Here is a 922,746-nt window from a genome sequence, read left to right as displayed (position 1 = left end):
CAGCACGATCTCGAGCCGGCTGAACACGCGGATGCCGATGATGTTGGTGCACGCGAACAGGACGACGAGGCCGACGCCGACGAGCCAGGAACTGTTGTGCCGTTCGAGCGCGGCGTTCAGCGATTCGAAGTTGACGAGCGCCATGATGCCGCTCAGGATCGTCTCGGCCGTGCCGGCGAACACGTGGACGAGGAAATACGCGGAGATCGTGCCGGTGATCGCGAAGAAGCGGCCGAGGCCGCACGACAGGTAGTCGTAAACCGAGCCCGCCGTCGGCAGCATCGCCGCCGCCTCGGAGAAGGTCGTCGCCTGCGCCTGCATCATCACGAACGCGATCAGCATCGCGACCGCGAAGGCCCAGCCGCCCATGCCGAAGCCCGAGGTGGCGGTGAGGATCACCGGGCTTGCCATGATGAGGCCGACGGCGCTCGCGAGCGCCGTCGGGAAACCGACCGCGCCGGCGGCGAGCGCCGCCTGAGCGCCGCCCGCCTGCGCCGGGGCTGCGGCCGGCGCGCTGGAATACCCTGGTGAACCCGACATGGTCGTCTCCCTGATTGTGTCGTCCGATGTCGAGACCATACGGAGGCCAATATTCCCGCGCATAGCGCAAATTGGCAAACCGGCCGGCCGGCGCCGTCAGGACGGGCGGAACGGCGTTTCCGCGAAGCCCGCCGCGAGCCCGTCGACAAGCCGGTCCAGCTCCGGTCGGCCGATCACGAGCGGCGGCGACAGGATGATCTTGGTGCCCACCGGCCGCACCAGCACCCCGTTCGCACGCGCGATCTCGGCCACCGCGTTCGCATAGCCCGACATCGGATCGATCGGCTCGCGGGTCGCCTTGTCGGCCACCAGGTCGAGCGCGAGCATCAGTCCCTTGCCGCGCACCTCGCCGACCGCCTCGAACCGCTCGACGAACGGTTGCAGCGCCTCGAGCAGGTAGGCGCCCTGCTTCGCCGCGTTGCCGGGCAGGTCTTCGCGCAGCACGATGTCGAGGCTCGCGAGCGCGGCCGCGCAGGCGACCGGGTGGCCGGCGTAGGTATAGCCGTGCATGATCGCGCCGCCGAAATCCGCGTTGGCGGCGAACGCCTCCTCGATCCGCGCATTGACCACCGTCGCGCCGAGCGGCACGTAGCCCGACGAAATGCCCTTCGCGAGACACATGATGTCGGGCCGCACGCCCCAGCCCCGGCTGCCGAACAGGCTGCCGCTGCGCCCGAAGCCCGTCACCACCTCGTCGGCGATCAGCAGCACGCCGTAACGGTCGCAGACCTCGCGCACGAGCGGCCAGTAGCTCGCGGGCGGCACGATCACGCCGCCCGCGCCCTGGATCGGCTCGGCGATGAAGGCGGCCACCGTGTCCGGGCTCTGGAACAGGATCTCGCGTTCGAGCAGCGTCGCGCAGATGCGCGCCAGCTCCTCCGGATCCCGCGTGAACGGATTGCGGTACGGCCACGGCGTTTCCACGTGGAAGCAGCCCGGCAGGTTGGGCTCGTAGTTGCGGCGGAACACCGTGTTGCCGTTGACCGACGCGCCGCCGAAATGGGTGCCGTGATAACCCTGCTTCAACGAGATGAACTTGGTGCGGTCCGCCTGGCCGCGTACTTTCCAGTACTGACGGGCGATCTTCAGCGCGGTCTCGACCGAATCCGAGCCGCCCGAGCTGTATACAGCACGCGGCGCATCCCTTCCGGCTCCATCAGGTCGATCAGGCGCGCCGACAGTTCCTCCGCGCGCGGATGCGACACGCCGTCGAACAGCTGGAAATATTCGAGTTCGTCGAGCTGCGCGACGATCGCCTGCTTGACCTCGGCCCGGTTGTGGCCGACGTTGACGTTCCACAGGCCGGCGACGCCGTCGACGAGGCGATTGCCGCGATCGTCGTAGACATGACAGCCGTCGCCGCGCACGATCCGGATCGGATCGCGGCGCTTCATGTCGTTCGGATGCAGCATCGGGTGCCAGAAACGCGAATCGGTATAGCTCATTGCATGGACTCCAGAATAAAAGGCGCGCGGCTCAGTGCGCGATGCAGACGGATTTGGTCTCGGTGAAGCCCTCGACCGCGTACTGGCCGAATTCGCGGCCGATGCCCGACTGCTTGTAGCCGCCGAACGGCATCGCCGGATCGAGCGGGATGTGGCAGTTGACCCACACGGTGCCGGCCTCCAGCTCCGGCACGAGATCCATGACCGCCTTGAGATCGTTGCTCCACAGGCTCGCCGTGAGCCCGTACGGCGACGCGTTGGCGGCCTGGACCGCCTGCGCCGCATCGTCGAACGGCTGCACGACCACCACCGGGCCGAACACCTCGTCGCGCACGATCGCGCTGTCGGGCGGCGCATCGGCCAGCACCACCGGCTTCACGAAATAGCCGGGCAGCGCCGGCGCGCGCGCATCGCCCGCGAGGAAGGTCACGCCGTCGCGGCGCGCGCGATCGAGATGCTGGAGCACCTTGTCGCGATGCGAGGCGGACACGAGCGGGTTGATCTGCGCCGCCGCGTCGAGCCCGGGGCCGAGCCGCATCGCGCCCGCCAGCGCCGCGAGGCCGTCGGCGAGCTCGCGATACTTGCTGCGATGCACATAGATCCGCGACGCGGCTGCGCACACCTGGCCCTGGTTGAAGAACGCGCCCGCCGCCACCCCTTCGAGCGCCTGCGAGACATCGACATCGGCGAGCATCACGATCGGGTTCTTGCCGCCCAGTTCGAGCGAGAAGCGCGTCATGTTCTGCACGGCGGCCGTGCCGACCAGCTTGCCGGTCGCGGTCGAGCCGGTGAACGAGATCTTGCCGAGCGCCGGATGCGCGGTGAGCGCCGCGCCGCATTCGCGGCCGCCCGTCACGACGTTGAACACGCCGGGCGGCACGCCCGCGTCGAGCGCGATCTCGGCGATCCGCAACGCGGTGAGCGGCGTTTCCGGCGAAGGTTTCAGCACCACCGTGCAGCCGGCCGCCAGCGCCGGCACGAGCTTCCACACCGCGATCATCAGCGGGAAATTCCACGGCACGATCGCGGCGACCACGCCGACCGGCTCCTTGCGCGTATAGGCCGTGTAGCGCGCGCCGGGCACCATCGGGATCGACACGTCGAAGGTCTGCCCGGTGATCTTGGTCGCCCAGCCCGCCATGTAGCGCACGTATTCGACCGTCGCGCCGACCTCGACGCCGCGCGCGACGTTGATCGACTTGCCCTGGTTCAGGGTTTCGTGCTGCGCCAGTTCCTCGGCGTGCGCCTCCAGCAGGTCGGCGAAGCGCAGCAGCACGCGCTCGCGATCGGCGGGCCGCAGGCCGCGCCACACCCGGGTGTCGAACGCGCGCCGCGCGCTCTCGACCGCACGGTCGACGTCGGTCGCATCGGCGTCCGGCACGCGCGCGAGGCGCTCGCCCGTGGCCGGATCGAACACGTCGAGCGTGCGCGCCGAATGCGCGCTCTGGTGGCGGCCGTCGATGAACAGGCCGAAGTCGCGCGCGGCGAAGGCCCTCACCGCGCCGCTCACTGTGACAGTAGTCGTCTGAGTCATATGCGTCTCGTTATCGTGATTGACGGTACGCGCCGGCTTGGACGGGCGCGTCATCCGCGTACCACTCTAGCGAGGGCCGTGCGCGCGCCGTTAGCGCAAATTGGCAGACCCGCGCGCCAGGAACAGCGCGCCCACCAGCTCCGTGCGGTTCGAGACGCCGAGCTTGCGGAACATGCGCAGCAGATGGGTCTTGACGGTCGGCTGGCCGAGCGCGAGATCGCGCGCGATCTCCTTGTTCGAGCGCCCGTCGCGCACGAGGCGCGCGATCTGCTCCTCGCGATAGGTCAGGCGCGCATCGCAGTCGATCCGCTGGATGCCGCGGATCGCGCGCAGATGCGGCAGCAGCGCGGTCTCGACGAGCGGTTGCAGCGCGCCGAGCGCCGCCAGCTCGGCCGCCGTGAAGCGCGCGGCCGCACCGGCGCGCAGCAGCGAGAACGCCGCGACGGTCGCGCCGCCGTCGCGCAGCCACAGCTCGACCACGTCGGATACGCCGTGCTGCCGCAGGAAGCCGGTCCAATAAGGGCAAGTCGCGCGCTGCGCGTCGGGCAGCTGCGACGCGAGCGTGACCACGGATTCCGGCTGCGCGGCGCAGCGCGACGGATGCATGGGATCGAGCGGCCGGTAGCGCCCGACGTAGGCGCGATGCATGGCCTCGGGCATGCCGAACAACTCGAAGTCGGCCGGCTGGCCGTCGGCGTCCAGCCGGTAGAACACCATCGACGACGCCCGCGCGAACGCCTGCAGCGTCGACGCGCTCACGTGCAGCGCGGCGCGCCACGCGGCGGGATTCGGGTCCGCATCCATCGACGCCATCCGTGGGAAAGGTGCGGCACGCGCCGCGAACGAATGCGCGTCAGCTTAGCCACGCGTGCGACGGAGGCGATAGCACGAATTGGCAAATGAAGCGGCGTACCGCGCCCGGGCCCCTTCGTCGCGCCGGGCGCACCGCCCGTCCGCCTGCGTCACGCGCCCGCCGTGTGGCTCTCCGGCAGCGTCGCGCCGCCGTCCACGACGATCGTCTGCCCCGTGATGTACGCGGCGGCGTCGGAGGCGAGGAACAGCATCGCACCCGCGATGTCGGCCGGCTCGCCGAGCCGGCCGAGCGGAATCCCGCGCGCGATCCGCGCGCTCAGCGCCGGATCGCCGAGATTGTCGGCCGCCGGCGTGCGGATCATGCCCGGCTCGACGCCGTTGACCGTCACCCGGTGCGGCGCGAGTTCGAGCGCCGCCGCCCGGATGAAACCGTTCACCCCGGCCTTCGAGGCCGCATAGTGCGCCAGCCCCGGATAGGCGACGCGCGGCCCGGTCACCGACGAGGTCGCGAGCAGGCGGCCCCCGCCCCGCCGCCTGAACGCCGGCAGCGCCGCCTGCGCGAGCCAGAACAACGCGCTCAGGTTGACGTCGAGCGTGCGGCCGAGCACCTCGGGCGTGATCGCTTCGAACGGCGTCAGCGGGAAATAGGCGGCGTTGTGCACGACCACGTCGAGCCCGCCCAGCTCGGCCTCGACCCGCGCCGCCAGGTCGAACAGCGCGTCACGGCTCGCGACATCGACGGGATACGCGTGCACCGTCCGGCCCACCTCGCCCACGGCGGCCGCGAGACGCGCGGCGCGTTCGGTCGCGGCCGTATGTTGCAGGTCGGCGATCGCCACCGACGCCCCCGCCGCGACGAACGCCTCGACGATCGCCGCGCCGATGCCCTGCGCGCCGCCCGTGACGAGCACCGCGCGACCGCGAAATGCGCCGGCGAAGGCCGCGCCCGGCTCGATCGGCTGGCCCGCGCTCATCGTTCGAGCGGATACACGGTTTCGTTCAGCACCGTCGCATGCGCGCCGACCGGGAAATTCGACAGCGCGCCAAAATCACCCCCGCGGTAGCCGAAGATCTTGCCGTCGGTCTTGCGCTGCGCGAGGTCGATCAACACGACGCCGAGCGTCGGCACGATCTTTTCCCGCCACACGAACAGGTACAGCTGGTCCGCGAGCTTGAAGTAATGGCAGCGATCGACGTCGGCCAGCTCCGCCTCGACGCCCGACAGGCACTGCCACGCGTAGAAATGCGCGTTCAGATAGATGTGCTCGTAGCATTCGGTCGCGCTGTAGCGATACATCGTGCGCTTGCCGATCAACTCATCCGTCGGCGCGTGCAGCGGCCCGCGCGTGGGCACGCCCTCGATCGTGCCGTGACGGAAGCTCGCCTCGACCGCCGTGAGCGGCAGGCCGCGCTCGACGCGCGTCAGCGCATCGAGATGCGCGTCGGCCTCGGTCGGCAATACGCCGTCGATCGAGGTCCAGAGGCCGTCGGCGAGATCGAGCACCACGCTCGTCGCCGCCGCGCGGCGGGTCGGATCGAGGTAGTCGACGAAGTACAGGCCGTCGCGCAGCCGCGTCGCTCGATAGGCCGCCTCGCCCGAGGCGGCGCCCTCGCCCTCGCGCCAGTGCAGCGTCGTCGCGCTGACGAAGTGGTACGCGCGCGGCGTCGCGCCGGGCGCGTCGAGCGTCAGCGTACGGCCGGCGAGATCGCCGACCGGCGCGAGCACGTGATTGTCGGGGGCGAAGCCGTCGGCCAGCGCGCCGACCTGGATGAATACCGGGTTTGCTTCCATGCGTATGCTCCGGGCAGGTTGTATGGCGACCATGGTGCCCGCGCGTCGCCGCGCCCGCCATCAACCGGAAGGATGAACGGGCGGCCCGCCCGGCGTACAGTAACGCCCATGCGCGCGCCGCCGCGCCGTCCCCGGAGCCGCCCGAATGCACCGCGTCACCCTGCACCGCTGCGCCAGCCTGCCCATCGAGGCGATGAGCCTCGCCACCGACCGCGCGTTCCCCCGCCATGCGCACGACCAGTTCGGCGTGGGCGTGCTCGCGGCGGGCGCGCATCGGTCGTGGAGCGGACGCGGGCAGGTCGACGCGTGCGCGGGCGACGCGATCATGGTCAATCCCGGCGAAGTCCACGACGGCGCGCCGCTCGGCGGCCCGCGCGCGTGGCGCATGATCTATGTCGAGACGGCGGCGTTCCTGGCGCTGGCCGGCGAGGCCGGCCTCGACACGGTGGAATTGACCCGCCCGGCCGTGCGCGATCCCGTACTCGCGACGCACTTCGCACGGTTGTTCCGGTGCGCGACCGCGCCGGATGCGTCGCCGCTCGCCGCCGACGAAGCGCTCGCACGGGTAGTCGCGCATCTGCTCGCGCGGCATGCGCGCCGCCCGCCGCGCGACGCCGGGCCCGCGCCGTCGGTGCGACGCGCGCTCGCGCGCATCGACGCCGCGCCCGCCGCGCCGGTCACGCTCGCCGAACTGGCGGCGCTCTCCGACGTGAGCCGTTTCCAGTTGCTGCGCGGCTTCGCCAGCGATGTGGGCATCACGCCGCATGCGTATCTGCTGCAGCAACGGGTGCGGCTCGCCCGCGCGATGCTCGCACGCGGCACGAGCATCGCGGCGGCGGCCTGCGATGCCGGTTTCGCCGACCAGAGCCACCTGACCCGGGCGTTCGCGCGGCAGTTCGGCGTCACGCCGGGGCAGTACGTGGCGGCGAGGGGGCGGGGGTAGATTCGGGTCCATGGGCGGCGTCGCGAAGGCGGCCATGAATCAATCGATCCTCCCTGCCCCGGAAAACCGCGGGCGGACGTCTCGCCTCGCCATCCCAATAGCCGGCCTGCATGCAGCAGAATCGTCTTTCCGATCAATCAAAGTCCGATCTGAACGGAACCGATGTGCTTCGCCGTCGTAGCCGGAGCCCCGCTGACGGGTGCGACGGGTAGACTGCCGCCCCCGACCTTCTGCAACACGATTGCCTGAGTTCCAACCGGCTGTAAGGTCAAGACGCTCCCGCTCAGCTGGACCGGCTTCGCGAAGCCCGCCGAAGAGGCCGTCACCTTGGCGCCGGGCCAGGGATTGCGCACCGTCAGCGCAACGTTGGAGCCCGGCTCGATCACCACGCCCGCGGGCACGCCACCGCGGACCTGAACATCGACCCGGGTGTTTCCGCGAACGTACACGGTGCCGTCGTAGTCCCAGCCCGCCGGTATCGCGGGGGCAATCCGGATCAATCCATCGTAGTCCTGGACCAGCGACTCCGCGAGCGTCGTCGCGACCACGCCGATCTGTTCGACATAGGGTTCGTCGCCGACGAATTTCGCGAAGCCGCTGGGGAATTTCTGGTAATTGCCCGTCAGCGTCGCCAGCGTGCTTTTCACCTCGGCCGGCAGGCTCAGTCGCGCCGCATGGATCGGATCGAAGCTCCAATCGTTCTGCGTCTTGTTCGGACGATTGATATAGGTACGCTTCGCCAGCGTATAAAGCGGCGACGCATCGCCGATCTGGTCGTATGGCCAAACCGGTTCGAGACCGATGTTCTCGGAATTACGCGCGGCGGCCGCCGGCTGATAGGACATCGCGATAACGTCGGCGCCCGCCGCATCCGCGGCGGCGGACAACAGCGTCAGTGATCCCGATGCCTGGGTGCGCGGGTAATCGGGGGTCTGCGGCAGCGCCGCGTTCATTTTCGCCGCGAGCACCGCATCGACGGCTTGCCCGGGAACCTGGTTCAGCACCCGCCCCGCGCTCAGCGTGTCGGCATAGAGCGTGCGGATGGCGGCGAGATCGGTCGTCGAATCCTTCACGTCCCATTGCGTTTCATGCGCGTTGGTCGGCGATGTGTGGAGCAGCTTGTCGGTGCCGGCACTTTGGTAAGCAAGCATGAAGCGGGCAGCCGCCTCCATCAGCGGATAGTGCTTGGCGAGGAAACTCCGGTCATTGGTGGCGAGATATTGTGTCCAGATGAAGTGCGACACCTCGGCCCCCGTCGACAGCGTACGGGCATTGTAGAAAGGAGCGGAACCTGCGCTGCAATCCAGTCCGACCACGGCGCCATTCGCCTCTTCGATTCCCTGGCCGTTGAAGCGCATCGTTTCGGGCACGCATATGCCCGACCGCCCCCCCATGTTGGCTGTGGTCCATTGCTCGATGTCGGCGAGATTGCTCTGATAGAGATTGAAGTACGGCGCATTGAGGTCGGGCAGTCCAGCGGACAGGTTCGCCGCGACCTGCATCCGCAGATTCCAGTGCCAATACGCGGCGGGGTCCCACTGATGCGCGTCCTGAGCCGACGAGAACAGACTCGCCACGCCTGCCTGGGAGCCCGGATAAACATCCTTGTTTTCGGCGGCGGACGAATACAGGTAGATGTTCCTCAGATTTTCCATGTACTCGCCGCTACCGTCGGACGACGTCAGCTTGATCAGCCCGGCCCGCGACCAGAAGTCGTTCCAGGCGCTGACGTGCGCGCTCGGCAAGGTATCCGCCACGCTGGCGGCCGCCAGCGCCGCGATCGGCTGGCTGCCGTCATAGTGGGGCGCGCCCGCGACAATGCGGAAGGTTCCGTCGGCGTTCGGCGTGAAAGTCACCGTCACCGTCAGCGGGTCCGTGACCGACGCCGTGACATGACGGCCCTGCGCCGTGATCGCCGAGAGCGCACCGAAGGTCCGCCCCGAACTCCCTTTGACGTCGCCCTTGACACCGTCGGTCCACGACTGCGAGAGCACGCCGACGGCATTCCCGCTGAGCGTCGCGGACGGCGTGCGCGGCGACCACAGCTTCAGGATCGCGGTCTGTGGCTGGGCGGGATTGGCGCCCGTGACATCGATCACCAGCGCATCGGTGTCGGGCTGGACGTAGGCGGTCGCGGTCATGCCGCCGCCGCTCTCGCGAAACTCGCCGTTGTACAGATCGAGGCGGCCGGTGTAGTCGGCGGCGCCGGTCAGCGCGGACAACCCCGGAATGACGACCTGCCCCGGCGAGTAGCGTTTCGGCAAGGTATCGGCACGATTGAGCTGGGCCGTCAGGCCGTTCGCCGACCACAGCGCGACACCGAGGCGCCCGTTGCCGAGCGGCATCGCCTGGCTGGCGGCCAGGTTCGGCTGGCTCAGCACGATGTTCGATCGGGCAACGACGTTGGGCCGATCGATCTGGAAGGTCTTGCCGTCCCAGGCGCCAACGGCGCCCGATGCGACCGCGCCCGATGCGACGGCGCCCGGCGCGACGGCGCCCGGCGAACCGGTCGCTGTCGTGCTGTCGGCCGGCGAGGCGAGCGTGTTGCCGGCGACGGATCCGCCCTCGCCGGACCCGTCGCCGTTGCAGCCGCCCGCGAGCAGCGCCGCGGACAGCGTGGACAGCACGGCCAGTCGCCGCCACTGAAGGATCCGCTGCTGTTTCGCGCGGTATTCCAGTTGATTCATGCGTTGCATTGCCCCTCCTCGTGAGCGTGATGCGAAGCGCTCCAGCGCCTGAAGTGCCTGCCATTCATCCAATGGTTGAATGTCGTGTCCGGCGCGCTGTTTCAACACGCGTCGATCCGCCAAATACTTCGCAGTACTGAGCCGCTGTCGACCCCTGCCGGCTCGTTCGCGAAATGCCGACCAGGGAGCAGGCTGTGACCAACCGGATTTCCCGGCAATCTGCGCGAATCGCGGCGTCGCGCCGCGATTCGCGATCGGCCGATACCTGAACGTTCAATGCCTGCCGGTCAATGGTCCATCTATCAGTCACCCGAGATCCGCAGGATCGACCACAACCCAGCAAGCGAATACCTATCGCACGATGCGGCTCCAGCCGGTTCAATCGCAATCAGGTCGATGAGCGGCTGGAGCGGATGTGTCGATCCGGCGTCTTCAGAAGACGGTCACCACGACGTGCCGCCCCTTCAACGGGATAAGCGGATATCTCTCGATGAGGCCCCGACCAGCACGGAACCATTTGGCATATAAACCCATTTGTGGGCACCGGTATCCCAATAGCTTTGCCTGTCCGGCGGGACGACAACGGCGACGTTCCTGGTTTCGCCCGCCTTGAGCGCCACCTTGGCCCAGTTCACCAGACGCTTGGGCGGCTCACCGAAGCCGCTCGGAAATGCCATGTAGACCTGAGCGACTTCCTGTCCGTCCATGGATCCGGTGTTCGTCACCGAGAACCTCACGGTCTTGGTGCCGTCGGCGGCCGCACTGACCGCGAGCCCCGAATAGGCAAAGGTCGTATAAGACAGGCCGAATCCGAATTCAAAGAGCGGCGACTCGCCACGACTGTCATACCAGGCGTAGCCGACGTTCAGACCTTCCTTATAGATCGGATTGTTCGAGAATGTACCGCCGCCCGTCGGCGTCTGATTTTCGCGGGCAGGGAAGGTCAGCGGAAGTTTGCCGGAAGGATTGACCTTGCCGAACAGGATATTGGCCAGAGCCATGCCGCCGCCTTCGCCTGGATACCAGGCCTCGACGATGGCGGGCACCTGATCTTTCCAAGGCATGAGCACAGGATTGCCGCTTTCGACAACGACGATCGTCCTCGGATTGACTGCCGCGATCTGTTGTACAAGGCCATCCTGATTGGCCGGATTCGCCAGCGTCAAACTGGGCAGATCAATCTGCTCACCGGCGATCTGCGTCACGACGACAATGGCGACATCCGCGTTCCTGGCCGTGGCGACAGCATTGTTGACCTCGGCCTGGGTGTAGTTCCTGAAGGGATTCGTGGTCGGATCGGAGCTATAGCCCGCGTAAGTCACAGTCGCGCCGGGCGCGACCTGTTTGATGGCCGCCACGATCGGCGTCCGGATTTTCTTCCAGGCCTTACTGTAGGTTTCCAATCCCGTCGACGCGTTCCCGGAATTGCTGTTGACGAGTGTCGTCACGCCGCCGAATGAGCCAAGCTGGCCCGCGCCCGTCCCTCCCGATCCGCCGCCACCCAGTATGGCCAGGTCGGCCTCGCCGCCAATCACCGCGATTTTGAGCGACTTGGTCGGATCAAGCGGGAGCAACTTGCTTGAAGACGTCGACGCCGTCGAATTCTTGAGCAGAACCATCGATTGCTCGGCAACCGTCTGGGCGACGTTGAGTCCTGCCGCGAAATCGATGGGGCCCGCACTCGGAATTGCCGCCGGCGGAAAATCAGCGTTGCTCGGTGTCACCGCGAAGCTGTCGATGTTGACCGTCCCACTCGCGCTGGAATCGTGTGCAAGCACCACGCTGTGGTTCCCGGGAGCGAGTTGAAGCGGCATGGCCACGACTTTCCAGGTATTCCAGCTTCCTGTTACCGGCAAGCTGAGGTGGCCGGCACTGACTCCATCGACCAGCACGTCCATCGTCCGCGTCGTGGTCCGGCCGTCGTTGCCCGTCGTGTTCGCGTAACGCACCTGCAAACTATATTGTCCTTGTGCCGGGACCCCCGCCAAGGTAGCGGCGACCTGGGATCCGACCGGGTCAAGGCCGGCAACGAACCCGGCGCCCGTGTAGCCCGCATGGTTGGACGCGCTCGTTGCGCCGCCAGAGAGCACGCCATACTCCGCCTCGAATAATTTCCCGAATGTCATCTCCCCCGGGGCTCCAGGCGCGGTAACGAGCCCCGCCTGGATCATGGCGAAAAGTTTGCGCTTTGCCATATTGAAGAGGCGAGCGGGCAAAAGCGTTCCGCTGGTCAACGCAGTGCCGACGAGCGACAAGTTCACGCTGCTTTCCTTCTCGTCCGTCCCGGCATTCATGGCCGCGATCACATTCTGAGCGGCGGTTGAGTCCCAGTCCGACTCGACCTGACCGTTGAAACCCCATTCGGTTTTCAGCACGTCGGTCAACAGTGCCTTATTTTCGCAAGCTTGGAAATTATTGATGGAGTTGTAAGCGCACATGACGCTTCCGGGCGGATTGGGCCCCTTGATCGCGATCTCGAACGGCTTGAGATAGTGTTCCCGCAGCGTCCGCTCATCGATTTGGGAATTGCCTCCGGGCAATGCTTGTCCGGTTGACGACATCCCTACGCCAACGCGATTGGTTTCCTGATCGTTGCCGACGAAATGCTTGGCCGTGGCAATGACATGATTGTCCTGCGATGCTTCCGTGCGCCGCCGGAGCATGACGCCGCTCAGGAGAGGGTCTTCGCCGAAGAACTCGAATATTCGCCCATACCTGGGATCACGCACCATGTTGACGCCCGCTCCCAGGCCCAGGCCGATGCCGTAACTACGCAGCTGCCTGGCGATTTCACCGCCGTTAAGGTAGCTGATATTCGGATCCCAGCTGGCGGCCACCGCTATCGACGATGGGAAATTCGTCCCGATCGCGCCTGCCCAGTCGCCAACGCCGGTGGTCGAATCATTGATGATGAGATCGGGTATCCCGAGACTGGGTACGCCGGTGATATAACCCGCCCACCCGTGCGGATTCTGCGTACCCAACATCTGCATCATCTGGCTTTGCGACATTTGCTTGGCCAGTGCCGTTGCCGTCTTGTTGATCGATGCGAGATCGACCGCGGCTCCCAATATCTCGGCGGCGCCGCCTTGGGCAGCCCCGTTGCTCGATGGCGCGCTATTGTCAGCGCCTTGATCAGGGGTTGCGGCAATCGCGCTTCTGCCGTCATTGACCGCCGCCGACTGCCCAGTCAACGTGGATGGCGCACCACTACCGTCATCGCCGCCGCAACCGGCGAGGCTCATTCCCAACGCGGATGACAAGATAACGCACGCCAATCTTCGATTATTCGATATATTAATCATTACCCCTCCAAAAAACTGACCATTCCCGCAGCCCACACTTCGCACTCATATTCAGAAAGCCCCCCCTCAAGCTTTCCGGCCGAAACAGTACCCCACCCGCTCCGGCAAACCATCGTCATCACTGACAGTTATCGGATAAATTTACAATTCATTAGATATAAAAATCGAAAATTCAGAAATCCGATACCCTCTCACGCAGCAATCAATGTCAAAATAATTGACTTGCTCGTTCAGAATACCCCCCAGCGCCTGATGTGCCCCCTTGCCCGGACAGCCCACCCAAGCGAGGCACTGCGTTCACCTCCTGCCCACCATCCACCAGCCAACAACTCAACCCATAAAAATATCAATCAATCACTTCAAAAAATATATTCAAAACTCAAAAATCTTTAAATATCGAAAAACCTGACCAAGGATGGAATCCCCCACCTTGAATTAAAATACCTTAATCCACGCAAAATGAAAGCGCGCCAAGCCACCAAACAAGGCGCTATTGAATATAGTTTGCGCGGTGGATGCGGCCCATGGCGCCCCACTCGGCGCAGATGGAATTCAGAAACGTCGCCCGGAAACGGCGCGCCTGGCGATGGAGCGCGGTCCCAAACGGTCGCGCCTTCGCGAAGCCTTCCCGCGCCTTTGGCTGGCTGGTGGCGAATGCGAACCGCCATGTCCTGCGTCTACTCGTCATGGCTGACGATGCCGGGCCGCGGGCGACGCACGCCCGCCCCTCCGCAATTCCGTTCAAGACGCCCGCGCATCCACGGCGCACGATCGCGGCCATGAACTCAAGATATGTCGGATACCTCTACCTGTCGCTCGCGATGCTCGGCGTGGGCAGCACCGTCGTCGCGAGCCGCCTCGCGGGCGACAGCCTCCCTCCCTTCACCGCCACCGCGCTGCGATTCGCGATCGCCCTGCCGCTGTTCTGTATGCTGATGCGCTTGCGCCGCACAGCATGGCCGCGCCCCGCGCGACGCGACCGCCTGCTGCTGCTCGCGCAGGCCGCCGCCGGCGCGGTCGGCTACACGGTGCTGCTGATCGCCGGCACGCATCTGTCGTCCGCCATCGATGCCGGCATCATGCTCGGCACCCTGCCCGCGATGTCGACCCTGTGCGCCGCGCTGCTGCTCGGCGAACGCCAGACTCCGCGCGACTGGTGCGCGGCCGCGCTCGCCACCGCGGGCGCGCTGGCCGTGACGCTCGACAGCAGCGCGTCATGGTCGTGGCGCGCGCTCGCGGGTGATCTCCTGGTGCTGGCGGCGGTCGCGTGCGAAGCCGTGTTCATCCTGCTGAACCGCCGCCTCACGCAAGCGCTCGCGCCACTCGCGCTGTCGACGACGATGGCGGGCCTCGGTCTCGCGCTGTCGCTCGTGCCGGCCGCCTTCGAATGGCGCGCGATGCACATCGCGCCGAGCCTCGGCGCACTGGCCGCGATCACGTACTACGCGCTGGTGCCGACCGTACTCGGCTATCTGCTGTGGTACGCGGGCTCCGCGCGCACGAGCGGCACCGAAGCCGCCCTGTTCACCGCCCTCGCGCCGGCGTCGGCCGTGGTGCTGGCCGCGCTCGCATTCGCCGAGCCGCTGGGCGCCGCGCGCATGGCCGGCCTGTCGCTCGTGCTGGCGGGCGTCATGATGGGCGCGCTGCCGCGCCGGACCGGAAAGGCCCACCGCGGCAATGCCCGCCCGCCCGATGCGGCCGCCCACCCGGAGCACGGCTGCCGCCCGGCGACGCCCGATGCCCAATGAGGCCCGGCCGGCACGCACCCGACAGGCGTGCCGGCTACGTGCGACGACCCGGCAGCGCGAACACCGGGCCCCACGTCCCGCCACCCGACATCGTCACGCACTGGCCGGCCGTCCGTCCCGCCGCCGCCCCGGACACCCCGCGCCGCCGCCCGCGTGCTCAGCCGCGCACCTCGCCCAGCGTCCGCGCGCGCCGCGCCAGCGCCGCGTACTGCAGCAGCATGATGGTCTTGCCATCGACGATCTCGCCGCGCCCGACCATCGCGAGCGCCTCGTCGAGCGTCAGTTCGACCACTTCGATATCCTCGCCCTCCGCCTCGACGCCGCCGCCGCCGCCGACCTTGGCGCCCGCGTCGTAGTCGGCGACGAAGAAGAACAGCTTCTCGGTCACCGATCCGGGGCTCATGAACGCCTCGAACACCTTCTCCACCCGTTCGACGCGATACCCCGTCTCCTCTTCGACCTCCTCGCGGATGCGTGCATCCGGCGTCGCGCGGTCGAGCAGCCCGGCCGGCGCCTCCAGCAGCATCCCGTCGTGCCCGTTGACGAACGCCGGCAAGCGGAACTGCCGCACCAGCAGCACGGTGTCGCGCGCGCGGTCGCGCAGCAGGATCGTCGCGCCGTTGCCGCGATCGTAGGTTTCCCGGCTCTGTCGCTGCCACACCTGGTCGCGACGCAGGAAATCGAAGGTGGTCTTCTTGAGCACGTACCAATCGTCGGACAGCACCTCGGTCTTCAGGATGCGCACGCGCTCGGCGGTCGGGGTCATCGTTCGTCTCCGTTGTCGAAATCGAGACCCGATGGTATCGTGCAGATTCATGCAAAAACAAGAATTTTCGTGCAAGCCCAACCGATGCTCACCGACCAGAGAAAAACCGCGATCCTCACCGCGCTGCGGCGTGACGGCCAGGTGCTGGCCAAGCAGTTGAGCGAAACCTTCGGCGTATCCGAGGATACGATCCGGCGCGACCTGCGCGAGCTGGCCGCCGAAGGCAAGCTGCAGCGCGTGCACGGCGGCGCGCTGCCCGCGTCGGCCGCCGACGCCGACTACGCGCGGCGCGTGCCGCTCGAATCCGACGGCAAGCGCGCGCTCGCGCAAGCCGCCGCGCGCCTGATCGGGGACGGTCAGGTGGTGATCCTCGACGGCGGCACCACCGCCGTCGAACTCGCGCGCCAGTTGCCGCCCGCGCTGAAAGCCACGGTCGTCACGCACAGCCCGAGCGTCGCGGTCGAGCTGGTCGCGCATCCGGGCGTCGAGGTGATCGTGATCGGCGGGCGGCTCTTCAAGCATTCGATCGTCACGGTCGGCGCGGCCGCGCTCGAGGCGCTCTCGGCCATCCGCGCCGATCTCTACTTCATGGGCGTGACGGGCGTGCACCCGCGCGCGGGGCTCAGCACCGGCGACCTGGAGGAGGCCTACATGAAGCGCGCGCTGGCGTCGCACGCGGCGGAAACCATCGTGCTCGCGTCCGCCGACAAGCTCAACGCGGCCTCGCAATACCAGATCGGCGCCCTGTCGCTCGCGACCTCGATCGTGGTCGAGCGCGACGCGGATGCGGCGCACGTCGAGTCGCTCGTCGCGGCGGGCGCGACGATCGTGCGCGCCTGAGCGGCAAGACCCGCCTCCCCAAATGAAAACGGGCCCGCGCAAGCGGGCCCGTGATGCGGCGCTTCGAACAGCCGGACTTACTTCGCCTTTTCGGCCGTATCCGAAATCGCCTGGCCCCCCTTCGAGATGTCCTGGCCGGCGCCGGCGATCGTATTGCAGCCGGCGAGCGCGGCGGTGAGGATCAGCAGTACTGCAGCAATCGAGCGAGTCATTCGCAATCTCCTTGGAAAGAAGGGCTCGCGCCCGCGAGCCGTCGACGCATGCCGCCGCGCAATCGGGCGGGGACCGGTCCCGATTATACGGACCCGTCGCGCCGCTGCATCCGATTGCACAGCGAACGTGGTGAAGCGCGCACATGCCCCCTGGGGGACACGTTTCTCTTGACTTTGGCCGGCGCCGACCTAATATACGCACCGCGTATATTTCATCACCGAAGGCCATCCGATGACCGTCCCTCAACAAGCGTTCCTCCGCGACGCGATGCGCCGCCTCAACATGACCCGCGAAGCGTTCGCGAACCGTATCGGCGTCAGCCGACGCGCCCTCGACACGTGGCTCTTGCCCGACGATTCGCAGGAATCGCGCAGCATGCCGGAGATCGTCGAGCGCTTCGTGTCGGAAATCGTCACCCACGCCGCCCCGGCCGACGGATATACGCAAAGCGTAGATTCCCAGAGCGCATCGCACCAATTCCTGTTCGAGGGCAAGCCGCAGCTGCTGTCGGTCGACCAGTTCTCGCGCGACTCGGTCGAGGCGCTGTTCCGCGTCGCCGACGTGATGCAGCCGATCGCCCGCCGCCACAAGATCTCGCGGGTGCTGGAAGGCGCGGTGCTCGGCAACCTGTTCTTCGAGGCCAGCACGCGCACGCGCGTGTCGTTCGGCGCGGCATTCTGCCGGCTCGGCGGCTCGGTGTGCGACACCACCGGCTTCACGTTCTCGTCGATGGCGAAGGGTGAATCGATCTACGACACGAGCCGCGTGATGGCGGGCTACGTCGACGCGCTCGTGATCCGCCATCCCGAGCAAGGCTCCGTGGCCGAGTTCGCGCGCGCGATCAACCTGCCCGTGATCAACGGCGGCGACGGCCCCGGCGAGCATCCGAGCCAGGCGCTGCTCGACCTGTACACGATCCAGCGCGAGTTCTCGCGGCTCGGCAAGATCGTCGACGGCGCGCACATCGCGCTCGTCGGCGACCTGAAATACGGCCGCACCGTCCACTCGCTCGTCAAGCTGCTCGCGCTGTATCGCGGCCTGAAGTTCACGCTGGTGTCGCCGCCGATGCTGGAGATGCCGGCCTACATCCTCGACCAGATCTCGCGCCACGGCCACGTGGTCGAACAGACCCAGGACCTCGCGAAGGGCCTCGCGGGCGCGGACGTCGTCTACGCGACGCGGATCCAGAAGGAGCGCTTCACCGACGAATCGTTCGAGGGCTACACCCCGGATTTCCAGATCAACCAGGCGCTCGTCGACGCGGTGTGCGGCCCCGACACGCTGATCATGCACCCGCTGCCGCGCGACAGCCGACCCGGCGCGAACGACCTGTCGACCGACCTGAACCGCGACCCGCGCCTCGCGATCTTCCGCCAGACCGACAACGGCATTCCGGTGCGGATGGCGATCTTCGCGGTGCTGCTGGGCGTCGAGCACCAGGTGCCGCATTCGATGCGCGACGCCGCGTGGCGCCCGCCCGCGTACCTCGGCCCCGAGGACGCGGTGTTCCACGGCGTCGACTAAGCCTCCCATCTGTTACACATCGGCGCCGGGCCCCCTGCCCGGCGCCGTTCCACGCCGGCCGTCGCGGCCGCGCGCCGCCTTGCCCGTCTGAATCGAGCCCCGCATTTTTCGCCGACGTTGCGTCAATTTGGCTGCGAATTTGAGATTTGTTCAAGAATACGTAACAAGAACGCTTCTCATTCATGAAGTTATTCACTAGAATGCCCATCGAAAACAATCTGTAATAAATGTGACGAGGTCGCCAAGCGCAACACGGCGGCCTTTCCATCACGCTCCGGCACAAGGAATAACCGTTCATGAAGTCGCGTATCGACGAGCGCAAGCTCGGCCAGTTCACCACGCTTTGCGGCGTGCTCGCCGCCACGCCGGCATTCGCCCAGGATGCCGCGCCGCCCGCCACCGCAGAAAACCATCTCGCGCCGATCCAGGTGAAAGGCCAGGCCGACCACGGCTTCAAGGCGGATACCGCGTCGTCGATCAAGTTCACCGCGCCGCTCGTCGATACGCCGAAATCGGTCACCGTGATTCCACAGGAACTGATCCGCAGCACCGGCGCGACGACCCTGGCCGAGGCGCTGCGCACCGTGCCCGGCATCACGTTCGGCGCGGGTGAAGGCGGTAATCCGCTTGGCGATCGCCCGTTCCTGCGCGGCTACGACACGCAGGGCAGCATGTTCGTCGACGGCATGCGCGATGCCGGCGCGACCACGCGCGAGATCTTCAACACCGAGACCATCGAGGTCACGCGCGGCTCCGACGGCGCGTTCGGCGGCCGCGGCGGCGCGGGCGGCAGCATCAACACCGTCACCAAGATGCCGCACCTCGGCACCACCGCGGCGGGCAGCGCGGGCCTCGGCACCGACCGCTACCGGCGCTTCACGGCGGACGGCAACTGGCAGTTCTCCGAACACGCGGCGTTCCGCCTGAACCTGATGAGCCACAACAACGACGTGGCCGGCCGCGATGCGGTGAACAACGAGCGCTGGGGCGTTGCCCCGTCGGTCGCGTTCGGCCTCGGCACGGCGACCCGCGTCACCGCGAGCTACTACCACCTGTCGACCGACGATCTGCCCGACGGCGGCATCCCGTACTTCTACACGACCGGCAACAAGCCCGCGAACGTCGACACGATCTACCCCGCCCCGGTCGACCGCCACAACTTCTACGGCCTGGTCAACCGCGACTTCCGCAAGACCACCTCGGACATCACGACGGTGCGGATCGAGCACGACATCACGCCGTCGCTGACGCTGCGCAACACCACGCGCTACACCGAATCGACCCAGGACTACATCTGGACCCAACCCGACGACAGCCAGGGCAACGTGATCAACGGCAAGGTCTGGCGCCGCAACAACAACCGCAACAGCGCGATCAACAGCATCGCGAACCAGACCGAACTGTTCGGCGAATTCCGCACCGGCCCGTTCAAGCACAGCTTCACGACCGGGATCGAGCTGTCGCGCGAATGGGGCAAGCGCGATTCGTACACGGTCGCCACCGACACCGGCAAGATCTGCCAGCAGGGCATCGGTGCGATTTCCGGCTACAACTGCACGAGCCTGTGGTCGCCCAACCCGAATGATCCGTGGGCCGGCTCGGTCAAGGCGAACAACGACCCGGCGCATGCGCGCACGGTTACGAAGTCGATCTACGGCTTCGACACGGTCGAGCTGACGCCGCGCTGGCTCGTGAACGGCGGCGTGCGGATCGACGATTACTCGACCCGCTTCACCGACACCCGCGCGAACGGCTCCAAGACCTACACCCGCGACGACACGCTCGTGAACTGGCAGCTCGGCCTCGTCTTCAAGCCGACCCAGTCGAGCAGCATCTACGCGTCGTACGCGACCTCGTCGACGCCGGCCGGCATGATGCTCGGCGAAGGCTCGGAAACCCAATCGCTGACGCCCGGCCGCGGCGGCGTCGGCTCGAACGCCGACCAGATGTCGCCGGAGAAGAACCGCAGCATCGAGCTGGGCACCAAGTGGAACGTGCTGAACGACAAGCTCGCACTGACGGCCGCCCTGTTCCAGATCGATACCACCAACGCCCGCGTCACGCTGCCGAACAACCAGTACGCGATGGTCGGCAACAAGCGCGTGCAGGGCCTCGAACTCGGCATCGCGGGCCAGCTGACCCGCGCATGGCAGGTTTATGGCGGCTACACCTACCTGAAGAGCGAACTGCGCGACAACGGCAAGAACACGGCCGACGACGGCAACCAGTTCCCGAACACGCCCAAGCACAGCTTCACGCTGTGGACCAACTACGACGTGACGCCGAAGTTCACGGTCGGCGGCGGCGCGTTCTATATGTCGAAGGTGTTCGGCGACACGGCGAACCTGCGGGCGGTGCCGTCGTACTGGCGCTTCGATGCGATGGCGCAGTACCAGATCAACAAGAAGTTCGACGTGCAGCTCAACGTGCAGAACCTGTTCAACCGCAGCTACTTCGACCAGGCGTATCCGGCGCACTACGCGTCGATCGCGCCGGGCCGCTCGGCGTACGTCACGCTGAACGCGCGCTACTGATGGCGCAGCCGGTTTCGCTGCGCGAGCTGGCGGCGGTCTCGCCCGACCGCTTCGCCGCACTGCTCGCCGGGCCGCCCGAGATCGCCGCCGCGTGGGTTGCGGCGGCGGCCGAGAACGGCGTCGTCGAGGCGCAGGCCGTGTACGGGCAATATCTGCTCGACGGACAGGGCGTCGCGCGCGATCCGGCGGCCGCGCTCCGCTGGTTCCGGCATGCGGCGCAGGCCGCTCACCCGATGGGCATGAACATGCTCGGCCGCTGCTACGAATTCGGCTGGGGCACCGCCGCGTGCGCGAGCGTCGCCGTGTACTGGTATCGCGAAGCCGCGCGCGCGGGGCTCGACTGGGGTATGTACAACTACGCGACTGCGCTCGCGCTCGGCAACGGCATCGAGGAAGATCGAGCGGAAGCGCTCGCGTGGTTCGAGAAGGCGGCGGCGCTTGGTCATGCGAAATCGCAGAACCTGATCGGCGGCTTCTACGAGGACGGCTGGGTGGTCGAGGCGAACCGCGACGCCGCGCTCGATTACTACCGGCGCGCCGCCGAGGGCGGCGATTTCCGAGGCCAGTTCAACCTGGCCCGCCTGCTCGGCGAGCAGGGCCGCGTGGCCGAGGCGCTCGAATGGCTGGCGCGCGTGCCGCGCACCGCGACGCCCGCGTTCCTCGAAAAAATGCGCGCCCATCTGGCGGATTCGCCGCTCGCCGCGTTCCGCGCGGTCGCGCATGCGCAGGCCGCCGCCTCCACGGAATCCGCATCATGATGCTGCACATCCCCGGCGTGCTGACCCAGGAACAGGTCGGGCAATGCCGCGCGCTGCTCGACAGCGCGGAATGGACCGACGGCAACGCGACCTCGGGCGCGCAATCGGCGCTCGCGAAACGCAATCGGCAGTTGCCGGAAGGGTCGCCCGCCGCGCGTGCGGTGGGCCAGGCGATCGAGGACGCGCTCGCGCGCCATCCGCTGTTCTTCTCGGCCGCGCTGCCGCTCAAGGTGTTTCCACCGCTGTTCAACCGTTATGAAGGCGGCGAGGCCTTCGGCACGCATGTCGACAATGCGATCCGGTTGCTGCGCGGCACCGATTTCAGGGTGCGCAGCGATCTGTCGGCGACGCTGTTTCTCGAAGAACCGGATGCGTATGACGGCGGCGAGCTGTGCGTCGAGGACACCTTCGGCGTGCATCGCGCGAAGCTGCCGGCGGGCGATCTCGTGTTGTATCCGGCGTCGAGCCTGCATCACGTGGCGCCTGTCACGCGCGGCGCGCGGGTGGCGTCGTTCTTCTGGATTCAGAGCATGGTGCGCGATGATGGTGACCGGACGCTGCTGTTTCAGCTCGATACGCAGATTCAGGCGCTGTCCGCCGAGAAAGGGGCGAAGGATTCGGTGGTCATTGCGTTGACGGGGGTTTATCACAACCTGTTGAGGAAGTGGGCGGATGCGTAGGGAGGAGTGAGAACGAGGCTTGATGCAAACAGCCTCCGTCGTGTGGCTCGGGGGCCAGCCGGGCCGTCATTATCGCCTCACACATCGACCGACAAGAACTGCTGCGACAGAACCTCCAAAGTTCCGGGCGAGTCCTTCACGAACCCGCCCGCCAACGATCAGTAGGTACCTGGAATCAGTGCTGATTGGACGTCGAGATGAAGCCTGGCGTGCTGTTGATGAAGTTGTTGATAGCGGAGATGTCGAAGCTGCCCCAGCCGGATGCGTGGTCCCAGCCGGCAGCGGCCGAATAGGCGCCGTTGCTGCCGCTGGTGACGTCATGCACCGGCAGCGTCTTGCCATACGCGTAGAGGGCCGGCGCGGCAAAGCCGATCGAGTTCGTGTGCGCGCTCTCCAGGCGGGCCCACGAGCCGACGAAGAGCGGCGACGCCAAACTCGTTCCGCCGTTGTTGTAGTACCCGGATCCGTTGGGCAGGGGGTTCTGCGAGTTGGCGGTCAGGTAGTAGATGATCGGCGAATTGGTCCAGTCCGCATCGAACGCCACGTCAGGAACTGCCCGATAATTTCCGGAGACATTGCTTTGCCAGGCTGGTTTTGCCTCAATCTTGCTGACGCCGCCACCGCTATACGGCCATACTTTTTCGGAGATGTAGCTGTCCGTGACCGTCGTGCTCAGCGTCGTGCCGCCAACCGCGACGACGTACTGCGAACTGGCGGGATAGCTCACGGCTGCTTGAGTCTTGTCACCGTATTCGCCGTTGAAGTTGGTACCGGCTTGAGCCGCGGTCGGGCAAGGATAAGCGCCATTGTCGCCCGATGAAACCGAGAAGGTTTGCCCTTGGGCCACGCCAAGCTTGAAATACGAATCCGCCCAGGCGGTGTCGGTGTTGGCCTGACCATTCAAGGTGCACACTTCGCCGCCGTCACCCCAGGACATGTTGATGACCTTGGCGGTATTGTCGCTGACAGCGCCATTGATCGCCGCGACGAGGCCAGCGGTCGTGACGGTGCTGCCGTTGCGCCCGTAGTTACTGTAGGCGGTATAGAAAGTCAGGCTTTTCACGCCGCCGCTGGTGCCGGCGATCGCCTGCGCATCCATTGCCCATTCGCCCTGCCCGGAGTCGTCGTTGCCGGTGGCGCCCTTCGATCCGCCATAGGCCTTGATCGTCGTAGGCGTTTGCGGAATGCCCTGGTCTTTCTCCATCTTGACCAGGTCCGCCGCGGACGTCGTCATGGAACCCCAACCCACGATAGCCACCGCGGTTGACGTCGCGGCGGCAAGACTGCCGGCGTCGTACACCGTCGCGAATTCCTGCGGTTTGTAGCCATGCGCATTCGGATTGCCGTCGACGCTGGTGACGACCGAGTAAGCGGGTTTCAGCTTCTGGACGGGCATCGAATAAACCCGCGGCTGATTCAACGTTTGCAGCCCGAGCACCCGATCCACCGTATCGCCGAGCGCCGCCGGCACCTCCACGTTCGCCGTATTGGCGATCGCGTCGCGACCGTGAACGTTGAAGTGGCCGATCGTCGTGCGGAACGCCGAGCGCGCCATGCCTACCGTCCCTTGCGCCGTCACGAGCATCCGGTTGGGCGCGACCTGCACGTTGGTGAAGCCCGCCCGGGTCAGGTGGTCCACCACGGCTTGCACCTGCTGCTCGGTAGGCGTATACGTGGCCACGCTCTCATCCGTGCTCAGGAATTTCTGATACGACGCGCTGCCAGGGCGATGCGCCTCCTTGATGAACTGATCCAATGCCCCCTCGTTGCGAAGCTTCATCGTAACGGCAATCGCCAGCGGCTCCGCATCCTTCGCATCACTGGTGAACTGCCCCCCAGCCACTTCCGCGTGCACGTGATTTCGCGTGTGCACCCAGCTTCCTGCTTCGGTGGTTTGGGTTTGCGCCGCCACCGTCGTGCCGTATGCCGCGAGCGCAACGGTCAATGCAATCGCCAGACGTCCACGCGTCAATGCGCGTGATATTTCGTTTTCAGAAACCGACATATTTCAGCACTCCTGATGATTGATCTTGAAAATTGGACGATCTGCGTGGCCGTGACGTCATACGTTGACGCCGGATACCTCCTTCTCCAAAGGAAACCATTGATCTAGGCGCATCGGCCGTGGCGCGTCGACCCCACTGGAACCCGTCTCATCGAGACCTTCATTCATCAATCGATATATTTTGCACTCCTACTTATATCCCACAAGCCATGTCCGGCATGCGGCGGCGCCTGAATTCTCGGCTTCGGCGGTCATTACGGACTCGTCCGGAGTCTGCCGGATGAAATGCTTGAGGAATACAACGCCCGGAGCCCGGACGTATTCAGCGGCCTCTCCGCACGTCTTCCCGCCGCCGCTTCGGTGGCCACGGGATCATCCACGGCCACCGGAATGCACGAATCAGGAATATCCGTACTCCGTACATTCGATCTATAGCGGCCGGGATTCCTACCGGATTTGAAAATCGTGACTGAGTGCCCTTGCGCCCTCTTGATCTGGCACCCACTCCTGAAATGTATGTATAACTAAATATTTCTGTTAGCATTTTGTTTGGTTTAGACCAAACTGCGATAGCTCTCGGGGCACAAGATAACAATCAAAAATTGCACCAGTCAAACTTTATTTGACTTGTGATAAAAATTTTAAGTGGATTTGAGAATCGCGCTTAGGTTTGGTGCGCGGAGTCGTGTGCGCAACACTGAATTGTCAACCACTGGGGGATGATGTCTGATTGAAATCACATTTTCACTCAGAACGCGATTGAATGCGGTCACACAAACGGTTTGCATGGACGTAGGGAAGCACTGTGACCTGAGGCTGAATTTTGTGACCAATCAGGCAGTGAGTCTCGCGTCGATATTATCGGAATCCAACCAGGCTCGACGGACCGTGGCCGGAGGTTGATAGCGATGCGCGCTATGGGGCCCGCGCTCGTTGTAGAACTGCCGCCAGCGTTCGATGAGTACCTTGGCCTCGGCACGGCTGCGGAACGATTCCGGACCTGTCCGCATTTTTGTGGGCGAGGCGGTTGAACAACCAGTGATCAGCGGGCTTGCGTAAATCGCTCCCCGAACAGAATAGCAAACTGGTTCATCGCGGATTTCCAGTCGAAGGTCGTTCGTACCGACTTGGCCAGCACGTTGCGCAGCGCGAGCCAGAGCAGTTTGACGGCGGCTTCGTCGTGTGGGAAGTGACCGCGGGTCTTGATGATCTTGCGCAGTTGCATGTTCAAACTCTCAATGGCGTTTGTGGTGTAAACCACTCGCCGAATGTCCGGCGGAAACACGAAGAACGGTGTGACGTGCTCCCAGGCGCGCTGCCAGCACTGGACGATCATCGGATACTTGTTTCCCCATGGACCCTCGGCGAAATCCTGTAGCGCTTGCTGGGCCGCTTGCGCACTGGCCGCGGCATAGATCGGGCGCAACGCTCTGGCGAGTACGCTGCGATCCTTGTAGCTGGCAAACTCCAAACTATTACGGATCAGATGCACGATGCAGGTCTGCACGGTAGTCTGGGGATAAACCGTGCCGATTGCCTCGGGAAGTCCTTTCAGACCGTCAACCACGGCAATCAGAATATCCTGGCAGCCGCGTACCTTCAGTTCATTGAATACCTTGAGCCAGAACTTGGCGCCCTCGGTCTGCTCGATCCACAGCCCCAGCACGTCGCGCTGGCCGTCAGCCTGGATGCCCAGTGCCAGATACACGGCCTTGTTGCTGACGATTCCGTCATCGCGGATCTTGACCCGCAGCGCGTCGAAGAACACCACCGGATACATTGTTTCGAGCGGCCGGCTTTGCCAGGCGAAAGCCTCGGCCATGACCTCGTCGGTTACCGAACTGATGAAATCGGGAGACACCTCGGTACCGTAGCTCTCTGCCAGAAACGCTTGAATCTCGCGTACGCTCATGCCGCGCGCGTACATCGCGATGATGCGCTCATCGAAACCGGTAAAGCGGCGCTCGTGCTTGGGAATCAGGATTGGCTCGAAGCTACCGTCGCGATCACGAGGCACTTCGACCCGGACCGGGCCGCGCTCCGTCATGACCGTCTTGCCGCTGGCACCGTTGCGCTCGTTGGCCTGTCCAGGTGGCTTGGGCTGTCCGGACGGGTAACCCAGGTGCAAATTCATCTCAGCACCCATGGCGCGCTCGATGAGTGCCTTGTTGAAGGCCAGCATCAGGTTCTGCACCTCGGCTGGCGTCATTGGACCAGTAACCAACTGGTCAAGCAGTTCTTTGGGCAGGTCCGGCAGCGGGCCCCGCTCCGCCGCCTGCGCAGCGGCTGTTCGTTTTTTCGGCATCGGCATATCCATGACTTTTACCTCTCATGATATGCCCCGCCCACAAAATCCCGGACAGGTCCACGATTCCCGGTTCAGCAATTCGTCACGCAACTTGCCGTTGAAGCTCTCGACGAACCCGTTTTGCCACGGACTGCCTGGCGCGATGAAGGCCGGACCGATTGCAGCGTCTCGCAGCCAGCTGCATGACCTTGGCAGCGGTAAATTCAGCGCCGTTGTCAGGCCGAACGAACGCTGGCTTGCCGTACAGCCGCATCAGTCGCGACAGCGTCAAGATCACATCCTGCGACCGCAAGCTGGCGCCGACTTCGATCGCAAGGCACTCGCGGGTGTATTCATCGATCACGCAGAGCATCTTCAACGCCCGCCCGTCCACCAACTGGTCGTGCACAAAGTCATAGCTCCATACCGAATTGGGTTGTGTCGCACCGGGCAAGCGAATGTCGTTGCCACAACGACGACGGCGCGGACGCCGCCGAGGAATGTTGAGCTGCAAGGCTCGCCACATTCGCCGCACGCGCGATTCGCCCATCGCCAGCCAGGCCGACATCCGCCGGTAGCCGAAGCGCGGCACTTCCTGCGCGGCCGCCATCAGTTGCTCGCCCAGGCTCCGATCCTTCTCCGGTTGCTTGAGCGTATAGGTAGCCACCCGGCGAATCAGCCCCAGATAGCAACATGCCTTGCGTTGCGAGAGACCCCGCCGAGTCAGGACTTCCAGCGCTTCGCGCCGGCCCGTTGGGGTACTCATTTTTTTCGGCTGAATTCCTTCAGACCGTCGATCACCAGCATCTGCTCAGCGATCAGGCGCTTGAGCCGATCATTCTCCGATTCCAGATCCTTGAGCCGGCGGGCGTCGGCCACATCCATGCCACCGAACTTGTTGCGCCAACGATAGAACGTCTGTTCCGAGATGTTGTGGCGCTTGCACTGCTCCTTCACCGGTTCGTCCCGGCTTTCGGCCTCGCGCAAGATCCGGATGATTTGCTCGTCGGTAAATCGCTTCTTCATCGAGTTCTCCTTGCCTCTAGGATAAAAGAGAACTCACTTGCCAAATGGCTACAAGAAACGTCCCAGGTCAACAGGATCAAATAATTTGACAGATAGCGAACGCCAACTATCGAATTGGGCACTTTTTCTCGTCGCGGCTGCCATATTTGATTTTTGCAAAGGATTTAATGCACCAAGTACATATAACGGAATATCTTGGTATTTGATTTATTTTCTTTCTAGCGATGGATTCGCAACTTCTTTTCTTAGACTGGTAAGCTTCGTTTCTTTTATTGGGTGCTCAATCCTCGCACTTAGATACGAAAACTAATGCATAGAATCAATAGCTGAATCGGGGCGATGGTGGCTTTTTACCCTTTCGCTCCTCCGCCGACCAGTCACCGAAGCCACGTAAGACGTCCGACGCTCAACCGATCTCGCCCAGCAGCGGCAGAAGATCCATCGAAATAAGCCGCGCTTCGATGTTGTGAGCAACGACCAAGTGCTCCTCGTTGTCGATCGAGAACACCTCGTCCTTGATGCTGACGAGGATCGTGCCAAGCCGCTTCTTGCCGTCAACTGAATGCACGGGTATGAGTTCCTGCGCTTCCGGAATTTGCTGGGCGGTAAATTCGATGGGCAGGTACAGCATCCAACCGACGCCGGGACGATCATCAAATGCCTGCTTTTGCTCATACCCGCCAGGCGCTGCAGTAACAACCGCAGGTGAAAACTCCAGCGCCAGCCGCTTCACCACACTGGCAACAAGCTCCTTGCTATCGAGAAACGCACCTCGCACGTCAATGGTGACGACATCCGGAAAATCCCCCCCGCAGGCCATCGTCTCAATCGAACCGCCTACGTCATCGCCGGCCACGTTTAGCCAAATTCCGATGACAGCGCTACCCTGACCTTGGTATTTGCCATCCAGCTCCGTGAGCACCGCCGGGTCCGGCGAACCATCAGCCGCATACACGGAAGTCTTTTGTGCTTCTTCGAGGGTATCGCCCCTCATGCGCCAATTCGAGCGAGCGACGGACGCATCGCCGGCCGCCATCGCATCGATTACTGCGCCAATTTTGGCAAAGGTCAGGGCGAAATTCGTCGGGGCAATCCCATCCGCCTTGATGATGCTCTCAATTTTCATGATGCTTTCTTACGGAAAGTGTTCTGACTCAATACCGAGGAAGCGAAAGCGACTCGACATCTTCTGATACGTCAGCGGTCCTTGAAAATAATACCTGAGTCGCGTGGGTGGATTTGCCTTCACCTTCTTGGCCCGCTCCAGCGCCTGCTCCATCATCCCATCCCACCCCGTGAAGAAATCTGTCGCTCTGGGGATAGACCCATCGAGGAACTGATCGTAGTTCCCCTTGGCTTCCTGTAGCAGGCATTCATTCGCCCTGAACCCATCAAAATCGATCCCTAGCCACTCCCACTCATCACTCCAACGGCAATTCTCCGTGTCGAACGCAAAGCCTGTCACACGGGCTTGATACCGATAAGCAGGCCAGTTTGGGCCGTGCCTGCTTCGCATGAGTGCACCCGTCTGCTCCGGCGGACATTTCTTGCAAGGTTCGGTTGAATCCGAGATTGTTCGCGATTCCGTTCTCGACTTCGCCCGATCATCCCCCTTGCTGACGTCACCTCGGAGACTACCGATCCCCGCTACCGCCGCCCCGCCCAATAAAGCGCTTCCAATAGCTGACAATGCCGGACCCGCCTCCGCCGCTAACGCTGTCACCAGGGGGATAAACGGTACTGCCATGTGGGACTCCCTTCAAGCTGTCAGGATGTTGTGATCGCCAGGTGACTTCCTGAACGTAGACGTGAAAACGCTCATCTGCACTGCGACCGGGTTTGGTCAGCCAGGCATGCGTTGCGGGTTTCGCATAGAAGCTCGGCGAATATGCTTCGACCTTCAGAAATTGAACGAGGTGCTCGCTGTCCTGAATGCCAAGCGCATGGGCGGCTTGATACGCCTCCCATAGTCGATTCCGAAGGTCAGTGCCCTGCGTCAACGCAGGATCGGCTTTTATCATGTCGCGTCGCACACCATCCACGAAGTTGCGAGCCTCGCCCTCCGCAAGCGCCGACAGATGAGCAGGCGTGAGATTAAGCGGCATGAGGATGCGCCCTGAATAACTGTCCGTCGATCTCGATCAGCCAATCGAAAGTGGGCGAGAAGAACACTGTCCGTTCGGTCACACTCAGCGCCGGAGCGAAATGGCGCATCACACGAGCGTCGTAGTAGCGAAGCATCACGGATCGACCATCCGGCAACGCGCCCTCCAGTCGTTCGCGAAGCTCTCCCGCAAGTTGACCCGGACGATAGGCACTGATGATCCAGTTCACCCCATACTCACCCCGCGCCATTTGCTCAATCACGCACTGGACCGGACCTTCAACCGTTGCATAGTCGAACAGCCAGGGGCCAGCATTCGCGAGTGACGCATCCGGCGTTCCATCGAGCAGGGCTATCGCCGACTCGCCTGCCCTCTGTGGTGCGGAGCCTCCGAGTTCAGAAAACAACAGGCCGTCCGCGAGCGCGAACAGACGAACCGGAAGGCCCGCCCGCTGCTGCCATGCTGCAAAGAAGGTATGAATGCGCATCGTCCGTCACCCGCGAACGATCATAGAGGCTGCACGCTTGGCGGCCGCAATCATGCACGACAGGCAGAAACCTTCTGACGGCCTGGGTGTCCCGAGATCCAGCACTACCGGACCACCTGTAGCTGAGAAGCCCATTTTGACGAGTGCGTCGGATTCGAAGAACTGATACATCCCGGATTGCAACGCGATCATCGCCGGACGCGGCCTGCACCCACAAGCCACCGTGTCGCCCTCCAACGCCGCTTGACGGCCCATCAGCTCACCCGGCCAGCGCGGTCCTGCCGCAACGATGACCCCAACCTGACCACAGGTCGGACAAGTCACTCTCGCGCCGACGAAGGTCAGCCCAACTCCGTCGCAGCTCATCGTCGGGATGCTGTCCACGACCGTGCCACCGGAAGACGAATGATCACCCACTCTGAGAAAATTCCGTTTCAAGTGGCAGTCCTCTCAATTAATCACCACCATCCCGACGCAATCCGTGCGCCCGCAACGGCATCGGCGCGCTCTTGCCGAGCTACGTCACCGACATAAATAGCGGGGCGTGCTATGAAAAACCGAGATGAACGGCCGCGAACAGCTCGCGAATCTTCAAAACCACACGAGGACAGTCAACCACGACGGCGGCCAGTCACCTACAGAACTTGCAGCGAGGCGAGTCTACGGCCAGACGCATAAGCCGCCCATCCCCAATCACCTCCACACCTGCCTTCACTTTCCCCCGCCCCTTGCCGGAGCAACGGCGCAAGTGGAAAAGCATGCCGACACAAATCGTAGAAAATGCTTTCCAAGCAAGCGGCGCGCATGCCGCGCACCACCATCGACTCTTCTCGCCGCACTTATTTTTTATTGATTTTTAGATACGTCGAGCGTCGACACGGAAAGGAGGTGTCTCGCTTTCCGTGCACCGTCGAAAATTCGGGATATTCACTCGCGGGGAAATCGTCAATCGACCGACACCGGTACGCGCTCGCGCGTACCCTGCGGCGTCCCGTTGCGGTTTCCGCTCAATGCGCAGATCCGGCCGCTAGACATCGGGCGAATCAGGAAAAGTCCAGTCGTCGTTGCAACGACCGGAGCATCACGTGACGGCACAAGTACGCGCCATCACCCACCACCAAACCTACCGCCTCTCGCCTATCCCAGCAACGGACACGCCGTCACCGACGTCCCCCGCTCGACGCACGCACGCTCGTAGCCGCGCAGATAATCACGCTCCACCTCATCGAGCAGATCCAGGTCGATCAGGTCCCAGTCATACCCCACCCACACGATATTCTCGAATTCGACCTTGCCCGCCTCGCATGTCGACGGGTGGATGATCACGACGTTCTCGATCCGCACCCCGCCCTGGCCCGCGAGATAGATGCCCGGCTCCACCGAGATCACCGCCCCCGGCACCAGCCCATAGGTCGAACCCGGGCTGAAGCGCACGCCGCCCTCGTGCACGTGGATGCCGATGCCGTGTCCCGTGCCGTGCGCATAGTCGTAGCCCTGCGCGCGGCAGACCTCGCGCACCGCGTCGTCCACGTCGCCGCCCAGCGCATCCGCCGGGAAATGCGTGACGAGCCCCCTGATCGCGGCTTTCAGCGCAATCGTATAGATCGACTTCTGCCACGGCTGCGCGCGCGTGCCGGGCGTCGCGCTGCGCAGCACGACGCGCGTGCAGTCGGTCGCGAAGCCCGCGTCGTAATACGCGCCACTGTCCATCAACACCAGTTCGCCTTCGGTCAACCGGGTATCCGGATCCGCCGCCGTGTAATGCGTGATCGCGCTATGCGGCCCATTCGCGGCGATCGTCGTGAACGTCAGCGCGACCGCGCCGCGCGCGCCGTACTCGTCGTTGATCCGGCGCGCCAGATCGACCTCCGACGGCGACTCGCCCGGCACGCCGCGCTTCGCCCAGCGCAGCGTCTCGGCAATCGCGGCCGAACTGCGCGAGAACGCATCGCGGAACTGGTCGAGCACTTCGGGCGTCTTGCTCGCGCGCATGGCCTCGACCGGGCTGAAATCGACATGACGCGCCGCCGGCCAGAGATCCGTCACGAAATCCGGCACCGCGCAATTCACGACCGACGTGTCATAGCAAAGCGTGTCGACGCTGAAGCCGCGCAGCACGCGCGCCAGCGCGGCGAGATCGCCCCGCACCACCTGCAACGCGGAACCGGCCTCAAGCTCGACCGGGCACGTGTCGCAACCGTCCGGCAGGAACAACACGATCGCATCGCGCAGCACGAACAGATAACCGAGATGCGACGACGCCTGCGGCAGGTGATAACCGCGGCTGTTCAGCAGATAGCTGAGATCGTCGGCCGTGCAGGTCAGGAAGCAGATGGCCGCGTCGTCGCGGCCGAGATGCGCGCGCAGGCGCGCATCGAGCGCCGCGACCTGATCCGCGACGCGCGCCCCCGTGACCGAAGCCGGCACGCTGAAGATCGGCCTTGCGATCCGCCAGCCGGGCAACCCGATCGCGCGATCGGCCTCGCGCGCGCTGAGCGCGCGCCACGTGAAGTCAGCCGCGGCCGTGCCCGCGACCAGACGCTCGCGCTCGGCGACGCTGAGACGCAACGCGTCGTAGCCGATCACGCGCAGCGATCCGGCGCGCGCGGCCAGCCATTCGACCATCGCCTGCCAGATGCCGAGTTCGAGCGGCAGTTTCTCGACCTGCACGCGCGCGGGATCGCACTGCGTGTCGGCCTGCAAGTGATAGCGGCCGTCGACGAACAGCACGAACCGCTGCGCAATCCCGAGCCGCGCCGCGGCGCCCTCGCTCAGGAAGATGCCGTTGCCGGTCGAGCCGTCGAACGCCGACAGCGCATAGCGCGGGTTGTTCTGACGCGGCAGGTATTCGGTCAGGTACTCGTCCTGCGCGGTCACGATGAATGCATCGAGCCCACCGGCATCCAGCAGCGCGGACAAGCCCGCATGAGTGCCGGCCAGCGACGCCTCATAGTCCGGCACATCGGAAAAGTGGTATTTCAGTCGATCGATCATCGTGGGTCCTTGTTGTCGTTGTCAGGCCGCCCGGGAATGACGAAAAAGTTACAGTCGCCCCGAATTTACGTCAAGCTAAAATTTTAGTGAGACTAAAATCTCACGCGATGTGACAATTCACAACCGGGCGGTTCCCTGTCCATCGGACTGACGATCAAAAAAACAGGCGCGGTACAATGCACGGGCATTGCCGTCGGGACGACTTCGCTGGATAGAGTCAGACGGATGCGCGAGCGCGCGGGGGACGCGCCCGCATCGGCACGTCAGCCAACTGTCGCCTCGTGGGAGATTCATGGATTCGGACATCATGCATATCGGCGGACGCATTCGCCGCCTGCGCCGCGAGCTGAAAAAGACGCTGCTGCAAGTCGCCACCGAGGCCAACCTGTCGGTCGGCTTCCTGTCCCAGGTCGAGCGGAACCTGACGGGCATTTCCATCTCGTCGCTCGTCAACGTCGCGAAGGCGTTGAACACGCCGCTCGGCACGCTGCTCGACCAGCCGCGCCAGGATCAGCCGGACTCTCATCAGGGCAGCCGGGAATCGTACGCGATCCGCGCGACGCAGCAGTGCTACGAACGCCTGTCGACGAGCTTCACGGGCAGCCAGCTCAATGCCGTCAAGGTGCAGATGAAGGAAGGCTATTGCTCGGAATGGGTCGCGCACAGCGGCGACGAGTTCGTGTTCATCCTGTCCGGTGAAGTGCGCTATACGATCGGACGCAAGGAGTATCGGCTCGGTCCCGGCGATTCCCTGCATTTCGACGCGCACCAGCGCCACCGTCTCGCCAATCTCGGCGACGGGCCGGCCGAGCTGATCGCGGTGGGCACGTTGCCGCTGTTCGACGACGACCGTCCGGAGTTTCCCTCGCTGCCGCAGGAGCCGCCCCCAACCGAGGCCGCGCGCCCTGCCCGCACGAAGCAGACGCGCGCCGCCGCGGCCGGCATGACGACGGCGACGTTGCGCGCGGGCAAAGGGAAAAAAGCGCGTTCGTGAAGCGCGTAGCGCTGTCGCGTCCGGCCTGATTGGATCAGGCTGGAATGCGGCCGACAACGCGTCGGCCCACGCATCGGCAACGCAGCGCGTCGTTTTCGGCGCACGCGCCCGGGCATGAGCCGGTCACGCAACATCATTCGGTCAATCTTCGGAAAGCCTTCATGTCCATCGAGACGCTCGCCGTCACCATCCGCCCGGCCACGGAAGAAGACTGGGCCGCCCTGAAGTCGATCCGCCTCGACGCGCTGCGCGACAGCCCCGCCGCGTTCGGCCTCAGCTATGCGATCGCGTCCGCGTACAGCGAGCAGCAATGGCGCGACCGCGCATCGAGCAAGACCCCGCCCGAATTCCTGCTGGCGATCCGCCAAGAGCAGGCCGTGGGCCTGATCGGCGACAGCGTCGGCGCGTCGAACGAATACCACCTGATCGCGATGTGGGTGCGCCCCGAATGCCGCGGCGCAGGCATCGCGGACCGACTCGTCGGCGCGATCAAGGCGCGCGCGGTGGCGCGCGGATATCGGCGGGTCGTGCTGAGCGTCGCGCCGGACAACGCGTCGGCCGTCGCGCTCTATCAGCGGCAAGGCTTCAGGTTCCTGCCGGAATGGGAGCCGCTCGCGAGCCAACCCGGCGTCAGCGTTCAGAAGATGGAATGGCGGGACGATCATTGACGGCCCCGGCGCGGCACCCATCGCGCACGACGCATGCGTTTTCCCGCCGCCTTGATCGAGGCGGCCGCCTGGCCTCGACAAGACGATTCGGCACTGCCTCCGAACCGCCTTGACGCCCTCGATCCGTCAGGACAAGGCGAAACTTCGCGCCCATCGCCCGACATCCGCGATGGCGGCGTCCTGCTGTTTCGATTCGACTTTGGCCTCGGCAAGGTACGCGACGACGACGATCGGTTGGCCCGTCGGCGACCAATACACACCGACGTCACCCGCGGCGCCCGTGCCGGCATTTCCGCTTCCCGTCTTATCGGCAAGGCGCCATCCGTCGGGCATTCCGGAACGGAACCGCGCGCCGCTGTATTTCGTCGCGGCCATCCATCGCGTCAACTGTTCCCGGGATGCCGGACTGAGCCCGTCTCCCAGCAGCAATCGACTCAGATTGGCCGCCATCGCAGACGGCGTGGTCGTGTCTCGGATATCGCCGGGCAATGCCTCATTCAGGAAAGGCTCCCCTCGATCGAGGCGCGTATCGGGATCGCCGATCGAGCGCACGTACCCGTTCCACCCAGCGATCCCGCCCAGTTTGTCGAGCAGCAACTGCGTGGCGGTATTGTCACTTTCGGTGATGGCCGCCTCGCACAGATCGCCGATCGTCATGCCCTGCCCGTCGGCGTGCCGCCGCGTGACCGGAGACCAATCCATCAGGCTCGCCTTGGAAAACGACACGCGACGATTCAGGCTGAGTCGCTCACCGTCCACATGGTGGAGTACGTGCGCGGCGACGAGCCACTTGAAGGTGCTGCAAAGCGGGAATCGCTCGTGCGCCCTGTGGCCGAATGCCTGGCCGGCACCCGTCTTCAGGATAGACACGCCGAGCCGCCCACCCGAGTCTTTCTCGAGCGCGGCCATGGCCGCCTCGAGATCGACTGACTCGAATGCGGCGGCGAGTCGCGGCAACCCACCGAGCATGCCGCTACCCATGATGAGGAATGTTCTTCTGTTCATGTGAAAGTATCAAATCGAAATGCCTCGTGATCGAATGAAAGCACTCGATCCGCCGGCGCAATCAGGTATTCGCGTCCGTTCGAGAGGGCTTGACGCGCGCGGCGACAACGTCGATTTCCACCCGCCAGCCTGGATTCGGCAGGCCGGCGATCTGGACCAGGGTGCGCGCGGGAAGATTGGGCTGCGCCTCGGTACCGAAAAACCGCACGTATGCTTCCATGAAACCCCGCGTGTCCATCCTGCCGTCGCTTGCCGGGTCCCCAACCAAGTAGACCTGCATTTTGACGACGTCGCCAAGCCCCAGCCCGAGCTCGCCCAGCGATCGCTCAATCGCCTTGAAGATCCCCTCCGCCTGCTGCCGGGTGCTTTCGCCGTAGGCCCGTATGTCGTCCGTCCGATATTCGGCATGCTGCACCGGCGGCGTCTTGCCGGAGAGGTAGACAAGCGAGGCAGTTGCCGGAATCTCGACGGCAGCCGCAACGGGAACGGTCGAATTGGCGACGCGATAGCGGATCACGTCATCGGCGGCCTGGGTCGCGCACGACGCCATCGCGAGCATCGCAAAGAGCATCGGAATTTTCATCATCGTTCTCCTGCCGGACATTTCACTTGATCAAATCAAGCATCAGCAATCCGGCCCGTTGCGATTGCGTGACCAGGGAATCGACATCGAGCGTTTCCTGTGGCGAATGCTCACCGCTGCCATTCGCGCCGATCCCGACGAGCGCCGTCGAGATATATGGCGCGACATAGGAAATATCGCCGCCACCGCGCAGTTCCGCCGGCAGCAAACTGATTTTTTCGTATCCCAATCGCTGGCTGACCAGATTGTATTTCTCGAACAACTCGCGACTCTCCTCGGTTGAGTTCATTGAAGGCAGGGCCTCCTCGAATGGAAAAACAAAACCAGCTTCAATGAACCAACGCCAATGCACCTTCTTCGCACGCCCATCCTCCATTCACACACTTGAACGCCCTTCCAACCCCCGGCCACCCGCCTCATCATCCATTCGGACAGCTATATTTTCACCAAGGCCAAAGCGCCGGAGCCATGGACAGGCAAATAGGAACTCGTCATGGGTCGGTCTAAAGCAAGGCAGCACCTTCGCCCTGCTGCTGCCGGGGTGGCAGCCTACGCCGTCGAACCTGATCCGATCCGATCGCCCGTTGAGCGCGAAATCGGCGCTTCGTACAGGTGGAAGGCAACTCGAGAGATTTTCCAAACCTTCGGACCAGGCATCGCAGGCAGCGCCAGAAATTTCTTTTTTTAAGTATCCGGAAATTTCATTTTTCTTACAATCAACGATATCTTGGCGCAGCCTATAGAAAAACTATGGACGAGGCGTTTCGTGGGTTGCAGCCTGTCGCCACGCGCCCTTGCGCGCCGATGCGCCGATGCGCCGATGCATCCACGCCACCAAGCCTCCCTTATCCGAACGACAGGCGACCGGAACCCGGACATTTTTTCAATCCGGACAGACGCATCCTTGAGTGCGTCACATGCATCGGAACCGGCATCGTTCAAATTCGCGCGCCCCGCTCCAGTCGCGATCGGATTCAGCCCGGCTCGCCGCGGATCACCGCCCCGCGCTCGGCCAGCAGTTGCCGCAATACGCCGCGATGGCAGCGCGCCTCATCCTCGCAATAACATCCGATCGCGAAATGCGTGCTCGCCGACAGCGCCGCGAGCGTGTCCAACACCTTCTCCGCATCGCCGTGGCCCATCTCCGCGCGAAACTTGCGGACGAACACGCGCCACTGCACATCAGTGGTCGCGGCCTGCGCCTCGGCCACCAGCTCCGCACTCGGAGACAGTGTCGGTAGCCACACGTCGTAATAGTCCCGCGACGCGAACTCCGCCCTCGGCACCCCGCGCGGCGGCCGGCGCACCGTGCCGATGCGCACGCCCTCATCCGCGCCGCGCGGCGCGCCAAGCCTGACGATGCTGATGCTCATCACCCCTCCCGGTCTTCATCCTGCACGACGCGCCATGTGACGCCCCAAAGCAAAACGGCGAGGCTGCGCCTCGCCGTTTTCCGCTTTCAGCGCATGCTGCGCGCCTCAGACACCGCTTGCCAGCACCGCGCCGATCGCCTCCGACACAATCCCGACATTCGACTCGTTCAAGCCCGCGACGCACATCCGCCCCGAGCGCAGCACATATACGCCGTGGTCGTTGCGCAGGCTCTCGACCTGCGTCTCGGTCAGCCCGGTATAGGTGAACATCCCGCGCTGCTTCACGTAGCGCGCGAGCGCCTCGCCCTGCACGTGCGTCCGCAGGCCGTCGTGAATCGCGCTGCGCATCTTCGCGATGCGCCGGCACATCGCGGCCAGCTCCTCTTCCCACTGCGCGCGCAGCGCGGGCGTCGTCAGCACCTTCGCGACGACCTTCGCGCCATGCGTTGGCGGATTGCTGTAGTTCGCGCGCACCGCGCTCGCCAGTTGGCCCAGCACGCGCTCGGCCGCCGTGGCGTCCTCGCAGATCACGCTCAGGCCGCCGCAGCGCTCGCCATACAGCGAGAAGTTCTTCGAGAACGAATTCGCGATGAACGCCGGCATGCCGCGACGCGCGATCTCGCGCACCGCGAACGCGTCGTCGTCGAGGCCCGCGCCGAACCCCTGGTACGCCATGTCAACGAACGGCAGCAGTTCGCGCGCCTGCAGCACGTCGATCAGCTTCAGCCATTGCGCCTCGTCGAGATCGACGCCCGTCGGGTTATGGCAGCACGCGTGCAGCAGCACGACGCTGCGCTTGGGCAGCGTGTCGATCGCCGCCAGCATCGCGTCGAAGCGCAGGCCGCCCGTGGCCTCGTCGTAGTACGGATAGGTGTTCACCGTGAAGCCCGCGCGCTCGAAGATGAAGCGGTGGTTCTCCCTGCTCGGATCGCTGATCCACACCTGCGCATCCGGGAAGTAACGCCGGATGAAGTCCGCGCCGACCTTCAGCGCGCCCGAGCCGCCAAGCGTCTGCAGCGTCGCGATGCGGCCTTCGCGGCGCGCGTCGCTGGTTTCGCCGAACACCAGCGACTGGATGGCCGCGCGATACGCGGCCATCCCCGTCATCGGCAGGTACGGCGTCGGGCCCGGCTCCGCGCCGAGCGCGGCCTCGGCTTCGCGCACGGCGCCCATCACGGGGATCCGGCCGGCGTCGTCGAAGTAGATGCCGATGCTCAGATTCACCTTGCGGGTGCGCGGATCCTTCTGGAAATTCTCATTCAGCGTAAGGATCGGATCGCCCGGATACGCATCGATATGTTCAAACATGGCGGTTTCTGACTGATGGAAAATTCGAGGAAGCCTGCTCAACGCGCCGAGGCGCCGCTCCGTTGCGCATCATAACCCACGTTTTTTTGGCGAAACCGGTAGCCCACGCCGAGCACCGCGAGCCACACCGGGATCAGGTACACGGACAGCCGCAGATCCGGCGTCAGGTACATCACGACCAGGATGCCGGCCATGAACACGAGGCACAGGTAATTCGTCAGCGGATAGCCGAGGCTCTTGAACACGGTGTCCTCGCCGAGCGCGCGCTTGGCCTGGCGGAACTTCAGGTGGATCAGGCTGATCATCGCCCAGTTGATGATGATCGCCGACACGACGAGCCCCATCAGCAGCTCGAATGCCTTGCCCGGCATGAAGTAGTTGATCACCACGCACAGCGCGGTGGCGAGCGCCGACGCGCCGAGCGCGACGAGCGGAATCCCGCGGCGGTTCACCTTGAGCAGCGCGCGCGGCGCGTTGCCCTGCTGCGCGAGGCCGTACAGCATCCGGCTGTTGCAATACACGCCGCTGTTGTACACCGACAGCGCTGCCGTCAGCACGACGAGGTTCAGCACGTTCGCGACGAGGTTGCTGCTGAGCGCGTGGAAGATCAGCACGAACGGGCTGCCGCCCGACACCACCTTCTCCCACGGATACAGCGACAGCAGCACGCCCAATGCGCCGATGTAAAAAATCAGGATGCGGTAGATCACCTGGTTGGTCGCGCGCGGGATACTGTGGCGCGGATCGTCGGCCTCGGCCGCGGTGATGCCGACCAGCTCCAGGCCGCCGAACGAGAACATGATCACCGCCATCGACATCACGAGGCCGCTCACGCCGTTCGGGAAGAATCCGCCGTGCCGCCACAGGTTCGCGACGCCGGCCTCGGGCCCGGCCTGGCCGGTGAACAGCAGGAAAGCGCCGAACACGATCATGCCGATGATCGCGACCACCTTGATGATCGAAAACCAGAACTCGGTCTCGCCGTACGACTTCACGCTCGCGAGGTTGATCGCGTTGATGACGACGAAGAACACCAGCGCCGACATCCAGGTCGGCACGCCCGGCCACCAGTACTGCACGTAGATGCCGACGGCCGACAGTTCGGCCATGCTGACGAGGATGTACAGCACCCAGTAGTTCCAGCCCGACAGGAAGCCGGTGAAGTGCCCGCAATACTTGTTCGCGAAGTAGCTGAACGAGCCGGCCACCGGCTCGTCGACCACCATCTCGCCCAGCTGCCGCATGATGAAGAACGCGACGATGCCGGCCACGCCGTAACCGAGCAGCACCGACGGGCCGGCCATCTTGATGGTCTGGGCGATGCCGAGGAAGAGCCCCGTGCCGATCGCGCCGCCCAGCGCGATCAGCTGGATGTGGCGATTCTTCAGCCCGCGCTTGAGGCCGTCCTTGTTGTGATCCGAACCCATGTCTTCTCCACACGCTCCGCCTTGCTCGAAAGCGGCGCGCCTTCGGGCGGGCTCGCGAGGAGCCGCTCCGGGCGCTGTTTTACTGTTACCGGCAGCCATGCGTGGTCCCTACGCGCGGCGCCGAATCGGGGATTGCAATCTTCATGCAGCGAGCCTCATCGTCCGTCCAGCGGGCTGACCGCCCCCGCGTCCGTCGCGCCTCGGCGCACCGATTTCTTGATCCAGCACAAAAATCGGCGCTCAGTTTAGCGCTGACACGATGAAATGGGGTTTCGTACGCCCTTCATGCAAACCCTACATTATGAGATAAGATTGCATCCAGGAGACGTCTGAGGAAATAAAAATGCAGGAACCTGTTCTCGACCGCATCGATCGACACTTGCTGGGCATCCTGCAGGAGCACGGCCGCACCAGCAATCTCGAACTGGCGAAGGCGGTCGGCCTGTCGCCCGCGCAAACCCTGCGGCGCCATCGCCGGCTGGAGGAAATCGGCGCGATCCGCCGCTACGAAACGCGCCTCGACCCCGACACGCTCGGCTTCGGCGTGACCGCGTTCGTGCAGGTGACGATGGAGCGCGGCCATATCCGCGACCTCTCGAAGTTCCAGACGCTCGTGGCCGAACTCGCGCAGATCCAGGAGTGTTTCTCGGTGACGGGCGACATCGACTACGTGCTGAAGGTGGTCGCGGAGGACCTGAAGGGATTGTCGACGTTCCTGCTCGACACGCTGATGCGTATTCCCGGCGTGAGCGGAGTGCAGTCGAGCGTGTGCCTCGACGAGATCAAGTGCACGAGCGCGATGCCGATCCGGGCCTGAGAACGGCGCGGCCGCGCAGGGTCGCGCGCGCGGATCGGGCCCACCTTCGGGCCGCCCCGCGCAAGCGACGCCCGAGCGCAATGCTCACGCGACGTGCACCTCGATCTCATGCGACGCCCGCGGCGCGGCGTGCGGTTCGAACGCGCGCCCCTGGACGCAGCGGACGATCGTCCTGCCGGCCGCGAGGCCGGTGATCTCGAACCGTTCGTCGACGCTGCGGCTGCCCGGCGCGCCGGGCGCGGCCGCCGGCTCCGCCGCCGCGCGCTCGACGCGCACGACGCCGGGGTCATCGACGGACACCGTCCATCGATAACCCGCGGCGCCGAGCCCTTGAAGCACGACGACACGGCGCTCCTGCACGTTCAGTTCAAGCTGCTCCATGCGACTCCGCCGTCAATGCACGGACCCGAACACCGGGCCCGCGTGCCACCCGCCTCCGTCGCGCCAGAAATGCTGCAATGAGCCGTTGGACAGTTCCGCGACCAGCTCCAGGTTGAACGGGAAGCTCGACTCGATCAGCCCCAGCACCGCCGTCACCGTCTGACCGGCGACGTTCGTCCCGAACGTCGCGCTCTGGCTCCACTCGGCGCTCGTGCCGGGCTGCGGATTGCCGGGCGTCCACCAGTGCTGGATCTGCCCTTTCACGGCCACGCACAGTTCATAGTTGCCGGGGACGGTTTCCTCGCTCGCGCCATACTGCGAGCGGATCATCACAGGCGGGCTCGCGACGTCGGCGCCGAAGGTCTCGCACGCGACCCAGCCCTTGTTGTTCGGGTCGTCGCGCCACCAGCGCTGCATCTTGTTGCCCGCCGCCACGCAGACGAGGTCAAGCCCCGCCGGCGTGCCGATGGTCATGCCGCCGCCCGCGGCCCAGCGCTGCGTGAGCGTCGCGCCGCTCAACAGGATACCGCTGCCGAAGGTCGCCTTCGATGCCCACTGGCCGTTGTTGTCCGCATTGTCGCGCCACCAGTTCTCCAACTCGCCCGTCGCGCGCCGCACCACGACCTCGAAATTGCCGGGGCCGCTGCTGTTGACCTGGATGAAGCCCGGCACGCCCGCGGCGTCTTTCGGGCCGAAGATGCCGCCGTCGACCCACGCGCCGGACAACTGATTGAAGAAACAATGGCGCAACTGCTTCGAGGTGCTCAGATAGACGCCCTCGAAATTGCGGAAGTAGGTCGATCCGAGGAAGCTCGGCACACCCGCGCAATCGTAGCCGCTCGTGTTGAAGTTCGGCGCGAGCGACACCTTGGGCAGCGTCTCCGCCAGCGTCCAGGCCTGCGTCTGGCCGTTGCGGTAGTAATGGCGAATCGCGTTCTCCGGGCCCGGCCCCCACACTTCGAAATTGCGATGCAGGTTGCCGTCGCCGCTCTCGTACATGTTGCCGTTGTGCAGCCGGCGCTTCGACCACGGATCGGGATTCGTCGCGGAACCGAGAATGCCGCAGCACGAGTAATACTCGAGCCCATGCTCACCCTGGCCGTAGCCGAACCAGCCGTAGCCGCCGGTTCCCCATGAGGTCCCCCAACTGTTGCGGATCAGCCAGGCCTGCTTCGCATCGTCATAGCCGACGATGACGATGCAATGCCCGTCGCTCGGCAGATTCTGCGGGTTCTTGTAGATATAGACTTCGTTGTTCTGGCACGCGCCGTCGAACTCCGGATAGCACGCGAAGCAGGCCGTGATCGGGCCGTTGGTGTCGATCCAGGTCTTCATGTCGGCCGCGCCGCCCAGCGTCACGTAGCCGTCGAGCTTGCAGGTGCGGCCGAGCCGGTCGGCGCTCGGCTCCGCCACGCTGCTCGTTTGTTCATAGGGCCAGCAGCCGGGGTCCGCGACGCCGTTGGTCTTGATCCAGTCGAGCACGCCGTTGGGCGAGCCGCCGGCGCATTTCGAATGCGCGCCGAAGAAGAGCGAGACCGCATCGCCCACGTCGCCTTCCGAACGCGGGCACCAGACGCCGTGCTCGATCCTCAGCATCGCCTCGAAAGCGCCCACCGCCGAGAAGATGTAGCAGGACCCGCAGCCGCCCTGGTCCTTGATGTTCGTGAGCCAGGGCCAGCCCCAGCGATTGCGCCAGTCCACCGAGCTTGAGCTCATTTGATGTCTCCTTTCTCGGCAAGCGGCGGGAGAACCACTTCGCGCAATTCGGCCGGCAGCGTCTCGGCCTTGAGAAAGCCTTGCTGGATTCTCAGCTGGCGCAGCATGGGATTGGAGCTATCCACGCCGAGAATCGCGGACAGATCGACTTTCGCGATGTCCGCTGCCTTGGGCACTTGCGAAAGATCGCAACCTCTGGGATATCGGGTAGCCATAACGTCTCCTTGTTCATGGGTTCCTCGTTCGAACGAAAACGCCGTGGCGGCTCGTTGCGCATCGTGTCGGCGGCACGCGGACCATGCGTTTTTCGACATGCCCCCAGCATCGCGGGCATATCCCCACGGAGTCGAATTGTTTCGCAATCCCAATATAGAGGGTGTAATTGAACTCGGCGGAATATTTATCGATCGTTTTTCGGGGGCGGGCGATGCATTGAAAACGGCCCGGCGCGCACCGTCGTGACGCGCGACTGTCATGCGGCAGTCATGCGGACGTCGCGTCACTTCCAGTCCCGAACCGCGTCCCGCACCTGTATCAAGGCCTTCGTGCGGCCCGCTGCGTTCGGTCCCGCTTCTTCCAGATCGCGCTTGACGATGCGATCGAATACCTCGGGAAACGCGCTGCGCAAATAGGCAAGCTGGTTCAGCACACCCGTCACCTGATCGCGCACCAGCGATTCGTAAGTCGTTCGATCGATGTCGTGCGGCAGCAGCAACACCGGCGTCGGCTCGACGAGCGAGCCGTTGACGACGTTCTTGCGCATCAGGTCGGCGCGCGGGAAGTAGGCGTCGCCCGCGCAATAGGTGATCGTGTAGGTCGGATTCGATCGCGCGATACGCAAGCGGAACATGCCGCTTTCAGCCTGCGATTTCGCGGCGTCGAGCGGCGTGTCGCCATAGGTCGGGCATCCCTTGCCGAGCGGATCGCCCGATTTCAGCCCGGGCCACGCCGTGACGTCCGCCGCGACCGGCCGCCCGGTGCGAAACTCGACAACCCGCCCAGGGTGATCCAGGACGCCGTCCGCGTGAGCGAACCCGACCATGCCGCTCCATGCCAATGCGGCCGCGGCCAATGTCACACCCGCTTCAAGAACACGCCTGCGCATATGCATAATGCGACTCCCGCGAAACCGATCAAGCCGAGGTATAAGGACATCGCCGCGACGGACAGCCTATTCACGGCATCCGGTTCATTGCGCACGACGACGCTCACGCGCTGCATGTCGAGCGGCCGGTCGCAGATCACGCTGAGCCCCTGCGGCGCCGCGAAGCGCTGAATCTCGATCATGGGCGTCGCCCTGTCCCAATCAATCTGCACGGCCTGAGTCGGGGCCGCGGGATCCTCATCGAGCATCCGGCACGACGGATCGAGCGGAGACGGCAGCAGCACGCGCAGATCATGCGCGCGGCTCGCGGCGCGCAATTGGAAGCCCCGGGCGTCCGTGGCGGCGTCGAAGCGGATCGTGTCCGAGGCGAACCAGCAGCAGGCCGCGATGCCCGCCGCGATCCAGATCAGGATGACCGCCGCCCATCGTCTACCGCCCCGCGCGATCATGAGTGCGCATATCGACGACACCAGCATCGCGATGCAGTACAAACCGATCGGCTTCACCACCGGATAATCCGGTTTGATCGGCAAGGTTGCGGTCGCAACGGCAATCACCGCCGACAGCAGGGCAACCACCATACTGATCCGTTCGGATTTCGTCATGTCTCGCCAATCCACCGGAAAGATTGAATCCGCGCCAGCCGCATGTGGAACGCGCCGTCGCACGTGACGTCGCCAATCCTGGTCGCTCTTCAATATAGGTCAACCAAGAGGCGAGAAAATCGCGATGGAAACGACGTGCGATGCGGTGACCACGTCGCGCAAGTCGAGAAGGCGGATCAGGGCATCGCGTTGCTTCGTTCGCCGCAGCGATTCGAAGCGGCCCATCACGGCAGCGGCGCGCGCTCGCGGTTCATCGACGAGGCATCGCGATCGGGTTGGCAGGCACATCGGCACGTCGTCGCATGCCGCGATCACGTGCGCCCCGCGCAAGACACGCACTCGCGGCCCCCTACGGCCCGCGCTTTCAGCTTGCCCCGCGTCGCGTCGCCTCGATAAGGAAATGAAAGCGTCGAGTTTTGCATATCCGACAATTCCCCAACACTACCAATTCTAGGTAGCTGCCTCCGCCATCCCATCCAGGCTAAGCTTGGCGCGTGCAATCAAGCTGCACGGGCGCTTGCCGCGCGCCGCCCCGGCGCCGTCGCCCGCTTTACGATTGCATGACCCGATCCGGATTCCGACAGGCGAGCCGTCAGGCGCATCGTCGCGCGCCGGCGCGGCTGCGCGCCGGAACCGGGCAAACCGATCCCGCCACCCGGGATACCTGCGACGCGCCGCGACGACCCGTGCCGGGCTCGCCGCGCGCAGCGCCGCCTCACGTCACTTCACTTGATCCGAGGGGGTTACATGAAGCAGTTGATCCGACGTCCGCTCACTTCCGCCGCCGTGCGCACGCTGGCCGGCGCGCTGCTGGTCGGCTTCGCCGCCGCCGCCGGCGCGCACGGCCGCATCACCGATCCGCCGTCGCGCATCGTGCTGTGCACGCTGGGCCAGAACCCGAACTGCGATATCGACGCATGGCAGGCCAACGCGATGGAGAACGGCAAGTTCTTCCCCGCGACCCAGGGCGGCCTGACCGACCCGTTCGCGCCGGCCGATGCGAAGAACGCACCGCCGCCGCCCGACGGCGACATCGCGGGGGCAAGCACGGGCGGCAGCGTCACGGTGCTCGACGAACAGTCGCCCGATCGCTGGACCAAGGTGCCGCTGCGCTCCGGCGCGGTGCAGAGCTTCAAGTGGGAATTCAGCGCCGTGCACAAGACCCGCCGCTGGAACTACTTCATCACCCGCGCGAACTGGGATCCGACGCAAAAGCTCACGCGCGCGCAGTTCGAAGCCACGCCGTTCTGCACGATCCAGAATCCGGGCCAGCCGTACTGGGATCCGAACGCCAACCTGGTCCCGCAGCAACCGACCATTCACCAATGCCAGTTGCCGGTGCGCACGGGTTATCAGGTGATCCTCGCGGTCTGGGAAGTCGCCGACACCGCGATGGGCTTCTATCAGGTGATCGACGCGTACTTCACCAACGACAGCACGACGCGCCGTCCGTTCTGACGCCGCCGCGCCGCGACCTTCATGCCGCACTGGTCGCGGCGCGCGCCCCCGCCCGCCCGCGTTGTAATTACATCGACAATTCGCAGTAACGCCCGCGAAAGCCTTCCGACTCCATAACTTCATACCTAACTGTTTCAATGCTGCTGCTTCGAAGCCGGACCCGGGCGAACCACGCGCGACCGGCCTCGATGCGACATCCGAAACGTATTCGGTTCATGCCGTCCCACAAGAGCTGTCCCATACGGGGAAGTCAATAAACGGACGGCTTTCCAATGGAGTCCCACAAGATGCTTCGTCGAGCTTTGATCGCCACGGCGTGTGCCGGTTCGGCCATCGCCCTCTACGCCTGTGGCGGTACCGACAGTTCGTCGCCCGCCGCGTCGTCGACCACTCCGGTCGTGTCGTCGCAGGATGCGCTCAAGACCACCACGCCCATCAAGCACCTGGTCGTGATCTATGGCGAGAACGTATCGTTCGACCACTACTTCGGCACCTATCCGAACGCGACCAACCCGTCGGGCGAGCCGACCTTCAACGCCGCATCGGGCACGCCGACCGTCAACGGCCTCACGGCCGCGCTGCTGAACACGAATCCGAACGCGGCCAACAGCGCGAACGGCGCGGGCGCCGCCAATCCGTTCCGCCTCGACCGCACGCAGGCCGCGACGGCCGACCAGAACCACGCGTACACGGCCGAACAGCAGGCCTACGACAACGGCCTCGCCGACCTGTTCCCGAAATACACGGGCTCGGGTTCGAGCGGCGGCGCAGGCGCGTTCGGCACCACCGGCCAGGTGATGGGCTACTTCGACGGCAACACGGTCACCGCGCTGTGGAACTACGCGCAGCGCTTCGCGATGAGCGACAACGCCTATACCTCGACCTACGGTCCGTCGACGCCGGGCGCGCTCAACGTGATTTCCGGCCAGACCAACGGCATGCAGATCGTCAAGACCTCGAAGGCCGTGTCGACGCTCGCGAAAAGCTCGTACTACATCAACGACGGCCAGTCCGGCTACACGATGATCAACGACGTCGACCCGGGCTACGACGTGTGCTCGAGCACGACCGATCAGGCGATGATGTCCGGCAAGAACATCGGCGACCTGCTGAACGCGCAGGGCGTCACGTGGGGCGGCTTCATGGGCGGCTTCAACCTGTCGACGACGAACGGCAACGGCACGACGGGCTGCAAGCGCAGCACGATCGCCACCGCCGTCAACGCCTCGACCGCCGACTACATCCCGCACCACAACTGGTTCCAGTACTACGCATCGACGTCCAATCCGCAGCACACGCGCTCCAGCTCGCTCGCGGCGGTCGGGTCGAGCGTGCAGAGCGACGGCAAGACGGCCGAGCCGGCGAACCACCAGTACGACACGGATGACTTCTTCGCCGCGGTGAAGGCCGGCAACTTCCCGTCGGTGAGCTTCCTGAAGGCCCCGGCCGCCCAGGACGCGCACGCCGGCTACTCGGACCCGCTCGACGAGCAGGCCTTCGTCACCAAGGTGATCAACTTCCTGCAGCAGCAGCCGGACTGGCAGAACACCGCCGTGATCGTCACCTACGACGACTCGGACGGCTGGTACGACCACGCCTACGCTTCGCCGACGCGCGCCTCGTTCGACGCGATCGACCAGCTGAACGGCAACGCCCAGTGCGGCTCCGGCACCGCGACGACGGGCGTCGGCGGCGCGACGGTCAACGGCCGCTGCGGCCCGGGCACGCGCATTCCGTTCGTCGTCATCTCGCCGTGGGCGAAGCAGAACTACGTGAGCCACACGCTGATCGACCAGGCCTCGGTGGTCCGCTTCATCGAGGACAACTGGCTGAACAGCACGCGCATCGGCGGCGGTTCGTTCGATGCGACGGCGGGCGATCTGCGCGATCTGCTCAACCTGAGCGGCAGCGCGAACAGCAACACGCTGTATCTGGATCCGACGCTCGGCACGGCCGTGGCCACGCCGCCGTCGATCTGACCTGAGCGAAACGGGCGGCCTTTCGCCCGTTCGAACGGCCGGCGCCTGGCGCCGGCCTTTAGCCTATCTGGCGCCACGGCGCCAGCCCGACATTTCGCCACGAGACCGCTTCAGCATGACCGAGTTTTCCGCTTCCCGTCCGGCCGCCGGCCCGTCGTCCGACTCCCCTCCCAAGCGTGCGCGCCGCCCGCTGCGCATCGTCGCGTGGCTCGTCGCGGCCGTCGCGCTCGGCGGCGCGGCCCTCGCCGCCGCGTTCCCGGCCGCGCTGCCCGCGCCGGCCGCCGAATTCGTCGCCGACCTGACGGGCGCGAACCCGCACCCGGTGGTGCTGCAACGCCCCGCCGCCGCGCCGCTCAGCGCGGTCGCGCAACTCGGCAAGACGCTGTTCTTCGATCCGACGCTGTCCGCATCGGGCCGCCAGTCGTGCGCGTCGTGCCACAGCCCCGCGCATGCGTACGGCCCGCCGAACGATCTCGAAGTGCAACTCGGCGGCAGCGCGCTGTCGCAGCCCGGCTATCGCCCGCCGCCCTCGCTGACCTACCTGTATCGCCAGCCGAACTTCAGCATCGGCCCCGATACGTCGGAGAACGACGACGCGGCCAGCGTCGCGCAACTCGCCGCCTCGTCGGCCGACGTCGTGAAGGCGCAGAAGACGGCGGGCGTCGCCGCCGCGCCGCAGATGGTGCCGCAAGGCGGGATGTTCTGGGACGGCCGCGCGGACACGCTCCAGCAGCAGGCATTCGGGCCGCTGCTGAATCCGGTCGAGATGGCCAACCCCGACATCGACACCGTCGCGCGCAAGCTCGCGCGGGCGCCCTACGCGCACCAGTTCACGCAGTTGTTCGGCGCGCGCATCTTCAACGATGCGCGGCTCACCGTATCGGAGGCGATGTTCGCGATCGCGCGCTATCAGGTCGAGGACCCGTCGTTCCATCCCTACAGCAGCAAGTACGACCACTGGCTCGAAGGCCGCGCGCGGCTCACGCGGGCGGAACTGCGCGGCCTGCGGCTGTTCAACGACCCGAGCAAGGCCAACTGCGCGGGCTGCCACCTGTCGAAGCCGAGCGCCGACGGCCTGCCGCCGATGTTCACCGACTACCAGTACGAGGCGCTCGGCGTGCCGCGCAATCGCGCGCTCGCGCAGAACCACAACCCGGCGTTCTACGATCTCGGCATCTGCGGCCCGTTCCGCCAGGACCTCAAGGACCAGACCCAGTACTGCGCGATGTTCCTCACGCCGACGCTGCGCAACGCGGCCACGCGCCACGTGTTCTTCCACAATGGCGTGTACCACACGCTCGATCAGGTGATGGACTTCTACAATGCGCGCAACACCGATCCCGGCAAGTTCTATCCACGTGGACCGGATGGCAAGATCCTCAAGTACGACGACATTCCCGCGCAGTATCAGGCGAACGTCGACGTGACCGACGCGCCGTTCGATCGCAGGTTCGGCGATCAGCCGGCGATGTCGAAGCAGGACATCCAGGACATCATCGCGTTCCTGAAAACGCTCACCGACGAACCGGCACGCTGAACGCGGACGCGGCGTTCAGCACGACGCGACGAAGCGCGCGAGCGCGGCGTCGCGGATCTCGAACACGTCGAACAGGCCGAGCGCGCGCAGCGCCGGCAGGAGTTCGGCGAGGTCGCGCGCCGCCTCCTCGCGCGCGGCCGCCGTGCCGGCGGGATCGCCCCAGACGCGCGCGCTCGCCAGGAACGCGCCGACACTGCCCTTGCGGACCGTGACGCCGTCGAGCGTCACGTGGTTCACCGCGTCGGGCAACAGGACTTCAGCTTTCATGGATGACTCCGGAGAAGAAGGAGTCGTCACGATAGAGGGCGCGCGCGGGCGCGGCTCCGCTTTCACGGCCAATCGATACGTCATCCGCGCCATATCCCATTCAGCCATTCAGCCCGTCAACTCACGTATGCGACGCCCGTTCGGTTCCGGATGACGGCGCGCTTTCATTTTCGGTCAGCCACTTTGGAAGATCCGTCCGGGAATCGCGAAGATTGGTCTTTATCTGTCGTGAATCGTACGGCGCTGTACAAGGATGCGCGGCCGGCAACCACCGGCCGCGCACCGCCCCGCTCAGAACAGGTACATGCCGGCAACGAACACGATGCCGGAGAACAGCAGCGTCGTCACGCAATACCCCATGATGTCGCGCACCCCGAGGCCCGCGATCGCGAGCGCCGGCAGCGCCCAGAACGGCTGCGCCATGTTGGTCCAGGCCTCGCCGTAGGCGATCGCCATCGCCGCCTTGCCGAGGTCCGCGCCGAGCGCCTGCGCGGCCGGCATGATGAACGGCCCCTGCACGACCCAGTGGCCGCCGCCCGACGGCACCGCGAAATTGATCACGGCCGAGCTGATAAACGCGAGCAGCGGGAAGGTGTGGACGTTGGCGACGTCGACGAACCAGTTGGTGATCACGCCGGCCAGCCCGGAATGATCCATCAGCGCCTGGATGCCCGCATAGAACGGGAACTGGATCATGATGCCGGACGCGCCGCGCGCCGCGCCGGCCACCGCGCGCGCATAGGCCATCGGCGTCTTGTGCAGCAGGATGCCGGCCGCGAGGAACGCGAGGTTGACGGTATCGATGTCGAGCGCGAAGCCCTTCTGCGCGAAACGCACGCCGAGAAAGCCGAAGCACAGCAGCGCGACGAACGCGGACAGCAGCCGGCTTTCCTCCATCCGTTCCGCGAGCGTCGCGTCCGGGCCGAGCTTGCGCTCGACGCTCGGCGGATCCTCGAGCAGCTTCGGATCGACCGTCACGACGGCGTCCGGTTTCGGCATCATCAGGCGCGCGAGGAACGGCAGCATGACGATCAGGCCGATCGTGATGAACGCGTTATAGCCGGTGAAGATCGTATCGGACACCGGGATCAGGCCGATCGTCTTTTCCATCGGATTGCCCTTGGTCGCCGCCACGAGCGGAATCGATCCGGACAAGCCGCCGTGCCAGCTCAGGAAGCCCATGTAGGCGGACGCGACCAGCAGGCGGTAGTCCGTGCCCGGCACGCGGCGCGCCACCTCGCGCGCGAGCATCGCGCCGAGCACGAGGCCGAAGCCCCAGTTGATCGCGCACGCGAGCGCCGCGACGAACGCGACCAGCATCACGCCCTGGCCCGGCGAGCGCGCGGCGCTCGCGAGCGCGACCAGCACGCGCTTGACGGGCCCCGAGCTGGCCAGCGCGTGGCCCGTGACGAGGATCATCACCATCTGCATCGAGAAGGCGAGCAGGTTCCAGAATCCGGAACCCCACAGCAGCACCAGTTGCGCGGGCGTCTTCGGCGTGAGGCCGAACGCGAGCGCGAAAGTCGCGATCGTGAGCAGCACCGCGAAAATCAAGGGGTCGGGCAGCACACGGTGCACGACCTGGGTGAAAAAGCTCGAAATGCGTTGAATCAACTGTCGTCTCCTCTTCTCTCGTCTGTCTATGGGTTCGCGGTCGCGGCAGTGCGCGGGAACCCGGCGGATTCTTGCATAAAACCGCCTGAATTGCTGCTGAGAGAGGCCGCGCCGAAGGCGGTCGGGCACCTTGCAAACGATGCGGCGGCCTGCCTGCAATCGCATCGAATCGCATCGAATCGGTTGCGATCACAACGTATCGTGGACCGGCCGTGGTTGCGCGAACGCGGCGCGACCTCACGGGCGCGCGGGATGAAAGGAGAATGAAGCACGGGATCCGATGCTTTGCCGGCCGTCATCGCGGCAGCGCCAGCCGAGGATCCGCGGGATCGCCTGCGGCGACGACCGGCTCGACCTGGACGCTACGCCGGCATCGTGTTCCGCCACGCGGGCGATCGCCTGCGGCGCGGGCCATGGACATGCGCGTCATCGGCGTCGGGACGCCTCGCACCGCCGTCGCGCGTCATCGACGATCCGCGCGCGCTGCCCGCCCCGCTGCTGCGCGCATGGCACGCAGCGCCTGCCGTCAGCGGTCGACGCGCCGCGCGAGCCGATCGGCCGTCACGATCGCGCCCGCCACGGCGAGCAGGATCGGAAACAGGAAATCGTGGTCCACGCGCGTGAATTCGAGCATCAGCACCACGGCCGTCAGCGGCATCCGCATCGAGGCGGCCAGGAACGCCCCCGCGCCGACCACCGCATACGCACCGAGCGCCGTGCCCGGCCACGCGAGGCTCCACGCTCCGCCCAGCACGATCGCGAGCAGCGCGCCGTTGGCGATGCCCGGCGTGAGCAGGCCGCCTTCCGCGCCCGCGCGCAGGCTGCCGAGCGTGATCGCCACCCGCAACGCGAGCAGGGTCGCCGCGAGCCCGATCCCGAGGCCGCTGTCGAAACTCAGCCCGGCCGGCCCCTTGCCGTTGCCCAGCAATTGCGGAAACCCCATCGCCAGCACGCCGATACAGGCGAAATTGAGCAGCGCGAACACCGGCAGACGCCAGTCCTTCGGCGCCGCGCCGCGCGCACGCTCGGCGAGCCGCGCGAAACCCCAGGCGGCCGCGCCGAACAGCGGCCCGCACACGGCCGCCCAGACCACCAGCGACGGCGTCAGCGCGAGCGCCGGCACCCGGTACTGGTGTTCGTTGCCGAGCCCGATCCAGGCGACCAGCGCCGCGATCGCCGAGGTGGCGAACGCGGGCGCGAGCGCACGCCAGCCGAACGAACCGATCAGCACTTCGAGCACGAACACCGCGCCGCCGAGCGGCACGTTATACACCGCCGCGAGCCCCGCGCCCGCGCCGCAGGCGACGAGGATCCGGCGCTCGTCGAGCGACAGTCCCGCGCGCCACGCGAGCCACCCGGCCCACAGCGCGCCGATCTCGCGCGGCGCGACCTCGCGCCCGAGCGGCGATCCGAGCGCGACCGTGACGATCTGCAGCAGCGCATGGATCGTCGTGCTCGCGGGCGGCAGACGCGGATCGTCCGACGCCACGGCCCGCCGGATGCTGACGAGCGGCCGCCCGAAGCGGTACAGCGCCCACCAGCCGCCGCCCGCGACCACGCCGCAGCCGATCAGCACCAGCACGCGACGCAGCGGCGTGGTGCCGGTCACGCCTTGCAGGAAACTTTCGTCGCTGATCAGGTGCGCGGCGCTGTAGCCGTAGGCGAGATGCTGGATCCCGTGCAGCAGCAGCGCGAGCGCCATCCCGCCCAGCCCCGCGCCCACGCCCGTCAGCACCGCGGCGAGCGCGAATGCGACGCGCGCGCGCGCCGGCGGGCGCGGCGCGCGAAAGGATTCAGCGGGAACGGAAGACTGGGAGGAAACCGACATGGCAGCGCTCGACGAGAATCACCGAGGCGCCGCCCGGCGCCTCATGGCTGGCGCTCATCGTAGGCGCGGCCCACTCATGAGGCAAATTGATTTTTTGACTGAATCAATGCGCCCGATACATGAGATGCACGCGCCGCCGTCGCTCACACGCCCTGCGCGGCGCTCGCCGGATAGCTGAGCCGCTCGGGCTCGCGCCGCAGGATCACCTCGCCGCCCCGGATCGACACGCGCGCCTTCGCCTGACGGCGCACCGCTTCGTAGTCGCTGTCGGCGTCGAACACCAGCAGGTTGGCGGGCCGCCCCGCCTCGATCCCGTAGCGCTCGCCGAGGTTCAGCGCCTTCGCGCTGTGGTCGGTCACGAAATCGAGGCTGCGCTGCAGGTCGTCGTAACCCATCATGTGACAGATATGCAGGCCCGCATCGAGCACGCGCAGGATGTTGCCGTTGCCGAGCGGATACCACGGATCCTGGATCGAATCCTGCCCGAAGCAGACGTTGAGCCCCGCCCGGTCCAGCTCGCCGACGCGGGTCACGCCGCGACGCTTCGGGAACGTGTCGAAGCGGCCCTGAAGGTGGATGCTCTCGGTCGGGCACGACACGAAGTTGATCGCCGAGCGCTTCAGCAGCCGGAACAGCTTCGAGCAGTAAGCGTTGTCATACGAGCCCATCGCGGTCGTGTGGCTCGCCGTGACGCGCGCGCCCATCCCGCGCACGCGCGCCTCCTCGGCCAGCACTTCGAGGAAGCGCGAATGCGGATCGTCCGTCTCGTCGCAATGCACGTCGACGAGGCAGCCCGTGCGCTCGGCCAGGTCCATCAGGAAACGGATCGAGCTGACGCCCTGCTCGCGCGTGTTCTCGAAGTGCGGAATGCCGCCGACCACATCCGCGCCCATCTCGACCGCACGCTCCATCAGCGCACGCCCATTGTCGAACGACTCGATGCCCTCCTGCGGAAACGCGACGATCTGCAGGTCGATCAGGCCGCGCGCCTCTTCCCGCACCTCCACCATCGCGGCAAGCGCGGCCAGCGTCGGATCGGTGACGTCGACATGGGTGCGCACGTGCTGGATCCCGTGATCGCGCAGCATGCGGATCGCCGTGTGGGCGCGCGTCTTGGTGTCCTCGTGCGTGATCGTGGCCTTGCGCTGCCCCCAGCGCTCGATGCCCTCGAACAGCGTGCCGCTCATGTTCCACTCGGGATCGCCCGCGGTCAGCACGGCGTCGAGATGGATGTGCGGCTCCACGAGCGGCGCGATCGCGAGCTGACCGTCGGCGTCGATGTCGTGCGCCGCCGCGGCGATGCGCGCCGGCTGCGGCTCGACGCGCGCGATCAGCGCGCCGTCGAGCTCGATGCTGAACAGGCCGTTGCGCTTGCGCAGCTTGGCATTGACGATTTTCATGACAGCTCCTGGCGTTGGGCGTCCGCCATCCGCCACGCGAGCAGCGCGACGGAAGCGTTCAGACGGAAATGCGGGTCGGCAAGCGATTGCCCGGACTGCGTCTCGATGCGGCGCAGCCGATGGTTCAAGGTATTGCGGTGGATCGACAACTGCTCGGCCGCCCGGATCGTGTTGCCATTCTCCTGCAACAGCGCCTCCAGCGTTTCGATCAGCATGGTCGGATGCTTGCGGTGGCTGTCGACGAGGCTGCCGAGCGTTTCCTTCACGAAGCCGTCGAGCAGCGAGGGATCGGGAATCGCGGCGAGCAGCTTCAGCACGCCCAGCTCGCTGTAGTCGCACAGGCCCTTGCCCGCGCGCATGCTCTCGGCCACGCCCAGCGCCTGGCGCGCCTCGCTGAGCGCGCGCCCGTAGTGATGCGCGGCGGACACGGTCGCCGACACGCCGATGAACAGCGTCAGCGCGCCGAGCTGGCCGCGCAGCGCGTGGTGCAGCGCGGCCAGCTGCTGCTTGCCCTTGCGGAACTGCGCATCGTCGCAGGGCATCAGCAGCACGAACAGCTCGCCCTGGATCACGGGCGGCAACGCATCCTCCTGCTCGCGGCTCCAGGCATCGAGGTGCCGCTGCACCGCCTGCCGCGCATCCTGCAACATCGCCTCCGCGGCCTCCGGCTGGTGCCCGTCGAACAGCGCGGGCACGCCGGACAGCCGCAGCGCGACCGCGCGGCGCGGCGCATCGAGCCGCAGTTGGAGATTGCGCGCGCGATGGCTCGCGATCTCCAGGCTCGGGTAGTCGCCCGTCAGCAGCTGGTTCAGGATGTCGCGCTGCGAGCGCAGCGTGTTCTCGTGCCGGACGAGCGCCGTGCCGATCAGCTGCGTGACGATCACCATCTTCAGCAGATACGGCTGCTCGATGAGCGGCATGTCGAGCGACTGCGCGAGCTCGATCACCGAATCGGGAATGCGGCGGATGAACGCCTCGCCCGTCAGGATCACGATGCCCGCGATGCGGCTTTGCGCGCCTTCGCGAATCAGCTGCAGCAGGTTCTGCTCGTCGCGCGGATGATTGATGCCCGTGACGAACACCAGTTCGCCGCCCATCACCCAATCGGCGATGCCTTCGTTCTCCGCCACGTAGTACCAGCGCGCCGCGCGCTGCACGCCGCGTTCGCCCGCGCGCAGCCGCAGTTCGCCGAGCCCCGGCAATTGGAGGATTTCACTGACTGTCAGGCTCATCGGCTTACTCTCCCCGCGCCGGCGCCGCGCCCGCCGGCCGGCGGGCGAACTGCACGAGCACGACATAGCTGAGCGCCGAGGCGGCGATCCCGACGATCGGCGCGATCCACGGCGACGCATAGGCGAGCGCCGCGCCGATCGCGTACGCGCCGAGCCCCGCGACATTGAAGCGCGGCAGCTGCGCCGACGCGAGCGTCGGATAGCGGCCGCGATGGCGATACCAGTAGTCGGCCATGATCACGCCGCCCACTGGCGGGATGATCGAGCCGAGCAGGATCAGGAACGGGATCAGCAGCTCGTACATGCCGCCGATCGCGAGCACGATGCCGATCGCCGCGCCGACGAGCGTGAGCGTGCGGCGGCGCTCGGTGCGCAGCAGATGGCACGCGGCCGCCGACACGTTGTAGATCGTCGGGCCCTGGATCGTCCACAGATTCAGGCACAGCATCACGACCGCCGCGATCGACAGCCCTTGCAGCAGCATCACCTCGACGATGTCGGGCTGCTGATAGACGATCGCGCAGTACGCGCCCGCGATGATCATGAGGCCATTGCCGACGAAAAAGCCGATCAGGCTCGCGAGCACCGCGGTGCGCCCGTTCGGGGCGAGACGCGTCCAGTTGGTCGCCTGCGTCGCACCGCTCGCGAACGTGCCGAACACCATCGTGATCGCGGCGGAGAAACCCATCGGGTGGGTCGGCACGATCTTCACGAGGCCCGCCCAGCCGCCGATGTCGCGCGTCGCGATGCCCATCGAGATCACCAGCAGCGCGAACATCAGCGGCACCGACACGCGCGACAGCGCGTCCATGCCGCGATAGCCGATGATCGCGGTGATCGCGAAACCGAATCCGAACAGCACCATGAGCGGCGTGGTGACGCTCGCGGGCCAGCCGAGCAGCTTCACGAGCACGATCGCGACGGTGGCCGTGCCCCACGCGTACCAGCCGAGCTCGGCGAAGCCGAGCAGGAAGTCGGACAGCTTGCTGCCGATCTCGCCGAAACAGAAGCGCCCCATCAGCACCGAGTTCAGCCCGCTGCGCGACGCGATCAGCGCGAGCGCCGCCGCGTAGACGGCCAGCAACAGATTGCCGATCACCGCGATCCACAGCATGTCGACGATATTGAACGCGACGCCGATCTTGCCGCCCGCGAACATCGTGCCCGTGAAAAAGGTGAAGCTGAGCAGCACCATCGTGATCGACAGCAGTCCCTTGCGCTCCTCTCTCGGAACCTCGCTCAATGAAAACTCGCCCTGCGTACTCATGGTTCTTGATCTCCGGCGTTTCAGCGTAAATGGCCGCCACACTGTGATCTCAGTGTGCGGACCCGTTCGCAAAATCGGCTGACTTGTGCTGGTTGATATCGGAAACAGGGCGTCATGCTGCGGATCGAACAATCAGCATTGTTCATGCTGCACATTGAATCGCGCCTGTTGGCAGCCGCCGCGCTATTTTAATGTGCAAACCGCTGAAGAAAACAGGACGATCATCAATTGAACGGATTTTTATCGAATCAGGAACGGCGGGATACCTGGACAATGAGGCGATGCGCGGAGGGCTATTGGATAATCGGGATGAATTAGATGGGGGAGCGATTCGTTCCGACCGGGATTATTGGCGCGGTAGCGCTGTCGCATTGCTCTTGGCATTCAGGAGCCACGGGCAGACCACGCTCGGGTGGGCGACGGTTACCGGTACGCGTCCTTTCTCCCGTCAGCGTCGACACCTCCAACACAATGCGGACGCTATTGATCTACGACGAATGTCCCGCTCTTGCAGCGATATTTGTGCGCGAGCAGCGCCGGGCTGGTGTGGTTCAACCAGTGGACCTGGAAACCATCGCCGTCATCCGTCCACGTGATCGCGAGATAGAGCTACTTGCTCAAGGCGACATCGATGCACGACTCGTAGCTCCGGCGGAACGGTAAGCGTCAACTGCTTGACATGCCGTGCATTCGCGATGATCACGAACGCCTTCGGTCTCGCACTCAGTTGAACATACTGTGGTGCCGGCGTATGTGCGACAGAGACGGCGCTGACAGATCCGGCAATCGTCACACGAACCGCCGCCTTGATTGTTCCCCATGTGGCCTGCATGGCGGATAGATACTCTTTGACGGATCGTTCATTGCGGCATCAAACGATCTTGCGACATTGCTCCATCGTCGCCCGACTACATCTCATTGCGATTATTTTCCGTACCGGCAAAGAAAAAGGCGAGGTGCGCGACATCGGAACAGTTTTGCGTGGCAGTTGGTGGTGATTTCGGTACATCGCATGTCGCAGCCGATATGATTTGCATCAGCGACGAAGGCTGGGGAAGCGAACTCATTATTTTTTCCCCTCTGGCTCCGGCCGCTCGTCAACGAATTCTTTCGATGCTTCGGCGAAAGCGGTTTCGTCGGGATACACATGAAAAGTGAGAACCTTGGAGTCGCTGGGCAACTCCTGCAAGATCGCAATCGCATGAACTCTCTCACCTAGCCTCGGCATACCTTCCGAGCCGCCGAGGGAGTATTCGATCGTTATTGGACCCGGCTTGACCTTGATGCAGCAGACTGTGGAGCCACCCGCACCGCCAGGGTGATAGGCCATATAGGCACCACCGGCGTATTGGCCATTCACGGCGACGTCATAGATCGCACGAGGCCAGTAGTTATAGATCGAGACGTCAAGATTCATGGTTTTCTCCGAGCAAGCCGTAAGCGGTAGAAGACACATCAGGCCGATGAGCAAGCGGCAAGTCATTCGATGTACTACGATTCCAGGTCTCGTTTTCATTTCATCAATTCAGTAAATCGACCATCAATGACCAGCATCGACCGTCGGAATATCGTGCGGAAAGTGCTTCATGAGATCGTCGAAGGTCAAGGTCTTGCTCGTGACCTGCTCCAGCAGAACGGCAACTCGCGGTAGTAGATCAAATCCATCTCCGTACGCAAGCACAACGCTGCAATAGTTGACGAGGTCGCCCGTTCCTTCAAGTCCATACTTTCGCGCATTGAGTATCTGCGAGCGCACAAATGCGTACTGTGCCAGTTCAGGTATGCGAAGCAGCAGCCCCATAAAATTGAGCCTGATGTAGTGCAAGATGCTGTCTGGCGCGCCGGTTTCAACCAGTTCATCAACCTGATGTTGGTCGAGAATCAGCGGCGGCAAGATGTCCGATCGGGCGTCCGATGCGGAGCCCCCTTCTACGATATCGGTGAACCAAGCGCAGGCGGATATTTTACGAGTGCGGCTCTGCTGATCGATCAAATCAGATCAGGTCAGGTCACGACGATCTTTGCTCGAAGACGCCACGTGGGCGGAAGTAGCTGAATGGTTCGACGTTCGCGATGAAATCAACCTTGGAATTGTGAACGTAGTGCGCAAAAAAGTTGACGACACTATCAGGCGCATTCGTCACCCAGGCATCGAGGCGCCACTGCTCGGGTTTAAACGTATAGAAAAAAACGCGCTCTGCGGCACTTCCGCGATTCGTCACGACAACATCACGCCGCGTCTTTAGCGCTTCGGCATAGGCAGGCGCCTCCAGATCGATCGTCCCCCACATGACATGCTTGACGGAGCTGCTTTTGAACGAGACTTGGCCCGCGAGCGGTTGCCCTTTGCGCGAGAGCGTTCCGTTGGCTTCATAGTATGACTTCATGTGGCACCTCATGTCGGCTTCGACGGAGGTTCCCGGTGGGCGCGCGGCGCTCATGTAGGCTTGATAGTTCTTCTGCGTCTCGGGCTTGACAGTGAATCGATCTGTGATAGGTGCGAGGGTACGTTTGATATCCGCCTGCGACAATAAGCGAACACCTGCCTTGAGTGCTTCCTCATGCATATCAGTCATGGGGATCCGTGCATAATTTCCATCGAGGTTCTGTTCGTTGGGCCCGTATCCACCACCGATATCGGAATGCACACCGGGATAAACCTTCTCTGTCCAACCCGCTTTGTATTTTCCATCCTCGCGAATCAAGTCCACTGGGAACGAGTAACGAAGCTCATTGGCGGCGACAAAATGAACGCAACGTTCGACACAAGCAGGGATCCGGAGATCACGTTGCTGCAAAGGCAGCGTGATGTTATGCGCAGGCATCCCGAAAGAAGCAACCGTGTCGAACACGCCTAGGAACGTGAAACGAACGGGGAAACCACTTAACGTCAGTACACCATCTCCCCGCTTCTTGCACTGTCCGAAGAGCATGTTCACGAATGCTCGAGAGAGGGCCGCTCCGCGAGAAAAACCTATCACGGATATGTTGATGACCTTGATAAGGCGATGTGCTCCGATCGCCTTATTCAAGTCGTTCAGGCTCGCATCCGTGTTCTTCTCCACATATTGCCTGACCTCACCACCCATTTTTTTGGCGTTGTTGACCACGGCTTGACGCAGCGCTTGATTCATGCGCTCTTCGCCATCAAGCAACCGACGATCACCTCCAGCCCCAAATGCACCACCGAGTGCATGGTCTTCAAGCCACACATCGGGTTTATCAACCCACGATACCTCGCCACTGAAGGGCGTGCCGACGCCGCTGATGTAGAAGCTGTAAATTCCTTTGCCGGGAGCATTTATTGCGGCATCAAACAATCGAGCAACATTGCTCCATCGTTGTTCCATCGAATCTATGTTCCGATTGTTTCCCGTACCATCAAAAAAGAAGGTCAAGTGGATGACATCGGAACAGCCTTGCTTCTCTGTCGGTGGTGCTTTCGGAACATCTCGCGTCGCAGCCGAAATAATTTGCATCAGCGACGGAGGCTGGGGAAGCGAACTCATTATTTTCTAGCCCCTGGCTCCGGTCGCTCGTCAACATATTCCTTCGACGCTTCAGCAAAAGCTGTTTCGTTGGGGTATACATGCACAGTGAGGACCTTTGAGTTTCCTGGCAACTCGCGCAACTCTGCAGTTGCGTGAATCCTTTCACCCAATCTCGGAGCACCTTCCGGGCCGCCTAGTGAATATTCAATGGAAATTGGGCCTTGCTTGACCTTCACGCAGCAGACAATTTTTCCTCCGGCATTACCGGGCTCATATGCCATGAATGCACCACCTGCGTATTGACTATTGACTGCAACGTCATAGATCGCACGAGGCCAATAGTTATAGATCGAGACGTCAAGATTCATGGTTTTCTCCGAGCAAGCCGTAAGCGGCAGCAGATACATCAGGCCGACAAGCAAGCGGCAAGCCATTCTATGTACTGCGATTCCAGGTCTCGTTTTCATTTCATCAATTCAGTAAATCGACCATCAATGACCAGCATCGACTGTCGGAATATCGTGCGGAAAGTGCTTCATGAGATCGTCGAAGGTCAAGGTCTTGCTCGTGACCTGCTCCAGCAGAACGGCAACTCGCGGTAGCAGATCAAATGCCTCTCCGTATGCAAGCGCAACGCAGCAATAGTTGACGAGGTCGCCCGTTCCTTCAAGTCCATACTTTCGCGCATTGAGTATCTGCGAGCGCACAAATGCGTACTGCGCCGGTTCAGGTATGCGAAGCAGCAGCCCCGGCATATTGAGCCAGATGTAGTGCAAGATACTGTCTGGCACGCCGGCTTCAACCAGTTCATCAACCTGATGTTGGTCGAGGATCAGCGGCGGCAAGATGTCCGATCGGGTGTCCGATGCGGAGCACTCCTTCCAGTCGATGCTCCGAAGGCAACCGGCTCGATCCCAGTACCACCATTCGAGAACGGGAGCCAGGAAGGCTTGCTTCTGCTCGATCTTCAACACTGGACCGCGAATGTGCTGCGTATCGTCTTCCCTCGCACCATTCAGCACTGCGAGTATAGCGGGGTCCCAGAATGCGAGCGCCATAGTCGTCCCGTCGGGCAGCACAACGTCGACAAATGAACTCAAATGCCTGGCAATCGTCTCCAGGGACATGAAGGTAATGAGAAAGGTTGCACACGGAACACTCGGCGCGTGCTGCTCCAGCCATTCGCCCATACGACGATCATTCTCTTCATCAACCGATATCACGTGCGGTGCAACTGCCGTCACATCGACTGGACCATCAAGCAGACATATCGCTCTCGCTGAATCGAATTGCAGTGCTGCCGGTAAGGTTCTATCTTGAGCCGGGTCAGCAAGCACATATATATATGCGTGTCTCGACCGGGCCGCCTCGAATACGGTCACTGCGCCCATCTCGTCAAGACCTTTTCTTATCGACGAACACCGCTCGCGTATCCGCATGTTTCCGCAAACCTTCCTCACATGCAGGCTGTAGCGCTTGCCGACGTACCTTCTCCGGCGCCGGGATGACGACCGCGTAGGTATGAAAATTTGGTGCAACATCACGCTCAAGTGCTGCTGGGACGAAATACACGTCACACTCCCTTTGTAATAAGCGCAGCGCGAGACGCTGCACGCTTCAACAGACACTCGACACAAATGGATTGAGGGAGGCCGGGAAGCGGATACGGCAGGCTTGCCGGCCCCTCGAATGCGTGTGTCGCGCCCTTGATGTCGATCTTGCCCGGCGCGTGGATCTCGATGTTGCCGCCCGCGATGCGCACGTACGCGCCGCCCGAGGTCAGCAGCACCTCCTTCGGCGAGGCCACCTCGATCGTCTCCGTCGCCGACAGGATCTTCACCGTCTTCTGCGCCGTCAGCTCGATGTTGTCCGAGTGCGCCTGGATCTCCACCTTGCCCTTGCCCGCGAACAGCTTCATCCCCGCGTTCTGCGCGAACAGGCTCAGCTTCTCCGTCACGCTCGCGATCAGCGACTTCCCCGCCGCCACGTGCGTGCTCTTCCCGCTCACCACGTTGATGTGCTGGTCCGCGCTGATCTGCGTGCTCTGCTGCGTCGACAGCCCGATCCCCGCCGGGCTCCCGAACAGCATCGCCGGCTCCTTGAACGCCGCCGCCGAGCCCGTCCCCGCCGCCCGCCGTGCGCCCGCCCGTCGCGCCGCCCGGCTTCGTGTCGCGCGTCACGTCGGTCAGCGCGCCCAGCGCCGCGCGCCCTTCGCTCAAACTCTCCGCGTGATGAGTCGCGCTCGCGTTAGACAGCGCGTCGAGCAGCTGCTGCGCGTTGCCCAGCTGGCGATGCGTGTCGCTCGCGTCGAACGGCTGGCTCGCCGCCGATTTCGGATAGGTCGTCACATACAGGCCGCCGCCCGCGCGCACCGCGCCGTAGGCGTCCGTGCGCAGGTCGAAGCCCTGCCCGAGGAACGGCCCGCGCGCATTCCCGTCCTGCTGGATCAGGTAGCCCAGATGCAGGTGCGTATTACCCTGGCTGCTGAACAACTGCGCGCGGTTCTGGCCCGTCGCATCGTCGAACACCATCTGGTTGTAGCCGCTGCCCGCGTATTCCTTCGTGCGGTAGCCCGACAGGATCCCGTTCGAATGCCACTGCGGCTTCACCGCCCCGTTGTAAACCCGCGCGGTAATCAGCGGCCGATCGCAGTCGCCGCCCACGTAGTCGACGATCACCTCCTCGCCCACCCGCAGCGGATGCACCGCGCCGTAGCCCGCGCCGCTGTCCGAGAACGCCGCGCGCAGCCAGCACGACGCGCGCTCGTCGCCCGCGTTCAGGCGGTCCCACACGAACTGCACCTTGTGACGGTTCAGGTCGTCGGTATACACCTCCTCGCCCTTCGGCCCCACCACGATCGCCGTCTCCAGGTGCATCTCGGGCTTCGCATGCTCGAACGCGCTGCGGTACGGCACCGACGCGCGCTGCGCCTCGATCTCGACGTGGTAGAACCCTTGCGCGCCATCGCCCGCGTGCGGCACGCTCGCCGCGGCGGATGCGCCCGTCGCGCGCGCCTCGGCGATCACACCCGCGAGGCTGTGCGGGAAGTTCGTCTCCCCGCCGCCGAGCGGCAGGTTGTTCTCGATCACGCGCGTGATCCCGATGATCACGAACTCGCGCTGCTCGGCCGCGTCGCGGTCGTGCTCCGGATGCCCGGCGAGATGGAAACGGCGGCCCGCGTCCGCGCCGCGCACGCCGCCCGCGCCGTGGAAACGCTTCGCGCGCGATTCCCATTCTTCGAGCCGGATCGCCGACAGCCGGTCGCCGTTCGTCTGCGGGCCGTAGGTGTACGCACCCGTGTATTCGTAGACCTCGGTCTGCCCCGGCAGCTCGCCCTGGTTCGCCTTGGTCGGCAGCGACGTGCCCTTCGGGTTGTGCGGCGTCGACGGCTGCTTGTAGTCGAACGTGCGCGACGCGAACGACGTGCTTTGCAGCGTGCGCGAGCCGGCCCACTGCGTGAGCGCGTCGCGCTCGCTGCCGAGATCGGCGCGGTGGAAGCGGATCGTGTCCGGCGTCATCGCATCGAGCGACTGCGGCGTGTCGGTGATGACGAACGTATGCGACTTGCCGTCGTCGGCGTGGCGCCAGAAGCCGTACAGGCCCTCCGCTTCGAGCAGGCGGTGCACGAAGTTCCAGTCGGTTTCGCTTTGGCGGCAGTAGGAGCGCGACGGCAGCGGCTTCGACAGCGCGAACTGGAAGTGCCCCCGGGCCTGGGGGTGTTCGTTGAAGACGTCGGCAATGATCGCGTCGGCGGGACGGTCCTGCCAGATGCGCTCGTCGCGCCGGAAACGCAGGAAGTGCAGCCACGACGCGAACACCAGCTGATAGCTCGTCAGGCCGCCGTCCGCGCCCAGGCGTCGGGCGGTGTGCACGTAGCCGTTGAACGGGCGATACGATTTGTCGGCCTGCTGCAGCCATGCGGTGACGGGCTGCGCGATCAGCTTCTTCAGTTCGACGTCGGCCGCCCCGGACACGACATCGAGGGTCCAGCTGAAATCACGACCGAGTGCCGAGACCGCCAACGCGCGCCTGGGAACGAACGTGTTCGCTGGCAGCGGTGTGTCCAGCCGCAACAACCGGTCTTGTTGAAGCAGTCCGGTTCTTATGCTTTCTCTAAGCCGATACTCGTCCATGAAGTCGTGCCCGCTCTTTTTGCATGCCTCTAGTCGACCATGCGCCCAAGACTCTCAAAATATATATTTTTCAAACCGAATATTGCCGACGGATTATATGCCAAGCCTCCCGGAATCTGTAAATCAGAACAAGAAAGAATAATTAACAATTATCTGTCGACTGCAGGGAAGATCATCGGAGCGATGTACGCTCGGCCTCAGAGGTGATGGGCTGCGTATGTGTAGGCGAGACATGCACCACGTCGCTCGGTGTCGCAGTCAATATTTCCTTGCTTCATCTGCATAACCGTCGCGGACAGCCTATCTCATAAAAGGATGCACGCGATTCAGTATCGATTTGCCGCAGAAGCATCAAACACCCCAGCGCCTGAATCCCTCACATCCTGCTTCGCTGGAGCCTATTCACACTATCTGAGGGCGGGGCGAATTCATCGATCGGCTCCTGCGACGCGAACGGAAGTTCATTCGCCGCAGCGCCCGCCCGAGCGTCAATCGACACATATCGAACCCGTCCCCGCCGGATCGCCCGCCGGATGCTCAGAAGCGCGTGCGCAGCCCCGCCGCGACGACCACCTGATTCGCGCTCGACGACGCGCCGCCCGCCGTGTTCATGAACGCGACGTAGTTGCGCCCCACCGCGTGCTGGTACATCCCTTCGAGATAGACGTCGGTGCGCACCGACAGCTTGTACACGGCCTGCAGGTCGACCTGATGCCATTTCGGGTCCGCGCCGTAGCGGGTCGTGTCGTCGACATGGCCGTCGGTGTAGGTATAGGCCGCGCCGAGGCTCAGCGCGGGCGTCACGTTGTACTTACCGTTCAGCTCGTAGTTGTCGAAGCTGAGCGTGCCGCCCGAGGAGCCGAACGAGGTCGAGTTCTCGAATTCGCTGCGCGTGAACACGAAGCCGACCGTGGCCGGCCCGAACGCGTAATTGACGCCGCCGCCGAACGCGCGCTGGCGATCCGCGCCAACCGTGAAGCCACCCTTGCCGTTCGCGCCCGATTCCGCGATGTCGACTGCGCCCGGGCTGCTCGAATTCGTGCCTTTCGAGCCGTTGATCTGCAGGTAGCCCGCCGCCGCGTTCAGCGGCCCGCGCGTGTAGCTCGCGCCGACGCTGTAGACACGGTTGGCCGCGAAGTCGATGTTGTTCGAGAACGCATACAGCGCGCCGAACTTGAATCCGCCGTAGGTATGGCTCGTGTACTTCACCGCATTGCTGATGCGCAGCGAATGATTCAGGTTGTCGTTGTCGAACGGATGCGCGAAGCTCGCGTCGCCGAAGGTGCCCGCCGTCGCGGACAGCGGCGCGACGAAATCGACGAGCGAATCGTATTGACGGCCGAGCGTGACGGTCCCGAGCGTGCGATCCGCGAGCCCGACATAGGCGAACCGGCCGAACAGCTTGCCGTCCTGGCCGAGCTTGCCGTTCTGGCTGTTGAAGCCGTTCTCGAGCACGAACAGCGCGCTCAGGCCGCCGCCGAGGTCCTCGGTGCCGCGCACGCCGAAGCGGTTGCCGTTCACCGCGCCGCTCGTCGCCTGCAACAGGCCGCCGCCCGCGACGTTGTTCGTATACATGACGCCCGCATCGATCAGGCCGTACAGCGTGACCGAGCTTTGCGCCTGCGCGGCCGTCGCCGCCACCACCCCCGCGGTTGCCATCGCAAACCGGATTTTCTTCACAACCAGACTCCTTATTGATTTGAAACCACTCACGAAACGGCATGAGTGTAGAAACTCGCGCGCGTCCGATCATCCGCCCTCGTTGGAGAACAGCTTTGACGCGCGCGGAACGAACCGTCATCGGACTGTCATGAATTCACGTCGTCCGTCTGATCGATTCGCAATCCTTCTGACTTGAATGTTGTGCGATCTGGAAGGCTGCTTGCCCCGATTCACGGTTTTTTCACGCATCGCCGCGCCGTAAACTGCCTGCATCGGTTCGGCCTCCCGGCCATGAACCACCCGGAATCCACCTGGAGATCATCGTGAAATCGCTCGTTACCGCCGCCGCCGTCGTCATGCTCGCCGCACCGGCCCTCTCGTTCGCGCAGGCGCCGCATGGACAGCTCACCCGCGCGCAGGTCGTGCAGGAACTGGTCGATCTGGAATCGGTGGGCTACCAGCCGTCGCGCGGCAACGAGTCGACCTACCCGGACGACATCCAGGCCGCTCAACTCCGCCTCGCGGAAAAGCGCCTCGCGGCGCGCAAGGCCAGCGATACCGCCTACGGCCCGGCTGCCGCAGGTGCGACGCAGGCCGGCGTGCGCGCGCAGTAAGCGCGCGAGAAGCGGCGGGCGCAACGGCCCGCCGCCACGGCGGCGGCGTGAGCGACGCCGCCGTGGCAGATCCGCTTCGCGGGTTTCGCTTCGCGCGGTTCAACGACGAACACCAGAACCGTCTCATCGACCTTCGGCGTCACGCTGTCGGCGCGCCCCGTCGGCGACGCATTTTCTTGTTTCGAACCGGTCGAGGCGTTTTCTATCGCGCCGCCCCGCGAATACGCCGCGACGCGGCGCGCATCCGCCCGGACCTCAATGATTCAGCGCCGGCCCCGCGCGCACCGCCGCACCGGCCGGCCTATCCCCCGTGAACAGATACGACGCATCGCGCCCGAGCGCAGCCAGCACCGCCTCGTCGCGCGCGATCATCTCGGGAATCCGCTCGCGCAGGCATTCGACCCAGGTGCGCACCTTCGCATCGATATAGCGGCGCGACGGATACAGCGCGTAGACGTTCATCTTCTGCAATGTATGTTCGGGCAGCACCCGCACCAGCGCGCCGCTGCGCAGGTCGTCGATCGCGGCATAGAGCGGCAGCATGCCGATTCCGATCCCGCCGCGAATGGCGACCGCGAGCGATTCCGCCGTGTTGGTCTGCACCGGGCCGCTGACGCGGATGCTCTCGACGCCGTCCGGGCCGTCCAGCTGCCATTCGTGCGTCGGGAACGCGGGAGTCTGCAAGGTCAGGCAGTCGAAGGCCGCGAGTTCCGCCGGGCAATGCGGCGCGCCGTGCGCCCGCACGTAGTCGGGCGACGCGCACAGGATGCTGAAGGTCGAGCCTAGCTGATGCGACACGAGTTCGGAATCGGGCAGCGACGACGCGGTCACCACGGCCACGTCGCTGCTGCCGTCGAACATGTCCGGCGTACGCTGCGACAGCGTCACCTCGATCGATACGTCCGGATGCCGGGTCCGGTAGGTGGTCAGCGCCGGCAGGACATAGTGCTGCCCGACGCTCGCGAAGCTGTACATCCGCAGGAGGCCCGCCGGCCGTTCGTGCGCGCAGCTCGCCTCTTCCTCGGCGCGATCGACGTCCGCGAGGATCTGCCGACAGCGCCGCAGGTAGTTTTCACCGGCCGGCGTCAACGCGAGGCGTCGGGTCGAGCGGTTCATCAGGCGCGTGCGCAGACGGGCCTCGAGTTCCGACACGGCGCGCGACATCGCGCCCGTGGTCGCGTTCAACGACTGCGCGGCGGCGGTGAAACTGCCCGCCTCCACCACACGGGCGAATACCCGCATGTTCTGTAGCGTATCCATTCTCGTTCGAGCGGTTCTGAAGAAGCGATATTGTCCTCCAGCCATCCCCCCGCATTGTTACCGCCACAGAAACTGAGGTTTCCCCGCCATTGCGTTAATGCGGGCGCGCGAGGCTCCTACAATCGGCGCCTTTCCGGTCCCACTGGCGTCGTCGCGCAGGCCGGAGCCGTCGATCCGCGCTTGCCAGCAGCCCTATCCCCATCATGAAGCACCTGCCTGCGTCAGCACGAACCTTCGTCGATCCGCGCCGATGGAGGCCTTGGCGGCATCGCGTCGGCCAGCTCGGCCGGCAATGGGCGACCCGCGACGGTCTCGTCTGGCTGCATCTCGGCAAGACAGTCGGCGCGGCGCTGTTGGCGATGGGCATCGCGATGCGGTGCGACCTGTCGCAGCCGCGCATCGCGATGACCACCGTGTTCGTCCTGATGCAGCCGATGAGCGGCATGGTGTTCGCGAAGAGCTTCTACCGCGTGATCGGCACGGGCGTCGGGCTGGTCGCCGCGCTGGTGCTGGGCGGCCTGTTCGCGCAACAGCCGGAGCTGTACATGGCGGGCATCACGCTGTGGGTCGGCGGCTGCATCGCGGCCGCGGTGCGCAACCGCCATTTCCGCTGGTACGGCTATGTGCTCGCCGGCTATACCGCCGCGCTGATCGGGATCCCGGCCGTGATGACGCCGAATGCCCTGTTCCTGTCCGCGCTGACCCGCGCGGCCGAGGTGGCGGTCGGGATCTTCTGCTCGGGCGCCGTCAGCGCGCTGGTGTTTCCGCTCAGTTCCAGCAAGGCGCTGATGCGCTCGCTCGATGCACGGCACGCCGGCTTCGTCGACTTCGCGGCGCTCACGCTCTCGGGCCGCCTCGAGCGCGGCGTATTCGAGCGGCGCTTCGCCGATTTCGTCGACGGCATCGTCGGCTTCGAGGCCACGCGCGCCTTCGCCTCGTTCGAAGACCCGCGGGTCCGCGCGCGCAGCCGCCGGCTCGCGCGGCTCAACAGCGAATTCATGCACGCGAGCACCCGCCTGCATGCGTTCCACCAGCTGCTCAAGCGGCTCCGTGGCGGCCAGTCGGACAACGTGATGCGCGCGATCGCGCCGCACGTCGACACGCTCGCGTCCCTGCTCGCGGCGCTGCGCGCCGAACTCGAGCGCGGCCCGGCCAAGCCGACCGGCGCATGGCTCGATCTCAGCGCGTTCCTCGCGATGCTGCCGCGCCGCGCGCGCGAATCGCGCCGAGCGATCGAGGCGACGGGCGAGGCGGCCGGCGTGCTCGACTTCGACACCGCGATCGAGCTGCTGTACCGCTTCGTCGACGAATTCCTCGGCTATACCGAGACCTATGCGTCGCTCGCGCAGGACAGCCACGTGCTCGAACAGTCGGTGACGCGCTACACGGTCAAGACCAACGCCTACTTCGTCGGCTTCACGTTCCTGCGCACCGTCGTCGCGCTCGGCGCGATGAGCGCGTTCTGGATCGCCTCCGAGTGGCCGAGCGGCGGGCTCGCGGTGGTCGGCGCGGCGATCGCGTGCGCGCTCAGCTCGACCGCGCCGCGCGCGCCGCGCTTCGTCGCGCAGATGGCGGCCGGCGCGGCGCTCGCGACGCTCACGGGCTACCTGTTCGTGTGCCACGTGTACCCGAACATCGACGGCTTTCCGCTGCTGTGCGCCACCCTCGCGCCGGTGCTCGCGTTCGGCGCGTGGCTCGCGACGCGGCCGGGCCGATCCGGCTACGGCATCGGCTTCGCGGTGTTTTTCTGCCTGCTCGCGGGGCCGGACAACGTGATCGTCTACGCGCCGGACGTGCTCGTGAACAACGGACTCGCGCTCGTGGCGTCGATGCTCGCGGCGGCGCTGGTGTTCGCGGTCGTGTTCCCGATCGAGATGCCCTGGCTGATCGGCAAGATCCAGCACGACCTGCGCCGCCAGGTGTCGCTGGCCTGCGACGGCCCGCTGCCGTCGCTGAACCCGCGCTTCCAGTCGAGCGCGCACGAGCTGATGTCGCATCTGCGCAGCCTGCTGCTGAAGCGCTCGAAGCAGCATCGCGACGCGCTGCGCTGGCTGCTCGCCACGCTGGAGATCGGCCACGCCGTGATCGACCTGCGTCACGAGCTGGACGCGTTCGGCGCGACCAAGCCGCGCCAGGCGCAGCGCTGGATCGCCTCGATCGATCGGGTTCGACGCCGCCTGCCGCAGCTGTTCGAGCGGCCCGACGCGGCCCATCTCGCGCGCGCCTGCGGCGCCGTCGACGCGGCGCTGCGCTCGGTCCAGCGCGCGCAGCCCGAGTGGTGCGGCATTCCCGAGGAGCGCCGCCGGATGCAGCGCATCGTGAGCCAGCTGCACTTCATTCGCAGCGCGCTGCTCGACCGCGACGCGCCGTTCCGGCGTCGCGCCCGATCGCGCGCCGATCGTTGAGCGGATTGGAAAGATGCTCCCCGGGCGCGGTGATTAATCCGGACACCTTGGCGTCATATAGTGCGTGTGCCGCCAAGCCCGACGGCGCCACCCAGGAGAAGCAATGAAATCGCCGTACCTCGCCCTCGTCGCCCTGTCGCTGTCCGCCGCCGCCACCGCCGCGTGCGCGCAGGCGACCGCCACGGGGACGACCGTCCAGCCGACGCCGCACGCGCAGTCCGCCCAGACGACCGAGCGCGCGCCCGTCGAGCGCACCCGCCGCAGCGATGCGAACGAATGCGTCGGCCCCGCCAGCTTCTGCAACATCTACTTCGGCAGTTGAGTCGCGCCCGGTCGAGACGCATGAGCGCCGGCCCGGCGAATCGTGTTCCGGATCCCTGCGCTCCGCCGTCAAATCACGGCTGCCGCTGAACGCGCGGCGGCCGACCTCGGGCCGGCCGCCGCCTCGCGCAAGCGCCCCGCTCAACCGGCCCGCATCACCGCCTTCACGCGCGCCTTCGGCACGACCGGCATGTCGAGCACGCTTTGCGTCAGATCGAGCGTGACCCGCGACGTGCCCTGGTAACCCTCAAGCGTCAGCTTCAGCTTGCTGCCCGGCAGAACCGTGAAGTCGCGCGGCATCATCTCCAGCGCGAAATCGTACGGCGTGCCCGCCACGATCGGCTGCGCGGCGTCGAGCCCCTTGTAGAAGCGCGGATTGGCCCAGCCGTACGTGACGTCGCGCCCGTCGACCGACAACGTCGCCTTCACGTTCGTCACCGCCGGTGCGAAGCGGCCGCGCAGCGCGACCCGGATCGCCCCTGCATAGCGCGTCGCATTGGCCAGTGCGCGCGTCTCGTAGCGCACCGCCGAGCCCTTGCTGAAATCGACCGCCGGCGGTTGCGCGCCGTCCGTCGCATCCGGCGTCAGCAGCCCGCCCGCCACGCCGTCGCCGTGCAGGTAGTACGACGTGCGCGTGGTCTTCGGCCACGCATCCTCCTTGATGAACAGCTCGCCCGTCGGAATGCAGTCGCGCGGGCTGTGGCCGGAATGGCAGTGACCGACCAGCGTGTCGCTGCTGTCGTTCTGCCCCGGGTTCGGCCCCGAGCCGGCCGGGAGATCGCCCGCGGGCGTCTCGCGCACATAGGTCGGCTGCTGCTCGACGCCGTTGTTCACGCCGTACAGATAACGCGCGTACCACATCAGGATCTGCTTCTGCCATTCCTTCTGCCACGCGGGATCGTCATGGTCGCGGCTGTGCAGCCACAGCTGCACCGGCTTGCCGGCGCGGTACAGCGCGTCGTACAGCCGCGTCGCGTTGCGCGTCTTCACGTTGTTGTCCGCCTGCCCCTGCGCGATCAGCGTCGCGGCCTTGATCCGGTCGACCAGCGAAACCGTGTTGCGCGCCTTCCAGAACGCGTTGTAGGCGTAGGTGGCGTCGTCGGAATCGGTCACGGCCTTCACGCGCGCCGGCTCGCAGATCGCCGCGCGCGCCTGCGACTGCTCCATCTGCATGTAGTCGCCGAGCGTGACGGTGTCGTCGATGTCGGCGATCACGCCGTCGTAGCGGAAGTAGTCGTAGCCGCTGCTGATGCCCTCCACCGGCACGATCGCCTCCAGCCCCGGCACGCCGGTCGCGGCCACCATCGTCGGCAGCGTGCCGCCGTACGAGACGCCCTCCATCGCGACGTGCCCGGTCGACCACGCGGCGCTGACCTTCCGCCCCTGCTCGTCGAAGCCGGGCGCGGACGGATCCTGGGTCAGCCAGCGCACCGCGCTCGCCATCGCGTCGCGCTCGACCTGGTCCATCACCGACCAGCAGCCGTCCGACTCGTTGGTGCCGATCGAATCCGCATAGACGATCGTGAAGCCCATGCGCAGGTACTCGGCCTCGCCGAGGAACGGCGCGCGCGCCTTCGTCACGTAGGTCGGATCCGCGTAGTAGACCGACGGGCGCACGATCACCGGGGTCTTCAGCCCTTCGGCCACCTCCGCCGGCTGCACGATGCGCAGCGCGATGCGATCCGGCTTGCCGTCGCGATCGGTGTCGAACGGGGTTTGTACCATCACCTTGAAGCGCGTCGGCGCGCGCATCGACAGCCACGGCAGGATCATGCCGTTGTCGACCGTGGGGCCGTCGTGGCCCGGATACAGCGTATCGAGCTTCGGGTACGGCAGGCCGGTCGGCGAGGCCGCGAACTGCGCGCCGACCTCCGCGACCGGCGTCGGCGGCTGGAACGGCGCAGGCGCGGGCGTGACGGTGACGGTCGACGGCTGGGCCGCCGCGCTCACGACAGGCGGCGCGCCGCCGTCATCGCCGCCGCAGGCGGCGAGCAGCGCGGCCGCCGCGAGCGCGGCCGCGCATCCGAGGTATTTCATTTGCATCGGGAAGTCTCCTGGAAAGTATCGAGCGAATCCGGCTCAGCGATTCTGTGTCGCGCGCTGGGCGTCCATGTAGCGCGTGACGTCGTTGAACGACACGCGACCCGAACCGCTCGCGTCGATCTGGCGGAAATGATTCGCGACATAGCCGAGCCCGGCCGCGCGCGCCTGCGCCTGGGTCAGCGTGCCGTTGCGCTGCGCGGCGTCGTTGAATTGCGCCTGCAGCTTGCGCGCGACCTGGGCGTGCAGCGCGTCGCCGCGCGTCTCGGTGCCGACGGCCGGCTGGCGCGCGGCGGGCGGCACGTACGGGTCGCCGAGCTGCGCCTGTTGCGCGCGGCTCGCCGCGTCGTCGTCCTGCTGCGCATGCGCGGGCTGCCACGCGATCACGCATGCCGCGAGCGCGGCGCTCCCTGCAAGCATCGATGCCATCTTCATGGTGCGGCTCCTGGTTGGAAGACACGCGCCGCCCGCCCGGGGCGGCGCGAACGCGGCGCGCTCAGTACGCGGCCGGCGTGCGGTTGTAGAAGGACACGAGATCGGTCTTTTCCTCGGGGCGCGACGTATCGTCGAGATACACCATGTGGCCGCCCTGGTAGGTGCGGATCGTCAGGTTCGGCTGCGCGCCGAGCCGCCCCAGATCGCGTTCGGTCTGGTGGAACGGCGTCGCGAAATCGTGATAGCCGTTCAGCGACAGAACCTTCAGCGCGGGATTCAGCGTCAGCGCGGCGGCCAGGTCCGGCACCGTGTCGGGGAGGCTCAGGCCGTCATGCCGCCAGTTCCAGGTGCCGATCGTCTCGCTGTTGCTCATGCCGTACGCGTTCGTCGCCGTGTACTTGAGCACGTTCGGCAGGTAGGTCGCGATCGTGTCGGTGAACGGCTTCGTGATGTACGTGCTCGACGGATCGCCGCCGTTCAACGGGCTGTTGACGGGCACGTTCACGCGCGCGTCGTAGCGGCCGATCGCCGTGCCCGACAACAGGTTCGCGCGATACGTGCCCGGCGCGAGGTTCACGTAGCGCTGCCACAGCGCGGTGGTCGCGCCGGTTGCGCTCGACAGCGCGGCGATCAGGTCCGGCGCGGGCTTCGCGCCCGTGCGCAGATAAGCCTGCACGGCGGGCTCGAACTGGTCGTCGGCCAGCGTGCGCATCTGGGCCGCGTACTGCACGGTGTCGGCCGGATTCGGCTTGTCGAGCTTGTAGTAGGCGCCGACCAGCCCGTAGCTCGGCACGAAGCCGCCGCAGCTCTCGCTGCGCGCCATGTCGCAATTGCTGTTGTAGTTGAGGATCGATGACTGCAGCACGACGCCCGCGAGCTTCACGCCCGCGACTTCGAGCAGGTTCGCGAGCACATCCGTGCGCGGCGTGCCGTACGATTCGCCGAACAGGTATTTCGGCGAATCGCCGCGTTGATTCACTGCGACATAACGGATCACGAAATCGCGGAAGGCTTGCCCGTCCTTGTCGACGCCCCAGAACGTCTTGTTCGTGTTCGGTGCGATCGCCTGCGAATAGCCGGTGCCGATCGCATCGACGAACACCAGGTCGGTGGTGTCGAGCAGCGTGTCCTGGTTGTCGACGAGCGGGAACGGCGCGGGCGTGTTCGCGTTCGGCATGCCGGTTTGCAGCCGCTTCGGGCCGAACGAACCGAGATGCAGCCAGACCGTCGGCGAGCCCGGACCGCCGTTGTAGAAGAACGTGACCGGGCGCGTGCCCGGCTTCTGGCCGTCGAGGGTGTAGGCGACGTAGAAGAACGAGGCCTCCGCCTTGCCGGTGCCCGGTTCGCTCGCGGTCAGGTGGCCCGCCGTCGCCGTATAGGCGAGCGTCTTGCCGTTCAGCGCGATCTGGTGATGCGTGACCGCCGCCCTCTCCACCGCCGCGGCCGCCGACAGCGACCCGCTGCCGCTCAGGGTGTAGGTGTTGGGGTCGCGATAAGGTGCGTCCGCCACCTGTGCGCTCGCGCCGGTGCCGGCCGAGGCATCCACGGCCACCACGCCGGACGTGCTCGGCCCCATGCCGATACTCGAATCGTCTCCCCCGCATGCGGTCAGCCACAGCGCCGCGCATACGGCCACCCATCCTGTCCGGATCCGTATCAATGCCATATCGCCCACCCGATTATTAATGGTTGATAAATAATTATTACCAAAAATTACCGGGTCACTTTAAGCGATGATCGCCACACAATCCAGCGTAAAAAAATATTATTCATTCCGCACCGCACCTTGTTTAGCTTGTTTAAATGAACAAGCGGAACATTATCGACAAGCAGCGCCGATTCGGCTGATGGAGCGGAGATACGACATTTCACGATGACGAGAGGGAAGCAGGCCGGCATCGTTCCGACAGGCTTGGCCGGGCGCGCAAAGGTCCGAAGACCTCATCGACGCCGACATTTAATTGCCTGAAATTAAAATAATGAATCGGACCATTTCTATTATAGAATCACGCCGATCCGGAAATTATCCCTCGCGGCTTTCTCAAGCCCGGGCCATTAGATAGATTTTCGATGCTTTTTTTCGATATGGAGGGCGCCCCGATTCGAATAAACCATTGGATGACGGCGCGCCCGCAGAGGTTGACCAGGTTATGCCGCGTGCGGGATTTTCCTGCGACCGCATGGTGCGGGACGCTCATCTGGTTCATCGCCCATGTCGACGCGGCTCGCATCATGCGAAAAGCATTGCACGACACCGCACCTCGAAATCGAATCGTCCCGACCTCGCCGATCGGCCAGTCCTTAGCATTCCAAGGCAAATAAATCACACTCCTGGAGTGAATCGTTTAATCGATTAAATCAATACCTGCTTCATCGCGCGGTCACATCCCATGCCTATAAATGCAGGACTTTTCACGGCCTCCGCGGCAGCGCCTCGGCGCTGCGAAGCACGAAAAATAGCCCGGCATCCATTCACCAATCCACCCACCGGCCGATTCATTGCCCGCATGAATTTTTCAATGTCGCTCAACGACCAATTGGCGTCGCCATTGGAAAATTTTCCGATCGCGCCGGCTCCTAGGATCAGTTTCGCCGGCTCCGGCTCGCGCCGCCGGCCGCACCCGCCTGGTTCCAGCCCCGCCCTCGCGCGACGCGGCGAACGTCGCCGAGGCAAGCGACCCACGTCCTACCCCGACTCTCAGGAGCGAACCCGATGCCCCGTCTCGACCGACGTACCTTCCTGACCCGCGCGGCCCAGGCGAGCGGCGCCGCCGCGCTCGCGGCCGCGCTGCCGGACAGCATCCGTCGCGCGCTCGCGATCGAACCCGCGCGCGTCACCGGTACGCTGCAGGACGTGCAGCACATCGTCGTGCTGATGCAGGAAAACCGCTCGTTCGACCATTACTTCGGCAGCTTCCCCGGCGTGCGCGGCTTCAACGACCCGCGCGCCGTGAAGCGTTCCGACGGCAAAGCGATCTGGTATCAGAACTACAAGGGCTGGGACTACGTGCCCTGGCACCTCGATACGTCGAAGACCTGGGCGCAGTGGATGACCTCCGAGTACCACGACTGGGAGCCGTTCCATTCGGTGTGGAACGAAGGCCGCAACGATCGGTGGATGGCGGTGCAATGGCCGGAGGCGATGGGTCATTTCAAACGCACGGACCTGCCGTACTACTACCCGCTCGCACAAGCCTTCACGATCTGCGACGCCTATCACCAGTCGATGATGGGGCCGACCAACCCGAACCGGCTTTACCTGATGACCGGCACCGCCTCGCCGAAGGCCGACGGCAGTCAGGTCGCGACCAGCAACGTCATGGGCGACCGCAAGGCATCGGTGTCCTGGACCACGTTCCCCGAGCGCCTGCAGCAGGCAGGCATCAAATGGCGGATCTACCAGGAGGGCGGCGTCGGCTCCTACCACGACGCCTGGAACTTCGTGTCGAACCGCTATTGGATCGACAACACCAACAATTTCGATTGCAACGCGCTCGCGTGGTTCTCGCAATTCAAGGCGGCCGACAAGAACTCGCCGCTGTACCAGCGCGGCATGACGGCGCGCGGCATCGCCGCGCTGCGCGACGACGTGCTCGCCGACCAGTTGCCGCAAGTCTCGTGGATCGTGCCGTCATTCTCGTCGTCGGAGCATCCGTGGTGGGGGCCGTCGTTCGGCGAGGATTTCGTGTCGCGCATCCTCGATGCGCTGACGTCCAATCCCGACGTCTGGGCCAAGACCGTCTTCCTGCTGTGCTACGACGAAGGCGACGGTTTCTACGATCACGTGACCGCGCCCGTGCCGCCGTGGAAGCCGGGCAAGGGCCTGTCGACCGTCAGCGTGGCGGGCGAGATCGAGCAGCAGTCCGGGCTGCCGATCGGGCTCGGTACGCGCGTGCCGCTGCTCGCGATCTCGCCCTGGTCGAAGGGCGGCTGGACCTGCTCCGAGGTGTTTGACCATACCTCGGTGATCCGCTTCATCGAGCAGCGCTTCATCGATGCGCAGCCGCTCGTCTACGAATCCAACATCACGCCGTGGCGGCGCGCGGTGTGCGGCGACCTGACCTCCGCATTCGATTTCGCCGGCACCGCCGACCGCGACGTGCCCGCGGCGCTGCTGAATCTCACCGCGACCAAGGCGCAACTCGAAAACGCCTACTGGGTGCAGTACTACCTGTCGAAGCCCCGCTATCCGTCCGACTATCCGGCACAGGATGCGCCGCTGCCGTTCCAGGAGCCCGGCCAGCGCAAGCTGCGGCCGGTGCCCTACGAACTGTTCGCGGAAGCGGCGCTCGATACGCGCGCGGGCACCTTCAATCTCACCCTGTCGAACAACGGCCGCGCGATCCCCGGCAACACACGCGGGGTTTCGGCGGCGGTGTTCCAGGTCGACAACGCGCTCGGCGTCGACGGCCCGCGCTTCTACACCGTCCAGAGCGGCCGCGTGCTCAGCGACGCCTGGGCGTCCGCGCGCGACGCCCAGGGGCGCTACGACTTCGCGGTGTACGGGCCGAACGGCTTCCATCGCGGCTTTCGCGGCACGCTCCAAGGCGGTGGCGCAACCCTGACGGTCAGCGCGGACTACCTGGCCGACGGCAACCTCGTGGTGCGCGTGCGCAATGCGGGCGCGACGGCCCGCACCGTGACGCTCGCCGATAACGGCTACGGCGCGGCCCCCCGTTCGGGCGTCGTCGCGGCCGGCGCGAGCGTCGAATTGACCTGCGACCTGTCCGGCAGCGGCGGCTGGTACGACTTCAGCGTGACGACCGACGCCGAGGCGGGCTATCTGCGCGCGCTCGCGGGCCATGTCGAAACCGGGCTCGCCAGCGTCACCGATCCCCAGTTCATCCGGACCCGCTGAAGGAGCACGCGATGAACAAGCCTCAATTGATATGGAGCGCGGCCGCCGTGGTGCTGGCCTGCACCGTGATCTCGGGTGTGCTGTTCAGCACCGACGCGCCGCCGCACGGCGCCGCGACGGCCGCCGACGCGCTGCCGCCCGCCGCCCGCCTTCCCGACAGGAAACCCCATGTCCGACACCCCGCCCACCCCACCCGCAGACTTCCGCGCGCGGAGGCCTACGCGAACCAGCGCGATACGCTCGACGCCGCCGCCCGGCAGACCCGTGCGCGGCATCTGATCGACGCACTGCAACGCAACGCGGAGGCGGGCCGGATCGATCCGCATGGGGCGTCCGGGATGGCCGATCTGCTGCTGGACGATGCCGAGCCGGACCCGGCGCAGCGCGCGGTGCGCCGGGACGCGCTGCGCGCGCACCTGCGCGACCTCGCGATGCCGGCGCGCTCGGCCTCGCCGGCCCGCGAGCGGCAGGACCAGATCTACGCGGTGGAGAGCCGCAAGATCATCGACGAGGTCACCGCATCGATCCCCGACCGCGACCAGCAGCGGCCGGTGCTCGAACAACGGCTCGGCGAACTGCGCACGCGCATCTACGGCCGCGACGCGGCGGATACGCCACGCTGACGCGCCTAACCGCGCCAACCCAGCGCGCGCAGCGTCGCGACGAGGCGCGCGCCGCCGAGCGCCTCGACACGCGCGCCGCGTGCGTCGAGGTCGGTCGCCGCGACCAGCACGTTGACGATCGCCTCCTCGACCGCCTCCGCGGCCGCGACGAACAGCGCGGACATATGGTCGTTGTTGACCATCCGGATCGCCGTCGTCGGCTCGCCGACGTGATCGTAGTTCGCGGCGGGCAGCCCGCGATTACCGGTTGCGAACGCAACGAAGAGATCACCGCTCGAATTCTCGGTCCCGCCGCCGACCCGCGACAGCCCGACGCTCGCGCGCTGAGCGAGCCGCGTGCACTGGTGCGGCAGCAGGGGCGCGTCGGTGGCGAGCGTCACCACGATCGAACCCATGCCGGGTTCGCCGACCGGCTCCGGCGCGCGGAACGGAGAATGCACATCGGCGAGCGCCGCGCCCACCGCATAGCCGTCCACCCGCAAGGCATCGCGCCGCCCGTAGTTCGCCTGCACCAGCGCGCCGACGGTCCAGCCGCCCTCGCCCGCGTCGAGCACGCGCGACGCCGTGCCGATGCCGCCCTTGAATTCATGGCAGATCATTCCCGCACCGCCGCCGACGCAACCTTCCTCGACCGGCCCCGAGCACGCGGCGGCCAGCGCGCGCTGCGCATGCGCGGCGCTCACGTGTTGCCCCCAGATGTCGTTGAGCAGGCCGTCGAAGGTCTCCAGCACAACGGGCATGCACCAGTACAGGCGGCCGTTGCGATGTTCGCGCTCGGCCGCGATCAGCGCATCGCGCACGACCCCGACGCTGTGCGTGTTCGTATAGGCGATCGGCGTCGTCAGCAGGCCGGCCTCGCGGATCCATTCGAGGCCGGTCGCGTCGCCGTTGCCGTTCAGCACGTGCACGCCGGCAAAACATGGATCGTCGTGTGCGCGGCCCGCGCGCGGCTCGATCACGGTCACGCCGGTATGGACCGACGCGTCGCCGGCCTCGACGTCGAGCGTGTGATGGCCGACCCGCACGCCGGCGACGTCGGTGATGGCGTTGAAGCGGCCCGGCGTGCCGCGACCGATGCGGATTCCCAGATCCCGTGTGCGCATACTCGATTCCTCGTGGTTCAAAGTTCGCGAAACGTCTTGCTATGGCGCGCCCAGCCCGCATACATCACGAGTGCGAAGACCAGCAGGCCCGCGATGATGTACAGGTCGGTCGGCTTCGCCGCGGCGGCAATGGTGGTGTACAGCGTATAGCCCGCGCCGCCGATCGCGACGAGCGGCGGCAGCGGCCAGCCCGGCATCCGGTACGGATGCTCGACGTCGCGCCGCACCAGGCGGCTCGCGAGCGCGGCGAGGCCGACCGCGAGATAGATCAGCAGCAAGAGGTCGACGGTGAACGCGGTCAGGTCGTCGAGGCTCGACACGAAGATCAGGAACATCGATGGGATCGCGAGCGTCAGCGTCGCGAGCCACGGCGACGCGAAGCGCGGATGGATCCGCGTGAACGCATGGTTGGCCGGCCGGGCCCACAGCGCATGGCGGCCGCTGCTGTAGAGCAGCCGGCCGACCATGATGACGATCGCGATGATCGCGTTGAACACCGACAGGAAGATACCGCCGCTCACGACGCGCGACAACGCCGGATTGCCCAGCTCGCGCACCACGTAGCCGATCGGATCCGCGCTTTTCGCCAGTTCGGTGAACGACGGCGCGCCGAGCACGATCGCGGTCAGCGGCACCAGTTCGACGAGCAGGATCACCGCGAGCGAATAGATCACGGCCTTCGCGACATTGCGGTTGCCGCCCTGGAGATCCTCCGCGAGGAACACCGCCGAGCCGAAGCCGTTGTAGCAGAAGATCGCCGTGCCGACGGCCGGCATGATCGCGGCGGCGGTCGCCGGCACGAGCAAGGCGCCCTGCGCGACCACGGGATGCGCGAGCGCGTCGAAGCCGCGATGCGGCGACGAGAAGCCCAGCGTCGCGATCAGCGCGAGCACGACGATCTCGATCACGAGGAACAGCCCGGTGATCCATGCATTAGTCTTGATGTTGAGGATGCCGAGCGCATAGCTGAGCAGCACGATCACGAGCGCGACGGACTGGTTGCCGAACTGCGTGCCAAGCGCGTTGTTCAGGTACGGCGCGGCCCCGGACGCGAGCACGGCGGGAATGAACACGCTGACCGACAGGACCGCGATGAAAGTCAGGTAGCCGGGCAGCCGCCCGAACACGCGCTTGGCCATCACGTACTCGCCGCCCGCGCTGCGGTGCGCGGCGCTCAGTTCAGCGTAACAAAGCGCGAACGCGAACGCGAGCAGGCCGCCGAGCACGAACGACAGCACCGCGCCGCTGCCCGCCTGCTGGATCGCGAACGGCGCGATCACGAAGATCGAGCTGGCGGGCGTCACGCCCGACACGGTGATCATCACCGCGTCGCGCACGCTGAGCGACCCGACCAGCGCGCCGGGCGCCTCCGACCCGGCGGGCGCGGCCTGGACCGCGCTGGAAGACTCCGACATCATCGCCATCCTGTTCTCCTTTTGCTGCGTGATTTTTGAACGCCCATACTCGGACCATCAGGCTGCGGGCAGTCTAGGAAGCCAAATTGCACGCCGCCATTCCCCCTTGGGGTTACGCCGACGGAACATTCATGGAACTGCTGTTCAGGGAAATGGCGCTGCATCAGGCGCTCGGACGGACGATCGATCAGCTTGGTCAGCCGCGCTTCTGGCGGCACTTGATCCTGTTGCTCAACGAAATGATGCCGTTCGACAACGCGCTCGCGACCGTGATCGGCCGCGACGGCGCGCCCACGGTGCTCGACGAATACGACACGGGCGGCGCCGATGCGCCGTCGCCGGTGCCGCTCTACCTGAATGGGTTATATCTGCTCGATCCGTTCCTGCAGGCCGCGCACGACGGGCTCGCGGACGGCTGCTACCGGCTGGAGGAAGTCGCGCCCGACCTGTTCCGGCAGAGCGAGTATTTCCTCAGCTACTTTCGCGATGCGGTCGGCGAGGACGAGGTGCAGGTCATCGCGCGGGTCGGCGCCGACACCTTGCTGTCGCTGTCGCTGGGTGCGCGCGAGCGGTTCGGCGTCGAGGCGCTCGGCAGGCTCGCCGCGTGCTCGCCGTGGCTGCTCGCGATGTTGCGGCAGCATTGGAAACAACTCGGGCATGCGACGCGCGCCGAAGGGGAAAGCGATCTCGCCGCGCGCGTCGAGCATACGCTCGCGAGTTTCGGCGAGGAACTGCTGACGGAGCGGGAGATGGCGATCGCGCGGCTCGTGCTGCGCGGCAATTCGTCGAAGGCGATCGCGGAACGGCTCGCGATCTCGCCGGAGACGGTCAAGGTGCATCGGCGGCATCTGTACGCGAAGCTCGGGATCTCGTCGCAGCCCGAGTTGTTTTCGCTGTTCCTGCAGGCCCTGGGGCATGCGCCGGGTTGAGGCCCGGGCGCGGCTTGTCGTTGCCGGGTACCGGAATGCCGCACCTCGATTGCTTGCCCGCGCTGGCATTCGGTCTACCTCCGGATGCTCGACCCGGTAAGTCGCCACACGACGGCCCGGCACCGGATCACAACGTGGCTGGTGTCGTGATAGCCCGGCATTTTCAACGTTTTGCGCTGGCCCGAGGCCAGACGCTGATTTTCCTGGTTGCATTTCTTCAGGACTCTTCCGGACATCGATGACCTGCCATTGCTCGGGAATCAGGTGCCTGAAATGCTCATTTTCCGACTCCAGATCCGGGATCCGGTGACCGCCGGTCTTTTCATTCTTCCAAACTTGCTGCACCGACGATGGGCATCTGCTCCGGGATCGTGTGGCAATTGCAAAGTTCTCTCACCCGTTCGCCAAGCGTTCGGCCTCGTGCAGGGTTCAGGCCAATTTCACCTGGAGAAAGCGCAACTTCATGGAACGCTCCTAGCGCCCTGGCTGAAAAAGATTCACTTGGTTGATGGCCACAAGATTTGAATCGGGCAGACTGTAAAGCATTGTTAAAAATAAACAAAACAATCAGTGAATTTTTCTTTTAGTGCTTTAATTTTCGAAAATTAAAAATGATCTGCGTCTATTTAAACAACGTATACGAATAGGCTGGAAGGAAAAATCTGCGTCCCCGGGGCATGCGGGGGAATCGTGATCTGTTCATGGGGGTGGCTGTGAACCGCACATACCGGAGCATCTGGAACGAGGCGATCAGCGCATGGGTTGCCGCTGCCGAGACGGTCAAGGCACGCGGGAAAAAGTCGCGCCGAGGAACAGCGCTCTCGGATGATGGAGCAACCGAACCAAAGTTCACATGCAAAGTAAATGAACGCAGAATAATCATTATTTCATTTATATTTTCTGCATGTTTTAGCATGCCGGCATATGGTCAACAATTCACTGTTAACGATAATGGCGATAGCGGCTGCTATCAGATTACCGATGGTGGAGTGGTAGGACAAACAGGTCTTAATTCCGCATGTAATACCGCCAGCACCACCCGGGTGATGGTGAATAGCGGCAGCCTGATCGTCGGCGGAACGAATGGCACCGGAACAATCGGCGGATTACCGACGTCGACAGGTGGGACGACGACGGCCGGCGGATCGACCGCCAATGCGTATGGTTTCTATGTCCTGTCGAATGGCGCGTATATCAACGGCGGTACGAACGGCACCAACATCGTCGGAGCCCTCCAGGTGTCGGGTTTGGCTTCATTGAATGGAGGCGCCAGCCTCAACAACCAGAAAATCACCAACCTTGCACCCGGAACGGTGTCGGCAGCAAGTACCGATGCCATCAACGGCAGCCAACTGGCGAGTCTGTCGACGAGTACGTCGACGGGGCTCTCGACGGCCAACAGTTCGATCGCTTCGCTGTCCACGTCGGCCTCGACCGGCATCGGTTCGCTCTCGACTGGTCTCAGCACCACTAACAGCACCGTCTCGTCGCTCTCGACCTCCACGTCGACCGGCCTCTCGACGGCCAACAGCTCGATCGCTTCGCTGTCCACCTCGACCTCCACCGGCATCGGTTCGCTTTCGACTGGTCTCAGCACCACCAACAGCACCGTTACGTCGCTCTCGACTTCCACCTCGACCGGTCTCTCGACCGCTAACAGCAGCATCGCTTCGCTGTCCACCTCGACTTCGACCGGCATCGGTTCGCTCTCGACTGGCCTCAGCACCGCCAACAGCACAGTCTCGTCGCTCTCGACCTCCACGTCGACCGGCCTGTCGACGGCCAACAGCAGCATCGCTTCGCTGTCCACCTCGACTTCGACCGGCATCGGTTCGCTCTCGACCGGTCTCAGCACCACCAACAGCACCGTCTCGTCGCTCTCGACCTCCACGTCGACCGGCCTCTCGACGGCCAACAGCTCGATCGCTTCGCTGTCCACGTCGACTTCGACCGGCATCGGTTCGCTTTCGACCGGTCTGAGCACCACCAACAGCACCGTCTCGTCACTCTCGACCTCCACCTCGACCGGCCTCTCGACCGCCAACAGCTCGATCGCTTCGCTGTCCACGTCGACTTCGACCGGCATCGGTTCGCTTTCGACCGGTCTCAGCACCACCAACAGCACCGTTACGTCGCTCTCGACTTCAACCTCGACCGGCCTCTCGACGGCCAACAGCAACATCGCTTCGCTGTCCACCTCGACTTCGACCGGCATCGGTTCGCTCTCGACCGGTCTCAGCACCACCAACAGCACCGTCTCGTCGCTCTCGACCTCCACGTCGACCGGCCTCTCGACCGCTAACAGCTCGATCGCTTCGCTGTCCACTTCGACTTCGACCGGCATCGGCTCGCTCTCGACCGGCCTGAGCACCACCAACAGCACCGTCACGTCGCTCTCGACTTCAACCTCGACCGGCCTCTCGACCGCTAACAGCTCGATCGCTTCGCTGTCCACTTCGACTTCGACCGGCATCGGTTCACTTTCGACAGGTCTCAGCACCACCAACAGCACCGTCTCGTCCCTCTCGACTTCCACCTCGACTGGCCTGTCGACGGCCAACAGCAGCATCGCTTCGCTGTCCACCTCGACTTCGACCGGCATCGGTTCGCTTTCGACTGGTCTCAGCACCACCAACAGCAATGTCGCTTCACTGTCGACTTCCACGTCGACCGGCCTTTCGACCGCCAACAGCTCGATCGCCTCGCTGTCCACGTCGACCTCGACCGGCATCGGCTCACTTTCGACTGGTCTGAGCACCACTAACAGCACCGTCTCATCGCTCTCGACTTCCACGTCGACCGGTCTCTCGACGACTAACAACTCGATCGCTTCGCTGTCCACCTCGACTTCGACCGGCATCGGCTCGCTGTCCACCGGACTGAGCACCACCAACAGCACCGTCTCGTCCCTCTCGACTTCCACCTCGACTGGCCTGTCGTCGGCTAACAGCAGCATCGCTTCGCTGTCCACGTCGACCTCGACCGGCATCGGTTCGCTTTCGACCGGCCTGAGCACCACCAACAGCACCGTCTCGTCGCTCTCGACTTCCACGTCGACCGGCCTCTCGACCGCCAACAGCTCGATCGCTTCGCTGTCCACCTCGACTTCGACCGGCATCGGTTCGCTTTCGACTGGCCTCAGCACCACCGACAGCACTGTCTCGTCGCTCTCGACCTCTACGTCGACCGGCCTCTCGACCGCTAACAGCAGCATCGCTTCGCTGTCCACGTCGACTTCGACCGGCCTCAGCACCACCGACAGCACTGTCGCGTCGCTGTCGACTTCCACGTCGACCGGTCTCTCGACCGCCAACAGCAACATCGCTTCACTGTCCACCTCGACCTCGACCGGCATCGGCTCGCTGTCCACCGGACTGAGCACCACCAACAGTACCGTCTCGTCGCTCTCGACTTCCACCTCGACTGGCCTGTCGTCGGCTAACAGCAGCATCGCTTCGCTGTCCACCTCGACTTCGACCGGCATCGGCTCGCTCTCGACCGGCCTCAGCACCACCAACAGCACCGTCTCGTCGCTCTCGACCTCCACGTCGACCGGCCTCTCGACCGCTAACAGCTCGATCGCTTCGCTGTCCACTTCGACTTCGACCGGCATCGGTTCGCTTTCGACAGGTCTCAGCACCACCAACAGCACCGTCACGTCGCTCTCGACTTCAACCTCGACCGGCCTCTCGACCGCCAACAGCAGCATCGCTTCGCTGTCCACTTCGACTTCGACCGGCATCGGTTCGCTTTCGACCGGTCTCAGCACCACCAACAGCACCGTCACGTCGCTCTCGACTTCAACCTCGACCGGCCTCTCGACCGCCAACAGCAGCATCGCTTCGCTGTCCACTTCGACTTCGACCGGCATCGGTTCGCTTTCGACAGGTCTCAGCACCACCAACAGCACCGTCACGTCGCTCTCGACTTCAACCTCGACCGGCCTCTCGACCGCTAACAGCTCGATCGCCTCGCTGTCCACATCGACCTCGACCGGCATCGGCTCGCTTTCGACTGGTCTCAGCACCACCAACAGCAATGTCGCTTCGCTCTCGACCTCCACGTCGACCGGCCTCTCGACGGCTAACAGCAGCATCGCTTCGCTGTCCACCTCGACTTCGACCGGCATCGGCTCGCTCTCGACCGGCCTCAGCACCACCGACAGCACCGTCTCGTCACTCTCGACTTCCACGTCGACTGGCCTCTCGACCGCTAACAGCAGCATCACTTCGCTGTCCACCTCGACTTCCAGCGGCATCGGCTCGCTCTCGACCGGCCTGAGCACCACCAACAGCACCGTCTCGTCGCTCTCGACCTCCACCTCGACCGGTCTCTCGACCGCTAACAGCAGCATCGCTTCGCTGTCCACCTCGACTTCGACCGGCATCGGTTCGCTCTCGACCAGCCTCAGCACCACCAACAGCACCGTCTCGTCCCTCTCGACTTCCACCTCGACCGGCCTCTCGACGGCTAACAGCAGCATCGCTTCGCTGTCCACCTCGACTTCCACCGGCATCGGCTCGCTTTCGACGGGTCTGAGCACAGCTAACAGTACCGTCTCGTCCCTCTCGACCTCCGCGTCGACCGGCCTCTCGACGGCCAACAGCAGCATCGCTTCGCTGTCCACCTCGACTTCGACCGGCATCGGTTCGCTTTCGACTGGTCTCAGCACCACCAACAGCACCGTTACGTCGCTCTCGACCTCCGCGTCGACCGGTCTCTCGACCGCTAACAGCTCGATCGCTTCGCTGTCCATCTCGACTTCGACTGGCATCGGCTCGCTCTCAACCGGCCTCAGCACCACCAATAGCAATGTCGCTTCGCTGTCGACCGTGACAGGCAATCTGGGCAGCAGTACGGCGGCAGCTCTGGGCGGAGGCGCAACCTTTAACCCGGCTACAGGGACGATCAGCGCGCCTGCCTATACGACGTACAACGCGAACGGTACGACGAGCACGGTCAACAATATCGGCGCGGCAATCGATAACATCAACAGCCAGGGGATCAAGTACTTCCATACAAACTCCACGGCACCTGACAGCCAAGCACTGGGGACGAATAGCGTGGCAATCGGTCCGAACGCGGTAGCCAACAACGCAGGAGATGTGGCGCTAGGCAGCGGATCAGTGACGACGGCAGCAAATCCGACCGCGACAGGCGCGATTGGCGGCGTGACTTACAACTACGCAGGCACAACACCGTCGAGCGTGGTGAGCGTGGGCGCGCCAAGCGCTGAACGTCAGGTCACCAACGTGGCGGCAGGTCAGGTGACGGCAACGAGTACAGACTCGGTCAACGGATCGCAACTGTTCGCAACAAACACAGCGATCAACAGTCTGTCAACGTCCGCCTCGACTAGCCTCAGCACGACCAACAGCACAGTTTCATCGCTCTCGACCGGTCTGAGCACCACCAACAGCACGGTCACGTCGCTCTCGACCTCCACGTCCACCGGCCTCTCGACCGCTAACAGTTCGATCGCTTCGCTGTCCACCTCGACCTCGACCGGCATCGGTTCGCTCTCGACCGGCCTGAGCACCGCCAACAGCGCCGTCTCTTCGCTCTCGACTTCCACGTCGACTGGCCTCTCGACGGCCAACAGCAGCATCGCTTCGCTGTCCACGTCGACTTCGACCGGCATCGGTTCGCTTTCGACTGGTCTCAGCACCACCAACAGCACCGTCTCGTCCCTCTCGACCTCCGCGTCGACCGGCCTCTCGACGGCCAACAGCAGCATCGCTTCGCTGTCCACCTCGACCTCGACCGGCATCGGTTCGCTCTCGACCGGTCTCAGCACCACCAACAGCACGGTCTCGTCGCTCTCGACCTCTACGTCGACCGGCCTCTCGACCGCCAACAGCAGCATCGCTTCGTTGTCCACCTCGACCTCCACCGGCATCGGCTCGCTCTCGACTGGCCTCAGCACCACCAACAGCAATGTTGCTTCACTCTCGACCTCCACGTCGACCGGTCTCTCGACGGCTAACAGCAGCATTGCTTCGCTGTCCACCTCGACTTCGACCGGCATCGGTTCGCTCTCGACCGGTCTCAGCACCACCAACAGCACCGTTACGTCGCTCTCGACTTCAACCTCGACTGGCCTGTCGTCGGCCAACAGCAGCATCACTTCGCTGTCCACGTCGACATCGACCGGCATCGTTTCGCTCTCGACTGGTCTGAGCACCACCAACAGCACCGTCTCGTCGCTCTCGACTTCCACGTCGACCGGTCTCTCGACCGCTAACAGCTCGATCGCTTCGCTGTCCACGTCGACTTCGACCGGCATCGGCTCGCTCTCGACTGGCCTCAGCACCACCAACAGCACCGTTACGTCGCTGTCGACCTCCACGTCGACCGGTCTCTCGACCGCTAACAGCAGCATCGCTTCGCTGTCCACCTCGACCTCGACCGGCCTCAGCACCACCGACAGCACTGTCGCGTCGCTGTCGACTTCCACGTCGACCGGTCTCTCGACCGCCAACAGCAACATCGCTTCGCTGTCCACGTCGACCTCGACCGGCATCGGCTCGCTCTCGACTGGCCTCAGCACCACCAACAGCACCGTTACGTCGCTCTCGACCTCCACGTCGACCGGCCTCTCGACCGCCAACAGCAACATCGCTTCGCTGTCCACCTCGACCTCGACCGGCATCGGCTCGCTCTCGACTGGCCTCAGCACCACCGACAGCACCGTCTCGTCACTCTCGACCTCCACCTCGACCGGCCTCTCGACCGCCAACAACTCGATCGCTTCACTGTCCACCTCGACCTCGACCGGCATCGGCTCGCTCTCGACTGGCCTCAGCACCACCAACAGCACCGTTACGTCGCTGTCGACTTCAACCTCGACCGGTCTCTCGACCGCTAACAGCAGCATCGCTTCGCTGTCCACCTCGACTTCGACCGGCCTCAGCACCACCGACAGCACTGTCGCATCGCTGTCGACTTCCACGTCGACCGGTCTCTCGACCGCCAACAGCAACATCGCTTCGCTGTCCACGTCGACTTCGACCGGCATCGGCTCGCTCTCGACTGGCATCAGCACCACCAACAGCACCGTCTCGTCACTCTCGACCTCCACCTCGACCGGCCTCTCGACCGCCAACAGCTCGATCGCTTCGCTGTCCACGTCGACCTCGACCGGCATCGGTTCGCTCTCGACCGGTCTCAGCACCACCAACAGCACCGTTACGTCGCTCTCGACTTCAACCTCGACTGGCCTGTCGTCGGCCAACAGCAGCATCGCTTCGCTGTCCACCTCGACCTCGACCGGCATCGGTTCGCTCTCGACCGGTCTCAGCACCACCAACAGCACCGTTACGTCGCTCTCGACTTCCACGTCGACCGGCCTCTCGACGGCTAACAGCAGCATCGCTTCGCTGTCTACCTCGACTTCGACCGGCATCGGCTCGCTTTCGACTGGTCTCAGTACCACCAACAGCACCGTTACGTCGCTCTCGACCTCCACCTCGACCGGCCTCTCGACGGCCAACAGCAGCATCGCCTCGCTGTCCACCTCGACTTCGACCGGCATCGGCTCGCTCTCGACCGGTCTCAGCACCACCAGCAGCAATGTCGCTTCGCTCTCGACCTCCACGTCGACCGGTCTCTCGACCGCTAACAGCAGCATCGCTTCGCTGTCCACCTCGACTTCGACCGGCATCGGTTCGCTCTCGACTGGTCTGAGCACCACCAACAGCACCGTCTCGTCGCTCTCGACTTCAACCTCGACCGGCCTCTCGACCGCTAACAGCAACATCGCTTCGCTGTCCACCTCGACTTCGACCGGCATCGGCTCGCTTTCGACTGGTCTCAGTACCACCAACAGCACCGTTACGTCGCTCTCGACTTCAACCTCGACCGGCCTCTCGACGGCCAACAGCAGCATCGCCTCGCTGTCCACCTCGACCTCGACCGGCATCGGTTCGCTCTCGACCGGTCTCAGCACCACCAACAGCAATGTCGCTTCGCTGTCGACTTCAACCTCGACCGGCCTCTCGACCGCTAACAGCTCGATCGCGTCGCTGTCCACGTCGACCTCGACCGGCATCGGTTCGCTCTCGACCGGTCTCAGCACCACCAACAGCACCGTTACGTCGCTCTCGACTTCAACCTCGACCGGCCTCTCGACTGCTAACAGCTCGATCGCTTCGCTGTCCACGTCGACCTCGACCGGCATCGGTTCGCTTTCGACTGGTCTCAGTACCACCAACAGCACCGTTACGTCGCTCTCGACTTCAACCTCGACCGGCCTCTCGACGGCCAACAGCAGCATCGCCTCGCTGTCCACCTCGACCTCGACCGGCATCGGTTCGCTCTCGACCGGTCTCAGCACCACCAACAGCACCGTCTCGTCGCTCTCGACCTCTACGTCGACCGGTCTCTCGACCGCTAACAGCAGCATCGCTTCGCTGTCCACGTCGACCTCGACCGGCATCGGTTCGCTCTCGACTGGTCTCAGCACCACCAACAGCACTGTTTCGTCGCTCTCGACCTCTACGTCGACCGGCCTCTCGACCGCTAACAGCAGCATCGCTTCGCTGTCCACCTCGACTTCGACCGGCCTCGGCTCGCTCTCGACCGGTCTCAGCACCACCAACAGCACCGTCACGTCGCTCTCGACTTCAACCTCGACCGGCCTCTCGACCGCCAACAGCTCGATCGCTTCGTTGTCCACCTCGACTTCGACCGGCATCGGCTCGCTCTCGACTGGCCTCAGCACCACCAACAGCGCCGTTACGTCGCTCTCGACTTCAACCTCGACCGGCCTCTCGACCGCTAACAACTCGATCGCTTCGCTATCCACCTCGACCTCCACCGGCATCGGTTCGCTCTCGACTGGCCTCAGCACCACCAACAGCACCGTTACGTCGCTCTCGACTTCAACCTCGACCGGCCTCTCGACTGCTAACAGCTCGATCGCTTCGCTGTCCACCTCAACTTCGACCGGCCTCGGCTCGCTCTCGACCGGTCTCAGCACCACCAACAGCACCGTCTCGTCGCTCTCGACCTCCACCTCAACCGGCCTCTCGACCGCTAACAGCTCGATCGCTTCGCTGTCCACTTCGACTTCGACCGGCATCGGTTCGCTTTCGACAGGTCTCAGCACCACCAACAGCACCGTTACGTCGCTCTCGACTTCCACCTCGACCGGCCTCTCGACCGCTAACAGCTCGATCGCTTCGCTATCCACCTCGACCTCCACCGGCATCGGTTCGCTCTCGACCGGTCTCAGCACCACCAACAGCACCGTTACGTCGCTCTCGACCTCCACGTCGACCGGCCTCTCGACCGCCAACAGCTCGATCGCTTCGCTGTCCACCTCGACCTCCACCGGCATCGGTTCGCTCTCGACTGGCCTCAGCACCACCAACAGCAATGTCGCCTCGCTCTCGACTTCCACCTCGACCGGACTCTCGACCGCCAACAGCAACATCGCATCGCTGTCCACCTCGACCTCGACCAGCATCGGTTCGCTTTCGACCGGCATCAGCAACACCAACAGCAACATCGCTTCGCTCTCGACTTCGACCTCGACCGGCATCGGCTCGCTCTCGACCAGCATCAGCTCGATCACCACCAACACCAACAACCTCGGCACCAGCACCGCCGCGGCGCTTGGCGGCGGCGCGACATATGACCCGGCCACCGGCACCATCTCCGCCCCGGCCTACATCACCTACAACACCGACGGCACGACCACGACCAACAACAACGTCGGCTCGGCGATCGACAACATCAACGCGAAGGGCACCAAGTACTTCCACACCAATTCGACCGAGGCCGACAGCCAGGCCACCGGCCAGAACAGCGTCGCGATCGGACCGAACGCAGTCGCCAACGTCGACAACTCAGTCGCGATCGGCAACGGCGCGACCACGTCCGCCGCCGTCCCGGTCTCGTCAGCGACCGTCGGCGGCCTGACCTTCGGCAACTTCGCGGGCAGCAACCCGGTCGGCGTGGTCAGCGTCGGTGCGCCTGGCGCGGAACGCCAGGTCACCAACGTCGCCGCCGGCCAGATCAGCCAGACCAGCACCGACGCAGTCAACGGCAGCCAGCTGTTCGCGACCAACAGCAACGTCGCCTCGCTGTCCACCGGCATGAACACGACCAACAGCAACCTGACCTCGCTGTCGACCTCGACCTCGACCGCCGTCAACTCGCTGTCCACCGGTCTGAGCACCACCAACAGCACCGTCTCGTCGCTCTCGAGCTCGACTTCGACCGCCGTCAACTCGCTGTCCACCGGCCTGAGCAGCACCAACAGCACCGTCTCGTCGCTCTCGACCTCGACCTCGACCGCCGTCAACTCGCTGTCGACGGGCCTGAGCACCACCAACAGCAACGTCGCATCACTATCGAGCGGCGTGACCAACATCAACACCCAGCTGAACTCGTTGTCGACGACGATCAACAACACGACCCGTTCGACCAGCACGACCGGCATCGCGGCCGACATGAACGGCACCGGCAACGACAAGCCGACCGTCACCGCCGGCTCGAACTCGGTCGCGATCGGCGCGAACTCCACCGACGGCGGACGCTCGAACGTGGTCTCGGTCGGCAGCAGCACCGATCAGCGTCAGGTCATCAACGTCGCGCCCGGCACGCAAGGCACCGACGCCGTCAACCTGAATCAATTGAATGCCTCGCAGGCCTCTGCGAATTCGTACACGGATCAACGCGTCGGGGCACTACAGCAGGGCATAACGGATCTCGCTCGCAATGCCTATTCCGGCGTGGCCATCGCAGGCGCTTTGGCCGGCTTGCCGCAAGTCGAGAGCGGGAAAACTGTTTCGCTAGGTGCCGGATTCAGCAACTACAGTGGCTACACTGCCGTCGCGATAGGAGGAAGCGCACGCTTGACCCAGAGCACGGTCGTCAAGCTCGGCGTCGGCACTGTCAACGGATCGCGCATGATGATCAACGGCGGAATTGGGTACTCTTGGTGAAAATTGCATAAACAAAAACCTAACCGAAAAAAGCACCCGGATCCGGGACAAGAGGCTCGATGGTGAGGGACGATCCATCGTCCACACGCCAATGCCGTATCGAGGCGGTGCCCTTCGGCACCGCCCTATTGCTTGCCATCGCTCAGAACAGCGGCCGGCTCATGGACGTCCGCCAACCACCATCCTCTTCCAGCCATTGCCTGAAGCCGCCTCTCTACGCGGAACTTCAGTTTGCCTTGACCTCCTGTTGGCGATCCTGTGTCGGCGGCCGACCGGTCACGGCGACGAGATGAACGGCGCGCCGACTCCCGACCGATGAGCGCATTGGGCTCGGCCAAACGCCGAATGCGGTTTTTTTGCACCCCGGCAGCCGTTCATCGACGGTGGACAGGCCCAGTGGAGACGGGAAAAGAAAAGGAGTAGATTGCTGCATCGTGGCATCCAGACGAACGTCGTGCCGGCAATCGGCAATCGGCAGTTCGACGTGTCGTCGTTGCGCGAAAGCCGACCATACGGCAACACACCGAGAAAATGACTGCACGGCGCGCAACAATCGGCGTTCCCGGTTTTACCCATGTCGTGTCACATCAACAGGAGATAACAACATGAAGATTGCCTTGGTTGCCGGTGCTGTATTGTTCAGCCTCGCCTCGTTCGCCGCTCAGGCCGACGATATGCCGGCGATGGCGTCGGGCGGCATGCTGGTCGCCGCGAACGGGATGACGCTCTACACCTTCGACAAGGATCCGGCGAACGCCGGCAAGAGCGCCTGCAATGGCCCCTGCGAGACCTACTGGCCGCCGTACAAGGCCAGCGCGACCGATCACGCGATGGGCGACTATACGATCATCAAGCGCGACGACGGTGCGCAGCAATGGGCGTACAAGGGCAAGCCGCTGTATTTCTTCCAGAAGGACATGGCCAAGGGCGATATGAAAGGCGATGGCTTCAAGGACGTCTGGCACGCGGTCAAGCCGTAAACACCAGAGCAACGCGGCCGGCGTCGCCCGCAACGCCGCCGGCTTCGCGCCGGAAAACCCGGAGCACGCGCGCCACCAAGCGCGCGTTTCGTCCGGCGCACGCCGACGATCGCCGGCAATCGATTCCTTCGCCTCATGCGTCGCCAAACAGGCAGAAGGTCCAATAGCACAACGGGAGAGTCAGCGGCCGGGGCTGATCGAGGTCGATCCACGCGGAACCCTCGTGTTCATCGCTGAACAAGATATCGCGCGCGTCGAATTCGCGGTCGAAACAGACGACCAGCGCGAATTTCCCGGGAATCGCCGCGAACGGCCTGCTGCCGACATAGCGCGCGCTCGACACCACCGCGCGCATTCCTCGCGCACGTCCCGTATCAGCACCGCTTCGAGCGACTCGCCGAATCCGGGTCGCCCGCAGGGCAATTCCCATTCGCCACGAGGATTGCGCAAGAACAGAACATGCCGCCGCCGACGAAGGATCGCCTTGACGCGGACCGGAACCATGACTGACCGGCTCCCGAGACAGCGAACCGTCACCGGCGGCATCCTGTCGCACACACGCCGGCTCTGCCACCCGACGCCTTTGCCGTTCCACCGGTTCATCCCGATCGATGCACGGCATCAGCGACCTCAAGTGATGCGGCGTCGGCGGCAGCAGCGATATTTCGCTGCGCGCCACCGGCTGCCGCTCGCTTATTTTTTTATTCGATCGCCCGTTCCATGACGACAAGCTCGGCCGGGAATCGCGGATTGCTCGCCCGGGAACGTTCCTGGAAACCTTCGCGCCGCCAGAACGCATGCCCACGCAGATTCGTGGCGAGCGTCGCGATTTGCATGCTGACGCATCCCCACTCGCGCGCGATGGCTTCGATCAGCGCCAGTGCGCTCGCGCCATGGCCTCGTCCCCGGTGCCGCTCGGAAAAAAGCAACAAGCCGATCCAGGCGCAGCCGTCGTGCGGAAACGCACGGATCACGTCGGCGCAGCCGATCATGTCGCCGTCGACATAGAGGCCATAGACCGCCTTGTCCGATGCATCCTTGCTGTCGGGCTTGCCGTCGAAGAAATCCTCGACGTCGGCTGAAGAAGGCGAGCGGCCCTCGTGAAGTTCGACGTAAGACGGAGATTCGAGAAAGATCCGCAGCACGCTCGAGTAATCGTCGGGCGACGCTTTTATAAGAGGGAGGAGAGTCAGCATGCCGGGCAAGGCGACGTGAACGATGCCGGCCATTGCATGGCTAATCGGCTTCTCACCCGAACCTGACCGACGGAACGGTTCTCCGGGAAATCCGCGCCTTTCGTCGGGAATTGAATTCGAGCATGATTCGAGCCCGGCCCACCCATTTCTGGACAGGAAATCCCATGTTTGATCATGTGGTATTCGGCGTCAGCGACTATGCGACGAGCAAGGCGTTCTACCTCAAGGCACTCGAACCACTCGGCATCGCGGTCGTGCACGAAGGCGAACTCGGCATCGAACTCAGCTCGGACGGCAAGACGTCGCTGTGCCTGTTTCCGGCCCAGGAGAAGCCCGCGCATCTGCACCTGGCCTTCGTGGCGGAGAACCGCGAGCAGGTCGACGCGTTCCATCGCGCGGCGCTGGCGGCGGGCGGCAAGGACAACGGCGCGCCGGGCCTGCGCCCGCGCTATCACGCGCATTACTACGCGGCATTCGTCATAGATCCGGACGGGCACAACATCGAACTGGTTTGCCACAAGCCCGAGGCCTGAGCGCGGCATCGAACCGGCCAGCGGATCGATCAGGTCGCGCCGCATGCGTCGACCCGATCGCCTCATCCAGCCGGCGCGCGCAGGACGAATGCGCGGCGGCGCCGGCCTAGGCGAGCCACGCCAACACTGCCTCGATCGACAACACCGTGGTGCGCGAATCGAAGGCCGTGGAGAACAGATGCTCATGGACGACCTGATCCGGGTCGTAGCAGCAATCCTTGACCGTATACAGGCGAAAGTCCGCATCGCTCGCATAGGCGACGGACGAGAGTACGACGCCGGTCGAGGCGATGCCGACCATGATCAGCGAATCGATCCCTTGCGCGGACAGGCGCACCTGCAGATCGGTGCCGTAGAACACGCTGGCGCGATGCGCGAGGACGATCGGTTCATGCGCTTGCCGGCCCAGGTCCGGCGAGAGCCGATCCTCGACGAACAGGCCGAGCTGCTTGATACCCTGCCCGTTCTTGTTCGAGGGGCTGACTTCCGGATAGCCGGGGCTGAAACGGAGATTGGCGAAATAGACGCTGACGCCCCGCGCGCGCGCCGCATCGCATAACGCCCGCGTGCGGGCGAGCAACCCCGGCGCGACCTCGGGGAAGAGCGCGAGGATGTCGGTCTGGTAATGCATGACGAGAAGCGCGGTCCGCGCCGGCGTGACGGCCGGAAGCGGCGCGCGCGCCTGCCGTTCGGCTGCGCCGCCGGCGACGTTCACGCGGCTTGCCGGTGCGCCACCCGCCAGGTTGTCCGGGTTCATGACGGATGCCGCCCAATTGCCCACCTCAGGCTGATTGATTTCATTGACACCGCTCCTTCAAGGCAACACGCGGTTCGTCGTCGCAACCGGAAAACATCGAACGCGCGCGGTATAGAGGATCAAAAGAATCTATCGATGCGGTCGAAATAATACGTCACGCCGCCGATGCGGCAATCATCCACGCACAATAAATCGCAAAAAGACCGGTGCTCGCAGACCTGCGCCAAATACGACCCCGCGGCATTTCCGAACCGCCTGCCCGCTCATCCGCCACACCATAAAAAAACCCGCCTGACGGCGGGCTTCCTGCCTACACGGATTCCTTCACCGGTTCGACGGAAAACTGAACACCGTCCCTTCCCGCACACCCGCCGACGGCCAGCGCTGCGTGATCGTCTTGCGTTTCGTATAGAAGCGCACCGCATCCGGACCATACGCATGCAGGTCGCCGAACAGCGAACGCTTCCAGCCGCCGAACGAGTGATACGCGACCGGCACCGGCAGCGGGACGTTGATCCCGACCATCCCGACCTGGATGTTGTCGCTGAACCAGCGCGCCGCCTCGCCGTCGCGCGTGAACAGGCACGTGCCGTTACCGTATTCATGCGCGTCGATCAGGGCCATCGCCTCGTCGAGCGACCTGACCCGCACCACGCCGAGCACCGGCCCGAAGATCTCGTGCTGATAGATCGGCATGCCGGGCTTCACGTGATCGAACAGGCAGGGCCCGAGGTAGTACCCGCCGTCGTGCCCGTCGACCTTCACCGAACGCCCGTCCACCACCAGCGTCGCGCCGGCCGCGACGCCCGCATCGACGAAGCCCTTCACCTTGTCGAAATGCTGCTGCGTCACGAGCGGGCCCATGTCGCTGCCCTGCTCGACGCCCGGCCCGACCTTCATCTTCGCAATCTCGGCCGTGAGGCCCGCGACCACCGCATCCGCGGTCTCGTCGCCCACCGCGACCACCAGCGGGATCGCCATGCAGCGCTCGCCGCACGAACCGTACGCCGCGCCCATCAGCGCGTTGACCGCATTGCCGATATCGGCGTCCGGCATCACGACCGCGAAGTTCTTCGCGCCGCCCAGCGCCTGTACGCGCTTGCCGTGCGCGCAACCCGTCGTGTAGATGTATTCGGCGATCGGCGTGGAGCCGACGAAGCTCACGGCCTTCACGCGCGGATCGGTCAGGATCGTGTCGACGGCCTCCTTGTCGCCGTTCACGACATTCAGCACCCCGGGCGGCAAGCCGGCCTCGAGCGCCAGTTCGGCCATCCGCAGCGTCGACGACGGCGTGCGCTCCGACGGCTTCAGCACGAAGGTATTCCCGCACGCCACGGCCATCGGCCACATCCACAGCGGCACCATCACCGGGAAATTGAACGGCGTGATCCCCGCGACCACGCCGAGCGCCTGGAACTCGCTCCACGAATCGATCGCCGGCCCGACGTTCTTGCTGTGCTCGCCCTTCAGCAGCTCCGGCGCGTAGCTCGCGTACTCGACGTTCTCGATGCCGCGCTGCAGTTCGCCGAGCGCATCGGGCAGCACCTTGCCGTGCTCGGCCGTGATCAGCGCGCACAGTTCGTCGGCATGCTCCTCGAGCAGCGTCTTGAGCCGGCTCATCACGCGCGCGCGCTTGAGCGGCGGCGTGTTGCGCCAGGCGGGATAGGCGGCCTGCGCGGATGCGATCGCCGCCTCGACGGTCACCCGGTCGGCCAGCGCGACGCTGCGCCCGGACACGCCCGTCGCCGGGTTGAACACCGGCTGGACGCGGCTACCGCCGTCGACGCGCTGGCCGTCGATCAGGTGCCCCACAGTGGACGTGACGTTGCTGTCGTGTTTCATGACTTTCTTTCCATGCAAATGCAATCGGGCGAATGCGGTTGAATACGACGCCGGCCGCGACGCGCGGCCGGCGCGATGGGATGCGGAGGCGTCAGTCGACCTCGTGCAGCGCGTCGTGGAGCGCCTGGATCAGGTTGTCGATCTCGCGCGCCTCCGAGATGAACGGCGGCGCGAGCTGGATCGTGTCGCCGCCGTAGCGCACGTAGAAGCCCTTCTGCCAGCAGCGCATCGCGATCTCGTACGGGCGGCGCGCCGGCTCGCCGGGCGCGTGCTCGATCGACAGGCCGGCCGCGAGGCCGCAATTGCGGATATCGACGACATGGCGCGCGCCCTTCAGGCCGTGCACCGCGGCCTCGAAATGCGGCGCGAGCGCGCGCACGCGGCCGATCGCGTCTTCCTTGACGAGCAGGTCGAGCGCCGCGAGGCCCGCCGCGCAGGCGACCGGGTGCGCGGAGTAGGTATAGCCATGCGGGAATTCGACCAGATACTCGGGGCCGCCCGCGGCCATGAAGGTCTCGTAGATGTCGCGCTTCGCGATCACCGCGCCGAGCGGTTGCGCGCCGTTCGTCACCTGCTTCGCGACGTTCATGATGTCGGGCGTCACGCCGAACGCTTCCGCGCCGGTCAACGCGCCCGTCCGGCCGAAGCCCGTGATCACCTCGTCGAAGATCAGCAGGATGTCGTGCGCGGTGCAGATCTCGCGCAGCCGCTTCAGATATCCCTTCGGCGGCACGATCACGCCGGCCGAACCGGCGAACGGCTCGACGATCACCGCCGCGATGTTCGACGCGTCATGCAGCGTGATCAGGTCGAGCAGGCGGTCGGCCAGCTCCGCGCCCTGCTCCGGCTGCCCGCGCGAGAACGCGTTCGCGGCCAGCTGGGTATGCGGCAGGAAGTCGGCCTCGATCCCCTGGCCGAACAGCTTGCGGTTGGCCCCGATGCCGCCCACCGAGATCCCGCCGAAATTCACGCCGTGGTAACCCTTCTCGCGGCCGATCAGGCGCGTCTTCGTGCCCTTGCCCTTCGCGCGCCAGTACGCGCGCGCCATCTTCAGCGAGGTGTCGGTGGCTTCCGAGCCGGAACCGGTGAAGAACACGTAGTCGAGGCCGTCCGGGGTCAGGTCGCGCAGCTTGTTCGCGAGCGCGAACGAGGTCGGGTGGCCGAACTGGAACGCGGGCGCGTAATCGAGCTGCCCGATCTGGCGGCTCACCGCCTCGGTGATCTCGGCGCGGCCGTGGCCGAGGCCGCAGCACCACAGACCCGACAGCCCGTCGAAAATCTTGCGGCCCTCGGCGTCGGTGTAGTACGCGCCCTTGCCCTCGACGATGATGCGCGGGTCGGTCTTGAACTGCCGGTTGCCGGTAAACGGCATCCAGTGCGCATCGAGCCACGCGGCGTCGGTGCGGGGGGTCTCTTCCTGATTGGGTGCGGTAAGAACGGTCATGTCGGTCAGCGCCGCGCGCTCCTCGTTGATGGGTATGTTGCGCATTGTTGGCTCGCCGATTAGTCTTTTGAATATCTCGATATCAATGTTTACTTGAGCTTTTATGCAAGTAAGAAAACCGAAGAGTCGCGCGCTGCTCGGGCAGCTCAGCGACATGGATCTGCGGCTGCTGCGCGTGTTCAAGGGCGTGGTGCAGTGCGGCGGGATGGCCGCGGCCGAGCTAGAGCTGAACATCGGCATCTCGACCATCAGCCGCCACGTGAAGGACCTCGAAACCCGGCTCGGCCTCGTGCTGTGCCGGCGCGGCCGCGCGGGCTTCACGCTGACGCCCGAGGGGCAGGCGATCTACGAGGAGACGCTGCGGCTGCTGGCGTCGCTGGAGGCGTTCCGCAGCCGCGTCGACGGCATCCACGACCGGATGGGCGGCGAACTGCACATCGCCGTGTTCGACAAGACCGCGACCAATCCGAACGCGCGTCTCGGCGACGCGATCGGCCGCTTCCACGACGAGGCGCCCGAGGTGCAGCTCAACCTGCATGTGGCGTCGATCAACGAGGTGGAGCGCGGCGTGATCGACGGCAGCTATCAGATCGGGATCATCCCCGCGCACCGCAACTCCGGCAGCCTGGTCTACAGCGAGCTGTTCGACGAGCGCATGCTGCTGTATTGCGGCATGCGTCACCCGTTGTTCGACGCGCCGCACGGGCGGCTGACCTGGAGCCAGATCCGCGCCCATCCGTTCGCCGGGCTCGGCTTTCATTCGCCGAACATGGAACTGAGCCACCGCGCGAAGCTCACGCGCAGCGCGAACGCGTCGGACCAGGAGTCGATCGCGACGCTGATCCTGTCCGGGAAGTATCTCGGCTTCCTGCCCGACCACTATGCGCACAGCTTCGAGACCCAGGGCCTGATGCAGGCGATCGCGCCGCAGCGCTTCCATTACGCGTGCCGGTTCGTGAGCCTGCTGCGCCGCTCGCCGCAACCGTCGCGCGCGGCGCTGCTGTTCCAGACCCACCTCGCGGAAGCCCACGCGCCGCGCGGCGGGGGGCAAGCAAGCCGAAACGGCAAGGAAGGCGGGCGGTAGCGGCGGGCGATGCGGGTTGCGGGTTGCGGGTTGCCGGTCGCCGGTCGCCGGTCGCCGGTCGCCGGTCGCCGGTCGCCGGTCGCCGGTCGCCGGTCGCCGGTCGCCGGTCGCCGGTCGCCGGTCGCCGGTCGCCGGTCGCCGGTCGCCGGTCGCCGGTCGCCGGTCGCCGGTCGCCGGTCGCCGGTCGCCGGTCGCCGGTCGCCGGTCGCCGGTTGCCGGTTGCCGGTTGCCGGTTGCCGGTTGCCGGTTGCCGGTTGCCGGTTGCCGGTTGCCGGTTGCCGGTTGCCGGTTGCCGGTTGCCGGTCGCCGGTCGCCGGTCGCCGGTCGCCGGTCGCCGGTCGCTCACGGCTCACGGCTCATGGCCCGTCGCCCACGGCTTACCGCGCGCCATCGGCCACTGCTCGCCGAACACCAGGCGCCGCCGGCCGCGCGCGTTGTATCATCCGACCCTGCCACGCTCGTTCCGGCCCCCTTCTCCACACGGAAACCCGCCATGTCCCGCTCCCTGCTCGTCGTCCTGGGCGCACTCGCGCTGCCCGCCCTCGCCCACGCCGCGCCGCCGGCCCTGGACGGGCGCTATCCGCCGTGCGCGAAGCTGAACAACGTGCGCGACACGTCGACCGGCTCGGAGGCCGCGATCCGCAGTGCGGGCGCGGGCGCCTGCGCGGCGCAGTACCGGCTCGAACACGGCCTGTTCGCGCTGCCGGCGGGCAGCGTGTTCAAGATCACCTGGCCTGACGGCTCGTCCGAACGGATGGTCGTCACCGATCCGCTGATGTCCGCCGGGGCCGAACCGCTGCCCGGCACGCAGCGCGCGCCCGCGCGGCCGCAGGGCCGCACGGCGCGAGAGTAGGCGGCAGCGGGCAGGCGCGCCGCTCCGGTCTGCGATAATCGCCGCTCCGAGCCCTTCCCGACGCCGCCCGCCATGTCCGACGCAACCCCGCCCATCGCCCTGCCGCCCATCTCGTGCCTGCAGGACGACGACCTGCCCTGGCTGCCGATGGCCGAGCACCTGCCGGGGCTCGCGATCAAGTACCTGCACATCGACGCGGCCGGCGACGAGCTGACCGTGCTGCTCCGCATGCCGGTCGGCATGACGCTGCCCCGCCACCGCCACGACGGCCGGGTGTTCGTCCACACCCTCGTGGGCGAATGGCGCTACCGCGAATACGACTGGATCGCGGGGCCCGGCAGCACGGTGCTCGAACCCGCCGGCTCGCATCACACGCCGGAGACCCTGTCGTCGCCGACCGGCCACGTGATCACCTTCAACGTGATGCGCGGCGACCTCGTGCTGTTCGACGACGACGGCCGCGAAGCCGCCCGCGAGAACTGCCGGGTCGCGCTGCTGCGCCAGCGCAGGCACGCGCGCGGCGCGCCCGGCGCGTCGGCGCCGTTCATCACGCGCTGACGCGGCCCCGAGCGCGGCCTCGCCCGGGGGCCGCCTGTTTCGAGCCTTCTCGCCCCCGCTTGGCGGTGGCCGTGGCCATCACCATCGCCGGGCCACTGCCCTGGCCCTGGCCGTCGCCGTCGCCGTCGCCGTCGCGCAACTATGCCGACATTCGCACCACCGACCGTGACCGTTACGAAAACGTCACCTAAAAGTCACACCTCCCCGAACCCAGCGTCCCTTTACCTTACAAAAACTAAAGAATCCTTTCCAATTGCCGTAGACCTCCGATGAGCGAGCGGTGACGCGTGCGTTCCGCCACCCCCTCTCTGCAATACCGCAACACCGGAGTTTTCTTTACATGAACGTGTCTTTCCTCAAGCGCGCGAGCGTGGGCGCACGCCTCGCCGTTTTTTCGTGCGCGCTGGTTGCCCTCTTGTTTGCCGTCTTCACCTGGGCCCTGACCCACATCGCGGGCACCCAGCTCAGTGATCAGGCCCATGCCCGCATCGACGAGAAGGATCGCTCGATCGCCGCGATGATCAGCTTGTTCGACAAGGCGCTGTCCGCCGAGGCGGGCCGCTCGATGAATCTGCTCGCGAGCTTCCTGCCGCCCGACTACGCGCTCGATCCCGCCCAGAAAGTCGAGATCGGCGGTGTCGCGACCCCGGTGCTGAACGCGGGCGGCCGCGCGCTGAACCTCGATTTCTCGATTCCCGACCAGTTCCTGCAGAAGAGCGGCGCGATCGCGACCGTCTTCGCGCGCACCGACGACGATTTCGTGCGGATCACGACCTCGCTGAAAAAGCAGGACGGCAGCCGCGCGATCGGCACGCTGCTCGACCGCAAGGGCCCCGCCTATGGCCCGTTGATGGCCGGTCAGGCTTATACGGGCTTGGCCGCGCTGTTCGGCAAACGTTACATCACGCAGTACCGGCCGATCACCGACGCCGGCGGCCGCATCATCGGCGCGCTGTTCGTGGGCATCGACGTCGGCGCCGAGGTCCGTCTGGTCGAGGCCGGCATCCGCGAACTGAAGATCGGCGACAGCGGCTATTACTTCGTGCTCGACGCCTCGAACGGCCCGACCCGCGGCACGCTGCTCGTCCACCCGGACCGCGCGGGCCAGCGCGCCGACGACGCGATCGCACCCTACGCGCAGATGCTCGCCGCGAAGCAAGGCCAGATCGCCTACCGCTCGGCCGATTCCGCCGCCCACGACGACGGGCCGCGCGCGAAGTTCGTCTCGTTCGTCACGGTGCCCGAGTGGCAGTGGCTGGTCGGCGGCATCGCGATCGACGATGAAATGACGGCCGACACGCGCCGCACCCGCAACCTGTTCCTCGCGATCGGCGGCGCGTTCGTGCTGGCGTTCGCGGCGCTGTTCCTGATGCTGGTCAAACGTCTCGTGAGCCGGCCGCTCGACGAAGCCGCGCGCGCCTCGGAGCGTTTCGCGGCGGGCGACCTCAGCGTCCGGATCGGCGGACGCGGAACCCGGGACGGACGCGCCGACGAGATCGGCCGTCTGGTGCAGGCGGTGGACGGCATCGGCGACGGGCTCGCGCGGATCGTCGCGCAGGTGCGGCGCGGCTCGCACGACATCGCGCACGGCACCGTGACGATCGCGGCCGGCAGCACCGACATGGCCGCGCGCATCGCCACCCAGGCGAGCAGCGTCGAGGAAACCGCGGCGAGCATGGAGCAGATCACGGCCGTCGTGCAGCAGAACGCCGAGCACGCGGCGCAGGCGAACGACCTCGTGTCGGGCGCCTCCGAAGCGGCGCAGCATGGCGGACAGGCGGTGCAGCGCGTGGTCGCGACGATGGGCGACATCCAGCGTTCGTCGCGGCAGATCGCCGACATCACCGGCGTGATCGAGGGCATCGCGTTCCAGACCAACATCCTCGCGCTGAACGCCGCCGTCGAGGCGGCGCGCGCGGGCGAGCACGGACGCGGGTTCGCGGTGGTCGCCGCCGAGGTGCGCGCGCTCGCGCAGCGCAGCGCGGCGGCCGTGAAGGAGATCGAGACGCTGATCGCAGGCTCCTCGTCGACGGTCGAGCACGGTTACCGGATCGCCGAGGAAGCGAGCGCGACGATGCAGGGCATCGTCGAGCGGGTCGAGCAGGTGCGGACCATCATCGGCGAAATCAGCGCCGCGTCGCGCGAGCAGTCGACCGGCATCGAGCAGGTGAACCTCGCCGTCACGCAGATCGGCGCGGCGACCCAGCAGAACGCCGCGCTGATCGAGGACGCCGAGCATGCGGCGACCGAGCTGCGCGACCAGGCGGCGCAACTCACGCAGGCCGTGAGCGTGTTCAAGCTCGGCCACGGGGACGACGCGCACGCGGCTTGATGCGCGATCGCGGGCTCGGCGCGCGCCGGCCCGCCGCCATGAGACGGCGGGCGCGCCGCCCCCTCACTTCACTTCACGGTGAACGTGTAGTGCCCCTGCGTGCGGTGCCCGTCCACCGCGACCGCCACCCACGCGACCGCGTACACGCCCGGAGCGAGACCGCCGACCGCCAGCGACAGGTGCTTGCGATCCGCCGGATCGACCACGGCCTTGGCGGCGGTCACCGGCTTGCCGGCCGCGTCGGTCACCGCGATCGAGCTGAATGCGGGTTCAAGCGCGTCGTCGAACTCGATCGCCACCTGCGCGGGCGCGGCCACGCTCGCGCCCGCGCCCGGCGTCTGGTGAACCGGATACGCATGCGCGCAGGCCCACTGCGCGCCCGTCGCGAGCAGCAGCGCGGCGGCGCCGCGCGCGATGCGCGCGCCGATGTCGAGATGTCTCCCTGACCTCATGATCGCGTCTCCTCAGTGAATCAACGGTTGACCCAGCGAATGCGGCAGCACGTCGTCGAAATAGACGTGGGCCTGCAACAGGATGCCCGGATGCGAGCCCGATGCCCGGTTCAGCGGGATCTGCGCCTCGATGCCGAACTGGCCGTAGCGGTTCATCCACATCAGCCCGGGGTTGATCGTGCCCGTCGTCGCCGTGCCCGAGCAGCCGCTGCCGGTGCAGGTGTTCATCGGGAACTCGATCACCGGGATCAGGTTCGCGAACGGCTGCGGCAGGCCCAGGTCCTTCACCTGCGACTGCAGGTACGGGATGCTGTACTGGAGCGTGAGGCCCCAGTCGAGCGAGTTCGGCGCGCTGCGCGCGGTGGTCAGGTTCGGGCCGATCTCGCCCGTGAGCGCGAGCGGCCGCAGATAGGCCAGCGACGCGGGCAGATCACCGAAACCCTTGCCGAAATAGACGGTCGGCGTGATCGTCGAGTAGGCGTTCGCGATCGACTTCGCGCCGCTGCCGCCGAGCGCCGCGAGCACGCCCGCCGACAACATGAATTCGTGCGGCGCGTTGCGGTACACGAGGTACTTGAGGCCGACCGTCAGATTGTCCCAGCCGCGCGCCGAACCGCCGTCCGGCGCGTTCTGTCCGACATAGGAACCCGCGACGCTGAAACCGAGGTCCGAGGTGATCAGCTTGTCCCACTCATAGGACACGGTGTTCACGTTCATGTCGCCGCCGCCGTCGGCAGGGCTCTTGATGTGGCCGTATTGCAGGTCGAATTCGTCGCCGACGCCCGGGTCGTCGACGGCCATCGTGGCGGGAAACACGCGGTCGCCCACCACCGCGTGGGCGGCGGCCGTCATCGGGGCCGCGAAGCCCGCGGCCGCGCCGGCCGCCAGCAGGCAGGCGCGCGCGGGCGCCGCATAACGCTTGAAAAGTTCTTGCATGAGGGTACTGCTCCTGTGTCGTGCGCTGGGATCGCGCCGCCGCGTGCGGGCGACGGCGCGCCGCGTCGCCGTGCGCGAACGCGGATGCCGGAAGGCGATCTCAGGCCGGTTCGGGCGGCGCGCGCGCGTGGGCGCGGCTGAACAGCGGCGCGAGCCGGACGGCGCTCGCCGCCGGCAGCACCAGGAACCCGCTCGCCGCAACCGCGCCGATGGGTGCGCGCGCCACGCCGGGCAGCACCGGCGCGTGGGCGAACAGGCCGCAATACGGACACGCTTCCCAATGCGACGCCGCCGCGTGGCCGGCGTGCGCATGGCTTTCGACGGCGCGCTCGATCGGCGAGGCGGAACAGTAGGTATCGAGGATCCGGTGGAGGCGGCCATGCTGCGCGAGCAGCTGCGACACCGTCGGCGCCAGCGCGATCAGCAGGATCGCGAGCAGGCCGAGCCAGCTGCCTGGCTTTCGAAACGGTAAACGCGCGTGCGTCACGATGGCCCGGGACCGGATGGGAGGGGGTGCTGATTATGACACGCGGCCGGGAAGCGCCGGCCCCGCCGGACAAGGCGCGGCGAGACCCCATGTCACCGCCCGTTACAATCGCCCGATGTCCACGTTCCTCACCCTCGGCGGCCTGTTCGCCGCGTCGCTGCTCGCCGCGACCCTGTTCCCGCTGCAATCCGAAGCGCTGCTGGCCGGCCTGCTGATCGCCGGCAAGCAAGCTCCGTGGCTGCTGATCGCCGTCGCGAGCGCCGGCAACATCGCCGGCTCGGCGCTCAACTGGGTGCTCGGCCGCTTCATCGAACACTTCCGCACGCGCCGCTGGTTTCCGGTCAAGCCCGCCGCGCTCGAACGCGCCGAACGCTGGTATCGCCGCTACGGGCGCTGGTCGCTGCTGCTCAGCTGCTGGGCGCCCGTGATCGGCGATCCGCTGACCGTGATCGCCGGCGTGCTGCGCGAGCCGTTGCCGACGTTCCTGGCGATCGTCGCGTGCGCGAAGATCGCGCGGTATCTCGTGGTGGCGTGGCTGATCCTGCCTTGACGACGCGCGCGCCGCACCCGGCCCGCTTCGTACGCGACAAGCCGCGCGGCCGCCGCGCCCGGCGCATCGCGCGGGCAACGCCGCCCGCGTCGCGATCGACCCGCACGCCATGCCGATGCCGCCCCGCGCCGCCGCAGGCCGGCACGATGCCTCACCCCTGCTTTCCGTCGCCCGCCAGATCGATCGCCTGCCCCGAGCCCACCTGCGTGCGCAGCTGGAACTTCTGGATCTTCCCGGTCGCGGTCTTCGGCAGCTCGCCGAAGCGCACCGCCTTCGGCAGCTTGTAGCTCGCGAGCAGCGTGCGGCAATGCGCGATGATCTCCGCCTCGGTCGCCTCCATCCCCTCGCGCAGTTCGACGAACGCGCACGGCACCTCGCCCCACTTCGGATCCGGCAGCGCAACCACCGCCGCGATTGCAACGGCCGGGTGCCGGTACAGCGCATCCTCGACCTCGATGCTCGAAATGTTCTCGCCGCCCGAGATGATGATGTCCTTGCGGCGATCCTTTGATGCGGATATAGCCGTCCGGCGCGAGCACGCCGAGATCGCCGGTATGGAACCAGCCGCCGTGGAACGCCTCCTCGGTCGCGCGCGGATTCTTCAGGTAGCCCTTCATGCACATGTTGCCGCGAAACATGATCTCGCCGAGCGTCTCGCCGTCGGCCGGCACCGGCGCGAGCGTATCCGGGTCGAGCACGGTCGCGCCCGCCTGCAGGTGGTAACGCACGCCCTGCCGCGCGTTCAGGCGCGCGACCTCGTCGTCGCCGAGCGCGTCCCACTCCGCCTGCTTCGCGCAGACCGAGGCGGGCCCGTAGGTCTCGGTGAGCCCGTAAACGTGGGTCAGCACGAAACCGATCTCCTTCATCTTCGCGATCACGGCGGGCGCGGGCGCCGCGCCCGCGACCTGCGCATGCACCGCGTGCGTGATGCCCGCCCGCCACGCGGCCGGCGCGTTGGCGATCGCGCTCTGCACGATCGGCGCGCCGCTGTAGTGGGTCACGCCCTCCGCGCGGATCAGTTCGAACACGCGTTGCGCCTCGAAGCGGCGCAGGCACACGTTGACGCCCGCGCGCGCGGCCACCGCCCACGGAAAGCACCAGCCGTTGCAGTGGAACATCGGCAAGGTCCACAGATACACCGGGTGCTTCGGCATGTCCCATTCGAGGATGTTGCTGAGCGCGGCCAGATACGCGCCGCGATGGTGGTAGACCACGCCCTTCGGGTCGCCCGTCGTGCCGGACGTGTAGTTGAGCGCGATCGCGTCCCACTCGTCGGCGGGCGGCGTCCACGCGTAGTCCGGGTCGCCCGTCGCGACGAACGCCTCGTAGTCGAGCGCCGCGTCGAAGCGGTCCGGGTCGGCGGGCTGCGCGTCGGCGACGCTGACGATCACGAGCCCGGGCAGTTCCTGTGCGGCGCGCTGCGCGAGTTCGCCGTACTCGGTGTCGACGATCAGCAGCTTCGCCTCGCCGTGCCGGAGCATGAACAGCATCGATGCGACGTCGAGCCGCGTGTTCAGCGCGTTGAGCACCGCGCCCGCCATCGGCACGCCGAAATGCGCCTCGACCATCGCGGGGATGTTGGGCAGCAGCGCGGCGACCGTGTCGCCCGGGCCGACGCCCGCGCTGCGCAGCGCGCTCGCCAGGCGGCGGGTGCGCGCGTAGGTGTCGCGCCAGTTGCGCCGCACGTCGCCGTGGACGACCGCGAGTCGGTCGCCGTAGATCTCGGCGGCGCGCGCGATGAAATCGATCGGCGTGAGCGGAACGTAGTTCGCGTCGCGCCGGCCCAGCCCTTCCTCGAATCGCTGCGTCATGTGTGTCTCCTGCGAGGCAGGCGGCCTCGATTTTTCAATGATTGGTATGGGTGTGAGCGGGCCCGGGCCCGATAGCCCGCGAGTGTAGCGACCCGATCGGCCGGCCGTCTGTCATCGGAACGACAAACCCGGCCACGGTGGACGTCATCCCGCTTGCCGCCCGCCCGACCCGGAACCGACGAACTGAGACACCTCGGTCCGTTTCCTCCGACAAGATCGCGCTCCGCCTGCACGCTCGTGGAAAACCCGGAAATCCCGGTGCGCGGATAACCGTGGATTCATCTTATTTTCGAACCAATACCAAAGACAAGTGAAGTTTTCCTGGCTACGATCGCACCAGCCAAAATCGCGGTCTTCTTTCTATATATCGGTCCACGCAAGCGAATATCTTTCAGCCACGCACTAACCTCACGCTCCTTCGTTTCGCGCATTCTCAAATACCTTATCCACGACGGAGCGCTCATATTGGGAGCGGAAATTGGACCTGGGAAAAATGCCTCGATGGAATGAAATAAGTCGACTCATTTCGTGTCTGCGGGAGCGGATCATTATTGATTGCGGGCACCTCCCTATCCGCGGGTGCGACCAGGGGTTCTCATTTGGCGAAGTCGCCGGGCCCAGCGCCTCAACGCTGGAGACGCTGGAACTCGGCATCGCGATCAGCCGCCGGCTGACCGCCGAGGGTCGAAAAGCGATTCTGAGCATTTGCCTCTCCGACACATCGCGCCTGCTCGGGGACGGAAGCAAAAGGGAAGCATTGGCCGCAGCCGTTTCGCAGCGGAGTTGGTCCGCTGTTTTACCGCCGGAATATCTACATCGGCTCACGCCCATCGAACTCGATCAGGTTTCCGTCACGCTCCAGACAAGGAATAGCAATCGGTTTTCAGCGGCCTTGAAGAAACTGAAGGCCAGGGCGCTCCGTGCATCGACGCCTGAAGCGTTCTAATGCGGATTCCTCCCTCACGGCTCAACAGCACGATCCGGATCTCGTTTTCTTCGGCCACAACGCTCCACGAGGTCGACAACCTGGCCGCGCACATCATCCAGATAGGCCATGCATCCGGCTGCGCCTAAGTACCGAACGTCCCGAATACCTGCCCATGACAAGCACCACCCCGTCGAACCGAGAACACTGATGGAAATCCTCGTCATCGAACCGTGCTACTTCGGCATCGGTTACCTCGAAGCAGCGCGGCACATGCACTTGGCGTGCTGGGTCGTGACCAGCGACGCATCGCTCCCGGACCAGCATCGGTATCGCCGGCACGTGGACGGCGTGCTGGTGTGCCCAGTGAACGACGAGCATGCCATCTGGCGCACGCTCGGCGATGCCGGCCGATTGTCGTCAATCTCGGCCGTGGTCGCGGGAAACCAATTCGTCACGACCACGGCCGCGAAACTGGCGTCCTTGCTTGGCCTACGCGGAGTCGCTCCGCTCGCGGCTGAGAGAGGCGTGCACAAAGACCTCGCCAGATTCGCCTATAGAGCGGCGGGCGCACCTTCGCTCGATTACGCGCTCGTCGAGACGATCGGCGAGGCGCAGGCCGCCGCGCGCCGCATCGGCTATCCGTTGGTGATCAAGCCTACAAGCTCCGCTTCCAGCAGAGGCGTCGCGCTGTTGAGCGACGATGACGCCCTGCAACAAGCCTGGCTCCACCTCGAGCAAACGGACTTCGGCATGTTCGGCCTCGTCCGTCGCAAGACATATCTGCTGGAGGCGTTCGCGGACGGCCCTGAATTCAGCGTCGAACTGGCGATGGTCGACGGCGCGGTCCGGTTTGCCGGCGTGACGGAGAAATGGGTGACGCCGCCCCCCTTCTTCGTCGAACTGGGGCATGTTTTCCCGGCGCGGGTGTCCGAGCCGCAACGGCAAGCGCTCATCGCCGCGGCCCGATCCGCGGCGCAGGCACTCGACCTGCACGACGGGGTATTCCACATCGAACTGAAGTGGACCTCGACCGGGCCTCGCATCATCGAGACGAATCCGCGACCCGGCGGGGATCACATCACGACGGACCTGATACCGCTCGCAACCGGCGTCAACCTCTTCCAGCTTCACCTCAACGCCCTGCTCGGCAACGGCGATGCGGCGCCGGCCCATCACGGCCACGCCGCAGCGATAGGTTTCGTCGTCGCCCCGGGCGACGGCATTCTGAAAAGCGTGGATGGCTGGGAAGACATGACGCGACGAGACTATGTCGTCCGGTCCGGGCTCGAAAAGCGGCCCGGAGATCGAATCCGCCCCCCTGAAAACTCCGGCGATCGAATTGGTTTCGTCATCGTGAAGGGCGATACCGCCGAGCAAGCTGCGGCACGCATACAATCCATCCTCCGTGAACTCGTGGTCAGGACCGTGCAATGAACCGGCCGCTCTGGACGCTGCTCGTCTTTCACGGACTGGACAAGCTCCTGTTCTTCGCGATCACGCCGAACAAACCTCTGTCCGCGTGGCAAGCAGGCTGGCTAAGCGATGCCGGCCTTGCCCTCTTCTTCGTCATCCAGATCTTTCTTTACCGTCTGTTCCCCTTACTGGGCGGCTTTCTCGCCGACCGCTACCCAGGCCGCCTCGTGATCGCCTTCGGTTCGGCCGTGCAGGCGCTCGGATTGACGGCGCTCTGTCAGGCCGATACGCCGCTCACGCTGTTTGCGGCGGGCGGCATCGCCGGAATCGGCGGCGGAATACTGAATCCCGCCGTGTATTCGATCCTGAGTCAGGTCTCGGGCAAGCAGGGCGGCCGGGCTTTTTCCACGCACTATCTCCTGATCAACGTGGGCGCCATGGCCGGCCCGCTCCTGCTGTGGCCGAGTCTCGGCAGCACCAGCCTGTGGCTGTTGCTTCCGCTGAGCATCGCGGTGGCAGGCGTCCTCGCCATACCCGTCGCGCAGCAACGGACTCCGGGCCAACCCGGATCGACATCCTGGTTCGCGCCGTTGCGGGATCCTTTTTTCATCAAGGTATTTGCGCTCTTTTCCGCGATCTGGGCGTGCTACACCATGATCTTTTCCAGCGCGCCGCTGATCGCCGCGGAATTGGGATTGCGCCCGCGGGGCAACATCTGGCTCGGGTTGAATTCAGCGACGGTCCTGTTCGCCTATCTATGGACGATGCGCCGGCCGGCAAGCGCAGGAATCGCCTGGCGCAGCGTGTCGATCGGGCTCGGCTTGACAACGGCGGGCGTCCTTGCGGTAGGGGTTTCACCCAATGACCTGGCGGTCGGGGCGGGCGTCGTCGTCCTCAGCATCGGCGAATTCATGTCGATCCCCGTGCTCTACCACCTGGTTTCCGAGCACGCCCCGGCACAGGCGCGGAGCCGCTACTTCGGCTTCATCTGGGTAGCCGGGGCAATCGGAGAAGCCGGCGCTCAGGCCTTGCTGTGGATATGCCCTCAGCCGCGCCTCGTTTGCATACTGGCCGCGGCGACGCTCGGGGCAGCGATGCTCCTGATGCGTGCGGTGCGGGCCCGCACCATCGAGATCAATACGCGCCTCACGGCATCGCAGGCGGCGTCCTGACGCCCGGTTCGCGGATTTCAGCCGCCAACGCCGCCAGAAACCCCGCCATCCGCGCCTCGTGCTCCGGCAGGCGCAATATCGCCGCAGCCTCCTGCGGCGACTTCCCGATCAGCGGTATCCGCACGAACACGTGCTCCAGGAACCGATCGCTGACCGTCGACAGCACGAGCCTCAGCGAAGTCAGCATAGCGTCGCCCCGATGGGATGCATGCGCGAGCGCAATGGGCTTCCCGACGACCTCGAACCGGGCAACCATCCAGTCGATCGCATTCTTGAGGCCGCCTGGGATGGCCCGGACATACTCCGGGCTCGCGATGACGATGCCGTCGGCCGCCGATACCCGTTCAAGGAACGCGGTCACGGCGGCGGGCGTCCGCTCGCCCTGCGCATCGGGCGAAAAAACCGGCAAGGTGTCGAGTCGATGAAAAACCGACACCGTCATGCCCGCCAGCGCGCACGCGCGCATCGCCGCCAGCAGGGTGGTATTGGTCGATGCCTCGCGCGTGCTGCCTGAGATAGCCAGGATCTTCATGCAGGTCTGGGGTATATCCCGGTCGAGAAGGTGTCAGGTGGCGGCATTCCATTCGTCGGAGCATTGCCGTCCGCATTATACGAACCACCGGGTCTGCCACGCCCGCAGGCGGCATTCGTCACGGCCCCGCTTCCGATCTTCGATATGATGCCCCTACCCGCCGCTCCGCGCGGCTCCCCCGTGCCCGCCTACGCCACGCCATGTCCGATCTCCGCGCGGATGCGCCCCCCACCGACGCCCTGCCCGCGCTGTTCGCCCGCTGCGGCTGGTTCACTCCCCTCGCCCCCGAGCACCAGGCCCTCGTCCTCGCCGACGCGCACGCCGAGCACCACGACGCCGGCGACTGTATCGCGCGCCGCCAGGCCCCCTCCGACTACTGGATCGGCGTGCACGAGGGGCTCGTCAAGCTCGCGATCCACAACGTCGCGGGGCGCGGCTGCACCTTCTCCGGCGTGCCGTCGGGCGGCTGGTTCGGCGAAGGCAGCGTGATCAAGCGCGAACTGCGCAAGTACGACGTGATCGCGATGCAGCGCTCGCTGGTGCTTTACGTACCGACCGCCACCTTCCACGCGCTGCTCGACACGAGCCTGCCGTTCACCGGCTTCGTGATTCGTCAGTTGAACAACCGCATGGGCGAGTTCATCGCCTCGATCCAGAACAGCCGCCTGCTCGACGTCGAGGCGCGCGTCGCGCAATCGCTCTCCCAGCTGTTCAACCCGGCGCTGTATCCGGACACCGGCCCGTCGCTCGCGATCTCGCAGGAGGAACTGGGCATGCTGGCCGGCGTGTCCCGCCAGCGGGTCAACCAGGCGCTGCGCCATCTCGAGCAGTGCGGCATCCTGCGGATCGCCTATAACCAGATTACGGTGGTCGATCTGGCGCGGCTCGCCGCGTTCGGCATGGAGCAGATCTGACGCGCAGGGGCGCGCCGTCCGAACCTGACAATTCCGCCATTTTGGCGTCAGCCTTCGGTCCGGACCTGTTCTTTATCATGCGTATCCATTCACCGTAACGCGCCGCCCGCTCCCTCCCACCGCTCCTGCCGTTTCCCATGTGGATTGTCGACCTCGCGCTCCGGCGCCCGTACACGTTCATCGTGATGGCCATCATGATTCTGCTGGCCACCCCGCTCGCGCTGATGCGCACGCCGACCGACGTGCTGCCGTCGGTCGACATCCCGGTCATCAGCGTGATCTGGAATTACAACGGCTTGTCCGCGCAGGAGATGGCGAACCGCATCACGTCGGTGCATGAACGCACGCTGACCACCACGGTCAGCAACATCCAGCATCTGGAATCGCAGACGCTGCCCGGCATCGCCATCGTCAAGGTGTTCCTGCAGCCCGGCGCGAACACCCAGACCGCGATCGCGCAGACGGTGTCGTCCGCGCAGGCGATCGTGCGGCAGATGCCGCAAGGCGCGACCCCGCCGCTCATCATCAGCTACTCGGCGTCGAGCATTCCGGTGATCCAGCTCGGCCTGTCGAGCCATTCGATGTCGGAGCAGGCCCTCGCCGACGTCGCGATGAACTTCCTGCGGCCGCAGCTGATCACGATCCCCGGCGCGCAGGTGCCCTATCCGTACGGCGGCCGGACCCGCGTGATCGCGGTCGACCTCGACACCCAGGCGCTCACCGCGAAGGGGCTCACGCCCGCCGACATCGTCAGCGCGGTCAACGTGCAGAACCTGGTGCTGCCGACCGGCACCGCGAAGATCGGCCAGACCGAATACCAGGTCGGCACCAACGCCTCCCCCGACACCGTCGCCGAACTGAACCGGATCCCGGTGCAGACCGCGAACGGCGCGACCATCTATCTCGGGGATGTCGCGCACGTGCGCGACGGCTTCTCGCCGCAGACCAACATCGTGCGCAAGGACGGCCAGCGCGGCGTGCTCGTGTCGGTGCTGAAGAATGGCGACGCCTCGACGCTGCAGGTCGTCAACACGCTGAAATCGCTGCTGCCGGCGATCGAGCCGACCCTGCCCGAGGATCTCAAGATCACGCCGCTGTTCGATCAGTCGGTGTTCGTCGACGCGGCGATCCAGGGCGTGATCCACGAGGCGCTGATCGCCGCGCTGCTGACCGCGATGATGATCCTGCTGTTCCTGGGCAACTGGCGCAGCACGCTGATCATCGCGATCTCGATCCCGCTGTCGATCTTCACCTCGCTGCTGGCGCTGTCGGCGCTCGGCCAGACCATCAACATCATGACGCTCGGCGGGCTCGCGCTCGCGGTCGGGATCCTGGTCGACGACGCCACCGTGACGATCGAGAACATCGAGCGCCACCTGCATCTCGGCACCGGCCTGCGCGAGGCGATCCTCGAAGGCGCGGGCGAGATCGCGGTGCCGGCCTTCGTGTCGACGCTCTGCATCTGCATCGTGTTCGTGCCGATGTTCTTCCTCACGGGCGTCGCCCGCTACCTGTTCGTGCCGCTCGCCGAGGCGGTGGTGTTCGCGATGCTCGCGTCCTACGTGCTGTCGCGCACGCTGGTGCCGACCCTCGCGCTGCTGCTGTTCCGCGGGCACGCCGCGCCCGATCCGCACGCGAAGCCATCGCGCCTCGCGCGCCTGTACCACGGCTTCGACCACGCGTTCGAGCGGCTGCGCGCGTCGTACATCGTGCTGCTGAGCGTGCTGCTGGTGCGCCGGCGCGTCTACGCGACGGCCTTCCTCGGCTTCTGCGTGCTGTCGACGGGCCTCGTGTTCGCGCTCGGCCGGGATTTCTTCCCGAGCGTCGACGCCGGCAACATCCGCCTGCACATGCGCGCGCCGACCGGCTACCGGATCGAGGAAACCGCGCGGCTCGCCGATCAGGTCGAGCAGGTGGTGCGCGAGGTGGTGCCCGCGGGCGAGCTGGGCACGATCGTCGACAACCTCGGCCTGCCCGTCAGCGGCATCAACCTGTCGTACAGCAACTCGGGCACCATCGGCTCGCTCGACGGCGAGATCATGATCGCGCTGAAGCCCGGCCACCGGCCCGCGCAACGCTATGTCGAGCAGCTGCGCGCGCTCCTGCCCGCACGCTTCCCCGGCATCGAGTTCTTCTTCCAGCCGTCCGACATCGTCACGCAGATCCTGAACTTCGGGCAGCCAGCGGCGATCGACGTGCAGGTCCAGGGCGACGACCTCGCGGCCAACACCGCGATCGCCAGCCGGCTGATGAAGCAGATCCGCGCGATTCCCGGCGCGGTCGACGCGCACGTCCTGCAACGCAACGACACGCCACTCCTGACCGCCGACATGGATCGCACGCGCATGCAGCAGCTCAACCTGTCCGCGCAGAACGTCGCGCAGAACATGCTGATCTCGCTGTCGGGCAGCACGCAGACCACGCCCGCGTTCTGGGTCAGCCCGAAGACCGGCGTACAGTACCCGCTGACGATCCAGACGCCGCAATACCAGGTCGCGTCGGTCGGCGACCTGCTCGCGACGCCGGTGTCGGCCAGCACCCGCGCGGGCGCGCCGTACCAGTTGCTCGCGAACCTGGTGTCGATCCGCCAGGGCGTCACGCCGGCGATCCTGAGCCACTACAACATCCGGCCCGTGATCGATCTGTACGTGAGCGTCGAGGGCCGCGACCTCGGCTCGGTCGCGGGCGACATCGGCAAGCTGGTCGACCGCGCGCGCGACACGCTGCCGCGCGGCGCGAGCATCGTGATGCGCGGCCAGGTCGAGACCATGCGCACCTCGTACCTCGGCCTCGGCGCGGGGGTCGCGATGGCGATCGTGCTCGTCTACCTGCTGATCGTCGTGAACTTCCAGTCGTGGCTCGATCCGCTCATCATCATCAGCGCGATGCCCGCCGCGCTCGCCGGGATTGCCTGGATGCTGTTCATCACGGGCACCCACCTGAGCGTGCCCGCGCTGACCGGCGCGATCATGACGGTCGGGGTCGCGACCGCCAACAGCATCCTGGTGGTGGCGTTCGCGCGGCAGCGGCTCGACGCCGGCGCGCCGCCGCTGACGGCCGCGCTGGAGGCCGGCGCGACGCGCATCCGGCCCGTGCTGATGACCGCGCTCGCCATGATCATCGGCATGGTGCCGATGGCGCTCGGGCTCGGCGAAGGCGCCGAGCAGAACGCGCCGCTCGGCCGCGCGGTGATCGGCGGCCTGTTGTTCGCGACCGTCTCGACGCTGCTGTTCGTGCCGCTCGTGTTTGCCGGGGTCCATCAGCGTCTGGCGAAGCGCCGGGCGCGGCTGACCGCTTCATCCTGACCGACTGAATTCGCATTGACTGGTTGATTCCATGGAAGAGAAACATCACAGCACCGTCGGCCTCCACGTCGACGAATCCGGCCTCGATCTCCCCGCCCGCGCGCAGGTGTGGACCCGCGCGCGCTTCGCGCTGCTCGTGATCGGGCTGCTGCTCGCCGCGCTCGCGCTGCGCACCGTGATCGCCGACCTGATGAACGGCAACCGGCTCGACGCGCTGACCGCGCAGAACGCCCGCCAGTACGTGAACGTCGTGCAGCCGAGCACCGCGACGGGCGACGCCCACGTGGCGCTGCCCGGCACGCTGCGCGGCTACGTCGAGGCGCCGATCTACGCGCGCGCGAGCGGCTACGTGCAGCGCTGGGAGACCGACATCGGCGCGCGGGTCCGCCAGGGCCAGCTGCTCGCCGTGCTCGATACGCCCGAACTCGACCAGGAGCTGGCGCAGGCAAGCGCGCAGCGCCAGCAGGTCGCGTCGACGCTCGCGCTCGCGAAGACCTCGTTCGACCGCGCGCAGCAGCTGCGCCAGCGCGATGCGGTGTCGCAGCAGGAACTCGACGATCGCCAGGGCGCGTACAACCAGGGCGTCGCGAACCTCGCGGCCGCCGATGCGAACGTGCGACGCCTGACCGAGCTGAAGGGGTTCCAGCGCATCGTCGCGCCGATCGACGGCGTGGTCACGCAGCGCAACATCGATGTCGGCGACCTCGTCAACGCGGGCAACGGCGGTACCGGCCGTGCGCTGTTCACGGTGGTGCAGGCGGACCGGCTGCGGCTCTACGTGCAGGTGCCGCAGACCTACGCGCAGCAGATCAAGCCCGGCCAGCACGTGTCGGTCACGCAGTCCGAGCTTCCCGGCCAGCAGTTCGACGGCACCATCACGCACACCGCGCAGGCGATCGACGTCGCAAGCCGCACGCTGCAGGTCGAGATCACGCTGCCGAATCCGGACGGCCGCCTGCTGCCCGGCGCATATGTGAAGGCGACGCTGCCGATGGCGCCCGTCGGCACGCTGACGATTCCCGCCAACACGCTGCTGTTCCGCGCCGAAGGCCCGAACGTCGCGGTGGTCGGGGCGAACGGCCAGATCCGGCTGCATCCGGTCACGATCGCCCGCACGCTCGGCCAGACGCTCGAAATCGACAGCGGCATCGGCGCGAGCGACCGGCTCGTGCTGAATCCGAGCGATTCGCTCGCCAACGGCGACGAGGTGACCGTCGCGCAAACCGCCAGGCCGGCGCGCGCCGCCAGCGCGGGAGCGCGTTCGTGAGCGCGTACCGCGACATGGCCGGCAAGGCCGCGCCCGGCCGCGCCACGGCCCGCCTGATCCGGCCCGGCCCGCTGCGGCTCGCGGCGGCCGCGGCGCTGCTCGCGCTCGCCGGCTGCACGGTCGGCCCCGACTACCATCGGCCCGACGTCGCCGCGCCGGCTGCATGGCGGCTCGATCCCGCCGACGCCTACTGGCGCCCGGCCGCGCCCGCGCGCGCTTCGCTCGCGCCGGACTGGTGGCAGACATTCGGCGACCCGCGCCTCGATGCGCTCGAAACCGAGGCGCTCGCGCACAACCAGAGCGTGCAGGTGATCGCGGCGCGCTACGACCAGGCGCGGGCGACGCTGGCCTCGGCCGCCGCCGCGCAATGGCCGAGCGTCGGCCTGACGGCGGGCGCGAGCCGCGCGCGGATCTCGTCGGATCGGCCGCTCACCAATTACGCGACGCAAAACACCTCGACGGTGCAGAACGACGTGCAGGCCGGCGCGCGGGTCAGCTACGAGCCCGACCTGTTCGGGCGGATCCGGCGCACCGTCGAGGCCGCGCGGGCCGGCGCCGAGCAGGCCGGCGACGATCTCGCGAACGCCCGCCTCGTGATGACCGCGAGCGTCGCGACCACCTACCTCGCGCTGCGCTCCAGCGACGCCGAGATCGACGTGCTGAACCGCTCGGTCGCGCTGCAACAGAAAGCGCTCGATTTCGTGACGGCGCAGCACGACCTCGGCGCGGTGTCCGGCCTGAACCTGCTGCAACAGCAGGCGCAACTCGACGCGACCCGCACCGAGGCCCAGTTGCTGCTGAATCAGCGCGCCCAGTACGAACATGCGCTGGCGACGCTGGTCGGCACGCCCGCGCCGTCGTTCTCGATCGCGCCGGCCGTGCAGGTGCTGCCCGCCCCGCCGCTGCCGGCCGGCCTGCCGAGCGACCTGTTGCAGCGGCGGCCCGACGTCGCGTCGGCCGAGCGCGCGATGGCGGCCGCCAACGCGCAGATCGGCGTCGCGCGCGCGGCCTATTTCCCGCGCATCACGCTCGCGCCGGACCTCGGCTGGGACGCGACCCGCTTCGCGAGCCTGTTCACGGTGCCGAGCCTGCTATGGTCGGTGGGCGCCTCGATCAGCCAGCCGCTGTTCGAGGGCGGCCGGCTGGCGGCCGGCGTCGACTTCGCCAAGGCCGGCTACACCGCTGCGCAGGCCAACTACCGGCAAACCGTGCTGACTGCGTTCGAGGAGGTGCAAAATGCGGTCACGGGCCTGTCGGTGCTCGACGAGGCCAACCGCCGCGCGCAGGCCGCCGCCGACGATGCGCGCCGGCTCGTCGGCCTCGCGCAGGATCGCTACGCGGGCGGGCTCGCCGCGTACATCGACGTGATCAGCGCGCAACAGCAGCTGTTGACGAGCGAGCGCCAGCAGGTGCAGATTCGCGGCCAGCGCGCCGCGCTCGTGGTGTATCTGGCGAAGGCGCTCGGCGGCGGCTGGAGCGCGGCGGAGGTGGATGCGGCAGGCGGCCCTGCGGCAGGCGGCCCCGCCGCCAGCAGCACCGTCACGACGCCCGCGCCGGCCTCGTGACGGTCAACCGGGAACGGATATGAAAGTATTGATAGTCGAAGACGAAGCCAAGGTGGTCGATTACCTGAGAAGCGGCCTGTCCGAGGAAGGCTGGGTGGTCGACGCCGCGACGGACGGCGAGGAAGGCGCGTGGAAAGCGGTCGAATACGACTACGACGTGGTCGTGCTCGACGTGATGCTGCCGAAGCTCGACGGCTTCGGCGTGCTGCGCGCGCTGCGCGCCCAAAAGGATACGCCGGTCATCATGCTGACCGCGCGCGACCGCGTCGACGACCGCGTGCGCGGCCTGCGCGGCGGCGCCGACGACTATCTGACAAAGCCGTTCTCGTTCCTCGAGCTGATCGAGCGGCTGCGCGCGCTGACGCGCCGCGCGCGCGTGCAGGAGGCGACGCTGATCTCGATCGGCGACCTGCGGGTCGACCTGATCAGCCGCCGCGCGATGCGCAACGGCATCCGCCTCGACCTGACCGCGCAGGAATTCCAGCTGCTCAGCGTGCTTGCGCGGCGGCGCGGCGAGGTGCTGTCGAAGACCACCATCACCGAGCTGGTGTGGGACGTCAATTTCGACAGTAACGCCAACGTGGTCGAGACCGCGATCAAGCGGCTGCGCGCGAAACTCGACGGCCCGTTCAGCGACAAGCTGCTGCATACGATCCGCGGCATGGGCTACGTGCTCGAAGTGCGCGACGAACCCGAACCGGAGCCGAGGCGCCTATGAAACGCTCGATCTCGCTGCGCCTGTCGGTGATGTTCGGCATCACCTCGTTCCTGGTCTTCACGCTGATCGGCGTCGGCATGTTCGCGGTGATGGAGCGGCAGCTGTTCGCCGAGCTGCGCGCGACCTTGTCCACGCGCGCGAAGGTCGCCGAGATGATCGTGCTGCACGCGAACACCCCGGAACGCTGGCGCATCATGCACGAGAAGCTCGCCGACCTGGAGCCGCCGAGCGGGTCCACGCGCTACCAGGTCGACAGCGACAACCCCGCGTTCCGCTTCGGCCAGCCGGTGCGCGGCGCGCCGGCGGGGCCGGCGTCCGGCGCGTTCCAGCTGCTGCGGCTCGACGACAGCGGCTACGACGTGATGGTCCACACCACGCTGCTGCCCGCGGCGGCCGGGCGGCCGCCCGGTCGGCTGATCGTGTCGACCACCTGCGAGCGCACCCAGAAGATGCTCCGGCACATCGGCCTCACGCTCGCCGCGCTGATCGCGGGCGCGACGCTGATCTCGCTGCTGCTGAGCCGCGCGGTCACGCGCTTCGGGCTCGAACCGCTCGTGCAGCTGTCGCGCGAGGCCGCCGAGCTGAGCCCGGCGAACCGCCGCCAGCGGCTGTGCGCCGACGCGCTGCCGCGCGAGCTGCACGACCTCGCCAGTTCATTCAACGGCGCGCTGGAGCGCATCGAGCATGCGTACGACCGGCTCGAATCGTTCAACGCGGACGTCGCGCACGAGCTGCGCACGCCGGTCAGCATCCTGATCGGCCAGACCCAGGTCGCGCTGACCACGCGTGACCGCTCGGCCGAGCGGATGCGCCAGACGCTGCAGTCGAATCTGGAGGAGTTCGAGCGGCTGCGGGTGATCGTCAACGACATGCTGTTCCTGTCGCGCAGCGATCGCGGCGAACGCGCGACCGACCTCGCCGACGTCTCGCTCGCGGCCGAGGTCGCGCGCATGCTCGACTTCCTCGAGATCCCGCTCGACGAGGCGCAGCTGCGCGCCGAGCTGACGGGCGACGCGCGCGCGCCCGTCGATCCGTCGCTGTTCGGCCGCGCGATGACCAACCTGCTGATCAACGCGATCCAGCATTCGCGCGCGGGCGCCACGCTCCAGGTGCGGATCACGCCGCGCGGCGAGCAGGTGGAGATCGCCGTGTCGAATCCGGGCGAGCCGATCGACCCGGTCGCGCGCGCCCATATCTTCGAACGTTTCTATCGATTGGAGGAAGCGCGCGCGAACAGCGAGGAAAACCACGGCCTCGGCCTGTCGATCGTGAAGGCCGTGGCCGAGATGCACGGCGGCGCGGTGTTCGTCACCTGCGGCGACGGCAGGAATACGTTCGGCTTTTCGGTCGCCGCGCACGCCCGCCCGCCGCTCCCCGACCTGCCCGCCGAGCGCGACCCGGGCGAGCGCCGGCCGGCATTGCGCGCGGGATAGCGCGCGCCGTCGCGCACGCGGGTATCATCGACGGGTTTCGCCAACCCGCGCCGGCCCCGGCGCCCGTCCCGGACCCGCATCGCGTGAGCCCCGCCCCACACACCACAGCGCGCTTCTGGCGCGACGCCGCGCTCCCGTTCATCGAAGCCCGCGCGATCGACGACGGTCGCTCGCTGTGCTATGCCGCGCATACGCACGACACGTTCTCGATCGGCACGGTGCTGGGCGGGCGCAGCACCTATCTGAACGGCCGCGCGCGCGAGACGATCGGGCCGGGCGCGGTGGTCGTCGTCAATCCCGAGCAGGTCCATGCCTGCAACCCGCGCGGCGACGACGCGTGGCGCTACCGGATGCTCTATGTCGACGCCGGCTGGCTGGCCGGCTTGCAACGGCAGTTGGGCTTCAGCGCAAACCAGGATTTCCAGGCGTTCCCGGCCGCGCTGTCGTGGCAGGCCGATCTGCATGACGGGTTGAACCGCTTCCATCAATTGCTGGTCGGCCCCGACGAGGGACCGCTGCACAAGCAGGAGGCCGCGGTCGCGTTTTTCGCGGCCGTGCAGCGCAGCCTGAATCCGGCGCCCGCGCCGCGCGCGCCGGCCGCGTCGCCCCGGCTCGAACGCGCGGCCGACTACATCGACGCGCACCTCGCCGACGCGCTGACGCTCGACGACATCTGCGCGGCCGCCGGGCTCTCGCCGTCGTACCTGATCCGCGCGTTCAAGGCGTGCTACGGGATGACGCCGCATGCCTACCTGGTCGATCGGCGGATCCACTACGGCCGCGCGCAGCTGAAGCGCGGCCGGCCGATCGCCGAGGTCGCGCTCGAAGCGGGCTTCGCGGACCAGGCGCATTTCCAGCGCGCGTTTCGCAAGCGGGTCGCGGCCACGCCGGGCCAGTACCGGGGCTGAAGCCGCCGCCCGCCCGCTACGCGCCGAGCAGGCCGATCGCGCTGCCCGCGAGCAGCACCGCCATGGCGCGATTGAGCAGCCGCACGCGTCGCGCGTCGCGCAGGTGCCGCGTGAGGAAGGCACCCGCGAACGCCCAGCACGCCACCGACACGTAGCACACCACCAGATAGATCGCCGCGAAGCGCCAGACCAGCGCGCTGTCGCCGTTCGCCGCATAGGCGCTCATGCCCGCCGCCGACGCCAGCCACGCCTTCGGATTCAGCCACTGCATCGCCGCGCCGCCGAGCGCGGACGGTGCCGCCGCGCACGCGTCGACGCCGAGCCGGCCGTCGTCGATCGCGAGCCGCCGGGCGAGATGCAGCAGGAACACCACGCCCGCCCACTGGATCGCGGCCGTCAGGAACGGCCAGCGCGCGAGCGCCTCGTGCAGGCCGAGCCCGACCAGCAGGAACAGCGCGACGAAGCCGATGGTCGCCCCCGTCACGTGCCGCAGGCTGGCCGCGAAACCGTGGCGGGCGGCCGCGCCGAGCGCGACGAGATTGACGGGGCCGGGCGAGATCGAGGCCGCCAGGGCAAAGGCGGCCATTGAAAGCAGCAGATTCATGCACGTATCCTCGTGACGCTCGGGTTGATCGAGCGCCGAGGATAGAAGGCGGCGGCGCGCCGGTATTGAACAAAACTACCCTGCCGGCGCGCCCTGCCCGTTCGCTACGCGCCGCGCTCGCCGCCCCAGTTCGCGACGTAGTCCGGCGTGCCCGCCGGCGCGCCGTCGACCACCGGCGCGAGCCGCGCGACGCCCATCGGCAGCACGCCGGCCCAGACCGGCAGCACGAGATCCTCTTCGTCGTCCTTCGGCCCGCCGGCGCGGATCTTCGTGACCGCCTCGTCGAGCGCGATCCGCATCACGGTGGTCGCCGCCAGTTCCTTCGCGCTACCCGGGCGTGCCTCCTGCCCACGGCCCGGCGCGAGCTGCTCGAGGAAGGTGTCGAGCGCGGCGGCCTTGTGCGCGTCCGGCACGACTTCGAACTCGCCGTAGATCACCGCCGAACGGTAGTTCATCGAGTGATTGAACGCCGAGCGCGCGAGCACCAGGCCGTCGAGGTGGGACACGGCCACGCAGACCTGCGCGCCCGTCGCGGCGAGCTTCAGCATGCGGCTGCCGTTCGAGCCGTGGATGTACAGGTGGTCGCCTTCGCGCCAGCATGCGGTCGGAATGCAGTGCACGCCGTGCTCGTCGGCGAACGCGATGTGGCACAGATAAGCGTCGTCGAGGATCGCGTACAGCGTGCCGCGATCGTAGTGCGCGCGATTCGCGACGCGACGCACGCGGGTCCGCTCGCTCGACGGCGCCGCGGTGTCGGTGGGGGCGGTGGACATGTTCGGGCTCCAGGTTAATAGTTGAAAAATTGACCATGTCGAAACAATAAGAAAACTATGGCACCATGCGTAGACCCATCCCGTATCGATTTCTTGGAGCCATGATGGATTACGGCGTGCTGCTGGCCAACTTCGAACGCGCGAACGCCCACGAGGCGATGTCGCGCGCCTCGCAACAGCACCGCCTGTATGCGTGCCTGCGCACGGCGATCCTCGACGGCACGCTGGAGCCCGGCACCTTCCTGCTGCCGTCGCGCGCGCTCGCCGAGGCGCTGCGCATCGCGCGCAACACCGTGCTGTACGCCTATGAACGTCTGGCCTCCGAAGGTTTCGTGGTCGGCCGGCGGCAAGGCACGATGGTGATGCACGTCGGGCTGCCGGACGCGGCGCCCGCGCCCGAGCCCGCCGCGCCGCCCGTGCTCGCGCGGCGCGTCGCGGAGCTGCGGCGGTTCGGCAACGAGCAGGACCTGCCGCTGCCGTTCGTGCCCGGCATGCCCGCGCTCGATCAGTTCCCGCTCACCGCCTGGCGGCGCTGCGTCGAGCGCGCGTGGCGGCAGCTCGGCCCGGCGCAGCTCGGCTACCTGCCCGTCGAGGGCAACCTGCGGCTGCGCCGCGTGATCGCCGAATATCTGCGCGTGTCGCGCGGCATGAAGTGCGAGGCCGAGCAGGTTTTCATCACCGACGGCACCCAGCACGGCCTCGACCTGTGCGCGCATGCGCTCGCCGACGCCGGCGACACCGCCTGGCTCGAAGAGCCCGGCTACAGCGGCGCGCGCGCCGCCTTCCAGGCCGCCGGCCTCGGCATCGAGCCCGTGCCCGTCGACGCCGACGGCCTTGCGCCGCCGCCCGCGCTGTGGCGCACGCGGCCGCCACGGCTCATCTACATCACGCCGTCGCACCAGTACCCGCTCGGCGCGGTGATGAGCCTCGAACGGCGGCTCGCGCTGGTGCGGCAGGCGCGCGCGGCCGGCGCGTGGATCCTCGAGGACGACTACGACAGCGAATTCCGCTATCACGGCGCGCCGCTGTCGGCGCTGCAGGGGCTCAGCGACGATGCGCCCGTGATCTATCTCGGCACCTTCAGCAAGGTCATGTTTCCCGCGCTGCGGGTCGGCTTCGTCGTGACGCCCGTCGCACTTGCGCCGGCGCTGCGCGACATCTTCCATGCGCTGTCGCCGCGCGGCCGGCTCGCCGAGCAGCTCGCGCTCGCGGATTTCATCGAGGCCGGCCATTTCACGCGCCACCTGCGGCGCATGCGCATGCTCTACGCGGAACGGCGCGACGCGCTGCAAGCCGCGCTCGAACAGCACCTTGGCGACTACCTGACGGTCTCGGGCGGCGCGGGCGGCATGCACCTGTCCGCGCGGCTCGACGTCGCGGTCGCGGACCACGCGGTCTGCGCCGCCGCGCAGCCGCGCGGACTCGTGGTGCGTCCGCTGTCGCAGTACTGTGCGAGCGCGGCGGGCGCGGCGCGCTACAACGGCCTGCTGCTCGGCTACGGCAGCGTGCCGGTCGAGCGCATGACGGCCGCCGTGCAGCAGCTGCGCGCGGCCATCGACGATGCGCGCAGCGGACGGCCGGAGAACGCCGGGCGCCCGGCGGCGTGACGGCGTGAGGTATGCGCGAGGTTTCGATCAAATGCCCGGCACGGTATCCGCCCGCGCCGGAATCGGCCGCTTTATTTTAATTTCATCCGGTCGATCCACGAATTCCCATGAGCATGCCTTCGGTCATTTTGGAATAATCTCGCAGGCCATTTTCATGATGACATCGCGGCACGCCGGATAATCCTCCAGCAGTTCCGACCGAGTCAGGAGCTGGTAATCCGCATCATCGTAGCCGGGCACAACCAGGCAACTTGCCAGGCCATAATCCCCTTCATCGACCGAGGCGCCGAAAATCCATCCGGCCCGCATCACGGCCGACAAGGATTCGCCCCGATCCGGATCAGGGCCGATTCGCATCGTGCGATATTCGCCCTGCTCATCGATGATATGCATCGTCAGCACCGATCCCGCGTGGTAGCACCAAATCTCATCGGACTTCATCCGATGAAAATGAGAGGGACTGTCGTGCGTGACCATGAAATGGATGCCGGAGTAGTTTCTACGATCCTCGCCGTCGGCGGTCTTTCGCCACACCTCGGACCCGAATAAATATTTGAAATATCCGCCCTCGACATGAGGGATCATGCCGAACTTGCCGATCCAGAAGGATCTCGGTTTTTCCAGATGATCGATTTTTCTTTCTCCATCGCATCGCTTACGCAAACCATCGGAAGCATTGAAAATTGCCATGCGGCAATTATTCGCCCAATTGACTCGAAGCTTCTATTTTCAGGCAAAACGATATCATTCAAGCAAACCGCTCGCCAACCCGCCGCGCCTCGCGCCGGTCAAAAAAGCCAAATCGACGGCTGCCTGCGATGCAAACGAACATTCGCCTCAACGGGGACAACCACGGGCCTCCATTCGCTTCATCCGCCACGCTCTAGGCAACCACGGGCCGCACCGGATCCGCCCTCCGTCTCAAATCGACGGGCAAGGGCAAGCCGGGCATTCTCAGGTACGCTCATCCTTGCCGCACGCCTGAAAAGTTCGCCGTACGGCGACGTGCGCGAACCCGGGCGCGGTCACGGTCAAGCATCGGTCCGGCCGCTCGCCGTTCGCCCCCTCCCACCCCTTTCAGCAGCAAGACCACGCCATGCACATCGACCTGACTGGCAAGACCGCCCTCGTGACCGCCTCGACCGCCGGCATCGGCCTCGCGATCGCCGAAGGGCTCGCGCGCGCGGGCGCGCAACTCGTCGTCAACGGCCGCAGCGACGAATCGGTGAAGCGCGCACTCGCGCACCTCCGGGTGGCCGCGTCCGGCGCGGCCGTCACCGGCGTCGTGGCCGACCTGTCCGACGCGGCGGGCGCGCAACGGCTGATCGACGCGGCGCCGTCCGCCGACATCCTCGTCAACAACGCGGGCATCTACGGGCCGAAGCCGTTCTTCGACATCGACGATGCCGAATGGGAGCAGTACTTCCAGGTCAACGTGATGTCGGGCGTGCGGCTCGCGCGACACTACATGAAGGGGATGCTCGCGCGCGACTGGGGCCGCGTCGTGTTCATCTCGTCGGAATCGGCGCTCAACATCCCGGCCGACATGATCCAATACGGCTTCTCCAAGACCGCGCAGCTGTCGATCTCGCGCGGCCTCGCGAAGCTCGCGGCCGGCACGCGCGTGACGGTCAACGCGGTGCTGCCCGGTCCGACGCTGTCGGACGGCGTGAAGGCCATGCTGAAGGAGCAGGCCGCGCGCGACGGCAAGAACGTGGAGGCCGCCGCGGTCGATTTCGTGCGCGCGCACCGCGCCAGCTCGATCATCCAGCGCCCTGCCAGCGTCGAGGAAGTCGCGAATCTGGTGGTCTATACCTGCTCGCCGCAGGCATCGGCGACGACGGGCGCCGCGCTGCGCGTCGACGGCGGCGTGGTCGACACGCTCGCCTGATCCGGTGCGGCGCCGCAGCCGCGGCCGGACGCGAGGCCGTACCGCCGCCCCGCGCATGAGCGGGCGGCGCGCTTCACGCGTTCAGCCCGCGTCCGTCACGGCCCGCAACAGGCCCTTGCGGTCCGCATCCATGCAGGTCGCGAAGCCGTAGCGGGTGACGACACCTCGCTTATCGAACACGACATAGTAGGGGCGCCGCTCGTCACCCTTGTGCAGCATGTAGTTGTAGCAGACGCCGCTGCCGTTGCGGACCATCCACACGCTGTTCGGATTGCCCCCCGCCTTGACGACCTGTTCCTGCGTCGCGCCCGCATGCGACGCCGCCTTCGGCACCGGCAGGCGCGAGTACGAGAAGGTCCCGAAAAAGCCGAACCACGAACAGCCGGACATCATCAGGATGCCGGCGGCAAACGGAAGGACAAGCGCAGCTCGAGTCGTCGGAAATGGCATGCCGGGGGACAATGCGGCCGGAGCCGTCGCAAGGTAAAAGCTGCATGCTAATCGACGATCCGGGGTCGTTTGTTTAAATTTGTGAAAACAACAACGAAAAAAACGCCTCCGGTGCGTATGGAACGCGGCTAAAGCATGGCAATGCGAAGCACTATTCAATCGGCACGCCGCCGCGCGCCGCGCTTCTGTCACGAACACGAGCGCTAAGTCGCGCTACTGCGTCGATTGCCCCGCTTGCTTCTTGAGCTTCTTGAGCTTCTTGGGCTCCGAGGACTACTCGGGCTTCTCGTCGCACCACCGCGCCGCTCGCAGTCAGCAGACCCACTCCGCCCACAGCACCGTGAGCACGGTCATCAGCGCGGGGCCGATGAACAGGCCGAGCAGGCCGAAGGTTTCCGCGCCGCCGAGAATGCCGAACAGCACGAGCAGGAATGGCAGCCGCGCGGAACTGCCGATCAACACCGGCCGCACGAAGTGCTCGGCGACGAACACGACCACGAAACCGAACGCCGCGAGGCCGATCGCCCACCCGGCCATGCCCTGCGCGAACAGCCACAGCGCGGCCCCGCAGAACACGAGCGGTGCGCAGAACGGCAGCATCGCGGCCACCGCCGTCACGAGCCCGAGCAGCGCCGCATGCGGCACGCCCGCGAGCGCGTAGGCAACGCCGAGCAGCGCGCCCTCGCCGAGCCCGACCACGACAAGCCCCGTCACGGTGCCGTGCACGGCCGCCACCATCCGCTGGATCAACGCCGCGCCGTCCGCGCCGAATGCGCGCTGCACGCCCTTCAACAGTGCGTCGGACAGGCGCGGCCCGGCCTGGAAGATCACGAACAGCGTGATCAGCATGAAACCGAACAGCACGCCCGCATGCGCGATCCGCGAACCGAAATGACGGCTGAACGCGAGGAAGTTCTCGCCGTTGACGCCCTTGACGGCGCTCGCCGCATGCAGCGGCTTGGCGAGATTCTCCTGCCACCAGGTCGTGGCCTGCTGCGCGCCGAACGGCAGGTGCTGGAGCGCATCCGGCACGGGAATGCCGTTCTGCTGCGCGCTGCGCCCCCATTCGAACAACGCGTGCGCCTGCCCGGCCGCCTGCGCGAGCCCGATCACGACGGGCACCACCAGCAGCAGCGCCACGGCCGCCGTCAGCCCGACGGCGACGAGCGTGGTGCGGCCGCGCAGCGGCGGCCACGCGTCGATCCGGTGCAGCGCGGGCCACAGCGCGATCGCGATCACGCAGGCCCAGACGATCGCGGGCAGGAAATCGCTGATCACCCACAGCGCGAGCGCGACGAGCAGCATGTACAGCACGCCGAGCGCGATCGCCTGGGCTTTCGGGCGGGAAGACGGATTGGGGGAAGAGGATGGAGTCGAAGCCATGGGCAGTCCGGTGTCGGGGTCGATCGGGCGCGGCGCGCCGCCCGTCATCTTAGCTTCGCCGCGTGACGGCGCGCGTGCGGCGCATGACGGATGAGCGTTCAGCCAAGCTGCTTGGTCATGAATACGCGGCTCGTTCCGGGCGGATCGCACGGCACTTCGCCGAACCGGGTCCAGCCGAATTTCTCGTAGAAGCCCGGTGCCTGAAAGCTGATCGTATACAGCACGGCGCGCCGGCAGCCGCGCCGCAGCGCCTCGTCCTCGGCGCGCCGCAACAGCTCGCCGCCAAGCCCCGTGCCGCGCAACGCATCCGGCAGGTGGAACAGATCGATGAACAAGAGCCCGAGCGAGGTGCGGCCCGTGAGGCCGCCCAGCGCCTCCCCCGTTTCCGGATCCCGTGCGAGCACCGCGAGCGGCCGGTTGTCGTCGATCCCGGTGTGTTCGAGGTTGAAGACCCTGAGGCCGTCTCCGATCTGCGCCTCCACGCATGCATCGGGCTGATCGGTGATGACGATGTGAACGGCGGACATGCAGGCTCCCGGAGGCACGATGCGCGATCTTAGCGTGCATCGTGTCCTGCTGTGAAGCCGCGATGGCGGCGGCCGGACGGTTCGTCCGAATCGGCCCCGGGGAGCGAGGTCCAGCGGATATCCACGCATCCCGGCGTCCTGCAGGCCTGCCCCGGGAGCCGCTCGACCGGCGCAAGGCAAGCAGCAGCAGCCCCGCGTCGACAGGCGGCCCGCGCGCCGGACGCGTGTCAGGTGAGGCGGGACAGGTGCGGCCGGGAGATGTGGTCGGCTGGGTGTGGTCCGCTGGGTGTGGTCGGCTGAATGCGGTCGGCTGAATGCGGTCGGCTGGATGCGGTCGGCTGGATGTGGTCGGCTGAATGTGGTCGGCTGGATGTGGTCGGCTGGATGCGGTCGGCTGAATGTGGTCGGCTGAATGTGGTCGGCTGGATGCGGTCGGCTGGATGCGGTCGGCTGAATGCGGTCGGCTGGATGCGGTCGGCTGAATGCGGTCGGCTGAATGCGGTCGGCTGGATGCGGTCGGCTGGATGCGGTCGGCTGGATGCGGTCGGCTGAATGCGGTCGGCTGAATGCGGTCGGCTGGATGCGGTCGGCTGGATGCGGTCGGCTGAATGCGGTCGGCTGAATGCGGTCGGCTGGATGTGGTCGGCTGGATGCGGTCGGCTGGATGCGGTCGGCTGGATGCGGTCGGCTGGATGCGGTCGACCAGGTGCAGCCATACTGAGTGTGGCCGACTGGGTGCCAGCCGACTGGGTACGACAGGCCAGGCGCAGCCGGGCGACACCGGTTACCCGTGCAAGGTTGGCTAAACGCGGCCGACTACCGTACGGCCGACCACTGCGCTATCCGCCAAATGCGGCCGGCCATACCTGGGCCGGCCGCAACGAACGCAGGCGATTCGCCTCAGTCCGTGCCGTACTTCGTCGAATGCGGCCCGTACAACAGGCCGTTGGGCGGCCCGGCGGACAGCATGCGCAGGCTCGCCAGACCGGCCACGTCGACGCTGTCGTCGGCCAGCGTGTGCGCGATCTGCTTGACCGCGGCCTGCGCCAGCATGCCGATCAACCCGTACGAGTTGAGATTGAGCTGCGCGCCCACCTCCTTGCCGTTCGCCTGCCCGGCGCCCTGCCACAACACATCGCCCGTCCTCAGGTCGACGAGCTTGGCCGAAGCGGACACGATCGTCGTGCTGTCGACGACCATGTATTTCGACCCGTACTGCGTGACCCGCGTGTACAGCGCCGCGTCCGCGCCGAAGATCTCGCGCAGCTTGGCGGGCGCCACCTGCTCGATGTCCACCGGCGTGGTCAGGCCGTTGTGCTTGAAGGTTTCTTCCATCGGCACGACGGGAATCACGTAATAACCCGATTCCGCGAGCGGCATCGTCATCTGCGACAGCACGCCGTAGGTCGCCTTGATGTCGGTGGTGTCGTTCACGGGCGGCAGCACGAGAATCGAGCGCGGCTGGCTCTTCTTGAACGCGGTGTAGTCCGGACGCTGCGCCGGGCCTGCGCAGGCCGCGAGCAGGCCCAGCACGGCGAGCACGCCGATGAGCTTCACTGAAATGAATGTGCGCATGGTCATCTCTTATTTTTGTTGGGATCGCTTCAGCAGGAAATCCATATAGGCCGTGGATTCAGGAAACGACTGCTTCTCGGCCTCGAATGCCTGCTCGGCCTGCGTGTCGTTGCCGACGCTCGCGTACAGCACGCCAAGATGCGCCTGGAAGCCCGGCGGCGGACGGTTGCCCTTCGCGCGGATCCGTTGCAGCGCCTGCTCCAGCGCATCGATCTGCTGCTGCGGACCGGTCTGCCCCTTGAAGTACTCGTAGACCTGCGGTTGATAGCCATCCCACTGATACAGCGGCGGGGTCTTGGGAGTCGCGCAGCCGGCCAGCAGCAGGCCGCTTGCGACGAGCGGCAGCCAGGCCGCTCGCGTCGGAAGCTTGATCGTCATGGTAGGGATATCGGTAAGCGGATCGATGGAAACGATGCGGTTCACTTCGCGCGGGCGCCCAGCGCCCCCGCGTCGACCTGATCGACCAGATGATTGACCGCCTCCTGGATCGCCAGATCGAGCACCTTGCCGTTCAGCGTCGAGTCATAGCTCGCGGTTCCGCCGAAGCCGATGACTTCGCGATTCGACACGCTGTATTCGCCTGCGCCCTGGGCCGACAACACGACTTCCGAGCTGGTCGTGTCGACGATGTTCAGATTGACCTTCGCATAGGCCACCTGCTCCTTCCCGCTCCCAAGGATGCCGAACAGCTGATGGTCGCCCACTTCCTTCCGGCCGAATTCGGTGACGTCGCCCGTCACGACGAAGCGTGCGCCCTTCACGGCCTGCAACTGCTTCAGGAAGCCCGCTTCCTGCTTGATCTCTTCGAGATTGTCGCGATCGAGCACGTTGAAGCGGCGGCTCTGCTGCAGATGGGTGATCAGAATCGTCTTCGCCTGCCCGCCGAGACGATCGACGCCGTCCGAAAAGATGCCGCGCATATAGCTCGAACGGTTGTCGAACTTGCCGAGCGCGATTTCGACCGGTTTCCCCACGGGTGCGGTACGCGCGCGGTCCGCGACCGGCACCGGCAGCGCGCGCGACGATTCGGTCGCGCAGCCGGCCAGCGTGGTGGCCAGCACGGCAGCCGAAATCAGGAGGGTAGGACTGGAAATTATTTTCAAAATGGACTCCCCGTTGCATTGCATGAAGCGGCTTACACCCGTTCTTGCGTGGGTGCCGGCAATCGGTGCGCGCGATGCCGCCGCCATGCATTCCCGGCATGGTCCGGTCAACCGGACAAGCCGTCAGCGCGCCTGGACTGCGGACATGCCGACAGCCGACGCCGGACACCGGCGCTGCGCGCAAAGGTGGCCCGGGCGGACGCGTGTGTGCTGGAAGGAGGTGACGTTACCGCTATCCCCGATCGTCCGGATGGTCTCCGGTCACTGCGACGCCAGTCTTGATTTTTTCGGATGGCGTTGCCCGTGCGTTCAAGCCGGGCGACACACATCCCGAACTTGTCGCTCGCGACGGCAGATCTGCTCCACGACGGCTCGTGGCGACTTCACACCTTGCGTGCACCGTTATGAACGGGCGGCGCGCGATGCAAAAACGTGAAGCAGAATGCGCACTTCGCGCTGACACGGAAGCGCGAGTTTAAATGAGGAACAATCCCGGTGCAATATGTGTAGCACGGCGAGTCCGGCCACCTCAAGAATCAATGCGATTCGAATTTCAAAAATTCATCCATTGAAGTGTATTAAATTGTCAATTTTCGATTTTAACGGCCTCAAAACCGACAACTCTCCGAGAGGATGAGGTTGGAACGACGCACGGTGCATATCGCGTATTTGCCACTTCGATCCCTGTCGATCAGCCCCGTCTCCATGCGACATCGACGCAAGCGATCCCGAATGCCGGCATGCAACTCCCCTCTCAAACGAATCGCACATCAAAATATATAAATTGAAGATAAATTCAATACATCAAGATTTTATCTATTTAATCAATCAATCTTGAAATTAACCCTGCGATGGAAGAATCGGGCAAGACCGATACAACACGCATGCCACACGCGCTTCCTTCCGAAATCAATCGATCCGCACGCGCCGTCTCGCAATAGCGACGCAAGCGATCCCGAATGCGGGCCCGCGCCCCGACCACGGGCGAGGCCGGGCTTCAAGGCGGCGGCGTCGCGAACCGCTGCGCGACGCCGCCTTGAACCTTACCGCTCTCCGCGCGTCGCCTTGCGCAGCTTCGCGACCTCGGCCGCCTCGATCGTCGGGCCGCGATTGTTCCAGCCGGCGCGGATGAAGGTCAGCACGTCCGCGATCTGCTGGTCGGTCAACACGTCGGCGAACTTCGGCATCGGATACGCGGCCGGCAAGCCCTGGATCACGAGGTCCTCGGTGCCGTTCAGCGTCACGTTGATGAGCGACGCGGGATGCGGCTCCAGCACGGTCGGATTGCCCGCGAGCGGCGCGAGCAACGGCGCGAACGCGCGCCCGTCGACGCCGTGGCAGTGCATGCAATACGCCGCGTACACCTTCGCGCCCGGGTTGCCGGCCGGCCGCGCGAGCGCCGCCTGCGTGTCCTTCGGATCGTACTGATACGGCGGCGCGCCGTTGCCGCCCGCCGCGGGCAGCGACTTGAGATAGCGCGCGATGGCCGTGAGGTCGTCGTCGCTCAACGCCTGCGTGCTGAGGTTGATCACGCTCGTCATCGAGCCGAACGCGCTTGCGTGCGTATTCGCGCCGGTCTTGAGGAATTGCGTGAGATCGGCCTCGCTCCAGCGGCCAAGCCCGACGTTGTGCTCGCCGGTCAGATTCGACGCGAACCAGTTGTCGATCAGCGCGCCGGACAAAAACGCCGACCCGCGCTCGTCGAGCGCCTGCTCCTGGAAGCCGACGCCGCGCGGCGTATGGCTCGAGCCGCAGTGCCCGAGCCCCTGCACCAGGTACGCGCCGCGATTCCACAGCACGTCCTTGTCCGGTTTCTCCGCGTAGACCGTCGTGTCGAGGAACACAGCATTCCACAGCTTGAGCGGCCAGCGCAGGTTGAGCGGCCACGGGATCTCCGCCGCGCGGTTCGGCGCGAGCACCGGCTCGACGCCGTTCATGAAGTACGCGTAGAGCGCCTTCACGTCGTCGTCCCGCACCTTCGCATACGACGGATACGGCATCGCCGGGTACAGGTTGTGCCCGTCCCTCGCGACGCCCGCGCGCAACGCGCGCGCGAACTCGGCCTCGGTGTAGCGGCCAATGCCCGTGTCGGGGTCGGGCGTGATGTTGGTCGAATAAATCGCGCCGAGCGGCGTGACCATCTTGAGTCCGCCCGCGAACGGCCGGCCATGCGGCGCGGTGTGGCAGGCGACGCAGTCGCCCGCCTTGGCGAGATAGGCGCCGCGCGCGACCAGCGCCGGATCGGCCTGGGCGGCGCCCGCCGCGCCGGCGAACGTGAATGCGAGCGCCGCGCCGAGCGTGCGCGCGACGCCTGTCAGGGTCTTCAATGCCATGATCGGGATCCTCGCTCAGGCAGGGTTCGAGGCGCGCAGCTGGTCGCCCACGGGCAACTGCCGCAGGCGCTTGCCGGTGGCCGCGTAGATCGCGTTCGCGACCGCCGCCGCGACCGCCGCCGTGCCCGGCTCGCCGATCCCGCCCGGCGCTTCCGCGCTCTTCACGATATGCACGTCGATGCTCGGCGTCTGGTCGATCCGCAACATCCGGTAGTCGGTGAAGTTGCGCTGCTCGACGCGGCCGTCCCGGATCGTGATCTCGCCGTACAGCGCCGCCGTGATCCCGAAGATGATCCCACCCTGCACCTGCGCCTCGATCGTGTCGGGATTCACCACCATCCCGCAATCGACCGCGCACACCACACGCCGCACGCTCACCTCGCCGTTGTCGACCGCGACGTCCGCGACCATCGAGAAATAGCTGCCGAACGCGTACATGACCGACACGCCGCGCCCCTGCCCCCTTCGGCATCGACGCGCCCCACCCCGCCGCCCGCGTCGCGGTGTCGAGCACGTTGCGCGCGCGCGGCGACTTGCCGAGCAGCGCGCGCCGGTACGCCACCGAGTCGGCCTTCGCCTGCGCCGCCAGCTCGTCGATGAAACTCTCGACCACGAAGGTGCCGCGCGTCGGCCCGACGCCGCGCCAGAACGCGGTCGGCACGTGGCGCGGCTCCTCGCGCACATACTCGATGCGCTGGTTCGGCAGGTCGTACGGCAGATCGGCCGCGACCTCGACCGCGTCCGGATCGACGCCGTCCTTGAACGCGGGCGGCGCGAAGCGCGCCATGATCGACGAGCCGACGATCCGGTGCCGCCACGCGACCGGCCGGCCGTTCGCATCGAGCCCGGCCGAGATCCGGTCGTAGTAGTACGGCCGGTACATGTCGTGCTGAATGTCCTCCTCGCGCGTCCACACCACCTTCACCGGCGCATTCACCTGCTTGCCGATCTTGAGCGCCTGCTCGATCATGTCGGTCTCGAGCCGGCGCCCGAAGCCGCCGCCCAGCAGATGATTGTGGATCGCGATCTTCTCGGCGGGCAGCCCGGTCACCCGGCGCGCGGCGTCCACCGCGCGCGTCGGCACCTGGGTGCCGACCCAGACGTCGCAGCCGTCGGGGCGCACGTGCACCGTGCAGTTGACGGGCTCCATCGTCGCGTGCGCGAGGAACGGCTGCTGATAAACCGCGTCGACGCGGGTCTTCGCGTCCGCGAAACCGCGCTCGACGTCGCCGTCGCGGCGCGCGACGGCGCCCGGACGCTCGGCCGCGCGCGCGAGATCCGCGACGATCTCGCGCATCGACACGCGCGCGCCCGCGCCCTCGTTCCACTGCACGACGAGCGCCGACGCGCCGCGCTTGGCCGCCCACGTGTGGTCGCCCACCACGGCGACCGCGTTGTCGGCGCGCACCACCTGGCGCACGCCCGGCACCCGGCGCGCCGCGCCGTCGTCGACGCTCGCGACCGTGCCGCCGAACACCGGGCTGTTGACGATCACCGCGTACAGCATGCCCGGCACGCGCACGTCGAGGCCGAACTGCGCGCTGCCGTCGACCTTCTCGGGCGAATCGAGCCGCTTGACCGGCTGACCGATCAGCTTGAAGTCCTCGGGTTTTTTCAGCGCCACGTCCTTCGGCGCCGGCAGCTTCGCGGCTGCATCCGCCAGTTGCCCGTAGGAAGCGCGCCGCCCGCTCGGCGCATGCAGCACCTCGCCGTTCTGCGCATGGCAACTCGCCGGGTCGACCTTCCACTGCGCGGCGGCCGCCGAGACGAGCAGCGTGCGCGCGGTCGCGCCCGCGCGCCGCATCGGCTCCCATGCATAGCGGATCGACGTCGAGCCGCCCGTCAGCTGGCCGCCCAGCAGCGGGTCGAGGAACAGCTTCTCGTTCGGCGGCGCATGGTCGAGCGTCACGCTCGACAGCGGCACCTCCAGCTCTTCCGCGATCAGCATCGGGATCGACGTATAGACGCCCTGTCCCATCTCGACCTTCGGCATCACCAGCGTGACCTGCCCGGCGCGATCGATCCGGACGAACGCATTCGGTGCGAACACGCCCGGCTGCGCGCCCTCGACGGCGTCGCCGCCGAGCACCGAGCGGCGCGCATCGCCGCCCGCCGCCGGCACGCTGAAGCCGAGCAACAGGCCGCCGCCCGCCGCCGCGCCGAGCGTGATGCCGTACTTGACGAATGTGCGCCGCGACAACCCGGCGCGCGCGGCCGCCCGGCCGGCCTCGATCAGTCCTCGCGACATGTCAGGCCTCCTGAGCAGCGTGCTTGATCGCCGCGCGCACGCGGTTGTAGGTGCCGCAGCGGCAGATGTTGCCGGTCATCGCGGCGTCGATGTCGGCGTCGGTCGGGCGCGGATTCGATGCGATCAGCGCCGCCGCCGCCATCACCTGTCCGGACTGGCAGTAGCCGCACTGCACGACGTCGAGCGCGCGCCACGCCTCCTGCACCTTGCGGCCGGCGGGCGTCGCGCCCACCGCCTCGATCGTGGTGATCTTCTTGTCGCCGACCGCCGCGACGGGCAGCACGCACGAACGCACCGCGATGCCGTCGAGGTGCACGGTGCAGGCGCCGCACTGCGCGATCCCGCAGCCGAACTTGGTGCCGGTCAGCCCGACCAGATCGCGCAACGCCCAGAGAAGCGGCATATCGCCGGGGGCGTCGACCTCGTGGGGCGTGCCGTTGATGGTAAGCGTCGTCATGGTGGGAACTCCGGGACTTGGTTGTAATGGTGGGGTGATTCGCACACCGGACAATCCGCGCCGACCGGCGGCCCGCCGCCAGGACGGACCGCTGTCGTTCAGGCCGCCTTCGAGGCGGTCTTGTAGCGTTCCAGCCAGTGCGCGTACGGCGCGGGCAAGGTCCACGACGGACGTTCGACGCCCAGCGTCTTCGCAGCGTAATACGGCCAGTGCGGATCCGCCAAGTGCGCGCGCCCGACCATCACGAGATCGAGCTGGCCGTCGGCGATCACGCGCTCGGCCAGTTGCGGCGTGTCGATGCCCCACGCCGATGCGACCGGCAGCCGCGCGTCGCGGCGCACCCGTTCGGCGATCGGCGCGAGGAAGGCCGGCCCCCAGGGGATCTGCGCGGTCGGCGTCGAGAAGCCGATCGTGACGCTGAGCAGGTCCAGCCCCACCTCCTTGAGACGCCGGGTCAGCGCAATCGACTCCGCGAGCGTTTCCTCGTCGCGGCCATCGTACTCGATCACGCCGAAGCGCGCAGTCAGCGGCAGGTGCTCGGGCCAGACCCGGCGCACCGCCGCCAGCGTCTCGACCAGGAAGCGGCCGCGATTCTCCGCCGAGCCGCCATACGCGTCGTCGCGCTGATTCGAATGAACGGAAAAGAAACTCTGGCCCAGATAGCCGTGCGCGAAATGCAATTCCAGCCACTCGAAGCCCGCGTCGCGCGCGCGTTGCGCGGCCGCGACGAAGTCCGCCTGCACCCGCGCGATGTCGTCGAGCGTCATCGCGCGCGGCACTTTCGGCAGGTGCGCGCCGAACGGCACGGCCGACGGCGCGATGAGCGGCCAGCCGCGCGGATCGTGATCGGCGATGTGATCGTCGCCGTCCCACGGGCGGTTCGCGCTCGCCTTGCGGCCGGCATGCGCGAGCTGGATCCCGGGCACCGCGCCCGCCGCCTTGATGGCGGCCGCCGAGCGCGCGAAGGCCTCGGCCTGGGCGTCGTTCCACAGGCCCGCGCAGCCCGGCGTGATGCGCCCTTCGGGCGCCACCGCGGTCGCCTCCGCGATCACGAGCCCCGCGCCACCGCGCGCGATGCCGGCCAGATGCACCTGATGCCAGTCGTTGATCAGGCCGTCCTCGGCCACGTATTGGCACATCGGCGGCACCGCGATACGGTTGCGCAGCGTGACGTCTTTGAGCTTGAAAGGTTCGAACAAAGCGGACATCGATGACTCCAGGTCAAGGTGGGGCGATTCGGAATACGGAACAACGAGGGGCGGCGGCCGGCGCGACGCGCCGGCCTCGCGGGTTCAGGCGCGGCCGAGCAGCTTCAGCAGCGCCGCTGCGGCGGGTTCGGACGAGGCAGGGTTCTGGCCGGTGACCAGCAGGCCGTCGGTCTCGACGTGCGGCGCCCAGTCGGCGCCGCGGAAGAACTGCGCGCCGTTCGCCTTCAGCATGTCCTCGACAAGGAACGGCACGACCTCGGTCAAGCCCACCGCCGCTTCCTCGGTGTTGGTGAAGCCGGTCACGCGCAACCCCTTGACGAGCGGCTCGCCCGACGCGCGCTTCACGTGGCGCAGCACACCCGGCGCATGACAGACCGCGCCGACCGGCTTGCCGGCCTCGAACGCACGCTCGATCAGGGCGATCGAGCGCGGATCCTCGGAGAGATCCCACAGCGGACCGTGGCCGCCCGGGTAGAACACGGCGTCGTGATCGTCGATCGACACCTCCGTCAGTGAACGCGTCGCGGCCAGCGCCGCCTTGGCTTGCGGATCGGCGTCGAAGCGACGGGTGGCGTCGGTCTGCGACGCGGGATCGCTGCTCTTCGGATCGAGCGGCGGCTGGCCGCCGAGCGGCGACGCGAGCGTCAGATCGACGCCCGCGTCCTGGAAGGCGTAGTACGGTGCGGCCAGTTCCTCGAGCCAGAAGCCGGTCGGTTGGCCGGTATCGCCGAGGCGATCGTGGGAAGTCAGGACGACAAGAACTTTCATGGTGCGCTCCTTGCGAACGAAACAGGACAATCCGGCATGCGACACGTCGGGCCTGCTGCCCTGCGCACCCCATGCCACTTGAAAACCCGCTGCCGGCACGCGACCGTCCGGATCGGACGTCGCGGCGCGGTGTTTGACACCCGGTGGTACGGCGGGTGCGACGCGTGATGCCGTGCCAACACGCACGACCTCAAACCCGTGACGGCTTTCTTTTTCTCGACATATTAGACCAGTCGTCTAATTCAAAATCGCCATGCGGTTAATCCAGCGTCGACCTCACCGAGGCAGGCATGACGCTATCCCGTGCCGGCGCCCCGCGCGGACCCGCCAAGCATCGCATGCGCGCATGGCGGTTGCACGACGCGACGCCCACGCGCCTTGGGGTCATACCGCGACACGACGACGCTACGACGTGCGCAGCGACCGATGACACGCCCCCCAATATCCACGATGCACACCCACACTCCGGCGGGCAACGCATCCCCCCATGTCGCGCCGCCACGAAAACCCTCGCATCGGCATCGATGGCCGCTTGGATTGCGGCCCCATCCTCATATGCCATGTCCGATTCAATCGGCCACGTCACGACGCCTTGCCAGCCCCCTATCGTCATGGAGCCAGATCATAAATCAAAATTAGACCGGTCGTCTAAAATCAATGACTCCCATCTCGACGCGTCGAAGCGATCCGCCTCGATTCACTGACCACCCCGAGCCCGGCCAGCGCCCGGCCATGATGCGCCGACACCCGGAAAGAGCAACAGCCTCACCGTCTGCGCCCGCCGCGCCGCTGCGGGAAAAAGCGCGTGAAAGTTTGCCTCATGCAAATCCGTCTCCCGACTTCCGCCACCCTCGCCGCCTCCGGCCGGCAGGCCCGAGATGAACCTGAACCGCCTGTTCGCCGCGCTGTCGTTGACGGGCCTCGTGCGCGCCGCCCGACGCGGCCGCGCGGCTGCCGTGGATCTGGCTGCTGCACGGCGGCTGCATCGCGCTGCTGTTCGCCTTCGGCGTAGCCAGCCGGCGACGCTTCGCGCCCCGCCGGCAGGCCCGCCAATTCGCGGCGGCGCTCCCGTCGGCGGCTCGCTGCCCGCTGCCCGCACGGTTCCCGTACCTGCCGATCAACACGCTGATCTTCGTGCCTCGAACCGACGGCGGCTCGCCCGCGATCGAACGTGCCGAAGGACCACGGCAAGCCGCTGCGCGAGCTGACCGCGAGTGAATAGGCGGCCTACCGCACCAACGAGATCCGGAGCTTCTCCACCCCGTGGCTGCCGCGCTACGCCATGCCCTTCGCCCATTTCGCATGGATTGCCCCGCCCCCGCCCGCCGCCGGGCGGCGCGCTTAGGCAGGCCCGTTGTCGCGGCGCAACCCGCCACGCAGACAAGCGCCACGGAAAACTGTATATTCATACAGGTTTGCGGATTGGCAACGCTCGACGGGACATCGCCTCCCGGCCCGGGTATCATTCGGCCCGCCGCGCATCCGGCGCATCGCGCCGAACGTCATCGGCGCCATACGGAGAACACAGAGTGAAACGAGCGGGATTCGGGTTGTGCTTACTGACATGCGCGGCGCTTGCGCATGCCGGCGACCACTACGTAGAGATCTGGAATCCGCCCGAGGCGCGCGGCGCGGCGCCGCGCGCGCCGGCAGCCGCGCCCGCGCCGGCGAAACCCCGGCGCGCCGCGCCGCACGTGGTGCCGGCAAACGTCCGTCGGGCGCCGGCCATCGCTGCCACACCCAAATTCACCGCCCGGCCGCGCAGCGGCGCTCCGTCGGTCAGCAGTGCGCCGCGCGGCGATATCGAACGCACGACGCCGGATATGTCGGCCACGCCGCAGATCCCGCGAATGATCACGCCAGACGGCAACGTGCTGCAGGTCGGCACCGGCCGTCGTCACGCCGAGGTGGTGCGCTGATGGAAGCAGAAACTTACCTGGGCTACCAGATCTGGGGCCACGCGATCCTGCAGCAGGAGGAAATCCTGCAACCCGAGCGCTACGCGGCGAGCGGCACCATCACCCGCGCCAACAAGCTGATCGAGGCCTCGAGCGTGCTGGGCGTGTTCGACACCGAGGACGAAGCGCGTCACGCCGGGCTCGATTGGGCGCGCGCGTGGGTCGACAGCCACGGTTGAACGACAGGGCGGTCGCGCGGCGCCCGCCTTCGGGAAGCAGTCGGCGCCCCGCGCGCAGCGTTCGTCCACGTGATCAAACCGCAATTCATCCGCCCCATCTTCTCCGCGCAGGGAATCCGGGCGCGCCCGTCGGCTTACGCTGAACGCGCAAGCGCATCATCCAGCCACGCACCCACGTCACGTTGAACGATGTCCTTGTTGAACCCGTTCAATATCTCGTGACGGTCCCCGGGATAGAAGCGATACGCCAGTGCAAGATGGCCCTGGCGCATGTAGCGGGTAATCAAGGACTGTATCGAGACGGTGTTCCCGCCGACAAGATCCTGAGTGCCGGCCACCACCAGGATAGGCAGGCTTACCGGAATTCTGGTTTCGTTTTCCGGAACCCACAGGCTACGGAATCCATCCAGCACCGAGTAAAGCATGCTGTTGGAGAACGGCTTCCCGCAAAGATCGTCGCTCAGGAAGCGCTGGATTTCGGCTGGGTCTGTCGCCATCCATTCGCAGCCGGTCACCGGCTGACCATCCTGGGCAAATGGTGCGTTGAGCGTATGCAGGACTTTCCCGAAAAGCGCCGAGGGCTGATCGCCCTCGGCGGAATGCGCCACACCCTCGAGCGCCGTCACCTCCGCATCGTCCACCCCCGGCAACGCGCCCAAGGTGCCGCACAGCACGGCAGCCGCCAGCAGGTCGCCGTGATTCTGGATGTGCGACTGCGTGAGCGCGGAACCCATGCTATGGCCGAACGCGACCAAAGGCAGGTCGGCATATTCGGATTTCGCCAGCCTCGAGAGCTGGGCAATGTCGCTCGTCATGTCCGCCCAGCAAGTCAGCCCCGCTTGTCCCAGGCCGGCCGCGCCGGCCGTCCGACCATGACCACGCAAGTCGAGTGCGTAGACGACGTAGCCCCGCTCGCCGAGGTACCGGCCGAACCGGTCATATCGCCCGCCGTGCTCGCAGATTCCGTGCGTGATCTGGACCACGGCCCGAGGCTCGACCCCGACCGGCGGGGTCCATTTTCGGAGGAATATTTCGGCGCCGTCCACCACTGACGAGAACGACCGTTCCTCGTACCCACTACCGGCATGCGCAATCATAAGTATTCCTTACAAGAAAGTAGAAACCTTCCGGCTCGGATTCAGCATATCAGGAACAATATCGGCACAATATCAACGCCGGCGGAGTAATCGAAGGCGATTCGTAATCGGCGACCTTCGGGGGCAACGCGCAGCCGCGATTTGCCGGCTCAAGCATCCCGCAGCGTTCGTGCTGCAATTCGCCGCGCACACCGCCGCGAAACCGGTTCGTGTCCCAAAGATGGCCGGCCTTGCGGGTGGATCCACCGTGCACCGATACCCTACACGATTTCGATCCCCTCGCGTTCTTCCTGACTCGACAGGCCGGCACGCCAGCATCGCCGGCCCGAACGGATCAGCGTCTCAATTCCTGATATTTTTTTGCCCCGACGCGCTGGCGGCCATATTGGCAAAGCCCCGTGCCAGCACCTCAAATACTTGCATGGTCATGGGAACCAGCGACGGCTCCGCGAACTGTGACTTGTCCGGCCGGCTTACGTCCGCGGCGCTCGTCCGGCTCGATGCCGACGGCGCGCCCATGACCGGCAAGGGCGGTTGCTGAATACCGGATGGCGCGCCGCCATCCAGATTCAGAACGTCAGCCTCGGTGCACATGGCTCGTGACAGGACCGCACGTTGAACAGCCTCATCCCAGCCACTTGCACTCGCCACACCCGCGACCATCAGCCCCGGTAGTATCAACAGTCGATTGCGCCACATCCCGTCTTCAAACCAGTAGAAATATTAAGTAGAGAACCTTAGCAGTTCGTCACGTCGCTCAATGTGGCGTTTCGTCACGATGCCGTTCGCCAGGGCTGAACCGGCATCCGGCAAGACCTCTGCCTCTTCGCCGACCCGAACCACGCCCCCGCTGTATCAGCATCGTTGCGCATCGCTTTGGAACAGTCGGAACCCCATACGGCCGCGAACCCAGCGCTCTGTCGCGTGAATCGATTCGGCCGACCGTCCGATGATGCTCAACCCGCGTCGAACGCGGAAATCACGCCCCCCCGGCGCATAATCCGGGGGCGTGCGCTGTCGAGCCCGCCGCGAACATCAGCGTGATGCGTCCCCCCGGGATATCCCGCCCAACCGAGCCTCCCCACCCGCCAAGCCGAGGCTGTTCACGGGATTCGGCGACGGGAAATGCATGCTCGATGCAAACGACGTTGATCGCCGCCCCCAAAAACGAACAGCCGGCCCCGGGCCGGCTGTTCGTCCATCCATCGGCATCACGCGGCAGATACGCCGCGCCGCATCAGAAGCGGTGGATCATGCCGACGCCAACCGCCACCTGGCTGCGCGACGACGACGGCGACGAATTGAAGCCGTCGCCGATCGATGCGGTCGCATCGATGATCTTGCCGCCCGCGAGCGTCTGGCCATTCGCGCGCTGGTAGGCCTCAACCGCGTACAGGCCGGTGCGCTTCGACAGGCTGTAGTACTGCGACAGCGAGAACTGGTGGTATTGCGCAGCGCTCGTCACGCCATTCGAGAGGGTTGCGCGCGTGTAGCTGTAGCCGCCCGCGAAATCCCACGTGGCCGTCGGCTTGAAGTGCAGCACGGCGCCCGCGGTATTGAAGATCGCGGTGTTGCGGAAATTCGAATTCGTACCCGGGATGTACTGTACGTTCGAGTACGACACCGACACGTCCCACGCCGACGAGAACTGGTAGCCCGCCGTCACCGCGACGCGCTGTTGCGCCTGCGCTTGGGAGTAGCCGCCGTTGATCGCCGTCACGGCCGTCTGCGCACCACCGTTGCTCGTCGTCGAATTCGCGCCCCACACGGCGCCGCCGCCCGGCGTCGAGTTGTTGACGCGCTGGAATGCCGCGGCGATGCCCACCGGACCGTTGATGTATTGAATCCCCGCGCTCCAGGTCGAGCCCGCGTTCACGCTGCCCGGCGTGCCGCCGAACGAGTACGAACCGCCGACCGTGAAGCCGTAGAACTTCGGCGACATGTAGACGAGCGAGTTGTTCGCGCGGTAGCTGGTGTCGAGCGAATCGATATCGCCCGGGTGCGCGCCGAATGCGCCCGTCAGCCACGTGGTCGGGCTGTACGGCGACAGAAGCGTGTAGTAGGCGGTGTACTGGCGGCCGGCCGTCAGCGTACCGTAGGCCGGGTTGGTCAGGCCGATCCACGCCTGGCGCGTGAAGATCCCGCCTGCGTACTGCGACGTGCCGTTGGTGGTCGAGACGCCTGCTTCCAACTGGAAGATCGCCTTCGTGCCGCCGCCCAGATCTTCACCGCCCTTCAGGCCGAACCGGCTGCCGGCCCACACGCCCGTCGACATCTTGACGGCGGAATGGCCGCCCGAGGTCGCGCCGACCGATGCGGCGCTGCTCTGGTAGGTCAGGCCATTATCAACGATCCCGTACAGGGTGACGCTGCTCTGGGCATGGGCCGTGGTTGCGGCGGCAAGACCGGCGGCCGTCATGACGACTGCTACGCGCTTCTTCATTGATTCTCCGTCCTCAAAATTCTTTTGTATGGTGTGGTTTGCTGCACATGGGCGAGTCCATGCGGGCGCCATTCTGACGGATTACCCAATATTTCAAAATGCTGAATAAACGACCGTGGGCTCGGCGCAACGCTCCGGATCGCCCGGAACCCATCGCGGCGAGCGCCGCCGTGGGCCTTGTCGCGCCGTCACCCCGATCGATGGAACCGGTCCCGGAAAAACCCTGATTTACTTCCCGGAAAAGCTTCCACGAAGACTTCGAATCCCTTACGGATCAGCCGCGCAACCGCCGCCTCCCAGTCGCGCCCCGCCGGCCGGACCGACAGCGCGTCGCGCGCGTGCGAAAACCGCCGTGCGGGGCTCTTGCCCGCCGCGCGCCTGCCCCGTCCCATTGCGCCGCCGACCGCCGAAACGCGCGACCGCCCCCGGGTTTGACGATGCCCCGAAAACGCGGCACGATGCCGCTTCGGCCGATGCAGCCTGCCGCTCGCCTCCTGCCCGGGGATGGTGAATGCATCACGACATCCTTTCCTTGCACCGCGTCCTTCGGGCCGGCGACGGATCGGCAATGCGAGCCCCGACGGACCGTCGCCGAGACCAGGAGTCCACCTTGCCCACCATCGACCAGGCCAAAGCCATGGCCAGGCGGCTGCGCGCCGCACTGGCCGCGCGCGACGTCGGGATCCCGCATGCCGCCGCGCTCGAACTGATCGCCGCCCAACTCGGCTACGCCGACTGGAACACCGCGTCCGCCCGGCTCGATCCGGACCCGGCCGACGGCATCCGGTTCCTGCGTGCGGTGCCGATCCTGCGGATCTTCGACGAAGCCAAGGCGCGCGAATTCTATTGCGGCTTCCTCGGCTTCGCGGTGCAGTTCGAGCATCGCTTCGAGGCCGACCTGCCGCTCTACCTGTCCGTCGCGCGCGCCGGCATGACGCTGCACCTGTCCGAACACCACGGCGACGCGAGCCCCGGCTCGACCGTGTACGTGCCGATGCAAGGCGTGCAGGCCTACCACCGCGAACTGATCGACAAGCACTACAGTTACGGCCGCCCCGGCCTCGAATCGCAGCCCTGGGGCGACGTGCTGGAAGTGCACGACCCGTTCGGCAACCGGCTGCGCTTCTGCGAGGAACGCGACTAGGCATTCCGCCCTGCCGGCATGCGTCCGCGCGCACCGGCATCGTCCCGGCCATCCGCCGGGACGCGCCACTATCTGGCACAATCAGGAGCGGTCCGTCGCGGGCCGCCCTCCTCCCTCCCGATTCATCCGAGCCAGCGTCATGCCTTCCATCAGCGCCCTTTTTACCTACCCGATCAAATCGTGCGGCGGCATCGCGCTGTCGCGCGCGCAACTGCTCTCCACCGGGCTCGAATACGACCGCAACTGGATGGTGGTCAACGCCGCCGGGAACATGTTCACGCAGCGCACGCATGCGCAGCTGGCGCGCGTGAAAACCGCGTTCGACACCGGGCACCTCGTGATCCGCGCGCCCGACATGCCCGAGCTGCGCACGCCGCTCTCGGCGGCGGCGCTCGCCGATGCCGAACCGCTCGCCGCGACCGTCTGGCGCGACACCGTGGGCGCGCTCGACTGCGGCGCACAGGCCGCGTCCTGGTTCAGCGAATTCCTGGGCGAACCCGCCCGTCTCGCGCGTTTCGCGCCCGCGGCGCGCCGCGCGGTCAGCAGCAAATGGACCGGATCGGTGGCCTCGCACACGCAGTTCGCCGACGGCTTCCCCCTGCTCGTGATCGGCCAGTCCTCGCTCGACGATCTCAATGCGCGGCTGCGCGCGAAGGGCGCGCCCGCGATTCCGATCGACCGCTTCCGGCCGAACCTCGTGCTGGATACGCTCGACGCCTACGAGGAAGACTACGTCGAGGAACTCACGTGCCGCGCCGACGCGCACGAGGTATTGATCCGCCTCGTCAAGCTGTGCACGCGCTGCCCGGTGCCGAACATCGACCAACAGACCGGCGCGCCCGACCCTGCATGGCCGCATGAACCGACCGACACGATGAGCGGCTATCGCGGCAGCCCGCAGTTCGACGGCGCGTTGACATTCGGCAAGAACGGCATCGTCGTGCGCGGCGAAGGCGCGCACCTCGAGGTCGGACAAACCGTCGGCGCGGAACTCGGTTTCGGCGACTAGCCGCGCACGCCGCCGCATGGGGGTGCGCGGTGTGCGGCACCGGGTACAGGACGCCAAACGCCGCGCACCCGGCCCCCATCCGCGCGATGGTTCACTCCCTCCACACCGGCAAGCTCACGCGCACGACCAGACCTCGCCCCGAGCAAACGCCGCCCGACGGACCGCCGCCCGACGCGTCCAGCAGCGCGATCTCGCCCTGATGCACGCGCACGATCTCGCGCACGATCGACAGCCCCAGCCCCGTCCCCTCCACCGCCTGCGTCGCCGCGCTGCGATAGAAGCGGTCGAACACCGCATCGCGTTCGTCCGCCGCGATGCCCGGCCCGTTGTCGATGACCTCCAGCACCGCCTGCGCGCCCGCGCGCGCGACCCTCACCGTGATCACCGCCTCATCGCCCGCATAGCGGATCGCGTTGTCGATCAGGTTGCCGACCAGCTCCGCCAGCAGGTCCGCGCGCCCCGTGACCGTGACGTCCGCGTCGTGCTCGAAGCCGAGATCGATCGAGCGCGCGCGCGCGACGGGCGACCAATCGAGCGTCACGCCGCGCGCGATCTCGTGCAGCGCGATCGGCTTGCGCTCGATCGCATAGCCGCTGTCCGACTCCAGCCGCGACAGCGACAGCAGCTGCTGCACGATCTTCGCGGCCTGCCGCACCGCGTCGTCCGCGCGGCCCAGGTGCGCCTGCGCGCGCGGCGCTTCATCCGGCCGCCGCGCCAGCTCGACGCCCGCCTGCACCGCGGCGAGCGGCGTCTTCAGCTGGTGCGCGGCGTCGGCGAAGAAGCGCCGGCGCGCGCCCTGCATGCGCTGGGTGCGCGCGATGTACTGGTTGAGCGCGTCGACGAGCGGCGCCAGTTCGCTCGGCATGCCGGCCGTGTCGAGCGGCGCGAGATCGCCGTCGGCGCGCGCGGCGACCGTCCCGGACAAACGCCTGAGCGGCCGCAGGCCGCGCGCCACGCCGAACCACACGATGCCGAGCGCGAGCACCACCAGCAGCCCTTCCTGCTGCAGCGAGCCGACCAGGATCTCGCGCGCGAGCGCCTGGCGCGCCTCGATCGTCTCGCCGACCATCACCCACACAACCCGCGTCTGCGCGCTCGGCACGTCGTGCACGGGCAGCCGCAGCGCGGCCATGCGCAGCTGCTCACCGCGATAGAGCGCGTCGTAGAAGCGCGTCTCGAACAGCGCCACGCTGGCCTCGCGCGGCCTCGGCAAGTCGGGATAGCCCGTCACCGCGCGCCCGCCGTCCTCGCGGATCAGGTAGTAGATCTTGCCGCCGTCGTTCGATTCGAACATCTCGAGCGCGAGATACGGCAGGTCGACCTCGATCTCTCCGTTGCTGAGGCGCACGCCTTCGCGGATCGATTTCAGCGACGACGCGAGCGTGCGGTCGAACGCCGTGTGCGCGGCGCTCATCGCGCGCTGGTAGGTGAGCCAGGAATCGAGCGCGAGCAGCCCGAGCAGCGGCAGCAACAGCCACAACCCGACCTGCATGCGCAGGTTGACGCGCGTCATGACGCCTTCGCCTCGAGCAGGTAGCCGAGGCCGCGCAGCGTGACGATCGCGACCCCGCTGTGTTCGAGCTTCTTGCGCAGCCGGTACACGTAGATCTCGATCGCGTCGGCGTTGACCAGTTCGTCAAGGCCGAAGATCTTCTCCGACAGCGTCTCCTTGTTGATCGCGCGGCCGTTGCGCAGGATCAGCACTTCGAGCACCGAACGCTCGCGCGGCGTCAGCGCCACCACTTCATTGTTCAGACGAAAACTACGATCGACGCTGTCGTATTCGAGCGGCCCGCACTCGACGCGCGTGTGCTCGTGGCCGAGGCTGCGGCGGATCAGCGCGCGGGCGCGCGCCTCCAGTTCGGTCAGGTCGAACGGCTTCGCGAGATAGTCGTCCGCGCCGAGGTCGAGTCCCTTCACGCGATCCTCGACCGAGCCGTGCGCGGTCAGGATCAGCACCGGCACCGGGTTGCGCCGCGCGCGCAGGCGCCGCAGCACCTCCAGCCCGTCGAGCTTCGGCAAGCCGAGATCGAGGATCACCAGTGCGTAGTCCTGCGTGTGCAGCACGTGGTCGGCCGCCTCGCCGTCCGCCATGTGGTCGACCGCGAAACGCGCGGCCGTGAGCGCGGCCGTCAGCGATTGTGCGAGCAGGGGATTGTCTTCGACCAGCAGGACGCGCATGCATCACCTCGGGAAATCCATGACCTAAAGACCGCTATTGTTACGCGAAATGAAAGCAGGCTGAAAGTGCCTCACACTTACCATCCGCCTCACTCATACCAAAGCAGTCCATCTTGGAGGAAGACATGCAGTTTGCATCGAAAGGTATCGCCGCGCTGCTGGCGCTCGCCGCAGGTACCGCATTCGCGCAGGCGCCGGCCGGCTATCCGGGTAACTACCAGGGCATCATCGATGCCGCCAAGAAGGAAGGCAAGCTGATCGTCTACTCGACCACCGACACGGGCCTCGTGCGCCCGCTGATCAAGGACTTCGAAGGCCTGTACGGCGTGAAGGTCGAGTACAACGACATGAACAGCACCGAGCTGTACAACCGCTTCGTCAGCGAGAGCGCCGCGAAGAGCACGAGCGCCGACGTCTTGTGGAGCGCGTCGATGGATCTCCAGGTGAAGCTCGTCAACGACGGCCTGATGCAGACCTACGAATCGCCGGAAGCGGGCAACCTGCCGCAATGGGCGCAGTACCAGAAGCAGGCCTACGGCACCACCTTCGAGCCCGTGTCGATCGTCTACAACAAGCGGCTGATCGCCGAGAACGAAGTGCCGAAGACGCGCGCCGACCTGATCAAGCTGCTGCAGTCGCAGCCCGAGCGCTTCAAGGGCAAGGTCACCACCTACGACATCGAGAAATCGGGCGTCGGCTTCAACTTCATCACGCAGGATGCGCACGTCAACGAGCAGGTCACCTGGGAACTCGTGCGCGCGATCGGCGCGACCGGGCCGAAGCTGCAGTCGAGCACCGGCGCGATGATGGAGCGGATCTCGTCCGGCGAGAACCTGATCGGCTACAACATCATCGGCTCGTATGCGTACGCGAAGGCCAAGAAGGACAAGTCGATCGGCTATGTGTTCCCGAAAGACTACACGCTCGTGTCGAGCCGGCTCGCGACGGTGTCCAAGCAGGCGAAGAACCCGAACGCGGCGAAGCTGTGGATCGACTACCTGCTGTCGAAGCGCGGCCAGACGCTGATCGCGAACCAGGCGAACCTGTATTCGATCCGCGCGGACGTCTCGGGCGAAACGTCGATGGCCGGGCTGACCAAGGAACTCGGCGACGCGCTGAAGCCGATCCCGATCGGCACCGGGCTGCTCGTCTACCTCGACCAATCGAAGCGCCTCGCCTTCCTCAAGCAGTGGCAGCAGGCCGTCAAGCGCTGATCCGGCGCGCCTGAGCGCGCCGTCTCGCGCGCGCTCCCTCCTCCCTATTTCCTGACAGGCGGCCCGCGGGCCGCAGGGGCGAACTCATGCTTACCACCAGCACCGGCGGGACACCTCCCGCTCTTCCGCGCGAGCGCGACGGCCGTGTGCCCGCGCTGCCCGCGCCCACCCTGGGGCCGCTCGCGGGCCTGTTCCGCTGGCTCGTGATCGCGACGCTGACGATCGCGGTCGCGCTGCCGCTCGGCTTCATCCTGTTTCAGAGCGTGTTGACCGCGCCGTTCTTCGACGCGAATCGCGCGCTCGGCCTCGACGGTTTCCGCTTCATCTTCAGCGATCCCGACTTCTGGTCCGCCACCCGCAATTCGTTCGTGATCGCCAGCGGCATGCTGTTCATCTCGATCCCGTTCGGCGGCATCCTCGCGTTCCTGATGGCGCGCACCGACCTCCCCGGCCGCCGCTGGCTCGAACCACTGCTGCTCACGCCGGTGTTCGTGTCGCCGATGGTGCTCGCGTTCGGCTACGTCGTCGCGACGGGGCCGGTCGGCTTCTACTCGGTGTGGTTCAAGTCGCTGCTCGGCCTCCACGAGGTGCCGTGGAACGTCTACTCGATCTTCGCGATCACGGTGATCGTCGGGCTCACCCACGTGCCGCACGTGTACCTGTACGCCTCCGCCGCGCTGCGCAACCTCGGCTCGGACGTCGAGGAAGCGGCGCGCGTGGCCGGCGCGCGGCCGTTCCGCGTCGCGCTCGACGTGAGCCTGCCGATGACCATGCCCGCGCTGCTGTTCGCCGGCGTGCTCGTGTTCTTCCTCGGCTTCGAGGTGTTCGGCCTGCCGCTCGTGCTCGGCGATCCGGAAGGCCACCTGGTGCTCGCGACCTACCTGTACAAGCTCACCAACAAGCTCGGCGTGCCCTCGTATCACCTGATGGCGGCCGTCGCGGTCTGCATCGTCGCGATCACGTTCCCGCTCGTGCTGCTGCAGCGCCGGCTGCTGCGCACCGCGAACCGCTTCGTCACGGTCAAGGGCAAGGCGGGCCGCGCCACCGTGCTGCCGCTCGGCGGCTGGCGCTGGGTCGCGCTCGCGATCGTCGCGCTGTGGCTCTTGCTGACGGTGTTCGTGCCGCTCTCCGGGATCGTGCTGCGCGCGTTCGTCACCAACTGGGGCGAAGGCGTGCCGCTCGCCGAGGTGCTGACGCTGTCCAACTTCGTCGAGCTGTTCGAGCAGGACAACCTCGTGCGCGCGATCGTCAACACGCTCGGCATCGGCGTGCTCGGCGGCGCGCTCGCGATCGGCTTCTACACGCTCGTCGCCTTCGCCGGCCACCGCCGCCACGACTGGGCCACCAAGCTGCTCGACTATCTCGTGCTGCTGCCGCGCGCGGTGCCGGGGCTGCTCGCCGGCCTCGCGTTCCTGTGGATCTTCCTGTTCGTGCCCGGGCTGCGCGAGATCAAGAACTCGATGTGGAGCATCTGGATCGCCTACACGGTCGTGTGGCTCGCCTACGGGATGCGCTTGATCCAGAGCGCGCTGCTGCAGGTCGGGCCGGAGCTCGAGGAAGCGGGCCGCAGCGTCGGCGCGACGCGCGCGCGGGTCTCGCTCGACGTGACGCTGCCGCTCGTGCGCTTCGGCCTGCTCGCCTCGTGGCTGCTGATCTTCATGATCTTCGAGCGCGAGTACTCGACGGCCGTCTACCTGCTGTCGCCGGGCACCGAGGTGATCGGCGCGCTGCTGGTGTCGCTGTGGGCGACGGGCGCCGTCGATCAGGTCGCCGCCCTTTCTGTCATCAACATCGCGATGGTCGGCGTCGGACTCGGCGTGGCCCTGCGTTTCGGAGTGAAACTTCATGGATAAGCTGACCGTCGACAACCTCTTTCTCAGCTACGGCGCGAACCCGATCCTCAAGGGCGTGTCGTTCGAACTGAAGGCGGGCGAAGTGGTCTGCCTGCTCGGCGCGTCGGGCAGCGGCAAGACCACGCTGCTGCGCGCGGTGGCCGGCCTCGAACAGCCGTCGGACGGCCGCATCCAGCTCGACGGCAACGTCTTCTTCGACGGCGCGAACCGCATCGACCTGCCGGTCGAGCGGCGCGCGCTCGGCCTCGTGTTCCAGTCCTACGCGCTGTGGCCGCACCGCACGGTCGCGGACAACGTCGGCTACGGGCTCAAGCTGCGCCGCGTCGCGTCCGACGAGCGGCAGCGCCGCGTACAAGGCGCGCTCGATCAACTCGGGCTCGGCCACCTCGCGCAACGCTATCCGCACCAGCTGTCCGGCGGCCAGCAACAGCGCGTCGCGATCGCGCGCGCACTGGTCTACAACCCGCCCGTGATCCTGCTCGACGAACCGCTGTCGAATCTCGATGCGAAGCTGCGCGAGGAGGCGCGCGCGTGGCTGCGCGAGCTGATCGTGTCGCTCGGGCTGTCCGCGCTGTGCGTGACGCACGATCAATCGGAAGCGATGGCGATGTCGGATCGCATCCTGCTGCTGCGCAACGGCCGCATCGAGCAGGAAGGCACGCCCGCCGAGTTGTACGGCGCGCCGCGCTCGCTCTACACGGCCGAATTCATGGGCAGCAACAACCGCATCGATGCGCGCGTCGCGTCGATCGACGGCGAGCGCGTGACGCTCGCGGGCGACGGCTGGCAACTGCAGGCGCTCGCGCGCGACACCTTGCAACCGGGCCAGGACGCGCAGGCCGTGATCCGGCTCGAACGCGTCCAGGTCGCGGACGGGCCCGGCGCGAACCGCCTGCAGGCGGAACTCGTGACCTCGATGTATCTCGGCGATCGCTGGGAATACCTGTTCCACTGCGGCGCGCTGCGCCTGCGCGCATTCGGGCAGGTGCCGCGCGCGGCGGGCCGCCACTGGATCGAGTTCCCGGCGAACGACTGCTGGGCGTTCGCGAAGGCGGGCTGAAGCATCGCGCCGCCGCCCCGCCGGGCGCGCGGCGCACCCCGTGCGCGGTCATGCGCCGTGCGCGACAACAAGCACGACCACAACAGGAGACAGCGTCAATGAACAAGCAGCACCTGCTGGCCGCCTCGGCGGCCGCCGGACTCTCGATCGCCGCGCCGGCCGCCCACGCACAATCGAGCGTCACGCTCTACGGGATCATGGATGCCGGCCTCGAGTTCACGAACCACGCCGCGCCGGAAGGCGGCAACGCGGTCCGCCTGAAATCGGGCAACAAGAACACCTCGCGCTGGGGCCTGCGCGGCGTCGAGGATCTCGGCGGTGGCCTGAAGGCCGTGTTCCGGCTCGAAAGCGGAATCGACCTCGCGAACGGCGGCCTCGACGACGGCCCCGACTCGATCTTCGGGCGGCGCGCGACGATCGGGCTCAAAGGCCGCTGGGGCGAACTGACGCTCGGGCGCAACTTCACGACCACCTACGACTACATGCTGCAGTTCGACCCGATGGGCTACGCGCAGAACTACTCGTGGGCCACGGCCTCGACCGCGACCGGCGGCCGCAAGGACGGCCTGTTCACGCGCTCGTCGAATGCGGTGCGCTATGACGGCGAATACGGCGGCTTCAAGTTCGGCGCGATGTACGGCTTCGGCAATATCGCCGGCAGCGTCAAGGCCAGTTCGAAATACGACGTCGCGCTGGGCTACGAAAGCGGCCGGTTCGCCGCCGTCGTCACGTTCGATCGCCAGAACGGCGCGGGCGACAACGTCACGCCGGCCGATCCGGTCGACTACATCCAGGGCATCCACGCGGGCCTCAGCTACGACTTCGGCAATCTGAAGACGATGGCGGGCTATCGCAACTATCGGCGCACGTACCACACCACGGCGGCGACGCAACTCAGCGACATGTACTGGGTCGGCGGCTCGTATCAGTTCACGCCGACCTTCTCGCTGATCGGCGCGGTCTATCACCAGGACCTCAAGGGCGGCACCGACGCCGACCCGACGCTCGTTTCGTTGCGCGCGCAATATGCGCTGTCGAAGCGCACCGTGCTGTACGCGGCGGGTGCATTCGCGCTGGCCAAGCATGGCCGGAACGTGAGCGTGTCGCGCGACGTGGCCGGGTATGCGAGCACGCAGGTCGGGGTCACGGCGGGTATCCAACAACGGTTCTGATGTAACGGGGCGCAAGCGGCGCCCCGCAGCGGTGAAACGGGAGCGCGGGCACATCCGCGTTCGCTGGGTTGGCGCGACAGTGGAAACGCTGTCGCGCTTTTTTTCTCGGCGCGGCGCCACGCGGCGCCGCCGGGGCGGACCGGATCGCAACAGTGGCCTGCTGCGTTGACGATTTCGTCCACCGTGCCTACCGCTCCTACGCAAATCACGCGACGCGGCCTATGATCAAACGGTCGGCCGATGAGGCATGCATACAGCGGAGCGGACATGGACAAGTCAGCGGGCCTGATCTCCCACGGCGGCGAGACCGATGCGTCGAGCCCACGCGCCATCGCCTCCATCAAGGCGCGGCTGCGCGCCGGCAGCGATCTTCCCGCTGCGACGCTGGAGAAGGTGCTGAGCCTGGTCGACCAACTGGCCGAATTCGAGCTGGGCAGATTCATGCTGGTCAATCGCGGGCTCGATGCGCAGTGGATACATCGCATCGTGACTTACCGGCCCGGCAGCCTGCGCGCGGGCGCCGTTCCCGATCTCGAATACCAGGTGTTCGAGAATCTGCCGCTGATGCGCGCGACGCGCGAACGCTTCGGGATCTTCCAGACCCTCCTGCAGGAGCGGATCACGCCGGGCAGTACGCTCGCATCGGTGCCGTGCGGATGGATGGGCGACTTGCTGCTGCTCGATTACGCACACTGCCCCGACGTCAGGCTGATGGGCATCGATCTCGACCCGCAGGCGCTCGACGGCGCGCGCGCACTCGCGGCGGAGCGCGGCCTCGGCGCGCAATTGAGCCTGCATCTCGCCGATGCATGGAAGCTGGACCTGTATGCGGTGGCCGATACGCTGACGAGCAACGGCCTCGACGTCTATGAATCGGACAACGCGCGCGTGGCCGCGCTGTACCGCAAGTTTCACGACGCCCTCAAGCCGGACGGTCTGTTGGTCGCGAGCTTCCTGACGCCGCCGCCCGGCTGCTCGGCCGCATCGCCGTGGGACGCCGCCGCCATCGACCCGGACGCGCTCGCGTTACAGCATCTGCTGTTCGCGCAGGTCATCGGCGTCAAGTGGCGCAACTACCATACCTATGCGCAGATGCGCGAGCAATTGCAGCATGCGGGCTTCGTCGACATCCGCTTCATCGACGACCGCGCGCGCATGTACCCGACCGTGACCGCGCGCAAGCGGTGCTGAGTCGCAGGTCTAGGCTACGACCGTGCCATCGCCGGCGGCTTTCTTTGCCCGCCAGAGCCAATGCATGTCCGCGTCCCGCGCGCTGTCGAGCAAACGCCCCTCCAGGTCATCGCCGGACAGTTCGCCAATCCGCCCGCGGATCCGCCCGCGGATCTGCTCGCGCAGCGTCTCCCAGTGCTGGATGGACGGATGGGATTTATTGATTTCGTGCCCGGCCTGATCGTGCCCGGCCCCCTCGACACCCGACGCATCCACGCCGTATTTATCCGCGAACGCGAGAACCTGACTTTTCAACTGCGCCCGCTCCATCTTCAAGGCTGCGACGCGCTCCCCCGGTATAGAGGAGTTCAACGGCAGTCTCATCGTACTGCCCGGCCCGGTGAGCTTGACGGGGCGCGTCCCGCCTTGCGCCAGCCCCGTCAGATTCTGTTTAATTGTATTTCTCGCATCGGGTACGGCATGAGCAATATTGCCGGTCCGGAAAACCACTGCGAGGCGAATCGGAAGCCGGGTCGCGAAGCACGAAGCACAGGCTGCGCGGATGCATCGCCCATGCGCCGCGCGCCCCATCCGTCGTATAGTGTGATCCGGCGACGCGCACCGCGCCGCCTCCCCTCCACGTTGTCACACGCTCGCGAATACGCCATGAACCCAAACGCCAGCCAGCACAACCAGACCATCATCTCCCAGTTCTCCCGCCAGGCCGTTCCGTTCGCCGCACTGCCGGGCCATTCCACGTCGATCCGGACGCTGATCGACCTGTGCGAATTGAACGGCACGGAAACCGTGCTCGACGTCGCTTGCGGCCCCGGCCTCGTGGCCAATGCATTCGCCGAGCACGCGGCGCACGTCACGGGCCTCGACCTCACGCCGGACATGATCGAGGAAGCCCGCCGACGCCAGCCCGCCACGCTCGACAATCTCGACTGGCGGGTCGGCGACATCCGCGCGCTGCCGTTCGCGGACGCAAGCTTCTCGGTCGTCCTGACCCGCTACACGTTCCACCATTTTCTCGATCCGCAGGCGGCGCTGCGCGAGATGATGCGCGTCTGCCGGCCGGGCGGCCGGATCCTGATCGCCGACATCGTCCAACAGCCGGACAAGGCAGCAGCCTACGACCACCTCGAACTCCTGCGCGATCCGTCGCATGTGCATGCACTGACGTTCGCCGAGATGGACGCGCTGATCGCCGGCTCGGGGCTCGCGGACATCCGCACCGCACGCTACAAGATCGACACGCCGCTCGACCCGCACCTGGCGGCCTCGTTCCCGAACCCGGGCGATGAAGCGAAAATCCGCGACCTGTTCGCGGCGGAACTCGAAGAGGATCACCTGGGCCTCGACGTGCGCCGCACCGGCGACGGCATCGTCTTTTCGTTTCCGATCCTGGTCGTGACCGGCATCAAGCCGGCCTGATCGCGCCTGCCTCGACCGGCGCGCGGATGCGCGCCGGCGCATCGAAGAATCGAAGAATCAGCGAATCAGGTCGCAGTGAATCTGCAGGCTCTCGGTCGGGTTGCGGTGGATGCGAAACCCCTGCGCCGCGAGCGCGGCCTTGACCGAGGCAAGCGCCGGCCCGCAACGGCGCGCGCGTCGGCGCTGCCAACCCAGCGGCGTGAACACGCCCAGCGGCAGCATCCGCACGCGGCGGCCGTCGAGCCGCAACGATACGTCGACGTGCGTGCCGTCGACGTCATGTCCGTTCGCGCCGAAGATATCGGCGATCTCGTCGCGCCGCGCCGGATACAGCAGGCGGAACATCGCCCTGCCCGCCGCGCGAAATCCGTTGCGCGCGAAACCCAGCGAAGACGACCTCGGCTCGAAACCGCGCGTGAGCACGAGTTCGATCGTCGCGGGCAATTGCGCCTGCGCGGCCTGCAGCATGCCGAGCACCTCGGCCTCCACCGCCACCTGGCGCGCGGGCCAGCGCGGCCGGATCAGCACGCCGGCCCGCGCGCCGCGCGTCAATACCAGCACATTCGTCTCCCCTTGCCGCGAACCCGCGCCGCATGCTGCCAGCGCGGCCCGCGACCGCCCGCCCGGCTCGATGAGAGCAGGGCGGGCAAGCTCATCACATCTTCACTTCGTCGAGGAAGGTCTTCTTGAGGTTCTTGTAGCTGTACAGCGAGATCACGCTCTGCTTCAGGTCGCCCTTCGCATCGAACATCGTCTGACCGATCACGCCCTTGTAGTCCGTCGCCGGCATCGCCGCGAGAATCTTGGCCGGATCGACCGAATTCGCGCGCTTCATCGCATCGACGACGATATACACCGCGTCATACGCGAACGGCGCATCGAACTTGATCGCCTGGCCGAAGCGCTTCTGATACTTCGCGAGGAACGCCGCGCCGCCCGGCATCTTCTCGAGCGCCGCGCCCGCCTGCGAGCAGACGATGTTCTCGACCGCTTCGCCCGCGAGATCGGACAGCTGCTCGGTGCACACGCCGTCGCCCGAGAAGATCTTCGCGCGCAGGCCCAGTTGCCTCGCCTGCTTCGCGAACGGGCCGCCCGTCGCATCCATGCCGCCGTACATGATCGCGTCCGGGTTCTCGCCCTTGATCTTGGTCAGGATCGCGCGGAAGTCGACCGCCTTGTCGTTGGTCGCGTCGTGCGACAGCACCTTGAGGCCGAGCACCTTCGCCTTCTTCTCGAACTGGTTCGCGAGACCCTGGCCGTAGGCGGTCGAATCGTCGACCACGGCCACGCTCTTGATGCCCTTCGATTGCGCGTAGCTCGCGAGCGCCGGGCCTTGCTGCGCATCGGTCGCGACCACGCGATAGGTGGTCTTGAAGCCTTGCTGCGTGTAGGCCGGGTTGGTCGCCGACGGCGAGATCTGCACGATGCCTGCATCGCTGTAGATCTTCGACGCCGGGATCGAGGTGCCCGAGTTCAGGTGGCCGATGACCGCCACGACCTTGTCGTCCACGAGCTTCTGCGCGACCTGCGTGGCCGTGCGCGGATCGGCCGCGTCGTCCTGGCCGTCGAGTTGCAGCGTGATCTTCTGGCCGCCGATCGTCAGGCCCTTCGCGTTGATTTCCTCGACTGCGAGACGCGCGCCGTTTTCGTTGTCCTTGCCCAGGTGAGCGATCCCGCCGGTCAGTGGCTCCACGCTGCCGATCTTGACGACCTGATCGGCCAGCGCATCGGCCGCCGCAATGGAACACAGGATCGCTGCCGTACCCACCACCATGGACTTGCGCGCATTCTTTTGTTTCATCTGTATCTCCTGAAAAGTGAGAGACCGCCGCATCCTGGCCCGGATGCCTGTCGATCCGCCCTACGCCCAGCATGCGCCGCCGTGCGCGCTTCCCCCCGCAGCACGGCCCGCATGCCGGGCATCGGCTATCGTATCCCGACAAAAAACCGGCTGACTCCCATGTCACCCTCTAATCACGAATGGCGGCGACTGCCATCCATTCCCGCATCGCCCGCATGGAATCTTCAATCGTTCAAAAACGCGCGATCGCGTGTTTTAACGCTTCATTCGACGCCGAAGCAAAACGATCGGGGAAACATCGCGCAGCGAATCCGCATACGGCCGGCCGATGCGCCCGGTGTCTCATACGATACGCGCAGGCCGATGCCAGATCCAGCGTGACCGTGCCGTCATCACGGTCCTTTGCTTCCCGACAAACGACGCAATGAACGGACAGGCACTTTTCGTATTGAAATCGAATGGCGGCCAATCGGCTTTTTCATGGAATTCGCTCAAAAAATCGCGTCATGCCGCGCATCGGTTTCTCATGAAATCGACTCGCCGCCTTCAACGCGCCGCCGACGCGCGCGACTTTGCCGCCCGCGCATCCCGCGAGTGATAATGGCGGGCATGCCGCGCCGCGCGGCAGCCTCCCTCACCGACAGCCCCGCCGACACATGCTGAAAGCCGTCCTGGGTCTCACCGCCGCCATGATGGCGACCTCGCCCGCGTGGAGCGGCGCGCCATCCGTCGATCTCCACCTCCCCGGCCCTCGGGGCGAGCTGGCCGGAACGCTCGTCGCGCCCGCCGGCAGCCGTGCGGCCGTGCTCATCATTCCGGGCTCGGGGCCCACCGACCGCGACGGCGACAATCCGCTCGGCGTGCGCGCGCGTCCCTATGCGCTGCTCGCCGATGCGCTTGCGCGCGAACGGGTGAGCACCCTGCGCACCGACAAGCGCGGCCTGTTCGCGAGCCGGCAGGCGATCGCGGATCCCAACGCGGTGACGATCGACGACTATGTCGACGACACGCTCGCCTGGGCGCGCCTGCTGCGCGAGCGCACCGGCGCGCGCTGCGTCTGGCTGCTCGGGCACAGCGAGGGCGGACTCATCGCACTCGCCGCCGCCGCGCGCCATCCCGACACGCTGTGCGGCGTGGTGCTGGTCGCGACGGCCGGCAGGCCGCTCGCCGAGACGATCAAGACGCAGTTGCGCGCCAATCCCGCGAACGCACCGCTGCTCGATACGGCGGATCGGGCGCTCGACGCGCTCGCGGCCGGCCGCCGGGTCGACACGGCCGGGCTGCCCGCTCCGTTGGCCGCGCTGTTTCATCCGTCGATCCAGGGCTTCCTGATCAGCGCGTTCGCGCGCGATCCCGCGCAACTGATCGCGCGGATCGACAAGCCGGTCCTGATCGTCCAGGGCGCACGCGACCTGCAAGTCGGCGTCGACGATGCACGGGCGCTGCAACGCGCGCAGCCGTCGGCGGCGCTCGCCGTCTTCGCGGACGTCAACCACGTGCTCAAGGCCGTTCACACCGACGACCGCGCGGCGAACCTCGCGACCTACGCCGCCCCGGATCTGCCGCTCGCGCCCGATCTCGCCGACACGATCGCGCGCTTCGTCACGTCGCCCCGGCGCTGAACCGACACCCCGGGCCGGACGAGACGGCACTCACCGCGCCGCCCGGCGAAAACGCCCGGCGCGGCGCGCACCGCCTCGCCACCCCGCGCCCGCGCTCATATCTTCCCCGACTCAATCGCGGCCCAATAATATATTGGACACCCGGCCCGGCGCCCCGCATCCTTGCATCGCAATCGCCCCGGCCGCACCGTCGGCCGCCCTCATCGAGCGACGCCCACGATGCCCACGATCCGCCCGGCCTGTCCGATCCGCTGCCGCACGCCCCCGCCCGCCCCGACGCGCGCCGCGCGCCTGACGCCGTTCATTGCCGCGACCTCGCTCGGCTATTTCGTCGTGCAGCTCGACGTCTCGATCGTGAACCTGAGCCTGCCCGCGCTGCAGCAGGCATTCCAGGCCGGCATCCCGATCTTGCAGTGGATCGTCAACACCTACACGCTGGCATTCTCGGTCGCGCTGCTGTCGGCCGGCGTGCTCGGCGACCGCTATGGCAACCGCGCCTTCCTGATGCTCGGCTACGCGCTGTTCGCGCTCGCCTCGCTCGCATGCGCGGTCGCGCCCGATGCGCCGCTGATGCTCGCCGCACGCGTCGCGCAGGGTCTTGGCGCGGCGCTCGTGGTGCCCAATTCGCTCGCCGTGATCAATCAGCGCTTCGTCGACGACGAACCGACACGCGTGTCGCTGGTATCCGGCTGGGTGACGTTCGGGGGCGTCGCGCTGACCTGCGGCCCGCTGATCGGCGGCCTGATCAATGCGTTCGCGAGCTGGCGCTGGATCTTCGTGATCAACCTGCCGATCTGCGCGCTGGGCCTGCTGCTCGCCGCGCGCCATGTCGACGCCGCGCCGCGCCGGACCACCGCGCCGCTGGACTGGCTCGGCCAGGGGCTGCTGCTCGCGTGCGCGACGGCGCTGCTGGTGCTGATCATCAACCACGCGGCGCTGAGCCGCGACGTGCAGCTCGCGCTGCTCGCCGCGACATTCGGCGCCTTCGGCGCATTTCTCGCCGTCGAGCATCGGCACGCGCATCCGGCGATCCCGCTCGGCATCTTCGGCAATCCGGGCCTGCAGCAGGGGCTCGTATACGGCGGCCTGATCAACTTCGCGTACTTCGGCATCGTGTTCTTCGCGAGCCTGTACTTCCGCGGACAGCTGGGCATGAGCGCGGCCCGCGCGGGGCTCGCCTTCATCCCGATCACGCTGCCGCTCGTGCTCGGCAATCAGGCCGGCGCGCACATCGCGCGGGCCCGCGGCCCCGAACGCGCGATCGTCACCGGCTTCATGCTGATGATCCCAGGCCTGCTGCTGCTCGCGCTGCCCGCGCTGCGCCACGGCTATCTCGCGATGCTGCCCGCGTTCGCGCTGACCACCTTCGGCATCGGCTTCATCCCGCCGCTCGTCACCGCGATCGCGATGCGCTCGGTCGGGCCGGAGCGCGGCGGGATGGTGTCGGGCCTCGTGAATTTCTTCCGGCAGATCGCCGGTGCGTTCGGGGTTGCCGTGTTCGGCGGCTTTGTCGCGCCGACGCATGGCGCGACGGGCTATGCCGCGTTCAGCCTCGCGCTCGTCGCGATCGCGCTGGTGCTGCTGGTTGCGATCGGCGCATTCGCCGCCGCGGCGCGGCGAGCCGCGCGGGCGTGAGCCGCGCGGCGGCCATATTCGCGCGACGAACACCTGCGCCGCGCCTCGACCTTGAAACATGCGCCGAGCGGTTCCACGCTACATGCAGGCGCGCCGTCCAGCCCCACGACGCGTCACGCCGCATGACCGTGAATCGCGGCACCACCACGCTCGGCGGGCGGCATCGTCGCGCGCGGCTCCCTTGAAACGCCCAACGAACGGCACCGCGTTATCGGAAGGCGCGCCGTCGCGCATGACCGTGAATCGCGAGGCCACAGCGCGGCGGCCGCACTCGCTCGGCGGGTGCCATTGTCGCGCGCCTCTCCCTTGAAACGCGCGACGCGCGGTGCCGCGTTACATGCAGGCGCGGCATCCCGCCCCGCGACGCGTCACACCGCGTAGACGCGAGCCGCGCCGCGGCCGCGCCCGCTCAGTCAGTAAATACCATCGCCGCGCGCCGACCCGCGCGTCTCGCCCTTGAAGCGCGCGGCAAGCTGCTCCGCGCTGCGCGCGAGCAGCGTCGTGTCGACGCCTACCGCGACAAACGTCGCGCCCGCCGCCAGATAGCGGCGCGCGGCCGTCTCGTCGGCGCTGAGGATGCCCGCCGCCTTGCCGGCCGCCACGATCGTCGCGAGCGCGCGGTCGATCGCCGCCTGGACCTCGGGATGCCCGGGTTGCCCCAGGTGGCCAAGATCGGCCGCGAGATCGGCCGGGCCGATGAACACCCCGTCGACACCCTCGACGCGCGCGATCGCCTCGATCCGCTCCAGCCCCGCGCGCGTCTCCACCTGCACCAGCACCGCCATTTCGTCGTTCGCGCGCGCCAGGTAGTCCTCGACGCGATTCCAGCGCGACGCGCGCGCGAGCGCGCTGCCGACCCCGCGCACGCCGTGCGGCGGATAGCGGGTCGCGGCCACCGCCGCGCGCGCCTCCTCGGCGCTCTGCACCATCGGCACGAGCAGCGACTGCGCGCCGATGTCGAGCACCTGCTTGATCACGACGGGGTCGTTCCAGGGCACCCGCACCACCGGGTGCGACGGATACGCGGCCAGCGCCTGCAATTGCGCGAGCATCCCGGGCACCTGGTTCGGCGCGTGCTCGCCGTCGATCAGCAACCAATCGAAACCCGCCCCCGCGACCACCTCCGCGCTGTACGGACTCGCGAGCCCGAGCCACAGCCCGATCTGCGCGTCGCCGCGCGCGAGCGCCGCCTTGAATGGATTGACCGGCATCCGCATCGTCGCCTCCTCAGTCGAAATGGCAGTGAATCGCGCCGAGCGGACCGTAGTCGACGCTGAAGGTGTCGCCCGGCCGCGCCGCGCACGGCCGCGTGAACGACCCGCCGAGAATGATCTCGCCCGCCGCGAGCGTGACGTCGAAGCGCGCGAGCCGGTTCGCGAGCCACGCGACGCCGTTCGCGGGGTGATTGAGCACGCCCGCCGCCACCCCGGTTTCCTCGACCACGCCGTTGCGCGACATGATCGCCGCGACCCAGCGCAGGTCGACGTCCATCGGCCGCACCGGGCGGCCGCCGAGCACGACGCCCGCGTTCGCCGCGTTGTCCGCGATCGTGTCGAACACCTTGCGCGGCCGCTGCGTGGCGGGGTCGATCGACTGGCTGCGCGCGTCGATGATCTCGAGCGCGGGCACCACGTAGTCGACCGCGTCGTAAACGTCGAACAGCGTGCAGCCCGGCCCCTTGAGCGGCTTGCCGAGCACGAACGCCAGCTCGACCTCGACGCGCGGCACGATGAAGCGCCCGGTCGGGATCGTCGCGCCGTCGTCGAAGAACATGTCGTCGAGCAGCGCGCCGTAGTCGGGCTCGTCGATCTGCGACGACGACTGCATCGCCTTCGAGGTCAGGCCGATCTTGTGGCCCTTGAGCGCCCGGCCCTCGGCCAGCTTGAGATCGACCCAGCTGCGCTGGATCGCATAGGCGTCGTCGATCGTGATGTCGGGATGGTCGAGCGAGATCTGGCGGATCTGCTTGCGCTCGCGCTCCGCGGCGTGCAGCCGGCGCGCGAGCTGGTCGATGGTGGCGGTATCCAGCATGGTGGGAAGTCCCGGGAGTCAGGGCGCGCGCCGGTAGCGCGCATGGATGTTGTTGTGCTTGTACGTGCCGGCCTCGCTGAATTCGATCAGCTCCATCGACAGCGCCAGATAGCGGCGCGCGTACAGCTCGGCGAAATGCGCCTTGATCGCGTCGAACAGCGCGTCGCATGCGGCCTGCTTCACCGCCTCGTCGCGCCCCGCGCCGATCTTCAGCGTGACGTGCACGAAGGCGTCGTCCTCGCTGCCGTCGGCCACGCGGTAGTCATGCAGTTCGAGCGCGCGCGAGCGGATCCCGCCGATGGGAAACGCGCCGCCCTGCGCGATCAGCGTGTCGTTGATCGTCTTCAGCAGCGCGGGAATCCGCGCGTCGTCGCGGATGTTGTCGGTGTACTCGACCACGATGTGCGGCATGGAAAACCTCCGTTGCGTCGCGCAGGCTCAAGGCAGCGGGAAGATCGCGTTGATCTGCCCCGTGCCCGAGCTGGCGAAATAGTCGGTGACGATCTCGACCGGCTTGTCGTAGCGATCCCAGCCGAGCAGCCCGAGCAGCATCGCGGTGTCGTGCATGCCGCCCTCGCCGAAGCAATGCTGGTTGTACTCGGGCAGCATCTTGCAGAAGGTCGCGAAATCGCCCTGCTTCCACAGCTCGACGACCCGCAGGTCGACCTGCCGGAAGAACTCGCGGCTGATCTCGTGGATCGATTCCTCGGGGCTGCCGTTGTCGTTGAAGCGGTGCGACAGCGAGCCGCTCGCGAGGAACGCGACGTTCGCGCCGCTGGCCTCGATCGCCTCCTTGAGCGCGACGCCGAAGCGGCGGCTTTCGTCGAGCGTGTGCCACATGCACCAGCCCGCGATCGACACGACCTTGAAGTGCTGGTCGGCGTTCATGTAGCGCATGGGCACGAGCGTGCCGTATTCGAGTTCGAGGCTGTCGATCTCGTGCGCGCGGGTGCCGATGCCGTGCTCGTTCGCGGTCGCCGCGATGAGCCGCCCGAGTTCCGGGTTGCCCGGGTACGCATACTGCATGTCGCGGATGAAATGCGGCAGTTCGTTGCTGGTGTAGATGCCCGAGAACTGCCGGTTGCAGTTGATGTGATAACCGGCGTTGACGAGCCAGTGCACGTCCGACACGACGATCGTGTCGACGCCGAGCGCGCGGCAGCGCTCGCCGATCAGCCGGTGGCCGCGGATCGCCGCTTCCCGGCAGCCGTGATGCCTGCCGGGAAGCTCGGACAGGTACATCGACGGCACGTGCGTGATCTTCGCGGCGAGGGACAGCTTGCCCATCGTGAGTCTCCTGCCGCCTGCCGGCGGATCGCGCGGCGGCGGCCTTGCGGTTCGTCTTCAGCCCCTCACGCGCCCCAGTGGGGGATGTGGTGGCTGCCCATCGAAATGCACACGTTCTTGATCTCGGCGAACACCTCGAAGCTGTACTCGCCGCCTTCGCGCCCGGTGCCCGATTCCTTCACGCCGCCGAACGGCTGGCGCAGGTCGCGCACATTCTGGCTGTTGACGAACACCATGCCCGCCTGGATCCCGCGCGCGAGCCGGTGCACCTTGCCGACGTCCTGGGTCCAGATGTACGACGCGAGCCCGTAGGCGGTGTCGTTCGCGAGCCGCAGGCCGTCGTCCTCGTCGTCGAACGGGATCAGGCACGCGACCGGCCCGAAGATTTCCTCCTGCGCGATCCGCATCCGGTTGTCGACGTCGGCGAACACCGTCGGCCGCACGAAGTTGCCGTCGCGCAGATGGCCGGGCAGGTTCGCGGGCTTGTCCGCGCCGCCCGCGACGAGGCGCGCGCCCTCCTGCTCGCCGATCCGGATGTAGCCCGTCACCTTGTCCCAGTGCGCGCGCGTGATCATCGCGCCCAGTTGGGTCGCCTCGTCCGACGGATCGCCGACGATCAGCTTGTTGGCGCGGCGCGCGAACTCGGCGACGAACGCATCGTAGATCGAGCGCTGCACGAAGATCCGCGAGCCGGCCGTGCAGCGCTCGCCGTTGATCGAGAAGATCGTGAACAGCGCGGCGTCGAGCGCGCGTTCGAGGTCGGCGTCCGCGAACACCAGCACCGGCGACTTGCCGCCCAGCTCCATCGAGTACTTCTTGAGGCCCGCGCGCTCCATGATCTTCTTGCCGGTCACCGTGCCGCCCGTAAACGACACGGCGCGCACATCGGGATGGCGCACCAGCGCATCGCCGGCCGTCGCGCCGTAGCCCTGCACGACGTTGAGCACGCCGGCCGGGATCCCGGCCTCGAGCGCGAGGCGGCCGAGCTGGTCGGCGGTCAGCGGCGACAGCTCGGACATCTTGAGCACCGCCGTATTGCCGAGCGCGAGGCACGGCGCGGTCTTCCAGGTCGCCGTCATGAACGGCACGTTCCACGGCGAGATCAGCGCGCACACGCCGACCGGCTGGTACAGCGTGTAGTTCAGCATCTGGTCGTCGACCGGATAGGTGCGCCCGTTCATCTGCGTGCACACCTCGGCGAAGAAATGGAAATTCTCCGAGGCGCGCGGAATCAGCTGCTTCCTGGTCTGCGCGATCGGCAGGCCGGTGTCCTGCGTCTCCAGTTCGGCGAGCATCGGCACGTTGCGCTCGATCAGCTCGCCCAGGCGGCGCATCAGCTTCGCCCGCTCCTTGGCCGGCGTGTTCGCCCATTTCGGAAACGCGTCCTTCGCCGCGCGCACCGCCGCGTCGATCTCGGCCTCGCCGCCCGCCGCCACCTCGGCGATCACCTCGCCCGTCGCGGGATTGGTCGTCGTGAAGGTCTCGCGGCTCGCCACCTCGCGGCCGTCGATCCAGTGCTTGATGCTCATCTGACTCTCCTTGTGCGACGGGTTCAGCCCGCGCGATGATAATCCGCCTCGGCGACGATCGTGTTGACGAGCCGGCCGACGCCCTCGATCTCGGTCACGACCTCGTCGCCCGGCTGCGTGTCGGCCAGCCCCTCGGGCGTGCCGGTCAGGATCAGGTCGCCCGGCGCGAGCGTCATGAAGCCGCTGATGTACTCGATCAGCGCGGCGACGTCGAAGATCATGTCGCGCGTGCTGCCGCGCTGCGTCTCGCGGCCGTTGACCGTGGTGCGCAGCGTGAGGTTCAGCGGATCGTCGATCTCGTCCCGGCTCACGAGCCACGGCCCGAGCGGCGTGCAGGTGTCGCGGTTCTTCACGCACAGGTTCGGACGGTAGTAGTTCTCGAGATAGTCGCGGATCGCGTAGTCGTTCGCGACCGTGTAGCCGAGCACGTGATCGAGCGCCTGCGCGCGCTTCACGTTGCGCGCCGCGCGGCCGATCACCACCGCCAGCTCGCACTCGTAATGCATGTGGGTCGCGTCGCCCGGGCGCACGGTCTGCGCGCGATGGCCGACGAAGGTGTTCGGCCCCTTCAGGAAGATCAGCGGCTCGCTCGGCGCCTTGAACGCCAGTTCCTTCGCGTGGTCCGCGTAGTTGAGGCCGAGCGCGAAGGTCGTGCGCGGCGCGACGGGCGGCAGCCAGACGACCTCGGTTTCGTCGAGCACGCGCCCGGTGTCGAGGCGGATCCGGCCGTCGGCCGCGGGTTCGGCCGCATGCAGCGCGCCGTTGTGGATCACTCGCGCCGTTCTCATCGCGCGTCCTCCGCCACCAGGGTATGCCGCAACACGCCGAGCCCCGGCGCGTCGATCTCGACCACGCTGCCCGCGCGGGCGCGCGGCGCGAGCGCCGCGACGCCGAGCAGCAGCACGTCGCCCGCGTCGAACGACATGAACGCCGACACCTCGGCGATCAGCTGCGCGATCGGCCGCACCAGGTTCGCGGTGTTCGCCTCGAACACGGGCGCGCCGTCGATGCGCACGCCCAGCGCGAGCCGGCCGGGATCGCCGAGACGCGCGAGCGGCACGATCGCCGGGCCGAGCGGACAGAAGCCGTCGCGACACTTGTGGCGCACGGCCGGCCGGTAATAGTCGGGATGCGGAACCGATACATCGCTCGCGAGCGTCAGCCCCTTCACGTGCGCGAGCGCCGCATCGGGCGACACCCGCGTCGCGCGCCGCCCGAACACGACGCCGAACGCCGCGCCGATCTCGAGCGCCTCGACGCCCGCCGGCACGATCACGGCCGCGCCGTCGGGCGCATGCGTGTTCGCGGGCTTGAGATACAGCACCGGCGCCTGCGGCGGCTTGCCGTAAGGCGGCTGGTGGACCGCGTCGCCGAGCGCGGCGAGCGCGCTCCGGTCGTTCAGCAACGCGCCGTAGACCGTGCCGATGCGCACCGCCTCGGGCGGCCCGGCTTCATGAACACAAGACAGCTCCATGCCAGCTTTCCTTGCCGCGACGCGGCTCGATGTCATTAGTTAATATATTAACTATACGCCGGAAAAAGTACAACCGCGATAACCCGTAGACGCCGGGACCATGCCGCCCCCTAATCCGCCCTGCTAAGATAAGGACATCATACGTCTTCCCCGGATCCCCATGAACCGTAAGTTGGACCACCGCAACCTGGCCATGCTGCTGCTCGAGGCGCGTGAATCCCTGATGGGCCGGTTCCGGCCGATCCTCAAGGAATTCGCGCTGACCGAGCAGCAATGGCGGATCATCCGGGTGCTCGACAGCGAGGCCTCGCACGAACTGGAGGCCGGGCAGATCGCCAAGCGATGCTGCATCCTGAGCCCGAGCCTCACGGGCGTGCTGGAGAGAATGGAGCGCGACGGCCTGATCCTGCGCACGCGCGCGCAGGAGGATCAGCGCCGGCTGATCGTCAGCCTGACCCCGCAGAGCCAGCAGCTCGTCGCGGAAATCGCGCCGCGCATCGACGAGCAGTACCGGCTGCTCGAACAGCGCTTCGGCGCCGAGGCGCTCGGCGAGGTCTACGCCGCGCTCGACAAGCTGATCGAAGTCGGCGGCGCGTCGTCGTAGACGCGCCGGCCGGCGCGCGTCACGGCAGATCGGCGCGCATCTGGTCGAGCACGCCGATGCCGCGCGAGGTGCGCATGCACTCGTTCACGTAATCGACGAACGGCAGCGGTTCGAAGTCGATCTCGTCGCGCGCGCGACCATTGTCGAAGATATGGTCGAGTTCCGCGTAGCCCGCGTACAGGTGCAGCGCCTGCTCGACCAGCCGCTCGCGCGCGCGGTCGCGCCGGCCGATCAGGCCGCGCGCGATCAGCGGAAATTCCGCGCTCCCGCACAGCGCATAGCGCGGCACGCCCTCCATCCCCTCCGCCTCGTCCATCGCGCGCACGATCTGCGTGACCGTCGGCGCCTCGTCGCCCACCGAGACGTGGTACAGGTCGTGCGCGAGCGCCGGCTTGACCGCGAGCAGCATCAGCGCACGCGCGCAGTCGTCGACCGAGATCACGTCGACGCGCGTCATCGGGCGCGCGGTGAAACGCCGCGCCGCGTGAATGATCCGGAACATCCAGAAGGTGCTCGACGAAGGCTGGGTGCCAAGCATCGTATGCCCGACCACGCTCGACGGCCGCGCCAGCACGAGCGGCAGGTCGAGCCCGCGCAGCCGTTCCTCGACCTTGCGCTTGCTGCCTGCGTAAGGCGTCAACTCGGCGCCGTCCGCGCCCGCGTCGTCGTGCTCGAACACCGTGCCGCTGCCGTCGCCGTCGCTGACGAACGCCGCGCTCACGTGCAGGAAACGCTGCAGGCGCGCGCTGCCGGCGAAGCGCTCGGCAAAGCGCAGGCTGTCGTCGACGTGCGCGGCCGCCTCGGCCGTCTTCGGCGACAGCGTCGTGAGGCCCGCGCAGTTGATCACGTGCGACGCCGCGCGCAGCTGCGCGTGATCGTTCGCGGAAAGCACGCCGCCCAGCTCGCCGACGATCACGTTCGCCTCGGTGAGCCGCTCGACCCAGTACGGCGCGAGCCCGCCGCGCAGCGCGGCGGCGCGCAGCCGCTCGAGCCCGTGGGCCCGGTCGCGCGCGCGCACCAGGCAGCGCACGCGGTCGACCAGCCCCGCGTTGACGAGCGCGACCAGCACCGCGCTGCCGATAAAACCCGTCGCTCCCGTCAACACCAGCCGCTCGACATTCGCCGCGGCCGCGGGCGCGCTGGACGGCGACACGAGACTCGTGCGCCAGTTCAGCGACAAAGCGGTTTTCCAGATCAACACGTTACCTCCTTCCAGCCCCTCAGAATCGGTACGACACCGCCGAGAAGCCGTAGTAATTGGTTTTCGACTGCACGATCGGGCTGTTGCCGTACTCGCCGAACAATCGGGTGACGCCGGTGGTGCTCGTCACCGACCAGCGTTTCGAGATGTCATACGTCCACATGAGCGCCATCGACGCGCTGTCGATGCCGCCCTTGGTCGAATACGGCCGGAACTGGCTCGTCATCGACTGCGCCTCGGTCACGCCGTAGAACGTCTGCATGTAGCGGCCCGAGCCCGCGTGCACGGTGCCCGTCGCGACGAGCAGGTGCTGCGCCGACTTGAAGAACGGCACCGCGAGATCGACGTGGCCGGACAGGCCGCGCGACGTATGCGTGACCGGCGTGTCGAGCGTCACGCTCAGCTGGTTCTCGCCGAGGAACTTGACGCCGCCCTGCAGCGACACGATCACCGAGCCCAGGACATTGCCCATCCCCTTCAGGTAGTCGGAGCCGTCCAGGCCGAAATGATTGCTGTCCTTGCGGCCCAACGCATAATTGACGGCGGCCGAGACGAAGAAGCCGTGCGGCAGATCGCGCCGGTAGCCCGCCCCGTCCGTCGTGCTGATGAACAAGCCGTTGCCGAACTCGGCGGAGAAGCCGGGCCCGATCACGCCGCGATAATCCTTGCTGCCCTGGTAGCGGGGCGAGAAGCCGCCGCCGAGCGAGAAGGTGTAGGTGTTTTCCGCTTGGGCGGGCAAGGCCGCCATCAAACCAATCGCGGGCAGGCAGTAACGCAGGGAGTTGAGGCTGGCGCGCACAATTTTGAGATATAAGTCAGGGAGTTCGCAGTCTAGAAGCACCTGCGTTTCCAAACTGTCCCTAAAGTTGCGGGAATATGTGCGAAATTGTGTTCGATTGTCGGCGATTGTCTCGCCCGCTCGCCCCGTGGCGGGTGCGCGGCTAAAATCCGGCTGCTCCGCCCCCCGCCCGGCGTGGGGGCGGCTCGCCGTCATCCGAGGAGACCATGAACGAAGTTCCGCTCAAATACCGTGTGTTGCTCATCGAAGACGACGATCGTCTCGCGCAGTTGATCCGCGAATATCTCGACAGCTATGAATTCGCCGTGACCGTCGTGCGGCGCGGCGACCTCGCGGTCGCGGCGGTGCGCGAGCACCAGCCCGCGCTCGTGATTCTCGACCTGATGCTGCCGAACCTCGACGGCATGGAGGTCTGCCGCCGGATCCGCGGCTTCTCGAATGTGCCGGTGCTGATCCTGACCGCGCGCGCGGACGTCTACGATCAGGTCGCGGGCCTGGAGACGGGTGCGGACGACTACGTGACGAAGCCGATCGAGCCGCGCGTGCTGGTTGCGCGCGCCCGCGCGCTGCTGCGCCGGATCCAGCCGCCCGCGCCCGCCGAGGCGCCGCCCGTCGGGGCCGAGGGCCTGGTGTTCGGCGAACTGGTGATTTCGCCGCCGAACCGCACCGTGACCTGGCGCGGCGAACCGGTCGACCTCAAGACCACCGAATTCAACCTGCTGCTGATCCTCGCCCGCTCGGCCGGCACCGTGCTGAGCCGCGACGATATCCTCAAGCAGCTGCGCGGCATCGAATTCGACGGCATCGACCGCTCGGTCGACTCGGGCATCTCCAAGCTGCGGCGGCGCTTCGAGGATGCATCGTCGGAGCCGCACAAGATCAAGACCATCTGGGGTCGCGGTTACCTGTTCAGCCCTTCCGCCTGGGACGAATGAATGTTCCGCTCGCTCATCAAGCTGTATCTCGTGCTGCTCGTCTTCGCCACCGCCGGCGTCTTCTTCGTCAACAACTCGTTCAAGCGCGTGTTCTATGAACGCTTCGCGGAGAGCGAGCGCGCGTCGCTGCACACCTACAAGTTCGTGCTGTCCGACTACCTGGAGCGCCATCCGGGCGAAGCGCGCACCGCCGCGCTCGATGCGCTGAACGAGCACGGCAGCGACGGCTTCAGCCTGACCAGCCTCGATGCCGTGAAGCCGCTGATGAGCGACGTGCAGTGGCGCGACCTGCTCCACGGCGAAATCGTCATCAGCTACGACGCCAAGGATTACTACATGCCGCTACCCGACGGCTACGTCGTGCACGCGCATCCGACCTCGCCCGGCGACCTCGACCTCCGTATCTACGCCTACTCGACGATCGCGTTCATGCTGCTGATCGCCGTCGTGTTCTGGGCCAGCTATCACTGGCGCGATCTCGACAAGCTGCAGGCGGCCGCGCGCTCGTTCGGCTCCGGCAAGCTGTCGACCCGCGTGAATCTGCCGAGGAAATCCAACATCTACGAGCTGTCGCAGCAGTTCAACGACATGGCGCAGCGGATCGAAGCCTCGATCCAGCAGCAGCGCGACATGATGCACGGGATCTCGCACGAGCTGAAGACACCGCTCGCGCGGCTGGAATTCGGGCTGGCGCTGCTGTCCTCGTCCGACGAGACGGTGCGCCTGCGCGAGCGTCAGGAAGCGCTGCGCCGCGACGTGCGCGAACTCGACGAGCTGGTCACCGAGCTGCTGACGATCGGCCGCCTGGAGCAGGGCGAGGCGCATCTCGTGCCGATGCAGGTGATGGTCAGCGAACTGATCGACAGCGTCGCCGCGAGCGTCGCGGACGACGTCGCCGACCTGAACCTCACGCTCGTGGTGTCGACGCTCGGCGCGCCCGCGCGCCACATCTGCGATCCGAAGCTGGTCGCCCGCGCGCTGCTGAACCTGATCCGCAACAGCTCGCGCTACGCCGCGACCACCATCACGGTGAAAGCCATGCTCGGCGACGCGGGCGCGCTCGTGCTGACGGTCGAGGACGACGGCCCGGGCATTCCGCCCGTCGACCGCGAACGCGTGTTCGAGCCGTTCCAGCGGCTCGATTCGAGCCGCGACCGGCAGACCGGCGGCTATGGCCTGGGGCTCACGATCGTGCGCCGCGTCGCGCTCGTGCACGGCGGCGAGGTGCGCCTGGAGGAAACCCCGCTCGGCGGCGCGCGCTTCGTCATGACGCTGCCGGCGAAGGAACTGTCGGCCGAGCCCGACGGACGCGTGGGCAGCTACGCGGGCTGAGGGCGCGCGGCCCGCGCGCCCTGCGCGAGCCGCCCTCCCTCGCCGCGCCGCGCGTCAATCCGCGTCGGGAATCCAGCGGGCCCGCGCGGCGGCGCTCGCGCGGAACGCGGGAAATCTCGCGCCCAGCTCGGCCACCGTGCGGATGTCGTGGCGAATCAGGTCGTCGCGCGTGATCAGGCTCGGCTTCACGACGATGCGCGCGCCGGGGTCCTGTCCGGCCAGGAGCAGCGCCGCCGCCCGCACCGACACCGCGCCCACCACGGCCGGATTGGTCGCCGCCGTCGCGACCCAGGCGCTGTCGGGCGCGCGGATCGCGGCGATGTCGGCGGTCGAGATGTCCGCGCTGTAGATCCGCAGCTTGCCGCCGAGCTTCGCCTCGTTCGCGGCCAGCAGCGCTCCGCGCGCGAATTCGTCGTACGGCGCGAACACGACCCGGATCTCCGGATGGGCGCGATACACGGCGGCGGCCTGATTCGCGACCGACTGCGCGATCGGATTGTCGACCGTGCCCCAGCGCGCCTGCTCGCGGATGCCCGGCCGCGCCGCCTTGAAGGCGCGCCACACCGCGTCGCGGCGATCGAGCGGCGCGAACCCCGCGACATACACATAACCCGCGTCGAACGCCGGCCCGTTGTCCTTCACCGCCTGATCGAGCACGAGCGTCGCGAGATCGCGGTCGCTCTGCTCGATCTGCGGCACGCGCGGATTGTCGAGGTCGACGTCGAACGCCACCACCTTGACGCCCTTGTCGAGCGCGCGCTGCACGACGTCCTTCAGCGCTTCCGGCAGGCCGTGGTTGACGATGATCGCCGCGACCCCGAGGCTGATCGCCTGCTGGATCTGCTCGCGCTGCTCGGCGGCGTCCTGGCGGCCCTCGTAGACGCGCAGGTCGACGCCGAGCGCCTTCGCCTGGCGCTGCGCGCCCGCCGCGTAGGCCTGGAAGAAATCGCCGGTCGACAGATAATTGACGAGCGCGATCTTCACGCCGCCCTTGTCGAACGGCGGCGGCGCTTCCTTCAGCGGTCCCGCGAGCGCGGCGGCGCACGCGAATCCGGCGACCGCGACCGCGATGCGACGCCCGACTCGTGCCGGCGAATTCATGGCAACTCCTTCCTGGTCGAAGAGAACGGTCCGCGGATGCGCGGCGCGGCGTCAGCCGCGCGCGTCGACGCGCGCCGCGGGCTCGCCGTGCACGCGGCGGCGCGCGCCCGGATGGGTCGCGGCGAGCCGCGCGCCCGCACCGTGCAGCTTCTCGCGCAGCGTGCCCGGCGCGTATTCGGTCTGGTAGACGCCGCGCCGCTGCAACTCCGGCACGACGAGCTCGACCACGTCGACGAAGGTCTCGGGCGTCACCGCATACGCGAGGTTGAACCCGTCGACGCCGGTTTCGTCGACCCACGACTGGAGATCGTCGGCGATCTCGCGCGGATCGCCGACCGACACCGGGCCCAGCCCGCCGATGCCGCCCCAGCGCGCGATCTCGCGCACCGTCCAGGTGCGGGTCGGATCGGCGCTCGACAGCGCCTCGACGGCCGACTGGATCGCATTGCTGTCGACATGCCGCAGCGGCTCGTCGAGCGCGTACTTCGACAGGTCGATCCCGGTCCAGCCCGACATCAGCGCGAGCGCGCCCTCGTCGCTCGCGTAGCGGCGATAGTCGGCGTGCTTCGCGTGCGCCTCGGTCGAGGTGGGCGCGGTGATCAGCGTGTGCAGGTTGAAGATCAGCACGTCGTGCGGATCGCGGCCGAAGCGCCGCACGCGCTCGCGGATGTCGGCCACGAACGCCTTCAGGATCGTGCGCGACGGCGCGGCGACGAAGATGCATTCCGCGTGCTGGGCGGCGAAATCCTTGCCGCGCCGGGATGCGCCCGCCTGATAAAGCACCGGCGTGCGCTGCGGCGACGGCTCGCACAGATGGATGCCGGGCACGTCGAAATGCACGCCGTGATGGCCGATCGGATGCACCTTCGACGGTTCGATGAACTGGCGGCGCACGGGATCGCGCACCACGGCGTCGTCCTCCCACGAGCCTTCCCACAGCTTGTAGCAGACGTCCAGATACTCCTCGGCGAGCGCGTAGCGCGCGTCATGGTCGACCTGGCTCGGCAGCCCGAGGTTGCGCGCCGCGCTGTCGAGATAGGACGTCACGACGTTCCAGCCCACCCGCCCGTCGGTCAGGTGGTCGAGCGTGGACATGCGCCGCGCGAACGGATACGGATGCTCGTACGACAGCGAGCAGGTGATGCCAAAGCCGAGATCCCGGGTGACCGCCGCCATCGCCGAGACGAGCAGGATCGGATCGTTGACGGGCACCTGCGCGCCCTGCCGGAGCGCCGCTTCGCCCCCTGCCCTGGTAGACGTCGTAGATACCGAGCACGTCGGCGATGAACAGGCCGTCGAACCTGCCGCGCTCGAGCAGCTGCGCGAGCTCGGTCCAATAGCCGAGCTGCCGGTAGCGCCATGACTGGTCGCGCGGATGCGCCCACAGGCCGGGCGACTGGTGCCCGACGCAGTTCATGTCGAAGGCGTTGAAACGGATCGGACGGGTCATCTTCTGGGTTCTCCCGGCGGCGGCGGCCGCGCTGCGCCTACAGCGCGCCGTGACGCGGCGGCAAGGCGTCGTTCAGGTAGTAGTTGGCGATCGCGACGTACTTCCAGCGCACCGGATCGTGCAGCGTGTGCGTGCGCGCGTTGCGCCAGTGGCGGTCGAGCGCGTGCTCCGCGAGCACGGCCTGCGTGCCCGCGAGTTCGAGCAGCCGCGACGACGCCTGCAGCGCGATCCCGGTGGTCGCCGCGCGCGCGCCTTGGCGACTGCGATCGACGCGGCCGCGACCGTGTCCGCGGTCGCGTCGGCGATCGCCGCGTCGACCCGCCGGCCCGCGCGCTCCGTGAGCGCATCCGCCGCGTCGAGATCCAGCGCGAGCTTGCCGAACAGCTCAAGCGTGAGCGGGTCGTCGCTCGCGCGCTCGACCCCGCTGTCGATCCACGGCCGCGAGCGCTCGCGCACGAAGCGCCGCGCATCGGCGAACGCCGCGCGCGCGATGCCGAGATCGACGGCCGCGTGCAGCAGCTGGCCGAGCGGACCGACGGGCGTCGGCTTCTGATCGAAGGCCGCGCTGTACGGCACGACCGCCGAGGCATCCACGTAGACGTTGTCGATCCGCGTGGTGCCGCTACCCGTGGTGCGCTGGCCGAAGCCGCTCCAGTCGTCCTCGACCGTGAGCCCGGGGGCGCGCGCCGAGGCGAACGCGACATGCAGCGCATCGTGCGCGTCCTTCGCGACCACCGGAATCCAGTGCGCGAACAGCGCGCCCGTCGAATAGAACTTCTGCCCATTCAGGCGGAAGCCCTCACCGTCCGGCGTGATCGTCGTGCGGTAGTCGCGCACGGTCTTCGTGCCGCGCTCGGACAGCGCGTTGCCGAAACGCTCGCCGGCCAGCGCGCGTTCGAAGTAGAAGCGCTGCTGCTCGGGCGTGCCGTTCACGCGCAGCACTTCGAGCATGTAGAAATGATTCTGCGGAATCTGGCCGATCGCGGGATCGGCGGCCGACACGCGCGCCGTCACTTCCGCGAGCGTGGCCGCCGACACGCCCGCGCCGCCGAATGCGCGCGGCACCGCGATACCCCACAGGCCGGTCGCGGAATAGGCGTCCAGCTCGTCGTGCGGCAGGCGGCGCGTCCGGTCGCGCTCCGCCGCGCCGTCCGCGATCGAATCGGCGAAGGCGCGCGCCGCGTCGAGGGCCTCCTGATCCGATGCGATGCGGTGCGCGCCCGCCGCGGCGGGCGCATGGACAAAAGCATTCATCGATTCAGTTCCAGGGGTGACGCGCGGGCTTCACGCCGTTCAGGTAGTAGTTGCCGACCAGGTGATACTTCCAGCGCACCGGGTCGTGCAGCGTATGCGTGCGCGCGTTGCGCCAGTGCCGGTCGAGGCCGTGCTCCGCGAGCGTCGCCTGGGTGCCGGCCAGTTCGAGCAGCTTCTCGCTCGCGAGCAGCGCGATCTCGGTCGTCAACACCTTCGCCTCGCCGACCGCCACCGACGCGCGCGCGACGTCGTCCTCGTCGATCGCCGGCTGCGCGGCGATCGCATCGAGCGTGCGCGCCGCGCGTTCGAGCAGGGCGTCGGCCGCGTGCAGCTGGATGAACAGGCGCCCGGTCTCGCGGATCGTGAGCGGATCGTCGCTCGCGCGCTCGACCCCGCTGTCGATCCACGGCCGCGACCGCTCGCGCACGAAGCGCAGCGTATCGTCCAGCGCGGCGTGCGCGATGCCCGCGTCGATGGCGGCCTGGATGATCTGCGAGATCGGCCCGTTCAAGGTCGGCAGGTCCGACACGCGATGCGCGGGAAACACGTGCGACGCCGGCACGCGCACCGCGTCGAGCCGCACCGTGCCGCTCGCCGTGGTGCGCTGGCCGAAGCCCGACCAGTCGTCGATCACGCTCAAGCCCGGCGTGCCGGCCGGAATATAGGCGAGCCAGCCCTTGCGATCCGCATCGAGCCCGAGCACCGGCACGTAGTGCGCGAACAGCGCGCCCGTCGAGTAGAACTTCGCGCCGTCGACCCGGTAATCGTCGCCGTCGCGCGTCACCGTCGTCTTCAGGTCGAGCACGTTGCGGGTGCCCTTCTCCGAGAAGCCGTTGCCGAAACGCTTGCCCTTCAGGATCTCGCCGAAGAAAAAGCGCTGCTGCGCCGCGCTGCCCGTCAGCGCGATCACGTCGACCAGGCCGAAGTGATTCTGCGGCAGCTGCCCGAGCGAGGGGTCGGCCGCCGAAATGATCTTCACGACCTCGACGAGGGTCGCGTACGATGCGCCCGCGCCGCCATGAGCCTTCGGCACCGTGATGCCCCACAGCCCCGCTTGCGAGAACCAGTCGATTTCCACGTATGGCAGGCGGCGCTCGCGGTCGCGCTCGATCGCGCCCGCCGCGAGGCGCGCGGCGAGGTCGCGCGCGACCGCGAGCGCCTCGGCGTCGCTGCCGATCACGCGCGCGTCCTCCGTCACTGCATGCGGCGCGCGCGCCGCTTCGAGCGTTGCAGGCATCCCTTTCTCCCGTGGCTGGCACAAAGGATCAATCTATCAACCGCGCGCGGCAGGCCAAACCGATGGATTGTGCGAACCTTATTCCCGCCTGGAAATTGCGCGTCGGCGCCCCGCCGTCAGCGCGTCGGGCGCGCGCCGATGCCGAACGTGAACGCGAGCGCGCACACGAGCAGCAGGCCCTTGATGAAATCCTGCATGTAGTACGGCGCATTCAGCATCGTCAGCCCGTTCAGCAGCACGCCGACGAAGACCGCGCCGAGCACCGTGCCCGCGACGTTCGGCCGCTTCGCGCCCCAGGCCGCATAGCCGATCAGCGACGCCGCGACGGCATCGAGCAGCAGCGCATGGCCCGCGCTCGCGTCGCCGCGCCCGACGCGTGCGGCGATCAGCACGCCGCCGAACGCCGCGAGCGCGCCCGAGGCCGCGTACGCGATCAGCCGGTAACGCGTGGTCGGCGCGCCCGCGAGACGCGCGGCCGTCTCGTTGCCGCCGATCGCATACAGCACGCGGCCGAAACGGGTCGCCTCCGTCGCGACGCAGGCGACCACCGTCACGGCGGCGAGCGCGAGCACCGGCAGCGGCACGAGGTCGAACAGCCGCAGGCGGCCAAGCGCGAGGAAGGCGTCCGGGAACACGCCGGTCGCCTCCGTGCCGTCGGGCAGCACCGCGCCGGTCGACAGCGAGCGCCCGCCCGTCGGAATCAATTGCAGGCCGGCCAGCAGGAACAGCGTGCCGAGCGTCGCGAGCGGGTCCGGCACCCGCAGCCGCGCGATCAGGACGCCGTTGAAGAGGCCCGCGGCCACGCCGAGCACGAGGCAGGCGGCCACCGCCAGCGCCGCGCTGCCGTGCCAGACCACCAGCACGTAGCTCGCCGCCATCTGCGCGCAGGCGGCCACGCTGCCGACCGACAGGTCGAAACCGCCGACGGCGAGCGTGATGGTCACGCCGATGCCGAGCAGCGCGACGATCGATACCGCCTGCAGGATGCTGAACAGGTTGTCCACCTGCAGGAACGCGGGCTCGCGCAGCGCGAAGCCGACGATCAGCGCGGCGAGCACGAGCACGATGCCGAGCCGCTCGGCCCGGGCGCGCAGGCCGGGCCGGACGTCGAGGGGCGGCGCGTCGGGCGCGGCGGCGGAAGAAGCGGAACGTTTCATGCGAGCGGCGGCCCGGGAATCAAGCGGTGGACAGGATGGTGCGGTACGAATCGCGTACGCGGCCGTCATGCGCGCGTGGCGCCGCGAGCGGACAAGAACCGGCGCACGCCCGTCAACCCAGCACGGGATAACCTTGCGCCGCCGCTTCGCGTTCGAAGCGTTCGATCGGCGCGTAGTCGTTCCATCCGAGCGCGTCGAAGCCGCGCAGCCTCAGCGCGCGGGCGCGCTCGGGATCGGCGGCCAGCGCGCCGTCGAGCGCCCGGCGCAGGGCGTCGGCCCACGCCGCGTCGAGCGCGCGCGAGGCGACGAACGGCAAGCCCGGCGCACGCGCCGTCGCGCCGATCACGCGCACGTCGCGCAACGCGTCGAGCCCGGCATCGCGCGCATAGGCCCAGGTCACGCAGTCGATCGACGCGCAATCGGCCTGCCCCGCGCTCAGCGCGCGCAGCACGTTCAGATGCGAGCCCAGCGCCGTCGCCGACGCGAAGAAGCGGCCCCCGCGCGCGTGCGGCGCGACCGCGTGCCGGAAGGCGTTCATCCCGCTGTGCGAGGTGTCTTCGTTATATGCGGCGCGAAGGCCGCGGCACGCGGCGAGCGTGGTCGCACCCGCCTCATGCGCGGCCGCCGAGACGACGAGCACGCTCGAATAGGTCGCGTCGACGCAGCCGTCGACGGCGAAGATGGGCGTCGCGATCGGCTGCACGTGGTCGGCCAACCCCAGCATTCGATAGGGATAGCCGCAGGTTTGCGACAGCAGCAGGTCGGGACGGCGCCAGAGCGAGCGCAGGTCGTCGAAGGGCTCGTCCGGGACGGTAACGTCGGCGGGACCGCCCGCGCGGGCGAACGCGTCGAGCGCATCGGCCAGCAACGCGCGCCACAGCGCGGCAAGCGGCGCGCTCACGTTGTACATCGGCAGCGCGGCGACCCAGCGGCTCATGCGCCTGTGCGCCGGCGCGCGGCGGAACCGGGTATGCGGTCGGCGCGCGGCGCGCGAGCCGTCGACCGCGCGCCGCCGCACCGCACCGCGCCGCCGGCGGCGTCTCGCGGATGAGCCGCGTCCGGCGCGGCGTTCGTCGGGGCGAACAGCGATCCTTTCATTGACGTATCGGAATAAGCAGACGAGACGATCCGCTACCGCGGATGAAGGCACGACTATAGGCGCGGCGCAGGCGTGCGCCAACCAATGATTTCAGCATTGGTTTCCCGCCCCCGGCGAAAAGCCGCGCGGGGCAGATAAGCAAATGCGAATCGATTGTTTGCCGGCCCGGGAAGGGTTCGATAGATTTTCCGTTCCAACAGACGCGTCGCGCGAGCCGTCGCGATCGTCTGCACTGCAATGTATCGGACTGGAACACCCGTCGCCCATGAACCCCCTCGGATCGCTTCGCCCGACCGATTGTGCGTCGCCCGCGGCCCTGGCCCTGGCGACGGCGCTCGCGCCCTGCTGGATCACCGTCTGGCCGCCGCGCTCGACCGGGTGCGATTCACGGGGCGCGCGCCTCGATCGCCGGCCCGATGCGCGTCGAGGCGCAGGCGATCCGACGGCCCATCCGCGCGGCGGCGCTTCGCTCTCCCGCCCGCGCACGACCATCGATACCGCACCGTGCCGGCCGGATCCCGCCTGCTCGGACGCGACACCCGACGCGCCCGGCTAGCGGCCCATCCGCACATCGCCTTCCTCGACATCCCCGCCCACCTCCAGCCGGCGCATGGCGACCGGCTGCCCCGCTTCGCACCATGGCCGAATACTTCGACGTCGATCACCTGCACGCGATCCGCGCGCTCGACACCCGTCTCGCCGCGCGCACCGAGTGGCCCACCTGGCTGCTGATCGCCGTCATCTACGGCGGCTGGATCGGCATCCTGCTGCTGGTGCGCGCCCACCGCCTGCCGCTCGCGGCCGCCACGCCGCCGCTGATCGTGCTGGGCGCCTGGCACATGTCGTTGCAGCACGAGCTGATGCATGGCCACCCGACCCGCTTCGCGTGGTTCAACCAGCTGCTCGGCTATCCGCCGCTCGCGATCTGGTATCCGTACGCGCTGTATCGCGACTCGCACCTCGAACACCATCGCGACGAGGATCTGACCCGGCCCGGCGTCGATCCGGAAAGCAATTACCTGTCGCACGAACGCTGGGCGACGTTGCCGGGCTGGCAGCGTCGGCTGTGGCTCGCGCGCAAGACCTTCGTCGGTCGGCTCGTCGTCGGGCCGCCGCTCGACGTCGTCACGATGCTCGCGGCGGCCGCCCGCCGTATCGCGCGCGGCGATCTGCGCGCCGTGCCGATGTGGCTCGCGCATGCCGCCTGCGTGAGCGCGCTGCTCGCGGGCGTGCATCGTCTGATCGGCATCCCCTGGTGGTACTACCTGCTGGCCGTGACGTGGCCCGCGCTGTCGCTCGCGGCGATCCGTTCGCTGTACGAGCACCGCGCCGCCCCGCATTCGAAAGCGCGCATCGCCATCAACGAAGCCGGCTTCGTGATGCGCCTGCTGTTCCTGAACAACAACTACCACCTCGTGCACCACGACCTGCCCCGCCTGCCGTGGTTCCACCTGCCGGCGGCGTACCGGATGCGGCGCGATGCGTATGCCGTGAAATGCGGGGGATTCGTGATCCGCGGCGGCTATGCGGAGCTGCTGCGCCGCCATGCGTGGCGACCGACCGACGCGCTGGTGCATCCGCTGCGGCATGGCAGCGTGCCGCTGTCGATGGGGAGGGGGAAAGTCGCCGCGGTCGACGAATGTCTGCAGATCAGCAGTTGATGATCCGCCGCGTCGATGCGCGGGATGCAACGACGGCGCATCCCGGTCACGTCCGGGACGCGAGCGGGCACGGCGGAGAGATTCGTGCGGCGAATCGCGCGACAGATCGCCAAACGAAAAATCAGCGGACCGCGCGCGAAGCTTCCGCGCGGTCCGCATGCCTCAACGACGAGGCGGCGCCCAAGCACGGGCGGCCCGGTTGCGGGGCAAGCCGTCGATCAGGTCGCGACCGCGAGCAGGCGCAGGCTGACTTCTTGCCGCGACATCGCGCCGATTCGATCGATACGCTGCCGTCCCCGCATGCGTGACGACCTTATTTCACCCAGTGGCAGCTGCGATGGTGATGATGGTCGACATGACACTCGCGGTGCGAATGGGCTTCGGCGAGCGCCGGCGTGAGCACGACAAGCGCGACGATCGTCGCGGCCAGCGTTCTTGCGATGCGAATCATGACAATTCTCCGTGAAGGTTGGGCAGCCTGCCATCCAGCTGCTGTCTCGTTAACGCACGGGCCGCGCGATGCGTGTACCTCGCAACGCCTGTTTTAACGATGCTTAATGGTCGCCACAGTCTCCGAGGCGCGGAAAATCTCAATGCTTGACGAAAGCCTGACGGTATCGGCGGTGACGTACAGCGAAACGTAAGCAGTCCGTTCATAAAGCCTCGGAGAAGCGGCTTGCTTTCCCGGGGACGCGTCGACCTTGGGCAGCGGGACTGTGGAATCCAGAATGCCGTCCACTCTCGAAACGCCGCGCCTTGCACCTCATCGACCGGCATGAACACATCGTTCCAATCGAAATTCTGAACAATTGTCATTGATCGATGATCTGAAAATAAAACGATCAACAACACGAAACGCACACAAATCAAAACAAACACATTGAAATTATTCAATAACATTCGTGCAACTCAAACTTATTGAATGTCAATGAAGCGAATTCTGTCGATACTTTTGGCGGCATCCCTGGCGGGATGCTTCGGCATATCCGATCGCATCTCGACGATGCGTGTATTCGGAGGTCAGCCTGTCGAGAAGGCGTCCGTCCAGGTACGTGGCGGCCCGGTGCCGACCACGAGGGATGTTTTGGCGGCGCAGAAGCCGCTTCGCGTCAGCAAAATAAGAAATAATTCGCTGATTTGCTACGATTATCTCCTGAGCCCAAGAGAAGCCGGCGGTCAATCAAACTCCTCGACCAAAACGCAAAATTTCTATGTCGCCTTCAACCTGAAAAACGAAGTTGTCGACCGTGGATACATGGATTGCCACACTTTTGAAAAGAATCCCAACGCTCACTGGTGGGTCGAGTAACTGAACCTGTGCCGCATGCCTGCCATACCGGCAGGCATGCGGCGAGGCGCCTGGAAGTTCCCCCGCTGACAGGGGCATCGTTCAGCGATAGCGACGGGCCGGAACTGCTCATGCCCTTGGCGTCCGGCACGCACCGACTACAGCCCCCCACATCCCGATCTTGCGCGGAAACGCGCGAACGCCACGATTCAGGCGCCCTCGCACGTGTCGAGCATGATCTCGATGTCGCGTCGGAGGCCACGGAATCCGTATCCGGCAGCAGGACCACCTGATGTCGCAGCAGCCGGCTCGCCATCGGTTTCGTGCAGCCGGTTGTGAATCACCACAACCGGTCAGCGCTGCGCCGGCCGTGCGCCTACCTCCGCCTCACACCGCAGGAAGCCGGCTTCCTGCGTATCGGCCCGCACGCACATGAGCGGAACACAGCCGACGTCGGGGGCCGCGAAGGCGAACGGATCGCGCATCATCGGCGTGCTCATGCGCGGCGGCCGGCGCGGACCGCGTCGCCGACGGTCGGCGCCCTTCCCGACCGTCCGATTGAATTCGCCCCCCCCGGCGAGCCATCGGCTGAAGCGCCCGCGAAACATGCCGATCGCCGGGTTACGACTCCACGCTTTCGCGCGTCCCGCGATCGAAGCGCACGACGCGATCGGCGAGCGCATGCGCCTCTTCCAGGTCGCTCATGAACACGAGCGTCGCGCGCGCGGCGGCTTCGCGGCGCAGCAAGGCGATCAGGTCGGCGCGCGCGCCCATGTCGATACCCTGGAACGGTTCGTCGAGCAGCAGCAACCGCGCGGGTTCCAGATGCCAGCGCGCGATCACCGCCTTTTGCTGGTTGCCGCCCGACAGCGTGCCGAGCCGATCGTCGGGGCCCGTGCAGCGAATCCCGAAACGCGCGATCGCCGCGCGGGCGGCGGCGCGTTCGCGGGACCGGCGCACGAGTCCGGCCGGAAACCAGCGCGCGAGGAACGGCAGGCTCAAGGTGCCCGCGAGCGTCGCGCACGGCGTGCCGTCCGGAAACAGCGACGCGCGCCAGCGATCCTCGCCGGCAAGGAACACGCCGCCGCGAATCGCGTCGGCGGGCGAGCGCGGACGCCACGGCGCGCCGTCGAGCCGCATGTCGCCCTCGACGAGCCGCCCCGCGCCGAAGATCGCGTGCGCGAGCCGCGACTTGCCCCCGCCCACCGGCCCCACGAGCGCGACGATCTCGCCGCGCCGCACCGCGAGATCGAACGGCGCGCTGTGCGGATACACGCGCAGCCCGCTCGCGTGGAAACCGTCGCCGGGCGCCGCGCGCTCATCGCGCGGATCGGATTCATCGTCGCGCCCGGGTTTCGCCGCGCGCGGCAGCGTACGACCGATCATCGTATCGATGGCTGCATCGAAATCGAACGGCGGCGACGGGGTCGAAACGATCCGGCCGTCGCGCAGGATCGCGACGCGATCCGCGATGCGCCGCACATCGTGTGTGCGATGCGACACGAGCAGGATCGCGACGCCATCGGCGCGCAGGCGGTCGACCAGGACGAACAGGCGCTCCGCCTCGGACGCGGACAGGCTCGCCGTGGGTTCGTCGAGGATCAGCAGCGCCGGCTGATGCGCCAGCGCGCGCGCAATCACCACGCGCTGCTGCGCCGCCAGCGGCAGCGACCCGAGCGGCGCGCGCAGATCCACCGCGAGCCCGACCCGCTGCGCGAGCGGCGCGGCGGCGCGCAGACGCGCCGCGGGCGTGACGAACCCGCCCGCCGGCGACGTGCACAGGCTGTCGAGCAGTAGATTGTCGGCGACCGACAGCGTCGGCACGACCGTGTCCGCGATCGATTGATGCACGGTGGCGACGCCCGCGCGCTGCGCGTGCCGCGGCGAAGCGGGCGCATAGTGTGCACCGCGCAAGACGAGCGCGCCCGCGTCGGCGGCCAGCACGCCGCTCGCGATCTTGACGAAGGTCGACTTGCCTGCGCCGTTCGCGCCCATCAGCGCGACGGCCTCGCCCGCGCACAGCGACAAATCGACGCGCGCGAGCGCGACCGTCGCCCCGAAACGCTTCGCGACCCCACGGACGGAAAACACGACGGACGACATCGGCGAGCCTCGCGACGGAAAGCAGAGCGCGATCCTAGCGAGCGCGGCGGGACCGGCGAACCAAGCGTTGCTCATATGCATATGCGACGAAATGCGCATGACGTTATTGCGCAGCGCATCTTGCGTTCCGCCCGAAGCTTTCTAGACTGAATGGATCGGCACCATGACGTCTTTCCTACAGGAGACTACGCAATGCGCCTCACCATCAAGATCGATCGACGCGATCAGGCGATGAAACAATCGTTCGCGGTGTTGTGGCTGGATACGGAAGAACAACTGTGGTCCAGGGAGGCCCACCAGGGCATCGATCTCCCGACCTGGGGCAAGGTCAAGGACGTCGAGGGCGCGATCGCGCTGTGCTCGGCGGACAGCGGCGAAGCGGTCTGCCGCCTGCAAGGCCTGTCATTCGACGACATCGCGGCGGTGGCGTGGCAGGGGCGCGGCAAGGCCGTCCTCGCTCGCCAGCAGGCCGATGGCGACTGGCGGCTGCAAGCCGTCGAAACCGGCACCGTGCAGCCGGAAACGCGCGGCTTCACCGTCGTGCGCTGAAACACCGCGCGCCGTCCACGCGGCGCGCATTCGATCCCGCGCCATACATCGCGCGAAACGCAAACGGCGCGATAGAACCGGTTCCGAGCGGCAGTCGCGGGATACTCGCCCATCCAAAGCCGACGCTCCCGCCCGCGCGGGTTCTTCCCCGATGAACCATCGCATGACGCCACCGCGGCTGGCCGCACGTGGCGACATTTCATGCGTGCGCGGTTTCCCGCGACTTCCTTCTCGTCCACGATCGCACCGCCTCGCGCGAAAGTCCCTGTGCGCCCGACGGTCCCCGGCACACGCCGACGTGGGGCCTCCATTCGAGTATCGTTCGCCGACGGGCACCGTGCATCGCGCGCGGCATCACAATTCGCCAGCATGATCGTCTGATTAAGCTGCTGTTAAGGCGACGTGCGTCTCTCTATGCTCGTGGGTGTCGCGATTGTTGCGGTACATCGGGGCCGGACCAGGACCGGCCGCGCGATCCGCCGATCCCGGCGCGGGATCCATTGTCACAGGGAGTGAACCGACCTGACGAGCACATTCAGGAAGATCATCGAAGGTGCGTGGCTGTTGAGCGCGGCCGCGGCGCTGTCCGCCCATGCCGTAACGGGCGCGGCCGTTGCCACCGGCAAGCGGGAAGTCCTGTTGCAGGCGCAGCAATCCTGGAACGGCCTGACCTGCCCGCACTATCCGACCGGCCGGCCCGAAATCACGATGATCCGTCTGACGATCGCCCCGCATGCCGCGTTGCCGTGGCATACGCATCCGGTGATCAATGCGGGTTACGTGCTGTCCGGGACACTGACCTTGCATGACCGGGCGAGCGGCGCGACGCGCGTGTTTCACCAGGGCGACGCGTTCGCGGAGTCGGTCGACGCCGAGCATCGCGGCGAATCGGGCGACGAGCCGACGGTCCTGCGGCTGACCTACGCGGGCACGCCCGGCACGCCCACCTCCGTGCCGGCGGCCGGCGAGAAGCCGGAGTACTGAGCGGGTCCGCGCGAGGGCGCGCGGCTGAACGGCGGGAGCCACCCGTTGAATCTCCGGCGAGGCGGGACAGGCCACGCAAGGCCCCTGCCCGCGCCGTTCGACAGAGGCGTCGGCTCTATCGAACTGCGTGCCCTTCTGGATGAGTTCGATCCGATAACCATCCGGGTCCTCGGGAAACGCGATCACCGTGCGGCCATGTTGCATCGGCCCCGCCTCGCGGACGACGCGGTGGCCAAGACGCTTCGCGTCGAGACACGTCGCGGCCGCATCGTCGACTTCAATCGCCACATCGCCGCGCGCGTAGGCGTGCTTGTCCCAGTTGTAGGTCAGTTCGATCGCGGCTTCCTCGCGTTCGTCGCGACCCAGGGCGCGGAGGCGACGCTGATCGGCGGGCCGCAGCAAAGCGCCGAGGGCCTGTTCAAGGCCAACGGCGCCTGTCTCGCCGCACGCAACGGCTTGGTCGGCGGCACCGCGGCCGGCCCGAATCCGGTCCGCGCCGAGGCCTGCCCGACGCTCGCCGCGACTGAATGCGCCGGCGGCGGCGCGTTCAGTCGCGCGCTGTGGGTGCGGGCGGGCGACGGTACGATCCAGACCAAGCACACCTATTGCCTGACCGCGCCGCAGGCCCGGATCGGCGGCCAGATCGTGCTCGAAACCTGCGTGAGCGGCGCACGCGCGCAGCAATGGCAGGTGGTGCGGCCGGCCGGCGCGAATGGCAACGCGCAGTTGGTGTCGAATCAGAACGGCCGCTGCCTGACGCACGCGGCGAACGGCGACCTGAGCCTGCAGCCATGCAACGCCGCCAACCAGATCTGGACGACCCCGGGCCGACGCTTCGCCTATTGAGGCGGTCCCGCCCGCCGCGTTCCCGTCAGGCCGCCTCGCCCGCCTGGCGCGAACGCCCGAACACATCGCAATCGCGCGGCGCGTCGCCGTAGGCGGGCAGGGTCACCCAGCCCCGGCGCACGCCCTCGTGCACGAAGCCGAGACGTTCGAGCACGCGCCTCGACCCGAGGTTGTCGACGTCGCAGAAGGTCCACAGGCGTTCGAGCGCGGCGCGGCGCCAAGCGCGCCCACCACCGCCCGCCCGCCTCGGTCGCGAGCCCCGCCCCCAGTACGCGCGGGCGAGGCCATAGTGGATCTCCGCCTGCGCCCCGTCCGGCATCGCGATGAACACGCCGATCGGGCCGTCGTCGTCGCGGCGCGCGACGACCCAGCCGAACGGCCCGTCCGGATTGCGCCACGCGGCGTCGAACCAGCCGGCCAGCATCGCGCCCGTCTGCCCGACCCGCGCGTGCGGCTTGCGCCGCAGGAAGCGCGCGCATTCGGGATCGCCCGTGTAATCGAGAAACAAGGGCAAGGCGTCGTCGTCCCGCGCCCGGCGCAGCACGAGCCGCTCGGTGCGCAGTTCGACCCGCTCCGGCGCGTTCGTCATGCGCTCACTCGCCCATCACCGCTTCGCGGCGCCGCAGTTGCACGACGTCGCGCAGCGGCGGCGCGCCGAACAGCCGGCTGTACTCGCGGCTGAACTGCGAGGGACTGTCGTAGCCGACCTGCAGCGCGATCGAGCCGACATCCCCGCTTTGCTGGAGCAGGCGCCGGCGCGCCTCGTGCAGACGCAGCTGCTTCTGGTACTGCAAGGGGCTCAGCGTCGTGAAGTTCTTGAAATGATGGTGCAGCGACGACACGCTCATGTTGACCGTGTGCGCGAGCGCCTCGACGCGCAGCGGCTCGGCGTAATGGTCGCGGATCCACTCGATCGCGCGCGCGATCCGGTACGACTGGCTGCCCGCCACCGCGAGGTGGCGCAGCCGCTCGCCCTGCTCGCTCGTCATCAGCCGGTAGAGCAGTTCCTTTTCGATCAGCGGTGCAAGAATGGGTATGTCGCGCGGAGTATCGAGCAAGCGCACGAGCCGCAGCGCGGCGTCGAACAGCGGCATCGACAGCGCCCCCGTCGAGATGCCTTCGCCCGCCGGCACCAGGTCCGGGTCCGGCTGCCTCAGCTCGGCGGCCAGCTCGACGATGCGGCGCGGATCGAGCGCCAGCTTCAGGCACAGATAGGGCGCGTCCGGCGAGGCCTCGACGACCCGCGACAGCATCGGCAGGTCGACCGAGGTGACGAGCGAGCGCAGATGGTCGTAGCGGTACGCCTGCCCCGCCACCGTCACCTCCTTCGCGCCCTGCGCGGCGAACACGAAGGCCGCGCGCGACACGCTGCAGCCGAGATCGACGGGCGCCGAGCACCGGTAGAACGACAGCGCCGGAATCGCGCTCTGGTAGCGGCCGTCGACCGGCAGGAAACGGCCGATCAGCGCGGCCAGTTCGCGGCGCGCCGCCTCGCGCCGCCCCATCATGTCAATAACCGACAGTGCTTGTTCCATCGCAGTCCCCCCGCATCAGCGGATCCGAGCATACCGAAGCGCGGCCGCCGCGCCGAAGCCGGCCGCCGTGATTTGCAGGATTGTTCAATATTTTTGCAGGATTGTGTACGCGCGCGCGACGCCGGCCGCGCACACTGCCGCGTAGCGGCCGGCGTCCGACCGGCCCTCGTCCCCCTGGAGAACCCATGGCCACCACGTTTGTCCTGAACGGCACGTCCGTCACGCTCGATGCCGATCCCACCATGCCGCTGCTCTGGGCGATCCGCGAGCAGGCCGGCCTGCACGGCACCAAGTTCGGTTGCGGCGCCGCGCAGTGCGGCGCCTGCACGGTACACCTGGAGGGCCAGGCGACCCGCTCGTGCGTGCTGCCGCTCGCCGCGATCGCCGGCAAGCGCATCACCACCATCGAAGGCTTGAAGAGCCGCCCCGCGCAAGCCGTCCAGGCCGCCTGGGTCAAGCTGCAGGTGCCGCAGTGCGGCTACTGCCAGTCCGGCCAGATCATGTCGGCCACCGCGCTGCTCGAACAGAATCCCGCGCCGTCCGACGCCGACATCGATGCCGCGATGAACGGCAATCTGTGCCGCTGCGCGACCTACGCGCGGATCCGCGCCGCGATCCACGACGCCGCCGCCACGCTGAGGGCCTGAGCCATGTCCAGTCAACTCACTCCTTCGCGCCGCACCTTCCTGAAAGCCGCGGGCGCCGGCGCCGCGGTCGGCCTCACGATCGGATTCAACTGGCCCGTCGGGATCCGCCGCGCGCTCGCGGCGGACGCGCCCGCCGCCGCGTTCGCGCCGAACGCCTTCCTGCGCGTGACGCCCGACAACCGCGTCACCGTCATCGCCAAGCACGTGGAAATGGGCCAGGGCGCCTATACCGGCCTCGCGACGATCGTCGCGGAGGAACTGGACGCGGACTGGCGCGACGTGGGCGTCGAAAGCGCGCCCGCCGATGCGAGCCGCTACGCCAACCTGCAGTTCGGCACGGTCCAGGGCACCGGCGGCAGTTCATCGATGGCCAACTCCTGGACCCAGCTGCGCGAGGCCGGCGCCAAGGCCCGCGCGATGCTGGTGGCCGCCGCGGCCGCGCAATGGGGCGTCGATCCGGCCACGCTGAGCACCCGCGACGGCCGCGTGATCGACGCCGTCCACCAGCGCGAGGCCACCTACGGTTCGCTCGCGACGGCGGCCGCGCGGCTGCCCGTGCCCGCGCACGTGACGCTGAAGTCGCCCGACGCGTTCCGGCTGATCGGCCGACGCCCGCCGCGCGTCGACGTCCCCGCGAAAACCGACGGCACCGCGCAGTTCACGCTCGACGTCACCTTCCCCGGCATGCGCGTCGCGCTGCTGCAGCGGCCGCCGCGCTTCGGCGCGACCGTGAAGTCGTTCGACCCGGCCGCCGCCCGCGCGGTGCCGGGCGTCGTCGCCGTGGTCCAGGTGCCGCGCGGCGTCGCGGTGGTGGCGACGGGCTTCTGGGCCGCCAAGCAGGGCCGCGACGCGCTCAAGGTCGAATGGGACGAGACGCAGGCGGAAACGCGCAACTCGGACGCGATCGCCGCCGAGTATCGCCGGCTCGCCGCGCAGCCCGGCGCGTCCGCGCGTCGCGAGGGCGACTCGGCGCAGGCGCTGGCGGGCGCCGCGCGGCGGATCTCCGCGACCTACACGTTCCCGTATCTCGCGCACGCGCCGATGGAGCCGCTCGACGCCGTCGTCAAGCTCAGCGCGGAACACTGCGAGATCTGGGCCGGCGACCAGTTCCAGACCATCGACCAGGCGAACGCCGCGCGCGTCGCCGGGCTCAAGCCGGAGCAGGTGCAGATCCACACGCTGTACGCGGGCGGCAGCTTCGGCCGGCGCGCGAACGCGTGGTCCGACTACATCGTCGAGGCGGTGTCGATCGCGAAGGCGCTCGGCGCGGACGGCACGCCCGTCAAGCTGCAATGGACCCGCGAGGACGACCTGCACGGCGGCCTGTACCGGCCGATGTACGTCCATCGGATCGAGGCGGGGCTGACGGCCGACGGCAAGCTGAGCGCATGGCGGCACCGCATCGTCGGCCAGTCGATCATGGCGGGCACGCCGTTCGCGGGGCGGATCAAGGACGGCGTCGATCCGACCTCGGTCGAGGGCGCGGCGAACCTGCGCTACGCGATTCCGAACCTGTCGGTCGAGCTGACGACGACCCGCAGCCCGGTGCCCGTGCTGTGGTGGCGCGTGGTCGGCAGCTCGCACACCGCGTTCGCGGTCGAGGCCTTCATCGACGAAGCCGCTCACGCCGCGGCCAAGGATCCCTACGCGTTCCGCCGCGACCTGCTCGCGCAGGAACCGCGCATGCGGGCGGTGCTCGATCTCGCCGCGCGCGAGGCCGGCTGGGACCCGGCCCACCCGCTCCCGGCCGGGCGGGGGCGCGGCATCGCGGTCGCCGAGGCATTCAACAGCTTCGTCGCGCAGGTCGCCGAGGTGTCGGTCGACGCCGAAGGCAATGTGAAAGTCGAACGCGTGGTGTGCGCGGTCGACTGCGGCACGGCGATCAATCCCGACATCATCGCCGCGCAGATGGAGGGTGGGATCGGTTTCGGCCTCGGCGCGGCGCTGCACGGCGCGATCACGCTGAAGGACGGCAAGGTCGAGCAGAACAACTTCGACGGCTACCAGGTGCTGCGCTTCAACGAGATGCCGCGCGTCGAGGTGCATATCGTGCCGTCCGGCGAAGCGCCCACGGGCGTCGGCGAACCCGGCGTCGCGCCGATCGGCCCGGCCGTCGCGAACGCGGTGTTCGCCGCCACCGGCCGGCGCATCCACGCGCTGCCGTTCTCCGCGGCCGACCTCAAGCGGGCCTGATCCGCCCGCGCCACGCACGCCGGGCAGCCCTGCCCGGCGTGCGTGGCGCCGCGTGCTGCGCGCACGTTACGTCCCCCCCCCGTTACGTCGACGTAACGCCGCCGTTCATGCTACGTAACACACCTTCAATTCGTTTCGAATTATTACGGCGCCGTCCCTTTACATCCCTCCCCACCTATTCCAAAGCCTTTCAATTCAAGGGCCCTGGCCTGCCGATTCGGACATTCCCTCTACTCCCCGCGAGCTGGCCCAACAATTGCACAGAGTTCCTCGTACCAATCGCAAATCAATCTACGTGTCGCGAGGACCATCATGGATTGCAAATACCTGTACATCGACAACATAAAAATCAACTTCGTGCGCCGCTGCATCGAGATCGACGGCCAGTTGATCTGCATGACGCCGCGCGAATTCGACGTCGTTGAATTCCTGCTCGACAACATGAACAAGATCGTGCCGCGCGCGGCGATCCAGGAAGCGGTCTGGGGGCGCGAGCTGGGCGTGTCGTCACGCACGCTCGACACGCACATCTCGCGGATCCGCGCCAAGCTCGAACTCGACAACGACAAGAACATGCGCATCATCCCGATCTACTCGGTCGGCTACCGCCTCGTGCTGTTCGGCGCGGCGATGACCCATACCGAGGATCACGACGAAACCAGCACGCCGCGCGCGACCGTCCATCACGAGATGGTCGCCGAATGGCACTGAGCGGCAAGGCCACCGCTCGGCCAACCTACGAGGAGGGACATCATGTGCCCATTGACGTTTCGCGCGCTTCTGGCGGGCATCGCCCGCCCGGACGGCCGACCCGCCGCCCGTCAGCCCGGCGCCGCGCGCCGCCCGGGTCGCCCGCACGCAGCGACCCGCCCCGCCGCCGGCCTGCGCCATGCACGGCCGACCCGCGCCCGCGCCGCGGCCTCGCCACGCACGCTGCGCATCAGCCCGCCGCGGCACCCGATCGCCACGCCGTCCGACGGGCAGCCGTCGCGTTGACGGGAATCGCGCGCGGCGGATCGACGCCGCCGCGCATGCGACATCGGTGCGGCGCATGGTCGGGGGGAGTCCGCCCGGTATATCGCATGCATGCCTGCCTGCGTCGTCGTCACCGGTTGCGCGCGGCGCGGCTCGCATTCGCATCCCCGGCGCAGCGTCGTTCATTGACCGGCAGCGGGCCTTCTGCGCATTGATCGAATTCCGTTTGAAGCAGTCGCGATGACCATACGCGTCACGGTCGCGCGTGCCCTTGCATCAAGTCCGCACGCTTCCGGCATGCGCGAACGCCGTGCGCGCACTGGAGCCGGCTTCGGATTCCGGAGATCGTCGGCACTCGCTGCGTCGGCACGACCAGCCCACATGACCAGCACGATGCACTCGCTCAACACGCGCGGACGACGCACGCCGATCAACGTTCACGGCGCGCCGAATGCGCGACCGGCAACGGCGTGCGATGCGATCTCCTTCGTCTGCGTCATACCTCTCGCGTGCGCAACGTGAGCCACGTATCGCGTCCTGCTCCATTCATCCGATCGCGCGCCTCGATAAGCGTGCAAATACGCGTGAAATGACGGCCGGCTCGCGCACGCGTGCTTGAGCGCTTTCCCTTCAAGCTCGATGCGCTCTCCCGACATGCGGGGCGACAGGCTTCGAGCCACGCTCAAGGCACGCAAAACGTGCGGATCGGCAACAGCGTGCGTTGCGATCTCCATCGTCTGCGTCGTTCCTTTTTCATGCGCAGCGCGATCCACGCATCCTGTCCTGCTCCATTCATCCGATCGCGCGCCTCGACGCGCGAGCAAATGCCCACGACATGATGACCGGTTCGCACCTCGTCGTCTTCGCGCGCTTTCCATTCAATTACGGCGCGTTCTCCCGACGCGCAAGGACAACGAACTTCAACGAACGCTCACGACACGTCGTGACATGCGACCGACAACAACGTGCGTTGCGATTTCCATCGTCTGCTTCGCGCCTCTTGCGTATGCAAGCGTGAACGCATCACGTCCCACTCCATTCATCCGATCGCACGCCTCGATGAGCGAGCAAATGCCCGCGACATGACGACCGGCTCGCACCATGTGGCCTTCATGCGCCTCCCATTCGATTACGATGCGTTCGCCCTACGCGTCAGGACGACGAACTTCGACGAACGCTCACGACATGCCGAACGTGCGACCGGCAACAGCGTGCGTTGCGATCTCCATCGTCTGCGCCATACCTCTCGCGCGCGCGGCGTGGTCCACGCATCACGTCCCGCGCCATTCATCCGACCGCACGCCTCGATGTGCGAACAAATGCTCGCGACATGAAGTCCGGCTCGCACACACGCGTCTTGACGCTTCCCATCCAATCACGATGCGCGCGACCGACAACAGCGTGCATCGCGATCTCCGTCGTCTGCATCGTGCCTCTCTCATACGCAGCGTGATCCACGCATCACGTCCCGCTCCATTCATCCGACCGCACGCCTCGATGTGCGAACAAATGCCCGCGACATGACGGCCGGCTCGCGCACACGCGCGCTTTGGTATTTTCCGTTCATCAACAATGCGCGCGATTTCGCCTCGTCGTTCAACCGATATGACGCACGCGCGGACGCATCGCCGCCACGCGTCACATTGCTCCGCGCCAGAGCATTGCTTCGCTCGGCGCAACCGACCTGACAACGCTTCCAGCTTTCGAATCGATCTGGAATCCTCGATATTGGATGGGTCGCTGCCGTTTCGCGCGGATCGTGCGCGAAGGAGGCACGCGACAATGGTCGAGACGTTCACACTCATAGAAACCCAACAACATGGAGCGCACCGTGCATATCAAGAAGAACTGGAAAAAAAAAGCTGCAACCATGCTGCAAGCCGTCTTGGGCGTCACCGCGATTTCGCTTGTACTCGGCATGACCAGTGAATCGGCGACAGCCGCCGTCGCCGCCTGGGCCCCCGATACCTACTACGCCGCGGGCACCGTCGTGACCTACAACGGCAACCAATACCAGGCCACCGTCAGCCAGACCGACTACTCCGCAACCGGCTGGAATCCGACCATGACCACACTGTGGACACTGATCGGTTCCGCGCCCGGCAATCCGCCGACCAACCCGCCCACGAATCCGCCCACCAACCCGCCGGGCAGCGGAACCGGAACAGCGTCCGGCTTTATTTACAGCCCGTACAAGGACACGTCGATCTCGATGAACTGGAACACCAACGCGATCTCGACGAACGTGACCGGTACGCTGAGCCCCGTGCTCTCCGTGCTGCCGTCGGGCGTGCGCACCCTCACGCTCGCGTTCGCGACCGGCGAGTGCGGCAGCGAGAACTGGGCCGGCGTCGGCGGCGCGGCGCTCGCCTCCGCCAACCTCGCGCAGTTCAGCGCGGCGAACGTCAACTATGTGATCTCGACGGGCGGCGCGGCGGGGATGTTCACGTGCGGCAGCGACGCGGGCTTCTCGACCTTCATCAATCGCTACGCGTCGAAGAACCTGGTCGGCATCGACTTCGACATCGAGGGCGGCCAGACCCAGCAGATCATCAACGACCTCGTGCAGCGCGTCGTGGCGGCCCAGAAGCAATACCCGAACCTGCGCTTCAGCTTCACGCTCGCGACGCTCGCGCCCGCACCGGGCTCGGCGACGCAGGCAACGTCGTGGGGGGCCAGCGCGCCGGACAGCTTCAACGTGTACGGCGACTGGGTCATGTCGGCGATCAAGACCTACGGGCTGACGAACTACACCATCAACCTGATGACGATGGATTACGGTTCGGCCACGCCGGGCAACTGCGTGGTCTCGGGCGGCACCTGCCAGATGGGCCAATCGGCGATCCAGGCCGCGATGAACCTGCATGATCACTGGGGCGTGCCGTACAACCAGATCGAGGTCACGCCGATGATCGGCGGCAACGACACGGCGGGCGAGTCGTTCACGCTCTCGGATGCGGATGCGCTGTCCGCGTTCGTGAACCAGAACAAGCTGGCCGGCGTGCACTTCTGGTCGTTCGATCGCGACGCCGATTGCGGACCCGGCGCGGCCTCGCCGACCTGCAATTCGATCGGCGGCGTGGGCGCGCTGGGCTACAGCCTCCGGTTCGCCACGGGTCTCAGCAGCAGCACCAACTGACGTCGCGCGCCGGATGCGGCCGGGCCGGGCCTGACGCATCCGGTACGTTCGTCCGCGGGCCGGGGGTGACGCCCCGGCCCGCCTCGACGGCGCGCCGATCGTCGCGCATGCGGGGCCGGCGCCGACGCAAATCCGGCGAAGACGACCGTGCTTCGCTCGCGGCCCGCCATCCCAGCGCCCGGGCCGCGTCTCGCGAGACCGCGTGCGGCGCCTTGCCGACCATCCGCTCCGCTTCCCGAGGCGCTCCCTGCTACGCGCGCTGCGCGTCGAGCCACGCCTGGAACATCAGCACCGTCCACAACGGATGCTGGCGATTCATCAAGCCCGCCTGATGCTGCCGCCACAGGCGCTCGACCCGCGCCGCGTCGAAGAAGCCCTCCTCGCGCAAACGCCCCGGCCGCAGCAGTTCCGCCGCCCAGTCGCGCAATTCGCCGCGCAGCCAATCGCCCACCGGCGCGCAGAAGCCCTGCTTCGGCCGCTCGATCAGCGGGCGCGGCACGTAGCGGTACAGCAGCTTCTTCAGCAAGCCCTTGCTCTCGCCGTCCGGCATGCGCAGCGCGGGCGGCAGGCGCCAGACGAATTCGATCACGTGGCGGTCGAGGAACGGCATGCGCGTCTCCAGGCTCACGGCCATCGCCGCGCGATCGACCTTCGCGAGGATGTCGCTCGGCAGATAGGTGCGCGTATCGACCGCCATCGCCTGCTCGGCGAACGTGAGCCCGCCGGGCCATGCGGACGGCGTGTCGAGCAGCGTCGGCGGCTCGCGGCCCGCGAGCGTGAGACGCTCGGGGTGATGCACCGACGACATCAGCATCCGGTACAGCGCGATCGGGCTGTCCGCGGTCATCACGTTCGCGAGCTTGTGCAGGCGGTCGCCGACGCGCGGCGCGAGTTCGCGGCGCGCCGCCCCGCTCCACGCGCCCTGCGCGAGCGCGGCGAGCTGGTCCGCGTGGTCGGGACGCAAGGCATGCAGCGCCGCCGCGATCCGCGCGCGCACGGCCACCGGCACGCGGCGCAGCCGCTGCCACAGGCGCGGCGTCAGGTAATAGCGCGGGTAGCCGCCGAACAGTTCGTCGCCGCCGTCGCCGGACAGGCTCACCGTCACGTGCCGCCGCGTCATCTCGGCGACCAGGAAAGTCGGGATCTGCGAGGCGTCCGCGAACGGCTCGTCGTAGATCGTGGGCAGGCGCGGCACGATCTCGAGCGCATGCGCGGGCGTCACGTACAGCTCGGTATGGCGCGTGCCGAGATGACGCGCGACCGCCTTCGCATAGCCCGCCTCGTCGTAGCCCGACTCGTGGAAGCCGATCGTGAAGGTCTGCACCGGCTGCGCGGCCTGGGTCTGCATCAGCGCGACGATCACCGACGAATCGACGCCGCCCGACAGGAACGCGCCCAACGGCACATCGGCGCGCATCTGCCCGGTCAGCGCGTCGCGCAATACGCGGTCGAGGCGCGTGACCGCCGCGTTGGCGTCACCGTCGAACGGCGCCGCGCGGCCTGCCGCGATCACCTGGTCGAGCGACCAGTATTCGCGCGGCGCGGGATCGTGCGCCGCGTGCTCGAATTGCAGATACGCGCCGGGCGGCAGCTTGCGCACGCCCTCGTAGATGGTGTGGGGCGCGGGCACGCTCGCGTGCCGCAGGTACAGGCACAGCGCGTCGCGATCGATCCCGACGCGCTCGAAGCCGGGCATGCCGCGCAGCGCCTTGAGCTCCGAGCCGAACGCGAGCGCGCCGCCGATCCTGCCGTAGTACAGCGGCTTCTCGCCGATGCGATCGCGCGCGAGCGTCAACACGCGCGCGCGCCGGTCCCACAGGGCGAGCGCGAACATCCCGAGCGCGCGCGTCAGGGTCGGCTCGACGCCCCACGCGGAAAAGGCCGCGAGCAGCACTTCGCTGTCCGAATGACCGCGCCAGTCCGGGGCCGCGCCCGCGCGCACCAGCTCCTCGCGCAGCGCATCGAAGTTGTAGATCTCGCCGTTGAAGATCATCACATAGCGCCCGCACGCCGACACCATCGGCTGGTGTCCGTGCGCGGACAGATCGACGATCGACAGGCGCCGATGGCCGAGCGCGATGCCCGCGTCCGCGTCGAGCCACGCGCCCGCATCGTCGGGCCCACGGTGCGCGAGGCTGTCCGTCATCCGCGCGAGGGTCGCGCGCGCTGTCTCCGGGTCGAATGCCACAGGGCTCAGAAAGCCGCTGATTCCGCACATGACGAATATCCCGTTCGGTTGGTATGCGTCGTTCTGGTCGGGGAAGCAGGCGTCGGCCACGCGGACGGGCCGAGGCCCGCAGGCTGACAGCATGGTAAGAAGAAAATAATCGTCAATTATTCGGGTCGGCCAGCCCCCCTTTTTTTACCTGAAAAATATTCGCATCCAGCCCGCCGAGAGACACAAAGCCCGCGACTATTACGCTGCGCGCGCACCGTTCACCCATGCATCCGCCGTGCGGCGAGATAGGCAAGCTGCGCGCGGTTGCGCGCGTTGAACAGCTTTTCGAGCATGCGGATCTGCGCGCCGACGCGATGCGTGGACATGCGCATCGCGTCGGCGATCTCCTGATCGGACAGGCCGCGCACCAGCCGTTCGAGCACGCCCGCCTGCTCCGCCTCGAGCGCGGCCGGCCGGCGCGCGCCGATCCGCGCGTCGAGCCAGGGCTGCGCCGCGCGATGCACGCCGAGGCTCAAGGCGAGCGCGCCGCCGACCACGCGATCGTCGATCCAGTCGGCGTCGGGCAGGGGCGAATCGAGGTTCACGACGATGCGCAGGCCGAGGCGCGGCTCGGCCAGGCTGAACATCACGCCGCTGTGCATCGCATGCGCGCGCAGCAGCGCGGCGAGCGAACGCGCGCGCGGGTCCGCCTCGCGCCGCGCCTCGGCCTCGAGCGCGTCGAGCCGCCAGGCAACCGGAAAACCGCTGCGCCGCAACTCGGCGAAGCGCGCATCCGCGTCGTGGAGCCCTTGCGCCAGGTAGGCGCGCGCAAACGACGCCGGCGCGAACGCGCTCAGCACGTAGGCGCCGAGCACGCGCCGGCCGATCATGTCGTAGGCGCTGTAGCCGAGCGTGGCGAAGCCTGCGCGGCGCAGCCGGTCGGGCGTGTCGGCGAGCGCATAGCCGAAGCAGTCGGATTGACCGAAGACGGAACGGGGCCCGGTAAGAACGGCCGGCGCCTCCGAGGCGGGCCCGGCGGCCGGCGCGCGGCACGCCGCGAGATCGGCCAGGGAAAACCATTCGACAACAGGCAGGCTGTCTGGAGCAGTCATGGACGAGTGCGTTCCCGATACCAATGTGTTCAAGAACCCCGTCATGCGCATGGTTTTTGGCGCACGCTTCGCGGCGGCGGCGTGCGCAGTTAGTATTACCGGATATTACGCGCAAGCCCGCGTGTTTGTACAACCCTGCCGCACCCAGAGGCTGCCTCCGATGTCCGATGTCGTCCTGCGTGAACCCGCCACGGCCGCGCCCGCCGCCGCCGCGCCGATCGAAGTCGTCTGGTGCCGCGACGCGCGCGAGCGCGAGCCGGCGCCCGAACCCGCGCCCTGCCACGCCCCCCGGCTCGGCGTCGCCGACATGCTCGCGCGCGCGCAGGGCGCGGCGGAGCGCGGCCGGATCGTCACCAGCCTGCTGCACCTGACCGGCTTCGCGACCTTCGCGTACTTCGCGCTCGAATACGCGCAGGAGCGCGTCGACGGGCTGTATCTGCATGAAGCGTTCACGCCGGCCACCTATCGCGGCGACTACGTGCGGCACCGGCATCATGACGTCGATCCACGCACCGCGCTCGCGCGCCTGTCGAACGTCCCGATCGTCTGGGATCTGCAACAGCTGCGCCATGCGGCGCAGGCCGACGCGGAATGCGTCGACGGCTTCCTGCGCACCCTGCGCGACGACGCGCTGTGCAGCGGCGTGATGTATGCGATGCCGGTGCCCGGCACGCGCCTGCATGCCTTCATGAGCTTCACCGCGCCGCGCCGCTCGCGCGACTGGATCTCGCCGGCGACGCTCGAACAGACGCTGTCGATCGGTCTCTCCGTGCATCGCTTCGCGTCCTCGCACCTGATCGCCGCCTCGCGCACGCGAGCCGCCGACCGCCTGAGCGCATTCGAGCGCGAACTGTTGCTCGGCATCGCCGAGGGCGCGTCCGACAAGGAGATCGGTCGGCGGCTCGACACCAGCGCGCACAACGTCGACTACCACCTGCGCAAGCTGCGCAAACGCTTCGGCGTCGCGAACCGGATCCAGCTGACCTACCTGACCTCGAAGCTCGGCCTGATCTGAGCGGCGCCTCTCGCGGCATCAAGTTGCAATTTGCAACCACACGATCTAAGCTGGCGGATCCGGCGAGCGCGCGCCGTCGCACGCGCCTGCTGCACGCGCCCACTCCTCCGTCACCTCCGGCTCCCGACATGCACCCGACACTCGCTTCCGATCTCGCCGACCTCGATACGCTGCTTGAGCAGGTGCGCGCGCACGCGCTCGCCACGCTCGCGGGGCTCGACCGCCGCCCCGCGGCGCTCGCGCCGCCGGCCGCGCAACCCGCGCCGCTCCCCGAACAGGGCGCGGGGCTCGCCGGCGCGCTCGCCGCGTTCACCGCGCGCTGGGCGCCCGGCTTCTCGGGCAGCGCGGGACCGCGCTACCTGGGCTTCGTCACCGGCGGCGCGACGCCGGCCTCGCTCGCGGGCGACTGGCTGACGGGCGTCTACGACCAGAACCCGACCGCCGGCATCGACAGCGCCGCGCCCGATCTCGAACGCGAGGCGGTCGCGCAGCTTCGCCAGCTGTTCGGGCTCGGCGACGCGCAGCACGGCGCATTCGTGACGGGCGCGACGATGTCGAACCTGGTCGGCCTCGCGATCGGCCGCGAATGGATCGGCGAGCGCCGGGGGCTCGATGTCGCCGAGACCGGGGTGGCCGCGCTCGGGCCGGTCGCCGTGCTGTCCGCGACCGCGCATTCGAGCGTGTTCAAGGCGCTGTCGGTGCTCGGCCTCGGGCGCGGCGCGCTGCGCGGGATCGCCGCGCTGCCCGGGCGCGAGGCGATCGACGTCGGCGCGCTCGAAGCCGAGCTGGCCGCGCGCGAGGGCGAGCCGGTCATCGTCGTGGCGAACGCGGGCACCGTCAATACCGTGGACTTCGACGATCTCGCCGCGATCGCCGCGCTGAAGGCGCGCTATCCGTTCTGGCTGCACGTCGACGCCGCCTTCGGCGCGTTCGCCGCGCTGGTGCCCGAGCATGCGCCGCTCGTCGCCGGGCTCGATGCGGCCGACTCGATCTGCATCGACCTGCACAAGTGGCTCAACGTGCCCTACGATGCGGCGCTGCAATTCACGCGACGGCGCGACCTGCAACTGCGCGTGTTCCAGAACAGCGCGGCCTATCTCGGGCTGCCCGGCGAGCGTCCCGATTTCGTGCACCTGACGCCCGAGAATTCGCGCCGGCTGCGCGCGCTCGCGTCGTGGTTCGCGCTGGCGGCGTACGGCCGCGACGGCCACGCGGAGATCGTCGCGCGCAACGTCCGGCTGGCCCGCGCGCTCGGCGCGCGCATCGACGCCCAGGCCGGCCTGCGGCTGCTCGCGCCGACGCGCTTGAACGTGGTCTGCTTCACGCTCGACGGCGCGCCCGACGAAGCGCGCGTGCAGGCCTACGTGCGCGCGGTGCGCGATCGCGGCGACGCGTTCATCACGAGCACCGTATACCAGGGCGTGTGGGCGTTGCGGGTCGCCTTCTCGAACTGGCGGACGAGCGACGCCGACGTCGCGCGGGTATTCGAGTCGCTGGTCGCCGCGCTGGACGATCCTTCGGTCGCGGCGCGCTGACGCACTTGCGGCGGTCGCTTGGGCGCGCGCCTCTCGACGCAGGATGCCGCTCCAGGCGTACGCCTCCCGATGCATGACGCCATTTCGCGCACTCGCCGATCAACGCGCGACACCACTTCGGGCGCGTGCCTATCGATGGGCGGTATCGCTTCGACCACGCGCCTTCCGGCACACAATGTCGCTTCGCGCGCGCCTCTCGATGCAGAATGCCGCTCCAGGCGTGCGCCTCCCGATGCATGACGCCGCATCGCGCAGCCCCCCCTCAACTGGCAACGCCGCCACACGTCGCGCTGACAACGCCTCGCCCCTGCAATCCCCAGCGGAGACCACCGGCACGCCACCCATCAAGTTGCATTTTGAAACTTGTTGATCTAGCATCCAAGCAAGTTTCGTTTTGCAACCACAAAAGGAATCGCCATGCCCCCGGACCACGACGGCGCCGTTTGCCTCGACGCCCCCGCGCCCGCCTTGCACCCCGCCGCCGCGCCCGCGCGCGCACGCCGCCCCGCCCGCGCCGTTCGGTCGCGCCATCACCCTGCTGTGCTCGGTGGCCTGCGGCCTGGCGGTCGCCAACGTCTACTTCGCGCAACCTTTGCTCGACGAGATCGCCGCCCGGTTCGGCATCGGGCATGCGCTGATCGGCGCGGTCGTCACCATCACGCAGATCGGCTACGGCGCCGGGCTGCTGCTGCTCGTCCCGCTCGGCGATCTGCTGCCGCGCCGCCGCCTGATCGTCACGCAGTCGCTGTGCTCGGCCGCCGCGCTCGCCCTGGTCGGCTTCGCGCCGAACGCGCCGCTGTTGTTCGCCGCGATGGCCGCGATCGGCCTGCTCGCCGTCGTCACGCAGATCCTCGTCGCCTACAGCGCGACGCTCGCCGCGCCGGAGCAGCGCGGCCACGTGGTCGGCATCGTCACGAGCGGCATCGTGCTCGGCATCCTGCTCGCGCGCACGGTCTCGGGCGCGCTGTCCGACCTCGCGGGCTGGCGCGCCGTGTACTTCGCGTCGGCCGGCGCGACCCTCGCGATCACGCTGCTGCTGCATCGCGCGCTGCCCGCCGCCGATCTCGCGCGCGCCGCCACGCCGTATCCGCGCCTGATCGCGTCGGTGTTCACGCTGTTCGTCGAAGCGCCCGTGCTGCGCATCCGCGCGCTGATCTCGCTCCTGATGTTCGCCGCCGCGATGGTGCTGTGGACACCGATGGTGTTGCCGCTCAGCTCGCCGCCTCATGCGCTGTCGCATACGGCGATCGGCCTGTTCGGCCTCGCCGGCGCGGCGGGCGCGCTCGGCGCGGCGCGCGCGGGCGCCTGGGCCGATCGCGGCCGCGAGCGCCTCGTCACGGGAGGCGGCCTGCTGCTGATGCTCGCGGCATGGCCCGCCGCGCATTGGATCGAGCACAGCCGGTGGCCGCTCGTGATCGGCGTCGTCGCGTTCGACCTCGGCCTCCAGGCCACCCACGTCGCGAGCCAGAGCATGCTCTATGGCGTGCTGCCGCCTGCCGTGCACAGTCGCGTCACGGCGGGCTACATGCTGTTCTATTCGATCGGCTGCGCACTCGGCTCGCTCGCGTCGACGCTCGCCTACGCGTGGCGCGGCTGGGATGGGGTCTGTCTGCTGGGCGCGTCGATCAGCGCGCTCGCGCTGCTGTGCTGGGCGCTCACCGTGCGGCACACGCCGGCCCGCTGGTCCGCGGCCCGCGTCGCGCCCCTCGCTTGACACCCGGGCGGCCCGGCGGGCGGACCGCGCGCCGCCGGGCGTCACCGCGCGTTCAATCGCCGTACAGATCCAGCAGTTTCAGCGTCACGCCGTTGGTCCAGCCGAAGCCGTCCTGCAACGGATACTCACCGCCGCCTCCGCCGCCCGTACCCGCGCCCTCGACCACGTATTTCTCGACCAGCTTGCCTTCGCTCGCATAGACGCCCTTCACGTCGTTCAGGAAACGCGTGCCGATGTCCCGCGCGAGCGCGGGCTCGCCGTAGCGTTGCAGGCCGACGAGCGCGATCCAGTGCAGCGGCGCCCAGCCGTTCGGCGCATCCCACTGCTGGCCGGTATTGGTGGTCGTCGTGACGAGGCCGCCCGGTTGCAGCAGCGTCGCGCGCACCTGCCGCGCGGTCTGCCGCGCGCGCTCCGGCCACGCGACGCCCGCGAACAGCGGATAGAGCGCGGCGGCCGACAGGATGTCGCGCGGCTTGCCGAGCTGCCAGTCGTAGTCGCCGTAATAGCCGTTGCGATTCCACAGATAGCGGTTGATCGCGGCCGCGCGCCGGATCGCGCGCCCGGAGAATTCCGCGACGCAGCGCAGGTCGCGCGTCACGCCGCAACCCTTCACGATCGTCGTCTCCAGATTGAACATCAGGCTGTTCAGGTCGACCGGCACGATCGCGGTCGTGCGGATCGTCGCGAGCGTGCGGCCGTCGCCGAACCAGCGCGAGCTGTAGTCCCAGCCGCTTTCCGCGCCCGCGCGCAAATCGCGCCACACGTCCGCCGCCGGCCGGTTCGGCACCTGTTGCGCGGTCTGCACGTCCTCCAGGTAGGACTCGTCGCGCGGCGTCGCGCGCGCATCCCAGTAGCGGTTCAGCACCGAGCCGTCCGGCATCGCGACGACGTTGCGCGTCGCCGCGCCGCGCCGCGTCGTGCGCTCGCCCTGCATCCAGTACGCATACTCCTTGCGCAGCGCGGGCAGGTATTTCTGGTACACCTTGTCGCCCTCCGCGCGCGCGGCGAGCGTCACCATGTACGCGAAGAACGGCGGCTGCGAGCGGCTCACGTAGTAGGTCCGGTTGCCGTTCGGCACGTGGCCGACGGTGTCGATCAGATACGCGAAGTTGTCGAGCATGTTGTCGACGAGATCCTCGCGGCCGGCCTCCTGCAGGCCGAGCATCGTGAAATAGGTATCCCAGTAGTAGCCCTCGCGGAACCGGCCGCCCGGCACCACGTAGGGCTTCGGCAGCGCGATCAGCGAGCTGTACGCGGGCACGCTCGTCGTCGTGCGCGTGAGCTTCGGCCACAGCCAGTCGATATGGGCGCGCAGCGTCTGGTTCGGGGGCGGCGTCACGGTCTCGTCGACGGGCGGCGTGAAGTACTGGTCGACGAACGCCTTCAGCGAGAAGCCGGGCGCGCCCTTCTGCTGCTGGTAGCGCTGGACGATCGTCGCGGGATCGGCGTTGGGCGTCGCGTCGACGAAGGTTTTCTGGTCGGGATAGATCTGCGCGGTCTGCACCGCGACGAACAGGTCGCCGTACAGCTCGCTCGGCGGCGGCGTGATGGCCGCGGCGGGCGCGGCAGAATCGGCGAGCGCGAGATTGCAGCCGGCCAGCCCGAGACAGGCGGCGAGACCGGCGGCGCGCCACGACGGCGCGACGCTCGAACGGATGCCGCGCGCGGCGCGCGACGGATGCTGCGTGGACGACGACTGCGACGAGACCATGCTTCCCCCTCCCTCGATAGGATCAACGGTTGTGGGGTCTCCCGCCGCGTGGCCCACGCAGGCACGGCATGCTTATAGGCATTCGGAATGCGGGGGCAGCTTCGCACGAAAGCCGGGCGACGCGCAAGCATCGGTTGCCGCTGCACGCGCAGAACAACTGTTGCACCGGCCTACACGGCGGCATCGATCGATGCAATAATGGCGTCTTTGCCGCGCATCGTCCCCATGCCGCTCGCCATCCAAGCCTTCATCGCACCGCTGATCGTCGCTTGCGCGCTGTTCATGGAGACTGTGGATGCCAACATCATCGTCACGGCCCTGCCGGCGATGGCGCGCGACTTCGGCCACAGCCCCGTCACCCTCAACATCGCGATCACGAGCTACGTGGTCGGCCTCGGCGTGTTCATCCCGATCTGCGGCTGGCTCGCCGACCGCTTCGGCGCGCGCACCGTGTTCCGCACCGCGATCGGCATCTTCGTCGCGGGCTCGCTGATGTGCGCGGCGTCGAACAACCTCGAGCTGTTCACGTTCGCGCGCTTCGTGCAGGGCGTGGGCGGCGCGATGATGGTGCCCGTCGGGCGCATCATCATCTTCCGCTCGGTGCCGCGCGCCGAGTTCGTGCGGGCCATGAACTACCTGAGCGTGCCGGCGCTGTTCGGCCCCGCCGCGGGGCCGCTGCTCGGCGGCTTCATCACCACCTATCTGCACTGGCGGCTGATCTTCTTCATCAACGTGCCGATCGGCATCTGGGGCATCTACCTCGCCAACAAGCACATCCAGAATACGCACGAGCCGCACCCGGGGCCGCTCGACTGGGTGGGCTTCGCCCTGTCCGCGACGGGCGCCGCGCTGCTGTTGATGGGCCTCACGCTGATCGACGGCGCGCTGACCTCGCGCTCCACCGCGTTCGGCATGCTCGCCACCGGCGCGCTGCTGCTCGGCCTGTACGTGCTGTACGCGCGCCGCGCCACGCTGCCCGTGCTCGACCTGCGCTTCCTGCGCATCCCCACCTACCACGCAAGCGTCGTAGGCGGCTCGCTGTTCCGCATCGGGCTCGGCGCGGTGCCGTTCCTGCTGCCGCTCGCGCTCCAGGAAGGGCTCGGCATGAGCGCATTCCACTCGGGCCTCATCACCTGCGCGACGGCGTTCGGCGGCGCGATCACGCGCATGCTCGCCACCCGCACGCTGCGCCGCTTCGGCTTCCGCACCGTGCTGATGTACAACGCCGCGTTCTCGGGCCTCGCGATCGCCGCGTACGGCACCTTCCACCCGGGCATGTCGACCTGGGCGATCTGGACGATCGTGCTGGTCGGCGGCATCTTCCCCGCGCTCCAGTTCACGAGCCTCAATTCGGTGATCTACGCGGATATCTCGGCGCGCGACGTCGGTCGCGCCACGAGCCTCGGCAGCGTGGTCCAGCAGATGTCGCTCGGCCTCGGCGTGACCGTCGCGGGGCTCGTGCTGCATATCTCGCACTGGGCGCAAGGGCATGCGGCGATCGTCTGGTCGGATTTCTGGCCGGCGTTCCTGGTGGTGGGCCTGTGCTCTTGCGCGTCGATCCCGATCACGCGGCGGCTCGCGCCGAATGCGGGCGACGAGATGGCGCGCGGCAAGCGCGGCTGAACATCACGACGAAGGAAAACAGGAAAGCGGGAAGCGGGACGGCGGAAGATGCGCGCGGCGCGCACAAAAAAACCAGCGGACATCCACCCGGGGCCGGTAATGAACCGGATGGATGTCCGCCTTGAACGCGCTCCGGGTGTCCCGACGGGGGTGAGACACCTGGATTCGCTCCCTGCGTGCCATAGAAATATCGTGCGTCGGGAGCAGAACCTGCCATGTGCGGGCTGGTACGGCGTTGGAAAAACTATAAGGAATCTTGAGCAAACCTTCTGTCAACGATTGTCAGAAACCCGTCAGCCGAGCAATTTTGCAACGCATCTCGCCCCGCGCCGATTCGCGCTACAGTGTCGAACCGCACCCTTATTTCCCGTTCCGCACGTGACCACGCTCTCCGTCAATGCAGCGCGCGCGCTGCATCTTTCCGCCCAGGGATTGCTGACCCCGCCCCGCCGCAAGGCCGTGAAGGCCGACGTGCTGACGGCCATCCAGCGCATGGCGCAATTGCAGATCGACACGATCCACGTGGTCGCGCGCAGCCCTTACCTGGTGCTGTTCAGCCGGCTCGGGCCGTATCGGCAGCAGTGGCTGGACGAGCACCTGGCCGAGGCGCGGCTGTTCGAGTACTGGTCGCACGAAGCCTGCTTCCTCCCCATGGACAGCTTCGGGCTGATGCGGCACAAGATGCTGAATCCGGCCGGAATGGGCTGGAAGTATCCGGCCGAATGGCACGCGAAGCATCGAAAGGAAATCGACAGCTTGCTCGCGCGAGTGCGCGACACCGGGCCGGTGCGCTCGGCCGACTTCGCGCGCGACGGCGCGAAGGGCAACGGCTGGTGGGACTGGAAGCCGGAAAAGCGGCATCTCGAAGTCCTCTTTTCGACAGGAGACCTGATGGTCGCGGAGCGGCGCAACTTCCAGCGCGTCTACGACGTGCGCGAGCGCGTGCTGCCCGATTGGGAGGATGCGCGCGACCTGCCGCCGCGCGAGCGGGTGTTGCCGCAGCTGCTGGACAACACCTGCCGCGCGCTGGGCATCGTGCGCGCGGACTGGGTGGCCGATTACTACCGCCTGCCCAAGCGCGGGTATCACGACGCGCTGCGCGCGCTCGCCGATGCGGGCACGCTGCTGCCGGTGAACGTGACGGGCTGGAAGGAGCAGGCGTACGTGCACCGGGATTGTGCGCCGCTCCTCGACGCGGCCGGCCAGGATGCGCTGCGCGCGACCGCCACCGCGCTGCTGTCGCCATTCGATCCCGTGGTCTGGGATCGCCGCCGCGCGTCGACGCTGTTCGGCTTCGACTACACGATCGAGTGCTATACGCCGGGGCACAAGCGTCGCTACGGTTATTTCTGTCTACCGATCCTGCATCGGGGCCGGTTGATCGGGCGCGTCGATGCGAAGGCGCACCGTGCCCAGCAGGTGTTCGAATTGAAGGCGGTGCACATCGAGCCCGGCGTGCGGCTCGGCGCGGGCCTCGCGGCCGATCTCGGCCGGGCGGTGCGGCGGCTCGCCGACTGGCACGAGACGCCGGTGATCCGGGTGGGGACGGCGCCCGCCGAATTGCGCGCGGCGCTCGAGGGCGATTGACGCGCGCGTCCGGATTCAGTCGCGCAGTTGGCGAAACCGCGGGGTGCCGTCGGCGAGCGTGCCGTCGAACATCTCGGTCGGCCGCACCCACAGGCCGCGCGCATGCGGCCACAGATGTTCGTAGACGACCACCGACTCCTCGGTTTCCGAGTGCCGCGCGACACCGATCTTCCGGTACAGCCCGCCCTTGTAGTGGCGATGGGTGGCGAGTTGTTCGGCTTCCTGCTCGGTCATGTTGCGCTCCGAAAAATAAAGAGCGCAATTGTATGCGAAGGTCCCCTCAGCTCGCCGCCGCCGCGTAAATTCCCGGGCGGTGCAGCTCCATCCAGTTCTCCGGGTGCGCAGGCGCCTTGAACCCGACCGGGCGGTACAACGCGTGCGCATCGGAGGTGACGAGCATCATGCGACGCAGCCCTTGCAGCGTCTCATGCGCGAACACGTGATCGATCAGCGCGCGGCCGTAGCCGCGCCCGCGAAACGCACTCACCACGAACACGTCGCACAGATACGCGAAGGTCGCGTAGTCGGTCACGAGCCGCGCGAAGCCGACGAGCCGATCGTCGAGATACGCCCCGAAGCACATCGAGCCGTCGATCGCGCGCTCGACCACCTCGCGCGGAATCCCCTTCGACCAGTACGCCTCGCCGGACAGGAACGCGTAGATCACATCGCGGTCGAGCGCTTGCTTGTCGGTCGAAAAGCGCAGGACGGGCGTCGGGACGGTGGACACGGACGATCTCCGGAAGGAAACGGCGGGCGGATGGACGGGAAAGCACCGACGATAGCGCGCACGGGGCCCGATCACAAGCGTCGGATTCGACGCGCCGCTCAACCGAACGGCCGCACCCCGATCAGCCAGCCGTGCAGCACGAACGCGAACAGCACCCATGCCAGCAGCCCGGCCGCGGCCGCGACGCCGTCGCGCGCGAGCGAGCCGGCCGGATAGCGCACGCCGTCACGCCGGTCGCGCGCGCGCGAAGCGAGGAAATCGACGAGCGACCACGCGAAGAACGCACCGAACAGCAGCGCCGCATGCAGCGTCGCATTGGCGAGCAGATGCGCGACCGCCCAGACCATCACGCCGGCCAGCAGCGGATGGCCGACGAGCGCCTTGATCCGCGTGCCCGGCACCCAGGCGGCCGCGAACAACACGAAGGCCGCCGCCGTGAGCAGCCCGGTGAGATGACGGATGCCGACAGGCGGGAGCCACAGCAGCGTCGCGCCGTCGCGCGCGAGCCCGTAGCCCCACACGATCAGCGCGAAGCCGCCTAGCGCGGCGAGCGAATACACCCCCTTCCAGCGTTTGTCGCCGTGGCGCGCGATCTGCTCGGCGCGCCAACCGTCGGCGACGATCCGGATCGAATGCAGGCCCAGGAACATCAACAAACCGAGGATCAGGACAAGCATGAGCATCTCCAGTGGGGAAGCGTGTTGTCGATATGGTCAGGGTTGCCGCCGGTGCAGCCGTGCATCCTATCGCGCGACGGTCGCCTGCGCGACCCTCGCCGGCCCCGCTGCGCGCATCAGCCGCGCCGCGCGCGCCGTGTCCTGCCGCCCGCGCCGGCAAGCGCCGCGCGATACGCGTCGCGACACCAGCGCTGCAGCTCGCCGACCTCCTCCAGCACGTCCGCCGGCGCGGTGTAATAACTGGCCATCACGACCGTCCTGCCGCGCGATGCGTAGGTGAAGGGCTGCATCCCCGCGCCGATGAACGCGGGCCGGCTCAGATCGTCGACCCGCAGGTACAGCGTGCCGTCGTAGAGCAGCGCGAACGGCACGCCGGCGAGCCGCAGCGACACGCAGCTGAACAGGCGCTGCAGTTCGACGGCCCCCATCCCGGCCAGGTGCGCGGCCAGTTCCTCCGCGCGCGGCAGTTCCGCCTTCCAGCTCATGCGCCGCCCTCGCCCGCCGCGAACGGTCGATACCCATGCACGGCGCCGCGCCGCAGGTGTTGATGAACGCGCCGGACGAGGCCGCCGGGCACGAAGCCGCGGCGCGCATGGAAGCGGCAGGCCGCCGCGTTGCTGTCCAGGGTGTCGAGTGTCGTCAGGCCGCCGAGCGTATGCGCATGCGCCCAGTCGGCGGCCCGGTCGAGCCGCGCGCGGCCACGCGAAGAAGCGCGCTCGACGGCGATCTCGTCGAACCGCGCATCGCCGTGCCATTGCGCGGATACCGCTGCGCGCGCAACCACCCGGCGGTCGCCGCACGCGAGCCGCGCCTCGCCTGCACCATCGTCGCGATCGAGCGGTTCGAGCAGTTCGTCACGGGTGCTCGCGCCACAGGCTTCGCGCAAGACGGGCGCGACCGCTTCCTCGCGATGCGCGAAGCGCCCGTCGGCGTCGACCGACACGCGCCGACGCGCCGCGACGTCGAGCGACGCGGCGGACCAGGACGTCAGCACCGGCTCGGCGTCGGCCAAGGGCATCGGATGCACGCCGGGCTCAGCGGGCGGCGGCCACCACGTCGGCGACCGCGGCCGTCAGCCGCTTCGCATACGGCACGTGCAGGAATTCGTTCGGGCCATGCGCGTTCGACTTCGGCCCCAGCACGCCGCACACCATGAACTGCGCCGACGGGGAAGCCCGCCTTCAGCACGTTCATCAGCGGAATCGTGCCGCCCAGCCCCATGTACGCGCAGTCCGCGCCGAAGTGGCGACGCGACGCATCGTCGAGCGACGCGGCGAGCCACGGCGCGAGGTCCGGCGCGTTCCAGCCGGTCGCGGCGCCCGCGTCGGGGCGGAAGGTCACCTTCGCGTTGTACGGCGGATCGAATTCGAGCAGCGTCTTCAGCTCTCCTGCACCGCGCGCGCCGCGTCGACGGTCGGCGGCAGCCGCAGCGACAGCTTGAACGCGGTGCGCGGGCGCAGCACGTTGCCGGCGTTGGCGAGCGCGGGCAGGCCTTCCGCGCCGGTGACGGACAGCGACGGCCGCCAGGTCGAATTGAGCAGCGCCTCGCGCGGATCGGTGGTGGTCGGCAGCACCTTGCGGCCGTCCTGCCCGCAGGCCCACGGCAGCCCTTTCCAGACGCTGTCGCCGAGGATCGCGACGGCGGCCTCGGTCTCGCGCAGCCGGCTCGCCGGCACCTCGCAGTGGAACGAACGCGGCAGCAGGTTGCCGCTCGCCGCATCCTCGAGCCGCTCGAACAGCTGGCGCATGATGCGGAAGCTCGACGGCGCGATCCCGCCCGCCGTGCCCGAATGCAGCCCTTCGTCGAGCACCTCGACCTGCAGGTCGCCCGACACCAGCCCGCGCAGCGACGTGGTCAGCCACAGCTGGTCGTAGTTGCCCGCGCCCGAGTCGAGGCAGATCACGAGGCTCACCTGGCCGAGCCGGTCGCGCAGCGCGTCGACATAAGGCAGCAGGTCGAAGCTGCCCGATTCCTCGCAGGTTTCGATCAGGCCGACGCAGCGCGGCCGTTCGATGCCTTGCGCGTCGAGCGCCGCGAGCGCGGTCAGGCTCGCGTAGATCGCGTAGCCGTCGTCGGCGCCGCCCCGGCCGTACAGCTTGCCGTCCTCGAGCTTCGGCGTCCACGGGCCGAGGTCCGCGCGCCAGCCGTCGAATTCCGGCTGCTTGTCGAGATGGCCGTACAGCAGGATCGTCTCCGTGCTGCCCGAACGCGTCGCGGGCGACTCGAAGAAGATCACCGGCGTGCGGCCCGGCAGGCGCACGACCTCCAGCGTCAGCCCCTTGACCGGCTGCCGCTCGGCCCATTGCGCGGCGTCCACCACCACGCGTTCGAGCAGGCCGCGCTTTTCCCAGTCGGGATCGAATGCGGGACTCTTCGCGGGCACCGCGATGTAGTCGGTCAGCGCATGCAGGATCTCGTCGTTCCATTTGCGCTCGATGAAGTCGTTGAGCTGCGCATGGTCGATGGCGGAAGTGGTGTCGGCGGTGGTCATGGTGGCGGTGGGAACGAGACTGGCGAAAGCCACGATGATAGCGCCGAAGCCCCGTTCGCCGCAGCCCTGGCGCGTTGTGCGCCGCAACCGGCCGCGCGCGCCGACGCCGCCGCGCGACAAGTCGCGCGCAAGGTGAAATAACCCTGCCGATTGGGCATGTCGCACCTCGACTTTCAATTCGCCGCGTCAATCCATTCATTTTCCGGACGGCATGGAATACGCCATTCAATTCCGCTCACATTCCCGTGCGGAAAGGGCTTGCGGCAAATCGACGCGTCCATTCATTCAATTGATCTCAATGATCGAAGTCAATGTTCAATAAATCGTCATTCAAATCCGATTTATTAACCGTAATCACGCGGGATAACATCGCCTCAAACAAATTCCGGACGATGCATCGCAACCCGCCACACGCCGCGCGCGAAGGTCGTCCGCTCCACCCAACTCACTGGAGGCTCGCATGTCAGATGCCCGTTCAACCGCCGTGTCCGCGTCGTCCACCGCGTCCGCCCCGAAGATCGGGGTCGTTCCCGCCACGTTGATGGTGGCGGGCAACATGATGGGCTCCGGCGTCTTCATGCTGCCCGCGAACCTCGCCGCGACAGGCGGCATCGCGCTGTTCGGGTGGCTCGTCACGGTGGTCGGCGCGGTCTCGCTCGCGCTGGTGTTCGCCAAGCTGGCCGCGATCGACCCGGTCGCGGGCGGCCCCTATGCGTATGCGCGCAAGGCCTTCGGCCCGTACATGGGCTACCAGACCAACCTCATCTACTGGCTCGCGAACGTGCTCGGCAACGTGGGCCTCGCGGTCGCCGGGCTCGGCTACCTCACGCATTTCTTCCCGATGCTCAAGGAGCCGCTCGTGTTCGCGCTCGCGCAGATCTTCGTGATCTGGCTGTTCACCTACGCGAACATCCTCGGGCCGAAGGTGGTCGGCCGCGTGCAGTCGGTCACCACGATCTTCGCGCTCGTCCCGATCCTCGGGATGGCCGTGTTCGGCTGGTTCTGGTTCAGCAAGGACGTCTATCTCGCGGGCTGGAACGTGTCCGGGCAGGACAGCATCGGCGCGATCGGCGCGACCCTGAACTTCACGCTGTGGGCGTTCATCGGCGTCGAAAGCGCGTCGGTGTCGGCCGGCGTGGTCGAGAACCCCTCGCGCAACGTGCCGATCGCGACCGTCGGCGGCGTGGTGCTCGCCGCGGTCTGCTACGTGCTCAGCTCGACCGTGATCATGGGCATGATCCCGAACCAGGCCCTGCTCGCGTCGAGCGCGCCGTTCGCGGACGCCGCGCGTCTCGCGCTCGGCAGCACCGCCGCGAACGCGGTCGCGATCTGCGCGGCGCTCGGCTGCCTCGGCTCGCTCGCGGGCTGGACCCTGCTGGTCGGCCAGACCGCCAAGGCCGCCGCCGACGACGGCCTGTTCGGCAGCGTGTTCGCGCGCGTCAACTCGAAGAACGTGCCGTCCGCCGGGCTCGCGATCGTCGCCGTCATCATGTCGGTGCAGGTGCTCGCGACGATGTCGCCGACCGCGAGCCAGCAGTTCGGCAAGATCGCGTCGATCGCCGTGATCATGACGCTGCTGCCCTACATCTATTCGTGCATCGCGATCAAGGTGCTCGGCTACGGCAAGATGCCGTCGCGCCAGTTCAGCTTCTACACGATCGTCGGCCTGATCGGCGCGGTCTACGCGCTGTGGGCGATGGTCGGCTCGGACGGCCAGCAGACGCGCTGGTCGCTGATCTTCGTGGTCGCGACGATCGTGTTCTACGAGCTGTCGATCAACCGCCAGCGCGAGATCGAGGAAACCCACGTGCATCCGGGCGGCCGTTCGCCGCACTGGGTCCGCTACCTCGCGCTCGGCGTCACGATCGTCGCGCTCGTCGCCACCTTCTGGATCTCCGTGGGCCGTCACGAGGCCTTCAATCTTCATGCCCGCTCGCCGGCCGCCGGCGCGGGCGTCACCGCAACCCAGCAACAGGGGAAATGACATGACTTCCTTGACTCAACAGGCGTTCCGTCGCCTCGGCATGAAGGCGCTGCTGGTGCAGCACGACGTCGACGCGCGCACCGCGACCGGCCGCGCCGCCAGCGCACTGGCCGAGGAGCTGCGCGAGCGGCTCGTCGACGTGGTGATCGCGACCTCCGCCGACGATGCGCGCGCGGTCGTGCAGGCCGATCCGGCGATCCAGTGCCTGCTGCTCAGTTGGGAGCTGGGCGGCGATCCGAGCCACGAACAGGCGCGCTCGGTGCTGGAGGCGCTGCGCGCGCGCAGCGCGACGGTGCCGGTGTTCCTGCTCGCGAGCCGCGCGAGCGCGGCCGCCGTGCCGGTCGACACGATGCGCCAGGCCGACGACTTCATCTGGATGCTCGAAGACACGACCGCGTTCATCGGCGGCCGGATCGTCGCCGCGATCGAACGCTATCGCGAGACCGTGCTGCCGCCGATGTTCGGCGCGCTCGCGCGCTTCTCGCGCGTCTACGAGTACTCGTGGCACACGCCCGGCCACACCGGCGGCACCGCGTTCCTCAAGTCGACGGTCGGCCGCGCGTTCTTCGAGTTCTTCGGCGAGCCGCTGTTCCGCTCGGACCTGTCGATCTCGGTCGGCGAGCTGGGCTCGCTGCTCGACCACTCCGGCCCGATCGGCGAGAGCGAGCGCTACGCGGCGCGCGTGTTCGGCGCGCACCGCTCGTACCACGTGACGAACGGCTCCTCGACCTCGAACCGCGTGATCCTGATGGCGAGCGTGACGCGCAACCAGGTCGCGCTGTGCGACCGCAACTGCCACAAGTCCGCCGAGCACGCGATGACGATGTCGGGCGCGATCCCGACCTACCTGGTGCCGTCGCGCAACCACTACGGGATCATCGGGCCGATCCGGCCCGAACGGCTCACGGCCGCCGCGGTGCGGCTCGCGATCGACGCCAACCCGCTCGTGCGCGGCCGCGACGGCGTCAACCCGACGCCCGTGCACGCGCTGGTCACGAACTCGACCTACGACGGCCTCTGCTACAACGTCGCGCGCCTTGAGGATCTGCTCGGCCAGAGCGTCGACCGCCTGCATTTCGACGAAGCCTGGTACGGCTACGCGCGCTTCAACCCGCTATACCGCGACCGCCACGCGATGCACGGCGACCCCGCGCGCCACGACGCGAGCAAGCCGACCGTGTTCGCGACGCAGTCGACCCACAAGCTGCTCGCCGCGCTGTCGCAGGCCTCGTTCATCCACGTGCGCGACGGCCGCAACCCGATCGAGCATGCGCGCTTCAACGAAGCGTTCATGATGCATGCGTCGACCTCGCCGCAGTACGCGATCATCGCCTCGAACGATGTCAGCGCGGCGATGATGGACGGCCCCGGCGGCGTCGCGCTGACCACCGACGCGATCCGCGAGGCGGTGACGTTCCGCCAGATGCTCGGGCGGCTGCATGCGGAATTCGAGGAGAAGAGCGACTGGTTCTTCGACGGCTGGCAGCCGGACACCGTGGTGGACCGCAAGACCGGCCGCCGCCTGCCGTTCCATGAGGCCGACGAAGCACTGCTGGTCACCGAGCCGTCGTGCTGGGTGCTGCATCCGAACGACGCATGGCACGGCTTCGGCGATCTCGAGGACGACTATTGCATGCTCGATCCGATCAAGGTGTCGATCGTCACGCCGGGCATCGCACCGGGCGGCGGCCTGATGCCGGTCGGGATCCCCGCGACGGTGGTGACGGCCTACCTCGACCGGCACGGCATCGTGGTCGAGAAGACCACCGACTTCACGATCCTGTTCCTGTTCTCGATCGGCGTGACCAAGGGCAAGTGGGGCACGCTCGTCAACACGCTGCTCGACTTCAAGCGCGACTATGATGCCAACACCTCGCTCGAACAGGCGCTGCCGGAACTCGTCGCGCGCTATCCGGCGCGTTACGCGAAGCTCGGGCTGCGCGACCTGTGCGACCTGATGTTCAACGCGATGAGCGACCTGAAGACGACCGAGATGATGTCGCGCGGCTTCTCGACGCTGCCGAAGCCCGACTTCAGCCCGGCCGAGGCGTACGAGCACCTGGTGCACAACGAGATCGAGATGCTGGAGCTGGCGGAGATGGCGGGGCGCACGGTGGCCACGGGCGTGGTGCCCTATCCGCCCGGCATTCCGCTCCTGATGCCCGGCGAGAACGCCGGCCCGGCCGACGGCCCGCTGCTCGGCTACCTGAAGGCGCTCGAACAGTACGACCTGCGCTTCCCGGGCTTCACGCACGACACGCACGGCGTCGAGGTCGAGGACGGCGTGTACCGGATCGCCTGCATCAAGTCGGGCGTGCCGCCGACCGCGCGCTGACGGGCGCGCCGCGTCAGCGCGGCTCGAAGCCCCGCCGGTAGGCGGCGGGGCTCGTCGCCGCGACGCGCCGGAAATGCCGGCGCAAGGATTCCTCCGAGCCGAAGCCCGCGCGCGCGGCCACCTGCGCGAGCGGCAGCGCGGCATCCGCCTCCAGCCATTCCTTCGCGAGCCCGACGCGCTCGCGGATCAGCCATTCGTAGGGCCCGACGCCCGTCGCCTCGCGGAACTGCCGCTGCAGCGTGCGCGGGCTCATCGCCGCCCGCGCGGCGAGCGACGCGAGCGTATGCGGCTCGGCCGCCCGCGCGCGCATCCAGTCGATCAGCTTCGCGAGCCGGTCCTGCCCTTCCGGCCGCACCGGACGCGGCACGAATTGCGCCTGCCCGCCGTCGCGATGCGGCGGCAGCACGAGCCGCTGCGCGACGCGGTTCGCGATCGCGCTGCCGTGATCGCGGCGCACCAGATGCAGCAGCATGTCGAGCCCCGCCGCCGAACCCGCCGCCGTGACGATCGTGCCGGCGTCGACGTAGAGCGCGTCGGGATCGACGCGCAGCGCCGGGTAGCGCGCCTGCAGGCGCGCCGCGTAGCGCCAGTGGGTCGTGACCGTGAGGCCGTCGAGCACGCCCGCCGCCGCGAGCACGAACACGCCGGAGCAGATCGAGCACAGGCGCGCGCCGCGCCGATGCGCGGCGCGCAGCTTGCGCAGCAGCGGCTCGGGCGGTATTTCGTCGGGATCGCGCCAGCCGGGGATCACGATCGTGTCCGCGCGGTCCAGCATCGCGAGCCGGTACGGCACGGCGACCGTGATGCCGCCCGCCGCGCGGATCGGCCCCGACTCGGCCGCGCAGACCGCGAAGCGGTACCAGTCGACCTCCAGCTCGGGGCGCGGCAGCGCGAACAGTTCGACCACGCAGCCGAATTCGAAGGTGCAGAGCCGGTCGTAGGCGAGCGCGGCGACGAGATGGGCAGTCATGGCGCGATGTTACCGGAACTTGTCGATCGCGCCAGTATCGGTCGCGGCGCGCCGAACCGATACTGAAGGCTCGTCATCGTTCACGGAGCCCTGCCCGATGTCCTACGTCACCGACCTTGCCGCCGCCGACAGCGCCGCCGCGCTCGCCCACTTCGAAGCGTCGCTGCGCTACGAGACCGATTGCTGGGACGTGCACGATGCGTTCGCGAACGGCGCCGCCGATTTCGTGCTGCTCGACGTGCGCAGCCCCGAGAGGTATGCGGCCGGCCACGTACCCGGCGCGCGCTCGATGCCGCAGCGCAAGATCGTCGCGGCGCGGCTCGCGGACGTCCCGCCCGACACGCTGTTCGTGGTCTATTGCGCGGGCCCGCATTGCAACGGCGCGGCGCGCGCCGCCGTGCGCCTCGCGCGTCTCGGCCGGCCGGTCAAACTCATGATCGGCGGCGTCACCGGCTGGCTGGACGAAGGTTTCACGCTCGCCACGGCCGAACTGCCCGACGCGGGCGCGGCCGGCTGAAGCGCGCCGGGCACATGTAACCGGCGACATTTTCCGCAACAATCCGTTGCCTGCACGACATCCGGAAAAGCGCGACAATCCGTCTCACCGCATGCGCCGTTTTTGTCGCATTGCAGCACGGATGGAGAAGCACCATGCAGATGGAAATCCTGATCCAGATTGCCGGCGCCGTCGTCGCGATCGCGCTCTATTTCCTGCCGGCGATCATCGCCGACCGGCGCGCGCGACACGACAAGCTCACGATCGCCCTGTTCAACGCGCTGTTCGGCTGGACCGTGGTGGGCTGGGCCATGACGCTCTACTGGTCGTTCCAGCCCAATCCGGCCGCGGACCTCGCGAACGAAGTGGTGCTCAAGCGCCGCAGCCTGAGCATGCGCACCTTCTCGACGGGCCTCGTCGAGCGCGTCCAGCGGCGCGCCACCGCCCAGGAACGCTGGGCGCACAAGCCCGGCAGCCACTGATCCCACCCCGTTCCGCTCAAGCCGGCGCCGCGAAGCGCGGCAGCCGCGCATTCGCGGACGCGCGGTAGCGCCACGCCGGCAGGCCGCGCGGCGGCCGCCCCCAGTCCTTCACCAGCTCGCCGAGCGCCGCGGCCGCGATCGCGTATGCGATCCGCTCCCCCGGACAACGATGCAGCCCCGCGCCGAAGCCGAAGGTGACGCGCGCGGGGCGCGCCAACAGGAAACGCTCGGGGGCCGGGTTGGCGCGCGGGTCGCGGTTCGCGGCGGCCAGCAGCACCAGCACCGTGCTGCCCGCCTCGAGCGTCACCCCGGCCACCTGCGTGCGCGCCGCGACGTAGCGGCGCGTGTTCTGCACCGGCGGATCGTGGCGCGCGGTCTCGGCGACCAGCGCCGCGACGTCCGCGCCGGGCCGCCCGTCCAGGGCCGCCGCGAGGCCCGGCCGGGTCAGCCACGCAATCAGCGCGTTGCCGAGCAGGCCCGCCGTCGCCTCGTAGGTCTGTGACAGCAAGCCGACCAGATTCGCGACCCGTGCCTCGGCATCACGCCAGCCGGTCGCGCGCGCGGCGCGCTGCACGGCGGCGACGAGCGTGGCGTCGCCGGCGTCGGTCGCCGCGACAAGCGCCGTCATCCGCGCCATCAGCGCCTGCGCCGCGTCGTTCGCGCACGCCAGTTGTTTCGGGTCCGACAACGGCGACAGGCACGCGACGAAGGCGTGCAACGCCGCGCGCACGGCCGGCCAGTCGTCCGGCGCAAAGCCCAGCCAGTCCGCCAGCACGGTCACGGGCGTCGCGAACAGCCACGCGTCGAGGGCCGCTCCGTCGCGCGGATCGGGCCGCTCGCGCCCGGCGAGCACGGCGGCGCGACGCGCCAGCCTGTCGGGGTCAAATCCGTCGAGCGCCTGCCGCAGCGCGTGTTTCGGGGTGGCGTGCCGCTCGGGGGTGTCGTTCATCCGTACGAGCCGGGCGAACAGGTCGCCCGCCGGCAAGCCGGCGCAGGCGCGCGGCACCGGTTCCGAGGCGGGCCGCACCCGGCAGGCCGGCTCGGCGAGTACGGCTGTGACGCTGGCCGCGCGGGTCGCCAGCCAGACGCCGAGGTCGCGGTGATGGACGAGCGGCGGGCCGGCCGTCAGCGCGGCATAGTACGGATAGGGGTCGGGATGAACGACGGCGGCGAGAGGATCGGTCGGATGCATGCGGCCAGTATCGGCCGCGACGCGCGCCGGATGTTTCAGCCCGTGGTGAAACGTGGTCGCGCCGGCCTCAGGCCTGCAACGGGCCGCGCGACAAGGCGCGCGAGCGCGGGCGCGCGAGGCCGGAGATCATGACGCGCGGCTCCAGCACCACGGTTTCGTTCTGAAACATCTCCTGCCGGCATTCTCCGCGCTCGTCGAACCATTGGCAGATCAGCCAGTGGTTATCGTCGAACACCACCGGGCCGGCATACGTGACCGTCATGCGCGGACCGCCTGTCTTGAGGGTGACTACGTCGCCGATGCGAAAGTGGGTGATATCGATATCACGATAAGTCGTCATGGCCTTCTCGGATGGGTTTTTATAGACTTTTTCCCGGATTCTCGACCCGGGTATTTCGCCACCCCGGGAGATTAGCAATCGATCTAATATCGAGCAAGCCACTCTTTTAAAGAATGTGGTTTTTTATCGGCTTCTTAGAAGTATTTCAGATGCATTTTTCACGAGCCTTGCCCTTGCCGAACATACCTGGCGAGGCTTTCCGCGAAGCTTAGAGCATCCGTTCGGACTGACTATCCGATCTAAAGAGATTCAGGAAAACGCCGTTATTAGGTTTACAGACTCCTGTTAACGGCGCTTTATTTTTTCGCGCCGGATTATGGAAACGTTTCCATTAAAAATTGCAATTTCCTTAATAGAAGCGATCCAAAATCGATACGATCTCGGCGCGCAAGCGTTTGCGCGCGAAATGCCGCCGGGGCTCAGGATACGTACGCGCCCTTCGCGTGCAATGCCGCCTCCGCCCGTTCAAGGGCGGCGACCGCGCTGTCGCCCTCGAGCGCGAGCAGTTGCGCGACGAGCGCCTCGGCCAGCGCGTGCGCGGCCACCAGCGACGGGAAGAACGACGGGCTGTCGTGCGTGAAGATCAGGTGCGCGTCCGCGTGCAGCGCGATCGGCGACACCGCGCTGTCCGTGATCGCGACGATTCGGCTGCCCTGTTCGCGGGCCGCCTGCGCAACGCGGCCGGCTTCCGCCGAGTAAGGCGCGAACGCGATGACCAGCGTGACGCTGCCCTTCGCGATGCCGCGCAGCTCCATGTCGAGCGAGCCCGCGAGGCCCGTGAGCAGCGACACCGTCGGCCGGAACAGGCGATAGCCATAGACGAAGCCGAACGCTACCGGGTGGCACGAGCGGAAACCCGCGACATGGACGTGCGGCGCCTTGCGGATCAGTTTCGCCGCATCGAGGATCGCCTGCGCGTTCTGCGCCGCGGTCACGGCGAGGTTGTGCTGCTGCGCGGCCGTGAGGTCGCGCGCGAGGGAGGCTTTCGCGTTGGGGCGCACGAGCGAGCGTGCGCGCTGCGTGAGCGGCGCGGGGCGGGTGCGCACGCGCGCGACGAACAGGTCGCGCAGCGCGCTCCAGCCGGGAAAGCCGAGCACCTGCGCGAGCCGCACGAGCGACGCGGGCTGCACGCCCGCGCGCTGCGCGACCTTGCGCATCGACGAGACGGCGACTTCGTCCGGATGATCGAGCAGAAACGCCGCGCCCACCTGGAATTGCGGGCTCAGCTCGGAAAATTGCGCCCGGATCAGGGACGCGAGTTCGTCGAAAGTGGCGGGCATCGTGATGAGCGGGAAAACTGGCGCGACATGGTATCACTCGCGCCCGCGCGGGCCGGGTCAAGACGCGCCGGCCTGTTTGAAAGCACGGGCGCGGCCCCCTTAGATTGGCAGACCTGGAGAGATCCCGCGCACGCCCGCATCAAGACGTTGATCCGTCGGGCTTGCGCGGTTTCCGCCGGAAAAACGGCACGCAGCCGCATGCTTGATCGGAAGTAGCACTAAGTATTCGGAAACTCGCTTGACTCGCTTGACTCGCTTGACTCGCTTGACTCGCTTGACTCGCTTGACTCGCTTGACTCGCTTGACTCGCTTGACTCGCTTGACTCGCTTGACTCGCTTGACTCGCTTGACTCGCTTGACTCGCTTGACTCGCTTGACTCGCTTGACTCGCTTGACTCGCTTGACTCGCTTGACTCGCTTGACTCGCTTGACTCGCTTGACTCGCGCTCATCGCTCGCGCGCCGGCTTTTCCACAGAATATGTTGGCAACATTGGGGATATCCTGCGCATCACCCATGCAAGCCTTTGACGTCATTCAGTTTTTCCCGCGGGATCACACATGCGGCAGGCGCGCCGCGCCATGCTGCGTCGTGACGCGCGAACGCACCACCGCGCGTTGTCCACAGTTTTTGCTGGCAAGCTTGTGCATATCCTGCGCACTCCCGCCTCAAGTCCTTGATGCGCAAGAGAGTTTCGATCCGGGTCAGATGCGCGGCACCGCGCCCTTCTCCCGCCCGCCGAGGGTCTTCAGTTCTCCACAGATTATGTTGGCAACACTGGGGATATCCTGCGCACGACGACGCCAACACATTGACGAGAAAAGGTTTTCCTCGCGGCGACACGCACGCGGCAACGCCGCCGCGCGCGGCGTGCGGCGGCGGCCCGCCCTTCGTTGTCCACAGTTTATGTTGGCAAGCCTGGGGATATCCTGCGCATCGTCCGGTTAACTCATTGATGCGATTCGTCTTTCATGCGCGGATCAAGCGGGCGGCACGCGCCGCGCCGCCGAAGGCGCGATGCGGGCCGCCCGCGTTGTCCACAATTTTTGTTGGCAAGCCTGGGGATATCCTGCGCATGCGCGGCCCAAACGCTTGATCCGGCGGGCTTTTCCCCGAACCGTCGCGAATGCGGCAACGGCTGCGCGCCACGCACTCAATCCGGGTAGTCGAGTTTCGGATACCAGGCGTCGCCGCGCCCTTCGGGCGTCATGTCGAGCACGGTCCACAGGGGCATCGGGTCGGGCGCGCCGCGCGGATCCTGGCCCGGATCGGCCGTCCAGAATCCCATCTCGCCCGACCAGAAATGACGGATCTCGCCGTCGCGCCGGGTGAAGACATTCAGCGCGGGCATCTCGTCGCCGTCCGCGTCGAGCCCGTGATAATCGCGCGTGTAGCTGCCGTCCAGGTCCGTGTACAGCATCAGGTCGCGCCAGCCGCGCGCCTCCTTGACCGCGACCAGCCGGTCGAGCGGCGAGCGCGCGACCACCGCGAGCGCCACGCGCTGCCCGATGTCGCGCGCCTCGCCGGCCCATGCGCCGAGCAGCGACGTGCACATCGGACAGGGCCGTTCGCGCTGCGGACCGAACATGTAGCTGTAGACGACGAGCGTCGTCCGCTCGCCGAACAGCCCCGCGAAATCGAGCGGCCCGCGTTCGCCCTCGAAACGATAGTCGCCCGTCACCGCGCCGCCCGGCGGCAGCGCGCGGCGTTGCGCCGCGACGGCCTCGATGTGCCGGCGCAAGGCGATCTCCTCGGCCAGCAGCGCATTGCGCGCGTGCCGGTAGGCCGCGCTTTCATTCGGAAACCTGATCGGATTGCGACTCGCCAGCTCGACGGCCGGCACGATCGCTGTGGGTTGCGTCATGTCTGTCTCCTGGTTCGAAAACCGCTCAATCGCGCTCGGGCGCGCCGAGCGGAAACAACGGCCGGTAAGGACGCGCCTCGTCCACCGCGCGCGCGAACGACGGCCGCGCGAGCAGGCGGCGCCGGTACGCGAGCAGATGCCCGAACGACGGATCGATCCGGTGCGTCCAATCAGCATAGAACAGGAACGGCGCGGCGCCGCAGTCCGCGAGACTGAACCGCGCGCCCGCCGCCCATTCGCGATCCGCCATCCGCGCATCGAGCCACGCGTACGCGGTATCGAGCATCGCGCGCGCGTCGGCGACGCCGCGCGGGTCGCGCGCCTCGGGCGGACGCAGGCAGTCGAACACGATCTTCTGCTGCGGCGTCGACACGTAGTTGTCGAGGAAACGATCGAGCGCGCGCACGTCGAGCGCGTCCGCCGGCGCGTCGGGCAAGAGCCGCACCGGCCCCGGATGGTGGAGCCCGAGATGTTCGATGATGATCGTCGCCTCGACGACGGTGCGGCCGCCGTCGACCAGCACCGGCATGCGCTTGAGCGGCCACAGCGCGGCCCAGGCCGCGAGCGTGTCCGGATCGTCCTGCGACAGCAGCCGAAGCGTGAACGGCGTGCCGTTCTCGTAAAGAGCGACCAGCACCTTCTGGCAGTACGACGAGAACGGATGCGCGTACAGCGTCAGGCCCGTCGCGCCGGCGTCGCGGCCGTTCACGAGCGCGCCGCCATCTGCGCCATCCCGGCCCGGATCTCGTCGGCGCTCAGGTCGCGCTGATGCGTCGCGACCGACCACGCGTGGCCGAACGGGTCCCGCAGCTGGCCGTAGCGGTCGCCCCAGAACATGTCGGTGACGGGCATCGTGACGGTCGCGCCCGCCTCCACGGCCTGCGCGAACACCCGGTCGACATCCTCGACGTACAGGTGCAGGAACACCGGCGAACCCTTGAGCGCATGCGGATCGCGCACGCCGCAGCCCTCCATGCTGTCGGCGAGCATCAGCACCGAATTGCCGATCCGCAACGAGGCATGCATCAAGCGGCCGCCTTGCGGCGCGTCGAGCCGGCTCAGCTCGACCGCGCCGAACGCGCGCACGTAAAACGCGATCGCGTCGGCGGCGCCGTCGCAGATCAGGTGGGGGGTCAGCGTATGCATCCCTTCCGGGATGGGTTTGACGGAACTGGACATGGCAGGGCTCCTGACGGGAGGAAGTAAGCGGTTCACGAATCGAACGCGCCGCGCGGCGGCGCGTTCTCTCCTACGACGCGCGGCGCGGGCGCGAATCGACATGCGCGCCGATATTTTTTTGCGCCGCCGTCCACTGCGCTTGTCAGTCTGGTCCCGGCACGCTACGTTATCCTCAGTTTTTGTTGGCAACCATGTGGATATCCTGCGCATGCGGCCGCCAAGTCATTGAACTGACACACTTTTCCCGAAACCCGCCCGGCCCGGGCACGCGCCCCGCCTCTCCGATGCCCGAAGCCACCGTCACGCTGCGTCCGGCGACCGAAGCCGATCTCCCGTTCCTGCTCGCGCTGCGCGAGGCAACCATGACCGAGCACCTGCTGCGCGCGGGCGAGCCGACCGACTCCGCGAGCCACGCCGCGCGGGTGCGCGCGCGGCTCGACGACGCGCAGATCGTATGCCTCGACGGCGCGCCGGCCGGCCTGCTGAAGGCGTACCGCGAGCCGGACAGTTGGGTGGTGATGCAGATTCAGATCCTGCCCGCGCATCAGCGGCAGGGCGTCGGCGCGCGCGTGCTGCGCCGCGTGCTCGACGAAGCGGACCGGCAGCGCGTGCCGGTCTCGCTGAAGGTGCTCAAGGGCAATCCCGCGCAGCGGCTCTACGAACGGCTCGGTTTCCGGATCGCCGCCGAGGTCGACGCCGAGTACCTGCTCACGCGCCCCGCCTGAACGGCGCGGGCCGCGCCCGCTCAGCCGGCGGCGTCGCGCTGCAAGTGCGCGGCGAGCGTCTCGATGTCGTGCTGCGCGTACACCGCGATGCCGTGCCGCGCGAGCAGCGCCGCCGTTACGCCCGCGCCGCCGTGGCGACGGCCGCTGAACGAACCGTCGTAGATCGCGCGGCTGCCGCACGATGGGCTCGCATCGGTCAGCAGCGCATGACGGCAACCGTGTTCACGCGCCAGCGCGAGCGCCGCCCGCGCACCGGCGACGAACGCCTCGGTCACGTCGTGACGCGCCAGGTCGACGACCCGCGCGACGCCGTCCAGCACCGCGTCGCCCGAGGCCGCGCGCTGGATCTCGGCGGGCGGGCGCGGCGTCGGCATGCCGCCCGCCCACTCCGGACAGATCGGCACGAGCCGGTTCTCGGCCTGCCATTGCGCGAGCAGCGGATGGCGCAGCGTCTTCGGGGAACCGTCGTAGCGGACCGGCGCGCCCAGCAGGCACGCGCTGACCAGAATGCGGGGAGGTGTCATCGGGGGAGGCTCCGGGGCGCGCGGCCCCGGTTATCAACAGTTTTTGTTAACAAGCATGTGGATATCCTGCGCACGCGCGCGGCAACGCATTGAATCCAAACGGGATTGCCGCCGCGCCCTCGGGCGGGGCAACGGCGGCGCCGGCTCAGTGCCGGTCGAGCGTGGCCTTCAGTTCGCTCGCCTTGTCGCGCAGCGCCTCGTAGCCGGAGCGCGCGTGCTCGGGCAGGTCGGGATCGCCGATCAGCGCGCCGAGCGTCTCGACCAGGCTGAACAGGATGCCCTTCGCCGCGCCGGCCGCGATGCGCTGCGACGCCAGCGATTCATGCAGATGATCGACCGCGGCCTCGAGCTGTTCGAGGCGCGCCGGATCGCGGTCGGGCTGCGGGTCGTTCGACATGGTGAAGTCTCCTGGTTCGGGTGGGCGCGAGGCTGCGCGATACCGCCATTCTAGGCCCGGGGTCGCAAACGCGGGCCGGCCTGGCGCAAGCTACAGCGCCGCGACCACGCGCGCGCGCCCTTCGGCGGACGCCACCACCTTGCCGTCGACCCGCCGGAAGGTCAGCGACACGCTCTCGTCGCCGACCCGCAGGCCGTCGAGCTGCAGCCAGTCGACCCCTTCGGGCAGCGCCGGCCGCTCGACCCGCACCTCGCCGCGCGCCGCGTCCACGCTGACGCCCAGGCACGCCTGCAGCATCATGAACGGCGCGCCGGCCGCCCACGCCTGCGGCAGGCATGCGACCGGATACGCGGTGGGCGGCTCGCCGCGCCGGCGCGGGAAGCCGCAGAACAGCTCCGGCAGGCGCATGTCGAAGCTCACCGCCGCCTCGAACAGCGCGCGCAGCAGATCGATCGCGGCGCGCTTGTCGCCGTAGCGCGCGAGGCCGCGCGCGGCGAGCGCATTGTCGTGCGGCCACACCGAGCCGTTGTGATACGCCATCGGATTGAAGCGCGGCTGGCCGGCGGCGAGCGTGCGCACGCCCCAGCCGGTCTGGAACAGCGCCGAGCCGAGCACGCGCGCGACCGCCTCGCCGCGCGCCGGCTCCGGCAGGCCGAACGCCAGCAGGTGCCCCACATTCGACGCCAGCACCCGGCACAGCTCGCCGTGCCCGTCGAGCGCGATCCCGTAGAAATCCGCCTCGGGCATCCAGAACAGCGTCTCGACCTGCTCGCGCAAGGTGCGCGCGCGCTGCGTGTAGCGCACCGCGTCGGCCGTGTGGCCGCGCCGCTGCGCGAACCCGGCCATCGCGTCGAACGCGGCGCAGGCGTAGGCCTGCACCTCGACCAGCGCGATCGGCCCGTCCGGGAAGCGCCCGTCGGCGTGGAACACGGAATCGTGGCTGTCCTTCCAGCCCTGGTTCGCGAGCCCGCGTTCGGAGGTGCGCTGGTAATCGAGCAGCCCGTGCGGATTGCGGTCGCACACGCGCATCACCCACTGCGCGGCCCGTTCGAGCGCGGGCCAGAGCTCGTCGATCAGCGCGTGGTCGCCGGTGTGCTCCAGATAGGCGCCCGCGAGCACGATGAACAGCGGCGTGGTGTCCACGCCGCCGTAGTACAGCGCGAACGGCACCTCGCCCGTGGCCGCCATCTCGCTGCGGCGGAACTCATGCATGATCTTGCCCGGCTCGGCGTCGTGGAACGCCGAGGTCTCGCGCGCCTGATGCGCGGCGAGAAAGCGCAGCACCCCGCGCGCGAGCGACGGCTGCAGCCACAGCATCTGCAACGAGGTGACCACCGCGTCGCGGCCGAACGGCGTCGAGAACCACGGAATGCCCGCGTACGGATACGGGCCGGTGTCGAGCTGCGTCGTCAGCAGCCCGAGGTCGGCGAGCGAGCGGTCGAGCCATGCGTTGAACAGCGGATTGCTGGTGCGCACCCGCGCCATCGCGCGCCGCCGCTCGCGCATCGCGCGGTGCACCCGCACCAGCGCCTTGCGCAGCGCCGGCCGTCCGCCCGTTTCGGCCGGCCGCGCGGCGGCCGTCGCGCCCGCCGCGCCGACCCGCGCCTCGACCGTCAGATAGATCGACACGCAAGCCTGCGCCGCGATGCGCAGCGTGTAGTCGGCGCGGTCGGGAGAGAGCGCGTCCGGCTCCGGCGAGAAACGGATCCGCACCGTGCGCTCGACCTCGTCGAGCCCGACATAGCCCAGCCGCACCGCGCCCGCGTCGACGCACGGCGGCGCGATCGCGCCATGCCGCTCGCGCGCGGTGCCGCGCACCTCGAACATGTCCTTGAAATCCGCGCCGAACGAGATCGACAGCGGCACCTCGGCGTCGCTCGTGCCGTAGTTGGTCAGCGTGAGCCCGTCGTACAGCACGTTGTCTTCCAGCACCCGCATCCGCTCGATGTGGATCACGCCCTCCGGCGTCTCGTGCCCGCCCAGCGGCGGCAACGGGCGATTGGTCAGATGCGCGGTGAAGGAGGCGTTGTCGGCGCTGGTCGCGCCCGACAGCAGCGACGGCGCACGGCCGCCGAACGTGAGCCGCCACTGCGACAGCACCCGCATGTCGTCGACGAACAGGCCGTCGTCGTGACCGCCGATGTCGCCGAGCGCGTCACAGACCACGAACGCGTCGCCGGACTTCAGCACGAACTGGCTGCCGCGCACCGGCTTCTGCGTATCGGGCTCGGGCGCGATGAACAAGGGCGCGGCCGGCTTGAGGTCGGCCTGCGCGGCGGGGGAGGAAGAATCGGCGGCGGGACTGCTGGGCATTGCGGCTCCTGTCCGGTGGCGGCGCGCGACCTGCGCGCCCGGTCCGCACAGCATAGGGCAGAACCCGGGCGGCGCGCAGCGACGCCCGGGTGACGCAGTGCGGCAAACCGCGTGGGTGGCGCTTCGCGCGTCGCCGCCGGGCCGTCGAGACGCCGTTGATCTTGATGGTCCGAGCCGCCCGCCCCGACGGGCATGCAGCCCGATCCCTCGATCCCGCCAACCCCAGGTCACCGACCTCCCATCCGCGCGGGCGGGCGCCGCGCGCTCAGGCCGGACGGCGCCAATCCGGAAACGGATCGTCGCCGCCGCGCCACGCGGATTCCGGCAGCGCCAGTTCCGCGTCGCTGAGCAGGCAGGCGTCGAACGCCGCGCGCAGCGCCGCCTCGTCCATCCCGGTGCCGATCAGCACCAGTTCCTGCTGCCGATCGCCGAACCGGTCGTCCCAGCGGCCGCGGATCTGCGCGAGCGCGTCCGGATCGCGCGGCCACGCCTCTTCCGGCACGGCCGCCCACCAGCTGCCGGCGCGCCCGTGCCGGGAAATCGCCCCGGCCTGCGACCATTCGCCGACCGCCTCCGGCCGGGACGCAATCCAGAAATAGCCCTTCGAGCGCACCACGCCCGGCCATTCGCGCTGGATCCAGTCGTGCAGCCGGCGCGGATGGAACGGCCGCCGGGCGCGGTACACGAAGCTCGTGATGCCGTATTGTTCGCTCTCCGGAATATGTTCGCCGCGCATTTCCTTCAACCAGCCCGGCGCCAGCGCCGCCGCCTGGAAATCGAAGCGGCCGGTGTCGAGCACCTCGTCGACCGGCACCGCGCCGAACCGGCTCTCGACGATCCGCGCCCGCGCGTTCAGCGCGCGCAGCACGCCCTTCAGGCGCGCCAGCTCGTCCGCCGTCACGAGGTCGGTCTTGTTGAGCACGATCACGTCGCAGAACTCGACCTGCTCGGTCAGCAGGTCGACCACCCTGCGCGTATCCGCGTCGCCCATCGATTCGCCGCGGTCGGCGATGAAGTCGTGCGAGCCGTAGTCGCGTGCGAAATGGAACGCGTCGACGACCGTGACCAGGGTGTCGAGCCGCGCGACGTCGGACAGGCTGCGCCCCGCCTCGTCGCGAAACGTGAAGGTCTCCGCCACCGGCAAGGGCTCGGAGATGCCGGTCGACTCGATCAGCAGGTAATCGAAGCGCTGCTCGCGCGCGAGCCGCCCGATCTCGACCAACAGGTCCTCGCGCAGCGTGCAGCAGATGCAGCCGTTGCTCATCTCGACCAGCCGCTCGTCGACCTGCGACAGCGCGCTGCCGCCGTCGCGGATCAGACGCGCATCGATGTTGACTTCCGACATGTCGTTGACGATCACGGCGACCCGCCGCCCTTCGCGATTGTTCAGCACGTGATTGAGCAGCGTGGTCTTGCCCGCGCCGAGAAAGCCGGACAGCACGGTGACGGGAAGCTGTTGCATGGGGACGGCCCTCGTGTGGCGAGGCGCGGCGGCAAACGGCTGGCCTCGAATCGAAATGATATAACATATCATTTCGATCGCGCTCGACGGGCCTCGGATATCAGCGCCGCGCGGCGCATCGCCCCGGCGGGCGGCCGGGGCCGGCCCGTCAGGCCTCCGCCTCGGTCTGCAGGCGCCCCATCGCCTGACCCGCGCCGCGCACCGCGCAGCTGAGCGGCTCGTCGGCCACGCGCACCAGGAGCCCGGTTTCGTCGTACAGCCGCTTGCCGAGGTTCGCGAGCAGCGCGCCGCCGCCCGTCAGCACCACGCCCCGGTGCGCGATATCGGTGATCAGCTCCGGCGGCGCATTCTCGAGCGCCCCCTTGACCGCGCCCACCACCTGCTTGAGCGGCGCCGCGAGCGCGTCGGCGATGTCGTGGTTGGTCAGCTCAATGGTGCGCGGCAGCCCGTCCTCGACGCTGCGCCCGACGGCATGCATCGATTCGCGCGGCACGCCGTAGCTCGCCGTGCCGATGATCTTCTTCACGTGCTCGGCCGTTTGCTCGCCGAGCAGCACGCCATAGAGGTTGCGCACATGATTGACGATCGCCGCGTCGAACTGATCGCCGCCCACCCGGATCGCTTCCTGGTAAACCACGCCGCCGAGCGCGATCACGGCGACCTCGGTCGTGCCGCCGCCGATATCGACCACCATCGACCCGACCGCGTCCGTCACCGGCAGCCCGGCGCCCAACGCCGCCGCCAGCGATTCGCCGATCAGCGTGACCTTGGAGGCGCCCGCCGCCGCGGCCGCCTCGCGGATCGCGCGCCGCTCGACCGCCGTGGCGTTCGACGGCACGCAGATCGTGAACTCCGCGCGCCGGCCGAACAGCGCGCGCGTGCGCGACATGTCGATGAACTGACGCATCATCTGCTCGGCCGCGTTGTAGTTTGCGATCACGCCGTGGCGCAGCGGCCGCACCGCCTGCAGATGCTCGGGCGAGCGGCCGAGCAGCGCCTTCGCCTGGTCGCCGACGGCCTCGACGCGCGCCTTGTCGACCGCGCCGCCGGGCTTGCGGAAACACACCACGGACGGCTGGTTCAGCACCACGCCGCGATTGTGGACATAGATGAGCGTACTCGCGGTGCCCAGGTCTACCGCGATGTTGTGCGCGAACAGCCTTCCGAGAAGGGGGGTCGACATGATGAAGCCTCTACGGACGAACGAACCGGTGGAAGGTCTATGCGGGGGACGCCGGGTCGTCGTAACACCGGTCTCTCGCGCCGGACGGCGACTGTTAAGCGCTTAGCGGCAGCATGCACCAATACTTTAGGTGATTTCGAATATTTTCCCCAAAATATTGGCGACGGTTCGCTCATCCCCGTCCACAGTCTGTCACGGAGATTTTGTTGGTTCTTTCCGGCTCAAAACACGGTAACCTTGCGGTTTTGCACGAATTCCCGACCGCCTCGCGGTTGTCCGACCACCCCCGAACCACAACGATGACGGTGCACGCCCCACGCGGTCGGCAGAATCCTCGCGCCGGCAAGCGCTTCGCCGCCGTCCTGTTCTGCTGCGCAACAGCATTCCCTGCCCTCGCCCAGCCGCTGCCGCCCGTCGCGGCGTCCGAGCCGGCGTCCGTGCCGATTCCGATGCCCGCCCCCGCGGCCGCGGCGGTCCCCGTGCCGACGACGAACGTCTCCTGCTCCCCGGACGGCGGCCCGGCGAACCGGCCGCCGATCGGCCTCGTGCTGTCGGGCGGCGGTGCGCGCGGCTATGCGCACCTGGGGGTGCTGAAGGTGCTCGAGGACAACCGCATCCCGGTCGACTGCATCGCCGCGACCAGCATGGGCGCCGTGGTCGGCGGCCTGTATGCGAGCGGCATGCATGCGGCGGAGATGGAAAAGCGCCTGTCGCAGATCAACCTCGCGGACATCGCATTCGACGTGACCAACCGCGCGGATCTCCCGCAGTCGCAGCGCGAGGACGAACAGGTCTATGCCGATGCGCTGACGATCGGCTTCGGCACGAAGGGTGTCAAGACGCCGGCCGGGCTCGTGCAGGGCAACCGCCTGCAGGCGCTGCTCGCGAACTGGACGGCGGCCGTGCCGGCCAACCAGCCGTTCGACCAGCTGCCGATCCCGTACCGCGCGATCGCGACCGACCTGCGCACCGGCCAGATGGTCGTGCTCGACCACGGCTCGCTGCCGCTCGCGATCCGCGCGAGCATGGCATTGCCCGGCCTGTTCGCGCCCGCCGATATCGACGGCCGCACGCTGGTCGACGGCGGGCTCGTCAGCAACCTGCCGGTGGACACGGCGCGCGCGATGGGCGCGAAGGTCGTGATCGCGGTCGACATCGGCTCGCAGCTGCGGCCGCTCGACGCGCTCGCGTCGCCCGCCGACGTGATGCAGCAGATGATCGGGATTCTGATCCGGCAGAACGTGTCGGCCCAGCGCGCGCAGCTCGGCGCCGACGACGTGCTGCTGCAGCCGGCGCTCGGCGCGCTGAGCTTCACCGATTTCCAGACCGCATCGCAGGCAATCTCGGCAGGCGCGGCGGCCGCCACGGCCGCGCTGCCCAAGCTGCTGCAATACCAGCTGACGCCCGAGCAGTACGCGGCCTATGAGGCCGCGCACACGCTGCCGCCACAGGAGCCGGTGCGCATCACCTCGATCGACGTCCGCATGAACGGTCCGGTGCCGAAACGGGTCGTCACCGACGCGCTGCACATCCACCCCGGCGACATCTACGACGCGAAGTCGGTCAGCCAGGACCTGCTCACGCTGACGACGAGCGGCAATTTCGAGAGCGTCTCGCAGCAGGTGGTCAACGACGGCGACAGCCACAAACTCGTGATCGACGCGCGCGAGAAGTACTGGGGGCCGAACTTCCTGCTGTTCGGGCTGGGCGTGTCGAGCAGCTCCAGCGACGTCGGCGGGTTCCGCCTGCACGTCGGCTACCGGCGGCCGTGGCTCACTCAGTCCGGGCTCGAATTCCGCGCCGACACAACGCTCGGCAGCGACCTGCAATCGGCCCACGTCGATCTGCGCCAGCCGCTGACCGAACGCGGCGGCTACTACGTCGCGCCGTATGCTGAAATAGAGCGCCGCTACGCGAACCTCTACGACGACAGCGGCGAGGTCAAGGTCAACCAGTACCGGCTGCGCACGCAACGGGTCGGCATCGACTTCGGCGTGCCGATCGGGCGTCTCGGCGACTTCCGCGTCGGGCTCGCCTACGCACACGGCACCGCCGCGCCGAATTTCGTCGCGCCGATCGGCGTGTACGACGCCGCCACCGACGACAGCGACCTGATCTTCTTTAACCCGTATCCGAACATTACGTCGCAGGCCCTGACTGCGCGCGCGCGGCTCGTGATCGACCAGCTCGACGATCATCTGTTCCCGCGTCGCGGCTACTTCACGGAGGTTCGCGTCGAGCGTTCGCTCGCCACCAGCACCACGACGACCTACGATCTCTTCGGCTCGGATACGGACAACACGCCCTATACCGAGGTGCGCGGCAAAGCGATGATCGCCCAGCAGTTCGGACGCCACAGCATCAGTGCGGGCATCGAGGCCGGCAAGACCTTCGGCGGCGGCACCCAGAATGCCTTCAACAGCTTCGACTTCACGCTGGGCGGCTTCCAGCACCTGGCCGCCTACGCGGCGGACCAGTTGAACGGCGACGCGCTCGTCTACGGGCAGGTCACCTATATGAATCAGCTGATGACGTTCAACGCGTCGCCGATCAAAGCGCTGTATCTGGGCGCGAGCGCGGAGATCGGCAATGTCTGGTCGAGCGGCGCGCGAGTGGGCGGCGGCGCGCTCAAGCAGAGCTACACGCTCTTCACCAGCCTCACGACGTCGTTCGGGCCGCTCTACATCGGGATCGCGCTCGCGCCGGCCGGCCGCCGCAACCTGTACTTCCAGCTGGGCCGGACGTATTGACGACTGGCGCGACAGGCCGCGTGCGGTGCGCGGCGTGCGGCGGGTGCTGCCCGCCGCCGCTCACACCGGCCAGCTGATCTCGAAGCGCGCGCCCGGCAGCACGCGCGGGTCGACCACCGCGATCCGCCCGTTGTGCGCATGCAGCACCTGACGCGTGATCGCGAGCCCGAGCCCGTAACCCGCGGTATGACGATCGAGCCGCACGAAGGCCTCGAAGATCCGGTCGCGTTGCGCTTCCGGCACGCCCTGGCCGTCGTCCTCGACATAGATCTCGATGTTGCCGTGGCGCATCTCGATGCCGACGACGATCCGCGACTGCGCGTACTTGCTCGCATTGCGCAGCAGGTTGCGCATCGCGTACGACATCAGCCGCTTGTCCATGCGCACGCGCAGCTCGCGCGCGATGCCGATCCGCGACTCGATGGCGATGTTCGCGTACAGCAGCGCCGCGTCGTTGACCTGGTTCTCGAACCACGCGGCGAGGACCGTCTGTTCCAGGTTCGACTGCAGCGAGCTGTATTCGAGCCGCGCGTAGGTCAGGCTCATGTCGATCAGCTCGTCCAGCTCGGTGACGTCCTGCGCGATGCTGTCGAGCGCGTTCTGGTAGTCCCGCGCCGAGCCCGGCTCGCGCAGGATCTCCAGCGCGAAGCGCACCCGCGCGAGCGGCGTGCGCAGCTCGTGCGAAATGCCGTTGGTCAGGTCGCGCTGCGCGGCGATCAGCCGCTCCATGCGCATCGCGAGCGCGTTCAGCGTGCGCGCGAGCGGCCCGATGATCACGCTGTGCGACTCGCGCGCGCGGGTGTTGAAGCGCCCGCCGCTGAAATCGATCGCGCGCTCGCGCACCATCACGAGATCCGACCACACGGGCCGCATCCACCGGTACGCGGCCAGCGCCGGCGTCACCGCGACGAACAGGAAGATCAGCAGCGCGCCGCCCGGCAGCGTCTCATAGGCACGCCACACCACGCGGGGCGTCAGCACGACGCACAGCGCGAGCACCGGCACCAGCGTCGTCAGCAGCACCACGCCGATCAGGTGCAGGTAGGTCCGCACGTACAGACGCGACCAGCTCGGGATCCGGTCGGCCCGCATGTCGGTCCACGAGCGGCGGAAGTTCAGCCAGCGCCACTTGCAGTAGCGCAGCGGGGAAAGACGAGGGGCGTGGCTGCTGTTCATGGTCTTGGGCGGGCGGGCATCCGGAACGGCGGGGAGGAGCGGGACGACGGCGCGATGCCGGGCGCGAACCCGGCACGGAAGGACGCAAAAAGCGGAATTATTGAATGATAGACATCAATTCGCGGCAATGATGTCAACTTACCTGCCAACTGTGTCGATTTATGTAACGACGCGGCGCGGGCCAGCCGCGCGGCCCGGCCGCCGGCCATCCCCGCTTTACTCCCAGGCGTGCTTGCTGAACTGGTAGCCCTTGCTGCGGATCGTCTTGATGCGCTGCGGGCTGCCCGCATCGTCGCGCAGCTTGCGGCGCAGCTTCGAGATTCGGCCGTCGATCGTGCGGTCCAGCCCGTCGAACTCCACGCCGCGCAGTTGCAGCATCAGGTCGTCGCGGCTCACCACCTCGCCCGCGTGGCACACCAGCGCCCACAGCAGGTCGAACTCGGCGGAGGTCAGGTCCGGCGTGCTGCCGTCGGGCAGCCGCACCGTCCGGTTCGCGCGGTTGATCGAAAACTTGCCGAACGTATAGCTCTCGGGCTGCGCCGCCGTCTCCGCCTGGCGCACCGGCGCGCGGCGCAGCTGGGCCTTGATCCGGGCGAGCAGGATGCGCGGCTCGACCGGCTTGTGCACATAGTCGTCCGCGCCGAATTCGAGGCCCAGCAGTTCGTCGAACTGCTCGTCGCGCGCGGTCACCATGATGATCACGCCATCGTAGTGCTCGCGCGCCTCCCGGCAAATCTCGAAACCATCCTTGCCGGGCAGGTTCACGTCGAGGATCACGAGGTCCGGCTGGCCGCTCAGGATCGCGGGCACGGCCTCGTCGCCGTGCAGCACGGTCTCGACTTCATAGTCATGTTTGCGCAGGTAGCCCGCGATCAGCGTCGACAGACGATTGTCGTCCTCGACGAGAAGAATCCGGAAAGGCATGGGCGGTCGGTCGATACAGGCAAGAGTTCAACAAAAACAACGGGACGCAACGCCCATTGGGCATTCTGATGATCGGCGTAATATCCCGAAATATTTCGCATGATACGCGTGGCCGGTGCCGCCGCGCATACATTCCGCGAAAAAGGGGGTGGGATAGAACACAAAAATCGACTGAGACTATCTCATTTTTGATCCTCGCCTGCCGGCGGATTTTGGGCGGAAACCGCGTCCGGAACGCGGCAAATGATGGGGACGGAACATCGACCGCCCGGGCGGGAGGCCCGCCGGGCGGGATTGGGCGCTATCCGCATGCGACGCACGATCGCGGCCCGACGTCTCGAAACAGATGCCGCGACGGACGGTCGCGGCTGGATCCCTCCGGCCGGAAACGCGACGTGTTGCACAATTTTCCTTGCCGGCGGGCGGGCGCCGGGACGACGAGGCGCGCCACCGCGCGCGACGCGGTCCGTCGGGATGACGTCGGGGCCCGCCCCGCTCGGCCGTCGCTCGCCTCCCCTCGCGCCGCGCCGGCCGGCCCTTGCCCAGCACGGCTGACGGGCCGGGCGGCTGTAGTATCATGCGGTCGTTTTCGAGATGCGGGTTGCCGCCCGCGCGGCGCGGCGGCCTCGACCGCCGCACCCCGTCTCGATCGCGGCCTCCGGCCCACGCTCCCGCCGCATCCGTTCGCGGACAAGGGCGTGCCGCCGGTCCGCCTCCGCTACGCCCCGTTGATTTCGCCTGCATGACCGCCGATCTGAATTACCAGTTGATCCTCGAACGCATCCACGCTGAACTCGCGCCCTGGATCGGCGCGGGCCGCGTCGCCGACTACATCCCCGAACTCGCGAAGGTGCCCGCCGATCGTTTCGGCATGGCGATCGTCACGCTCGACGGCGGGGTCCACACGGTCGGCGCGGCGCGCGAGCGCTTCTCGATCCAGAGCATCTCGAAGCTGTTCGCCTGCACGCTCGCCTTCCAGCTGCTCGGCGACGAGCTATGGGACCGGGTCGGCCGCGAGCCGTCGGGCAACGCGTTCAATTCGCTCGTGCAGCTCGAAAGCGAGCGCGGCAAGCCGCGCAATCCCTTCATCAACGCGGGCGCGCTGGTGGTCACCGACGTGCTCGCACGCCGCTTCGTGCGGGCCGAGACGGCGCTCGTGGAGTTCGTGCGGCGGCTGATCGGCGTCACCGACATCGACTACGACTCGCGCGTCGCGCAATCGGAATTGCAGCACGCGGAGCGCAATCGCGCGATGGCGCACTTCATGGCGAGCTTCGGCAACATGCAGATGCCGCCCGAGGTGGTGGTCGACGCGTACTGCCGGCAATGCGCGATCACGATGAACTGCGTCGAGCTGGCGCAGGCCGCGTTGTTCCTCGCGAATGGCGGCGTCGCGCCGGTCACCGGCGAGCGGATCATCGACGCGAGTTCCGCGAAGCGGCTGTCCGCGTTGATGCTGACCTGCGGCACGTATGACGCGGCGGGAGACTTCGTCTACCGCGTCGGGCTGCCGGCGAAGAGCGGCGTGGGCGGCGGGATCGTCGCGGTGCTGCCCGGGGAGATGGCGGTGTGCGTGTGGTCGCCGGGGCTCGATTCGAATGGGAATTCGCTGGCGGGGACGTTGGCGCTGGAGTGGTTGACGACATATTCGGGGCGGTCGATTTTTTGAGGCGGCGAAATTGAGCCCGCCTCATTTGGCGCAACGGCGGCAGATTGATATCAACGCGCATTGGCGCGCTCAATGTGGAACTCGTTCATCGGCAGCAATCGACCCAACGCAGCCCCGGCCTTGCCCGGTAGCGGCCATTTCGGAAGGGGCGACGAAGTTGCTCACGTCCGACGTGCGTCGCTTCTCACATCGTCCGGCACGCCACGCCCTCCCCACTCCATCCAGAGAACCGAAATACCAGACAAAGGGCGCCGATGATGGATCGCATACCTTCTACCACGCGCTGGCTCGGCGGAAACAGCGGCACAACCAAACCGCGCTGCAAATGATGTCCGGCGGAAACCGATAGCCCTTGAACGACACGAGTGCCTTGGCCGACGGCAGCACAGAGACCTCATGCCCCATGATATTTCCGACTTCGACGGCAACCTGACGATACCTATTCGCTATATGCGATGCATCGCATATAGCGAATCCCGACCGGACCTCGGCTTACCATTGGTACCCTCCACCTACCACCACACCGTATGCGCCTCGCGTATTCGTGGTGACAGCGCCCTTATACACCCAGTGCCCATTCTCTGAGACCCTGGAAAGTCCAAGCGCCTGGCCCGATTGACCGCGATAAACACTACCGGCCAACGCCACCATGTTCATCCCGGGACGCGTCGGTTGAGGCAGGCCGGCCACTGCCATTGCAGCCGCTGCCCCGCCATCCGCGTCTTTCTCTACCGAACTGATGTTGTTTTGAAGGCTCTGAACTTGACTGTTCGTGTAGTTGTTTGCCTGATTCAACGTATTGTTCGCACTGGCGTTGAGTTGCTGAAGGTTCACGGCATCGGTCGGCTGAGTACCCGGCGCAACGTTGATGATCTGGCGCTGCTGCGTATCGCTGCCGACCGATACCACGTTCTGACGGCCGCCGTCCGTCGAGTTCGCGCCGATCGCCACCGAGTTCGAGCCGGCGGTGACCTTCGGCACATCGCTGCCGGTTCCGTTCATGTCGGCAGCAATGCTGCCGTTGTTCGCCGAACGGGCGTTGTTGTTGTTGTTGTTGTTGTTGTTGTTGATCGTCGTCGACAGCGAGTTCAGCGTGTTGTTGATGTTCGTCACGCCGGACGACAGCGAAGCCACGTTGCTGTTCGTCGCGCTCAGGCCGGTGGACAGCGAGCCGATGCCGGTGGAGGTCGACGTCGACAGCGAGTTGACGTTGCTGTTGGTCGCACTCAGGCTTGTCGACAGCGAGCTGACCGCGGTCGAGGTCGAGGTGGACAGCGACGATACCGAGCTGTTCGTCGTGCTCAGGCCGGTGGACAGCGAGTTGATGCCCGTCGACAGCGACGCGACGTTCGACGCGGTGGACGTCGACAGCGCGTTGACCGCGTTGTTCGTCGCGTTGAGCTGGCTGCCGTTGATCGCATCCGTGCTCGTGGCCGAGATCTGACCGGCGGCGACGTTCGTGACCTGACGCTCCTGGCCCGGTGCCCCGACGCTGACCACGCCGGCCGGCGTGCTGCCCGCGAAGAAATACGTGACTCCGCCGATCGTGGCGCTCGACGTCGGGTTCGCGGCGCTCGTGACCGAGTTCGCGCCGAGTGCGATCGAATTGGCAACGTTCGCGGTGGCGTTCGAACCGAATGCAAGTGCGTTGGCGGCGCTTGCCGTGGCGCTCGAGCCGTAGGCCTGGGCGCCGACAGCGCTGGCCGTGGACTGATTGCCCAGTACGATCGTGTTGTCCGCGGTGGCCTGGTTCGAGCTGCCGAGGGCGAGCGCGCTGGCGCCGTTGGCCGTATTCGCGTTGCCGAGCGCGACTGCGCCGTTACCGGTCGCCGTGTCGTTCGCGCCCATCGCTAGCGCGCCGGTACCCGTCGCGACGCTCGGGTCGCCGATCGCCACCGCGCCGTCGCCACTTGCCGTATTGCCGGAGCCGATCGACACGGCCGTGCCGCCCGTTGCCGATGCGTTCTGGCCGATCGCGACCGCGCCTGCCGACTGCGCGTTCGAACCGTTGCCGACCGCGACGCTGCTGGCGCCCGCCGCGCTGGCGTTCACGCCGGTGGCGAGGGCGTTGATGCCCGTGGCGCCGTCGTTGTTGTAGTTGGCCTGCTGCGTGCCGCCATCGTTGACGCTGAAGTAATGCGTCTTCACGGCATTGATCGCGGTCGACGTCGAGGTGGACAGCGACGATACCGAGCTGTTCGTGGTGCTCAGGCCGGTGGACAGTGAGCCGATGCCGGTTGACGTCGATGTCGACAGCGACACGATCGTGCTGTTGGTCGACGACAGGCCGGTGGACAGCGAGCTGATGCCGGTCGACGTCGAGGTGGACAGCGACGTGACCGTGCTGTTCGTCGTCGACAAGCCGGTCGACAGCGACGAAATACCGGTCGACGTCGAAGTGGACAGCGATGTGATCGAGCTGTTCGCCGACGACAGGCCCGTCGAGGTTGAAGTCGACAATGACGTGACCGTGCTGTTCGTTGTCGACAAGCCCGTCGACAGCGACGAAATACCGGTCGACGTCGAAGTGGACAGCGACGTGATCGAACTGTTCGCCGACGACAGGCCCGTCGACGTCGACGTCGACAACGACGTGACCGTGCTGTTCGTCGTGGATATGCCCGTCGACAGCGACGAAATACCGGTTGACGTCGATGTGGACAGCGACGTGATCGAACTGTTCGCCGACGACAGGCCCGTCGACGTCGACGTCGACAACGACGTGACCGTGCTGTTCGTCGTCGACAAACCCGTCGACAGCGACGAAATACCAGTCGACGTCGAAGTGGACAGCGACGTGATCGAGCTGTTCGCCGACGACAAGCCCGTCGACGTCGACGTCGACAACGACGTGACCGTGCTATTCGTCGTGGACAAGCCCGTCGACAGCGACGAAATACCAGTCGACGTCGAAGTGGACAGCGATACGATCGAGCTGTTCGCCGACGACAAGCCCGTCGACGTCGACGTCGACAACGACGTGACCGTGCTGTTCGTCGTCGACAAGCCCGTCGACAGCGACGAAATACCGGTTGACGTCGAAGTGGACAGCGATGTGATCGAGCTGTTCGCCGACGACAAGCCCGTCGACGTCGACGTCGACAACGACGTGACCGTGCTGTTCGTCGTCGACAAGCCCGTCGACAGCGACGAGATGCCGGTCGACGTCGACGTCGACAACGATGTGACCGCGCTGTTCGTCGTCGACAAGCCCGTCGACAGCGACGAAATACCGGTCGACGTCGAAGTGGACAGCGACGTGACCGTGCTGTTCGCCGACGACAAGCCCGTCGACAGCGACGAGATACCGGTCGACGTCGAGGTCGACAAGCTGTTGATCGCCGTGTTCGTTGCGAACAATTGTGATCCATTGATCGCGTCCGTGCTCGTGGCCGTCACCTGCCCCGCAGCCACGTTCGTGATCTGACGTTCCGAACCCGCAGCACCCACGCTCACCACGCTCGTCGGATTCGTCCCCGCGTAGTTGTACGTCGCGCCTCCGATCGTACCCGTCGCCGTCGGGTTCGACGCAGCCGTCACCGAACCACTCCCCAGCGCCACATCGCCGGCATTGTTCGCCACTGCGTTCGGGCCGATCGCCACACTGTTCGCTCCCAGCGCTTGACTGTCAGACGCAGAAGAGTTGGCGTGGAAGTACTTGATTCCCTGGCTGTTGATATTGTCGATCGCTGAACCGACATTGTTGGCCGTACTTGTCGTTCCGTTCGCGTTGTACGTCGTATAGGCAGGGGCGCTGATCGTTCCCGTCGCCGGATTGTAGGCTGCGCCCCCACCCAGTGCCGAAGCCGTGCTGCTGCCCAGATTGTTCGTTACGGTGGACAAGGAAACAATCGAACTGGTCGCCGCGGACAAGCCGGTCGACAGCGACGAAATGCCGGTTGACGTCGAGGTGGACAGCGACGTGATCGAGCTGTTCGTCGTCGACAAGCCCGTCGACGTTGAAGTCGACAACGACGTGACCGTGCTGTTCGTCGTCGACAAGCCCGTCGACGTCGAGGTGGACAGCGATGTAATCGAACTATTCGCCGACGACAGGCCCGTCGACGTCGAAGTGGACAGCGACGTAATCGAACTATTCGCCGACGACAAGCCCGTCGACGTCGATGTCGACAACGACGTGACCGTGCTGTTCGTCGTCGACAAGCCCGTCGACAGCGACGAAATACCGGTTGACGTCGAAGTGGACAACGACGTGATCGAGCTGTTCGCCGACGACAGACCCGTCGACGTCGATGTCGACAACGACGTGACCGTGCTATTCGTTGTCGACAAACCCGTCGACAGCGACGAAATACCGGTTGACGTCGAAGTGGACAGCGACGTGATCGAACTGTTCGCCGACGACAGGCCCGTCGACGTCGACGTCGACAACGACGTGACCGTGCTGTTCGTCGTCGACAAGCCCGTCGACGTCGAGGTGGACAGCGATGTAATCGAACTATTCGCCGACGACAGGCCCGTCGACGTTGAAGTCGACAACGACGTGACCGTGCTGTCCGTCGTCGACAAGCCAGTCGACAGCGACGAAATACCAGTCGACGTCGAAGTGGACAGCGACGTGATCGAGCTGTTCGCCGACGACAGGCCCGTCGACGTCGACGTCGATAACGACGTGACCGTGCTGTTCGTCGTCGACAAGCCCGTCGACAACGACGAAATACCGGTTGACGTCGAAGTGGACAGCGATGTGACCGTGCTGTCCGTCGTCGACAAACCGGTCGACAGCGACGAAATACCGGTTGACGTCGAGGTAGACAGCGACGTGATCGAGCTATTCGCCGACGACAGGCCCGTCGACGTCGATGTCGACAACGACGTGACCGTGCTGTCCGTCGTCGACAAGCCGGTCGACAGCGACGAAATACCGGTTGACGTCGAAGTGGACAGCGATGTGATCGAGCTATTCGCCGACGACAGACCTGTCGATGTCGACGTCGACAACGACGTGACCGTGCTGTTCGTCGTCGACAAGCCGGTCGACAGCGACGAAATACCAGTCGACGTCGAAGTGGACAGCGACGTGATCGATCTGTTCGCCGACGACAGGCCCGTCGACGTCGATGTCGACAACGACGTGACCGTGCTATTCGTCGTCGACAAGCCCGTCGACAACGACGAAATACCGGTTGACGTCGAAGTGGACAGCGATGTGATCGAGCTATTCGCCGACGATAAGCCCGTCGACGTTGAAGTGGACAACGACGTGATCGATCTGTTCGCCGACGACAGGCCCGTCGACGTCGACGTCGACAACGACGTGACCGTGCTATTCGTCGTCGACAAGCCCGTCGACAACGACGAAATACCGGTTGACGTCGAGGTGGACAGCGACGTGATCGAGCTGTTCGCCGACGACAGGCCTGTCGACGTTGAAGTCGACAACGACGTGATCGAACTATTTGCCGACGATAAGCCCGTCGATGTCGAAGTGGACAACGACGTGACCGTGCTGTTCGTCGTCGACAAGCCCGTCGACAGCGACGAAATACCGGTTGACGTCGAAGTGGACAGCGACGTGATCGTGCTGTCCGTCGTCGACAAGCCGGTCGACAGCGACGAAATACCAGTCGACGTCGAAGTGGACAGCGACGTGATCGAGCTGTTCGCCGACGACAGGCCCGTCGACGTCGATGTCGACAACGACGTGACCGTGCTGTTCGTCGTCGACAAGCCCGTCGACAGCGACGAAATACCGGTTGACGTCGAAGTGGACAGCGACGTGACCGTGCTGTCCGTCGTCGACAAACCGGTCGACAGCGACGAAATACCGGTTGACGTCGAGGTAGACAGCGACGTGATCGAGCTATTCGCCGACGACAGGCCCGTCGAGACCGTGCTGTCCGTCGTCGACAAGCCGGTCGACAGCGACGAAATACCGGTTGACGTCGAAGTGGACAGCGATGTGATCGATCTGTTCGCCGACGACAGGCCCGTCGACGTCGATGTCGACAACGACGTGACCGTGCTGTTCGTCGTCGACAAGCCCGTCGACAACGACGAAATACCGGTCGACGTCGAAGTGGACAGCGACGTGACCGTGCTGTCCGTCGTCGACAAGCCGGTCGACAGCGACGAAATACCGGTTGACGTCGAAGTGGACAGCGATGTGATCGAGCTATTCGCCGACGACAGACCTGTCGATGTCGACGTCGACAACGACGTGACCGTGCTGTTCGTCGTCGACAAGCCGGTCGACAGCGACGAAATACCAGTCGACGTCGAAGTGGACAGCGACGTGATCGAGCTGTTCGCCGACGACAGGCCCGTCGACGTCGATGTCGACAACGACGTGACCGTGCTATTCGTCGTCGACAAGCCCGTCGACAACGACGAAATACCGGTTGACGTCGAAGTGGACAGCGACGTGACCGTGCTGTCCGTCGTCGACAAACCGGTCGACAGCGACGAAATACCAGTCGACGTCGAAGTGGACAGCGACGTGATCGAACTGTTCGCCGACGACAGGCCCGTCGACGTCGATGTCGACAACGACGTGACCGTGCTGTCCGTCGTCGACAAGCCGGTCGACAGCGACGAAATACCGGTTGACGTCGAGGTAGACAGCGACGTGATCGAGCTATTCGCCGACGACAAGCCCGTCGATGTCGAAGTGGACAACGACGTGACCGTGCTGTCCGTCGTCGACAAGCCCGTCGAGGTCGAAGTCGACAACGACGTGACGGCGCTGTTCGTCGTGGACAAGCCCGTCGACAGCGATGAAATGCCGGTTGACGTCGAAGTGGACAGCGATGTGATCGAACTGTTCGCCGACGACAGACCCGTCGACGTCGATGTCGACAACGACGTGACCGTGCTATTCGTTGTCGACAAGCCCGTCGACAGCGATGAAATGCCGGTTGACGTCGAAGTGGACAGCGATGTGATCGATCTGTTCGCCGACGACAAGCCCGTCGACGTCGACGTCGACAACGACGTGACCGTGCTATTCGTCGTCGACAAACCTGTCGATGTCGACGTCGACAGCGACGAAATGCCGGTTGACGTCGAGGTGGACAGCGACGTGATCGAGCTGTTCGCCGACGACAAGCCCGTCGACGTTGAAGTCGACAACGACGTGACCGTGCTGTTCGTCGTCGACAAGCCCGTCGACAACGACGAGATACCGGTTGACGTCGAAGTGGACAACGACGTAATCGAACTATTCGCTGACGACAAGCCCGTCGAGGTCGAAGTCGACAACGACGTAACCGTGCTATTCGTCGTGGACAAACCCGTCGACAGCGACGAAATGCCGGTTGACGTCGAAGTGGACAGCGACGTGATCGAACTGTTCGCCGACGACAGACCCGTCGACGTCGATGTCGACAACGACGTGATCGAACTATTCGCCGACGACAGGCCCGTCGATGTCGAAGTCGACAGCGACGTAACAGTGCTGTTCGTCGTGGACAAGCCCGTCGACAGCGATGAAATGCCGGTCGACGTCGAAGTGGACAGCGATGTGATCGAACTGTTCGCCGACGACAAGCCCGTCGACGTCGACGTCGACAACGACGTGACCGTGCTGTTCGTCGTGGACAAGCCCGTCGACAGCGATGAAATGCCGGTTGACGTCGAAGTGGACAACGACGTAATCGAACTATTCGCCGACGACAAGCCCGTCGAGGTCGAAGTCGACAACGACGTAACCGTGCTATTCGTCGTGGACAAACCCGTCGACAGCGACGAAATGCCGGTTGACGTCGAAGTGGACAGCGACGTGATCGAACTGTTCGCCGACGACAGACCCGTCGACGTCGATGTCGACAACGACGTGATCGAACTATTCGCCGACGACAGGCCCGTCGATGTCGAAGTCGACAGCGACGTAACAGTGCTGTTCGTCGTGGACAAGCCCGTCGACAGCGATGAAATGCCGGTCGACGTCGAAGTGGACAACGACGTAATCGAACTATTCGCCGACGACAAGCCCGTCGACGTCGACGTCGACAACGACGTGACCGTGCTGTTCGTCGTGGACAAGCCCGTCGACAGCGATGAAATGCCGGTTGACGTCGAAGTGGACAACGACGTAATCGAACTATTCGCCGACGACAAGCCCGTCGACGTTGAAGTCGACAACGACGTAACCGTGCTATTCGTCGTGGACAAACCCGTCGACAGCGACGAAATGCCGGTTGACGTCGATGTCGACAACGACGTGATCGAACTATTCGCCGACGACAGGCCCGTCGATGTCGACGTCGATAGCGACGTAACAGTGCTGTTCGTCGTGGACAAGCCCGTCGACAGCGATGAAATTCCGGTCGACGTCGAAGTGGACAGCGATGTGATCGAACTGTTCGCCGACGACAAGCCCGTCGACGTCGACGTCGACAACGACGTCACGGTGCTGTTCGTCGTGGATAAGCCCGTCGACAGCGATGAAATCCCGGTTGACGTCGAAGTGGACAGCGACGTGATCGAACTATTCGCCGACGACAAGCCCGTCGATGTCGACGTCGACAACGACGTAACAGTGCTGTTCGTCGTGGACAAGCCCGTCGACAGCGACGAAATACCGGTTGACGTCGAAGTGGACAACGACGTGATCGAACTATTCGCCGACGACAAACCCGTCGATGTCGACGTCGACAACGACGTAACAGTGCTGTTCGTCGTCGACAAGCCCGTCGACAGCGACGAAATACCGGTTGACGTCGAAGTGGATAACGACGTGATCGAACTATTCGCCGACGACAAACCCGTCGATGTCGACGTCGACAACGACGTAACCGTGCTGTTCGTCGTGGACAAACCCGTCGACAGCGATGAAATTCCGGTCGACGTCGAAGTGGACAGCGACGTGATCGAACTATTCGCCGACGACAAACCCGTCGACGTTGAAGTCGACAACGACGTAACCGTGCTGTTCGTCGTGGACAAGCCCGTCGACAGCGACGAAATACCGGTTGACGTCGAAGTGGACAGCGACGTGATCGAGCTGTTCGCCGACGACAGACCCGTCGAAGTCGATGTCGACAACGACTTCACGGTACTGTTGGTCGTGGACAAGCCAGTCGACGTCGAGGTGGACAGCGACGTGATCGATCTGTTCGCCGACGACAAACCCGTCGAGGTCGAAGTCGACAACGACGTCACGGTGCTGTTCGTCGTGGACAAGCCGGTCGACAGCGATGAAATCCCGGTCGACGTGGACGTCGACAGCGAAGTGATGGTGGAACCTATCGTACTGGCGACCGAATACAGTTCGCTGCCGTTTACCGCATCGGTACTGGTCGCGCTAATCAGGCCTGCTGCGACATTTTGTATGCGCCGCTCATTGCCCGCACTCCCTACGCTCACAACACCGGCGGTACCACTCGTACCGGCAAACGATCCATAAGTCACACTTCCTATCGTCGCGCTGCTGACCGTGTCCGTCCCGCCAGTGGCGGCGGATGCCGTGCCGGTCGTGACGGAGTTGTAGCCGAGGGCGACCGAGCCTGTGGTAGCTGCGGTGGAACCTGCGCCTATGGCTACAGAATTGGTCCCGGTGGCACTGGAATACCCCCCGTATGCACTGGTGCTGAGACCGGAAGCGAGAGCTCCAACACCAACAGCTACGGCGCTAGTATTGGACGCCGTGGCAGCCGAGCCAATTGCCACGGCCTGATAACCGCTGGCGTTGGCGATGTAGGTGGTGTTGGAACCGATCGCTATGGCATTGCCGCCACTCGCCGAAGCCCATGCAGCATTATTCACGTACTGCGCATGAGCATCATGCGTCAGTGCGCCCAAGGCCACTGCAGCCAGGGCAATGCAATGAACGACCTTTGATTTCTTCGACTTGCCTCTGGCAGAGTCAAGTTCCGATACGGCAACCCACGCCCCCAGCGACTCATTCCAGATCGCCCGATATGACTTATTCATTTGCATTACCCCATCTGCTCATGCGCCGTCTCGCAATTCAGGCGTGGATGACTCGTTTCGCACATAAAAAATCACGCGAGCGACAAGTCTCGAAGATTTTAATTTTCATTCCCAACACCCCACCCTCAAAGGCAGATTTTCGGATATAAAATTCAATGTGCGACTACAGCCTTCATCGGTCCCAGCAAAACACAACAACTAATATTATTTTATTTATCAAACTAAATTCTATATAAATTAGTTCACATTTCAAAACAACATTGAAAATTTTTGTCACAGAAATTATAAGAAATGTAAATTCCAGAAGGCGAACCGAAATTTCGTCTGCCCCCTCGCGTGGCAAGCGTATAAACTGAAAGAGAATTGACAGTTAGCAAAGATGTCACCGATTAAAAGGTCAGAAGAAATGTCAATGATCAGCACATTGGCAACCTCAAGGGTGGTGGAGTGATTCAATCCGACATCATGAAAATGTTCATCGTGCGCGACTTGCCGACTACGCATCGGATTCATTGCACTGCCGTCCATTTATGCATCATTTTTTAATCAAAAAATAACGACATCACGAACACGGGCCGCAATTCGACCGATAATCCACGCAATCAACCGCCTCGAGTTCATTTCATCGATGATCAAATGGCACTGTCAGGCTGTCATCCCCCGGGAGAATTGAAAGGCCAAGCGGCGGCACCGCCGAGTGCTGTATCGGACTCGAAACATCGTCGAACGCCTCTTCAATTGCACCAAACATTTTCGTCACGTCACCACTCGATACGACAAGCTCGCGCGCAACTATCTCGCCTTCGTTGCGCTTGCCGGTGCCTTTCGGCGCTTGTGAGGATGTGAACAGAACCTAACGACATATTCGGAGCGCTCGATCCTCGCCGCCGTAGTCGAGCCGGGCTCGCTGACGGCAGCCGCCGATCGGCTCAATCGCAGTCAATCCGCGATCAGCCACGCGTTGACCGAGCTGGAGGACATCATGCAGGTCAAGCTGCTCATACGCGACCGGCAACCGGTCGCCCTGACCGCCGCGGGCGAGCGTCTGTGGCCGTACGTTCGCAACGTCGTGCGGGAAGCGCAGACGCTGCGTCAGCAGTTCAGCCTGTCGCGAGGCAAGCTCGAAGGGCGGCTGATCGTCGCGTCGCTGCCAAGCGTATCCCTGACGTTCGTCGTGCCCGCGCTTGAAGCGTTGAAAGCGCTGCATCCGGGCGTGTCGGCCGTGCTGCTCGAAGGCACCGATGCGGAAGTCGAAGGATGGATCGAGGATGGCACCGCCGACGTGGGCGTCGTGGCCGGCGCGAAAACGTTCACTCACCATTTGCCGCTGCTCGAAGAGAATTTCGTCGCAGTCGCGGCAGCCGGTACGTTCGACGGCCGCAAGCGCGTGTCGACGAAGCAGTTGTCCGCGCTGCCGTTTATTTTCTCGAACGCGGGTTGCGGGCCGTTGATCGCGGATTATTTCGCGCAAAGCGGCATGCCGCTGCGCGCCGCCTTCAACGTGGTCGAAATGCACACCATTCTGTCCTGGCTACTGATACAGCGCTGGCTCATGGGAACCGTTCTTGCGGGGCTTGCCGTGAGAATGGCTTTCGAAGCGCGAAACTAAGCCGACGGGACGGCTCAGACGGCACGGATCGGCGAGCGCCTTCCTTGGGAGCGATCGCCGCAGGCCGCCTCCTCGCCCGGGTCGCCATCCATGCGCGCCTTGAGGATGCGAGAGGCCCGATGTCGTTTCAACCCGGCCCGTCTGCCGCTACGGGCCCACTTTCGCACTCATCCCGCCGTCCGCCATGACGACCGATCCAACCATGAAGCTGGCGCGCGCGGATGCGAGAAAGAGCACAATTTCCGCAATTTCCCTCGGATCGGCGCGCTTCATCCGTGAGCCGCCAGCGCGGCGATGCCGTCGCCGTCCGCGACGACCGTGATCCGCGCCGGATTGACGGCGGCCGCCGCGGCGGCGCGCGTCGGCTCTGAGAGCCCCTCGCGGTTCAGCCGCGAATCAAGCGTTTGTCGGCCGCGCACCGACGCAGGAAGCCGAGCAGATGAAGGCCGCGTCGCCTGGTCCGAACCGATGCACCGAACGGAATCGGCGTAACGTCGGGCTTTCCGGCGCAAGCGCGCCGTCCGGCGACCTGCGCCACGTTCCCGAATCAGACGGGATCAGACGGGAAGCGACCTCGCGAGCATCGATGCCTCGATGACGGCATTGCACCTTGCCGCCGCCCTCAAATCCGCCCGCCGGGCACGAACACCGCGCGACGAATGCTGTCGATCTCCCCCCAACGCGCCCCGACGTCCGCGAGCGGAATCGCCTCGGTCGCAATCCGCAACCCCGCCGTCGCCGTGGCCTCGAACACCTGCCGCATCGCATGCAGGACGCCCGACAGCGAAAGGCTGCCGATACCGCTGCCGAGCAGGGAAATCGGCGCGGCGCGCAACGCGGCGGCCGGCAGCAGGATCTCGCCGCCGCCGAGCGCGCCGATCTGCACGAATCGCAGCGGCGCATCCTCGGCCAGCGTGCGCGCCGCCGTCGTCAGCAAGGACAGCGCACTCGGCCCCCACACATAATCCAGCACCACGTCGACGCCTTCCCGATACTGCGCCTCGAACGCGCGGCTCAACGCGTCCGCGTCCTGCCGCAACGAAACGACGACGTCCGCCCCAACCTCCTTCAGCGATTCGAGCACGCCCGCGTCACGGCCGGTCGCGATGATCCGTCCGGCACCCAGATGCCTGGCGATCTGCACCGCCAACCGCCCCGACGTCCCCGTCGCGCCGTTGACCAGCACGGTCTCGCCCGCCGCGAACTTCGCGCGTTCGACGAGCGCCGCCCACGACGACATGCCGGGAATGGCGATCGCGGCGGCCGTGACGTCGTCGATGGTGTCCGGCAGCGGGACGCAATGGGCGTCGGGAACGAGACACTGCTCCGCCATCGCGCCGTACGGCGCGCGAGGCCAGAAGAAATACACGCGCCGACCGCTGTTCGCGTCCCGCCCCGCGCCGTCGAGCCCCGCCACGAACGGAAACGCGCCGGACGACGAATAGTGCGAGCCCGACGCCTTGGAGCGCGTCACGTGACTGAGCGCGGACGCGGCGACTTCGACGATGCGATGGCCGGGAAGCGGATCGGGGCGATCGAAATCGGTGTAAACGGGCGCTGCGCCCGCCGCTTTGACGACTGCTGCTTTCATGAGGAATCCTTGAGCTTGAATGGATACGATGGCGCGCGTCGGCGCAGGTCGCCGGGCCAAGCGCCGGCCCGGCCGCGCGAACGGAAGTCACGCATCCGTCGACTCGAGCCGACGCGGCGATCGAGAGAAGCGGCAACCGCCCCCTTGCGAAGCCTCGCGCCGTTCCAATCGGCCTGGTCAATGCAATCGTCGAGCGCCTGTCCGGCCGGCGACATGTTCGACGCCAAGACCGCGACGGGGAACCAGTCTACTGATGCGGAATCGGCCCGTCTCCGGTATAAAGGTCACTCGATCCTGTCTTCCGGCCATGCAAACCCGTATCATCCGACCCGATCTCGTGTTGTCGCCCGATGGCCCGTTCCTCGCCGCGGCGGAACTGACTCAGCGCGAAGCGCGCGCGACGTCGCCGCACAGTCATCCGCGCGGCCAGCTCATGGGCGCGCTGAGCGGGCTCGTCTCGGTCGGCCTCGACGCGCAGCAGTGGGTCGTGCCCGCCACCCACGCGATCTGGATTCCGCCGCACTGCGTCCACTCGATCCGTTCCTACGGCCCCTTCTCCGGCTGGAGCGTGTTCATCGCCGAGCCGCGCTGCGAACGCTTGCCGCGGGAATCCCGAGCGATCAGGACCACGCCCCTGCTGCGCGAGAGCGTCAGACGCGCCGCGACCTGGCCCGGCGTCGATCTCGATCCGGCGCAAACGCGCATCGCGGAGGTCATCGTCGACGAACTGGCCGCGTCGAAGCCGGAATCGCTCGGTCTGCCGAGCCCGCGCGATCCACGGCTCGTCCGCATCACGGACGCCCTGGCGAGCGACCTGTCGGACAACCGCCGGCTCGAGGAATGGGCAGGCTGGGCCGGGATCGCGCCGCGCACGCTCAGCCGTCGCTTCATGGCGGAGACCGGCATGACTTTCGCGCAGTGGCGTCAGCAGGCGCGCCTGCTGCGCGCGCTCGAACGGGTCGCGGACGGGGCGCCCGTCACCACCATCGCGCTCGATCTCGGTTACGACAACGTCAGCGCGTTCATCGACATGTTCCGCCGCGCCCTGGGCACGACGCCCGGGCGATATCTCGCCGCCGATGCGCGGGAGAGCCGCGCCGAGGAATGACGGCGGGCTTCGGGTAGCGGGATCGCGCCGCCCCACCGTTCCGCCCGCGATTACGCGGCGCTTCGCGACCGCGCCGATGCTCAGGCGTCAAACGCAAGGCCGCGCGCGCCGCGACGCCGAAGCGGCATCAACGCGCGATGAACACGCCCGAACTCGGGCAGGTCCCCTGCACGTTCCCATCGGTCACGAGCGACGCCGCGCTCGGGAACTGCGCGGCCGCGCTCGTCTTCACCGAAATCCACGCCTCGGTGAAATAGCTGACGCCGTTCGCCTTCGTGCACTTGAGCGACACCGCGTTGCGCGTGTTGCTGCCGAAGGCGGTCTCGAACGCGCTCAGCAGCTGGTTGCGCGTGACGGTCCGGCCCGCGTTCGCCTGCAGGAAGCTGTTGAACGAGGTGTTCGCGAGCCGGCTGATCATGCCCGTCGCCTGGTTCCAGTAGGCGTCCGGCGAAGCCGCGGCCGCGCAGGTGCCGTGCTTGAACCACTCGTGCTTGTCGAGGCACGACGCGACGCCCGGCATGTAGGTCGACAGCGTATTGCGGGTCGCGGCGCTGATCGGATAGGCGTCCATGCTGCACCACGCATGGGCGTTGTCGAGGTCGACGTCGTTCTGCGGCACGCCGCAGAAGAACGGCTGGTTGCCGTCGTAGTTGTTCGGCCAGAGGCCGTGCAGCGACAGGTTGTTCGCGGCGAACGAGCCTGCCAGGCTCGTGCATTCCGGCGTGTCGTGCGTCGCGCAGAAGCCCGGCTCCCAGGAGCTGGCGAGCAACAGGTAATCGTAGGACTGCGCGCTGGCGAAGCTGCAGGTCAACGCGAGGACGAGCCCGCCCAACACGCGCGAAAGCGTTCTGATCATACCGGCCCCTTGTATGTGCGCGGTCGCTGCGTCGCAGCCGCCGCAATACTGACGAATTGTCAGGTTCGGATTGTGTGCTCGCCAATATTGCAGCGGCGTGAACGCGCGCGAAATCGAACCCGGCCGATCGCGTCACGACGCGATCGGCCGGGCATCGGCTTGTTCAGGACACTTGATCAGTGCGGCGCGCGCCTCCCGCGCCGGCGGCCGTCAGGCCGGCTGCGCGTCGGCCTGCCGCTCCAGCTCGCGCACGAGCGGCAGCACGCGGCGGCCGAAGTACTCGACCTCCTCGTGGTAATGCAGGAAGCCCGTCAGCACCAGGTCGACGCCGATCGCGCGCAAGGCCACGATCCGCTCGGCGATCTGCTCAGGGGTGCCGATCAGGTTGGTGCGGAACCCGTCGTTGTACTGGACCAGATCCTCGAGCGTCGAGTTGGCCCACATGCCCTGCCCGTCCGGCGCGGCGCGCCCGGCCTGCTTGACGGCATGGCCGAACGCCTGCACGGCGTCCACGTCGGCGTGCCGGACGATGTCGTCGAGCACCTGGCGGGCCTCGTCCTCGGTGTCGCGCGCGATCACGAACGCATTCACGCCGAAGCGCACGCGCCGCCCCTGCGCCGCGGCCGCCGCGCGGATCTCGTCGATCTGCGCGCGATGGCCGTCGAGCGTGTTGCCGTTCATGAAATACCAGTCCGACACCGCCGCCGCCATGCGCCGCGCGGCGGTGGAATTGCCGCCCTGAAAGATCTCCGGATGCGGCTGCTGGAGCGGCTTCGGCTTCAGCGTGTAGTCGTTGAAGCGGTAGAAATCGCCCTTGAACGTGAAATGATCCTCGGTCCACACGCCCTTCACGGCGCGGATGAACTCCTCCGAGCGCCGGTAGCGCTCGTCATGTTCGAGCCAGGGCTCGCCGAGCGCGGTGAATTCGCCCTTGAACCAGCCGCTGACCACGTTGATCGCGACGCGCCCGCCCGTCAGCTGGTCGATGGTGGCGAGCTGCTTCGCGACCACGGCCGGATGCCAGGGCCCGGGCAGGATCGCGGCGATCACCTTCAGGCGTTCGGTGGCGGCGAGCAGCGCATGGCTGAACGCGACCGACTCGTGCTGGTACTCCGCGCCGTAGCCGGCGGTGAAGCGGATCTGCGACAGCGCATAGTCGAAGCCGTGCTGTTCGGCGAGCTGGGCGAGACGGCGGTTGTAGTCGATATCCCAGCTGGTGCGCTGCTCGATCTTGCTGACGACGAGACCGCCGCTGACATTGGGCACCCAGTAGGCGAACTTGAGAGATTCCGGCGCGTGACTCATCGGGGCGCTCCTTGCGTGGACAGGCATGACGATACCCGGCCCGCAGGGCCGCACGGCGGCGCCGGCGGGCCGGCCGGCGGCCCTCGCGCGCTGCTCCCGGCAGCGTCTGTCGGCGCATCGTACGGGCCCGGCCGCCACCACCCAACCAATCATTTCGACTATCGATGCCCGACCCGCCGATAAGTCGCCGCCCGCCCGAGCGGCGCGCGCCCGCTCAGGCGGCACAACAAAACGTCCCATTGAACACAAAAGCCGTGGAGAAGCGCGCAGAAACAACGATCGAAGTTGTGATTATCTGTATCAAAGTGAGGAAGTTTTGTTCCCGCATTGAACTGGGACAGCATTTTGTATTCCAATAGCCGCTTTGTAGTCTCATTACATTTCAACCGCTGTCCGGACCGCTCGCTCTCCATGAAAAAACGTCAACGCCGCTGGCTCGGCATTGCGGCAGGCCTCGTTGTGCTGGTCTCGCTCGTCGTGCTCCTCCTGCATTTTTTCTCCAAGGACAAAGGTCCGCAGTACCTGACCGCGAAGGTCGAACGCGCCACGCTCGAAAATACCGTGCTCGCGACCGGCACCCTGCAGGCGTACAAGCAGGTTGACGTCGGCGCGCAGGTGTCCGGTCAGCTGAAGTCGCTGAAGGTCAAGCTCGGCGACAAGGTGACCAAGGGCCAGCTGCTGGCCGAGATCGACCCGGTGCTCCCGCAGAACGCGCTGCGCCAGGCGCAGGCCGCCGAGGAACAGCTGGTCGCGCAGAAGCGCTCGACCGCCGCCCAGCTGGTGCAGGCGGAGCTGGCCTTCAAACGCCAGCAGCAGATGCTGCCCGACGACGCGACCTCGCGCTCGGACTTCGAATCCGCGCAGGCGAACCTCGGCGTCCAGCGCGCGACGCTCGCGTCGCTCGACGCGCAGATCCGCTCGGCGCGCATCCAGATCGAGACCTCGCAGGCCAACGTCGGCTACACGCGGATCGTCGCGCCGATGGACGGCCAGGTGGTCGGGATCGTCACGCAGGAAGGCCAGACCGTGATCGCGCAGCAGCAGGCGCCCGTGATCCTCAAGCTCGCCGATCTCGACACCATGACCGTCAAGGCGCAGGTCTCGGAAGCGGACGTGATCCGCGTGCATCCGGGCCAGACCACCTACTTCACGATCCTCGGCGACCCCGACCGGCGCTATTACGGCAAGCTGCGCGCGACCGAGCCCGCGCCGCAGAACTTCCTCGAACAGCAGAGCAGCCTGGGCGGCATGGTCGGCAGCACGCCGAAATCGAACTCGGCGGTGTTCTACAACGCACTGTTCGAAGTACCCAATCCCGACCACCGGCTGCGCATCTCGATGACCGCGCAGGTCAACGTGCTGCTCGGCACCGCGCGCAACGCGCTGAACATCCCTGTCGCCGCGCTGGGCGCGAAGGACAAGGACGGCGGCTACACGGTGCGCGTGCTCGGCGACAAGAATCGCGTCGACACGCGCAAGATCCGCACGGGCATCAACAACAACGTGAAGGTCGAGGTGCAGTCGGGCCTCAAGGAAGGCGACCAGGTGATCATCGGCGACGCGGCCGACGCCGAGGCCGCCGCGTCCGGCGCGGGGAACTGACGATGTCGGAACCCCTGCTGCAACTGACGAACGTCACCCGCAGCTTTCCCGCGGGCGACAAGGACGTCGTCGTGCTCAAGGACGTCAACCTGACGATCCACGCGGGCGAGATCGTCGCGATCATCGGCGCGTCGGGCTCCGGCAAGTCGACGCTGATGAACATTCTCGGCTGCCTCGACCACCCGACCTCCGGCAGCTACAAGGTGGGCGGCCGCGAGACGGGCGAGCTGGACAGCGACGAGCTGGCGCGCCTGCGCCGCGAGCATTTCGGCTTCATCTTCCAGCGCTATCACCTGCTGCCGCACCTGAGCGCCGCGGGCAATGTCGAGATGCCGGCCGTCTACGCGGGCACCGCCCACGCCGACCGGCGCGCGCGCGCGAACGACCTGCTCACGCGCCTCGGGCTCGCCGACCGCGCCGACCATCGCCCGAGCCAGCTGTCGGGCGGCCAGCAGCAGCGCGTCAGTATCGCGCGCGCGCTGGTGAACGGCGGCGAGGTGATCCTCGCCGACGAGCCGACCGGCGCGCTCGATTCGAAGAGCGGCCACGAGGTGATCCGCATCCTGCGCGAGCTGAACGCGCTCGGCCACACCGTGATCCTCGTCACCCACGACGAGAACGTGGCCGCGCACGCGCGCCGCATCATCGAGATCAGCGACGGCGAGATCGTCCGCGACCGGCCGAACCCGCGCGGCGACGAAGGCGACGCGCTCGAGGCCGCGCAGGCCGAGGGCCGCGCGCTGCGCCACGCGGCGCGCCTGTCGGCCGGCTTCGGACGCTTCACCGAGGCGTTCAAGATGGCCTGGGTCGCGCTCGTGTCGCACCGGCTGCGCACGCTGCTGACCATGCTCGGCATCATCATCGGCATCACCTCGGTGGTGTCGATCGTCGCGATCGGCGAAGGCGCGAAGCGCTACATGCTCAACGAGATCGGCAGCATCGGCACCAACACGATCAACATCTACCCCGGCACCGACTGGGGCGACAGCAAGAACGACACCATCCAGACCCTCGTGCCGGCCGACGTGACGGCGCTCGCCGACCAGCACTACGTCGACAGCGTGACGCCCGAGACCTCGCGCAGCCTGCTGCTGCGCTACCGCAACATCGACGTCAACGCGCTGATCAGCGGGGTCGGCGACACCTTCTTCCAGGTGCGCGGCATGAAGATGGCGCAGGGCATAGGCTTCGGCCCGGACGAGGTGCGGCGCCAGGCGCAGGTGGCCGTGATCGACCAGAACACGCGCCGCAAGCTGTTCGGCTCGAACCGGAACCCGCTCGGCGAGGTCGTGCTGGTCGACAACCTGCCGTGCGTCGTGATCGGCGTGACCGCCGACAAGAAAAGCGCGTTCGGCGACGTGAAGAGCCTCAACGTATGGGTGCCCTACACCACCGCGAGCGGCCGGCTGTTCGGCCAGCGCCATCTCGACAGCATCACGGTGCGGGTGCGCGACGGCCAGCCGAGCAAGGCCGCCGAGGAAAGCATCTCGAAGCTGATGCTGCAGCGTCACGGTCGCAAGGACTTCTTCACCTACAACATGGACAGCGTCGTGAAGACCGTCGAGAAAACCGGCCAGTCGCTGACGCTGCTGCTGTCGCTGATCGCGGTGATCTCGCTCGTCGTCGGCGGCATCGGCGTGATGAACATCATGCTCGTGTCGGTCACCGAGCGCACCCGCGAGATCGGCATCCGGATGGCGGTCGGCGCGCGGCAGGGCGACATCATGCAGCAGTTCCTCGTCGAAGCCGTGATGGTGTGCCTGATGGGCGGCGTGATCGGCATCGCGCTGTCGTTCGGGCTGAGCTTCCTGTTCTCTCTCTTCGTGAACCAATGGAAAATGGTGTTTTCGATCGGCTCGATCGTGTCGGCCTTCCTGTGCTCGACGTTGATCGGTATCGTGTTCGGCTTCATGCCGGCCCGCAATGCGTCGCGCCTCGATCCGATCGATGCGCTCGCGCGCGACTGATGGGGAGAGGATGATGATCCGTCTCGATGCCTTCATCGCTCCGCCCCGCCTGCTCACGCTTGCGCTCGCCGGCGTCGTGGCGCTCACGGCCGGCTGCGCGACCTCGGCCCGCCACGCGCCGCTGCCGCCCGTGCAGATGCCCGCGAACTGGACCTCGCCCGCCGCGCCGGCCGCGGCCGCGGCGGATCCGCAATGGTGGCGCACGTTCGACGATCCCGTGCTCGATCAGTTGATCGAGGATGCGCTGCGCACCAACAACAACCTCGCCGCCGCCGCGATCCGCGTGTACCGCGCCCAGTTGCAGGCCGGACTCGCCGGCGCCAATCTCACGCCGAGCGTCGCGATCGGCGCGAGCGCCGCCGTGACGCGCACGCTCGACACGCATCAGATGACCCAGCGCTCGAACGTGTTGACCGGGTCGGTCAGCTACGTGGTCGATCTGTGGGGCAACCTGGCCGCGCAGAGCGACGTTGCGCACTGGGAAGCGCAGGCGACCGACGCCGATCGCGAAGCGGCGCAGCTGTCGCTGATCGGCACCACCGCGCAGTTGTACTGGCAGCTCGGCTACCTGAACTAGCTGATCGCGATCGGCGACGCGAACATCAAGTATGCGGAACAGACGCTCGCGCTGGTGCGCTCGCGCTACACGGCGGGCGCGGCCACCGGGCTCGACGTCGCGCAGGCGGAACAGACCCTGTCGCAGCAGCGCGCGAGCCAGACGCAACTGATCCAGCAGCGCACCGAGGCGCGCAACGCGCTCGCGATCCTGTTCGACCGGCCGCCGCAGATCGCGGCGGCGGAGCCGTCGACGCTGCCGACGCAGCCGCTGCCCGAGGTGCGCGCGGGCCTGCCCGCCGATCTGCTGGCCCGGCGGCCCGACCTGCGCGCGACCGAGTTCCGGCTGCGCGAATCGCTGGCGAATGTCGACATCACGCGCACCAGCTTTTATCCGACCCTGACGCTGACGGGCGGCGTCGGCACGATGACCACGAGCCTGTCGCGCTTTCTGCAGAACCCGGTCGGCACGCTGGGCGCCGGCATTACGCTGCCGTTCATTCAGTGGAACACGATGCAACTGCAGATCAAGGTGTCGCGCACAAAGTACGAAGAAGCGGTCGTGAACTTCCGGCAGGCGCTGTACAACGCGCTGAGCGACGTGGAGAACGCGCTGTCGGCGCGGGTGCAGCTCGACAGCGAGGCCGTGCAGCGCAAGCTGTCGCTCGACCAGGCCCAGCGCGCGGAATCGCTCGCCCGCGCGCGCTACCAGGCCGGCGCGACCGACGTGCAACCGTGGCTCGACCAGCAGTCGCGGCTGCGCGACGCGCAAAGCGCGTTCGCGCAGAACCGGCTGAACCGGCTCAACAACCAGATGAAGCTGTATCAGGCGTTGGGAGGCGGTACCGGTTGAGCGTCAGGGAAAGGCGGCGATTCTCGATGACCAGGATCGCCCGCTGGTCGCAATTTTTAAGACGATTCCAATGTTTTGGGTCGCATCGGTGATGCAAATTTGTGCGTCGAGTCATCCGACGCCCAACACCTCATGTACCGATACCGTTTCACGCTCAACAACCTTGGCCAGACGTTTATTCCTGTGTGTCGCGCTGCTGGCTTGGCTCTGCCTTGCCACCCTTGGCTATGGTCTGCTCTGGAGCCGCTATCTGGAGTACTTCCCGACCTATCCTCGCTGGGTCGAGCACCTGATCGATCTCACGACCGACGGCACCATGGATGACTTCGTGTTCAAGTACATCCTGTTGCTCTCATTCGCGAACGTCGCGCTCATCACGCTGGCTGTCTGGCGTGGCGGTGGCGGCCCCACCGATTCCGGCGCGACCGCCACTGCGACCGCTAAGTCATGCCTCCCCCAACCCCGCCAGCGGATGCGCATCCGCCTTCCACGGCGAGCAGAGGAAATGCCGCACCCGCTCGGCCCGCACCTCGACGAGCGAGGCCGGCGCCCAGCGCGGCTTGCGGTCCTTGTCGACCAGATGCGCGCGCACGCCTTCGCGGAAATCGCCGTCCTCGATCGCGCGCGCCGCGATCCCCAGCTCCATCCGGAACGATTCGGCCAGACTCATCTGGCGACCGCGCAACAAGGCCTCGCGCGTCACGTTGAGCATGGTCGGCGAATACGCGAGCAGCGCATCGAGCGTCGCCTGCAGCCATTGCCGGTGCTCGCGGCCCAGTTCGTCGCGCGCCAGATCCTGCCGCAGCGTCGCGACGATGCGCTCGACCCCGGAGCGCTTGTCGAAATGGCGGACGATCCAGGGCATCTGCCCGTCGAGCGCCGCGTGGGGCACCACGTTGCAGGGCGGCTCGAACACCGCGCGCAGCGCCTTCAGCGGCTCGCCGGACAGATCCGCGCGTTCGAGCCGCGTCTCGAACGTATCGAGCCACGACGAGGGCACGCACAGGTCCGCGAGCCGCGCGCCGAGCGCATCCGCGCCCGACAAGGTCGCGCCCGTCAGGCCGAGGTACAGCGCCAGCTCGACCGGCAGCCGCGCGAGGAAATGCGTCGCGCCGACGTCGGGCACGAAGCCGATGCGCGTCTCCGGCATCGCGATCCTGCTGCGCTCGGTCGCGACGCGCAGCGCCGCGCCCTGCGCGAGCCCCATGCCGCCGCCCATCGTGATGCCGTCCATCAGCGCGATCACCGGCTTCGGGAACGCGTGCAGCGTGTGGTCGAGCCGGTATTCGTCGACGAAGAACTGCAGCCAGCCGTCGTCGCCGCGCGTCGCCTGCTGATACAGCGCGCGCACGTCGCCGCCGGCGCAGAAGCCCTTCTCGCCCGCGCCGCGCAGCACGACCGCGGCGATCGCGTCGTCGCGCCGGCACGCGTCGAGCAGCACGGCCAGCGCACGCACCATCGCGTGCGACAGCGCGTTCAGCGCACCGGGACGGTTCAGCGTGATCACCGCCACGCGGTTCACGACGCGCATCAGCACCGTCTGCTGCGCGGCCGCCTCGGAACCCGCCTGCCTCATCGGCGCGCTCATCGCGTCTCTCCTTGCGGAGCGGCCCAATCCGGCGCGCGCTTGCCGAGGAACGCCGCCACGCCCTCGCGCGGTTCGCCGCTGTCGAACAGGTCGACGAAGCGCTCGCGCTCGACCGCGAGCGCCGCCTCGCGCGGCACGCCGCGCCGCGCCAGCCCGATCAGTTCCTTGGCGTAGCCGAGCGCAAGCGGGCCCTGCCGCGCCACCCGCCGCGCGAGCGCGAGCGCCGCGTCGCGCGCGCCGCCCGTGTCGACCACCTGCTCGACGAGCCCGATGCGCAGCGCGGTATCCGTGTCGACGCGCTCGCCCGCGAGGATCATGCGCTTCGCCCAGCCTTCGCCGACCAGCCAGGGCAGCGTCTGGGTGCCGAGCCCGCACGGCGTGAGGCCCACCGACGGCTCGGGCAGCGCCATCTGCGCATGCCGCTCGGCGATCCGCAGGTCGCACGCGAGCGCGCATTCGAGCCCGCCGCCCATCGCGTAGCCGTTGATCGCCGCGATCGTCACGCAGCGCGCGTCCTGCAGCGCCTCGAACGCCGAGCCGAAGCACGCGGCCATGGTGCGCGCGACCGCGTGATCGCCGTCCGCGAAGGTGTTCAGGTCCGCGCCCGCGCTGAAGAACTTCGGGCCGTCGCCGGTGATCACGAGCGCGCGCACGCGCGGCGTCGCATCGAGCCGGCCGACGGTCTCGCGCAACTGCCGCAGGCCGTCCGCGGTGAAGGTGTTGGCGGACGGCCGCTTCAGCGTGACGAGCGCGATCGCGCCGTCGTCCGCGTAATCGAGTTCGATCATGAGGCGTCCTTGTCCGGCACCGGCTGGTACAGCCGGATCACCGCCGAGAAATCGAGCCGGCCCGCGCCGCGGCTGCTCATGGTCTGGTACAGCTGCTGCGCGAGCGCGCCCAGGTAGACCGGCTGCCGCGCATGGCGCGCGGCGTCGTTCGCGAGCCCGAGATCCTTGAGCATCAGGTCGGTGCCGAAGCCGCCCGTGTAGCCGCGCGAGGCCGGCGCGGTCTCGACCACGCCCGGATACGGGTTGTAGGTGTCGGAACTCCAGCAGCGGCCGGTCGAGGTGTTGATGATGCCGCCCAGCACCTTCGGATCGATGCCGAGCGCGACCCCGAGCGCCATCGCCTCCGACACGCCCGCCATCGTGATGCCGAGCACCAGGTTGTTGCAGACCTTCGCGACCTGCCCCATGCCGATCGCGCCGCAGTGGACCAGGTTCTTGCCCATGCCCGCGAGCACCGGCTTCGCGCGTTCGAAGTCGGCGGCGTCGCCGCCGACCATGAAGGTCAGCGTGCCCGCCGCCGCGCCGCCCGTGCCGCCCGACACCGGCGCGTCGATGAACGCGCCGCCGTGCGCGCGCACCCGCTCGCCGACCGCCTGCGCGCTGGCCGGATCGATGGTGCTCGAATCGATCAGCAGCGCGCCCGGCGCGAGCCCGGCCAGCACGCCGTCGGGCGCGGTCAGCGCCGCGCGCACGTGCGCGGCCGCCGGCAGCATCGTGATCACGCAGGCGGCGCCCGCCGCCGCCTCGCGCGCCGACGCCGCGACCTGCGCGCCGCCGTCCCTGACGAGCCGCAGCGCGTCCTCGCTGAGGTCGAACGCGTGCACGTCGTGGCCCGCCTTCACGAGGTTGAGCGCCATCGGCGCGCCCATGTGGCCGAGGCCGATGAATCCGATCTTCATGACGCCTCCCGTTCAGTGCAGCCGGATCGTGGTGTTGACCGCGCCCGCGCTCGCGTCGTCGTCGAACCAGCGCGCGGTGACGGTCTTGGTCTGCGTGTAGAACTGCACGACCTGCTTGCCGTAGGGGCCGAGGTCGCCGAGCTTCGAGCCGCGCGAGCCCGTGAAGCTGAAGAACGGCACCGGCACCGGGATCGGAATGTTGATGCCGACCTGGCCGACGTCGATGTCGCTCTGGAACTTGCGCGCCGCCGCGCCGCTCTGCGTGAACAGGCCCACGCCGTTGCCGAACGGGTTCGCGTTGACGAGCGCGATCGCGCCGTCGAGCGAATCGGCCGTCAGCACCACCAGCACCGGCCCGAAAATCTCCTGCGTGTAGATCGACATGTCGGGGCGCACGTCGGTGAACACCGTCGGCCCGATGAAATTGCCGTCCTCGTAGCCCGGCACCGTCACGCCGCGGCCGTCGAGCGCGAGCGTCGCGCCCGACTCGACGCCTTCCTCGATCAGCTTGAGCACGCGCGCCTTGGCCGCGCGCGACACCACCGGGCCGACGTCCGTGCCCGGCTGGTCGCCCGCGTTCACCTTGAGGGTCTTCGCCTTCGCGACGATGTCCGGCAGCCAGTCGCGCGCGGCGCCCACCAGCACCGCCACCGAGGTCGCCATGCAACGCTGCCCCGCCGCGCCGAACGCCGCGCCGACCAGCGCGTTGACGGTCTGCTCGCGATTCGCGTCGGGCAGGATCACCGCGTGGTTCTTCGCGCCCATCATCGACTGCACGCGCTTGCCGTGCTCGCTGCCGAGCCGGTACACGTGGGTGCCGACCGCCGTCGAGCCGACGAACGAGATCGCCTTCACGAGCGGATGCGTCGAGATCGCGTCGACCACCGTCTTGCCGCCGTGCACGACGTTCAGCACGCCCTTCGGCACGCCGGCCTCCAGAGCCAGCTCGACCAGCTGCATCGTCGACAGCGGGTCCTGCTCCGACGGCTTCAGCACGAAGGTGTTGCCGCACACGAGCGCCATCGGGAACATCCACAGCGGGATCATCGCCGGGAAGTTGAACGGCGTGATGCCGGCGCACACGCCGATCGGCTGGCGCAGCGTGTAGGTGTCGACGCCGCCCGCGACGTTCTCCGCGAATTCGCCGAGCTGCAGCGTGCCGACCGAGCACGCGTGCTCGACCACTTCGAGGCCGCGGAAGATGTCGCCTTCCGCGTCGGGCAGCGTCTTGCCCTGCTCGGCCGTCAGCGTGCGCGCGATGCGCGGCAGGTTCGCGCGCACCAGCTCCTGATACTTGAGCATGATCCGCATGCGCGCGGACAGCGGCGTGTTCTTCCAGGTCGCGAACGCGGCCTGCGCGGCGCGCGCCGCGGCGTCGACCTCGTCCACCGTCGCGAACGGCACGCGCGCGAGCACCTGCTGGGTCGCCGGATTGACGACATCGCGCCACTCGGCCGTTTGCGACTCGACGAATTCGCCGTCGATCAGCAGCTTGACCGTCGGTACGTCCTGCCCCGCGCGGGGCGTCGGGATTGCGTTCATCGTGCAACTCTCCTTGGGTTGGCCCCGGCGCGCGGTGCGCGCGGCGGCCCGGTTCATGTCAGGTGGTGCGCGCCGGCGCACGCGGGTCACTTCGCGTCGTCGGCGAAATCCTCTTCCCAGTACTCGCCCGGCATCCGCAGCGTCGCATCGCCGCCGCGCTCCAGCTCGCGGCGGCGCAGCTCGACGCGGCGGATCTTGCCCGAGATGGTCTTCGGCAGCTCCGCGAACTGCAGCCGGCGAATCCGCTTGTACGGCGCGAGCTTCTCGCGCGAGAAGCGGAAGATCTCGCGCGCCAGCGCCTCGCTCGGCTCGAAGCCCGTGCGCAGCGTGATGAAGGTCTTCGGCACCGACAGCCGCAGCGGATCGGGGCTCGGCACCACCGCGGCCTCCGCGATCGCCTCGTGCTCGATCATCACGCTCTCGAGTTCGAACGGGCTCAGCCGGTAGTCGGACGACTTGAAGACATCGTCCGCGCGGCCGACATAGACGTAGTAACCGTCGTCGCGCAGCAGGGCGATGTCGGACGTGCGGTAATGGCCGTCGCGCATCGCGTGCGCGGTGGCGTCCGGATTGTTCGCATAGCCGTTCATCACGTCGCGCGCGTGCAGGCCGCCCTCACCCAGCTTCAGCGCGATCTCGCCCTCGGCCGCGGGCGCGCCGTCCGGGTCGAGCAGCGCGATCCGGTAGCCGGGCAGCGGCCGGCCCATCGAGCCCGTCACCACCGGCTGGCCCGGCGAGTTGCCGATCACGCAGGTGGTCTCGGTCTGGCCGTAGCCGTCGCGGATCGTCACGCCCCACGCTTTCCTGACCCGCTCGATGATCTCGGGATTGAGCGGCTCGCCCGCGCCGACGATCTCGCGCACTTTCACGTCGAACGATGCGAGCGGCTGCTGGATCAGCATCCGCCACACCGTCGGCGGCGCGCACAACGTCGTGATCCCGCGGCGCACCAGCGTGTCGAGCACTGCCTGCGGCTCGAAGCGCGCGTAATTGAACGCGAACACGCAGGCCTGCGCGTTCCACGGCGCGTAGAAGCAGCTCCACGCATGCTTGGCCCAGCCCGGCGAGCTGATGTTCCAGTGGATGTCGCCCGCCTGCAGGCCGATCCAGTACATCGTGACCAGATGGCCGACCGGATAGGTGCGGTGCGTGTGCTCGACCAGCTTCGGCTTCGAGGTCGTGCCCGAGGTGAAATACAGCAGCATCGGGTCGTGCGCGTGCGTGACGCCGTCCGGCGTGAACGCCGCGCTCGCGTGGCGGGCGTCGTCGAGCGCGTGCCAGCCGTCGCGCGGCGCGCCCGCGACGAGCCTGATGAGCCCGAGGCCCGGCTGCTCGAACTTCTCCGTCTCGCGCTCGTCGACGATCGCGAAGCGCGCCTCGCCGAGCGTCACGCGGTCGCGCACGTCGTCGGCCGACAGCTGCGTGGTCGCGGGCAGCACCACCGCGCCGAGCTTCATCGCGGCCAGCATCGCATCCCACAGCTCGACGCGGTTCGGCAGCATCAGCAGGATCCGGTCGCCGCGCCGCACGCCGATGCCGCGCAGGTAGTTCGCCAGCCGCGCGGACCGCTCGGCCATCTGCGCGAACGAATAGCGCGCCTCGCTGCCGTCCTGCTCGACGATCCACAGCGCGGGCCGGTCGTTGCCGTTCGCCATCGGGTCGAAATAGTCGAGCGCCCAGTTGAAGGTGTCGAGTTCGGGCCAGCGGAAATCGCGGCAGGCCGTGTCGTAGTCGGTGCGGTGACGCTGCAGGAAATCGCGCGCGTCGAGAAAAGCCTGTGCCGTCATGGTGTCGTCTCCGTCCAGGTTGGGCGCGCCGGTCGCCGCCGGCTGCGCGGTCGCGCTCACAGCTGGCGTGCAATCACCATCCGCTGTACTTCGCTCGTGCCCTCGTAGATCTGCGTGATGCGCGCGTCGCGATAGTGACGCTCGACGTCGTAGTCGACGAGATAGCCGTAGCCGCCGTGAATCTGGATCGCGTCCGAGCACACGGCCTCGGCCATCTCCGACGCGAACAGCTTCGCCTGCGAGGCCTCGGACAGGCACGGCAGGCCCTCCGTGCGCAGCCGCGCCGCGTGATGCACGAGCAGGCGCGCGGCGTTGATGCGCGTGGCCATGTCGGCGAGCTTCTGCGCGATCGCCTGGTGCTCGGCGATCGGCTTGCCGAACTGCACGCGCTCGCCCGCATAGCGGCGCGCCTTGTCGAACGCCGCGCGCGCGACGCCGACCGCCTGCGCGGCGATGCCGATGCGGCCGCCCTCGAGGTTCGACAGCGCGATCTTCAAGCCCTCGCCGCGCGCGCCGAGCAGGTTCGCCTCGGAAATCGCGCAGTTCTCCAGCGTGATCGGGCAGGTGTCGGAGGCGCGGATCCCCATCTTCTTCTCGGGCTTGCCGACGATGAAGCCCGGCGTGTCGGTCGGCACCAGGAATGCGGACAGGCCGCGCTTGCCTTGATCCGGATCGGTCATGGCAAAAACGATCGCGAGCCCGGCGCGCGCGCCGTTGGTCACGAACTGCTTGCTGCCGTTCAGGATCCAATGGCCGTCGCGCAGCTCCGCGCGGGTGCGCAGGTTGTGCGCCTCGGAGCCGGCCTGCGGCTCGGTCAGGCAGAACGCGCCGATGGTGCGGCCCGCGGCCAGCTCGCGCAGCCAGCGCTCCTGCTGCGCGGGGCTGCCGAAGTGCAGCAGCGGCCCGCAGCCGACCGAGTTGTGCACGCTCATCAAGGTCGCGCACGACGCGCAGCCGGCCGCGATTTCCTCCAGGGCGAGCGCGTACGCGGTGTAGTCGGTGTAGGAGCCGCCCCATTCGGCCGGCACGATCATCCCGAGCAAGCCCAGTTCGCCCATCTGCGCGACCACCTCGCCGGGCAGGTGCGCGTCGCGGTCCCACTGCGCGGCGTTCGGCGCGAGCGCCTCGGCCGAGAAGGCGCGCGCGGCGTCGCGGATCATCCGTTGATCTTCGGTGTAAAGCTGGTCCATGGCGCTGCATGTCTCCCGGCGGCCGTGCCGCCCTGTCTGTCATCTTTCAAGTGTAGGCAACGCGCGATTTCTGTTCGATGCTCGCTCCGCTCATTTACACTGATCGTTTTTGCCACACTGCTGCACAGACGGTTCAACGATGACGCAAGAAGAAAAGGGGACGGTTTCAATCGCCCTGGTGGAGACCAGCCTCGCGCTCGCGCGCCGGCAAGGCGCCGACGAGACGGCGCTGCTGGCGGCCGCGGCGATTCCCGCGGCGCTGCTGGGTGCGCCGAAGGCGCGCGTGTCGGCGCAGCAATACGGCGCCCTGTGGAACGCGATCGCGCACGCGCTCGACGACGAATTCTTCGGGCAGGACCGCCATCCGATGCGCAACGGCAGCTTCATCGCGATGAGCCAGGCCGCGCTCGGCGCGCGCACCGGGTTGCGCGCGCTCAGCCGCGCGGTGAACTTCATGCGCTATGTGCTCGACGACCTGCACGCGGAGATCGACGTCGACCCGCACCGCGTGCGCCTGCGCTTCGTGCATCGCGACGGCGCGGGCGCGCCGGAGATGTTCACCTACGCGACCTACTTCATCCTCGTCTACGGCCTGACCTGCTGGCTGATCGGCCGGCGCATCCCGCTGCTGCACGCGCGCTTCCGCTGCGCGGAACCGCCCGCCGCGCACGAATACCAGCTGATGTTCTGCGATGATCTCCGCTACGGGCAGGATGCGTCGTACGTCGATTTCGAGCCCGACTTCGCCGCGCTGCCGGTGGTGCAGACCGCGAAGACGCTGAAGGCGTTCCTGCGCGGCGCGCCGGCCAATTTCATCGTCAAGTACCGCAACCCCGACGCGCTCGCCGGCCGGGTGCGCGCGGCGCTGCGCGGGCTGCCGCCCGTCGCGTGGCCGACCGCCGATGCGCTCGCGGCGCGGCTGCATGTCGGCGAGGCGACGCTGCGCCGCAAGCTGAAGCAGGAAGGCCAGTCGTACCAGGCGATCAAGGACGCGCTGCGCCGCGAGCTGGCCTGCGACGCGCTCGCCGAACCCGAGCGCACCGTCGCGGAGATCGCCACCTCGCTCGGATTCGCCGAGCCCAGCGCGTTCTACCGCGCGTTCCGCAAGTGGAGCGGCCTGAGCCCCGCCGACTACCGCCGGCGGCTGCCGGGCTTCGCGCTTTCCCCGGAAAAGACCTAAGCTACAAGCATCGGGCCACGCCCATCCACCGGCGCGGCCGCGCCGGTTGCGGCAACGCAGCACGGCGTCGCGGTCGCCTGCCGGAAGCCGCCATGCCTGTTGACCATCGATCGTCGCGGCACCCCAGCACCCTGCCCGCCCGCCTCGCGCGCGCGGCGCTGCTGTTGCTGGGCCTGTTCGCCGTCTGCGCGGCGCTCGCCGCGACGCCGCCCACGCCCGCCCCCGTCGTCATGATTCCGGTCGACGGCGCGATCGGCCCCGCGAGCGCCGATTTCATCGTGCGCGGGCTCGCGCATGCCGAGGCGACGCACGCGCAGCTCGCGGTGCTGCAACTCGACACGCCGGGCGGCCTCGACACATCCATGCGCCAGATCATCAAGGCGATCCTCGCCTCGCCGGTGCCGGTCGCGGCCTACGTCGCGCCGGCCGGCGCGCGCGCGGCGAGCGCCGGCACCTACCTCGTCTATGCGAGCCACATCGCCGCGATGGCGCCCGGCACCAATCTCGGCGCGGCCTCCCCCGTGCAGCTCGGCGCGGCGGGCGCGGCCGCGCCGGGCGGCCGCGCGGGCAGCGGCGCCGACACGGCCTCGACCGAGGCCCGCAAGGCCACCCACGACGCGGCCGCCTACCTGCGCAGCCTCGCGCAGCTGCGCGGCCGCAATGCCGAGTGGGCCGAGCGCGCGGTACGGGAGGCGGTGAGCCTGCCCGCGGCCGACGCGCGCGCGCTGCACGTGGTCGATCTGGTCGCCGCCGATCCCGCCGATCTGCTGCGCCAGCTCGACGGCCGCGAGGTGTCAACCGAGTCGGGCCTGCATCGCCTCGACACCGCGCACGCGCCGCTCGACTGGCGCATCGCGGACTGGCGCAGCCGGCTGCTCGCCGTGATCACCGAGCCGAACGTCGCGCTGATCCTGCTGACGGTCGGCATGTACGGCCTGTTCTTCGAGTTCGCGAACCCGGGCTTCGTGCTGCCCGGCGTCGCGGGCGCGATCAGCCTGCTGACCGGCCTGTTCGCGCTGCAGCTGCTGCCCGTGAACTACGCGGGCCTCGCGCTCGTCGTGCTCGGCCTCGGCTTCCTGATCGCCGAGGCATTCCTGCCGACGTTCGGCGTGCTCGGCATGGGCGGCATCGCGAGTTTCGCGATCGGCGCGCTGATGCTGATCGACACCGACCTGCCCGGCTACGGCGTGCCGTGGCCCGTGATCGCGGCGCTCGCGGCGACGGGCGCGCTGCTCGTGCTCGTCGTCTCGGGCGGCGCGCTGCGCGCGCGCCGCCGACCGGTGGTGACGGGCGCCGAGGCGCTCCTCGGCAGCATCGGCGAAGTGCTCGACGACGGCCTGCAGCCCGACCAGCCCGCGCGCGGCCCGACGGCGCCGTCGGCGGCCGGCTGGGCGCTCGTGCACGGCGAACGCTGGCGGGTCGCGAGCAGCGCGCCGCTGGCCGCCGGCCACCGGGTCCGCGTCACGGGCCGGCAGGGCCTCACGCTGACCGTCGCGCCGCTGTACGACCCGCCGTCCGCACCAGGAGAACCTTCATGATCAGTTTCACCTTCGGCTTCGGCAGCCTGCTGGCCCTGCTCGCACTGGTGCTCGTCGCGATGGCCGTGCGGATCTTCCGCGAATACGAACGCGGCGTGGTGTTCATGCTCGGCCGCTTCTGGAAGGTCAAGGGGCCGGGCCTCGTGCTGATCGTGCCGATCGTCCAGCAGGTGGTGCGCATCGACCTGCGCACCGTCGTGTTCGACGTCCCGCCGCAGGACGTGATCACGCGCGACAACGTCTCGGTCAAGGTCAACGCGGTCGTGTACTTCCGCGTCGTCGATCCGGAGAAGGCGGTGATCCAGGTCGCGCGCTACTTCGAGGCCACCAGCCAGCTCGCGCAGACCACGCTGCGCTCGGTGCTCGGCAAGCACGAGCTGGACGCGCTGCTCGCCGAGCGCGAGCAGCTCAACGCCGACATCCAGAAAGCGCTCGATGCGCAGACCGACGCGTGGGGGATCAAGGTGTCGATGGTCGAGATCAAGCACGTCGACCTCAACGAGACGATGATTCGCGCCATCGCGCGTCAGGCGGAGGCCGAGCGCGAGCGGCGCGCGAAGGTGATTCACGCGGAGGGGGAATTGCAGGCGTCCGAGAAACTGCTGCAGGCCGCGCAGCTGCTCGCGCTGCAGCCCCAGGCGATGCAGTTGCGCTATCTCCAGACGCTGACCACGATCGCCGCGGACAAGAATTCGACGATCGTGTTTCCGTTGCCGGTGGATCTGCTCAACGCCGTGCTGGAACGCCTCGGCACGCCGAAATCCCCGTCGTAGGCCCACCCCGGCGCGCGCCGCCTGATCCGTCCCCTGGGGAGCGGGCGCGCCGCCGCTCGACCGGATTAGGAGAAATACTCCTTTCTAAAGGCTCGCGTCCGTCGCTCACTGGTATAAGATATTTACATTGACCAATGACACAGTTCGAGCTGACTCATTAAAAGGCGGACGCGCTCGCCTCCTTCGGCCGGCTGTCACCAGGAGACGACGCATCATGGCCGACCACGCCCTGCCCACGGTCCATCCGGACGAACTCGCGCAGTTCCGCGCCGTCCAGCAGCTCGCCTACCAATGCGTCGAAACGGTCGGCGCGATGCTGCAGCCGGGCATGACCGAGAAGGACGCCGCGCGCCTCCTGATCGAATGGGCCCAGGACCACGGCGTGCGCGACTGGCTGCACAAGCCGTTCGCCTGGTTCGGCGACCGCACCGCGTTCGAGGGCTTCTCCGGTTTGAAACACCTGGGCGGCTTCAATCTCGCGTTCTTCCCGAGCAACCGCCGGCTCGAACCCGACATGCCGATCATCCTCGACGTCGCGCCCGTCGTCGACGGCGTGGTCGCCGACGTCGGCTACGCGCACTGCCTCGGCCGCAATCCGATCCTCGACCAATTGCAGGACGACCTGATCGCGCATCGCGAACTGATCGTGGGCCTGGTGCGCGAGCGCCGCACGCTCGCGGAAGTCGCGCAGGCCGTGGACGCGCTGTGCCGGCGCCAGGGCGTCGCGCCGCGCCACAAGGCCTACCCGTTCAAGGTGCTCGCGCACCGCGTCGCGAAACTGCACGCCCCCGCGAAGCCGCGCTTCGTCGCGCGCTTCGGCCTCAACTCGACCCGCAACCTGATGCTCGACCAACGGCTCGCGGGCAAGCAGCAGGGCTGGTCGCCGCTGTGGTCGATCGACCGGCGCTCCGCGCACGCGCCCACGCCGGGCCTGTGGGCAGTCGAACCGCATCTCGGCTTCGCGGGCGTCGGCGCGAAATTCGAGGAACTGCTGGTGATCACCGACGACGACGCCTACTGGCTCGACGACGACCTGCCGCACGTGCGGCGCTGGAACCGCCGCCAGGAGGCGGCCGCCGCGCACGAGCAGGCCGCCTGAGGCCCGCCGCGCCCTTCCCCTTTCCACACGGTCCCACGATGCAGCCTCTCTCCGACGAAGCGCCGCTCGCGCTGTTTGAAGCGGTGTACACCGAATCCGCCGTGCCCTCGGGCGACGTCACGCTCGCCGTCAAGACCTGGGGCGACCCCGCGCACCCGGCCGTCGTGCTCGTGCACGGCTATCCGGACGACAGCAGCGTCTGGCACGCGGTCGCGCCCTTGCTCGCGAAGCAGCATTTCGTGATCGCCTACGACGTGCGCGGCGCGGGCCTGTCGAGCGCGCCGCCGCGCACCGCCGACTACCGGCTCGCGCGGCTCGTCGACGACTTCGCCGCGGTGCTCGACGCGTTCAGCCCGACCCGGCCCGTGCATCTGATCGGGCACGACTGGGGCTCCATCCAGGGCTGGGAATTCGTCACCGAGCCGCGTCTCGCCGGCCGCATCGCCTCCTACACCTCGTGCTCGGGACCGTGCCTCGACCACGTCGGCTACTGGTTGCGCCGGCAACTATCGCGACCGTCGCCCGCCGCGCTCGGCCGGCTCGGCGGACAACTGCTGCGCTCGTGGTACGTGTACCTGTTCCACCTGCCGCTGCTGCCCGAATGGAGCTGGCGCCTGTGGCTCGGCCGCGCCTGGCCGCGGCTGCTGCGCCGGGTCGAGCGCACCGCGATCGCGCCGCGCCCGACCCAGGCCGGCGACGGCGCGCGCGGCGTGCGCCTGTACCGCGCGAACTTCATCCGCTGCCTGTTCGCGCCGCGCGAACGCTTTGCGCACGCACCGGTGCAGGTGATCGTGCCGCTCGGCGACAAGTACGTGAGCCCGGCGCTGTCGGAGGATCTGTCGCGCTGGGTGCCGCGCTACTACCGCCGTACCGTGGCCGCGCGGCACTGGCTGCCGGTCGCGGACCCGGCGCGCTTCGCCGGCTTCGCACAGGAACTGATCGACGCGGTCGAACACGGCGTCGAGCCGCCCGCGCTCGCGCGCGCGCGCCGCGCCAATCCGAGCGGCCCGTTCAGCGGCAAGCTCGCGGTGGTCACCGGCGCGGGCAGCGGGATCGGCCGCTGCGCCGCGCTCGAATTCGCGAAACGCGGCGCGACGGTGGTCGCGGTCGACATCGACCTCGCCGGCGCCGAGCGCACCGCGCTGCTGGTCGGCCTGCTCGGCGCGCGCGCGCACGCGCGGCGCGTGGACGTCGGCTCCGCCGAGGCGATGGAGGCGCTGGCCGAATGGGTCGACCGCGAACTCGGCGGCGCCGACATCGTGGTCAACAACGCCGGCATCGGCATGGCGGGCGGCATCCTCGACACCAGCGCCGCGCATTGGGAGCGGATCCTGCACGTGAACCTGTGGGGCGTGATCCACGGTTCGCGCCTGTTCGCGCGCCGGATGGTCGCGCGCGGCGCGGGCGGGCATATCGTCAACACCGCGTCGGCGGCCGCGTTCGGCCCGTCGCGCGACCTGCCCGCCTATGCGACCACCAAGTCGGCCGTCCTGATGCTCAGCGAATGCATGCGCGCGGAGCTGGCGGAGCACGGGATCGGCGTGACCGCCGTGTGCCCGGGCTTCGCGGAGACCGGGATCATGGCGTCGACGCACTACGCGGGCGCGAGCGCGCAGGACGAAGCGCGCCTGCGGCAGCGCGCGACGCGGCTCTACCAGATGCGCGGCCTGAAGCCGGAGACCGTCGCGCGCGCGATGGCGGACGCCGTGCAGCGCGACCGGCCGCTCGTCGCGGTGGGCGCGGAGGCGCATGCGATGCGTTTCATCGGCCGTTTCATGCCGTGGCTCGGCCGGCTGATCGCGCGACTCAACATGGCCGCGCACTGAGCAGCGGACCCGATATCAACGGAGACTCCCATGAGCGCACCCGACGGCCACCATCTGATCAAGGCACGCCACGTGCGCTTCGATTTCAGCGCGACGCCGATTCAATGGATTCCGGGCGACCCGGCCAGCACGCACATCATCAACACGCTGAACCTGCTGTTTCCCGAGGGCGAGCTGTGGTTCTGCCGCGTTATACAACAAGGCGCTGCCGCTGATCGACGACCCGGCGCTGCGCGCGGACGCGGAAGGCTTCCTGCGTCAGGAGGCCGTGCATTCGCGCTCGCACGGCGGCGTGCTCAAGCACTACTACGAACGGCATGGGATCGATACGCAGCCGTTCACGAAACGCCTCGCCTGGCTGTTCGGCAAGATGCTCGGCGAGAAGGCGTTCGGCTTCGCGGCCGAGCTGGGCAAGACGCGCTACTGGTTGCGCCAGCAACTGGCGGTGATCGCCTCGCTCGAACATTTCTTCGGCTATCTCGGCAACTGGGTGTTGAACGCGCGCGCGCTCGACGGGGGCGAACGCCGATCCGACCATGGTCGACCTGCTGCGCTGGCACGGCGCGGAAGAAGTCGAGCATCGCACCGTGGCGTTCGATATCTACCGGCACATGGGCGGCCATTACCTCGAACGCGCGCTGCACATGAGCTTCGTGATCGTGATGCTGCTGTATTTCGTCGCGACGGGCGCGAAGTTCATGTACCGGCGCGATCCGGCGGCGGGCCGCTATCCGGGCTTCGCGATCGCATGGTGGCGCGGCTCGCGGCGCGGCCACCTGCCGTCGTTCTGGAAGATGATCGCGGCGGCGCTGCGGTATTACCGGCCCGGGTATACGCCGCACGCCGAAGGTTCGACCGCGCAGGCGCTCGCCTATCTCGCGCGCTCGCCCGCCGCGCAAGCCGCCGCGCACGGCGGGAACTGGGGGGTGGCAAGGCGGGCGGCGGGGGAAGGTTGACGCGGCGGCCGCATCGTCGAAGGCGACGCAGGGCATGCATCGGCCAGCCCGGCGTCGACACCCGCGCCGTCGAATGGACTTCGTCCGTCGGCGCATGCGGCGCGGCCCGCGATGAGTCGATCAATCCCCGCGCCTGCGCAAAACCTCGCTGCGCGCCGGACAAGACAATGAATAAGAAAAATGCCACGAAATAGCCGCTGTCCATTTCACGACAAATCGATATTTTTTACCGACCATATCACGCGCATCAGGACTCGACATTTTCACTCATCCCGGCACCTCGATTTCCCGCATGAAAAGTCGAATCGAATAAAATCAGACCCCAAAACCACCCGATTCCGCGCGCCGGCCCACGCCTCGCCCTGCCGGCCAACCCTCTCCTCCCCCCGCCATTCCACCATCCTTCCCCTAACGACTTTATTCAAAAAAAATCCCGCCGTTTGGAATCATCCCTCTATCCCGATCTTCCTTGACTTCTCATTTTAAATATCCAAAGAATGCATCATGCTTCGCGCATGTTTGCAGAAAAATAACCACACCATAACAAACAGATATCACCTGTATTCACGACACGCTTCGAAATAATGACAATCGGAAAGCCGTCAGGCCGGACCGGTTGAAGAACACGCCAATCACCCGAGGGATACCTGATGAGCACAGGCCAACCGCCGTCGCCGGCCGGTGACGAGCACACGATCGACAATGCGCTGCGCGGCGCCGACACCGCGCCCGCCGCCCGTCTCGACCGCGCGCTCGCGCTGATCATCGTCGCCCTGCCCGCTGTCGGCACCGCGCTCGCGATCGCCCTGTGGATCGCGGGGCACGGCCCGGGCCCCGTCGAATGGGCCGTGTTCGGCGTGTTCTACTTCGCGACCGCGCTCGGCCTCGAAGTCGGCTTTCACCGGCACATCACGCACAAGGCGTTCAACGCACGGCCCTGGGTCCGCGCCACGCTGATCGCGATGGGTTCGATGGGCGTGCACGGCCCGGTCAACTGGTGGGCCGCGATCCATCGCCGCCACCACGCCACCAGCGACGGCCCCGGAGACCCGCATTCGCCGCACCTGTCCGGCGCCAGCGCGGGCGGCCTGCTGCAAGGGCTGTACCACAGCCACTTCGGCTGGCTGTTCGTCGGCCGCTCCACGCGCCCCGACGGCTGGGAACGCTACGTCCCGGACCTCTATCGCGACCCGCTCGTGTTCCGCCAGCACATGCTGTACTACCGCTGGGTGGTGATCGGCCTCGTCGTGCCGCCGCTCGTCTGCGGCCTCGCGGCGCGCTCGTGGAGCGGCGTGCTGCTCGGCTTCCTGTGGGGCGACCTGGTGCGGATCTTCGCGGTCAGCCACTGCATCTGGGCGCTCAATTCGTTCTGCCACGTGATCGGCCGGCGCGACTTCGCCACCACCGCGCACGACCGCAGCCGCAACAGCCTGCTGCTCGCGCTGCCCACCTTCGGCCAGGGCTGGCACAACAACCACCACGCGTTCCCGGGCTCGGCGTTCACCGGCCTGCACTGGTGGCAGCTCGACCCGGGCGGCCTGTTCGTGCGCGTGCTGCAAGCGCTGCGCCTCGTCTCCGAGGTCAATCGGCCGCCGGCCGAACTGATCGAGAAGAAGCGCCTTTCCTGACCCCTCTGCCACTCACGGAGATTCCCGATGACGCAAGCGACTATGACGGCCGTCCAGCCCGATGCGGAAACCGCGCAGGAGATCCAGAACTGGATGATCGCGTACCTGGTGAACCAGAACGGTATCGGCCGCGACGCGATCGACCTCGACAAGGAGTTCATCGACTACGGCCTCGATTCGGCCGCCGCGCTGCGGATGGTCGGCGATCTCGAGGACTACCTGAAGCGCAAGCTGTCGCCGAGCCTGCCCTACGAGCACCCGACGATCGCGCAGCTCTCGCGCGCCCTCGCCGGCCGTTGAACGCCCCGCGCGCCGCCCGCGCCGCACCGCGCACGGGCCCCGCGCGCGACTTCGCACGCAATCCGCCCGCCGACCCGTCGGCCCCCATCAGGAGCAAGCCCATGACACCGGAAGTCGATACGCCGCGGCCGGCCGCCGGCCCCGCGTTCGGTGCGTCCGCCGACGCCATCCAATACCACTACGACATCGGCAACGCGTTCCTCGCGCTCGCGCAGGAAGGCGGCCGCAACTACTCGTGCGCGATGTACCACGAGGGCGACACGCATGAGGAAGCGCAGATCCGCAAGCTCGACTATCACATCGACCAGATCCGCGCGCGCGGCGCGGCGCGCGTGCTCGACATCGGCTGCGGCTGGGGCGCGCTGCTCAACCGGCTCGTCACGGTCGCGGGCGTCGGGCAGGCGGTCGGGCTCACGCTGTCCAACGAACAGATCCGCCATATCCACGACAGCTATCGCCATCCCGGCATCGAGGTGCTGCTGAAGAACTGGCAGGACTACCGACCGGACGAGCCGTTCGACGGCATCATCTCGCTCGGCGCGTTCGAGCATTTCGCCAAGATCGACGAGGACAAGCTCGAGGTCTACCGCTACTACTTCGAGAAGTGCCACGCCTTCCTGAAGCCGGGCGCGCGCATGTCGCTGCAGACCATGGGCTACGGCGACGTGCCGCGCGACCGGCAGCACACCGACCTGTTCATCGCCCACGAAGTGTTCCCCGAATCCGACCTGCCGTATCTCGCGGACATCGTGCGCGCGTCGGAGATGCTGTTCGAGGTGGAGCTGGTGCGCAACGACCGGCACGACTACACGCGCACCATGCGCGCCTGGTTCGAGAATCTGCGCGCGAACCGCGACCGCGCGCTCGCGCTCGCGCCGCTGCATGTGATCGAACGCTACGAGCGCATGTACCGGACCATGAGCTACTCGTTCGACCTCGGCGCGTTCGCGCTGTACCGGATCACGTTCCGCCGGATCGAGCCGAACCGGCTCGGCGCGCGCGCGTCGTAACCGCCCGGGCGCCACGATGGACGATCCCTCGCTGCTCGACGCCCCCCGCCGCGCGCCCGCCCCGCCGCGCGCGTCGGCGGCCGACGACGCCCACCTGTCGGTCGCGTCGCGTCTCCGGCACCTGGGCGTCGCGCTGATCCCGACGCTCGGCACGCTGGCCGCGCTGCTGTCGTGGGCGCTCGGCGGCCCCGCGCCGCGTCCGCGCGAGTTCGCGCTGCTCGCCGGCTTCTACGTGCTGAACCTGCTCGGCATGGAACTGGCGCTGCACCGCTACTTCGCGCACCGCGCGTTCAAGGCCACGCCCGCCACCCAGGTCGCGCTCGCGGTGCTCGGTTCGCTCGCGTACATGGGGCCGCTGATGTGGTGGGTCGCGATCCACCGCAAGCATCATGCGCATACCGACCGGCCCGGCGATCCGCACACGCCGCAGCTCGGCGGGCCGGGCCTGCGCGGCCGCCTGACCGGCTTCTGGCAAGGTCACGTCGGCTGGCTGTTCACGCCCGAGCGGGCCCGGCCGCCGGCCTGGAACCGCTATGCGATGGATCTCTACCGCGACCCCGTGCTGCTGCGGATCCATCACGCCTACGACTACTGGCTCGTGCTCGGCCTGCTGCTGCCGATGCTCATCGACGGGCTCGTCGATCTGTCGTGGAAAAGCGCGCTGCTCGGCCTGCTGTGGGGCGGCACCGTGCGGGTGTTCCTCGCGACGAACGCGGTCTGGGCGGTCAACTCGGCCGGCCATCTGTTCGGCGCGCGCCCCTACCCGGGCCGCGACGCGAGCGGCAACCTGTTCTGGCTCGCGCTCGTCACGCTCGGCGCGGGCTGGCACAACAATCACCACGCGTTCCCGCAGTTTGCGAGCACGCGGCTGCGCTGGTGGCAAATCGACGTGACCGCCTGGGTGATCGCGCTGCTCGAACGTCTGGGCCTCGTCTGGGACGTCCAGCATCCCGATCCCGCGACGGTCCGCAAGAAAGCCGGCGCCGGCGCGAAACCCCAGGACTGAACGGACCCCGCCATGACCACCCCGCGCATCTTCGACGCCCGCGTCCACCTGCTCCCCGACTCCGTCGCGAAGCTCGTCTGGAAAAACTATGCGCGCGATGCGTGGGACATCCGCTACCAGCTGCTCGCGGACGCCGCGCTCGCGTTTCTCGCCGCGCACGGCGTCGAGCGCGTCGCGGGCATCTGCTATGCGTCGCAGCCCGGCATCGCGCCCTTCCTGAACACCTTCATGGCCGGCCTCCATGCGCGGCATCCGGCGCAGGTGGTGCCGTTCGGCACCGTGCACCCGGGCGACGAGGACTGCGTGCGCGAAGTCGAGCGCGCGCTCGACACGCTGGGCTTCGCCGGCATCAAGCTGCACTGCCACCTGCTGCGGATGGCGCCCGACGATCCCGCGCTCGCGTCGATCCTCGACGCCGTCGCCGAACGCGGCAAGGTCGTCAACCTGCATTCGGGCGCGGTCGCGAAGAACAACGCGGCGCTCGATGCGGTCAGGGCGTTCTGCAATGTCGATCGATTCCGGCGCGCGCTGCGCCGCCGCCCCGCGCTCAGGATCATCGTCCCGCACATCGGCTACGACGAAGTACAGGCCTATCTCGACCTGATGGACGAATTCCCGAACCTGCACTTCGATACCGCGATGGCGTTCGGCGGCCACCGCGTCGCGATCGGTGAAACGATTCCCGATGTGCGCCCGCTCGTGCCGGCGCGCTACCCGCGCGGCATGCATCCGCCGCTGCCCGATCCGTGGCGCCCCGCGCTCGAACAGCTGGTGCCGCAGATGCAGGCCCGGCCGACGCGCTTCCTGTACGGCAGCGACTTCCCTTATGTGCCCTACGACTGGGATCTGGAAATCCGCCAGCTGACGCGCTACCTGCCGCCCGAGGTTCTCGAGCGCGTGCTGTGGGACAACGCGGCCGCGCTGTTCGGCGCACCGCGCGAAGCGGAGCGGGAAAGCGCCGCCGCCGCGCAGGGAGCGAACGAATGAACGACGCGGACCGGAACATCGACGCATGCCGGGACTTCGTCGCGCTCGCGCGCCACCGCGCGCGAACCACGCCCGATCTGCCGGTCTACACCTTCGTCGGCTTCGGCGACGAACCGTCGCAGGTGCTGACCTGCGCCGAACTCGACCGGCGCGCGACCACGCTCGCCGCGCGTCTGCTGGCCCGCGCGCGGCCCGGCGACCGCGCCCTGCTGCTGTTCGCGCCCGGGCTCGACTACATCGTCGCCTTGTTCGGCTGCCTGTATGCGGGCGTGATCGCGGCCCCCGCGTACCCGATCGAACCCGCGCAAGCGGTGCGCACGCTGCCGCGCCTGATCGCGATGGTCGCCGATTGCGCGCCGGCCGTCATCCTCGGCACCGCGGCGGAGCGCGACGCCTGCGCGCAACCCGGCGCGCCGATGCAGCCACTCACGCGCCTGCCGTGGCTGGCCGTCGACGCGCCCGACCTCGACGAACCGACCGCCGCGCTCCTGGACCCGACCGCTTCGCCCGATCCCGCGCAACCCGCGTACCTGCAATACACGTCCGGCTCCACTGGCTCGCCGAAGGGCGTGATGATCGGCCATCGCAACCTCATGCACAACTCGGCGCTGATCGCGCGCCGCTTCGGGCACGATGCAAGCAGCCGGGGCGCGATCTGGCTGCCGCCGTATCACGACATGGGACTGATCGGCGGCATCCTGCAGCCGCTCTACGCCGGCTTTCCGGTCGCGCTGATGTCGCACCTCGATTTTCTCAAGCATCCGCTGCGCTGGCTGCGCACGGTCAGCACATTCCGCGCGACCACGAGCGGCGGCCCCAACTTCGCCTACGAAATGCTCGCGACGATGCGCATCGCCGACAGCGATCTCGACCGTCTCGATCTCGCCAGTTGGCGTCTCGCCTTCGTCGGCGCGGAGCCGATCCGAGCCCGCACGCTGCACGCGTTCGCCGCCCGCTTCGCACGCTGCGGCTTCGACGCCGCCGCGTTCTATCCCTGCTACGGGCTCGCCGAGCACACGCTGTTCACGACCGGCGCGCCGCTGCGCGGCGATGCGCCCGGGCCGGTCGGCGCACCGGACGCCGGCGTCGCGTGCGGCGCGCCGGCCGAGGACAGCATGGTGCTCGTGGTCGACCCGCGCACCGGCGAGCGCTGCGCGGACGGCGAAGTCGGCGAACTGTGGGCGAGCGGGCCGAGCGTCGCGCAAGGCTATTGGGGGCAGCCCGCGCTGACGCGGGAAACCTTCGCGGCGCGGGTCGCGGGCGTCGCGGGCGCCTTCATGCGGACGGGCGACTACGGCTACCTGCGCGACGGCGAGCTGGTCGTGACGGGTCGGCTCAAGGACATGCTGATCATCCGCGGCGCGAATCACTACCCGCACGATCTCGAAGCGACGATCGAGACGCTCGATCCGGAGGTGTTCCGCCCGGGCGGCTGCGCGGTATTCGCGGTCGACGCCGCGCGGCAGGCCACGCCGCGCGTGACGGTGGTGCGCGAACTGCGGGCGCGCCACCTGCCCGCATTCCGCGACAACGCCGAGGCGGCGCGCAGCGGCCACTTCGAACGCCTGCGCCGCGCGATCACGCAGCGGCACGGCATCGTCGTGCACGATATTCTCTTCACGCCGCCGTCCGCGGTGCCGAAGACGACGAGCGGCAAGGTCCAGCGCCACGCCTGCCGCGACCTGCTGCTGCGCGGCGCGCTGCCGATCGTCGCGCAATGGCATGCGGATCCAGCCTGAACGGCTCAACCACGGAGACAAGCAATGTCGGAACAACGGGATGCGGACTACTTCAATCGCCTCGGCAAGGACTATCTGCCCGGGTTGCTCGGGATGGTCATCACGGAACTGGACGGTCTGTACCTGAAGGCGGAACTGGACGTCCGCCAGTCGCTGCTCGCGCCGAACGGCTATCTGCACGCGGGCACCCTCGTGAGCATGGCGGACACCGCATGCGGCTACGGTTGCTTCGCGAACCTGCCGGAAGGCGCGACGAACTTCACCACGATCGAGCTGAAAAGCAATTTCATGGGCACCACGCGCGACGGCGTGATCCATTGCGAGGCGCGCGCGCTGCATGCGGGCCGCACGACCCAGGTGTGGGACGCGCTGGTCCGCCATGAAGGCAAGCTGCTCGCGACGTTCCGCTGCACGCAGATGATCCTCTGGCCGACCCGGTGACGCGATGAGCACTTCGTCCGATCTCCGTGTCGAAGCGCGCCCCGTCAGCCGCCTCGGCGCATCCATCGACACGACCTGGCTCGACACGCTGCGGCTCGGCGCGCGCGCCGCGCGGATCCGCCGCGGGCCGGCCGCGCATGCGCGCGACGGCGTGCGCATCGTCGACGTGTCGAACTGCGCGATGCGGGTGCGCGTGACGGGCGCGCGCATCGGCAGCCAGCCGACCATCGTGCTGGTCTGCGATCCGCCGAGCGTGATCGAGCATTTCGATGCGCTCGTCTCGCTGCTCGCGCCCGAGGCGCGGGTCGTCTGCCTGGAGCCGCCCGGCTTCGGCTATTCGGTGCCGCGCCGCGCCTTCCGCTTCACGTTCGACAACTACCGGACCGCGATCGACGAACTGCTGCTGGTGCTCGACGAAGGCCCTTATCTGCTTGCGTTCTCGTGCGTCTGGGCGCACATCGCGCTGCAGATCGCCGCGCAGCGGCCCGCATGGATCGCCAAGCTGCTGCTGTGGCAAGGCGTCGCGTGGGAGCAGCAGGTCAGCTGGGCGAACTATGTCGACGCGGACCATACCTTGTCGCGCCCGCTCGTGGGTCAACTCGCGGGTATGTTGGTTACGCGGCGCATCGGGGTCGGCTGGTATCGCGCGGCGATGGCCAAGGATCGGTATCGGGACTTCACGCCGACGCTGTTGTCGGCGCTCGACAGCGGCGCGTTCTGCTGTCTCGCCTCGCTGTGGCAGCAGTTCTATCGCGACGCGCCGCCCGAGGTTCAGATCGATCAGCCGACGCTGCTCACCTGGGGACATGCCGATCGCACGCATCGCCACAGCGACAAGACTTCGTTGTCGCGCACACTGCGCCGCGTGGTGCGGCACAGCGGCTTCGACCGAGCCGGGCACTCGCCGGAACTGGAGGACTGCCCGGCCTTCTCGCGCCTGCTGCTCGACTGGCTCGCCGCGCCGGATTATGTGCCGTCGGTCGTCGGTCCGTCGGAGGGAGAGGCCGGTTGAAGCAATGCGGTCGCGGCGGGAGGCGTGGCGGCGACGCCGCCGCTTTCCGCTCCGCCCCGGTGCGTCGCGCCCATCGATATACGATTCGCATTCCTGCATGATTAATCTTTCAAGCGTGTGATGGCCGAACCCGCTTCACCCCGCGCATCGAACCGCAAACGCCCCGGAAGTCATCGCCTCTCGCGCGCCTGTTCTCCACGCCTATCGCCGCCATACCCAATTTCAATTGGCATATCGTCCGACGATCTCTTGTAATGCAATCGGTTTCACCAACCTGATTGTCATCAAGGAGTTCCCACGACATGTCCACCGCCACGAACCGTTTGCGCCTGGGTCTCGTCGCCGCCGCCTGCGTCGCGCTCGCGACCACGGCCTCGGCCGCCGACCTCACGCGCGACAATGGCTCGCCTGTCGGCGATAACCAGAATTCGCAAACCGCCGGACCGAACGGCCCGGTGCTGCTGCAAGACTCCCACCTGATCGAAAAACTGCAGCGCTTCGATCGCGAGCGGATCCCCGAGCGCGTCGTGCACGCGCGCGGCACCGGCGCTTTCGGCGAATTCGTCCCGAGCGCCGATCTCGCCGACCTCACGATGGCGAAGGTGTTCACGTCCGGCACGCGCACGCCTGTGTTCGTGCGCTTCTCGACCGTGATGGGCTCGCGCGGCTCGCCCGAGCAGGCCCGCGATCCGCGCGGCTTCGCGGTCAAGTTCTACACCGAGCAGGGCAACTGGGATCTGGTCGGCATCAACTGGCCGATCTTCTTCATTCGCGACGCCATCAAGTTCCCGGACTTCGTGCACGCGAACAAGCCGAGCGCGGTCACCGGCGTGCAGGATCCGAACCTCGCCTTCGACTTCTTCGCGCACACGCCCGAAGCCACCAGCATGCTGACCCGGCTGTACACCCCCGAGGGGATGCCGGATTCCTATCGGCACATGGACGGCTTCGGCGTGCACGCCTTCAAGTTCGTCAATGCGCAAGGCCAGGTGCACTACGTGAAGTTCCATTGGAAGAGCGCGCAGGGCATCCACGGCATGCGGCCGAAGGACATCCCGGGCTCGGTCGGCGCGGACTGGAACCTGATGACGAACGACCTGTACGGCGCGCTGAAGGCCGGCGACTATCCGAAGTGGGATCTGTATATCCAGGTGCTCTCGCCCGCGGACCTCGGCAAGTACGACTACGATCCGCTCGACGACACCAAGGTCTGGAGCGATGTGCCGGAGCGCAAGGTCGGCACGCTCACGCTGAACCGCGTACCGGACAACTTCTTCGAAAGCACCGAGGAATCGGCGTTCGCGCCGTCGCGGCTCGTGCCCGGCATCGAGCCGTCGGAGGACCGGATGCTGCAAGGCCGTGTGTTCTCCTATGCGGACACCCAGATGTACCGGCTCGGCGCGAACTTCAGCCAGTTGCCGATCAACCGCCCGCGCGTGCCGGTCGTCAGCAACAACCAGGACGGCGCGATGAACGGCGGCGGCCGCCAGGGCGAGGTGAACTACGAACCGTCGACCCTCAACGAGATCGCGCAGAACCCGCGCTACAAGTACGTCCAGACGCCGCTCTCCGGCGTCACGCAGCAGGCGGCGATCCACAAGACGCTGAACTTCAGGCAGGCCGGCGAGTACTACCGCGCGCTGTCCGAGCGTGACCGCCAGGATCTCGTGACGGCGCTGTCGGCGGACCTGCGACGCGTGACCAACGACCGGAACAAGTACACGATGCTGTCGTACTTCTACAAGGCGGACGCCGACTACGGTGCACGCCTCGCGAAGGCGACGCAGGCCGATGTGTCGCGCGTGAAATCGCTCGCGGACCAGCTCGTCGAGCACTGATCCCACGCCCCGCCCGGGGACGCGGCATGCCGCGTCCCCGGCCCGATGCTCCTTCAAGCGCGCCCGCACGACGTGCGGGCCTTGCCACGATGAATCCTCGCTCGATTTTCACGTCGCGCGCCTGGCGCGCGGGCGCGCTCGCCGCGCTGCTGCTCGTCGCCGCTGGTTGCGCGCACATCGAACCGCCCTCCACGGCCGCGCTCCGGAGCGCCGCGCCCAAAACCGTGCGCGATTACGACGACACCTGGTTCGCGGCGGCGCGTCTCGGCCGCATCGACATCCTGCAGGCGCTCGCCGACGCCGGCTATCCGCTCGACGCCAGGACTCGCGAAGGGTACACGGCGCTGATCCTGAGCGCGTATCGCGGCCAGAGCGATGCGCTCACCTACCTGCTGCGCGCGGGCGCCGATCCGTGCGCCGCGGACCGGCACGGCAACACCGCGCTGATGGGCGCGATCTTCAAGGGCGATGCGGCGATCGCGCGCACGCTGATCGCGACGCGCTGCCCGATCGACCAGACCAACAACGCGGGCGCGACCGCGCTGTCGTTCGCGACACTGTTCGGTCGCCTGGACCTGCTGCCGACCCTCGTCGCGCGCGGCGCGGATCCGGACCACGTCGACGCGCTCGGCCGGACCGCGCTGCAAACCGCGCTGCTGCAAGGCAACCGCGACGCGGCTGCCGCGCTCGAACGCCTGGGCGCCACGCCGAATGCCGACCAGACGCTGCGGATGCGCCCGTAACGCCACGCGAGCGTTGACAAGCGCCTGCGCCGCCGACACACTGCAGGTCATGAACACGCGCACCGTTTTCACTCTCTCGTCAGGCCGCCGATCGGTAATTGCACGACGTGCATTACCCGGGGCCTCCGTGCGCTAGCCGTTCCACAGCAAGCACTGTCACCAGGCCCCGCCGATCCGGTTGGGGCCTTTTTCATGCATGGCATCGCGCTCCATCCGCCGGCTCTACAAGGAGAAGACGAAGATGGAAGACGCGAACCCGATGTGGCCGCCGCCCGATGCCGACGCGATACCGCTGCCGCGCGTCGCCCTGCACTTTCCGCTCACGCCGGGCGCGCCCCTGACCTGGCGCGCGCGCAGCGACGCGGAGCTGCGGATCGGGCGCGCCCAGGTGCGCCTGATCCGGTCGAGCAGCGTCGACGATCTGTGGCTTCAGCCCGGTGACACCGTGCACGTGCGGCAGGGCGAGCGCATCTGGCTCAGCACCAGAGGACCGCACCCGGCCGAGGCGACGCTCACGACGCCCTACGCGCAGCCGTCGCACACGCTCGTGCGCTGGCTCGCGCGGCTGCGCGACGCACTCGCCGATCTCGCGGCGCCACGCCCGCGCTGATGCGGCGTCGCGCGCAACCGGGCCGCACAGCCGGGCCGATCACGCGGCCGCGTCGTTGCCGACGCGCGGCGCCGTGCGCAACGGCACGCGCGTCGCACGCGCCACGCAGGCCAGCGCCTCGTCGAGCGGCAACACCTGCTGCTCGCCATTGCGCAGACGCAACGCGACCGTGCCGTCGCGCGCTTCCTGGCTGCCCGCGATCGCGAGGATCGGCGCGGCCAGCGCGCGCGCGTCGACGATCTTGCGTGGCAGGCGTTCCGCGCGGAAATCGCGCGCCACCCGGCATCCGATCGATTCGAACGCCTGCGCCACCTGGTCGGCGAACGACCGCTGCGCCTCGCCGATGCTGGCGACCACCACCTGATCCGGCGCGAGCCAGGCCGGCAACCAGCCCTCGTAATGTTCGAGCAGGATGCCGATGAAGCGTTCGAGACTGCCCAGCACCGCGTGATGAATCATCACGGGCACGCGCTTCTCGCCCTTCTCGTCGACATACGTCGCGCCGAGCCGCTCGGGCAGCACGAAGTCGAGCTGCACGGTGCCGCACTGCCACTTGCGGCCGCGCCGGTCGATCAGGTGGAATTCGAGCTTGGGCCCGTAGAATGCGCCCTCGCCGGGCTGCAGCGTGAAGCGCAGTCCGGCCGCGCGCGCGGCCGCCGCGAGCTGGGCTTCCGCGCGATCCCACGATGCATCGTCTCCCGCGCGCTGCGCCGGCCGCGTCGACAGCGCGACCTCGAACGCGTCGAAACCGAAATCCGCGTACACCGACGCGAGCAGCGCGCAAAAGCGCACCACCTCGGCCTCGACCTGCGCCGGCGCGCACAGCACATGCGCATCGTCCTGCGTGAAGGCCCGCGCGCGCATCAGCCCATGCAGCGCGCCGGACGGCTCCGCGCGATGCACGGCGCCGAACTCCGCGTAACGCACCGGCAGGTCGCGGTACGAACGCGATCCTTTCTTGAAGATCAGCACGTGCCCCGGGCAGCTCATCGGCTTCAGGCAGAACCGGCCGTCGTCGCCGTCGAGCGTGAACATCTGATCGCCGAACTTCTCCCAATGGCCGCTCTGCTCCCACAGCGCGCGCGCGAGCAACTGCGGCGTGCGCACTTCCGCGAACCCGGCCGCGCGCATCCGAACCCGTACGTACTCCTCGACGACGCGCAGCAGCGCCATGCCGCGCGGATGCCAGAACACCGTGCCGGGGCCTTCGTCCCGCTGGTGAAAAAGATCGAGCTTGCTGCCGAGAATCCGGTGATCGAATGCGTCCATCGTGTGCTCCGTTTCGTGATGAGCCGGCGGCACGGGACATGAAAAAAGCCCCGTCCGTTTCCGGCGGGGCTTCAGGGATGTCAGAGACGCACTGACTACGACACGCGACCTCCCCTCCGCCCGCCGATGGCGGTCGTGGTGGTGGTCGTGGTGGTGAGTGCGCGTGCGTTCATGTCGTCCAATTTACCGGATCCGATGCGCACGCGTCAACACCGCTGCGGGTTCGCGCAGGCGAATGGGCGCTATCGAAGGAAGGAAGGATGGAGCGGCACCGCGCGTATCGCGCGCGCACTCCGCACGCGAGGAACGGCAACGGTAAACCCCCGGGCCGATTCAATGCACGACGCGGCGCAAGCCGCCGTGCGTCCGCCACCGTGTTCCGTTGCTACCGGACGAAGTTGCGTGCCCAGCCTCGATGAGGACCGGTGCGCCACACTCCGGCGCCATCGCCCCGGCGGGGCGAGCGCGTGAACTCAGGTCGACGCGAACGATCGCACGCCCACGCGCGCGAACATGAAACGTGAATCAGGATGATGCGGGAAAACGCCCACGAAGCCGGGGGGCGGCGGGCTGCGGTCGACGACGGCCGGGCCGCGACAGTCCAATGCCGCGCGCAGACAGGCAACAGCGCGTTTCATCGAACCCGGCTCAGGTGCTGGCCGCGAGACGCGGACCCACGACCCCGCGCGCCGCCGCTGCGGTCTCGATCTCGGACTTCTGCGTTTGCGCGCTGACCCACGGCTCGATGCCTTGCTTCTGCACTTCCTCGAGGAACGAGACGCGCGTGCGCCAGTAATCCGCCTGCAACTTCGCGTCAATCACACGCTGCTCGGCCGTGAACAACTCCATGCGCGCGGTCACCAGCATCGACGCAGCGGTTTTCTCCGGCGTGGGGGCGTGCCGCAACGCCCAACGGCTGATCCAGTTCAACATGCTTACCTCCGTATTGACGGATGAAATCGTCCGGCAGCACCGCACGGGCCGCCCCGAACGCACCACAACGATCGCGGAACACGTCGGCCACCACTCTTGCGCCTCGCGGGCCTACCGCGACAGCGCCGCCGACATCTGACGCGACCACTCTCTACATCCTAGAAAGAGAACCACGTTAACGCGATGACGTCTTGCAATGTTTTACACAGATAACGCGATTCCCTCGCACTTCAGGCGAGATCGATGCGCGCCGGGCGGCCTCATGCGCGTATCGTGCGATACCCGCGCATGCGTGCGGGCCGCCGGCCCGCCTATGTCGCACCGCGCGCGACGACGGTCGCGCGCAGCCTGTTCGAACGCCGCGCGCACGCTGCGCGCGGCTGGAATCGGTTCGGCCTCCGCCGCGTCATGCGACGCCGCAGCGAAACCAGTCGCCGCGCAAGGCGCGCGACGTGATGTCGACCTGACAGGATCCGGCGCAAGTTGCGCCGGATCATGCCGGCGGCGCAACTTAGCCCTGCGAAGCGCCTGCGTCGCGACGCGCGCGCCGCAGGCCTCCCTCAATCCAATCCACACTCTACGACGGCTTCCCGCGCCGCGCATCGCTTTGTTGACGCGTGTCGCGTTCCGCGCAACACCGGGCGCCGAAGCGTCACACGCATGGCACAGATCCGTCGTGCACAGCCTGACACAAACCGTCATCGCGTGCAGCTTCGCGATGCCCCCCTGCAAAAGCCCCGTGACAAAACGATGTATTTCCTATGATGGGTCATGTCGATACAAGAACAACGAGGCGATCGATTGAGCCATCCACATTCTTTCGATGACATTACGAGGCGCTGGAACGGCCGGCATGCGCGCCGTTTCGGCGGCGTCGGCGCCTGGCCGGTGACGACCGCCGGGCTCGCACTGCTGACCGGATACTGGGCGCTGCAAGGCAACGGGCTGATGCTGGCCGTATCGGCCGCCTGCTGCGCGACCGCCGCCGCGCTGTGGACATGGCGCGTGCGACGCCGCGCCGACGCGCTGCCCACCGGCCTGTTTCCATCGCGCGCGCGCCTCGCCTTCGATCCGGTGCGCGCGCTGTTCGTCGTCGGTTGGGGAGCGGTGCTGCTGCTGGGCCTGCACGCCTACGGCGCCGGCTTCACGCCCGCGACGCCGCTGTATCCGCTGATCGGCGCGGCCGGCCTCGCGTGGACCGCCGCCGGCCTGCTCATGCTGCGCTTCAGCCCGCACGCGTTCGAATCCGCGCGCGGGCTGCGACGCGTGCTGCTCGTGCTCAGCCTCGTGTTCGCGAGTGCCGGCGTCGCGTCCGGTTATGCGCTCGGCTGGACCTACACGCAGCGCTATGGCGACGAAGCGCTGCGCCAGCGCAACGTGGTCGCGAAATGGCAGCCGCTGGGCGCCTATGGTTGCGCCGCCTATGTCGAAGTCGATGCGCGCGCGCCGTTCGCGCCGCCGCACTGCGTGAGCGCGCCGTATTGGGCGACGCTGCGCGTCGGCGCCGCCGTGCGCACGCGCGAACGCGAATCACCGTGGGGCAGCATCGTCAGCGTGACCGAGCCGCGTCAGCGCGCGGGGCTCGGCTCGGGCCAGCGGTAGGCGAGCAGTTGCGCGCGCGGATAAGCGAGTTCGCGCACCTCGCCCAGTTGGTTGCCGCCGAACAGGTACAGGGATTCGTTGTCCTGGCGCAGGTAGAAGCCGACGTGCCCCTTCCAGCTCGCGGGATCGTCGCGCGACAGCACCACGACGCATCCGTACACGGGCTCGACGAGCCCACGCCCCCACTCGAGCCACGAGCGCGCGAGCGCCGAGCCGGTGCCCGCGATGCCGGCGCGCGCGAGGCACCAGTTGACGAACGACGAGCACCATGAAATCTTGTCGTCGTAGCCGATCAGGTTGGTCGCATCGTTGTACTCAACAATGCGCGGATTGCTCTCGCCTTCGGCACACCGCCGCACGCCGACCTCGGCCAACGCGATCGGCATCCAGGCCACTTCGGCGGTGGCGTCCATCAGCACGTCGTTCATCGGCCCGCCCCCTCGTGCAGCGCCGGCGCGCGCGCCGCGGCCGCATCCTGTTCGAGCGCGGCCTCGTCGACCGGACCGTAGAACGCGCGCGGCGCGCCCGTGCACGCGGCCCAATAGCGATCGCCATACGACCAGTGCCACCATTCGGACGGATAGTTGACGAAACCCGCGCCGCGCATCGCGTCGACCAGCAGCCGGCGGTTGCGCGCGGCGGCCGGGCTGATGAACGCGCAATCCGTATAGCACGCGCCCGACGATTCGGCGTCGGTCGCATTCAGCACGCAGCCGAGATCGAGCGGCTCGCCGTCCGCACCGATCAGCGTCAGGTCGATCGCCGCGCCGGTCGGATGCGCGGCCACGTCGGGCGGCGCGATGTAGTGGCTCGCGAGCATGAACAAGGCGTCGTCGCTCAAGCCGGCGCGCGCGGCGCGCAGCTTCGCGAGATGGCGATTGAAGTAGTCGCGCTGCGCGCCGAGCGGCCGATAGCCTTCCGTCACGCACAAGCGCAGCGCCGCCGGCAGCGCCTTGCCGGCGGCGGCGAGCCGCGCGGCGAGCGACGCGCGCACTTTCAGGAAATGAGGACTTTTGCTTGAGATGTAGCGGCGACTCAAGTCGACCGCGATGGAGGCATCAGGGTCCGCCAGATCGACGAACCGCTCGCCGCACTCCACGAGCGCGACGTTTTTGACCTTGGGATCAGCGAGCGTAAGCATGTTCTCTCAGGGAAATTATTGTCGAGGCCCCGCTGCCCGGCAACGGGGATCCGTCTGCCAACAACTACCGCATCACCGCCAGTGACTTCCGATCTCATCGCGCGCCGCCCTGGCCCGGACGCCGCGCAGAACGCCATTGTAGCGCCGCCGCGCCGCGCCCAAATACGATGCGGCAGACGGAACCGGTCCCGCCCGTGGCGCGCGGCGAGCCCGCCTTTGCCGCCAACTATATCGTCCGATCTATGTCCGCTATTACAATCCGCCGATAGCCGCCCAATAGTGGCTGGTTACAGTACATCGGCACTGCCGCTACAACAAATCATCAGATTAAGCAACACGACAAACTGACCGGAGAATCCCCTTCATGGAATCGCTCAAACGGTATTTCGGCTTCGCAGAAGCCGGCACCGACTTTCGCACCGAAATACTCGCCGGGGTCACCACCTTCCTGACGATGGCGTACATCATCTTCGTGAACCCCGCGATCCTCGGCGACGCGGGCATGCCGAAGGAATCCGTGTTCGTCGCCACCTGCCTCGTGGCGGCGCTCGCATCGCTGATCATGGGCCTGTACGCGAACTATCCGATCGCGTGCGCGCCCGGCATGGGGCTCAACGCGTACTTCGCGTACACGGTCGTCAAGGGCATGGGCTTCACGTGGCAGGCGGCGCTCGGCGCGGTGTTCATCTCCGGCTGCCTGTTCCTGCTCGTCACGCTGTTCCGGGTGCGCGAGGTGATCGTCAACGGGATCCCCCGTTCGCTGCGCATCGCGATCACGGCGGGCATCGGCCTGTTCCTCGGCATCATCTCGCTCAAGACCGCCGGCGTGATCGTCGGCAGCCCGGCCACCCTCGTCACGCTCGGCGACCTGCACCAGCACAACACGATCCTCGCGATCGTCGGCTTCTTCGCGATCGTCACGCTCGACTATCTGCGGGTGCGCGGCGCGATCCTGATCGGCATCATCGGCGTGACCGTGCTGTCGTTCTTCTTCGGCGACAACCACTTCCACGGCATCTTCTCCGCTCCGCCGTCGATCGACGCGACGCTGTTCAAGCTCGACATCGGCGCGGCGCTGTCGACCGGCATCATCAACGTGATTCTCGTGTTCTTCCTCGTCGAACTGTTCGACGCGACGGGCACGCTGATGGGCGTCGCGAACCGCGCGGGCCTGCTGGTGGAAGGCAAGATGAACCGGCTCAACAAGGCGCTGCTCGCGGACAGCACCGCGATCGTCGCGGGCTCGGTGCTCGGCACCTCGTCGACCACCGCATACATCGAGAGCGCCTCGGGCGTGCAGGCGGGCGGCCGGACCGGGATGACCGCGGTCACGGTCGCGGTGCTGTTCCTCGCCTGCCTGTTCATCGCGCCGCTCGCGGGCGTCGTGCCCGCCTATGCGACCGCGCCCGCGCTGCTGTACGTGTCGTGTCTGATGCTGCGCGACATGGTCGACGTGCCGTGGGACGACGCGACGGAAGCGGTGCCCGCCGCGCTGACCGCGCTGCTGATGCCGTTCACGTATTCGATCGCGAACGGCGTGGCGTTCGGCTTCATCGCCTACGGCGGCCTGAAGCTGCTCACGGGCCAGGCGCGCCAGGTGAAGGCCGTGGTGTGGGTGATCGCCGCGGTGTTTCTGTTCCGGTATTTCTACCTCGCGGCGGAGTGAGCGGCGAGGCCGGCCCGGCCTCGCGCCGGGCCGCATACAGCACGACGCCGCCCTGGGGTGGCGCTTTTTTTACCTCATTCAGCCCGCCCGCGCCGCCCGGCCGCGCGGCGTCGCGGTGCGGCGCGGCTTGTCGTCGCGCCCCGAGGCTTCGTCCATGCGCCGCGTCACCGTCTCGATCTTCAGGCAGTCGCCCGCCTGCCAATGCGTCTGCAGCATGTCGCGCAGCAGGCGCAATTCCTCCTGCTGGCGTTCGAGCGCCGCGCGCAGTTGCTCGACTTCGCGCAACCGTCCGTCGAGCCCCGCGAGCAGCGCCTCCTTCTGCACGCCGCCCTCCCACGACAGCCCGGTGCGCAGCGCATCGAGCGAGAAGCCGAGACGTTGCGCGAGCTGCACCAGCTTCAGCCGTTCGACGGCATCGTCCGGATAGTCGCGATACCGGTTCAGCCCACGCGGCGGCGCGGCCAGCAGGCCGCTCTGCTCGTAGAAACGGATCGCCGATGTGCTGAGGCCGGTGGCCTTCGCCAGTTCCCCGATCTTCATTGCGCATGACCTTCAAGTGGATTCGGAAATCAGTATAGCTCGCGCGACGGCCCGCCCGATGCCGTCCCGACCGCCCGCCACGCCCGGAAAAATTCCGCGCCTTCGGGCTTGAACCTGACGTTACGTCATGTTTTATTGTGCGTTCAAGCGGAGGAATTGCGATGTCATTGAAGATCGGCGCGCTCGCGAAGCGCGCAGGCCTGACCGTTCGAGCGCTGCACCACTATGACGCCATCGGCTTGCTGTCTCCTTCCGCCCGCTCGGACGGCGGTTCCCGGCAGTACACCCACGACGACGTGATCCGCCTGCACCGGATTCAGGCGCTCAAGCATTTCGGCTGCTCGCTGTCGGACATCAAGACGTATTTGAACGACGCCGGCACGGCTCCCCTCGATCTCGTCCATCGACAGATCAGCGTGCTGGACGAGCAGGCGCGACGTGCGCAGACGCTGCGCAACAGTCTCCAGCACCTGGCGGACCAGCTTGCGGGCGGCAACGAAACCGGCACGGCGGACTGGCTGAACCTATTGGAAATGATGACCATGTATGAACGACATCTCGGCAGTGACGATCTCGATCATTTGCGCGCGCAGCGCCAGCACGCGGGCGCGCATCTGGATGCCAGCCGAGCCGGGCTGATCGCCGAGACGCAACGCTGCGTCGACGCAAGCCTGCCGCCCGACGATCAGGCGGCGCAGGCACTGGCCTGGCGCTGGATCCAGCACCTGAAGGAGGCGACGGGAGACAACGCCCAGCTGGCGTTCCGGCTGAAGAACCTGCAGGAACAGGAACCCCGGGCCCGGGAAATCGCCGGCATCACGCCGGACATGCATCAATGGATCGCGCACGCGATCGCGCATGCGCGGGCGGAGCCCTTCGCCAAGTACCTGTCGCCCGTCGAACGCGAGGAAGTGCAGCGCCGCATGATCGCCCACCTCGACGATTGGCCGCCCTTGTTCACGGCGGTGCGGATCCAGATGGAGGCCGGCGCGGCGCTCACGGATCCGCAGGTGCAGGCATTGGCCCGCCGATGGCAGGACCTGTTCCGCGACTCCTACTGCGGCGACGATCCCGTACTCGAAAGCAAGGTGCTTCTCGCGTTTCAGGCCGAACCCGATCTGTCGATCGGCATTGGCCTCGACATGCCTCTGATCCTGTTCATCCAGAAAGCCATCCTGGCCTTGAACGAAACGGGCCCGGGATCGCGCGACGCCGGCCCCAAGCCCAGCGCGCAACGCGTCGCCACGCTGCGCGCGGCGCATCAGTTGCTGGACGATCCGTTGATCCTCGACGACCCGCTCGCGCTGAAAATACTCGGCGACGACAACGAAGCCGCGATCCGCGCCCACCCGGATCGCTACGACGACCCCTTGTCGAAAGGGCTGCGGATCTCGCTCGCGGTGCGCAGCCGATTTACCGAGGACGCGTGGCGCGAGGCGGCGCGCCGCGACGTGCGCCAGTACGTCATCCTGGGCGCGGGATTGGACACCTATGCCTATCGCGAGCCCGCCGAGGCCGAGCGCCTTTTCGAGGTCGATCTCCCCGCCACGCAGCAATGGAAGCGGGCATGCCTGGACGCCGCCGGCATCGGCGCGCCCGCGTCGCTGACCTACGTGCCGCTCGATTTCGAGCGCGATACCCTGGCCCATGCGTTGTCGCGGGCCGGATTCCGCGACGATGCGCCCGCGTTCTTCTCCTGGCTCGGCGTCTCGATGTATCTCGACGAAGCCGCCATCCAGGAGACCCTGCGCTTCATCGCATCGTGCGCGGCGGGAAGCGCCGTCGTCTTCGACTATATCGTCACGCCGTCATTGCTCACGCCCTTGGAACAACTCGGCATGGAACTGGTGCGCGCGAAAGTCGCGGAAAGCGGCGAGCCGTGGAAATCCCACTTCGATCCCGCCTCGCTGCCCGACCGGATACGCGCGCTTGGTTTCGGCGCAGCGGTCGGCATCCGCCCGGAAGACCTCAATGACACCTACCTCGCGGGACGCAAGGATGGTTTCCGGATGGGGAACAGCCTGAGATTGATGCACGCCGTCGTCTGAGCCGCGGTTGCGGCGCGCAGATCGGTTGGGAAGCCGGAATGAAACAGATCGCGGTCGCCCGCGCCACGGCCGGCGGCGTCATCGTCGCGCGCGACACCGGGCCCTTCCCGACGGACGCGCCGTGCGACGCGTCCCGAAAGAATCCGCGGGCGCCACCCCCGGGCGGCACCCGCGCAGCGGTCCAGCTACCGCCCGTTCGCCTCGTAAAAACGCACGTAGCCGCTTCTCAATACCGAACACTGCGCGCGGGTCTCGGACAACAACCTGCGCGCGGCGGCCTCGATGCGGGGCCGGTGCGTGTCGAACGCGCCGACCATGTCTTCAAACCGGGGGGACGCAGCGCCGAAATGGTCTTCTAGCGCCTCCGCGGTGATGTGGCATTGGATCCGCTCGCCGTCGACCATCGCCGTGAACGCGAGCATAAGTTCGCGCCCCGAATACTCTGGAGCTTCGTTCGTGAACATGATCTGCATACGAGCCACCTTTGCCGAAAGGTGAAAACACGGAACCGCACGCGCCGGATACAGGCTTTAGCGGGCCAGGCGCGCGCGGGGCGGGCCGGTGGATGCGCAGCCAGCTGGATATTGAGCAGGCTGCGCGCACCGGTTGAATTCACTTTAGACGCTTTCCGCCCCGAGGCAAAATTCCGTGCGAAAAAACCTTGCGCGCGCGCATTCGTCGGTCGAATCACGCGCGGCCGACAGCGTGCGGCGCGTCGTCGGAGCGGCGCACGCTGGCTTGAGGGTCGATCACTCGATCTGGTCGTTCGGCCATACGTTGAGCGCGATGACGCAGGTGGTCGCCCCGACCACGATGGCCAGCGCGCCGTAGAACAGGGCCCGGCCCTGGTCGAACAGCATGCCGTGGATGGCGACGCCGATGCCGGCCAGCACGACGAAAGTCGCGATCACCGCCAGCACTATCCTGAGTTCCGTTCGAACCATGATGTTCTCCCGAACGGATGCATGTCGCGGCGCATGCGGATTGCGCAAAGCCGCTGCTGTCGCGCCGGCCTCGCGCAAGGCGCGACGCGCGCGCGCCTCATTTTCATGATTGCAGGTAAACACTTAAAAGCAAGGGCTTTGTATTTGCGTTCGCACATCACCGGCCGCGCTTGTATGATGAGGCGTGCCCGCGCCGCCTGCCCGGCCGCGCCAGCCGAGCGGAGAACGCACTCCGCCGGCAGGCCCCTTGGAGACACTTCATGCCCGAATCTTCCGTGCAGCCAGCCGCCGCGGGCCGCATCGACCTGCTCGCGCAAGCGCACGCGCGCTCCGCGGCGCTCGGCCTGCGCGCGTCCGAGCGTCCCGAGTTCGCACCGCTCTCGCGCGGCGCGCTGCGCGACCTGATCGACGGCAGCCAGTCGCTCTACACACATGCGCGCCCCGTCATGGACACGCTGCACGCGCAGATCGCCGACACCGACAGCCTCGTGCTGCTGACCGATCCGGACGGCGTGATCCTGCACAGCGTCGGCGACGCCGATTTCATCGAGAAGGCACGGCGCGTCGCGCTCTATCCCGGCGTCTCGTGGGCCGAGGGCGAGCGCGGCACCAATGCGATCGGCACCGCGCTCGCGGCGGGCCAAGCCATCGCCGTGCACGGCGCCGAGCACTTCCTGCATGCGAACCACACCCTGACCTGCTCGTGCGCGCCGATCGTCGATCCGTTCGGCCGCGCGCTCGGTGCGCTCGACGTGAGCGGCGATCCGCGCGGCTTCAGCCCCCATACGCTCGCGCTGGTGCGGATGTCCGCGCAGCTGATCGAGAACCACCTGTTCGCGAATCAATGCGCGGATACGCTGCGCGTTCGTTTCCACGCGCATGACGAATTCGTCGACTCGCTGTTCGCGGGCCTCGTCGCCTTCCTGCCGGACGGCACGCTCGTCGCGGCGAACCGCAGCGCCCAATTCCAGCTCGGCGCGCCGCTTGTGGCACTGCAGCAACGCGGCTGCGACGCATTGTTCGGGCTGTCGTTCGCGCAGCTCGCGCAACTGGCCGCGCGCCAGCCGGGCACGCCCGCCACGCTGACGCTCGCGAGCGGCGTACGGGTGATCGCGCGCTGCGAATTCAGCGACGCGCGGCGCGTCACGGTGCCCGCGCGCGCGCCGGCGCCGGCCGCGCGCGTCGAACCGCCCGCGGCCGGTGCTGATCCCGATGCCATCACCTTCGCGACGCTCGACACCGGCGATGCGCGCGTGGCCGCCGTGCTGCAGCGCGTCGGCAAGATCCGCGGACGCGACCTGCCGCTGCTCGTGCTCGGCCAGACCGGCACCGGCAAGGAGTGGCTCGCGCGCGCGCTGCACGATGCGTCGCCGCGTCGCGACGGCCCGTTCGTCGCGGTGAACTGCGCGGCGCTGCCCGATTCGCTGATCGAGGCCGTGCTGTTCGGTTACGAGGACGGCGCGTTCACCGGCGCGCGCAAGCGCGGCAGCCCGGGGCGGATCGTGCAGGCGGACGGCGGCACGCTGTTTCTCGACGAAATCGGCGACATGCCGCTCGCGCAGCAGGTGCGCCTGATGCGCGTGCTGCAGGAACGCGCGGTGGTGCCGCTCGGCGGCGCGCGCGCGCTGCCGGTCGACGTGCGGATCGTCTGCGCGACGCATCGCGACCTGCGCGCGATGATTGCCGCCGGCGACTTCCGCGAGGATCTGTTCTACCGGATCAACGGGCTCGCCGTGACCTTGCCGCCGCTCGCCTCGCGCACCGACCTCGACGTGCTCGTGCAGCGCGTACTGGCGCGGCTCGCGCGCAGCGAGCCGCTGCCGCAGCGGATCTCGGGCGCGGTGCGCGCGGCGTTCGCGCGCTGCCGCTGGCCCGGCAACCTGCGTCAACTGACCAACGTGTTGCGCACCGCCGGCATGCTCGCCGAAGGCGAGGCCGAGATCGGTCTCGAACACCTACCCGATGATTTCTGGCTCGATTGCCCGGCCGACATGCGCGCGGCGGACGGCACGGTGCCGCAGGTCGACGCGCGCGCGCCCGCCACGCTGCACGACCACCAGACGGCGCTGCTCGAACGCGCGCTCGCACGCCACGACGGCAATGTGTCGGCAGTCGCGCGCGAACTCGGGCTCGCGCGCAACACGGTCTACCGGCATCTGCGGCGGCGGCACTGAACGCGGCGGCCGCGCCGCTTCGGGTATCCTTGCGGCTCGTTCCGCCGTCGTCCCATCCGAGCGCATGTCCGAGTCAAATCCCTCCTTCCAGGTGCGCGTCGAGCCGCTCGGCGCGTGCTTCGACGCGCCCGCGTCGCTGTCGCTGCTCGACGCCGCGGGCTTCGCCGGCGTCCGGCTGCCGCGCTCGTGCCGCAACGGCACCTGCCGCACCTGCCTGTGCCGCCTGCGCGCCGGATCGATTCGCTATCGGATCGAATGGCCCGGCGTCAGCGCCGAGGAAAAGGCGGAAGGATGGATCCTGCCCTGCGTCGCGCAGGCAGAATCGGATCTCGTGATCGAAGTCGAGGGCGCGTCGCGGGTCTGAGCAGGCGTGTGCGGCTGTTCGCGCCGCCTCGAAACTCTCTCTGCCGTCACGCGAACGCCGCTCATGTGTCGGCGTGATCCCGGATTCGCCTGGCCCCCACCTCACGCAGCCGCGTGCAGCGGCAAGCCCGCGGCCCACGCCGCCGCGACACGCGCGGCTTCCGCGACCGGATCGAGCGCGCGCACCTGCGCGTCGCGCCGCGCGCACGCCTCCGGATCGAGCGTAAACAACGCCTGGGCCGCCTGCCGCGCGCTGGATGCCAGCGCCGAGGTCTTCTCCGCACGGCTGGCCGCGAACGCCGCCAGCGCGGCATGCAGATCGGCCGGCGCACCATCGAGGCAGCGCGCCAGATGCCATGCATCCTCCAGCGCCTGACACGCGCCCTGACCCGACGTGGGCAACGGCGCGTGCGCGGCGTCGCCGATCAGGACCACGTTGTCCCGATGCCGGATCGCGACCGGATCGAGATCATGGACGGCGATCTTGCGCAGCGAGCCCGGCGGCGTGGCGCGCATCACCGCGCCGATCGGGCCGGGCCAATCCCGGAACAGCCCGGCGACGATCTCGTCCTGCGGCGCGTGCAGCGGGGCCGTCGCATGCGCTTCCGCCTCGGCGCGCGCGCCCGCCCAGTAAACGGTATGGCGATCCACCGCGACGAGCCCGAAGCGCTCGCCGCATCCCCAGTAATCGAGGATCTCGACCTCGTCCACCAGCGGCGCGGTGCTGTGGGCAATGCCGATCCAGTTCACGAAGCCCTGATAGACCGGCGCGTTGTCGCCCACGACATAGCACCGCGCGACCGAACGCATCCGGCCGTCCGCGCCGATGATCAGGTCGGCGCGCACGATCGAACCGTCTTCGAAACGGACCTGCGCACCACGGTCCGGATCCGTATCGATCGCCACCGCGCAAGCGCCGTACACAGTCTCGATTTCCTCTGCGGCGAGTTGAGCCGCCAGCACGGCCTGCAGATCGCGCCGCAGGATCGAGCGGCTCGGGAAACCCATCGACCGGTCGAGCCGTTCGATGTCGAGGTACCCGAGCGCGCGTCCGTCCCGGTCGAACCGGCGCATCGCGCGAGGCCGCCCGGCATGCGCATCGAACGCCGCGTCGATGCCGAGTTCGGCCAGCACGAAGCCGGCATTCGGCCACAGCACGACGCCCGCGCCGAGTGTCGAGGCGACCGCGCGCCGTTCATAAAGCCGCACCCGATGCCCCTGCCGCCGCAGCATCAGCGCCGCACTCATGCCGGCTACGCCGGCGCCCAGAATCGCAATCTCCATCCGCGCTCCCTCTCCTTCATCGCTCGGTCGCCCACGCGCGCCGGCCGGGCCGACCGGGCCGCGCGCTGACCCTCGAGTTATCTTAAATTGCGACCGGAAATGGAATTAGATGGCATTATCGGCAAGCTTTCCTATCTCAAATGGAACAATGATGCGCAGCAGGCTGGATCTCAACACGGTGCGGGTCTTCGTCGCGGTGGTGGACGCGGGCAGCTTCGCGGGCGCGGCGCGCGCGCTGGCGCTGCCGGGCTCGAACGTGAGCCGTCATGTGTCGCAGCTGGAGACCCGGCTCGGCGTGCGGCTGCTCGAACGCAGCACGCGCCACCTGCGCCTGACGGAGCCCGGCCGGCTGCTCTACGACCGCGCGAAGCCGATGCTCGACGCGCTGGAGCTGACCGAAAGCGAACTCACCTCGCAACACAACGAACTGCGCGGGCCGCTGAGGCTGTGCCTGCCGGCCGAGATCGGGCCGCGCGTGTTCGGCGCCGCGCTCGCCGCGTTCGCGCATCGGCATCCGGGCATCGAGATCGATTGCGACACGCGCTTCGCGGGCCTCGACGCGCTGCGCGACGACCTCGACCTCGCGATCATCGTCAATCGCGGGCCGCTCGACGACAGCGCGCTGGTCGTGCGCCCGCTCGCGAGCCTGCCGAGCCTCGTGGTGGCCGCCCCCGCGCTGCTCGAACGCACCGGCATGCCGACCCATGCGCGGCAACTGCGGCAGTTGCCGTGCATCACCACGCTCAGTACGCTGAAAGGGCTACCTTGGCAGTTCGTCGACGCGCACGGCACCATTCATCGGATCCCCGTGCAGAGCCGCTACCGGGTCAACAGCGGCGAACTCGCAGGCGCGGCTGCGCTGCAGGGGATCGGCTTCGCGATCCTGGCCGAGGCCGGCTGCCGCGACGCGCTCGCGGACGGCCGGCTGCAGGCGGTGCCGCTCGACATGCGCGCCGCGCCGCTGGAGTTGCTCGCGGTGTATGGGCATCGACATTTCGTCACCGCGCGCGTGCGCGGCCTGCTCGATCATCTGCATGCGTATCTCCACGACAAGCGGGCGAGCGCGCTGCCCTAGCCCGCGCCGCGTGTTCGGGTTCAGTCGGCGTCCGCCGCGTGGAACCCGAGATAGTGCAGCCGCGCATCCGTCAGCGCACCCGCCGACTGCTGCAACGCGTCGATCGAGCACAGCGTGTCGAGCGTGTTCCTGCGATTCGAGACGAAGGTCCAGGACGACGCCTGCGCAGCCAGCGCCGCGACGTCTGCGTGCGTGAGCGCATCGAGCGCGGCGCTCAATGCCTCGCTGCCCGGAACGAAGATCGCATAGCCCTCGTTCGCGAGCGCGGCCGACTCGAATCCCAGCAAGGCGCACAGCGCGCCTCTCGCCTCGGCCTCGCGCGCGTCCGTCGCGCGAAAAGCCGCGATGGTCTCGACCAGTTCCGGGTCGAGATAGCCGCGCGAGTCGGCCAGCACCGGATGCACCGGGCTCCACGCCTCGGGCGGGCAGCCCTTGCCCGATGGTTCCAGCGCGACGAACGGATTGATCTCGGCCGGGTAGATGCGGCATACCCGCGGCCGCTGCGCGTAGTTCCCGCAGCGCAGGTCGTCGAGCAAATGCGGACAAGGGCCATCGAACGCGGCGACGAGCGACACGACCACGCGCACCGGCAACGCGCCGCTCTCGGCCGCGAACGAGCGGCGCTTCTTGTGCGCGGCCGGCAGGTCGTCGTCAGGCGGCTCGACCGGCCACGGGATCGCTTCGCTGAACAACTGGACCTCGCCGCCGCCGCGCAGCCAGGCGGCGGCTTCGTCGAGGCTCAGAGGCAGGCGCAGATCGCGGCAGCAACGGCCGCACTGCGTGCAGGAAAAGTGGGTAGACACGTTTGCAATAATCCATCAGGAATACAGATCGTTCCTTGCTTCGACGGCGCAAAGCGCATCGGCGTGCGCAACGCGGGCCATTCGGCTGCGCGAGCAGCCCACACATTCTGAAACCGTGCGCCGGCACCACCCTGACAGGCTGTCGAGGAACGACTGCGCGACGCCGGCCCACGGCCCGTTGCCGTGGGTGCCCGCATCGTATTCCATGGCGGGATTCTGCCCGTACCAGATTACGAATCCATTCGCGCTCGTGGCGCGCTGATCGTTCGGCAGGTATTGCCGCTTCGCCGGTGGGACAAGCTGTGCATTCTGATCGGGGGCTTGTCTCCACCGATACGGGAATACGTATGCGCGCCCACGCCGCGGGCGTGAGGTTCGGGTTTATCTGCGTCGTCCGGTTTGCGCGGGGAGATGGCGCGACTATCTCGCGGTGACGAGCGCGGGGTGAGTGCAACGGTCATCTTCCGGGAAGCGCCCGGCGCGGTAACCGCTAGAATTGCGGTTTTAGTCCGGAATACGTCCATGTCTTTTGCCTCGCTCGGCCTGATCGACCCCTTGCTGCGTAATGTGCAGGACCTCAATTACCAGACACCTACGCCGGTGCAGGTCAAGGCGATTCCCGCTGTGCTCAGCGGCAAGGACGTCATGGCCGCGGCGCAGACCGGCACGGGCAAGACGGCAGGTTTCGCGCTTCCGCTGCTGCAGCGGCTGGTGCAACGCGGCCCGGCGGTGTCCAGCAATCGCGCGCGTGTCCTGGTGCTGGTGCCCACGCGTGAGCTGGCTGAACAGGTGCTGCAAAGCTTTGTCGATTACGGTAAAGGCCTCGATCTGCGATTTCTGGCCGCGTACGGCGGTGTGAGCATCAATCCGCAAATGATGAAGCTGCGCAAAGGCGTGGATGTGCTCGTCGCCACGCCGGGCCGTTTGCTCGATCTCCATCGCCAGAACGCCGTGCAGTTCGATCAAGTGAAAACGCTGGTGCTGGATGAAGCCGACCGCATGCTGGATCTGGGCTTCGCGCGCGAACTCAACGCCGTCTTTGCCGCGTTGCCCGCTCAGCGTCAGACGCTGTTGTTCTCTGCCACGTTTACCGACGATATCCGCGCGATGGCGGCAGGTATTCTGCGCGGCCCGGTGAATATCAGCGTCAGCCCGCCCAATGTCACGGCCAGCAAGATCAAACAGTGGGTGATACCGGTCGATAAAAGGAACAAGCCCGATCTCTTCATGCACCTTGTTGCCGAGAACAACTGGGAACACGCGCTGGTGTTCGTCAAAACCCGTAAAGGCGTGGAATATCTGGCGGCCATGCTGGATGAAGTGGGCTATGCGGTCGACACCATCCACGGCGATAAACCGCAGCCCGCGCGCCTGCGTGCGCTGGAGCGCTTCAAGACGGGCGAAGTCAATATGCTGGTCGCCACCGATGTGGCTGCGCGCGGGCTGGATATCGACGACCTGCCGCTGGTGATCAACGTGGATCTGCCGATCGTGGCGCAAGATTATGTGCATCGTATTGGTCGCACCGGGCGCGCGGGCGCCAGCGGTGTGGCGGTGTCTCTTGTGTGTGCGGATGAAGCACCGCAACTGGCGGCGATCGAAGCGCTGATCCGGCAAACGCTGCCTCGTGAAGAAGAGCCGGGGTTTGAAGCCGAACATCGTGTGCCGGAGACCAGCGCGACGGGGGAGATTATCAAGAAGCCGAAGAAGCCTAAGAAGTCGAAGGTGCTGCAGGCTGTGCCGGGGGCTGGGCAGGTGATCGGGAAAAAACCGCATAAGCAAGGTGGCGAAAGCAAGCGCAAGGCTGGGGCGCTGGGCGCTGGGGCTGCGGGGAAAGGCGCGGGTTTTTCCAGCGGAAGCCCATTCAGCTCGCAAAAGCCGCGTAGCAAACCTGCTGGCAAGGCGGCTGCGGGTTCACGTAAACCGGTGGGCAAACCCGCTGGTGGGCGTGGCAAACGTCAACCCTGATCCGGCGGGACGAGTCACGCCACGCCAGCGCAGGAATAGCGCTGGTGGTTTTACGGCCCGCTGGTAGGCTAACGAGCGTCCGATCGAAGCCGCTTTCGGTGAATGGGGATGCTTCTCACATGAAAGTCGTCATTTGATCGGCTCATTGCGGACCACCGCTTTGAGTTAGAAGTCGCCGCCTACATATGACGGCAACCGGCCATGAAGCGACCTTCGTCGGATACGTCGCTCAGACAGTCACAAGACAAGTTCACTCAGTAAGTGGTCATTCGCCGAAACGGCCTCGTACCGCACTCTGCTTTGGTGCATGGATGTCCTCAGGCGCCATGCCGGGTAATCCAGGACTCTTATCGCGACTCCTTGAATCTTTGTTTTGGTGACTCGCAGTCAGATTTCGATATCTCAAATTTCAAATAGTCCGAAAATCGCCTCGCAGGTCAACGACGCATAATTGCAGGTCGTTTCTTTAACGAAATATGCCGGAAGGCTGCCATCGAGTCTCGTATCCTCGGTATGATCGGGATCGGACACTAAAAGCACTGCAGGAGATCGCATGGCACGCCGGGGATTTGTGAGTACCTTGAACCGTATTTCTCGTGAGATGGAGCGTTCTGCCCGTGCGTCGCAGCGCGCCTATGAGAGCGAACAACGCGCACAAATTCGCGCGGCCCGAGAAGCCGAGCGTGCCGAAAAAGCCTATCAGCGCGCTTTGATTGTCGGCGAGAAGGAAAGCAAGCGTCTTCACGTCGAATCTCAAATGGAAGACGCGCAAAGCCAGAACCAGGAGCTTGAGGAGCAGGTGCAAGCGCTTGGGAAAATCCTGACTGACGGCATTCGACGCAATCCAGTCCTCGATTTCGCGAAGCTGCGGACCAAGCCAACCTACAAGCCTCTGGATCTGGGAAATTTCCCGCTCATCGAAGATCCTCCTCGTTGGGATGACTACGCTCCAGTAAAGCCCAATGGCATGTCGAATCTCTTGCCGTGGGTGAAGAAAAAACATGCGAAAGAAGAGTTGTCGGCGCGGCAACGCTTTGAGGCCGAGGCCCAGGCCCGTGTGTCACGAAATGCAATGCGTCAAGCTGAAGTAAAGAAGCGCCGCGACGCCCATGAGCGTGTCGTCGAGCAAGCTAAACGTGAAGCGGACGAACACAATAAGCAAGTCGAACAGCTTGAGGCCGCGTTTCGTGCAGCAGACCCGGACGCAGTTGCCTCTTACTTTGCAACGGTTCTGGAAAGTAGCCCTTATCCCGATGGGTTTCCGCTGGCAACCAACGCCGAATATCAGGCCGAGTCGAAACAGCTGATCGTGGCCTACGATCTGCCGGAATACGACGCAATTGTTCCGGCAGTGAAATCCGTCAGGTACGTCAAAACCTCGGACTCTTTCACGGAATCAGCTCGACCCGAGAGTCAGCGGCGTACGATGTACGCCGACGCCGTTGCCCAAACGACGCTGCGCTCACTGCACGAAATATTTGCGTCTGACACGGCTGGGTACGTGGAAACGGTCGTGTTCAATGGATACGTGGACACTATCGATAGAGGCAATGGTAAGCCCATCCGGCCCTGCATCATCACGGTTCGGACAACGCGCGAAATATTTCACGACATGGACTTGGAAAATGTCGAACCGCTTGCCTGCCTGAAGTTGCTGAACGCGTCAGTCTCGAAGAGCGCCGCCGAACTGGCGCCGGTACGTCCAGTGCTCGAACTGAACATGACTGATCCGCGCTTTGTCCAGGAGGGCGATGTCCTCGCCACGCTCGATCAGAGGCCTAACCTGATGGACCTGACGCCGGGCGAATTCGAGTCACTGATTACCAACCTGTTCACGACCATGGGGCTTGAGTCTCGCCAGACGCAGGCATCTCGGGACGGTGGCGTGGATTGCGTAGCCTTCGATCCTCGTCCGATCTTCGGTGGCAAAGTGGTGATTCAAGCCAAGCGGTACAAGAACACCGTCGGGGTCAGCGCCGTACGCGATCTGTTCGGCACCATGCAGAATGAAGGTGCGTCAAAAGGCATCCTTGTTGCGACCAGTGGTTACGGCAAAGCTGCCTTTGAGTTCGCTAACGGCAAACCGATTGAATTGCTGGCAGGCAGTAACCTGCTGTATCTGTTGAAAGAACACGCCAACATCGACGCAAAGATCGTTATGCCGGAAGACTGGAGAGATATTGGCCCCGATGATTGACCGCGAGTTGACCGCTCAGCAGTCGGGAGCCGTCGTCCGGCTACTCGTGCTGCGAAGGACCGCTTCGGGTTGAAAACAGCCCCCTGAACAAGGTCGAGCGCAAATTTTACGCCTACCTTTCTGATTATCTCCTTGTCACACAAGGCACAAAAAATGCGCCGCCAGGACGCCTGACGCATATGCTTTTCACCGCTTCGTGACGACGACCATCTGGCTTGCGATGGTTTCGGCCGGCAACTGGCGATCGAAACCATCGCATTCAGCTGCACCGTAGCGCCCACATCGCGCCGTCCGCCCCCGAAATAGATCCTCGTCAACCAATCTTTCAAATCGAAAGGCAAATCCCCAAACATGTACGTACACGTATGCGTTGTAGTAAACTGCGCAGCATCAAGCACCCCGCTGCCCCGCCATGTTTCCCGAATGCCCGCCCCCGCTCACGATCCGACACGTCGCGCAACGGCCTGACCTCACGCCGCTTTGCCACGCGCACCGCCAGCGGTGCGAAGCAAAAAAGCCGCACCTCGCACGCGAACGACACGCAACACAAACCGCCAGACAAACCCCGCCGCCCCACCCCAAGGCCTCATCATGAGCGCCACACCCTACACCGCTCCCCACCTCCTCGCCCCTACGCAACCTGACCCTCCCCTGGGCGATCGCGCTCGCCACCGGCCTCGACTATTTCGACAACGCCTCGTTTTCCTTCTTCCTCAGCTACATCGCAGGCGGCGTCAACTCCGCACCGGACGAACTCGTCTGGGCATCGAGCGCCTACGCCGCGGCATCCGTAGTCGGCATCCTGCAACAGCAATGGTGGGTCGAGCGCGTCGGCTACCGGCGCTACATCAGCGGTTCGCTACTCCTATTCGCAGCCGGCTCGATCATGGCGATGCTCAGCGAATCCTCACTCGAACTGGCATTCGCACGCGGTTTCCAGGGCTATTTCATCGGCCCGATGATGAGCGCATGCCGAATCCTTCTACAAACCACCTTCCCCCCACAGCGCCGCGCGAGCGGCACGCGCGCGTTCCTGATGATGATCCTGCTCGGCAGCGCGCTCGCGCCGCTCGTGGGCGGTTATCTGATCGCGGATTTCGGCTGGCGCGCACTGTTCGCATGCAATGCCTTCCTGGGCATCGGTTTCGCCACACTCACGCTGTTCACGCTGCCGCCCGCCGGCAAGGTCGCACCGGACCAGCGCGGCGACGCGCATCTATGGCCGTACCTGGTATTCGCGTTCGCACAGGGCGCCCTGCAAGTCGCCATGCAGCAGGTGCGCTTCGAACTGTTCACCGCGTCGCCGGAGTCGATCCTGCTGACCGCGGCCGCCCTGCTCTGCCTCGGCTGGTTCGGCTGGCACCAGTGGCACCATCCGAAGCCGCTGATGCGGCTGCACATGCTGCGCGAACGCACCTACCAAACCGGCATCGCGCTTTACATCGGCTACTACTACATCAGCAACGCGCTCGGCTATCTCGTATCGCGCTTCCTTGAAGGCGGGCTCGCCTACCCGGTCGAGAACGCCGGCAGGCTGGTCGGCTGCGCATCGCTCGTGTCGCTGACGGCGGCCTTCGCGTATTTCCGCTACTCGGCGCGCATCCCGCACAAGAAATGGCTGATCGTCCCGGGCTTCATGCTAGCCGTGGCGGTCAGCACATGGATGGCCAGCATGCCGCCGGATGTCAGCATGGCCTGGCTCGTGGTGCCGCTCGTGCTGCGCGGCATGCTGCTTTTGTTCATCGCGCTGCCGAACGCCGGCATCACGTTCCGGATCTTCGCGATCGAGGAATATCACAACGGCTACCGGCTCAAGAACATCGTCAAGCAACTGACGTTCTCGTTCTCCACCGCGACGATGATCATTCTCGACCAGCATCGGCGCGCGGCGCACGAAACCCGGCTCACCGAATTCGTGAACCTGTACAACCCGCGCTTCCAGGAAACCTTCGGCGCACTCAGCCAGGCGTTCGAGCGCATGGGTCACGCAGCAGGCGACGCGCACGCCCTCGCGCTCGCGCAGATCAGCCGCATGGTCACGCAGCAGGCGAGCTTTCTCGGCACGCTCGACGGCTTCTGGTTCATCGCGGCCGTCGCGACCGCCTATTGCGTGTTCGCGATCGCGCAGACGCAGATCGACTGAGCGGCGCGTCTCACTCCTTGGCCGTGCGCGGCGGATGCATCGCCGCCGCGAAGAAGCGTCGCAATTCCTCCATCCACTCCGCCCGCGCCGCCGTCACGTCGAACGCGCGCCGGCCGTCCGCCGCATGCGACTTGCGCCACGCGGCCGCCGCGGCACGCGCGGCGCCTGCGCGCGCCGCGTCGAGTTCGAGGCTGCGCAGCGCATGATCGGCGATCAGCGTGACGCCCGCGCGCGCCACCTCCAGCACGCCGCCCGCGACCAGGAAACGGTGTGACGCGCCGTCGCCCGCATCGATCACGGTGACCACGCCCGCGCGCACCCGCGTCAGCAGCGGCGCATGCCGGGCATAGATGCCTAGCTCGCCGCGCTCGCCGGGCACGGTCACGAAATGCGCGTCGCCGGCGAACAGCGTCGCCTCCGCGCTGACGACATCAAGTCGGAAGGAAGTCTCGGCCATCGCGTTCATCCGATCGCCGCGGCGCCGGCCACGATCTCGCACAGCTCCGTCGTGATCTGCGCCTGGCGGGTTTTCTGGTAGACGTGCCGCAGTTCGCTCAGCATCTCGTCCGCGTTGCGCGTCGCATTCTGCATCGCGAACATCCGCGCGCACTGTTCGCATGCGAAATTCTCGACCACCGCGTGATAGAAGCACGCCTCGACATGGCGCAGCAGCACGGTTTCCACGACCGGCTTCGGCGCGGGCTCATACAGGTAATCGGCGGCGAGGCCGTCGCTCCCGTGCCCGTCCGCATCGGCCGCGTCCTCGGCCACGCCCGCGATCGGCAGCACCCGGTCGAAACGCGGCGCGTAGTCGAGCGCGTTCGTCAGGTGGTTGTAGGTCACCCAGACCTCGTCGAGCCGCCCTTCGACGAAACCGGTCAGCGGCACCAGCATCGCGCCGAGCACGTCGTCGAAACGCGGTTCGCCGCCGAAGCCCTGCGCGTGCGCAACCACGTTGCCCCCATGCCGGACCAGCGGCCCGAGCCCGCGCGCGCCGATCACGGTCAGCTCGACCTCCGCGCCCGCCTGCTCCCACGCGCCCAGCCGCTCCGCGCAACCGAGCATCAGGCGCGCGTTGAGCGGCCCGCACAGGCCGCGATCCGTGCTGATGACGATCACGCCGATATGCCGGGCGTCGCTACGCCGGGCGTCGCCACGCCGGGCGTCGCCTTCGTCGCGCATCAGCGCGGATACGCAGTCGGGCCGGTCGCGCAGCATCCGCGCCGCGATCGCCGCGACGCGCGCCGCATACGGCCGGAAATCGCGCGCGCGCCGTTGCGCGTTCGCCATCTTGGTGCGCGCGATCATTTCCATCGCGCGCGTGATCTTGCGCGTTGACTGCGTGCTGTCGATCTTCGCGCGGATTTCACGTATGTGCATGGTGCCTGGATCGTGTCGTGCGGCCAGCCACGCGGCGCCGGCCGAATTGCCGTGAACCTCCGGACAAGGCTATCGATCACGCCGCAGGGGCGCTTGACGCAGATCATGGGATGCCTGGACGAGGCGCGACACAATGCCTGTCGATGTCCGCGCCGGGCCTGTCTCCGGCCCCGTTCCGCGCGTCATCCGTATCAGGCTGTCCCCCGCCGCGCGGCGGCCCGCCCGCCGTTCCGTCCGCGCCGCCCCTGCCCGCCGCATTCGAGGAATCACTCCAATGTCCGAGACTCGCAAGCATGAGAAGTACGACGCGCTGATCGCCCGCTGCCGCGCGCTGGACCCGGTAACGGTCGCCGTCGCGCATCCGTGCGACGAGGCGTCGCTGAAAGCCGCGCTCGACGCGGCGCGCACCGGCCTCATCACGCCGATCCTGGTCGGCCCCCTCGCCCGCATCGAGGCGCTCGCGGACACGCTGCGGCTCGATATCGGCCGCTACCGCCGGGTCGACGCGCCGCACAGTCATGCGGCGGCGGCGCGCGCGGTCGAGCTGGTGCGCGCGGGTGAAGCCGAGGCGCTGATGAAAGGCAGCCTGCACACCGACGAGCTGCTGGCCGAGGTGGTCCGCCCGGACAGCGGAATCCGCACCGAGCGCCGCCTGAGCCATGTCTTCGTGATGGACGTGCCCACCCATCGCAAGCCGATCTTCATCACCGACGCGGCGGTCAACATCCGGCCCACGCTCGAACAGAAAGCCGAGATCATTCGCAATGCGATCGATCTCGCGCACACGCTCGGGATCGATACGCCGAAGGTCGCGATCCTGTCGGCGATCGAGACGGTCAGTTCGAAACTGCCGTCGACGCTCGACGCCGCCGCGCTGTGCAAGATGGCCGAGCGCGGCCAGATCACGGGCGGGCTGCTCGACGGGCCGCTCGCGCTCGACAACGCGATCGATCCCGAGGCTGCGCGGCTCAAGCATCTCGACTCGCCGGTCGCGGGCGACGCCGACATCCTGCTCGCGCCCGACCTCGAAGCCGGCAACATGCTCGCCAAGGAGCTGACCTTCCTCGCGAATGCCGACGCGGCGGGCATCGTGCTCGGCGCGCGCGTGCCGATCATCCTGACGAGCCGCGCCGACAGCGAGCGCACCCGGCTCGCGAGCTGCGCGGTGGCCGCGCTGCACGCGCATGCGACGCGCGCCGTCGCGCGCCCCGCCTGAGGAGGCCGCGATGCGCGCCCCGATCCTGGTGCTGAACGCGGGCTCGTCGAGCCTGAAGTTCTCGGTCTACGAAACGCTCCCCGACCGCGCGCTGCGCGCCGCGCTGCATGGCGAAATCGAGCCGCTGCAGCAGGCGCCCCGTCTCGTGGTGCGCGACGCGCACGGCGCGCTGCTCGCCGACCAGCCGCTCGCCTGCGCCGGTCATCACGGCGCGATCGAAGCGCTGCACGCGTGGTTCGTCGACCATGTCGGTGTCGAGGCCGGCTTCGACGGCGTCGGCCATCGCGTGGTGCACGGCGGCCGGCGGTTTTCCGCGCCGGTGCGGATCGACCACGCGGTGCTCGATGCGATCGCCGCGCTCGCCCCGCTCGCGCCGCTGCACCAGCCGCACCACGTCGATGCGATCCGCGCGGTCAGCGCGATCGCGCCCGACCTGCCGCAGGTCGCCTGCTTCGACACCGCGTTCCATCACACGCTGCCCGCGCTCGAGCGCGAGTTCGCGCTGCCGCGCGCGCTGACCGAGCAGGGCATCGTGCGCTACGGTTTCCACGGGCTGTCCTACGAGTACATCACGACCGCGCTCGATCGCCTCGACCCGGCATGGCGCACGCGCCGCACGGTGGTCGCGCATCTCGGCAACGGCGCGAGCCTGTGCGCACTCGAACACGGTGCGAGCGTCGCGACGACGATGGGCTTCACGGCCGTCGACGGCCTGCCGATGGGCACCCGCACCGGCGCGCTCGATCCGGGCGCGGTGCTGTACCTGCTGCGCGAGCCCGGCCGCACGCTCGACGACGTCGAGCACCTGCTCTACGCGGAATCGGGGCTGCTCGGCGTATCGGGCATGTCGAGCGACATGCGCACGCTGCTCGCGAGCGATGCACCCGCCGCGCATCACGCGATCGAGCTGTTCGCGTACCGGATCGCGCGCGAGCTGGCTGCGCTCGCGGGCGTGCTGGGCGGGCTCGACCTGCTGGTGTTCACGGCCGGCATCGGCGAACACGCGCCGCCGGTGCGCGAGCGCGTGTGCCGGCGCGCCGCCTGGCTCGGCATCGCGCTCGACGACGACGCGAACGCGCGCGGCAATGCGATCGTGAGCGCGCCCGCCTCGCGCACGACCGTGCGCGTGATCCCGACCGACGAAAACCTGATGATCGCGCGCCATACCCGGCAGTTGCTGGATCGTGCGCGCGTCCCTACGCCGTCTCTTTCGGACTGACCCGCCATGTCGACCACGGAAGCGCTCCCGACCGCTACGCCCTTCACCCCCGCCCTGCCGCTGTTCTGGCCGATGGCCGCCGCCGCCGCGATGTTCAAGGCGGGCGCCGATCTGTCGGCGCGCAACCTGCAGTTTCTCGCCGAGGAAGAGAAGCTCCATTTCGAGCTGCACCCGACGCTCGCCTCGGAGAACCGGCCGCTGCTCGAACTGCGCACGATGGTGTTCCGCGACTACTCCGTCGCGCCCGCGGACGGCATACCGACCATCGTCGATCCGCCCTATGCGGGCCACAGTTCGATGATCGCCGACTACCAGCCGGGCCAGAGCCTGATGGAAACGCTGCGCAGCCACGGCGTGACGCGCCTCTTCATGACCGACTGGCGCTCGGCGACGGAGGACATGAAGGATCTCGAAATCGACCAGTACCTCGCGGAGCTGAACGTGTGCGTCGACGAGGTCGGCGGCCGCGTGAACCTGGTCGGCCTGTGCCAGGGCGGCTGGCTGGTCGCGATGTACGCGGCGCGCTTTCCGCACAAGGTCGCGAGCCTCGTGCTGGCCGGTTCGCCGATCGACACCGACGCGGGCGACGGCCCGATCAAGCGGATGGCGCACAGCTACCCGACCTCGTTCTACGAGGAGCTGGTGAAGCTGGGCGGCGGGCTGATGCGCGGCCGCTTCATGCTGCGCGGCTGGAAGAACATGCATCCGGAGATGCACTACCTGCGCGAGCACATCGATCTCTACGAACACCTCGACGATCCGGCCTACCTGCGCAAGGAAGAGGCGTTCGCGAGCTGGTACGAGCAGCCGATCGACCTGCCCGGCCGCTGGTATCTGCAGGCGATCGTGCAGCTGTTCAAGGAAAACCGGCTCGCGAAGGGCGAATTCGTCGCACTGGGCCAGACGCTCGATCTGCGCCGCATCACCTGCCCCGTCTATCTGCTGGCCGGCGAATCGGACGACATCACCACGCCCGAGCAGGTGCTCGACGCGCGCAAGCACGTCGGCACGCCGGTCGGCCAGGTGACGAGCCGCACCGTGCCGGGCGGGCACATCGGACTGTTCATGGGATCACACACGCTGCGCGACGCGTGGCCGGAGATCGCGGCGTGGCTCGCCGCGCGCAAGTAAGCGGCGGGAAGCGGGAAGCGGGCGGCCGGAGCCGCCCGCCCGGCGTCAGCCGCCGAGATACGCGCTCTTGATGCGGTCGTTCGCGAGCAGGTTCGCGCCGGTATCGGCGAGCACCACCCGGCCGGTCTCCAGCACGTAGCCGCGATCGGCCACGTGCAGCGCCTTGTTGGCGTTCTGCTCGACGAGGAACACCGTCACGCCTTCGTCGCGGATCGTGCGGATGATGTCGAAGATCTGCGCGATCACGAGCGGCGCGAGGCCGAGCGTCGGTTCGTCGAGCAGCAGGAGGCGCGGCCGGCTCATCAGCGCGCGGCCGATCGCGAGCATCTGCTGCTCGCCGCCCGACATCGTGCCCGCGCGCTGCGCGGAGCGCTCCTTCAGGCGCGAAAACAGCCGGTACACGTGCTCGATCCCTGCCTCGATCTCGTCGCGGCTCGAAAAGAACGCGCCCATCTTGAGGTTCTCGAGCACGGTCAGGCTCGGGAACACGCGCCGCCCTTCCGGCGAGATCGCGAGCCCGCGGCGCATGATCTCGTGGGTCGGCATGCCGGTGATGTCCTGCCCCTCGAACAGCACGCGGCCGCGCGACGCGCGCGGCGTGCCGCACACGGTCATCATCAGCGTCGTCTTGCCCGCGCCGTTGCTGCCGATCAGCGTGACGATCTCGCCCTTGTTCACTTCGATCGACACGCCCGACAGCGCCTCGATCGCGCCGTAATGCGTGTGGACCTGTTCCAGCTTCAGCATCACTCCTCCCCCAGATAGGCCTTGATCACGCGCGGATCGTTGCGCACCGCCTCGGGTGCGCCGATCACGATCGGCCGGCCGTGCTCCATCACGAGGATGCGGTCCGACACCCCCATCACGAGGCTCATGTCATGCTCGATCAGCAGCACCGCCACGCCGAACTCGCGGCGCAGCCGGTCGATCAGGTGCTGCAGCTCGACCTTCTCCTGCGGGTTCAGGCCGGCCGCCGGCTCGTCGAGCAGCAGCAGGCGCGGCTCGGTGATCATGCAGCGGGCGATTTCGAGCCGCCGCTGATGGCCGTACGAGAGCGTGCCCGCCGGACGGTTCGCCACCGCCGTCAGGTTCATGCGTTCGAGCCACAGCGCCGCGCGTTCGAGCGCCTCGCGCTCCGCGCGCCGGTAGGCGGGCGTCGCGAACAGCCCGTGCAGCAGCCCCGACTTCACCTGGCGGTGCTGCGCGACGAGCAGGTTCTCGACCACCGTCAGCGAGCGGAACAAGCGGATGTTCTGGAACGTGCGCACGAGCCCCCTGCGCGCGATCTGGTGGCTCGACAGGCCCGCGATCGGCTGGCCGTCGAGCACGATGTCGCCCGCCGTCGGCCGGTAGAAGCCGCCGACGCAATTGAACACCGTGGTCTTGCCCGCACCGTTCGGGCCGATGATCGCGAACACCTCGTCGCGACGCACGTCGAAATCGATGCCGTCGACCGCGAGCAGCCCGCCGAAGCGCATCTGCAACCCGGTCACCTTCAACATGTCGGATTGCGCGGTCATTGCGGCAGCTCCACGTGGGGACGGCTCGCGGGCAGCAGGCCCTGCGGACGCCAGATCATCATCAACACCATCACGAGACCGAAGATCAGCATCCGGTACTCGGCGAAGCCGCGCGCGACTTCGGGCAGCACGGTCAGCAGGATCGCCGCGAGGATCACGCCGAGCTGCGAGCCCATGCCGCCCAGCACCACGATCGCGAGGATCAGCGCCGATTCGATGAAGGTGAACGACTCCGGATTGACGAGCCCCTGGCGCGCCGCGAAGAACGCGCCGCCGAGACCGGCGAACGACGCGCCGAGCGTGAACGCCGACAGCTTGATGCGGGTCGGGTTCAGGCCGAGCGAACGGCACGCGATCTCGTCGTCGCGCAGCGCTTCCCAGGCCCGGCCCATCGGCATGCGGATCAGCCGGCTCGTGACGAACAGCGTGAAGCACACCAGCACGAGCGCCAGCAGGTACAGGAAGATCACCATGTGCTCGCCGCTGTATTCGAGGCCGAGCAGCTCGTGGAAGGTCTTCGCGCCCTCGACGCTCGCGCTGCGCGCCATCTCGAAGCCGAACACGGTGGGCTTCGGGATCCCCGAGATGCCGTCCGGGCCGCCCGTCAGGCTGGTCAGGTTGTTCGCGAGCAGGCGGATGATCTCGCCGAAGCCGAGCGTGACGATCGCGAGATAGTCGCCGCGCAGCCGCAGCACCGGGAAGCCGAGCAGGAAGCCGAACAGCGCCGCCGCGAGCGCGGCGAGCGGCAGGCACTCCCAGAACGTGAGCCCGAAGTACTGGTTCAGCATCGCGTAGGTATAGCCGCCGACCGCGTAGAACCCGACATAGCCGAGATCGAGCAGGCCCGCGTAGCCGACCACGATGTTCAGGCCGAGCCCGAGGATCACGTAGATCAGCGCGAGCGTCGCGACGTCGACCGCACCGCGCGAGCCGAAGAACGGCCACACGAAGCCGACCGCGACCAGCGCCCAGATGATCGCGCGCTGATGCTGCGCGCCGAGCGGCGCGACCTTGGGCAGCGGCAGGCTCGCCTTCGCGCGCGCGAGGGCCGGCTTGAACAGCTGGAACAGGAAGACCGCGGCGACCGCGATCCAGACCGGCCGCCAGTGCGCTTCGAGCACCACCTGGTAGCCGTCGAGCTTCAGCTGCAGGCCCAGCACGGGAATCGTGAGGAGCGCCGTGAGCACAGCGGCCGTCACCGCGTTCTTGAGCGACTGGCCCGCGCCGAGCGCGGGCGACGCGCCGCGCGGCGTAGTGATGGATTGATTCATCTGCGTCCCTCAGACCTTTTCGATGTCCGACTTGCCGAGCAGGCCGGTCGGGCGGAACAGGAGAATCAGCACGAGGAGGCCGAAGGCCACCACGTCCTTGTATTCGGCGGGCATGTAGCCGGATGCGAAGGTTTCGGCCAGGCCGAGCAGCACGCCGCCCAGCATCGCGCCGGGGATGCTGCCGATGCCGCCCAGCACGGCCGCGGTGAACGCCTTGATCCCCGCGACGAAGCCGATGTATGGATTGAGCTTGCCGATCGTGAGGCCGATCAGCACGCCGCCGACCGCCGCGAGCATCGCGCCGAGCACGAAGGTGAACGAGATCACGCGGTTGGTGTCGATGCCGAGCAGGTTGGCCATCCGCATGTCCTCGGCACATGCGCGGCACGCGCGGCCCATGCGCGAATGCGCGATGAACAGCGTGAGCGCGATCATCAGCACGATCGTCACGCAGACGATCAGGAGGCGCGAATACGGCACGGTGACGTCGAAGTCGCCGCCGAGATGGATGTCGAACGCGCCCGAGATCAGCACCGGCACCGACACGTCGCGCGCGCCCTGGCCGATCTGCACGTAGTTCTGCAGGAAGATCGACATGCCGATCGCGGAGATCAGCGGCACGAGCCGCGGCCCGCCGCGCAGCGGCCGGTACGCGACGCGTTCGATCGCGAACCCGTACAGCCCGGTCACGAGCACCGACACGATGAGCGCCGCGCCGAGCACGAGCGGCAGCGGATAGCCGGCCGACACGCCGATCGCGGTCAGCGTGACGAGGCCCACGTACGCGCCGATCATGTAGATCTCGCCGTGGGCGAAATTGATCATGCCGATGATCCCATAGACCATCGAGTAGCCGATGGCGATCAGCGCATAGATCGCACCCAGCGTCAGGCCGTTGACCAGCTGCTGGGCGAATTGCGGAAAGAAGTCTGTCATGCGGGAAACCCCCGTTCGCGCCGCGCCGCAAGGGCGGACGGCGCGCGATCTCGATACCCCGCCCGGCCGGCGCGCCGATCATGCGGCGCGCCCATGCGCGCGCGCCCCGCGCGAATCCGGCGGGGCGCGCGATGGGCGGGGGGAACGCCGGTTTAGTTAGCGGCCGTCTTGGTGGCGTCCTTGTGCCACGTATAGACCACGAACTTGAACGCCTTCAGGTCGCCCTGGGGATCGTAGGCCACCTTGCCGATCGGCGTGTCGAAGCTGTGCTGGTGCATGTACGCGGCCACCTTGGTCGGATCGGTGCTCTTCGCGCCCGTGATCGAGTCGGCGATGATCTTGACGGCCGAGTACGCCGGCATCTGGAACGGGCCGTTCGGGTCGCGCTTCTTGTCCGCGAACGCCTTCACGAGCGCCGCGTTGGCCGGGTCGGCCGTGAAGTCGGCGGGCAGCGTGACGAGCATGCCTTCCGACGCCGGGCCGGCGATCGCCGTCACGTCCTTGTTGCCGACGCCTTCCGGTCCCATGAACACGGCCTTCACGCCCTGCTCGCGCGCCTGGCGCAGCAGCAGGCCCATTTCCGGGTGGTAGCCGCCGAAGTACACGAAGTCGACGCCTTGCGACTTGAGCTTGGTGATGGTCGCCGAGTAGTCGGAATCGCCCGCGTTGATGCCTTCGAACAGCACGACCGGGATCTTCGCCGCTTCGAGGTCCTTCTTCACCGACGTCGCGATGCCCTGGCCGTACGACTGCTTGTCGTGCAGCACCGCGACCTTCTTCGGCTTGACCCTGGTGATGATGTACTGCGCGGCGGCCGGCCCCTGCTGGTCGTCGCGGCCGATCGTGCGGAAGATGAACTTGCGCTTCTTGTTCTCGGTCAGCTGCGGCGCGGTGGCCGACGGCGTGACCATCACGATGCCTTCGTTCTCGTAGATGTCGGACGCGGGGATCGTCGAGCCCGAGCACACGTGGCCGATCACGTACTTGATCTTCTGGCTCACGATCTTGTTGGCGACGGCGACGGCCTGCTTCGGCTCGCAGGCGTCGTCCATCATCACCACTTCGAGCTTGTTGCCGCCCGCGCCGCCGGCGGCGTTGATCTGCTCGACCGCCGTCAGCACGCCGGCCTTGACCATGTCGCCGTACTGGGCGACCGAGCCGCTCATCGGGCCGGCAAAGGCGATCTTCACGGTGTCAGCGTGCGCGGCGCCGGCGACCAGCAGCGCGGCGGCGAGGGAGATGGACGAAAGACGGGACAGCATCATCAGGAGCTCCTCGATTATGTTTAGTCATACGGGCAACGACATCAGCATGACTTGCGCAATCGAACAACACCCGTGGAGGACGAAACTGGAGCACGCCCGAGACGGAAAGACGGACCTGCAGATGGAAACAGCGCTTGCGGGGCCCGGCAGTGTCAGCCCCCGGGACTGGGACCGGTGACCTTGGTTCGGAAAGACAACGTAATGCGTCTTGTATCGCGCAAGCGAATCGCCTGCCCCGCTTGCCGAACCGCACGCCGGAGGGATATTCCGACAGCCGTTGGCAAGGCAGCCGAAATTATAGGTTCGTTTCTCGCCCGCCTGCGCACAATTGACGTACCAATCAGGGAAAATACGCAGTTCCGTACACGTCTGAGCCACGGTTGCACCCGCCTTGATCCGGCCCGTTCATCGGCGTCAGGTCGGCCCGCGCGCGGCGCGTCGGTCGCAATGGGCCACGTACGAATCGCCGCCCCTCCGGCCCCGCTTTCACGCCATCGCGCGCGCCGCCTCCGCCACGCGCCGCCGCCCACGCACGCGCGCCGCAGGGTGCAACCACGCGCGCGAGCGCGCCGGTTTCGTCGGATCCGATGTTGCGCGAGCGCGCGACCTGTTTAGCGCACGTCTCGGTCGAGGTCGAAAATAGTTTGTAATATTTATGTAATAATACGAGCCAGTCTTCGAGCCTCAGCCACGCCCCCGCATCCCGCCGGTTCGCCTCCGCGCCGCCAGCCACGGGCTCGAAGCTCCCGCCCCCTCTGTTTACGCGCGAGCCTCCCGTCATGCATCCGATCACGCGCGCCGTTATCGCGGCCGCCCTGCTCCACGCCGCCGCGGCCCAGGCCATGCCGGCCTCCGCCCCCGTCGCCGTCAACCTGTTCAACGTCGAACACACCCAGGCGCACGGCGCGCTGGCCGCGCACGCGACGCCGCCGCCGCGTTTCGCCTCGCCGCTCGACGCCGCGTCCTACACCACGTCCAACCCGGCCGTCGATTTCACGACGCCGAGCCCGGCCGAACAGCGCCGCCGCGAAATCGCCAGCCATCTGACCGAGCCCACGCCGCAGGACGCCGTGCCGACCACGGCGTTCGAGATCCAGCAGCGGGAACTCGCCGCCTTCCACCAGAACCGGCTGCGCTACGCGCGCCCCGATCACCGCGACGGCCGCTACATGCCGCCGCCCGTCAACCCGCTCGTGCCGATCGGCGAGACCCGCACCTACTTCACGCATCCGATGGGCAGCCAGTGCACCGCGACCGCGATCGGCAGTTCCACGCGCTCGTCGTGCACGCTGCCGTGGTGAGCCGGCGCGCCCCGCGCTGAGCCGGCCGCCGGCCGCCCCCGCGCGGCGCAGGCGCGCATCAGCACGCCTGCGCCGCGTCGATCTGGTCGACCAGATGCACGGGGCTCACGGGCGTCGCGACGACCTGCACGCCGAACGCCGCGAGCGCATCGTCGATCGCCGACGCGATGCAGGCGGTCACCGGAATCGTCCCCGCCTCGCCGACGCCCTTCGCGCCGAGCGGATTGGTCGGGCTCGGCGACTCGATGAAGATCACCTCGAGCCAGGGCACGTCGGTCGAGGTCGGCAGCAGGTAGTCCGCGAAGGTCACGGACTGGGGCTGGGCCTCGTCGTCGTAGCGCATGAACTCGAACAGCGCGTTGCCGATGCCGTGCACGATGCCGCCATGCACCTGCCCCGTCGCGAGCAGCGGGTTGACGAGCGTGCCGCTGTCCTGCACGGCGACATAGCGCAGCAGCTTCACGTGGCCGGTGTCGATGTCCACCTCCACTTCGCAGGCGTGCGAAGCGTTGGCGTACGCCATCGCATCCGGCTCCCAGAAACGCGTGGACGCCAGCCCCGCCCCCACGCCCGGCGGCAGGTCGTAGCCCGGGATGCCGTTCAGCAGGCGCGCGATCTCGGCGTACGTCACCGCCTGCCCGGGCGCCGCCGCGACACACACCCGGCCGTCGGCGAGCAGGACGTCGGCCGGCTCGACCTTCAGCCGCCGCGCGCCGACCCGCCGCAGCTTGTCGGCGACATCGCGCGCGGCGAGCAGCACCGAGGTGCCGGCCGTGATGGTCTGGCGGCTCGCGAAGCCGCCGAGGCCCATCGAGATCGCGGCGCTGCTGCCCGAGATGACCTCGATCGCGTCGACCTCGACGCCCAGCTCGGTCGCGACGATCTGCGCGAGCGTGGTGTGCAGGCCCTGGCCCATCGCCATCGCGCCCGTGGCGATCACGATGCGGCCGGTGGCGGAAATCTTCACGCTGGCGGATTCGAACGGACCGCGCCCCGTGCCCTTCGTCGCATTGGCGAGACCGATGCCCAGATGGCGGCCTTGCGCGCGCGCCGCGCGCCGCCGCACGTCGAAGCCTGCGTAGTCGATCGCGTCGAGCGCCCGGCGCTGCGCCTCGGGGTAATCGCCGCTGTCGAGCACGATGGGCTTGCCCGAGCGCGCCTTGAGCGGCTTCACGTAGGGCATCTTCTCGGGCGGGATCAGGTTGCGGCGGCGCACCTCGGCGCGATCCACGCCCAGCGCGCGCGCCACGCGATCCAGCAGGCGCTCCATCGCGAACGTGCCCTCCGGATAGCCCGCGCCGCGCACCGGGATCGTGTACACCTTGTTGGTCTGCGCCACCGCGACGTCGAGCCGGAACGCCGGCACCACGTACGGCCCCGTGACCGCGGTCGCCGCGTTGTACGCGCAGTTGATGCCCTGCGGCGTGTACGCGCCCTGGTCATGGACCATCGTCCCGCGCACGCCGAGGATCCGCGCCTCGGCGTCGACGGCGATCTCGACGTCCCAGTACTGGTCGCGCTCGTGGATCGTCGCGACGAAGTGCTCGGCCCGATCCTCCAGCCATTTCACGGCGCGCCGGTAGTGCCAGGCGACCGCCGCCACCGCGAGTTCCTCGGGATAAACCAGGTATTTCGCGCCGAAGCCGCCGCCGACATCGGGCGCGATGACGCGCAGCTGCGTCTCGGCGACGCCGAGCACGTCCGCGAGCGCGCCCTGCAGCTGGTGCGTCATCTGCGTCGACGACCACACGGTCAGCATCCGGTGATGCGCCTCGTAAGCCGCGACCACGCCGCGCCCCTCCATCGGATGCGCGGCGCCGCGATGCTGGTGCAGCGAGACGCCCAGCACGTGATGCGCGCCGTCGAACGCCGCATCGCAATCGCCGTAGTCGACGCGAAAGCGCTTCAGCACGTTGTCGGCGGCTTCCAGGCGCACCTTCGGCGCATCCGGGTCGAGCGCCTGCCGGCAGTCCGCGACCACGCCGAGCGGCGCGTAGTCGACCTCGACGGCCGCGGCCCCGTCCTCCGCGACATAGCGCGAGCGGGCCAGCACCATCGCCACCGCCTCGCCGACGAAGCACACCTCGTGCGGCGTCAGGACATAGGGCGTGATGCCGTCCGGCAGCTCCGTCGTCGGAAACCCGAGCGGCATGCGCAGCGTGGCGACCATCCCCGCCATCTGCTCCGCGGTCACCACCGCGAACACGCCGTCGATCGCGCGCGCCGCCGACGCATCGATGCGCCGGATCAGCGCATGCGCGTACGGGCTTCTGACGAAGGCCACGTGCAGCATGTCGGGCACGCTGATATCGCCGACATAGCACGCCTCGCCGCGCAGCAGCGGCAGATCTTCGGTGCGCAACACGGAACGGCCGATCTGGCCGGGATTCAACGCGCCCATGCCGCGCCCCGCCGTTTGTCGAGCACCGCCAGCGCGGCTTCGACGATGTTCTGATATCCCGTGCAGCGGCACAGATGGCCGGACAGCGCGAGCCGCACCTCGTCCTCGGTCGCCTGCGGATGATCGGCCAGCAGCTCCGTGAGCGTCATCAACACCCCCGGCGTGCAGAACCCGCACTGGAGCCCGTGATGCTCGCGCAGCGCCTGCTGCAATTCGCCCAGCGCCGCGCCGTCGGCCAGCCCCTCGACGGTCGTGATCGCGTGGCCCTGCGCCTGCGCCGCGAGCATCAGGCAGCTGCGCGCCGTGTGCCCGTCGACCAGCACGGTGCACGCCCCGCACGCGCCATGCTCGCAGCCGAGATGGGTGCCGACGAGCCGGAACCCGTCGCGCAGGCAATCCGCGAGCGTGGTGCGATCCTCGACCTGCGCGTGGCGCAGCACGCCGTTCACCTCGATGGCGACCGTGCGGCGCACGTCGTCATGATTCATGGGTTCCTCCCTTTTCTCTCGGATCCGACAGCCGCGTCGAGGGCGCGCTGCAGCGCGGCGCGCAGCAGCCGGCCGGCCACGCGCCGCCGGTAGCGCGCCGGATAGGCCGGGTCGTCGAGCGCGTCGAGCACGTCGACCTCGGCCGCCACCGCATCGATCAACGCGGGGTCCGGCCGCGCGCCAACCAGCCAGCGCTCGGCCTCCGCGAGACGGATCGGCACCGGCCCCACGCCGCCGAGCGTCAGCGACGCGCGCGTCACGCGCCCCGCCTCGTCCGTCTCGATCAGCGCGGCCGCGGACGCGATCGCGAAGTCGCCATGCCGCCGGCCGAATTCCATGAACGCGCAGCCATGCGCGGGGCCCCACGGCGCGATGTGGATCTCCGCGAGCAGTTCGCCTTCGTCGAGGCTCACCGTCATCAGGTCGGTGGCGAACTCGGCCATCGCGATGCGCCGCCCGCCGCCGCGCGCGCTCTGCACGACCAGCGTCGCATCGAGCGCCGCACAGGCGGTCGGCAGTTCGGCCGCGGGATCGGCGTGACACAGGCTGCCGCCGAGCGTGCCGCGGTTGCGCGTCTGCCGATGCCCGACCCGCAGCACGGCCTCGCGCAGCAACGGCAGCCGCTCGCCGAGCAGCGCCGAGTATTCGAGCGCGCGCTGCGTCGTCATCGCGCCGATGCGGATCACGCCGTCGCGCTCGTGGATGCCGCGCAACGCGGCAATGCCGTTCAGATCGACGATGTGCGCAGGCGTCGCGAGCCGCATGTTGAGCATCGGCATCAGCGACTGACCTCCCGCGAGCGCCCGGCAATCGGGAAGCATGGCGATCAGCGTCAGCGCCTCGTCGAGCGACGACGGCTGGTGGAGCGTGAAGGGCGCGGGCTTCATCTCCGCTCCTCGGCGGTTCGCCGATGCGGCGCGGCCGCGCCCGGCCGGTCAAGCCGACGCGCCGCGCTCACGGGCGCGGCGTACAAAGACCGCCCGCGGCGCCGCAGACGCAATCGATGCGCGCCGTCGGCCGGCCGGTATCCGCTGCGATATCCGGTTTATCCATGCAGGAAGCCATTGCCCTCGACAACGCATTTCCCAATCGAAAATAATCCAGCCCATTAATCATGATTTAAGATAATTTTTAATTCGTCATTATTCTGCTTGAAAATCTGAATTATCGATCCTACCTGCCACCACGCTTGCTCGCAATAGCGCATACCGAGCGTATCGGGCCGACCCTGCGCCGCCCCCGCGCGCCGACATGCGAACATACTTTACGAAATCCATTCGCCATATTTTCGAATGAGCCCGATTCAAACCAAATGAATAGCCATTTCATTGAAACAGACAAGCGCCGATTGATCATTCGGGCAATACTCTTTACGCTTCGAGCGCGCATCGGCGGCATGCCCGCGCGTCATCCGGCCTGACGCCGGACCTCACTCATCGGACACCCCTCGACATGAATCTCAACGGAGAACGCAGCTTGCCCGCCGCCCGGCAGGCGGTATGGGATGCCTTGAACGATCCCGCGGTCCTGCGCGACTGCCTGCCCGGATGCGAACGGATGGAACGCGTTTCCGACACCGCGTACACGCTCACCTTGCTCGCGGTGGTCGGGCCGGTGAAGGCGAAGTTCGCGGGCAAGCTGGTCCTCGCCGACATCGATGCGCCGCGAAGCTACGCGCTGGACTTCGAGGGCGCCGGCGGCGCGACGGGATTCGGGAAAGGGCGCGCGCGGGTCGCGCTCGACGCGCCCGGCGGCGACCGGACCTAGCTCAGCTATCACGCGGACGTGCAGGTGGGCGGGAAGATCGCCCAGGTCGGCGCGCGGCTCATCGACGGCGTCGCACGCAAGATCATCGAGGCGTTCTTCTCGAAGTTCGAGGCGCAGCTGGCCGCGCGCGGGGAAGCGGATACGCAGCCGTCTGGCGCGGCGCGCCCGGAGTGATCGGCAGTCATGGGCTGACGCTCGGGCCGATCACCGGGAGGGTGTTGGCGGAGCGGATCTGCGGAGAACCCGCGTCCGTCGACCTGACGCCGTTTCGGGCGGAGCGGTTTTGAGGAACGGCGCGCGCTTGCGACAGCATGCCTCCCGCCGACCATCCCCGCTTCCGGGTTCGAGCCGCCCCCACCGCACGAGATTATCGCCGCGCCGATACTCGATACCGAAGCAGCCTGATGAGTTTCTTTCTCTTATCTTTCCATTTTCCTGATCAACAGGCAGCGGCTCATACCCGATCCCCGGCAATGTGCCCTGCGCGGCCATGACAATCATCGACAACGTGCACCTCAACGGAAAGCCGGTGCGGCATCGGCGGATGCGCACGCACCGGTCACACCGCGCACACGGCCAACGAATAGCCCGACAGCCCATGCGCCATTACCCGCACGACTGCCGCGCCCCATTAGACTCCTCCACCTGATCCGCCTCCGCGCCGCCCGACCATGCCCACCCGCCTGCAACACGCCATCGAAACCTACCTCCACGCGAAGGACTTCAACCGCCCGCACCGGATGACGGACGCGTTCATCGCCGACGCCGAATTGGCGATGACGGTCCATGCCGAGGAAATCGCGTTTCCGGCCGCCGCGCGCGGCGTGCACGCGATCGCCGCGACCTTGTCGAGCGGATTCGCGCAGCGCTACGAGAATGTGTACACATGCTGCATCGGCGCGCCGCCCGCGCATGACGGCCGCTTCGCGTGCGACTGGCTCGTGTGCATGACGGACAAAGAATCAGGCGCGGCGCGCATCGGCTTCGGCCGCTACGACTGGCAGGCCGACGAGGCCACGGGACGGGTCGCGCGGCTGCACATCACGATCGAACGGATGGCGACGCTGCCCGCCGAGGCGAACGGGGCGCTGCTCGGCTGGGCGCGCCGCCTGCCCTATCCCTGGTGCCCGCGCGACAGCCTCTCGCCGTCCGCGCCGGACATCGACGCCGTGCGAGACGTGCTGGCCGCATTGACCGCACCGGATCGCTGACATCGGGAATGTCGCAGGGTGTCGCCGCGCGACCCGGGGCCGCCGGCGAACACGCCCGGCGGCGGACCTTCGAATGTCCGACATATCGAGGAATTCCGCCACGCGGCAGCGTGCAATAATTTGACTTTTCGAGTGAGGATCGATTTGAGCCATGCCTGAACATCGCCCCAGCAAGTTCCAGATCAGAAGGCTGTCGCCGCCGGAATGGGTGCAGGCATACCCTGTCATCGCTCAACTTCGGTCGCTTGAAGAAGCCGAATTCCTGGTGCGGGTCCGCCGGCAAGCGTATTCGGGCTACGAACTGGTGGCGGCCTTTCTCGACGGGAAGATTGTCGGGGTGATGGGCATGAGGCCCGTTCACACCTTGGCGCGCGGGGCGCACCTTCATATCGACGACCTCGTGGTCGATGCGGCGGGCCGAGGGAGCGGCGTGGGCCGGTCCCTGATGGAATATGCCGACGTCGACGCCCGTGCCCGCGGCATGACCGCGATATTTCTCGACGCGCGGCCGGACGCCATCCCGTTCTATGAGCGGGAGCACTATGTGCCGCACCTCTCGCCCTCGATGAAGAAGGTTCTCGCGTCTTAAGGCAAGGCAGCCGCGGTCAGCGCGATCCGGCCGTGCCTTCAGCCGATGGATTGCCCGGAATCGGGCGGCCGCGGCGGAAGCTCAGCGTCCTCCCGGCCGGTTCGAGGCGTTCGACATCGCTTCCCGGATCGTCATCGACGCCGCGCGGCAATCGGCGCATCCGCGCCCTCGCGCGCGTAGCCGGCCTCCTTCGGCGGGCGGGAAGGCAGCCCGCCCCGACCCCGCCGCTCATCCCCTGCCGCGCGAGGTCTTCCGGCCCGGCCTCGCCCCTCGTCATTCCTGGAGAGATACATGGCGCAAAACATCTACGACCACCCCGACTTCTTCGCGAACTACAGCCAATTGCCCCGGCAGGTGCACGGGTTGGACGGCGCGCCCGAATGGCCCGTGCTCCGAGGCTTGCTGCCCGACCTGCGCGGCAGACGTGTCGTCGACCTGGGATGCGGCTTCGGCTGGGCCTCACGCTGGATGCGCGCGCAAGGCGCGGCCTCGGTCCTGGGCCTCGACCTTTCGCAAAACATGATCGAGCGCGCCATCGCCGAAACAGCGGATGCCGCCATCGAGTACCGTATCGCCGATCTCGACGCGCTGGACCTGCCCAAGGGCGCTTTCGATCTTGCGTACAGCGCGCTGACCTTTCACTATGTTCAGGATTTCGGCCGCCTCGTGCGCATGATCCACCAGGCGCTCGTCCCCAACGGGCATTTCGTTTTCTCGATCGAGCATCCGATCTTCATGGCCGCGACGAATGCGCAGTGGATCAGCGAGGAGGACGGACGCAAAACCTGGCCGGTCAATCGATATTCCGTCGAGGGTCAGCGCCGGACGGACTGGTTTATCAAGGACGTCCTGAAGTACCACCGAACGCTCGGCACGACGCTGAACACGCTGATCGACGCGGGCTTCGCCATTCGACGGGTGGAGGAGTTCGCCCCGACGCCGGAGCAGATCCGGCAGATGCCGCAATTGGCGGAGGAACTGGAGCGCCCCATGATGCTGATGGTGTCCGCGTCGGCATAGCGGGCCGGGCCGGGCCGACAGCCTGCCCCGCGCGCGACGCCCATCCCCCACACCGGAAAAACCGCGCCGCCCTTCCGGACGGCGCGGCGCCCCCTCCCTTCATCAGCTTGCCGTCGCGATCCCGAACACGTGCATCTTGCCCGCGTTGACGAGTCGCGGCAGCGTCACGCTCGCCACCCGCTTGCCGGCCGGCACCGCGATCTTCTGCGCGAAGATATAGGTCTTCACGTTGTCCTTCTGCCCGCCGGCCGTGTTGCGATAGCCCATGGTCAGCGCAATCGCGGACTTCGCCCCCGCGCCGCCGCCGTTCAGCGTCCAGTCGTCGAACGCGAGCGTCACCGACTGGCTCGTGCCGTCCGTGAAATTCACCTGCGCGGCGCCCGTGCTCGGCCCGTTGTTAGACGAGCCCAGCACGATCACGCTGCCGCCCGCCGACCCCGACGGCACCATCACGGTCTGACCGACCGTCACCGCATTGTCGAGCGGCGTCTGCCCGCCTGCGAGCGCGAAGCTCGCGCCGCCATACACGAACGGCGCCCCGGGCTTCACGCCCGCCGCCGCCAGCGCATTCGCCGAATAGCTGTACTGGCTGCCGTCGAAGTCCGCGCCGTTGCCGTCGGTATTGGTTGCGCCATCCGCGCTGAAACCGTGGTTGTTGAAGCTGTCGGCAGGCGTCGCCGCGACCGGTACGCCATACGACGGCGGCAAGTCCGTCGCCCCCCACTGCGACGCCGCGCCGCCCATCGAGAAGTTCAGCGTCGCGCCGTTCGCGAGCGTGTCGTACGGCACCCACGCGCTGGTCTGGTTGCGGCCGTCGATCGTCAGGCTCTGCACGTAGTTCGACGTCGGCGCGCCCGGCGCGTTGATCGTCAGGGTCTTGCCGCTGCCGAGCCTGATCGCGATCGACGGGAACTGCGGGCTGCCGATCGCGAAGCCGCCGACACCCGGGATCTGCGGATACAGCCCGAGCGCCGCCCACACGTACCAGCCGGACACCGCGCCGAGATCGTCGTTGCCGGGCAAGCCGTCGGGCTTCGTGCTGAAGGCCGTGTTCATGATCTGCTGCACCACCCGCTGCGTCCCCGCCGGCGATCCGGTCCAGTTGTACAGCCACGGCGCCTCGAAGGTCGGCTCGTTGCCCATGTAGAAGTTCGGCAGGCTCATCCCCGCATTCAGCACGGTAAAGAACTGATCGAGGCGCGCGACGACCGTCTGCGGCGTGCCGAGCAGCGCCATCAGGCCGCCCGGGTTGTACGGCACCATCCACGTGTACTGCTCGGCATTGCCTTCCACGTAGTTGTCGGTGCTGCTCTGCGTCTCGTTGATCCAGCTGCCGTTGCCGTTGCGCGCGGCGATCAGCGGCGGATTGAGCGAGGTGTTGAGCAGGTTCTGCCAATACGCGGAGCGGCTCAGCAGCATCTTATGGATCGTCGTGTTGCCGAGCGCGCCGGCGAACTGCGCGATCGCGAAATCGCTGCTCGTATATTCGAGCGTCGACGACGCCTGCCCCCACTCTCCGCCCGTGATGTAGCCCGTCTGCAGATAGCCCGCCCGGCCGCCGTTGGTCGTCACGTTGTTGCACGCGGTGCCGGGGATGTTCGCCATCTTGACCATGTGCGCGAGCGCGCCCTGCGCGTCGAAGCTGCGCGCGCCGAAGGCGTATGCGCTCGACACCATCAGCGAACCGGCGTCGCCCGGCATCACGCCGTCCTCGACGTTGTCGTTGACCCAGTGCGGGATCGCGCCGCACTGGTCGGCGTCGTTGACGAGCGACTGGATCATGTCGCTCGTTTCCTGCGGGAACAGCACGGCCTTCAGCTGGATCAGCGAGCGGTAGATGTCCCAGCCCGAGAAGCTCGAATACTGCGCGCCCTGGCCCTTCGAAACCGTATGCACCTTGTTGTCGAAGCCGACGTACTGGCCGTTGACGTCGCTGAACAGGCTCGGCGCCCACAGCGCGTGATAGAACGCGGTGTAGAACTTGGTCAGCGCGTCGGTATCCCCGCCCGTCACCTGGATCGCATTGAGCCGGGTGTTCCAGGCCGTGTCGGCCGCGCTCTTCACCGCGTCGAAATCCCAGTTCGGGTTTTCCGCGGCGAGGTTGGCCTTCGCGTTGTCGACGCTCACGTACGAGATGCCGATCTTCATCCGGACCGTTGCGCCCGCATCGAAGCCCAGCTTCGCGATGCCCTTCGACAAGGTCGACGACGTCGCGAACGGCCGGTCGAACTGCGCATAGAAGTACACCGGCACCGGCGTGCCGTTGCCGCAGAAGCCGCCGCCGACGGTGCTGCCGGAAATCGCATCGGCGGCCACCTTCGTGACGCTGCCCGTGGTCGAGGTCTTGGTGTTGGTGCGCGTCGTGTCGATCACGAGGTAGGCCGGCTTGCCGGCCGGATACGTGAAGCGGCCGAAGCCGCTGCGCAGCGTGGCGGTCAGCTCGACCTTGATCTGCGTATCGAGCAGCACCGAGTAATAGCCGGCCCGCGCCGTCTCGTTCGCGTGGCTGAAGGTCGGCACGAGCTTGCTCGTGTCGGTGGTCGGCATCACCGGGAATTCGCCGTTGTTGCCCGCGCACCCCGCTCCGCTCATGTGCGTGACGCTGAAGCCCTGGATCGAATTGAGATCGTAGTAGTAGCCGGCCGGGGAACCCGGCTCCGCGCTGCTGTTGGGCGCGGGCGTCGTGTTCGTGTCCGGCGCCCACTGCACCATCCCCGACGGCAGGCCCGCCGCCGGCACCACGCTGCCCGCCTGGCCGGCCGGCACCGGATTCGGCGAGTTGCTCGCCAGCGTGCCGATCAGCGGGTTCACGTATTGCGTCAGCGGCAGCAGCACGGGCGCGGCCGCGTCGTTCGCCGTTCCCGCGGTGCTCACCGTGGTCGCGGCCGCCGCGACCGCGCCGGTTCCGCTGCGGCTCGCCAGCGCCGACGCGGTCGGCCCGCCCTCGTCACCCCCACACCCTGCCAGCACGCTCACCGCCGCGACGACGGCCGCCAGCTTCGCGAATTGCTTCATGAACGTCTCCAGTTCTTATATTTTCCTGTTAAGCAGCGCTTCCAATTAAATAATCCGCCGCTCACCGACCAGAACCGCGCCCGCAGACTAGGGCAAGAGAAGTTCACCCGTCAATCGAATGAATGTTTTTGTAATGTTTTTATTTGATTTACTAAACGACGCGCAACAGAATATATAAAATAATCGCCAAAGCACCGCCGGCGCTGGCGCTCCGGGCTTTGCTCACCGCAGTTTCGCAATCGCGATCCGCGCCACGGATAAATCCGCCTTTTCCGCCGAACCATCGGCGATAAACCAGGCCGCCGATAAACCGGCATACGCCAGTATCCATTCCAATAAGCGCCGGCGCTCCAGTTGCGCGGCCGCGGCCACCACCTCCACCTGCCGCGCGAAGCGCACCGGATCGCGCGAGACCGGCAGGTCCGGGTTGCACAGGATGTTCGCGAAATCGAAGCCGCGCTCACCGTACAGCCCTTTCGGATCGATTGCGCGCCAGCCGCGCGCGCCGAAGTCGAGCACGTTGTCGTGATGCAGGTCGCCGTGCAGCACGACGACCTCGCGCGGCGCGGCCAGCAGCGCGCGGGCCGTGTCGGCGCTCGTGCGCAGGATGCCGCCGTGCGCGCGCGCGGCCGCATCCAGCTCCGCGAACCAGCGCGCGAGCGGCGTCAGCGGGGGCGGCACCGGAACGCGCGGCGCATGCAGGCGCGCGGCCACCGCGCAGATCGCGCGGCTGGCGACATCGTCGTCGCCCGTCATCGCCATCTCGTGCAGCGAGCGCGCGCCGCGCGCGCGTTCGAGCAGCAGCGCATCGCCTTCATGCCCGAGCACGCGCGCGGCGCCGCGGCCGTCCCACCAGGCCATCAGCGCGGCGCCCGCGCGTTCTTCCGGCACGCGCGCAATCTTCAGCATGGCCGCGCGACTCGCCATGCGCACCGGCAGCAGCGCGCTCGTCGCCGTGAAGCGCGGCGCGCCGTCGGGCGTCAGGCGCCAGCGCCGCAGCGCGGCATCGAATATCGTCGCAGTCATCGCGCGCCTCGCGCCTCTACGCGTCAAACACGGTGAGGGGACTCTAACAGAGGGGCTTCATTGGCGTCGCGGGAACAGGCAGGGCTGCGGCTTCACGTGAAAATTCTCGTAGCGGCACGGACGACCGAAGTAATCGACCGTCCCGCCGGCCGACGCCGCGGAAGCGACGCGCTCGCCGCTTCCGGTCGCGGGCGGCGCATCCGCGCCCGCCGGCCTGGCGGCCGGCGGCGCCACCCCGCAGGCGGTAAGCGATGCGGCGGAAATCAACACGGCGAGAACGGCAAGGCGACGGGACATGTGAGGCGGCTCCTGGAAACGCGACCGCGCCGACACGATGCGACGCGGCCGACAATGGCATGCGGCCAGTCTAGGCAGCCCTTCCACACCCGCCCGTGACGCGAACATGAGCGTTTTGTCATGCACGCTCCGCGATGGCGGATTTGTCATGCGCGGCTCATGATCCCGTTTCGTTCGCTCTCCACAATGATCCCGGCTGTCCGATTCCCGGCGGCATCCACCGGAGAGATCACATGAAAGTCCTGCCCCTGTTCGTCCTCGCATCCCTGCTGCCGATCGCCGGCGCCGCGCTGGCCGACGGCATGCCCGAGGGGAAGTACGGCAAGAGCCGCGAAGAAGTGCGCGCCGAGCTGATCCGCGCGCAGCACGAAGGCCAGGTGCCGGCCAGGAAGACCGAGTACCCGCCGAGCGCCGACACCGTGGCGCGCAACCGCGAGTTGCACGCGGTCGCGCGCCATGACGGCGCGCCGAATCCGCCGCTCGGCCCCAACGAACTGGCCGGCCGCTAGGCCCACCACCACCGCGCCCTCGCAGGAGGGCGTTTTTTTGCGCGCGCGACGGGACATGACGGATTTGTCATGTTGCGCTCATGTTTGCATCGCACCCGCTCCGTAGCATCGCCACCTGATTGCCTCCCCTTCGCTCGCTTCCGATTCGATGATGTCCAAGTCCTTCGTGCTCCTTCTCGCCGCCGCGCTGTGGCTGCCCGCCGCCCATGCGCAGACCGCCGCTCCCACCCCGGACGCCGGGCCCGACACGCCGTTCACGCTGAGCGACGCGCTACGGCTCGCCGCCGCGCGCAATCCGCAGCTGCGCGGTGCGCGCGCCGCCGCCGACGCGTCCCAGGGCGCGTTCGTGCAGGCCGGCATGCGCCCGAATCCGGACATCTCGTACCTCCAGGAAAGCTTCCAGCGCCAGGAGAACACGCGCACCGCGCTCGTCAACCAGCGCATCGAACTGGGCGGCAAGCGCGGCTACCGCATGGACGTCGCGGCCTACGGCCGCGAAGCGTCGCTCGCCGCCGTCGACGCCCAGTCGGCCGCGGTGCGCGCGAACGTCACGTCCGCGTTCTTCGGCCTGCTCGCCGCGCAGAAGACGCTCGACGTCAGCACGGAATCCACGGCGATCGCCCAGCGCTCGACCGATCTCGTCACGCGGCGCGTCAGCGCGGGCAAGGTCTCGCCGGTCGAGGAAACCAAGGCGCGCATCGCACTCGCCGCCGCGCAGATCGAGCTGACGCGCGCGGCCACCAGCGTCGCCGCGGCCCGCGAAAAGCTCGCGAACACGCTGGGCGGACCCTGGCCGGGCGGCAGCGCGAGCGACGCCGCGTTCGACGCGCTGCCCGCCATGCCGCCTCTCGCGCAACTGCAGGCGCAGCTGGACGGCGCGCCCTCGACGCGCCAGGCGCTCGCCAACCTGCGCCAGTCGAACGCGCGGATCGCGCTCGAACGCGCGCGACGCATTCCGGACGTGACGATCAGCGCCGGCTACAAGCGCGTGACGGCGGGGGGACGCCCGGACAACCAGGCGGTCGTCGGCGTGTCGATTCCGCTGCCGATCTTCGATACGAATCGCGGCGCGATCATGGAAGCCACGCACAACGCCGCGAAGGCCGAGGCCGACCTCGCCGGCGAACAGCTCGAACAGCGGCTCGCGCTCGCGCAGGCCTACGCCGGCTACGAGAACGCCACCCAGGAAGCGCGCCGGCTCAAGCGCGACGTGCTGCCCGCCGCCCGCGACGCGCTCGACGCGATGTCGCGCGGCTACGCGCTCGGCAAGTTCCAGTTTCTCGACGTGCTCGATGCGCAGCGCACGCTGTTCGACGCCCAGACCCGTTACATCCGCGCCCTGACCGACGCGCACCTGACCTACGCGGAACTCGACCGCCTGGTCGGCACGTCGCTCGACGTCGCCGCGGCTTCCCAACCCGCCCAACCTTGAGGATCACCATCATGCCGCGCAACCTGAAGCGTGTCGCCGTGGCGGTCGCGCTCGCCGGCGCGCTCGCCGCCGCCGGCACGATCGCCTTCACCGCCGTGCGCCCGTCCGCCGGCGGCGCCGCCGGCCCGTCCCCCGCCAGCGCCGCCGCGCCGGGCGCGCGCGGCGGCGTCGTGCTGAAGACGGGCGCCTACGCGCTCGAAATCGTGCCGAGCGAGCAGGACGGCGCCGTCACGCTGTCCATCTACCCGTCGGTCGACGGCAAGCCGCTCAAGCCGGGCCCCGACGCCGTGCTCGACGCGACGCTGGTGCGCTACGACGGCACCCGCGCGCCGCTCACGCTTGTCGCGAACGGCGAGCGCTACACGACCCGCGAGCCGCTCGCGAAGCCGCACGTGTTCGACGTGCAGTTCCAGCTGCGCGCCGGTGCGCTGCGGCAGGCCTTCAGCTACACGCTCGGCGACGGCCTGCTGCCACTCACGGCCGAGCAGATCCGCGCCTCGAAGATCGGTCTCGCGCAGGCCGCGCCCGCCGAGATCGTCGCGTCGTTCCAGCTGCCGGGCGAGATCAAGTTCAACGAGGACCGCACCGCGCACGTGGTGCCGCGCATCGCGGGCGTGGTCGAGCAGGTCAACGTCGCGATCGGCCAGCAGGTGCGCAAGGGCGACGTGCTCGCGGTGATCGCGAGCACCGACCTGTCGGACCGCCGCAGCGAACTGCTGACCGCGCAGAAGCGCCTGACCGGCGCGCGCCAGGTCTACGCGCGCGAAAAGACCCTGTGGGAAGAGCGGATCTCGGCCGAGCAGGACTATCAGGCCGCGCAGGTGCAACTGCGCGAAGCGGAGATCGCGGTGCAGAACGCGCAGCAGAAGCTGTCCGCGATCAATGCGTCCGCCACCGGCGCGCTCAACCGCTATGCGTTGCGCGCGCCCTTCTCCGGCACCATCGTCGAGAAGCACGTGACGCCGGGCGAAGCCGTCGCGGCCGACGCGAACGTATTCGTGCTCGCGGACCTGTCGACGGTGTGGGCCGAGATGGCCGTGCCCGCGCAACGGCTCGACGAGGTGCGGGTCGGCCGCCGCGCGACCGTCAGCGCAACCGCGTTCGACTCGCAGGCGAGCGGCGAGATCGCCTATGTCGGCGCGCTGCTCGGCGCGCAGACCCGCACCGCGCCCGCGCGCGTGGTGCTGCCGAACCCGTCGCTCGCGTGGCGGCCGGGCCTGTTCGTCAACGTGTCGGTCGACGCGCGCGCGCGCGCCGTGCCGGTCGCGATCGAGACCCGCGCGCTGCAAACCCTCGACGGCCGGCCCGCCGTGTTCGTCGAGACCGCGCGCGGCTTCGTCGCGCAGCCGGTGGAGCTGGGCGAGCGCGACGGCCGCTTCACCGAGGTGACGCGCGGCCTGCGCGCCGGCCAGCGCTATGCGACCGACAACAGTTTCATCCTGAAGTCGGAGCTGGAAAAAGGCTCCGCCGAGGGGCATTGAGCCACGCCCACGCGGTCCGGGCTGCCCGGACCTCACTAGATCCCTGGAATCCTTCGAATGTTTGAGCGCCTGATTCGCTTCGCCATCGCGCACCGCTGGCTCGTGCTGCTCGCCGTCCTCGCGGCGGCGGCGCTCGGCGTCTACAGCTACCAGAAGCTGCCGATCGACGCCGTGCCCGACATCACCAACGTGCAGGTGCAGATCAACACGCCCGCGCCCGGCTATTCGCCGCTCGAAGTCGAGCAGCGCGTGACCTATCCGCTGGAAACGGTGATGGCGGGCCTGCCCCACCTGGAGCAGACCCGCTCGATCTCCCGCTACGGGATCTCGCAGATCACCGTGATCTTCAAGGACGGCACCGACATCTACTTCGCGCGGCAGCTCGTCAACGAGCGCCTGCAGCAGGCCAAGGACCGGCTGCCGGAAGGTGTCGCGCCGATCATGGGGCCGACCTCGACCGGGCTCGGCGAGATCTACATGTGGACCATCGAGACCGATGACAACGCGCGCAAGCCCGACGGCAGCCGCTACACGCCGATGGACCTGCGCGAGCTGCAGGACTGGGTGGTGCGGATGCAGCTGCGCAACGTGCCCGGCGTGACCGAGGTCAACTCGATCGGCGGCTTCGTCAAGGAGTATCAGGTCGCGCCCGATCCGGCCAAGCTGATGTCCTACGGGCTGTCGCTCGCGGACGTGGTGCGCGCGCTGAAGATCAACAACGACAACGTCGGCGCGGGCTACATCGAGAAGCGCGGCGAGCAGTATCTCGTGCGCGTGCCGGGCCAGGCGCGCTCGGTCGACGATCTCGCGAACATCGTGCTGACCAACGTCGGCGGCGTGCCGGTGCGGATGAAGGACATCGGCGAGGTCGGCGTCGGTCGCGAGCTGCGCACCGGCGCGGCCACCGAGAACGGCCGCGAGGTCGTGCTCGGCACCGTGTTCATGCTGATCGGCGAGAACAGCCGCACGGTCGCCGACGCGGTCGCGCGCAAGATGGTCGAGGTCAACCGCTCGCTGCCGGCCGGCGTGAAGGCGGTGCCCGTCTACGACCGCACGGTGCTGGTCGAGAAGGCGGTCGCGACCGTCAAGAAGAACCTGCTCGAAGGCGCGCTGTTCGTGATTGCCGTGCTGTTCCTGTTCCTCGGCAACCTGCGCGCGGCGCTGATCACCGCGCTCGTGATCCCGCTGTCGATGCTGATGACCTTCACCGGCATGGTGAACGCGAAAGTCAGCGCGAACCTGATGAGCCTCGGCGCGCTCGACTTCGGCATCATCATCGACGGCGCGGTCGTGATCGTCGAGAACTGCGTGCGGCGGCTCGCGCACGCGCAGACCGCGCTCGGCCGCCCGCTGACCCGCGAGGAGCGCTTCGCGGAGGTGTTCTCGGCGTCGCAGGAAGCGCGCCGCGCGCTGATCTTCGGCCAGGTGATCATCATGGTGGTGTACCTGCCGATCTTCGCGCTGACGGGCGTCGAGGGGAAGATGTTCCATCCGATGGCGATGACCGTCGTGATGGCGCTCGCCGCCGCGATGGTGCTCACGGTCACCTTCATTCCCGCCGCGGTCGCGCTGTTCATCGGCGACAAGGTGCAGGAGAAGGAAAACCGCCTGATGACCTGGGCGCGGCGCGCCTATGCGCCGCTGCTGGACATCTGCCTGCGGCGCGCGCGGCCGGTGCTGATCGGCACCGTCGCGATCGTCGCGCTGACCACCCTGCTCGCGACGCGGCTCGGCAGCGAGTTCATCCCGAGCCTCAACGAAGGCGATTTCTCGGTCTCGACGCTGCGCGTGCCGGGCACGAGCCTCACGCAATCACTCGAGATGCAGCGCACGATCGAGCAGACCCTGACCACGCGGTTCCCGGAGATCGAGCGCGTGTTCGCGCGCACCGGCACGGCCGAGGTCGCGACCGATCTGATGGCGCCCAACCAGTCGGACGCCTACATCATGCTGAAGCCGGTCAAGGCGTGGCCCGATCCGTCCAAGTCGCGCGACACGCTGCGCGCCGAGATGGAGGAAGCGCTGCAGCAGATCCCCGGCAACGTCTACGAGTTCTCGCAGCCGATCCAGCTGCGCTTCAACGAACTGATCTCCGGCGTGCGCAGCGACGTGGCCGTCAAGCTGTTCGGCGACGACATGGACGTGCTGAACGGCACCGCGCAGCGGATCCTCGACGCCCTGCAGAAGGTGCCCGGCGCATCCGAGGCGAAGGTCGAGCAGACCACCGGCCTGCCGGTGCTGACCGTCAACCTCGCGCGCGAGCGGCTCGCGCGCTACGGCGTGAACATCGGCGAGGTGCAGGACGCGATCGCGGCGGCGATCGGCGGCAAGACCGCGAGCACGCTGTTCCAGGGCGACCGCCGCTTCGACATCGTGGTGCGTCTGCCGGACGCGCTGCGCTCCGACATCGACGCGATCCGACGCCTGCCGATCGCGCTGCCCGCCGGCGACGCCGCGCCCGCCGCGTTCAGCGTGACGCCCGCGAGCGGCTCGACGGTCGCGAACGGCGCGCCGGCCGGCGTGCGCTTCGTGCCGCTGTCGGAACTCGCGAGCGTCGACGTGACGCCGGGCCCGAACCAGATCAGCCGCGAGGACGGCAAGCGCCGCATCGTGATCAGCGCGAACGTGCGCGGCCGCGACGTGGGCTCGTTCGTCGCCGACGCGCAGGCGCGCATCCGCGCCGACGTGAAAATCCCGTCCGGCTACTGGATCGCCTGGGGCGGCCAGTTCGAACAGCTGCAAAGCGCGGCCGAACGCCTGCAGGTGGTGGTGCCGGTCGCGCTGCTGATGGTGTTCCTGCTGCTGTTCATGATGTTCAACAACGTCAAGGACGGCCTCCTCGTGTTCACCGGGATTCCGTTCGCGCTGTCGGGCGGCATCGTGTTCCTGTGGATGCGCGGCATCCCGCTCTCGATCTCGGCGGCGGTCGGCTTCATCGCGCTGTCGGGGGTCGCCGTGCTGAACGGGCTCGTGATGATCTCCTTCATCCGCAACCTGCGCGACGAGGGCCGCCCGCTCGACGACGCGGTGCGCGAGGGCGCGCTGACCCGGCTGCGGCCCGTGCTGATGACGGCGCTCGTCGCGTCGCTGGGCTTCGTGCCGATGGCGCTCGCGACCGGCACGGGCGCCGAAGTGCAGCGCCCGCTCGCAACCGTCGTGATCGGCGGTATCCTGTCGTCCACCCTGCTCACGCTGCTGGTGCTGCCGGTGCTGTACCGGCTCGCCTACACGCATTCGCTGCGGCGCACGCTGGCGGCGTGGCTCGCGGGCCGCCTGCCCGCGCGCTGGCTCGCGCGGCTGGGCCTTTCAACGAGGTAAACGAAGATGCGCATCCTGATCGTCGAAGACGAACCGAAAACCGGCATGTACCTGCGCAAGGGGCTCAACGAAGCCGGCTTCGTGACCGACTGGGTCGATGACGGCGTCACCGGGCTGCATCAGGCCGAAACCGAGGACTACGACCTGATCATCCTCGACATCATGCTGCCGGGCCGCGACGGGCTCAGCGTGGTCGAGAGCCTGCGGCGCTCGCGCTCGACCCCGGTGCTGTTCCTCAGCGCGCGCGACAACGTCGAGGACCGCGTGCGCGGCCTCGAACTCGGCGGCGACGACTACCTCGTGAAGCCGTTCGATTTCGTCGAGCTGCTCGCCCGGGTGCGCTCACTCCTGCGGCGCGGCAAGCCGCGCGAGGCCACCTAGCTGAGCGTCGCCGACCTCGAACTGGACCTGACGCGCCGCAAGGCCACCCGCCAGGGCCGCACGATCCTGCTCACCGCGAAGGAATTCACGCTGCTGTGGCTGCTGATGCGCCGCGAGGGCGAGGTGCTGCCGCGCGCGACCATCGCCTCGCAGGTGTGGGACATGAACTTCAACAGCGACACCAACGTGGTCGACGCGGCGATCCGCCGGCTGCGCGCGAAGATCGACGACGACTACGAGCCGAAGCTGATCCACACGGTGCGCGGCATGGGCTACGTGCTGGAGGCGCGCGACGCATGAGCCGCTTCCTGCCCGCCACGCTGCGGCTGCGGCTCACGGTGTCGTTCGCGATCTGCACCGCGCTCGTGCTCGCGTTGAGCGGCCTGCTGCTGTATGAATCGCTGCGCGTGCGCGTCGAGCGCCAGGCCGACGCGCAGATGGACGGCCTGCTGGGCGCGCTGCGGTCGCATCTCGGCGACGCCGCGACGCCCGACGCGGTCGCCGCGCAGCCGCGCTTCTGGCTCGACCAGCTGCACGGCCACGGCGACCTCGAGATCGCGCTGTTCGACGCGCGCGGCCGCACGCTGATGCGCAGCCCGGGCCTGCTCGATCCGCCCGTCGCCGACGACGCGCGCCGGCTGGTGCCCGACAGCCCGCTGCGCTACCTGACCGCGGGCGCGCGGCTCGCGCGCGGCGCGGGCGAGCCGGTGCGGATCGTGATCCAGTACAACGCGTCGAGCGACCGGCTGCTGCTGCATACGCTGTTCATCACGATCGTCGTGATCGGCGTCGCGGGCATCGTGCTGATGACGGCGCTCGCCTACGGCATCTCGGCGCTCGGGCTGAGCCCGCTGCGCCAGCTGGTGCAGAAGGCCCAGCGGATCTCGACGAGCCGCCTGGACGAACGCCTGCCCGAGACCGGCATGACGGGCGAACTCAAGGAGGTGAGCGAAGCCTTCAACGACATGCTGCTGCGCCTCCAGCGCTCGTTCGCGCAGCTGTCGCAGTTCTCGTCCGACCTCGCGCACGACATCCGCACGCCGCTCACGAACCTGCTCGCGGAATCGCAGGTCGCGCTGTCGAAGCCGCGCAGCGCGGACGAATACCGCGCGGTGATCGAGTCCGGCGTCGACGAATACCGGCGCCTGTCGCGGATGGTCGAGGACATGCTGTTCCTCGCGCGCTCGGACAACGCGCGGCAGCGCATCGCCCCGCATGCGCTCGACGCGCGCACCGAGGCCGAGCGCGTCGCCGGCTACTACGAGTTCATCGCCGACGAGGCCGGCGTGCAGCTCGACGTCGTCGGTCACGCGCGCGTGACGGCCGATACGCTGCTGTTGCAGCGCGCGCTGTCGAACCTGGTGTCGAATGCGCTCGCGCACGCGCCGCGCGACAGCACGGTCACGCTCGCGATCGAGTGGCACGCGGACGAAACCGTGCTGTCGGTGACCGACCACGGGCCCGGCATCGCGGCCGAGCATCTCCCGCACATCTTCGACCGTTTCTACCGGGTCGATCCGTCGCGCCACCACTCGGCCTCGGGTACGGGGCTCGGCCTCGCGATCGTGCAGTCGATCATGCGCGCGCACCGCGGGCGTTGCACGGTGACCAGCACGCCGCGCGTCGCCACCACGTTCTCGCTGCACTTTCCCGCCGCGTCCGCCTGACAAAAACTTCATCTGTGCGTCATGCCGCGATCGGGTACGCCGGCGCATGATGGGAACCGACCCGCCCGCCGCAGGCTTCGCGCCTGCAGCCGGGCGACCCCGCAGGCAATCAGGAAGGAGCCCTCATGAAATCGTTCGCCGCCCTGCCCGCCGCCGCCGCGCTGCTGCTCGCGCTGGCCGCCGCGCCCGCCATGGCGTCCGCGCGCTACGACAGCGCGCGGACGCCCGACACCACCGCCCCCTCCGCCGCCGCGCGGCAGGACGCGACCGACGCCGCGACGCGCGCGGGTTACGGCGCGAACGCCGCGCCCCGCGCCGAGGCCGGGAGCCGCGCGACACTGCACGTTGCCCGCGATCCGTTTACGATCAACGGCCGCTCGTTGTACGACCAGCCCTGACGGACACCACGTCCACGCGGGTGGGCCTTCCCACGCGGTCCTCACCCCGGCGCTGATGCGAGTCAGGCGCTCACCGTGCGGCCCACCTTTTCACGCCCCGGACCTCCGTGTCCGGGGTTTTTTTGTCCCGTTTCCCAGTGGAATAACGATTCGATTGTTTCTGAATCGGCAAAAAGTAATTTGATCCAGGCAGGATGTTTTTTCCATGCGAGGCCGCTTACATTTAACGCATCCACTCATGGTAAACCGCTACGGAATCGACGGAACGCAGCTGCAATAACTGCCTAGGCCGATACCGCACGAGCTTTAGGAAACGGCAAAATGAAGTCCACCCACTCCCTGCCTGTGCTCGATCCCGACGACGTTCATGTTGAAATCCTCGAACGTTCCGATACGCTGCTCGTCGTACGCTGGGTCGAACCCGGCCGCTGTCACTACGGCGAGCAACGCTGGCGCCGGCGCTTCGCGCAGCGCACCGGCACCTGCGCGTTGTCGCGGCAGGTGATCCACCGCGGCGACGAGGTGTTCCGCCCCGCCGAGCGCCCCGCCCCCGCGAACGCGGCCGCGATGATCTCGGCCGCCGAAGTGCTGGGGCTCCTCAGCGCCAAGTAAGCGCGCCTCGCGCATCCCCCCGGTTAGAACCCATTCTCTAGTTCATGCCTTGTCCCTGCGGCTCGGCCGCATTACCGTTACATCAATCAATGTGATGGTCGGAGCGGTCCCGTTTACGCACGACACACCGATGCGCGCCGGCCGCGACGGCCGACCAACGGAGGCCACGATGCATGCCTGGAGCACCCGACACATCCTGCCGCAAGGCGGCAAGGTAGCGGTCGTCACCGGGGCCAACAGCGGCCTGGGCTGGCAAATCGCCGATACGCTGGCCGCCAAGGGCGCGCTCGTCATACTCGGCTGCCGCGATCTCGAGCGGGGCCGCGCGGCCGCGCACGCGATCCGCAGCCGCTCGCCGCACGCCCGCATCGAGGTCGAACCGCTCGATCTCGCGCATCTCGCCTCGATCTGCCGCTTCGCCGACGGCGTGCACGAACGGCACGGACGCGTCGACATCCTGTGCAACAACGCCGGCGTGATGTTCCTGCCGCTGTGCCGCACCCGCGACGGCTTCGAGATGCAGATGGGCACCAACCATCTCGGTCATTTCGCGCTGACGGGGCTGCTGCTGCCCGCGCTGCGCGCGGCGCGCCGTGCGCGGGTCGTGACGATGTCGAGCGGCTTCAACCGGCTCGGCCGGATCCGGCTCGACAACATGCACGCGGAACGCAGCTACAACAAGTACCGCGCCTATTGCGACAGCAAGCTTGCGAACCTGATGTTCGCGCTCGAACTGCAACGCCGCTTCGAGCGCGCGGGGCTCAACGCGCGCAGCGTCGCCGCGCATCCCGGCTATGCGGCCACCAATCTCCAGTTCGCGGGCCCGGCGATGACGCAGTCGGCGCTCGGCACGCTCGCGATGCGCTGGTCGAACCGTCTCGTCGCGCAGCCCGCCGACGTGGGCGCGCTGCCCGCGCTGTATGCGGCGACCTCGCCCGATCTGCCCGGCGGGGCCTATATCGGCCCTGCGCGGCTGTTCGAAACGCGCGGCTATCCGGCTTCCGCGCGCATCCCGCATCCGGCACGCGATCTCGCCATGCAGGCCCGGCTGTGGGACAAGTCGACGAACCTGACGGGCGTGCGCTTCCTCGACCTGCCGCCGGCGGACGGCGCGCGCGATGCGGCGCATCCGGCCGACTCCCGCCGGCCCGATTGACGCTGCGGCGCGCGCCCCGCGCCGCATCGCGCTCACGCCCGCCCATTTTTACGCCCCAGGTAAGAATCTATCGTCGAAATCAGTATTTACCCCTAGATCTCCGATGACTACGATGTAACCAATCGCTTAAGACAAGGTGTCGAGAGCGACGCCAATACAACATTCGGAGGTCATCATGAAATCGATCGTTTATGCAGTCGTCGCCGCATCCGCGCTGTCCGCCTCGTTCGGCGCATTCGCGCAAACCAGCCCCGTGACCCGCGCGGAAGTGCGCGCCGAGCTGGTGCAACTGGAGAAGGCCGGCTATCAGCCGGGCGTGTCGAGCCCGTACTACCCGGCTGACATCCAGGCCGCGCAAGCCCGCGTCGCCGGCGCAACCGACACCAGCGGCTATGGCGCCCAAGCCGCGCCGACGGTGCGCGCCGGCAGCCCGGCCGCCACGTCGCAACGCGCGCGCGACTCGATCTTCTTCGGTCAGTAAGCACGCCGCGCCGCCCGCTTGCACCGGGCGGCTCCCCTGCTTTCCCCCGCGACGAGCCCGCCAGCCGGGCTCGTCGTCGCATCCGGACCCGTAACCTCCGCCGCTTCGCGAGAAGCGGCTTCCGCCCGGACGCGATGCGTCCGAGCGCTTTTTCCGAGTGCGTCCAAGTGTCCGCGTATCGAGGAAGGCCGGTGTCTTGCCTGCGCCGATCCTTACATCATCTGTAAGGATCGGCGCGGTCTCATGAATGTGGCGCAAGCAGGGTTCAGCGCGAGGGGCGGATCAAGGTGTGGCCATACTCGTCGCTGACCGCCCCCTTGAACGTATCGGCCGCGCGGGTCAGCCCGCTGCGCGCGAAGCCGAGCGCCTCGACCAGCGCGATGGACGCGCGGTTGCGCGCATCGATCTCGGCGTCGATCCGCCCGATCGGGTAGCGCGCGAACAGATGCGTGACGACGGCGCCGACCGCTTCCGTCGCCACGCCGCGCCGCCACTGATCGGGAAACACCAGGCAGGCGATCGACGCCGCAGCCCGCGCCGGCCGCACCGTCGCCTGCACGTAGCCGGCAAAGGACGCGCCGTGCGCTGCGCCGATCGCCCAGTTCAGCCAGATCTCGGCGCCGTCCGGCGATGCCTGGCGCGCGAGCGCCTCGACGCTCGCGGGCGGGCAGGTCGGGAATGAAGCCGTAGGCGCGCGGATCGCGCAGGCCGTCGTGCATCGGCCCGGCATGCGACGCATCGAGCGGATGCAGCGCGAAACGCGCGGCGGTATGCAGGACAGCGTCGTCAAGCGGATGCATCGCGCCCTCCGACCGCGCCGCGCTCAACGCACGATCGAATAGATCCGCGCGTCGACGAGCGCGCCGTCGCGCTCGCCCCCCGCGCCTTCGAGCCGCATGCCGACGCGCTCGCACAGGCGCCGGCAGCGCACGTTGCCCGGATCGACGCGCGCTTCGATCCGGCGCGCGCCCAACGCGTCGAACGCGAACGCCAGCAGCGCCGCCACGCCCTCGCCGATCAACCCCGCGCCCAATTCCCCGTACGCCCCACCAGCCCGCTTCGAACGAGCGCACCCGCCAGTCGGGTCGATGGATGCCCGCGCAACCCACGAGCGCACCGGACGCCTTCGGGAACAGCAGGAACGGAAAATCACGGCGCGCCGCGAATCGTCGCGATGCTGCCCGAACGGCTCGCGCGCGGCTGCCCCGGACTGCAAGCGGTCGACGCGCCGCTCGCGGTGCCCGGCTACGAGATCGCGATGCTGTGGCACGAACGCCAGCACCGCGATCCCAACCATCAGTGGCTGCGCGATCACATCGCCGACACGGCGCGCACGCTCGCTCCCGCCGACCAAAACGCACGCAGCCGTCCCCCGCCCCGGTGCTAAGATCCTTGCATCGCACCCCGCGCCTCTCGTTGGTTCGCCATGCGCCGCCTACTTGCCTTGCTCGCGCCCCTGCTGCTCGCCACCCCGTTCGCCGCGCACGCGTTCGGCGACGACGGCCAATACGACCAGTGCATCCTGCAGTCGCTGCGCAACAGCCAGAGCAGCACGGTGGCCAACGTGCTGCGCAGCTCGTGCCAGTCGCTCTACCGGGACGGCGCGATGCTGCTGCCGCGCGAGCGCGCCTATCACGCCTGCATCCTGCAAAACGTGCCCGGCGTGCGCGACAGCTTCGCGCTGCAGCAAATCATGCAATCGTGTTCGCGCCAGAACCCGATGTAAGCGGGCTGGCCCGCGGTTTCCCTCCATGCTGACTTCGCCGCCTCCGACCACCGACCACTGGATCGCGACCGCCCAAGGGCGCGCGTTCGCGCGCCGCTGGCGGCCCTCGGCGGCATCGGCCGAGCGCGCGCCGATCGTGCTGTTTCATGACTCGCTCGGCTGCGTCGCGCTATGGCGCGCGTTTCCCGCCGCCCTCGCGCAAGCGACCGGGCGCGCGGTGATCGCCTACGACCGGCCGGGCTTCGGCGCATCCGATGCCCGGCGCGACACGCTTGCGCTCGATTTCGTCGAGGCGGAAGCGGCCGGGCCGTTCCGCGCGCTGCGCGCGCAACTGGGCTTCGATCAGTTCATCGCGTTCGGCCATAGCGTCGGCGGCGGCATGGCGGTCGGATGCGCCGCCGCGTTTCCCGAGGCGTGCCGCGCGCTCGTGACCGAATCCGCCCAGGCGTTCGTCGAGGCGCGCACGCTGGCCGGCATCCGCGCGGCCGAGCGCACCTTCGCCGAGCCCGGCCAGCTCGACCGGCTCGCGCGCCATCACGGCGACAAGGCTGCGTGGGTGCTGCGCGCGTGGGTCGATACCTGGTGCGCGCCCGGGTTCCAGGCATGGTCGCTCGACGCGCTGCTGCCGCGCGTGCGCTGCCCCGTGCTCGCGATCCACGGCGAGCACGACGAATACGGCTCGCCGCGCCACCCCGAGCGGATCGCGTCGCGGGTCAGCGGGCCCGCACGCGTCGACTGCCTGCGCGCGTGCGGGCACGTTCCGCATCGAGATCGCGGCGGCGAAGTATTGACCACCGTCGCCGCCTTCCTGCGCGACATCGACGCGTAGCGCGCCGACCGGGCCGCCGTGCAGCGGCGGCCGGCGTTCGCTGTCGCGCGGGCGCCGAGTCAGGCCGATGCGGCCTCGCGCGCCGAGCGCGCTTCGTAGGTCTTCAGGTGGTTGTAGGCGATCCGCAGCGGCGACAGCCCCGCGCCCGCTTCCCCCGCTCGCGCGAGCAGGTCGCCGATCACATGGTCGGCCTCGACGCGCGCGTGACTCTCCAGGTCGCGCAGCATCGATGCGGTGAGCGGCGACGGCGTGAACAGCATGCGCTGCACGCTCGCATCGAATGCGTCACTCGGCGCATGGCCATGACGCCCGGAGATCGCGCGGCACTCGCCGTACAACGTCTCGATCAGCAGACGGCCGTCGGGCGCGGCGAGGATGTCGGCCACAGCGCCGCGCATCAGCGTCGTGCTCGCCGCGAGCGTCGCCAGGAATACCCACTTCTCCCACATGCGCGCGATGATGTCGTCGCGCAGCGAGGCGTCGAAGCCCGCGCCGGCCAGCACGTCCGCGATGGCGCGCGCGGCGTCGGCCGCGCCTTCCGAGCGCGCGCCGAACGACACGCCATGCGCGTCGTTCAGGTGCACGATGCGCTGCTCGCGATCGAGCGTCGCCGCGATCACGCACAGCCCGCCCAGCACGCGATCAACCCCGAAGCGCGCATCCAGCACGTCGAGATGGCGCATGCCGTTCAGCAGCGGGAGGACCCGCGTCGCCGGGCCGACGAACGGTTCGAACGACGCGATCGCGTCGTCGAGGCTGTACGCCTTGCAACTCAGCAGCACCAGATCGAACGGCTCGGCCGACTCGCCCGCGCGCACCACGCGCGGGGCGGGCAGCGTCAGGTCGCCGCGCGGACTGCGGATCACGAGGCCGTCGCGCGCCAGCGCCTGCGCGCGCGCGTCGCGCACCAGGAAGGTCACGTCACGGCCCGCCGCCGCGAGCCGCCCGCCAAAATATCCGCCAACCGCGCCGGCGCCCACCACCAGAATTCGCATCCTCGTCTCCACATCTGTCCGGGGTTCCGCGACGCCAGGGGAGCGACGCGTCCGAGCGGCGACTGTAGCGCAAATCGCCGGTTGGCACCGGCGGCGGTTTGCGGTTTGCGGTTTGCGGTTTGCGGTTTGCGGTTTGCGGTTTGCGGTTTGCGGTTTGCGGTGCGCAACGGCACCACGCTCAGAATCGGCGCGCAAGTGCGAATGACGGCGAGCGGTCGCGTGCGCATGCATACCGACCGTCCCGCAAGAAACGCGACGCGCTCAAGCGAGCAAACGCGAGCCCCCGGAAATACCCTCGCGCACCGGATGTCCCCTGCCGCGCACGGAACGCGCCTACCTGGCGCGTCCGCCTCGACCGCCGCGCTTCGCCGCCGGCTCGTCGGCGGCCGGCGCACGCTCGCCCGTGGCTTGTTCGAGCCACGACAGCGCATCCACATACGACAGGAATTGCCGCAAATAGGCCGGCGACAACGCGTGCATCTGCGTCAGCGCGCGATGCACGAGGCTGCTCGAATTGAGCGGGCCGGCATTCTTCGGCACCTGGTCGAGCGCCGTCCGCAACTGCCGCTCGGTGCTGACGCGCGACCAGGTCTCGCGGAAATAATCGAGCAGCGCCGGCTCCGGAAACGCGCGCGCGCCGCCCGCGGGCGCGCGCGCGGGCAAGCCGATGCCCTCCGCGCGCGGCTGCGCCGCGACGTAATCGACCAGCGCCGCGAGCGGCCCCGGCATGACCGCCCCGGCGGCGGCCGGCCGCGCCTCGGCGCGCGACGCCCCCGCGCGCGCGACCCGCGCCGCATAGGCGTCGAGCCAGCCGGACAAGGTCGCGTCCAGCACGCTGCGCGCTTCACCCTGAAGCACCTGCGCGCGCCGCAGCAATGCCTCGAGCGCACGGAACCGCGCCGGGTCCAGCCGATCCGCGCCGCTCGCGCGCCAGTCGTCGAGCAGCGCGTGGGCGCGCGCGCACGCGTCACTCATGCCGCGCTCCGCTCACGGCCGGCGCGGGCCGCGGCACCGGCGCGATCTCGACGCGCCGGTTCAGCGCCCGCCCCGAGTCGTCCGCGTTCGAGCTGACCGGCTGCTCCGAACCGAATGCCGCCGCGAACACCGACGCAGCCGGCACGCCTTCGTCGATGAACGCGCGGGTCACCGTCAGCGCACGCTTCGCGGACAGCTCCCAGTTATCCGCGAACAGGCGGTTGCCCGCGCGCACCTGCTGGTCGTCGGCGAAGCCGCTCACCATCAGGATCTCGTCGCGATTCTTCAGATAGGCGGCGAGCGGACCCGCGAGGCTCTTCAGCAAGTCACGGCCGGCGGGTTGCAGCTGATCCGAGTTCAGCGCGAACAACACGCTGCCGCTGATGCCGATCCGCCCGTTGACGAAGGTCACGCGCCCCGCCGCGAGCGGGCCCGCGAGCGCCTGTTCGAGGCTCTGGCGACGCTGCGCCTCCTGCTGCCGCTGCCGGACTTCCGCGTCGAGCTGAGACGACAGCGCCTGCTGCACACCGATCACCCCGACCAGGATCAGCACGAACACGCCCAGCAGCACCGACATCAGGTCGCCGAACGCGGCCCAGATCGGCGCGGTGGCGTCCACGCCGCCGTCGATTTCGTCGCTCATGCCGCGTCAGCCCCCGAAAGCGCCGCCCGGCCGGCCGCGGCGCGCTGCAGTTCCTCGACGATCTGCTTCTGCGACAGCATGCTCAGGTCGATCACCTCGCGCGCCTGCGCCACGTAGTAGGCGAGTTGTTCGTCGCTGCGCGTCAGCGAACGGTCGAGCGCGCTTTCGACGCGTTCGAGATGCGTCACCAGTTGGCCGTTGGCCTCGCCGAACACCTGCACGGCCGCGCCGAACGCCTCGCCCAGGCTCGCCACCTCGGCGGCGCTGCCCGTGACCTGCGCGGCGACCGCGTCGAGGCGGCCCGCGCCGTTGTCGACCTGCTCCGAGAAGCGCGACCCGACGCGCGCGAGCAGATCCGACGAGGTCGAGACGAGCGCGTCGATGGCCGCGCGCTGTTCGGTGGATGCATGATTCACCGCGCCCAGCAGCGTTTCGAGCGTCGCGAGCAGGCGGCTGCGCTCCTCCAGCATCGCGGTGTCGCGCACCATGCTGTCGGACAGCTTCTGGCGCATTTCCGCGACCACCTCGGCCGCCACGCGCGGCGCTTCCGATGCGGCCTGCACCAGCTGGCCCAGTTCCGCGATCGTGTCGCGCGCATGCGCGTGCGTCTGCGCGGAGATCGCCTCGGCGGCGCGCGCGAGCGCGTCGCAGATCGCCTGCTGGCGATGCGCCGCGGCCTCGCCCGTCCGCGTCCACTGTTCGTCGAGCGTCGCCGCCACCGCGCCGAGCGACTCGCGCCAGACCGCGAGCCGCGCGTCGTCGCGCGCGACCAGCTCGGCGCGCACCGCCGCGTGCGCGTTGCCCAGGCCGTCCAGCAATGCCGCCGCCTGTCGTTCGAAGCCGCTCGACGCCGTTTCCAGCGCCTGCTGGTTGTGCGTCGCCAGTTGTTCGTTGACCTGCGCCTGACGATCGAGCGCCTCGCCCAACCCGCCCAGGAGCGCTGATGCCTGCTGCTCGAAGCCGCTCGACACCGCCTCCAGCGCCTCCTTGTGGTGCGCGGCCGACTGCTCGTTGGCCTGCGTCTGCCGGCTCAGCGTATCGCCCAGGCCGTCCAGCAATGCCGCCGCCTGTCGTTCGAAGCCGCTCGACGCCGTTTCCAGCGCCTGCTGGTTGTGCGTCGCCAGCTGTTCGTTGACCTGCGCCTGACGATCGAGCGCCTCGCCCAACCCGCCCAGCAGCGCTGATGCCTGCTGCTCGAAACCGCTCGACACCGCCTCCAGTGCCTGCTTGTGGTGCGCGGCCGACTGCTCGTTGGCCTGCGTCTGCCGGCTCAGCGTATCGCCCAGGCCGCTCAGCAATGCCGCCGCCTGTCGTTCGAAGCCGCTCGACGCCGTTTCCAGTGCCTGCTGGTTGTGCGTCGCCAATTGTTCGTTGACCTGCGCCTGACGATCGAGCGCCTCGCCCAACCCGCCCAGCAGCGCCGATGCCTGCTGCTCGAAACCGTTCGACGCCGCCTCCAGCGCCTGCGTGTTATGCGTCGCCAACTGCGCGTTGACCTCGGCCTGGCGATCGAGCGCCTCGCGCCACGCGCCCGCGACATTCGCCGCAGCCGTATCGAGGTGCGTCGCGACGCCGTCGAGCAACGCAGTCGAGCGCTGCTCGACCGTCTCGGCCGTGCGCGCCAGCTGCGCGACCATATCGGCCGCCGCGCGCGGCGCCGCCGACGTCTCGCGCGCGAGACCGGCCAACTCCGCCAGCGTGTCGCGCGCCTGCGCCCGGGCCTGCTCGGACAGCTCGCCCGCCGTCCGCGCCAAGGTTTCGCAAATGACGTGCTGGCGGGACTCCGCCTGCTCGCCCGCACGCGTCCAGTTCGCCTCGAGCGTCGCCGCCACCGCGCCGAGCGCGTCGCGCCACGCCGCGAGCCGCGCCTCGTCGCGCGCCGCCAGCTCGGCCTGCAATCCCGCGTGCGCCCCGCTCAGCCCGCTCAGCAAGGTCGCCGCCTGTCGTTCGAAGCCGCTCGACGCCGTATCGAGCGCCTGACGGTTATGCGTCGCCAACTGTTCGTTGACCTGCGCCTGACGGTCCAGCGCCTCGCCCAGCCCCGCCAGCAATACCGCCGCGCGCGTCTCGAAGCCTGTCGCCGCGCGTTCGAGCGCCTGCTGATTGCGCTCCGCCAATTGCGCATTCGCCTCCGCCTGCCCCGTGAGCGCGTCGCGCCACGCGGCCGCGGTGCGTTCGCCCGCTTCGTCCGCACGCGCGCTCATGCCGTCGAGCAAGGCCGCCGAGCGCTGCGCGACGCCGGCGTTCGCCTTCGCGAGTTCATCGCGCAGCTCGCGCACCAGCGCTTCCTGCTCGCGCTGCTGCCGCGCGAGCGCGTCGGTCCAGATCCCGGACACCTGCGCGGCCGTCGCCGTGAAGCCGTTCGATACCTGCTCCAGCTGCCGCTCCACCGCGCGCGACACGCTGTCGTGCAACGCCCCCGTCTCGCGCGCCAGGCCCGCCAGCGTCGCTTCCATCAGCGGTTGCAGCGCGCCGCCCACGGCGTGGGCGCTGTCGGTCGCGCTGTCGCGCAGCGACTGGCCGACCGACGCGGCCAGCTGCGCATACGCCGTCTCCGTGCGGCCGAGGAATGCCTGCTGATTCGCGAGCTGACGCTCGGCGTCGGCGCGGCCGTGCTGTTCGAGCGCCGTCACCATCGCCTGCATCCGCTCGGCCAGCAACGGCAGCGCCTCCGCCTGACGTTGCAGCAGGCGCGCGGTTTCGTCGCGCTGATGCGCGTGCGAATGAATTCTCAACGTCGTTGCGAGCGCCGCATCGAGCCGCTGCCCCACCTGCGCACGCTCGCGGCGGCACAGCGCGGACAGCAGGCCGAGCATCGCCGAAGTTGCGACACCCGCGATCGACGTGCCGAACGCGAACCCCAGGCCCTTGACCGGGCTCGCCAGCGACGCACGGATCGCCTGCAGATCGGCCGCGCTTTCCAGCGCGGCGCCCGTGCCCTTGAGCGTCGCGACCATCCCGAGCAGCGTGCCCAGCATGCCGAGCAGCACCAGCAGGCCGACCAGGTACGGCGTGAGCGCCGGCCCGGGCAGCGCGGCGCGCTCGCCGTCGATGCGCAGGCGCACCACGCCGCGCAGCCCCGCCGGCAGCTGGTCGAGCCACGGCGCGAGGCTCGGCGGCGGCTCGGTGAGACCATCGACGGCGGCCGCGAGCGCGACCGTCGTCTGTTGATAGCGCCGCAGTTCGAGCGCCCCCGCGACATAGCACGCGCCGACCAGCAGCGTGAATGCGAGCGCGAGCGGATTGGCGGCGAGATACCCCGCGCCGACCCAGCAGACAGCGGCCAGCCCGGCCAGGAAAACAACGGGATTAAGGTGAGATCTGGACATGGCGTCCCGGTGGTTGGCTGGTGCGAAGCGCCGCGAGCAGCCCCTCGACCGGTTGAAAACGAATATCGAGTTCGGCGAGCAGCAGGCCGCGCATGTCCTGACGGAACAGACCGAGCCAGGCGCCCGAGGTCGAGGCGTCCGGCGCGGGCTCGCCCGCCCGCGCATCCGCACGGCGCAACTGCTCGAAACGCGCGCCGAGCAGCGTCGGCACCGCGCCCAGCAGGCTGCGCTCGCGCGCGTCGAGCGCCTGCTCGAAGGTGGCGTCCAGCACCGCGAGGCGGGCGAGTTCGGGCGTCGAGGCCGTCATCGCGCGGCGCAGCCGCGCGCGCAGCAGGCCGATTTCGGTCTGCATCGATTGCTGGATGAACTGGTAGTCCTGGCGCAGCACCGCGAAATCGAGCGCAGCGTCCTTCGGCGCGACGGGCGGCGCGGGCGGCGCGCCGCCGCCGCGCCCGGCGCCGAACGCGGCGACGCCGTCGATCGACTTCGCGAGCGCGGCGCGCACGCGCGCGCACTCCCGGCCCGCCTCGTCGTGGGCGGGGGCCGGGCCGGATCCCGTGGGCGTACCCAGGTTCAGGGCGGAGGACAGCGTGATGGCGTCGGTCCAGCTCAGCCAGCGGCTCAACTGGTCGGACAGCGACTGTCCGGGTGCGGACACTTCCAGATCCGCCAGACGAGCCAGCAGACGAATCAGTGCCGGACCGCCCGGCGCGCCGCGCCGTGGTGGTTGCAACATGCTGCGTGCGTCGATAAAAAAGGCAGCAGTTTACACTCCGGCGGGCGCTCGGCCGAGATTCCGGGTAACGGCGCGTCGGGCGGGGGGGTTTCGGCGTGCGAGCGACGAGGATCCGGCGGGTTGCGCGGCGCGTCGCGACGACGGCTCCCGCCACCGCCGGATGCGGTGGCGCGCGCGGGAACCCGCGCCGTCAAGCGGGCGGCAAGCGCCGCGCAATCCGCGTCGCACAAGGCCGGCGCGAAGCGGGCGCAGGCCGGGCCGCCGCGTTCCCGGCACCGCGCCGAACCGGGTCCGACGATACGCGAACACGGCGCAATCACGGCGAGCCATCCGCGCCGGGCGACCGCCCTTGCCCGGCATCGCGCCGGACCAGGTTCGCCAATACGCGACGACGCAACGCCCGGCGAGCCCTCCCCACCTCGCGCGGCCGGCACGAAGCGGACACCAACAGAGCAGCCCCATGCCCAGCATCGCGCCGCCCCCGGCCCACCGCTACGCGAGCCCGACGTATCGCATCCACGCCGCACCGCCTGCCGGACGCGCGGCGCGACGCCGGCGCCAAGCCCGCCCGCCTTCCGCTCAATACCCGACCAGCGACCCCGCGTGATAGACATAGGAATGTCCATACACGTGCACACGGAATTCCAGCGCCCCCTGCCCGTCGTAATCGAACGGCACGATGAACGCCTGCACCGTGTTCGCATCGTTGAAATCCGCGCGCATCAGCTTGCGTTTCGCGAACACCGTATTCGTCGACCAGCGATACACGTCGAGATCCGCGATGTCGTCGTTGTGCGCGGCGGTCACGTCGACCTTGAGCAGGAACGTCGCATTCAACCGCCCCGCCGGCAGTTGCTGGACATAAGGCCCATAGCTGAGATTCGAGTACTGCCCGGTAGCCGGAATCTCCCAGCCGGTCCCGTTCGCGCGCCCGGTCACGTGGCCGTACGCCGGCGAATTCGCATGCCACGCGCCGAGCGGCGGGTTCGTCGAACCGCGCGCGTCGAGGTCGACCACCTGACGCCGCGCGATCTGGTCGTCGAGCAGGTACTGCGGCGTATCGAGCGCCACGTAGCGGCTCGCGTCGCGACAATCGACCCGAACCCAGTCCTGGTCGCCCCATCGATCGAGGCCGGCATGCCCCGTGCCCGACACGTTGAGCACCTTGCAGCGCGCGCGCAGCGGTTCGTTGTCGGTTTCCGGGTGGCAGGACGGATCCTGCGCGCCGCGCTCCGCGTAGCAGCGGCTGCGTGGAATCCACGCTTCCCAGCGCGTCATCCCGTATTCCTTCGTGAAGAAATAGCGCTCCAGCGCATTGTTCCGCTGCGACAGGGTGGTCGCCGCGAAATGGTCCGACCGGATCGCCGTCATCACCTTGCCCGACTCGAACTGGTAGGCGCCCGGACCGTTCCAGTAGGTGACGCCCGTGCTGTTGCCGTCGCCGCATCCGGCGGGCGCGGGCTGCGTGACCTGGATGTGGTACGTCGGATGGTAGATCGACGAGGACGGCGGCCAGCCCGACGGCGGCCCCTGGAACGGGAACAGGATCCAGCCGCCCGCCCGTTCGGCGATGCTGCCCGCGCCGCCCGTGCGCGACCAGATCTGGTCGCGACAGCCCGGGTCCGACGTGCGGATGAACGACGCATAGCTCGAATTGTCGAGATCGATCAGGTCGTAGCCGTCGCGCACCTCGGAAAACGAGAACCGGAAGCGCGAATCGAAGCCGCCCTGCAGGTTCTTCATCACCAGCACCTTGGTCGTGCCGTCCGCGCCCAGCACCGGGATGCTGTTGGTCGACTGGTAGGCCGCGCCACTGTTGTGATCGAAATCGGTCAGCAGGTAGGGCGAGCGCTCGCCCACGCGCATGTCGCGATGGCTGGGACAACTGGCGGGATCGCCTGCGATCGGGTTGTCGTCGGCGTCAACGCAGACGTCCTGGATCAGGTAGTCGCGGAGTTCGCGGGTCGCGCCGGCGTGCGCTGCGGACATGCACAGCAGCAAGGCCAGCGAACAAGCCAGGGATCGCATGGAATGGTCTCTCAGGTCGTGGATTTATGGTGAAGCGTGGACGCGCGGCGGATGAATCCCCCCGGACCGCGCCAGCGAAAGGTAGAAGCAAGGCCGATCGATGTCAATGGCAAGGCGGAGGGCGTGGAATCGGCGCGGACAGGATCATCCGCGACGACGGGCGCATGCGCCGCATCGGCATCCGTTTGCGGCGCATACGCCGCCTGCAGCGGCGGGCTGTTCGCGGCCCGCGGCGCGAATCCAGGCTCCAGCGCCCCTTCGCGCGCCCGGTTGACATGACGCGCGCGCCGTCACGACGTCGAACGCCGCGCGCTGACCCGGGCGGCGCGCTCGACACGCCGCGCGCCCGGCGCGCGCCCTCAGCGCCGCACGCGCGGCGCCCGCCAGTTCGACGCCTTCGCGAACTCGACGAACGACCGCAGGTAATCCACCGCCTCGTCCGCATCGCGCGTGCCGAGGAAAATCTGCTTCGCGATGCCCGCCTTGCCGAGCTTCACCGGCACCACCGCCATCCGGTCCGCATATTCCTCGGCGAGCCAGCGCGGCAGCGCGGCCACGCCCCGGCCGCTCTCGACCATCTGCAACATGATGTCGGTGGTCTCGATGGTCTTGTGCCGGCGCGGCACGACGCCCGCCGGACGCAGGAAATAGTTGTAGATGTCGAGCCGGTCCGTGTCGACCGGATAGGTGATCAGAATCTCGTCGACCAGCTGCTCGGGCTTCACGTAGCGCACCTCCGCGAGCGGATGCCGCTCCGCCACGACCAGCACCTGCTCGTAGTCGAACACCGGCTCGAAACGCAGCCCCGGCCGAGCGAGCGGATCGGGCGTGACGAGCACGTCGATGTCGTAGCCGAACAGCGCGCCGATCCCGCCGAACTGGAAGCGCTGCTTCACATCGACGTCGACATCCGGCCAGCGCGCCAGGTACGGCGACACGACCTTGAGCAGCCACTGGTAGCACGGATGGCACTCCATGCCGATCCTCAGCGTGCCGCGCTCGCCGTCCGCGTACTGCTTCATGCGCGCCTCCGCGTGCTCGAACTGCGGCAGCAGCCGCTCGGCGAGCGACAGCAGGTACTGCCCCGCCTGGGTCGGCCGCAGGCTGCGGCCGTCGCGATCCCAGACCAGCACGCCCAGCTGCTGCTCGAGCTTCTTCACCGTATGACTGAGCGCCGACTGGGTCAGGTGCAGCGCGTTCGCGGCCGCGGTCAGCGAACCCTGGCGCGCGACTTCGCGAATGATGACGAGATGGATGCGTTCAAGCATGGTGGAACCCCGGGCAAGCAACCCATGAATAAAAATAATCGAACAATGAAATAATGCCATTTTTCTTCATGAGCGCGAAACCCTATCATCGCCTCAGGCTTTCACTCACTCCACGCTTTCTCATCGGACGACAGCGCTCATGGTCACGACTCACAATCTCGGTTTCCCGCGCATCGGCGCAAAACGCGAACTCAAGTTCGGTCTCGAACGCTACTGGAAAGACGAAGCGTCGCGCGACGAGCTGAAGGCGCTCGGCGCACAGCTGCGCCAGCTGCACTGGCACAACCAGCGCGACCTGGATCTCGCGCCGGTCGGCGACTTCGCGTTCTACGATCAGGTGCTCGACATGAGCTTCACGCTCGGCAACCTGCCGGAACGCGTGCAGGGCTTCCACGGCGATGCGCTCGACAACTATTTCCGGGTCGCGCGCGGTCGCTCGGCGCAATCGGCCGAGGAACACGCCGCATGCTGCGGCGGCGTCGCGGCGGGCGAGATGACGAAGTGGTTCGACACCAACTATCACTACATCGTCCCCGAGTTCGCGGCCGGCACGACCTTCACGCTCGACGCGTCGCGCCTCGTCGAGCAGCTCGCCGAGGCCCGCGCGCAGGGCGTGAAGGCCAAGCCCGTGATCATCGGGCCGGTCAGCTACCTGTGGCTCGGCAAGGCCAAGGACGACTCCGACAAGCTCGCGCTGCTGCCGCGCCTGTTGCCCGCCTATCAGGCGCTGCTCGACACGCTGGCCCGCGAAGGCGTCGAATGGGTGCAGATCGACGAGCCGACGCTCGTGACGGAACTCGACGCCGCCTGGCAGCAGGCCTTCGTCACCGCCTATGAGGCGCTCAAGACGCGCAAGGTGAAGCTGCTGCTCGCCACCTACTTCGGCCAGCTGCTCGACAATCTGGCGCTGGCCTGCGCGCTGCCCGTCGACGGCCTGCACATCGACGCGATCAACGCCCGCGCCGAAGCCGGGAAGGCGGCCGGCCTGCTGCCCGCGCCGCGCGTCCTGTCGGTCGGCGCGATCAACGGCCGCAACATCTGGAAGAGCGACCTGAACGCGACGCTCGAATGGCTCGCACCGCTCGCGAAGCAGCTCGGCGAGCGCCTGTGGATCGCACCGTCATGCTCGCTGCTGCACGTGCCGGTCGATCTCGGCAGTGAAGAGAAGCTCGACGCCGAGGTGCGCTCGTGGCTCGCGTTCGCGCTGCAGAAGCTCGACGAACTGAAGGTGCTGGCCGCCGCGCTGAACGGCGACCGCGCATCCGTCGCGGCCGCGCTCGACGCCAACGCGGCCGCGATCCGCGCCCGCCGCGCCTCGCCGCGCGTGAACAATCCGACCGTGAAGGCGGCGGTCGCCCGCCTCGACGCCCAGCTCGGCAAGCGCGCCAGCGCCTATGCGCTGCGCGCGCCGAAGCAGGCCGCGCTGCTGAAGCTGCCCGCGTTCCCGACCACCACGATCGGCTCGTTCCCGCAGACGGGCGAGATCCGCCAGGCGCGCAGCCAGTTCAAGGGCGGCGCGCTCGGCATCGACGGCTACCAGGCCGCGATGCGCGCCGAGATCGCGCGCAGCGTGCGCGAACAGGAACAGCTGGGCCTCGACGTGCTGGTGCACGGCGAAGCGGAGCGCAACGACATGGTCGAGTACTTCGGCGAGCAGCTGGACGGCTACGCGTTCAGCCAGTTCGGCTGGGTGCAGTCCTACGGTTCGCGCTGCGTGAAGCCGCCGATCCTGTTCGGCGACATCAGCCGCCCGAAGGCGATGACGGTCGAGTGGATCACCTACGCGCAGTCGCTGACCAGCAAACCGATGAAGGGCATGCTGACCGGCCCCGTGACGATCCTGAACTGGTCGTTCGTGCGCGACGACCAGCCGCGCTCGGCGTCGTGCCTGCAGCTCGCGCTCGCGATCCGCGAGGAAGTGCTCGACCTGGAAAAGGCCGGCGTGCGCGTGATCCAGATCGACGAGGCCGCGCTGCGCGAAGGGCTGCCGCTGCGCCGCGCGCAGTGGGCCGAGTATCTGGGCTGGGCGGTCGAATCGTTCCGCATCACCGCGAACGGCGTGCGTGACGAGACGCAGATCCACACCCACATGTGCTATTCGGAGTTCAACGACATCATCGCGTCGATCGCCGACATGGATGCCGACGTGATCACGATCGAGACGTCGCGTTCCGACATGGAGCTGCTCGACGCGTTCGACCACTTCAAGTATCCGAACGAGATCGGGCCGGGCGTGTACGACATCCACTCGCCGAACATCCCGACCCAGGAGCACATCGTCGGCCTGATGCGCAAGGCGGCCGAGCGGATTCCCGCCGAGCGCCTGTGGGTGAATCCGGACTGCGGCCTGAAGACCCGCCAGTGGGCCGAGGTGATCCCGGCGCTGACCAACATGGTGGCCGCGGCGAAGACGCTGCGCGATCGCACGCACTGACGCCGCGCCGGCCGGGCGACGGCCGGCGCTTCCCTGCGCGCGTCCCGGGCCCGCCCCGGGACGCGTCGTTTGTCCTTTGAACCCTTCATCGCCCATTCGCCATGTTCGAACGCCACCGCGACTCGCTCGACCGGCCAGGGTAATCGGTCCGATCGGATCGGGGAAATGGCCGCCGAAGCACACGCTCCGATTTGCGTCCGGGACGCCTATCGCGGCTCAGAGGCGCCCGCCTTCCCCTCCCCGCCACAGCCTCACCTCGCCAACAACCCCCGCTTGCGCAGCATCGGCGCGGCCTGCGGATCGCGGCCCCGGAACGCGCGGAAAGCCGCGCGCTGCTCGCGGCTGTTGCCCGCGCTGTAGACGTAGCGATGCAGCTTGTCCGCGAGCGTCGGATCGAATGCGTCGCCCGCCTCCTCGAACGCAGCGAACGCTTCCGCCTCCAGCACCTCCGCCCACATGTAAACGTAGTAGCCCGCCGCGTAATGCGCGCCGCCGAACATGTGGCCGAAATGCGGCAGCCGGTGCCGCATGCCGATCTCGCGCGGCACGCCGAGCCGCGCATACTCCGCCGCCTCGAACGCGGCGAGATCGAGGTTCGCCGGATCCGGATGCTGGTGCAGCGCGAGATCGATCAGCGTCGAGGACGTATAGGCGACCGTCGAGAAACCCTGGTTGAACAACTGCGATGCGCGGATCCGTTCGATCAGCGCCGCCGGGATCGGCTCGCCCGTCGTCACGTGCCGCGCGTGACGCGCCAGCACCTCGGGCACGGTCGCCCAGTTCTCCATCAGCTGCGACGGCAGTTCGACGTAATCCTGCGGCACGGCCGTGCCGGCCAGCAGCCGGTACGTCACGTTCGACAGCAGCCCGTGCAGGCCGTGACCGAACTCGTGGAACAGCGTACGCACGTCGTCGAAGCTCAGCAGCGTCGGCCCGTCGCCGCCGCGCGCGAAGTTGTTGTTGTTGACGATGATCGGCACCGTGACGCCGCCGTTGCGACGCTGCTCGCGGTAGTCGCTCATCCACGCGCCGCCCTGCTTGTTCGGCCGCGCGTAGTTGTCGCCGAGGAACAGGCCGACCAGTGCGTCGCCGCGCCGCACTTCCCACAGCCGCACGTCCGGATGGTAGAGCGGCACGCCCTTCTGCTCGACGAAACGCACGCCGAACAGGCGGTGCGCGCAATCGAACATCGCGTTCAACATCGCCTCGAGGCTGAAATACGGCTTCACCTCCGCATCGTCGAGCGCATAGCGCGCGACCCGGACCTTCTCGGCCAGGTGATGCCAGTCCCACGGCGCGATGTCGGTCGGCTCGCCCAGCGCCGCGGCCTGTTCGACCAGCGCCTGACGTTCGCGCGCGGCGCTCGCCTTCGCCGGCTCCCACACCTGATCGAGCAGCGCATGCACGGCGGCCGGCGTGCCGGCCATGCGGTCGGCCAGCGCGTAATCGGCAAACGTCGCATAACCGAGCAGGCGCGCCTGCTCCTGCCGCAGCACGAGGATCTGGCGGGCGATCGGCCGGTTGTCGCGCGCGGCGCTCTCGCCGCGGCCGCTCCAGGCGCGCCACACCTGCTCGCGCAGGTCGCGCCGGGTCGACCAGGTCAGGAACGGCTCGACCAGCGAACGCGACAGCGTGATCACGCAGCCGTCCACGCCGCGTTCGCGCGCCGCGCTCTGCGCCGCCTGCCGCAGGAACGACGGCAGGCCCGCCAGATCGGCCTCGCCTTCGAGCTTCAATTGATACTCGGTCTCGTCGGCCAGCACGTTCTGCGCGAACTGCGTCTGCAGTTCCGCCAGCCGCGCGACGATCTCCGCGAAGCGCACGCGTTCGGCGCCCTCCAGGCGCGCGCCGGCCCGCACGAAGTCGGTATGCACGCGCCGCAGCAATTGCTGCTGCTCCTCGTTGAGCTCCAGTTCGGCCGCGCGCTCGTGCAGCGCATCGAGCCGCGCGAAGAACCCCGCGTGCATCTGCACCCGGCTCGTATGCGCGGCGACCACCGGCGCCATCTCGCGCTCGACCGCCTGCAATGCGGGCGGCGATTGCGACGCGCACTGGTTGTAGAACAGGTAGAGCGCGCGATTGAGCCGCAGGCCCGTCGCGTCGAACGCGGCCACCGTGTTCTCGAAGCTCGGCGCTTCGGATTGCGCGGCCAGCGCGTCGATCTCGGCCAGATGCTCGGCGCTCAGCACGGCGATGGCCGGTGCGTAGTGCGCGGGCTCGACCTGCTGGAACGGAGGGAGTTGATAAGGCGTGTGCCAGTCTTGCAACAGCGGGTTGCTGTGGGGGGTCATCTCGTTCCGCCTCGTGAGCGTGAAAGTGTGAGACCGCAATCATAAGACAACACAAAATTCAGCGCTGCACACAATTCGAGGCTCGCCTCGACCGCGCCGCCCGCGCGCTCAGCCCCGCTGTTCCAGCAGAAATTCGCAGACCGCGTGGTGCATCGCGGCCACCCGCGCGCTCGTATCGAGCGCGCGCCAACAGCCGTGCACCAGCCCCGCGCCGAGCATGAAGCGGGCACGGCCGCCCGCCGCCTCGATCCGCTCGACGTAGGCGCGCGCGTCGTCGCGCAGCGGATCGTGCTGTGCGCCGATCGCGAGGGTCGGCGGCAAGCCATCGAAGCGGGCCGCGTCGAGCGGCACGGTATTCGGCGGCGGCGGCGCGCCGCCCCAATACGCCCGCCGGCAGGCGTGCACGTCGGCGAGCGTCAGCAGCGGCGCCTGCGCCTCGGTCCGCGCGGCGGGCAGGCGCGGCGCATAGCCCAGCAGCGGGTAGACGAGCGCGAGCGCGGCAACGCCGCCCTGCCCCGCGTCGCGCAGCGCCGCCGCCACGCACGCGGCCAGCGTGCCGCCCGCGCTGTCGCCCGCGAGCATCAGCGGCGCGGCGCCGACGCCGAACGGCAGCCGGCCGTGCAACGCGGCCACGGTCACCTCAAGACAGTCGTCGCGCGCGGCCGGCGCACGGTGTTCGGGCGCGAGCCGGTAGTCGACCGCGATCACGTCGAGGCCGGTATCCGCCGCGAGCCGCGCGGCGATCGCGTGGTGGCTGTCGAGCGAGCCGACCACGAAACCGCCGCCGTGGAAAAACAGCACGGTGCCGCGCGCCGCGCGCCCGCGCGGGCGATAGCGCCGCATCGCGAGCGCATGCCCGGCGCGCGCCGCGTACACCGCGTCGTCGATCTGCACGCCCGCGGGCAGGCTCGGCGCGAGCCGCGCGGCGAATCGTTCGTACAGGCGGCGCTGCTCGGCCGGCGAGCGCTCGGCGGCGTCGGCCGGATAGCAGGCCGCGACGCGCGCGACGAAGGCGTCGAGCGCGGCGTCGAGCAGCGGCGCGCCGCACGCGCTCGACGTCATCCGCGCCGCGCCGGCAAGCCGATCACGCGGCCCGCGCAAGCGGGCGCATCGTGCCGCTGCGCCGCGAGTGCGGCCACCCGCTCGGCGATGTCCGGATCGAACGGCGTGGAGGCCGGCCCAAGCGTGTCGACGTGCAGCAGCATCTGCTCGCTCGCCGCCACCGCGCCGTCAACGCCCGCCGCGAACATCTCCAGGTACAGGTGGACCCGCTTCGCGTCGTGCGCGAGCACCCGCGCGTCGACCCGCACGCGCGCCCCGGCCTTGACCTCGCGCAGGTAGTTAAGGTGCACCTCCAGCGTGTACACGGAGCGGCCGCGCGCGCGGCGCGCCGCGTCGTCGAGACCGATCCGGTCGAGCAGCGCGTCGGTCGCGAAGCTGAAGATCAGCAGGTAATAGGCGTCGCGCAGGTGGCCGTTGTAGTCGACCCATTCATCGCGCACCACGTCCTCGTGCAAGGTCAGCATCGTCGTCCCCGTCGGTCAGGTCTCGTCATGGATGCCGTGACGCGCCTTCACGGCGGCGATCGTCGCGAGCACCTCGGTGATGCACTCGTCGCGATAGCGTTCGAGCGCCTTGATGCTGTGGCCGCCCTGCTGCGCGGCGGTGCCCTCCACCACCCGATCGATCAGCGCGTCGCTCAGCGGCGGCGCGGCGAGCCGGGTCCACGGCAGTTCGAGCGCCGGCCCGAACTGCCGCATGAAGTGTCGCATGCCGGCCTCGCCGCCCGCGAGCGTGTAGGTCAGGAAGGTGCCCATGAACGACCAGCGGATGCCCGCGCCGAAGCGGATCGCATCGTCGATCTCGCCGGTGGTGGCGACGCCGTCGTTGACGAGGTGCAGCGCCTCGCGCCACAGCGCTTCGAGCAGGCGGTCCGCGATGAAGCCCGGCACTTCCTTGCGCACGCGCAGCGGCCGCATGCCGAGCCGCCGATAGATCGCCATCGCGGCCTCGACCGCTTCCAGCGCGGTGTGTTCGCCGCCGAGCACCTCGACCAGCGGCAGCAGGTACACCGGATTGAACGGGTGCCCGACGAGGCAGCGCTCCGGATGCGTCGCGCGCGCGTAGAAGTCGGTCGGCAGCAGCCCCGACGTCGACGACGCGATGATCGCGTCGGGCTTCGCCGCGCGGCTGATCTGCTCGTGCAGTTCGCGCTTCAGCGTCTCGCGCTCGGGCGCGCTCTCCTGGATGAAATCGGCATCGGCGACGCACGCCTCGATCGTCGACACGAAACGCAGCCGCGCGGGATCGGCGCCCGGCGCGAGGCCGACACGCGCCAGCGCGGGCCACGCGTTCGCGACGTTCGCGCGCAGCTGCTGCTCCGCGCCCGGCGCGGGATCCCAGACCACCACGTCGAGACCGTGCGCGAGCGCGCGGGCAACCCACCCGCTGCCGATCACGCCGGCGCCGATGGCGGCGAACGTCTTGATGTCGGTCTTCACTGCCATGTCAGTGCATCCTTCAAATCGGGGGAATCGAACGGCGGACGCCCATGCGCGCCGCCGACGTATTGCAGCGGGTGAGGCAGCGGGGCGCGTTCACGCGAATTCGGTGAGCGCGCGGCGTTCGAGCGGGCGCGCGCCGCGCGCCGGCAAGCCGAGCGTGCGCCGGCCTTCGGCCGGCGTCAGCACGCGGCCGCCGAGCCGCTCGACGATTTCGCGCGCGCGCTCGACGAGCGTGCCGTTGCTCGCGGGCACGCCGCGATCGAGCCACAGGTTGTCTTCGAGGCCGACGCGCACGTGGCCGCCGAGCAGCATCGCCTGCGCGACCATCGGCATCTGCATGCGGCCGATGCCGAAGCCCGCCCAGTGCGCGCCGGCCGGCAGGTTGTCGACCATCGCCTTCATCGTGCCCGTATCGGCCGGCGCGCCCCACGGGATGCCGAGGCAGAGCTGGAACAGCGGCGGATCGTCGAGCAGCCCTTCCTTCAGCAGCTGCTTCGCGAACCACAGATGGCCCGTGTCGAAGATTTCCAGCTCCGGCTTCACGCCGAGTTCCTGGATGCGCTTCGCGCCGGCGCGCAGCTGCGCGGGCGTCGATACGTAGATGGAGTCGCCGTCGCCGAAATTCAGCGTGCCGCAGTCGAGCGTACAGATCTCGGGCAGCAGTTCCTCGACATGCGCGAGGCGCGTGAGCCCGCCGACGAGGTCGGTGCCCCGGCCGAAACGCATCGGCTCCTCGCCCGCGCCGATTTCGAGGTCGCCGCCCATGCCGGCCGTCAGGTTGATGATCACGTCGATGTCGGCCGAGCGGATCCGGTCGACCACCTCGCGGTACAGCCGCGGATCGCGGCTGCCGCGCCCGGTCTGCGGGTCGCGCACGTGGCAGTGCGCGACCGTCGCGCCCGCCTTCGCCGCCTCGATCGCGGCCGCCGCGATCTGCTGCGGCGTCACCGGAACCGCCGGATGCCTGCCGACCGTATCGCCCGCGCCGGTCACCGCGCAGGTCACTATCACTTCGTGATTCATCGTCGCCTCGTTTCAGTGGGGTGCGCGGGCCCGCTCCCGCGCGGATTCGCTTCGTGGAAACGTTCAAAGGCCCAGGTGGGCGCGCACCGCCGGCAAGCCTTCCTTGCCGTCATAGGTCGTCACGCCCGCGAGCCACGCATCGAGCACCTGCGGGTTCTGCCTCAGATAGGCGCGCGCGGCCTCCGCGGGGCGCGTCTTGTTCATCACCGCCTGCATCAGCCGGTTTTCGAGGTCGGTCGTGAAACGCAGGTTCGCGACCAGCCGGCCCGCGTTCGGGCAGCGCTTCAGGTAGTCGGGCGCGGTCAGCGTGTAGACGCGCGCCTCGCCGTAGTTCGGGCCGAACGCGGCGTCGCCGCCCGCCAGATAGTTCATGCCGATCTGCAGGTTCATCGGATGCGGCTCCCAGCCCAGGAACACCACCCACTTGTGCTCGCGCACCGCGCGCTCGACCGTCACGAGCATCCCCGCCTCGCTCGATTCCACCAGCCTGAAGCCGCCCAGTCCGTATTGATTGGTGTCGATCATCTTGCGGATCGTCGCGTTCGCGCTGCTGCCCGCCTCGATCCCGTAGATCTTGCCGTCCAGCTCCGCGCGATGCTTCGCGATGTCCTCGAAACGCTTCAGGCCCGCCTCGTAGGCGTAGTTCGGCACCGCGAGCGTCGCCTTCGCGCCGGACAGGTTCGGCGGTTCGATCAGGTCGATCGACTTCGCGTCGAGAAACGGTTGCAGCTGCGCCTGCTGCACCGGCCACCAGTAGCCGAGCGACACGTCGATCTGCTTGTTCTTCAGTCCCGCGAACGAGATCGGCACCGAGGCGATCGTGGTGGTCGGCTTGTAGCCGAGCCCGTCGAGCAGCAGCGACGCGAGCGCGGTCGTCGACGTGATGTCGGTCCAGCCGATGTCGGCGAAGCGCACCGTGCGGCAGGTGTCCGGGTCCTGCGCCCGGGCCGCGCCGGGCATGACGCAGGTGGCGAGCAATGCGCCGAGCAGCGCGGTGGGGATCGGCTTCATGGTGACTCCCGTTCGTCGGATTGAGCGGGCGCGGCCGGGATGGCCCGCGCGACGGACTCCAAAGTAACGGGCCAGATTAGTCCGGAAGCGACCAGCGGCGACTTTTTCTTGACTGGAGGCGACGCCCGGGGGAAACCACTAGGCGGAGGGCGCGGGCGCGGGGCGGCAAGCGAGACGGCACGAAGGCGCGAGATGGCGCGGGATCGAACGCGGGGCATCGGCGGCGGGGCGAGGGGCGTCGCGACACAGCGCCGACGCGCGCAACGACAATGCGGAACGCCGGTATGCGGTCAATGAACGACGCGCTTCCCGTGAGCGAGATGCGCCGACAGTCACGACACGCCGCTTCGTTGGCGTCGGGCCGCCTGCCTGATATCGCAATCGCTTCTCAGCTTTTTTCGGATCGGGATGTTGCGCGTCGACCACCGAAAGCAGCTTGAGGCGGTCGGCATCCGGCGAACCCGGCGCTGCGGTGAAGATCGTGAGCCGTTCCGTCAGGTCGGCGGACGTCAGCATCACGCAGTCGAGCGTCAAGATGCCGACGAGCGGATGGACATAGCGCTTGCGGCGCCGATCCGCGACCTCGTGCAGCTTCCACAGCGCAGCGAATTCGTCGGCCTCGGAATCGTCGGCGCTGCGACCGTGGACAGCCCGCAGCGATGCGACGTAGCGCCGGGAGTGGGCCTCGTGGTCATCGGGGTGGTAAATCCGGCGCTGGTCGGGATCGGTGAACCATCGGTAGATGATCGAGCGATTCAGGCCGGTGTAGCGGGTCTGCTCGCCGACAAGCGCGATGGCCATGCGTTCTGATGCAGCGTCGCCCCCAGATCGGTCACGATCCGGGCTGGGGTGTCGAGGTGGCTCGGCACCCGCAGGAGCGCCGCACTGGGATAGTCGGTTCGGTGGATGCGAGGCGGCGCGGCGTAACCGTTTCATCAAACCACTCGCGGATGCGAAGCTCAGGAGACTGCAAGCACTTGTGCTGCGTCGTCGGCAACTCGTCTCTGCCCTGGTTGCTGAGCGACAACATTTGCGCCAAGCCCATGTCAGCGTTAGCTCAAGCGTCGAGCACTCCATCGAGTTCATCAAGATCCAAATTGGTCGGATCTAGTGCGAACTCAAAGATCACGTCCAGCGGCATCACATAGGCTTTTCAGCTCTCCTTGGAAGCGTCAACGGCATTGGAACAGCCACAATTGCTACCCTTGCTGCGGAACCGCCTGAACTGGGATCGCTCTGCAGGCGGCGGATCGCGGCCCCGGTGGGGGTTGCCCCATTCAATCGCGACTCCGGACAGATCCGTGGGCGTCGAACTATTTCCGGAGGGCGATCCGATGTTCGATGCACGCTTTACATGGCAACGCCTGCCGCGGTACGCCATAACCCTGTTCTTGTTTCGTTTTACTCCCGCTTGGTGATGACGGGAACGCCAAAGAAGGTGGCGCTCGTTGCCGCAATGCGAAAATTACTCACCATTCTCATTGCAATCGTGAAGTCCGGCCGCCCTTGGAACGCAGCGTCGCACTCGCCTGCTTGACATCGAAGACGGTTGCTCTTAACGCTTCACAGCCAGCGCTTCTGTGAACGCGGTTAGCATCAATTCTGGACGCCTACACCCGCTCGCGACGACGACGACGACGGCGCGCGTCGTCGTCGTCGTCGGATCGATCCGCGATCGTGGTGCGATGAACGCGGAAATCCGGCAAGGCGTCAAGGCACGATGTAAACCCCGTTCATGGTCGCGTACGTCCCCGACAACTTCGTCACCGTGAGCGTGTGCGATCCGCGCGACAACACCGGAGACGTGTAGACCGCGACGTTCGAATGCCGTTGCTTGTCCGCCGGCGTCGTATCGACGGTTTGCTGTGGCCCGCCGTCGATCCTGATGCCCAGCTTGCCCTGATCGGTGTTCTGTTCGCCGAAGACCTGGATCGCCGTGCCGGTGAAATCGACCGTCATCGTATCGTTGTCGTTCGTCGTGTAATGAAGGTCGTGCAGGTAGTCGAAGTAGACGGACCGGTTGTGGGCATGTTGCCACGAGCCGGTGTATTTCAGTTGCGACGCGTTATCGCCGATCCGGCCCGTCACGCTGCTTTCGGAGAGATTCGCCGGATCGTTGCCGCGCCCCGCGCTGCTCATCACCGTTGCCGGCACGGCCGACAACGACGTGATGGTGATGTTTCCGCTGCTATGCGTGTCGATCGGAAGAGGCGGGCACGTGGCATAGTCGCCGCCTGGCGCGTCGGCGTAATTGCCGGTGTACCAGATGTGTCCGGTTGGTTCGCATCCGCCCTGGACCGAGCCGTACGGCCCGGTGGAATTGAACGACACATTGCCGGACCAGTTGATCCATTCCGAGCCGGCGTCATCGTAGTAGGTCCGCATGACATTGTTGCTGTTGTAGGACACATTGCCGGTTACCTGGATGCCGTGGGCCAGCGTCGCGACGGGATCGAGGGTCGTGCCGTCCGCCTTGTACTGATACTGCGCCTGATGGCCTTCGATATAGACTGCGCCACCGTCGGTCAGCCCCGTCATGTAATCGTGCAGCAGGTTGTTGCTGAGCGTGTTGCTGTCGTTGATGTTCGTCGATTGGGACGGATGGTTGGAATTGTCGACATGCCCTTGGATGACGCCGGCCGTGATCGCCGTGTAGGGTACGTCGTGAATTTCGTTGCGGGTGACGGACGTCTTCTGGCCGAACAACAGGGTGATCGCGCTGGCCGATGGGTAATCCGTGCCGATGTTGTGAATCAGGTTGCCCGAGATCGTGTTGTTTTTCATGATCTCGTTGGCGCCGATCGCATCGTTCTTCACGAGCGTGGGGTCCGGGTTGCAGTTCTGCTTGATCGCGGCGGCGGTGGCTGCCTTGCCGTCGGTCGGCGTGGGATCGGACGTGCAGCCCAACAGGATGGCGGTCGAGGCGATCGACGCAAACTCGTTGTTCTGGATCAGATTGCCGGACGATCCGTACATGAATGCCAGGCCAGCGCCGCCCAGCGCGGTGAAACGATTTCCCTTGAGCGTAACGTTGTTCGCCGCGCTGAAGCTGACGTTGGCGAGCGGTTGAGACAACGCGCCCCACGGACATGAACCGGTGGGCGACGAGAAATTACACATGCCTTGATTGCCGGTTGCCGTCGTCATGCGCAGATTGCTCTGCACGTCGGCGAAACCGGGCGCGGCGGACGGGGCGTTCCAGGTCGCATAGGAAAACTGCAGCCCGGAGAACGTCACGTCGTGCAGCGGTTGAGCGAGGGAACCCGCGCCTTGGAGCAGCGTTTCCAGCCGGGGCAGCTCGATATCGAGCGCCGTCACCGATTGACCGGGAATTGGTTGATAGTAAAGTGCGCCGGCCGCCGTATCGAGGAACCACTGTCCCGGCTGGATCAGGACACGCGCATTCTGGATCGACGAGGGTATCGTGCTCGTCGACATCGACGGCAGTCCGCCGCTGGCGTTCGAATAGGTGGCGCGCTGCGTCACGTTGGTCCAGCAGGGTTGCGCCATCGTGATCGCGCCGTTCGAATAGCTGGCTACCCGGCATCGCGATTCGGTCCAATTGCCGTTGCCCTGCGTGTAGACGAACTCGACATTGGCGACTTGCGTCGCGGTGAGCTGAGCGAACCAGGTCTTCGCGGTCTTGTCGCTCGTGATGTCATAGCCGGTTTTCGAACCCACCCATCCTCCGCTGAAGCCGAGTTGGTTGGGGGTTTGCTGCGCCACCAGCGCGGCTGCGCCATTGACGTACAACTGGCGCGAGTTGCCGCCCGACGGCACCGCGGCGACCCAGACGCTGCTCGCGCCGGATGGCTGCCATCCAGTGATCTGCGTCGCGCCGGAAATGATCGGATGCCCGCCGGGCGCGGCCGCCCAAACCACCGGATGGCCGGGCACACCGGAGTCCGCCGCGCCGAATCGCCAGGTCTGCGACAAGCGGTACGTGCCGTCGGCGAGTAGAACCGTCACGTTGGTGTTGCCGGCCGCTCGTTGCGACTGGACGGCCGATTGGGCGGCGGTCAGACTGCACGGCGCGCCTTGCGAGCAATCGCCCGATCCGGTCGGGCTGGCGTACAAGGTGATGCTCGAACCAGCCGCTGGATTCGCCGCGGCCGCGTTCGGCGAAATGGCTGACGCCGTGGCGCCAGGGCTACCGCTGCCGTCATCGCCGCCGCAACCGCTCAATGCCGCTATCGCGCACACGGCGGTGACGACGAGCCAGTGATGGATTGTGCTCGAATCGCTCACATTTCTCATATCTTTAGGAATATTGAATAGTTTCATGGTGTTTCACCATTGTCGCTTTATTTTCTAGAACCGGTAGGCAGGGCGGAGAGACGGCGAGGACGAACCCAATGTGGCAAACGGCAGGTCAGGCGGAAGGAAATGCTCGTTTTCCCAAATCCTGGCGACCTGGGTTCGCTGCAAACGCCCGGTGGATTCGGTGGCGCGGTCCTGCCAGATGCGCTCGTCGCGCCGGAAGCGCAGGAAATGCAGCCACGACGCGAACACCCGCTGATAACTCGTCAGACCGCCGTCCGCGCACAAGCGGCGGGCCGTGTGCACGTAACCGTTGAACGGGCGATAGGACTTGTCGCCTGCTGCAGCCACGCGGTGACTGGCTGCGCGATCAGTTTCTTCAGCTCGACGTCGCCCGCGCCCGACACCCCATCGAGGGTCCAGCTGAAATCACGACCGAGTTTCGGGACCGACAACAACGAACGTGCTCGCCGGCAGCGGCGTGTCCAGCCGTAACAGCCGGTCTTGCTGGAGCAGCCCGGTTCGGATTCTTTCGCTAAGTTGATACCCGCCCATATGAAGGTACCCATTGGTTTTCTTACGTAAACCTAACGGGCCACGAATTCAAGTCGCTCACAATATACGTAATTTCTTGATCAGTAGTTTGTGCATTTATAAATTGTTCACATCTTGGCGCGGGTGTTTCGAACGTCTATCGCGTCGCGAGAGGTTCGATATGACCTATGGAGTTGACCTGAGGCGGAATTTTGTGACCAATCAGGCAGTGAGTCTCGCATAGATAGTATCGGAATCCAGCCAGGCTCGACGGACCGCGGCGGGAGGTTGATAGCGATGTGCGCCATGGGGCCGGCGCTCGTTATAGAACTGCCGCCAGCGTTCGATGAGCACCTTGGCCTCGGCGCGGCTGCGGAACCATTCCCGGTTCAGCAATTCGTCGCGAAGCTTGCCGTTGAAGCTCTCGACGAGCCCGTTTTGCCACGGACTGCCGGGCGCGATGAAAGCCGGGCCGATTGCAACATCTCGCAGCCAGCGCATGACCTTGGCAGCAGTCGTCGTCCGACCGTATGAACGTGGGCTTGCCGTACAGCCGCATGAGTCGCGACAGCGTCAGGATCACATCCTGCGACCGGAGGCGCGCGCCGACCTCGATCGCCAGACACTCGCGGGTGTATTCATCGATCACGCCAAGCATCTTCAACGCCCGCCCGTCTACCAGTTGGTCATGCACGAAGTCGCAGCTCCAGACCGAATTGGGCTGCGTGGCGCCTGGCAGGCGTATGTCGTTGCCACGACGACGTCGGCGAGGACGGCCTCGCGCAAGATCCGGATGACCTGCTCGTCGGTAAATCGCTTCTTCATTGAGTTCTCCTTGCCTCTAGGATAAAAGAGAACTCGCTTGCCAAGCGGCTACAAGAAACGTCCCAGGTCGGCAATGCGAAAATTGCTCGCCATTCTCATTGCAACCGTGAAGTCCGGCCGCCCTTGGAACGCAGAATCGCACTCGCCTGCTTGACATCGAAGACGGTTGCTCTTGACGCTTCAGAGCTGACACATGGCGCCGGTTCGGCGCAGCGAACGCGCAGCACCGCGCCCGCCACGCCGACGACGCGCCGCTTATCGAACGACCGTGAAGCGACCGCGCTCATCCTTGACGCAGCCGCCGGGAATCGGCGCGCAACCGATCGCGGTCACCGGATAGGTGCCGAGCCATGAGCCCTTGACGGTGAACACCGGCTGGAAATTGTAGACCCCGCCATTCGTGGTGCCCCTGAAATTGACGAAGCCGAAGTTCGGCGCCTGCAACGACAGCGAAATCTCCCCCGCGCGCACCGACGACACCCAGAAGTGAACCGGGAGCTGGGTCGGCTGTAACAATTTGCCCTGCACCGCGGGCACGATGATGGTGATGCCCTCGTCATTCGCCTTGGGTGCCGCGGCGAGCGCCGTCGCGCGCATTCCCGCCGCCGCGAACATGCGCTGCGCCGGCTGCGGATTCGCGCTCTTGCAGAGCGCGAAATCCAGAATCCGCTCGTCGAACGTGACGTCCGCCTCCTCGGTCGCATCGACCGCGCCAAGCGCCGCGCATTGCTGCTGCCGGTGCCGCGCCGCCTCCGCCGACTGCTCGCCGCGCACCAGCGTCACGCTGCCGGGCGCGACCTGCTTCAGCACCTGTTCGACGACGACCGTCTTGCGCGCATCGGCGGGATCCGCCGCGCGGATCGACCGGTAGATCTTGGTCACGCCGGCGGCATTGCCGACCGCCTGATAGCTGACCACGCCCTCTTGAGCCGGGTCGCCGGCGGGCGGGCTGTCCGCTTGCTGCGCGTGAGCGGAGAACGTGGTGAAGGCCGCGGTCAGCGCGACAACCCAAGCATTGCGTTGCATATTTCAATCCCGATGTAAGGAAAGTAAAACGCGCACGCCCAGGGTGCGTGCGCGGACGACATCGCCAGGCAACACCCGGCTGGCGCGCCGGGGCGATGCCCCGGCGAGATACGGAAACAGGCTCACCGAACCACGTTGATCCGGCCGCGCGAATCGTCGACGCAACCGATGCCGGGTGCGCACGCGCGCGCGTTGATCGGGAACATGCCGAGCTTGGAGGCGCGCACGGTCAGAGCCGTCTGGAAATTGTTGACGCCGCCGTAGGTGTAGAACTGGAGGTTGCCGACGCCGAAGGGCTCGGAGGAAACCGACAGCGTCACGGTCCCGATCTGCACCGTCGACACCCACAAGTGCATCGGCAGTTGCGTCGGCTGCTGGAGCCGGGCCAGGATCCCCGGCACGATGATGGTGATGCCCTGGTCCGCCAGCGCGGTTGCCGCACGTGCTGCGCCGGCCTGCTGCTGGGGATTCGCGCTCTTGCAGAGCGTGGCGTCCAGGATCCGTTCGTCGAACGTGACGTCCGACTCCTCGGTGGCATCGACCGCGCCGAGCGCCGCGCATTGCTGCTGGCGGTGCCGCACCGCGTCGACCGGCTGCTCGCCGCGCACGAACGCCAGGCTGCCCGGCCCGGCCTGCTTCAGCACCTGCTCGACGAGCACCGACCGGCGCGCATCGGCGGGATCCGCCGCGCGGATCGAGCGATAGATCCTGGTCGTGCCGGCGGCGTCGCTGATCGTCTGGGAGCTGACGATCTCGCCCTGCGCGACGGCGGAAGGCGATACCGCCCCGGACTGCTGCGCGTGGGCGGACAGCGCGGTGAACGCCGCGCCCAATGCGATAAGCCAAGTCTTACGTTGCATGTTTCATTCCTTTGACATGGGAAATAAACGCACACGCCGAAATGCGTGCGCGACCAACAGCACTGCTTGAAGCGCCGATGCCCGGCAAGCCCCGTCCCTCCGCCGGCAATGCGGTCATGCCCAATGCCCATCTTCACGAATTCGCCTCATCGAAAACCAATGGGCGAGCAATATCCGCGCGGCGATTTGCCGTGCCTTAATGAATGAGGGGATTTATAGAATTTCAGAAAAACAGCAATCACGCCAATTGGGCAGGATGCACTCAATTGGATTTTCCCGGCGCGTTCTTTTTACGGAAGCCAGTCTAATCAGATTAAAAAGCGCTGACAAGATCTTGAATCGACGTTTTCGAAAAAATAGTTTCTTTACAGAAATAGCCTGATCCGATCTCCATTTGATAATCGACGAAAATCACCGGGTCGATTCGAACTCATCGATCCGCGCGGCAGTCGCGCCGCCGGAAAGGAAAATGCGCGACGCGCGTTCGGCAACGCCGCGCCAGCCTTACCCCGCCGACGTCTCAAGCCCCGCGACGCCCGCTGGAGCCGGTCGCATAGAGCACATGAATCAGCAGTCCCGCGCATAAACCCCAAAACGCGCCGCCGATGCCGTAGAGGCTGAAACCGGAAGCCGTGACGAGAAAAGTGGCGAGCGCCGGCAAACGGTGCGTCTCGTCCCGCATCGCGCCGAACATCGACGAACTGAACGCGCCCGTGAGCGCAAGACCGGCCGCCGCCTCGATCAGGATCGGCGAGGACGAGGAACTGACCAGCGTGATCACGATCGACGCGACGGGCGGCAGGATCACCGCGTACACGAGCCCCGCCACCACCGCCGCCGGATAGCGCCGTTCCGGCCGGGCGTGGGCGTCCGGCCCGGCGCACAGCGCGGCCGTGACCGCGGCCAGGTTGATCGCGGGCGCGCCGAGCAGCGCCGAGAGCGCCGACGCCGCCCCGGTCGCGAGGAACGAGAGGCGCGCCGGCGCTTGATAGCCATAGGTCGAGAGCACCGCGAAGCCCGGGATGTTCTGCGAGGCCATCGTGACGATGAAGAGCGGCAGCGCGATCGACACGAGCGCGTGCCAGTCGAAGCTCGGCGACACCCATTCCAGCGCCGGCAGCGCGAAGGCCTGCGCCGGCCCCCGGCCGGCGAAGCTCATGGCGGCGACCGCCACGCCCAGCGCGGCAGGCGCGGCCCACAGGCGATGGAAGCGCCCCACCACCAGCCAGGTCAGGATCACGAGCGCCGCGAACGTCGGCGTTTCCCGCAGCGCCTCGAACGGCGCGAGGCACAGCTTGAACAGGATGCCCGCCAGCATCGCATTGGCGATCGGCGGGGGAATCCGCGTGATCAGCCTGCCGAACGGCGCCCATACGCCGGCCAGCATGATCAGCAGGCCGGTGACGATGAAGGCGCCCACCGCCGCGGAGTAGCCGCCGGCGGGCACCGGCAGCGTCGACAGCAGGGCCATGCCAGGCAGGGTCCAGGCGATCGAGATCGGGATGCGGCTGACGAGACTCAGCCCGATCGCCGTCAACCCCATCGTGACGCCCAGGATCGCGAGGCCGGAGGCGGCCTGCGCGTGCGAGGCGCCGACCGCGAGCATCCCGTTGATCACCACGGCCACCGAGCTGGTATAGCCCACGACCGCCGCGAAGATCCCCATCGCGATCGATTGGCCGCTGAGGTCGGCGAAAAACGCGCGCATGCCGCTCATTCCGTGCGCGAAGCGGTTTGCGAAGTGGTTTGCGAGGCCGTCGGCGAGGCGTTCTCCCAAGGCGCGGCGAACGGAATGCGAACCGACGCCGGCACCGCGAGACGCGCCGTATTCAGCTCGCGGCCGATCACGGCGAGGTAGCCGTCGAGCGCCACCAGCTCGACGATGCCGTCCTCCCCGAAACGGGCCCGCGCACGCGCGTAGACCTTATCGCTCACCTCGTTGCGGCGATGCAGTTCGTCCAGCACGTCGTACACCACGGCCTCGTCGTCGTCCAACTGCGCGGGACGCTCCTGTTTCGCGAGCGCCGCGACCTGCGCGGGCGTGACCCCGTGCTGAAGCGCGATCGGCTGGTGGATGTACCAGATGTAGGGCGCGGCGACGTAGCGGCCGGTCATCAGCATCGCGAATTCGCGCAGGTGCTGCGGCAGGATGGATTTGAAGCGCAGGTATTCGCCGAGCAGCTGCAGCCGCGTCAGCACCTCCGGGCTGCGCTGCAACACCGCGAACGGCCCGAAGATGCAGCCGCGCGGGCCCGATGCGATCTTGAGCGCCGCCTCGTGCTGGGCCGGCGTCATTTCGGCCTCCGTGAGCTTGCCCATCCGCTGGAACGCCAGGTCCGCCGCGGTGGGCTCGACGTTGGGCGCGCACTGCGTCGGCCAGTCGACGGGATTGTCGATGACCGCGGTTTCGGACCACGCCGGCGGGGCAATCAGGAACAGGGAAAACGCGGTTGCGACGGAGGCTGACAGCAGCTTGGACATGGAGAGGTTCCTATAAGTCTCGACATGGGATGACGTCAACTGGATTCGGGGTGAGATTCGGCCGGGGCCCCGCTCCCCCGCCCCGACGCGGCGCGCCGCTCCGGAGGCATGCCGGATGCGCGCCCGGCGGTCAGCGTGAAGCGGATGCGCCCTCACTGCCGGTCCGGATGCGCGTGCGCAAACGCCGGCTCGGCCAGGCAGGCCTCGTTGATGCGGATGATAGTCGGCCACGCGTCCAATTCAAGTCCCACGCGACGCGCGAAATAAACCTGCGGCACGAGCGCGATGTCCGCGAGCGTGGGCTGGTCGCCGTGGCTGAAGCGGCCGGTTCCGCGCTCGGCGCTCAACAGCGCGTCGAGCGCATCGAAGCTGCGGCGCAGCCAGTGGTGCTGCCATGCGCGCACCCCGGCGTCCTGGAAGCCGTGCGCCTTCAGATAGGCGCTCACGCGCATCGACGTGATGGGATGGGTGTCCGCCGCGACGATCTGGAACAGCGCCCGCACCCGCGCGCGCTCCGCCGCCGAGGCGGGCAGCAGCGGCGGCAGCGGATGCCGCTCGTCGAGATACGCGATGATGGCGAGCGACTGGTTCAGCACGACGCCGTCGACTTCCAGCGCGGGCACCAACCCCTGCGGGTTCAGGGCCAGGTAGGCCGGCTCGCGCTGCGCGCCGCGCTCGAGGTCCCGCGCGACGCTCTCGTAGGCGACGCCCTTCAGGTTCAGCGCGATCCGCACCCGGAACGTGGCGGACGAACGGTAAAAGCCGTGCAGCTTGATCAAGAGAGGTCTCCTTCGGGGTTGCGTCAGGCGTTCGGCGGCGGCGAGCGTTACCGGCCGGACAGCGCCTCGTCCGGCGCCGCCGCCGCGTCGGAATGCTCGTGCGCCCCGCCGGCGTGACGCGCCTCGATCGAGCCGATCAGATCGAGCACGCAGCGCTCGGCATCCTGCGTCTGGCGGGAGCGAATCAGCGGGCGCGGCAACGCATGCGTGTAGAAATGCGCCCCCTCGACCGGGAAGCCGATCGCCCACATGTTCGCGCGCGCGCGCCCGGCGGCGTCGATCGGATGCAGGCCGGCGTCGATGTCGATGCCGCCCGGGTGATAGTCGCCGTTGCGATACGGGCGGACCAGGCCCCGCGCCAGCAGGCTGGCCGACAGCGGCGATGCGTCGGTCAGCGGCGAGTACGCGTCGAGCCGCGCCACCACCAGCACGTCGGCATGGCAGCGCGCCGTGCCGCCCGGGTAGTCCGCCTCGATCCGGAAGCGCGCCTGGGCGTCGTCCGCGATCACGCGCGCGCCCGGCCCGCCAGCGATGTCGATGAGCCCCGCGCGGCGCAGCGCGAGATATTCGAGGTTGCGACGCCGCGGCGGGCCGAACGACACGCGATTGGTGGTCGCGTTGAAGTCCTCCATGAAGCGGCGATGCGACGCCGGCGTCAGGCCGCCGTATTCGACCGCCGTGCGGAGCGCCTCCCGGGTGTCGCGCAGGACATCCGTGGCGGCCTTCACCGGGCTCGACACATTGCCCTTGAACGCCTCGCGCAGATCGTCGCGGAACAGTCCGTCGAAAAACGGCCGGAACGCCTCGAACGATTCGAAGCGCCGCCCCTTGAGCGGCCACAGGATCGCCTCGATCGCGGTCAGCTCCTCCGCCGTGGGCGCGAAGCCTTCGGGGTCGATCTCCCGGCCCTCCAGCGCGGTGCGATACGCGTAGGCCATTTCGCACACCGCGAGCGGCAGCACGTCGCGCTCGAAATCGATCCGCGGATCGCCCGTGGCCGCGAGCACCGCGCGCCGTTTCGCCGTGACCGCCTGCGGCGTGAAGAAGCGCGCGCGATGACGCCCGGCCAGTCCCTTCTGGTTGATGCCGCGCGCCGCGAACGGCAGGCAGTTGCGCGAGAAGAGACGGATGGCCGGCTCGTCGCCCGAAGCTTCGTAATGCAATTCGCCGTCGCGCTCGACATAGCGGCCGCCGCGCCCCAGGGTCAGCGCCGAGATGACGTCGTGCGCGGTCAGCCCGAGCCCCTGGACGGCGACGGTGGACGACGCGGAGATGCGCCCCAGCCCCTCCACCGGATAGGGCGAGGCGAAATACGCGAGCGCCTCGTTGCGGCCCGCGTGACGCGCGACGAAGGCCGCGAAGGCGCGGTCCTCGTCGGTCGGCTTGCGGCTGCCGTGGCCCGTCGTCAGGAACACATAGTCCACGCGCTGCGCGCCGAGGCCGTCGGCGATCACCTGGTAGCCGCCTGCGTCCTCGATCAGATCCGTCACGCGCGCGCGGCGATGGATCACCTCGATCCCGGCCGGCAGCCGCGCGACGACATGGCGGTACGCCCAGGCGAGATATTCGCCGAGCAGGCTGCGCGGCAGGTAGTCCGCCTCGGTGATCGGCAGCGCGTCGCCGTCCCCGGCCGCGAGCACGAAACGCTCGCCGGCGCGCCGGTAGCCGGCCTCGTGCGCCCACTCGACGAGCGAGCGGTCGCCCTCGCCCGCCGCGCTCTCGGGCGCGAACATCGTGACCTGGGACGCCACCGTATTGATCATGAGGTGGTCGGGCTGCAGGGCGCGGTGCGCCCCCTGCCCGGCTTCGCCGCAATCGAACGCGACGATCCTCAGGCGCGCGCCCGCCGGCAGCCGGCGCGCATGTTCCCGGAGCCGCTCCAGCACGGTGAGGCCGCGCGGTCCGAGGCCGACGATTGCGATATGGATGACCTGCATGTGCATGCTCCTTGGTCGGTGGCCCGATGCCACGTTCCGTCGATCCTGCTGTCTGGGGCGCCGCCGCGCGGCTCGTTCTAGCGCAGGGGCTCCGCGTGGAGCCGGACGATGTCCTCGTGTCCGTTCCAGGCCGGAAATCGCAGGCGCACGCCGGGATCGTGCCCGGGGATGATGTGGTCGGGACCGTCCGCGAGCGCCTCGATGCGCTGGTGGGCGTCGAGCATGCGGGCCACGTCCAGCACGATGGGAAAGGGCCGGCGCGCGCGGAGATTGTCCCAGTAGTGCGCGGCGTCGCTGGCCAGCACGAGGTGGCCGCGCGCCGTGAGCACCCGCACGACCTGCAGGCCGGCCGTATGGCCGCCCAGCAGATGCACGCCGACGCCCGGCGCGATCGGCCGGTCGCCGTCGACGAAGCGCACCTGCCCCGCGTACAGCTTCTCGATCGCGGCCGCGACGTCGCGCGCCTCGAACGGCTTTCTCAGCACGTCGTGGCACATGCAGCGGCCGGTGCAGTACGCCATCTCCGCCTCCTGCAGATGGAAGCGGGCCCGCGGAAACCCGCCGATATTGCCGGCGTGGTCGTAATGCATGTGCGTGATGATGACGTCCGACACCGACGCGGGATCGATGTCCAGCTCGCGCAGCAAGGCCAGCGGCGAATGCAGGTAGGTGCGGCGGCGCCGCGCCGCCATGTCCGGCGTGAACCCCGTATCGACCACGATGGTCCGCTGCGCGTTGCGGAGCACCCAGATGTAGAAGTCGAAGCCCACCGATGCATCGCCGTGCGGGTCCTCGCCCAGGTAGTTCTCGCCGCTGCGGCGGCCGTCGTGGCGCGCGTAGCGCAGCGCGTAGACCTCGTAGGGCTCGGGGGAAGAATCGGGGCGGTTCGTCAATTCGTCGTCTCCAGTGTCTCGTGCCGGTTCCGGCCGTCGTCGCGCGCGATGCGGACGATCGATTCAGGCTCGCGCGCGCCGTCGGCCGCCTTCTGGAAGAAGAACTGGCGCTCGCCGAACGCGGGCGTCAGCTGATCGAGCCACGATGCCTGCGCATCGAACTTCGCATAGAACGGACGCCGCACCCAGTCGGGGTTGCGCGCCTGCAGGAACTGCAGCGCGAAGACCTGCTCGCCGCCCAGCTCGACGATCCCGTCGATCATGACCTTGCCCGGAAACGCGCTCATGGACGGACCGCGCACGGTGCGGGCGAGACCGGAGACGGACTGGTACGCCGCCTGGAAGATCTCGTAGGCGCGCGCGAGCGGCAGCTTGAAGTAATCGCTCGGGCCGGTGTCGCGCTCGACGAACATGTAGTACGGAATCGCGCCGAGGCGCACGCCCGTGGTCCACAGATCCGCCCACGCGGCGGGATCCTCGTTGATGTGCCGGATCACCGGCGCCTGGATCCGCAACGTCGCGCCCGTCGCGATGATGCGGCGGATCGCCTGCTGGGCGATCGGATGCTGTATTTCGCGCGGGTGGTTGTAGTGGCCCATCAGGGCGAGATTGCGGCCGGACCGCACCACGTTCTCGAATACCCTGAGCAGATCGTCGGCGTCGCGATCGCTGACGAAGCGCTGCGGCCAGTAGGCGACCGACTTGGTGCCGATGCGGATGTTCTGGACGTGCGCCAGCTCGGGCGCCAGCAGCGGTTCGAGATATTCGCCGAGCGAGCGCGCGTTCATCACGAGCGGATCGCCGCCCGTGATCAGGATGTCGGTGACCTCGGGCCGCGTCTTCAGGTAGGCCACCAGATCGTCCGAGGCGCGCGCGTCGAACTTCAGCTCGTCCATGCCGACGAACTGCGGCCAGCGGAAACAGAACGTGCAATAGGCATGGCACGACTGGCCCGCGCTCGGAAAGAACAGCACCGTCTCCTTGTACTTGTGCTGCAGGCCCGGCAGCGGCCGCCCGTCGAGGTAGGGCACGTTGTGGGTCATCTGCCCGGCCGGATGCGGATTCATGCTCATGCGGATCGCGTGCACGACGGGCTCGAGCTCGCGGTCCGACGCGCCGCGGGCGATCAGATCGCGCAACGGGACATACTGGGCGTCGGGCAGCATGTCACGGTGCGGAAACACGAGGCGGTAGATCGGATCGTCCGGCACCTTGTCCCAGTCGATCAGCTCGCTCAGCACGTAGGGATTCACGCGAAACGGCAGGACGTGCGAGACCGTATCGACCGCCTCCTGCAAATCCGCCGACAGCTTCGCCCATTGTGGAGCCTGTCGGATCGTCTGCCTCGTATACGGCTTGAATTTCCACACCGGACTGTCTTGCATGGCGCATGCCTCTCAGGTATCTGTGAGAACGGATTTCGACTTCGATCGTCCGCGCCGCGTCCATGCGGCGCTCTCGCGGCCATGCCTCGCCCGCGATGCAATGCGGCGTTGCGGTGGAACCGGTCGAGTCGACGGGTCGTTGTTGTTCATCCCGCTTGAATGGGTGATGCCCTGTAGCGTCGCGGCCGCGTCTGGCCGACCGCGTCTAGCCGACCGCGTCTGGCCGGCCGCGTCAGACAAACCATGCCGAACTCGCGCCCGTTGCCTTCCTTTCGTCCGGCGAGGCAGACGCGCACGACACGCCCCCGTACCCTGCGCGATCGATCCGCGACATCGACGCGGCCCGGTTCATCGGCGTCGCGCGATCTCCCGCCGTCCGCCCCCCGGACGGCGAGGAACGGCGGGAGACCGTCGCGCCCGCCGCTTCAGCGCGCCCCGGCCTTGGTGCCCACGGCGATCAAGGTCGCGCGCGGAATCTCCGCCACGTAGTGATCGCGCTCGCGCGAGACCGAGATCGGTCCCAGCGTCTTTTCGATGAGCGGCTCGAGCGCCGCCTCGACGCCCGCGTCCGAGCTGGCCACCTTGATGAGGTCGTACATGCCGTACACGTGCCGGATCGCGTTGCGTCTCGCCTCCTCGGGCGTCGCGCCGCGCAGGACGAACGGGTCGGCCATCTCGAACAGCCGGATGTCGCGGAAGCCCGCGCGCGTCAGCAGCTCCAGCAGGCCCGGGCGCGTGAAGTGCGCGTTCGGATGCCCGGTGCGCGAATACGGATGCACGACTTCGTCGAAGAAGTTCGCGACGCGATCGCCGATCTCGAAGGTGTGCAGCACGAGCCGGTGGCCGGGCTTGACGGTGCGATGCGCTTCCGACACCGCGAGCTGCCGCGTCTCCAGGTCGAGGAGCTGGCTGCCGTAGGCGATCAGCACGCCGTCGAGCGCGTCGTCGCGGAACAGGCTCCGGCCCGCCGACTGACGGATATACGGCAGATGCTTCGCGCGGCAGGCGCTGATCATCAGATTGGAGAGATCGGCCGTCACGATGGTCGGCGCATGCACGCCCAGCGTCGTGAAGAAGCGCGCGACCGTGCCGCCGCCGCCGAGCACGTCGAGAATCCGGAAATCGGCACCGGGAATGGCGTTGTAGTCCGGCGAGAAGCACTTGATCAGGCTGATCATGCCGACGCTGCGATTGTCGTAGTTCTGCTGCGCGAGATTCGTCTTGTTGTAGGCGGCCCCGCGACCGCCGATCTCGTTGCCTTCGAACTCCCAGGACAGGCGATTCATTTCATCGAGGTAACGGGCGATCGCGTCGTCGTCGATGCGCGCCGGATCGAGCAGCGTATAGAGATCGGGCCAGCGCTCGCGAAGGTCTTGCAGATAGTCTTTGAACGTCAGCGTGTCGATGTAGATGTTGTTCTCCGACCCGTTTTCAAGCTGCGCGGACATGCTCTCTCCTTCTCGTGTGGGGAAACGCAGGCCCGTTCGATCGAACCCGCCCTCGTTGAACGCCATTCATGCCGGTCGACTGCGCCGCTCCGCGCGCGACTTCCGTCGCGGGGACGATGCATCGCCCGCCGTCCGGCATGTCCGCGCATCGATGTCGCGCCGCCCTCGCGGCGCATCGAGTCGTCGAGCCGGATCCTTCGAGCATTCATCGTAGCGGACGGCACCGCGCGCGTGACGGCGCCGGAACAGTCCGCCTATAAAAAGCGCTAGGGGTAACGCACGCGCCCCGCGCCCGCGCGCTTCGCGGCGCGAGATACTTCACATGGCCCCGGATCGCGGCGGCATGCGGACCCGCGCGCGATGCGCGTCGACGCGCGGGATGCGTCGCATGCCGCGCCCCGGATGAGCCGGTCGACCGATCTTCGAAAGGATGCGATGGAATGACGACGAGTCTTGCGGCGGACGCGAACATCATGACGCTTCGCGCGTATCTGAACCGGGTGAGCCGTCCGGCCGACCAGCCCGCCTTCTGGTCGGCCGGCGCGCTTGCCGCCGCGCTCGCGGGCCTGCCGCCGGGCGAGCCGCAGGCGATCGTGTTGACGGCGAACACGCGCGGCAGCCAGGGCGAGATCGCGCCGGATCTCTCGCTCGTGCTGCAGGAAATCAGGCCGGGGCAGCAGTCGGCGCCGCATCGTCATTCGTTCTGGCATCTCTATATCGTCCAGGCCGGACGCGGCGCGGCCTGCATCGAAGGCGCGGGCGAGGCGCGCGCCATCGCGGCGGGCGACATCGTCTTCGTGCCGCCGTTTCACTCGCACGGCTTCGACAATCGCGAGGGCGCTGAATCGCTGATCCTGATCACCCTGCAAAACATGCCGCAGCTCGCCCAGCTGGGCTGCTTCATGCGCGAGGGCGAAGCCGGCTCGTGGTATCTCGTGCACACACCCGGCGAGCCGGCGACGACGCGCTTCGAAGGACGCTTGAGTCCGGCCGCGACCGGCCCCGACGCGGCATGAAACCGTGACGGCGATGGCCGGCGGAACGCGCGTCGCATGCAGGCGGATGCAAGGTCCGGAGCCGCGCGCCGACGTCGGTGCGCCGCGCGTGCGCATGCCGGGCCGGCCGTGAGGTCTCGCCCCGGCGCACGCGGCGCGTCGCGCGGCCGCGCTCGTTCGATGCAGGCCGGCGGCGACAGCCACGGCGTCGTTTCGCTCCATCGCGTCGACGGTCGCCGAAGCCTTGCCGCGCGCCGCCGACGCGGGCCGCGAGCGACGCGGCGCGCCGATTGCGTCCGGACCGCGACCGCGCGTCTGCGCGCCCACATCCTCTGAGCACCCGCCATGCCGGACACGCCATCGTCGACCGAACCCGCTTTCCATCGGCTGCTGCTCGCCGTCTTCCTGCCGTTCGCGCTCGGCCATTTCCTCTCGCTGTTCTTCCGCAACGTCAATGCCGTCCTGACGCCGTATCTCGTCGCCGAGATGCCGCTCGGCGCGGATCGCATCGGCCTGCTGTCGAGCGTCTACTTCCTCGCGCTCGGTCTCGCGCAACTGCCGGTGGGCCTGAGCCTCGATCGCTGGGGCCCGCGGCGCACGCAGATCGCTTTCCTGAGCGTTGCCGTGGCCGGCGCGCTTCTGTTCGCGGCGGCCCGCGATTTCGCCACGCTCTTCGCCGCGCGCGCGCTGTGCGGCATCGGCATGGCCGGCGCCTTCATGGCGGCCGTCAAGGCCATTTCCACGGCATTCGACGCGCGTCGGGTGCCGGTGCTCAACGGCGGCATGATCGCCGTGGGCGGCCTCGGCTCCATGGCGGCGACCGCCCCCGTCGAATGGGCCCTGCATGTCATGAGCTGGCACGTGCTCTTCGTGTGGATCGCCGGCGGCCTGGCGCTCGCCATCGCGACGACCCTGCTCCTCGCGCCGCCCGCCCTGGACGCCCCGACGCCCACCGCGCCTGCGGGCCCCGGCGCCCTGGCATCGTTCCTGGACGTATGGCGCGTGCCGGGCTTCCGTCGCACCCTCTCGCTCGTGCTGCTGCCGCACGCGGTCGCATTCGGCGTGCAGGGCGTATGGCTCGGACGCTGGGTCAGCGATGTCGCCCGCCTCGACCGCGCGACGACCGCCAACGTTCTGTTCGCAAGCATGGGCGGCATCGTGGCCGGCGCGCTGCTGGTCGGCGCGCTGGGCGGCTGGGCGGCGCGGCGCGGCTATCGGCTCATCGACGTCGCGGGCGTGGGCGTGGCGCTGTTCGTCGCGGTGCAGGCGGCGGCCGCGTACGGGTGCGTGCCGCTCGTGCCGATGCTGACGGTGGCCTTCACGCTCGTCGGCGCGATCGGCGGGCTCGAATTCTCGCTGGTCTCGCAAGCCGTGCCCCGGCATCTGACCGGACGGGCCTCGACGCTGCTCAACCTGCTGATCTTTCTCGGCTCGTTCCTGGTTCAAACCGTATTCGGCCTGATTCTCGACTGCTGGACCCCGTCGTCCGACCTGCACTATCCCCCCGAAGCCTATTCGGCGGCGTTCGGCTTGCTGGCGCTGCTCCAGACACCCGGGCTCGCGCACTGGTACTGGCGGCGCGACGCGTCGCGCTGGCTCGGCCGTCCGGCGGAATGACCGCCGCGCGTCGCGTACCTGAAACACGGATGGTCTATGATCTGGACGCGGTCGACATGCCTCGACCTGAAGCGGGAATCGTTACGCCGAGCCAGCCAGTTCACCCCCACATGAATGAGGTGCACCGTGGTCACTGAAATCGTTTTCTTCAAACTCAGGCCGGATATCGATCTGCCGACGCTGCTGGGACACTATGAAAAAGCGGCGATCAAGTGGTCGACCAACCCGGACCTGCTGCACAAGTGGTACTACTACGACGACGCCACGCACGAAGGCGGCGGCGTCTACGTCTGGCGCACGCGCGAAGCGGCGGCCCGCTGGCATGACGACGAATACAAGGCGATGGTCGAGAAGGTCTATGGCCATCCGCCCGTCATCCGCGTGCTCGACACGGTGCTCCATGTCGACGCGACGAAGCAGCAATACGAAATCATCGGCGCTCAGGCCTGACGCTCGAGCGGGCATTGCGCGACCGCGTATTCACCACGCGACCGGAACCTCGGCTGCCTGCGGTCCCACGATGAAGTCGGTTTGAAGGCGGCCGCCGCGCGCGGCCTTCGCCTTTCCGCGTCCCCTGATATCGCGCTCCGCGCGTCCTCGGTTCCAGGGCGCGCCCCTCTCCGCCACGATCCGTTCCCTGTGTTCGGCAATGCTTCCGGCGCAACGCGCTTTATGCCGCATTGCGAACCCGACTCAATATTCAATTTGACTCGAATAATAGACGCTATCGATCCGGAAAGATAAACAATATCCGCAGCGCCACGCCATTCCGAATATCGTCGGCCTAATTCCGGGTATTTCGATCAGGACGAAACAATGACTCGAATCCACCTGCCCACCGCCAAACCTTACAATTTCAAAATGGCAATTCCAATCGACGCCTGAAGCCGCCTCTCCCGAAATCACCTGCCAGGCCTGGCGCGACGTGGAAAACAGCAGCCTCACATCAAATGCAATCCAGCCCCAACGGAATAAATCGATTCTGATTTTGAAAGCATATTGTCAATATCGAATCACACATACAAAAACATCGGAAATCATTGTTGCGTATCCCGAATGATCAAGGTATCTTTTTATCATGCGACACATTCGATGCGTTTGTCGAATTTGTTGCAACTGTTGAGTATTCGCTTAATTTCCAGAAAATCATTACGTCATGGCAGCGTCATCATAATTTCGGATGCTGCAATGATTCCAGCTGGAAGATCCAGGGTGTCGGGCGGAGCGTGAGCCTCCGCGCATGACCTTGCGCGAACGCGGGGATCGAAGCCGAGTCCACGCACCCGCGGCAAGGCGATTGCGGGGCATGACGGCGCGGAAGACCACGGTCAGGCGGCGGCGCGCGATTCCGGCATGCGGCGCGGTGCGCGGCCCATCGCGGAACGCCGCGCGCGAAGGCCCAGCGCCTCGGATCCCGGCCGTGGGTCATGACGTCGATGGCATCAGCTTCAAGACAGTACGCAGCAAAACGAGGCACATCGTGTTGCGCGACGCGGATGACGATCCGCGTCGAACGTTCCGGAAGCCACGGTTTCCCTGATTCTTCATCCGCCGGTTTCAAGCCACGGCCGCACGACCACGGGCCGGGCGCGGCAACGCGCGCGGCCGCCGAAGTCATGGAAAACCAATCAACCGACGACATTCGCTGACTCGCCTTGACCATGAAGATTCATTAAGGATGTCAAATGAATATTAATCTTTCGACATGGTGGAACGAAGTATTCACCGGCTTCAGCCATGCCCTGACCGATGCCGAGATTTTGCAGAATATGGAGCACTGCGCGCGGCGGCTCGGATTCGAGCGCGTGGCATTCGGCACCAAGGGCACCGCGTCTCCCAAGGACGACGGGGTAAGCATCATTTCGAACTACCCGGACGCCTGGCTCGCGCGCTACCTGGAACGCGACTACGTGGCGATCGACCCGACCGTCCGCCTCGGCATGCGCACGCGCAGCCCGGTCGTGTGGCATGACGCGCTGTTCGTGAAATCGCAGCAGCTGTGGTCGGAGGCGCAGGATTTCGGCCTGCGCGCCGGCCTGGGCCAGTCGTCCTGGGCGCGCGGCGGCATCTTCACGCTGCTGTCGCTGGCCCGGGACCGGGAGCCGGTCAGCGTCGACGAGGTCCACGCGCTGCAGCCTTATCTGTTCATTCTGGCCGAGTGCGTGACATCGAAGATCCAGAATTCGATCGACGGTGAAAACGCGCGGCGATACCTGCAGCGGCTCTCGCCCCGCGAGATCGAAATGCTCAAATGGAGCGCGGACGGCAAGACGGCCACGGAGATTTCAACGCAGTTGGGCATCGCGAGCGCGACCGTCTATTTTCATTTGCAGAATGCGAAGCGCAAGCTGGGCGTCACGACGAAGATTCAGGCCGCGGACCATGCGAGGCGCCTGGGTGTGCTCGATTGAAGCCGCGCTCGCGATCGCGAGCTCCGGCATCGCGCCGTACACCGATGCCGTGTCCGCCGACGCCGCGCGCGTCGACACCGCATCCGTGACGGCGGGCTTCGATTCACGCGCGTGCGACGCACGCCGCATGACAGAATGTCGGATCGAGCAGGCGCGGCGGGTCCAAAGTCATGGGCCGGATGGGTCAGCAGGCAACCGATGCCGGCTTTTTCACGGCTGGGGGCGACGCGCCCCGCACACGTTCGGCGGCGCTCCGTCCGCTTGAAAGCGAGCGACAAATCCTCGCCGGCAGCCCCGGCGGCACTCGGATGACGATGCGACGCATGAAGGCGGCGGCATGAAGCGGCCACGCGTTCTCGGCAACGAATACAAGACGCCTGGTTGAACGGATTTCCACTCATCCCCCCGGATTCGCGTGCGCCATACCGCTCGCCATGTCGATCCGAAGAAGCAAGCCCGCGAGGCTCTCGCGAGCCCCGCCCGACGGCATCTCGATCCATCGCGCGTGCGTCGCATGAAATCATGGACAATCGAAGCTCCCCGACCGCACGGCGCGCGCGCTCCCGATGCCCGAAGACCTTCATTTCCTGCTGCTGCCCGGCTTTTCCGCGCTCGGCTTCATGTCGGCGCTCGAGCCCTTGCGCGTGGCGAACCGCTTCCGTCCCGATCTGTATCGCTGGCGCCTGCTCAGCAGCGACGGCGCGCCCGTGGTCGCGAGCAACGGCATCGCGCTGAATGCCGACGCCGCGTACGCCGACGTCGCGCGCGTCGACACCGTATTCGTGATGGCGGGCTTCGATCCGCTCGCGTGCTACACGCGCACGCTCGCCGCGTGGCTGAAGCGCTGCGATCGCGAGGGCGCGACGCTCGGCGGCATCGACACCGGTGCGTTCATCCTCGCGCAGGCCGGCCTGTTCGCGCCCGCGCAGCCGCTGACCCTGCACTGGGAAGCGCTGGCCGCGTTCCGCGAGCGCTTCCCGCAATTGCACGCGACACAGGAGCTGTTCGAGATCGACGCGCGCCGCATCACCTGCGCGGGCGGCACCGCGTCGATCGACCTGATGCTGAACCTGATCGGCCGCCGCCACGGCGCGGCGCTGGCCGCGACGATCTCCGAGCAGTTCGTGGTCGCCCGGATCCGCCCGCCGAGCGACCATCAGCGGCTGGAAATCGCCGCCCGCCACAACGTGCGCAACCGCAAGCTGATCCATGCGATCAGCCTGATGGAGCAGCACCTGGAAACCCCGCTGTCGTCCGACGCGCTCGCGCACGAGACCGGCATCACCCGCCGCCAGCTCGAACGGCTGTTCAGCGCGACCTTCGACGACACGCCGACCCACTTCTACCAGCAGTTGCGGCTCGACCGCGCGCGCGAGCTGCTGCAGCAAACCGGCATGTCGATCGCGGCGATCTGCGCCGCGTGCGGCTTCGAATCGCCTTCGCACTTCTCGCGCACCTATCGCGCGCGCTTCGGCGCGAGCCCGCGCGACGACCGACATGCGCTGCGCTGAATGCAGCGATCCTTGCACTGCAGCACAAAATTGCAGCGCAATCGGCGTCGCGGCAACGTTTACGTCAGTTTCATCAACAACCCCGCCAATTACTCGACAGATCGAATCAGCGGTCGAAAATAAATCGAAAAAATTGTGAAAATGTTCTGTAACATATCCTAAAAATACGTAGGCAGCCTAAGAGATGTCCGCTCCAAGCGGCGCGCGCGGGCTGCCTGTCGACTCGCTGATCCGAGGGGGTATGTCATGACGATGCGCGTCAGGTTCTCGCCGTTTCCGTCCTTCGTTTCCCACCCATACGCCGGCGCCGCCCGGCGGTCGCCCGCCGGCCCCTTCGCCGCCTGTTTGCTTCGACTTGATACTTAGTCGTCCTAGGCAGTAGCAACACCCCGCAGCAGCGCGCCTTGTCGCGACGGCTCCGCGCCGCCGCGCGGGCCGTGTCGTCCTTGCGTTTCGAGAGGTTCGTGGTGGCTCCCCCAACTTTACGACCATGAGGAACTCCATGCAGACATCCTGCAAAGCATTGCCGTTGGCGCTCTGCGTCGCGCTCGGCTTCGGCGTCGTGACGAACGCCGGCGCGGATTCGAAGGCCGGCGACCCGCAGGCCCAGACCCTGCGCGACAGCCTGACCCGGGGCGTCGCGCCGCCCGCCGCCGCGCTCGATCAGGCGGACGGACAGGTTCGCCCGAACGGCGTCGCGGTGACGCTGTATCAACCGGCGTTCCGCGCCGCCAAGGCCGGGGCCGGCGCGACCGCGACCGCGCGCGCGTTCGTCGGCGAACAGGCCGCGCGGCTCGGCCTCGACGCGAATGCGCTCGCGAGCCTCGTCGTCACGTCCGAGCGCAAGGACCCCGATTTCACCGTGGTGCGCCTGCAGCAGCAGGCGGGCGGCCTGCCCGTCTACGGCAGCGAGATCGCGGTGACGGTCGCGCGCGACGGCCGCGTGCTGTATGTCGCGAGCAATGCGATCGGCGGCGTCGCGGCCGTGTCGGCGAAGGCACAGGCGGTCGACCAGCAGCAGGCGCTCGACCGCGCCCGCGCCTATCTCGGCGCGACCGGCTTCACCCACCTCGACGCCGCGCTCGTCGCGTTCGTCGACGCAGCCGGCACGCATACCGCGTGGAAGGTGCGGGTGCGGCCGCAGGACGGCCCGCGCGGCGACTGGGAGCTGCTGGTCGACGCGCAGAGCGGCGAGGTGCTGCGCGCCGAGGACAAGGCGTTCTACGCGACCGACGGCAGCGGCCTCGTGTTCCGGCCGGATCCGTTGTCGTCGACCAAAAGCAGCTACGGCAGCACCGGCTACAAGGACAACAACGACGCCGACTCCGCGCAACTGAACGCGGCCCGCGTGCGCGTGACGCTGAAGGACCTGACCCAGACGGGCGGCAGCTACAAGCTGGCCGGCCCGTACGCGGCCTGCGCCGACTTCGATGCGCCGCGCGACAACGCCTGCCCGGTGCAGACCTCGTCGACCTTCGACTTCACGCGCTCGAACCTCTACTTCGAGGCGGTCAACGCGTACTACCACATCGACACGTTCCTGCGCTACGTGAACCTGACGCTGGGCGTCAAGGCGCTGCCCTACCAGTACACGGGCGGGGTGCAGTACGACCCGCACGGCGAATCGGGCGCGGACAACTCGTCGTACTCGTCGAGCAGCGGCAGGCTGTCGTTCGGCCAGGGCGGCGTCGACGATGCGGAAGACGCGGACGTCGTGATCCACGAACTGGGCCACGGCATCCACGACTGGGTGACCAACGGCGGCCTGTCGCAGCAGGAAGGCTTGTCCGAAGGCACGGGCGACTACCTCGCGGCCGCGTACAGCCGCGACTTCAACCAGTGGAGCCCGACGGACGCGCAGTACAACTGGGTCTACAACTGGGACGGCCACAACGAATTCTGGGCCGGCCGCGTGACCAACTGGAACGTCGGGCGCACCTATGCGCAGGCGCGCGGCGCGGAGATCCACACGGCCGGCCAGTACTGGGCGTCGTGCAATCTCGTCGCGCGCGATGCGATCGGCGGCGTGGCGATGGACAAGGCGTTCCTGAAGGGGCTGTCGATGACCAATAGCTCGACCAACCAGAAGGCCGCCGCGCAGGCGGTGCTGACCGCCGCGTCCGCGCTCGGCTACAGCAGCGCGCAGCTGACCGCGATCGGCAATGCGTACAACAAGAGCTGCACGTACGGCGTCACGGTGCCGAAGCAGTCATGACCCGGCAACCGCGACAGGCGGGGCGAACCGCACGACCTGCGGCCGCCCTGTTTCTCGACATCCCATCCCGATGAGATCGAACATGCCTATGCTTACCCGTCTTTGCGCCGCCGTGGGCGGCGCGCTGTTCACCCTCGCCGCGCACGCGGCGCCGGTCTGGATCACGCTCGACGCCTCCGCGCTGCGCGAGCTGCAACGCCTCGACCCGGGCGCGAACGTCGCGTCGTCGGCCGCCGCGGGCGTCGCCGCCGCGGCCGCGCTGCACGTGGTGCAGGTCGACGAGGCGCTGCTGCCCGAGCTGGCGCGCGCGGTCTACGACGCGCGCGGCCACGGCCCCGGCTTCATCGTGCACGACTCGCGCGCCGAGGCGCTGCGCGCGCTGCAGGCGCCCGTCGCCGCGAAGCCGGCCGCCGCGCCCGACTACCGGATCGCCGCGTCGCCGCAGATCAAGACCTGGATCGCGCAGCTGCAGGCCAGCAACATCGTCGGCACGATCACGTCGCTGTCGAGCTTCACGAACCGCTACTACACGACCTCGCACGGCGTGGCCGCGTCCGACTGGCTCGCCCAGCAATGGAAGCAGCTCGCGGGCGCGCGCGCCGACGTGACGGTCGAGCAGTTCGCGCACTCGGGCTGGCCGCAGAAATCGGTGATCCTGACCATCAAGGGCAGCGATCCGAGCGCGGGCACGGTCGTGCTCGGCGGTCACCTCGACTCGACGGTCGGCCGCACCACGGAAAACTCGCGCGCGCCGGGCGCGGACGACGATGCGTCCGGGATCGCGAGCCTCACCGAAGCGCTGCGCGTGCTGCTCGCGAACCAGTACAAGCCGAAGCGCACGATCAAGTTCATCGGCTACGCGGCCGAGGAGGCGGGCCTGCTCGGCTCGAACGCGATCGCCAGGCAGTTCCGCGCGCAAAACGTGAACGTGGTCGGCGTGCTGCAACTCGACATGACCAACTACAAGGGCGATCCGAAAGACATCTACCTGATCACCGACAACACGAGTTCCGCGCAGAACACCTACGTGGCCAACCTGGCGAAGACCTACCTGCCGGAGCTGAGCGTCGGCACGTCGAGCTGCGGCTATGCGTGCTCGGATCATGCGTCGTGGAATGCGCAGGGTTACGCGGCGTCGTTCCCGTTCGAGGCCGACAAGAACGACAGCCCGTACATCCACACGGTCAACGACACGCTGCAGAACTCGGACAGCCAGGGCAACCACGCGCTGAAGTTCGGCAAGCTCGCGCTGGCCTATGCGGTGGACCTGGGGGACGGCGCGGCGAAGCCTTGAGCGGCGCGGCGCTGGCTTGACGACAGGCGGGCGCGCGGTGGCGCGCCCGCCGTACGCCCGCCGATCGGATCACGCGCGGGCGCGACGCCCGCCGGAGCATGCCCGGCACCAATACCGACGATCGGCGCCAGGGTTTCGCCGCTTCCCGGACAGCATGCAACGCCATCCTTCCGCGACGCGCATGACTCACGACGCGCGCGCCGCCGCGCCCGCTCAGAACGAATGGCGCATGCCGATCCGCACGTCCGCCTGGGTCTGCGTGGTCGACGGCGTGAAGCTGTAGCCGATCACGGCGTCCACGCCGTTCGACGCGCGCAGGTAATCGCCGGACAAATAGACGTCGGTGCGCTTCGACAGCAGATAATGCACGCCCGCCGAGCCCTGGTTCCAGTGATTGCCCTCGAAGCGCGTGTGCTGGTAGCCGGCGATGAAGCTCAGCGCCGGGGTGAACTGGTAACTGCCGCCGCCTTCGTACACCTGCATGTGCGACGACTGGCCGAAGCCCTTGATCGTCGTATAGGTGAAGTTGCCCATCAGCGTGAGCTTGCCGAGCGCATAGCTCGACCCGACGCCGAAGGTGCCCTGGCTGTCGACGTTCATCGGCGTGTTCGCGTACAGGTCGGTGACCTGGCCCGTGGCCGGATTGACGCTCACGGTCGGCTGGCCGAGGAAGGTGTGGGTGCCGATCATCGCGTACGGGTCGAACGCGTAGATCCCGTTCGGGTTGTTGAGGCGCGTATAGGCCGCGCCGATCATGAAATCGCCCTGCGTGAAGTTCGCGCCGAGGCTGTAGGCGCTGTTGCGATGGAAATCGCCCGCCACGTTGCCGAACGAATACATGCCGCCGAACTTGAAGCCGCCGAACGTGTTCGACAGGAATTTCACCGAATTGGGCAGGCGGTCGCCGTTGAAGCGGTCGAAGTCGCCCTGGTGGATCGCGTAGCCGCTTCCCCACGCCGAGATATTGGTCGTGTAGACCATTTCGTTGGTCATGTCGAGCTGGTTGCCGAGCGACAGCGTGCCCCAGTCGTTCTGCAAGCCGACATAGGCCTGCCGGCCGAATTCCGCGCCGCCGAAGCCCAGGTTGCCATTGCCGAGCCGGAACCCGCTTTCGAGCACGAAGACCGCCTTCAGCCCGCCGCCCAGTTCCTCGACGCCCTTGAAGCCGATCCGGTTGCCGTAGGACACGCCGTCGTCGAACTTCACGACGCGCCCGCCTCCCGAGTTGCTCACATAGGTCACCCCGGCGTCGAGAATGCCGTACAGCGTGACGCTGCTCTGCGCGTAACCGGCGACCGGCACGCCCGCGAGTACGAGCGCCACTGCGCGCCACGCGACGCGCTTCGTCTTGTTCATGTCCACACCCTCCCTGCCCGCTGATTGGAAAGCGGACTCCACGCGCCACGCGGATCCGCGCCGCCTGCCTGTCTGTCTGTTCCACGCGCGGCGATCGTTGCGCGCCTTGTGCACAATCAACCGCCGCTCGCCAAAAAGTACAAACCCATATTTCGCGCTACCCGTCTCCAGGCGACATCGAATGGTCAGCAGACGACCCGGGCAGGCTGCGTCACGGCCCGGCCAGCGCCGCGCGCACCGCGGGCAGGCCCGGCGCGCCGTTCGCCGTGGTCACGCCGTCGAGCCATGCGGCGACGCGCGCCGGCTCGTCGCGCAGCGCCTGCCGCGCGGCGGCCTCGGCGGGCTGATGCGGGTCCAGGAGGCGCGCGATCAGGCGGTTTTCCAGATCGACGCCGAAGCGCATCTGGCGGAACAGGCGGGCGAGATTCGGACAGTCGGCGGCAAAGCCCGCGCGGGTCACCGTGTTGACGGTCGCGCTGCCGTAGTCGGGACCGAAGTACGCATCGCCGCCCGCGAGATACACGAGGTGGAAACGTGTATTCATCAGATGAGGCTCCCAGGCGAGGAACACGATCCACTCATGCGCGCGCACCGCGCGCTCGACCTGCGTCAGCATGCCGGTTTCGCTCGATTCGACGAGCGACCAGCGCGCGGGGCCGAGCGCGTGATCGTCGAGCATGCGCCGGATGCTCTGGTTCGCGGGCGCGCCGGGCTCGATGCCGTAGATCCGCGCGCCGAACCGGTCCGCCTGCCGCGCGAGATCCGCGAATTGCCGCACGCCGGCCGCCGCCACATAGTCCGGCACGGCCAGCGTGAATTTCGCGCCGCTCAGGTTCGCGCCGAGCACGTCGATCGCGCGCGCGTCGACGAACGGTTTCACGAGCGGCGCCTGCGCCGGCATCCAGTTGCCGAGGAACACGTCGATCTGCCCTTTCTTCAGACCTTGATAGGTGATCGGCACCGACAGGTTCGAGACGCTCTGGCGATAGCCGAGCGCCTTCAGCACGACGCCCGCGAGCGCGTTGGTCGCCTCGATGTCGGTCCAGCCCGGCGCGGCCATCCGCACCGCGCCGCACACGGCCGGCTCGCCGGCCCACGCGCCGCCGAGCGCGCCGGCCGCGAGCGCCGCGCCCGCCAGGAACCGCGCGAGGCGCGGGCCCCGCTTCATCCGCTCGATGCGTTTCATGATTCGCCTCCCCCATCGGCCCGCGTCGTCACGCGTGGAAAGCGCGCCATCGCCTCGACGTCGTCGAGCGCGAGATGGTTGCGCATGTAGCGGCGGCTCGCGTCCTGGAACGGCTGCCAGTCCCACGCGCGCACCTGGCCCTGGCTGCTCGCCTGGAAATGGAAACGCCGCCGCCGCTGGCTCGCGCGCACCGCTTCGCCCAGCGCGGCCAGATCCCAGCGCAGCGCCGCCTCGGTGCGAAACGCAGCGAGCGTCGCCGCCGCGCCCGGATCACCGGCCAGATTGACGCGCTCGCGCGGATCGTCGCGCAGGTCGTACAGTTGATCGGGATCGACGGGCGAATGCACGTACTTGTAGCGGCCGCGCCGGATCATCACGAGCGGCGCGACGGCCCCCTCGGCCAGATACTCGCCGAACGCCTCGTCATGGCCCGCGCCGCCCGTCAGGTGCGGCAGCAGGCTGCGGCCGTCGACCGGATCCGGCCACGCGGCCGGCGGCGCGCCCGTCGCCAGTTCGACGAGCGTCGGCAGCAGGTCGACGTGCGACACCGACGCCGCGACCCGCGCGGGCGCGAAGCAGCCGGGCGCGTGCACGATCAGCGGCACGCGGCAGCCGCCCTCGAAGAACGTCATCTTGTACCAGAGGCCGCGCTCACCCAGCATGTCGCCGTGGTCGGACGTGACGACGATCGTCGTATCGCTCGCGAAGCCGCTTTCCTCCAGCGCCGCGAGCACGGCGCCGAACTGCGCGTCGACATAGGAGGTCGCGCCGTAATAGGCGTGCCGCGCGCGCCGGACCTCGGCCTCGGACGGCGGCGCGGCGTCGTTCGCGCACACCGCGCGCAGGCGGCGCGAGTGCGGATCGTCGGCGACCTCGCCGCGGCCCACCGCGGGCAGATCGATGTCCTCGTGCTGATAGAGATCCCAATAGTCGCGACCGATCGCATACGGATCGTGCGGATGGGTCAGCGACACGACGAGGCAGAACGGCCGCGCGTCGCGGCCGGCCGCCCGCTCGCGCGCGATGTCGTAGAGCTTCTGGCGCGCGGCGAAGGTGACCTCGTCGTCGAAATCGAGCTGGTTCGTGCGCACGCACGGCCCGGCCTCGCGCACCGACGACATGTTGTGATACCAACTCGGCCGCTCGTCCGGCCGGCTCCAGTCGGGCACCCAGCCGAAATCGGCCGGGTAGATGTCGGTGGTGAGCCGCTCCTCGAAGCCGTGCAGCTGGTCCGGCCCGCAGAAATGCATCTTGCCCGCGAGCACCGTGCGGTAGCCGGCCGCGCGCAGGTAGTGCGCGAAGGTCAGCGTCTGCGCGGGCAGTTCGGCCGCGTTGTCGTAGGCGCCGATCGCGGCGGGCAGCTTGCCCGTCATCAGCGAGAAGCGCGACGGCGCGCACAGCGGGCTCGCGCAGTAGGCCGAATCGAACACCACGCCCTCGGCGGCCAGCCGGTCGAGATGCGGCGTGCGCACCAGCGGGTGACCGTACGCGCGCAGCGCGAACGGCGTCAGCTGATCCGCCATGAGGATAAGGATATTCCGCTTTGTATGAAGCATCGCGCGCACCGTGGATTAGAATCGTCGGAGCCTTGCGGCGTCGGCCGCGCGGCCTGTCGGGGTGAATCCACTATGAGCGCCCGGCGGCGCGCCGTGAAGACGCCCGATTCTTATGAGCCCATTAGAGGTGCTTATGACGAGACCAGACCCGCTGCCGCCGCTGCAGGCGCTGTCGGCATTCGAATCGGCCGCGCGCCTCGCGAGCTTCACGGCCGCCGCACGCGAGCTGGGCGCGACGCAACCGGCCGTCAGCCAGCGCGTCGTGCAGCTGGAAACCGATCTGGGCGCGCCGCTGTTCGCGCGCGGCCATCGCGGCGTGACGCTGACCGAGGACGGCGCGCGGCTGTTCGAGGCGGTGCGCCACAGCCTCGACGCGCTGCGCGTCGCGAGCGCCGACATTCGCGCGCGCCGCGCGCGCGGCGCGCTGACCCTCGTCACCGATTTCGGCTTCGCCACCTACTGGCTGATGCCGCGCCTGGCCGAATTGAAGCGCGCGATGCCCGACGTGGACGTGCGCGTGGTCACCTCGCAGGCGCTCGATCCGCGGCGCGAGCAGGCCGACGTCGCGATCCTGTTCGGCGACGGCGCATGGCCGTCCTGCACGTCGACGCGGCTGTTCCCGGAAGCGGTCACGCCCGTCTGCTCGCCCGCGTTCCGCGCCGCGCACGCCGCGGCCGTCGCGCGCCCGGCCGACCTGCTGCCCCTGCCCCTGCTGCACGTGCAGCCGACCGACCCGGAGCGCTGGCTCGCATGGCGCGACTGGTTCGGCGCGCATGACCTCGATGCGCCGCACGGCACGCACGGGCTCACCTTCAACAGCTACGCGCTCGTGATCCACGCGGCGCTGATGCACCAGGGCGTCGCGCTCGGCTGGGCGCCGCTCGTCGACGCGCTGATCGAGAGCGGCCAGTTGGTGCGGCTGATCGACACGCCGGTCGTCACGCCGCGCGGCTACTTCCTCGTGCGGCCGCCCGCGCGCCCGGAAGCGCCGGCGGTGCCGCTGTTCCGCCGCTGGCTGCTCGACGCGTGCGCGGCGGCGCTGCCGGCCTGACGCGCCGATACCAGCGGCACGGCGTTCCGGTTCTATCCGCGCGGGGCGCGGCCCTGCTCTACTTGAGCCACGCATCCGGCCCGCGCCGGGCGCGTCCCGCTCAACGAGAACCGAGGAACGCATGACCGCCCCATCCCGCCCCCCTTCGTTCGTGCTGACCCTGTCCTGCCCGAGCGCCGCCGGCCAGGTGGCGGCGGTGGTCGGCTTCCTCGACCGGCGCCGCTGCTATATCGACGAGCTGAGCGTATTCGACGACGATCTGAGCCAGCGCTTCTTCGTGCGCTGCGGGTTTCATCCGACGGATGACGCAACCGCGCCGCCGGATCTCGACGCGCTGCGCCGCGAGTTCGCGCCGATCGCGGCCGGCTTCGACATGCAATGGGCGATCCACGACGCGAGCGCGCGCCCGAAGGTGCTGATCCTGGTGTCGAAGCTCGAGCATTGCCTCGCGGACCTGCTGTTCCGCTGGAAGATGGGCGAACTGAAGATGGACATCATCGGGATCGCGTCGAATCATCCCGACCTCGCGCCGCTGGCCGCGCAGCACGGCCTGCCGTTCCGGCATTTCCCCATCACGGCGGACACCAAGGCGCAGCAGGAAGCACAGTGGCTCGACCTGTTCGAGACGAGCGGCGCGGAGCTGGTGATCCTCGCGCGCTACATGCAGGTGCTGTCGCCGGAAACCAGCGCGCGGCTCGGAAACCGAGCGATCAACATCCATCATTCGTTCCTGCCCGGCTTCAAGGGGGCGAAGCCCTACCATCAGGCGCATACGCGCGGCGTGAAGCTGATCGGCGCGACCGCGCATTTCGTCACCGACGATCTCGACGAAGGGCCGATCATCGAGCAGGTGGTCGAGCGGGTCGACCATGCCTATCGGCCGGAACAGCTGCTCGCGGCCGGGCGCGACGTGGAGTGCATCACGCTCGCGCGCGCGGTCAAGGCGTTCATCGAGCGGCGCGTGTTTCTCAACGGGGATCGGACGGTGGTGTTTTCGTAGGGGGCGGGCGGGCCGGTGCGGGTGCCCGGTCTGCGCCTACGATGCTTATCGTCAGGGGAATCCGACTCCGGAGGCAGGCAACGTGACGCCGGTCACTCCGTCTGCGCCGCGCCGTTTTCCACCACGAAGTCCGCCGCCACGCTGTGCGCCTGCACGAGATCGACATTCGGAAGATCGTTGTCGTCGAGCTTCGCGCGGATCGCCGCGTCATCCATCCCATACCCGCGCCAGCGCGCGGCGAGCCGCTCGACCAGCACCGGGCGCGGCACGGCCAGCATCACCGTCGCGTCGAACAGCGGCCGCAGCACCGCCCAGTCGGGATCGTCGAGCAGCAGATAATTGCCCTCGACGAACACGAGCCGCGCCGATGCAGGCACGATCTCCGCGCCCGCGCGCGCGATTTCCAGCGTGCGGTCGAATACCGGCACCGCGATCGCCTTGCCGTCGTCCGCACGCAGCCGCGCGAGCAGCGCGGCGAGCCCGTCGACGTCGAAGGTGAACGGCGCACCCTTGCGCGCGCGCTGGCCGCGCGCGTTCAGCACGCGGTCGTCGAAATGAAAGCCGTCCATCGCGAGTACCGCCGCGACGCCCGGGGGTGGTCGCGTTGAGGGCATCGCACAGGTGGGCGGCGAAGGTGCTCTTGCCCGAGCCGGGCGGCCCGGCAATCGCGATCACGCGGCGCGGCGCGTGTTGCGTGTCGCGCAGCGCGGCGAGCAGGGTGTCGGCGTCCACGGCGCTTGCCTTCGTTGCCATCCCGCTCATGACAATTGACTCCGCTCGGCCTGCTTCAGGACTTCCCGCGCCGCCTTCAGCTGCACGCGCATATACGCGAGCGCGTGGGCGGCCAGATCGCCGCTGTCTTCCCACAGGTTGCGCCAGATCGCGAGGATCCCTTCGAGCGGCTGCCCGACCACGCGCGACGAGAAACTCTCGAACGCGATCGGCCCCGCGTACCCGGTTGCCGCGAGCGCGCGAAAAAATTGCCGTGAAATCGATGCTGCCCGAGCCCAGGTAGCCGCGATGCGAATCGCCGACGTGGACATAGCCGAGATACGCGCCGGTCTCGCGGACCGCGGCCGCCGCGTCGGATTCCTCGATATTCATGTGATAGGTATCCAGATGCACTTTCACCATGCGCCGGTCAATCCGCCGGCACAGCTCGACGCCCTGCGACGCCGTATTCAGCACGTTCGATTCATAACGGTTGACCACCTCCAGGCCGAGCGTGATGCCGCTCGCCTCGGCCTGCTCCGCGACCCGGGCGAGCACATCGACCGACATCGCGATACCTTCCGGCGTCGCCGGGACCGCATATTTTTGAAATGCCGAGTAGAGGATGCCACAGAGATGCGTCGCGCCGCAGTCGCGCGCGACGCGCAACGCATCTTCCAGCTTGCGCAGGCCGCGCGCGGCCTTCGCCGGGTCGCCGCTCGCGATGTCGGACTCCGCGTCGAGCCCGAGCGAAAACGTCACGCCCAGGCCGTTGCGTTCGAGTTCGCGCCGGGTGAACGCGACATCGATCGATGCCGGGTCGAGCGCCGGCACCTCGATGAAATCGAAGCCGGTCTCGGCCGTCCGCGCGATCGCCCGCGCGCAGGCCTCACGCGACCAGTCGGCCTCCCACACCAACGCATGTACGCCCAGCTTGTTCATTCGCTCCCCCTTCGTTGACGAGATCCGGGGCCGCCCGTCGCGCGCCCCGCGATATGAATCCGCGCGAACAGCCGCGGCGCGATCCGGGTCCAGCCCCAGCGGGCCGCCATCACCGCGAGCAGGAACGCGCCCCACAGCGCGGTCGCGAGATGCTGGCTCGCGCCGAGCAGGTTGAGCCCCGAGGCCATCACCTGCAGGATCACGAGCGCCACCACCACCGGCGCAACCCGGCCGAAACCGCCGAACGGATCGACGCGACCGAGAAAGCAGGCAAGCACGGCGATCAGCAGCAGCGCCTCGCCATGCCCGACCCGCACCGAATTGAAACGGGCCAGCATGACGATGCCGGCCACGCCGCACATGAGCCCCGACAGCATGTAGACGCGCGCGAGCGAGCGCGCCGTCGCGATGCCGGAATAGCGGGTCGCTTCGAGATTCGAACCGATCATGCGTGTGACGAAACCCAGCCGCGTGTATGCAAGCACGACATGCATCAGCAGCGCGCAGCCCGCGAAGACCCACAACGGCGCGGGAATGCCGAGCCAGATCCCGTTGCCGAGCGCGCGTACGGCGGGTGGAAAGCCGGAAATGTCGCCGCCCCGGGTCAGATATTCGCCGAGGCCGCGCACGAAGATCATGGCGGACAGCGACACCAGGATGGCGCTCGCGCCCGTGCAGGCAATGATCGCGCCGATCAGCCAGCCGATCGCCGCGCCCGTCGCCAGCGCGGCGGCGGCGCCCGCGACGATCACGCCGAGGCTCGCGTCCGCGCCGCCGTGCGCCTGGATCACCGCCGCCATCGCGAGCCCGGCGAGGTTCGCGGTGAACGTCACCGCGAGATTGATGCCGCCCGACATCAACGGCAGCAGCATCGCCAGCGCGAACAAACCCAGCTCCGGCAGCTGGAAGGCGATCGACACGAAGGTGCCGCCCGTCAGGAAGCGGGGCGAGGCCATGCCCAGCGCGAGGGTGACGAGCGCCAGGAAGCCGAGCAGGCCGGCCACGTCGGCCGGCACGACGCGCCGGGGAGAACGGGAATTCATGGCCGACCTCCGGCACGGGGCGACACGACGCGACGCGCGCCGAACAGACGGGTGACGCGCTCGCCGGACAACGTGATCGCGGCGAGAATGATCGCGCCGACAATCATCTTGAAGGCGTACGGCGAAATGCCGAGCAGGTTGAGCCCGTTCGCGGTCAACGACACCAGCAGGATCCCGAGCACCGCGCCGGGCACGCTGCCGCGCCCGCCGCCCAACCGCGCGCCGCCGAGCACCACGGCCGCGAGCACGTCGAGTTCGCGCCCGTAGAGCGCGTTGGGCACCACTTCCTGCACGTCGTGCGCCTGCATCAATCCGGCGATGCCCGCCGTCATCCCGAGCCAGCCGTACGCGATGTAGTGCATCGCGCCGATCGGAATGCCGATGCGGCGCGCAGCCTCCGGGTTATCGCCCGCCGCGTACAACTGCCGGCCGGTCGTCGTGCGCGCGAGCAGGAACCAGGTCGCGGCCACCACCACGGCCATCACGCCGGCCGGCAGCGCGAGGTCGGCGACGCCGCCCGCCGTCTCGACCCGCACGAGCGACACGCGGCGGGTCCACCAGTCCGGCAGATCGTAGATCGACACACCGCCCGTCGCGAACATCAGGCCGCCGAAGAACAGGTTGAAGGTGGCGATCGTCGCAACGATCGACACGATGCGAAAGCGCTGCACGAGCGTGGCGTTGAACGCCCCGAGCAGCGCCCCGTAGCCGGCCGCGGCGGCAAAACCGAGCGCCCAGTTGCCGCCGCCGAGCCGCATCATGGTCAGCGCGGTCAGATACTGGACGACCGATGCGCCGACCGCGAACGAGATGTCGATGCCGCCCGCGATCAGCACGACCAGCAGGCCGGCCGCGAAGATCAGGTTGACCGCGCTCTGGTTCAGGAGGTCGAACAGGTTCGACACCGTGAGGAACGCCGGCGAGGCGAGCGCGAGGCCGAGCGCCATCAGCACGATGACCGCGCACAGCAGCCGCTCGACCGCGCCGAATGCCGAGGGTCGGATGGATTCACGCATGGACGTCCCGCTCGATCTGATCGATGTCGACCGCGCCCGGCACGTATTGCGCGACGATGCGGCCGTCGCGCATGTGCAGGATCCGGTCGGCGTTGAAGTACACCTCGGGAATTTCGTCGGAGATCAGCAGGATCGCCATGCCGCCGGCGGCCAGCTCGCGCACGATCGCGAAAATGCCCGCGCGCGCGCCGACGTCGACGCCGACCGTCGGCGCATCGAGGATCAGCACCTTCGGCCCGGCGGCCAGCCATTTCGCCAGCACGATGCGCTGCTGGTTGCCGCCCGACAGCGTCGACACCGGATCGTCCACGCGACCGACCCTGACCGCGAGCCGGCCGATCCAGTCGTCGACGAGCACGGCGCGACGGCGCGGCGAGATCAGCCCCGCCGCGCCGAGCAGGCGCTTGAGTACGGCCAGCACCGTGTTGTCGCCGATCGACTGCGCCTGCACGAGCCCGAGCTGCAAGCGGTCTTCCGACACGTACGCGATGCCGGCGCGGATCGCGTCGCGATTGGACGCGAGCGCGAGCGGCCGGCCTTCGAGCCGGATCGCGCCGGCCGTCGGCCGGGTCATGCCGAACAACGACAGCGCAAGCTCGGTGCGGCCCGCGCCGAGCCGGCCCGTCACGCCGAGGATCTCCCCCCGGCGCAGCGCGAACGACACGTCGTCGTACTCGCCATGTCGGGACAGACCGTCGACCTCGAGCACGACGGGCGCATCGGCGCGATCGGCTGCACGCACCGCATCGTCGAGGCGGCGGCCCGTCATCAGCTCCGCGAGGCGCGCCTGGGTCATGCCCGCGGTCGGGAAGCTGCCGACCAGCGCGCCGTCGCGCATCACCGTGACCCGGGTACACACGTCGAGCACTTCGGCGAGCCGATGGCTCACGAACACCACGGCGATGCCGTCGTCCGACAGCCGCCGCACGATCGCGAGCAATGCGCGCGTCTCGGCATGGCTGAGCGACGCGGTCGGTTCGTCCATGAACACGAGCCGCGCATCGGCGACGAGCGCACGGGCAATCGCGACGGTCTGCCGCTGCGCGATCGACAGCGCGCGCACGGGCGCATCGAGCGCGAGCGGCACGCCGAGCCGTTCGAGAATGCGCGCCGCGGCAGCCGCCGTCCGGCGGTCATCGACCAGGCGCGGCCGCGCCCCGAGGTTGTATTCGAACGCGATGTTCTCGGCCACCGTGAGATCCGCGAACAGCGCGAGATCCTGCCAGATCACCTGGATCCCGAGCGCGCGCGCGACGGCCGGATCGAGCCGGTCGAGCCGACGGCCGTCGAAGCAGATGCGCGCGCCCGGTTCCGGCGCGTGGACGCCGCTCACGATCTTGATCAGCGTGCTCTTGCCGCAACCGTTTTCTCCCGCGAGACACAGCACCTCGCCGGGCATCACGTCGAACCGCACCTGCCGCAGCGCATGCACGCCACCGAAGCACTTCGACACGTTATCGAGTGCGAGCAGCGGCGCGCACCCGGCCACGACGGGCGGGCTCGATTCGTTCGGCATCACGGAGCGCATCGTCGTCCTCCTGTCGGGTCGCTGCACGGCGACGCTCACAGCCCTTGCTTCGCGAGTGCGTCGACCGTCGCGGCGTTCAACTCGACCAGTTGATCGACGATCAGCGTATGCCCGACGGGGTGGACGACGCCAAGGCCCGGAATCGTCATGCCGTCCTTGATCGGCTGCCCCTTCGCGACCATCGTGCCGAGCGTGACGAACACCTCGCCCGCCTGCTCGGGATTCCACATGTAACCGCCGCTCAACACGCCGTCGTGGACGAGACGCCGGCCCTGCCCCGGCGAGAACGGGCCCAGCACGAACACCTTGCCCTTCGCATTGCGTTCGGCCACCGCGCGCGCGGCGCCGATCGGCCCCTGGCTGCCGAATGCCAGAATCGCCCTCAGGTTCGGATGCGCGCGCATCAGGTCGAGCGCGGTCCGGCGTGAAGCATCGACGTCCTCGGCCACGCCATAGCGGTCGCCCACGAGCTTCATGCCCGGCTGATTCGCCTTCAGATACGCGATGGCGGCATCCGCCCACGCGTTGTGCAGCGGCACCGTGAGCGACCCGACGAAGACCGCGTATTCGCCCGTGCCGCCCAGCGCCTGCGCAAGCTTCTTCGCGTAGGCCTCGCCGAATCCCTTCGCGGAGGCCAGTTCGAAATCCCAGTCCGCGTTCTGTTGGCGCGGCGATTCGTGCGTGATCACCTTGATGCCGGCGGCGCGGGCGCGCTGCAGCACCGGCTCCAGCACCTGGGCATCGTTCGGCACGACGCCGATCACGTCGACGCGCTGCGCGATCAAGTCCTCGATCGCCCGCACCTGGAGCGCCGGATCCGCGCTCGTCGGCCCGATCATGAAAGCCTTCACGCCGAGTTGCGCCGCACGCTTGCGGATGCCGGCCTCCATCGCGTTGAACCACGGAATGCCGCCCACCTTCACCACCACGCCGATCACCGGTTGGTCCGGCGAGCCGACGGCCGGACCGGCCGTCAGCGCCAAGGCGATGATTCCCGCGCACAGCGCGCGCACGATGCTCGTCGACATGTCTCCTCCAGCGGGCGCGACCGCCCAATTTTAAAATTCCACCTTCGGGTTTGCTGAATGGATTCAGCTCTTTGGTTTCGTGTATGCTGAATCCATTCAGCTTCCGTTGTAAGCATGGGAAAACCCTGACATCCCGTGAGTTGGGGCACGCAACGAGAACAAACAGACCGAGGGTGGCAGATGAAGAGCGGCAATGGCGGACGCAAGTCCACGATCTACGACATCGCGAAGGCGACGGGCGCGTCCACGTCGACGGTCAGCATGGTGCTGAACGGCACCTGGGCGCGCTATCGCATCAAGGAGGAGACCGCGCAGCGCATTCTCGCGAGCGCGCGCGCACTCGGCTATCACGTGAACCTCAGCGCGCGCGGCCTGCGCCTGTCGCGCTCGGGGCTCGCGGGCATGATCATTCCACACTATCGCAACCGCTTCTTCGCGGGGCTCGCGCAGCACTTCGAGGACCACGCGCGTCAGCGCGGCTTATGCCCGATCGTGGTCGGCACGCAGCGCGACGCGACGGTCGAGCATGACGTCGTGCGGACCTTGCTCGCGCAACGCGTCGAACTGCTATTCATCGCGGGCGTGCGCGACCCGGAGCCGCTCAACCTGCTCTGTGCGGACGCGGGCGTGCCGTGCGTGAATCTCGACCTGCCCGGCGCGGGCGCGCCGTCGGTGGTGACGGACAACCGCGCCGGCGCCGCGCGGCTTGCCGGGGTCCTGCTCGACAAGCTGCTGGCGCGTGGCGCGCCCCCGGCGGCGCTGGTCATGCTGGGCGGCATCGCCGGCGAATACGCGACCGCTGAACGGATCGCCGGCTTCCGCGACGCCTTCGACCAACGTGGACTCGCCGCGCCCGCGCCGGACGCGATCGACTGCTGCGGCTATAGTCCCGCGGCCGCGCGTCACGCGCTCGCTCAGCGTCGCGGCGCGCTGGGTCACTTTCCGGCCGGCGTGCTGATGAACTCGATCACGGCGTTCGAGGGGCTCGTGCAGTTCACGTCGGATCTGCCCGCCGCCGCGTGGCGCGATGCGGTGGTCGGCTGCTTCGACTGGGATCCTTTCGCCGCGCATCTACCGTTCGACGTGACGATGCTGCGCCAGGATGTTCAGAAGATGATGGCGGAGGCATACGCGCTGCTCGACGCCGGTGACGCGGATCCATCGCGCCGGGTGATGGTGCCGGCGAGCTTCACGCACACGCTCGACGAGGATGACGCGGTGTATCACGAAGCAGGTGCGCCCTGAGCGGCCGCGCGCGAAGCCCGCTGATCGTCGCGCACCACCGCGCCTCAAAACCAGAAGGCCCGGGTTGAACCGCACCCGGGCCTTCGTTCACCGCATTTCTTCGCAGACCTACCTGACCCAGGCAAAGTAATAGGCGACGCCGATAGTCAGCGCCGCGCCCGCGAGCGTCGCGTATGGCGCAGCATCGAACCAGCGGCTGCGCGCCGGCACCGCCAACACCACGTCGCGCCGCATCTGCTCCGGGAAACGCCCGCGATCCTGCCAGTAATGGCGATACAGGAACACCGGCACGATCAGCAACATCGCGATCAGCCCGTTGCGCAGCGTGCCCTCGCCTTGCAGGTTCGCGCCCGCGCCCACGTAGACGAGATTGGCGAACCCGCACAGCGCGCCCAGCGCCAGCAGCCAGGTCGGGCAGCGGAACGGCCGCTCCCAGCCGCCGCGGTCCATGCGATGAATCCAGCCCGACTGAAGATTCAGGAACACGAACAGCATGTAGCAGACGTTCGAGATCGACAGCACGGTCATGTAGTCCGACATCATCAGCAGGACGAGGTTGAACCCGAGGTCGGTCCACATCGCGCGCGTCGGCGAGCCGTGCTCGTTCACCTGCGACAGGTACTTGGGCAGCCAGCCGTCGACCGACGCCTGATACAGCGTGCGCGACGAACCCATCATCGAGGTCATCACGATCAGCAGGATCGACAGCATCAGCATCACGACGACCGCGTTCGCGATCCACGCGCCGCCGCCGACGATCTTCGCCATCGCGGCCGCGACGCCCGTGCCGTCGCCGATCTTCGGATCGAGCATCGCCGCCGTGCCGAGCGCGCCCTGGAACGCCAGCGGCACCAGCGTCATCACGACCAGGCACAGCGCGCCCGACCAGAAAATCGCCTTCGCGGTGTCGCGGCGCGGATCGCGGAATTCGCGCGTGTAGCAGACCGCCGTCTCGAATCCGTAGGAGGCCCAACCGGCCATGAACATCGCGCCGAGCGCCATCACGACGCCCTGGCCGTTCCAGCTGCCGAACGACGCGGCGGTGAGCTGGCCGTTCGCGTCGTGACCGAGCGGCAACAGCGGCAGGAGATTCGACATGGGCACGTCGCCCGTGACGAACGGCACGATGCCGACGATGAGCAGCGGCGTGAGCGAGGCGATGCCGAGGATGCGCTGCGTGCGCGCGGCCTTGGCGGCCCCGCTGTGCTGCAGCTTGAACGTGACGAGAAGCAGGAGCGCCGCGATCACGAAGGTCGCGTTGATCCGCAGGGTGAGGCCGGGCTTGATGAAACCGAGGTCGGCAAGGGTCCATTGCCAGTGCTGGATCGCGGCGTCGGCCGGGAACAGGCTCGTGAGCGCGTAGCTCGCGGCCAGCCCGCAGCCCAGCGCCAGCATTGGCGACCACGCGAGCCAGTTGCACCACACCGAAACCGGGGCGATCAGCTTGCTGTATCGCACCCATCCAATCGCGCCGTACACCGACGCGCCGCCCGATTTATGGGGAAACAGCCCGGAGATTTCCGCATAAGTCGCGCTTTGAACCAGGCCCATCGTGATCGCGGCGATCCAGATCGCCCACGCGGGTTGGCCTACCGTGGCGCACACGCCGCCGATCGTGAACAGCACGCCCGCAGGCACACCGCTCGTGACCCAGAATGCATCCTTCCAGGTCAGGCCACGATGCAGCGTGTGGCCCTTCACATCATGTGAGATCGTGTCTCCGACCGTGTCTGCGCGGCATGTTCGCAGCCCTGCGTGACTCATCCAAATCCCCCTGTGAAGACGTCGCACAATCACATAGTTTAACAACGTATGTGTTCGGAAGTCCAGAAAACGTCTGTTTTTATCGAGAAATTACGCGATTCGTGAAATTTAATTCGCCATCCTCACCATGAATTCCACTCTTTCGCGCGATGACGATCGAGACGGCTTCATGGCGCGGCAGCGACCCATTCGTTCACGCGATCCGCGTGCGCGGCGATCCACGCATCGGCGGCCGCATCGGGCTTCGCGCCGCTCCGGATCGCGAGCATCACGCCGTCGATCTCGCCCGGTTTCCACTGGAATTTCCGCAGGAACGCCGCGACCGGTTTCGCCTTGGTTTCGAGGCCCGGATTCGCGACGCTGTCGACGTGTTCGGCCTCGCCGTAGACTTTCTTCGGATCGTCGAGGAAGCGCAGCTTCCATTTCGCGAACATCCAGTGCGGCGCCCAGCCCGTGACCACCACCGGGCGGTTCGCGTGGATCGAGCGCGCCAGCTCCGCCGTCATCGCACCGCCCGAGCTGGCCATCAGCGTGTAGCCGAGGCCGTAGTTCCTGATCGCGTCGTCGGTCTTGCGCATCACGCCCGCGCCGGCGTCGATGCCGACGATGCGGCCGCCGAAGTCGGCCTTCTCCGCGCCCAGCTCGTCGATGCGCTTCGCCTTCACGTAGTCGGGCACGATCAGCCCGATCCGCGCATCGGGAAAGTTCGTGCCGAGGTTCACCACCTTGGTCTTGAACTGATCCCAGTACGCGCCCTGCGTGACCGGCAGCCAGGCGGACAGAGTCGCATCGAGGTCGCCGCGCGCCACGCCCTGCCACATCACGCCCGCCGCCACCGGCACGAGCTGCACCGGATAGCCGAGCCGCTTCTCGATGATCCGCGCGGCGACGTTGGTGGTCGCGACGCTGTCGTCCCAGCCCTCGACGTAGCCGATCCTGAGCGTCGGCTTCGCATCCGCGAGCACCGGCGCGGCCGCGACCAGCAGGGCGGACAGCGCGCCGCCACACAGCAGTCTGGCGAGAAGTTTCATGGTCGATCTCCTTGGGGTGGGGGAACAATGCAACGCCTCTCAGGTTCCAGCATCCTCAACCACAAATTCGCGCGACCGTTCTTTTGCGACACGTCCTTGCCCGGCGGCGACGCGCGCCGCCACGCCCGGCGTCACTTGTCGATCACGAGATCCGACAGCGGCTTGCTGCAGCAGAGCAGCACCATGCCCTGATCGATCTCGCGCTGGCGGATCCCGCCGTTGTGCTTCATCTCGACCTGCCCCTCGACGAGCTTGACCTTGCAGGTGCCGCACATGCCCTGCGTGCAGGAGGCCGGCAGACGCACGCCGGCCTGCCGCGCGGCGTCGAGCACGTGCTGGCCCGCGCCGCAATGGATCTCGCGCCGGCTCTTCGCGAAGCTCACCGTGTACTGCGCCGCGTCGGTGGCTTCCGCGGCGGCGGGCGACGCGTCGACCGCCGCCTCCGCGGCCAGCGTCTCGAACGAGAAGCTTTCCTCGTGATAGCGGCTGCGCGCGAAGCCCGCTTCGTCGAGCAGGTCGCGCACCGCCTTCATGTACGGCGCGGGGCCGCACGTGAAGATCTCGCGCTCCATGAAATCCGGCGCCATCAGCTTCAGCAGGGACAGCGACAGGAAGCCCGTCACGCCGTGCCAGTGCGTGCGCGCGCCGACGCGCTCGCACACGAACGCGGTGCGGAAGTTCGCCTGGCTCGCCGCGATCAATTCCAGCTCGCGCGCGAAGATGATGTCGTCCGGCGTGCGCGCGCTGTGCACGAACACGATGTCGCGGTCCTCCGCGAGATCGTGGTGCGCGCGGCTCATCGACATCAGCGGCGTGATGCCGGACCCGGCCGACAGGAACAGGTACTTGCGCGCCGGATGCCGCGCGCAGGTGAATTCGCCCGCCGGGCCGAGCACGCGGATCGACGCGCCCGGTTGCAGGTTGTCGTGCAGCCAGTTCGACACCGTGCCGCCCGGCACGCGCTTCACCGTGATCGACAGCGTGTGCGGGCGCGCGGGCGACGACGAGATCGTGTAGCAGCGATTCACGCGCTCGCCGTCGATCTCGATTTCGAGCGTGATGAACTGCCCCGGCTCGAACGCGAAGGCGCGCCCGGCCGGCGAACGGAAGAAGAAGCTCTTCACGTCGTGCGTCTCCTGGCGCACCTGGCAGCACACGAGCGCATCCTCTTCGTCGCTGTTCCAGCAGCCGGGCAGCGCGCGCCAGAACGCGGGACGGCTTACGCGGCTGTCGGCCGGCTCGAAATTCTCGACATCTCGCATCATCTGTCGCCCCCTCCCGCTATGCGGCGATCCGCGCGGCCAGACGGCCGATGTACCAGGCCGAGAACTTCTCGACCAGCCCCTCGGTATACGGCGAGTACGGCCCCGGTTCGTAGGCGCTGCTCGCCGCGCCGCGCTGTGAGTATTCGACGAGCGCGCGGTCCTGGTCGTTGGTCGCGTTCCACACGGCCGTCAGGTTCTTCACGTCGTAGTCGATGCCTTCCTTCGCCTCCTTGTGCACGAGCCACTTGGTGCGCACGAGCGTCTCGCCCGCCGACAGCGGGATCACCGAGAACGTGACGATGTGATCGCTCATGAAGTGGTGCCACGAATTCGGCTGGGTCCAGAACGACAGGCCGCCCAGGTCGGACTGCCGGAACTCGCCGAGCAGCACGCGCGACGCGACCCGCGCGTCGAGCGTCTGCGATTCGCCGCTGCGGTCGAGCGGCAGCCGCTGCGTGCGGAAGCCGGTGGTGTCGCCGAGCCGGTCGACCTCCACCGACGGCAGACCGAGCGCGGCCCATTGCTCGGCGCGCTCCGCGCAGGTGCGCTCGAACGCGGCCATGCCGTCCGCGTTCGCGGGCGACGGCTGGTAGCCGAAGCCGTATTCGTACAGCGAGATCGTCAGCTCCGGATGGTTCGCGACGCAGTGGTAGCACTCGCGATTGTTCTCCATCGTCAGCTTCCAGTTGCCCTGCTCGATGATGTCGACCTGCGCCGCGATCTTCGTGTTCGGCAGGTCGTGCGGCAGCAGGTACGGCTCCATCGCCGCGCGCATCACCGCGAAATCGACGGGCGGCGTCTCCGCGAGGCAGACGAACAGCAGGCCCGCGAGGTTCTCCAGATGCACGGGCTTCAGGCTGTGCTTGCAGCGGTCGAACTGCTCGCCCATGTGCTCCGCGAACATCAGCTGGCCCGTCAGGTTGTAGGTCCAGCTATGATACGGGCACACGATGTTGCCGACCGACCCCTTGCCCTCGTTGCACAGACGCGCGCCGCGATGACGGCAGACATTGTGGAAGGCGCGCACCTCCATGTCGTCGTCGCGCACGATCAGGATCGAATCGTCGCCGAGCTGCACCGTCACATAGTCACCGGGTTCGGGCACATCGGGCTCGACCCCGACCTGGATCCAGTGCTGGCGGAAAATCGCGTCCATGTCGAGCGCGAAGATCTCGTCGCTGCGATAGAACGGCGCCTCCAGACTGTAGCCCGCTTTTCGCCGTTCGATCAGTGCGCGAATGTCTGCCGATACTTTCATCGTGTGCTCCGGATTCCTTGCTTTTCCTGGGGGTTGACGACAGGCATGGAGGGGCGGCGCCTCAATAGTCGATGAGCTGATGCTCGCGCAAATAGGCCAGCATCACTTGTGCTTTTTCGACCGAACTCCCTTCAATTACGACGTTTCCGCCGCGGCTTTCGGTGGTGGTCGCGGACAGCATCCGCGCATGTCCCGAGCGCTTCTCGGCCGCCGCGAGGCGCACCGGCTTGCGTTCGACGGGGCCGTTCGACCAGGCCCCGGCATCGGGCACGGCGCGCGGCGTCACGCGCAACGGGCTCACGCTGCCCGCGCGCAGGCGCGCATAGGCATAGCGCGGCTGCGCGTTCGCGAGCGGATGCACGGCGACGAGCGCCGGCAGCGGCGCGTCGACGCGCCGCCGCAACCCTTTCGGCAGGAACTGGCGCACCGCGACCCGGCCCGCGTCGACCTGGAGATCGACCGCCGCGCCGATGCAGGGGCAACCGAGCGCCGCCGCCACCTGGTAGGGCAGCATCCCGCTGTCACCCGCGCCTTCCGCGCGGGTGCCGGTCAGCACCAGGTCATAGCCCTGCACCCGGGCCGCCAGCGCGGCGGCCGCGTCATCGGCCGCGCCGCACGGCAGCACTTCGACCTCGCGCGCGCCGAGCGCCAGATAGTCGGCCAGCGCCGGATTCGCGGCGTCGCCCGCGTGGAACACGTCGAGCCGCGCCGCATGGCGTTCCGCGAGCGCCAGGCCGAGCACGAGCGCGGATGCGTCGTTGCGGCCGTAGCGCGGCGCGCCGTTCACGGGATGCACGCCGACCGACACCAGGACGGCGATCCGTTCGAGAGTACGGTTGTCGTTCATGCGGCCAGCTCCTCCGGTTGCGCCGCGCGCGGCGCGGCGTGGCCCTGCCGGCGCGCCGCGCCCACCTGCTCGATCAGCGCGGCGATGATCGCCCGCGCGTCGCCGACGATCGTCAGGTTCGCGCGCTTCGCGATCGGCGCGCTCGCGTCGAGATTCACCGCGATCACGTGCCGGCAATCCTTGATTCCCTGCAGATGCTGGACCGCGCCCGAGATGCCGAACGCGATGTAGAGGCTTGCGTCGACGGTCTTGCCGGTCGCGCCCACCTGCTTGTCGCGGCTGAAATGGCCGTTGTCGACAGCCACGCGGCTCGCGCCGATCGCCGCGCCGAATACCGTCGCGAGCTGCCCGAACGCGGCGACGTCGGTCACGCCGTTGCCGGCCGAGACGATGAAGTCGGCTTCTTCGAGCGCCACCTGCGCCGCGTCGGCTTCCTCGATGCCGAGGTCGCGATAGGTCGACGCCGCCTGCGCCGGCGGAACCAGCGCCGCCAGCTCGACGCGCTCGCCCGCGCCGACGAACGGCAGGCGCGGATCGACCGCATTCGGCGCGAGCAGCACGACCTCGGGCAGCGCACGGGTCGCAAAGCCGCGCTTCGCATCGATGTACACGCCGACATGGCGCGCGTCGATCTCGACCACCTGGGTCGCGACGCTGGCCCGCGCGGCGGCCGCGTAGCGGCGGCCCAGGTCGCCGTCGCCCGTCGCGTTGTCCGGCATCAGCAGGTGGCGCGGCGCGAGCGCCGCGACGCACGCCGCCAGCGCGGCCAGCGCCTGTTCCGGCGCGAACGCGCGGCGCTCGAAGTCGCGCAGCTCGATCAGCCGGTCGACGCCGAGCGCGGCCGGATCCTCCTTCAGTTCGCCGAACACGAGCAGCGCCACGTCGGTATCCGGCTCCGCGAGCAGCGCGGCGGCGGCCACGGTCTGCTTGGCATGTTCGTCGAGCGCGCCGCGCTCGCTGTGCGCGGCGACCAGCAGCACGCAGCGGCGCTCGCCCGCCGCGCGCAGCGGCTTCACGGCCGGCGCATCGTGCGCCGACGCGCGCCATGCGCCGGGATCGGCGCTGCCCGTCTCGCCGAGCGTGATGCGCTTCAGCCCGGCCGCCGTGACGACGAACGGCCGGCGGGGATCGATTCGTTTGATCGGATTCATCGTGTCACTCCAGCGCAGCGGCAACGAGTTCGGCGACGTCGAGCACGTCCGGGCGCGGCCCGACCACGCCCTCGAGCATCGCGGTGCAGTTCGGGCAGCCGACCGCCACCACATCCGCGCGCACCGCGCGCGCGTCGGCGATGCGGATGTCAGGAATCCGCTGCTTGCCGGGGATGTCGGTCAGCGGCGCGCCGCCGCCGCCCCCGCAGCAGCGGCCGCGCATGCCGTGGCGCTCCATTTCCACGACCTCGATCCCGATCGACTTCAGCAGGCGGCGCGGCGCGTCGGTCTCGCCGTTGTAGCGGCCGAGATAGCAGGGATCGTGATAGGTGACGCGCGCGTCGCGCAGCGCTTCGGCCGCCTTCGGCGCGATCCGGCCGGCGTCCGCCAGCTCCGCGATGAAGCCGGTATGGTGCTTGACCGTGTAGCGCGCGCCGAGCGCGCGGTATTCATTGCGCAGGCTGTGCATCACGTGCGGATCGGCCGTGACGATCTGCCGGAACGACAGCGCGTCGAGCGTCGCGATGAGCTGCCGCGCCGCATGCTCGAAGGCGGCCTCGTCGCCGAGCCGGCGCGCGACGTCGCCGGTGTCGGTCTCCGCGCGGCCGAGCACCGCGTAGTCGATGCCTGCCTGGTTCAGGATCCGCACGAGCGCGCGCAGCGTGCGCTGGTAGCGCATGTCGAAGCCGCCCTCGCCCACCACGAGCAGCACGTCGACCGGCCGGCCCGGCTGCGCGACGGGGGCGCCCAGGTCCACCGACCAATCGTAGCGCGCGGCCGTGTCGTGGCCGCCCATCGTGCCGGTTTCCCGCAGGTTCGCGAGCACCTCCGCGCCCTTGCCCGGCACCGCGCCGAACGCGAGCGTCTGGTTGCGGCGCATGTCGACGATCGCGTCGACGTGTTCGATCAGCATCGGGCATTCCTGCACGCACGCGCGGCAGGTGGTGCACGACCACAGCGTGTCGGCCTCGATCAGGCCCGAGACGATCGGGCCGCCCGGCTCGCCGCCATGCCGGCCGACCGGGATCCCCGGCGTGGGGCTGCCCGCGTAGCCCGCGTCGGTGCCGCCCGCCATGCCCGTGACGAGATCCTGGATCAGCTTCTTCGGATTCAGCGGCTGGCCGGACGCGAAGGCCGGGCACGCCGCCTCGCACTTGCCGCACTGCACGCAGGCGTCGAAGCTCAGCAGCTGGTTCCAGCGAAACTCGACCGGGCGGCCGACGCCGTACTCGCCGCGTTCGAGCGCGGGCGGCTTCAGCGCGGTCGGCGGCGTCGCCGCGCCGTGGCCCGTGTAGGCGTCGCGGCTCGCCGCGAAACGCTCCTGGCGCGGATGGAACGCGAGATGCAGCAGCCCCGCGATCGCATGCTTCATCGGTCCGCCGCGCGCCGCGCCCAGCGTCATCGCGAACGCGCCCGCGCCGATCAGCGCCGCGCACAGCAGCGCGAACGCGCCCGACATCGCGGCGGCCGGCACCAGCATGTACAGCACGAGGCCGAGCGCGAACGCGCCGAGCAGCCAGGGCAGCGTATTCCACGGCCCGCGCGACAGGCGCGCGGGCGCCTCCTTCGCGCGCCGGCGACGCCACACGAAGCCCGCGCCCACCAGCATCGCGACGGCCGCGACCAGGATCAGCCGGTCGAGCCAAGGCGAGTACAGCGCGAAACCGTAGTTCACGAACACCAGCGCGAGCGCCGCGAGCGCGCCGCCGGCGGTCGCGACGTGCGTCTTCGCGATGTACGGATCGCGCGCGACGACATGATGGAGATCGACGAAGTAGCGCTTCGGGATCGCGAACAGGTTCGCGACGCCATACGCGCCCGGCGCGCTCGCGCGGCCGAGCCGCCAGTACGACGCGCGCTTCACGACCGCGAACGCGAGCCCCGCCACCGACAGCCACAGCAGCGCGGTAATCAGGAAGGCCGGCTTCATCGTCAGAAATCCTTGGTGAGCCGCAGCGCGTCGTAGATCGCGCCGTGGATGTTGTGCATGGAGATGCAGTCGCCGACGCGGAACAGCAGGAAGCGGCCGTCGCCGAGCGTCTCGGCCAGGCAGGGCTGCGGTTCCGCCGCGAACAGCTTGTGCACGTCCACCTGGCCGCGATTCGCCGATTCCGGCTTCAGCTTCCAGTACAGCGCGTCGTTCGGCGTCACGCCGTTCTCGATCACGACCTGGTCGACCGCGCGCTCCTCCTGCTCCTCGGTGTATTCGTTGCGCAGCACCGCGATCGTCCTGCCGTCCTCCTCGTAGACGCGATCGAGCCAGTAGTTCGGCGTGTGGATCACACCCTGCGCGTACAGGCGGCGATAGAAGATCGGGAACGTGGTGCCGCCGCAATCGTCGGCGACCTTGACGTCGGGCGTGACGATCTCGACGCGCGCGCCGCGGCTCGCGATGAAATCCGCGACACCCGCGCCCGCCTGCGTGCTGACGCCGTCGTACACGAGCACGTTCTGCTTCGGCTCGACGCGGCCGGACAGGATGTCCCACGAACTGACCGCGCGCCCCTCGGCCACGCCCCAGTCCGGCACCTGCCCGGTGAAGCTCGCGCCGCCCGTGGCCAGCACGATGATGTCGGGCTTCTCGGCGAGGATCATGCGGTCGTCGGCCGCGACGCCGAGCCGGCGATCGACGCCGAGCCGCTTCGTCTCCATGTCGAACCAGCGCACGATGCCGGCCATCTGCTCGCGCTGCGGCGCCTTCGCGGCGAGCAGGATCTGGCCGCCCACCTCCTGCTGCTTCTCGAACAGCACGACCTCGTGGCCGCGCAGCCGCGCGACGCGCGCGGCCTCCAGCCCGGCCGGTCCCGCGCCGACCACCACCACCTTGCGGCGCGGCCCGCGCGATTTCTCGATCACGTGCGGCATGGTGGCCTCGCGCGAGGTCGCCGCGTTCTGCACGCACAGCACGTCGAGGCCGTTGTACTGGCGGTCGATGCAGTAGTTCGCGCCGACGCACTGCTTGATCTCGTCCTCGCGGCCGTCGCGGATCTTGATCACCATGTGCGGATCGGCGATCTGCGCGCGCGTCATCCCGACCAGGTCGACCATGCCGTTCGCGAGCAGGCGTTCGGCCTGACCCGCGTCGCGGATGCTCTGCGCGTGCATCACCGGCAGCTTGACGACCGACTTGATGCCGGCCGCGAGATGCACGAACGGCTCGGGCGGCAGCGCCATCGGCGGCATGCAGTTCGCGAGCGTGTTGTGGGTGTCCGCGCCCGAGCCGATCACGCCGAGATAATCGATCAGCCCGGTTTCCGCCATCGCCTGCGCGATTTCCTTGAGTTGCTCGTGGTCGAGGCCGTCCTCGTGGAATTCGTCGCCGCACATGCGCAGCCCGACGCAGAAGTCGCGGCCGACCGCCTCGCGCACCGCGCGCAGCACCTCGACGCCGAAGCGCAGGCGGTTTTCCAGACTGCCGCCCCATTCGTCGGTGCGGAAGTTGGTGCGCGGGCTCCAGAACTGGTCGATCAGGTGCTGGTGCGCGGCCGAGATCTCGATGCCGTCCATGCCCGCGTCGCGCACTCGCTTCGCGGCCGCCGCGAAATCGCCGATGATGCGGCGGATCTCCTCCGGCTCGATGATCTTCGCGTTGCCGCGATGCACGGGCTCGCGCACGCCCGAGGGCGTCATCAGGTGCGGCCAGTGCTCGCCGTGGAACGCCGAGCGCCGCCCCATGTGGGTCGCCTGGATCATGATCTTCGCGCCGTGCCGATGCATCGCCTCGGCCAGCCGCGCGAGCGGCTCGACGACCCGGTCGGTCGACAGGTTCACCGACTTCCACCAGCCCTGCGGGCTGTCGACAGACACCGGGCTCGATCCGCCGCACACGGCGAGGCCGACGCCGCCCTTGGCCTTCTCCTCGTAATAGCGGATGTAGCGGTCGCCCGGCAGGCCGCCCGGCTCCGCGTAGACCTCCGCGTGCGCGGTGCTGACGATCCGGTTGCGCAGCGTCAGCTGGTTGAGCGTCAAGGGTTTGAACAGGTGGGGATAGCGCATCGCGGGCGACCTCTGGCGTTCTCGGGTTCTCGTGGCGGATTCGTGGCGGTGGAGCGGGCCTCAGTGCGCGAGCGGCGACACCTCGAACACGCAGTGCGCGTGCCCTTCCGCCGCGCACTGCGTTTCCGCCGAGCGTGCGCGGGGCGCGCCGCGCCCGTCCGGCGCGGTGTCGTTGACCCAGTCCATCGCGCCCGCGAACCAGCCCGCGAACATGTAGCAGAGCTTGCCTTCCTTGCCCGGCTGCTGGAGCACGAACGACGAATGGCGCAGTTCGATCTTCGCGCGCGCGCGCGCCGGATCGGCCTCGATGATCGAGAACAGGCCCCAGCCGCGCTGCGACAGGCGCTTCAGGTAGTGCTCGAACACGGCCATGCCGGCCAGGCCGTGCAGCTTTGCTTCCTTGTCGCACCAGTGGTGGGCGGACTTGTAGCCGGCCTGGTAGAGAATGTCCGCATACGCCTCGACGCCAAGCGCTTCCTCGACGGCGACGTGGTTGTTCGTGAAGAAGTGGCGCGGCACGTACAGCATCGGCAGCGCGTCGGTGGTCCAGACGCCGGTATCGGGATCGACGTTGATCGGCAGTTGCGGTTGCATCGTGTGACTCCGTGAGGAAGGTTGGCCGCGCGGCTCGGGCGCAGGCGCGTCATCGTTCGCGCGCCTGCGCGGCCGGCGCGGGCGCGTTCCGATTGTGTTGTGTCGAATCGACGGGCGGGCGGTCCGGCGCGGCGCTTACGCGCCCCACACGTCCTTGAACACGCGCACCCAGTTCTCGCCCATGATCTTGCGGATGCGCGACGCCTGCCAGCCGTGGCGTTCCATCGCCGCGGTCAGGTTCGGGAATTCGCCGATCGTGCGGATGCCGTCCGGGTTGATCACCTTGCCGAAGTTCGTCAGCTGGCGGTAGCGGCCCTTGTCGTGCGTCAGCATGTCGAAGAATTCCTTCGCGAAATCCTGCGTGAAATCCGTGCCGATGCCGACCGCATCCTCGCCGATCAGGTTCACGACGTAGTCGATCGCCTCGATGTAGTCGTCGATCGTCGCCTCGATCCCGCGCTTGAGGAACGGCGCGAACATCGTCACGCCGACAAAGCCGCCCGCGTCGGCGATCTCCTTCAGCTGCGCGTCGCTCTTGTTGCGCGGGTGCTCCTTCAGGCCCGACGGCAGGCAGTGCGAATAGCACACCGGCTTCTTCGAGAACGCGATCGCTTCCGACGAAGTATGGCCGCCGACGTGCGACAGGTCGACCATGATCCCGACGCGGTTCATCTCGGTGATCACTTCCCGGCCGAAATCCGACAGCCCGCCGTCGCGTTCGTAGCAGCCCGTGCCGACGAGGTTCTGCGTGTTGTAGCAAAGCTGCACGACGCGCACGCCCATGTCGGCGAACGCCTCGATATAGCCGAGGTTGTCCTCGAACGCATGCGCGTTCTGGAACCCGAGGATCACGCCGGTCTTGTTCTCCCGCTTCGCGCGGAAGATGTCTTCCGTCGTGCGCACCAGCGTCAGCAGCTCGCCGTTGTCGCGGATCTTCTTCTTCATCACGCCGATGTTGTCGACGGTCTTCGTGAAGTTCTCCCAGACCGACACCGTGCAGTTCGCGGCGGTGATGCCGCCACGGCGCATGTCCTCGAACACCGGCCTCTCGAACTTCGAGATGTTCAGCCCGTCGATGATGATGCTGTCCTGATGCAGCGTGCTCATGGTTGCTCCAGTCCTGTCGGGGCCGTCGGTTCAATAGATCGGGAAGCGTTCGCACAACGCGAAGATCTCGCGGCGCACGCGCTGTTCGGTGGCGCGGTCGCCCTCCGGGTTCGCGCGCAGCGCGTCGAACACCTCGAGGATCAGGCGGCCGACCTCGCGGAACTCGGCCGCGCCGAAGCCGCGCGTCGTGCCCGCCGGCGTGCCGAGCCGGATGCCCGACGTCACCGTGGGCTTCTCGGTATCGAACGGGATGCCGTTCTTGTTGCAGGTGATGCCCGCGCGTTCGAGCGCCTGTTCGACCGGCGCGCCCTTCAGGCCCTTCGGGCGCAGATCGACCAGCAGCAGGTGGTTGTCGGTGCCGCCCGTGACGAGATCGACGCCGCCCGCCTTCAGCACCTCGCCGAGCGCCTGCGCGTTCGCGAGCACCTGGTCGATGTAGGTCTTGAAGTCCGCGTTCAGCACTTCACCGAACGCAACCGCCTTGCCGGCGATCACGTGCATCAGCGGGCCGCCCTGCAGGCCCGGGAACACGGCCGAGTTGATCTTCTTCGCGATCTCCTCGTCGTTGGTCAGCACGAAGCCGCCGCGCGGGCCGCGCAGCGTCTTGTGCGTGGTCGAGGTGATGACGTGCGCATGCTCGACCGGGTTCGCGTGGCGGCCCGCGGCGATCACGCCCGCGATGTGCGCCATGTCGACCATCAGCTTCGCGCCGACGCCGTCGGCGATCGCGCGGAAGCGCGCGAAGTCGAGCTCGCGCGGGTAGGCCGAGAAGCCGGCGATGATCAGGTTCGGCTTGTGCTCCCGCGCGAGCGCCTCGACCTGGTCGTAGTCGATCCGCAGCGTGTCGCGGTTCACGCCGTACTGCACCGCGTTGAACCACTTGCCCGACAGCGCCGGCTTCGCGCCGTGCGTCAGGTGGCCGCCCGCGTCGAGCGACATGCCGAGCACCGTGTCGCCCGGCTTCGCGAGCGCGAGCATCACCGCGCCGTTCGCCTGCGCGCCGGAGTGCGGCTGCACGTTCGCGTAGCCGGCGTTGAAGATCTGCTTCACGCGCTCGATCGCGAGCGTCTCGATCTCGTCGGCGAACGCGCAGCCGCCGTAGTAGCGCTTGCCCGGATACCCTTCCGCATACTTGTTGGTCAGCACCGAACCCTGCGCCTCGAGCACCGCGCGCGACACGATGTTCTCCGACGCGATCAAGCTCGACCTGCGACTGCTGGCGTTCCAGCTCCTTGAGCAGCGCGCCGCGCACCGGCGCATCGCGCTCGGCGAGCGTTTGCGAAAAGAAGGAATGGACGTTCGACATGGGGTATCCGTCACGGAATGGAATGAATCCTGCACGTGCCTGGAAGGCTGTCGCGGCGGGGGTTCCCGCGTGATCCGCCAGCGCTTCCGACGGCTCTATTCTTGTCGTTCGGATTTTTCGTCGATTGATGAATTCAGACGCTTTCTTTTCCTTTTACGACATTCGCGTCCGTTTTGAACAAGTGACCGGTCGTGCGCTTTCCCGCGCCCGGCACAGCGGCGGTGCCGGGGCCGCCCGCGACCGGTGCAGCCGCTCCCGTATACGGTGCGGCGCAGCATCGCGCGCCGCGCGCCGGCCCCCGCCGGATCTAGGGTTTAGCCGTATGGCACGCTTGTTGCGCTCGCTCCGACAATAGCCGAGCCCAGTTCCCAGGCCGCATCCGAACAGACTCAAGGAACACCCCCCCCCATGTCGCCCGACCGCACCGCGTCGTTGTCCCACTTCGCGTTCATGCCGCTGCCGAACTTCACGATGATCGCGTTCACGAATGCGATCGAGGTGCTCAGGATGGCCAACTACCTGAGCGGGCAGCCGCTGTACCGCTGGTCGATCATCAGCCCGCAGGGCGGCCCGGTCGCGGCGAGCAACGGCCTCACCGTCGACACCGGCCCGTCCGAATGCGCGGGCCAGCCCGACATCGTGTTCGTGTGCGGCGGCGTCGACGTGCAGCGCGCGACGGACGCCGCCCACCTGTCCACCCTGCGCCGCTTCGCCCGGGCCGGCGTCGCGCTCGGCAGCCTGTGCACCGGCACCTATGCGCTCGCGAAGTCGGGCCTGCTGTCCGGCTATGCCTGCGCGATCCATTGGGAAAACATGTCGGCGCTGAAGGAGGAGTTTCCCGATACGCGCTTCCTGAAGGAACTGTTCGTCATCGACCGCGACCGCATCACCTGCACGGGCGGCGTCGCCCCGCTCGACATGATGCTGAACCTGATCGCCGCGCGCATCGGCACCGCGCGCGTCACGCAGATCGCCGAGCAGTTCATCGTCGAGCACGTGCGCGACATGAGCGCGCAACAGCGCATGCCGCTCGTCGCGCGGCTCGGCTCCGCGAACAAGTCGCTGTTCGAGGTGATCTCGCTGATGGAGAACAACATCGAGGAGCCGTTGTCGCGCGAGGAACTGGCGCGGCTCGCGGACATGTCGCAGCGGCAGTTGCAGCGCCTGTTCCGCGAACATCTCGGCATGACGCCGACCCACTACTACCTGACGCTGCGGCTGCGCCGCGCGCGCGAGCTGCTGTTGCAGACCGACATGTCGATCATGCACATTACAATGGCGTGCGGTTTCCAGTCGGCCTGCCATTTCAGCAAGAGCTACCGCGACGCGTTCGGCACGGCGCCGACGCGTGAACGCCGCAAGCAGGTCGCCCCGCTTGCGCAACCGGCGCTGCCGCCGCTCGGCGCGCCCCTGACAGCCCTGGCGCTGCACGCCTGACCCACCGAGGCTCGGCCTCGCGCGGGCGGCAGCCCGCAACCGAGTCCATATCCGTGTCTACTTCGTCCGACCCGCTCAGCCGCGCCTACACCGCCTACCTTAAGCATCCCGGCTGCCTGAGCGCCGTGGGGCTCGCGCGCGAGCTGCGCACGCGCGGCCATGCGCAGGAGGCGATCCGCGTCGTGCTGCACTGGGCCGACGCGGACGACGCGCCGCTGAGTCTCGCGCAGTTGGGCGTCGAGATGAACTTCCTCGGCCAGTTCGCGCAGGCGGAGCAGCTGCTGTCCCGCGCGCTGCCCGGGCTCGCGCACGACCCGAACCTGTATGTCGTCAAGTTCGAGCTGACGATCGCGCGGTACGGGCAGGGCAAGTACCACGAGGCGCACACGTTGTACCGCGAGATCCGCGACCTCGCGTGGCGCGACCAGATCGTCGATACGCTCTACCCGGTGCGCGACCCCGGCGAATACGCGTGGGCGAAGGCCAAGTTCCTCGGCCACGACGAGCCGGTCGTGGGCAAGCGCGTGCTGGTGCTGATGGAGGGCGGGGTCGGCGACCTGTTCATGTACGCGCGCTACTTCCAGCAGCTGAAGGCGGAAGGCGCGCGCGCGGTGCACGTGCAGATCGTCGACGCGGTGCGCGGCGTGCTGCCGGAGGACGACTGCATCCGCATGGCGAGCGACCTCGGCACGCTGCCCGACGAATGCGACTGCGTGACCTGGGTGTTCAACCTGTTCGCGCGCTACCAGTCGAACCCCTACTTTCCCGCGCAGGCCGCGCCGTATATCCCGACGCCGCCCGCCGAGGCGCTGCCCGAGCCGCTGCGCGCGGCGCTCGCGCCGGTTCCGGGTGTGGTGAACGTCGGGCTCGTGTGGCGCAGCGGCACCGGCGTGCGCCACGAGCCGTTCCGCTCGCTGCCGCTGCGCGCGCTGGAGCCGCTGCTGCGCACGCCCGGCTATCGCTTCCATGCCTTGCAGGTCGGCGCGCTCGACGACGACGAACGCGCGCTCTACGCGCAATACGGCATCGTCGATCTCGCGCCGTCGCTGCGCTCGTTCGCGGAGACGGCCGCCGCGCTCGGCGCGCTCGACCTGCTGGTGTCGATCGACACCGGCACCGCCCACCTCGCGGGCGCGATGGGCCGGCCCGTGTGGCTGATGCTGTCGCAGGCGGGCGACAGCCGCTGGCTCGACTGCCAGCGCCATACGCCGTGGTATCCGACGATGCGGCTGTTCCGGCAGACCACCCTCGGCGACTGGCAGGGCCCGCTCGACGCGATGGCGGCCGCGCTGGCCGCGGGCGGCGAGCCGGGCCTGCGGCTGCGCGGCTGAAGGCCGCCGCGCGCAGGCGCGGACGGCGGCCGCCGCGTCACGCGGCGTTCAGCATCCCGTGCGGATCGATCACGAACTTGCGCGGCGCGCCGCCGTCGAACTTCCGGTAGCCGTCCGGCGCCTGATCGAGCGAGATCACCGTCACGTTGACGATCTCCGCGATCGGCAGCCGGTCGTACAGGATCGCCTGCATCAGGTTGCGGTTGTACTTGAGCACCGGTGTCTGGCCCGTGAAGAACGAATGCGACTTCGCCCAGCCGAGGCCCAGGCGGATGCTCAGGCTGCCGTGCTGCGCGGCCTTGTCCTTCGCGCCCGGATCGTCCGTCACGTAGAGGCCCGGAATGCCGATCGCGCCGGCGGGCCGGGTGATCTCCATCAGCGAATTCAGCACCGTGGCCGGCGCTTCCTCCGCATGCCCGGCCGAGCCGTGGCCGTGCGCCTCGAAGCCGACGCAGTCGACCGCGCAGTCGATCTCGGGCGTGCCGAGGATCTGCGCGATCTGCTCGCCGAGCGTCGCATCCTTCGACAGGTCGACCACCTCGAAGCCCATCGCCTTCGCATGCGCGAGCCGCTCCGCGTTCATGTCGCCGACGATCGTCACGGCCGCGCCGAGCAGGCGCGCCGACGCGGCCGCCGCCATCCCGACCGGGCCCGCGCCCGCGATGTACACGGTCGACCCGGGCTTCACGCCGGCCGACACCGCGCCGTGATAGCCGGTGGGCAGGATGTCGGACAGGCAGGTGAGGTCGCGGATCTTTTCCAGCGCGCGATCGCGGTCCGGGAATTTCAGCAGGTTGAAGTCCGCGTAGGGCACGAGCACGTATTCCGCCTGCCCGCCGATCCAGCCGCCCATGTCGACGTAGCCGTACGCGCCGCCCGCGCGCGCCGGATTCACGTTCAGGCACACCCCGGTATGCTGCTCGCGGCACATCGCGCAGCGTCCGCACGCGACGTTGAACGGCACCGACACGATGTCGCCGATCTTCAGCGTCTCGACGTCGCGGCCCACCTCGATCACCTCGCCGGTGATCTCGTGCCCGAGCACGAGGCCGACGGGCGCGGTCGTGCGGCCGCGCACCATGTGCTGGTCCGAACCGCAGATGTTGGTGCTGACGACCTTCAGGACCACGCCGTGGCCGATCGCCCGGCCGCTCGGATCGACCATCCTCGGATAGTCGATCGCCTGCACCTCGACCTTGCCCGGCCCCTGATACACGACACCTCGGTTGCTGCTCATCGCATTGTCTCCATGTCTCGTTGGCTTCGCATCCCGCCGCGGCGCGCCGCGGCTCGCCCACTGAGGGTAGTCCGCGCCCCGCTCCGCCACCGTGCAAAAACCGACGCGCGCTTGGCCGGCGCCGACATCCGCGCCCGCCGGGCCGGGGTCCCGTTCGTTTTTTATTGATTGAACGATCAATAAAAAACCGCTATCCTGCCGGTTCTCGTCAACCTGCCCCGCGCAAAGGAGCTCGCCATGCCGAAACTCGGAATGCGCGAAGTGCGCCGCGCGCAGCTGATCGAAGCCACCCTGCGCACGATCGACGAAGCCGGCCTGCCCGGCACCACGCTCGCCTCCGTCGCGCAGCGCGCGAACATCTCGACCGGCATCGTCAGCCACTATTTCGGCGACAAGGACGGCCTGCTCGAAGCCACCATGCGGCACGTGCTGCGCGATCTGTCGACCGCCACGGCGCGCCGCCGCCGCGCCGCGCGCAACGACCCGCGCGCCCGGCTGCGCGCGATCGTCGCCGCGAATTTCGATGCGACCCAGGTCAGCGCGCCCGTGATGAAAACCTGGCTCGCGTTCTGGTCGCAGAGCATGCACGAGCCGGCGCTCAAGCGGCTGCAGCGCGTCAACACGCGGCGGCTCCATTCGAACCTGAGCGCCGAGTTCGGCCGCGCGCTGTCGCGCCCCCGGGCGCGCCAGGCCGCGAGCGGGCTCGCCGCGCTGATCGACGGGCTGTGGCTGCGCGGCGCGCTCGCCGGCGAACCGATCGACACCCGGGCCGCGCTGCGGCTCGCCAACGACTACATCGACCTGCTGCTCGCGCCGCACGCGTGACGCTCAGCTCGCCACTCAAGAAGGAGCTCTCCATGTCTGTCTACGGTCTGCAACGTCTCTACATCGGCGGCGAATACGTCGACGCCACGGGTGGCGCCACCTTCGACACGTTCGACCCCGCCACCGGCGAGCGGCTCGCCACGGTCCAGCAGGCGAGCGCCGCCGACGTCGACCGCGCCGTCGCGTCCGCGCGGGAAGGCCAGCGCGCCTGGGCCGCGCTGACCGCGATGCAGCGCTCGCGCATCCTGCGCCGCGCGGTCGAGCTGCTGCGCGCGCACAACGACGCGCTCGCCGAGCTTGAAATGCGCGACACCGGCAAGCCGCTCGCCGAGACACGCGCGGTCGACATCGTCACCGGCGCCGACGTGATCGAGTACTACGCGGGCCTCGCGACCGCGCTCGAAGGCCTGCAGGTGCCGCTGCGCCCCGAATCGTTCGTCTACACGCGGCGCGAGCCGCTCGGCGTGTGCGCGGGCATCGGCGCATGGAACTACCCGATCCAGATCGCATGCTGGAAAAGCGCGCCCGCGCTCGCGGCCGGCAACGCGATGATCTTCAAGCCGAGCGAGGTCACGCCGCTGTCGGCGCTCAAGCTCGCGGAGATCTACACCGAGGCCGGCGTGCCGCCCGGCGTGTTCAACGTCGTGCAGGGCGACGGCTCGGCCGGCGCGCTGTTGACCGCGCATCCGGGCATCGCCAAGGTGTCGTTCACGGGCGGCGTCGAGACCGGCAAGAAGGTGATGTCGCTCGCGGGCGCGTCCTCGCTGAAGGAAGTGACGATGGAGCTCGGCGGCAAGTCGCCGCTCATCGTGTTCGACGACGCCGACCTCGATCGCGCGGCCGACATCGCGGTCACCGCGAACTTCTTCAGCGCGGGCCAGGTGTGCACGAACGGCACGCGCGTGTTCGTGCAGCGCGCGGTGAAGGATGCCTTCGTCGCGCGCGTGCTCGAACGGGTCGAGCGCATCCGCGTGGGCAGGCCGTCCGATCCGGACACCAACTTCGGCCCGCTCGCGAGCGCCGCGCAGCTCGACAAGGTGCTCGCCTACATCGCGAGCGGCAAGACCGAGGGCGCCAGGCTGCTCGCGGGCGGCGAACGCCTCGTCGACGGCCACTTCGCGCAGGGCCAGTACGTCGCGCCGACCGTGTTCGGCGACTGCCGCGACGACATGAAGATCGTCCGCGAGGAAATCTTCGGGCCGGTGATGAGCGTGCTCGAATTCGAGACCGAGGACGAGGCGATCGCGCGCGCGAACGACACCGAGTACGGGCTCGCGGCGGGCGTCGTCACCGAGAATCTCGCGCGCGCGCACCGCGCGATCCATCGCCTCGAAGCGGGCATCTGCTGGATCAACACCTGGGGCGAATCGCCGGCGGAAATGCCGGTCGGCGGCTACAAGCAGTCGGGCGTCGGCCGCGAGAACGGCATCACGACGCTCGAGCACTACACCCGGATCAAGTCGGTGCAGGTCGAGCTGGGCCGCTACCAGCCGGTATTCTGAGGAGGAGCGCGACGTGACGATACGCGAATACGACTACATCATCTGCGGCGCGGGCTCGGCGGGCAATGTGCTCGCCACGCGCCTGACCGAGGATCCGGACGTCACGGTGCTGCTGCTGGAGGCGGGCGGCCCCGACCACCGGTTCGATTTCCGCACCCAGATGCCGGCCGCGCTGGCCTTCCCGCTGCAGGGCCGCCGCTACAACTGGGCCTACGAGACCGACCCCGAGCCGCACATGAACAACCGCCGCATGGAGTGCGGGCGCGGCAAGGGGCTCGGCGGCTCCTCGCTGATCAACGGCATGTGCTACATCCGCGGCAACGCGCTCGACTACGACGGCTGGGCGCAGCACAAGGGCCTGGAGGACTGGACCTACCTCGACTGCCTGCCCTACTTCCGCAAGGCGGAAACCCGCGACGCCGGCCCCAACGACTATCACGGCGGCGACGGCCCGGTCTCGGTCGCCACGAGCCGGCCCGGCGTCAATCCGCTGTTCGAGGCGATGGTCGAGGCCGGCGTGCAGGCCGGCTACCCGCGCACCGACGACCTGAACGGCTACCGGCAGGAAGGCTTCGGCCCGATGGACCGCACCGTCACGCCGCGCGGCCGCCGCGCGTCGACCGCGCGCGGCTACCTCGACCAGGCGCGCCCGCGCCCGAACCTGAGCATCGTCACGCACGCGCTGGCCGATCGCATCCTGTTCTCCGGCAAGCGCGCGACGGGCGTCGAATTCCTGCGCGGCGACACGCGCCTCACCGCGCACGCGCGCCGCGAAGTGCTGGTGTGCAGCGGCGCGATCGCCTCGCCGCAGTTGCTGCAACGCTCGGGCGTCGGCCCCGGCGCGTGGCTCGCCGAACTCGACATCCCGGTGGTGCTCGACCTGCCCGGCGTCGGCCGGAACCTGCAGGACCACCTGGAGATGTACATCCAGTACGCGTGCAAGGAACCGGTCTCGCTGTACCCGGCGCTCAAGCTGCACAACCAGCCCCGGATCGGGCTCGAATGGATGCTCAACGGCACCGGCATCGGCGCGAGCAACCACTTCGAGGCGGGCGGCTTCATCCGCACCCGCGACGACGACCCCTGGCCGAACATCCAGTATCACTTCCTTCCCGTCGCGATCAACTACAACGGCTCGAACGCGATCGACATGCACGGCTTCCAGGCCCACGTCGGCTCGATGCGCTCGCCGAGCCGCGGCCGCGTGAAGCTGCGCTCGCGCGATCCGCACGCGCACCCGAGCATCCTGTTCAACTACATGGCCGAGCCGCTCGACTGGCGCGAGTTCCGCGACGCGATCCGCGCGACCCGCGAGATCATGCGCCAGCCCGCGCTCGACCGTTATCGCGGCGAGGAGCTGAATCCCGGCGCGCAGCTGACGAGCGACGCCGAACTCGATGCGTTCGTGCGCGATCGCGCCGAGACCGCGTTCCACCCGTCCTGCTCGTGCAAGATGGGTTACGACGACCTTTCAGTCGTCGATCACGAAGGGCGCGTGCACGGTCTCGAAGGGCTGCGCGTCGTCGACGCGTCGATCATGCCGATCATCACGACCGGCAACCTGAACGCGCCGACCATCATGATCGCGGAGAAGATCGCCGACCGGATCCGCGGGCGCGCCCCGCTCGCGCGTTCGAACGCGGCCTACTACGTCGCGAACGGCGCGCCCGCGCGCAGCAAGGCGCCCATGCGGGCGCCGCAGGTCGTGTAAGCCGGAACCCCGCGCGGGCGCGTCATGCGCCCGCGCGCCGGCCGCGGCGCGGGTGGCACACCGCCTGCTGCACGTCGCCTGATGCACGACGCCCCCGCCCACCTTGCCGGCCATTGCGCGCCGGCATTCAACAAATCCCACCCAACCTCCTCCATCGTTCGCCTTTCCCGAACAACCGGACGGTGTTTTCACCAGATCGGCAAATCCCCGAACCCGTTGTTAAGATAGCGATCCCGCTCCCGCTGGAAAGCTTATGACCGCTGCGCCTAACGTTGCAGACGCCCGTCCGTGCGCGGACGCCCCGAGCCCCACCGCGCCGTCGCCGACGCCCAAGTCCATGCAGACGATCCTCTCCGTTTCGAATCTCTCGAAGACCTACGCGACCGGCCAGCGCTCGCTGAACCAGGTCAACCTCGCGATCCGCGCGGGCGAGATCTTCGCGCTGCTCGGGCCGAACGGCGCGGGCAAGACCACGCTGATCAGCGCGATCTGCGGCATCGTCACGCCGACCGAGGGCAGCGTGACGGTCGCCGGCCACGACATCGTGCACAATTACCGCGCGGCGCGCGCGCAGATCGGCCTCGTGCCGCAGGAACTCACGACCGACACCTTCGAGACGGTGCGCGCGACCGTCAGCTACAGCCGCGGCCTGTTCGGCAAGCCGGCCAACCCCGCCCTCATCGAGAAGATCCTCAAAGATCTGTCGCTGTGGGACAAGCGCGACGCGAAGATGCTCACGCTGTCGGGCGGCATGAAGCGCCGCGTGATGATCGCCAAGGCCTTGTCGCACGAGCCGCGCATCCTGTTCCTCGACGAGCCGACGGCCGGCGTCGACGTCGAGCTGCGGCGCGACATGTGGCGGCTCGTCAGCGAGCTGCGCGCGAGCGGCGTGACGATCGTGCTGACGACGCACTACATCGACGAAGCCGAGGAGATGGCCGACCGGATCGGCATCATCAACGCGGGCGAGATCATGCTGGTCGAGGAAAAGGCCGACCTGATGCGCACGCTCGGCAAGAAGCAGCTGACGCTGCAGCTCGACGCGCCGCTCGCGCGCGTGCCCGACGCGCTCGACGCCTACCGCCTCGAACTCACGCACGACGGCGCGGAGCTGGTGTACACCTACGACACGCAGCAGGAATCGACCCGCATCGTCGCGCTGCTGAACGCGCTCGGCGCGGCCGGCATCGGCTTTCGCGACCTGCGCACCACGCAGAGCTCGCTGGAGGACATCTTCGTCAACCTGGTCGGCGCGCGCCGCGACCGCGCATCCGGGGAGCAAGCCCGATGAATTTCCATGCGCTCCGCGCGATCTATCGCGCCGAAATGGGCCGCACCCGCCGCACGCTGATGCAGAGCGTGATCGCCCCCGTGATCTCCACGGCGCTGTACTTCGTCGTGTTCGGCTCCGCGATCGGCTCGCGCATCAGCGACGTCAACGGCATCGGCTACGGCTCGTTCATCGTGCCCGGCCTGATCATGCTGTCGCTGCTGTCGCAGAGCATCGCGAACGCCTCGTTCGCGATCTACTTCCCGCGCTTCATCGGCACGATCTACGAGCTGCTGTCCGCGCCGGTGTCGTACTGGGAGATCGTCATCGCCTATGTCGGCGCGTCCGCGATCAAATCGCTCGTGCTCGGCCTGATCATCCTCGCGACCGCGACGCTGTTCGTGCCGCTGCAGATCCTGCATCCGTTCTGGATGGTGCTGTTCCTCGTGCTCACCTCGGTCACGTTCAGCCTGTTCGGCTTCGTGATCGGGATCTGGGCCGACAGCTTCGAGAAGCTCCAGGTGGTGCCGCTCCTGATCATCACGCCGCTCACCTTTCTCGGCGGCAGCTTCTACTCGGTCGACATGCTGCCGCCCGCGTGGCGCGTGGTCGCGCTGTTCAACCCGATCGTCTATCTGATCTCCGGGTTCCGCTGGTCGTTCTACGGGCTCGCCGACGTGCATGTCGGGCTGAGCCTCGCCGCGACCCTGCTGTTCCTCGCGATCCTGCTCGGGGTGACCGCGTGGATCTTCCGCACCGGGTATCGCCTCAAGCACTGACGCCGGACGGGCGGGCGCGCCGCCGGCGCGCCCGTTCGAGCCCGACATCGGGTTCGCTCCCTATCGACACACGCAGTCTGCCGCGTATCATGATTTGACCGGCCCAGCCGCATCACACCGCCCCAGGCCGCCCTCGCACCAGAGGTCGCCATGCCCACCGCTACCGCCGCTTCTCCCCCCAACGCCGCCGCCCGGCTCGAACGCCTGCCGTTCTCCGGCTATCACCGGCTGATTTTCTTCATCATCGCCGTCGCGTTCTTCTTCGATTCGGTCGATCTCGGCATGATGACCTTCCTGCTCGGCTCGATCCGCCATGAATTCGGACTGTCGACCGCGATGGCGGGCCTCGTCGCGAGCGCGAGCTTCTTCGGCATGGGGCTCGGCGCGGCGGTGGCCGGCCTGCTCGCCGACCGCTTCGGCCGCCGTCCGGTGTTCCAGTGGAGCATGGTGCTGTGGGGCCTCGCGTCCTGGCTGTGCTCGACCGCGCAGAGCGTCGACGCGCTCCTCGTCTACCGCGTGCTGCTCGGCATCGGCATGGGCATGGAATTCCCGATCGCGCAGACGCTGCTGTCCGAGTTCGTGTCCGTCGCGTGGCGCGGCCGGGCGACCGCGCTGCTGAACGGCTGCTGGCCGCTCGGCTTCATCACGGCCGGCCTCATCGCCTACTTCGTGCTGCCGAGCTTCGGCTGGCGCGCCGTGTTCGCGCTGCTCGCGGTGCCCGCCGTGTTCGTGCTCGTGGTGCGCCGGCTCGTGCCCGAGTCGCCGCGCTGGCTCGAACACCACGGCCGGCTCGCGGATGCCGCGCGCGTGCTCGCGCAGATCGAGGCGAGGGTGATGCGCTCGACCGGCGCGACCCATCTGCCGGAACCGGCGCAGTACGTCAGCGCACCCGCCGCGCCGCATCCACGCGGCGCGTTCCGCGAGATCTGGAGCAGCGGCTACCGGCGTCACACGACGATGGTCTGGCTGCTGTGGTTCTTCTCGCTGCTCGGCTTCTACGGTCTCACCTCATGGCTCGGCGCGCTGCTCCAGCACGCGGGCTTCGCGCTCACGCAATCGGTGTACTACACGATGCTGATCTCGCTCGGCGGCGTGCCGGGATTTCTGTGCGCGGCCTGGCTCGTCGAGCACTGGGGGCGCAAGCCGACCTGCATCGCCTCGCTCGCGGGCAGCGCGGTGATGGCCTTCGCCTATGGCCAGACCGCGCTGCATGGCGCAAGCGTCGCGCTGCTGATCGGCACCGGCCTCGCGATGCAATTCTTCCTGTTCGGGATGTGCGCGGTGTTGTACGCCTACACGCCGGAGCTGTACGGCACCGGCGCGCGCGCCACCGGCTCGGGCTTCGCGTCGGCGGTCGGCCGGATCGGGTCGCTGATCGGGCCGGCCGTCGTCGGGATCGTGCTGCCGGTGTTCGGCCAGGGCGGCGTGTTCACGCTCGGGGCGCTGTCGTTCGCGGTGGCGGCGGGCGCGGTGTGGCTGCTCGGCATCGAGACCAAGGGGCTCGCGTTCTAGGCGCGGACGTCGCAACACCCGGGCGCGCCGCACCGCTCGCCCTGCCCGCCGCGAACCGGGCGCGCAGCATGCGCAACGCGTCACGCCCGCTCCGGCGTTCAGATGAATGCCTTGCGAGTGATCGCCCCAGCACCGACGCCGGGCGGGCCCGCCGCCGATGGCGCGCCCGTTCCACCCCGACGCCGGTTTCCTTCTATGGCGGCGATTAATGGTCGCATCTACTGACCGGACCGGCCCCGCGGCGTCCCGCCGCCCGGGCCGCTTCCGCGCCAGAGGTCGACATGCCCGCCGCTCCCGTTTCCGCCCCCGCCAGCGCCGCCGCCCGGCTCGAACGCCTGCCGTTCTCCGGCTATCACCGGCTGATCTTCATCATCATCGCCGTCGCGTTCTTCTTCGACTCGGTCGATCTCGGCATGATGACCTTCCTGCTCGGCTCGATCCGCCATGAATTCGGGCTGTCGACCGCGATGGCGGGCCTCGTCGCGAGTGCGAGCTTCTTCGGCATGGTGCTCGGCGCGGCGGTGGCCGGCCTGCTCGCCGACCGCTTCGGCCGCCGCCCGGTGTTCCAGTGGAGCATGGTGCTGTGGGGCCTCGCGTCCTGGCTGTGCTCGACCGCGCAAAGCGTCGACGCGCTGATCCTCTATCGCGTGCTGCTCGGCGTCGGCATGGGCATGGAATTCCCGATCGCGCAGACGCTGCTGTCCGAGTTCGTGCCCGCCGCGCGGCGCGGCCGGCTGATCGCGCTGATGGACGGCTTCTGGCCGCTCGGTTTCATCACGGCCGGCCTCATCGCCTACTTCGTGCTGCCGAGCTTCGGCTGGCGCACCGTGTTCGCGCTGCTCGCGGTGCCCGCCGTGTTCGTGCTCGTGGTGCGCCGGCTCGTGCCCGAGTCGCCGCGCTGGCTCGAACACCGCGGCCGGCTCGCGGACGCCGCGCGCGTACTCGCGCAGATCGAGGCGAAGGTGATGCGCTCGACCGGCGCCGCGCAGTTGCCGGAACCCGCACGGCATGCCGTCGCGCCGGCGGCGCCCCATGCGCGCGGCGCGTTCCGCGAGATCTGGAGCGCCGGCTACCGGCGTCGCACGACGATGGTCTGGCTGCTGTGGTTCTTCGCGCTGCTCGGCTTCTACGGTCTCACTTCATGGCTCGGCGCGCTGCTCCAGCAGGCCGGCTTCGCGGTCACGCAATCGGTGTACTACACGATGCTGATCTCGCTCGGCGGCGTGCCGGGCTTTCTGTGCGCGGCGTGGCTCGTCGAGCGCTGGGGGCGCAAGCCGACCTGCATCGCCTCGCTCGCGGGCGGCGCGGTGATGGCCTTCGCCTATGGCCAGACCGCGCTGCATGGCGCGAGCGTCGCGCTGCTGATCGGCACCGGCCTCGCCATGCAGTTCTTCCTGTTCGGCATGTGGGCGGTGCTGTACACCTACACGCCGGTGCTCTACGGCACCGGCGCGCGCGCCACCGGCTCGGGCTTCGCGTCGGCGATCGGCCGGGTCGGGTCGCTGATCGGGCCATCCGTCGTCGGGGTCGTGCTGCCGGTGTTCGGCCAGGGCGGCGTGTTCACGCTCGGGGCGCTGTCGTTCGCGGCGGCGGCGGGCGCGGTGTGGCTGCTCGGCATCGAGACCAGGGGGCTCGCGCTGGAGGAACTCGCGTCGCACGACGACGAGGCGCGCCGCGCGCCCGTCGCCCTGCCCGTCGCGGACTGAGCGCGCCACGGGGGCAGCCGCGCAGCGCGTCTCACGCGGCCTCGCCCTGGAATTCCTCGATGAGTTCAAACTCTTTGACAAGTCCCCCCCCTTCGGGGATGTACTATCAGTGCGCGGATACGTGGGACGAGCGTCCAACCCGTTGAGCGGCGGAGCACCTGAATTGTCCCCTGCGTCGATCCGCGTCTCGGCGAATGGTCGTCCCGATGCATCGGGACGCGACCCGGGCAGCCGCCCATCTGCCATCGCGCGAGGCCATATTGGGGTCTCGAAGAATGGCTGAATCGTGCAAAACCATCCAGACTCGCCGCACACGACGGATTGCCCTTTCAGCATGGGAACAGCAATGACCAATCGTCAGGAATTCTTCGAATCAGTCTATAGGAACAACCTCTGGGGAAGCGACGAGAGCCGCTCCGGTCAAGGCTCGGCCTTGTGGTACACGAAGCGCTTGATCGAAGCGCTGCCGTCCGCCCTGCGCCAGTTGGGCGTGTCGCGCCTGCTCGACGTGCCGTGCGGCGACTTCAACTGGATGAAGGAGGTCGACCTGACAGGCGTCGACTACATCGGCGGCGACATCGTCCCCGCGTTGGTCGCATCCAATACGGCTGCGTACGGATCGCCTTCGCGGCGCTTCATGTCGCTGGACCTCGTGAGCGACGCCCTGCCCGCGGCGGACCTGATCTTCATCCGCGATTGTTTCATCCATTTCTCGAACGATCTTGTTTTCCAGTCATTGGAAAACATCGCCAAGAGCGACATCAAATACATGTGCGTCAGTTCGATATCGCCGACATTTCACCCCGATGTGACCAATTTCGATCTGGATCGCACTCAGGCCGGCGTCAATTTCGAATTTCGTCCGATCCAGTTCCGATCGGCCCCGTTCTCATTTCCGCCCCCGGTGCTGGAACTGGCGGACGGGATAGAAGGGACGACGGATTGGCACGCTTCGATGACGATATGGGAAGTGGAAACGTTGAGGCAGGTGCTGAAATCGCGTGCCTGAGCCGCGGGCCCCGTATTGCGGGGCCTGACCACTGACGAACCCCATGTTTTCCAGAGCGTGGGGGTTCGTTTTTCTGGCAAGCGGTCGAACGGTGGAGCGATGCAGGCAGGTGTCGCGGGTGACGTGTCGGGTATGGCGTGCCCGACTCGATGCGACGCGATGCACCCGTTCGCGCCCTCAGATGTGCTGACTGCCTGCCGCCTTCGTTCTCGCCAGGACCTCGGCGCGCCTGAGCGCAGCGTAGACGGCCATCGCGCGTCCGCAACATGCAGACGCGCCTCACCTCGATCAGCGAGCCCGTGTCACGCGCAAGCCCGGGGCGGGCCTTGCGCATCCCGGGCTCCCTTCTCCGGCTAGGAACGCCCCGCGTTCACGCGAGCGCCCCGTACCGCATCATGCGCATCGCGCATCGCATCGGCTCCCGCCTCCCCCGGCAGTTCATCCAGCGCCCGATGATTGGTGCGCGGGCCGAACACCCCGATCGACAGCACCACGACCAGCATGCTGCCGCCGATCAGCACGAACACCGCCGGCACGCCCGCGCGCTCCAGCAAGAGCGCGACGAGGAAACTGCTCGCGATGCCCGTGAGCCGCCCGATCGAATGAACGAAGCCGAGCGCGCGCGAGCGGATCTCGGTCGGGAACACCTCGGCCTGATACGCGGTGCCGTTGCTCGCGAGCACGGTATTGCACAGCGTGACCAGCACGCCGAACGCGATCACGAAGGCCGCCTGCGCGGACAACGCGAACGCGGTGCCGAACAGCGCGACGCCCGCCGCCGACGCCACGATCAGCCACTTGCGCTCGATCCGGTCGGCCAGCAGACCCGCGATGAACGGCGACACCGGATACGCGAACGCGATCACGAACGCATACCAGAGGCTCTTCGTGATCGTCGCGCCCTGCGCGGCGAGCAGCGTCGGCAGCCACTGGCTGAAGCCGAAGAAGCCGATGCTGAGGAACGCGTTGAACGCGATCAGCATCAGTGTGCGGCCGCGATGATGGCGATCCCACATCGACACACGTCGCACGCCCGCCGCCGCGCTCGATTCCGTCGCGACGAGCGCGGGCAGCGGCCGGCCGGTTTCCCGCTCGACCGCGCGTTCGAGCGCGCCCAGCACATCCTCGGCCTCGGCTCCGCGGCCGACCCGTGCGAGCCAGCGCGGCGATTCGGGCAGGCGCGACTGCAGCCACCACACCACCACCGCGCCGCTGCCGCCGAGCAGCACGACCCAGCGCCAGCCGGACACCCCGAGCGGCGCGCGCGGCACCCACAGCCACGACACGAACGCGAGCACCGGCATCGCCAGATAGCCGATCGCGAAACACAGCGCGAACGCGCGGCCGCGCACGGCCTTCGGCACCAGCTCGGTCAGGAACGCGCCGATCGTGATCAGTTCCGCGCCAATTCCGCAGCCGGCGACGAAGCGGCACAGCAGGATGCCGAGCGCGCTCGACTGCACGCACATCGCGAGGCTCGCGGCCGTGTACAGCAGCAGCGCGCCCGTGAACAGCGCGCGCCGCCCGAAGCGATCGGCGAGGCGGGACACGAACATCTCGCCGACGAACAATCCGGCAAAGGTGGCCGCGCCGAGCGCGCCCTGGTCCGACATGCCGAGCACGCCGTGCGCGCCCGCGTGGAAGATGCCGTCGCGGATCAGGCCGGGCGGCAGATAGGTCATCTGGAACAGGTCGTAGACCTCGAAGAAGCCGCCGACGCTCAGGAACAGGACGAGCTTCCAGATGCTGGCGGTCGCCGGCAGGCGGTCGATCCGCGCGGCGATGGATGACGGATGGAACGATGACATGTGCTTTCCTCGGATGGCTGCCGGGCCGCGCGGCCCGGCGGGATGCGCCGCTCAGACGGTCGCGACCGGGTTGACGGGCGACCCCACCAGCCCGCGGATATGCAGCGGCGGCGCGGTCAGCAGGAACCGGTTGCGCCCCTTCCCCCGCAACCACGTCGCCAGCGGCGTCAGGTGCCACAGCTCCCCAAGGTGGATCCCAAGCTTGAACAGGCACAGCTCGTGCAACGGCATCGCCGCCCCGCGCTCCGCCTTCGCTCCCGCCCCCTTCGGACGCTCCTCCACCGCGTGATTGTCCGCCGCCAGCACCGACAGCCCGCTCTCGTCCACCCACCTCAACAGCCTCTCGTCCGCGCTGTCCAGCACGCAGCACTGCGACAGCGTGTCTCCTTCTCCCGTCTCGTCCTTCAACAACAACTCCGCGAAGCCCGTGTGGATGCACACCATGTCACCGCGCTCCACCCGCACTCCATCCACGTCCATCACCCGCATCAGCTGCTCGTAGCCCACCTTCGTCCGGCCCAGCCCGAAGTGATGCCGCAGGTCGATCAACACCCCGCGACCCTGCACGCCCGTCGCCGCCATCACCTCGATCCCCAGCGCCTCCGCGCCGCCGCGCACCGCGCCCTGTTCCGGCACCCGCACGTGTTCGCCCAACCGGTAGCCGTTGTAGAACACCGCTTCCGCCTCTCCGTCTCCATCCGCGTCGAACAGCCCGCCCACGTGCGACAGCGCATCCCACTGCGTCGAGAATTGCGAGTGCATGCAGAACGCGTCGTCGCACACCACGTCCGTCGCGTTCGCGATCTGCTCTTCCGCCCTATAACCGAAGTACGGCCGCTCGTTCAGCAGCGCCGGCATGATCGCCGGCGGCTTCCTGCGCGCGTTCAACCCGCCCCCGCGCGGCACGTCCAGCGGCAGGCTCAACGAAAACGTCAAACCCTCCCGCACTTCCGCCGCACCCTCGCGCACCTTCTCCGGCGTCAGCCAGTTCAAGCGCCCCTTCTGATCGTCCGGACCGAATTCCCCCCAGTTCGAACCCGGCGGCCGGTGTGTCCAGCGTGCTCCCATCGTGTCCCCTCCAATTGGTTTCGTTCGCATGACCGCGCGCGCGGCCGTCCATCGCGGCCGCGTCGCGCGGGTACGTCGACGCGCCGCCCGCTACGCCGCGCGAATCACCTTCTGCTCGACGAGCCGCGCATATTCGTCCTCGCCGAGCAGCGGCAGCAGGATCTCGCGGTTGTGCTCGCCCAGGCCCGGCGCGGGACGCCGGAAGGTGCCGGGCGTCTCCGACAGGCGCGGCGCGATGTTGTGCATCGGCAGGCTGCCCACCTCGTCGTCGGGCAACTCGACCAGCGCCTCGCGCTCGATCACATAGTGATCCTGAACGATCTGGGCAATATCCTGGATCGGGCCGACCGTCACGCCCGACTCCTCGAAGAACGCGAGGTTCTCGGCAAGGTCGCGCGCGGCGATGAATTCGCCGACGATCGCATCGAGCGCGTCCGCATGCTGCACGCGCTGCACGTTGGTCGCGTAGCGCGGATCGTCGATCAGATCGGCGCGGCCGATCGCGCGGAACAGGCGTTCCGCCATCGCCTGCGTCGAACTCGACAGGCACAGCCACTTGTCGTCGCGGGTGCGGTAGGCATTGCGCGGCGCGGTGTTCGACGAACGGCTGCCGGTGCGCGCCTTGATCTTGCCCGTCATCACATAGTTCGCCGCCGCCGGCCCGAGGATCGACAGCAGCGGCTCGAACAGCGACACGTCGATCACCTGCCCGGCCGCGTGCTGCGCGTCGCGCGCGTGCAGCGCGACCAGCACCGCGATCGCGCCGGACAGCCCCGCCGTCATGTCGCCGAGGAACATCGGCGGCAGCACCGGCTCGCGATCCGCGAAGCCGTTGATCGCCGCAAACCCCGCATAGCCTTCCGCCAGCGTGCCGAACCCCGGCTTGTGACGGTAGGGCCCTGTCTGCCCCCAGCCGGAGATCCGCGCGATCACGAGCGACGGCTGCACCGCGAACAGATCGTCCGGACCGAGGCCCATCTGCTCCGCGACGCCGGGCTTGAAGCTCTCGATGAACACGTCGGCGTCGCGCGCCAGGCGACGCACGATCTCGCGCCCCTCGGGCGTGCGCAGGTCGACGCACACGCTGCGCTTGTTGCGCCCGTAAACCTTCCAGTTGGTGCTGATGCCGCCCGCGCCGACCGCGCGCAGCGTATCGCCGCGCTCGCTCTCGACCTTCACCACGTCCGCGCCGAAGTCCGCGAGCTGCACACTCAGCATGTTGCCCGCCATCAACCGCGACAAGTCCACCACGCGCACGCCGGCGAGCGGCCCCTGCGCGTCCGGGTCGAAGCGCTTCGGGTGAATCGGACCGGCAGGCGCGCGACGGCGCCCGCCTGCCGCCTGCGCGGCTTGCGTCTCTGGAACGAACATCGATGTCTCCTGGTTGTGAGTGTGGGTAAGGTCCGCCGCCCGGCGCCGCTACTCGTGCAGCGCGCCGAGCGCGTCGGCGGCGGCGCTGCCCGCGCCCGCGGGCAGGTCGCCGCCGAGCACGTGCGTCAGTTCCTGCGCGGCCGCCTGCACGAGCGGCAGGTATTCCGCCAGCACCTTCTTGTTGAAGCGAAACAGCGGCACGCCCAGAGAGATCGCACCGCTCAACAGCCGGCCGACGCCGAACGCCGGGCACGCGACCGCCGCGCTCTCCGGGTCGCGCTCGCCCTGCGACACGGCGTAACCTAGCTCGACCGTCTTGTCATGATCGCCGCCGCGCGCGCCGGAGAACGCGAGCAGCACGCGCCCCGCCGCGCCGGCCTCCAGCGGAAAGCGGTCGCCCTCGCGCAGATGCGTGCGCACCGCGCGCTGCGCCTGGAAGCGGAACAGGCAGACCCGCTGGTCGCCCTCGCGCACGTAGTACGCGGCCGTCTCGCCCGTCTGCGCCGACAGGCGCGAGAGGATCGGCGCGACATGCTCGCGCAGCTGGAACGACTCGCGGTACATCATGCCCAGCTGGAACACGGCGGGCCCGAGCACGTAGCGCCCGTCCGGCAGGCGCTTGATGAAACGGAACTGTTCGAGCGACTCGAACATCCGCAGCAGCGTGCTCATGTTCAGGCCGGTCGCCTCGCTGACCTGCGCGAGCATCAGCCCGTTGGGCGCGTCGCCGAACGCGAGCAGCGCGGTCAGCGCACGGTTGACGGCGGCCACGCCGCCTTCTGGCTCTTTACTCATGTCCACCTCTTCCGGGGCCGGACGACGCCGCCGAGACCTCGCCCAGAGCCCCTTAAAAATAAAAGTCACTTTCATTATACGCAGAAGCTTTGAATCGGCAACCTTGACCGCATCCGGACAAGCCCGGCCAAATTCGCGCATCTCCCCGCTAATTCTAGGCGTTAACCATAGCCTTGACGAATTGCCCCATCACCCACAAAAATAAAAGTGACTTTCATTTTTTGGAAACATGATGACTGTACCGACCCAACCCGTTTGGCGTTCGATGCTCTACGTGCCCGCCCACGTACCCCGTTTCGTCGACAAGGCCGCGGGCAGCGCGGCCGATGCGCTGATCCTCGACCTCGAGGACAGCGTCCCGCCCGCGCAGAAGGAAGCGGCGCGCGCGACCCTCGCGGCGAGCGTGCCGCTGTTCGCCGCCGCCGGCCACGACGTGCTGGTGCGCGTGAACGATCCGCTCGACCTGCTGGTGCCGGACCTGCGCGCGGCGGTCGCGGCCGGCGCGCACGGGGTGGTGCTGCCCAAGGTGCGCGGCGCGTCGCATCTCGAAGCGATCGACGCGTTGCTCGATTCGCTCGAAGACGCGGCCGGTGCGTCGCCGGGCGCGACCCGGGTCATCGCGATCATCGAGACCCCGCGCGCCTTTCAGGCGATGGAGCGCATCGCGCGCGCGTCGCCGCGCGTCGCCGCGATGATGCTGGGCGGCGGCGACTTCGCGCTGAACTGCGAGAGCGCCGCCAGCGCCGACGTGCTGCGCGTGCCGAAGCAGCTGCTGGTGATCGCCGCGCGCGCGGCCGGGGTCCAGCCGCTCGGCCTGCTCGGCGGGCTCGACGAGCTGCGCGACCTCGATGCGTTCGAGCGCATCGCGCGCGCCTCCGCCGAACTCGGCTACGCGGGCGCGACCTGCATCCACCCGCTCCAGGTCGACGCGCTCAACCGCGCGTTCCGGCCGGACGAGGCCGCCGTGCGCGACGCGCGCGCGCTGCTCGCCGCCTACGAGGACGCGCGCGCCGACGGCCGCGGCGCCTTGCGCATCGACGGCAAGATGGTCGATGCGCCCGGCGTCGCCCGCGCGCGCCGCATCCTCGCGCGCGACGCGGCGGTGCGCGCGCGCCTCGACACGCGCGACGCCCGATGAATCCTTGCCGCCCCGCTCCGCGCGCGCGTCGCCGCCTGTTTGCCCTGCGCCCCGGATGACGCGGCGGGCGGCGCGCCTCCCCAAGCGCCGCCCGCCCCGCGCGACACACAACAAAACCAAACCGGAGACAAACAATGGGCAAGCGGATGTCCGCGCTCTGCGGGCTGGGCTTCGTCTCGGCCGGCGCGTGCGCGCAGGCCAACCTGACGCTGTACGGCGTCGCCGACGTCTACACCGAATTCCTGACCGGCCAGGCCGGCCCGGGCGGCAGCGCCGCCACGCTCGTGCGCATGGCGTCGGGCGGCAAGAGCGGCTCGCGCTGGGGGCTGAAGGGCGTCGAGGATCTCGGCGGCGGCTGGCAGGCTGCGTTCCGCCTCGAAAGCAGCATCAACATGAACAACGGCACGGGCGTCGGCGCGGGCGGCTTCGACCGCGGCGCGTGGGTCGCGCTGCAACACCCGCAGTGGGGCGCGCTGCGGCTCGGCCGCCAGTACACGACGCTGTTCGACATCATGGAGCGCTACTCGCCGACGGGCGCGTATTCGACGATCTACGAACCGGACGGCGCGATCGTGGGCTTGAACTACCGCGAGAACAATGTCGCCAAGTACCTGGCCAAGCTCGGCGCGCTGACGGTCGAGGCGCACTATGCGTTCAGCAACACGGCGGGCGCGTTCCAGTCCGGCGCGGCCTACGGCGCGGGCTTCGATTACTCGGGTGGCCCGTTCTCGGCCGCCGCCGCGTTCGACGACGTCCACACCCCGCAGCCGGGCGGCTTCGCGCATTTCCGGCGCTACGCGGCGTCGGCGATCGTCTATCTCGATCGCGCGCAGCTGATCGGCGGCGTGGCGCACGGGCAGAGCAACATCAACACCGCGTCGGTCGTGACGAACTTCACGCTCTGGTGGGCCGGCGTGCGCTACAGCGTGTCCGACGTGCTGCAGGTGATCGGCGCGGCCTACTACGAACACATCGACAAGCAGAATCCAGGCAGCACCGGCGCGAGCGCGCAGCCGAGCAACCCGCAGCAGGTCACGCTGCAGCTCAACTACTTCCTGTCGAAGACCGTCACGCTGTATCTCGCGGGCGGCTATGCGCATCGTGCGGCGCTCGACTTCGACAACTACAACTACAACTTCCTGCATTACACGCTCGCCGCCGACCGCACCGGCAGCGCGGGCGTCGCGCTCGGCCTGCGCAAGCTGTTCTGACCATCCCCGGACAACCTGGAGCCCTCCCCATGAACCGCCGACACTTCCTCGCCGCGCTCTCCGGCAGCGCCGCCCTGCTGCCGCTCGCGCACGCCCTCGCCGCCGACGCCCCGCCCGACGCCGCGGCCGGCCCGGATCTCGCGCAGCAGCTCGCCGACTACGCGGCCGGCCTGCAGTACGCGGATCTCGACGCCGCGACCGTCGAAACCATCAAGGCGCACCTGATCGACGCGCTCGGCTGCGCGATCGCCGCCTACGACGAAGGCCCGGTGCGGATCGCGCGCGACGCCGCGCTCGCCTCGGCGGGCGGCACCGCGACCGTGCTCGGCACGAACCGCCGCACGAGCCCCGACCTCGCCGCCTTCGCGACCGGCACGGCGCTGCGCTACTTCGACTTCAACGACGCCTACGCCGGCAAGGAAACCGGCCACCCGAGCGACAACGTGGCCGCCTGCCTCGCGGTCGCGGAAGCGCAGCGCGCGAGCGGCCGCGACCTGATCCTGTCGATCGCGATCGCCTACGAGATCGCCTGCCGGCTGATGGACGCGGCCGCGATCAGCCCGCGCGGCTGGGACCACACCTGCTACAGCCTGCCCGCGGTCGCGCTCGCGGCCGGCAAGCTGATGCGCCTGCCGACGCCGCAGCTGGTGCAGGCGGTCAACCTGTCGATCAACAGCCATCTCGCGCTGAACCAGACCCGCGTGCAGCAGTTGTCGAACTGGAAGGCGCTCGCCGATGCCGACGCGGCGCGCAACGCGGTGTTCTCGACCCAGCTCGCGCGCGCGGGCCTCACCGGCCCCGCCCCGATCTTCGAGGGGCTCGCGGGCTTCTTTCCGCAGGTGTCCGGGCCGTTCGCCGTCGATACGCGCGCATTCGGCGGGCGCGGCGGCGATTTCCGGATCGCGCGCTGTTTCGTCAAGTACTACCCGGCGCAGGGCCTCACCCAGACCGCGATCCCGGCCGCGCTCGACGTCGCCGCGCAGATCGGCGACCTGCGGCGGATCCGCGCGATCGAGGTGCACACGACCGAGGTCGGCTACGTGACGGCCGGACGCGATCCCGAGAAATGGGCGCCCACCACGCACGAGACGGCCGACCACAGCCTGCCGTACATCGTCGCGCGCGCGATGCTCGACGGCGACATCACGACCGAAAGCTATTCGTCGGCCGCGCGCCGCGATCCGACGCTGCTCGCGCTGATCCGCACGATCACGGTGCACGCCGATCCGGCGCTGAGCGCGCGCTATCCCGCGCACGCGGGCAACCGGGTGACCGCGATCTGCGACGACGGCGCGCGCTGCACGAAGGAAGTGGAGGATTTGCCCGGCTCGCCGAGCCGGCCGATGCAGCGCGCCGACTACGAGGCGAAGTTCACGAAGAACTGCCGGCGTCACTGGCGCCCCGCGCAGATCCGCGCGGCGCTCGATTATCTGTGGCGGCTCGACGCGCAGCCCGACGTCTCGACGCTGCCGCCGCGGCTGGTGATCGCCTGAGCCACGCCGCTCAGGCGAGACACGCGACGTCGGGGACGCGCGCTTCGAGCGCTTCCGCGACCTCGGCGATGCAGTTGCGCAGCCACGCGTGGGCGTTGCTCGCGTCGTGCCGGCGGTGCCAGTACAGCGACCAGGTGACGGGCTCCATCGGCAGCGGCAGTTCGCGGATCACGAGGCGCGCGTCGCCGAGGCTCTGCGCGTGCCGCTCGGACATGATGACCGCGTAGGGCAGCGCGTCGAGCATGTTCGGCACGACGAGCCAGTGCGGCACGTTGAGCGCGATCCGCCGCGTGCAGCGCAGGTTCGCGAGCATCGTGTCGACCAGCCCGTGATCGACGGGATTGATCGACACGTTGAGGAAGTCGAGCGCGACGAAGCGCTCCAGCGTGAGCGGCCGGTCCGCCTCGGGATGGGCGCGGCTCACGACGCACACGAGCCGGTCCTGGAATACCGTCTGCGAGGCGAGCCCGCCCGAGTGCTCGAGGCCCGCGCTGATCGCGAGGTCGAGCCGGCCGGATTCGAGCGCCTCGGCGGTCTTCGCGGCGCTCAGGTGCATGATGTCCATGCCGATGCGCGGCGCGGTGTCGCGAATGCGCCGCAGCAGATTCGGCAATATCAACAATTCAATCAGATCCGACATTCGGACCGTGAAATGCCGCTCCGACGTAAAAGGGTTGAATTGATAATCCAATTCAAATAATTCCTCGATTTGTTTCATGACTTGCCGAATAGGCGTGACCAGGGCTTTGGCGCGCGGCGTGAGTTCCATGCCGACCGCGGTGCGCACCAGGATTTCGTCCTTGAAGACATAGCGCAGCCGCGCCAGCGCATTGCTCACGGCAGGCTGGGTCAGCCCCACCTTCTGGCCGGCCCGCGTGACCTGGCGCTCCGTCAGCAGCGCGTCGAGGATCACCAGCAAATTCAAGTCGATCGAACGTAGATTCATGATTGCGATCATCCACCAAACAGATTAGGTACCGATCCCATGTTCCGAATTTCGGAACAAGAAATACCTGATATTTAGTGCAACGCACAAGAATAGTCCAATCTTGACGAAAATAAATTATTGATATAGCTGTTTCGAATAAGACTTTTTATATGAATATTGTGTCCGCCGCACGTGAAGCCCGGCGAAATTCCTGTCCATTGGTCGACTAAAAACTTGCGGGCGGCCGACGCCGCCCGCGCGCCTGCTCGCTCAGACGGTCGCGACCGGGTTGACGGGCGACCCCACCAGCCCGCGGATATGCAGCGGCGGCGCGGTCAGCAGGAACCGGTTGCGCCCCTTCCCCCGCAACCACGTCGCCAGCGGCGTCAGGTGCCACAGCTCCCCAAGGTGGATCCCAAGCTTGAACAGGCACAGCTCGTGCAACGGCATCGCCGCCCCGCGCTCCGCCTTCGCTCCCGCCCCCTTCGGACGCTCCTCCACCGCGTGATTGTCCGCCGCCAGCACCGACAGCCCGCTCTCGTCCACCCACCTCAACAGCCTCTCGTCCGCGCTGTCCAGCACGCAGCACTGCGACAGCGTGTCTCCTTCTCCCGTCTCGTCCTTCAACAACAACTCCGCGAAGCCCGTGTGGATGCACACCATGTCACCGCGCTCCACCCGCACTCCATCCACGTCCATCACCCGCATCAGCTGCTCGTAGCCCACCTTCGTCCGGCCCAGCCCGAAGTGATGCCGCAGGTCGATCAACACCCCGCGACCCTGCACGCCCGTCGCCGCCATCACCTCGATCCCCAGCGCCTGCGCGCCGCCGCGCACCGCGCCCTGTTCCGGCACCCGCACGTGTTCGCCCAACCGGTAGCCGTTGTAGAACACCGCTTCCGCCTCTCCGTCTCCATCCGCGTCGAACAGCCCGCCCACGTGCGACAGCGCATCCCACTGCGTCGAGAATTGCGAGTGCATGCAGAACGCGTCGTCGCACACCACGTCCGTCGCGTTCGCGATCTGCTCTTCCGCCCTATAACCGAAGTACGGCCGCTCGTTCAGCAGCGCCGGCATGATCGCCGGCGGCTTCCTGCGCGCGTTCAACCCGCCTCCGCGCGGCACGTCCAGCGGCAGGCTCAACGAGAACGTCAAACCCTCCCGCACTTCCGCCGCACCCTCGCGCACCTTCTCCGGCGTCAGCCAGTTCAAGCGCCCCTTCTGATCGTCCGGACCGAATTCCCCCCAGTTCGAACCCGGCGGTCGATTTACCCAACGTCGTGCCGTCAAGATGCGTCTCCTCCCTGTGTCGTGTCCTGCCCGTCGTCCACGCCGCTCGCCGCCAGTTCGGCGAGCGCGTCGAGCGGCGCATCGTCCACCAGTGCCCGCACCGCATCGCGCAACGCAAGCGCGCGCGTCATGCCGAGTACGGAACTCGCGGCCAACGCGAATTTCGCGGTCAGCTCCTGTTCGGTGAGCGGGCGCGAATTCGTGCCCTTGCTCGATTCGATGCGCGCCTCGCGCACCTGCCCGTCGCGCAGCGTGACGCGCAGCACCGCCGGCAGGAAATCCGGAAAGCGCGTGTCGCACCACGGATCGGCGACGCAGCGCACCTTCGCGGCGAGCGCGCGGCGCGCCGGATCGCGCGCCAGCGCATCGTCGAAATCGTCGAACCACACCCCGAGCCCGCCGCCGCCCAGCAGCGCCGCCGCGACCGTATACGGTCCCGAGAACGCCGCGGCATAGCCGTTCGGCGGGTTCGCCTTCAACTCGGCCGGCTCGCCGATCGTGCGCAGCGTCGAGGCGGCCACCCGCAGCTCGGCCTCCACCACGTCGTCCGCCTGCACGCCCTCGGCCTTCAGCTGCAAGGCCGCGTCGATGGCCGGATGCGTGAAATGGTTGCATGGGTAAGGCTTGAAGATGATCCGGCGGGTTTCCCACGTCGTGCCGATATCGCGCAACACCGCGCTGACGTCCGCGAGGTCACCGCACCAGGCATGGAAAAACCCGAAGCGCCCTTCGAGCGCGGTCGGCGGCGCGGTGACGCCCGCGGCCGCCAGTTCGGCCGCGCTGACGCCCGCGTGCGCCGCCCAGCCGCAATGGATCCGCTTCACCGAGCCGCCGGTGCGGTTCGCTTCGAGCAGCCCCGCCCCCATGCTCGCGGCGATGCCGATTGCCGCCGCGATCTGCCCTGCGTCGAGGTCGAACAGCATCGCGGCCGCGGCGGCCGCGCCGATCGTGCCGCAGATCGAGGTGGCGTGCTGGCCGCGCTCGAAGAACACCGAGTTGCCCAGCCGCTCGTTGTACGCGGCCACGCCGAGCCGGATGCAGATCTCGGTGCCGACCGTGAGCGCATCGAGAAACGCCGCGCCCGACGCGCCGCTCGCCTGCGCGGCGGCCAGCGCGGCCGGGATCACCGATGCGCTCGGATGCAGCACCGAGCGCATGTGCGAATCGTCGAAGTCCATCGCATGCGCGAGCGTGCCGTTGACGAGCGCGGCGCTCGCGGCCGGCAGCCGGTCGAACGCGCCGATCACGCTCGCGCGCCCCTGGCCCGCCCAGCGGCGCGCGACCTCCAGCACCGAGCGCGCGACCGGCTCGCGATGCGCGATCAGGCTGTTGCCGACCACGTCGAGCACGCGCGCGGCGGCCTCCTCGCGCAACTTGCGGTCGAGCCCCTCCGCGCGGACCGACGCGGCGAAGCGCCCGAGCGCGCCGACGATGCCGTCGGGCGGCAGCGCCGGGCCCGCCACCACGGCGCCCGAACCCGGCGCGAACGTTGCCGGCGCGCTCATGCGAGGGCCCCGCTCGCGCGCAGATTGTTCGCGAGCGCCAGCGTCACGCGCGCATTCGCGATCAGCGGCGGCGCGACCACCCGGCCGTCGGGCAGCACGAACACCGACGACGCGCTCTCCGCGCCGGCCGCCGCATCGACCGCTTCGAGCACGCGCTCGGCCGCGCGGATCTCGTCCCCGGACGGCGTCCAGACTTCATTGATGATCGGCAGCTGCGACGGATGGATCGCGAAGCGGCCGACGAAGCCCATCGACTTCGCGCGCTGCGTCGATTCGCGCAGGCTGTCGAGATCGGTCAACGTGTGATGGACCGTCTGGATCGGCCCGTTGAGCCCCGCGGCGCGCGACGCGATCACGCACCGCGCGCGGCAGACCTCCAGCGTGAAATTGTCGACGCCGACCTGCAAGTCCGCGCGCAGGTCGCTCTCGCCGAGCCCGATCCGTTCGAGGCGCGGCGACGCCGTCGCCAGCGAATAGGCCGTCTCGACGCCATAGGCCGACTCGATCAGGATCTGGATCCCCGCCTCGCAGTCGAGCTGGTCGAGCCAGCCGGCCACGGCGCGGATCTGCTCCGGCCGATCGCATTTCGGCAGCCGCAAGGCGCGCAGCGCGGGCAGCGCGATCGCCTCGACGTCGTCGCGGCACCACGGGCTCGAGGCCGGGTTGATGCGCACGTAGGTCGGCTTCGACGGCCCGGCCGCGAGCACCTCGGCCGCGGCCTTGCGCGCCTCGGCCTTGTGGCTCGCGGGCACGGCGTCCTCCAGGTCGAGCACGATCGCGTCGGCCTCGCTCGCATACGCCTTGTCCACCACCTGCGCCTTGTGCGCGGGCACATACAGGTAACTGCGGTACGTCGCACTGCTCTTCATAGCACTCCCCGTTCAGTCAACGCGGCAATCTCGGGCCGCTCCAGTCCCAATGCGCCGAACACCTCGTCGTTGTGCGCGCCGCGCCGCGGCCCGCCCCAGCGGATCGCGCCGGGCGTGTCCGACAGGCGGAACGGCACGTTGTGGGTGCGAAAGGCGCCCAGCTCCGCGTCCGGCACCGACACCACCGAGCCGAGCGCCGCATATTGCGGATCGCGCAGCACGTCGGTGACGTCATAGATCGGCGCGACCGCCGCTTCCGCGCGCTCGAATTCGTCCAGCACCTCGTCGCGGGTGCGCCGCGCGATCCAGCCGCCGACCGCTTCGTCGAGCTCGTCCGCGTGCCGGGCGCGTTCCGCGCCGTTCACGAACCACGGTTCGTCGATCAGATCCGCGCGCCCCACGAGCCGCATCACGCGCTCGGCGATGCTCTGCGCGGACGTCGACAGCGCCACCCACTTGCCGTCCGCGGTGCGATAGACGCCGCGCGGCGAATTGTTCGCCGAGCGATTGCCGGTGCGCACCGGCACCTGGCCCGTCTGGTCGTAGCTCGTGACCTGCGCGCCCATCGCCGCGAGCATGGTCTCGATGATCGCGAGATCGACCACCTGGCCGCGCCCGGTGCGTTCGCGCGCCTTCAGCGCCGTCATGATCGCGAACGCGGCCGTCAGCCCCGCCACCGTGTCGGCGAGCGGAAACGACGGCAGCAGGGGCGGGCCGTCCTGTTCGCCCGTCAGCGCGGCCAGACCGCTCATGGCTTCCGCGAGCGTGCCGAAGCCGGGCCGGCTCGAATATGGGCCGAACTGGCCGAAGCCCGTCACGCGCACCAGCACGAGGCGCGGATTGACCGCCGACAGCGCGTCGTAGCCGAGCCCCCAGCGCTCGAGCGTGCCGGGCCGAAAATTCTCGACGACGACGTCCGCCTGCGCCGCCAGCTCGCGGAACAGGCGCTGGCCCTCGGCGTCGCTCAGGTTCAGCGTGACCGCGCGCTTGTTGCGCGCGAGCACTTTCCACCACAGCGGCACGTCGTCGCGCCGCGCGCCGTACTTGCGCGCCGGATCACCCGTCGGATGCTCGACCTTGATCACGTCCGCGCCATAGTCGGCCAGCATCGTCGCGGCGAGCGGCCCCGCGAACAGCGTCGCGGCGTCGATCACGCGGATGCCGTCGAGCGGCCCGGAGCGCGCACGCTCCGCGGCCGGCGCGGCGGCGATATCTTCGGTTTCCACCGTGGCCATCGCATTTCTCCCTTCAATTGAATCGATTCGCGCGTCGCGTCACTATTTCGCATCACTGAATGATCGGATGTGGATTCGACGCGGCGCGCGAGCCGGTGATCAGACCTCGTTGATCCGATAGATCGGGAAGTACGTCTGGATCTTCCCGTTCAGGTAGTCGGACGCCAGCTTCGGCACCTCGTCGAAATCGAAGATCTCGGTCGGCTCCTGCCCGATCCAGCCGGTCGATTCCTGGAAATCGCGGATCGTGATGCTGTCGTCATAGCGCCAGGCGTGCGTGTGGATGTGCAGACGGCGGTTGATGCACTCGGTCGCGCGCAGGTTCCACAGCCGCATCCCGGTCTTCCAGCCGACCGTCGCGACGATCCCGGTGCGGCCGATCACGCGCATCGTCGCGCGGTACAGCGCGCCGCCCAGGTTGTCGAGGAAGATCGCGACGCCGCGTCCGCCGCTCAGTTCGTTGATCGTGTCCGCGAACACCTTTTCCGACTCGCGATAGTTCGCCTGGTATTCCGGATCCGTGCGATAGCGCTCGTCGTCAAAGCTCAGATGCGGGAATTTGCGGCGATCGACCGCCGTGATGCCGAGCTTCGTCAGCTCATCGAGACGCTTGTCGTTGCTCGCCGTCATCGCGACGCGGAAGCCTTCGCGCTTGGCGAGTTGCAGCTCCGCGAGCGTGGTGCCGCCGCCCCAGCCGAACACCAGGTAGTCGGCCGGATCGACGTCGGGCAGCTGCGAGCGCCAGCATGCCGACGCGACCTTCCAGTTGTCCCAGGCGGTGAAGTAGCGGCCGTAGGTCGCCCATTGCAGCAGCGAGTGGCGGCTGTCGGACGGCACCGGCACGAGATTGTCGGCGCGCATCTTGGTGCGACGCGCCATCACGCCGATCGTGCCCGGCGCATCGTAGGCGTAGACCAGTTCCGCGAAGCCGTTCTCATCGCGCTTGCCGAACGGCATCACCATGCAGATCTCGCCTTCCTGGAGCGAATGCACCGCGCCGCCGCGTTCGAGCACGCGCACCAGCGCGCCGTTGCCGAGCACGATCTTGTCCTCGCGGCGCTGCCGGCAAATATCGACCGGATTGCGCGACAGCGCGTGATCGAGGTTCGCCTCCCACGAGCCGTACAGCGGCTCGACCAGCACCTCGTCGGCGGCCAAGCTCGTCGAAGCGGAACGTCTCGCGTTGCAGTTCGCCTGCCACGGGCGCGGCCTTGCGGCCCGTCTCCGGTCCCGCGTACAGGACCCATGCATCTGTCGAAATCATTGTCATCCCTCGGGTTATAAGCGTGTCTTCCGGGTGCGCCGGCGGCGCGCGCCGGTCAGCGTGAGAACGCCTGTTCCAGTGCCGCCTCCACGTCGCTCGCCGCGGCGACCTGCCCGAGCTTCGGGAAGATCTGCGTCAGCGCGAAGTTCTGCGCGTCGCTCGACGACGTGCTCACCGCGTCGCTGACGACGACGACGTTGTAGTTGTTTTCATAAGCCTGGCGCGCCGTCGATTCGACGCCGATGTTGGTCGCGATGCCGGTCAGCACGATGTCGGTGATGCCACGGCGGCGCAGCTGCACGTCGAGATCGGTGCCGGTGAACGCGCCCCCACTGATGCTTGGTGACCACGAGATCGTTCGGGCCGACGCCGAGGGCCGGCGCGAACGCGCTCCATTCGGGATCGAGATTCGGCGGCGACGACGGCGCGTCGGTGCGGACCTTCAGCGCCACGCCGCCGTCAGGCCGGTAGCTCGTGTGCACGTAGATCACCGGCAGTTGCTGCGCGCGGAACGCCTGCGCCAGCTCGACGGTCTTCGCGACCACCTGGGCGCCGGTGTACGGCGTGACGGGCAGCGACACGATGCCGTTCTGCAGATCGATGGCCACCAGGGCGACCGTGCGGTTGAGCGTCGGAATGGACATGCAAACACCTCACTTCTGTTGTTGGATGGAAGGAACCACGGCGCCGATATGACGGCTCGACGCCGCATTGAGCAACAGCACCACGCTGATCGCGGCCAGGACGATCGCGAGTTCGCGCAGGCCCCGGTCGCTCGCCGGGTGGCCGAGCGCGACGCCGACCAGCGCGAACGACAGGCTGCCGCCGACGTATTGCGCGGTGCGATACAACCCCGACGCGGCGCCGATCCGGTCGTGCGGCGCGCTCTGGTACAGCGTCGCCTGATTGCCGAGGTTGTTGAAACCGTTCGGCACGCCGAACACGATCGAGAGCAGCACGACGGCCGCGATCGGCAGGCTGCTCGTGAAGCAACTCATCACGACGCTGCCGATGCACAGCAGCGCGGAACCGACGATCAGCACCGGGCGCGGACCGTGGCGATGCGCGATGCGGGTCGCGACGAAGGTGGTCACGGTGCCGAGCGCGGCGATCGGCAGCATGGCGAGGCCCGCGTTCGCGGCGGACAACCCGCGCGCCTCCTGCAACCACATCGGCAGTGCGTAGAAGATCGCGTAGAACACGGCATAGGTGCCGACGCAACGCAGGTAGGTGCCGAGCAGCGGGCGGTTTTCCGCGAGCATCCGCACGTCGATGAACGGCGTCGCCGCCTGCCGCTCCCACTGCACGAGCAGCGGCGCGAGCAGCGCCGTCGCGCCGAGCAGCAGCCAGTTCGGCCGGTGCGCCACGGTCTGCAGGAACAGCAGCAGGCCCGTGAGCGTCAGCACGAACAGCACGAGGCCCGGCACGTCCAGCTCCTTGAGCGTGCCGCCCAACGTGCGGCGCGCCTGCGCGCCCTGGTACGGCGGATCGGCGGGCAGCCAGCGCGCGGCCGTCACGAACGAGGCGAGCACGATCGGCACGTTGATCCAGAAGATCGCGCGCCATCCGGCGCATTGCACGAGCGCGCCGCCGAGCGGCGGACCGAAGGCGACCGCCACCTGCGCGGCGATCGAGATCGCGCCGAGCCCGCCCGTGGGCGTCGCGCCGTTCGCATGCCGCTGCGACCACGCGCGGATCAGCGCCATGCCGGCCGGATACGCGGCGGACGTGCCGATCCCGAGCGCGATGCGCGCGGCGACGAGCGCGCCCAGCGACGGCGCGAACGGCGCGAGCACCGAGGCGGCGAGCACGATCGCGAGACCGATGCAGAACATCCGCTTCGCGCCGAAGCGATCCGCGAGACGACCCATCGTCGGCTGGCCGACCGCGGTCGCGAGATAGAGGCCGGAGACGAGCCACATGGTGTCGAAGCGCGCGCCCGGCGCGAAGGTCTGCTGGATGCTGACCAGCGCGACCGCGATCATCGACGAGTTCAGCGCGTTCAACAGCGTGCCCAGCACGATCGGCCCGACCAGCCGCCCGGGCAGACGCAAGCCCGCGTCGGCTGCGCGCGCGGCCGCACCCTGGGCGGGTTGGTCGCTTGCGGATGCGGTATGAACAGGTTTCATGGAGAACGGTTTCCCTCGGTTTGTTCGCATCGCTCAATGAATATCGAACGTGTGTTCACCATACCGTTCGGGACGGACGGATTGAAATGGATTGTTGCGATGCACACATTCCCCGCTTGAATGCGCGAGTGGCGCGTGCTGGGCGATATCGGGCAGAGCGGATCGCGCGCGGAGCCTTGTGCGGCGCTATGTTCCTTGTTCGACAAGGGATTTCCGCGGATATCGGCGGGACGGGACAGGCATCGAAAAAGCGCGCTCGAACCTGTGCCGTGACACTTTTTTTGCGGCAGTGCAATCTATGCGTGGAGAGAATGCTCTACCCAAAAAAGTATTGTCTTTTTCAGAATTTCCGAAAAACGAGGATGGAATCTTTTTATTATTTCCGTTTGGTGAACGGCGGTTTTTTATCCGGACTGCGTAATGTGTTGGTAAAGAATAGCTGCCGTTGGCCGATCCCTTCCCTGCTCGTATCGCGGCGGCTGCACGCTGCGCCGCCATGCCGCTCCTTGCTGCGAAACGATGCGCGGGTCGGGCGTCATGCACGATCGCCGTGCAACCCGCTTCGGAACGCTCGATCGATATCGATGCCGGGATCGTGTGCGCGGATGCGTTCGACCGGGGCACCTCATCGAGTGACGCGCCGATATCCCGTCTCGCCTCCGATTCCGAGGGCGTGGCATCCGAACGATCGCATCGCCCCACCGCTTATCTTCACTGCCGGATCACACACTGTCCGCATCCGACTCCGTGCCGCCGCAGGCGCGCAGGCAGGCCGGGCAATCGCCGTCGCCTCCTTCCAAGGATGGGCGACGACGCGACACGCACGTCAACTACGACGGGGAAAATTTCGCGGCGATCGCTGCGCGTTTCCGTTAGCGCCGAGCGTGCCGCGTCTTCTCCAACTGTCCGTCGCCGACGCACACCACAGTCGCGAGATACGCCTCGACGAACGCGAGACCGATCTCGTGCATGCGGTCCGGATCGCGCGTTCCGTGGTCGACATGTCTGCGAAGCGCGCACCCAGCGAATGACTCGACAGCGAGAACGCGCAGCAGCAGCCAATGGTCGCCATCCGGAACATCCGTTACGGGAAAATCGTCGGCAAAACCAATCCGGATATTGATTCAGTACTCCGTTTGATGTGTCCGGGCGCCGTGAAATACGGGAATATCGCGGGTTTTCCAACGATATGACATCGCGCATTCGCTCTTGCCCGCGACCGACCGGATGGAAGCCATCGCGTCGACCGAGCAAGGTCATGGTATCGATCGGGTCATTCACGCCGTTCCCGAAACGGATCGGGCAGATCAGCCCCATGCGAGATACATCGAGGCAATGTCCGATGCAACACGATCGCTCGCCGAACACGTGCTTCGAGTACAGCACAGTCGATCACGGTCAGCACATCGCGCGCGATAACGCTCCGCCTTCCTTCCCGTTCGCCGCATCGCGCTTGTTCGATCGATGCCTCCTCCATACCGCAATCGACAAAACACGTCACATGCATCGCCGGCGACGGCTGCGGAACGCAAGCGGCTCGATGCCCGCGCAACCATCTCGACCAATTCGCCGCGAAAGCGCCTCCTCGCCTCGCCCCCTTTCGTCCCGACCGACGGCATGCATCCGCACCGGTCTCGCATCGCCAGGGATGAACACGACATGCGCTTCCAACCCGAATCCCTCGGCGAGACATCCAGCTTTTTGCTCCGGATTCCTACCGACCCTCCATGAGAATCCGGTCGTGCTTTCCGTCCCTCAAAAGCCCCCCGCCCTCTCCCCGACATGTCGCCTCCTCCATATCTCCCCGGGCATTTTCGAAATTAGAGAACAAACATTCAGTTTGTCTTACGCTTACATATCCATTAAAATCGCGCCACCCAGAGAATGGTTTGAGTCAGAACAGCGCCGCGAACTGAACCCTGCCGTAATGCTTCACATCTTCACGAAACGGCAGCTACTTAAAAAATACACTTGACTTTAATTTTTCTCTGAATAAATATCCGTGCATATACATGAAAAGAGTCACCGAGGGCCGCAATGAGTGCAGGGTACGTTCCAATTCCCGTCTGGCACGTGGAAGAGGCTGACGTGATACCTGGCATCGTTACTTGCCAGGACGCGTCCAGTGTTAGGCGCGACCTTGCCGGACGCTCGTCCGTGTCTCCCCATAGCCACCAGCCCTTGTGCCTGGGCCGGTGGTACTCGCTTCTCCAGTAGTCGTCGCTCGCTGCAACACATCGGCATCATCCTTGGACGCCGGCTCGCCGCCGGATGCCCACGGCTCGTCTTGCCTTGTCGCCCCGCGTCTCGTGCGCCGGGCGCGGGGAGTGCCGTTATCTGCTTGACGCCGAGTTTCAACAGGCCGGCGTATTGACGGTCTGCATTCGTTGTAATAATCGGAAAACAAATATTTTCCTGGCATTTACGTAATTCTACGTAAATCGGGAATGGCATGTTATCGCGCTTTTTTATGTTCGCTTAAAGAAATCGAACAGAACGGTCGTTTTCTTTAATGCCAGTGCTCCGGGCCGCGTGTGTTTCAAACACCGGCAGACAACGCGTTACTGAAGAAAGGATGGCGACATGACAATATCCGAAACCGATTCCGGAACCGCGCGGATCTCCGCGTCGGCCCCGACGCAGCGGCGTCACGGCGCGCCCGCCACGCTCGAGCGCTACCCGGTTGCGACGATGGTCGACGTGTTGCGCCTGCAGGCCGCCGAGCGGCCCGGGCAGATCGCCTTCATTCACCTCGTGGATGGCGAGAACGAGGTGCGCGAGATCAGCTACGGCGATCTGTATCGCCAGGCGCTCGCGGTGGCGCATCACCTGAGCGCGCGGGAATCGGTCGGCAAACGTGTGCTGATGCTGTTCGAGGCCGGCATCGACTACGTCGCCGCACTATTCGGCGTACTGATGGCAGGCGCCGTCGCGGTCCCTTCGTTCCCGCCCGTCGGCACGCGTGCGCTCGGCCGCCTCGCGTCGATCGCGCAGGACGCGCAAGCCGACATCATCCTGACCAATGGCCGTTTCTCGAAGCTGCGCGAGCGCGTGCTGGCCCTGCTGCCGGACACGCTCCCGGAAGACGCCTGGACGGATGTCGACCCGTTTCTTCTCGGTCATAACAATGCATATACATACAAATCGCCCAGTGGCGCGGACGACCTGCCCCGGCTCGATCCGGAGAGCCTCGCGCTGCTGCAGTACACCTCGGGATCGACGTCCGCCCCGAAGGGCGTGATGCTCACGCACGACAACCTGCTCAGCAACTGCCACTGCGCGAGCCGCTGGATGGGCGGGCCGCGCGCGCGGGTCGGCTGCACCTGGCTGCCGCCGTATCACGACATGGGCCTGATGGGCGGCATCCTGCAGCCGATCTACGAAGGCTTCCCCACCGTGATCCTGTCGCCGGGGCATTTCGTGCAGCGCCCCTACCGCTGGCTCGCCGCCGTGTCGCGCTACCGGGTGACGACCACCATCGCGCCGAACTTCGCCTTCGATCTCTGCTGCGACACGATAGACGACGCTGAATTGGCGACCCTCGATCTGTCGACCGTCGAGGCGATCTACTGCGGCGCGGAGCCGGTGCGGCTGCGCACCTTCGAGCGCTTCGCGGCGCGCTTCGGGTCGCGCGGCTTTCGCGCCGCCGCGTTCGGCCCCTGCTACGGGCTCGCGGAAGCAACCGTGTTCGTGTCCGGCAAGCCCGACGGCGCCGCGCCGATCTTCACGAGCGTCGACCAGGAACGCCTCGCGCACGGCGCCGCGCTCGACGTCCCGGACGATCATCCGCGCGCGCAGACGCTGGCCGGCTGCGGCATCGCCGCGCCCGGACACGACCTGCGCATCGTCGACCCGGCGGACGGCCGCGCGCTGCCCGACGGCGCGATCGGCGAGATCTGGTTCAGCGGCCCGAACATCGGCGTCGGCTACTGGAACCAGACCGAACGCAGCCGCGAAACTTTCCACGCGACGCTGCCCGGCTCGCCGGACCGCTACCTGCGCACGGGCGACCTCGGCTTCCTGCGCGACGGCGAGCTGTTCGTCACCGGCCGGATCAAGGATCTGATCATCCACGCGGGTCGCAACCTGTACCCGCAGGACATCGAACAACTCGTGCAGGAAACCGATGCGAGGATCCGGCCCAACGGCGTCGCGGCGTTCTCGATCGACACCGGCGCGAGCGAACAGATCGCCGTGGTCGCCGAGCTGCGCCGTGGCGAGCGCGTGACGTCCGACGAGCTGCATTCGCTGCGCGACGCGATCGTCGAGCGCGTGACGCTGCACCTCGGCGCGGCGCCGCACGTGATCCATTTCGCGCCGACGGGCGCGATCCCGTTGACGACGAGCGGCAAGATCCAGCGCTATGCGACCCGCCAGGCGCTGCTTGCCGAAGCGCTGGCCAGCTACCCCCACGCCCGCACCTGACGCGGACAAGGACATCATGGATACCCAGACCCAACACGCGTCATCCCAACCGTCCGCGATCGCGGACCGCACCGGCGCCTCGGAACGCCGCCTCGCCTACCTGACCGTCGGCATCCCGGCCGCCGGCGCGGTCGCGGCGGTGGTGCTCGCCTGCTTCCACGGCATCGGCCGGCTCGAACTCGGGCTGCTCGCCGCGATGTACGTGTGCACCGCGCTCGGCGTCGAGGCGGGCCTGCACCGCTTCTTCTCGCACCAGGCGTTCAAGGCCGGCCCGATCGTCACGTCGCTGTTCGCGATCTTCGGCTCGATGGCCGCGCAGGGCCCGGTGCTGTTCTGGGCCGCGACCCACCGGATGCACCACGCCTTCACCGACAAGGAAGGCGACCCGCATTCGCCGCGCCTGCACGGCGACGACTTCAAGGGCCGCCTGCGCGGGATCTGGCATGCGCACGTGGGCTGGCTGTTCACGCTGCGCCGGCAGAACTGGAGCACGTTCACGCCCGACCTGCTGCGCAACCGCCTGGTCGTCAAGCTCAACCAGTTCTACTTCGTGTGGATCGCGGTCGGCCTCGCGATCCCGACCGCGGCCGGCTGGCTGATCGGCGGCACCGCCTACTCGGCGCTGATGGGCTTCCTGTGGGGCGGCCTGATGCGGATCTTCCTGGTCGACCAGTCGACCTGGGCCATCAATTCGTTCGCCCACAGCTTCGGGCCGCATCCGAACACCACGCGCGACCAGAGCCGCAACGTGTTCTGGCTCGCCCTGCCGGCGGTCGGCGGCGGCTGGCACAACAACCACCACGCATTTCCCGCGCTCGCCCGCACCAGCCAGCATTTCTGGCAGATCGATCCGTCGGGCGCGCTGATCGACCTGCTCGCGCTGTTCGGCCTCGTCTGGGACGTGCGTCGTCCCGAACGCCCCGCGAACCGGGCCACGCAGTCATGACATTCCGCCCCCGCCGCTCCATCGTCCGCCATCCGGAGAGCCCTCGATGAACCCGCTCGACTTCAGCAGTCCGCCAGCCACCGCCGGCGACCAGCCCACGCCCGTGCGCGGCGTCAACCAGCTCGACGCGCGCGGCGCCCGCATCAAGGCGCGCACCGCGTTCGGCGTGATGGCGATTCCGTTCGCCGGCTCGCTGGGCGCCGCGTGGATGTGGCACCTGGGGCTCGCGACCTGGCTCGACGCCGGGCTGTTCGGCGTCATGTACGTGCTGCACATGGCCGGCGTATCGATCGGCTATCACCGCTTCCTCGCGCATCGCGCGTTCAAGACCTCGTCGGTGTTCCGCGCGCTGATCCTGGTCTGCGGCTCGATGGCCGCGCAGGGCCCGATCCTGTTCTGGGTCACCACGCATCGCCGCCATCACACCTACAGCGACAAGCCGGGCGATCCGCATTCGCCGAACCTGCTCGGCGACAGCCGCGCCGAACGCCTGCGCGGCCTCTGGCACGCGCACATGCCGTGGATGATGGCGCCCGACATGTCGAGCTGGAGCTATTTCGCGCAGGACATCCTCAAGGACCGCACCCTGCTGTTCTTCAACCGCACCTACTTCTACTGGGTCGTGCTCGGCCTGCTGACGCCCGCCGCGATCGGCGGCCTCGTGACGTCGAGCTGGACCGGCGCGCTGTCGGGCCTGCTGTTCGGCGGCTTCGCGCGCATGTTCCTCGCCAACCAGTTCGCCTGGTGCGTCGGCTCGATCTGCCATCGCTACGGCAGCCGGCCATTCGACAACCGCGATCACAGCACCAACAACTGGATCGTCGCGTTCCTGACCTTCGGCGAAGGTCTGCAGAACAACCACCACGCATTCCCGGCCTGGTACCGGCATGGCGTGCGGTGGTGGGAGCCCGACCTGTCGGGCTGGGTTCTGACGCTGCTGGGCAAGCTCGGCATCGTCTGGGAGTTGCGCTCGCCGAGCCGGGAAGTCATCGACCGCCTGCGCGCGCGCAACGCGACCTGAACCTCGGTCGTCATTTCGATTCGTTTTCTCAACCCTGACGTTGGAGTACACATCATGGCGTTCATTTCGAGCCTGTTCAACAAGATCGGCTTCACCGAGGAAAAGCGTTCGGCCGCCCCGCTGACGGAAGCCGGCATCCGCCAGTGGCTCGTCGAGCGGCTGGCGAAACAGATCAACGTACCGGCCGCGCAGATCGAGACCGCGCGCACCTTCGAGTCCTACGGCCTCGATTCGCTCGTCGCGCTGCAGGTCGCGGGCGACCTGGAGAAGCTGCTCGAACAGCGCCTGTCCCCGGCGCTGCTGTTCGAACACCAGAACATCGACGATCTCGCGCATTACCTGGCCACCGATCTCGCGTCGAGCGAAGTGAAGGCGTAGCCCGCACGGCAAAGGAGCCTATACGATGGCAACCATCAAACTACCGCAGCAGCAGACGCAGGGCTTCCGCGAGTTCGTCGACTCGCTCAAGACGCTCGACCACGAGCGCCTGGCCGACGCGATCCCGCGCGAGCTGTACGAACCGCGCCTCGCGCGCGGACTGCTCGGCTTCTTCGCGAGCGCCGCGCTTTACGTCGGCGCGGTCGTCGGCGTCCACTACGCGCCGCACTGGTCGCTCTACATCCCACTCTGGCTCGCGGCGGGGCTGGGCGGCTGGGGGCTGTTCTGCATCGCGCACGATTGCGGGCACAACTCGTTCTCGAAGAGCCGCCGCTTCAACTTCATGCTCGGCCAGATCGCGCTGTTCCCGCTGCTGTATCCGTTCCACGGCTGGCGTCACATGCACAACCTGCATCACGCGAACACCAACAGCCTGGAGATGGATACCGACTGGCGCCCGGTGTTGCCCGAGCAGTACCGGCGCATGGGGCTGTGGGAAAAGTTCGTGTATCGCAGCACGCGCAGCTGGCTGTTCTGGCTCGGCACCGTCAACTACCAGCGCCATTCGGGCTTCCGTCCCGGCATGTTCCCGAAGCTGGAGGCGCGCAACGACGTGCGACGCTCGATCGTGGTGACCGTGCTGTTCGCCGCGATCTACCTGCCCGCGCTGATCTACTTCACCGGCTGGCAAGGCTTCCTGCTGTACTTCCTCGGCCCGTGGCTCGGCATTCACGCGTGGTTCAGCACGACGACGATGATGCATCACATCGCCGACGACATGCCGTTCCTCACCCGCGAGCACTGGACCCTGAACGGCAGCCGGCTGATGATGACGACCGACTACGAGTACCCGAAGTGGCTGCACTTCTTCACGCACAACATCTCGGTGCACGCCGCCCACCATGTCGTGCCGGTCATCCCGTTCTACAACCTGCCGAAGGCGCGCGAGGCGCTCAAGCGCAAGTACCCGGGCGCGATCCGGCAGAAGACGTTCACCTGGGGCGAGGTATGGAAGGTGATTCGTTCCTGCCACCTGTACGACCCGGTGCACGGCTACTACCAGTCGTTCGAGGCGGTCGCGACCCCCGCCGCGCCGACGCCGCCGCGCGCCGACACCGCGATCTGACGTCCTTCACGCAGGAGAAGCAGCGATGTCCAATACTTCCGAGCAATCTCTTCCCGGCGCCCTGGCGCAGCCCGCCGCGCCGCCGATGCCGTTCCGCAAGCGGCTCGTCAAGGGCTACGTCGACGCGCTGAGCGTGGTGTCGTCCGCCGCCGCCGCGCGGCGGGCGACCGACCTGTTCGGCTACACGCGCACGTTCCGCAAGACGCCGCCGAAGGACATGACGCCGCTCGGCGCGCGCCGCTTCGAGATCGAGGGCGTCGCGGGCGTCAAGCACGGCCACGTATGGGGCAAGGGCGAGCGCACCGTGCTGCTGGTGCACGGCTGGGGCGCCGACAGCGCGACGATGTTCTCGTTCGTGCCGTGGCTGCAGAAGGCCGGCTTCCGGGTCGCCGCGTTCGATGCGCCCGCGCACGGCGTGTCGCCCGGCACCGTGACCACGATGACGGCCTTCAAGGACGCGGTGAAGGGTGCGATCCGCTCGCTCGGCGGCGTGCACGCCATCGTCGCGCACTCGCTCGGGTCGATCGCCTCGACCGGCGCGCTCGCGGAACTCGGCCCGGCGAGCGCGGCCGGTCTCGTGATGCTCGCGCCGCCGTGCACGCTGCCCGCCGTGATCGATCGCTGGTCGAACGATTTCCTGCAGCTGACGCCGCCCGTGATGCGCGCGCTGTACGCGGAGCTGCACAGCCGCAACGGCGTGCCGCCGCAGCACTGGGACATCGGCGTGCTGGGCCGCGGGCTCGCCGCGCGGATGCTGGTGATGCACGGCCCGAACGACGACGTCGTGCCGATCTGCGAATCGGAAAACATCGTCGCGGCGCTGCCGGGCGTCGTGTTCGAGCGGGTCGAGAAGGTCGGACACGTGCGCATCCTGTCGGACGCGGGCGTGATCCGGCGCGTGACGCAGTTCCTGACGGCCGACGCGGATCAGGCCGTGCACGCCGCGACTGGCGCCTAGCGCCGCAGGGAGATTTCGATGATGCTCTATCCCGAGTTGTACCAAAGCCTCGAACGCGCGCGCTGGAACATGCAGCACGACGTCGCCTGGGACCGCTTCGATCGCAAGCGTCTCTCCGACGAGCAGGCGCTGTCGATCAAGATGAACGCGATCACGGAGTGGGCCGCGCTGCCGGCGACCGAGATGTTCCTGCGCGACAACCAGCACGACAGCGACTTCTCCGCGTTCATGTCGATCTGGTTCTACGAGGAGCAGAAGCACTCGCTCGTGCTGATCGAGTACCTGCGGCGCTTCCGCCCCGACCTCGCGCCGAGCGAGGACGAGCTGCACGCGGTGCGCTTCCCGTTCGATCCGGCGCCCGCGCTGGAGACGCTGACGCTGCATTTCGGCGGCGAGATCCGGCTCAATCACTGGTATCGGTGCGCCGCGCACTGGCACACGGAACCGGTGATCCGCCAGATCTACGAACTGATCTCGCGGGACGAGGCGCGCCATGCGGCCGCCTACCTGAAGTACATGCGGCGCGCGCTGGAGCGCTACGGCGACGAGGCGCGCCGCGCGTTCGCGAAGATCGGCACGCTGATGGCGAGCGGCAACCGCTCGGCGAAGGCGATTCATCCGACCAACCTGCACGTGAACCGCGCGCTGTTCCCGAACGACACGGTGCAGAGCCGGCTGCCCGACCCCGAGTGGCTGGGCCACTGGCTCGACAAGCAGATCCACTTCGACCGCGACTGGGAAGGCAAGGTGGCCGACCGCATCCTGCACAACCTGTCGCTCCTGCTCGACCGCCCGCTGCTGTCGATCAAGGACCTGAACAAGCTGCGCAAGCAACTGAACCAGAGCATCGAATGCCCGAGCGCGGAAGCCGCGCTCGAAAGTTAATCCGGAGAACTGCACGATGTCCGACATTGCAATCGAGTACCGCACCTGGATGTGTCTGATCTGCGGCTACATCTACGACGAGGAAACCGGCGATCCGAAAGCCGGCATCCAGCCGGGCACGCGTTGGGAAGACATTCCGGGCGAATGGCGCTGCCCGGAATGCGACGTGCCGAAGAGCGACTTCGAGATGGTCTCGATCTGAGCGCGCCCGCGCGCCCCTTCCCACCCTACAGGATTCAACACCATGCAATACAGCGACCTTTCGACCCCGGCCTACCTCGACAATCCCTACCCCGTCCTCGACGCGATGCGCGACGAGGCGCTGCTCGTGCAGCTCGCGCCGCGGCTGTACGCGACCTCCCACTACGCGTTCGGCGAGAAGCTGCTGCTCGACCGCCGCTTCGGCAAGGGCATCGTCGAGGCGGTCAAGGCCCGCTACGGTGAAGGCGTGATCGACCAGCCGCCGTTCCGCACCTTCCGCGCGATGCTGCCGGGCCTCAACCCGCCGAAGCACACGCACCTGCGCGCCCTGATCATGAAGTCGTTCAACGCGCGCCAGATCGAGAAGTTCCGCGAGGCGTCGTACGCGATCTCGAACCAGCTCGTCGACAAGCTCGCCCGCGAGCCGCAGGGCGACCTCGTCAGCGGCTTCGCGTTCGTGCTGCCGATGCAGACGATCTGCACCATCCTCGACGTGCCGCTGTCGGACGGCGCGATGTTCAAGAAAGCCGCCGACAAGGCGGCGGGCGCGCTCAACGTCACTCCGCTGAATGCGGAGCAGCTCGAGGAATCGAAGCAGTCGGCGCTGCAGCTCGAGGCCTATTTCGCGCGCGTGCTCGCGGAGCGCCGCAAGCATCCGGGCGACGACCTGATCTCGCAGATGATCCTCGCCGAGGAGAACGGCGAGCGCCTGACGGACGACGAAATCGTCGCGAACCTGTGCTTCCTGTTCGTGGCGGGCCACGAGACCACCGAGAACATGATCGGCAACTCGCTGATCGCGCTGCAGCGCCATCCCGAGCAGCGCGAGCGCGTGAAGGCCGACCCGTCGCTGATGCCGAACGTCGTCAACGAATGCCTGCGCTTCGACAGCTCGGTGCAGATCGCGCAGCGCGTCGCGCTCGAGGACATCGAGATCGACGGCTACGCGCTCAAGCGCGGCGACCTGATCTGCGTCTGTCTCGGCGGCGCGAACCGCGACCCGCAGCAATTCGAGGATCCCAATACGCTCAACATCGATCGCGAGGGCGTGCGCCCGCTGTCGTTCGGCAACGGTCTGCATTACTGTCTCGGCGCACGGCTTGCGACCCTCGAAATCGCCGCCGCGCTCGAAACCATCTACGCGCGCCTGCCGAACCTGCACATCACCAACCTCGACGCGCTGCCGTATCGCCGCAACAACGCGCTGCGCGGCGTCGACTCCCTGCTGGCCACCTGGTAGGTAGGCGGCCCAGCCTCCGGGCCGGCGCCGCGTGAGCGCCGGCCCGGACGGCGTCGCCCGCGCGGCGACGCTTGACAAGCCTTTATTACATGATCACCATAATATTAAAACCGAGGTAGGTCCGCGTACCGGAACGACCGCCGCGCCGCTTGCGCGGACGGGGTGCGCGCGTCCGCATCGCGGCACGTCCCCCTTCCCCGCCGGCGCGCCCAGCCGGGCGCGCCGGCCGAAGGCGCGTCGACGGCGGCGTCCGCCGGAACCCAGATTGCCAAGCATAGGAGAGGTAAGTGGTGAGCGAAACCCGTTCGGACACGCAGGTCATCCAGGGCGTCGACGGCGACAAGCCGGCGCGCAAACGCAAGCTGGTCTTGCCGGTCATCATCGTGCTGGGGGGGCTGCTGATCGCCTACGGCGTCTACTGGTGGCTGCACGCCCGTTTCATCGAGACGACCGACGACGCCTATGTCGGCGGCAACATCACGGTCATCTCCCCGCACGTCGCCGGCTACGTGTCGGAGCTGCTGGTCGAGGACAACCAGCGGGTGCGCGCCGGCCAGCCGCTGCTGCGGCTCCAGCAGAGCGACTACTCGGCGCAGCTCGACGCGGCGAAGGCCAATGAGGAAGCCATGCGCGCCGCGCGCGTGCAGCTCGTCGCGCAGCGTGCGCTCCAGCAGGCCGTGATCGACCAGGCCGGCGCCGACGTGACCGAGAAGGCTGCATCGCTCGCGTTCGCGGAAACCGACGCGGCGCGCTATCGCAAGCTGGTCGTCACCGAAGCCGGCACCCGCCAGGCCGAGGAACGCTCGAACGCGGCGCTCAAGCAGGCCAGGGCGCAGCTCGACGCGGCCAACGCCCGCCAGCGCGAGGCGCGCCAGCAGGTCGCCGTGCTCGACGGCAAGATCGCCGGCGCCGACGCCGCGCTGCTGCAATCGAGCGCGGCGCTGCGCACCGCGCAGCTCAACGTCGGCTACACCGAGTTGCGCGCGCCGATGGACGGCTATGTCGGCAATCGCTCGGCGCATCTCGGCAGCTATGTGACGCCCGGCACGCAGCTGATGTCGGTGGTCGCCGCGAACGGCCTGTGGGTCGACGCGAACTTCAAGGAAGACCAGCTCACGCACATGAAGCCGGGCCAGTCGGCGAAGGTCTGCGCCGACGTGCAGTCGTCGAAATGCTTCAGCGGCCGCGTGCACCTGCTCGCGCCCGCGACGGGCGCGGTGTTCAGCGTGATCCCGCCGCAGAACGCGACCGGCAACTTCACGCGGATCGTGCAGCGCGTGCCGGTGCGGATCGCGCTCGACGCGCAGGACGGCGTGCTCGGCATCCTGCGGCCGGGGCTGTCCACCGTCGTCTCGGTCGACACGCGCGGAGGCGACCGGTGAGCGACACCACGCAGGCCGTCATCGCGCCGCCCGAGCAGACGGCGCCGCCGCAGCCGGCCGCCTGGCCGTTCGCCGTGATGTGCGTCGGCATGTTCATCGCGCTGCTCGACATCCAGATCGTCGCCTCCTCGCTGCAGGAAATCGGCGGCGGCCTCGACGCCGCGCAGGATCAGATCGGCTGGGTGCAAACGGCCTACCTGATCGCCGAGATCACGGTGATCCCGATGTCCGGCTGGCTGACCCGCGTGTTCTCGACGCGCAAGCTGTTCGCCGCGTCCGCGCTCGGCTTCACCGGCGCGAGCATGCTGTGCGGCTTCGCCTGGAACATCGAGAGCATGATCGTGTTCCGCGCGATCCAGGGCGTGCTGGGCGCATCGATGATCCCGACCGTGTTCACCTCGTCGTTCCACTACTTCGAAGGCAAGCGCCGCGTGATCGCCGCCGCCGTGATCGGCACCATCGCGTCGCTCGCCCCCGCGCTCGGCCCGATCGTGGGCGGCTGGATCACCGATACCGCGAACTGGCGCTGGCTGTTCTACGTGAACCTGGTGCCCGGCCTGCTGGTCGCGTTCGGCGTATCGATGAGCGCCGACATCGACCATCCCGATCATTCCCTGCTCAAGGGCGCCGACTATCCGGGCATCGCGCTGATGGCGGTGTTCCTCGGCACGCTCGAGTTCGTGCTCGAGGAAGGCGCGCGCTGGAACTGGCTCGAAGACGACACGATCCGCCGCTGCGTCGTGATCTCGGTGTCCGCGGGCGCGATCTTCATCGCGCGCTGCCTGAGCATCGACAATCCGATCGTCGACCTGCGCGCGTTCCGCAACCGCAACTTCACGATCGGCTGCACGCTGTCGTTCCTGACCGGCGTCGGCGCGTTCTCGTCGATCTACCTGACGCCGCTGTTCCTCGGCTACGTGCGCGGCTACGACGCCTGGCAGACCGGCATCGCGATGGTGCCCACCGGCATCGCGGCGCTGGTCGGCGTGCCGGTCTACGTGCTGTTCGCGCGCAAGACCGACCTGCGCTGGCTGATGATGTTCGGCATGGCGATGTTCGGGCTGTCGATGTGGGACTTCCGCTTCATCACGCACGACTGGGGCGACGCGCAGCTGTTGTGGCCGCAACTGATCCGCGGCTTCCCGCAGGTGTTCGCGATCGCGCCCGCCGTCACGCTGGGGCTCGGCAGCCTGCCGCCCGATCGCCTCAAGTACGCGAGCGGCCTGTTCAACATGATGCGCAACCTCGGCGGCGCGGTCGGGATCGCGGTGGTCGGCGCGATTCTCAACGACCGCACCAACGAACACTTCTCCGACATCGCCTCGCGCCTCACGGCGGCGAACCAGCCGATGCAATCGATGCTGAACGGCCTCGGCTCGCACCTCGGCGACGTGCTCGGCTCGCCGCAGGCCGGCCAGGCCGCCGCGCTGCGCCAGCTGCACGACCTCGCGTTCCGCGAGGCGCAGACGATGGCCTACGGCGACGCCCTGACCACGATCATGATCGGCTTCATGTTCGCCACGCTGATCGTGCCGCTGATGCGCAAGGTCGTGCCGCCGCCGCCGCCCACGACCGGGGCCTCGAACAATGCTCACTAAGAATCCGGACATGCCGACGATCCCTTCCCCCCGCCGCCTCGCCGCCCTGCCGTTCGTCTGCGCGCTCGCGGCCGCGCTCGGCGGCTGCATGGTCGGCCCCGACTATCGGGGCGTCCAGAGCCCGCTGCCGGCCAGCTACGCAAGCCAGGACACGCTGCGCACCCTGCAAGGCGCGGCCGCGCCGGCGGCCGCGCTCGACACCTGGTGGCGCGCATTCAACGATCCGGCGCTGACCCGCATCATCGATCGCGCGCTGTCCCAGAACCTCGACCTCGCCGCCGCCGAGGCGCGCGTCGCGCAGGCGCGCGCGGCCGCGTCGGAAGCGGGCGCGCAATACCTGCCCGAATTCAACCTGCAAGGCCAGGCGGCGCGCCAGCGGCAATCGCTCGAATCGCCGCTCGGCCGGATCGGCTCCGCGCTGCCTGGCTACGAGCGCGGTCAGAGCCTCACCTAGCTCGGCCTCGGCGCCAGCTGGGAACTCGATCTCGCGGGCGGCCTGCGGCGACGCGCGCAGGCGGCGGGCGCCGAGGCCGAGGCGGCCGAGGCGCTGCATGCCGGTTCGCGCGTGTCGGTCGCGGCCGACGCCGCCGACGCCTACTTCCAACTGCGCGGCCTGCAGGCGCGCATCGCGATCGTGAACGCGCAGATCGACGCGAATACGCGCCTCGTGTCGCTCGTGCGCGACCGCGTGGCGAACGGCGTCGCGACCCAGCGCGAGACCGCCGAAGCCCGCGCGCGGCTCGCGCAGACCCGCGCGCAGCTGCCGCCCCTGCAAGCCGGGCGCGCGCGCCAGTCGAACCGGCTCGACATCCTGATGGGCGCGGCGCCCGGCACCTACGCGGCCGAACTCGCGGGGACGGAGGCCGCCCATGCGGGGGCCGCCCATGCGGAGGCCGCCTATGCGGTGCCGGGCCTGCCGGCCGACATCCGCCCGGATGCGCTGCTGCGCCGGCGGCCCGACGTGGTGGCCGCCGAGCGGCGGCTCGCGGCCGCCAATTCGGGCATCGGCGCGGCGCTCGCGGAATACTATCCGCAGGTGTCGCTGTCCGGGATCCTGGGCTTCGAGGCGCTGAACGGCCCGCTGTTCAAGTCCGCCGCGTTCCAGCCGGGCGTGCTCGCGGGCCTGCGCTGGCGCCTGTTCGACTTCGGCCGCGTCGACGCGGAGGTCGGCCAGGCCAAGGGCCGCTACGCGGAAACGCTCGCGCAATACCGCCAGACGGTGCTGCGCGCGGCGGAGGACGTCGAGAACGCGGTGACGACCTGGGCGCAGATCGCCGCCGAGCGCGACGAGGTCGCCCATCAGGTCGACGCCGAGGCGGTCGCCCAGCGCGCCGCGCGCGACGCCTATGCGCAGGGCGACGCGAGCCTCGTCGAGGTGCTGATCGAGGATCAGCAGTGGCTGTCGGCGCGCGGCGAGCAGGCGCGCCTGAATGCCGATGCCGCGCGCGCGGCGGTCGCGACCTTCCGCGCGCTCGGCGGCGGCTGGCAGGCGCCGGACGCGGCCGCGACGCCGGCCGTCGCGTCGGCGCACTGAAACAATCGACGGCCCATCGAATCGCGCCGCGCAACAATGGCGCGCGATGGCATAAAATGACGGGCAACCTGTCTTGCAACTTCATTTCCGACAAGGAGCATGTCATGAGCCCTGGCCCGCTGAGATTGCAGTGCCATTGCGGCACGCTGAGGCAAGCCGCGCGGGCCGTCACGGCGCTGTATGATGCCCATCTGGCCAAGCACGACATCCGCATCACGCAGTTCACGCTGCTGATGGCGCTGCGCGGCACCGCGGCCATGCCGATGCGCCTGCTGTCCTCGCTGCTGCTGCTCGACCAGACGACGCTGAGCCGCACGCTCGCCACGCTGCGCACGCGCAAGCTGGTGCGCGCGCAAGCGGACGAGGCGGACAAGCGGATGCGGCTCTGGTGTCTCACGCGCAAGGGCGAGACGCTGCTCGAAGCCTGCCTGCCCGACTGGGAGGCGGCCCAGAAGGAAGTCGCGCGGCGCAACGGCAAGCGCGACATGCAGGCGTTCGACGACCGCATCTTCGAGCTGACGGAAGCGCTCGCCGCCTGACGCTCCCCACCCGCCCCTTCCCCGACGAGAGGCCATCATGCGATACGACCCGGAACACAAGGCGAGAACCCGCGAACGCATCGAGGCCGTCGCCTCGGCGCGCTTTCGCGAGGAAGGCATCGATGCGGTCGGGGTGGCGAGCCTGATGGAGACCGCCGGGCTCACGCACGGCGGGTTCTACGCGCATTTCCCGTCGAAGGAGGCGCTGGTCGCCTCGGCGGTCGCGGTCGGCTTCGAGCAGACGGCCAACCGCCTGCGCGAAGGCATGACCCACCGGCCCGCCCGGCCGCGCCCGGTCGCATTCATGCAGACCTACCTGAACGAGCAGCATCGCGACCATCCCGATTCCGGCTGCGTCGCCGCCACGCTCGGCGCCGAGATCAGCCGCAGCGGCGACGCCGTGCGCCAGGTGTTCACCGAACAGCTCGAATCGCTCGTCGCCTGCGCGACGCCCGACGACGGCGCGCCGCGCGAGCGCCGCGAAACCGGGCTCGCGGCCGTCGCGCTCGCCGTCGGCGCGCTGATCCTGTCACGCGCGGTGGACGATCCCGCGCTCTCGAAGGAACTGATCGCGGCCGGCGTCAACGCCTCGAAGAAGCTCGCCGACTGAGCCGCGCGGCGTCGCTTCATGACGCCGGTCAGCGGAAGTCTCGCCGATCCCATCCCGTTTCGCGCCGCATTGTATGATGTCCACGCGGCACATATATGTATATGCATTCAATTCGATGCACTGTTTTCCTCAATCATCCTGGAGCCTGCCATGTCTACCGATCCGATCGTGATTCTGTCCGCGGCGCGTACGCCGGTTGGACGCTATCTCGGCAACCTGTCCCCGAAGAGCGCGCCCGAACTGGGTTCGACGGCGATCCGCGCCGCCATCGAGCGGGCCGCGATCGATCCGGCCAGCGTGGAGGAAGCCTACATCGGCTGCGTGCTGTCCGCGGGCCTCGGTCAGGCGCCCGCGCGCCAGGCGGCGCTCGGCGCCGGCCTGCCCCGCTCGGTGGCGGCCGTGACGGTCAACAAGGTGTGCGGTTCCGGGATGCAGTCGATCCGCTACGCGTTCGACGCGCTGTCGAACGGCAGCCTGGACGTGGCCGTCGCGGGCGGCATGGAAAGCATGACCAATGCGCCGTATCTGGCGCTGAAGGCGCGCACCGGCTATCGCGCGGGCCATGCGATGTTCTATGACCACGTCGCGCTCGACGGCCTCGAAGACGCCTACGAGCGCGGCCGCGCGATGGGCGAATTCGGCGAGCAGTGCGCGGCGCACTACGATTTCACGCGCGCGGCGCAGGACGCCTATGCGACCGAATCGCTGCAACGCGCGCAGCGCGCGCAACAGGAAGGCCGCTTCGACTGGGAAATCGCCCCGGTCGAGATCGCCACCAAGCAAGGCACCCAATCGATCGAGGCCGACGAGCAGCCGCAAACCGTCGACGCCGCGAAGATTCCGAAGCTCAAGCCCTCGTTCAGCCCGACCGGCACGATCACGCCGGCGAGTTCGAGCCCGCTGTCGGACGGCGCCGCCGCGCTCGTGCTCACCCGCGAATCGGTCGCGAAGCGGCTCGGCAAGCAGCCGATCGCGCGGATCCACGCGCACAGCGTGCACGCGCAGGACCCCGAGTGGTTCACCACCGCGCCGATCGGCGCGCTCAAGAAGCTGTTCGCGCGCACCGGCTGGCAGCCGGGCGACGATCTCTACTACGAAGTGAACGAGGCGTTCGCCGTCGTGCCGATGGCGGTGATGCGCGAATTCGGCATCGCGCGCGAGCGCATGAACGCGCACGGCGGCGCCTGCGCGATCGGGCATCCGATCGGCGCGTCGGGCGCGCGGATCGTGGTCACGCTGCTCGGCGTGCTGCGCGCCCATCACGCGAAGCGCGGCATCGCGAGCCTGTGCATCGGCGGCGGCGAAGCGACGGCGCTCGCGGTCGAACTGCTGTAACGGCTACGCCCCAAGGCGCGCGCGGCGGCCCGGGCGCCGCGCGCGCCGCGTCCCGCCCAAGCGCCTCGGCGCACATCCCGTCCCCTTCCTCCCGACCGCGCGAGCCATCCCGTCCCGCGCCTTTGACGCGCGCCGTTCGTGAATCCGCGAGACCCTGCGCCGGAAGATGCCGCGCATCGTCGCTTCTCTCATTTCCCGCAAAAAAGTGCTTCACCACACATCTTTTCATCTCAGGAAAAAATTGCGCCGTGAAAATCAAAAGGCGCACTTTTTACGCGATCATTCAGCGAAATATACCGCGCGATCGTTTATTCATTAAATCCATTTAATTCGGCATGCCCCGGGGTCGTGCAATCACGCTCCCCGATAGGCGGCCTTCAACGCACCCTCACAGTAAGCATTACGTGCTGCTTTCACGAATAACCTTACAGCCCCGGGAGCCGTCCGCCGGGCGACCCCGCCTCGGTTTCCCGACAGTGCGCCTTCACCCCTCGCCTTCGTTCGCGAGACAGCGCGCGATCTCCTGCTGGAGCCAGGCCACGAACACCCGCGCCGCGGCCGGCAACGGCGCGCCCTTCGGATAGACGAGGTAGTAGTCGCGATTGGCGCGGATCGTCGGGCCCGGCAAGCGGATCAGGCGGCCGTCGCGGCGCGCGCCGGCGACGAGCCATTTGCGCCCCAGCGCGATCCCCTTGCGCTCCTCGACCGCGCGCAACAGCAGCGACGAGTCCTCGTAGGTCATGCCGCCCGCCATCGGCGGCGCGATCACGCCGCAGCGCTTGAACCAGCGCTCCCACTCGTCGTAGGGATTCAGCAGCGGATAGCGCAGCATGTCCTGCGCGGACTCGGGCAGGTTCTCGAAGCCCTCCACGCCGCTCGCCGCGACGACCGGGAACAGGTATTCGATCGCGAGCCGCTCGGCCTCCAGGCCGTCCCAGTTGCCGTAGCCCATGCGGATGCCGAGCGGAATCTGCTTGGCGGACAGATCGAGCGGGACGATCGTCGGGATCAGCTCCACCGTGATTTCCGGATGCTGCTCATGGAAATCCGGCAGACGCTCCGCGAGCCAGCGCGTCGCGAACGACGGCACGACCGTCACCGGCAGGCGGCTGGCCGATTGCTTCGCCTCCCGGCGCAGCTCGTTCGACGTATCGGTGATCAGCTTCAACGCGCTCGACATCGCAAGCTGCAAGCGATGGCCGTGCGGCGTCAGCACCACGCGCCGCCCGACCCGCGCGAACAGCTCGACGCCCAGCTCCGCCTCGAGCGCCTTGACCTGCCGTCCGACCGCGCCATGCGTGAGAAACAGCGAATTGGCCGCTTCGCGAAAACTCTGATGCCGCGCGGCGGCTTCGAATACCTGCAGATTCCGTAGGGAAGGGAGTCTCATGGCCGATTGGCGCATTCAAAACCATCAAGCGTCGAATGCGCGACCCAATTGAAAATCGATGACAAATCACCGCCCTTCCAATCGCACCGTTGGAAAGGAATTGTAATTTATCGACAATGGTGCATTCCAGCCTTGATATAGCGCCTCGAACGCACCGCCTCGGAGCCTCGCTTCGCGTCAGCTTCTTTTAATCTTTTGTAAGGCCGACGGAATAGATATGTCGGGAACCTGGCGAATTCAAGGCACCACCACATTAGCGTATTTTTCGCTTTTTCGGAAGCGGCATTGCCGATAGCATTATTTCGCGGTCGACAACAAGTCTTAAAAACACTTTGCCCGCGTTTTGTTTATTCTGAGATTTCACATTAAGCGGCATTAAGCCCGCCGGACCGGTCACGCGCCAATCCGGGCGGCCGACATTCTCCATCCCGAGTCCACTGGGAGAAGCAAGTGCATCGAGTTGAGTCTCTCGTCGACCGCGCCCGCTCCGGGTCGAGCGCCGCGCCCGTTCCCTGCGGATAAGGCCTGCCGTTCCACGCAAGCGCGAGGCGGCCCCCGCCGCCCGCCGTTTCCCCCAACCGTTCGCCATACACGAGTCATTCATGAATTCGAACGTTCAAACAGCGACCGCCTCGTCGAGGCAGGGTCTGGTTCTGATCGCCGTGATTCTCGCGTGCTTCAGCGTGCCGCTGAACTTCACCGCGGGACCGACCGCGCAGCCCTATATCGCCCACGATCTCGCGGGCGGCGCGGTGGCGCTGTCGTGGATCACCAATGCGTTCTTCCTGGCCTGCGGCAGCACGCTGATGGTCGCGGGCGCGATGGCCGACCAGTTTGGCCGCAAGAAGATCTTCGCGATCGGCATGGTGATCTCGACCGTGATGTCGTTCCTGATGCCGTTCGCGCCGAGCGTGTTCGTGCTCGACCTGCTGCGCGTGCCGCAGGGGCTCGCCGCCGCCTGCGCGTATTCGGGCGGCATCTCGATCCTCGCGCAGGAATTCGAGGGGCATACGCGCGCCAAGATCTTCAGCGCGATCGGCATCACCTTCGGCGCGGGCCTCGCGTTCGGGCCGACGATCGCCGGCATCCTGATCACCGGCTTCGGCTGGCGCGCGGTGTTCTTCGGCAGCACGACGATCAGCCTGGTCGCCCTCCTGCTGTGCGTGACCGCGATGACCGACAGCAAGGATCCGAACGCGCGCGGCCTCGACTGGTGGGGCGCCGCGGTCTTCACGCTGATGCTGACCTGCTTCACCTACGCGGTGATCCAGGCGCCGACGAGCGGCTGGACCAGCCCGCTGATCCTCGGCCTGTTCGCCGCCTCGGCGCTCTCGCTCGTCGTGTTCGTCATGATCGAGCGCAGCGTCGCCAATCCGATGCTGGACCTGTCGCTGTTCGCCTATCCGCAGTTCGTCGGCGTGCAGCTGCTGCCGCTCGCCGCCGCCTACTGCTACGCGGTCCTGCTCGTGGTGCTGCCGCTGCGCTTCATCGGCATCGAGAAGCTCACGGCGCTCGACTCCGGCCTGCTGATGATCTACTTCTCGGGTTCGCTGCTGTTCATCCCGTTCGTCGCGGCCAGCCTGACCCGCTTCGTGCCGATCGGCGTGCTCGCCGGCTTCGGCATGCTGATCTCGGTGGTCGGCATGTTCTTCCTGATGCGCGTGCCGGTCGGCGACCACGGCCTCGCGATGCGCATCAATCTCGCCGTGATCGGCTTCGGCGTCGCGATCCCGTGGGGGCTGATGGACAACCTCGCGGTCTCGGTCGTGCCGAAGGAAAAGGCCGGCATGGCGATCGGCATCTTCGGCGCGCTGCGCGTGTCGTTCGACACGACGGCCATCGCGATCGTCGGCTCGCTGCTCGCGTTCTTCATCGCGCAGCACATGAGCGCGACGCCGGGCCTGGACCCGGCGGCGGTCGCGGTGGCGTCCGCGCAGCTGTCCGCCGGCGCGCTGCCGAAGGCGCAAAGCCTCGTGCCGTCGCTGAGCCACGCCCAGCTGCTGGCCGCCTACGACGGCGCGTTCCACCGTCTGTTGATCGTGCTGATCGCGCTGACCAGCGCCGCGACGCTGCTGGTGTTCGCGCTGCTCTGGCGCATCAACCTGGAACACGACGAAGACAGCGCCGAGCCGGCGCTCGGCATGTCCGTCGCTGAATGAACGCTGGCTTCGCGACGCGCGCGAATTTCCTCAACTTCATCGAAACGGGTGGACCGGAATCATGATGCTGCATGAAATCCCGCCGCAACTGCTGCACAAGGGGTCGGCCGACGACGTCCTGATTCACCGCTATCGGCCGGCGCCGCCCCTCTATCTGGACGAAACGGCAGCGGCCCGGATCGCCGCCCACCCGGACGCGGGCGCGCTGGCCGACCTGTACCGGCCCTGCGACGGGCGGCGCGCCCGTCTCGACGTGCCGCTCGACGCGCACGGCCAGTTCCGCGGGGACGACGCCGCGCTGTCGAGCCGCGTGCCGGCCGATCCGCGCTGGCATGCGCTGCGCGGCGTGCCCTACCAGGTGCTCGACGCGCGCCTCGCGGGCGCGCCGCTCGACGACGCGGCGGCGCGGCTCGCCGCGGCCGGCGGCGACGCGCTGCGCTGGTCCAGCGCCTACGAGATGATCAACCATGCGGATCACTACTACTTCTACCGCAAGGAGCACGAGCACGTGCCGGGCGTGATGCTGATCGAGGCCCAGCGCCAGGCGGTGTACTGCCATCTGTACAAGCACACGGCGCACCAGCGCGGCCGGGTGACCGTCAGCCTCAACGCGCTGAACTCCACCTTCCACGCGTATGCGGAGCTGATGTATCCGATCGAGCTGGTGGTCGACGACCTCGCGCCCGGCCCCGTCGCGCGGCCGCGCAAAATCGACTATCGCGTGTCGTTCTACCAGCGCCGGAACCTGATCGCGGTGATCGACACGAAAGCGACCGTGATCGACATGGCAGGCTTCGAGCGGATCCGCGACATCTTCCTGGTTTCCGACGACTGGTATGCGCCGATCGACGCGGCGCGCGTGCAGTGCCGGGTCGACACCGACGGCGTGCGCCGCGACGCGCAGCTGCTCGGTGTATCGAAGGCCGGCTGCGTGACGCGAGCGCTGGATCTCGAACGCGGACGCGTGCATGCGCTCGTCGTGTCGGACCCGGAAGGCGTCGCGTTCGAGCAGGAGGTCGCCTTCGACCGCGATCTCGACGACGGCCGGACCCTGTGGCGCTTCGTGAATTCGACGCCGGACAAGGTCATCGACATCGGGCGGGTCGTCAAGCGCGGCTTCGTCGCCAGCGAGGGCGCGCCGATGTTTTGACGGGCGGCGCGCCGCGACGACCGCGCCAGGCATGGGTTTTATTTAGTCATACATAGCAGATTGATAAACGCACGATCACTTGAAGTATTTCGAGGGAACACGTCATGACGGAAATCATTCGGGACATCATCAATCGCGCGATCGACGCGCAGGAAGCCCTGCTGCCCGCACCGGTCGACCGCTCGCGGGGCGACGCCACGCCGATCTTCGGCGAAGGCGCGCCGTTCGATTCACTGGGGCTCGTCGCGCTGATCGTCCAGATCGAGGAAATGGTCGAGGGCGAACTGGGCGCCGGCATCACGCTCGTCAGCGAAAAGGCCATGTCGGCGCACCGCAGCCCGTTCGCCACCATCGGCGCGCTCGCCGAATTCATCGAATCGCTGCTACCGGAGGCTGCCCGTGTCTGACGCGCCGATCACGCTCATCACCGGCACCCGCAAGGGTATCGGCAAGTATCTGGCCGAGTACTACGTATCCCTCGGCCACGAAGTCGTCGGCTGCAGCCGCGAGGACGCCGACTGGACGCTGTCCGGCTACGACCATCTGTGCGCCGACGTGGCCGACGAATCGGCGGTGCGCCGCATCATGAGCTTCATCCGCGACAAGCACGGCCGGCTCGACAACCTGATCAACAACGCCGGCATCGCAAGCATGAATCACGTGATGCTGACGCCGCTCGCGACCGTCAACCGGATCCTCAACACCAACGTCACCGGCACTTTCCTGTTCTGCCGCGAGGCGTCGAAGCTGATGGCGAAGCGCCGCAAGGGGCGCATCGTCAACTTCACGACCGTCGCGACGCCGCTCAAGCTCGAAGGCGAGGCGATCTACGCGGCGTCGAAGGCGGCGATCGGCTCGCTGACCGAGGTGATCTCGCGGGAGCTGGCGCCGCTCGGCATCACGGTCAACGCGGTCGGCCCGACGCCGATCGAGACCGACCTGATCCGCTCGGTGCCGAAGGACAAGATGGACCGCCTGCTCGCGCGTCAGGCGATCCCGCGCTTCGGCACCTTCGCCGACGTGTCCAATGCGATCGACTTCTTCCTGCGTCCGGCGAGCGACTTCGTGACGGGACAGAACCTCTACCTGGGTGGCGTATGAACGCGCTCGACACGCTCGACGCGCGCTTTGCGGCCGCCGGCGATGCGACGGCGCTCGTCGTCGGCGACGACGCGCTGCGCTACGGCGCGCTGCGCGCGGCGATCGCGGACGAAGAGCGCAGGCTGCGCGACACGGGCTGCGTCGCGGGCGTGGTCGCGCTCGTGGCCGACTATTCGCTGCGCTCGATCGCGTGCCTGATCGCGCTGTGGCGGCTCGGCAACGTGGTGGCGCTGCTGACCGACCGGCAGGCGCCGCAGGAACGCGAGCTGATCGCGATCGCCGAGGCCGGCTGGGTGATCCGCAGCGGCGCGGACGGCGACGTCCGGCTCGCGGCGACCGGCGCGACGGTATCGCACCCGCTGCTCGCCGGCCTGAACGAGGCGCGCGAGCCGGGCTTCGTGATCTTCTCGTCGGGTTCGACCGGACGGCCGAAGGCGAGCGTCCATCGCGCGCTGCCGTTCCTCGACCGGCATGTCGGTCAGAAGCGCTGCCTGCGTTCGATCTCGTTCCTGCTGTTCGATCATGTCGGCGGCCTCAACACGCTGCTCTACGTGCTGTTCAACCAGGGCATGCTGGTCGTGCCCGCGTCGCGGCGGCCGGAAATCGTCGCCCAGGCGATCGAGACGCACCGGGTGCAGGCGCTGACCACCTCGCCGACCTTCCTGAACCTGCTGATCTTCAGCGGCGCGCTCGACCGATACGACCTGAGCGCGCTGGAAGTCGTCAACTACGGCACCGAGCCGATCACCGAGCGCGTGCTGGAGCGCCTGTCCGCCGCGCTGCCGCGCACGCGCTTCTCGCAGGCCTACGGCCTGACCGAGACGGGCATCGTGCCGACCCGCTCCGCATCGTCGACCTCGAACTGGGTGCGCATCGGCGGCCCCGGATGCGATGTGCGCGTGGTCGACGGGCTGCTCGAAGTGCGCAGCGCGACCACGATGCTCGGTTACCTGAACGCGCCGAGCCCGTTCACGGACGACGGCTACTTCAGGACCGGCGATGCAGTCGTGCGCGACGGCGAGCTGTTCCGGATCATCGGCCGCCAGTCCGAGCTGATCAACGTCGGCGGCGAGAAGGTCTATCCCGCCGAGATCGAGCGCGTGCTGAAGGACCTCGACGGCGTGATCGACGTCACGGTGAGCCGCGGCGAGCATCCGCTCGTCGGGCACATCGTGACCGCGACGTTCCGCGTCGCCGCGCCCGAGCCGCTCGACGCATTCCGCCAGCGCCTGTACGCGTTCTGCAGCGGCCGGCTGCCGGCCGCGCGCATTCCCCGCAAGATCCGCATCACCACCGAACCGCTGCACGGCGAGCGCTTCAAGAAGATGCGCACGACGGTCGACCGCGATTCGTTCGCCAACGAGGAGGCTTGACATCATGGACATGGAAACGATCCGCGCGGAGCTTGCCACCCTGCTCGAAGTGCCGGTCGGGGAATTGACCGACGACGCGCCGCTGCATCAGTTCGGCAACTGGGATTCGCTGGCGATGGTGGCGCTGATCGCCTACCTCGTCAGCGGCGGCCAGCCCTCGGTGAACGTCGACCGGCTGGAGAAGCTCGCGACGGTCGGCGAGATCCGCGCGCTGCTCGCGCCCGCCTGCGCGGAAGCCGCGCGATGATCCTCTCGCTCGATCAGGTGCGCGTGTCGGCGGTCGCCGCCGCGCTGCCCGCGCGCACGCTCGACATGAGCAGCCTCGCCGCCGAATACGGCGAGCTGGAGACGCGGCGCATCGTCGAGAGCACCGGCATCCGCGCGGTGCGCGTCGCGGAGGGGCTCTCGACGGGCGACCTGTGCGAAGCCGCGGCCCGCCGCCTGTTCGCGCAGGCGCGGGTGCGGACCGAGGCGATCGACGCGGTGGTGGTGGTCACGCAGACGCCCGACGACTTCATGCCGGGCGCGGCGGTCAGCCTGCAGGCGCGCCTCGGGCTCGCGCAGGGCTGCCTCGCGTTCGACATCGACCACGGCTGCTCCGGCTACGTATACGGCCTGCTGCAGGCCGCGATGCTGGTGCGCGCCGGCTGCCGCTCGGTGCTGCTGTGCACGGGCGACGTGACCACCAAACTGCTCAAGCCCGGCGAGCGCCACGTGCGGATGGTGTTCGGCGACGCGGCGAGCGCCACCCTCGTCGAACCCGGCGGCGGATGCATCGACTTCGCGTGCTGGACCGACGGCGGCGGCGTCGGCCACCTGAGGACGCCGATCGACTACACGAACAGCGCGCACGCGGCCGCGCGGGTCGGCCATCTGCACATGAACGGCAACGAGGTGATGAACTTCGCGCTGTCGCGCGTGCCGCCGCTCGTCGACGCGCTGCTCGCGCACTGCCGCCTCGATCGCGCCGCGCTCGGCCTCGTCGCGCTCCACCAGGCCAACCAGTTCATGCTGCGCTACCTGCGCAAGATCCTGAAGCTGACGGCCGAACAGACGCCGATCGGCCTGGCCGACGTCGGCAACACGGGGCCCTCGTCGATTCCGCTGCTGCTCTCGACCGGGCTCGGCTTCCCGGAGCGGGCGCGCGAGCAATCGCTGCTGTGCGGCTTCGGCATCGGCCTGTCGATCGCGGCGGCGCGGCTCGACCTCTCGGCCACCCGCTGCTTCGCGCCGGTCGACGTCGCGCCGGCCGATGCGACCCGCGACATCGCCGAACAGGTTCCGGCGTGAACGGCCCGACGCTGTTCCACCGCCTCGACGGCGCGGGCCCGGAAGCCGTCGTGATGCTGCCCGGCCTGCAGGCGGACCATCGGATCTGGCGCGCTGTGCAAGCGAGCCTGTCGCCCGCATGGCGCACCGTGGCGGCGGACAACCGCGGCTTCGGGCGCAGCGGCTTCGACGGCGCGCCGCTGTCGATCGAGACGATGGCGGACGACGTGCTGCGCCTGATGGACAGCCTGTCGATCGAGCGCTTCTGCGTGGCCGGGCATTCGATGGGCGGCGCGATCGCGCAATGGCTCGCGCATCGGCATCCCGGGCGCGTGCGCGCGCTCGCGCTGTGCAACACGTTCCGCGCGATGCGCAGCGACACGCTCACCGCGATCCAGGCGCGCCTGCGGTCGCCGTGCGATGCGCGGGACTGGGCCGACATTCAGCATCGCTTGTCCGCGCATCTTCTCGCGAGCGGGCCGCTGCGCGGCGCGGCCGGGGCGGCGATCGTCGAGCGGCGCGCGCGGTCGATGGAGGCGGGCCACGTCCTGGGCCTGCGCCGGCAGCTCGATGCGCTGCTCGCGTTCGACTCGCGCGCGTGGGTCGGCGGGCTGCGCGTGCCGACGCTGATCGTCGATTCGGCCGCCGATCGCCGCTTCCTCGTCGCGGAAGCGGACGCGCTCGCGGGCGAGATCCCCGCCGCGCAGCGCGTCACGCTGCCGGGCGGGCACGCGAGCACGATCGAGCAATGGCGCGCGCTCGCTCACCTGCTGGAGACCTTCTTCGGCATCCACGCGCCGGGCCGGCCGCCGCGGCCCGCGCACCCGACACCCATTTGCAGCACACGCGCCGGACGAACGCCGTTCGTCCCGGCGCACCCTTAACCTACCGACAGGAGCAAGCATGTATCTGATCATCTCGAACTACATCGTCGATCCGGCCAAGGTGGATCCCCACCGCAAGTCGCACGCGGACTGGGTCGCGAAGCACGTCGCCGACGGCACCTTCATCATCGCCGGCCCGAAGGACACCAAGGCGGGCGGCGTGATCCTCGCCAGGAGCATCGACAAGGCCGCGCTCGCGGCCATCATCGCCGAGGATTCGTTCGTCACCGAGAAGCTCGTCGAGAACCAGATCGTCGCGTTCGATCCGGTGTTCGCGACCGAGCAGTTCTCGGCGCTCAAGGCGCTGTGATCCCCCGCCGCCGCGCCCGGGTGCGGGACGCCCGGGCGCGGCGGCGGTTCAGTTGACGAACGGAACGCCACCATGACGGATACACGGACGCACTACGATGTCATCGTCGCGGGCGCCGGCCCGATCGGGCTGCTGCTCGCCGCCAATCTGACGCGGCTCGGCCTGCGCGTCGCGGTCGTCGAGAAACGCGCGACCCGCTCGACGCAGTCGAAAGCGTCGTCGATGAACGCCTATTCCCTCGCGATCCTGCATGCGCTCGGCGTCGCGCCGCGCTTTCTCGACGCCGGCAAGCCGATCCGGGATCTGGTGCTGTACTGGAACGAGCGACGCCTGATGCGCGTCGACTATCGCCGCCTGCCGTCGCGCTACGACTACATCCTCGGCCTGTCTCAGCCGGAAACCGAGGCGCTGCTCGAAGCGTGCTGCGTCGAGCTGGGCGGCGACCTGTTCCGCTCGACCGAGCTGCTCGATTTCACCGAGCACGAAGACACCGTGGCGGTATCGCTCGCGCCCGAACGGCGCCTGACCTGCCGCTACCTGGTCGGCTGCGACGGCGGCCGCAGCACGGTCCGGACGCTGCTCGGCCTCGATTTCGACGGCATCGACCACGGCGTCGGCTTCATCATGTTCGACAGCAGGATCGCCTGGGACGGCGACCTCGGCGTGGTGCACTACTACGTGAAGGAAGGCAGCTTCCTGATCATCATCCCGCAGGCGAGCGGCACCCACCGGATCATCATCAAGACGCGCGACGACGAAACGGTCGACGAGCGCGCAGCCGACAAGCCCGCCGCCTACCAGGCGCTGGTCGACAAATACGGCCCGCCCGGCGTGCGCGTCGAGGCCGTGATCTGGGAATCGCGGACCCAGTACTACAACCGGCTCGCGAGCCACTATCGACGCGGCCGCGTGTTCCTCGCCGGCGACGCGTGCCACCTGTTCAGTTCGATCGGCGGCCTCGGCATGAACACCGGCTTCCAGGACGCCTTCGCGCTCGCGTGGCGTCTCGCCGGCGTCGTCAAGGGGCGCTTCAGCGAGCGCGTGTTCGATTCGTACGTCGAGGAGCGGCGCGGCATCACGCGCCAGCTGATCGCGAGCACCGACATCAACACGCGCCTCATCACGCGCCTCGACAAGGACGAACACGGCCCGCTGCGCGACTGGCTGCCGTCGATGCGCAACCGGCCGCGCATCGCGCACGGCTTCCCCTACAACTTCTCGGGGCTCGGCCAGCGCTATGCGAGCGGCCTGTTCGTCTCCGGCGGCGGCGAGCTGGTCGGCAAGCTCGTGCCGTATGCGGCGTTCACCGTCGCGGGCGCGCCGTGCTGCACCTACGACCTGATCGACAGCGCGCATTTCGTGCTGCTGACGGCTGGCGTCGCGCCGCCCGCGTTCGCCGCGCGCTGGCCGGACGGCGACCTCGTGCGCACGGTCGCGATCGACCCCACGGAAGCGAACCGCCCCGCGCTCGACGCGCTGCACCTGTCGCGCGCGCGCGCGCTGCTGCTGCGCCCGGACGGGATCGTCTGCATCGAGGACGCGCTCGAACACGAGGACGGCTTCACGTCGTTCCTCGACGCCATCGCGCTCGAAAGCGAGCACGAAGCATCGCGATGCGCCTGAACGCACGCACGCCTCTTTCCCCAACCTCACACGAAGGTCGTCATGAAACCCCTTCTCGTCTTTGATCTGGATGGCACCCTGGTCGATACCGCCCGGGACCTGGTGGGTACGCTCAATGCGCTGCTGCGCGAGCACGATCTGCCGATCGTCGCGCTGCACGATGCGCGCAACCTGATCGGGCGCGGCGCGCCGGCGCTGCTCGAACGCGGCTTCGGCGAGCGCCTGCAGGCCTGCACGGCCAACGAACGGCAGACGCTGCTCAAACGCTTCGTCGCCCACTACGAAGCGCATCTGCTCGACCACGCCACGCTGTACGACGGCGTCGCCGACGTGCTCGGCGCGCTGCGCGCGGACGGCTACGAGATGGCCGTCTGCACGAGCAAGGGCACCGGCCCCGCGACGACGATCCTCGAAGGGCTCGGGATCGCGCGCCTCTTCTCGGCCGTCTGCGGCGGCGACTTCTTTCCCGGCGCGAAAAAGCCCGACCCCGCGCACGTGCTCGGCACGATCGCGCGCGCGGGCCGCACGCCCGACCAGGGCGCGATCTTCATCGGCGATTCGAGCGTCGACGTGAAATCGGCCAGGAACGCCCGCCTGCCGATCGTCTACGCGACGTACGGCTACAGCGACATCGACCCGGCCACGGTCGAACCCGACGCCGAGATCGCGACGTTCGCCGCGCTGCCCGACGCCGTCGCGACGATCGCGGCCCAGGTCTGACGCCGCGCGCTTCCTCTCCCCGACCACGAACCCGACATGAATCGCTTCCGTAAAATCAAGCTGATCGCGGTCGACACGAACGGCGTCCTGCTGAAGGATACGTTCGGCGTCACCATCAAGCATTTCGTCGAACGCCACGGCGGCGTGCATACGCCGGAACTCGAACGCCTCGTGCTGGGCGCGCCGCATATCGCGGGCGGCCACATCATGTCGCTCGCCTGCAAGCTGCCGTGGACCGCGCAGGAGACCATCGACGCGTTCCTCGCGGAACACCGCGCCTACACGCGCGACGATCCGGTCACGCTCAATCCCGGCGTGGGCGAGGCGCTCGCGCTGCTGCACGGCACGGGCGCGCGCATCACCACCTATGGCGGCCGCCCGGAAGACGCGATGTTCGCGCAGTATCTCGGGCCGTTTCGCGCGCTGCTCGACGCCGAGATTCCGTACGTCGACATCGACCTGATCCGCCCGGGCATGAAGGAGATCGTGCGGGACCGCTTCGGCCTGGCGTTCGACGAGGTGCTGTTCATCGACGATCTCGCCAAGGTCGGCGAAGCCTGCCGGACGCTGGGCGCGGGCTTCATCGGCGCGCCCGTGACGGCATTCCAGCGTCAGCTGATGCGCGATGCGGGCGTCGCGCACCTGGTCGACTCGGTCGCCGAAATCAGCGTCGCGCTGCTCGACCGCATCGACGCGGCCCTGCTCGCCGGCCGCTTCTGGTAAGCGCGCGCGGCGGCATGCCTCGGCGGTGCATCAACCGGCCTCGATCAGCACCTTGAGCGCGTGCGTCTCGGCCGCGTGGCTGAAGGTTTCGTACGCGCGCCCGATCTCGTCGAGCCGGAAACGGTGGGTGATCAACTGCGTCGGGTCGAGCCGGCCCGCGCGCACCGTCTTCATCAGCATCGGCGTGCTGATGGTGTCGACGAGCCGCGTCGTGATCGAGACGTTGCGATCCCAGAGCTGCTCGAGATGCAGGTCCGCCTTGGTCCCGTGCACGCCGACATTCGCGACGATCCCGCCCGGCCCGACGATCGACGTGCACAGCTCGAAGGTGGCCGGAATGCCGACCGCCTCGATCGCGCAATCGACGCCCACGCCTTCGGTCAGGCGCAGCACCGCGCCCGCCGGATCGCCGTCGCGGCCGTCGACGCAATCGGTCGCGCCGAAGCGCCGCGCAATCTCGAGGCGATTCGCATCGGGATCGATCATCACGATCCGCGCCGGCGAATAAAACTGCGCCGTCAGCAACGCGGCCAGCCCGATCGGCCCCGCGCCGACGATCGCGACCGAATCGCCGGGCTGCACCTTGCCGTTGAGCACGCCGCATTCGAAGCCGGTCGGCAGGATGTCGGACAGCATCACGAGCGCATCCTCGTCCATCCCGGACGGGATGCGGTACAGGCTCGCCTGCGCGTGCGGAATGCGCACGTATTCCGCCTGCGTGCCGTCGATCCGGTTGCCGAGGATCCAGCCGCCCGTCTCGCAATGCGAGTACATGCCGCGCCGGCAATAGCCGCAGCGGCCGCACGAGGTGATGCACGAGATCAGGACGTGATCGCCCGGCGCGAGCGACTCGACGGCCGCGCCCACCTGTTCGATCACGCCGACACCCTCGTGCCCGAGCACGCGCCCGGGCTCGCAGCTCGGCACGTCGCCCTTCAGGATGTGCAGGTCCGTGCCGCAGATGGTCGTGCGCGTGACGCGCACGATCGCGTCGGTGGCGGCCAGCAGGGTTGGCTTCGGCCGCTCGTCGAGCGACTTGCGACCGGGGCCGTGGTAGACGAGTGCTTTCATCTTGCGTTCTCCGAATGAAACCCTGGGAATGCCGCGCCGGAATCGACGGAATCGACGGGGCGATCGCGGGGCGGCGTTCCGCTTAGTTTGAATGCGCGTCCGCGGCAGTGCCGTTCGGCCGCGCAGGCGCATCGGCGAAGCCGCCCGCCGGCTGTGCGCCGAACGCGGCGGCCCAGTCGCGCCACGGCATCGAGGCGTCCCGGGCGTCGAACGTGTGCTGCCAGTGTTTCGTCCAATCGCCCTGCCAGGCATGCAGCCCGTCGCGCAGCACGGCGACCGACGCCTGTTGCGCGCGCAGGTTCAAGGCGCCCGCGTCCTGCCACAGGCCCGCGCTGACCTGCAGATAATCGCGCCAGGCGAGCCGGCAGGCGTCCGTCAAGTCGCGGGCGTCGGCGGACGACCCGAGCGCATCGCCGACGCGACGCAGCGCATCGCGATCGCGCTCGATGCCGCGCCCGATCAGCGCATGCCAGTCGCGCCGCCAGTCCTGCGCGCACGCCAGCGCGCGCAGCGTCGCTTCCCAACCGTCCCGGCAGCCGTCGAGCGGTGTCGTGTTCCCCGTCATCATCGGTTCTCCCCTTTGATCGAATCGGCGGATCTCTGCGTCGCGCCGCCAAGCCGGCCCGCGACCCATTCACTGTGCGACCTCCGCGCCGGGCGGCCGTTGACGCACGTCAAGCGGGCGAGCGCGCCGGGCGCGCGACATCGGCGCGCAGGGAGCGCGTTCGCGGCGACGAAGAAAAGGTGCGCCGGGCGCGGCGCGGAGAAAAGCCCGGGGCGGCCGTCGGGCCGGCCCGGGCGAACGGCGGCGGGCGGCCACGCCACCCGCCTGCATCATGCGGGATGCCCGTCGTGCGGACGTCCTGCGCGGCCGATGCGCGTCAGCGCGCGCCGGTGACCGTGGTCGTCGCGAGCATGGGCATGCCCGCGATCGGCGCGGGCGATTGCTTGCGCAGCGCCACGAAGAAGTTGTAGGAGCCCTCGGCGATCCACGGGATATAGACCTTGTACTGGTTGCCCGGATGCTCGCAGTCCACCACATAGGCATTCGGATCGCCGGGCGTCGTCACCCACAGGCAGGCGTATTCGGCAACCGGCTTGGCGCGATCCTCGTTCCAGGTCCAGTGAATGGTCGTGCTGGCCGTGCCGTTCACCGGCACCGTCACGCGCTGCGGGTCCGCCGACAGGCTGCCGTAAGGCGGCGGGCAGTTGTACAGGCAGATCGTGCCGGGATTCCACATCAACCCCGGCGACTTGGCCAGCCACTGCACCAGTTGCGCCTGCTGTTCCTGATTCAGGCTCGATCGGTCGAGGCCGTCGCTCGCGCGCGTCATCGTGCCCGCCACCGCCGCGCGCAGCTGGTTCACGTCCACCTCGCCGGCCGCGTGCGCCACGCCTGCGCCGAGCACCGCCGCTTGCACGGCGAACAGCACGGACAACACGCGTCGTTTCATCTGTCTCATCTCCTGCTCCTTGTAGGTTTATCCCCGGGTAGGGTTGTCGCGGGCAAGCCGTTGCGCGATGGCCGAATCAATTGACCGGCGCATTTCAATCGCCATAAACCGCCCAGGGTAATGAAAGGATAAAAATCAGGAAATGAAAGAAGCGCGACTGGAAAATCAACTCGAAACAATCGCGCATTCCGCACACACTTTCGCACCTCGCATCGTCCACTCAGGCTGAACTCCGGCCTGTCGCGACGGCAAGCGACGGCGCACCGCCGCGCGAATCGCTCGACGACACGCGCGAAACCGGAATGGGAGCGCCCCCCGCACGCGGCCGGCCCGGTTCGATCGGAAGCCGTTCCCACGGTCGCGGAACGCCGCCGCACCAGTGCAACGCTCAGGCGCGGCATACCCCAGCCTCATCCCGATGCCTGCGCCCGCATCGATCCCGCGACATCCCGCGTCCGGGCGCCCCTCCGCACCGCGCCCCTAGCGTAGCCGCGCCGCGTTCAACCGATCGCGCACGCGCCGCAACGCGAACACGCGCACGTAATCGTGAATCCGCGCGCCCGCTTCGAGTTGCGCGCGCGCCTCGTCGTACCAGCGTGTCAATGCGTCGTCCGGGATCGCCAGTTCCCGGGCCGCGTCGCGCAGCGCGTCGGTCAGCCATTCGTGCCGCATCGGGTCCTCCTTCGTGCAGGGTCCGCCTTCACCCTAAGCCCGCCGTGCGCGCGGCGCGCGTCGTCCCGCGCGTCGCGCTTGACGTGCATCAACGCGCGCGGGCGCGACACCGGCACGATGCAAACGTGACGGCTCCGCCACCCGACAGGAGAAAGCCGATGCCTCCCGACGCCCTGCCTCTGTCCGACGAGGACGATCCGCGCGGCGCTTCGCTGCACGCGCTGCTGCGCTACGCGATCCTCGCGCCGTCGAGCCACAACTCGCAGCCCTGGCGCTTCGTCGTCGACGATCGCACGATCGCCGTGTGCGCGGACCGCGTGCGCGCGCTGCCGGTGGTCGACCCCTACGACCGCGAACTGCTGATCAGCTGCGGCGCGGCGCTGCTGAACCTGCGCGTCGCGCTGCATCACGCCGGCTTCGCGCACACGATCCAGTCCTTTCCGTCCGACGTCGATCCCGACGTGCTCGCGCTCGTGCGCATCGACGCGCACGGCCACCTCGATCCGGCGCTCGCCGCCCTGCTGCCCGCCATCCCGCTGCGCGTCACCACGCGTCTGCCGTTCTCCAGCGCCGCGGTGCCGGAACGCGTCGTGCAGGCGCTGGTCGAAGCGGGCGCCGCCGAGGGGGCGGAAGTGGCCTGCGTGAGCGATGCGGACGAGCGCGCGCGGGTCGCGGGGCTGGTCGCGCAGGCGGACCGCGAGCAGTTCGCGGACCCGCGCTTCCGCCGCGAGCTGGCCAGCTGGATCGATGCGCGCCGCCACGGCGACGGCATGCCCGCCTATGCGGCCGGCGCGCCGGCGCTGCTCGATTTCGCGACGCCGCTCGCCGCCTCCGCGATCCGCACCTTCGATCTCGGCGACGGCCTCGCGGCGCGCCATCTCGCGCTCGCGCACGGCGCGCCGCTGCTCGCCTGCATCGCGACCACGCGCGACGACCGCGACGCCTGGCTCTCGGCCGGGCAGGCGCTCGAACGCATGCTGCTGGTCGCCGCGCAGGCCGGCTTCACGGCGTCGTACCTGAACCAGCCGATCGAGGTCGAGACCTTGCGCGCGCGCCTCGGCCAGCTGCTCGGGCTCAACGGCGCGCCGCAGTTGCTGCTGCGCATCGGCCAGGGGCCGCGCATGCCGCACGCGCCACGCCGGCCGCTGGACGCGGTGGTGTCGTGACGCCGGCGGTGGCGCGCGAAGCCGGTCCCGCCTTCGATCGGCTCGCGCCCCGCGCCGGCAGACATCCCCGCGCGGATCGCTTCACGGCGCGCGCTGCGCGCACCGCTTCACGCACGGACGCCGTTTCGCCTCGCGTCCACCCTGTCCCACTATCCTGACTGACTGGAGATCACCGTGCGCATCACCGTTCATCTCGATGCATTCGACCGGCACCCGAACACCTACGCGATCCTGTGGTTCGACAAATCGCATCATCGCTGGTCGCGCGAAGGCCATGCGGGGCTCAGCCTGCCCGCCGGCGGGCTGCTCGCCTGCGTCCACGGCGCGACGCGCCTCGCCGCGCAACCGGGCGGCGAATTCGACTGCGTGCTCGAAGGGCTCGACCTGACGCATGTCGACGGGCCGTTCGAAGGCGAGACCGGCATCGCGCGCTGGCGCGCGACGCCCGAAGCGCGCGCGGCGCTCGGCGTCTGGCATGTGCAGTGCATCGACGCGGATCGCGCGCCGTCCGCCTGACGCGGGCCGCCGCCGCGATTCAGATCGGCGTCAGCAGGGCTTCGCCGGCGAAATGCCGCGCGGCGTTGTCGACGAACAGGCGCACCGCCGCGTCGACCGCCTCGGGCGAGGTGCCGCCGACGTGCGGCGTCAGCACGACGTTGTCGAGGTCGAGCAGCGCGGCGGGCGGCTGCGGTTCGCCCTCGTAGACATCGAGCCCCGCGCCCGCGATGCGCCGCGCGCGCAACGCGTCGGCGAGCGCGGCCGTGTCGACGACGCTGCCGCGCGACACATTGACGAGATAGCCTTGCGGGCCAAGCGCGTCGAGCACGCGCGCATCGACGAGGTGCCGGGTGGCCGCCCCGCCCGGCGTCGACACCACGACGAAATCGGCCCAGCGCGCGAGCGCTTCGGGCGAATCGAAATAGCGATGCGCGACGCCGTCACGCCGCCGGCGGCTGTGATAGCCGAGCGCCAGGTCGAAGCCGAGCGCGCGCCGCGCGACATGCGCGCCGATATGACCGAGCCCGAGAATCCCGAGCCGCCTGCCGGACAGGTTCGGCTGCATCGGCAGCGCATCGCGCCACACGCCCGCGCGACACGCGGCATCGAGGCGCACGATGCCGCGCACCACGGCGAGCAGCAGCGCGAACGCGTGATCGGCGACGCACGCGTCGTTGGTGCCCGCGCCGTTGACCACCGCGATGCCGCGCGCATGCGCGTGGTCGCGCGCGATGTTTTCATGGCCCGCGCCGAGCGCGCCGATCAGCTCGACGCCCGGCAGCCGGTCGATCTCGTCCGCGCGCAAGCCGGTGCTGCCGTTGGTCAGCACCGCGCGCACGGCGGGATCGGGGGTGGCGAACGCAGCCGCGCGCGACGCCGGATCGGCCGCGTGGCGCAATTCGAATGCATGGGAGAGCGCCGCATGCGCGGGCGGGCGCAGCGGAATCAGCACGAGCAGCGTCGGCTTCATGATGGCGGGGCGGCGGCGAGGAAGGGAATGGGCAGTGTAGCAGCGCGCCGCCGGCCCGGCCCGGGCTTACTCGGGCGGATGCGCGTCGAGCCACGCGACGATCTGCTGCGCGGCCTGCAGCGGCGTCACGGTCTCGCCCGTCGCCAGGGTCTCGTACTTGAAAGGGTCCGAACCATCGAGATTATCGAGTTCGGGCTGCGCGATCGTCCAGAGCCAGTCGATCCGGTCCGCGATCGGCGACGGCGCGCCTTCGATGCTGCAACGGCAACCTTCGATCTCGGTCACGAAGCCCGTGGCGGTAGGTGCAAAGCTTGAAAACACGGCGACTCCCGTCGAGATGCGCCGCTGCGCGGCCGGGTAGCGAGTATCGCACGACGGGCCGGCCGCGGCGCGCCCTCACGCGAGCCCGCTGCCGGACGCGTACAGCACCAGTTCGGCATCGCTCTTCAAGCCGAGCTTGTTCATCGCGTTGTGCTTGTGCGTGCTGACAGTCTTGATGCTGCGGCCGTGCATCTGCGCGATGTCGGTGAGCGTCAGGCCGCTCGCGCACAAACGCACGACCTCGACTTCGCGCGGGCTCAGTTGCGGCGCGGGGATCGCGCCGAGGCCGGCCGGGCGCGGCCCGCCCGACGACGGATCGTCGGCCATCTGCCCGATCGCGCGCGGCAGCTCCTCCAGCCCGCCGCGCTTGCTCAGCACCGCGAACGCGCCCGCGTCGCGAATGATTTGCAGCAACGCATGATTGGTCAGCATCGTGAGGACGATGATCCGCGTCGCGGGATAGCCCGCGCGGATCGCGGCCAGCATCGCGAGACCGTCGGAAGCCGAGCCGCCCGGCATCGCGAAATCGGTGATCACGGCATCGCACGGCTGCGCCGCGAGCGCCGCCAGCAGCGCGGCCGGGTCCTTGGCCTCGCCGACGATCGACACGTCGGGACGCTGCGACAGCACCTGGCGAATCCCCATCAACACGATCGGATGATCATCCGCAATCAGTACACGCATCTTCATTCTCCTTTCTGTTGACGCGATACCACGATGGCGTCGCGTTCGCCCGCCGCCGATGCGACGCGATGCTGCAGATGCCGGATCATCGCGAACACGTCCCCGACAGCGGTGCGCAGCGCATCGGGTTCGCCATCGAGCCGGCGTTCCAGTTCGTCGAGCAGCTCGTCGACATGCCGCTGCCCGAACAGACCAAAGGTACCGCGCGCGGTATGGCACCACGTGCGCAGCGCGTTGCCCGGCAGCACGCCGCGCAGGTGTTGTTCGAGCGTCGCGCGGTCGTGTTCGAGCGCGCAGGCGAAGGCCTCCAGGAACTCGCGCCGGCATGCGCCGCGCACCGGCACGCAGCCGATCCCGTCGAGCAGCGCCGCACTGTCGAGCCGCCCGGGATCGAAGCCGCCGCCGCCCGCGCATACGTCGGCCAGCGCGCGCCGCAGCGTGTCGAGCGGGGTCGGTTTGTCGAGACACACGACCATCCCGGCCGCGATGCAGCGCGCCACCTCGTCGCGCGCCGCCAGCGCCGTGACGCCGATCACGGGCGTCGCGCGCACGCGCGGATCGGGATGCGCGCCGATCGCGGTCGCGAGCGCCACGCCGTCCATGCCCGGCATCACGCAGTCGGTCAGCACGGCGTCGAACGGCGCGGCCTCCAGGGCGGCCAGCGCCAGCGCGCCGTCGCTGCACAGACGGCTGTCGTAGCCGAGCGCGCTCAGTTGCCGAGCGAGCGCCAGCCGGTTCAACGGATGGTCGTCGACCGCCAGGATCCGGAGCGACGACGACGGGCCGCTCCCGCGACGCATCATCGCGCCCTCGGTGCTGGATGTTGTCGCGCTGGATGTCGTCGTGCCGCACGTCGTCGCGCCGGATGCCGCCGTGCCGGACACCAGCGCGCTGGATGTCGTCGCGTCGCACGTCATCGCGCCGGATGCCGTCGTGCCGGGCACCATCGCGCTGGATGTCGCCGCGTCGCACGCCGTCGCACCAGACGCCGCCGCACCGGGCACCATCGCGCTGGATATCGTCGCGTCGCACGCCGTCGCTCCGGACGCCGCCGCACCGGACGCCGCCGCACCGGACACCGCCGCACCGGACACCATCGCGCTGGACGTCGTCGCGTCGCACGCCGTCGCACCAGACGCCGCCGTACCGAGCACCATCGCGCTGGATGTCGTCGCGTCACACGCCGTCGCACCAGACGCCGCCGCACCGGGCACCATCGCGCTGGATGTCGTCGCGTCGCACGCCGTCGCACCGGACACCATCGCGCTGGATGTCGTCGCATCGCACGCCATCGCACCAGACGCCGCCGCACCGGGCACCATCGCGCTGGATGTCGTCGCGTCGCACGCCGTCGCACCAGACGCCACTGCACCAGGCACCATCGCGCTGGATGTCGTCGCGTCGCACGCCGTCGCACCAGACGCCGCCGCACCGGGCACCAGCGCGCTGGATGTCGTCGCGTCGCACGCCGTCGCACCAGACGCCGCCGCACCGGGCACCAGCGCGCTGGATGTCGTCGCGTCGCACGCCGTCGCACCAGACGCCGCCGCACCGGGCACCATCGCGCTGGATGTCGTCGCGTCGCACGCCGTCGCACCAGACGCCGCCGCACCGGACACCATCGCGCTGGATGTCGTCGCATCGCACGCCGTCGCACCGGACGCCATCGAACCAAACGCCATCCCTCCAGACGCGTCCGACGGATCAGCCTCCGCCCGGGCAGACGCGACGACGCGCAGCCGGGCGCCGCCGGCCGCCCCGGGCGACGCCTCGCCCCACGATGCCGGCGCGGACCGAGGGTGTGGCCGTGCGGCGGCCGCGGCCGCGCCCTCGTCCGCGCCACCGGTATCCACCCGCGCCACCCGGGCGGCGCGCGCCCCGACGACCCCACAGCGAATCCAGGCCTCGGCCCGCGTGCCCTGCCGCGCGTCACTCGTCACCGCGACGTCGCCGCCGAGCGCGCGGGCCAGCTGGCGCGCGATCGGCAAGCCGAGCCCCGCGCCCTGCGTGTGCCGCGCGGCCTCGCCGCCGAGCCGAGCGAACGGATCGAACAGCCGCGCGAGATCGCCGCCCGCGATGCCCGCGCCCGTGTCGTCCACGGTCAGCACGAGCGTCACCGCGCCCTGCGCGACCTCGCGCACGTCGACGACGAGCGACACGCTGCCGCGCGCGGTGTACTTGATCGCGTTGTCGAGCAGATTGACGAGGATCTGCCGCAATCGGTCGCTGTCGGTGACGATGCGCGCCGGCACCTCATCCGCGACCCGCCAGCGAAAACCGAGGGCCTTGCGCCGCGCCCGTGCGCCGAACGGCGCAAGCGCCCCTTCGAGCCAGCCGCGCACGTCGACGCGCGTGATCCGCAGCGTCACCTGGCCGGCCTCGATGCTCGCGTAGTCGAGCATGTCGTCGAGCACCCGCGCGAGCGTGCTGCCGGACGCCTGGGCATGCGTGAGCAGACGCCGCTCGTCCGCCGAGAATGCGCCGCGCGGCAACAGTTCGATCAACGCGAGCATGCCGTTGGCGGACGCGCGCAGCTCGTGGCTCGCCATCGCCAGGTACTCGCGGCTCGCCCGCAACGCGGCACGGGTGCGCCGCGCCTCCCGGGTCAACCACGCGCCGCCCAGACCCGCGATCACGAGCCCCGTCACGCCCAGCGCGCTCAGCCCCGGCGCGGGCGGCAGCCAGTGGCCGGCCGCGCCGCAGGCTGCCGGCCATAAAGCGCCCCAGCCGCGCGCGCAGTCCGCGAACGCGGCCAGCGCCCAGACCGCCAGCCCAGCCAGCCATGCATGCGTGAGTACGCGGCGCCAATGTTTTCCGGCGACGAAGCCGTTGCGTTTCATGTTGTCGTTCCAATCGAAATGCCGCCGGGCGACCTCCGCGCCCCCTGCGCCGGCGGCTAGGCTAGTAGCGAACGTCGATGATCACGCTGTCGGTATACGCGCCGACGGGCGGCGTGGCCTGATCCGGATAGATCTTCGCGGTATAGGGAAACAGTTCGCTCGACTGGCCGTCGGCCGCGCCGTCGCTGGATGCCCGGTTGTCCGCCTGCCGCCATACCGCGCCGTCGGGACCGAACACGTCGTATTGCAGGCGATGCGCGCCATCCGCCATCTGACGCCGCCCGTTCGCGTGCGGCTGCCCGCCCGCGCCGATGCCGACCGTATAGGCCATGCCTTTCGTGCAGCGCAGTGCGAGACTGCCCGTGACCGTGGCGAAGTTCGATACGATCGGCGCCGCGCCGAAACTGAGATCGGGCGCATGGATCACGCAGTCGTTGGCGACCGTGGCCGACAGTTGCACGCTCGCCGAACCACTGCCGCGGTCGCGCCGCGAACACAGCCCCCCCGCACCGATCCCCGCGCAATAGTCCCAACGCCAGGAGAACGTCAGCGTGTCCAGATAGACGCCTGCCGCCACGTTTCGGCCCGACGGGATCTGGAAATAGAGCGGCAGCAGGTTCGATTGCCCGCCGAAAACGCCGAGCAGGTTCAGCAGGCGGCCGCTCGCCCAGTTGTAGGCCGTGTCGGGATTGAGCGGGATCGCGCGGTTCGCATCCGCGTGGATCTGGTATGGCACCCGATCGCCCGTCGGTCCCGCGAGACGCCCCCCGCGCCGTGAAACGACCGTCATCTCGATAAAATCGCCCGCCGCCGGCAAGCCGGCCGGCGCGCCGCTGCACGACAGGCCGCTGCTCGTCGTCGAGGTCGACTGCCGCTGGCTCGCGAGCACGAACGACGTGACGGTGCCGAACGAGGCCGGCGCCGCGGCGACGACCGCGCAGTCGGCATGCGCATCCGGCATGGCCGCGCCCGCGCACGACAGCGCGAGCGACGGAAGAAGCGGGCGAAGGCGGCTCATGCGCGGACCTCAGCGCGTCGCGTCGCAACGCAGCGGGCCGACCCGCCGCGCACCCGACGCGGCCGCGTCGAACGCGAACGCGACTTCGCAGGCGCGTCCGTCCGGCCACGCGACGCGCATGCGATTCGTCGCCGCGAGGTTCTCGAAGTAGGTCTCGCCACCCCAGCCGACGAGCGAGGTTCCGCCGCTCTCGATGTGGGTGACGCGCAAGCCGGCCCGCAACGGCAGCCCGTCCGCATCGACCAGCGCGACGCGCGCGGCCGCGACCCGCCGCAGCGGGAACCGCACCAGCGCGCCGGCGCGCTCGCGCACCGCGACCCGTCGCTCGGTGGCCGGCGCGCGCACGTCGGACGGCAGGTCGAGCGGATCGATCTCGTACTTGGCCGCGTAATACGACGGCGCCCAGGGCACCAGCAGATGGCCGGAACGGTCCGTCACGCCGACCGGCTGGTTCTCGTAGCGCACCGGCACGCCGCGCGCGCCGTCGGTGCTGACGACCACGAACGCGTCGTCGACCCGATTCGCGGCGAGCCACGCGCCGTCCATCCACACGAGCGCGCCCTGCGCCTCGCCCCAGCGGGTGTAGCGATTCTCCGCGCCGTGGCTGTAGACGCCGCCCTGCACGTGCAGCGCGCGATGGCGCCAGGCCAGGTCGGCCTGCCGATAGCGCGCGCCGCCGCCGGCATAGCCGAGGGTCCAGCCGAACCCGCCGTCGCTCGGCACGCCGCGGCTGTACTGGAGCCGCTCGCTGATGCGCCCGTCCGTGTCGCGTACCACGCCGCCCGTCGCCACGCCGTAAGCGCCGAGCGGCACGATCAGCTCCAGTTGCGCGCTCGCGCCGCGTTCGCCGAGGGTGCGGTTCAGCGCGGCGTAGAGCGTCGCGCCCCGCATCAGCGGCCGTGAATACGACAGGTTCAAGACCCGGTGACGTCCACCGTCCGCGCCGCGCATCTCGAAGTAGCCGGCGCCGAGCGTCCCGCCCGCGCGGCCGAAACTCAGCGCGCCCGTCGCCTGCGTGCTCGCGCGCGCGAGCCGGGCCCGGCTGCCCGGCCCCGCCTGCCGCTGCACGGACAGATCGCCATAGCCGGGCGTGCGCAGCACCCGCTGCACCGCCACACTGCCGCGCTGCGCGGTATAGCTGTAGCCGAACGCCTGTTGCCAGCCGCCCGCACCGTCGACACGGCCGTACGCGCGCGCCGCGTTGACGACGCCGAGCTGGCCGAGACCGAGCGTCAGGCCCGCGCCGCCGAGCGCGAGCCGCGCGCCGCCTTCGGCGTGCGCCTCGGCCGTCAGCCTGTCGGTCACGCCGTGGCGGACTACCCCGGATACGGCGAACCGCCCGTAGGCGAACGACCGCAGGCCGTAGTCGCGCCGCACGAAGCCCGCATCGAGCGCATACGAGGACCAGCCGCGCCGCAGCAAGGTGTTCGCGACATAGAACGGCACGAGGGTCTCGACCCGCCGGCCGAGCGCATCGGTGGTAACGAGCGTCGCCTCGCCCGCGCCGTTGATGAACGGCCCGTTGTCCATCGTGAACGGCCCCGGCTGCGCCTGGCCGCTCGCGGCGCGACTGCCGTTGATGAACAGATCGACGCTGGTCGGCACCGCGGCCTGCCCGGAAAAGCGCGGCAGCGGGTACGTGACGAGATCGGGCCGCACCGAGAAGTCGCGTGCGATCGACACGCCGCCCACGCGCACCGCGCTGCTCCACGGCAGCGCGCCCGTGATCAGGTCGCCCGCGGCATAGGTGCGCATGCGGTCCTCGTCGGCGTAGCGCCAGGACGTGTCGTAGCGCATATAGCGCGCGCCCGGGACGCTGCCGTCCGCGTGGTACACCCCATTATTGACGAGCGCGCCCCAGCGGTCGAACACGCGTTGCTCGAGCCACGCGGACGCGCGGTTGCGGCCTTGCGCCGACGCCGCCGCGTAGACGTCGTAGTTGAACAACGCGCCGAAACTCACCTCGGCCGGCGCCCGCTCGCGCGAATTGGCCGCGCCCAGTTGCTGATGCGGCAGCCAGCCGGGCGGCACCGTCAGTTTCAATCGCTGCAGCGTACTTTCGTATTCCATCGTCACCCCGTCGAGCCGGCCGAGATCGAGCCACTGATCAGCCGGCGCCTCTATCCGCACCGATGCCCGCGCGAGATCGCCCGCGCGGATCGCATATGCGCCGCCGCGCAGCCGCACCGCGACGATCTGCCCCGAGTCGCGCTCGTTGACGACCAAGTCCAGATACAGCATCGCGTCGCGCGCGGGCTCACCGGCGGGCGAGCCCGTCTGCGCCTGCACGGCCAAGGCCAGCCAGCAGCCGGCCGCGCCCGCGAGTCGGCCGAGCCGCGCCCGGCGCGCGGACGCACTTGGCCCTTGGGCGCGCGCCGCCCTCGCACCGTCGAGCGCGGCGCGGTCGTCATTCTGTTCGTCAAGCAATCTCAGCGCCCGGGCGGCTCCGCCTGTTCCACCTCGAGCGCGAGGCCGGCCGCGCCGTTGACGGTCGCGACCAGGGTCGGCCGGGTGCCGGACGCGAACGTCCCCGGCACCGGCCAGCGCATCCGCGCCCCCGGCAGCACATAGCCGAGCAGCCCGCGCGCCAGATCCACGCGCGCGCCGTTCGATTCCAGCACCGCCTGCGTGATGCGCGCGTGCACCGGCCCCTGGTTCGACACCTCCAGCCAGCGCCGGCCGCCTTCGCGCGCGAGCGACCAGCGCAGCGCCGGCCGTCCCGCGCTCGCGGGATCGCGACGTCGGCTCGGATCGTCGCGGGTCCACTGTCCCTCGCCGTACACGAACAACGGCACCGAGTAGTGCATCTGGAATTTCACGCCGAGCGAGGCATGGCCCGCCGACACTGGCGCCTCGTCGTCGGGTTGCGGAATCTCGTCGATCAGCACGCGGTACGCGTCCTCGCCGCCCGGCGCGACCGGCGCGATGCGCGTCAGCCGCACCAACTGGCGCGCGCCGGGCGGAACGGTCGCCATCGGCGGACTGCCCGCGACGCGCGCCTGGGTCTCGTCGTAGACGTCCGCGCCATCCACCTGCCGCCAGCCGAGCACCCGCACCTGCAGCGTCACCGGCTGGTCGTCGCGGTTCTCGAGCCACAGCGCCGCTGCGCGCTGGTCGCTCTCCATGACCGGATCGATCGGCCAGATCATCATCGACGCCGCCGCCCACGTGCCCCGCGCCGCCAGCAGCAGCATGCCCAGCACGACGAGCCGGGCTCGACGACCGCTGCCGACACTGCCCTCTCTTGCCCCAATCATCACGCACCCCTGAATGATTCAATATCCGAACGTGACCTGCGCCGTATCCGTATAGACGCCCGCCGGCACCCCACCGCCCGGCAGACTCAATTCGCCGTATATCGGCAACGCGACGATGCCGGACACCGGCATCGACACTGCTTGCCCGATCCCGATCGGCCGCGTGCGCGCGGCATCCGCGTACAGGCGATAGGGAATCCGCACGCCGCCGCCCGCCGTGAGCTGGCGGGCCCCGTGGCCCGCACCGGGTTGGCGTCCGCCATCGATCGTCAGCGCCAGGGTCGTGCCGGGCGAACATTCGAGTTGCAAGGCATGGCCCGCGGTCGCGACCGTCACCGTCCCTGCCGCCACCGCGGGATGCACGCCGAAATCGAGCGGCCCGAGGTCGAGCGCGCCTGCCCCCGCACCGCGCAGCCCGCATCCGGCGACGATCTGCGCGCTGACGCCGAAGGCCTGAGTGCGCGGCAACGGCGTATCGGCGCGCGGCGCGCCCGGCCATGCCAGCGCGCCGAACCACAGCGCGGCCCGCAGGCCGCGCGCGATGCCATCACCAGCCAAGCGTGATGCTCAACGTGTCGTTGTAGGCGCCGGCGTCCAGCGCCGACGGACTGACCTTGTTCGCGACGCCATACACCGGCAGGTCGAACGCGGCGCCTGGCGTCGGCACCGAGATGGTCTGCGCGGTGTCGGACACATACTGGGTGCTGCCCGCCTTGTCCGCGTAGATTTCATAGGGTACGTAGCTGGCGCCGTTGCTGACCGCGCGGGTGCCCGCGCCGATGCCCGCCCCCTTGCCCCCATGCCGGCCGGCGTCAACGGTGACCTGGACCGCCGCCACGTCGGGCGAACAGGTGATCTGCGCAGCGCCGGACGACCCGCTGCCGCTCACCGCGCTGCGCAGCGAACCGGTGAAGCCGCTCGGCTGCATGCCGAAGTCGAGGGTGCCGAAGCTGGTCGCGCCGACCGACCCGCCGCCCGCGTTGATCACGCAGCCCGAGGTCAGCATCAGCTTCGTATCGATCCTGCCGGTGAGCGGACTCGATTCGGCATAGGCGGCCCCGCAAGCCGACGCGGCCACGAGCGTGATCCAGGTTTTCATGCTCAATTTCATTTGTATTCCTATATGTTATTGAAAGAAGTGCTGCCATCAGCACCCGGATCACCCGTTCAGCATGATGCCGGGGACATCCTCATGGAATCTGAACGGATAGGCGCCGCCCGGGCCGCTGATCGCCCCATCCGGCGGCGGCGCAACGTCGCGGCCACCGAGGTCGACGAAGCAGGTCGCGGGATACCCGGCGCGCCAGCGGCGCGCGGCATGGAATCCGTGCCGCGCGTCCGCCCACGACAACGTCCCGCACAAGACGGTGGGGTGGCGGATCGCCGTTGCGGCCGCAGCCGATCGGGACAGCGCATCCGTCGCTCCCGGCGCGGCGGACGAGGCCGATGGCCCGGCGCGCGCCGTTCGCGCGGCGGCCGACTGCCGAGCGAGCGAACCGGCACGGCGCGGGTGCACCAAGGCCGACCCACCCGGCCCCCGCGACCCCAGCAGATCTCGATCTTGGCCTGGCCCCGGGCCTCGAAGCCGCCCACCGCCGCACCACCCGAAATCGACAGACCGGGCAGGCCCTCGCGACACCACGCAAAATCCGCACCGCATCCATCGCCACCGTGCACGACCGGCCCGCGTCCACGCGGCAATCCGGCGCGACGCTCGTCATCAAATTGATTCAAGTGGTTTTGGTTTTGCTTCATGCGGATTTTCAATATTCAAATCAAATTGCCCATCGCCACATAAACATGCACGAAAGCATCATGAATTAATTATTAATTCGGCACCATCGGAATAATCCTAGCAACATCACATTTTACAATTTTTATTATTCATTTCGAATCATCTTAAAATCATGACATCGCATGCCGCAACGTCGTTTTTCGAGCACGGCGGGATGCCCCTCCCTTTGGCCACCAGGGCATATCAATGCGCTCGATGCGGATAGGCAACGCTGCGCGCACTTGCTTGCGCGAAGTCAATTGATCTTATCAACACGTTCACATCCATAAATTAGAACAAGTCTCAAAATAACCTTCATTCGATCCTCGATCTTAAAAAATACCAATGAAATGACAAATTCAAGGGATCTCACCAAGACATCCACTTCATGGCATTTTCCGCATCACGGTTTAACAAGCATTCCTGATTCACGTATTCCAGGCACGCGAACCCGATCGGATCGCCATGTGTTCCTCGCATCCCGGCATGACGCAATCGACACGCGACGGTCGAACCGGACAACCCGTGTCGCGAACGCAGTCAAAAGGCATTCGTAAGACTGAGGCGCCCGCCATCCCCGCGCCGCGTCGTGGGCCACACGAATCGGCGGGGTTCGCTCCGGCACGCGCGAGACTGTCCACCACGCGCGGCGCCGCCCACCGCCGCACTTACATGCACTTACATCTGTGCGCGACACTGTGCACGCATGCGACAGAATCCCGCGCAGCGTTGCGCGGCAAGGCGCGCGGCTTGCCGGCGCCCTCGGATGCGAGCCCGCGGCAGCGCATCCGGCGCGCCGCTGTCAACCAATTGCCGTCGCCGGGAGTTATTGACGGTACTGGGGCCGTTCATGCGCCAGCGGGCCGGTCCGATCCCGTCGGGCTGCACTTGGGCACACCGTGCCGCCCTCTCCCATTCAGTCAGGAGTAGAAATGAAAAAGACAGCATTCCTCGCAGCGATCGCAGCCGGCCTGTGCTTCTCGATGACGAGCTTCGCGCAAGTTCCCGCCAGCGCACCCACCGGGACGACCGGCCTGTGCAAGGACGGTACGTTCTACTCCGGTGCCTCCAAGAAAGGCGCGTGCGCGGGCCACAAGGGCGTGAAGACCTGGTACGGCGCGGCAAGCGCCACCGCGGCGAGCGGCGCGATGGCAAGCGGCGCGATGGCGGCGCCGGTCGCCGCCTCGGCCGCGAAGCCCGCCGCCGCGAGCGGCGCGATGACGAAGAGCGCCGCGCCGGGCGGCGGCCCCGGCCAGGTCTGGGCGAACACCAGCACGAAGGTCTACCACTGCTCGACCGACAAGTACTACGGCAAGACCAAGCAGGGCAGCTACATGTCGGAAGCGGACGCGAAGGCGAAGGGCTTCCATCCGGCGCACGGCAAGGCCTGCTCCTAAGCCGCACCGGCACCGCATGAAAACGGCCGCTGCATGTACGTGCAGCGGCCGTTTTCCGTAAGGCGGACCGACGCGGCGCAAACCACCCGCCGCGCCCGCCGCCGAATCCCACCGCCGAATCCCGCCGCCTCGTCCCCACGCGCCGCCGCGCAAACCGGTCCCACGGCCGAAGCTTGCCCCGCCCGCCGGCCCAATCCCCGTCGGCGCACGTCCATCCCCGATTCGAGATTAGAGTCTCCCCACTACACGCCGGGGCGGATTAATTACGTGATTTCCATCCAGGCATCAACAAACTCCGCCATCGTTGCCGACATCAGGCATATTGCAGCGCGTCATCGTTTCACTATCGGGCTGCCGGGCCCGCCCGGCGGGCGCTTCATTTACTTTCACTCAATTTATTCATTAATCGTCATCATTCGCCCAATATTCCCCAATCGACCCCTCTAAAAATAAATTCGGATTAATTCGAACATTGCATGTAAATCAAATGTAATATTCGAGCGGGGTTGCAGCATGCCCCTCCGGCCTGCGCCGGGCGCCCCCGCCCAGCGCTCGGCAACGCGCGGCCCAGGACGGGCATTCCCCCTCAGCCGTCCCTCCGGTGCCATCTCATCCTCGCGAAGCGTGGTGTTCCGATCCTGATTGTTTAGTACACCTCTTCAATCCACACGGGAAGATCATGACCAAGACCTTCTACATCACCGCAGCGCCTGTCGGCGCAGTCCCCAAGTTCCTCGACCCCCAGGAACCGAAGTTCATCCCGCTCCCGCTTCTCGATCTGCTCGACGATGCGGCGCGCGGCACGCTGCAGCACGCACTCGAGGCCGATGGCTGGGAAGCCGTGCCGGAAGGCGGCATCGCCCTTGAGCGCGGTTTCGACGCGCCCGTCGACCTGGCCGCGCAATCCGCGCGCACGCAGTTCGACGCCCTCGCCGCACTCGGCTGGTCGCGCGACGGCGCGGTGCTGCGCCGAGATATCGCGCACACGGCGGTCGGGCTGCCGCTCATCGTTCCACGCGCGCTGCTGGACCGCATCGCACCGCGCGATCTGGTCCGCCAGCTGGTGCTCCAATTGACCACGTTCGGCTGGCTCGCCACCGACGACGGCGGTCTCGAATGGCCGCACGAGCGCGTCCACAGCTACCTGCCCCCCGCCCTGGTCGAACGCCTGCGCGAAGACGCGCCGGCCGCGCTCGACGCCTTGCTCGCGAACGGCTGGCAGCCGCGCGGGCCGGGCCTATGGCAACCCGGCAAGGCGCGCTCGCCGCATCTGCCGATCACCGCGAGCGGCATCGTCGACGCGGCGCGCGACGCGCTGCGCGAAGGCGCGGCGGCGGTCCACCTGCACACACGCGCGACCGACGACCAGCGACGCCTGCCCGTGCCGGGCCTGAACACCGGCATCACGATCGGCGCGCAGCGCAATCACATCGTGGTCGACGACTACGACCACATCGTGCCCAGCCTCATCGCCCTCGAACCGGCCGCGATCCTCAATCTCTCGACCAGCGCGCGCGGCGATCGCCGCGCCTCCGAAAGCCCGCTGCGGCGCGCGCACCTGAAGCACTACGGACACGCGCGGATCGCCCCCGACGTCGCCTCGTTCAGCCCGGGTCCGGTGGTGTTCCAAGGCGGCGGCGGCTATGACAACCCGCACGGTTTCCTCGCGCAGCAGCTCGCGCATTTCGCCGAATACGGCGTGCGGCCCGAGATCGAGGTGTTCAATCACACGATCGTCGAGAACGCGACGACGCTGTACCGCGCCCCGCTGATCGCGGCCGGCGTGCCGGTGCTGTTCATGCTGGTCGCGGCCGTCGACCAATACCACCGCGATCCCGTCAGCGGCGAGACCGAGGACGACTCGCTGATCGACGTCGCCTCGCGCAAGGCGATCGCCAAGCTGCTGATGCGGGACGAACCCGAAGCAACCGCCGAGGCCGCGCGCATCGCGGTCGACCGCCTGCGGCCGAGCGTCGAGCAGCTGCGCGCAGGCTTCCCCGACTGCCGGATCTCGCTGCTGCTGCCCGGGCCGTTCCAGGCGCTGCTCGTCGACGTCGCGCTCGGGCTCGATCTCGACGGCATCCGCGTGGGTCTCGAGGATGCGCTGAACGTGTTCGACGAACGCGTGCCCGGCGGCGTGCGCAAGGCGGCCGGCACCGGCGACCAGGTCCGCGCGCTGCGGCTCGATCTCGAACGCCGCGGCATCGCAATCGTCGATGCCGAGACGCTGCGCGACGACCTCGGCATGCAGCGCCCCGACGTCGCGCTGTTCAGGCAGGCCGAAGCCGCGCTCGCCCGCTATCCGGCGGACGCGCGGCCGCCCGCCCGCCTGCCCGGCGCATCGACGATCGTCGACGCGCTGCGGCCGATCATCGATCGTTATCGGCGCGTCGAGGACGAACTGGCCAGCTGCCTCGCGACCGCGACCGACCTGCCCGCCACGCCGGCCCAGCTCGCGGCCTTCGTGCGCGCGACCGCGCATGGCTTCGGCCTCTCGATCCGCTCGTTCGTCGAGGAGCTGGACCGCTACGCCGACCAGGAACACCTGATCGCCAACGACCTCGACGTACCGCTCGCGCTGAACTATGCGCGCGAGATCCTCGCCCCGCGCGGCTACGGCATCGCGAGCTACGACGACGCGCTCGAACGCTATGCGCGACCCGGCCAGACCATCTCGCGCGAAGGCGCCAGCTACCGGGTGCCGAGCGAACAGTTCAAGCCGCTCGCGCTGCGCGGCCTCGAATACCTGGCCGCGATCCCGTGCCGCTACAACAGCGACCACAGCAATGTCGTCAACGTCGGCTTGCGCCAGGACACCCGCTACAGCGCGACGATGGCGCTGCTTTACCATGCCGCGCGCGAACTCACGCTCGCGCTGCGCGAGCGCTCGAGCGCGCCGCGCAAGGCGCCGGGACCGGTCTGGACCGCGGTCGAGACCGCCGCGAACCCGGCCGAGCCGCCGCATCGCGAGGCGCTCGACACGCCGGGGCCGCTCGCCGCGGACGGCTTCGACTGGATCGTGCTGCCCAGCACGCCGACCACGAACTATCCGCTCGGCCTCAAGCTGTCGCACGGCATGACGCGGCGCTTCCACGGCTTCGTCGCGCAAATCGCCGCCGACCCGATGCTGCGGCCGCCCGGCACCGCACCGCTCGCGAAGCCGCTGCGCCTGCTCGGCATCACGCACGCGGGCCAGCGCCACGACGGCGAGACCGTGATCGAGGCCAGCATGCTGCACAACCGCTTCGCGTTGAATGCGGATCTGGCGGGCCGTCTGTTCAGCCCGGAATCGCAGATGATCTACGAACGGCTGATCCTGCCGCGCCTCGTCGATGCGCCGGACCGGCTCGACTACACCGATGCGCTGCTGGTGCGCCGCGACGCGGCGGGTTTCCCGCTCTACCGCGACGGCTCGATCGCACGCCGCATCAACCCGCGCCGCATCGAGGCATTGCCGCTGCTGCGCCTCCTCGCGCACAGCTCGGGGATCGCGACCGCGCAGCAGCTCGACGTGCTCGCATGCCTCGACGGCGAGCGGATGGGGATGAGCGAGGAGGAGTTGCGGGCGTTCTTCGACCGGGCGCTGATCGTGTCGTTCGGGTCGGCGGCCGACGTCCATCTCGACTGGCTCGGCACCTCGGTGCTCGACATCACCGCGTTCAACGACGTGCGCAGCCTCGCCGGCACGACGCACCGCCACTACGTGCTGACGCCGGGCGCGCATTCGGACGTGCTGCAGCAATGCCTGTCCCGCGCGCGGCCGGGCGAGTATCGCTACGAGCACGCGGTGCCGGTCTGGCAGCAGGGCGCGCGCGGCAAGGTGGTGGCGCGGTTGACAGGCGTGTTCCTGCTCGACGACGCGTCGCGCCTCGATGACGGCCATTCGATCCGCCGCTATCTCGCGTCGAGTCCGCTATGGCTGCGCCGCTGGATCTCGCTGATTCATCATGCGCGGCCGGATGCCGGCGCGCAGGCGATTCTCACGCAGTTGCAGGCCGCGACCGAACAGCGCGACGCCAGCGCGAATCAGGCGATCCGCCAGGCGATTGCCTGAACGGGCGGGGTTGGCGTCGGGCCTTCGCCCGGCGCGGCCTGTACGCGGGCCGCGCCGGGTGTCGGGTGTCGGGTGTCGGGTGTCGGGTGTCGGGTGTCGGGTGTCGGGTGTCGGGTGTCGGGTGTCGGGTGTCGGGTGTCGGGTGTCGGGTGTCGGGTGTCGGGTGTCGGGTGTCGGGTGTCGGGTGTCGGGTGTCGGGTGTCGGGTGTCGGGTGTCGGGTGTCGGGTGTCGGGTGTCGGGTGTCGGGTGTCGGGTGTCGGGTGTCGGGTGTCGGGTGTCGGGTGTCGGGTGCCGGGTGCCGGGTGCCGGGTGCCGGGTGCCGGGTGCCGGGTGCCGGGTGCCGGGTGCCGGGTGCCGGGTGCCGGGTGCCGGGTGCCGGGTGCCGGGTGCCGGGTGCCGGGTGCCGGGTGCCGGGTGCCGGGTGCCGGGTGCCGGGTGCCGGGTGCCGGGTGCCGGGTGCCGGGTGCCGGGTGCCGGGTGCCGGGTGCCGGGTGCTAAACGCCGGACACCAAGTGCCCGACGCCGAACACCGCCCGGCCCGTCGACCAGCGCGTGCGACACGGCCGCCCGTTGGGCGGCCGTCTTCATTCACGCACCGGCGCAGCGCGCGGCGCGCCAGCGCGCATGATCGGCGCGGGTCCAGTCGAACGTGACACCGACCCGGCGCGTGCCCGGCCGGATCTTCGGCTTGTACAGCGCGAGCGTCAGCGCATCGAGCGCCGGCCATTCGTCGAACGACAGCACCGCGATGTCGAACACGAGCGTTTCGAGCAGGCGCGTATGCGGCTTGTGCGCGACGAACGCCGCGATCCGCGCGCAGTACGCGTCGTAGTCGATCCAGCCCGCCTCGCCCTGCTCGGCCGGCACGCAGCGATACCCGAGCCGCGCATCGAGCACCACCGGCTGCGGCCCGGCATGCTCGTGCGCATGGATGCCGACCCGCGCCGGCATCTGCAATGCATCGATGAACACGCTCCAGCCGCCGCCCGTCATGCGGCTGTCCGCGATGAACGGCGCCTCGGCCGGTTTCATGACGCGAGCGGCGCGGCCGCGTCGAGCATGATGCGGCAGAAGTAGTCGGCGAAGCTGCGCCGCACGACGATCTCGAACGATTGCTCGCCCGTCGGCACCAGCACGATCGACGCCTTGAAGAAATGGCTCTGCGCGCACTGTCCCACGCCGAACCCGCGCGGATGCAGATCGAGCGGGCAGCCGCGCGCGAGCACGTCGCGCACGCGCTCGCCGCTGATCTCGACCACCGTGTAGCCGCTGCCGACATCGACCGCCGCCGCATACAGCCCGTCCAGCGCGCGGGCGAGCGTCGCCTCCAGGCGGCCGGCCTCGACCGCGCCGTTCGAGCGCACCAGCCATTCGTCCGGGCCGAGCCACAGCACGTCGCACTCCGCGCCGCGCGCGACCGTGTTCGGCCGCGCAGGCGGCCGGCACCCGAGCGCCGCCTCGAACGCCGCGACGAACGCCGGGTCGCCCGCCTCGCCCCGCACGTTCACGAGATCGAGGAAGGGCCGCTCGCGAAACGCGAACTTGCGCGCCGCGCGCGCATCCTGCTCCGCGAGCAGGCCGGCCGCGCCGACGAGCGGCGATTCGAGGCGCACGCCCTGCGCCTCGCGCGGCGACGCCGCCTCGCTTCTGGTTTCATTCCACATGCTGGCGCACCCCTTCGCTGTCGTAGAAAACCGGGCTGGAGATCTTCGCGGTCACGCGGCGGCCGTCCGCCAGCGCAACGGCGACCGTCCCGCCCATCCGTTCCAGTCCGCCCTTCACCACCGCGAGCGCGATCGAGCGCTTCAGGATCGGGCTGTAGTAGCTCGACGTCACATGCCCGAGCATCGGCGTCGTGCCGTCGGCGGCCGGCGCCGCGCCCGCCTCGACGATCTGGCCGCCTTCCGGCAGCACGTATTGCGCGTCGTCGGTCAACAGGCCGACGAACTGCTTGCGGCCCGCCTTCGCGGTGTCGCTGCGCGTCAGCGAGCGGCGGCCGAGGAAGTCCTTCGATTTCGCGACGAGCCCGCCCATCCCGAGATCGTGCGGCGTGATCGAACCGTCGGTGTCCTGGCCCACGATGATGTAGCCCTTCTCGGCGCGCAGCACGTGCATCGTCTCGGTGCCGTAGGGCGTGATGTCGAACTCGGCGCCCGCCGCCATCAGCGCTTCCCACACCGCGCGGCCGGCGTTCGCGGGCACGTTCACCTCGTAGGCGAGTTCGCCCGAGAAGCTGATCCGCATCACGCGCGCCTTCACGCCGGCCACCATGCCGTCGCGATAGCTCATGAACGGGAACGCGCCGTTGCCGAAGTCGATGTCGGGGCACACCCGGCGCACCACCTCGCGGCTCTTCGGACCCACCACCGCGAAGGTCGCCCAGTGGTCGGTCACCGACGCGAGCCGCACCTTGAGATCCGGCCACTCGGTCTGCAACCAGCGTTCGAGCCAGGTCAGCACGCGCGCCGCGCCGCCCGTGGTCGTGGTCATCATGAAATGCTGCTCGCCGAGCCGCACCGTCACGCCGTCGTCGAACACCATGCCGTTCTCGTCGAGCATCACGCCGTAGCGGCACTTGCCGACTTCGAGCTTGTTCCAGGGGTTCGTATACATCCAGTTCAGCAGCTTCACCGCATCGGGACCCTGGATGTCGATCTTGCCGAGCGTCGACGCATCGAGAATGCCCACGCTCGTGCGCACGGCGAGACACTCGCGCGCCACCGCCGCATGCAGGTCCTCGCCCGATTTCGGGAAGTACCACGGCCGCTTCCAGTTGCCGACGTCCTCGAACAATGCGCCGTGCGCGACGTGCCATTCATGCACGCAGGTCTTGCGGATCGGGTCGAGGAAATCGCCCAGCTCGCGCCCCGCGAACGCGCCGAACGTCACCGGCGTGTAGTTCGGCCGGAAGGTCGTCGTGCCGGTCTCGGGAATCGTCTTGCCGAGCGCCTGCGCGAGGATCGCCATGCCATTGATGTTGCCGAGCTTGCCCTGGTCGGTGCCGAAGCCCATCGCCGTGTAGCGCTTCACGTGCTCGACCGACTCGAAGCCCTCGCGCGCGGCCAGCAGGATGTCGGCGGCCGCCACGTCGTTCTGGAAATCGACGAACTGCTTGGGGCCGCGCGCCGCCATCGCGGCGTCGCCGACCAGCCACAGCGGCTGCAGCGGGGTTTCGGCCAGCTCGGCCACCTGCGGCTCGGCCGGCCGCTCCGCGCCCGTGCAGCCGGCCGCTTGCGCCGCCTCCACCCCCGCGTCGAGCGCGAACCGCAACGCGCGCGCGAGCCCGAATTCGCCTGCCGCCGCGCCGACGCTCGCCTCCGCCTGCATCGCCTTGCCCGGCACGAAGCACGCCTTCCCGTCGTGCCAGTGCGCCTTGCCGCCCGACTGCGCGAACAGGTGCAGCACCGGGCTGAAGCCGCCCGACATCGCGACGAGGTCGCACGGCAGCGTCGCGAGCCGGTCGCCCACGCGGCCGTCCGCATACGCGGCGACCTCGACCGACGCGACCCGCAGGCGACCCGAGGCCGCCGTCACCACCGCGCCGTTCATCACGGTCACGCCGTGACGGCGCGCGGCCGCGGGCAGCGCGCCGTCGGCCGCCGCGCGCACGTCGACCACCGTCACCTTCGCGCCGCAGGCCTTCAGGTCGAGCGCGCACTGATAGGCGCGGTCGTTGTTCGCGAACACCACCGCGTCGCGGCCCGGCAGCACGCCGTAGCGATGCACGTAAGTCGACACCGCCGAGGCCATCATCACGCCGGGCAGATCGTTGTTGCCGAATACGAGCGGCCGCTCGTGCGCGCCCGTCGCGAGGATCACGCGCTTGGCGCGGACCTTCCACAGCAGCTCGCGCGTGCCCTTGCGCATCGAGACCGGCAGGTGCTCGGTCAGGCGCTGCACGACCGTCACGAGGTTGTGGTCCTGATAGCCGAACGCGGTGCTGCGCGTGAGGATGCGCACGTCGGGCCGCGCGGCCAGCTCCGCCTCGACCTTCTCGACCCACTGCAGCGCGGGCTTGCCGTCGATTTCCGCGCGGCCCGCGAGCAGGCTGCCGCCCAGCTCGCGCTGATCGTCGACGAGGATCACCCGCGCGCCCGCGCGCGCCGCTGCCTGCGCGGCCGCGAGGCCCGCCGGGCCGCCGCCGACCACGAGCACGTCGCAGTGCGCATAGCATTTGTCGTAGCGGTCGGCGTCGAGCGTATCGGGCGCCTTGCCGAGCCCCGCCGCCTCGCGGATCCTCTCCTCGTACTTCGGCCACCACTTGCGCGGCCACATGAAGGTCTTGTAGTAGAAGCCCGCCGGCAGGAAGCGCGCGAACTTCTGGTTGATCGCCATGCGGTCCTGCTCGAGCGACGGCTCGGCATTCACGCTGCTCGCGACGAGCCCCTGGTACAGCTCGATCTCGGTCGCGCGCGCATTGGGCACCGTATGCGCGCCCGTCTCCAGCTGCACCACCGCGTTCGGCTCCTCGACGCCCGCCGTCACGATGCCGCGCGGCCGGTGGTACTTGAAGCTGCGCGCGACGAAATGCACGCCGTTCGCGAGCAGCGCCGACGCGAGCGTATCGCCCTGGAAACCCTGGTAGATGCGCCCGTTGAAGGTGAAGGTGAGCGGGATCGCGCGGTTGATGCGGCCGCCCGCGCCGAGTCGGTCTTTCTGGCTCATCGCTGGGTATCCTCTTGGTCGTGCGCGGGTGCGCCGAAGGTCTCGTAGCCCTGGAACGCATAGCTGACAGTGTCGCGCGTCGCCATGAACCAGCGGCGGCAGCCCTGCGCGTGCAGCCATTGCTCGCGATGCACGCCGCGCGGGTTCTTGCGCATGAACAGGTAATCACCCCATTCGCGGTCGGACAGCGCGTCGGTGTCGAGCGGGCGGGCGATGTCCGCCTCGCCGCCGCAGCTGAATTCGGATTCGGCGCGCGGGCCGCACCACGGACATTCGATCAACAACATGGCGTTCTCCTCATGTGTCGACCAGAGTTGGCGCTTCAGCGCCTTACTCTGGTCCCATATACTCAATGCGCAGTTGGCGCTTCAGCGCCTTACTCTGGTCCCATATACCCAATGCGCAGTTGGCGCTTCAGCGCCTTACCCCGGTCCCATCTATTTCAATACGGTCAGGCTCAGTGCGCGACCGCGGCCGCGCCGTGTTCGTCGATCAGGTGGCCGGTGTAAAAACGGTCGAGCGCGAACGGCGCGTTGAGCGCGTGCGGCTCGTCGCGCGCGATGGTGTGCGCGTAGGCCCAGCCCGAGCCCGGCGTCGCCTTGAAGCCGCCCGTGCCCCAGCCGCAGTTGAAATACAGGCCCTTCACGTCGGTCTTGCTGATGATCGGGCACGCATCGGGCGACACGTCGACGATGCCGCCCCACTGCCGGTTCATCCGCACCCGCGAGAACACCGGGAACATCTCGACGATCGCCTGCAGCGTGCCTTCGATGATCTGGAAGCTGCCGCGCTGGCCGAAGCCCGTGTACTGGTCGATGCCCGCGCCGATCACGAGATCGCCCTTGTCGGACTGGCTGATGTACGCATGCACCGCGTTCGACATCACGACCGTGTTGACGACCGGCTTGATCGGCTCCGACACCAGCGCCTGCAGCGGATGGCTTTCGAGCGGCAGCCGCACGCCCGCCATGTCGGCCAGCGCCGTGGTGTTGCCCGCCGCGACCACCGCGACCTTCTTCGCCTTGATGAAACCCTTCACGGTGTCGACGCCGACCACCGCGCCGCCTTCGCGGCGAATGCCGGTGACCTGGCAGTTCTGGATGATGTCGACACCCGCGCGGTCCGCGCCGCGCGCGAAGCCCCACGCGACCGCGTCGTGCCGCGCCACGCCGCCGCGCCGCTGGATCGACGCGCCCAGCACCGGATAGCGGCTGTCGAGGTTGATGGTCGGCTCGATCTCCTTGATCTGCGCGGGCGTGAGGAATTCGGCGTCGACGCCGTTCAGCCGGTTCGCGTTCACGCGGCGCTCGGTGTCGCGCACGTCCTGCAGCGTGTGCGCGAGATTCATCACGCCGCGCTGGCTGAACATCACGTTGTAGTTGAGATCCTGCGCGAGCCCTTCCCACAGCTTCATCGCCTTCTCGTACAGCGCGGCCGACTCGTCCCACAGGTAGTTCGAGCGCACGATCGTGGTGTTGCGCGCGGTGTTGCCGCCGCCGATCCAGCCCTTCTCGAGCACCGCGACGTTGGTGATGCCGTGCTCCTTCGCGAGGTAGTACGCGGTGGCGAGCCCATGCCCGCCGCCGCCGACGATCACGACGTCGTACTCACGCCTCGGCTCGGGGCTCTTCCATTGCTTCTCCCAGTTCTCGTGATAGGACAGGCCGTTGCGGAACAGGCTGAATATCGAATAGCGGCTCATGTGCGGATCCTTCGTTAGCATTCGATGACGTTCACGGCCAGGCCGCCGCGCGACGTCTCCTTGTATTTCGTCTTCATGTCGGCGCCCGTCTCGCGCATGGTCTTGATCACGGAGTCGAGCGACACGTAGTGCTGGCCGTCGCCCTTGAGCGCCATGCGCGATGCGTTGAGCGCCTTGATCGCGCCCATCGCGTTGCGCTCGATGCAGGGAATCTGCACGAGCCCGCCGACCGGGTCGCAGGTCATGCCGAGGTTGTGCTCCATGCCGATCTCGGCCGCGTTCTCCACCTGGTCGGGCGTGCCGCCCATCACGGCGGCGAGCGCGGCGGCGGCCATCGAGCACGCGACGCCGACCTCGCCCTGGCAGCCGACCTCCGCGCCCGAGATCGAGGCGGTCTCCTTGTAGATCGCGCCGATCGCGGCGGCGGTCAGCAGGAAATCGACGATCCCCTGCTCGGTCGAGACCGGCACGAATTTCACGTAGTAGTGCAGCACCGCCGGGATCACGCCCGCCGCGCCGTTGGTCGGAGCGGTGACGACCCGGCCGCCGGCCGCGTTCTCCTCGTTGACCGCCATCGCGTACAGGTTCACCCAGTCGAGCATCGACAGCGGATCGCGCAGCGCTTCCTCCGAGCGGCTGCGCAGCCGCGCATGCAGCTCGGCCGCGCGGCGCTTCACGCGCATCGGGCCGGGCAGTTCGCCCTCGACCTTGCAGCCGCGCTCGACGCACGCGGCCATCGCGCCCCAGATCGCGAGCAGGCCGGCGCGCACCTCGGCCTCGGGCCGCAGCGCGCACTCGTTGCGCCACATCAGCGCGGCGATCGACAGCCCGCTCGCGCGGCATGCGCGCATCAGGTCGTCGCCGGTGCGGAACGGGTGCGGCACCTCGACCGCCGCGCGCACGCCGTTGACGCGCTCGCCGTCGCGATTGACGACGAACCCGCCGCCGATCGAGTAATACTCCTTCTCGACCAGCAACTGGCCGTGCTCGTCGAACGCCTGGAAGCGCATGCCGTTCGGATGCACGACGCTCGTGCCGCCCATCAGCTTGCGGTAGAGCGCGAGATCGTCCTTCTCGTCGAAGCGGATCGGCTGGCGGCCGAGCAGCGTCAGCGCGCGCGCCTCGCGGATCGCGCGCAGGCGCGGCTCGATCAGGTCCGGATCGATGCTGTCCGGCAGGTGGCCTTCGAGCCCGAGCAGCACCGCCTTGTCGCTGCCGTGCCCCTTGCCGGTCGCGCCGAGCGAACCGTACAGCTCGACCCGCACGCGGCGCACGAAGCCGAGCAGGTTCGCATCGTCGAGATGGGACGCGAAGCGGGCCGCGGCGATCATCGGGCCGACCGTGTGCGAACTCGACGGACCGATGCCGATCTTGAACAGATCGAAGACGCTGACGTTCATCTGGCTGCCCTTGCGCATTGACGCGTGAAGTGACGTTGGGTGCCAGTACACCAAAGCGTAAAATCCGCCGATAGAACAAAACCGGCATCGGCGTGGGACAACGCCGCCACCCGGGCCGCATCGATGCGCTTTGGCGATGGTTCGCGACGGAAAAACGCAAGTTCCGGCCGCGCCGATCGGCGACGCTGGCGACGTGGCCCGCGCCGGACGAGACCCGCCGGACGCCGCCCGGCCAACCCTGAGCCTCACCGCAATGACGCCTGACGCACCCGCCTCCCCCGCCGCCGCGCCGCGGCGCATCCGCTTCGGCATCGTGCTGCTGCCGAATTTCACGCTGACCGCGTTCTCGGGCTTCGTCGACATGCTGCGGCTGTCGGCCGACGACGGCGACTACAGCAAGCCGGTGCGCTGCGCGTGGAGCGTGATCGGCGACACGCTCGCGCCGGTGCGCGCGAGCTGCGGGATCCAGGTGACGCCGTGGGAGACCTTCGCCGACACCGCCCCGTTCGACTACGTGGTGGTGGTGGGCGGCCTGCTGCACTCGGGGCCCCAGGCGGGGCCGGAAACCCTGCAGTTCATCCGCCGCGCGGCGGGCGACGGCGCGAACGTGGTGGGGATCTGCACCGGCGTGTTCGCGCTGATGCGCGCGGGCGTGCTCGATGCGCACCGGATCTGCGTCAGCTGGTTCCACTACTGGGATTTCATCGAGCGCTTTCCGGCCGTCGATCCCGACCTGCTGATCGCGGACCGGCTGTTCGTGATCGACCGGCGGCGCATCACCTGCTCGGGCGGACGCGCGTCGATCGACGTGGCGGCCGCGATCCTGCTGCGCCATTTCGACCACGCCACGGTGCAGAAGGCCTTGCGCATCCTGCTGGTGGGCGAGATGCAGAAGGGCAATGCGCCGCAGCCGCACCCGCCCGGGTTGGAGCCGGCCACGCATCCGAAGGTGAAGCGCGCCATCCTGCTGATGGAGCAGCATGTCGGGCGCACGCTGCCGCTCGACGAGCTGGCCGCCAAGCTCGACCTGTCGACGCGCCAGCTGGAGCGCCTGTTCAAGGCGGAAACCGGCACGAGCCCGCAGGCGTTCGCCAAGCAGGTGCGGCTGCGCACCGCCGCGTGGCTGCTGACCAGCTCGGACCGCACCGTCGCCGACATCGCGACGAGCTGCGGCTTCGCGGACGCCTCGCATCTCGGACGGGAATTCCGCAAGCAGTTCGGCGCGCCGCCGGCGACCTACCGCGAACGCGGCGGCGCGGTGGCGGCGCAGGTCGAGCCGGAAATCGGGACAGATACCGAAGCCTGACGCGCGGCCGGCGCATTCGCTGCGGCCGGCCGCAGCGAATGCGTGCGAGGCAATGGGTTTCGATGCGCGCCGCGCCGATCGGCCCGGGCGCGACACGCACAGGAGAACGCGCCGCCCCGGGGACCGGGGCAGACAGGCGCGTGACGAGGCCGGCGTCGCCGGCCCCGTCACGCTGCTTACTTGCTCTGGCCGAGATAGGTTTCGGAGCAGATATGGACGAAGGCCGTGGAGGACGCCGCGGTCGTCTGGGTGCTGTCCGTCTTCGCCGTGGCGTACGCGCCGGTGTACGAGATGAGCCATTTCTGCGCCGGCACCGAGGTGGTGGCGAACTGCCCCGACGTGACGGCCGAACCCTTGCAGACGCCGATATTGAGCGGCACCAGCACCTTGCCGTCCGGCCCCGTGTACCCCACCGCCGTGGTCAGCAGCGTCCCGGGCTGGCCGACTCCGTTGTAGTCATACACCTGGATCGTGATGCGCTCGCCCGGCGGCAACAGCACGTTGCCCGTGTGATCCCAGCCCGCCACGCCCGCATTGATGGTGCGCGCGACGTTCTCGAGGTTCGGCACGAGGTGGGTGATGCTCTCGGTGTCGAGGAACTGATAGAACCCGGCGGTGCCCAGGCCGTCCGAGACGCGCAGCGAGTACGTCTGCCCGGCCGGCGCGGTCGTCGCGGTGTTGTAGACGCGCAGCAGCAGCGTCGCGCCCGCGGGCCCGGTCACCGTGGCCGCGGTCCCCAGCGGCAGCGTCCCCCAGGTGGTCGGCGAGGTCAGCAGCTGCGCCGTCTGCGAGCCGTTCCCGTTGAAGGTGAGCAGGCTCGCGGTCTGGCTCGCCGGAACCGTGACCGTGTAGTAGTCGAAATCGCTGACCGTATCGAGGTTTGCGTTGATCTGCAGGTTGCCGCTCAGCTTCGTCGCGAGCCGGACCGCATCGTTGGGCTCGTAGCTGTCGTAGCCGGTGCTGTTGTTCACCTGGAACTGGAACGTCGCGCCGCCCGCGCCCTGCTGCGAATCGACGAGCAGCAGCAGACGCACCGGGCCCGGCGGGATGCCCTCGACGAGCTTGCTCGGCTGGGTGCCCGTGTCGTTGTCGAGGTAGGTCAGCGTACCGTCCGCGTTGACCTGGACCAGATGCGCGTCGTGTTCCTCGTTTGCCGGCAGATTGGCCACGTAGGCGATGGTCTTGGTCGCGTCGGCCGCGACGAACTGCGCGCAGATGAGCTGGCCCGACGGCGCGGTCGGCGCGTTGTAGACCGCGCCGACCTGGATGTCCGCGCATCCGTCGACGGGCGGCGCGACCGGGCCGGCCGCCTGCGCCGCGGCGACGCGCAGCGTGCGCTTCGCCTCGAAGCGATTGGCGGGCAGGCCCGGCGGCCGGATCGAGGCGCCTTTCGCGGCCAATGCCGCGAGGCGGTTGCCGATGGCGGGCACGTTATCGTTCGCGACCGTGCCCGGTACGTAGGATTGGGCGGTCAATGCGACCGACGCATGGGACGAAAGCGGCGACAGCGCCGCGCCGACCAGCAGCCCCCACAACGAGAGAGTTTTTTTCATGATCTTTTGATTGGGAATGGAAAATGACCACACTCGGAATGCGCGATCGATATTACGGGATATTTTTCGATAATGGCATATCCCGATTCATCGGATATCGGATGCCCGGAATCCGTTATCGCAATGGAATGCCGCCGTCAACGCCTTACGGCACCGACATCACGCCGGAAACATGCACCGGCCGCCGCTGCCGCGGGAAATTTGATTCTTCGCAAAATCGTCACGATTGCATCTCCCCGAAAATCGATTCGACAATCGAAGAACATCGATCCGGAACCAAAATTAATCCGAAAGGGAAATCGGGCATGAAATCCGCCGGAATGCGCGATCGCGCGGGCGGGGGCGGGGCCGGGGCCATGCGATGCGTGAGCAGCGCGTCACGCGCGCCCGGCGATCGGGCGTGTCGCGCGCGCAGGGGTGCCGTCGGCGGGGGCCGGCACGCGGCCCGCCGACGCGGCGCCGCATGCGGGCCCGGCGCGGCCGGCCCCGCCGCTGCGCCGATTTACCTGCCGCGGCCGAGGTAGTGCTCGCGGCAGATGTGCATGAAGTTCACGGTGGACGAATTGGTCTTGTTCCCGCTCTCCGTCGTGACTTCCACCTTGGCGCTCGGGTTGTAGTCGATGCGCCAGCGATCGGACGGCACCGGGCGGGTGGAAAACGCCTTCGTCGTCGCCCCCGACGCCACGCAATCGCCGACCTTCAACGGAACCAGCACCTGTCCGTTGGCGACCGTATAAGCGGTCGTCGTGGCCAGCACGCGCCAGTTGCCGGTGATCCCGTCCTGCTCGGACGCCTGCACCGTGACGCGCTCGCCGGGCGGCTGGCGGACATTGCCGGTGTGGTCCCAGGTGCCCACGCCCACGTCGATGGTGCGCGCGACGTTGACCCGGTTGGGCACGAGATGCGTGATGCTTTCGGTGTCGAGGAACTGGTACACGCCCGCGGTGCTGAGCGCGTCGCCGACGCGCAGCGCATACGCCTGCGCGGCCGGCGCGGTCGCGCCGGTGTCATAGACGCGCATCAGCAGCGTCGCGCCGGCGGGCGCGGTCACCGGGGTCGCCGTCCCCGGCGGCAGCGTCCCCCAGGTGGTCGGCGTGCTCAGCCACTGCGCCGTCTGCGTGCCCGTGCCGTTGAACGTGATCGAGGTCGCCGTCTGATTGGCGGGCACCGTGACCGTGTAGTAGTCGAAATCGCTGACCGTATCGAGGTTCGCGTTGATCTGCAGGTTGCCGTTCAGCGGCGTCGCATGCCGGAGCGCGTCGTTCGGCTCGTAGGCGTCATAGCCCGTGCTGTTGTTCACCTGGAACTGGAACGTCGCGCCGCCCGCGCCCTGCAGCGGCTCGGCGGCATGCAATTGAAACGGCAACAGGGCCGCGCCGGCCAGCACGCTCAATAACCAGGATTTTCTCTTCATTATTTTCGATTGAATATCGAAACGACTACACTCTGAATTTCCAAATGATATTTCAATATTTTTCGAAACAATTACAGCACACCGGACAAAGGACGTCATGGCCGTCAAACGGATAACGCATCGCTCACCCGGCCGACAAGCCGGGTTCCGCATCCAGGTTCAGCCGGTATAAGCACGCGCCGTCGCGCTTGCGTAACGTGGCCCATTCGTGCTCGATATCGACGTGTCTTGAAAAAAGGCGTGATCGCAATGGCAATCTTATGAAAATGGCAATAGGCTATTCAGTGTGCCAGATGAGAATTAATCGATGAATAAAGAATGTGAATTTTTCATGTCATTTCCGATTTTCCGGTTGTCGATCACGCGGTCGGCACCCGTCTCCGGCGCGCCATGCAACATAGTGCGCGCGCTTCACAGCGTTACCCCCGATGCAGCCGCCACATTTAATTTGTACGATGACCCCACCACTTCCCGACGAGCCTCGCCATGTTCGAGAAAATCCCGTCCCGCGCGATGAGCGACACGGTCGCCCAGCAACTGCTCCAGCAAATCGAGATCGGCAGCTTCGCCGGCACCGGCAAGCTGCCGACGGAAGCCATGCTCGCGCAGGAGTTCGGCGTGAGCCGCACGGTGATCCGCGAGGCGATCTCGCGGCTGAAGAACGAAGGCGTCGTCGCGCCGCGCCAGGGCAGCGGCGTCTACCTCGTCGAGCACGCATCGATCCGCCCGCTGCGGATCGACTATGCGGAGGCGGTCGAGGCCGGCGCGCTGACCCAGCTGTTCGCGGTGCGCCGCGCGATCGAGGCCGAAGTCGCCGCCGAGGCGGCGCTGCAGCGCAATGACGCGGACCTCGCGGCCATCGACGCGGCGCTGCGCGGAATCGACGCGGCGGTCGCCGAAGGCCGCGACGGCGTGGCCGAGGACATCGCCTTCCACAGCGCGATCGCCGCCGTCACCGGCAACCCCTACTTCCTGAAAACGCTCACCTTCCTGAATCAGTACCTGGCGGCCGGCATCGCCATCACGCGACGCCACGACGCGACCCGCGCGCATTTCTCCCGCCAGGTGCGCGACGAGCATGCGGCGATCGCCGCCGCGATCCGCGCCGGCGATCCGCTGGCCGCGCGCGACGCCGCGCTCGCGCATCTGCGCCACGCGGCCCAGCGGCTCGCGCAGGCCGGCCTGCGCTGAACGCCGGCCCCGCATGCCGCCGCTGCGCCCGCCCGCCTTCGCCGGCCAACCCCACCCCACGCGCACGGGCGCATCACGCCCGCCGCGCACTCGACCGGAACCCCGATCATGCCGCGCTTCGCCGCCAATCTCTCGATGCTGTATCCGGAACACGCGTTCCTCGACCGCTTCGCCGCCGCCGCCCGCGACGGCTTCCGTGCGGTCGAGTACCTGTTCCCCTACGACTTCCCCGCCGCCGAGCTGAAAGCGCGCCTCGACGCCCATGGGCTCGCGCAGGCGCTGTTCAACGCGCCGCCCGGCGACTGGGCCGGCGGCGAGCGCGGCCTCGCGTCGCTGCCGGGCCGCGAGGACGACTTCCGGCGCGGCCTCGACACCGCGCTCGACTACGCGCGCGTGCTCGGCAACGACAAGCTGCACGTGATGGCCGGCCTCGTCGCGGCGCCGCTCGAGCGCGCGCGGCAGCGCGACCTGTATCTGCGCAATCTCGCCTACGCGGCCGACACGGCGCGCGCGCACGGCGTCACGATCCTGATCGAGCCGATCAACCCGCGCGACATGCCCGGCTTCTTGCTGAACCGCCAGGATGAGGCGCAGGCGATCTGCCGCGAAGTCGGCGCGCCGAACCTGAAGGTGCAGTTCGACTGCTATCACTGCCAGATCGTCGAGGGCGATCTCGCGACGAAGCTCGAGCGCGGCATCGCCGGCATCGGCCACGTGCAGATCGCCGGCGTGCCCGACCGCCGCGAACCCGACCTCGGCGAGCTGAACTATCCGTATCTGTTCGCGCTGCTCGACACGCTCGGCTACGACGGCTGGATCGGCTGCGAGTACCGGCCGCGCGCCGGCACGTCCGACGGGCTCGGCTGGCTCGCGCCTTACCTGTGAACCGTTCGATCACAGAACGACATCCATGAAAATCCTCATCACCGGCGGCGCGGGCTTTCTCGGCCAGCGCCTCGCGAAACGGCTGCTCGCACGCGGCGTACTGGCCGGCCCGGACGGCGCGCCGCAACGCATCCGCGAACTCGTGCTGCTCGATGTCGTGAAAGGCGACGATTTCGGCGATCCGCGCGTCACGACGCACGTCGGCGACATCGCGACGCGCGCGACGCTCGAACGCGCAATCGACGCCGGCACGCTCCCGATCTTCCATCTGGCCGCGATCGTGAGCGGCCAGGCCGAAGCCGACTTCGAGCTGGGCGTGCGGATCAATCTCGATGCGTCGCGGCAGCTGCTCGACGTCTGCCGCGCGCTCGGCCACCGTCCGCGCGTGGTGTTCACCAGTTCGGTCGCCGTCTATGGCGGCGCGCTGCCGGATGTCGTGCGGGACGACACCGCGCTCAACCCGCAATCGTCGTACGGCGTCCAGAAGGCGATCGCCGAATTGCTGCTGTCGGACTACACGCGCCGCGGCTTCGTCGACGGCCGCGTGCTGCGCCTGCCGACCATCAGCGTACGGCCCGGCCGGCCGAACGCGGCGGCCTCGTCGTTCGCGAGCGGGATCATCCGCGAGCCGCTCAACGGCGAGCGCGCGGCCTGCCCGGTGCCGGGCGGCACGCGGCTGTGGCTGTTGTCGCCGCGCCGCGCGATCGACGCGCTGGTCGTCGGCTGCGAGCTGGACGATGCGCAGCTCGGCGCGGCGCGCGCGATCAACCTGCCGGGGCTGTCGGTCAGCGTCGACGAGATGATCGACGCCTTGCGCGAGGTCGCGGGCGAGCCTGTCGCCGCGCGCATCGACCACGCGCCCGATGCGCGGATCATGCGCATCGTCGGCGGCTGGCCCGCGCGCTGGGACACCTCGCGCGCGGAACACCTCGGTTTCACGGGCGACGCCGGCTTCGCGGACGTGATCCGCGACCACCTCGCCGACGCGCGCCGCTGACGCGGCCCGCGCCCATTACCGATCATTTCAGTTTGCGAAAGACTCGCGAACCGGGCGCAAACCCCGCCAGGCAAGCCCGGCGGGCGACCGCGCAGCCATTGCGCGAAGTCGGTCCGAGGCTGGATGTGGCGTGTGCGAGACGCATCGCAGGGCTACAGTAAGCCATGTTTGGGATGATCGCCTGACGAGGCGACGCGCGCCCCGCCGCCGGCGTGCCACCGGCGGCCCGCGCGTGCGCCGCCTCGACCGATGCATATCCACAAAAAATTCGATATGGCTGCCTTTTATGATGTCGGCGCGCGCGCCTTGCGCACGCTCTACGATCGCCGGATCGACGCCGGCGCCGTGCTCGACAGCGTCACGTTGTTTCCCGACGCGCCCCGTTTCGTCGCGGCGTGGCCCGCGATTCGCGACGAAGCCCTCGCGGTCTCGCGCGACCTCTCGCGCATCCCGCGCTTCCACGAGATCATGCGCGAGCAGGCGTCGATCTCCGCGAACGACGCGCGCGACTGGCGGATGTTCATCGTGCAGGCCTACGGCGTGCGTTTCCCGCGCAACCTCGACCGCTGCCCGGCGCTCGCCGCGCTGCTCGCGTCAACGCCGGACGTGCTGTCCGCATCGTTCTCGTTTCTCGCGCCGGGCAAGCACGTCCCCGCCCATCGCGGACCGTTCCGGGGCATCCTGCGAGGCTATCTGGTGCTGTCGATGCCGAAGCGCGCGGATGGCTCGGCGGCGGCGGCGCTGAAGATCGACGGGCAGGAGCACCGGCTCGACGACGGGCAATTCCTGTTGTGGGACGATACCTTCGAGCACGAAGTCTGGAACGACAGCGAGGAAGTGCGGATCGTGCTGCTGCTCGACATCCGGCGTCGCGGGATGTCGCGCGGGCTCACGTGGCTGTCGGCGGGCCTGATCCGGCTCGTGCGGATCGCGATCCGGCTGCGCGGCGGCGCGATTCCGGTGTAGCGCGGCGACGCCGCGCGCGCGTCGCGACGATCGCGCGACGCGCTCGACGCCGGAAAACCACGCCTCTCCCTGCGTTATGATTCGAGGCCCTGGCGGCTGAAAGCAACCGTCGAGGCTGCACGCACGCTTCGTCTCGGGTCAATCACATGGATAAACGGATGGCGGAAATACGCTGGGGCATGATCGGCTGCGGCGCGGTGGCCGAAGTGAAGAGCGGCCCCGCGTTCGGGAAGATCGAACATTCGCGCCTCGTCGCCGTGATGCGGCGCGACGCCGCGCTCGCGGCCGACTACGCGCGGCGGCACGGCGTGCCGCGCTGGTATGCGGACGCCGCCGCGCTGATCGAGGATCCCGAGGTCAACGCGGTCTATATCGCAACTCCGCCGCATCGGCACAAGGCCTACGCGATTCAATGCGCGGAGGCCGGCAAGGCCGCGTACGTGGAAAAACCCATGGCGCTGAACGCGGCGGAATGCGCGGAGATGCTCGCGGCGGCCCGGGCCAACGGCACGCCCTTGTTCGTCGCCTACTACCGCCGACGGCTGCCGCGCTTCCTGAAGCTGCGCGAACTGCTCGGCTCGGGCGCCGCGATCGGCGTGCCGAGGTTCGTCACCTGCATGCTTCACCGCCCGCTCGAAGCGCGCTACCGGGACCCGTCCCATCTGCCCTGGAGCGTGATCCCGGAGATCTCGGGCGGCGGCCTGTTCGTCGACCTGGCCAGCCATACGCTCGACATCCTCGACTTCCTGTTCGGCGAAATCGTGTCGGTGCGGGGTCACGCCAGTTCGCAGGCCGGCGCCTATCCCGCCGAGGACTGCGTATCGATGTCGTTCCTGTTCCGCAACGGCCTGCACGGCTGCGGCATCTGGAATTTCGCGAGCCATGAGCGCTGCGACGAGATCCGCATCGTCGGCAGCGAAGGACAGATCGCGCTGTCGACCTTCGGCGACGGCGACCTCGTCGTCACGCGGCCCGGCGAGCCCGAGCAGCGCTTCCCGATCGGCAACCCCGTCCACATCCAGCAGCCGCTGATCGAATGCGTGGTGCGCAGCCTGACCGGCGAGCAGGACCCGCATCCCGACCTCGACCCCGCCCGCGCGGCGAGGACGAGCTGGGTCATGGACCAGGTGCTGGACGAATACCGGGCGAACCGGCGCGCGCGTCCGGACTGATCGCGCCGCCGCGACCGGCGCGCGCCGACATCGCTACTCCGCGCGCGGCGTGCGCGCGCGTGCGGCGGCGGGGCGGGCGCCCGCCGGCTTGCCGTCGGCGTCGACCACCTCGACCTCGCCCAGCTTGAGCGCGCGCACCGGCCGCTCGATCCGGCGGAGATCCCCGACGACCACCCACGTCATCGCATCGGGCACGATGAAGGCATGCAGCGCGGCTTCCGCCGCCTTCGCATCGACCGCCTCGACGGTGTCCTTGAGGGTGTTCGCGTAGGTGTCCGGATACCCATACCGCACCATCCGGCTCACCATGTCGAGCACGTCCGCGCTGGTTTCGTAGCGCCCCGGCAGCCCTCTCACGACGAACTGGCGGGCCAGTTCCACCTCGGCGGGCGTCAGCGGCCGCGCGCCCACCACGTCGCGCGCCTCCGTCACGATCTCGCGCAACGACGCCGCCGTCTTGTCGGTCTGCACCGGCGCCGAGATCAGGAACAGGCGCTGGCCGACCGCATCCTGCAGGCGGCTGGACGCCCCATAGGACCAATGCTTGTTCTCGCGCAGATTCAGGTTGAGACGCGACGAGAAGTTGCCGCCGAACGCGCCGTTCGCCACGTCGGCGGCGATGGCGTCGCGCGCCGCGCTCGACGGCGCGAGCAGGCCGGCAAAGATCGACGACTGCGGCGCGCCGGGCTTGTCGACCAGCAGCACGCGGGCGCCGGCCGGCGCGGCGGCCACGCCGAGGGCCTTGCGCGGCAGCGGCGCGGCCGGCGCGGACCAGTCGCCGAACACGGCGTCGAGGCGCGGGACGATCTCCTGCAGCGAGGTGTCGCCGACCACCAGGATCGTCGCATTGTCGGGCCGCAGCCAGTTGTCGCGATAGGCAGCCAGGTCCGCCGCGCGGATCGCGCGGATCGACGCCTCGGTGCCGGAACCCGTGAAGGATGCGCCATACGCATGGTTCGGACCGTACAACAGCGACGGCAGGATACGCGCGGCGATCGCACGCGGCAGGGTCTTTTCCAGCGCGATGCCCGCCAGCAACTGATTGCGGATGCGCTCCAGGTCGTCCGATTCGAACACCGGATCGCGCACGAGATCGGCAAACAGCGCGAGCGCGGGCTGCAACTGCTCGTTCAGCGCATCGAGCGACGCCGTGCACGAATCCAGGTCGCACGCGACCTGCGTCGATGCGCCGAGCCCCTGCATGCGCCGCGCCACCGCGATCGCATCGAGCTGCCGAGTGCTGCGCATCATCGCGGCGGTGAAGCTGGCCGTCCCGGGCTTGCCGGCCGGATCGCCCGCATAGCCGGCGTCGAACATCACTTGCACCAGCGTCGTCGGGATCGCGCGATGCTGCGCGACGATGACCTCGATGCCGTTCCTGAGCCGGCCGCGCGCCAGCGCCGGAAAGGTCAGCGACGGAAACGTCGCGACCCGCGGCACGCCCGCGCGGCGATCGACCTCGCTCGCGCGGGTCGCATAGGCCTGTTCGGCCGGCAGTTGCGCCGCCGGACGCCCCGGCAGCGGGCCCCGCGCCGTCGCACGCTCGCCCTTCGCGGCCGCTCCGCCGCCAGCGCGCACCGGCAGCACGGTCAGCAGGTAGTCGCCGCGCGCGAGCCAGGTGTCCGCCGCCGCCTTGACGCCGGCGGGCGTCGCGGCGTCCGCCCGTTCGAGGTCATGCCGGTAGGCCGCCGGATCACCCCGATAGAGCTGCCCTTCGGCCAGGATTTCCGCCTTGCCGCCGACTTTCTCCATGCTGCGCACGAAATCCGCGCGGCGGCTGATCCGGGCGCGCGCCAGTTCCTCGTCGGTGGGGCCGTCGGCGAGAAAACGCGCCAGCTCCTCGCGCACCACGGCCTCGGCCCGGGCGGGCTCCACGCCCTCGCGCACGTCGACCGAAATCTGGAACAGACCGGCCAGCGCCAGCGGCGACACCGACACCGACACGGCGTCGGCCAGCTTGTCCTGGAACACCAGCCGCTGGTACAGGCGCGAGGTGTCGCCGCCGCCCAGGACCGCCGCGGCCAGATCGAGCCGCACCGCATCATCCGTGCCGAGCTGCGGGATCACCCAGGTCCGATAGAAGCTCGTCTGCGACACGTGATCGCGCTGCACGCCACGCTGCGCAGCCAACAGCGGCGTGACCCACGGCTGCTGGCGCGGCACGGGCGGGCCGGCCGGAATCTCGCCGAAATACCGCTCCGCCTTCGCGCGGGCCTCCGCCGGGGTGACGTCGCCCGCCAGGACCAGCGTCGCGTTGGCCGCGCCGTAGTACGCGCGGAACCAGCGCTGCACGTCCGCCAGCGACGCCGCGTCGAGGTCCGCCATCGAGCCGATCGGATCATGGTGATAGGGATGGTTGCGCGGGAAGCTCGCCGCCAGGATCTGCTCGTATACGCGACCGTGCGGCTGGTTCTCGCCCTGCCGCTTCTCGTTCTGCACGACGCCGCGCTGGGTGTCGAGCGCCTTCGGGCCGATCGCGCCGAGCAGATAGCCCATGCGATCCGATTCCATCCACAACGCCATGTCGAGCGCCGTGGTCGGCACCGTCTCGTAGTAGTTGGTTCGATCGAACGACGTCGTGCCGTTCAGGTCCGACGCGCCGGCCTGCTCGAACGGCGGCAGATACGAATGCCGGTAGTGCGCCGAGCCGGAGAACATCAGGTGTTCGAACAGATGGGCGAAACCGGCCTTGCCGTCGGGCTCGTCCGCCGAGCCGACGTGATACCAGACGCCCACCGCCACCACCGGCGCCTTGTGATCCTCGTGCACCACCACGGTCAGGCCGTTCGGCAGCGTGAAGCGCGTAAACGGCAGGTCCGGAAGCGGCGCGGCCGCGGCGGCCCGCAGGCCGACCGACAGGAAAAGCATGCCGGCGACACGCCGGCTCAGGCTGGTTTTTCTCATGACGCGATGACTCCCGCACAGGTAACGACCATCCCTGGTCGAGTTCAATTCAGGTAGGCCGGACGACTTTCGCGCCGCCCCCGCTCAGCCACGACGGCCCAGCCCGAAACAGATATTCCGCACGCCGCGTGGCGCCGTGACAAAGCCCAACTATATCGGTCCCACAACGTCGTCGCGCCCGCGAACACGCTGACGCTGCTCAATCACGGGCCGCGCGCGCATCGCGACGACCGTTCCAGGACGTGACCGCCTTCGAGATTCACGCCGGTGGACACGCCATACGGCGGCCCCGGGTCGTGCCTCGACAACCGCGCGAGTCCGGTCAGCTATTCATATTCATACAGGATATACGGACCGCCGGACCGATCTTCCGCGTACGCGGACCATCGCCGTCCGGGCCGACGCGCCTGACGCGCGCCGGCCCGGTCCTGGTCATCGAATCGACAATGCATGCGCATCAAAGATGCGTACGATGCCGGCCCGCACCGGCGAAAGCCGGTACGGTCGATCATCGGAACGCGAAATACCGGCGACTCATCTTATATTTCTATTGGTCGAACGCCGGACATTCGCGCGCCACGGCCTCGCCCGGCCGCGCACGCGTCATCCGCCCGCGCGGCCACGCCCCCATGGAGGCCGCGCGGGCTCAGTGCAGGCCGAGATACGCCTTCACTGCCGGCAGGCCCGGCTTGCCGTCGACCGTCGTCACGCCGGCAAGCCACTTGTCGAGCGCCTGCGGATTCTCCTTGAGCCACTCGGCCGCGGCCTTGTTCGGCTCTTCCTTGTTCATGATCGGCACCATCACGTGATTCTCGATCGACGTCGTGAACTGCAGGTTCGACACGAACTTCGCGACGTTCGGGCAGCGCGCCGCGTAGTCGGGCGGCGTGGCGGTCAGCACGCGCGCCTCGCCGTAGTTCGGCCCGAACACGTCGTCGCCGCCGCTCAGGTAGTCGATCTTCATCTGCACGTTCATCGGATGCGGCTCCCAGCCGAGGAACACGATCCACTGCTTGTCGCGGATCGCGCGATTGACCTCGACCAGCATCCCCGCCTCGCTCGACTCGACCATCTTGAACTTGCCGAGCCCGAACTGGTTCCCGTCGATCATCTTCTTGATCAGCAGGTTGCCGTCGTTGCCCGGCTCGATCCCGTAGATGCGGCCGTTCAGCTTGTCCGCGTACTTCTGGATATCCGCGAACGACTTCAGGCCGCCCTGGTACGCATAGTCCGGCACCGCGAGCGTGTATTTCGCGCCCGTCAGGTTCGGCGTCGGCAGCACCTTGATCGTGCCCGCCTTGGTGAACGGCGCGATGATCGGGTCCATGGTCGGCGACCAGTAACCGAGGAACACGTCGATCTGCTTGCTCTTGATGCCCGCGAACGTGATCGGCACCGATGCGATCGTCTTGGTCGGCGCGTAGCCGAGCCCCGCGAGCATCGTCGACGCGAGCCCGGTGGTCGCGGCGATATCCGTCCAGCCCACGTCGGCGAACCGCACCGTCTTGCACGCGGCGGGGTCCGCCGCATGCACCGGCGCGGCGCCCACGCTCAGCCCGCAGGCCATCGCCAGCAGCATTCGCTTCATTTTGCTTCTCCTCAGGGGTGATGTCGTCAATGGGGAAACGGGATCCTTGCCGTCACGCGCGCCGCGATCCCGGCGGCGCACGCCCTCATCGCCCCGGCATGCGCCGCTCGTGGCTCGGCGCGTGGCCGAACTGCGCGCGGTAGGCCTTGCTGAAATGGCATGGCGAATGAAAACCGCAAACCGTCGTCACGCGCGCGATCGACGCATCGGTCGTGCGCAGCAGGTCGCGCGCGCGCTTCAGCCGCAGCGACAGGTAATAGTGGGTGGGCGAGACGTTCAGGTAGACCTTGAACATCCGTTGCAGATGGCGCTGCGACAGCCGCACGAGGCGCGCCAGCTCTTCGAGCGACAGCGGCTCCTCGATGTTCGCCTCCATCAGGCGCACGACCTCGACCAGCTCCGCGCGCGAGAAGCCGACCCGCGCATCGACCGGGATCGGCTGCGGATCGGTCGCGCCGCGGATCCGTTCGAGGATGAACTGCTCCGACACCTGCGCGGCCAGCGGCTGGCCGAGCCGCGCGCCGACCAGGTTCAGCATCAGGTCGAGCGGCGCGGTGCCGCCCGTGCAGGTCAGGCGGTCGCGATCGACGACGAACAGCTCGTCCGCGAAGCGCACGCGCGGAAACTCCGCATGCAGCGCCGACAGGTTCTCCCAGTGCACGGTGCAGCGATAGTCGTCGAGCAGGCCGCTCGCCATCAGCGCATAGGCGCCCGTGCAGATCCCGCCGAGCGGCACGCCGCGCTCGGCCAGCGCGACGAGCGCGTCGCGCGTCGCCTCGTCCACCGCGTCGCGGATCCGCACCCCGCCGCATACGATCATCACGTCCGGCAGCTGCGTCGCGTCGAGCGGCCGGGTCGGCCGCACCACGATGCCGTTGCTCGCCGGCACGGGCGCGCCGTCGAGCGAGAAGATCGACCAGCGGTAGTGCTCGGCCCGCCCGACGTAGTTGGCCATGCGCAGCACCTCGATCGCGCTCGTGAACGCGATCATCGAGAACTGCGGCAAGGTCAGGAAGCCGAAATGCGCGAGGCTGGATACGGGCGTGGCGGATACGGCGGGGGCGGCGGCAGGCGTCACATCGCTCTCCAGCATCAGCAGTGGGCACGGGATGCGCGCCGGCGGCGCATGGCGGCCGGCGCCCGAAGCGAAACGAAACGAGGCAGGCGGGCGCGCGCGACGCGCGCCCGCTTCAGGCGCTCAGGCCCGCGCGGCGGCGCGCTGGCCGAGCAGTTGGCGCAGCCCCGCGAACAACGGCGCGCGCGCGGTGCCAGGCGCGCGGCCGAAGCTCTCCGTGATGCGATCGAGAATGATCGCGAGCAGCACGACGGACAGGCCGCTCTCGAACCCGAGGCCGATGTCGAGCCGCTGGATGCTCGCGAGCACGTCGTTGCCGAGGCCGCCCGCGCCGACCATCGACGCGATGATCACCATCGACAGCGCCATCATGATGGTCTGGTTCACGCCCTGCATGATCGACGGCAGCGCGTTCGGGAACTGCACCTTGTACAGCAGCTGCCACGGCGTGCAGCCGAAGGCCTGGCCGGCCTCGACGATCTCGCGGTTCACGTGGCGGATGCCGAGGCTCGTGAGCCGCACCGCGGGCGGCATCGCGAAGATCACCGTCGACAGGATGCCGGGCACGCGGCCGAGGCCGAACAGCATCGCCGCCGGGATCAGGTAGACGAACGCGGGCATGGTCTGCATCAGGTCGAGGATCGGCCGCACGATGGCCGCGACCCACTTGCTCTTCGCGGCCCAGACGCCGAGCGGGATGCCGAGCACGAGGCTGATGATGGTCGACGACAGCGTGAGGCCGAGCGTCACGATGGTCTGATCCCAGAAGCCGGTCGCGAAGATCAGCAGCAGCGACAGCGTCGTGAACAGCGCGAAGCGCCAGCCGACCCGCCACAGCCCGACGCCGATGAAGATGGCCATCATCGCCCACATCGGCACCGCCTGCAGGCTGTGCTCGACGAACGCGGCGAGCCCTTCGATCGCGCGCCCGATGGTGTCGAACGTTTTCGCGTCGTGGTCGAGCAGGTAGCGGACCGACTGGTCGACCCAGGTGCCGAGCGGAATGAGTTCAGACATGGGAGCCTCGCGAACGCGTAATGGCCTTCAGGAGCACGGCGCGATCGACCGAACCGCAGTAGCAGCCGTCGTCGTCGACGACGGGCAGCGCGTTCGGGCTCGCGACCACGCGCTCGACCACCTGATCGAGCGACGCATCGAGCCGGATGCTTTCGACGGGGCGCACGCGCGGCGCGGGATTGCCGATCGCGTCGCGCGTGACGCAGCCGCGCAGCTTGCGCGCCTCGTCGAGCACGAACGCGTATTCGGCGCTGCCGTTCAGCGTCGCCGCGACCTGCGCGGCGTCGAACCGCGACATGAGCGGCACCGCGCCGGTCTGCATCAGGTCGCCCGCCGTCAGGTAGCGGCTCGTGTCGATGCCTTCGAAGAACGCGCGCACGTAGTCGTCGGCCGGGTTCGCGATGATGTCCTGCGGCGTGCCCACCTGCACGAGCCGGCCGCCCTCCATGATCGCGATCCGGTTGCCGATGCGCAGCGCCTCCTCGAGATCGTGCGACACGAACATGATCGTGCGGCGCTGCTCCTTCTGCAGTTGCAGCAGCACGTTCTGCATTTCCTTGCGCTTGAGCGGATCGAGCGCGGAGAACGCCTCGTCCATGATCATCAGCGACGGATTCACCGCGAGCGCGCGCGCCAGCCCGACGCGCTGCTGCATCCCGCCCGACAGCTCGGACGGCAGCTTCTGCGAGAACGCCGCGAGCCCCACCTGTTCGAGCACCGTCATCGCGCGCCGCTCGCGCTCCTTGCGGCCGACGCCCGCGACCTCGAGGCCGAACGACGCGTTCGACAGCACGGTGCGCTGCGGCATCAGCGCGAACGACTGGAACACCATGCTCATGTCCTTGCGGCGCAGCGCGGTCAGCTCCGAGCGCCGCACCGCGGCGACGTCGCGGCCGTCGATCAGCACCTTGCCGGCGGTCGGCTCGACGAGGCGGTTGACGAGCCGGATCAGCGTCGACTTGCCGGAACCGGACAAGCCCATCAACACGAAAATCTCGCCTTCCTGCACCTCGAACGACACGTCGTGCACGCCAACCACCTGGCCCGTGCGCGCAAACACCTCGTCCTTCGTCGAACCGGCGGCGAGCATGTCGAGTGCCTGTTGCGGCTGAGTGCCGAAAACCTTGCACAGACCTTCGACCACGACCTTGGGGGCATCCATCGGAACCTTCTCCTCGTGTTGCGGGGACTGATGTCGTCACAGCGTGCCTACATGGTTGCCAGAAAAAACCCCGTGCAGCCGACGAATTGCGACAGACGCTTGCGCAAATACGACACGTCCGCGCACGGGTCGCGGCCGCCGCGCGGGCCGCGCGGCGCGGCGCGGGCGCGCCGATGATGCGTTGCACCGCCCGCCCGGGCCCGAGCCGCGCGGATGCGCGCGCATCGTTGTGCGGCACGGCGAGCGCCGGTGCGCGACGCACCGGCGCTCGCCCCCGCGCCGGCCGCATGTCGCGTCAGGACAAGATCGCGTCCGATTCGCCCGCTCGGATTCGTCTGTTCATTGCCGGGCGGCGACGGACGGGGCCGCTTGCGCCTCCCCAGCCCCGATTTCTCCGCCGATTCCGTCACGTGAATCGGCAAAACGCGCCCGGCACGTCCATTACGTATTCGAATTGCAGTCGATATTTTCTTTTTACCTTTATTAACATTCATCATCATTGCACATTTTAAACATCGGTTTTACGATGAAGACAATGGAGCGGTTTATCGTCCGATTATCGAAATAGAGCAATAAGCCAGACCGACCAATCATCCTGCAACACCCAGGCGACGGGGCCGTCGCGCGGACCGCGCCGCGCGGTGCGGCGACGTGTCGCGGTCACTTCGGCGAGGCCGCCATTCCCGCCTGCCGATCAATAATCATCGCAATTAATTTAATCACCTTAACTCCCGGAAGTATTCGCCTTCGGAAAATCAGGTGGTATTGCGGATTCTCGGAGAGCGACAAAATGCATCGAATCGAATCAGCCGCGGCGTCCGTGCTGGACGAGCACGGCTGCACGATCCCTGGCCTGACGCCCCGCCCCGGCGCGCAGCTGCCGGCGCCCGGTTCGCTGCCGCTCGTCCCGCTCCAGCCTCTACCGCCGGCCGTCGATACCTCGGCCCCCGTGCTGCCGCAGAAGGATTCCGTGCCGGGCCAGCTCGCGCGTGCCGGCTGGCTGACCTCGCAGCGGCTCACCCATGCGTGGACCCGCAGCCTGCCGAACGCACCGGGCATCCCGTTCGCGGCCGGCGTCGCCGCGCGCGAGCAGCCCTCGATCGACTGGCTGCTCGAAACCGCCCACACCGCCGCCGCGGTGCTGGCCAACCTGCTCGCGGCGCTGCCGCGCGGCCGCGCCGCGGCCTGGCAGGCGCCGCTGCAGGCCATCCGCACGAACCTGGGCGCCGCGCTCGCCGCCTACGCCGGGCCGCTCGCGAACCCGCACGGCGCCGATACCGCCCAGCGGATCGACCAGGTGCGCCACGCGCTGCTCGGCGTGCTGGCGAGCCTGCACGCGCTGGTCGCCGATCTCGCGCCGCGGCTCGGCAGCCTGGACAACGACGGCGCGCTGGCCGCCCCCGCCGCGCAGGTCTGCCCGGACGAGGTGTTCGCGGAACAACGCGTCGCCGGACCGAATCCGCTGCTGATACGCGGCATCGACACGCTGCCCGCCAAGTTCCCGCTCACCCACGCGCAGTTCCGGCAGGTGATGGGCGAGCACGACGACCTCGTCGCGGCCGGCGCGGAACACCGCCTGTACCTGCTCGACTACGTCGACAACAGCCTGCTCGCGACCGCCGGGCCGGTCGCCAAGCCGCTCGCGGGCATCGGCTACGCCTACGCGCCGATCGCGCTGTTCGCCGTGCCGCGCAGCGGCACGACGCTCGTGCCGGTCGCGATCCAGTGCGACCAGGATCCGACCGCGCACCCGATCTTCCTGCGCGCGGATCCCGCCAGCACGTCGGCCTCCGCGTATTGGGCGTGGCAGATGGCGAAGACCGTGGTGCAGAGCGCGGACGCCTGCCATCACGAGATGTTCGCGCATCTCGCGCGCACGCATTTCGTCAGCGAGGCGTTCTGCATGGCGACGCATCGCAACCTCGCCGCGACCCACCCGCTGCATCTGCTGCTCACGCCGCACTTCGAGGGCACGGCGTTCATCAACGAGCGCATCGCGCGCTTCCTGCTGTGCCCGGGCGGTGTCGACGACCTGCTGTTCGCCGCGCCCGTGCGCACGGCGGCGCAGATGGTGCTCAAGGATCGCCTCGCGTTCGATTTCCGCGCGAGCATGCTGCCCGCCGATCTCGCGCGCCGTCGGGTGGACGATCGCACGACGCTGCCCGACTATCCGTACCGCGACGACGCGCTGCTGCTGTGGCACGCGCTCGCGCAATGGGTCGACGACTACGTCGAGACGTATTACCTGTCGGATCACGACGTGATCGCCGATCACGAGTTGAGCGCGTGGCGCGACGATCTCGTCAGCAACGGCAAGATCCGGGGCATGCCCGCGCTCACGACGCGCGCGGCGCTGGCCGACGCGCTGACGATGGTGATCTTCACGGCCAGCGCGCAACATGCCGCCGTGAGCGCGCCGCAGCCGGCCTTCGCCACCTGCGCGCCGACCCAGGCCGGTTGGCTCGCCGCGCCCGCGCCGGGCGCCGACACGGAAGCCACGCAGGCGCGCTGGCGCGCCATGCTGCCGTCGCCGCTGACCACGCTCGTGCGCACCGCGTTCGCCCAGCTGACGGGCGGCGTGCGCTACCGGCGGCTCGGCCAGTACCTGAGCGCCGGCTTTCCGCACCGTCCGCTCCTGACGGATCCGCGCATCATCGGCGCGGACGGGCCGCTCGACCGCTTCCGGGCCGCGCTCGCGCGCATCGAGACGACCATCGCCGCGCGCAATCTCGCGCGCCGTCGGCCCTATCAGTTCCTGTTGCCGAGCCGCATCGCGCCCAGCACCCACATCTGAACGGCGCACGAAAAAAAGCCCCGCCGGCGTCCAGAGCGGCGGGGCCAACCCATGTCAGAGAATCTCTATGGAGGAGACGGAATCGATCATAACGAGCCCGCCGCGGCCGCCCAACCAAGCTTTTCTGCTTTCCAATTGCGCTCCGAAGGCCGGCGTCCCACGGACGCGCGCCCATATCGATAGAACGAAAAGTCGTTTCCCGTCCCCCGCCGAGGTCGTTACCATGCGGTATCAAGCCCGCGCTCAGCCGGGCGCTGCACCCTCAAGGAGCGAATTTTGACGGCATTCGATCACCACCACCGGCCCTTCGTCGTCGGGATCGGCGGCACCACGCGCGCCGCCTCGTCGACCGAACGCGCGCTGAGCTTCGCGCTGCGCGGCGCGCAGGCGGCAGGCGCGCGCACCCGGCTGTTCGACGGCCCCTTCCTGCACACGCTGCCGCACTATGCGCTCGAACAAGCGCTGCGCACCGATGCGCAGCGCGAGCTGATCGACGCGGTGCGCCAGGCCGACGCGATCATCATCGCGACGCCCGGCTATCACGGCGGCGTCTCGGGCCTCGTGAAGAACGCACTCGACACGCTGGAAGAACTGCGCGAAGACGAGCGCCCCTACCTCGACGGACGCGCGGTCGGCTGTATCGTCACCGCATATGGCTGGCAGGCGGCCGGCACCGTGCTGACCTCGCTGCGCTCGATCGTCCATGCGCTGCGCGGCTGGCCGACGCCGTTCGGCGCCACCGTCAACACGCTGGAAACGCGTTTCGACAGCGCGGACGGCTGCTCCGACGCCAAGGTCGCGGCGCAGCTCGAAACCGTCGGCACGCAGGCCGCGGAATTCGCGCTGGCCCTCGCCTCGCACCGCGCGGCCAGCCGGGTCGCCGCCGACAGCGCGCTCGCACCGGTGCTGAAGCTCGGCGGCGCGAGCTGAGCGCCCCCCCGCCTTGCGCCGCCCCGCGTCCGCGCGGGCGCGGCGCGCCTCGCTCCCATCCGCCTCGCTCCCATCCGCCTCGCGCCGCGCACGCACGCGCCGGCCGCCTCCCGCACGGATAACCCTGTCGCGCATTCCGTCATTTGCTATCGCAGATTGATTGGTTCACGCGCGGCCGCGTCGTGCGTACGCTGCAAGTTCCTCATTCATCCGCGCACGCCATGAATCGTTCGATCCGCTACAAGGGCTATGAGGTCGCGCCCGCGGCAGCGCGTCTGCCGAACGGCCTGTTCGCCGCCAATCTGACGATCGAGCGGGCCACGGGGCCCGCCCGCGCCTACTCGTTCGACGCCATCGATTTCTTCTTCGACGAAGAGCACGCGCTCGCCTACGCGTCCCGCTGGGGTCGCATGTGGGTGGACGATCACTGTTGAACGGCCCGGCTTCGAGGCGCCGCAGGCTGGGCGGCGTCCTCGGCAGCGCGTGATTTCGCGCGCTATGTAAGAATCGGATGCTCCTGAGATCACGATACCAAGCAACCAGCCATGTCTGACACGCTGCAACGCGAGCAGGCGGCGGATCATGCAATGCGTCATTGGACCCATGAGGATCAGGGCCCGGTGCGCATCGGTTCCGACACGCACCGACGCATGTTCTGCACGATGCTGCTCGACACTCACAACCCGTACAAGCCCGCCGTCATCGACTGGCCGCCGCTCGCGCCGGCCGAGTTGAAGCGGCTCACGTCATTGCCAATCTGGGACATCGCCGTGCAGACCGAAGGGCGCGCGTCGATCCGCGTCGCGACCTACGCGGCCACCGTGACCGACCCGCTGCTGCGCCGGGCGCTCGAGATGGACGGCGCCGAGGAGGCGCGCCACAAGGTGGTGCTGTCGAAACTGGTCGAGGCCTACGGCATCGCGCTCGCACCCGAGCCGCCCTATCCCGCGCCGAAAGACCCCGAATGGGCATGGCTCACGACCGGCTTCAGCGAATGCATCGACAGCTTCTTCGCATTCGGGCTGTTCCGTTCCGCCCAGCGCTCCGGCTTCTTCCCCGATGCGCTCGTCGAAACCTTCGAACCGGTCATCCAGGAAGAAGGCCGCCATATCCTGTTCTTCGTCAACTGGTACGCGTGGTACTGGCGCGCCCTGCCGTGGTGGCGCCGGCCGTGGTTCTTCGCGCGGGTCGCCGCGGTGTGGGCGTGCCTGATCAAGGACCGCGTCAACATCGCGCGCGGCATCGACTCGGATGGCGCCGCGCGCGACATGAACTTCCCCGCGAATGCCGCCTCGACCGTCGGCGACGGACTGGACCCGCGCGAGCTGATCGCGCTGTGCCTCAGCGAGAACGAGCGGCGCATGGCCGGCTACGACCGGCGCCTGGTGCGCCCGCTGTTCGTGCCGCGCATGGCGCGGCTCGCGCTGCGCTTCCTGAAGAAGAAAAAGTAGGCCCCGCCCGGCATGGCGCGGCGACGCGCGGCATCAAGCCGCGTCGCCGTCCTCCTGCGCGACCCGCACGAGCCAGAGCCGGATCACCTGTTCGTCCGCCTCGCTGAGCCCGTCGCGCAACCGCGCCTCGAGCCGCCGCACGCGCTCGCGGCAGGTCGCGAGCAACGCGCGCCCCGTCTCGCTGACCTCGATCAGCCGGATCCGCCCATGCACCGCGTGCGGCCGCCGCGCAATCGCGTCGCGCTTCTCCAGGTTCGCGACGATCACGCTCACGGTCTGCGGCGTGAGGAACGCCAGCCGCGCGAGATCCGCACTCGAGATGCCCGGATAGGCGACCAGCAAGGTCAGCACCATGAACTGCGGCGAAGTGACGCCCAGGTCGGCGAGCGTACGCTCCATCGCGAGCCGCGATGCCGCGTGCGCCTGCCTCAGCAGATAACCGAGATAACCCCGCTCGCCGCGCTTGCCCTCGCCGACCGCGGGCAACTCTGGAAACACGGCGGCAACGTCCACCGTGGAAGAAGAAGAAGAAGAACGGACTGGCTTGCGCATGATGTAAGAGTTCGAATATATTGTTCGTGCTCTGTTATGTTAACCGATCCCCACCCTATCTGCTGGAGAACTGGCATGACCGCCTCTACCCGCGTGACCTACGAAACGTTCGGCGAATCCGCGAAAGGCGTCGTCGACGCGCTGACGGCGCTCGGCGCCGCCGTCGACGCTTCCGGGCTCGACAAAGACCTGACGGAACTCCTGAAGCTGCGTGTATCGCAGATCAACGGCTGCACATTCTGCGTGCAGTACCACCTGAATCTGCTGCGTCGCCAGAAGGTCACGCAAGAGAAATTGGATCTCGTCGCCGTATGGCGCGAGGCCGGCATTTTTTCGAAACGCGAAACAATTGCACTCGCTTATGCGGAAGCGATTACCCGTGCATTACATGACGGCGTGTCCGACACGCTTTACGCCGACGTGCTCGAACAGTTCCCGGGCGAGCAAGTGATGTTTCTCACGGCCGCCATCGCCAACATCAACGCCTGGAACCGGATTGCGATCCCGTTCCAATATCCGCCGATGATTCCGACGCGCACCTGACCCTCGGCATTCCATCCTGCCGCGACGGCCTGGAACCCCCTCGGTTTCAGGCCGTTTTTCATAGTGCCCGTCAATTGCACCGATAGCCCAGGTCATTCTGCATACGAAATCAATTCTCAAATAAGGCAAATTGGCCCGTATCTCACAACCCAATCCAAATGAATCATCCTTTCTGCATAATTTCACATCATTACACATAGAAAGAATTCCTCCATTTATCCTGTCGCGCTAAATCATTAAACGTTTGCGCTCCCTCGAAATTTCATCAAACCCAATACCAGCAAGCCATCGCATCATATTTAAACCACAATCAACAAGTTAAATAACACGCCGCAAACGATTGCGAGGCAATCTTCAAATCACGCCGATAATGATCAGATAAGGTGAATTGACAATCCTTGACATTTCAAAAGTCTGATTTTGCAGTTTCTAGCAATCTCAAAAACAAATTGACAATAGAATCCGCGCACTTAAATCCATTACCGCGCGATCCCGTGTTAGGCATTGAGCCGAACGACAGGTGTGTTGCGTGGGCGCAGAGAGACCTCTCGAATGAACCGCACCTACCGATCGATTTGGAATGAATCCCTTGGCGCCTGGGTCGCCGCGTCGGAACTCGACGCCGCCCGGGGCAAACCCAACAAGAACGCCGCCGTCGCGCTCGCCGTGGCCGCGCTGCTGCTGGGCGCACCGGCCATCGCAAGCGCCAATACGCTTACCTCGAGTACCACCTGCACGTCCGGCGGCACGACCAGCCAAGTCGGCCAAAACGCGCCGAGCAACACGAATGCGGGCCCGACCGACGGTTCAGGCACCTTTTCGCTCGTCGCGGGCTGTAACGCGAGCGGCAACAATCAATACGCCGCAACGGTCTACGGCACCTACTCCCAGGTCACCGGCACAGGCGGCTCGGCCTTCGGCTTCCAAAGCTCGGCGGCCATGTGGGGGCTCGCGGCCGGCCTCAATTCGACCGCGAGCGGCACCTCGGCGACCGCCGTCGGCTTCGGCAGCACCGCGAGCGCGCTGAACTCGGTCGCGATCGGCGGCGCGGGCGGCAACGGTACGACCCCGCTTTCGCCGGCCAACGCGATCATCGCATCGGGCACGGGCTCGGTGGCGATCGGCAGCAATGCCACCCAGGGCGCGCAATCGGCCGCCTCGAACTCGATCGCGATCGGCGGTCAATCGTCGGTGACGTCGGCCGCGACCTCGGGCATCGCCATCGGCCTCGCCTCGACGGCATCGGGCACGAACGCCGCCGCGGTGGGTTCGGGCGCGACGGCGTCGGGCGCGTCGAGCGCCGTGTTCGGCTACAACGCATCCGCGACGGGCAGCGGCGACATCGCCGTCGGCAACGGCGCGAGCAGCTCGAGCGGTTCGACCGGCGCAGGCAACATCGCGGTCGGCCAGAACGCGACGGCGTCGAGCCCGGGCGGCGGTTATGGCGTGACGGCGATCGGCGCATCGGCCACCGCCGGGTCGAGCGGCTACACGGGCGCGACCGCGATCGGCTTCGGCGCGAAGGCGCTGCAGAACAGCACGGCGATCGGCCAGAACACGTCGGCGACGTCGACCGGCACCGCGCTCGGCGGCAGCGCACAGGCAACCGCATCCGGCGCGCTCGGCGCGGGCCTGTCGGCCGCCGCGACCGCCTCGAACGCAGTGGCGCTCGGCCAGGGCGCATCGGCGGGCAACACCGGCGCAGTCGCGCTCGGCTCCGGCTCGACGACCGCCGCTGCGGTCGCGACCGCCAATACGACGATCAACGGCACGACCTATGCGTTCGCGGGCACGACGCCCGCCTCGACGGTCAGCGTCGGTGCGCCGGGATCGGAACGCACGATCACCAACGTGGCGGCGGGCCGGATCTCGTCGACCAGCACCGATGCGATCAACGGTTCGCAGCTCAACGCGACGAACCTGGCCGTGACGGCAGTGAATTCGGGGCTCGCGAGCCTGTCGACGTCGGCGTCGACGGGGTTGTCGTCGGCTAATAGCTCGATCGGTTCCCTATCGACGGGGTTGAGCACGACTAATAGTAGTGTGGCGTCGCTGTCGACTTCGGCTTCGACGGGGCTGTCGTCGGCTAATAGCGCGATCGGGTCACTGTCGACCGGCCTCAGCACCACCAACAGCAACGTCGCTTCGCTCTCGACCTCGGCGTCGACGGGGCTGTCGTCGGCTAATAGCTCGATCGGTTCTCTATCGACTGGCCTCAGCACCACCAACAGCAACGTCGCTTCGCTCTCGACCTCCGCTTCGACGGGGTTGTCGTCGGCTAATAGCTCGATCGGTTCCCTGTCGACTGGCCTCAGCACCACCAACAGCAACGTCACTTCGCTCTCGACCTCCGCTTCGACCGGCCTGTCGTCGGCTAATAGCTCGATCGGCTCCCTGTCGACTGGCCTCAGCACCACCAACAGCAACGTCGCTTCGCTCTCGACCTCCGCTTCGACGGGGCTGTCGTCGGCCAACAGCTCGATCGGCTCTCTGTCGACCGGCCTCAGCACTACCAACAGCAACGTCGCCTCGCTCTCGACCTCCGCTTCGACCGGCCTGTCGTCGGCTAATAGCTCGATCGGCTCCCTGTCGACTGGCCTCAGCACCACCAACAGCAACGTCGCTTCGCTCTCGACCTCCGCTTCGACGGGGCTGTCGTCGGCCAACAGCTCGATCGGCTCTCTGTCGACCGGCCTCAGCACTACCAACAGCAACGTCGCTTCGCTCTCGACTTCCGCTTCGACCGGTCTCTCGTCGGCCAACAGCAGCATCACTTCGCTGTCCTCGTCCACGTCCACCGGTCTGTCGTCCGCCAACAGCTCGATCGGTTCCCTGTCAACCGGCCTCAGCACCACCAACAGCAACGTCGCTTCGCTCTCGACCTCCGCTTCGACCGGTCTCTCGTCGGCCAACAGCAGCATCACTTCGCTGTCCTCGTCCACGTCCACCGGTCTGTCGTCCGCCAACAGTTCGATCGGCTCCCTGTCGACCGGCCTCAGCACCACCAACAGCAACGTCGCTTCGCTCTCGACCTCCGCTTCGACCGGTCTCTCGTCGACCAACAGCAGCATCACTTCGCTGTCCTCGTCCACGTCCACCGGTCTGTCGTCCGCCAACAGCTCGATCGGTTCGCTCTCGACCGGCCTCAGCACCACCAACAGCACCGTCGCTTCGCTCTCGACCTCGGCCTCGACCGGCATCAGCTCGCTGTCCACCGGCCTCAGCACCGTCACCGCCACCACCAACAACCTCGGCAACAGCACCGCCGCGGCCCTCGGCGGCGGCGCAGCCTACAACCCCGCAACCGGCACCATCTCGGCGCCCGCCTACGTCACCTACAACGCCAACGGCACGACCACGACCAACAACAACGTCGGATCGGCCATCAACAACATCAACAACCAGGGCATCAAGTACTTCCACGCCAATTCCACCGGCCCTGACAGCATCGCCACCGGCACCGACGCCGTCGCCATCGGCTCCGGCGCTTCCGCCGGCAACAATGGCTCCGTCGCACTCGGCGCCAACTCCGTCACCGCTGCCCCCAACCCCACCAGCAGCGCGACCATCGCCGGCACCACCTTCGGCGGCTTCGCCGGCACCAACCCGACCAGCGTCGTCAGTGTCGGCGCGCCCGGCTCGGAACGACAGGTCACCAACGTCGCCGCCGGACAAGTCACCGCAACCAGCACCGACGCGATCAACGGCAGCCAGCTTTATTCCGTCGCACAACAGGTCGGCACGGCAACCAGCGCGATTTCCTCTCTGTCCACCGGCCTCAGCACCACCAACAGCAATGTCGCCTCGCTCTCGACTTCCACGTCGACCGGCCTCTCGACGGCTAACAGCTCGATCGCTTCGCTGTCCACGTCGACTTCGACCGGCATTGGTTCGCTTTCGACCGGTCTGAGCACCACCAATAGCACCGTCTCGTCGCTCTCGACCTCCACGTCGACTGGCCTCTCGACGGCCAACAGCTCGATCGCTTCGCTGTCCACGTCGACTTCGACTAGCATCGGCTCGCTTTCGACCGGCATCAGCACCACCAACAGCAATGTTGCTTCGCTGTCGACCTCCGCGTCGACCGGCCTCTCGACCGCTAACAGCAGCATCGCTTCGCTGTCCACCTCGACTTCGACCGGCATCGGTTCGCTTTCGACCGGCCTCAGCACCACCAACAGCACGGTCACGTCGCTGTCGACCTCCGCGTCGACCGGTCTCTCGACGGCTAACAGCAGCATCGCTTCGCTGTCCACGTCGACCTCGACCGGCATCGGTTCGCTTTCGACCGGTCTGAGCACCACCAACAGCACCGTCACGTCGCTCTCGACTTCCACGTCGACCGGCCTCTCGACGGCCGACAGCAGCATCGCCTCGCTGTCCACGTCGACTTCGACCGGCATCGGTTCGCTTTCGACCGGCCTCAGCACCACCAACAGCACGGTCACGTCGCTGTCGACCTCCGCGTCGACCGGTCTCTCGACGGCTAACAGCAGCATCGCTTCGCTGTCCACGTCGACCTCGACCGGCATCGGTTCGCTTTCGACCGGCCTGAGCACCACCAACAGCACCGTCACGTCGCTCTCGACTTCCACCTCGACCGGCCTCTCGACGGCCAACAGCTCGATCGCTTCGCTGTCCACGTCGACTTCGACCGGCATCGGTTCGCTTTCGACCGGTCTGAGCACCACCAACAGCACCGTTACGTCGCTCTCGACTTCAACGTCGACCGGCCTCTCGACGGCCAACAGCAGCATCGCCTCGCTGTCCACCTCGACCTCGACCGGCATCGGCTCGCTCTCGACTGGCCTCAGCACCACCAACAGCACGGTCACGTCGCTCTCGACCTCCGCGTCGACCGGTCTCTCGACGGCTAACAGCTCGATCGCTTCGCTGTCCACCTCGACCTCGACCGGCATCGGTTCGCTTTCGACCGGTCTGAGCACCACCAACAGCACCGTCTCGTCGCTCTCGACCTCCACGTCGACCGGCCTCTCGACGGCCAACAGCTCGATCGCTTCGCTGTCCACCTCGACTTCGACCGGCATCGGTTCGCTTTCGACTGGTCTCAGCACCACCAACAGCACCGTCTCGTCCCTCTCGACCTCCACGTCGACCGGCCTCTCGACGGCCAACTGCTCGATCGCTTCGCTGTCCACGTCGACTTCGACCGGCATCGGTTCGCTTTCGACCGGTCTGAGCACCACCAACAGCACCGTCACGTCGCTCTCGACTTCCACCTCGACCGGCCTCTCGACCGCCAACAGCTCGATCGCTTCGTTGTCCACGTCGACTTCGACCGGCATCGGCTCGCTTTCGACCGGTCTCAGCACCACCAACAGCACCGTCTCGTCCCTCTCGACCTCCACGTCGACCGGCCTCTCGACGGCCAACAGCTCGATCGCTTCGCTGTCCACCTCGACTTCGACCGGCATCGGTTCGCTTTCGACCGGTCTGAGCACCACCAACAGCACCGTCACGTCGCTCTCGACTTCCACCTCGACCGGCCTCTCGACCGCCAACAGCTCGATCGCTTCGCTGTCCACCTCGACTTCGACCGGCATCGGTTCGCTTTCGACCGGTCTGAGCACCACCAACAGCACCGTTACGTCGCTCTCGACTTCAACCTCGACCGGCCTCTCGACGGCCAACAGCAACATCGCCTCGCTGTCCACCTCGACCTCGACCGGCATCGGTTCGCTCTCGACCGGTCTCAGCACCACCAACAGCACGGTCTCGTCGCTGTCGACCTCCACGTCGACCGGTCTCTCGACCGCTAACAGCAGCATCGCTTCGCTGTCCACCTCGACTTCGACCGGCATCGGTTCGCTTTCGACCGGTCTGAGCACCACCAACAGCACCGTCTCGTCGCTCTCGACCTCCACGTCGACCGGCCTCTCGACGGCCAACAGCAACATCGCCTCGCTGTCCACCTCGACCTCGACCGGCATCGGTTCGCTTTCGACTGGTCTCAGCACCACCAACAGCACCGTTACGTCGCTCTCGACTTCCACCTCGACCGGTCTCTCGACCGCTAACAGCTCGATCGCTTCGTTGTCCACGTCGACTTCGACCGGCATCGGTTCGCTCTCGACCGGTCTCAGCACCACCAACAGCACGGTCTCGTCGCTGTCGACCTCCACGTCGACCGGCCTCTCGACCGCTAACAGCAGCATCGCTTCGCTGTCCACCTCGACTTCGACCGGCATCGGTTCGCTTTCGACCGGTCTCAGCACCACCAACAGCACCGTTACGTCGCTCTCGACTTCAACCTCGACCGGCCTCTCGACGGCCAACAGCAACATCGCCTCGCTGTCCACCTCGACCTCGACCGGCATCGGTTCGCTCTCGACCGGTCTCAGCACCACCAACAGCACGGTCTCGTCGCTGTCGACCTCCACGTCGACCGGTCTCGACCGCTAACAGCAGCATCGCTTCGCTGTCCACCTCGACTTCGACCGGCATCGGTTCGCTTTCGACCGGTCTGAGCACCACCAATAGCACCGTCTCGTCGCTCTCGACCTCCACGTCGACTGGCCTCTCGACGGCCAACAGCTCGATCGCTTCGCTGTCCACGTCGACTTCGACCGGCATCGGTTCGCTTTCGACCGGTCTCAGCACCACCAACAGCACCGTTACGTCGCTCTCGACTTCAACCTCGACCGGCCTCTCGACGGCTAACAGCTCGATCGCCTCGCTGTCCACGTCGACCTCGACCGGCATCGGTTCGCTCTCGACCGGCCTGAGCACCACCAACAGCACCGTCTCGTCGCTCTCGACTTCCACGTCGACCGGCCTCTCAACGACTAACAGCAGCATCGCTTCGCTGTCCACGTCGACTTCGACCGGCATCGGCTCGCTTTCGACCGGTCTCAGCACCACCAACAGCACCGTTACGTCGCTCTCGACCTCCACGTCGACCGGCCTCTCGACGGCTAACAGCTCGATCGCTTCGCTGTCCACGTCGACCTCGACCGGCATCGGTTCGCTTTCGACCGGTCTGAGCACCACCAACAGCACCGTTACGTCGCTCTCGACTTCCACGTCGACCGGTCTCTCGACGGCCAACAGCAGCATCGCCTCGCTGTCCACGTCGACCTCGACCGGCATCGGTTCGCTTTCGACCGGTCTGAGCACCACCAACAGCACCGTTACGTCGCTCTCGACTTCCACGTCGACTGGCCTCTCGACGGCCAACAGCAACATCGCTTCGCTGTCCACCTCGACTTCGACCGGCATCGGCTCGCTTTCGACCGGCCTCAGCACCACCAACAGCACCGTCTCGTCCCTCTCGACTTCCACGTCGACTGGCCTCTCGACGGCCAACAGCAGCATCGCTTCGCTGTCCACCTCGACCTCGACCGGCATCGGCTCGCTCTCGACCGGCCTCAGCACCACCAACAGCACCATCGCCTCGCTGTCCACGTCGACCTCGACCGGTATCAGTTCGCTCTCGACCGGCTTGAGCACGACCAACAGCACGGTCACGTCGCTGTCGACCTCCACGTCGACCGGCCTCTCGACGGCCACCAGCTCGATCGCCTCGCTGTCCACCTCGACTTCGACCGGCATCAACTCGCTGTCCACCGGCCTGAGCACCACCAACAGCAACATCGCCTCGCTGTCGACCTCCACGTCGACCGGCCTGTCGTCGGTCACGAGCGGCCTGACCTCGCTGTCGACTTCGACCTCGACCAGCATCGGCTCGCTCTCGACCAGCATCAGCTCGATCACCACCAACACCAACAACCTCGGCACCAGCACCGCCGCGGCGCTGGGCGGCGGCGCGACGTATGACCCGGCCACCGGCACCATCTCCGCCCCGGCCTACATCACCTACAACACCGACGGCACGACCACGACCAACAACAACGTCGGCTCGGCGATCGACAATATCAACGCGAAGGGCATCAAGTACTTCCACGCCAATTCGACCGCCCCCGACAGCCAGGCCACCGGCCAGAACAGCGTCGCGATCGGGCCGAACGCAGTCGCCAACGTCGACAACTCAGTCGCGATCGGCAACGGCGCCACCACCTCCGCCGCCGTCCCGGTCTCATCGGCCACCGTCGGCGGCCTGACCTTCGGCAACTTCGCGGGCAGCAACCCGGTCGGCGTGTTCAGCGTCGGTGCCCCGGGCGCGGAACGCCAGGTCACCAACGTCGCCGCCGGACAAGTCACCGCGACCAGCACCGACGCGGTCAACGGCAGCCAGCTGTTCGCGACCAACAGCAACGTCGCCTCGCTGTCCACCGGCCTCAGCACCACCAACAGCAACGTCGCCTCGCTCTCGACCTCGACCTCGACCGCCGTCAACTCGCTGTCCACCGGTCTCAGCACCACCAACAGCACCGTCTCGTCGCTCTCGACCTCGACTTCGACCGCCGTCAACTCGCTGTCCACCGGCCTGAGCACCACCAACAGCAACGTCTCGTCGCTCTCGACCTCGGCCTCGACCGGCATCAGCTCGCTGTCGACGGGCCTGAGCACCACCAACAGCACCGTCGCCTCGCTCTCGACCGGCGTGAGCAACATCAACAACCAGCTGACCGCGCTGTCGACGACGTTCAACAACAACACGATCCGTTCGAACAACACGACCGGCATCGCGGCCGACATGAACGGCACCGGCAACGACAAGCCGACCGTCACCGCCGGCTCGAACTCGGTCGCGATCGGCGCGAACTCCACCGACGGCGGCCGCTCGAACGTGGTCTCGGTCGGCAGCAGCACTGATCAGCGTCAGGTCATCAACGTCGCGCCCGGCACGCAAGGCACCGACGCCGTCAACGTCAACCAGCTGACCGCGCTGTCGACGTCGATGACGCAGACGCTGTCGAGCCAGCAGACGCAGATCAGCAGCCTCGGTTCGCAACTGCAACAGACGCAGCAGCAACTGCAGCAGACCGACCAGATGGCCAAGCAAGGTATCGCGGCGGTCGGCGCGATGGCTTCGATCCCGCAGCTGGATCGCGACGCGAACTTCGGCATGGGTGTCGGTACGTCGACCTTCATGGGCCAGAAGGCGATGGCCGTCAGCATGCAGGCCCGCATCACCGAAAACCTGAAGGCTTCGGTCAACGGCGGCTTCAGCGGCTCCCAGAAGGTGATCGGCGCCGGCATGCTGTATCAATGGAAGTAAGCCGGGAGTATCCGGCCGCGTGGGAACATGCGGTCGGACGCTCACGCCGCCCGTGCGCATCGGCCCGGCGCGCGCGGCGCCCTGATCGACCAGCCGGCCCGCCTCCCGCGGGCCGGCACATCAAACCGATACGGTACGAAGCCGCCGATTCGTGCCGCCCGCGCTTCGGAGAAGAACGATGAAGAAACTTGCCACGCTTGCCCTGCTGCTCGCCGCGCTGTCCGGATGTTCCGGCGCGAGCGGACTCAATTATTCCGTCTCGTCGGTATCGATGCCGGGTCACGACCACGCCTACCGCGTAAGCTGCGGCGGCCTGCTCGGCGGTCCGAAGGCCTGCGAGAAAGCCGCCGCGCGCATCTGCGGCGATCGCCAGGTCACGTCGCTCGAAACGACCGGCCCCTATCGATCGAAGGGCGGCGCCCCCGCGCCGGACAGCCTGACCTTCGAATGCGCGGACCCGGCTGCGTCCGTTTCGCCTGATACCAATCCGTAACCCGAATCCCGGGGAAGCGGACTACCCCGCTTCCCCCTCCTCACTTCCTCGCCCATCCGGCATCGAAAGCCGAACCCGCCCGCACTCCCCCGCCTTGCCTACCGAACAACCCGACATACCGGGTCAGCCGCCCGTCCGCGCATCACACGCGCCACCTCGGATAAATCCTACAAATGATTCTCTCGGAATATTCTTTAATTTAAACTTCAAAAATACGATACAAATCTCACAATTGATGAGAGGAAAAATGCATTGATGAAAACCCTTAATTCCTCTCTGTAAACTTTCGATCTTAAGTATTGAACACGTCTGCCAATTAAATTCCGCATTCCTCAGACATCCAAACCCAGCCTGCCGCTACGCCCCGCCTGCACTGGCTCGTCCCAGTCGAACACCCACCTCCAGCCGCACCATACCTTTCCTGGCCGGGCGCAAGCCAAAACCAAGATATTCAAGGAATGTTAACGCGCCATCATTAACAATATTTAAAGATTAATGATTTTAATTTTTCATTTCTTATCAATCTCAAAATCACCTATCCAATAGAATTTGCGCATCTAACTGAATAATCCGCGCGATCACATGGACATCAACAGGCCGCTATCAGTCTGGTGTGTTGCGTAAGCGCTTGGAGAGCACCCCGTCATGAATCGCACATACCGCTCCATCTGGAACGACGCGCTCGGCGCCTGGGTCGCGGCGTCGGAACTGGCATCGGCACGGGGGAAATCCAACCAGTCGTCGATCGCCAAGGCCGTTGCGGCCGTGATCCTGGCAGCCGCCGCGCAAGGCGGCCAAGCCTCGACGATCGCCGTGGGAACCGGCGCCACGCCGAGCGGTACGACGTGCGGCAACCCGGCCAGCGCCATGGGCCCGGATGGCACCACCACCTACACCTATGTCGCCAGCGTCGACGGCAGCAACTATTACTCGACGGTCGGCGGTTGTGCCGCGAACGGTAATGGAGTGTCCGGCGCCACGTTGTATGGCGCGTTCACGACCGTGAGCGGCAACGGCGGTTCAGCGTTCGGCTTCGGCGCAAAAGCGGCCCAGTGGGCCACGAGCGCCGGCCTGCAAGCCAATGCATCCGGGCAAAGCTCGAACGCATACGGCTTCAACGCATCCGCCGCCGGCACCGGCTCGGTCGCGATCGGCAACGCCGCGTCGGCCGTCTATACGAACAGCGTCGCGATCGGCACCGGCAGCGTGACGGGCGCCGCCGCCCCGACCGGCACCGGCTTCCTGACCGGCACCGCCGCGCCCTTGTCCGAAGTCTCGGTCGGCAGCTCGGGCGCACTGCGCCGGATCACCAACGTCGCCGACGGCTCCGCGCCGCAGGACGCCGTCACGGTCGCGCAGCTGAGCACCGGCATGAGCACCACGACGAGCAGGATCTCGAGCCTGTCGACCTCCGCATCGACCGGCCTCAGCTCGCTGTCCACCGGCTTGTCGACCACCAACAGCAATGTCACGTCCCTGTCCACTTCGACCTCGACGGGCATCACGTCGCTGTCCACGGGCCTGTCGACCGCCAACAGCAATATCACGTCGCTGTCGACCTCCACGTCGACCGGGATCACGTCGCTGTCCACAGGTCTGAGCACGACCAACAGCAGCATCACGTCGTTGTCGACCTCGGCGTCGACCGGCCTCTCGTCGACCACGAGTTCGATCACCTCGCTGTCCACCTCGACCTCGACGGGCATCGGCTCGCTTTCGACCGGTCTCAGCACCACCAACAGCACCGTCTCGTCCCTCTCGACCTCCACGTCGACCGGCCTCTCGACGGCCAACAGCTCGATCGCTTCGCTGTCCACCTCATCCTCGACCGGCATCAGCTCGCTGTCCACCGGCATCAGCACCACCAACAGCACCGTCTCGTCGCTGTCGACCTCGACATCGACCGGCCTCTCGACGGCTAACAGCAGCATTGCTTCGCTGTCCACCTCGACTTCGACCGGCATCGGCTCGCTTTCGACCGGTCTCAGCACCACCAACAGCACCGTCTCGTCGCTGTCGACCTCCACGTCGACCGGCCTCTCGACCGCCAGCAGCTCGATCGCTTCGCTGTCCACGTCGTCTTCGACCGGCATCAGCTCCCTGTCCACCGGCCTCAGCACGACCAACAGCACCGTCACCTCGCTCTCGACCTCCACGTCGACCGGCCTCTCGACGACCAACAGCTCGATCGCTTCGCTGTCCACCTCGTCATCGACCGGCATCAGCTCCCTGTCCACCGGCCTCAGCACGACCAACAGCACCGTCACCTCGCTCTCGACCTCCACGTCGACCGGCCTCTCGACGGCCAACAGTTCGATCGCTTCGCTGTCCACGTCGACTTCGACCGGCATCGGTTCGCTCTCGACTGGTCTCAGCACCACCAACAGCACCGTCTCGTCGCTCTCGACCTCGACGTCGACGGGTCTCTCGACCGCTAACAGCAGCATCGCTTCGCTGTCCACCTCGACCTCGACCGGCATCGGTTCGCTTTCGACCGGCTCGAGCACGACCAACAGCACCGTCACCTCGCTCTCGACCTCCACGTCGACCGGCCTGTCGTCGGCCAATAGCTCGATCGCCTCGCTGTCCACCTCGACCTCGACCGGCATCGGTTCGCTCTCGACCGGTTTGAGCACGACCAACAGCACCGTCGCCTCGCTCTCGACCTCCACGTCGACCGGCCTGTCGTCGGCCAATAGCTCGATCACCTCGCTCTCGACCTCGACCTCGACCGGCATCGGTTCGCTCTCGACCGGCTTGAGCACGACCAACAGCACCGTCGCCTCGCTCTCGACCTCCACGTCGACCGGCCTCTCGACGACCAACAGCTCGATCGCTTCGCTGTCCACCTCATCCTCGACCGGCATCAGCTCGCTCTCGACCGGCCTCAGCACCACCAACAGCACCGTCGCTTCGCTCTCGACCTCGGCCTCGACCGGCATCAGCTCGCTGTCCACCGGCCTCAGCACCGTCACCGCCACCACCAACAACCTCGGCAACAGCACCGCCGCGGCCCTCGGCGGCGGCGCAGCCTACAACCCCGCAACCGGCACCATCTCGGCGCCCGCCTACGTCACCTACAACGCCAACGGCACGACCACGACCAACAACAACGTCGGATCGGCCATCAACAACATCAACAGCCAGGGCATCAAGTACTTCCACGCCAATTCCACCGGCCCTGACAGCATCGCCACCGGCACCGACGCCGTCGCCATCGGCTCCGGCGCTTCCGCCGGCAACAACGGCTCCGTCGCACTCGGCGCCAACTCCGTCACCGCTGCCCCCAACCCCACCAGCAGCGCGACCATCGCCGGCACCACCTTCGGCGGCTTCGCCGGCACCAACCCGACCAGCGTCGTCAGTGTCGGCGCGCCCGGCTCGGAACGACAGGTCACCAACGTCGCCGCCGGACAAGTCACCTCAACCAGCACCGACGCGATCAACGGCAGCCAGCTTTATTCCGTCGCACAACAGGTCGGCACGGCAACCAGCGCGATTTCCTCTCTGTCCACCGGCCTCAGCACCACCAACAGCACCGTCGCTTCTCTGTCGACCTCCACATCGACCGGCATCGGTTCGCTTTCGACCGGTCTGAGCACCACCAACAGCACCGTCACGTCGCTCTCGACCTCGACCTCGACCGGCTTGTCGACCACTGACAGCAGCATCGCTTCGCTGTCCACCTCGACCTCGACCGGCATCAGCTCGCTGTCGACCGGCTTGAGCACCACCAACAGCACCGTCGCCTCGCTCTCGACCTCGACCTCGACAGGTCTGTCGACGTCCAACAGTTCGATCGCTTCGTTGTCCACCTCGACATCAACCGGGATCAACTCCCTGTCGACTGGCCTGAGCACCACCAACAGCACGGTCACGTCGCTGTCGACCTCCACGTCGACCGGCCTCTCGACGGCCAACAGCAGCATCGCCTCGCTGTCCACCTCGACCTCGACCGGCATCGGTTCGCTCTCGACCGGCCTCAGCACGACCAACAGCAATGTCGCCTCGCTGTCGACCTCCACGTCGACCGGCTTGTCGTCGGCTAACAGCAGCATCGCTTCGCTGTCCACGTCGACCTCGACCGGTATCGGTTCGCTCTCGACCGGATTGAGCACGACCAACAGCGCCGTCACGTCGCTCTCGACCTCGACCTCGACCGGCCTGTCGACCACTGACAGCAGCATCGCCTCGTTGTCCACCTCGACCTCGACCGGCATCAGCTCGCTGTCCACCGGCCTCAGCACCACCAACAGCACCGTCTCGTCGCTCTCGACTTCCACGTCGACCGGCCTCTCGACGGCCAACAGCTCGATCGCTTCGCTGTCCACGTCGACTTCGACCGGCATCGGTTCGCTGTCCACCGGCCTCAGCACCACCAACAGCACGGTCACGTCGCTGTCGACCTCCACGTCGACCGGCCTCTCGACGGCCAACAGCAGCATCGCTTCGCTGTCCACGTCGACCTCGACGGGCATCAGTTCGCTGTCCACCGGCCTGAGCACCACCAACAGCAATGTTGCTTCGCTCTCGACCTCCACGTCGACCGGTCTCTCGACGGCTAACAGCAGCATCGCCTCGCTGTCCACGTCGACCTCGACCGGCATCGGCTCGCTTTCGACCGGCATCAGCACCACCAACAGCACCGTCTCGTCGCTCTCGACCTCCACGTCGACTGGCCTCTCGACGGCCAACAGCTCGATCGCTTCGCTGTCCACGTCGACCTCGACCGGCATCGGCTCGCTTTCGACCGGCATCAGCACCACCAACAGCACCGTCTCGTCGCTCTCGACCTCGACCTCGACCGGCCTCTCATCGGCTGACAGCTCGATCGCTTCGCTGTCGACCTCGACCTCGACCGGCATCAGCTCGCTGTCCACCGGCCTCAGCACCACCAACAGCAATGTCGCCTCGCTCTCGACTTCCACGTCGACCGGCATCAGTTCGCTGTCTACCGGCCTCAGCACTGCCGACAGCACCGTCGCATCGTTGTCCACGTCGACCTCGACCGGCATCAGTTCGCTCTCGACCGGCCTCAGCACCGCCGACAGCAGCGTCGCATCGTTGTCCACGTCGACCTCGACCGGCATCAGTTCGCTCTCGACCGGCCTCAGCACCGCCGACAGCAGCGTCGCATCGCTCTCGACCTCCGCGTCGACCGGCCTCTCGTCGGCCAACAGCTCGATCGCCTCGCTGTCCACCTCGACGTCGACCGGCATCGGCTCGCTCTCCACCGGCATCAGCACCACCAATAGCACCGTCACGTCGCTCTCGACCTCGACCTCGACCGGCATCAGCTCGCTGTCCACTGGCCTGAGCACCACCAACAGCACCGTCGCATCGCTGTCGACCTCGACGTCGACCGGTATCAGCTCGCTGTCCACCGGCCTGTCGACCACCGACAGCAGCGTCGCATCGCTGTCGACTTCCACGTCAACCGGCATCAGCTCGCTGTCCACCGGCCTGTCGACCGCCGACAGCAGCGTCGCCTCGCTGTCGACCTCCACGTCGACCGGCATCGGCTCGCTGTCCACCGGCCTGAGCACGACCAACAGCACCGTCGTATCGTTGTCGACCTCGACCTCGACCAGCATCAGCTCGCTGTCGACCAGCGTCGGCTCGATCACCACCAACACCAACAACCTCGGCACCAGCACCGCCGCGGCGCTGGGCGGCGGTGCAACCTACAACCCGGCCACCGGCACCATTTCCGCCCCGGCCTACATCACCTACAACACCAACGGCACGACCACGACCAACAACAACGTCGGTTCGGCGATCGACAACATCAACGCGAACGGCATCAAGTACTTCCATGCCAACTCGACCGACCCCGACAGCCAGGCCACCGGCCAGAACAGCGTCGCGATCGGGCCGAACGCAGTCGCCAACATCGACAACTCGGTCGCGATCGGCAACGGCGCCACCACGTCCGCCGCCGTCCCGGTCTCGTCGGCCACCGTCGGCGGCCTGACCTTCGGCACCTTCGCGGGCAGCAACCCGGTCGGCGTGTTCAGCGTCGGCGCGCCGGGCGCGGAACGCCAGGTCACCAACGTCGCCGCCGGACAAGTCACCGCGACCAGCACCGACGCGATCAACGGCAGCCAGCTGTTCGCGACCAACAGCAACGTCGCCTCGCTGTCCACCGGTCTCAGCACGACCAACGGCAACGTCGCCTCGCTGTCGACCTCGACCTCGACCGCCGTCAACTCGCTGTCCACCGGCCTGTCGACCGTCGGTAGCCAGATCGGCTCGCTGTCCACGGGCTTGAGCAGCACCAACAGCACGGTGTCGTCGCTGTCGACCTCGACCTCGACCGCCGTCAACTCGCTGTCCACCGGCCTCAGCACCACCAACAGCACAGTGTCGTCGCTGTCGACCTCGACCTCGACCTCCATCAACTCGCTGTCCACCGGCCTCGGCACCACCAACAGCAACGTCGCCTCGCTGTCGAGCGGCGTGACCAACATCAACAACCAGATCTCGTCGCTGTCGACCTCGATCAACAACACGACCCGCACCGCCAACACCGGCGGCATCGCGGCCGACATGAACGGCACCGGCGCAGACAACCCGACCGTCAGCGCCGGTTCGAACTCGGTCGCGATCGGCGCGAATTCCAACAACGGCGGCCGCTCGAACGTGGTCTCGGTCGGCAGCAGCACCGAGCAGCGCCAGATCGCCAACGTCGCAGCCGGCACGGAAGGCACCGATGCGGTCAACCTCAACCAGTTGAACACGCTGTCGACATCCGTCTCCCAGTCGATGGCCGGGACGCAGGCCTCGATCAACAACCTGAGTTCGCAGATCGCGCAGACCCAGGAAGCGCTGCAGCAGACCGACAAGATGGCCCGTCAGGGCATCGCGGCCGCCGCCGCGCTCGCCATGCTGCCGCAGGTCGAAGCCGGCAAGACCTTCAACACGGCGGTCGGCGGGGCGCGTTTCGCGGGCCAATCGGGCGTCGCGTTCGGCGCGAGCGCGCATATCACGAAGCACGGCGTGCTCAAGATGGGCATCGGTATCGCCGGCAGTAATCGCACCTATGGAGCCGGCTATGGATACACATGGTGAGCGGCGCGATTTCTCGCCTGATTTATCGATACGAAACCAATTTCGATATCCGAATAAAGGATGTCTGGAAAACCTGGGACGTAATCATGAAAGTGAATGGCGCATCTGCCCCGTCGACACCGCGTCAGTCCGCCTGGACCGCGGTCCCGCACGCGCCGTCGGCCGTGCCCGCCTGGCCGCGCAGGAACCGCATCACGCCTGGCTGGCAGCGCTTTACCGGGCAGCGGCGCGCGCACCGCGTGCGACGCCCCGTCCGAGCGTGCTGGAGACGCGCGGATTAACCATGCATGACATTCATTGGCGTCGCCAATTTGCAGTTCTTTGCAGTTTTAACAACGCTATCGCAATAAAATTTAGCGATCTGAATATCGATACGCCCGCGCATAACCACCGTATTGGCGCTGTCCCCGGTGCGCGACGTATTTCAGTGGAGAGTTTTCCATCATGAACCGCACATACCGCACCATCTGGAACGAGGCGCTCGGCGCATGGGTCGCTGCTTCCGAACTGGCGTCGGCGCGAGGCAAGGCCAACAAGTCGGTGCTCGCGAAGGCGATCGCGGTCGCCGTGCTCGCGGCCGCCGCGCAGGGCGGCTTCGCCAGCACCATCGGGGTGGGTACCGGCTCATCGCCGGGCGGCAGCGCCTGCGGCGGGGTCGGCGGGACTGGAACAGGGCCGGACGGCACGACCAGCTACACGAACCGCGCCATCACGGACGGCAATGGCTACTACTCCACGGTGGCCGGCTGCTCGGCCAACGCCAACAACGTCCTCGGCGCGACCGCGTACGGCTTCTACACGACCGTCACCGGCGACGGCGGCACGGCTATGGGGTTCGGCGCGACCGCGGCCAAATGGGCGACAGCCATCGGCCTGCAGGCGAGTGCGTCGGGACAAAGCTCGAATGCGTTCGGCTTCAACGCATCCGCCGCCGGCACCGGCTCGGTCGCGATCGGCAACGCCGCGTCGGCCGTCTATACGAACAGCGTCGCGATCGGCACCGGCAGCGTGACGGGCGCCGCCGCCCCGACCGGCACCGGCTTCCTGACCGGCACCGCCGCGCCCTTGTCCGAAGTCTCGGTCGGCAGCTCGACCGCGCTGCGCCGGATCACCAACGTCGCCGACGGCTCCGCGCCGCAGGACGCCGTCACGGTCGCGCAGTTGAGCACCGGCATGAGCACCGCGACAAGCAGCATCGCGAGCCTGTCGACCTCGACCTCGACCGGCATCACGTCGCTGTCGACCGGACTGAGCACGACCAACAGCACCATCACGTCGTTGTCGACCTCGTCGTCGACGGGGATCAACTCGTTGTCCACGGGCTTGTCGACCACGACGAGCCGCGTCACGTCGCTGTCGACTTCGGCATCGACCGGCATCAGCTCGCTGTCCACCGGCTTGAGCACGACCAACAGCACGGTCGCTTCGCTGTCCACCTCCACGTCGACCGGCCTCTCGACGGCCAACAGCTCGATCGCTTCGCTGTCCACGTCGTCTTCGACCGGCATCAGCTCGCTGTCCACCGGCCTCAGCACGACCAACAGCACCGTCACCTCGCTCTCGACCTCCACGTCGACCGGCCTCTCGACGACCAACAGCTCGATCGCTTCGCTGTCCACGTCGTCTTCGACCGGCATCGGCTCGCTTTCGACTGGCCTCAGCACCACCAACAGCACCGTCACGTCGCTGTCGACCTCGACCTCGAGCGGCCTCTCGACAGCTAACAGCAGCATCGCTTCGCTGTCCACCTCGTCTTCGACGGGTATCAGCTCGCTGTCCACCGGCCTCAGCACCACCAACAGCACGGTCACGTCGCTGTCGACCTCCGCGTCGACCGGTCTCTCGACGGCTAACAGCAGCATCGCTTCGCTGTCCACCTCGACCTCGACCGGTATCAGCTCGCTCTCGACCGGCCTCAGCACGACCAACAGCACCGTCACCTCGCTCTCGACCTCCACGTCGACCGGCCTCTCGACCGCCAACAGTTCGATCGCCTCGCTGTCCACCTCGTCATCGACCGGCATCAGCTCGCTCTCGACCGGCTTGAGCACGACCAACAGCACCGTCACCTCGCTGTCGACCTCCACGTCGACCGGCCTGTCGTCGGCCAACAGCTCGATCGCCTCGCTGTCCACGTCGACTTCGACCGGCATCGGTTCGCTCTCGACCGGCCTCAGCACCACCAACAGCACGGTCACGTCGCTGTCGACCTCCACGTCGACCGGCCTCTCGACGGCCAACAGCAGCATCGCTTCGCTGTCCACGTCGACTTCGACCGGTATCGGTTCGCTCTCGACTGGTCTCAGCACCACCAACAGCACCGTCACATCGCTCTCGACCTCCACGTCGACCGGCCTGTCGTCGGCCAATAGCTCGATCGCCTCGCTGTCCACCTCGACCTCGACCGGCATCGGTTCGCTCTCGACCGGTTTGAGCACGACCAACAGCACCGTCGCCTCGCTCTCGACCTCCACGTCGACCGGCCTGTCGTCGGCCAATAGCTCGATCACCTCGCTCTCGACCTCGACCTCGACCGGCATCGGTTCGCTCTCGACCGGCTTGAGCACGACCAACAGCACCGTCGCCTCGCTCTCGACCTCCACGTCGACCGGCTTGTCGTCGGCCAACAGCTCGGTCGCTTCGCTGTCCACCTCATCCTCGACCGGCATCAGCTCGCTCTCGACCGGCCTCAGCACCACCAACAGCACCGTCGCCTCGCTCTCGACCTCCACGTCGACCGGCATCAGCTCGCTGTCCACCGGCCTGAGCACCGTCACCGCCACCACCAACAACCTCGGCAACAGCACCGCCGCGGCCCTCGGCGGCGGCGCAGCCTACAACCCCGCAACCGGCACCATCTCGGCGCCCGCCTACGTCACCTACAACGCCAACGGCACGACCACGACCAACAACAACGTCGGATCGGCCATCGACAACATTAACAGCCAGGGCATCAAGTACTTCCACGCCAATTCCACCGGCCCTGACAGCATCGCCACCGGCACCGACGCCGTCGCCATCGGCTCCGGCGCTTCCGCCGGCAACAACGGCTCCGTCGCACTCGGCGCCAACTCCGTCACCGCTGCCCCCAACCCCACCAGCAGCGCGACCATCGCCGGCACCACCTTCGGCGGCTTCGCCGGCACCAACCCGACCAGCGTCGTCAGTGTCGGCGCGCCCGGCTCGGAACGACAGGTCACCAACGTCGCCGCCGGACAAGTCACCTCAACCAGCACCGACGCGATCAACGGCAGCCAGCTTTATTCCGTCGCACAACAGGTCGGCACGGCAACCAGCGCGATTTCCTCTCTGTCCACCGGCCTCAGCACCACCAACAGCACCGTCGCTTCTCTGTCGACCTCCACATCGACCGGCATCGGTTCGCTTTCGACCGGTCTGAGCACCACCAACAGCACCGTCACGTCGCTCTCGACCTCGACCTCGACCGGCCTGTCGTCGGCCAACAGCTCGATTGCGTCGCTGTCCACCTCGTCCTCGACGGGTATCAGCTCGCTGTCCACCGGCCTCAGCACCGCCAACAGCACCGTTGCTTCGCTGTCGACCTCCACATCGACCGGCCTCTCGACCGCCAACAGCAGCATCGCCTCGCTGTCCACCTCGTCTTCGACGGGCATCAGTTCGCTGTCCACCGGCCTGAGCACCACCAACAGCACCGTCACGTCGCTCTCGACTTCCACGTCGACCGGCCTGTCGTCGGCTGACAGCAGCATCGCCTCGCTGTCCACCTCGACCTCGACCGGCATCGGTTCGCTCTCGACCGGCCTCAGCACCACCGACAGCAATGTCGCCTCGCTGTCGACCTCCACGTCGACCGGCTTGTCGTCGGCCAACAGCAGCATCGCTTCGCTGTCCACCTCGTCATCGACGGGTATCAGCTCGCTGTCCACCGGCTTGAGCACCACCAACAGCAATGTCACGTCGCTCTCGACCTCCACGTCGACCGGCCTCTCGTCGGCCAACAGCTCGATCGCCTCGCTGTCCACCTCGTCATCGACGGGTATCAGCTCGCTGTCCACCGGCATGAGCACCACCAACAGCACCGTCACGTCGCTGTCGACCTCCACGTCGACCGGCTTGTCGTCGGCCAACAGCTCGATCGCCTCGCTGTCCACCTCGACCTCGACCGGCATCAGCTCGCTGTCCACCGGCCTCAGCACCACCAACAGCACGGTCACCTCGCTGTCGACCTCCACGTCGACCGGCTTGTCGTCGGCCAACAGCTCGATCGCTTCGCTGTCCACCTCGACTTCGACCGGCATCGGCTCGCTCTCGACCGGCCTCAGCACCACCAACAGCACGGTCACCTCGCTGTCGACCTCCACGTCGACCGGCTTGTCATCGGCCAACAGCTCGATCGCCTCGCTGTCCACCTCGTCTTCGACGGGTATCAGCTCGCTGTCCACCGGCTTGAGCACCACCAACAGCACCGTCACGTCGCTGTCGACCTCCACGTCGACCGGTCTCTCAACGGCCAACAGCTCGATCGCTTCGCTGTCCACATCGACTTCGACCGGCATCGGTTCGCTCTCGACCGGCCTCAGCACCACCAACAGCACGGTCACCTCGCTCTCGACCTCCACGTCGACCGGCTTGTCGTCGGCCAACAGCTCGATCGCTTCGCTGTCCACCTCGACCTCGACCGGCATCAGCTCGCTGTCCACCGGCCTCAGCACCACCGACAGCAACGTCGCGTCGCTCTCGACCTCGACCTCGACCGGCATCAGTTCGCTGTCCACCGGCCTCAGCACGACCAACAGCAACATCGCGTCGCTCTCGACCTCGACCTCGACCGGCATCAGTTCCCTGTCCACTGGCTTGAGCACGACCAACAGCAACATCGTGTCGTTGTCGACCTCGTCCTCGACCGGCATCAGCTCGCTCTCGACCGGCCTCAGCACGACCAACAGCAACATCGCGTCGCTGTCGACCTCCACGTCGACCGGCCTCTCGTCGGCCAACAGCTCGATCGCCTCGCTGTCCACCTCGACATCGACCGGCATCAGTTCCCTGTCCACCGGCCTCAGCACGACCAACAGCACCGTCGCCTCGCTGTCGACCTCCACATCGACCGGCATCAGCTCGCTGTCCACTGGCCTGAGCACCACCAACAGCACCGTCGCCTCGCTGTCGACCTCCACGTCGACCGGCATCAGCTCGCTGTCCACCGGCCTCAGCACCACCAACAGCAACATCGCGTCGCTGTCGACCTCGACCTCGACCGGCATCGGCTCGCTGTCCACCGGCCTGAGCACGACCAACAGCAACATCGCGTCACTGTCGACCTCGACCTCGACCGGCATCGGCTCGCTGTCCACCGGCCTGAGCACGACCAACAGCAACGTCGCCTCGCTGTCGACCTCGACCTCGACCGGCATCAGCTCACTGTCGACCAGCATCAGCTCGATCACCACCAACACCAACAACCTCGGCACCAGCACCGCCGCGGCGCTGGGCGGCGGTGCAACCTACAACCCGGCCACCGGCACCATTTCCGCCCCGGCCTACATCACCTACAACACCAACGGCACGACCACGACCAACAACAACGTCGGCTCGGCGATCGACAACATCAACGCGAACGGCATCAAGTACTTCCATGCCAACTCGACCGCCCCCGACAGCCAGGCCACCGGCCAGAACAGCGTCGCGATCGGGCCGAACGCAGTCGCCAACATCGACAACTCGGTCGCGATCGGCAACGGCGCCACCACGTCCGCCGCCGTCCCGGTCTCGTCAGCCACCGTCGGTGGACTGACCTTCGGCACCTTCGCGGGCAGCAACCCGGTCGGCGTGTTCAGCGTCGGCGCGCCGGGCGCGGAACGCCAGGTCACCAACGTCGCCGCCGGACAAGTCACCGCGACCAGCACCGACGCGATCAACGGCAGCCAGCTGTTCGCGACCAACAGCAACGTCGCCTCGCTGTCCACCGGCCTCAGCACGACCAACAGCAACGTCGCCTCGCTCTCGACCTCGACCTCGACCGCCGTCAACTCGCTGTCCACCGGCCTGTCGAGCGCCAGCAGCCAGATCGGCTCGCTGTCGAGCGGACTGAGCAGCACCAACAGCACGGTGTCGTCGCTGTCGACCTCGACTTCGACCGCCGTCAATTCGCTGTCCACCGGCCTCAGCACCACCAACAGCAACGTCGCCTCGCTGTCGACCTCGACCTCGACCGCCGTCAACTCGCTGTCCACCGGCCTCAGCACCACCAACAGCAACGTCGCCTCGCTGTCGAGCGGCGTGACCAACATCAACAACCAGATCTCGTCGCTGTCGACCTCGATCAACAACAACACGACCCGCACCGCCAACACCGGCGGCATCGCGGCCGACATGAACGGCGCCAGCAACGACAAGCCGACGGTCACCGCCGGTTCGAACTCGGTCGCGATCGGCGCGAACTCCACCGACGGCGGCCGCTCGAACGTGGTCTCGGTCGGCAGCAGCACCCAGCAGCGCCAGATCACCAACGTCGCGGCCGGCACGCAGGGCACCGATGCGGTCAACCTCAACCAGTTGAATGCCCTGTCGACATCTGTGTCACAATCCTTGACCGGGCAGCAAACCTCGATCAACAATCTGGGCACGCAGTTGCAGCAAACCCAGCAACAGCTGCAGCAGACGGATACGATGGCGCGTCAAGGCGTCGCCGCCGTCACCGCGCTGACGATGATGCCGCAGGTCGAACCCGGCAAGACGATCAACGTAGCGGTCGGCGTGGCGCGCTTCGCGGGCCAGACTGGCACGGCATTCGGTGCCAGCGCCCACGTGACGACCAATGGCATTCTCAAGATGGGCGTCGGGGTTGCGGGTAGCAATACCGCCTACGGTGCCGGTTATGGATACAGTTGGTGACATACGAAACGCAAACCGCCTCCCGCCCCACGGGCGACAAGCGCCTGGCCGTCGGCATCTCGCTGTTCGCCCGTGACGGTCAGGCGATCTGGGAAAACGGCATCCATCAGAACATCGCGTACCTCGCGATGCTGCTCAAAAAATCGGACCGGATCGGCCCGATCTACTTCCTGAACGGCGGCGACGCCAGCCGGCTGCCGGCCGGGCTCGATCTCGCCGGCCTCGACATCCCGCTCGTCAATCCGCGCGACGTATCCCACGATCTGGACGTCGTGATCGAGATGGGCGCGCAGTTGCAGGTCGACTGGCTCAAGTACATGAAGGCGCTCGGCAAGAAGCTCGTGGTGTGCTTCGTCGGCCACACTTACACCGGGCTGTGCGAGACGCCGATGTTCGAGCTGCCGTCCGGCCACATCTTCAACGGCGGCCCGTTCGACGAAGTGTGGATCCTGCCGAAATCCGAGAAGATCGACGCGCCGCTCCTGCGCACGCTGACGCGCGCCCCGGTACACGTGATCCCGCACATCTGGTCGCCCTACTTCATCGACCGCCGCGCCCGCGAGCTGGAAGCCGCCGGCCTCACGTTCGGCTACCGTCCCGGCCGCGCGAAATGGCGGCTGTCGATCCTCGAACCGAACATCTCGGTCGTGAAGACCTGCCACTATCCGATGCTCGCCGCCGAGGAGTTCTACCGCGCGCAGCCGGACGCGGTCGAGCACCTGTACGTGGTCAACGCGATGCACCTGAAGGAGCACCCGACCTTCGTGCACTTCGCGAACAGCCTCGACCTGGTGCGCCAGCAGAAGGCCACCTTCGAGCCGCGCATCGACCTGCCCTCGTTCATGGCGCAGCACGCGGATGCCGTGATCTCGCACCACTGGGAAAATCCGCAGAACTACCTGTACTACGACGTGCTGTACGGCGGCTACCCGCTCGTGCACAACTCGAAGCTGCTGGGTGACGCGGGGTACTATTACACCGGGTTCGACTCCGTCTCCGGCGGCCGCGCGCTGCTCGACGCGTGGCGCAACCATGACGCCCATTTCGACGACTATCGCACCAAAGCCAATGCCCTTCTGCACGACGTCTCGATCGACAACCCCAGGAACATCGATGCTTTCGTCGAGCGTCTCTACGCCCGCGCCTGACCATCCGGAGACTTCGCATGACTGACGATATCACCGGCCGCGACGTGCAGAACGGCGGCAAGCGCCTCGTCGTCGGCGTCTCGCTGTTCGTGCGCGGCGCCGGCCAGTCCCTGTGGGAAAACGGCATCTTCCAGAACTGCCTGCTGCTGGTGCTGATGCTGCGCCAGTCGCCGCTCGTCGCCGAGGCCGTGATGGTCAACGGCGGCAGCAGCGCGGCCGATCCGCAGCTGATGCTCGGCGAGTGGAACGTGCCGCTGCTGTCGATGGACGAGGCCATGGAGCGCTGCGACGTCCTGATCGAGATGAGCGCGCAGTTCAACGCCGACTGGATCGCCGCGTATCGCGCGAAGGGCGGCAAGGTCGTGACGATGCGGGTCGGCAACGACTACGTGATCGACATCGAGCGCGCGATCTTCAAGAAGCCGTCCGGCTTCCTGTTCTCGGGCGCGACCTACGACGGCGTGTGGACCATCCCGGAGTTCGAGCACTCGTGCCAGCACTACCTGGAAACCGGCCTGCGCTGCCCGGTCACCATCGTCCCGCACATCTGGCACCCGCTGCTGTTCGACAAGGCGCGCGCGACGCTCGGCGCAGGGCTCACTTACGGCTATCAGCCGGGCAAGCCGCGCTGGCGCGTGACGATGTACGAGCCGAACATCTGCATGGTGAAGACCAGCATCATCCCGATGCTGGTGACGGAAGAGGCCTATCGGGCCGAGCCGTCGTTCATCGAGTTCGTGCGCGTGTGCAACACGCTGCACATGAAGGAACACACGACCTTCGTCAACTTCGCGCGCAGCCTCGACATCGTCGCGCACAGCCTGACCACCTTCGAAGGCCGCTTCGCGATCTACGAGTTCATGGCCGCGCACGGCGACGCCGTGGTGTCCCACACCTGGGAGAACGCGCAGAACTACCTGTACTACGAGCTGCTGTACGGCGACTATCCGCTGATCCACAACTCGCCTTACCTGGGCAAATGCGGCTATTACTATCCGGATTTCGATTGCCAGGAAGGCGGGCGCCAGCTGCTCAAGGCGTTCCACGAACACGACCGCAATCTCGACGCGTATCGCGAGCATTCGAAGCAGTTGCTCGATTCCGTCAGCATCTACAACCCCGACAACGTGGCGGCCTACACCGACGCGCTCGCCGCGATGTATCTCTGACGCCCGACCATCCGCCAGGAGAAGCCCCGTGAAACCTACCTTCGCTCACTGGATCATCGGCGGCCTGCTGGCCGCGACCGCCGCGCTCGGCCATGCGCAGCAGCCGGGCACGTCGGCGGACGAACTCCTCGCCGACGCCGACCGCATCGTGGGCCAGCTCGACGCGGGCCGCGTCGACGACGTCTGGGCCGACGTCGCGCCGTTCGTGAAGAGCAAGGTCACGCAGCAGCAGTTCGTCAGCGAGACGCTGCTGGCGCGCAAGTCGCTCGGCACGGTCACGCAGCGCGGCTGGGCAGCGATCACGCGGATCCAGTTCACGAACTCGAAGGCGGTGCCGGACGGCCTGTATGCGAACGTCGACTACGCGAGCACGCTGGCCTCGGGCAAGATTGCCTTCGAGAAGCTCAGCTTCCGGCTCGACGACGGCAAATGGCGCCTGACCGGCTACGTGCCGCGCCAGAATCAGGGGCAGATACCGGGCGCCCCCGGCGAGTGACGGCGGGCGGGCGCGCCCGCCACGCCCCACGGCAAACGGCAAACGGGCCTGGATGCGCGCTGCGCGTCCAGGCCCGTTTTGCATCGCGGCGCGCGACGAAGCGTCAGGGATGCACGCCCACCAGGTTCGCGAGCAGCACGTCGTATTCGGCGACCAGCGACGGATTCTTCGACGTATACCGGCGCAGCAGCCCACGCTGGCGCGCGGTGTAGCCTTCCCAGTCGCCGTCGTGCTCGTGCAGCACGCGGGTCAGCACTTCCGCGCCGGCCTCCACGTCGTTCTCCGGGTAGTAGTAGCCGAGATCGGGCACGAGGTGCGCGTTGTGAACGAGCGGATAGCCCTGCCAGCACACGTCGAAGTAGAAGTAGTTGAGCGGGTTTTCCCACTGATGGGACACCACGACGTCGGTGAACTCCGCGAGGAACGCGGGCGTTTCGAAGCGGCCGACGAAGCTCGCCTTGCTCGCGCGCACGATCTCGAGGTAATTCATCAGCATCACGAATTCCGGGCTTTCGTGCGCGAGACGCTCCGCATTGGTGACGTGCGTGAACGCGATCGCCTCCGGCTCGCGGCGATAGACCTCGTCGATGATCAGCATTGGGTACAGGCAGAACTTCACGACGTCGTGATTCGGCTCCATGATCGTCAGCCGCTTCGCGCGCTGGCCGCTCGGCCGGTACTCGCCGCGCTCGGGCAGCAGGCGGGCGCGTTCGGTCAGGAACATCGGATCCCAGACGAACGGCACCACGCGCCCGGGCGCGCGCCGCAGCGACTGCAGGAACGGCAGCGACGACGGCGCGATTTGCGGAATCGCCCAGATCTCGTCGTAGCCGCGATTGATGAACAGCGTGTCCCACATGCGGCGGCCGAACAGGATCGATTGCGTCGCGTGGATGTATTCGAACCCGCAGCAATAGCTGACGATCTTGACGCCGCGCGCCTTCAGGTAGGCGGTCTGCTCGCCGTCGATCTGGCCGCCCAGCTCGATCAGCACGTCGAGCGAATCCTTCATCGTCGTGAACGACTGGGTGTCGAAGATCCGGCGGTCCCACGGCAGCGCGTCGGTCAGCGCGACGTCGGTGGTGTTGACCATCGTCACGCGATAGGCGCGCGACGATTTCATCAGGAGCTTGGCGAGGAACAACGCATTTTGCTTGATGCCGTTGATCCAGAGGCTTTCATTCGGCTCGCGAAGGCCGATCGTGATGCCGATCCGCAAGCCGTTCAATTCGACAGGGGGCGTCATTATATGCAGGAGGGAGGTTGGAAGTCGCAGTGTAGCGCGCTACCGGCCCGTTGAGTGCCCTGTCCTACGCCGCGCGGCGCGCCCCGAATAGTGTTCGTCGAGTCTAGCCGACATCCCCGGCCGCGACTGTCAGATTTCGTTAAGGTCGACCGCGCGATCGCACCCTCGTTCAGGCCTGCGCCATCACGAGCAACTGCGCGCCGTCGGCGACCTGGTCGCCAACCGCGTAGAGCACCTCGCTCACGACGCCCGCCGCCGGCGCACCGATCGTATGCTCCATCTTCATCGCTTCCATCACGATGAGCGGCGCGCCCTGCTCGACCCGCTGGCCGGGCTCGACCAGCACCGCGATGACCTTGCCCGGCATCGGCGCGGTCAGCCGGCCCCCGCCGTGATCGGTGTCCGCCGCGTGCGCGAGCAGGTCGTTCCATTCGAACGCGTAGGCGTGGCCCTGCGTGAACACCTGGAACGCATCGCCGTCGACATGCACGCGGCCGCCCGAGCGCACCCCGCCCAGCGTGACCTCGTAGTCGAGCGGGCCCGGGCCGCGCGTCCACGCGAACGTCTCGGCCGGCGCGCCGTCGACCGCGAGCGTGGCCGCGCCGCCGTCCGCCGTGTAGTCGGCCGTGAGCGTCGCGCTATCGTCGTCAGCGCGCCATTCGAGCAAGCGCCGGTAGCCGGCGTTCAGCCGCCAGTCGGACAGGCCACCCCACGGCGACACGGGCGATCCTGCCGCAGGACCGCCTGCCGCAGGGTCGCCTGCCGCAGGACCGCCTGCCGCAGCGTCCCGGTCGCGCGCGAGCCGCGCCGCGCAAGCCAGCGCGAGCGCCGCACGCGGCCGCTGCCGAGGCGCGAACAGCGCGTCGTGGTTGCGTTCGATCAAGCCGGTATCGAGATCGGCCTCGGCGAACGGCCGGCTCGCGACGATGCGCTGCAGGAACGCCGCATTGGTATGCAGCCCGACCACCTCACAGGCGCGCAGCGCGCGCAGCATCAGCGCCAGCGCCGCCGCGCGGTCCGCGCCGTGCACGATCAGCTTCGCGATCATCGGATCGTAGAACGGCGTGATCGAATCGCCCTCGCGCACCCCGCTGTCGACGCGCACCGGCGCGCCCAGCGCGAACTCGACGCCCTCGGGCAGCCGCAGATGCTTGAGCCGGCCGGTCGACGGCAGGAAGCCGCGCGCCGGGTTCTCCGCATACAGCCGCGCCTCGATCGCATGTCCGCTCACGCGCAGCGCGTCCTGGCGCAGCGGCAGCGGCTCGTCCGCCGCCACCCGCAATTGCCACTCGACCAGATCGAGCCCCGTCACCATCTCGGTGACCGGATGCTCGACCTGGAGGCGCGTGTTCATTTCCATGAAATAGAACGCGTCGCCCGTCATGATGAATTCGACCGTGCCCGCGCCGACATAGCCGACCGCGCGCGCGGCCGCGACCGCCGCCTCGCCCATCGCCTGGCGCAGCGCGGCGTCGAGCCCCGGCGCGGGCGCTTCCTCGAGCACCTTCTGATGGCGACGCTGCACCGAGCAGTCTCGATCGAACAGATAGACGGTATTGCCGTGCCGGTCGCCGAACACCTGCACCTCGACGTGACGCGGGCGCTGCAGGTACTTCTCGATCAGCACGCGATCGTTGCCGAAGCTGCTCGCCGCCTCGCGCTGGCACGACGCGAGCGCCGCCGCGAAATCCTCGGCGCGCTCGACGACCCGCATGCCCTTGCCGCCGCCGCCCGCGCTCGCCTTCAGCAGCACCGGGTAGCCGATCGCATCGGCTTCGCGCTGCAGCAGCGCCGGCGTCTGGTCGTCGCCGTGATAGCCGGGCACGAGCGGCACGGCGGCCGCGTGCATCAGGGCCTTCGCGGCGGCCTTCGAGCCCATCGCCGCGATCGCCTCGACGGGCGGCCCGATGAACACGATGCCGGCCGCCACGCACGCCTGCGCGAAATCCTCGTTCTCCGACAGGAAGCCGTAGCCCGGATGGATGGCCTGCGCGCCCGTGGCGCGCGCCGCGTCGATGATGCGCTCGATGCGCAGGTAGCTGTCGCTCGCGGCCGCGCCGCCGATGTGCACGGCTTCGTCACAGGCGGCGACGTGTTTCGCGTTCGCGTCGGCGTCCGAATAGACCGCGACGCTCGCGATCCCGAGACGTTTGCAGGTGGCGGCGACCCGGCAGGCGATTTCACCGCGGTTGGCGATCAGGATCTTGTCGAACATGGTTGTCAGGAAACAGGAAGAACCCACTCGAATCGGGATGCCGGCCCGCGCCATCGCGCGCGCCGGCAGGCGTCGTCACGCGCGCCAGGCAGGCGTGCGTTTCTCCAGGAATGCAGCGATGCCCTCGCGCGCTTCCGCGCCCGCGCGGGTCTGCGCGATCAGCGCGGCCGTCCGCTCGATCAGCGCGTCGTCGATCTCGCGGCCGGAGACCTCGTCCACCAGCCGCTTGCAGGCGCGCACCGCCCGCGGACCGTTCGCGACCAGCGCATCCGCGAGCTTCGCGACCGTCGCGTCGAGCGCCTCGGCCGCCACGACCTCGTGCACGAAGCCGAGCTGCGCCGCGCACGCGCTGTCGAACACCTCGGCAGTCGCGAAGTAGCGGCGCGCCGCGCGCTCGCCCAGCGCACGCACCACGTAGGGCGCGATGGTCGCGGGAATCAGGCCGAGCCGCGCCTCGGACAGGCAGAAACGCGCGCCGTCGGCCGCGATCGCCACGTCGGCGGCCGCGACGAGGCCGACCCCGCCCGCGTAGGCGTCGCCGTGCACGCGCGCGATCACCGGCTTGCCGCAGCGGTAGATCGCTTCGAGCATCCGCGCGAGCAGACGCGCGTCGGCTCGGTTCTCGTCGTCGGAGAAGCCCGCCATCTTCTTCATCCAGTTCAGGTCGGCGCCCGCGCAGAACGCCGGGCCTTGCGCGGCAAGCACCACGACGCGCACCGCGTCGTTCGCGTCGAGTTCGCCGAACGCCGCGGTCAGCTCCGCGATCATCGTCTCGTTGAACGCGTTGCGCACGTCGGGGCGCGCGAGCGTAACGGACGCGACGCGGCCGCTGACGCCCACCTCGATCGTTTCGTATCGCATGATCGGCTCCTTACATCCGGAACACGCCGAAGCGCGTGTCCTCGATCGGTGCATTCATCGCGGCCGCGAGACCGAGACCGAGCACGTCGCGGGTCTGCGCCGGATCGATCACGCCGTCGTCCCACAGGCGCGCGCTCGCGTAATACGGGTGGCCCTGCCGCTCGTACTGGTCGCGGATCGGCTGCTTGAACGCCTCCTCCTCTTCCGCCGACCACGCGCCGCCCTTCGCCTCGATGCCGTCGCGACGCACCGTCGCGAGCACCGACGCGGCCTGCTCGCCGCCCATCACCGAAATGCGCGCGTTCGGCCACATCCACAGGAAGCGCGGCGAATACGCGCGGCCGCACATGCCGTAGTTGCCCGCGCCGAACGAGCCGCCGATGATCACGGTGAACTTCGGCACCTTCGCGGTCGCCACGGCGGTGACCATCTTCGCGCCGTGGCGCGCGATGCCCTCGTTCTCGTACTTGCGGCCGACCATGAAGCCCGTGATGTTCTGCAGGAACACGAGCGGGATCTTGCGCTGGCAGCACAGCTCGATGAAATGCGCGCCCTTCACGGCGGATTCGGAGAACAGGATGCCGTTGTTCGCGACGATCCCGACCGGGTGCCCCCAGATATGCGCGAAGCCCGTGACGAGCGTCGTGCCGAAGCGCGCCTTGAATTCGTCGAAGGCCGAATCGTCGACGATCCGCGCGATCACCTCGCGCACGTCGAACGGCTTGCGCGTATCGACCGGAATCACGCCATACAGGCTCCCGGCATCGTAGCGCGGCGGCAGCGGCGCGCGCAGCGCGAGCGGCGCCGGCGCCTTGCCGCCGAGATTGCCGACGATGCCGCGCGCCAGCGCGAGCGCGTGCGGATCGTTCTGCGCGAGATGATCGGCCACGCCGGACAGCCGCGTGTGCACGTCGCCGCCGCCGAGATCCTCGGCGCTGACTTCCTCGCCGGTGGCCGCCTTCACGAGCGGCGGACCGCCGAGGAAAATGGTGCCCTGGTTCTTGACGATCACCGATTCGTCGCTCATCGCCGGCACATAGGCGCCGCCGGCGGTGCACGAGCCCATCACGACGGCGATCTGCGCGATGCCGGCCGCCGACATCGTCGCCTGGTTGAAGAAGATGCGCCCGAAATGATCGCGATCGGGAAACACGTCGTCCTGGTTCGGCAGGTTCGCACCGCCCGAATCGACGAGGTACACGCAGGGCAGGCGGTTTTCCGCCGCGATCTCCTGTGCGCGCACGTGCTTCTTCACGCTCATCGGATAGTAGGTGCCGCCCTTCACGGTCGCGTCGTTGCAGACGATCACGCACTCGCGCCCGGCGATACGGCCGATCCCGGTGATGACGCCCGCGCCCGGCGCGTCGTCGTTGTACATGCCGTAGGCGGCAAGCTGCGACAGTTCGAGGAAGGGCGTGCCCGGATCGAGCAGCTGCGCGATCCGGTCGCGCGGCAGCAGCTTGCCGCGCGACAGGTGCTTGTCGCGGGCCGCCTGCCCGCCACCTTGCGCGAGCTGATCGATTTTCGCGCGCAGGTCGGCGACGAGCGCCTCGAGCGCCGCCGCGTTCGCGCGGAACTCGTCGGAACGCGGATTCAGCCTGGATTCGATGATCGACATCGCGTGCGTGCTCCCGGTGGACTCAGGCGGTTTCCGCGAACAGCTCGCGGCCGATCAGCATGCGGCGGATCTCGCTCGTGCCCGCGCCGATCTCGTAGAGCTTCGCGTCGCGCCACAGGCGGCCGACCGGGTATTCGTTGATGTAGCCGTTGCCGCCGAGGACCTGGATCGCCTCGCCCGCCATCCAGGTGGCCTTCTCCGCCGTGTACAGGATCACGCCCGCGCAATCCTTGCGCACCTGGCGAACGTGGCCGCCCGACGAGATCGAGTCGAGATGGCGGCCCACCGCGTACAGGTACGCGCGGCACGCCTGGAAGGTGGTGTACATGTCGGCGACCTTGCCCTGGATCAGCTGGAACTCGCCGATCGACTGGCCGAACTGCTTGCGGTCGTGGATATACGGCACGACCGCGTCGAGGCACGCGGCCATGATGCCGGTCGGGCCACCCGCGAGCACGGCGCGCTCGTAGTCGAGGCCGCTCATCAGCACCTTCACGCCGCCGTTCAGTTCGCCGAGGATATTCTCCTCCGGCACCTCGACGTCCTGGAACACCAGCTCGCCGGTGTGCGAGCCGCGCATGCCGAGCTTGTCGAGCTTCTGCGCGACCGAGAAACCCTTCATGCCCTTCTCGACCAGGAACGCCGTGATGCCGCGCGGGCCGGCCTCGGGCGCGGTCTTCGCGTAGACGACCAGCGTGTCGCAGTCGGGGCCGTTGGTGATCCACATCTTGGTGCCGTTGAGCACGTAGCGGTCGCCGCGCCGCTCGGCGCGCAGCTTCATGCTGACGACGTCGGAGCCCGCGTTCGGCTCGCTCATCGCGAGCGCGCCGACATGCTCGCCGGACACCAGCTTCGGCAGGTATTTGCGCTTTTGCGCATCGGTGCCGTTACGGTGGATCTGGTTCACGCACAGGTTCGAGTGCGCGCCGTAGGACAGGCCGACCGACGCGGAAGCCCGCGAGATCTCCTCCATCGCGACCATGTGCGCGGTATAGCCGAGGCTCGCGCCGCCGTACTCCTCGGCGACCGTCATGCCGAGCACGCCCAGCTCGCCGAGCTTGCGCCACAGGTCCATCGGGAACTGATCGGTGCGGTCGATCTCGGCCGCGCGCGGCGCGATCTCCTTGGCCGCGAACGTCGCGATCGCGTCGCGCAGCATGTCGATGTCTTCACCGAGCATGAATTGCACGCCGGGCAGGTTGCTCATGTCTCCTCCGTCTCCAGAAAGTCTGCGGGCGTGATTTTGAGCAACACTCAAAACCACGTATTTCACCAATACAGCACGATATCTTGCGGAAATTTTGGCTAGTTTCGCGCTGGATGCGGGATAGAGTCAATAGTTTTTTGAGTGACACTCAGATATCATCGAGCGCATCGGATCCCTCGCAGGCAGCCACTCATGACCTCCTCCCTCAAGACCGAGCGCCCCGATCTCGCGCGCGCGCCGGCGAGCCGGAAATCCCAGCAGCGCGTGCAGGACATCCTGCGGGCGGGCCGCGACGTGTTCGCGGAAAAGGGTTACGAACACGCGACGACCGCCGAGATCGCGCAGCGCATCGGCGTGTCGGAGGCGACGGTGTTCAATTACTTCCGCGGCAAGCGCGAGCTGTGCGCGCGCGTGATCGCGGATTGGTATGACGAGATCATCGCGGCGTTCGAGGACGGCATGCCGCGCGACGCGCCGGTGCGCCAGCAGTTCGCGTTCATCGTGCGCACCCACCTGCGGCTGATGCTCGTGAACGGCACCGGGCTGTGCGCGCTGGTGCTGTCCGAGGGGCGCGCCAAGCAGCATGCGCTCAGCGACGAGCTGACCGAATTGCAGCGGCGCTACACCGCGCCCTTGATGGACGTGCTCGCGCGCGGCCAGGCGACGGGGCAGGTGCGCGCCGACCTGCCGCTCAGCCTGCTGCGCTCGCTGGTGTTCGGACCGATGGAACATGTGCTGTGGGACGCGATCCTCGGCCGCCGCAAGCTCGACACCGAGCAGACCGCGGAACAGTTGATCGAGATGCTGTGGGTCGCGATGCAGCCGCCCGCGCCCGACCTCGCCGCGCTCACGCGCTTTCGCGATGCGGTGAAGGACGCGGTGGAGCAGTTGGAATCGGGGCGCGCGTAGCATGGCGCGGCGTTGCCGCGTAATATAGCCCCGGATATCACGCTCGGGCAGTCGCCCGGGATCGACCTGGAGGCGGAGGATGGACAATGCGGAATCGACCCCATCCGTCATGGCCGAAGTCGGCCGCCTCGATGTGAGCGGCGACGTGGTCCAGCCGCTGTCGCTGTCCCTCGATGCGCTGCGCCGCCTCGACAGCGTCACGGCCGAGCCGTTCGACCTGCGCCGCTTCAAGACGCGGCGCTTCATCCGCCGGATCGAGCCGTACCGCGGCGTGCGGCTGACCGATCTCCTGTCGCGCGCCGGGCTCCGCTCCGACACCCCCGGCGACTTCAAGCGGATGATCCTCCTGGCCGTCGGGCACGACGGTTACGCGGTCACGTTTTCCTGGCACGAGCTGTTCAACACCGAGATCGGCGACCACGCGATCGTCGCCCACGAATGCGGCGGCCGGCCGCTCGACGAAGCGGAGGGCGCGCCCGTGCTCCACTCCGGTGCGGATCGCTTCCCCGCGCCCCGGCACGTCAACCGGCTGACCCGGATCGTCGCGCGCCTAGTAACGCCATGAGCCCCGCGCACGCCTGTTGCAGCCTCGCCGCCCGGCGCGCGCTGCACGCCCGGCTCATCGACGCGGCGAATCCCGGCTCGACCGACGCCCGCCTGTTCGCCACGCTCCTCGCGGCGCGCGCCGGCGAAGATGCGCCGACCACGCTCGACCCGTCGCTCGGGCTGTCGCCCGCGCGCCTGCGCGCGCTGCTCGCACGGCATTTTCCGCGCCTGCGGCCCGGCGTCGTCGAGACATCGCCGCCCACGGCGATCCCCACACCGCACGCCGCCTTCGTCGCGACGCTGCGCAGCCTGCTGATGCGCGAGGCCGGCGCCGCGGCGCACCGCGGCGACGCCGCCTGTCTCGCCGCCATCATCGCGCATGCGTGCCTGCGCCCGGATCATCTGTGGCGCGATCTCGGGCTCGACGGGCGCGATGACGTGTCCGCGCTGCTGGAACGTTATTTCCCCGCGCTCGCCGCACGCAACACGGCCGCCTTGCGCTGGAAGAAATTCCTCGCGCGCGAGGTCGCCCTCGACCAGGGCGCGCCGCCCGCGCCCGCACCGGGCTGCTTCGGCTGCGAGGATCACGCGCGCTGCTTCCCGCCAGGCGTCTAGCCGCCTGCGGGGCGGGCGGCAGCATCGTTCGTGTATGCTTGCCCGCATGAGCCGATCCCCCACTTCCGCCACGCCCGGCACCCCACCCGTCGTCAGCTTCCGCATGCGCATCCGCCGCGGCGATACGGTCGCGCTCGGGCCTGGCAAGGTGGCCCTTCTCGAAGCGGTGCGCGAGCACGGCTCGATCTCGGCGGCCGCGCGCAGCCTCGGCATGTCGTATCGCCGCGCCTGGATGTTGATCGATGAACTGAACCGTTCGCTGAAGTCGCCCGCCACCGTCTCCGAGCAAGGCGGGCACAGCGGCGGCGGCTGCGCGCTGACGACGGTCGGCGAAGAGATGGTCCGGCTCTACCGCGACATCGAGCGGCAGGCCGAAGCGAGCTGCGCCCGGCAGATCGCGGCCCTCACGAAATTCATGCAGCCGTGACGCGTCGCCAGCCCTAGCCGTGGCGCAGGCAGAACGCCGGCGTGCGGCCGCAGCCGGGCGCGCCCACGGCCGCCTCCGGCGCGCGCGTCACGAGGTCGACGAAGCTGGCCACGCTCGCGGTGCGGAGCGGGTGATAGGCCACCCCATGACGCTCGCATAGGCGCTTGAGCGTGCTCATCGAATCGTGATCGACACAGTCGACCGGGAACACCACCAGGTCCGCGCCCGGCACCAGCGCCGCGAGCCGGCCCTTGCGATCCTCGATGCCGCCGTCGTGGAGGTTCAGCCAGCCGCCCGCGGCTTCCACGAGCCGGCGGATCGCCGCCGTCGAACCCGGACGGCCCCCCACGTAGACAATCCGCTTGCCGCGCACCGAATCGAGCGTCGCCGCTTCGCCGTCGGCCTCGTCGTCGGCCTCGACGGCCGTGCGCACCACCGCCTGCTCCATCGCGAGCGCTTCGCCGCGCAGTGCGTCGAGCTGGTCGTAGGTCTGCTGCAGTTGCGCGCGCAGCGTCTGCACACGCGCCTGTTCTTCCTTCAGGCGTCGTTCGAGTGTGGCGCAACGCCCAGCCTGCTGCGCGAGCGCATCGTCGCGCTCGCCCAACGTCGCCCGCAACCGCTCCGCTTCCGCCTCGGGCGCTTCCGCGTCCGGGCCGCGCGGCGATGCGCGCCGGGCATCGAGCGTCGCGCGCCGAGCGCGCGCTTCGGCGTCGCGTTCGAGCGCGAACGCCTGGAAGCGCGCTTGCTGCCGCTCGATCTTGTTCCTGAGTTGGGCGTTGTCTTCCTCGAGCGCGACCAGCCGGCGAATGTCCGCGCGGTTCGCCGCGCCCACCAGATGCGACAGCATGTGGACGTCGCCGAACGCGAGCTGGCGCATTTCCAGCGTGGCGGCCGGATGCGTCATCACGGCCCAGTAGGCGGGCGGCACGTCGCCCGTCTTCAGCGCCTCGCGCCAAAGTTCGCGCAGGCCGGCAACATCCTTGACCGGTGTGAAGCGCTTGATGGCCGCCGCATAGCGCTGGTCGAGCGCCTTGTGCAGCGCCTTCGCGCCCTCCCCGCCCTGCACGGCGAGTTCGACTGCCGCGTGATGGATCTGCAGATCGGTGGCGTGCTCGCGATCGATGTCCGCGTGACGCGGCACGAGCTTGCGCAATTCGCCGGTTGTCAGGCAGGTGCCGATCACTGAGCAATGGATGTGCATGTCGAGTTCGGCGAGCCGCGCGCGGCGCGGCGCGAGCGGCCGGGCGGACGATGCGGGTTCGCAGCAACGGTCCTGGAACGGACGGAGCGGCGGCGCATCGGCCTGGCCGGACACCAGCCGGGAAAGTTGGAACGGAGGCTTGTCCATCGAACGGTTCCTTCAGTTGGCGTGCCGGGATTCCGTCATCGATCGGCGCCCGGCGCCTCGCTCCGCGCCGTGGGCACCGTCGGATCGTTGCGCGGCTCCGCGTCGCACCATTGAGCGGCCGGTGCATGCGGCCGCCGCATACACGTTCGACGCAGGCCACGCCATCGGCATCGATGGCGCGCGCCACGACAAAAGTCAAACGCGGCAGGGAGCGCGATGGAGCCCCTCGGAGCCGATGTGCCGCAGATATGCTATGGACGCGCAGCGCAAGGCGATCGCACACAGCAGCCATCTTGCCGATGGAATGCGCGCGCCGCTCGACGCGCGACCCCGCGCTCCGGATGAACGACAACCTTGCCAGATCATCCGCCTCGCCCTCATCGCGACGGAATCGTGGTCAACCACGGCAACCACCACGACATCGACGGTCCCTCGCGACTTCGGTGAACCGTAATATACCGCAAAACATAACGAGGATTGTCGTTCCTGCGCATCCTCGTCTCGGCCGGCCTCTCAACGAAACGTGTTCACTTCAGCGAGGCCATCGGTACGCTGGCCTGATCCATCCGAGCGGGAAGACGCGTGCGCGTCAACAGGATGCGTCATTGGTCAATTTCACGACGTTCTTCGCGGCCCGCAGGAACGTCCACGGCCATTTCTTGAGAAGTATCCGAGCCAGCCTCGACGACACCCTGGAGGCCCTGTATCCGCGGCGTCGCGGCGCCGCCTCCGTCAAGTCCGATGTGCTGGCGCTGCCGGAATCGATGGAGCGGATTGCCGCGAATGAAATGGGCCGCGTCCCATCTGCAAGGCGATTCTCTCGATATTTAAGATCGGTCTCATAGGCATCGAAACGGTGAGCAGCAAGAATATGGCATCGCTTGAAATGTCCCAATCCCTCAAGCAAATCCCAGCTCTACGAACTTAGCCCGTCGCTTTCGTGCCCGCCTGCTGATCCGGGGAGTTTCGCGTAGAGATGCGTTCGACGGAACCTCCTCAATGACGCTCAGACCAACCCGGCTCTCCCTCGCCGTCTTGACGGCCCTGCTCCCCTCTCTACCCACAACGGCGGCCGCGCATGCCCATCCCGGCATCAACCTGTCGACCCCTCAGGGCGAAAGCATGGTGCTCAACCCCGGCGACACGGTCATCACACAAGATGCCACGGCAATCACGATCAGCGGATCCGAAAACAGCCTGTCGGGCGATGGCGTCGTCATCCAGTCAGGTATCGCCGGCGGGCAAGCCGCACCGGCCAGTATCGCGGTCGACTCTGCGGGCACGCTGACGCTGTCCAACAGCGCGATTCAGGCGCTGGGGGCAAGGGATGCGACAGGCGTCGCGGTGCGGCATACGGGAAGCCAAGCCATTTTGAGCGGCAACACGATCACCACTGATGGGCTGCATTCCTATGCGGTTCATGTCAGGGATGGCGCCCGCGCAGACATCACCGGTGGTTCGATTCATACCCAAGGCAGCGATAGCCACGGCCTGATCGCCCAGGGCAATGGCGCGACCATCTTCGGCCGGGACGTGAAAATCACCGCCCTGGGCGTTAACGCCGCCGCGGTGAGTGCCCAGGACGGCGGCCACGTCGTCCTGGACCAGGCGAGGCTCAACGCCAACAGCACCGAAGAACAGAGGGGAAACACCGGCATCGGCATCTATCGCGGTAGCGTGACGGCAACCAATACGGCAATCTCCTCGCTCCGGGGCATGGGCGTCGACGCTTATGGCGGTACGCTCTCGCTTGCGCAAAGCAGCATCAATGCCTATAGCTTCGGCATTCTCCTGAGCAGTGCATCAGGTCCCACCTTGATGCCATCCCAAGCAATCCTGACGGACGTGATAATCCGCTCGGAGACAGGCAACGGCATCATCGCCCAAGGCAGCGGCGTCCAGGTCTCTTTGAAGCGTGTGCAGATCACCAGCAACGGCACTTATGTGTCGGGCTTTTGGCTTCCAAGCAGGGGCGCCGCGACCCTCAAGGATTCGACCATCGAGATGACCGGCCCCAATGGCGTAGGAATCGATACCCGCGATGGCACAGTCATCATGGACGGCGGCAAGATTACGACTTATGGTCGCAGCGGGCATGGCCTCTACGCCTCGGAGTTATATTCCGGCAGCGGCGGCCGGGCGAACATCAGCGCGCGTGGCGTCGCCATCGAAACCTTCGGCGACTCGGCGATAGGAGTGGTCTCGCGCACCGCAGTCTCGAACGTAGCGCTCGACGGCGGTTCGGTCGTCACCCATGGCAATACGGCCTATGGCATGCTCGCCAACGGCGCTCGCCTGACGGCAACCGGAACGAAAGTCCGCACTCACGGTGACTTCTCCACGGCCCTGATGATGGGCAACCCGGGGGTGTCCGTCGCCCTGGATGGCGTCGCTCTGCGTACTTTTGGCCAAGGCGCCGATGGCGTGAACGCCTATGCGAGAAAATCCGGCGTGGACAATGAAATCACGCTCCTCGATAGCCATATCGAAACCGAGGATGGCAGCGGCATCGCCGTCTCGGGCAGCGGCCTCAAGGCGGACCTGATCGGCACCACGATCATTGGAAAATCGCGCGCGGCAGGCATCGATGGCGCCGCGCTGCACGTGTATGAATGGATCGACGACAGCGATCCGAATGCCCCGGCCATCGCAGCCCGCCACGTGGAACTCAACGCGCAGCGAAGCCGGCTCGTCGGCGATGTAGTGATCGACAGCGGATCTGCCAGCGTGAGTCTGCGGGACAGTTCCACGCTGACCGGCGCATTGCTCGATCGCGGCGGCCGCACCGTCGACAAGCTGAACATCGACGACGGAAGTCTCTGGCAAATGCGCGCCAATTCTGCGGTGAAGGATCTGGAAACGACGGGCACGATCTCGTTCTCCACGCCGAATACCGGCTTCAAGGTGCTCGACGTCTCCGGTACGCTCAGCGGCAGCGGCCTGTTCGAAATGCGCACCGACCTCGTGGCCGGCCATTCCGACCAACTGCGCGTCGGCACCGTCGAAGGAAGCCACCGTGTATTGATCGCCCATAGCGGAGCCGAGCCCTTGGCGGAGCACGGCGTCGTCACGCTGATCCAGACCGAAGGCGGCTCCGGCTTGTTCTCGCTGGCCAATCACGGTCAGGTCGTGGATGTCGGGACTTACCGCTATGAATTGAAAACCAATGACACGGTAGGCGGGCGGGCTTCGGATTGGAGCCTGGTGAATACCGCGCGTCTGCTGCCCCCCGATCCACCACCCGTGGCGCCCCCACCCGTATCACCGCCGCCGGTGGACCCCGAAGCTGAAATACCACCGGCAACGCTCCCGCCTGCGCCCCCACCGGTGATACTGCCTGGTCCAATCAGGCCGCGCCCGGAGCATTTGTCGACCACGGCCAATGCCGCGATCAATACCTCCGCCGTCGGCACGGCGCAGGCGATCTGGTACGCCGAGTCAGCCGCGCTGACCAGGCGCATGGGCGAGCTGCGCCAAGGCAATGGCCGCGATGGTCTGTGGGTCCGGGGGTTCGGCGAACGCCAGAAGCTGGACAACAAGGGAGGCCGGGACTTCGCGCAGAACCTCGGGGGCTTGCAGCTGGGCGCGGACAAAATGCTGACCGTCAATGGCGGGCGCTGGTATGTCGGTGCCCTGGCCGGCTACAGCTATTCGGATCGCACATTCCCCGGCGAGGGCCGGGGCAGCGCCGATAGCTATCATCTGGGCGGCTATGCCACGTGGCTGGCCGATACCGGTTGGTACGTCGACGGCGTACTCAAAGCGAACCATCTCCGGCAAGACTTCAAGGTCGAGACAACCGACGGCCGTTCGGTAAAGGGCAAGACATCGCAGAACGCGATCGGCGCCACCCTGGAAATTGGCCGGCAACTGCAACTGGGCGCGGGTTGGTTCATCGAACCACAAGCCCGCATGGCGCTTAACCACGTCAGCGGTGACAGTTACCGGACAAGCAATGGCCTCGACGTATCCGCCGGCTCCGGCGCTTCACTGCAGTTCCGCGCAGGGTCGCTGCTGGGCCGGCGCTTCGTACTGGGCAACGGGAATGTCGTGCAGCCCTACGTCAAGCTGGCGCGGTCGCATGAGTTCGATGGCAAGAGCACCGTGCGCACGAACGGCATCGCCACGCGCACGGATCTGTCAGGCGGCCGCACGGAGCTTGGGCTCGGTGTTTCTGCTTCGATGGGAGATAGCCACCGGCTGTACGTCGACTACGAGTACGTCGATGGCGCGAAGCTGGGCAAGCCCTGGTCCGTCAGCGCGGGGTACCGCTACATCTTTTGATTCAGGTGATATCCGATGGCCCGCATTGATGGAATACCGAGCAATTTGGGTGCCGGTAACGCTAGCGCATTGGGATTGCGGCCATGATCTTCGGCCTGCTCGCCGACAATCCACCCGACCTAGTCGACGGCCTCTTCAACGCCGCGGTCGCGCGCCAACGGCAATGCGACGCTTGAACCCGCGTCAGGATCGCGGCGGTGCGTAGCGCCGATCGACGTGGCCCCACGCGCGCCGCCCGGACCGACGAGAAAAGCAAGGGCACACCATACTCCTTCAGTTGCGCGACGCGACCACACCGGACCCGCCGGCCGATGCCGCGCCGTTCGTCCATCCATGCCGCCCACCCGGGCGGCCACCGCGTCAGACCAGCAGGTCTTCGTAGAAAGCGCCGAACGGCCGGGTCGGATGCGCGAGCTGGATTTCCAGGATCCACAGGCCGGCGTCGGGACACGCGTCGAAATCCCCGAGATTCCCCGCCTTGTAGATCGCGTGCGGAAAATCCGAGACGCGATGCCCCTTGATATCCAGGTTCAGACGCCAGCCCATCTCGGCCGCGCGCTGCTCCGCGAATGCATAAAGCGCGGTACCGGCGACGCCGCCGTCGCGCCAGCGCTGCTCGACCTCGTCGAACAGCATGCGGGCGGCCGACGCGCACGCGCGCTTCTCCTCATCCGCGCCCACCACGAAGGTCGCGCCGGCGTCACCCTCGTGGCCGTTCCAGACGACGCCGAGATCGATGAAGAAGATATCGTCGGCATGCAGGCGCGGATCGTCGTCCGAACGCTGCTTGAAGGTTTTCAGTGTGTTTTCGCCGAAACGGATGATGACCGGATGCCAGATGCGATCGGCACCCAACGTCGCGATCACGTCCTTGCAATGCGCGACGGCTTCCGATTCCCGCATGCCCGGCTCGATCGCTTGCGCGACGCGCTCGACGACTTCCCAGGTCCTGTCGCGGGCGAATCGCATCTGCTCCAGCACAAACGCGCTTCCGACCGCCTGCTTGCCCGCGCCACTTTGCTGCATCTCGATGTTCATGAATGTCCCCGTTATATTTTTATAAATATAACGAAGGCGACTGTTGCTGTCCATGAAACGCGTTGGGTTGCGCCCTCTCCCGTCCTGGGTGAGGACGCCCGCGGCGCACCGGAGCGGGCCGGACCGGGCCGACTGCCGATATGCGCGGCCGCCTATATGTCGACGTAGGATGTCGTTTGCGACGGAACGAGACGAGGATGCGGGGAACAAAGGCAAACGCACAGATCATCGCTCAGGGCCGCCTGCCGCCCATCGGGACCGGTCATGGAAATGCGCGCGCCTTCGCACTTGATCACACCGACGGCCTCGCAGACCGGACACAGGATCGGATCGTTTTCATAAGCCTGCTCGCGCGCACCGAGCCGGTCGCAACTATCACCGCCTTGCACGATGCCGCCTACCGTCGTCTTGTCGCCTTTCACGATGTCATAGCGCCGCATTTGCGCCTCCTACACTGTGTCAGGTCGCGGGCGGAGGCTATTCAGCAGCGTGTCCCATAGCTGCAGCGCTCCCGCCTCGTCGACCGGGGACGTCGCCTCATCGGACGGCAGATCGCTTCGAGAAGCGTTGCCCATCAGCAACTCGACCGAGGTATGCGGTTGTGCAAGCGTGGCAGGATTGCCCGGCGCCAGCAGATAGAAGCGGTAGACCGTAACCGGGCCGTCCTGAAGCGCAAAAAGCACTTCCTCGGCGCTCATCCCGGCGACCACCCGCTTGCCCTTGCGCAGAATGCGATAGCTCCCCGGCATGCGATCGAGTTGCGCGCGCAGCGCGGCCAGATTTTTGGTGAGCGGTTGAGCCTGGTCGTCGTCCATCGAATCGCGCAGCTTAATCAGTAGCAACGCAGGCCGCCCCGGCATCAGCGCGAATGACTGGCTGACTTCCTCGGTGTAAGTCGAGGATCCGGTAACGATCCCACCGTCTATGCAGAAGCCCGATTCCGTGGGCACTGCCCAGTTATCGCGTGCCTTGATGCGTCGATAGATGTCGTTGTATATGTTCTCGGCGTCGTAAAGACCATCTTCTCCAATTCCACCAGTCGTATGAAAGAGTGTGCGACCAGCGAAGAAATAGCCTTCCGACTTGAACGGCAACTTAACTTTCGCCACCCCTTCCTGATAGATGAATACCCTTGAATCTCTAACAGGAGAAAATGCTTTTTCCAACCACGCCTTTCCTGTCTTCTCATCCAAATTGACGGGATTCACGCGCTGCTTGGTCCGTAGTTGGTTCTCTCGCGCGCCGACTATTTTGCGATAGACATCAGATGAAACATCGTGAGTCGTGACAAACCTGTCGCCGCGATACGAAAACTTCTCGTCGGAAATCTCGCTGGACACCGGTCGATCGAACACGAGGCGACCAATACACCACGGCCGCATTTTGGACAGCATCGGATTGTTCATCGTTGATTCCCCGGAAAGGGCGAGCGAACAAGCGCAAGGACCTATCAACAAGAAGAGAAAGTGGAAGAGACGAACCATCAGCATGATTCCGGCACGTCGATATCCTTCACGATCTGAACCAGGCTATAGAGCATCGCCCACTGGGTCCATGGATGCACATAGCTGTTCATGTGTTGGTATCCGCCCTGCACAAATGCCATCCGGACCCCCTTAGCCCTATCACCCGGTACTCCGGGCCTCAGCCCTCTCGCCTGAGCATCGGCCGACCACACTGGCACGGTTCCGTCACCACGGATGATCCCCGTTTTGGCTGTTACCTGAGACCAGTCAGTCTTCTCACTCACTTCCGGCAATATATTTGTCTTTTGGACTGCGAAAGTCACGCTGAGGCCATGCTTCTCTGCCAGTACGCGAATCTCCCCTAGCAGGCTGTTGAAAAGCGCCTCGCTTTGGCGATCGGGGCACGGTTTAAAAGGGTTTCGTATGCGATTGGCCGCTGAGTTGCAGACGGATCGTGCCGGATGCGCCGCTGGAGAGCGGACCGGCCGGCGCGTTGCCACGCAACTGCTGCGCTCGGGCGGCTCATCGCGTGGCTCCTTGCGGCACCGCTGCCAGTATTCGGGCCATTCGAGTCAGGTTGCTCGCCAGCATCGTCAGCTTGAAGTGCTGGTCGACCCGCTTGATGCCGCGATACGCGGTCTGCCGAATCCTGCCGACGGTCTTGCCCCAGCCGAAGTGCTCTTCGATGCGCTTGCGAATCACTTGGCTGATGCCATAACCGGCGTGCCGCGACGTCCGTCCGTCGATCGCGCTGCCGCCTTGATGCGTGTCGTTGCGCGCGACGTGCGGCGTCACTTTGCGCGTTCGGCAATCCCGCACAAAGTCGCGCATGTCGTAACCCTTGTCGGCACCGAGCGTCTTGGCGTGACGACCCGGTACGCAATCGAGCAGGCGCAATGCACTCGCGCGTTCGCCGAAACCGTCCGCGTGACTGACCACTGCGCCCACCACCAAGCCCGAGCGGTTCTCCATCAGGATGTGCCCCTGATAACAAAGGATGGCTCCGCTTTGCCGCCCCTTTCGGAACAGGCGCGCATCCGGATCAGTGCTCGATTCATGCGTGTCGTTGCTGCGCCGCTTGCCCTTCCAGTCGGTGTCGACATTGCGGCCACCGCCGGCCGGTGGATCGTCCGAACCGTCCTTGGGCCGGAAGCTCTTGTGGCTGGCCCACGCCTGGATCAGCGTGCCATCAACCGAGAAGTGTTCTCTGGAGAGCAGCCCTTGCTTGTCGGCCAAGCTCATGACTTCGGTAAAGAACGCTTCGACCACTTCGTGCTCGAGCAGACGATCCCGGTTCTTGGAGAACACCGAGTGGTCCCAGACGGCGTCTTCGATCGCCAGTCCGACGAACCAGCGGAACAGCAGGTTGTAGCGCATCTGCTCCATCAGCATGCGCTCGCTGCGCACCGAGTACAGCACCTGCAGCAGCAACGCACGCAGCAGCTTCTCGGGGGGAATCGACGCACGGCCGCTGTCCGCATAAATCGTGCCGAACAATCCGTTAAGTCGCTTCAGCGCTTGATTGACCAGCAACCGAAGCGGTCGCAACGGATGATCGGCCGGCACGAAGTCTTCCAGCTTCACCGTCGTGAACAGCGGTTCTTGCATCTCGTCCATTCCGCGCATCGCTCTCGCCTGCTCAAGATCATGAACACGATATCTCTAACGCACCGCCCTCAGGGCCCGTTTACACCGTATCCAAATTCAACAGCCTGCTAGGCCCGAGTCGTGCAGCAACCTCGCCGTCTTAAGGTCATCCGCCGTGACGTCCGATGGCACGTCACCGATCCAAACTGCGTTACCCCAAGTCAGCAGCGCCTTGGTCGGATCCCCTCTTTCAATGACTGGCGTGCTCTTGTCGTTGACCACATCGGTCGGGTTTGCCAACGGCAGCCCAAAGTCAAGCCCCCCTTGGCCATAGGCCACATACGTCTTGCCGTGGTACTGGTTCTTCAATTGGCTCTGCCGAGTTACGACAGCCAGCATGTTCTCTTTGTAGTTGCCTGATACTGTTTTGTGATTACGATCTCTATCGAGCCGTTTTTTCACGATTCCAGCGGGATCGAGCTGTTTATCTGCCGGCAGCAAACCATACCACCGCGAATTTACATACAGCTCGTTATATACATCGCCGTCTTCCGGGAACTGCATTAACACCTGCCCGTCCGGTCGAGCAAAAATCCACCACGGGGCACCATTGTGATAATCGGGCATCGGCGTCAGTTCCAGCGGTCCCGATGCGTTCGCCACCACCGCTATGAATTCGTCAGCATCGCGTCCCAGCAGACTGCCATTGACGAAACCATTGAACCCGCCCTCTGGACCGCCGCCTGTCTTGAATCTCTTGGCTGCGAGCGGGGCGCCGGTGGCAGGTTGACACCCATGAAATATCCCATGCGCGAGGCCGTCAAGCCCATGATTCATCACGGCGAAGCGAGCCACTAAGCCGCCCATCGAGTGTGTCAGGATGATGGCCTTGCCAGTATCGTTCTCCTGACAGATCTCGCTGACACCCATCAGCCGCGTCGTTTTCTTTGTCTGTGGATCGAGAATATCCAGACCATCTACAACATCACGCCCCGAGAAGTCGTTCGACTGCAGCCAGTTGTATCCGATTGCGTAGACCCGGTAACGAAATTTCGAGAATCGATTGAATTCCGCGGAGTCCATCGTGATCGCCTGACCTGCCCCAATGGCACCGTAGGTCGTCGGATCTGTGCCCAGTACGGGGTGGAGCGTCCATTTTTTGCCGTCAGGATCGGAGTCCACCCACACGCCCTGCGGCTCACCAAGCAGCATAGGGTTATTCAATTGCTGTTCGAGCCACAGCAGAACAGGCTGATAACCCGTCCGGTAGACAGAGCCCCACCCACGCCGCCGCGCCTCCTCCCCGGTAATCGGATCCTGCTTCCCGAGATCGATGAGCGGACCGAACGGCGTCACCGTCACGCTATCGGGATCGAAAAGCGCTTCGCGAGACGACGCGCTGCGAAACCATCCGGCGACGAGCGAACACAACGCGCCAAGTATTGCGCCCATCGTGTCGGTATTCGGTGGGGACCATGCCGCGTCTCCACTGTCCTTGGTGGCCAATGGCGAACCCATCACACCGGGTATGAAAATCACGGGAATGATCGGACGCAGGTCGTGCAAGCTCTCCTTCGCGCGGGTGTCGTCGGCTGGCGTCAAGGGCGCACGGGCCGATGAGTGGCCGTCCACATCGGTCCGCGACGCAAGGCGGACAACTCCGGCATCGTCGCCGCCGAACGTTTGGTCCGTCGCCCCCGGGCCGTCGGAATGGTTGTCGCTCATGGATGCTCGCTCATCCCTTGCTCACACCACGACGCAGCGCCCGAATCATCACGGTTTCGATATCGTTGCTTTTCTGCTCGGCCGTATGGCCGAATTCATCCGTGACTCCCGTCAGACGCGTGCCGTCCCCACGCACTATCTCGTAGGGATGATTCTTGAGCGGATCGCCCGTGATCCGGTCGCGCAAAAGGTATTTGTCGTTGAACGCCGGCGTCTCGAGGCTGTTCATGTGCTCGGCCACCGAACCCGGCCCCTGCCTACTGAATGCAGCCGACTTGATCGTGCGTGTCCCGCGCGTGCCGTCCTCGATACCTTCGGAGGTGATGCGAATATATGAGCCGCCGCATTTGAGCATCAGCTCGGTTTTCGCGTCGATCTCGATACAGCCGTTACGGCTCTTGAGCCTCAGGCCGAGTTCGGAGAACAATCGCATCTGATCGGTCAGCGCCAAGATATCGACCGTGCCTTTTCCGGCGATCAGTTTCATGCCGGCGCGCTGGACGAACACGCTGATTTTCTCTGCGACACTCGCAACCAGCGATCTTCCAACGGCCCAGTAAGTATCCTTGCCGCTCACGAAATTCAGATGCTCGTCTGCAACCATCTGCGACGAAGCACCCGTGGTAAATCCCATGCACTCCTGACTCGATCCAAGCAAGATGGGCTTGGAGAACGCATTCGCATTACCTGTCCCGCCGCCTGCCGTGTTGCCGCCGCCGACTACCCCCGCCTTACTGTGCTGAGTGGCCTTCGCGAACTGCGAGAGCACCTCACGGCCAGGCTTCATATGCTCAGCCCCGGCGGTCAAACTTGCCGAAGAAAGCGATTCGATCAGCAGATCTGCGCGTGCCAGAATCTCACGCGGCTCGGTGGTATCGAGCGGCTGGCCATCGACGTCGATCTGATGGGTACTGAGAAACAATCCCTCGCCCGCGTGGACCGCGCCGGCGTAGTCCGTACGCAAGGTAAAGCCGCTACCGGTATACGCGCCACGTGAATTACCGTCCTGGACGATTTGATAGCCGAGATGCAGGCCGCTCATGCCGTGGCTGCTCATGACCCGCATCCGCGGCTGGCCCGTCGAATCATCCATCACCTGCTGGTTGTAGCCGCCGCCTCCACCGTGCTCTTGGGACTGATAGCCGGACAGCAGGCCGTTCGAGTGCCACATCGGTTTCCTCACGCCGTTGTAGACGCGATGAAGCGCGATCGGGCGGTCTATATCATTTCCGATGTGACCGATGAGCAGTTCCTCACCCACGCGCGGCATGTGGACACCGCCATAACCCTCCCCGGTATCGGACTGCGCCACGCGCACCCAGCATGATGCCCGCTCGTCGGCTTCGTCGAGCCGGTCCCAGATGAACCGCACCTTCACCCGGTTCAGCTCATCGGTGTAGCACTCCCTGCCTTTTGGTCCCACCACGATTGCTGATTCCAGCTTCGCTTCGGGCTTGCGATGTTCGAATGGGCTTCGGTACGGCACCGTCGTGCGCTGCGCCTCAACGCAAATCCGATAGACGCCGGTGGATCCGTCCACGTGATTCACGCCGAATGCCTCACCGGGATCGTCGGCGAGGGCGCGGGCGAACGGGTTACTCAGGCTGTGCGGATAGTTCGCTTCGTGCCCTGCGAGAGGAAGATTGTTCTCAATGGCCCACTCAACCTCGATGCTCGCAAATTCGTTCTGGTCCACTGCGTCCCGATCGTGCTCGGGATGACCGGTCAACGTAAAGCGCCGGCCCGCATCCATTGCGCGCAGACTGCCCACACCGTGAAAGCGCTTGGCCCGAGACTCCCACTCCTCCACGCGGATCGTCGACAGCTGATCACCACGCCTCTGTTCCCGAAACGTGTACCCGCCGGTGTATTCATAGACCTCGATTGAAGCGGGCAACGCGCCCTGATTCACTATCGTCGGGATCGATGTCCCCTTCGGATTGGCGGGCGTCGAAGGATGCTTGTAGTCGAAGGTGCGAGTCGACAGCAGCACGGATTGCAGTGTCCGCGTGCCCGACCATTGCGTCAGTGCATCGGCCTCGCTGTTCACGCCCGCACGATGGAATCCGACGGCTGCCGGCGCAAGCGGTTCGAGCGTCTGCAGACGGTTGGTGATGACCAGCGTATGCGATTTGCCGTCGACAGCCTGCCGCCAGACGCCATACAGTCCTTCGGACTCGAGAATCCGGTGGACGAAGTTCCAGTCAGTCTCGTCCTGCCGGCAATATGTGCGTGCCGGCAGGACGTTCGAAAGCGCAAACCGGAACATTCCTCGTGCCTGAGGGTGCTGGTTGAAGACGTCCGCGATGATTTCGTCCGCAGCCTTGCTTTGCCAATGACGCTGGTCGCGACGGAATCTCAGGAAGTGCATCCACGAGGAAAAACCGAGCTGGTAACTTGTCAGATGCCCATCCGCCCCAAGCCGGCGCGCTGTATGCACATAGCCGTGATGCGGCAGGTAAGATCCATCGGTCTGCTGAATCCAGAGAGTGACGCCCTGGGAGATCAGCGTTTTGAGCCGGACATCTCCCGAGGTGGATACGCAGTCGAGCAGGAAGAAGAAATCCCGGCCAATCCGTGACCGTCCGACAACGCGGTGGGGTAGCAAAACGTCATTCCCCGCCGGCGTATCCAGTTTCAGGAGACGGTCCTGCTGCGTCAGCCGGCCGCGTATGGCCGCGATTCTCTCTCTCGTCCCCATTCCGCCCTCCATCGGATCATTTACCTCTTCCGCGCAACTTCAGCCGGAAAAGCGATGTGGAGGCTAGCAGGAATCGCGAGACGCAACGTGATTGGGATGAGGCGGGTTGTCCCGCGCATGTCGGGCCTTGATCGCGGCCAACCCAATCGAGATCAGGCGCCGGCCACCGCGATCGCGCCGCGCGAGTGATTCCTGAAGGCGTGCAGGAACCTGATCAAACGTTAAAGCAGCGCGCACGGCGCTCAAGACGAGCGATCGCAAGCCGGCGGTGCAATTGAAAGAACGCGCACGTGCGCGAACAGTAGTGAAGCGCGGCCGAGCGGCCGCGCCTTGGCCAATCGACGAACGCAAGAAGGCGTTGTCGAACCTGCCGATCAACGATGCGCGCGACCACCTCGACGACATCCCCCTCGGGCCCCGCGCACGAGGAGCGTGCGAGTCATGAAACAAGCACGCGACACGTCACGCCGCCCCGCGCCTCCCGTCACCAGCGCGGCGGCAGCGATCGCACCCACGCCGCCCCTTGCTCAATAACGTCGGCCACACACCCGCACCGCCGAATCGAACAATGCCTGGGCGCGCGCAAGCTCGTCGAGCGCTTCATCCAGCCGGGACATCGCGCTGGCGTAGGCCTCGCCCGACGCATCCTCGTCGTGTTCGCCGCGTACCGCCCGGAATGCCTGATCGACATTGCGTGTTGCCTCGAAGAAGCGCTGGGCGGCCAGCGCCTCGCGTGAGTGATTCATGATCGTCATTCACCGTCCTCCGTCAGGTTGCAAGTGCAACAGGCGGGCCGCCGCGATGCGCGGCGCCCACCGACCGATGCGGCCCGCCGGCCGCCGCGCATCGCGCGTGATCCTGAACGGCGCACCATCCGCGCGACTCGCGCGGATGGTGCCCGGTGCCTGCGACTCAGCCGGTCACAGGAACAGGCTCACCTGCGTATGCGCTTTCCCGCTGAACCCGCGCGCCGGCTCCACAGCCGGCGGCGGCTCATCGAACAGATCGCGCGTGAAACCGCGCACATCCTCCGCGCACGGCCGGTTGCGCAAACGCTTCACGTGCTCCGCGTAGGTTTCGAAATCACCGTCGCGCGCCGCCTTGTTCAGCTCGGCCAGATCGCGCGCCTTCAGCACGCTCGGCTGCGCGAGCCTCACCACGTACGGCGCTTCCAGCTCGACCGACAACGCGAGCGGATAACGCTTGCCGCTCGCCGGCTCGTCGCGGCCCACGCAATCGACCACGGCCGCGCCCTGCGCGATGCCCAGCGCGCGCCCGGTGCCGACGCTGCGCAAATGCTCCGGATGAACGCTCAGGCGCGTACCGATGCTGAGCGGCGTGGGCGACGCGCAGACGAGCGCGTGGTGATGCAGGCGGGGCCGCCCGGACGGCAGCGTCGCGCGGCTCGCGATGATGGTGTGCAATGGCAGCTGACGCACCTGGCCGGCCGCGTCGATCCACGCATGCCACAGCAGCCCGGCCTCCGGCTTGCGCTCGTTCGCGCGCGGCCGGCTCGCGACCGGCGAGAACAGCGCCATCAGCGACCCCATGCGATGCGCGGCCACCTGCGCGCTCGCGCCGAGCGACTGGCCGATCCCCCACAGAAACCGCCCGCCACCCATCCGCCGCTCCCATTCCTTGCGCAGCACGGTGGTCGGAAGCGCTTCGCCGGACTCGGTGCCGATCTTGGTCCAGCAAAACGTGGGGGGCAGGTGTTTCAAGGTCATCAAGCTTTCTCGGGGTGCTGCTGCTCGCCAACTTCAACGAGCAATTCAATATTCGTTAATGTATAAGTATAATGCATACCATGGGAACCCGAGACACGAAATTTTCGGTGCAGGATCTACTGAGTCGATTGGCGGCGGATACACGCTCATCCAGTGAAATAGCGCGACTTTCCGGAGTAAGCCAGCCGACCGTGTCGCGGCTGAGACTATCGAACGGACGCCGGCTGCGCAAGAGCGCGCCATTCAATAAGCTATGCAGTTTCTATGGCGTCAACGTGCCCATGTCGGGCCGGCGGGCGTCCGGCTATAACGAATTGCTGCGGGATGCGATCGTCGAGGCCTGGGATGGCTCGGAGGAGCACGGACGCGCGCTGCTGACCGTGATAGCGGGGCTGAAGGAGTTGTCGGCGAAGCCCGACGGGTAACGCATGGTGCGCGCCGCCGTCCCGGCGCGCACCGGAAACCACGCGCATCACGGGCGCGGGCGCGCCCGCGTCACATCTGCCTGAACAGGTGTGCGTACTGCCGGCTCACGGCCACGGTCGCGGCATGCGCGCGCAGGGTCAGCGTCATCTTGCCGAAGCCGTTCACGCGCGCGCTTTCCACATGATCGACATTCACCACGGTGCCGCGATGCACCTGCCAGAAACGCGCGGGATCGAGCTGCGCGAGCAGTTCACGCAGGCTCGCGCGAATCCATAGCGCCTCGTCGCGCGTCGTCACGGCGACATACTTGTCCGCCGCCTCCAGATACAACACGTCGTCCACCGGCACGAGCCGCACCGTCTCGCCCTGCGCCGCGCGCAGGAACCGCAGCGGCGGCGCGCTGACGCGCGGTTCGAGCCGCGCAAGCAGGCGTTCCAGCGCGGGCTGCGCCAGCGGATCGGCGGCACGCCCCGCGAGACGCTCGCCGAGCCGCGCGACGGTGCGTGCAAGCCGTGCCGTCTCGAGCGGCTTCAGCAGGTAATCGACGGCCGCGGCGTCGAACGCGGCCAGCGCATGCTCGTCGTAGGCGGTCACGAACACGATCGCCGGCGGCCGCGCGAGCGGCGCGCAGGCGCGCGCCACCTCCAGCCCGGTCGCCCCCGGCATCGAGATGTCGAGGAACGCGACGTCCGGTTGCAGCGCGCGAATCCGCTCGATCGCGCCGCGTCCGTCGCCGACGGTCGCCACGATGCGCAGCGCGGGCCACACGAGCGCCAGCTCGCGGCGCAGCGCATCGATCAGCAACGGCTCGTCGTCCGCGATCAGCGCGGTCGGCGCACCGGCCTCCATCTGCGGAACGCCGCTCATGCCGCCCCCTCCGCCATGCAGGCGTGCAAGGGCAATTCAATGCGCGCGACGACGCCGCGCGGCCGGTTCTCGTCGATCGCGAGCATCGCCTCACGGCCGTACAGCGCGTCGAGCCGCGCGCGCACGTTCGCCAGCCCGATGCCGGTGCCCGCGCGCGCGGGATGGGCGCCGAAGCCGGCCCCGGTGTCGACGACCGACAGTTGCAGGTGCGTCGCGTCGCGAGTCGCATTCACGTCGATGCGGCCGCCGTCGAGCTGGCCCTCGATGCCATGCCGGATCGCGTTCTCGACGAGCGGCTGCAACAGCATCGGCGGCACGACGAGCGACGCGCACGCGGCGGGCAACGCGACGCGGTAGGCGAGCCGCGCGCCGAACCGCACCGCGTGCACCTCCAACAAGGCCTCGATCAGCGCGAACTGCTCGGCGAGCGTCTCTCGCTCCACGCGCGAGGTCTGCAATGCCCCGCGCAACAGCCGGTTCAGTTGCACGAGCAGATGTCGGGCGCGCGGCGGATCCGTCGCGATCAGGCTGTCGAGGGTGGCGAGCGTGTTGAACAGGAAATGCGGTTCGATCTGCGCCTGCAGCGCCTGCAGACGCGCGCGCGTCGCCGCGCCTTCCGCGACTTCGCGTTGCAGCGCGAGTTGCGTCGACTGCTCGCGCAACACCTCGATCCGGGCGCGCGAAAGGCCGAACCAGACCGCGAGCGCGGTCCACAGGAACGCGATCCAGCCGACGATCGCCAGTTCCTGCGCAGTGATGAGACGCGCAAGCGGCATCCCGAGCAGGACGCTCGCGATGGCGATGCCCGCACAGGAACCGAGCGCGATACTGAGGATCGCCCAGGCCAGATAGCGCGGCAGCGTGAAGAGTCCGGCACGCTGCAATGCGAGCCGCCCGACCTGGACGAGGACCATGATCGCGAAGCCGATCGCCTCGCCGAACACGAGATTGGCGTGCCAGCCGCTGCCCTCGATCAGCGCGAAGCTCGTGGCGATCAGCAGATTGCCGATCGTGATCACCACGATGCCGCGCGCGAACGAGACGAGGAACCCGCGCCGCGATCCGGCGGCATGCGCATAGGCGGCGGCCGCGGCGGAAAGATTTACGACGGCCATCCGATCCACCCCATGAACAGAAGGTTCAACATGCGGCCCGGCACCGCGACGGCGGCGATGCCGGCGAACCCGAGCCCGAACATCGCACGGGTCATGGCCGCGCGATGGCCGGCCACGTCGCCGTGGTAAATCGCCCAGGCGGCGCGCGCGAGCGTCGCGAGCATCAGGATCGACAGCAGGTGGATCCATGAGAAGCGGCCGTCGTTCTGGATCCGGATGCCGAACGAGCTGAGCGCCACGATCACCATCACCGCCCACCAGATCCGGCCGAGCAGCCGGTGCCGCGCACCGCCCATGGGGGACAGCGCCAAAGCCGCGCCGAGTATGACACAGACGCCCGCGGCGACGAGATGGGTCAACAGATAAGGCGACATCGCGTTTTCCTCCTATCAATCGATCACGATGCGGCCAGTGTGCGCGGCGCGCGGCGGCGGCCGAAGCGGCATGCGACGAAGCGTCCGCCACCGGCGCGAAACGCACCGCGCGGCGACGAACGGCGCTCGACGCGCGAGGGTCGGCCATGAGAAGATCGCGCGCCGCGCCGTGATTCGCGCGCTTCCATCGTCACCCATGAAACTTCCGATCCTCTGCATCGCGGGCCTCGCTGTCACGTTCGCCGGCGGTGCGGCCGCTGCCGCCCAGTTCGGCTTGCAGCCGGCGCAGATGCAGGCGGTGCCGCAACAGCCGTTCGGCCTGCGGCCGACCCAGCCGTTGCCGCCGCCCCCGCTGTCATTCGCCGCGCCGGCCGAGCCCGCGACGGCCGCCGCCCCCGCGCGCGCGCCGGCGCGCCAGGCCGCCTGCCGGAAACTGGCCGCGCAGCGCGACGCGCTCGCGCGCACCGCGATGTCCGCCGGCCTGACACCGTCCACCACCGCACGCCCGGCCGCCGCCCCCGCGACCGGCCATGCGCTCGTCGCACCGGCCGGTTCCCGCCCGCAGGCCGCGCAACCCGCACCCGATGCGCGACGGGCCGCGCTCGACGCGCGCTACCGGCAACTGGGCTGCGGCCGCTGAGTACATCACGGGCAAACGCCCGCCGCGCGCGCCGGGTAACATGAGCGCCAGCCGTCACGCCGCGTCGCGTGGCGCCCGTCCACCCGACGCCCTGCTCATCGTGACCTCACACCTGCTCACTCCCGCCCTTGCCTCGCGCTTCGCGACCCTCGCGCTCAAGCACCTGACGCGCGAATATCCGAACAAGCTCACGCACAGCCTCGACGGTCCCCAGGACGTGCAGGGCCCGCGCGCGCTGCATCCGGTGTTCTACGGCAGCTACGACTGGCATTCCTGCGTGCACGGCTACTGGCTCGTCACGCGGCTGCTCGCCCGCTATCCCGGCCTGCCCGAGGCCGCGCAGATCCGCTCGGTCGTCGATGCGCACTTCACCGCCGACAAGATGGCCGGCGAGGCGGCCTACCTGGATCTGCCGCACAACCGCGGCTTCGAACGTCCGTATGGATGGGGCTGGCTGCTCGCGCTGGCCGCGCAGCTCGCGGCGATGCCCGACGACGACGGCCGCCGCTGGTCGCGCACGCTCGCGCCGCTCACCGAGCGCTTTGTCGAGCGCTTCACCGCGTTCCTGCCGAAGGCGATCTATCCGCTGCGGGTCGGCACGCATTTCAACACCGCGTTCGCCCTGTCGCTGGCGCTCGACTTCGCGCGGCAGACCGGCCACGACGCGCTGGCGGCGCTGATCGTCGACACCGCGCGCCGCTGGCACCTCGGCGACGCGCACTGCCAGGCGTGGGAGCCCAGCGGAGACGAATTCCTGTCGCCCGCGCTGATGGAGGCGGAATTGATGCGGCGGGTCCTGCCGCCGGCCGAGTTCGACGGCTGGTTCGCGCGCTTCCTGCCGGAGCTGGCCGAACGCCGCCCGGCCACGCTGTTTACGCCCGCGACGGTCACCGATCGCAGCGACGGCAAGATCGCCCATCTCGACGGGCTGAACCTGAGCCGCGCATGGTGCCAGCGCGCGCTGGCGCGCGCGCTGGCGGACGGCGACCCCCGCCGCGCGGTGCTGCTGGACGCGGCCGACACTCACCTGTCGACCGCGCTCGCGCACGTTGCCGGCGACTACATGGGCGAGCACTGGCTCGCCTCGTTCGCGCTGCTCGCGCTCGAAGCCTGAGCGCGGCGCCGGCGCGCCCGTTGCCGGCGCGCCGGCCCGGTGTCAGCCGGAGATCCGTTCGAGCGCGATCCCCTTGGTGCGCGGCCCCATCAGCCCGATCGTCGCCATCACGATCGCCATCGCGCCCGCGATGAACACGAATACGCCCGTGGTGCCGAAACCCTTGAGCACGGCCGCGATCGCGAACGACGTGAAGATGGCCGAGAACCGGCTCCACGAATAGACGAAGCCGACCGCGCGCGCACGGATCGCGGTCGGAAACAGTTCCGCCTGATACGCGTGGAAGCTGTAGGACATGATGTTGTTCGCGAGCGTGAGGCAGATGCCGAGGCCGACCAGCAGCCCCGCCGCGGAGGCCTGGCTGAACATCAGCCCGCAGACGAGCGCGGCGCCCGCCATCGCGACGATCACGGTCTTGCGCTCGAAGCGGTCGGCGATCACGAGGCCGAGCAGCGGGCCGAGCGGCGCGGCGAGCGCGATCACGCTCGAATACATGAGGCTCGTCGTGATCGTGATGCCCTGCTTGATCAGCAACGTCGGCACCCAGTTCGCGAAACCATAGAAGCCGACGGTCTGGAACACGTTGAAGAGCGTCATCATCAGCGTGCGCTTGCGGTAAGGCGGCACCCACATGTCCGCGAAACGGCCGCGCGCGGGCGCGGCGTCGGCCGGCGCGGGCGGCGGCAGCGGACGGCCGTACTCGGCCGCGACCCGCGCCTCCAGCGCCGTCATGATCTGGTCGGCCTCCGCGAGCCGCCCCTGCTGCGCGAGCCAGCGGGGGCTCTCCGGCAATGCGCGGCGGATCCACCAGACGAAGATCGCGCCGTGCGCGCCGATCAGCACGACCCAGCGCCAGCCGTCGAAGCCGAGCGGCGCATGCGGCACCAGCAGATAGGCCAGGAACGCGACCACCGGCACCGCCGTGAAGCCCACCGCCTGCTCGCACGCGAATGCGCGGCCGCGGATCTGCTTCGGCACCAGCTCGGAGATGTACGTGCCGATCGTCACCATCTCGACGCCGAGCCCGAGGCCGACCACGAAGCGCCAGAAGTTGAGCCCGGCGGCCGTGTCCTGGAACGCCATCACCACGTTCGCGCCCGTGTACCACAGCAGCGACCAGGTGAATACCGCGCGGCGGCCGAAGCGATCGGCGAGAAAACCGCAGGCGATGGTGCCGATGAAGAGCCCGGCGAACAGCGCCGCGATGAAGCTCGCGACGCCCGTGGTGCCGAACAGGCCGTGGGTCGTGGCGCTCAGGATGCCGCTCTTGACGAGGCCCGGCGCGACATAGCCGCTGTACAGCAGGTCGTACACTCGAAGAAAAAGCCGAGGCTCAGCAGCACCACCAGCTTCCAGATGCTGCGGGTGGCGGGCAGGCGGTCGAGCCGCGCCGCGATCGTCGCGGCGTCGAGCGGGAAAGCGGGCGTGGCGGACGCGCGCGGGGAAGTTTCCGGTAAGGCCATCGGGCGCTGTCTCCTGGCGGATGCATGTCGTGATCGTAGGCGCCCCGCCGCGCGGCGGGACACCGGCGCATTCTACCGGCCCATGACGCGGCCGGCGCGCGCCTCGGCGCAATGCGCCGGATGCGCCGGATCGATATGCGCGACCCGCCGAACCGCGTCGATCGGCCGAACCGTGGCAAGCTACGAGCCATTCACTGATGCCACGATCGTCAGCAGTTCGTAAGGTTACCCATGCATATATCCAAACTGTCCCGTTGCGCGCGCTATCTCGCGCTCCTCGTCCTGTTGCACTGGCTGCCCGCCGGGATGGCGGCGCAGCGGCCCGCCTTCGCGACATCCACGGCATCCGCTGCGTCCGCCGTCTTTACTGCTTCCGCGCCCACCGCGCTCGTGCCCGATATCGCCACCGCGCCCGCGATGACCCGCGAGGCCATCGCGGCCGAACTGAAGCGGCTGCAAACGGCGCAGGACCAGATCAAGCAACAGACGTCGAGCGCGACCAGCAGCAAGCAACTGGACGCGCTCGACGACGCGACCCAGCAGCTGAGCGCCGACGTCGACAAGCTGACCACCGTGCTGACGCCGCAGCGCGCCCAGTTGCAGGCGAAGCTCGACGTGCTCGGGCCGCCGCCCGTGGCGGGCGCCGCGCCGGAAACACCGGCCGTCGCCGAACAGCGCGAGAATCTGAGCAGCAGCAAGTCCCAGCTCGACGCGGCGCTCAAGCAGGCGGCCGATGAACGGAGCAAGCTGCTCAACCTGACGCTGCAGTTCGCGAAACTGCGGCGCAGCCTGCTCAAGAACCAGTTGGCGCTGCGCTCGAGCAGCATCCTGGGCGCGCAGTTCTGGGCGCCGCTGTACCGGCCGCTGCCGGAAGACCAGCAACGCCTCGACGCATTCGACGCGGAACTCGCCGACCTGTGGCACACGGCCTGGCAGCCGGGCCAGCGCATCACGACCGCGCTGCTGCTGATCCTCGCGCTGGCGGTGTGGCTCGGCGGGCGCCGCCTGCTCGAACGCGGGCTCGCGTGGTTCAGCGTGAACCAACTGCCGGAAAGCCGCCTGCGGCGCAGTGCGCTCGCGCTGTCGACCGCGCTGGCGACCCTGCTGGCGACGGGCGTCGCGGTGCAGGTGATGTTCGTCGCGCTGTTCTTCAACCACGAGCTGACCCCGGCCCTGCTCGATCTCGCGACGGAGTTCACCAAGCTCACGCTGACCTGCGCGCTGATCACGGGCCTCGGCCGCGCGCTGCTGTGCACCGAGCATCCGACCTGGCGGCTGCCTGAGATGGCCGATCCGGTGGCGCGCGCGATGCGGCCGTTTCCCGCGATCCTCGGCGCGCTGCTGCTGGTGTCCGGCACGCTCGAGCAGATCAACCGGATCGCCGACACGAGCCTGCAGGTCACGCTGTTCGGGCGCGGCATCGTCTCGCTGGTCGTCGTGCTGACGATCGGCGCATCGCTGCTGCGCGCGAATCGCGTGCGCACCGCGCTCGCGGCCGCGGGCGAGCCGCCCGAGGCGCGCTCGACGCTGGCGGGGCTGATCCATGCCGCCGTCACGCTGGCCGTGGTGGCGTCGCTGCTCGCGCTGCTGATCGGCTACATCACGGTCGCGCGTTTCATCACCTACGAGCTGGTGTGGTTCGAGATCGTGCTGTGCAGCACCTACCTGCTGACGCAGCTCACGCGCGACATCTGCGAAAGCGTGTTTTCCGCGAATCATTCGAGCGGCAAGCTGATCAAGCACCTGTTCGGCCTGACCGACAGCCACCTGGAACAGGCCTCGACCGTGCTGTCGGGGATCGGCACCAGCGTGCTGCTGCTGCTCGCGGTGCTGGCGCTGTCGACGGGCGGCTTCGGCACCACGCCGGGCGACCTGTTCGACAGCCTGCTCGCAATGCTCGGCGGCGACAAGCTGCGCGCGCTCAACATCGTGCCGGACCAGATCCTGAACGCGCTGATCGGCTTCGCGATCGGCATGTACGTGATGCGCTCAGTGCGCCGCTGGCTCGACACGAAGTTCCTGCCCACGCTCGGCATGGACCCCGGGATGCGCGCGTCGCTCGTGACGCTGTTCAGCAACCTCGGCTACGTGCTGGTCGTGTTGATGACGCTGTCGATGCTGGGCGTCAAGTGGAACAACCTCGCCTGGATCGTGAGCGCGCTGTCGGTCGGGATCGGTTTCGGCCTGCAGGAGATCGTGAAGAACTTCGTATCGGGGCTGATCCTGCTGACCGAGCGGCCGGTGAAGGTCGGCGACATGGTGAGCATCAGCGGCGTGGAGGGCGACATCCGCCGCATCAACGTGCGCGCGACCGAAATCCAGCTCAGCGACCGCTCGACCGTGATCGTGCCGAATTCGCAGCTGATCTCGCAGAACCTGCGCAACGTGACGATGGGCAACAGCACGCAGGGCGTGGCGACGCTGGTGCTGACCTTCCCGCTCAACACCGATCCGGAGCAGGTGCGCGACCTGTTGCTGGAGGCGTACCGCGAACACCCGGCGATCCTCGACAAGCCCGCGCCGTCGGTGTCCTTCAGCCAGCTCACGCCGGACGGGATCACGTTGAGCGTGACGGGCTACGTGGCGAGCCCGCGCATCGCATCGTCGACCAAGAGCGACCTGTTGTTCGAGATCCTGAAACGGCTGCGCGCGGCGGGCATCCAGCTGTCGAATCCGCAAATGCTGGTGGTGCAGAACGTGCCGCCGCCCGCGGCCTGAGCCGCCCGCGCGGCTGACACTGCTTGACGATCGGCGGTCGCCGCGCCCCGGCGCGGCGCGGGCACCGCCAGCGCGGCGCGCCGTCATCAATCGTTGCAATCCCTTACTTCGCGTGACGCGCGTCGTGCTTATGCTCCATGACAGGGTGCGCGAAACAGCCGCCCGACTCGAAAAGGGGATTGGACAATGAACAAACTGATTGCGCCGGCGCTGCTGGCCTCCTTCGTCACGATCGCGCTGGCCGGATGCGCGGTCTATCCGGCCGCGCCCGGGCCGGGCGTGGATGTGAACGTGGGCATCGGCTGGCACGGCGATCGCTATTGGGATGGGCACCGTTACTGGGAACGCGCCGAGTGGGAGCGTGCGCATCCGCCCAGGGACGACCGGGGCGACGATCGCCGCGGGGACGAAAACCGGCAGTACTGAACATCGGATGTGCGGCAAATGACACGGCGCGGGCGGAATTGTCAAAGATGCTTCGCTGTCACCGAAACGACATGATCCCGCCCGTCTGACAGGGTATGCTCTCGCCCGGTTCAGATAAGGAGGATTCCCGATGAAAGTCACGAAGCTGCTCGCCGGCGCATGCGCCGTGCTCGCCACGACGGCCGCCGCCTATGCGCAAACGAACTATCAGTTCGGCGAAGGCCAGGCAACGATGTCCGGAAACGGCGGCGCCGCGGCGCCGGCGCCCGCTCCGGCGCAACCGGCCATGAATGGCGCGCCGCAGCAACCGACCGCCGCGCCTCACCACAAGGCGACCAAGAAGAAGCACCACAAGAAGCATCACGCACGGCATACGCCTGCGCAGGACACCTACTCGCATCACTGACGCACCGCGCGGCGCGGGCAACCGCGCCGTGGCGGTCGCGCCACCGTGTGCCGGCGCGCGTCGCGCCGGCCGCCTCGCCGCTCCCTCGCCTCATTGCAAGATCTTCGCGCACGCTGAACGCACGACGGCAGGCCGACCGCCGCGCCCCGTCGAGCGCGGCCGCTCAGCGCCGCCTCAGCATCGTCGCGTTGGACAGCAGCACGATCACGACGCCGACGCCGAGATACGGATTCCAGTGGTAATGCTCGAGTGCGGCGGAAAAACCGAGCGCGACGAGCGGAAACAGCAGCGTCGTGAACGCCGCGCGCCCCGGCCCGACCCGGCCGAGCAAGGTCAGGTAGGCGACGAACCCGACCGCCGAGCCGATGATCGACAGATACAGCAGGCTGCCGACATAGACCGTGCTCCAGTCGAATTGCAGCACCGCGCCGCGCGACAGCGCGAACAGGGTCGACCACGCGCCGCCGTACAGCATGCTCCACGCCGCGCCCGACATGACCGGCACGTCCGCCGCCTGCACCTTCGCGGACAGCGTGTTGCCGAGCGAGAACGACAAGGTCCCGACGAGGCTCAGCGCGAGCCCGAGCAGCATGCCGTCGTTGGCCGTGTTGCGGCGGATGTCCGGCCAGAACGCGATGCACAGGCCGAGCGCGCCGACCCCGGCGGCGGCGGCGATGCCGGGCCGGATCGGCCGCTTGAGGAACACGCGCGCGTTGATCAGGTTGAAGCTCGCGGACAGCGCGAACACCACCGACATCAGCCCCGACACCATGTATTCGGACGCGTGATAGAACAGGATGTAGTTGACCCCGTACTGCAGCACGCCGATCGCCGCGAAGCGCGCGTGCGTGCGCGGCGGAAACCGCAGGCGCCGGCCGGTTGCCGCGCTGATGACGAACAGGCACGCGGCCGCGAGCAGGAAGCGATAGCCGGCCGACAGCTCGATCGGCACGACGCCGCCCTGCAGCTTGATGCCGAACCAGGTACTGCCCCAAACCGCGACGACGAGCGAGAAGAGCGAAAGATTCTTCAGCATGTGGCGCACACCTTCGTCACGCGCCTACTCCGATTTCGGCGCGGCGCCGGCGCGCAACTGCCCGCCCACCGCCCAGTTCGACTTCGGCACCTCGTCGAGGATCACCCACACGCCGCCGCGGTCGCCGCCGCAGGTGCTCAGGAACGCGTCGGTCAGCGCTTCGGCGAGCGCGGCCTTCTGCGCATCGCTGCGGCCAGGAAACATCGAAACGGTAATCAGCGGCATGGCATCCCCCTCGGAACGGGATCGTGTCGTCCACTCGTCAACGCGCGGCGGGATCTTGCGCCGGCCGCGCAAGATCCGCGCAGCCGAAACGAAAAACGCCACGCGTTCATCCCGTGGCGTTTTGCCCATCAGTGGTTTCGAATGGAAAAATAGGAATGTTCCAATTAAATCATGTCGGAAAATTCCTTGCTCGATTTTATTGATATTTATCGACTATTCAACGTTACCTCTCATCGCGCCGATTTATTTCATTAATCCAATCACCTGCAAACTCATCGCAAGCTTTTCTTCAAACTGCCGACACACCGGCATCGGGCGCCGCTCCCAAGCGCGGGGATGCGCCATCGACATGAATTGGCAATCGGAAGACGGCGGGGGAAGCGCGCGCGACGAGACCGGCCACGCGCGCCTTGTCGCGCACTCATATAAGGAAGCCGGATTGCCGCCGTCGTTCGCCTCGTCGGCAAGCACTCGCCGCCGCATCGAGCGGAGCGTCCCGAAACGCATGTCGAACCGGGAGTCATGTTCGGGCGCAAGCGATCGATACGACGCGGGTGCCCTCCACGCGCGCCGGCATGTCGACGTCGTCGTTCGCCGCCGCATGGTCGCCCTGCGCGGACACGGAGAAACCGCTGCCGCCGGCGGGGACATGCACGGCGAAATCCGACGCGCTCGGCCAACACGCCGCCCCGATGACGATGCGAGCGTGCGTGTCGAGTGCAAGAAGGGAGAACGTCCGTCAGGCGATCGGTTCCGGCATCGACCCGACTCGGCCGGACGACCGGCGCGCCCACGCCGCGGCATGCAAAGACGCACGAGATCGTCGGGAAAACCGCGACGCCCGGCGGAGCGCCGGGCGCATGGGCGAACCGCCTACTTGCGTTTGAACGCCCCCACCGCCACGGCGGTCACGAGCGTGCCGGCGAGGATCGCGACCGCATACAGGCCGAGATGCGAGACCGCATTGGGAATCGGCAGCACGAAGATCCCGCCGTGCGGCACCTTCAGTTCCGCGCCGGCCACCATCGAGATCGCGCCGGCCACCGCCGAACCCGCGACGCAGGCGGGAATGACGCGCATCGGATCGCGCGCGGCGAACGGAATCGCGCCTTCGGTGATGAACGCGATGCCGAGCACCGCGGCCGCATTGCCGGCCTCGCGCTCCTCCGGCGAGAAGCGCGCGCGGAACAGCCAGGTCGCGAGCGCGATGCCGAGCGGCGGCGTCATCCCGGCCGCCATCGTCGCGGCCATCGGCGTGTAGACGTGGCTCGCGATCAGGCCCACGCTGAACGCATACGCGGCCTTGTTGATCGGCCCGCCCATGTCGAACGCCATCATCGCGCCGAGGATCAGCCCGAGCGTGAGCGCGCTGCCCGCCTGCATCGAGCGCAGCCACCCCTCCAGCGCATGCAGCGCCGCGGCCACCGGCGTGCCGACCACGTAGATCATCAGCAAGCCGACGATCAGCGTCGACAGCAGCGGAATGATCAGCACCGGCTTCAAGCCTTCGAGGTTGCGGTGCAGCTTCAGGCGCCGGTTGATCAGCAACGCCGCGTAGCCGGCCAGGAAACCCGATGCGATCCCGCCCAGGAAGCCGGCCCCGAGGCTCGCGGCCAGCATCCCGCCGACCATGCCCGGCGCGATCCCCGGGCGATCCGCGATCGAGTACGCGATATATCCCGACAGCGCCGGCACGATCAGCGCGAACGCCGATTTCGCGCCGATCTGGAACAGCGCCCAGGCGAGCGTGCCCCGGTGCGCGTCGTCGAACGCGTAGATGCCGCCCAGCGCGAACGACAGCGCGATCAGCAAGCCGCCCGCCACCACGAACGGCAGCATGAACGACACGCCCGTCATCAGATGGCGATAGGGTCCGCCCGCCTGCGCCGCGCGCGTCTGCTTGGCCGCCGCCACCTGGTCCGCGAGCGGCCGCGCCGGCGCGTCGCCCTCGACGCGCGCCTCCGCCCAGGCGCGCTCCAGCAGCGCCGCGCCCTTGCCGATCGCGCTCTTGGTGCCGGTTTCGTAAAGCCGCTTGCCGCGAAAGCGGCTCTTGTCGACCTGCGTGTCGGCGGCGATCACCACCAGGTCCGCCGCCGCGATCTGCGCGTCGGTCAGCGGGTTCTGCGCGCCCACCGAGCCCTGCGTCTCCACGTGGATCTCGTGACCGAGCGCCTGGGCGCCCTGCGCAAGCCCCTCCGCCGCCATGAAGGTGTGCGCGATGCCGGTCGGACAGGACGTGACCGCCACGATTTTCAGAACCTTCGGCGGCCTCGCCGAGGTTGCCGGCGTCTCGCGCCGCGCGCTGTCCGCCGCGCGCGCGAGCACCGCGTCCGCCTCGCGGATCGCATCGTCGAGCGTCACCCGCACGATCGTCTTGCCCGCGAACGGCGCGGCGTCGATCGACACGCCCACGTCCGCCGCGATCAGCACCGTGCGCGCCGCCTCGATCTGGGCGGCCGACAACGGCGCCTCCACGCCCAGCGCGCTGCGCGTCTCCAGCGCCAGCGCCGCGCCGCGCGCACGCGCCGCGCGGCTCAACGCCTGCGCCGCCACCACGGGCGCGGCAGCCTGTTCCGGCGCCGCGACGAGTCCTATCATTTTTTCCATTGCCGTTGTCTCCGCCTATCCGGCCCGCTGTATCGCCGCGCCCATCGGCGCGGCCACCGTGTATGTCTCGACTGCCACGCGTTCGGCCAGCGCATCGAGCGCCGTCCGCCCCGGCAGATGCGGCCCCACCCGCGCCAGCTTCGCCGCCGCGATCGCGGTCGCGCGTCGCCCGACCTCGTCCCACGGCCGTCCCTCGACGAGCCCGGCAACGAGCCCCGCGACCAGCGCATCGCCCGCGCCCACCGTGCTCGCCACGGGCACCGCCGGCGGCGTCGCCCGGAACACGCGGCAACGCGCCGCGCCCGCGCCCGGGTCCGCCGTCACGCCCAGCGCGCCGCGCGCGCCCAGCGACACGACCACCCGCGCGATGCCGCGCCCGACCAGCGCGCACGCGGCCTCCAGCACCGCGTCGTCGCTCTCCAGCGCGTGCCCGAGCGCCGCCGCGAGTTCTTCGCGGTTCGGCTTGATCAGATCGGGGAGCGCGTCGGGGCCGGCCGACAGCACCTCGGCCAGCGGCGCGCCGCTCGTATCGAGCGCGACCTGCGCGCCCGCGCCGCGCAGCGCCGCGATCGCGCGCCGATAGAAACCCGCGTCCACCCCGGGCGGCAGGCTGCCCGCCAGCACGAACCATCGCCCCGGCGCCGCCAGCTCGCGCAGCCGCGCCGCGAGCGCGTCGACCTCGGCCGGCGTCACGCGCGCGGCCGGCAGATTGATGTCCGTGGTTTCGCCGCGCGCCGGATCGACGAGCTTCACGTTGATCCGCGCGCGGCCCGCCACCTGCACGAAGCGATCGGTGATGTGCTTGGCCGCGAACAGCGCCTCGAACGCGCCGCGGTCCTCCTCGCCGAGCAGGCCGGTGGCGATGGTCGCAAGACCGTAGTCGGCGAGGCACGCCGCCACGTTGACGCCCTTGCCGCCCGCGTTCACTTCGAGCGACTCGGCGCGGTTCACCTCGCCCGGCGCCAGGTTCGCCACCCGCACGGTCTGGTCGAGCGCCGGATGCGGCGTCACGGTCACGACAGTCTTCATGCGGCCGCCCGGATGTCCGCGCCGTCCAGCGCCCGCACCGCATCGGCGTCCGCGCATGCGAGCGCGCGCTCGGCGAGCGCCTGCAACGCATCGAGGCGTGCGCCGCGCAGCCGCGTCTTCACGGCCGGGATGTCGCGCGCGCTCATCGACAGCTCGTCGACCCCGAGCCCCGCGAGAATCGACGCGCCGAGCGGCTCGCCCGCCAGCCCGCCGCACACGCCGACCCACTTGCGATGACGGCGCGCGCCGTCCACCGTCTGCCGGATCATGCGCAGGACAGCGGGATGCAGGCTTTCGGCCATGCGCGCCAGCTCCGGATGCTCGCGGTCGATCGCGAGCACGTACTGCGTGAGATCGTTGGTGCCGATCGAGAAGAAATCCACGAGCGCCGCGAAGTGATCGGCGAGCGCGGCCGCCGAGGGCGTCTCCACCATGATGCCGAGCGGCACCTTCGGCGCGTCGAGTTCGGCGCGCACATGCTCGGCCAGTTCGAGCGCCTGGCGCGCTTCGTCCAGCGTCGACACCATCGGGAACATGATCCACAGCGGCCCCGTCCCGGCCGCACGGTAGAGCGCGCGCAGCTGCGGCACGAACAGATCCGGCCGGCGCAGGCACAGCCGCACGCCGCGCACGCCGAGGAACGGGTTCGCCTCCTCGGGCAGGTTCAGATAAGGCACCTGCTTGTCGCCGCCGATGTCGAGCGTGCGGATGATCAGCCGCCGGCCGCCGCTCGCGGCAACCATGCGCCGGTAGCAGTCGAACTGCTCGTCCTCGTCCGGCGCATGGTCGCGCTCCAGGAACAGGAACTCGGTGCGCATCAGGCCGACGCCGTCCGCGCCGCTGTCCAGCGCGTCGCGCACCTGGTCGGGACGGGTCAGGTTCGCGCCGATCTCCAGCACATGACCGTCGAGCGTCGTCGCCGGCAGCGCGCGGCTCGCGGCCGCGCGGCGCGCGTCCTCCAGCAACTGGGCCTGCACCTGCCGCGCCCGCGCGAGATCCTGCGCGGACACGCCCACGTACAGCCGTCCGGCCGCGCCGTCCAGCACCGCGTCCGCGCCGTCGGCCACCGTCATCAGCGCGGCGCCGCACGCGACCGCCGCCGGCACGCCGAGCGTGCGCGCGAGGATCGCCGTATGCGAGGTCGGGCCGCCCGACACCGTGCAGAAACCCAGCGTGACGGCACGATCGAGGCGTGCGGTGTCGGACGGCGTCAGATCCTCCGCGATCAGGATCGACGGCCGCGCCGTATCGGGCAGCGACGAGGCCGCGCCCGCCACGCCGAGCTGCGCGAGCACGCGGCGCGCGACGTCGCGCAGGTCGATCGCGCGCGCCGCGAGCAGCGGATCGGGCAGCGCCGCGAGCCGCGCAGCCTGCTGCTCCGCGGCCTGGTGCCACGCCCACGCGAGCCCGTGCCCGTCGAGCAGCCGGCGCGCGGTCTCCGCGAGCAGCTCGGGATCGTCGAGCAGCGCGCGCTGCGCGCCGAAGATCTCGCCTTCCGCCGCGCCCAGACGCGCGGCCGTGTCGCGCGCGAGCGCATCGAGCTCCTGGCCGGTCGCGCGCAGCGCACGGTCGAGCGCACGCGTCGCTTCGAGCGTATCGCCCGGCACGTCGTCGACCTGGAGCCGCGCGCCGCGCAGCACGCGCACCGGCCCGACCACGAAGCCCGGGCCCGCGCCGACGCCGTCGATCACGGTCGCCGCGCCCTGCGGGGTCCACACCGGCGGCGCCGGTTCACGACGCGCCTTCGCGGCGGCCGCGCGCGCGTGCTCCTCGGCCGCCAGCGCGGCAATCGTGCGCGTCAGCGCGGCGAGTGCATCGGCCGCGTCCACGCCCTGCGCGGACACGACCAGCTGCGCGCCCGCCGTCGCGCCGAGTTGCAGCAGGCTCACGAGGTTCTTCGGATCGGCGGCCGTCGCGCCATGCCGCACGCGCAGCGCGGCCTGGAAACGCTTCGCGGTGCCCACCCACGCGCTCGCGGGCCGCGCATGCAGCCCGTGCGGATAGTCGAGCGTCAGTTCGGCGCGCTCCGCATAATCGGCCGGCGTCGCCGCGACGATCGCAGGCGCGGGCGCGGCGGCATCGGTCGCGGCCGTCGCGCCGTTCAGCGCGTCGACCACCTGTCGCGGATCGTGCGCATCCAGCAGCGCATCGAGCCGGCCCGGTTCGCCGATCAGGCGCGTGAGGCGTTGCAGCAGCGCGATATGCTCGCCGGACTGGGCGGCGATCGCAACGATGAGACGGGCGCGTTCGCCGTCGTGCCATTCGACGCCCTCCGGCACCTGCAGCACCGCGATCGCGGTGCGGCGGATCAGGTGGCGATCGGCCTGCAGGCCGTGCGGGATCGCGACGCCCTGGCCCAGGTAGGTGTTCGACACCTGTTCGCGCCCGAGCAGGCTGTCGACATAGCCGGGCTCGATCGCGCCCGCCGCCACGAGCAACGCCCCGGCCTCGGCGATCGCCTCGTGTTTCGAGCGAGGCTCGGCGCCGAGCCGGACTTGCTCCGCAGTCAGCAACATCGACATCGCGTCTCCTGGATTCGAATCGTTGGAATGTGCGCATTGAAATCGATACCACTTTTTCAGTCAAGCGCGCCCTAAATCGCAAATTCCCGTGTCGGCGGGCCACCTGCTCTGTAAAATGGCGGCTTGCGCCCGATGGCGCGTGGTCGTGGGTCTGGCTGACCGGCGCATGATCTCGCACCAGACTCAGGGTAAGTACCGATCAGAAAAGAAATCGATTCCACTGCCATGACCCTACGCATCAAGGATGTCGCGGAAGCGGCGGGCGTGTCCGTCACGACGGTCTCGCGCGTGCTGTCGAACAACGGTCCCGTGAAAGACGCGGTGCGTCGGCGCGTGCTGGAGGTGATCGAGCGGCTGGACTACCGCCCGAACGCGGCCGCGCGGCGGCTGCGTTCGGGCGACACCGCGACCATCGGCCTGCTCGTGTCGGACGTGCGCAATCCGTTCTTCACGGAGGTGAGCCGCGCGGTGGAGGACGCCGCGTACCGGCAGGGGATGCGCGTGATCCTCTGCAACACCGACGAGAACCCGGAAAAAGAGGCGATGTACCTGCGCCTGATGGAAAGCGAACGCGTGACGGGCGTCATCTACTCGCCGACCCACGATGCCGCGCAGCGCTTCGACGCGCGCGCGCATGCGTTCCCGGTCGTGATGATCGACCGGGCCGGCCCCGCGGGCGCGGCGGATGCGGTCACGCTCGACAACCGCGACGCCGCGACGCGCCTCGTCGAACATCTGGTCGCGCGCGGCTACCGGCGCATCGCCGGCCTGTTCGGCAATGCGAGCACGACGGGCCGCGAGCGGCACGCGGGCTGCATGGACGCGCTGCGCCGCCACGGCCTCGACGCCGCCGTGGAATTCGTCGAGCCGCATCCGGAAGCCGCGCATGCGCGGGTGGCCGCATGGCTCGCGGCTGCGCCCGGGGCGCGGCCCGACGCGCTCGTCGCGAGCAACGGCCTGCTGCTGCTCGGCGCCTACCGCGCGCTGCGCGAGCACGGCGTGCGCGTGCCCGACGACATCGCGCTCGCCGGCTTCGACAATGATGCGTGGACGGAACTGGTCACCCCGGGGGTGACGGTGATCGCGCAGCCGGTCTACGAGATCGGCAAGAACGCGATGCAGTTGCTGATGCAACGGCTCGCGGATCGGACGATGTCGGCGCGCACGCTGGTGCTGCCGGGTGAACTCGTGGTGCGCGGCTCGACGGCGGCGCGCACCGCCGCGTAGGCGGCCGGGCGCACGACCCGGCCCGATGCGGCCCGCCGGCCCACGAGGTCGGCAGGCAGGCGATGCGGCTGCGGATGCAACGACGCGCGGATCCGGCGATGAAGGCGGCCGGGCGCGCGGCCCGGCCCGATGCGATGCGGACGAACGCGGCGCCAGGCCGCGCCGTTCGGCGCTTACACGTCGAACTTCACGCCTTGCGCGAGCGGCAGCTCGCGGCTGTAGTTGATCGTGTTGGTCGCGCGGCGCATGTAGCTCTTCCACGCATCGGAGCCCGATTCGCGGCCGCCGCCCGTTTCCTTCTCGCCGCCGAACGCGCCGCCGATCTCCGCGCCGCTCGTGCCGATGTTCACGTTGACGATCCCGCAATCGCTGCCCGCGCCCGACATGAATTGCTCGGCCTCGCGCACGTCGTTCGTGAAGATCGACGACGACAACCCCTGCGGCACCGCATTGTGCACCGCGAGCGCGTCGGCGAACTCATCGTAGACCAGCACGTACAGGATCGGCGCGAAAGTCTCGCGCTCCACGACGGCGCTCTGCGCGGGCATCCGCACAAGGGCAGGCCGCACGTAGTACGCATCCGCATGGCCGAGATCGACGCGCTCGCCGCCCAGCACCGTGCCGCCCTGCTCGCGCGCGTCGGCCAGCGCCTTTTGCATCGCATCGAACGACGCGCGATCGACGAGCGGCCCGACCAGCGTGCCCGCCTCGAGCGGATTGCCGACCGTCACGCTCGCGAACGCCTTTTCGAGGCGCGGCAGCAGCTGGTCCGCCACGCTGCGATGGACGATCAGCCGGCGCAGCGTGGTGCAGCGCTGGCCCGCCGTGCCGACCGCCGAGAACGTCACGGCGCGCACCACGAGATCGAGATCCGCGCTCGGCGCGACGATCATGCCGTTGTTGCCGCCGAGCTCGAGGATGCTGCGCGCGAGCCGCGCGCTCAACACCTTCGCGACCTCGATCCCCATCCGCACGCTGCCCGTCGCGCTGACGAGCGGCACCTTCGGCGACGTGCTCAGCACCTCGCCGACCTCGCGCGCGCCGAGCACGAGCTGGCTCAGCCCCGCGGGCGCGACGCCCGGGTGGGTCTTCTCGAATTCGTGCAGCGCCTTGGCGAACAGCGTGTGGCATGCGATCGCGGTCAACGGGGTCTTTTCCGACGGCTTCCACACGACCGAGTCGCCGCACACGAACGCGAGCGCCGCGTTCCACGACCACACCGCGACCGGGAAATTGAACGCCGAGATCACGCCGCACACGCCGAGCGGATGCCAGGTCTCCATCATGCGGTGGCCGGGCCGCTCGGAGGCGATCGTCAGGCCGTACAGCTGGCGCGACAGACCGACCGCGAAATCGCAGATGTCGATCATTTCCTGCACCTCGCCCAGCCCCTCGGACGCGATCTTGCCCGCCTCCAGCGTGACGAGGCGGCCGAGCGCCGCCTTGTGCTCGCGCAGCACGTTGCCGAACACGCGCACCAGTTCGCCGCGCACCGGCGCGGGCACCGAGCGCCACTTGAGGAACGCCGCGTGCGCGGCGTCGATCTTGCGCTCGGCGTCGGCCGCGCTGTCGACGGCGAGCGTCGCGAGCGTCGCGCCGTCGAGCGGCGAACGCGCGGTCAGCGCGCTGCCCCGCCACTGGCCAAGATCGATGTCGAGCGCCGCGAGAATGTCGTTGAATTGCATCACTTCCTCTTGAGGGACAGGTTGATCGGTGCGGCTGCGCCGCTTGGGTTGATCGATTGAAACGCGTTCGCGCGCGGCATGCAAGCCGCGCGGGCGGCTCGGCCGCCCACGCTAACGCACCGCCAATGCCGCGCGCAGGCGCCGCACGCCTTCGAAAATCTCCGCCTCGCCCGCCGCGGCGAACGACAGCCGCAGCGTGGCCGGATCCGCGTCGCATGCGTAGAACGCGCTGCCGGGCACGTACATCACGTTGTGCTCGAGCGCGCGCTTGAGCACCTCGGCCGCGTCGCGGCCGCCCGTCAGCCGCGCCCAGACGAACATGCCGCCCGACGGCGCGCTCCACGTGATGTCGTCCGCGAGGAACGCCTGCAGCGCACGCATCATCGCATCGCAACGGCCGCCGTAGGCGCGCGCGATCGTGCGCAGGTGGCCGGCGAGCCGGCCGCTGTCCAGATAGCGGCGCACCGCCTCCTGCGCGACGGGCGCGGTGCACAGGTCGCTCGTCTGCTTGGCCACCGTCATCCGGCGCGCGATCGCGGCCGGCGCGACGGCCCAGCCGATCCGCAAGCCCGGCGCGACGATCTTCGACAGGCTGCCCAGATAGACCGTCCAGTCCGCCGCGCCCGCGCAGGCGAGGATCGGCGCCAGCGGCTCGCCCGCGAAGCGCAGGTCCGCGTAGGGATCGTCCTCGACCAGCACGAAGCGATGTTCCTGCGCGAGCCGCGCGAGCGCCGCGCGGCGCTCGGCGGGCAAGGTCGCGCCGGTCGGGTTCGCGAAGGTCGGCACCGTGTACAGCAGCTTCGGACGCGGCCGCGCAGCCGGCCACGCGGCCAGTTGCGCGTGCAGCGCATCGGCGTCGATGCCGTGCGCGTCGGTCGCGACCGGCACGATCGTCGCGCCCGCGAGGCGCAGCGCCTGCAGCGCGGCCGGATAGGCGGGCGCCTCGACCAGCGCGGCGTCGCCCGGCTCGATCAGCGTGCGCAGCAGCAGGTCGAAGCCTTGCTGCGAACCGGTCGTGACCAGCACCTGATCCGGCTCGCAGGACACGCCGCGCATCTGCGTCATCCACTCGGCCAGCGCACGGCGCAGGCCCGGCGCGCCGGCGGTGTCGCCGTACTGCAGGCACGCGAGCGGATCGTCGCGACAGGCGTCGGCCAGCGCGGCCGCGATGCCGTCACGGTCGAACAGGTCGGGCGACGGATAGCCGCCCGCGAACGAAATCATGCCGGGCTTGCCCAGATGCCGGAACAGCTCGCGGATCGGCGAGCCCTGCGGATCGGCGAACGGCGCGGCGAACGGATATTCGATGGCGGCCTGCATGTGGCTCCCCGTGCTCAGGCGGCGGCCGTCATCTTGAAGATGCCGGTCGCATTGCCCGCGTCGAAACCGAGATCGAGCGTCGTGCGGCCGGTTGCGCCGTCCTCGACCTGATCGCGGGTGATGAATTCATAGAAGGAGCCCGGCACCTCGCGCTCGACCCGCGCGCCGGCCGCATCCACGAAGGCGCGCAGCACGGGGTCCGCGCGGAATGCGGTCTGCCGCACGCGACCCGACTTCGACACCTCGACCACCGCCTTGATCGGCCGCCCGAGCGCGCGCTGCGCGTCGGCCACCGCGTCCACGTCGGCGACCCGGTCGGTCGCGTGGTTGAACGCGTTGCCCTCGGTCGCGATCCAGGCCATTTCCGCCGACTCGGCGCGCAGCGTCTCGTAGTCCGAAAGCCTCGGCGTCGCATGCTGGCGAGCGAAGCAGCGCACCAGCACCGGCAGCAGCGCGCATGCGTCGGCGAGCGGCAGCCACGCGTCGCGCTCCAGCTCGGCGAGCGTCGCGACGGCGTGCGGCGTCAGCGGATCGGCCGATCTGTCGAGCACCCGCGTGGCCGCCTGCTGGAACGCGCCGCTGAAGCGCTCGGGATGCAGCTCGCTGACGAAGTACTGGGCAATCTGATCGGGCGCGTCGAGGTGCGCGTAGGAGCGGCCCGTCATCTTCAGGCGATCGAGCGGATAGGTGCCGTTCAGCCGATAGCCGAGCGGACGCAGGATGCGCGTGAACGCGGCCTCGCCGGGCGGCAGCGCGCCGCACGACGGCCAGCGCACGGTGCGCAGCGCGCCGTGGTCGAACGTGACGCGGCCGCCGGTGCGCGCCACGTCGTCGGTGTAGGCGCGGCCCGTCGGCACCCGTTCGAGCAGGTCCGCGAACAAGGCCATGTTGAGCGCCTGCGCGAGTTCCGCGCGCGTCACCACCCCGGGCTCGCCGCGCGAAAACAGTGCGGGAACATGCATGAGCCGCATCAATGCGTCGATGGCGCGTGCGTCGCGAACCGAGGCGAGCAGGACGGCGAGATTGTCGTTCATCGGGATTTCCGGGGCGTTTCGGCTGTTTCCGGCATCGGGTCGACCGAAAAACAGGCAATGAAAAAAATAATCGGGGCCATTTTCGATGCGCCAGAACTCGCCGGCAACTGATATAAACTCACCAGTTCATTCCTAAAACTCACCAACCCAGGCCGAACGCGGCCGTTCTTCCCGATGCGAAAAGGCATTCCGAATCTTGCGGCGCTGCAGATCTTCGAGGCCGCGGCGCACCACGAAAGCTTCACCCGCGCGGCGGATGCGCTTGCGCTCACGCAGAGCGCGGTGAGCCGGCAGATGACGGCGCTGGAGGAACGGCTCGGCGTCGCATTGTTCCTGAGAATCAAGAAGCGGGTGGTGCTGACGCCGCACGGCCGCCATTACGCGGCGCTCGTGCGCAAGAACCTCGAACGGATCGAGCGCGACACGCTGGATCTGATGGCGCAGCGCGGCATCGGCGCGACGCTCGAACTGGCGGTCGTGCCGACCTTCGCGAGCCAATGGCTGATTCCGCGCCTGCCGCAGTTCCGCGCGCGGCGGCCCGACATCACGGTCAACCTGTCCGCGCGCACCGAGGCCTTCCTGTTCAGCGACTCGCCGTTCGACGCGGCGATCTACTTCGGCCATGCGGTCTGGCCCGGCACGCGCGGCCGGCTGCTGTTCCAGGAAGGCGAGATGGTGCCGGTCTGTCATCCGGCGCTGCTGTCGGCCGGCGCGCCGCTCGCGCGCGACGCGCTGCTGGAGCTGCCGCTGCTGCACCTGTCGACGCGCGCGGACGCCTGGCGCGACTGGTTCCGCGCGCACGGCCTCGAACACGACGTGCGCGCGGTGCGCGGCCCGCGCTACGAGCTGTTCACGATGCTGTCGGCGGCCGCGCATGCGGGGCTGGGGGTGGCGCTGATGCCCGCGCTGCTGGTCGCGGACGAACTGGCGTCGGGACGGCTCGCGGCGGCGTCGACGCTGCGGCTCGCGAGCGACGCCGGGTACTACCTCGTCGCGCCGGACGCGACGGCGGACAGCGAGCCGTTCGCCGCCCTGGCCGAGTGGCTGGACAGCGTGGCGCCGGCGGAGACGGCGTGACGCGGCGGGAACGGCAAGCGTCTCGGCGGGGCGCAGGGGCAACGCCTCGTTCATGAATGCCACAGGGGCGACCATTGCCGCCCCCGAGCGGACATTCAGCCGGCGCTCGGCGAATCACGTCCGCCGGCCCGAACAGCAGGCGCGCTTTCCATCGACGACCGATTCCTGAACAGGTCGCAGCGCAAGCGCGCGTTCACGACAACGCGCCCCTGGCTCGCCGCGACGGATGCTTCGTCATCCTTGAAGCTTCCACGCTGCTCGACTATCTTTCGAGAGAAAAAACGGTGCATCCAACCCAGCGGGATCGCATCGGAAATCCCTCGCCCGTCATCGAGCCAAGCAGGAATCGAACCATGATCTCGGTCTTCGTCGGCACCAGCCTCGACGGATTCCTCGCCCGGCCGGACGGCGCGTACGACTTCCTGCCGGCGGACGGCGGCGAGCCCCACGGGTATGAGGAATTCATGGCGGGCACCGATACGGTCGTCATCGGACGCAAGACGTTCGAGACCGTTCTGGCGCTTCCGTCATGGCCCTACGAGAAAAAACGCTCCGTCATTTTGAGTAGCCATCCTATCGATCTGTCCGCCGTGCAGGGACAGGCGATCGAGACGATGAGCGGGCCGCCCGCCGGGATCATCGAAACACTCACGGCCACCGGGTCGCGCGATTTCTACATCGACGGCGGCCTGACCATCCAGGCATTCATTCGCGCGGGCCTCATCGAGCGGCTCGTGGTCACGCGGGTGCCGGTGCTGATCGGCCCGGGCAGGCCCTTGTTCGGCGCGATACCCGGCGACATCCGGCTCCGGCATGTGGCCACCCGCCAGTATCCCAGCGGACTGGTGAGCAGCGAGTATCGATTCGACTGAAGACGCCCGATGATCGCGCGGATTCGGCGCGCCCCGCCTCCAGCACGGCGCGGCGCGCCCGTCCAATCAGGGTTTCCTAGAGGATCCGGCCCACCCGGACGGCACTTTTCCACATGCTAGAATGCGCCGTCCATGCTGCCGCCCGAACCCACACAATGAAACCAGGAAGCAAGGCTGCCGCGTCGGAAAACCGCGAGCCGCCCACCGCCGGCGCACGCCGCGACGACACACGTCGCAAGTACGATCCCGAAGAGACCAAGCGCAACATCCTCGACGTCGCCACGCAGGAATTCTCCGCGATGGGGCTCGCGGGCGCGCGCGTCGACGCGATCGCCGAGCGCACGAACACGACCAAGCGCATGCTGTACTACTACTTCGACAGCAAGGAAGGCTTGTACGAGGCCGTGCTCGAAAAAGTCTACGGAGACATCCGCGCGCTCGAACTGGAGCTGAACATCGGCGAGCTGGAGCCGGTCGCGGGGCTGCGTCGGCTCGTGGAATTCACGTTCGACTACCACGACAAGCATCGCGATTTCGTGCGCCTCGTCTCGATCGAGAACACCCACGGCGCGAAGTATCTCGAACAGCTGAAATCGTTCAAGAACCGCAACGTCAGCATCATCAAGACGATCGAGGAACTGCTCGCGCGCGGCGTCGCGAGCGGCGCGTTCCGCGACGACATCGATCCCTACGACCTGCACCTGCTGATCAGCTCGTTCTGTTTCCACCGCGTGTCGAACCGCTACACGTTCGGCGCCGCGTTCGGCCGCGATCCGTCGGCCCCGCGCCTGCGGGTCCGCCATCGCGCGACGATCTGCGACGCGGTGCTGCGCTTCGTATCCTGCTGAACGACCCGGAACACGCGCGCGCCCCGCTCCGCGCGGCCGCGCTCAGCCGCAGACGATCAATTCGAGGCCGCGCGCCGCGAGCGCGCGCCGCATCGCCTTGTCGGGCGCGCGGTCGGTGACCAGATAGCGGGCGGCTTCGACGCCGTTGATCCGCACCGGCGTCACGCGGCCGAACTTCGAATGGTCGGCGACCACCACCACGGTGCCGGCCGCGGCCAGCATCCGGCTGCGCACTTCCGCCGCGAGCCGCGAGTAATCGGTGAGATCGCCGTCGGGCGTGACGCCGCCCGCGCCGACGAACGCGAAATCGACGTTGTACTGCGCCAGCTGCTGGATCGTATCGAGCCCGAAGGTCGCATCCTCGTCGTCGGACAATTCTCCGCCCAGCAGCGTCACGCGGTTTTCATTGCGGCGCGCGAGCACGAAGGCGATCCGCCAGTCGTTCGTATAGACGGTCAGGCGGTGACGGTCGGCCAGCGCGAGCGCCACCGCGTGCGTCGTGCTGCCCGAATCGAGCAGCACCGACGCGCCGTCCGGCACGAAGGTCGCCGCGCGTCGGCCGATCACCTGCTTCGCGCCCGCGTGCGCGGCCTCGCGCTCGGACAGGCTCGGCTCGCGCCGGTCGGCGGCCAGCGCGCCGCCATGCGTCATCACCAGCAGGCCGCGCGCGGCGAGCGCGTTGAGATCGCGGCGGATCGTCTCGCGCGACACATCGAGCGTGCGGACGAGTTCCGCGACCGACAGCGCGCCGGTCTTGCCGAGTTCGGACAGGATGTATTGATGTCGTTGTTCTGCGAGCATTGCGGCGAAGCGCCGGCCCGGATGGCCGGCGAAATGAGGGCGGCCTATTGTAGTACGGGTGTTTGAAGCGCATGTGTCAGGCGCGCCCGATCGCAGCGGCATCGTCAATGGTGTATTTCCTCCCATGCGCGAATCGCCGGTGCGTCGGGTTGCTACACTCGCCGTCTGACCGAACGCCACCGACGAGGAAAAGATGTATCGCAAAGGCACCGTGCTCGAAATCCAGTTCCCGCCGGAGCGGCTCAACGACGCCGCCGGCGATCCGTACTGGATCGACCTCACCCTGGACGAGGCGCGCCGCCTGCACCAGCTGCTGAGCGCCCGGCTCGCGACCGACGCCAGCGCGAACCAGCCGCTCGACACCTTCTCGATCGAGTAAGCGGCCCCGCGCCGCCCGCGCGGCGCGTGCAGTTTTCGACAAGACGACGGATGCGGCGCGCACCATACTGCGCTTCCGCTTCCTTTCGCCGGCCCGCGTCCGGCCGTGTCCGCATGCTCGCTTCCGTGTTCGCCGCGACCTTCGTCGCGCTCTGGTCGACCGGCTTCATCGTCGCTCGCGCCATCAAGCCCCACGCCGATCCGAATCTCTACCTGCTCGCCCGTTTCGCCGGCACCGCGCTGCTGTACGCCGGCGTCGCGCTCGCCGCGCGCGCACGCTGGCCGGCCGGCCGCGAGTGGGGCCGCCACCTGCTCGCGGGCGCGCTGCTGCAAGGGGTGTATCTCGGCGCGAGCTACTGGGCCGTCGCGCAAGGCCTCAACGCGGGCGTGATGGCGCTGCTGGGCGCGCTGCAGCCGCTCGCGACCGCGGTGCTGGCGGTGCCCTGCTTCGGCGAGAAGCTGCCCGCGCGCGGCTGGTTCGGCATGGCGCTCGGCCTCGCCGGCGTGGCGCTGGTGCTCGCCCCGCGACTCGCCGCGCCGGGCGCCGCCGCGCCGGGCGCCGTCTCCGCGGCGCTGGTGGTCGCGGTGGCCGTGCTCGCGGTCGCGTCGATCACGGCCGGCTCTCTCTACCAGAAAAGCTCGCTCGCGCAGACCGATCTGCGCAGCGCGGTCGCCGTGCAGAATGCCGGCGCGGCGCTCGTCGCGGCCGCGTTCGCGCTGCTGCTCGGCGAGACCCGCTGGGACAACGCGCCCGGGCTGTGGCTCTCGCTCGGTTGGGGCATCGTGATGCTGTCGGGGCTCGCCGTCACGCTGCTGATGTGGATGCTGCGGCGCGGCAACGCGGCGCGCGCGACCTCGCTGCTGTTCCTCGCGCCGCCGCTGGCCGCCCTGCAGGGTTACCTGCTGTTCGGCGAAACGCTCGCGCCGGTGCAGCTCGGCGGCTTCGCGCTCGCGCTGGCGGGGGTTTTGCTCGCGCGCAAGGCGTGACCCCCGCGGCTCGCGACGGCCGCGCGCGATTGCGCTTATGATGACGCGCTGCAACCCGACCATCCCGGAGCCCGCTCATGTCCCATCCCGACCCCGCCGCCCGCCAGCGCGCGATCGCCGCCGAGCTGCGCGTCGCCGCGCAGTTCGACGCCCGCGGCGAAGCCGCGCGCCGGGTGACCTTCCTCGCCGACTACCTGCGCTCGACCGGCCTGCGCACCTATGTGCTGGGCATCAGCGGCGGCGTCGATTCGTCGACGGCCGGCCGCCTCGCGCAGCTGGCCGTCGAGCAGTTGCGCGCGCAGGGCTGCGACGCGCGCTTCGTCGCCATGCGCCTGCCCTATGGCGTGCAGCGCGACGAAGCCGACGCGCAGCGCGCACTGGCGTTCGTGCGCGCCGACGAGACGCTGACGATCGACATCCGGCCGGCCGCCGACGCGATGCTCGCGGCGCTCTCGGCCGGCGACCTGGGCTTTCGCGACGACGCGCAGCAGGACTTCGTGCACGGCAACATCAAGGCGCGGCAGCGGATGATCGCGCAGTACGCGGCGGCTGGCGCGCGGCAAGGCATCGTGATCGGCACCGATCACGCGGCGGAATCGCTGATGGGCTTCTTCACCAAGTTCGGCGACGGCGGCGCCGACGTGCTGCCGCTCGCCGGCCTCAACAAGCGCCGGGTGCGCGAGATCGCGCGGGCGCTCGGCGCCGACGAGGCGCTCGTGATGAAAGTGCCGACCGCCGACCTGGAGGCGTTGCGCCCGCAATTGCCGGACGAGCATGCCTACGGCATCGGCTACGACCAGATCGACGACTACCTCGAAGGCAAGACAGTCGAGCCGCACGTCCACGAGACGGTGCGGCGCTTCTACGACGCGACGCATCACAAGCGCGCGCTGCCTTACACGCCGTTCGACTGGCCGGGCGCCCAGGACTGAGGAACGCACCCGCATCGCCCGACCGCGCCCCGCACGAACCGTCCCTCGACGGCGCGGGAACTTGCTACCATCGCCGCTCCGCCTCACCCCATTCCCATCCGAATTCACGGAGCCGCAGCATGAGTTACCTCCTGTACTACTCGCCGGGTGCGGCGAGCATGGCTGTCCACTGGATGTTGATCGAACTGGGCGTGCCGTTCGAGACGCAGCTCGTCGACATCGAGACCGGCGCGCAGCGCTCCCCCGACTACCTGCGCCTGAATCCGTCGGGCCGCGTGCCGACGCTCGTGGTCGACGGCGTGCCCCATGCCGAATCGGCCGCGTTGCTGATGCTGCTGGCCGAGCGCCATCCGGAAGGCGGTCTCGCGCCTGCGCCGGGCACGCCGGAACGCGCGGCATGGTACGAGCAGATGATCTACTTCGCGAACGCGCTGCTGCCGGCGATGCGCAACTGGTTCTTCGCGGAAGCCGACGGCGATCCGGCCCACGCCGATGCGGTGCGGGCCTTCTCGGAGCAGCAGATCGAAGACATCATGACGCGGCTCGACGCGCGGCTCGGCGACGGCCGCCTCTATCTGATCGGCGAGCGCCTGAGCACGGCCGATCTCCTCGCGGTGATGCTGCTGCGCTGGACCCGCAACATGCCGCGCCCCGCGACCACGTGGCCGCATCTCACGCGCTACATCGAGCAGATGCGCGCGCGGCCGTCCTTCATCGAGCTGAATGCGCGCGAAGGCCTGACGGAGTGGCTGAACCCGGCGTAAACGAACGCGCCGCGCGTGCGCCCGCCGACGGGCCGCGCGCGGCCCGTCGGCATATTCCCGCCAAGAAGCACGCCGCATCGGGACCGCATGGTTGCCCGGGCAACGACATCGCCGCCGGTATCGCTCCCCTGCCGCGTCGCGCCACGCGCGCCGCCCGACCGCACCCGCACCAGGGAATTAGCGATGCGCGCGCTCAACGCGCGCTACCATGCCGCGTTCCCTTCACGAGCCTCGCATCATGAATCCCCTGTTCCGTTATGTCGGCGCCATTCACGGCCGGGCTCGCGACGTCGCGATCACGCGGCACGACACGACTCAGGCGCGCTGGCACGACGACGGCTACGACATGCACCGCGTCGAGACGCTCTACACGTTCGACGACGGCGCGGTGATCCGGCGCGCGGTGGAGCAGGAACAGGAGCAGGAGCAGGCGCCGCGCGACCTGGCGGCGCCGGCGTGCGCCGAATGCTGGATCGACTACGAGGTGCTCGTCCATCCGGACGGCCGGCCGATCGCGCCGCCGCGCCAGCGTTTCGACAACGCCTGCCGCGAAATCTTCTGGCTGCGCTATCACGACGCATGACGCGCGCCCTTCCCGATCCGATCGTGAGCCCCCGTCCATGAACGTCGACACCCACGCGATCCTGGCCGTCCTGTCCGTCTATGTCGCCGGCGTCGTGATTCCCGGCCCCAACTTCGTCGCGGTCGCGCACAAGGCCGCCTCGGCGACGCGTCGCGAAGCGCTCGCGATGGTCGGCGGCATCGTGCTGGTCAACCTGTTCTGGGCCAGTTGCGCGATTCTCGGCATCGGCATCGTGTTCGCCGCGTTTCCGTGGCTCGCGTTCGCCATCAAGCTCGCCGGCGCCGCCTACCTGATTGGGTTCGGTGGCCGGCTGATTGCGCAGGCCCGCGCGGGTCGCGCCCCCGTCATGCCCGCGAGCGGGCCGGGCGACGCCCGCCGCGCGTTCGCGCAGGGCTTCGCGACCAACCTGGGCAATCCGAAGTCGATGGCGTTCTACGCGGCGGTGTTCGCGTCCGCCGCGCCCGCGCACGTCAGCGTGCCGACCTTCGCCGCCATGCTCGGCGTGGTCGGCATGGTCGCGACCGGCTGGTACGGATTCGTCGCGCTTGCGCTGTCGCACGCGGGCATCGCCTCGGCCTATCGGCGCGGCAAGGCCTGGGCCGATAGGCTGTGCGGCGCGCTGATCGTCGCGCTGGGCGTGCGCCAGCTGCTGCGCTGACGCACGACGACGCCCCGCGCCGCGGCATCGCGCCGCCGGCGCGGCGCAGCCCATCCGCGCCCGCGCATCAAGGCGTCGGCTGCGCCTCGTCGAGCGTCGCCTTGATCAACGCCCGGCTCATCCAGTCGACGACTTCGCGAAACGCCGCGTTGTCGAGCCCCCAGATATCCTTGAGCACGACCATCGCCTCGGTGCCGTAGACGAGCGAAAGCGCCTGCGCGAGCCGCGCGGCCGCTTCCGGCGCGACGGCCTCGTCCTTCAGCGGCTCGACGGCGAGCGTCAGCAGGCGCCGGCGGTTGCCGCGCTGATACTTGGGTTCGTCGGACGCGCGCTGCGCGCGTTCGTTGGCCCATTGCGCGAGCGCCACCTGCAGCGCCGCGCGCAGTGCGCCCTCGTGCTGCTGCATGCGCGGATACGCAAAATCGAGCAGTTCGTCGACGCGCGCCTGCACCGACTGCCCGGTGGGCCGCCATTGCAGCACCGGCCCGAGGACCGTATCGACGACCGTGCTGACGAGCGCCGCCTGCGACGGGAAATAACGGTACGCGGTGGCGCGCGACACGCCCGCCGCGGCGGCCAATTCGGTGATGGAAGGGAACCACCCTTGCTCCAGCAGCGTCAGTGCGGTATTGAGCAATAACTCACGCGTCTGCAGCCGAACGCCGGACAAAGTTTCGGAAGAATCTGCGGAAATTGACATGGATGCGGTCGATTCGATGAGACGATAGTCTCATTTGTGCTAGAGTGTGGCGCATCAAAGAAGCGCATCGTTCGACAGGGTTACTGGCGAAGGAGACCAAATGTTACCTCACCGTACACGAATCTACGTTGCGGCCACGGTTGATACAAAAAGCGCGGAAGCCCACTACCTGAAGGACCGGTTCGCCCGTCTGGGCCTCGAGGCCGTCGTCGTCGACCTGTCGACGCGCGGCGAACCGTCCGGGCTAGCGGACATCCACGCGGAGACAGTCGCGGATTGCCATCCGGACGGCAGGGGTGCCGTCCTGTGCGGCGACCGCGGCCGCGCGATCGCCGCGATGGCGGTAGCGTTCGAACGCTACATCGCGAGCCGCGACGACGTGGCCGCGCTGCTCGGCATCGGCGGCTCGGGTGGAACCGCGCTGGTCACGCCGGCCATGCAGGCGCTGCCGATCGGCGTGCCGAAGCTGATGATCTCGACGATGGCGTCGGGCGACGTGTCCCGCTACATCGGCGCGAGCGACATCGCCATCATGTACTCGGTCACCGATCTGGCCGGTCTCAATCGAATTTCATTGCGGGTGCTCGCCAACGGCGCCCACATGATCGCGGGCGCGGTGCGCGACGCGCAGCCGCTGCCGGCCGACCTGAAGCCCGCGATCGGCCTGACGATGTTCGGCGTGACCACGCCGTGCATCACGGCGGTCACGGCGCAGCTCGACACGCGCTTCGACTGCCTCGTGTTCCACGCGACGGGCCACGGCGGCCACGCGATGGAAAAGCTCGCGGACAGCGCCCTGCTCGACGGCGTGCTCGACCTCACCACCACCGAAGTCTGCGACCTGCTGTGCGGCGGCGTGCTCGCCTGCGGCGAGGACCGCTTCGACGCGATCGCGCGCAGCAAGGTACCCTACGTCGGCGCTTGCGGCGCGCTGGACATGGTCAATTTCGGCCATCTGTCGACGCTGCCACCGCGCTACGCAGACCGCCTGCTGTACCCGCACAACCCGCAGGTCACGCTGATGCGCACCACGGCCGACGAAAATCGCCGGATCGGCGCATGGATCGGCCACAAGCTGAACGCCTGCGGCGGCCCGGTCCGCTTCCTGATTCCCGAAGGCGGCGTATCGGCGCTCGACGCGCCCGGCCAGCCGTTCTGGGACCCCGAAGCCGATCGCGCACTGTTCGACGCGCTCGAGGCCACGGTCAGGCAAACCGCCGACCGCCGCCTGATCCGCGTGCCCGCGCATATCAACGACGCGCTGTTCGCGCGCACCGCAGTCGAAACGTTCTTGTCGCTCCTGTCACGGAATTGATGATGTCCAAGCCGAACCGCTCCGCCATTCTTCACCAGCTGCGCGCCATGATCGCGCGCGGCGAGCCCATCATCGGGGGCGGCGCGGGCACGGGTTTATCCGCCAAGTGCGAGGAAGCGGGCGGGATCGACCTGATCGTCATCTACAACTCGGGCCGCTACCGGATGGCCGGCCGTGGCTCGCTCGCCGGCCTGCTCGCCTACGGCAACGCGAACGAGATCGTGATGGAGATGGCGCGCGAGGTCCTGCCCGTCGTCAAGTCGACGCCGGTGATCGCCGGCGTCAACGGCACCGATCCGTTCTGCAACTTCGACGCATTCCTCGACGACGTGAGCCGGGTCGGTTTTGCCGGCGTGCAGAACTTCCCGACGGTCGGCCTGATCGACGGCAACTTCCGCGCGAATCTCGAGGAAACCGGCATGGGCTACGCGCTCGAGGTGGACATGATCCGCCTCGCGCACCGCAAGGGCATGCTGACGACGCCGTACGTATTCAGCGAGGCCGACGCGATCGCGATGACCGAGGCGGGCGCCGACATCATCGTCGCGCACCTCGGCCTGACGACGGGCGGCCGGATCGGCGCGACCACCGCGCTGCAGCTCGCCGACTGCGTGCCGCTCGTCAAGCGCTGGGCGGCCGCCGCGCGCTCCGTGCGCGACGACGTGATCGTGTTGTGCCACGGCGGCCCGATCGCCTCGCCGGAGGACGCGGCCTATATGCTGGCCGAGTGCCCCGAATGCCACGGTTTCTACGGCGCCAGCTCAATGGAGCGGCTGCCCGCCGAAACCGCGCTGACCGACACCACGCAACGCTTCAAGGCTATCAGGACGGGTTACCGCCCGCCATCCGCGGCGGCACACGAACGCCTCCGCTCAACCGAGGAGAAAGCATGACGAAGAAGCACACCGCATTCGCCAGTCAGGTTTTCGACGCGCCGCTCGGGCGCGTCTGGTCGTTCTTCGATGATTTCAACGGCATGGCCACGTTTCACCCGGGCGTGCTGGAAAGCCGTCTCGAATCGGGCGGCGACGGGCGCACGACAGGCGCCGAGCGCTATCTCGTGCTGCCGGATCATCAATTCGTGCGCGAGCGGCTGACGAAGTTCGAGCCGTCGGCATTCGAGTTCGAGTACACGATCTTCGATACCTCGCTGCCGGTGCGCAACTACGTCGCCGGCGTGCGGCTCATTCCCGTCACGGCGACCGGGCAGACCTTCGGCTTGTGGTGGGCGGATTTCACGACGGAAGGCGCGGACCTGCGCGAAGTGGCCTCGGGCGTCAGCGAAAACGTCTTTGCGGCCGGCTTTCGCGCGATCGCGGAACGACTGCGCGGCTGACCGGCCGCCCCCCTGCCCCCGCGCAGCCGAGTTCAACATCGAGCGCGACCGGGTTGGCAGCGAAGAGACCATCGAGCGACGCGCCCGGCCTGTGCCGGGCGCCATCGCCACCGCTTCTCGGGTTCTGGCGTTGGCCCTCGGATTAGGCCAGGACCTTTTTGGCCGACCTCACCCGGTCGGCCTTTTTGTATCCCGCGCGCGGTGGGCCCTTCGGCTCGCCGCGCACGCTCACGCGGCGTCGCGCCGCTTCGCCTGCAGCGCGCGGATCCGCAGCACCGCCCCGCTGTCGTGCACCGCCGAGTCGTACATCTGCGCGAGATCGTGCTTGAGCGCGGTGCGCGAGCCGCCGTCCAGGTACACCATGTGGCCCGACGGATAGAAGCGCGCCGACAGGTTCGCCCGCACCGACGGATCCTCGAGCGGCATCTGCTGCAGATCGAGCACCGTCTGGTAGAACGGCGTCACGAAATCGTAGAAGCCGTTCGCGGACAGCACCTTCAGGTCGACGTTGAGCGCCATCACGGCCGCGAGATCGCCCGCCGTGTAGAGAATCACGTTGCCCTTGTCGTCGATGCCCTGCTGCGCGCCCGTCGGATCGGTGTGATGGAAATCCCAGTTGGCGAACGCCTGGTCGTTGAGATCGGTGAACGCGGAATTCGTCGTGTACTTGAGCTGTTCGTTCAGGTAACTGTTCCACATCACCGTGTAGTCGCCCGTCACCGCCGTCATCGTCGGGTCGTTGCCGCCGGAGTTCGGGTCGATCCTGCCCGCGATGCCCGACTCGATGCCCGTCACGCGGCCGTCGTACGAGCCGAGCATCAGGCCCTGCGCGCGCAGCAGCGTGGTGAGGAACACCGAGTTGCCGCGCGCGTCGTAGCCGGCCACGTCGAGACTCCATGACAGCAGCGTGGTCGTATCGATGCCCGTGTATTCGGACAGCTTGGCGACCACGGCCGGGTCGGTCTGCGGGAACTTGCGCAGCGCGTCGAGGTAATCGCCGCGCGCGAACTGCGCGACCTCCTCGGCGAACGCGCCGAGGTCGGTGGGCGTCGGCGTCACGCCGAGCCGCTTGTGATACCACGCGTCGGCCGCCGCGGTCGGCAGCGCGCCGGCCGGATTGCCCGCCTGCTTGTAATCGAGGATCGACGATTGCAGCGTCACGCCGTTCAGGTCGACGCCGTCCTCGTGCAGCCGGTACGCGAGCACGCAGCTGCGCGCCGTGCCGTACGACTCGCCGAACAGGAATTTCGGCGAATTCCAGCGGTTGTTCTTCGTCAGGTAGCGCTTGATGAACTGCTTGATCGAATCCGCGTCCTGGTCCACGCCCCAGAAGTCGCGGTTCTTGCGCGGCGCGATCGCGGCCGAATAGCCGGTGCCGACCGGATTGATGAAGACCAGGTCGCTCTTGTCGAGCAGGCTGTCCGGGTTGTCCTCCATCTGATAAGGCGCGGGCGGCGTGAAGCCCGGCATCGAGGTGCGGATCCGGCGCGGCGCGAACGAGCCGAGCAGGACGAACACCGACGAGGAGCCGGGGCCGCCGTTGTAGAAGAACGTGACCGGGCGCGACTCCTCCGTCTGGCCGTCCTCCGTGAAGGCGACGTAGAACAGCTTCGCCTCGGGCTGCGAACTGCTCGGGTCGACCGCGACCAGATGGCCGGCGGTCGCCGTATACGCGATCCGGCGGCCGCCGACCACGAGCGTGTGATGCGTGATCGCCTCGCCCTCGGTGGTGTCGGTCACGGAATCGTCGGGCCCGTTGCCGTAGGCGACCGGATCGAAGAACGGCTGGTCGCGGCCGTGGCTCAACGCCACCGGGTCGATGGTGGGCGGCACGCCGTGAGAATTGTGCGCGCCGTGCTGCAGCGGATACGAACCGCCGCCGGAAGATACCGAATCGATACTCATCGAGCTGCTCCTTCTGGTTCTATTGGTGGTGCATGAACGAATTCGTCAATTCCGCCCGTCCGCCGCTAGGCGGCGGACTTGCCCTTCAGCGCGGCGGCCAGCTTCGCCCCGTCGGGGCTGCCCAGCCCCGTGCACGCGTCCCAGCCCGGCGACGCCGCATATGCGCCGTTGTTGCCCTGCGTGACGTCGCGCAACGCGCCCGGGTTCGCGTACAGCGTCGGATTCAGCCAGCCGGCCGCGCTGCCCGCCGCCGCGTTGATCCGTGCGATCAGCGCCGCCCACAGCGGCGCGACCGCGCTCGTGCCGCCCATCACCGCGGCCGTGCCCGCCACCGAGACCTCGTAGCCCGTCTGCGGCGACGCATCGCCCGCCACGTCCGGCACCCCGCGCTTGGCCAGCGGGCTCGTCTGCCCGCCGTCGCTCGCCGTCACGCTCAGGCCTTGCTGCCACGCCGGCAGGTCGAACACCGTGCTCACGCCGCCGCCGCTCGCGCCGCCGCCCGACGCCGTGTCGTTCCACACGGTCTCCGCGCGGATGCCCTGGCCGGGCAGCGCCTGGAGCGTGGTGCCGCCGCAGGCCAGCGCATAGGGGCTCGACGCCGGGAAGTCGACGTGGTTCACGCCGTCCTGCAGGCCTTCGTCGGAGCCGCTGTCGCCGGACGCCGCGCACACCGTCACGCCGACCGCGGCGGCCGATTGCAGCACCCGGTTGAACGCCTGCAGGGACTGCGACGACCAGGCGGCCTCCGGGCCGCCCTAGCTGATCGAGATCACGGAGGGCCGGTTCGCGGTGTCGTGCACCGCCTGGTTGACCGCCTGGATGAAGCCCGCGTCGCTGTTCTGCGCGAAATAGACGGCGATCGTCGCGCCGGGCGCGATCGCACCCGCGACCTCGATGTCGAGCGCGACCTCGCCGTCCGGCCCGTTCGGATCGCCGGTCGGCGCATTGCGTCCGGCGCCGACGTTCACGTCGACGAGCGTCGGCGTCTTCGCCAGGCCGAGGCCGTTGAAATACCGGTTGATGTCGTCGGGCGCATAACCGCCGCCGAGTTCGATCAGCGCGATGCACTGGCCCGCGCCGTCGCCGGCCGGGAAGTCGTACAGCGCGGCGAGCTGGGGCGGCGTGAAGGTGACCGCCGCGCCCCCGAGCGCGGGCTGGAACGGCGGCCGGAACCGGAAATGCGGCCGCGCGGCCGGCCGGGTGTCGAGCCCCAGCACGGCGGTGACCGTATCGCTCAGGTCGTCGGGCAGCGTGATCGCGCCGGTGCGGGCGCGGTACTGGCCGATGGTGCGGTGTTCGAAACGTTGCAGCGTCACGCCGAAGGCCGCCTCGACCTGCGCGACGGTGCCGGCCAGCACGACGACGCTCTGCGCCGGGTCGACCCGCGCCACGGTCAACTGATGCCCGCGCGCGAACGCCTCGAGTTTCGCGACGTCGGCGGGCGCGGCGCCGAAACGCTGCGCGAACGCCTCGCGCGTGACCGGCTTCGCGTTCGGATCGCCGCGCGCGAGGCCTTTCAGCAAGGTGTCGAGATGCTGCTCTTCCTGCCGTCGCAACATCACCGTGACATGTATCGTCTCGGTGGGATCGCATGCGCCGAGACAGGTGGATTCGGCCGCGACCTGCGCTTCATTGCCGGCGTGAAGATGTCTTGCCATGTTCGGACCCTCCTTGGTTACCGCGTTGCACGGACTGCCAGGAAATCGGACATGGCCGACCGGAAGCGGTTCCGGCCGGAATGTCGAATGCGGTACGCAACGCCGACGGCACGGCGCGCGAAGCATGGAGGGAGAAGTGTAAAGCACGCGCTGTGATCGCGTGCAGCCTGCGCGGGGATTTTATTTGCGCGCGCGCCGGGTGTCGCAGCCGTTCGTTGCGTCGATACGGCCGGCCTCGCGCGCGCCGACCGTCAGTCGAGCGACAGACGCAGCGCGAACCCGAGCAGCGCGACCGAGAAGGTCCAGCGCTGCACGGTCTGCGCGAGCGGATGGCGGCGCATCCACGCGGCGATCCGCGACGCGCCGAACACGCAGGCAACGTCGAAACACGCGCCGATCAGCACGAGCAGCGCGCCCAGTTCGAGCATCTGCGCGAACACCGGCCCGGCGCCCGGCGCAACGAACTGCGGCAGCAGCACCGAGCAGAACAGCAGCGCCTTCGGATTCAGCAGATTGGTCAGCAGGCCCTTCGTGAAGCTCTGGCGCAACTGGCCGGCCGGCTGCTCACCGGCCTCGCCGGCCAGCGCGAACATCGGCGAGCGGAAGATCTGCAGCGCGACATAGGCCAGGTAGGCCGCGCCGCCGTAGCGGACGATCTCGTAGAGCCACGGCGCGCTGCGCAGCAGCGCGGCGACCCCGCATGCGGACAGCATCACGTGCACGCCGCGCGCGAGCCCGAGCCCCGCCGCCGCCGCGAGCCCCGGGCGGGCGCCGCGGCCGATGCTGGTCTGCAACACCAGCGCCATGTCCGGTCCCGGCAGCGCATAGATGGCCGCGACAGCGGCAATGTAGACGAGCAGCAGGTGGGCGGAAATCATGATCGGGCCTCGGTTCTGAAGGCCTCCATGTTGCATCCGCGGCAGGAGGGTTTATTGGCTAAATTGGCGATTCGGCTGCTTCTGCAAAGTGGAATACACTAAGAATCAACCAACCTTTAGCACCTTCCACCCACATGCCCGAACTCGACAAAATCGACCGCGCGATCCTCGCCGCGGTGCAGCTGGACGGTCGCATCCCGATCGCGCGGCTCGCCGAGGCGGTCGGCCTCAGCGAGACGCCGTGCACGCGCCGGCTCAAGCGGCTCGAAGCCGACGGCTATATCGAACGCTACCGCGGCCAGCTGTCGCGCAAGGCGCTCGGCTTCGGCGTGGTGGCGTTCGTCCTGCTGCGCTTCGCGGTGCACGACCGCGCCGTCGCGAACCGCTTCGAGCGCGAGGTGCTCGGCATCCCGCGGATCCTGTCCTGCCACAACGTGTCCGGCTCGGCGGATTACCTGTTGCAGGTCGTCGCGCACGACCTCGACGACTACGGCATGTTCCTGCGCGACACGCTGCGCGTCCTGCCCGGCGTGACGTCGATCGAATCGGCGCTGTCGCTGCGCGAGGTCAAGCGCGACGCCGAGCTGCCGATTCCCTGAGCCCGCGCCCCGCGCCGCTCAGTCGACGTCGGGCACGTCGTGCGCGCGCGCCAGGTCCTCGAGGAACGCCTGCACCACCGGGTTCTGGCGCGCCTGCCGGGCCACGACCATGTGGAACGTCACGTCGTAGCGCAGGCTGTCCGGATTGAGCGCCGCGAGCAGGCCCTGGGCGACGTACGGCGCCGCGAAGTGCTGCGGCAGATAGCCGAGATGATGGCCGGACAGGATCAGCAGCGCGACCGCCTCCATGTTGTCGGCGGTGCCCGTGACGCGATCGGGCGAGGTCGACAGCTGCGCCTCGGGCAGCGGGTAGGTCCGCCACGCCCACTCGTGGCCCGCCGCGTCGGCGGGCGTCAGCGCGCCCGCGCGCGCGAACAGCGGATGGCCGCGCCCGCAGTACGCGACCTGCCGCTCGACGAACAAGGGCGTGTAGTCGAGCGCCGGCACGCGGTGCCAGAAATAGCCGACCGCGATCTGGATCTCGCCGCCCAGCAGCCGCTCCTCGAGATCGCCGGGCGGACGCACCGAGATCGAGAAGCGCACCGCCTCGTCGCGCGTGCGGAACGCGGCGATCGCCTCGGCGATCCGCGCGTTCTGGCTGACCGGCGTATGGCCGATCAGGCCGATGCTGAGCGTGCCGACCAGCTGCTTGTCCATGTGCCGCGCGGCGCTGCCGAACTCATCGAGCGCCGCGAGCAGCTTGCGGCTCATCGCATGGAAGCGCTCCCCCTTCGGCGTGAGCCGGAAGCCGCTGCGGCCGCGCTCGCACAGCCGGTAGCCGAGCCGGGTCTCGAGTGTCGACAGCTGCGCGCTGATGGTCGACTGGCCGACATTGAGCATGGTCTGCGCGGCCGTCACGCCACCAGCCTCGACCACCGCCAGGAAAACCCTGATCAGCCGCAGGTCGAGCGTCGATAGATTCCCCAGCACGTCTGCCTCCTGTTGCTTACATCGATTTTCATCGATGTTTACGTCGAAACCTTCGCATTCTTCTTTCAGGCGTCAACGCGTACAACTACGCGTCACGCCGCGTCGAATGATACGGCAACCCCTGAACGAACCCATACGAATCGCCCCATGACAGCCGATCACTTCAACCAGCCGCTCGGCGGCAACGAGATGCCGCGCAGCGGCGGCATCGCGACCATGATGCGCCTGCCGCACGTGCAGAGCGCCGAGGGTCTCGACGCCTGCTTCGTCGGCGTGCCGTTCGACCTCGGCACCTCGAACCGCACCGGCGCGCGCTTCGGGCCGCGCCAGATCCGCGCGGAATCGGTGCTGCTGCGCCCGTACAACATGGCGACCCGCGCGGCGCCGTTCGATTCGCTGCAGATCGCCGACGTCGGCGACGTCGCGATCAACCCGTACAACCTGCACGATTCGATCGCCCGCATCGAGGCCGCCTACGATGCGATCCTGCGCCACGACTGCAAGCCGATCACGCTCGGCGGCGACCACACGATCGCGCTGCCGATCCTGCGCGCGATCCATCGCAAGCACGGCAAGGTTGCATTGATCCACGTCGATGCGCACGCCGACGTGAACGACACGATGATGGGCGAGAAGATCGCGCACGGCACGCCGTTCCGCCGCGCGGTCGAGGAAGGCCTGCTCGAATGCTCGCGGGTCGTGCAGATCGGCCTGCGCGGCACCGGCTACGCGGCCGAGGACTTCGACTGGTGCCGCGAGCAGGGCTTCCGCGTGGTGCAGGCCGAAGCCTGCTGGAACCAGTCGCTCGCGCCGCTGATGCGCGAGGTGCGCGAGCAGATCGGCGACACGCCCGTCTACATCAGCTTCGACATCGACGGCATCGATCCGGCCTACGCGCCGGGCACCGGCACGCCGGAAATCGCCGGCCTCACGGTGCCGCAGGCGCTCGAGATCGTGCGCGGCGCGCATGGCCTGAACATCGTCGGCTGCGATCTCGTCGAAGTCGCGCCGCCTTACGATCCGTTCGGCACGACCGCACTGCTCGGCGCGAACCTCGCCTACGAATTGCTGTGCGTGCTGCCCGGCGTCGCCTACCGCGACTGACCGGACCACGACAAGAAAAGCCTGGAGGAGACACCCGGATGAAACCGCCCGTCAAGCAGCCGCGCCGCGCGGCGCTCGCTTCGTTCGTCGGCACCACGATCGAGTGGTACGACTTCTACAGCTACGCGACCGCCGCGGCGATCGTGTTCGGCCCGCTGTTCTTTCCCGGCGAGAACCGCTTCGTCAGCCTGCTCGCGTCGTTCGGCTCGTTCGCGGTCGGCTTCTTCGCGCGGCCGCTCGGCGGCATGCTGTTCGGCTATCTCGGCGACCGCTACGGCCGCAAGCGCTCGCTGCTCGCGACCTTGATCCTGATGGCGCTCGCCACCGTCGCGATCGGCCTCCTGCCGACCTACGCGCAGGCCGGCGTGATCGCCCCCGTGCTGCTCGTGCTGATGCGCGTGCTGCAAGGCATCGCGGTCGGCGGCGAATGGGGCGGCGCGGTGCTGCTCGCCGGCGAGCACGCGCCGCCCGGCAAGCGCACCTTCTTCGCCTCGTTCGCTCAGCTCGGCAGCGCGAGCGGCCTGATCCTGTCGATGCTCGCGTTCGGCGCGATCAGCACGCTCTCAAAGGACGACCTGATGAGCTGGGGCTGGCGCCTGCCGTTCCTCGCGAGCGCGGTGCTGCTGGTGGTCGGCTTCGTGATCCGCGCGAGCGTCTCGGAATCGCCGGAGTTCGAGGCCGTGCGGCAAAGCGGCGAGACGGCCGCCAATCCGGTGCGCGAAGCCTTCCGCCACTGGAAGCTGCTGCTGCTCGCGATCGGCGCGAACGTCTATGGCATCGCCGGTGTGTACTTCAGCAACATTTTCATGATCAGCTACGCGACCCAGTTCCTGTCGCTCGAACGCTCGATGGTGCTGCAATGCATGACCGTGGTCGCAGTCCTGCAGTTCATCGTGCAGCTGGGCGCGGCGTTCCTCGCACAGCGCTTCGGCACGACGCGGGTGCTGCTGATCACCGGCGCGTGGGCGATGGTGGTGCCGTTCATCATGCTGCCGCTCGTGCAGGTCGGCACGCCGCTGTCGATCACGCTCGGCGTCGGCCTCGCGACGATCGCCGAATCGGGCTATTACTCGGTGATCGCGGGCTTCGTCAGCGGCATCTTCGCCGCGCGCATCCGCTACACGGCCATCTCGATCGCCTACCAGGTATGCGGCGCGCTCGCGGGCGGGCTGACGCCGCTCGTCGCGACCGTGATCGCGCAGAACAGCACGCCGGCCTGGTGGCCGCTCGCGTTGCAGTACACCGCCGCCGCGATCCTGTCGTCCGTGTGCGTGTGGCTGATCGCGCGCCGCACGGGCGACGTCGAGCAGGCCGACGCGGCAGGCGTCGCGCAGGCCCGGATGCCGCAAACCACCGCGGGACTGTAGGCAGGCGGTCGTCTTGCGCGCCCGCGCGCCGCGCGGGTCCTGGTTCCATGCCGTCGCGCGGACTGCCGCGCGACGGCGTCTCACGCCGCGGAGCGGATCCGATGCCCCAGTTGCCCACCTCCGACCACGCCGCGCATGCCGATGCGCCACCGAGCCTCTCGCCAGCGGGCCTCTCGCCACCGAGCCTCTCGATCGAACAGCGTTCGATCGACTACATCCCCGAACACGAACGGCACGCGCGGCTCGCGAGCCAGGGGCCGTTCTGGTTCCTCGGCAATTTCCATTTCTTCACGATCTCGATCGGCTTCGTCGGTCCGTCGATGGGCCTGTCGGCCGGTTGGACGACGCTCGCCGGCGCGCTCGGAATCATGTTCGGCACGCTGTTCATGGCCTTCCACGGATCGCAGGGGCCGGAAATGGGCCTGCCTCAGATGATCCAGTCGCGGGCGCAGTTCGGCTATCGCGGCGTGATCGTCGCGCTGCTGGCAACCCTGTTCGTGTTCGTCGGCTTCAATGTCGTCAACGTGTCGCTGATGGTCGACGGCGTGCGCAACGTGTTCGGCCTCGACGGCGCGGCGGTGGCGGCCAGCGCGATCGCGGCGGGCGCGCTGCTCGCGATCTACGGCCACGACCTTATGCATCGCGCGTTCAGGTGGGCGCTGTATGCGACGCTGCCGCTCTATCTGCTCGTCACGCTCGCGCTGCTGATCGGTCACGCCCCGCTGCCGGACGGCCCGCGCGCGATCCCGCCGGGCTTCGGCGGCATCGCATTCGCGGCCCAGTTCGCGATCGCGGCCAGCTACAACATCTCGTATGCGCCCTATGTCTCCGATTACTCGCGTTACCTGCCGAAGCACACGAGCCGCGCGAAACTGATCGCCGTGGTGTTCGCCGGCGCGTCGCTGTCGGGCGCATGGATGATCGGGCTCGGCGCATGGCTCGCGCAGGAACTGCACGCGGCCGATGCGCTGCTCGCGCTGTATCGGATCGGCGCCGGGCTCGCGCCGGGGCTGGGGCCGCTGATCGTGATCGTGTCGCTCGCGGGCTTTCTGCCGATCATCGCGCTCAACCTGTACAGCGCGATGCTGACGGTGCTGACCGGCATCGATTCGCTGACGCCGATCCGGCCGACCCGGCGCGCGCGGGTCGGTGCGATCGCCGCGATCAGCGTCGGCGTGCTGCTGTGCGTACTGACGATCCGCGGCAACGGCATCGCGCTGCTGCACACGTTCCTCGTGCTGATGCTGTACTTCCTCGTGCCGTGGACTGCGGTCAATCTGGTCGACTACTTCTGCGTGCGGCGCGGCCGCTATGCGATCCCGCATTTCTTCACGCCGCACGGGATCTACGGCGCGTGGCAGGCGCGCGGCATCGCGGCGTACCTGCTCGGCTTCGCCGCGATGGTTCCATTCTTTTCGATCAGCGATGCCGATACGGGACGCGACGTATTCGTCGGGCCGCTCGCGAAACAGCTCGGCGGCGTCGACGTCGCGTGGCTGGTCGGCCTCGTCGCCGCGGGCGGGATCTATGCGCTGCTGTCGCGCTCGCTGGATCTGTCGCGCGAAGCGCGCATCATCGCCGGGCTCGACGAGCCGGCCCGGCCCTCCTCCTCGACGCCCCGCCGATGAAGCCCCTTCGCCTCCGCCTGATCCAGTCCTCGCTGCGCGACGGCGCGCTTCGCGACAATCTCGCCAAAGCGCTGGCGCACATCGCGGCCGCGCGCGGGCAGACCGACCTCGTGGTGTTCTCCGAGACCTACCTGCAAGGCTTTCCCACTCCGGACAACGTCGGCCTGCTGGCGGAACCCGTCGACGGCGCGTCGATCCGCGCGGTGCGCGACGCCGCGCACGCGGCCCGGGTCGCCGTCGCGATCGGCTGCGCGGAACGCGACGGCGCGCGTTGCTTCAACACCGCACTGCTGATCGACGAGCAAGGCGAGATCCGTCTGCACTACCGCAAGACCCATCTCTATGAATCGGATCTCGGCGTGTTCGACGCGGGCGACGCGTTTCCCGTCTGCACCTGGCGCGGCATCCCGCTCGGCCTGCTGATCTGCTTCGATCTGGAATTTCCTGAAACCGCGCGCGCGCTCGCGCGTCAGGGCGCGCATCTGATCCTCATCCTCGACGGCATGATGCATCCGCACGGCTCGATTCATCGGCAGATGATCCCCGTCCGCGCGCTGGAGAACCAGCTGTTCGTCGCGATGGCGAACCGGGTCGGCGCAGGCGAACGCTATGCGTTCAGCGGCGCGAGCCTGGTCGCGGCGCCCGACGGCTCGTGCATCGCGGCTGCGCCCGAGGACCGCGAGGCCGTCGTCGACGTGCTCGTCGACCTCGACGACGTCGCGCGCGCCCGCTCGGCGTTCAGCTACCTCGATCTCGCGGCGGTCCCGCCCGGGTCCATCCGCCGCTGACTCATGCGTCCGCCTGCGCCGCCTCCTTCACGCACCGGTCGATCCCGCGCCGCAACGCGTCGTACACCTTGGGCCGGTCGCATTGCGACACGTTGAAACGCAAGCAGTCCGCCGCCGACTGCGTGACGCTGAACACGTTGCCCGGCGCGAACACAACGCCGTCGTCGAGCGCATGACGCGCCACCCGCGCCGCGTCGAGACCGTCGGGCAGCCGCATCCACAGGAACATGCCGCCGCGCGGCCGCACCACGATCTCGAGCCCGGCCGAGGTCAGGCGGCGTCCCACGCGGCTCATCGCATCGGCGAGGCGGGTGCGCAGGCCGTCGAGATGCCGGCGATAGGTGCCGTCGACCAGCATCCGCTGCACGACCGCCGAGGCGAGTTCGCTGTTGCCGAACGCGGTCGCGAGCTTCAGGTCGATCAGCGGCTCGATCCATTCCGCGCGCGCGGCGATGTAGCCGCAACGCACCGAGGCCGACAGCGTCTTCGAGAAGCTGCCGATCGACACCACCCGCGCCAGGCCGTCGAACGCCGCGAGCCGCGGCGCGGGCTCGGCCTCGAAATCCGCGAAGATGTCGTCCTCGACGATCAGCAGATCGTGTTCGGCCGCGAGCGTCAGCACGCGGTGCGCGACCGCGGGCGCGAGCGTCGCGCCGGTCGGATTGTGGAGCGCGGCATTGGTCACGTAGACGCGCGGCCGATATTCGGCGAGCACCTGCTCGAAGCGCGCGAGATCGGGGCCGGTCGCCGTGTAGGGCACGCTGACGATCTTCAACCGATGCGTGCGCAACAATGCCGGGAAATTGAAGTAGCACGGGTCGTCGACCAGCACCGTGTCGCCCGGTTCGAGCAGGAAGCGGCACAGCAGGTCGAGCGCGTGCGTGCCGCCGTCCGTCAGCACGATCTGTTCGGGCGGCGCTTCGACGCCGTATTGCGCGAGCCGCCATGACAATTGCTGGCGCAGCGCCGGCAGGCCGCGCGGCACCGCATAGTCGGTCAGCTGGGCCACTGGATCCCGCGCGACGGCGCGCAGCGCGCGGCGCACGCCGTCGGCGGGCAGCCAGTCCGGCGGCAGCCAGCCGCAGCCGGGCCGCAGGCCGCCCGCGCCGACCTCGAGCGACTGCCGCGTAAGCCACAGCGGATCCACCTCGCGATCAAGGCTCGGACCGAGATCCGCGAGCACGAACGGCGGCGCGTGGCCGGACACGAAGAATCCCGAGCCGCGCCGCGCGGCGAGCGTCCCTTCCGCGACGAGGCGATCGTATGCCTCGACCACCGTCGACTTCGATACGCCCACGCCCTCCGCCATCGCGCGAATCGACGGCACGCGCGCGCCCGGCGCCAGCGCGCGGCTCGCGATACGCTCGCGCAACGTGCTCATCACGCGCTCGACCCGGCTGCCCGGCGCACGCGCGTCCTTGTCCGTCTCCGTCATCTGTACTGCTCCTGAATAAGTACAGTTTGCTCGAATTGTACTGATCCGTAGCTTACTCCGATCGCCCCGACATGGGATGCTGCTGCTTCGATACAGGAGCCTGGGCATGGACAAGACGACGAGCGGCTGGCTGAACGGCCTGCTGGGGGTGGTGATTTTCAGTGGTTCGCTGCCCGCGACCCGCATCGCGGTGCAAGGACTCGACCCGGTGTTCCTGACCGTTGCGCGCGCGACGATCGCCGGCGCGCTGGGGCTCGCGCTGTTGCTCGCGTTTCGCGAAGCGCGTCCCGCGCGTCGCGACCTCGTGCCGCTCGCGATCGTCGCGCTCGGCGTCGTCGTCGGGTTTCCGCTGCTGACGGCGCTCGCGCTGCGGCACGTGACGTCCGCGCACGCGATCGTCTTCATCGGCCTGCTGCCGCTCGCGACCGCCGTCTTCGGCGTGCTGCGCGGCGGCGAACATCCGCAGCGTGCATTCTGGCTGTTCTCGCTCGCGGGCAGCGCCGTGGTCGCGGCCTACGCGTTGCGCAACGGCCTCGATGCATCGCCCGTGGGCGACCTGCTGATGCTGGCCGCGATCGTCGTCTGCGGCCTCGGCTACGCGGAAGGCGCGCATCTGTCGCGCCGGCTCGGCGGCTGGCAGGTGATTTCGTGGGCGCTCGTGCTGTCGCTGCCGGTGATGGTTCCGCTGATGCTGTGGTATTGGCCCACGTCGTTCGAGCATGTCGGCCCCGCCGCGCTGTGGGGGCTGGCCTACGTGTCGCTGTTCAGCATGCTGATCGGTTTCGTGTTCTGGTATCGCGGGCTCGCGCAGGGCGGCATCGCGGGAGTCGGGCAGCTGCAGCTGCTGCAGCCGTTCTTCGGCCTGCTGCTCGCGGCCTGGCTGCTGCATGAGCCCGTGCCGCCCGCGATGATCGGCGTGACCGTGGCCGTGGTGGCCTGCGTGGCGGGCGCGCGGCGCTTCGCCCGGGCGGCGCCCGCCGGCGCCCGCTGATGCCGGCGCATTGTGCAGACAAGCCCTTTCGATATGAAAGAAAGTCACGGGAATCGGCACAAAATCAGCATGAATAGCGCTCGGCGCGCGCGGGTTCCCGCCTGTGCGTCGCCAATCGCGGCCATCTTGTCGCGTGTCATAAAACTGCCAGACGGCGGACGCTAGGATCGGTTCATCCCACTCGTCCCAAGGCCGTCATGAATCAGCCTCTGTCCCCGGCATCCGGGGTCGACCTCGATCGCACGCGTCACGCCGGCCTCGCCCTTTTCGTCGTCGTGCTCGCGGCCGGTGCGGTCTATGTATTGATGCACCTGGTGTCGGACCTGTCGCCGATCCGCGAGCACTCGATCTTCCCGTACCTGCTGCTCGGCATCGCGCTGCTGATCGCGCTCGGCTTCGAGTTCGTCAACGGCTTTCACGATACGGCCAATGCCGTCGCGACCGTGATCTACACCCACTCGCTGACGCCCAACGTCGCGGTCGTGTGGTCCGGCCTCTGGAATTTCCTCGGCGTGATGGTGTCGAGCGGCGCAGTCGCGTTCGGCATCCTCCAATTGCTGCCGGTCGAGCTGATCCTCCAGGTCGGCAACAGCGCAGGCTTTGCGATGGTGTTCGCGCTGCTGATCGCCGCGATCCTGTGGAACCTCGCGACCTGGTACTTCGGCTTGCCGTCGTCCAGCTCGCATACGCTGATCGGTTCGATCATCGGCGTCGGGCTGATGAACCAGTTGCTGCGCGGGCCCTCGGGCACGAGCGGCGTCGACTGGGGCCAGGCGCTCGGCGTCGGCAAGTCGCTGCTGCTCTCGCCGATCGTCGGCTTCCTGTTCGCCGGCCTGCTGCTGCTGGTGCTGAAAACGCTCGTGCGGGTCCCCGCCCTGTACCAGGAACCACCCAAGGACCAGCCGCCGCCGTTCTGGATCCGCTGCCTGCTGATCCTGACCTGCACCGGCGTGTCGTTCGCGCACGGCTCGAACGACGGCCAGAAAGGCATGGGCCTCATCATGCTGATCCTGATCGGCACCGTGCCGACCGCGTATGCGCTCAACAAGGCGGTCACGCCCGCCGAGACGCAGACCTTCATCGCCGTCACGCGCCAGGCGTCCGCCACGTTCGCGAAGTATGAGAACGGCGCCGCGCCGTCGGCTCACCCGCGCGCGGAGACCGAAGCCTATGTGCAATCGCGCCGGCTGACGCCCACGACGGTGACCGCCGTGCGGCAGCTGTCCGATTCGCTCGCGACGTCGGTCGGCGCGACGGGCTCGATCGCTGCCGTGCCGCAAGGCGAGGCGGACAACGTGCGCAATACGATGTACCTGGTGTCGGAGGCGATCCGCCTGATGGAGAAAGCGGGCCAGCCGGCGTTCGCACCCGAGGACCGCAAGGCGATCGACAATTACCGCGGGCAGCTCGATCACGCGACGAAATTCATCCCGACCTGGGTCAAGGTGGCCGTGGCGATCGCGCTCGGCCTCGGCACGATGGTCGGCTGGAAGCGGATCGTGGTGACGGTCGGCGAGAAGATCGGCAAGCAGCACCTGACCTACGGACAGGGTGCGTCGGCCGAGTTGGTCGCCATGCTGACGATCGGCGCGGCCGACGTGTACGGGCTGCCGGTGTCGACCACGCACGTGCTGTCGTCGGGCGTCGCCGGCACGATGGCGGCGAACGGCTCGGGGTTGCAGTGGGGCACCGTGCGCAGCCTCGTGCTCGCCTGGGTGCTGACGCTGCCGGCATCGATCGCGCTCGCGGGCGGCTTGTACTGGGTGTTCCACGCGTTGTCGTGAATCGCTTGGGCAGTGGGTGCGGTGTTCGCCCGGGTGTTCTCGCTGCCCTCGTCGAGTGCGCTCGCGGGCGGCGGGCGCCGGGCGCGCCAAGCGCTGTCGTGAATGGCTTGGGGCAGTGGGATATCGTGCCCGCCTGGGTATTCGCGCTGCCTGCATCGATCTCAATCGCCGGCTGCGTGCGCCGAGCGCCTCGCACGTTGTCGTGAATGGCTCAGGACAGTGGGGCACCTTGCCCGCCTGGATGGTCTCGCTGCCTGCATCGATCTCAATCGTCGGCTGCGTCCACCGAGCGCCTCGCACGTTGTCGTGAATGGCTCAGGACAGTGGGGCACCTTGCCCGCCTGGATGGTTTCGCTGCCTGCATCGATCTCAATCGCCCGCTGCGTGCGCCGAGCGCCTCGCACGTTGTCGTGAATGGCTCGGGACAGTGGGACACCTTGCCCGCCTGGATGGTCTCGCCGACTGTATCGATCTCAACGCCAGCTGCGTGCACCGAGCGCCTCGCACGTTGTCGTGAATGGCTCGGGACAGTGGAACACCCTGCTCGCCTGGATATTCTCGCCACCCGCATCGATCTCGCTCGCAAGCGAGCATGCACCGAACGCCGCAACGTTGTCGCGACCGGGGCCACGAAGCAGTTCCACGCGTCCCGCTCGGCAACGTCGCATCCTCCGGGATCGCACGCCGTCGGGTCGGCGCTTCCGCCGCATGACCTGCGCGCCCACTGGCGGAAGCGCGTCACGCCACCGATTTCCGCGCACGACCGCACTGCGATCCTGCACAGCGCAGCAGCACGTGTCGGCGCCGCTGCCGCCGCGCATCACCCCTTCGCCATGCTCGCCCGCAGCCGGTCGCCGGCATCCGCGGCGAGTCGCGCGTAGCCCGGCAGCGTCAGCAACGCGAGCAGGCCCGCCAGAAAAAACGCCCAGCGGAAATCCGCGAGCACGTAGTGCGTGCCGCTGGCGTCGCCGCGCCACATCGACGCGACACGCAGCGCGAGTGCGCCGAACGCGATCCCCATCCCCATGCTCATCTGCTGCGCCGCGCTCCACAGCGTGCTGGCGGCGCTGGTTTGGCGCGCCGGGATATCCGCGTAGGCGAGCGTCGCGAGCGTCGTGAACTGAAGCGAGCGCGTGAGCCCATAGACGAACACGACGAACAGCGTGACGGCGATCGGCGTGGAGGCGGTCAACCAGCCGCACAGGATCGTGAACAACGCGACGATCGTCATGTCGACCAGCGCAACCCGGCGAAAACCGTAGCGTTCGAGGATCCAGGTGGTGCCGGCCTTCATGCCGAGATTGCCGACCGCGCTGCCGAGCAGCAACAGGCCGGACTGGAACGGCGACAGGCCGAGCCCGACCTGAAACAGCAGGGGCAGCAGGTACGGAACCGAGTTGATCGCGATACGCGACACCGAGCCGGTCAGCACCGTGACGGAGAAGGTCGGCACCTTCATCGTCGTGAAATCGAGCAGCGGGTGCGCGCAGCGCGCCGCATACGACCAGGCCGCGACGCCGAATACCGCGCTCGCGGCGAACAGCCCGGCCACCATCCACACCTGCGTATCCTGCTGGCCCGCGATTTCGGTCGCGACCAGCATGCAGGTCAGCGTGGCGCCCGAGAGCGCGAAACCGATCCAGTCGAGCGGCCTGGGCTCGGCATCGCGGCTGTTGTTGACGAGCAGCCACGTACAGATGCATACGATGATACCGATCGGCACGTTGAGCAGGAAGATCCAGCGCCACGAGGCATAGGTCGTGATGAAGCCGCCGACGGGCGGCCCGACGACAGGCGCGACGATGCCGGGCCAGGTGATGGTCGAGATTGCGCGCATCAGCTTGGACTTGTCGGTGCTGCGCACGACGATCAGCCGGCCGACGGGCACCATCATCGCCCCGCCGATCCCTTGCAGCAGACGCGCCGCGATGAACTGCTCGACGCTGGTCGACAGCCCGCACAGGATCGACGCCACCGAGAAGATCACGATCGCGCCGCCGAACACCGTGCGGGCGCCGAAGCGGTCCGCGATCCAGCCGCTGATCGGAATGCAGACCGCGAGCGTCAGCATGTAGGCGGTCATCCCGAAGCTCAGCGCATTCGGTCCGACGCCGAAGCTGTGGGCCATCTGCGGCAACGCGGTCGCAATGACCGTGGTGTCGAGATATTCCATGAAGAACGTGGCGGCAACGAGATAAGGCAGGAGTGCAGTGGCGCGCTCGCTGCTTGAGAGGGCTGTCATACGGGTATCTGAATTATCGTGATTCGAAGAACAGGGATCTCGGCACGCCGACGGCGCGACTCCGCGTGCCGGAGCAGTACGGATACTACTCCGGCGCATTCGGAGACGCTCTGGTTCTCCCTGATCGCTGCATGGAGAGAAGCCGAAGCGGGCGACCACGATTTGGAATTTTTTCGCGACGCGCTTGCGCATTCCAGAAAGTATGTCTACAATTCGCGCCTCAATACAGGCTCGTAGCTCAGTTGGTTAGAGCACCACCTTGACATGGTGGGGGTCGTTGGTTCGAATCCAATCGAGCCTACCAACGAACAGTGACAAGGACGGATAGCGCCGCACTCGCGGGTCTTGCTTCCGTCCTTTGTCTTTTCCGGTCCGTGCATATCGGACCTCCCTTCCCTTTAGCTCGCCGCGGCTGCGACGTCCGGATTGTCGACGACGTTCCGGAGCGATTGCGCACGCTGCTGGCCGCGGGCCGCTGTCGTTCGCATCGCGTCGCCGCGCCGGTGATGGCCGCATGCCCGGCTCCGTCGCCAATGACTTGCGGGTTCGCGTCATTCGTCGTTGATCGTCGGGCCGCCGGGATGCTTGGCATCAATCCGTCGTTGGCATCCTTGGCGGGTTGTCGCGGCTCGGGGCATAGGTGGCCCGGCGTTGAAATTACCGCTCGGCTGGGCCCGATTGATCGAGGAGCGCGCTTTCGCTCGGTTGAAGCCGAGGGACTTGCGTCATCGGATCGTTGCGGATCAGCAGCGCCCTGCCGACGTCGGGCGTGGACAGGATCGTGCTTTTTGCCTGCTCGTGCAGGCCGTGTTGGAATTGCTGGAAGGTTGCGCCACGACACCGGATCGGACGAGCCTTCCATCATCAACGATCGGCATCCCGCACGTTCGACCGCGGTTTCTATCTTCAGCACCGGTTGATTCGACGGTGCGCCGGCTTCGTCATGAAACTGGCAGGCGCCATTCGGCGATGTCGCGCCGATCTGAATGTACCTTCAGTCCTTCTTCCGGTTCTTCGACTCCGGTAATTGCAATTGTTGACTCGCGGGTCGCTCGAAAACGCCTTGATCTGAGCGGGATCGTCGAATTCCGGATCCGCGTCGGCCCGGGCGTTCGCGCAAGCGATCAACATCAAGACAAGCATGGCGAGCGTCATGTTTTCCCGAGATCTTCTGTGCCGCGCGCTGCGTCGCCGGTGAACGAGGGATGCCTCCTCTTCGAGGCCAGCGCCGCGTTCTCTGCCCATTCGCGACGAACCCTCCATGTGCCCTCGCGCGTCGTAGAGCATCGCGTCTAAATGAACAGTCAGTGGCCCAAACTGATCCTCGACACCGGGCCCTGCCGCCATCTGGTCCGATTGTTCGCGACGCTACCGCTCGCCGCAGGCGCTGACGATCCATGCGTCCGCAACGATCTTCAGTAAAGTTAAACGCCGCCTTGCCGTAAAGGAGGCATCATGACTCAGTCCGGAGATTCGATGCCTAGCCCAATATCGACGCAAGCGCGTTTTACCGTGATCGCCTGCGCCTTCTTCGTGACGATGGTGATAGGCACGTTTGCCGTCGTCCGGCTGTTCGTCACACCGGAACTGGCGAGCCTGGAAGGCAAGGTGATCGGCGGCGATGTCGATCAGATCTCCATCCAGATCAGCGAGCAGCTGCGTCAGGTGGAAGCCCAGCAACGCAGCATTACCCAGGTCATGGCGGCGCTCGACAGCGACCAGATTGACAAGCTGCAGCCGGCGCTGGTCGATCAGTACGGCGATCAGAACGTGTTCGGCGGCGGCATCTGGCCGCTGCCGAACAAACGCGAGCAAGGCCGCGACAAGTTCAGCACCTTCTATGCGCGCGACGCGGCCACCGGCAAGCTCGTGGTCAACACGCACTGGAACACGCCGGAGTCCCTCAAGTACTGGGAGCAGCCCTGGTACGAGAACGGCAAGACCGCGCCCAAGGGTCATTGCAAGTGGGCGAAGGCCTATCAGGACGATGCCAGCCCGCAGCCGCGGACGAATTGCGCGATGGCCATCTACAAGGGCGATGAGCTTTACGGCGTCGCCACGATCGATGTGACGCTGGGATTTTTCAATCACCTCGTCGCGAACATGGAAGACCGGATCCACGGTCAGATCCTGATCGTGGAAGCGGACGGCAAGATCGTCAGCAACAGTTCGAGGATCAACAGCAATATCGTCCTGAAGAACGTGTCCGATATCGCATCCGGCGCGCCGATGGCGGCGGCGATTCAGCGCTTGCTGCCCAGCGTGCAGAACGGTCGGGCCACCGAGGGCACATTCGACATGCCCGACGGCGCGCAGACGATTTTCCTGAAGCCGATCCCGGGCAGCCCGTGGATTATCGCGACGGCGGTACCGTCGTCGTCGCTGGAGATCAACAGCAACCGGATTCTTACGAAGCTGGCGTCGATCCAGGTGCCGATGGCCCTGCTCCTCCTGGCATTGATACTCGGCGGCATCCATGTGTTCATGAAGCGCCTTGCGGTGCTGAAGAGCAATATCGATGATCTCTCGGCAGGCGAGGCGGATCTGACGCGACGTCTGCCTGAAACCGGTGGCAAGGAATTCGGCGAGGTCGCGGCCAGTTTCAACCGGTTCATCCAGCGACTGCAGGACGTGCTCACCCAGGTGGTGGCGGGCGCCTCCTCGCTCACCGAAGCCTCGCACGAGATCTCCAGCGGCAACAAGGACCTGTCGGCCCGCACCGAGAGCCAGGCAGCCTCGCTGCAGCAGACTGCCGCCTCGATGGAAGAAATCACCGGGACCGTCAAGCAAAATGCCGGCAATGCCAACGAAGCCAACAAGTTGGCGACGAATGCGTCGACGGTCGCTTCGCGCGGCGGCATGGTGATTGGCGAGGTGGTGGAGACGATGGCGTCGATCAGCGAGTCGTCGAGGAAGATCGTCGACATCATCGGCGTCATCGACGGAATCGCGTTCCAGACCAATATCCTGGCGCTCAATGCGTCGGTCGAGGCGGCCCGCGCGGGCGAGCAGGGCCGGGGGTTCGCGGTGGTGGCAAACGAGGTGCGCAATCTCGCGCAACGTGCCGCAGCCGCGGCGAAAGACATCAAGTCGCTGATCTCGGATTCCGCCGTCAAAGTCGATTCGGGGAGCAGCCTGGTCGCCAATGCAGGCTCGACCATGGCCGAAATCATCTCGACGACGGCGCAGGTCGCCACGATCATGGATGAAATCATGAGCGCGAGCGAGGAGCAGAGCCGCGGGATCGAGGAAGTGGGCCGCGCCATCACGCAACTGGACGGCACGACCCAGCAGAATGCCGCGTTGGTTGAGCAACTGGCTGCATCGGCGATGTCGATGCAGGACCAGACAACGAGGCTGCGTCAGGCCATCAGCGAATTCAAGCTGTGAACCCCTGCGTCGCGAAGCGTGCTGTTCGGGCACGCGAAACGGGAAAGTGCCGTTTGTCATTCCGGTGCGGAGACGGGCGACCCGCAGAGCGGACTGAAGCATGAAGGTGACCTGGCCGGCGAGCGGTATCGCGCCGGCCAGGGCGGCTTTGTCGTGCGCCCCCCCTGAGCACCGGCGAAAGCGCAAAGAGCGGGATGCCCCGATCCCAGGCTCGCTTCGGGGCGACGCCCACCCGTCGGAGAACCTGCCCCACCTGTCGACGACACGGCCTCTGCGGCCTCCGGCATCGATTGCCGAGCAGGTCACGACCAACACCTGCCTGAGGCTTCTTAATGAGGATTGCGAGACGCAACCGAACGCGCTGCGGGAAAATCAATTCATGATCCGGCGCGACGCCCCGTCGATCGCCGCCTCCAATGCTTCACGGCGCTCGGCAACTGCCCTCCGCAGGCATCTGGAGTGTCGTCCCGGCGTTGTTTCATGAGCCGCGGTCCGCGGCAAAAACACCGATGCGGAGTCAAAACGTGCGCAGCTAATCCGACATGGCATCGGAGCGTCTCCCCTCGGGAGAGGCATCACCGTCTTTCCTGGCCGAATGATCCGGATCGAGCGCCAAGCGACTGATATGCCGTCGTTGACCAGACAGGCCATCAAGCGCACGAACCGCCTCCCCGAGCACCACCAAAGCCAGCGACAGCTATAACGGGCTCACTGCAATGCATGCGCCTTGGCGGATCTGCCGGGCCCTCAGAGCATGGCTTCGAAGCACGGCGTCGAGCCGCGCGTGCATAGCGTCGAGCGTATGGAACGACGCTGCCCTGCTCGGCTCCCAGCGCTTGAGGTGGGTCCGGTTTTCGACGGAGTAGCGCAGGAGGTCGGGCGCATCGCCTGCACGAATCAGGCGCAGCCTGATGTCGTCGCGAACGAGCAAGCCGTCTTCGGGAAACAGGAAGCGGTGCGACATGGCCATTCGCCCGAGGAGTGGAAGGCCGGCATCTTGCCAGAATCGACGATGGGTATGCTTTTTTCGTGCATGTGCGCGAGACGGGAAGCCGCTCGATGCTTCAGGCGTGCGAGGTGCCTGGAGACGTCCGTTACTGCGGGCGGAGGAAGCGTTGCTTCATGGCTGCGCGCGCAACGAACCGGACGTCGCCCGCGATTCATCGCCCGGTCCTGATCCGGGTCGGGCGGTGTTATGGGGAACTGAGAGAATTCTGGCGCGCAAAAAGCAAAACCCCCGCCGGATGGGCGGGGGTTTTGGCAGAGGGAGCCTGACGATTACCTACTTTCACACGGGCAATCCGCACTATCATCGGCGTAGAGTCGTTTCACGGTCCTGTTCGGGATGGGAAGGGGTGGGACCGACTCGCTATGGTCATCAGGCAAAGAGGGTTGTCGCGCTGCTTCGCAACGCGACCAATCCGGGAAGAAGCAGTAATTTTGGGGTTGTGAGGTTGTATCTCACACGTACGCGGTACTTCAACCGTCGTACGTCGAGTGCCTTGCACTCGACGCTCGATGTCCGTCTGCGCTGAAGCGCTGACGTGCATCGAGACAGACTTGTTATAGGATCAAGCCTTACGGGCAATTAGTATCAGTTAGCTGAACGCATTACTGCGCTTACACACCTGACCTATCAACGTCCTGGTCTCGAACGACCCTTCAAGGAGGTCAAGCCTCCAGGGATATCTCATCTCAAGGCGAGTTTCCCGCTTAGATGCTTTCAGCGGTTATCTCTTCCGAACATAGCTACCCGGCGATGCCACTGGCGTGACAACCGGTACACCAGAGGTTCGTCCACTCCGGTCCTCTCGTACTAGGAGCAGCCCCCTTCAAATATCCAACGCCCACGGCAGATAGGGACCAAACTGTCTCACGACGTTTTAAACCCAGCTCACGTACCTCTTTAAATGGCGAACAGCCATACCCTTGGGACCGGCTACAGCCCCAGGATGAGATGAGCCGACATCGAGGTGCCAAACACCGCCGTCGATATGAACTCTTGGGCGGTATCAGCCTGTTATCCCCAGAGTACCTTTTATCCGTTGAGCGATGGCCCTTCCATACAGAACCACCGGATCACTATGACCTGCTTTCGCACCTGCTCGACTTGTCGGTCTCGCAGTTAAGCACGCTTATGCCATTGCACTATCAGCACGATTTCCGACCGTACCTAGCGTACCTTCGTACTCCTCCGTTACGCTTTGGGAGGAGACCGCCCCAGTCAAACTGCCTACCATGCACTGTCCCCGATCCGGATCACGGACCAAGGTTAGAACCTCAAACAAACCAGGGTGGTATTTCAAGGACGGCTCCACCGAAACTAGCGTTCCGGTTTCATAGCCTCCCACCTATCCTACACAGATCGGTTCAAAGTCCAATGCAAAGCTACAGTAAAGGTTCATGGGGTCTTTCCGTCTAGCCGCGGGTAGATTGCATCATCACAAACACTTCAACTTCGCTGAGTCTCGGGAGGAGACAGTGTGGCCATCGTTACGCCATTCGTGCAGGTCGGAACTTACCCGACAAGGAATTTCGCTACCTTAGGACCGTTATAGTTACGGCCGCCGTTTACCGGGACTTCAATCAAGAGCTTGCACCCCATCATTTAATCTTCCGGCACCGGGCAGGCGTCACACCCTATACGTCCACTTTCGTGTTTGCAGAGTGCTGTGTTTTTATTAAACAGTCGCAGCCACCAGTTTATTGCAACCCTTCACCCTTTTCGCAGGGCATCAAGCTACAAGGGCGTACCTTATCCCGAAGTTACGGTACCAATTTGCCGAGTTCCTTCTCCCGAGTTCTCTCAAGCGCCTTAGAATACTCATCTCGCCCACCTGTGTCGGTTTGCGGTACGGTCATTGTTAAACTGAAGCTTAGAGGCTTTTCTTGGAACCACTTCCAATTGCTTCGCTTCCTAAGAAGCTCGCGCCACACCCTTGAATTCTGCACCCGGATTTGCCTAAGTGCCTTCTCCAATGCAGCGACCGGGACTTCCAACACCCGGACAACCTTCCGCGATCCGTCCCCCCATCGCATTTAACAATGGTGCAGGAATATTGACCTGCTTCCCATCAGCTACGCATTTCTGCCTCGCCTTAGGGGCCGACTCACCCTACGCCGATGAACGTTGCGTAGGAAACCTTGGGCTTACGGCGAGGGGGCCTTTCACCCCCTTTATCGCTACTCATGTCAGCATTCGCACTTCCGATACCTCCAGCACGCTTTTCAACGCACCTTCGCAGGCTTACGGAACGCTCTCCTACCATGCACAACTAGTGTGCATCCGCAGCTTCGGTATATAGCTTAGCCCCGTTACATCTTCCGCGCAGGACGACTCGATCAGTGAGCTATTACGCTTTCTTTAAAGGGTGGCTGCTTCTAAGCCAACCTCCTGACTGTTTTAGCCTTCCCACTTCGTTTCCCACTTAGCTATATTTGGGGACCTTAGCTGGCGGTCTGGGTTGTTTCCCTCTTGACACCGGACGTTAGCACCCGATGTCTGTCTCCCGTGATTGCACTCTTCGGTATTCGGAGTTTGCTATGGCGGGGTAATCTGCAATAGACCCCCCAACCATGACAGTGCTCTACCCCCGAAGGTGAGACACGAGGCACTACCTAAATAGTTTTCGGAGAGAACCAGCTATTTCCAAGTTTGTTTAGCCTTTCACCCTATCCTTCATCCCCTAACTTTTCAACGTTAGTGGGTTCGGACCTCCAGTACGTGTTACCGCACCTTCATCCTGGCCATGGATAGATCACTTGGTTTCGGGTCTACGCCCAGCAACTGAACGCCCTATTCGGACTCGCTTTCGCTACGCCTGCCCTATACGGTTAAGCTTGCTACTGAACGTAAGTCGCTGACCCATTATACAAAAGGTACGCCGTCACCCGTTTCCAGGCTCCGACTGTTTGTATGCATGCGGTTTCAGGATCTATTTCACTCCCCTCCCGGGGTTCTTTTCGCCTTTCCCTCACGGTACTGGTTCACTATCGGTCGATCACGAGTATTTAGCCTTGGAGGATGGTCCCCCCATCTTCAGACAGGATTTCACGTGTCCCGCCCTACTTTTCGTACACTTAGTTCTTTCTCGCTGTTTTCGTCTACAGGGCTATCACCTGCTATGGCCGCACTTTCCAGAGCGTTCGACTAACAACAAAAATAAAGAGTACAGGCTGATCCCATTTCGCTCGCCACTACTTTGGGAATCTCGGTTGATTTCTTTTCCTGCGGTTACTTAGATGTTTCAGTTCACCGCGTTCGCTTCACATAGCCTATGTATTCAGCTATGGATACTCCAGAAGGAGTGGGTTTCCCCATTCGGACATCTACGGATCAATGCTTGTTTGCCAGCCCCGTAGCTTTTCGCAGGCTACCGCGTCCTTCATCGCCTGTGATCGCCAAGGCATCCACCACATGCACTTATTCGCTTGACCCTATAACGAGTCTGTCTCGTCTTTCGACTTACAGCCGTTACAGGTTGAGTTCTCGCGTTGTGCCGTATTCCAATTGAGCCGAACATGAAGTTCGAATCATCTTGAGATACATCGATACAATCACAACCCGGATAGTTTTCACGTCCATCTCAAGACGCTTCCGCTATCCAAATTACTTACTTCTTCCAGATTGTTAAAGAACGACAGCCGATATGGTATTACTCATATCACTCTGACTGGCTCAATCGCCATGACAAAAGTTCGATCACGTCGAACGCTTGTCATTGAAGATTGTGGAGGCAGACGGGATCGAACCGACGACCCCCTGCTTGCAAAGCAGGTGCTCTCCCAGCTGAGCTATGCCCCCATACAGAGACTTCCTCAGGTTTCTGCCCGCGGTTAGCGGCACAGTACCGAAGCACTGAACCATCACACGTCAGACAACTTGGTGGGTCTGGTTGATTCGAACCAACGACCCCGCCTTATCAAGACGGTGCTCTAACCGACTGAGCTACAGACCCCTGAGTCTGTCTTGATAAACAGCCGATAAGCGTGAGCGCTCAACTTTGTGCGAAGCTCGAGAAAGGAGGTGATCCAGCCGCACCTTCCGATACGGCTACCTTGTTACGACTTCACCCCAGTCATGAATCCTACCGTGGTGACCGTCCTCCTTGCGGTTAGACTAGCCACTTCTGGTAAAACCCACTCCCATGGTGTGACGGGCGGTGTGTACAAGACCGGGAACGTATTCACCGCGGCATGCTGATCCGCGATTACTAGCGATTCCAGCTTCATGCACTCGAGTTGCAGAGTGCAATCCGGACTACGATCGGTTTTCTGGGATTAGCTCCCCTCGCGGGTTGGCAACCTCTGTTCCGACCATTGTATGACGTGTGAAGCCCTACCCATAAGGGCCATGAGGACTTGACGTCATCCCCACCTTCCTCCGGTTTGTCACCGGCAGTCTCCTTAGAGTGCTCTTGCGTAGCAACTAAGGACAAGGGTTGCGCTCGTTGCGGGACTTAACCCAACATCTCACGACACGTTTCGACGACAGCCATGCAGCACCTGTGTATCGGTTCTCTTTCGAGCACTCCCGAATCTCTTCAGGATTCCGACCATGTCAAGGGTAGGTAAGGTTTTTTCGCGTTGCATCGAATTAATCCACATCATCCACCGCTTGTGCGGGTCCCCGTCAATTCCTTTGAGTTTTAATCTTGCGACCGTACTCCCCAGGCGGTCAACTTCACGCGTTAGCTACGTTACTAAGGAAATGAATCCCCAACAACTAGTTGACATCGTTTAGGGCGTGGACTACCAGGGTATCTAATCCTGTTTGCTCCCCACGCTTTCGTGCATGAGCGTCAGTATTGGCCCAGGGGGCTGCCTTCGCCATCGGTATTCCTCCACATCTCTACGCATTTCACTGCTACACGTGGAATTCTACCCCCCTCTGCCATACTCTAGCTTGCCAGTCACAAATGCAGTTCCCAGGTTAAGCCCGGGGATTTCACATCTGTCTTAACAAACCGCCTGCGCACGCTTTACGCCCAGTAATTCCGATTAACGCTCGCACCCTACGTATTACCGCGGCTGCTGGCACGTAGTTAGCCGGTGCTTATTCTTCCGGTACCGTCATCCCCCCGGGGTATTAGCCCAAAGGATTTCTTTCCGGACAAAAGTGCTTTACAACCCGAAGGCCTTCTTCACACACGCGGCATTGCTGGATCAGGGTTTCCCCCATTGTCCAAAATTCCCCACTGCTGCCTCCCGTAGGAGTCTGGGCCGTGTCTCAGTCCCAGTGTGGCTGATCGTCCTCTCAGACCAGCTACTGATCGTCGCCTTGGTAGGCCTTTACCCCACCAACTAGCTAATCAGCCATCGGCCAACCCTATAGCGCGAGGTCCGAAGATCCCCCGCTTTCATCCGTAGATCGTATGCGGTATTAATCCGGCTTTCGCCGGGCTATCCCCCCACTACAGGACATGTTCCGATGTATTACTCACCCGTTCGCCACTCGCCACCAGGTGCAAGCACCCGTGCTGCCGTTCGACTTGCATGTGTAAGGCATGCCGCCAGCGTTCAATCTGAGCCAGGATCAAACTCTTCAGTTCAATACCTGTTACTGTTTTTCGGTTTCGTTAGAAACCGGTCGCTCACTCAAAGCTGACAGATATATGAATTGCTTCATAAACCTGACTTACTTTAGTGTGAGACTCTTGATACTTTTGCTTGATCCGATCCGAAGATCAGACTCGCATCCCATCAAGCGCCCACACTTATCGGCTGTTAATTTTTTAAAGAGCACATCTGCGAGGCGGGCCGGACTTCTTATCGACTTTCTCAGCAGCGCTGCGTTTTCAGCAGCAGAGAAGCGAGATTATGATCAATTCAGAGCAGCGCGTCAACAACTTTTTTCATCGCACTGATCGTCCTGCTATCGATCAACCATCTTTGCCCAACACGCTTGAAACCCGCGCCAGGCTTTGCTTCTCTTCCTTCGCGCTGCGTTTCCGTTAGCGCGAAAGAGGCGTGATTGTAGGCACGCTTTTCCCGCCACGCAAGCCCTTTCGTGAAAGATTTTTAAACGTCGCAAAACTGAAGCGCGCCCGCGCATCGCTCTATATAGAGGCCGCCCTGGCGACGCGCTCGACCGCCTTCATATAGTGGTCAAGATCCGGCGTCGGCAACCCCGCGGTCTTCGCCAGATCGTCCCAGCGCCGCAGGCGAATCGCGTCCCGCGCATACGGGCGGCGCAGGAATTCCTCCGCCGCCTCCCGATCGAAGATCCCGCCTTGCAGCTTCAGGCTGCGCACCGAGTCCGCCGACAGGCTGTCGTGGTACCCCCGCGTCGAGCGCGCACAGGCAGCGCTTCGCATCCACGTGCAGCCGGATCGGCTCCAGCACCGCGTCCGTGAACAGCGGACGCAGGAACGGCAGCACGTAATACTGGTGCAGATCGTCGATCCCGCGCTCGCTCGGCGTCTCGCCCTGCCGGCTCAGCAAATGCCCGAGATCGTGCAGCAGCGCCGCCGCGACCAGCGCGTCGTCCGCGCCGTCGCGCTCCGCCAGCAGCGCGCTCTGCAATGCATGTTCGCGCTGCGTCACCGGCTCGCCGCTATAGGCCGTCCCGCCATGGCGATCGAACAGCGCGCGGATATCATCGAGAGTCAGGGCCATCGCTCACACCCACGGCAACGAAAAGGTCTTGAGATTCGTGAAGCTCTTCATCGCCTCCTGAACCCCTTCCTTGTAGCCGAGCCCGGAATCCTTGATACCGCCGAACGGCGTCAGCTCGATCCGGTATCCCGGCACCTCCCACACATTCACGGTCCCGACGTTCAGCTCGTTGACGAAACGCACGACCGCATCGGTGCGATCGGTGCACACGCCCGACGACAACCCGAACGCCGTGCCGTTGCTGATCCGGATCGCATCGTCGATCGTGTCGAAGCCGATGATCGGCGACACCGGCCCGAAAGTCTCCTCGCGCACCAGCGTCATCGACGGATCCACCCGGTCGAGCACGGTCGGCGCATACAGCGCGCCATGCCGCGCATGGCCCGTCAGCAGCCGCGCACCGCACGCGATCGCCTCGTCGACGCGCGCCTCGAACAGGCGCGCCGCCGCTTCGTCGATCACCGTGCCCATCTGGTTCGCTTCATCGAACGGGTCGCCATACGACCAGCTTCGCGTCTTCTCGACCAGCAGCTCAGTGAAATCCGCCGCCACCTTGTTCTGCACCAGGATCCGCTTGACCGCCGTGCAGCGCTGCCCCGAGTTCCGATACGAGCCCTGCGCGGCCAGCGTCGCCGCGCGTTCGAGATCCGCGTCGTCGAGCACGATCAGCGGATCGTTACCGCCCAACTCCAGCACGATGCGGCGGTAGCCCGCCTTCGCCGCGATCGCCTTGCCGATCGACACGCCGCCCGTGAACGTGATCAGCGACGCGAGCGGATGCGTCAGCAGTTCGTCCGCGATCTCGCGCGGATCGCCGGTCAGCACCTGCAGCATCGGTTCAGGCAGCCCCGCCTCATACAGCAGGTCCGCCAGGTACAACGCCGACAACGGCACCTTCTCCGACGGCTTCACGATCACCCGGTTGTTCGTCGCGATCGCCGGCGCGATCTTGTGCGCGACCTGGTTCATCGGATGATTGAACGGCGTGATCGCCACGATCACGCCATCGAGCGGCTGGCGCTGCGAAAACACCCGGCGCGACTTGCCGTGCGGCGTCAGATCGCACGAGTAGCTCTGCGCGTCGTCGCGCAGCGCCTCGATCGAGGCGAACTTGAACACGTCCGCCACGCGGCCGATCTCGTAGCGCGAATCCTGCTTCGACAAGCCCGATTCGAGCGAAATCAGCGTCGATGCTTCCTCGGTGCGCTCGCGCAGCAGCATCGCCGCGTTCTCCAGGATCCGCGATCGGTCATAGCGCGACAGGCGCGGCTGGTATGCGGCGGCGTACTCGAACGCGCGCCGCACGTCGTCGACCGAGGCGAGCGGCACCGTGCCCACCCGCATGCCCGAATACGGATCGTGCACGTCGAGCGAGCGCGGCCGCGCGGCCGCCTCGCCGCACCAGCGCAGCGACTCGACGCGGAACGCCGGGTGATCGTTCAGCAGGATCGAATTCATTGCATCACCCGGTTGAGCGCGAAATCGAACACGTCGAAGTTGCGCAGCCGGCGACCGTCTTCCCGCGGCGCAACCCGTCGATTGAACAGCAGCGGCACTTCCTGTTCCGACACCCCGCCGTGCGAACGCAGCGGCACCGTCAAGCCCGACAGGTCATGTTCGCGCGCGCGCGTGCCGAGCGCGACATCGCGCCGGCTCACCACCACCACATCGCCGATCCGATCGGCCGGCAGTTCGAAGCGCGCCGCCGCCGCCGCGTTGTCGAGCACGGTCTCCACGCCGTCGACCTGCGCAAGCCGCGCGGTCACGTCGGAGGCCGCGACGCCTTCCGCCAGATAGATCGTCGCGAACGAGCCGAGCGCGCCGTGATGCACCACGTACGGATCGGTGATCGGCAGGATCACGCGGGCCCGGCCGCCGCCCAGCCAGGCATCGAGCGCATCCTGCAGATAGACGACGTTCGGCGCGCCGGTCAACGGATCGTGCTTCGCGTTCATCCCATGGTCGGCGGTCAGCCCGATCACCCAGCCCAGCGCGTCGAGCTGCGCGAGGTAGCGGTCCATCATCGCGTAGAACGCGTTCGCGCCGTCGCTGCCCGGCGCGCACTTGTGCTGCACGTAATCGGTCGTCGACAGGTACATCAGGTCCACCTGCCGCCGCTTCGCGAGCCGCACGCCGGCGGCGAACACGAATTCGGACAGCGCGGCGCTGTACACGTCGGGCACCGGCAGTCCAACGAGGTCGAGCACGTCGCTGATGCCGTTCTCGACGAGGTTCGCCTGCCCCGCCTTCTCGGCCGAGAAGCAGATGCCGCGCATCCGCCAGCCGAGCAGGCGGCGCAGCTTGTCCTTCGCGGTCACCACGGCCACCCGCGCGCCCGCCTGCGACGCCGCCGCGAGCAGCGTGTCCGCGCGCAGGTAGGCGGGATCGTTCATCATGACCTCGGCGCCCTCGCCCTGCTTCGCGTCCGGATCCCAGAAATAATTGCCGCAGATCCCGTGCACCGCCGGCGGCACGCCGCAGACGATCGACAGGTTGTTGGGGTTGGTGAACGACGGGATCACGCAGTCCGCCCGGAACGCCGCGCCGTTTTCGATCATCTTGCCGATGAACGGCGCGACGCCTGCCTCGACCGCATGCTCGAGGTACGCGTATTCGCAACCGTCGACGCACACGGCGACGGTCGGCACGGTCGGCATCCGGTAGCGGCGGCCATTGACTTCGATATGAGTTTCCATGATGTTCCGTATGGACGTGACAAGACATTGCGTGCGCAGCACGCGGAATGGGGTTTCGGACCGGCGCGCCGCCCAGGCGGCGCGCATGCTTCAGCGTCTGAGTCGGGGGGCGCGCGCGGCGATCAGCAGCAACGCGGCAAGCGAGGCGATCAGCATCAGCAGCGCGAGCGCCGATGCGGGCAGATAGTAGCCGCGCTCCACCTGGCCGATCACGACGATCGGCACCGTGGCGAAGCCGGGCGGATAGACGGTCAGGGTCGCGCCCAGCTCGCCGAGCGACAGCGCGAAGCCCAGCGCGAGGCTCGCGCGGATGGCCGGCACGACCTGCGGCAGCAGCACCCGGCGCAGCACCATCGACGGCGGCGCACCCAGGCTCGCCGCGGCTTCGCGCAGCACGGTCAGTTCGGGGCGCAGCGCGGCGGCCGCGCAGCGGTAGCAGAACGGCAGGATCAGCGCGAGCTGCACCAGCACGACGATCGCGGGCGAGCTGGACAGATCGAGCGGCTTCTGGTGATACGCGATCAGCACGGCCAGCCCGAGCACCACGCTCGGCACGCCGTTCGGCAGCATCGCCAGCGCATCGACCAGCGCGCCGAGTCCGCTGCGGCCGCGCCCTTCGAGCGCGAGCGCCAACCACAGGCCGAGCGCGGTGCCGAGCAGCGCGACGCCGAAACCGATTTCGAGGCTCATGGCGAGCGCATCGAATTCCGGCGCGCCGAGCCGCTCGAACCAGCGCAGGCTGTAGCTCGCCGGCAGGATCGTGCCCGACCACTGGGTCGCGACGCTCGACAGCGCCACCACGATCACGGGCATCACGAACAACCAGAAGCACGCGAACGCGGCCACCGCGAGCGCCGCCCGCGACGCATGCTTGAGCGCGGCGTCGCGCCAGGTCACGTCGCGGCGCGGCACGGCGCCGACGCGCAGCGGAAAATCAGCGGGCATCGCGGCCTCCTCCCAGCGCGCGGCGGTTCATCCGCCGGTACAACGCATACAGCGACAACGACATCGCGAGCATCACCACCGCCCCCGCCGACGCGGTCGGCAGGTCGAGGTCAACCGTCGCGCTGCTGTAGATCGCCACCGGCAGCGTCACGAGGCGCGCGCTGCCCAGCACCAGCAGGATGCCGAATTCGTTCAGCGTCAGCAGGAAGCACAGGATCGTGCCCGCCGCGATGCCCGGCCAGGCGATCGGCAGAATCACCCGCGTCGCAAGCATCCAGCCGTTCGCGCCGAGGCTGCGCGCCGCCTCGACGAGCCGCAGGTCGAGCGTCGCGAACGACGCGAGCGTCGGTCGCACCACGAACGGCGTATAGAACATCGTCTGCGCGAGAATCACGCCGCCGATCCCGAACAGGAAGTCGAGCGGCGGCGCCTCCAGCCCGAACAGCCGTTGCAGGCCGATGCTGACCGAGCCCTGCGAGCCGTACAGGAAGATCAGCGTGAACGCGACCAGGAACGACGGGAACGCCACGTACAGCTCCAGGAAGCGCGTCACGAGCGCCGCCCCCGGAAACGGCCGGAAGAACAGCAGCGACGCGAGCAGCACGCCGCACACCGATGCCGTGCCGGCGCTCACGAACAACACCCACAGCGTCGTGCCGAGCACGTTGCGCGTATCGGGATTGGCGAAGAACGTGCGGTACGCGTCGAGCGTGAAGCCGTGCTCGCCCGTCACGCTCAGCAGCACGAGGCGCGCGAGCGGATACAGCACGAGCGGGCCGAGCACGACGAGCGCGAGTCCGATCAGATGCAACTGGCCGAGCCGGCGCGCGCGCCGCGCGGCCGCCGCGTGCGCGTCGGCCGATGCGCTGCGCCGGGCGTCGGCGCCCAGTGGGGTGTCAGGGCTGGATAAGGACGACATCATCCGCCTCGCAATGCAGGGAAATTCGCGCGCCGCGCTCGGGCGTCGCGCCCCGTCCGCGTTGCATCGTGACCCGCACGGGCTCGTCGGGCGCCGCGTCGAGCGCGACCGACACCGACAGCTCCGAGCCGTGCCACTCGACCGATGCGATCGTGCCGTGCAGCTGCCCCTCGCCGAGCGGCCGGATCACGAAACGCTCGGGCCGCACGCACGCGACCCGTTCACGCTCGCCGTGGCGCGGATCCCCGAGCGGGAACACCACGGCGGGCGGCAGCAGGTTCGCCGCGCCGAGATAGCGCGCGACGAAACCGTCGCGCGGCGCATCGTACAACTGCTGCGGCGTGCCGATCTGCGCGATCCGGCCGTCCCGCATCAGCAGCGCGCGGTCGGACAGCACCAGCGCATCGTCGCGGTCGTGCGTCACGCACACGATGGTCAGGTTCGGCAGCCGCTCGTGCAGCGCTTTCAATTCGGTCCGGACGGAAGACCTCAAGTTCGCGTCGAGCGCCGACAGCGGCTCGTCGAGCAGCAGCACGTCGGGCTCGATCACGAGCGCCCGGGCGAGCGCGACCCGCTGCTGCATGCCGCCCGACAGCTGCGCGGGCATCACGTGCCCCGCGTCGCCGAGCTGCACGAGCTTCAGCGCGTCGGCCACGCGGCGCGTGATCTCCGCCGACGACATGCGGCGCGCCCGCAGCCCGAACGCGACGTTCTCGAACACCGACAGGTGCGGGAACAGCGCGTAGTTCTGGAACAGCAGGCCGAGATTGCGCTTGTGCGGCGGCGCGTGCGTGAGGTCGCGGCCCGCCACCGTCAGCGTGCCGGTCAGGCCGTCGGCCTTCACGAAGCCGGCGATGAAGCGCAGCATCGTGGTCTTGCCGCAGCCGCTCTTGCCGAGCACGGTCAACAACTCGCCCGCGCCGATCGACAGCGACAGGTCATCGAGCACCGTGCGCGCGCCGTAGCGCACGCTCAGATGCTCGATCAGCACGCCGCCCGGCGCGCCGGCGCGCGGCGTCGCGCGCGGCTCGGCGGCGCCGAACGCGCCGGGATGGGTCAAACTTGCGGTATCCACCGGATTCATCCTTCTGGAACGCCCGTCGGCTTACTTCGGCTTGACGACGTCGGTCTGCTTGCCCGAGCTGCCGACCACCTGCGACTTCCAGCGCTCGGTCCAACCCTGCTTCTTCGCCAGCACCGCGGTCCAGTCGACCGGAATCAGCTTCACGCCCGCGATCGCGCGCTTCACCGCCTCGCCGTTCTTGCCCGCGAGCGGCACGTCGCTGCGGCCCGGGATCCCGTACATGTCGGGCACCTTGGCCTGCACGTCGGTCGACATCAGGTAGTCGATCAGCTTCTTGCCCGCGTCCTGGTTCGGGCCGCTCTTGATCAGGCCGATCCCGTACGGCAGCTGGAACGTCGTCGGCTGGTCGCCGTCCTTCGCCGCGAGGAAGATCGGCTTGATCGACAGGCCGCCGTGCTCGGCGTCGTCGAGATCCATCTGCAGGTCGCCGTTCGCGACGCTGATCTCATTGCGCGACAACAGCACGTTCAGGTAGCCCGTGCCCTTGGTGTGGAACTTCACGCTGCGCTCCAGCTTCGCCAGGTAGTCGAACGCCTTGTCCTCGCCCATCAGCGTCGTCGTCAGGATGATCACCGCCATCCCGTCGCCCGCCGTCGCCGGGTTCGAGTACGCCACCTTGCCGCTGTAATCCGGGCTCAGCAGGTCGGCGAAGGTCTTCGGCTGGTTCTTCACGACGTCCGGGTTGATCGCGAACGAGAAGTAGTTGTTGACGAAGGTCGCCCAGGTGCCGTCCTCCGCCTTCGCGATCGCCGGCACGTTCTTGTAGTTCACGCTCTGGTAAGCCTGCAGCAAGCCGAGCTGGCCCGCCTGCTGGATGAACGGCGGCAGCGTGACGATCACGTCGGCCTTCGGCGAGTTCTTCTCGACGTTCGCGCGATTCACCACTTCACCGCTGCCCGCCGTCACGATGTTGACCTTCACGCCCTCTTTCTTCTCGAACGCGGGCAGCACGTCGCGATAGAGATTCTCCAGGCCGTCTGCCGTGTACAGCACGACCGCGCCGGCTGCGTGGGCCGGCGACGCAATACCTTGCAGCAAGCCTGCAGCGCATGCCGCGATCGCAAGCTTGCGGAACGCGCCGGCGTGGGCGCTCAAGGATTTCGGAAATGTCATCTCGCTTCTCCGTAGGGCGGATCAACCAACGGCCGGGCACCTGCCGGCTCCTGTTATGAGGGCGGGCCGCGACGCGGCCCGTCGGCGCCGCGCGTCCTCTTGGCTTCGCGGCATCCGAAGCATCACAGCGTTCGATGACATCTCCGTGACGACTGCCACAAAGTCCGCAAAATGACACATTTTGCCAATATCATCCTGATCAGCGATGCGTCGTCCGGCGCGTCGATCGACCTGTCTGGAGGCAATGTGATACTTGGAAGCGACCCGATCCTGCTGACCCCCGGCCCGCTCACGACGTCCCCCGCGACGCGGCAGGCGATGCTGCGCGACTGGGGCTCGTGGGATGCCGCGTTCAACCAGCTCACGCATAGCGTGTGCGCGGATCTCGTCACGATCGCGGGCGGCGGCGACGATTACGTGTGCGTGCCGCTGCAAGGCAGCGGCACGTTCGCGGTCGAGGCCGCGCTCGGCACGCTCGTGCCGCGCGACGGCGTCGTGCTGGTGCCGGACAACGGCGCGTACTGCGCGCGCATCCTGCGCATCCTGGAGCGGCTCGGCATCGAAGCCCTCGCGCTGCCGTGCGGCGAGGATCGCGCGCTCGACCCTCACGCGTTCGACGCGATGTTGCGCGACACGCCGCGCATCACCCACGTCGCGCTCGTGCACCTCGAAACCAGCGCCGGCATCCTGAACCCGCTCGACGCGATCGCGGCGCTCTGCAAGCGGCACGACAAGCGCCTGATCGTCGATGCGATGAGCTCGTTCGGCGCGCTGCCGATCACGCTCGCGGGCAGCGGCATCGACGCGCTGGTGTCGGCCAGCGGCAAGTGCCTGGAGGGGGTGCCGGGCATGGGCTTCGTGATCGTGCGGCGCGCGCTCCTCGACGCCTGCGCGGGCCGCTCGCCCTCGCTCGCGTTGGATCTGCACGACCAGTACGCGTACCTGAAGCGTACGACGCAATGGCGCTTCACGCCGCCGACCCACGTGCTCGCCGCGTTGCGCGCGGCGCTCGACCAGTTCCTCGCGGAAGGCGGCCAGCCGGCGCGCGGCGCGCGCTATGCGGCGAATTGCGCGGCGCTCGTCGACGGCATGCGCGCGCTCGGCTTCACGCCGTTCCTGGACCCGCGCGTGCAGGCGCCCGTGATCGTCACGTTCCATGCGCCGCGCGATCCGGCCTATGCGTTCGGCGCGTTCTACGAGGCGGTGCGCGCCAACGGCTACGTGCTGTATCCGGGCAAGCTGACCACCATCGAGACATTCCGGGTCGGCTGCATCGGCGCGATCGATTCGAACGAGATGCGCCAGGCCGTCGCCGCGATCGGCCACGCACTCGCGACGCTCGGCATCGCGACGCGCTGAGCGCGGCGGGACCCGCCCGGCTTCGCGATGCGCAAGCCGGGCGCGCCGCGCGCGTCACAGCACGATCCGCTCGATGTCGCCGACCACGAAGATGTAGGACAGCGCGCCGACCAGCGCGATCGCGCCGATGAACACGAGCGCGCCGACGAACGAGCCGGTCGCCGCGACGATGAAGCCGACCACGAGCGGCGTGACGATGCCGGCCAGGTTCGCCGCGAGGTTGAAGATCCCTCCCGTGACGCCGAGCAGCCCTTCCGGCGCGATGTCGGAGACCAGCGTCCAGCCCAGCGCCGCCATCCCCTGCGCGAAGAACGCGACCGACAGGATCGCGATCACCGCTTCGTTGCTGTCGACGTAGTTCGCGAGCACGATGGTCGACGCCAGCAGCAGGCCCGCGATGATCGGCAGCTTGCGCGCGACGTTGGCCGAGCGGCCGCGCCGCAGCAGCCAGTCGGAGAGGATCCCGCCGAACATCACGCCGACCGAGGCGGCGATGAACGGCAGCACAGCGAAGAAGCCGATCTTGAGCCAGGCCATGTGGCGTTCCGTGGCGAGATAGGTTGGGAACCACGTGAGGAAGAACACCAGGGTCGAGTTGCCCGCGAACTGGCCGATGCAGATGCCGGCGAGCTGGCGCTTGCGCAGCAAACGGCCGGCCGTGGCCCAGCTGAACCCGGCGCGCGGGCCCGTGCGCCGCGCGAGGCCGCCGCCCGCCTCGATGTAGGCCAGTTCGGCCGCGTTCGCGCGCGGATGGGCGTGCGGCTCGTGATAGAAGCGCCACCACACGAAGCCGAACAGGATGCCCGCGCCGCCGACCGCGAAGAACAGCGCGCGCCAGCCGAACGCGCCCATCAGCGCGAACAGCACCGGGCTCAGGAACGCCAGGCCCACGTACTCGCCCACCGTGTAGGTGCCCGTCGCCCGCGCGCGCTCCTGTTGCGGAAACCAGGTGGCGACCACCCGGCTGTTGGTCGGAAAGCACGGCGCCTCGGTCAGCCCCAGCCCGAGGCGCGCCGCGAACAGCGGCGCGACGCCGTGGACGAAGCCCTGCAGCAGCGTGCACAGCGACCAGAGCGTCATCGACCAGTAATAGGTGATCTTGCTGCCGTAGCGGTCGAGAAGCAGGCCGCCCGGCACCTGCGCGAGCACATAGGTCCACGAGAACGCCGAGAACATCACGCCCATCACCGCCGCGCTGATGCCCAGCTCGCGCGTCAGCCCGGGCGCGGCGACGCCGAGCACGGTGCGGTCGAGGTAATTGATCATCGTGCCGACCGCGAGCAACGCGAGGATCCGGTAGCGCGCCTTCGAGGCGCGCGCGGCAGCGGCGGACGGCGCGGCGGCCGCGGCGGCGGCGGGGGTGGGCGATGGCATCGTGTCTGTCTCCTGTTTGTGTTTGAGAGCAAGGCCGGACCAGCCGGCTTCAGCCTGCGACGAGCGCCTGGAAGTGCGCGAACATCCGCTCGGCGTCCGGCGCGCGGCCGGTGAAGATTTCGAACGCGTCGACGGCCTGATAGACCGCCATCCCTCCACCCGTCAGCGTCCGGCAGCCAAGCGCGCGCGCGGCGGCGATCAATTCGGTGACGAGCGGGAAATAGACGATGTCCGCGACCCACAGGCGCGGATGCAGCAGTCGCGCCGGCAGCGGCAGGCCCGGATGGCCGAGCATGCCGGTCGGGCTCGCGTGGATCAGGCCGCTCGCCTGGGCGAGCGCGGCGTCCAGCTCGCCGCCCGCGACGAGCCGCGCGGCGGGAAATCGCGCCTGCAGGTCGGCGGCCAGCGTCTGCGCGCGCGCCGGATCGACGTCGAACAGCGTGAGCGCGCGCGCGCCGAGCGTCAGCGCCGCATGCGCGACAGCCGCGCCCGCGCCGCCCGCGCCGAGCTGCACCACGCTGTCGAGCGATGCGCCCGGCAGCCCGCGCCGGAACGATTTCGCGAAGCCCGACCAGTCGGTGTTGTGACCGATCCGCCGGCCGCCGTCGAAGCGCACCGTGTTGACCGCGCCCAGCGCGCGCGCCTCGTCGGACAGGGTGTCGACGCAGGCGATCACGCGCTGCTTGCACGGGTGCGTGATGTTGAGTCCGTCGAATCCCATCCGCTCCGCCGCGACGAGCAATTCCGGCAGCGCGTCGGGCGCGAGCCCGAGCCCATCGAGATCGATGCGGCGATAGACGTAGTTGAAGCCCTGCCGGCGGCCTTCCTCCTCGTGCATCGCCGGCGACAGCGAGCCGCCGATGCCCGCGCCGACCAGCCCGATCAGGTACGAACCCGCGCTCATCGCGCACCGCCTTGCGACACCAGCGTCGCCATCCGGCGCAGCGCCAGCAGATAGCCGTCGGTGCCGCACCCGCAGATCACGCCGTCGGCCACCGCCGAGACGAACGAATGGTGACGGAACGCCTCGCGACGATGGATGTTCGAGATATGCACTTCGATCACCGGCAGGCCGAGCGCCGCGAGCGCATCGGCCAGCGCAACCGAGGTGTGGGTATAGGCGGCGGGATTGATCACGACGCCATGCACGCGCGTGCGCGCATCGTGCAGCCAGTCGATCAGCACGTGCTCGGCGTTCGACTGCCGCCATTCGAGCGCGAGGCCGAGCGCGTCCGCCTCGGCCGCGCAGCGGCGCTCGACGTCCGGCAGCGTCTCCACGCCGTAGATGTGAGGCTCGCGCGTCCCCAGCAGGTTCAGGTTCGGGCCGTTCAACACCAGCACCGTCGGCTTGTTCATGTCGGACACTCCGGAAATCGGGCGCGGATCGCCAGCCGATCGCACGCCTCGCAATGGGATTCGGCGCCAGTGTGCACCCGCCTCCCACGCGTTGTCTTTCCGGGTTTGCGATAATTTGTACGATCTAGTTAGTTTGTACAATGCATGTGTAATACCCCGATAAATATGGGATAACGCACCGACCCGATGTGTCCGAATGGTTCACTGCGGCTCGGCTCCGGCGCGCCATCCCCTTTCGACAGGCCTCCCCATGAAGCGCTCGATCGCCACCGTCTCGCTGTCCGGCACGCTCGTCGAGAAACTCAAGGCCATCCGCGCGGCCGGCTTCGACGGCGTCGAGATCTTCGAGAACGATCTCCTCTACTTCGACGGATCGCCCGCCGAGGTCCGGCGCATCGCCGCCGATCTCGGCCTCGAGATCGTGCTGTTCCAGCCGTTCCGCGATTTCGAGGGCGTGCCGCCCGCGCAGCTCGCACGCAATCTCGAACGCCTGAAGCGCAAGTTCGCGCTGATGCACGCGTTGGGGGCCGACCGGCTCCTCGTCTGCAGCAACGCGTCGCCCGACGCCCTCGCCGGCGACGCGTTGCTGGCCGACCAACTGGGCGCGCTCGCGGACGCCGCCGCGCAAGCAGGCGTCGTCGCCGCCTACGAGGCGCTCGCCTGGGGACGCGTGGTCAACACCTACGCGCACGCGTGGCGGCTCGTCGACGCCGTGAACCATCCGCATCTCGGGCTCGCGCTGGACAGCTTCCACACGCTCGCGATCGGCGACGCGCCCGACGGCATCGCGTCGATCCCCGGTTCGCGCATCGCCTTCGTGCAGCTTGCCGACGCCCCCCCGGCTCGCCATGGACGTGATCGAATGGAGCCGTCACTACCGCTCTTTCCCGGGCCAGGGCGATTTCGACCTCGCCGGCTTCGCCGCGCGCGTGATCGAGGCCGGCTATACCGGGCCGCTGTCGCTGGAAATCTTCAACGACGGCCTGCGCGCCGCGCCGACCGCATCGAGCGCGGCCGACGGCTATCGGTCCCTGCTGTACCTGGAGGAGCAGGCCCGCCTGCGCCTCGCCGCCGACGGCCACGCCCCCGCCGCCGCCCAGCCGCTGTTCGGGCCGCCCGCCGCGCCCGCCCACGTCGGCCTCCAGTTCATCGAATTCGCGGTGGACGCCGCGGCCGCCGCGAAAATCGGCGGCTGGCTCGAACGGCTGCGCTTCCGGCCCGCGGGCCGGCATCGCTCGAAGGACGTGCTGCTCTACCAGCACGGCGCCGCGTCGATCGTGCTGAACGCCGAGCGCGACACGTTCGCCGAGGCGTTCTTCCAGAAACACGGCCTGTCGCTCTGCGCATCCGCGTTTCGCGTCGACGATGCCGCCGTCGCGTTCGAACGCGCGGCCGGCTACGGCCACGCCCCCGTTCGACGGGCGGATCGGCCCCGACGAGCGGGTGCTGCCCGGCGTGCGGGCGCCCGACGGCAGCCTTCACTATTTCGTCGACGAAGCGCCCGGCGCGCCAACCCTGTATGAATCCGATTTCGTGCTGACCGACATCGACGGCCCGGCCGAGGTCGGCCCCCTCGCCGCGATCGACCATGTGTGCCTCTCGTTGCCCGCCGACGCGCTCGACACCTGGGTGCTCTACTTCCGGGCCGCGTTCGGCTTCGACGCGGAGCGCGACTGGCTGGTACCTGACCCTTATGGACTGATGCGCAGCCGAGCGGTGCGCAGCGCCGACGGCTCGGTGCGGATGGTGTTCAACGCCTCGGTCGATCGCCACACAGCGGTCGCGCATGCGCTGGACCGCTACCACGGGCCGGGCCTCAACCACGTCGCGTTCCGCACCGACGACATCGTGCGCGCGGTCGCGGCCTTCATGGCGGACGGCGTGCCGTTCCTGCGCATCCCGTCGAACTACTACGACGACCTCGCCGCGCGCTACGCGCTGTGCGACGCGCGTCTCGACACGCTGCGCCGCCATCACCTGCTGTACGACCGCGACGACGCCGGCGGCGAGTTCCTGCATGCGTATACGGAGCGGATCGACGAGCGCTTTTCGTTCGAACTGGTCGAGCGGCGCGGCGGCTACGACGGCTACGGCGCGGCCAACGCGGCGGTGCGGCTCGCCGCGCAGGCGCAGCGGCGCGCGCCCGCGGATTGAGCGCTGGCGGCGTGGATCCGGTTCCGGCCGGGCCGGCCGCCGTTACATTCTGTCATCGATCAAGCGGGCGCCGGACGGTCGCGAGCGGCGGTTTTAAGAATCGTTTAAGCTTTGGCCGGCACCATCCGCAACCATATCCAGACAGGAGGTAAGCCATGAGCGCCGTTGAAACACCCGCGGACCGCCAGGCCGTCCCCCAGGCCAGGAAGACGATGCTGCGCCGCCTGCTCAGCCATCACGAAATCGCAACGCTGCTGGTCCTGCTGCACGCCCCGATCAGCGCCAGCGCGAAACCCGAGCTGCCCGCACTGCAGGAAGCCGGCCTCATCGAGATGGTGAATGCCGGCGCCGACGCCGACGCCGTACCCAGCTTCCGCCTGACCGCCGACGGCAGCGCCGTCCTGAAGGGGCTCGGCTACCGCTGAGCGGCGACGCCCGCATCCCACCCGATCCGGCCGGCCTTGCGCCGGCCGTTTGCATGGCGCCGCGCGGCTACGCGCCACGCTCCCCCTGCAACATCAGCCGATACTCGGTCGGCGTCACCCCCACCGTCGCCTTGAACTGCCGCGTAAACGCGCTATGGTCCGTGTAGCCGCACAGCGCCGCCACGTCCGTCACCTTGTCGTGGCTGACGAGCAGCGCGGTCGCCGCGTCGAGGCGCGTCTTGAGCAGCACCTGGCGCGGCGTCAGGTGGAACACCTTGTGGAAATAGCGCTCGAGCTGCGCGACCGACATCCCCGCCATGCCCGCCAGATACTTGAGGTTGAGCGGCTGCACGTAATGCTCCTGGATGTACTGCACCACGTCGGCGAGCCGGCTGTACGCCGGATGCGACCCTTCATGCGCCTTCAGGTCGCGCGAAATGCCCACGAGCCCCACCACCCGCCCCCGCGCGTCGCGCAGCGGCTCCTTGCAGGTCAGGCACCAGCCGGGCTGGCGGCCCGGGTAAAGATGCAGTTCGAGCTGGTCGGTCAACTGCTGGCCCGCGCCGATGATCGCGATGTCCTGCTCGACGTAGCTGCGGCCGAAACGCCGCGGAAACACCTCGTCGGCGGCCTTGCCATACAGCGCGCGCTTGTCCTTGTAGCCGCAGCGCAGCGCCAGCGTGCGGTTGACGAGCGCGTAGCGCGCGTTCACGTCCTTCACGAAGAACGCGACGTCGGGCAGCGCGTCGAACACCGGTTCGAGCAGCGAGAAATGCGCGAGCATCGCCGCGAAGCCCCCGTCGTCCGGCATGGGGCGCGCTGAGTCAGGCAAGGTCGCAGGCGGTACGGCAAGCAAGGTCATCATCCCGGGTCTCGCGCATCGGTAGGCATCGTGTCGATTATAGAAGCGCCTCGTCGGCCGCCGCGCACAGCGTGGCGATCGGCATCGGCGCGAACGGCGGACGCGGCGTCGCCTCGTCCCAATCGAAATAGGTGCGCAGCGCCGCGCCGCATATCCGCCCCTGGCACGCCCCCATCCCGCAGCGGGTCTGCAGCTTCGCCTCGCGCGCGCTCGCATGGACGCGCACCGCGCCCACCGTGACATCCTCGCAGCGGCACAGCACGGTATCGTCGGCCGGCAGCGCGCGCGCCGCGTCGCTCAGTTCGAACGCGCGCGCGACGCGCGCCGCGAAGCCGCGCCAGGCGTCGCGGCTGCGCCGCAGCCGCGCGAGGGGCGGCGCGGCCCAGTCGCTCGCGGTCGCGCCGGCGGCCGCCCAGCCGGCCAGTTCGCCCTCGACGCGCGCCAACTCCATGCCGCCCACGCCCGTGCACTCGCCCGCCGCGTAGATGGCGTCGACCGAGGTGCGCTGCTCCGCGTCGACGGCGATCGCATCGTCGTCGAGCGCGCAGCCCAGTGCGCGTGCGAGCCCGGTGTTGGGCGCGAGGCCATAGCCGCAGGCAACCCGGTCGCACGGAATCACGCGCGTGCCGCGCGGCGTCTCGACCACCACCGCCTGCACGCGCCCGTCGCCGCGTATCTCGCGCACGACGCTGCCCGTCAGGTAGGTCGTGCCGGCGAAGCCGCGCGTCAGGCGCGCCGCCTGCGCGAGCTTCGACGGCGTCGCCGCGAGCGACAGCCCGAAACGGACCAGCGCGCCGAGCGACGCCTGCTCGACCACCGCGACCACCTGCGCGCCGGCCGCCTGCGCGGTCGCGAGCGACGCCACCAGCAACGGCCCGCTGCCCGCGATCACGATGCGCTCGCCGCGCACCGGCATGCCGCCCTTGATCAGGGCCTGCAGCCCGCCCGCGCCCGTCGCGCCGGGCAGCGTCCAGCCCGGGCACGGCAGCAGGCGCTCGCGCGCGCCGGTCGCGAGTATCAGGCGCGCGTAGCCAAGCCTGACCCCGCCCGCGTCGTCGGCGTCGACGAGCAGCGCACGGCCCGGCAGCACCGCCGCGACGCGCGCGCGCCGCCACCACGTGACCGACGGCTGCGCCGCGAGCGCGCGCAGCGCCGCGCTCAGCGGCGCGGCCGCGCCGAACACCGGGCCCTGCCGCCAGATCTGGCCGCCCGGCAGCGGATTGTCGTCGAGCACCGCCACGCGCGCGCCCCGCTGCGCGGCCGCATGCGCGGCGGCCAGCCCGGCCGGCCCCGCGCCCACGATCGCGACGTCGTAATGTGGATTCATCCCGCTTGCCCATTGAAAGTCGTGTCGACCGCCATGCCGTCGCGGCAGAGCGTCTGGCAGGCCAGCACATGCGCGCGGCCGTCGATCGTCACGCGGCATTCCTGGCACACGCCCATCCCGCACACCATCGTGCGCGGCGCGCCGCTCACCGACGCGCGCGTGCCGCGCACGCCGCCCGCCAGCACCAGCGCCGCCGCCACCGTGCTGCCCGCCGCGACCGTCAAGGGCCGGCCGTCGATCGTCAAGATCAGGTTCGCGTCACGCATGGCAGGCTCCGGCCAACAGGCGCGCCGGCAGGTAGGGCGCGCCCGGAATCGCGGCCGTCTCGCCGCAGAGCTGCGCGGCCAGCAGCTTCGCGGTCGCGAGCGAGGTGGTCACGCCGAGCCCCTCGTGCCCGGTCGCGAGCCAGACGCCGGGCTGCGCGTCCCCCGCCGGGCCGATCAGCGGCAGCCCGTCGGGCGTGGTCGCGCGAAATCCCGTCCAGGCGCGCAGCGCGTGCAGCGCCGGCAGGCCCGGCAAGTAGCGCGCCGCGCGCGCGAGCATGCGCGCGAGCACCGGCAGCTCGACCGCCGGATCGGTCGTGTCGAACTGCCGCGACGAGCCGATCAGCAACTGGCCGGTCGGGCGCGGCTGCGCGTTGAACGCGACCGAGGTGCCGGTCGCGTGATGCGCGCTCTTGATATAGCCCAGTTCCAGCAACTGGTGCGACAGCGTGCCCGGATAGCGATCGGTGACCAACAGGTGGCCCTTCTTCGGCACGAGCGGCAGCCAGGGCGCGAAACGCCGCGCGTCGATGCCGTTCGCGAGCACGACCTGCGCGGCGCCGAGCCGCGCGCCGCCCGCGAGCCGCACCGCGCCGCGCTCGACCTCGATCACCTCGGCATGCAGGTGCAATGCGATGCGCGCCGCGCCCGGCGAACACGTCAGCAGCCACTCGGCCGCCGCCGGTGCATAGACGATGCTGTCGCGCTCGACCAGCAGCCCGCCCGCGAGCCCGGGCGCCAGCGCGGGCTCGCGCGCGCGCAGCTCGTGCGCATCGATCAGCGCCGCCGCGACGCGCCCGGCCGCCAGGCCCGCCTGCATCGCGCGCGCCGCCGCCAGCTCCTCGTCGTCGGCGGCCACCCACAGCGTGCCGCAGCGGACGAACGCATCGCGCTCGCGCAGCTGCGGCGCGAGCGCATGCCACAGCTCGAGCGAATAACGCGACAGCGCGAACTCGGCCGGCGTATCGTTCATCACGACGAGATGCCCCATGCCGGCCGCCGTGACACCGCCGCCGATCCCGCCCGAGTCCACCACCGCGACCCGCAGCCCGCGCGCGGCCAACTCCGCCGCGCACGCCGCGCCGACGATCCCCGCGCCGACGACGATGACGTCCGCGCGCGCCATCAGCCCAGCCGGATGCCGCGCGCGAACGGATCGTCCGCCTCGAAGCACAGCCGCCCTTCCGCCATGATGTGCGCGCGTCCGGTGAGCGTCGGCACGATCGCCGGCTCGCCTTCGATGCGCTCGGGATGCGGCGCGTAGCGCGCCTCGAACACGCTGCCGATGATGCTTTCCTGCCGCCATACGCCGCCCGCCGCGAGCTTGCCGTCGGCGGCCAGGCACGCGGCCTTCGCGCTCGTGCCGGTGCCGCACGGCGAGCGGTCGTACGCGCGGCCCGGACACAGCACGAAGTTGCGGCTGTCGAGCCCCGCGCGCGAGGGCGGACCGAACAGCTCGATGTGATCGATCAGCGCGCCGCGCGCGCCGGTGATGCCCTGCGCGACGAGCGCGTCGCGGATCGCCGAGGTGAACGCCGTCAACTCGGCGAGATGGGCGGGATCGAGCGCGCGGCCGTGCTCGGCGACCAGGAAAAACCAGTTGCCGCCCCAGGCGATGTCGCCGACGAGCGGGCCATGCGCCGGCACGTCGACCGTCACCGCCCGACGGTAGCGATACGCGGGCACGTTGCGCACCGCGATCGAGCCGTCGGCGTTCAACGTCGCCTCGACGACGCCCACCGGCGTCTCGATCCGGTGCGCGCCCGGCCCGATGCGCCCCAGGTGCGCGAGCGAGCGGACGAGGCCGATCGTGCCGTGGCCGCACATGCCGAGATAGCCGACGTTGTTGAAGAAAATGACGCCCGCGGCACAGCCGGGATCGACCGGCTCGCACAGCAGGGCGCCGACCACCACGTCGGAGCCGCGCGGCTCCGTGACGATCGCCGCGCGCCAGTCGTCATGCTCCGCGCGAAAGCGTTCGAGCCGCTCGGCCAGCGCGCCGCCGCCGAGATCCGGCCCCCCCGACACGACGAGGCGGGTAGGTTCACCGCCCGTGTGCGAATCGATGTACTCGAGTGTTTTCATGCCGCCATCGTAAAAATGGCGCCCCCTCGCGTCTTGGCGGCATTACGCGCGGCGCATGACGATTTCGGCATATATCAGGGTAACCGCCGATATGCCGAAATCGTCGCGCGCCACGTGCGGATCGCGCAAGACGGCCGGATTTTCGCTACCTAGACTGCGTTCCGGAATGCGCCTGCAGGGTGCCGCCACCCGTCCGACGGGCCGCACGGCAGCCCTCGCCAAGGCGTCGCGGATGCGCCGATTGCGGCACAGCGCGACGCCGGGCGCGCCTCCGGATTCATCGCCAACCGGCCGGCGGCCCACCACCGGCCCATCACGCAAAGGGGAAGTGAAAGTGAAGCTGAAGGTATCGCACTTCGCGCTGGCCGCGACCGCCGCGCTCGCCGCGTTCTCCGCCGTCCAGGCGAACGCCGCCGACGTGGTCAAGATCGGCTTCGCCGCGCCGCTCACCGGACCGCAGGCCAATTACGGCGCGGACATGCAGAAAGGCGTGCAGCTCGCGATCGCCGACTTCAATGCGACGCATCCGGTGATCGGCGGCCACCCCGTCACCGTCGTGCTCGATTCGCAGGACGACCAGGCCGATCCCCGCACCGGCACGACGGTCGCGCAGCGCCTGATCGACGACGACGTGCGCGGCGTGATCGGCCATTTCAACTCGGGCACGAGCATCCCGGCCTCCGACCTCTACGACCGCGCGGGGCTGCCGCAGATCTCGATGGCGACCTCGCCGCAGTACACCGCGCGCGGCTACAAGACCACCTTCCGCCTGCTCACGAGCGACGCGCAGGCGGGCCGCATCGTCGGCACCTATGCGGTCAAGACGCTGCACTACACGCGCGTGGCGATCATCGACGACCGCACCGCGTACGGCCAGGGCATCGCCGACGAATTCGCGAGCGCGGTGCAGGCGGCGGGTGGCGCGATCGTCAAGCGCGACTTCACGAACGACAAGGCGCTCGACTTCGCGGCGATCCTGACCAACCTGAAGGGCCTCAATCCCGATGCGATCTTCTACGGCGGCGGCGACGCGCAATCGTCGCCGATGATCCGCAAGATGCGCCAGCTCGGCATCAAGGCCGCGTTCGTGACAGGCGAGATGTCGCGTTCGCCGACCTTCCTCAAGGTCGGCGGCGACGCGGCGGAAGGCGCGATCGTCTACATGGGCGGCCTGCCCAAGGAGAAGATGCCGGGCTTCGCGGGTTATGCGGCGCGCTACAAGGCGCGCTTCAACGAGGACGTGATCACCTATTCGCCCTATGCGTACGACGGCACGATCGCGCTCCTGACCGCCATGAAGAACGCCAATTCGACCGATCCGAAGGTGTATGGGCCGTACGTGGCCAAGGTGGCGATCAAGGGTGTGTCCGCCGACCGGATCGCGTACGACGCGCACGGCGACCTGCGCGACGCGCCCGTGACGATCTACCGGGTCGAGCGCGGCGCGTTCAAGCCGATCGACACGCTCGCCGGCCACTGAGCCGCCGCGCCGCAACCGGGTTCCGGCGCGCGCGAACAGGGCCGCGCGCGTCCTCGATATCCGGGGAAACACGTGCCGGAGCGCGCCCCACGCTCCTGTAGAATCGTCCGGCCCGCGTCAAGCTCCGCCTCGCCGTCCGGCCGCGCGCCGTCTCGCGGCCCGCGCGGTTCGTGCGCCGTGCTTCACCCGGCGCCGGCGCTGCCGTTGCGACGACCTGCCGCCGCCCATGCGGCGTCCGACAATAAATAACACGCGAACCCTGATCGCCCTGACATGCACGCATCCGAATTGAGCGGCGCCGCACGCGCCGCAGAACGACCGCTCACCCGCCAGGACTACAAGACCCTCGGCCTCGCCGCGCTGGGCGGCGCGCTGGAGTTCTACGACTTCATCATCTTCGTGTTCTTCGCGCCCGCGATCGGCCAGCTGTTCTTCCCGCACGACATTCCCGACTGGCTGCGCCAGTTGCAGACCTTCGGCATCTTCGCGGCCGGCTATCTCGCGCGCCCGCTCGGCGGCATCATCATGGCCCACTTCGGCGACCTGGTCGGGCGCAAGCGCATGTTCACGCTCAGCGTGCTGCTGATGTCGGTGCCGACGCTGCTGATGGGCCTGCTGCCGACCTACGACAGCATCGGCATCCTCGCGCCGGTGTTGCTGCTGCTGTTCCGCGTGCTGCAGGGCGCCGCGGTCGGCGGCGAAGTGCCGGGCGCCTGGGTGTTCGTGTCCGAGCACGTGCCGTCGCGCCGCATCGGCTACGCGTGCGGCACGCTGACCGCCGGCCTCACGGCCGGCATCCTGCTCGGCTCGCTGGTCGCGACCGCGATCAACAGCCGCTACGCGCCCGCCGAGGTCGCCGCGTTCGCGTGGCGCATCCCGTTCCTGCTGGGCGGCCTGTTCGGCCTGTTCTCCGTGTACCTGCGGCGCTGGCTGCACGAGACACCGGTGTTCGCCGAGATGAAGGCGAAGAAGACGCTCGCCGCCGAGATCCCGATGAAGGCGGTGCTGCGCGATCACGGGCGCGCGGTGCTGGTGTCGATGCTGCTCACCTGGATGCTGTCGGCCGCGATCGTGGTCGTGATCCTGATGACGCCCAGCCTGTTGCAGAAGCAGTTCCACCTCGCGGCCGCCGAGGCGCTGTTCGCGAACAGCATCGCGACGCTGTGCCTGACGGCCGGCTGCATCACGGCCGGCTCGCTCGCCGACCGGATCGGCGCGCGGCCCGTGCTGCTGATCGGCGGCCTCCTGCTCGCCGGCTGCTATTACACGCTGTTCTCGCAGCTCGCGATCGATACGTCGAAACTCGTGCCGCTGTATGCGCTCGCGGGGTTCCTCGTCGGCACGATCGGCGTGGTGCCGTTCGTGATGGTGAAGAGCTTTCCGCCCATCGTGCGCTTCTCGGGCATCTCGTTCTCGTACAACGTGGCGTATGCGGTGTTCGGCGGGCTCACGCCGGTGATCGTGTCGCTGATGATGAAATCGAATCCGCTCGCGCCGGCCGTGTATGTCGCGGTGATCTGCGTGCTGGGCGGGATCGCGAGCCTGTTCGCGCGGGACGCGCGCTGAGTGGGGCGGCCGGCCGCGCGCCGGCCGTGTCCATGGGAACCGGGGGCGCCGTCGCGCACGGCGCGGCCCGATTCCCGGCCCGGGGATTCAAGCCCGGCATGCATCGCGTGTACGGGAGGCACACCCGCCGCCACGCGCGCAGCACACAGTTCATTCCGGTGAGTCTTGCGCGAACGGCTCGGTCGGGGCTCCCATCGTCCCGATCCCGCTCGGCATCCTGACCGACTCGGCACACGACGGGATTCTCGACGCGACGGGTGCTGCGGCGACCGTAATACGTCATGCACAAGGCCGCCGGCACCTCGTCCCGTGCCGCGCCCCGCTCGATCTGATCGCCCGACGCCGCGCCCCCTGCCGGAATACCCCCCCGCCGCTCACGAACGTGCGGCGCGGCGTTGCGCAAACACGGCGCGCACGTCTTCAACCGTCCGCGCCCGGGACGAATCGCATCGAGCGCCGCCGCGGCAGGCGTCACGCTATCGCGCAGCCACGACGTGATTGCACGATCGCGCGCATCGAGCATGCGGAGCGCATCGCGAATCACCTCCAACTCCATCGCGTGCGCGCCGCCCGCATCCCGCCTTCCCTTGATTCCCATCGCGCGCGCTTCAAAACAATTCAATCCAAAACCGAATATCTTCAATTCATGATTGACGAATAGACAACTGAAGAAATCTTCAGAAATTCATTTCAAAGCACACTTCAAAACCATCAAATACATTACATAGACTATTTCATTTCACTTACGTCAAAACACCCCGCTTCCTCCCTCCGTAAGCCCCGTCATTACGTTCAGTAATCTATACGAGAATCATTCTCATTTGTATTGACTTCACGATTCCGCCTGCATACGATGCGCCCGCAACACGTCGAAACGCGTGTCGCGCCGGGGTTCCATCGTGTATGCCGGTTAATGCGAATGCATTAACCCGCGTTGAGAATAAAAAGGGAGTTGCATGAAATTCGCGTCGTCATTTGGACGCCAGGTCCGCCAACGTCCGCGCATGACGGCCCGCCAGGCGGCACTCGCCTGCGCGTGGCTGCTCAGCACTGCCGCCCACGCCGAGGTGTCGCCCGATGCGCTCCCCGAAGCGCCGGAAGCCGACCTCGCGATCCAGGCGAAGCCGGCGAGCCAATGGACCGGCGTATGGTCGCGCCAGAACCTGCTCGGCGACATGGGCGGGGTCCGGCCGTGGCTCGCCCACTACGGCGCCACGCTCGCCGTCACCGAGGTCAGCGAGTATCTCGCGAACCTGCGCGGCGGCCTCAATCGCGGCGGCACCTATGACGGCCTGACCACCGCCACCCTGAGCGTCGACACGCAAAAGGCATTCGGCCTGCCCGGCGGCACCTTCAACGCCAGCGCGCTGAACATCCACGGCCGCAACCTGAGCCAGTACAACCTCGGCACGCTGAACACCGCGAGCGGCATCGAGGCGCAGGACACCACCCGCCTGTGGGATCTGTGGTATCAGCAGTCGTTCTTCAACAAGCGCCTCGACGTCAAGATCGGTCAGCAGAGCCTCGACCAGGAATTCATCGTCAGCCAGTACGCGGCGACCTTCGTCAACACGATGTTCGGCTGGCCGTCGCTGCCCTCGTACGACCTGCCCAACGGCGGCCCCGCGTATCCGCTCGCCGGCCTCGGCGTGCGCGTGCGCGGCCAGATCACGCCGTCCATCACCGGCCTCGCCGGCGTGTTCGACGGCGATCCGCTCGGCAACAACCCGAACAACCTGAGCGGCACCAACTTCAACCTGCACAACGGCACGCTGTTCATCGGCGAGTTGCAGTACGCGCTCAACCAGCCGTCCGAAGGCCAGATGGACCTGGGCCCGTCGACGGGCCTGCCCGGCACCTACAAGGTCGGCGTCTGGTATCACAACGGCCGCTTCAACGATCCGCAGATCGACACCAGCGGCCAGTCGCTCGCGAGTTCGTCGTCGACGGGCGTCAACCAGCAGCATCACGGCGACTACAGCCTCTACGCGGTTGCCGACCAGATGCTCTGGCGTCCGGACCCGACCGGCGCGAAAAGCCTCGGCGTGTTCGCGCGCGTGATGGGCGCGCCGGGCGACCGCAACCTCGTCAGCCTCGCGGCCAATGTCGGCGTCGTGCTGAAGGGGCCGTTCGAAGGCCGCGACAACGACAGCGTCGGGCTCGCCGTCACGTACCTGAAGGTCGGCAATCACGTGACCGCCATCGACCAGGACTACGCGGCGCTCGGCCCGTACGGCGTGCGCACCAGCGAAACCACGATCGAGGCGACCTATCAGTACCAGGTCAACCAGTGGTGGCAGCTGCAGGCCGACGCGCAGTACACCTTCAATGCGGGCGCCGGCCAGAATCCGGTCGACCAGACGCAGCCGCTGCGCAATACGTTCGTGATCGGCATGCGCACGACGATCACGTTCTGATCGGCGCGGCCCAGTTTGTTCCGCGCGCCGCCCGCCCACGGCGGCGCGCCAGTCAGGAGATACATCGATGGTCCCGTTTTCGTTCCACCCGTCGCCGCGCCGCACGCTGCGCGTGCTCGCCGCCGGCTTCGCGCTCGCGGCCGCCGGCCTCGCGCACGCCGAGCCCCAGGGCTTCCTTGAAACGCTGCATCGTCACACCACGCTGGTCAACACCGTGCCCGACAACGGCGACCAGAATCCCTACGCGCTCGCGATCTCGCCCGTCACGTCGGGCGCGCTCCAGCAGGGCGACGTGCTGGTCGACAACTTCAACAACTCGGCCAACCTGCAAGGCACCGGCAGCACGATCGTCACGTACCGGCCGTCGACCAGGCAGTTGAGCGTGTTCGCGACCGTGCCGCGCGACCTGAAGGGCTGCCCCGGCGGCGTCGGCCTCGCCACCGCGATGACCGTGCTGAAGTCCGGCTGGGTGATCGTCGGCAGCACGCCGAGCAACGACGGCATGACCAACACCAAGGGCGCGGGCTGCATGATCGTGCTCGACAACCAGGGCAAGGTCGCGTCGACCTTCGTGAGCCCGAACATCAACGACCCGTGGGGCAACATGGCGGTGGTCGACCAGGGCAACCGCGCGACGCTGTTCGTCAGCAACGCGGGCTTCGGGGTCGGCGGCGCGGACGGCAACCCGCCCGTGTTCAAGCAGGCCACGGTGCTGCGCATGGAACTCGACATCCCGGACGGCAAGCCGCCCGTCGTGCGCCAGGAAACGGTGGTCGCGAGCGGCCTCGGCGCGCAGGCGGACAAGGGCGTGTTCCTGGTCGGCCCGACCGGCCTCGCGCTGTCCGGCGACCAGAAGAAGCTCTATGTGTCGGATGCGATCGGCAACCGCATCGTCGAGATCGACGATCCGCTCACGCGCGACACGAGCGCGGGCGTCGGCCGGCAAGTGACCGCCGACGGCTTCCTGCGCCGCCCGCTCGCGCTGACCACCGCGCCGAACGGCCACCTGCTCGTGACCAACGCGCTGAACGGCCAGGTGGTCGAGGTCGATCCGGTCGCCGGCAAGCAGCTGTACGCGCGCTGGATCGATACCGACAAGGCGCAGTCGCCCCCGGGCAACGGCGACCTGTTCGGCATCCTCATGACTCCGGAAGGCGACGGCTTCTACTACGTGGAAGACGACGTCAACACCCTGGTGCTCGCCAAGTAGGTTCCATCATGGCCAACGATCTCAACTCCCCTCCGCGCCCCGCCCGGCGCGGCTTCCTGAAGGCAGGCGGCGCGGCCGTCGCGGCGGGCCTCGCGGCCGGCGCGGCGCCCGTCGTCCAGGCGGCGCAGGCCGCGCCGCCCGCCGCCGCGAGCGGCGCGGTCGAGCCGTTCTACGGCGCGCACCAGGGCGGCATCGTGACGCCGCAGCAAAGCCACGCGTACTTCGCCGCCTTCGATCTGACGGCCGCGACGCGCGCCGACCTGATCGCGCTGCTGAAGACCTGGACCGATGCGGCCGCGCGCCTGACGCGCGGCGAGCCCGCGCAGCCGCTGCAGGCGGCCGGCGACGACAAGCCGCCCGTCGATTCGGGCGAATCGCTCGGCCTCGATGCGGCCGGCCTCACGATCACATTCGGCTTCGGGCCCGGCCTGTTCAGTGCCGCGGGCAAGGACCGCTACGGTCTCGCGCAGCGCCGGCCAGCCGCGCTCGTCGACCTGCCGCGCTTCAACGGCGACCAGCTGCTGCCGGAGAAGACGGGCGGCGACCTGTTCATCCAGGCCTGCGCGAACGACGCGCAGGTCGCGTTCCACGCGGTGCGCCAGCTCGTGCGCCTCGGCGCGAACGCGACGCAGATGCGCTGGGGCCAGGCCGGCTTCATCTCGGGCAAGCCGGGCGAGACGCCGCGCAACCTGATGGGCTTCAAGGACGGCACCAACAATCCGCCGAAGTCCGACCCGGCCGCGATGAACGCCTACGTGTGGGCGGGCGACGAAGGCCCGGCGTGGATGAAGAACGGCACCTACACGGTCGTGCGCCGGATCCGCATCACGCTCGAACACTGGGACAACACGGAACTCGGCTTCCAGGAACAGGTGGTCGGCCGCCACAAGTACAGCGGCGCGCCGCTCGGCAAGCAGCGCGAGTTCGAGCCGCTCGACCTGGACGCGGCGGACAAGGACGGCAATCCGGTGATCCCGGACAACTCGCATGCGCGCCTCGCCGCGGCGGAGACCAACAACGGCGCGCAGATCCTGCGCCGCGCGTACTCGTACAACGACAGCACCGGGTTCTACATCGAGCGTTGGCCGCCGTGGCGCCAGCAGACCGAGTACGACGCGGGGCTGATGTTCGTCGCGCACCAGCGCGACCCGCGCAAGGGCTTCATTCCGATCAACGAGAAGCTCGCCAGGATGGACATCATGAACCAGTTCACGACCCACGTCGGCAGCGCGATCTTCGCGTGCCCGCCGGGCGCGAAGCCGGGTTCCTACATCGGTTCGGAGCTGTTCGACGCCTGAACGGCGTCGCGCTCCGCCCCCTACTCTCTACCCAGCCCCGATCACCAAGGAACTGCCCACGCCATGAACCGATCCTCTCTCCGCCGCCGCACGCTGGCGGCCGTCGCCTCGCTCGTGTTGACGGGCGCGCTGACCAACCATCTCGCGGATGCCGCGACGCTCACGCTCTACAGCGCGCAGCACGAACAAGTGGTCAACCAGCTCGTCAAGGACTTCGAGGCGCAAAGCGGGATCAGCGTGAAGGTCCGCACGGGCGAAGGCCCGGCGCTCGCCGCGCAGCTCGTCGCCGAGGGCGACCGCACGCCGGCCGACGTGTACTTCACCGAGAATTCGCCGGAACTCGTGCTGCTCGACGAGAAGGGCCTGCTCGCCAAGGTCGACGCGGCGACGCTGCAGACCGTGCCGGCCCGCTACAACGCGCCCGACGGCAGCTGGGTCGGCGTGCTCGCGCGCGAGAACGTGATCGTCTACAACACCGCGAAGATCCAGCCGCAGCAGCTGCCGCCGTCGCTGCTCGACTTCGCGAAGCCGGAATGGAAGGGCAAGGTGGGCATCGCGCCGAGCGACGCCGACTTCCTGCCGCTCGTGAGCGGCGTGCTCGCGCTCAAGGGCGAGGCCGCGACGCTGCAATGGCTGAAAGGCCTCAAGGCCAATGCGCAGATCTTCGACGACGACGAAGGCGTGACGGCTGCCGTCAACCGCGGCGGCGTCGTGACCGGCATCATCAACAACTACTACTGGGCGCGCCTGCACGCCGAACTCGGCGACAAGTCGACCCGCAGCGCGCTGTTCCACTTCTCGAACGGCGATGTCGGCGGCCTCGTCAACGTGTCGGGCGCCGCGGTGCTGAAGGCCTCGAAGCATACGGCCGAAGCGCAGAAGTTCCTCGCCTACCTGGTCGGCGAGCGCGCGCAGAACCTGATGGCGAAAGGCCACATCAGCTTCGAGTACCCGCTGCATGCCGGCGTCGCACCCGACCCGCTGCTGAAGCCGTTCGACCAGCTGAGCCCGCCCGCGCTGACGTTCCAGCAGCTCGGCGACGACAGCCAGGCGGGCAGGCTGCTGCGCCAGGCCGGCCTGCTCTGAGCGGCGCGATGAGCGATACCGCCGCCGACGCGCTGCACGCCGCGCCGCCCGCGCCGTCGGGCGGCGCGCGCCGACGCGCGCCGCGCGGTCTCGTCGCGGCGGCCCTGCTCGGGCCGCTCGCGGTGCTGCTGCCGATCGCGTTCACCGTCTATCGCGCGGCGGGCCTCGGCGCCGACGACGCGGCCGAGCTGCTGTTCCGGCCGCTCGTCGCCGAGTTGCTCGCCAACACGCTGCTGATCACGCTCGCGACCACGCTCGTCTGCGCCGTGCTCGGCACCGCGGCCGCCTGGTTCGTCGAGCGCACGCACCTGCCCGGCCGGACCCTGTGGGCCGCGCTCGCGGCGGCGCCGCTCGCCGTGCCGCCGTTCATCACGAGCTACGCCTGGGTCTCGCTGAGCCTCGACCTGCAGGACTTCCTCGGCGCGCTGCTCGTGCTCGCGTCGTCCTACTTCCCGCTCGTCTACCTGCCCGTCGCCGCCGCGCTGCGCGGCCTCGATCCGGCGCTGGAAGAGAGCGCGCGCACGCTCGGCTGCAATCCGCGCCAGATCTTCCTGCGCGTCGTGCTGCCGCAGCTGCGCCCCGCGCTGCTCGGCGGCATGCTGCTCGTCGCGCTCGGCGTGCTGTCCGAGTTCGGCGCGTTCACGCTGCTGCGCTTTCGCACCTTCACGACCGAGATCTACGCCGAGTACCGCATCGAATTCGACGGCGGCGGCGCATCGCTGCTCGGCTGCCTGCTGATCCTGCTGTGCCTCGTCTGTCTCGTGCTCGAATTCCGCGTGCGCGGCCGCGCGCGCTACGACCTCACGCATCGCGGCGCCCGCCGCGCCGCCGTGCGCTACGAACTGGGCGCGTGGCGCTGGCTCGCGGTCGCCGGCTACGCGGCGCTCGCCGTCGCGACGCTCGGCGTGCCGCTCGCGATGATCGGCTACTGGCTCACCCAGCAGGGCGCCGCCGCCGTGACGCCGGCCGATGTATCGCCGCAGCTGCTGTGGGACGCGACCGTCGCCTCGGCCGGCCTCGGGCTCACGGCCGCCGCGCTCACCACCGTCGTCGCGCTGCCGCTCGCGTTCGTGCTGGTCCGCTATCCGAGCCGCATCGCGACCGTGCTCGAACGCATCGTGTTCACCGCGCAGGGCATGCCCGGCCTCGTGATCGCGCTCGCCATCGTGTCGCTCACGGTGCGCTTCCTGCAGCCGCTCTACCAGAGCGCGCCGATGCTGATCGTCGCGTACGCGATCCTGTTCCTGCCGCTCGCGCTCGTCAGCGTGCGCGCGGCCATCGCGCAGGCGCAGGCGCGCCTCGAAGAAACCGCGCGCTCGCTCGGGCTGTCGTGGGCGCAGACCGCGTGGCGCGTCCTGGTGCCGCTCGCCGGCCCCGGGCTCGGCGCGGCCGCGACGATGGTGTTCATCTCGGTCGTCACCGAACTCAACGCGACCCTGCTGCTTTCCCCGATCGGCACCCACACGCTCGCCACCCAGGTGTGGAGCGACACCTCGACGCTCGCGTTCGCGGCCGCCGCCCCCTATGCCGCGCTCCTCGTCGCGCTGTCGCTCGCCGGCTCCGCGCTGCTGTTCGTGCTGCTCGGCCGCTCGTCGGTGCGCGCCACGGCCGCGCGCGGCGATTGACGCCCCGTTTCCGGTTTCCATCATGAGTGAAATTCGCATCCACGGCGTACACAAGTCGTTCGACGGCCATCCGGTGCTGCACGGCATCGACCTGACCGTGCGGCGCGGCGCGCTGCTCGCGCTGCTCGGCCCGTCCGGCAGCGGCAAGACCACGCTGCTGCGCATCCTGTGCGGCTTCGAGCGCGCCGAGCAAGGCACCGTCGACATCGACGGCCGGCGCGTCGCCGGGCCGGACCTGCACGTGGCGCCCGAAGCCCGGCGCATCGGCTACGTGCCGCAGGAAGGCGCGCTGTTCCCGCATCTGTCGGTCGCCGACAACATCACGTTCGGGCTGCCGCGCACGCAGCGCCGCGCGCAGCATCGCGTCGCCGAGCTGCTCGAAATGGTCGGCCTGCCCGCCGACTGCGCGCGGCGCGCGCCGCAGCAGCTGTCGGGCGGCCAGCAGCAGCGCGTCGCCCTGGCGCGTGCGCTCGCGCCCGCGCCGTCGGTCGTGATCCTCGACGAACCGTTCTCGTCGCTCGATACGTCGCTGCGCGTCGAGACCCGCGCGGCCGTGGTCGATGCGCTCGCGGCCGCGAACGCGACCGCGGTGCTCGTCACGCACGACCAGCCGGAGGCGCTGTCGCTCGGCGACGAAGTCGCGGTGCTGTGGCGCGGGCGGCTGTTGCAGACCGCGCGCCCCGAAACCTTGTATCGGCAGCCGGCCACGCGCGAGCTTGCCTCGTTCGTCGGCGACGCGGTGCTGCTGCGCGGCAGCGCGCGCCACGGCCGCATCGACTGCGCGCTCGGCAGCCTGCCGCTGCACGTCCCGCTGCACGACGGCCCCGCCGACGCGATGCTGCGGCCCGAGCAGATCCGCGTGCAGCCCGCGCACGCGCCGCGCGACGACGCCGCGCAATGGCGCGAGGCGCTTGTGCTCGACACCTCGTTCGGCGGCCAGGATGCCCTCGTGTTCGCGCAACTCGTCGACGATCCGGAGGTCCGGCTGCGCGTGCGCGTGCCCGGCTATCGCTGCCCGTCGCCGGGCGAACGGATCGCGCTCGCGGTCGACGGCGACGTGATGGGTTACGCCGGCTGAGCCGGCGGGCGGCCGAAGGCCGTCCGGGCGCGGCGTCAATCCGCCCGCTCCTGTCCGTGCGCCGTGCGCCCCATCCGACCTGCGCGGCGTGCCAGCACGCCTGCTTGAACCACCACGCCATCCCGCCACCCTCACGCATGTTTAGCAGGTCATAGCATCCTGTTTATCCGCGCGACTCCCGCCTTCCCCGCAATCCTCACTCCATCCGCCATATCGGCCGCGTCTCCCCGCGCCCGCCGCCAAAATTATTATTGTCCGCTGTTCCATTACGAAAAATTACACCGTATATTCATCATCGGTGTCACGTCGCTGGTCGCACCCCGCTACCCGGAGTCAGACAAGCCGCACCTGTCTCACGACGGTCGTCGCGCGTTCTATTCATTTCGAACAACTATGTAATTACGCTATTCAACAAGCCGTACCGATGTGCTGTGCGTTCCACGTTTTTAGTTTCGGGCGGTAAACAACACTCAATCCTGCGCCGCCCGGATCAATCACAATCCAATCGAGGGATACGATGGGCCACCTCCGCAAGCGCATGGCGTTGCCACGCACGCTCCTGAAACTGTCTCCGCTGTTCGCGGCGCTCGCACTCACCGCCTGCGGCGGCGACGACAGCCCCGCGCCGTCCGCCTCCGCCAATGCCGGCGCGAGCGCCGCCGCGCAAGCCTCGGTGATGGCCGGCCGCGCGGCCGCCGCCCCCGACGGCCTCTACATCAGCGAAGTCGCGGGCAACTTCCGCCAGGACAAGGACTACGACGCGGGCACCGCGTCGAACAGCGTCGCGTGGGTCGAGCTGTACAACCAGCAGAACGTCGCCGTGAACCTCAAGGGCTACGTCCTGCGCACGGGCGGCATCAAGCTCGCGGATCCGTCGTCGGTCAGCGCGTCGGTCAACTATGCGCTGCCCGACCTCGTGATTCCGGCGAACGGCTACGTGGTGATCGCCGGCCGCAAGTCGCCGTACCTGAAGAACGCCACCGCGATCGACAAGAGCAAGGCCGTGTACGTGCTCGATGCGAGCGGCGTCTATCTGCCGTACTGGAACAACAGCGGCGGCTTCGTCGAGCTGCAGGCGGCCAAGACCGCGAAGCAGCCGGCCCGCACCGTGGACTTCGTGCGCTTCGGGTCGAGCAACACCGCGCCGCTCACCGCGAACTTCTGGGTCGGCGCGAACGTGCCGGCCTTCGCGACGCCGCCCGCCACCTATGTCGGCAACCAGTCGCTCGATCCGCTCGACACCCACGATCAATCGATCGTCCGGCTCAGCGCCCAGTTCGCCGCCACCCGCAGCCGCACCGACTGGACCCTCGTCGACTTCCCGACGCCCGGCGGCCCGAACGACGTCGCGGCGGGCGTCGTCGACAGCGACCACGACGGCATCCCCGACACCGCGAAAACGCCGGGCGGCACCTACGCCGGCCTCGATCTCTATGCGATGGGCGCGCGTCCGGGCCAGAAGGACATGTTCATCCAGGTCGACTACATGGGCGACGACGCCCGCGCGGCCACCCAGGACCCGGCGCGCCAGTTGCAGGCGGCGGCGCTCGCGAAGATGGTCGACGCGTTCGCGCCGCATCGCATCGCGGTGCACTTCGACGCCGGCACGCGCTTCTCGCCCAAGGTCGATCCCGCGCACTACAACCTCGACGGCACGAGCCATCAGCGCACGTTCAACGCGTGCGCGCAGATCACTCGGCCGACCGTCGGCGCGGGCTGCAAGTCGCTCTACGAGTACTACAGCCAGTCGGTCGATCCGCGCCGGCGCGCGTTCTTCCGCTACGGCCTGTTCGCGTCGTCGCAGAACACGGACGGCAGCGAAGGCTCGTCGGGCGTCTCCGAACTGCCCGGCAACAAGGTGCTCGTGACGCTGAAAGGCTTCCTCGGCGACAAGCTGAGCCCCGCCGGCGAGACGATGCGCGTGAACTTCCAGGCAGCGACCCTGATGCACGAGTTCGGCCACAGCCTCGGCCTGCGACACGGCGGCGACGAGCTGGCGGTCAACTACAAGCCGAACTACCTGAGCATCATGAACTACCTGTACCAGCTGTCGGGCGTGCCCACCGACGGCACCGGAACCGATGCGGTCGAACGTTACTACTACTATCAGAACGACTGGAAAGGCATCGTGGTGCCCGACACCCGCACGCCCAATGCCACCTTCGTCGCGTACAAGTATCCGGCCGCGGTCGTGCCGCACGGTCCGACCCAGGACAGCTTCCGGATCGACTACTCCGACGGCAGCAGCGCGAACCTCGACGAAGGCGCGCTCAGCGAGGCGGCGTATGTCGGGCGCGGCGCGGGCACGAGTCCCACCGCGTTCGGCGACTGGAACCTCGACGGCGTGAAGCAGGCGGCGCCGTACGCCTTGTCGTTGACCGGGCAGAGCGACAATTTCGGACGCACGATCTACGCGCGGCTGCATGACTTCGACGACTGGGCGCATCTGGCGCTGGTGACGGGCAAGAACTACAACCTGGTCGGGATCGCGCAAAGCTACGGCGTCGGCGGGTATCAGCCGCCGCTCATCAAGCGCAGCCAGATCCAGGTCGAGGAAGCGCCGCCGGTCGCCGTGCTCGAGCGTCTGCGGCAGGCAAGCGCGCAATGACGATGCGCGCCGCATGCTTGCGTGCGGCGGCGGCGCTCGCACTCGCGCTGGCGGGGCCGGCGGCGGGCGCCGCCGCGCCGCTCGTGATCGAGGGGGTCACGCCGCGCGCGTCCGGCGCGACGGCCGAGACGCTGGTGCGCGACTTCCGGCTCGACGCGGACGGCGCGCTGCAGTTCCGCCTCGGCGCCAGGCCGGTGCGGATCGCACCGTGGCCGGCGCGCCTGCCGAAACGGCTCGATCCGCAATATGCGGCCGCGTGGTCGATCACGCATCCGGCCGGCCCGATGCGGGTCGTGACGCTGCGCGACACCCACGACGATGCACCGTGGCTGCGTCTCACCGCGGGCGGCGGCGAACACGCCACGCTGCTGCCGGGCACGCAGGTCGGCCGGATCAAGCGGGGCTTCGTGTATCTGCTGATGCATGACGCGCCGCTGCGCGTCGAACCGGATCAACCCGTGCGGCTGACCGACGAGGTCGCGCATCGCTGCTGGCAATTCGTGCTGCTCGGCACGTCGGTACCCGGCGGCGGCGCGCAGGTCGAGGCGGAGCCGCGCGCGGACTGGTATGTGCGGCGCGTCGAATGCGCGCCGTGAGGCGGCGTCGGTCGTGCGGCCCGCGGCCCGCGCGGGCCGCGCGCTCACTCAGCGCAACAGGCCGTAGGACTGCGGACGGCGCAGGCCGTCGATGCTGACCGCCCCCGCGCCCGTCACGTACAGCAGCAGGAAGCCGCCGGCGATCGCAACGTTCTTCCAGAAGTGGATCACCATGTCGTGCTGGACGGCGGCATCCGTCGCGTCCCAGAAGTTGTGGCCGATCATCGCGGTCGCGATCGTGTAGGCCGCGAGCGCGAGCGCCAGCGGCTTCACGCGGTAGCCGACGATCAGCAGCAGCGCGCCCAGCGATTCGATCGCGACCACGGCGGGCGCGGTCACCTGAAGGAAGGGCACGCCCAGGCCGCGCAGATAGCCGACGAACTCGGCGTATCCGAGCAGCTTCATCGCCCCGCCCCAGAGGAACAGCGTGGCGAGCAGCAGCCGCCCGATCAAGATGACGCCGGAATCGACGGAACGCGTCATGTCTCACCTCCTGATGAATTAGCGATGCAGGCGCGTGACCTGCATGGTCAATCCGCCAGAATAGGAGGTCTCGGGCAGGGCTCCAAGAAAAAAGGTTGTAGCAAAAAGTTGCGAGTGGCGGCCGGCGCGGCGCGGTCGAGCGAAGTTATCGAGCAAATTCAGCGCGTTAAGCGCCCGGCGCGGCATCGGTCGCGCTGCTTCGATCACCTTACTGTGTCGTCAAGCGGGAGCGGGCCAGGGGAGGTTCGCGCGGGTGGAAGGATCGGGCGGGACGCTAAGGGCGGGGCAGCGCAGCATCGCGCTCAGGGATGGGCGCCGCCTGCCGCCGCTTCGATCTCGGCCGTATCCCAGCGGCCGCGGCGCATGGCCTCGGCCAGCATGCCGAGCGTCAGCGGGACGCGCGGCGGCGCGCGGTGCCGCTTCGAAAATACGCCGAGCACCGATCCGACGACATCCCAGCTGTCCGGGTCGAAGTATCGGTTGTACGGGAAGCCTTGCGCCGCGACGCCGAACGTCTCGGCCCATCCGTCGATGAACTCGACCGCATCGACACCCGTCAGCCGCAAGTCCTCTTCGAGCTGGCTGTCCGGCGTCAGCGTCAACGCCCCCGCCGAACAGCGGCCTGCCCAGCGCCTCGCGAGCGAAAGCTTCGAGTTGATCCCAGGTCGGGACGTCGGTCATCACGGCCGCCTCCTCACTCCGCCGGCTGCAGCAACACCCCTTTCTTGAACAGGAAGCAGCCATACCCGCGCCCCTCGCCCGTCACGATCACCGCATACGCGTGCTTCGCGCGCTCGTAGAACGCAAAACGCTCGACGCCGACGAGCGGCACCGCACGCCCTTCCGCACGGTCGATCTCCACCTGCGCCTCGCGCTGCACGGGCGGAACGTCGTCGGGATGCCCCACCACTTCCATGCGCGCGGCGGGCGCGTCCACGAACGTATCGAGCGGCATCACCGACAACACGGCGCGCACCACGCGCGCGGTATCCGCGCCGTCGAGCCGCAACGGCTTGCCGACCACGGTGCCGCGCGCCACCGCCTCGGCCGGGAAATTGGCGTCGCAGATCACGAGATCGTCGCCGTGCCCCATCGCACGCAGCGCGTGCAGGATGTCGGCGTTCAACAGCGGATCGAGATTCTTCAGCATCGATGCTTCTCCAATCAGGTAGCGACGAAAAGGCGTAACGCTATCACAAGGATGTCATCCGGCCGCGGGCCGTCCGCCTACGAAGCTGTTGCGAAATTACGGATTAGGTCTATTACTTTTTCGAGGGGGAAATCCCTGACCTGCTTTGCCTGCCACGAAGCGATACACAAAGAATTGATAGACGACGAGCCGTGGTCACTCATCGAACCTTTGCAGCCGAAGCAAGCGCCGCAGAACCGCCGATACGCGGGCCGCAAGCCAATGCCAGAGAGCGGTACTAACAGGCATCGTATTCGATGCATCGCCTGGAATCTGCTACCGCAAGAAATAGGCTGCGGCTCGGGCACTGCGTGTTGGAGGCGGATGGTTGCATGGTAAGAGGCGAGCGTCTGACAACGTATCCACAAGACACTGCTGGCGGAGTTTTACGCCGTGGTCAACTCGACATGGCATGCGCCATTATCGACGGTTCTTCGGTTCGCGCGATGCTAACGGGAAAAAAAACCGGCCCGAACCCAACGGACCGGCGCAAGCATGGCGGCAAGCACCATTTCATCGTCGATGCACAAGGCATTCCGCTCACGGTCATCCTGACTGCCCCCAATTGCAACGACATCACGCAACTCGATGCGCTAGTCGGAGCGATTCCTCCCATCCGAAGAAAACGCTGAACTCCTCTGCACGAGTATGGCATCACGCTTTCATAAAATTCTCCATTTCGATTATTTTACTAATTTTCACATTGATAGGATCGGCGGCGTTTTTATCGATAATTTTTGAGATTTGTGATTTCCGCAGCCATATCACACCATTTGCCAGATCTCCTTACGCAGTAGGCCTTTGACGCGCTTGCCACCAAAGTGGGCGACTCCATCTGAAAATCCATCGCCGAAACAAACTACAGCCAGGAAATTATGTATCTTATGAGCGGCTTGGATTCACATCCAGCTAGGTTCGCGCAAGAAAACCATTGGATCCCATCTCATGGACGAGCATCGGCTTAGAGAAAGCATAAGAACCGGACTGCTTCAACAAGACCGACTGTTGCGGCTGAACACACCGCTGCCGGCGAACACGTTCGTTCCCAGGCGTGCGTTGGCGGTCTCGGCACTCGGCCGTGATTTCAGCTGGACCCTCGATGTCGTGTCCGGGGCGGGCGACGTCGAACTGAAGAAGCTGATCGCGCAGCCCGTCACCGCATGGCTGCAGCAGGCCGACAAATCGTATCGCCCGTTCAACGGCTACGTGCACACGGCCCGCCGCCTGGGCGCGGACGGCGGCCTGACGAGCTATCAGCTGGTGTTCGCGTCGTGGCTGCACTTCCTGCGTTTCCGGCGCGACGAGCGCATCTGGCAGGACCGTCCCGCCGACGCGATCATTGCCGACGTCTTCAACGAACACCCCCAGGCCCGGGGGCACTTCCAGTTCGCGCTGTCGAAGCCGCTGCCGTCGCGTTCCTACTGCCGCCAAAGCGAAACCGACTGGAACTTCGTGCACCGCCTGCTCGAAGCGGAGGGCCTGTACGGCTTCTGGCGTCACGCCGACGACGGCAAGTCGCATACGTTCGTCATCACCGACACGCCGCAGTCGCTCGATGCGATGACGCCGGACACAATCCGCTTCCACCGCGCCGATCTCGGCAGCGAGCGCGACGCGCTCACGCAGTGGGCCGGCTCGCGCACGCTGCAAAGCACTGCGTTCGCGTCGCGCACGTTCGACTACAAGCAGCCGTCGACGCTGCACAACCCGAAAGGCACGTCGTTGCCGACCAAGGCGAACCAGGGCGAGCTGCCGGGGCAGACCGAGGTCTACGAATACACGGGTGCGTACACCTACGGCCCGCAGGCGAACGGCGACCGGCTGTCGGCGATCCGGCTCGAGGAATGGGAGTCGCGCGCGAAGCGTTTCCACGGCGTGGGCGGCGTGCGCGGCGCGGACGCGGGCCGCCGTTTCCATCTCGCCGGGCATCCGGAGCACGACCGCGACGCGGCCGAGCAGCGCGAGTTCGTGATCATCGGGATCACGCGCGTGATCGAGAACAACCTGCCGCTCGGCGGCGGGGAGACGAACTTCCCGCACAGCCTCGCGGGTGTGATCGCCGAGGCGCGCGCGACAGGCGCATCCGCTGCGGCGAGCGTGCCGCACGCGGGCGACGGCGCGCAAGGGTTCTACCACGTCGAGATCGAGGCGCAGCGCGCGTCGGTGCCGTACCGCAGCGCGTTCGAGCATGCGAAGCCCGAGATGCACCTGGAGACGGCGATCGTGGTGGGACCGAAGGGCGAGGAGGTGTATACCGACGACCTGAACCGTCACAAGGTGCAGTTCGTGTGGGACCGCCTGAACGCGGGCGACGAGCGCGCGTCGTGCTGGCTGCGCGCGGCGTTCTCGGACAGCGGCGCGGGCTACGGCGCGGTGCATCCGCTGCGGGTGGGCGAGGAGGTGATCGTCGACTACGTGGGCGGCGACTGCGATCGGCCGCTGATTACCGCGCGGGTTTACAACGGGGCGGTGAAGCCGCAGTGGCATTCGAACGGGATCCTGTCGGGCTACCGCACGAAGGAATACGCGGGCAGCGGCTACAACCAGATGGTGTTCGACGATGCGACGGGCCAGAACCGCGCGCAGTTGTTCAGCAGCCAGGGTAATACGCACCTGCATCTGGGCTACCTGATCCAGCAGGACGGGAATGCGCGCGGGCCGTTCCTCGGGCAGGGCTTCGACCTGCGCACGGACGCCTACGGCGCGGTGCGCGCGGGCGGCGGCCTGTATGTGACGACCTATCCGAAATCGGCGGCGAGCCAGCCGTTCGACGCGAGCGACACGCATCGCCAGCTGGGCAACGCGCAGCAGCTGCTCGACGCGCTGTCGAACGCGAGCGCGACCCATCACGCGGAGAGTTTGAGCGAAGGGCGCGCGGCGCTGGGCGCGCTGAGCGACGTGACGCGCGACACGAAGCCGGGCGGCACGACGGGCGGGCGCACGGCGGGCGGCGGGACGGGCTCGGCGGCGGCGTTCAAGGAGCCGGCGATGCTGTTCGGGAGCCCGGCGGGGATCGGCCTGTCGACGCAGCAGAGCACGCAGATCAGCGCGGACCAGCACATCAACGTGGTGAGCGGGAAGAGCACGCACGTGGCGGCAGGGAAGTCGCTGATCGCGAGCGTGACGGAGAAGCTGAGCCTGTTCGCGCAGAACGCGGGGATGAAGCTGTTCGCAGGCAAGGGCAAGGTGGAGATCCAGGCGCATGACGACAACATCGAGTTGGTCGCGCAGAAGACGGTGAAGATCCTGTCGGCGACGGAGAGGATCGAGATCGTTGCCAATCAGGAGATTTACCTCAACTCCGGTGGCGCCTATATCCGTATTGCAAATGGCGATATCCAGATCCACGCACCCGGCAAGATTGATATCAAGGGCGCGACGCACAGTTTCGATGGTCCGACCGCGCGAGGCTATGTGCTTCCTGGCTTACCCCATACTGGCGACACGCTGCGATATCACGAACAGTTCCGCTTGGTCGATGAGAATGGTGAGGAGGTGTTGGCTCACACACGCTATGAAATCGAAAGCGAGTCTGGGAAGACGTGGAGTGGGTTCAGCGACGCCGAAGGACTCACCCAGCACATCTATACCGATCAGCCCGAGTCGCTTTCGCTCACGGTGTACAAGGAGATCGACGATGACAGCACTAAAGAAGAAGCGTAAAACCGCGCCCCGCCACGTGAAGCATGCGTCGACGACCGGATCTGATCAAAAGTCGCTGGTGAAAGCCGTGGTGCGGAGCGACGTTGGCGAGTGGGTACGTCCCGCGACAGGCGACAAGTTCGTGATCGATGAAGCGCCAAAATTTCCCGTGGTGACGTTCGAGTTCAAAACTGACCAACCGCCACCGTATCAATGGAAGTGGAGCGTGACATGGGATGCCCAAGTAAGTGGAGCGCGGGAGTCCGCGAAACGCGGCGCGAAGCTCAAAACCTTTTCGGATACTGGCTCATTCTCCAGCAATGACAAGAGCTGGATTGCGGATCTCGACGGAAAGATCCTGGGCGGGAAGCTAGTGGTCCAGGTTTCCGCAGGGGCTGAGGAATTTAGGCGCACCGTGTTTATTGTCGGTACCAATCCCAGTAAGGATGCCGTTCTGGAATTCCTGAAGACGCAGCAGAATGCTGTTGGGTTTGATCGCGTTATCAACCGGGAAAGCCACTACAAGAACTTCATAAATGCAGACAACGAGCCGGTTGTCGCATTCGATAACGGATATGGTATGACGCAGATGACGAACCCCGCGCCTACCTACGAACAGGCCTGGAACTGGAAAGAAAATATCAAAGTCGGCATCAAGCTTTATCAGGAAAAGCAGGGGTATGCCAAGGGAGACTTGTCGGGACATCCATATACTGATGACCAACTGATTCGAGCGACGTTCTCTCGCTGGAATGGCAGCGTCTACTACCGGTGGGACGAAGCATCGAACGCGTGGGTGCCGAACGGGACGATCATGTGCGATCCCGACACCGGGAATATTGGCTGGGATATGTCGAAGGACGCAAACGCAGGCAAGACTGTGGAAGAATTGCACAAGCGAGACAAGGACACGTACAAGCAAGGGAAGTCCGGCCGCTCCGATGAACACGTTTGGATTTACTCTGGCATCTGTTATGCAGACCACATGTCAAACAATTAAGGTGGTGATGTGTGCAGCGATTGTTGGCACTTTCAACTCCGTCGCGGCCGGACAAACGCCGGCACCGCAGTTTGTTCAGCTAAGCGCAGGACCGATTTTGCAGGAAAAAGCGCACCGGCTGGTCATGACTGACGCAAGACATGGCAAGCTACTGACGCTTACCGTTTCTGCGGAGCTGCGTCGTGCATTGATGTCGTCATCAAGTATCACATTTCCCGCAGCTCAGGCCACCGTGATCGATGGTCAGGAATTCGTCATGGTTGTGGTCAATCAATCGTCCAGCGACAATCCAACCGGCTACTGTGGAGCAGGTGAGGAAGGTACGCTTTATGTGCTTCGCCTAAATGGCAATCGGGCAGAACAAGCGTATTCGACACTCGTACAGAGCTGCCTCAAGAATATCGATTTGTTCACCGATTCAGGAAACAAGTCCCCCTACCTTGCGATCACATGGACGGAAGATGGTGGTGGCTTCCAGATTCACTGGTTGAACTACACCAGACCGGCGCCGCTCACACGCATATATCACTACAAGAGCGGTACATTCGTCGCCGATCAATAGCTTCTCAATTTTGTCGAGAGCGTTGATGCTGGCGGCAAGACGGACGCTTGCCGATCATCGCCTTTAACCTGAGTGCGCATGTTCTATGCCCAAATACGATGCCTGTCAGCACCGCTCGGTCTGGCGTTGACTTGCGGCCCGCATACCGGCGGTTCTACGGCGTTTGCTTCGGCTGCAAAGGTTCGATGAGTAGCCACGGCTCGTCGTCTATCAATTCTTTGTGCATCGCTTCCTGGCAGGCAAAACAGGTCAGGGACTTTTCCCCTCGAAAAAGTAACGGACCTAATCCGTAATTTCGCAACAGCTTCTAAGCCGTGCTGTGAATGACGCGCAGCGTCTTGCTGGTGATCCGCGTCTCGTGCGGATAGCCGAACGCATTGTTCACGTAGCGCACGCCGTCGATCTGCACATCGCGATTGACGTGGCTGTGGCCGTACACGTGGATATCCGAGCCGATCGCCCGCACCAACTGCTCGATCCGCGCACTGCCCAGCACCGGGTAGAGCATGCGCTTTCCAGGCGGGATGTACGCCGGCATCACGTCGATGCGCGGCAGGAAATGCGAGAACGACAGCGTCAGGTCGCCGCCCAGCCGCTCCGGCAGCACGTTCCGGCCCAGGAAGTAGTCGGCGATGTCGACATCCGCCCAGCCCTCGGGCCAGCGGCACGCGTGGAAATCCATCCATGCGTCGCGCAGCGCCGGACCCGGCGCCCCGAAGCTGCCGTCGTACCAGCCGAGCAGCGGCACGATCGCGACGCCCTCGACCACCTCGGCGCGCAGCATCGCTCCACTGTCCTCGGCCGCGCGCATCACCGCCGCGAACTTGTCGAGCGAGGTGACGGAGGCGGCATCGCGCGCGACCCACAGATCGTGATTGCCCGGCACGAAGAACACCTTGCGGAAACGCTGCGCAAGCTGCTCCAGGCACCATTGCAGCTGCGCGAGCGAATCGGTCAGATCGCCCGCCAGGATCAGCACGTCCTGCCGGTAGTCGCTGCGCGACAGCGCCGCCACCCAGCGGGCATTGGCCTCGAAATCGACATGCAGGTCGGACAACGCGAACAGGCGCATGATGGCGGGCTTTCCACGGAGACAGGACGGGATCGACGCGGACGCGCGCGGAACGGCGTCGCATGGGGCGCAGCGTAGCATGACGGCGCGCGCGGCGTCGGGCGCGACGCGCGCGGCCGGCCCCGCGCCCGCGTCACGGCAAACGCATCTGCCGGTGATAAATTGGCGACTTCGCCATGCGCACCGGGAGCCGTCATGCCGCCGTCAACGGGAACGTCGTGGAGTACGCTCGAGATCGTCCGGCTGGCCGTCGACATCCTGACGCCGCTGTCGGTCACCGCGCTCGGCTGGCTGATCAGCCGGCGCCTGAAGCGGCTCGAACTCGTGCAATGGACCAACCAGAAGCTGATCGAGAAGCGGCTCGACATCTACGACCGGATCGCGCCGCTGCTCAACCGGCTGCTGTGCTTCTACACCTGGGTCGGCGACTGGAAGGACATCACCCCCGACGAGGTGATCCGCACCAAGCGCGAGCTGGACAAGACCTTGCATCTCTACCGCCATCTGTTCGACGACGGCGTCTATCTCGCGTATCAGGACTTCATGCGCGCGCTGTTCGAGACGCACGCGGGCGCGGGACTCGACGCGAAGATCCGCTCGCACATCGAAAGCCCCGACGGCGATCGCGCGCGGCACGGCAGCCATGCGTGGCAAGCCGCCTGGGCACAGCGCTTCTCGACCGCCGACGTGGCCGACCGCGCTGAAGTGCGGCGCTTGTATCTGCGGATCATGACGACGCTGCGCGCGGCCCTCGGCGCCGATCGCTGACGCCGCGCCCGAGCCTCGCCGCGCGGCTCAACGCAACGACGCCCGCAGCGTCGCCTCGATATCCGCGAAGCCGGGCCGACGCGACGGCTCGATGTCGAGGCAGGCCGCCGCGAGCGCGCGGAGTTCGTCCGCGTCGCCGGCGCGCTCCGCCAGTTCTTCCAGCAGGCAGCCGAACGCCCGCACCTCCAGGCGCTGCAACGCCTGCGCATGCGCCGCGTCGTGCACGTCGTACAGCGACGCCGCGCCGAAGTCGCCCAGCAACACCGGCCCCGCGCCGCCATGCAGGATGTTGTGCGCATAGAGGTCGCCGTGCATGATGCCGCGCGCATGCAAGCGGCAGGCCGCCGAGGCGATGCCGTGCGCGAGCCGCAGCGCCGACGCCGCGTCGAGGCGCAGCGCCGGCGCATAGATGTCGCGCGTGCACGATGCCAGGCTCGGCGGCCCGGCCAGGTTCACGAACGCGGGATCGATCAGCGCCATGACGAGCCCCTGGGCCCCCTCCGGGTGGCCGCTTACCCTGCCGATCACCGGAATCAGGTTCGGGTGCGGGCCGGCATGAAGGCAGGCGGCCATCTCGCGGGCCGGCAAGCCGTCGCTCGTCACCGCCCCCTTGAACAGCTTCACGGCTACCGGTTGCGCGCCCCCCTCGGGCGTGCGCCACACAGCCCGGTGGATGATGCCCGAGGCCCCTTCTCCGAGCTTCTCGTCGAGCGACAGCGTGTTCCAGTCGATCTCGGCGACCGTCGTGTCCGCGGCCGCGGCAGCCTCCTGTTCCGCGCAGAAGGGATTGCCCGCATACGCGAGCCAGGCAAGCCGGGGCAGGCGCAACAGCCATTCGGGCAGGGCTTCCAGCTGATTCGCCGCGAGCCGCACGAGTTCGAGCCGCTCGCAGGCGGCCAGTTCGGCGGGCAATGCGCGCAGGCGGTTGCCCGCCAGCATCAGCTTCTGCAACGGCGCACAGCGACCGATCCCGGCAGGCAGCCGGTCGAGCGCGTTGTCGGTCAGGATCAACCAGCGCAACGCGGGCGGCAACGCGCCGCCCGGCACGGTGTCGATCCGGTTCGCCTTGAAGCCGATCATCTCCAGTTGCGGGCAGTCGCCCAGCACCTCGGGCAGCACGGTAAAGCGATTGTCGGAGGCGAACAGGATGCGCAGGCGGCTCAGCCGCGGCAAATCGTCGGGCAACGACGACAAGGCATTGCCCGACAGATCGAGCACTTCCAGCGTCTCGGCGAGATCGAATATCTCGCGCGGAAACTCGGTCAGGCCGCAAGCAAGCTTGAGTCGCCGGGCGCCTTTGAGTTGCCCGCGCTGCAGTTGTTCGAGGGAAGTCGTCACAGTGGATGCCGGGTTCGGGTGCTGCTGTCGGGTTGGTCGTCGTTTCGTGCCGTTTCGCGCGCATTTTACCCGGATCGCCGCCGCTCCGGCCATCGCTTCGGCGCGCCTCTTTACGACCTTTTTACTTGCCGGCGGAGGCGGAATCTCTAGAATATTCCGAACTTCAGCATGTGTATGCCGCTGCCATGAAAAGCCGATGTCGTCGACCGTCAGCCCCTCTCTCCGCCTGATCGGCAGGACCTCCGCGCGCCGCTGTTCTTGATCGCCGTCCTGCCCGCAGGCAGACGGTGCCCGCTGCAAACCCTCCGTGCACCTTGTTTCGACCCGACCCGAGCGGCGATTCGTTCACGCTCGGCACGTCGCGCGTCGCCGACGCATGTCCGCGAGGCCGTCGCGCGACCTCTTCTGGAAAGGAAGTGTGGTGATGAAAACGATCGAACTCCATCGCGCGCCGGACGGCGCGCGGTATCTGAGCGCGCATGAAATGGCGGCGCTCGTGCTGCTGCGCCACGCGCCGATCGACTCGCGCATCGACAACCCCGACGTGATCGCGCTGCTGGAAGCCGGGCTCGTCGAGCTGAGCCATGCGGCCGGCGACGACGTCCAGTTCGCGATCACGCAGGAAGGGCGCGCCGTGCTCCAGGCCTTGGGCGCATTGGACGAACGGCGCTGAGGGAAGTCGACGAGGTTTTTCCGTTTCCCGATTCCGCTCGAATATTTAGGCATACCTATTTTTGCATCGCCATCAAAGCTGCAACGTGTCATCACAACGAGGTCCATCATGTTTGAAATGAACAAGAACTACTCCCGCGAAGCCATCCATCGCGCGTGCGGCGGCAGCAAGCAGGCATTCCTGCCGACCAGGAACGGCAAGGTGGTCGCCGCCTGCCTGAGCCCCGCGCTGAATCCGCAGGCGCCCGACGTGATCATCTGCGACGGCGCGGCCGCGGTGCGCGCGGCCGGCAGAACCCTCGCGCGGCAAGGCGGCGCGATACCGGTCTTCATCAAGCTCGAAGTCGACCTGTTCCGCTATGTCGGCGAATTCGCGGTCGGCGAATCCCTGACCGCGCCGCTCGACTGCGCACCCTATATCCGTCACAGCGGCTTCACGATCGGGCAGGTGTCGCGCGTGATCAAGATGGTGCGCGGCTGACGCACGCCCGGTTGCCGCAGGCAGCGCGTCGGGCGCGCCAAGAGGCGAACGCATCCGACGCGCCGCGACAGGGCGGCACTCGCTGCGGCAGGGCGCGGCGGGTAAACTGTTCGCTCCGCCCCTCCCCGGCGCCCGCCATGCACGACACCCGCCTCCACCCCGTTCCGATCGGCGCCGCCTTCAAGCGCTGGCGTCGGCTGCATCGGATCAAGCAGGCGCACGCGGCCGCGCTGTTCGGCGTCGCGCAATCGACCATCTCGCGCTGGGAAAGCGGCCTTCACGACATGGAGCCCGCCGAGCGCGCGCGCGTCGAACACGTGTTGTCCGCCCGGCTCGACGCCCCCGCCGATCACGCGCTCGCGCGCCTCGTCCGGGAGAGCCCGCGCCCGGTCCACCTCGTCTGCGATCTCACGCATCGCCTGCTCGCGTGTTCGCCCACGCGCGCGGCCGAGTTCGGCGCGCCGCTCGCCGATCTGCTCGGCCGCTCGCTGTGGCGCTACGCCACGCCCGAGATCATGGGCCAGGAAGCCGCGCTCGATACGCTGGGATGGCGCGACAGCCTCGCGCCGCCGGCGCTGGAATTCGCGACGGGCGTGAACGGCTCGGCGATCGTGCCGATCCATGCGGGCCGTTGCCGCTGGACCCGCATGACGCTCGCCGACGGTACCTCGGCCCGCCTCGTCGAGACGCTGCGGCCGGCCGCGCATATTTCATGCGTGGACGCCGCGCGCGGCATTCCCTAGGATTGAAGTCCGGCCCGGCGCGCCACCACCTTTGGACTCCTGCATGGACCTCGACACCCTCAAGGGACGCCTCGCCTTCCTGCGCGAGGCGGAACGACTCAAGGACGTACTCCGCAGCGGCCACACCTCGTCCGGCCGCCCCGAAAGCACGGCCGAGCACAGCTGGCGTCTGTGCCTGATGGCGCTCGTGTTCAGCGACGCGCTCGACGGCGTCGATCCGCTGCGGATGCTCGGCATGTGCGTCGTGCACGATCTGGGCGAGGCGATCCACGGCGACATCCCCGCGACGGAGCAGCATGCGCATCCGGACAAAAGCGCGCGCGAGCGGCAGGACCTGCTGCATCTGAGCCGCGCGCTCGACGACGGCATGCGCGCGCGTCTCCTCGCGCTCTGGGATGACTACGAGCGCGCGGCCAGCCCCGAAGCGCGCGCGGTCAAGGCGTTCGACAAGCTGGAAACGATCCTGCAGCACGCGCAGGGCAAGAATCCCGACGATTTCGACTACGCGTTCAACCTCGCCTACGGGCGTCGGTACACGAGCGCCGCGCCCTTGTTCGAGGCGCTGCGCGCGCTCGTCGACGCCGACACGCAGGCGCGCATCGATACCCGGCCGGACGCGCAGGCCGAGGCATAGCGCGCCGGCCTCCGTCGCGCCCACCCCCGCGGCGGCCCCTTGGCGTCCGCGCCAACGCGCCGCCCGTTACGCTTACAATGGACTTCCATTGCGCCGCACCGCGCGCAACGTCCGGCGCCGCTCGCCCGCTGTTCCCGCAACACCGTCACCATGCGACCGGCTGCTTCGCCGCCTTCCCGGGCGGATCGGGGAACGCATCATGAACGACTCGGCGCATCTCGACATCTTCCGCTGGACCACGCTCGACGTGCCGGCTCCGGCCCGCTTCGATGCCTGGCGCGCGGACGGCGGCTGCGCCTACACGCTCGAGGACGACGCAGGCGTGCCGTTCGACTGGGCCTGCGAGGAAGCGGTGCTGGGGCCGCTGACGTTCGGCCGGCATACCTGGCTGCACCCGTCGCGGCCCGCGGTGATCGCGGCGAACCGCTCGCAGGCGCGCATCAACCTCGACAGCCTCGACGTCTATCAGTTCACGCTGCGACGCTCCGGCTCGCTCACGCTGCGCGGCCCGGCCGGCGAGGACATGAAGCGTCCGCACGAGCTGTTCGTCATCGATTCGACCGAACCCTTTCAATCGCAGGTGGTGACGGGCGAGGTGATCTGGCTCGCGATTCCCCGCGCGCTGCTGCCCGCCGCCGCGCACCATCTGCACGGGCAATCGCTGACGCACGGCGTCGCGCAGCTGTTCGCCGAGCACCTGCTCGCGCTCGCCCGCGCCCTGCCGCAACTCACGCCCGACGACCTGCCCCGGATCGCCCAGGCGACCACCCTGCTCGCCGGCGCAAGCGTGGCGCCCCGCCCCGACGTGCTGGAACAGGCGGATCCCGTGCTCGCGAGCGCCATCGTCAGGCGCGTGCGCCGCCATATCGAGCTGCATCTCGCCTCGCCGGACCTGACGCCCGCGCAGATCTGCAAGGCGGTCGGCGTCTCGCGCTCGCGCCTCTATCAGCTGTTCGAGCAGGACGGCGGCGTGATGCGGCAGATCCAGCGCCAGCGGCTCGAACTGATCCATCAGATCCTGTCGAATCCCGCGCGGCCGCGCGAATCGATCGAATCGCTCGCCTCGCGGTACGGCTTTCCCGACGGCAAGCACTTTTTCCGCGCGTTCAAAGCCGCGTTCGGGCATACGCCGGGCGAGACAGCCGAGCGCGCCGCCCGGAATCGCGAGGCATAGGTCGTCGCGCGGCCCGCCGGGCCGCCCCTGCATCGGTCGTGCCAGCAAACCCTACCTGTTCTGGCAGGGCCCGCGCGGGCTCCCGCGCGCCGCTGCCCGCGCCCGAATCTTCGCCTTGCGCTCCCGCGATCCGTTTCATACCGTATCCAATGCAGCCACGCACCGCATCCACCACCCGACCGGCGCCTCCCATGAGCCATCTGAGCGACTTTCTCGGCAGCGAGCATTTCTCGGCGGTCACCGGACGTCCCGGCGAACGCGTGCTCGACAGCCTGAACCGGATTTGCCCCGACATCGAGCGCTACATCGTCGAATTCGCCTACGGCGAGATCCATCAACGGCCCGGCCTGACGCTCCAGCAGCGCGAGCTGACCATCATCGTCGCGCTCGCCACGCTCGGCCACTGCGAGCCTCAGCTCAAGATCCACCTCGAGGCCGCGCTGCGGGTCGGCGTCTCGCGCACGGAGATCGTCGAGGCGCTGTTGCAGCTTGCCGTCTACGCGGGCTTTCCGACCGCGATCAATGCGCTGTGGGCCGCCCAGGCCGTCTTCGACGCCACGCCGGAAGAACCGGTGTACGACTAGCGCCGCCCCCGCTCACGCATCCGCGTTCAGCGGCACGTAGAAGCGCGCATTGCCCCGCTGCACGAGCAGCGCGACCCCGGTGCGCGCCGCGCCGACCTGCCATGCGAACTGCTCGACGCTCGCCACCGCGGTCTCGTTGACCGACAGCACGATATCGCCGGGCTTGAGCCCGAGGCGCGCGGCGCGCGCGCTCACGCGCTGCACCAGCAACCCCCGGTCGAGCTGCGCGCGCTGCAGTTCCTGCGGCGTGAGCGGCCGCACCGTCACCCCCAACGGCTCCGGCGCGGGCGCCGCATCCGGCGCGCCGCCCGGGCTTTGCAGGCCGCCCACCCGCACGCTCACGGGCAGCGCCCGGCCGCCGCGCCAGACCATCAGGTCGGCACGCGCGCCCGGCGCGAGCCGCGCGATCCGCGCGAGCAGGTCGGTCGTGTCGGCCACGCCCGCGCCGTCGAGCGCCTGCACCACATCGCCCGCGCGCAGGCCGGCCCGCGCACCGGGCCCGTCGGGCTCGGTCATCGTCACGAGCGCGCCGTCCGGACGCGCGAGCCCGAACGACTGCGCGAGCGGCTGGCTCATGTCCTGCAACCCGACGCCCAGCCGGCCGCGCCGCACGTAGCCGTTCGCGAGCAGCTGGTCCTTCACGTTCAGCGCGACATCGATCGGCACAGCGAACGAGATGCCCTGGTAGCCGCCCGTCTTCGAATAGATCATCGCGTTGATGCCGATCACGCGCCCGTTCAGGTCGAACAGCGGGCCGCCCGAATTGCCGGGATTGATCGGCACGTCGGTCTGGAGGAACGGCACATAGGTGTCGCCCGGCAGCGTGCGCCCCTTCGCGCCGACGATGCCGGCCGTCACCGTGTTCGCGAAACCGTAGGGCGAGCCGATCGCCACCACCCAGTCGCCCACCTGCACGCGCGCCGGATCGCCGGGCATGATCGCCGGCAGGTCGTCCGCCTCGACCTTGACCACCGCGATGTCGGACAGCGCATCGCTGCCGATCACGCGCCCCTTGAATTCGCGCTTGTCGGGCAGCTTCACGTCGACCATGCGCGCCTCGCCGACCACGTGGCGGCTGGTGACGATGTAGCCGTCCGCGCTGACGATGCAGCCCGAGCCGAGGCTCTGTTCCTCGCGGTCGCCGATCACGCGCCGCCCGAGCAGCGCCGCGAGCGGATGATCGGGCGGCACGCCGGGCGGCAGCCACGTCCCGACCTGCGCGACCTCGCGGGTCACGCTGATGTTGACCACCGCCGCGCCATAGCGCTTGACGAGCGGCGCGAAGCTCGGCGCGCCGGCGGGAACGACGGCCGCGAGCGGCGCGTCGGCGGCGGAGAGCGCGGCGGCCGCCGACGCGGCAGCCGGCGCGCCGATGCCCCATGCCGCACACGCGACGCCGATCAGCGCGCCCCGCCGGGCAAGCGTGCCCACGATCCTCCCGGTTCTCATCGCGCGTGCTCCCTGTCGCCTAGCGCGGCGGCGGCGGTGGCGAAAGCGGCGGCGGACGTTGCGGCTGCACCGAACGCCCCCAGTTGCCGCCGAAGCGGTTCTGCTCGCCCGACAGATTGAAGGTGCCGAGCCGGTTCGACGGCTGCGTCGCGCCCGCCTCGGCCGCGCTCACGCTCGACCCGGGCGCGTCGGGCGTCACGCTCGGCGCGAGCTGCTCCGACAGGCAGCTGTACGACAGCGCGCGCACGCCGTTCACTTCGGCCTGCACGCAGACCGGCCGCGATGCGCCGCCGGCAGGTTGCGCCGCGGGCGCGGGCGACTGCGCCCGCGCCCAGCCCGCCCAGGCCGCGCCCACCATCGCCGCGACGGCGGCCGCGCGCCGGCCCATCACGCCCGCTCCTGCTGACGCCGCTGCCGCTCGCGCTCATAGCGGTCGAGCAGGCGCGCGAAGGTACGCGACTCCACCGGCCCGACGGGCGGCAGGCTCGTCGCCACCACACGCGTCTGCCGCAGGATCGACTCCCAGCTGTTGATCGCTTCCGCCGACGGAAACGGCATATCGGCCGGCTCGCGGTAGTGCACCCGGAACAGCTGCGCGGCCTGCCCGGCCGGTGTCCAGAGATCGCCGGCGTCCTTGACGCGCGCATCGAACCAGAAGCGGAGCCAGTACGCGCCGCCGTCTGCCTGCGGCACCCGGATGAAGCCCGCCAGCACCAATAGCAGATGCGGCAGGTCGCGTTCGTCGAAGCCCCGGTAGGACCACAGGTTCAGCACGTCCGCGCACTGGATCAGGATCGCGAAACGTTCGAGCGTCAGCGAGGGCGCCAGCATCTGCATCCGCCGGTAATGCGCCTGCCAGCCCGCCAGGAAACGCGGGCGGTGGCCGAAGTCCGCCGCCGGCCCGCCGCGCTGCGCGACCGCGAGCCCCGCGAGTTCGTAGTGCGGCGTGGTCAGCGGACAACGCGCGTCGTCGCGGGCGTCCTGGTGCCGGAAGTAGCGGCGGCCGTGGCGCTGGCGATGCGTCGGCACCAGCTCTCCGCCGCACAGCGGACACCAGCGCGCGGCGCCCGACGCAGCGGCGGCCGACGCGGCGCCGTCGGCCGCCCCCGCGACCGGCGCGCGGAACGCATAGGTCTCGACGTAGCGTTCATCGAGCGGATGCAGCGTCTTGTCGTGACCGGTCATTGGGCGGCGCCGGCCAGCTGCTCGAGCGCCTGCTCGTCGAGCGTCGCCGCGCCCGGCGCGACCTGTTTCGCGAGATAGGCCTGCGCGTTCTGCTGTTCCCGCGCGGCGCGCAGCGACGCGCGCAGTTGCTCGCGCACCTCGGCCAACGGACGCGCGCCGGCCGGCCGCACCTCGATCAGCTTGACGAGATGCAGGCCCGTGTCGGTGCGCACCGGCTCGCTGATCTCGCCGGGCTTCAGCGCGGCCAGCGCCTGACGGATCGCCGGCACCAGCCGGTTCTCGTCGGTGAAGCCGAGATCGCCGCCCTGCGCCGCGCTCGCCGTGTCCTGCGACGACGCACGCGCGAGCGCGCCGAACTCCGTCCCCGGCGCACGCGCCCGGCGCAGCAGCTCGGCCGCCTGCTTGCGCGCCTTCGCGAGCGTCGCCGCGTCGGCGTCGGCCGGCACGGCCAGATAGATCTGCGCGACATGCAGCGCGCGCGGCGTCGCGAACAGCGCGCGATTGCCGTCGTACGCGGCCTGCAGCTCGGCGTCCGACGGATAGTCGGCGGGCGGCGCGCTGACCGATGCCAGATAGCTGCGGAACACCGCCTCGCGCTGCGCAGCCTCGACCAGCGCGCGCACCCGGTCCTGGCGATCCCAGTCCCTCGATTTCGCCTCGTTCACCAGCACCTGCTCGGCGAGCCGCGCGCGCACGAGGCGCGTCAGCAGCGCCGGCTCCGCCGCGAGCCGCGTCTGCGCGTCCGGGCCCAGCGCCGCGACGAGCGCGGCCACGTCCGCGCGCGTCAGCCTGACGTCGCCCGCGCGGGCGACCACCTCGTCCTGCGCCGCGCGGGCCGGGCCCAGCGCGGCGAGCGTGGCGAGCACGAGCCCGCCTGTCATCGCCTTCCAAGTCTTCACGATCGGTTCACTCCCTATCTGTTTCGCTGATGAATGAGCGGGGGCGTCACGACGCCGCCGCTACTGCGCCGCGAAGCCGAAACGCACGACGATCGGCTGGCGCATGCCGCGCGGCGGCGGCGAGGCCATCGCCTGACGCAACAGCAGCGCGCGCAGCGCCGCCTCCGCCTGCGGGTCGTCGAGCGGCGGCCATTCGACGCGCGTCACCCGGCCATGCGCATCGAGCCAGGTCGAGATCGGCAGCTCGATGCGCGGCTGTCCGGCCGCGCGTTGCTCGAAAAACGCATAGAAGCGCTGCGCGTCGGCGTTGTCCTCGTCGAGCGCCGCATGCAGCCGCGCCGACACCTGCTGCGCGTACGCGACCCAGGCGGGGGGCGCATCGCCGGCCCGCACCGGCGCGGATTGCGCGCGCGCGCCGCCCGTGACGAGCGCGCACAGCGTCGCGCCCAGCAGCGCCGCCCGGCCGCGCCAGTTCATGACGCGGCGAGCGCGGGACCGGAGGCCGCCGCGCCCGCGGCGGCCTCCGCCTCGGCCAGCGCCGGGCGATTGCGCAGATGCAGCAGGAACTCCTGCAGCAGGCGATCCCACAGTTCGATCGACGCGCGCAGGTAACGCGGGCTCACGCCGCCCGCGACCATCACGTCGTGTTCGAGCACGACGAACGGCCCCTGCTGCGACAGCCGCGCGAAACGCCGCGTGCGGTTCCAGCCCGGCACCAGTTCCGCCGGCAATTCGCCCTGCACCTGCAGCGCGCAGCTGAAGGTCCAGTCGATATAGGCCGCCTGCCGGTCGTCCGGCGTCACGGCCGGATTGCCGAACGACACCGCGAAACCGATGCCCTGGCTCGCGCTCAGCAGCTGCACGACGCCGTTCTGCTCCGCGAGCGTCACGCGATAGCCCGCGTCCTTGAAGACGTCCGCGAGGCCGTCGGCCGTGAGGCTGTCGATCAGGGCGGCGGTTTGATGATCTGTCATGTCGTGGTCCTCGGAAAAATGATGGCCGGCGCGGCTCAAGGCGTCGCGCCCGATGCGGGAACGGCGGCGCGCGGGTCGTACTTGCCGTCGTAGAGGCGGTCGCCGTAGCGCTGCGCGATCTCGTCGTACTTCACGCGCGCGCCCTGCGCGAACGGTTCGCGCGAGCGCAGGAAAGTGCCCAGCCCGACCTGCTCGTAGGCGCCCAGGATCTCCTGCCCCACCGCGTACAGCGCCGCGTTCTTCGCCTCGCAGCGCGCGAGCTGCGCCCCCTTCGCCTGCAGTTCGCCCTGCGCGTGCGCGTCGCCCGCCTCGCGCGCGGCTTGTTGCGCGCGCAACGCATCGCGTTCGCCGCGCAGCTGGGCGAGCTGCTTCTCGTCCTGCACCCGCGCGCTGCGCGCGGCGGCCAGCTCGCGCGCCGCCGCCGCGTCGCCGCGCCCCTGGCCCTTGAGCTTCGCCAGTTCGGCCTGCGCCTCCTTGAGGTCGGCCTGCGCGCGGTCGCGCTGCTGTTCGAGCTGCGCGCGGTCCGCGCCCTGCCGGTCCTGCAGCTCGCGCAATTGCTGCGTCGTCGCGCGCAGCTGGGTGCGCAGCTTCTCTTCGAGGCTCTGCGCCTGCGCCAGCCCGGCGCAGCCGCCCAGCACCGCGATCACGATCCAGTCACGCGTTTTCATGGCGGCCTCAGAAGCGAGCATTGAGTTCGATCTGCAGCACGTCGATCGACATCGGCGGGCCGTAGATTTCACGCGCGCTCAGGTAGCGCGCCGACAGCCACGTGTCGCGCGCGACCGCATACGAGGCGCTCAGGATGTAGCCCTTCGCGTTGGTGCCGCCGAGATGGAAATCCGGATCGGTGAACGCGTCGAGCACCGCATCGGGTTGCAGGTACTTGTAGCCGACCGAGAAATTCCAGTCGCCCTTCCTGCGCGGCTCCGGCTCGCCCAGCATCGCGCGTGCGAGGAAGCCGTTCGGGCCGCTCTGGAAGTCGCCCCGCGTCGGCGTCGGCGAATTGGAGTTGTAGTTGTTGACGGGCAGCGACGCGGCGGAGAACGCCTGGTTCTCGTTGTAGGCGAGGTTGCGCACGTACTCGCCGTCGAGACGCAGCTTCACGCGGTCCGCGATCTTCGTATCCCACTGCAGCTTGATGTCGAGCAGACGGTAGTCGAAGGCGAGGCCGAACAGCTGCGGCATCGGCGTCATGCCCGGCGCCTTGGTCGGGTCCTGGACGATGTTGCGCAGCGCGATCAGCGAGTTGCCCTTCTGCATGAAGGCCGGCGCTTCGTTGTCGGTGCTGCAGCTCGTCTGGCCCAGGTACAGCGAGCACGGCTGCGACAGCGTGCCCTTCATGTTGCGGAAGTCGTAGTAGGCGATCGCGCCCTTCAGGCGGTTCTGCGTGTCGATCTTCCATTCCGCGCCGAACTGCGCGCCGAACATCCACTTCATGTCGGTGCCGCTCTTGTCGATGCTGTTCGACGGGAAGTTGTCGGCCGTGTACTGGATCGGAAACGCGCCCAGCGTGCCGAACACCGTCACGTCGGGCCGGCCCGGCAGCGCGCGGCGGAAATTCGCCGCGATCCCGTCGAACTCGAGGTCGCTCGAATACAGCAGGTCCGACGAGAAGAACGGATTGTCGAAGCGGCCCGCCGACAGGTTGAACCACGGCGTCGGCTGGTACTTGATGTACGCCTTGTTCAGCCAGATGTTCTTCTTCGCGAAGCCGCCGCCCGCGGTCGCGGTGGTCGACACCGGGCCGTTGTCGTTGCCGGTCGCGAGCTGGATGCCCGTGCTGAATTCGTCGGACAGCACCGCCGTGATGCCGAAGCGCGCGCGCAGGCGCAGCAGGTTGTTGCGGTTCTCCGAATTGTTGAGCGTCGGCGGCAGCGCGTGGCTCGTGTTCGAATTGACGTCGTACGGGCTGCCGGAATTGATGCCCGCGAAATTGGTCAGGCCCGTCGCGTTGTGGCTCGAGAACAGCCGGTATTCGTCGCGCACGCGCATGTCGCCGTCGAGCGTGATGCGCGACACCCAGTCCGGGAACGTGTTCGGCTGCGCCCAGTTCTCCGACTTCGCCTGCGCGATCACTTCCTGCTTCACCTCGTCGCGGATCTGCTCGCGCACCACCTGCGGCACGTAGGGCACGCGCACCTCGCCCGCCTGCGCGAGCGCGCCGCCCGCCACCGCCGCGCCCGCCCCGGCGGCGGCCGGCCGGCCCGCCGCCGCCGCGCGCGCCTGCGCCGCTTCCTGCTGCGCCTCGCGGATCAGGTCGGTCGCGTTCTGCTGGGTCAGCACGCCACGCTTCACGAGCAGGTTGATCAGGTTGATCACCGTGCTCTGCGTCGGGCCGGCGGAACCGGACGCCGCCTGCGTTTCGAGCGACTGCGCATGGACGCCCGCGCCCCACGCCATGCCGAGCGCGGCGAGCGCCGCCCAGCCGATACGCGTGCGGCAGGGCCGTCGGGCGGCCTGAACTTGCTTGCGGCGGCCCCCGGCCGTCTGGTTCTGCATGCTCTTCTCCACTTGATGTCGATATAGGTAGGCAGGACTGCGCGGCGCGCCGTCAGGTCCGCCTGCCGTTCAGCTCGATTCGGAATTCGCGGTTGCCCGGCGTCCCCCCAGGCGGCGGCGCCTCGTCGAACTTGCCGAGGCCGCGCAGCGCATCGGCGATCGCGTCGTCGAGCTGGGCCGTGCCCGACGAACGCTCGATCGTCGCGCGCACGATCCGCCCCGACGCGTCGAGCGTCAGGCGCACCGCGCCGTTGAAACGCGAGCCGCCACTGTCCTGCACGCGCTTGTCGCGCGACAGCAGCTGCTCGACCTGGTAGCCGAGGTACTTCGCATAGGTCGCGTTGCCGAAGCTGCCGGTGCCGCCGCCGCCGCCGGCCATCCCGCCGCCGTCGCCCGCCGCGATGCCGAAGCCGTCGGTGCCCGCCTGCGCGGGCGCGTTCATCGTCATCTGCTTCGGCAGGTTGTCGGCCGGCTTCGGCGCCTCGCTCGGCTTCGGCGCGGGCGACGGCTGCGGCACGGACGTCTTCGGTTCTTCCCGCGGCTTCGGGCGGGCGTTCCTTCGGCGGCGGCGGCGGGGCGGCGGCGGCAACGGAATCACCGTCGTCACCTTGGGCGCCTCCGCGCGCTTCACGCCGGCCTTGTCGCCGGCAAGCTGCCAGACGAGCACGGCGAAGCCGAGCGCGGCGAGCGCGATCGCCGCCGGCTTCACGAACCGGCGCGCGCCCTTGGGCGGTTCGCCGCCGTTGTAGGTCATGTCCATGAGGGTCCGCCGCCTAGCCTGCCTTGCCCTTGCCGGTGACGAGGCCGACCTGCGTCAGCTCGAGGCGGCGCAGCAGGTCGAGCACGTCCATCACCTTCTGGTACGCGACGGTCGAATCGCCCTTGAGCACGATCGGGAAATCCGGCTCCTGCGCCTTCTGCAGGCGCAGCCGGTCCTCCAGCTCGGCCAGCGTGACCGGATAGGTGTCGAGGTAGATCTGCCCCGCGTCGGACACGGTGATCGCCTTGGTCTTCGGCTTCGCGAGGCTCGCGGCCGAGCTGGCCTTCGGCAGATCGACCTTGATCCCCTGCACCGACGCGGTGGTCATGATGATGAAGATGACGAGCAGCACGTACGCCAGGTCCAGCATCGGCGTGATGTTGATGTCGTCGTAGGGCTTATCGTCGTCCTGGACCTGCATCGCACGCTCCTCAGTTCGCCGCCAGCGAGTGATCGGGATTGCTGTGCGCTTCGGCGAGGCGCGTGACGAATTCGTCGACGAATACCTGCATGTTCGCGGTCACGTTCTTGTTGCGGACCAGCAGGTAGTTGTAGCCGAACAGCGCCGGGATCGCGACGAACAGGCCGGCGACGGTCGCGAGCAGCGCCGCCGCGATGCCGGGCGCGATCGCGTTGACGTTGACGTCGCCCGCCGCGGCGATCGCCGCGAACGTGATCATCACGCCGACCACCGTGCCCAGGAGCCCGAGGAACGGGCCGCCCGAGATCGCGATCGTCAGCAGCACCATCGATTTCGACAGGCGCTGGTTCTCGCGCACGAGGGTCGCGTCCATCGAGGCGCGGATCGCCTCGATCGATTCCGCCGTGATCAGCGTGCGGCCGTTGGCGTCGACGCGGCTGTGGATTTCCGCGACCCCGGCGCGATACAGCCGATACAGCGGGGACTGCGCGAGCCGCCGCCCCTCGGTACTTTTCTCGTCGGTGTGCGCGAGCCCGACCAGATGGCGGCCGGCCACCGCGCGGAAACGCTCGACGAAGAAGTGGTTGGCCTTGTCGACCTGGCCGACGTAGTGCGCCTTGGTCCACATCACGACCCACGAGATGAAGGCCATCACGAGCAGCACGGCGATCACGACCCAGGCGTCGACCGTCACCGAATGCACGATCACGCCGAAGTAGCCGAAACCGAAGCCCGACTGCTTCTCGTCCGCGCCGTACGCGACGAGCTTCGACTCCGCGCCCTCGGACAGCGCCTCGACCGCGACCGACGCCGCCGGGCGCGCGACCTTCGACAGGCGCAGTTCGTCGATCTGGCCGCTGTAGGCGGCATAGCCGCCGTTCGCGTTCGGCGCGTCGCCGCCCACCAGGGCCGGCGCGTCGAGCGCGGGCAGCGCGTCCGGCACCTGCGCCGCGACCTTGCCGCCGACGTAGAGCGTGACGGCCTTGCCGTCCGCCGTCACGGTGACGAGGCTCCACTGGCCGGCCGCGACCGGGGCCGTGGCCTGCGCGCGCTGCGGACCGGCGCCGCCGTCGACCTCGACGAACGGCACGCCGTTGTCGAGCCCGATCAGCAGCGCGTTCGCGCCGGCGCGGCGGCTGTAGACCAGCGTGCGCGGCGCCAGCGCGGCGGGCTTCAGCCAGGCGCTGAAGCTCCAGGCCCCGCCCGCCGCGATCGCGAGGGACGGCGATGCGGGCAGCGCGAGCGGCGCGGCGCCGCCGTCGAACTGCGCGGCATGGCCGACGATGCCGTCTTCCGAGATCCGGGCCGGGGCGTTCTGCGCGTGGTTGCCGTAGGCCGTCTGGTCCTTCGGCGGCGCGCCCGTCGCCCCGCCGAAGTGGTAGACGAGCGTGTAGTCCGGGTCGAACGTGTCGGCAGGCTTGCCGCCGTCGGGCGCCTTCTTGTTGCCGTAGTACATCCAGATGTTCTGCGCCGCGCCGGCCGGCAGCTGCGGCACGTCGACCCAGATCAGCGCGACGCCGAGCACCGCGTCGTACTGCTCGACGTGATAGTGCAGCGGCGTCTTGTCGTCGGCCGCGACGAAGCGGATATCCGCGCCGTTGTCCTGCAGCCCGTCGAACTGGAAATTGCCCGAATGCAGGCGGATCAGCAGCGGCACGCGGCCGGCCGACTCGGTCAGGTTCGCCCCCTTGGGCGTGGTGTCGATCGTGATCGCCTTGCGATACGACCAGTCGTCCTGCCACCACGCCTGCGCGGCGCCGGGCAGATAGCCCAGCAGCACCGCGATCATCATCAACCACGCTCGCTTCAACATCCGATCCCCCGATTCAGCCAATGCCGCGTCGCGCGCGACGCGGCGCCGATTAAGAACACTCAGAAACTCATCCGCACATAGAAATCGAAGCGCGGGCTGTAGGCCTTCGTGTAGACCCCCGCCCGCAACGGCCAGCCCGCCTCGAAATCCGCGCTCGCATATTTGAAAAGGCGCAGCCGCGCGCCCACGCCGACGCTGAGCAGGTTGAACGTCGAGGTCTGCTGCGGCAGCGGGCTCGCGAGCCACAGATGCGCGGCGTCGACGAACGCGTGGAAGCGCCAGTCGTTCATGAAGCCGCCGACGTAGGGCGCGAGCGACGGCGTGCGCAATTCGATCGAGCCGAGCACACCGCTGTCGGCCGTGGCCTCCGCGGACTGGTAGCCGCGCACGCTGTTGATGCCGCCCGCCGCGAACTGCTCGCTCGACACGAGCGGCCCGTTGGCGAACTGCGCGCTCGCGCGCGCGTTCGCCTGCATGCCGTTGCCGAAGTCCTGCGTGTGATTGACGTCGAACTTGCCGTAGATGAAGTTCGGCGTGGCGTTGTAGCGCTTCGCGTCGAAGGCGTCCCAGTTGCTGCCGATGCCGCGTACCCCGGCCGTCATCGCGACCGAGAAGCTGGTCTGCGACGACTTGCGCACGAGCTGGCCGTTGTACGAGAACGTCACGGGCACGTAGGTCAGCGGCGCCTGCGAGACCTGATCGCCGATCCGCACGTTCTCGTCGTAGCGCTTGCGGTCGATCTCGATGCTGACGGTCTGCGCATAGGTTTCGCTGGTCGGCAGCGCATAGATCGCGGTCAGGCCGTAGGTGGTGCCCTTGCCGAGCACCGTGGTGCCGCCGACCGCCGCGCTGCCCGCGCCGTACGAGGTGACGTCGCTGTCCGAGTGGATCACCGTCGCGAGGAAGCTCCAGTGCGAATCCCGCAGCGGCGCGAGGTACGAGAACGAGTACACGCGCGCGTTGTTCGGATGCTGCGGCGCGATCACGTAGGTGCCCGACACCACGTGGCCCAGCTGCCACAGATTCGCGTAGCTGAGCGTCGCGCTGGTGCGCAGCGTCGATGTGTTCGGGCTCGCGGCGTTGTTCAGTTCGAGTGCGCCGTGCCACGGGCTGTGATCGTCGACCTTCAGGTTCACGTCGACCGTCTGCGGCAGCGCGCCCGGCTTCAGCACCGGAATCACCTGGCGGTCCGCCGTCCGGTTCAGGTCGGTCAGCTGCTGCTGCGCCTGCGTGAAGTCGGGCACGCCGCCCTCGGCGAGCGCGGGCACCGCGTCGCGGATCAGCTGCGGCGACGCGTAGTGCGCGCCCTCGACGCGCAGGCGGCCGATCCGCGCCTCGGTGACCTGCAGCACGATCACGCCTTCCTTCACCTGCTGCGTCGGCACCTCGACGACGACCGACTGATAGCCCTTGTCCTGGTAGATCTTCTGCAAGGCGTCGCGCGCGGCGTAAACGTCGGTCAGCGAGCGGCCCGGCCCTTCGAACGGATAGACGGCGCGCTCGATGTCCACGCTCGGCAGCACGCTGTTGCCGCGCACGACGAACTCGTTGATGTCGAACGCGGCCGGCGCGCCCTGCGCGGGAGCCGCGCCGTGCGTGGACGCCGCGCCCGCATTCGCGCCGCCGTCCGTCTGCCCGTATGCCGCCGTCGCCGCCATGATCCCCCCCGCCACCGCGGCCCGCAGCCATCCGAGCCGCCGGCCGTCCGCTTCCCCGTCAAACCTGGGCGTCATCCCGCCACTCCTTCGTGATCCGTCGACGAGCCCGCTGATCTGCCGGCGACGCTATTGGATTTTTCAAGTCGTGGACGATACAAAGCGGAGAAGTCGCGACAATTACCTTTTGTACGTATAACGAAACGAGCGTTTCGGCGCGCGAGACGATCGAGCCGATGTACGTACTTTCCGTCACGCGCGCGGGCCGCGCGCGTCGCTATCATTCATGCCCAGTTGCGCGCGGCGCGCGCGTTTTCCATCGATGGAGCGGCCATGCGCGGTGCGATGCGCGCCGGGACGGTTCGCGCGCGCGAGCGCGGGATCGCGATCGTCACGGTGTTGTTGGTGGTGGCATTGGCCGCGACGCTCGCGGCGAGCGTCGTGTGGCGCGAGCGGCTCGCCGTGCGCGACGTGGAGAACCAGCGGCTTGCTTCCGAGGCGCTGTGGGTGCAGCGCGCCGTGGTCAGCGCGGCGCGCGCGCAGGTGCGTGCGCAGGCGGCCAAAGCCACGATCATCTACGACGGGCAGGTGTGGTCGATTCCCGTGGAGGCGCGGCCGCTCGCGAGCTTCCTGCCGCGCGACGCGCTCGCGCTGAACAGCCGCCTGGCCGATGCGACGCTGACGAGCCGCGTCGAGGACGCGCAGGCGCGCTTCAACCTGCTGAACCTGGTGACGCGCGGCGGCCCCTCCGCGCCGTTCCAGGCGAGCCCGAACGGCGTGCTCGCGTATCGCCGCCTGCTGAGCGCGCTCGGCATCGATCCCGCGCTCGCGCAGCCGACCGCCGACTACCTGCTGCGCGCGATGAAGATCGGCGGCGCGGCCGAGGATCGGCCCATGCAGTGGACCTCGCTGCGCGATCTCGCCTACGTGCCCGGCTATGACGCAGCCACGATCCGCACGCTCGCGCCTTATGTCACCTTGCTGCCGGATCTCGCCTACGTGAATGCGAACACCGCGTCGCAGCCGGTGTTGATGGCGGCCCTGCCCACGCTCTCGGAACTCCAGGCGCATCGCCTGGTCGAGCGGCGCGCGACCGCGTACTACGTGAGCACCGCGGAAGTGTCGCTGATCCTGTGGCCGATGCGCGCGGGCGGTTCGCTACCGGATGGCGCGATGCTGACCGTCAACAGCGGCTACTTCATCGTGCACAGCCGGATCCGCGCGAGCGGCGTGGACCTGCGCTTCGAGACGCTGATCGGACGGTATGGCCTCGGCGACAATGCGTGGACCACCGTGCTGCGCGTGCGGCGCGTGATGGAGTGAGGATGGCGCGCGGTCGGGCGCGGGATGTCAGGGTTCGTCGCAGCGTTCGAGCCGTTCGCTCAGGTCGGCGCTGCGCAACATGTCGACGATCGATTTCCAGTAATCGATCGGCACGAGACACGCGATCGGCTGGCCATAGCGCGTCACCAGCACCGGATGCTGAACCGCATCGCGCAAAGCCTTCGACGGATTTCGGCTGAAATCGCGCGTCGCCATGGAAGTGGTCTGCTGCCAGAGAAATCGCTGCACGGAAGGCCCCTGTCGGGAGGACCGGCGCGCGCGTTCCGTTTCATTATGTGACCGGCAAGCCGGCCGCGCGTCAGACCCCGAGATAATTGTCGATTGCCTGTTCAATCAGGCGATTGATTCTATCGACGGCCTTGCAGTTGCACAACCCATTAATACTTTAAAAAATAAAAATCCCGGCGCGCGAATGGTTAACCATGCGCTTCGTGACAAATGTTGCGTAACACCTTGAATCCGAATTGTCTTTTTCCAATGAAAATACACACAAACCGAATCTTTGCGGCCATGTTCCGGCGGCGGTGTTTTGTGCACGGGATTCCGGCGCGCTTACTTTTACTGGCGGGCGATGCCGTAGCTGCCGTCGCCGTTGCCGACCACCCGGATCGACGCATCGCCCGAGCGCAGCGTGACGGTCATCGGCGCGTCGAGGCTCTCCGCGCCGAACACCATGCGCTGCGCGACGTCGCCGCCGGTGTAGCGCAGCGTCACCGAGGTCACCGGCGCACGCCAGCGGTAGGCGTCGAATTCGCCGCCCGAAAGCGTTTTCCAGCTGCCGTCGGGCTGGCGTTCGAGAAAGCGGTAGCCGCCCGGCGACGGCTGCCACGCGAGCGGCGCGGAACGGAACTGCGCCTCGTCGACCGCCGTTTCAAACAGCATCGCGAGGCGCGCGCCCTCGTCGCCGAGATCGTTGCGGCGGTTGCGGGTGGGCGCGAGGGTGATCACCGCGACGAGCAGGCCCACGATCAGCAGCACCACCAGCATTTCGAGGAGGGTGAAACCGCGTTGGGAGGCAGGCCCGCGCGTTGAAGGCATGCTCACCGTCCTCGCGTCCCGCAGGCCTGTACATTGCCGATGTTCAAGTTCAAGCCATGGCGATTCGACAGGATGTCCGACGTGATGATGTCCACGTAGCCGCTGGGAGGCAGGTCGAATCCATAGCTCCTCACGATCTCCAGGAAATTCGGATCGCCATAGTGGCGGCCCAGCCAGGTGAATATCGTGCGTTGAATGGGCTTGTGGTTCACGTAGCACTGACTCACCACGATATAGTTCGCCCCCGAGATCGGATAGCCCTGTGCCGGGTTCGGCGTGTTCAGCCGCCACGCATAAGGATTGGCCTTGTCGGCGGGCAATTCCGGCGCCCGCGCACCCTCGAACGCAGCCGCTGCATTCTGATAGGTTGGCGCGACATCCAAGCCGGAGTTTCTGTTTCGCACGTTTGCTACCGTCAGTTGATTGCTCGCAGCGATCGCCGAACCCGGGGCAAGCGTCGTGTTTGTGTAGTGAGGGCTCAAATAGGCAAACGCCGCCTTGTGCGCTCCACGCAATTCGACAAGCCGACGCGCAACCGCACTATCGCTCGCTTCGGCGATAAAAGTCGGCGGAACGCCAGTCGAAGGCGGGAAATTGCCGTCAAAGCGGAGGATCGGGTCGAAACGAACCCGCGAGTTGAGCGGATTGCACACCGTGGACAGATGGTTCGTGAATAACAGGGTGGCCCCGCTGGTTTCGCTGTTATACACGACCGTAACAGGCTCTTGCCTCGCGGTATAGGGTTGCGCGGTCGCGGGATTGATCACCTGATCCCAGGTGGTGATTCTTCCGGAGAAAATGCCGCACAGATCATCGTCATTCAGCGATACGGTGGCCGGGACATCGCCCGGTTGCCCCACGTAGGAAACCGTGACGGGCAGAACGATATACGGCAATTGGATCAAGCGGCCGTCCGTTGACGATCGCGCATACTCACCCACCTCATTGGTTTGCACCGACGAGAGCGGGTAGCCCGAATACGCGAATTGCACATTGCCTGTCAGGCCCATGCCGAATTGAAACAGGTCATTTTGCAAGAAGCCGAACACGCCCCGGCCTTCGCCCGCCGGATAATAGGTGATGCCGCCGCCTGTCGCAGCAGACTCGGCAGCCAGTTCCCCCCAGATCAGCGCCGGGCCGCCGCCTGTCACCTGCAGCGTCTGCTGCGCGAACCCGATCGATGCGGCGAACCACATCGCAAGCCCCCCCACGAGCATGGATGAGCGAGAAGCGAGGAATTTCATCGAGTGCTCCGGTAGAGCCCGGATAGGATAAAAACACGCCGGCTCGCGCCGGCGTGTGCGACTACCTCACATCAAACCCGCATTAACGACCGAGCGAGCCGCAAGCCGTCGTGTTGCCGATGTTCAGGTTCAGGCCGTTGCCATTCGACAGGATGTCCGATGCGATCAGCGACGAGAAGCTCGCCGGCACGGTGTCGAAGCCATTGCCGTTCACGATCGAAGCGAAGCTCGCGTTCGTGTAGTGATTGGTCAGGAAGCTGACGAGCTTCGACTGGATCACGCGCTTGTTCGTGTAGCACTGGCTCACGACGATGTTGCTCGTGCCCGAGATCGGGTAGCCGGCGGTGGGGTTCGGAACGAGCGGCACCCACGCGAACGGGTTGCCTTCGTTGGCTTGCGTCGGCGCTTGCGCGGTGGCCAGCGCGGCCGTGGCGTTCTGGTAGGTCGGTGCAACGTCCTGGCCTTGGGCGTTACGCAGGTTCGCGACCGTCAGCTGGTTCGAAGCAGCCGGTGCCGAGCTCGGCGCGAGCGTCGTGTTCGTGTAGTCCGGGCTGAGGTAACCGATCGCAGCCGTACCCGCGGTACGCAGCGAAACGAGGTTCGAAGCGACGCCGCCGCTGCCCGTCGCCGCGACGAAGTTCGACGGCACGCCGCCGCTGAAGTTGCTCGCGAAGGTCTGGGTCGGGTTGAACGTCACGTTCGAGTTGGCGCTCGAGCAAACCGCGCTCAGATGGCGGGTCAGCAGATCGGACGTGCCGCTGCCGTCGGCGCGATACACCACCGTGATCGGCGCGTTGGTCGACGTGTAGGGCGCATTCGTCACCGGGTTGACGACCTGGTTCCAGTTCGTGATCTTGCCCGAGAAGATGCCGCACAGATCGCCGTCGTTCAGCGAAATGGAGGCCGTGATGTCGCTCGGCTGGTTCACGTACGGAATCGTGATCGGCGTCACGATGTACGGCAGCTGGATCAGACGGCCGTCGGTCGACGAGCGCGCATACGAGCCGTTGACATCAGTCTGCGAGGTGGTCAGCGCCGAATCGCTGTTCGCGAAGTGGACCGGGCCCGTGAGGCCCGTGCCGAACTGGCTCGCATCGTTGGCCAGGAAGCCGGCGATGCCCTTGCCGCTGCCGACCGACGCGTAGGAGATGCCGCCACCCACAGCCGTGATTTCCGAGCCGACCGTCGGCGCGACCAGCGACGAACCACCACCCACCACCGTCTGAGCCATCGCGGCCGAAGCACCGAACACCGCGACCGCCATCACCACCGCCTGGCCAAGCTTGCTATTGCTGAATTTCATCGCAATTCCTTGTGGAAAGTCCAATTGGGAAAGTACGGATTACAGACAGCCCTCTTTGTGGACTGCGTGGTCAATATAGTGGTTAATTCTAAATTACTGGATTAAATGTACGTGAATAAAAGGAGGCCGTTTAACAACTTAATGTGCGTAACTTTTTATTTTGAAAATCATTGAAACGCTTGATTTTCATGACACGGACGAAGACCTCGCGAGCGCTGGATTCAGGCTCGGCCGCATGCGCGCTCGCACGGCATCCCGAATCCGCTATTTCGATGACGATACCGCTCGATGCGATCTATTCGACGTCAACATCCGAGTACGCATCGTTCGATATAGCGCAACACCATGCGAATCGCGTCTTCCTCGCTTTGCCGCTCGGTTTCCACCACCAATTCGACGGCCTCCGGCACTTCGTAGGGTGACGAGACCCCGGTGAATTCCGCGATCTCGCCCATGCGCGCACGTCGATACAGCCCCTTCGGATCGCGCGCCTCGCACACGGCAAGGCTCGCCTTCACGTACACCTCGTGAAACGCCTGCGGAATGAGCCTACGCGCCTCGTCGCGCCCGGCGCGCAGCGGCGAGATCAGCGCGACCAGCGTGATCGATCCGGCCTCCGCCATCATCGCCGCCACCTCGCCGACCCGCCGCACGTTCTCGCGACGGTCGGCCAGGCTGAATCCCAGATCGCGGTTCAAGCCGCTCCGCAAGCGATCGCCGTCGAGCACGTAGGCGTTGCGGCCGGTCTGCCGCAGCGCGCGCTGCGCGCCGTAGGCGAGCGTCGACTTGCCCGCGCCCGACAATCCGGTCAGCCACACCACCGCGCCCGGCTGCCGCGCGACCACCCGCGCCGGCAACGCATGGACGACCTGCAGCGCGTCATGCCGCATGCGCTTCTCCATTTTCATCGTCCGCATCGTCGAGATCCCACATCCCGCCCTGCATCGTCACGACGCTCGTGGTGCGCATCCACTCCATCGGCGACAGGATTTCCGCCCGCCGCACACCCGGAATCACCTGCACGTCGAACACTTCGGAAATGCCGTTGTGGAACTGGAGGGTGCCCAGCACCTCGCCGTTGCGCACATCGAGCGCCGCCACGCCCGCGACCAGTTCGCCGTCCTGCTCGATCGGCAGCCCCTGCGGGCCGCGGCGCATGCGCAGTTTCGACAATCCGACGAACAGCACGCCGCGATATTCCGCCAACCCGTGCGTGAATCCCGGCAGTTTCGCCACCACGGTCTTCGCGCCGGTCGCGGGATCGATCGTCAGCACCTGTCCGCGTCCGCCTTCGAGCACGAACAGCCGGCCGTCGATCACGCGCGGCGAATGCGGCATCGACATCCCACTCGCGACGATCCGGCCGGACGGCACTTCCATCACGATGCCGCCGCTCGCCATGCCGGCGCGCCACGCGCCCGGTTCGTCGGTCGCGCCGAGCGCGGTCGCATAGTGCACCTTGCCGTCGTGGAACGCCATGCCGTTCAGATGGCAGCGATCGCCCGGACCGAAGCTGCTGATGAACGGCGGCTGCCAGATCGGCGTGAAGTTGAAGTGGCCGTCGATCGCGCACAGGCACGAGTACGCGGTATTCACGGCCACCATCGTCTGCTGGTTGAACGCCATGTCGTGCAGGTCGCAGTAGCCCGTGAAATGCATGGTGCGCGGCGCGTAGATCGCGTCGTAGTAGTCCGGACGCGGCGGATAGCTGCCGGCGATCCCGCGCACGTTCGCGAACACCATCAGCTCCTTTTGCGTCGCGATCGCGAGCCGGTCCGGCGCGACCGCGAGGCCCATCGAGCGCGGCAGCAGGCAGGCGGACAAGGTCGGCGCGCCCTGCTCGACGCCGAGCAGCGCGACGCCGGTCGGACGCCGGCTCAGCGCGAGCGTGCACTGCAGCGCCTCGAGCAGCGCAACGAAGCGGCCCGTTTCCTGCACATTCAACAACGGTGCGTGATCGTCGGCATCGATCGATGCCGCCTCGCGTTCCTGGATCAGTTCCACGTCGGGTGTTCTCCCTGTGTTGCATTGCATTTACAGCTTGCGATGACGCTTCGGATCGTCCGAGTCGCCGCCGAAACTCTCGACCGAGGCCGAGATGACCCAACGGCGCTGCGCGCCGCCCGATGCGTTGCCGTTCACCGCGTCCTGCGCCATCTTGCCGGCCGCCGACGCCGCCGCGCTCGCCGCGGTCAGCGCGCCGGTGTTCACCGACTGCATGACCGGAATCCCGGTCGCCGTGCCCTGCACCTGGATGTTGTCCGCGTTCACCACGCGCAGCGCGGCGACATTCAGGTTGCCGGCGCGGATCCCCGCGTCGCCCGCGTCGACCGTGCCGTGCGGCGCGATCAGGTTCACGGTGCCGAGCGGCCCGCCCGTCACCGTCTGCAGCGACGCGATCCCCGCGCCGGTGACGACGCCGCGCGCATCGAGCAGGCAGTATTGGTTGCGGTCGCAGGTATAGAGCGGCGGCGGGATATCGGCGACCGACTTCGAGCCCTTGCCGCCGTTGATGTCGCCGTTCGCGCTCCAGAGCGTCATGTCGCCGCCCTGCTCGGTGAAGATCCGGCTCTGCGCGAGCAGCATGCTCTGGTCCGTGTAGACGTTCACCGCGCCCTTCTCGAGCGCGATGATCCCCATCTTGCCGGCGTTCGCGCCGCCCGGCGGCGCGCTGCTGCTGCCGATCAGCGCCTGCCCGCCCGGCCCGACGATCGTGATGTCGCCACCCTGCTGGGTCTGGATCGTGGTGTTGCGGATGTCGAGGTTGCCGGTGGTGACCGGCGTGGTCGGGCCGCCCGTGTTCGACGTATAGCCGAGCGACGCGGGGAACAGCGTGCCGATCGCCTGGTAGCCGCGCGCGTACTGCTGGTAATACGGGCTCGCCGCGTTGTTGTAGTCCGCCCCGACCGACGCCAGCACGCTGAACAGCACCTGCCGCGCGAAGATCTGCTGGACGGCGGGCGGCAATGCGCGGAACTGGGTCCAGGCTTGGTCGGACGTCAGCGTGATGGCAGGCTGGTCCGCCACGAGACCCGTGTCGAACGCCTGCCCGGCGACATAGCGCTCCATGAACGTGACGAGCGCGGGCGTCGTGTCCGGTACGCCGGCCGGACGCGCGTTCGCCGGGTCGACGTAGCGCGTGATGAAGCTCGCGTAGTCCGCGCCCGGGCCGACGCCGAAACCGATCTGGACCTGCGCGCTTTCATGCGGCAGATACGGATTCTTCGTATTGCCGACCGTATTGATGCCCAGCAGTGTGCCCGGCGCGGTCAGTTGGCCGATGAACGGCCCCAGGTTCCCGCCGGCCTGGATATCGAGCGTGCCGGGGCCGCCGAGTACGATCGACGGCACGGCGTCGCTTGTCGTGAGGCTCAGGATCGAGGTGGGCGCAAGGTCGAAGATATCGCCTCCCGCGACGATCCGGGTCACGTCGCTTTGTCGCAGGTTCTGCCCGCTCAACGCGAGATTGACGATATCGCCGCCTGCATAGATTTGTGCAGCCTTGCCCACGATCAGCGCCAGCAGATTCTGATAGATGCCGTTTGCACCCGGCATCCCCGTCACGATACTGCCCTGGTTGCTGTAGATCCGTACTGGCGTCGTGTCACCTTGATGCAAGGGAATGCCGGCGTGCTGCTTGTTCGACACGATACTGAAGTAATTGACGGCCGGTGGAACGCCCACGAAACTCGCCAGCGGAAGCGTCGGCGACGGCAACCACGACGCATCGCCGTCGGACATGCCGAACGAGATCCAACCACCCCACCGGGCGGGATCGGCAAACGTCAAGGTACCGTTTGCAAGAAGATTCAATTGCCCATTCGCGGACGGATAAGTCTGTCCCGGCGCACCGATCGCCATGCTTCCCGACAAGGCCGTGAAACCCAACGATGCGGGCAACACTTCAGCCGCCATTCCCTCCACGCCGGCCCCCGCTGCCCCCACGACGGTCGGGCTCGACAGGTTCGGCGCCCCGTTCCCGCCCTGCGCGCCGCCATAGGTCAGGTTGCCGGCCGACGTGAGCACCTTCACGGCCGACGTCGGCGAATAGGATTGGGAATCCACCTTGAGCGAAACCGACTGAAGGCCCGGAATATGGTAAGCGCCAAGCGCCAGCCCCGAGGAAAGATAGGACGGGTTGAATATGCCGCCGATGTCGGCCCCCGTCCGCGCGCTGACGTCCAGCACGCCGTTCTGCGTCGCGAGGATCGTCGCCATCGGTCCGGCATCCCGCGTGCCCACGAACAGATGCTGCGTGCTCGCGCCGAGCCTGCCGCCCGCCGTGATCGTGCCCGAACCGTTCGCGACGAAATAATCGCCGCCCAGGATGTCGCCGCCCGCGCGCACGTCGAGATTGCCGCCGCCGATCACGTTGAGCGCGCCGGACGCCTTGTACCAGGTGGTCGGCAGCGAGACCGCGAGATTCGTCACGTTGCCGCCGGCCGACACCGAGACGTTGCCGCCCGCGCTCAACACGCCCTGATCGAACGCGCCGTAGTTGATGGAGGTCTGCGTGATGTTGCCTTGCGCATCATAGGTATTGCCGAGCTGCATCCACGGCCACCAGAACTGGCTCATGCCGGCGCCCGCTGTACCGGTCACCGAGCCGTCCACGTCGACCGTGCCGACGCCCCCCGTCACGTCGCGCTGCGCGCGGATCGTGACGTCCCCCGCGCCCTGCGGGTTGACAGCAGGCGTCAGCATGAAATTCGGCTGGCCGCTCGGCGTCCGGTCGTTGCCGCCCGAGGCGATCAGCGACGTCGTCCCCACCGGCGCGCCGGGCGCGGCCGCGCCGGCCGTATAGATCGCGCCCGGCGCGACCGTATCGAGCAGCGAGATGTCACGCGCCGCCGCGAGATCGATCGAACCGGTATTGGTGCGGATCAGCGTCGGCGCGACGATCGCGCGGCTGTTCGGATCGTTGTAGGTGAAATGGCCATCGGTCGTCATCCGATGCGACTGGTGACCGTCGACCAGGATGTCGCCGCTCGCGCCCGTCGGTTGCAGCGCGAGCGGATTCGCGCTGGTCGGATCCGCGCCGGCCACCAGCCGGAACGACGCGCCGCCACCGCCATTGAGCGCGGCGCTCAGCAAGGGCAGCGGGTTGTCCGGCCGCGCGACGGGCGCCGGCGTGTTGTCGACCGGCGCGGGCGTACCCGTCGTGATCTGCGTGGTGATCGTGCCGGGCTGGATCAGCGCCGTCAGCACCGCGGGCGGAGCCGTCAGCGGCGCGATGTTGTACGGGTGCCGGCTGTTGGCCAGGCCATCGGATCCAATCTGGCTGGTCCACGTCGCCAGATCCTGCACGTAACGCCGATATGCCGCCTCGTAGACCAGCCACGCGTTCGGATTCGCCTGCATGTCGGCGGCGGTCGGCGCGCGCGTCGTCAGTACCGGCTGCCCCTTCACCGGCGCGACGTTCACGTAGTTGGGAGTGATCAGCAAGGACCTCGTCGGCCCGCCGACCACCGAAAACAGATCACTGACGTAGGTCTGGTAGAGGCCGTAGTATTGAGCAACCTGATCGGCCGGCGCATTGACCGCGAACTGATTGCGCGCCGCGGGCGCACTCATCCACTGCTGCAACTTGAAAGTCGGGCTGTCGTAGCCGCCGTACTTCGGATAGCAGTAGCCCGCCGTCGCAGGATTACAGCCAGGCACGTAATGCGGATTCAGCGCGAACGACTGATACGCCTGCGTGAAGCTCGCCGGCTTCGGCGGCGTGATCGTCGTGACGATCGACACGGTCTTGAGGCCCGGCTGCGTCGGGTTCGCGATCTGGAAGAAGCCGTCGGTCAGGCTCGCGTTGACCTTCACGTCGTCCACCGCGCTCAGCGTGACGACGGGCCCCTGCCCGCGGTAGCGATAGGCGAGGTTGGCCGCCGACGCGCCCGCGCCGAGGTTCCAGTTGGTCTGCACCAGGATGTCGCCGCCGTTCACGGCCGCGCTCGGATTGAGCAGCTCGACGCCCGGACGCGCGTGGAAATTGTCGATCCCGGCGAAGCGGTTCTCGAACGTGAAGCCCGGCTTCTGCACGAAGCCCATCACCGTGCCCGGCACGGCCTTGGTCGCATCGCCGTTCAGGTAGCCGTAGAAGCTCTGGTGATCGGCGTTCGCCGCCGAGGGCGTGAAGAAGCCGCTCTGCAACGCCTGCTTCACCTGCGCGTCGGTCATGCTCGCGGGCGTGCCGTCCGCCTTTTGCGGCGTGTACACCGTGGTCTTGCCGGTCGCATCGGTGAAGGTGCCCGCGACCAGCCTGCCGAAACGATCGTACCAGCCGGCCGGATCGACCACGCCGTCGAAGTGCTTCGGTCCCGAGCCCGGGTCGGTCGTGCTCCACACCGCATACGCTTCGAGCCCGGTGTCGCGCGAGCCCGCGATGCGCGCGCCGGACGCGGCCGTCACGTTGACGTCGCCATTCGCGAGCAGCGGCGCGCGGAAGCCTACCGTACCGCCCGACAAGCCGCCCGCCGTCCCGCCCGACACATCGATCAGCGCGCTCGGGCCGAGCGTGATCGCGCCGGAATTCGCCGCCGACACGTTCTCGTAGCCATAGGCCGGGTTCAGCTGCACGACGCCGCCCACCGTGTCGGGCTGCCCGGTCGTACCGATCTGCACCGTACCGCCGCGCTGCTTCGGATCGCTGCCGGCCGCGCGCAGCGTGCCTTCGATATCCACGCCGCTCTTGCCGTACAGCACGATATTGCCGCCCGCCGCGCCCGATGCGTCGATCGTGCCCAGCACCCGCACATTGCCCTGGCCCGGGTTCTGTCCGCCCGCGCCGCCGTCGGCCGTCAATCCGACCACGCGGGCGGCCAGCGTGTTGCCTTGCGACAGCACCAGATTGCCGCCGCGGCTGCGCACGTTGATCGTGTCCGTCACGCCGCTCGTGGCGAGCAGGCGTGCGAGGCCGTCGAGATCGGCCGCCGCGCCCGTGTCGAGCGTGAACGCGCCGCCGCGATAGCCCTTCGCCGCGCCGCCCTTGAGCGTGCCGGCGAGCGTCGCCGCCTGCTTCGGCGCGCTGACCGCCAGGCTGCCCGCCGCCCCGCCGCCCTGCGCGCCCGAGAAGTCGAGCGTCGCGCCGCTCGCGACGCGAATCGCGCCCTGGTCCGCATTCAATGCGATCGCGCCGGCCGGGCCGTATGCATTCACGTCGTAGAACGGCACCGTCACGCCGGCCACGCCGACCAGCGAGCCCGCGCCGATCGTGAGGTCGCCCGCCGTCGCGCGCAGGCTCAGGTTGCCGGACGGCGCGAGCAGTTGCGCGCCGTTGTCGCTGAGCGTGCCGCCCGTGAACGACAATTGTCCGCCGAGCACGGTGCGCGTGAGCGCCGTTCCGGCCTGTGCATTCAGATTGAGCGCGCCCGTCGTCACGATGCGTTGCGACGAACCGCTGTCCGCCAGATACACCGGCGCATTCATCGTCACCGGCAGCGCGCCGAAATCGAAGCTGCCGCTCTGCTGCCCGACGATGCCCGACGATGCGTTGAACACGGCCGAGCCGAAGCCGGCCAGCCGCTTGTCGCCGGCACCGAAATCGAGTTCCTGCGCGTTCACGGTCAACGTGCCGCTGCCGGCCGCGCCGGCCGCCGCCGCGCCGCCGAGTTCGTTCGACAGCACGACGCGCTGGCCGTTGAGCGTCACGCCCCCGCCGTTGCCGACGAAAGTGGCCGCACTCAGGTCGACGCTCTTGCCGAACGTGACGCTCAGGCTGTCCGCGAAATGCATCGCGCCGCGGCTGCGCAGCGTCAGTTGATCGGTATTGCCGAACTGCGCAAGCGTGTCCGGCCCGATCACGAAGCCCGGCAATTGCGTCGCGCCGGCCCCGCGTTCGTTGGTGAAGGTGATGATCGAGCCGTTCACCGCGATCGCCTTCGCGGCCAGTTGCGCGCTCGGATCGACGCGCAGGTCGCCCGACGAATCGAGCGTCAGCGACGCACCGCCGTTCAGTGTCGTATTCGCGCCGACCTTCAGCAGGCCGGGCGTCGCGCCCGTCACGTTGCTGCGCGTCACCAGCGCCGGTCCGCCGTTCGATACGCGCAGCAGCGCGCCGTCGCCCGCGACCGCCGTCGTGCCCGCCGTGCCGTCCGCGACGCGGCCGATCGTGATCGGCTGCGCGGCCGCGGCCGGATAGCTGCCGGCTGCCTTCACGACGCTGCCCGACTGGATCTCCAGCCCGCGCGCCGCATTCGGATCGACGCCGCTGCCGTCGGTCTTGGTGACGAGCAGGATTTCCGGGCCGGTCAGCGCCGAATTCGCGTCGTTCGACACCACCACGCTGTTTGCGATCGTGTCGATCGTGATGCCGCTGCGGGTCTGCGTGCGGGTGCCGCCGATCAGCAGGCTGCCCGCGCCGAGCGCATCGAGCTGCCCGGCGTCGATCTGCAGGTAGCCGTTGAGCGCAGGCGCATTGGCCGCGGTGATCTGGATGTCGCGCGAGGCGATGTCGACGCTCGCGCTCGCGCCGCCCGGCGCGGCATCGGGCTTGAGCGACGCGCCGAGCCGCAGCGCCTGGGTCGCGGCGAGCACCAGTTGGCCCGCGTCGCGCGGGAGAGCCGGCTGCGTGCTGCCGCTCTTGGTCGCCTGTTGCGCGAAGAAGGTGTTCGCGCTCGTCGCGTTGTACTGCGAGTACTGCTGCCACGCCGGACCGGACTGCACGATGAACTGCGTCGGCGTCGCGCTGCGGCTGCCGCTCAACGCGTTGACCTGATAGCCGGCGACGAGTGCGCTGCCGTCCGGCAATACGCCCGCCATGCCGACGGCCGGCGTGGCGCCTTGCGCAACCACGCGGAACGCGCCCGGCAGCGTCGCGTATTTCGCCGGCAACAGCGTGTAGACCCCCGCCGCGAGTCCGGGCACGCCTTGCAGGTACACCGCCTGTCCGACCATCGCGCCGGCGCCGGCCTGGCCCACGCCGATGCGCGCGCTCGCGCCGGTCGACGACGCGGCCGACGGCTGCGTGATCTGCGCGAACACCGGATCATAGGCCGCGACGGGCGCCGCATAGCCGGGCAGGATCGCGTACACGTCGGCCGCGCCGGGATTGACCGGCACGACCGCGCCCGCCGCGTTCGTCGCGTAGCTGACGTTGTAGCGCGCGAGCAGGTCGCGGCTGCCGCCCGTGCCCGGCACCCATTCGATCGCGCGCAGGTCCCCGCCGCCCGTCAGGTCGATGGTCGCGCCCGATTGCAGGTCGACCTGGGCGCCGCTCACGCGGATCAGCTTCGCGGGCGGTGCGGTCACGTCGGCCACGTTGGGCACGCCGAGCGGATTGTATTGCCACTGCGTGCCGTCGACCGTCACGCCGTACGGCAGCACGCGGCCGCCGTTCGACACCGACGTGATGCTGCCCGGCGCGAGCGTGACGGATTGCGTGGCCGTCAGTGGCGCGCCGCCGAACAGCGCCTGGGTGCTTTTGTCGGTCGGATCGTCGACCCCGAGCACCACGCTGCCGGACGGCGCGCGCACGACCCCGGCCTGCACGATGCGGGTCGCATCGACGAGCAGGCTGCCGCCCGCCGACAACGGCACGTCGCCCGCGCCGTTCGAGCGGAACGTCACGGTGGTCGGCGCGGGCTTGCCGGTGCTCGCGTCGGTCGGGCCGACCGCGTCGATCACGAAGGTGCTGCCGCTCGCGGGATACACGTTCGCCGCGCTCAAGGTCAGGTCGCCCGCCGAATACAGCAGGCCCGAGCGCAAGCCGGTGCCGTTCGCCGCGAGCGACGACAGCCGGATGTCGCCGCTGCTCGTCAGGTTCGCCCGCGCGAAGCGGTTCAGTTGCAGTTGGTTCTGGACGTCGATGAAGCGTGCGTTGACGTTGAGCGTGCCGTCGCCCAGCGCGGCGACCGGCTGCAATGCATTCGGCGTCACGCCCGACCCGCTCAAGGCGACATAAGGCGCGTTCAGCGTCACGGTCGGCGCGCCGACCGCGCGCGTGCCGGCCGTGAGCGCGGGCAGCCCGGTCGCGCCCGACGGCAATGCAACGAGTTGCGGCGTATTGAGGATCAGTGCGTTGGCGAGCGTCAGGTCGATGTTGCCCGCGAATGCGATCGGCGTGGCCAGGTTCGGGTTGGCGGGCGCCGCATTGCCCAGCACCAGCGTCGACACCCCGGAATCGGCGATCGTATCGAGCGAAAAACGCAGCATGCCGTTTGCACCGCCGCCAAGCACCGCGCCGGGCCGCGTCGCGTCCGGCAGGATGACGCCGCTCTGCTGGACGAGCAGGGCCTGCGCGCCCTTCGCTGTGATCGTCTGACCACCCGGCATCAAGACGTTGATGGGCGTCGTCGCGAACGGCAGCACCGTAACGGTTCCGCCCTGTGCGCCGGACGCGCCGCCTTGCGCAGCCAGCGTGCTGTTGAAGAACAGGCCGCTGCCCGCCCTCAACGTCAGCGTACCGGCATCGCTCCAGACCGGCTGGTTCCGATACGTGCCGTCGGCCTGCAACTGGTCGAAGCGCGCGGCGCTTCCCGATACGTCGATCCGCGAGCCCGGTTGGGCGACCACCGATCCCGTGAGGTCCGACAGAATCACCGAACCACCCGCGAGCACCTTGCCCGTCTGCGGCACGACGACCGTCGCGCCGATCTGCTGCGGCAGGCTGAACGGATTCGCGAGCGCGACACCCTGCGCGTCGAGCACGGCGTTCGACCCGAGCCACACCGAATGGCTCGGCGAGAAATACCCCGAACTGAGCGATACCTGGCCGGCAGACGTCGCCGGAGACGCTTTCGAAGAATCCGCGCTCAGTACGATCGAACCGCCCGGCGCGACGATCGAACCCAGCACCGTCACCTGCGCGGGCGAACCGAGACGCACCGCCGCGCCGGGGTCCGCGATGATCGATGCGCCTTCGGCGAGCGTCACCCCGCCCGTGACACCCGGATAAGCCGGCAAAGCCTGCGGGGTGCCAGGATTGGCGGGATCTGTGGCGGGCACCCAGTTCAACCACTCGCCGCCCGTCATGGTCAGGCTCGTCGGCTGTCGATGATAGGCATCGAGCGTGCCCACCGTGGTCAAGCCACCGGTGTTCAGGTCGCTGCCGGTCGCCGCATGCTGCAATGCACTCGCGTCGGGCAGCAGATTCCGCTGCGTCACGCGCACCGTCGTCCCCGGCGCGATGCCTGCGTCATACACGGCGTTCAGCACGTACTGACCGAAGCCCTGCGTCGAGAAAAACTCAGCCGGCAATACGGTTGCCCAAGCGGGCGCCGCACCGTCGCCCACCAGAAAGCCCAGGCCGTGAAGCGTCAGCGCGCCGCCCCCCGCCAATCCCGCGCCGCGCAACGTACCGCCCAACACGATCTTTCCGCCGACCGGCTGCGCAGCCGGGAACTTCCCGTCGCCGTTGAACAGCGAGGCATAGGTCGACAGCGTGATGCTGCCGCCCTGCCCCCGCGCGATGCCGTCCGTCATCAGCAGCGTGCCGTCCGCCTGCATCACGCCGCCGCTCGACACGTCGAGCACGCTGCCCGGCTGCAGCACGACCGACCCTGACGTATCGAGCTTGGTGGCGTTGTTCAGCTTGCTGTCCACGGAAATCGAAATCGAACCGCCGTTGATGAACTGCGTGCCGGCGAGCCCCGTTGTCGCGCTCGGGCCGACCGGCGGCAGCGCGTTGTTGACCCACTGGCCTGCCGCGCTCACCGTCGCGCGTGGTCCGATCGTGATGTTTTGCGGCGTGTCGCCGTCCAGCACGCCGGTCGGATTGCGCATCGACAGCGATATCTTGCCGCCCGGTGCGATCAGATCGCCCAGCACGGCGATGGGCGCCCTGACGCTGGCGGAGAACGCGATCGAACCACCTGGTTGCACGCGCAACTGGCTGCCTTGGGGGACCAGGATCTGAGTACCGGACACCGTGTCGAGTCCGGCGCTCACGTTCGAGAAGCCCGCGTTGCGGATCATGTCGGTCGACAGCGTGGTCCAGGCCAGCACGTTGTCATACCCCGCGCCGCTCAACGCCGCGAGCGGCGTCGCCGCACCGAAACCCGGCAACAGATCGGCGAGCGGCGCCGCATGGTCGCGCACCACGATGCCGCCGTGCTGTCCGTCGAAATACGAGAAGTTGCCGCTCGACGATGCACTGCCCGCAACCGCGGCCGCCCCCAGCGCAAACGTGCCGCCCACCGGCTGGCTCGACCCCTGCACCTGCCTCGCCCCCGCGAACGCCTGCGCGCTGACCGCGCCGTCGAGCGCCGCGGCCTGCGCCGCGAACACATTGAGCGTGCCCGCGTTGCCGCCGGCGATGTAGTCCGCCTGATAGGCGCCGCCCGTCAGCAGCGGGTTGTACCAGACCGTGTTCACCTGCCAGCGCGGATGCGACTCGACGAACTGCCCCGCGATGCCGACGTAGCGCGTGTAGGGATTGGCCTGTCCGATCGGCACGATCGCGCCGTTCGCATCGATCAAGCGCGTCGTGTTCAACGTGCCGCCCAGGTAGTGCACGTAGCCGCCGTTCAGGTTCAACGACGATCCTTGCGCGGTCATCACCTGATCGCCCGCGAGCGTGATGGTCCCGCCGTTCGTCAGCAGCTGGTTGACCGAGCGCGGCATCAGGCTCACCAACCCCGACAGGTTGAGGATCGGGCTGCCGACCCAGGCGAGGCCGTCGGCATTGGTGCCGGTCAGCGTGCTGTCGACCACCACGTTCTTCAGCGTGAACAGGAAACTGTTGCGCAGCAGCGGCGAATCCGCGAGTTCGTTCTGGCCGATCCGGGCCACCGTCAGCAGCGCGCTCGCCGCCGGCAGTTGCACGTCGGCGAGCCCGGACACGTCGATCGTCGCGCCGCGATCGAGGTAGATCCGGCCCGGCGCGACGGCGCTGTCGGCCGCGGTTTGCCGCACGCTCTGGCTGGTCAGCGCAATCGCGCTGACGGTCGCGCCCGGGGCCTCGATCAACGCGTCCGGCTGCATCAGGATGCCGCGCGTCAGCAGCGAAATGCTGCCCGGCGAAAACGTGCCGTTCGGCCCCGAGGTCGCGGTGCCGCCGTTCGCGTCGGGCAGGATCGTCGTGACCGACCCCGGGCCGAAACTCAGCACGCCCGCGCGCAGATAGCTCGGGGTCTGCGTCGAGCTGGTTTGTTGATAGGGCGAGTCCAGGGTGCCGTCCGGTCGATACGCGCCCCACTCGTCCGCCGTCGAGATCGAGATCGCGCCCGGGTTGCTGACGCCCGTCGTCACGCCCACCACGCCGTCCTGCCTCACGCGCGAGCCGAGCAGGTTCACATAGCCCTTGTCGGCCTGCACGATGCCGGTATTGACGAGCGTGCCGGTCGGCGTGACATCCTGGCCGTTCAGCGTGAGACTGCCGGTCAGGCGCGGCACCAGGGCGGGCGACGTGGTGGAATCGAAGCCGACGCCGATGCCCGCCGCGAGGATCGCCTGTCCGCTGCCGGTCGTGATCGCGCCCGCGTTGGTCACGTTCGGCGCTGCGATCAGCACGAAGCCGCCGTCCGTCGCCGTACCGTTCGCATGGGTGCTGATCGACGCGCCGCGCTCGATCGTCACGTCGCCCGACTTCACATACTGTCCCGCCGACGACAGCGCCACGCCATTGGCAAGACCGAGCGCGCCGGTGGTCGCATTGCTCACCGGCGTGCCCCGCAATCCGCCCAGCTGATTGAAGAACTGCTGGTTGCTGGCCGCGATGTCGGCGGCGGTCGGCTTCAGCGTGTTCGTCATGTTGAGGAAATCGAGCGACGACGCAACGAGCGAATGCACATTCACCTGCGAGCCCGCGCCGAACAGGATCCCGTCGCGGTTGATCACGAACACCGAGCCCTGCGCCTTCACGCTGCCGAGGATCTGGCTCGGCAGCCCCGACGGGTCGGCCACGCGGTTCAGCACCGCCCAGTTGTTCGCGCCGTTGGCCTGCGTGCCGCCCGACTGGTCGAAGTTCAGCGTGGTCTGCCGGCCGACGTTCATGGTCTGCCAGGTCAGCACCGCGCTCTGGCCGGTCTGCTTGACGTCGACGGTCACGCCGCCGCGCCCGTCGACCGACTGGGTCGGCAGGTTCGCGTTCTGCCACAGCGCGGAATTCGCGATCGCGCCCGGCGCGACCTGCAGGCCGCCGATCGCGAGCCCGTTCGGCACCGTCGACGGTTGCGCGGCGGCGGCCGCCGCGGCCGCCTGCTGCGCGGCCATCTGAGCGGCGATGCCCTGCGCCGCGCGCGCGAGGTTGACGATCGACGGCTGGCTCGCCTGCAAGGCCTGCTGCGGCGACACGCCGACGCTCGGCATCCCCGGCATGCCCGCGCCGCCGGCCGCGCCCGGCGCGCCCATGCGCGCGCCGACCTGCCCGAGGTTCATCATCGCCTGCGCGTGCGCATGCGTGGCCGCGCTCACGGCCACCATCACCGCGACAGCCTGGCATAGCGGCCTCACCGACAGCGGACGAGGGGAACGGCGGGAGAAAGGCCGGGCCTGGCGGGTGACACGTGCTCGCATCGCTTGAATCCTGGATCTGGATGAAATGTGAGCCGTGCCGCATGCCGCTCGGCACCGGTCATTGCCCGATCGGGCGCGAGCCGGAACCGACCGCGCCAATCCACGGGAGACTAAGGAGCCGCGATGGCATGCGTATTTATGATGTTACTGACATCGTCCGCCGCATGACACGCGTGACGGACATTCCGTCATCGCCTTGACATGTTGCGTACCTGCCGTCAGGAAGCCGAAGCGATGCGGCGGCAACGGCTTCAAGGCGATGCGCGCACGGCCGCCAGCGCCGCGGCGACCGCATCGAGCACCGCGCTCCAGTTTCCCGGCGCGGGCTGCCGGAACAGTCGCGCGCTCGGGTACCAGGGGCTGTCGTCACGATCGAGCAGCCAGCGCCAGTCCGGCGCGCTCGGCAACGGCACCCACGGCGGCGCGCCGAGCGCGCCCGCGAGATGCGCGACAGCGGTATCGACGCTCACGACCGGATCGAGCGAATCGATCAGCGCGGCGGTGTCGGCGAAGTCGTGCAGCTCGGCCGCCTGATCGCGCAACGGCGACGCGGCGAACACCTCGGCATCGCGCGCGGGGATGCGCGCCTGCAAGCTGATTCCATCTCTTTTATCTTTAAAATGCCAGAATATTAGCTATCTCGGTAGTTGGCCGAGGCCGGCGCGCATGCCCGGGCCATATTCGCGTACAGGCGCCGGCCGGCTACTCCATGCAGCCGTCCGAATCGCCGGGCTGCGCGGCAGCGCTCGCCATCCTCGGCCGCCCCCGGATGCACTTTCCATGCGATGCCGAGGCATTCGCATCACGCCCCAAAGCCGACCGGCGTCGGCGCGATGCCTGGCATGGGGTGGTTGGGCGTGACATGACGCAAGATGGACACCGCGCATCGACAACCCCGTCACGCATACGGCGCGCTCAAGACGCCTGCCCGGCGCCCATCGAGCCGCCACGGCAACCGCCATGCCGGGCGATATCGATTTGCGCCGCTCGCCATGCATCGCGTTCCGCCTCGCTCGAATGACCCGGCGCCTCTTCTCACTGCCCGAGCGGCACCGTGCGCACATAGCGCAGCGCACCGCGCCCGAGCGCGACCGACATTCGCAAGCCGCGCGGCAGGGGCATCTCGGTCGTCGCCGTGGTGCTGACCGCGTACTGCGCGAGATAACGCGCATAGGCGGCGTCGATGGCCTCCTGCTTCGCGGTCCAGCCGTCGGGCGGCAGCCAGACGGCGAGCGTCAACGCGCGTACGTCGGCGCCGACCACCACGCCCGGCAGTTTGTCGAGATTCGCGATGGCGTCCGCGAGCAGCTTCAGCGATGCGACGGGCGCCGACGCGCTGCGCGTCAGCGTGCGCCCTTGCAGCCGATAACGCACCACTTGCAGGCGCGTCATGCCGTCGTCCGCGCCGACGTGCCGCACGAGCACCAGTTCGTTCGGCCGCAGCCGCAGCGGCGCGCCGTTCATCTCGCCCGGCGTCGCGAGGTTCAGCAGATCGTATTGCAGTTGCCCGAAGCAGCGGCCGAACGCGCGCGTCTCGGCGAGGCTCGCGACCACGCCGTCGCGGCCGCGGATCGTCGCGTCGAGCCCGCGCCACGACAACACCGCGACCACCGCGAGCAGCGTGATCGCGACCAGCATCTCGATCAGCGTGAAGCCCGCCGTGCGCCGGCCGGCGCGCGCCGCGCGACGTTCAACGCGGCGCTTCATCGTGCACCTGGGTCGCGGCCGCCGCGAGCGCCGTGCCCCTCTTGCGCGACAGGAACACCTTGACCGACACGTCGCGCAGCAACGGCGACGCGGCCGCCGCGCCGACCGTCTGCCGGCACACGAAGCGATAGCGTCCCTGCGGACAATCGAACTCGGTCTGCCCGATGGGCGGCCAGGCGCGCGCGATCACGACTTCGCCCAGCGCGTTGTCCGCGCTCCACAGCGCAAGCTGCCGCACGCGCGCCGACTCGGTGCTCTCGGTCAGCGCGCCCACCGCGCGCAGCACCGCGCCCAGCGCGATCGCGACGATCGCGAGCGCCACCAGCACCTCGATCAGCGTGAAACCCGTATCCCCGTTCCGCACCCGCATCCATCCCCCGCCGCCCCGTTGCGTCCGGCGCGGCGTGTGCGGCCCGCGCCCGAAAGCGTCGAGGGTAGCGGCGCGCGGTGACGCCCCGGGGTCGGAATGTGCGTCATTCCCGCCGCGCGCACGACGCACATCGCCGTGTCACATCGCGCGGATCTGATGCCACGGTACGGCGTTTCCGTCATCGCCGCGCCGCGCGGCGCGGTTATGCTCGCGCACGCCCGCTGCTTCCCCCGGTACTGGACCGGTATCGCCATGAAAGAACGGCCGATGCTCGAGTACGCACTGCACCCGGTCGAGGATCGCCTGATCCACGTCGACGATCTCGCGCACGTCGGCGCCTTGCCGCGCCCGTGGGCGCGCTGCCCGCTGTGCCTGGGCCCCCTGTGCGTGGTGTCGCTGCGCGATCGCGCGCGCAGCCGTCGCTTCATGCATCTCGCGCGCGACCTCGCGGCCTGCCCGCTGGTGCGCGACGCGCTGCCGAATCCGCTCGCCATGCGCATCGGCCCGCCGCTCGATGCGCGCGGCCGGCAGCGGCGCGCGCATTTCCTGCTGCACTGGCCCGGTCACCTGCAAACGATCCGGCGCGTCGCGTCGAGCTTCGGCATCGCGCGCTTCATGCACGCGATCGAGCATGCGGACGTCCTCAAGCTATGGGCGTGGCCGACGCTCGCGCAGCGCGACATTCCCTACATCCTGCTGGTGCTGACGGAATTCATCGCGGCCGCGCCCAGCGGGCGGGCCGCGCTCTGGTCGCGCTTCTGGTTCAACGGCGCGGTGCGCGAGATCGACGATCTCAGCAAGCCGGCCGGCAAGCTGCCGCGCCTGTTCCGGCTGCGCTACCGGCCGCCGCGCCGCGCGGTGTTTCCGGGCGTGCGGCACCTGATCGATTGCGCGCCCGTGGAGATGGAGGATCCGGACGCGCCGACGGCGCCGGACGGGATGCCGCGCCAGGACGTCGCGGCCTTCGAAGCGTTCATGGCGCGCGCGTGGCGCCGCGCGGCCGAGTGAGTGAATGCCTGCGGGCCAAAGGCCGGCGCGGGCCCACGCGCCGGCCGCGGCATCAGGCGACGTGCACCGGCGCCGGCTCGTGCGCCCCGACGCCCGAGGTGTCGACACCCGACGTCCCGACGCCCGACATATCGACGCCCGGCCTGTCCGCACCCGCGATGCAGCGCGCGAGTTCGAGGTCCTTGAGCCGATTCGTCAGTTCGACCCACTGCTCGATCGACACCAGACACGCGATCGGCCGCTGATGCCGCATCACGACCAACGGATGGCCGCCGACGTCCCGCAACGCCTTCGACGGATTCTTGCTGAGATCACGAGTCGTGATCGCCGATACCCCCTGCATCGACCATTGTTCCATTCCAGCCCTCTCAAGCGGATGTGCATCGTAGGCCCGCGCGCGTGGAACCGGTTCTTGGCCGGCGCTCGACGCGGCCCGCGGGCGATCTGGGTGATCCGGCGCATCCGGCGCCGCGCCGAGACGCGGCCGCATGAGCGCCCGGGGCGGCATGCCGCCCGATGCTGGCGCGTGCGGTCCGGCATCGCCGGTGTGTGTAATGCACTGAAATGGTGTTGCAGGGAAATGGCAAGCCCGTGTCGAAATGTACTGTACAGACGAACCTGCTCCGGAATCCGTGCGGAACCGCCGGCGAAAAGCCGAGATTACGGAGCCGCGCGACACCGCGCATCCGCATCCCGACGACGCAATATCCTCCGGACTGATTTACTTCCTGAATAAATCATCGTTTCCAATACGTCGAATTGTTGACGAAAATCCCCAAACAAATCGCCTAATTCAAACAGCCGATTTCGTCAACCGGCATTTAATACAGTTGCCATCCATTAGACAAACATTTCAAATTCGACCCGCTTAACAATTGCTTTCAAATAAATTCATTTAAAAAACAAGGGAAATCATAAAATCCCGGCACGAGGTCGAGACGACGCCGATCCTGGCTACCCAAGGAATCACGGCACATTCATCTGGATCTCCCCATTGGCCGCAGCAATCCAACAGCAACCCTTTTCTTCAATTCAATTCGCTCGATTTACGAACTCAATAGTTTCACAAAACCGATTCCATTCTTTTTTCGTAAACCGAAATCAGAACAATTCAGCAAATCAGGCAATTAAAACGACGAATTCCGTTCGCCCCGTGCGGCAATGCCGAACACCTCGGAGTCGAAGCGCGAGACGCTGACGGCAGGCGGAATCGAACACGCGGATCTCGAATACAACCACGGAGAAGCACGAACATGCGTGAATACGTACTAGGTCACTCGCCGACGGAACTCAAACGGCTCGATTACCAGTCGGAAATGCTGCGCCCGATCACGCGGCGCTTGCTGGAGTCCGCGGGCATCCGGCCCGGCATGCGTGTCCTCGACATCGGATGCGGGACGGGCGGCGTGAGCCTGCTTGCCGCCGAACTGGTCGGTCCCACGGGTTCGGTGACGGCGATCGACCGCAGCGGAGCCGCCATCGAGACGGCCTCCGGGCATGCCGCCGAGGCCGGCCTGGACAATCTCCGCTTCGAGGTCTGCGCACTCGATCAACTCCAGGCGGCCCATGAATTCGACATCGTCGTCGGCCGCTATGTGCTGTCGCATCAGCCCGACGCCACGGCGTTCCTGCAGCTCGCCGCGCGTTTCGTCCGGCCGGGCGGCGCGCTCGGCTTTCACGAACCGGACCTCGTCCGGCAGACCGGGTCGAGCCCCAGCGTCGCGCTCTGGGACACGATCGTGCGCGAGGTGCTCGAACGTTGCCAGCACGGCAGCGCGACCTATGACGTGGCGCGACGCCTGGTGCAGGCATTCGCCGTCGCCGGGCTGCCGACGCCGACGATGTCCTATGAAATCCCGCTCGGCGGCGGTCCTGCGTCCCCGCTCTGCTCGTGGCTGGCGCAGTCGCTGCGCACGCTGTCGGGCGGCGCGCAGCACACCGAGCTCGCCAGCGGCGAAACCGTCGATCTCGATCAACTGAGCGCGGACCTGCAACGCGCCTTGCTCGACGCACAGGCCCAGGTCGAATTCCCGGGCCAGGTGTGCGCCTGGATCCGGCTGTAGCCGCCCCGCCCCGCCATCGAGGGATCGCGGGGCCATTCACCCGTCAACGCCGCAGACACACTCATCTGTCCTAGAGGGCGCTATCCATGCACGATCCATTCACCCAGGCAGGGAATGGCACGCAGTTCGACCCGACCGGGGGGCTGCCGCACCCCGCCGTCGATTCATCGCAGCACACCGCGCGCATCGCCGTCAGGCGCGCCGTCGCCGCCGACAGCGAGACGCTGGCCGGCCTGTTCCGCGACGCCTATGGCGTGACCACCCACCCGTGCCAGTCGGCCGGCTATATCGCGCAATCGATCACGCGGGCGAAGGGCCGCTGGTACGTCGCGGAGTCGGCCGGCATGGTCGGCTGCATCTGCTTCCTGCGCAACACGGTCAACCGGACCTGGGAACTCGGGCACGCTGTGATCGATCCGGCCTACCGGCGGCTCGGCGTGTTCTCCATGCTGCTGCGCACCGGGCTCGAACAGACGGAGATCCAGTCGGACGAAATGGTGTTCGCCGTCACGCGCTCGTTCGCCGCGTACCGCGCCTTGACGAAGGACGTCGCGAGCATCCTCGTCGGCCATGACGGCGGACCGAACTGGGTCGACTCCATCCGGGAATATCACGTGACGGCGATCGCCCAGCGGATCCCCGCGTATTTCCCGCACGTCGCGCCGCCCAACGAGGTATGGCGCCGCTCTCCGTTCATCCACGATCGCGTGTATGCGCCGCTGGGCCTCAAATGGCGCACCGGCCTCTATCCGTCTCTGCTGTTCTCCGGCGAGGGAACGCATGCCGGGCACGACTTCACCTACTGCAGGGACGATCACCTCGATGCGATCCAGCTATGCGGATACCGGGTATCGGGCGACGAAACGCAGACCGCCGACGCCTTGGCCCGCTTCATGACGCATCACGCGCAGTGCAGCTATGTCAGCGGCGACGTCCTCGCCCACAACGTCGTGCTGATCCAGGCGATGCTGAATCTGGGCTTCGGCATCACCGCTTACCTGCCGGCCTGGCACTGGCATCAGGGGCGTCGCTACGACTGCGTGCGGCTCGTCAGGCAGCGCTTCGACACCATCAACATGAACGGCTTCGATACGCAGATCGATGGATTCGATCTCGCATTCCAAAGGCTCGCGGAGGATCTGCTCGAAACCCGCGAACTCGAGTTCGAGCAGTAAGCCCGCCACGGCACGGGGCGCGACGCATCGCATGCATTGGGTGGGCATCGCGCCGCCCGGCGCCGGCCGAGGCGATCGCTCTTAAACGCTACATCGAGAAAGGACAACGAACATGACGAAGGAAGAATGGCTGGCGGTGCGCAAGCAATTGCCCGACGGCCCGCAGGGATACTGGACCGTCGGGCTCTGGCTGCTGGATATGTCGATCCTCGGCGGCGCATGGCTGCTGTGGACCCGCGGCAGCCTGCTCGCGCGCGTCTGCGCCGTGGTGCTGGCCGAGCTGTCCGTGATCCAGATCTACCTGATCCTGCACGAGGCGATCCATCGGTCGGTATGCCGGAACCGCTTCATCAACGAAGCCGTCGGCCACGCCAGCGGCTGGCTGATCGCGCTGCCGTTCCTGCCCAGGCGGCGCAATCACCTGGGCCACCATGCCTGGACGGCTCATCCGAAGCGCGATCCCGAGAACAAGGGGATGATCGAGAAATTCTCGGTGATGACGGAACAGCAGGCCAGGACGCTCGAATTCCTCTGGCGCCACTGGATTCCGATCATCGCGATCAACCACTTCGTCAATCATTGGCTGTGCGTGCTCAGGCCGCCCGCCGGCGACGCCGCGCGCAAGACGTCGAAGCAGGAGGCGCGGTTCGCCGTGCTCTATCTCGCCGGCTACGGCCTGCTCGCGTACTGCGCGGCGCATGCCGGCGTGTTCGCCGAATTCGCGGCGTTCGTCGCGATCCTGCTGGTCTTGCTGTGGCTCGCGGTCGAGTTGCTCAACCTGCCGCATCACGCCGAGATCCCGCTGCTCGCGAACGACGCCCAACGCCCGCCGCTCTGGGAACAGGACATCGTCTCGCACAGCTGCCGGTCCGTCCCGATCTGGTCCAAGTACATCATCCTCAGCTTCAACCTGCACATCGCGCATCACGCGTTTCCGTGGATCGCCTGGTATCAGTTGCCCAGGACGCAGCGCATCCTCGATGCGAAGAATCTCGATCCCGCGGCGAAGCAGATGGACGAGTGGGAGTTTTCGCTGACCAATCGACGCCGGCCCCTGCTTCAGCTCATGGGGCACTTCTTCGACAAGCGCGCGCCCTCGCGTCCTCAGGTATAGAGCGACGCTTCGGGCAATTCGCCCGTCAGCGCGTAGCGTCCGACGTCGCGCACGCGGTAGTCGAGCGGATCGTGCAGCGTATGCGTGCGCGCGTTGCGCCAGAAGCGGTCGAGCGCCAGCGGCGCGGCCGTCGCGCGCGCGCCGCACGCATCGAACAGCGCCTCGCCGAGCGCGAGCGCCGCGCGCTGCGCGACGATCTTCGCCTCCGACACCGCGAGCGCCGTTTCCGCGCGCGCGTCGGCGCTCAGCGCGTCGCCGGCCTCCCACGCACGCTGCAACGCGCCGGCCGCGCGCTCGGCCAGCGCCTCGGCGGCCACCGCCTGCACCCGCATCTCGCCGAAGCGCTGCAGCGTATAGGGATCGTCGCTCGCCTGCGCGACGCCCGCATGCACCCACGCGCGCCCATGTGCGCGCACGTAGTCGCGCGCCGCGTCGAGCGCGCCTTCGGCCAGACCCGCGAACAGGTTGGTCAGCACCAGTTGCGACACCAGCGTGCGCAGTGTCGCGCGCGGCGTCGGCGGCATCTCGGAACGATGCAGGACTTCGTCGGCCTCGACCCGCACCGCCTCGAACGACACGCTGCCGCTGTCGGTCTGGCGCTGGCCGATCGGATCCCAGTCGTCGTGCACGGTGATGCCGGCGCGCGCGGTCGGCACCACGGCGAACACCGGCTTGCCCGTCGCGGCATCGTGCGCGGACACCGTCATGCGCTGCGAGCCCCGCGTACCCGAGCAGAAACCCTTGACGCCGTCGAGCCGGTAGCCGCCGTCCGGCGTCGCCCGCGCCTGCAGGCGCGCATCGAGCGGATTCACCGCATTGCCCCACCACCAGCCATGCTCGACCGTGCCGCGCAAGTAGCGTTCGCGCTGCGCGGCATTGCCCCAGACCTCGACGCTGACCACCTGCAGGCACTGGAAACCGACCAGGTGCGCGAGCGCGCTGTCGACCCGGGCCAGCGCGCGGATCGTGCGGTAGATCTCGGGCCATGCGGCTTCCTGGCCGCCGAACGCGCGCGGCACCGCGAGCGTCAGCAGCCCGGCCGAGGCCAGCCAGTCCTTCTCGCGCGCGGCATGGCCGCCCGCGCGATCGCGTTCGGGCGCGCTCGCGCGCAACGCATCGAGCAGCGCCGCAAAAGTGCGCGGCGCGTCACCCGCGTCAGCCTCGCCCGCGAGCGGGGACGGCGTGTGCCGATCGTTCATGCGACGGCCTCCAGCGCGGCGCGCCCGGCCGTCAGCGCAACCAGCGGCCGCAGCGTCGCGCGGCCCGTCAGGCGTACGAGCATCTCGCGCCGCCACGCATCGTAGATCGCGCGATAGTGCGTGACGTCCGCGCCGAACACGGCCGCGACATGCGCGTATTCGTCATGCAAGTAAGTGTCGAGACGCTGCTGCTGCGCATCGTCCGCATCGAGCACCTGCTCGATCAAGGCGTCGCGCGCGCCGGCCGGCAATGCATCGCGGGTCGCCAGCCACCAGCCGACGATCTGCACGCGATGCCATTCCTCGTCGGGCTTGATGCGCGCCTCGCCGTACTCTCGCATCTCGGCGTCGCCGATGCGCGCGGTCTTGCGCTGGATCCACAGCTTCGCGAGGATGTGCAGTTCGTAGTGCCATTGGAACGCGAGGAAGCCCGGCACGTCGCGCAGCGCGAGATCACCGACGCGCGCCCAGTGCGCCCGCACCCGCCGCGCGATCTCGGGCAGCGGATCGCGGCCCGTCAATGCCTCGACGCGCGCGCGGGCCGCCGCCGCATGCGCGCCGTCGTCGCCGAGCTGGCGCGACAGGATCAGCTGGACATGCGGATCGTCGCGGAACAGCGTGTCGATCGCGCGCGCCGCCACCTGCACGATGAACAGGTCGTGCGACGCCATCCGCGTGTAATAGTCGGCGATCGCGGCCACTTCGGCCGCATCGCGCGGCGCGCGCGGCGCAATGGTGAGCTTTTCCGGGAACGCGGGCAGATGGCGTCGCGCCACCTGCACGAACAGGCGCTCCTCGAACGGCAGGCGCCATTCTTCGAGGGGGTCGAGCGGGGCAGTCGTCATGATTCAGGGATCCTTGCGGCGCGCGGCGCGCCGCGTTCAGGTTCTACGGGTCAGGCGGCGCGCGAGGCGATCGCCGCCGAACTGGACGGTCGTGACGAGCGCGATCAGGATCGCGATCACGGTCGCCATGACCGTGGTGTCGAAGCGCTGGTAGCCGTAGCGGATCGCGAGATCGCCGAGCCCGCCCGCGCCGACCGCGCCCGCCATCGCGGTCGAGCCGATCAGCGCGACCACGGTGATCGTGAAGCCGCCGAGCATGCCGGGCAGCGCCTCGGGCAGCAGCACGTGCCAGACGATGTGACGCCGCTCGGCGCCCATCGCCTGCGCGGCCTCGATCAGCCCGCGATCGACTTCGCGCAGGCTGACCTCGGCGATGCGCGCGAAGAACGGGATCGCCGCCGCCGACAGCGGCACGATCGCCGCCCATACCCCGATGGTGGTACCGATCAGCACGCGCGTGAGCGGCAGCAGCGCGACCAGCAGGATCACGAACGGCGTCGAGCGCAACGCATTGACGAGCGCGCCCAGCGGCGCGTTGAGCGCGCGGCGCGCATAGATGCCGCCGGGCGCGGTGGTGACCAGCACGAGCGCGAGCGGCACGCCGGCCAGCGCCGCCGCGCAGGCGGACACCGCGACCATCCACAGCGTGTCGCGGACCGCATCGACCAGCTCGGGCAGCCACAGCTCAAACATAGCCGAGCACCTCGACGCGGCCCGCGTGCCGGCGCGCGCCGTCGAGCAGCGCGGCGACCCGTTCGGGCGACGCCGCGCCGAGCGCCGCCGCGATCACGAGCCGCCCCTGCGCGCGCCCCTGGATCCGGTCGAGCCCGCCGTGCACGAAGCGCACCGCGGCGCCCGCCGCCGCGCCGAGCGCGCCGGCCAGCGCGCCGAGATCGGGCTCGTCGCCCTCCGCGCCCGTGTAGCGCACGTCGAGCAGCAGGTGCGCGTGCGCCGGCAGCGCGTCCGCCTGCGACCACGGCCGCACGCGCGCCGCGAGATCCGCGGGCAGGTCGTGCACGAGCGTGCGCAGCAGCGCGCGCGTCGCGCCGTGGCGCGGATCACCGAACACGCGCCATACCGGCCCCGTCTCGACCACCTCGCCCTGCTCGATCACGGCCACCGTGTCGCACACCGCGCGGATCACCTCCATCTCGTGCGTGATCAGCACGATCGTCAGGCCGAGCCGGCGATTGATGTCGGCGAGCAACGCGAGGATCGACTGCGTGGTTTCCGGATCGAGCGCCGAGGTCGCTTCGTCGCACAGCAGGATCTCGGGGTCGTGGACCAACGCGCGCGCGATCCCGACCCGCTGCTTCTGCCCGCCCGACAGGCTCGCCGGATACGCATCGCGCTTCGCCGCGAGGCCCACCAGTTCCAGCAGCGCCTCGACCTTGCGCGCGCGCTCCGCCTTCGGCACGCCGGCGATGCGCAGCGGCAGGCCGATGTTCTCGCCGACCGTCTTCGCGGACAGCAGGTTGAAATGCTGGAACACCATGCCGGTGCGGCGGCGCAGCGCGACCAGGCCGCGCTCGTCGAGCGCGCCGACTTCGGTGCCGCTCGCGCGCACCGCGCCCGAGGACGGCGTTTCGAGGCCGTTGATCAGGCGCAGCAGCGTCGATTTGCCCGCGCCGCTGCGGCCGATGATGCCGAATACCTCGCCGCGCGCGACATCGAGCGTCACGTCGCGCAGCGCGACGCTCGGCCCGCGCGGCCCCGCGAAGGTCTTGCCGACATGACGGAACGACACGGCGGCCTCGGCGGCCGCGCCCGTCGTCCGGCGCACGGCGTCCGCGCGCGTTGCCGCGCGCTCGATGAAGCCCGGTGAATCGAGCCATTGCGTCATCGCTGCTCCCTGTCGGTTCAAATCGGTTCGGCGACGCCGGCCGCCGCGCGCCAACGCGCGCCCGCATGCCGGCCGGGCAGGCGCGGACCCGCGCCGAACAGCTTGCCGCGCAGCGTCGGTTCCGGGTCGTAGTCTTCCTTGTAGCGGCCGCGGTCCTGCAGCTCGGGCACCACCCAGTCGACGAAATCCTCGAACGATTCCGGCATCACCGTGCGCGTCAGGTTGAAGCCGTCGATGCCGGTTTCGTCGATCCATGCCAGCAGTTCGTCCGCGACCTGCGACGGCGAGCCGACCACCGGGTGATAGCGGCCGCCCAGCGACATCTGTTCGAGGATGCGCCGCACCGTCCAGGTGCCCGACGTGCTCTTGCGCGAGATCGCGTCGACCGCCGACTGGATCGAATCGGTCTGCACATGCGAGATCGGCTCGTCCGGGCCGAAGCGCGAGAAATCGATGCCGGTGGAACTCGCGAAGTGCGCGAGGCCGGCCTCGGGGCTCGCGTAGCGCCGGTATTCGTCGAACTTCTCGCGCGCGAGCCGCTCCGTCGCGGCCGTCACGACCGTGATGCCCGCGAAGATCTTCAACGACTCCGGCGCGCGGCCGATGCGCGCGGCCGCCGCGCGCAGGTCCGCCGCCGCCGCGCGCACCGACGCCTTGCTCTGCCCGTTCACGAACACGCATTCCGCATGCTTCGCCGCGAACTCGACGCCGCGCGCCGAGGCGCCCGCCTGGTACAGCACCGGCGTGCGCTGCGGCGACGGCTCGCTCAGATGCATCGCGTCGATCGTGTAGTAGGGGCCGTCGTGCCGCACGCGCCGCACCTTGCCCGGTTGCGTGTAGATGCGCGCCTGGGCGTCGCGGATCACCGCGTCGTCGTCCCAGCTCTGCTCCCACAGCTTGTAGACGACCTCCATGTAGTCGTCCGCGCGCGCATAGCGGTCGTCGTGGCCGACCTGCCGCGCAAGGCCCATGCCGCGCGCGGCGCTGTCGAGATAGCCGGTCACGATGTTCCAGCCGACCCGGCCGCGGGTCAGGTGGTCGAGCGTCGACATGCGGCGCGCGAACAGATACGGCGGCTCGTAGGTCAGGTTCGCGGTGACGCCGAAGCCGAGATGGCGCGTGACCTGCGCCATCGCCGGCACGAGCAGCAGCGGATCGTTGACGGGCACCTGCACCGATTCGCGCAGCGCCGCATCCGGCCCGCCCTCGAACACGTCGTAGACGCCGACGATATCGGCCAGGAAGATCCCGTCGAACTTGCCGCGTTCGAGCGTGCGGGCGAGGTCCGCCCAGTAGTCGAGATCGGTGTAGTGCGCGGAGCGGTCGCGCGGGTGGGTCCACAGGCCGTGGTTGATATGGCCCACGCAGTTCATGTTGAAGGCGTTGAGGAGCATCCGCTTGCGGGTCATGGCCGGGGCTCCTTCACCACGCGACCGCGTACAGCGAACCGAACGCCTCGTCGAGCGCGTGACGCACGGCGGGCGAATGCTGGTAGATCGCGATGAATGCGCGGATGCGCGGATCGTTGACGCTGTCCGGGCGCACCACCCACTGCACCGCGAACTGCTTGTTTTCCGTGCCGTCGAACAGCAGCGCGCTGTTCGGATCGGTGGTGCCGGCCAATTTGATGAAGCTCGGATAGCCTTGCGCGAGATCGACGTCGTCGAGCGCGCGCGCAAGCTGCGACGCTTCGAGCAGGACGATCTTCAGGTGTTTCGGGTTCTCGACGATGTCGAGCCGGGTCGCGCGGAAATCCGCGCCGGGCTTCAGCCGGATCAGGCCCGCGCGTTGCAGCAGCAACAGCCCGCGCCCGCCGTTGACGGGATCGTTCGCGATCGCCACGGTCGCGCCGTCCTTCAGGTCCGCGAAGCGCTTCACCTTCTTCGAGTAGAGGCCGATCTTCATGATCGTGCCCGGTGCGATCGCGACGAAATCGTAGCCGCCCTGCTTCTTCGCGTTCTCCAGGAACGGGATGTGCTGGAAGTAGTTGACGTCGATGTCCTTGTTCGCGAGCGCCGCGTTCGGCGTGTTCCAGTCGGTAAACTCGATTATCTTCACGTCGAGGCCCCGCGCCTTCGCCTCCTTCGCGGCGATCCGCAGCGCGTCGATCTGCGGGCTGGTCGCGATGCCGACCTTGAGCGGCGCGGAATCCGCGTGCGCAGCGGACGCCGCGACGACGACGCCGGCGAGCGCCGTCGCGAATGCACGTGCGACGCGCCGGATGCGGGACGCGGAAAGGAGGCGATGCGGCATACGGGACACTCTCTTCAAGTTCAGGAAGGTGGACGAAATAGCGGAGGCGCGCGGCCGTGGCGCATGAAAGCGCCGGCTGCGGCGTCGGGTGGGAAGGAAGGGCTGGAATCGATGATAGAACCGGCCCGCGACGGCGGTCTACGAAGCGATTTCGCAAAGTAAATCGCGGCGGACGATATAGGGGGCGGTGCGAGGGGACGGAACGGGCGACGCGACGTCAGCGTCGCCCGCGACCTCGTACGCCAGCCTTGATCGGAAACGGTCGGCCGTCGTTCGCGCATGCGGCGGGGAGGGGCGCACGACGTCGACGATGGAACGAGGGACGAATCGCATCGGCTATTCGTCATAACTTAAAATTCCGATCGCTTGCGCATGCAACGTTTTCGTGGCGGACCGGCAGACGTCGAATACGACAACACTCCTAATTGTCCGGCCCTTCGAAAACTGTTATTGGTCTCGCACCGGGACAGCCGCGACGAGGCAAGACGGCATCCCGGGGATCAATTGATATTCGCGCGTTCAGCGCCCGCCAGCCATACGGGGGGTACCCATGAAGCAAGCACACCATGCAGACCGATTGCAGCGCACCCACGCTGCCGTGATCAACCCGTATGACGACCCCGCTTCCGCCGAGCCGCCCGTGCATCGCCTCACCCGACGATGGCGCGCGCGGCTCGCGACCTTCCTGGGCACGCTCGGCATCGCCTGGGCGGGGGCCGCGCACGCGGTCGACATCGTCGTTCCCGCGTATTTCTATCCGTCGGGCGCGGGGGCCGCGGCCTGGGCCGCGCTCACGACCACCGCGCCGGCGATCCCGCTCACCGCGATCCTCAATCCAGCGAGCGGACCGGGAACGGCCGTCGATCCCAACTACACGACGGTCGTCACGAACCTGCGCGCGGCAGGCGGCAAGGTGATCGCCTATGTGCATACGTCGTACGGCAAGCGCGCGCTGTCCGCCGTGACGAACGACATCAACACCTATCTGTCGTTCTATCCGGTCGACGGGTTCTTCATCGACGAGATGGCGAACGACAGCTCGGCCGCGCACGTGCAGTACTACCAATCGATCTACAACTACATCAAGGGGCTGTCGACCAGTTATCAGGTCGTGAACAATCCCGGCACCAACCTCCCGGAGGTCTACGCAAGCCTGCCGGTGGCGGACCGGTTCGTGGTGTTCGAGGATACGCAGGCGAACTACGCGGCGTATGCGCCCGCCGCGTGGCAGGCGAGCTATCCGGCGAGCCGGTTCATTCATATCGTGTACGGGACGTCGGCGCTGCAGATGGTGACCGACCTCGCGTTCGCGATCCTGCATGGGGCGGGCGGCGTGTTCGTGACCTCGCTGACCTTGCCGAATCCGTATGGCGGGCTGCCGTCGTATTGGTCGAGCGAGGTGTCGACGGCGAATCCGCCGCCGGCGGCGACGACGACGACGCGTAGGCACGGAAGGTAGGAGCGATGCGGCGGCCGGTCGCGCTGGACGCCCAGGCGGCCGGCCTGCTGTGCATTTCTCCGGGCGCCGTCAGCCAGCCCATCCGAAACCTCGAAGACCGGCTCGCGATCCGCCCGTTCGAACGCACCGGCCGGGAGATCGTGCTGACAGGCATGGGCCGCGCACTGTTCGATCGGCTTACCGGCGGCTTCGGGGACATCGAATCAATGACGGTCGGGTCACCCGCCACGGCGACGCTCTCCGTCGTCGGCCTCGCAGCGGAGACTCATCGCCAGTCATCCGAAGCGTTCTTGCCACGACGACCTGAGCCCGCAATCGGATACGTGTTCCGCGCGACGGCCCCCATCCGCCGATGCACTCCGGCGCTCCGCATATGGGACATAACCGAGCCATCGTTGCCCACCTCGGAAAGGCGGACGCCGCGCATACCATATGAACGTGCTGCGCCGGCATCCCGCCCGACCGCCACACGATGCCATCGATCGGAATCAGCCAACCCTGGCGCGCCCGACGCACGAGACGGTGTTCCTTCCAGCACGACCATCAGGAGACGCGCCATCCCGGCAGCCTTGTCGATAGCCGCATCGCCGCACGGTTCGCCTGCTTGCACCTTCGAGCCTCGGCCTCACCTCCGCCAAGCCTGCGCCGCGCCTACAGCGCCCGTCGCAGCGCCTGCTCCAGCAGCGCCAACCCGAGATCGACCTCCTCCTCGCTGACCGTCAACGGCGGCGCGATCCGGAACACGCCGCCCATCCCGGGCAACTGGACGATATTCATGCTGAGCCCGAGGTTCATGCATTCGCGCGTGATGCGCGCGCCGAGCCCGTCCGCCGGTTCCTTCGACTTCCGATCCCTGACGATCTCCACCCCCAGCAGCAAGCCGCGCCCCCGCACGTCGCCGATGCAGTCGAAGCGTTCCATCAGGTCGAGCAGACCTCGCCTGAGCCGGTCCCCCATCGCATTCGCGCGCGCGGCCAGCCCGTCGCGCCGCACCACGTCGAGCACGCGCAGCCCGACCGCCGCCGGCAAGGGATCGGACACATGCGTCGTATAGAACAAATAGCCGCGCTCATGCGCCTGCTCCTCGAGCGCGGCCGACGTCACGACGGCCGCGAGCGGCAGCCCGGCGCCCAACGTCTTCGACAGCGTGAGGATGTCGGGCGTCACCCCGTCGCGCTCGCAGGCGAACATCCGGCCCGTACGCCCCACGCCGGTCTGCGCCTCGTCGAGGATCAGCAGCATGCCGCGCGCCTCGCAGTGGCGCTTGAGCGCCGCCATGTAGCCATCCGGCAGTTCGATGATGCCGCCCGAACTGAGAATCGGTTCGGCGATGAACGCGGCGAGACTGCCGCTCGACTGGCGATCGACGAGGTCGAACGCATAGTCGAGTTCCGCGCGCCAATCGTATTGGCCGCCGCGCTCGAAGCGCGGCCGGTACGCGGACGGCGCGGGAATCGCGAACGACCCGACGGCGGCGGGCCCCACACCCTTGCGGCCGGCGCTGTAGGTCGCCGACGCCGCGCCGCCCGTCATCCCGTGCCACGACTGCGCGAAGCCGACGATCTCGTACTTGCCGGTGACGAGCTTCGCCATGCGGATGGCGGCCTCGTTCGACTCCGCGCCGGTGCTGAGCAGCAGCGCGCGATCGAGCCCGTCGGGCGTGACCTCCGCGAGCCGGGTGGCCAGGTCGACCACCGGTCGCGACAGCATGCCGCTGAACAGATGATCCAGCCTGCCCGCGTATTCGTGGATGACCGACACGATCTCCGGATGGCTGTGCCCGAGCACCGCGCTCATCTGTCCCGACGTGAAATCGAGGATCGCCCGGCCGTCGGCGTCGTAGACGAAGCTGCCCTGCGCGCGTTCGATGATCATCGGCTCGAACACGCCGCCATAGCGGACCAGATGCTGCCTGGCGCGCTGCCAGAAGGTCGCGTCGAGATTGCGGGACATGGCGCGGCTCCGGGCCGAAATGAACATGACTTGCAGTCTAGGAGCCCCTCTGCTTTTATAGAATCGAATAGTTCTTATGCAAGGTAGAAAGGAGACTGATACCTTGGGACGTCCACTCGAAATCGACCTGCTCCGCTCGTTCGTCGTCATCGCCGAGGTGCGCGCGCTGAGCCGCGCGGCGGCCCGGATCGGCCGGACCCAGTCCGCGTTGAGCCAGCAGATGAAGCGGCTGGAGGACATCGTCGACCAGCCGCTGTTCCAGCGCACCGGGCGCGGCGTGGTGCTGACGAATCCCGGCGAGCGGCTGTTGATCCACGCCCAGCGGATCCTGCGCCAGCACGACGAGGCGCTCGCCGACCTGGGCGGCAAGGGCCTGTCCGGCACCATCCGCTTCGGCTGCCCGGACGACTACGCGGCCGCCTTCCTGCCCGCGCTGCTGCGCGCGTTCTCGCGCCGGCATCCGCACGCGCTCGTCGAGGTCGTGAGCGGACCCACGCCGCGCCTCCTCGAACACCTGGAGCAGCGCGCGGTCGACCTCGCGATGATCTCGCTGCCGGAAGACAGCGCGGACGACGACCTCATCCGCCGCGAGCAACTGGTGTGGATCGGCTACCCCGGCATGGAGCCCGCGCGCTTCGCGCCGCTGCCGCTCGCGCTCTCCGACCCGGACACGCTCGACCACCTCGCGGCGTGCGACGCCCTGCGGCGCGCCGGCCGCGACTACCGCATCGCGTATGCGAGCAGCAGCCTGTCCGGGCTCACCGCGCTGGTGCGGTCCGGGCAGGCGTTCGCCGTCATGACGCAGACCGCCGTGCCGGCGGACCTCGCGATCCTCAATGGCGATCCCGCGCTGCCGGCCCTGCCCGCCGTCGGCATCACCGTGCGGTTCGGGCGGAAGCGTCCCGCGCATCTCGTCGCGGCCTTCGCGGAACACATCCGGCTCACGCTGCCGCTGCTGTGAGCGAGGCCGCGCGCGCCCTGTCGCCGATCCGCGCTATCCCCCGCTTTCCCCCGCGCCGGGCCACCCCGCCGCGCGCCGCGCGCGGCGCCTTGCCGTCAGGTTTCGCAAACATTTTCATGTCGCGCAGGATGCAGCCGAGCAGGGTGTCCGCGGCCACGCCGAGCGGCCGCCCCGTCTTCACCAGCACGCGCGCTTTGGCGGAATCGAACAGCGGATGCGCGATCGGCAGCGCGACGAGATCCCCAATCTCCAGTTCGCGATAGGCCGCGAACGCGCCGATCAGCGTGACGCCGTCGTGCCGCTTGACGAAGTGGCGCAGCACCGCGAGCGAATTGGTGGTGAGCGCCGGGCGCAGCGACAGGTTCTCCGCGTAGGCGAGCATCTGCACGATCTGCCCGAGGCCGAACGCGGGCGGCATCAGCGCGAGCGGATACTCGGTCAGCTCGTGCGCCGCGACCGCGCCGCCGCGCACGGCGAGCGGATGCCCGGCATGCACGAGCACCACCACCGGCTGCGCCGACGTCACGAGATAGTCGACCTCCGGATGCGCGGGCGGGTTGTACGCGAGGCCGATATGCGCGCGGCTCTCGGCCACCTCCTGCAGCACGTTGTTGACCGGCAGCACGTCGACGATCACGTCGAGCTTCGGATAGCGCATGCAGAAATCGGTCAGCACCTCGTCCATCAACACATCGACGTAGCCTTCGCTGGTCACGATCCGAACCTGGCCCGATTGCAGCCGGCGCAGCGCCTGCAGGCGCTCCTCGAACAATTCCTGCTGGGAACGGCAGCCGCGCCAGTATTCGAGCAGGTGCGCGGCGGCCTCGGTCGGGCGCACGCCGCGCGCCTGACGCTCGAACAGCACGGCGCCGACCTCCTCCTCGAGCAGGCGGATCTGCCGCGTGATGACGGAAGGCGAGGTGTTGATGCTGTCGGCCGCGCCGCGGATGGAGCCGTGCGTGAGGACCTCGTGGAAGTAACGCAGGCGGCGCTGGTTCAGTTCGCGCATGTGGGATTCCCGCTTTTTATGTAGGGTGTTGCCACGCAGGCAACATTAAATCACTTAAGTTGCTCTTGCTCTGACTTTTCGTCTCTCCGACGATGGGACGACCAGACAAGATCGACAAGACGCACACGCCCGTGCCCACGCCACTGGAGAGAGACATGTCCGCCGTTCCGTCGCCCAGCCATCCCGCCGCCCCGGACAGCCCGGCCCTGCAGGCCCTGTACCGCAAGCTGGACTGGCGTCTGCTGCCGTTCCTGCTGCTGTGCTACACGTTCGCCTACCTCGATCGCGTGAACATCGGCTTCGCGAAGCTGCACATGCAGGGCGCGCTCGGGTTCTCCGACGCGGCCTACGGGCTCGGCGCGGGCATCTTCTTCCTCGGTTACGTGCTGTTCGAGATTCCGAGCAACCTGATGCTGCCCAGGATCGGCGCGCGCCGGACCATCAGCCGGATCATGGTGCTGTGGGGGCTGACGTCGGCGGGCATGATGTTCGTGCGCGACGAAACCACGTTCTACCTGCTGCGCTTCCTGCTCGGCGTGTTCGAGGCCGGCTTCGCGCCCGGCATGATCTTCTATCTGACCTACTGGTACGGCCCGCGCCGCATGGCGGGCGTGATGGCCGTCGTGATGCTGGCCGGCCCGATCGGCGGCATCGTCGGCTCGCCGCTGTCGACCTGGCTGATGACCGCGTTCGACGGCGCGCACGGCCTCGCGGGCTGGCAATGGATGTTCGTGGTCGAGGGCCTGCCGTGCGCGCTGCTCGGCCTGTTCGTGTTCAAGGTGCTGGCCGACCGGCCGGCCGACGCGGGCTGGCTCAGCGAGCAGGAGAAACGCCTGCTCGCCGCCGAACTGCGCGCGCCCGGCGCCGGCCACCATTCGTTCGGGCAGGTGGCGCGCGATCCGCGCGTCTACCTGCTGGCGTTCTCCTATTTCACGATCATCTGCGGGATCTACGCGGTGAGCTTCTGGCTGCCGTCGATCCTCAAGGCCGACGGCGTGGCCGACACCATGCAGATCGGCTTCTACTCGATGATTCCCTACCTCGGCGCGGCGTTCGCGATGCTCGTCATCGGCCGCCGCTCGGACCGGCGCGGCGAACGCCGCTTCCACAGCGCGGTGCCGGCGCTCGTCGGCGCGCTCGCGCTCGGCGCCGCGACCTTCGCGGGCGGCCATCTCGCGTTCTCGCTGATCTGCATGACGATCGCCACGGCCATGGTTTGGGCGGCCTACACCGTGTTCTGGGCGATCCCGTCGCAATACCTGAAGGGCGACGCGGCCGCGGGCGGCATCGCGCTCATCAACACGATCGGCCTGATCGGCGGCTTCCTGAGCCCGACCCTCATCGGCGAGATCCGCACCGCGACCGGCAGCATGCAGGCCGGCCTGCTGGTGATGGTGGCGCTGCTGATCGCGGGCGCGGCGGTGCTGGTCCTGAACCGCCTGCCCACGCAAGGCCATGCGACAGGCTCGGCGACAGGTCCGGCCTGATGCCGCCGGCCCGCCCCGATCGCGACACCGACACCCTGCACGCGCGGCCGCCGGCCGCGCGGACGACTTCAACCATGACGCATCCCGCGCGCTTCCTGGAATCTGTCTCATGACCACACGCATCCTGATTGCCGGTTTCCAACACGAAACCAATACCTTCGCGCCCTCGAAGGCCGCTTATGCGAACTTCGAGCGCGGCGAGGGCTTTCCCGCGATGGCGCGCGGCGCGGACGTGCTCGCGCTGCGCGACGTCAACATCCCGGCCGGCGGCTTCATCGCCGCGGCGGAACGGCGCGGCTGGACGCTGCTGCCGGTGATCTGGGCGGGCGCGAGCCCGTCGGCCCACGTCACCGAGGACGCGTTCGAGCGTATCGCCGGTGAAATCGTCGACGCGGCGCGGCGCGGCGGTTACGACGCGATCTATCTCGACCTGCACGGCGCGATGGTCGCCGAGCATACCGACGACGGCGAGGGCACGCTGCTGGAACGCGTGCGCGCGGCGGTCGGGCCGGGCCTGCCGGTGGTCGCCTCGCTCGACCTGCACGCCAACGTGACCGGCCGCATGCTCGACGCGGCCGATGCGCTGGTGGCCTTCCGCACCTATCCGCATGTGGACATGGCCGAGACCGGCGAGCGCGCGGCCGTGCTGCTGCAGCGCCTGCTCGACCGGCGCGCGCAGGGCGGCCGCACGCTGCATCGCGACGCGCGCCGGCTGCCGTTCCTGATTCCGATCAACGGCATGTGCACGCTGGTCGAACCCGCGCGCGCGATGTACGCGCGGCTCGCGGCGCTGGAAGCCGACGGCGTGGCGTCGCTGTCGTTCGCGCCGGGTTTCCCGGCGGCCGATTTCCCGGAATGCGGCCCGGTGCTGTGGGGCTACGGAGACGATGCCGAGGCCGTCGAATCGGCGGTGCGGACGCTGTACGACAAGATGCTGGCCGACGAAGCCGCGTGGCAGGTGCCGTTCCTGTCGCCCGACGAAGCGGTGCGGGAAGCGATGCGGCTCGCGGAAGGGGCCGACAAGCCGGTGGTCATCGCCGACACGCAGGACAATCCCGGCGCGGGCGGCGATTCCAACACGACGGGGCTGTTGCGCGCGCTGCTGCGCAACGGCGCGCGCGACGCGGCGATCGGCCTGCTGTGGGATCCCGCCGCGGTGGCGGCGGCGCAGCGCGCCGGGGTCGGCGGCTTCGTCGAGCTGGCGCTCGGCGGCTCCGGCGTGCCCGGCGACACGCCGCTGCTGGGGCGCTACGAGGTCGTGACGCTGTCCGACGGCGTGTGCCGCTACGACGGGCCGATGATGAACGGCATGCTGGCCGACGTGGGCCCCGTGGCCTGCCTCAGGATCGACGGCGTGCGGATCGTGGTGAGCGGCGGCAAGGCGCAGATGCTCGATCGCAACCTCTATCGCGTGGGCGGTATCGAGCCCGAAGCGATGAAGATCCTCGTCAACAAAAGCTCGGTGCACTTCCGCGCCGATTTCCAGGACATCGCGCACGCGGTGCTCGTCGCGAAGGCGCCCGGCCCGATGCAGGCGGATCCCGCCGACCTGCCCTGGACCCGGCTCGCGCCGGGCATGCGGATGAGGCCGATGGGCGAGGTGTTTTCGGGGTAGCGTGCGCGCGGGTGGGCGAGGTCGGGTCAGCGATATCGGCGCGCGGCAGGCGGCGGCGTGCCGTTTCATCGCGAAATCCGGCCGGTCGTGCATGCCGACCCGCGGCATGCACCGTCGATCCGGGCGGTGGTCGATTCCGTCATGGAGCGAGTGGCGCAGACGTTTGCCGGAAAGGCCGCGCCGTGGCGGGCCTGGCCCGTATCGGCGGCGGAACGCACGCGGGCTAATCCCCCGCGAGCAACGCGCCACGATCTCTTCCGCCGACACGGCTTCCCGCATCAGGGTTCGCCGCTCCATCCACTCGAAACGCCCCGACTCGATCGCCTTGTGGCGGATCACCACGCGTTGGCGGCACGCGATCAGTTCCGCGTCGGCGAGCTTCTTTCCGGCCTGTGCCCGTCGATCGTCCACCAGCACGCGCAAGCCTCTCGCCTGGAGTTCGTGCCGCAGCGCTTCCGCGACCGTCCGATGCGCCTCACGCTCCCAGTCGATGACCGTGAGGACGACGTCGAACGCGTTGAACGAGGCGCTCCCCCGGAAGCCGCGCGCGTCGCGCTGACGTTCGAGCAGCAGCATGACGAGACGCGACACGCCGCAGCCGAAACACGCCATCCTGACGAATGCATCCCTGCCGTTGACCAGCCCCATGGCCCGCGAGTAGCGATCGCCGAGATCGAAGATGTGCGCGCATTCGAGCGTCCTGCGTCCATCGATTTCATCCTCGCCCAGTTCGCTGAGGACATGAAATTCCTCCGAGCCCTGACCGCCGATCTCGCCGTTGTCGCTCGACGTCACGATCGCCTCCAGCCCGAGCCGCGCGAGGATGCGGCCGTACGCCTCGCGCACGGTCCCATACATCGCACGGGCGTCGGCTTCCGTGGCGTTGAACGTGTAGGCGTCTTTCATGATGAACTCCTTGGCCCTCGCCAGTCCGCACGCGGGTGCGAAGCTCGTCGCGGTACTTGTTGCCGAACTGGTACAGGGCCAGGGCCATGTCCGTCCTGTTGTAGTGGGTCTTGACCATTTGCGTGGCCAGTTCCTCGCACGTCGCGCCAAGGCAGAGCAGTCGTCCGGAGCGATTGGCGAATCGCATCATTTCCGCACCGTAGGCATCGAACCGACCGCTCCGCCGCCAGAGATCGGCATCCTGCGACAGGCTCAGCTGGACTTCACAGAAGCCGGCGTATTCCATTTCCTCGCGCACGATGCGCTCGACGCACCGCTGCGCGCGCAGGCCCAGCGACAGCCACGAGTAGAGTCCTGCCGCGTCCTGGTGAATGAAGCACGCCTTGCGGGCAAGATCGACCAGTTCGAGCTTGGCGTTGTCTTGCTCGAAGAAACGATTGGAAAAGAATTGCTGTGAGAATTTCATGTGTCGCTCCGGGTTTTGCATTCAGAAAGAAACTGAAATGAAAAAACGCCCGCAAGGGCGTCCGGATCGTCGATTCTCGTGCGAGGCGCGGGGTCAGCCTGCCCCACACGCATCTTGAGCCTCCGAACGAACGCCGGCCGCCATTGCGGGCATCGGTGGTCGATGTGGGAGATGCGTCAAGAAGTTCATGGCGTGGGGCTGGCGAGTTCCGGTGGCGTGTGAAGGATCGCGGGGCGATGCCGGTTGGCACCGTATACCCGTCCGGCTACCCTGCCCGAGGTTCGACACAATCGCAAGCCTGTGGTGAAATCGCCCGACCACCTTTCCTCCACACCGGGCCTCTGCGCAGGCTTCCGGCCAACCGGGCAACCCGATGACCGACAGACGCATCCGCCGCGCCGTGCGGGACGACGTCCCCCTGCTCCGCCAGATCCGCCGGGACGCCATCGACTACAAGCTGAGCCGCGGCGATGCGGTCTGGGGCAAGACGGGCTGGAGCGAAACCGATGCGCACGCGCGTCTCGACCGGGGCGGCTGGTTCATCATCGAACAGGACGGCGTGCCGGCCGGCATCCTGTCGCTCCAGTGGGACGACGAGGAATACTGGGGGCCGCAGGCGCCCGACGCCGGCTACCTGCACAACCTCGGCATCCGCAACGGCCTCCATGGGCTCGGGCTCGGCAGCTACGCCGTCGATTGGTGTGCGGCGCAGGTGCGCGCGAATCATCGCAGCCGGCTCAGGCTCGATTGCGATGCGAGAAACGAGAAGCTCTGCGCATACTACGCGTCGCGGGGTTTCCGGCAGGTGAAGGTCATGCCGCTGCCTTCGGGTTATGTGGCGTCGCTTTATGAACGCAACGTGGGCTAGGGCCTGTGCGGAAGTGCGATCCGAGGCTGCGGGTTCCGGTCTCGAGGTTGCACTTTCCCATTCCTTACCCTAAAGTAAGGAAAACGGAGAACCGTCATGACGAAAGCAACCATTACATCGAAGGGCCAGGTCACGATCCCGGTGGATGTGCGCAACGAGCTTGGGCTGGAGTCCGGTGACCGGGTCGAATTCAGCCTCAACGAGGCCACGGGCCGGTACGAGGTCTATCCCGTCACGCGCTCGCTCGCCGCGCTCAAGGGCATCGTGAAGAAGCCCGCCAAAGCGGTGTCGATCGACGACATGAACCGCGCCATCGCCGACCAGGGGGCATCCGCACGATGATCGGCCTGGATACGAACGTCCTGGTCCGCTACTTCGCGCAAGACGACGCTGCGCAGTCCAGGAAGGCGACGGCCCTCATGGAATCGCTGTCGGCGGAAGAGCCGGGCTATGTTTCACAGGTCGCACTGATCGAGATCGTGTGGGTGCTCGCGCGCTGCTACGACGTCGAACACGAACAAATGGAGGACATCATCGACGCGATGATCGGCACCAAGGAGCTGATCATCGAAGGCGCCGAAACGGTGCGAAAGGCGCTTCGCGTGTTCGGCGCCTCGGGCAAGGCGGATTTCGCGGACTGCCTGATCGAGCAGTCCGGGCATGTCGCCGGCTGCGAATACACGGCGACTTTCGATGTCGCGGCCTCGAAGGTCGCGGGAATGCGCTTGATCAAGTAATCGCGGCGCGAGCCGTTGCACGCCGCCTGAAAAAAGCGGCGTCGTACTCCCGCACGACGCCGCCCCCGGCACGCGGCGCCCGCCGGACTCACTCCCCGCTCAGCGCTGCGCGACCTGGTCCCGCTTCGCCTCGCCCGCCATCGGCGCGGCCGCCGCATTCCCCCAGCCGCCGCCCAGCGCGCGGATCAGATTGACCGTCGACACCGCCTGCGTGCCCGTCAGCTCGTTCGATTGCAATTGCGACACCAACACCGAACGCTCGCTGTCAATCACATCCAGGTAGCTGACCTCGCCTTCCTGATACTGCGTGCGCGACAACTTGGCGGCGCGCCGCGACGCATTGACCGCGTCGTCCTGCGCGCGGATCTGGTCGTTGAGCAGCCTCAGGTCCGCGAGGTTGTCCTCGACTTCGCGGAACGCCACCAGCACCTGCTGCCGATAGTTCGCGACCTGCTCGTCATACTGCGCGCGCGCCTGCGCCACGCCCGCGCTGCGCCGTCCGCCGTCGAACAGCGGCAAGGTCAGCGCCGTGCCCGCGAACGGCCCGAGCAGGAAAGTGCGGCTCGTCCACATGAACAGGCTGCCGAGCGTGGTCGCCTCGTAGCCGAACGCACCCGTGATGTCGAGCTTCGGGAAATACGCGGACTTCGCCAGCCCGACGCGCGCGTTGGCCGCCGCCATCGCCCGCTCCGCCGCCGCGACGTCCGGCCGCCGCTCCAGCAGCGCCGACGGCAAGCCCGACGGAATCGTCACGCCGACGGGCACGATCGGCGTTTCCTTGAACGCGAAGTCGGCCGGCGCCTTGCCGAGCAGGATCGCCAGCGCATGCTCGGATGCCGCGCGGCGCCGCGCGACGCCGATCGCATCCGATTGCGCGGTCGCCAGTTCGTTCTTCGCACGCGACACATCCAGCTCACTGATATCCCCTTCGCTGAAGCGCCGCTGCACGAGCTTCAGCGCCTCTTCGCGCAGCGTGACGGTGCGCCGGTACAGGTCCTGGTCCGAATCGAGCCGGCGCAGCTCGAAGTAGTTCTGCGCGACGTCGGCCTGCAATGCAAGCTGCACCGAACGGAACAGCGCCTCGCTCTGCGCGGCGTCCGCGCGCGACGCCTCGACGTTCCGCCCCACCCGTCCGAACAGGTCGGCCTCATACGACACCGTGCCCTGCGCGCGCCACAGCGTCGCGTTGGTCGGGCCGGTGCCCTGCGGCTGGAACTGCGACGCCGACGACAGCCCTTCGCGCGTCGGCCCGAAACCCGCGCCGATCTGCGGGAACCATTGCGAGCGCGCCGCGCGGGTCGCCGCGCGCGCTTCCTCGACCCGGGCGGCGGCCGCCTTCAGGTTCTGGTTCGCATCGAGCGCCTGCTGTTCGAGCGCATCGAGCACGGGGTCGCCGAACACTGTCCACCATTCGCCGCGATGCGCGGCGTCGGCCGGCTCGGCAGCCTTCCAGCTGCCGGCCTGCTCGCCCGGCGCGAGCGCCGGCGCTTCCTTGAACGCGGCGGGCGTCGTGACGTCCGGCCGGTGATAATCCGGCCCGACCGCGCACGCGGCCAGCAGCGAGACCAGCAGCGCACTCGCGCCCGCGAGCTTTGCGACGCGCAGCACGCCGCGCACCATGTTGTTGTCGTTCATCATTCTGTCCTCAAGCATCGGCGGCCGGCACGCCATAAGCCGCTGAATCCTTCTGCGCGACGTGGATCTTGCCGCCCGCCAGCGTGCGCAGCACCACATAGAACACCGGCGTCAGCATCAGGCCGAACAGCGTCACGCCCAGCATCCCGAAGAACACCGCGATCCCCATCGCATGACGCATCTCGGCGCCCGCGCCCGTCGACAGCACGAGCGGCACCACACCCATGATGAATGCGATCGACGTCATCAGGATCGGCCGCAGGCGCAGCCGGCTCGCCTCGATCGCCGCTTCGAGCGGGGTCTTGCCGTCATGCTCCTGCTCGCGGGCGAATTCGACGATCAGGATCGCGTTCTTCGCCGACAAGCCGACCAGCACCATCAAGCCGATCTGCGTGAAGATGTTGTTGTCACCCTGCGTGAGCCACACGCCCGTCAGCGCCGACAAGATGCTCATCGGCACGATCAGGATCACCGCGAGCGGCAGCGTCAGGCTTTCATACAGCGCGGCCAGCACCAGGAACACCAGCAGCACGCTGATCGGGAACACCCAGAACGCCGAGTCGCCCGCGAGGATCTGCTGATACGTGAGGTCGGTCCACTCGAACTTCACGCCGCGCGGCAGGGTCTGCGCGGCGATCCGTTCGATCGCCGCCTGCGCCTGCCCCGACGAGTAGCCGGGCGCGGGCCCGCCGTTCACGTCGGCGGCGGTGTAGCCGTTGTAGCGCACCACCATTTCCGGCCCGAAGGTCGGCGACACCGTCACGACCGACGACAGCGGCACCATCTCGCCCGCCGCATTGCGGGTCTTGAGCTGGAGGATGTCGTCCGCGCGCTGGCGGAACGCCGCGTCCGCCTGCACCCGCACCTGGTAGACGCGGCCGAAGCGGTTGAAGTCGTTCACGTACAGCGAGCCCAGGTAGATCTGCATCGTGTCGAACACGTCGGTCACGTTCACGCCTAGCTGTTTCGCCTTCACGCGATCGAGGTCGACGTTGAGCTGCGGCACGTTGATCTGGTAGCTGGTGAACAGCGGCCCTAGCTCGGGCGCTTCCCGCGCGCGCTTGATGAAGTCGTTGGTCGCATCCGCCAGCCGCGCGTAACCCACCGCGCCGCGATCCTCGACCTGCAGCTTGAACCCGCCGAGCGTGCCGAGCCCGAGCACGGGCGGCGGCGGGAACACCGCGACGAACGAATCCTTGATGCCCGCGTACTGCTGGTTCAGCGCACCCGCGATCGCGCCCGCCGACAGCGCCTTGCCGTGCCGATGGTCGAACGGCTTCAGCGTGACGAACACGATGCCCGCGCTCGAACTGTTGGTGAAGCCGTTCACCGACAGCCCCGGGAACGCCACCGCGCTCTCGACGCCCGGCTGCTTGAGCGCGATCGCGCCCATCTCGCGGATCACCTTCTCGGTGCGGTCGAGCGACGCGCCGTTCGGCAGCTGCGCGAACGCGATCAGGTATTCCTTGTCCTGCGCGGGCACGAAGCCGCCCGGCACCACGCGCGAAACCAGCAGCGTCGCGCCGACCAGCACCACGTACACGCCGAGCATCACCGCCTTGCGCGACAGCACGCCGCGCACGCCGCGACCGTAGTGCTCCGAACCGCGCTGGAACACCTTGTTGAAGCCGCGGAAGAAGCCGCCGAACACGCGGTTCATCACGCGGGTGAGCCAGTCTTCCTTGTCGCCGTGACCCTTGAGCAGGATTGCCGACAGCGCGGGCGACAGCGTCAGCGAATTGAACGCCGAGATCACCGTCGAGATCGCGATCGTCATCGCGAACTGCTTGTAGAACTGGCCCGTCAGGCCCGACATGAACGCGAGCGGCACGAACACGGCGACCAGCGTCAGCGCGATCGCGATGATGGGCCCGCTCACTTCCTGCATCGCCTTGTAGGTGGCGGCGCGCGCGCTCAGGCCGCTCTCGATGTTGCGTTCGACGTTCTCGACCACGACGATCGCGTCGTCCACCACGATCCCGATCGCGAGCACCATCCCGAACAGCGACAGCGCGTTGATCGAATAGCCGAACAGCAACAGCAGCGAGAAGGTGCCGATGATCGACACCGGCACCGCGATCAACGGAATGATCGAGGCGCGCCAGGTCTGGAGGAACACGATCACCACGATCACGACGAGCGCGATCGCTTCGAGCAGCGTGTGCACGACCGCCTTGATCGAGGAGCGCACGAACTGCGTCGGGTCATAGACGATGCGGTAGTCGACGCCGGCCGGGAAATCCTGCTTCAGCTCGGCCATCGTCTTGCGCACCTGGTCGGAGATCGCGAGCGAGTTCGCGCCCGGCGACTGGTTGATCGCCATCGCGACCGCCGGCTTGTTGTCGAGCAGCGAACGCAGCCCGTACTCGGACGCATCGAGTTCGATGCGCGCGATGTCGCGCAGATGCGTGACGCCGCCGTCGGGCGCGGTCTTCACGACGATGTCGCCGAATTCGCCCTCGGTCTGCAAGCGGCCGCGCGCATTCACCGACAACTGCAGCGGCGTGCCCGGCAGCGACGGCGACGCGCCGATCACGCCCGCCGCGACCTGCACGTTCTGTTCGCGGATCGCCCTCACGACGTCGTCGGCCGTGAGGTTGCGCTGCGCGACCTTCTGCGGATCGAGCCACACGCGCATCGCGTAGTCGCCCGAGCCCCACAGCTGCACCTGGCCCACGCCCTGGATCCGCGACAGCCGGTCCTTCACGTTGATCAGCGCGTAGTTGCGCAGGTAGGTCATGTCGTAGCGGTTGTCCGGCGAGATCAGGTGGACCACCATGGTCAGCGTCGGCGAGCTTTTCACGGTCGTCACGCCGAGCCGCTGCACGTCCTCGGGCAGGCGCGGCAGCGCCTGGTTCACCCGGTTCTGCACGAGCTGGGTGGCCTTGTCGGGATCGGTGCCGAGCTTGAACGTGACGGTGATCGTCAGGTTGCCGTCGCTGTTGGCCTGGGACTGCATGTACAGCATGTCCTCGACGCCGTTGATCTGCTCTTCGATCGGCGATGCGACCGTTTCGGCGATCACCTTCGGGTTCGCGCCCGGATACTGCGCCTTGACGATCACGGATGGCGGCACGACTTCCGGATACTCGGAAATCGGCAGCATGAACATCGCGATCACCCCGCCGAGCAGGATGATGACCGACAGCACCCCTGCAAAGATCGGTCGATCAATGAAAAATTTGGATATGTTCATGGAAAGCTCTATCGGATAGGGCGCGCCGGCACGGCGCGCCCGGATCAGCAGTGCGGGCGGATCAGGACTTGGCCGCCGCCGGCGCGCCCTGCGCCGCCGCGACCGGGGTGGCGGGCGCATCCTCGCCGCCCGTCATCGGCACGAGATGCGGCTTCACCTGCTCGCCGGGCCGCACCAGCTGCGTGCCGCGCACCACCACGCGGTCGCTCGCCTGCAGGCCGCTGACGATCACGCGCTGGTTGCCGTGCTGCCCGCCCACTTGCACCTCGCGATACGACACGCGCCCCTGCCCGTCGACCACGAACACGAACTTCTTGTCCTGGTCGGTGTTGACCGCCGCGTCGTCGACGAGCAGCGCCGGATGCGGCGCGCTGCCGCCCACCTTGATGCGCGCATACAGGCCCGGCACCAGCATGCCGTCCGCATTGTCGAAGCGCGCGCGCACGCGGATCGTGCCCGACGACGCATCGAGCCGGTTGTCGACCGAATCGATCGCGCCGCGGCGCGAATAGCCGCTCTCGTTCGCGAGCCCCAGCTCGACCGGCACCTGACGGCCGTCCTTCGCACCGTTGATGTATTGCAAGTAGGTCTGCTCGTCGGCGTCGAACGACGCGTAGATCGGCGACACCGAGACCAGCGTGGTCAGCGGCGCGGCCGATGCGCCGGCCGACACCACGTTGCCGACGGTGATCTCCGCGCGCGACACGCGGCCCGCGACCGGCGCGACGATACGCGTGTAGCCGAGGTTGATGCGCGCGGTTTCGAGCGCGGCGGCGGCCGCTTTCAGGTTCGCGTTCGCTTCGCGCGCGCCGTTCTGCTTCTCGTCGTAGTCGCGCTTCGCAATCGCGTTGTCGCCGATCAGGCGCTGCGCGCGCTGCCAGTCGCTTTGCGCGTAGCCGTCGCGGGCCTGCGCGGCGGCGAGCTGCGCGGCCGCGCGGTCGACCTCGGCCTGATACGGGCGCGGGTCGATCACGAACAGCGTGTCGCCCTTCTTCACGAGCGCGCCGTCCTTGAAGTTGACCGAGACGATCGTGCCGGCCACCTGGGGCCGCACGTCGACTTTCTCGACCGCCTCGAGGCGGCCCGAATAGCTTTGCCAGTCGGTCACCGTCTTCGCGAGAACCGTGGCGACGTCGACTTCGGGCGGAGGCGGCGCCGACTTGTCGGGCGCGCTCGCGTTCACGCGGATCGCGCTGAAGGCGCCGAAGCCGGCGACCGCGACGGTCGCCAGCGCGGCGGCCGCGAGGCGGGCGCGGCGGGAGTGCAGGATAGCCATGAAGATCTCCAGTAGCGTGATTGGAATGGAATTCAGGAACGGGCGTGGAAGCGGCACTGGAAGAAGCGCGTCGCCTCCAGCAGCGCGGGCGGGTGATCCGCGAGGGCCGCGTGCGTGGTGTCGGGGAAGCGCATGACCTGAGTCGGCACGCCCGCGTCGATCAGGCAGGCCGCGTACTTCTCGGCCTCGACGTGCAGCACGTCGTTCTGTGCCGTGACGACGAGCGTCGGCGGCAGCCCGGCAAGCCGCACCGATTCGAGCGGCGCGGCGTACGGATGCATGCGCTGCAGGGGTTGCGGCAGGTAGGCGCGATAGCACGCCGCGCAATCGCGCGCGGTGATGTCGGACGCGAGGCGCTGCTCGTCGCCGATCCGCGTCATGCTCGGATCGAGCATCGGGCCGAACAGCGCCTGCGCCGTGATCGGCACCTCGCCGCGATCGCGCGTGATGAACGCGAGGCAGTTCGCGAGTTGACCGCCCGCGTCATGGCCCGCCACCGCGATCCGGCGCGGATTGCCGCCGAACGCGCGGGCGCGGGCCTCGACCCAGCGCGCGGCGCAGAACGCGTCCTCCGGCGCGGCCGGGAACGGATAAGCCGGCGCGAGCGAATAATCGACCGAAACGACGAGCGCCGGCAGATGCTCGGCCAGGAAGCGCGCGGCGAAATCGGCGTCGGCGAGCGAGCCGCGCACGAAACCGCCGCCGTGGAAATACAGCACGATCGGCAGCCCGGTCTTGTCGGGCCGCCGGTACAGGCGTAATACGATGTCTTTCGCATAGCCGCCGATTTCGACGTCGGTGACCGCGAGCGCCCCGCGTGCACGCGCTTCTCCGCCCCACGGGGAGGTCGGCGGAAAGCGTAAGTCGGATCCATTCATGGCAGATGAGGCGGCAGCGCGCATTCATTTCAAGATGGATCGCATTCTGGATCCGTGCGCCATCGAGATAAATCCCGACAATCCGTCAACACAATTCAATGCATCTGAACAATCGACGGCGGGAGGAAGGATGCGCGGGGGGCGGCCGGGCGGCGTTCCCTTGGGCGGGAACCGGCGCGGCGCCCGTCCGGGTGCGCGGCGCGCGGCGGGTGCGTCGCCGACGCGGACCGAGGCGGCCGCCCGTCAGCGGTAACGGTCCGCGATCGCGCCGGCCCAAACCACTACTCGCAGTCCGGTCTTGCAGACCCGGCCGGGCCCAGGCGGCGCGCGGCACGGCGCATCCGCGCCCGCGATTTGCCATCTTCGGCAAAAATCCGGATAAATGCCTATAATCCCGCAACACAATTCCACACCCCTGAACAATCGATGCCGCCCGCGCCCCGTCGCGTGGCGGCCTGCCCTTGTTCCGGCTTTGTTTTCTGGAGGGAGTAATGGACCGGCTTCAGGCCATGCAGGTGTTTACGCGCGTCGTCGATACGAACAGCTTCACCAAGGCGGCCGAAACGCTCGGCCTGCCGCGCGCGTCGGTCACGACCATCATCCAGAATCTCGAAGCGTTCCTCGGCGTGCGGCTCATGCACCGGACCACCCGGCGCCTGTCGCTGACGCCGGACGGCGCCGCGTACTACGAGCGCTGCGTGCGCATCCTCGCGGACGTCGAGGAAACCGAGGCGAGCTTCCAGACCAACAACCGCAAGCCGCACGGCAAGCTGCGCGTCGACATGCCCGGCTCGCTCGGCCGCCTGCTCGTGATTCCGTCGCTGTGCGAATTCCACCAGCGCTATCCGGACATCGACCTCCAGCTCGGCCTCACCGATCGCCCCGTCGACCTGCTGCAGGAAGGCGTCGACTGCGTGATCCGGGTCGGCGCGCTGCAGGATTCCTCGCTCGTCGCGCGCCGGATCGGCCTGTTCGAAGGCGTGACGGTGGCGTCGCCCGCCTACTTCGAACGCTACGGCGAACCGAAGTCGATCGAGGATCTCGATCAACACAAGGCGGTCATGTATTTCTCGCACCGCACCGGCCGCACCTTCGACTGGACCTTCCTGATCGACGGCAAGGAAGTCGAGGTCAAGGTGAACGGCATCGTGTCGGTCAACGACGCGGACGCCTACGTGACCTGCGGCATCGAAGGCTTCGGCCTGATCCAGCCGCCGCTCTTCATGGTGCTGCCGCACCTGCGCGCCGGCACGCTGAAGGAGGTGCTGCCGGGCTACAAGCCGCTGCCGATGCCGATCTCGATCGTCTACCCGCACAGCCGGCATCTGTCGCCGAAGGTGCGCGTGTTCGTCGACTGGATCGCCGAGGTGTTCGACCGCTGCCCGCTGCTGAGCGGCCGGGGCAGCCTCGACGCGACCTGCAGCAAGCGCACCTTCGAGGACGCGGAGCGCGCGCCCGCGCTCGATACGCCGGTGCTCAATGAATGGGTCGCGTAGCAGCGACCCGCCGCGCTACTTGACCCGCCGGCCCCACAGCCGGCCGTATGCGCCCTCGGCGCGGCGGCCGCGTCCGGCGCGGCGCGCGATGCTCAGCGCATCGGTCAGCGTCGCGCGGTGCGATCTCAGATGCGTCGCGCAGCAACGCTCGACGCCCGCGATCTGCACTTTCAGGAACCCGATGGTCTGTTCGACGCCCTTGCGCACGCTCGGGTGCGACTGCGCCAGCAACTGATATTCCGCCATCAGCAGGGCAAACAACTGGCGATGGCGCTGCATCAGCGCCTGCATGCGCATCCGTTCCAGGTCGCCCATCGGCTTCGCACACTGTTCGCCGCTGGGCTGCCGATACAGCGTCGCGCCGAGCGTCGCGAGCCGCTGCGCATCGAGCACGTCCGTGCCGCCCGGCTCGCCGAGCGCAAGCTCGAACTCCCTGGCCTGATGCGGGCTGATCACGAGCACCGCCAGCCCGGCCGCCTGCAACGCGCAAATCGCGTCGAATTCATGCCCGCCGCTCGACTTCACGGCCACGAGCGCCGGCCGCCATGCCGCGACCGCATCGACCAGCCGGTCGATGCCAGCCGGATCGTTCGGATAGCGCCACACGAGCCCGGCGCTGGACACCACGATGTCCAGCATGTCATGCGCCACGTCGACGCCGACGAAGACGTCGTCAGCCATGCCGTTCTCCTTGCCACACGCCGAATGATGAGTCATACGAAACCAATTGCGTCCGCACGATGCACGGTCATGATTGAAAGACGGGCCACGGCGCTCCCGCCCTGCCGCATGGCGTTTCCCGGACCCGGCGGCGGATGAAGTCGCGTGTCGGTCGCGCGACAAAAAATCAGGGAGCCTCGTGCACGGATTGGACGCCGGCAGGTTCACGGCGATCCTCTTCAGGCGCCGCATCGAGCGCGAATTGGTCCCGATCCTTGCCGCGCAGCCAGCGCGGCTCCTTGCCGACGCCAGACCAGGTTTCGCCCGTTTCCGGATTGAAATACTTGGCGCGACGCTTTCGCGTCGCGCCATTCGACTCATCCGGGAACAGATCGCTTTGCGTAAATCCGAACTCCTGGATGCATTGTCGGATTTCCGCGAGCACCGCGGTGGCAATGATGACGCGCTCCCGGCTCAGTTGATCCTCGAGCAGCGCCTTCTTCTCCATATATGACTCGTAGACCATCATGGCTCGCCTCGACCCAGCCACGCATCCCATCGCGGGCAGCGCCTGGAGGACGGGAGCTGTTGAGGAAAGCGTAGCAGCGGCACTTTCGGCTATTGACAACTTTTGTCAACAGTGCTTACACGACCAGCAGTTTTACTCATCGAAACAATTTGTTTCGGAAGATTCAATGTTCATAAACGTTGACAATTTCGCCTAGCCTTCAATGCGACCATTTCGGCGAGGAAAATGTCAAGCCCCGGCCCAGTTCTCCAACCGAATCATCCCACGAAAAGTCTGCCCATGCCGATCGAGAATTTAAGACAGGATTACGAAATATTATGAAAATCTTATATCTCGAGGACGATATCGCTTATATCGCTCTGGTCAGATCGATCTTGGTGGAACTGGGCCATCACGTGCACGCGGTGCGCGACGGGTGCGAGGCCATTCGCCATCTGGAAAGCGAGGTTGCGGACCTGCTGATCCTCGACTGGCAGGTGCCGGGCCTGTCCGGGCTCGAAGTGCTGGCCTGGGTGCGCGAGCGCATCGGCCCGCATCTGCCGATCCTGTTCCTGAGCAGCCGGGCGCGCGACGACGAGATTCTCGAGGCCATCAATACGGGCGCGGACGACTACCTCGTGAAGCCGGTCAACCGGTGCGAACTGATCGCGCGCATCAACGCGCTGGCGCGCCGTGCATATCCGAAGCTCGGCGAGCAAAGCAACACGATCGAGATCGGCGGCTACCGGATCGACACGAAATACCGCACTGCCCAGCTGCATGGCGAGCCGGTCAAGCTGACGCCGCGCGAGTTCGAGATCGTCGCGCTGCTGTTTCGCAACGTCGACCGGGTCATGCCACGCGACGCCCTGATCCGTTCGATCTGGGGGCGCGACCTGGGCGCCGTGTCGCGCAGCCTCGACACGCACATCTATCGGATCCGGGCCAAGCTCTCGATCCACGCGGGCAACGGCGTGCGGTTGCGCACCATCTACACGCACGGCTACCGGCTCGAAGCCATGTGACGCGCCCGCGCGCTCGTACTCAACCCAGCAGTGCCTGGATGTCGCGATAGAGCGGACCCGGCACCCGCACACCCTGCGCGAGACTGCGTGCGCGGGCCGCGAAGCGGCGCTGCGACGGCAGGCGCGCGCCCTGCCCGGCGATCGCCTCCAGCAAGCGCTCCGCGCGCGCCTGCCCCTCGTCGCGTCGCGCGCCGAGGAACACGTCGGGATCGAACGCGATCAGCAACTCGCCGTGGCAAGGCGTCGCGCCGACGCCTGCGTCGAACGCCAGTGATTCCATGCTCGTGAAATCGCCGATCAACGCACCCGCGAGCAACTCGATCATCGCCGCCAGCGCCGAGCCCTTGTGTCCGCCGAAGGTCCGCATCGCGCCCTGGAGCGCCGCGCGCGCATCGGTGGTCGGCCGGCCGTGCGCGTCGATCGCCCATTCCGGCGGGATCGGCCGGCCGGTGCGTGCGTGCAGCTCGATGTCGCCGCGCGCGATCGCGCTCGTCGCGAAATCGAACACGAACGGCTCGCCGTATGGCTCGCCGCCGGGCCGGGGCCAAGCGAACGCCAGCGGATTCGTGCCGAACACCGGCCGCGCGCCGCCTTCCGGCGCGACCCACGCATGGCTCGGACACATCGCGAGCGCGGCCAGCCCATGCGCGGCGAGCGCCTCCACCTCCGGCCACAGCGCCGAAAAATGGAAACAGCGATTGATCGCCAGCGCCGCGATGCCCTGGGCGCGCGCGCGCTCGACCAGCGCCGGCAAGCCCAGTTCGAACGCGAGCAGCGAGTAGCCGCGCTGCGCGTCGACCGATACGACGCCGCCCGCAAGCGTGCGCAGGATCGGCTCCGCGCGCGGATCGACCTGGCCTTCGCGCAGCGAACGCACGCAGACCAGCAGGCGATAGATGCCGTGCGAGTGGCACTCGTCGCGCTGGCATCGGGTGATCACGCGGGCGATCGCGCGCGCGTGCGCGTCCGACATGCCGTGGTGCGTGAGCACCTCGAATGACAGCCGCTCGACTTCGTCGAGCGACAAGACGACTTCGTCCTGTTTCGCGGCGTCATGCATCGCGCGTCTCCGCAGCTTGATCGACACCGTTCACGCGGCGCGCGATGCCGAGCGGATTGCCGTCGCGCAGCGCGGTCGGCAGGCAGTCCGCCGGGAAATCCTGGTAGCACACGGGCCGCAGGAAGCGCTCGATCGCCCGGCTGCCCACCGACGTCGTGCGCGCATCCGACGAGGCGGGAAACGGGCCGCCGTGCACCATCGCATCGCAGACCGCGACCCCCGTGCCGAAGCCATTCGCGAGAATCCGCCCCGCGCGCCTTTCGAGCAGCGGCAGCAAGGCGCCGAACGCGGCAGCGTCCGAATCGTCCGCGTGCACCGCGATCGTCAGCTGACCTTCGAGCGATGCCAGCAGCGCATGCAGCGCCGCCTCGTCGGAACAGCGCACGATCAGCGACGCCGCGCCGAATACTTCGTCGCGCAGCGCGGCGTCACGCATGAACGTCTCGGCCGCGGTCGCGAACAGCGCGGCGCGCGCCGTATGCGGGCCGCCCGCCGCGCCGGTCGCGAGCGCGACCACGCCGGCGCTTGCGGCGCGCGCCTCGACCGCCGCGCGATAGGCGGCGTCGATCGCGGGCGTCAGCATCGTCGCGGCGGGCGCGGCGTCGAGCGCGGCCGCGGCCGCCTGCTCGAACGCGCGCAACGCCGGCCCGTCGACCGCCAGTACGAGGCCCGGATTGGTGCAGAACTGCCCGGCGCCCAGCGTCAACGAGGCGACGAACTGCTGCGCGATCGTCGCCGCCCGCGCGGCGAGCGCGCCCGGCAACAGCAGCACGGGGTTCACCGCGCTCATCTCCGCATAGACCGGAATCGGCTCCGCACGCGCGGCCGCGATCCGCATCAGCGCCGCGCCGCCCGCGCGCGAGCCGGTGAACCCGACCGCCTTGATGCGCGGATCGGCGGCCAGCGCCTGGCCGATCGCGTGCCCCGCGTCGAACAGCAGCGCGAACACGCCTTCCGGCATCCCGCACGCGCGCGCGGCGCGCTGGATCGCCCGGCCGACCAGTTCAGAGGTGCCCGGATGCGCGGGATGCGCCTTCACGATCACCGGGCAACCGGCCGCCAGCGCCGACGCGGTGTCACCGCCCGCCACCGAGAACGCGAGCGGGAAATTCGACGCGCCGAATACCGCCACCGGCCCGAGCGCGATGTTGCGCAGGCGCAGGTCGTTGCAAGGCAGCGGCATGCGCAGCGGCGCGCCGCCCGGATCCGCGTTGTCGATGCGCGCGCCGAGGTAGCCGCCTTCGCGCAGGAGCGTCGCGAACATCGCGAGCTGGCCGACCGTGCGCGCGCGCTCGCCCTCGATGCGCGCGCGCGGCAGGCCGGTCTCGGCGCAGCAGCGCTCGACGAGCGCGTCGCCGAGCGCGACGAGTTCCGCGCCGATCGCGTCGAGAAACGCCGCGCGCGCCGCGGGCGGCGTCTCCCGATACGCATCGAACGCCGCGTCGGCGAGCCGGCAGGCGGTATCGAGATCGGCCGGCGTCGCGCCGCCGAACGCGGGCGCGAGCGCCTCGCCGGTGGCGGCCGCGATCGCGTGAAAGGTGCCGTTCGCGCCGAACGCGGCCGCGCGGCCGATCAGTTGCTTGCCTTCAATGACCATGCTCTCTTCCTCGGGTCGGATGCGCGGCCCGCCAGGCCGCGCCGTGGTGGCGGAGGACGGCGCATTCATTCGTCGTCCTCCAGTTCAAGCCGGGCCGGCACGCCGGTCGCCGCGCCCCAGTAGTAGATGACGATCGCGATCAGCGCGACCGCGAGCGTGTCGTAAGGATGCGCAAGCACGCCGATGCCGCCGAAGCTGCCGAGATACGACGCGCCGACGATCAGCGCATAGAACGCGATCAGCCACAGCGACGCGCGCACCTGCCGCGCGAGGCTCAGCTGCCCGGTCGGCACGTGGCGGCCGCAGCCGAGATAGACGACGAACAGCGCGATCTGCAGGCCGAGCAGCCAGGACACCGTGCCCCAGCCAGACCAGTAGACGATCAGCGCGGCGACGATGAACGACAGCGGGCCGAGCACCGCGAAGCCGGCGGCGCGAAACGGCCGGGGCAGCTCGGGGGCGGTGCGGCGCAGCGCGGCGACCGACACCGGCGCGACCGCATAGCTGAGCACCAGCGCGGCCGACACGACGTTGATCAGCACCTCCCAGGACGGGAACGGCAGCGTCCAGAACACCGACAGCCCGAAGGTCAGCCACAGGCCCGGGCGCGGAATGCCCGAACGCGCGTCGATGCGCGTGAAGACCTTGAAGAAGGTGCCGCTCTTCGCCCAGCCGTAGACCACGCGCGGCGTCGCGTTCATGTAGATGTTGCCGCAGCCGCTCGGCGAGATCATCGCGTCGGCCACCACCATGTAGGCGAGCCAGCCGACGCCGAGCACGAGCGCGATGTCGCGGTACGGCAGCGAGAACGCGTGGCCGATGCCCTGCCAGCCGCCCGCGAGCATCCCGGTCGGCACGCCGCCGAGGAACGCGAGTTGCAGCAGCACGTAGATCAGCGTAGACAGCAGCACCGACAGGATCAGCGCGATCGGGATCGTGCGCTGCGGCTCGCGCACCTCGCTCGCGACCGAGATGATCGGCGTGAGGCCCAGGTACGCGAAGATCACGCCGCCCGCCGACACGGCCATCTCGACGCCGGACAGGCCGAACGGCGCGAAGCCGGCGACGGTCAGGTTGGCCGGCTTGAAGAACATGAACAGCACGCCGATCACCGACAGCGGCACGATGAACTTGAACAGGCTGATCAGGTTGTTGGCGGTCGCGAAGGTCTTGACGCTCGAATAGTTGAGCAGGAAGAACACGCCCAGCAGCGCGAACTGCAGCAGCCAGCCCGCGACGGTCGGGTTGTTGCCGCCCGCGACGGTGAGGCCGGGGAACCAGGCGGCCGCGTACTGCCGCGCGGCCACCACCTCGATCGCGATCAGACTCGAAAACGCGATCAGCGTGATGAAGCCCATCAGGTAACCGAGCAGCGGGCCGTGCGAATACACGGGGTAGCGCACCACGCCGCCCGCGCGCGGCAGCGCCGCGCCCAGCTCGCAGTAGACGATGCCGAGCAGCAGCACCGCGACGCCGCCGAGGATCCACGAGAAGATGCCGGCGGGCCCGGCGATCGAGGCGACGTGGCTCGCCGCGAACAACCAGCCGGATCCGAAGATGGCGCCGAGACCGATGAAGGTGAGATCGGTCAGCGACAGCCGCTTCTGGAATTTGCCTTGTGTTGCCATGAGGAAGATGCCTTGTATCGGAACCGCGATGACAGGCAGACGGGCACCCGCCCACGCGGCGCGTGAGCGCCCGTGGGTTTCGCGACATCGGAGAGGCGGCGACGGGAGGACGGCCGCGGGAACGGGGCGCGTCTGTCGAACGCGCGCGGGCGGGGGAACACCGCGCGCCGGGGCGCTTACAGCCCCACGTCGGGCAGGGTCGGCCGCTCGGCGAGCGCCTTCGCGACGATCGCCTTCACCTCGGCCAGCGTCTCGCCCTGCAGCGCGAGGCGCGGCGGGCGCGTGACGGCGCTGCCGCGTCCGACCAGCTCCTCGCACAGCTTGATGCACTGAACGAGATCGGGGCGCGCGTCGAGATGCAGCAGCGGCATGAACCAGCGATACAGCGCGAGCGCCTCGTCGAAGCGCCGTTGCATCGCGAGACGGAACAGCGTCTCGCCTTCCTTCGGGAACGCATTCGACATCCCCGACACCCAGCCTTGCGCGCCGACCGCGAGACTTTCGACCACCACGTCGTCGAGCCCCGCGAACAGCACGAAGCGATCGCCCACCGCGTTGCGGATATCGATGAAGCGGCGCGTGTCGCCCGACGAATCCTTGAAGTAGACGATGTTCTCGCAATCCTGCAGCGCGATCAGCACGTCGGGCGTCACGTCGTTCTTGTAGATCGGCGGATTGTTGTAGACCATCACCGGCAGGTCGGTGCTCGTCGCGACCGCGCGGAAGTGCGCGGCCGTTTCGTGGGTCTTCGCGGAATAGACGAGCGCCGGCATCACCATCACGCCGTCGACGCCGGCGCGCGCGGCCTCGCGCACCGTGTCGCACGCGAAGGCCGTGGTGAATTCCGCGATGCCCGCGATCACCGGCACGCGGCCGGCCGCCGCGTCGCGCGCGGCCTCGATCACCGCGAGTTTCTCGGCCGTCTTCAGCGAGGTGTTCTCGCCGACCGTGCCGCAGACCACGAGGCCCGACACGCCGTCCTTGACGAGATTGGCCATCACGCGATGCGTCGCTTCGAGATCGAGCGAGAAGTCCGCCTTGAATTGGGTGCTGACGGCGGGGAAAACGCCGCTCCAGTACTCGGTGCGATGGTTCATCAATGTCTCCTCGAATGGGTAGGGGGCGCGGAATGGCTCCGGACTGTCGACAAGTATCCGCTCGCGGCGCAGCGGCGGCTTGTGACTTTTCCCGCTCGTGGAAGATGAAATCGGCACAGTGCGCGGGGCCTCGCGGCAGGCCGGCGCGACGCGCGACGCTGCGCCGGCAAGCATGGTGCGCCTTGCCGCAAGGCTTGGCGCAAGCCTCGTGCGCAAGCGCTCGACCGGCCGGCAAACACGCCGGTGCGCCCTTTTCGCACGGCCCGCGCGCGTCAATCGGCACAGCGTCCGGCGCGCGCCGGGCGCATCGCTCACGAGGGTGCGCGACGATGCCCCCACCCGCGACGCGGATATCGATTGTTCCAACTTCGCGACAATTCAATTCGCTCGCCGGCCATTTATCGATGCTGCACCTGCACCTAAATTACCCCCTGTCGCGCGGGAAAACCTCCATCGCGCATCGAATCGACAGGAGTTGCATCATGAAACGCAGCAGTCTCTTCGCCGCCGTCGCCCTTGCGCTGACGGTTTCCGCACCGGCCTTCGCGGAAGGCGGCATCGGCCTCACCGGCGCATATGGCGACAACGCGTGGCACGGCAAGAGCACCCGCAGCCGCGCCTAAGTGCGCGCGGAACTCGAACAGGCGCAGCAGGACGGCTCGCTTGATGCGATGCGCAAGACCACCTCGTATCCGCAAGGCGTCGAGTTGGCCCGCCGCGCCTATCGTCCCGATCCCGACGCCAATCAGCTCGCGGGCGCGGGCCGGTAAACGCCGTGGGCCGCGCGTCGGGTCGCCCGACGCGCGGCCCACGCCGCTCCACAGCAACTTCATCGCGTCACGTCTTTCCTTCAAGGGTTACGACCATGAACGAACCGTCTCCTTCGCCGCTCGATCAATGGGACAGCACGATCCCCGTCTGGACGCCGTTCCGCCCGACGGCCGGCCGCTGAGCGCGACGACGGCCGCCGCCGCGCTCAACGGCGCGGCACGCCGTCGCGCCAGGCGCTCCAGTGCGTGACGATGTCCTGCACGAGCGGGTTGCCCGCCAGATACAGGTTCGCGGTCGCGAGCGGGAAGCCGCCCTGGTCCGCATAGTTGAGCAGATTGTCCGCGCTGGTCTGGCCCGCGTGCGGCCGATCGAAATCGGAACCGGTGCGCAGCACCGCCACGCGATTCAGATCCACCCGCTTCACGCTCGCCGCGCGCTTGAGCGCTTCGAAGGTCGCGTTGTCTTCCTGCGCCGTCATGCAATACGTGCCCTTGCCGTCGGTCAGGATCCTGGTCCATTCTCGCGCGCGCTCGCCGAGCAGCGTGCCCGAGAACCACGTGTTGCCCGACGACGTGTCGCACTGGATCACCGTCGGCGGCTGGTTCGCGGGCGCGTAGTCGAACTTCGCGCGCGCCGCCTGCGCCTGCGGGCTGTCCGATAGCGTGACGTTGCGCGACAGTGCGTAGGCGGCGTCCGCGAGCTGCGGGTTGAGCTGGAACACTTCGTTGCGGTAGTCGAGCGGCGGCTTTTCCGTCGGGTTCTTCGTGTTGATGCCGAGATAGCCGCCGCTCCAGCCGGCCGGGATCTCGCGCGCATCGAGTTCCCACTGGATCCCGAAGTCGACCAGATACTTCGCCCATGCGGCGGAGCCGAGCGTGCCGCGCGCCGGATCGACGCCCGCGATGCCCGAGATCAGGAAATAGGTGCGGCGCAGGTCGAAACGCTGCGAGAACGTGAGCGCCATGATCGACGACGCCGCGTTCGCGTAGCCCATGCCGGTCGTCACGACGCAGACGTCCTGCTTGTTGCAGTGAACGGCCGGATAGTCGGGCGACAGGCCGGGCACCGACACGGTCTTCCACGGCCCGAGCTTGTCGAGCCAGGCCTGCCCTTCGGGGCCGAACATCGTGATGATCATCACCTTCACCGGGCGGCCCTGCGCGGCGGCGGCGGCGCCGGCGCCGGCGTCGCGGCCGGTGTCCTGGGCGAAGGCGGAGACGGCCGAACAGGCGGCCAGCGTGAAGACTGCGGCGGACAGAATCGATCGAGTCAGCATCGGCGTTCCTTTGTCGATTGTTGTTGGAAGCTGGGGGAAGACGTGCGGCACGGCGTGTCATGGCCCGCGCGCAGTATAGAACGGTGGCGCGCGCGATGGATTCGGCAGGGCGCGGGGGGTAGGCCGTCGCGGGGGGCTGTTGCGGCGGAGCCGTTGCGGTGAGGTCGATACAGGGGCTGTGACGGCACCGCCGTGATAATTGGAAGGAGCGCGCGCCGGACGACCTGGGATGCAATGCGCCCGTCAATGACGGGCGCGAAATCACCGAGCCCGGTACTCGACACGCCAGTCCGCCGCCAGCCAAGCGCGGTCGGCTAGACGCGGTCGGCCAGACGCGGTCGGCCAGACACACAACCGAACGCCCCCGCCCAGCCGCACCGGCGAGCCTCGCGCCCCACCACCCTACTTCCGCGCGGCAGCGCCTGAAAGCCGCCGCGCCCGCAACGTCAGGCGACGTCGACGCGCGCAGGCCCGTCCGACATCTCGCCGATCACGGCCGCGCGATCGAAGCCGTCGGCGCGGAAGCACGCGAGAACATCGTCGACCGCTTCCGGCGCGCACGCGACGAGCAGGCCGCCGGACGTCTGCGGATCGGTCAGCAGCGCCTGCGCGACGGGCGGCAGGCTGTCGGCGAGCCGCACCTCGGCGCCGTACGAGGTCCAGTTGCGACCCGATGCGCCGGTGAACACGCCGTCGGCGACGAACGCCTCGACCCCCGCGAGCCACGGCAGCGACGCGTAATGCACGCGCGCGGTGAGGTGCGCGCCGCGCGCCAGTTCGAGCGTATGGCCGAGCAGCCCGAAGCCCGTGACGTCGGTCAGCGCATGCACGCCCGGCAGGGCGGCAAGCTCCGTGCCCGGCCGGTTCAGCTTGGTGGTCGTCGCAACCATCTGCGCGTAGCCCGCGGCGTCGAGCTGGTTCTTCTTCAACGCCGCCGACAACACGCCGACGCCGAGCGGCTTGCCGAGCACGAGCACGTCGCCCGCGCGCGCGGCCGCATTGCGTTTCACGCGCGACGGATGCACGACGCCGATCGCCGCGAGCCCGTAGATCGGTTCGACCGAGTCGATCGAATGGCCGCCCGCGACCGGAATGCCCGCGTCCGCGCACACCGATTCGCCGCCGCGCAGCACGGCCGCGATCGTCTCGTGCGGCAGCACGTTGATCGGCATCCCGACCAGCGCGAGCGCGAGGATCGGCTTGCCGCCCATCGCGTACACGTCGGACAGCGCGTTGGTCGCGGCGATCCGGCCGAAGTCGAACGGATCGTCGACGATCGGCATGAAGAAGTCGGTGGTCGCGACGATCGCCTGCTCGTCGTTCAGCCGGTAGACGGCCGCATCGTCCGAGGTCTCGGTGCCGACCAGCAGGTCGGGGAACAGCGCGGGCGGCGCATTGCGCTTCAGCAACTCGGACAGCACGCCCGGCGCGATCTTGCAGCCGCAGCCGCCGCCATGCGACAGGCTCGTGAGGCGCGGCGGCGCGGCGTCGGGGCGGGTGGAGTCAGTCATGGCGAGGTTCCGGAAAAGAGATAAACGCTCTATTATCGGCAATCCCGCGCAAGCGCGCGCGGCGCCCGCCGCAAAATTCCCGGCCCCGCCATCCCCCGCAGCCGTTCATGGATCATCGTTTCGTCGCGCTCGTCCTGCTGTCCGCGTTGTTGCACGCCGTCTGGAATGCGTTCCTCCACGTCAGCGAGGACCGCGTCGTGCAGCTCGGCACGATGTCCCTGCCCTATCTCGCGGCCGGCCTTGCCGGCGCGCTGCTGCTGCCCTTGCCGCCCCCGGCGGCGTGGCCTTATGTCGCGGCCTCGGCGCTGCTCGAACTGGGCTATTGCGCCGCGCTGCTGCGCGCCTACCGGCGCGGCGAGTTCAGCGAGATCTACCCGATCGCGCGCGGGCTGTCGCCGCTCCTCGTCACCGGCCTCGCGTTCGCGCTGCTCGGCGAACGGCCGACGCCCGCCGCGCTCGCGGGCATCGCCTGCGTATCGGCCGGCATCATGTCGCTCGCGCTCCGGCGCGGCCGCCATCCGGCCGGCGACAGCGTGCCGTACGCGCTGCTGACGGGCGCCTTCATCGCCGCCTATTCGGTCGTCGACGGCATCGGTGTACGGATCGCGGGTGACCCGCTCGCGTACATCGCCTGGGTCTACCTGCTGTGGAACGCGCCGCAGCTCGCGCTGATCTGCGCGCTGCGCGGCCCGCGCACGCTGCTCGCCGCGCGCGGCGCGCTCGGGCGCGGCATGCTGGCCGGCACGCTCGCGCTCAGCGCCTATGCGATCGTGACGCTCGCGTACCGGCGCCTGCCGGTCGCGACCGTCTCCGCGCTGCGCGAGACGAGCCCGATCTTCGCGCTCGCGATCGGCTGGTCCGCGCTGCGCGAACGACCGACCCCGCGACGGCTCGTCGCGTGCGCGCTCGTGGTGGCAGGCGCGGCGCTGATCCGGCTTTAGACGGAACCGACGCGCGCCCGCGGCCCGCCGGTCAGAACTTGTGGCGGATGCCCGTCACCGCGACGATCTGCGTACGCGTGCTCGACGGGTTCGAGATCCCTTCGATCGCGGCCACCGCGTTCGACGACGCGCGCTGGTAGAAGGCATTCACGTAGACATCGGTGCGCTTCGACAGGAAGTACTGCGCGCCGACGCTCGTCTGCAGGTAGTGCGAGCTGGGCTTCGGCCCCTGCGACGCGAGCACCTGCGTGTAGGTCTCGCCGAGCGCGAACTGCAACGCGGGCGTCATCAGATAGCGCACGCTGCCCTCGTAGTTGTTGAAGCGCACCGCGCCGCCCGTCTGCAGGTTGAACAACGAACTCGTGTAGAGCAGCCCGAACGTCGCGGGCCCCCATGCGTAGGTGCCGCCCGCGCCCCAGATCTGCTGGCGCGCCACGCCCTTGATGAACGTGTAGTAGTTGTCGGACGCCACCGCGCCGGTCGTGTCGAGCGCCGGATGATCGACGCGCACGTAGGCCGCGCCGAGTTGCAGCGGCCCGTTCCCGTAGCTCGCGCCCAGGCTCCACACGCGGTTCTGGGCGAACGCGGTCGAGTTCGAGAAGCCGTACAGGCCGATCGCGCGCAGGCCGTACCAGGTGGGCGTCTGGTACTGCACCGAGTTGTTGGTGCGGAACGTGTTGTTGAGGTCGTCGGTGTCGAACGGATGCAGCGCGTACTGCGTGAGCGCGGTGCTCGCGCCGATCTGCAGCGGCTCCAGCACTTCCTGCGCCGCGTTGTACTGGCGGCCCATCGTCAGCGTGCCCCAGCGGTCGTTGTCCAGCCCCACGTAGGCGCGGCGCCCGAACAGCCGGCCGCCCTGGCTCGCTGCGCCGGTCTCGATGTTGAAGCCGTTCTCGAGCCGGAACACCGCGCGCGTTCCGCCGCCGAGATCCTCCTTGCCGACCAGCCCCCAGCGCGTACCCTGCTCGTTGCCGCCCGTCGCCTGCCATGCGGCATGCCCGTTCTGGTTGTTCGTATACGTGATCCCCGAATCGACGACGCCATACAGCGTCACGCTCGACTGCGCCTGCGCGCAGGTCGCCCCCGTCGCGCCCGCCATACCGGCCAACACGATCGCCATGCCTTTCCGTTTCATCTCCGACCCCTTATTAGATTGAATATGGGGAGCGATTTATTTCGCTCACAACGTGTTTTATTTAATAAAACATCGTCTTATTTATTGTTCAATCTGGCGATTTGATGCGTCAAGCCATGCCAAAAATCGCCTACGGGAGTCGCACCGATCTGGTTCTGAAAGCGTTTCGAAGAATGAAACAAGTCCAATAACGACAGCCATTACAGCCCGATCATCACGCATCGCCGCGCCGCCGTAAAAAGCCCTTGACCGCGATTTTCTGCCGTTGTGAAATATTGATACGCTGTTTTATTCATTAAAACAAACGGACGAGACGCTCCAAGAAACTAGGTAAAGAACCTGATCTCCATGCTGACGTTTAATTGCAACAACACGCACGCCGGCGAATCGCCCGCGTATTTCGTCGCGCAGCCGACCGCGCCCGCCCTGCCGATCGTCGTCGATTCGCCGCACAGCGGCATCGCGTATCCGCCCGACTTCCGCCCCGTCGCGCCGGACGATGCGATCCGCACGACGTGGGATGCGTACGTCGACGAACTGTGGAGCGGCGCCGCCGCGCGCGGCGGCACGCTGCTCGGCGCGACGTTCCCGCGCGCCTACATCGATCCGAACCGCGCGGAAACCGACATCGACGCCACGCTGCTCGCCGAGCCGTGGCCCGAGCCGCTTTCCCCGCAGCCGTACACGCAGCGCGGCATGGGGCTGATCCGGCGCGACGCGCTGCCCGGCGTGCCGCTGTACGACCGCAAGCTGTCGCTCGCCGACGTGCGCCGCCGGATCGACGCGTACTACCGGCCGTACCGCCGGGCGCTCGCCGGCATCGCCGAGCCGCTGCATGCCGCGCATCGCGCGCTGTGGCACATCGATTGCCACTCGATGAAATCGCGCGGCAACGCGATGAACGTCGACGCGGGCGCGCTGCGGCCGGATGTCGTCGTCAGCGACCGGCGCGGCGCGACCGCCGACCCGGCCTTCACCGCCTGGACCGCGCAGTGGTTCGCCGACGCCGGCTACCGCGTGCAGATCAACGACCCGTACCAGGGCGGCGACCTGCTGACCGCGCTCGCCGATCCGGCGCGGCAGCGCCACAGCATCCAGATCGAATTCAACCGCGCGCTGTACATGGACGAGGCCGCGTTCGCGAAGCACGCGGGCTTCGACGCGCTGAAGCGCTCGGTCGACGCCTACCTCGATGCGCTCGCCGATTACGTGCGCGCACGCCTCGCCTCGCCGGGAGACACCCCATGACAACCTACATCGTCGACGCCGTCGACAGCGCGTTGAAGCTGCTGAGCTACGTCGCCGAGCACCCGAACCTCGGCGTGACCGAGCTGGCGTCGCAGCTCGGCATCAACAAGTCGCGCACCTACCGGATGCTGTGCACGCTCGAACTGCATCGCTTCGTCGTGCAGGACGCGCACACGTCCACCTACGCGCTCGGCCCGCAGGCATTCGTGATCGGCGTGGCCGCGTCGCAGCAGAACGCGCTCGTGCGCGCCGCGCACCGGCACATGCTCGCCCTCAACCAGGCGATCAACGAGACCATCGTGCTGCGCGTGCGCGAAGGGCTCGAATCGGTGTGCGTCGCGCGTTGCGAAACGACGCACGCGGTGCGCACCGTCGGCGCGGTCGGCAACCGCCGCCCGATCAGTTTCGGCGCATCGGGCAAGGTGCTGCTCGCGTTCGCGCCCGACGCGGTGCGCGACGAATATCTCGCGCAGCTGCGCAGGAACGGGCGGGCCGACGACCTGCCGACGTTCGCCGGCGAACTCGACGCGGTCGCGCGCAAGGGCTACGCGGTGAGCAGCGGCGAGGTGACGCCCGGCGCGGTCGGGATCGCGGTGCCGGTGCGCGACCTGACGGGCGGAGCGGTCGCCTCGGTCAGCGTGACGGGCCCCGAGGTGCGCGTGAGCCACGCCGACATTCCCGACTATCTCGAACGCCTGCAGGCGTGCAGCCTCGCCATTTCCGCCGAACTCGGCTACGTCCCGGCGCGCGCCGCGCTGCAACCGGCCTGACGGCCCGCTACTTCATCGACGAGGATCCGATGCCCGCCTCTTCCCCGAATCCGGCCGACGCACGCCACATCGACACCACCGCACGCACGGCCGGCGATCCGGCGGCCGGCGACCCGGCGGCGAGCGCCGGCCGCGCGCCGCATCCGCACGGCAAGATGCTGCACCCGGTCGTGATGATGCTGTGGGTGCTGGCCGCCGCGATCGCGCTCACGTGGATCGTCGACGCCGGCCACTTCGAGCGCAACGGCCGGCTCGTCGTGCCGGGCACCTATCACGTGGTGCCGAAGACGACCGCGCTCGCGACGCTCGTCGCGCCGGCCGTCAGCCACAGCACGCCCGCGCACGCACTGCCGGCGAGCCTCGTCTCGGCGTTCGTCGCGGTGCCGGAAGGGCTGCTGAAGAACGCGCCGCTGATCGTGATGGTGATGTTCGTCGGCGGGATGTTCGGCGTGATGCGCCGCACGGGCGTCGTCGACGCGGGCATCGACCGGCTGCTGCAGCTCACCGGCAACAACGCGTACCTGCTGACGCCGCTGCTGATGATCCTGATCGGGCTCGGCAGCACGCTGCTCGGCTTCATCTCCGAATACCTCGTGATCATTCCGATGGTCGTCGTGATCGCGCGGCGGCTCGGGCTGTCCGACCTGTTCGCGGTCGCGCTCGTCGCGCTCGCCGCGAAGATCGGCTACATCGCCTCGGTCACGAATCCGCTCGCGCTCGCCGTCGCGCAGCCGCTCGTCGGCGTGCCGCTGTTCAGCGGCGTCGCGCTGCGCGCGGTCGTCTTCGTCGTATTCCTGACGATCGGCATCCTGTACCTGCTGCGCCACGTGCGCCGCACCGGCTACCAGGTCGGGCAAATAGCGCCGGGCGCCGCCGTGCACGCGGCCGCGAAGCTGTCGCTGCGTCACAAGGCGACGCTGCTCGTGTTCGCCGCGGCGGTCGCGATGCTGATCTTCGGGACGCGCGAACTGAGGTGGGGCAACGTCGAACTCGCGGCGTTCTATGCGGCGGTCAGCATCGCGACGGCCGTCATCGGCCGGCTCGATTCGCGCAGCGCGGCCGACGCGTTCGTCGACGGGATGAAGAACATGATGCTCGCCGCGCTGCTGATGGGCCTCGCCGCATCGGTCGAGCTGCTGCTGCAGAACAGCCTCGTGCTCGACACGCTGATCCACTTCTTCACGCGGCTCGCGGACGGCCAGTCGCCGGTATGGGTCGCGAACGGATTGATGGCCGTGCAGATGATGCTCGACGTGTTCATTCCGTCGGTGTCGGGCAAGGCCGCGGTCAGCATGCCGATCATCGGGCCGATCGCCCAGCTCTCCGGCGTGAGCGGCCAGACCTCGGTGCTCGCCTTCGTGCTCGGCGGCGGGCTGACGAACCTCGTCACGCCGACGTCCGGCATGCTGCTCGCCTATCTCGCGACCGCGCGCGTCGACTTCGGCGCGTGGCTCCGTTTCGTGCTGCCGCTGTTCACGATCCTGCTCGCGCTGTCGTGCGTCGTGCTGACGTTCGCGGTGTGGATCGGGTATTGAGGTCCGCAGGCGCGGTCGAACGCGCAGGCGCGCCGCGCGGCGAAGCGCGGCGCCGCCTTCGCCGCGGGCGGCTTGCCGCGCAACGCGCCGCGCGAAGTCGATGCGCCGCTCATCCCGCCGCGCTCGCGACACCGAACGCCTGTTCGTCGATCGCCTCGGCCAGCGTCGCGAACGCCGTCTCGATCTCGTTCTCCGGCACGCACGCATAGCCGAGCAACAGCCCCGACGACGCGCGGGCGCGGTCCGCGTAATAGCCGGACAAGGGGCGCGCGACGATATTGCGTTCGAGCGCGGCCCGCGCGACCGCGCGATCGTCGACGCCGCCCGGCAATTGCGTGACGAGATGCAACCCCGCGTCGCTGCCGAGCGCATGCAGCGTATCGCCGTAGCGGCGCGCGACCGCGTCGAGCAGCACCTCGCGGCGTTGCCCGTACAGCGTGCGCATCTTGCGGATATGCGACACGAAGTGCCCTTCCGCGATGAATTCGGCGAGCACGGCCTGCTGCAGCAGCTGTCCTTCGCGATACAGCTCGGCGCTCGCGGTCGCGAAGCTTTCCGCGAGCGGTTCCGGCGCGACCAGGTAGCCGACCCGCAGCCCCGGGAACAGGGTCTTGCCGAAGCTGCCGACGTAGATCACCTGCCCGGCCGTATCGAGACCCTGCAGCGACGCGAGCGGCCGGCTGCCGTAGCGGAATTCGCTGTCGTAGTCGTCCTCGATGATCCAGCAGCCGTGCTGGCGCGCGTATTCGAGCAGCATGCGCCGCCGCGCGAGGCTCATCACCATGCCGAGCGGATACTGGTGCGACGGCGTGACGAGCATCAGCTTCGGCGGTTCGGCGAGATCGGCGGCCGACGGCGCGATGCCCTCGTCGTCGACCGGAATCGGCCGCGTGGTCAGCCCCGACACGTTCAGCACGCTGCGCACGCCCCAGTAGCACGGATCCTCGGTCCAGATCACGTCGCCCGGGTCGGTCAGGAGCCGGACCGCCAGGTCCACCGACTGATGGATGCCGGTCGTGATGACGATCTGCTCGGGCGTGCAGCGCACCGAGCGCGCGGTCCGCAGGTAGTCGGCCAGCGTCTCGCGCAGCAGCGCGAGGCCGCCGCCCGGCGCGTAGGTCAGCAGGTCCGGGCGCAGCCGCCGCCAATACTTGTTGTGCAGGCGGGTCCAGACCCGCGCCGGAAAGCGCGACACGTCCGGCACGCCCGGCATGAACGCGCCGCCCTGCCGCTTCGACACCCCCGCCGCCTCCAGCAGGTGCGCGCCGCGCGCCGACAACGGCCGCGCCGCCGCCGCGCGCGACGCGTCCGGCGCGCGCGCGGCGGCCGCCTCGCCCGCGCCGACGATCTCGTCCGGCGCGCTGTCCGCGACGAAGGTGCCGCGCCCGGTGGCCGAGGTCACATAGCCTTCGAGCGCGAGCTGTTCATAGACCTGCGTGACCGTGTTGCGCGCGATGCCCAGCTCCGCGGCCAGCAGCCGCGACGACGGAAAGCGCGCCCCGGCCGGCAGCTCGCGGCTCAGGATCGCCTGCTGCAACAGCCGGTGCAGCTGCCGGTAGATCGGCTGCGCGCCGCCGCCGCGCACGAGGCGCTGCGCCAGCCAGTCGGACAACACGCTCGACCGCATCGAATTGGCTCCTAGATATTTTGCGAAATGGCTCTGATTTTCGGAGCCAAATCTGATTATAGTCACCTCATGGACGCGTCGACGCGTCCGCCGTCCTTGAATACCGACACGAATCCGACTGGAAGGAGATGACCGTGAACAATGCCGATCTGCACGCCCGCAAGAACGCCGCCACCCCGCGCGGGGTCGGCGTGATGTGCGATTTCTACGCGGCGCGTGCCGAGAACGCCGAACTGTGGGACGTCGAGGGGCGTCGCGTCATCGACTTCGCGGCCGGCATCGCGGTGATGAACACCGGCCACCGGCACCCGAGGATCGTGAAGGCGATCGCGGCCCAGCTCGAACACTTCACGCACACCGCGTACCAGATCGTGCCGTACGCGTCGTACGTCGAGCTGGCCGAGAAGATCAACACGCGCGCGCCGGGCAGCTTCGCGAAAAAGACCGCGTTCTTCACGACCGGCGCGGAAGCCGTGGAAAACGCGGTGAAGATCGCCCGCGCCGCCACCGGCCGTCCCGGCGTGATCGCCTTCTCGGGCGGCTTCCACGGCCGCACGATGATGGGCATGGCGCTGACGGGCAAGGTCGCGCCGTACAAGCTCGGCTTCGGCCCGTTCCCGGGCGAGGTGTTCCACGCACCGTTCCCGAATCCGCTGCACGGCGTGACGACCGCCGACGCGCTGCGCGCGATCGACATGCTGTTCAAGGCCGACATCGATCCGAAGCGGGTCGCCGCGATCATCTTCGAACCGGTGCAGGGCGAAGGCGGCTTCTACGCGGCGCCGGCCGATTTCGTGCGCGCGCTGCGCAAGCTGTGCGACGAGCACGGCATCCTGCTGATCGCCGACGAAGTGCAGACGGGCTTCGCGCGCACCGGCAAGCTGTTCGCGATGCAGCACTACGACGTCGCGCCGGACCTGATGACGATGGCCAAGAGCCTCGCGGGCGGCATGCCGCTGTCGGGCGTGGTCGGCCGCGCGGACGTGATGGACGCCGCCGCGCCGGGCGGCCTCGGCGGCACCTACGCGGGCAACCCGCTCGCGGTCGCCGCCGCGCATGCGGTGCTCGACATCATCGACGAGGAGCGGCTGATCGAGCGCGCGGTCGCGCTCGGCGACGCCCTCAAGGCGCGCCTCGTCGCGCTGCAGGCCGAGGTGCCGCAGATCGCCGACGTGCGCGGCCCGGGCTCGATGGTCGCCGTCGAGTTCTTCAAGGCCGGCACGCAGACGCCGGACGCCGAGTTCACCAAGCGCGTGCAGGCGCGCGCGCTCGAACGCGGCCTGCTGCTGCTCGTGTGCGGCGTGCATGCGAACGTGATCCGCTTCCTGTACCCGCTCACGGTGCCGGACGCGGTGTTCGACGAAGCGCTCGGCATCCTCGCCGAGGTCTTGAAGGAAGCGGTCGGCGTGCCTGCCTGAGCGCCGAACGCGTCGCACCCCGGATCGCCGCCTCCGCCCGGACGGCGGCGATCGTCGTTTCTGTCTATCGGAACCTACATCATGAGCATCGACGTTGCACTGAAGGATCCCGCGCTGTTCCGCCAGCAGGCGTACATCGCGGGCGAATGGCAGTCCGCCGCGAGCGGCGAGACGTTCGACGTGCGCAATCCGGCGACGGGCGAGCGCATCGGCGCCGTGCCCGCGCTGGGCGCGGCCGACACGCGGCGCGCGATCGACGCCGCGAACGCCGCCTGGCCCGCGTGGCGCAAGCGCACCGCGAAGGAGCGCGCGGCCGTGCTGCGCAAGTGGCATGACCTGATGCTCGCGCATGCCGACGACCTCGCGCTGCTGCTGACCACCGAGCAGGGCAAGCCGCTCGCCGAAGCGAAGGGCGAGATCCTGTACGCGGCGTCGTTCCTCGAATGGTTCGCCGAGGAAGGCAAGCGCGTGTACGGCGACACGATCCCGACGCCCGCGGGCGACAAGCGGATCGTCGTGACCAAGGAGCCGGTCGGGGTGTGCGCCGCGATCACGCCGTGGAACTTCCCCGCCGCGATGATCACGCGCAAGGTCGGCCCGGCGCTCGCGGCCGGCTGTCCGATCGTCGTCAAGCCGGCGGAAGCCACGCCGTTCTCGGCGCTCGCGCTCGCGGTGCTCGCGGAGCGCGCGGGCGTGCCCGCCGGCGTGTTCAGCGTGATCACCGGCGATCCGAAGGCGATCGGCGGCGAGCTGACCGCCAATCCGATCGTGCGCAAGCTGTCGTTCACCGGCTCGACGCCGATCGGCCGCCTGCTGATGGCGCAATGCGCGCCGACCGTGAAGAAGGTCTCGCTGGAACTCGGCGGCAATGCGCCGTTCATCGTGTTCGACGACGCGGATCTCGATGCGGCGGTCGAGGGCGCGATCGCGTCGAAGTACCGCAACAGCGGGCAGACCTGCGTGTGCACGAACCGTTTCTACGTGCACGACAAGGTGTACGACGCGTTCGCGGACAAGCTGCGCGCGGCGGTCGAGAAGCTCAAGGTCGGGCGCGGCACCGAGGCCGGCGTCACGCAGGGGCCGCTGATCAACGAGGCGGCCGTGCTGAAGGTGGAGTCGCACATCGAGGATGCGCTCGCGAAAGGCGCGCGCGTGCTGACGGGCGGCAAGCGTCACGCGCTCGGCCACGGCTTCTTCGAGCCGACCGTGCTCGCCGGCGTCACGCCCGCGATGAAGGTCGCGAAGGACGAGACCTTCGGCCCGCTCGCGCCGCTGTTCCGCTTCGCGTCGGACGACGAAGTGATCAGCTACGCGAACGACACCGAGTTCGGGCTCGCCGCGTACTTCTACAGCCGCGACATCGGCCGCGTATGGCGCGTCGCGGAGGCGCTCGAATACGGCATGGTCGGCATCAACACCGGCCTGATCTCGAACGAGGTCGCGCCGTTCGGCGGCGTCAAGCAGTCGGGCCTGGGCCGCGAAGGCTCGCATTACGGCATCGACGACTACGTGGTGATCAAGTACCTGTGCATGGGGCTGTAACGCCCGCCGGCCGCGCGCGTCCGGCGCGCGCGGCCTCCCGCCTCAGCGGAACACCCCCACCGCCTCCACGAGCCGCGTCGCCTGCTGCCGCAGGTTGTCCGACGCCGCCGCGCTTTGCTCCACGAGCGCCGCATTCTGCTGCGTGATCGAATCGAGATGCACCACCGCCTGATCGACCTGCGACACCCCCTTGCTCTGCTCCGCCGTCGCGGTGCTGATCTCGGCGATCAGGTCCGACACGCGCTTGACCTGGTTGACGATGTCGTCCATCGTGCGCCCCGCGTCGTCGACGAGCCGCGCGCCCGACGTGACCCGGTCGACGCTCGTGCTGATCAGCGACTTGATCTCCTTCGCCGCGTTCGCGCTGCGCTGCGCGAGCGCGCGCACCTCGCCCGCGACCACCGCGAAGCCGCGCCCCTGCTCGCCCGCGCGCGCCGCCTCGACCGCCGCGTTCAAGGCCAGGATGTTGGTCTGGAACGCGATGCCGTCGATCACGCCGATGATGTCCGAGATGCGCCGCGAGCTTTCGCTGATGTCGTTCATCGTGCTCACCACCTCGTGCACCGCCTGCCCGCCGCGTTCCGCCGCGCCGCTCGCCGAGCGCGACAGTTGGTCCGCCTGCACCGCGGTATCCGCATTGCTCTCGACCGTGGCCGTCATCTGCGCCATCGACGCCGCGGTCTGCTGCACGCTCGTCGCCGCCTGCTCGGTGCGCGCGCTCAGGTCGTTGTTGCCCTGCGCGATCTCGTTGCTCGCGCGCTGCACGTTGTGGACCTGTTCGCTCACGTCGTCGACGAGCCAGCGGAACATCAGGCCCAGCTGGCTGATCGTGCGCAGCGTCATGCCGATCTCGTCGACGCGGTCCATCCGCACCGCGTCGCGGCTTTCGCCGGACGCGACCCGCAGCGCCTGGTCGCGCACCGCGCGCAGCGGCTGGGCGATCTGCGCGTCGAGCCACCAGGCCGCGAGCCCGGCCGTGCCGGCCGTGACGCCGGCCAATGCCGCCAGTGGCGCGTCGGAAAGCCCGAGCGTCCACGCCGCGCCGGTCACGACCGGCACCAGCGCGACGAACGGCGCGTGCAGCCGCGCGCGCACCGGCGCCGTGCGCGACCACGACAGGCAGCGCAGCAGCCCGGTGCGGACAACCAGCCCCTTGTGAAACGCGCGCCAGCCGGTCTTGCCGGTGCGGAATGCCTTGTACAGCGCCTCGGCGGCGGCGATCTCGTCGCGCGACGCCTTGGTGCGCACCGACATATAGCCTTCCGGCCGGCCGTCGCGCATCACCGGGATCGCGTTCGCGCGCACCCAGTAGTGGTCGCCGCTCTTGCGGCGGTTCTTGACGAGCGCGGTCCACGGCTCGCCGCCCTTCAGCGTCGCCCACATGTCGGCGAACGCCTCGCGCGGCATGTCCGGATGACGCACCACGTTGTGCGGCTGGCCGACCAGTTCCTCGGTCGAGAAGCCGCTGACCTGCGCGAACGCGGTGTTCGCGTAGGTGACGATGCTGTCGGTGTCGGTCGTCGACATCAGCGTCAGCTCGTCGGGAAAATCGTATTCCTGTTGGGTAACGGGTTGGTTATTGCGCATTATTGGCTCCAAAAGGCGGGTCTGTTGCCCGCTTGTCGCGTGGATGCCCCTACCTTTGTCGAATTCCAAAAAGCCATCGTTTTAAACCGGGCATCCCTCTTTACTGACGGCCGGCGAACCCAAAACATTACCCTTTCATGACAAAAAAACTTCTCTTTCCCGGTTATTGTGATGTCGATCAAATGCTTGTCCCGCTTGCGTCTGGCGCAATATTGATTTCAAATGGCGACGCAAACGATTTCTTCTTTTCGTTTTAATCGAAAAATCCATGCTTTCGACATTTCATGAATCCAACCGGCTATCGTGGAATGCGGCGACGGTCGCGCACAACAGTCACAAGGGCGATCAGGCGGCGTTCTTCCGTGCGGGCGGCTCCACCCTGTTCCCCGAGGAGCGCGAATTGCTCGGGGAACTGGCCGGCACGCGACTGCTGCATCTGCAATGCAACGCGGGGCAGGATTCGTTGAGCCTCGTCCGGCTCGGCGCGCAGGTGACGGGCGTCGACATCTCCGACACGGCGATCGATTTCGCGCGCCGCCTGTCGGCCGACAGCGGGCTGCCCGCGCGCTTCGAGCGCGCGGACGTGCTCGCCTGGATGCCCGAGGCGGCCGCGCGCGGCGAGCGCTACGAGCGGGTGTTCGCGTCGTACGGCGCGCTCTGCTGGCTGTCCGACCTGCGCGCCTGGGCGCGCGGCGTCGCGGGCCTGCTCGCGCCGGGCGGCCGCTTCGCGATCGTCGAGTTTCATCCGTTCGCGCTGTACTTCGATGCGCAGTGGCGCGCGCACTACGACTATTTCCAGCGCGAGCCGAACCATGAACCGAACGGGGTGGGCGACTACGTCGCCGAATCGGGCATCGGGCTCCACGCCTCTCACCCGGGCATCGAGGATTTCGTGAATCCGCACCCGAGCTACGAATTCATGTGGGGGCTCGGCGAGGTGGTGAACGCGCTCACGGCGGCGGGGCTCGTGGTCGACTGCCTGAACGAGTATCCGTATGCGAACGGCTGGAAAGGCTTCGAGGGCATGCGCGAACTGGAAGGCCGGCGGATGGCGCCGCCCGCGCGCATGCCGAGCCTGCCGCTGATGTACGGCATCGCCGCGCACCGGCCATGACGCGCGCTCACGCCCGGCTCGTCGAGCGGCCGCTCGCCCGCGACGACATCCCGCTCGTGTGGACCATCGATCGCAGCGAGATCATCGAGCACATGTACGCGCTGCGCGAAGGCGCGCTGCGGCTCGCGCCCGAGTTCTACGACGTGCGCGGCTGGCCCGATGGCGAGGCCGAGCACTACACGCCGCTCCTCGTCGACTGCCTCGATCGCGGCGGCTGGGGCCTCGGCCTGTTCGACGGCGCGCGGCTCGTGGCCGCGACACTCGTCGACAGCCGCCCGCTGGGCGCGCGCGGCGACATGCTGCAACTGGCGTTCCTGCACGTGAGCCACGACTGGCGCGGCCACGGGCTCGGCGAACGGCTGTATCGCGCCGCGCAGGCGCAGGCGCGCCGGATGGGCGCCGCGCGGCTGTACGTGTCGGCGACGCCGTCGCAACGCACGATCGATTTCTACCTGCGGATGGGCTGCGTGGTCAGCGACGCGCCCGACCCCGCGCTGTTCGCGCTGGAGCCCGAGGACATCCACCTCGAAGGCCCGACGGCCTGAGGCAGGCGCGGGGGGCGAAGCCCCCCGCGCTGAACGCGCTGAACGCGCTGAACGCGCTGAACGCGCTGAACGCGCTGAACGCGCTGAACGCGCTGAACGCGCTGAACGCGCTGAACGCGCTGAACGCGCTGAACGCGCTGAACGCGCTGAACGCGCTAGACGCGCTAGACGCGCTCGATCGCGATCGCGATGCCCTGCCCGACCCCGATGCACATCGTGCACAGCGCGTAGCGGCCGCGCTTGCGCGCCAGCTCGTACATCGCTGTGGTCACGAGGCGCGCGCCCGACGCGCCGAGCGGATGGCCGAGCGCGATCGCGCCGCCGTTCGGGTTGACGCGCGGATCGTCGTCGGCGACGCCGAGCAGCCGCAGCACGGCCAGGCCCTGCGACGCGAAGGCCTCGTTCAGCTCGATCACGTCGAACTGGTCGAGCGTCATGCCGAGCCGCGCGAGCAGCTTCTGCGTCGCGGGCGCGGGGCCGATGCCCATCACGCGCGGCGCGACGCCCGCCGTCGCGATGCCGAGCACGCGCGCGCGCGGCGTGAGCCCGTGACGCCGCGCGGCGTCTTCGCTCGCGAGCAGCAGCGCGGCCGCGCCGTCGTTCACGCCGGACGCGTTGCCCGCCGTCACCGTGCCGTCCGGCCGCACCACGCCCTTCAGTTTCGCGAGCGCATCGAGCGAGGTCTCGCGCGGATGCTCGTCGCGCGCCACCACCAGCGGCTCGCCCTTCTTCTGCGGAATCGCGACCGCGGCGATCTCCTGCGCGAGCGTGCCGTCCTGCTGCGCGCGCGCGGCCTTCTGCTGGCTGCGCAGCGCGAAGCGGTCCTGATCCTCGCGGCTCACGCGGTAGTCGTCCGCGACGTTCTCGGCGGTCTCCGGCATCGCATCGACGCCGTGCAGCTGTTTCATCAGCGGATTGACGAAGCGCCAGCCGATCGTCGTGTCGTGGATCTCGGCCTGGCGCGCGAACGCGCTGGTCGCCTTGCCCATCACGAACGGCGCGCGGCTCATGCTCTCGACGCCGCCCGCCACCATCAGCCCGGCCTCGCCCGCCTTGATCGCGCGCGCGGCGATGCCGATCGCGTCCATCCCGGACCCGCACAGCCGGTTGACCGTCGCGCCCGGCACGTCCACCGGCCAGCCGGCCAGCAGCAGCGACATCCGGGCGACGTTGCGATTGTCCTCGCCCGCCTGGTTGGCACAGCCGAAGATCACGTCGTCGAGCGCCGCCCAGTCGACCTCGCGGTTGCGCTCGGCCAGCACGCGCAGCGGCACGGCGCCGAGATCGTCCGCGCGGACGGAGGACAGCGCGCCGCCGTAGCGGCCGATCGGCGTGCGGATGGCATCACAGAGGAAAGCATCGGTCATGGAGAACTCCGGAAAGTGGACCGGACGCGCGCCGTATCCGGCCCGCGCATCGAATTTGTTCTATATTCGAACACAAGATCGACTATCGAACGATTTGCCGATCATAGGGAGCGCGCCGGCACGCGTCAAGCGGCGGAAACGAGCGATGGGTTGGCGCGCCCCGTGCGTTGCGCTATCTTCACGGCTGCGCGAAATTTCAACAGGCCATGACTACAGAAGACCTTCAGGCGAAGCCCGGCGACTCCTACGTGCAGTCGTTCGCGCGCGGCCTTTCGGTGATCCGCGCGTTCAACGCCGAGCATCCCGAGCAGACGCTGACCGAAGTCGCCGCCGCGACGGGCCTCACGCGCGCGGGGGCGCGCCGCATCCTGCTGACGCTGCAGACCCTCGGCTACGTCGAGGCCGACGGCCGGCTGTTCCGGCTCACGCCGCGCATCCTCGATCTCGGCTTTGCCTACCTCACCTCGATGCCGTTCTGGAACCTCGCCGAGCCGGTGATGGAGCAGCTTTCGGCGCAGGTGCACGAAAGCTGCTCGGCGGCGGTGCTCGATCACACCGAGATCGTCTACGTGCTGCGCATGCCGACCCGCCAGATCATGGCGATCAATCTGTCGATCGGCAGCCGGCTGCCCGCGTACTGCACGTCGATGGGCCGGGTGCTGCTCGCCACGCTCGACGACGCGGAACTCGACGCGACGCTCGCGCGGAGCGCGCTGCACGCGCACACGCCGCGCACGCTGACCGATCCCGTCGCGCTCAAGGAAGCGATCGCGCTGGTGCGCCGGCAGGGCTGGGCGATCGTCGACCAGGAACTGGAGGCGGGGCTGATCTCGCTGTCGGCGCCGATCCGCAACCGGCGCGGCCAGGTGATCGCCGCGATGAACATCAGCGGCAACGCGCAGCGACACTCGGCCAGGCAGATGGTGAAGGGATTTCTCGAACCGCTGCTGGAGGCCGCGCAAACGGTCTCGGAGATGGTCGCGCGACGCGGCTGAGCGCGCGGGCGGGAGCGGGCGCAAGGCCCGCCCCGCGCGGCCCGTCCCGCTGCCCTTGCAATCTCCGCTTCGGTCATCTAATCCTTATTAAGCCACCCGTCGGCGCGCGGCTTCGCGCGCATGGGCGGCCGCTTCAGGCATCCCGCATCACACGCTCCCGTTGCATCCGGAATCGTCGTCAGCGACCGATCAAGGCAACCCGGCCCCGCGCCGGAGGAGACCACCATGCCCGATACCAATGAAACCAAGCTGCTGATCCGCTTGCCCCGTTCCTATACGCAAACCTTGCGGCAAACCCCCACCCTGCAGACGCAGATCCTCGCCGGCCTCGGCGCCGGCGCGGTCGAGCCGCTCTTCACGCACGCCAGTGCGCGGTTGTCCGCCAGCCTCACCGACTGGCTCGTGTTTCAACCAGACCAGGTCGAGGACCGCCATCCCTGGGACCGCGCCCATCGCCAGGCCGCCTCGATCGCGCGCGGCGCGGCCGCGCTCGATGTCTACGTGGAGCCGAACAGCGCACACCGGCGCAACTTCGTGCGCACCGCCCCCGATGCGCCGACCCTCGACGCCGCGCCCACGACCGCACCGCCCTTTCCGCCCTCCGCGCCGCTCAACAGCGCCTATCCGCCGGCCGCGGACACCGCGTTCTCGCCGGGCTGGCACCTGTCGCGCGCGGGCTTCCCGCGGGCATGGGCCGTCACCCGGGGCGGCGGCGTGCGCATCGCGCACCTCGACATCGGCTGGTGGCCCGGGCAGTATTCCGCGCCGCGATGCATGCGGCCCGACCTCGGCTACAACTTCGTCGAGGACAACCAAGACACGGTGGACCCGGACGACGGACCGAACGCGGGACACGGCACGGCCACGCTGGCCCTGCTCGCGGGCAACAAGGTCAGCCTGGACGGCAAGACCGAGGCGACGCCGCACGGGCAGGTCTACGAAGGCTTCATCGGCGGCGCGCCCGAGGCCGAGATCGTCCCGGTCAGGATCGCCGGCGTGCTGGGCTCGGTCGTCTATCTGTACGGCAACACGATGGCGCGCGGCCTCGACTACGCGCTGGACCCGGGCGACGGCCGGCGCTGCGACGTGATCAGCCTGAGCCAGGGCGGCCTGCCGCTGAAGTCCTGGGCGTATGCGGTCAATGCGCTGTACGAGGCGGGCGTCGTCGTGGTCGCGGCGGCGGGCGACAGCTACTGGGCCGTGGTCACCGACATCGCCACGCACTACACGGTCTATCCGGCCGCGTTCTACCGCGTGGTCACGGCGACGGGCGTGACGTATGACGACGGCCCGTACAAGCGCGACCAGCTCGGCGTGATGCAGGGCTGCTGGGGCCCCGACGCGGTCATGGCGAAGGCGGTCGGCGCGTACACGCCGAACGTGCCGTGGATGCGCATCGAGACGCAGTACGGCTGGGGTCTCGACGGCGGCGGCACCTCGGCCAGCACGCCGCAGATCGCGGCCGCCTGCGCGTTGTGGCTGGCCAGGTACGGCAGCCGGTTTCCCGACGACTGGCGCAGGGTCGCCGCCTGTCGCGCGGCGCTCGGCCGGTCGGTGGCCGATGCGCGGAAGAACTTCGGCGAGATCGGGCTGGGCAGGCTCGACGCCTGCGCGATGATGAGCGAGGCGCTCGCGGCCGAGATCAAGACGCTGTGCGACGAGAACAAGCTGCAGCACATCGATCCCGACGAGGTCTCGTTCCCGTTCCTGCGCCTGCTGTTCGGCCTGCCGCCGCCGGGCAAGGGCATCGAGGGCCAGGGCGTCGAGGAGATGTACGAGGTGGAGGCGCTGCAGATCTTCTATCGCAGCACCGATCCGGATCTCGTCAAGGCCGTGGAGGACTACGACCGCGGCCGGCCGCCCGCCGCCGGCGACCTGCCCGGCCTGCGCGCGCGCTTTCTCCAGGCAGTCGACATGTCGGATGCGTTGCGCGGGTATCTGACGGCGCACGCGTAGCGACCGACCGCGCGACGATGCCGAGACAGGCAAGCCATCGGCGCAGCGCCGCCGATGGCGTCATGCGTCCGATCCCGGCACGCCGGTCCTCGACGACGGGCTGCCGTGGAAAGCCGGCGCCGGCCGCCCGGCTACGATTCCGTATGCGCCCTCAGGTTCTTGATGAACCCGTCGAGCTCGTCCGCGCCGGCATCCGTCACCACCCAGTAATTCATGCGCCCGTCGCTCCAGTGCGCGATGTGGTAGCCCTGCCGCTCCTGAATCGCGGGATTCTTTCCGGCCGCATGCCCCGGCCACACGTACAGGTTGATGGGATGAAGCTTGTAGCGATAGACCATCACCGCCACGGTCCGGCCGTCGACATAGTCGAGACGCCCGCCGATCAGCGGATACCCCGCCTGCGCAAAGTCGAGCACCGGCGGAGCAAAATCGATCTTGCCGTTGAACCAGGGCTTCACGGTATGCCGATCCGTGGAGATCACGTCGATCAGCCGATCGGGTTGCAGCGAGCGCACGTGGCTGTCGACGAGTTCCTGGCTCAGTTGAACGTCGGCCGGCGGCGCGGCCAGGTAAAGCGTCCCGCTCCACACGAGCGCCGCCGCGCTGACGGCGAGCGCCCCGACCGGCATCCAGTTCGATCGCCTCTTTTGCTTCCACGCCCGCAGCCATGCCCCGAAACGATGGGCAAGGGACCGGCGCGGACACAGTTCGGCCTCGATGCGCGCGCGCAATGCCTCGGGCGCGGCGAACCGCAGGTCGGACGCCTTCAGGAGCACGCCCACCTGCCGCTGTGCCTCGAGCGCGCGCCGACACTCGGCACACCCGGCCAGATGGCGCTCGAACTCGACCGTCTCACTGAGCGTGAGTTCGTTGTCGACGTATCCCGGGAGCAACGCGAATGTATTCTCGTGGTTCATCATGCCACCTGTCCCATTTTTGCCAGGATCGCGGCAAGCCGCTGACGCCCGCGTCCCAGACGCGACATGACCGTGCCCATCGGAATGCCGACGATCGCGGCGATCTCCTTATAGGACAGTTCCTCGATCTCACGAAGCACGATGATCTCCCGGTATTCGAGGCTGAGCATGCCGAGCGCCGCGATGACCTGCTGACGGTCCTGATTGCGCATCATGAGCACCTCGGGATTGTCGTTGCCGTCGTCGTCCGACTCCGGCAGGTATTCGTCTTCCTCGAACGCCTGCGAATCGGCCTCACGGCGCTTGTTCTGCTGGTACCACGTGTAGAACACGTTGCGGACGATGGCGAGCAGCCAGGGCCGGGCGTCGCCGCCCTGAAAGCCGGCAATGAACCGGAACGCCCGGACGTACGCCTCCTGGACGACGTCCTGCGCGTCCTGATCGTTGTGCGTCAGCCATCTGGCCACGCTGTATGCGGAATTCATATGGGGCATCACCAAGGTTTCAAAGCGCCCGACAGCAGTCTGTTCGTTCATGTTCGACCCGGATAGTTGCGCGATCGTCGACCGTGCCTGACGTATGGATAACCGCCGGGCTGCGTGTTTTATTCCCGCTCGCGCGTTGGGCCGGCCGGGCATTCGCCTCGCCTGTCGCGACGTGCGCGGCGCGCTTGATGGGGAAATCGGCAGGAGGACAGGAAATCGACCGCGGCGGGGATCACGGCCGGCCTGGAAGCGCCGGTCCCGCGATGCGCTTCCGACGGGCGCGCCGCAATGAAAATGATGGGAATAAATTCGGCCGAGGAGCGGTTTGACAGGGTGCCGCCACGCCGTTTGCCATGTCCATCGACCCGGCGCGCGAGGTTCCGTCCATTTCACCATTCTTGAAAGCGAGGTCGCCCATGTCCCCCGCCAGCAATGCCGCCTACACGCGCTTTTCCGTCGTCATGCACTGGTCCATCGCGCTCCTGATCCTGTTGAACCTGATGATCGGGCTCTACATGGATACCTTCCCGCACAACTCGCCTCAATTCAACGGCATCCTGTTCTATCACGCGTCGATCGGCAGCCTGATCTTCATGCTGACGATCCCCCGCCTGGTGTGGCGCTTCACGCATACCCCGCCGGCCCTGCCTTCCAGCGTGCCGACCTGGCAGGCGCGGGCGGCGGGCACCTTGCACAGCATCCTGTACGTGCTGCTGTTCCTCGTACCGCTCGCAGGCTACGTGCACCGCCTGGCGGGCGCGCATCCGGTCAGCTTCTTCGGGTTGGTGAATCTGCCCGTCTTCATCGGCCGCGACGAACCGCTGCGCCTGCTGACCGACACGCTGCATCGCGCCTTGGTGCTGACGCTCGCGCTGTTGCTGGTCGCGCATATCGGCGCCGCGTTGAAGCACAAGTTCGTCGATCGCGACGGCGTGGCAGGGCGCATGGGTATTTGATCCGTGGGCAGCCCCGCCTGGATCGGCGCGATCGGGCGGCGAGTGGGAAATCACAAGTTCAATGGCTCGGCGTCGACTCGCCGGTGGCCTTCGGTCGCGGGCCGACGCGAGCTTCAGATTTCCTGCAAACCGCGCGACGCATGACTTCATGCCGCGGCTCGCTGCGCTGCGTCCAGCGTCGCCGGTCGTCATCGCATGATCCGCATGCACGCGCCGGCCTTGATGGGCATTCAGCGCCGCTGCGGCACTCCGTCAAAGCCGTAACGGACAGATCGACGACGTCGGGCGGAAACGTCACGCCGCGCACGTGGCAAGCGTGCGGCAAGACCGCTTTCCAAATACGGGCGCCCAGTTCATGCCTGTCGGCAGCGTCTGACTGTCGACCTTTGCGTCAGCAATCCACGATCCTCACGCCCAAACCCGCGCACCGCAGCGCCGACGGCGAAGCTTGGTCGCCGTGATACGTCGTGCATCGCGATGCGCCGGCTTGATCAGCACGATGCGCTCTTCCGGCACGCGGAACAAGGCAGGCGCGGCGGCATCGACGAACCACGGGGCATTCGGATCGAGACTGAGCTTACCCGCCGGTATCGCGTCCCAATCCACCCATGCTCAATACCCTGTCGCGCTGCCAAACATCGTCCGGCGCATCGCGCGCACAAGATTCATGGGTCGCGTATGCCGGGCTTCCGTCACGCCATCGCGCGACGAACGACAACGCAACGCCGCCACTGGAATAAACACTCCCCGGGCCGAGTATTACGTCATGAGAGCGCGACAGATGACGGCAACAGTCCATCGTCTTCCCGCCTCGCATTGAGTCAGGTGATGAAAAGGAAACAGCCGGACCGGCGTTCAGCCTCGCGGCCCGGCCGATCCGAAGGTGCGCCGCCGGGTGTCTTGCCCAACGCCAACCGGATCATCACGCCTTCAAATTAAACTGGAGTCCGAAATGAACACGCGAAACCTCATCGCATCCACGATGCTCGTTGCCGGCGCAAGCCTTGCCGTCTGCGCATCGGCGCAGGAAGTGACCCGGGCGCAGGTGCGCCAGGAACTGATCGAGGCGCAGCACAACGGCCTGAATTTCGTGACCGACGCGTCGTATCCCGACGTCTCGCCGAGCCTGGCGAGCCAGGCGGCCTGGTACAAGCAGCAGAACGGCGGCGGCATGGGCGCCGCCATGACGGGCATGAGCGAAAGCGGACGCGGCAAGCTTCAAACGTCGCCGTCCGGCTCGCCGGCCTGCGTCGGGCCGGCCAGCTTCTGCAACATCTATTCGGGCTCGTGAGCCGCGCAAGCGGTCGCGCATCCCTTCGCGAGCGCGATGCGGCAGACGGGAGCCGACTCCCCGGAGCACGGCCGCCGATCCGATCCGCATCGCGCGAGCATCCCGGCCCAGTGCACGCCGTCCGAGCGCCGCGCCCGACGCAGGATACCCGGCGCGGCACCCGCCGAAAGACCGAAGGCGCTACGCCGCGTCGCCCTCGCGCCGCACCGGCTCGACCTGATGCAAACGCTGCTGCGTGCGCAGCGCATCAAAATACCCGGGGTTCGCCGGCCGCTCCAGATAGCGCCCCACGCCGCGCTGCGCGCGCAGTTCGCCGTTCGCCCAAGCCAGCTCGCCCTGCGACACCGTATGCGACGGGACGCCGCGCACCGTCATGCCCTCGAACACATTGAAATCGACCTTCTGGTGATGCGTCTTCACCGAGATCGTGCGCGTCGCCTGCGGATCCCAGACAACGAGATCGGCATCCGCGCCGACCGCCACCACGCCCTTGCGCGGATACAGGTTGAAAATCTGCGCCGCATGCGTCGAGGTCACGCGCACGAACTCGTTCGGCGTGAGCCGCCCGGTGTTCACGCCCTGATCCCACAGAATCGCCATCCGGTCCTCCACGCCGCCGCACCCGTTCGGAATCCGACTGAAATCGTCGCGCCCCATCGCCTTCTGCGACGCGCAGAATACGCAATGATCGGTCGCGGTCGTATGCAGGTTGCCCGACTGCAAGCCGCGCCACAGCGCATCGCGATGCTCCTGCGTGCGGAACGGCGGGCTCATCACGTGCGCGGCCGCGCGGTTCCAGTCCGGATCGCGGTACACCGCTTCGTCGATCACGAGATGCCCGGCCAGCACCTCGCCGAACACGCGCTGGCCTTCCGCGCGCGCGCGCGCACGATCGCCTCCAGCGCCTCCTTGGCCGACACGTGCACGATGTACACCGGCACGCCGAGCACCTGCGCGATCCGGATCGCGCGGTTCGCCGCCTCGCCCTCGACCGCCGGCGGACGCGACAACGGATGGGCGTCCGGCCCCGTGATGCCGCGCGCGAGCAAGGCTCGCTGCAGCTGGAACACGAGCTCGCCGTTCTCCGCGTGCACGGTCGGCAGCGCGCCCCAGCTCGAACGCGCGCGCGAAGCTGTTCACGAGAATCTCGTCGTCCGCCATGATCGCGTTCTTGTACGCCATGAAGTGCTTGAAGCTCGACACGCCGTGCTCGTGCACGAGCGTGCCCATGTCGCGGTGCACCGATTCGTCCCACCAGGTCACGGCGACGTGGAAGCCGTAGTCGGCCGCCGCCTTCTCCGCCCAGCCGCGCCATTCGCGAAACGCATCCATCAGCGGCTGCTTCGGGTTCGGAATCACGAAATCGATGATCGACGTCGTGCCGCCCGCGAGGCCGGCCGCCGTGCCGGTATAGAAATCGTCGCTCGCGGTGGTGCCCATGAACGGCAGCTCCATGTGCGTGTGCGGATCGATCCCGCCCGGCATCACGTACTGGCCGCCCGCATCCACGATGGTCGCGCCCGCCGGCGCGTCGAGCCCGGGCCCGACCGCGAGGATCGTGCCGCCGTCCGCGCGCGCGGCGCACAGCACGTCCGCGCGGTAGCTCTGGTTCGCGTCGACGACCGTGCCGCCTCGAATCAATATCGTCATGATGTCTCCTGGTGGAACGGGTTGCCCGCCTCGCGCGCGCGGCAGCCGGCGGCCAGCATCAGCACGCCGTAGACGGCCGCCGCGATCACGAGCCCGACGAACCACGCATAGGTGTACAGATGCCGGAACAGCGCCGGCACGCCCGGAAACGCGCCGGGAAACGCCTCGTGCAAAAAGCCGGGCAGGTTGGGCAGCACGCCGAGCACGAGCGCCGCGACCGCCGCGAGGTTCCAACCGCCCGCGTACGCATACGCGCCGCGCGGCTCGAACAGCTGCGCGACGTCGATCCGGGTGCGCCGGATCGCGAAATAGTCGACCACCATGATGCCGGCGACCGGGCCGAGCAGCGCCGAATAGCCGATCAACCAGGTGAAGATGTAGCCTTCCGTGGTCGCGAGGATCTTCCACGGCATCATCGCGACCGCGAGGCCGGCCGTGATGAGCCCGCCCGTGCGGTACGACACCGCGCGCGGCCACAGGCTCGAAAAGTCATAGGCCGGCCCGACCAGGTTGGCGGCGAGATTGCAGCACATGGTGTCGAGCGTGAGGATCACGAGCGCGATACCGACGCCGATGCCCTCCATGCGGCTCGCGAGATCGATCGGATCCCAGATCGCCTTGCCGTAGATCACCACGGTCGCCGAGGTCACGACCACCGAGACCACCGACAGCAGCGCCATCGGGATCGGCAGCCCGAGGCTCTGGCCGATCATCTGGTCGCGCTGCGAGCGCGCGAAGCGCGTGAAATCGGGGATGTTGAGCGCGAGCGTGGCCCAGAAGCCCACCATCGCGGTCAGGCCGGGCCAGAAGGTCGCCCAGAACTGGCCGGCCTTGCGGCCGCCCGCGACGAACTGCGACGGTTGCGCGAGCATCGATCCGACGCCGCCCGCCTTCGAGCACGCCCATGCGACCAGCACCGCGCACATCACGATCTTGATCGGCGCGGACCAGCTTTCGAGCCAGCGGATCGACTCGGTGCCACGGATCACGAAATAGAGCTGCAGCGCCCAGAAGCCGAGGAAGCACGCAAGCTGGCCGGCCGTAATGCCGAGCAGCGGCAGCGCGGGGCCGTGCAGCGCATTGCCGGTCAGGATGTTGAGCAGCGTGTAGATCGCGCTGCCGCCGAGCCAGGTCTGGATCCCGTACCAGCCGCACGCGACCACCGCGCGCAACAGCGCCGGCAGCTTCGCGCCCTGCGTGCCGAACGAAGTGCGCACCAGCACGGCATAGGGAATGCCGTACTTCGCGCCCGCGTGGCCGATCAGGATCATCGGCGCCAGCACGATCAGGTTGCCGAGCAGCACGGTCAGCACCGCCTGCACCGGCGACATGCCCTGGTCGGTGAGTCCCGCCGCGAGCATGTACGAGGCGATGTTCATCACCATCCCGACCCACAGCGCCGCGAAATGGTGCCAGCGCCAGGTGCGCTGCGCGACGCCCGTCGGCGCGAGGTCGTCGTTGAAGAGGCCGCCCGCCGCGCTCGGCGCGGGACGTTCGTCGGAAATCGCCGGAATGCTCATGTGCCGCTCCCTGCCGGGCGGGCCGGACGGCCGCTAGGCCGCGCGCGCCGGATTGTTCGGATGCGTCGTCCAGTTGGAATACGCGCCGTGGTCGACCCGCTCCATCGTGATGCACGAATCGACCGGACAAACATGCAAGCACAAATTGCACCCGACGCAGTTCGCATCGATCACCTCGAAGTGCCGCTTGCCGTCGCGCGTCGCCGTGATCGCCTGGTGCGAGGTGTCCTCGCATGCGATGTGGCACAGCCCGCACTGGATGCAGCGCGCCTGATCGATGCGCGCCTTGATGTCGTATTGCAGGTTCAGGTACTGCCAGTCGGTGACGTTCGGCACCGCGCGGCCGCGGATCGCGTCGAGCGACGCATAGCCCTTCTCGTCCATCCAGTTCGACAGGCCGTCGATCATGTCGTCGACGATCCGGAAGCCGTAATGCATCGCGGCGGTGCAGACCTGAACCGAACCGGCGCCCAGCACGATGAACTCGGCCGCGTCGCGCCAGTTCGAAATGCCGCCGATGCCCGAGATCGGCAGGTTCGCGGTCAAGGGGTCGCGCGCGATCTCGGCCACCATGTTGAGCGCGATCGGCTTCACGGCCGGCCCGCAGTAGCCGCCGTGCGTGCCCTTGCCGTCGACGGTCGGGCACGGCGCCATCTGGTCGAGATCGACCGCGATGATCGAGTTGATCGTGTTGATCAGCGACACGCCGTCCGCGCCGCCCGCCCGCGCGGCGCGCGCGCTGACCCGGATGTCGCTGATGTTCGGCGTGAGCTTGACGAGACACGGCAGGCGGCTGCCTTCCTTGACCCAGCGCGTGACCATCTCCACGTACTCGGGCACCTGGCCGACCGCCGCGCCCATGCCGCGCTCGCTCATCCCGTGCGGGCAGCCGAAGTTCAGCTCGACCGCATCGGCGCCCGTATCCTCGACGCGCGGCAGAATCGATTTCCAGTCCTGCTCGTTGCACGGCACCATCAGCGAGACGATCAGCGCGCGGTCGGGCCAGTCCCGCTTGATCTGCGCGATCTCCTTCAGGTTCACCTCCAGCGGCCGGTCGGTGATCAGCTCGATGTTGTTGAGCCCGGCGATCCGCTGGCCGTTGAACGAGGTCGCGCCGTAACGCGAACTCACGTTGACCACGTGCGGATCGAGGCCGAGCGTCTTCCACACGACCCCGCCCCAACCGGCCTCGAATGCGCGATTGACGTTGTAGGCCTTGTCGGTCGGCGGCGCGGACGCGAGCCAGAACGGATTCGGGGAATGGATACCGGCAATCGTGCAGCGCAGATCGGCCATGACGGACCTCCTGGATCCTGGAAAATGTCGGAACGCGAGCGGTGCGTGCGCGTCAGGCGCGAAGCCGGCGATCGATCGCCTGCGCCGCGCGCTTGCCGTCCTGCACCGCCTGCACGGTCAGGTCGACGGCCCGGTGGTTGGTGCAATCGCCGCCCGCCCAGACGCCCTCGATCGAGGTCGCGCCGTCGGCGTCCACCACGATCCGGCCGCCGTCGAGCGCGAGCGCCGGCTCCGCGGCCGCGGGGCGCTGGCCGATCGCCTTGAGCACGACGTCCGCCTCGATGCGGATGCGTTCGCCGGTGCTGTCGAGCCCGCCGGCATCGGTTTCCCGGGTCACGTCGAACTCGACGGCGCATGCGCGCCCCGCGTCGCCGACGATGCGCACCGGCCGCGCCCATTCGAGCAGCACGACGCCGCTTTGCTGCGCGAATTCGCGTTCGGCCCAGGTCGCGCTCATGCGCTCGGCGCCGCGCCGGTACGCGATCGTCACCGACAGCGCGCCGAGCTTGCGGCTTTGCACCGCCGCATCGATCGCGGTATTGCCGCCGCCGATCACGACCACCCGGCGCCCGACCGGCAGGCGCGCGAGATCGTCGGCCTGCCGCACGGTCTCGATGAATTCGACCGCGTCGCGCACGCCATCCAGCTGCTCGCCTTCGATGCCGAGCGCGTTGACGCCGGCCAGGCCGAGGCCAAGGAACACCGCGTCGAACTGTCCGCGCAGCGCGCCGAGCGTGACGTCGCGGCCGAGCGCCTGCCCGGCGCGCCATTCGATGCCGCCGATCGACAACAGCCAGTCGATCTCGCGCTGGGCGAAACCGTCGACCGTCTTGTAGGCGGCGATGCCGTATTCGTTGAGGCCGCCCGCCTTCGCGCGCGCATCGAAGATCGTCACCTGATGCCCGGCGCGCGCCAATTCATGCACGCAGGCGAGCCCCGCCGGCCCCGCGCCGATCACCGCGACGCGGCGTCCCGTGTCGGCCCCGCGCGTGAACAAGGGCGCGGCGCCCGCCTGCTCGCGCGCCATCTGCCAATCGGTCGCGTGCCGCTGCAGCGCTCCGATCGACACCGGTTCATGGTCCTGGTCGTTGCGCACGCAAGCGCCCTCGCACAGGATCTCGGTCGGGCATACGCGCGCGCACATGCCGCCGAGCGGATTCGCGGCCAGGATGTCGTGCGCCGCGCCGCGCAGGTTGCCGTTGCCGATCTTGCGGATGAAGCCGGGAATGTCGATGCCGGTCGGACAGGCCGCGATGCACGGCGCGTCGTAGCAGTAGTGGCAGCGGTCGGCGGCCACGCGGGCGGCGGCCGCATCGAGCGGCGGCGCGACGTCCACGAAATTGCAGGCGAGTTGCGTGGCCGACAGACGGCCCGGGGCGATATCGCCGGTGGCTTTCCAGGACATGGGGGACTCCTGTTGTCATCGTAGTGTCCGGACGCACGCGTCCGGCGTCCCGCCCGCCTGGGCAGGACACGGCAAAAGCTCGGAATTCCGCCGACGCGCGCCGCGCGGTTCAGCCCGGCTCGGCGGCGCGCTCCAGCATCGCGTGCAGCAGCACGTTCGCGCCCGCCTCGATCCACTCGGGCGTCGCGTCCTCGACTTCGTTGTGACTGATGCCGTCGATGCACGGCACGAACACCATCGACGTCGGCGCGACCTGCGCGAGATAGCACGCGTCATGGCCCGCGCCCGACACGATGTCGCGATGCGCGTAGCCGAAGCGCTCGGCCGCCGCGCGCACCGAGCGCACGCAGGCGGCATCGAACGCGATCGGCGCGTAGTAGAAGATCTGCTCGACCTGCGCATCGAGCCGCCCCTCGGCGGCGATCCGCGCAATGCCTGCGCGCAGCTCCGCGTCCATCTGCGCCAGCACGTCGTCCTGCGGATGGCGGAAGTCCACGGTGAAGAACACGCGCCCCGGAATCACGTTGCGCGAATTGGGGTGCACCTGCATCATGCCGACCGTTGCGCACGCAAGCGGTGCGTGGCGCAGGCCGATCTCGTTGACCAGCTGCACGACCCGCGACGCGCCGAGCAAGGCGTCGCGCCGGCGCGGCATCGGCGTCGGGCCCGCATGCGCCTCCTGCCCGGTCAGCACCACCTCGTACCAGCGCTGGCCCTGCGCGTCGGTCACGACGCCGATCGTGCGCGACTCGGCTTCGAGGATCGGCCCCTGCTCGATGTGCAGCTCGAACGCGGCGTGGATCGCGCGGCCGCCGCACGGCAGGTCGCCCGCATAGCCGATCCGCGCCAGTTCCTCGCCGATCGTCCTGCCGTCGACATCCTGGCGCGACAGCCCGTAGTCGAGCGTGAACACGCCCGCGAACACGCCGGATGCGACCATCGCGGGCGCGAAGCGCGAGCCTTCCTCGTTGGTCCAGATCACGGTTTCGATGGGGCGCGCGGTCTCGATGCCGAGGTCGTTCAGCGTGCGGATCACTTCGAGGCCGCCGAGCACGCCGTAGATGCCGTCGAAGCGGCCGCCCGTCGGCTGCGAATCCGCGTGCGAGCCGGTCATCACGGGCGGCAGCGCATCGTCGCGGCCGCGCCGGCGCATGAACACGTTGCCCATCCGGTCGACGCTCACCGTGCAGCCGGCCTCTTTCGCCCAGCCGACGATCAGGTCGCGCCCCGCCTTGTCGAGATCGGTGAGGGCAAGCCGGCAGACGCCGCCCTTGGGGGTCGCGCCGATCTTCGCCATCTCCATCAGGCTGTCCCACAGACGCCGGCCATTCACCTTGATCGATGCGGCCAGTGCGACTTCGGTCATCACAGTCATCTGCATCTCTCCTGCGCGCGTTTGCTACGCGCTTCTCGTGGCGGCGGCGGGGACCTACCGCATCGGACCGGCAAGCATGGTTCCCGGAGGAACGCGGCCGCCCGCACGGCCCTGATCGTTATTTGTCTTATGAAACAAGGGCGGCCCGCTGCTTGAATCCTGTCCGATTGGTCAGGTTATAGCGTATCGACATGTCGAATACAACGTGTCAAAAATCCGGATGCGGCGCTGCGCGAGAGATAGCACGCACGTTCGTGCCGAAACCATCGATATCGAATTCCAGGCGCCGACGCCGCATGAAAACCACCACGACCCGGCACGCTCCGATTCGAAACAATTCAACAAATTATTAATAATAAATCCATCTCACCCATTCACGCCGACTCACAATTCATTTCATGACATACAGCCGAAAATACATGAAAATCCTTATTAAACATCGGCATCCATCACACCCGATGCACAAAAAAACCCTTCATTTCCAGCTTGTTTAGCACTCAAAGATAAAAACGCTCACCCCGATTGCATTCAATAAATTCACCAAGTAATATCGAAAGCACCTGTAAGGCATTGGAAAAAATGCCAAGCAGGCGTGCCCTTGAGGCATTCATGTTGAATAACCCGGTTCACAACACCAGGAGAAGAGACATGCAGGAAAATCAGCAAATCGACTTGCTCGACTGGATGCAGGAAGACACCCATCCGCAAGCGGTCGACATGATGGTCGAGGACGCCGTGGTGCCGTTCGGCACCGCGCTGTGGCCGGTCTAAGCCACCCGTTCGACCAGGCGGAAGGGGCCGTGCTCCTTCCGCCGCTTCCGGAGACTTCCGCATGCTGAATCTGCATCGCGCGCTCGGCCATCACCCCGCGCTGCGCGACAAGCTCGCGCGCGGCGACCGGGGCCGGCTGCTGATCGGCTATGACGAGCGCAATCGCGACACGGCGCTGCGCGCGTTCGAGACGCTGCCCGCCACGTTCGACGCCGCCACCGTCAGCCTCGACGGCACCCCGCCCGCCGACACCCTCGCCGCACTCGATCGCGCCGATCTGATCGTGCTGCTGTACGACTCGTCCTGCCTGCCCACGCCGTCGCCGAACGGCCCGCCGTTCCTCGCCGCGATCCGGCCCGCGCTCGTCGAGCACTGGGAAAAATCGGTGTTGTTCAAGGATTACGGCCCGCATCTCGACGAAGCGTTCGCGGAGTCGCTCGACGAAATCGCCGCACGCAACCGCCGCCTGATCGATGCGGCCGCACAGGCCTCGCAGGTGCGCTTCATCGATGAGGCCGGCAACACGCTGACGGGCTCGCTCGCGCCCGACCAGAAATGGACCAGCGTGGACGGCATGGGCAATCTCGACGTGGTGCCCGGCGAAATCGCGACGCACGTCACCGACCTGCACGGCTCGATCGTGTTCAGCGGCACCTTCCTGAGCACCATTCCGTTCGCGGTGAAGTACAAGGTGGCCGAGCGGCTCGCGGTGCTGCACGTCGAAGCGAGCAGGGTCGTCGGCTTCGACACCGAACACGCGGGATTCCGGCAGGATTTCACGGCCTACCTCGACCGGCACGAGAATCATCGGCGAATCGAGGAGTTCGGCATCGGCACGAACCTCGGCATCAAGGGCCTGTACGGTCGCAATGCCGGTTTCGAGGAGCGGCACCCGGGCCTGCACCTCGGCCTCGGCGGCGGCGCGCAAGGCAGCCACCACCTCGACCTGATTTTCTCCAGCGGCACGCTGGCGCTCGATGAGCGCATCGTGTTCGACGGCCGCTTCACCCTCTGACGCGCCGCGATGCGCGCGCCCCTCAGGTCGCGCGCGCCGCCGGCTCGGCATCGCCGAGCCACTTGTACATCACGAAGATATCGACCAACCCGAAGCGCGCATGCCGGTACGCGCGCGGCACGCGGCCGACGATCTCGAAGCCCATCTTCTGCCACAGCGCGACTGCGGCCTCGTTCTTCTCGACCACCGAATTGAACTGCATCGCGAGAAAGCCCCGCTCGCGCGCGACCTGCTGCGAGTGCTCGCACATGCGGCTCGCGATCCCGCGCCCGCGCACCGCTTCGTCGACCATGTAGCCGCAGTTCGCGACATGATCGCCCGGCCCTTCCGCGTTGGCCTTCAGGAAGTACGAACCGACCAGCACGCCGTCGAGTTCCGCGACCCAGGTACAGAGCGGCGTGTCGATCCAGCGCGCGCACGCCGCCTCTTGCGTGAGCGCGGGGTCGTACGCATAGGTTTCCCGTGACTCCACCACCGATCGGTAGATCGGCCAGAGCGCCGGGAAATCCTCGTGGATCATGGGTCGAATCGTCAGCATGCGGGGCCTCGCGTTGGGATGGAAATAGAAATAAAGACGGCGATTCTATCCAGACGCACGCTGTTCCGCGTGAACGAATAATCGACCCGCCCGTCCGCCATCCCGGATGCACCCGCCGCCTGCGCGCCGTCGCCTACGCGCCGTCTACAATACCCATACCGTTACCGGCCCCGGTCCCACTCTTTCCGCGAGCCTCATGCAAGACGACGATCCGACGATGTCCCCCCGCCCGCCCGCCGCGGCAGCGGCCGCGCCGGCCGCCGCGCGCCGCCGCAAGGCGCACATCCGCGAACTCAACGAGGCGCACCTGCTCGCCTGCGCGGAAGCCGTGTTCGCCGAACGCGGCTTCGAGGGCGCGAGCACCGCGCTGATCGCGGAACGCGCGGGCCTGCCGAAAGCCAACCTGCACTACTACTTCCCGACCAAGCTCGCGCTCTACTGGCGCGTGCTCGACGATCTCTTCGAGGACTGGCACCAGGCCGCGAACACCTTCGACGCCGGCGACGATCCGGTGACGGCGCTCGGCGGCTACGTGCGCGCGAAGATGGCGCTGTCGCGCCGCCGGCCGCTCGGCTCGAAGGTCTGGGCCAACGAGATCATCAGCGGCGCGACCCACATGCAGGACATTCTGCACGCGCGCGTGAAGCCTTGGATGGAAAGCCGCGTCGCGCTAATCGAGCACTGGATCGCGCGCGGCCTGCTCGAGCCGGTCGATCCGAAGACGCTGCTGTTCATGATCTGGGCGACGACCCAGCACTACGCGGACTTCGAGGCGCAGATCCAGGCGCTGGCCGGCAAGCGCGCGCTGGCCGACAAGGCGTTCGAGGCGACCACCGAGGAAGTCGTGCGGATGATCCTGCGCGCCTGCGGCGCGACCCGGCCCACGCCGCGCGACGACTGAACGCGCGCGGCGCGCCGCCGCCTCAGTCGAGCGTCTCGCCCGCCGTCTCGCGCAGCATCCCGACCGCCACCAGCGACGCCACCACGCATGCGGCGACGTAGCCCGCGGGCGCGAGCTTGCTGCCCGTGATCCGCACGAGCCAGGTCGCGACCAGTTGCGCGGTGCCGCCGAACAACGTGACGCTCAAGGCATAGGCGATCGAGATGCCGGTCGCGCGCACGCGGCGCGGGAACGACTCGCACATCAGCGCGAATTCCGATGCCGAGCCCATCGAATAGAACAGCAGCATCAGCGCGGTCAGCGGCATCACGACGAACAGCGACGGATAGTGATTCATCAGCATGAACGCGGGAAACAGCAGCGCGACCAGCACGCCGCGGCCGATGAAGATCGGCAGCCGGCGGCTGCCGATCCGGTCCGACAGCCAGCCGAACAGCGGGCACGTGACCAGCATCACGCAGCCCGACGCCACGCCGACGAACATCGACAGTTTCATCGGCAGGCCCAGCGTATGGATCGCGTAGGTCGGCATGTAGAAGGTCAGGATGTAGGTCGACACCGTGCCGCCCATCACCGTCAGCGTCAACAGCACCACGGTGCGCGCGTGGCGCGTGAACAGCTCGCGCAGCACGCCGTCGCCGACGCCGTGATGCTCGCCCGGGGCGTCGTCGGCGAGCCGCCGGCGCAGGTACATGCCGACCGGCGCGATCAGCACGCCGACCAGGAACGGAATGCGCCAGCCCCAGCTTTCGAGTGCGTCCTTCGTGAGCGTGTTCGACAGCAGCGCGGCGAAGCCCGATCCCATCAGGGCCGCGCCGCCCTGCGTCGCCAGCTGCCAGCTCGCGCGAAAGCCGCGCCGCGACACGCCACCCTGCTCGAGCAGCGTCGACGTCGCCGCGCCGAACTCCCCTCCCTGCGAGAAGCCCTGGATCAGGCGCGCGCTCACGATGATCAACGGCGCGAGCACGCCGATCTGCGCGTAGGTCGGCGCGAGCGCGATCATGCCGGTGCCGAGCGCCATCAGCATGATGGTCAGGTTCAAGGCCGCCTTGCGGCCCCTGCGGTCCGCGTACACGCCCAGCATCACGCTGCCGAGCGGCCGCGTGAAGAAGCCCGCCGCAAACGTCGCGACCGACAGCAGCAACGACGTCGTCGCATCGTCCGAGGGGAAATACAGCTTGCCGATCAGTACGGCGAAGAAACCGTAGACGGTGAAGTCGAAGAACTCCAGCCAGTTGCCGATCACGGCGGCGGCCACCGCGCCGCGCCGACGCGTGACCGCACGCGCCGGCGGCAGGGCGCCGGATTCGGCGGCGAGCGTCATGGGGTCGTGTTGCATCGTGTGTGTCTCCTTCGCGATCGCGCCGCCGCCGTGGTCCGGGCGCGGCGTCGCCTTGTCGTTTTATCGTTCCGTCGTTTCGTCACGCCGCCGCCGCGCGCCGCATCAACGGCCGAGATAGCGTTCGACGAGCCGGGTCCAGAACGCCGCGCCGATCGGCAGGTTGTGATCGTTGAAGTCGTAGTGCGGGTTGTGCACCATGCAGCCGTCCTCGCCCGCGCCGTTGCCGAGCCGCACGAACGCGCCGGGCCGCTGCTGCAGCATGAACGCGAAATCCTCGCTGCCCATCAGCAGGTCGGCCTGCTCGACCACCTTGTCCGCGCCGACCAGTTCCTTCGCGACCTGCGCGGCGAAATCGGTTTCCGCATCGCTGTTCACGACGACCGGATAACCCTCGATGTATTGGACCTCCACCCGCGCGCCATAGCTCGCGGCCTGCGCCTCGGCCAGCTCGACGATACGGCGCTTGAGCAGCGCGCGCACGTCGGGGCTGAACGAGCGCACGCTCAGTTCGAGGCGCGCGCGATTCGGGATCACGTTGTTCGCGGTGCCCGCGTGGATCGTGCCGACCGTCACCACCGCCGGCTGGGTCGGATCGACATTGCGCGCGACGATGGTCTGGAGCGCCATCACGATGCTCGCCGCGACGACCACCGGATCGACCGTGAGCTGCGGCCGCGCCGCGTGGCCGCCCACGCCTTCGATCTCGATGATCGCCTTGTCGCCCGCCGACATGAACGCGCCGCGACGCATCAGGAACACGCCCGGCTCCGCGCCGGGGTGGTTGTGCATGCCGAACACGGCGTCGCACGGGAAGCGCGTGAACAGGCCGTCGTCGATCATCTTTTTCGCGCCGCTGTCGACGCCGTGCTCTTCCGCGGGCTGGAAGTAGAGATGCACGGTGCCGGAGAAGCGGCGGGTTCGCGCGAGCTGCTGCGCCGCGCCGAGCAGCATCGTCGTGTGGCCGTCGTGGCCGCATGCGTGCATCTTGCCGTGGGCGGCGCTCGCGTACGGCAGGCCGGTCGCCTCGATGATCGGCAGCGCGTCCATGTCGGCGCGGATGCCGATGCTGCGCGCGCCGTCTCCCACCTTCAGCGTGCCGACCACGCCCGTCCGGCCGACGCCGCGCGTGACCTGCCAGCCCCACGCTTCGAGCCGCTCGGCGACGAGCGCCGCCGTGGCGACTTCCTCGTAGGCGAGTTCGGGGTGGCGGTGGATGTGGTGGCGAATCTCGCGCAGGCCGGCCGCGGCCGGCGCGAGATCGTCGATCTCGGTGAAACGTGTGTCGCTCATGGCGGGCTCCGTGGGGTGCTCGGGCATCCGGCGGCGGATGCGTGAAGCGGGCCACTATAGCCAGCCAAATCAACGTCAATAAGATGCGGAATTTTTCACTGCGATAAAGGATGTTTATCGGGGGTTATCCCTGGGGTTGAGCCGGGTGCGTCGACCTGTCTTGTGCAATGATGGGTCCGGCACGCGCGGCTCGGATTCTCGCGCCGTCGCACCGCGGCATGACTTCCCAACCAAGATCGCCCCTGAGAAATAGGGAACTGCCGACGGCCGCTCATGACATGCGAAGCGAGGACATCGATGGTCAAGGACGATACTGACAAAGCGCGTCGAGAGGCGGCCAGGCTCGGCGTCGCGATAGAGATCATTCCGCACGACACCAGCGGCAAGGCCACCGCGGACGCGGCGCTCGCCCTCGGCGTGGACGCCAGCCTCATCCTGAAGATGATGATTCTCGTCGACAAGCAGACCGGCGACAGCGCGGGCGTCCTGATCCGCGGCGATGAGCGCATCGATCAGAAAAAGCTGCGCGATGCGACCGGCCTGAAGAACCTGCGCTTCGCCAGCCCCGAGGAAGTCACCCGGATCACGGGATATGTGATCGGCGGCGTCCCGCCCATCGCCCTCGACCACTGCACCTACCGGGTGATCAGCCGGAGAGTCAGGGATGCCTCGTTCGTTTATGGTTCCGGCGGCAGCGAGTTCTGCGCGATGAAACTCGCGCCGGAGGAACTCGAGCGCATCGCCCGCGTGCAGTTCTGCGATGTCGGCGCAGACGGCTGAGCTTGCCGCCGGGCGGGCGGGATCCGGGAGCCGACCGCGGCGGCATGGCCGCGCGTGCCATTCCACGAAAGGCCGGGTGTGCGCGCCTCATCCCTCCCGCACCCGCTCCAGATACGCCCAGAACATCTCCGCCATCGCCTCGGCATAGACGTCGATTTCCGCCGGGGTCCGGGGCTGCTCCGAGAACTGCTTCCCCACCGCGCCGAACGTCGCCCCGATCAATTCGCCGGCCAGCACCCGGGCCGGCTCCGCCGCATCGGGCAGCACTTCCAACATGAACGCCTGGATCGTGCATCGACCCGACGCCCTCACCTCCTGCGTCTCCGGCGCATCCCGATAGAGCGGCGCGGCATCGCTGAGCGCGACGCGCATTTCCGCCTCCTCGCATTCCGAGCGGATGAACGCGCGCGTCAACGCGTGGAGACGCTCGCGCGGCGTCTTCTCCCGATCCTCGAGGATCTCGCGCAGCAGGTCGCCGGTCTCCCGCCACTCGTCGCTCTGCAAGCGGAACAGCAGCGCCGCCTTGTTCGGAAAATATTGATACAGCGAGCCGACGCTCACGCCGGCCTTCTCCGCCACCCGCGCCATCGTGAAGCGCGGCGCGCCTTCCTTCGCCAAAACCTGAATAGCCGCCTGCAGCACGTCCTCCACGAGACGGGTCGAGCGCGCCTGTTTGGGCTGTTTTCGCGAGGAAATCTGGGTCATGCGACGTTCGCTCATCGGGAGCCGCCAATGCGAATAGTAAAACCTGAATGATTAGTCGTATTCTAGACATGCGCATCGATGCCTTCAACCCTTAGACGGAGTCCCGCATGACCACCTTGACCACCTCCCCCGTCGCGCCCCTGCTGGCGCGCCTGTTCGCCGAATCCGACGCGATCACGCCCAGGACGCACCCCGTCCTGGCGGCCCTGCCGCCCGAGGAGCACACGCGCCTGATGCAGAGCAAGACCGAATATTTCGATCTATACGGACAACTGAAAGATGTGCCGATCCCGGTCTCGCGGGATACCGGCGCGCTGCTCTACATGCTCGCCCGCGCCGGCCGTGCGCGGACCATCGTCGAGTTCGGCCTGTCGTTCGGCATCTCCACGCTGCATCTGGCGGCGGCGTTGCGCGACAACGGCGGCGGCCGTCTGATCACGACCGAGTTCGAGCCTTCCAAGGTCGAGCGGGCGCGCGCCAACCTGACGGCAGGCGGCCTCGTCGATCTCGTCGAGATCCGCGTGGGCGATGCGCTGCAAACCTTGGCGCACGATCTTCCCGACGCCATCGACCTGGTGCTGCTCGACGGCGCGAAGGCGCTCTATCCTGACATCCTGAGCCTGCTCGAACCGCACCTGAAGCCGGGCGCGCTGATCATCGCGGACAACGCCGACTACAGCCCCGAGTATCTGGCGCGCGTGCGCACGCCCGCCGGCGGCTATCTGTCGGTTCCGTTCGGTGACGAAGTCGAGCTGTCGATGCGGCTCGGTTGAAACCGCGTTGAGGCGGCGGCGGCGCGCAACCGCGCCGCTGCCCGATCTCAGCCCGCGGGCGCGGGCGCGTCGACCAGGTCGAGCACCGATCCGTCACGCTTGAGCGTCGCGAGCACGACGTTCGACTGGATCGACATCACGCCGGGCGCGCGATGCAATTCGTTGATGACGAATGCAGAGTAATGTTCGAGGTCCCGCGTGCGCACGGTCAGCACGTAGTTCGACGCGCCGGTCACGACCTGGGCCGACACCACCTCGGGCCAGTTCATGATCGCCTCGCTGAAGCGATCGTGCCAACCCGGATCGTCCTGTCGCATCGACACATGCACGTGCGCCTCGAATGCGACGCCGACGCGCTTGGCGGCGATCGCGCAGCGATAGCCGTCGATGATTCCCGCCTCCTCGAGCAGCTTCACGCGCCGCAGGCAGGCGGACGGTGAAAGCGCCACGGCGCTCGCGAGATCCTGGTTGCTGATGCGTCCATCGCGTTCGAGCTGACGCAGGATGCGCATGTCGGTGCGATCGGGGTTCATGTCGCGGATTCCGTTGGTCTCGTTTTGTTGTGGCGCAGATTCTACTGACGAACCCTGCCGCTGTCCGTGAATTCGAACGTTCATTTTATTTTTCCGCCGCTGCCGTGCGGGACGGGGCGCTCGGCATCGCGATGGCTGTGTCGATTTCGGCGCGTGGGACACATGGCCGAAGATCTTCAGTGTGCACGACGCGTTCTTAATCAGTTCGCCGCCGCTGTTAAGCATGTGCGGGTTCCCGTGGCAGGTCCGCCCTCGGCGCAGTACCGATGCGTACCGTGACCCGCACCGAATCGTCCAGGTGGAGATTCCGCATGATGCGGAGATTCGGCTTGCCGTTTCTCGTTGCATTGTCGATCACCCCTGTGCACGGGTATCGCCGCCGGTCCGTTCGATCTGCGCTGGGCGCCGCGTGGCGCGCGAACGAGTGAACGGGTGAACGGCCGCGTTGTAGGACAATGAACGCGCCCGCCTCTCCGGACGCCTCTCGATGACCCGCCCCCGCAACTACCTGAACCTCACGCAACTGCAGGCCTTCGTCGCCGCCGCGCATCACAAGAGCCTGCGCGCCGCCGCGCGCGAACTCGGCGTCACGCAGCCGGCGATCACGCACACGATCCGCGAACTCGAACATGCGCTCAACGCGGAACTGCTCGCGCGCAGCGTGCGCGGCGTCGAGCTGACCGCCTGCGGCCATGCGCTGCTGCCGCGCGCCGAGCAACTGCTCGGCGACATGCGCCGCACGGTGGAAGCGGTGGAACAGGTGAAGGGCGAGATGTCGGGCCGGGTCGCAGTGGGCACGATGCCGTCGATCGCCTTGACCGCGCTGCCGCGCGCGGTCGTGAAATTCCGCGCGGCGATGCCGAACGTGAGCCTGTCGATGGAGGAGGTGACGGTGCCCGACGCGCTCGCGCGGCTGCGCAACGGCACGCTCGACATCGCGGCCATGCACCACATCCCCGCGCTCGATCGCGACTTCACCCAGGTCCCGCTGTTCTCGACCGAGTTCGTCGTCGTGATGCGCGAGGGTCACCCGCTCGCGCACGCGCACCGGCTGTCCGAACTGCTCGACGCCGAATGGATCCTCACGGTGGGCGCGGACCAGTTCCCGCACAGCGTGATGATGACGATGTTCAATGCGCACGGGCTGCCGCTGCCGAAGCGGATGCTGCGCGCGCCGTCGTCGTTCGCGGTCACGCTCGGCCTCGTCGCGCACTCGGACGTGATCGGTTGCTTCACGAAGCCGCTCGCCGAGGTGGTCGCGCCGCTCGGCATCCGCGCGGCGCCGCTCGACGATGCGCTGCCGAGCTACGACCTGTCGATCCTCGCGCGCCGCGATTTGCTGCCGACGCCAGCCGTCACGCAGTTCACCGCGTGCCTGCGGCAGGCGGTGAGCGAAACGCTGGGGTGATGAGGCGGGGGCTTGCGCGGGATCAAGGTTCGCGGCGATGGCGTTGCCGGAGCCGCCGCGAAATCCAGCCGGCCAATATGACGAACGGCGTCCAGATCAGGTAGCCGACGACGGCAAGCGCGTCGACCGCCTGCTCCTGGTTTCTTGCGCCGTAGAGGCCGTGGATGAGGTTCGCGCATTCATCGCTGATCGATGGGAAGGGGATGATTCTCCCCAACCATGGATTGACGAGGATGGATGAGATCGACAGGGCCGCCAAAAGCAAACCCGCGAACTTGACAGCCTTTTTCATCGCACCTTCAATATTCCCTCAGCCGATACCGATGAAGCCGAAAATCGCTCCGCTCGACACAATTGCATAATGTCCAGTCATCGATCTTCCCGTCATCCACGAATAACACAACCGAACTTGTCTCTCGTTTGACGATATCCGTGATCGGTCCGCCCCTTCATCCCGACGGTCTATCGGCAATGAAATACCGTGCTTTCGGCATCGATCCGCAACCATTCATACATTGATACGCCCGCTCATTCTTATCCCGCCCTCTCCCGGGAAATGTCTTGAATGTCCTGGACCCATACCTGATTGATAAATATTCCTGGCCATTCAAAACAAATGCCAAGTCCATCGCCTCTCCCCAAGAATTCCCAAACTATCTCCCCCTTGAAATGAAAACCATGAGTCCGATCTGAAACCGGCAAACCGCCCCTTACACAAACGCGCACGCGCAGCCCCCGCCCGGCAGCGCTTCCCCGTCCCCACCGCCATCAGGTCTTCCACTAAGCCGCTGTGCACAATTTTGTCTTGATAATGTTCGCGGAACGTTCGTCCGCACCCGGACGGGCGCCCTGCCCGCCCGGCCAGCAGCCGCGCCGGAGCGCAGCGTTCGCGGAATCCCGCGCGCAAACCACGAACTACACGAGGAGTCACAGTGAAAAAAATCGTAGCGGCTTGGACGGTCGCCATGCTTGCCGTCTCGGCGGGCGGCGCCTATGCGAAGGACTGGACGACGGTCCGTTTCGGCGTCGACGCGAGCTACCCGCCTTTCGAATCGAAAGCCGCGGACGGCAAGCTGGTCGGCTTCGATATCGATCTCGGCAATGAGATCTGCAAGCGCATCGCCGCCAAATGCGTGTGGATCGAGAACGACTTCGACGGCATGATCCCCGCGCTGAAGGCGCGCAAGTTCGACGGCGTGCTGTCGTCGATGTCGATGACCCCGCAACGCGCGGAGCAGATCGCATTCTCCTCGAAGCTGTTCAACACGCCGACCCGCCTCGTCGAGAAGAAGGGCCTCAACCTGATGCCGACCGCCGAATCGCTGAAGGGCAAGACGGTGGGCGTCGAGCAGGGCACGATCCAGGAAACCTACGCAAAGACCTACTGGGCGCCGAAGGGCGTGAAGGTCCAGCCGTACCAGAATCAGGACCAGGTGTACGCCGACCTGATCGCCGGCCGCCTCGACGCCACGCTGCAGGACGCCGTGCAGGCCGACATCGGCTTCCTGAAGACGCCGCGCGGCGCGGGCTACGCGTTCGCCGGCCCGGACCTCGACGATCCGAAGACGCTCGGCGAAGGCGCGGGCGTGGGCCTGCGCAAGGAAGACACCGACCTGAAGGCGAAGATGGACAAGGCAATCGCCGACATGCGCAAGGACGGCACCTACGACAAGATCGCGAAGAAGTACTTCGCCTTCGACGTCTACGGCAAGTAAAGCCCGTCGACGCCGCGCCCGGCGCACCCGCGCCGGGCGCCTCGAACAGCCCGCCCGGCCCGCGCCGCGCGGGCTGTTTTCATGTCGTGCTCAGGCATCGCCCGCGCCCCGGTACTGCGCGGCGCCGATGAAGCGCGAGAAGCGCTCGCACCAGATCACCACCGTCGTATAGGCGCCGGCATCGACGTCGGACGGAAGCGGCGTGCGCGACGCGCCGAAGGTGCGCAAGGCGCCCACCTGCCGCGCGCGCGCCTTCAGCGCGAGAAACGCCGGCCCCGAATCGACGAACTCGGGCACGAGGTAGACCCGGTAGTCCGGCCCGGGCGCGACGCGCCCGTCGAACACCAGCGCGTCATCCGTGACCGCGAGCGCGCCGTCCGCCCAATGCAGCGCATCGCTGCCCGGAAGATCCCGCACGAAATGTCCGCGATAGCGCGCCTCCTGAGCCGCCGCGCGCGCGTCGGCCGCGCTGAGGCCCGGGCCGGCCGTCAGGATCGGCAGGGTGTAGACGCCCGCGCCAAAGCCGACGGCCAGCATCGCCAGGTGGGTGCAGATCAGGATCAAGGGGCGCTTCATCGTCTCGATACTCCATCGCGCGCGCCGACGGGGTGCCGGCGCGATCATCTCGGCGCGCCGCGACAGCGACGCCTCTCCCATGGTCGGCCGACCCGCCCGAATCTGACAAAAAACCGTCACAACCTCTCCGCTTTCCCGCCAAACCCTTGATTCAAATGAGAAATCTCAAGCGTTCGCCGCGCGCTTGGTCGGTGTGCGACGGGCAACGTACAATCGTCCTTCCACTGACATCGTTCGAACGATCGCAGCCGCTGCGCCGCTCATACCAAACATGCAAACGCAGACCCATCCGCTGATCTCCCCCTCGCTCGGCACCGAGCGCCACCTCACGAGCTTCCACTACGGCCCGCGCAGCGGGAAAAAGGTGTACATCCAGTCGTCGCTGCACGCCGACGAACTGCCCGGCATGCTGGTCGCCACGCTCCTGCGCCGCAAGCTCGCCACGCTCGAAGCCGCCGGCCGGCTGCGCGACGAGATCGTCGTGGTGCCCGTGCCGAATCCGATCGGCCTGTCGCAACACGTGTTCGGCGACCACCTGGGCCGCTTCGAGCTGGGCTCGATGCAGAACTTCAACCGCAATTTCCACGATCTCGCCGCGCTGGTGGCGCCGCGCATCGAGTCCCGGCTGACCGGCGACGCGACGAAGAACCTCGCGGCGGTGCGCGCGGCGATGCGCGAAGCGCTCGACGAGCAGAAGCCGCGCACCGAGCTGGAGTCACAGCGCCTCGCGCTGCAAAAACTCTCCTACGACGCCGATATCGTGCTCGACCTGCATTGCGACAGCGATGCGGTGATGCACCTCTACACGAATCCGGAACTGTGGGAAGAGGTCGAGCCGCTCGCGCGCTACCTCGACGCACAGGCCTCGCTGCTCGCGCTCAATTCGGTCGGCAATCCGTTCGACGAGATCCACAGCTTCTGCTGGTCGGACCTGCGCGGCCGCTTCGGCGACCGCTTCCCGATCCCGAACGGCTCGATCTCGGTGACGGTCGAGCTGCGCAGCGAGCGCGACGTCTCCTACGAGCTGGCCGAACGCGACGCTCAGGCGCTGCTCGACTACCTGACCCTGCGCGACGCGATCGACGGCACGCCCGCGCCGCTGCCGCCGCTCGCCTACCCGGCCACGCCGCTCGCCGGCACCGATCCGCTCGTCGCCCCGGTGTCGGGGATCATCGTGTTTCGCACGGCGGTCGGCGTGTGGATCGAAGCGGGGCAGGCGGTCGCGGACATCGTCGACCCGCTCACCGACCGCGTGATCACGCTGAAAAGCAGCGTGTCGGGCGTGCTGTATGCGCGTCAGATCGCGCGGTTCGCGACGGCCGGCATGGAAGTCGCGCGCATCGCCGGCGCGACGCCGATCCGCACGGGCTCGCTGCTGTCCGCCTGAGCACCACGTCAAAACGCGATCGCCCGCGCCAGGCGGACGATCGCGGACAAGCTGCAACCGGCAGGATCACGGCCGGATTTCACGCACGGGCAGCGGGCAGCCCGCGCGACCGGCTCAGAACGCGGGAATGATCGCGCCGTTGTACTTCGCGTCGATGAAGCGGCGGACATCCTCCGATTCATACGCGGCCACCAGCTTTTTCACCCACGGCTTGTCCTTGTCCTGCGCGCGCACCGCGATCAGGTTCGCGTACGGGCCCTTCAGGTCCTCGACCGCGATCGCGTCGCGCACCGGCGTCAGCCCGGCTTTCACCGCGTAATCGGTATTGATCGATGCGGCGTCGAGATCCGGCAGCGCGCGCGGCAGTTGCGCCGCATCCAACTCGACGAGCTTGATCTTTTTCGGGTTCTCGGCGACATCGAGCGGCGTCGCATTGACGCCGTTGACGCCCGCGCCCGGCTTCAGCTTGATCACGCCGTACTTCTGCAGCAGCAGCAGCGCGCGGTTGCCGTTCGACGGATCGTTCTGGATGCCCACCTTCGCGCCCACGGGCAGATCCTTCAAGCCCTTGATTTTCCTGGAATAAAAACCCATCGGCATGACGTAGGTCAGGCCGGCGTTGATGATCTTGTAGCCGCGCTGCTTGATCTGGCTGTCGAGGAACGGCTGGTGCTGGAAGCCGTTCGCATCGAGATCGCCCGCGTCGAGCGCGGCGTTCGGCTGCACGTAGTCGTTGAACTCGATCACCTTGAGCGTGAGCCCGTCGCGCGCGGCGACCTTGGTCACCTCGGTCCAGATCTCCGCGTCCGGCCCGCTCATCGTGCCGACCTTGAGCACCTGGCCGCCCGCGTGCGCGAGCGTCGCCGACAGCGCCAGCGCCGCCCCTATCGCCACCAGGCGAGAAATAGAAGCAAAACCTTGCATAGTTGGGTCCCCTTATCCCGTTTGTATCGTGCGCGCATCGTGGCACGCAAGCAGATAGGGTCAAACCAAATATTTCTGCTACGCTTATTCCGCCTCGGCCGGGATCGTCCTGCGAAATCGATATAACTGCCGGTCACACAAGCGACGATCATGAGCTGTGGCGCGGGCGCGACACTCCATTAATATGACAAGATCTGTCACATTCATTACGCGCCTGACCATTACAGTGCGGTCCGTTCCTTCCAGGCGCCACGAGAGCGCAGTGGAACCGCATTTATCTTTCATTCGCTCGGAGATTCCTTTGAACAAGAAACTGTTGACCACCGCTGTCCTCGCCGCGACCGCGACCGCCGCCCACGCGCAGAGCAGCGTGACCCTGTACGGCGTGATCGATGCCGGCGTCAGCTATGTCAACCACGTGAAGGTGGGGAACGGCAGCGGCAAGCTGTTCAAGTACGACGACGGCGTCGCCCAAGGCAGCCGTTGGGGCCTGCGCGGCACCGAAGACCTCGGTGGCGGCCTGAAGGCGATCTTCGTGCTCGAAAACGGCTTCAACAGCGGCAACGGCACGGCTGGCCAGGGCGGCGCGATGTTCGGCCGTCAGGCATACGTCGGCCTGTCGCACAACCAGTACGGCACGGTCACGTTCGGCCGCCAGTACTCGTTCTCGACCGACATCCTCGGCTCGAACTACTCGACGGGCGGCAACACGGTCGCGGGCAACTACGCGTACCACGTCAACGATATCGACCAGCTGACGTCGAGCCGCATCAACAACGCGGTCAAGTACCAGAGCGCGAACTACGGCGGCCTGACGTTCGGCGCGTTGTACGGCTTCTCGAACACGACCTCGTTCGCCGGCTCGCCGACGGGCTCGTCGACGGCTTCGTCGCGCGCATACAGCTTCGGCGCGAACTACGCGAACGGCCCGTTCTCGATCGGCGCGGCGTACACGGACATCCGTTACCCGTCGGCTGCGTCGCCGTCGTTCTCGACGAACATCGCGGCAGTCGCGATCTCGAACGTGCAGGACCTGAAGACGTACGGCGTCGGCGGCCGCTACGTGTGGGGCCCGGCAACGGTCTGGGCGCTGTGGACGCGCACGCAGTTCACGACGATCGGCACGTCGGCAGGCGCGTCGTACAACGCGTATGAAGCAGGCGGCAAGTACGCGTTCACGCCGGCACTGTCGGCTGCGCTGGGCTACACGTACACGAGCGCGCAAAACAACGGCAACTCGTACCACTGGAACCAGGCCAACGCCGCGCTCGACTACGCGCTCAGCAAGCGCACCGACGTCTACGGCCTCGTGATCTACCAGAAGGCATCGGGCAACACGCAAGCGCAGATCGGTTCGAGCGCATCGAGCTTCTTCACGCCGTCGGGCACGGGCACGACGAACCAGATCGCTGCCCGCGTCGGTATCCGCCACAAGTTCTAAAGCGTTCGCTTAACTCGCGGCACACTACGGCAGAAACGCCCCGCAATCTTGCGGGGCGTTTTTTTATTCCTTTTAAGTTTCGCTTAATTCTGGGCTGCGAGGATGTCTTCACCCCCCCTGTTGGCCGCCTGAGTACCGGCGGCATTTTTTTATCCAGATGAAGGCGGCCCCGCCGCCCAACGCAAGACAGGACCGGAGGCGACGATGATCGAAGATACCGTTTATTGCCACCTGCACACGATTCTCACGCGCCAGCACGCGTTACCGGTTCAAAGCTGCCGCGTCTCGGTCGAGATGCAACGCCCGTGGGGGCGTCCGTACCGGCTCGTCGAATGGACGATGCACCTCGACGCGCCCGCGCGCCGGCAGGTCGTACCCGCCGAATCCACCGAGGAAGAGATTGCCGAGGTGGTCGCCGCGCACGTGCCGGGCCGGCTGTACGGCGAGGGCGCCGTGCGCTTCTAGCGAGCGGCGGCGCGTTCGTGCGGCATCGCGCCTCGTGTGGCGCGGCGATGAAGTCTGTTACCCTGCGCGTTTTCCGCACGGTCTGACATGATGGAAAACGCTTTCAACGAACGCGGCGTGATGGTCACGCGCAATGGTCTTTCCGCCGCCGGCCAACTGTTCGCGCTGCGCGACATCCGCGGCGTCGAAGTGCTTACCGTGAACAAGAACCGGGTCGTGCCGATCTCGATCTCGCTGCTCGGCGCGCTGGCCGCGATCGTGGGCGGTGTGTACGGCTCGAACGTCGCGCTCGTCGCCGGCGTGATGCTCGTCGTGGTCGGCTATCTGGCATGGACCACGCAGGACGTCACGCACCGGCTGATGGTCGACATGACGGACGGCAAGCGCGAGGCGCTGTCGAGCGTCGATCTCGACTTCGTCGAGCGGGTCGCCGAGGTCGTGCGCGCGGCGCGCGCCGCGAACGCGGCCTGAACGCGCGCTGAACCACCTACCCGCTGCTCCCATGTCCGGCTTCGCGATACGCGCGGCGACCGACGCCGACCTCGATGCGTGGCTCGCCTTGCGCCGCGCCTTGTGGCCGCACGCGGACACCGCCGCGCATCGACGCGAGATCGCGCAGCAACTCGCCGATCCCGCGCGCCACGCGGGCTTCATCGCCACGGCGCCCGACGGCGCGCCGCTCGGCTTCGCCGAAGTCGCATTGCGGCACGATCACGTGAACGGCTGCGACACCTCGCCGGTGCTGTTTCTCGAAGGCATCCACGTGACGCCCGCCGCGCGCCGGCAGGGCGTGGCGCGCGCACTGTGCGCGGCCGCCGCCGCGTGGGGCCGGCAGTGCGGCTGCGAGGAGTTCGCGTCCGACGCCGCCGTCGACAATCCGGCCGCGCATGCACTGCATCGCGCGCTCGGGTTCGATGAAAGCGAGCGGGTGGTGTTTTTTCGGAAACGGTTGAGCGGTTGAGCGGTTGAGCGGTTGAGCGGTTGAGCGGTTGAGCGGTTGAGCGGTTGAGCGGTTGAGCGGTTGAGCGGTTGAGCGGTTGAGCCGGGCGCCGCCCGGCACGACCTCACCGCAAGCGCGCGCCGATCGACCCGGCCATGCTGCACAAGATCAGGCAGCACGAGGTCGCCCCCGCATCCAGCGTGCCCACCGATCGCTCGCCGAGACGCGCCGCCCGCCCGATCTTCGCCTGCAACCAGCGCGTCGACGCCTTCCCGCGCTCGGCCGCCGCGCTCATGGCCGCCAGCGCGTGCCGGAAATCCTCGCCGCTGTGCACCGCCTGATGAAAGGCGGCGTCCGCCGGCACAAGCGTATCGATCAGCGTCTTGTCGCCCACCTCGGCATCGCTGAGCGACCGCACCCCGCTCAGCCCCGCCGACAGCGCCGCGCCGAACAACGGCGCATCGAGCGTGTCCCGCCCCTTCAGCTCCGCCGCGAACGCCATGAAGAAGCTGCCGTAGAGCGGCCCCATCGAACCGCCAATTCCGTCCAGCAACGCTTCGGACAGCAAACCGAGCGCATCGGGCAGGCTCGTGACGCCCAGCGCATCGAGATGCGCCCCGCACTGGCTGAAGCCCTTGTGCATGTTCACGCCGTGGTCGCCGTCGCCGATCGCCGCGTCGATCTCGGACAGCTGATCGCGGTGCTGACGAATCACGTCCACCAGTTCACGAACGACGTAGCCGGCATCGCCGAGCGGCAGGGTCTGCGCAGTCATGTCGATTCTCCCTGGACCAGGCCGATGCTCGCGCACGGCGCGGCGAACAAGTCCCTCAGTTCCTGGTCGAGCCGCGTGACCGTCAAGGTCACGCCCATCATTTCAAGCGACGTGAACAGATTGCCCACCCGCCGGAAACCGATCCGGATGCCGGCGGCCGCCAGTTGCTCCGCGACCTCCGCATACAGGATGTACTGTTCCATCAGCGGCGTCGCGCCGAGCCCGGACACCAGCACCGCGACCTCCTCGCCGCGTTCGAGCGGAAAATCCGGCAGCACGATGTCCAGCATCAAGGCGGCCATGTCCCTGGCCGGCACGGTGCGCGCCACGCGCACGCCGTGCTCGCCGTGATGGCCGATGCCCAGCTCCATCTCGCCGTCCGCGATATGGAAGTTCGCCTTGCCGTTCGCCGGTATCGTGCACGCGGACAGCCCGATGCCGACCGAGCGGGTCTGATCGATCGCCTTGCGCGCGCTCGCGATCACGGCGTCGAGATCGCCGCCCGCCGCGGCCCGCGCGCCGCCCGCCTTCCACATCAGGATCTCGCCCGCCACGCCGCGGCGCTTGTCTCGCTCGGTCTTCGGCGCGGATGCGACGTCGTCGTTGGCGACCACGGTCCGCACTTCGATGCCCTGCTCGGCCGCCATCTTCATCGCGAGCTTCACGTTCATGTTGTCGCCCGCGTAATTGCCGTACAGGCACGCGACGCCCGAGCCGCCATTCGCGCGCTTGAACGCATCGAAGAAGCTTTTCGCGGTGGGCGAGGAAAACACCTCGCCCACCGCGGCCGCATCGACGAGGCCCGGCCCGACATAGCCGAGGAACGCCGGCTCATGCCCCGATCCGCCGCCCGTGACGACGCCGACCTTGTTCGCGATCGGCCGGGCGACGCCAATCACGCGCGGATTGCGCGGATCGAGCGACAACGCCGGATGCGCGGCGATCACCCCACGCAGCATGTCCTCGACGACGTAGTCGGGATCATTGATGACACGATTCATGTTTCACCCTCTTGGATCCAGGACAACCTTCAGCGATTGCTCGCCGCGTTCCATCACGGCGAACGCGTCGGCGAAGCGTGACAGCGGAAACGTATGCGTGACGATCCCGCGCATGTCGATCTTGCGCGACGCGATGAAATCGATCGCGCGCGGATACATGTAGGGGCCGAGATGGGAACCGAGCACGTCCAGCTCCTTGCGGTCGCCGATGATCGACCAATCGACGGTCGCGTCGTCGTTGAATACGCTGAATTCGACGAAACGACCGAGCTTGCGCAGCATCGACAGGCCCTGGTTGACCGCGCGATGATGGCCGGTGGCCTCGATATAGATATCGCAGCCGTAGCCGTCGGTGAGCGCGTGGATCCTGTCGATCACGTTCTCCTCGGCCGGATTCCACACCTCGTCCGCCCCCATGCGCCGGGCGAGCGCCGCGCGCTCCGGCTTCATGTCGAGCACGATCAGGCGTTTCGGATTCCGCATCCGCACCGCGCCGACGATGCCGAGCCCCAGCGTTCCCGCGCCGGCGACCACCACCACGTCGTCGAACCCGACGTTCGCGCGATCGGCCGCGTGCAGCGAGCACGCCAGGGGCTCGATCAGGATCGCCTCATCGGGCGGGATCGAATCGGGCACGCCGTGCACGATCGCTTCGCGGGTGAAGATCATGTATTCGGCCATCGCGCCGTGCACGTTCTTCTGAAAGCCGTACAGATCGTGTTTCTGGCACATCCAGTATTGGCCGTGGTTGCAGAAGCGGCAGCCCCAGCACGGCACGATCTGCTCGGAAATCACCCGCTCGCCGACCCGCACGCCGCGTCGCGCGGCATTCGCCCCGAGCGCGACGACGCGGCACACGAATTCGTGCCCCGGAATCATGGGCGGCTTCACGTAGCGCGGCTGCACCGCATTGCCCCAGAACGACGGCGCGCCGCGATAGGTCTTGATATCGCCCATGCAGATGCCGACGCGCTCGACCCGCGTCAGGATCTCGTCCGGCCCCGGACGCGGCACCGGCACCTGTTCGAGCCGGTAGTCCTCGGGCCCGTGGCACACGACCGCGCGCATCGTCTCGGGCAAGGGGCCCGGTTCGTGCGTCGCGTCAATGGTTTGGGGCGGCACGGCCGCCTCGGCTGTCGACGTCATGAAACGCCTCCTGGGTGATGCTGTTTCGCACTCGATATGCGCGGCGCGGCGCCGCGCGCGTTCAACGCACCGTGTAACCCCCGTCGATCACGACGTTCTCACCGGTGATCATGGCGGCGGCGCCGCTCAGCAGATAGAGCACCAGCGCGGCGATCTCGTCGGGCTGCGCGAACCGCCCGGCCGGAATCTCGCGCCGCGCGCGTTCGCCCGCCTCGCCCGCCCACGCCTGCTTCCCCAACTCGGTCTCCACGATGGTCGGCGACACCGCGTTGACCGCGATCCCGTGCGGCGCCCATTCGAGCGCGAGCACCTTCGTCATGCCGACGACCGCGGCCTTGCTCGCGCAATACGCGGCGTGCCGTTCCAGCCCGACCACGCTCGCCTGCGAGGCGAGATTGACGATCCGCCCGCCCCGCCCCTGCGCGATCATCGCGCGCGCCGCCGCCTGCGCCACGAAGAACGACGCCTTCAGGTTGATCGCCATCGTCGCGTCCCATGCGGCCTCGTCCACGTCGAGCGCTTTGTCGAGCAGGGCCACGCCGGCGCTGTTGACCACCAGGTCGAGCGCGCCGAAATGCGCCGTCACGCGTTCGACGCCCTCGCGCGCGGCCGCGCCGTCGCCGAGGTCGAGCACGAAGCCCCGATGCCGGCCGGCCCCGCCCGGCAGCGCGGCCGCGATCCGTTCGGTGTCCGGATGACGATCGCCGAGCGCCACCCGCGCGCCGCGCGCGGCCAGCAAGGCCGCGCACGCATGACCGATCCCCGCCGCGCCGCCCGTGACGAACGCGACGCGCCCGTCGAAGTCGAACGCCTTGTCCCAGAAGTGGCTCATCGCGTTCCCGTTCATCCGCCCGTGACCTGTTTGTACAGCGCATCCGCGTTGTCCGGCGTCACCGGCACCCACGGCAGGATGTAGCGCTTCGCGGTGCCGCCGTCCCACTTCAAATCCTTCGCATAGCGCTGCCAGATCACCGACTGCGGCTTGTAGTCCGCGCCGACGAGTTGCCGCAGCACGAGATCGAGCGCGCCCTGGGACTGCGCCTGCGCATCCTGCAGGAAGGTGGTGAGTTCCCCGCGCTTCGCGGCCTGGATCGCATCGGGCATCCCGTCGATCGACGTGATCGGAATATCGCGGGCCGTGAGCCCGCGGTTCTTGATCGCCTGCAGCGCGCCGAGCGCCATGTCGTCGTTCTGCGCGATCACGCCGCCGATGCCCTTCGGATGCGCGTTCAGCCAGTCCTCCATCAGGTTCATCGCCTCCGCGCGCGACCAGTTCGCGGTTTTCTTCTCGATCACCTTGATGCCCGGATATCGGGCGAGCACCTCCATCTCGCCCTGCTCGCGATCGATCTGCGCGGATTGGCCGATCGGCCCCTGGATGATCACGACATTGCCCTTGCCGCCGAGCCGCTTCGCGAGCGCCTCCGCCTGCAAGCGCCCGCCCTGCACGTCGTCGTTGCCGATGTACGGCACCTTCGGCGTCGCGAGCATCGTGTTCGACGCCACGAGCGGCGTGTCGGACGCGGCCGCGCGCGCCGACACGCCGATGCCCGCCTTCGTATCGATCGGCACGAACAGGATGCCGTTGTACTGCTGGGTCAGCATCGTCTCGATCTGGTTGTTCTGGGTCAGCGCGTCGTAATTGCCGTCGAACACCGTGAGACGCACCATGCCGCTTTTCACGGCCGGGTGCGCCTTGATCTCGCGTACCCAGTTCTGCATGAATTGCCCTTTCATCCCGTACACCGCCGCCCCCACGCGATACGGCGCACCCGCCGCCTGCGCCACGCCGTGCGTCACCGCGATGGCCAGCGTCGCGCCGAGCGCCGCCGCGACGGCGCGCCCGAGCCAAGTCCTGCGTGTCTTCATGTCGTCTCCTCCGGATGGGAATGCGCTGGATCAGCGCTGCTGCTTGCGGGCGACGTCGATCAGGACGGCCAGCACGATGATGAGTCCCTTGGCGATCTGCTGGTAATACGAGGACACGCCGAGCAGATTCAAGCCGTTGTTGATCACGCCGATCAGCAGCGCGCCGAACAGCGTGCCGATCACGCCGCCCTGCCCGCCCGACAGGCTGGTGCCGCCGATCACCACCGCCGCGATCGCGTCCAGTTCATAGGACACGCCGGCCTGCGGCAGCGCGGATGTCGTGCGCGCGGCGAGGATCATCCCGGCGAGCCCCGCGAGCGCGCCGGACACCACGTAGACCGAGAACACCACCTTGCGCACGCCGATCCCCGACGTGCGCGCGCTCTTCTCGTTGCCGCCGACCGCATACAGATAGCGCCCGTAGGTCGTATAGCGCAGCACCCACCAGCAGGCGAGCGCGACCGCCGCGAAGATCAGCACCGGCATGCCGAGCGGCCCGAGCCGCGCGACGCCGAGCGCGAGATAGCCGTCGGGCAGGTTCGCCACCGGGCTGCCGTCGTTGACGATGTAGGTGACACCGCGCGCGACGCTCAGCATCCCGAGTGTCGCGACGAACGGCGGCACGTTGAAACGCGCGATCGTCGCGCCGTTCAACGCGCCGAGCAACGCGCCGCACCCGACGCCCGCCGCGAGCGCAGCCGCCAGCCCGTAACCCGCCGCCGCGACCAGCCCGCTCACGATGCCCGCGAGCGCGAGCACCGAGCCCACCGACAGGTCGATGCCCTTGGTCAGGATCACGCAGGTCATGCCGACCGCGAGAATGCCGTTGATCGAGGTTTGCCGCAGGATGTCGCTCCAGTTCCGCCAGGTCAGGAAATACGGGCTCGCGAACGCCAGCACGATGCACAGCGCGACGAAGATCAGTGGAATGCCGAAGCGGCTCGCGCACTCGGCAAGGTTCACGCGGGACGGCACGGGCTCGGGGCGGGACAGGATCTGGCTGGGCATGTCGACTCTCAGGAGGCAAGGTGGAGCAGGGATTCCTGGGTGGCGTGCGCGCCGTCGCAGATCGCCGCGACGCGCCCACCCTTGAACACCGCGATGCGGTCGCCGAGCTGCAACAACTCGGGGGCTTCCGACGACACGACGATCACGGCGCCGCCGTCGCGCGCAAACGCATCGAGCAGGCGGTAGATCTCCTGCTTCGCGCCTTCGTCGATGCCGCGTGTCGGTTCGTCGCACAGCAGCAGCGTCGGCTGCGTCGACAGGCACTTGGCGAGCACCACCTTCTGCTGGTTGCCGCCGCTCATCATGGCGACCGGCATCCGCAGCGACGCGGCCTTGATCCGCAGTTGCCCGACCATCCGCTGCGCCAGCCGCCGCACGCGCGCGCCGCGCACGACGCCGCACCAGGCAAGCCGCGGATAGGCCGCGAGCGCGATGTTGTCCTGCACGCTGCCGCTCAGCACGAGCCCCGAGTGCTTGCGATCCTCGGTGACGAGCGAGACGCCGGCCGCGATCGCGCGCGCCGGGTTGCCCTGCGGCAAGGGCCGGCCGTTCAATTCGAGCGTGCCCGCGTCCGGGCGCGTGAGCCCGTAGAGGCAATTGAGGAATTCGCTGCGGCCGGAGCCCATCAGGCCGTAGATGCCGAGGATCTCGCCGCGCCGTACGTCGAGCGTCACGTCCTGAAACTCGCCCGCGCGCGACAGGTTGCGCGTCGCGAGACTGGGCGCGCCTTGTGCCGCGCGCCGCGTGGGGGCCGCCGCGGGCGGCGCGCGGCCGATGATCGCGCGCACCAGGCGCAGGCGATCGATGTCCGCCATCCGGCCGCTCTCGACATACGCGCCGTCACGAAACACCGTGTAGTCGTCGGCGATCTCGAACAGTTCGCTCAACCGATGCGATACGTAGATGATGCCCGCGCCCTGCGCGGTCACGCCGCGGATCGCGGCGAACAAGGTCTCGGCCTCGCGCTCGCCGATCGCGGACGTCGGCTCGTCCATGATCATCACCCGGCAGTCGTGGCTGAACGCCTTCGCGATCTCGACGAGCTGGGTCTGCGCGAGGCTCAGCCGGTTCATCGGCGCGCCCGCGTCGATCGCGAAGCCGAGCCGGTCGAGCAGCGCCTGCGCGCGCCGCTTGAGGCTCCGGTAGTCGACGATCACGCCGCACCGCACCGGCTCGCGCCCAAGGAACAGGTTTTCCGCGACGCTCATCCCCGGCACCGGCGACAGTTCCTGCGTGATGATCGCCATTCGGTGCGCGAGCGCCTCCGCCGGCGAGGCGAAATCCACCTCGCGGCCGTCGACGCGGATCGAGCCCGCGTCGCGGCGCAGCAGGCCCATCAGGATGTTCAGGAAGGTCGACTTGCCGGTGCCGTTGCCGCCGCACAGCGCATGCACGCGGCCGGCCGCAAGCGTCAGGCGGCCGTCGCGCAACGCGCTCACGCCATTGAACCGCTTCGCCACCTGGCTTGCCTCGAGCAGAACGGATGTCACGATCACTCCTCGAACGATCGAATGAACTTTTGATCAATATCGATAATTCGATACATCGTGAGGTCATGGTAGCGATCGTAATTTTGCGGTGTCAATTACTGGTAAACACTAGGAATCATCTGTAGATGCAGCGAAAACGCTTACCCATCAATGCGTTGGGTTGATTTGATGCTGCACCGAGCAAAAAATCACCTCTCAGCAAATGCTCGATATTATTGTTATAATTGCTCGCATCTGAACATTCGCGCATTCGATGCGCCTGCCCGGAGGCCCCCATGAAAGTGGCGATCGGCTGCGACGAAGCGGCCTACACGCTGAAAGAATCGCTCAAGGCCCACCTGCGCGCGCGGCACCCCGAGGTCGAACTGGTCGATTTCGGCACCCACAGCGCGGACGAATCGGTGCTGTATCCCGACATCGCGATCGAGGTCGCGCAGCGGGTCGCCGCCGGCGAGTTCGCGCGGGCCATCCTGCTGTGCGGCACCGGGATCGGCGTCGCGATCTCGGCGAACAAGGTGCCGGGCATCCGCGCGGCGCAGTGCCACGACACCTACTCGGCCGAACGCGCGCGGCGCAGCAACGACGCGCAGATCATCACGATGGGCGCGCGGGTGATCGGCGTCGAGCTGGCGAACAGCATCGTCGACGCCTGGCTTAAGGCAGAATTCGACGGCGGACGCTCCGGGCCGAAGGTAGAGCGCATCGCCGAATACGAACGCCGGGCCGGCGTCCCCCACGCCGGCCCGAACGACGCGCCGCGCAGCTCGTGACACGGCCGCGCGGCGCGCGCCAATCGACTACGACATGACAAACGAAGAACTCACGCAGCTCGCGACCTGCTATTACGTCGACGGGCTGACGCAGGAAGAACTCGCGCACAAGTTCGCGATCTCGCGCCCGAAAGTCGGCCGGATGCTGAAGCGCGCCGTCGAGGAGGGCATCGTCGAGATCCGCGTGCGGCACCACTCGCGCGCCGTTCAGGATCTGGAACAGGCGCTGATCGCGCATTTCGGCATCCAGCGCGCCATCATCTCCGTCGACCATCACAACCAGGACAGCCAGCGCGAACTGCTCGCGGGCCTCGTCGCGAGCTATCTCGACCGGGTGCTGGCCGACGGCTCGATCGTCGCGGTCGGCATGGGCCGCAACGTGAGCGCGGTATCCCGGCACGCCGTGTCGACCACGCAGCGACGCTGCTCGTTCGTCTCCGCGATCGGCGGCTCGTATCGCGGCGGCGAAACCATGAACGCCGACCACATCTGCCGGCAGCTCGCCGCGCGCTTCGGCGGCGAGAGCGAGACGCTCTACGCGCCCGCGCTCGTCAACGACCCGCAGCTGTTCAAGGCGCTGCTCGACAACGATGTCGTGCGCCAGTCGCTCGACAAGGCGCGGCGCGCATCGTTCGCGCTGGTGGGGATCGGCGACATCCTCGAGGACAGCAACATGGTCAGGATGGGCTGGTTCACGCCCGAGGAAATGGCCGAGGCGAAGCGCGCGGGCGCCGTCGGCGACATCATGGGCTACGACTTCATCAACCTGCACGGCGAGCCGACCACCACGATGCTGCGCGGGCGCGTGATCGGCCTCACGCTCGACGACCTGAAGCGGATCCCGAACGTGATCGCGACCGCGAGCGAGCCGACCAAGGCGACCGGCATCCTGGGCGCGCTGCGCTCGGGCGTGATCAATACGCTCGCGACGACGCAGTCGATCGCGCAGACCGTGCTGAGTCTGGCCGAAGCGACCGAACGGGGCGCGCGGCGCTAGGTGGCCCGGGCGCGCCCCGACCCGATGCCTCGGCAGCTTCGCTTCGCAGCGCCTACGATGGAAACAGCAAGCGCGAGCCCGACCCGGGCCCGCCTTGTTCCACCGATTGGAGGTCCGCATGAACACCACCGCGTTGTCGGGCGCGCTGCGCGCCCAGGAAATGCTGGTCGCGTCGATGGTCCGGGCAATGCCGGACGACCTGCGCCGCGCGCTCGTCGAAGGATTCCGGCAGCAGATCGGCTTCGCGGAGGACACGTCCCACGCGTCGCCCGCCGACAAGGAACTGCACGACGCGATGATCACCCACGCCAGGAAATTGCTGATCCGGATCGAATCGCTCGGATGAGGAAGCCGCCTGCGCGGCAGGCGCAGCCGCGCCTCGCCGTCCGCTCGGCCGCGCGGCAGGCCGGCCACGTCCACACGGTGAAACGCGCATGAAACTCAACCCCCAACTCACCCCCGCGATCCTCGTCTCGACCGCCGTCTACCTCGGTCTCGCGATCGTCGCCCGGGGCGGCGGCCGCGCCTTCTTCGCCGAACCCGCGCTCACGACCGTCGCGCTCGCCACCGTGGCGCTGGCCATCGTCTCGTTGTTCTCGCAGGCCAACCTGAACCCCGGCGAACGCGAAGCGCGCACGAACCGCTGGGTGCTGCCCGTATTCGGCGCGCTCGGGCTGCTGTCCTGCGTCGTGCCCGCCTATTCCGACCGCGTGAACGTGTGGACCCTCGAAGGCGGCGCGGTGCGCTGGATCGGCGTCGCGCTCTTCGTCGTCGGCGGCGCGCTCCGCCTCGCGCCGGTGTTCCTGCTCGGCAAGCGCTTCAGCGGCCTCGTCGCGATCCAGCCCGGACATACCCTCGTCACCGGCGGGCTCTATCGCGTCATCCGCAATCCCAGCTATCTCGGCCTGCTGATCAACGGGCTGGGCTGGTCGCTGGCGTTCCGCTCGCTGGCCGGCATCGTGCTGACCGCGCTGCTGCTCCCTCCCCTCGTCGCGCGCATGCATGCCGAGGAAAAGCTGCTGCACGACCAGTTCGGCGACGAATACGACGCGTACCGCGCGCGAACCTGGCGCTTGATCCCCGGCGTCTACTGACCCAGCCAACCCTGCATCGGCGCAGGTGAAGCCCGCGCCGATCGTCTTTTCACCGAGCGACCGGGCCCGGCCTTTCGTCCTGCAAGCTTGATCATGCCCCTTCATTCCTCTGACGCCTGTGGAATAGACCGTTAGTTGCGATCATTCAAACGCCACCTCTTCCATCATCAATTCACGCCATCGGCTCGCATCTTGCAATTCTGACAAATATTGAATTGATAATCATTCTCAATTACACTTTCTCCCTGCCGCGATTTTTCTTTCGTTTCTTTCGATATCGCGCGTTCTATTTCGTTTTTTTCGACACGTCGCCCTGACCGGCGGCGCGGCCAGCCAGGTGTACGCGTTCACCCAGCCAGCCTTCGGGCTTAATCCACTGGGAGACCATCCGTGCATCCACATTTGTTGGCGCGGCGGCCGCTATGCGCCGCGCTATACGGCGTATTCAGCGTCTATGCCGCCGCCGCGCAGGCGGCGGGCGCCGTTGCCGATCCGTCCGTCACTGCCCAAGCCGCTACGCAGGCGATCCAGGTCGCGGCCGTCAAGCCGGGCGAATCATTCGATCCGATCGCCGTCACCGCGACGCGCACCGCGACGGCCGTCAGCCGCACCGCGGCGAGCGTGTCGGTGATCACCGCCGAGGATCTCGAAGAGCAGCAGGCCACCAACATCAAGGACGCGCTGCGCTATGAGCCGGGCGTCACCGTGCGGCGCACCACCTACCGTCCGGCGAGCGCCGCGCTCGCCGGCGGCCGCGACGGCGATTCGAGCATCAACATCCGGGGCCTCGAAGGCAATCGCGTGCTGCTGATGCAGGACGGCATCCGCCTGCCGAATTCGTTCGCGTTCGGCCCGCTCGAAGCCGGCCGCGGCGACTACGCGGACCTCGACACGCTCAAGCGCATCGAGATCCTGCGCGGGCCCGCATCGGCGCTGTACGGCAGCGACGGCCTCACGGGCGCGGTCAACTTCATCACCAAGGATCCACAGGACCTGCTGTCGGTCTACAACAAGAAAACCTACTTCTCGTTCCGGCCCAGCTACGACTCGACCGACCGCAGCGTCGGCGCGACCGTGTCGGCGGCGGCCGGCAACGATCTCGTGCAAGGCATGATCATCGCCGACGGCCGGCGCGGCCACGAGGTCGACACGCGCGGCGACAACAACTCGGCGTCCACCGCGCGCACCACCGCCAACCCGCAGGACACCTATACGGAATCGGTGCTCGGCAAGCTGGTCGTCACGCCCACCCGCCACGACACGATCAAGTTCACGGCCGAAGCCGTGCGGCGCCGGGTCGACACCAACGTGCTGTCCGCGATCAACCCGCCGACCACGCTCGGCCTGACCGCGAACGATCGCCTGGAGCGCAATCGCTTCAGCGTCGACTACGATTTCCACAACGCGGATGCGCGCTGGTTCCAGACCGCGCACGTGCAGTTCTACTACCAGGACGCGAAGCAGGAACAGTATTCGTTCGAGACGCGCGGCGGCCGCCTGCAATCGCGCTCGCGCGACAACGACTATTCGGAGCACACCTTCGGCGGCTCGGCGTTCGCGGAAAGCGGCTTCTCGACGGGCCCGTTCGCGCACAAGCTGCTGTACGGCGTGGACGGCAGCATCGCCCGCATCAAGAGCCTGCGCAACGGCACCGTGCCGGGCGTCGGCGAATCGTTCCCGAACAAGGCCTTCCCGGACACCGACTACACGCTGCTCGGCGCGTTCCTGCAGGACCGGATCAGCTTCGGCAAGCTGTCGGTCACGCCGGGCCTGCGCTACGACGCGTACCGCCTGAGCCCGGTCACGGGCGATCCGCTGTTCACCGGGCAGGCGGTGAAATCGAGCGACCATGAGCTGTCGCCGCGCGTCGCGGTGCTGTACGAGGTATCGCCCATGCTGATCCCGTATGCGCAGTACGCGCACGGCTTCCGCACGCCGACCCCGGACCAGGTCAACAACAGCTTCTCGAACCCGGTCTACGGCTATACCTCGATCGGCAATCCGAACCTGAAGCCCGAGACCAGCGACACCTTCGAGGCGGGCTTCCGCGGCACGCTCGGCACCGGCTACGGGCCGCTGCGCTACAGCGCGGCCGCGTTCACCGGCAACTACCGGAACTTCATCTCGCAGCGGACCATCAGCGGCAGCGGCCGTCCGAACGATCCGCTGGTGTTCCAGTACGTGAACTTCGCGAAGGCGCGCATCCACGGCTTCGAGGGCCGCGCCGAATGGGTGATGCCGAACGGCATCACGCTCAAGACCGCGCTCGCGTTCACCAAGGGCTCGACCCAGGACAACGGCGCGGCGGGCGAGCCGCTCAACACGATCAACCCGTTCTCGGCGGTGTTCGGCGTGCGCTACGAGCCGACCGAGCGCTGGTTCGTGCAGACCGACCTGCTGTTCCAGGCCGCGAAGAAGCAGCAGGACATCGCGTCCGATGCATGCGGCGCCGGCAAGACCTGTTATTCGCCGCCGTCGTCGTTCGTCGTCGACGTGCGCGGCGGCTATCGCTTCAACAAGCACGTGAGCGCCTATCTCGGCATCCACAACCTGTTCGACCGCAAGTACTGGAACTGGTCGGACGTGCGCGGCATCGCGTCCGATTCGAAGGTGCTCGACGCCTATACGTCGCCCGGCCGCAGCGTCTCGGTCAGCATGAAGGTGGATTTCTGATGCGGCCCGCCCACGCTTTCTTTTCATCCGGCAATCGAAGGAGCCCGACATGATGAATACCGTTCAATCCGCCACGCCGTCCGCCGTCAAGCTCGCGCCCCGCGAGCTGCGCGATGCGTTCGTGCACCTGAAGGAAACCCAGAAGCTGCGCAACCGCGAAGCCGCGCACGTGCTCGGCGTCAGCGAAGGCGAGGCGCTCGCGGCCTTCGTCGGCGAGCATGTGGTGCGGCTCGAACCGCGCTTCGTCGAGCTGTTCGAGGAAGTGCCGCGGCTGGGCAGCGTGATGGCGCTGACCCGCAACGAGGCGGCCGTGCACGAGAAGGACGGCGCCTATGCGCAGATGAGCCACGACGGCCCGGTGGGCCTCGCGCTCGGCACCATCGACCTGCGCATCTTCTATCGCAACTGGGCGTCCGGCTTCGCGGTGCGCGAGCAGACCGCGCACGGCACGATGAAGAGCCTGCAGTTCTTCGATGCGCAGGGCCAGGCGGTTCACAAGGTCTATCTGCGCGAGCACAGCGACCATGCGGCCTACGACGCGTTCGTCGAGCGCTGGAAGATGGCGGCCCAGACGCCGCACCTCGCGGTCGAGCCCGCCGCGCCCGCCGCCGTCGAGCGGCCGGACGCCGAGATCGACGCCGACGGCTTCCGCGCGGCCTGGGACGCGATGACCGACACGCATCAGTTCTTCGGACTCACGCGCAAGTTCGGCGTCACCCGCACCCAGGCGCTGCGGCTCGCCGAGCCGCGCTACGCACTGCCCGTCGCGACCGATGCGCTGCGCCGCGTGCTCGACGGCGCGGCCGCGCGCGCGCTGCCGATCATGGTGTTCGTCGGCAACCACGGCATGATCCAGATCCACAGCGGCCCGGTCGTCAACGTCCGCGAGATGGGCCCGTGGCTCAACGTGCTCGATCCGGGCTTCAACCTGCACCTGCGCGCCGATCTGATCGCGTCCGCGTGGGTGGTGCGCAAGCCGACGAGCGACGGCATCGTCACCTCGCTCGAACTGTTCGACGCGGCCGGCGAGAACATCGCGATGCTGTTCGGCGAGCGCAAGCCGGGCCGCCCGGAACTCGACGGCTGGCGCGCGCTCGTCGAGACGCTGCCGGCCTCGGAGGCCGCACGATGAGCGCCGCGCGCTTCGATGCGCGCCGCCGCGCGTGGCTCGCGCGCGGCGGCGCCTGCGCGCTCGCGCTGACGCTGCCGGCCGCCGCCGCGCGGGCGCAGGCGGGCGCGCAGCCGAAGCGGGTGATCGTGCTCGGCGGCGCGCTCGCGGAAACCGTCTATGCGCTCGACGGCGCACAGACGCCGCGCTACGCGCTGGTCGGTGCGGACACCACCTGCACCTACCCCGACGCCGCGCGCAAGCTGCCGAAGGTCGGCTACCAGCGCGCGCTGTCGGCGGAGGGGCTGCTGTCGCTGCGCCCGGATCTCGTGCTCGCGTCCGCCGAGGCCGGACCGCCCGCCGCGCTCGCGCAGGTGAAAGGCGCGGGCGTCGCGATCGCGACCTTCGGCGAAGGACACGACGTGCAGTCCGTGCGCGACAAGATCACCGGCATCGCGCAAGCGCTCGACGTCCAGCCGCGCGGCCAGGCGCTGCTCGCGCGTTTCGACGCCGATTGGCAGGCCGCGCGCGATGCGATCGCGGCCAAGCCGCTGAGCGCGGCCGGCGCGCCGCCGCGCGTGCTGTTCGTGCTCAATCACACCGGCAACCAGGCGCTCGCCGCCGGCCAGCAGACCGCCGCCGACGCGATGATCCGCTACGCGGGCGCGCGCAACGCGATGCAGGGCTTCGCGCACTACAAGCCGCTGACCGCCGAGGCGCTGGTCGCCGCCGCACCCGACGTCGTGCTGATCTCCGACGAAGGTCTCGCCGCGGCGGGCGGCCGGGCCGCGCTGCTCGCCGCACCGGGCTTCGGCACGACGCCGGCCGGCCGCGCGCAGCGGCTCGTGTCGCTCGACGCGCTGTTCCTGCTCGGCTTCGGGCCGCGCCTGCCGCAGGCCGTCGCCACGCTGCACCAGCGGCTGCGCGACGCGCTCGCGTGACCGATAGCTCCGAACCTGCCACGATGAATTCCATCGCCCCGCCCTCTTCGCTCAACCGTGCGCCCGTCAGACTGCCGCCCGGCGGTTCGCCGCCCGGTGGTTCGCCGCCCGGTGGTTCGCCGCCCGGTGGTTCGCCACCCGGTGGTTCGCCGCCCGGTGGTTCGCCACCCGGTGGTTTGTCGTCCGGCGCTTCATTGCCCGGCGGTTTGCCGCCCGGCGGTTTGCCGCCCGACGCATCGAGCAGCATCGCCACGCGCCGCCGTCGCGTCGCGTTCGTCGCACTGCTTGCGCTCGCAGGCGCGCTCGGCTGCGCGATCCTGGCCGCGTTCTGCATCGGCGCGTATCGCCTCACGCCCGCCCAGGTGCTGGCCGCGCTCGCCGCCTCCGGCGACACGCTCGCGCACGATCCCGCCGTCGCGCAGGCGCGCGCGGTGCTGCTCGACATCCGCGCGCCGCGCGTGGCGCTCGCGCTCCTCGTCGGCGCGGGCTTCGGCACGGCCGGCGCGGCGATGCAGGCGCTGTTCCGCAATCCGCTCGCGGACCCCGGCCTGATCGGCGTGAGCAGCGGCGCGGCCCTCGGCGCGAGCGCCTTGATCGTGCTCGGCCCCGCGCTCATCGCCGGCCCGATCGGCTTCGGCTATCTACCGCTCGCGGCCTTTGCAGGCGCGCTCGCGGTCGCGGCGCTCGTGTACCGGCTCGCCGCGTCGCGCGGCCGGCTCGCGCTGCCACTGCTGCTGCTCGCCGGCATCGCGATCAACGCGCTCGTCGGCGCCGCGATCGGCCTGCTCACCTATGTCGCCAACGATGCGCAGCTGCGCTCGCTCACGTTCTGGAGCCTCGGCAGCGTCGGCGGCGCGCAGTGGCCGATGATCGCGGCGGTCGCGCCGTTCGCGCTGGCCGGCTGCGCGCTGCTCGCGCGCGAGCGGCATGCGCTCAACGCGCTGCAGCTCGGCGAAACCGAGGCGCTTCATCTCGGCGTGCCCGTGCAGCGCGTCAAACGCCGCGTGCTGGTCGCCACGGCGCTGTGCGTCGGCGCGCTGGTGTCGTGCACGGGCGTGATCGGCTTCATCGGGCTCGTCGCGCCGCATTGCGTGCGGCTCGCGTGCGGCCCCGACCAGCGCATCGTGATGCCCGGCGCGGCGCTGCTCGGCGCGCTGCTCACGATCGTCGCCGACCTCGCCGCGCGCACCCTCGCCGCCCCCGCCGAGATCCCGCTCGGCATCCTCACCGCGCTGCTCGGCGCGCCGTTCTTCCTCGCGCTGCTGTGGCGCGGGCGCGGCGCGCTGGGCGGCTGACCACGCGATGCGCACCGTGTCTTCCTGTCCATCATCATGCTGATCGCCGAACACCTTCACGTCGCGCGCGGCAACGCCACCATCCTCCGCGACCTGTCGCTCCGTCTCGAACCGGGCCGCGTCACCGCGCTGCTCGGCCGCAACGGCGCGGGCAAGAGCACCTTGCTGAAAGTCCTGGCCGGCGAACTGCGCAGCCACCGCGACGTGCGCGTCGACGGCGAGATCTCGCTGAACGGCATCCCGCTCGAACGAATCGACACGCGACGGCTCGCCCAGCTGCGCGCGGTGCTGCCGCAAGCCTCGCAGCCCGCGTTCCCGTTCAGCGCCGACGAGATCGTGTTGCTCGGCCGCTATCCGCATACCGCGCACGGCGGCGCGCTGACGCGCGACGATCACGCGATCGCCGCGCAGGCGCTCGCGCTCGCGGAAGCGACGCCGCTCGCGGGCCGCGACGTCACCACGCTGTCGGGCGGCGAACTCGCGCGCGTGCAGTTCGCGCGCGTGCTCGCGCAGCTGTGGCCGGCCGCCACGCCGCTGACCGCGCGCGTGCCGCGCTACCTGCTGCTCGACGAACCGACCGCCGCGCTCGACCTCGCGCATCAGCACCTGCTGCTCGACACCGTGCGCCGCTTCGCGCGCGAATGGGGCATCGGCGTGCTGACGATCGTCCACGATCCGAATCTGGCCGCGCGTCATGCCGACCACATCGCGCTGCTCGCGGACGGCGCGATCTTCGCGGCCGGCGCGCCGCACGACATCATGACGCCCGGCCTGTTCGAGCGCTGCTACGGCTTCGCGGTCAGGATGCTCGACGCGGGCGGCGATGCGCCGCCCGTCATGGTGCCGGCCTGAATATCGCGGGCACCTCGAATCGTTTCCTTCATCCAGGAGTCGCCATGTCCACCCCGCCGTCACCCGTCGCCGCGCTGCGGCCGTTCGTTCCCGCGCTGGATTTCCCGCGCAGCCGGCAGTTCTATCTCGATCTCGGCTTCACGCTCGAGCACGACTCGCGGGATCTCGCCGTGCTCGCGCTCGGCGCGCAGGCGATCCTGTTGCAGAACTTCTACGTGGAAGCCTGGGCCGACAATTGCGTGTTGCAGCTGGTGGTCGACGATCTCGACGCGTGGTGGAAGCACATCGAGGCGCTCGATCCCGTCACGCGCCACGGCACGCCGGCGCCCGTTCCGCCGAAGCGCCAGCCATGGGGCATGACGGTCGCCTTCCTGTTCGACCCGTCGGGCGTGCTGTGGCACGTCGTGCAACGCAAGCCGGCCGACGACGCACGCGCGTGACGATGCCGCGCCGCCGAGCGGCTATTCGGCGTCCACCGGGCCGAAGGTGCGCATCTTCCAACCGAAGCGCACCGCGCACATGCGCGCGGCGAACCCGGCGACCAACGCCACCACGGTCGCAATGTTCTCGTCGAGCCCGACGTACTGGAATACGACGTACAGCGCGCCGGTGAAGAACGCGACGCTCGCGTACAACTCCTCGCGCAGGATCAGCGGCATCTCGTTGCACAACAGGTCGCGCAGCATCCCGCCGCAGACGCCCGTGATCGCGCCCGCCAGCACGATCACGATCGGATTGGCGTTCACCGTCGCCGCGACGTCGCAGCCGATGATCGAGAACGCGGCGAGCCCGAGCGCGTCCACCGTGATGAACAATGTCCTGAGGCGCGTCAGGTGGGTGGCCGTCCACGACGCGAAGGTCGCCGCGCCCAGCGTGATCAACAGGTAGGTCGGGTGAGCGACCCAGGTCAGCGGATAGTGGCCGAGCAGCACGTCGCGCACCGTGCCTCCGCCCAGCGCGGTGACCGCGCCCACCAGCGCGAGACCAAAACGATCCATGCCGCGGCGCATGCCCATCAGCGCGCCCGACATGGCCTCCGCGACGATCGCGATCAGGTACAGCGTATGCATTTTCGTTCAACCTCTTGCGGAAATCCGGTTCAATCGTCGGTGCGGAACAGTTCCAGCACCCGTGCGCGCTCGGCCGCGTCGACGGGCGGCAGCGCCCGTTCCGCCGGCTGCGCAGCCGATGCGGGCGACAGCCCGGCGTCGGCGCTCGCGCCGGCGCGCGCCGCGCCGCATGCGAATGCATTGCGGATGTAGGGCGGCGGCGCATCCGCGCACTTGCCGGTCGTGTACTCCGCATACACGTAGTCGCCGTCGACCAGCGCGAGATCGCCCGGCATCGTGCGCTCGACGCTCGCGCGGCCGTCGACCGCCACCTTCATGTAGGCGAGCCACAGCGGCAGCGCGAGCGTCGCGCCCGTGACGCGACCGAGGCTGCGCGGCGCGTCATAGCCGAGCCAGGCGACCGTGACGACGCCCGACGAGTAGCCCGCGAACCACACGTCCTTCGAGCCGTTCGACGTGCCGGTCTTGCCGGCGATGTCGGGACGGCGCAGCGGCAAGGTGCCGCGCGCGGTGCCGAAACGCGCGACGTCGCGCAGCATGCTGTCCATCACGAACGCATTGCGTTCGGAGATCACCCGCGTCGCGACCGGCGGCGGCGCGCTGAACAGCGTGTCGCCGTTGCGCAGCCGGACCGTCTCGACCAGGCGCGTATCCATGCGCAGGCCGCCGTTCGCGAATGCGCCGTACGCGCTCGCGAGTTGCAGCGGCGTGACCGCGCCCGCGCCGAGCGCCAGCGGCAGCGAGGCCGGGTTGCGCGGCCCCTCGAAGCCGAAGCCGACGGCGTGATGCTGCACGAACGCCGGATCGGCCGCCTGCATCAGGCTCACGGCCACCAGGTTCTTCGAGCGCACGAGCCCGCGCCGCATCGGGATGAAGCCTTCGTAGTTGTTCGCGTAGTTGCGCGGCCGCCAGCGGTTCGCGCCGGTCTCCTCCTTCGACAGCGTGCGCTGCGTGTCGTCGATGAGGGTGCCCGGAAACAGGCCTTTCTCGAGCGCGGCCGAATACACGAACGGCTTGAAGCTCGACCCCGGCTGCCGGTAGGCCTGCAACGCGTGATCGAACGGATTGCGCTGGAAATCCGCGCCGCCCGCGAGCGCGAGGATATCGCCCGTGTCCGCGTCGAGCGACACCAGCGCGCCTTCCAGCGCATCGCCGTCGCGCGCCGCGGTATTCGGTCGGGCGCGCCGCAGCCGCGCATCGAGCACCGCGTGGCGCAGCGCGGCTTCCGCCGCGAGCTGATCGCGCATCGTCACGGTCGTCACGACGTCGAGGCCCAGCGTGTAGGCCTCGTCGTGATAGCGCTCGACCATCATGCGGCGCGCCCGTTCGGCGACGTACGGCGCCGCGACGATCCCCGGCGGCGGCGTGTTCGCGAGCCCGAGCGGAGCGTCGAGCGCCTGCCGATAGGCGGTCTCGTCGAGATAGTCCTGCTCGCGCATGCGGCGCAGCACGTACTGGCGACGCTCGATCGCGCGCGTAGGGTTGACGGTCGGGTTGAACGCGGACGGCGCCTTCGGCAGCCCGGCCAGCACGGCGGCCTCAGCATCGGTGAGCGCGTCGAGCGGCTTGCCGAAGTAGATCGATGCCGCGGCGGCGAAGCCATACGCGCGCTCGCCGAGGTAGATCTGGTTCATGTACAGCTCGAGCAGCTTGTCCTTGCCGTAGGCCTGTTCGAGCTTGTAGGCCATCAGGATCTCCGCGAGCTTGCGGCTGATCAGCTTGTCGCGCGTCAGGTAGAAGTTGCGCGCGACCTGCATCGAGATCGTGCTGGCGCCCTGCGCCGAATGACCGGCGACGAGGTTGGTCAGCGTCGCGCGCAGCAGGCCGTTGAAGTCCACCGGCCCGTGTTCGTAGAAACGCGCGTCCTCGGCCGCGAGCAGCGCGTGGCGCACGCGCTGCGGGATCTGCGCGAGCGGCGTGAATTCGCGCCGCTCGATGCCGTACTCGGCCAGCAGCACGCCGTCGCGCGAATAGATGCGCAGCGGCATCGCGGGACGGTAGCTCGCGAGATGATCGACGGCCGGCAATTGGCGCCAGATGCGATCGACGGTCCACGCGCCGATCCCGGCGCCCGCGATCGTGAGCCCCAGCAGCGCGCCCGCGAGGGTCCGCCAGGGACGGCGACGTGGGCGGGGAAGATCAGGCGTGGGCGGGGGCGAGGCGGGTGACGTCATGGCTGATTTCCTTCAGTGTTGCCAAGGATCCGGCCTGCGCGTCGGGTGCGCTGCGTGCGCCGGATCCGCGAAGCGCTGCGTATTGTCGGGGTTCGCGTCTTGAACCGGTACAATCTTTAGCTGAATTTGCAGATGCTTATTTTTATTTAGGAAGCGCATGGATATCGATCCCAGGCAAGCGGCGGCCTTCGTCGCGGTCGTCGAGACGGGCAGCTTCGAGCAGGCCGCCGCGCGGCTTCACGTGACAGCGTCGGCGATCACGCAGCGCGTGCGCGCGCTGGAAGCGGATCTCGGCACGCCGCTCGTGCTGCGCACCCGGCCGTGCCGCGCGACCGCGACCGGGCAGCGTGTGCTCCAGCATCTGCGGCGCGTGTCGATGTTGCAGGCCGATTTGCAGGCCGAGTTGGACGCGGCGCGGCAGTCTCCAGTGTCGGTGGTGGTCGCGCTCAATTCGGACAGTCTCGGCACGTGGTTTTTACCGGCGCTGTCGTCGATCCTGTCGGGCGAGCGGCTGCTGTTCGAGCTGATCATGGAGGATCAGGACCACACCTTCGGATTGCTCGAGAACGGCATGGCGATCGGCTGCGTGACCACGGTGCAGAAGCCGATGCGCGGTTGCGCCGCGACGCCGCTCGGGACGATGCGCTATCGGTTGATCGCCGCGCAGGCTTTCGCGGCGCAGTGGTTTCCGCGTGGCCTGACGCGCGCGAGCGCGCGGCAGGCTCCGGTCGTCGCGTACTCGCGGCGCGATACGCTGCAATCGTCGTTTCTGCTGGAGAATTTCGGGCTGCCCAAGGGGGCTTATCCGTGTCACTACGTGCCCGGCACGCATACGCATTTCGCGGCCGTGCAGCACGGGCTCGGCTATGCGATGGTTCCGGAGCTTCTGCTCGGCAAGATGCCGCTCGCCGAGCAAGGGCTCGTCGATCTTGCGCCCGCGTATCCGACCGACAGCGCGTTGTACTGGCACGCGTGGAAGGTGCAGTCGCCGAGCATGCAGTCGCTGTCGGCGCGGGTGGTCGAGGCGGGACGGGGATTGCTGAGGCCGGTGGGAACGTGAAGCGACGGCGGAAGGCGGGTTGTCGGGTGGGAGGACTGCGGCGTGCGACGGCGCCTCGCCATAAGTGCCGTGGTCGATTCGGTGAATTTCTGAATGGTCGGGTTGATTGTTGAGCGATTGTGATTCGAAGTAAATTTCACTTTTACGATGCCATTTTGTATCTTATTCTGGCATTGCCTGGAATCAGCTTGCGTGATGTTGGACGGATTATTCCATCTTAATCTTTTGAGGTGATTAAATGTCTGCTCGCAGCGTCGCGGTTACCTTCTTCAATCTCACCTCGCATGATTTAATCCTCGACACATCTTCGGTCCAGCTCCAGCACGGAGAATGGAAGAAATATCCACCTTCAATCATCCCGTCGCTTCAATACGGGGAATGGGAGAGCGACTCGGACGGCATTTACACCGGCACACAAGGCAGCCTCCAATATCAATTCCAATACAATGGAATTCAGAACATTCCAATTTCATGGGATGATCCGTACTACGGAGGAAATTCATATGGAATTTCATGTAGCTCGTCCGATTTTAAAACGCGATACGCCGGAGGGGATGGAGACAATGCCGTGGTGCAATTTTTCATCGATCAAAAGGGATCGGACTAGTTGACCGGTGGCCAGGACGCGTCCGCGCGAAGCGTGCCTTTCGGGCACGAGCGGCGGCTGGCGGCCAGCAATGGACATGATCGGCGGTATGCCCCGGCTCGTGCCCAAGCTGTCGGCCTCATGAATCGTTCCACGAGCAGGACATTGGCTGCAACAGGAGGCACCGGATTTCGTCAACGCGGCGTTGATCGAGTTTCTCCGTAATCTTTGATGTACACCGGCGAGCCGACAGTTCAACTGCTTTGAGCGGTCATTCCGCCCATAGAACGGTATGCCGGAGAAAGAGCGGAAATGAGCACTCACGAAAGTGCCCAGCGTAGTTTTTGGCGTGGCGCTCTGACCGATACCCCGTCAGACAAGACGAAGTACCGATGCATCATGGGAGTGGCTGTAGCAGGTGCTGCGGTGGGTTGCGTGCTCGTGTGACCGGGAACAGCAGCTTTGGCAGCCGGCGTTTGCCAGCGCCCTGATGCTGGAACGCGAAGTTCGCCGTCCGGCCAGTTTCCGGCGGTCACGCAGAAGCAGTCGATCGACGCCGCAACCTCTATCGCCGACAATTTGTGGACTTGAGTGACGGGGCGACGTTCGGTAAATCCGATGCGGTCACAGTCGCGTTGAAAGATTAGTTGACGATCCTCCGGCGGCGCCCACGTATGATCGCCAGTGAGGAAGGCGCTGGCTGGAGCAGATCCATGACAATTGAATTGACGAAAGAAGTTCGGGCCAAGGCGATTGCCTCCATTCAGAGATATTTCGAGAAGAACATGGAGGAGCCGATCGGCAATATTGCCGCTGGCGCGCTCCTTGGTTTTTTCTTGGAGGAAATCGGCCCCGACATCTACAACAAGGCTGTGGCGGACGCGCAGAAGCGCCTCCTGCAAAACTTCTTGGATTTTGAGCAACACGTCTCGGATCTTGGGGAAGACATCAGGGATCTTGAATTTGAAGTGCACGAAGAGGGGTTTCGGTACTGGGAAAAGTACGAGCCCAAAGCAAAACCGCGCAAGTAGCAGTGACGGGAAGGCATGCTTCCATGTTTTGCGACTGTCTGTAACGGGTCGGTAGCGGCGTTCCCGAAATCCGTCAGCGTAGGTCATAGCGTAGCTTCTGGATTCAAGCCTTATCAGCTAAGGGGCAGGTGCTGCTGCATCATGGGAGTGACGCTTGCAAGTACATGGTGACCGGGCGCTCACGCGCGGCATGAAAACCGCTTTGACATCCTGAATTTGACCGCGCTTGAACGTGCCTGCGCGAAGTTCGCCCTACGGCCGAGTGCCCGCGACGACGAACGGCGGCTATCGGCACGAACAGACGGCCGCGCCGCGTTGTCCGCAATCCGCTCCACGATCAACGAGCGACGTTCGTCTCGCTTGCCCATCCCCTTCCAGGCTTGTTTCCAGCATTCGAAAAACGCACGCGCCGACTTCGAAAATATCGCGACCGCGCTCCGCGCCCTACCGCGTAGGGCCCGGCTATGCTGGCGTCCTGTTCATATCGACACGTTCGTACGGAGACAGGCATGTTCGATCTTTCAGGAAAGGCGGCCGTCGTCACGGGCGGGGCGAGTGGTATCGGACTCGGCATCGCGCAGGGCATGGTCGCGGCCGGCGCGCGTGTCGCACTCGTTGGGCGCGATCCCGAGAAAGGTCGCGCCGCCCTGGCTTCATTGCCGGGCGGCAGCGCAAGCGGTCAGTTCATCCAGGCGGACATCACAAAGTACGACGACTGCATCGAGGCAATGGCGCAAGCCGAGCGCCATTTCGGGAGCCTCAATATCCTCGTGAACAATGCCGGCATGAACATCCGCAAACAGGCGCACGAGCTGACGGTCGAGGACTGGCATCGCATCATCGATACGAACCTGAGCGGTGCGCACTACTGCGCCCAGGCCATCCACGGCGCGTTCGTCCGCGCGGGCGGCGGCAAGATCGTCAACATCGGTTCGATGCTCTCGTTGTTTGGCACGGCCTATGGTTCGGCCTACGCGGCCAGCAAGGGCGGAATCGTGCAACTCGGCAAGGCATGGGCCGTCGAATGGGCGCCCGACAACATCCAGGTGAACACCTTGCTGCCGGGCTGGATTGAAACCGAACTGATTGCCGAAGCCAAGCGGCTTTTTCCCAACCTGGAAGAAAACGTGCTGAGCCGCACGCCGCAACGTCGCTGGGGCAAGCCGCAGGACCTCGCCGGCATCGCGGTGGCGCTGTGCTCCAGCGAAAGCGACTTCATCACCGGTGCGGTCATCCCGGTGGACGGCGGCTATTCGGTACAAGGTTAGCGGCTTCTCCATCGCGCTTGCTGTCAAACGCCGGGTCACATGCCGGATAAGACGCGCCTCATCAGGCGTCGTCGCCCGGTATAGGACCGCGGACCGTACCGACGGGGAGTCAAAGCCAGGTGAAAATGACTCGACCCGGCCGCGAGCACAGCAACGCGCAGCGTGACGTCTCCCCCCAGATGGTCATCGGGCCCCCTTCCGCGCCCCCTAAGCCCTCGCCCGCACCATCCAGCACGCCGCCCGGAAGTGCACGTCCTCGCACCGCACGTAAGACTCGTACGCGCACCGCGCCGCCGCGCCGATCCGCGCCCGCAGCGACGCATCCGCATGCTGCAACGCCTGTCCGACCGGACCGAATCCGATCAGGTAATCATGCAGTTCCCGTTCCGGCAACGTGCAATCGAGATCGACCGGCACGATCTCGATCTCCCGCCAGCCGCTCTCCGCCAGAATCGCAACCACCCGCTCCCGATCGGCGAACCCGAACTGTCCCGGTGCGCCCGGCACGCGCGCGGGCATATCCGGCAGCCACGGCCGGGCCGTGCGCTCGGCCAGCGTCATGAACGGATTGTCCTCGGGGCCGCGCCAGGCGGCGAAAATCAGCCGCGCATCGGCCGTCGCCGCGCGCCGCAGGTTCGCGAACGCCGCCACCGGATCGTCGAAGAACATCACGCCGAAGCGCGACAGGATCGTGTCGAAACCCGCAGGCTCGAAATCGTGACGCTGCACGTCGGCGCACACGAACGCGACATCCGCCCCCGCTTCCCGCGCCCGCTCGCGCGCGGCCGCGAGCATCGGTGCGGATACGTCGACCCCCACGCACCGCGCGTCCCCACCGAGCCGCCTCGCCACGGCAAGCGTCGTCGCCCCGGTACCGCAACCGACGTCGAGCACGCGACGCGCCTCCTGCTCGCCCACCGCATCGGCCAGCAAGACCTCGAACGGCCGGAACATCTGATCGGTCACCGCCTGCGCATCGACCCACACCCGCCCCGAATGGCCATTCCACAGCGCATGCTGCCCGGCAGCCCCTGATTGCCTGTCGCCCATCTCGATCCCCTCGTTGCACGCGCTCGACGCGCGAAAGCTACACTGTGCCAATTCAAGTCGGCTTGAGGTCAAGCGCGTGAGCACCCTGGATATCACCGAAGTCGCGCAACGCGCGGGCGTGCCGGCATCGACGCTGCGGTTCTACGAGGAAAAGGGCTTGATCGTGTCGATCGGCCGGCGCGGGCTGCGTCGGCTGTTCGGCGCCGACGTGCTCGACCGGCTCGCGCTGATCGCGCTCGGCCGCGCCGCGGGCTTCTCGCTCGACGAGATCGCGCCGATGCTCGCGGCGAACGACGGCCCGCATATCGACCGCCGGCAACTGCTCGCGAAAGCCGACGAACTGGACCGGACGATCCGCCGGCTCAGCGCGATGCGCGACGGCTTGCGGCAGGCGGCCGCATGTCCCGCGCCGAGCCACATGGAATGCGCGACCTTCAAGCGCATTCTTCGTCTCGCCGGCGCAAACGGCGAACGACGCCGGAAAACCGCTACCGCACGGCGGCGCATACCCGCTCGAACGCAGCGCCAGGCGTAACGCGCATTTACGGCCGCGCGTTCGGATCCCGAGTCAGGATGAAAACAACGCCCACCACAGCATGAAGCCCCTGGATCTGACACGTTTCGATCTCAATCTTCTGGTCGTACTGGAAGCACTTTGGGCCGAAAAGCACGTCGGCCGCGCCGCGGAACGATTGCATCTGTCCCAGTCCGCCACCAGCCACGCGCTGTCGCGCCTGCGTACGGCGTTCGACGACCAGCTCTTCATTCGCAACCCGCGCGGGATCGAGCCGACGCCGCTGGCCGTCGAGTTGATGCCGCGCGTATCAGCGGTGCTCGAATCGGTCAGGCTCGTCGCCAGCCCGCGCGGCCCGTTCGATCCCGGTCGTTTGGAAACAGCGCTCTCGATAGCGGCCACCGACCACGCCATCCTGACCATCCTCACCCCTGCCCTCGCCCACATCCAGGCCGCTGCGCCGGGCGTCGTCCTGAAACTCAGGCCGGCCGATACCGAATCCGCGCTACGCATGCTGGACGCCGGCGATCTCGACATCGTGCTCGGGTCCGGTTCGTTCGCCCAGATCCCACAGCGCTTCGATTGCGAGCTTGCCCATAAGGAGCGCTTCGTCGGCATCGCGCGCAAGGGTCATCCGGCGCTGGTCAAGCGGGGCAAGAAGCTGCACATGGCGCTGGATGACTTCACCCGGCTGCCCCACATCCTCGTCTCGCCGCGCGGCGACGCGCGGGGAGCCGTCGACGACGCCCTGGAAGCGCTCGGCCGCGCTCGCCAGGTGAGCGCCACCTGCCCCAGCTTCCTGGCGGTTCCGTTCATGGTCGGCGCGTCGGAATCGATTGCCGTGATCGCCGAACGCGTCGCGCTGCGCATGCAGGACACCGCGCAACTGAGCCTGTTCGAGCTGCCCTTGGCCTTGCCCACCTGGGACGTGTTCGTGATTCGCGCCAAAGGGCGCGCCAACGAACCCGCCGTCCAGTGGATCACGAACATGATGATCGCCGGCTAGGCATCGGCGGGCGCGCGGCGGCCGACGGAGCGGCCCGGGGATCATGAATCCCGTGCATCGACAAGGTGTGCAAATGCCATTGGATCGGATAGGCCGGACCGCCTAGAGTGCGCTTGTCCTTCATTCGATCCGCCAGGAACACCCCATGAAAACCAGCCCCACCTTGGTCATGATCCCTTGCTTCGCGGGCGCGCCGTGGAAGCTCGACCAGTTGACCAGCTTGCAGGATCGCCCCCTGCGTACGCTTCGCTTGCCGGACGATGTGAACGACCTGGAAACCCTGGCCGACTTCATCACCGACCAGGTGACGGATCTCGACAGCTATGTGCTGGTGGGCGATTCATATGGCGCGGTCGCCTCGATCGCGGCGGCGACGCGCCGGCCGAAGGGCTTGAAGGGCCTCGTGCTCTCCGGCGGCTTCGCCAGGAGCCCGATCACTTCGCCCTTGCTCAAGACGCTGGCGGCGCTGGCGCCATTCTTCCCCGGGCCCTTCTATCGACAGCTCACCTTGAGGTTCCACGCGGCGCAATTGGCGTCGTCGTTCGACCAGGAGGGGGAGATCCCCTGGAGCACCGAAAAGAGTCGCGCCTTCTTCATCGGGGAAACGCCGCACAAGGCCTACATCAACCGCATGCACTCGATCGAGAACACGGACTACACGGCCCTGCTGAAGGCGATCGACGTCCCCACGCTGGTCCTGACACCCGAGGAGGACAAGCTGATCGGCAGGGAGGCCGCGGGGACGCTCCTCAAGGAGATCAGGAATGCGCAGGAAGTCATCATGCCGCGCACCGGTCACATGTTCCGGTTCTCGCACCCCCGCGCCTACTCGCTGGAGATCAGGAAATTTCTGGAGCGGGCGTCGCTGTGAGCCCGCCCGCGTGAATCGAGATGCAGTCGGGCAGCCGCCGAGCCCCTCGACACACGCGCGCCGGCAAGCCCCGCGAATCCTTCAACCACAGCGCGGCGGCGATCAGCCGGCCATCCGCCGCGCCGGCCTCCGGATCAGCCGCGCCGTTCCGCGAAATACGCCTTCACCGCGCCGACGAACGTATCGACATCCGCGCGCGACACGTCGCAATGCGTGACGAACCGCGATGCGTACAGCATCTGCGTGAGAATCCCGCGCGCCTTGAGCCATGCTTCGAGCGGAGCGCAGTCGGCTTCCGGGAACGTCGCGAACACCATGTTGGTGGCCTGCGACAGCCCCGTCACCTGCTCGACCCCCGCGAGACCCTGGGCGAGGCGTTCGGCGTTCGCGTGATCCTCCGCGAGCCGCTCGACGTTGTGGTCGAGCGCGTACAGGCAGGCAGCCGCCAGCAGGCCCGACTGCCGCATTGCCCCGCCCAGCATCTTGCGCCAGCGCTGCGCGCGTTCGATCAACGCCGCGCTGCCGACCAGCACCGAGCCGACGGGCGCGCCCAACCCCTTCGAAAAACAGATCGACACCGAATCGTACGGCGCGCACAGCGCCTCGATCGAGCGCCCCGTCGCCACCGCGGCATTGCACACCCGCGCGCCGTCGAGATGGGTCGCGAGGCCGCGGCCGCGCGCGAACGCGACCGCCTCGTCGACGTAGGCGGCCGGCAGCACCTTGCCGCCGATCGTGTTCTCGAGCGTGAACAGCCGGGTGCGGGCGAAGTGATTGTCGATCGGCTTGATCGCGGCGGCGATCTTCTCGATCGGCAGCGAACCGTCGGCGGCATTCTCGATCGGCTGCGGCTGGATGCTGCCGAGCACCGCCGCGCCGCCGCCTTCGTATTTGTAGGTGTGCGCGAGCTGGCCGACGATGTATTCGTCGCCGCGTTCGCAGTGCGCCATCATCGCGGCCAGGTTGCTTTGCGTGCCGCTCGGCAGGAACAGCCCGGCGGCCTTGCCGGCCCGCTCCGCGACGGCGGCCTGCAGGCGCAGGACCGTCGGATCGTCGCCCCAAACATCGTCACCCACTTCGGCGGCAGTCATCGCGGCCAGCATCGGCTGGCTCGGACGGGTCACGGTATCGCTGCGTAAATCGATCATCTGGAGTCCCTGTCGAAAAATCGGCACGCGCGCGCGCGCCATGAACGGAACCTCAGAGTGTACGCAAATCGCTCCGGACGTGGTGCGCGTCGCAAGCGGACCGTGGCGGCGACGGCCCGCGCGCCGCGTCAGTATCCGGGCGGCGGCGGTTGTATGCCCGGCGGTGGCGGCGGAGGCGGCGCATATCCGCCGCCTCCGCCGTAGCCACCGCCACCGCCGCCATAACCGCCACCGCCGTAGCCACCACCTCCGCCGCCATAACCGCCGCCGCCGTAGCCACCACCTCCGCCACCGCCATCGCCGTAATACCCGCCGCCGGAACGCACGCGTCCCGACACCGGCACGCGTTCGCCTGCCGCATACATGCATTGCGTGTACGCATAGTCATAGCGACGCTGCACGCTGTACGCGGAGCCCTGCGCCGCGCCCATGCCGAGCACGCTGCCCGCGAGCAGGCCCGCGCCCGCGCCGACCGCCGCGCCGCGCCCGCCGTTGAACGCGGCGCCGGCGGCCGCGCCCAGCGCGGTGCCGACCGCCGCGCTGCCGAGCGCGCTCGCGGTGGACGCCTGGTTCGCGGATACGCCGCCGACCTGCTGATACGCATACTGCCGGCAGTTGCCGTCGTCGGCGCGGAACTGGTCGAAGGTCTTGCCCGTGCCGGGCAGCGCCATCACGCTCGGCCCGTCCGGCATCACCGCGCAGGCGCCCAGCAGCCCCAGCGATGCGAGCAGCGCGCCTCGGCGCGCATATCGGATTGCCTGATTCATGTTCATCGCCTTCCGCTCAAGGTTGAGGACGCGGCGGCACCGCCCGCCAGCCGGACTTGCACTGCTTCACGTAGGGGTAGTACTTCTTCGACGCGTCGCAGTAGTACCAGGAGCCGTCGTCGCCCGGCGGCGCGCCGGCGGCCGGGCCGGCCGGCCCGGCCTGGGGCATCGGCATGGGTGCAGCCTGGCCCTGCTCGATGTATTCGGGCGGCGGCGGCGGTTCGACCGGCACCGCGACAACAGGCGGCGGATAGTAATAAGGCGCCGGCACGACGGGGTAGTAATACGGGTAGCCCGGGCCGATATACACACCGACGCGCGCCGCCTGCGCGACGCCGCTCGCGCAAATAGCGGCGGTCGCCGCGAGGCCCAGCACGATCTTCAGCCTGTTCACGTCAGACTCCCTGCTTGCGCGTTCATGACATTCCTTCGGGTTTCGACACCCTGAACGCTATGCCCGCGGCCCGCGCCGAACAATTACACGCGGGTCCGGCGATCTTGCCGGTCGTTACAACGGTGACGGAACCCGCACGCGCGCAAGGCTCCGCCCGCGCGGCGGTGTTACGCCGTAACGCACCGATACAACACTGTCAGATAGATAACGCGCAAAAACACGCGGCGCGCGCGGCGACGCACCGGGGCCGGATCACCGGCCGAGCATCGTTCCGGCTCAGCGCGCGCGCCGGCGCGCCGCCCATTCGGGCCGCTTGCCCAGTTGCCCGAACAGCTCGACGAGCGCCTCCCGCACCTTGAGCACCGCATTGCTGAGCAGCCCGCTGTCCGCCCAGCACAGCGACAGCTCGCGCACGAACAGCGGATGCGCGACGCGCGCGAGCTTGAGCTTGTGCTCGTCGAGTTCGAGATGCGCCGCGGTCCACGGCAGGATCGTGACGCCGTGCTGCGCCATCACGGCGGCGAACAGCAGGCCGGTCGAGCTGGCTTCGAGCTGGATGTCGTAGGGCAACCCCGCCTCGCGCATCGCCCAGTCGACCCGGTTGCGGATCGTGTTCGGCGCGCTCGGCAGGATCAGCGGCATGCGGGCGAGGTCGGCGAGCGGCACCGGCCCGTCCGGCAAGGCGAAGCCGGGCCACGCGATCAGGTACAGCGCCTCCGTCATCAGCCGCCGCATCGCGATGCCGCGCGTCGGCGCCGCATCGACCACGATCGCGAGATCCACGCGCGCGCGGCCGATCAGCTGGTCGAGGTCGGCGCTCGGGGCCTCGATCAGTTCGAGCATGATCCCCGGGAAACGCTCGCGCATCAGCCGCGCGAGCGGAATCGCGAGCACCCGCGCGGTGCTCGACGGCATCCCGATCGACACCCGCCCTTGCGGCAGTTCGGCGTCGCGGCGCAGCAGCTCGCGCGTGTCGTCCGCCTGGCGCAGCAGTTCGAGCGCATGCCGATACAGCGTGCGGCCGGCGGCGGTGGGCGCGACGCCGTGCGCGCTGCGCTCCAGCAGCTGCATGCCGAGGTCGCGTTCGAGGTTGCGCACCTGCTGGCTCACCGCCGGCTGCGCGATGTGCAGCGCCTCGCTCGCATGCGTGACGTTGCCGTGCTCGACCACCTTGACGAAATACCGCAGCTGCCGCAGATCCATGCCGATCTCCCCGATGCGCACGCCATAAGAATTTCCGATGGCGTTAGACGAATAACATATTTTTCCACGATGCCTGGCGTTCTTATACTGACCTCACAAAAAAACCGGCGCAGGCCGGCAAGGAGACAAGGATGGTCAAGGCGATCGCCGCATCGGCACACGATGCGAAACCGGGGCGCACGCCCCTCACGCGTGAACAGATCAAGGGATTCTGGGCGGTCTACGCGGGCTGGGTGCTCGACGGCGTGGACTCGGTGATCTATGCGCTCGTGCTGGTGCCGGCGCTCACCGAGCTGCTGCCCGCCTCGGGCATCGCGGCCACGCCCGCCAATCTCGGCCTGTACGGCTCGATCCTGTTCGCGCTGTTCCTGGTCGGCTGGGGCCTGTCGTTCATCTGGGGCCCGCTCGCGGATCGCTTCGGCCGCGTCCGCACGCTCGCCGCGAGCATCCTGATCTACTCGGTGTTCACGGGCGCCGCGGCGTTCACGCACGACGTCTGGATGCTCGCCGCGTGCCGGCTGCTCGCGGGCATCGGCGTCGGCGGCGAATGGGCGCTCGCCGGCACCTACGTCGCGGAAAGCTGGCCGGAGGATCGTCGCAAAATGGGCGCGGGCTATCTGCAAACCGGCTACTACTTCGGTTTCTTCATCGCCGCGTGCCTGAACTACACGGTCGGCGCGGCCTACGGCTGGCGCGCGATGTTCCTGTGCGGGCTCGCGCCCGCGCTGCTCGCGGTGTTCACCGTGCTGCGCGTGCACGAGCCGGGGCAGTGGCGTCGCCGCGCAGCGCGCGAGCCGGCCGCCGCCGCGCCGGCGCGCCAGCCGCTGCGCGAGATCCTCTCGCCTGCGTACCGGCGCCGCACGCTCACGAGCGCCAGCCTCGTCGGCGTCGCGATCGTCGGGCTGTGGGCGGGCTCGGTCTACGAGGCCAGCGCGGTGGTGACGCTCGCGACCCGCGCCGGCATCGATCCCGTGGGCGCGCAGCGCCTCGCGTCGATCGGCGCCGCGCTGCTGTCGATCGCGACCATCGCCGGCTGTCTCGTCGCGCCCTGGCTCGCCGAACGGCTCGGCCGGCGCGGCGCGCTCGGCGTCTACTTCGTCGGCATGGCGCTGTCGATCGCGGTCGCGTTCGGCTGGGTGTACTACCTGCCGAACGGCTTGCCCGCGTTCATGGTGTCGCTGCTGTTCCTCGGCTTCTTCGGCGGCAACTTCGCGATCTTCTCCCTGTGGCTGCCCGAGCAGTACCCGACCCGGATCCGCGCGACCGCGTTCGCCTTCAACGCGTCGATCGGCCGCTTCCTCGGCGCCGGCGTGAACTTCCTGCTCGGCGCCGCGATTCACTGGCAAGGCTCGCTCGGCGTCCCGATCGCCTGGACCGCCGCCGCGTTCCTCGTCGGCCTGCTGATCCTGCCCGCCGCCCACGAGACCCGTCACGACACGCTGCCCGCCTGACCAGCGGCCCGCCCCTCTTTTTCCGCAGGAGCATCGCATGAATGCATTGCAAGGCATCAAGGTCGTCGATCTGAGCCGGGCGCTGTCCGGCCCGTTCTGCTCGATGTCGCTCGCCGATCTCGGCGCCGACGTCATCAAGGTCGAGCCCGGCCCCAGCGGCGACATGAGCCGCAGCTGGGGGCCGTTCGATCGCGGCGTCAGCACCTACTACCTGTCGTGCAACCGGAACAAGCGCGGCATCTGCGTCGACTTCCGGCATCCGGACGGCCTCGCCGCGGTGCGCCGCCTGATCCGCGACGCGGACGTCGTGATCGAGAACTTCCGGCCCGGCACGCTCGACGCGATGGGCCTCGGCTACGACACGCTGAGCGCCGACAATCCGCGCCTCGTGCTCGGCAGCATCACCGCGTTCGGCGCGCACGGTCCGCTGCGCGACTGGCCCGGCTTCGACCAGATCGCCCAGGGCTACACCGGGCTGATGAGCCTGACCGGCTTCGCCGACGGCGAACCGACCCGCACCGGCACCGCGATCGGCGACCTCAGCTCGGGCATGTGGCTCACGACCGCGATCGTCGCCGCGCTGTTCGAGCGCACCCACACCGGACGGGGCCGGCAGGTCGGCACGTCGCTGCTGGAGAGTCTCGTCGGGCTGCTGAGCGTGCACGGACAGCGCTACCTGAGCCTCGGCGAAGTCCCGCGCCGCACCGGCAACGCGCATGCGGTGATCGCGCCGTACGGCGTGTTCGAGACCGCCGACGGCCCGCTGAACCTCGCGCCGATCACGACCGACATGTGGCGGCGACTGTGCGAGGTGCTCGACCTGCGCGGCCTGGTCGACGATCCGCGCTTCGCGACCAACGAGTCGCGCGTCGCGCATCGCGACGCGCTCAAGGCGCTGCTCGAAACCCGGCTGCGCACGCGCGGCAAGCGCGAATGGACCGCGTGCTTCGTCGCGGCGGGCCTGCCCGCAGGGCCGATCCACACGCTCGACGAAGTGTTCGGCGATCCGCAGGTCGCCCACTGCCAGCTGGTCGATACCCTCGATCACCCGACGCTCGGCGCGCTGCGCCAGGTCGTCACGCCCCTCGCGACGCCGGCCGATGATTCGACCGGCGGCGCGGCGCGCAGGCGACGCGCGCCGCCCGAACTGGGCGAGCACACCGTCGAGGTGCTGCGCGAGGCCGGCTTCGACACCGCCGCGATCGACTCGCTGCTGGCCGGGCGCGCGGTATTCCAGCATGCGCCCGAACTCGCGGGAGCGCTGTCATGAGCGGCGCATCGACCGGCTGGTTCGTCGAGGTCGAGCGCGTCGAGCCGCGCATCGGCCGCATTGGCTTCGGCAATCCGGCGCGCCGCCACGCGCTCGACGCGGCGCTGCTGGACGCGCTCGACGCGCGCCTCGATGCGCTCGCGCGGGACGACGTGACGGTCGTCACGCTCGCGAACGGCAGCGGCGACGACGTGTGGAGCGCGGGCCACGACCTCGGTGAACTCGCGCACGATCGCGATCCGATCGCGTACGGCAAGCCGCTCGAACGCGTGCTGCGGCGGATCCGCGCGTATCCGGGCGTCGTGATCGCGAGCATCTCGGGCTCGGTGTGGGGCGGCGCGGTGGATCTCGCGATGAGCTGCGACCTCGTGCTCGCGGACCCGAGCGCGCGCTTCGCGATGACGCCCGTCAACATCGGCCTGCCCTACACGACGAGCGGGCTGCTGCGTTTCTTCCACAACCTGCCGATCCACGTGCTCAAGGAGATGTTCTTCACCGCGCAGCCGCTCGACGCGGAACGGGCCGCGCACCACGGCCTCGTGAACCGCGTGGTCGAGCGCGCGCAGCTCGACGCGACGACGCTCGCCCTCGCGCGCACGATCGCCGACAAGGCGCCGCTCGCGGTGCAGGCGGTGAAGGAGCAACTGCGGGTGCTGGAGGATGCGCGGCCGGTGCCCGTCGACGCGCTCGAACGGATCGCGGAGCTGCGCCGCGCGGCCTGCGCGAGCGACGATTTCACCGAGGGGCTGCGCGCGTTCGCCGAGCGGCGGCCGCCGGTGTTTCGCGGCGGTTGAAGCGCGGCGGCGCACGAGGCGTGCGCGCCCCTGTCACGCGCACGCCCGGCGGCGCGCCGCCGGCTCCCCTGCTGCGGCGCGGTGGATTGCCGCAGGTGCGACAGGACGCCGCGCGGCGCGCGCCTCGGACGATTCCGCCAAATTTGATACCAATCAATGATTTAGATCCGACACACCGGGATCAGCGCTTGACCTCTGCGACGAGTTGGCACATTTCGCGCCGCAACACGCTGCGCGATACTCGCCGCAACCCTGTCGCCCATCCGAGTCGCGCGCGGCGCGGGGTCCGCCGGCAGCCCCGCCGGCGGGTGTCGTCAGCCTCGGTCTACACGTATGGAAACCGCATTCTCGGCCCTAGATCTGGCCCGCCTGCAATTCGCCTTCACCGTCTCGTTCCACATCGTCTTCCCGGCGCTCAGCATCGGCCTCGCGAGCTTCATCGCGGTGCTCGAATACCGCTGGCTCAAGACCCGCAAGCCCTATTACAAAACCCTCTGCCTGTTCTGGTCGAAGATTTTCGCGATCGCGTTCGGCATGGGCGTCGTGTCCGGCGTCGTGATGAGCTACCAGTTCGGCACCAACTGGTCGGGCTTCTCCAGCTTCGCCGGCTCGGTCACGGGCCCGCTGCTGATGTACGAGGTCATGACCGCGTTCTTCCTCGAAGCGGGCTTCCTCGGCATCATGCTGTTCGGCTGGAACCGCGTGAGCCCGCGCGCGCACTTCGGCGCGACGCTGATGGTCGCGATCGGCACGCTGATCTCGACCTTCTGGATCCTCGCCTCGAACAGCTGGATGCAGACGCCGCAGGGCTTCGAGATCGTCGACGGCAAAGTGGTGCCGACCGACTGGTTCCAGATCATCTTCAACCCGTCGTTCCCGTACCGGCTCGCGCACATGGCGATCGCCGCCTTCATCGTCGCCGCGCTGGTGGTGGCCGCCACGGCCGCGTGGCACCTGCTGAAGGGCCGCCGCGACCGCGCGGTGAAGAAGATGTTCTCGATGTCGCTGTGGCTGCTGCTGGTGCTCGCGCCCGTGCAGGCCATGATCGGCGACCAGCACGGCCTCAACACGCTCAAGCACCAGCCCGCCAAGATCGCCGCGATCGAGGGCCTGTGGGAAACCGAACGCGGCGGCACCTCGCTCAACCTGTTCGGGATTCCCGACATGCAGGCGGAAACCACGCGCTACGCGGTGTCGGTCCCGCACCTGGGCAGCCTGATCCTGACTCAGAGCTGGGACGGCGAGATCCGCGGCCTCAAGGCCTTCCCGCCCGAGGACCGGCCGAACTCGACGGTCGTGTTCTGGAGCTTCCGCATCATGGTCGCGCTCGGCTTCGCGATGATCGGCCTCGCGCTCGCCGCCTGGGCCCTGCGCCGGCGCGGCCGCCTCTATGAAGCGAAGTGGTTCCAGCGCGCCGCGCTCGTGATGGGGCCGACCGGTTTCATCTCGCTGCTCGCGGGCTGGGTGACGACCGAGGTCGGCCGCCAGCCGTGGGTGGTGTACGGCGTGATGCGCACCGCGCACGCGGTGTCGCCGCTGTCGACGCAGCAGGTCGGCCTGTCGCTGCTGACCTTCGTGATCGTGTACTTCCTCGTGTTCGGCACGGGCATCCACTACATGCTGAAACTGATGAAGGCCGGCCCCGCGCTGCCGGGCGACGGGCACGACGACGCGCACGACGCGCGCCCCGACCACACCGGCCGCCGCCCGCTGTCGGCGACGAACCACCTGATCGACGCGGCCTGACGCGGCGACCGCCCAAGCCTACGAGGTAAAACAAATGGATGTCACCGTCATCTGGGCCGCGATCATCGCATTCGGCCTTTTCATGTACGTCGTGCTGGACGGCTTCGATCTCGGCATCGGCATCGTGTTCCCGTTCTTCCCGGACGAGAAGGAACGCGATCTGATGATGAACACCGTCGCGCCCGTGTGGGACGGCAACGAGACCTGGCTCGTGCTGGGCGGCGCGGGCCTGTTCGCCGTGTTCCCGATCGTCTACTCGACCGTGCTCTCGGCGCTCTATCTCCCGCTGATCTTCATGCTGGTGTGCCTGATCTTCCGCGGCGTGTCGTTCGAGATCCGCGCGAAGGCGCGCCGCACCAAGCACCTGTGGGATCTCGCGTTCATCGGCGGCTCGGCCGGCGCGACCTTCTTCCAGGGCATCGCGCTCGGCGCGTTCCTGCAAGGGATTCCGATCAAGGACGGCCAGTTCGCCGGCCACGCGTTCGACTGGCTCACGCCGTTCAGCCTGCTGACGGGCCTGGGCCTCATCGCAACCTATGCGCTGCTCGGCTGCTGCTGGCTGGTGGCGAAGACGGAAGGCGACCTGCAGCGCCGCCTGCACCGCGTGGTGTGGCCGCTGACGGTCGTGCTGCTCGGCTTCATGGCGGTGATCAGCCTGTGGACGCCGCTGCAGGACCCGACGATCGCGCAGCGCTGGTTCGACTCCGGGCTGTTCTGGCGCCTGCTGCCGGTGCCGTTCCTGGTGGCCGGCTGCGCGCTGTGGATGTACCGCGCGGTGCGCGCCCGCCACGACATGACGCCGTTCGTGCTCGCGCTGCTGCTCGTGCTGCTCGGCTACGTCGGGCTGCTCGTGACGCTGTTCCCGTACGCGATTCCGCAGACCATGACGATCTGGGAAGCGGCCGCGCCGCGTTCGAGCCAGACCTTCACGCTGGTGGGCGCCGCCGTGATCCTGCCGATCATCGTCGCCTACACTACGATGGGTTACTGGGTATTTCGAGGCAAGGTACGACATGAAGACCAGCACTACTACCATCACTGAGCATCACGCCGACGGCCGCGCAGGCGGCCCCGCGCGCCGGCTGCCCGGCTGGGTCTGGTTCGTGATCCTGTGGGCGGGCGGCGTGGCAGGCGCCGTGTCGCTCGGCTACGCGTTCAAGATCTTCATGAACCTGACGTTGTTCGCGGCGACGAAGTGAATCCGGCCCGATGAGGCCGGGCTCGGCGACAGCCGCTACGCCTGCTTCCGCACGACACCCGGCTTCAATCCGAGCATGCCGAAGATGCGGCTCATGGTCTGCACGGTGCCGTCGCTGCGCCCCTGTTCGATATCCTGGATCGTCCGCCGGCGAGCTTCGCCATCTCGGCGCTCGTCAGCCGCATCGTGCGCTTCGGATGGCGCACGGATTCCTGCAGCGTCCACTCGGGATGCGCGAGCACGTCCTCGACCGCCTGCCGGCGCAGCGACAGTTGTTCGGGAAGCGGGAGCGCGTTGTAGCGCTTGTCCATCGCGGCGTCCTGCGCGTCAGCGCAGTGCGGCTCGTCGGCCGTCGTTGAATCGTGCACGCCCGCACTCGTCATTTCGGTAGAAATCTATACATTTCATGCAGATCGATGGGCACGATATGTATAGATTTCCTCCGAAATAGACGAAACGACGCATCCGTGCGGGTACTCAAGGCCTGCCGCGCAACGCCGCTTCGATCTTCCGATCCGTCTTGTACTGGCTCAACGCGTACACCGACCAGATCGCGGCCGGCAGCCAGCCGATCACCGTGAGCTGCAACAGCAGACAGATGATGCCGGCGATCGGGCGGCCGATCGTGAAGAACTGCAGCCAGGGCAGCAACAGGGCGAGCAGCAAACGCATGGAAAGATCCTCTCGTGATGCGGCGGGAGCCGGCGCCGGACGGCGTCGGCAAAGGCCCGCCTGCTTCGGGTTATAGCAGACGCGAACTTAAACGCTTCTTAAACGCGCACGCCGGCAGCCCCGGCCGATTCGCCGAGCCGCGCTTCGATATCGCGCGTGAGCCGATCGAGCCAGACCCGCAGCAGGCCGTTCGACAGCGACAGCGGCACCGAATACGCGAGCACCTTGTAGACGTCGTTGCGGCGCACCTTCGACGCCCGCGCCGGATCGAGCCACGCGTCGTTCTCCACCAGCAGCAGCAAGGTATTGAGGCCGATCAGGATCGGCCACAGGCAGGCGAGGCGCAGCCGCATCGCCTGCGCGGGAATCGCGAACGTGTAGTCGATGCCCGCGCGGAAGTGATCGAGCGTCAGCCGCACCAGGTCGACGAGCAGCGGCCGCGCGCGCCGCGACGCGTCCGGCCCCGACAGATCCTCGAGCGCGAGGCCGTGCCGGCCCAGCAGTTCGACCGGCAGATAGCAGCGGCCGATGCGCAGATCCTTGCCGCAGTCGCGCAGCACGTTCGTCATCTGCAAGGCCTTGCCGAAACGGATGCCGCGCGCCGTCATGGCCGCGGCATCCGCGGTGAGCACGCCCGGCTGATGCGCATAGGTCATCGCGGTCCAGAATTCGCCGACGCAGCCCGCGACCAGATAGGTATAGCGATCCAGTTCGTCCGGCCGGCGCAGCGCGACGATCTGTCCCGAGGTTTCATCGGGGAAGGTGCGCAGGTCGAATTCCATGCCTTCCGTCAACGTGGTCACGATGCCGCGCACCGCCGCGCGGTCGCCGTCGTCGAACTGCGCGAGGATCGCGAGCGCCGGTTCGAGCGATTCGAGCAGGATCTTCTCGTCGGACACCATCTGCTGCCCGGCGACCTCGCCCGCGATCCGGCGCAGCGCGTCCGGATCGGGCGTGCCGTTCACCTGCGCGCGCAGCGACAACAGCAGTTCGAGCCGCTGAGCGGGCGCGATCAGCGAGGTGTCCGCGATCGTGTCGGCGGCGCGCGCGAGCAGGTAGGCGAGCCCGATCGGGTCGCGCATGCCTTCCGGCAGCACGCGCAGCGTCAGGTAGAACGAGCGGGAAACGCCTTTCAGCAGGGGGCCCAGCAGGAAAGCCCGAGGTGGTGTGGCCATGTACGGATCGGTGATGGAAATCGGAAGCTGCCGAATTGTAGCCCGGCGCACCGGATCCCGGCCGCACAAGGCGGGTGTTCGGCGCGCGGCGTGATGCGTACAATCGCACCCATTTTGAACGAACTGAGGTAGCCGCCATGGCCATGAAGAAAACCGATCTCGAGAAGAACAAAGCGCTCAAGCTGACCCAAGCCATGAAGCAGGGCTCGGCCGCCCGCTTCGGCAAGAATGCCGAAGCCGCCCCGATCGACCGTCGCGAGCGCCGCAAGCTCGACCAGGCGCAGGGCCTCGTGCCGTTCGCGTGCAAACTCAATGTCGAGCTGGTCGCGCGCCTGAACGCGCAGGCGGCCGCGCATCCGGAAGGGATGACGGGCCTGTTGACCGAGATGCTGGAAAGCGGGCTCGCGGCGCAGGCGAAGTAAGCGCGGCGGCGCCCCGGCGGTCGGGGCTTCGTATGCCCCGGGGCCGCCCGGAGCGCCCAGGCGAGACGCGGCGGCGGAATGCGGGCCGCCCCGGTCTTCGCCCCGACGACCGCGTCCGCACCCGCCGGAAACCCGGGCCTGCGCCAACCGCACGGCCCGCCCGGCGGCCTCCCACCCGCGCCGCGATCTCCCAAAGCCAACCGCTCGCCCGGGTACGCCGCAAAGCGCCCCTCCCGCGACGGCCCGCGACACGAGTCAAAGCGCCGATACCTGCCTGACACCGGGCCAACGCCGCCAACCGGCCCTCCACCGCCCCGCCGATCCGGCCCCAGCCCATCGGATCGGGCCCCGCCCTCACGCCACCGCCGGAAAATCCAGATCCGTGTCGTTGACGCGATTCACGAGATTCGTGAACGTGATCCCCGTCACCGTCAGAATCACCTCGATCACCTGCCGTTCGCTGAATCCCGCCGCGCGGAACCGTTCGAGCGCGTCGGCCGGCACCGTGCCGCGCGTCGTGACGAGCGTGCGCACGAACGCCACCAGCGCATCGCGCTTCGCATCGCCCGTCGGCTCGCCGTGGCGGATCTGCTTCATCGCATCCGGCGCGAGGCCGGCGAACTTGCCCGCGAGCGTGTGCGCGGCCACGCAGTAGTCACACCCGGCCGCCTCGCTCACCGCCAGCCGCACCGTCTCGATCTCGGCCTTCGACAGCGTCCCCTTGCCCACCACCGCGTCGACCGCCAGCATCGCCGTCAGCGCGTCCGGATGATGGGTGCCGATCGTCGCGTAGGCATTCGGCACCTTGCCGATCGCCTTGCGGATCGTCGCGAATACCTCGGCGGTCGCGCCGGCGGCGTCGGTGGGCGGGATCGTGGTCAGTCTGGACATGATGTCTCTCCTGGGGAAACGGGTTTCGGAACGCCGCACGTCACGGCATGGAAACCAGTCTAGGTCCATCAAGCGAGTTCTTTAATGCCATAATTTCGCTAATTCATGCTCAATCGTCTCATGCACTCGCCATGGATCTGCTCAGTCGACTACTCACGCTGATGCCCGTCACGGGCCGGCTCGACGCGCGCTGCCACTTCGGCGCGCCGTGGCGGCTCGACCATCCGGCGTCGGGCGCGCGCGAGATTCCCTATCACGTGCTGCTGCGCGGCGAGGCGCAGGTCGACGATGGCCATGCCCCGCCGTTGCGGATGCGGGCGGGCGATATCGTGCTGTTTCCCTCCGGTGTGCCGCACGTGCTGCGCGACGCGGGCGGCGGCGCGGCGCAGGCGTCGCATTCGCGCGACGAGGCCGGGCTCGAGATCGTCACCAACGACGGCGACGGCCCGCCGGCCGACCTGCTGTGCGGCCGCTTCCTGCTGCCCGAGATGCCGCGCCCGCTGTGGCGCGACGACCTCCCCGCGCGGATGCTCGTGCACAGCGACAGCGACGCGGAAGACGCGCCCAGCGCGGCCGAGCGCGAGGCGCGCGTCGCGGACAGCCGCCTCGCGCGCCTGATCGGCCTGATGCGGGAGGAAGCGCTGGAGCGCGGCCCGGGCAGCGCGACGCTGATCGACGCGCTGTCCGGCGCGCTGTTCGCGCTCACTCTGCGCCATGCGAGCGTCGGCCCCGCGCCGCCGGGCGGCCTGCTCGCGCTCGCGCAGCGGCCGCGCCTGCAGCCGGCGCTCGCCGCGATGCTCGACGCGCCCGACCGGCCTTGGACCCTGCCCGACCTCGCCGCGCTCTGTCACATGTCGCGTGCGAGCTTTGCGCGGCACTTCGACGACGCGATCGGCCGCTCCGCGAGCGACGTGCTGGCCGAGATCCGCATGGCGCTCGCGAGCCGGATGCTCGCGCACGATGCGCGGCCGGTCGCGGAGATCGGCGAGGCGGTCGGCTATCAGTCGGAGGCGGCGTTCCAGCGCGCGTTCAAGCGGCTCGTCGGGCTCACGCCCGCGCAATGGCGGGCGCAGGCGCGCCAGCGCGCGTGAGGTCGGCGCGACGCCTGCTTCCCGCGTCTCCCACACCACGCCAGGCGCTACCCGAAATTCATCATCACCGACTTGCTCTCCGTGTACTGATCGATGACGGCACGCCCCGGTTCGCGGCCCAAGCCCGATTGCCTGAAGCCGCCGAACGGCAACACATTGGTCGCCCCGGCGTTGCCGCAGTGCGCCGCTTCGCGCGCGCGGCGCAGAAAGTTGCGGATGCAACGATCCGTTGCGCAGGCCGGCGTCATACGGCAGGAAAGCGAGCCGCGACCTCGCTCCGGCAGTGGCGCTCGCACGCAAATGCCGCTGTATCGGGGCTCGGCGGCCCACTGGAGCGGGAACGGAAAAGCGAGTAGCCACGGCCAGGGATCCACGCAAGAATTTCGACCTACCTCACGGGAAAAATGCGGTGCGCGGCGCCGCTGCCCGCGACGGGTCACAGGAATTCGCCATGGATTTTCAACCCCGTGTTTCACGTTACGTCGAACTCGTCGCCCACCCCGAGGGCACGCTCAAGTCGAGCCATTTCGCGATCGCCGAGGCACCCTTGCCGCCCTTGGCGCCTCATCAGGTCCTGGTGCGCAACCGCTGGTTCCGCGTCTCCGTGTCGACGCGCCTGATGGCGAGCCGCGACGCGAAGGAAATCAACGGCATTCCGTTTCCGCCGCTCAAGCCGGGCGATGCGCTGGCCGACGGGGCAATCGGCGAGGTGATCGCCGCTGCACCGGAATCAGGGCTGCGCGTGGGCGAAACGGTGCTTCATCGGCGGGGCTGGCGCGACTATGCCGTTGTCGACGCGGCTCAGTGCACGGTGTTGCGGCGCGACCCCATCGAACCGGCCGCGTACCTCGGCCACGGCTGGACCGCCTACGCGGCGTTGACGCGCGGCATCCAGGTCAAGCCCGGCGACACCGTCTTCGTCTCCAGCGGCGCCGGCGCGATCGGCTCGATGGCGGGGCAGATCGCGCGCCGGCTCGGGGCCGGGCGCGTCATCGGCAGCACGCGCAGCCCGGACAAGGCCGCGTGGATGAAAGAAGCGCTCGGCTATGACACCGTGATCGTCGACGACAACCGCCCCTTCGTCACGCAGCTGGGCGACGTCGCGCCGGACGGCATCGACGTCTTCGTCGACATGGTCGGCGGCGAGCAGCTGAGCGCCGCGGTCACGCTGGCGCGAGAGGGGGCGCGCTTCGTGATTCTGGGGGCGCTCGTGGCAGAGCTGCGCGCCGAACGCTCCAGTTCCATCGCGCCGGTCGAGATCGATACGTTCCGGCTGCCGATCAAGGGCATCACGCTGCGCGGCTATAGCGCCGACGACGACAAACCCGAAGCCTTCGACGAATGGCTGCAGCGCCTCGACGAATGGCGCGACGAGCAGCCCGTTCAACTGACCTGCACGACCTTCAGCGGGCTCGAGCAGGGGCCGGCGGCGCTGCAGGAAGCCTGTGCGGGCAAGCTCAAGGGCGTGGTGATGGTCGAACTGTAGGACCAGGTCAAACGAGATGAATCGGAATCGGGACATCAAGCTTCAGGAGAAGTGCATGACGAATACACGCGTGGCGATTGTCTTTCACAGCCAATATGGTCATACGGCGCGGCAGGCAAGCGCGGTCAAGGACGGCGTCGAACGGGTGGCGGGCGCCAGGGGCGTGCTGCTGCCCTGCGCGGATGCGCCGGCGCGCTGGGACGAACTCGCCCGGGCCGACGCCATCATCTTCGGCGCGCCGACTTATATGGGCGGGGTGTCGGCCGAATTCAAAGTCTTCGAGGAGGCCACCTCCAACGCCGTCATGGCCAAGGGCTTCCTGTGGCAGGACAAGATTGCGGCCGGCTTCACGAATTCCGGCGCGCACGCCGGAGACAAGCTCGCCACGCTCATGCAGCTCGCCTTGTTCGCCGCGCAGCATGGCATGCACTGGATCAATCTCGGCTTGCCGCCTGCGAACAATTCGACCCGGGGTTCGGCGGAGGATCTCAATCGCCTGGGTTTCTGGCTGGGGGCCGCGGCGCAGTCGAATACGGACCAGGGCCCCGAGGCTGCACCGCCCGAAGCGGATCTGGCTACCGCGCGGCATCTTGGCGCGCGTGTAGCGGAAGCGGCGCGGCAATTCGCGCGCGGCCGCGCGGCGTGGTGGGATGGGGAGGCCGAGGATCGCTCGGAGGGACGGGTCGGCGCGACGGTGGGAATCGATCTGGCGTGAGCGTCGGTTCAGGCGGCCCGCAAGGGCCGTTCGACTCGCACGCTCAACTGCTTTTTTTCCAGTTGGCACCCAACTATTGGTATGGGATAACAGGGTTATCCCTAGGATGGAGCCTATTCATGGCCACGCTCGAAGCCTTCCGATCCGTACTCGACGATCCACGCACGCCCGACATGATCCGTCATTACGTCGTCGACGCATTGCAATACGCGCTGCGCAATTATGGTCAGGTGTTCAGCGCGAAAGAGGTCGAGTGGCTGGCCAGCTGGGACGATGCGCGTATTCCCCTGGCCGCGCGCAATGAGTTGTCGAAGCGTATCCCCGTCACCTCGCTTTGATCGCTGGGCTTGCGGGTTGAAACGTCTCGAACGGCAAACCGCTCTCGATTCGTCATGTCGCTCGCGCTCGACGCTGTTCGGCGGCGTTGTGCCTTGATCCTGTTGTTGCGCTTCGGCTAGGTCCGACCGGATGTTGGTATGGAAGAAATCAGGACGGCCCCGCATGATGTCTTGTGACCGTCGAATGCGACAGCGCGGCCATTGATGCGAACCATTTCGTCGCCTTCGAGAATCTCGCATTCGCCAAGCCCTGCCTGGCAGGCACAACGGTCGCCCATCCGGGCGACCGCCCGTCCCATTACGTTCGAACTGTCGCTGCCGGTCCTGACCCGGCAGCCACGATTGGTCGAGTCGCCGACTCGAATGATGCCGCGCATGATGACCTCGTCTCGATCTATTTGAATGGGTTTGCACCGCTCGTCTTCTGGTCCCATGCGGCCTTGATCTCCGCATCCGGCGGGCTGACCATGATGATGCTCGTCGTCCCGTTCGGGCGACGGTTCACGGTCGCGCTGGCGCCTCCGTTCTGGTAACTGGCGATCAGCCCCAGGCCGATTTGTATAAGCGGGGACGTCACGCCGGTGTTGCCGATGCGCGCGCCGATGTCATAGCCCTCCTCGACATCGTTCAGGTTCGGCGCCGGGCCGCCGATCTGCGCCAGAGCCCGGTTCAATGGAATCATCGAGAGACGATCGCCCGTCGTGTCGTAGAACACGCGCTTCGGCTCCTGGCCGTCCGGCAGGGCCGCGCGCGCCTGTTCCCAGCCGGCTTGCAATGCTGTTGCTTGGGCTGAGGTCTTGAGGGGGCGTCCATGGTCGTCCGTCAACTTCACGTCGACCGGGCGATGGAGATAACCGAGCAGCGGTGCGCTGTCGAATTTTTTGAGTTGCCAGGTGGTCCACCGCACCGGGAGGTATGGCGTCGGTGTGAAATCGCCGGGCCCTTTGTTGTCGATGGTCTTCCAGAGTTCGGGCAGTTGGGCATGCCACCAGTTCAACGACATGGAACCGAGCGCGGACGGATCATCGACGCCCGCTGCTTTTTCTTGTGCAAGATAATGAGCATTGAAGCTGTCCGGCCCCCGATCGTCGTTCGTGGCCCAGAAGAAATTCCATAACTTGGTGATGTCGTAACCCGTGCTGTTCTTGTTGATCTGTGCAGTTTGATCGATGACGAAAGGGCGAACGAGTTTATCGACTCGATCCGATCGTGCAAACAACATTCCACCGCTGCAATCCGGACGCTCCGGAATGATATGGCCTGCTTGCGGCGCGCCACCGCTTCCCGGAGGTCTGAGAAGGGAACGTAGCATCGACCCGTCCGAACTGAACACCAAAACCTCCGGCACGTCGGGATGCGCATCGAAGAAGGCGAACAATTTCTCGATCATTTCCACGCCATCGTCGGTATTCGCGTCAGCGCCCCAAAGCAACAGCGTCACACCCAGGCTTGCTTTCTGGCGCAAACCTGCGATCTGCTTGGCAGCACGATAGTCGTTTCTTTTATCCTTCGGCGGCCCCCAAATGATGACGGGCACAGGCCAATATTCGACAGCGCGACGGGCGGCAAACTTGAAGCCCGTGCCGGAGACAATGCGGTGGTTGTCGAGCCTGTGTCCGTCGTTGTCCGGATAGTCCTCCGGGTTTTGTGACATGTAGGTCTGGTGGTTATCTTTCTTTGCTTCGATCTCCCTCCAGATTTCGTGGTTAGTCTCCCACCCGGTAACAATGCTCGCACCTCGCACTTCTAAAACGTATTTGCTTCCTGTTTGAGACAGCATCGCAGGCGAACCGTTGAATCCGTGCATCTTTCTTTCGGTTATGTCTCCCGAGTTCGATTCAGCCAAATGACCGGCAGACGCGGACAATCGATGTATCAACGCGGCGCGAAGTCCATATGCAAAGATGATGACCGCAAGCACTACGAGCACGCCATTCCGAATATAGCTTCCCATATGGAACATCTCCTGGCCAGCTTCTTCCCAATATCTGTGCGATCTCGCCATGACCAAGACAATCCATATAAGTGTGGTCAAAACGAAGATCGCGATGTAAGGCCAAGGGCGAGGTTTTGCAATCATTGCCGGTATCCTTGGAGCACTTGCCTGAGCTTCTTGCTCCCATCCACCATTCGAACTTCTTGTGCCTCTCGTTTCTCGTACTCAACTTGTACTCGTCTCGAAGCGAACGCGGCAGTTGAGGTCAACTCACTAGTCACAAGGGGAGGAAATGTGCTCGATACATATTTTTCTGGAAAGATACCGACCGAATAGTAATCGGCACATGCCTGAATAAAATCTTGCGCTCCCTGATTTAATCTTTTGTAGTTCAAATTATTTTTTATTTTGAATAATGCTGAATCATCCATCCTCCAATCAGCCATCAAGATCAACAACTCCCGCCAAACCGGGTCATCAAGCGTCACGGCTTGACCAATAGCCACATCCATCGCCGTCACCCACCGATGATTTCCGGCGCTGCGCAAGATGCCCGAGTGGTAGTTATTCACCTCGTAGGCCCCGCGATCCGTCCTCATTCGCGCGCGCGCTTCGTTGGGCGTCTCTTCCCGCTCGACGCAATAGGCCATCTTCGAACCTGGATTTCCCATCGCCATGAAGGGAACCGGCCTGATCCGCCAATTCTCGGATTGGTCGTCCACCGCTTTGTTGGCATTGAATTCCGCCTTGACCCGTTCCAAGTCTCCGGGCGCACCCATCACGAAACGCTCGACCATCTTCCATTTGAGCTTCGCGTACTGATTGCCCAGGACAATGTTCTTCGTCACATCATCAAGCCCCGTCAAGCCGGCCACATCGGCCTTCCCCGGCCGCGGGCCGCCGCGCACGACCTCTCCCCCGTACAGGTCGGGCACACAGGGCGGCTTGAGTTCCTCTCCGTTGATGAAGCGAATGTCGTCGCGTTCGAAAGATGCATGGAGAAATGCGCTCTTACTCATCTCGAGCGCGGTGCCCGATATCGAACCATCTGTCTCGGGGCCGGGCGCCAATCGTTCAAATCGCTCGCGAACCGATAGGCGAGCAGGCGGCAGCCCTACTTTTACCTTCTCGAATTTTCCGCTGCCGTCCTGATCCCTTTCCATTCGTGTCCACATGCGCTGGAAAAAGCGTTGCCCGGACTTCTGCTGCCCCAACACCGGCATCGCCGGCATGGTCTTCCCCGGATTGGTCTTCAGCGCATCGCCGTCGGCAGGCACGGCATCGGGCACGCCGAACGTACCGATGCCGCGTATCTTCTTCAACCCCACCACGGCGTCTTCCGGACAGAAATACAAGTAAACCTTCCCGCGATTGTCACGTTCGTCGAACGTCACCCAACGTTTTCCACTTTCATCCAGACGTTTGCCTTGGGTCTTCGTCCAACCAGCCCCAGTGCGACCGCCATGCTTCTCGTGGTTGATCATCAGCTCGGCTAGGTCCGGAATCGTATGCGGCTCCTGCGTCACGGCATTGACGATATCGATAAGGGTCTTGAGCTTGGCATGCCCGGTCTGGTTGCACGCTTCCGTCTGATACAGGGAGTACGGCGAGTCGACCATGATGAGACAGTCCACGCAACGCTGCCCCTGTTGCTTGAGGATGGCTTGCGCCAGCAGCGCGATGATCGTGCCTTGGCTATGCCCCATGATCGTGATCGTTTCATTGGCGGGGTTCAACCCGTGAGCTTCGGCAACCGTCTTGGGTTGAATCGTCCGGATCGTCGTGATCAGATTCGCGAGGCGCGTGGCGGCCAGAACGAAATAGCGGCGACTGGGAGAGTCCGCTGCATAAACGGTGTTGCCGCCCAGTGCATGCCGCGTCACGAACCGCGTCTTTCGATCCGCCTTGAATCCTTCGTCATACATCTGCGGGATGTTGTTGGTCGCATTTGCGAAGAAACCCCCAGCCTTCGCGAAGTGCGCATCGAGCCGATTGCCGTGGATATCCTGATACTGCCCGCGCGTCATGAGGTTCCCGTTCTCGTCTGCCGTCCTGCTCTTGACCTCGCCCGGATTGTCGATCTTGGCGATGTCGCTGTTATCGGCGCGCATGCCCCAGTAGAAGGGAATGAAAAAGCTCTTCGTGAGATTGGCGATTTCCGTCCGACGATACAGATAGGTATCGGGATCACTCAGGACTTCGGCATCGGCGATATCGACATCGGCTTTGGGCTTCCTGGCAGCCGATAGATACCCAACACCATAGCGCCCCGCCTTCAAATCGGTCCGCGACAGACGATCGTTCACCCCCTGACACAAGCCCTGCTCCACAACCGAACAAGCCGCCCCCGGATCGTTCACGCCGTGTATGAAGATGACGATGCCCGGCAGATCCCCAGGCAGAGGGACATTGCGCGCATCCGGTCGATTAGACATCGTGACGCCGGCCCCCTGAGCCGCGACGCGATAGTCGTCATTCTTTTCCGTCATATATCCCTCCTCCCACCGCTCAAAGCGACGGTTTCAATATCTCGACCTTGGCGATGCGCATCACATCGTCCTTCACCACGCTCGTCAGGCCGCTCGCGTCGCTCTTGCCTTCGAACACGCGGCCGTCGTCCAACGTGATCCGATAGTGCTGATTGGCCGCGAGCGCGGGGGCCTCGGCGGTATGCCCGGGGAAATGCAACCGGAATTGCTGGTCGGTCGGTTGGCTGTTGAACGACGCGCTCGAAACCTGCTGCGTCGATGGCCCATCCCACTCATGCGACGCCGCCTGCAACACAATCCGGGTATTCGTACCGAGCGTGATGCCGTCTCCGATCCTGATATAGCTCCCGTCTTCGGCAACGAGCCGGATCGTCGGCGCGGTCACCAGCACCTCGTTGTCGTTCGTCGTGATCCTGATGCCTTTCTGGGCGCTCGCCGTGAGCGTATCCGCCTGCGCCTGCAACAACACCGGACCTTCGCCTGCGATTGCCTGCACGCCAGCGCCGCGGGCGTACAGTTGCATGCCGTGCCCGGCCGTCGCATTGAAGCGCTGGCCGCTCATCAATTGAACATGCTGCTGCGCCACCTGATCGATGTTTTCACCGGCATAGGTCACGTGGGTTCTCGGTGTCACGTTGACGGAGCCGGCTTGCGCACCGAACGCCAGCAGCGCCTGCGAACCGTCGGCGGCGCTCGCATCGCCCGCCTTCCAGGCCTCGAATGCCGATGCGACGGCGCCTTGCCCCGCCGCATCGGCCGCCCACCCGCCGTGTTGCCCCGCGTAACGACCCAAGGCTTCGAACAACTCGCCGCACTGGCCCAGCAAGCGGATCAGTTCCTCACGATCGAGTTGGCCGCCGCCCGCTTGCGTCCGCGCATAGGTCGTCAGCAGGATCCCCTGTGCGGCGCGCAGCGCGGCCGCCGCGTCCGTGCGCAACTCCGCGCCTTCGCCGCGATCCGCGCCCTGGCCATTGCTGCGCGGTTGCGTGAGGTAGCCGAGATTGAGTTGGGAGAAGCCATGCTCGCTCGCCAGCTGTGCGCTGATCTGATGTGGCGTGTCATCGAGCCGGAGCTGGTTGTATCGCTGACCGTTGATTTCCTTCGTCTTGAGCCCGGACAGGTAACGATTGCCCGGCAGATTGCCGGTATGGCTGAACATGGCGGGCATATTCGCCCCATTCGGCAGGACGCCGATGATGACCAATCGATCCGGATCTCCCGCGATACAACCAAGCAGCACCTCCATGCCGACGCGCGGCAAAAACATCCCGCCGAAGTTCGGCCCGGCCTAGCTGGATGCGACGCGCACCGGGGCGCTGTCGTTCGCGTCGCCCTGGGTGCCCGCGCCTCGGGCATGCGCATGGTCTGCCGGATCGAGGCCTTGTATCTGCACGCGAACGCGGCCGTGCGCGTCGCAAAACACCTCATCGCCTTGCTGCCCGACGATCACGCCGGTCAGCAAGTGCGCCGGCGGCAGATCGACGTGCGGATCGTAAGCAGGGTTGAGCGGGACGCCGCGTCGCACACAGGAAAAAGTATTCCCGTACCGGGTATCCGACCCGTCCGCCAGTTCAGGCGGCAACACGGGCGCGCGATGGTTCAGGTTGCGGCTCGCGGCGAAGAGTGCATAGGCGCGATCGGTCAGCCCTTTGGGCAGGTTGTTCCAGACGTCGTGATGAAGCGACGTGATCACGAACTGCCGTTGATCGACTGGCGGCGCATCCCATTCCGGATCGCCCCCAAGGGTGAACCAACTGCCGACCGCAAGATCGCGCACCCCGCTCGCGCCGTCGTAAATCTCCGCCTCGAATTCATGCGCGAGCATCCGGGCGCGGGTCAGGCGATCGTGATCGCCCCAGGAATCGCCGACGTGCGGAATATCGATGACCGTATCCGTCAACAACCGGGCGAGATCGTTGCCCGCCTCGCCCTGATCCGCGTTCGTCGGCACGTCCGACGCATCCGTCCGGGCTTTCTTGTAGTCCCAGGAAGGCCGATCGGTCTTGCCCGGAATCAGGCGTTGGTGCAGCGCGAACAACGTGATGGTGTCGCGCTCTTCCGCGCCTGCATCGCGCGGATGCAGGCGCACCGTGCCAGCCGACGCCTGCGACAAACGCATCGGGTCGTCGCAGAACACCAGGGTATGCACCGGCGTCTCATCGACAGCGCCGCGTTCGCCCCTCTCCTGACCCGCCTTCACGAATACCGTGATACCTTCGCGCCGCAGCAGGCGACGCACGAAATGCGCATCCGACTCATTGACCTGACGGGTGATTTCCCGAGCGGGATAGCGGCTCTCGTCGAGCCTCGACAGATCGAATTCGCACGTCTGCGTCAACACCAGGCTGTATCGCCGCCATTCGTCCAACATCACCCGCAGGATCTCGATAATGGACTGCGAGCGGAACACGCGTGAATTGATGCGCTTTTCCATCAACGACAGCGCGTCGCTGACGGTCAGCTGGTACACCGTCAGCTCGCCATCCGATGCGCCGATCTGGACGTGGGTGACGATTGCATCGATGGTGTGCAGCCGGCCTCGATCCGTGACGATCCGCACTGAAACAGGCAAGCCCATGAGGCGTTTGGGCGGCAGATCGTGGCGAGCCGACACACAGGTCAAATGTCCGTGAATACCGGTCATCAGCCCTTCGTGCAGATCAGCGTGTTGAAGGGCCAGAAATTGCCCGACCGAGCGTTGCGCCTTCCCGAAATCCAACGCGACGGGCCGATTGTTCCAATCGAGCGCCCCGGACGCAATTGTCCTCACTGTATTGGCTAAGCTCACAAGCGGCCTCTCTCGGATCTCGTGTCGATGAGGCAATTCACCCGTGAGATTCAACTGAGAGGGTTGCTCACCTTGAAGCGTCGCAGCATATCAAGGTGAACTATGAATATATATATTCCATGAAGACGTCGATATCCGATCGAGCCCGCTCACGACGTCGAAAAAATACGATCTCGAACTGCATGCCATGCCTGGGCCGATAAGCATGCGACCAACGTGTCGCGGGTTATATTTTTAATCGTTGTCGGCCATTCTCCGCCCAGCTTGATGCGGACCGTACATACGATCTCGAATCGAACGTACCGGTTCGCCGACGGTTTGAAGCAGCCAGCCGGCAGCATTGCTTTTATGCTTGGCGTGAACCCGCTGCACAACCGCCAAAACCGACGACATAAACGTCAACGATGGTTGCAGTCAGATCGTTGGACCTCCTCGCCCCATTCCCATCACGCGCACGCAGTCAGGATCGGAAATATCTGCGCGCGCCCCGGACGCCGAGGCGATCCCGCGCGTGAAGCCGCTGCTCGGACAGGATTGGTTGGGAGGCACAGCGGCCAGAACCGGGGCGAAGCGACGCCGACGCGGCGACCCTGCGCGCCGCCGCGCCGCGAGCCGTTCCCCCCGCCCGCGGCGCGCCGCATCACTTGAGCCCGAAGTCGACGCGCGTCGTCGCCCCCTTGTCCTCGATGCCCTTCGCATCGAGCTTCGGCGCGACCACGAACACGCGGCTCGAATCGACCTTGCCGTCGAGGTACTGCTGGACCGACTGCGCGCGGCGCTGCGCGAGCGAGCGCAGCGCCGCATCGTCCACCGGCGCATGCGCGGCGATCGCCTGCTTCATGTCCGCATCCGGCAGCGTCTTCTGCAAGCCGATCAGGTTGCGCGGCTTCTTGAAGTCGGCATCCTTGTACGCCTTCGTCAGGTACGTGTGGTACTCCTCGGGCGTCACCTTGATCGTCATCGGATCGATGCTCTCGCCCTGGCCCACCACGTCCTTGAGCTTCTGCTGCCGCACGAGCCGGTCGACATACGCGTCGCGCAGCCCCGGCAGATCCTTGTCCGGATCCACGCGGCCGATCAGGTCGAGCCGGATCGACTGCTTGTCGGCGAGCATCTTCACGATCGTGTCGAGCTTCTTCTGCGACGCGTCGCTCAACTCCGCCGAGCCCGGCGCGAATTCGACGTAGCCCAGTTCCTCGCCGCCGCCGCCGAACGCATTCGCGAGCAGCGTGAACGGCGACGTCACCGCCTTCTGCAGCAGGTTCAGCACCGCATGCCAGATCAACCCGCCGATACTGAACTCCGGATTCGACAGCGAGCCCGACACCGGAATGTTCACGTCGATCTCGCCGCGCGAATTCTTCAGCAACGCGATCGCGAGCCGCACCGGCAGCTTGGTCGCGGTGTCGTTGTCGACGTGGTCGCCGAACGTCAGCTGGTCGATGAAGATGTGGTTGTTCGCGCCCAGCTGATCGTTGTCGAGCTTGTAATGCAGGTCGACGTTCAGCTTGCCCTTCGTGATCGGATAGCCCGCGTACTTCGCCGAGTACGGCGTCAGGTTGGTCAGCTCGATGTCGTGCGCGGACGCCGTGAGGTCGAGCGCCGGTTTCGCGATCAGCGGATTGACCGAGCCCTTGATCGTGATCGGGCCGTTCGCCGCGAGCTTCGCGTTGACGTCCACCGGCGCGGCCGTGGTCGACTCGGTGCCGAACGCGCCCACCGTCCCCTGGATCGATACGAGGTCGGCTGTGTAGTTCGGCTTGATGAAGTTGTCGGTATAGCTCACGCGGCCGTTCTGCAGCACCAGCTGGCCGAACCGCAGATGCACCGGATGCTGCGGCGCCTCGGGCGCCTTCACCACGGTCGGCGCGGGCGCCGATGCGGCCGACGCGGGCGCCGCCGCATGCGCGGCCTGCGCCTCCGAGGCCGGCTGCGGCGTCAGCGGCACCGGCTCCTTGCCGCTCGCGTCGCGCGTGAGCGACTGCGCGGGGCCGCTCTCCTTCGCCACCACGTCCTTCAGGTTCAAACGCCCCTGCGCATCGAGCAGCACGCGCCCGTAGAAGTTGGCGAACGTCACGCGCGCCGCATCCACGTCGGTCCCGCGCGCGCTGTCGTAATTCGCCTTCAGGTTCGACAGCGCGAGCGAACGCCAGCCCGCGAAGCGGTCCGAGGTGGCCTTGTCGAGCAGCCGCACGTCGACGAGCGCCATGTCGCCGCGATACGAGGCCTTCATCGCATCCTTGGCCTGCGTGAATGCCAGATTCCCGTTCGCATTGAGCAGCGCGCTGGCGATCGTCGCGTTCAGCATGCTGCCGAAGTACGGCTCGAACGCCGCCGCGTCGAGGCGATCGCCGTTCAGCTTGAGGCCGAGCTTGAGCGGCGATGCCGTCACGTCGCCCGACACGCTCAGCGATCCCTTGCGGTTCAGCGTCGTCTTCAACGCGATAGGCAGCGGCTTCGACAGATCGTCGCTGATCTGCTGCACCTTCAATTGCAGCGGCGCGAGCGCGATGCGCACCGGGCGCGGCGTGGAATTGTCGGTGAAGTTCGCCTTCGCGTCGTTCAGGTTCAGCGCGTCGATCCGGTAGTGCCACGACGGCGCGGCCTGCTGCGCCTTGCCCGCGACCGTGCGCGCGGGCGCCCGCTCGTGCGGGCCGGCCAGTGCGGCCAGGTCGATGTCGCCGTTTTTCAGGCGCTGCACGTCGAGCGCAAGCCCGCTCGCATCGACGCTCGCGATCTCGGCCGTGCGCGCCGCCGCATCGACCTTCGTGATCTTCACGCTCGCCTGCGGCAGCGCGAGCGCCGGCGTCTTCGCGTTCGGCAGCGCGATCTTCAGCGACTTGAGATCGAGCGTGCTGTCGCTGACCTGCGCGTCGAGCGGCGTCTTGCCCCAATCGACCTTCGCGTTGATCGCGGTGCTGAGCGCGCCGTCGAGCACGCGCGCCGCCGTCACCTCGCCGAGGTACGGCTGCACGGCCGGCAGCGCCAGCGCATCGACCGTCAGCTGCGTATCGGCCTGCTTCGCCGCGACGCTGACGTTGCCCGCCGCCTTCAACGCGCCGCCGTGCGCAACCTCGGTCGACAGCGTGTAATGCGCGGGGGCGCTGCCTTGCAGCGAGAAATTCTCGAGCGTCGCCGCGAGCTGCGTGAGCGAGACGGTGGTGGCCGGGGTCGGCACGCTGTCGTCGAGGTTGATCGTGCCGCCGTTGACGGCGAAGCGCTTGATCGTCAGGTCGAGCGGCTCCGCCTTGCCCGCTTCGGCGGCGGCGGCCGACGCGCCCGAGGCGGCCGCCGCAGGCGCGGCGGGTGGGCCCGCCAGCTTCTCGACGTTCAGCACACCTTGCCGGTCGCGCGCGAGATCGATCACCGGCTGATCGATGCGGATCTCGTCGAAATGCAGCTTCTGGTGCAGCGGCTCCAGCTGCGCGGCCGCGATGTGGATCGCGTGCGCCGCGAACAACGGCTTGTCGGCCGGGTCGGTCACCTGCGCATCGTTCAGGTCGACAGTGCCCGACACGCGCACCGCCGGCGTCTCGCCCGCCATCGCGAAGTTCACGGTCAGGTCGCTCGACAGCCTGCCCGAGCGCACCACCACCGGCAGCTTGGCCGGCGCATAGGACAACAGGCGCGGCACGTCGAGCCCGTCGAACTTCACGCTCACCTCCGACTCGCGCGTCTGCGCGAACGGCTTGGTCCGGCCGTCGATCGCGATCGGGCTGCCGTCGAGCCGCGCGCGCAAGGTCGGCTGCACGAAGATGTCGGTCTTCGACGGCAGCGTCGCGAGGAACGGGATGCCGAGCGACCACTGATCGATCACGTGGCGCGCGTTCAGCAGGCGGTCGTCGAACTCGATGCGGCCGTCATGCACCTGGATGTTCGACACGGAGAAGCGCGTCGGCTTGCTGTCGGGCTTCGACGGCGTCGAGAACTTGTCGATCAGGTCGGTGAAATTGAAGCGCTGCGCGTCGTAGCGGACGATCCGGAAGCGCGGTGCGTCGAGCCGCACTTCGTTGACGATCGGCGCGCCGCGCAGGAGCGACATCCACGACGGCCGCACCACGAGCTTGCCGATGTCGACGAAATTCCCCTGCCCGCCGCGTTCGCCGACATGGACGTCGTCCGCTTCGAGATTGAGCGTGTAGGGATTGAGCGCGATGCGCCCGATCGTCGCGGGCCGGTCGAGCTGCCGGCTCAGTTGCTGCTCGGCGAGATGACGGATCAGCGGCGGCGCGGCGAAGAAGCCGAGCAGTCCGAACAGCGCGAGGAAGATCAGTATGCCGAGGCCGATGCGCTTCGTGCGCCGCGCGCGGGCGACGCCGCGGAGTGTCTGCAAGGTCGAATGAATGGTTGCTTTGTCGAGGCTTGCCATACGGAAACGTGAAGTGCCATTGGGACGACGCAGGCGCGCCGCCGGGGAAAGACGGAAAAGAAGACGTCCAGCTTTCCGAAGTATAGGCGCTGGACGTCTCGCGACGCATCCGCGCGCCGTTCAGCGCGCGCGGATGCGTTCGTATGACGAGTGGCGCGGCAAGACGTTCACTTGCGCACGACGGCGGGCGGCTGCCAGGTGCCGTCCGCCGCCTGTTTCCTCGGCGCGTAGAGCCGCAGCGCGAGCGCGAAATCGGCGCGCGGCGCGGGCAGCCAGTTCGACGCGGCGGCCCCGCCCGGCGAGGTCGCCGACACGACGATCTCGATCGAGCCGTCGCGGTTGCGGCGCAGCCGGTCGCGGTCGCCGAGCGAGCGCCGCGGGCCGCGCAGCTCGGGCAGCGCGCCGTCCGGCGTGTACGTCGTCAGGCTCCAGAAAGCGCGCGCGGGCGGCAGCGCATTCGCCGGGAAACGCACCACGTAGCGGTTCGCGCCGTTGAGCGGCTGGCCGTCGCGGTCGGTGCGGACCAGCGCGAGCGTCTCGTCGTCGCGCGTCGCCGCGCCGAAGCGGGTCGACGCGGCGTACGCGCGCAGCGCGTAGTCCTGGCCGTAGCTGCCCGCGCTGTCGCCGATCCAGTTCCAGCCGTTCGCGGCCAGCAGGTTCGACGGCGGCGCGGCCAGCCGGTCGCGCGCCTCGGCCACGCCGCCGTCCGCCGCGGCGAGGCGGTCGCCCGACCACGGCACCGGCGCGCCCGCCGTCACGCCGATGTCGGCGAGGATCTCCTGCGCGTGCGTGTCGTCGGACGCGGCCGGGTTGTCCTGCACGGCCTGCGCGAAACGCTCGAAGAAAGTCTTGGCATCGAGCGCGGCCACCTGCGCGGCGGGCGTGCCGCCGCTCGCCGCCTCGGCGGGCGCGCTGCCCGTGTGGACCGCCATCGATGCGCCGCGCGCCGCGCCGGTGTACACCGACAGCGGCACCACGCGGATCGCCCGCTGGAGCTTCTTGACCGCGGTCAGGTCGCGGCCGCCGCTCGTCTGGATGCGGATCTCCAGCCACACGTCGCGCGCAGGCACCTCGACCCGCGTCACGCCGGCCGGCAAAGCGCCCGTCCACCCCGCGCCGACGAACGCAATCGTTTGCGATCTGCTGATGCCGGAACGCGGGTTCGCGCTCGCGCCGCTCGACCAGAGCACGTTGGTCCACATGTCGAGCGCGCGGGCGTCCACGTAGCGGCCCCGGGTGTCCGGCAGCGACAGGAGCACGGGCTCCGCGCCGACCTCGAGCCAGCCGGTCGAATCGAGCGTATCGACGCCCGGCAGCGGCGGATTCGACGCGCCGGCCGGCGGCAGCGCCTGCGCGTGGCGCAGCGTGTTGACGGGCGCCTGGCCGGGCTGCGCGCCGTCGCCGCCGGTGGCGGCCTGCTTCGCGACCGACATCAGCACGAGCGGATACGCGTAGATATAGGAATCGGCCACTTCGCTGCGCATCCAGCCGGTCTTGCGCTGGATGGCCTCCGGCGTGGCCGCGCAACCGGACAGCAGCGCGGCGATGACGAGCGACGCGCACGCGCGCCGCATGTAAACGGTTTCTCGTTGAATTCTTATCATGTGATGGTGCGACAGACGCGCAGCCGGACTGCGCGGTTGAGCGGCGGCCAGCATGGCATGGTGGTCCCTCGTAGCGTAGGCGCCGGCCGGGTGAAGCAATCTTTCAGAATGGGTTGTATCGTACTATTCCCACCCGCGCGAAAACAATGCCGGCGCGGGTGAAAAACCGGATTTGCGGCGATTACATCGCAATTCGTCGTCAATCGCCACGTCAGATCCTATCTGCCGTCACAGCCCGGCGTATTGTTTCGGGAGTCATCATGTACCTGCCAGCCCACTTCGACGAGCGCCGCCCCGAGGCGCTGCGGCAACTGATCGCCGACCATCCGCTCGGCGCGCTCGTCACGCATGGGCCGGACGGCCTCGACGCCAATCACCTGCCGTTCGAGTTCGAGCCCGATGCGGCCGGGTGCGGCACGCTGCGCGCGCACGTCGCGCGGGCCAATCCGCTGTGGCGCGAGGCAACCGGGCAGCCCGAGGTGCTGGTGATCTTCCAGGGGCCGTCGGCCTACCTTTCGCCAAGCTGGTACCCGGGCAAGGCGGAAACCCACCGCTATGTGCCCACCTATCAGTACATGGTCGTGCACGCGCACGGCCGGCTCACGGTGCGCGACGACGAACGCTTCGTGCGCGGGCTGGTCGCCCGGCTCACGCGCCGGATGGAAGCCGACGAGCCCACGCCGTGGAAGATGGGCGACGCGCCCGCCGACTTCATCGAACAGATGCTCGCGGCGATCGTCGGCATCGAAATCGAGGTGACGCGGCTGGTCGGCAAGTGGAAGCTCGGCCAGAACCGCGACGCGCGCGATCGGATCGGCGCCGCGCAGCGCATGCGCGAGCACGGCGGCGACGCGCGGACGGGCGTCGCGGACGCGATGCTGAAGGCCCGGCCGGACGATTGATCCCCTATTGGTCGAGAGGGGAATTCATCTTCGCTTGACCTTCCCATCATGGGAAGCTTGATACTTCGGTCATTGGCGCGATTGCGCTGTTTGCCAGGAAAGGCTCCATGACTGATCTCACGCTACCGACGCTGGGTGAAACGATCCGCCTCGAAGTGGAAGGCATGCGCTGCGGCGGCTGCGCCGGCAAGGTCGAGCGCGCGCTCGCGCAGGTGCCGGGCGTGACGCGCGCGACGGTCGATCTGGCCGCGCGGCAGGCGACGGTCGAGGCCGAGCCGGCGGTCGAGGCGGCGCAGCTGGTCGCCGCGCTGGCGGCGCTGGGTTATACGGCGCGCGCGCTCGAGCCGGACACCGATGTGCAGCGGGATGCGCGCGCGGTCACGCTCGACGTGGCCGGCATGACCTGCGGCGGCTGCGCGCGACGCGTCGAGCAGGCGCTGCGGCAGGTGCAGGGCGTCGCGCAGGCGCGGGTGGATCTCGATGCGCGGCGCGCGCATGCCGAACTGGCGGGCGATGTGACGGCCGAGCAGTTGATCGACGCGGTTCGGCAAGCCGGTTATCAGGCCGCGCTCGCGGAATCGACGGCCGACGCCGCGCCCAAGGCGGCGCCCGCCGCTCCGTCCGTCGTCGCGGCGGTGTCCGTGCCGTTCAACATCCAGCGTGCGAAGCCTCCTGCGCGCGCGGCCGCGGCGGTCGGAGCCACGCATGAGTTCGACATCGACGGGATGACCTGCGCGTCCTGCGCCGGACGGGTCGAAAAGGCGCTTGCTCAAGTCCCCGGGGTCGCCCGCGCCGCCGTCAATCTGGCGACCGAGCGCGCCACCGTCGAAGCCGTCGCCGACCTCGATCCGGCTGTGCTGATCAAGGCCGTCGAAACCGCCGGGTATCGTGCCTCGCTGCCCGATAACGCCCCGGCTCCGGTTGCACCCGCCACCGCCACGCACGAACTCGACATCGGCGGCATGACCTGCGCCTCTTGCGCCGGGCGGGTCGAAAAAGCCCTCGCCCAGGTTCCCGGCGTCTCGCTTGCCACCGTCAATCTGGCCACCGAGCGCGCCACCGTCGAAGCCGCGACCGACCTCGATCCGGCAGTACTGATCAAGGCCGTCGAAACCGCCGGTTATCGTGCCTCGCTGCCCGATAACGCCCCGGCTCCGGTTGCACCCGCCACCGCCACGCACGAACTCGACATCGGCGGCATGACCTGCGCCTCTTGCGCCGGGCGGGTCGAAAAAGCCCTCGCCCAGGTTCCCGGCGTCTCGCTCGCCACCGTCAATCTGGCGACCGAGCGCGCCGCCGTCGCAGCCGCGACCGACCTCGATCCGGCTGTGCTGATCAAGGCCGTCGAAACCGCCGGCTACCGCGCCGCCGCGCCCGCGACGCCCCGCACGACTCCCGCCGCCCCGCAGTCCGCCGACAACCGCAAGGAAGCCGAGGCCCGCCATGAGCGCAACCGCGTGATCGCCGCGGCGCTGCTCACCGCCCCGCTCGTGCTCCCCATGCTGGCCGCGCCGCTCGGCATCGACCTGATGCTGCCCGGCTGGCTGCAGCTCGTGCTCGCGACGCTCGTCCAGTTCGGGTTCGGCGCGCGCTTCTACCGGGCCGCCTGGCATGCGCTCAAGGCGCGCGCGGGCAACATGGACCTGCTCGTCGCCCTCGGCACGAGCGCCGCCTACGGCCTGAGCCTTTGGCAACTCGCGCGCTATCCCGACAGCCACGCGCATCTGTACTTCGAGGCGTCCGCCGTGATCATCACGCTCGTGCGCTTCGGCAAATGGCTCGAAGCCCGCGCCAAGCGCCAGACCACCGACGCGATCCGCGCGCTCAACGCGCTGCGCCCCGACCGCGCGCGCGTCGTCGAACACGGCGTCGAACGCGACGTGCCGCTCGCCCAGGTGCGGGTCGGCACGCAGGTCGCGATCCGGCCCGGCGAACGGATCCCCGTCGACGGCGAGATCGTCGCGGGCGCGACCCACGTCGACGAAGCACTGATCACCGGCGAAAGCCTGCCCGTGCCGAAAGCGCCCGGCGATCGCGTCACGGCCGGCGCGATCAACGGCGAGGGCGCGCTGACCGTCGCCACCACCGCGATCGGCGCGGAAACGACGCTCGCGCGCATCATCCGGCTCGTCGAATCGGCACAGGCGAACAAGGCACCGATCCAGCGGCTCGTCGACCGGGTCAGCGCGGTGTTCGTGCCGGTCATCCTCGTGATTGCGCTCGCCACGCTGTTCGGCTGGCTGCTCGCCGGGGCCGGCGCGGAAACCGCGATCCTCAACGCCGTCGCCGTGCTCGTGATCGCCTGCCCCTGCGCGCTCGGCCTCGCCACGCCGGCCGCGATCATGGCGGGCACCGGCGTCGCCGCGCGGCGCGGCGTGCTGATCAAGGACGCCCAGGCGCTCGAACTCGCGCAGCGCATTCGCATCGTCGCATTCGACAAGACCGGCACGCTGACTCAAGGCCGGCCGACCGTCGCGGCCTTCGAGCCGATCGGCATCGCGCGCGGCGACGCACTCGCGCTCGCGGCCGCCGTGCAGCGCCGTAGTGAGCACCCGCTCGCCCGCGCGGTCGTCGCGGCCGCCGACGCGGACCCCGCTGCCCGCCAGTCGGTCTACGCCGCCGCGCCGACCGGCGACGCCCGGGCCGTGGCCGGCCGCGGCGTCGAGGCGGAGGTCGCCGGGATGCGGCTCGCGCTCGGCAGCGGGCCGTGGCTGCGCGAACTCGGCATCGTCGCGCCGCCCGACGCGGTGCGACGCGCGGCCGAGCTGGAAGCGGCGGGCCATACGGTGTCGTGGCTGATGCGCCTCGACGCGCCCGCCGCCGCGCTCGCCCTGATCGGCTTCGGCGACACGCTGAAACCCGGCGCGCGCGCGGCACTCGACCGGCTCAGCGCGCGCGGCGTGCGCTGCGCGCTCGTGACCGGGGACAACGCCGGCAGTGCGGCCGCCGTCGCGACCGCGCTCGGCATCGACGAGGTCCACGCGCAGGTGCTGCCCGACGACAAGGCCCGCGTGGTCGCTGCGCTGAAGCACAGCCCCGCCGACATCGTCGCGATGGTCGGCGACGGCATCAACGATGCGCCCGCCCTCGCCGCCGCCGATATCGGCATCGCGATGGCGACGGGTTCGGACGTCGCGATGCACACGGCCGGCATCACGCTGATGCGCGGCGATCCGGCGCTGGTCGCCGACGCGATCGACATCTCGCGCCGCACCTACCGCAAGATCCAGCAGAACCTGTTCTGGGCGTTCGTCTACAACCTGGTGGGCGTGCCGCTCGCGGCCTTCGGCCTGCTGAACCCGGTGATCGCGGGCGCGGCGATGGCGTTCTCGAGCGTCAGCGTCGTCACCAACGCGCTGCTGCTGCGCGCCTGGCGCGGCGACGCCGCCCGCCCGCGCCACTGAGCCCGCAGCCGGGAACCGCGTCGCGCGCGGCAGGCAAGCGGCCCGCCCGGCAAATGCCGGGCGGGCCGTCGTCGTATTTGAAGAAAGCGGAGGGCGCGCCGCCGCGCGAGGATCAGGGCGGCGCGACGGGCTTCACGAGCGTGATGGTGATGTCCGCGTAGCCGAGGCCGCGATACAAGGCCAGCGCCGCCGCGTTGTGCCGGAACACCGACAGGCCCAGCTGGGTCACGCCGAGCCGGCGCGCCTCCTCCTCGACCTCGAGCAGCACACGCGTCGCGACACCTTCGCGGCGGTGCGCGGCATCGACTTCCAGATCGTGAATGAACAGCGAACGATGGGGGCCTTCCGTGACCACCGCGTACCACAGGCTGGCCAGCGGCTCGGCCTCGGCCTCGCCCTCGGCCGAGGCCCGCACGGTCAGCAGCACCTGGTCGTCGGACAGGAGCCCGTCGGGCAACAGCAGTTCGAGGCAGGCCGCCGCGCGCGCCTCGGCATCAGCGGGCAGCGCCTGGCCGGATTCGACCAGATCCCGCGCATAGCCGGACACCGCGCGCCGGCGGTACTGGCGGAATTCCTCTTGAGTCATCGGTCGCATCTGCAGCATGTCGCACCTGTGCGCGAAGCGGAGACACTACCGAGTGTAGCGGGCGGAAACCGACGGAGCGACGCGAATGCGCGCCCGCGATGCAATGCGCCGGCGCGTCGGCCGGGGCGGACGATCAGTGGCGCGGCAGGCCGACGGGCACGATGTGCGACTGGCGCACGCGCTCGGCCTCGGCGTGGCGGGCGGCGTACGAGTAATCGGCGTCGAGCGGCAAGTGCGGCGACGCAAAGAGATCGTCGATCTTTTGAAGCAGAGCGAGGATGAAGCTCATGTGCGACTCCTGTCAGATAAGGACTAGGGTTTTCCCCAGGAATGAATTCTAAGGGTTTTCCCTGAATCTGACTAGTGCACTGCAGCAATCGGCCGCAGGGGGCCTGCATGCGCCCCCTGCCCGCGTCAGCGGGAACGCGGATGGCGGGCGGGCTTCGGAGCCGGCCGGGCCGCCACGGACAAGCGATTGGTCAGCCGTTCGACCTGCGCGCCCTGCTCGTCCTGGCGCTGGGCCAGCGTGATCAGGTTCGCCTGCTGGGTTTCCTGCGCAGCCGCCAGCCGGTCGATGCGTTGCTGCAACGCAACAGTCTCATGCTTCAGGCCGGAGACCGTCATCGTCTGCGCAACCAGCGCACCGACGCCCACCACCACGATCACCGCGAGCGCGAGCAGCAGCCGGTTCACGCGCCGCATCTCCGCGCCCGCCGCGCGCCGCAGCTCGACGGTCTCGATCTGCAAGGCCCGGATCCGGTCCGCCAGCGGCCGCAGGTGCGCGTCGAGATCGACGGCGGGCGGTTGAGGCGCTGGCGCCTCGTCGGTTGCGGCGGACGAGGCAGCGGAGGCCGCCGGGGCCACCAGGATCGTCGCGGCGGAGGGAACCGGCGTGTCGGCCGGCGCGGACGACGCCGTTGCCGCGAGCGCCGCGGCGGGTGCGGGTGCGGGTGCGGGTGCGGGTGCGGGTGCGGGCGCGGGTGCAGCCGATGCGACAGGCGCTGCTGCCGCTACCGGGGCCGCTGCCGGGGCCAACCCGACCACCGGTTCGGCATGAGCGACCGTGGGCTCCGCCGCCGGACGGGACGCCCGGCGCTTCGGCGCAGCCACGGCCGCCGCGCCTTCCGGGGCGTTGGCAGGGTCGGCGCGGCGCGGCGTCGTTCGGCGGGACGTGGATCGCGCGGGAGCGGGCGGCGGTGCGACGGCCGGCGACGAAGCCGCGTCGACCGGCAGGGCCGCCTCCGCCACCACTTCGCCCCGCGCCGCCTCGTCCCGGCCCGGTGCGTCGGCCGACGCACCGGCCGTCGACGCGCCCGACGACGGCGCATCGGCGCCCATCGTCAAATCCACCTCCGGCGCCTTGTCCGGCTCAGCCGCCGCAACGGGCGCCGGCGGCTCGAAGCCCGTGAGCTTGCCCTGCCGGCCGTCGTCAATCGCGACAGCCGGGCCTTCGTCGGCCTCATGCGTGACGGCCGCCGGGCCGGCGGCCGTGTGCGCCTCGTCAACCGGCATCCCGAACAGGTCGAGCGTGCGCGCGTCGCGCCCCGCCTCGCCGCCGGCGGGCCGGGTCGTCGTGCGCGCCGGCGCGGCGCTGTCGGCCGCCGCGGCGCGCGAGCGCCTCGGCGCGCGGGTCGAACGAGGGGAACGGGGACGGGAAAGGGAGACGGAATCGGTCATCGGCTGCGGCGGCGCGGCGAACGCGCCGGACAAAGGCTGTGCTCAATCACGAGAAGCGGCCATTGTCTCATGCCGAACGCCGGACACCGCATGTCACTCGTCAGGCAACGTGCTCTGCCGATCCTGGAAACCCTTCACGCCCGGCAACTGCCGGACCTTCGCGCAAATGGCCTCGTATTCCTGCGTCGAGACGCGCGCCAGCGCGATCGTCACCTCGTCGCAGTCGGGCGAATCCTCGCTCTGCTGGACGACGAACTGCTTGACCCGCGCGCTGTCGACGCCGAGCGCCGTGTGCAGGGTATGGAAGGTCAGCGTGCCGCGCTCCACCAGCAGCGACATCTGGCGACGCTGGCGCACCGTGATGTAGCGGCGTTCGAGCGGCTTGATACCGGCCAGGATGATCAGCATGATGATCGTCGCGGCGATCGCCGCCGTGTACAGTCCGCCCCCCACCGCGAGCCCGACCGCCGCCACCGACCACAGGCTCGCCGCCGTCGTCAGCCCGCGGATGATCTCGCCGCGCAGCAGGATCGAGCCCGCGCCAAGAAAGCCGATCCCGGACACGACCTGCGCGGCCATCCGCGACGGATCGAGATCGACGTGCGCCTGCCCGAGGACGTCGGCGAAGCCGAAGGCCGACACGATCATGATCAGCGCCGAACCGACGCAGACCAGCATGTGGGTGCGCAGGCCGGCTGCCCACGACAACCGCTCCCGCTCGATACCGATCACGCTGCCGAGCGCCGCCGCGAGCACGAGCCTCATCACGAGTTCCACATTGTTCAGCATCCGCTTTCTCCTTTTTTGCGCGCGGGCCCGCCCGGGCATCCGCCGGGTGCTTTATCCTTGCGATCGGCGCACCCCGCGCCGGGCCGAGTCTTCACCGTTCATCGTACTGTTCGCCGCCGCCATGTCCGTTCCAGCTTCCGCCTCCGCCTAAGCCGCCCGGCTGCGCGAGCATTTCTCCCGCGTCGTCCTGCCTCTGTGGCGCGGTCCGGGGTTCGACCGCGCGCTGGGCCTGCCGTTCGAGGCGGTCGCGCCGGATACGCTCGCGCCGCTGCCCGCGACCCGCTACCGCGCGATGGCCTGTGCTCGCCAGTTGTTCGTGTTCTCCCAGGCGGGCGACGCCGATCACGCGCACGCGCTGTTCGACGCATTGTGCCGTCACTTCCGCGATCCCCGCCACGGCGGCTGGTTCTACAGCGTCGACGCCCACGGCGCACCGCTCGACCGCACCAAGGATCTGTATACCCATGCGTTCATCGTGTTCGCATGCGCGGAATATTTCGCCGCGTTCGGCAACCGGGACGCCCGGGACATCGCGGACCACACCGCCGCGCTGATCGAAACGCGTTTCGCGCGCCAGCCCGGCGACGCGCTGCTCGACGCGGCGCGCGACGAGGCTTTCGCGCAGACGGCCGCTGGTCCGCTGCAGAACCCGCTGATGCACCTGACCGAGGGCTGGCTCGCGGCCGGCCGCGCGTTCGCGGATGCCGCCTACGACAGCGCGCTGCTGCGCACGGCGCAGGCCGTCGAGCGCCGCTTCGTCGATCCGGCCACGGGCTGCGTCGCCGAGCTGCCGCGCGGCAGCGCCGGCAATCGCTTCGAGCCCGGCCATCAGTTCGAGTGGTTCTATCTGGTCGGCGCCGCCGGCGCGCGGCTCGCGGCCACCGGCCTGCCGGACGCGCTCGCGCGCGCCTATGCGTTCGCCGAACGGCATGGCGTCGACCCGCAGACGGGCGGCGTGTGCGCGGCCATCGACGAACAGGGCGCCTGCCTCGACAGCACCCAGCGCATCTGGGCGCAGACGGAATACCTGCGCGCGCTCGCGACCCACGGCGGCGCGGACGACGCGCTCGCCCGGCAGATCGGACGTTTCGAGGCGCGCTTCCTGAACGCGGGCGGCTGGTACGAGTGCAAGACCGCGTCGGGCGAGGTGTCGCGCGCGGACATGCCGTCGACCACCCCGTATCACCTCGCAACCGCCTACGCGGCGTTGCCGGCGAGCGCGTGAGGCACGCCGCGCCGCCTGCGCGGACCGCCGGCGGCGTGAGGCGGACGTTTCTTCGATTGTTTCCCCGCGACCGCTTACGCGACGCTGCCTGCGAGCGCGTGAGGCGTGCGGCGCGCCGCCTGCGCGGACTGCCGGAACCGTGAGGCGGATGTTTCTTCGATTGTTTCCCCCGCGACCGCTTACGCGACGCTGCCTGCGAGCGCGTTAGGCGTGCGGCGCGCCGCCTGCGCGGACTGCCGGCGGCGTGAGGCGGACGTTTCTTCGATTGTTTCCCCCGCGACCGCCTACGCGACGCTGCCTGTGAACCCGTTAGGCGTGCGGCGCGCCGCCTGCGCGGACTGCCGGCACCGTGAGGCGGACATTTCTTCGATTGTTTCCCCCGCGACCGCTTACGCGACGCTGCCTGCGAGCCCGTTAGGCGTGCGGCGCGCCGCCTGCGCGGACTGCCGGCACCGTGAGGCAGACGTTTCTTCGATTGTTTCCCCGCGACCGCCTACGCGACGCTGCCTGCGAACCCGTTAGGCGTGCGGCGCGCCGCCTGCGCGGACTGCCGGCGGCGTGAGGCGTCAGTTTTTCTCCGGTTTCCGGCAGCGCAACCGATTGAGGCATGCCTCGGAACGCGGAGGACCAAGCCGGCATGGACGGGCTTTCGCTCGTTTCGACGGAGCCGAGGTATTCCTCGACAGTCGCACGCGCATGGCCGAGCGGCGCGACATGCTCCCCGCCCCCGGCCTCGCATCACTTCAATTCAACCGCCCCGCAGGCGTCCTACACCCGCGTCACGCCGCCCAGCGCCCAGGCTCAGGCCGGCTCAAACACACCATGGGCCTCCGCCTTCACCGCGTGGCCGTGGCCGGCCGCCGCGCCACGCCGGTCGCCCAACTCGAACACCGCGACCGAGCGCAGCAGCTGCTGGGTCTGGTCGTTCAGCGACGAAGCCGCCGCCGCGACCTGCTCGACGAGCGCCGCATTCTGCTGGGTCAACTGGTCCATCTGCGTGACCGCCTGGTTGACCTGTTCGATCCCCGCGCTCTGCTCGACCGACGCGGCGGTGATCTCCGCCATCGTCTGCGCGACCCGCGAAATCGACGTCGACACGCTGCGCATCGCCGCGCCGGCCCGCTCGACCAATTCCGAGCCGCCGTCGATCTGCGCCACCGATTCCTCGATCAGCGCCTTGATCTCCTTCGCCGACTGCGCGCTGCGCTGCGCGAGCGAACGCACCTCGCCCGCCACCACCGCGAAGCCCCTGCCCTGCTCACCCGCGCGCGCCGCCTCGACCGCCGCGTTCAGCGCCAGGATGTTGGTCTGGAATGCGATGCCGTCGATCACCGAGATGATTTCCGCGATCCGGCCCGAGCTTTGCGCGATGCCGCGCATCTTGTCGATCACGCTGTCGACCACCCCGCTGCCGTGGCTCGTCACGCCCAGCGCCTCGTCCGCGAGCGTGCTCGCGGCGCGCGCGCTGTCGGTGTTCTGGCGCACGGTCGCGGTCAGTTGCTCCATGCTCGCCGCCGTTTCCTCGAGCGAGGCCGCCTGGCTGCCGGTACGCCCCGACAGGTCCGCGTTGCCGCTCGCGATCTCGCCCGCGCCCAGGTGGATCGCGTCCGACGCCTGACGCACGATGCCGACGGTCTGCGCGAGGCTCGCCTGCATCGTCGCGAGGCCGCGCAGCAGGTGATCGATCTCGAACACGCCGCGCGGCGTCACGCGCGCGTCGAGACGCCCCTCCGCGATTTCCTCGAAATGACGTCCCACCTCCGCCAGCGGCTCGACCACCGCGCGGCGCGCGGCCGCGTAGATCGCCGCGCTGCTCGCGAGCATCGCGAGCAGCAGCACGATCGCGACCCCGCGGAACCACGCGCTCGCGGTGTCGATCGTGTCGAACGCGTCGCGGCTCGCATGCCCGCTGAAATCGACGAAGTTGCGCAACTCGGCGAGATACGCGTCCTGGATCGACTGGGTGGGCTGGTCCAGGAACGCCTGGATGTTGTCGGCCTGGAGGAACTGCACCAGTTCCGCGAGCGCGTCGTGCAGCTTCCTGTAACGCTCGGCGAGCGCGGCCGTGCGTGCGCGATTCTCGTCGCCGATCGAGGGCGCGTTCGCAAGCGCCGCGAACGCCTTGTCGGCGAGCGCCAGCTGCTCGGCGGCGTGCTGGATGATGTCGGTCGGCTTCGGGCCGCCGCGCACCATCCGCGTGCCGGCCCGCGACAGGTTGATGCGGGCGTCGAGCAGACGCTGGGTGGCCTCGTTGACGACGCCCGACTGCACGAGCGCCACGGTCGACAGATCGTCGATGCCGTGGCGCGTGGTCGAGAGCGACCAGAAGCCGAGCCCCTCGACTGCTAGCTGGAACAGGCAGAAGACGGTCAAAACGGCGAGCAGACTCGACGCGAGCTTGATTTTGCTGAACATGCGTTTCCTGGGGAGAGCAAATAGAGAAGTGACGCTCAGGGCGTTAGCGGCATTTCGCCCGTGGACTTGAGATATCAGTCCGGAAATCTCATTTGGACCGCGTCGGCCGCAACAATCATGTATGCATCACATCATTTGTCGCAAAACCCGCAACGAATTAGCTTGCGCATCGAGCGCCCCCTTCCTAGAGTGAAGCGCAAGCGGGCTGCATCGGGCCGCCCGCCGCCCTCCAAGGAACGTCGATGACCGACATCGTGGATCACGCGCGCGGCGCGCTCCGGGCCCAGCCGTTCAGCATGCTGCTCGGCACCGAACTCGTGTACATCGGAGGGGACGAGGCGTCGCTGTGCCTGCCGATCCGCGACGAGCTGAGGCAGCAGCACGGCTTCGTGCACGGCGGCGTGATCGGCTATCTGGTCGACAACGCGCTGACCTTCGCCGGCGCGCTCGCGCTCGGGCCGCGCGTCGTGACGGGCGAATACAAGCTCAACTACCTGCGGCCGGCCGTGAGCGGCACGCTCCTCGCGCGGGCGCGGCTGCTGTACGGCGGCCGTTATCAGGCAACCTGCCAGTGCCACGTGTTCGTGATAGACGACACGCACGAACGGCTCGTCGCGGTCGCGCAAGGCACCATCAACAAGATCGGCGACGGCAAGGCGGTCGATGGGGTGGATGAGCGGGCCTGAAGCACGCGAAACCGCGCCGGTCATGGCCCGGGTGTGCTGTCCGGCGCGAAGCGCGGCGCGTGATGGAGGCGGATGGCGCGGTTCCTGAGGCCGGACCGCCATCCGCCGGGCGCGCCGGCCTCCCTGCCGGTTCTGCCGCCTGTCTCCTCGCCTGTCTCCTCGCCTGTCTCCTCGCCTGTCTCCTCGCCTGTCTCCTCGCCTGTCTCCTCGCCTGTCTCCTCGCCTGTCTCCTCGCCAGCCCTCCCGCCAGCCCCGACGCCTCATCCCACCCCGCTAGGCATCCCCTTCGCGCAGCGGCAGGAAGCGCGGCGCGACACGCACGTCCAGCATCCCATCCCCGCGTTCCCGGTAGATCTCCCGCGCGACGTTGTGCGGGTGGCCGGCGGCATCGGCCACGCTCAGCACCGGCGCGAAACATGCGTCGCTGCCCTCCAGCCGCGCGCGCCAGTGCGCGGCCGGCGCGGTCGCGAACAGCGCGGCGAAGCGCGTCTTCAACGCGGGCCACGCGTCGCGCGCGTACTGCGCAGCCGGATCGACGTCCGCGAGCCCGAGCCGGTCGAGCAGGACTGCATAAAACGCCGGCTCCAGCGCGCCGACCGTGATCTGCTCGCCGTCCGCGCAGCGGTAGACCGCGTAGAACGGCGCGTCGAGGAACAGCCCCGGGCCGGGCGTATCGAGCTGACCCCGGGCGCGCGCCCACAGCGCGAGCGTGCCGAGCATCGCCGTGATGTCGACGATCGCGCCGTCGACCACGCGCCCCGGGCCGCCCGCCCGCACGTCGAGCAGCGCGCTGACGATCCCGAACGCGAGCCCGAGCGCGCCGCCCGCGTCGCCGACGACGGTCGGTGGAATCATCGGCGCCGCGCCGCGTGACGCGGACAGCGACAACAGGCCCGTGAGCGCGACGTAGTTGAGATCGTGGCCCGCGCAGTGCGCGAGTGGCCCGTGCTGGCCCCAGCCCGTCATACGCGCGTAGACGAGGCGCGGATTGAGCGCGCCGCACGCGTCGGGGCCGAGGCCCAGCCGTTCCATCGCGCCGGGCCGCAGGCCCTCGATCAGCGCATCGGCGGCCGCCGCGCGCGCGAGCGCCGCGTCGCGGGCGGCGGGCGTCTTCAGGTCGAGTTCGATGACGGTCTTGCCGTCGCGCAGCGGATCGTCGTCGCGACCGCGCAGCACCTCGGGCGCGCTCGCGCGCGCGGCGGGGCGGGCGATCAGGGTGACCTGCGCGCCCATGCCGGCCAGGATCCGGCCGGCCAGCGGCGCGGGGCCGAGCCCTTCGAATTCGACGACGGTCACGCCGGCCAGCGGGGCGTGCAGCGGCATATCGGCCTCCTCCTCGTTGCACGGCGCGGCGGTCGGGCGGTCCGGCGGTCCGGCTGACGCCGGGAAGCCGCGCGCACCGGATCGATGATACGGCGCGCGCGCCATGAGGTGACGATAGGTTTCGATACGACAGTCGGCCCCGCTGTCTTCAGGCCAACAACATGCCGGTTTCGTAGTCCAGCCGGTAGTGGGTCTCGTTGAAGTCGACGACCGCGACATGGTCGGGTTGCAAGCTGCAAACGCCAGTGAATATGTCGGCGCCGGACGTCGTCCACATCACCTCACCCTGCAGTGACAGGCGTGCGATTTCCAATTCCCCATGCGAGATGAGCACGGCACGCGTGCCGTCCCAGAGAATGCCGAAACAGGTCGCGACGTCGACCTGAGTAGCCCAGACCAGGCGATGCGGCAGACTCAGGGACAGGCAGGCGATATGATCGCCCACGGCCAGATACAACCGATCGTCGATCGCGACGGCCGAACGCGCGTGTACGGCGGAGCATCCTCCCCCCGCGCCCACGATCATCGCGCCCCGCCCATCCAACACCACGGCATGCGCGGAAGTCGGGTGGCCCGCCAACAGACGTACCTCGATCGGATAGGTGCGCGCGTTATCGGCCGAGCCGAACGAATAGGCCGGCTCATTCATGATTTGAACCAGGCCGAATGAAGTTGGTATTTGCATCCTTGTGCTCGATTCGAATGTCAGACAATGGACCCGGCCGACATCGCCGCCGCCCCCTCCTGCGGAGGCCATGTCGCCGCCATGCCGTTCTGCGCGACGATCACCCATCTCGTGAAGCCACGATCGCAGCCATGGATATGGCTCTTCCCGATATGCTCGCGGATAAGCGCGAGCGCAGCTTCCCGAGACGGATAATCGCCGATCTTCCGTTGCACTTGGATCAAGAAAGTGGAAGTGCCGAGCGTCAACGGCATCGCGCCGGGCAAGGACTCGCCCGGGTGCCCGCTGGAGAATAAATTAATCCACTCGCACCTGACCGGGTCGACGTCGGATTCGTGCGCGAGAAACAAGGAATGGACGCGCCGGGATTCATCGCACACCTCGGTGAATGGACGTTACGAGGGATTGCCGTCCACCGACTGATTATCCACCCGGGCATGCGCAAACGAAGGGCGCCGCGAAACGGTTGACCCACGCCGCTTCGACGCGGCGCACGCCATCGCTACAGCACGCCATCGATGCCACTGCTCGCGCAGCAAACCATCATGACGCGTATCGCAACCACTCGATACTTCCAGAGAACCTGAGCCATGAATCCGGACATTGCTCCGGCATGCTTCATCGCAACCCGCACAAACACGATTCAGCCATCGAGACGGGACCGGCCCCAAGCCCGTGATTCTCCGCACTCAACTTTTCTCGTTCTCAGCCGACAACACACCAACAAGCCCTGGAAACAATCATTCCAGCATCAGCCCAAAAAAACACTCCACCCGACACCCTCTATCAAAAACACAAAACCTTCAACCCATCGAACGACACCACAAATTACATGCTAAATAAAATCACACCGGACCTTATAGACCGATTCCACAAGGAGCATGACGCAAGTGGCGGCAACCTAATCAATGAGAAAATTTCAAGGCTATTCAAGTACTTTCCCGACAACACCTGCCGCAACGATGTAAAAATCAAAGTCTCCGTCATCAACACCATATACAACACATCGATCCAGTACATCGACCCCGTTGTAGAAAAAATAAACGAGGTATTTTCAAATGAAAATTACAAGAACACGATAAAGAAAAATCCAGAAAATATCGTCGACCTGATTGCAACGGCGCATTGGGTCAACAACACATCGGAGCGCAGCCATCAGCGCAAAAATCTCTCCTTTGCGTCGAAGTACATGCACTTTCAGAGCAACAAAGAAGCGCCCATCTACGACAGCTACGTCTGGATGCTGATAACAGCCTATCTGCGAAAGAATCACAAAACCCTATCCATCGGAAATCCAGGAAAATATTCCGACTTTCACGATCGATACACTATTTTCAAGCATGAATTCGACCTCTCGGAATACTCCAACTACGAAATCGACAAATTCCTCTGGCAATATGGAAGACATCTGATCAAGAAAATTACCGGCACCCAGAAAATCGGGACCGTAAAAGCAAGGCAGGAACTGCGCAGAAAGCTCTTCTCCACGTGAAGCCCTCTTCTTCGTCGCATCGGCCTTCGTTGAATTCGAGTGCCGATGCGTCGAGTGCCGAGGATAGCAATCGTATCCATCGACGGTCGGCTTACCCGCCCGACCCAGAGGCCGCTCGTCAGGCAGGTGAGCGAGTGGTCCGGCAAAGCCGGACAGGGCCCACCTAATCGAAGATACGAAGCGCGTCTTTCATTGACACGGGAAAAGTCACGACAAACATGGTCGCTCCACCGAGGGGCGAGGTCTCGCCGTCAGCAGTCAGCCACCTGTACCCCATCAAACCACCTCCCCGGCACCCGCACCCACCCTTCCATCAGCACCCGCGCTGCGGCTCATGATCGCCTTCCTCACGACTCCCCGTCCGCGCGCACCGCCTCCGCCCCCACCCGCAGCGTCCCCGACGGATGCCCGAAGCGCACCGCCTGCCGCTCACCGCCGCCCGCCGCGAGATTGACGAGCGTGCCCGGAATCGCCGCCGCCGTGCCGATCGCCACCGCCGCCGTTCCCATCATCGCGTGATGGAGCTTGCCCATCGACAACGCCCGCACCAGCAGATCCACATCCTCCGCCGCCACCGTCTTGCCGCTCGACGCGACATACGCCGCCGGCGGCGCGACGAACGCGACCTTCGGCGTATGCTGCCGCGTCGCGATTTCATCGAGCGATTTGATCAGCCCCATCCGCAGCGCCCCATGCGCGCGAATCGTCTCGAACCGGGCAAGCGCGGCCGGATCGCCGTTGATCGCGTCCTGCAGCTCGGCCCCGGTGTACCCGATCGCCGCCGCCTCGACGAAGATCGTCGGAATGCCCGCATTGATCATCGTCGCCTTCAGCGTGCCCACGCCGGGCACCTCCAGATCGTCGACGACCTGCCCGGTCGGGAACATCGCGCCGCCCGCGCCGTCTTCATCGGCCGCCGGGTCCATGAATTCCAGCTGCACCTCGGCCGCCGGAAACGTCACGCCGTCCAGCTCGAAATCGCCGGTCTCCTGCACCGCGCCGTTCGTGATCGGCACGTGCGCGACGATCGTCCTGCCGATGTTCGCCTGCCAGATCCGCACCACCGCGACGCCGTTCTCCGGCACCCGACTCGCATCCACCAGCCCGCCGCCGATCGCGAACGGCCCGACCGCCGCCGACAGGTTCCCGCAGTTGCCGCTCCAGTCCACGAACGCGCGATCGATCGACACCTGCCCGAACAGATAATCGACGTCGTGATCGGCGCGGCTGCTCTTCGCGACGATCACCGTCTTGCTCGTGCTAGAGGTCGCGCCGCCCATCCCGTCGATCTGCTTGCCGTACGGATCCGGGCTGCCGATCACGCGCAGCAGCAGCGCGTCGCGCGTCGCGCCCGGCACGCGCGCCGGCTCCGGCAAATCCTGCAGGCGGAAGAACACGCCCTTGCTGGTGCCGCCGCGCAGATAGGTCGCGGGAATCTTGATCTGAGCTACGTGAGTCATCTGTTCGTGTCCTGTAAGTGACGAAGGGCGGCGCGTCACCGCGCCGCCCGCTGCCGACGGCCGCCGCCGTCAGGCCGCCTTCGAGGCGGCGAGGAAGTCCTGCGCGAAGCGTTGCAGCACGCCGCCCGCGTCATAGATCGACACCTCTTCCGCGGTATCGAGCCGGCACGTGGCCGGCACCTCGACCTGCTCGCCGTTCCGGCGCCGGATCACGAGCGTGAGGTCGGCGCGCGGCGTGCGCGCGCCGATCACGTCGTACACCTCGGTGCCGTCGAGGCCAAGCGTCGTGCGATTGACGCCGGGCTTGAACTCCAGCGGCAGCACGCCCATCCCGATCAGGTTCGTGCGGTGGATCCGCTCGAAGCCTTCCGCGACGATCACCTCGACGCCCGCGAGCCGCACGCCCTTCGCCGCCCAGTCGCGCGACGAACCCTGGCCGTAGTCCGCGCCCGCGACGATGATCAGCGGCTGCTTGCGCGCCATGTAGGTTTCGATCGCTTCCCACATGCGCATCACCGTGCCGTCCGGCTCGACGCGCGCGAGCGAGCCCTTGCGCGTCTCGCCGTCGACCGTCGCCATCTCGTTGACGAGCGTCGGGTTCGCGAAGGTCGCGCGCTGCGCGGTCAGGTGATCGCCGCGATGGGTCGCGTAGGAATTGAAGTCCTCTTCCGGCAGGCCCATCTTCGTGAGATATTCACCCGCCGCGCTGTTCGCGAGGATCGCGTTCGACGGCGACAGGTGGTCGGTCGTGATGTTGTCGCCGAGCACGGCGAGCGGACGCATGCCGCGCAGCGTGCGTTCGCCCGCGAGCGCGCCTTCCCAGTACGGCGGGCGGCGGATGTAGGTGCTCTGCGGCCGCCAGTCGTACAGCGGCGCCGCGCGCTCGCCCGCATCGGCCGCGCGCGCGAACATCGGTTCGTACACCTGCCTGAACTGCGCGGGCTTCACGCTCGTCGCGACGATCGCGTCGATCTCCTCGTCGCTCGGCCAGATGTCCTTCAGCGTGACCGGCCGGCCCTCGGGGTCGATGCCCAGCGCATCCTTCTCGATGTCGAAGCGGATCGTGCCCGCGATCGCATAGGCGACCACGAGCGGCGGCGAGGCGAGGAACGCCTGCTTCGCGTACGGATGGATCCGGCCGTCGAAGTTGCGGTTGCCCGACAGCACCGCGGTCGCGTACAGATCGCGCTCGACGATCTCCTGCTGGATCGCCGGGTCGAGCGCGCCCGACATGCCGTTGCAGGTCGTGCACGCGAACGCGACGATGCCGAAGCCGAGCCGCTCCAGCTCCGGCAGCAGGTTCGCTTCCTTCAGATACAGTTCGACCGCCTTCGAGCCCGGCGCGAGCGAGCTTTTCACCCACGGCTTGCGCGTGAGGCCGCGCGCGTTCGCGTTGCGCGCGAGCAGCGCCGCCGCGATGACGTTGCGCGGGTTGCTGGTGTTCGTGCAGCTCGTGATCGCCGCGATGATCACCGCGCCGTCCGGCATCCGGCCCGGCGTCTCTTCCCACGCGCCGGCGATGCCGCGCGCGGCGAGGTCCGCCGTCGGCAGCCGCTTGTGCGGGTTCGACGGGCCGGCCATGTTGCGCGCCACGCTCGACAGGTCGAAGCGCAGCGTGCGCTCGTACTGCGCGCCGGCGAGGCTGTCGGCCCACAGGCCCGCCTGCTTCGCGTAGGTCTCGACGAGCGCCACCTGCTCGTCGCTGCGGCCGGTCAGGCGCAGGTAGTCGATCGTCTGGCCGTCGATGAAGAACATCGCGGCCGTCGCGCCGTATTCGGGCGCCATGTTCGAGATCGTCGCGCGATCGCCGAGCGTGAGGCTCGCCGCGCCCTCGCCGCGAAACTCCAGGTACGCGCCGACCACCTTCTCCTTGCGCAGGAACTCGGTCAGCGCGAGCACGATGTCGGTCGCGGTGATGCCCGGCTGGCGACGGCCGCTCAGCTCGACGCCGACGATGTCGGGCAGCCGCATCCACGACGCGCGCCCGAGCATCACGTTCTCGGCCTCCAGCCCGCCCACGCCGATCGCGATCACGCCGAGCGCGTCGACGTGCGGCGTGTGGCTGTCGGTGCCGACGCAGGTGTCCGGATACGCGACGCCGTCGTCGCTCACCTGCACCACGGGCGACATCTTCTCCAGGTTGATCTGATGCATGATGCCGTTGCCGGGCGGGATCACGTCGACGTTGCGGAACGCCTTCCTGGTCCAGTCAATGAAGTGGAAGCGGTCTTCGTTGCGGCGATCCTCGATCGCGCGGTTCTTCGCGAACGCGTCGGGCTCGAAGCCGCCGCATTCGACCGCGAGCGAGTGGTCGACGATCAGTTGCACCGGCACGACCGGGTTCACCTGCGCCGGATCGCCGCCCTGGTCGGCGATCGCGTCGCGCAGCCCGGCGAGATCGACGAGCGCGGTCTGGCCGAGGATGTCGTGACACACGACGCGCGCGGGAAACCAGGGGAAATCCTGCTCGCGCTTGCGCTCGACGAGCTGGCGCAGCGCGTCGTCGAGCCGCGCGGGCTCGCAGCGGCGCACCAGGTTCTCGGCGAGCACGCGCGAGGTGTACGGCAGCGTGTCGTAGGCGCCCGGCGCGAGCGCGTCGACGGCCGCACGCGCATCGAAGTAGTCGAGGCGGGTGCCGGGCAGGGGTTTGCGGTAGGCGGTATTCATGGGGATGGGACTGGCTTGGTATGACGAACAAGGGGCGCCGCAGCGCCCCCGGTGTGTGCTCAGCGCTTCTCGATCGGCACGAACTTCAGGTCTTCGGGGCCCGTGTAGTTCGCGCTCGGGCGGATGATCTTGTTGTCGATCCGCTGCTCGATGATGTGCGCGCTCCAGCCGGAGGTGCGCGCGATCACGAACAGCGGCGTGAACATCGCGGTCGGCACGCCCATCATGTGATACGACACCGCGCTGAACCAGTCGAGGTTCGGGAACATCTTCTTCGCGTCCCACATCACCGTTTCGAGGCGCTCGGCGATGTTGAACAGCTTCATGTTGCCCGCTTCCTTCGACAGCTTGCGCGCGATCTCCTTGATCACCTTGTTGCGCGGATCGGAGATCGTGTATACCGGGTGGCCGAAGCCGATCACCACTTCCTTGTTCTCGACGCGCCGGCGGATGTCGGCTTCCGCCTCGTCCGGCGTGCGGTAGCGGCTCTGGATCTCGAAGGCGACTTCGTTCGCGCCGCCGTGCTTCGGCCCGCGCAGCGCGCCGATCGCGCCCGTGATCGCCGAATAGACGTCGGAACCGGTGCCCGCGATCACGCGGCCCGTGAAGGTCGACGCGTTGAACTCGTGCTCCGCGTACAGGTTCAGCGACGCGTGCATCGCCGCGACCCACGACTTCGACGGCTCCTTGCCGTGCAGCAGGTGCAGGAAGTGCCCGCCGATCGAATCGTCGTCGGTCTCGGTCTCGATCCGCTTGCCGTTGTGCGAGTAGTGATACCAGTACAGCAGCATCGAGCCCAGCGACGCCATCAGGCGATCGGCGATGTCGCGCGCGCCCGGCAGGTTGTGGTCGTCCTTCTCCGGCAGCACGGTGCCGAGCACCGACACGCCGGTGCGCATCACGTCCATCGGGTGAGCCGACGCCGGCACCCATTCGAGCGCGGCCTTGACGTTGGCCGGCAGGCCGCGCAGCGCGCGCAGGCGGGTCTTGTACGCGGCCAGTTCGCTGACGGTCGGCAGCGTCTCGTGCACGAGCAGGTGCGCGACCTCCTCGAATTCGCTGGTGCTCGCGATGTCGAGGATGTCATAGCCCCGGTAGTGCAGGTCGTTGCCGGTCCGGCCGACCGTGCACAGCGCGGTGTTGCCGGCCGTCACGCCCGACAGCGCCACCGATTTCTTCGGCTTGAAGCCCGTCGCCGCTGCTTCCTTCGTCTCGCTCATCCTTGCTCTCTCCTGGGTTTCGGTATGTCGGTATCAGTTGCGGCCTTCGCTGAAGAGGCTGTCGAGCTTCTCTTCATACGCGTAGTAGCCCAGATAGTCGTACAGTTCGGCGCGCGTCTGCATGGTCGGCACCGCGGCTTTCTGCGTGCCGTCGCGGCGCACCGTCTCGTAGAAATTGAGCGCGGCCTTGTTCATCGCACGATACGCGCCGCAGCAATACAGCGCGATGTCGACGTTCGCGGCGTGCAGCTCGTCCACCGTGAAGAACGGCGTCGAACCGAATTCGGTGAGGTTCGCGAGGATCGGCACCTTGACCGCTTCCTTCACGCGCCGGTAGTCGTCGAGCGACTTCATCGCCTCGGGGAAGATCATGTCCGCGCCGGCCTCGACGTACGCGACCGCGCGCTCGATCGCCGCGTCGAGCCCTTCGGCCGCCGCCGCGTCGGTGCGCGCCATGATCACGAACTGATCGTCGGTGCGCGCGTCGACGGCCGCCTTGATGCGGTCGACCATCTCGCCCGTCGGCACGCATTCCTTGCCCGGCCGGTGGCCGCAGCGCTTCTGGCCGACCTGGTCCTCCAGGTGCACGGCCGCGACGCCCGCCTTGATGAACGAGCGGACCGTGCGCGCGATGTTGAATGCGCCGCCCCAACCCGTGTCGATGTCGACGAGAAGCGGCAGTTGGGTGGCGTCGGTGATGCGGCCCGCGTCGATCAGCACGTCGTCCATCGTGCTGATGCCGAGATCGGGGATGCCCAGCGAATTCGCGGCCACGCCGCCGCCCGACAGATAGACCGCCTTGAAGCCGACCGCCTCGGCCATCTTGGCCGCGTACGCGGTGATCGCGCCGACCACCTGCAGCGGCTGCTCGGCCGCGACCGCCGCGCGGAACTTCGCGCCGGCGCTGTGGAGTTGTGGATTGCCCATCGTTCGTCTCCTGAAGAATGGGGCTTATTCAGCAAGGAGCGGGCCAGCCGCTGCCCGCCCGGCTAACCCGCTGATTATTAACCCGATCCACCTTGATCGCACATTTCATTTCATTTCACTTTCGACATTCCAGATTCCAGTTCTGCAATTCGTGCGCGATAATGGCGACCTCCTCCCGTCCATCCGGCCGTCGATGAACCTGCCCACCGAGTCCCTTATCCGACCCCGCATCTGGGCGGTCGGCATCAGCCAGCTGCGCGCGCTGTTCCGCGACATCGCCGACGAATACGACGAGCGCGCGGAGCTGCGCATCGTCGCGCGCGGCTACGAGGAGGCGATCACCGCGCTCGCGACCGCGGGCCGCGACCGCCCCGACGCGATCGTCGCGGCCGGCTCGAACGGCACCTACCTGAAGACGCGCGTGCGGGTGCCGGTGGTGCTGGTCAATCCGACCGGGTTCGACGTGATGCACGCGCTCGCCCGCGCGCGCCGCGACGCGGGCCGGGTCGCGCTCGTCAGCTACGGCGAGACGCCGGCCGAGATCCGCAGCTTCATGGCCGCGTATGGCCTCGACATCACGTTCGCGTCCTACCAGACCGCGCAGGAGGCCGAGGCGCGGGTGCGCGAACTGCAGGCGCGCGGCGTCGAGACGATCGTCGGGCCGGGCCTCGTCACCGAGCTGGCCGCCGCCGCCGGGATGGGCGCCGTGTTCCTGTACTCGCACGCCTCGGTGCGCGCGGCCGTCGACACCGCCCTGGAAGTCGCGCACGCCACCCACGGCGAGGCATTGCGCCGCCAGCGGCTCGACAACCTGTTGCAGCACCTGCGCGACGGCGTGGTCGCGCTCGATGCGCAGGGCCGCGTCGAGGCGATCAACGCGCGGCTCGCCGATGCGCTCGGGCTCGACGCGACGGCGGCGGTCGGCCGCGCGCTGCTCGATCTCACGCCCGAGCTGCGCACGCTGCGCGACGACGAGGGCGATACGCTCGCGACCGTGCGGGGCGTGCGCTACGTCGTGCATCGCGGCCCGCTCGCCGCGAGCGGCGGCGCGGCGGGCAGCGTGCTGACGTTCCAGGAATCGCGCGCGGTCGAGCGCCTCGACCGGACGTTGCGCTCGCAACAGCGCGCGCAGCAGTTCACCGCGCGCTACCGGCTCGACGATGTGATCGGCGCATCCGCGCCGATGGCGCGCGTGCGCGAGCTCGCGCGTCGCTATGCGAAATCCGATGCGACGGTGCTGATCCTCGGCGAGAGCGGCACGGGCAAGGAAATGATCGCGCAGAGCCTGCATGCGTTGAGCGTGCGGCGCAAGTTCCCGTTCGTCGCGGTGAACTGCGGCGCGTTTCCCGAGGCGCTGCTCGAAAGCGAGCTGTTCGGCTACGAGGAAGGCGCGTTCACCGGCGCGCGGCGCGGCGGCAAGGCGGGCCTGTTCGAGGCCGCGCATCGCGGCACCCTGTTCCTCGATGAAATCGCCGAGATGCCGCCGTCGCTGCAAAGCCGCCTGCTGCGCGTGCTGCAGGAGCGCGAGGTGGTGCGGCTCGGATCGACCGAGCCGATCCGCATCGACGTGCGCGTGGTCGCCGCCACTCATTGCCCGCTGCGCGCGGCCGTCGAGGCCGGCACGTTCCGCGCCGACCTGTACTACCGGCTCAACATCCTGAACATCGGCCTGCCGCCGCTGCGCGAGCGCCCCACCGACATCCCCGCGCTCGCGGCCGATCTGCTCGCGCGCGCCGCGAAGCGCGAGGCGCGGCTCGCGGAGCACGTGCGCGACGCGCACGACGCGGCGCGCCTGCTCGCCGACACGCATGCGACCTTGATGCGCTATGGCTGGCCCGGCAATGTGCGCGAACTGCAGAACGTGATCGAGCGGATCGCCGTGGAGCTGGCCGACGCGCCCGAATCAGGCGCGCCCGTCGCCGCGCTGAACCCGGCCGCGCTGCGCGCGATCGCGCCCGAGGTGTTCGACGCCCCGCCTACCGAGCCTGGCGGCCCGGCATCGCCGGCGACGCTGCGGCAACGCCGCCGCCACGTCGAGGCGGCCGAAATCCGCGCCGTGCTCGACGCCTGCGACGGCGACCGCGAGCGCGCCTGTGCGCAACTCGGCATCAGCAAGACGACGTTATGGCGCAAACTCGCGGCATCCGATACCGTATCGGACACGCACGGCGATAAACCGCGCTGACGCGCGCGATACCGCAACCACGACGAAGCCGTCGCGCACGCGATTCAAGCGACATTGCCCGCGCAAACGCGCGGGCAGTGTCGTTAGCGTGTCACGCGCCCATGCTTGCGGCATGCGCGTCTGCCGCGCATGCCTTGCCCCACGCCCCCACCGCTCCCGCCCGACGCCCGCGCCCCATTCCGGTGCGACGCGCGCGCCCTGTCGCGCACACTTAATCATTCAGAATTTCTACATAAATTAGCGGCCCTTTAAAACCACATAGAATTAAAAATATTTAAAGATAATTATTCCGACTCGCAAAAGATATTATTTCCCAACCTCGCGTGGAAATAACATGCATACAACTGATACATTTTAGAACACCTAAATCATTTAATTTAAAAAAGAAAATGGACGAACTGTTATCGATCCGCCTCTTCATCAAGGTTGCCGACCTGCAAAGCTTCGCCCGGGCCGCGGCGGACCTGAACGTCTCGAATCCGACCGCCACGCGACTCATCATGAGCCTGGAGAACCGGCTCGGCACCCGTCTGCTGAACCGCACCACGCGCAGCCTGTCGCTGACGGAATCGGGACAGCTTTATCTGAAGCAGATGCGCGGGGTGATCGAGGACATCGATAACGCAGAGGCCGTGCTGGCCTCGCTCAACCACGAACCGATCGGTTCATTGAGGATCGTCGCGCCCGTCATGTTCGGCATGCACCTGCTCGCGCCGGTGATCGGTTCGTTCAAGCACCTGCATCCCAAGGTGATCCCGGAAATCACCATCGTCGACCGGCACGTCGACCTGGTCTCGGAAGGCTTCGACGTCGGACTGATGCTCACGCAACGAATCAGCGGCGCGAACACCATCAAGCGCATGCTGACCCGGCTCGACATGGTCGCGTGCTCCACCCCCGCCTACCTGGAGAAGCACGGCTGCCCGCGCCATCCGAGCGAGCTGGAACTCCATTCGTGCCTGTTGTTCCAGTCGGACTACGTGGGCGACGTGCTGTCGTTCGACGACGACGAGGCGAGCATCACCGTGCATCCGCAGAAAAGCGCCTCGTCGAACAATCTCGGGCTGATCCGCCAGCTCGCGCTGAACGACATGGGCATCGCGATCCTGCCGGACTTCCTGATCCAGGACGACCTGCGCGCCGGCCAGCTGATCCCGGTGCTCGAAAGCTTCAGCATCCCGGAGCTGGAGATGAACATCGCCTACCCGAGCCGGCGGCATTTCCCGCGCAAGACGCGGCTCTTCATCGACCACGTGATCGAACACTTCAGACGCCACGACCCTGGCTGACCCCGAACGGTATCGCGCCGGTCAGTACACGTCGCGCAGGTAGCGGCGCGACCGCGCAAGTCCGTCGACGTAGGCGTGCGCGGCCTCGTCGGCCAGGCCGCCGTGCACCGCGACCACTTCGCGCAGGGTCGCATCGACATCCTTCGCCATGCGCGCCGCATCGCCGCACACGTAGACATGTGCCCCCTCCTCCAGCCAGGCCCACAACGCCGCGCCCTGCTCGCGCATGCGGTCCTGCACGTAGACCTTGTCGCGCCGGTCGCGCGAGAACGCGAGGTCGAGACGGGTCAGGAAGCCGTCGTCGCGCATCGCGGTCAGCTCGTCGCGATAGTAGAAATCCGTCGCCTCGTGCCGCTCGCCGAAGAACAGCCAGTTGCGCCCGCTCGCGCCGCGCGCGCGACGCTCGTGCAGGAAGGCGCGGAACGGCGCGACGCCCGTGCCCGGGCCGATCATCACGACCGGCGCATCGCCGCGCGCGGGCAGGCGGAAATGCGCGGATTTCTGCACGAACACCGGAACCGTCGCTACATCGGCGCGATCCGCGAGAAAGGTCGAGGCGACGCCCTTGCGATCGCGCTCGCCGTTGCGGTAGCGCAGCGCCGAGACGGTCAGGTGCACCTCGCCCGCGTGCGCGGCCGGGCTCGACGCGATCGAATACAGGCGCGGCTGCATGCGCTTGAGCATGCCGATCAGTTCGTCCGCGGCCAGCGCCGTCGGAAACGCGTGGAGCACGTCGGCGAACTGCCGGCCCCACAGCCAGCGCTTCAGGTCGGCCTTGTGCGCGTCCGACAGCAAGGCGTCCAGCGCCGCATGGCCGCCGCGCGCCGCGAGCGACGCCAGGCCGTCGGGATGCGGCCGCGTGATGTCGTAGTGGCATGCCAGCGCATCGGCCACGCGCAGCGCGCCGACGCCCGGCACCTCCACCGGCGCGTCCGCGCGCACGCCCGCGAGCGCCAGCAGTTCGTCGACCAGCGCCGGGCAATTGCTCGGCCAGACGCCGAGCGCATCGCCCGCTTCGTAATCGAGGCCGGTTTCAGCGGTCGCCAGCGCGAGGAAGCGCGTGTCCTTCGCCGCGCCTGACACACCTGACACACCTGACACACCGGTCGCGCCCGCCGCGTTCAGCCGCCGGTTCGCGACGAGACGCGCGGCGGCCGGCCGCGCCTTGGTCGGCGGCGCGGCGGCGGCCGACGTCGCGCGCGCGTCGCCGCCCGACGCCTTGATCCGCGCGATCACCGCGTCGAGCCATGCGTCGGCCGCGGGCTGGTAGTCGGCGTCGCAATCGACGCGCGCGCACAGCGGCGTCGCGCCGAGCGCGGCAAGCCGCGCATCGAGCGCGCGGCCGTGGCCGCAGAACTGCTCGTAGTTGCGGTCGCCGAAAGCGAGCACCGCGTAGCGCAGGCCGTCGAGCCGCGCCGCCGCGTCGGCCCGCAGCGCGCGCCAGAACGGCTGGCCGTTGTCGGGCGGATCGCCGTCGCCGAACGTGCTCGTCATCAGCAGCGCGTATTGCGCGCCCGCCAGCGTCGCCGGCGCGCAGTCCGCCATGCAGGCGGTGCGAATCTCGAAGCCGGATTCCATCAGGCGGGTCGCGTAGCGTTCCGTCAACGATTCCACGTTGCCGGTCTGCGACGCCCACAGCAGCACCACCTTCGGGCGCGTCCGCAAGGTCCGGGCGCCGTCGCCGGCCCGGCTCGCGGCGTCCGGCGCGCGCGCATCGGCCGCGCCGCCCGCCGGCGCGCGGCTGAACAGGCCGGCCAGCAGCCCGTCGATCCACAAACGCCGGTCGGCCGACAGCGGCGCGCTCGCCGGCAACACCGGCACGCCCGCCGCGCGCCGCCCCTCGGCCGTGCGCAGGCCACTGACGAAACCCGCCACATAACGCCGTTCGTCGTCGTCGAGCGGCGGTGCGCTCAGCGCGTCGCGCACGCCGAGCAGCGTCGCGAAGGTATCGAGCGCGGCCAGCGCCGGATCGGCGTCGGCATGCGCCTGCTCCGCCGTCGCGGACGCCTCCGGTGCGCCGGCGTCCGCCTCGTCGCCTTCCGGCGCGCGCGCGACCCGCGCCAGCGCGACCGCGCAACACTTCAGCTCCGGCTGCAGCGACACCGCATCGACCGCGTCGCTCGTCACCGCGTTGATGCACAGCGCGTCGCCGAACACGTCGTTCCAGTGCATCGGCGCGAAGCAGCTGCCCGCCTGCACCCGCTCGCTCACGATCGCGGGCAGCACCGCGCGGCCGCGCCGCGAACGGATCTCGACGCTGTCGCGCGCCTGGATGCCGAGCGTGGCCGCATCGTCCGGATGGATCTCGACGAACGGTTCGGGATTCAATTTGTTGAGCATCGGGATCTTCCCGGTCTTGGTCATCGTGTGCCACTGATGCTGCACGCGCCCCGTGTTCAGCACGAACGGAAACGCGGCGTCCGGCCGTTCCGCGGGCTCGACGTGCGGCCGCGCGAAGAAACGCGCGCGGCCGTCCGGAGTCGGAAACGCGAGTCTCGGACGCTGTCCGTCGGCGTCGATCCGCAGCGTCTGGCTCACGCCGTCGTTCAGGTAGCGCAGCGGATGGCGGTCGCGCGCGTCGTCGGGCGGACACGGCCATTGCAATGGTCCGTCGCGCAGCCGCGCATGGCTCGCGCCGCGCAGGTCGTAGCCCGTCGCGGGATTCGACAAGCGCGTGATCTCCTCGAACACCGCTTCGGCCGACGCGTAGTCGAACGCGTCCGCGAAGCCCATCGCGGACGCGATGCGCGCGATGATCAGCCAGTCCGGCAGCGCCTCGCCCGGCGGCGCGATCGCCTGCCGCGTCAGCGTCAGGTTGCGCTCCGAGTTGATCATCACGCCATCCGCCTCGGCCCACAGCGCGCCGGGCAGCAGGATGTCCGCGTAGCGGTTGGTCTCGGTGTCGAGGAACGCATCCTGCGCGACCACCAGCTCGGCGGCCTGGAGCCCCGCGATCACGCTGCGCCGGTTCGGCACGGTCGCGACCGGGTTCGTGCAGATGATCCAGCACGCCTTGATCGCGCCCGCCGCCATGCGCGCGAACAACTCGACCGCGCCCGGCCCCGGCTCGGCGCGCAACGTGTCCTCGGGCAGGCCCCATGCGTCCTCGATGAAGCGGCGGTCCGCCGCATCCTGCACCGAGCGCTGGCCCGGCAGGCCGCCGCCGAGATAACCCATCTCGCGCCCGCCCATCGCGTTGGGCTGCCCGGTCAGCGAAAACGGGCCGCTGCCCGGACGGCAGATGCGGCCGGTCGCGAGATGCAGGTTGCAGATCGCATTGCTGGTCCAGGTGCCGTGCGTGCTCTGGTTCACGCCCATGGTCCAGCAGCTCATCCATTCGGGCGCCGCCGCGAGCCATGCGGCCGCGCGCCGCAGGTCCGCCTCCGCGATCCCGGTCAGCGCCGCGACCCGCTCCGGCGGGTAGTCGTCGAGGAACGCCGGCATCGCGTCCCAGCCTTGCGTGAAGGCCCCGATGAAGGCCGCGTCGGTCGCGCCGTCCCGGTGCAGCAGGTGCAGCAGCCCGTTGAGCAGCGCGAGATCGCTGCCGGGCCGCAGTTGCAGGAAGAGGTCCGCGTGCTCGGCGGTCGCGGTGCGGCGCGGATCGACCACGATCAGCTTCGCGCCCGCCTTCACGCGCGCCATCATGCGCAGGTACAGGATCGGATGGCAGTCCGCCATGTTCGAGCCGATCACGAGGAACAGATCGGCGCGCTCGAAATCCTCGTACGAGCCGGGCGGCCCGTCCGCGCCGAGCGACAGCTTGTAGCCGCTGCTCGCGCTCGCCATGCACAGGCGCGAGTTCGACTCGATCTGGTTGGTGCGCACATAGCCCTTCGCGAGCTTGTTGACGAGGTACTGCGCCTCGATCGACATCTGCCCCGACACGTAGAACGCGAGCGCGTCGGGGCCGTGCTCGTCGAGGATCGCGCGCAGCCGCCGCCCGGTGTCGGCGAGCGCGCGATCGAGCGGCAGCGGCGCGGGGTCCCGGTCGCGCGCCGCGCGCGCGAACGCGCGTTCGAGCCGCCCCGAGCGGCGCAGCGCGAGATGCGCGGACAGGCCCTTGGTGCACAGCCGGCCGGCGTTGGCCGGGTGCGCGGCATCGCCGGACACCTTGACCACTTCGCCGTCCTCGACCTGCAGCACCATCCCGCAGCCCACGCCGCAATATGGGCACGCGGTCTTCACGCTGTGGCGCGTCATCGCCGTTCCCGGTCCGGTGCGTCGCCGGTCACGACGCGATCCACACGACGCCGTCCGCGACCCGCGACGGATACGCGCGCACCGATTGCTCCGGCGTCTCCAGGCACTCGCCCGTGGCGAGATCGAAATGCTGCTTGTAGAGCGGCGACGCGACCACCACGCGCGCGCCGACGCTGCCGATCAAGCCGCGCGACAGCACCGCCGCATGCGAGGCGGGATCGAGGTTGTCGATCGCGTACACGCGGTCCGCGCCGATCCGGAACACCGCCACCTGCTCGCCGTTGACGAGCGCGCACACGCCGGTGTCGGGCACGATCTCGTCGAGCGGGCACACTTCGATCCACGTGGGGGAAATACGGTCGTCGTTCATGAGAGGCTCCTTGTCTGGTCGAAATAGAAATGAGGCGAGATCGAGCCGGCCCTCAGGCGGTCTCGTCGACGGCGAGTTCGCGCGGCGCCTCGCGCTCGTCCGGCGCCGCCGGCCGGATCTGGCCGCGCTCCGGCACGAACGCGATGGTCGGATCGGCCGCGTCGCTGTTGACGAAGTGACGGAAGCGCCGACGCACCGCCGGATCGGACACCGCGCGCTGCCACTCGCACGCATAGGTGTCGACCACGCGCCCCATCTCCGCTTCCAGCTCGGCCGCGATGCCGAGGCTGTCGCGCACCACCACGCCCTTCAGGTAGTCGAGCCCGCCTTCGAGGTTGTCGCGCCAGACGCTCGTGCGTTGCAGCCGGTCGGCGGTGCGCACGTAGAACATCAGGAAGCGGTCGATGTAGCGCACCAGCGTGTCGCGGTCGAGATCCGTGGCCAGCAGTTCCGCATGGCGCGGCTTCATGCCGCCGTTGCCGCACACGTACAGGTTCCAGCCGCGCTCGGTCGCGATCACGCCGACGTCCTTGGCCTGCGCCTCGGCGCACTCGCGCGTGCAGCCCGACACGCCGAACTTGAGCTTGTGCGGCGCGCGCAGCCCCTTGTAGCGGTTCTCCAGCGCGATCGCGAGCCCGACCGCATCGCCCACGCCGTAGCGGCACCAGGTCGAGCCGACGCACGACTTCACGGTCCGCAGCGCCTTGCCGTACGCGTGCCCCGATTCGAAGCCAGCCGAGATCAGTTCCTCCCAGATCGGCGGCAGTTGCTCGACGCGCGCGCCGAACAGGTCGATGCGCTGGCCGCCCGTGATCTTCGTATAGAGCCCGTAGCGCTTCGCGATGCGGCCGACCGCGATCAGGCCGTCCGGCGTGACCTCGCCGCCCGGCATGCGCGGCACGACCGAATAGCTGCCGTCGCGCTGCAGATTCGCGAGGTAGTAGTCGTTCGAGTCCTGCAGGCCCGCATGCTCCTCCTTCAGCACGAACTCGTTCCAGCACGACGCGAGAATGCCCGCGACTGCCGGCTTGCAGATCTCGCAGCCGAGACCCTGGCCGTGCTTGCCGAGCAGCGCGCCGAAGGTGCGGATGCCCTCGACGCGCACGAGGTGGTACAGCGCCTGGCGCGAATACGGAAAGTGCTCGCACAGGTGACGATCGACGGTGAGCCCCTGCTGTTCCAGCGTCGCGTTCATCACCTGCGTGACGAGCGGCACGCAGCCGCCGCATGACGCGCCCGCGCCCGTGCAGCGCTTGAGCGCGCCGATGCTGGTCGCGCCCTCGCCGACCGCCGCGCGGATCTGCGCGGCCGTCACGCTGTTGCACGAGCAGATCTGCGCGGCGTCGGGCAGCGCGCCCGCGCCGATCGCGAGCGGCGCCGCGCCGTCGTGCGCGGGCAGAATCAGCGCTTCCGGCGCGTCGGGCAGCGGCATCCCGTTCAGCATCATCTGCTGCAGCGTGCCGTAGTCGGCGGCGTCGCCGACCAGCATCGCGCCGAGCAGGCGGCTGCCGCATGCCGACACCACGAGCTTCTTGTAGACCTGCGCGCGCTCGTCGCCATAACGGTAGGCGCGGCTGCCCGGCGTGCGGCCCTGCGCGTCGCCGATGCTCGCGACGTCGACGCCGAGCAGCTTCAGCTTCGTGCTCAGATCCGCGCCGGCGAACGCGGCTGCTTCGCCGCGCAACTGCTTCGCGGCCACGCGCGCCATCTCGTAGCCGGGCGCGACGAGCCCGAACACCTGGTCCTGCCACGCCGCGCATTCGCCGATCGCGTGGATCGCCTCGTCGCTCGTGCGGCAGCGCCCGTCGATCGCGACGCCGCCGCGCCCGCCGAGCGCGAGCCCGCACGCACGCGCCAGCTCGTCGCGCGGCCGGATCCCGGCCGAGAACACGATCAGGTCGACGTCGAGATGGGTATCGTCCGCGAAAGCCATGCGATGCGCGGCGGTCTCGCCGTCGATGATCGCGCGCGTGTCGCGGCCCGTGTGCACGTGCACGCCGAGCGCCTCGATGCGCCCGCGCAGCATGCGCGCGCCTTCGTCGTCGAGCTGCGCGGCCATCAGGCGCGGCGCGAATTCCACCACGTGCGTGTCGAGCCCGAGATCGCGCAACGCCTTCGCGCATTCGAGCCCGAGCAGCCCGCCGCCCACCACCGCGCCGCTGCGCGCATGCGCCGCGTACGCGCGCAAGGCGTCGAGATCGTCGAGGGTGCGATAGACGAAGCAGCCCGGGCGATCATGGCCCGGCACCGGCGGCACGAACGGCGCGGAGCCGGTCGCGAGCACCAGCTGATCGTATTCCAGCGTCGCGCCGTCCGACAGCGCGACCGTGCGCGCGGCGCGATCGATCGCGCAGGCGCGCGTGTCGAGCAGCAGACGCATGTCGTCGCGCGCGAAGAAGCCGGGGGCGACGAGCGACAACGTCTCCGCGCCGCGTCCCGCGAAAAACTCGGACAGGTGGACGCGGTCGTAGGCGGGACGCGATTCCTCGCCGACGATGGTGATCTGCTGCGCGTCGACCGGCGACGCCGCGAGACATTCGAGCAGCTTGTGGCCGACCATCCCGTGGCCGATGACAACGATCTTCATGGTGCCTCTCCTCAATGGGTTATCGGGAGCCGGCGCCGACGGCCAACGCGTGCGCATGCAGTTCGGCCTCGCGCGCCCGGTGCTCGGCGCTGAAGCGCACCACGAGCGCGCACAGCGCCGTGACGCTCACGCAGATGCCGAGCAGCGTGAGCGTCTGCTGCACGTCGCCGAGGCCCTTGAGCAGGAACCCGGCGGCGACCGCGCCCGCGTTGCCGCCCGCGCCGACGATGCCTGCCACCCCGCCGAGCGCGCGCCGGTCGACGAACGGCACGAGCGCATAGGTCGCGCCGCAGGCCATGTGCGTGAACAGGCCGAACACGAGCATCGCGGCGAGCGCTTGCGCGACGCCGCCCGCGTGCGCGAAGGCGAGCAGGCCGAGCCCTTCGCCGACGATCAGCACGGCGAGCAGCGGCGCGCGCACCTCGAGGCCGAAGCGCGCGGCCGTGCGATCCGACAGCCAGCCGCCGAACGCGCGCGCGAACAGCGCGAGCAGGCCGAACATTCCGGCCGCGAGCCCGGCGTCGCGCAGCGACAGGTGGAAGTGGTTGACATAGTAGAGGGCCGCGATGTTGTGCATGAACACCTCGACGCCGAAACACGCACCGTATGTGACGCACAGCATCCAGACGCGATAATTCCGGCAGGCGGACGTGAAGCTCGCCCAGCCACCTTTCTTGCCGCTGTCGATCGCGACGCCCTGCGCGCGCAGCGTCGCGAAGTCGCCCTGCGGGCCGTCCTGCGCATGGCGCCAGTAGAGCCACGCCATGCCGAGCATCGCGAGGCCCGGCACGATCAGCGCCGAGCGCCAGGCGAACGACGCGCCGAAGCCCGGCAGCAGCGCGGCCGCGAACAGCAGCGGCACCAGCGCCTGCGCCGCGCCCGCGCCGGCATTGCCCCAGCCCGCGGTGGTCGCGTTCGCGGTGCCGACGACGTTCGGCGCGAACATCACCGAGGTGTGGTACTGCGTGATCACGAAGCTCGCGCCGACCGCGCCGATGCCGAGCCGGCACAGCAGGAAGCTCGTGTAGTCGTGGCTGAACGCGACCGCGATCACCGGCAGCGCGCCGATCGCCAGCAGGCCGGTGTACACGCGGCGCGGCCCGTAGCGATCGCAGAGCGGACCGACGAGCAGCCGCACGGCGATGGTCGCCGCGACCGCCGCGATGTTGATGTTGGCGATCTGGTCCGGGGTCAGCGCGAACTCGCGCGCGATCACCGGCATCAGCGGCGCGCATGCGAACCACGCGAAGAAGCAGATGAAGAAAGCCAGCCAGGTCAGATGAAACGCGCGCATCGGGACGCTGCGCAGGCTGAACAGATCGATGCGGGTTGCCTTGTCGAGCATGTCGTTTCCACCAAACAAAAACGGCGTCCTGCGAACCCGGTCGGATGACCAGGTGCGAAGGACGCCGTTGCCCAGGAAAAGCCCGTTGCCGGGCCGATCGAAATTCCGGATACCGGACGAATCGACGTTGACTCGTCCGTTCGCTGCAACGCAAGGTATATGCCAGATTGCGCGCATCGGCTCGTCGGCCTTGACCGGCGGGCCCGGGCCGCCGGCGGCGCGCCGCCTGGGCGCACGGCCGCGCGATACGCGATGACGCAGCGGCGCACAGCGCTGGTGCGTCGCAGCACCGCGCGCGTGCGGCGAGATCGGCGCGCGGTCGGCGATCCACGTCGCGGCGCGGCCAGGCGCGCCGTCGGGCCGTGATGGCCCGGATATTGCTGAACCTCGCATGTCATCGGCAACGACGTCGGTGCGGAGTACAGACGGTTCGCCCGGGCAGCCCCCGGGTCACAGGACAACGGCGTCCCCTCGCGCCCCGGCGCGGCGGATGCCGTTTTTCGTCGGCGCAGCGGCGCGCCGCGTCACGCGCCGCCTGCCTGCGGCACTGGAGCATCGAATCATGACGACCGGTCAAGTCACCCTGCTGGGCGCGGGCCCCGGCCACCCCGACCTGCTGACGCTGCAAGCGGCGCGCGCGCTCGCGAGCGCCGACGTGGTGCTGCTCGACGATCTCGTCGATCCCGCCGTGGCGGCGCTCGCGCCGCGCGCGCGCGTGATCCGCGTCGGCAAGCGCGGCGGCTGCCGCTCCACGCCGCAGGCCTTCATCGAACGGCTGATGCGCCGCTACGCGCGGCAAGGCGCGCACGTGGTGCGCGTGAAAGGCGGCGATCCGCTGCTGTTCGGCCGGGCGGGCGAGGAACTGGCCGCGCTGCGCGCCGCGCGGATCCCGGTCGCGATCGTCAACGGCATCTCGTCGGGCTTCGCGGCGGCGGCGGCGCTCGGCGTCTCGCTCACGCATCGCGACCATTGCGCGGGCGTGACCTTCGTGACCGCGCACCGGCACGACGACGGCGAGCCCGACTGGGCGCGGCTCGCCGCGAGCGGCACGACGCTCGCGATCTACATGGGCATGAGCCGCCTCGCGCGGATTCGCGATGCGCTGCTCGACGTGCTGCCCGCGGCCACGCCGGCGGCGGTCGCGCATGGCGTCGGCCAGCCCGGCGAACAATGCTGGCGCGGCGCGCTCGCGCAGCTCGCCGATGCGGCCGCGCTCGGCAGTCCGGCGGTGATCCTGGTCGGCGCGGCGCTCGCCGCGTGCGCGCGGGAAGCGGATGCGCAGGTCCGGCACGCGCCCGGCGCGCACGTCGAGCCCGCCTGCGCGACCGGCGACGCCGGCCGCGTGCCGTGCGCGGCATGACGCGCGCGGCGCACGTCGTGACCGGCCGGTCGTGGCGGATGTCGCCATGCTGAGCGTGCTGCTCGTCGCCGACACCGACAAGCCGATCGGCGACCTGCGCGACGCGCTCGCGCGGCTCGGCTATGCGATGCTGCCCGAGGTCGCGACGCCCGCGCGGCTCGCCGTCGCGATCGAGGAGGATCGTCCCGACGTCGTGATCATCGATACCGAGTCGCCGTCGCGCGACACGCTCGAACAGCTCGCCGTGATGCATGCGCGCGCGCCGCGCCCGGTGCTGCTGTTCAGCCACGACGCCGACCAGCAGCTGATCCGCTCGGCGGTGGGCGCGGGGGTCAGCGCGTATCTCGTGGAGGGCCTGTCCGCCGCGCGGCTCGCGCCGATCCTCGACGTCGCGCTCGCGCGCTTCTCGCACGACGCGCACCTGCGACAACGGCTCGCGGAAGTCGAGCGCGAGCTGGCCGATCGCAAGCTGATCGATCGCGCGAAGCGCGCGCTGATGGACCGCCGCCGGCTGTCCGAACAGGAGGCCTATGCGTGCCTGCGCCGCAGCGCGATGGACCAGGGCATCCGCATCGTCGACGCGGCCCGCCGGCTGCTCGACACTCACGACTCCCGCACACGACCATGACACGCCCGACTTTCGCGCCGCCCGAACGACCCCATCTCCGCGTCGGCTTCGTCGCGCTGAGCGACGCCGCGCCGCTCGTCGCCGCCGAGCAGCTCGCGCTCGGCGCGCGCCACGGCCTCACGCTCGAACTGTGCCGACAGCCGTCGTGGGCGGCCGTGCGCGACAAGCTGCTGTCCGGCGAACTCGACGCCGCGCACGCGCTGTACGGGCTCATCTACGGCGTGCAGTTGGGGCTCGGCGGACCGCGCGCCGAAATGGCCGCGCTGATGGTGCTGAACCGCAACGGGCAGGCGATCACGCTGTCGAACCGGCTCGCCGCGGCCTATCGCGCGAGCGGCAGCCTGCCGGCCGCGCTCGCGTCGCTGCGACGCAAGCCGGTGTTCGCGCAGACCTTCCCGACCGGCACCCATGCGATGTGGCTGTATCACTGGCTCGCCGATCACGGCGTGCGGCCGCTGGAGGAGATCCGCAGCATCGTGATTCCGCCGCCGGGCATGGCCGCCGCGCTCGCGGACGGCGAGATCGACGGCTTCTGCGTGGGCGAGCCGTGGAACGCGGTGGCCGAGGCGCACGGCGCGGGCCGCACCGTCGCGGCGACGAGCGAAGTATGGCCCGATCATCCCGAGAAGGCGCTCGCGTGCCGGCGCGAATTCGTCGCGCTGTATCCGAACACGGCGCGCGCATTGATCCGCACCGTGCTCGATGCATGCCGCTGGCTCGACGACGATGCGCACCGGCGCGAGGCGGCGGACTGGCTCGCGGAGCCGGGCGTGATCGGCGTGCCGCGCGAGCACATCGCCCCGCGCCTGCTCGGCGACTGGGGGCCGGGGCCGTATGCGCGGCCGCCCCGGCCGCTGATGTTCTTCGACGGCGGCGCGGTCAATCCGCCGCGCGCGGCGGACGGGCGCTGGTTCCTCGCGCAGTATCGGCGCTGGGGGATGCTGGCGGGCGGGGGCGATGACGCCGCGATCGCGGCGGGGGTCGCGCAGACCGCGTTGTATCACGAGGCGGCCGCGCAAGCGGGAGTGAGGGTCGAGGCATGAGCGGGGCGGGTTCCCGCGAATCCGGTGTGGCGCGGCAATGAGCCTCGCCGCTCGCACGGCGGCGCTGCCGGGCCACATGCCCCTCGCATGGCCGATAATGGCGCTTCCCGCCCATCAGCCCATGAGAAGCGCATCGGTTTGAGCCCCGCCTCCCTCGCCGCCCTCCTCACCGAGATCCGCGCCTGCACCGTCTGCGCGCCGTCCCTGCCGCACGGCCCGCGCCCCGTGGTGCGCGCGCATCCGCGCGCGCGGATCCTGATCGTCGGCCAGGCGCCGGGGGCGCGCGTGCACGCGTCCGGGGTCCCGTGGGACGATGCGAGCGGCGAGCGGCTGCGCCGCTGGCTCGGCGTCGACCGGGACACCTTCTACGACGAAACGCGCTTCGCGCTCGTCCCGATGGGCTTCTGCTATCCGGGGCGCGGACCAAGCGGCGACCTGCCGCCGCGCCCCGAATGCGCGCCGCTCTGGATGGCGCGGCTCCTGCGCGAACTGCCCGCGATCGAACTGACGCTCCTGATCGGCCAATACGCCCAGCGCCATTTCCTCGCCCCCGAGCAGGCGAAGTCGGTCACCGGCACCGTCCGCGCGTGGTCCACCCTCGGCCCCGCATGCCTGCCCCTCCCTCACCCTTCGCCGCGCAACCAGGCCTGGTTCAAGCGTCACCCGTGGTTCGCCGACGAAGTCGTGCCGGCGCTGCGCGCGCGGGTCGTGACGCTGATCACCGGCTGAAGCCGCGCCGCCGACGCCCGGGGCGGGATCCGCGTACAATCGGCCGCACGGCCATGCGCAGGCTGCACCGTCCCGGCAGGCCGGCCCGCCGGAACCACGGCCCCCAGGACACCGATGCGTCGACTGATGAATGCAAGTATTGAGCGCGCGCTGCCGGCCGGCGTGCACGCCCCCCACCCGACCCTCGGAACGCCGATGAAACCGACCCCGCGCCACCGCCTCGCCCACGCGCTCGTCGCGCTCGTCGCTTTCGGCGGACTGACCCTGAGCGTCGGGGCCCGCGCCGCCGATCCGCAGGCCGCCGTGCGCATCGACGATCAATCCGCGCCGGCCGCGCTGATCCAGACGATCACGACCCAGGTGCAGAGCGAGGTCGCCGCGCGCGCGATCGATCCGACCGACACCGCGCGGATCATGGAGATCGTCAATCGCGACATCCTGCCGTACACCGACCTGCCGCGCACCACGCGGCTCGTGATGGGCCAGCACTGGCGCACGGCGGCACCGGCGCAGCAGGCCGCGCTGATCCGCGAGTTCACGCAGCTGCTGGTCCACACCTACTCGGGCGCGCTCGGCCTCCTGACGCCGAGCCTGCAATTCCAGTACCCGCCGTCCAACGTGAGCGCGACCGCCGACGACTGCGTGGTCCGCACCATCGCGATGTACAACGGCCAGCCCGTCGAGATCGACTATCGGCTGTATCGCACGCAGGCCGGCTGGCGCGTCTACGATCTGAACCTGCTCGGCGTGTGGCTCGTGCAGGTGTATCGGCAGCAGTTCAGCGAGACGATCCGGCGCGACGGCATCGACGGCCTGATCACGCAGTTGTCGGCCAAGAACGCGACGTTCGCCGACGCGCGGCCCGCCTCGCCCCCCACCCACTGAGCGACACGACGATGGCCCTCGATTCCGCCGCCTTCGTGGTGCACGACATCAGCCGCTTTCCGCTCGTCAGCGTGCGGCTGGATGCGCTCCCGCCCGGCTTCGCGCCGCAGTGGGAAACCGAGATGGATCTGCTGATCGCGCAGGCCCTGCCGTTCGCGGTGATCCATCACGGCACGCCGCTCGACGAAGGCGAAGACGAACGCCAACGGCGCGCGCGTTGGCTGGGCCAGCGCCAGGAGGCGCTGCAACCGCTCTGCAAGGTGCGGATCTTCGTGGAGTTCAATGCGGCGCGGCGCGCCGCCGCGATCACGCGTTGCCGCGCGGCGATGCATGCGTCGGGCGTGCCCTATCGGGTCGTCGCGACGCTCGACGAGGCGCATGCGATCGCCTCGCACCGGCTGGCGACGGCGCTGACCACGGCGGCCTGAGCGCGGATAGGCTCGGCGCCCGAGACGGCGGATTCCCCGCGCACCCGCGCGACGTTTCGACGGCGTGCAGGCGATCCACTCGCGACACGCGCGCGACAGCCCGGAAACGCCCGGCATCCGCGCGATCCGGCCGGGCGGGCGGCCGCGTGCCACGCAGGAGCGCGCGCGGCCGGCACCACGGTATCGGCGCGGCGCGCGCCGGATCTCGACACGGCCGGCCGCCCCTCACGCTTCCACGCAATACGACGCCATCAGCAGCCAGCGCCGCGCGTCGCGCTCGCGCCGCCGCTTGCCTTGCATCGGCGTCGCCTGATGCCAGAACGGCAGCCGGTACACCGCGATGCTGCCGTTGCAGGTCGCATCGAACGGCACGTTCAGATGACCGTCGGCGCTTTCGCAGATCAGCAGCTGCGATCCGACCGACGCGTTGACGAACGACAGGTGCACGTCGACATAGCCGTCGCGCAGGTGCGCCTCCTCCGGGTGGTGATCGTTGTGCGGCCCGACGTAGTCGCCGTGTTCGTACAGCGTGGCCTGCACGCCGTTGCCGCGCTCCAGCCGGAACCCGGTGGCCGCCTCGGCGAACGCGGCGAGCGACGCGGAGCGCAGCATCGCGATCAGTCCGATCCGCTGCGCCTGCCGGTACGCCTCGGTGCGCGCCGACGTGAAATAGATCGTCTTCTGCCGCATCGCCTTGCCGAGCGTCTCGCTGTAGTCGCGCGTCATGCCCCAGATGCTGTCGGATGGAATCGCCTTGACCAGCGGCTTCACGTGGCGGCGCAGATGGGTGTCGAGCAGCGCATGGCAGCGCGCCGCGACGGCGGGATCGATCAGGTCGGTGAAGAAATCGAGCCGCGGCGCGGGGCCGCCCGCCCGCGAGTCGGGCCCGCGTTCGAGCAGGCGGCGCCCGCGCCGGTTCAGCAGGTCGGCAAATTCCGCTGGAAATGCGTCCATGATTTCCGTGTCCCTCAGGTCTCCGCGCCGCGCCCGGTCGGCGCGCCGCGCCGCCGGGTTCGTATCGTGACGGTGCACGCCGTCCGTTTCCCGGTTTCCGGACCGCCGAACAACCAGGATCGGCTATATATATCGCCGCGCTTCGCCGATGACAATAGATCCGAATCCGGGTTCGCCCGCGTCCGCGCGCATCGATCGTTGCATCGTTGCAAACAGAGAGCGACGTTGACTCGAAATCCATGCGCACGCGGCATAAGCTAGTCACCAAACAAGCTAAGGCGCCTCGCGCCGCACTCCTATAATCGGTCGACCCCAACACGGAGACAGGAGCGCAGCGATGACCGACACGACCGCCCCCGAGTGGCGCCTCGAAACGATTGCCGTCCACGGCGGCTACAGTCCCGACCCGACCACGCGCGCGGTCGCCGTGCCGATCTACCAGACCGTCGCGTTCGCGTTCGACGACACCCAGCACGGCGCCGACCTGTTCGACCTGAAGGTGCAGGGCAACATCTATTCGCGGATCATGAATCCGACCCAGGACGTGCTCGAGCAGCGCGTCGCCGCGCTCGAGGGCGGCGTGGGCGCGCTCGCGCTCGCCTCGGGCCAGGCGGCCGTCACCTATTCGATCCTGACGATCGCCGAGGCCGGCGACAACATCGTCTCGTCGAGCACGCTGTACGGCGGCACCTACAACCTGCTCGCGCATACGCTGCCGCAGTACGGCATCACCACGCGCTTCGCGGACCCGCGCGACCCGGCCTCGTTCGAGGCGCTGATCGACGCGCGCACCAAGGCGATCTTCGCGGAATCGGTCGGCAATCCGCTCGGCAACATCACCGACATCGCCGCGCTCGCGGACATCGCGCATCGCCACGGGATACCGCTGATCGTCGACAACACGGTGCCCTCGCCCTACCTGCTGCGGCCGTTCGAGCATGGCGCGGACATCGTCGTGCACTCGCTGACCAAGTATCTCGGCGGCCACGGCACGAGCCTCGGCGGCGCGATCGTCGATTCCGGCAGGTTCCCGTGGAGCGAGCACGCTGATCGCTTCAAGCGGCTCAACCAGCCCGACGTCAGCTATCACGGCGTCGTGTACACCGAGGCGTTCGGCCCGGCCGCGTACATCGGCCGCGCGCGCGTCGTGCCGCTGCGCAACACCGGCGCGGCGATCTCGCCGTTCAACGCGTTCCAGATCCTGCAAGGCATCGAGACGCTCGCGCTGCGCCTCGACCGGATCAGCGAGAACGCGCTGAAGGTCGCGCAGCATCTCGCGCGGCACGAGAAGGTGGAATGGGTCAACTACTCGGGGCTGCCCGACCATCCCGACCACGCGCTCGTGAAGCGCTACCTGTCGGGTCGCGGCCCCGGCATCCTGACCTTCGGCGTGAAGGGCGGCCGCACGGGCGGCGCGGCGTTCCAGGATGCGCTGAAGCTGTTCACGCGGCTCGTCAACATCGGCGACGCGAAATCGCTCGCGACCCACCCCGCGTCGACCACGCACCGGCAGCTGTCGCCGGACGAACTCGCGAAGGCCGGCGTGCGCGAGGAAACGGTTCGGCTGTCGATCGGGATCGAGCATATCGACGACCTGCTCGCGGATCTGGATCAGGCGCTCGCGGCACGCTGACGCGCAGCGCGCATCACGCATGACGAGGGGGCCGCGCGGCCCCCTTGTTTCATGGGCGGCGCATCCGCGTCGGGCGTCGATTCGATCCGCCAGAGACAGGCCGTGCCGTCCGCCGTCCCGACTTCGCGGATCGCCGACGCGCGCGCCACCGCGATCGCCTTCGGCCAGAATCGCCGGGCGGGCGCGTTGTCGCGCATGACGGCGATCTCCCACCGCCCCGGATGCGCGCGAAACAACGCGAGCGCGGCCAATACGCCGCAACCCGCGCGCCGCGCCGCGCGCACGATGTAGAACTCCGCCATCGAGAAATCCACGCCTGCGTCGCCCGGCGCGCGCACGAAGGCGAACCCGATCGGTCCGCCCGCGTCGCGGATGAGATAGGGCCAGCGCGGCTCGCCTGCCTGCCAGTAGGCGTCGAAGTACGGATAGTCCTCGTCCGCGCCAAGCTCGCGCAGGTAGGCCGACAGCCAGTTTCTCAGCCGCGGCTGGTCCGCTTCGCTTGCGATGATGATGTCGATCGGCATGTGCATGTCGTCCTTGGGTTGACCGGCAAAGCGGCCTTGATGTCCAAACGAGCCGTTGTCGGGTTCGATGGCCTGCCGCGTGCTCCACGCACACGCCTCGAATGCCTTGACGGTATCGAGACGGCTGACGTCATGCCCCGGGGCAATTGGGCAACGATCGGTTGCGCAAATTCGCCATCGGGCCAGGCATCGGCGAAGGCCGCGTAGCGCCCCGGTGAACGCCGCGGTCGATTGTTCGGTTCCGCACGACTCGAGACTGGTTTGGACGGGCCGGAACCGCACTGCCGTTTCGATCAACCAGGCCCTCACGCCGCCGCGCGCCCATCGACACGCATTCGCGCCCATGCGTCACAGCCCGGGCGTCGCCGCGTCCTCTTCGGCGGGACGAACACAGCCACTCCCAACCCGTCGCCCGGCATTCGAATCCATTGACGGGCGATTCGTGCTGTCCGGATGCCGCGGGCACTGCGTCCGCGCGATGCGCGGCCTTCAGCGCCGGCGCGAAGCCGCCGGATCGCGTACTGACTCACGGTGTTGCGCACCTCTAGGAGATTCCCATGCTGGATCCGCAAATACTTCGCCAACTCAAGAACCTCACCCCGGACGACGCCTCGCAGATGCCGAGCCTGGCCGGCAAGAACCTCCTGGTGGGCTACTGGCAAAACTGGGCGAGCAGCCCCGGCCAAGGCTACCAGGGCGGCGCATTCGCCGACATGGCGCTGACCAGGATCGACGACGCCTATAACGTGATCGCGGTCGCCTTCATGAAAGGCAGCGGCGTGCCGACCTTCAAGCCCTACACAGGCTCGGACGCCGAGTTCCGTGCGCAGGTCGGCGCGCTCAACGCACAGGGGCGCGCCGTGCTGATCTCGCTCGGCGGCGCCGATGCGCACGTCGAACTGCACGCCGGACAGGAAGACGCGCTCGCGTACGAAATCATCCGCCTCGTCGAGACCTACGGCTTCGACGGGCTCGACATCGATCTCGAACAGTCGGCGATCACCTCCGCCGACAACGCGACGGTGATCCCGGCCGCGCTGCGCTCGGTCAAGGACCACTACGCCAAGGAAGGCCAGCACTTCATCATCTCGATGGCGCCGGAATTTCCGTATCTGAACGTCGGCGGCCGCTACGTGCCGTACATCACGGCGCTCGAAGGCTATTACGACTTCATCGCGCCGCAATACTACAACCAGGGGGGCGACGGCGTCTGGGTCGACAACGTCGGCTGGCTCGCGTGCAGCAACGACGCGACGCGAGAGGATTTCCTGTACTACCTGACCGACAGCCTCGTGACCGGTACGCGCAACTTCACGCGGATTCCATCCGATAAATTCGCGATCGGCCTGCCGAGCAACGCCAACGCCGCCGCCACGGGCTATGTGATCGATGCGCAGCATGCGATCCGCGCACTGGCGCGACTGGACAAGGCGGGCCACCCGATCCGGGGGCTCATGACCTGGTCGGCCAGCTGGGATGACGGCGTCGATGCGAGCGGCCGCCGCTACGAGTGGGAATTCGCGCGCCGCTACGGCTACCTGACGCGCGGCGGCAAGCCGGCCGAGCATGCGGCGGCGGAAGCGACGCGCTGATCGTCCCGCCCGACGGCGCAAGCGGCCGCCCGGCCTCGGCTGCGTCATGCCGATGCCGCGCGGCCGCCCGGCCTCTACCGCGCCGCGCGCGTGCGCTGGAACTGCTCGCCCAGCCCGGCGACCCCGAGACGCAGCGTCTGGCCCGCCTTCAGATACACCGGCGCGGGCTTCACGCCCATCCCGACGCCCGGCGGCGTGCCGGTCGAGATCACGTCGCCGGGCTGCAGGCTCATGCAGCGCGACAGATACGCGATCAGTTGCGCGACCGTGAACACCATCGTGCGGGTATTGCCGTTCTGGAAGCGATGCCCGTCCACGTCGAGCCACAGATCCAGCTGCTGCGGATCGGCGATCTCGTCGCGCGTGACGAGCCACGGCCCGATCGGCCCGAAGGTGTCGAAACCCTTGCCCTTGTCCCACTGGCTGCCGCGCTCCAGCTGCCACTCGCGCTCCGACACGTCGTTGACCACGCAATAGCCGGCCACGTGCTCAAGCGCATGCGCCTCGTCGACGTCCTTGCAGGCCTTGCCGATCACGACGCCCAGCTCCACTTCCCAGTCGGTCTTGAGCGAACCCTTCGGAATCTCGATGCCGTCGTTCGGCCCGCACACGGCGCTCGTCCACTTCGCGAACACCACGGGCTCGGTCGGCACCGGCAGCCCGGCCTCGGCCGCGTGATCCGCGTAGTTCAGCCCGATGCAGACGAACTTGCCGATCGCGCCCACGCACGGCCCGATGCGCGGCTCGCCCGGCACGCGCGGCAGCGTCGCCGGATCGATCGCGCGCAGCCGCGCGAGGCCCGCGTCGGTCAGCGCCTCGCCCGCGATGTCGGACACCCGCGCCGACAGGTCGCGAAGCGCGCCCTGCGCGTCGAGGATGCCCGGCTTCTCCTGGCCCACCGGGCCGTAACGCAGCAACTTCATGACGTGTTCCCTCCAGGGATTGCAGCGCCGGCGGCCCCGCCGCCGGCATCAGTTGGACCAGCCGCCGTCGATCACGTGCGCGTGCCCGGTCGTGAATGCGGATTCGTCCGACGCGAGATACAGCGCGAGCGCCGCGATCTCGTCGGCGGTGCCGATGCGGCCCATCGGCTGGCGCGCGACGAACGCGGCGCGCACCGCGTCGACGGTCGCATGCTGAGCATGCGCCTGCTCGACGATGCGCGCATCGAGCGACGGCGATTCGACCGTGCCCGGGCAGATCGCATTGCAGCGGATCCCGTGCGTGACGAAATCCGCCGCGACCGCCTTCGTGAGCCCGATCACCGCCGCCTTCGACGCGCCGTACGCGCATCGGTTCGGCACCCCCTTCACGCTCGACGCCGCCGACGCCATGTTGATGATCGAGCCGCGCCCGCGCTCCAGCATCGCCGGCAGGAACGCGCGGATGGTCCGATACATCGACTTCACGTTCAGGTCGAACGCGTAATCCCAATCCGCCTCGCTCGCCTCGAGCACCGTGCCCGCGTGCACGAAGCCCGCGCAGTTGAACAGCACGTCGAGCGCGCCCAGCTCACGCGCGAGCGCGTCGATCGCCGCGCCGTCGCGCACGTCGAGCGGACGCGACTCGAACGGCGCATCGCGCAGCGCGTCGATGCGCAGATCCGTGGCGATCACGCGTGCGCCCTCGTGCGCGAACCGCTCCGCCGTCGCGCGGCCGATGCCTTGCGCGGCGGCGGTCACGAGCGCGAGCTTGCCTGCCAGTCTTTTTACCATCTGCGACTCCCGATGAAATGACAGCAACGACATAACGAGTATTGGAGCATTCACTGCGCGGGCGCGTCCGCCTCGGCCGCTGTCAGCCGATAGAAAGCCGCGGCGCTGCCGCCGAAGATCGCGTCCTGCGCCGCGCCGCCCAGCGCGTCGGTCAGGCGCGACGCGCTCGCGCGCCAGCCCGCGTAATCGCCGTTCAGGTTCAGCACCGGCCAGTCGCTGCCCCACATCAGCCGCGTCGCGCCGAAGCACGCCACCAGATGCGCGACGTAGGGCGCGAGCGTCGCGTCCGACCAGCCCGGCGCGGCCTCGGTCGCGAGCCCCGATAGTTTGCACCACACGTTGGGCAGCGCGGCGAGCTGCGCGATGCCGTCCGCCCACGGCTGCCACGCCTCGCGCCCCGCGCGGATCGGCGGCTTCGCACCGTGGTCGACCACGATCCGCAAGCGCGGAAAGCGCCGCGCGAACACGACGAGCGGCGCGAGGTGGCGCGGCTGCACGAGCGCGTCGAACGCGAGGTCGTGCGCGAGCAGCGCGTCGATCGCGGGCGCGAGCGCCGGATCGGCGATCCATGCGTCGTCCGGCCGATCCTGCAGCATCGGCCGCACGCCCTTGAAGCACGGCGCGCAAGCCAGCGCGGCGATGATGCCGGGCGCGTCGGGCGCGCGCAGCGGCGCCCAGCCGACCACGCCCGCGAGCGATGCGTCGGCGCGCGCCAGCGCGAGCAGCCGGTGGGTTTCAGCGAGCGTCGGCGCGGCCTGCACCGCGACCGTGCGGGTCACGCCGGCCGCCGCGCGAAGCGGCGCGAGGTCGGCGGGCCCATACGGCCGGTACAGCGGCGCGAGCGCGGGCGTGAGCCAGCCGTAGTCGCCGCGCGCGGGGTCCCAGTAATGCTGGTGCGCGTCGATCGAGCGCGCCGTCGCGTTCATGCTCATGCGCGCGGCGTCGGCGCGGCGGGATCGAGCAGCCCCGCGTCGCGCAGCGCGTCCCAGAACGCGGGCGGGATCGGCGTCGCGAACGCCTCGACGTTCTCGCGCACCTCGTGCGCCGACGCCGCGCCCGTCAGCACCGTCGCGACCGCCGGATGCGCATACGGAAAGCGCAGCGCGGCGGCGGCGAGCGGCACGCCGTAGGCGTCGCACACCGTCTCGATCCGCGCGACCCGTTCGATCACCGCGGCAGGCGCCGCGCCGTAGTCGTACTTGAGGTCGCCCTTCACGC

At 67.9% G+C, this 922,746-nt stretch carries 732 protein-coding genes, 3 tRNA genes, 3 rRNA genes and 45 pseudogenes (2 of these 783 cut by a window edge); 356 read left to right on the top strand and 427 right to left on the bottom strand.

The window, feature by feature from the left end; all coding sequences use genetic code 11:
• The 6 genes and pseudogenes from Bsp3421_RS09310 to Bsp3421_RS09285 all read right to left on the bottom strand — a co-directional run.
• Positions 1-540: the start of an APC family permease gene (locus Bsp3421_RS09310; protein ID WP_273998184.1), read on the bottom strand. 957 nt of this gene lie to the left of the window's left edge; the window shows 540 of its 1,497 coding nt (coding positions 1-540); its start codon is at positions 538-540; its stop codon lies off the left edge, out of view.
• 96 nt (positions 541-636) lie between these two features.
• Positions 637-1,985, bottom strand: a pseudogene (locus Bsp3421_RS09305) (aspartate aminotransferase family protein).
• Between the two features lie 31 nt (positions 1,986-2,016).
• On the bottom strand, positions 2,017-3,519 hold the full coding sequence (locus Bsp3421_RS09300; RefSeq protein ID WP_273998183.1) for an aldehyde dehydrogenase family protein: 1,503 nt from the start codon (positions 3,517-3,519) through the stop codon (positions 2,017-2,019).
• Between the two features lie 90 nt (positions 3,520-3,609).
• Positions 3,610-4,323 (bottom strand): response regulator transcription factor, encoded by a 714-nt coding sequence (locus Bsp3421_RS09295; protein ID WP_273998182.1) that lies wholly within the window; start codon positions 4,321-4,323, stop codon positions 3,610-3,612.
• Positions 4,324-4,481: 158 nt separating this feature from the next.
• On the bottom strand, positions 4,482-5,306 hold the full coding sequence (locus tag Bsp3421_RS09290; RefSeq protein ID WP_273998180.1) for an SDR family oxidoreductase: 825 nt from the start codon (positions 5,304-5,306) through the stop codon (positions 4,482-4,484).
• Positions 5,303-6,124 (bottom strand): molybdenum cofactor biosynthesis F family protein, encoded by an 822-nt coding sequence (locus Bsp3421_RS09285; protein ID WP_273998179.1) that lies wholly within the window; start codon positions 6,122-6,124, stop codon positions 5,303-5,305. The genes Bsp3421_RS09290 and Bsp3421_RS09285 overlap by 4 nt, the downstream gene beginning before the upstream one ends.
• A 145-nt stretch (positions 6,125-6,269) precedes the next feature.
• On the opposite strand from Bsp3421_RS09285, the gene Bsp3421_RS09280 reads away from it, so the two are divergent.
• Positions 6,270-7,067: an AraC family transcriptional regulator gene (locus Bsp3421_RS09280; protein WP_273998177.1), complete on the top strand. Its 798-nt coding sequence runs from the start codon at positions 6,270-6,272 to the stop codon at positions 7,065-7,067.
• Between the two features lie 137 nt (positions 7,068-7,204).
• Here the strand turns inward: Bsp3421_RS09280 and Bsp3421_RS09275 are convergent, their stop codons facing one another.
• Both Bsp3421_RS09275 and Bsp3421_RS09270 read right to left on the bottom strand, forming a co-directional pair.
• Positions 7,205-9,763, bottom strand: a complete 2,559-nt coding sequence (locus Bsp3421_RS09275) for a glycosyl hydrolase family 95 catalytic domain-containing protein (protein WP_273998175.1) — start codon at positions 9,761-9,763, stop codon at positions 7,205-7,207.
• Between the two features lie 455 nt (positions 9,764-10,218).
• Positions 10,219-12,999 carry a beta-glucosidase gene (locus Bsp3421_RS09270; protein WP_273998173.1) on the bottom strand — a complete coding sequence of 927 codons (2,781 nt, stop codon included), beginning with the start codon at positions 12,997-12,999 and terminating at the stop codon, positions 10,219-10,221.
• Between the two features lie 839 nt (positions 13,000-13,838).
• Between Bsp3421_RS09270 and Bsp3421_RS09265 the strand changes: the two genes are divergently transcribed.
• Positions 13,839-14,807 (top strand): DMT family transporter, encoded by a 969-nt coding sequence (locus Bsp3421_RS09265; protein WP_273998172.1) that lies wholly within the window; start codon positions 13,839-13,841, stop codon positions 14,805-14,807.
• A gap of 157 nt (positions 14,808-14,964) precedes the next feature.
• On the opposite strand, the gene Bsp3421_RS09260 is transcribed toward Bsp3421_RS09265, so the two are convergent.
• Positions 14,965-15,573, bottom strand: coding sequence for an NUDIX domain-containing protein (locus tag Bsp3421_RS09260; RefSeq protein WP_273998169.1), 609 nt, complete (start codon positions 15,571-15,573; stop codon positions 14,965-14,967).
• Positions 15,574-15,657: 84 nt separating this feature from the next.
• Between Bsp3421_RS09260 and Bsp3421_RS09255 the strand changes: the two genes are divergently transcribed.
• A complete protein-coding gene (locus Bsp3421_RS09255) occupies positions 15,658-16,413 on the top strand; it encodes a DeoR/GlpR family DNA-binding transcription regulator (protein ID WP_273998332.1) in 756 nt (251 codons plus the stop codon).
• A gap of 77 nt (positions 16,414-16,490) precedes the next feature.
• Here the strand turns inward: Bsp3421_RS09255 and Bsp3421_RS09250 are convergent, their stop codons facing one another.
• A complete protein-coding gene (locus Bsp3421_RS09250; protein WP_273998168.1) occupies positions 16,491-16,625 on the bottom strand; it encodes an entericidin A/B family lipoprotein in 135 nt (44 codons plus the stop codon).
• Positions 16,626-16,857: 232 nt separating this feature from the next.
• Between Bsp3421_RS09250 and Bsp3421_RS09245 the strand changes: the two genes are divergently transcribed.
• From Bsp3421_RS09245 to Bsp3421_RS09230, 4 genes are all read left to right on the top strand, one after another.
• Positions 16,858-18,150 carry an aspartate carbamoyltransferase gene (locus Bsp3421_RS09245; RefSeq protein WP_273998166.1) on the top strand — a complete coding sequence of 431 codons (1,293 nt, stop codon included), beginning with the start codon at positions 16,858-16,860 and terminating at the stop codon, positions 18,148-18,150.
• A 296-nt stretch (positions 18,151-18,446) separates the two neighbouring features.
• A complete protein-coding gene (locus Bsp3421_RS09240) occupies positions 18,447-20,684 on the top strand; it encodes a TonB-dependent receptor (RefSeq protein ID WP_273998165.1) in 2,238 nt (745 codons plus the stop codon).
• Positions 20,684-21,442, top strand: a complete 759-nt coding sequence (locus Bsp3421_RS09235) for a tetratricopeptide repeat protein (RefSeq protein WP_273998164.1) — start codon at positions 20,684-20,686, stop codon at positions 21,440-21,442. Before Bsp3421_RS09240 ends, Bsp3421_RS09235 begins: the two co-directional genes overlap by 1 nt.
• Positions 21,439-22,122: a Fe2+-dependent dioxygenase gene (locus tag Bsp3421_RS09230; RefSeq protein ID WP_273998163.1), complete on the top strand. Its 684-nt coding sequence runs from the start codon at positions 21,439-21,441 to the stop codon at positions 22,120-22,122. Before Bsp3421_RS09235 ends, Bsp3421_RS09230 begins: the two co-directional genes overlap by 4 nt.
• Before the next feature lie 175 nt (positions 22,123-22,297).
• Here the strand turns inward: Bsp3421_RS09230 and Bsp3421_RS09225 are convergent, their stop codons facing one another.
• The 12 genes and pseudogenes from Bsp3421_RS09225 to Bsp3421_RS09180 form a co-directional block, all read right to left on the bottom strand.
• Positions 22,298-24,127, bottom strand: a complete 1,830-nt coding sequence (locus tag Bsp3421_RS09225) for a S53 family peptidase (RefSeq protein ID WP_273998162.1) — start codon at positions 24,125-24,127, stop codon at positions 22,298-22,300.
• Between the two features lie 833 nt (positions 24,128-24,960).
• Positions 24,961-25,122 (bottom strand): annotated as a pseudogene (locus Bsp3421_RS09220) (integrase core domain-containing protein); the annotation flags it as partial.
• 47 nt (positions 25,123-25,169) lie between these two features.
• Positions 25,170-26,432, bottom strand: a complete 1,263-nt coding sequence (locus Bsp3421_RS09215) for an IS256 family transposase (RefSeq protein ID WP_273998330.1) — start codon at positions 26,430-26,432, stop codon at positions 25,170-25,172.
• Positions 26,433-26,456: 24 nt separating this feature from the next.
• Positions 26,457-26,579 carry an integrase core domain-containing protein gene (locus Bsp3421_RS34300; RefSeq protein ID WP_443111503.1) on the bottom strand — a complete coding sequence of 41 codons (123 nt, stop codon included), beginning with the start codon at positions 26,577-26,579 and terminating at the stop codon, positions 26,457-26,459.
• Between the two features lie 22 nt (positions 26,580-26,601).
• Positions 26,602-26,940, bottom strand: a pseudogene (locus Bsp3421_RS34295) (DDE-type integrase/transposase/recombinase); the annotation flags it as partial.
• A 236-nt stretch (positions 26,941-27,176) separates the two neighbouring features.
• Positions 27,177-27,440, bottom strand: coding sequence for a transposase (locus Bsp3421_RS34290; RefSeq protein ID WP_443111486.1), 264 nt, complete (start codon positions 27,438-27,440; stop codon positions 27,177-27,179).
• A 406-nt stretch (positions 27,441-27,846) separates the two neighbouring features.
• Positions 27,847-28,566, bottom strand: coding sequence for an Imm52 family immunity protein (locus Bsp3421_RS09205; protein WP_273998161.1), 720 nt, complete (start codon positions 28,564-28,566; stop codon positions 27,847-27,849).
• 9 nt (positions 28,567-28,575) lie between these two features.
• Positions 28,576-28,956: a restriction endonuclease fold toxin 5 domain-containing protein gene (locus Bsp3421_RS33985; RefSeq protein WP_337995275.1), complete on the bottom strand. Its 381-nt coding sequence runs from the start codon at positions 28,954-28,956 to the stop codon at positions 28,576-28,578.
• A 118-nt stretch (positions 28,957-29,074) separates the two neighbouring features.
• On the bottom strand, positions 29,075-29,545 hold the full coding sequence (locus tag Bsp3421_RS09195; RefSeq protein ID WP_273998158.1) for a hypothetical protein: 471 nt from the start codon (positions 29,543-29,545) through the stop codon (positions 29,075-29,077).
• Complete coding sequence (locus Bsp3421_RS09190; RefSeq protein ID WP_273998156.1) at positions 29,535-30,032, bottom strand: DUF4123 domain-containing protein; 498 nt, start codon at positions 30,030-30,032, stop codon at positions 29,535-29,537. Before Bsp3421_RS09190 ends, Bsp3421_RS09195 begins: the two co-directional genes overlap by 11 nt.
• Before the next feature lie 6 nt (positions 30,033-30,038).
• The gene (locus tag Bsp3421_RS09185) at positions 30,039-30,470 is read right to left on the bottom strand and encodes a PAAR domain-containing protein (RefSeq protein WP_273998155.1); all 432 of its coding nucleotides are present in this window, start codon (positions 30,468-30,470) and stop codon (positions 30,039-30,041) included.
• Positions 30,471-31,169: 699 nt separating this feature from the next.
• Positions 31,170-33,026, bottom strand: coding sequence for a M24 family metallopeptidase (locus Bsp3421_RS09180; protein ID WP_273998154.1), 1,857 nt, complete (start codon positions 33,024-33,026; stop codon positions 31,170-31,172).
• A 292-nt stretch (positions 33,027-33,318) separates the two neighbouring features.
• On the opposite strand from Bsp3421_RS09180, the gene Bsp3421_RS09175 reads away from it, so the two are divergent.
• Both Bsp3421_RS09175 and Bsp3421_RS09170 read left to right on the top strand, forming a co-directional pair.
• Positions 33,319-34,020 (top strand): helix-turn-helix domain-containing protein, encoded by a 702-nt coding sequence (locus tag Bsp3421_RS09175; RefSeq protein ID WP_273998152.1) that lies wholly within the window; start codon positions 33,319-33,321, stop codon positions 34,018-34,020.
• A 161-nt stretch (positions 34,021-34,181) separates the two neighbouring features.
• Complete coding sequence (locus Bsp3421_RS09170) at positions 34,182-34,688, top strand: GNAT family N-acetyltransferase (protein WP_273998149.1); 507 nt, start codon at positions 34,182-34,184, stop codon at positions 34,686-34,688.
• 126 nt (positions 34,689-34,814) lie between these two features.
• On the opposite strand, the gene bla is transcribed toward Bsp3421_RS09170, so the two are convergent.
• The 6 genes from bla to Bsp3421_RS09140 all read right to left on the bottom strand — a co-directional run bounded on the left by bla (position 34,815) and on the right by Bsp3421_RS09140 (position 40,384).
• Positions 34,815-35,693 (bottom strand): class A beta-lactamase, encoded by an 879-nt coding sequence (gene bla, locus Bsp3421_RS09165; RefSeq protein WP_273998148.1) that lies wholly within the window; start codon positions 35,691-35,693, stop codon positions 34,815-34,817.
• A 61-nt stretch (positions 35,694-35,754) separates the two neighbouring features.
• Entirely contained in the window at positions 35,755-36,276 is a 522-nt protein-coding gene (locus tag Bsp3421_RS09160; protein WP_273998147.1) for a Rid family hydrolase, read from the bottom strand.
• A gap of 22 nt (positions 36,277-36,298) precedes the next feature.
• Positions 36,299-36,652, bottom strand: coding sequence for a hypothetical protein (locus Bsp3421_RS09155; protein WP_273998146.1), 354 nt, complete (start codon positions 36,650-36,652; stop codon positions 36,299-36,301).
• Between the two features lie 598 nt (positions 36,653-37,250).
• A complete protein-coding gene (locus Bsp3421_RS09150; RefSeq protein WP_273998145.1) occupies positions 37,251-37,649 on the bottom strand; it encodes a DUF488 domain-containing protein in 399 nt (132 codons plus the stop codon).
• A 105-nt stretch (positions 37,650-37,754) separates the two neighbouring features.
• On the bottom strand, positions 37,755-38,957 hold the full coding sequence (locus Bsp3421_RS09145) for an amino acid aminotransferase (protein ID WP_273998144.1): 1,203 nt from the start codon (positions 38,955-38,957) through the stop codon (positions 37,755-37,757).
• 38 nt (positions 38,958-38,995) lie between these two features.
• The gene (locus Bsp3421_RS09140) at positions 38,996-40,384 is read right to left on the bottom strand and encodes an amino acid permease (RefSeq protein ID WP_273998143.1); all 1,389 of its coding nucleotides are present in this window, start codon (positions 40,382-40,384) and stop codon (positions 38,996-38,998) included.
• Between the two features lie 343 nt (positions 40,385-40,727).
• Between Bsp3421_RS09140 and Bsp3421_RS09135 the strand changes: the two genes are divergently transcribed.
• Positions 40,728-41,201, top strand: coding sequence for an Lrp/AsnC family transcriptional regulator (locus Bsp3421_RS09135; RefSeq protein ID WP_273998142.1), 474 nt, complete (start codon positions 40,728-40,730; stop codon positions 41,199-41,201).
• 84 nt (positions 41,202-41,285) lie between these two features.
• Here Bsp3421_RS09135 and Bsp3421_RS09130 read toward each other — a convergent pair whose 3' ends face one another.
• The 6 genes from Bsp3421_RS09130 to Bsp3421_RS09105 all read right to left on the bottom strand — a co-directional run bounded on the left by Bsp3421_RS09130 (position 41,286) and on the right by Bsp3421_RS09105 (position 45,338).
• Positions 41,286-41,582: a protease inhibitor I42 family protein gene (locus tag Bsp3421_RS09130; RefSeq protein ID WP_273998140.1), complete on the bottom strand. Its 297-nt coding sequence runs from the start codon at positions 41,580-41,582 to the stop codon at positions 41,286-41,288.
• A 12-nt stretch (positions 41,583-41,594) separates the two neighbouring features.
• The gene (locus Bsp3421_RS09125) at positions 41,595-43,298 is read right to left on the bottom strand and encodes a C1 family peptidase (protein ID WP_273998139.1); all 1,704 of its coding nucleotides are present in this window, start codon (positions 43,296-43,298) and stop codon (positions 41,595-41,597) included.
• The gene (locus Bsp3421_RS09120; RefSeq protein WP_273998137.1) at positions 43,295-43,513 is read right to left on the bottom strand and encodes a hypothetical protein; all 219 of its coding nucleotides are present in this window, start codon (positions 43,511-43,513) and stop codon (positions 43,295-43,297) included. Before Bsp3421_RS09120 ends, Bsp3421_RS09125 begins: the two co-directional genes overlap by 4 nt.
• A gap of 284 nt (positions 43,514-43,797) precedes the next feature.
• Positions 43,798-44,340 (bottom strand): hypothetical protein, encoded by a 543-nt coding sequence (locus tag Bsp3421_RS09115; protein WP_273998135.1) that lies wholly within the window; start codon positions 44,338-44,340, stop codon positions 43,798-43,800.
• Between the two features lie 32 nt (positions 44,341-44,372).
• Entirely contained in the window at positions 44,373-45,008 is a 636-nt protein-coding gene (locus tag Bsp3421_RS09110) for a hypothetical protein (RefSeq protein WP_273998134.1), read from the bottom strand.
• A 99-nt stretch (positions 45,009-45,107) separates the two neighbouring features.
• Positions 45,108-45,338 carry a hypothetical protein gene (locus Bsp3421_RS09105; RefSeq protein WP_273998132.1) on the bottom strand — a complete coding sequence of 77 codons (231 nt, stop codon included), beginning with the start codon at positions 45,336-45,338 and terminating at the stop codon, positions 45,108-45,110.
• Positions 45,339-45,755: 417 nt separating this feature from the next.
• Here Bsp3421_RS09105 and Bsp3421_RS09100 point away from each other — a divergent pair, with 417 nt between their 5' ends.
• The 3 genes from Bsp3421_RS09100 (at position 45,756) to Bsp3421_RS09090 (ending at position 49,982) form a co-directional block, all read left to right on the top strand.
• Positions 45,756-46,466, top strand: coding sequence for a lytic polysaccharide monooxygenase (locus tag Bsp3421_RS09100; RefSeq protein ID WP_273998131.1), 711 nt, complete (start codon positions 45,756-45,758; stop codon positions 46,464-46,466).
• A gap of 287 nt (positions 46,467-46,753) precedes the next feature.
• Positions 46,754-48,445 (top strand): phospholipase C, encoded by a 1,692-nt coding sequence (locus Bsp3421_RS09095; RefSeq protein ID WP_273998130.1) that lies wholly within the window; start codon positions 46,754-46,756, stop codon positions 48,443-48,445.
• Between the two features lie 115 nt (positions 48,446-48,560).
• The gene (locus Bsp3421_RS09090) at positions 48,561-49,982 is read left to right on the top strand and encodes a cytochrome-c peroxidase (RefSeq protein ID WP_273998129.1); all 1,422 of its coding nucleotides are present in this window, start codon (positions 48,561-48,563) and stop codon (positions 49,980-49,982) included.
• Positions 49,983-49,997: 15 nt separating this feature from the next.
• Here the strand turns inward: Bsp3421_RS09090 and Bsp3421_RS09085 are convergent, their stop codons facing one another.
• The 13 genes and pseudogenes from Bsp3421_RS09085 to Bsp3421_RS09025 all read right to left on the bottom strand — a co-directional run bounded on the left by Bsp3421_RS09085 (position 49,998) and on the right by Bsp3421_RS09025 (position 66,894).
• Positions 49,998-50,249 carry a hypothetical protein gene (locus Bsp3421_RS09085; RefSeq protein WP_273998126.1) on the bottom strand — a complete coding sequence of 84 codons (252 nt, stop codon included), beginning with the start codon at positions 50,247-50,249 and terminating at the stop codon, positions 49,998-50,000.
• A 291-nt stretch (positions 50,250-50,540) separates the two neighbouring features.
• Positions 50,541-51,863: a TIGR00366 family protein gene (locus tag Bsp3421_RS09080; RefSeq protein ID WP_273998125.1), complete on the bottom strand. Its 1,323-nt coding sequence runs from the start codon at positions 51,861-51,863 to the stop codon at positions 50,541-50,543.
• Positions 51,864-52,389: 526 nt separating this feature from the next.
• Positions 52,390-53,691, bottom strand: a complete 1,302-nt coding sequence (locus Bsp3421_RS09075) for a chloride channel protein (RefSeq protein WP_273998122.1) — start codon at positions 53,689-53,691, stop codon at positions 52,390-52,392.
• Positions 53,692-53,834: 143 nt separating this feature from the next.
• Positions 53,835-55,091 carry a cytosine deaminase gene (codA, locus tag Bsp3421_RS09070; protein WP_273998120.1) on the bottom strand — a complete coding sequence of 419 codons (1,257 nt, stop codon included), beginning with the start codon at positions 55,089-55,091 and terminating at the stop codon, positions 53,835-53,837.
• Positions 55,088-56,323: a PucR family transcriptional regulator gene (locus Bsp3421_RS09065; protein WP_273998119.1), complete on the bottom strand. Its 1,236-nt coding sequence runs from the start codon at positions 56,321-56,323 to the stop codon at positions 55,088-55,090. The genes codA and Bsp3421_RS09065 overlap by 4 nt, the downstream gene beginning before the upstream one ends.
• Before the next feature lie 4 nt (positions 56,324-56,327).
• Entirely contained in the window at positions 56,328-57,590 is a 1,263-nt protein-coding gene (codB, locus tag Bsp3421_RS09060; protein WP_273998118.1) for a cytosine permease, read from the bottom strand.
• Between the two features lie 1,066 nt (positions 57,591-58,656).
• Positions 58,657-59,007: a hypothetical protein gene (locus Bsp3421_RS09055; protein WP_273998117.1), complete on the bottom strand. Its 351-nt coding sequence runs from the start codon at positions 59,005-59,007 to the stop codon at positions 58,657-58,659.
• 123 nt (positions 59,008-59,130) lie between these two features.
• Positions 59,131-59,583 carry a hypothetical protein gene (locus Bsp3421_RS09050; protein ID WP_273998116.1) on the bottom strand — a complete coding sequence of 151 codons (453 nt, stop codon included), beginning with the start codon at positions 59,581-59,583 and terminating at the stop codon, positions 59,131-59,133.
• A gap of 16 nt (positions 59,584-59,599) precedes the next feature.
• Positions 59,600-61,099 carry a T6SS phospholipase effector Tle1-like catalytic domain-containing protein gene (locus Bsp3421_RS09045; RefSeq protein WP_273998115.1) on the bottom strand — a complete coding sequence of 500 codons (1,500 nt, stop codon included), beginning with the start codon at positions 61,097-61,099 and terminating at the stop codon, positions 59,600-59,602.
• The gene (locus tag Bsp3421_RS09040) at positions 61,099-61,449 is read right to left on the bottom strand and encodes a hypothetical protein (protein ID WP_273998114.1); all 351 of its coding nucleotides are present in this window, start codon (positions 61,447-61,449) and stop codon (positions 61,099-61,101) included. The genes Bsp3421_RS09045 and Bsp3421_RS09040 overlap by 1 nt, the downstream gene beginning before the upstream one ends.
• Positions 61,450-61,572: 123 nt before the next feature.
• Positions 61,573-62,412: pseudogene (locus Bsp3421_RS09035) on the bottom strand (DUF4123 domain-containing protein); the annotation flags it as partial.
• A gap of 242 nt (positions 62,413-62,654) precedes the next feature.
• Positions 62,655-65,214 (bottom strand): annotated as a pseudogene (locus tag Bsp3421_RS09030) (type VI secretion system Vgr family protein).
• Between the two features lie 537 nt (positions 65,215-65,751).
• On the bottom strand, positions 65,752-66,894 hold the full coding sequence (locus Bsp3421_RS09025; protein ID WP_273998112.1) for a porin: 1,143 nt from the start codon (positions 66,892-66,894) through the stop codon (positions 65,752-65,754).
• A gap of 305 nt (positions 66,895-67,199) precedes the next feature.
• Here Bsp3421_RS09025 and Bsp3421_RS09020 point away from each other — a divergent pair, with 305 nt between their 5' ends.
• Positions 67,200-67,490: a DUF4148 domain-containing protein gene (locus Bsp3421_RS09020; RefSeq protein WP_273998111.1), complete on the top strand. Its 291-nt coding sequence runs from the start codon at positions 67,200-67,202 to the stop codon at positions 67,488-67,490.
• A gap of 255 nt (positions 67,491-67,745) precedes the next feature.
• On the opposite strand, the gene Bsp3421_RS09015 is transcribed toward Bsp3421_RS09020, so the two are convergent.
• A complete protein-coding gene (locus Bsp3421_RS09015) occupies positions 67,746-68,750 on the bottom strand; it encodes a LysR family transcriptional regulator (RefSeq protein WP_273998109.1) in 1,005 nt (334 codons plus the stop codon).
• A 203-nt stretch (positions 68,751-68,953) separates the two neighbouring features.
• Here Bsp3421_RS09015 and Bsp3421_RS09010 point away from each other — a divergent pair, with 203 nt between their 5' ends.
• Entirely contained in the window at positions 68,954-71,155 is a 2,202-nt protein-coding gene (locus tag Bsp3421_RS09010) for an FUSC family protein (protein ID WP_273998107.1), read from the top strand.
• A gap of 103 nt (positions 71,156-71,258) precedes the next feature.
• Positions 71,259-71,477, top strand: a complete 219-nt coding sequence (locus tag Bsp3421_RS09005) for a hypothetical protein (protein ID WP_273998105.1) — start codon at positions 71,259-71,261, stop codon at positions 71,475-71,477.
• A gap of 140 nt (positions 71,478-71,617) precedes the next feature.
• On the opposite strand, the gene Bsp3421_RS09000 is transcribed toward Bsp3421_RS09005, so the two are convergent.
• From Bsp3421_RS09000 to Bsp3421_RS08990, 3 genes are all read right to left on the bottom strand, one after another.
• Positions 71,618-73,519 carry a Xaa-Pro dipeptidyl-peptidase gene (locus Bsp3421_RS09000; protein WP_273998104.1) on the bottom strand — a complete coding sequence of 634 codons (1,902 nt, stop codon included), beginning with the start codon at positions 73,517-73,519 and terminating at the stop codon, positions 71,618-71,620.
• 36 nt (positions 73,520-73,555) lie between these two features.
• On the bottom strand, positions 73,556-73,951 hold the full coding sequence (locus tag Bsp3421_RS08995; protein WP_443111485.1) for an EF-hand domain-containing protein: 396 nt from the start codon (positions 73,949-73,951) through the stop codon (positions 73,556-73,558).
• 61 nt (positions 73,952-74,012) lie between these two features.
• Complete coding sequence (locus Bsp3421_RS08990) at positions 74,013-75,617, bottom strand: S10 family peptidase (protein WP_273998102.1); 1,605 nt, start codon at positions 75,615-75,617, stop codon at positions 74,013-74,015.
• Between the two features lie 1,047 nt (positions 75,618-76,664).
• Here Bsp3421_RS08990 and Bsp3421_RS08985 point away from each other — a divergent pair.
• Together Bsp3421_RS08985 and plcR are read left to right on the top strand one after the other, a co-directional pair.
• Positions 76,665-78,809, top strand: coding sequence for a phosphocholine-specific phospholipase C (locus Bsp3421_RS08985; RefSeq protein ID WP_273998100.1), 2,145 nt, complete (start codon positions 76,665-76,667; stop codon positions 78,807-78,809).
• An 11-nt stretch (positions 78,810-78,820) separates the two neighbouring features.
• Positions 78,821-79,432 (top strand): phospholipase C accessory protein PlcR, encoded by a 612-nt coding sequence (plcR, locus tag Bsp3421_RS08980; RefSeq protein WP_273998099.1) that lies wholly within the window; start codon positions 78,821-78,823, stop codon positions 79,430-79,432.
• Between the two features lie 5 nt (positions 79,433-79,437).
• On the opposite strand, the gene Bsp3421_RS08975 is transcribed toward plcR, so the two are convergent.
• Together Bsp3421_RS08975 and Bsp3421_RS08970 are read right to left on the bottom strand one after the other, a co-directional pair.
• Positions 79,438-80,535: a DmpA family aminopeptidase gene (locus Bsp3421_RS08975; protein ID WP_273998098.1), complete on the bottom strand. Its 1,098-nt coding sequence runs from the start codon at positions 80,533-80,535 to the stop codon at positions 79,438-79,440.
• A 17-nt stretch (positions 80,536-80,552) separates the two neighbouring features.
• Positions 80,553-81,959: an APC family permease gene (locus Bsp3421_RS08970; protein ID WP_273998097.1), complete on the bottom strand. Its 1,407-nt coding sequence runs from the start codon at positions 81,957-81,959 to the stop codon at positions 80,553-80,555.
• 122 nt (positions 81,960-82,081) lie between these two features.
• On the opposite strand from Bsp3421_RS08970, the gene Bsp3421_RS08965 reads away from it, so the two are divergent.
• From Bsp3421_RS08965 to Bsp3421_RS08950, 4 genes and pseudogenes are all read left to right on the top strand, one after another.
• Positions 82,082-82,879, top strand: a complete 798-nt coding sequence (locus Bsp3421_RS08965) for a helix-turn-helix transcriptional regulator (RefSeq protein WP_273998096.1) — start codon at positions 82,082-82,084, stop codon at positions 82,877-82,879.
• A 677-nt stretch (positions 82,880-83,556) separates the two neighbouring features.
• Positions 83,557-84,240, top strand: a pseudogene (locus Bsp3421_RS34285) (ESPR-type extended signal peptide-containing protein); the annotation flags it as partial.
• Between the two features lie 1,239 nt (positions 84,241-85,479).
• Positions 85,480-93,831 (top strand): YadA-like family protein, encoded by an 8,352-nt coding sequence (locus Bsp3421_RS08955; protein ID WP_443111502.1) that lies wholly within the window; start codon positions 85,480-85,482, stop codon positions 93,829-93,831.
• Between the two features lie 605 nt (positions 93,832-94,436).
• The gene (locus Bsp3421_RS08950) at positions 94,437-94,811 is read left to right on the top strand and encodes a COG4315 family predicted lipoprotein (RefSeq protein ID WP_273998095.1); all 375 of its coding nucleotides are present in this window, start codon (positions 94,437-94,439) and stop codon (positions 94,809-94,811) included.
• 133 nt (positions 94,812-94,944) lie between these two features.
• Here Bsp3421_RS08950 and Bsp3421_RS08945 read toward each other — a convergent pair whose 3' ends face one another.
• The 3 genes and pseudogenes from Bsp3421_RS08945 to Bsp3421_RS08940 form a co-directional block, all read right to left on the bottom strand.
• Positions 94,945-95,166 (bottom strand): hypothetical protein, encoded by a 222-nt coding sequence (locus Bsp3421_RS08945; RefSeq protein ID WP_273998093.1) that lies wholly within the window; start codon positions 95,164-95,166, stop codon positions 94,945-94,947.
• 53 nt (positions 95,167-95,219) lie between these two features.
• Positions 95,220-95,315: pseudogene (locus tag Bsp3421_RS33980) on the bottom strand (NUDIX hydrolase); the annotation flags it as partial.
• Between the two features lie 197 nt (positions 95,316-95,512).
• A complete protein-coding gene (locus tag Bsp3421_RS08940; RefSeq protein WP_273998092.1) occupies positions 95,513-96,040 on the bottom strand; it encodes a GNAT family N-acetyltransferase in 528 nt (175 codons plus the stop codon).
• A gap of 131 nt (positions 96,041-96,171) precedes the next feature.
• Between Bsp3421_RS08940 and Bsp3421_RS08935 the strand changes: the two genes are divergently transcribed.
• Positions 96,172-96,540, top strand: a complete 369-nt coding sequence (locus tag Bsp3421_RS08935) for a VOC family protein (protein ID WP_273998091.1) — start codon at positions 96,172-96,174, stop codon at positions 96,538-96,540.
• Positions 96,541-96,646: 106 nt separating this feature from the next.
• On the opposite strand, the gene Bsp3421_RS08930 is transcribed toward Bsp3421_RS08935, so the two are convergent.
• The 3 genes from Bsp3421_RS08930 to Bsp3421_RS08920 all read right to left on the bottom strand — a co-directional run bounded on the left by Bsp3421_RS08930 (position 96,647) and on the right by Bsp3421_RS08920 (position 100,628).
• A complete protein-coding gene (locus Bsp3421_RS08930; RefSeq protein WP_443111501.1) occupies positions 96,647-97,171 on the bottom strand; it encodes an isochorismatase family cysteine hydrolase in 525 nt (174 codons plus the stop codon).
• 450 nt (positions 97,172-97,621) lie between these two features.
• Positions 97,622-99,139 (bottom strand): CoA-acylating methylmalonate-semialdehyde dehydrogenase, encoded by a 1,518-nt coding sequence (locus tag Bsp3421_RS08925; protein WP_273998089.1) that lies wholly within the window; start codon positions 99,137-99,139, stop codon positions 97,622-97,624.
• Between the two features lie 91 nt (positions 99,140-99,230).
• Positions 99,231-100,628 carry an aspartate aminotransferase family protein gene (locus Bsp3421_RS08920; RefSeq protein ID WP_273998088.1) on the bottom strand — a complete coding sequence of 466 codons (1,398 nt, stop codon included), beginning with the start codon at positions 100,626-100,628 and terminating at the stop codon, positions 99,231-99,233.
• 58 nt (positions 100,629-100,686) lie between these two features.
• Between Bsp3421_RS08920 and Bsp3421_RS08915 the strand changes: the two genes are divergently transcribed.
• From Bsp3421_RS08915 to Bsp3421_RS08900, 4 genes are all read left to right on the top strand, one after another.
• Entirely contained in the window at positions 100,687-101,667 is a 981-nt protein-coding gene (locus Bsp3421_RS08915) for a LysR family transcriptional regulator (RefSeq protein WP_273998086.1), read from the top strand.
• A 493-nt stretch (positions 101,668-102,160) separates the two neighbouring features.
• Positions 102,161-102,520: a hypothetical protein gene (locus Bsp3421_RS08910; RefSeq protein ID WP_273998085.1), complete on the top strand. Its 360-nt coding sequence runs from the start codon at positions 102,161-102,163 to the stop codon at positions 102,518-102,520.
• Positions 102,521-102,592: 72 nt separating this feature from the next.
• A complete protein-coding gene (locus Bsp3421_RS08905) occupies positions 102,593-103,078 on the top strand; it encodes a 2,4'-dihydroxyacetophenone dioxygenase family protein (RefSeq protein ID WP_273998084.1) in 486 nt (161 codons plus the stop codon).
• 340 nt (positions 103,079-103,418) lie between these two features.
• Positions 103,419-105,410, top strand: coding sequence for a methyl-accepting chemotaxis protein (locus tag Bsp3421_RS08900; RefSeq protein ID WP_273998082.1), 1,992 nt, complete (start codon positions 103,419-103,421; stop codon positions 105,408-105,410).
• A gap of 68 nt (positions 105,411-105,478) precedes the next feature.
• Here Bsp3421_RS08900 and Bsp3421_RS08895 read toward each other — a convergent pair whose 3' ends face one another.
• The 3 genes from Bsp3421_RS08895 to Bsp3421_RS08885 form a co-directional block, all read right to left on the bottom strand.
• The gene (locus Bsp3421_RS08895; RefSeq protein WP_273998081.1) at positions 105,479-105,862 is read right to left on the bottom strand and encodes a copper resistance protein CopC; all 384 of its coding nucleotides are present in this window, start codon (positions 105,860-105,862) and stop codon (positions 105,479-105,481) included.
• Between the two features lie 12 nt (positions 105,863-105,874).
• Entirely contained in the window at positions 105,875-106,798 is a 924-nt protein-coding gene (locus Bsp3421_RS08890) for a hypothetical protein (protein ID WP_273998080.1), read from the bottom strand.
• 100 nt (positions 106,799-106,898) lie between these two features.
• Positions 106,899-107,285, bottom strand: a complete 387-nt coding sequence (locus Bsp3421_RS08885) for a DUF2946 family protein (protein ID WP_273998079.1) — start codon at positions 107,283-107,285, stop codon at positions 106,899-106,901.
• Positions 107,286-107,400: 115 nt separating this feature from the next.
• Between Bsp3421_RS08885 and Bsp3421_RS08880 the strand changes: the two genes are divergently transcribed.
• Positions 107,401-107,835: a YqaA family protein gene (locus Bsp3421_RS08880; protein ID WP_273998078.1), complete on the top strand. Its 435-nt coding sequence runs from the start codon at positions 107,401-107,403 to the stop codon at positions 107,833-107,835.
• Positions 107,836-107,986: 151 nt separating this feature from the next.
• Here Bsp3421_RS08880 and Bsp3421_RS08875 read toward each other — a convergent pair.
• Positions 107,987-109,646: pseudogene (locus Bsp3421_RS08875) on the bottom strand (acyl-CoA synthetase).
• Positions 109,647-110,124: 478 nt separating this feature from the next.
• Between Bsp3421_RS08875 and Bsp3421_RS08870 the strand changes: the two are divergent.
• The 3 genes from Bsp3421_RS08870 to Bsp3421_RS08860 all read left to right on the top strand — a co-directional run bounded on the left by Bsp3421_RS08870 (position 110,125) and on the right by Bsp3421_RS08860 (position 113,159).
• On the top strand, positions 110,125-110,592 hold the full coding sequence (locus tag Bsp3421_RS08870; RefSeq protein ID WP_273998077.1) for a hypothetical protein: 468 nt from the start codon (positions 110,125-110,127) through the stop codon (positions 110,590-110,592).
• 189 nt (positions 110,593-110,781) lie between these two features.
• On the top strand, positions 110,782-112,008 hold the full coding sequence (locus Bsp3421_RS08865) for an ATP-grasp domain-containing protein (protein WP_273998075.1): 1,227 nt from the start codon (positions 110,782-110,784) through the stop codon (positions 112,006-112,008).
• Entirely contained in the window at positions 112,005-113,159 is a 1,155-nt protein-coding gene (locus Bsp3421_RS08860) for an MFS transporter (RefSeq protein WP_273998074.1), read from the top strand. The genes Bsp3421_RS08865 and Bsp3421_RS08860 overlap by 4 nt, the downstream gene beginning before the upstream one ends.
• On the opposite strand, the gene Bsp3421_RS08855 is transcribed toward Bsp3421_RS08860, so the two are convergent.
• Positions 113,134-113,691 carry an NADPH-dependent FMN reductase gene (locus Bsp3421_RS08855; RefSeq protein WP_273998073.1) on the bottom strand — a complete coding sequence of 186 codons (558 nt, stop codon included), beginning with the start codon at positions 113,689-113,691 and terminating at the stop codon, positions 113,134-113,136. The two genes, Bsp3421_RS08860 and Bsp3421_RS08855, sit on opposite strands and share 26 nt — an antisense overlap.
• 50 nt (positions 113,692-113,741) lie before the next feature.
• Between Bsp3421_RS08855 and Bsp3421_RS08850 the strand changes: the two genes are divergently transcribed.
• From Bsp3421_RS08850 to Bsp3421_RS08820, 7 genes are all read left to right on the top strand, one after another.
• On the top strand, positions 113,742-114,605 hold the full coding sequence (locus tag Bsp3421_RS08850) for a Crp/Fnr family transcriptional regulator (RefSeq protein ID WP_443111500.1): 864 nt from the start codon (positions 113,742-113,744) through the stop codon (positions 114,603-114,605).
• A 137-nt stretch (positions 114,606-114,742) separates the two neighbouring features.
• The gene (locus Bsp3421_RS08845) at positions 114,743-117,910 is read left to right on the top strand and encodes an efflux RND transporter permease subunit (protein WP_273998072.1); all 3,168 of its coding nucleotides are present in this window, start codon (positions 114,743-114,745) and stop codon (positions 117,908-117,910) included.
• Positions 117,911-117,941: 31 nt separating this feature from the next.
• Positions 117,942-119,177 carry an efflux RND transporter periplasmic adaptor subunit gene (locus Bsp3421_RS08840; RefSeq protein ID WP_273998071.1) on the top strand — a complete coding sequence of 412 codons (1,236 nt, stop codon included), beginning with the start codon at positions 117,942-117,944 and terminating at the stop codon, positions 119,175-119,177.
• A gap of 14 nt (positions 119,178-119,191) precedes the next feature.
• A complete protein-coding gene (locus tag Bsp3421_RS08835; RefSeq protein WP_273998324.1) occupies positions 119,192-120,742 on the top strand; it encodes an efflux transporter outer membrane subunit in 1,551 nt (516 codons plus the stop codon).
• A 19-nt stretch (positions 120,743-120,761) separates the two neighbouring features.
• Entirely contained in the window at positions 120,762-121,460 is a 699-nt protein-coding gene (locus Bsp3421_RS08830) for a heavy metal response regulator transcription factor (protein ID WP_273998070.1), read from the top strand.
• Positions 121,457-122,893 (top strand): heavy metal sensor histidine kinase, encoded by a 1,437-nt coding sequence (locus Bsp3421_RS08825; protein ID WP_273998069.1) that lies wholly within the window; start codon positions 121,457-121,459, stop codon positions 122,891-122,893. Before Bsp3421_RS08830 ends, Bsp3421_RS08825 begins: the two co-directional genes overlap by 4 nt.
• 83 nt (positions 122,894-122,976) lie before the next feature.
• Positions 122,977-123,801, top strand: a complete 825-nt coding sequence (locus Bsp3421_RS08820) for an AraC family transcriptional regulator (RefSeq protein WP_273998068.1) — start codon at positions 122,977-122,979, stop codon at positions 123,799-123,801.
• Positions 123,802-123,817: 16 nt separating this feature from the next.
• Here the strand turns inward: Bsp3421_RS08820 and Bsp3421_RS08815 are convergent, their stop codons facing one another.
• Positions 123,818-124,405, bottom strand: a complete 588-nt coding sequence (locus Bsp3421_RS08815) for a LysE family translocator (RefSeq protein ID WP_273998066.1) — start codon at positions 124,403-124,405, stop codon at positions 123,818-123,820.
• Positions 124,406-124,509: 104 nt separating this feature from the next.
• Complete coding sequence (locus tag Bsp3421_RS08810) at positions 124,510-125,178, bottom strand: pyridoxamine 5'-phosphate oxidase family protein (protein ID WP_273998065.1); 669 nt, start codon at positions 125,176-125,178, stop codon at positions 124,510-124,512.
• Between the two features lie 104 nt (positions 125,179-125,282).
• Between Bsp3421_RS08810 and pdxR (Bsp3421_RS08805) the strand changes: the two genes are divergently transcribed.
• The gene (gene pdxR / locus Bsp3421_RS08805) at positions 125,283-126,785 is read left to right on the top strand and encodes a MocR-like pyridoxine biosynthesis transcription factor PdxR (RefSeq protein ID WP_273998321.1); all 1,503 of its coding nucleotides are present in this window, start codon (positions 125,283-125,285) and stop codon (positions 126,783-126,785) included.
• A 123-nt stretch (positions 126,786-126,908) separates the two neighbouring features.
• Here the strand turns inward: pdxR (Bsp3421_RS08805) and Bsp3421_RS08800 are convergent, their stop codons facing one another.
• Positions 126,909-127,475 (bottom strand): cupin domain-containing protein, encoded by a 567-nt coding sequence (locus Bsp3421_RS08800; protein ID WP_273998064.1) that lies wholly within the window; start codon positions 127,473-127,475, stop codon positions 126,909-126,911.
• A gap of 406 nt (positions 127,476-127,881) precedes the next feature.
• Between Bsp3421_RS08800 and Bsp3421_RS08795 the strand changes: the two genes are divergently transcribed.
• On the top strand, positions 127,882-128,676 hold the full coding sequence (locus tag Bsp3421_RS08795; RefSeq protein WP_273998063.1) for an SDR family NAD(P)-dependent oxidoreductase: 795 nt from the start codon (positions 127,882-127,884) through the stop codon (positions 128,674-128,676).
• Positions 128,677-128,757: 81 nt separating this feature from the next.
• Here Bsp3421_RS08795 and bamE read toward each other — a convergent pair whose 3' ends face one another.
• From bamE to Bsp3421_RS08740, 11 genes and pseudogenes are all read right to left on the bottom strand, one after another.
• A complete protein-coding gene (gene bamE / locus Bsp3421_RS08790; protein ID WP_273998062.1) occupies positions 128,758-129,126 on the bottom strand; it encodes an outer membrane protein assembly factor BamE domain-containing protein in 369 nt (122 codons plus the stop codon).
• 312 nt (positions 129,127-129,438) lie between these two features.
• Positions 129,439-130,509, bottom strand: a complete 1,071-nt coding sequence (locus Bsp3421_RS08785) for an AI-2E family transporter (protein ID WP_273998061.1) — start codon at positions 130,507-130,509, stop codon at positions 129,439-129,441.
• Positions 130,510-130,607: 98 nt separating this feature from the next.
• Entirely contained in the window at positions 130,608-131,036 is a 429-nt protein-coding gene (locus Bsp3421_RS08780) for a GNAT family N-acetyltransferase (protein ID WP_273998060.1), read from the bottom strand.
• Positions 131,037-131,936: 900 nt separating this feature from the next.
• On the bottom strand, positions 131,937-132,611 hold the full coding sequence (locus Bsp3421_RS08775; RefSeq protein WP_273998059.1) for a DUF799 domain-containing protein: 675 nt from the start codon (positions 132,609-132,611) through the stop codon (positions 131,937-131,939).
• A 9-nt stretch (positions 132,612-132,620) separates the two neighbouring features.
• The gene (locus tag Bsp3421_RS08770) at positions 132,621-132,989 is read right to left on the bottom strand and encodes a DUF4810 domain-containing protein (protein WP_273998058.1); all 369 of its coding nucleotides are present in this window, start codon (positions 132,987-132,989) and stop codon (positions 132,621-132,623) included.
• A gap of 41 nt (positions 132,990-133,030) precedes the next feature.
• Positions 133,031-133,738, bottom strand: a complete 708-nt coding sequence (locus Bsp3421_RS08765; RefSeq protein ID WP_273998057.1) for a CsgG/HfaB family protein — start codon at positions 133,736-133,738, stop codon at positions 133,031-133,033.
• Between the two features lie 1,019 nt (positions 133,739-134,757).
• Positions 134,758-136,047 carry a cytochrome c gene (locus Bsp3421_RS08760; RefSeq protein ID WP_273998056.1) on the bottom strand — a complete coding sequence of 430 codons (1,290 nt, stop codon included), beginning with the start codon at positions 136,045-136,047 and terminating at the stop codon, positions 134,758-134,760.
• Positions 136,048-136,062: 15 nt separating this feature from the next.
• Positions 136,063-138,295, bottom strand: a pseudogene (locus Bsp3421_RS08755) (molybdopterin cofactor-binding domain-containing protein).
• Position 138,296: 1 nt separating this feature from the next.
• Positions 138,297-138,752: a (2Fe-2S)-binding protein gene (locus Bsp3421_RS08750; protein ID WP_273998055.1), complete on the bottom strand. Its 456-nt coding sequence runs from the start codon at positions 138,750-138,752 to the stop codon at positions 138,297-138,299.
• A 98-nt stretch (positions 138,753-138,850) separates the two neighbouring features.
• Entirely contained in the window at positions 138,851-139,960 is a 1,110-nt protein-coding gene (locus tag Bsp3421_RS08745; RefSeq protein ID WP_273998054.1) for an NADH:flavin oxidoreductase/NADH oxidase, read from the bottom strand.
• Between the two features lie 84 nt (positions 139,961-140,044).
• Positions 140,045-140,728: a type 1 glutamine amidotransferase domain-containing protein gene (locus Bsp3421_RS08740; protein WP_273998053.1), complete on the bottom strand. Its 684-nt coding sequence runs from the start codon at positions 140,726-140,728 to the stop codon at positions 140,045-140,047.
• A 1,529-nt stretch (positions 140,729-142,257) separates the two neighbouring features.
• Here Bsp3421_RS08740 and Bsp3421_RS08735 point away from each other — a divergent pair.
• Positions 142,258-142,647 (top strand): hypothetical protein, encoded by a 390-nt coding sequence (locus Bsp3421_RS08735; RefSeq protein ID WP_273998052.1) that lies wholly within the window; start codon positions 142,258-142,260, stop codon positions 142,645-142,647.
• Positions 142,647-142,865: a hypothetical protein gene (locus Bsp3421_RS08730; protein ID WP_273998051.1), complete on the top strand. Its 219-nt coding sequence runs from the start codon at positions 142,647-142,649 to the stop codon at positions 142,863-142,865. The genes Bsp3421_RS08735 and Bsp3421_RS08730 overlap by 1 nt, the downstream gene beginning before the upstream one ends.
• Before the next feature lie 134 nt (positions 142,866-142,999).
• On the opposite strand, the gene Bsp3421_RS08725 is transcribed toward Bsp3421_RS08730, so the two are convergent.
• The 3 genes from Bsp3421_RS08725 to Bsp3421_RS08715 all read right to left on the bottom strand — a co-directional run bounded on the left by Bsp3421_RS08725 (position 143,000) and on the right by Bsp3421_RS08715 (position 146,405).
• Positions 143,000-143,962, bottom strand: coding sequence for an alpha/beta fold hydrolase (locus Bsp3421_RS08725; protein ID WP_273998049.1), 963 nt, complete (start codon positions 143,960-143,962; stop codon positions 143,000-143,002).
• A gap of 342 nt (positions 143,963-144,304) precedes the next feature.
• Positions 144,305-144,661 (bottom strand): hypothetical protein, encoded by a 357-nt coding sequence (locus Bsp3421_RS08720; protein ID WP_273998048.1) that lies wholly within the window; start codon positions 144,659-144,661, stop codon positions 144,305-144,307.
• Between the two features lie 538 nt (positions 144,662-145,199).
• Complete coding sequence (locus tag Bsp3421_RS08715; RefSeq protein ID WP_273998047.1) at positions 145,200-146,405, bottom strand: porin; 1,206 nt, start codon at positions 146,403-146,405, stop codon at positions 145,200-145,202.
• Between the two features lie 511 nt (positions 146,406-146,916).
• Here Bsp3421_RS08715 and Bsp3421_RS33975 point away from each other — a divergent pair.
• The 3 genes and pseudogenes from Bsp3421_RS33975 to Bsp3421_RS08700 all read left to right on the top strand — a co-directional run.
• Positions 146,917-147,120: pseudogene (locus Bsp3421_RS33975) on the top strand (glyoxalase superfamily protein); the annotation flags it as partial.
• Positions 147,121-147,186: 66 nt separating this feature from the next.
• Entirely contained in the window at positions 147,187-147,549 is a 363-nt protein-coding gene (locus tag Bsp3421_RS08705) for a glyoxalase superfamily protein (RefSeq protein ID WP_273998320.1), read from the top strand.
• 139 nt (positions 147,550-147,688) lie between these two features.
• Positions 147,689-148,558 (top strand): MOSC domain-containing protein, encoded by an 870-nt coding sequence (locus Bsp3421_RS08700; RefSeq protein WP_273998046.1) that lies wholly within the window; start codon positions 147,689-147,691, stop codon positions 148,556-148,558.
• Between the two features lie 91 nt (positions 148,559-148,649).
• Here Bsp3421_RS08700 and Bsp3421_RS08695 read toward each other — a convergent pair whose 3' ends face one another.
• The gene (locus tag Bsp3421_RS08695; RefSeq protein WP_273998045.1) at positions 148,650-150,071 is read right to left on the bottom strand and encodes a sensor histidine kinase; all 1,422 of its coding nucleotides are present in this window, start codon (positions 150,069-150,071) and stop codon (positions 148,650-148,652) included.
• A complete protein-coding gene (locus tag Bsp3421_RS08690) occupies positions 150,068-150,739 on the bottom strand; it encodes a response regulator (protein ID WP_273998044.1) in 672 nt (223 codons plus the stop codon). Before Bsp3421_RS08690 ends, Bsp3421_RS08695 begins: the two co-directional genes overlap by 4 nt.
• A gap of 125 nt (positions 150,740-150,864) precedes the next feature.
• On the opposite strand from Bsp3421_RS08690, the gene Bsp3421_RS08685 reads away from it, so the two are divergent.
• The 5 genes from Bsp3421_RS08685 (at position 150,865) to Bsp3421_RS08665 (ending at position 157,229) form a co-directional block, all read left to right on the top strand.
• Entirely contained in the window at positions 150,865-151,953 is a 1,089-nt protein-coding gene (locus Bsp3421_RS08685) for an ABC transporter substrate-binding protein (protein ID WP_273998043.1), read from the top strand.
• An 86-nt stretch (positions 151,954-152,039) separates the two neighbouring features.
• A complete protein-coding gene (locus tag Bsp3421_RS08680) occupies positions 152,040-153,806 on the top strand; it encodes an ABC transporter permease (protein ID WP_273998042.1) in 1,767 nt (588 codons plus the stop codon).
• Entirely contained in the window at positions 153,799-154,866 is a 1,068-nt protein-coding gene (locus Bsp3421_RS08675) for an ABC transporter ATP-binding protein (protein WP_273998041.1), read from the top strand. Before Bsp3421_RS08680 ends, Bsp3421_RS08675 begins: the two co-directional genes overlap by 8 nt.
• A gap of 98 nt (positions 154,867-154,964) precedes the next feature.
• The gene (locus Bsp3421_RS08670; protein ID WP_273998040.1) at positions 154,965-156,038 is read left to right on the top strand and encodes a porin; all 1,074 of its coding nucleotides are present in this window, start codon (positions 154,965-154,967) and stop codon (positions 156,036-156,038) included.
• Between the two features lie 267 nt (positions 156,039-156,305).
• A complete protein-coding gene (locus Bsp3421_RS08665; protein ID WP_273998039.1) occupies positions 156,306-157,229 on the top strand; it encodes an SAM-dependent methyltransferase in 924 nt (307 codons plus the stop codon).
• Positions 157,230-157,238: 9 nt separating this feature from the next.
• Here the strand turns inward: Bsp3421_RS08665 and Bsp3421_RS08660 are convergent, their stop codons facing one another.
• Positions 157,239-157,718: a hypothetical protein gene (locus Bsp3421_RS08660; protein ID WP_273998038.1), complete on the bottom strand. Its 480-nt coding sequence runs from the start codon at positions 157,716-157,718 to the stop codon at positions 157,239-157,241.
• A gap of 156 nt (positions 157,719-157,874) precedes the next feature.
• Between Bsp3421_RS08660 and Bsp3421_RS08655 the strand changes: the two genes are divergently transcribed.
• Positions 157,875-158,645 (top strand): class I SAM-dependent methyltransferase, encoded by a 771-nt coding sequence (locus Bsp3421_RS08655; protein ID WP_273998037.1) that lies wholly within the window; start codon positions 157,875-157,877, stop codon positions 158,643-158,645.
• Positions 158,646-158,702: 57 nt separating this feature from the next.
• Here Bsp3421_RS08655 and Bsp3421_RS08650 read toward each other — a convergent pair whose 3' ends face one another.
• Together Bsp3421_RS08650 and Bsp3421_RS08645 are read right to left on the bottom strand one after the other, a co-directional pair.
• On the bottom strand, positions 158,703-159,206 hold the full coding sequence (locus tag Bsp3421_RS08650) for a hypothetical protein (protein WP_273998035.1): 504 nt from the start codon (positions 159,204-159,206) through the stop codon (positions 158,703-158,705).
• 94 nt (positions 159,207-159,300) lie between these two features.
• The gene (locus tag Bsp3421_RS08645) at positions 159,301-160,419 is read right to left on the bottom strand and encodes a branched-chain amino acid ABC transporter substrate-binding protein (protein WP_443111499.1); all 1,119 of its coding nucleotides are present in this window, start codon (positions 160,417-160,419) and stop codon (positions 159,301-159,303) included.
• A 451-nt stretch (positions 160,420-160,870) separates the two neighbouring features.
• Here Bsp3421_RS08645 and Bsp3421_RS08640 point away from each other — a divergent pair, with 451 nt between their 5' ends.
• The 3 genes from Bsp3421_RS08640 (at position 160,871) to Bsp3421_RS08630 (ending at position 163,703) form a co-directional block, all read left to right on the top strand.
• On the top strand, positions 160,871-161,044 hold the full coding sequence (locus Bsp3421_RS08640; protein WP_273998033.1) for a hypothetical protein: 174 nt from the start codon (positions 160,871-160,873) through the stop codon (positions 161,042-161,044).
• A 58-nt stretch (positions 161,045-161,102) separates the two neighbouring features.
• Complete coding sequence (locus Bsp3421_RS08635) at positions 161,103-162,068, top strand: alpha/beta hydrolase (protein ID WP_273998032.1); 966 nt, start codon at positions 161,103-161,105, stop codon at positions 162,066-162,068.
• Positions 162,069-162,287: 219 nt separating this feature from the next.
• Positions 162,288-163,703, top strand: coding sequence for an MFS transporter (locus tag Bsp3421_RS08630; RefSeq protein ID WP_273998030.1), 1,416 nt, complete (start codon positions 162,288-162,290; stop codon positions 163,701-163,703).
• A 413-nt stretch (positions 163,704-164,116) separates the two neighbouring features.
• On the opposite strand, the gene hpaI is transcribed toward Bsp3421_RS08630, so the two are convergent.
• The 7 genes from hpaI to Bsp3421_RS08595 all read right to left on the bottom strand — a co-directional run bounded on the left by hpaI (position 164,117) and on the right by Bsp3421_RS08595 (position 170,024).
• Positions 164,117-164,920 (bottom strand): 4-hydroxy-2-oxoheptanedioate aldolase, encoded by an 804-nt coding sequence (hpaI, locus tag Bsp3421_RS08625; protein ID WP_273998028.1) that lies wholly within the window; start codon positions 164,918-164,920, stop codon positions 164,117-164,119.
• Between the two features lie 10 nt (positions 164,921-164,930).
• Positions 164,931-165,734, bottom strand: coding sequence for a 2-oxo-hept-4-ene-1,7-dioate hydratase (hpaH, locus tag Bsp3421_RS08620; RefSeq protein ID WP_273998027.1), 804 nt, complete (start codon positions 165,732-165,734; stop codon positions 164,931-164,933).
• A gap of 18 nt (positions 165,735-165,752) precedes the next feature.
• A complete protein-coding gene (locus Bsp3421_RS08615; RefSeq protein ID WP_273998026.1) occupies positions 165,753-166,145 on the bottom strand; it encodes a 5-carboxymethyl-2-hydroxymuconate Delta-isomerase in 393 nt (130 codons plus the stop codon).
• A gap of 27 nt (positions 166,146-166,172) precedes the next feature.
• Positions 166,173-167,021 carry a 3,4-dihydroxyphenylacetate 2,3-dioxygenase gene (hpaD, locus tag Bsp3421_RS08610; protein WP_273998025.1) on the bottom strand — a complete coding sequence of 283 codons (849 nt, stop codon included), beginning with the start codon at positions 167,019-167,021 and terminating at the stop codon, positions 166,173-166,175.
• 65 nt (positions 167,022-167,086) lie between these two features.
• Positions 167,087-168,550 (bottom strand): 5-carboxymethyl-2-hydroxymuconate semialdehyde dehydrogenase, encoded by a 1,464-nt coding sequence (gene hpaE, locus Bsp3421_RS08605; protein ID WP_273998024.1) that lies wholly within the window; start codon positions 168,548-168,550, stop codon positions 167,087-167,089.
• Between the two features lie 23 nt (positions 168,551-168,573).
• Positions 168,574-169,338, bottom strand: a complete 765-nt coding sequence (locus Bsp3421_RS08600; RefSeq protein WP_273998023.1) for a fumarylacetoacetate hydrolase family protein — start codon at positions 169,336-169,338, stop codon at positions 168,574-168,576.
• Entirely contained in the window at positions 169,335-170,024 is a 690-nt protein-coding gene (locus tag Bsp3421_RS08595) for a fumarylacetoacetate hydrolase family protein (RefSeq protein ID WP_273998022.1), read from the bottom strand. Before Bsp3421_RS08595 ends, Bsp3421_RS08600 begins: the two co-directional genes overlap by 4 nt.
• 160 nt (positions 170,025-170,184) lie before the next feature.
• On the opposite strand from Bsp3421_RS08595, the gene hpaR reads away from it, so the two are divergent.
• Complete coding sequence (gene hpaR, locus Bsp3421_RS08590) at positions 170,185-170,628, top strand: homoprotocatechuate degradation operon regulator HpaR (RefSeq protein WP_273998021.1); 444 nt, start codon at positions 170,185-170,187, stop codon at positions 170,626-170,628.
• A 19-nt stretch (positions 170,629-170,647) separates the two neighbouring features.
• On the opposite strand, the gene Bsp3421_RS08585 is transcribed toward hpaR, so the two are convergent.
• A complete protein-coding gene (locus Bsp3421_RS08585) occupies positions 170,648-171,829 on the bottom strand; it encodes an SDR family oxidoreductase (protein ID WP_273998020.1) in 1,182 nt (393 codons plus the stop codon).
• A 19-nt stretch (positions 171,830-171,848) separates the two neighbouring features.
• Positions 171,849-172,595: a MipA/OmpV family protein gene (locus Bsp3421_RS08580; RefSeq protein WP_443111498.1), complete on the bottom strand. Its 747-nt coding sequence runs from the start codon at positions 172,593-172,595 to the stop codon at positions 171,849-171,851.
• Positions 172,596-172,834: 239 nt separating this feature from the next.
• Between Bsp3421_RS08580 and Bsp3421_RS08575 the strand changes: the two genes are divergently transcribed.
• Together Bsp3421_RS08575 and Bsp3421_RS08570 are read left to right on the top strand one after the other, a co-directional pair.
• Entirely contained in the window at positions 172,835-173,563 is a 729-nt protein-coding gene (locus Bsp3421_RS08575) for a response regulator transcription factor (RefSeq protein ID WP_273998018.1), read from the top strand.
• The gene (locus Bsp3421_RS08570) at positions 173,564-174,895 is read left to right on the top strand and encodes an ATP-binding protein (RefSeq protein WP_273998016.1); all 1,332 of its coding nucleotides are present in this window, start codon (positions 173,564-173,566) and stop codon (positions 174,893-174,895) included.
• A 54-nt stretch (positions 174,896-174,949) separates the two neighbouring features.
• Here Bsp3421_RS08570 and Bsp3421_RS08565 read toward each other — a convergent pair whose 3' ends face one another.
• From Bsp3421_RS08565 to Bsp3421_RS08540, 6 genes and pseudogenes are all read right to left on the bottom strand, one after another.
• Entirely contained in the window at positions 174,950-175,996 is a 1,047-nt protein-coding gene (locus Bsp3421_RS08565; RefSeq protein WP_273998014.1) for a substrate-binding domain-containing protein, read from the bottom strand.
• A gap of 51 nt (positions 175,997-176,047) precedes the next feature.
• A pseudogene (locus Bsp3421_RS08560) lies at positions 176,048-177,446 on the bottom strand (LLM class flavin-dependent oxidoreductase).
• 37 nt (positions 177,447-177,483) lie between these two features.
• Positions 177,484-178,700: pseudogene (locus tag Bsp3421_RS08555) on the bottom strand (SfnB family sulfur acquisition oxidoreductase).
• A 4-nt stretch (positions 178,701-178,704) separates the two neighbouring features.
• Entirely contained in the window at positions 178,705-179,937 is a 1,233-nt protein-coding gene (locus tag Bsp3421_RS08550; protein ID WP_273998012.1) for an SfnB family sulfur acquisition oxidoreductase, read from the bottom strand.
• 116 nt (positions 179,938-180,053) lie between these two features.
• The gene (locus tag Bsp3421_RS08545) at positions 180,054-181,094 is read right to left on the bottom strand and encodes an ABC transporter permease (RefSeq protein ID WP_443111484.1); all 1,041 of its coding nucleotides are present in this window, start codon (positions 181,092-181,094) and stop codon (positions 180,054-180,056) included.
• 112 nt (positions 181,095-181,206) lie between these two features.
• Entirely contained in the window at positions 181,207-182,031 is an 825-nt protein-coding gene (locus tag Bsp3421_RS08540; protein WP_273998008.1) for a phosphate/phosphite/phosphonate ABC transporter substrate-binding protein, read from the bottom strand.
• Positions 182,032-182,831: 800 nt separating this feature from the next.
• On the opposite strand from Bsp3421_RS08540, the gene Bsp3421_RS08535 reads away from it, so the two are divergent.
• The gene (locus Bsp3421_RS08535; RefSeq protein WP_273998007.1) at positions 182,832-183,854 is read left to right on the top strand and encodes a fatty acid desaturase; all 1,023 of its coding nucleotides are present in this window, start codon (positions 182,832-182,834) and stop codon (positions 183,852-183,854) included.
• Positions 183,833-184,162, top strand: coding sequence for a hypothetical protein (locus Bsp3421_RS08530; protein ID WP_273998005.1), 330 nt, complete (start codon positions 183,833-183,835; stop codon positions 184,160-184,162). The genes Bsp3421_RS08535 and Bsp3421_RS08530 overlap by 22 nt, the downstream gene beginning before the upstream one ends.
• Before the next feature lie 5 nt (positions 184,163-184,167).
• Here the strand turns inward: Bsp3421_RS08530 and Bsp3421_RS08525 are convergent, their stop codons facing one another.
• Entirely contained in the window at positions 184,168-184,305 is a 138-nt protein-coding gene (locus tag Bsp3421_RS08525) for an HHHH-motif protein (RefSeq protein WP_273998003.1), read from the bottom strand.
• Between the two features lie 477 nt (positions 184,306-184,782).
• Here Bsp3421_RS08525 and Bsp3421_RS08520 point away from each other — a divergent pair, with 477 nt between their 5' ends.
• Entirely contained in the window at positions 184,783-185,163 is a 381-nt protein-coding gene (locus tag Bsp3421_RS08520; protein ID WP_273998001.1) for a hypothetical protein, read from the top strand.
• A gap of 332 nt (positions 185,164-185,495) precedes the next feature.
• On the opposite strand, the gene Bsp3421_RS08515 is transcribed toward Bsp3421_RS08520, so the two are convergent.
• Entirely contained in the window at positions 185,496-185,642 is a 147-nt protein-coding gene (locus Bsp3421_RS08515; RefSeq protein ID WP_273998000.1) for a hypothetical protein, read from the bottom strand.
• Between the two features lie 121 nt (positions 185,643-185,763).
• The gene (locus Bsp3421_RS08510; protein WP_273997999.1) at positions 185,764-187,245 is read right to left on the bottom strand and encodes a sugar ABC transporter ATP-binding protein; all 1,482 of its coding nucleotides are present in this window, start codon (positions 187,243-187,245) and stop codon (positions 185,764-185,766) included.
• Positions 187,246-187,437: 192 nt separating this feature from the next.
• Between Bsp3421_RS08510 and Bsp3421_RS08505 the strand changes: the two genes are divergently transcribed.
• Complete coding sequence (locus Bsp3421_RS08505; protein ID WP_273997997.1) at positions 187,438-187,794, top strand: DUF3564 family protein; 357 nt, start codon at positions 187,438-187,440, stop codon at positions 187,792-187,794.
• 564 nt (positions 187,795-188,358) lie between these two features.
• Entirely contained in the window at positions 188,359-188,778 is a 420-nt protein-coding gene (locus Bsp3421_RS08500) for a cupin domain-containing protein (RefSeq protein WP_273997995.1), read from the top strand.
• A 201-nt stretch (positions 188,779-188,979) separates the two neighbouring features.
• Here Bsp3421_RS08500 and Bsp3421_RS33970 read toward each other — a convergent pair.
• Positions 188,980-189,378: pseudogene (locus Bsp3421_RS33970) on the bottom strand (hypothetical protein); the annotation flags it as partial.
• Here Bsp3421_RS33970 and Bsp3421_RS33965 point away from each other — a divergent pair.
• Positions 189,343-189,624, top strand: coding sequence for a ricin-type beta-trefoil lectin domain protein (locus Bsp3421_RS33965; RefSeq protein WP_337995282.1), 282 nt, complete (start codon positions 189,343-189,345; stop codon positions 189,622-189,624). The pseudogene Bsp3421_RS33970 and the gene Bsp3421_RS33965 overlap by 36 nt on opposite strands.
• A gap of 25 nt (positions 189,625-189,649) precedes the next feature.
• Here Bsp3421_RS33965 and Bsp3421_RS08485 read toward each other — a convergent pair whose 3' ends face one another.
• Positions 189,650-190,213 (bottom strand): GNAT family N-acetyltransferase, encoded by a 564-nt coding sequence (locus Bsp3421_RS08485; protein ID WP_273997994.1) that lies wholly within the window; start codon positions 190,211-190,213, stop codon positions 189,650-189,652.
• Positions 190,214-190,217: 4 nt separating this feature from the next.
• Positions 190,218-191,159 (bottom strand): AraC family transcriptional regulator, encoded by a 942-nt coding sequence (locus tag Bsp3421_RS08480; RefSeq protein ID WP_273997992.1) that lies wholly within the window; start codon positions 191,157-191,159, stop codon positions 190,218-190,220.
• 185 nt (positions 191,160-191,344) lie between these two features.
• Between Bsp3421_RS08480 and Bsp3421_RS08475 the strand changes: the two genes are divergently transcribed.
• From Bsp3421_RS08475 to Bsp3421_RS08460, 4 genes are all read left to right on the top strand, one after another.
• On the top strand, positions 191,345-191,806 hold the full coding sequence (locus Bsp3421_RS08475; protein ID WP_273997990.1) for a (2Fe-2S)-binding protein: 462 nt from the start codon (positions 191,345-191,347) through the stop codon (positions 191,804-191,806).
• Positions 191,807-191,809: 3 nt separating this feature from the next.
• Entirely contained in the window at positions 191,810-193,999 is a 2,190-nt protein-coding gene (locus tag Bsp3421_RS08470; RefSeq protein WP_273997989.1) for a xanthine dehydrogenase family protein molybdopterin-binding subunit, read from the top strand.
• A 312-nt stretch (positions 194,000-194,311) separates the two neighbouring features.
• On the top strand, positions 194,312-194,710 hold the full coding sequence (locus Bsp3421_RS08465; protein ID WP_273997988.1) for a winged helix-turn-helix domain-containing protein: 399 nt from the start codon (positions 194,312-194,314) through the stop codon (positions 194,708-194,710).
• A 2,095-nt stretch (positions 194,711-196,805) separates the two neighbouring features.
• Complete coding sequence (locus tag Bsp3421_RS08460; protein ID WP_273997987.1) at positions 196,806-198,113, top strand: carbohydrate-binding protein; 1,308 nt, start codon at positions 196,806-196,808, stop codon at positions 198,111-198,113.
• Between the two features lie 250 nt (positions 198,114-198,363).
• Here the strand turns inward: Bsp3421_RS08460 and asnB are convergent, their stop codons facing one another.
• Both asnB and Bsp3421_RS08450 read right to left on the bottom strand, forming a co-directional pair.
• Positions 198,364-200,331 (bottom strand): asparagine synthase (glutamine-hydrolyzing), encoded by a 1,968-nt coding sequence (asnB, locus tag Bsp3421_RS08455; RefSeq protein WP_273997986.1) that lies wholly within the window; start codon positions 200,329-200,331, stop codon positions 198,364-198,366.
• Between the two features lie 218 nt (positions 200,332-200,549).
• Complete coding sequence (locus tag Bsp3421_RS08450) at positions 200,550-201,383, bottom strand: autoinducer binding domain-containing protein (RefSeq protein ID WP_273997985.1); 834 nt, start codon at positions 201,381-201,383, stop codon at positions 200,550-200,552.
• 160 nt (positions 201,384-201,543) lie between these two features.
• Here Bsp3421_RS08450 and Bsp3421_RS08445 point away from each other — a divergent pair, with 160 nt between their 5' ends.
• The 3 genes from Bsp3421_RS08445 (at position 201,544) to Bsp3421_RS08435 (ending at position 205,647) form a co-directional block, all read left to right on the top strand.
• Positions 201,544-202,398 carry a helix-turn-helix transcriptional regulator gene (locus tag Bsp3421_RS08445; RefSeq protein WP_273997983.1) on the top strand — a complete coding sequence of 285 codons (855 nt, stop codon included), beginning with the start codon at positions 201,544-201,546 and terminating at the stop codon, positions 202,396-202,398.
• Between the two features lie 128 nt (positions 202,399-202,526).
• Positions 202,527-203,933, top strand: a complete 1,407-nt coding sequence (locus Bsp3421_RS08440; RefSeq protein WP_273997981.1) for a pyridoxal phosphate-dependent decarboxylase family protein — start codon at positions 202,527-202,529, stop codon at positions 203,931-203,933.
• A gap of 547 nt (positions 203,934-204,480) precedes the next feature.
• Positions 204,481-205,647 (top strand): MFS transporter, encoded by a 1,167-nt coding sequence (locus Bsp3421_RS08435; protein ID WP_337995274.1) that lies wholly within the window; start codon positions 204,481-204,483, stop codon positions 205,645-205,647.
• Between the two features lie 52 nt (positions 205,648-205,699).
• Here Bsp3421_RS08435 and treA read toward each other — a convergent pair whose 3' ends face one another.
• Positions 205,700-207,358 carry an alpha,alpha-trehalase TreA gene (treA, locus tag Bsp3421_RS08430; RefSeq protein WP_273997979.1) on the bottom strand — a complete coding sequence of 553 codons (1,659 nt, stop codon included), beginning with the start codon at positions 207,356-207,358 and terminating at the stop codon, positions 205,700-205,702.
• Between the two features lie 225 nt (positions 207,359-207,583).
• Between treA and Bsp3421_RS08425 the strand changes: the two genes are divergently transcribed.
• The gene (locus Bsp3421_RS08425; RefSeq protein WP_273997978.1) at positions 207,584-208,981 is read left to right on the top strand and encodes an MFS transporter; all 1,398 of its coding nucleotides are present in this window, start codon (positions 207,584-207,586) and stop codon (positions 208,979-208,981) included.
• 378 nt (positions 208,982-209,359) lie between these two features.
• Positions 209,360-210,568: a winged helix-turn-helix domain-containing protein gene (locus tag Bsp3421_RS08420; protein ID WP_273997976.1), complete on the top strand. Its 1,209-nt coding sequence runs from the start codon at positions 209,360-209,362 to the stop codon at positions 210,566-210,568.
• A gap of 15 nt (positions 210,569-210,583) precedes the next feature.
• On the opposite strand, the gene Bsp3421_RS08415 is transcribed toward Bsp3421_RS08420, so the two are convergent.
• The 6 genes and pseudogenes from Bsp3421_RS08415 to Bsp3421_RS08390 all read right to left on the bottom strand — a co-directional run bounded on the left by Bsp3421_RS08415 (position 210,584) and on the right by Bsp3421_RS08390 (position 214,467).
• Positions 210,584-210,802 (bottom strand): DUF1653 domain-containing protein, encoded by a 219-nt coding sequence (locus Bsp3421_RS08415; protein WP_273997975.1) that lies wholly within the window; start codon positions 210,800-210,802, stop codon positions 210,584-210,586.
• A gap of 46 nt (positions 210,803-210,848) precedes the next feature.
• Positions 210,849-211,298 carry a GNAT family N-acetyltransferase gene (locus Bsp3421_RS08410; RefSeq protein WP_273997973.1) on the bottom strand — a complete coding sequence of 150 codons (450 nt, stop codon included), beginning with the start codon at positions 211,296-211,298 and terminating at the stop codon, positions 210,849-210,851.
• A gap of 98 nt (positions 211,299-211,396) precedes the next feature.
• Positions 211,397-211,975 carry an NnrU family protein gene (locus Bsp3421_RS08405; protein ID WP_273997972.1) on the bottom strand — a complete coding sequence of 193 codons (579 nt, stop codon included), beginning with the start codon at positions 211,973-211,975 and terminating at the stop codon, positions 211,397-211,399.
• Between the two features lie 116 nt (positions 211,976-212,091).
• Positions 212,092-212,460, bottom strand: a complete 369-nt coding sequence (locus tag Bsp3421_RS08400) for a TfoX/Sxy family protein (protein WP_273997971.1) — start codon at positions 212,458-212,460, stop codon at positions 212,092-212,094.
• A complete protein-coding gene (locus Bsp3421_RS08395) occupies positions 212,457-213,002 on the bottom strand; it encodes a hypothetical protein (RefSeq protein WP_273997969.1) in 546 nt (181 codons plus the stop codon). The genes Bsp3421_RS08400 and Bsp3421_RS08395 overlap by 4 nt, the downstream gene beginning before the upstream one ends.
• Before the next feature lie 7 nt (positions 213,003-213,009).
• Positions 213,010-214,467: pseudogene (locus tag Bsp3421_RS08390) on the bottom strand (M20 family metallopeptidase).
• A 460-nt stretch (positions 214,468-214,927) separates the two neighbouring features.
• Between Bsp3421_RS08390 and adiC the strand changes: the two are divergent.
• Both adiC and Bsp3421_RS08380 read left to right on the top strand, forming a co-directional pair.
• Positions 214,928-216,451, top strand: coding sequence for an arginine/agmatine antiporter (gene adiC / locus Bsp3421_RS08385; RefSeq protein WP_273997967.1), 1,524 nt, complete (start codon positions 214,928-214,930; stop codon positions 216,449-216,451).
• Position 216,452: 1 nt separating this feature from the next.
• Entirely contained in the window at positions 216,453-218,786 is a 2,334-nt protein-coding gene (locus Bsp3421_RS08380; protein WP_273997966.1) for an Orn/Lys/Arg decarboxylase N-terminal domain-containing protein, read from the top strand.
• 13 nt (positions 218,787-218,799) lie between these two features.
• On the opposite strand, the gene ftrA is transcribed toward Bsp3421_RS08380, so the two are convergent.
• A complete protein-coding gene (gene ftrA, locus Bsp3421_RS08375; RefSeq protein ID WP_273997964.1) occupies positions 218,800-219,756 on the bottom strand; it encodes a transcriptional regulator FtrA in 957 nt (318 codons plus the stop codon).
• Positions 219,757-219,853: 97 nt separating this feature from the next.
• On the opposite strand from ftrA, the gene Bsp3421_RS08370 reads away from it, so the two are divergent.
• Together Bsp3421_RS08370 and Bsp3421_RS08365 are read left to right on the top strand one after the other, a co-directional pair.
• Positions 219,854-220,273, top strand: coding sequence for a rhodanese-like domain-containing protein (locus Bsp3421_RS08370; protein ID WP_273997963.1), 420 nt, complete (start codon positions 219,854-219,856; stop codon positions 220,271-220,273).
• Positions 220,274-220,407: 134 nt separating this feature from the next.
• Positions 220,408-220,734 carry a superinfection immunity protein gene (locus Bsp3421_RS08365; protein ID WP_273997962.1) on the top strand — a complete coding sequence of 109 codons (327 nt, stop codon included), beginning with the start codon at positions 220,408-220,410 and terminating at the stop codon, positions 220,732-220,734.
• 16 nt (positions 220,735-220,750) lie between these two features.
• Here Bsp3421_RS08365 and Bsp3421_RS08360 read toward each other — a convergent pair whose 3' ends face one another.
• The 6 genes from Bsp3421_RS08360 to Bsp3421_RS08335 form a co-directional block, all read right to left on the bottom strand.
• A complete protein-coding gene (locus tag Bsp3421_RS08360) occupies positions 220,751-221,926 on the bottom strand; it encodes a cytochrome P450 (RefSeq protein ID WP_273997961.1) in 1,176 nt (391 codons plus the stop codon).
• Positions 221,927-221,993: 67 nt separating this feature from the next.
• Complete coding sequence (locus Bsp3421_RS08355) at positions 221,994-222,266, bottom strand: YodC family protein (protein WP_273997960.1); 273 nt, start codon at positions 222,264-222,266, stop codon at positions 221,994-221,996.
• 419 nt (positions 222,267-222,685) lie between these two features.
• A complete protein-coding gene (locus Bsp3421_RS08350) occupies positions 222,686-223,546 on the bottom strand; it encodes a MurR/RpiR family transcriptional regulator (RefSeq protein ID WP_273997958.1) in 861 nt (286 codons plus the stop codon).
• A 1,152-nt stretch (positions 223,547-224,698) separates the two neighbouring features.
• Positions 224,699-225,409 carry a DUF899 family protein gene (locus Bsp3421_RS08345; protein ID WP_273997957.1) on the bottom strand — a complete coding sequence of 237 codons (711 nt, stop codon included), beginning with the start codon at positions 225,407-225,409 and terminating at the stop codon, positions 224,699-224,701.
• Positions 225,410-225,434: 25 nt separating this feature from the next.
• On the bottom strand, positions 225,435-226,118 hold the full coding sequence (locus tag Bsp3421_RS08340) for a glutathione S-transferase family protein (protein ID WP_273997954.1): 684 nt from the start codon (positions 226,116-226,118) through the stop codon (positions 225,435-225,437).
• Positions 226,115-226,588 (bottom strand): VOC family protein, encoded by a 474-nt coding sequence (locus Bsp3421_RS08335; RefSeq protein ID WP_273997953.1) that lies wholly within the window; start codon positions 226,586-226,588, stop codon positions 226,115-226,117. Before Bsp3421_RS08335 ends, Bsp3421_RS08340 begins: the two co-directional genes overlap by 4 nt.
• Positions 226,589-226,872: 284 nt before the next feature.
• On the opposite strand from Bsp3421_RS08335, the gene Bsp3421_RS08330 reads away from it, so the two are divergent.
• On the top strand, positions 226,873-227,313 hold the full coding sequence (locus Bsp3421_RS08330) for a GNAT family N-acetyltransferase (protein WP_273997951.1): 441 nt from the start codon (positions 226,873-226,875) through the stop codon (positions 227,311-227,313).
• A gap of 20 nt (positions 227,314-227,333) precedes the next feature.
• On the opposite strand, the gene Bsp3421_RS08325 is transcribed toward Bsp3421_RS08330, so the two are convergent.
• The 5 genes from Bsp3421_RS08325 to Bsp3421_RS08305 form a co-directional block, all read right to left on the bottom strand.
• Complete coding sequence (locus Bsp3421_RS08325) at positions 227,334-227,837, bottom strand: DUF523 domain-containing protein (RefSeq protein WP_273997950.1); 504 nt, start codon at positions 227,835-227,837, stop codon at positions 227,334-227,336.
• A 145-nt stretch (positions 227,838-227,982) separates the two neighbouring features.
• Positions 227,983-228,234 carry a hypothetical protein gene (locus Bsp3421_RS08320; protein ID WP_273997948.1) on the bottom strand — a complete coding sequence of 84 codons (252 nt, stop codon included), beginning with the start codon at positions 228,232-228,234 and terminating at the stop codon, positions 227,983-227,985.
• A 90-nt stretch (positions 228,235-228,324) separates the two neighbouring features.
• Positions 228,325-230,547, bottom strand: coding sequence for an amylo-alpha-1,6-glucosidase (locus tag Bsp3421_RS08315; RefSeq protein ID WP_273997947.1), 2,223 nt, complete (start codon positions 230,545-230,547; stop codon positions 228,325-228,327).
• A 265-nt stretch (positions 230,548-230,812) separates the two neighbouring features.
• Positions 230,813-232,009, bottom strand: a complete 1,197-nt coding sequence (gene zigA, locus Bsp3421_RS08310) for a zinc metallochaperone GTPase ZigA (protein WP_273997945.1) — start codon at positions 232,007-232,009, stop codon at positions 230,813-230,815.
• A 148-nt stretch (positions 232,010-232,157) separates the two neighbouring features.
• The gene (locus Bsp3421_RS08305; RefSeq protein WP_273997944.1) at positions 232,158-233,192 is read right to left on the bottom strand and encodes a rod shape-determining protein; all 1,035 of its coding nucleotides are present in this window, start codon (positions 233,190-233,192) and stop codon (positions 232,158-232,160) included.
• Between the two features lie 299 nt (positions 233,193-233,491).
• On the opposite strand from Bsp3421_RS08305, the gene Bsp3421_RS08300 reads away from it, so the two are divergent.
• Complete coding sequence (locus Bsp3421_RS08300; RefSeq protein WP_443111483.1) at positions 233,492-235,942, top strand: patatin-like phospholipase family protein; 2,451 nt, start codon at positions 233,492-233,494, stop codon at positions 235,940-235,942.
• Positions 235,943-236,002: 60 nt separating this feature from the next.
• On the opposite strand, the gene Bsp3421_RS08295 is transcribed toward Bsp3421_RS08300, so the two are convergent.
• Entirely contained in the window at positions 236,003-237,118 is a 1,116-nt protein-coding gene (locus tag Bsp3421_RS08295; protein ID WP_273997943.1) for an ATP-binding protein, read from the bottom strand.
• Between the two features lie 216 nt (positions 237,119-237,334).
• On the bottom strand, positions 237,335-238,042 hold the full coding sequence (locus Bsp3421_RS08290) for a response regulator (protein ID WP_252987566.1): 708 nt from the start codon (positions 238,040-238,042) through the stop codon (positions 237,335-237,337).
• 754 nt (positions 238,043-238,796) lie between these two features.
• Between Bsp3421_RS08290 and Bsp3421_RS08285 the strand changes: the two genes are divergently transcribed.
• Positions 238,797-239,711 carry a glutaminase gene (locus tag Bsp3421_RS08285; protein ID WP_273998316.1) on the top strand — a complete coding sequence of 305 codons (915 nt, stop codon included), beginning with the start codon at positions 238,797-238,799 and terminating at the stop codon, positions 239,709-239,711.
• Between the two features lie 492 nt (positions 239,712-240,203).
• On the opposite strand, the gene Bsp3421_RS08275 is transcribed toward Bsp3421_RS08285, so the two are convergent.
• Entirely contained in the window at positions 240,204-248,081 is a 7,878-nt protein-coding gene (locus Bsp3421_RS08275) for a YadA-like family protein (RefSeq protein ID WP_443111497.1), read from the bottom strand.
• Between the two features lie 855 nt (positions 248,082-248,936).
• Positions 248,937-249,605 (bottom strand): annotated as a pseudogene (locus Bsp3421_RS34280) (ESPR-type extended signal peptide-containing protein); the annotation flags it as partial.
• A 697-nt stretch (positions 249,606-250,302) separates the two neighbouring features.
• Between Bsp3421_RS34280 and Bsp3421_RS08270 the strand changes: the two are divergent.
• Positions 250,303-250,443: pseudogene (locus Bsp3421_RS08270) on the top strand (IS5/IS1182 family transposase); the annotation flags it as partial.
• Between the two features lie 39 nt (positions 250,444-250,482).
• A pseudogene (locus tag Bsp3421_RS08265) lies at positions 250,483-251,133 on the top strand (LysR family transcriptional regulator); the annotation flags it as partial.
• A gap of 228 nt (positions 251,134-251,361) precedes the next feature.
• Here Bsp3421_RS08265 and Bsp3421_RS08260 read toward each other — a convergent pair.
• Both Bsp3421_RS08260 and Bsp3421_RS08255 read right to left on the bottom strand, forming a co-directional pair.
• Positions 251,362-251,487, bottom strand: coding sequence for an SDR family oxidoreductase (locus Bsp3421_RS08260; protein ID WP_273997942.1), 126 nt, complete (start codon positions 251,485-251,487; stop codon positions 251,362-251,364).
• Positions 251,488-251,836: 349 nt separating this feature from the next.
• Positions 251,837-252,805, bottom strand: coding sequence for a quinone oxidoreductase family protein (locus Bsp3421_RS08255; protein WP_273997941.1), 969 nt, complete (start codon positions 252,803-252,805; stop codon positions 251,837-251,839).
• A gap of 307 nt (positions 252,806-253,112) precedes the next feature.
• Here Bsp3421_RS08255 and Bsp3421_RS08250 point away from each other — a divergent pair, with 307 nt between their 5' ends.
• Positions 253,113-253,913, top strand: coding sequence for an AraC family transcriptional regulator (locus Bsp3421_RS08250; protein WP_273997939.1), 801 nt, complete (start codon positions 253,113-253,115; stop codon positions 253,911-253,913).
• 127 nt (positions 253,914-254,040) lie between these two features.
• Here Bsp3421_RS08250 and Bsp3421_RS08245 read toward each other — a convergent pair whose 3' ends face one another.
• Together Bsp3421_RS08245 and sfnG are read right to left on the bottom strand one after the other, a co-directional pair.
• Positions 254,041-254,769 carry a ribonuclease T2 gene (locus Bsp3421_RS08245; protein ID WP_273997937.1) on the bottom strand — a complete coding sequence of 243 codons (729 nt, stop codon included), beginning with the start codon at positions 254,767-254,769 and terminating at the stop codon, positions 254,041-254,043.
• A 210-nt stretch (positions 254,770-254,979) separates the two neighbouring features.
• The gene (gene sfnG / locus Bsp3421_RS08240) at positions 254,980-256,074 is read right to left on the bottom strand and encodes a dimethylsulfone monooxygenase SfnG (RefSeq protein WP_273997936.1); all 1,095 of its coding nucleotides are present in this window, start codon (positions 256,072-256,074) and stop codon (positions 254,980-254,982) included.
• Between the two features lie 411 nt (positions 256,075-256,485).
• Between sfnG and macA the strand changes: the two genes are divergently transcribed.
• From macA to Bsp3421_RS08225, 3 genes and pseudogenes are all read left to right on the top strand, one after another.
• Positions 256,486-257,676 carry a macrolide transporter subunit MacA gene (macA, locus tag Bsp3421_RS08235; protein WP_273997935.1) on the top strand — a complete coding sequence of 397 codons (1,191 nt, stop codon included), beginning with the start codon at positions 256,486-256,488 and terminating at the stop codon, positions 257,674-257,676.
• Positions 257,677-257,678: 2 nt separating this feature from the next.
• Positions 257,679-259,643 carry a macrolide ABC transporter ATP-binding protein/permease MacB gene (gene macB, locus Bsp3421_RS08230; RefSeq protein ID WP_273997933.1) on the top strand — a complete coding sequence of 655 codons (1,965 nt, stop codon included), beginning with the start codon at positions 257,679-257,681 and terminating at the stop codon, positions 259,641-259,643.
• A gap of 13 nt (positions 259,644-259,656) precedes the next feature.
• Positions 259,657-261,051: pseudogene (locus tag Bsp3421_RS08225) on the top strand (efflux transporter outer membrane subunit).
• A gap of 445 nt (positions 261,052-261,496) precedes the next feature.
• Here the strand turns inward: Bsp3421_RS08225 and Bsp3421_RS08220 are convergent.
• The 6 genes from Bsp3421_RS08220 to Bsp3421_RS08195 all read right to left on the bottom strand — a co-directional run bounded on the left by Bsp3421_RS08220 (position 261,497) and on the right by Bsp3421_RS08195 (position 268,845).
• Positions 261,497-262,639 carry an enoyl-CoA hydratase/isomerase family protein gene (locus Bsp3421_RS08220; RefSeq protein WP_273997931.1) on the bottom strand — a complete coding sequence of 381 codons (1,143 nt, stop codon included), beginning with the start codon at positions 262,637-262,639 and terminating at the stop codon, positions 261,497-261,499.
• Positions 262,636-263,427: an enoyl-CoA hydratase gene (locus tag Bsp3421_RS08215; protein ID WP_273997929.1), complete on the bottom strand. Its 792-nt coding sequence runs from the start codon at positions 263,425-263,427 to the stop codon at positions 262,636-262,638. Before Bsp3421_RS08215 ends, Bsp3421_RS08220 begins: the two co-directional genes overlap by 4 nt.
• Positions 263,424-264,326 (bottom strand): 3-hydroxyisobutyrate dehydrogenase, encoded by a 903-nt coding sequence (gene mmsB / locus Bsp3421_RS08210; RefSeq protein WP_273997928.1) that lies wholly within the window; start codon positions 264,324-264,326, stop codon positions 263,424-263,426. Before mmsB ends, Bsp3421_RS08215 begins: the two co-directional genes overlap by 4 nt.
• 12 nt (positions 264,327-264,338) lie before the next feature.
• Positions 264,339-265,868 carry a CoA-acylating methylmalonate-semialdehyde dehydrogenase gene (locus Bsp3421_RS08205; protein ID WP_273997926.1) on the bottom strand — a complete coding sequence of 510 codons (1,530 nt, stop codon included), beginning with the start codon at positions 265,866-265,868 and terminating at the stop codon, positions 264,339-264,341.
• A gap of 86 nt (positions 265,869-265,954) precedes the next feature.
• On the bottom strand, positions 265,955-267,655 hold the full coding sequence (locus Bsp3421_RS08200) for an AMP-binding protein (RefSeq protein ID WP_273997925.1): 1,701 nt from the start codon (positions 267,653-267,655) through the stop codon (positions 265,955-265,957).
• Between the two features lie 56 nt (positions 267,656-267,711).
• The gene (locus Bsp3421_RS08195) at positions 267,712-268,845 is read right to left on the bottom strand and encodes an acyl-CoA dehydrogenase family protein (protein WP_273997923.1); all 1,134 of its coding nucleotides are present in this window, start codon (positions 268,843-268,845) and stop codon (positions 267,712-267,714) included.
• A 139-nt stretch (positions 268,846-268,984) separates the two neighbouring features.
• Here Bsp3421_RS08195 and Bsp3421_RS08190 point away from each other — a divergent pair, with 139 nt between their 5' ends.
• From Bsp3421_RS08190 to Bsp3421_RS08110, 17 genes and pseudogenes are all read left to right on the top strand, one after another.
• Entirely contained in the window at positions 268,985-270,025 is a 1,041-nt protein-coding gene (locus tag Bsp3421_RS08190) for an AraC family transcriptional regulator (RefSeq protein ID WP_273997921.1), read from the top strand.
• A gap of 92 nt (positions 270,026-270,117) precedes the next feature.
• Positions 270,118-271,563, top strand: a complete 1,446-nt coding sequence (locus Bsp3421_RS08185; protein ID WP_273997919.1) for an NfeD family protein — start codon at positions 270,118-270,120, stop codon at positions 271,561-271,563.
• Positions 271,560-272,336 (top strand): slipin family protein, encoded by a 777-nt coding sequence (locus Bsp3421_RS08180; protein ID WP_273997917.1) that lies wholly within the window; start codon positions 271,560-271,562, stop codon positions 272,334-272,336. The genes Bsp3421_RS08185 and Bsp3421_RS08180 overlap by 4 nt, the downstream gene beginning before the upstream one ends.
• A 214-nt stretch (positions 272,337-272,550) precedes the next feature.
• Positions 272,551-273,435 carry a M24 family metallopeptidase gene (locus tag Bsp3421_RS08175; protein WP_273997916.1) on the top strand — a complete coding sequence of 295 codons (885 nt, stop codon included), beginning with the start codon at positions 272,551-272,553 and terminating at the stop codon, positions 273,433-273,435.
• Positions 273,436-273,473: 38 nt separating this feature from the next.
• Positions 273,474-275,261, top strand: coding sequence for an SDR family oxidoreductase (locus Bsp3421_RS08170; protein ID WP_273997913.1), 1,788 nt, complete (start codon positions 273,474-273,476; stop codon positions 275,259-275,261).
• 30 nt (positions 275,262-275,291) lie between these two features.
• Positions 275,292-276,217 (top strand): annotated as a pseudogene (locus Bsp3421_RS08165) (metal-dependent hydrolase).
• A 650-nt stretch (positions 276,218-276,867) separates the two neighbouring features.
• Positions 276,868-277,845 carry an acyl-CoA desaturase gene (locus Bsp3421_RS08160; protein ID WP_273997911.1) on the top strand — a complete coding sequence of 326 codons (978 nt, stop codon included), beginning with the start codon at positions 276,868-276,870 and terminating at the stop codon, positions 277,843-277,845.
• Positions 277,846-277,872: 27 nt separating this feature from the next.
• The gene (locus tag Bsp3421_RS08155) at positions 277,873-278,145 is read left to right on the top strand and encodes an acyl carrier protein (protein WP_273997910.1); all 273 of its coding nucleotides are present in this window, start codon (positions 277,873-277,875) and stop codon (positions 278,143-278,145) included.
• A gap of 101 nt (positions 278,146-278,246) precedes the next feature.
• Positions 278,247-279,155 (top strand): class I SAM-dependent methyltransferase, encoded by a 909-nt coding sequence (locus tag Bsp3421_RS08150; RefSeq protein ID WP_273997908.1) that lies wholly within the window; start codon positions 278,247-278,249, stop codon positions 279,153-279,155.
• Between the two features lie 16 nt (positions 279,156-279,171).
• A complete protein-coding gene (locus Bsp3421_RS08145) occupies positions 279,172-280,161 on the top strand; it encodes an acyl-CoA desaturase (protein ID WP_273997905.1) in 990 nt (329 codons plus the stop codon).
• 12 nt (positions 280,162-280,173) lie between these two features.
• A complete protein-coding gene (locus Bsp3421_RS08140; protein ID WP_337995273.1) occupies positions 280,174-281,148 on the top strand; it encodes an amidohydrolase family protein in 975 nt (324 codons plus the stop codon).
• Positions 281,145-282,887, top strand: a complete 1,743-nt coding sequence (locus tag Bsp3421_RS08135) for a fatty acyl-AMP ligase (RefSeq protein ID WP_273997904.1) — start codon at positions 281,145-281,147, stop codon at positions 282,885-282,887. Before Bsp3421_RS08140 ends, Bsp3421_RS08135 begins: the two co-directional genes overlap by 4 nt.
• 24 nt (positions 282,888-282,911) lie before the next feature.
• The gene (locus Bsp3421_RS08130; protein ID WP_273997902.1) at positions 282,912-283,328 is read left to right on the top strand and encodes a PaaI family thioesterase; all 417 of its coding nucleotides are present in this window, start codon (positions 282,912-282,914) and stop codon (positions 283,326-283,328) included.
• A gap of 4 nt (positions 283,329-283,332) precedes the next feature.
• Positions 283,333-284,340, top strand: a complete 1,008-nt coding sequence (locus tag Bsp3421_RS08125) for an alpha/beta fold hydrolase (protein WP_273997900.1) — start codon at positions 283,333-283,335, stop codon at positions 284,338-284,340.
• A 302-nt stretch (positions 284,341-284,642) separates the two neighbouring features.
• On the top strand, positions 284,643-286,178 hold the full coding sequence (locus tag Bsp3421_RS08120; protein ID WP_273997899.1) for a catalase: 1,536 nt from the start codon (positions 284,643-284,645) through the stop codon (positions 286,176-286,178).
• 89 nt (positions 286,179-286,267) lie between these two features.
• A complete protein-coding gene (locus Bsp3421_RS08115; RefSeq protein WP_273997897.1) occupies positions 286,268-286,921 on the top strand; it encodes an ankyrin repeat domain-containing protein in 654 nt (217 codons plus the stop codon).
• 196 nt (positions 286,922-287,117) lie between these two features.
• Positions 287,118-287,531, top strand: a complete 414-nt coding sequence (locus Bsp3421_RS08110; protein ID WP_273997896.1) for a DUF2917 domain-containing protein — start codon at positions 287,118-287,120, stop codon at positions 287,529-287,531.
• A 39-nt stretch (positions 287,532-287,570) separates the two neighbouring features.
• Here the strand turns inward: Bsp3421_RS08110 and thrS are convergent, their stop codons facing one another.
• Positions 287,571-288,800, bottom strand: a complete 1,230-nt coding sequence (gene thrS, locus Bsp3421_RS08105; RefSeq protein ID WP_273997895.1) for a threonine--tRNA ligase — start codon at positions 288,798-288,800, stop codon at positions 287,571-287,573.
• 648 nt (positions 288,801-289,448) lie between these two features.
• Positions 289,449-289,733: a hypothetical protein gene (locus Bsp3421_RS08100; protein ID WP_273997894.1), complete on the bottom strand. Its 285-nt coding sequence runs from the start codon at positions 289,731-289,733 to the stop codon at positions 289,449-289,451.
• On the opposite strand from Bsp3421_RS08100, the gene Bsp3421_RS08095 reads away from it, so the two are divergent.
• On the top strand, positions 289,636-289,872 hold the full coding sequence (locus Bsp3421_RS08095; RefSeq protein ID WP_273998448.1) for a hypothetical protein: 237 nt from the start codon (positions 289,636-289,638) through the stop codon (positions 289,870-289,872). The genes Bsp3421_RS08100 and Bsp3421_RS08095 overlap by 98 nt on opposite strands.
• Positions 289,873-290,621: 749 nt before the next feature.
• Positions 290,622-291,335 (top strand): hypothetical protein, encoded by a 714-nt coding sequence (locus Bsp3421_RS08090; RefSeq protein ID WP_273997893.1) that lies wholly within the window; start codon positions 290,622-290,624, stop codon positions 291,333-291,335.
• Here the strand turns inward: Bsp3421_RS08090 and Bsp3421_RS08085 are convergent.
• Both Bsp3421_RS08085 and Bsp3421_RS08080 read right to left on the bottom strand, forming a co-directional pair.
• On the bottom strand, positions 291,302-291,763 hold the full coding sequence (locus Bsp3421_RS08085) for an NlpC/P60 family protein (protein WP_273997891.1): 462 nt from the start codon (positions 291,761-291,763) through the stop codon (positions 291,302-291,304). The genes Bsp3421_RS08090 and Bsp3421_RS08085 overlap by 34 nt on opposite strands.
• Positions 291,760-292,476, bottom strand: a complete 717-nt coding sequence (locus tag Bsp3421_RS08080; RefSeq protein WP_273997890.1) for a M15 family metallopeptidase — start codon at positions 292,474-292,476, stop codon at positions 291,760-291,762. Before Bsp3421_RS08080 ends, Bsp3421_RS08085 begins: the two co-directional genes overlap by 4 nt.
• Positions 292,477-292,840: 364 nt before the next feature.
• Here Bsp3421_RS08080 and Bsp3421_RS08075 point away from each other — a divergent pair, with 364 nt between their 5' ends.
• Positions 292,841-294,142, top strand: a complete 1,302-nt coding sequence (locus Bsp3421_RS08075) for an NCS2 family permease (protein ID WP_273997889.1) — start codon at positions 292,841-292,843, stop codon at positions 294,140-294,142.
• A 78-nt stretch (positions 294,143-294,220) separates the two neighbouring features.
• Here Bsp3421_RS08075 and Bsp3421_RS08070 read toward each other — a convergent pair whose 3' ends face one another.
• Positions 294,221-294,682 (bottom strand): MerR family transcriptional regulator, encoded by a 462-nt coding sequence (locus Bsp3421_RS08070; RefSeq protein ID WP_273997888.1) that lies wholly within the window; start codon positions 294,680-294,682, stop codon positions 294,221-294,223.
• 161 nt (positions 294,683-294,843) lie between these two features.
• Here Bsp3421_RS08070 and Bsp3421_RS08065 point away from each other — a divergent pair, with 161 nt between their 5' ends.
• On the top strand, positions 294,844-296,730 hold the full coding sequence (locus tag Bsp3421_RS08065; RefSeq protein WP_273997887.1) for an SAM-dependent methyltransferase: 1,887 nt from the start codon (positions 294,844-294,846) through the stop codon (positions 296,728-296,730).
• Positions 296,731-296,915: 185 nt separating this feature from the next.
• On the opposite strand, the gene Bsp3421_RS08060 is transcribed toward Bsp3421_RS08065, so the two are convergent.
• Positions 296,916-297,203 carry a DUF1488 domain-containing protein gene (locus Bsp3421_RS08060; RefSeq protein WP_273997885.1) on the bottom strand — a complete coding sequence of 96 codons (288 nt, stop codon included), beginning with the start codon at positions 297,201-297,203 and terminating at the stop codon, positions 296,916-296,918.
• 276 nt (positions 297,204-297,479) lie between these two features.
• Complete coding sequence (locus Bsp3421_RS08055) at positions 297,480-297,674, bottom strand: DUF2964 family protein (protein ID WP_252983076.1); 195 nt, start codon at positions 297,672-297,674, stop codon at positions 297,480-297,482.
• A 260-nt stretch (positions 297,675-297,934) separates the two neighbouring features.
• On the opposite strand from Bsp3421_RS08055, the gene Bsp3421_RS08050 reads away from it, so the two are divergent.
• Together Bsp3421_RS08050 and Bsp3421_RS08045 are read left to right on the top strand one after the other, a co-directional pair.
• A complete protein-coding gene (locus Bsp3421_RS08050; RefSeq protein WP_273997881.1) occupies positions 297,935-299,848 on the top strand; it encodes a sigma-54-dependent Fis family transcriptional regulator in 1,914 nt (637 codons plus the stop codon).
• Between the two features lie 64 nt (positions 299,849-299,912).
• Positions 299,913-300,212 (top strand): 2Fe-2S iron-sulfur cluster-binding protein, encoded by a 300-nt coding sequence (locus Bsp3421_RS08045; RefSeq protein WP_273997880.1) that lies wholly within the window; start codon positions 299,913-299,915, stop codon positions 300,210-300,212.
• 101 nt (positions 300,213-300,313) lie between these two features.
• Here Bsp3421_RS08045 and Bsp3421_RS08040 read toward each other — a convergent pair whose 3' ends face one another.
• Positions 300,314-301,495 (bottom strand): FAD-dependent monooxygenase, encoded by a 1,182-nt coding sequence (locus tag Bsp3421_RS08040; protein WP_273997878.1) that lies wholly within the window; start codon positions 301,493-301,495, stop codon positions 300,314-300,316.
• A 151-nt stretch (positions 301,496-301,646) separates the two neighbouring features.
• Between Bsp3421_RS08040 and Bsp3421_RS08035 the strand changes: the two genes are divergently transcribed.
• A complete protein-coding gene (locus Bsp3421_RS08035; RefSeq protein WP_273997877.1) occupies positions 301,647-302,570 on the top strand; it encodes a LysR family transcriptional regulator in 924 nt (307 codons plus the stop codon).
• Between the two features lie 20 nt (positions 302,571-302,590).
• Here the strand turns inward: Bsp3421_RS08035 and Bsp3421_RS08030 are convergent, their stop codons facing one another.
• Entirely contained in the window at positions 302,591-303,373 is a 783-nt protein-coding gene (locus Bsp3421_RS08030) for a YkgJ family cysteine cluster protein (protein WP_273997874.1), read from the bottom strand.
• A gap of 15 nt (positions 303,374-303,388) precedes the next feature.
• Entirely contained in the window at positions 303,389-303,580 is a 192-nt protein-coding gene (locus tag Bsp3421_RS08025; RefSeq protein ID WP_273997872.1) for a hypothetical protein, read from the bottom strand.
• Positions 303,581-303,895: 315 nt separating this feature from the next.
• Here Bsp3421_RS08025 and Bsp3421_RS08020 point away from each other — a divergent pair, with 315 nt between their 5' ends.
• From Bsp3421_RS08020 to Bsp3421_RS08010, 3 genes are all read left to right on the top strand, one after another.
• Positions 303,896-305,341 (top strand): DEAD/DEAH box helicase, encoded by a 1,446-nt coding sequence (locus Bsp3421_RS08020; RefSeq protein WP_273997869.1) that lies wholly within the window; start codon positions 303,896-303,898, stop codon positions 305,339-305,341.
• A gap of 553 nt (positions 305,342-305,894) precedes the next feature.
• The gene (locus tag Bsp3421_RS08015) at positions 305,895-307,538 is read left to right on the top strand and encodes a restriction endonuclease (RefSeq protein ID WP_273997868.1); all 1,644 of its coding nucleotides are present in this window, start codon (positions 305,895-305,897) and stop codon (positions 307,536-307,538) included.
• A gap of 640 nt (positions 307,539-308,178) precedes the next feature.
• A complete protein-coding gene (locus Bsp3421_RS08010) occupies positions 308,179-309,681 on the top strand; it encodes an MFS transporter (protein WP_273998313.1) in 1,503 nt (500 codons plus the stop codon).
• A gap of 10 nt (positions 309,682-309,691) precedes the next feature.
• Here the strand turns inward: Bsp3421_RS08010 and atpC are convergent, their stop codons facing one another.
• A complete protein-coding gene (gene atpC / locus Bsp3421_RS08005; RefSeq protein WP_273997867.1) occupies positions 309,692-310,138 on the bottom strand; it encodes an ATP synthase F1 subunit epsilon in 447 nt (148 codons plus the stop codon).
• A 5-nt stretch (positions 310,139-310,143) separates the two neighbouring features.
• Positions 310,144-311,061, bottom strand: a complete 918-nt coding sequence (gene atpG / locus Bsp3421_RS08000) for an ATP synthase F1 subunit gamma (RefSeq protein WP_273997865.1) — start codon at positions 311,059-311,061, stop codon at positions 310,144-310,146.
• A 274-nt stretch (positions 311,062-311,335) separates the two neighbouring features.
• On the opposite strand from atpG, the gene Bsp3421_RS07995 reads away from it, so the two are divergent.
• From Bsp3421_RS07995 to Bsp3421_RS07985, 3 genes are all read left to right on the top strand, one after another.
• Positions 311,336-312,277 carry a bifunctional enoyl-CoA hydratase/phosphate acetyltransferase gene (locus tag Bsp3421_RS07995; protein WP_273997863.1) on the top strand — a complete coding sequence of 314 codons (942 nt, stop codon included), beginning with the start codon at positions 311,336-311,338 and terminating at the stop codon, positions 312,275-312,277.
• Positions 312,278-312,287: 10 nt separating this feature from the next.
• Entirely contained in the window at positions 312,288-313,496 is a 1,209-nt protein-coding gene (locus Bsp3421_RS07990) for an acetate/propionate family kinase (protein ID WP_273997862.1), read from the top strand.
• A 72-nt stretch (positions 313,497-313,568) separates the two neighbouring features.
• Positions 313,569-314,627 carry an alpha/beta fold hydrolase gene (locus Bsp3421_RS07985; protein WP_273998312.1) on the top strand — a complete coding sequence of 353 codons (1,059 nt, stop codon included), beginning with the start codon at positions 313,569-313,571 and terminating at the stop codon, positions 314,625-314,627.
• 45 nt (positions 314,628-314,672) lie between these two features.
• Here Bsp3421_RS07985 and Bsp3421_RS07980 read toward each other — a convergent pair whose 3' ends face one another.
• The 5 genes from Bsp3421_RS07980 to Bsp3421_RS07960 form a co-directional block, all read right to left on the bottom strand.
• Positions 314,673-315,374 carry an ABC transporter ATP-binding protein gene (locus Bsp3421_RS07980; RefSeq protein ID WP_273997861.1) on the bottom strand — a complete coding sequence of 234 codons (702 nt, stop codon included), beginning with the start codon at positions 315,372-315,374 and terminating at the stop codon, positions 314,673-314,675.
• Positions 315,374-316,147 (bottom strand): high-affinity branched-chain amino acid ABC transporter ATP-binding protein LivG, encoded by a 774-nt coding sequence (gene livG, locus Bsp3421_RS07975; protein ID WP_273997859.1) that lies wholly within the window; start codon positions 316,145-316,147, stop codon positions 315,374-315,376. The genes Bsp3421_RS07980 and livG overlap by 1 nt, the downstream gene beginning before the upstream one ends.
• Complete coding sequence (locus tag Bsp3421_RS07970; RefSeq protein WP_273997857.1) at positions 316,144-317,418, bottom strand: high-affinity branched-chain amino acid ABC transporter permease LivM; 1,275 nt, start codon at positions 317,416-317,418, stop codon at positions 316,144-316,146. Before Bsp3421_RS07970 ends, livG begins: the two co-directional genes overlap by 4 nt.
• A 9-nt stretch (positions 317,419-317,427) precedes the next feature.
• On the bottom strand, positions 317,428-318,354 hold the full coding sequence (gene livH, locus Bsp3421_RS07965) for a high-affinity branched-chain amino acid ABC transporter permease LivH (protein ID WP_273997854.1): 927 nt from the start codon (positions 318,352-318,354) through the stop codon (positions 317,428-317,430).
• A 152-nt stretch (positions 318,355-318,506) separates the two neighbouring features.
• On the bottom strand, positions 318,507-319,619 hold the full coding sequence (locus tag Bsp3421_RS07960) for a branched-chain amino acid ABC transporter substrate-binding protein (RefSeq protein ID WP_273997852.1): 1,113 nt from the start codon (positions 319,617-319,619) through the stop codon (positions 318,507-318,509).
• A 779-nt stretch (positions 319,620-320,398) separates the two neighbouring features.
• On the opposite strand from Bsp3421_RS07960, the gene Bsp3421_RS07955 reads away from it, so the two are divergent.
• Entirely contained in the window at positions 320,399-320,920 is a 522-nt protein-coding gene (locus Bsp3421_RS07955) for a hypothetical protein (protein ID WP_273997849.1), read from the top strand.
• Positions 320,921-320,978: 58 nt separating this feature from the next.
• Here Bsp3421_RS07955 and Bsp3421_RS07950 read toward each other — a convergent pair whose 3' ends face one another.
• The 3 genes from Bsp3421_RS07950 to Bsp3421_RS07940 are packed head-to-tail and all read right to left on the bottom strand — an operon-like array spanning position 320,979 to position 324,696.
• Complete coding sequence (locus Bsp3421_RS07950) at positions 320,979-323,321, bottom strand: xanthine dehydrogenase family protein molybdopterin-binding subunit (RefSeq protein ID WP_273997848.1); 2,343 nt, start codon at positions 323,319-323,321, stop codon at positions 320,979-320,981.
• Positions 323,309-323,809 (bottom strand): (2Fe-2S)-binding protein, encoded by a 501-nt coding sequence (locus Bsp3421_RS07945; RefSeq protein ID WP_273997846.1) that lies wholly within the window; start codon positions 323,807-323,809, stop codon positions 323,309-323,311. The genes Bsp3421_RS07950 and Bsp3421_RS07945 overlap by 13 nt, the downstream gene beginning before the upstream one ends.
• Positions 323,806-324,696 (bottom strand): FAD binding domain-containing protein, encoded by an 891-nt coding sequence (locus Bsp3421_RS07940; RefSeq protein ID WP_273997844.1) that lies wholly within the window; start codon positions 324,694-324,696, stop codon positions 323,806-323,808. Before Bsp3421_RS07940 ends, Bsp3421_RS07945 begins: the two co-directional genes overlap by 4 nt.
• A gap of 565 nt (positions 324,697-325,261) precedes the next feature.
• On the opposite strand from Bsp3421_RS07940, the pseudogene Bsp3421_RS07935 reads away from it, so the two are divergent.
• The 4 genes and pseudogenes from Bsp3421_RS07935 (at position 325,262) to Bsp3421_RS07920 (ending at position 328,396) form a co-directional block, all read left to right on the top strand.
• Positions 325,262-325,750, top strand: a pseudogene (locus Bsp3421_RS07935) (CoxG family protein).
• A gap of 497 nt (positions 325,751-326,247) precedes the next feature.
• Positions 326,248-326,787 (top strand): hypothetical protein, encoded by a 540-nt coding sequence (locus Bsp3421_RS07930; RefSeq protein ID WP_273997843.1) that lies wholly within the window; start codon positions 326,248-326,250, stop codon positions 326,785-326,787.
• A gap of 151 nt (positions 326,788-326,938) precedes the next feature.
• Positions 326,939-327,376, top strand: coding sequence for a GNAT family N-acetyltransferase (locus Bsp3421_RS07925; protein ID WP_273997841.1), 438 nt, complete (start codon positions 326,939-326,941; stop codon positions 327,374-327,376).
• A gap of 291 nt (positions 327,377-327,667) precedes the next feature.
• Entirely contained in the window at positions 327,668-328,396 is a 729-nt protein-coding gene (locus tag Bsp3421_RS07920) for a class I SAM-dependent methyltransferase (RefSeq protein ID WP_273997839.1), read from the top strand.
• A gap of 102 nt (positions 328,397-328,498) precedes the next feature.
• Here Bsp3421_RS07920 and Bsp3421_RS07915 read toward each other — a convergent pair whose 3' ends face one another.
• The 3 genes from Bsp3421_RS07915 to Bsp3421_RS07905 all read right to left on the bottom strand — a co-directional run bounded on the left by Bsp3421_RS07915 (position 328,499) and on the right by Bsp3421_RS07905 (position 332,734).
• Entirely contained in the window at positions 328,499-331,411 is a 2,913-nt protein-coding gene (locus Bsp3421_RS07915) for a GH92 family glycosyl hydrolase (protein ID WP_273997838.1), read from the bottom strand.
• 222 nt (positions 331,412-331,633) lie between these two features.
• Positions 331,634-332,437: an aminoglycoside phosphotransferase family protein gene (locus Bsp3421_RS07910; protein ID WP_273997837.1), complete on the bottom strand. Its 804-nt coding sequence runs from the start codon at positions 332,435-332,437 to the stop codon at positions 331,634-331,636.
• Between the two features lie 57 nt (positions 332,438-332,494).
• The gene (locus tag Bsp3421_RS07905) at positions 332,495-332,734 is read right to left on the bottom strand and encodes a hypothetical protein (RefSeq protein WP_273997835.1); all 240 of its coding nucleotides are present in this window, start codon (positions 332,732-332,734) and stop codon (positions 332,495-332,497) included.
• 233 nt (positions 332,735-332,967) lie between these two features.
• Here Bsp3421_RS07905 and Bsp3421_RS07900 point away from each other — a divergent pair, with 233 nt between their 5' ends.
• From Bsp3421_RS07900 to Bsp3421_RS07855, 10 genes and pseudogenes are all read left to right on the top strand, one after another.
• A complete protein-coding gene (locus Bsp3421_RS07900; protein ID WP_273997834.1) occupies positions 332,968-333,243 on the top strand; it encodes a DUF4148 domain-containing protein in 276 nt (91 codons plus the stop codon).
• A 148-nt stretch (positions 333,244-333,391) separates the two neighbouring features.
• Positions 333,392-334,675 carry a TolC family protein gene (locus Bsp3421_RS07895; protein ID WP_273997833.1) on the top strand — a complete coding sequence of 428 codons (1,284 nt, stop codon included), beginning with the start codon at positions 333,392-333,394 and terminating at the stop codon, positions 334,673-334,675.
• An 11-nt stretch (positions 334,676-334,686) separates the two neighbouring features.
• Positions 334,687-336,156: an efflux RND transporter periplasmic adaptor subunit gene (locus Bsp3421_RS07890; protein WP_273997831.1), complete on the top strand. Its 1,470-nt coding sequence runs from the start codon at positions 334,687-334,689 to the stop codon at positions 336,154-336,156.
• 57 nt (positions 336,157-336,213) lie between these two features.
• Positions 336,214-339,474: an efflux RND transporter permease subunit gene (locus Bsp3421_RS07885; protein ID WP_273997829.1), complete on the top strand. Its 3,261-nt coding sequence runs from the start codon at positions 336,214-336,216 to the stop codon at positions 339,472-339,474.
• Positions 339,475-339,480: 6 nt separating this feature from the next.
• A pseudogene (irlR, locus tag Bsp3421_RS07880) lies at positions 339,481-340,155 on the top strand (heavy metal response regulator transcription factor IrlR).
• On the top strand, positions 340,152-341,522 hold the full coding sequence (locus Bsp3421_RS07875; RefSeq protein WP_273997828.1) for a heavy metal sensor histidine kinase: 1,371 nt from the start codon (positions 340,152-340,154) through the stop codon (positions 341,520-341,522). Before irlR ends, Bsp3421_RS07875 begins: the two are co-directional and overlap by 4 nt.
• Before the next feature lie 125 nt (positions 341,523-341,647).
• A complete protein-coding gene (locus Bsp3421_RS07870; protein WP_273997826.1) occupies positions 341,648-341,920 on the top strand; it encodes a hypothetical protein in 273 nt (90 codons plus the stop codon).
• 321 nt (positions 341,921-342,241) lie between these two features.
• Complete coding sequence (locus Bsp3421_RS07865) at positions 342,242-342,532, top strand: DUF3331 domain-containing protein (RefSeq protein WP_273997824.1); 291 nt, start codon at positions 342,242-342,244, stop codon at positions 342,530-342,532.
• Positions 342,533-342,701: 169 nt separating this feature from the next.
• Entirely contained in the window at positions 342,702-343,688 is a 987-nt protein-coding gene (locus tag Bsp3421_RS07860) for an oxidoreductase (protein ID WP_273997823.1), read from the top strand.
• 175 nt (positions 343,689-343,863) lie between these two features.
• Positions 343,864-344,169, top strand: coding sequence for a DUF4148 domain-containing protein (locus tag Bsp3421_RS07855; RefSeq protein WP_273997822.1), 306 nt, complete (start codon positions 343,864-343,866; stop codon positions 344,167-344,169).
• Positions 344,170-344,434: 265 nt separating this feature from the next.
• Here Bsp3421_RS07855 and Bsp3421_RS07850 read toward each other — a convergent pair whose 3' ends face one another.
• Both Bsp3421_RS07850 and Bsp3421_RS07845 read right to left on the bottom strand, forming a co-directional pair.
• Positions 344,435-344,899, bottom strand: coding sequence for a GNAT family N-acetyltransferase (locus Bsp3421_RS07850; RefSeq protein WP_273997821.1), 465 nt, complete (start codon positions 344,897-344,899; stop codon positions 344,435-344,437).
• A 93-nt stretch (positions 344,900-344,992) separates the two neighbouring features.
• Positions 344,993-345,175, bottom strand: a complete 183-nt coding sequence (locus Bsp3421_RS07845; RefSeq protein WP_273997819.1) for a GNAT family N-acetyltransferase — start codon at positions 345,173-345,175, stop codon at positions 344,993-344,995.
• A 159-nt stretch (positions 345,176-345,334) separates the two neighbouring features.
• On the opposite strand from Bsp3421_RS07845, the pseudogene Bsp3421_RS07840 reads away from it, so the two are divergent.
• The 3 genes and pseudogenes from Bsp3421_RS07840 to Bsp3421_RS07830 all read left to right on the top strand — a co-directional run.
• Positions 345,335-345,556 (top strand): annotated as a pseudogene (locus Bsp3421_RS07840) (hypothetical protein); the annotation flags it as partial.
• A gap of 39 nt (positions 345,557-345,595) precedes the next feature.
• Positions 345,596-345,895: a VF_A0006 family four-cysteine protein gene (locus Bsp3421_RS07835; RefSeq protein ID WP_273997817.1), complete on the top strand. Its 300-nt coding sequence runs from the start codon at positions 345,596-345,598 to the stop codon at positions 345,893-345,895.
• A gap of 25 nt (positions 345,896-345,920) precedes the next feature.
• On the top strand, positions 345,921-346,724 hold the full coding sequence (locus tag Bsp3421_RS07830; RefSeq protein WP_273997815.1) for an alpha/beta fold hydrolase: 804 nt from the start codon (positions 345,921-345,923) through the stop codon (positions 346,722-346,724).
• A 59-nt stretch (positions 346,725-346,783) separates the two neighbouring features.
• Here the strand turns inward: Bsp3421_RS07830 and panE are convergent, their stop codons facing one another.
• The 7 genes from panE to Bsp3421_RS07795 form a co-directional block, all read right to left on the bottom strand.
• Positions 346,784-347,719, bottom strand: a complete 936-nt coding sequence (gene panE / locus Bsp3421_RS07825; protein WP_273997814.1) for a 2-dehydropantoate 2-reductase — start codon at positions 347,717-347,719, stop codon at positions 346,784-346,786.
• Positions 347,720-348,052: 333 nt separating this feature from the next.
• The gene (locus Bsp3421_RS07820; protein ID WP_273997813.1) at positions 348,053-348,694 is read right to left on the bottom strand and encodes a DUF2894 domain-containing protein; all 642 of its coding nucleotides are present in this window, start codon (positions 348,692-348,694) and stop codon (positions 348,053-348,055) included.
• A complete protein-coding gene (locus Bsp3421_RS07815; RefSeq protein ID WP_273997812.1) occupies positions 348,687-349,337 on the bottom strand; it encodes an OmpA family protein in 651 nt (216 codons plus the stop codon). The genes Bsp3421_RS07820 and Bsp3421_RS07815 overlap by 8 nt, the downstream gene beginning before the upstream one ends.
• A complete protein-coding gene (locus Bsp3421_RS07810) occupies positions 349,334-352,666 on the bottom strand; it encodes a DUF802 domain-containing protein (protein ID WP_273997811.1) in 3,333 nt (1,110 codons plus the stop codon). Before Bsp3421_RS07810 ends, Bsp3421_RS07815 begins: the two co-directional genes overlap by 4 nt.
• Positions 352,647-353,402, bottom strand: a complete 756-nt coding sequence (locus Bsp3421_RS07805) for a DUF3348 domain-containing protein (RefSeq protein WP_273997810.1) — start codon at positions 353,400-353,402, stop codon at positions 352,647-352,649. Before Bsp3421_RS07805 ends, Bsp3421_RS07810 begins: the two co-directional genes overlap by 20 nt.
• Positions 353,403-353,981: 579 nt before the next feature.
• Positions 353,982-355,430: a hypothetical protein gene (locus Bsp3421_RS07800; RefSeq protein ID WP_273997809.1), complete on the bottom strand. Its 1,449-nt coding sequence runs from the start codon at positions 355,428-355,430 to the stop codon at positions 353,982-353,984.
• 359 nt (positions 355,431-355,789) lie between these two features.
• Entirely contained in the window at positions 355,790-356,698 is a 909-nt protein-coding gene (locus Bsp3421_RS07795) for a LysR family transcriptional regulator (RefSeq protein ID WP_273997808.1), read from the bottom strand.
• Between the two features lie 139 nt (positions 356,699-356,837).
• On the opposite strand from Bsp3421_RS07795, the gene metE reads away from it, so the two are divergent.
• Entirely contained in the window at positions 356,838-359,132 is a 2,295-nt protein-coding gene (metE, locus tag Bsp3421_RS07790) for a 5-methyltetrahydropteroyltriglutamate--homocysteine S-methyltransferase (RefSeq protein WP_273997807.1), read from the top strand.
• 251 nt (positions 359,133-359,383) lie between these two features.
• On the opposite strand, the gene Bsp3421_RS07785 is transcribed toward metE, so the two are convergent.
• The 7 genes from Bsp3421_RS07785 to Bsp3421_RS07755 all read right to left on the bottom strand — a co-directional run bounded on the left by Bsp3421_RS07785 (position 359,384) and on the right by Bsp3421_RS07755 (position 366,762).
• A complete protein-coding gene (locus Bsp3421_RS07785) occupies positions 359,384-361,423 on the bottom strand; it encodes a M3 family metallopeptidase (protein WP_273997805.1) in 2,040 nt (679 codons plus the stop codon).
• 108 nt (positions 361,424-361,531) lie between these two features.
• Positions 361,532-362,458, bottom strand: coding sequence for an alpha/beta hydrolase (locus tag Bsp3421_RS07780; protein ID WP_273998310.1), 927 nt, complete (start codon positions 362,456-362,458; stop codon positions 361,532-361,534).
• 23 nt (positions 362,459-362,481) lie between these two features.
• Positions 362,482-362,949, bottom strand: coding sequence for a thioesterase family protein (locus Bsp3421_RS07775; protein WP_273997804.1), 468 nt, complete (start codon positions 362,947-362,949; stop codon positions 362,482-362,484).
• A 15-nt stretch (positions 362,950-362,964) separates the two neighbouring features.
• A complete protein-coding gene (locus tag Bsp3421_RS07770) occupies positions 362,965-363,930 on the bottom strand; it encodes an L-carnitine dehydrogenase (RefSeq protein WP_273997803.1) in 966 nt (321 codons plus the stop codon).
• A 90-nt stretch (positions 363,931-364,020) separates the two neighbouring features.
• Positions 364,021-364,950, bottom strand: coding sequence for a 3-keto-5-aminohexanoate cleavage protein (locus Bsp3421_RS07765; RefSeq protein ID WP_273997802.1), 930 nt, complete (start codon positions 364,948-364,950; stop codon positions 364,021-364,023).
• A gap of 63 nt (positions 364,951-365,013) precedes the next feature.
• The gene (locus tag Bsp3421_RS07760; RefSeq protein ID WP_273997801.1) at positions 365,014-365,961 is read right to left on the bottom strand and encodes a choline ABC transporter substrate-binding protein; all 948 of its coding nucleotides are present in this window, start codon (positions 365,959-365,961) and stop codon (positions 365,014-365,016) included.
• Positions 365,962-366,099: 138 nt separating this feature from the next.
• Positions 366,100-366,762, bottom strand: a complete 663-nt coding sequence (locus Bsp3421_RS07755; protein ID WP_273997800.1) for an MmyB family transcriptional regulator — start codon at positions 366,760-366,762, stop codon at positions 366,100-366,102.
• A gap of 121 nt (positions 366,763-366,883) precedes the next feature.
• Between Bsp3421_RS07755 and Bsp3421_RS34275 the strand changes: the two are divergent.
• Positions 366,884-367,498 (top strand): annotated as a pseudogene (locus Bsp3421_RS34275) (transposase); the annotation flags it as partial.
• Between the two features lie 173 nt (positions 367,499-367,671).
• Here the strand turns inward: Bsp3421_RS34275 and Bsp3421_RS07750 are convergent.
• The 12 genes and pseudogenes from Bsp3421_RS07750 to Bsp3421_RS07695 all read right to left on the bottom strand — a co-directional run bounded on the left by Bsp3421_RS07750 (position 367,672) and on the right by Bsp3421_RS07695 (position 382,389).
• Positions 367,672-370,245 carry a right-handed parallel beta-helix repeat-containing protein gene (locus Bsp3421_RS07750; RefSeq protein WP_273997797.1) on the bottom strand — a complete coding sequence of 858 codons (2,574 nt, stop codon included), beginning with the start codon at positions 370,243-370,245 and terminating at the stop codon, positions 367,672-367,674.
• 156 nt (positions 370,246-370,401) lie between these two features.
• A pseudogene (locus Bsp3421_RS07745) lies at positions 370,402-370,776 on the bottom strand (phage late control D family protein); the annotation flags it as partial.
• A gap of 201 nt (positions 370,777-370,977) precedes the next feature.
• A pseudogene (locus Bsp3421_RS07740) lies at positions 370,978-371,533 on the bottom strand (integrase core domain-containing protein); the annotation flags it as partial.
• A 302-nt stretch (positions 371,534-371,835) separates the two neighbouring features.
• Positions 371,836-372,606, bottom strand: a complete 771-nt coding sequence (locus Bsp3421_RS07735) for a hypothetical protein (RefSeq protein ID WP_273997796.1) — start codon at positions 372,604-372,606, stop codon at positions 371,836-371,838.
• 122 nt (positions 372,607-372,728) lie between these two features.
• Entirely contained in the window at positions 372,729-373,466 is a 738-nt protein-coding gene (locus Bsp3421_RS07730) for a hypothetical protein (protein WP_273997794.1), read from the bottom strand.
• A gap of 520 nt (positions 373,467-373,986) precedes the next feature.
• Complete coding sequence (locus Bsp3421_RS07725; protein WP_273997792.1) at positions 373,987-375,174, bottom strand: benzoate/H(+) symporter BenE family transporter; 1,188 nt, start codon at positions 375,172-375,174, stop codon at positions 373,987-373,989.
• Between the two features lie 5 nt (positions 375,175-375,179).
• Complete coding sequence (locus Bsp3421_RS07720; RefSeq protein ID WP_273997791.1) at positions 375,180-375,947, bottom strand: carboxymuconolactone decarboxylase family protein; 768 nt, start codon at positions 375,945-375,947, stop codon at positions 375,180-375,182.
• A gap of 152 nt (positions 375,948-376,099) precedes the next feature.
• Positions 376,100-376,726, bottom strand: a complete 627-nt coding sequence (gene maiA, locus Bsp3421_RS07715) for a maleylacetoacetate isomerase (protein ID WP_337995272.1) — start codon at positions 376,724-376,726, stop codon at positions 376,100-376,102.
• 47 nt (positions 376,727-376,773) lie between these two features.
• Complete coding sequence (locus Bsp3421_RS07710; protein ID WP_273997790.1) at positions 376,774-378,663, bottom strand: FAD/NAD(P)-binding protein; 1,890 nt, start codon at positions 378,661-378,663, stop codon at positions 376,774-376,776.
• Between the two features lie 77 nt (positions 378,664-378,740).
• Entirely contained in the window at positions 378,741-379,556 is an 816-nt protein-coding gene (locus Bsp3421_RS07705; RefSeq protein ID WP_273997789.1) for an N-acyl homoserine lactonase family protein, read from the bottom strand.
• Positions 379,553-380,941: a KamA family radical SAM protein gene (locus Bsp3421_RS07700; protein WP_273997787.1), complete on the bottom strand. Its 1,389-nt coding sequence runs from the start codon at positions 380,939-380,941 to the stop codon at positions 379,553-379,555. Before Bsp3421_RS07700 ends, Bsp3421_RS07705 begins: the two co-directional genes overlap by 4 nt.
• Before the next feature lie 425 nt (positions 380,942-381,366).
• Positions 381,367-382,389 (bottom strand): class I SAM-dependent methyltransferase, encoded by a 1,023-nt coding sequence (locus Bsp3421_RS07695; protein ID WP_273997786.1) that lies wholly within the window; start codon positions 382,387-382,389, stop codon positions 381,367-381,369.
• A gap of 440 nt (positions 382,390-382,829) precedes the next feature.
• On the opposite strand from Bsp3421_RS07695, the gene Bsp3421_RS07690 reads away from it, so the two are divergent.
• The 8 genes from Bsp3421_RS07690 (at position 382,830) to Bsp3421_RS07655 (ending at position 392,432) form a co-directional block, all read left to right on the top strand.
• A complete protein-coding gene (locus Bsp3421_RS07690) occupies positions 382,830-383,405 on the top strand; it encodes a cupin domain-containing protein (RefSeq protein ID WP_273997785.1) in 576 nt (191 codons plus the stop codon).
• Positions 383,406-383,729: 324 nt separating this feature from the next.
• A complete protein-coding gene (locus Bsp3421_RS07685; RefSeq protein ID WP_273997783.1) occupies positions 383,730-385,001 on the top strand; it encodes an MFS transporter in 1,272 nt (423 codons plus the stop codon).
• Between the two features lie 126 nt (positions 385,002-385,127).
• Positions 385,128-385,451 carry a hypothetical protein gene (locus tag Bsp3421_RS07680; RefSeq protein ID WP_273997781.1) on the top strand — a complete coding sequence of 108 codons (324 nt, stop codon included), beginning with the start codon at positions 385,128-385,130 and terminating at the stop codon, positions 385,449-385,451.
• Positions 385,452-386,497: 1,046 nt separating this feature from the next.
• Positions 386,498-386,650, top strand: a complete 153-nt coding sequence (locus Bsp3421_RS07675; protein ID WP_273997779.1) for a hypothetical protein — start codon at positions 386,498-386,500, stop codon at positions 386,648-386,650.
• A gap of 36 nt (positions 386,651-386,686) precedes the next feature.
• The gene (locus tag Bsp3421_RS07670) at positions 386,687-387,412 is read left to right on the top strand and encodes a LuxR family transcriptional regulator (RefSeq protein WP_273997777.1); all 726 of its coding nucleotides are present in this window, start codon (positions 386,687-386,689) and stop codon (positions 387,410-387,412) included.
• Between the two features lie 566 nt (positions 387,413-387,978).
• The gene (locus Bsp3421_RS07665; RefSeq protein WP_273997776.1) at positions 387,979-388,923 is read left to right on the top strand and encodes a GlxA family transcriptional regulator; all 945 of its coding nucleotides are present in this window, start codon (positions 387,979-387,981) and stop codon (positions 388,921-388,923) included.
• 502 nt (positions 388,924-389,425) lie between these two features.
• On the top strand, positions 389,426-391,138 hold the full coding sequence (locus Bsp3421_RS07660; RefSeq protein ID WP_273997775.1) for a peptidase: 1,713 nt from the start codon (positions 389,426-389,428) through the stop codon (positions 391,136-391,138).
• An 82-nt stretch (positions 391,139-391,220) separates the two neighbouring features.
• Complete coding sequence (locus Bsp3421_RS07655) at positions 391,221-392,432, top strand: M28 family metallopeptidase (protein WP_273997773.1); 1,212 nt, start codon at positions 391,221-391,223, stop codon at positions 392,430-392,432.
• Positions 392,433-392,645: 213 nt separating this feature from the next.
• Here the strand turns inward: Bsp3421_RS07655 and Bsp3421_RS07650 are convergent, their stop codons facing one another.
• From Bsp3421_RS07650 to betC, 3 genes are all read right to left on the bottom strand, one after another.
• Positions 392,646-393,788 carry a porin gene (locus tag Bsp3421_RS07650; RefSeq protein ID WP_273997771.1) on the bottom strand — a complete coding sequence of 381 codons (1,143 nt, stop codon included), beginning with the start codon at positions 393,786-393,788 and terminating at the stop codon, positions 392,646-392,648.
• Between the two features lie 211 nt (positions 393,789-393,999).
• Positions 394,000-394,974 carry a choline ABC transporter substrate-binding protein gene (gene choX / locus Bsp3421_RS07645; protein ID WP_273997769.1) on the bottom strand — a complete coding sequence of 325 codons (975 nt, stop codon included), beginning with the start codon at positions 394,972-394,974 and terminating at the stop codon, positions 394,000-394,002.
• Positions 394,971-396,530 carry a choline-sulfatase gene (betC, locus tag Bsp3421_RS07640; protein ID WP_273997767.1) on the bottom strand — a complete coding sequence of 520 codons (1,560 nt, stop codon included), beginning with the start codon at positions 396,528-396,530 and terminating at the stop codon, positions 394,971-394,973. The genes choX and betC overlap by 4 nt, the downstream gene beginning before the upstream one ends.
• A 133-nt stretch (positions 396,531-396,663) precedes the next feature.
• Here betC and Bsp3421_RS07635 point away from each other — a divergent pair, with 133 nt between their 5' ends.
• Together Bsp3421_RS07635 and purU are read left to right on the top strand one after the other, a co-directional pair.
• The gene (locus tag Bsp3421_RS07635) at positions 396,664-397,581 is read left to right on the top strand and encodes a choline sulfate utilization transcriptional regulator (protein WP_273997765.1); all 918 of its coding nucleotides are present in this window, start codon (positions 396,664-396,666) and stop codon (positions 397,579-397,581) included.
• 121 nt (positions 397,582-397,702) lie between these two features.
• Positions 397,703-398,581: a formyltetrahydrofolate deformylase gene (purU, locus tag Bsp3421_RS07630; RefSeq protein WP_273997763.1), complete on the top strand. Its 879-nt coding sequence runs from the start codon at positions 397,703-397,705 to the stop codon at positions 398,579-398,581.
• A 92-nt stretch (positions 398,582-398,673) separates the two neighbouring features.
• On the opposite strand, the gene Bsp3421_RS07625 is transcribed toward purU, so the two are convergent.
• The 7 genes and pseudogenes from Bsp3421_RS07625 to Bsp3421_RS07600 all read right to left on the bottom strand — a co-directional run bounded on the left by Bsp3421_RS07625 (position 398,674) and on the right by Bsp3421_RS07600 (position 404,849).
• Positions 398,674-399,150 (bottom strand): nucleoside/nucleotide kinase family protein, encoded by a 477-nt coding sequence (locus tag Bsp3421_RS07625; protein WP_273997760.1) that lies wholly within the window; start codon positions 399,148-399,150, stop codon positions 398,674-398,676.
• A gap of 189 nt (positions 399,151-399,339) precedes the next feature.
• On the bottom strand, positions 399,340-399,495 hold the full coding sequence (locus Bsp3421_RS34270) for a hypothetical protein (RefSeq protein ID WP_443111522.1): 156 nt from the start codon (positions 399,493-399,495) through the stop codon (positions 399,340-399,342).
• A gap of 91 nt (positions 399,496-399,586) precedes the next feature.
• A pseudogene (locus Bsp3421_RS07620) lies at positions 399,587-400,234 on the bottom strand (sugar phosphate isomerase/epimerase family protein); the annotation flags it as partial.
• Positions 400,231-401,277 (bottom strand): ABC transporter permease, encoded by a 1,047-nt coding sequence (locus tag Bsp3421_RS07615; protein ID WP_273997758.1) that lies wholly within the window; start codon positions 401,275-401,277, stop codon positions 400,231-400,233. The pseudogene Bsp3421_RS07620 and the gene Bsp3421_RS07615, both read right to left, overlap by 4 nt.
• Entirely contained in the window at positions 401,274-402,293 is a 1,020-nt protein-coding gene (locus Bsp3421_RS07610; RefSeq protein WP_273997757.1) for an ABC transporter permease, read from the bottom strand. The genes Bsp3421_RS07615 and Bsp3421_RS07610 overlap by 4 nt, the downstream gene beginning before the upstream one ends.
• Positions 402,286-403,821, bottom strand: a complete 1,536-nt coding sequence (locus Bsp3421_RS07605; protein WP_273997755.1) for a sugar ABC transporter ATP-binding protein — start codon at positions 403,819-403,821, stop codon at positions 402,286-402,288. Before Bsp3421_RS07605 ends, Bsp3421_RS07610 begins: the two co-directional genes overlap by 8 nt.
• 35 nt (positions 403,822-403,856) lie before the next feature.
• Positions 403,857-404,849: a substrate-binding domain-containing protein gene (locus tag Bsp3421_RS07600; RefSeq protein ID WP_273997753.1), complete on the bottom strand. Its 993-nt coding sequence runs from the start codon at positions 404,847-404,849 to the stop codon at positions 403,857-403,859.
• Positions 404,850-405,029: 180 nt separating this feature from the next.
• Here Bsp3421_RS07600 and Bsp3421_RS07595 point away from each other — a divergent pair, with 180 nt between their 5' ends.
• Positions 405,030-406,094 (top strand): LacI family DNA-binding transcriptional regulator, encoded by a 1,065-nt coding sequence (locus tag Bsp3421_RS07595; protein ID WP_273997752.1) that lies wholly within the window; start codon positions 405,030-405,032, stop codon positions 406,092-406,094.
• A gap of 108 nt (positions 406,095-406,202) precedes the next feature.
• Here Bsp3421_RS07595 and Bsp3421_RS07590 read toward each other — a convergent pair whose 3' ends face one another.
• The 11 genes and pseudogenes from Bsp3421_RS07590 to Bsp3421_RS07540 form a co-directional block, all read right to left on the bottom strand.
• Positions 406,203-407,858 carry an APC family permease gene (locus Bsp3421_RS07590; RefSeq protein ID WP_273997751.1) on the bottom strand — a complete coding sequence of 552 codons (1,656 nt, stop codon included), beginning with the start codon at positions 407,856-407,858 and terminating at the stop codon, positions 406,203-406,205.
• A gap of 167 nt (positions 407,859-408,025) precedes the next feature.
• The gene (locus Bsp3421_RS07585) at positions 408,026-408,889 is read right to left on the bottom strand and encodes a glycine betaine ABC transporter substrate-binding protein (protein ID WP_273997750.1); all 864 of its coding nucleotides are present in this window, start codon (positions 408,887-408,889) and stop codon (positions 408,026-408,028) included.
• A 131-nt stretch (positions 408,890-409,020) separates the two neighbouring features.
• Positions 409,021-410,154 (bottom strand): hybrid-cluster NAD(P)-dependent oxidoreductase, encoded by a 1,134-nt coding sequence (locus Bsp3421_RS07580; RefSeq protein ID WP_273997749.1) that lies wholly within the window; start codon positions 410,152-410,154, stop codon positions 409,021-409,023.
• A gap of 16 nt (positions 410,155-410,170) precedes the next feature.
• Positions 410,171-411,412, bottom strand: coding sequence for an aromatic ring-hydroxylating oxygenase subunit alpha (locus Bsp3421_RS07575; RefSeq protein WP_273997748.1), 1,242 nt, complete (start codon positions 411,410-411,412; stop codon positions 410,171-410,173).
• A 61-nt stretch (positions 411,413-411,473) separates the two neighbouring features.
• Positions 411,474-412,259 carry an electron transfer flavoprotein subunit beta/FixA family protein gene (locus tag Bsp3421_RS07570; protein ID WP_273997746.1) on the bottom strand — a complete coding sequence of 262 codons (786 nt, stop codon included), beginning with the start codon at positions 412,257-412,259 and terminating at the stop codon, positions 411,474-411,476.
• Positions 412,256-413,410 (bottom strand): electron transfer flavoprotein subunit alpha/FixB family protein, encoded by a 1,155-nt coding sequence (locus Bsp3421_RS07565; protein WP_273997744.1) that lies wholly within the window; start codon positions 413,408-413,410, stop codon positions 412,256-412,258. Before Bsp3421_RS07565 ends, Bsp3421_RS07570 begins: the two co-directional genes overlap by 4 nt.
• Before the next feature lie 4 nt (positions 413,411-413,414).
• Positions 413,415-415,340 (bottom strand): (Fe-S)-binding protein, encoded by a 1,926-nt coding sequence (locus tag Bsp3421_RS07560; protein ID WP_273997743.1) that lies wholly within the window; start codon positions 415,338-415,340, stop codon positions 413,415-413,417.
• A gap of 2 nt (positions 415,341-415,342) precedes the next feature.
• Positions 415,343-417,406 carry an NADH:flavin oxidoreductase gene (locus Bsp3421_RS07555; RefSeq protein ID WP_273997741.1) on the bottom strand — a complete coding sequence of 688 codons (2,064 nt, stop codon included), beginning with the start codon at positions 417,404-417,406 and terminating at the stop codon, positions 415,343-415,345.
• 60 nt (positions 417,407-417,466) lie between these two features.
• Positions 417,467-418,000, bottom strand: coding sequence for a DUF5943 domain-containing protein (locus tag Bsp3421_RS07550; RefSeq protein ID WP_273997739.1), 534 nt, complete (start codon positions 417,998-418,000; stop codon positions 417,467-417,469).
• A gap of 135 nt (positions 418,001-418,135) precedes the next feature.
• Positions 418,136-419,107 (bottom strand): dipeptidase, encoded by a 972-nt coding sequence (locus Bsp3421_RS07545; protein ID WP_273997737.1) that lies wholly within the window; start codon positions 419,105-419,107, stop codon positions 418,136-418,138.
• A 30-nt stretch (positions 419,108-419,137) separates the two neighbouring features.
• Positions 419,138-420,413: pseudogene (locus Bsp3421_RS07540) on the bottom strand (serine hydroxymethyltransferase).
• 322 nt (positions 420,414-420,735) lie between these two features.
• On the opposite strand from Bsp3421_RS07540, the pseudogene Bsp3421_RS07535 reads away from it, so the two are divergent.
• Both Bsp3421_RS07535 and Bsp3421_RS07530 read left to right on the top strand, forming a co-directional pair.
• Positions 420,736-421,850 (top strand): annotated as a pseudogene (locus tag Bsp3421_RS07535) (GlxA family transcriptional regulator).
• 53 nt (positions 421,851-421,903) lie between these two features.
• On the top strand, positions 421,904-423,181 hold the full coding sequence (locus Bsp3421_RS07530) for a glycosyltransferase family 9 protein (protein WP_273997733.1): 1,278 nt from the start codon (positions 421,904-421,906) through the stop codon (positions 423,179-423,181).
• 37 nt (positions 423,182-423,218) lie between these two features.
• Here the strand turns inward: Bsp3421_RS07530 and fdhA are convergent, their stop codons facing one another.
• Positions 423,219-424,418, bottom strand: coding sequence for a formaldehyde dehydrogenase, glutathione-independent (gene fdhA, locus Bsp3421_RS07525; protein ID WP_273997732.1), 1,200 nt, complete (start codon positions 424,416-424,418; stop codon positions 423,219-423,221).
• A gap of 237 nt (positions 424,419-424,655) precedes the next feature.
• Here fdhA and betI point away from each other — a divergent pair, with 237 nt between their 5' ends.
• From betI to Bsp3421_RS07485, 8 genes and pseudogenes are all read left to right on the top strand, one after another.
• A complete protein-coding gene (gene betI / locus Bsp3421_RS07520; RefSeq protein ID WP_273997730.1) occupies positions 424,656-425,243 on the top strand; it encodes a transcriptional regulator BetI in 588 nt (195 codons plus the stop codon).
• A gap of 32 nt (positions 425,244-425,275) precedes the next feature.
• Positions 425,276-426,745, top strand: a complete 1,470-nt coding sequence (gene betB / locus Bsp3421_RS07515; RefSeq protein ID WP_273997728.1) for a betaine-aldehyde dehydrogenase — start codon at positions 425,276-425,278, stop codon at positions 426,743-426,745.
• Between the two features lie 13 nt (positions 426,746-426,758).
• Positions 426,759-428,456: a choline dehydrogenase gene (gene betA / locus Bsp3421_RS07510; RefSeq protein WP_273997727.1), complete on the top strand. Its 1,698-nt coding sequence runs from the start codon at positions 426,759-426,761 to the stop codon at positions 428,454-428,456.
• A gap of 337 nt (positions 428,457-428,793) precedes the next feature.
• A complete protein-coding gene (locus Bsp3421_RS07505; protein WP_273997726.1) occupies positions 428,794-429,747 on the top strand; it encodes an ABC transporter ATP-binding protein in 954 nt (317 codons plus the stop codon).
• On the top strand, positions 429,744-430,505 hold the full coding sequence (locus tag Bsp3421_RS07500; protein WP_273997725.1) for an ABC transporter permease: 762 nt from the start codon (positions 429,744-429,746) through the stop codon (positions 430,503-430,505). Before Bsp3421_RS07505 ends, Bsp3421_RS07500 begins: the two co-directional genes overlap by 4 nt.
• A 150-nt stretch (positions 430,506-430,655) precedes the next feature.
• Positions 430,656-432,011 (top strand): annotated as a pseudogene (locus Bsp3421_RS07495) (MFS transporter); the annotation flags it as partial.
• 287 nt (positions 432,012-432,298) lie between these two features.
• On the top strand, positions 432,299-433,723 hold the full coding sequence (locus Bsp3421_RS07490; RefSeq protein WP_273997723.1) for an MFS transporter: 1,425 nt from the start codon (positions 432,299-432,301) through the stop codon (positions 433,721-433,723).
• A gap of 346 nt (positions 433,724-434,069) precedes the next feature.
• Entirely contained in the window at positions 434,070-434,732 is a 663-nt protein-coding gene (locus tag Bsp3421_RS07485; RefSeq protein ID WP_273997721.1) for a class I SAM-dependent methyltransferase, read from the top strand.
• A 353-nt stretch (positions 434,733-435,085) separates the two neighbouring features.
• Here Bsp3421_RS07485 and Bsp3421_RS07480 read toward each other — a convergent pair whose 3' ends face one another.
• The 4 genes from Bsp3421_RS07480 to Bsp3421_RS07465 form a co-directional block, all read right to left on the bottom strand.
• The gene (locus Bsp3421_RS07480) at positions 435,086-436,540 is read right to left on the bottom strand and encodes an MFS transporter (RefSeq protein WP_273997720.1); all 1,455 of its coding nucleotides are present in this window, start codon (positions 436,538-436,540) and stop codon (positions 435,086-435,088) included.
• 51 nt (positions 436,541-436,591) lie between these two features.
• Positions 436,592-437,608, bottom strand: coding sequence for a cyclase family protein (locus Bsp3421_RS07475; RefSeq protein WP_273997719.1), 1,017 nt, complete (start codon positions 437,606-437,608; stop codon positions 436,592-436,594).
• Positions 437,609-437,698: 90 nt separating this feature from the next.
• Positions 437,699-438,979, bottom strand: a complete 1,281-nt coding sequence (locus Bsp3421_RS07470) for a CaiB/BaiF CoA transferase family protein (RefSeq protein WP_273997718.1) — start codon at positions 438,977-438,979, stop codon at positions 437,699-437,701.
• A 48-nt stretch (positions 438,980-439,027) separates the two neighbouring features.
• Positions 439,028-439,774 (bottom strand): IclR family transcriptional regulator, encoded by a 747-nt coding sequence (locus tag Bsp3421_RS07465; protein ID WP_273997717.1) that lies wholly within the window; start codon positions 439,772-439,774, stop codon positions 439,028-439,030.
• Positions 439,775-440,006: 232 nt separating this feature from the next.
• Between Bsp3421_RS07465 and Bsp3421_RS07460 the strand changes: the two genes are divergently transcribed.
• The 3 genes from Bsp3421_RS07460 to Bsp3421_RS07450 all read left to right on the top strand — a co-directional run bounded on the left by Bsp3421_RS07460 (position 440,007) and on the right by Bsp3421_RS07450 (position 443,616).
• The gene (locus Bsp3421_RS07460; RefSeq protein ID WP_273997715.1) at positions 440,007-440,912 is read left to right on the top strand and encodes an HpcH/HpaI aldolase/citrate lyase family protein; all 906 of its coding nucleotides are present in this window, start codon (positions 440,007-440,009) and stop codon (positions 440,910-440,912) included.
• A gap of 134 nt (positions 440,913-441,046) precedes the next feature.
• A complete protein-coding gene (locus Bsp3421_RS07455) occupies positions 441,047-442,123 on the top strand; it encodes a porin (protein ID WP_273997714.1) in 1,077 nt (358 codons plus the stop codon).
• A 29-nt stretch (positions 442,124-442,152) separates the two neighbouring features.
• Complete coding sequence (locus Bsp3421_RS07450) at positions 442,153-443,616, top strand: MmgE/PrpD family protein (protein WP_273997713.1); 1,464 nt, start codon at positions 442,153-442,155, stop codon at positions 443,614-443,616.
• A gap of 10 nt (positions 443,617-443,626) precedes the next feature.
• Here Bsp3421_RS07450 and Bsp3421_RS07445 read toward each other — a convergent pair whose 3' ends face one another.
• The 8 genes and pseudogenes from Bsp3421_RS07445 to Bsp3421_RS07410 form a co-directional block, all read right to left on the bottom strand.
• The gene (locus tag Bsp3421_RS07445) at positions 443,627-444,562 is read right to left on the bottom strand and encodes a LysR family transcriptional regulator (RefSeq protein WP_273997712.1); all 936 of its coding nucleotides are present in this window, start codon (positions 444,560-444,562) and stop codon (positions 443,627-443,629) included.
• Between the two features lie 252 nt (positions 444,563-444,814).
• Complete coding sequence (locus Bsp3421_RS07440; protein WP_273997710.1) at positions 444,815-445,834, bottom strand: cyclase family protein; 1,020 nt, start codon at positions 445,832-445,834, stop codon at positions 444,815-444,817.
• Positions 445,831-447,339, bottom strand: a complete 1,509-nt coding sequence (locus tag Bsp3421_RS07435; protein WP_273997709.1) for an MmgE/PrpD family protein — start codon at positions 447,337-447,339, stop codon at positions 445,831-445,833. Before Bsp3421_RS07435 ends, Bsp3421_RS07440 begins: the two co-directional genes overlap by 4 nt.
• Positions 447,336-448,208, bottom strand: a complete 873-nt coding sequence (locus Bsp3421_RS07430; RefSeq protein ID WP_273997708.1) for an HpcH/HpaI aldolase/citrate lyase family protein — start codon at positions 448,206-448,208, stop codon at positions 447,336-447,338. The genes Bsp3421_RS07435 and Bsp3421_RS07430 overlap by 4 nt, the downstream gene beginning before the upstream one ends.
• Positions 448,205-449,443, bottom strand: coding sequence for a CaiB/BaiF CoA transferase family protein (locus Bsp3421_RS07425; protein ID WP_273997707.1), 1,239 nt, complete (start codon positions 449,441-449,443; stop codon positions 448,205-448,207). The genes Bsp3421_RS07430 and Bsp3421_RS07425 overlap by 4 nt, the downstream gene beginning before the upstream one ends.
• Positions 449,444-449,542: 99 nt before the next feature.
• Positions 449,543-450,707: pseudogene (locus tag Bsp3421_RS07420) on the bottom strand (zinc-binding alcohol dehydrogenase family protein).
• A 55-nt stretch (positions 450,708-450,762) separates the two neighbouring features.
• Positions 450,763-451,351, bottom strand: a pseudogene (locus Bsp3421_RS07415) (hydrolase).
• 9 nt (positions 451,352-451,360) lie between these two features.
• Positions 451,361-452,836: an MFS transporter gene (locus tag Bsp3421_RS07410; protein WP_273997704.1), complete on the bottom strand. Its 1,476-nt coding sequence runs from the start codon at positions 452,834-452,836 to the stop codon at positions 451,361-451,363.
• Positions 452,837-455,419: 2,583 nt separating this feature from the next.
• Here Bsp3421_RS07410 and Bsp3421_RS07405 point away from each other — a divergent pair.
• The 16 genes and pseudogenes from Bsp3421_RS07405 (at position 455,420) to Bsp3421_RS07335 (ending at position 471,014) form a co-directional block, all read left to right on the top strand.
• The gene (locus tag Bsp3421_RS07405) at positions 455,420-457,261 is read left to right on the top strand and encodes a fatty acyl-AMP ligase (protein ID WP_273997703.1); all 1,842 of its coding nucleotides are present in this window, start codon (positions 455,420-455,422) and stop codon (positions 457,259-457,261) included.
• Positions 457,262-457,277: 16 nt separating this feature from the next.
• The gene (locus Bsp3421_RS07400; protein ID WP_273997702.1) at positions 457,278-458,207 is read left to right on the top strand and encodes an acyl-CoA desaturase; all 930 of its coding nucleotides are present in this window, start codon (positions 457,278-457,280) and stop codon (positions 458,205-458,207) included.
• Between the two features lie 46 nt (positions 458,208-458,253).
• Positions 458,254-459,228, top strand: coding sequence for an acyl-CoA desaturase (locus Bsp3421_RS07395; RefSeq protein ID WP_273997701.1), 975 nt, complete (start codon positions 458,254-458,256; stop codon positions 459,226-459,228).
• A gap of 54 nt (positions 459,229-459,282) precedes the next feature.
• A complete protein-coding gene (locus tag Bsp3421_RS07390; RefSeq protein WP_273997700.1) occupies positions 459,283-459,606 on the top strand; it encodes an acyl carrier protein in 324 nt (107 codons plus the stop codon).
• A gap of 25 nt (positions 459,607-459,631) precedes the next feature.
• Positions 459,632-460,732 carry a fatty acid desaturase gene (locus Bsp3421_RS07385; protein ID WP_273997699.1) on the top strand — a complete coding sequence of 367 codons (1,101 nt, stop codon included), beginning with the start codon at positions 459,632-459,634 and terminating at the stop codon, positions 460,730-460,732.
• A 25-nt stretch (positions 460,733-460,757) separates the two neighbouring features.
• Complete coding sequence (locus Bsp3421_RS07380; protein WP_273997698.1) at positions 460,758-461,690, top strand: alpha/beta fold hydrolase; 933 nt, start codon at positions 460,758-460,760, stop codon at positions 461,688-461,690.
• Positions 461,691-461,702: 12 nt separating this feature from the next.
• The gene (locus Bsp3421_RS07375; RefSeq protein ID WP_273998307.1) at positions 461,703-462,575 is read left to right on the top strand and encodes an acyl-ACP desaturase; all 873 of its coding nucleotides are present in this window, start codon (positions 461,703-461,705) and stop codon (positions 462,573-462,575) included.
• A 16-nt stretch (positions 462,576-462,591) separates the two neighbouring features.
• Positions 462,592-462,777 carry a rubredoxin gene (locus Bsp3421_RS07370; protein WP_252985893.1) on the top strand — a complete coding sequence of 62 codons (186 nt, stop codon included), beginning with the start codon at positions 462,592-462,594 and terminating at the stop codon, positions 462,775-462,777.
• Between the two features lie 42 nt (positions 462,778-462,819).
• Positions 462,820-464,016 (top strand): cytochrome P450, encoded by a 1,197-nt coding sequence (locus Bsp3421_RS07365; RefSeq protein ID WP_273997697.1) that lies wholly within the window; start codon positions 462,820-462,822, stop codon positions 464,014-464,016.
• A 290-nt stretch (positions 464,017-464,306) separates the two neighbouring features.
• The gene (locus tag Bsp3421_RS07360; RefSeq protein ID WP_273997696.1) at positions 464,307-465,398 is read left to right on the top strand and encodes an HlyD family secretion protein; all 1,092 of its coding nucleotides are present in this window, start codon (positions 464,307-464,309) and stop codon (positions 465,396-465,398) included.
• Between the two features lie 77 nt (positions 465,399-465,475).
• Positions 465,476-466,996 carry a DHA2 family efflux MFS transporter permease subunit gene (locus tag Bsp3421_RS07355; RefSeq protein ID WP_273998305.1) on the top strand — a complete coding sequence of 507 codons (1,521 nt, stop codon included), beginning with the start codon at positions 465,476-465,478 and terminating at the stop codon, positions 466,994-466,996.
• Positions 466,986-467,756 (top strand): annotated as a pseudogene (locus tag Bsp3421_RS33960) (TolC family protein); the annotation flags it as partial. The gene Bsp3421_RS07355 and the pseudogene Bsp3421_RS33960, both read left to right, overlap by 11 nt.
• Before the next feature lie 54 nt (positions 467,757-467,810).
• A complete protein-coding gene (locus Bsp3421_RS33955; RefSeq protein WP_337995281.1) occupies positions 467,811-468,530 on the top strand; it encodes a TolC family protein in 720 nt (239 codons plus the stop codon).
• Between the two features lie 119 nt (positions 468,531-468,649).
• Positions 468,650-469,069, top strand: coding sequence for a MarR family winged helix-turn-helix transcriptional regulator (locus Bsp3421_RS07345; protein WP_337995280.1), 420 nt, complete (start codon positions 468,650-468,652; stop codon positions 469,067-469,069).
• A gap of 37 nt (positions 469,070-469,106) precedes the next feature.
• On the top strand, positions 469,107-469,679 hold the full coding sequence (locus Bsp3421_RS07340) for a TetR/AcrR family transcriptional regulator (protein ID WP_273997694.1): 573 nt from the start codon (positions 469,107-469,109) through the stop codon (positions 469,677-469,679).
• A 150-nt stretch (positions 469,680-469,829) separates the two neighbouring features.
• Positions 469,830-471,014: an acetyl-CoA C-acyltransferase gene (locus tag Bsp3421_RS07335; RefSeq protein ID WP_273997693.1), complete on the top strand. Its 1,185-nt coding sequence runs from the start codon at positions 469,830-469,832 to the stop codon at positions 471,012-471,014.
• 484 nt (positions 471,015-471,498) lie between these two features.
• Here Bsp3421_RS07335 and Bsp3421_RS07330 read toward each other — a convergent pair whose 3' ends face one another.
• Positions 471,499-472,404: a LysR substrate-binding domain-containing protein gene (locus tag Bsp3421_RS07330; protein WP_273997692.1), complete on the bottom strand. Its 906-nt coding sequence runs from the start codon at positions 472,402-472,404 to the stop codon at positions 471,499-471,501.
• A 602-nt stretch (positions 472,405-473,006) separates the two neighbouring features.
• On the opposite strand from Bsp3421_RS07330, the gene Bsp3421_RS07325 reads away from it, so the two are divergent.
• The 12 genes from Bsp3421_RS07325 to Bsp3421_RS07270 all read left to right on the top strand — a co-directional run bounded on the left by Bsp3421_RS07325 (position 473,007) and on the right by Bsp3421_RS07270 (position 483,716).
• Positions 473,007-474,563, top strand: a complete 1,557-nt coding sequence (locus tag Bsp3421_RS07325; protein WP_273997691.1) for an MFS transporter — start codon at positions 473,007-473,009, stop codon at positions 474,561-474,563.
• A gap of 61 nt (positions 474,564-474,624) precedes the next feature.
• Complete coding sequence (locus tag Bsp3421_RS07320; RefSeq protein WP_273997690.1) at positions 474,625-475,713, top strand: AfsA-related hotdog domain-containing protein; 1,089 nt, start codon at positions 474,625-474,627, stop codon at positions 475,711-475,713.
• 104 nt (positions 475,714-475,817) lie between these two features.
• On the top strand, positions 475,818-476,120 hold the full coding sequence (locus tag Bsp3421_RS07315; protein WP_273997689.1) for a hypothetical protein: 303 nt from the start codon (positions 475,818-475,820) through the stop codon (positions 476,118-476,120).
• Positions 476,113-476,814: an SDR family NAD(P)-dependent oxidoreductase gene (locus Bsp3421_RS07310; RefSeq protein WP_273997688.1), complete on the top strand. Its 702-nt coding sequence runs from the start codon at positions 476,113-476,115 to the stop codon at positions 476,812-476,814. Before Bsp3421_RS07315 ends, Bsp3421_RS07310 begins: the two co-directional genes overlap by 8 nt.
• Positions 476,811-478,187, top strand: a complete 1,377-nt coding sequence (locus tag Bsp3421_RS07305; RefSeq protein ID WP_273997687.1) for a class I adenylate-forming enzyme family protein — start codon at positions 476,811-476,813, stop codon at positions 478,185-478,187. Before Bsp3421_RS07310 ends, Bsp3421_RS07305 begins: the two co-directional genes overlap by 4 nt.
• A gap of 4 nt (positions 478,188-478,191) precedes the next feature.
• Positions 478,192-478,434, top strand: a complete 243-nt coding sequence (locus tag Bsp3421_RS07300) for an acyl carrier protein (RefSeq protein WP_273997686.1) — start codon at positions 478,192-478,194, stop codon at positions 478,432-478,434.
• Positions 478,431-479,477: a 3-oxoacyl-ACP synthase III family protein gene (locus tag Bsp3421_RS07295; protein ID WP_273997685.1), complete on the top strand. Its 1,047-nt coding sequence runs from the start codon at positions 478,431-478,433 to the stop codon at positions 479,475-479,477. The genes Bsp3421_RS07300 and Bsp3421_RS07295 overlap by 4 nt, the downstream gene beginning before the upstream one ends.
• Positions 479,474-480,340: an alpha/beta fold hydrolase gene (locus Bsp3421_RS07290; protein ID WP_273997684.1), complete on the top strand. Its 867-nt coding sequence runs from the start codon at positions 479,474-479,476 to the stop codon at positions 480,338-480,340. Before Bsp3421_RS07295 ends, Bsp3421_RS07290 begins: the two co-directional genes overlap by 4 nt.
• Before the next feature lie 19 nt (positions 480,341-480,359).
• On the top strand, positions 480,360-480,650 hold the full coding sequence (locus Bsp3421_RS07285; protein ID WP_273997683.1) for a YciI family protein: 291 nt from the start codon (positions 480,360-480,362) through the stop codon (positions 480,648-480,650).
• A 72-nt stretch (positions 480,651-480,722) separates the two neighbouring features.
• Positions 480,723-482,273: an FAD-dependent monooxygenase gene (locus Bsp3421_RS07280; RefSeq protein ID WP_273997682.1), complete on the top strand. Its 1,551-nt coding sequence runs from the start codon at positions 480,723-480,725 to the stop codon at positions 482,271-482,273.
• A 42-nt stretch (positions 482,274-482,315) separates the two neighbouring features.
• Positions 482,316-482,993 carry an HAD hydrolase-like protein gene (locus tag Bsp3421_RS07275; protein WP_273997681.1) on the top strand — a complete coding sequence of 226 codons (678 nt, stop codon included), beginning with the start codon at positions 482,316-482,318 and terminating at the stop codon, positions 482,991-482,993.
• A 36-nt stretch (positions 482,994-483,029) separates the two neighbouring features.
• Positions 483,030-483,716 (top strand): HAD family hydrolase, encoded by a 687-nt coding sequence (locus Bsp3421_RS07270; protein WP_273997680.1) that lies wholly within the window; start codon positions 483,030-483,032, stop codon positions 483,714-483,716.
• Between the two features lie 30 nt (positions 483,717-483,746).
• Here the strand turns inward: Bsp3421_RS07270 and Bsp3421_RS07265 are convergent, their stop codons facing one another.
• From Bsp3421_RS07265 to Bsp3421_RS07250, 4 genes are all read right to left on the bottom strand, one after another.
• On the bottom strand, positions 483,747-484,787 hold the full coding sequence (locus Bsp3421_RS07265) for a zinc-dependent alcohol dehydrogenase family protein (RefSeq protein ID WP_273997679.1): 1,041 nt from the start codon (positions 484,785-484,787) through the stop codon (positions 483,747-483,749).
• A gap of 82 nt (positions 484,788-484,869) precedes the next feature.
• On the bottom strand, positions 484,870-485,355 hold the full coding sequence (locus Bsp3421_RS07260) for a hypothetical protein (protein ID WP_273997678.1): 486 nt from the start codon (positions 485,353-485,355) through the stop codon (positions 484,870-484,872).
• Positions 485,356-485,668: 313 nt separating this feature from the next.
• Positions 485,669-486,241, bottom strand: a complete 573-nt coding sequence (locus Bsp3421_RS07255) for a hypothetical protein (RefSeq protein WP_273997677.1) — start codon at positions 486,239-486,241, stop codon at positions 485,669-485,671.
• 480 nt (positions 486,242-486,721) lie between these two features.
• Positions 486,722-486,913: a DUF3562 domain-containing protein gene (locus tag Bsp3421_RS07250; RefSeq protein ID WP_273997676.1), complete on the bottom strand. Its 192-nt coding sequence runs from the start codon at positions 486,911-486,913 to the stop codon at positions 486,722-486,724.
• Between the two features lie 158 nt (positions 486,914-487,071).
• Between Bsp3421_RS07250 and Bsp3421_RS07245 the strand changes: the two genes are divergently transcribed.
• Complete coding sequence (locus tag Bsp3421_RS07245; protein ID WP_273997675.1) at positions 487,072-488,079, top strand: Acg family FMN-binding oxidoreductase; 1,008 nt, start codon at positions 487,072-487,074, stop codon at positions 488,077-488,079.
• Positions 488,080-488,253: 174 nt separating this feature from the next.
• The gene (locus tag Bsp3421_RS07240; protein ID WP_273997674.1) at positions 488,254-488,595 is read left to right on the top strand and encodes a DUF3564 family protein; all 342 of its coding nucleotides are present in this window, start codon (positions 488,254-488,256) and stop codon (positions 488,593-488,595) included.
• A 19-nt stretch (positions 488,596-488,614) separates the two neighbouring features.
• Here Bsp3421_RS07240 and Bsp3421_RS07235 read toward each other — a convergent pair whose 3' ends face one another.
• The 9 genes from Bsp3421_RS07235 to Bsp3421_RS07195 all read right to left on the bottom strand — a co-directional run bounded on the left by Bsp3421_RS07235 (position 488,615) and on the right by Bsp3421_RS07195 (position 498,778).
• Positions 488,615-489,547 (bottom strand): 2-hydroxyacid dehydrogenase, encoded by a 933-nt coding sequence (locus tag Bsp3421_RS07235; protein ID WP_273997672.1) that lies wholly within the window; start codon positions 489,545-489,547, stop codon positions 488,615-488,617.
• 66 nt (positions 489,548-489,613) lie between these two features.
• Positions 489,614-489,868 (bottom strand): hypothetical protein, encoded by a 255-nt coding sequence (locus Bsp3421_RS07230; RefSeq protein WP_252987095.1) that lies wholly within the window; start codon positions 489,866-489,868, stop codon positions 489,614-489,616.
• A gap of 75 nt (positions 489,869-489,943) precedes the next feature.
• Entirely contained in the window at positions 489,944-490,558 is a 615-nt protein-coding gene (locus Bsp3421_RS07225; protein ID WP_337995270.1) for a response regulator transcription factor, read from the bottom strand.
• Positions 490,555-493,392, bottom strand: coding sequence for an ATP-binding protein (locus tag Bsp3421_RS07220; RefSeq protein WP_273997669.1), 2,838 nt, complete (start codon positions 493,390-493,392; stop codon positions 490,555-490,557). Before Bsp3421_RS07220 ends, Bsp3421_RS07225 begins: the two co-directional genes overlap by 4 nt.
• A gap of 61 nt (positions 493,393-493,453) precedes the next feature.
• On the bottom strand, positions 493,454-494,353 hold the full coding sequence (locus Bsp3421_RS07215; protein WP_337995279.1) for a Csu type fimbrial protein: 900 nt from the start codon (positions 494,351-494,353) through the stop codon (positions 493,454-493,456).
• Positions 494,354-494,419: 66 nt separating this feature from the next.
• Complete coding sequence (locus Bsp3421_RS07210) at positions 494,420-496,837, bottom strand: fimbria/pilus outer membrane usher protein (RefSeq protein ID WP_273997667.1); 2,418 nt, start codon at positions 496,835-496,837, stop codon at positions 494,420-494,422.
• A 2-nt stretch (positions 496,838-496,839) separates the two neighbouring features.
• Positions 496,840-497,667, bottom strand: coding sequence for a fimbrial biogenesis chaperone (locus tag Bsp3421_RS07205; protein WP_443111482.1), 828 nt, complete (start codon positions 497,665-497,667; stop codon positions 496,840-496,842).
• 18 nt (positions 497,668-497,685) lie between these two features.
• Entirely contained in the window at positions 497,686-498,225 is a 540-nt protein-coding gene (locus Bsp3421_RS07200) for a Csu type fimbrial protein (RefSeq protein WP_273997666.1), read from the bottom strand.
• Positions 498,215-498,778, bottom strand: a complete 564-nt coding sequence (locus Bsp3421_RS07195; RefSeq protein WP_443111481.1) for a spore coat protein U domain-containing protein — start codon at positions 498,776-498,778, stop codon at positions 498,215-498,217. Before Bsp3421_RS07195 ends, Bsp3421_RS07200 begins: the two co-directional genes overlap by 11 nt.
• Positions 498,779-499,113: 335 nt before the next feature.
• On the opposite strand from Bsp3421_RS07195, the gene Bsp3421_RS07190 reads away from it, so the two are divergent.
• The 3 genes from Bsp3421_RS07190 to Bsp3421_RS07180 all read left to right on the top strand — a co-directional run bounded on the left by Bsp3421_RS07190 (position 499,114) and on the right by Bsp3421_RS07180 (position 504,892).
• Positions 499,114-499,491, top strand: a complete 378-nt coding sequence (locus Bsp3421_RS07190; protein ID WP_273997664.1) for a hypothetical protein — start codon at positions 499,114-499,116, stop codon at positions 499,489-499,491.
• 882 nt (positions 499,492-500,373) lie between these two features.
• Complete coding sequence (locus tag Bsp3421_RS07185) at positions 500,374-500,838, top strand: hypothetical protein (protein WP_273997663.1); 465 nt, start codon at positions 500,374-500,376, stop codon at positions 500,836-500,838.
• Between the two features lie 679 nt (positions 500,839-501,517).
• Complete coding sequence (locus Bsp3421_RS07180) at positions 501,518-504,892, top strand: 3-keto-5-aminohexanoate cleavage protein (protein ID WP_273997662.1); 3,375 nt, start codon at positions 501,518-501,520, stop codon at positions 504,890-504,892.
• Positions 504,893-505,481: 589 nt separating this feature from the next.
• On the opposite strand, the gene Bsp3421_RS07175 is transcribed toward Bsp3421_RS07180, so the two are convergent.
• From Bsp3421_RS07175 to Bsp3421_RS07150, 6 genes are all read right to left on the bottom strand, one after another.
• Entirely contained in the window at positions 505,482-505,925 is a 444-nt protein-coding gene (locus Bsp3421_RS07175; protein ID WP_273997661.1) for a dihydroneopterin aldolase, read from the bottom strand.
• Positions 505,922-506,557: a sarcosine oxidase subunit gamma gene (locus Bsp3421_RS07170; protein WP_273997659.1), complete on the bottom strand. Its 636-nt coding sequence runs from the start codon at positions 506,555-506,557 to the stop codon at positions 505,922-505,924. The genes Bsp3421_RS07175 and Bsp3421_RS07170 overlap by 4 nt, the downstream gene beginning before the upstream one ends.
• Positions 506,547-509,558, bottom strand: a complete 3,012-nt coding sequence (locus Bsp3421_RS07165) for a sarcosine oxidase subunit alpha family protein (protein ID WP_273997657.1) — start codon at positions 509,556-509,558, stop codon at positions 506,547-506,549. The genes Bsp3421_RS07170 and Bsp3421_RS07165 overlap by 11 nt, the downstream gene beginning before the upstream one ends.
• Positions 509,555-509,845, bottom strand: coding sequence for a sarcosine oxidase subunit delta (locus Bsp3421_RS07160; RefSeq protein ID WP_252984775.1), 291 nt, complete (start codon positions 509,843-509,845; stop codon positions 509,555-509,557). The genes Bsp3421_RS07165 and Bsp3421_RS07160 overlap by 4 nt, the downstream gene beginning before the upstream one ends.
• A gap of 170 nt (positions 509,846-510,015) precedes the next feature.
• Entirely contained in the window at positions 510,016-511,260 is a 1,245-nt protein-coding gene (locus Bsp3421_RS07155; RefSeq protein ID WP_273997656.1) for a sarcosine oxidase subunit beta family protein, read from the bottom strand.
• Positions 511,261-511,274: 14 nt separating this feature from the next.
• On the bottom strand, positions 511,275-512,660 hold the full coding sequence (locus Bsp3421_RS07150) for an L-serine ammonia-lyase (RefSeq protein ID WP_273997655.1): 1,386 nt from the start codon (positions 512,658-512,660) through the stop codon (positions 511,275-511,277).
• 253 nt (positions 512,661-512,913) lie between these two features.
• Here Bsp3421_RS07150 and Bsp3421_RS07145 point away from each other — a divergent pair, with 253 nt between their 5' ends.
• Positions 512,914-513,966, top strand: a complete 1,053-nt coding sequence (locus Bsp3421_RS07145; protein WP_273997653.1) for a GlxA family transcriptional regulator — start codon at positions 512,914-512,916, stop codon at positions 513,964-513,966.
• A 176-nt stretch (positions 513,967-514,142) separates the two neighbouring features.
• On the opposite strand, the gene Bsp3421_RS07140 is transcribed toward Bsp3421_RS07145, so the two are convergent.
• Together Bsp3421_RS07140 and Bsp3421_RS07135 are read right to left on the bottom strand one after the other, a co-directional pair.
• Entirely contained in the window at positions 514,143-515,519 is a 1,377-nt protein-coding gene (locus Bsp3421_RS07140; RefSeq protein WP_273997652.1) for a hypothetical protein, read from the bottom strand.
• A 502-nt stretch (positions 515,520-516,021) separates the two neighbouring features.
• A complete protein-coding gene (locus tag Bsp3421_RS07135) occupies positions 516,022-516,933 on the bottom strand; it encodes a hypothetical protein (RefSeq protein WP_273997651.1) in 912 nt (303 codons plus the stop codon).
• Positions 516,934-517,419: 486 nt separating this feature from the next.
• Between Bsp3421_RS07135 and Bsp3421_RS07130 the strand changes: the two genes are divergently transcribed.
• From Bsp3421_RS07130 to Bsp3421_RS07110, 5 genes are all read left to right on the top strand, one after another.
• Positions 517,420-518,124 carry a FadR/GntR family transcriptional regulator gene (locus Bsp3421_RS07130; RefSeq protein ID WP_273997650.1) on the top strand — a complete coding sequence of 235 codons (705 nt, stop codon included), beginning with the start codon at positions 517,420-517,422 and terminating at the stop codon, positions 518,122-518,124.
• 108 nt (positions 518,125-518,232) lie between these two features.
• A complete protein-coding gene (otnI, locus tag Bsp3421_RS07125) occupies positions 518,233-519,009 on the top strand; it encodes a 2-oxo-tetronate isomerase (RefSeq protein ID WP_273997648.1) in 777 nt (258 codons plus the stop codon).
• A gap of 25 nt (positions 519,010-519,034) precedes the next feature.
• The gene (denD, locus tag Bsp3421_RS07120; protein WP_273997647.1) at positions 519,035-520,006 is read left to right on the top strand and encodes a D-erythronate dehydrogenase; all 972 of its coding nucleotides are present in this window, start codon (positions 519,035-519,037) and stop codon (positions 520,004-520,006) included.
• 273 nt (positions 520,007-520,279) lie between these two features.
• Positions 520,280-520,972, top strand: coding sequence for an aspartyl/asparaginyl beta-hydroxylase domain-containing protein (locus tag Bsp3421_RS07115; RefSeq protein WP_273997646.1), 693 nt, complete (start codon positions 520,280-520,282; stop codon positions 520,970-520,972).
• Positions 520,973-521,130: 158 nt separating this feature from the next.
• Positions 521,131-522,144 (top strand): Gfo/Idh/MocA family protein, encoded by a 1,014-nt coding sequence (locus Bsp3421_RS07110; protein ID WP_273997644.1) that lies wholly within the window; start codon positions 521,131-521,133, stop codon positions 522,142-522,144.
• 33 nt (positions 522,145-522,177) lie between these two features.
• Here the strand turns inward: Bsp3421_RS07110 and Bsp3421_RS07105 are convergent, their stop codons facing one another.
• From Bsp3421_RS07105 to Bsp3421_RS07080, 6 genes and pseudogenes are all read right to left on the bottom strand, one after another.
• Positions 522,178-525,048 carry a M16 family metallopeptidase gene (locus Bsp3421_RS07105; RefSeq protein WP_273997643.1) on the bottom strand — a complete coding sequence of 957 codons (2,871 nt, stop codon included), beginning with the start codon at positions 525,046-525,048 and terminating at the stop codon, positions 522,178-522,180.
• Between the two features lie 646 nt (positions 525,049-525,694).
• Positions 525,695-526,636, bottom strand: coding sequence for a choline ABC transporter substrate-binding protein (locus Bsp3421_RS07100; protein ID WP_273997642.1), 942 nt, complete (start codon positions 526,634-526,636; stop codon positions 525,695-525,697).
• 85 nt (positions 526,637-526,721) lie between these two features.
• Positions 526,722-527,729 (bottom strand): GlxA family transcriptional regulator, encoded by a 1,008-nt coding sequence (locus tag Bsp3421_RS07095; RefSeq protein WP_273997641.1) that lies wholly within the window; start codon positions 527,727-527,729, stop codon positions 526,722-526,724.
• A gap of 105 nt (positions 527,730-527,834) precedes the next feature.
• The gene (choW, locus tag Bsp3421_RS07090; protein WP_273997640.1) at positions 527,835-528,728 is read right to left on the bottom strand and encodes a choline ABC transporter permease subunit; all 894 of its coding nucleotides are present in this window, start codon (positions 528,726-528,728) and stop codon (positions 527,835-527,837) included.
• A pseudogene (locus tag Bsp3421_RS07085) lies at positions 528,721-530,017 on the bottom strand (quaternary amine ABC transporter ATP-binding protein); the annotation flags it as partial. The pseudogene Bsp3421_RS07085 and the gene choW, both read right to left, overlap by 8 nt.
• The gene (locus Bsp3421_RS07080) at positions 529,938-530,390 is read right to left on the bottom strand and encodes a hypothetical protein (protein ID WP_273997638.1); all 453 of its coding nucleotides are present in this window, start codon (positions 530,388-530,390) and stop codon (positions 529,938-529,940) included. The gene Bsp3421_RS07080 and the pseudogene Bsp3421_RS07085, both read right to left, overlap by 80 nt.
• A 290-nt stretch (positions 530,391-530,680) precedes the next feature.
• On the opposite strand from Bsp3421_RS07080, the gene Bsp3421_RS07075 reads away from it, so the two are divergent.
• From Bsp3421_RS07075 to Bsp3421_RS07060, 4 genes are all read left to right on the top strand, one after another.
• A complete protein-coding gene (locus Bsp3421_RS07075) occupies positions 530,681-532,684 on the top strand; it encodes a lipoxygenase family protein (protein WP_273997636.1) in 2,004 nt (667 codons plus the stop codon).
• A gap of 276 nt (positions 532,685-532,960) precedes the next feature.
• Entirely contained in the window at positions 532,961-533,614 is a 654-nt protein-coding gene (locus tag Bsp3421_RS07070) for an NADPH-dependent FMN reductase (protein ID WP_273997635.1), read from the top strand.
• A gap of 221 nt (positions 533,615-533,835) precedes the next feature.
• Complete coding sequence (locus Bsp3421_RS07065) at positions 533,836-534,048, top strand: transcriptional regulator (protein WP_273997634.1); 213 nt, start codon at positions 533,836-533,838, stop codon at positions 534,046-534,048.
• Positions 534,049-534,159: 111 nt separating this feature from the next.
• Positions 534,160-535,065, top strand: a complete 906-nt coding sequence (locus tag Bsp3421_RS07060) for a ferritin-like domain-containing protein (protein WP_273997632.1) — start codon at positions 534,160-534,162, stop codon at positions 535,063-535,065.
• A 33-nt stretch (positions 535,066-535,098) separates the two neighbouring features.
• Here Bsp3421_RS07060 and Bsp3421_RS07055 read toward each other — a convergent pair whose 3' ends face one another.
• Positions 535,099-535,617: a MarR family winged helix-turn-helix transcriptional regulator gene (locus tag Bsp3421_RS07055; protein ID WP_273997630.1), complete on the bottom strand. Its 519-nt coding sequence runs from the start codon at positions 535,615-535,617 to the stop codon at positions 535,099-535,101.
• Between the two features lie 75 nt (positions 535,618-535,692).
• Between Bsp3421_RS07055 and Bsp3421_RS07050 the strand changes: the two genes are divergently transcribed.
• From Bsp3421_RS07050 to Bsp3421_RS07005, 10 genes and pseudogenes are all read left to right on the top strand, one after another.
• Positions 535,693-536,160 (top strand): carboxymuconolactone decarboxylase family protein, encoded by a 468-nt coding sequence (locus Bsp3421_RS07050; protein WP_273997628.1) that lies wholly within the window; start codon positions 535,693-535,695, stop codon positions 536,158-536,160.
• Between the two features lie 552 nt (positions 536,161-536,712).
• The gene (locus Bsp3421_RS07045) at positions 536,713-542,583 is read left to right on the top strand and encodes an ESPR-type extended signal peptide-containing protein (RefSeq protein ID WP_443111496.1); all 5,871 of its coding nucleotides are present in this window, start codon (positions 536,713-536,715) and stop codon (positions 542,581-542,583) included.
• Between the two features lie 49 nt (positions 542,584-542,632).
• Positions 542,633-545,302 (top strand): annotated as a pseudogene (locus Bsp3421_RS34265) (YadA family autotransporter adhesin); the annotation flags it as partial.
• Between the two features lie 178 nt (positions 545,303-545,480).
• On the top strand, positions 545,481-545,795 hold the full coding sequence (locus Bsp3421_RS07040; RefSeq protein WP_273997626.1) for a hypothetical protein: 315 nt from the start codon (positions 545,481-545,483) through the stop codon (positions 545,793-545,795).
• 645 nt (positions 545,796-546,440) lie between these two features.
• A complete protein-coding gene (locus Bsp3421_RS07035) occupies positions 546,441-552,866 on the top strand; it encodes an ESPR-type extended signal peptide-containing protein (RefSeq protein ID WP_273998303.1) in 6,426 nt (2,141 codons plus the stop codon).
• A complete protein-coding gene (locus Bsp3421_RS07030) occupies positions 552,850-553,314 on the top strand; it encodes a hypothetical protein (RefSeq protein WP_273997625.1) in 465 nt (154 codons plus the stop codon). Before Bsp3421_RS07035 ends, Bsp3421_RS07030 begins: the two co-directional genes overlap by 17 nt.
• Positions 553,311-559,742: an ESPR-type extended signal peptide-containing protein gene (locus Bsp3421_RS07025; RefSeq protein WP_443111495.1), complete on the top strand. Its 6,432-nt coding sequence runs from the start codon at positions 553,311-553,313 to the stop codon at positions 559,740-559,742. Before Bsp3421_RS07030 ends, Bsp3421_RS07025 begins: the two co-directional genes overlap by 4 nt.
• Positions 559,739-560,890 (top strand): DUF2827 domain-containing protein, encoded by a 1,152-nt coding sequence (locus tag Bsp3421_RS07015; protein ID WP_273997624.1) that lies wholly within the window; start codon positions 559,739-559,741, stop codon positions 560,888-560,890. The genes Bsp3421_RS07025 and Bsp3421_RS07015 overlap by 4 nt, the downstream gene beginning before the upstream one ends.
• A gap of 17 nt (positions 560,891-560,907) precedes the next feature.
• Positions 560,908-562,059, top strand: a complete 1,152-nt coding sequence (locus Bsp3421_RS07010) for a DUF2827 domain-containing protein (protein WP_273997623.1) — start codon at positions 560,908-560,910, stop codon at positions 562,057-562,059.
• A 28-nt stretch (positions 562,060-562,087) separates the two neighbouring features.
• A complete protein-coding gene (locus Bsp3421_RS07005) occupies positions 562,088-562,555 on the top strand; it encodes a DUF4019 domain-containing protein (RefSeq protein ID WP_273997622.1) in 468 nt (155 codons plus the stop codon).
• Positions 562,556-562,658: 103 nt separating this feature from the next.
• Here the strand turns inward: Bsp3421_RS07005 and Bsp3421_RS07000 are convergent, their stop codons facing one another.
• From Bsp3421_RS07000 to Bsp3421_RS06980, 5 genes are all read right to left on the bottom strand, one after another.
• On the bottom strand, positions 562,659-563,801 hold the full coding sequence (locus tag Bsp3421_RS07000) for a DUF2827 domain-containing protein (protein ID WP_273997621.1): 1,143 nt from the start codon (positions 563,799-563,801) through the stop codon (positions 562,659-562,661).
• 169 nt (positions 563,802-563,970) lie between these two features.
• Complete coding sequence (locus Bsp3421_RS06995) at positions 563,971-566,016, bottom strand: acetyl/propionyl/methylcrotonyl-CoA carboxylase subunit alpha (RefSeq protein WP_273997620.1); 2,046 nt, start codon at positions 566,014-566,016, stop codon at positions 563,971-563,973.
• Between the two features lie 75 nt (positions 566,017-566,091).
• Positions 566,092-566,877 (bottom strand): enoyl-CoA hydratase/isomerase family protein, encoded by a 786-nt coding sequence (locus Bsp3421_RS06990; protein ID WP_273997619.1) that lies wholly within the window; start codon positions 566,875-566,877, stop codon positions 566,092-566,094.
• Between the two features lie 10 nt (positions 566,878-566,887).
• The gene (locus Bsp3421_RS06985; protein WP_273997618.1) at positions 566,888-568,495 is read right to left on the bottom strand and encodes a carboxyl transferase domain-containing protein; all 1,608 of its coding nucleotides are present in this window, start codon (positions 568,493-568,495) and stop codon (positions 566,888-566,890) included.
• Positions 568,496-568,517: 22 nt separating this feature from the next.
• Complete coding sequence (locus Bsp3421_RS06980; protein WP_273997616.1) at positions 568,518-569,702, bottom strand: isovaleryl-CoA dehydrogenase; 1,185 nt, start codon at positions 569,700-569,702, stop codon at positions 568,518-568,520.
• Positions 569,703-569,894: 192 nt separating this feature from the next.
• On the opposite strand from Bsp3421_RS06980, the gene Bsp3421_RS06975 reads away from it, so the two are divergent.
• The 4 genes from Bsp3421_RS06975 to Bsp3421_RS06960 all read left to right on the top strand — a co-directional run bounded on the left by Bsp3421_RS06975 (position 569,895) and on the right by Bsp3421_RS06960 (position 572,199).
• Positions 569,895-570,611 carry a TetR/AcrR family transcriptional regulator gene (locus Bsp3421_RS06975; RefSeq protein ID WP_273997615.1) on the top strand — a complete coding sequence of 239 codons (717 nt, stop codon included), beginning with the start codon at positions 569,895-569,897 and terminating at the stop codon, positions 570,609-570,611.
• A 109-nt stretch (positions 570,612-570,720) separates the two neighbouring features.
• Complete coding sequence (locus Bsp3421_RS06970; RefSeq protein WP_273997614.1) at positions 570,721-571,176, top strand: molybdopterin-dependent oxidoreductase; 456 nt, start codon at positions 570,721-570,723, stop codon at positions 571,174-571,176.
• The gene (locus Bsp3421_RS06965; RefSeq protein WP_273997613.1) at positions 571,173-571,772 is read left to right on the top strand and encodes a nitrogen fixation protein NifQ; all 600 of its coding nucleotides are present in this window, start codon (positions 571,173-571,175) and stop codon (positions 571,770-571,772) included. The genes Bsp3421_RS06970 and Bsp3421_RS06965 overlap by 4 nt, the downstream gene beginning before the upstream one ends.
• Positions 571,773-571,806: 34 nt before the next feature.
• The gene (locus tag Bsp3421_RS06960) at positions 571,807-572,199 is read left to right on the top strand and encodes a winged helix-turn-helix domain-containing protein (protein WP_443111480.1); all 393 of its coding nucleotides are present in this window, start codon (positions 571,807-571,809) and stop codon (positions 572,197-572,199) included.
• A gap of 13 nt (positions 572,200-572,212) precedes the next feature.
• On the opposite strand, the gene Bsp3421_RS06955 is transcribed toward Bsp3421_RS06960, so the two are convergent.
• Positions 572,213-573,547 (bottom strand): DUF2325 domain-containing protein, encoded by a 1,335-nt coding sequence (locus Bsp3421_RS06955; protein WP_273997611.1) that lies wholly within the window; start codon positions 573,545-573,547, stop codon positions 572,213-572,215.
• A 253-nt stretch (positions 573,548-573,800) separates the two neighbouring features.
• Here Bsp3421_RS06955 and Bsp3421_RS06950 point away from each other — a divergent pair, with 253 nt between their 5' ends.
• Both Bsp3421_RS06950 and Bsp3421_RS06945 read left to right on the top strand, forming a co-directional pair.
• Entirely contained in the window at positions 573,801-574,001 is a 201-nt protein-coding gene (locus Bsp3421_RS06950; protein ID WP_273997609.1) for a hypothetical protein, read from the top strand.
• A gap of 545 nt (positions 574,002-574,546) precedes the next feature.
• Positions 574,547-577,831 (top strand): autotransporter outer membrane beta-barrel domain-containing protein, encoded by a 3,285-nt coding sequence (locus Bsp3421_RS06945; RefSeq protein WP_273997608.1) that lies wholly within the window; start codon positions 574,547-574,549, stop codon positions 577,829-577,831.
• Positions 577,832-578,191: 360 nt separating this feature from the next.
• Here the strand turns inward: Bsp3421_RS06945 and Bsp3421_RS06940 are convergent, their stop codons facing one another.
• The 8 genes from Bsp3421_RS06940 to Bsp3421_RS06905 all read right to left on the bottom strand — a co-directional run bounded on the left by Bsp3421_RS06940 (position 578,192) and on the right by Bsp3421_RS06905 (position 588,075).
• Positions 578,192-578,869 (bottom strand): M24 family metallopeptidase, encoded by a 678-nt coding sequence (locus tag Bsp3421_RS06940; protein WP_273997607.1) that lies wholly within the window; start codon positions 578,867-578,869, stop codon positions 578,192-578,194.
• A 152-nt stretch (positions 578,870-579,021) separates the two neighbouring features.
• On the bottom strand, positions 579,022-579,309 hold the full coding sequence (locus Bsp3421_RS06935) for a PAAR domain-containing protein (RefSeq protein WP_273997605.1): 288 nt from the start codon (positions 579,307-579,309) through the stop codon (positions 579,022-579,024).
• A 9-nt stretch (positions 579,310-579,318) separates the two neighbouring features.
• Positions 579,319-580,275 carry a T6SS immunity protein Tli4 family protein gene (locus tag Bsp3421_RS06930; RefSeq protein ID WP_273997604.1) on the bottom strand — a complete coding sequence of 319 codons (957 nt, stop codon included), beginning with the start codon at positions 580,273-580,275 and terminating at the stop codon, positions 579,319-579,321.
• A gap of 582 nt (positions 580,276-580,857) precedes the next feature.
• Positions 580,858-581,952: an IS5 family transposase gene (locus tag Bsp3421_RS06925; RefSeq protein WP_077268099.1), complete on the bottom strand. Its 1,095-nt coding sequence runs from the start codon at positions 581,950-581,952 to the stop codon at positions 580,858-580,860.
• 87 nt (positions 581,953-582,039) lie between these two features.
• Entirely contained in the window at positions 582,040-583,647 is a 1,608-nt protein-coding gene (locus Bsp3421_RS06920; RefSeq protein WP_273997602.1) for an alpha/beta hydrolase, read from the bottom strand.
• Positions 583,648-583,657: 10 nt separating this feature from the next.
• Entirely contained in the window at positions 583,658-586,348 is a 2,691-nt protein-coding gene (locus Bsp3421_RS06915; protein ID WP_273997600.1) for a type VI secretion system Vgr family protein, read from the bottom strand.
• 527 nt (positions 586,349-586,875) lie between these two features.
• On the bottom strand, positions 586,876-587,103 hold the full coding sequence (locus Bsp3421_RS06910) for a hypothetical protein (RefSeq protein WP_273997596.1): 228 nt from the start codon (positions 587,101-587,103) through the stop codon (positions 586,876-586,878).
• A gap of 165 nt (positions 587,104-587,268) precedes the next feature.
• Positions 587,269-588,075 carry a hypothetical protein gene (locus Bsp3421_RS06905; RefSeq protein WP_273997595.1) on the bottom strand — a complete coding sequence of 269 codons (807 nt, stop codon included), beginning with the start codon at positions 588,073-588,075 and terminating at the stop codon, positions 587,269-587,271.
• 71 nt (positions 588,076-588,146) lie between these two features.
• Between Bsp3421_RS06905 and Bsp3421_RS06900 the strand changes: the two genes are divergently transcribed.
• Positions 588,147-588,500 carry an XRE family transcriptional regulator gene (locus tag Bsp3421_RS06900; protein WP_443111479.1) on the top strand — a complete coding sequence of 118 codons (354 nt, stop codon included), beginning with the start codon at positions 588,147-588,149 and terminating at the stop codon, positions 588,498-588,500.
• Positions 588,501-588,570: 70 nt separating this feature from the next.
• Here the strand turns inward: Bsp3421_RS06900 and Bsp3421_RS06895 are convergent, their stop codons facing one another.
• Genes Bsp3421_RS06895 through Bsp3421_RS06885 form a run of 3 tightly spaced genes read right to left on the bottom strand, consistent with a single transcriptional unit; the run spans position 588,571 to position 590,857 of the window.
• The gene (locus Bsp3421_RS06895) at positions 588,571-589,368 is read right to left on the bottom strand and encodes a LytR/AlgR family response regulator transcription factor (protein ID WP_273997593.1); all 798 of its coding nucleotides are present in this window, start codon (positions 589,366-589,368) and stop codon (positions 588,571-588,573) included.
• A complete protein-coding gene (locus Bsp3421_RS06890) occupies positions 589,365-590,483 on the bottom strand; it encodes a sensor histidine kinase (protein ID WP_273997592.1) in 1,119 nt (372 codons plus the stop codon). The genes Bsp3421_RS06895 and Bsp3421_RS06890 overlap by 4 nt, the downstream gene beginning before the upstream one ends.
• Positions 590,471-590,857 (bottom strand): DUF2306 domain-containing protein, encoded by a 387-nt coding sequence (locus Bsp3421_RS06885; protein WP_273997591.1) that lies wholly within the window; start codon positions 590,855-590,857, stop codon positions 590,471-590,473. The genes Bsp3421_RS06890 and Bsp3421_RS06885 overlap by 13 nt, the downstream gene beginning before the upstream one ends.
• Before the next feature lie 196 nt (positions 590,858-591,053).
• On the opposite strand from Bsp3421_RS06885, the gene Bsp3421_RS06880 reads away from it, so the two are divergent.
• Both Bsp3421_RS06880 and Bsp3421_RS06875 read left to right on the top strand, forming a co-directional pair.
• Positions 591,054-591,497, top strand: a complete 444-nt coding sequence (locus Bsp3421_RS06880) for a hypothetical protein (RefSeq protein WP_273997590.1) — start codon at positions 591,054-591,056, stop codon at positions 591,495-591,497.
• Between the two features lie 100 nt (positions 591,498-591,597).
• A complete protein-coding gene (locus tag Bsp3421_RS06875; protein WP_273998300.1) occupies positions 591,598-592,611 on the top strand; it encodes a DUF2891 domain-containing protein in 1,014 nt (337 codons plus the stop codon).
• A gap of 42 nt (positions 592,612-592,653) precedes the next feature.
• Here the strand turns inward: Bsp3421_RS06875 and Bsp3421_RS06870 are convergent.
• Positions 592,654-594,074: pseudogene (locus tag Bsp3421_RS06870) on the bottom strand (MFS transporter).
• A 231-nt stretch (positions 594,075-594,305) separates the two neighbouring features.
• On the opposite strand from Bsp3421_RS06870, the gene Bsp3421_RS06865 reads away from it, so the two are divergent.
• The 3 genes from Bsp3421_RS06865 (at position 594,306) to Bsp3421_RS06855 (ending at position 597,624) form a co-directional block, all read left to right on the top strand.
• Positions 594,306-596,792, top strand: coding sequence for a DUF3772 domain-containing protein (locus Bsp3421_RS06865; protein ID WP_273997589.1), 2,487 nt, complete (start codon positions 594,306-594,308; stop codon positions 596,790-596,792).
• A gap of 186 nt (positions 596,793-596,978) precedes the next feature.
• Entirely contained in the window at positions 596,979-597,218 is a 240-nt protein-coding gene (locus Bsp3421_RS06860; RefSeq protein ID WP_273997588.1) for a hypothetical protein, read from the top strand.
• 130 nt (positions 597,219-597,348) lie between these two features.
• The gene (locus tag Bsp3421_RS06855) at positions 597,349-597,624 is read left to right on the top strand and encodes a hypothetical protein (RefSeq protein ID WP_273997587.1); all 276 of its coding nucleotides are present in this window, start codon (positions 597,349-597,351) and stop codon (positions 597,622-597,624) included.
• A 163-nt stretch (positions 597,625-597,787) separates the two neighbouring features.
• On the opposite strand, the gene Bsp3421_RS06850 is transcribed toward Bsp3421_RS06855, so the two are convergent.
• From Bsp3421_RS06850 to ptsP, 5 genes are all read right to left on the bottom strand, one after another.
• Positions 597,788-598,660 carry a DMT family transporter gene (locus tag Bsp3421_RS06850; protein ID WP_273997586.1) on the bottom strand — a complete coding sequence of 291 codons (873 nt, stop codon included), beginning with the start codon at positions 598,658-598,660 and terminating at the stop codon, positions 597,788-597,790.
• Positions 598,661-598,684: 24 nt separating this feature from the next.
• Positions 598,685-599,014: a tautomerase family protein gene (locus tag Bsp3421_RS06845; protein ID WP_273997585.1), complete on the bottom strand. Its 330-nt coding sequence runs from the start codon at positions 599,012-599,014 to the stop codon at positions 598,685-598,687.
• Between the two features lie 744 nt (positions 599,015-599,758).
• Positions 599,759-601,492, bottom strand: a complete 1,734-nt coding sequence (locus Bsp3421_RS06840; RefSeq protein WP_273997584.1) for a PTS fructose-like transporter subunit IIB — start codon at positions 601,490-601,492, stop codon at positions 599,759-599,761.
• A 15-nt stretch (positions 601,493-601,507) separates the two neighbouring features.
• Positions 601,508-602,521 carry a 1-phosphofructokinase gene (gene pfkB, locus Bsp3421_RS06835; RefSeq protein WP_273997583.1) on the bottom strand — a complete coding sequence of 338 codons (1,014 nt, stop codon included), beginning with the start codon at positions 602,519-602,521 and terminating at the stop codon, positions 601,508-601,510.
• Positions 602,518-605,043: a phosphoenolpyruvate--protein phosphotransferase gene (gene ptsP, locus Bsp3421_RS06830; RefSeq protein WP_273997582.1), complete on the bottom strand. Its 2,526-nt coding sequence runs from the start codon at positions 605,041-605,043 to the stop codon at positions 602,518-602,520. Before ptsP ends, pfkB begins: the two co-directional genes overlap by 4 nt.
• 225 nt (positions 605,044-605,268) lie before the next feature.
• Here ptsP and Bsp3421_RS06825 point away from each other — a divergent pair, with 225 nt between their 5' ends.
• Complete coding sequence (locus Bsp3421_RS06825; RefSeq protein WP_273997581.1) at positions 605,269-606,270, top strand: LacI family DNA-binding transcriptional regulator; 1,002 nt, start codon at positions 605,269-605,271, stop codon at positions 606,268-606,270.
• A gap of 173 nt (positions 606,271-606,443) precedes the next feature.
• Here Bsp3421_RS06825 and amaB read toward each other — a convergent pair whose 3' ends face one another.
• From amaB to Bsp3421_RS06810, 3 genes are all read right to left on the bottom strand, one after another.
• Positions 606,444-607,955, bottom strand: coding sequence for an L-piperidine-6-carboxylate dehydrogenase (amaB, locus tag Bsp3421_RS06820; protein WP_273997580.1), 1,512 nt, complete (start codon positions 607,953-607,955; stop codon positions 606,444-606,446).
• 111 nt (positions 607,956-608,066) lie between these two features.
• Complete coding sequence (locus tag Bsp3421_RS06815; RefSeq protein WP_273997579.1) at positions 608,067-609,275, bottom strand: aminotransferase-like domain-containing protein; 1,209 nt, start codon at positions 609,273-609,275, stop codon at positions 608,067-608,069.
• Positions 609,276-609,289: 14 nt separating this feature from the next.
• Positions 609,290-610,309 carry a DUF1338 domain-containing protein gene (locus Bsp3421_RS06810; RefSeq protein WP_273997578.1) on the bottom strand — a complete coding sequence of 340 codons (1,020 nt, stop codon included), beginning with the start codon at positions 610,307-610,309 and terminating at the stop codon, positions 609,290-609,292.
• A 174-nt stretch (positions 610,310-610,483) separates the two neighbouring features.
• Between Bsp3421_RS06810 and Bsp3421_RS06805 the strand changes: the two genes are divergently transcribed.
• From Bsp3421_RS06805 to Bsp3421_RS06795, 3 genes are all read left to right on the top strand, one after another.
• Complete coding sequence (locus Bsp3421_RS06805; RefSeq protein WP_273997577.1) at positions 610,484-611,386, top strand: LysR substrate-binding domain-containing protein; 903 nt, start codon at positions 610,484-610,486, stop codon at positions 611,384-611,386.
• Between the two features lie 353 nt (positions 611,387-611,739).
• Entirely contained in the window at positions 611,740-612,258 is a 519-nt protein-coding gene (locus tag Bsp3421_RS06800) for a dihydrofolate reductase family protein (RefSeq protein WP_273997576.1), read from the top strand.
• Positions 612,259-612,413: 155 nt separating this feature from the next.
• Complete coding sequence (locus tag Bsp3421_RS06795; RefSeq protein WP_273997575.1) at positions 612,414-613,106, top strand: TetR/AcrR family transcriptional regulator; 693 nt, start codon at positions 612,414-612,416, stop codon at positions 613,104-613,106.
• 42 nt (positions 613,107-613,148) lie between these two features.
• Here the strand turns inward: Bsp3421_RS06795 and Bsp3421_RS06790 are convergent, their stop codons facing one another.
• Positions 613,149-613,907, bottom strand: a complete 759-nt coding sequence (locus tag Bsp3421_RS06790) for a DeoR/GlpR family DNA-binding transcription regulator (protein WP_273997574.1) — start codon at positions 613,905-613,907, stop codon at positions 613,149-613,151.
• 193 nt (positions 613,908-614,100) lie between these two features.
• Here Bsp3421_RS06790 and Bsp3421_RS06785 point away from each other — a divergent pair, with 193 nt between their 5' ends.
• From Bsp3421_RS06785 to Bsp3421_RS06760, 6 genes are all read left to right on the top strand, one after another.
• Entirely contained in the window at positions 614,101-614,286 is a 186-nt protein-coding gene (locus Bsp3421_RS06785) for a hypothetical protein (protein ID WP_252984869.1), read from the top strand.
• A gap of 113 nt (positions 614,287-614,399) precedes the next feature.
• A complete protein-coding gene (locus tag Bsp3421_RS06780; protein ID WP_273997573.1) occupies positions 614,400-615,272 on the top strand; it encodes a DMT family transporter in 873 nt (290 codons plus the stop codon).
• A gap of 77 nt (positions 615,273-615,349) precedes the next feature.
• Positions 615,350-616,204: an ammonia-dependent NAD(+) synthetase gene (gene nadE, locus Bsp3421_RS06775; RefSeq protein WP_273997572.1), complete on the top strand. Its 855-nt coding sequence runs from the start codon at positions 615,350-615,352 to the stop codon at positions 616,202-616,204.
• 119 nt (positions 616,205-616,323) lie between these two features.
• Positions 616,324-616,968 (top strand): glutathione S-transferase family protein, encoded by a 645-nt coding sequence (locus tag Bsp3421_RS06770; RefSeq protein WP_273997571.1) that lies wholly within the window; start codon positions 616,324-616,326, stop codon positions 616,966-616,968.
• Between the two features lie 238 nt (positions 616,969-617,206).
• Positions 617,207-617,551: a hypothetical protein gene (locus tag Bsp3421_RS06765; RefSeq protein WP_273997570.1), complete on the top strand. Its 345-nt coding sequence runs from the start codon at positions 617,207-617,209 to the stop codon at positions 617,549-617,551.
• Between the two features lie 37 nt (positions 617,552-617,588).
• Entirely contained in the window at positions 617,589-618,209 is a 621-nt protein-coding gene (locus Bsp3421_RS06760) for a LysE family translocator (RefSeq protein WP_273997569.1), read from the top strand.
• A 67-nt stretch (positions 618,210-618,276) separates the two neighbouring features.
• Here the strand turns inward: Bsp3421_RS06760 and Bsp3421_RS06755 are convergent, their stop codons facing one another.
• Positions 618,277-618,846 carry a TetR/AcrR family transcriptional regulator gene (locus tag Bsp3421_RS06755; RefSeq protein WP_443111478.1) on the bottom strand — a complete coding sequence of 190 codons (570 nt, stop codon included), beginning with the start codon at positions 618,844-618,846 and terminating at the stop codon, positions 618,277-618,279.
• Between the two features lie 163 nt (positions 618,847-619,009).
• Here Bsp3421_RS06755 and Bsp3421_RS06750 point away from each other — a divergent pair, with 163 nt between their 5' ends.
• From Bsp3421_RS06750 to Bsp3421_RS06740, 3 genes are read left to right on the top strand one after another with little or no spacing between them, the layout of a single operon-like run.
• The gene (locus Bsp3421_RS06750) at positions 619,010-620,224 is read left to right on the top strand and encodes a Tm-1-like ATP-binding domain-containing protein (RefSeq protein ID WP_273997568.1); all 1,215 of its coding nucleotides are present in this window, start codon (positions 619,010-619,012) and stop codon (positions 620,222-620,224) included.
• 2 nt (positions 620,225-620,226) lie between these two features.
• On the top strand, positions 620,227-621,117 hold the full coding sequence (locus tag Bsp3421_RS06745; RefSeq protein ID WP_273997567.1) for a phosphoenolpyruvate hydrolase family protein: 891 nt from the start codon (positions 620,227-620,229) through the stop codon (positions 621,115-621,117).
• On the top strand, positions 621,114-621,560 hold the full coding sequence (locus Bsp3421_RS06740) for an SRPBCC family protein (RefSeq protein WP_273997566.1): 447 nt from the start codon (positions 621,114-621,116) through the stop codon (positions 621,558-621,560). The genes Bsp3421_RS06745 and Bsp3421_RS06740 overlap by 4 nt, the downstream gene beginning before the upstream one ends.
• A 228-nt stretch (positions 621,561-621,788) precedes the next feature.
• On the opposite strand, the gene Bsp3421_RS06735 is transcribed toward Bsp3421_RS06740, so the two are convergent.
• The 3 genes and pseudogenes from Bsp3421_RS06735 to Bsp3421_RS06725 form a co-directional block, all read right to left on the bottom strand.
• The gene (locus Bsp3421_RS06735) at positions 621,789-623,465 is read right to left on the bottom strand and encodes a S10 family peptidase (RefSeq protein ID WP_273997565.1); all 1,677 of its coding nucleotides are present in this window, start codon (positions 623,463-623,465) and stop codon (positions 621,789-621,791) included.
• Positions 623,466-623,530: 65 nt separating this feature from the next.
• A pseudogene (locus Bsp3421_RS06730) lies at positions 623,531-625,123 on the bottom strand (S53 family peptidase).
• A 251-nt stretch (positions 625,124-625,374) separates the two neighbouring features.
• Positions 625,375-626,001: a LysE family translocator gene (locus Bsp3421_RS06725; RefSeq protein ID WP_273997564.1), complete on the bottom strand. Its 627-nt coding sequence runs from the start codon at positions 625,999-626,001 to the stop codon at positions 625,375-625,377.
• Between the two features lie 134 nt (positions 626,002-626,135).
• Here Bsp3421_RS06725 and Bsp3421_RS06720 point away from each other — a divergent pair, with 134 nt between their 5' ends.
• Positions 626,136-626,600 carry an Lrp/AsnC family transcriptional regulator gene (locus Bsp3421_RS06720; RefSeq protein ID WP_273997563.1) on the top strand — a complete coding sequence of 155 codons (465 nt, stop codon included), beginning with the start codon at positions 626,136-626,138 and terminating at the stop codon, positions 626,598-626,600.
• 18 nt (positions 626,601-626,618) lie between these two features.
• Here the strand turns inward: Bsp3421_RS06720 and Bsp3421_RS06715 are convergent, their stop codons facing one another.
• A complete protein-coding gene (locus Bsp3421_RS06715) occupies positions 626,619-627,530 on the bottom strand; it encodes a LysR family transcriptional regulator (protein ID WP_273997562.1) in 912 nt (303 codons plus the stop codon).
• A 147-nt stretch (positions 627,531-627,677) separates the two neighbouring features.
• Here Bsp3421_RS06715 and speB point away from each other — a divergent pair, with 147 nt between their 5' ends.
• From speB to Bsp3421_RS06695, 4 genes are all read left to right on the top strand, one after another.
• Complete coding sequence (speB, locus tag Bsp3421_RS06710; protein ID WP_273997561.1) at positions 627,678-628,634, top strand: agmatinase; 957 nt, start codon at positions 627,678-627,680, stop codon at positions 628,632-628,634.
• A 38-nt stretch (positions 628,635-628,672) separates the two neighbouring features.
• Positions 628,673-630,001, top strand: a complete 1,329-nt coding sequence (locus Bsp3421_RS06705; RefSeq protein ID WP_273997560.1) for an MFS transporter — start codon at positions 628,673-628,675, stop codon at positions 629,999-630,001.
• A gap of 101 nt (positions 630,002-630,102) precedes the next feature.
• Entirely contained in the window at positions 630,103-631,629 is a 1,527-nt protein-coding gene (locus Bsp3421_RS06700; protein ID WP_273997559.1) for a purine-cytosine permease family protein, read from the top strand.
• Positions 631,626-632,417, top strand: a complete 792-nt coding sequence (locus Bsp3421_RS06695) for a nitrilase-related carbon-nitrogen hydrolase (protein ID WP_273997558.1) — start codon at positions 631,626-631,628, stop codon at positions 632,415-632,417. Before Bsp3421_RS06700 ends, Bsp3421_RS06695 begins: the two co-directional genes overlap by 4 nt.
• 1 nt (position 632,418) lies before the next feature.
• Here Bsp3421_RS06695 and Bsp3421_RS06690 read toward each other — a convergent pair whose 3' ends face one another.
• Entirely contained in the window at positions 632,419-633,852 is a 1,434-nt protein-coding gene (locus tag Bsp3421_RS06690) for an aminotransferase-like domain-containing protein (protein ID WP_273997557.1), read from the bottom strand.
• Positions 633,853-633,958: 106 nt separating this feature from the next.
• On the opposite strand from Bsp3421_RS06690, the gene Bsp3421_RS06685 reads away from it, so the two are divergent.
• Together Bsp3421_RS06685 and Bsp3421_RS06680 are read left to right on the top strand one after the other, a co-directional pair.
• Positions 633,959-634,843 (top strand): DMT family transporter, encoded by an 885-nt coding sequence (locus Bsp3421_RS06685; RefSeq protein WP_273997555.1) that lies wholly within the window; start codon positions 633,959-633,961, stop codon positions 634,841-634,843.
• 197 nt (positions 634,844-635,040) lie between these two features.
• Positions 635,041-636,627: an inorganic phosphate transporter gene (locus Bsp3421_RS06680; protein ID WP_273997554.1), complete on the top strand. Its 1,587-nt coding sequence runs from the start codon at positions 635,041-635,043 to the stop codon at positions 636,625-636,627.
• An 820-nt stretch (positions 636,628-637,447) separates the two neighbouring features.
• On the opposite strand, the gene Bsp3421_RS06675 is transcribed toward Bsp3421_RS06680, so the two are convergent.
• On the bottom strand, positions 637,448-638,869 hold the full coding sequence (locus Bsp3421_RS06675) for a DHA2 family efflux MFS transporter permease subunit (RefSeq protein ID WP_273997552.1): 1,422 nt from the start codon (positions 638,867-638,869) through the stop codon (positions 637,448-637,450).
• 227 nt (positions 638,870-639,096) lie between these two features.
• Between Bsp3421_RS06675 and Bsp3421_RS06670 the strand changes: the two genes are divergently transcribed.
• The 4 genes from Bsp3421_RS06670 (at position 639,097) to Bsp3421_RS06655 (ending at position 642,743) form a co-directional block, all read left to right on the top strand.
• A tRNA-Val gene (locus tag Bsp3421_RS06670) sits at positions 639,097-639,173 on the top strand.
• A 347-nt stretch (positions 639,174-639,520) separates the two neighbouring features.
• Positions 639,521-640,165 carry a hypothetical protein gene (locus tag Bsp3421_RS06665; RefSeq protein ID WP_273997551.1) on the top strand — a complete coding sequence of 215 codons (645 nt, stop codon included), beginning with the start codon at positions 639,521-639,523 and terminating at the stop codon, positions 640,163-640,165.
• Positions 640,166-640,324: 159 nt separating this feature from the next.
• A complete protein-coding gene (locus tag Bsp3421_RS06660) occupies positions 640,325-642,259 on the top strand; it encodes a methyl-accepting chemotaxis protein (protein WP_273997550.1) in 1,935 nt (644 codons plus the stop codon).
• Between the two features lie 100 nt (positions 642,260-642,359).
• Entirely contained in the window at positions 642,360-642,743 is a 384-nt protein-coding gene (locus Bsp3421_RS06655) for a hypothetical protein (RefSeq protein ID WP_273997549.1), read from the top strand.
• 213 nt (positions 642,744-642,956) lie between these two features.
• On the opposite strand, the gene Bsp3421_RS06650 is transcribed toward Bsp3421_RS06655, so the two are convergent.
• From Bsp3421_RS06650 to phnS, 13 genes and pseudogenes are all read right to left on the bottom strand, one after another.
• Positions 642,957-643,223: a hypothetical protein gene (locus Bsp3421_RS06650; protein WP_273997548.1), complete on the bottom strand. Its 267-nt coding sequence runs from the start codon at positions 643,221-643,223 to the stop codon at positions 642,957-642,959.
• A gap of 305 nt (positions 643,224-643,528) precedes the next feature.
• Positions 643,529-643,642, bottom strand: a 5S ribosomal RNA gene (gene rrf / locus Bsp3421_RS06645).
• Between the two features lie 184 nt (positions 643,643-643,826).
• Positions 643,827-646,696, bottom strand: a 23S ribosomal RNA gene (locus Bsp3421_RS06640).
• Between the two features lie 294 nt (positions 646,697-646,990).
• Positions 646,991-647,063: transfer RNA gene (locus Bsp3421_RS06635), tRNA-Ala, on the bottom strand.
• Between the two features lie 79 nt (positions 647,064-647,142).
• Positions 647,143-647,217, bottom strand: a tRNA-Ile gene (locus Bsp3421_RS06630).
• Between the two features lie 61 nt (positions 647,218-647,278).
• A 16S ribosomal RNA gene (locus Bsp3421_RS06625) occupies positions 647,279-648,810 on the bottom strand.
• Together the 16S, 23S and 5S rRNA genes with 2 tRNA genes alongside form the textbook arrangement of a ribosomal RNA operon.
• Before the next feature lie 507 nt (positions 648,811-649,317).
• Positions 649,318-649,876: pseudogene (locus tag Bsp3421_RS06620) on the bottom strand (phosphonate degradation HD-domain oxygenase).
• Between the two features lie 3 nt (positions 649,877-649,879).
• Positions 649,880-651,334, bottom strand: coding sequence for a phosphonoacetaldehyde dehydrogenase (gene phnY / locus Bsp3421_RS06615; protein WP_273997547.1), 1,455 nt, complete (start codon positions 651,332-651,334; stop codon positions 649,880-649,882).
• Positions 651,331-652,572, bottom strand: a complete 1,242-nt coding sequence (gene phnA, locus Bsp3421_RS06610) for a phosphonoacetate hydrolase (protein WP_273997545.1) — start codon at positions 652,570-652,572, stop codon at positions 651,331-651,333. Before phnA ends, phnY begins: the two co-directional genes overlap by 4 nt.
• 90 nt (positions 652,573-652,662) lie before the next feature.
• Positions 652,663-653,517 carry a 2-aminoethylphosphonate ABC transport system, membrane component PhnV gene (phnV, locus tag Bsp3421_RS06605; protein WP_273997544.1) on the bottom strand — a complete coding sequence of 285 codons (855 nt, stop codon included), beginning with the start codon at positions 653,515-653,517 and terminating at the stop codon, positions 652,663-652,665.
• The gene (phnU, locus tag Bsp3421_RS06600) at positions 653,507-654,436 is read right to left on the bottom strand and encodes a 2-aminoethylphosphonate ABC transporter permease subunit (protein ID WP_273997543.1); all 930 of its coding nucleotides are present in this window, start codon (positions 654,434-654,436) and stop codon (positions 653,507-653,509) included. The genes phnV and phnU overlap by 11 nt, the downstream gene beginning before the upstream one ends.
• Complete coding sequence (gene phnT, locus Bsp3421_RS06595; RefSeq protein WP_273997541.1) at positions 654,414-655,520, bottom strand: 2-aminoethylphosphonate ABC transport system ATP-binding subunit PhnT; 1,107 nt, start codon at positions 655,518-655,520, stop codon at positions 654,414-654,416. Before phnT ends, phnU begins: the two co-directional genes overlap by 23 nt.
• A gap of 21 nt (positions 655,521-655,541) precedes the next feature.
• Positions 655,542-656,633, bottom strand: a complete 1,092-nt coding sequence (phnS, locus tag Bsp3421_RS06590; protein ID WP_273997540.1) for a 2-aminoethylphosphonate ABC transporter substrate-binding protein — start codon at positions 656,631-656,633, stop codon at positions 655,542-655,544.
• A 171-nt stretch (positions 656,634-656,804) separates the two neighbouring features.
• On the opposite strand from phnS, the gene Bsp3421_RS06585 reads away from it, so the two are divergent.
• Entirely contained in the window at positions 656,805-657,992 is a 1,188-nt protein-coding gene (locus tag Bsp3421_RS06585; RefSeq protein WP_443111477.1) for a 2-aminoethylphosphonate--pyruvate transaminase, read from the top strand.
• Positions 657,993-658,046: 54 nt separating this feature from the next.
• Here Bsp3421_RS06585 and Bsp3421_RS06580 read toward each other — a convergent pair whose 3' ends face one another.
• From Bsp3421_RS06580 to aroQ, 3 genes are read right to left on the bottom strand one after another with little or no spacing between them, the layout of a single operon-like run.
• Positions 658,047-659,366, bottom strand: a complete 1,320-nt coding sequence (locus Bsp3421_RS06580) for an MFS transporter (RefSeq protein ID WP_273997539.1) — start codon at positions 659,364-659,366, stop codon at positions 658,047-658,049.
• Positions 659,367-659,415: 49 nt separating this feature from the next.
• On the bottom strand, positions 659,416-660,270 hold the full coding sequence (locus Bsp3421_RS06575; RefSeq protein WP_273997538.1) for a shikimate dehydrogenase: 855 nt from the start codon (positions 660,268-660,270) through the stop codon (positions 659,416-659,418).
• Positions 660,267-660,722 (bottom strand): type II 3-dehydroquinate dehydratase, encoded by a 456-nt coding sequence (aroQ, locus tag Bsp3421_RS06570; protein WP_273997536.1) that lies wholly within the window; start codon positions 660,720-660,722, stop codon positions 660,267-660,269. Before aroQ ends, Bsp3421_RS06575 begins: the two co-directional genes overlap by 4 nt.
• Before the next feature lie 250 nt (positions 660,723-660,972).
• Here aroQ and Bsp3421_RS06565 point away from each other — a divergent pair.
• A pseudogene (locus Bsp3421_RS06565) lies at positions 660,973-662,876 on the top strand (bifunctional sugar phosphate isomerase/epimerase/4-hydroxyphenylpyruvate dioxygenase family protein).
• 155 nt (positions 662,877-663,031) lie between these two features.
• The gene (locus Bsp3421_RS06560) at positions 663,032-663,301 is read left to right on the top strand and encodes a hypothetical protein (RefSeq protein WP_273997535.1); all 270 of its coding nucleotides are present in this window, start codon (positions 663,032-663,034) and stop codon (positions 663,299-663,301) included.
• A 67-nt stretch (positions 663,302-663,368) separates the two neighbouring features.
• Here Bsp3421_RS06560 and Bsp3421_RS06555 read toward each other — a convergent pair whose 3' ends face one another.
• Genes Bsp3421_RS06555 through Bsp3421_RS06535 form a run of 5 tightly spaced genes read right to left on the bottom strand, consistent with a single transcriptional unit; the run spans position 663,369 to position 667,838 of the window.
• Positions 663,369-664,166: an AraC family transcriptional regulator gene (locus Bsp3421_RS06555; RefSeq protein ID WP_273997534.1), complete on the bottom strand. Its 798-nt coding sequence runs from the start codon at positions 664,164-664,166 to the stop codon at positions 663,369-663,371.
• 34 nt (positions 664,167-664,200) lie between these two features.
• The gene (locus Bsp3421_RS06550; protein ID WP_273997533.1) at positions 664,201-665,490 is read right to left on the bottom strand and encodes an FAD-dependent oxidoreductase; all 1,290 of its coding nucleotides are present in this window, start codon (positions 665,488-665,490) and stop codon (positions 664,201-664,203) included.
• A complete protein-coding gene (locus Bsp3421_RS06545) occupies positions 665,487-665,756 on the bottom strand; it encodes a (2Fe-2S)-binding protein (protein ID WP_273997532.1) in 270 nt (89 codons plus the stop codon). Before Bsp3421_RS06545 ends, Bsp3421_RS06550 begins: the two co-directional genes overlap by 4 nt.
• The gene (locus Bsp3421_RS06540) at positions 665,749-666,879 is read right to left on the bottom strand and encodes an NAD(P)/FAD-dependent oxidoreductase (RefSeq protein ID WP_273997530.1); all 1,131 of its coding nucleotides are present in this window, start codon (positions 666,877-666,879) and stop codon (positions 665,749-665,751) included. Before Bsp3421_RS06540 ends, Bsp3421_RS06545 begins: the two co-directional genes overlap by 8 nt.
• Positions 666,879-667,838, bottom strand: a complete 960-nt coding sequence (locus Bsp3421_RS06535) for a 4-hydroxyproline epimerase (protein WP_273997529.1) — start codon at positions 667,836-667,838, stop codon at positions 666,879-666,881. Before Bsp3421_RS06535 ends, Bsp3421_RS06540 begins: the two co-directional genes overlap by 1 nt.
• A 334-nt stretch (positions 667,839-668,172) precedes the next feature.
• On the opposite strand from Bsp3421_RS06535, the gene Bsp3421_RS06530 reads away from it, so the two are divergent.
• The 10 genes from Bsp3421_RS06530 to Bsp3421_RS06485 all read left to right on the top strand — a co-directional run bounded on the left by Bsp3421_RS06530 (position 668,173) and on the right by Bsp3421_RS06485 (position 682,802).
• On the top strand, positions 668,173-669,318 hold the full coding sequence (locus tag Bsp3421_RS06530; RefSeq protein ID WP_273997528.1) for a branched-chain amino acid ABC transporter substrate-binding protein: 1,146 nt from the start codon (positions 668,173-668,175) through the stop codon (positions 669,316-669,318).
• A gap of 273 nt (positions 669,319-669,591) precedes the next feature.
• On the top strand, positions 669,592-670,884 hold the full coding sequence (locus Bsp3421_RS06525; protein WP_273997527.1) for an MFS transporter: 1,293 nt from the start codon (positions 669,592-669,594) through the stop codon (positions 670,882-670,884).
• A 956-nt stretch (positions 670,885-671,840) separates the two neighbouring features.
• Positions 671,841-673,301, top strand: a complete 1,461-nt coding sequence (locus Bsp3421_RS06520) for a carbohydrate porin (protein ID WP_273997526.1) — start codon at positions 671,841-671,843, stop codon at positions 673,299-673,301.
• A 67-nt stretch (positions 673,302-673,368) separates the two neighbouring features.
• Positions 673,369-674,511, top strand: a complete 1,143-nt coding sequence (locus tag Bsp3421_RS06515; RefSeq protein WP_273997525.1) for a hypothetical protein — start codon at positions 673,369-673,371, stop codon at positions 674,509-674,511.
• A gap of 8 nt (positions 674,512-674,519) precedes the next feature.
• On the top strand, positions 674,520-675,809 hold the full coding sequence (gene efeB / locus Bsp3421_RS06510; protein WP_273997524.1) for an iron uptake transporter deferrochelatase/peroxidase subunit: 1,290 nt from the start codon (positions 674,520-674,522) through the stop codon (positions 675,807-675,809).
• Positions 675,810-675,872: 63 nt separating this feature from the next.
• Entirely contained in the window at positions 675,873-676,895 is a 1,023-nt protein-coding gene (locus Bsp3421_RS06505) for an iron ABC transporter substrate-binding protein (RefSeq protein ID WP_273997523.1), read from the top strand.
• A gap of 8 nt (positions 676,896-676,903) precedes the next feature.
• Positions 676,904-678,520 carry an ABC transporter permease gene (locus Bsp3421_RS06500; RefSeq protein ID WP_273997522.1) on the top strand — a complete coding sequence of 539 codons (1,617 nt, stop codon included), beginning with the start codon at positions 676,904-676,906 and terminating at the stop codon, positions 678,518-678,520.
• 22 nt (positions 678,521-678,542) lie between these two features.
• Entirely contained in the window at positions 678,543-679,598 is a 1,056-nt protein-coding gene (locus Bsp3421_RS06495) for an ABC transporter ATP-binding protein (protein ID WP_273997521.1), read from the top strand.
• Positions 679,599-680,115: 517 nt separating this feature from the next.
• The gene (locus Bsp3421_RS06490) at positions 680,116-682,206 is read left to right on the top strand and encodes a hypothetical protein (RefSeq protein WP_273997520.1); all 2,091 of its coding nucleotides are present in this window, start codon (positions 680,116-680,118) and stop codon (positions 682,204-682,206) included.
• Positions 682,203-682,802: a hypothetical protein gene (locus tag Bsp3421_RS06485; RefSeq protein WP_273997518.1), complete on the top strand. Its 600-nt coding sequence runs from the start codon at positions 682,203-682,205 to the stop codon at positions 682,800-682,802. The genes Bsp3421_RS06490 and Bsp3421_RS06485 overlap by 4 nt, the downstream gene beginning before the upstream one ends.
• 48 nt (positions 682,803-682,850) lie before the next feature.
• Here Bsp3421_RS06485 and Bsp3421_RS06480 read toward each other — a convergent pair whose 3' ends face one another.
• From Bsp3421_RS06480 to Bsp3421_RS06470, 3 genes and pseudogenes are all read right to left on the bottom strand, one after another.
• Positions 682,851-683,285 (bottom strand): DoxX family protein, encoded by a 435-nt coding sequence (locus Bsp3421_RS06480; RefSeq protein ID WP_273997517.1) that lies wholly within the window; start codon positions 683,283-683,285, stop codon positions 682,851-682,853.
• Between the two features lie 302 nt (positions 683,286-683,587).
• Positions 683,588-683,966: pseudogene (locus Bsp3421_RS06475) on the bottom strand (DUF1493 family protein).
• A 13-nt stretch (positions 683,967-683,979) separates the two neighbouring features.
• On the bottom strand, positions 683,980-684,435 hold the full coding sequence (locus Bsp3421_RS06470; RefSeq protein WP_273997516.1) for an RbsD/FucU family protein: 456 nt from the start codon (positions 684,433-684,435) through the stop codon (positions 683,980-683,982).
• 162 nt (positions 684,436-684,597) lie between these two features.
• Between Bsp3421_RS06470 and Bsp3421_RS06465 the strand changes: the two are divergent.
• The 4 genes and pseudogenes from Bsp3421_RS06465 to Bsp3421_RS06450 all read left to right on the top strand — a co-directional run.
• Positions 684,598-685,103, top strand: a pseudogene (locus Bsp3421_RS06465) (transposase); the annotation flags it as partial.
• 316 nt (positions 685,104-685,419) lie between these two features.
• Positions 685,420-688,137: a type VI secretion system Vgr family protein gene (locus Bsp3421_RS06460; RefSeq protein WP_273997515.1), complete on the top strand. Its 2,718-nt coding sequence runs from the start codon at positions 685,420-685,422 to the stop codon at positions 688,135-688,137.
• Positions 688,112-689,116: a hypothetical protein gene (locus Bsp3421_RS06455; protein ID WP_273997514.1), complete on the top strand. Its 1,005-nt coding sequence runs from the start codon at positions 688,112-688,114 to the stop codon at positions 689,114-689,116. The genes Bsp3421_RS06460 and Bsp3421_RS06455 overlap by 26 nt, the downstream gene beginning before the upstream one ends.
• Positions 689,091-689,678: a hypothetical protein gene (locus Bsp3421_RS06450; protein WP_273997513.1), complete on the top strand. Its 588-nt coding sequence runs from the start codon at positions 689,091-689,093 to the stop codon at positions 689,676-689,678. Before Bsp3421_RS06455 ends, Bsp3421_RS06450 begins: the two co-directional genes overlap by 26 nt.
• A 91-nt stretch (positions 689,679-689,769) precedes the next feature.
• Here the strand turns inward: Bsp3421_RS06450 and Bsp3421_RS06445 are convergent.
• Positions 689,770-689,904 (bottom strand): annotated as a pseudogene (locus Bsp3421_RS06445) (IS5/IS1182 family transposase); the annotation flags it as partial.
• Positions 689,905-689,985: 81 nt separating this feature from the next.
• Positions 689,986-690,750: a metallophosphoesterase family protein gene (locus Bsp3421_RS06440; protein WP_273997512.1), complete on the bottom strand. Its 765-nt coding sequence runs from the start codon at positions 690,748-690,750 to the stop codon at positions 689,986-689,988.
• Between the two features lie 195 nt (positions 690,751-690,945).
• Here Bsp3421_RS06440 and Bsp3421_RS06435 point away from each other — a divergent pair, with 195 nt between their 5' ends.
• Positions 690,946-691,518, top strand: coding sequence for a hypothetical protein (locus Bsp3421_RS06435; RefSeq protein WP_273997511.1), 573 nt, complete (start codon positions 690,946-690,948; stop codon positions 691,516-691,518).
• A gap of 27 nt (positions 691,519-691,545) precedes the next feature.
• Here the strand turns inward: Bsp3421_RS06435 and Bsp3421_RS06430 are convergent, their stop codons facing one another.
• Complete coding sequence (locus tag Bsp3421_RS06430; protein WP_273997510.1) at positions 691,546-692,856, bottom strand: leucine-rich repeat-containing protein kinase family protein; 1,311 nt, start codon at positions 692,854-692,856, stop codon at positions 691,546-691,548.
• A gap of 424 nt (positions 692,857-693,280) precedes the next feature.
• Between Bsp3421_RS06430 and Bsp3421_RS06425 the strand changes: the two genes are divergently transcribed.
• From Bsp3421_RS06425 to Bsp3421_RS06400, 6 genes are all read left to right on the top strand, one after another.
• Positions 693,281-693,529, top strand: a complete 249-nt coding sequence (locus Bsp3421_RS06425; RefSeq protein WP_273997509.1) for a hypothetical protein — start codon at positions 693,281-693,283, stop codon at positions 693,527-693,529.
• A gap of 108 nt (positions 693,530-693,637) precedes the next feature.
• Positions 693,638-694,009 (top strand): hypothetical protein, encoded by a 372-nt coding sequence (locus tag Bsp3421_RS06420; RefSeq protein WP_273997508.1) that lies wholly within the window; start codon positions 693,638-693,640, stop codon positions 694,007-694,009.
• A gap of 137 nt (positions 694,010-694,146) precedes the next feature.
• Positions 694,147-694,752, top strand: a complete 606-nt coding sequence (locus Bsp3421_RS06415; protein ID WP_273997507.1) for a helix-turn-helix domain-containing protein — start codon at positions 694,147-694,149, stop codon at positions 694,750-694,752.
• Between the two features lie 43 nt (positions 694,753-694,795).
• Positions 694,796-695,386 (top strand): HD domain-containing protein, encoded by a 591-nt coding sequence (locus Bsp3421_RS06410; RefSeq protein WP_273997506.1) that lies wholly within the window; start codon positions 694,796-694,798, stop codon positions 695,384-695,386.
• Positions 695,387-695,585: 199 nt separating this feature from the next.
• Positions 695,586-696,560 carry a helix-turn-helix domain-containing protein gene (locus Bsp3421_RS06405; protein WP_273997505.1) on the top strand — a complete coding sequence of 325 codons (975 nt, stop codon included), beginning with the start codon at positions 695,586-695,588 and terminating at the stop codon, positions 696,558-696,560.
• A gap of 191 nt (positions 696,561-696,751) precedes the next feature.
• On the top strand, positions 696,752-697,144 hold the full coding sequence (locus tag Bsp3421_RS06400) for a carboxymuconolactone decarboxylase family protein (RefSeq protein WP_273997504.1): 393 nt from the start codon (positions 696,752-696,754) through the stop codon (positions 697,142-697,144).
• 12 nt (positions 697,145-697,156) lie between these two features.
• Here Bsp3421_RS06400 and Bsp3421_RS06395 read toward each other — a convergent pair whose 3' ends face one another.
• From Bsp3421_RS06395 to Bsp3421_RS06340, 12 genes are all read right to left on the bottom strand, one after another.
• The gene (locus tag Bsp3421_RS06395; protein WP_273997503.1) at positions 697,157-698,593 is read right to left on the bottom strand and encodes a Do family serine endopeptidase; all 1,437 of its coding nucleotides are present in this window, start codon (positions 698,591-698,593) and stop codon (positions 697,157-697,159) included.
• Between the two features lie 19 nt (positions 698,594-698,612).
• Positions 698,613-698,981 (bottom strand): hypothetical protein, encoded by a 369-nt coding sequence (locus Bsp3421_RS06390; RefSeq protein ID WP_273997502.1) that lies wholly within the window; start codon positions 698,979-698,981, stop codon positions 698,613-698,615.
• The gene (locus Bsp3421_RS06385) at positions 698,981-699,778 is read right to left on the bottom strand and encodes a hypothetical protein (RefSeq protein WP_273997501.1); all 798 of its coding nucleotides are present in this window, start codon (positions 699,776-699,778) and stop codon (positions 698,981-698,983) included. The genes Bsp3421_RS06390 and Bsp3421_RS06385 overlap by 1 nt, the downstream gene beginning before the upstream one ends.
• Complete coding sequence (locus tag Bsp3421_RS06380; protein WP_273997500.1) at positions 699,775-700,677, bottom strand: peptidylprolyl isomerase; 903 nt, start codon at positions 700,675-700,677, stop codon at positions 699,775-699,777. The genes Bsp3421_RS06385 and Bsp3421_RS06380 overlap by 4 nt, the downstream gene beginning before the upstream one ends.
• Before the next feature lie 60 nt (positions 700,678-700,737).
• Positions 700,738-701,154 (bottom strand): hypothetical protein, encoded by a 417-nt coding sequence (locus Bsp3421_RS06375; protein WP_273997499.1) that lies wholly within the window; start codon positions 701,152-701,154, stop codon positions 700,738-700,740.
• The gene (locus Bsp3421_RS06370; protein WP_273997498.1) at positions 701,151-701,651 is read right to left on the bottom strand and encodes a YbjN domain-containing protein; all 501 of its coding nucleotides are present in this window, start codon (positions 701,649-701,651) and stop codon (positions 701,151-701,153) included. Before Bsp3421_RS06370 ends, Bsp3421_RS06375 begins: the two co-directional genes overlap by 4 nt.
• 35 nt (positions 701,652-701,686) lie before the next feature.
• Positions 701,687-702,319: a hypothetical protein gene (locus Bsp3421_RS06365; protein WP_273997497.1), complete on the bottom strand. Its 633-nt coding sequence runs from the start codon at positions 702,317-702,319 to the stop codon at positions 701,687-701,689.
• A 7-nt stretch (positions 702,320-702,326) separates the two neighbouring features.
• Positions 702,327-704,051, bottom strand: coding sequence for a putative porin (locus Bsp3421_RS06360; RefSeq protein WP_443111494.1), 1,725 nt, complete (start codon positions 704,049-704,051; stop codon positions 702,327-702,329).
• A gap of 151 nt (positions 704,052-704,202) precedes the next feature.
• A complete protein-coding gene (locus Bsp3421_RS06355; protein ID WP_273997495.1) occupies positions 704,203-704,910 on the bottom strand; it encodes an energy transducer TonB family protein in 708 nt (235 codons plus the stop codon).
• A 13-nt stretch (positions 704,911-704,923) separates the two neighbouring features.
• Positions 704,924-705,331, bottom strand: coding sequence for an ExbD/TolR family protein (locus tag Bsp3421_RS06350; protein WP_273997493.1), 408 nt, complete (start codon positions 705,329-705,331; stop codon positions 704,924-704,926).
• 10 nt (positions 705,332-705,341) lie between these two features.
• On the bottom strand, positions 705,342-707,144 hold the full coding sequence (locus Bsp3421_RS06345) for a DUF2341 domain-containing protein (RefSeq protein WP_273997491.1): 1,803 nt from the start codon (positions 707,142-707,144) through the stop codon (positions 705,342-705,344).
• A gap of 59 nt (positions 707,145-707,203) precedes the next feature.
• The gene (locus Bsp3421_RS06340) at positions 707,204-708,877 is read right to left on the bottom strand and encodes a ShlB/FhaC/HecB family hemolysin secretion/activation protein (RefSeq protein ID WP_273997490.1); all 1,674 of its coding nucleotides are present in this window, start codon (positions 708,875-708,877) and stop codon (positions 707,204-707,206) included.
• Positions 708,878-709,132: 255 nt separating this feature from the next.
• Between Bsp3421_RS06340 and gspK the strand changes: the two genes are divergently transcribed.
• On the top strand, positions 709,133-710,122 hold the full coding sequence (gene gspK / locus Bsp3421_RS06335; RefSeq protein WP_273997489.1) for a type II secretion system minor pseudopilin GspK: 990 nt from the start codon (positions 709,133-709,135) through the stop codon (positions 710,120-710,122).
• Between the two features lie 27 nt (positions 710,123-710,149).
• On the opposite strand, the gene Bsp3421_RS06330 is transcribed toward gspK, so the two are convergent.
• The 10 genes from Bsp3421_RS06330 to gspI all read right to left on the bottom strand — a co-directional run bounded on the left by Bsp3421_RS06330 (position 710,150) and on the right by gspI (position 730,253).
• Positions 710,150-710,371, bottom strand: coding sequence for a type II toxin-antitoxin system prevent-host-death family antitoxin (locus Bsp3421_RS06330; RefSeq protein WP_273997488.1), 222 nt, complete (start codon positions 710,369-710,371; stop codon positions 710,150-710,152).
• A gap of 330 nt (positions 710,372-710,701) precedes the next feature.
• Entirely contained in the window at positions 710,702-711,181 is a 480-nt protein-coding gene (locus Bsp3421_RS06325) for a GspH/FimT family pseudopilin (RefSeq protein WP_273997486.1), read from the bottom strand.
• 2 nt (positions 711,182-711,183) lie between these two features.
• Positions 711,184-712,425: a substrate-binding domain-containing protein gene (locus Bsp3421_RS06320; RefSeq protein ID WP_273997485.1), complete on the bottom strand. Its 1,242-nt coding sequence runs from the start codon at positions 712,423-712,425 to the stop codon at positions 711,184-711,186.
• 82 nt (positions 712,426-712,507) lie between these two features.
• Positions 712,508-713,728, bottom strand: a complete 1,221-nt coding sequence (locus Bsp3421_RS06315) for a substrate-binding domain-containing protein (protein WP_273997484.1) — start codon at positions 713,726-713,728, stop codon at positions 712,508-712,510.
• A gap of 305 nt (positions 713,729-714,033) precedes the next feature.
• Positions 714,034-714,636 carry an adenylyl-sulfate kinase gene (cysC, locus tag Bsp3421_RS06310; protein WP_273997483.1) on the bottom strand — a complete coding sequence of 201 codons (603 nt, stop codon included), beginning with the start codon at positions 714,634-714,636 and terminating at the stop codon, positions 714,034-714,036.
• Positions 714,608-715,732 carry a TIGR03032 family protein gene (locus Bsp3421_RS06305; protein WP_273997482.1) on the bottom strand — a complete coding sequence of 375 codons (1,125 nt, stop codon included), beginning with the start codon at positions 715,730-715,732 and terminating at the stop codon, positions 714,608-714,610. Before Bsp3421_RS06305 ends, cysC begins: the two co-directional genes overlap by 29 nt.
• Before the next feature lie 30 nt (positions 715,733-715,762).
• The gene (locus tag Bsp3421_RS06300; RefSeq protein ID WP_273997481.1) at positions 715,763-728,176 is read right to left on the bottom strand and encodes a filamentous haemagglutinin family protein; all 12,414 of its coding nucleotides are present in this window, start codon (positions 728,174-728,176) and stop codon (positions 715,763-715,765) included.
• A gap of 251 nt (positions 728,177-728,427) precedes the next feature.
• Positions 728,428-728,769 (bottom strand): glycosyltransferase family 9 protein, encoded by a 342-nt coding sequence (locus Bsp3421_RS06295; protein WP_443111476.1) that lies wholly within the window; start codon positions 728,767-728,769, stop codon positions 728,428-728,430.
• Positions 728,770-729,211: 442 nt separating this feature from the next.
• Positions 729,212-729,883, bottom strand: a complete 672-nt coding sequence (locus Bsp3421_RS06290; protein WP_273997480.1) for a PulJ/GspJ family protein — start codon at positions 729,881-729,883, stop codon at positions 729,212-729,214.
• Complete coding sequence (gene gspI / locus Bsp3421_RS06285) at positions 729,867-730,253, bottom strand: type II secretion system minor pseudopilin GspI (protein WP_443111475.1); 387 nt, start codon at positions 730,251-730,253, stop codon at positions 729,867-729,869. Before gspI ends, Bsp3421_RS06290 begins: the two co-directional genes overlap by 17 nt.
• Before the next feature lie 267 nt (positions 730,254-730,520).
• Between gspI and Bsp3421_RS06280 the strand changes: the two genes are divergently transcribed.
• A complete protein-coding gene (locus Bsp3421_RS06280) occupies positions 730,521-731,261 on the top strand; it encodes a hypothetical protein (RefSeq protein WP_273998298.1) in 741 nt (246 codons plus the stop codon).
• A gap of 52 nt (positions 731,262-731,313) precedes the next feature.
• Here Bsp3421_RS06280 and Bsp3421_RS06275 read toward each other — a convergent pair whose 3' ends face one another.
• Positions 731,314-731,619: a type II toxin-antitoxin system Phd/YefM family antitoxin gene (locus Bsp3421_RS06275; protein WP_273997478.1), complete on the bottom strand. Its 306-nt coding sequence runs from the start codon at positions 731,617-731,619 to the stop codon at positions 731,314-731,316.
• Positions 731,620-732,514: 895 nt separating this feature from the next.
• On the opposite strand from Bsp3421_RS06275, the gene Bsp3421_RS06270 reads away from it, so the two are divergent.
• The 3 genes from Bsp3421_RS06270 (at position 732,515) to Bsp3421_RS06260 (ending at position 735,613) form a co-directional block, all read left to right on the top strand.
• On the top strand, positions 732,515-733,324 hold the full coding sequence (locus Bsp3421_RS06270) for a class I SAM-dependent methyltransferase (protein ID WP_273997477.1): 810 nt from the start codon (positions 732,515-732,517) through the stop codon (positions 733,322-733,324).
• An 86-nt stretch (positions 733,325-733,410) separates the two neighbouring features.
• Positions 733,411-734,499, top strand: a complete 1,089-nt coding sequence (locus Bsp3421_RS06265; RefSeq protein ID WP_273997476.1) for a GNAT family N-acetyltransferase — start codon at positions 733,411-733,413, stop codon at positions 734,497-734,499.
• Positions 734,500-734,611: 112 nt separating this feature from the next.
• On the top strand, positions 734,612-735,613 hold the full coding sequence (locus tag Bsp3421_RS06260; RefSeq protein WP_273997475.1) for a fatty acid desaturase family protein: 1,002 nt from the start codon (positions 734,612-734,614) through the stop codon (positions 735,611-735,613).
• Here the strand turns inward: Bsp3421_RS06260 and Bsp3421_RS06255 are convergent.
• Genes Bsp3421_RS06255 through Bsp3421_RS06230 form a run of 6 tightly spaced genes read right to left on the bottom strand, consistent with a single transcriptional unit; the run spans position 735,604 to position 741,753 of the window.
• Positions 735,604-736,812: an acyl-CoA dehydrogenase family protein gene (locus tag Bsp3421_RS06255; RefSeq protein WP_273997474.1), complete on the bottom strand. Its 1,209-nt coding sequence runs from the start codon at positions 736,810-736,812 to the stop codon at positions 735,604-735,606. The two genes, Bsp3421_RS06260 and Bsp3421_RS06255, sit on opposite strands and share 10 nt — an antisense overlap.
• On the bottom strand, positions 736,809-737,657 hold the full coding sequence (locus Bsp3421_RS06250) for a hypothetical protein (protein ID WP_273997472.1): 849 nt from the start codon (positions 737,655-737,657) through the stop codon (positions 736,809-736,811). The genes Bsp3421_RS06255 and Bsp3421_RS06250 overlap by 4 nt, the downstream gene beginning before the upstream one ends.
• A 36-nt stretch (positions 737,658-737,693) precedes the next feature.
• The gene (locus tag Bsp3421_RS06245) at positions 737,694-738,350 is read right to left on the bottom strand and encodes a methionine ABC transporter permease (protein WP_273997471.1); all 657 of its coding nucleotides are present in this window, start codon (positions 738,348-738,350) and stop codon (positions 737,694-737,696) included.
• Positions 738,343-739,500: a methionine ABC transporter ATP-binding protein gene (locus tag Bsp3421_RS06240; protein WP_273997470.1), complete on the bottom strand. Its 1,158-nt coding sequence runs from the start codon at positions 739,498-739,500 to the stop codon at positions 738,343-738,345. The genes Bsp3421_RS06245 and Bsp3421_RS06240 overlap by 8 nt, the downstream gene beginning before the upstream one ends.
• A 17-nt stretch (positions 739,501-739,517) precedes the next feature.
• A complete protein-coding gene (locus Bsp3421_RS06235; protein ID WP_273997469.1) occupies positions 739,518-740,909 on the bottom strand; it encodes an LLM class flavin-dependent oxidoreductase in 1,392 nt (463 codons plus the stop codon).
• A gap of 13 nt (positions 740,910-740,922) precedes the next feature.
• Positions 740,923-741,753 carry a MetQ/NlpA family ABC transporter substrate-binding protein gene (locus Bsp3421_RS06230; protein WP_273997468.1) on the bottom strand — a complete coding sequence of 277 codons (831 nt, stop codon included), beginning with the start codon at positions 741,751-741,753 and terminating at the stop codon, positions 740,923-740,925.
• A gap of 550 nt (positions 741,754-742,303) precedes the next feature.
• Between Bsp3421_RS06230 and Bsp3421_RS06225 the strand changes: the two genes are divergently transcribed.
• Both Bsp3421_RS06225 and Bsp3421_RS06220 read left to right on the top strand, forming a co-directional pair.
• Entirely contained in the window at positions 742,304-743,212 is a 909-nt protein-coding gene (locus tag Bsp3421_RS06225) for a spherulation-specific family 4 protein (protein WP_273997467.1), read from the top strand.
• 5 nt (positions 743,213-743,217) lie between these two features.
• Entirely contained in the window at positions 743,218-743,928 is a 711-nt protein-coding gene (locus Bsp3421_RS06220; RefSeq protein WP_273997466.1) for a LysR family transcriptional regulator, read from the top strand.
• Here the strand turns inward: Bsp3421_RS06220 and Bsp3421_RS06215 are convergent.
• A complete protein-coding gene (locus Bsp3421_RS06215; RefSeq protein ID WP_273997465.1) occupies positions 743,864-745,165 on the bottom strand; it encodes an aspartate aminotransferase family protein in 1,302 nt (433 codons plus the stop codon). The genes Bsp3421_RS06220 and Bsp3421_RS06215 overlap by 65 nt on opposite strands.
• Positions 745,166-745,268: 103 nt before the next feature.
• On the opposite strand from Bsp3421_RS06215, the gene Bsp3421_RS06210 reads away from it, so the two are divergent.
• On the top strand, positions 745,269-746,126 hold the full coding sequence (locus Bsp3421_RS06210) for a LysR family transcriptional regulator (RefSeq protein WP_273997464.1): 858 nt from the start codon (positions 745,269-745,271) through the stop codon (positions 746,124-746,126).
• Here Bsp3421_RS06210 and Bsp3421_RS06205 read toward each other — a convergent pair.
• On the bottom strand, positions 746,107-747,135 hold the full coding sequence (locus Bsp3421_RS06205) for a LysR family transcriptional regulator (protein ID WP_273997463.1): 1,029 nt from the start codon (positions 747,133-747,135) through the stop codon (positions 746,107-746,109). The genes Bsp3421_RS06210 and Bsp3421_RS06205 overlap by 20 nt on opposite strands.
• Positions 747,136-747,290: 155 nt before the next feature.
• Here Bsp3421_RS06205 and Bsp3421_RS06200 point away from each other — a divergent pair, with 155 nt between their 5' ends.
• Both Bsp3421_RS06200 and Bsp3421_RS06195 read left to right on the top strand, forming a co-directional pair.
• On the top strand, positions 747,291-748,622 hold the full coding sequence (locus Bsp3421_RS06200) for an MFS transporter (RefSeq protein ID WP_273997462.1): 1,332 nt from the start codon (positions 747,291-747,293) through the stop codon (positions 748,620-748,622).
• Positions 748,623-748,731: 109 nt separating this feature from the next.
• Complete coding sequence (locus Bsp3421_RS06195; protein ID WP_273997461.1) at positions 748,732-750,237, top strand: M81 family metallopeptidase; 1,506 nt, start codon at positions 748,732-748,734, stop codon at positions 750,235-750,237.
• 300 nt (positions 750,238-750,537) lie between these two features.
• Here Bsp3421_RS06195 and Bsp3421_RS06190 read toward each other — a convergent pair.
• A pseudogene (locus tag Bsp3421_RS06190) lies at positions 750,538-751,143 on the bottom strand (aminoacyl--tRNA ligase-related protein); the annotation flags it as partial.
• On the opposite strand from Bsp3421_RS06190, the gene Bsp3421_RS06185 reads away from it, so the two are divergent.
• The 4 genes from Bsp3421_RS06185 (at position 751,142) to Bsp3421_RS06170 (ending at position 753,214) form a co-directional block, all read left to right on the top strand.
• Positions 751,142-751,600: a hypothetical protein gene (locus Bsp3421_RS06185; RefSeq protein WP_273997460.1), complete on the top strand. Its 459-nt coding sequence runs from the start codon at positions 751,142-751,144 to the stop codon at positions 751,598-751,600. The pseudogene Bsp3421_RS06190 and the gene Bsp3421_RS06185 overlap by 2 nt on opposite strands.
• 382 nt (positions 751,601-751,982) lie before the next feature.
• Positions 751,983-752,477, top strand: coding sequence for a GNAT family N-acetyltransferase (locus Bsp3421_RS06180; RefSeq protein ID WP_273997458.1), 495 nt, complete (start codon positions 751,983-751,985; stop codon positions 752,475-752,477).
• Between the two features lie 96 nt (positions 752,478-752,573).
• Positions 752,574-752,819: an AbrB/MazE/SpoVT family DNA-binding domain-containing protein gene (locus Bsp3421_RS06175; protein WP_273997457.1), complete on the top strand. Its 246-nt coding sequence runs from the start codon at positions 752,574-752,576 to the stop codon at positions 752,817-752,819.
• A complete protein-coding gene (locus tag Bsp3421_RS06170; RefSeq protein ID WP_273997456.1) occupies positions 752,816-753,214 on the top strand; it encodes a PIN domain-containing protein in 399 nt (132 codons plus the stop codon). Before Bsp3421_RS06175 ends, Bsp3421_RS06170 begins: the two co-directional genes overlap by 4 nt.
• Positions 753,215-753,313: 99 nt before the next feature.
• Here the strand turns inward: Bsp3421_RS06170 and Bsp3421_RS06165 are convergent, their stop codons facing one another.
• The 4 genes from Bsp3421_RS06165 to Bsp3421_RS06150 form a co-directional block, all read right to left on the bottom strand.
• Positions 753,314-754,849, bottom strand: coding sequence for an efflux transporter outer membrane subunit (locus Bsp3421_RS06165; protein WP_273997455.1), 1,536 nt, complete (start codon positions 754,847-754,849; stop codon positions 753,314-753,316).
• A 10-nt stretch (positions 754,850-754,859) separates the two neighbouring features.
• On the bottom strand, positions 754,860-758,045 hold the full coding sequence (locus Bsp3421_RS06160) for an efflux RND transporter permease subunit (protein WP_273997454.1): 3,186 nt from the start codon (positions 758,043-758,045) through the stop codon (positions 754,860-754,862).
• 61 nt (positions 758,046-758,106) lie between these two features.
• Positions 758,107-759,321, bottom strand: a complete 1,215-nt coding sequence (locus tag Bsp3421_RS06155; protein WP_273997453.1) for an efflux RND transporter periplasmic adaptor subunit — start codon at positions 759,319-759,321, stop codon at positions 758,107-758,109.
• Positions 759,322-759,353: 32 nt separating this feature from the next.
• On the bottom strand, positions 759,354-760,199 hold the full coding sequence (locus Bsp3421_RS06150; RefSeq protein ID WP_252983913.1) for an alpha/beta hydrolase: 846 nt from the start codon (positions 760,197-760,199) through the stop codon (positions 759,354-759,356).
• Positions 760,200-760,690: 491 nt separating this feature from the next.
• Here Bsp3421_RS06150 and ceoR point away from each other — a divergent pair, with 491 nt between their 5' ends.
• On the top strand, positions 760,691-761,695 hold the full coding sequence (ceoR, locus tag Bsp3421_RS06145; protein WP_273997452.1) for a putative multidrug efflux transcriptional regulator CeoR: 1,005 nt from the start codon (positions 760,691-760,693) through the stop codon (positions 761,693-761,695).
• Between the two features lie 15 nt (positions 761,696-761,710).
• Here ceoR and Bsp3421_RS06140 read toward each other — a convergent pair whose 3' ends face one another.
• Entirely contained in the window at positions 761,711-762,376 is a 666-nt protein-coding gene (locus tag Bsp3421_RS06140) for an IS110 family transposase (protein ID WP_273997451.1), read from the bottom strand.
• Positions 762,377-762,542: 166 nt separating this feature from the next.
• Positions 762,543-762,884 (bottom strand): H-NS histone family protein, encoded by a 342-nt coding sequence (locus Bsp3421_RS06135; RefSeq protein WP_273997450.1) that lies wholly within the window; start codon positions 762,882-762,884, stop codon positions 762,543-762,545.
• A gap of 377 nt (positions 762,885-763,261) precedes the next feature.
• Between Bsp3421_RS06135 and Bsp3421_RS06130 the strand changes: the two genes are divergently transcribed.
• The gene (locus Bsp3421_RS06130) at positions 763,262-763,888 is read left to right on the top strand and encodes a response regulator transcription factor (RefSeq protein WP_273998297.1); all 627 of its coding nucleotides are present in this window, start codon (positions 763,262-763,264) and stop codon (positions 763,886-763,888) included.
• A gap of 19 nt (positions 763,889-763,907) precedes the next feature.
• Here the strand turns inward: Bsp3421_RS06130 and Bsp3421_RS06125 are convergent, their stop codons facing one another.
• From Bsp3421_RS06125 to Bsp3421_RS06110, 4 genes are all read right to left on the bottom strand, one after another.
• Complete coding sequence (locus tag Bsp3421_RS06125) at positions 763,908-764,948, bottom strand: Ldh family oxidoreductase (protein ID WP_273997449.1); 1,041 nt, start codon at positions 764,946-764,948, stop codon at positions 763,908-763,910.
• Entirely contained in the window at positions 764,941-766,545 is a 1,605-nt protein-coding gene (locus Bsp3421_RS06120; protein ID WP_273997448.1) for an aldehyde dehydrogenase (NADP(+)), read from the bottom strand. Before Bsp3421_RS06120 ends, Bsp3421_RS06125 begins: the two co-directional genes overlap by 8 nt.
• A 65-nt stretch (positions 766,546-766,610) precedes the next feature.
• Positions 766,611-768,173 (bottom strand): APC family permease, encoded by a 1,563-nt coding sequence (locus Bsp3421_RS06115; RefSeq protein ID WP_273997447.1) that lies wholly within the window; start codon positions 768,171-768,173, stop codon positions 766,611-766,613.
• A 176-nt stretch (positions 768,174-768,349) separates the two neighbouring features.
• Positions 768,350-769,270 carry a dihydrodipicolinate synthase family protein gene (locus Bsp3421_RS06110; protein ID WP_273997446.1) on the bottom strand — a complete coding sequence of 307 codons (921 nt, stop codon included), beginning with the start codon at positions 769,268-769,270 and terminating at the stop codon, positions 768,350-768,352.
• Between the two features lie 482 nt (positions 769,271-769,752).
• Between Bsp3421_RS06110 and Bsp3421_RS06105 the strand changes: the two are divergent.
• Positions 769,753-770,040 (top strand): annotated as a pseudogene (locus tag Bsp3421_RS06105) (DUF4148 domain-containing protein).
• A 206-nt stretch (positions 770,041-770,246) separates the two neighbouring features.
• On the opposite strand, the gene Bsp3421_RS06100 reads toward Bsp3421_RS06105, so the two are convergent.
• Together Bsp3421_RS06100 and selD are read right to left on the bottom strand one after the other, a co-directional pair.
• The gene (locus Bsp3421_RS06100; protein WP_273997445.1) at positions 770,247-771,317 is read right to left on the bottom strand and encodes a purine-nucleoside phosphorylase; all 1,071 of its coding nucleotides are present in this window, start codon (positions 771,315-771,317) and stop codon (positions 770,247-770,249) included.
• A 446-nt stretch (positions 771,318-771,763) separates the two neighbouring features.
• Positions 771,764-772,828 (bottom strand): selenide, water dikinase SelD, encoded by a 1,065-nt coding sequence (gene selD, locus Bsp3421_RS06095; RefSeq protein ID WP_273997443.1) that lies wholly within the window; start codon positions 772,826-772,828, stop codon positions 771,764-771,766.
• Positions 772,829-772,935: 107 nt separating this feature from the next.
• Here selD and Bsp3421_RS06090 point away from each other — a divergent pair, with 107 nt between their 5' ends.
• Positions 772,936-773,769, top strand: coding sequence for a DMT family transporter (locus Bsp3421_RS06090; protein WP_273997442.1), 834 nt, complete (start codon positions 772,936-772,938; stop codon positions 773,767-773,769).
• A 31-nt stretch (positions 773,770-773,800) separates the two neighbouring features.
• Here Bsp3421_RS06090 and Bsp3421_RS06085 read toward each other — a convergent pair whose 3' ends face one another.
• Entirely contained in the window at positions 773,801-774,904 is a 1,104-nt protein-coding gene (locus Bsp3421_RS06085) for a porin (RefSeq protein ID WP_273997441.1), read from the bottom strand.
• Between the two features lie 348 nt (positions 774,905-775,252).
• On the opposite strand from Bsp3421_RS06085, the gene Bsp3421_RS06080 reads away from it, so the two are divergent.
• The 3 genes from Bsp3421_RS06080 to Bsp3421_RS06070 are packed head-to-tail and all read left to right on the top strand — an operon-like array spanning position 775,253 to position 778,457.
• Complete coding sequence (locus tag Bsp3421_RS06080) at positions 775,253-776,152, top strand: N-formylglutamate amidohydrolase (RefSeq protein ID WP_273997440.1); 900 nt, start codon at positions 775,253-775,255, stop codon at positions 776,150-776,152.
• The gene (locus Bsp3421_RS06075) at positions 776,149-776,922 is read left to right on the top strand and encodes an IclR family transcriptional regulator (protein ID WP_273997439.1); all 774 of its coding nucleotides are present in this window, start codon (positions 776,149-776,151) and stop codon (positions 776,920-776,922) included. The genes Bsp3421_RS06080 and Bsp3421_RS06075 overlap by 4 nt, the downstream gene beginning before the upstream one ends.
• A gap of 29 nt (positions 776,923-776,951) precedes the next feature.
• Positions 776,952-778,457, top strand: a complete 1,506-nt coding sequence (locus tag Bsp3421_RS06070) for a YfcC family protein (RefSeq protein WP_273997438.1) — start codon at positions 776,952-776,954, stop codon at positions 778,455-778,457.
• A 109-nt stretch (positions 778,458-778,566) separates the two neighbouring features.
• Here Bsp3421_RS06070 and pdxR (Bsp3421_RS06065) read toward each other — a convergent pair whose 3' ends face one another.
• Positions 778,567-780,084 carry a MocR-like pyridoxine biosynthesis transcription factor PdxR gene (pdxR, locus tag Bsp3421_RS06065; RefSeq protein ID WP_273997437.1) on the bottom strand — a complete coding sequence of 506 codons (1,518 nt, stop codon included), beginning with the start codon at positions 780,082-780,084 and terminating at the stop codon, positions 778,567-778,569.
• A gap of 134 nt (positions 780,085-780,218) precedes the next feature.
• On the opposite strand from pdxR (Bsp3421_RS06065), the gene Bsp3421_RS06060 reads away from it, so the two are divergent.
• Positions 780,219-781,502 (top strand): 4-aminobutyrate--2-oxoglutarate transaminase, encoded by a 1,284-nt coding sequence (locus tag Bsp3421_RS06060; RefSeq protein ID WP_273997435.1) that lies wholly within the window; start codon positions 780,219-780,221, stop codon positions 781,500-781,502.
• A gap of 81 nt (positions 781,503-781,583) precedes the next feature.
• Positions 781,584-783,044, top strand: a complete 1,461-nt coding sequence (gene gabD / locus Bsp3421_RS06055) for an NADP-dependent succinate-semialdehyde dehydrogenase (RefSeq protein WP_273997434.1) — start codon at positions 781,584-781,586, stop codon at positions 783,042-783,044.
• A 42-nt stretch (positions 783,045-783,086) separates the two neighbouring features.
• On the opposite strand, the gene Bsp3421_RS06050 is transcribed toward gabD, so the two are convergent.
• Positions 783,087-784,631: a methyl-accepting chemotaxis protein gene (locus Bsp3421_RS06050; RefSeq protein WP_273997433.1), complete on the bottom strand. Its 1,545-nt coding sequence runs from the start codon at positions 784,629-784,631 to the stop codon at positions 783,087-783,089.
• A 268-nt stretch (positions 784,632-784,899) separates the two neighbouring features.
• On the opposite strand from Bsp3421_RS06050, the gene Bsp3421_RS06045 reads away from it, so the two are divergent.
• Positions 784,900-785,745, top strand: a complete 846-nt coding sequence (locus Bsp3421_RS06045; protein WP_273997432.1) for a class I SAM-dependent methyltransferase — start codon at positions 784,900-784,902, stop codon at positions 785,743-785,745.
• Entirely contained in the window at positions 785,742-786,290 is a 549-nt protein-coding gene (locus Bsp3421_RS06040; protein WP_273997431.1) for a GNAT family N-acetyltransferase, read from the top strand. Before Bsp3421_RS06045 ends, Bsp3421_RS06040 begins: the two co-directional genes overlap by 4 nt.
• A gap of 164 nt (positions 786,291-786,454) precedes the next feature.
• Here the strand turns inward: Bsp3421_RS06040 and pcaF are convergent, their stop codons facing one another.
• The gene (pcaF, locus tag Bsp3421_RS06035; RefSeq protein WP_273997430.1) at positions 786,455-787,657 is read right to left on the bottom strand and encodes a 3-oxoadipyl-CoA thiolase; all 1,203 of its coding nucleotides are present in this window, start codon (positions 787,655-787,657) and stop codon (positions 786,455-786,457) included.
• Positions 787,658-787,863: 206 nt separating this feature from the next.
• Between pcaF and Bsp3421_RS06030 the strand changes: the two genes are divergently transcribed.
• Complete coding sequence (locus Bsp3421_RS06030; protein ID WP_273997429.1) at positions 787,864-788,652, top strand: IclR family transcriptional regulator; 789 nt, start codon at positions 787,864-787,866, stop codon at positions 788,650-788,652.
• Positions 788,653-788,877: 225 nt separating this feature from the next.
• Positions 788,878-790,608 carry a S8/S53 family peptidase gene (locus tag Bsp3421_RS06025; protein ID WP_273997428.1) on the top strand — a complete coding sequence of 577 codons (1,731 nt, stop codon included), beginning with the start codon at positions 788,878-788,880 and terminating at the stop codon, positions 790,606-790,608.
• Between the two features lie 131 nt (positions 790,609-790,739).
• On the opposite strand, the gene Bsp3421_RS06020 is transcribed toward Bsp3421_RS06025, so the two are convergent.
• Together Bsp3421_RS06020 and Bsp3421_RS06015 are read right to left on the bottom strand one after the other, a co-directional pair.
• Positions 790,740-791,528: an anti-sigma factor family protein gene (locus Bsp3421_RS06020; RefSeq protein WP_273997427.1), complete on the bottom strand. Its 789-nt coding sequence runs from the start codon at positions 791,526-791,528 to the stop codon at positions 790,740-790,742.
• The gene (locus Bsp3421_RS06015; protein ID WP_273997426.1) at positions 791,525-792,061 is read right to left on the bottom strand and encodes a sigma-70 family RNA polymerase sigma factor; all 537 of its coding nucleotides are present in this window, start codon (positions 792,059-792,061) and stop codon (positions 791,525-791,527) included. Before Bsp3421_RS06015 ends, Bsp3421_RS06020 begins: the two co-directional genes overlap by 4 nt.
• 365 nt (positions 792,062-792,426) lie before the next feature.
• Between Bsp3421_RS06015 and Bsp3421_RS06010 the strand changes: the two genes are divergently transcribed.
• Positions 792,427-792,966: a cytochrome b gene (locus Bsp3421_RS06010; RefSeq protein WP_273997425.1), complete on the top strand. Its 540-nt coding sequence runs from the start codon at positions 792,427-792,429 to the stop codon at positions 792,964-792,966.
• Between the two features lie 952 nt (positions 792,967-793,918).
• Positions 793,919-794,257, top strand: coding sequence for a DUF4148 domain-containing protein (locus Bsp3421_RS06005; RefSeq protein WP_273997424.1), 339 nt, complete (start codon positions 793,919-793,921; stop codon positions 794,255-794,257).
• A 180-nt stretch (positions 794,258-794,437) separates the two neighbouring features.
• On the opposite strand, the gene hydA is transcribed toward Bsp3421_RS06005, so the two are convergent.
• The 5 genes from hydA to Bsp3421_RS05980 all read right to left on the bottom strand — a co-directional run bounded on the left by hydA (position 794,438) and on the right by Bsp3421_RS05980 (position 801,503).
• Positions 794,438-795,907 carry a dihydropyrimidinase gene (gene hydA, locus Bsp3421_RS06000; protein ID WP_273997423.1) on the bottom strand — a complete coding sequence of 490 codons (1,470 nt, stop codon included), beginning with the start codon at positions 795,905-795,907 and terminating at the stop codon, positions 794,438-794,440.
• On the bottom strand, positions 795,904-797,427 hold the full coding sequence (locus Bsp3421_RS05995) for an NCS1 family nucleobase:cation symporter-1 (protein ID WP_273997422.1): 1,524 nt from the start codon (positions 797,425-797,427) through the stop codon (positions 795,904-795,906). Before Bsp3421_RS05995 ends, hydA begins: the two co-directional genes overlap by 4 nt.
• 33 nt (positions 797,428-797,460) lie before the next feature.
• Positions 797,461-798,723: an NAD-dependent dihydropyrimidine dehydrogenase subunit PreA gene (preA, locus tag Bsp3421_RS05990; RefSeq protein ID WP_273997421.1), complete on the bottom strand. Its 1,263-nt coding sequence runs from the start codon at positions 798,721-798,723 to the stop codon at positions 797,461-797,463.
• A gap of 52 nt (positions 798,724-798,775) precedes the next feature.
• The gene (locus tag Bsp3421_RS05985; RefSeq protein ID WP_273997419.1) at positions 798,776-800,128 is read right to left on the bottom strand and encodes an NAD(P)-dependent oxidoreductase; all 1,353 of its coding nucleotides are present in this window, start codon (positions 800,126-800,128) and stop codon (positions 798,776-798,778) included.
• Positions 800,129-800,237: 109 nt separating this feature from the next.
• Positions 800,238-801,503, bottom strand: a complete 1,266-nt coding sequence (locus Bsp3421_RS05980) for a Zn-dependent hydrolase (RefSeq protein ID WP_273997417.1) — start codon at positions 801,501-801,503, stop codon at positions 800,238-800,240.
• A 648-nt stretch (positions 801,504-802,151) separates the two neighbouring features.
• Between Bsp3421_RS05980 and Bsp3421_RS05975 the strand changes: the two genes are divergently transcribed.
• Both Bsp3421_RS05975 and Bsp3421_RS05970 read left to right on the top strand, forming a co-directional pair.
• Complete coding sequence (locus Bsp3421_RS05975) at positions 802,152-802,274, top strand: hypothetical protein (RefSeq protein ID WP_059573278.1); 123 nt, start codon at positions 802,152-802,154, stop codon at positions 802,272-802,274.
• Positions 802,275-802,335: 61 nt separating this feature from the next.
• The gene (locus Bsp3421_RS05970) at positions 802,336-803,289 is read left to right on the top strand and encodes a leucyl aminopeptidase (RefSeq protein ID WP_273997415.1); all 954 of its coding nucleotides are present in this window, start codon (positions 802,336-802,338) and stop codon (positions 803,287-803,289) included.
• Positions 803,290-803,311: 22 nt separating this feature from the next.
• On the opposite strand, the gene Bsp3421_RS05965 is transcribed toward Bsp3421_RS05970, so the two are convergent.
• Entirely contained in the window at positions 803,312-803,827 is a 516-nt protein-coding gene (locus Bsp3421_RS05965; RefSeq protein WP_273997414.1) for a GNAT family N-acetyltransferase, read from the bottom strand.
• A 196-nt stretch (positions 803,828-804,023) separates the two neighbouring features.
• Between Bsp3421_RS05965 and Bsp3421_RS05960 the strand changes: the two genes are divergently transcribed.
• A complete protein-coding gene (locus Bsp3421_RS05960; protein ID WP_273997413.1) occupies positions 804,024-804,728 on the top strand; it encodes a TetR/AcrR family transcriptional regulator in 705 nt (234 codons plus the stop codon).
• Positions 804,729-804,750: 22 nt separating this feature from the next.
• On the opposite strand, the gene Bsp3421_RS05955 is transcribed toward Bsp3421_RS05960, so the two are convergent.
• Together Bsp3421_RS05955 and Bsp3421_RS05950 are read right to left on the bottom strand one after the other, a co-directional pair.
• The gene (locus Bsp3421_RS05955) at positions 804,751-806,067 is read right to left on the bottom strand and encodes an MFS transporter (RefSeq protein WP_273997412.1); all 1,317 of its coding nucleotides are present in this window, start codon (positions 806,065-806,067) and stop codon (positions 804,751-804,753) included.
• Between the two features lie 105 nt (positions 806,068-806,172).
• On the bottom strand, positions 806,173-807,360 hold the full coding sequence (locus tag Bsp3421_RS05950) for a M20 aminoacylase family protein (protein WP_273997411.1): 1,188 nt from the start codon (positions 807,358-807,360) through the stop codon (positions 806,173-806,175).
• Positions 807,361-807,657: 297 nt separating this feature from the next.
• Between Bsp3421_RS05950 and Bsp3421_RS05945 the strand changes: the two genes are divergently transcribed.
• On the top strand, positions 807,658-808,140 hold the full coding sequence (locus Bsp3421_RS05945) for an aminoacyl-tRNA deacylase (protein ID WP_273997410.1): 483 nt from the start codon (positions 807,658-807,660) through the stop codon (positions 808,138-808,140).
• 87 nt (positions 808,141-808,227) lie between these two features.
• Here the strand turns inward: Bsp3421_RS05945 and Bsp3421_RS05940 are convergent, their stop codons facing one another.
• Positions 808,228-808,845 carry a TetR family transcriptional regulator gene (locus Bsp3421_RS05940; protein WP_273997409.1) on the bottom strand — a complete coding sequence of 206 codons (618 nt, stop codon included), beginning with the start codon at positions 808,843-808,845 and terminating at the stop codon, positions 808,228-808,230.
• 107 nt (positions 808,846-808,952) lie between these two features.
• Between Bsp3421_RS05940 and Bsp3421_RS05935 the strand changes: the two genes are divergently transcribed.
• A complete protein-coding gene (locus Bsp3421_RS05935; protein ID WP_273997408.1) occupies positions 808,953-809,618 on the top strand; it encodes an O-methyltransferase in 666 nt (221 codons plus the stop codon).
• A 47-nt stretch (positions 809,619-809,665) separates the two neighbouring features.
• On the opposite strand, the gene Bsp3421_RS05930 is transcribed toward Bsp3421_RS05935, so the two are convergent.
• Entirely contained in the window at positions 809,666-810,151 is a 486-nt protein-coding gene (locus tag Bsp3421_RS05930) for an Lrp/AsnC family transcriptional regulator (RefSeq protein ID WP_273997407.1), read from the bottom strand.
• Positions 810,152-810,638: 487 nt separating this feature from the next.
• On the opposite strand from Bsp3421_RS05930, the gene Bsp3421_RS05925 reads away from it, so the two are divergent.
• Entirely contained in the window at positions 810,639-811,559 is a 921-nt protein-coding gene (locus tag Bsp3421_RS05925) for a LysR family transcriptional regulator (protein ID WP_273997406.1), read from the top strand.
• A 22-nt stretch (positions 811,560-811,581) separates the two neighbouring features.
• On the opposite strand, the gene Bsp3421_RS05920 is transcribed toward Bsp3421_RS05925, so the two are convergent.
• A complete protein-coding gene (locus tag Bsp3421_RS05920; protein ID WP_273997405.1) occupies positions 811,582-811,851 on the bottom strand; it encodes a hypothetical protein in 270 nt (89 codons plus the stop codon).
• Positions 811,852-812,491: 640 nt separating this feature from the next.
• Between Bsp3421_RS05920 and Bsp3421_RS05915 the strand changes: the two genes are divergently transcribed.
• Positions 812,492-813,274 (top strand): ABC transporter substrate-binding protein, encoded by a 783-nt coding sequence (locus Bsp3421_RS05915; RefSeq protein WP_273997404.1) that lies wholly within the window; start codon positions 812,492-812,494, stop codon positions 813,272-813,274.
• Between the two features lie 90 nt (positions 813,275-813,364).
• Here the strand turns inward: Bsp3421_RS05915 and Bsp3421_RS05910 are convergent, their stop codons facing one another.
• Positions 813,365-813,850 carry a DM13 domain-containing protein gene (locus Bsp3421_RS05910; RefSeq protein ID WP_273997403.1) on the bottom strand — a complete coding sequence of 162 codons (486 nt, stop codon included), beginning with the start codon at positions 813,848-813,850 and terminating at the stop codon, positions 813,365-813,367.
• Positions 813,851-814,121: 271 nt separating this feature from the next.
• Here Bsp3421_RS05910 and Bsp3421_RS05905 point away from each other — a divergent pair, with 271 nt between their 5' ends.
• Entirely contained in the window at positions 814,122-815,237 is a 1,116-nt protein-coding gene (locus tag Bsp3421_RS05905) for a succinylglutamate desuccinylase/aspartoacylase family protein (protein ID WP_273997401.1), read from the top strand.
• A 114-nt stretch (positions 815,238-815,351) separates the two neighbouring features.
• Here Bsp3421_RS05905 and Bsp3421_RS05900 read toward each other — a convergent pair whose 3' ends face one another.
• Positions 815,352-816,161 carry a MetQ/NlpA family ABC transporter substrate-binding protein gene (locus tag Bsp3421_RS05900; protein ID WP_273997399.1) on the bottom strand — a complete coding sequence of 270 codons (810 nt, stop codon included), beginning with the start codon at positions 816,159-816,161 and terminating at the stop codon, positions 815,352-815,354.
• A 301-nt stretch (positions 816,162-816,462) separates the two neighbouring features.
• Here Bsp3421_RS05900 and Bsp3421_RS05895 point away from each other — a divergent pair, with 301 nt between their 5' ends.
• The 4 genes from Bsp3421_RS05895 (at position 816,463) to aac(6') (ending at position 819,028) form a co-directional block, all read left to right on the top strand.
• A complete protein-coding gene (locus tag Bsp3421_RS05895) occupies positions 816,463-817,602 on the top strand; it encodes a porin (RefSeq protein WP_273997397.1) in 1,140 nt (379 codons plus the stop codon).
• Between the two features lie 204 nt (positions 817,603-817,806).
• The gene (locus Bsp3421_RS05890) at positions 817,807-818,067 is read left to right on the top strand and encodes a DUF2866 domain-containing protein (RefSeq protein WP_252982881.1); all 261 of its coding nucleotides are present in this window, start codon (positions 817,807-817,809) and stop codon (positions 818,065-818,067) included.
• Positions 818,068-818,157: 90 nt separating this feature from the next.
• Positions 818,158-818,538: a DUF6232 family protein gene (locus Bsp3421_RS05885; RefSeq protein WP_252982880.1), complete on the top strand. Its 381-nt coding sequence runs from the start codon at positions 818,158-818,160 to the stop codon at positions 818,536-818,538.
• Between the two features lie 31 nt (positions 818,539-818,569).
• Positions 818,570-819,028, top strand: coding sequence for an aminoglycoside 6'-N-acetyltransferase (gene aac(6'), locus Bsp3421_RS05880; protein ID WP_273997395.1), 459 nt, complete (start codon positions 818,570-818,572; stop codon positions 819,026-819,028).
• A 103-nt stretch (positions 819,029-819,131) separates the two neighbouring features.
• Here aac(6') and dhaL read toward each other — a convergent pair whose 3' ends face one another.
• The 7 genes from dhaL to Bsp3421_RS05845 all read right to left on the bottom strand — a co-directional run bounded on the left by dhaL (position 819,132) and on the right by Bsp3421_RS05845 (position 826,296).
• A complete protein-coding gene (gene dhaL, locus Bsp3421_RS05875) occupies positions 819,132-819,782 on the bottom strand; it encodes a dihydroxyacetone kinase subunit DhaL (RefSeq protein ID WP_273997393.1) in 651 nt (216 codons plus the stop codon).
• Entirely contained in the window at positions 819,779-820,783 is a 1,005-nt protein-coding gene (locus tag Bsp3421_RS05870) for a dihydroxyacetone kinase subunit DhaK (protein ID WP_273997392.1), read from the bottom strand. The genes dhaL and Bsp3421_RS05870 overlap by 4 nt, the downstream gene beginning before the upstream one ends.
• A 3-nt stretch (positions 820,784-820,786) precedes the next feature.
• Positions 820,787-821,929 carry an MDR/zinc-dependent alcohol dehydrogenase-like family protein gene (locus Bsp3421_RS05865; protein ID WP_273997390.1) on the bottom strand — a complete coding sequence of 381 codons (1,143 nt, stop codon included), beginning with the start codon at positions 821,927-821,929 and terminating at the stop codon, positions 820,787-820,789.
• A 61-nt stretch (positions 821,930-821,990) separates the two neighbouring features.
• Positions 821,991-822,761 carry a GolD/DthD family dehydrogenase gene (locus Bsp3421_RS05860; RefSeq protein ID WP_273997389.1) on the bottom strand — a complete coding sequence of 257 codons (771 nt, stop codon included), beginning with the start codon at positions 822,759-822,761 and terminating at the stop codon, positions 821,991-821,993.
• 11 nt (positions 822,762-822,772) lie between these two features.
• Positions 822,773-823,798: a substrate-binding domain-containing protein gene (locus Bsp3421_RS05855; protein ID WP_273997388.1), complete on the bottom strand. Its 1,026-nt coding sequence runs from the start codon at positions 823,796-823,798 to the stop codon at positions 822,773-822,775.
• Between the two features lie 30 nt (positions 823,799-823,828).
• Positions 823,829-824,806 (bottom strand): ABC transporter permease, encoded by a 978-nt coding sequence (locus Bsp3421_RS05850; RefSeq protein WP_273997387.1) that lies wholly within the window; start codon positions 824,804-824,806, stop codon positions 823,829-823,831.
• Positions 824,807-824,814: 8 nt separating this feature from the next.
• Positions 824,815-826,296 carry a sugar ABC transporter ATP-binding protein gene (locus Bsp3421_RS05845; protein WP_273997385.1) on the bottom strand — a complete coding sequence of 494 codons (1,482 nt, stop codon included), beginning with the start codon at positions 826,294-826,296 and terminating at the stop codon, positions 824,815-824,817.
• A 275-nt stretch (positions 826,297-826,571) separates the two neighbouring features.
• Between Bsp3421_RS05845 and rpiB the strand changes: the two genes are divergently transcribed.
• From rpiB to Bsp3421_RS05795, 10 genes are all read left to right on the top strand, one after another.
• A complete protein-coding gene (rpiB, locus tag Bsp3421_RS05840; RefSeq protein ID WP_273997384.1) occupies positions 826,572-827,066 on the top strand; it encodes a ribose 5-phosphate isomerase B in 495 nt (164 codons plus the stop codon).
• A 34-nt stretch (positions 827,067-827,100) separates the two neighbouring features.
• On the top strand, positions 827,101-828,063 hold the full coding sequence (locus Bsp3421_RS05835) for a sugar-binding transcriptional regulator (RefSeq protein ID WP_273997383.1): 963 nt from the start codon (positions 827,101-827,103) through the stop codon (positions 828,061-828,063).
• 118 nt (positions 828,064-828,181) lie between these two features.
• Positions 828,182-828,409 carry a hypothetical protein gene (locus Bsp3421_RS05830; protein WP_273997382.1) on the top strand — a complete coding sequence of 76 codons (228 nt, stop codon included), beginning with the start codon at positions 828,182-828,184 and terminating at the stop codon, positions 828,407-828,409.
• Positions 828,410-828,497: 88 nt separating this feature from the next.
• Positions 828,498-829,157, top strand: coding sequence for a methyltransferase family protein (locus Bsp3421_RS05825; RefSeq protein ID WP_273997381.1), 660 nt, complete (start codon positions 828,498-828,500; stop codon positions 829,155-829,157).
• Positions 829,158-829,562: 405 nt separating this feature from the next.
• The gene (locus Bsp3421_RS05820) at positions 829,563-831,830 is read left to right on the top strand and encodes a TonB-dependent hemoglobin/transferrin/lactoferrin family receptor (protein WP_273998296.1); all 2,268 of its coding nucleotides are present in this window, start codon (positions 829,563-829,565) and stop codon (positions 831,828-831,830) included.
• A 49-nt stretch (positions 831,831-831,879) separates the two neighbouring features.
• Positions 831,880-832,962: a hemin-degrading factor gene (locus Bsp3421_RS05815; RefSeq protein ID WP_273997380.1), complete on the top strand. Its 1,083-nt coding sequence runs from the start codon at positions 831,880-831,882 to the stop codon at positions 832,960-832,962.
• Positions 832,959-833,879 (top strand): heme/hemin ABC transporter substrate-binding protein, encoded by a 921-nt coding sequence (locus tag Bsp3421_RS05810; RefSeq protein WP_273997379.1) that lies wholly within the window; start codon positions 832,959-832,961, stop codon positions 833,877-833,879. Before Bsp3421_RS05815 ends, Bsp3421_RS05810 begins: the two co-directional genes overlap by 4 nt.
• A gap of 194 nt (positions 833,880-834,073) precedes the next feature.
• On the top strand, positions 834,074-835,174 hold the full coding sequence (locus Bsp3421_RS05805; protein ID WP_273997378.1) for a FecCD family ABC transporter permease: 1,101 nt from the start codon (positions 834,074-834,076) through the stop codon (positions 835,172-835,174).
• Positions 835,175-835,198: 24 nt separating this feature from the next.
• Positions 835,199-836,026 carry a heme ABC transporter ATP-binding protein gene (locus Bsp3421_RS05800; protein ID WP_443111493.1) on the top strand — a complete coding sequence of 276 codons (828 nt, stop codon included), beginning with the start codon at positions 835,199-835,201 and terminating at the stop codon, positions 836,024-836,026.
• A 44-nt stretch (positions 836,027-836,070) separates the two neighbouring features.
• On the top strand, positions 836,071-836,466 hold the full coding sequence (locus Bsp3421_RS05795; RefSeq protein ID WP_273997375.1) for a VOC family protein: 396 nt from the start codon (positions 836,071-836,073) through the stop codon (positions 836,464-836,466).
• 21 nt (positions 836,467-836,487) lie between these two features.
• Here Bsp3421_RS05795 and Bsp3421_RS05790 read toward each other — a convergent pair whose 3' ends face one another.
• Together Bsp3421_RS05790 and Bsp3421_RS05785 are read right to left on the bottom strand one after the other, a co-directional pair.
• Complete coding sequence (locus Bsp3421_RS05790; RefSeq protein ID WP_273997374.1) at positions 836,488-837,096, bottom strand: trimeric intracellular cation channel family protein; 609 nt, start codon at positions 837,094-837,096, stop codon at positions 836,488-836,490.
• A 29-nt stretch (positions 837,097-837,125) separates the two neighbouring features.
• Positions 837,126-839,270, bottom strand: coding sequence for a penicillin-binding protein 1A (locus tag Bsp3421_RS05785; RefSeq protein WP_273997373.1), 2,145 nt, complete (start codon positions 839,268-839,270; stop codon positions 837,126-837,128).
• 157 nt (positions 839,271-839,427) lie between these two features.
• Between Bsp3421_RS05785 and Bsp3421_RS05780 the strand changes: the two genes are divergently transcribed.
• The 4 genes from Bsp3421_RS05780 (at position 839,428) to Bsp3421_RS05765 (ending at position 843,215) form a co-directional block, all read left to right on the top strand.
• Entirely contained in the window at positions 839,428-840,330 is a 903-nt protein-coding gene (locus Bsp3421_RS05780; protein WP_273997372.1) for an HTH-type transcriptional regulator ArgP, read from the top strand.
• 238 nt (positions 840,331-840,568) lie between these two features.
• Entirely contained in the window at positions 840,569-840,937 is a 369-nt protein-coding gene (locus tag Bsp3421_RS05775; protein ID WP_273997371.1) for a Crystal protein ET79, read from the top strand.
• A 692-nt stretch (positions 840,938-841,629) separates the two neighbouring features.
• On the top strand, positions 841,630-841,947 hold the full coding sequence (locus tag Bsp3421_RS05770; protein ID WP_273997370.1) for a DUF2164 domain-containing protein: 318 nt from the start codon (positions 841,630-841,632) through the stop codon (positions 841,945-841,947).
• A 509-nt stretch (positions 841,948-842,456) separates the two neighbouring features.
• Positions 842,457-843,215, top strand: a complete 759-nt coding sequence (locus Bsp3421_RS05765) for an SDR family NAD(P)-dependent oxidoreductase (protein WP_273997368.1) — start codon at positions 842,457-842,459, stop codon at positions 843,213-843,215.
• Positions 843,216-843,422: 207 nt separating this feature from the next.
• On the opposite strand, the gene Bsp3421_RS05760 is transcribed toward Bsp3421_RS05765, so the two are convergent.
• Complete coding sequence (locus Bsp3421_RS05760) at positions 843,423-844,265, bottom strand: class I SAM-dependent methyltransferase (RefSeq protein ID WP_273997366.1); 843 nt, start codon at positions 844,263-844,265, stop codon at positions 843,423-843,425.
• Positions 844,266-844,341: 76 nt separating this feature from the next.
• On the opposite strand from Bsp3421_RS05760, the gene Bsp3421_RS05755 reads away from it, so the two are divergent.
• The 3 genes from Bsp3421_RS05755 (at position 844,342) to Bsp3421_RS05745 (ending at position 846,656) form a co-directional block, all read left to right on the top strand.
• Positions 844,342-844,800 carry a helix-turn-helix domain-containing protein gene (locus Bsp3421_RS05755; RefSeq protein WP_273998295.1) on the top strand — a complete coding sequence of 153 codons (459 nt, stop codon included), beginning with the start codon at positions 844,342-844,344 and terminating at the stop codon, positions 844,798-844,800.
• 61 nt (positions 844,801-844,861) lie between these two features.
• Positions 844,862-845,785, top strand: a complete 924-nt coding sequence (locus Bsp3421_RS05750; RefSeq protein ID WP_273997364.1) for a LysR family transcriptional regulator — start codon at positions 844,862-844,864, stop codon at positions 845,783-845,785.
• A gap of 145 nt (positions 845,786-845,930) precedes the next feature.
• On the top strand, positions 845,931-846,656 hold the full coding sequence (locus Bsp3421_RS05745; RefSeq protein WP_273997363.1) for an alpha/beta fold hydrolase: 726 nt from the start codon (positions 845,931-845,933) through the stop codon (positions 846,654-846,656).
• Positions 846,657-846,790: 134 nt separating this feature from the next.
• Here the strand turns inward: Bsp3421_RS05745 and ltaE are convergent, their stop codons facing one another.
• The 4 genes from ltaE to Bsp3421_RS05725 form a co-directional block, all read right to left on the bottom strand.
• Complete coding sequence (gene ltaE, locus Bsp3421_RS05740) at positions 846,791-847,804, bottom strand: low-specificity L-threonine aldolase (protein ID WP_273997362.1); 1,014 nt, start codon at positions 847,802-847,804, stop codon at positions 846,791-846,793.
• A gap of 128 nt (positions 847,805-847,932) precedes the next feature.
• Positions 847,933-848,571 carry a YMGG-like glycine zipper-containing protein gene (locus Bsp3421_RS05735; protein ID WP_273997361.1) on the bottom strand — a complete coding sequence of 213 codons (639 nt, stop codon included), beginning with the start codon at positions 848,569-848,571 and terminating at the stop codon, positions 847,933-847,935.
• Between the two features lie 16 nt (positions 848,572-848,587).
• Positions 848,588-848,965, bottom strand: a complete 378-nt coding sequence (locus tag Bsp3421_RS05730; RefSeq protein WP_273997360.1) for a hypothetical protein — start codon at positions 848,963-848,965, stop codon at positions 848,588-848,590.
• Positions 848,966-849,241: 276 nt separating this feature from the next.
• Positions 849,242-850,168 carry a LysR substrate-binding domain-containing protein gene (locus Bsp3421_RS05725; RefSeq protein WP_273997359.1) on the bottom strand — a complete coding sequence of 309 codons (927 nt, stop codon included), beginning with the start codon at positions 850,166-850,168 and terminating at the stop codon, positions 849,242-849,244.
• Positions 850,169-850,299: 131 nt separating this feature from the next.
• On the opposite strand from Bsp3421_RS05725, the gene Bsp3421_RS05720 reads away from it, so the two are divergent.
• From Bsp3421_RS05720 to Bsp3421_RS05695, 6 genes are all read left to right on the top strand, one after another.
• On the top strand, positions 850,300-851,619 hold the full coding sequence (locus Bsp3421_RS05720) for an MFS transporter (RefSeq protein WP_273997358.1): 1,320 nt from the start codon (positions 850,300-850,302) through the stop codon (positions 851,617-851,619).
• A gap of 37 nt (positions 851,620-851,656) precedes the next feature.
• Positions 851,657-852,889: a CaiB/BaiF CoA transferase family protein gene (locus Bsp3421_RS05715; RefSeq protein ID WP_273997357.1), complete on the top strand. Its 1,233-nt coding sequence runs from the start codon at positions 851,657-851,659 to the stop codon at positions 852,887-852,889.
• On the top strand, positions 852,886-853,683 hold the full coding sequence (scpB, locus tag Bsp3421_RS05710; RefSeq protein WP_273997356.1) for a methylmalonyl-CoA decarboxylase: 798 nt from the start codon (positions 852,886-852,888) through the stop codon (positions 853,681-853,683). The genes Bsp3421_RS05715 and scpB overlap by 4 nt, the downstream gene beginning before the upstream one ends.
• Before the next feature lie 333 nt (positions 853,684-854,016).
• A complete protein-coding gene (locus Bsp3421_RS05705; RefSeq protein WP_273997354.1) occupies positions 854,017-855,429 on the top strand; it encodes a cytochrome ubiquinol oxidase subunit I in 1,413 nt (470 codons plus the stop codon).
• 34 nt (positions 855,430-855,463) lie between these two features.
• Positions 855,464-856,471, top strand: a complete 1,008-nt coding sequence (gene cydB / locus Bsp3421_RS05700) for a cytochrome d ubiquinol oxidase subunit II (RefSeq protein WP_273997353.1) — start codon at positions 855,464-855,466, stop codon at positions 856,469-856,471.
• Positions 856,443-856,628, top strand: a complete 186-nt coding sequence (locus tag Bsp3421_RS05695) for a hypothetical protein (protein WP_273997352.1) — start codon at positions 856,443-856,445, stop codon at positions 856,626-856,628. Before cydB ends, Bsp3421_RS05695 begins: the two co-directional genes overlap by 29 nt.
• A gap of 91 nt (positions 856,629-856,719) precedes the next feature.
• Here Bsp3421_RS05695 and Bsp3421_RS05690 read toward each other — a convergent pair whose 3' ends face one another.
• The 3 genes from Bsp3421_RS05690 to Bsp3421_RS05680 all read right to left on the bottom strand — a co-directional run bounded on the left by Bsp3421_RS05690 (position 856,720) and on the right by Bsp3421_RS05680 (position 858,474).
• Entirely contained in the window at positions 856,720-856,995 is a 276-nt protein-coding gene (locus Bsp3421_RS05690) for a hypothetical protein (RefSeq protein WP_273997351.1), read from the bottom strand.
• Positions 856,996-857,104: 109 nt separating this feature from the next.
• On the bottom strand, positions 857,105-857,299 hold the full coding sequence (locus Bsp3421_RS05685; protein WP_273997350.1) for a YqaE/Pmp3 family membrane protein: 195 nt from the start codon (positions 857,297-857,299) through the stop codon (positions 857,105-857,107).
• Positions 857,300-857,397: 98 nt separating this feature from the next.
• Entirely contained in the window at positions 857,398-858,474 is a 1,077-nt protein-coding gene (locus Bsp3421_RS05680) for a squalene/phytoene synthase family protein (RefSeq protein WP_273997349.1), read from the bottom strand.
• Positions 858,475-858,611: 137 nt separating this feature from the next.
• Between Bsp3421_RS05680 and Bsp3421_RS05675 the strand changes: the two genes are divergently transcribed.
• Positions 858,612-858,896, top strand: coding sequence for a hypothetical protein (locus Bsp3421_RS05675; RefSeq protein WP_273997348.1), 285 nt, complete (start codon positions 858,612-858,614; stop codon positions 858,894-858,896).
• A gap of 354 nt (positions 858,897-859,250) precedes the next feature.
• Here the strand turns inward: Bsp3421_RS05675 and Bsp3421_RS05670 are convergent, their stop codons facing one another.
• Positions 859,251-859,787 (bottom strand): carboxymuconolactone decarboxylase family protein, encoded by a 537-nt coding sequence (locus Bsp3421_RS05670; RefSeq protein ID WP_273997347.1) that lies wholly within the window; start codon positions 859,785-859,787, stop codon positions 859,251-859,253.
• Positions 859,788-859,918: 131 nt separating this feature from the next.
• Between Bsp3421_RS05670 and Bsp3421_RS05665 the strand changes: the two genes are divergently transcribed.
• Entirely contained in the window at positions 859,919-860,878 is a 960-nt protein-coding gene (locus Bsp3421_RS05665) for a cupin domain-containing protein (protein ID WP_273997346.1), read from the top strand.
• A 47-nt stretch (positions 860,879-860,925) separates the two neighbouring features.
• On the opposite strand, the gene Bsp3421_RS05660 is transcribed toward Bsp3421_RS05665, so the two are convergent.
• Positions 860,926-861,126, bottom strand: a complete 201-nt coding sequence (locus Bsp3421_RS05660; protein ID WP_443111492.1) for an aldehyde dehydrogenase family protein — start codon at positions 861,124-861,126, stop codon at positions 860,926-860,928.
• A 161-nt stretch (positions 861,127-861,287) separates the two neighbouring features.
• Between Bsp3421_RS05660 and Bsp3421_RS05655 the strand changes: the two genes are divergently transcribed.
• From Bsp3421_RS05655 to Bsp3421_RS05645, 3 genes are all read left to right on the top strand, one after another.
• On the top strand, positions 861,288-862,364 hold the full coding sequence (locus Bsp3421_RS05655) for an MDR family NADP-dependent oxidoreductase (RefSeq protein ID WP_273997345.1): 1,077 nt from the start codon (positions 861,288-861,290) through the stop codon (positions 862,362-862,364).
• Between the two features lie 55 nt (positions 862,365-862,419).
• The gene (locus Bsp3421_RS05650) at positions 862,420-863,079 is read left to right on the top strand and encodes a flavodoxin family protein (RefSeq protein WP_273997344.1); all 660 of its coding nucleotides are present in this window, start codon (positions 862,420-862,422) and stop codon (positions 863,077-863,079) included.
• Positions 863,080-863,198: 119 nt separating this feature from the next.
• The gene (locus Bsp3421_RS05645; RefSeq protein WP_252982836.1) at positions 863,199-863,417 is read left to right on the top strand and encodes a hypothetical protein; all 219 of its coding nucleotides are present in this window, start codon (positions 863,199-863,201) and stop codon (positions 863,415-863,417) included.
• A gap of 116 nt (positions 863,418-863,533) precedes the next feature.
• Here Bsp3421_RS05645 and Bsp3421_RS05640 read toward each other — a convergent pair whose 3' ends face one another.
• From Bsp3421_RS05640 to Bsp3421_RS05615, 6 genes and pseudogenes are all read right to left on the bottom strand, one after another.
• Entirely contained in the window at positions 863,534-863,794 is a 261-nt protein-coding gene (locus Bsp3421_RS05640; RefSeq protein WP_273997342.1) for a PAAR domain-containing protein, read from the bottom strand.
• A gap of 17 nt (positions 863,795-863,811) precedes the next feature.
• Entirely contained in the window at positions 863,812-865,497 is a 1,686-nt protein-coding gene (locus Bsp3421_RS05635) for a type VI lipase adapter Tla3 domain-containing protein (RefSeq protein ID WP_273997341.1), read from the bottom strand.
• The gene (locus Bsp3421_RS05630) at positions 865,494-867,842 is read right to left on the bottom strand and encodes a T6SS effector phospholipase Tle3 domain-containing protein (RefSeq protein WP_273997340.1); all 2,349 of its coding nucleotides are present in this window, start codon (positions 867,840-867,842) and stop codon (positions 865,494-865,496) included. Before Bsp3421_RS05630 ends, Bsp3421_RS05635 begins: the two co-directional genes overlap by 4 nt.
• A 19-nt stretch (positions 867,843-867,861) precedes the next feature.
• A pseudogene (locus Bsp3421_RS05625) lies at positions 867,862-870,486 on the bottom strand (type VI secretion system Vgr family protein).
• 784 nt (positions 870,487-871,270) lie between these two features.
• Positions 871,271-874,999, bottom strand: a complete 3,729-nt coding sequence (locus Bsp3421_RS05620) for a DUF748 domain-containing protein (protein ID WP_273997339.1) — start codon at positions 874,997-874,999, stop codon at positions 871,271-871,273.
• A gap of 167 nt (positions 875,000-875,166) precedes the next feature.
• The gene (locus Bsp3421_RS05615) at positions 875,167-876,603 is read right to left on the bottom strand and encodes a DUF1254 domain-containing protein (RefSeq protein WP_273997338.1); all 1,437 of its coding nucleotides are present in this window, start codon (positions 876,601-876,603) and stop codon (positions 875,167-875,169) included.
• Between the two features lie 260 nt (positions 876,604-876,863).
• On the opposite strand from Bsp3421_RS05615, the gene Bsp3421_RS05610 reads away from it, so the two are divergent.
• Both Bsp3421_RS05610 and Bsp3421_RS05605 read left to right on the top strand, forming a co-directional pair.
• Entirely contained in the window at positions 876,864-877,505 is a 642-nt protein-coding gene (locus Bsp3421_RS05610) for an FMN-binding negative transcriptional regulator (protein WP_273997337.1), read from the top strand.
• 107 nt (positions 877,506-877,612) lie between these two features.
• Positions 877,613-880,909 (top strand): heavy metal translocating P-type ATPase, encoded by a 3,297-nt coding sequence (locus Bsp3421_RS05605; protein WP_273997336.1) that lies wholly within the window; start codon positions 877,613-877,615, stop codon positions 880,907-880,909.
• Between the two features lie 112 nt (positions 880,910-881,021).
• Here Bsp3421_RS05605 and Bsp3421_RS05600 read toward each other — a convergent pair whose 3' ends face one another.
• The 4 genes from Bsp3421_RS05600 to Bsp3421_RS05585 form a co-directional block, all read right to left on the bottom strand.
• On the bottom strand, positions 881,022-881,513 hold the full coding sequence (locus Bsp3421_RS05600; RefSeq protein ID WP_273997335.1) for a GNAT family N-acetyltransferase: 492 nt from the start codon (positions 881,511-881,513) through the stop codon (positions 881,022-881,024).
• A 115-nt stretch (positions 881,514-881,628) separates the two neighbouring features.
• Entirely contained in the window at positions 881,629-881,784 is a 156-nt protein-coding gene (locus tag Bsp3421_RS05595) for a hypothetical protein (protein ID WP_252984101.1), read from the bottom strand.
• 125 nt (positions 881,785-881,909) lie between these two features.
• Positions 881,910-883,172 carry a flagellar hook-length control protein FliK gene (locus Bsp3421_RS05590; RefSeq protein ID WP_273997333.1) on the bottom strand — a complete coding sequence of 421 codons (1,263 nt, stop codon included), beginning with the start codon at positions 883,170-883,172 and terminating at the stop codon, positions 881,910-881,912.
• Between the two features lie 93 nt (positions 883,173-883,265).
• Complete coding sequence (locus Bsp3421_RS05585; protein ID WP_273997332.1) at positions 883,266-883,961, bottom strand: MgtC/SapB family protein; 696 nt, start codon at positions 883,959-883,961, stop codon at positions 883,266-883,268.
• A gap of 160 nt (positions 883,962-884,121) precedes the next feature.
• Here Bsp3421_RS05585 and Bsp3421_RS05580 point away from each other — a divergent pair, with 160 nt between their 5' ends.
• Positions 884,122-885,186, top strand: a complete 1,065-nt coding sequence (locus Bsp3421_RS05580; RefSeq protein ID WP_273998294.1) for an AGE family epimerase/isomerase — start codon at positions 884,122-884,124, stop codon at positions 885,184-885,186.
• Positions 885,187-885,987: 801 nt separating this feature from the next.
• Here the strand turns inward: Bsp3421_RS05580 and Bsp3421_RS05575 are convergent.
• Complete coding sequence (locus Bsp3421_RS05575; protein ID WP_273997331.1) at positions 885,988-887,601, bottom strand: methyl-accepting chemotaxis protein; 1,614 nt, start codon at positions 887,599-887,601, stop codon at positions 885,988-885,990.
• Between the two features lie 242 nt (positions 887,602-887,843).
• On the opposite strand from Bsp3421_RS05575, the gene Bsp3421_RS05570 reads away from it, so the two are divergent.
• A complete protein-coding gene (locus Bsp3421_RS05570) occupies positions 887,844-888,287 on the top strand; it encodes a PaaI family thioesterase (protein WP_273997330.1) in 444 nt (147 codons plus the stop codon).
• Positions 888,288-888,560: 273 nt separating this feature from the next.
• Here Bsp3421_RS05570 and Bsp3421_RS05565 read toward each other — a convergent pair whose 3' ends face one another.
• The 3 genes from Bsp3421_RS05565 to Bsp3421_RS05555 form a co-directional block, all read right to left on the bottom strand.
• Positions 888,561-889,610 carry a CoA transferase gene (locus Bsp3421_RS05565; protein WP_273997329.1) on the bottom strand — a complete coding sequence of 350 codons (1,050 nt, stop codon included), beginning with the start codon at positions 889,608-889,610 and terminating at the stop codon, positions 888,561-888,563.
• 148 nt (positions 889,611-889,758) lie between these two features.
• Positions 889,759-890,259, bottom strand: coding sequence for a hypothetical protein (locus tag Bsp3421_RS05560; protein ID WP_273997328.1), 501 nt, complete (start codon positions 890,257-890,259; stop codon positions 889,759-889,761).
• Positions 890,260-890,315: 56 nt separating this feature from the next.
• Positions 890,316-890,645, bottom strand: a complete 330-nt coding sequence (locus tag Bsp3421_RS05555; protein ID WP_273997327.1) for a hypothetical protein — start codon at positions 890,643-890,645, stop codon at positions 890,316-890,318.
• A gap of 482 nt (positions 890,646-891,127) precedes the next feature.
• Here Bsp3421_RS05555 and Bsp3421_RS05550 point away from each other — a divergent pair, with 482 nt between their 5' ends.
• A complete protein-coding gene (locus tag Bsp3421_RS05550; protein ID WP_273997326.1) occupies positions 891,128-891,787 on the top strand; it encodes a hypothetical protein in 660 nt (219 codons plus the stop codon).
• Positions 891,788-892,038: 251 nt separating this feature from the next.
• Here Bsp3421_RS05550 and prpF read toward each other — a convergent pair.
• From prpF to prpB, 4 genes and pseudogenes are all read right to left on the bottom strand, one after another.
• Positions 892,039-893,247: pseudogene (gene prpF / locus Bsp3421_RS05545) on the bottom strand (2-methylaconitate cis-trans isomerase PrpF).
• Between the two features lie 69 nt (positions 893,248-893,316).
• The gene (gene acnD, locus Bsp3421_RS05540; RefSeq protein ID WP_273997325.1) at positions 893,317-895,914 is read right to left on the bottom strand and encodes a Fe/S-dependent 2-methylisocitrate dehydratase AcnD; all 2,598 of its coding nucleotides are present in this window, start codon (positions 895,912-895,914) and stop codon (positions 893,317-893,319) included.
• 59 nt (positions 895,915-895,973) lie between these two features.
• Entirely contained in the window at positions 895,974-897,134 is a 1,161-nt protein-coding gene (prpC, locus tag Bsp3421_RS05535) for a bifunctional 2-methylcitrate synthase/citrate synthase (RefSeq protein ID WP_273997323.1), read from the bottom strand.
• 33 nt (positions 897,135-897,167) lie between these two features.
• Positions 897,168-898,061: a methylisocitrate lyase gene (prpB, locus tag Bsp3421_RS05530; RefSeq protein WP_273997322.1), complete on the bottom strand. Its 894-nt coding sequence runs from the start codon at positions 898,059-898,061 to the stop codon at positions 897,168-897,170.
• A 193-nt stretch (positions 898,062-898,254) separates the two neighbouring features.
• Between prpB and prpR the strand changes: the two genes are divergently transcribed.
• Together prpR and Bsp3421_RS05520 are read left to right on the top strand one after the other, a co-directional pair.
• Complete coding sequence (prpR, locus tag Bsp3421_RS05525; RefSeq protein ID WP_273997321.1) at positions 898,255-900,246, top strand: propionate catabolism operon regulatory protein PrpR; 1,992 nt, start codon at positions 898,255-898,257, stop codon at positions 900,244-900,246.
• 389 nt (positions 900,247-900,635) lie between these two features.
• Entirely contained in the window at positions 900,636-901,535 is a 900-nt protein-coding gene (locus Bsp3421_RS05520) for a LysR family transcriptional regulator (RefSeq protein WP_273997320.1), read from the top strand.
• A 21-nt stretch (positions 901,536-901,556) separates the two neighbouring features.
• Here Bsp3421_RS05520 and Bsp3421_RS05515 read toward each other — a convergent pair whose 3' ends face one another.
• The 4 genes from Bsp3421_RS05515 to Bsp3421_RS05500 are packed head-to-tail and all read right to left on the bottom strand — an operon-like array spanning position 901,557 to position 910,037.
• On the bottom strand, positions 901,557-905,735 hold the full coding sequence (locus Bsp3421_RS05515) for a molybdopterin-dependent oxidoreductase (RefSeq protein WP_273997319.1): 4,179 nt from the start codon (positions 905,733-905,735) through the stop codon (positions 901,557-901,559).
• Between the two features lie 28 nt (positions 905,736-905,763).
• Positions 905,764-906,105 (bottom strand): nitrite reductase small subunit NirD, encoded by a 342-nt coding sequence (nirD, locus tag Bsp3421_RS05510; RefSeq protein WP_273997318.1) that lies wholly within the window; start codon positions 906,103-906,105, stop codon positions 905,764-905,766.
• Between the two features lie 52 nt (positions 906,106-906,157).
• The gene (nirB, locus tag Bsp3421_RS05505) at positions 906,158-908,692 is read right to left on the bottom strand and encodes a nitrite reductase large subunit NirB (RefSeq protein WP_273997317.1); all 2,535 of its coding nucleotides are present in this window, start codon (positions 908,690-908,692) and stop codon (positions 906,158-906,160) included.
• Positions 908,693-908,711: 19 nt separating this feature from the next.
• On the bottom strand, positions 908,712-910,037 hold the full coding sequence (locus Bsp3421_RS05500; protein WP_273997316.1) for an MFS transporter: 1,326 nt from the start codon (positions 910,035-910,037) through the stop codon (positions 908,712-908,714).
• Between the two features lie 562 nt (positions 910,038-910,599).
• On the opposite strand from Bsp3421_RS05500, the gene cobA reads away from it, so the two are divergent.
• The 6 genes from cobA to Bsp3421_RS05470 all read left to right on the top strand — a co-directional run bounded on the left by cobA (position 910,600) and on the right by Bsp3421_RS05470 (position 915,110).
• Positions 910,600-911,397, top strand: a complete 798-nt coding sequence (cobA, locus tag Bsp3421_RS05495) for a uroporphyrinogen-III C-methyltransferase (RefSeq protein WP_273997315.1) — start codon at positions 910,600-910,602, stop codon at positions 911,395-911,397.
• Between the two features lie 46 nt (positions 911,398-911,443).
• Positions 911,444-912,025, top strand: a complete 582-nt coding sequence (locus Bsp3421_RS05490; protein ID WP_273997314.1) for an ANTAR domain-containing response regulator — start codon at positions 911,444-911,446, stop codon at positions 912,023-912,025.
• Positions 912,022-913,068, top strand: coding sequence for a CmpA/NrtA family ABC transporter substrate-binding protein (locus tag Bsp3421_RS05485; protein ID WP_273997313.1), 1,047 nt, complete (start codon positions 912,022-912,024; stop codon positions 913,066-913,068). The genes Bsp3421_RS05490 and Bsp3421_RS05485 overlap by 4 nt, the downstream gene beginning before the upstream one ends.
• A gap of 87 nt (positions 913,069-913,155) precedes the next feature.
• Positions 913,156-913,797 carry a uracil-DNA glycosylase family protein gene (locus tag Bsp3421_RS05480; protein WP_443111474.1) on the top strand — a complete coding sequence of 214 codons (642 nt, stop codon included), beginning with the start codon at positions 913,156-913,158 and terminating at the stop codon, positions 913,795-913,797.
• A 195-nt stretch (positions 913,798-913,992) separates the two neighbouring features.
• Entirely contained in the window at positions 913,993-914,682 is a 690-nt protein-coding gene (locus tag Bsp3421_RS05475) for an MlaC/ttg2D family ABC transporter substrate-binding protein (protein ID WP_273997311.1), read from the top strand.
• A gap of 11 nt (positions 914,683-914,693) precedes the next feature.
• Positions 914,694-915,110, top strand: coding sequence for a hypothetical protein (locus tag Bsp3421_RS05470; protein WP_273997309.1), 417 nt, complete (start codon positions 914,694-914,696; stop codon positions 915,108-915,110).
• 225 nt (positions 915,111-915,335) lie between these two features.
• Here the strand turns inward: Bsp3421_RS05470 and Bsp3421_RS05465 are convergent, their stop codons facing one another.
• Complete coding sequence (locus tag Bsp3421_RS05465; RefSeq protein ID WP_273997308.1) at positions 915,336-916,064, bottom strand: hypothetical protein; 729 nt, start codon at positions 916,062-916,064, stop codon at positions 915,336-915,338.
• 337 nt (positions 916,065-916,401) lie between these two features.
• Here Bsp3421_RS05465 and Bsp3421_RS05460 point away from each other — a divergent pair, with 337 nt between their 5' ends.
• Positions 916,402-917,697: an O-acetylhomoserine aminocarboxypropyltransferase/cysteine synthase family protein gene (locus Bsp3421_RS05460; RefSeq protein ID WP_273997307.1), complete on the top strand. Its 1,296-nt coding sequence runs from the start codon at positions 916,402-916,404 to the stop codon at positions 917,695-917,697.
• Here the strand turns inward: Bsp3421_RS05460 and Bsp3421_RS05455 are convergent.
• On the bottom strand, positions 917,676-918,518 hold the full coding sequence (locus Bsp3421_RS05455) for a hypothetical protein (protein ID WP_273997306.1): 843 nt from the start codon (positions 918,516-918,518) through the stop codon (positions 917,676-917,678). The two genes, Bsp3421_RS05460 and Bsp3421_RS05455, sit on opposite strands and share 22 nt — an antisense overlap.
• A gap of 260 nt (positions 918,519-918,778) precedes the next feature.
• Here Bsp3421_RS05455 and Bsp3421_RS05450 point away from each other — a divergent pair, with 260 nt between their 5' ends.
• Positions 918,779-919,813: a chitinase gene (locus Bsp3421_RS05450; RefSeq protein ID WP_273997305.1), complete on the top strand. Its 1,035-nt coding sequence runs from the start codon at positions 918,779-918,781 to the stop codon at positions 919,811-919,813.
• 74 nt (positions 919,814-919,887) lie between these two features.
• On the opposite strand, the gene Bsp3421_RS05445 is transcribed toward Bsp3421_RS05450, so the two are convergent.
• The 4 genes in view from Bsp3421_RS05445 to Bsp3421_RS05430 are tightly spaced (at most 50 nt apart) and all read right to left on the bottom strand, a layout consistent with a single transcriptional unit that may run on beyond the window.
• Positions 919,888-920,736 carry an ureidoglycolate lyase gene (locus Bsp3421_RS05445; RefSeq protein WP_273997304.1) on the bottom strand — a complete coding sequence of 283 codons (849 nt, stop codon included), beginning with the start codon at positions 920,734-920,736 and terminating at the stop codon, positions 919,888-919,890.
• A gap of 48 nt (positions 920,737-920,784) precedes the next feature.
• The gene (locus Bsp3421_RS05440) at positions 920,785-921,528 is read right to left on the bottom strand and encodes an SDR family oxidoreductase (protein WP_273997303.1); all 744 of its coding nucleotides are present in this window, start codon (positions 921,526-921,528) and stop codon (positions 920,785-920,787) included.
• Between the two features lie 50 nt (positions 921,529-921,578).
• Positions 921,579-922,454: an amidohydrolase family protein gene (locus Bsp3421_RS05435; protein ID WP_273998293.1), complete on the bottom strand. Its 876-nt coding sequence runs from the start codon at positions 922,452-922,454 to the stop codon at positions 921,579-921,581.
• A 2-nt stretch (positions 922,455-922,456) separates the two neighbouring features.
• Positions 922,457-922,746: the final stretch of an aldo/keto reductase gene (locus Bsp3421_RS05430; RefSeq protein ID WP_273997302.1), read on the bottom strand. Its footprint extends 772 nt past the window's final position; 290 of the gene's 1,062 nt are visible here — the last part of the coding sequence; the start codon falls outside the window, past its right edge; its stop codon occupies positions 922,457-922,459.

The organism is Burkholderia sp. FERM BP-3421, from assembly GCF_028657905.1.
GTDB lineage: Bacteria > Pseudomonadota > Gammaproteobacteria > Burkholderiales > Burkholderiaceae > Burkholderia.
The sequence above is the reverse complement of the archived record's forward strand: the minus strand, read 5'-3'. Positions and strand labels throughout refer to the sequence as shown.

Excerpts from the sequence above, each read along its gene's own strand:
- Bsp3421_RS05955 (WP_273997412.1), bottom strand. The coding sequence starts at position 806,067 with ATGCAACACGACCCCATGACGCTCGCCGCCGAATCCGGCGCCCTGCCG.
- Bsp3421_RS07560 (WP_273997743.1), bottom strand. The coding sequence starts at position 415,340 with ATGAAGCCGGCCTTCCTGATTACCGCGCTGCTGTGGCTGTCGGTGGCG.
- Bsp3421_RS05685 (WP_273997350.1), bottom strand. The coding sequence starts at position 857,299 with ATGCGTTTGCTGCTCGCCCTGTTGCTGCCCTGGCTGCAGTTCTTCACG.
- Bsp3421_RS06150 (WP_252983913.1), bottom strand. The coding sequence starts at position 760,199 with ATGAATGGATCCGACTTACGCTTTCCGCCGACCTCCCCGTGGGGCGGA.
- Bsp3421_RS07285 (WP_273997683.1), top strand. The coding sequence starts at position 480,360 with ATGTATCTGATCATCTCGAACTACATCGTCGATCCGGCCAAGGTGGAT.
- Bsp3421_RS08800 (WP_273998064.1), bottom strand. The coding sequence starts at position 127,475 with ATGGCAATTTTCAATGCTTCCGATGGTTTGCGTAAGCGATGCGATGGA.
- Bsp3421_RS09180 (WP_273998154.1), bottom strand. The coding sequence starts at position 33,026 with ATGATCGATCGACTGAAATACCACTTTTCCGATGTGCCGGACTATGAG.
- Bsp3421_RS07400 (WP_273997702.1), top strand. The coding sequence starts at position 457,278 with ATGGATACCCAGACCCAACACGCGTCATCCCAACCGTCCGCGATCGCG.
- Bsp3421_RS07480 (WP_273997720.1), bottom strand. The coding sequence starts at position 436,540 with ATGTCATCGTTCCATCCGTCATCCATCGCCGCGCGGATCGACCGCCTG.
- Bsp3421_RS05605 (WP_273997336.1), top strand. The coding sequence starts at position 877,613 with ATGACTGATCTCACGCTACCGACGCTGGGTGAAACGATCCGCCTCGAA.
- dhaL (WP_273997393.1), bottom strand. The coding sequence starts at position 819,782 with ATGACTGCGCAGACCCTGCCGCTCGGCGATGCCGGCTACGTCGTTCGT.
- Bsp3421_RS07110 (WP_273997644.1), top strand. The coding sequence starts at position 521,131 with ATGGCGGAAATACGCTGGGGCATGATCGGCTGCGGCGCGGTGGCCGAA.
- ceoR (WP_273997452.1), top strand. The coding sequence starts at position 760,691 with ATGGACCGGCTTCAGGCCATGCAGGTGTTTACGCGCGTCGTCGATACG.
- Bsp3421_RS07000 (WP_273997621.1), bottom strand. The coding sequence starts at position 563,801 with ATGACGCCCCCTGTCGAATTGAACGGCTTGCGGATCGGCATCACGATC.
- Bsp3421_RS07720 (WP_273997791.1), bottom strand. The coding sequence starts at position 375,947 with ATGTCCAAGCTGCTGTCAGCCTCCGTCGCAACCGCGTTTTCCCTGTTC.
- Bsp3421_RS06485 (WP_273997518.1), top strand. The coding sequence starts at position 682,203 with ATGACGATGCGCGCCGCATGCTTGCGTGCGGCGGCGGCGCTCGCACTC.
- amaB (WP_273997580.1), bottom strand. The coding sequence starts at position 607,955 with ATGCAATTCAACGACATTCTCGCGGCGCTCGACATCGATCTTGGCCAG.
- Bsp3421_RS06225 (WP_273997467.1), top strand. The coding sequence starts at position 742,304 with ATGAAGCAAGCACACCATGCAGACCGATTGCAGCGCACCCACGCTGCC.
- Bsp3421_RS06480 (WP_273997517.1), bottom strand. The coding sequence starts at position 683,285 with ATGACGCGTTCCGTCGATTCCGGCGTCATCTTGATCGGGCGGCTGCTG.
- Bsp3421_RS06505 (WP_273997523.1), top strand. The coding sequence starts at position 675,873 with ATGAACCGATCCTCTCTCCGCCGCCGCACGCTGGCGGCCGTCGCCTCG.
- Bsp3421_RS07270 (WP_273997680.1), top strand. The coding sequence starts at position 483,030 with ATGAATCGCTTCCGTAAAATCAAGCTGATCGCGGTCGACACGAACGGC.
- Bsp3421_RS08640 (WP_273998033.1), top strand. The coding sequence starts at position 160,871 with ATGAACGGACAGGCACTTTTCGTATTGAAATCGAATGGCGGCCAATCG.
- Bsp3421_RS08260 (WP_273997942.1), bottom strand. The coding sequence starts at position 251,487 with ATGAAGCGCGCCGATCCGAGGGAAATTGCGGAAATTGTGCTCTTTCTC.
- Bsp3421_RS08425 (WP_273997978.1), top strand. The coding sequence starts at position 207,584 with ATGCCGCTCGCCATCCAAGCCTTCATCGCACCGCTGATCGTCGCTTGC.
- Bsp3421_RS07255 (WP_273997677.1), bottom strand. The coding sequence starts at position 486,241 with ATGAAACGACGCGTGTTGTCCGTGCTGTTCGCCGTGCAAGCGGCGGTG.
- Bsp3421_RS08655 (WP_273998037.1), top strand. The coding sequence starts at position 157,875 with ATGAACCCAAACGCCAGCCAGCACAACCAGACCATCATCTCCCAGTTC.
- Bsp3421_RS07775 (WP_273997804.1), bottom strand. The coding sequence starts at position 362,949 with ATGCTGACCTTGCACGAGGACGTGGTGCGCGATGAATGGGTCGACTAC.
- Bsp3421_RS06760 (WP_273997569.1), top strand. The coding sequence starts at position 617,589 with ATGAACGTCGACACCCACGCGATCCTGGCCGTCCTGTCCGTCTATGTC.
- speB (WP_273997561.1), top strand. The coding sequence starts at position 627,678 with ATGACAGCCGATCACTTCAACCAGCCGCTCGGCGGCAACGAGATGCCG.
- bamE (WP_273998062.1), bottom strand. The coding sequence starts at position 129,126 with ATGCCATTTCCGACGACTCGAGCTGCGCTTGTCCTTCCGTTTGCCGCC.
- Bsp3421_RS08985 (WP_273998100.1), top strand. The coding sequence starts at position 76,665 with ATGCCCCGTCTCGACCGACGTACCTTCCTGACCCGCGCGGCCCAGGCG.
- Bsp3421_RS06415 (WP_273997507.1), top strand. The coding sequence starts at position 694,147 with ATGCACGACACCCGCCTCCACCCCGTTCCGATCGGCGCCGCCTTCAAG.
- Bsp3421_RS08295 (WP_273997943.1), bottom strand. The coding sequence starts at position 237,118 with ATGAACAGCAGCCACGCCCCTCGTCTTTCCCCGCTGCGCTACTGCAAG.
- Bsp3421_RS07585 (WP_273997750.1), bottom strand. The coding sequence starts at position 408,889 with ATGAAACTTCTCGCCAGACTGCTGTGTGGCGGCGCGCTGTCCGCCCTG.
- Bsp3421_RS08200 (WP_273997925.1), bottom strand. The coding sequence starts at position 267,655 with ATGACGGCACAGGCTTTTCTCGACGCGCGCGATTTCCTGCAGCGTCAC.
- Bsp3421_RS09245 (WP_273998166.1), top strand. The coding sequence starts at position 16,858 with ATGACCGTCCCTCAACAAGCGTTCCTCCGCGACGCGATGCGCCGCCTC.
- Bsp3421_RS07395 (WP_273997701.1), top strand. The coding sequence starts at position 458,254 with ATGAACCCGCTCGACTTCAGCAGTCCGCCAGCCACCGCCGGCGACCAG.
- Bsp3421_RS09250 (WP_273998168.1), bottom strand. The coding sequence starts at position 16,625 with ATGACTCGCTCGATTGCTGCAGTACTGCTGATCCTCACCGCCGCGCTC.
- Bsp3421_RS07055 (WP_273997630.1), bottom strand. The coding sequence starts at position 535,617 with ATGCGCAAGCCAGTCCGTTCTTCTTCTTCTTCTTCCACGGTGGACGTT.
- Bsp3421_RS06865 (WP_273997589.1), top strand. The coding sequence starts at position 594,306 with ATGCATATATCCAAACTGTCCCGTTGCGCGCGCTATCTCGCGCTCCTC.
- Bsp3421_RS08360 (WP_273997961.1), bottom strand. The coding sequence starts at position 221,926 with ATGCATCCGACCGATCCTCTCGCCGCCGTCGTTCATCCCGACCCCTAT.
- Bsp3421_RS06240 (WP_273997470.1), bottom strand. The coding sequence starts at position 739,500 with ATGACGCAATGGCTCGATTCACCGGGCTTCATCGAGCGCGCGGCAACG.
- Bsp3421_RS07035 (WP_273998303.1), top strand. The coding sequence starts at position 546,441 with ATGAATCGCACATACCGCTCCATCTGGAACGACGCGCTCGGCGCCTGG.
- Bsp3421_RS05680 (WP_273997349.1), bottom strand. The coding sequence starts at position 858,474 with ATGGCCACACCACCTCGGGCTTTCCTGCTGGGCCCCCTGCTGAAAGGC.
- Bsp3421_RS08020 (WP_273997869.1), top strand. The coding sequence starts at position 303,896 with ATGTCTTTTGCCTCGCTCGGCCTGATCGACCCCTTGCTGCGTAATGTG.
- Bsp3421_RS08990 (WP_273998102.1), bottom strand. The coding sequence starts at position 75,617 with ATGGCATTGATACGGATCCGGACAGGATGGGTGGCCGTATGCGCGGCG.
- Bsp3421_RS06195 (WP_273997461.1), top strand. The coding sequence starts at position 748,732 with ATGACCACACGCATCCTGATTGCCGGTTTCCAACACGAAACCAATACC.
- Bsp3421_RS05810 (WP_273997379.1), top strand. The coding sequence starts at position 832,959 with ATGAGCGCCGCGCGCTTCGATGCGCGCCGCCGCGCGTGGCTCGCGCGC.
- choW (WP_273997640.1), bottom strand. The coding sequence starts at position 528,728 with ATGTCTGAACTCATTCCGCTCGGCACCTGGGTCGACCAGTCGGTCCGC.
- Bsp3421_RS07970 (WP_273997857.1), bottom strand. The coding sequence starts at position 317,418 with ATGAATCAATCCATCACTACGCCGCGCGGCGCGTCGCCCGCGCTCGGC.
- Bsp3421_RS08355 (WP_273997960.1), bottom strand. The coding sequence starts at position 222,266 with ATGACGACTTATCGTGATATCGATATCACCCACTTTCGCATCGGCGAC.
- Bsp3421_RS08910 (WP_273998085.1), top strand. The coding sequence starts at position 102,161 with ATGTCCCGCTCCCTGCTCGTCGTCCTGGGCGCACTCGCGCTGCCCGCC.
- pdxR (WP_273998321.1), top strand. The coding sequence starts at position 125,283 with ATGGATTACGGCGTGCTGCTGGCCAACTTCGAACGCGCGAACGCCCAC.
- phnT (WP_273997541.1), bottom strand. The coding sequence starts at position 655,520 with ATGAATCCGGTGGATACCGCAAGTTTGACCCATCCCGGCGCGTTCGGC.
- Bsp3421_RS07990 (WP_273997862.1), top strand. The coding sequence starts at position 312,288 with ATGCGCGCCCCGATCCTGGTGCTGAACGCGGGCTCGTCGAGCCTGAAG.
- Bsp3421_RS06955 (WP_273997611.1), bottom strand. The coding sequence starts at position 573,547 with ATGGACAAGCCTCCGTTCCAACTTTCCCGGCTGGTGTCCGGCCAGGCC.
- Bsp3421_RS08055 (WP_252983076.1), bottom strand. The coding sequence starts at position 297,674 with ATGGTTCGAACGGAACTCAGGATAGTGCTGGCGGTGATCGCGACTTTC.
- Bsp3421_RS08815 (WP_273998066.1), bottom strand. The coding sequence starts at position 124,405 with ATGAATCTGCTGCTTTCAATGGCCGCCTTTGCCCTGGCGGCCTCGATC.
- Bsp3421_RS08190 (WP_273997921.1), top strand. The coding sequence starts at position 268,985 with ATGACGCAAGAAGAAAAGGGGACGGTTTCAATCGCCCTGGTGGAGACC.
- Bsp3421_RS09040 (WP_273998114.1), bottom strand. The coding sequence starts at position 61,449 with ATGAATCTTGACGTCTCGATCTATAACTATTGGCCTCGTGCGATCTAT.
- Bsp3421_RS06655 (WP_273997549.1), top strand. The coding sequence starts at position 642,360 with ATGAAGGTGACCTGGCCGGCGAGCGGTATCGCGCCGGCCAGGGCGGCT.
- Bsp3421_RS05650 (WP_273997344.1), top strand. The coding sequence starts at position 862,420 with ATGACGAATACACGCGTGGCGATTGTCTTTCACAGCCAATATGGTCAT.
- Bsp3421_RS08175 (WP_273997916.1), top strand. The coding sequence starts at position 272,551 with ATGGCCGACCACGCCCTGCCCACGGTCCATCCGGACGAACTCGCGCAG.
- Bsp3421_RS08050 (WP_273997881.1), top strand. The coding sequence starts at position 297,935 with ATGCCCGAATCTTCCGTGCAGCCAGCCGCCGCGGGCCGCATCGACCTG.
- Bsp3421_RS07565 (WP_273997744.1), bottom strand. The coding sequence starts at position 413,410 with ATGAATCCGATCAAACGAATCGATCCCCGCCGGCCGTTCGTCGTCACG.
- betC (WP_273997767.1), bottom strand. The coding sequence starts at position 396,530 with ATGCTTCATACAAAGCGGAATATCCTTATCCTCATGGCGGATCAGCTG.
- Bsp3421_RS09160 (WP_273998147.1), bottom strand. The coding sequence starts at position 36,276 with ATGAAAATTCCGATGCTCTTTGCGATGCTCGCGATGGCGTCGTGCGCG.
- Bsp3421_RS08645 (WP_443111499.1), bottom strand. The coding sequence starts at position 160,419 with ATGGTGGTGGGTACGGCAGCGATCCTGTGTTCCATTGCGGCGGCCGAT.
- Bsp3421_RS09000 (WP_273998104.1), bottom strand. The coding sequence starts at position 73,519 with ATGCAAATGAAATACCTCGGATGCGCGGCCGCGCTCGCGGCGGCCGCG.
- Bsp3421_RS05440 (WP_273997303.1), bottom strand. The coding sequence starts at position 921,528 with ATGGTAAAAAGACTGGCAGGCAAGCTCGCGCTCGTGACCGCCGCCGCG.
- Bsp3421_RS08130 (WP_273997902.1), top strand. The coding sequence starts at position 282,912 with ATGTCGGAACAACGGGATGCGGACTACTTCAATCGCCTCGGCAAGGAC.
- Bsp3421_RS08345 (WP_273997957.1), bottom strand. The coding sequence starts at position 225,409 with ATGACGCAACCCACAGCGATCGTGCCGGCCGTCGAGCTGGCGAGTCGC.
- hpaE (WP_273998024.1), bottom strand. The coding sequence starts at position 168,550 with ATGAGCATCAAGCACTGGATCGACGGCCGCGAGGTGGCGAGCCGCGAG.
- Bsp3421_RS06460 (WP_273997515.1), top strand. The coding sequence starts at position 685,420 with ATGGACGAGCATCGGCTTAGAGAAAGCATAAGAACCGGACTGCTTCAA.
- Bsp3421_RS06375 (WP_273997499.1), bottom strand. The coding sequence starts at position 701,154 with ATGAACTGGCGCGGCCGGGCGGCGCTGCTGGGCGCGACGCTGTGCGCG.
- Bsp3421_RS07890 (WP_273997831.1), top strand. The coding sequence starts at position 334,687 with ATGCCGCGCAACCTGAAGCGTGTCGCCGTGGCGGTCGCGCTCGCCGGC.
- Bsp3421_RS07930 (WP_273997843.1), top strand. The coding sequence starts at position 326,248 with ATGCCCACCCGCCTGCAACACGCCATCGAAACCTACCTCCACGCGAAG.
- Bsp3421_RS06405 (WP_273997505.1), top strand. The coding sequence starts at position 695,586 with ATGAACGACTCGGCGCATCTCGACATCTTCCGCTGGACCACGCTCGAC.
- Bsp3421_RS06040 (WP_273997431.1), top strand. The coding sequence starts at position 785,742 with ATGACGCGCGCTCACGCCCGGCTCGTCGAGCGGCCGCTCGCCCGCGAC.
- Bsp3421_RS08975 (WP_273998098.1), bottom strand. The coding sequence starts at position 80,535 with ATGCGCACACGGGATCTGGGAATCCGCATCGGTCGCGGCACGCCGGGC.
- Bsp3421_RS06015 (WP_273997426.1), bottom strand. The coding sequence starts at position 792,061 with ATGAACGAACAGACTGCTGTCGGGCGCTTTGAAACCTTGGTGATGCCC.
- Bsp3421_RS08440 (WP_273997981.1), top strand. The coding sequence starts at position 202,527 with ATGCACCCGACACTCGCTTCCGATCTCGCCGACCTCGATACGCTGCTT.
- Bsp3421_RS06900 (WP_443111479.1), top strand. The coding sequence starts at position 588,147 with ATGCATACCATGGGAACCCGAGACACGAAATTTTCGGTGCAGGATCTA.
- Bsp3421_RS07590 (WP_273997751.1), bottom strand. The coding sequence starts at position 407,858 with ATGAGTCACGCAGGGCTGCGAACATGCCGCGCAGACACGGTCGGAGAC.
- Bsp3421_RS06050 (WP_273997433.1), bottom strand. The coding sequence starts at position 784,631 with ATGCGCAATAACCAACCCGTTACCCAACAGGAATACGATTTTCCCGAC.
- ltaE (WP_273997362.1), bottom strand. The coding sequence starts at position 847,804 with ATGATCGATTTACGCAGCGATACCGTGACCCGTCCGAGCCAGCCGATG.
- Bsp3421_RS06810 (WP_273997578.1), bottom strand. The coding sequence starts at position 610,309 with ATGAACGACAATCTCGCCGTCCTGCTCGCCTCGGTTCGCGACGCACGC.
- Bsp3421_RS06910 (WP_273997596.1), bottom strand. The coding sequence starts at position 587,103 with ATGACGATCATGAATCACTCACGCGAGGCGCTGGCCGCCCAGCGCTTC.
- Bsp3421_RS07570 (WP_273997746.1), bottom strand. The coding sequence starts at position 412,259 with ATGAACGACAACCGTACTCTCGAACGGATCGCCGTCCTGGTGTCGGTC.
- betB (WP_273997728.1), top strand. The coding sequence starts at position 425,276 with ATGTCTGTCTACGGTCTGCAACGTCTCTACATCGGCGGCGAATACGTC.
- Bsp3421_RS06180 (WP_273997458.1), top strand. The coding sequence starts at position 751,983 with ATGACCGACAGACGCATCCGCCGCGCCGTGCGGGACGACGTCCCCCTG.
- pdxR (WP_273997437.1), bottom strand. The coding sequence starts at position 780,084 with ATGCGGTCGAGCGTGTTGTCCGACTGGCTGGCGCAGCGCCTCGTGCGC.
- Bsp3421_RS05590 (WP_273997333.1), bottom strand. The coding sequence starts at position 883,172 with ATGACCGATTCCGTCTCCCTTTCCCGTCCCCGTTCCCCTCGTTCGACC.
- Bsp3421_RS07805 (WP_273997810.1), bottom strand. The coding sequence starts at position 353,402 with ATGTTGCAACCACCACGGCGCGGCGCGCCGGGCGGTCCGGCACTGATT.
- Bsp3421_RS07815 (WP_273997812.1), bottom strand. The coding sequence starts at position 349,337 with ATGAGCGACGAAATCGACGGCGGCGTGGACGCCACCGCGCCGATCTGG.
- Bsp3421_RS07260 (WP_273997678.1), bottom strand. The coding sequence starts at position 485,355 with ATGATGACGGGGAACACGACACCGCTCGACGGCTGCCGGGACGGTTGG.
- Bsp3421_RS07555 (WP_273997741.1), bottom strand. The coding sequence starts at position 417,406 with ATGCGCTATCCCCACCTGTTCAAACCCTTGACGCTCAACCAGCTGACG.
- Bsp3421_RS06320 (WP_273997485.1), bottom strand. The coding sequence starts at position 712,425 with ATGAAATTCCTCGCTTCTCGCTCATCCATGCTCGTGGGGGGGCTTGCG.
- Bsp3421_RS09115 (WP_273998135.1), bottom strand. The coding sequence starts at position 44,340 with ATGGTCGGGTTCGCTCACGCGGACGGCGTCCTGGATCACCCTGGGCGG.
- Bsp3421_RS09075 (WP_273998122.1), bottom strand. The coding sequence starts at position 53,691 with ATGTCGGTTTCCTCCCAGTCTTCCGTTCCCGCTGAATCCTTTCGCGCG.
- Bsp3421_RS07355 (WP_273998305.1), top strand. The coding sequence starts at position 465,476 with ATGTGCGTCGGCATGTTCATCGCGCTGCTCGACATCCAGATCGTCGCC.
- Bsp3421_RS07390 (WP_273997700.1), top strand. The coding sequence starts at position 459,283 with ATGGCGTTCATTTCGAGCCTGTTCAACAAGATCGGCTTCACCGAGGAA.
- Bsp3421_RS08290 (WP_252987566.1), bottom strand. The coding sequence starts at position 238,042 with ATGCCTTTCCGGATTCTTCTCGTCGAGGACGACAATCGTCTGTCGACG.
- Bsp3421_RS05870 (WP_273997392.1), bottom strand. The coding sequence starts at position 820,783 with ATGAATCGTGTCATCAATGATCCCGACTACGTCGTCGAGGACATGCTG.
- Bsp3421_RS07315 (WP_273997689.1), top strand. The coding sequence starts at position 475,818 with ATGACGGAAATCATTCGGGACATCATCAATCGCGCGATCGACGCGCAG.
- Bsp3421_RS08825 (WP_273998069.1), top strand. The coding sequence starts at position 121,457 with ATGAAACGCTCGATCTCGCTGCGCCTGTCGGTGATGTTCGGCATCACC.
- Bsp3421_RS08865 (WP_273998075.1), top strand. The coding sequence starts at position 110,782 with ATGGAAATCCTCGTCATCGAACCGTGCTACTTCGGCATCGGTTACCTC.
- Bsp3421_RS07405 (WP_273997703.1), top strand. The coding sequence starts at position 455,420 with ATGACAATATCCGAAACCGATTCCGGAACCGCGCGGATCTCCGCGTCG.
- Bsp3421_RS08085 (WP_273997891.1), bottom strand. The coding sequence starts at position 291,763 with ATGAACGACGTGCTGATGGACGCCACCGCCGAAGTGGCCTGGATGCCG.
- Bsp3421_RS05770 (WP_273997370.1), top strand. The coding sequence starts at position 841,630 with ATGACAATTGAATTGACGAAAGAAGTTCGGGCCAAGGCGATTGCCTCC.
- fdhA (WP_273997732.1), bottom strand. The coding sequence starts at position 424,418 with ATGAGCAGCAACCGAGGTGTCGTGTATCAGGGGCCGGGCAAGGTCGAG.
- Bsp3421_RS08965 (WP_273998096.1), top strand. The coding sequence starts at position 82,082 with ATGGAACTGCTGTTCAGGGAAATGGCGCTGCATCAGGCGCTCGGACGG.
- Bsp3421_RS05940 (WP_273997409.1), bottom strand. The coding sequence starts at position 808,845 with ATGACCCAGATTTCCTCGCGAAAACAGCCCAAACAGGCGCGCTCGACC.
- Bsp3421_RS06185 (WP_273997460.1), top strand. The coding sequence starts at position 751,142 with ATGATGAACTCCTTGGCCCTCGCCAGTCCGCACGCGGGTGCGAAGCTC.
- gspK (WP_273997489.1), top strand. The coding sequence starts at position 709,133 with ATGCGCGGTGCGATGCGCGCCGGGACGGTTCGCGCGCGCGAGCGCGGG.
- Bsp3421_RS06020 (WP_273997427.1), bottom strand. The coding sequence starts at position 791,528 with ATGATGAACCACGAGAATACATTCGCGTTGCTCCCGGGATACGTCGAC.
- Bsp3421_RS07215 (WP_337995279.1), bottom strand. The coding sequence starts at position 494,353 with ATGCCGGATGCGCATGCCGACTGCGCGGTCGTCGCCGCGGCGCCGGCC.
- Bsp3421_RS06920 (WP_273997602.1), bottom strand. The coding sequence starts at position 583,647 with ATGAGCGACAACCATTCCGACGGCCCGGGGGCGACGGACCAAACGTTC.
- Bsp3421_RS06245 (WP_273997471.1), bottom strand. The coding sequence starts at position 738,350 with ATGTTTGAGCTGTGGCTGCCCGAGCTGGTCGATGCGGTCCGCGACACG.
- Bsp3421_RS06290 (WP_273997480.1), bottom strand. The coding sequence starts at position 729,883 with ATGAAGCGCCGCGTTGAACGTCGCGCGGCGCGCGCCGGCCGGCGCACG.
- Bsp3421_RS08150 (WP_273997908.1), top strand. The coding sequence starts at position 278,247 with ATGACACCGGAAGTCGATACGCCGCGGCCGGCCGCCGGCCCCGCGTTC.
- Bsp3421_RS08810 (WP_273998065.1), bottom strand. The coding sequence starts at position 125,178 with ATGTCCACCGCCCCCACCGACACCGCGGCGCCGTCGAGCGAGCGGACC.
- Bsp3421_RS05485 (WP_273997313.1), top strand. The coding sequence starts at position 912,022 with ATGACACGCCCGACTTTCGCGCCGCCCGAACGACCCCATCTCCGCGTC.
- atpC (WP_273997867.1), bottom strand. The coding sequence starts at position 310,138 with ATGGCCGAGACTTCCTTCCGACTTGATGTCGTCAGCGCGGAGGCGACG.
- Bsp3421_RS08900 (WP_273998082.1), top strand. The coding sequence starts at position 103,419 with ATGAACGTGTCTTTCCTCAAGCGCGCGAGCGTGGGCGCACGCCTCGCC.
- Bsp3421_RS06270 (WP_273997477.1), top strand. The coding sequence starts at position 732,515 with ATGCGTGAATACGTACTAGGTCACTCGCCGACGGAACTCAAACGGCTC.
- Bsp3421_RS07610 (WP_273997757.1), bottom strand. The coding sequence starts at position 402,293 with ATGCGTGAATCCATCCGACCCTCGGCATTCGGCGCGGTCGAGCGGCTG.
- Bsp3421_RS05850 (WP_273997387.1), bottom strand. The coding sequence starts at position 824,806 with ATGCCCAGCCAGATCCTGTCCCGCCCCGAGCCCGTGCCGTCCCGCGTG.
- Bsp3421_RS05775 (WP_273997371.1), top strand. The coding sequence starts at position 840,569 with ATGTCTGCTCGCAGCGTCGCGGTTACCTTCTTCAATCTCACCTCGCAT.
- Bsp3421_RS05945 (WP_273997410.1), top strand. The coding sequence starts at position 807,658 with ATGGTCAAGGACGATACTGACAAAGCGCGTCGAGAGGCGGCCAGGCTC.
- Bsp3421_RS06255 (WP_273997474.1), bottom strand. The coding sequence starts at position 736,812 with ATGAACGATCGGCACACGCCGTCCCCGCTCGCGGGCGAGGCTGACGCG.
- Bsp3421_RS09095 (WP_273998130.1), top strand. The coding sequence starts at position 46,754 with ATGCTTCGTCGAGCTTTGATCGCCACGGCGTGTGCCGGTTCGGCCATC.
- Bsp3421_RS06425 (WP_273997509.1), top strand. The coding sequence starts at position 693,281 with ATGAAAACGATCGAACTCCATCGCGCGCCGGACGGCGCGCGGTATCTG.
- Bsp3421_RS07335 (WP_273997693.1), top strand. The coding sequence starts at position 469,830 with ATGTCTACCGATCCGATCGTGATTCTGTCCGCGGCGCGTACGCCGGTT.
- Bsp3421_RS06005 (WP_273997424.1), top strand. The coding sequence starts at position 793,919 with ATGAACACGCGAAACCTCATCGCATCCACGATGCTCGTTGCCGGCGCA.
- Bsp3421_RS05980 (WP_273997417.1), bottom strand. The coding sequence starts at position 801,503 with ATGACTGTGATGACCGAAGTCGCACTGGCCGCATCGATCAAGGTGAAT.
- Bsp3421_RS06975 (WP_273997615.1), top strand. The coding sequence starts at position 569,895 with ATGACCTCCTCCCTCAAGACCGAGCGCCCCGATCTCGCGCGCGCGCCG.
- bla (WP_273998148.1), bottom strand. The coding sequence starts at position 35,693 with ATGAACAGAAGAACATTCCTCATCATGGGTAGCGGCATGCTCGGTGGG.
- Bsp3421_RS06340 (WP_273997490.1), bottom strand. The coding sequence starts at position 708,877 with ATGACGCCCAGGTTTGACGGGGAAGCGGACGGCCGGCGGCTCGGATGG.
- Bsp3421_RS08565 (WP_273998014.1), bottom strand. The coding sequence starts at position 175,996 with ATGAATTCGCCGGCACGAGTCGGGCGTCGCATCGCGGTCGCGGTCGCC.
- Bsp3421_RS06345 (WP_273997491.1), bottom strand. The coding sequence starts at position 707,144 with ATGTTGAAGCGAGCGTGGTTGATGATGATCGCGGTGCTGCTGGGCTAT.
- acnD (WP_273997325.1), bottom strand. The coding sequence starts at position 895,914 with ATGAATACCGCCTACCGCAAACCCCTGCCCGGCACCCGCCTCGACTAC.
- Bsp3421_RS08520 (WP_273998001.1), top strand. The coding sequence starts at position 184,783 with ATGAAGCGAATTCTGTCGATACTTTTGGCGGCATCCCTGGCGGGATGC.
- Bsp3421_RS05975 (WP_059573278.1), top strand. The coding sequence starts at position 802,152 with ATGCAGGAAAATCAGCAAATCGACTTGCTCGACTGGATGCAGGAAGAC.
- treA (WP_273997979.1), bottom strand. The coding sequence starts at position 207,358 with ATGGTCTCGTCGCAGTCGTCGTCCACGCAGCATCCGTCGCGCGCCGCG.
- Bsp3421_RS05560 (WP_273997328.1), bottom strand. The coding sequence starts at position 890,259 with ATGAATGAGCCGGCCTATTCGTTCGGCTCGGCCGATAACGCGCGCACC.
- Bsp3421_RS05645 (WP_252982836.1), top strand. The coding sequence starts at position 863,199 with ATGGCCACGCTCGAAGCCTTCCGATCCGTACTCGACGATCCACGCACG.
- Bsp3421_RS07915 (WP_273997838.1), bottom strand. The coding sequence starts at position 331,411 with ATGAAGCAATTCGCGAAGCTGGCGGCCGTCGTCGCGGCGGTGAGCGTG.
- Bsp3421_RS06945 (WP_273997608.1), top strand. The coding sequence starts at position 574,547 with ATGACGCTCAGACCAACCCGGCTCTCCCTCGCCGTCTTGACGGCCCTG.
- Bsp3421_RS06300 (WP_273997481.1), bottom strand. The coding sequence starts at position 728,176 with ATGCGAGCACGTGTCACCCGCCAGGCCCGGCCTTTCTCCCGCCGTTCC.
- Bsp3421_RS06090 (WP_273997442.1), top strand. The coding sequence starts at position 772,936 with ATGGATCATCGTTTCGTCGCGCTCGTCCTGCTGTCCGCGTTGTTGCAC.
- Bsp3421_RS06235 (WP_273997469.1), bottom strand. The coding sequence starts at position 740,909 with ATGACCCGCAAGCGGATGCTCCTCAACGCCTTCAACATGAACTGCGTG.
- Bsp3421_RS09300 (WP_273998183.1), bottom strand. The coding sequence starts at position 3,519 with ATGACTCAGACGACTACTGTCACAGTGAGCGGCGCGGTGAGGGCCTTC.
- Bsp3421_RS08040 (WP_273997878.1), bottom strand. The coding sequence starts at position 301,495 with ATGGAGATTGCGATTCTGGGCGCCGGCGTAGCCGGCATGAGTGCGGCG.
- Bsp3421_RS07855 (WP_273997822.1), top strand. The coding sequence starts at position 343,864 with ATGAAATCGATCGTTTATGCAGTCGTCGCCGCATCCGCGCTGTCCGCC.
- Bsp3421_RS06410 (WP_273997506.1), top strand. The coding sequence starts at position 694,796 with ATGGACCTCGACACCCTCAAGGGACGCCTCGCCTTCCTGCGCGAGGCG.
- prpR (WP_273997321.1), top strand. The coding sequence starts at position 898,255 with ATGAACCTGCCCACCGAGTCCCTTATCCGACCCCGCATCTGGGCGGTC.
- Bsp3421_RS09275 (WP_273998175.1), bottom strand. The coding sequence starts at position 9,763 with ATGCAACGCATGAATCAACTGGAATACCGCGCGAAACAGCAGCGGATC.
- Bsp3421_RS06725 (WP_273997564.1), bottom strand. The coding sequence starts at position 626,001 with ATGATTTCCGCCCACCTGCTGCTCGTCTACATTGCCGCTGTCGCGGCC.
- Bsp3421_RS05450 (WP_273997305.1), top strand. The coding sequence starts at position 918,779 with ATGCTGGATCCGCAAATACTTCGCCAACTCAAGAACCTCACCCCGGAC.
- Bsp3421_RS08880 (WP_273998078.1), top strand. The coding sequence starts at position 107,401 with ATGTCCACGTTCCTCACCCTCGGCGGCCTGTTCGCCGCGTCGCTGCTC.
- Bsp3421_RS08160 (WP_273997911.1), top strand. The coding sequence starts at position 276,868 with ATGAGCACAGGCCAACCGCCGTCGCCGGCCGGTGACGAGCACACGATC.
- Bsp3421_RS06550 (WP_273997533.1), bottom strand. The coding sequence starts at position 665,490 with ATGAATCCACATTACGACGTCGCGATCGTGGGCGCGGGGCCGGCCGGG.
- Bsp3421_RS09255 (WP_273998332.1), top strand. The coding sequence starts at position 15,658 with ATGCTCACCGACCAGAGAAAAACCGCGATCCTCACCGCGCTGCGGCGT.
- Bsp3421_RS05520 (WP_273997320.1), top strand. The coding sequence starts at position 900,636 with ATGGACGAACTGTTATCGATCCGCCTCTTCATCAAGGTTGCCGACCTG.
- Bsp3421_RS08725 (WP_273998049.1), bottom strand. The coding sequence starts at position 143,962 with ATGATTGCGCATGCCGGTAGTGGGTACGAGGAACGGTCGTTCTCGTCA.
- Bsp3421_RS08630 (WP_273998030.1), top strand. The coding sequence starts at position 162,288 with ATGCCCACGATCCGCCCGGCCTGTCCGATCCGCTGCCGCACGCCCCCG.
- Bsp3421_RS07410 (WP_273997704.1), bottom strand. The coding sequence starts at position 452,836 with ATGAAACCTGTTCATACCGCATCCGCAAGCGACCAACCCGCCCAGGGT.
- Bsp3421_RS08740 (WP_273998053.1), bottom strand. The coding sequence starts at position 140,728 with ATGAAAGTTCTTGTCGTCCTGACTTCCCACGATCGCCTCGGCGATACC.
- Bsp3421_RS07460 (WP_273997715.1), top strand. The coding sequence starts at position 440,007 with ATGACTGTACCGACCCAACCCGTTTGGCGTTCGATGCTCTACGTGCCC.
- rpiB (WP_273997384.1), top strand. The coding sequence starts at position 826,572 with ATGAAAGTGGCGATCGGCTGCGACGAAGCGGCCTACACGCTGAAAGAA.
- Bsp3421_RS08835 (WP_273998324.1), top strand. The coding sequence starts at position 119,192 with ATGGCCGGCAAGGCCGCGCCCGGCCGCGCCACGGCCCGCCTGATCCGG.
- Bsp3421_RS08525 (WP_273998003.1), bottom strand. The coding sequence starts at position 184,305 with ATGATTCGCATCGCAAGAACGCTGGCCGCGACGATCGTCGCGCTTGTC.
- Bsp3421_RS06650 (WP_273997548.1), bottom strand. The coding sequence starts at position 643,223 with ATGTCGCACCGCTTCCTGTTTCCCGAAGACGGCTTGCTCGTTCGCGAC.
- sfnG (WP_273997936.1), bottom strand. The coding sequence starts at position 256,074 with ATGAGTCACGCGCCGGAATCTCTCAAGTTCGCCTACTGGGTGCCCAAT.
- mmsB (WP_273997928.1), bottom strand. The coding sequence starts at position 264,326 with ATGAAGATCGGATTCATCGGCCTCGGCCACATGGGCGCGCCGATGGCG.
- Bsp3421_RS07485 (WP_273997721.1), top strand. The coding sequence starts at position 434,070 with ATGACCAATCGTCAGGAATTCTTCGAATCAGTCTATAGGAACAACCTC.
- Bsp3421_RS07175 (WP_273997661.1), bottom strand. The coding sequence starts at position 505,925 with ATGAAACCGGCCGAGGCGCCGTTCATCGCGGACAGCCGCATGACGGGC.
- Bsp3421_RS06275 (WP_273997478.1), bottom strand. The coding sequence starts at position 731,619 with ATGGAACAATGGTCGATGCAGGGGGTATCGGCGATCACGACTCGTGAT.
- Bsp3421_RS09155 (WP_273998146.1), bottom strand. The coding sequence starts at position 36,652 with ATGGAGGATGGGCGTGCGAAGAAGGTGCATTGGCGTTGGTTCATTGAA.
- Bsp3421_RS06685 (WP_273997555.1), top strand. The coding sequence starts at position 633,959 with ATGGACAAGACGACGAGCGGCTGGCTGAACGGCCTGCTGGGGGTGGTG.
- codB (WP_273998118.1), bottom strand. The coding sequence starts at position 57,590 with ATGAGTACGCAGGGCGAGTTTTCATTGAGCGAGGTTCCGAGAGAGGAG.
- Bsp3421_RS07040 (WP_273997626.1), top strand. The coding sequence starts at position 545,481 with ATGAAGAAACTTGCCACGCTTGCCCTGCTGCTCGCCGCGCTGTCCGGA.
- Bsp3421_RS08570 (WP_273998016.1), top strand. The coding sequence starts at position 173,564 with ATGTTCCGCTCGCTCATCAAGCTGTATCTCGTGCTGCTCGTCTTCGCC.
- purU (WP_273997763.1), top strand. The coding sequence starts at position 397,703 with ATGACCGCCCCATCCCGCCCCCCTTCGTTCGTGCTGACCCTGTCCTGC.
- Bsp3421_RS07700 (WP_273997787.1), bottom strand. The coding sequence starts at position 380,941 with ATGCAAGACAGTCCGGTGTGGAAATTCAAGCCGTATACGAGGCAGACG.
- Bsp3421_RS07650 (WP_273997771.1), bottom strand. The coding sequence starts at position 393,788 with ATGAACAAGACGAAGCGCGTCGCGTGGCGCGCAGTGGCGCTCGTACTC.
- Bsp3421_RS08730 (WP_273998051.1), top strand. The coding sequence starts at position 142,647 with ATGGAAGCAGAAACTTACCTGGGCTACCAGATCTGGGGCCACGCGATC.
- Bsp3421_RS08515 (WP_273998000.1), bottom strand. The coding sequence starts at position 185,642 with ATGAGCACGCCGATGATGCGCGATCCGTTCGCCTTCGCGGCCCCCGAC.
- Bsp3421_RS08675 (WP_273998041.1), top strand. The coding sequence starts at position 153,799 with ATGGATAAGCTGACCGTCGACAACCTCTTTCTCAGCTACGGCGCGAAC.
- Bsp3421_RS07180 (WP_273997662.1), top strand. The coding sequence starts at position 501,518 with ATGACCAAGACCTTCTACATCACCGCAGCGCCTGTCGGCGCAGTCCCC.
- Bsp3421_RS06170 (WP_273997456.1), top strand. The coding sequence starts at position 752,816 with ATGATCGGCCTGGATACGAACGTCCTGGTCCGCTACTTCGCGCAAGAC.
- Bsp3421_RS06070 (WP_273997438.1), top strand. The coding sequence starts at position 776,952 with ATGCCCGCCTCTTCCCCGAATCCGGCCGACGCACGCCACATCGACACC.
- Bsp3421_RS08950 (WP_273998095.1), top strand. The coding sequence starts at position 94,437 with ATGAAGATTGCCTTGGTTGCCGGTGCTGTATTGTTCAGCCTCGCCTCG.
- Bsp3421_RS06885 (WP_273997591.1), bottom strand. The coding sequence starts at position 590,857 with ATGTCGCCTTATCTGTTGACCCATCTCGTCGCCGCGGGCGTCTGTGTC.
- Bsp3421_RS07870 (WP_273997826.1), top strand. The coding sequence starts at position 341,648 with ATGAAATCGTTCGCCGCCCTGCCCGCCGCCGCCGCGCTGCTGCTCGCG.
- Bsp3421_RS05490 (WP_273997314.1), top strand. The coding sequence starts at position 911,444 with ATGCTGAGCGTGCTGCTCGTCGCCGACACCGACAAGCCGATCGGCGAC.
- Bsp3421_RS07665 (WP_273997776.1), top strand. The coding sequence starts at position 387,979 with ATGCCCGAAGACCTTCATTTCCTGCTGCTGCCCGGCTTTTCCGCGCTC.
- phnV (WP_273997544.1), bottom strand. The coding sequence starts at position 653,517 with ATGCCCGCTGATTTTCCGCTGCGCGTCGGCGCCGTGCCGCGCCGCGAC.
- Bsp3421_RS08485 (WP_273997994.1), bottom strand. The coding sequence starts at position 190,213 with ATGACGAACGCGCCGGAGCGGGTCGAACTGCGCACCGAGCGGCTCGTG.
- Bsp3421_RS06925 (WP_077268099.1), bottom strand. The coding sequence starts at position 581,952 with ATGGACGAGATGCAAGAACCGCTGTTCACGACGGTGAAGCTGGAAGAC.
- Bsp3421_RS09110 (WP_273998134.1), bottom strand. The coding sequence starts at position 45,008 with ATGACGAAATCCGAACGGATCAGTATGGTGGTTGCCCTGCTGTCGGCG.
- Bsp3421_RS05630 (WP_273997340.1), bottom strand. The coding sequence starts at position 867,842 with ATGACGGAAAAGAATGACGACTATCGCGTCGCGGCTCAGGGGGCCGGC.
- prpC (WP_273997323.1), bottom strand. The coding sequence starts at position 897,134 with ATGAGCGAGACGAAGGAAGCAGCGGCGACGGGCTTCAAGCCGAAGAAA.
- Bsp3421_RS05885 (WP_252982880.1), top strand. The coding sequence starts at position 818,158 with ATGGAAAACGCTTTCAACGAACGCGGCGTGATGGTCACGCGCAATGGT.
- selD (WP_273997443.1), bottom strand. The coding sequence starts at position 772,828 with ATGACTGACTCCACCCGCCCCGACGCCGCGCCGCCGCGCCTCACGAGC.
- Bsp3421_RS05600 (WP_273997335.1), bottom strand. The coding sequence starts at position 881,513 with ATGCTGCAGATGCGACCGATGACTCAAGAGGAATTCCGCCAGTACCGC.
- Bsp3421_RS06495 (WP_273997521.1), top strand. The coding sequence starts at position 678,543 with ATGAGTGAAATTCGCATCCACGGCGTACACAAGTCGTTCGACGGCCAT.
- Bsp3421_RS06265 (WP_273997476.1), top strand. The coding sequence starts at position 733,411 with ATGCACGATCCATTCACCCAGGCAGGGAATGGCACGCAGTTCGACCCG.
- Bsp3421_RS06940 (WP_273997607.1), bottom strand. The coding sequence starts at position 578,869 with ATGAACATCGAGATGCAGCAAAGTGGCGCGGGCAAGCAGGCGGTCGGA.
- Bsp3421_RS09240 (WP_273998165.1), top strand. The coding sequence starts at position 18,447 with ATGAAGTCGCGTATCGACGAGCGCAAGCTCGGCCAGTTCACCACGCTT.
- Bsp3421_RS08970 (WP_273998097.1), bottom strand. The coding sequence starts at position 81,959 with ATGGCGATGATGTCGGAGTCTTCCAGCGCGGTCCAGGCCGCGCCCGCC.
- Bsp3421_RS08195 (WP_273997923.1), bottom strand. The coding sequence starts at position 268,845 with ATGGACCAGCTTTACACCGAAGATCAACGGATGATCCGCGACGCCGCG.
- Bsp3421_RS06780 (WP_273997573.1), top strand. The coding sequence starts at position 614,400 with ATGCTCGCTTCCGTGTTCGCCGCGACCTTCGTCGCGCTCTGGTCGACC.
- Bsp3421_RS05665 (WP_273997346.1), top strand. The coding sequence starts at position 859,919 with ATGGATCTGCTCAGTCGACTACTCACGCTGATGCCCGTCACGGGCCGG.
- phnY (WP_273997547.1), bottom strand. The coding sequence starts at position 651,334 with ATGAATTCGATCCTGCTGAACGATCACCCGGCGTTCCGCGTCGAGTCG.
- Bsp3421_RS06370 (WP_273997498.1), bottom strand. The coding sequence starts at position 701,651 with ATGACAGATCATCAAACCGCCGCCCTGATCGACAGCCTCACGGCCGAC.
- Bsp3421_RS07465 (WP_273997717.1), bottom strand. The coding sequence starts at position 439,774 with ATGAGTAAAGAGCCAGAAGGCGGCGTGGCCGCCGTCAACCGTGCGCTG.
- Bsp3421_RS08765 (WP_273998057.1), bottom strand. The coding sequence starts at position 133,738 with ATGCAATGCAACGGGGAGTCCATTTTGAAAATAATTTCCAGTCCTACC.
- Bsp3421_RS05835 (WP_273997383.1), top strand. The coding sequence starts at position 827,101 with ATGACAAACGAAGAACTCACGCAGCTCGCGACCTGCTATTACGTCGAC.
- Bsp3421_RS08915 (WP_273998086.1), top strand. The coding sequence starts at position 100,687 with ATGCAAGTAAGAAAACCGAAGAGTCGCGCGCTGCTCGGGCAGCTCAGC.
- Bsp3421_RS07950 (WP_273997848.1), bottom strand. The coding sequence starts at position 323,321 with ATGGGCGCGTTGAATCCCGGCCAGATCGGCCGTTCCGTGTTGCGCACC.
- Bsp3421_RS06815 (WP_273997579.1), bottom strand. The coding sequence starts at position 609,275 with ATGCAGGCCGCCATCGAATATCCGTTCGCCGCGCCGTTCGCCGATCCG.
- Bsp3421_RS07910 (WP_273997837.1), bottom strand. The coding sequence starts at position 332,437 with ATGACTGCGACGATATTCGATGCCGCGCTGCGGCGCTGGCGCCTGACG.
- Bsp3421_RS06175 (WP_273997457.1), top strand. The coding sequence starts at position 752,574 with ATGACGAAAGCAACCATTACATCGAAGGGCCAGGTCACGATCCCGGTG.
- Bsp3421_RS08035 (WP_273997877.1), top strand. The coding sequence starts at position 301,647 with ATGCGCAGCAGGCTGGATCTCAACACGGTGCGGGTCTTCGTCGCGGTG.
- Bsp3421_RS06165 (WP_273997455.1), bottom strand. The coding sequence starts at position 754,849 with ATGAACGACAACAACATGGTGCGCGGCGTGCTGCGCGTCGCAAAGCTC.
- Bsp3421_RS09145 (WP_273998144.1), bottom strand. The coding sequence starts at position 38,957 with ATGTTTGAACATATCGATGCGTATCCGGGCGATCCGATCCTTACGCTG.
- Bsp3421_RS05720 (WP_273997358.1), top strand. The coding sequence starts at position 850,300 with ATGGTCAAGGCGATCGCCGCATCGGCACACGATGCGAAACCGGGGCGC.
- Bsp3421_RS08215 (WP_273997929.1), bottom strand. The coding sequence starts at position 263,427 with ATGATCGAACTCGATTACGCGGACGACGGCGCGATCGCGCTCGTCACG.
- Bsp3421_RS07670 (WP_273997777.1), top strand. The coding sequence starts at position 386,687 with ATGAATATTAATCTTTCGACATGGTGGAACGAAGTATTCACCGGCTTC.
- Bsp3421_RS05470 (WP_273997309.1), top strand. The coding sequence starts at position 914,694 with ATGGCCCTCGATTCCGCCGCCTTCGTGGTGCACGACATCAGCCGCTTT.
- Bsp3421_RS09120 (WP_273998137.1), bottom strand. The coding sequence starts at position 43,513 with ATGGCTACCCGATATCCCAGAGGTTGCGATCTTTCGCAAGTGCCCAAG.
- scpB (WP_273997356.1), top strand. The coding sequence starts at position 852,886 with ATGAGCGGCGCATCGACCGGCTGGTTCGTCGAGGTCGAGCGCGTCGAG.
- Bsp3421_RS07105 (WP_273997643.1), bottom strand. The coding sequence starts at position 525,048 with ATGAGAAAAACCAGCCTGAGCCGGCGTGTCGCCGGCATGCTTTTCCTG.
- Bsp3421_RS07195 (WP_443111481.1), bottom strand. The coding sequence starts at position 498,778 with ATGAAATTGAGCATGAAAACCTGGATCACGCTCGTGGCCGCGTCGGCT.
- Bsp3421_RS05760 (WP_273997366.1), bottom strand. The coding sequence starts at position 844,265 with ATGGGCGACAGGCAATCAGGGGCTGCCGGGCAGCATGCGCTGTGGAAT.
- Bsp3421_RS06985 (WP_273997618.1), bottom strand. The coding sequence starts at position 568,495 with ATGTCGATCATCGAATCCAGGCTGAATCCGCGTTCCGACGAGTTCCGC.
- Bsp3421_RS08575 (WP_273998018.1), top strand. The coding sequence starts at position 172,835 with ATGAACGAAGTTCCGCTCAAATACCGTGTGTTGCTCATCGAAGACGAC.
- Bsp3421_RS07710 (WP_273997790.1), bottom strand. The coding sequence starts at position 378,663 with ATGCAGGTCATCCATATCGCAATCGTCGGCCTCGGACCGCGCGGCCTC.
- Bsp3421_RS08475 (WP_273997990.1), top strand. The coding sequence starts at position 191,345 with ATGGCCACCACGTTTGTCCTGAACGGCACGTCCGTCACGCTCGATGCC.
- Bsp3421_RS06795 (WP_273997575.1), top strand. The coding sequence starts at position 612,414 with ATGAAACCAGGAAGCAAGGCTGCCGCGTCGGAAAACCGCGAGCCGCCC.
- Bsp3421_RS07340 (WP_273997694.1), top strand. The coding sequence starts at position 469,107 with ATGCGATACGACCCGGAACACAAGGCGAGAACCCGCGAACGCATCGAG.
- Bsp3421_RS06350 (WP_273997493.1), bottom strand. The coding sequence starts at position 705,331 with ATGCAGGTCCAGGACGACGATAAGCCCTACGACGACATCAACATCACG.
- Bsp3421_RS07245 (WP_273997675.1), top strand. The coding sequence starts at position 487,072 with ATGCCTCCCGACGCCCTGCCTCTGTCCGACGAGGACGATCCGCGCGGC.
- Bsp3421_RS06080 (WP_273997440.1), top strand. The coding sequence starts at position 775,253 with ATGCTGACGTTTAATTGCAACAACACGCACGCCGGCGAATCGCCCGCG.
- Bsp3421_RS09045 (WP_273998115.1), bottom strand. The coding sequence starts at position 61,099 with ATGAGTTCGCTTCCCCAGCCTCCGTCGCTGATGCAAATTATTTCGGCT.
- Bsp3421_RS07730 (WP_273997794.1), bottom strand. The coding sequence starts at position 373,466 with ATGCAACGTAAGACTTGGCTTATCGCATTGGGCGCGGCGTTCACCGCG.
- Bsp3421_RS06860 (WP_273997588.1), top strand. The coding sequence starts at position 596,979 with ATGAACAAACTGATTGCGCCGGCGCTGCTGGCCTCCTTCGTCACGATC.
- gabD (WP_273997434.1), top strand. The coding sequence starts at position 781,584 with ATGAGCATCGACGTTGCACTGAAGGATCCCGCGCTGTTCCGCCAGCAG.
- Bsp3421_RS07320 (WP_273997690.1), top strand. The coding sequence starts at position 474,625 with ATGATGCTGCATGAAATCCCGCCGCAACTGCTGCACAAGGGGTCGGCC.
- Bsp3421_RS08415 (WP_273997975.1), bottom strand. The coding sequence starts at position 210,802 with ATGACCGAGCAGGAAGCCGAACAACTCGCCACCCATCGCCACTACAAG.
- Bsp3421_RS07265 (WP_273997679.1), bottom strand. The coding sequence starts at position 484,787 with ATGAAAGCACTCGTCTACCACGGCCCCGGTCGCAAGTCGCTCGACGAG.
- Bsp3421_RS09170 (WP_273998149.1), top strand. The coding sequence starts at position 34,182 with ATGTCCATCGAGACGCTCGCCGTCACCATCCGCCCGGCCACGGAAGAA.
- Bsp3421_RS08860 (WP_273998074.1), top strand. The coding sequence starts at position 112,005 with ATGAACCGGCCGCTCTGGACGCTGCTCGTCTTTCACGGACTGGACAAG.
- nirB (WP_273997317.1), bottom strand. The coding sequence starts at position 908,692 with ATGAAGATCGTTGTCATCGGCCACGGGATGGTCGGCCACAAGCTGCTC.
- Bsp3421_RS08550 (WP_273998012.1), bottom strand. The coding sequence starts at position 179,937 with ATGCCTGCAACGCTCGAAGCGGCGCGCGCGCCGCATGCAGTGACGGAG.
- Bsp3421_RS08895 (WP_273998081.1), bottom strand. The coding sequence starts at position 105,862 with ATGAGGTCAGGGAGACATCTCGACATCGGCGCGCGCATCGCGCGCGGC.
- Bsp3421_RS07770 (WP_273997803.1), bottom strand. The coding sequence starts at position 363,930 with ATGGCAGTGAAGACCGACATCAAGACGTTCGCCGCCATCGGCGCCGGC.
- Bsp3421_RS07985 (WP_273998312.1), top strand. The coding sequence starts at position 313,569 with ATGGCCGCCGCCGCCGCGATGTTCAAGGCGGGCGCCGATCTGTCGGCG.
- Bsp3421_RS06915 (WP_273997600.1), bottom strand. The coding sequence starts at position 586,348 with ATGGGGACGAGAGAGAGAATCGCGGCCATACGCGGCCGGCTGACGCAG.
- Bsp3421_RS07065 (WP_273997634.1), top strand. The coding sequence starts at position 533,836 with ATGAATCGTTCGATCCGCTACAAGGGCTATGAGGTCGCGCCCGCGGCA.
- Bsp3421_RS06825 (WP_273997581.1), top strand. The coding sequence starts at position 605,269 with ATGACCCTACGCATCAAGGATGTCGCGGAAGCGGCGGGCGTGTCCGTC.
- Bsp3421_RS06470 (WP_273997516.1), bottom strand. The coding sequence starts at position 684,435 with ATGCTGAAGAATCTCGATCCGCTGTTGAACGCCGACATCCTGCACGCG.
- hydA (WP_273997423.1), bottom strand. The coding sequence starts at position 795,907 with ATGACGATATTGATTCGAGGCGGCACGGTCGTCGACGCGAACCAGAGC.
- Bsp3421_RS06800 (WP_273997576.1), top strand. The coding sequence starts at position 611,740 with ATGATCTCGGTCTTCGTCGGCACCAGCCTCGACGGATTCCTCGCCCGG.
- Bsp3421_RS08380 (WP_273997966.1), top strand. The coding sequence starts at position 216,453 with ATGACTTCCTTGACTCAACAGGCGTTCCGTCGCCTCGGCATGAAGGCG.
- Bsp3421_RS06705 (WP_273997560.1), top strand. The coding sequence starts at position 628,673 with ATGAAACCGCCCGTCAAGCAGCCGCGCCGCGCGGCGCTCGCTTCGTTC.
- Bsp3421_RS06215 (WP_273997465.1), bottom strand. The coding sequence starts at position 745,165 with ATGTCCCGCAATCTCGACGCGACCTTCTGGCAGCGCGCCAGGCAGCAT.
- Bsp3421_RS09285 (WP_273998179.1), bottom strand. The coding sequence starts at position 6,124 with ATGGAAGCAAACCCGGTATTCATCCAGGTCGGCGCGCTGGCCGACGGC.
- Bsp3421_RS09055 (WP_273998117.1), bottom strand. The coding sequence starts at position 59,007 with ATGAATCTTGACGTCTCGATCTATAACTACTGGCCTCGTGCGATCTAT.
- Bsp3421_RS07505 (WP_273997726.1), top strand. The coding sequence starts at position 428,794 with ATGCAGACGATCCTCTCCGTTTCGAATCTCTCGAAGACCTACGCGACC.
- Bsp3421_RS07170 (WP_273997659.1), bottom strand. The coding sequence starts at position 506,557 with ATGTGGAATGAAACCAGAAGCGAGGCGGCGTCGCCGCGCGAGGCGCAG.
- Bsp3421_RS07225 (WP_337995270.1), bottom strand. The coding sequence starts at position 490,558 with ATGAAGATGCGTGTACTGATTGCGGATGATCATCCGATCGTGTTGATG.
- Bsp3421_RS05480 (WP_443111474.1), top strand. The coding sequence starts at position 913,156 with ATGGCCGATAATGGCGCTTCCCGCCCATCAGCCCATGAGAAGCGCATC.
- Bsp3421_RS05575 (WP_273997331.1), bottom strand. The coding sequence starts at position 887,601 with ATGTTCAGCAAAATCAAGCTCGCGTCGAGTCTGCTCGCCGTTTTGACC.
- Bsp3421_RS07050 (WP_273997628.1), top strand. The coding sequence starts at position 535,693 with ATGACCGCCTCTACCCGCGTGACCTACGAAACGTTCGGCGAATCCGCG.
- Bsp3421_RS05595 (WP_252984101.1), bottom strand. The coding sequence starts at position 881,784 with ATGAGCTTCATCCTCGCTCTGCTTCAAAAGATCGACGATCTCTTTGCG.
- Bsp3421_RS07835 (WP_273997817.1), top strand. The coding sequence starts at position 345,596 with ATGCGCCGCCTACTTGCCTTGCTCGCGCCCCTGCTGCTCGCCACCCCG.
- Bsp3421_RS08405 (WP_273997972.1), bottom strand. The coding sequence starts at position 211,975 with ATGCTTGTCCTGATCCTCGGTTTGTTGATGTTCCTGGGCCTGCATTCG.
- Bsp3421_RS09295 (WP_273998182.1), bottom strand. The coding sequence starts at position 4,323 with ATGGATGCGGACCCGAATCCCGCCGCGTGGCGCGCCGCGCTGCACGTG.
- Bsp3421_RS08070 (WP_273997888.1), bottom strand. The coding sequence starts at position 294,682 with ATGAAGATCGGGGAACTGGCGAAGGCCACCGGCCTCAGCACATCGGCG.
- Bsp3421_RS08320 (WP_273997948.1), bottom strand. The coding sequence starts at position 228,234 with ATGTCGAACGACCCGCAGCCCGACCGCGATCCGGCGCGCCTCGAACAG.
- Bsp3421_RS07130 (WP_273997650.1), top strand. The coding sequence starts at position 517,420 with ATGTTCGAGAAAATCCCGTCCCGCGCGATGAGCGACACGGTCGCCCAG.
- Bsp3421_RS05795 (WP_273997375.1), top strand. The coding sequence starts at position 836,071 with ATGTCCACCCCGCCGTCACCCGTCGCCGCGCTGCGGCCGTTCGTTCCC.
- Bsp3421_RS07550 (WP_273997739.1), bottom strand. The coding sequence starts at position 418,000 with ATGCAACCGCAACTGCCGATCAACGTCGATCCCGATACCGGCGTCTGG.
- Bsp3421_RS08840 (WP_273998071.1), top strand. The coding sequence starts at position 117,942 with ATGGAAGAGAAACATCACAGCACCGTCGGCCTCCACGTCGACGAATCC.
- Bsp3421_RS06385 (WP_273997501.1), bottom strand. The coding sequence starts at position 699,778 with ATGACCGGTCACGACAAGACGCTGCATCCGCTCGATGAACGCTACGTC.
- Bsp3421_RS07595 (WP_273997752.1), top strand. The coding sequence starts at position 405,030 with ATGAAGAGCGGCAATGGCGGACGCAAGTCCACGATCTACGACATCGCG.
- thrS (WP_273997895.1), bottom strand. The coding sequence starts at position 288,800 with ATGGACGCATTCGATCACCGGATTCTCGGCAGCAAGCTCGATCTTTTT.
- Bsp3421_RS06790 (WP_273997574.1), bottom strand. The coding sequence starts at position 613,907 with ATGCTCGCAGAACAACGACATCAATACATCCTGTCCGAACTCGGCAAG.
- Bsp3421_RS06905 (WP_273997595.1), bottom strand. The coding sequence starts at position 588,075 with ATGACCTTGAAACACCTGCCCCCCACGTTTTGCTGGACCAAGATCGGC.
- Bsp3421_RS08720 (WP_273998048.1), bottom strand. The coding sequence starts at position 144,661 with ATGTGGCGCAATCGACTGTTGATACTACCGGGGCTGATGGTCGCGGGT.
- Bsp3421_RS07765 (WP_273997802.1), bottom strand. The coding sequence starts at position 364,950 with ATGAATCACGAAGTGATAGTGACCTGCGCGGTGACCGGCGCGGGCGAT.
- Bsp3421_RS05965 (WP_273997414.1), bottom strand. The coding sequence starts at position 803,827 with ATGCTGACGATTCGACCCATGATCCACGAGGATTTCCCGGCGCTCTGG.
- Bsp3421_RS07450 (WP_273997713.1), top strand. The coding sequence starts at position 442,153 with ATGAACCGCCGACACTTCCTCGCCGCGCTCTCCGGCAGCGCCGCCCTG.
- Bsp3421_RS06525 (WP_273997527.1), top strand. The coding sequence starts at position 669,592 with ATGCACGCATCCGAATTGAGCGGCGCCGCACGCGCCGCAGAACGACCG.
- betI (WP_273997730.1), top strand. The coding sequence starts at position 424,656 with ATGCCGAAACTCGGAATGCGCGAAGTGCGCCGCGCGCAGCTGATCGAA.
- Bsp3421_RS07800 (WP_273997809.1), bottom strand. The coding sequence starts at position 355,430 with ATGCGATCCCTGGCTTGTTCGCTGGCCTTGCTGCTGTGCATGTCCGCA.
- pcaF (WP_273997430.1), bottom strand. The coding sequence starts at position 787,657 with ATGACCGATGCTTTCCTCTGTGATGCCATCCGCACGCCGATCGGCCGC.
- Bsp3421_RS05920 (WP_273997405.1), bottom strand. The coding sequence starts at position 811,851 with ATGAAAAAGGCTGTCAAGTTCGCGGGTTTGCTTTTGGCGGCCCTGTCG.
- Bsp3421_RS08530 (WP_273998005.1), top strand. The coding sequence starts at position 183,833 with ATGTCTGCAGATCAGCAGTTGATGATCCGCCGCGTCGATGCGCGGGAT.
- Bsp3421_RS05465 (WP_273997308.1), bottom strand. The coding sequence starts at position 916,064 with ATGGACGCATTTCCAGCGGAATTTGCCGACCTGCTGAACCGGCGCGGG.
- Bsp3421_RS06745 (WP_273997567.1), top strand. The coding sequence starts at position 620,227 with ATGTCCAAGCCGAACCGCTCCGCCATTCTTCACCAGCTGCGCGCCATG.
- Bsp3421_RS07760 (WP_273997801.1), bottom strand. The coding sequence starts at position 365,961 with ATGAAGCCGATCCCCACCGCGCTGCTCGGCGCATTGCTCGCCACCTGC.
- Bsp3421_RS08845 (WP_273998072.1), top strand. The coding sequence starts at position 114,743 with ATGTGGATTGTCGACCTCGCGCTCCGGCGCCCGTACACGTTCATCGTG.
- Bsp3421_RS08680 (WP_273998042.1), top strand. The coding sequence starts at position 152,040 with ATGCTTACCACCAGCACCGGCGGGACACCTCCCGCTCTTCCGCGCGAG.
- Bsp3421_RS09235 (WP_273998164.1), top strand. The coding sequence starts at position 20,684 with ATGGCGCAGCCGGTTTCGCTGCGCGAGCTGGCGGCGGTCTCGCCCGAC.
- choX (WP_273997769.1), bottom strand. The coding sequence starts at position 394,974 with ATGAAACGCATCGAGCGGATGAAGCGGGGCCCGCGCCTCGCGCGGTTC.
- Bsp3421_RS08830 (WP_273998070.1), top strand. The coding sequence starts at position 120,762 with ATGAAAGTATTGATAGTCGAAGACGAAGCCAAGGTGGTCGATTACCTG.
- Bsp3421_RS06930 (WP_273997604.1), bottom strand. The coding sequence starts at position 580,275 with ATGAACAATCCGATGCTGTCCAAAATGCGGCCGTGGTGTATTGGTCGC.
- Bsp3421_RS08170 (WP_273997913.1), top strand. The coding sequence starts at position 273,474 with ATGCAGCCTCTCTCCGACGAAGCGCCGCTCGCGCTGTTTGAAGCGGTG.
- Bsp3421_RS08045 (WP_273997880.1), top strand. The coding sequence starts at position 299,913 with ATGTCCGAGTCAAATCCCTCCTTCCAGGTGCGCGTCGAGCCGCTCGGC.
- Bsp3421_RS07615 (WP_273997758.1), bottom strand. The coding sequence starts at position 401,277 with ATGAATTCCCGTTCTCCCCGGCGCGTCGTGCCGGCCGACGTGGCCGGC.
- Bsp3421_RS08465 (WP_273997988.1), top strand. The coding sequence starts at position 194,312 with ATGGATTGCAAATACCTGTACATCGACAACATAAAAATCAACTTCGTG.
- Bsp3421_RS09130 (WP_273998140.1), bottom strand. The coding sequence starts at position 41,582 with ATGGAGCAGCTTGAACTGAACGTGCAGGAGCGCCGTGTCGTCGTGCTT.
- Bsp3421_RS07185 (WP_273997663.1), top strand. The coding sequence starts at position 500,374 with ATGAAAAAGACAGCATTCCTCGCAGCGATCGCAGCCGGCCTGTGCTTC.
- hpaR (WP_273998021.1), top strand. The coding sequence starts at position 170,185 with ATGAACCGTAAGTTGGACCACCGCAACCTGGCCATGCTGCTGCTCGAG.
- Bsp3421_RS05475 (WP_273997311.1), top strand. The coding sequence starts at position 913,993 with ATGAAACCGACCCCGCGCCACCGCCTCGCCCACGCGCTCGTCGCGCTC.
- Bsp3421_RS06260 (WP_273997475.1), top strand. The coding sequence starts at position 734,612 with ATGACGAAGGAAGAATGGCTGGCGGTGCGCAAGCAATTGCCCGACGGC.
- macB (WP_273997933.1), top strand. The coding sequence starts at position 257,679 with ATGTCGGAACCCCTGCTGCAACTGACGAACGTCACCCGCAGCTTTCCC.
- Bsp3421_RS08940 (WP_273998092.1), bottom strand. The coding sequence starts at position 96,040 with ATGGCCGGCATCGTTCACGTCGCCTTGCCCGGCATGCTGACTCTCCTC.
- Bsp3421_RS09100 (WP_273998131.1), top strand. The coding sequence starts at position 45,756 with ATGAAGCAGTTGATCCGACGTCCGCTCACTTCCGCCGCCGTGCGCACG.
- Bsp3421_RS07900 (WP_273997834.1), top strand. The coding sequence starts at position 332,968 with ATGAAAGTCCTGCCCCTGTTCGTCCTCGCATCCCTGCTGCCGATCGCC.
- Bsp3421_RS05790 (WP_273997374.1), bottom strand. The coding sequence starts at position 837,096 with ATGCATACGCTGTACCTGATCGCGATCGTCGCGGAGGCCATGTCGGGC.
- Bsp3421_RS06895 (WP_273997593.1), bottom strand. The coding sequence starts at position 589,368 with ATGAGCGGCGTTCCGCAGATGGAGGCCGGTGCGCCGACCGCGCTGATC.
- Bsp3421_RS07685 (WP_273997783.1), top strand. The coding sequence starts at position 383,730 with ATGCCGGACACGCCATCGTCGACCGAACCCGCTTTCCATCGGCTGCTG.
- Bsp3421_RS09085 (WP_273998126.1), bottom strand. The coding sequence starts at position 50,249 with ATGAAAGCTGAAGTCCTGTTGCCCGACGCGGTGAACCACGTGACGCTC.
- Bsp3421_RS05570 (WP_273997330.1), top strand. The coding sequence starts at position 887,844 with ATGACCGACATCGTGGATCACGCGCGCGGCGCGCTCCGGGCCCAGCCG.
- Bsp3421_RS07140 (WP_273997652.1), bottom strand. The coding sequence starts at position 515,519 with ATGAAAAAAACTCTCTCGTTGTGGGGGCTGCTGGTCGGCGCGGCGCTG.
- Bsp3421_RS06025 (WP_273997428.1), top strand. The coding sequence starts at position 788,878 with ATGCCCGATACCAATGAAACCAAGCTGCTGATCCGCTTGCCCCGTTCC.
- Bsp3421_RS09230 (WP_273998163.1), top strand. The coding sequence starts at position 21,439 with ATGATGCTGCACATCCCCGGCGTGCTGACCCAGGAACAGGTCGGGCAA.
- Bsp3421_RS07030 (WP_273997625.1), top strand. The coding sequence starts at position 552,850 with ATGGATACACATGGTGAGCGGCGCGATTTCTCGCCTGATTTATCGATA.
- Bsp3421_RS08140 (WP_337995273.1), top strand. The coding sequence starts at position 280,174 with ATGACCACCCCGCGCATCTTCGACGCCCGCGTCCACCTGCTCCCCGAC.
- Bsp3421_RS08615 (WP_273998026.1), bottom strand. The coding sequence starts at position 166,145 with ATGCCGCACATCGTGGTCGAGTACACCGACAACATCCGCGACGACGCG.
- Bsp3421_RS06200 (WP_273997462.1), top strand. The coding sequence starts at position 747,291 with ATGTCCGCCGTTCCGTCGCCCAGCCATCCCGCCGCCCCGGACAGCCCG.
- Bsp3421_RS07300 (WP_273997686.1), top strand. The coding sequence starts at position 478,192 with ATGGACATGGAAACGATCCGCGCGGAGCTTGCCACCCTGCTCGAAGTG.
- Bsp3421_RS08665 (WP_273998039.1), top strand. The coding sequence starts at position 156,306 with ATGGACAAGTCAGCGGGCCTGATCTCCCACGGCGGCGAGACCGATGCG.
- Bsp3421_RS05905 (WP_273997401.1), top strand. The coding sequence starts at position 814,122 with ATGCAAACGCAGACCCATCCGCTGATCTCCCCCTCGCTCGGCACCGAG.
- Bsp3421_RS06115 (WP_273997447.1), bottom strand. The coding sequence starts at position 768,173 with ATGGCAACACAAGGCAAATTCCAGAAGCGGCTGTCGCTGACCGATCTC.
- Bsp3421_RS09195 (WP_273998158.1), bottom strand. The coding sequence starts at position 29,545 with ATGCCGCTTAATCTCACGCCTGCTCATCTGTCGGCGCTTGCGGAGGGC.
- Bsp3421_RS06765 (WP_273997570.1), top strand. The coding sequence starts at position 617,207 with ATGAATCCCCTGTTCCGTTATGTCGGCGCCATTCACGGCCGGGCTCGC.
- Bsp3421_RS07580 (WP_273997749.1), bottom strand. The coding sequence starts at position 410,154 with ATGATGCGAGATGTCGAGAATTTCGAGCCGGCCGACAGCCGCGTAAGC.
- Bsp3421_RS06560 (WP_273997535.1), top strand. The coding sequence starts at position 663,032 with ATGAGCGCCGTTGAAACACCCGCGGACCGCCAGGCCGTCCCCCAGGCC.
- Bsp3421_RS09150 (WP_273998145.1), bottom strand. The coding sequence starts at position 37,649 with ATGAGCATCAGCATCGTCAGGCTTGGCGCGCCGCGCGGCGCGGATGAG.
- ftrA (WP_273997964.1), bottom strand. The coding sequence starts at position 219,756 with ATGACTGCCCATCTCGTCGCCGCGCTCGCCTACGACCGGCTCTGCACC.
- Bsp3421_RS05705 (WP_273997354.1), top strand. The coding sequence starts at position 854,017 with ATGGAAACCGCATTCTCGGCCCTAGATCTGGCCCGCCTGCAATTCGCC.
- Bsp3421_RS05825 (WP_273997381.1), top strand. The coding sequence starts at position 828,498 with ATGAAACTCAACCCCCAACTCACCCCCGCGATCCTCGTCTCGACCGCC.
- Bsp3421_RS07100 (WP_273997642.1), bottom strand. The coding sequence starts at position 526,636 with ATGAAGCGAATGCTGCTGGCGATGGCCTGCGGGCTGAGCGTGGGCGCC.
- Bsp3421_RS08120 (WP_273997899.1), top strand. The coding sequence starts at position 284,643 with ATGTCCACCGCCACGAACCGTTTGCGCCTGGGTCTCGTCGCCGCCGCC.
- Bsp3421_RS08220 (WP_273997931.1), bottom strand. The coding sequence starts at position 262,639 with ATGAGCGCGCCGATGAGGCAGGCGGGTTCCGAGGCGGCCGCGCAGCAG.
- Bsp3421_RS06395 (WP_273997503.1), bottom strand. The coding sequence starts at position 698,593 with ATGAGAACCGGGAGGATCGTGGGCACGCTTGCCCGGCGGGGCGCGCTG.
- Bsp3421_RS08400 (WP_273997971.1), bottom strand. The coding sequence starts at position 212,460 with ATGAGCTGGAAGGCGGAACTGCCGCGCGCGGAGGAACTGGCCGCGCAC.
- Bsp3421_RS09005 (WP_273998105.1), top strand. The coding sequence starts at position 71,259 with ATGAAATCGCCGTACCTCGCCCTCGTCGCCCTGTCGCTGTCCGCCGCC.
- Bsp3421_RS08995 (WP_443111485.1), bottom strand. The coding sequence starts at position 73,951 with ATGAAGATGGCATCGATGCTTGCAGGGAGCGCCGCGCTCGCGGCATGC.
- Bsp3421_RS08450 (WP_273997985.1), bottom strand. The coding sequence starts at position 201,383 with ATGACTGCTCCAGACAGCCTGCCTGTTGTCGAATGGTTTTCCCTGGCC.
- Bsp3421_RS08750 (WP_273998055.1), bottom strand. The coding sequence starts at position 138,752 with ATGACGACGCTTACCATCAACGGCACGCCCCACGAGGTCGACGCCCCC.
- Bsp3421_RS07275 (WP_273997681.1), top strand. The coding sequence starts at position 482,316 with ATGAAACCCCTTCTCGTCTTTGATCTGGATGGCACCCTGGTCGATACC.
- Bsp3421_RS08315 (WP_273997947.1), bottom strand. The coding sequence starts at position 230,547 with ATGCCCAGCAGTCCCGCCGCCGATTCTTCCTCCCCCGCCGCGCAGGCC.
- Bsp3421_RS07045 (WP_443111496.1), top strand. The coding sequence starts at position 536,713 with ATGAACCGCACCTACCGATCGATTTGGAATGAATCCCTTGGCGCCTGG.
- macA (WP_273997935.1), top strand. The coding sequence starts at position 256,486 with ATGAAAAAACGTCAACGCCGCTGGCTCGGCATTGCGGCAGGCCTCGTT.
- Bsp3421_RS07905 (WP_273997835.1), bottom strand. The coding sequence starts at position 332,734 with ATGTCCCGTCGCCTTGCCGTTCTCGCCGTGTTGATTTCCGCCGCATCG.
- Bsp3421_RS08505 (WP_273997997.1), top strand. The coding sequence starts at position 187,438 with ATGCGCCTCACCATCAAGATCGATCGACGCGATCAGGCGATGAAACAA.
- Bsp3421_RS34290 (WP_443111486.1), bottom strand. The coding sequence starts at position 27,440 with ATGAAGAAGCGATTTACCGACGAGCAAATCATCCGGATCTTGCGCGAG.
- Bsp3421_RS07080 (WP_273997638.1), bottom strand. The coding sequence starts at position 530,390 with ATGATGATGAATGTTAATAAAGGTAAAAAGAAAATATCGACTGCAATT.
- Bsp3421_RS05890 (WP_252982881.1), top strand. The coding sequence starts at position 817,807 with ATGATCGAAGATACCGTTTATTGCCACCTGCACACGATTCTCACGCGC.
- Bsp3421_RS06230 (WP_273997468.1), bottom strand. The coding sequence starts at position 741,753 with ATGCCGCATCGCCTCCTTTCCGCGTCCCGCATCCGGCGCGTCGCACGT.
- Bsp3421_RS07655 (WP_273997773.1), top strand. The coding sequence starts at position 391,221 with ATGCCTATGCTTACCCGTCTTTGCGCCGCCGTGGGCGGCGCGCTGTTC.
- Bsp3421_RS05500 (WP_273997316.1), bottom strand. The coding sequence starts at position 910,037 with ATGCTCGACAAGGCAACCCGCATCGATCTGTTCAGCCTGCGCAGCGTC.
- Bsp3421_RS07945 (WP_273997846.1), bottom strand. The coding sequence starts at position 323,809 with ATGAATCATGACGACGTGCGCCGCACGGTCGCCATCGAGGTGAACGGC.
- Bsp3421_RS06455 (WP_273997514.1), top strand. The coding sequence starts at position 688,112 with ATGACAGCACTAAAGAAGAAGCGTAAAACCGCGCCCCGCCACGTGAAG.
- phnU (WP_273997543.1), bottom strand. The coding sequence starts at position 654,436 with ATGTCGTCCTTATCCAGCCCTGACACCCCACTGGGCGCCGACGCCCGG.
- Bsp3421_RS08300 (WP_443111483.1), top strand. The coding sequence starts at position 233,492 with ATGACGGTGCACGCCCCACGCGGTCGGCAGAATCCTCGCGCCGGCAAG.
- Bsp3421_RS08785 (WP_273998061.1), bottom strand. The coding sequence starts at position 130,509 with ATGGCTTCGACTCCATCCTCTTCCCCCAATCCGTCTTCCCGCCCGAAA.
- Bsp3421_RS08890 (WP_273998080.1), bottom strand. The coding sequence starts at position 106,798 with ATGCAAGAACTTTTCAAGCGTTATGCGGCGCCCGCGCGCGCCTGCCTG.
- Bsp3421_RS08025 (WP_273997872.1), bottom strand. The coding sequence starts at position 303,580 with ATGGAATACGATGCGGGCACCCACGGCAACGGGCCGTGGGCCGGCGTC.
- Bsp3421_RS06840 (WP_273997584.1), bottom strand. The coding sequence starts at position 601,492 with ATGGAAAAAATGATAGGACTCGTCGCGGCGCCGGAACAGGCTGCCGCG.
- Bsp3421_RS08330 (WP_273997951.1), top strand. The coding sequence starts at position 226,873 with ATGCCCGAAGCCACCGTCACGCTGCGTCCGGCGACCGAAGCCGATCTC.
- Bsp3421_RS06960 (WP_443111480.1), top strand. The coding sequence starts at position 571,807 with ATGCTTGCCCGCATGAGCCGATCCCCCACTTCCGCCACGCCCGGCACC.
- nirD (WP_273997318.1), bottom strand. The coding sequence starts at position 906,105 with ATGAACGACGACCGTATTTCCCCCACGTGGATCGAAGTGTGCCCGCTC.
- Bsp3421_RS06360 (WP_443111494.1), bottom strand. The coding sequence starts at position 704,051 with ATGGCGTGGGGCGCGGGCGTCCATGCGCAGTCGCTCGAAACGCAGGCG.
- Bsp3421_RS08545 (WP_443111484.1), bottom strand. The coding sequence starts at position 181,094 with ATGAAACGTTCCGCTTCTTCCGCCGCCGCGCCCGACGCGCCGCCCCTC.
- Bsp3421_RS07380 (WP_273997698.1), top strand. The coding sequence starts at position 460,758 with ATGTCCAATACTTCCGAGCAATCTCTTCCCGGCGCCCTGGCGCAGCCC.
- Bsp3421_RS08015 (WP_273997868.1), top strand. The coding sequence starts at position 305,895 with ATGGCACGCCGGGGATTTGTGAGTACCTTGAACCGTATTTCTCGTGAG.
- Bsp3421_RS08180 (WP_273997917.1), top strand. The coding sequence starts at position 271,560 with ATGATCAGTTTCACCTTCGGCTTCGGCAGCCTGCTGGCCCTGCTCGCA.
- Bsp3421_RS05935 (WP_273997408.1), top strand. The coding sequence starts at position 808,953 with ATGACCACCTTGACCACCTCCCCCGTCGCGCCCCTGCTGGCGCGCCTG.
- Bsp3421_RS09190 (WP_273998156.1), bottom strand. The coding sequence starts at position 30,032 with ATGCGCATTCATACCTTCTTTGCAGCATGGCAGCAGCGGGCGGGCCTT.
- Bsp3421_RS05635 (WP_273997341.1), bottom strand. The coding sequence starts at position 865,497 with ATGATTGCAAAACCTCGCCCTTGGCCTTACATCGCGATCTTCGTTTTG.
- Bsp3421_RS07605 (WP_273997755.1), bottom strand. The coding sequence starts at position 403,821 with ATGCGCTCCGTGATGCCGAACGAATCGAGCCCGCCCGTCGTGGCCGGG.
- Bsp3421_RS09205 (WP_273998161.1), bottom strand. The coding sequence starts at position 28,566 with ATGAAAATTGAGAGCATCATCAAGGCGGATGGGATTGCCCCGACGAAT.
- Bsp3421_RS05780 (WP_273997372.1), top strand. The coding sequence starts at position 839,428 with ATGGATATCGATCCCAGGCAAGCGGCGGCCTTCGTCGCGGTCGTCGAG.
- Bsp3421_RS06990 (WP_273997619.1), bottom strand. The coding sequence starts at position 566,877 with ATGCGATACGAAACGATCGAGGTGGGCGTCAGCGGCCGCGTCGCGTCC.
- Bsp3421_RS06440 (WP_273997512.1), bottom strand. The coding sequence starts at position 690,750 with ATGCGCCTGTTCGCGTTGTCCGACCTGCATGTCGATTTCGAGGCCAAT.
- Bsp3421_RS07980 (WP_273997861.1), bottom strand. The coding sequence starts at position 315,374 with ATGCTGAAGCTGGAACAGGTCCACACGCATTACGGCGCGATCGAGGCG.
- Bsp3421_RS06160 (WP_273997454.1), bottom strand. The coding sequence starts at position 758,045 with ATGAACATATCCAAATTTTTCATTGATCGACCGATCTTTGCAGGGGTG.
- Bsp3421_RS06575 (WP_273997538.1), bottom strand. The coding sequence starts at position 660,270 with ATGAGCGCGGGTTCGTACCTGATCGGGCTGGTCGGCGCGGGCATCGGC.
- Bsp3421_RS09140 (WP_273998143.1), bottom strand. The coding sequence starts at position 40,384 with ATGGGTTCGGATCACAACAAGGACGGCCTCAAGCGCGGGCTGAAGAAT.
- Bsp3421_RS05860 (WP_273997389.1), bottom strand. The coding sequence starts at position 822,761 with ATGAGCCACTTCTGGGACAAGGCGTTCGACTTCGACGGGCGCGTCGCG.
- Bsp3421_RS06965 (WP_273997613.1), top strand. The coding sequence starts at position 571,173 with ATGAGCCCCGCGCACGCCTGTTGCAGCCTCGCCGCCCGGCGCGCGCTG.
- Bsp3421_RS06680 (WP_273997554.1), top strand. The coding sequence starts at position 635,041 with ATGAATCAGCCTCTGTCCCCGGCATCCGGGGTCGACCTCGATCGCACG.
- Bsp3421_RS08365 (WP_273997962.1), top strand. The coding sequence starts at position 220,408 with ATGCAGATGGAAATCCTGATCCAGATTGCCGGCGCCGTCGTCGCGATC.
- Bsp3421_RS08670 (WP_273998040.1), top strand. The coding sequence starts at position 154,965 with ATGAACAAGCAGCACCTGCTGGCCGCCTCGGCGGCCGCCGGACTCTCG.
- Bsp3421_RS08470 (WP_273997989.1), top strand. The coding sequence starts at position 191,810 with ATGTCCAGTCAACTCACTCCTTCGCGCCGCACCTTCCTGAAAGCCGCG.
- Bsp3421_RS06045 (WP_273997432.1), top strand. The coding sequence starts at position 784,900 with ATGCTTTCGACATTTCATGAATCCAACCGGCTATCGTGGAATGCGGCG.
- Bsp3421_RS06515 (WP_273997525.1), top strand. The coding sequence starts at position 673,369 with ATGGTCCCGTTTTCGTTCCACCCGTCGCCGCGCCGCACGCTGCGCGTG.
- Bsp3421_RS06010 (WP_273997425.1), top strand. The coding sequence starts at position 792,427 with ATGTCCCCCGCCAGCAATGCCGCCTACACGCGCTTTTCCGTCGTCATG.
- Bsp3421_RS08945 (WP_273998093.1), bottom strand. The coding sequence starts at position 95,166 with ATGCGCGCGGTGGTGTCGAGCGCGCGCTATGTCGGCAGCAGGCCGTTC.
- Bsp3421_RS05865 (WP_273997390.1), bottom strand. The coding sequence starts at position 821,929 with ATGACGTCGACAGCCGAGGCGGCCGTGCCGCCCCAAACCATTGACGCG.
- prpB (WP_273997322.1), bottom strand. The coding sequence starts at position 898,061 with ATGGGCAATCCACAACTCCACAGCGCCGGCGCGAAGTTCCGCGCGGCG.
- Bsp3421_RS07365 (WP_273997697.1), top strand. The coding sequence starts at position 462,820 with ATGCAATACAGCGACCTTTCGACCCCGGCCTACCTCGACAATCCCTAC.
- cydB (WP_273997353.1), top strand. The coding sequence starts at position 855,464 with ATGGATGTCACCGTCATCTGGGCCGCGATCATCGCATTCGGCCTTTTC.
- Bsp3421_RS08110 (WP_273997896.1), top strand. The coding sequence starts at position 287,118 with ATGGCATCGCGCTCCATCCGCCGGCTCTACAAGGAGAAGACGAAGATG.
- Bsp3421_RS05695 (WP_273997352.1), top strand. The coding sequence starts at position 856,443 with ATGAAGACCAGCACTACTACCATCACTGAGCATCACGCCGACGGCCGC.
- Bsp3421_RS05995 (WP_273997422.1), bottom strand. The coding sequence starts at position 797,427 with ATGAGCATTCCGGCGATTTCCGACGAACGTCCCGCGCCGAGCGCGGCG.
- Bsp3421_RS07850 (WP_273997821.1), bottom strand. The coding sequence starts at position 344,899 with ATGCCGGGCCGATGCACGACGGCCTGCGCGATCCGCGCGCCTACGGCT.
- cobA (WP_273997315.1), top strand. The coding sequence starts at position 910,600 with ATGACGACCGGTCAAGTCACCCTGCTGGGCGCGGGCCCCGGCCACCCC.
- Bsp3421_RS09260 (WP_273998169.1), bottom strand. The coding sequence starts at position 15,573 with ATGACCCCGACCGCCGAGCGCGTGCGCATCCTGAAGACCGAGGTGCTG.
- Bsp3421_RS05610 (WP_273997337.1), top strand. The coding sequence starts at position 876,864 with ATGTACCTGCCAGCCCACTTCGACGAGCGCCGCCCCGAGGCGCTGCGG.
- Bsp3421_RS06660 (WP_273997550.1), top strand. The coding sequence starts at position 640,325 with ATGACTCAGTCCGGAGATTCGATGCCTAGCCCAATATCGACGCAAGCG.
- Bsp3421_RS07995 (WP_273997863.1), top strand. The coding sequence starts at position 311,336 with ATGTCCGAGACTCGCAAGCATGAGAAGTACGACGCGCTGATCGCCCGC.
- Bsp3421_RS08595 (WP_273998022.1), bottom strand. The coding sequence starts at position 170,024 with ATGGAGCTGTCTTGTGTTCATGAAGCCGGGCCGCCCGAGGCGGTGCGC.
- Bsp3421_RS06030 (WP_273997429.1), top strand. The coding sequence starts at position 787,864 with ATGACTACAGAAGACCTTCAGGCGAAGCCCGGCGACTCCTACGTGCAG.
- Bsp3421_RS08535 (WP_273998007.1), top strand. The coding sequence starts at position 182,832 with ATGGCCGAATACTTCGACGTCGATCACCTGCACGCGATCCGCGCGCTC.
- Bsp3421_RS06135 (WP_273997450.1), bottom strand. The coding sequence starts at position 762,884 with ATGATGGTCTACGAGTCATATATGGAGAAGAAGGCGCTGCTCGAGGAT.
- Bsp3421_RS05950 (WP_273997411.1), bottom strand. The coding sequence starts at position 807,360 with ATGAGCGACACACGTTTCACCGAGATCGACGATCTCGCGCCGGCCGCG.
- Bsp3421_RS06085 (WP_273997441.1), bottom strand. The coding sequence starts at position 774,904 with ATGAAACGGAAAGGCATGGCGATCGTGTTGGCCGGTATGGCGGGCGCG.
- Bsp3421_RS07885 (WP_273997829.1), top strand. The coding sequence starts at position 336,214 with ATGTTTGAGCGCCTGATTCGCTTCGCCATCGCGCACCGCTGGCTCGTG.
- Bsp3421_RS06555 (WP_273997534.1), bottom strand. The coding sequence starts at position 664,166 with ATGATGACCTTGCTTGCCGTACCGCCTGCGACCTTGCCTGACTCAGCG.
- asnB (WP_273997986.1), bottom strand. The coding sequence starts at position 200,331 with ATGTGCGGAATCAGCGGCTTTCTGAGCCCTGTGGCATTCGACCCGGAG.
- livG (WP_273997859.1), bottom strand. The coding sequence starts at position 316,147 with ATGACCGCGCAATCCGACATGTTGAAGGTGACCGGGTTGCAGATGCGC.
- Bsp3421_RS06580 (WP_273997539.1), bottom strand. The coding sequence starts at position 659,366 with ATGCCATCGCCCACCCCCGCCGCCGCCGCGGCCGCCGCGCCGTCCGCC.
- Bsp3421_RS06075 (WP_273997439.1), top strand. The coding sequence starts at position 776,149 with ATGACAACCTACATCGTCGACGCCGTCGACAGCGCGTTGAAGCTGCTG.
- Bsp3421_RS09270 (WP_273998173.1), bottom strand. The coding sequence starts at position 12,999 with ATGAGCCTCGCCGGTTGCGGCGGCGATGACGGTAGTGGTGCGCCATCC.
- Bsp3421_RS07695 (WP_273997786.1), bottom strand. The coding sequence starts at position 382,389 with ATGTCCGCGCAGCTTGAAAACGGGTCGGAGAACAACATCTACATCGAC.
- otnI (WP_273997648.1), top strand. The coding sequence starts at position 518,233 with ATGCCGCGCTTCGCCGCCAATCTCTCGATGCTGTATCCGGAACACGCG.
- Bsp3421_RS07155 (WP_273997656.1), bottom strand. The coding sequence starts at position 511,260 with ATGAGCCGCTATTCGATATTCAGCCTGTTCCGCAACGGCCTGTCCTAT.
- Bsp3421_RS08690 (WP_273998044.1), bottom strand. The coding sequence starts at position 150,739 with ATGCGCGTCCTGCTGGTCGAAGACAATCCCCTGCTCGCACAATCGCTG.
- Bsp3421_RS07925 (WP_273997841.1), top strand. The coding sequence starts at position 326,939 with ATGCCTGAACATCGCCCCAGCAAGTTCCAGATCAGAAGGCTGTCGCCG.
- Bsp3421_RS08255 (WP_273997941.1), bottom strand. The coding sequence starts at position 252,805 with ATGAAAGCAGCAGTCGTCAAAGCGGCGGGCGCAGCGCCCGTTTACACC.
- Bsp3421_RS07250 (WP_273997676.1), bottom strand. The coding sequence starts at position 486,913 with ATGCGGCACGAATGGCTGACCGACGCGCTGCGCGACGCGGCCCGGGAA.
- Bsp3421_RS05725 (WP_273997359.1), bottom strand. The coding sequence starts at position 850,168 with ATGGATCTGCGGCAGCTGCGGTATTTCGTCAAGGTGGTCGAGCACGGC.
- Bsp3421_RS06120 (WP_273997448.1), bottom strand. The coding sequence starts at position 766,545 with ATGGTCATTGAAGGCAAGCAACTGATCGGCCGCGCGGCCGCGTTCGGC.
- Bsp3421_RS07795 (WP_273997808.1), bottom strand. The coding sequence starts at position 356,698 with ATGCTTGAACGCATCCATCTCGTCATCATTCGCGAAGTCGCGCGCCAG.
- Bsp3421_RS05830 (WP_273997382.1), top strand. The coding sequence starts at position 828,182 with ATGAACACCACCGCGTTGTCGGGCGCGCTGCGCGCCCAGGAAATGCTG.
- Bsp3421_RS08205 (WP_273997926.1), bottom strand. The coding sequence starts at position 265,868 with ATGAACGCAATCCCGACGCCCCGCGCGGGGCAGGACGTACCGACGGTC.
- Bsp3421_RS05585 (WP_273997332.1), bottom strand. The coding sequence starts at position 883,961 with ATGCTGAACAATGTGGAACTCGTGATGAGGCTCGTGCTCGCGGCGGCG.
- Bsp3421_RS07385 (WP_273997699.1), top strand. The coding sequence starts at position 459,632 with ATGGCAACCATCAAACTACCGCAGCAGCAGACGCAGGGCTTCCGCGAG.
- Bsp3421_RS06365 (WP_273997497.1), bottom strand. The coding sequence starts at position 702,319 with ATGAAAACGCGTGACTGGATCGTGATCGCGGTGCTGGGCGGCTGCGCC.
- Bsp3421_RS06950 (WP_273997609.1), top strand. The coding sequence starts at position 573,801 with ATGGACGCGCAGCGCAAGGCGATCGCACACAGCAGCCATCTTGCCGAT.
- Bsp3421_RS07075 (WP_273997636.1), top strand. The coding sequence starts at position 530,681 with ATGCATCGAATCGAATCAGCCGCGGCGTCCGTGCTGGACGAGCACGGC.
- Bsp3421_RS05785 (WP_273997373.1), bottom strand. The coding sequence starts at position 839,270 with ATGACGTCACCCGCCTCGCCCCCGCCCACGCCTGATCTTCCCCGCCCA.
- Bsp3421_RS08700 (WP_273998046.1), top strand. The coding sequence starts at position 147,689 with ATGCCTTCCATCAGCGCCCTTTTTACCTACCCGATCAAATCGTGCGGC.
- Bsp3421_RS05910 (WP_273997403.1), bottom strand. The coding sequence starts at position 813,850 with ATGAAGCGCCCCTTGATCCTGATCTGCACCCACCTGGCGATGCTGGCC.
- Bsp3421_RS06740 (WP_273997566.1), top strand. The coding sequence starts at position 621,114 with ATGACGAAGAAGCACACCGCATTCGCCAGTCAGGTTTTCGACGCGCCG.
- adiC (WP_273997967.1), top strand. The coding sequence starts at position 214,928 with ATGTCAGATGCCCGTTCAACCGCCGTGTCCGCGTCGTCCACCGCGTCC.
- Bsp3421_RS08540 (WP_273998008.1), bottom strand. The coding sequence starts at position 182,031 with ATGAGCCGCTGGGTCGCCGCGCTGCCGATGTACAACGTGAGCGCGCCG.
- Bsp3421_RS07600 (WP_273997753.1), bottom strand. The coding sequence starts at position 404,849 with ATGTCGACGAGCATCGTGCGCGCGCTGTGCGCGGGAATCATCGCCTTG.
- Bsp3421_RS05660 (WP_443111492.1), bottom strand. The coding sequence starts at position 861,126 with ATGACGCCGGCCTGCGCAACGGATCGTTGCATCCGCAACTTTCTGCGC.
- Bsp3421_RS05900 (WP_273997399.1), bottom strand. The coding sequence starts at position 816,161 with ATGCAAGGTTTTGCTTCTATTTCTCGCCTGGTGGCGATAGGGGCGGCG.
- Bsp3421_RS33955 (WP_337995281.1), top strand. The coding sequence starts at position 467,811 with ATGGGCGCGGCGCCCGGCACCTACGCGGCCGAACTCGCGGGGACGGAG.
- Bsp3421_RS05750 (WP_273997364.1), top strand. The coding sequence starts at position 844,862 with ATGAAGCCCCTGGATCTGACACGTTTCGATCTCAATCTTCTGGTCGTA.
- Bsp3421_RS07010 (WP_273997623.1), top strand. The coding sequence starts at position 560,908 with ATGACTGACGATATCACCGGCCGCGACGTGCAGAACGGCGGCAAGCGC.
- ptsP (WP_273997582.1), bottom strand. The coding sequence starts at position 605,043 with ATGTCGATGTTGCTGACTGCGGAGCAAGTCCGGCTCGGCGCCGAGCCT.
- zigA (WP_273997945.1), bottom strand. The coding sequence starts at position 232,009 with ATGCAACAGCTTCCCGTCACCGTGCTGTCCGGCTTTCTCGGCGCGGGC.
- Bsp3421_RS05715 (WP_273997357.1), top strand. The coding sequence starts at position 851,657 with ATGAATGCATTGCAAGGCATCAAGGTCGTCGATCTGAGCCGGGCGCTG.
- phnA (WP_273997545.1), bottom strand. The coding sequence starts at position 652,572 with ATGGAAACTCATATCGAAGTCAATGGCCGCCGCTACCGGATGCCGACC.
- Bsp3421_RS07295 (WP_273997685.1), top strand. The coding sequence starts at position 478,431 with ATGATCCTCTCGCTCGATCAGGTGCGCGTGTCGGCGGTCGCCGCCGCG.
- Bsp3421_RS08780 (WP_273998060.1), bottom strand. The coding sequence starts at position 131,036 with ATGTCCGCCGTTCACATCGTCATCACCGATCAGCCCGATGCATGCGTG.
- plcR (WP_273998099.1), top strand. The coding sequence starts at position 78,821 with ATGAACAAGCCTCAATTGATATGGAGCGCGGCCGCCGTGGTGCTGGCC.
- codA (WP_273998120.1), bottom strand. The coding sequence starts at position 55,091 with ATGAAAATCGTCAATGCCAAGCTGCGCAAGCGCAACGGCCTGTTCAGC.
- Bsp3421_RS06355 (WP_273997495.1), bottom strand. The coding sequence starts at position 704,910 with ATGGACATGACCTACAACGGCGGCGAACCGCCCAAGGGCGCGCGCCGG.
- atpG (WP_273997865.1), bottom strand. The coding sequence starts at position 311,061 with ATGCACATACGTGAAATCCGCGCGAAGATCGACAGCACGCAGTCAACG.
- Bsp3421_RS06880 (WP_273997590.1), top strand. The coding sequence starts at position 591,054 with ATGAAACTTCCGATCCTCTGCATCGCGGGCCTCGCTGTCACGTTCGCC.
- Bsp3421_RS05855 (WP_273997388.1), bottom strand. The coding sequence starts at position 823,798 with ATGAAGACACGCAGGACTTGGCTCGGGCGCGCCGTCGCGGCGGCGCTC.
- phnS (WP_273997540.1), bottom strand. The coding sequence starts at position 656,633 with ATGACATTTCCGAAATCCTTGAGCGCCCACGCCGGCGCGTTCCGCAAG.
- Bsp3421_RS08370 (WP_273997963.1), top strand. The coding sequence starts at position 219,854 with ATGTCCTACGTCACCGACCTTGCCGCCGCCGACAGCGCCGCCGCGCTC.
- Bsp3421_RS08770 (WP_273998058.1), bottom strand. The coding sequence starts at position 132,989 with ATGACGATCAAGCTTCCGACGCGAGCGGCCTGGCTGCCGCTCGTCGCA.
- Bsp3421_RS07435 (WP_273997709.1), bottom strand. The coding sequence starts at position 447,339 with ATGAGCGCGCCGGCAACGTTCGCGCCGGGTTCGGGCGCCGTGGTGGCG.
- Bsp3421_RS09280 (WP_273998177.1), top strand. The coding sequence starts at position 6,270 with ATGCACCGCGTCACCCTGCACCGCTGCGCCAGCCTGCCCATCGAGGCG.
- Bsp3421_RS06770 (WP_273997571.1), top strand. The coding sequence starts at position 616,324 with ATGAGTTACCTCCTGTACTACTCGCCGGGTGCGGCGAGCATGGCTGTC.
- Bsp3421_RS06500 (WP_273997522.1), top strand. The coding sequence starts at position 676,904 with ATGAGCGATACCGCCGCCGACGCGCTGCACGCCGCGCCGCCCGCGCCG.
- Bsp3421_RS08250 (WP_273997939.1), top strand. The coding sequence starts at position 253,113 with ATGCAAACCCGTATCATCCGACCCGATCTCGTGTTGTCGCCCGATGGC.
- Bsp3421_RS08775 (WP_273998059.1), bottom strand. The coding sequence starts at position 132,611 with ATGCGCACATTCATTTCAGTGAAGCTCATCGGCGTGCTCGCCGTGCTG.
- Bsp3421_RS08065 (WP_273997887.1), top strand. The coding sequence starts at position 294,844 with ATGTCATTGAAGATCGGCGCGCTCGCGAAGCGCGCAGGCCTGACCGTT.
- Bsp3421_RS06995 (WP_273997620.1), bottom strand. The coding sequence starts at position 566,016 with ATGTTCGACAAGATCCTGATCGCCAACCGCGGTGAAATCGCCTGCCGG.
- Bsp3421_RS06400 (WP_273997504.1), top strand. The coding sequence starts at position 696,752 with ATGAGCCATCTGAGCGACTTTCTCGGCAGCGAGCATTTCTCGGCGGTC.
- Bsp3421_RS08335 (WP_273997953.1), bottom strand. The coding sequence starts at position 226,588 with ATGTCCAGTTCCGTCAAACCCATCCCGGAAGGGATGCATACGCTGACC.
- aroQ (WP_273997536.1), bottom strand. The coding sequence starts at position 660,722 with ATGAACAAGCCGACGGTGCTGGTGTTGAACGGCCCGAACCTGAACCTG.
- Bsp3421_RS05640 (WP_273997342.1), bottom strand. The coding sequence starts at position 863,794 with ATGCGCGGCATCATTCGAGTCGGCGACTCGACCAATCGTGGCTGCCGG.
- Bsp3421_RS07280 (WP_273997682.1), top strand. The coding sequence starts at position 480,723 with ATGACGGATACACGGACGCACTACGATGTCATCGTCGCGGGCGCCGGC.
- Bsp3421_RS08905 (WP_273998084.1), top strand. The coding sequence starts at position 102,593 with ATGTCCGACGCAACCCCGCCCATCGCCCTGCCGCCCATCTCGTGCCTG.
- Bsp3421_RS06490 (WP_273997520.1), top strand. The coding sequence starts at position 680,116 with ATGGGCCACCTCCGCAAGCGCATGGCGTTGCCACGCACGCTCCTGAAA.
- Bsp3421_RS07810 (WP_273997811.1), bottom strand. The coding sequence starts at position 352,666 with ATGTCCAGATCTCACCTTAATCCCGTTGTTTTCCTGGCCGGGCTGGCC.
- Bsp3421_RS05815 (WP_273997380.1), top strand. The coding sequence starts at position 831,880 with ATGATGAATACCGTTCAATCCGCCACGCCGTCCGCCGTCAAGCTCGCG.
- Bsp3421_RS05620 (WP_273997339.1), bottom strand. The coding sequence starts at position 874,999 with ATGGCAAGCCTCGACAAAGCAACCATTCATTCGACCTTGCAGACACTC.
- Bsp3421_RS08080 (WP_273997890.1), bottom strand. The coding sequence starts at position 292,476 with ATGCTTACGCTCGCTGATCCCAAGGTCAAAAACGTCGCGCTCGTGGAG.
- Bsp3421_RS06420 (WP_273997508.1), top strand. The coding sequence starts at position 693,638 with ATGTTTGAAATGAACAAGAACTACTCCCGCGAAGCCATCCATCGCGCG.
- Bsp3421_RS07875 (WP_273997828.1), top strand. The coding sequence starts at position 340,152 with ATGAGCCGCTTCCTGCCCGCCACGCTGCGGCTGCGGCTCACGGTGTCG.
- hpaD (WP_273998025.1), bottom strand. The coding sequence starts at position 167,021 with ATGGGCAAGCTGTCCCTCGCCGCGAAGATCACGCACGTGCCGTCGATG.
- Bsp3421_RS06845 (WP_273997585.1), bottom strand. The coding sequence starts at position 599,014 with ATGGGCAAAACGCCACGGGATGAACGCGTGGCGTTTTTCGTTTCGGCT.
- Bsp3421_RS06540 (WP_273997530.1), bottom strand. The coding sequence starts at position 666,879 with ATGGCGCGCGCGGACGTCATCGTCGTCGGCGCGGGGATCGTCGGCGCG.
- Bsp3421_RS05675 (WP_273997348.1), top strand. The coding sequence starts at position 858,612 with ATGGCCATGAAGAAAACCGATCTCGAGAAGAACAAAGCGCTCAAGCTG.
- Bsp3421_RS08125 (WP_273997900.1), top strand. The coding sequence starts at position 283,333 with ATGAGCACTTCGTCCGATCTCCGTGTCGAAGCGCGCCCCGTCAGCCGC.
- Bsp3421_RS06750 (WP_273997568.1), top strand. The coding sequence starts at position 619,010 with ATGTTACCTCACCGTACACGAATCTACGTTGCGGCCACGGTTGATACA.
- Bsp3421_RS06970 (WP_273997614.1), top strand. The coding sequence starts at position 570,721 with ATGGCCGAAGTCGGCCGCCTCGATGTGAGCGGCGACGTGGTCCAGCCG.
- Bsp3421_RS08715 (WP_273998047.1), bottom strand. The coding sequence starts at position 146,405 with ATGAAGAAGCGCGTAGCAGTCGTCATGACGGCCGCCGGTCTTGCCGCC.
- Bsp3421_RS07940 (WP_273997844.1), bottom strand. The coding sequence starts at position 324,696 with ATGAAGCCCGCGCCCTTCACGCTCCACCAGCCGTCGTCGCTCGACGAG.
- Bsp3421_RS07895 (WP_273997833.1), top strand. The coding sequence starts at position 333,392 with ATGATGTCCAAGTCCTTCGTGCTCCTTCTCGCCGCCGCGCTGTGGCTG.
- Bsp3421_RS06220 (WP_273997466.1), top strand. The coding sequence starts at position 743,218 with ATGCGGCGGCCGGTCGCGCTGGACGCCCAGGCGGCCGGCCTGCTGTGC.
- Bsp3421_RS06535 (WP_273997529.1), bottom strand. The coding sequence starts at position 667,838 with ATGAAAACACTCGAGTACATCGATTCGCACACGGGCGGTGAACCTACC.
- Bsp3421_RS05745 (WP_273997363.1), top strand. The coding sequence starts at position 845,931 with ATGAAAACCAGCCCCACCTTGGTCATGATCCCTTGCTTCGCGGGCGCG.
- Bsp3421_RS06110 (WP_273997446.1), bottom strand. The coding sequence starts at position 769,270 with ATGAACCATCGCACCGAGTACTGGAGCGGCGTTTTCCCCGCCGTCAGC.
- Bsp3421_RS08305 (WP_273997944.1), bottom strand. The coding sequence starts at position 233,192 with ATGTCGACCCCCCTTCTCGGAAGGCTGTTCGCGCACAACATCGCGGTA.
- Bsp3421_RS08600 (WP_273998023.1), bottom strand. The coding sequence starts at position 169,338 with ATGAGAACGGCGCGAGTGATCCACAACGGCGCGCTGCATGCGGCCGAA.
- Bsp3421_RS06805 (WP_273997577.1), top strand. The coding sequence starts at position 610,484 with ATGCGAAAAGGCATTCCGAATCTTGCGGCGCTGCAGATCTTCGAGGCC.
- Bsp3421_RS33985 (WP_337995275.1), bottom strand. The coding sequence starts at position 28,956 with ATGCGAAGCAGGCACGGCCCAAACTGGCCTGCTTATCGGTATCAAGCC.
- Bsp3421_RS05735 (WP_273997361.1), bottom strand. The coding sequence starts at position 848,571 with ATGAATCAGGCAATCCGATATGCGCGCCGAGGCGCGCTGCTCGCATCG.
- Bsp3421_RS08930 (WP_443111501.1), bottom strand. The coding sequence starts at position 97,171 with ATGCATTACCAGACCGACATCCTCGCGCTCTTCCCCGAGGTCGCGCCG.
- Bsp3421_RS09015 (WP_273998109.1), bottom strand. The coding sequence starts at position 68,750 with ATGGATACGCTACAGAACATGCGGGTATTCGCCCGTGTGGTGGAGGCG.
- Bsp3421_RS07430 (WP_273997708.1), bottom strand. The coding sequence starts at position 448,208 with ATGAAGAGCAGTGCGACGTACCGCAGTTACCTGTATGTGCCCGCGCAC.
- Bsp3421_RS07445 (WP_273997712.1), bottom strand. The coding sequence starts at position 444,562 with ATGAATCTACGTTCGATCGACTTGAATTTGCTGGTGATCCTCGACGCG.
- Bsp3421_RS07960 (WP_273997852.1), bottom strand. The coding sequence starts at position 319,619 with ATGATGCTGTCCCGTCTTTCGTCCATCTCCCTCGCCGCCGCGCTGCTG.
- Bsp3421_RS05930 (WP_273997407.1), bottom strand. The coding sequence starts at position 810,151 with ATGAACCCCGATCGCACCGACATGCGCATCCTGCGTCAGCTCGAACGC.
- Bsp3421_RS07660 (WP_273997775.1), top strand. The coding sequence starts at position 389,426 with ATGCAGACATCCTGCAAAGCATTGCCGTTGGCGCTCTGCGTCGCGCTC.
- Bsp3421_RS06700 (WP_273997559.1), top strand. The coding sequence starts at position 630,103 with ATGCCCCAGTTGCCCACCTCCGACCACGCCGCGCATGCCGATGCGCCA.
- Bsp3421_RS08695 (WP_273998045.1), bottom strand. The coding sequence starts at position 150,071 with ATGACGCGCGTCAACCTGCGCATGCAGGTCGGGTTGTGGCTGTTGCTG.
- Bsp3421_RS08185 (WP_273997919.1), top strand. The coding sequence starts at position 270,118 with ATGCCTGTTGACCATCGATCGTCGCGGCACCCCAGCACCCTGCCCGCC.
- Bsp3421_RS07820 (WP_273997813.1), bottom strand. The coding sequence starts at position 348,694 with ATGAGTGACGCGTGCGCGCGCGCCCACGCGCTGCTCGACGACTGGCGC.
- Bsp3421_RS06280 (WP_273998298.1), top strand. The coding sequence starts at position 730,521 with ATGCTCGAGTACGCACTGCACCCGGTCGAGGATCGCCTGATCCACGTC.
- Bsp3421_RS07470 (WP_273997718.1), bottom strand. The coding sequence starts at position 438,979 with ATGTTCGTTCCAGAGACGCAAGCCGCGCAGGCGGCAGGCGGGCGCCGT.
- Bsp3421_RS06935 (WP_273997605.1), bottom strand. The coding sequence starts at position 579,309 with ATGCGGCGCTATGACATCGTGAAAGGCGACAAGACGACGGTAGGCGGC.
- Bsp3421_RS06140 (WP_273997451.1), bottom strand. The coding sequence starts at position 762,376 with ATGGCTGACGACGTCTTCGTCGGCGTCGACGTGGCGCATGACATGCTG.
- Bsp3421_RS07725 (WP_273997792.1), bottom strand. The coding sequence starts at position 375,174 with ATGCGCGCGTTTTTCGCCGACCTCAGCGGCCAATCGATCGCGATGGGG.
- Bsp3421_RS08445 (WP_273997983.1), top strand. The coding sequence starts at position 201,544 with ATGTCCGATGTCGTCCTGCGTGAACCCGCCACGGCCGCGCCCGCCGCC.
- Bsp3421_RS06450 (WP_273997513.1), top strand. The coding sequence starts at position 689,091 with ATGCAGACCACATGTCAAACAATTAAGGTGGTGATGTGTGCAGCGATT.
- Bsp3421_RS05925 (WP_273997406.1), top strand. The coding sequence starts at position 810,639 with ATGACCCGCCCCCGCAACTACCTGAACCTCACGCAACTGCAGGCCTTC.
- Bsp3421_RS05515 (WP_273997319.1), bottom strand. The coding sequence starts at position 905,735 with ATGACGCGCCACAGCGTGAAGACCGCGTGCCCATATTGCGGCGTGGGC.
- Bsp3421_RS07865 (WP_273997824.1), top strand. The coding sequence starts at position 342,242 with ATGAAGTCCACCCACTCCCTGCCTGTGCTCGATCCCGACGACGTTCAT.
- Bsp3421_RS07160 (WP_252984775.1), bottom strand. The coding sequence starts at position 509,845 with ATGTTGTTGATCGAATGTCCGTGGTGCGGCCCGCGCGCCGAATCCGAA.
- Bsp3421_RS06325 (WP_273997486.1), bottom strand. The coding sequence starts at position 711,181 with ATGCCTTCAACGCGCGGGCCTGCCTCCCAACGCGGTTTCACCCTCCTC.
- Bsp3421_RS06125 (WP_273997449.1), bottom strand. The coding sequence starts at position 764,948 with ATGCATGACGCCGCGAAACAGGACGAAGTCGTCTTGTCGCTCGACGAA.
- Bsp3421_RS09215 (WP_273998330.1), bottom strand. The coding sequence starts at position 26,432 with ATGCCGAAAAAACGAACAGCCGCTGCGCAGGCGGCGGAGCGGGGCCCG.
- Bsp3421_RS06435 (WP_273997511.1), top strand. The coding sequence starts at position 690,946 with ATGCCGCCGTCAACGGGAACGTCGTGGAGTACGCTCGAGATCGTCCGG.
- livH (WP_273997854.1), bottom strand. The coding sequence starts at position 318,354 with ATGACAGACTTCTTTCCGCAATTCGCCCAGCAGCTGGTCAACGGCCTG.
- Bsp3421_RS06250 (WP_273997472.1), bottom strand. The coding sequence starts at position 737,657 with ATGACGACTGCCCCGCTCGACCCCCTCGAAGAATGGCGCCTGCCGTTC.
- Bsp3421_RS06100 (WP_273997445.1), bottom strand. The coding sequence starts at position 771,317 with ATGCTGACTCGATCGATTCTGTCCGCCGCAGTCTTCACGCTGGCCGCC.
- Bsp3421_RS05970 (WP_273997415.1), top strand. The coding sequence starts at position 802,336 with ATGCTGAATCTGCATCGCGCGCTCGGCCATCACCCCGCGCTGCGCGAC.
- Bsp3421_RS06690 (WP_273997557.1), bottom strand. The coding sequence starts at position 633,852 with ATGACGGAGACGGACAAGGACGCGCGTGCGCCGGGCAGCCGGGTCGAG.
- Bsp3421_RS06785 (WP_252984869.1), top strand. The coding sequence starts at position 614,101 with ATGTATCGCAAAGGCACCGTGCTCGAAATCCAGTTCCCGCCGGAGCGG.
- Bsp3421_RS07750 (WP_273997797.1), bottom strand. The coding sequence starts at position 370,245 with ATGAAACTATTCAATATTCCTAAAGATATGAGAAATGTGAGCGATTCG.
- Bsp3421_RS07785 (WP_273997805.1), bottom strand. The coding sequence starts at position 361,423 with ATGACCCCCCACAGCAACCCGCTGTTGCAAGACTGGCACACGCCTTAT.
- Bsp3421_RS08350 (WP_273997958.1), bottom strand. The coding sequence starts at position 223,546 with ATGCCCGCCACTTTCGACGAACTCGCGTCCCTGATCCGGGCGCAATTT.
- Bsp3421_RS09175 (WP_273998152.1), top strand. The coding sequence starts at position 33,319 with ATGGATTCGGACATCATGCATATCGGCGGACGCATTCGCCGCCTGCGC.
- hpaI (WP_273998028.1), bottom strand. The coding sequence starts at position 164,920 with ATGCGGATGCCGGTCAATCCATTCAAGGCGGCGCTCGCGCGCGGCGAC.
- Bsp3421_RS08145 (WP_273997905.1), top strand. The coding sequence starts at position 279,172 with ATGGACGATCCCTCGCTGCTCGACGCCCCCCGCCGCGCGCCCGCCCCG.
- Bsp3421_RS06205 (WP_273997463.1), bottom strand. The coding sequence starts at position 747,135 with ATGCGCGAACTGAACCAGCGCCGCCTGCGTTACTTCCACGAGGTCCTC.
- Bsp3421_RS07455 (WP_273997714.1), top strand. The coding sequence starts at position 441,047 with ATGGGCAAGCGGATGTCCGCGCTCTGCGGGCTGGGCTTCGTCTCGGCC.
- Bsp3421_RS07145 (WP_273997653.1), top strand. The coding sequence starts at position 512,914 with ATGACGCCTGACGCACCCGCCTCCCCCGCCGCCGCGCCGCGGCGCATC.
- Bsp3421_RS07135 (WP_273997651.1), bottom strand. The coding sequence starts at position 516,933 with ATGAAGAGAAAATCCTGGTTATTGAGCGTGCTGGCCGGCGCGGCCCTG.
- Bsp3421_RS06585 (WP_443111477.1), top strand. The coding sequence starts at position 656,805 with ATGACACATTTTGCCAATATCATCCTGATCAGCGATGCGTCGTCCGGC.
- Bsp3421_RS07235 (WP_273997672.1), bottom strand. The coding sequence starts at position 489,547 with ATGAAGCCGACGCTGCTCGTGCTGATTCCGCTGCGCCCGCCCGCGCAT.
- Bsp3421_RS08115 (WP_273997897.1), top strand. The coding sequence starts at position 286,268 with ATGAATCCTCGCTCGATTTTCACGTCGCGCGCCTGGCGCGCGGGCGCG.
- Bsp3421_RS09125 (WP_273998139.1), bottom strand. The coding sequence starts at position 43,298 with ATGAGCTCAAGCTCGGTGGACTGGCGCAATCGCTGGGGCTGGCCCTGG.
- Bsp3421_RS08920 (WP_273998088.1), bottom strand. The coding sequence starts at position 100,628 with ATGCGCAACATACCCATCAACGAGGAGCGCGCGGCGCTGACCGACATG.
- Bsp3421_RS07830 (WP_273997815.1), top strand. The coding sequence starts at position 345,921 with ATGCTGACTTCGCCGCCTCCGACCACCGACCACTGGATCGCGACCGCC.
- Bsp3421_RS08480 (WP_273997992.1), bottom strand. The coding sequence starts at position 191,159 with ATGGAACAAGCACTGTCGGTTATTGACATGATGGGGCGGCGCGAGGCG.
- Bsp3421_RS08855 (WP_273998073.1), bottom strand. The coding sequence starts at position 113,691 with ATGAAGATCCTGGCTATCTCAGGCAGCACGCGCGAGGCATCGACCAAT.
- Bsp3421_RS07060 (WP_273997632.1), top strand. The coding sequence starts at position 534,160 with ATGTCTGACACGCTGCAACGCGAGCAGGCGGCGGATCATGCAATGCGT.
- Bsp3421_RS05670 (WP_273997347.1), bottom strand. The coding sequence starts at position 859,787 with ATGTCCAGACTGACCACGATCCCGCCCACCGACGCCGCCGGCGCGACC.
- Bsp3421_RS06390 (WP_273997502.1), bottom strand. The coding sequence starts at position 698,981 with ATGGGCCGGCGCGCGGCCGCCGTCGCGGCGATGGTGGGCGCGGCCTGG.
- Bsp3421_RS08060 (WP_273997885.1), bottom strand. The coding sequence starts at position 297,203 with ATGCAGATCATGTTCACGAACGAAGCTCCAGAGTATTCGGGGCGCGAA.
- Bsp3421_RS08925 (WP_273998089.1), bottom strand. The coding sequence starts at position 99,139 with ATGAAACACGACAGCAACGTCACGTCCACTGTGGGGCACCTGATCGAC.
- gspI (WP_443111475.1), bottom strand. The coding sequence starts at position 730,253 with ATGCGGGTGCGGAACGGGGATACGGGTTTCACGCTGATCGAGGTGCTG.
- Bsp3421_RS08135 (WP_273997904.1), top strand. The coding sequence starts at position 281,145 with ATGAACGACGCGGACCGGAACATCGACGCATGCCGGGACTTCGTCGCG.
- Bsp3421_RS08760 (WP_273998056.1), bottom strand. The coding sequence starts at position 136,047 with ATGGCATTGAAGACCCTGACAGGCGTCGCGCGCACGCTCGGCGCGGCG.
- preA (WP_273997421.1), bottom strand. The coding sequence starts at position 798,723 with ATGGCCGATCTGCGCTGCACGATTGCCGGTATCCATTCCCCGAATCCG.
- Bsp3421_RS07545 (WP_273997737.1), bottom strand. The coding sequence starts at position 419,107 with ATGAGCACGCTGCATCAGGACAGCATCATCATCGACGGGCTGAACATC.
- Bsp3421_RS07635 (WP_273997765.1), top strand. The coding sequence starts at position 396,664 with ATGACGAGACCAGACCCGCTGCCGCCGCTGCAGGCGCTGTCGGCATTC.
- Bsp3421_RS07190 (WP_273997664.1), top strand. The coding sequence starts at position 499,114 with ATGGCCCGGCGCGCGCCGTTCGCGCGGCGGCCGACTGCCGAGCGAGCG.
- Bsp3421_RS06890 (WP_273997592.1), bottom strand. The coding sequence starts at position 590,483 with ATGGCCGTCGTAAATCTTTCCGCCGCGGCCGCCGCCTATGCGCATGCC.
- Bsp3421_RS08795 (WP_273998063.1), top strand. The coding sequence starts at position 127,882 with ATGCACATCGACCTGACTGGCAAGACCGCCCTCGTGACCGCCTCGACC.
- Bsp3421_RS09265 (WP_273998172.1), top strand. The coding sequence starts at position 13,839 with ATGAACTCAAGATATGTCGGATACCTCTACCTGTCGCTCGCGATGCTC.
- Bsp3421_RS07165 (WP_273997657.1), bottom strand. The coding sequence starts at position 509,558 with ATGAGCCAGAAAGACCGACTCGGCGCGGGCGGCCGCATCAACCGCGCG.
- Bsp3421_RS07305 (WP_273997687.1), top strand. The coding sequence starts at position 476,811 with ATGAACGCGCTCGACACGCTCGACGCGCGCTTTGCGGCCGCCGGCGAT.
- Bsp3421_RS08325 (WP_273997950.1), bottom strand. The coding sequence starts at position 227,837 with ATGACACCTCCCCGCATTCTGGTCAGCGCGTGCCTGCTGGGCGCGCCG.
- Bsp3421_RS07735 (WP_273997796.1), bottom strand. The coding sequence starts at position 372,606 with ATGCAACGCAATGCTTGGGTTGTCGCGCTGACCGCGGCCTTCACCACG.
- Bsp3421_RS05460 (WP_273997307.1), top strand. The coding sequence starts at position 916,402 with ATGACCGACACGACCGCCCCCGAGTGGCGCCTCGAAACGATTGCCGTC.
- Bsp3421_RS07220 (WP_273997669.1), bottom strand. The coding sequence starts at position 493,392 with ATGAAACGCAACGGCTTCGTCGCCGGAAAACATTGGCGCCGCGTACTC.
- Bsp3421_RS07115 (WP_273997646.1), top strand. The coding sequence starts at position 520,280 with ATGGCTGCCTTTTATGATGTCGGCGCGCGCGCCTTGCGCACGCTCTAC.
- Bsp3421_RS07490 (WP_273997723.1), top strand. The coding sequence starts at position 432,299 with ATGCCCGCCGCTCCCGTTTCCGCCCCCGCCAGCGCCGCCGCCCGGCTC.
- hpaH (WP_273998027.1), bottom strand. The coding sequence starts at position 165,734 with ATGCTGGATACCGCCACCATCGACCAGCTCGCGCGCCGGCTGCACGCC.
- metE (WP_273997807.1), top strand. The coding sequence starts at position 356,838 with ATGGTCACGACTCACAATCTCGGTTTCCCGCGCATCGGCGCAAAACGC.
- Bsp3421_RS06980 (WP_273997616.1), bottom strand. The coding sequence starts at position 569,702 with ATGAGCAACCTGCCCGGCGTGCAATTCATGCTCGGTGAAGACATCGAC.
- Bsp3421_RS06315 (WP_273997484.1), bottom strand. The coding sequence starts at position 713,728 with ATGAAATTCAGCAATAGCAAGCTTGGCCAGGCGGTGGTGATGGCGGTC.
- Bsp3421_RS07325 (WP_273997691.1), top strand. The coding sequence starts at position 473,007 with ATGAATTCGAACGTTCAAACAGCGACCGCCTCGTCGAGGCAGGGTCTG.
- Bsp3421_RS07475 (WP_273997719.1), bottom strand. The coding sequence starts at position 437,608 with ATGGGAGCACGCTGGACACACCGGCCGCCGGGTTCGAACTGGGGGGAA.
- Bsp3421_RS07425 (WP_273997707.1), bottom strand. The coding sequence starts at position 449,443 with ATGGCCACGGTGGAAACCGAAGATATCGCCGCCGCGCCGGCCGCGGAG.
- Bsp3421_RS08510 (WP_273997999.1), bottom strand. The coding sequence starts at position 187,245 with ATGTCGTCCGTCGTGTTTTCCGTCCGTGGGGTCGCGAAGCGTTTCGGG.
- Bsp3421_RS09290 (WP_273998180.1), bottom strand. The coding sequence starts at position 5,306 with ATGAGCGCGGGCCAGCCGATCGAGCCGGGCGCGGCCTTCGCCGGCGCA.
- Bsp3421_RS08635 (WP_273998032.1), top strand. The coding sequence starts at position 161,103 with ATGCTGAAAGCCGTCCTGGGTCTCACCGCCGCCATGATGGCGACCTCG.
- Bsp3421_RS05985 (WP_273997419.1), bottom strand. The coding sequence starts at position 800,128 with ATGTCCTGGAAAGCCACCGGCGATATCGCCCCGGGCCGTCTGTCGGCC.
- Bsp3421_RS07920 (WP_273997839.1), top strand. The coding sequence starts at position 327,668 with ATGGCGCAAAACATCTACGACCACCCCGACTTCTTCGCGAACTACAGC.
- Bsp3421_RS08245 (WP_273997937.1), bottom strand. The coding sequence starts at position 254,769 with ATGATCAGAACGCTTTCGCGCGTGTTGGGCGGGCTCGTCCTCGCGTTG.
- denD (WP_273997647.1), top strand. The coding sequence starts at position 519,035 with ATGAAAATCCTCATCACCGGCGGCGCGGGCTTTCTCGGCCAGCGCCTC.
- Bsp3421_RS09090 (WP_273998129.1), top strand. The coding sequence starts at position 48,561 with ATGACCGAGTTTTCCGCTTCCCGTCCGGCCGCCGGCCCGTCGTCCGAC.
- Bsp3421_RS07690 (WP_273997785.1), top strand. The coding sequence starts at position 382,830 with ATGACGACGAGTCTTGCGGCGGACGCGAACATCATGACGCTTCGCGCG.
- Bsp3421_RS08075 (WP_273997889.1), top strand. The coding sequence starts at position 292,841 with ATGGAATCGCTCAAACGGTATTTCGGCTTCGCAGAAGCCGGCACCGAC.
- Bsp3421_RS05550 (WP_273997326.1), top strand. The coding sequence starts at position 891,128 with ATGCTAAATAAAATCACACCGGACCTTATAGACCGATTCCACAAGGAG.
- Bsp3421_RS05960 (WP_273997413.1), top strand. The coding sequence starts at position 804,024 with ATGCAAGACGACGATCCGACGATGTCCCCCCGCCCGCCCGCCGCGGCA.
- Bsp3421_RS08685 (WP_273998043.1), top strand. The coding sequence starts at position 150,865 with ATGCAGTTTGCATCGAAAGGTATCGCCGCGCTGCTGGCGCTCGCCGCA.
- Bsp3421_RS05765 (WP_273997368.1), top strand. The coding sequence starts at position 842,457 with ATGTTCGATCTTTCAGGAAAGGCGGCCGTCGTCACGGGCGGGGCGAGT.
- Bsp3421_RS07500 (WP_273997725.1), top strand. The coding sequence starts at position 429,744 with ATGAATTTCCATGCGCTCCGCGCGATCTATCGCGCCGAAATGGGCCGC.
- nadE (WP_273997572.1), top strand. The coding sequence starts at position 615,350 with ATGTCCCATCCCGACCCCGCCGCCCGCCAGCGCGCGATCGCCGCCGAG.
- Bsp3421_RS06675 (WP_273997552.1), bottom strand. The coding sequence starts at position 638,869 with ATGACAGCCCTCTCAAGCAGCGAGCGCGCCACTGCACTCCTGCCTTAT.
- Bsp3421_RS06850 (WP_273997586.1), bottom strand. The coding sequence starts at position 598,660 with ATGCTGAAGAATCTTTCGCTCTTCTCGCTCGTCGTCGCGGTTTGGGGC.
- Bsp3421_RS07330 (WP_273997692.1), bottom strand. The coding sequence starts at position 472,404 with ATGAGACTCCCTTCCCTACGGAATCTGCAGGTATTCGAAGCCGCCGCG.
- Bsp3421_RS09225 (WP_273998162.1), bottom strand. The coding sequence starts at position 24,127 with ATGTCGGTTTCTGAAAACGAAATATCACGCGCATTGACGCGTGGACGT.
- Bsp3421_RS07205 (WP_443111482.1), bottom strand. The coding sequence starts at position 497,667 with ATGATTGGGGCAAGAGAGGGCAGTGTCGGCAGCGGTCGTCGAGCCCGG.
- Bsp3421_RS07150 (WP_273997655.1), bottom strand. The coding sequence starts at position 512,660 with ATGAACGTCAGCGTCTTCGATCTGTTCAAGATCGGCATCGGTCCGTCG.
- panE (WP_273997814.1), bottom strand. The coding sequence starts at position 347,719 with ATGCGAATTCTGGTGGTGGGCGCCGGCGCGGTTGGCGGATATTTTGGC.
- Bsp3421_RS08745 (WP_273998054.1), bottom strand. The coding sequence starts at position 139,960 with ATGTCCGCTTTGTTCGAACCTTTCAAGCTCAAAGACGTCACGCTGCGC.
- Bsp3421_RS06855 (WP_273997587.1), top strand. The coding sequence starts at position 597,349 with ATGAAAGTCACGAAGCTGCTCGCCGGCGCATGCGCCGTGCTCGCCACG.
- Bsp3421_RS07370 (WP_252985893.1), top strand. The coding sequence starts at position 462,592 with ATGTCCGACATTGCAATCGAGTACCGCACCTGGATGTGTCTGATCTGC.
- Bsp3421_RS06545 (WP_273997532.1), bottom strand. The coding sequence starts at position 665,756 with ATGCGTGACGCGAACCTGATCTTGACGATCGACGGCCGGCCCTTGACG.
- Bsp3421_RS05565 (WP_273997329.1), bottom strand. The coding sequence starts at position 889,610 with ATGCCGCTGCACGCCCCGCTGGCCGGCGTGACCGTCGTCGAATTCGAA.
- Bsp3421_RS05435 (WP_273998293.1), bottom strand. The coding sequence starts at position 922,454 with ATGAACGCGACGGCGCGCTCGATCGACGCGCACCAGCATTACTGGGAC.
- Bsp3421_RS07860 (WP_273997823.1), top strand. The coding sequence starts at position 342,702 with ATGCATGCCTGGAGCACCCGACACATCCTGCCGCAAGGCGGCAAGGTA.
- Bsp3421_RS06735 (WP_273997565.1), bottom strand. The coding sequence starts at position 623,465 with ATGAGTATCGATTCGGTATCTTCCGGCGGCGGTTCGTATCCGCTGCAG.
- Bsp3421_RS08100 (WP_273997894.1), bottom strand. The coding sequence starts at position 289,733 with ATGTTGAACTGGATCAGCCGTTGGGCGTTGCGGCACGCCCCCACGCCG.
- Bsp3421_RS06720 (WP_273997563.1), top strand. The coding sequence starts at position 626,136 with ATGCCCGAACTCGACAAAATCGACCGCGCGATCCTCGCCGCGGTGCAG.
- Bsp3421_RS07955 (WP_273997849.1), top strand. The coding sequence starts at position 320,399 with ATGCATCCGATCACGCGCGCCGTTATCGCGGCCGCCCTGCTCCACGCC.
- Bsp3421_RS05615 (WP_273997338.1), bottom strand. The coding sequence starts at position 876,603 with ATGATAAGAATTCAACGAGAAACCGTTTACATGCGGCGCGCGTGCGCG.
- Bsp3421_RS06695 (WP_273997558.1), top strand. The coding sequence starts at position 631,626 with ATGAAGCCCCTTCGCCTCCGCCTGATCCAGTCCTCGCTGCGCGACGGC.
- cysC (WP_273997483.1), bottom strand. The coding sequence starts at position 714,636 with ATGAAAATGGAGAAGCGCATGCGGCATGACGCGCTGCAGGTCGTCCAT.
- Bsp3421_RS07095 (WP_273997641.1), bottom strand. The coding sequence starts at position 527,729 with ATGCTGGAGAGCGATGTGACGCCTGCCGCCGCCCCCGCCGTATCCGCC.
- Bsp3421_RS07575 (WP_273997748.1), bottom strand. The coding sequence starts at position 411,412 with ATGAAAGTATCGGCAGACATTCGCGCACTGATCGAACGGCGAAAAGCG.
- Bsp3421_RS07755 (WP_273997800.1), bottom strand. The coding sequence starts at position 366,762 with ATGGCCATCGCGCTTGTCGGCGAGCAGACCCGCTACACCGGCCTGAAT.
- Bsp3421_RS09065 (WP_273998119.1), bottom strand. The coding sequence starts at position 56,323 with ATGAGCCTGACAGTCAGTGAAATCCTCCAATTGCCGGGGCTCGGCGAA.
- Bsp3421_RS07625 (WP_273997760.1), bottom strand. The coding sequence starts at position 399,150 with ATGGACGGCTTTCATTTCGACGACCGCGTGCTGAACGCGCGCGGCCAG.
- Bsp3421_RS07025 (WP_443111495.1), top strand. The coding sequence starts at position 553,311 with ATGAACCGCACATACCGCACCATCTGGAACGAGGCGCTCGGCGCATGG.
- Bsp3421_RS08155 (WP_273997910.1), top strand. The coding sequence starts at position 277,873 with ATGACGCAAGCGACTATGACGGCCGTCCAGCCCGATGCGGAAACCGCG.
- Bsp3421_RS06155 (WP_273997453.1), bottom strand. The coding sequence starts at position 759,321 with ATGGCTATCCTGCACTCCCGCCGCGCCCGCCTCGCGGCCGCCGCGCTG.
- Bsp3421_RS09010 (WP_273998107.1), top strand. The coding sequence starts at position 68,954 with ATGAAGCACCTGCCTGCGTCAGCACGAACCTTCGTCGATCCGCGCCGA.
- Bsp3421_RS06520 (WP_273997526.1), top strand. The coding sequence starts at position 671,841 with ATGAAATTCGCGTCGTCATTTGGACGCCAGGTCCGCCAACGTCCGCGC.
- Bsp3421_RS08935 (WP_273998091.1), top strand. The coding sequence starts at position 96,172 with ATGTTTGATCATGTGGTATTCGGCGTCAGCGACTATGCGACGAGCAAG.
- Bsp3421_RS05445 (WP_273997304.1), bottom strand. The coding sequence starts at position 920,736 with ATGAAGTTGCTGCGTTACGGCCCGGTGGGCCAGGAGAAGCCGGGCATC.
- efeB (WP_273997524.1), top strand. The coding sequence starts at position 674,520 with ATGGCCAACGATCTCAACTCCCCTCCGCGCCCCGCCCGGCGCGGCTTC.
- pfkB (WP_273997583.1), bottom strand. The coding sequence starts at position 602,521 with ATGAAGACTGTCGTGACCGTGACGCCGCATCCGGCGCTCGACCAGACC.
- Bsp3421_RS07675 (WP_273997779.1), top strand. The coding sequence starts at position 386,498 with ATGACGATCCGCGTCGAACGTTCCGGAAGCCACGGTTTCCCTGATTCT.
- Bsp3421_RS09135 (WP_273998142.1), top strand. The coding sequence starts at position 40,728 with ATGCAGGAACCTGTTCTCGACCGCATCGATCGACACTTGCTGGGCATC.